This is a genomic window from Neisseria cinerea, assembly GCF_900475315.1.
Classification (GTDB): domain Bacteria; phylum Pseudomonadota; class Gammaproteobacteria; order Burkholderiales; family Neisseriaceae; genus Neisseria; species Neisseria cinerea.
Map to the genome: position 1 here is coordinate 57672 of NZ_LS483369.1, position 922746 is coordinate 980417.

Below are 922746 nucleotides of genomic sequence, written 5' to 3' on the forward strand. Positions count from 1 at the left end.
ATGGCGTGTTTCGGCACTTTGTCCATATCCCAGTGTGCCACAGCCCAGTCGAGCAGTTCGGCAGGGCGGTCGGTTTCCGGTGCTTCGGACAGGTTGAGGTAACGGAACACTTGGCGGAGGAGTTGTTCGCGGCGGTTTAAATCCAATGCGGGTGCGAGCGTCTGTTTCGACCATTTCTGCCCTTGTGCGTTGGTCAGGAGCGGCAGGTGGGCATATTGCGGTGTCGGAACGTCCAAACACTGCTGCAAATAGATTTGGCGCGGCGTGGAAACGAGCAGGTCTTGTCCGCGGACGATGTGGGTAATACCCTGTTCGGCATCGTCGGCAACGACGGCGAGTTGGTATGCCCAGTAACCGTCTGCACGAAGCAGGACGAAATCGCCGATGTCGCCGGCGAGGTTTTGGGTGTAACCGCCGACGATGCCGTCTGAAAAACCGATAACGCGGTCGGGGACGCGGATGCGCCACGCCGGCTGTTTGCCTTGCAGTACAGGGCGTTGGCCGGGGTGGCGGCAACGTCCGTTATAGACGAACCCGTCTGCGCCCCGCCTTGCCCCGGCCTGCCAGTCTTTGCGGCTGCAATGGCAGGGATAGACCAGTCCGGCGGTTTGCAGACGGCATAGGGTTTCTTCATACAGGGCGTAACGGCGGCTCTGATAGGCGACTTCTCCGTCCCATTCGAATCCGAATGCCTCAAGCGTGTGCAGGATATGGCTTGCCGCCCCCGGCATTTCGCGCGGTGGATCGAGGTCTTCCATGCGGACCAGCCATTTGCCGCCGTTTGAGCGTGCATCGGCATAGGAAGCGACGGCGGTCAGCAGCGAGCCGATGTGGAGCAGCCCCGTCGGGCTGGGGGCGAAACGTCCTGTGTACATATCCGGTACAGCCCCCTTTTATTTAAGACTATTAATCAAAGCCATTATCTCATCTTTATTCAGTTCCATCCCAGGCTCTTCAAGCAAGGTTAAATCATATAGAGCATTATATTGCTCTTCGGTAGCTGAATCATCCATAAGAGCAGGCGAGAAAAAATCGAAGGCTCTATCTGCAATTCTCTCATTACCTGCATTTCTATCAACCAGTTTCATCAATTCTGTATATATAGTATGGGGAGGTACCGGATCCTTAAAAATTAGATCTGAATAAATTTCATTGGGTGAAATGATTTCGAGTGCTTTTGCCATGATTCTATTTCCTTTTGTGTTGGTGGATAATGTCGTGCATTAACTTCTTGTTGATTAATATTTTTAGGGTGAACCCACTGTGTCCGGTCAAAAGGGCGATGCCGTCTGAAAGCCTTTCAGACGGCATCGGGGATGAAAAGTTTAAACCAACGGTGCGAGCAGTTTTTCAAACGCTTCTTCAAATTGTTTCAAACCGTCTTCCTGCAAACGCGCCGCCAAGGTTTCGACATCTATGCCGAGCGCAGCGGTTTCGGCGAGCTGCGCTTGTGCTTCTTCTACGCCTTCTGTCAGCGAGGCTTTGGCTGTGCCGTGGTCGATAAAGGCTTTGAGCGTGGCATCGGGAACGGTGTTGACGGTGTGCGCGCCGATCAGGCTGTCAACGTAGAGCGTGTCGGGATAGGTTGGGTTTTTCACGCCGGTAGATGCCCACAAAAGCTGTACGCGGTTTGCGCCTTGGGCTTCCAGTGCGGCAAATTCCGAGCTGCCGAAGTATTGCGCCCAGTCTTGGTAGGCGGCTTTGGCAAGGGCGATGGCGATTTTGCCTTTGAGGTGGTCGGGCAGCGTTGTGTCCAGTGCGCCGTCCACACGGGAGATGAAGAAGCTGGCGACGACGTAGATATGGGCAACGCTTTGTCCGGCTGCCAAGCGTTTGGCAATGCCGCGCGCGTAGGCGGCGTAGGCTTTGAGGGTTTGGGCGCGTGAGAATAGCAGGGTCAGGTTCACGCTGATGCCGTCTGAAACGAGGGTTTCGAGCGCATCGATGCCTGCCTCGGTGGCAGGAACTTTAATCATGGCGTTTTTACGTGCGATGGCGGCATGGAGGCGGCGGGCTTCTTCTACCGTGCCTTGCGCGTCTTTGGCAAGTTCGGGAGAAACTTCGAGACTGACGAAACCGGTTTTGCCGCCGGTGGATTCGTGTTCGGCGAGGCAAACGTCGCAGGCTGCCCGTACGTCGGCAACCGCCATGGTTTCGTAGCGTTGTTTGGGGCTGAGGTTTTGCTGCTTGAGGGCGGCGATTTCATCGGCGTAAAGCACGTCGCCGGCGAAGGCTTTTTGGAAGATGGCGGGATTGGAAGTTATGCCGCACACGCCCTGTTTCAGCATTTGCGCCAATTCGCCGCTTTGCACGAGCGATCGGGAAAGGTTGTCCAGCCAGATTTGTTGTCCTAATGCTTTAACGTCCGATAAAATAGTCATTTCTGATTCCTTTGGACAGATGTGTATGTTTCAAAGGTTTATGCTACCCCGATTCGGAAATTTTGGGTAGTTTTATTACAGCAAAGGCGGATTGCGATGGCAGGAAACGAAAAATATCTCGATTGGGCGCGCGAAGTGTTGCACACCGAAGCGGAAGGCTTGCGCGAAATTGCAGCGGAATTGGACGAAAACTTCGTCCTTGCGGCAGACGCGTTGTTGCACTGCAAGGGCAGGGTGGTCATTACCGGCATGGGCAAGTCGGGACATATCGGGCGCAAAATGGCAGCAACCATGGCTTCGACCGGCACGCCTGCGTTTTTCGTCCACCCTGCGGAAGCGGCACACGGTGATTTGGGCATGATTGTGGACAACGACGTTGTCGTCGCGATTTCCAATTCCGGCGAAAGCGATGAAATCACCGCCATCATCCCCGCGCTCAAACGCAAAGACATTACCCTCGTCTGCATCACCGCCCGCCCCGATTCAACCATGGCGCGCCATGCCGACATCCACATCACGGCGTCGGTTTCTAAAGAAGCCTGCCCGCTGGGGCTTGCCCCGACCACCAGCACCACCGCCGTCATGGCTTTGGGCGATGCGTTGGCGGTCGTCCTGCTGCGCGCACGCGCGTTCACGCCCGACGATTTCGCCTTGAGCCATCCTGCCGGCAGCCTCGGCAAACGCCTGCTTTTACGCGTTGCCGACATTATGCACAAAGGCGGCGGCCTGCCTGCCGTCCGACTCGGCACGCCCTTGAAAGAAGCCATCGTCAGCATGAGCGAGAAAGGTTTGGGCATGTTGGCGGTAACGGACGGGCAATGCCGTCTGAAAGGCGTATTCACCGACGGCGATTTGCGCCGCCTGTTTCAAGAATGCGACAACTTTACCGGTCTTTCGATAGACGAAGTCATGCATACACACCCTAAAACCATCTCCGCCGAACGTCTCGCTACCGAAGCCCTGAAAGTCATGCAGGCAAACCATGTGAACGGGCTTCTGGTTACCGATGCAGACGGCGTGCTGACAGGTGCGCTGAATATGCACGACCTGCTGGCGGCACGGATTGTATAAGGCGTTGCAGCCGTTTCAGACGGCATTTGTGGTAAGATATGCCGTCTGAAAACAAGGAAATCCCATGCAGGCAATTTCTCCCGAATTACAGGCGCGCGCCGCCAAAATCAAACTGCTGATCTTGGATGTGGACGGTGTTTTGACCGACGGGCGCATATTTATCCGCGATAACGGCGAAGAAATCAAATCGTTTCACACACTGGACGGACACGGTCTGAAAATGCTTCAGGCAAGCGGCGTGCAGACTGCGATTATCACAGGTCGGGACGCGCCCTCCGTCGGCATCCGCGTCAAACAGTTGGGCATAAATTACTACTTCAAAGGCATTTCGGACAAACGCGCCGCGTATGAAGAGCTGCGCGTGCAGGCAGGCGTGGAAGAAGCCGAGTGTGCTTTTATCGGCGACGACGTGGTCGATTTGCCGGTGATGGTGCGCTGCGGATTGCCGGTTGCCGTCCCCGACGCGCATTGGTTTACGCTGCAACACGCCGCCTATATTGCCAAACGCCCCGGCGGTGCGGGCGCGGTGCGCGAAGTGTGCGACCTGATTATGCGCGCGAAAGGTACGCTGGGCGCGGCTTTGAACGAGTACATCAAATGAAAGTAAGATGGCGGTACGGAATTGCGTTCCCATTGATATTGGCGGTTGCCTTGGGCGGTCTGTCGGCATGGTTGGGTCGTATCAGCGAAGTCGAAATCGAGGAAGTCAGGCTCAATCCCGACGAACCTCAATACACAATGGACGGCTTGGACGGCAGGCGGTTTGACGAACAGGGATACTTGAAAGAACATTTGAGCTCAAAGGGCGCGAAACAGTTTCCGGAAAGCAGCGATATACATTTCGAGTCGCCGCACCTTTCCTTCTTCCAAGAAGGCAGGTTGTTGTACGAAGTCGGCAGCGACGAAGCCGTCTACCATACCGAAACCAAACAAGTTCTCTTTAAAAACCATGTCGTCCTGAACAAAACCAGCGACGGCAGGCGGCAGGCGGGTACGGTAAAAACCGACAAGCTTCATGTTGATACCGAATCGCAATATGCCCAAACCGACACGCCCGTCAGCTTTCAATACGGCGCGTCGCACGGGCAGGCGGGCGGCATGACTTACGACCACAAAACAGGCTTGTTGAATTTCTCATCTAAAGTGAAAGCCACGATTTATGATACAAAAAATATGTAAAATTTTTGTTTTAATAGCATTTTTTTCGGCATCCCCCGCTTTTGCCCTTCAGAGCGACAGCAGGCAGCCTATTCAGATTGAGGCAGACCAAGGTTCGCTCGATCAAGCCAACCAAAGCACCACATTCAGCGGAAACGTCGTCATCAGACAGGGTACGCTCAATATTTCCGCCGCCCGCGTCAACGTAACGCGTAATGGCAAAGGCGAACAGTTTATGAAGGCCGACGGCTCGCCCGTGCGCTTCAGCCAAACGTTGGACGGGGGCAAAGGGACGGTGCGCGGTCAGGCAAACAACGTTGCTTATTCGTCTGCAGGCAGCACCGTAGTCTTAACCGGTAATGCCAAAGTACAGCGCGGCGGCGATGTCGCCGAAGGCGCGGTGATTACATACAACACCAAAACCGAAGTCTATACCATCAGCGGCAGCACAAAATCCGGCGCAAAATCCGCTTCCAAATCCGGCAGGGTCAGTGTCATCATCCAGCCTTCGAGTACGCAAAAATCCGAATAATCCCAAAATGCCGTCTGAAACATAAACCCGGTTCGGACGGCATATGCCGACTGAAGATATTGAAGAGATATTTATGAGCGCAAACGTTAGCCGCCTTGTTGTTCAAAACCTGCAAAAAAGTTTTAAAAAACGCCAAGTCGTTAAAAGCTTTTCCCTCGAAATCGAAAGCGGGGAAGTCGTCGGCCTGCTCGGGCCCAACGGTGCGGGTAAAACCACCAGTTTCTACATGATTGTCGGACTCATTGCCGCCGATGCGGGCAGCGTGATGCTGGACGGGCAGGAATTGCGCCACCTGCCTATACACGAACGCGCCCGCCTGGGTGTCGGCTACCTGCCGCAGGAAGCCTCGATTTTCCGCAAAATGACCGTCGAACAAAACATCCGCGCCATTTTAGAAATCAGCACCAAAGACAAAAGCCGCATCGACGGCGAAGTTGAAAAACTGCTTGCCGATCTGAATATCGAGCGTTTGCGCAATAATCCTGCTCCATCTTTGTCGGGCGGCGAACGCCGACGCGTCGAAATCGCCCGCGTACTCGCCATGAAACCGCATTTTATTTTGCTGGACGAGCCTTTTGCCGGCGTCGATCCCATCGCCGTCATCGACATCCAAAAAATCATCGGGTTTCTCAAGTCGCGCGGTATCGGCGTATTGATTACCGACCACAATGTACGCGAAACCCTCAGCATCTGCGATCGGGCCTACATTATTTCAGACGGCACGGTGTTGGCATCGGGAAAACCTGATGATTTGGTCGGAAACGAACAGGTTCGTTCTGTTTATCTGGGCGAGAACTTCAAATATTGAAAATATTTTTCAGACGGGCGGCCTAATATCGTCGGGCAGGCGGCAAAAATACGGATTTATGCTGTTTTTACATAAATTAATTCAAATTTAAAACATTGACTTAAACCTGTTTTCAAAGAATATTGCCCGATATGCTTGCATGTCGTCCCGTAATTTGGTTTAATACGCATCTCTTAACGAGACAGACAAAGGCCAGATAGCTCAGTTGGTAGAGCAACGGATTGAAAATCCGTGTGTCGGCGGTTCGATTCCGCCTCTGGCCACCAAAAAACCGCTTATAAGCGGTTATTTTTTTGCCTGCTGTTTTTGGGAAGTTGTCCGTGTCGGACACGTTTTGTGTCTGACCGTTATGTAGAAGGACAAAAGCGATAATGATCGCCCCGTTGCGTTTTGGAGAAGAGGGTAAAGGCAGAAAACATATGCCGTCTGAATGATATTTCAGACGGCATTTTATATTGCGGCGGCACTCAGTCGGTGTCGTCTTCAGGCAATTCTGCCGAACCCATGCGTTTGAGCACGATATTGGTTTTGTTGCGCAGCCGTTTGCTTTTCGGATGGTCGGCGTAGTAGAGCGGGGCGGGGACGCGGGCAGTCAGTTTCGCCGCCTGCTGTTTGGTCAGGTCTGCGGCCGGTTTTTTATAAAAATATCGGGACGCAGCTTCCGCGCCAAACACCCCGTAGTGCCACTCGATTGAATTCAGATACAGTTCGAAAATCCTGTCTTTGTCGGTAACGGCTTCCATCATCGCCGTAATGGCCGCCTCTTCCCCTTTGCGCAGATAGCTGCGGCTTTCGTTGAGGAAGAGGTTCTTGGCAAGCTGCTGGCTGATGGTCGATCCGCCCGCCTTCACTTCGCCGCTGTTTCGGTTGCGTCTGATGGCGTTTTGAATGCCGCCCCAATCGAAGCCACCGTGTCCGGCAAAATGGGCATCTTCGGAAGCAATCAGGGCTTTTTTCAGGTTGGTGGAAATGCGGTCGTAGGGAACCCAACGGTAATCCAGGGCGACATTGCGTCCTTCTTGTTCGAACTGCTTCATCCGCATCGACATAAAGGCGGTTTGATGCGGCGCGACGGCACGGTAGGTAATGATGTTGCCGTACACATAAGCGTTGAAGAAAATGAAGATGCCGATGGGCAGGGCAATCAGCCATTTGATGATGCGGAACATGGTTACAGGGCTTTCATGTATTCGATAACAGGGCGGATATCGGGCGTAAATCCGCGCCAGAGGGAGTAGGAAGCGGCAGCCTGACCGACCAGCATGCCCAGGCCGTCTGAAACTTCGGCCGCACCGTTGCTTTGGGCAAAGTTCAAAAACGCCTGCGCCGCGTCGCCGTAAACCATATCGTAGGCAAGGCGGCAGTTGCGAAAAATTTCAGGGCTGATGGCAGGAAGCTGACCGCTCAAGCCACCGGACGTGCCGTTGATGATGATATCAAAACCGCCGTTCAAATCTGCCATCGGGACGGCTTCAATGCCGAAAAGCCGCGCCAATTCCTCAGCTTTGGCGTGGGTACGGTTGGCAATGACGATACGGGCAGGGTGATGTTCTTTCAATACCGGAATCACGCCGCGCACCGCGCCGCCTGCGCCCAAAAGCAAAATGGTTTTGTCCTCGATGGCAATGTTTTTGACCTGCGTGATGTCGTTGGCCAAACCGATACCGTCGGTGTTGTCGCCACGCAGCTTGCCGTTTTTCAACAGAATCAGCGTATTGACCGCACCGGCAGCCAAAGCGCGGTCGGAATGCTCGTCCGCCAGATGAAACGCTTCCTGTTTGAACGGTACGGTAACGTTTGCCCCGCAACCGCCTGTTCCAAAAAATGTCGAAACCGCCTGCGCGAAACCGTCGATGTCGGCGCAAATGCGTTCGTATTCAATGTTAACGCCTTCCTGAAGGGCAAACTGCCGATGGATTTGCGGCGACTTGCTGTGGGCGACGGGGTTGCCGAAAACGGCGTAGCGGGGGAGGGCGGTCATGGTCGTGTTCCAAAAGACGGGAAGGCTATTTTATAACGGCGGCGTACAGATGGAAACGATGCCGTCTGAAACGGTTGTCAGGTAGTATGACGGAATGTTTTTTCTTGAAAAAAAGTCGCTTTTTTTTTTGTTACAATTTAACTTTATTTTGTTGACAAGGACGAAAGGGGCGGACATGAAAAAGATGTTGTGCTTGGCAGTATTTGCATTAGGGTTGGCAACGCCAGCGGTGGCGGAGGATTGGTTGTGGTTAGGTAATGACAGTAACAATACTGATACCATATTTGGTGATGCAGACAGCCGTACGGACAACAGAGCATGGTTTCAATATAGGTACGCAAAGCCGCAAAAGCATGACAATGGAAAATCTTATAATACAGCTAAAGCGTTGTTGGAAATGGATTGCAGTGGTAAACGTCATAGGCTTTTGACAGCAACGGCGTATTCCAAATCGGGAAACCCTATCGGTTCTGATACACCATCCTATGCTAAATGGAATTATGTTATTCCCGGTACGCTTGGAGAGGCTCAGTACGAATTTGTCTGTAACCGCTATCCCCGTTGACCGTTTTCAAACCAAACAACAGATGCCGTCTGAACTGCTTTCAGACGGCATCTGTTTTGTCGGCATTCGGACAAAAGGGCGGGTATTCCGCTTTTGAACAGACAAACCGAAGCATATTGTTGACAATCCTGCCGTCTGAGACTATATTTTCCGGCTTGGAATTTGACGCAGGGCGAGTTTCAGACGGTATGGACGTGGTAGAATCATGCTGGCTTTGAGCTAATCTGCCGCGTTCCGCATATTTTGCTATTTCCCTTTTCCAGGAGCTGAAAAATGTCTATTAAAAACGCCGTAAAATTGATTGAAGAAAGCGAAGCCCGCTTTGTCGATTTGCGCTTTACCGATACCAAAGGCAAGCAGCACCACTTTACCGTGCCTGCGCGCATCGTGTTGGAAGACCCCGAAGAGTGGTTTGAAAACGGTCAGGCGTTTGACGGTTCGTCTATCGGCGGCTGGAAAGGCATTCAGGCTTCCGATATGCAGCTGCGTCCCGATGCGTCTACAGCCTTCGTTGATCCTTTTTATGATGATGTTACCGTCGTTATTACCTGCGACGTCATCGACCCTGCCGACGGTCAGGGTTACGACCGCGACCCGCGCTCCATCGCCCGCCGCGCCGAGGCCTATTTGAAATCTTCCGGTATCGGCGACACGGCATACTTCGGCCCCGAGCCTGAATTCTTCGTCTTCGACGGCGTAGAATTTGAAACCGATATGCACAAAACCCGTTACGAAATCACGTCCGAAAGCGGCGCATGGGCAAGCGGTCTGCATATGGACGGTCAAAACACCGGCCACCGCCCTGCCGTCAAAGGCGGTTATGCGCCCGTTGCCCCGATTGACTGCGGTCAAGATTTGCGCTCCGCCATGGTGAACATTTTGGAAGAACTCGGCATCGAAGTCGAAGTCCACCACAGCGAAGTCGGTACCGGCAGCCAAATGGAAATCGGCACGAAGTTCAGCACACTGGTCAAACGCGCCGACCAAACCCAAGACATGAAATATGTGATTCAAAATGTCGCCCACAACTTCGGCAAAACTGCCACCTTCATGCCCAAACCCATCATGGGCGACAACGGTAGCGGTATGCACGTTCACCAATCCATTTGGAAAGACGGTCAAAACCTGTTTGCAGGCGACGGCTATGCCGGTTTGAGCGACACCGCGCTCTACTACATCGGCGGCATCATCAAACACGCCAAGGCCCTGAACGCGATTACCAATCCGTCCACCAACTCCTACAAACGCCTTGTACCGCACTTTGAAGCGCCGACCAAACTGGCATACTCCGCCAAAAACCGTTCCGCGTCCATCCGCATTCCGTCCGTGAACAGTAGCAAAGCACGCCGCATCGAAGCGCGTTTCCCCGATCCGACCGCCAACCCATACTTGGCGTTCGCCGCTTTATTGATGGCCGGTTTGGACGGTATTCAAAACAAAATCCATCCGGGCGACCCTGCCGATAAAAACCTTTACGACCTGCCGCCGGAAGAAGATGCATTGGTGCCGACCGTTTGCGCTTCTTTGGAAGAAGCACTGGCCGCCCTCAAAGCCGACCACGAATTCCTCCTGCGCGGCGGCGTGTTCAGCAAAGACTGGATCGACAGTTACATCGCCTTCAAAGAAGAAGATGTCCGCCGCATCCGCATGGCACCGCATCCGCTGGAATTTGAAATGTATTACAGCCTGTAAACTTTCAGGTTTCAGTAGAAATGCCGTCTGAACAAAGTTTCAGACGGCATTTTGCATTTAAACGGCAAAACGGCGGAGCAGGGGCGGTGTTTTTCAGCGGTTGGGCGATATTTGCTACAATAGGCTTTTATTTCTTGGCTGTTTGAACCATGACTGTATCGAAATCAGGTTTTATCGGGCAAATCTTTTCCCGCAATATGCTTGTCTGTATTTTTACGGGGTTTACCTCGGGGCTGCCGCTGTACTTTCTGATTAACCTGATTCCGGCATGGTTGCGCAGCGAGCAGGTGGATTTGATTATCATCGGGCTGATGGCGTTAATCGGTCTGCCGTTTACTTGGAAATTTTTGTGGTCGCCGCTGATGGACGCGGTCAGGCTGCCCGTTTTGGGGCGGCGGCGCGGGTGGATGCTGCTGACGCAGGCAGGGTTGCTGGCGGCTTTGGCGGCATATGCCTTTTTAAACCCCCGGAATCATCTGCCGTTGATTGCCGGCTTGTCGGTGCTTGTCGCTTTTTTTTCCGCCAGTCAGGACATTGTATTGGATGCATTCAGGCGCGAGATTTTGTCGGACGAGGAATTGGGTTTGGGCAACTCGGTCCATGTGAACGCCTACCGGATTGCTGCTTTGGTTCCGGGTTCGCTCAGCCTGGTGCTGGCAGACAGGATGCCGTGGCCGGAGGTGTTTGTCATCACTTCGCTGTTTATGCTGCCCGGTCTTCTGATGACGCTGTTTCTCGCGCGCGAACCCATGTTGCCGCCTTCCGTTCCTAAAACGTTGAAGCAGACCGTGGTAGAGCCGTTTAAAGAATTTTTTACACGTAAAGGCATCGCTTCGGCTGTATGCGTGCTGCTGTTTATCTTCCTTTACAAACTCGGCGACAGTATGGCAACCGCGTTGGCAACGCCGTTTTATCTGGATATGGGTTTCAGCAAGACAGACATCGGTTTGATTGCGAAAAATGCAGGACTGTGGCCGGCAGTGGCGGCAGGTATCTTGGGCGGCGTGTGGATGCTGAAAATCGGCGTAAACAAAGCCTTGTGGATATTCGGCGCGGTGCAGGCTGTAACCGTTTTGGGGTTTGTATGGCTGGCAGGGTTCGGACATTTCGACACAGTCGGTACGAGCGAGAGGCTGATGCTGGCGGCAGTTATCGGCGCAGAGGCAGTCGGAGTGGGGTTGGGGACGGCGGCGTTTGTATCGTATATGGCGCGCGAGACCAATCCCGCGTTTACGGCAACGCAGCTCGCACTGTTTACCAGCCTGTCCGCTGTTCCCCGTACGGTCATCAATTCCTTTGCTGGTTATCTGATCGAATGGCTCGGTTATGTACCGTTTTTCCAGCTGTGTTTCATACTTGCCCTGCCAGGTATGCTGTTGTTGCTGAAAGTTGCGCCTTGGAACGGGAAAAAAACTCAGGATGCAGGCAGATGAACGCGTCAAACTGGAGCGTTTACCTGATATTGTGTGAAAACAGCGCGTTCTATTGCGGCATCAGCACGAATCCACAACAGCGGCTTGCCGCCCACACGGCCGGAAAAGGCGCGAAATATACCCGCGTATTCAAACCGGTAGTGATGCGTATCGTTGCAGGCGGCATGGATAAAGGCACTGCGCTCAAACAGGAAATCGCCGTCAAAAAACTGACCGCCGCACAAAAACGGAAATTGTGGGAGCAGGCAGAAAAAATGCCGTCTGAAAAGTAAAAAGGTTTTCAGACGGCATTTTGATAAAATTTAAGAAAATCCTTACCAAATAAACGGTTTTCTATTCATATCCGAAAGGTTGTCAACTTCATTATCCAGCAAGAACTGCTCAAAAGCATTCCAACCCTTTTTTTCCACCAATTCTGTTTCCTGTTTATACAACGGGACAAGCAAAGGGAAAACGATATTGCAGTGTTCTCCATAACAGACCTGAAAATCATCGTCGAAATAAAATGGGGCGGAAACATACAGTGCGTCCATTTTTGTTGAATCAACAATGCTTTTGGGCAAATAAACAACCTGCCCCCGAAGAAGGATTTTTTTATTCTCAATGATGGTTTCTGCCAACCATCTTAAAAATGGGAAAATCTGATTTTCATCATATTTTAAAGAACATACAAAAAGTATTTCAAATCTGCTTTTATAATTCAGATCATGTTTGCTTAACCCTAAAGTAATATAAGTTTTTAAATCCCTGTTAGGGGAAGAGGGAATAGCTGCGATATTTAATTTGTACTGATTTCCCGAATCGCTTTTCGAGCCATGAGAAATAGTGCCTATATATTTTTCAATATGATTAATCATATTTTTCTTAGCTTCCCATCACTGTATCGAATAATCATAGACCAGATTGAGACAAAACGCCTTGTTCCCATTGATAGAAAGTCCGTCTGAAAAGTAAAAGCGTTTCAGACGGACTACGTTTGCCGACTATCCGACCCACTTTATTATCCAATGAGATTCTTGCAGATATTCTTTTAATATTTCTAAGTTTTCGACCCAGTCATCATAACTGTCAAACGATGAAAATTTGTCATTTGAAGATAACAGTATCAGAAATCCCCCGGTATTTTCCTGATCATCAATAATTTTTATGAATTTTTCTTCAGGATTGACCCCATTCAGGATAACCCCCAAAGTATTGAATTTTATTTCCATAGACATCCCCTAATCTTTAATGGGAATATGGTTTTTTCAACCTAATCTACACTTTCCGTTAGTTCCCATACGAACCAAAACCTTCATAATTACAATCATTTTTTTGTGCAATACCAAATAACGTAGTTTCAATAGCTAAAATGTTTTCAAGGGAAGGGATGATATTGACGGAACAATAGCAAGTCCACATTTCTCCGAATTCATCTTGTTCAATACTGATTTGAAAATCTTGCCGATAAGAAATGAGTTGGCTTTCTATTGATTGCAGATTTTTTTGAGAACCCTCTATAAAAAACTCTATTATCATAGGTTTTGTCAAATTAAACCCTAGTTCTTGATATTGTTTCAGTACATCTGAAGTAGATTTTTTGTCAATTATCATTTAATAGCAACTCATCAAACCATACGTCTTCATAACCGTTTTCCCCAATTAAAAAACGGTAACCGGGCGGAAGTGTCAAAAAGGGGATGATTTCGGGTCGCCATATTTGCAAATGGAAAGTATGCAAGGGTAGGAAAAAATTTTTATCATGGGAGAAGTTTTCACCAGCCCAGATATACCAGCCGTTTGTATCGCCTTTGGGACGGTACCTTAACCCGTTAATCGGATACAGGTTTGCCTGTTTGACATTTTCAGCAACACCGATTTTTGAAATGTCGGAAACAGGATATATTTCTGTATTATATTTTTTACAAATCATTATTTGTTCATTTTTTATTCCCATTACTCAGTTTCCTTTTCTGTTCTTTTGAATATTGACTTAATCTCCCTCCTTGTTTTGCAGAACAAGTCGGACATTACGGTTGTACCGATTCAATTGTCTTGCTCTGTCCTTGGCACCAATATCCTGTTTCATTCATCAAAATGCCGTCTGAAAGCCGAATCCCACTTCAGACGGTATCGGATTGCCGGGTTTAATCCACGTTTACGGACGCTTTTTAAATATAAAGAAAGAAATATCGTCTAACGCATCTTCGGCAAAACCTTGAAAATCCGGATTATTTTGTTTTGAGCGCAATAAAGCAATTACTTTATCGCAATCGCCTATATTTTCATGCATCCTGGCGAGATGTCCGAAACAGGTTAATGACAATCTGGCAATATCCAAGTCTTTATGCTTCGACAACTCCATCAATTGCTCGGAAATCCAAGGGATTTCATCCTCCTCTGAGCTGAAGGTCATACCGAGCATACCGTCAATAACACTCTGTTTATTTTTAGAATAAATCATCTTTTCTACTTGATTCTTATCAGCCATCATTTTTTGATTTTTCCTTTTGAATTAACCAATTCCGTTTTTTTAAAGCATTTTGCCGATGGACAGAACCGTTATTACCCGTTTGAGTTTGGTCTGACACAACGATTTCATTATTGGTTTTATCGACAACGATGCGGACGGTTTGGGTTTTGCCGCTTTCGGCAAACAGCCCGCTTTCAAATCTTCCGCCTTAATCCATTTGCCGTCCGAATAAAACGGATGGATGTGGTTGGAAATCAGGGTTTGGCTGTTGCCGATGCCGTCTGAAAGCCGAATATCGTTTCAGACGGTATTTTGACTGTTTAAAGTGGGGGCAGCTCTACAAACGGAAAGAAATGCTGAAACCTCTGATAAATTTCAGGATGTTTTTTTAAAGCTTTTAATGCTTTTTCTTTTGAAACGGGAGGGTCATAGACATCTATCCCCCTTAAGAAGGCAATGCCTGTTAATGCGTCATCTTGGTCTTTAGATAAGTCTGAATTCGGAACAAAATCCAAAATATTATAAATATCTCCTACTCCTTCTTTAAGATCAATTAAATCAAAAATATAAAAAGGTATATTATCAATAGGCATATCTAAGACAACCTTCTCCAACCATAATTTAAATTCTTGCAAATTAATTGCTGCCGATAATAAGCAATATGTTGCAAAACTTAAATCTTGTCCTTGCTCTTTCGTAATTTTCCACATAATTATCTTCCTTTATTCATTGCTTCCCAACCAATATGACCAGTATCATGGTGAGATTTTTCAGCAAGCATAGATTGGGTTAATATCCAACAATACGTTTGGATTGACAGAAAGGTCGTCTGAAAAATTGATTACAGTTTCAGACGACCTTTTGTTGTTGAGTTTTCAACCCAACCTACGTTTGCCATTAATGTTATTCATCGTAGTAAGGTTCTGTTGAATAATTGTCTTTGCCCCCGGCAATGATAGTAACAACTTTCCCTTTTGCTTCCCATGCTTGTACTCCTATTTCATCAAACTCATAGACATATGTCGGATAAGATTCATTTGATAAATAATATTTATCAACACCGTATGATTTAGGGTGATGGAAAAGCTGTTTAAAATCTTCAAAATTCAGACCTATTATATTAACGCCCATAAAATATAGCTCCTGATAACAAAATATAAAAATAATTTTGTTTTTCTTGACGGCAATTAGTAAATTTGAGTCGGGAGATTCATAATATTCTGTTCCAAACTCATCAGGAGGTTCATACATAAAAGTTTCCAGTATGTTTTTGTACTGTGTTATATCCGCACCAAAACGGAATATTCCTACAGAAGTAAAAGGTAAAAATTCGGGAGTTTTAACGACCGCGTCGACCATGCTCTTCTCCTTTTGCTTTTCGATTGGCATTTTTTGCAATATTTCTGATTGTTTTCTCAATCTTTAAGCGTTCATTTTTGGACATTCCGGGAATAATTTTATTTTTTAATTCAGCAATTCGTAATTCTGCTGATATTTGACTTCGACCGCCATCTCCATGTTTTTCATTCTTGGAGCTTCCTGTTCTTTTAGGCGGACACGCATTATGAACCCAAACCCCTTCCGTTTCCGCCTGATTGCCCTTGACGAAGTAAGTATGCCAGTCGGCAACGGTCAGATTGTAGGCTTGCAGCGGTTCCGGTTTGACGGTAACGCTTTGAACCGTCTGCTCTGCACCGCTTTCGGCAAACAGCCCGCTTCCCGCTTTCAAATCTTCCGCCTTAATCCATTTGCCGTTCGAATAAAACGGGTGGATGCGGTTGGAAACAAGGGTTTGTATTTTACCGAGGTCGTCTGAAAGCCGAATATCGTTTCAGACGGCATTTTGATGGTTGGATTTTTAAGCTAACCTACGCTTACTGAGAACCAAATTAAGTTTCAGACAGTTGTTAGGTTTGTGTGTCCAATCTGACTTATATTTGTCCATTTAATTAGTCGTTTGTATCAAATTTCCATTATTTATTTTCCAATTTACTTTATAACTATCTTCATAATAATCTAATTCAAAAAAACCTGATATTTCAATATCCAATTCCATTATTGTTTTAATGCATTTTTCAAAATAAATAATGAAATAAGATTTTACGCATGCACCAAAAAAAATATAGCTGCTCCAATTAAAACTATTTGTCGGGAAAACCCACCCACTTTTATATATTTTTGCAGATTCTTTCTCTTCGATATTGAAGGGACAATTATTCCAAAAATTATTAATGTTTTCTTGGATGATTTTTATATCATCGTCAGAGCATTCAATCCATCCTTTGATGGAAACATATGATGCCATTTATTCACCCAATCCCATTTTGACAATACCTCCTTTTGATTCGATATATGTTTTTACTTGCGGATGCGTATTTAAACCAAAACCTTGCTCTCTTCCCTTGTTGATTTGCTATTTCAATGCTTGCCTTCCGCTTCGTCCTTGGAGAAGACGCGGTCGTCGGCAAGGATGCGGGCGATAGTTTTTCAGCTGCCTGCCGTTTTGACCAACGTACCGGCGCATAAGGGGCGGGGTAACTTAGTTTTCAATATCCTGTTTCATTCATCAAAATGCCGTCTGAAAGTCGGATAACGCTTCAGACGGCATCGAATTGCCGGTTTTCAATCCGGCTTACGCTTGCTTTGATTCAATTTTTTAACTAATTCAAATGCTTCAGATCGATATTGCCTTTGCCATTTTTCCCAATCTAACGGCTTTCCCGAGCGTTCCCAATCTTCTAAAACCGACATTTTGAACATTTCCATTTCCCACCAATATTCGGCATATAAACGTGATTGATTGGGAATGTCGGCTTCTGCCCGATCGGCAAAATGTAAAAAATGAGAAATATCGCAAACTATATTATTTTCAGGAACTTCTTCGGCAAATAGATTCTTGATTGACTGTAACGCTTCGGTCTGATATTTTTCTGTCCATTTTTCCCATTTTTCAGGCTTTCCCGATATTTCCCAATCTTCCAATGCGGAAGCATTCAAGATTTCCAATTCCCACCAGCAATCGTAATAACGAGAGGATTGGTTAGGAGTCTCATTTTCTACTTCGGAAACAAATTGGGTAAAACTAAAAATATCCTTAACGATTTCTTTAAATCTATTTTCCATAAATTGCCGCCTCCTCCAATGAGGAAAATGTCGTCGAAAATCAAACACAGTTTCAGACGGCATTTTGATTGCCGGGTTTTGCTATTTTTTGTTGTAATAATCAAATTGCACGTTGACTATGTCTTTCTCGGTAAAAATATAACGGAGCATTGTTTTAAGCCTTTCATAACGTTCATTAATTCCTACGCTATCAGGTAGCCAAGAGGAAGCTTTAATTTCAAAAAGTTTCCAATTTGGAACCATTAAGAAATCAATAATGGTACCGATTCCAATGACAACATATCTTGGTATATCCATCGGATAAGGATATTTTTTTCTAACCTCAATTAAATCATTCTCCAACTTCCAATATTCTTCATCATCCCACACTCCGTCATCATACCATTTGCCAATAAATGAATTTTCGTCATACCCCTCAAAATAAGGAACGTTTCTTATAATATCCTTGAACTCACACATAATAATGTATCTCCAATATAATTAAACTTTTCACCTCAATCTACCTTTACTATGTTTTATTGGAAAATAAAAAAATTTCCAGTCATCTACATCTACATCAGTAAAAATATAACGGAGCATTACTCTGAACCTTTCATAACGCTCATTAATTTTGACACTTTTAGGCAACCAAGGAGAAGCTTTAATTTCGAAAAGTTTCCAATTTGGAACCATTAAAAAATCAATAATAGTACCGATTCCAATCACAATATCCCTTGGTATATCCATCGGATAAGGATATTTTCTCCTAACCTCGATTAAATCATTCTCCAACTTCCAATATTCTTCATCATCCCACACCCCGTCATCATGCCATTTACCAATAAATGAATTTTCGTCATACTCCTTAAAACAAGGGATGTTTCTTCTGAAATCCTTGAACTCGCACATAATAATTAATCTCCAATACGGTTAAGATTTTCATCATGGGATGCCATCTGAACGGCAGGGTGGGTTTTCAGACGGCATTTGCGCTCAATAATAATATCCCGCGCCCAGAATACACGGTTTGGATGCGCCGGTTGCTTTGTGCGGACTACCGGGGATGCGGTTGACCCAACACGCTGCCAACCACGCAAATGCGGCCGCCTCCACCCATTGCGGATCGAGATTCAGGTCGGCGGTGCTGTGTAAGGAAACGCGTGTGCCGAAACATTCTGCCAAATCCGCCGTCAGGACGGGATTGCGGATGCCGCCGCCGCAAATATACATTTGACGGGTATCTGTTGCTGCGTGTAAGACGGCGTCGAAAACGGTTTGCGCGGTAAAACGGGAAAGCGTCCGTAATACGTCGTATCGGTTCTCGTCGCCGCCAAGGTAGGTTTCGAGCCAATTTAGGGCAAACAGTTCGCGCCCCGTGCTTTTGGGGTGGGGTTGTGAGAAATACGGGTGGGCGAGCAGCCTGTCGAGCAGTTGCGGCAATATGTTGCCTTGTGCCGCTTTTTCACCGTTTTTGTCGTAAGGCAGCTGCCAGTGTGCCTGCGTCCATGCGTCCATCAGCATATTGCCCGGCCCCGTGTCGAAGCCGAAGGCGGGTGCGTCGGGGGGAAGTACGCTGATGTTGGCAATCCCGCCGATGTTCAGTACCACGCGTGTTTCTTTGTCGTCGCGGAATAGGGCTTCGTGAAAGGCGGGGACGAGCGGCGCACCTTGTCCGCCGGCCGCAAGGTCGCGGCTGCGGAAGTCGCCGACGGTAAAAATCTGAGTCAGTTCCGCCAGCAGCGGCAAATCGGCAAGCTGTACGCTGTAACCGTGTTCCGGTGCATGTCGGACGGTTTGACCGTGGCAGCCGACAGCGGTAATGTCGTACGGCGCGAGGTTTTGACTGCACAGCAGTTCGGCGACGGTTTGCGCATACAGGCGGCTGAGTTCTTGCGACAAAATCCTGCTGCGGTGCAGTTCGTCAGTGCCTGTGTCCTGCAAATCCAGCAATTTGCGGCGCAACCGGTCAGGGTAGGGTATAAAGGCGTGTCCCTCCGCGCCCAGCCATTTCCCGCCGTCCATACGTATCAGTACGGCATCCGCCCCGTCCATGCTTGTTCCCGACATGATGCCGATGTAAAGCTGTGTTTCCATCATCACTCCCAAACTGGTGCAAAACGCCATTTTAACGTGTATTGACGCTCGTATACCGATTTGCTGCCGCAGTGTAAATAAATGTTTCAAGAAGGATTGCAAAAGGTTACAATATCCGCGAAAACCCTTCTGTGTTCACTAAGGAATCTTCCATGGCTCAAACTCAAATGAGTGCGAACTTGAAACTGATTAACGCTGTCTTTGCCGCCATGCTGGTCGGCATGGTCAGCTATTTTATCTATTGGGGTTTGGGTTATACCCACTACAATAACAGCGTGCTTTTCATTATTGCCACCATGTTCGGCGTGTTCATGGCGTTTAATGTCGGCGGCAACGATATTGCCAACTCTTTCGGTACCAGCGTCGGGTCCGGGACGCTGACGATCCCGCAGGCTTTGCTGATTGCAGCGGTATTTGAGGTCAGCGGTGCGGTCATCGCGGGTGGAGAGGTAACCGATACTATACGCAAAGGTATCGTCGATCTGAACGGTATGAACCTCGAGCCCATGCAGTTTGTGTTTATCATGATGTCTGCACTCTTGGCGGCGGCTTTGTGGCTGCTGTTCGCGTCCCACAAAGGCCTGCCGGTTTCGACGACGCACGCGATTATCGGCGGCATCGTCGGCAGTGCGTTGTGTATGGCGGTTATGAAACATGCCGACTGGGGAACGTTGATTCAGTGGGGAAAATTGGGAGAAATCGGGATATCTTGGGTGCTGTCGCCTGTTTTGGGCGGTGCGGTTTCCTATTTCCTGTTTTCCCGCGTCAAGAAAAATGTCTTAGATTACAATGCTTGGGCTGAAGGTACGCTCAAAGGCATCAAGCAGGAGAAAAAGGCCTATAAAGAACAGCACCGCCTGTTTTTCGAGGGTTTGTCTGAAGCTGAAAAAGTCGAATATGCCACTAAAATGGCGCACGATGCACAAATTTACGATGAGCCTGAATTTGATCCGCAAGAGCTGCAATCGGAGTATTACCGCGGTCTTTATGCGTTCGATAACCGTAAAAACAATGTCGATTCTTACAAGGCGTTGCACTCTTGGGTTCCCTTTATCGCTTCGTTCGGCGCGATGATGATTTCTGCCATGCTGATTTTCAAGGGTCTGAAAAACCTGCATCTGGGCATGAGCAACGTCAACAGCTTCCTGACTATCTTTATGATAGGTGCGGCGGTGTGGATGGGTACGTTTGTTTTTGCAAAAAGCCTCAAACGTAAAGATTTGGGTAAATCGACCTTTCAGATGTTTTCATGGATGCAGGTCTTTACCGCATGCGGTTTCGCATTCAGCCACGGGGCGAACGATATCGCCAACGCCATCGGTCCGTTTGCCGCGATTATGGATGTTTTGCGGACTAATAGTGTTGCCGCGCAAAATGCCGTTCCACCGATTGCCATGCTGACCTTCGGTATCGCGCTGATTGTCGGTTTGTGGTTTGTCGGTAAAGAGGTGATTAAAACCGTCGGTACGAGTTTGGCTGAAATGCATCCTGCTTCGGGATTTACCGCCGAACTGTCCGCCGCCTCCGTTGTGATGGGTGCGTCGCTGATGGGGCTGCCTGTTTCCAGTACGCATATCTTGGTCGGCGCGGTACTCGGTATCGGTCTGGTCAACCGTAATGCCAATTGGAAACTGATGAAGCCCATCGGCCTGGCTTGGGTCATTACCCTGCCTGCAGCCGCCGTATTGTCGGTTGCCTGCTACTTGGTTTTACAGGCAGTATTCTGATTGTTAAATGGTTATGCCGTCTGAACTTCCTTCAGACGGCATTTTTGTTTGCAAGTCCGGTTTGGCGGGAATATGGGTTTATAGGTCAGACAGGGAGCAGGCTGCCGTATCGTTATGAGATGGTGTTGCCATTCCGGAAAACAGGTTGTAAAAAATAAAATGCCGTCTGAACCTCTTTCAGACGGCATCCGTATATTTGAAATACAATCAGACGGTTTGTGAGTATTTCGCCCTGGTTTCTTTATGGCGCAAGTGGTAGTCGAATACCATGGCGATGTTGCGGATGAGGAAGCGTCCCTTCGGGGTAACGGTCAGTCCTTGGTCGTTCAGGCTGACGAGTCCCAAGTCTGCAAGTTTTTCCAGATCGGCGAGCTCGTCTTTGAAGTAACGGTCGAACGGAGTGCCGGATATGTCTTCGTAAACACGGTAGTCGAGTGCGAAACGGCACATCAAATCCTGAATGATATTGCGGCGCAGGATATCGTCCTGATTAAGCTGGTAGCCGCGCATGATGGGCAGTCTGCCTTCATCGATGGCGGCATAGTAGGCATCGATGTCTCGTTCGTTTTGAGAGTAGGTGTTGCCGATTTTACCGATGGACGACACGCCGATAGCAACCAGGTCGCAATCCGCATAGGTCGAATAACCTTGGAAATTGCGTTGCAGCAATCCTTCTTCGAGTGCGACAGACAATTCGTCGTCCGGTTTGGCAAAATGATCCATGCCGATGAAGACATAGCCGCGTTCGGTCAGGGTTTGGACGCAGTATTGCAGCATATCGAGTTTTTCCTCGCTGCCGGGAACGGCGGCGGTATCGATGCGGCGTTGCGGTTTAAAAACATGCGGCAGGTGGGCATAGTGATAAAGGGCGAGGCGGTCGGGATCAAGCGACAAAACGGTATCGATGGTGGTTTTAATGCTTTCGGAAGTCTGGTGTGGCAGGCCGTAAATCAAGTCCACACTGACGGATTTAAACCCTGCTTCACGGGCGGCATCGATGACTTCTTTGGTTTCTTCGTAACTTTGGATGCGGTTGACGGCCGCCTGTACTTTAGGGTCGAAATCCTGAATACCGACACTCATACGGTTGAAACCGAGTCTGCCGAGCATGAGGACGGTATCCCGGCTGACTTTGCGCGGGTCAATTTCGATGGAGTATTCGCCGGTGGGGATCAACTCGAAATGCTTGCGGATCATGCGGAAAACACGTTCGATTTGGTCGTCGCTTAAGAAGGTTGGCGTACCGCCGCCGAAGTGGAGTTGGGCAAGCTGGTGTTTTCCGTTTAAGTGCGGGGCAAGCAGCTCCATTTCTTTTTCAAGGTATTCGATATAGGCATCGGCGCGGCTCTTGTCTTTGGTAATGATTTTATTGCAGCCGCAGTAGTAGCAGATGGTATTGCAAAAGGGGATGTGAATGTAAAGGGAGAGCGGTTTATTTAACATTCCCGTGCTGCGTAAATGTAAAGCTTTGATGTACTCCCCTTCTCGGAAGCCGTTATGGAAACGGTCTGCGGTAGGGTAGGAGGTGTAGCGCGGGCCGCTGGACGGCAGGCTGGCAATCAGCTCGCGGTCAAACTCGGGACGGTTATTGGCATTGTGATTGTTCTGTATTTGTATAATTTTCATGGTGCGTGTTCGATTTTATGATGTTAGTCAAATTTTGGATAGTTTGGTAGAATGCCGCAGTATGATAAACCTGTCTTGATATGTGTCAATAAGCACATAATCATGATGGGGCAAAACGCACGAAAAGGTACGGTATGGCTTCGCATAATACTACACATCAGATGAAAACGCTGTGTTCTTCCTGTTCTTTGCGGGAACTCTGTCTGCCTGTCGGATTACTGCCCAATGAGTTTACCCAACTAGATGCCGTTATCCGCCAAAGCCGCCGTTTGAAAAAGGGTGAATACCTGTTCCGTGCCGGCGAAGCCTTTACTTCGCTCTTTGCCATCCGTGCAGGCTTCTTCAAGACAACCGTCGCCAGTCAGGACGGACGCGATCAGGTAACGGGTTTTTTTATGTCGGGCGAACTCATCGGCATGGACGGCATCTGTTCCCATGTGCACAGTTGCGACGCGGTCGCTTTGGAAGACAGTGAGGTATGCGAGTTACCGTTTACCCATATCGAAGAGCTCGGTCAGAATATCCCAAGCCTGCGTACCCACTTTTTCCGTATGATGAGCCGCGAAATTGTGCGCGATCAGGGCGTGATGTTGCTTTTGGGTAATATGCGTGCAGAAGAGAGGATTGCCGCCTTTCTGTTAAACCTCTCCCAACGCCTTTATTCCCGCGGTTTTGCTGCTAACGATTTCATCCTGCGCATGTCTCGTGAAGAAATCGGCAGTTATCTCGGGCTGAAACTTGAAACCGTCAGCCGCACGTTATCCAAATTTCATCAGGAAGGGTTGATTTCCGTCGAACACAAGCACATCAAAATCCTCAATCTGCAAGTGTTGAAGAAGATGGTGTCCGGCTGCTCGCATGCTATTTGAGCCATTGTCGTCCGGGATAATGCATATAGGCAGGATATTTGTTCTTCCCATAATTTCAGATGATATGGGAAAGCAAATATCCTGCCTTTGTTTTACAGACAAAATGCCGTCTGAAGGGAAAACACTAAATAGAGAAATCTTCGCTGACGGGTGTGTACAGGATTTTGTCCACCTTTTCACGGGTCAGGTGCGGTGCAAACGATTGGATAAAGTCATACGCATATCCGCGCAAATAAGTATCGTTGCGTAAGGCAATCCATGTTGGAGAAGGTTCAAACAAATGTGCGGCATCCACAAGTTGCAAATCGTTATCCGTATCCGGGTTGTAGGCCATCTTTGCCATCAATCCCACGCCCAAACCCAAGCGGACGTAAGTTTTTAATACGTCCGTATCTGCCGCAGCCAATGCGACATCGGGTTGTTCCAAACGAGCTTTGGCGAATGCCCGTGCAATGCTGCTGCCCGTGTTGAACGCAAATTCATAAGTAATTAGTGGAAATCTTGCCAAATCTTCAATGCGGAGGGGGTTTCTGCATTCGAGCAAGGGGTGGTCGTTCGGTACGATAACCGCATGAGTCCAGTCATAGCAGGGGAGTTTTCCCAGTTCGGGATGGTCGTCTATACGCTCTGTAACAATTGCCAAATCAGATTCGCCCGAAGTAACCATTTGGGCGATGGCGGCAGGGCTCCCCTGTTTGATGGTCAGGTTGACTTTCGGATAGCGTTTCACAAAATCGGCAACAATCAAGGGCAGGGCATAGCGTGCCTGAGTATGTGTTGTGGCTACCGTCAGCGAACCGCTGTCCTGTCCGGTAAACTCGCTGCCGATATTTTTAATGTTCTGTACATCACGCAAAATACGTTCGGCAATATCCAAAACCGCTTTGCCCGGCTGAGAGACGGAAACCACGCGCTTTCCGCTGCGGATAAAAATCTGAATGCCGATTTCTTCTTCTAATAATTTGATTTGTTTGGAAATACCGGGTTGCGAGGTAAACAAGGCTTCGGCTGCTTCGGAAACATTCAGGTTGTGCCGGTAAACTTCCAAAGCGTATTTTAATTGCTGTAATTTCATAGCGGGTGGGTATGCGTCGGTGACAGGGTCTGAACATCGTTTTTAATTTATCATACTTTTTTAAGTATATGATATGGGCTCTGTCGCCATATTTGTTGTTTTTATGCAACGACAATTTCCATATATGGAAAAAATTACCCTAAACTAATGACACAGAATTGATTTTTCGGCATGATTGGCAATTAGGAAACAGGCTGTGTTACTGTTGTTTTCTAGGGTTGAGTATTGACAGTCTGCACCCGGCTTCTTTATAGTGGAGACTGAAATATCCAATTTGCCGCCATATTCTTACAGCGGCCTGTATGTTGGCAATCCAGCAGCTGCTCCTGTATCTGCTGTACAAATTTAATGAGGGAATAAAATGACCAAACAGCTGAAATTAAGCGCATTATTCGTTGCACTGCTCGCTTCCGGCACTGCTATGGCAAGCGAAGCACATACCAAACATGGTTACACTGTAAGCAGCAAATCTCAAGAAATCGTACGTAACAACTACGGCGAGTGCTGGAAAAACACCTATTTCAATAAAGCGGAACAAGGTCGTGTGGAATGTGGTGATGCTGCTCCGCAGGCTCCTACTGTTATCGAACAGGCTCCTCAATATGTTGACGAAACCGTTTCTCTGTCCGCTAAAACTCTGTTCGGTTTCGATAAGGACGTATTGCGTGTTGAAGCTCAAGAGAATCTGAACGTATTGGCACAGCGTCTGGGTCAAACCAATGTACAAGCCGTACGTGTAGAAGGTCATACCGACTTCATGGGTGCCGAGAAATACAACCAAGAGTTGTCTGAACGCCGTGCCAACGTAGTTGCAAATTACTTGGTAGGTCGTGGTGTTCCTGCTGCTAAAATTTCTGCAGCCGGTTTAGGTGAGTCTCAAGCTCAGATGACCCAAGCTTGTGAAGCCGAAGTAGCTAAACTGGGTGCTAAAGTTTCTAAAGCTAAAAAACGTGAAGCCTTGATCGCATGTATCGAACCTGACCGTCGCGTTGATATCAAAATCCGTAGCGTGGTAACTCGTCAAGTTTCCCAAGGTTACGTTCAAACACAACAGGCTCCGGCTGAGCATCCTGCCGCCGAGCAAGGTTGGATTCCTGCTCCATACAATGGTGTACACGGTTACGCAAAACCTTAATTGGTTGATTTAAATAAACCCCGCATTTGCGGGGTTTATTTTATTTGTCAGATTGCTTTGGCTATTCTTAGTGAAGGATATAAAATCTGTACTGCATCATTTGTCATGGATATTTTAAATAATGAAAGAATTTGATTTTATCAGGCGGTATTTGCAGACAGACGGTGATCGTGATGTTGTTTTAGGAATCGGCGACGATGCGGCGATTGTCCGTCCGCGTGAAGGCTTCGATTTATGTTTCAGTGCGGATATGCTGCTGAGGGACAGGCATTTTTTTGCCGATGTAGAACCGGAGGATTTGGCTTGGAAGGTTTTGGCTGTCAATATTTCAGATATGGCGGCAATGGGTGCCATACCGCGTTGGGTGCTGCTAAGTGCGGCATTGCCACAATTGGACGATGTGTGGTTGGAACGGTTTTGCGGTAGTTTTTTTGATTTGGCAAGAAAGTTTGGCATCACCTTAATCGGCGGTGATACGACCAAGGGTGATATGGTTTTCAATGTAACCATTATTGGCGAATTGCCGAAGGGGAGGGCATTGAAGCGTAATGCGGCGGCAGTGGGCGATGATGTTTGGGTGTCCGGGCATGTAGGGATGGCGGCGGCGGCTTTGAACTGCCGTCTGAAACAGTGTGTTTTGCCTGACGATGTATTTGCCGTGTGCGAACAGAAGTTGCTCCGTCCTGAACCAAGGATTGAACTGGGGCTTGCCTTATTGCCTGTCGCCCATGCGGCACAGGATGTTTCCGATGGGCTGGCTCAGGATATAGGGCATATTTTGACCGCTTCCGGTGTGGGTGCGGAAATTTTTGCGGATAAATTGCCGTCTTTATCCGTATTGAAAGATATTTTGCCACGTTCTCAATGGCTGTCTTATACTTTGGCCGGCGGCGATGATTACGAACTGGTATTTACCGCATCGGAAAGTTGCCGCGAAAGCGTGCTTGCCGCAGCGGAACGATGCGGCGTGCCGGTAACGCGTATCGGTAAAATCAATGGGGAATGCCGTCTGAAGATTTTGGATAGTGACGGCAGGGAATTGAAACTTCACTCTTCGGGATTTGATCATTTTGGCTGATTTTAAACCTAACTTTGCATGGCTGCTCAAACGGCCGTTGTGTTTTTTGGCATTTGGTTTCGGCAGCGGGCTTGCTCCGTTTGCGCCGGGTACTTTCGGTACTTTGGTGGCGTTACCTTTGGCGTTCGTATTGATTTTGACGGGTGTGGACGGCCTGTTGTTGGCTTTTTTATGTATGGTGCTGTTTATGTGGGGCATACACATTTGCGCGTATGCGGAAAAGGAAACAGGGGTATCCGATCATGGCGGTATTGTTTGGGATGAAATCGTCGCCATGATGTTTGTACTGGCTTTCGTTCCGTTCAAGTGGGTGTGGTGGCTGGCGGCGTTTATCCTATTCCGTCTGTTTGACGCGCTCAAACCGCCTCCGGTCGGCTGGTTTGATAAAAATCTGCATGGTGGGCTGGGTATTATGGTGGACGACATGGCTGCAGCGGTAATGACGTTGATTGTCTTGCAGATTGCGATGCTGTTTTAACCGGGGTTATCTTGCAGAAATGCCGTCTGAATGGTTTCAGACGGCATTTTGTTTAACGTGTTACCGGTTTATATTTAATCCGTTTCGGTTTCGCGCCTTCTTCGCCGAGTCGGCGTTTTTTATCGGCTTCATACTCCTGATAGTTACCGTCGAAGAACACCCATTTGGAGTCGCCTTCACACGCCAAGATATGCGTGGCGATGCGGTCGAGGAACCAACGGTCATGCGAAATGACCATCACACTGCCGGCAAATTCCAACAATGCGTCTTCCAACGCGCGCAGGGTTTCCACGTCGAGGTCGTTGGACGGTTCGTCCAGCAGCAACACATTGCCGCCGCTTAACAAGGTTTTTGCCAAGTGCAAACGTCCGCGTTCGCCGCCGGAAAGCTGCCCTGCGATTTTGCTTTGGTCGCTGCCTTTAAAGTTGAAACGTCCCAAATATTGGCGGGCAGGAATTTCAAATTGACCAACCTGTAAAATGTCGCGGCCTTCTGCGATGTTGTCGAACACGGTTTTATCGTTTTGCAAACCTTCGCGGCTTTGGTCAATCAGGCTCATCTTCACGGTTTGGCCGATTTTCACTTCGCCGGAATCAGGCTGCTCTTTGCCCGCAATCATTTTGAACAGCGTCGATTTACCCGCGCCGTTCGGGCCGATGATGCCGACAATCGCGCCCGCAGGCACTTTGAAGCTCAAATCGTCAATCAACACTTTGTCGCCAAACGATTTGGAAACATTCACAAATTCAATCACTTCGTTACCCAAACGCTCTGCAACGGGAATGAAGATTTCCTGCGTTTCATTGCGTTTTTGGTATTCATAGTTGCTCATTTCCTCAAAACGCGCCAAACGCGCTTTAGACTTGGCTTGGCGGCCTTTGGCATTTTGTCGCACCCATTCCAATTCCTGCTTCATCGCTTTCACGCGCGCGGCTTCGGATTTCGCCTCGTTTTCCAAGCGTTTTTCTTTCTGCTCCAGCCAAGACGAGTAATTGCCTTTCCACGGAATACCGTGTCCGCGGTCGAGTTCCAAAATCCATTCGGCGGCGTTGTCGAGGAAGTAGCGGTCGTGCGTTACCGCAACGACTGTGCCGGGGAATCGCACCAAGAATTGCTCCAGCCACTCGACCGATTCCGCATCCAAGTGGTTGGTCGGCTCGTCCAGCAGCAGCATGTCTGGCTTGCTCAGCAAGAGTTTGCACAAGGCAACGCGGCGTTTTTCACCGCCGGACAGATTGCCGATTTTGGCATCCCATTCCGGCAGGCGCAGCGCATCGGCGGCGATTTCCAATTCGTGTTCCGCACCGCCGCCGGTAGACGAACCTGCCGCAATAATCGCTTCCAAGCGACCCTGCTCTTCCGCCAGCGCGTCAAAATCTGCATCAGGATTGGCGTACTCGGCATACACTTCTTCCAAACGTTTCTGCGCCGCCGCCACTTCGCCCAAACCGCTTTCCACTTCCTCACGCACGGTTTTCTCAGGATCAAGCTCAGGCTCTTGCGGCAGGTAGCCGATTTTGATGCCGCCCATCGGCACGGCTTCGCCCTCAAATTCCTTATCCACGCCCGCCATAATCCGCAGTACAGTAGATTTACCCGCGCCGTTCAAACCGAGCAAACCAATTTTTGCACCGGGGAAAAATGAAAGGGAAATGTCTTTAATAATGGTTTTCTGCGGCGGTACAACCTTGCTCACGCGCAGCATAGAATAGACGTATTGTTGGGACATGGTTTTCTCAATTCGGTCAAATAAATTTCAGACGGCCCATTTTAACCGATTGTATTGATTATTGCTTGCACGGATGATATTTGGAGGAACAACGGAGGTAATGATTAAAGGGTTTGTGAATCGGTTGATGTTTATTTTGATTGGCGAACGTGTTTGCCTGCCATACATGCATAAACGGCAATAATTCTTTGGCAATGTATTGATATGAAAGTAAATCCGTTTAGTAAAAGGAAAAGTCAGGAGGAAGGAAGGCGGCATTGTGTCCATTTCGGTTGATGATGCAAGGAGTGTTGAAGAAAGGTCGTCTGCAACCTTTCAGACGGCCTTTCTTCATTTTTCACAGGAATATCTCAAATCCTCGCACAGCCTATCTTTCAGTCTGCCGCCTGCTTTTCTCAATCGACACGCTCTGCCAAATCGGTATTGAAATGCGCGCCGATGTTTTGCCGCCTTGCGTATGCGGCTTGGGCGACGGCGAGGCTGCATTCGAGCAGGTTGCGGTTTTCGTATTCGGACGCGGTGTGCGGTTCGGTTTGGTTTTGCTTCCAAAGCCGCAGCTGGGCGATGGCGCGGCGCAGGCCGGTATCGTTGCGGAGAATGCCCAGATGGCGTTGGTTGAACGCTTGCAGGGCTGGGCGGCTGAATGCGCTTTGGATGCCATCTGAAAAGATGCCTGCTTCGGAGGAGGGGCTTTCAGACGGCCTTGGAGACGTTTTGGCTTGGAATGCTTGTCCGTCCGCGATGGTTTGGGCGGCAAGTCTGGCGGTAACGACACATTCGAGCAGGGAGTTGCTGGCGAGGCGGTTGGCTCCGTGCAAGCCGGTGCAGGCGGTTTCGCCCAAGGCGTAGAGCTGCGGCAGGGAGGTTCTGCCGCTGGGGTCGGTTTGGATGCCGCCGCAGGTGTAGTGTTGCACGGGGCGGACGGGGATGGCTTGACACGTGATGTCCAAGCTGTATTGGGACAGGCAGTGCCGATGGATGGACGGGAAATGCTGACGGACGAACTCTGCAGGTTGATGGCTGATGTCGAGCGAGACGAAGTCTTGCGTTTGCTTGGCGATTTCGGCGGCGATAGAGCGGGCAACGATGTCGCGCGGCGCGAGTTCGGCGCGGCGGTCGTAATGCGGCATAAACCGTTCGCCCGATTGGTTGGTCAGGATGCCGCCTTCGCCGCGCACGGCTTCGGAAATCAGGAAGGTGCGGCCGTTTTCAGACGGCCTTGCCAAACCTGTGGGGTGGAATTGGATAAATTCGAGGTTTTCGACTGCGCAGCCTGCGCGTATCGCCATGGCGATGGCGTCGCCCGTGCATTCGGGCGGTGTAGTGGTGGCGGCGTAAATCTGCCCGAGGCCGCCGCCTGCGAGTACGGTATGGCGGGTGCGGATGCGGTAGATTTCTTGCGTTTGGCGGTTGAGGACGGTCAGTCCGCACGCTGCGCCTGATTCGGTTTGAACGTCCAACGCCATCTGCCACTCGCAAACGTGGATGTTCGGGCGGCGGCGTATTTGGGCAATCAGGCTCTGCATGACTGCTTCGCCCGTGTAGTCGGCGACGTGGGCGATTCGGCGGCAGGTGTGCCCACCTTCGCGCGTCAGGTGCAAGTCATTATTATTTTGGTCGAACGCCACACCCTGCGCCAGCAGCCATTCGATTGCCGGTTTGCCTTGCGACAGGATGGTGCGGACGGCGGCTTCGTCGCACAAACCCGCGCCCGCTTCCAAGGTATCGGCAACGTGTTTTTCAATGTCGTCCTCTCCCGACCACGCCGCTGCAATCCCGCCTTGCGCATGGCGGCTGGCAGTATCGTTCAGTTGGTTTTTGCACAAAATGACGATGCGGAACGATTCAGGCAGCGACAGGGCGAGCGTCAGTGCCGCCAGCCCGTTTCCGGCAATCAATACGTCGCAATCGGTTTGCATGGTGTTGTCCTTGTTTGAGAGGTCGTCTGAAACAGAAATATTGACAGCAAATCAGGCGGGGCCCATGCCGTTGAACACATCCCCGCGTTTGAGTCCTGCCGCGAAGTCGAGCATACGCTGCAAAGGCAGTTTGGCGGCTTCGCCCAGCTTCCTGTCCAACAGGATTTCGTTGTGCCTGCTTGTCAGGGCGTATTTGATGCCGCCCAGCGAATTCATCGCCATCCAAGGGCAGAACGCGCAGCTTTTGCAGCTTCCGCCGTTGCCCGCCGTCGGGGCGGCGATAAATTCTTTTTCGGGCGCCTGCTTTTGCATTTCGTGCAGGATGCCCAAATCGGTCGCCACGATGAATTTTTTTTCAGGGCGCGATACGGCGGCCTTCAGCAGTTTGCTGGTCGAGCCGACCACGTCGCCCAGTTCGATGACTCTTTGCGGCGATTCGGGATGAACCAGCACCACCGCGTCGGGATGCTCCGCCTTCAACGCCGCCAATTCCTGCCCCTTGAATTCGTTATGGACGATGCACGAACCCTGCCACAACAGCATATCCGCGCCCGTTTCGCGGCGGATGTAGTCGCCGAGGTGGCGGTCGGGTCCCCAAATCAGTTTCTCGCCGCGCGATTTCAAATACGACACGATTTCCAACGCCACCGAAGACGTTACCACCCAGTCGGCACGCGCTTTCACAGCGGCGGAAGTGTTGGCGTACACCACCACCGTACGGTCGGGGTGTTGGTCGCAAAACGCTGAAAACGCTTCTTCCGGGCAACCCAAGTCCAAAGAACATTCCGCCTCCAAATCAGGCATCAGCACCGTTTTTTCAGGGCAGAGGATTTTCGCGCTCTCACCCATGAAGCGTACGCCCGCCACCACCAGCGTATCGGCTTCATGTTCCGCGCCGAAGCGTGCCATCTCCAACGAATCGCCCACGCATCCGCCCGTTTCCAAAGCCAAATCCTGAATCAGCGGATCAACATAATAATGCGCCACCAAAACCGCGTTTTTCTCCTTCAGTAAGGCCTTGATTTCGTCTTTCAGACGACCTGCCGTCTCGCGGTCAGGCGTGTCGGCAACCTTCGCCCACGCCTGACGGATTTGGCAGGCGGAAGTCGGCGTTTGGATGAGGGGCATATCGTAGTCGAACGAGCGGCGGGCGGCGGTTTGCATGATGTTTCCTTGTAGCTGGTTTTTGAGGCGGCATGAAGGTTTGCCGTCTGTTTTTCAAACTGTTTTTATATTATGCTCAACTTGAGTATAATATGCAAGGTCGTCTGAAAACAGGTTTGCGATACCGCAAAACCGACCTGCTTCGTTCCGACAAACCGCTTTGGTTTACAATAAAGCCTTTCCCACCCGCAGAAAGCCGAGTATGGACGCCTACCCTGAAGCCGAAGCCCCGCCGCAAAGCATCGTTGAGCTGGTTCCCGTATTGATTGCTGTTACCGACGGCGGCCTGCGGGTGTTGACCGTCGCCCAAGGCACGCTCCTGCCTAACGGCCCGCTCTCCCCCCTGCGCAATTCCCTGCAGGCGGGCGTAAAGCTTTGGGTCGCCAAGCAGACTTCGCAGCCTATGGGCTATGTGGAACAGCTTTACACCTTTGTCGATACCCACCGCCGCAACGAACACGGCATGCCCGTCTTGTACGTCAGCTACTTGGGGCTGGTGCGCGAGGCAGCCGACAGCATCCTGCATCCCGACGCGAAATGGCAGGACTGCTACGACTATTTCCCGTGGGAAGACCTGCGCGCCGACAGCGGGCAGCGCGACGCCGTCGTCAGCCGCCTGCGCATTTGGGCAAACTCGGCGGACACGGAGGAAGTGCGCCAAAAGCGGCTCAAGCGCATTCATTTGTGTTGGGGGGTCGAACCGGAAAACTGGTCGGAAGAATACGTTTTGCAACGCTATGAAATGCTGTATGAAAGCGGCTTGATAGCGGAAGCCGCCGAGCCGCAGGCAAACTTCGACTTTGCGCTCACGGGACAGCCCATGCGCCACGACCACCGTCGCGTGCTGGCAACCGCCCTGTCCCGCCTGCGCGCCAAAATCAAATACCGCCCCGTGATTTTCGAACTGATGCCGCCCGAATTCACGCTGCTGCAACTGCAAAACAGCGTCGAAGCCATCAGCGGCAGATTGCTGCACAAGCAAAACTTCCGCCGCCAGATTCAGCAGCAAAACCTCATCGAGCCGTCGGATACCGGCGTATCGGGCAGCAAAGGCCGTCCCGCGCAGCTTTACCGCTTCCGCGAAGACGTCCTGCCCGACAGGCTGATTTCGGACATCGGACTGCCGCTGGGCAGCGGTTAGCCCGTTTTCAGACGACCTATAGTGGATTAACAAAAATCAGGACAAGGCGAGGCAACGCCGTACTGGTTTTTGTTAATCCACTATAAAATGAAGTTTTGCCCCATCGGTGCAACATCAATCTTTTTCAACAAAGGAAATCCCATGCCGTCTGAAAACACCCTCTTTCCCCTGCCCAACACCCTGTTGCGCCCCATGGTGGAACAAGCCTTGAGCGAAGATTTGGGCAGGCGCGGCGACATTACGTCCGCCGCCGTCATCGCGCCCGACAAAACCGCCAAACTCTTCCTCGTCAGCCGCGAAGACGGCGTCATCGCCGGCATGGACTTGGCGCGTCTGGCCTTTCAGACGATGGATCCGTGCGTCCGCTTCCAAGCCGAAATCCAAGACGGACAAGCCGTCCGCGCAGGTCAGACGCTGGCCGCCGTCGAAGGCAACGCCCGAGCGCTGCTCGCCGCCGAACGCACCGCGCTCAACTACCTCACGCACTTAAGCGGCATCGCCACCGCCACCGCGCGTGCTGTTGCCGAAGTTGCTGAATACGGTACAGACATCGTGTGCAGCCGCAAAACCATCCCCCTGCTGCGCGTCCTGCAAAAATACGCCGTCAGGGCGGGCGGCGGCGTGAACCACCGCATGGGTTTGGACGATGCCGTGCTCATCAAAGACAACCACCTCGCCTATTGCGGCAGCATCGCCCAAGCCGTGCAGCAGGCAAAACAGGCGGTCGGACCGTTGACTTGCGTAGAAATCGAAGTGGACACGTTGGCACAACTGGACGAAGCCATCGCAGCGGGCGCGGAACGGATTTTGCTGGACAACATGGATGACGAAACCCTGAAAGAAGCGGCAAACCGCTGCCACACGCAAACCGTCCACCCCCACACCGTCTATTGCGAAGCATCGGGCGGCATCGGCTTCGACCGCCTGAAGCGCGTGGCGCAAACCGGCGTGGACGGCATCGCCCTCGGCTATCTGACCCACAGCAGCCGTTTGTTGGACATAGGTTTGGATTTTGTGGCATGAGTTTTAGGGTGCGGGCGGCTGTCTGATATGTCAGGCGATGAACTGCTTAATCGTAATCCGGTTATTGCCTCAGGGAGGAAATGCCGTCTGAAATATTCTTCAGACGGCATTTTTCGTGAAGGTCGTGATGCTTTAGAAAAAAACAGCATTTCAGGCAGGCGCGATTTAGGCATTTCGGCATTGGAACCATTTGATGAACGGTAGCCGAAAGATACGGCAGTAACGGAGCGGTCAGCCGGAACACCTATCCGATGCATCCATATCTGCCCATATCGCCACCGCGTCTTTCACTACCGTCGGCAACGCTAAAGCCATATCGGTATGTATCTGGTTTTCCTTGTCGAGGATGCGGTGCATCGTCAGGAAGGCACGACCGATGCACATCTTGCCCGTATCGTCGTCGGCGATGATGAAATGCAGAACCGGATGTTGGCGTTGGACAGCCTGTCGTGCAGAACGGCCTTGATTCACGGAAAATATCCATAATGGTTTTCTTAAAAAATACGGATGATTCTGCTCGGCGGCAGGGCGGGGAGCAGGGTAGGGGCGGAGGTTTTATGCCGTCTGAAAGCCTGTCTTTACGCTTGTTTGCAAAAATAGTGGGAAAAGGAACATACAATCCTGTACAATTATCTATAAATAATTGATTTATAATATAATTTATAAAGATAATCAAAATCATCCATATTGTCTGCCGCCTGCCGGACAGTTCGGAGGAAAGACGGCGGCCTCAGGAATACTTATGAAAACAATACCTCTACCCACCATACTCAAACTTATTGCCAATCCCGAGCGTATGGCGATACTGCTCCAACTTTTGGACGGCGACCGCAATATTGCGGAGATGTCCGAATCTTTATCCCTGCCCGCAACAGTGGTTTCCAGTCATTTGAACCGTCTGAGGGTCGACGGTTTGATTGATTTTACGCGTTACCACCGCATTATCGAATACCGTCTGGTTTCCGAAGAAGCGGCGGCGATTCTGCACACGGTTCGCGATTTGGAAAACAAACGCGCGGCATAGTGTTAGAATCCTTTCCTTTTTCCCGTCCCCGTGTCGGGCGGCATTTTCAGGAACCTTATGAAAATTACCACTTGGAATGTCAATTCGCTCAATGTACGTTTGCCGCAGGTTCAGAACCTGCTTGCCGATAATCCGCCGGATATCCTTGTTTTACAGGAACTCAAACTCGATCAAGACAAGTTTCCCGCCGCCGCCTTGCAGATGATGGGTTGGCACTGTGTTTGGAGCGGGCAGAAAACCTACAACGGCGTGGCGATAATCAGCCGCAGCGTGCCGCAGGACGTACATTTCGGTTTGCCTTCCCTGCCGGATGACCCGCAACGCCGCGTGATTGCGGCGACCGTCGGCGGCGTGCGCGTCATCAATGTCTATTGCGTCAACGGCGAGGCTTTGGACAGCCCCAAATTCAAATATAAGGAACAGTGGTTTGCCGCACTGACGGAGTTTGTCCGCGACGAAATGACCCGTCACGGCAAACTGGTGCTGCTGGGCGATTTCAATATTGCGCCTGCCGATGCGGACTGTTACGACCCTGAAAAATGGTATGAAAAAATCCACTGTTCGTCCATCGAACGGCAGTGGTTTCAAAACCTGTTGGATTTGGGATTGACCGACAGTTTGCGCCATATCCATCCCGAAGGTGCGTTTTACACATGGTTTGACTATCGCGGCGCGATGTTCCAGCGTAAACTGGGCCTGCGTATCGACCATATATTGGTTACATCCGAAATGGCGGCTGTTTTGAAGGATGTCCGTGTCGATTTGGATACGCGCGCTTTAGAGCGTCCGAGCGACCACGCGCCCGTGGCGGCGGAATTCGATTTGTAATTCGGGAAAGATAAATGCCGTCTGAAACTTCGCAGGGTTTCAGACGGCATTTTGATTGAATATCCGTTTACACGATGAGGTTACAGGGGTATCACGGTATGGCGGTAACGTCTGCAAGGTTGGACTGCGCTTGCGCAAAAGGAATGCCGTCTGAAGGTTGTTCAGACGGCATTCCTTTTGCGCGGGGCTTACATTTGCTGTGCCGCATTGACGGCGCGTTGGTCGGGGTTGATCAGGATTTCCACCCGTCGGTTTTGCGCGCGGCCTTCAGCCGTAGCGTTGGAAGCGGCAGGCATATGCGAACCGTAGCCGTAAACCGCCAGTCGCGAAGCCGCCACGCCGCGGGACTGCAGATAGTAGGCAACCGTTTGGGCGCGGTGTTGGGAAAGCGGGTTGTTGATGGCATCCGAACCCGTGTTGTCGGTGTGGCCGTTGATGGTCAGCGTGGTATCCGGATATTGCACCAGCGTTTGTGCGGCAGTATTCAGCGCAAATTGCGCATTGTCGCTTAAAACCGCGCTGCCGGTGGCAAAGGTAACGTTTTCGGGCATTACCAGCTTAATCTGGTTGCCTTGGCGTTGAACCTGGACTTGTGTGCCGGCAAGGCTTTGGCGGAGCCGCTGCTCTTGATAGTCCATATAACCGCCGATGCCGGCACCGAGTGCGCCGCAGACGAGTGCAGAGTTGCGCGCACCTTTGCCGCCGTGTGTCAGCGCGCCCATGATGCCGCATACTGCCGCCCCTCCCAAACCGTATAGGGCGGTTTTGTCTGCGGATTGACGTACGGTGGAAGGGTCGGTAACACAGCCTGAAAGCGCAAGTGCGGAGGCAGTCAGTACGACGGTAAAAGGTTTGAAGAAAGTCATAATGTGTCCTTTTTCGGGTATAAAGGCCGATAATAAACAATTATGCCGTCCAAATAAGCGGCGTTAACCTGAAATTACCCGATTTTTCCTGAAACAACACCGGTTTGTCGGTATTTGCGCCGAAACTTCCGCCATATCCACAGAAAACGAACCTTGACGTCGTAACCGACCGAGCCAGCACCCAGTATCAGCAATACCGCCGAAACGGGCAGGGCGAAGTGGTGTCCGATTTTATGGTAGCCCCACGCACCGATGATGCCGCCGAGCAGAAAGGCCTGCATCATGCCGCTGAGCAGCCACATTTTGGGTTTGTTGACGCGGACGTGCGGCAGGCGGGGATGGTGGGTTTTGGAGTAATACAGGGCGCGTGAGATTTCGATGCCCAAGTCGGTCGCCGTACCCGTCATGTGGGTCGAGCGGATGGCGCCGCCCGATAAAAGCGTCATGACTGTGTTGTGCATCCCCATGATGAAGCAGAGCAAGAACAGCGCGAGGGAAGGGAAGACCAAGCCTCCGTCCGCATCCCATTGCAGCGCGGTAATGCCGAACAGGCCGAAAATCAGCAGGTAAAGCGCCTCCAGCCACATCGACAACCCGTAGCTGCCCCGAAAGCGCATTTGCTGCGTCCATAAAATCACCCAGCCCGAATGCGCCGCACCCGCGATGAAACACAACACGCTGACCATCGCCACCGCTGCCGCCGTCCATTGCTTCAGATATACCATGTCCGCCAGCAGCGACATCGAGCCGGTAACGTGGGACGTGTAGCGGGCAAATGCAAAAAAACCGCCGGCATTGATTGCGCCTGCCAGCAGCGACATGATGTAGCCCAATCGGCGGAAACGCGCATCCGAAATGTGGTGTTCGTGCAGGTAGGGGCGGTCGGCCTGCCAAAACGGCGGGATATGGTGGCGGCTGCGGCGGGCGTGTTTGGCGTGGCGGTCGGATTCGTTCATAATGAGCGGACGGTTCGGAAAGCATGTTCAAGAACCGCATTTTATAGCGAAAACAATCTAGGGGCGAACTTCACAAGTTTTTGAAAAGAGCGTACATTGAATCTGTTTCCGAGGAGGGTAGAATACCATGCGCCGATACATCGCGGCCGCCGCCGCAATACTCATACTGACTGCCTGCGCCACACCCGAACAGCAGGCTGCATACCGTCAGGCACAGCAACGCTACGAACAGGACCTGCAAGTTGCCCTTGCAGCGCAATGCGACCGCGAGGCCGCACAGCTTATCCGCCGTCAGTTCGATTCAGGATATGCGCCCATGCCCGATGCCGAAAGACAGATATTTAAAACACGCTATACCGAAAAGCTTTCCGATCCCATGTTCCAAGCCTGTTACAAAATGGCGTGGCAGAACTACATCTCGCAACAGCAGCTGAAAGAAGTACGCCTGTCGCGCTATTACGACGATTGGGGCTATCCGTTTTACCGTCCCTGGTGGTGGTAGTCAGAAGCGGCGGCATATGCCGTCTGAACGCGCCTACTGTCTATAAACCACAATACCGTTTACAATGACCGCCTGTTTCACCACATACCCGAACGCAACAATGAGAATCAGGCTGGGGCGGCATGACGCGCCCGACTTTCCACAGGGTGCCGCCGTAACCATAGGCAATTTCGACGGCGTACACCTCGGACACAAACACATCCTCCAAAAACTCCGCCTCGAAGCCGACACGCGCGGATTACCCGTCGTGGCCGTCGTTTTCGAACCCCAACCCAAAGAATTTTTCGCACTCCGCACCGGCAGGATGCCACCGTGCCGCATCAGTCCCCTGCGTACCAAACTGGAATTGCTGGAAGGGACGGGCTGCGTCGATGCCGTCTGGGTTTTGCGTTTCGATCAAAATTTTTCCGAAATATCCGCGCAAGGGTTTATCGACCACCTGCTGCGTCAAACCTTGAATACGCGTTATTTGCTCGTCGGCGACGATTTCCGTTTCGGTGCGGGGCGGGAAGGTTGTTTTGAACTGTTGGCACAACAGCCCGATATGCAAACCGAGCGCACGCCTTCCGTCATCGTTGAAGACATCCGTACCAGCAGTACAGCTGTGCGACAAGCTCTTTCAGACGGCAACCTTGCCTATGCGAAAAAACTTTTGGGGCACGACTACGTTTTGGGGGGTAGGGTGGTACACGGCAGAAAACTCGGACGCACCCTAAACGCCCCGACCGCCAATATCCGCCTGCCCGGCCACCGTTATGCCCTCGGCGGCGTGTTTGTCGTCGAAGCAGACGGCGCATTCGGCACGCGGCGCGGCGTGGCGAGCTTCGGCTTCAATCCCACCGTTGATAGCGGCTGTTCTCAAAAGCTTGAAGTCCACCTGTTCGACTTTCAAGGCGACCTGTACGGACAACGGCTGAACGTTCGCTTCCTGCACAAACTGCGCGATGAGGAAAAGTTTGACGGTATGGAAGAACTGAAAAGGCAGATTGAAGCCGATATGGAAGCCGCAAAGTGTTGGTAGAAAAACCTTATACAAACCATCCGATTGGGCTACAATCAATCTTTTAACTTTTCAGACGGCATAGGGGTTTCCCGTTGTGAAATACTGTTTGAGGCGCAATGCCGTCTGAAACCGAAATATTGTAACAATAGAGATTAAAAAATGACCGATTACAGTAAAACCGTAAACCTGCTCGAGAGCCCGTTTCCGATGCGCGGCAATCTTGCCAAGCGCGAGCCTGCATGGCTGAAAAGCTGGTACGAGCAAAAACGCTACCAAAAACTGCGCGAAATCGCTAAAGGCCGTCCGAAATTCATCCTGCACGACGGCCCTCCGTATGCCAACGGCGACATCCACATCGGTCATGCCGTCAATAAAATTCTCAAAGACATCATTATCCGCAGCAAAACCCAAGCCGGTTTCGACGCGCCTTATGTGCCGGGTTGGGACTGCCACGGTTTGCCTATCGAAGTGATGGTAGAAAAACTGCACGGCAAAGACATGCCTAAAGCCCGTTTCCGCGAATTGTGCCGCGAATACGCCGCCGAACAGATTGCCCGCCAGAAAAAAGACTTTATCCGTCTGGGCGTATTGGGCGACTGGGACAATCCTTACCTGACCATGGATTTCAAAACCGAAGCCGATACCGTACGTATGCTCGGCGAAATCTACAAATCCGGCTATCTCTACCGCGGCGCGAAACCGGTTCAATTCTGCTTGGACTGCGGTTCTTCATTGGCCGAAGCGGAAGTGGAATATAAAGATAAAGTATCGCCTGCGATTGATGTGGGCTATCCGTTTAAAGATACTGCCGCGCTTGCCGCTGCATTCGGTTTGGCAGGTATCGAAGGCAAAGCGTTTGCCGTTATCTGGACGACCACGCCTTGGACTTTGCCTGCGAGCCAAGCTGTTTCAGCGGGTGCAGATGTGGTGTATCAACTGATTGATACGCCCAAAGGCAAATTGGTATTGGCGAAAGACTTGGCGGAAGACGCGCTCAAACGTTACGGTTTTTCAGACGGCATTGCTATTCTTGCCGAAACCACCGGCGATAAGCTGGAAAACCTGCACATGAATCATCCGTTCCTCGAACGCGATATTCCCATGCTCAACGGCGACCATGTGACCACCGATGCCGGTACCGGCTTGGTGCATACTGCGCCTGCACATGGTCTGGAAGACTACACTGTCTGCAATAAATACGGCATCGAGCTTTACAACCCTGTAAATGCCGAAGGCAAATACATCAGCGAAACGCCACGCGTTGCCGGTATGCGCGTTTGGGAAGCCAATCCCGTTATCCTGCAATGGTTGGAAGAAACCGGCAACCTCTTGGCAAGCAGCAAAATCGAACACAGCTATGCCCACTGCTGGCGCCACAAAACGCCGCTAATTTACCGTGCGACCGGCCAATGGTTTGTCGGTATGGACAAAGCAGGTGCCGACGGTAAAACCTTGCGCGACAAAGCCATCAAAGCCGTGGACGACACCGAATTCTTCCCGTCTTGGGGTCGCGCGCGTTTGGAAGCCATGATTGAAGGTCGTCCTGATTGGGTGGTTTCACGCCAACGTTACTGGGGCACGCCGATGACCTTCTTCGTCCACAAAGAAACGGGCGAACTGCATCCGAACTCTGCCGAGCTTTTGGAGAAAGTAGCACAACGCATCGAAGAAAAAGGCATCGAGGCATGGTTCTCACTCGATAAAAGCGAATTGTTGAGCGCGGAAGATTGCGAAAACTACGACAAACTTTCCGACACTATGGACGTATGGTTCGACTCCGGCTCGACCCATTATTCCGTCCTGAAACAGCGCGAAGAATTGGACTGGCCCGCCGACCTCTACCTCGAAGGCAGCGACCAACACCGCGGCTGGTTCCAATCCTCCATGCTGACCGGCTGCGCCTCATCCATGGGACGCGCCCCGTACAAACAGCTTCTGACCCACGGTTTCGTAGTTGACCAAAACGGCCGCAAAATGTCGAAATCCATCGGCAACGTCGTCGCGCCGCAAGAAGTCTATAACGAATTCGGCGCGGACATCCTGCGCCTGTGGGCGGCATCCACCGATTACAGCGGCGAATTGGCGATTTCCAAAGAAATCCTCAAACGCGTCACCGAAAGCTACCGCCGCATCCGCAACACCTTGAGCTTCCTGTTTGCCAACCTCAGCGATTTCGACCCGTTCGAACACACCGTACCGCAGGCAGACATGGTCGAAATCGACCGCTACGCCTTAGTATTAGCGCGTCAGCTGCAAGAGCGTCTGGCAGGCGACTTCTATCCGCGCTATGCCTTCCACTTCGCCGTGAAAGACATCGTCGCCTTCTGCTCGGAAGACTTGGGCGCGTTCTACCTCGACATCCTGAAAGACCGCCTCTACACCACCCAAGCCGACAGCCACGCCCGCCGCAGCGCGCAAACCGCCCTGTATCACATCACGCGCAGCCTAGTTCTCTTGATTGCACCGATTTTGTGCTTCACCGGCGAGGAAGCATGGGACATCATTGGCGGCGGCGAAGAAGACAGCGTCCTTTTCCATACTTGGCACGAGTTCCCGACCATCAACGAAAAAGCCGAAGCCGAACTGGTGAAAAAATGGACGGCAATCCGCGAAGCCCGCGAAGCGGTAACCGCCGCCATCGAGCCTTTGCGCGCCGACAAAACCGTCGGTTCGTCCTTGCAAGCCGAAGCCGAAATTACGGCTCCGGAAGAAATTGCCGACTATCTGAATGCTTTGGGCGAAGAATTGCGCTTTGCTTTGCTGGTGTCTAAAGCAGAAGTGAAAGTAGGTGATGAACTTGCTGTTGCCGCCAAAGCCAGCGATGGCGAAAAATGCGAACGCTGCTGGCACTACACCCACGATGTGGGCGCAGTTGCAGGCTATGAAACTGTTTGCAAACGCTGCGCCGGGAATGTCGGCGGGGAAGGCGAAACGCGTCATTACGCCTGACGCGGTTTGAGCAAATGCCGTCTGAAAGAAGTTTCAGACGGCATTTTTGTGTGCGTCAAATAAAGGGGCTGCCTGTTTTTTCTTTTTTTTTTGAACGAAGTCAAAACGCGGGGTTGCGGCAGTGCCTGCAGACTGGGGAGGGACGGAAATACAGAGTGTTGACTCGGTCGGAATACCCGCTTTCGGGTTTCAGACGGCATTTGCCGTTTCGGGTACAGGAAAGGGGGTTTTCGGGTAAAATGGCACTCTTTTATCCGGTTGTTGAAAAATATGTCTTCATCTGTTTCAAGTAAAACGCGCTATTGGGTATTGGCACTTGCCGCCATCGTGCTGGACCAGTGGTCGAAGTGGGCGGTGCTGTCGTCGTTTCAGTATCAGGAACGCGTCAATGTCATTCCTTCCTTTTTCGATTTGACCTTGGTTTACAATCCAGGCGCGGCCTTCAGCTTCCTTGCCGATCAGGGCGGCTGGCAGAAATATTTCTTTTTATTGTTGGCTGTGGCGGTCAGTATTTATCTGGTACGCGCCATCTTGCGCGACGAGTTTGCAGCCCTCGGCAAAACGGGTGCGGCGATGATTATCGGCGGTGCGTTGGGCAATGTCATCGATCGCCTGATTCACGGCCATGTGGTCGATTTCCTGCTGTTTTACTGGCAGGATTGGTTTTATCCGGCCTTTAATATTGCCGACAGCTTTATTTGTGTCGGCGCGGTATTGGCGGTGCTTGACAATATCGTCCATCGCACAGATAGCAAAAAAACGTGAATGCTGTCTGAACACGGAATACAAAACTTATGAACGGAAAAACCATCATCCTTGCCAATCCGCGCGGCTTCTGCGCCGGTGTGGATCGGGCAATCAGTATTGTCGAACGTGCTTTGGAAGAGTTCGGCGCACCGATTTATGTGCGTCATGAAGTCGTCCATAACAAGTTCGTCGTCGATAACCTGCGCGAAAAAGGTGCGGTGTTTGTCGACGATTTGGCGGAAGTGCCTCAGGGCGCGACGCTGATTTATTCGGCACACGGCGTATCGAAGGCAGTGCAGCAGGAAGCAGCGGAACGTGGTTTCCGGGTATTTGATGCGACTTGCCCGCTGGTTACGAAAGTGCATAAGGAAGTTGCCCGCCTCGATGCCCTGGACTGCGAAATCATCATGATCGGGCATAAAGGTCATGTCGAGGTCGAAGGAACGATGGGGCAGCTCGAACCCGGAAAAATGCTTCTGGTGGAAACAGTCGGAGATGTTGCCAAACTCGAAGTCAAAAACCCCGACAAACTTGCCTATGTCAGCCAGACCACGCTCTCTGTCGATGAAACCAAAGACATCATTGCCGCACTGAACGCGCGCTTCCCCAATATCCGCAATCCGCGTAAAGAAGATATCTGTTATGCGACAACCAACCGGCAAACCGCCGTCAAAGAGTTGGCGGAACAGTGCGACATCGTTATCGTGGTCGGTTCCCCCAATTCGTCCAACAGTAACCGCTTGCGTGAAGTGGCGGCATTGCGCGGAATCGATGCGTATATGGTGGATAATGCAGGCTACCTGCAACGCGCATGGTTTGAGGGAAAACACAAAGTCGGCGTAACGGCAGGCGCGTCCGCGCCCGAAGTGTTGGTGCAGGAAGTGCTGGCAACCATACGCGGGTGGGGGCATGAAACCGTACGCGAAGGGGAGGGCGCGGAAGAAAGCATTGTGTTCGTCCTGCCCAAAGAGCTGCGCCGCGAGGGAGAAACCAAACCCGATTTGTGCAAACGTTGAGCAAGCGTTGAATGTTTGGGCAAAACAAATGCCGTCTGAACAGGCTTCAGACGGCATTTTTACCGTGTGCCGGATGCGGAAACCAATCAGGCGTAATGTTGTGCAAGAAAACCGGGCAGTTCGGACAAGTCGTCCAATACGGCGAGATGAGGTGCGCTAAGGAGCTGTTCGCGCGAATGTGCGCCGGTGGCAACGCCGACTGCCGCCGCTCCTGCGTTTGCCGCCATATGCAGGTCATGCGCCGTATCGCCGACGACCAATGCTTCTTTCGGGTCGAGTCCCAGTTCGCCGCAGAGTCCGAATACCATTTCGGGCGAGGGTTTGGAGGGATATTCCCCCGCGCAGGCGGTGGCGAGCCAATAGCCACCGGTGGCGGTTTGGCTGATGGCGTTGTCCAAGCCCGCCCGCCCTTTGCCTGTGGCGACGGCAAGCCAGTATCCTTGCGCTTTGAGCTTGTCCAGACAGGGCAGTGCCTGAGGAAATAAGGACATATTACGGTTGTTGGGATTGAGGTAATGTGCGGAATAGGTGCGTGCGATGTCGGCAACCGCGGTTTCAGACGGCATTTCGAGCAGGTCGCGGATGATTTCGGGCAGGCTGTATCCGATCAGACTGCGGACACGGTCTGTTTCCGGCATGGGGAATCCGCATTCGGCGAAGCTGCGGCGCATGGTGTCGATGATGGGTTGGGTTGTATCGGCAAGCGTGCCGTCCCAGTCGAAAATGATGAGTTTGGGCGGGGTCATGGCAGGTTGTTTGCGGTGAAAAGACAGATTTTATGCGGAAAACGCAGACGTGTCGCATTTTCAACAAAATTTGTCGGGCGGGCGATATATTTTCCCGAACAAGCCGCGTTGCATTTTATTAGAATATAACAATTATCATTTATATGAATTGGACAGTTTATGTCAGTTTTCCGCATCAATATGACGGCAGCCGCTGTTTTGACCGTACTTTCTTCTTCTGCGTTTGCCGCCCAAACGGAAGGTTTGGAAACCGTCCATATTAAGGGTCAGCGTTCTTACAACGCGATTGCCACCGAGAAAAACGGCGATTACAGCTCGTTTGCCGCCACCGTCGGCACAAAAATCCCCGCTTCTTTGCGCGAAATTCCGCAATCCGTCAGTATCATCACCAACCAGCAGGTCAAAGACCGCAATGTTGACACCTTCGACCAACTGGCACGCAAAACGCCCGGCCTGCGCGTGTTGAGCAACGACGACGGACGCTCTTCGGTTTACGCGCGCGGTTACGAATACAGCGAATACAACATCGACGGCCTGCCTGCGCAGATGCAGAGTATCAACGGCACGCTGCCCAACCTGTTTGCCTTCGACCGCGTGGAAGTAATGCGCGGGCCGAGCGGACTGTTCGACAGCAGCGGCGAGATGGGCGGCATCGTAAATCTGGTGCGCAAACGCCCGACCAAAGCGTTCCAAGGTCATGCTGCAGCGGGATTCGGTACGCACAAACAATATAAAGCCGAAGCCGACGTTTCAGGCAGTCTGAACGCCGACGGCAGCGTGCGCGGCCGCGTGATGGCGCAGACCGTCGGCGCGTCTCCCCGTCCTGCCGAGAAAAACAACCATCATGAAACCTTCTATGCGGCGGCGGATTGGGACATCAACCCCGATACGGTTTTGGGCGCGGGCTATCTTTACCAGCAACGCCACCTCGCGCCGTACAACGGCTTGCCTGCCGATGCCGACGGCAAATTACCGTCCCTGCCGCAACACGCATTTGTCGGCGCGGATTGGAACAAATTTAAAATGCACAGCCACGACGTGTTCGCCGATTTGAAACATTACTTCGGCAACGGCGGCTACGGCAAAGTCGGTATGCGCTATTCCGACCGTAAAGCCGATTCCAATTACACGTTTGCGGGCAGTAGTCTTGATAAAGCCGGAAAAGCCGCGGCTGCAGGTTTGGGTACGGACATCAAACAAAAAGCCTTTGCGGTTGACGCAAGTTACAGCCGTCCGTTTGCCTTGGGCAACACCGCCAACGAATTTGTGATTGGTGCGGACTACAACCGTTTCCGCAGCACTAATGAACAAGGGCGTTCGACTTTGTCAAAAAGCGTCGCTTTAGACGGTTTCCGCGCTTTGCCTTATAACGGCATACTTCAGAACGCCCGCGCCGGAAACAAAGGTTTCAATCACTCCGTTACCGAAGAAAACCTCGACGAAACCGGTTTGTATGCCAAGACAGTATTCCGTCCTCTGGAAGGTTTGTCGTTGATTGCAGGCGGACGTGTAGGACATCACAAAATCGAGTCGGGCGACGGCAAAACCCTGCACAAAGCTTCAAAAACCAAATTCACAAGTTACGCCGGCGCGGTTTACGATATAGACGGCAGCAACAGCCTGTACGCTTCCGCCTCCCAGCTCTATACGCCGCAAACCAACCTTGATGCCGATGGCAAGCTGCTCAAACCGCGCCAAGGCAACCAGTTTGAAGTAGGCTACAAAGGCAGCCACATGGACGACCGCCTCAATACCCGGGTTTCGTTCTACCGCATGAAGGATAAAAACGCCGCCGCACCGCTGAACCCGAAAGACCGCAACACCCGTTACGCCGCATTGGGCGAGCGCGTGATGGAAGGCGTTGAGACCGAAATCAGCGGCGCGATTACACCGAAATGGCAAATCCATGCAGGTTACAGTTATCTGCACAGCCAAATCAAAACCGCCTCCAATTCGCGTGACGACGGCATCTTCCTGCTGATGCCCAAACACAGCGCAAACCTGTGGACGACTTACCAAGTTACGCCCGAGCTGACCATCGGCGGCGGCGTGAACGCGATGAGCGGCATTACTTCATCTGCAGGGATGCATGCAGGCGGTTATGCCACGTTCGATGCGATGGCGGCATACCGCTTCACACCCAAACTGAAGCTCCAGGTCAATGCCGACAATATTTCCAACCGACGTTACTACGCCCGCGTCGGCGGCACGAACACCTTTAACATTCCCGGTTCGGAGCGCAGCCTGACGGCAAACCTGCGTTACAGTTTTTAAAGACCAATATGCCGTCTGAAACGGCAGCCGCAGCATAATCAAACCACAACAAGCTGCGCGGCATACCCTATGCTCTCACAACTGGAGTATGGCATTGCGAAGGAAAACAGACCGAACCGGCAGGCAGACCGCTTTGCCGGTTCGGTTTTACCGTTTTACCGCCCATATGACCGAAGAACGGAACATCATGAAAACCACATACACCACACAAGCCGCCCGCCTTCCCCAAGCCTTTGAAACCGAAATTTCATCCGCCGGGACAGGACGCACCTACCGCATTCAGACTGCGGCAATCGGAGAAATGCCGCCCGAAGGTTATCCCGTCCTCTTCGTTTTGGACGGCGAAGCCTTTTTTCCCGCACTTTTCAATATCATGCAGTCGCTGATGAACAACCCCGTTACCCGAAGCCGCGCACCCTGCCTTATCGTCGGCGTCGGTTATGCCGGAGGAGGAGTGCGCGATTTGGCACAACGTGCTGCCGACTATACACCACCGCTGCGCAGCAACGCTTCAGAAGATGAACAGCGGCAGTTCGGACAGGCAGACCGTTTTGCCGAGTTTATCGACAGCGAACTGACCGCCTTTTTAGAAAGCAAATACCGGCTGGACAAAAATGAAACCGCCGTATTCGGGCATTCGTTCGGCGCACTGTTCGGACTGTATTCCTTGCTTTCCCACCGCCGTTTCAGACGGCATTGGCTCGTATCCCCCTCGATTTGGTGGCACAACAGGCGGATACTCGATTTTATGCCGTCTGAAAACCGGCTAAACGGCATCGATGTCTGCCTCAACATCGGCGCGCTAGAACGGCGCAGCGATTGCAAACGCAGGGAAGAACGCGACATGGCAGGACTGTCCGAACGCATGGTGGCAGAGTTAGACAAGCACGGGGCCGCCGTATTTTTCCGAGAATATCCGAATGCCAACCACGGCAATGTCCCGTTCCACTCGCTGACCGACTGCGTGGAATATTTGAGGAAGGCTTGGCAGAGGTAGGGAATCAGGGGTGGGCATAAAAGGCTTATCGCAAGGTTGGAAGCCAAGAAGACCAAAAAAGCCGTTATCGCCGCATTGATGCGTAGGCTTGCCGGTACATATCACATAGACAAGAAAATCGAAGATGACGGCTCATCGCGTTATAAACCAGCGTAAATCCCGATAAGAAAAAAGGCATTTCTTTTGAAACGCCCGCCTTGCTGTGTGTAAAATCCTTTCAATTTTAAGGATTATGTTATCGATCAAAGGAGTATCTTTTCCATTTCGCAGTGCTATAATCGCCGGTATTTACACCGTAGGCATAAGCTGGTTGTAGCTCCCATTCTCATTTTGCAGTGCTACAATGTACCGGAGCCGCGTTTGCCGACACGGATAGTTGTAGCTCCCTTTCTCATTTCGCAGTGCTACAATACTTTCTAATTTACAACGCCTCCACCTATTGTTGTAGCTCCCTTTCTCATTTCGCAGTGCTACAATAATAATGACATCGCGTTTAATCTCTTCTTCGTTGTAGCTCCCTTTCTCATTTCGCAGTGCTACAATCCGCATGGTCGAATGGAATGCATGCGGAGAGTTGTAGCTCCCTTTCTCATTTCGCAGTGCTACAATGGCGTGAACGGTGCTGATAAGGCTGTTGCAGTTGTAGCTCCCTTTCTCATTTCGCAGTGCTACAATATTGTTTTAATTGCCTTTAAAAGGACGATAGTTGTAGCTCCCTTTCTCATTTCGCAGTGCTACAATTTCTATCTCTTGGGGTGTGAAGTGTTGTCCGTTGTAGCTCCCTTTCTCATTTCGCAGTGCTACAATACCTCAATGGGAAATCCTTATTATGTAAGGGTTTCCCGTTTTATTTGTTCTGAAAAAATGGGCTTAAAATAACAATAATTGGTCTGAATTGACCTTTTTTTCTTGGGTTTTCAGCTCGCCCAACAGCAGTTTCATGGCGGCATATTGCTTTTCTGTTATCTCCAAACAGCGGATTGAGCCTTCTTGCGGAAGGTTTGCACACAGCCTATTGTGGTGTTTTTGCAACGAATCGCGGCCTTTGACGATACGGCTGTATACGGAAAGTTGGAGCATTTGGTATCCGTCTTTTAATAAAAACTGGCGGAATTGATTGGCGGCTTTGCGCTTTGCGGCCGTGATAACCGGTAGGTCGAAGAAGACGATAATCCTCATAAATTTGGCCTCACTCATATTGGTATTCTTTCAATGGTAAGATTTCAGGCAGTTTCAGTTGTTTGGCGTTTTTATCGGTTACGCCGGCTTGAAATGAAGAAACCATTTTGTCGATGGCGGCCAAGGTGCTGAAATGTTGCCGTTCGATGCTGATTTGATAGTGAAGGGTTTTGATAAGGTGTTGTTTGATGCCGGGTGTCAGTTCAGTTTTCAGACGGCCTTGTTCGTACAAATGTATCACGGTCAGGTCGGCCAATGGGCGTAAGGGTTCGATAAAGTCATCGGCGAGATTAAATGGATTGAGTTCGCTTCTATGAAACAAGCCTAATGCGGGCAACCAACCGTATAAGGTCAGGGCGCGTGCAACTGCGGCACGGAGCACGGCGTAGGTGTAGTTCAATGCGGCATTGACGGCGTTGTTGTCATTACGGGTAAATTTTTCTCCAAAGAGGGCTTGGAAGTAGAGGGCGGCAGCTTGGGCTTCACGGTTTCCTGTATCGCCTGAACGGACTTCAGATGCCAAAGTGCGCAGCCGTTTGGCTGCAAGATCATTGCCTGTTTCGTCTGCGACAAATGCTTGGTTCAGGATTTTTTGGCGGACGATATGTTGCCAGAGTTGCTTTTTTAAGGGTTCGCTTATGTTCAGTTGCAGCTTGAGAATTTTAAGTTGGCGGTGATATTGGGCATAAGGCAGCCATTGTCCGCAGGGCAGGAACTGCTCGTCGCAGGTCAGCAGGGTTGCGCCATGTTCGGCTAAGGCTGATAGGAGCGGGGCGGTAATCAGGGTTTCGCGATTTTCAATGATGATAACGGCGATGTCCTCTAATGGTACGGTGTGGGACTCGCCGTTTTGTTGAATCAGCAGTTGCCGGCGTTGCAAGGATAGTTTGCCGCCATTTTGAATGAGCAGGCTGCGCCAAGTCATGTTTTCCCCTTATTTTGATATAAAAAATCCCTGCTTCAGGCCGTCTGAAACAGGGATAGATTAATTTAACGGACAGGTGGGCGTTTTTTCAGACGGCATGGTCTGATTTCTTTACCCAATTCGTCGATTTGGTATTTTTGGAATGAAAGGGCGGTTTTGACGCCGATTCTATATATACCGTCTTTACCTTTCGATTTTTCCATATCATGTTCTCTAAGAGAAATAGCTCCTGTGGCTCGATCTAATCCTGAAAAATAACCTAAAAAACTATCTTTTTTAAGCCGAACTTTAATCAAATCATTCGAATAAAGTACAAATTTAAATCTGAAGCTTTCATCTATTACAGTCCAGTTCTCTTCATCTGCATAAGCAACAACAGCCCTATCCGGCAAAATCCCTTTTGCGACCTGCCAACTGTAAATCGGGACCAGATAATACTTGCCGCCTTTCTCAAACACATCTACGCGCACCATGGTTGCGTTGTCGGCAATACCGTTATGGTTGCGCACCCATACGCCGGTTTTCTGTACTTGCTCTACGCGTACGGCTTTTACTTGTTGGGTGCGGTTGCCTGCTTTATCGTATTTGTAAAACGGCTCGGCAAAGGCTTTGGCAGGATCGTCTTTATGTGCCTCCAACCGTGCTTTCAGCGCTTCGTATAGCTTAGGTTCGCGCTCCCGATTGACCATTTTTTCCAAGTCTTTCAGTTTTAACTGTGTCAGCGGTACGCGCAACACGCTGATGCCTTCGTCCAGTCGTTTGGCGGATTTGACGGTCTCCATATGGCCTTGCCCGCTCATCTTCCGATTAGGCGCGCGCGAAACAAACAGTGGTGTAACGTATTCGTGTACGGCTTCGGGACGAGATGATAATTTTTCGGCAAGCAACGCGCGCAGTTTTTCTGGGGTATCCGCTTCTTCAAATTCGGGTTTGCCGTCCGGTTTGCCGAAGACGCGAATCATGACTTCTTGTGCGAAAAATTCCCAAGGTTGCGGGAAGTGTGCTTTTTGATGCAGCACTTCTCCTGTTTCTTTGTCTATGGTTTTACCGTCAAACGCATTCATCTCTTTATAGCGTACAAAACGGGTAATTTTCTGCTGCATGGCAACGGTTGAGCAGGCAACGACTACTGCGTCCAAGGCGTGATGGCGGTCGTTTTCCGCACGCACTTTGCGCAATCCCCAAAAGCCGCGCAACAGATTGGTAATTTGTCCGTTGGAGGCAAAGACGCGTCTTTTTCCTTTGCCTGTCAGCCGCATATGGTCGGCAACAAATTGGCACAGGAAACGGTTGACGTAGCGCGTATCGTTTAGATTGCGTTCTTTAAAGCCATCTTCGTCGAATTTTTGCAGCAGAATCCGTTGTTTTTTACTGCGTGGGAAACGGCTGGTTTCGACACGCGCTTTAAATTTCTGCCATTCGCGGCTGTTGTCTTTGCCGTTGAAGTATTCGTAAGGGGTTTGATTGCTTTTGTTTTGGTTTTCGCTGCCCAATACCAGCACTTTATTGTTGAAACTGTCGTCCCATGTGCGCGAGAACGGCAGGGCATGGTCGATTTCGACATAGCCTTTTTCGTTCAGACGGCCTAAGTTGATTTCTTTGCCCGAATACAGACATTTGCCGTGTTGTTGCTCGTATAGGCGTAGTTTCAGAATATCTTTGGATTTGGGTTCGTCGACAAAATTGGGGAAATACTCTCGGAATTTGGCGGCGGCTTTTTCCCGGTCTTTACGGTTTTCTTCTTGGCGTTTTTCGATTTCTTTGCGGTCTTTAAATGATTTACCTACCTCTCTTGCCGTTTCAATATGGATACGTGCAGGGGAGCCATAACGGCGTACAACGGCGTTAATGACTTTTCTGGCTTGAGATAAGGCGCGTAAGACGACTGGGTTACGGATTTCATCGGCGGGAATCGGTGGCAGATAAATCTCTTCTTCCGTATTTTTCTTGCCGTAATGGTCTCCGTAGATTTCGGTGCAGGCTTCATCGTAACGTTTGCCTTGTTCCATTAGAGGCACAATTCGGCGCAATGCTTTCAAGGAAATTTGGACGAACTCGTCGAAGTTGATGTGTTTCAACAGCGCTTCTAAAATTTCGGGCTGAACACGGTCTTTCAGACGGCCTGTAATGTCTTCATCGGTTTTGAACAGAGAGAATGCCGTGCCGATTTCGTCTTGTAATTCGGGAGAAAGGCTTAATGGGGATTTTTTGTCTTTCAATCCTTCTTTTTCCAGCGCACGGCTGATGGCATGGTAGGCCTTCATTTCCATCAATGTTGAGGCTTCGGCATTGTCTTTACCATAGCGCAAGCCTTTGAAAAAGGCGGTATCGTCTAGATCCAAAAGCTTACGGGCTTGTGCGTAAGTCAGTTTGGATTTTCTGTATGGCTCGTCCATAAGCGTGGCGCGTTCGGTATCGGTCAATGGCCGCTCGCTGCCTTGCTCTAAAATACGCAGGTTGTTCAGCTTGGTCAGCCAGACGAAACGTTCGGCGGTATAGGTGTTTTTAGCGGCTTTCGGCTCTGCCGGCTCAAAGGTGCAATGTCCCAACATTTTTTGAACAGCATCGCCGGACAGGGCAGGGCGTTGCGTCATCAGCAGGGTTTCAATACCTTCTTTAAGGCCGTCTGAAACATGCGGATTGCCGAATTCTTTTTGTTTTTCAAACAGTAAATTTAGCTCCGCCTGCAAATCTTTGCGGCTGAACGTATGCGAATAATCGCCGCGCTGGTTGCGGATATGGCCGCTTTCTTTTTCAAATTTATTTAAAGCCAATTCGGCCGGTGTGCGGAAATCGCCTGTTTGTAAGGTATGGGCATTGTCAGCTACACCTTTAAGCAAAGCGCCAAGCTCCTTATCGGCAGTTTCGCCCTCGTTTTTTCTTTGCGACAAATAGCCGCGGTGTTTGATTAAATGCAACAAGACTGCCGACCACTCTAAAGGCATCAGTTTGCGGTCTAATGCGGCTGCGCGAAGTTGCCATGGTGTATTCGGTAAGGATTTGATCAAGCCGTTTTCATCAAAATCGGCGGCTTGTAATATGCCTTCGCGTTTCAATAGGCGACGGGCTCGAAGTAGGCGGTGGGCGCGACGGCGGGTCAGGCGGCGGACACTGCGCGCCAAACGCCTTGCCATGGCGAGAGAGTCGCCTGTTTTCGGTACTTCTGCACGCTCAAATACGCGCACACCCAAATCAATCAGGCGGATGGGGTTTTCTGCTTCGTCAATTTCTACCATCGCCCAGCCGACGGATGCGATGCCGATATCGAGGCCGAGGATGTAGTTGATTGGATTAGGTTTGAATGCAGCCATCAGTTTCTCCGTAAACAACGTTGCAAATAATGATAATATATCTAATTGTCTTATTTATATACAAATAGATTATTGACTTATCATCTCACAAGGGCTAGAATCCCAAACATATTGTCGCACTGCGAAATGAGAACCGTTGCTACAATAAGGCCGTCTGAAAAGATGTGCCGCAACGCTCTGCCCCTTAAAGCTTCTGCTTTAAGGGGCATCGTTTATTTCGGTTAAAAAATGCCGTCTGAAACCGGTTTTTGGGTTTCAGACGGCATTTATGTTTTGGGTTACCAGTTGACGCGCACCGACCGGCTGCCAAGCAATGTTTCCAGTTCGTCAAACAAGCCGGTGCTTGGCGTTACCATCCATTTTGGCGCAATTTTCAATTTGCCTGATGCTTTGCCGTTGCTGTACGACAGTTGCAGCGGGATGTGCGACGTGTCGGGCAGACGGTGGGCGGTGAGGATGGCGGCGAGGCGTGCGATGTCATGGCCGGGGGCGAGGGCTAGGCTGAGGCTGCGGGCGTAGCGTTCGCGCGCCATTTGCAGGGTCATAACTTGGTTTGCCATGATGCGCAGCCCGTCTCCGCCGCCGTAATCGTCGCGGCTGACTTTGGATTCGATAATCAGCACTTGGTCGGATTTGAGGTAGTCGGCGCAGTTTTCCAGCGTCTGGCCGCTGACCATGATTTCAATCTGTCCGCTCAAATCTTCGAGGCTGACGAAGGCGATTTTGCCGCGTTTGCCCATCATGGTGCGCACGGCGGTCACGAATCCGGCGAGGCGCACGCTGTCTTGCGGTTTCAGACGACCTAATTTGGTCGGGGCGATTTGGCGGACTTCTTGGGCATATGGGCTGAACGGGTGGCCAGAGAGGTAGAAGCCGATGACAGTTTTTTCTTCGGTGAGTTTTTCTGATTCGCTCCACATGGGCGCGTTAACGAGCCGCACCGGTTCGATGGCGTCTTCCATCATGTCGAAAAGTCCGCCCTGATTGGCGTTGGCGGCTTTTTGATCGGCGTTGTTCATGGCGAGGTCGATGTTCGCCAAGAGCATGGCGCGGTTGGGTTCGATGCTGTCGAACGCGCCGCCGCGTATCAGGGCTTCGAGGGTGCGGCGATTCATGTGTTCTTTGCCGACGCGCTCGCAGAAGTCCAAGAGGCCCGTAAACTTGCCGCCGCTTTGCCGCGCGGCGATGATGGATTCGACGGCTGCTTCGCCCGTGCCTTTAATCGCGCCGAGTGCGTAGCGGATCTTCATGTTCGGATACGGCGTGAAACGGTAGTCGGATTCGTTGATGTCGGGCGGCAGGAACTCGATGCCGTTGGCGCGGCAGTCGTCGTAGAAATGCTTGAGCTGGTCGGTGTTGTCCAATTCGGACGACATCGTCGCCGCCATAAATTCGGCGGGATAGTGGGCTTTGAGCCATGCGGTCTGGTAGGAAATCAGGGCGTAGGCGGCGGCGTGAGATTTGTTGAAACCGTAGCCGGCGAATTTTTCCATATAGTTGAAGATTTCGTCGGATTTTTCGCGCGAAATGCCTTGTTTTGCCGCGCCTTCGGCGAAGATTTCGCGGTGTTTCACCATTTCTTCGGGCTTTTTCTTACCCATGGCGCGACGCAGCAAGTCCGCACCGCCGAGCGAGTAGCCGCCGATAATCTGCGCCGCCTGCATCACTTGTTCCTGATACACCATAATCCCGTAGGTCGGCGCGAGGATGCCTTCGAGCAGTGGGTGGATGTATTGGAATTCCTGACCCTTCATGCGCGCGACGAAGTCGGGGATGTTGTCCATCGGGCCGGGGCGGTAGAGCGATACGAAGGCGATAAGTTCTTCAAACTTGGTAGTATGCGCCGTTTTCAGCATTTTTTTCATGCCGGTCGACTCGAACTGGAATACGGCGGTGGTGTTTGCATCGCGGAAGATTTGGTAGGCAGCCTGGTCGTCGAGCGGAATCTTGCCGACATCGACAATATCGCCGGTGGTGTTTTTGATGTTGTTCTGCGCCATTTCGATAATGGTCAAGTTGCGCAGACCCAAAAAGTCGAATTTCACCAAGCCCACGTCTTCCACGTCGCCCTTGTCGTACATGGATACGGGCGAGGCGGATTCGTCCGCCTGATACACGGGGCTGTAATCGGAAATCTTGCCCGGCGCAATCAACACGCCGCCTGCGTGCATACCCAGACCGCGCGTCAGGTCTTCCAGCTTTTTCGCCAGCGTAATCAGTTCGTCCGCTTCTTCTGCCTCAATCAATTCCTGAATCTGCGGCTCGGCCTCCATGGCTTTTTCCAAACTCAGAGGTTTGTTGGCTTCCAACGGAATCAGCTTGGACAGTTTGTCGCACAGCATAAACGGCAGTTCTAGTACGCGTCCGACGTCGCGGATGACCGCTTTGGACGACATTGTGCCGAAGGTCACAATCTGACTGACCGCTTCCGCGCCGTATTTCTCGCGCACATATTCAATCACGCGGCCGCGGTTTGCCTGACAGAAGTCCACGTCAAAGTCGGGCATGGAAACGCGTTCAGGGTTTAAGAAACGTTCGAACAGTAGCGCGTATTTGAGCGGATCAAGGTCGGTAATCTTCAATGAATACGCCACCAGCGAGCCTGCACCCGAACCACGGCCCGGTCCGACCGGACAGCCATGTGTTTTCGCCCAGTTGATAAAGTCTTGTACGATAAGGAAATAACCGGGGAATTTCATCTGGATAATGATGTTCAGCTCAAAATCCAAACGTTCCTGATATTCCGGCATTTTTGCCGCACGCTCCGCCTCGTCGGGATAAAGCTGAACCATGCGTTCCTGCAAACCCTCGTTGGACAGTTTTACCAAATAATCATCCAGCGACAGGCCGTCCGGAGTAGGGAAGAGCGGCAGGAAGTTTTTGCCCAATGTGATGTGCAGGTTGCAGCGTTTGGCAATTTCTACCGTGTTTTCCAAGGCCTCAGGCAAATCGGCGAAACGTTCGGCCATGGTTTCCGGTGGAATGAAAAACTGGCTCGGCGTAAAATCGCGCGGACGTTTTTTGTCCGTCAGTACCCAGCCGCCCGCGATACACACTCGCGCCTCGTGTGCGTTGAAGTCGTCGCGGCTCATAAACTGCGTCGGATGCGTCGCCACCACCGGCAAACCCAATTCCTCCGCCAGCTTCACGCTGCCGGAAACGCAAGCCTCCCATTCGGGGCGTTCGGGCAGGCGTTGCAGTTCTAAATAAAACGCATCGGGAAACCATGCCGCATATTTCAACGCCGCCGCACGCGCCGCGTCTTCATTGCCGTTCAACAGATTCACGCCCACTTCGCCGTAATGCGCGCCGCTCAAACAAATCAAGCCGCTGTTGTCGCCGTTTTCCAGCCATTCGGGGTTGAGTTCCGTATGATGGATATTGCGGTCTTTGCCGACATAGGCCTCCGTCAAAAGCTCGCTCAAGCGTAGATAGCCCGCATCGTTGCGGATAATCAGCATGGCGCGAAACGGCTTGTCGGGCGCATTCGGATTACCTATCCACACATCCGCCGCCCCGATGGGTTTAATCCCCGCGCTGCGGCAGGCTTTATAGAATTTCACTAAGCCGAATTCGTTCATCAAATCGCTGATGCCCAAAGCAGGCAAACCGTATTCCTGCGCTTTGGCAATCAGTTTTTTAATCCGCACCATACCGTCGGTAATCGAGAATTCGGTATGCAGGCGCAGCGGGATGTAGGTCGGCTCGGTCATGGCAAAATCGGCGTGAACAATAAAAGGCGTATTGTAGCAGGGTTGTCTTTGGATGGCGGTGTAGGTCATGCCGTTTCAGATTCAGACGGCATGACCTGCAAATGTTTTTGAGCTTTTACGACGGCAAAAAAATGCCTCCTGCCGTATGGCGGAGGCTTCCCAAGAAGTATTGATAGATATAAAGTACTATCAAACTAGTTATAAAGAACTATATACCTTATTCAGACGGATGGCAAGCAGTTAAATTAATTTTACGCTCAAACAGGTTTTTGATTTCGTTTTGATGGCTGATGCCGATGACCAGTGTATCGGGCAGTTCGCGTTTGAGGATGTGCATCAGCGTCAATGCGGATTCGTCGTCGAGCTGGTTGGTGGCTTCGTCGAGGAACAGGATTTGCGGTTTATGCAGCAATGCGCGGGCAAGGCTGAGCCGCTCCTGCCTTTGAGCAATACCCATTCGGGGGCGCAGGCTTTGAGGGTGATACCGGAGAGCAGTTTGCCGCCGCTTTGGGTGTGGACGGTCAGGTCTTGCAGGACGAGGATGCCGCCTGCTTTGTTGCCGGACGGTGATGGGTCGGGCTTTTGTATTGCGGCTGCCGTTGGACAGTGTTTCTTTGATCGGATGGCGACATATGGGGTTTCAGACGGCATTTTTACTTTTATGGAACAGGCAGTGAGGGATATCCTGCCAGCTTTGGGGTAATTTTGGGTACGGCGGCGGCAGGTGCTACAATAACGGACTCTTTCTGAAAGGGGACATCATGGAAGCCACTGTCTATCTCGAAGACAACGAATACATCGCCTTGTGCGACCTCTTGAAATTGGCCGGACTTGCCGAAAGCGGCGGGCAGGCGAAGGCGTTTATCGCCGAAGGGCTGGTGTTGCGCAACGGCGAAACCGAAACCCGCAAAACGGCCAAAATACGCGGCGGCGAAGTCATCGAGTTTGACGGCGCGCGCTTGGAAATCGCAGATGGATACGACCCTGAAGCATAAAGCCGAAGCCCTTTTGGGCGAGCCTCTTTTAGACGAACCCGTCCGCCCCGAGTCGTGGGAATGCTGCGGCAGCGACTGCGGCGAGGCGTGCATTCAGACGATTTATTGGGCAGATAAGGCCCGCTACGACGCGCAACGGCGGAAATTGAAAGAAGCGGGTTGGTCGGACGATGCCGTCTGAAAACGGTTAGGAATGACCGCATAGCGGCTTTTCCTTTGAATTTGCCGTACACCTGTTTTTTAAAATGACCGCCGCCACACTGCCCGACAATATTGCCCCCCGACCTTCATTCACCACACATATAACGCCCCATGATAGACCTGCACTGCCATTCCACCGTTTCCGACGGTATGCTCTCCCCCGCCGAAGTCGTGCGTCTCGCGCATCAAAACGGCTGCACGCTGCTGGCGTTGACCGACCATGACCACACAGGCGGCATCGCCGAAGCGCGTGCCGAAGCCGACAGGCTCGGTTTGCGCCTGATTAACGGTGTGGAAATTTCCGTAACGTGGCGCGGGCGTACCATACACGTTGTCGGTTTGGATTTCGATGAGCAGGACGAAAACCTGCAAAACTTGTTGGCGCAAGTGCGGCAAGGCCGTCTGAAACGTCTTGAAGCCATCGCCGCCAAGCTCGAAAAGAAAGGCATCGGCGGCGCATACGACGGCGCGCTGGCACTGGCGGCAAACAAAGAAATGGTCAGCCGCACCCACGTCGCCGAGTTCCTCATCCAAGCGGGACATGTCAAAAACAAGCAGCAGGCGTTCACCAAATACTTGGGCGACGGTAAATCCTGCGCCGTCCGACACGAATGGGCGACGCTGGAAGACTGCGTCTCCGCTGTCAACGGCGCGGGCGGCATGGCGGTTATCGCCCACCCCATGCGCTACGATTTGTCCGCCACCGCCAAGCGCAATCTGTTTGAAGAATTTAAAAACCTCGGCGGCGCAGGCATCGAAGTCCACAGCGGCAACTGTTGCAAAAACGACCGCCTCAACTACGCGCTTTTGGCAGAACGCTTCGGTATGCTCGCCAGCGCGGGCAGCGACTTCCACCGTTTAAACGACTTTAGCGGCGGCATCCTCGGCGCGTGTCCCGAGCTGCCGGAAAACTGCAGGCCGGTGTGGGCGCACTTTTCCCGACATTGAATGCAGATAAAAATGCCGTCTGAAAACTTTTCAGACGGCATTTTTTTGCGGTTTAAACGTTGTCGTACAGTTTTCGGACGGTTTTACCGATGGCGGCAATGCCTTTTTCCAGCGTTTGAGTGTCCTGCGCGATACTCATGCGGATGCACTCACCCGCGTGCGGGTAATCCTGCGTGTCAATGCCGACGAAGAAATGCTCGCCCGGAATAATCAGCGTACCTTCGGCTTTGAGCATTTCGTACAGGGTTTGCGAAGAAACGGGCAGGTTTTCAAACCAGAGCCATAGGAAAATCGCGCCTTCGGGTTTGTGGATTTTCATCGGGTACGCGCCCAGCTCGCGCTTGAGCAGCGAGACGGCGGTTTGCGCCTGATTGCGGTAAAACGGCCGGATGATTTGGTCGGCAAGCCGTTTCATCTCGCCGCTTTCCAGCAGCGGGGCGGCGATGGCTGCGCCGAAGCGCGTGGGGGCAAGGTTCACAATCGCGTTCAGGCTGCTAACGGCTTTGACGACTTCGGGCGCGGCGACGATGATGCCGGTGCGAACGCCCGGCAGGCCGACTTTGGACAGGCTGAAGCAGAGGATGATGTTTTCGTGCCAATTCAGCGTTACGTCGCTGTAAATGATGTTGGGGAACGGCATTCCGTAGGCGTTGTCGATAATCAGCGGAATCCCGTGTTCACGCGCCAAAGCGTCCAAACGTGCCATTTCGCCGTCGGTCAACACATTGCCGGTCGGGTTGGTCGGGCGCGAACAGCAAATCGCGCCGATTTTGCCCGCTTTGAGTTCGGGCAGGTTTTCCAGTGCGTCAAAGTCCACGCGGTATTTGAAGAAGCCTGCTTCGCCTTCGTGTTCGACGTTTTCGATTTTGGGCTTGACGGAAACGAAGTGCTGCCCTTCGACATGCACGTCGGCATAGCCGATGTATTCGGGTGCGAGCGGCAACAAAATGGCTTTTTCTGCAGATGTGCCGTCTGAAAGGTTGAATTTGCCGCCGAAGAGGTTGAATAAATAGAAAAACGCGTTTTGCGAACCGTTGGTCAGCGCGATATTGTCTGCGGTCAGATTCCAGCTGTATTCGCGGTTGAGGAAGGCGGTCAGCGCGTCAATCAGCGCAGCATCGCCTTGGGGGTTGGAGTAGTTGCCGATGTTTTCGACGGCGTGTTCCGTAGCCAGTTTGGAGAATATGTCGGCAAACGCCCGATCGATTTCCGGAATGCGCGCCGGGTTGCCGCCGCCGAGCATGTTGACGGGCTTGTCGTTTTTGAGCGCGTCGCCGAGGTCGTCCATCAGTTGGAGGATGCCGCTGTGTTGCGTGAATTTTTCGCCGAATGCTGAAAACTGCATGTCAAACTCCGTGTGTGTAAGGTAGGTTGGTTTGTACGTTATGCCGTCTGAAGGTTCAGACGGCATTTTTTCTGTGTGTTTCTCGTACCCAAAGCAGGTCGCAGATGCCGTCGCTCGGGGCAAAGCCGGTCGGGGCGTTGATGAGCAGGGTGCGGATTGCCTGCTGGTCGTAACGGTCGCAGGCTGAACGGATGCGGTCGAGCAGGGCGGAGAGCTCGTGCCATGGCAGCATGGTCTCGTTGGCGGTCATGATGCGCGGATGGCCGGTTTTGCGGACGTTGTCGCCGATGAGCAGCTCTTCGTAGAGTTTTTCTCCGGGACGTAGCCCGGTAATGAGGATTTCGATGTCGCCGTCGGGTTGTTCGGGTGTTTTGGGTTTGAGGCCGCTTAGGGTAATCATTTGGCGGGCAAGGTCGATGATTTTGACGGATTCGCCCATGTCGAGGACAAATACGTCGCCGCCCGTACCCATCGCGCCTGCCTGTATGACGAGTTGGGCGGCTTCGGGTATGGTCATGAAATAACGTGTGATTTCGGGGTGGGTCAGGGTGAGCGGGCCGCCTTCGGCAATCTGTTTTTCAAACAGCGGGACAACGGAGCCGGACGAACCTAAAACATTGCCGAAACGTACCATGCTGAAGCGGGTTTTTTGTCCTGGTTTGGCGGCGAGCGCCTGAAGGCAGAGTTCCGCCATGCGTTTGCTGGCACCCATGGTGTTGGTGGGGCGGACGGCTTTGTCGGTGGAGATGAGGACGAAGGTTCTTACGCCCGATGCCGTGGCGGCAAGCGCGCACTCGAGTGTGCCGAAGATGTTGTTGCGTATGCCTTCGACGGTGTTGAATTCGACCATGGGGACGTGTTTGTAGGCGGCGGCATGGTAAACGGTGGAGACTTGGCCGGCGGTCATGATGCGCGTGAGCAGCGTGCGGTTCTGCACCGAGCCGAGGAAGGGCAGGATTTCGGTATCGGTATTGTTTTGGGTGCAGTATTCGCGCAATTCTTTTTCGATGGCGTACAGGGCGAATTCGGATAACTCGAATAGCAGCAGCTTTTCGGGGCGGCGGCGGATAATCTGGCGGCAGAGTTCCGAACCGATGGAGCCGCCGGCACCGGTTACCATCACGGTTCTGCCGGCAATGTCGGCATTCATGAGGCGGTCGTCGGGCGCGACGGAATCACGTCCGAGCAGGTCGGACACGGAGATTTTTTTGAGCGTGCCGATGCTGATTTTCCCGTCCATCAGGTCTTTCATTCCGGGAATGGTCAACACTTCGCACGGATAGGCTTCCAGTTTGCTGATGATTCGGCGGCGTTGTTCCTGAGTCGCGCTGGGAATGGCGAGCAGGATTTTTTCCACGCCGTAGCGTTCGATGAGGAAGGCGATGGCATTGGGCTGGTAAACGGCAAGGTCGTAGATGACGGTGTGCCAAAGCTTGGGGTTGTCGTCCACAAAGGCGACCGCGGAATATTCGCGTATCTGTTTGACGGCCTCGAGCAGTTGTCTGCCCGACCGTCCCGCGCCGTAAATGATGACGGGGGTCATATGTTTTTTTTGGTGGTCGGATAAAAGGCCGCGTATGACCATGCGGGAGCCGGTTACGGAGACAAGCAGCAGCAGAAAGTAGACGACGGGCAGGGCGAGGCGCAATTTTTCTTCAAATATCAGCGTATTGAGGAAAAACAGTACGGCGGAGACGAGGCTGCCGGCAAAGGCGGTGGTCAGGACGTGGAAACTGACAAAGCGTGTAACGGCACGGTAGAGCCCCATTCTGACGAACAGGCCGATGGTCAACAGCGCGGTCAATAGGAAAGACTGCCAGTTGGCAGGGTCGAACCATTCGTTCGAGTAGTCGGCCTTCAGGCTTTGGGTAAACCAGAAGGCGGTGAAAATCATCAGAAAATCGTGTATGAGGAAACAGATTTTCTTGATGTTGCGCGGTAGGGCAAGCAGGGTTTCCAGAGTCATATCGTGGGGCGGTATGTGCTTTCAGGCGGCATATGCCGTCTGAAGGGTTATTGTGTGGCTTCGGTCAATACGGCTTCGATGTGTTCTTTGCAGAACGCAATTTCGCCGTCGGTCAGCGTCGGATGCACCAAGAACATCAGGCTGGTGTCGCCCAGTTCGACGGCGTTTTTCAAACGCTCTTTCGGACGCCACGGCGTGTTGTCGAAGGCTTTTTCCAAATAGACTTCGGAACAGCTGCCTTGATAGCAGGGGACTTTGCACGCGTTCAGTTCGCTGACGATGCGGTCGCGCGTCCAGCCGTCTTTCAGGTGTTCGGGTTTGACGAAGGCGTAGAACTTGTATTGCGCGTGTTCGATGTAGTCGGTGACTTCAACCAAACGGATGCTGGCAAATTTGCCCAAGCTTTCAGCCAGTTTGGCGGCGTGCGCTTGACGGCGGGCAGTCCATTCGGGCATACGTTTGAGCTGGATGCGGCCGATGACCGCCTGCATTTCCATCATGCGCCAGTTGGTGCCGAAGCTTTCGTGCAGCCATCGGAAACCGGGTGCGTGTTCGCGGTGGTACACGGCATCGTAGCTTTTGCCGTGGTCTTTGTACGACCACATTTTGCGCCACAGCGCTTTGTCGTTGGTGGTGACCATGCCGCCTTCGCCGCCGGTGGTCATGATTTTGTCTTGGCAGAACGACCATGCGCCGACGTGGCCGATAGAGCCGACGGATTTGCCTTTGTATTTCGCGCCATGCGCTTGGGCGCAGTCTTCAATCACCCACAAATTATGTTCTTTTGCCAAGTCCATGATGCCGTCCATTTCGGCGGGCATACCGGCGAGGTGGACGACGATGATGGCTTTGGTATTCGGCGTCAGCGCGGCTTTGATGGTTTCCGCGCTGATGTTTTGGCTGTTCAAATCCACATCGGCAAACACGGGGTTTGCGCCTGCGGTCACAATGCAGGAAGCGGAGGCGAGGAAGGTGCGCGAGGTAACGATGACGTCGTCGCCTGCGACTATGCCCATTGCTTTGAGCGCGACATCGAGTGCCAGCGTGCCGTTGGAAAGGGCGACGGCGTACCGCGTGCCGGCGAAAGCAGCAAATTCTTTTTCAAATTCGCGGCATTCGCTGCCCGTCCAGTAATTGACTTTGTTGGACAGCAGGACTTTGGAAACGGCATCGGCTTCTTCTTGGGTAAAGCAGGGCCACGGGGAGAGGGAGGTGTTCAGCATGGTGTTTGGTCCGTCGGGTTCAGACGGCATTTCTGACAATATGCCGTCTGATGGAGGGGTTTTGCGTGTCCCGATGAATCGGTCGCACGCCGCAGGTGTTGTCAAAATCGGTTTATACGGAGGTTTATTTTAATCGCTTATGCCGCCCCGGTCTTGGGGTTTTTGCCCGTAAGGGGTTTTGCCGGGTTGCCCGCGACGGTCATGCCGTCCGGGATGTCGCACACGATAACCGCCCCCGCGCCGGCGGTAACCCCGCTGCCGACGGTTGTCTGCTGGCGGCTGCACGCGCCCGTGCCTATCCAGCTTTCTTCGCCGATATGCGTGTTGCCCGACAGGTGCGCGCCCGGGCTGATGTGGACGAAAGCGTCAAGCAGGCAGTCGTGATCGACGGTGGCGGCAGTATTCACAATCACGCCGTCTTTCAATACGCTGCCTGCCTGTACGACTGCCTGGGCCATGACGACGCTGCCCTGACCGATGGTTGCCGACGGGGAAACATATGCGTCCGGATGAATCAGGACGGGCAGTTTGAAGCCGAGCGCGGCGGCGCGTCCGGCGATTTGGCGGCGGATGCGGTTGTTGCCGACGGCGACGGCGACGTCGTATTGTTCGGGTGATAAACTGTTTTCAAGCAGCAGCGTCGTGCCGATGACGGAAAAGCCGTCGATGCTGCCTTGTGCGCGGTCGTCCAGAAAAACGATTTCCCTGTACCGGTTGAGTGAGGCGGCAAGGTCGGCAACGACTTTTCCGTGTCCGCCCGCGCCGACGACGGCAAGTTTGCGTTTTCCTGTGAAAGGGGGCATGGTGGCTTCGCCCTGTGCGGAAATCCCTTCCTTGATTAATACTTTTTTAACCGTCAGCAGTAGGATTTTGATGTCGAGGCACAGGCTGAAGTGGTCGATATACCAGATGTCGCATGCGAAGCGTTCGTCCCATGAGGCGGCGTTGCGCCCGTTGACCTGCGCCCAGCCGGTAATGCCAGGTTTCATTTCGTGGCGGCGGTTTTGGAAGTTGTCGTACAGCGGCAGATATTGCATCAGCAGCGGGCGGGGGCCGACCAGGCTCATGTCGCCTTTGAGGACGTTCCACAGTTCGGGCAGTTCGTCCAGGCTGGCGGCACGCAGTTTTTTGCCGAACGGTGTCAGGCGTTCTCCGTCGGGCAGCGGAATGCCGTCTGAATCAAGCGCGTCGCGCATGGAACGGAATTTGACCATTTTAAAAGGTTTTCCGTCCTTTCCGGGGCGTTCCTGAATGAAGAAGACGGGCGAACCCAGATTCTTGCGGATGAGGTACGCCAAAATCAGGAAAACGGGTGAGAGGACAATCAGCCCCGATGCAGATGCGATGATGTCGAACAGGCGTTTGACGGCTTTACTCATTTGCCAATCTTTCAATCAGGTTGACGATTTTCTGATAGGAAATGTCGCGCCTGAAGCGGCGGACGATTTCATCGGACTGTATGGCCCCGTTTTGTTTTGCCATCAGGCTTTCGGCGGCATGGGCGAAGCTGTCTGCATCGCCGGAACGGTAGTTTTCGTGCGGCAGCAGGTTCAGGAGGTCGAGGACTTCGGCATTGGTCTGGCTGTTCAGTACGGGTTTTTGCAATGCCATGTAGTCGGAAAGTTTGTTGGTAACCGACTGCATGGCGTGGCTATGGATGGCGTTGACGGCGATGTCGCAGCCTTTGGCGACCGACATCATTTCGGCGTAGGGGAGGTAGCCGTAAAACTTGATGGCGTGGTTTTCATGCTGTTTCAGCTTTTCTAGGTCTGGGCCGCCGCCCATGATGTGCAGTTCGACGTTTTTCCCGCTGTCCAGAAGTTTCTGTATCCCCCTGCAGGCAGTATCGACATCGTAGCTGTGACTGAGCGTGCCGAAATAGAAGAAGCGGGTTTTGACCGTGTCGAAACGGTGTACGGGCGAGGATGTGATGGTGGGGAAATCCGCGCCGATATAGACGGTTTCGGCGGGGACGTCGGGACGTGCCTCGCGGGCGCGGCCGAGGTAGGTTTGCGATACGGCGACCAATGCGTCGGCGCAGCGGTAGGCGCAATCGGCACGGTCGGCAAAGGGCAGCAGGTTGTGGGGGATTTTTTTCAAAAACGGTATGACCGAGGAGAAGGACTCCGGCCATACGTCCTGTACGTCGATGATGAGTTTGTAGCCCAAACGCACTTTGTGTTGTCCCAAGAGCAGGTTGGTCGCCATCAGCGGATAGGCGGAATAGACGATGTCCCATTCGTGCGGGCGGCAACCTTCTAAGAGGCGTTCGAAATTTTTGACGAAGGTGCGGTGGCTGGCAAGCCGTGCCAGTGAGACGTTTTTGCCGTATCCCGGCTCGTCCAGCAGTATGACCTTCAGGCGCTCTGCGGAGGCGTTTCGTGCATCTTCATGCCGTCTGAAGGATTTGTCGTAGTGGCGGAAACGGCTGGTAATCAGCAACACGTCGTGCGATTGCGACAATCGTTCTGCCAGATACCAAAAGCGGTTGAAATACGGTTCGGACGGCAGCGAGCAGTAGGGGGCGACTATGGTGATGTTCATCGGCAGCTTTCAGACGGCATTACATGGTATAGGCGGCCATGGTGGTACGGTAGATTTCGTCGTCGGAACAGAGTGCGGCGACGTGTGTGTGCAGCCTTTTGCCCATTGCTTCGCGCAACTCCGGCTGTCTGACGAGCGTGTCTACGGCGGCGATAAAGGCTTCTTCGTCGCCGAAGGGGATGCAGTAACCCGTTTCCCCGTTGACGACCATTTCGGAAATGCCCGCCATATCGTAGGTAACGACGGGCGTGTCGTAAAGTCCGGCTTCTAAGATGTTGTTGCCCACACCTGCGCCGTGGTCGCCGATGCAGTGGGGCGTGTTCACCAAAATATCCACGTCTTTGAAGTAGGCGGTCAAATCGCGCACGCCGCCGAGGAAGGTAACTTTGCCGTCTATGCCCAGACGTTCCGCCTGCGCTTTCAAATTGTCCATTTCTTCGCCTATGCCCGCCACGTTCAGGCGTACGGGCATATCGCGGTCGACCATTTTTTTGAAAATGTCCAGCATCAGATGCACGGCGCGGACAGTGTCCAGACGCGACAGCGTGCCGAGCATGACGCAGTCTTTGGCGGTTTTTTCGGGAACGGAATCGGGACGGTGCAGCGCGTTGTAGGTATAAGTGATGCGGTGTGCGGGAAAACCGTAGCGGATGAGTTTGTCGCGCTCGTGTTTGCAGTTGCCGATGATGTACACGCCCAAACGGTCGAACAGCCGGGCGATTTTCGGATAGGTTTCGGGGTTCAGCCCGCGTGCGTGGTAGAACACTTTGGTTTTCGGCGAAACGATTTTGGCGGCAACGGCGCAGGCGGGCACGATGCGCGCCATTTGGCAGTGGATGATGTCGGGTTGTTCGCGCCGCAGCATTCGGGCGTAGGCAATCATGCCTTTGAAGTAGCCGAAAAGGCCGCCGCGATAGAAATCGACGGGTTGCCAACGTATGCCCAAGGCTTGCGCCTCTTTGAGCAACGGTCCGTCCGAAGAGGCAAGGATGATGTCGTGTCCGTGCTGCCTGAGCAGCCGGCCGAGGCGGAAGGTGGCGTTTTCCGTGCCGCCCAGACCCGCCATAGAAGTGGTCAAAACGATTTTCATGATGTGGAACCCATGTTTTTCAGACGGCAAAACAGGCGGTTTAATTCTGCTTTGTGCCGCAGGATGCAGCCTGCCAAATATACGGTCCATACGGCGGCGAACAGGGGATGGTTTTCCCGTGTGCCGAAACAGGCGTGGACTGTCGCGGAGGTCAGGCAGAACAATGTGTGCATATAAAGCGGCAGGCGTTTGAGCGGCTGCCACAGGCGGGAAGAGCTTTCTGTCTTTAAAACAAAAAACAGCCAGAATGATGCGGCGCAGGCAACCGCCGCACCGCGCGCGCCTTCAGACGGCACGAGCAGCCTCAACAGCAGCAGGTTTGCCGACAGCGCGGTCAGGTTGGCAAGCGTAATCAGCCGTGTTTTGCGGACGACATTCAAACCGATACCGCTGATTTCGGTCAGCGTGTAAAACAGCGGCGGTAACATGCACGATACGACGATAAACCTGACGGACGCATAGGTTTCAGGCAGCAGGCCGGAAACCAAAGGTGAAAAAATACCGGTCAGGCAGACGGCTGCGGCAAGCAGCGCGGCGGCGGATTCTGCGGTTGCCGAAATGTGCGGTATCGGGGTATTTTCTTCGACCATGCGGAAGATATGCGGCGTCCAGACCGTTGAAAAAATATTTTGGAACACCAGTGCCGCCGCACCGAAGGTAATCCCCATCGAGTATATGCCGAGCTGTTCCAATCCGGCGTATCCTTTCAGAAAGAAGCGGTCGGCAGAAGTCAGCCCCCAGTAGGCGAGGTTGCCCAGTGCGAGCGGTATGCCGTAGCGCAGGCCGCGATGCAGGACGGCGGATGAAAACGGTGCGCGCCATGCGGCTTTCAGACGGCATCGGTTTTGAAACAGCAACAGGGCGAGGGCGGCGAGGTTCGCCAGTGTGTAAACGGCACCGAGCGTGGCGGTGTGTGCAGGGAAGTGCAGCAGCCCGACCGCCAGTGGCAGCAGCGGCAGGACGGTGAGCTTCGGTATGAGTTGTGCGGAAGAAAAGGCAAACGCACGTTCTTCCATACGTAAAATCAGGGAGAAAAAACGAATCAGCAGGACGGTCAGCGCAAACAGTACCAGCCCGATGCCGGCGGCGGAGTCATCAAGCGAGAACAGGATTTCAGACGGCATTTCCGGACGGGAAAGCAGGAAGGCGGCCATTACGGCGGCTGAGAGCAGCGGCGGCAGGAACAGGGTTTTGAACAAAGTGTCTTTGTCGGCGGCGGCATAGTATTCGCGGATGTATGCCTGATCCAAACCCATGCCCAAAACCAATATGCCCAAGCCTGCCGCCGTCTGCATCAGTATGATGCGTCCGATGTCGGCAGCAGGAAAGTACCACGACAGAAGCGGCAGGGTCATTATGCCCAAAACCGCGCTGCCGAGGGAACCTGCCGCGTAGCCGAGGATTTTTTTTGTGTCCATTTCAAATGTTCAGACGGCATCGGGATACTCTCCAATGCCGTCTGAAACCTTTCTCTATCAGGCTTTGACGACTTTCGGGCTGCCGTCGCGGAAGCGTCCGCGCGTATCGACGATGAGTTTGGCGTGTTCGGCGATAAGCGGGTAGTCGAATTTGTCATGGTCGGTGGTCAGTACCACGCAGTCGAAGCCTGCCAGCGTTTCTGCCGTAATCGGGGTACTGGAAAGGTTGAAGCAGTGGTGTCCGGGAATATGGGGGAAAACGGCGACATGGGGGTCGGAATAGGCGATGTCCGCCCCCAGTTTGTGCAGCCTGTCCATCACTTCCACCGAGGGGCTTTCGCGCATATCGTCCACGTTTTTTTTGTAGGAAATGCCCAGAATCAGGACTTTGCTGTCTTTGATGGAACGGCCGTTTCCATTGAGGGCGAGGACGGTTTTGCCGATGACGTAGTCGGGCATATGGGAATTGACTTCGCCCGCCAGTTCGATGAAGCGCGTGTTTACGCCGTATTCGCGCGCTTTCCATGTGAGGTAGAAGGGGTCGATGGGGATGCAGTGCCCGCCCAGGCCGGGACCGGGGTAATACGGTACGAAGCCGAAGGGTTTGGTGGCGGCGGCATCGATGACCTCGTGGATGTCTATGCCCATTTTGTCGGCGACGATTTTCATTTCGTTAACCAGGCCGATGTTGACGGCGCGGTGGATGTTTTCCAGCAGCTTGGTCAGTTCGGCGGCCTTGGTCGAGCTGACGGGGACAACCCGGTCGATGGCGGGACTGTACAGTGCGATGCCGACTTCCAGACATGAGGCGGTGTGTCCGCCGACGACTTTGGGGATGGTGCGTGTTTCGAAATGGGGGTTGCCCGGGTCTTCCCGTTCCGGAGAATAGACGAGGAAGATGTCTTTGCCGGCCTTCAGTCCGTTTTCTTCTACGCGCGGCAGCAGTTCTTCTTCGGTGGTGCCGGGATAGGTGGTTGATTCGAGCGATAAAACCTGACCGGCGCGCAGATAGGGTTTGACTGCGTCGGTCGTGCCGGTAACGAAGCTGATATCGGGTTCCCGGTATTTGTTTAAGGGTGTGGGGACGCAGAGGATGACGGCATCCGCTTCGGCAATCCGGGAAAAGTCGTCAGTGGCTTCAAAACCTTTTTGACGTGCCGCTGCGATTTTTCCGGAGGGAATGTGTTCGATATAGCTTTCGCCTGCATTAAGCCTGCCGGTTTTGAAGGTGTCGATGTCGAAGCCTAGGACGCGGAAACCGGCATCGGTGTAGCGCAGCATCAGCGGCAGTCCGACATAGCCCAAACCGACGATGCCGATGACGGCGGTCCGGTCTGCAAATTTTCGGATAAGCTGGTCTTTCATATTGTCCTCACGGCGTTTCAGACGGCAGTGCCGTCTGAAGAATGTTATTTCATCCCGGTATTATATAGTGAAATTGTCATGAATCCGTCAAAAAACGTTATCGTTTTTTCGGAACACGGTTTTGATGTCGTGTTCGAGGATTTCGCTGGAAACGGGCGTCCATAAAGGAGGATCGGTCAGTGCGGCACGGTTCTCGGGCAGGGAGAGCAGGTCTTTGCCGATGCCGAGGATTTTGGGTGAACGGTACAGGACGATTTCGTCTGCCAGATCTTCTGTCAAAAATGCGGATGTGAGTTTAGAACCTGCTTCGACCATGATTTCGCCGAAACCTTCGTCGGCAAGGAGGCGCATCAGGTGGTGCAGGTCGATTTTACCGTCTGCCATTTCAGACGGCATCAGGATGCGGATGTTTGCGTGTTCCCGATAGGGGCGGAGTTTGTCTTCATCGCGTTCCAAGGTGGCGATGTAGGTCGGAGATTGTCCGTCGGTAACCAAATAGCTGTACGGGGGCAGGCGCAGGCGGCTGTCTAACACGATGCGTGCGGGTTGGCGCAGGGTTGGGAAGTCGCGGACGTTGAGTTGGGGATTGTCCGCCAACACCGTGCCGATGCCGGTCAGCACCGCGCAGCTTTCGGCGCGCAAAACCTGTACGTCGGCACGCGCTTCTTCGCCGGTAATCCAAAAGCTGCTGCCGTCTGAAAGCGCGGTTTTGCCGTCCAGCGAAACGGCGCATTTGAGGCGGACGAAGGGGCGACGGCGTTCGATGCGCGATAAAAATCCCCGGTTGAGTTCGCGTGCTTTGTTTTCAAGCAGCCCGCATTCCGTCTTGATGCCAGCTACTTCGAGCAGGGCAAGCCCTTTGCCTGCAACCAGCGGGTTGGGGTCGCGCATGGCGGCAACGACGCGTGTTATGCCGGAACGGAGCAGAGCGTCGGCGCAGGGCGGGGTACGCCCGTAATGGCTGCACGGTTCGAGGGTAACAAAGGCGGTCGCGCCTTGTGCCATTTCGCCCGCCTGATGCAGGGCGTGGACTTCGGCATGGGGTTCGCCCGCTTTGACGTGGAAGCCCTGTCCGACAATTTGTCTGCCGTGTGCGATAACGCAGCCGACGCGCGGATTGGGCGAAGTGGAAAAACGCCCCAAAGCGGCAAGGTCGAGGGCTTGGTGCATCATGGAAACGTCTGTGGAGGAAAAGTATGTATCGGAGAACATGGGGATACCGTATCAGTATGGGTAATGTTTGGGAGGGGTCAGGCTTTGCTGCCTGTTTTGACGGCTTGCGCCAGCCACGAGGCGAAATGTTCCGTGCTGTCGAAGCGTTTGTGCAGGGCTGCGAAGCGGACGGCGGCTTCCGTGTTGTGCTCAAGCAGCTCTTTTAGCACCATGTCGGCAAGTTCGGTGGAGGATATGTCGCGCAAACCTGAATTGTACAGCCTGTATTCCGTCAGGCGGACAATCTCGTCGATTTGCTCCTGGCCGGTGCATTTGCGGACGGCGGCGGTCAGGTCGGCATGAAGCTTCCTTCTGTCGAAAGGACGGCGTTTTTTGTCATGGCCGGTGATTGAGGGCATTTTGAATTCGACGGTTTCGAGTGTGCCGAAGCGTTTGCCGCAGCCGGGGCAGTGGCGGCGGCGGCGGACGGTATTGCGCTCTTCCATCAGGCGGGAATCGGCAACTCGGGTGTCCGGGTGGCTGCAAAACGGGCATTTCATGGTATTTCCTCACTGATGCCGTCTGAATCAAACCGATACGCCGGCTGCGCGTGCGATTTCCAGGCCTTCTTCGGTACTCATATAGACGGGGTTACGGGGTCGGTCGTTTAAAATAATTTTGCCTTCACGGAACATGACCAGTTCGTTCACGGCAAGTTGGGACCATGATTCGTCGCGGGTCAGCGGCAGGGTGGCGATAACGGCAACGCGGTCGTCCGGCGTGGTTACTTCGGCAAAATCGACCATTACATCGTCGTCGAGCAGGCGTGCCTTGCCGAACGGGGCTTGGCGGACGATGTAGTGCAGCAGTGTGCTGGCGTGGGCAAACAGTGATACGCCGTCGGACAAGACGAAGTTAAACAGTCCGAATTTGCGGATTTCGTGCGTCAGCCCGGCAATGGCGTCAAACAGGGTTTCGTCGTCGGGACGTGTGTCGAAGCGGGTGCGGAGGCGGTTGAGGATGTGGCAGAATGCGCGTTCGGAGTCGGTGGTGCCGACGGGATGGAAGAATTCGCCCTGTGCGGGAAAGAAGTCGGCCAAATGCCCGTTGTGTGCAAACAGCCAGTAGCCGCCCCACATTTCACGCATAAAGGGATGTGTGTTCGCCAGCGAGGTTTGTCCTTGCGATGCTTTGCGGATATGGGCGACGACGTTTTCCGATTTAATCTGGTAGGCGCGCACAAGGTCGGCGACGGGGGAGTTTGCACTCGGCTTGTCGTCATGGAACAGGCGCACGCCTTTGCCTTCGAAGAACCCGATGCCGAAACCGTCGGCATGATGGTCGGTAATGCCACCCCTGCGGCGGAATCCTTCAAAGGAAAACATAATATCGGTCGGCGTATTGCAGTTCATGCCCAGCAGTTGACACATGGTTTGTCCAAGTCGTTCATATAGTAGTCGGATTATACTCCGAACTGAAAATGCCGTCTGAACGCTTCAGACGGCATTATTATCGGGAATCAGAGATAGGGTTGCAGGGTGCGCCGGAGAATGTCCGTATCAGTGATTTCGGTAATGACGGCTTCGCCCAGCCTCTTTAATCCGATGAAGCGCATCACGCCGCCGCTGACTTTTTTATCGTGGCTCATATGTTCGAGCCATTTTTCGAATGGGAACACGGGCGGTGCGGACGGCAGTTTGGCGGCTTCGAACAGGGCGGCAAGCCGTGCGGTATCTGCGGCGGAGGTGTTGCCCAGTTGTTCGGACAAACGCCCGGCTAAAACACAGCCGGCGGCGACGGCTTCTCCATGCAGCCAAGTGCCGTAACCCATCTCGGTTTCAATGGCGTGTCCGAAGGTGTGTCCGAGGTTGAGCCATGCGCGTATGCCTTGTTCGGTCTCGTCCTGTGCGACGATGTCTGCCTTCATTTGGCAGCAACGGTACACGGCTTCGGCGAGTTTTCCTTTGTCGAGCGTCATCAGTCCGGATATGTTTTGTTCGAGCCATTCGAAAAAACCGATGTCGCCGAGCGCACCGTATTTGATGACTTCCGCCATACCGGCGGACAATTCGCGGACGGGCAGGGTGTGCAGCGTATCCAAGTCAGCAAGCACCGCCTGCGGCTGGTAAAACGCGCCGATCATATTTTTACCGAGCGGGTGGTTGATGGCAGTTTTGCCGCCAACCGATGAGTCAACCTGGCTTAACAGCGTAGTCGGTATTTGAATGAATGGGGCACCGCGCTGGTAGGTGGCGGCGGCAAAGCCGACCATGTCGCCGATAACGCCGCCGCCCAGCGCAATCAGCGTGGTTTTGCGTTCGGCGCGGTTTTGAATCAGTCCGTCAAAAATAAGGTTGAGCGTCTGCCAATTTTTATATATTTCCCCGTCAGGCAGGATAATGCTGAAATGGGGAATGCCTGCCTCGTCTAATGCCGTCTGAAGCGTATGGAGATAAAGCGGGGCAACGGTTTTATTGGTAATGATGGCGGCACGCCTGCCAAGATACGGTTGGAGCAGGCTGCCGGCCTGCCGTATGAGTCCGTTGCCGATAAAGATAGGGTAGGTGTGCGAAGGTGCGTGTACGTTCAGTGTTTTCATGCGTCGGTTTTTTATTCGGATAAAAGGTTGAGCAGGGTTTGTATGGTTTGCCGGCAGTTTCCCGATTCGACGGTGAAATCGGCGGTTTGCCTGTAAAGCGGGTCGCGTGCGGCGTAGAGTTCGCGCAATCTGCCTAAGGGATCGGCAACTTGTAAAAGGGGGCGGTTACTGTCGCAGCGCGTCCGTTCGAGTAGCGTTTCAGGTTGCGCGTGCAGATAAACGACCGTTCCGCTTTTGCGGATTAGATTGCGGTTTTCTTCTTTTAAAACGGCACCGCCACCGGTGGATAGGACGATATTGGGCAGGATAACCAGCTTTTTAAGCATGGTGGTTTCGCGTGAACGGAATCCCTGTTCTCCTTCCATTTCAAATATGGTGGGGATGGAAACGCCGGCGGCTGCCGAAACTTCATGGTCGCAGTCGTAAAAGCAGTAATTTAGGGAGCGGGCAACCTGTCTGCCCAGGGTGGTTTTGCCAGCACCCATCAGCCCGATGAGGATAAGTTTGTCGGTAAAATTTTTCATGGCGTAATTTTATACGATATTGGCAGGACTGGTAGGGGCTTAAGGTGTATCGGGATGGGAATTCAGTTTCAGGCGGTATTTTGACGGGTGTTGGATTTCAGATAAAAAAAGGCATATGCTGCAAAACATATGCCCTTTTTTACGTTTACGGATTAATAGCGCAGGTTGCTGCCGACCGTATCCATGATTCTCGGAGTAATGAAAATCAGCAGTTCGCGACGGCTTTGGCTGTTTTGGCGCGTTTTGAACAGGTTGCCGATGACGGGAATATCGCCCAACAAGGGGATTTTGGTCAGCGTATTACCGTTTTCTTCTTCATAAATGCCGCCGACAATCAATGTGCCGCCGTTTTCAACCATTGCTTGAGTATCCAGATTTTTGGTTTGGATACATTTGGTTGCTTCGTTTTTCACACGGCAGTCAATCGGAGTGTCTTTATTGATTTTGACATTCATGATGATTTGACCGTCAGGCGTGATATTCGGGGTAACAACCAAGCCCAATACGGCTTTTTTGAAGGTTGTAGTCGTGGTGGTGTTGTTACCTGATGTCGAAGTATCTTGGTAGGGAATTTCCGTACCTGATTCGATTTTGGCTTCCTGACGGTTTTGGGTCAGCACGCGCGGATTGGCAAGCGTTTTGGTTTTGGAAAGTTGTTCAGATGCTGACAGCTCCAAGTTCAGGGCACCGGACGAAAGTGCGCGTACCAGTGCGATGCTGTTTGCGGCAGCGGCAACCGGCAGGTTGATATTGGTGTTGACCGACCAACGTCCGCTGGATGTTCCGATATTGCCGCCTGTTCCGCCGTTATTCGCTGCAGAAATCCCACCGCTTCCGGAGTTGAATCCCCATGCGGTTTGTCGTTCGGTACCTCCGTAACCGAATTTTACACCTAAGTCGCGTGCGAAACCGTCGGTTGCTTCAACGATACGCGCTTCAATCATGACTTGTTGCGCAGGTACGTCCAATTCGTCAATCAGTTTGCGGAATTTCTCAATGACGCTGCGGGTGTCGGTAACAATCAGGGTGTTGGTGGCAGGGTCAATCAATGCACTGCCCCGGTTGCTTAGAAGCGTATTGCGTGTGTTATTAGTGTCAATTTCGTCCAAGCGGAGGATTTTGCGGAACTCTTCCACATTTTTATATTTTAATTGGAAGTTCTGAGAATAGAGGGAACCGAGTTCGGCAATTTCTTTTTCTGCTTGTAGGAAGGCTTTATCTTTGGCAAGCAGCTCGTCGCGGGGTGCGATGTTGATAATATTTCCTTGCTGGCGCATATCCAGATTACGTGCCTGCATAACCAGATCCAGGGCCTGATCCCAAGGTACGTCTTTAAGGGAGAGGGTCATTTTACCGTTGACAGTATCGCTGGCAACGATATTGGTACCTGATTCTTTTGCTAAAATTTGCAAGATGGTGCGAACTTCGACATCTTGGAAGTCAAGGGAGATTTTTCTGCCTTTGAAGACTTTGGGTGCGTTGTTTAAACCATTAGATTCAATGTTTTGTTTTTTAGGTAGAATTTGAAAGGTAAAACGTCCTGCAGATGCGGATTTGTTGATAAATTCCCAATTGCCGGTCATTTTGATAATGAGTTGGGTATCGTTGTTAATACGTTTCAGTGTAACGTTTTGTACCGGTGTTTTGAAGTCTGCCACGTCCAGGCTGCGTTGTTGTGCAGTTGTCAGGGTGTGGTTTTTCAGAGTAATGATTACTCGGTCGCGTTGTTGGCGGATGTCGGGTTGTCCGGAAAAACCTAAGGCAGCCAATTCGACTATACCTGCGTTCTTACTGTCTTTGCGGAAGTCGATATTGGTTTGTTTTGTCGGCATTGCAGCCGTTTGTTGCGTTGCGGCAGGACTAAACGGTGCGGATACGGATACTACAGATTCGCTGAACGGAGAGGAAGGTTGTGTTCGCGGCATGGTTTGTACGGGTGCACGTACAGGAGCTGATGTGGTATCGGAAGACTCATTAATAAGAATCCAAACTTCGTTTCCTCGTACTTCGGTATTGTACTGGCCTGGTTTGTTTAAATTAAGAACCAGGCGTGCACGGTTGCTGTTTTGAGCAGCACTAATTTTGTTTAACAGGGAATCTGCATATTCAAGAACCTGTTGATCCATAGAAATGCCGGTTTGTTCAAAGTCTAAAGCAATACGCGCAGGCGAGGAGGTTACAAAACCGGTAGGGCTCACAACCTCTTTATCAAAGCTGACTTTGATGATTTTTTGTTTATTGGGTAAGGAAGAAACCTTAATATCTGTGATGTTTCCTGCTGATGCCGTCTGAAAGGCTGCGGTTGCGATAAACAGACCGGAAATAATTTTCGTCAGTTTTGTATTCATTTGGAATAATCCCCTTCTTAATTTTGCTCATTGGCAGATGCTGCCGTTTGTTCGGTATCGGTATTTTTGTCGGAAGGTTGCAGTGGCAGTTCTGCTTTGCGGGAGACCCAGTTGCCTGTGCTGTCTTCTATCAATTCGTTCAAGATGATACTGTTTTCGGTAATATTTTGGATTCTACCGTAATTTTGTCCTAAATAGTTTCCAACACCGACAGTATAGACATAACCTTCGACTTCGATAAAGCCGGATACTTTTTGTTTAGATTTTAATATACCGACATAACGCATATTTTCTAAACTGAATTTTTCCAGTGTTTCTTTAACACGGTTTGTATCTGGAGCATTTCCTCCTTTTTTTACGGTCTCCATCCGGCGGAAATCGAACGCGTTGAACCCTGTGGGTTGGGGCGGGTTATATACTGGTGCAACCGGGAGGGTGGGTGCTTGGAAAGGTATGATTTCTGCTTTGGCTTTACGTTGTGTCTGCGCCATCCATTCGTTTAGGTCTTCGGAACCTTGGGAACATGCGGAGAGAGCCAGAAAGCTGATGAGTAAGGCATAGTGTTTCATGGTTTCCCTAACATAAGTTATTTTTGTTCAGTATCTTGTGCTGCTTTATCAGCCTGCTGTTGTGCGGCTTCTGCGGCAAGTTCTTCTACGGATTTTGCTTTATAAGTTGTAGCAATGGCACTTAAATTTAGTATGCTGCTTTTGCCGTCTGAATTATCTCCATTTTCTGCAGATTGAACAATTTTCAGCGATTCAAGGGTAATAATTCGGGATAAACTGCCTACATCGCGGGTAAATTGGCTGATTTGATCGTAATTTCCTGTAATGGAAATAGAGTAGGGCAGTCTTTTTATAGGACCGTCATCAACGGGTGGTTGCGGCATAACACTGTCCAAACGCAGTCCGTTGCTTGAGCCTGCTTGGTGAAGTTCTTGTACCAAATTAGGAATTTCAGCATCGGTCGGCAATTGTTTCAGCATGATGTTAAAAGCAGAATGGATGGCGGCCAGTTCATCTCTCAGGTTGTTTAGACTGGCTGCATCAATACTTTTCTGTTTATAGGTATTTTTCAGCTCAACCTCTTTTGCTTTATACTCTTCCAGGGATTCAATCTGATTTTTGAATAAGCCGATGTAACCCAATCCCAGCATGGCAGCAATAATTATTAGGACTATAAACAGCTTTGAGGGGAGGTTGAGTAGATAAAGATTGTTGAAATCTAAATTTTTCATTGATTTGGAAGCCATTTAGTTTGTCTCCTGTGTATTTTCCGGAGCAGGGTTCTTTGCAGTCTCAGAAGCCTTTACGATGGGGTTTAATGTTGCTTGCAGAGTAAATTCTTGGTATGAATTGTTTTTCTTAATACTTAACAATTCCGGTTGGTTAAATATACCTGTATTCGGCATAGCCCTCATCATATTGGCAACACGGTTGTCACTGGACGTTCTGCCGTTCAGTCGGTAAGAGTCGGCAGTGACGGCCTCCAGTGAAGTCAGATAGGTATTGTCAGGGATGGTTTCGTTTAGACTGTCAAGGATTTTTGCTGCTTGGAGGCGTTTGAGTTGAAGCTCCTCAATTTTATTTTTCTTAAGCAGGAAAGCATCTTTCTCTTGTTTTAGTTTTTGGATTTCAGTCAATTCACTGTCTAAGTGCGCGATAGAGGTTTCTAGAAGGGTATTCCTCTCCAGCTGGTTATTGGTCATGTTGTCAATAAACAGGTAAGCCCCCGCAATGGAAGCGAAGCCAATTAATACGGCACCATACATAAGTGTTTTGAATTGTTGCTGTTTACGCCTGTTGATTTCCTCCCTGTAGGGAAGAAGGTTAATTTTAATTAGATTATTCATAGTTATAGTCCCCGTGCAGCTAAACCGAACGCTGTAGTTAATATAGGCGCATCAAGTTCGAATTGTTTTTTATCTATTTTGAGGTTGTCTGCAAAATAGCTTGCAGGATGGATACACTGTACCTCTGCGTTCGTTTGAGAGGCTATGGTTTGTGCAATACCTTTTTGGCGTGTTGCCGCACCTGTTAGCAGGATGTGTTTGATATTAGTCATATCATCCGCAGTTTGCGTAGTGTAATAGAACTGCAAAACCCTTTGTATTTCTTGGGTAATTTGCTGGTTGAAATGAACAGCCACAGTTTCTTGGTAATCAGAAGGTTTTTGCGGGGAGTTAATGATTTCTTCGGCTTTTTCCTCTGTTACCTGATAGGTGCGTTGGATGAGTTGGTTGAGCTGTTTCTCGCTGATAGGGGTCTCCTGTTTATACAGGATTTTACCGTTTTGAATGACTAAGGCATAGGTTTGTGTCGCATATACGCCGAAAATGGCAACTTTTTCTCCAGTAAGTTCCGGATTAAAGTTATTTATCCATAGGGTATAGGCGTTGTACTGCCCAAAAATATCTACATCAAGTGCAGATAATTTCATACCAGCTTCGTTAAAAGCTTCAATTAGCGGTTCGATATCATCTTTTCTTGATGCTACGGCTAAAATGGTCTGATTGGCAGAAGGAGGGGTTAGAACCTGATAGTCGTAATTGACTTCCTCTAAGGAACTTATTTCAGAGATGGCGGATTCTACAAATTCTTCCAAGTCCAAATCTGTATCTTTTGTTGTGTAGGTCAATTGTTCTGTCGTTGCCAGATTTTGTGGAATAGCAGCGATAATATTTTTGCATGTGCTGTTCAGTTTGACATACGCCTGTTGCAAATATGTAACAAATTGGCCGTGGTTTTGAATTTTATTGTCTTGGACGATATTCTTTGGTAATTTGACGATGACGTATTTTTCCAGCTGAATTTGGTTTAAACTACGTCCTGACAATTGAACCATTTTGATAGAATACTGGTCGATATCAATGCCGATTGCTGCATGATTATTGAATCCCGAAGATTTCTTAGGGAGCTTGGCATCTGTTTTTTTAGGGGTTTTCAAGCTTTTAAACAAGCGCATAATGAAGATTCCTGCGTTATTTGTACAGTGAGTAACCGTTTCGGTATCCGTAATGGATTTCTTGTTCTTTGCACACTAACACTGTGCTTTGTAGAAATCGGTTGCTATTTTACTTTATTTAATACTAATAATGGTAAATTATCATTTCAATTATGATTAAAAAGATTGTAACAACCTGTTTTGGGTTGGTTTTGGGATTGTGTGTGTTTGGCGTCGGATTGGTTGCAATTGCTATTTTGGTAACGTATCCGAAATTGCCTTCCTTAGACTCATTGCAACATTATCAGCCCAAAATGCCGTTAACTATTTATTCGGCAGATGGAGAGGTTATCGGTATATACGGGGAGCAACGGCGAGAATTTACAAAAATCGGCGATTTCCCCGAGGTATTGAGGAATGCGGTTATTGCTGCCGAGGATAAACGGTTTTATCAGCATTGGGGCGTGGATGTTTGGGGTGTCGCAAGGGCGGTTGTTGGCAATATTGTGGCCGGCGGGGTGCAGTCGGGTGCAAGCACGATTACGCAGCAGGTGGCGAAGAATTTTTATTTGAGCAGTGAAAAGACATTTACGCGGAAGTTCAATGAGGCGTTGCTTGCTTATAAAATCGAGCAGTCTTTGAGTAAGGATAAAATCCTTGAGCTGTATTTCAATCAAATTTACTTGGGTCAGCGCGCTTATGGTTTCGCGTCTGCCGCGCAAATCTATTTTAATAAAGATGTCAGAGAGTTAACTCTGGCGGAAGCTGCTATGCTGGCGGGGCTGCCTAAGGCTCCGTCTGCCTATAACCCGATTGTTAATCCGGAACGTGCCAAGTTGCGTCAAAAGTATATTTTGAACAACATGCTTGAGGAAAAGATGATTACCTTGCAACAGCGCGATCAGGCGTTGAATGAGGAACTGCATTATGAGCGGTTTGTTCAGAAAATTGATCAGAGCGCTCTATATGTTGCAGAAATGGTGCGTCAGGAATTGTATGAGAAGTATGGTGAAGACGCTTATACGCAGGGCTTTAAGGTTTATACGACGGTACGTACCGATCATCAGAAAGTAGCGACAGAGGCGTTGCGCAAAGCGTTGCGGAATTTTGATCGCGGCAGCAGTTATCGCGGTGCAGAAAGCTATATTGATTTGAGCAAAGGAGAAGATGTTGAAGAGACTGTCAGTCAATATCTTTCGGGACTTTATACCGTCGATAAAATGGTTCCTGCCGTCGTATTGGATGTGACTAAAAGGAAAAATGTCGTCATACAGTTGCCCAGTGGTAAGCGGGTTACGCTTGACGGTCGTTCCTTAGGTTTTGCAGCCCGTGCGGTCAATAATGAAAAAATGGGAGAGAACCGTATCCGTAGGGGTTCGGTTATACGTGTTAGGAACAATGGCGGGCGTTGGGTGGTAGTTCAAGAGCCGCTCTTGCAAGGAGCATTGGTTTCACTTGATGCCAAAACGGGTGCGGTTCGTGCGCTGGTCGGCGGTTATGATTTCCATAGTAAAACATTCAACCGTGCTGCTCAGGCTATGCGGCAGCCGGGTTCTACATTTAAGCCATTTGTTTATTCGGCAGCTTTATCTAAGGGTATGACTGCCTCCACAATGGTTAACGATGCCCCAATTTCCCTGCCTGGAAAAGGTGCAAACGGTTCGGTTTGGACGCCTAAAAATTCAGACGGCAGATATTCGGGCTACATTACTTTGAGGCAGGCATTGACTGCTTCTAAAAATATGGTTTCTATCCGTATTCTGATGTCTATCGGCGTGGGTTATGCGCAGCAATATATCCAGCGTTTCGGCTTTAAACCGTCTGAACTGCCGGCCAGTCTTTCTATGGCTTTAGGTACGGGCGAGACGACTCCTTTGAAGATAGCGGAGGCTTATAGTGTGTTTGCAAACGGGGGGTATAGGGTCTCTTCGCATGTAATCGATAAAATTTATGACAGTGACGGCAGGTTGCGTGCGCAAATGCAACCCTTGGTGGCTGGGCAAAATGCACCTCAGGCAATTGATCCGCGCAATGCCTATATTATGTATAAGATTATGCAGGATGTCGTCCGCGTCGGTACAGCAAGGGGGGCGGCCGCGTTGGGTAGGTCGGATATTGCCGGTAAAACAGGTACAACCAATGATAACAAGGATGCGTGGTTTGTCGGTTTTAATCCTGATGTGGTTACTGCCGTATATATTGGTTTTGACAAGCCTAAGAGTATGGGGCGTGCCGGTTATGGCGGCACGATTGCCGTGCCGGTTTGGGTAGACTATATGCGTTTTGCACTGAAGGGCGGACAGGGTAAAGGAATGAAAGTGCCTGAAGGGGTAGTCAGCAGTAATGGTGAATACTATATGAAGGAACGCATGGTAACCGATCCGGGTTTGGTTGTAGATAACAGTGGTATCGCAGCGCAACCCTCCCGTCGGATTAGGGAGGATAAAGAGGTGGGGGCTGAAGACGTTGAACGCGGAGTGGCTGACGAAGTACGTCAAGATGTACAGGAAACCCCTGTACTGCCAAGTAATACGGGCTCCAAACAGCCGCAACTGGATTCCCTGTTTTAAAGGTTGTAGACAATGCCGTCTGAAAAGGTTTTCAGACGGCATTTTATATTTAGGGAAGGTAATTTTTTAAATGTTTGCGGTTGGTCAAGTGGGGTAAATACATTTTCCGTATAATGGGTTCAGTCTTCTACCGAAAGGGATAAGGCAACATCTGTTGCAGCAAACCAGCTTCCAACTGTTTGGTTTACTTCTTCCAAACCTTGTTTTTTCAGGCTGGAAAACAGCTGTACGCTGATGTTCTGCCTTTCAGAGTAGGGCTTGAGCAGTTTTTTAACTTGGGACAGGGTTTTAATCTGTTCGTTTTTGGATAACTTGTCGGCTTTTGAAAGCAGGATGTGAACCGGTCGGCCTGTGGTGTGGAAAAAATCCAACATACGTATGTCGAGTTCTTTTAGAGGATGACGTGCATCCATAATCAAAATCAGGCCTATCAACTGTTTGCGTTGTTGGAGATAATCGCCAAGCAGCTTGACCCAGTGAGTCCGTATTGCTTCCGGAACTTGTGCATAACCGTAGCCGGGCAGGTCAACCAGGAAATTACCGTTTTGAAGCTCGAAGAAGTTGATATGTTGCGTCCGTCCGGGTGTCTTGGAAACATAAGCGAGGCGGACATGGTTTGTCAGGGTGTTGATAGCACTGGATTTTCCGGCATTGCTCCTGCCGACGAAGGCAATTTCGAGAGGGGTGTCGGGCAGGTCTTTAAGGTGGTTGACCGTTGTGAAGAACTTGGCGTTTTGAAAAAGATTCATGGGCATATCCTTGTTTTCTGCCGCCGTTTGACCGACAGCAAAAATATGCGGTTGGTTTTATATGAAACAGAGTAGTAATTTAATGTAAATTTAGTATAGAATAACACGTTTACAGAATCATCGGTTTTAATCGGATTAAAAATCCCGTATTTGAATATAAAAAGAGCATTGTTGCATTATCCAATGCTGTAATCAGGAGCACTCCATGAAACGATTGACTTTATTGGCCTTTGTTTTGGCTGCCGGTGCGGTTTCCGCATCTCCCAAAGCGGACGTGGAAAAAGGCAAGCAGGTTGCCGCAACGGTTTGTGCGGCTTGCCATGCAGCAGACGGTAACAGCGGCATTGCTATGTATCCGCGTTTGGCGGCACAGCATACTGCTTACATCTATCATCAAACTATCGGTATCCGTGACGGCAAACGCACCCACGGTTCGGCAGCTGTGATGAAGCCAATGGTAATGAATTTGAGCGATCAGGATATTTTGAATGTATCCACATTCTATGCCAAACAGCAGCCGAAATCCGGTGAGGCAAATCCTAAGGAAAATCCCGAATTGGGCGCAAAAATTTACCGCGGCGGTTTGAGTGAGAAAAAATTACCTGCTTGTATGTCCTGCCACGGTCCGAGTGGTGCGGGTATGCCCGGGGGTGGAAGTGAGATTCAGGCTTATCCGCGCTTGGGAGGACAACATCAGGCATATATTATCGACCAGATGAACGCTTATAAATCCGGTCAGCGCAAAAATGCCATTATGGCGGATATTGCAAACCGAATGTCCGAAGAAGATTTAAAAGCAGTTGCTAACTTTATCCAGGGTTTGCATTAATTATCCAAGAGTCTGCTTCAGAAGCCGTCTGAAAAGGTTTTCAGACGGCTTCAGACAATTTTGCGATAAGTTTTCTAAATCGCATTTGTTGGGATTGATATAAACCATCTTTATAGTCTTGAAATAAAAGGCATCAAGACAGTAGAATCGGAGCAGTGTCCTTTATTGTCCGATTCCGTCTTCTATATTCCTGATTGCGGAAGAAACACACAATGAGTAAATCCCGTAGATCTACCCCGCTTCTTTTACATCCGTGGTTCGCTTTTTTCAGTTCGATGCGTTTTGCTGTCGCTCTGCTCAGCCTGTTGGGTATTGCGTCAGTAATCGGTACGGTTTTGCAGCAAAATCAGTTGCAAACAGATTACCTGGTCAAATTCGGTCCGTTTTGGACTCGGATTTTTGATTTTTTGGGTTTGTACGATGTCTATGCTTCGGCATGGTTTGTCGTCATAATGATGTTTCTGGTGGTTTCTACCAGCTTGTGTTTAATCCGTAACGTTCCGCCGTTTTGGCGTGAAATGAAGTCTTTCCGGGAAAAGGTTAAGGAAAAATCTCTGGCGGCAATGCGCCACTCTTCGCTGCTGGATGTAAAAATTGCGCCTGATGTTGCCAAACGGTATCTGGAAGTACAAGGTTTTCAGGGAAAAACCATTAACCGTGAAGACGGTTCGGTTTTGATTGCAGCTAAAAAAGGCACGATGAACAAATGGGGCTATATCTTTGCCCATATTGCTTTGATTGTCATTTGTTTGGGCGGTCTGATAGACAGCAACCTGCTGTTGAAGCTGGGTATGCTGACCGGACGGATTGTCCCAGATAATCAGGCGGTTTATGCTAAGGATTTCAAACCCGAAAGTATTTTGGGGGCTGCTAATTTGTCATTTAGGGGGAATGTCAGTATTTCCGAAGGGCAAAGTGCAGACGTAGTTTTCCTGAATGCTGACAACGGAATGCTGGTTCAGGATCTGCCTTTTGAAGTTAAGTTAAAAAAATTTCATATTGATTTTTACAATACCGGAATGCCGCGAGATTTTGCCAGCGATATTGAGGTGACGGATAAGGCTACCGGCAAGAAACTTGAGCGGACTATCCGGGTCAATCATCCGCTGACATTGCACGGTATTACCATTTATCAGGCAAGCTTTGCGGATGGCGGTTCGGATTTGACATTTAAGGCGTGGAATCTGGGTGATGCCTCGCGAGAACCTGTTGTATTGAAGGCGACGTCTATGCGGCAGTTCCCGCTGGATATCGGCAGGCATAAATACCGTCTTGAATTTGATCAGTTTACTTCGATGAACGTGGAGGACATGAGTGAGGACGGGAAACGGGAAAAAAGTCTGAATTCCACCTTGAATGATGTCCGTGCCGTCTCTCAGGAAGGTAAGAAATACACCAATATCGGTCCTTCCATTGTTTACCGCATTCGTGATGCGGCAGGGCAGGCGGTCGAATATAAAAACTATATGCTGCCGGTTTTGCAGGAACAGGATTATTTTTGGATTACCGGCACGCGCAGCGGTTTGCAACAGCAATACCGTTGGCTGCGTATTCCTTTGGACAAACAAGGGAAAGCGGACACTTTCATGGCATTGCGCGAGTTTTTGAAAGATGGGGAAGGGCTGAAGCGCCTGGTATCTGATGCCACTAAAGACGCGCCTGCCGAAATCAGGGAACAGTTTATACTGGCGGCAGAAAATACGCTGAATATCTTTGCGCGAAAGGGCTATTTGGGATTGGATGAGTTTATTACAACCAATATTCCGAAAGAGCAGCAGGAGAAAATGCAGGGTTATTTTTATGAAATGCTTTATGGTGTGATGAATGCGGCTTTGGATGAAACCATCCGCCGATACGGATTGCCGGAATGGCAGCAGGATGAAGCGCGAAACCGTTTCTTACTGCACAGTATGGATGCATACACGGGATTAACGGAATATCCCGCCCCAATGCTGCTGCAACTGGATGGGTTTTCGGAAGTGCGTTCCTCAGGTTTGCAGATGACCCGCTCGCCCGGTTCGCTTTTGGTCTATCTCGGTTCGGTATTGTTGGTTTTAGGTACGGTATTCATGTTTTATGTGCGGGAAAAGCGTGCATGGATATTGTTTTCAGATGGCAAAATCCGTTTTGCCATGTCTTCTGCCCGCAGCGAACGGGATTTGCAGAAGGAATTTCCAAAACATGTCGAGAGTCTGCAACGGCTCGGCAAGGACTTGAATCATGACTGAACACTATAAAACCCTTCCTGAACACGAACTGCTGGTCCGAAAGTCTTTTATCCGTAATTTGAATATCTGGGATTGGGTGTTTGCCGCGCTGGTTTTTTCGGGTACGGTTTTTGTACAGACTTTATCCGGTGTCCGTATGGATATATATGAAACGGTTATTTTATGGGTAAGTGCCGGTATTGCCGTGTTTTTGGGCTGGTTTTTCAAACCTGTACGCTGGTTTGTGCCACTGTGCATATTGCTTGCTTATGCTGCCGTCGGTTTGTACGGGGGCAACATCAAATCGGCAGAAGGATTTTTGCTGCGGTATTTCCTAAGCAGTCAGTCGGCGATTATGTGGCAGTGCGCATTCGTCTTTTTCGCTTTGTTTGCCTATATTTCGGGCGCGGTTTTGGCAAGTGTCAAAAATGTGCCGACTAATACGCTTTTGGGTATAGGAAACGTATTTGCGTGGGTGTCGGCACTGGCGGGGTTTACGGGACTTTTAGTGCGTTGGCACGAAAGCTATCTGCTCCGTCCGGATGCAGGTCATATTCCCGTGTCCAACCTTTATGAAGTCTTCATCCTGTTTTTGGTGATTACCGCGCTGATGTATCTTTATTATGAAGGTAAGTTCGCCATACAGAAATTAGGCGGTTTCGTATTCAGTTTTATGGCGGTCGTCGTCGGCTTTGTATTATGGTACAGCGTATCCCGTGAGGCTCATACCATCCAGCCGCTGATTCCGGCATTGCAATCTTGGTGGATGAAGATACACGTTCCGGCAAACTTTATCGGTTACGGCGCATTTTGTATTTCTGCCATGCTGGCTATTGCCGAACTGGTTTCCTTGAATGCGGAAGAGAAGGGAAGGAAGACGTGGCTGCCGCCGTCGGCATTGATTGATGAGGTTATGTATAAGGCGATTGCCGTCGGCTTTTTGTTTTTTACCATTGCGACCATTTTGGGTGCGCTGTGGGCGGCAGATGCGTGGGGCCGTTATTGGAGTTGGGACCCGAAAGAGACTTGGGCGTTTATCGTTTGGTTGAATTATGCCGTGTGGCTGCATTTGAGGTTGGTTGCCGGTTGGCGCGGACGCGTGTTGGCATGGTGGGCAATTATCGGCTTGTTTGTAACTGCCTTTGCCTTTATCGGGGTCAATATGTTCCTGAGCGGCCTGCATTCTTATGGAACGCTGTAATCTTAAGGGTTTGAGCGGAAACTCTGTTCCGGATGAATTCCTTGTGAGGGATAAAGAACCGGCATCGTGGCAACATCATCAGAATAATACATTAGAGAGATGAAAAACTGCCGGATGCAGGGGGAAAGTGCATCATGGTTGGCGTATCGGATTTGCCAAAGAATGCCGATACCGCTTGCCTATCGGATAAAGTTGATTATTTCAGAGCCGACGTTTGAGGTGAAAGAAATAACGCCGGCAAGCCGTCGGGAAAGGTCATCATAGACGAACGATATCCGAATCGTGCAGAAGGCCTTTCAGACGGTATTTTCTTTAATAGACAGGAAATCCTTTAAAAAACATCTTCAATTTTCAGACGGCATTAAATCATGTTGGTATTAGGAATCGAATCTTCATGTGACGAAACCGGTGTCGCGCTTTATGATACGGAGCGCGGCCTTTTGGCACATCATTTGCATACGCAGATGGCAATGCACGCCGAGTATGGCGGTGTTGTGCCGGAATTGGCAAGCCGCGACCATATACGACGATTGGTTCCGCTGACAGAAGGTTGCTTGAAGGAAGCCGGAGTGTCGTATGGCGACGTCGATGCAGTTGCCTTTACCCAAGGCCCAGGTTTGGGCGGTGCGTTGCTGGCGGGGTCGAGTTACGCCAATGCCCTGGCTTTTGCGCTGGATAAGCCCGTTATCCCCGTCCATCATTTGGAAGGACATTTACTTTCCCCCCTGTTGGCGGATGAAAAACCCGAATTTCCTTTTGTCGCCCTGCTGGTTTCGGGCGGGCATACTCAGATTATGGCCGTACGGGGAATCGGCGATTACGAACTTCTAGGAGAAAGTGTCGATGATGCGGCCGGCGAGGCATTCGATAAAACGGCAAAATTGCTCGGATTGCCGTATCCGGGTGGCGCAAAGCTTTCCGAACTTGCCAAATCAGGCAGCCCCGAAGCCTTTATTTTCCCACGCCCGATGATTCATTCCGACGATTTGCAGATGAGTTTTTCGGGATTGAAAACCGCTGTTTTGACTGCCGTTGAAAAAGTGCGCGAGGCAAACGGTTCGGAAACCATACCCGAGCAAACCCGTAACGACATTTGCCGTGCATTTCAGGATGCGGTTGTGGACGTATTGACGGCAAAAGTGAAAAAGGCCTTGTTGCAGACGGGATTCAGAACGCTGGTTGTGGCAGGCGGTGTTGGTGCGAATTGGAAGCTGCGCGAAACGTTCGGCAGCTTGTCGGTGCAAGAACCTGTGCAAAAAGGCAGGCCGAAAAACCGCGAGGAAAAGGTCAATGTATTTTTTCCACCGATGGCATATTGCACGGACAACGGCGCAATGATTGCTTTTGCAGGTGCAATGCATTTGAAAACGGGTAGAGAGGCCGGCGCATTCAATGTACGCCCGCGCTGGCCGTTGTCCGAAATCGTCAAATGACAAAATGCCGTCTGAAATTGTTCAGACGGCATTTTTATTTTCGTTACGGTGCTTTATAGCGGTTGTACATGAACAGATACTGGGTAGGAAAGCGGCGTATCCAATATTCGGTATTGCGGTTGAATACGGCGGCATCATGGGTTTTGTCGCCGGTCAATTCTCCTTGAAGGGGACTGATGTGTAAGGCAAAACCCTGCCCGTCAGGCAGGCGTTCGCTGCAAAAGAACAGCGTACTTACGCCTTTGACGTTTGCCAGTTTTGCCGCCAGCGTCATGGTATAGGCAGGTTTGCCGAAGAAATCCACCCATACGCCTTCCCCGCCTTCTTGAGGGGAGGGGACATGGTCGGGCAGGACGATGGTTGCTTCGCCCGCACGTAGGGCTTTGATGATTTGTTTGACCCCTTGTATGCTGGTAGGCGCGGTTTTTCCTTTGCCGCGAACCCTGCCTGCCTGCATCACTTTGTCTATTGCTTTAATTTTCGGCGGTTTATACATGGCGGTTAAGGGGAATGGCAGCCTTTGGCTGATATATCGCCCCCCTAAGTCGTAGCTGCCTATGTGCGGCGTGATAAACAGCAGCCCTTCGTGTTTGTCCAAAGCTTCTTGAACATATTCCCAACCCTGTACCGACTTGAACAGTGTTTCGATGTCCTCCGGTTTTTTGAAAAATGCGAGGGCAAGTTCCAAACCGCTTTTTGCTGTTTCCGCAAATACGGCTTTCACCGTTTTCGGGTCGGGATTCATGCCTGCCTGACGCATATTGGCAATAATGCGTTCTCGGTCTTCTTTGCGCAGGTAAAACGCCAGATGTCCGAGGAAAACACCCAATTTGTGCAGAAAGGGCAGGGGCAGCAGGGAAAAGGATTTGAGCAGGGCGGTCAGTAGGATGTGCATAACGGGGAAGCAAGGGGGAAACAGCCTGAATTGTAAACGAAACATGCCGTCTGAAAAAGGGAAGTATTGCGGCAATATGCCTTTTCTGCTACGATGCGCGCTGCATTAAGAGTTGGGAATTCCATGCCAACCTGCTTTTCAAACGGAAAGGTAAGGTGGACGGTTGAAAAACCGATGTGGCTCGCCAGAGCAATCCAAACCCGCTTAATGCGGGAATTTTTTTGCCTGTAAGAAACGCGCAACAGGATTCCGAAACAGTAGGCAAGTGCGAATGTTTCTCACTTGTATAGAGAAAAAGCGGAGTTTTTGTTATGATTTCCGCTGTCCGAAATAAAAGGCCGTCTGAAAACACAGCAGCCTGTTTTTAATGAAAGAATAGCAATGAGCGAATATCTGTTTACTTCCGAATCGGTATCCGAAGGCCATCCGGATAAAGTTGCCGACCAAGTATCTGATGCAATTTTGGATGCCATCTTGGCGCAAGACCCCAAAGCGCGTGTCGCGGCGGAAACCTTGGTCAACACAGGCTTGTGCGTATTGGCGGGCGAAATTACCACCACCGCCCAAGTGGACTACATCAAAGTCGCACGTGAAACCATCAAACGCATCGGCTACAACTCCTCCGAACTGGGTTTTGACGCCAACGGCTGCGCAGTCGGCGTGTACTACGACCAACAATCCCCCGACATCGCCCAAGGCGTAAACGAAGGCGAAGGTATCGACTTGAACCAAGGCGCAGGCGACCAAGGTCTGATGTTCGGCTACGCCTGCGACGAAACCCCGACCCTGATGCCGTTTGCCATCTATTACAGCCACCGCCTGATGCAGCGTCAAAGCGAATTGCGCAAAGACGGCCGCCTGCCTTGGCTGCGCCCTGATGCTAAAGCGCAGCTGACCGTGGTTTACGACAGCGAAACCGGCAAAGTAAAACGCATCGACACCGTCGTCCTGTCTACCCAGCACGATCCTGCCATCAGCCATGAAGAACTGAGCAAAGCCGTGATTGAGCAGATTATCAAGCCCGTTTTGCCGTCTGAACTGCTGACCGACGAAACCAAATACCTGATCAACCCGACCGGCCGCTTCGTTATCGGCGGCCCGCAAGGCGACTGCGGTCTGACCGGCCGTAAAATCATCGTCGATACCTACGGCGGCGCAGCTCCGCACGGCGGCGGCGCGTTCTCCGGCAAAGACCCGTCCAAAGTGGACCGTTCCGCCGCTTACGCTTGCCGCTATGTTGCGAAAAACATCGTAGCCGCCGGTTTGGCAACCCAATGCCAAATCCAAGTTTCCTACGCCATCGGCGTTGCCGAACCGACTTCGATTTCCATCGACACTTTCGGCACAGGCAAAATCAGCGAAGAAAAACTGATTGCCTTAGTTCGCGAACATTTCGACCTGCGTCCTAAAGGCATCGTCCAAATGCTCGATCTCTTGCGCCCTATTTACGGCAAATCCGCCGCCTACGGCCACTTCGGCCGCGAAGAGCCTGAATTTACTTGGGAGCGCACTGACAAAGCTGCCGCACTGAAGGCAGCTGCAGGGCTGTAATTTCAGTTTGAACATCAAAAATGCCGTCTGAACAGTTCAGACGGCATTTTTATATTTTCCTGTTTCAGGCGTGACGTTCTTTGCACATCAGTTTTGCATCCAGCCAGCCGTCGCCTCCGGGAATGATATTTTTAGAAACGAAGTTGTCCAAATCAGGCAGTAGGGAAACGGCACGTCCGCTGTTGATGATGACCACCACCACCATCGGTTTGTCGCCCAGCCAGTAGCCTGCCAATGCGCGGACATTGTTGAGCGTGCCTGTTTTCAGGTGCAGAAGCCCGCCGCTTTGCTTGAGGCGGTTGCGCAAAGTTCCGTCTGTACCGGCGATAGGGAGCGTGTCGATGAAATCTTGTGCAAACGGGCTGAAATAGGCTTTTTCCAGCATTTGCGCCATCATTTTTGCAGTCAGCTGCTCTTTCCTCGACAAACCGGAACCGTTTTCCAAAACCAAATCCGCAACATCGACACCGGAAACGGCAAGCTCGCGCTTGACGGCCGCCGCCGCCTGGTCGGAAACGGTGGGCAATTTGCTGTTGCCGCCCAGTTTCAGGAAGACGGACCGTGCAATCAGATTGTCCGAACGTTTGTTCATGTCCGTCAAAATTTCCTTCATCGGTTTGGAGTGTACAAGTGCAAGCGTCTGTGCGCCTTCCGGCGTGTCGGATATGCCGATGCCATCTGAAATCTGTCCTCCGCCGAGCAGCCAGTGGTTGGTAAAGCTCTGATGAATCAGTTCTTCAAGCGGAAACATTCGGACATCGACTGCCTTGCCCAGACAGCTTCCAGGGATGGTGCCGCGCAGTTTCAGCATATTATCGGTAAAAGACGCATGCATCAGTTTCTTGACTGAAGGGCAGGACGCTTTGGCCGAGGTAATTTTCAGGCTGTTTTGGGCACGGATATCCGGCAGAGGCGGATTGGTGAGGATATCGATACCGTTGGCAGAATTACGTTCGGCACGGACTCTGACCATGCCTGAGGAGAGCATGGTCGGATTGGGGGAAGTCATAAAAGGAGAGCCGCCGTCGGCTTCGAAATCGTCGGGACTGCCGACTTCTCCCCACAGCTTGTGGTCGAGTATCAGGTGTCCCGTGATATTGCGGATGCCTTTGTCGCGCAACTGGCGTTGGACGGCAAGCAGGTTTTCCTGATCGAAAACGGGGTCGCCACTGCCTACCCAGTACAAATCGCCATCGAGCGTGCCGTTACTCACTTTGCCGTTGCTTTTAAATGCCGTCGTCCAGCGATAATTGCTGCCGAAGGTTTTGAAGGCGGTAAAGGCCGTGATAAGTTTCATGGTGGAGGCGGGGTTTACGGGAACATCCGCACGGTGGTCGATAATGACTTTGCCGCTGTCGAGCTCTTGGACATATACGGCGATTTCGTTTTGCGGAATGCGGCCGGTATCGAGTGCTTGCGCAGCCAGCGAGGTTAGAAGCAGCAGCAGGGAGGCTGCTGTTTTGGGGAAATTCATGGGTGAATCTGTTGTATAAAAAGGCAATTATAAGGCAAAGTCGGATATGGGGAAACGGAAAGGGCTTGGTTTTCGGGTTGTCTGTATTAAAAACTGAATATATAATAATTATCATTATGAGAAGTAGGTAGCGTTTAAGGTTAAAACCTTATTGTTCAGGAGGAATTATTGTGGCTAAGAAAATCAGTATTTTAGTGGGTAGTCTGCGTCGTGCTTCTTTTGCACGCAAGGTGGCATTGAATGCGGTACAGATGTTTCCAGAAGGCTATCAGGCGGAAATTGTCGAAATCGGGCATCTGCCGCTTTATAATTTCGATTATGACGATCCTGCCGTGGGAGATGTGCAGCTTCCTGAAAGTTATACGGATTTCCGTGAGACGATTAAGGCTTCAGACGGCATTTTGTTCGTTACTTCCGAAAACAACCGGACTGTGCCGGCATGTTTGAAAAATGCGGTGGACATCGGTTCTAAACCGAATGCCGATGTGGCGTGGAAACACAAACCTGCCGGTATCATCAGCCATTCCGTCGGTAAGATGGGGGGCTACAGTTCTCAAAAAAACCTGCGTCTTGCTTTGTCTTATTTCGATATGCCGCTGACAGGGCAGCCTGAGGTGTTTTTGGGCAATTCGCCGACGCTGTTTGATGAAAAAGGCAAATTGATCGACTCTGCAAGGGATTTTGTTCAGTCATATATTAATCAGTTTGTCTCTCTGGTGGAGAAACACGCAAAATAGGTTGGAAACGGTCAAAAACCGCAGAATTTTTGTTCTGCGGTTTTTTGTTGCTGCTAAATTGCAGCTAATGTTCGAGTGTTAGAATAGCCGCGGTTTATCTGAAAGGGAAAGTTGATGCGTGTATTGTTGGTTGAAGATGATGCGATGATTGCGGAAGCAGTGTCGGCAAATTTGAAAGACGGCGGTTATGCGGTGGATTGGGTCAAAAACGGCGCGCAGGTTGCGGCGGCGGCCGCTGCCCAGCCTTATGACCTGATGCTGCTGGATTTGGGTTTGCCGGGGCGTGATGGTTTGGATGTTTTGTCGGAAATACGCGCGACAGGCTGTACCGTCCCCGTCTTGATTGTTACGGCACGGGATGATTTGTACAGCCGGCTGAACGGTTTGGACGGCGGTGCGGACGACTATATCGTCAAACCGTTCGATATGGCGGAGCTTCAGGCACGGATGAGAGCGGTGTTGCGGCGCGGGAGCGGTCAGGGACAGGTTTGCCTGTCCAACGGTGTGATTTCGCTGAATCCGGCAACGTATCAGGCGGAAATTGTTGCCGAGGGGAGGCAGGTGGCATTGAGCAATAAGGAGTTTGCAGTATTGCAGGCTTTGTTGGCGAGGCCGGGTGTCATTCTGTCGCGTTCGGATTTGGAAGATAAGATTTACGGCTGGGGCGAGGAAGTCGAAAGCAATGCGGTAGATTTCCTGATTCATGCGCTGCGCAAGAAATTGGGTAAGGAAAACATCCAAAATGTACGCGGTGTCGGTTGGCTTGTGCCGGGTGCCGTTTGAGAAGATGCTGTCTGGACAGGAGTGGCGTTGCCGATGTTGAACCGTTTAATCCGTATGTTGAAGCAGTCGCTTCAAGTCAGAATCAGTATCGCGCTGATTTTGATGTTTTTGCCGCTGGCAATGGCTGCCGGCGTTTTTTCTTATTACGATACTTTTCATGAAGCGGAAGAACTTCAGGATGACCTGTTGCGTCAGACGGCATTGTATGTCGGTCCCGATTACCATCCCGATGCTTTGCCGGAGGGGGACGACGATACACGTATTTTGGTACAGATGCCGGATCAGGAGCCGATTGTCAGTCTGCCGATACATTTGAAAGACGGACTGCATACTTTGCGTGCGGACGGGGATGACGATTATTACCGCGTCTATATCCGCACGACGGGGCAGGGACGGATTGCCGTCATGCAGGAAAACGAATACAGGGAAGATTTGGCCGCGGATGCGGCGATGCAGAGCGTGCTGCCCCTGTTGGCGGCTTTGCCGCTGATTATTCTGCTGACCGTGTGGATTACGCATCAGGCTATGCGTCCCGTCCGTATTTTGTCGCAGAATCTGGAACAGCGAAGACTCGATGATTTGTCTGCTTTGAATACGGACAATATCCCCAGCGAGATAAAAGGTTTTGTTACGGCCATCAATCTGCTTTTGAAACGTGTGGATGAAGATATACGCCGTCGGCAACGGTTTATCGCCGATGCGGCGCACGAGTTGCGGACGCCGATGACCGCCCTTTCCCTTCAGGCGGAACGCCTCAACAATATGCCGCTCCCACCCGATGCGGCGCGGCAGTCTGCCGTTTTGCAGCAAAGCATACGGCGCAACAAACACCTGCTCGAGCAGCTTTTGGCTTTGGCGCGTTCGCAGTCGAATGAAACCCCTCTGACGAAAACGACATTCGGGCTGCAAAGCCGTTTCCGCCGGGTATTGCAGGAACTCATGCCGCTTGCTTTGGAGAAACGGCAGGACATCGGTGTGGCAGTCGAAGGTGATTTCGAAATATTTGCCGATGAAACCGAAATCTATACCTTGGTTAAAACGTTTGTTGATAACGCAATACGTTATACACCGTCCGAAGGCAGGATAGATTTGGGTTTCACAGACGAAGGGAAATATCTTGCCGTGTGGGTTGAAGATAACGGGAAAGGCATTCCGGAATCCGAACGCGTCCGCGTCCTTGACCCGTTTTACCGTATTTTGGGAACGGAGCAGCAGGGGACAGGGTTGGGGCTGTCTATTGCCGATACGCTTGCCAAAAAATACGGCGGACATTTGGAATTGGCCGACAGCCGGAGATTCGGACACGGTCTGCTGATACGCGCTTTGTTGGACAAGGAAACCCTGAAATAGACAGATGCCGTCTGAAAACAGGTTTCAGACGGCATTTTCTACATCAATACGATGTCGTATTGTTCCTGCGTGTAGGCGGTTTCGACTGCCAGAGAAATCGGTTTGCCGATGAAATCTATCAGCATAGCCAACGATTGCGATTCTTCGTCGAGGAAAAGGTCGATGACGTTGGGTGCGGCAAGGATGCGGAAAGATTGCGCATCGTAGCGTCGGGCTTCACGGACGATTTCGCGCTGGATTTCATAACACACGGTTTGCGGCGTTTTCAAACGGCCCCGGCCTTGGCAGGAAGGACAGGGTTCGCAGAGGATTTGGCTGAGGTTTTCGCGCGAGCGTTTGCGTGTCAGCTCGACCAAGCCCAGGCTGGTAAAGCCGTTGAGGGTAACGCGGGTACGGTCGAAGGCAAGGGCTTTGGCAAGCTCTTGCAAGACGGCTTCGCGGTGCGCTTCCTGCGCCATGTCGATAAAGTCGATGATGATGATGCCGCCAAGGTTGCGCAGCCTTAATTCACGGGCGATGGTGTGGCAGGCTTCTAAGTTGGTGCGGAAGATGGTTTCGTCGAAGTTGCGTGCGCCGACGAAGCCGCCGGTGTTTACATCTATCGTGGTCATGGCTTCGGTGGACTCGATAATCAGGTAGCTGCCGAAGTTGAGGTTGACGCGCGGTTGCAGGGCTCGGTTGATTTCCTGTTCGACGTTGTGGGTCTCAAACAGCGGGCGTTCGCCTTTGAATAGCTCTATCCTGCCCAATGCTCCGTGGACGTATTGTTCGGCGAAGCGCGTCATGCGGCCGTAGTTCGCGGTGGAGTCGACGAGGATTTTTTGCGTGTCGCAGCTGAACATATCGCGCAACACGCGCAGGCTCAGCGGTAAGTCTTGATACAGCAGGGTTTCGGGCGGTTGGATTTTTGCCTGCTCTTGGATGTGTTCCCACACTTTGGTCAAGTAGTTGATGTCGGATTGTAGCTGTTCGTCGGTGGCGTTTTCGGCGTTGGTGCGGATGATGTAGCCGTGGCATGCCTTTTCCGGCAGGAGCTTGTTGAGACGCTCGCGCAGGTTGCTTCGTTCCGTATCGTCCTCGATACGCTGGGATACGCCGATATGTTCTTCCTGCGGAAGGTGGACGAGAAAACGCCCTGCCAGCGAGATTTGTGTGGAAAGGCGCGCGCCTTTGGTGTTGATCGGGTCTTTGATGACCTGCACCAAAACCGACTGCCCTTCAAACAACATATGTTCGATGCGCTGGGTTTCGTCGGGGTTGCGGCGTTGTTCGAGGACATCGACGATGTGCAGAAACGCCGCGCGTTCCAAACCGATGTCGATAAACGCGCTCTGCATGCCGGGCAGCACACGGCGCACCACGCCCAGATAAATATTGCCGACCAAGCTGTGTCCGCTGTTACGCTCGATGTGCAGTTCGCAGATATTGTTTTCCTCCAACACCGCCACGCGCGTTTCCTGCGGCGTGATGTTGACCAATACCGTTTCGGGCGGACGGGCGATGTCCTTTGGGATGGGTAGTCCTGACAACATGGTTTTTCCTGAAAATGTAATAAAAATATTTTTGCATCCGTTCCGACGCGCAGCGCGGGTGCAAAAATATTTTTCATAAGGGTTATCATACTTTAAAAAACAAATTTTGGCACATGATGTCCGTGCCGTCTGAAAATGCACCGGTCCGGCACTTGCCAAACAGGGAGAATGCCCCTATATTGATTATCATTGCAAACTCTGTGGAAAATGAATATGCAGGCTGTTACCATGTACACAGGTGCGTTTTGTCCCTACTGCACGATGGCGAAAAGGCTGCTGCATGCTGCAGGCGTTGAAAACATAGGCGAAATCCGTGTCGATACGAATCCTGAAGCCTTTGCCGAAATGCAGCAGCGCTCCGGACAGCGCAGCGTACCGCAGATTTTCATCGGCGAAACGCATGTCGGCGGATTCACCGACCTGTACCGCCTTCAGCAGGAAGGCAAGTTGGACGAATTACTGAACCCTTAACCCCAAAAACTAGGAAAACAAAATGAGCGAAGAACTGCAACCCGTATTCAGCATTGAGCGTCTGTATGTCAAAGACTTGTCTTTGGAAGTGCCGCACGCGCCGCAAATCTTCTTGGAACAGGGCGAGCCTGAAGTCGATATGCGTGTTTCCACTGACAACAGCAAACTGGAAGACGGCTACTACAACGTTGACGTTACCGTTACCGTTACTGCCAAGCTGAATAACGAGCGTACCATGTTCCTGAACGAAGTAACTCAAAGCGGCATCTTCCGTTTGGAAAACATTCCTGAAGAAGACGTACAACTGCTGTTGGGCGTGGCTTGTCCGAATATCCTCTTCCCTTACGCGCGCGAAGCCATTTCCACCAGCGTAACCCGTGCAGGCTTCCCGCCTGTACTGCTTGCTCCGATCAACTTCGAAGCTATCTACCAACAACAACAGGAAGCTAACGCTTAATCACGTTATACCTGTGTGCAGGCCGTCTGAAACATTGCGTTCAGACGGCCTTTTTGTTTTCCGATAAAATACGGCAAACTTTACCCAGCCGCTTTTCATGATGACGCCAGAAACCCAAAAACAGCTCAAAATCACCGATGTTTCCGCCAAGAAGCTCGACAAACTCAACCTCCATACCGCATGGGATTTGGTTTTGCACTTGCCGCTGCGTTACGAGGACGAGACGCACATCATGCCGATTAAGGATGCGCCGATCAGCGTGCCGTGTCAGGTTGAGGGCGAAGTCATCCATCAGGAAGTAACGTTCAAACCGCGTAAGCAGCTTATCGTCCAAATCGCCGACGGTTCCGGCAGTGTCCTTTTTCTGCGTTTCATCCACTTTTACGCCAGCCATCAGAAGCAGATGGCAGCAGGCAAACGCATCCGCGCCGTGGGCGAAATCAAACACGGGTTTTACGGCGACGAGATGATTCATCCCAAAATACGCGATGCCGAGAGCGGCGGTTTGGCGGAAAGCCTCACGCCGATTTATCCGACCGTAAACGGCCTGAACCAGCCCACTTTGCGCCGCATCATTCAGACGGCCTTGGACGTTACGCCGTTGCACGATACCTTGCCTGATGCTTTATTAGGCCGTCTGAAACTGCCACACCTTGCCGAAAGCCTTCGTCTTCTGCATTCACCGCCGCCTAGTTTCACTATTCATCAACTTTCAGACGGCACGCTGCCTGCATGGCAACGGCTCAAATTCGACGAACTGTTGGCGCAACAGTTGTCCATGCGGCTGGCGCGACAGAAGCGCGTCAGCGGCACGGCGCCAGCATTGGGCGGCGACGGTACGTTGACTAATGCACTGCGCCACGCTTTACCGTTTGCCCTGACCGATGCCCAAGAAAAAGTTGTTTCCGAAATCTGCCGCGATATGGCGCAAACCCACCCCATGCACCGCCTGCTACAAGGCGATGTCGGCAGCGGCAAAACCATTGTGGCGGCTTTGTCTGCGCTGACCGCTATTGAATCCGGCGCGCAGGTGGCTGTAATGGCGCCGACTGAAATCCTTGCCGAACAGCATTTCATCAAGTTCAAACAATGGCTTGAGCCGTTGGGTCTCGAAGTCGTCTGGCTTTCCGGCAGCCAGCGCAAAAAAGCCAAAGACGAAGCCAAAGCCAAACTCGCCGACGGCACTGTCAAAATCGCTGTCGGCACGCACGCCCTGTTTTCAGACGACGTCGAGTTCCAAAATCTCGGCTTGGTGATTGTGGACGAACAACACCGCTTCGGCGTCGCCCAACGCCTCGCCCTCAAAAACAAAGGGCGCGACGTCCACCAGCTGATGATGTCTGCCACGCCCATCCCGCGTACGCTCGCCATGAGTTTCTTCGCCGATTTGGACGTGTCCGTCATCGACGAATTGCCGCCCGGGCGCACCCCGATTAAAACCCGTCTCGTCAACAACGTCCGCCGCACCGAAGTCGAAGGCTTCGTCCTCAACATCTGTCGCAAAGGGCAGCAGGCATACTGGGTCTGTCCGCTGATTGAAGAAAGCGAAACCCTGCAACTGCAAACCGCCACTGAAACCCTCGAGCAGCTTCAGGCGGCATTGCCCGAACTCAACATCGGCTTGGTACACGGGCGCATGAAGGCTGCCGAAAAAGCCGAAGTCATGGCGGAATTTGCCGCAGGCCGTCTGAACGTCTTGGTCGCCACCACCGTCATCGAAGTCGGCGTAGATGTGCCCAACGCCGCCCTGATGGTGATCGAACACGCCGAGCGCATGGGCTTGGCGCAGCTGCACCAATTACGCGGGCGGGTAGGGCGCGGCGCGGCAGAAAGCGTGTGCGTCCTCCTGTTTGCCGAACCCTTGAGCGAACTCGCCAAAGCGCGGCTGAAAGTCATCTACGAACACACCGACGGCTTCGAAATTGCCCGTCAAGACCTTAACATCCGCGGACCCGGCGAATTTCTCGGCGCGCGCCAAAGCGGCGTCCCCATGCTGCGCTTCGCCAACCTTGAAGAAGACCTGCACCTCTTGGAACAAGCGCGCGAAATCGCCCCCATGTTGATTGAGCAAAACCCCGAAATCGTCGAAGCGCATTTGGCAAGATGGCTTTCCAGCAGGGAAGGGTATTTGGGCGTGTAGGAAGGTGTTGACGTGGGTGGCTTGGGCGGAACGGATGGGAAGAATATCCGCAAATGTGCCGCTGCAACCGCAGTTTCACAGGCGGAGTTAAGGATTAATGATTGAATGCGTGGCTGCGAATGATATGCCGTCTGAAGGGCAGGGTGTTTCAGACGGCATTATTTTTTCCATGCGGTGCTTAAAACGAAAGATACGGGATCGTAATATTTGGGCAGCGTCTGCGGAATACCCAAGTCGTTGCGGTACACGACGCGGTAGCGGTCGGCATACCATGCGGGGACGATGATGTATTGGTGGCGGACGGTGCGGTCAAGCGCGCGTGCGGCGGTTTGCAGTTCGGCACGGTTTCGGAAGCTGCCGAAATGGGTGAGCAGCTTTTCGATTTCCGGGCGGCAGATGCCGGCAAGGTTGCGGCTGCCTTCGGTTTTTGCCGCCTCGCAGCCGAAATAGTCGCGCTGTTCGTTGCCCGGGCTTTCGCTGTTGCCGTAAACCGTAATGGTCATGTCGAAATCGAAGTTGTCGAGGCGTTTCTGGTATACGGCGGGATCGACGGTGTGCATGTGCATGGTTACGCCGATTTTTGCCAAGTCGCGCTGCCATTTGGCGGTGATGCGCCCGTATGCCTTGCCTGCGTTCAGGAATTCAAAAGCCAGCGGATTGCCGAGGCGGTCGGTGAGTTTGCCGTTCCGGTAGCGGTAGCCTGCCTTTTCTAAAAGGGTACGGGCTTTGATAAGGTTGGGGCGTATGCCGTTTTTCAAATCGGTTTGCGGCGGTTCGGGAACATTCTGACTCAAAACGGCGGGATTGAGCGTATTGCCCAAAGATTGGAGCAGCCTGAGTTCCGAACCCTGCGGCCTGCCTGATGCCGCCATGTTGCTGTTGGTAAAAAAGCTGTTGCTTCGGCGGTATGCGCCGTAGAAAAGGCGTGCATTGGTACTTTCGAAATCGAAACTTTCCACCATTGCCTGCCGTACAAAGGGATGGTTGAACGGCGCACGGCGCAGGTTCATGACAAAACCCTGCATGCCGGCGGTGTTTTCCTGTTTCCATTCGTGTTTGCCCAAGTCCCGTTTAGCAAGTATGTCGGCAGGGTAGGCGCGTGCCCAGTTGCGGGCGATGTTTTCGTGTACGAAATCATATTGTCCGGCTTTGAGGCCTTCGAGACGGACACTGTCGTCTTTGAAATATTTGAAACGGACGGTGTCGAAGTTGTACCGCCCCCTGCGTGTTGGCAGGTTTTGCGCCCAGTAGTTTTTGTCGCGCGCGTATTCGCTCATGCGCCCGGTGTCTGCTTTGACGAAGCGGTAGGGGCCGGAGCCGATGGGCATTTTGTTTGCGCCTTTTTCCAGCCCTTCGGGATAGCTTTTATGCGAAAATACAGGCAGTTGCCCCAAGACCATGTGTAATTCGGCATTGCGCTGTTTGAAGCGGAAAACGACTGTCCTGTCGTCGGGCGTTTCGACTTTGGCAACATCGCTCCAGTAGATGTGGTAGGAGGGATTGGCGTCTTTGTCTTGAGTGAGCAGGCGGAATGAGGCGGCAACGTCTTTGGCAAGGACGGGGTCTCCGTTGTGGAATTTGGCTTTCGGGTTGAGCTTGAATGTTGCCGACAATCCGTCTTCGGCAAGCCAGAAGTCTTGCGCCAGCAAGCCGTACATGGAGAAAGGTTCGTCCCAACTGTTGTCGGTGAGTCTGTCCACGGTCAGCATAAGAACGCCGACTTCTTTGTCGCCTTTGAGGGTAAACGGGTTGAACGTATCAAAACCGCCCTGCATCGGCAGGGAAAACGCCCCGCCTTTGGGTGCGTCGGGATTGACGTATTCGTAGGCGCGAAAGCCGGCGGGATATTTCGGTGCCTGCCCCAAACCCAAACCGTATGCGGCAAAAGCGGTGGTCGTGGAGAAGGAAAGCAGGAGGAGGACGAGGGTTTTCATAAGGTTCCAAACCGAACGGGGCGATGAAGCCCGATTATAGCAAAAGGTCGTCTGAAAACTGTTTTCAGACGACCTTTTATTTAATTACAATAAAAATGTTAACAACAAAAAAACAAACCGCTTTTTTCCGTTTGGAAACAAAACAAAATTTTAACTAAAATTGTCAACAATTCCTTGATGCACACACAAAAAAACTTTAATATTTGTAACTATATGTAACATTATAAATTTTAAATATTTTCTGAGTAAGGGGAAGTAATGAGCATACATCTCGACTTCGGTATTCTGCCCCTGATTTCCCTATGCCATTGTATATGCAACAGACTAAAGATACTGATATTTCCATTCCTGAACATATCGATATGGATATTATCCTTGAATCGGGTGGAGACTAAATGCCAATAATTTGGATACGTTGGAAAAGGGATATTTGATTGGGAATGGGATGAAGATAAGTGTAGATGAGTTGGGGAAAAAAGTGTTAGAACATATCGGTAAGAATGAACCGTTATGTTATTGTTGAAAAATCTATTGGTTAACTTCAATCAGGAAAAACATGAAGAAGTTAGGAAGTTGATTTATCAGTTGATAGAGTTGGATTTTCTGGAAATTTTGTGAGAGATTCTATGAAAAACTGGAAGCAGTTTATATTTTTCGTAATATTAGTAATAGCTTGTTATCAATTGCTATATTTTTTATCAGATATGTTTCTTCTCGACTACATTAACAAATATAGTTGGAATTTGAATTTTATTCAGGGTACTTTGAATTTTTTTTCAATATATCTGCCATATGTTTTTGTTAGCCGAATTTTTAGGAATACTAACCAAGAAAAGGAGTATAAAAATGATTGAACTTCAACCTCATGAATTGAAGCTGGTTTCAAGGGGCTTGTAACAGACAATATAGCTGGAAATGTAGCTAATGCTGCCACAACCAAAGGAGGTTCCACATGGGGGGATTTTGTTGCAATACCTGCTGCCGCAGCGATAGTTCATTTTCTGCCGAAAAATGCTTTCGGTACTGTTGGTGCAAGTGCTGTATACAATGTGACTCGTGATTGGGTAAATGATGCCGTTAATGTACCTCCTTATAACGGAAGACCAATCTTTGAGATTGAACATGGATCAACTGCTCCCGCAACAAAAGCAGATAAATCAGGAAACGGCTACACTGACGGCACAAATTACTGCTGATATTTCTCATCGTTCAGACGACCTCTAAAAGAACGTACCGATACCGCTTTTCATCTAGAACAGTTCGCGAATCCCAACGCTACTCCGCTTTCAGACGACGTCAGGTTGAGACTAAATGCCAATAATTTGGATACGTTGGAAAAGGGGTATTTGATTGGGAATGGGATGAAGATAAGCGTAGATGAGTTGGGGAAAAAAGTTTTAGAACATATCGGTAAGAATGAACCGTTATTGTTGAGAAATCTACTGGTTAACTTCAATCAGGAAAACATGAAGAAGTTAGGAAGTTGGTTGGAGAGTTGATTAGGGTAGATTTTATTTAAATGAAAGACTAGGCTATGAAATCAAAATTTGTGTATAAGTTACTGGTACTTTCAAAGTACCTGTATATTTTAATTTGTATATCAATACCAATCGTTTTTATTTATGAAAGCTACCAAGGATATGATGTTGATTTTATAATTTATATTCGTGCGTTTATTATTTTTTCCATATTGGGTGTATTAACTCAATATTCTATGTCTAATTTTTTTGAAAAGGAAAAATAATATCATTGAACTATCCATTGAGGAGCTGGAGCTAATTTATGGAGGAGGCTTAGGAGAGAGAATCCTTCAAGGAGGAGCAAATGGTGCACAAATAGGAGGATCAATTGGTGCAGGTATTGGTCTAGGTGTCGGTATAGCTTTGGGAGGTATTCCTGCCGGACCGGCTATGATGGTCGGTGGAACAATTGGTGCTGCTGTTGGTGCTGCGTATTGAATGAAACAGAATCGGAAGCTACGCCGGATGTAGGCATTCCTGATATTTCAGACGACATCGAAATCTCAGTGGAAAATGTTTCTTTCCGTTATGCCGATAACGAGCCATATGTTTTACAAAACGTCAGCTTCAAGATCGGACGTGGTGAATCGCTTGCGTTAATTGGACGATCGGGCTGCGGTAAATCGACACTTTTGGATATTTTAAGCGGCAATTTACCTCCCGAATCAGGCAAAGTCATGATAAATGGACACGACATTTACAGCTTACCGCCACGTTTTATCCGCAATTTGAGTGCGATGGTCAGGCAGGATGATGTTTTATTTGCTGGCTCAATTGCAGAGAATATCTGTTTTTTCGATACAGAACCGGGTAGAGGAAAAATCGAACATTGCGCCTGCCTTGCTATGATTCACGAAGAAATCTCCGCCATGCCTATGGGCTATGAAACCTTGATCGGCGATATGGGCAGCGCACTGTCAGGCGGACAAAAACAACGCATCGTATTGGCGCGGGCCTTATATTGCGAACCGAAAATCCTATTTTTAGATGAAGCGACCAGTCATTTGGATATTGCCAATGAAAAAGCAGTCAATGCAAACTTGAATGGCTTGTCTATCATAAAAATTATGGCGGCACACAGAAAGGAAACGGTGGAATCAGCAGATAGGAAAATGTCTTTAGGATAAAAATACAGTTTCAAAAATACTCAAGACTGCTGCCGTTTTTTCGCCTGAGCGTCAAACTCCGCCAGCGTCATGTTCAAAGTCTGCAAACATGGTGTCATTACTGCATCGACAGCTTGGTTCACATGATCCCTTTCCACAGGCAACGGACGGTAAACGAAGAGCTTGAAGAGTTCGCTCAACTCAATCGAATCCGCCCCTGTTTTCAAAACCCAGCCCTGTCTGCCGGAATAGATATAGCCGTACCGCGCCAGCTTTTCCAGAAGCTCGCCCAACTCGTCGTAGCCCATATTGATATGCCGTCTGAACTCCTGAACGGACAGGGTTCGGCCTTCTTTTTGCGCCGCATCCAGAAGCAGTAGGATTTTCAACACGTCGTCAAACCGTCCGCGTGAGTCGAACCCCCTGCGGAAGGCCTCGCCCTGCCAATAAGACAGCGACGAAGTCAGCACCGCGCCGCCCAACAACAGCGTCCACAGCAGGTTTAACCAAAGCAGGAAAAACGGCACGGCGGCAAATGCGCCGTAAATCGAGCGGTAGCCGTCGAAATTGCCCATATACCAGGTGAACAGGAAACGTGCCGTCTCCAGGCAGAATGCTGTAATCAAAGCCCCGACAAACGCCTGCCGGGCGGGCACGAAGCGGTTGGGCACGAAGCGGTACAGCCCCCACAACAAGACGGTCATGAAAGCCAGCCTTGCCGCCGTCTTCAACGCGTCCGTCCATTGTTGCGCTCCGGAGGAGAGTACGGAGTCTTGAACCGACCCGACCATAAAGGAAATGCCCACACCCAGAGACAAAGGCCCGAAAGTCAGCAACGCCCAATAAACGAGGAACTGCATCATCCAGGGGCGTTGCGTGTTAACCCGCCAGATGCGGTTGAACGCATTGTCTATCGTCCGAATCAGCATCAGCGAGGTTACGACCAGCATCACGCTGCCGATGGCGGTCAGCCGGTTTGCCTGATCGCGGAATGCGTCGATATAGTCGAACACCATATCCGCGCCCTGCGGCACAATGGTTTGGTTGACGAAGGAGACGAACGAATCTGACCAGCGGTCGAATACGGGGAAAATCGAAGCGACCGCGACCATTACGGTCAGTACGGGGACGAGTGCCAGCAGCGTCGTAAACGTCATGCTCGCCGCTGCCTGCGGTACGCGCTCTTCACTGAAACGGCGGACGACAAACCATGCAAATGCACAGATTTTATTGTCTGCCAAACCTTGCCAACGTTGTAAAAAGGTCATAATCTCTTACCAGATTTCATGTTTTCAAACTGTTTCAGACGGTATCTGGACAACCGTTATGCCGTCTGAACGCCAAACTATTTTAACGGAATCCGCCCATGAACCCAAATCCCCTCAAAATCCTCGTCCTCTACTACTCTCAAAACGGCAGCACCCTCAACCTTGCCCGCCAAATCGCACGCGGCATCGAAAGCGTCGCAGGCTGCGAAGCCGTATTGCGCACCGTCCCCAAAGTCTCTACCGTCTGCGAAGCCGTCGAAAAAGACATCCCCGACAGCGGTGCGCCCTACGCCACCGCCGAAGACCTCAAAACCTGCGCCGCCCTTGCCCTCGGCAGCCCCACCCGCTTCGGTAACATGGCGGCCGCCATGAAATACTTCATCGACGGCACCATCCCCCTGTGGCTCGGCGCAGAACTCGCCGGTAAACCTGCCACCGTCTTCACCAGCACCGCCTCCCAACACGGCGGACAAGAAACCACGCTGCTTACCATGATGCTCCCCCTTCTGCACCACGGCATGATTATCAGCGGCATCCCCTACACTGAATCCGCCCTCGGCAATACCCGAAGCGGCGGTACCCCTTACGGCGCGTCCCACGTTGCCGGACATGACGGTAAACCCGTCCTGACCGCAGAAGAAAACGACATTGCCTTCGCACAAGGCAGACGGCTTGCGGAGCTTGCCGTCAAGTTGGCCTAAACAGCCTCCTTTCAGACGGCATGAGGAATGATGCCGTCTGAAAGCGTTTGCCTGTATAATCCGCATCTTTGCCTTTCCGCATTCGCGGTTCGAAAACCTCCCGCGTTACCAAAACTAGGATTCAGTATGTCAAACCAACAAGCCTTGGTCATCTTTTCGGGCGGCCAAGATTCCACTACCTGCCTGATTCAGGCGATTCAAACTTACAGACGCGAAAACGTCCAAGCCATCACTTTCCAATACGGGCAACGCCATGCTGTCGAGCTGGAACGCGCCTGCTGGATTGCGCAGGATTTGGGCATCAAACAAACCGTACTCGACTTGAGCCTGATGCGGCAGATTACGCACAATGCCCTGATGGACGAAGCCGCCGCCATCGAAACTGCCAAAAACGGCGTTCCGAATACCTTTGTAGACGGCCGTAACGCGCTTTTCCTGCTCTACGCCGCGATTTACGCCAAAGGGCAGGGGATACGGCACATCATCGCAGGCGTGTGCGAAACCGACTTCTCCGGCTATCCCGACTGTCGCGACGTGTTCGTCAAATCCATGAACGTTACCCTTAATCTGGCGATGGACTATGATTTCCAAATCCACACGCCGCTGATGTACCTGACCAAGGCGCAAACTTGGGCGTTTGCGGATGAAATGGGCGCACTGGACTACATCCGCGAGCAGACCCACACCTGCTACAACGGCATCGTCGGCGGCTGCCACGAATGCCCGAGCTGCGTGTTACGCGAGCGCGGATTGGCGGAATATTTGGAGAGTAAAAAGGCCGTCTGAAAATACAACCATCCTCCGATACAAGCCTTATCATGCCCAAACTTTATATGTTCTATCTCGGCGGTAACGCAGGCCGCTCCAATATCGAAGTGCACGACATCCAATTTGCCGTGTGCGACGATTACCGCGAAGCCATTCCCGCGCTCAAAGCCGCATGGTTCGGCGATGCGGACAAAATCCACATCGACGGCTGGCAGATTGTCGAATGGGCGGATGGTTACGATGTCTGCGTACGGGAGGCGGGAGAACATACCGCAATGCCGTCTGAACACGCCCAGCACCTGTATTTTGTCAATGTCGGCGGTTATCGCGCGGGTCAGCTTGCAGAAGCGCACGCTTTCGGACTGTTCGCCGCCGCCACGCCTGATGAAGCCAAACAAAAAGCCCTGCAAACCCTGTTGACCGACCATGTTCAGCAACATAAAGACAACTTAAAAGACGTGGACAATCTGCTTGCGCTCGACCGCATCGGCAATCACACCATCCGCCTGACCCCGAATCCGCACGGCAAGCCTGCCGAAATCGGCTTTCAGGGCTATTTACCGATTTAAAGTACCCACCATGAAAATTACCAAGATATTTACCTTCGACTCTTCACACATGCTCGACGGGCATGACGGCAAATACCAAAACCTGCACGGGCATACCTACAAACTCGAAATCACCGTTTCAGACGGCATCGTCAGGGGCGGGCCGAAAGACGGTATGGTAATGGATTTCACCGACCTTAAAGCCATTGTGAAAAAATACATTACCGATCCCTTCGACCACGCGTTTATCTACCACGGCGACAACGGTCGTGAATGCCAAATCGCCGCGCTCTTAGAGGGCTGGAACATGAAAACCCTGCGCCTGCCCTGCCGCACCACTGCTGAAAACATGTCGATCGAAATGTACGACCGTTTGAAAAACGCCGGGCTGAACGTGTGCAGCGTGAAATTGTGGGAAACACCGACATCGTGTGCGGAGTATGAAGGACGGTGTAGGGCATTCTGATTTGAATCTGCAGTAAAATGTTTTTTCCGCTTGGATTCTCCGTTCTTCAGACGGCATTCCATCTCAAACGTACCCATTAAAAGGAACAGCTATGAAACTCCTCTCCACCCTCTTAGTCCTCCTTGTCGCCGTCGAACATTTCTACATTGCCTGGCTTGAAATGACACAGATTCCCAGCGAAAAAGCGGCGGAAACGTTCAAGCTGCCTTATGAATTTATGGAACAAAAGCGCGTGCAGACCCTGTTTGGCAACCAAGGGCTGTATAACGGCTTTCTCGGCATCGGGCTGGTGTGGTCGCGGTTTGCCGTGCCGGACAATGCCGTTTACGGCGCAACGATTCTGTTTCTCGGTTTCGTATTGATTGCCGCCGCATGGGGCGCGTTCTCTTCCGGCAACAAAGGCATACTTGTCAAACAAGGTTTGCCCGCGATGCTGGCAGCCGCTGCGGTATTGGCGGTATGAAAAAAATCAGCGTTACACCCAAAAATCCGCAATACCGTATCGTCGAAATTTTTGAGAGCCTGCAAGGCGAGGGCTGGAATACGGGCATGCCTGCCATTTTCGTCCGCTTGGGTAAATGCAATTTAGCGTGCGGCTGGTGTGATACCGATTATTTGACATTCGGCATGATGGGCCTGTCCGACATCTTAGGCCGTCTGAAAACCTACGCCGCTCGCAATATCATCATCACCGGCGGTGAACCGACCATACAGCCGCATCTCGATACGTTGCTGGACGCGCTTAAAGCCGAAGGCTATTTCCTCTGTCTCGAAACCAACGGCCTCAAGCCCGCGCCGCCGCAAATCGACTATGTCGCCACCAGCCCCAAAGTCTGCTATGCCGACAAATATGAAACCAACTGCATCGCCGAAGCCGACGAAGTGCGCATCGTGGCGGACGGCGATGTTATTGCGTTCTGCGAAAACATGGAACGTAAAATCCGAGCGCGTCGTTACTACCTTTCCCCCTGTGAGAAAGACGGCGTGATGAACATCTACGACACCATCCGCCAAATCGGTATTTTAAACAGCCGCCCCGACGCATCCGTGCATTGGAGTTGAGCGTGCAGACGCATAAATGGGCGGGGATAGAGTAGTTTATGCAGTGCAACTCAAGGGGTCGGCTTACCGTTTTGCCGATGTTTGACATACGGGAAGTGTACCGCTTCCGCGTGAAATTGCCGACATTTCCGCTACCTAATTGGTTTGGAACCTTACTGAATAAGATGCCGTCGTTGGGTACAAGCCCGGCTTCCTAAATTCCGATAGCCTTTTGAACGTTGCCGATACCCTTTGTCAGTGTACACAAATAGCAGGGTTGGGGGAAACGAAAGGCCGTCTGAAACAGCATTCTGTTTCAGACGGCATTTTTCTGTTGACGCCAAAAGGAAAAACCGCCTCGGCAATAGATGCCGAGGCGGTTTGGATTTGGTCGGAATGAGAGGATTCGAACCTCCGACCCCTTCGTCCCGAACGAAGTGCGCTACCGGGCTGCGCTACATTCCGAATTAATTGGAACGGGATTATAACGTAAAAAGAGCGGCATGCCTATATTTGTTTTGCCTGTTTGCCGCGTATCGGACGAATTTAAAAGGCTTCCCCGACTTTCACGCCGCCCGCCGTGTCTTGCGGCGAAGTCAAACGGGAGGTCAAGGCTTGTGCCGCTTGGAAATCCGCTGTCTGCATAACGGCTTGTGCTGCCTCATGGCCGAGCGAGTTTTCCATATATTGCCAACGTCCGGCCAAATCCGGGTTGTCGGGAATGGTGAAACCGTCGCGCAATTCATCGACCAAGTCGGGACGGTTGCAGACCAATATGATGTCGCAACCTGCTTCAAACGACAGTCGGGCGCGTTCTTTGATACCGCCGGCTCCGCACGCGCCTTCCATGGTCAAATCGTCAGAGAAAATCACGCCTTTGAATCCGATATCGCGGCGCAAAATTTGTTTGAGCCAGATTTCGGAAAACCCTGCGGGCTTTGTGTCCACTTGTGGATAAACGACGTGGGCAGGCATGACCGCTGCCATACCTTCCCGGCTCATGCCGCGGAAGGGAATAAGGTCGGCGGTTTCGAGTTCGGACAGGCTGCGCCTGTCTTCCGGCAAGACCAGATGGCTGTCTCCTTCGACAAATCCGTGTCCGGGAAAATGTTTGCCGCATGATTTCATGCCGCCTTTTTCCAAACCTTTTTGAAGGGCGAGGGCAAGGCGGGTTACGGCTTCGGGGTTATGGTGGAAACTGCGGTTGCCGATGACGGGGCAGTTTCCCCAGTCCAAATCCAAGACAGGAGTGAAGGACAAGTCGATGCCGCAGGCGGAAAGCTCGGTTGCCAAAACCCAGCCTATCTGCCGGGCTGCGGTTTCGGCGGCAGATGCGCTTTCGCTGTCCCAAATTTGCCCTAAGACGTTCATTGCGGGCAAGCGGGTAAATCCTTCGATAAACCGTTGAACCCTGCCGCCTTCGTGATCGACGGCAATAATAAGCCCGGGTGTGCGAAGTGCTTTGATTTCGGCGGTAAGTTCTTTGAGCTGTACGATATTTTGGAAGTTGCGGCGGAACAGGATGACTCCGCCGACGGCGGGATCGAGAAGGCGTTGCTTTTCCTCTTCGGTCAGGCGGAAGGCGGCAATGTCGGCCATTACGGGGCCGCGCGGAATATGGGGAACAGTCATTTCGGTTTGCTCCAAAAAGCTTCAGACGGCATATGCCGTCTGAAAAGGGGGGAAATCAGGCGATGGTGCGTTTTTTATCTTTCAACATGAAAATAAGCACGGCCAATACAATACCTGTCGCGCCAAAGCCGAGCAGCGCGGATTTGGTCATGCCCAAAACAAGATAACCGGCCGCTGCCGCACCCGCTACGGTCAGGGCATAGGGCAGTTGCGAGGTAACGTGGTCGATATGGTTGCAGCGCGCGCCGGTGGAAGACAGGATGGTCGTGTCGGAGATGGGCGAACAGTGGTCGCCGCATACTGCCCCCGCCATTACTGCTGACATGCATGGGATAATCAGCGTGGGATCAACTTTGACCGCCATTGCCGCGGCAATCGGCAGCATGATGCCGAATGTCCCCCAGCTTGTGCCGGTGGCAAACGCCATTACGCTGGCAAGCAGGAAAAGGATGACGGGCAAAAAGCCGGGATGAATGCTGTCGGCAACCAGCGTGGAGAGGTAGTCGCCGGTGTGCATTTCGCTGACGACGGTGCTGATGAGCCAGGCGAGAATCAGGATGGTAATCGCACCCGACATGGAAAGCATACCCTGCCAAACGGCTTTGGGATAATCAGTTGCTTTAATTGTGCCGGGCGTGCAGAGTACGACGGCAAGCACGCCACAGATGCCGCCGAAGACCAGGGAAGTGTTCACGTCCGTATTTTCAAACGCACCCAAAATGCTGAAGGTTTCGCTTGCCTTCGCGCCGGTATAAATCATGGCGGATACGGTGGAGGCAATTAAGACCAAAACGGGAATAATCAATGCGTAAACCCTGCCCCTGCTGCCGTCTGAAACGGCGGTTTCATCATGGGTTTCGTTCAAAGCGGCCTGTTCGAAACGTGCCATCGAGCCGATGTCGAAGGAGAACCAGGAGACGACGAATACCATAATCAGGGCAAACAGCGCGTAATAGTTCATCAGGCTCATGGCGACAAATGTCCCCATCGGCGTGTATTCGGTAATTTTGTAGGTAACGAGCAATCCGGCAAGTGTCGCGATAATCGACGCTCCCCAACTTGAAACGGGCATCAGTACGCACATGGGTGCGGCGGTAGAGTCGAGGATGTAGGCGAGTTTGGCTCGGGAAACTTTGAATTTGTCGGTAACGGGGCGGGCAATCGCGCCGACGGCGAGGCTGTGGAAGTAGTCGTCGATGAAGGTAACGAACACAAGGCAGGCGGTCAGCATTTTTGCACCGCGCCGGCCTTTGATGTGCTGTTTCGCCCAGTCGGCAAAAGCCTGATTGCTGCCGGAGAAGGTCAGCAGTGAAGTAAAGATACCTAAGAGAAGCAGGAAAATCAGGATTTTAGGCTTGCCCAGTGACCAATCGCCGTCTGCCCATGTCAGTCCGACCACCATATCTTTCAAGTGAGTCAGACCGTTTACGGGGTTGCCACCGACCAGGAAGGTGACCCCGACCAAAATGCCTATGCTTAACGACAGCAGTACGCGTCGGGTAATGACTGCAAGTGCGAGTGCCAAAAAGGGTGGCACAACCGAGAAAAATGAATTTGAATAGTCAATCAGCTGCATGGTTTGTGAGGTGTAAGCGTCCGGATGGGGCGGTTTCTGTCCGCAACGGTTCGGATTTTGTTGGCAAAATGGGCGAAAGTATTTTCTGTTCCGGAAAATACTTATTTGAAATCAATTAACTGTTTTCTTGAAAATGCCCGTTAATCAGTGTTGACGGGCATTTTATCATCTAAAAAAATATTTTGGTCAAATTATATGGGTTATTGCAGGGTTAATGCGATGAATAGGGTGTTGCCCTGACGCATAACCAGAAGGGGGATGTTTTTCCCCGCTTTGTCCAGTGCATTGCGGAAACCGGTTTCGTCATTGACCGGGATTTGTCCGACGGCGAGGATTTCGTCGCCGCGCCGCAAGCCTGCGCGTTGTGCCGCCCCCGAAACCCGAACGACGATAAGCCGTCCGCCGTTGCCGTCTGTATCGGTTTGCAGGGTAACGCCGGCAGATTCGATTGAGAACGTACCGGATTGGTGTCCGGCATAAGGAGTTTTATCCGGTAGGGATGACGAGCCGAGTTGTTCGGAAGCATTGCCCAGTTTGATTTTGACTGTGATTTCTTCGCCTTTGCGCCATACGCCGAGGCTGGCTTCCTTACCGGGCATGATGGCGCCTACCATGACGGGAAGGTCGCCGGAAGAGCGTATTTCTTCTCCGTTGAGGCTGCGTATGATGTCGCCTGCCTGCAAGCCTGCACGTTCTGCGGGGCTGCCGGGAAGGATTTTGGCAATCAATGCGCCGCTGGCTTTATCCAGACCGAAAGACTGTGCCAAACCGTAGGATACTTCCTGAATGATGACGCCCAGTTGCCCGCGTTGGACTTTGCCGGTGTTTTTCAGTTGTTCGGCAACATTCATGGCAACGTCGATGGGGATGGCAAAGGAGATGCCCATGAATCCGCCGCTGCGGCTGTATATTTGCGAATTGATGCCGACAACCTGTCCTTTCAGGTTGAACAGCGGGCCGCCGGAATTACCCGGATTGATGGCGACATCGGTTTGGATGAAGGGTGTATAGCTTTCATTGGGCAGGCTGCGGCCTTTGGCGGAGACGATGCCGGAGGTAACGCTGTTATCGAAGCCGAAGGGTGCGCCGATGGCGGCTACCCATTCGCCGGGTTTCAAATCTTTGGGATTGCCGATTTTGACGACTGGGAGGTCTTCTGTGGCGTCTATTTTTAAAAGCGCCACGTCAGATTGGACATCCGAGCCGATGAGTTTGGCGGTATATTCGCGTTTGTCGTTGAGCAGGACTTTGATGCTGCCCATGCCGGTAACGACGTGCGTATTGGTCAGAATATAGCCGTCTTTGCTGATGATGAAGCCGGAGCCGAAGTTTAATCCGCCGTCATCTGCTTCTTCTTGGGGGATTTCGGGCATATTCGGGACGAGGCGTTTGAAAAATTCGTAGAAGGGATCGTTGTCGGCAATCGGGTCGGAATCGTTTTCGGCGCTGCGTCCGCCGTTTTCGGTACTCGGGGCGGGTGCCGCCTGAATGTTGACGACTGCCGGACCTTCGCTTTGCACCAATTGGGCAAAGTCGGGCAGCAGCATACTGACGCTGCCGTCGTCTTTGGTGTGTTCGATGCGTTCTACGAAGGATGCTTCTTTTTTGTCCGCACCGAAAAAGCTGCCGGCTTTGTCGCAGCCTGCCAATGCGGCGGCGCACAGGGTTGCCAAAGCGAAGTATTTATATTTTTTGAACACGTTTCGTCCTTTGTTTCGTACCGATATTGACTTCAATGCCGTCTGAAACGCATGTTGTCGGTTTCAGACGGCATGGAGTGAAATTTTACAACGTTTGTCTGAATTTTCAAGCATTTCATTATTAAAAGGTGAGACCCGTCAGGATTTGGCGGGATATTCGCACAGGTCGTTGATGATGCAGGTTTGGCATTGCGGTTTGAGTGCCTTGCAGGTGTAGCGTCCGTGCAGGATGAGCCAGTGGTGCGCGTCCATCAGAAATTCTTTAGGAATGAAGCGCATCAGTTTGTCTTCGACTTCGCGAACGTCTTTTCCGGGTGCGATTTTGGTTCGGTTGGACACGCGGAAAATATGCGTATCGACCGCCATGACGGGATGGCCGAACGCCGTGTTCAATACGACGTTTGCCGTTTTGCGCCCCACACCCGGCAATGATTCCAAAGCCTCGCGGTCTTCCGGCACTTCGCCGTTGTATTTTTCCAGCAGGATGCGGCAGGTCTGCATGATGTGCTTGGACTTGGTTTTATACAACCCGATGGTTTTCGTGTATTCCATCACGCCGTCCAAACCCAAATCCAGCATCGCCTGCGGCGTATCGGCAACCGGAAACAGCTTCGCCGTCGCTTTGTTTACGCCGACGTCGGTTGCCTGTGCCGACAGTAAAACGGCGATTAAAAGCTCGAAAGGGGAGTTGAAGTTGAGTTCGGTGGTCGGATGGGGGTTGGCGGCGCGGAAACGTTCGAAAATTTCTTGGCGGATGTGTCTGTTCATTTTTTTATACGGTAGGTTTGTGCGTTCGGCATTATAACGTATGGTTCAGGCGGAGTAGTATTGTATCCCCCAGAGGATAAAGGCGTAACGCGCCATTTTGCCGGCTATCAGCATCAGCCCGCCCGTCCAAGGGTTCAGACGCAGCCAGCCGGCGGCAAGCGGCAGTGCGTCGCCGATGACGGGCAGCCAGGCAAACGCAAGCAGCCATACGCCGTAACGCTTCATTATCCTGATTGTTTTTTCAGACGGCATTTTTCGGGAAGGCAGCAAACGCCCCATCCAATAGGAAACCATACTGCCCAGTCCGTTGGCAAGGCCGGCGCACAGCAACGCGCCGTATGCGTGTTCGGAAAAGCGGTGGACGAACAGGACGAAGGCGGCTTCAGATGTGCCGGGCAGGAGGGTGGCAGAGGTAAAGGCGGAAAAGGCAAGTGCGGCGTAGGCGTAAAAAACGGTCATAAAACGGTTTGTATTAAATGAAAACGAAGGTTGGGGCATGCGGCGGCATGTCTGCCGCGATAACGGTAGGTGCTGTCCGATACGGATATGCCGACGGCTTGCAAATTTGTGAAATGTCAGTATGATTCACGCCGCCGTGAAGGAATGTCAACCCCCGTTGTCTGAACCGTGCGGTATATCACGATAAAATGAAAGGCAAATCATGTCTGCGCAATCACAAAACAATCGTACTTCCCCATTGGTCGTCTTGATCACGCTGTTTTTCATGATGGGTTTCATTACCTGCATGAACGACATCCTTATCCCTCATTTGAAAGAAATTTTCGACCTGACTTACGTTCAGGCGATGCTGATCCAATTCTGTTTCTTTACCGCCTATGCGGTGATGTCCATCCCGATGGGGGCTTTTGTCGGCAAAGTCGGCTATAAAAACGGCGTTATCGGCGGCTTTCTGCTGACGGCGGTCGGATGCCTGTTGTTTTATCCTGCGGCAGGCAGCCATTCGTATGCGGTATTTTTGGGCGCGCTGTTCATTTTGGCTTCGGGCGTTACGCTGTTGCAGGTTGCCGGTAATCCTTATGTTACCCTGCTGGCGAAACCGGGTAAGGAATCGGCAACGCTGACCTTGGTTCAGGCATTTAATTCCCTGGGTACGACCATTGCGCCGCAAATCGGTGCGTTCCTGATTTTGGCGGATGCAACTAAGGCGGCAGACAGGGCGGAACAGATTTCTTCCGTACAGATTCCTTATTTGGGACTGGCGGGTTTGTTCATTATCCTTGCCGTATTCGTGAAAATGATCCGGCTGCCCGATGCGCGCAAGATTGCCGCCGAGGAGGGCGCGCACAACCATGACGGTAAAACCAGCGTGTGGCAGTACAAACATTTGGCTTTCGGGGCGGCAGGTATTTTCTGCTATGTTGGTGCGGAGGCATCTATCGGTTCGCTGATGGTCAATGTGTTGGGTTATCTGAAAGGGCTGAACCATGCTTCCGCCGCGCATTACCTGTCGTTCTATTGGGGCGGCGCGATGTTCGGGCGGTTCCTCGGTTCGGCGGTGATGGCGAAATTCGCCCCCAACCGTTATTTGGCGTTCAATGCCTTGTCAGCGGTTGCGTTGCTGATTGCGGCCATGGCGACCGGTCAGGGGAATGCTGATGTTTCCATGTGGGCGCTGCTTGCCGTCGGTTTCTTCAATTCTATTATGTTTCCTACGATTTTTTCTTTGGCGACCAAAGGATTGGGCAGGTTTACCAATGCTGCTTCCGGCGTATTGTGTACCGCGATTGTCGGCGGCGCGATTGTCCCTGTCGTGCAGGGCTGGGTGGCAGATAATTATAGTTTGATGTTTTCGTTTATTGTTTCCGTTGTCTGTTACCTTTATATCGCATTTTTTGCGGTGTACGGATATAAGGCGAGAGCTTAATCCTTTTCTTGGAGGATGCCGTCTGAAGAAAATCTTTCAGACGGCATTTTTGCGTACGGACGTTTCTGCGGTACATTTGTTTATTATTCGGCAATTACGGCAGATGATGCAGTGTACGGATGTTATTTAAAAAAAGTATATTATTTTAAAAATCACTTAATAAAAAAATTATATTTCAAAAAATCTAATTATTTTTGATGAAATAGCTGTTCTATTTCCGTTGTACTTTTTCAAAACGCTAAAAAGCCTTCTTGGGAATACCGGGTCGTTACAGTATCTTGTGTTAGAATCTGTTAAATTTTATATCAATTCAGGCAAAGAACTATGTTTGCTTTTAAATCCTTACTCAATATGCCGCGAGGTGAGGCGCTCGCTGTCGTCGTCGCATTGATTGCCGCGATGGGTTACACGATTATTTCCTTGGAATGGCTGCCCCATATGTCCATTATCGCCTCCATCATCGTTTTGGTGTTGTACGGGTTGGCGCGCGGATTAAAATACGACGATATGCAAAAAGGGATGATTGGGGCACTGAATCAGGGTATGGGGGCGATTTACCTGTTTTTCTTCATTGGGCTGATGGTCAGCTCGCTGATGATGAGCGGCGCGATTCCCACATTGATGTATTACGGTTTCGGGCTGATTTCTCCGACCTATTTTTATTTTTCTGCCTTTGCACTGTGTTCCGTCATCGGCGTGTCCATCGGCAGCAGCCTGACTACCTGCGCTACGGTCGGCGTTGCCTTTATGGGGATGGCGGCGGCGTTTCATGCCGATATGGCGATGACGGCGGGCGCGATTGTTTCGGGCGCATTTTTTGGCGACAAAATGTCCCCGCTTTCGGATACGACGGGCATCTCTGCCTCTATTGTCGGTATCGACCTATTTGAACACATTAAAAACATGATGTACACCACTATTCCGGCATGGCTGATCAGTGCGGCACTGATGCTTTGGCTTTTGCCGAATGTCGCGGCACATGATATGAACAGCGTCGAATCTTTCCGCAGCCAGCTTGAAGCGACGGGGCTGGTTCATACCTATTCGCTGATTCCGTTCGTGCTTTTGGTCGTACTGGCAATGATGCGTACCAATGCCGTGATTGCCATGCTGTTTACCGTCATTGTTGCAGTTGCGGTAACTTATCTGCACAGTACGCCCGATCTACGTCAGCTCGGTTCATGGTTTTACGGCGGCTACAAACTTGAAGGCGAAGCGTTTAAAGATGTTGCCAAACTGATTTCGCGCGGCGGCTTGGAGAGTATGTTCTTTACGCAGACCATCGTTATCCTCGGTATGAGTTTGGGCGGACTGTTGTTTGCGCTCGGTGTGATTCCCTCCCTGTTGGAGGCCATCCGTACCTTCTTGACGAATGCCGGGCGCGCCACATTCAGCGTCGCCATGACTTCGGTCGGGGTCAATTTCCTGATTGGAGAGCAATATTTGAGTATTTTGTTGTCGGGTGAAACGTTCAAACCTGTTTACGATAAGCTCGGCCTGCATTCGCGCAACCTGTCGCGGACTCTGGAAGATGCGGGGACGGTTATCAACCCGCTCGTGCCGTGGAGCGTGTGCGGCGTATTTATCAGCCATGCGCTGGGTGTGCCGGTCTGGGAATATCTGCCTTATGCCTTTTTCTGTTATTTGAGCTTGGTGTTGACCCTGTTATTCGGTTGGACGGGTCTGACCTTGAGCAGGAAGTAGCTGGTTGGGAAAATGCCGTCTGAAACCGTATCGGGTTCAGACGGCATTTGTTTTATGGGCAAATTTTATTTTACGCGTGTTGCCATCAGGGTGTGCAGACGGCGGTTGTCGGCGCGTGCGACGGTAAATTGCAGGCCGCCGATGATGACTTTTTCGCCGCGTACGGGCAGGTGTCCCAACTCTTGAATGACCAGGCCGCCGATGGTGTCGGCTTCTTCGCTGCTGTATTCCGTACCGAAGAAGGTGTTGATGTCTTCGATTTCGGTAGCCGCATGGATGCGCCAGCGTTCGGAAGAAACGGCGTGGATATTATCGGCGCTGTCGTCTTCGTCAAACTCGTCTTCGATTTCGCCGACGATTTGCTCGATGATGTCTTCAAAGGTAACCAAACCGGATGTGCCGCCGTATTCGTCGATGACAATCGCCATGTGGTTGCGCTGTTCGCGGAACTCTTTTAAAAGGGCGGTCAAAGATTTGCCTTCAGGCACGAAAACGGCAGGGCGCAAGACGGATTTCAGGTGGAACTGCTCAGGGTTGAACATATATTTGAGCAGGTCTTTGGCATGCAAAATACCCAAAACTTCGTCTTTGTCTTCGCCGATAACGGGGAAACGCGAATGGGCGGTTTCGATGACGTAGGCCGTGATGCGCTCGATGCTGTCGTTCTCTTTCAATACGTTCATGCGGCTGCGCGTAATCATCGCGTCACGCACTTCCAGCTCGGCAAAGTCCAATACTTTTTCCAGCCGGGTCAGTGTATCGGCGTCAAAAACTTCCTGCTCGTGCGCTTGGCGCAGCAGGGTCAATACGTCTTCGGCGGAGTCGGGCTCGCCGGCAAGTCGGGAGATCAGGCGTTCGAAAAACTTGGGTTTCGACTGCGTACCGTCCATTTTAATATTCGTCCTCTTGGTAGGGGTTGGGGAAGCCTGACGCCAGCATCAGGCGGATTTCTTCGGCTTCCATTATTTCGGCTTCATCGTCTTCGATGTGGTCGTAGCCCATCAGGTGTAAAGTACCGTGTATGGTCAGGTGGGCAAAATGCTGCTCGGGTGTTTTACCTTGTTCGGCGGCTTCTTTCAAAACCACTTGCGGACAAATCACCAAATCGCCATACAGGCCGTCTGAAAACTGGTCGGGCAGGATTTCGCCTTCGTTGAGCGCGAAACTCAATACATTGGTGGCGTAATCTTTGCCGCGGTAGTCGCGGTTGTAGGTGCGGGCTTCTTCTTCATCCAGAAGAATCAGGCTGATGTCTGCGCGGCGGTATTCGTTTTTCAGGGCAGACCACGCCCAGCGGTAAAAATCGCGTTCGCTCGGAAGATTGGCGGCGGAAGAAGCGTTTTCAAAGTTCAGATGAAAACGTTGCCGCTGTAAGGATAAAAAAGGATATTGTTTGGCGCGTTTCATGTTGTCCGGAAAATTTGGTTTTTAGGCGTAAATATAACATATTCACCCTCATACCGTCTGGAAAAACTCCCAAAATATGATAGACTTCATGCCGTTTTCCATCTTTCAGGCAACCATTATGAACCCGAAAAAACTCGTTATCGCCAGTCGCGAAAGCCTGCTTGCCATGTGGCAGGCAAAGCATATCCAAGGCCGTCTGAAAGCCCTGTATCCCGATTGCGAAGTCGAGATTTTGGGCATGACCACGCGCGGCGACCAGATTTTGGACAGAACTTTGTCAAAAGTCGGCGGTAAAGGCTTGTTTGTCAAAGAGTTGGAACAGGCTTTATGTGACGGGCGCGCTGACTTGGCCGTGCATTCGATTAAAGATGTGCCGATGGATTTGCCTGAAGGTTTCGCGCTTGCGGCAATCGGCGAACGCGCCAATCCGTTTGACGCATTTGTGTCCAACCAATACGCGCGTTTGGAAGAAATGCCCAAAGGCGCCGTCGTAGGCACATCCAGCCTGCGCCGCGAAGCTCAGTTGCGTGCACGCTATCCGCATTTGGTTATCAAACCTTTGCGCGGCAATGTGCAAACCCGTTTGTCTAAACTCGATAACGGCGAATACGACGCAATTATCTTGGCTGCCGCCGGTTTGCAGCGTCTGGAATTGGATGAACGCATCCGCATGATTTTGTCGGAATCCGACAGCCTGCCTGCCGCCGGACAAGGTGCATTGGGTATCGAAATTGCAGCGCATCGCGAAGATTTGTACGAAGTCTTAAAGCCGTTGAACCACGATACCACACACGCCTGCGTTACGGCCGAACGCGCTTTGGCGCGCGCTTTGGGCGGAAGCTGCCAAGTGCCGCTGGCCGCATATTGTACTGAAGAAAACGGCTTGCTGACCTTGCGCGGCTTGGTCGGCCATCCTGACGGTTCGGTCATTTTGCAGGCGGACGCGCAAGCACCTGCCGAATACGCCGACGCGCTCGGACGCGCAGTCGCTAAGAAATTGGCGGACGACGGTGCGCGGGAATTGATTGAGGTGGTATTGCAGGAACAGGTCTGAACCTGCTTTGCAATCTGACGGGATGAAACAACTATGCCGTCTGAACCTGTAAGGTTCAGACGGCATTTTCATATGGCTGTGCTTTTTACAGTACTTTTACGATGCTTTCGCACAGATAATCGATGTTGTCGTCGGTAATGCCGGCGACGTTGATGCGGCCGGAACGGACGGCATAAATGGCAAACTCGTTTTTCAAACGGTCAACTTGTTCGGGAGTCAAGCCGCTGAAAGAGAACATGCCGTTTTGTTCGATAATGAAATCAAAATCTTGGGTTGCACCTTTGGCTTTGAGCAACTCGACAAATTTTTGGCGCATGGCTTTGATGCGGCCGCGCATTTCATCGAGTTCGGCAATCCATTGTGCTTTCAAATCATCATTTTTCAACACCAGCGCAATGGTGTTTGCACCGTGTGAAGCCGGATTGGAATACAAGGTACGGATGATGGTTTTGACTTGGCTGTGGGCGCGGGCTGCTGTTGCTTCATCTTCGGCCACCAAAGTGAACGCGCCGACGCGCTCGTTGTACATACCGAAGTTTTTGGAATAAGAGCTGGCAATCAGCAATTCTGTATTGTGTTTCAAGAACACGCGCAAGCCGTAGGCATCTTCTTCCAAACCGTTGCCAAAGCCTTGGTAGGCAAAGTCAAACAGCGGCAGCCAGCCTTTTTTGGCAGAAAGTTTTGCCAGAGTTTCCCATTGTTCGGGCGTAGGGTCGATGCCGGTAGGGTTGTGGCAGCAGCCGTGCAGCAGGACGATGTCGCCTTTTTGCGCTTGGCTCAAGTCTTCAATCATGCCGTCCCAATCCAAACCGTGTTTGGCGGCATCATAGTAACGATAAGGTTTGTCTTGGATACCGACCGCTTTGGCGATGGCGTTGTGGTTTGGCCAAGTCGGATTGGAAATCCAGATGGTTTGCGCGTTTAACTGACGTTTGGCAAACTCGGCCGCAATACGCAATGCGCCTGTACCGCCAAGGCTTTGCGCTGTTTTGGCGCGGCGGCTGGCGATGATTTCGTGGTCTTTGCCGAACAGCAGGATTTGGGTTTGCTCGTTGTAGTCGGCAACGCCGTCGATGGTGAGGTAGTTTTTGGTGGTTTCGCTTTCCAACAGGCGTTTTTCAGCCTCTTTGACGGCTTTGACAATGGGTGTCGCGCCGGATGCGTCTTTGTACACGCCGATGCCGAGGTTGACTTTTTCAGGACGGGTTTCGGCTTTGAACGTTTCGCCCAAACCGAGAATCGGATCAGCGGGGGCGGCTTCGATGTGCTTGAAGAACATGTGTGGCTCCTTAATGGGGACGGAAGATAAATTGAGATTTTGCCGATTTTACGCTGTTTTATATGTGCTGGAAACAGCCGTGTCTATACCTGCCCGATATGGGCGAAGGTTTCCCAGTTTGAACGTATGTGTTCGGCAACCAGGGGTAAATCTTGTTCGGCGGCTTCGTAATATTCCGCATCCCATTCTTCAAAATCAGGGAAGAGTTTGCGCAGGGAAGGGATGTCCCGCCCTTCGTCGGCAAGCGATTCGATGGCGCTGCCGTGCTTTTCGTAGAGGTTTTTGGCTTTGTCGATGATTTTGGGCGTAATTTTGATTCTCCAGCGGCGGAGGCTGTCGGCAAGCGGGTTGCGGAAAATATATTCGCCGTAACCGGATGCGATGAGTTGCACGAAGCCGCCTTCCTCAACCTGGCTGTCGAGGTAGCAGTATGCGGTCAGTGTGTGTTGTTCGTCGGAAAGGGAGGAGAGGGTTTCATCGCCGTTTTGCGCGGTGTATTCGAGATAGGCGGAAACGAGGGTGTAGAGCAGGGCGGATGGCTCCTGTTGTTTGATGTTTTCAGGGAGGGTAAGCTCAATCATGGTATGCCGTCTGAAAAATGGGGATTATAACGGATTGCACCTTCGGGCCGGAAATATCCTTTATCTTGCTGATGGCGTAAAATAGGCGTACACCAACCACGTGAAGGAAAATCGAATGGACAATCTTCATATACGCGAAATTACCGTATCCCCCGAAAACCTGCCCTTATGCTGTTCCGGTCCGGACAACGAGAAATGGAACGGGCATCCGAGGGTGTTCCTGCCGTTGAGGGAGGGTGAGTCCGGTAGTGTTTCCTGTCCGTATTGCGGAACTCGGTACCGACTTGACGGAAAGATGCCGCATCATCATTATGCCTGAATGCTAACGGCGATAAAAATGCCGTCTGAAGCCTTTTCCGGTTTCAGACGGCATTTTATTTTGCTGTGGTTACATGAAGAAAATTATGGCCACTACGACTGCGATTACGCCGTAAATCGACATCGGTATGACGGTTTTCTTGATGATGGCGCCTTCCGCATTGTTGACGTTCAATACGCTGCACACGGCGATGATGTTGTTGATGCAAACCATGTTGCCCATTGCTCCGCCGACGGATTGCAGGGCGAGAATCAGGGTAACGGAGAGTCCGGTATCCAGTGCGATTTGCTGTTGAATCGGACCGAAGGTTAGGTTGGATACGGTATTGGAGCCGGAGAAGAATGCACCGATTGCACCTAGGTATGGTGAGAAGTAAACCCAGTGTTCGCCCGCCATTGCGGCAAACTCTTTACCAATGATTTTCACCATGGAGTTGTCGCCGCCGACCATCATCAGTTGAACCATAATCAGCGCACCCATCAGGGCAAGCAGCGGTTTTTTGGTTTGGTGGAAAGTGGCGGCATAAAATGCCCAGGCATCTTTGAATTTGGTCTTATACAGCAGGATGCAAATCCAGACGGTAAACACGAATGGAATCCATGCGGGAACGTAGAGGGTTTGGTAGGAGGCGTTTACGCCTTGACCGAAGATGTTGCCGAAGGTGATGGTCAGAGAGTCGCTGACGGTGATTTTGGACAAATCAAACGGCAGTTGGAAGCTGAACCATTCTTCTTTGCTGGTCAGCAGGCCTTTGATGCCGAGTTGTTTGATACGGGTAACGACCAGCATGCCGATAAGCATACCCAAAGGCATAAGTGCTTTGATGACTTGTGAAAAAGGCACTTTTTCAGCATCAGGGTCTTTGGCATGGTCTTTGCTCAAGCCCCAGCCTTTATTGGCTGCAAATACGGAAAACATCAGACCGATTGCGCCTGCAACCAAAGAAGGAAATTCTTCGTTGACCATTGCCAATGCGACATAGGGAAGGGTACAGGAGAAAACGGCAATCGCAACAAAGCCGATATTTTTACGGATTTCCGCCCAAGGTACGATGAAGCTCAGGCCGATAACGGGAATGACGAAGCCTGCGAAGAAATGCATGATACCGGTCTGCATACCGATTTTCATAATATCCGCATGGGCGAGTTCCAAAGGCGCGAAGCCGAACCAGGTCGGCGTACCGACCGCGCCGAAAGATACGGGTACGGAGTTCATCACTAGTGTGAAAATGGCGACTTTTAGGGGGTTGAAGCCCAAACTCATCAGAATCGGCGCGGCAATCGCAGCAGGCGTACCGAAGCCGGATGCCCCTTCGATCATAAAGGCAAAAGCCCAGCCGATAATCATCAGTTGGGCTACGGGATTGGGACTGATGGTCGCCAGCCATTTTCGGATGATATCGATACAGCCCGTGGTTTCCATCATACGGTTGAACATAATTGCGCCGAAGATAACGGTAATCGGCGTGAGTGTCGACACCAGGCCTGAGGCGGCGGTTGCGTTGAGCAGCATGGCGTTGTCGTTGAAATAAAACAGCTTGATGGCATAAATCAGCGCGGCGGTAATCGGCAGTGCGATGTAGGAGGGCATGCTGTTTTTCTTAACCATCAGCCAAATCAGCAGGACGATGGGGAAGATGCTGAGAAAGAGTGCCATAAATCAATCCTTGGGGCGACGTTGCACCATGAGGTGCATTAGGGTTTAAAAAGGCAGTTGGATTCCGTACGGGCAACGCCTAAATTGGTAATACCAATTTTACTGTAATGCCGCATACTGTACGTAATCTTATGTAAACGGTCAAGCATTTTATCGTGAGCGGTTAAGGAGGTTTGAGGAATGTCGGGCAGATTGTGTTTCGATGCAAAAATGCCGTCTGAAATATTGTTCAGACGGCATTTTTCAGCATTTTTCCAGCGGTACAAATACCGCGCCGTGTTTATCCGCGCGCAGAATCGAAGCATAGTTGTCATGCCAGTCGCCCAAAACGATGCGGGTAAAGCCGTTTTCATGATGAATATGCTCGCGGTGGGTATGCCCGTGTATCAGCCTTTCCGCATTAAAGGCACGTACCTGTTGCGCGGTAAAGGAGGCATTGACATCCATAATGTCGGCAGGCTTGACCTGTTTTCCCATTTTGCTAACACGCCTGATTTTGGCGGCGAGGCGGGTACGCCGCCGTAAGGGCAGCATCAGGAACAGTTTTTGCAGCCAATTCCAATGCACGACCCTGCGGAAACGCTGGTATGCCTTGTCGTCGGTGCATAATGTGTCCCCGTGGCAAATCAGGGTGTTGCTGCCGAATAAATCTAAAACCGAGTAATCCGGCAGCAGCGTCATGCCTGCACGCCGGCAAAAATCCTGACCGATCAGGAAGTCGCGGTTGCCTCTGACGAAGAACACGGCAACGCCTTTGTCGGACAATTTCCTGATTTCCCGCGCAACCAAAGTATTCAATTCGGAAACTTCGTCATCCCCTATCCAGAAATCAAACAAATCCCCCAAAATAAAAACGGACTGTGCTGATGCCGCAGAAGAAGAATTGAGGAAGCGGACGAACAGACCGGTCAACTCGGGGCTTTCTTCGCTCAAATGCAGGTCGGAAATGAAATAGACGGGTTTCATGGGTTGTTTTCCAATCGGTCGGATCTTCAGGAGGATTATAACGCGGGCAGAAGCCTGTAATATGAATTTCGGCAATATTCCGGTTTGAAGCCGCCGTGTTTTCTTGTTACAGACGGCATGGGGCAGGTGGAGTAAGGAGCGGTTGCTTTTCTGTGTGCTGGACACAAAAAAACAGAGCCGCTGCGATGCGGCTCTGTTTTTGCAGGGGATTATTTGCGTTTCGCACCGTATCCGCCGAGGAAGTGGACGCTGCCGTCGGTATTTTTCAGACCATAGGTGCCGCCGATTTCTTTAGTATTCGGACCAAAGAATTTACCGCTCAGGTTGCCTGACATTTTGCCGTCGGCAGAGGTAACTTTACCCAAGAACAGGTTGCTGTCTTTCCATGTTGCCGTACCTTTTTCGGGAATGGAGGCAAATTTGGTTTCTTGTCCGAGACTTTGGAAACCGCGTAAAACTTCCGTACTTTTATTACGCGGGTCGACGTATGAGGCGAAAGTCTGGTAAGTCCAGCCTGCGGCTGCTGGGTTGTGGATAATGATTTTCGTACCGTCTTCAAATGCAAGGACATACGCACCGTCAAACTCGGGCATCATCAAACCATCTTTTGGTTTGATATAGGTAATGGTGTCGATGACAGACTGTACATGTTGTTCAAGCCCTTTGCGGATGACGGTATATTCCTGGATTTCTTTTGCTACTGCTGAAATGTTGTGATTTCCGTTAAAATACGCCTTCTTTTCCGATTCGAAACATTGCCATGCGTCTTACCCACATCAAACTCTCCGGCTTCAAATCTTTTACCGATCCGACCACGATTCATGTTCCGGGGCAGCTTGTTGCGGTTATCGGGCCGAACGGCTGCGGCAAGTCGAATGTGATTGACGCGGTGCGTTGGGTGTTGGGCGAGGCTTCGGCGAAGCAGCTTCGCGGCGAGAGTATGCAGGACGTGATTTTTAACGGTGCGGCGACGCGCCGTCCTGCGCCGAGGGCTTCGGTGGAGCTGGTGTTTGACAACAGCGACCACAGTTTGCAAGGCGCGTGGGGGCAGTATGCCGAGGTGAGCATCAAGCGGCAGCTGACGCGTCAGGGCGAATCGACTTATTTCATCAACAATCAGACCGTGCGCCGCCGCGACATTACCGATTTGTTCTTGGGTACGGGCGTGGGCGCGCGCGGTTATGCCGTCATCGAGCAGGGGATGATTTCGCGCATCATCGAAGCGCGGCCGGAGGAGTTGCGCGCCTATATCGAGGAGGCGGCGGGAGTGTCCAAATATAAGGAACGCCGCAAGGAGACGGAAGGTCGTCTGAAAGACACGCGCGAGCATTTGCAGCGTTTGGGCGATTTGCAGAACGAATTGGCGCGTCAGGTGGAAAAGCTGGAGAAACAAGCGGAAACCGCCGAACGCTACAAATCCCTGACCGCGCAGCTGAACCAGCAACAGGATTTGCTCGATTACGCCCAATGGCAGCAATCGCTTGCCGCCGCCGACAAGGCGACCGCGCAGCATCAGTCTTTGCAGGCGCAGCAGGACGAAACCGCCGTGCAGGTTCAGGCGTTAAACGACGAAGTACACGCCTTGCAGACCGCCGAGCAGTCGCAACAGCAGGCAGTACACGAACTGAGCAACAAACGCGGCGTGTTGCGCGAGCAGATTGCCCGTTTGGAAGAACAAATCCGCCATCAGCAAAACCTGCACCAACGCATCGAACGCGACAAACAGGCGGCGCAGGCGCAGATGCAGCGCATCCATCAGGAGCAGCAGCAAATCCGCGCGCAGCTTGAAGAAAACGAGTTGCAGACTGAAGAAAAGCAAACCGAGTTGGCGGAATGGGCGATGCAGGTTGCCGAACACGAAGAGCGTCTGCCCGAATTGGAAGAAGCCCAAGCCACGCTTAACGCCGCCTTCCAAACCCAGCAGGACGAGGCAAACCGCATCCGCCGCGAACTGGCGTTGAAGCAGCAGCAGCTTGCTCATGCCGAACAAACGATTGCCAAGTATGAAGAGCGTAAAGGCCGTTTGAAGCAGGAAAACCAAGCCCTGAACCTGCCCGACGAAGCCGAAACCGCTGCCGCGCAGGAAGCCGCCGCCTTGTTGCAAAGCCAGCAAGAGCATTACGAAGAACAAATCATTGCCGCCGAAGAAGCCTTACACGCCGCCCGCGAAGCGTTTCAGACGGCCTCAAACCGCTTCCAAGGTCTGAAGCAGCAACACATCACCTTGCAGGCGCAGCAGCAGGCGTTGTCGCAAATCCTGTCGCAACAGCAGGAAGCCGCCGACTTCTGGCAGGCAACCGACCACGCCGCCGCGCCGCAACTGTGGCAACACATCACCGCGCCCGCCGAGTGGCAGCACGCCCTGTCCGTCATCCTTGCCGAACGCCTGCACGCCCGCGCCGTGCCGCACGGCTTCGTGCCGCCCGCGCCGTTGCCGCAGGGGCAGGCGGCATGGCTTTCAGACGACCTCTCCGGCGGCATCAAAAAATCCCTGCCCGTACAGGCATTGCTGAACCAAATCCAAGCGCAGCCGCCGTTTCAGACGGCATTGCACCACTGGCTCGACGGCGTATTGTGCGCGCCCGATTTGAGCTACGCCCTCGCGCATCAAAGCGATTTGGGCGCACACCAAATCTGGCTCACACCCGAAGGCCATCAGGTCGATAAAGTCAGCGTTCTGCTCTATGCCAAGCCCGCGCAGGAAAGCTTGATTGCCCAAAAAGCGCGCCTCGACGGCATCGCTTCCGAACTGGAAAAACTCGCCCCCGAACTCTCTGCCGCCGAAGCCACGTTTAAACAGGCGGAGGCTGCCGTGCGCTCGTCCGAAGTGCAACATAAAAACCTGATGCAGCAGCAACAGCAGCACACGCGCCAATACAGCCAAGCGCAGCAACGCGCTGCCGAACTTCTGGCGCGCACCAACCAAGGGCAAATCCGCCGCGAACACATCGAGCGCGAACTGGCGCAGTTGGCGGAAGAACAGACCGTGTTGCAACACACGTCCGACGGGCTTTCAGACGACATCGCCACTTTGCAGGAAGCCGCCGCCGAACTCGAACACCAGCAGCAAACCACCGCGCACAGCCGCCAAGAGCAGCAAGGCCGTCTGAAACAGGCGCAGCTTGCCCTGTTGGAAGCCAACCGCCAATACGGGCTGGCCGAAGTCGCCGTCCACAAACTCAACCAGCAAAAACAAAACTACCAGCAGCAAATCGCCCGACTTGAACAGCAAACCCTCGACTGGCAGGAACGCCAGCAAGAGCTTGCCCTCGCCTATGAAACCGAGTTCCAAAACGATGAGCAGCACATCAAGCTTGAAGAATTAAGCGAAGCCGTACACACGCTGGACGAAGAATACATCGCCGTACAGGAAAAACTCGCGCAGATTCAGGAGCAGGGCAGGGAGCAATACGCTAAAGTGCAAGCCCTGCAAACCAAGCTGCCGCAGCTTCAGGCCGCGACCCAAACCGCCCTGTTGCAACAGCAGGAAGCCCTGATTAACGCCAAACGCTACCATCAAAATCTGACCGAACACGCCGTCGATTTGGACGCGCTCGAAGCGTTGGCGAAAGAATCGCCGAAAGTATTGAACAACAGCATCGGCAGCCTCACCCAGCAAATCGAAGCCCTTGGCGCCGTCAACCTCGCCGCCCTGCAAGAACTTGAAGAAGCGCGCGAACGCGACGGCTACTACCGCAGCCAAAGCGAAGACGTGCAGGCAGCCATTACCCTTTTGGAAGAGGCCATCGCCCAAATCGACGACAAAACCAAAGCGCGTTTCAAAGAAACCTTCGACGCCGTCAACGGCAAAGTCCAAACCTTCTTCCCGACCCTGTTCGGCGGCGGCGAAGCCACCCTCAAAATGATAGGCGACGACCTCCTGACCGCCGGCGTGTCCATCATGGCGCGACCGCCCGGCAAGAAAAACAGCACCATCCATCTCCTCTCCGGCGGCGAAAAAGCCCTCACCGCCATGAGCCTCGTGTTCGCCCTGTTCAGCCTCAACCCCGCCCCCTTCTGCCTTCTGGACGAAGTCGACGCCCCGCTGGACGACGCCAACACCTCGCGTTTCTGCAACCTGGTCAAAGAAATGTCGGCGCAAACCCAGTTTCTCTACATCTCCCACAACCGCCTGACCATGGAAATGGCAGAGCAGCTCGTCGGCGTAACCATGCAGGAAAAAGGCGTATCGCGCGTCGTTGCCGTGGACATCAAACAGGCGTTGGAAATGGCGGAATCCGTCTAAACGGGTTGCAGAACGGTTGAATCTTGCCGTTCTTCTTAATGACGTGTTGCGATACGGGTTTTCAGACGGCATTTCAAACAGAACGGATTAAAATCAAATCCAAATCCATAAAAAATGCCGTCTGAACAGCGTTCAGACGGCATTTCGATGTGTATCGCCACGTCAAATCAGTGGTGATGGCCGCAGCCGCATTCTTTTTTCATATCGATTACCATACGGCCGGTAATTTTACCTTCGCGCATTTCTTGGAAGATGGCAGGCGCTTCATCCAAAGCACGCAACTTGACTTTAGGCACAACCAAGCCTTCTGCGCCGAATTGGAATGCTTCTTCTAAATCTTTGCGGGTACCGACCAAAGAGCCGACCACTTCGATGCCGTCCAAGACCAGACGAGGAATGGACAGGTCCATAGATTCGGGCGGCAGGCCAATGGCGACGACGCGACCGCCTGCGCGGACGCAGTCCACAGCGGAGTTGAATGCGGCGGCGGATACGGCGGTAACAATGGCTACGTGTGCACCGCCGGTTTTTTCCTGAATCACTTTGGCGGCATCTTCTTTGGCAGCGTTGATGACTAAATCTGCGCCGCTTTCTTTGGCAAAAGCCAGTTTTTCATCGTTGATGTCGATGGCGACGACGTGTGCGCCAAATACTTTTTTCGCGTATTGAACCGCCAAGTTGCCCAAACCGCCTGCGCCGTAAATCGCAATCCATTGGCCCGGACGAACGCCGGAAACTTTAATGGCTTTATAAGTGGTTACACCGGCACAAGTAATGCTCGAAGCTTGCGCAGGATCCAAGCCTTCTGGGACTTTGACCGCGTAATCAGCACTCACGATACAGTGGGTCGCCATGCCGCCGTCGGCAGTATAGCCAGCGTTCAATACAGAGCGGCACAAGGTTTCGCGGCCGGTATTGCAGTATTCGCAAGAACCGCAGCTTTGGAACAGCCATGCAATGCTGACACGGTCGCCAACTTTCAGATTTTTCACACCGTCGGCAACCTCTTTAACCAAACCGATACCTTCGTGTCCCAACACGCGACCAGGTTTGTCGCCGTAATCGCCTGCCGCAACGTGCAAGTCGGTGTGGCACACGCCGCAATACTCGACTTCCACCAATGCCTCGCCGTATTCCAGAGGACGCAGTTCGCGTTCAACAACTTCTACATCACCTGCTACATCTTTATTTACTACCACAGCATGCATTTTCATGATTGCGCTCCTTAGTTACGGTAAAAAAACCTGTAAACGGAATGTTGTCCGATATAAGGATAAGCATACGCTTCCGCATCTTGCGAGTCAAATGGTATGTTGTTGAAAAATATGGATTATATGTTATATTATAACAACTGGGGAGATACGGCATCGTGGCGGTTGTCGGATGCGGGGGCGGCAGGTTTCAAGTTTGAAAAACCGGATGGGGCAAACCCGTAAAAATGCCGTCTGAAACAGTGTCCGAACGGCATTTTTACGGGTTTCGGGTTTCGGCGGAGGGTCAGTCAAAGCCGGGGCAGGATTGATTTGTACCGGAAGCGGCAATGATACCGCCGTCGTTGAGCGTAACGACGCAGGTCTCCCCGTTGTTGGCTGTATTGGGGTTTGCCTTAAGGGTGAAGTGGTCGGAGTTGACTTCGCTTAAAGTAATATCGAAGTATGTGTTTTGTTCCAATTTTGTTTGGTCGTAGTTTTTAAACGTCCCTTTTTGGCGGTAGAAACGTTCCATGGTCTGCGCGTTGTGCAGCAGGGTCGTCCTGACTTCCGTCAGTCGGACGCGCCGGACGTAGTATTGATAGGAGGGATAGGCAATGAGTGTGAGGATGCTGAGGATGACGATGACAATCATCAGTTCGGCCAACGTGAAGCCTTTTTGAACGGTTCTCATGGCAAATGGTTTCCATCGGGTTGTTTGTCGGTGGCATTATACCGCTGTAAGGGAGATGGCGGTATATGTAAACAGATTGAAATTTTCTGGAAAATTATTTGCATAAATCATTAAAAACAAACATTTATTTATATTTTTGGCACTTTGCTCACTGGGCGCGCCGGGGGGCTTGCGGTAGAATCCGTATCCGGTTTATAAAATTGCAGTACACAGAGAATTGAAAATATGGCAAAGATGATGAAATGGGCGGCGCTTGCTGCGGTTGCTGCGGCAGTTTGGGGCGGATGGTCTTATCTGAAGCCCGAACCGCAGGTTTCTTATATTACGGAAACGGTCAGGCGCGGAGACATCGGGCAGACGGTCTCGGCAACGGGTGAGATTTCGCCGTCGAATCTGGTATCGGTCGGTGCCCAGGCATCGGGGCAGATTAAGAAGCTTTATGTCAAACTCGGGCAGCATGTCCGAAAAGGCGATTTGATTGCGGTAATCAATTCGACCTCGCAGACCAATACGCTCAATATGGAAAAATCCAAATTGGAAACGTATCAGGCAAAGCTGGTGTCGGCACAGATTGCATTGGGCAGCGCGGAGAAGAAATATAAGCGTCAGGCGGCGTTGTGGAAAGATGATGCGACCTCTAAGGAAGATTTGGAAAGTGCACAAGATGCGCTGGCCGCTGCAAGGGCCAATGCCGCCGAGCTGAAGGCTTTAATCAGGCAGACCAAAATTTCTATCAATACTGCCGAATCGGAATTGGGTTACACGCGCATTACTGCAACGATGGACGGCACGGTGGTGGCGATTCCCGTGGAAGAGGGACAGACTGTGAACGCGGTGCAGTCTACACCGACGATTGTCCAGCTGGCCAATTTGGATATGATGTTGAACAAAATGCAGATTGCCGAGGGTGATATTACCAAGGTAAAGGCTGGTCAGGATATTACGTTTACGATTTTATCGGAGCCGGATACGCCGATTAAGGCGAAGCTCGACAGTGTCGATCCGGGACTGACCGCCATGTCGTTGGGCGGCTACAACAGCAGTACGGATACGACTTCCAGCGCAGTCTATTATTATGCCCGCGCGCTTGTGCCGAATCCGGACGGCAAGCTTGCTATCGGTATGACGACTCAGAATACGGTTGAAATCAACCGAGTGGCAAATGTGCTGATCATCCCGTCGCTGACAGTCAAAAAACGTGGCGACAAGGCGTTCGTACGCGTGTTGGGTGCGGACGGCAAAGCAGTGGAGCGAGAAATCCGGACCGGTATGAAAGACAATATGAATACCGAAGTAAAAAGCGGTTTGAAAGAGGGGGACAAAGTGGTTATCTCCGAAATGACGGCAGCCGAGCAGCAGGAAAGCAGCGAGCGTGCCATGCAGGGCCCTCCACGCTGACAGGCAGATATGCCGTCTGAAAACAGGCAGGCCGTTTCAGACGGCATTTATCATACTGATTTACGGAATATTATGAGTTTGATCGAATGTAGAAACATCAACCGCTATTTCGGCAGCGGCGAGAACCGCGTTCATGTCTTGAAAGACATTAACCTGTCGATAGAGAAAGGTGATTTTGTTGCCATTATTGGGCAGTCCGGTTCGGGAAAGTCCACGCTGATGAACATCCTCGGTTGTCTGGATACGGCCAGTTCCGGTTCATATCGGATCGGCGGCCTTGAAACGGCCGAAATGAAGCCGGACGAGCTGGCCGCATTGCGCCGAGAACGTTTCGGCTTCATCTTCCAACGCTATAACCTGTTGAGTTCGTTGACGGCACGGGATAATGTCGGATTGCCGGCCGTTTATATGGGTGTGGGCGGCAAAGAGCGTTCCATGCGTGCAGAGAAGCTTTTGAAGGATTTGGGTTTGGAAGGCAAAGAAGGCAACAAACCCGGAGAGCTTTCCGGCGGTCAGCAGCAGCGTGTCTCCATCGCCCGCGCGTTGATGAATGGCGGAGAAATCATCTTTGCCGACGAACCGACCGGTGCATTGGATACCGCCAGCGGTAAAAATGTGATGGAAATCATCCACAAGCTGCACGAAGGCGGGCATACCGTCATTATGGTCACGCACGATCCCGGTATCGCTGCCAATGCCAACCGCGTTATCGAAATCCGAGACGGAGAAATTATTTCCGATACATCGAAACAAACCGATATTCCCGCAGGCAGTGTAGAAAGTATCAAAGAAAAAGCTTCCTGGTCGTTTTATTACGGTCAGTTTGTCGAAGCCTTCAGAATGTCGGTGCAGGCGATTATGGCGCACAAAATGCGTTCGCTGCTGACCATGCTCGGCATCATCATCGGTATTGCTTCGGTTGTCTCCGTCGTCGCACTGGGCAACGGTTCGCAGAAAAAAATCCTTGAGGATATCAGTTCGATGGGGACAAACACCATCAGCATCTTCCCCGGGAGAGGGTTCGGCGACAGACGCAGCGGCAGGATTAAAACCCTGACTGTGGACGACGCAAAAATCATCGCCAAACAAAGCTATGTCGCTTCCGTTACCCCTCAGACCACATCAGGCGGTACGTTGACTTACCGCAATACCGACCTGACCGCTTCTTTGTACGGTGTGGGGGAACAATATTTCGACGTACTCGGACTGAAGTTGGAAACGGGAAGGTTGTTTGATGAAAACGATGTGAAAGAAGACGCCCAAGTCGTTGTTATCGACCAAAATGTCAAAAACAAACTCTTTGCGGATTCAAACCCGTTGGGACAGACCGTCTTATTCAGGAAACGCCCGCTGACCGTCATCGGCGTGATGAAGAAAGACGAAGACTCTTTCGGCAATTCTGAAGCCTTGATGCTTTGGTCGCCCTATACGACCGTGATGCATCAAATTACCGGAGAGAGCCATACCAATTCCATTACCGTGAAAATCAAAGACAATGCCAATACCCAGGTTGCCGAGAAAGGATTGACCGAGCTTCTCAAAGTGCGGCACGGCACGGAAGATTTTTTTATGAACAACAGTGACAGCATCATGAAGATGGTCGAAAGCACGACCGGAACCATGAAGCTGCTGATTTCTTCTATCGCATTGATTTCGCTGGTGGTAGGGGGTATCGGTGTGATGAATATCATGTTGGTGTCCGTTACCGAGCGTACCAAAGAAATCGGCGTGCGCATGGCAATCGGCGCGCGGCGCGGCAATATCTTGCAGCAGTTTTTAATTGAGGCAGTGCTCATCTGCATCATAGGGGGTTTGGCAGGTATCGGACTGTCTGCAGCCATCAGCCTTGTGTTCAACCATTTTGTGACAGACTTTCCGATGGACATTTCCATCATGTCCGTTGTCGGCGCGGTTGCCTGCTCGACCGCCATCGGTGTGGTGTTCGGCTTTATGCCTGCCAATAAAGCAGCCAAACTCAATCCGATCGATGCATTGGCACAAGATTGAGGATTATTGAACAGAATGCCGTCTGAACCGGTTTGGGTTTGTCTTCCGGTTTCAGACGGCATTTCCCGTAAAAAAGGCTTGGAACACGGTTCCAAGCCTTTTGCGTTATAGGGTTATTTCTGGTTTTTGCGGATGATTTCCTCCAGCTGGGGCATGGGGCTGTAACCGCTTTGAGTGTGTCCGTTGGGGAAAACGACGGTCGGCGTGCCGTTGAATCCGAACTGTTCGCCCAAGGAAGTAGTTTCCGCAACTGGATTTTCACAGTCGCCGCTACCGCTCGGGAACTGACCCTTACGCATCCAGTTTGTCCATGCCTTGACAGGGTCGGGTTGGCACCAAAGGATTTGTGCTTTGCGTTCCGCATCCGGGTGGAGGCTGGCAATCGGCATCATGAAGTTGTAAATCGTGATGTCGGTCATTTTTTCGAATTCGTGTTCCAGACGTTTGCAGAACGGGCAGTCCGGATCCGAGAAGACGGCAACCTGCAGCTTGCCGCTGCCGCGAACCTCTTTAATCGCTTTATCTAAAGGCAGGGAAGCGAAATCAATTTTGTTCAAATCGGCCGCGCGCATATCGGTCAGGCTCTTGCGGGAATTAATGTCGATAAGGTCGCCGACAATCATATAGTTGCCCTGAGCGTCGGTGTAGATGATTTGTTTGCCGCTGATAACGACTTCGTAAAGCCCTTGAATCGGTGTTTCACCAACACTCAAGACTTTCAGGTCTTGGGCTTCATAGGCTTTTTCAAGGCGTGCTTTGAGGTTTTCGGCAACATTGCCCTGTGCCGGTTTTTGCGCGGTTGCAGGCGTTTGGGCAGCATTGGAAACTGGGGTTTGACCGCACGCCATCAGCGGCAGTAATGTCAACGCGGCGAGCGTTTTAACGAAAGTCTTTTGCATAGGTACAGATAAAGTGAGTGAAATTGGGCTATTCTATCAAAGCATGATATGAAACACATCCTGCCTTGTCTCAAATTATGGTCTGAAAATACCGTACGGCTGTTAAAATACGCAAATCTTGTTGGATGTTTCTGCCATGGTTTACCACCGCATCGCTGTAAACGTGCCGCTTTCAGACGGCCTTTTGACTTATTCCCATTCTGAGCCGCTGCCGCTGGGTGCTCGGGTGCTTGTGCCTTTCCGCAACAAGACCGTGGTCGGGATTGTGTGGGAAACGGATATTGCGCCCGATATGGATGTGGCGCGGATTTTGAGTATTCAGACGACCTTTTCGGACGAGCCGCCGCTGCCCGAAAGCTGGCGTGATTTGCTCTCGTTTACGTCGCGTTATTACCACTATCCGACGGGGCAGGCAGTGTTTGCTGCACTGCCGCAGGGTTTGAAGGAAACGCGCGCGGTGGAAATACCGCAGCCGCCGTTGTTTTACGCGCTGAACGAAGCGGGCAGGGCGCAAACGCCGCCGCCGGCGCGGTTCAATAAAAAAGCGGTTTTGTGGGACGCGCTGCTGTCGGACGGGATGACGATGGCGGCGTTGAAGCAGGTGAACGCGCAGGCGGCGAAATTAATTGAGGATTGGGCGGAACAGGGTTGGATTGAAACGACGGAAGCGGCGAAACCCGTTTTAAGGCCGTCTGAATTTCAGCTCAACGCCAACCAGCAACAAGCTTCCGATGAAATTCAGACGACCTTCGGCAGATTTCAGCCGTTTCTGCTGTACGGCATCACCGGCAGCGGCAAGACCGAGGTGTATTTCGATGCGATGGCGAAAGTGTTGGCGCAGGGGCGGCAGGTGTTGTTTCTGTTGCCCGAAATCAACCTCACGCCGCAGCTTTTGAAGCGGGTGGAAAACCGTTTTGCCGACGTGCCGACCGCCGTGTTGCACAGCCAGATGGCGGCAGGCAGGCGCACGCAGGATTATCTGCGCGCGATGTTGGGACAGGCGAAATTGGTCATCGGCACGCGGCTGGCGGTGTTCACACCTTTGCCTGATGTCGGGCTGATTGTGGTCGATGAGGAACACGACGGCTCGTTTAAGCAGGACAACGAATTGCGCTACCATGCCCGCGATTTGGCGGTGTGGCGGGCGAAGCAGAGCGGCTGCCCCGTTGTGTTGGGCAGCGCTACACCCAGCTTGGAGAGTTGGCACAAGGCGCAAAGCGGCGCGTACCGCCTGCTGCAACTGACCGAACGCGCCCATGCCGCCGCGCAACTGCCGCAAGTGGACATTCTCAACGTAGGTCGTCTGAAACTCGACAACGGCTTCTCGCCGCAAGCCATGCAGCTTTTGAAACAGAATTTTGAAGCAGGCGGCATGTCGCTGGTGTACCTCAACCGGCGCGGCTTTGCACCTGCGCTGTTTTGCGGTGACTGCGGTCATACCTTCGGCTGCCCGAACTGCTCCGCCAAAATGGTGCTGCACCAACGCGCCCGCCAATTGCGCTGCCACCACTGCGATCACCGCGAACCCATCCCGTACAAATGCCCCGATTGCGGCAACCAAGACCTGACCGCCGTCGGGCACGGCACACAACGCGTCGAAGAAACCCTGCGCGCCTTCCTGCCCAAGGCCGCCGTCGTCCGCGTCGACAGGGACAGCACCGCGCACAAAAACGACTGGGCGGATTTGTACCGCCGTATCGCGGACAACGAAATCGACATTCTGGTCGGCACGCAGATGCTCGCCAAAGGCCATGATTTCGCGCGGCTCAACCTCGTTATCGTGTTGAACGCCGACGGCAGCCTGTACAGCGCAGATTTTCGCGCGCCGGAAAGGCTGTTTGCCGAGCTGATGCAGGTATCCGGCAGGGCGGGGCGCGCCGACAAACCCGGCAAGGTGTTGATACAGACCCAGCTGCCCGAACATCCCGTCTTCGCCGCCGTCAAAGCGCAGGACTACGCCGTGTTTGCCGAAAACGAATTGAACGAGCGGCAAATGTTCGCCATGCCGCCCTTCGGTTTTCAGACCGCCGTCCGCGCCGACGTGCCGCGCGTTGCCGATGCGATGGAGTTTCTCAACGCCGCCAAAGAAACCCTCGCCCCGCTTTTGCCTGAAAGCGTCTCCCAGTTCGGCGCTGCCCCCATGCTGATGGTGCGCCTCGCCGAACGCGAACGCGCGCAAATCTTCCTCGAATCGACATCCCGACAGGATTTGCACCGCGCCGTGAGTTTGTGGGTGCAGGTATTGCAGCAAAACAGGGACGGCAAAATCCGATGGTCGGTGGATGTCGATCCGCAGGAGGCTTGATTATTGGCAATCCTATGCCGTCTGAAAACCGTTTCAGACGGCATTTTTATTCCGGATCATCCGTAAACGCATTTTCCCGAAATATCGGTACAAACGTGAAAAGATACAGTACGAACACGGCGGCGGTCAGAATCGCGGGGACGGTGATGAAGAATATCGGGTTCACGTTCATCAAAACAGCGCGCGAGACGGCGGCGGCGAAGAGGATGGGAACGGCGATGCGGCAGAGTTTGGGGTAGTCGAGCTTGGTAAAGCCGCTGTGCCACAGTCCGGCGGTCAGCCACACCATCATCACGCCGCCCATCATGCCGCCGAGGGTAATCAGGTGCAGGGGGGCGGAGGCGGGCAGGTTTTGCAATTTCGCCGCGCCTGTCCACAGATAGCCTGCGGCGGCAAAGAGCTGGAGCAGGTAATAAGTGCGGACGTAGTGTTTGCGCAGGAGTTCGTGATGGTGAAGCTCACGCAGCTTGGCAAGGAGGATGAAGCCGACGGCGAGCGCGGTAAAACCGGCGGTTTGCGCGGGCAGCCAAAGTTCGGCGGCGGCGTGCAGGAGTAGGAAGGTGATGGCGATGTTTTTATAGACGACGTTGGGGATGAATACGGGGTCTTTCAGACGGCATTCTTTGAGGGCTTCCGCGCCTAGAAGGACGCTGACGCGCACGGATACGAACATGACCGCCGCCATGTTCAAATGCACTTGCGCGCGCAACAGGTTCAAATCGCCACTGACGGCATAGGCCGTCTGAAAAACGGTGAACGCGGCAAGCAGTATCAGCAGGGCGAAATTGTCGGTATTGCGGTCGAGCCAAATCAGCCAGGCGCAGAACAGCAACAACACCAGCCAATAGGCAGCAACGAAAAACGAGGCAGTTTGCGGCGAAAAGGGCAGTATAGCGGATGCGGCGAGCAACAATGCCGCCATCAAAGTAGCAACAGGTTTCAGACGGCCTTGATAGCCCGTCCATTCAAGCATGGCGGCAGTCAGGAAGCCACCGTATGCCGCAGGCAGCATGAGTTCCAAGAAGATTTGGCGGTGCAGGACGATAGAGCCGGGGCTGATGAAAAACACCAACGAGCCGAGTATGGCAAGCACCGCCGCGCTGACGAAAAACGGCCGCATGGGGTGGGTGAAAAATTTATTCATGGCTTGGCTTGATTCTGCATGAAGATGCTTTCGGATATGGATTTATTGGGTGGACAGGGCCGTATCTTTTGCTAAAGAGGCAAGCCTGCGGCATGCTTGCCCTCTCCCTAGCCCTCTCCCACGGGGAGAGGGGATTAAGCTGCCAAACCCGAATATTTTCAGGTTTGCCTACCATCTGATTTTCAATCCTACGTTCTCTAATTTTCAGCAACCTGATTCCCTCTCCCCGTGGGAGAGGGTTAGGGAGAGGGCAACGAACCGCAAGGTTTGTCAGATACTCAAATGCCCGTATCATTCATATTATTGATATTATTGTTCGAATTGTATTATTTTCAATAATAATAAATAACCCTAAACCAATATAAATAACAGCCATTATCCAACGACTAAACTTCTCTACAATTTCACCAACACCTGAAATATTAGCCAATCTTTGTGCTGTATATACTAAAACAAAAATCAATATTAAAAATACAAGAAGAGTAACTAATAAGTCGACAAGATCTAAAGTCACAAAGTAAGGAACAAAAAGTCCAATATTATCTGCACCACAACTAGCAACTGTAACCAAAGCAACAATACCGACTAATTTTGACAACCCTTTTTCATCCAATTCTTTTTTAGCTCTTTTTTCGCCCTCACAATCGTCGTAAATAGCAACTTTAATACCTAAGTAAATCGGTATTAAACCTAATAAACCCAACACCCATTTTTCCGGAACATAATGCAAAACAAAAGCTAGAAATAAACTAACTAATATTAAAATTACAGAACCTAAATATTGTCCGATATAAATATCTCGATATTCTTTTCTAGTATTTGCTCTAGCAAAAAATATTAATAGTATTACCAACAAATCTACTGCTGTAGCAATATATAAAACAGCAGCAGTAATCACAGTCGAAAACATAAAGCACCTCATAATGAATCCCCTGCCCCCTTGGCACCACGGCTTTTTCAAAAACCGAATCGCGTTCGGATAACAGATTCGTATCTTTCGCTAAAGAGGCAAGCCTGCGGCTTGCTTACCCTCTCCCTAGCCATCTCCCACGGGGAGAGGGAATTGGGCTGTCGAGCCTGAACATTTTCAGGTTTACCTGACATCTGATTCCCAATTCTACGGCTCTCTGATTTTGAGAAACCTGATCCCCTTTCCCCGTGGGAGAGGGTTAGGGAGAGGGCAACGAACCGCAAGGTTTGTCAGAAATTTAAATTCCTATCACTCATAATAATGAATCCCCTGAAACTCTCTTGCCACCACGGCTTCTTCAAAAGCCGAATCGCGTTCGGACAGCGGCGTAGGCAGGGTAATCACGTTTTGCACGTTCATGCCCTTAGTGGAAAGCAGCATGATTTCATGGCTCAGGCGTGCGGCTTCGAAGCGGTCGTGCGTTACCAGCATACACGCCATGCCCTGCCGCTCGATTTTTTCCACCAGCATGGCGACCAAAATATCGCGCAAATCGCGGTCCAAACCGACGAACGGCTCGTCCAGCAAGGCAAGGTCGCAGCCGCACAGCAGCAGGCGCAAAAATGCTACCCGTTTCGCCATGCCGCCGGACAATTCGGTCGGATATTTGTTCAAATCGCCCGCAGTCAGCCCGACTTTCGCCGCCAGCGCGATGATTTTGCCTTCATCGGGTTTGTCCATAAAAATAGCGATATTCTGCATCGCGGTCAAGTTTCCCGGCAGGCGGTTTTCCTGAAACAGAAAACCCGTTTTGCGGAAAGTATTGCGTATCGTGCCCGATTTTGGCGTTTCCAAGCCCGCAATCAGCCGCAAAACCGTCGTCTTGCCGCAGCCGCTCGGCCCGAACAAAGCTTTTACTTCGCCGTGTTGCAGGTTCAAACTGAAATCGCGCACGATGGGGTCGCGGAGAATTTCAAAACGCACGTTTTCAAGACAGAGCATCATCTTCTCCACGGCATAAACAAAATTTCCAAAGGCTTAGTAATCAGGTATTCAAACAGCGACACAAACACGATAACCAACACCACATAAGCCATCACCGTCGAAGTCTCCAGCATCGCCCTCGCATCCGCAATCCGCGCGCCCACGCCTTCGCTCGCGCCCAAGAGTTCCGCCATAATCACCACCTTCACCCCCATCGCCACCGCCACGCCGATGCTGGAAATCACATAGCCCGTCAGATGCGGGATATACAGATAACGGATTTTTTTCAGACGGCCTAATTTATAAGCGTCAAACAACTCTTCATGCTGCTTGTTCACGCTCGCCATCCCGACCGCCGCACTCGCAAACGTCAGCGGCGCAACCAACACAATGATGGTAAACAACACGCTCGGATTGCCAAAACCGAACCAAAACAACGCCATCACCACCCAAATAATCGGCGGCATCGCCAACAAAACCGTAATCACAGGCTTAAGCAACGCCATCGCCGTCTTAAAACTGCCCGCCACCAGCCCCGCTGCCAGTCCTGCCGCCAGCGCAACCGAAATGCCCACCACCGACCGCCACAGCGAAATCCCAATTTCGTTTTCCTGAAAATGTTTCAATAAATCAAACGACTTTTGAAACACCTCCGCCGGCGCAGGTAGCATAAACTCACCGAACACGGCGCTGCCCCACGCCCACAACGCCACCACCACCATCGCCACGCCCAGACCGGCAAAGCCGCTCCAAAGGTAGTCGATGATGTAAAACACCGCAGGCTGCGGTTTGCGTATTTTGTCGGTTTTAATCATGGTTTGGGTGTTGGTTGATGGGGATGGTGGGTCGTCTGAAAAATGGTAATTGGTTTAGACGAAACGCCACAATACAACGAAACGGTTTGATTTCCCAAATAGTGTTTTTCAGACGACCTTGGTTTGGGATTTTGGGATTTTGTTGGGTTACGACTGCGACTAAGCCAACCTACGTTGGCTCGCAATTATTAGCAGGGGTATATACGAATTCATCAGGTTCATCTTCGTTACCCCTCTTCCCCCTTGAATCTTTATAAATTTTTGTTTGTTTAAAAGTATCTTGGATAAACCCGTTCTTCCCTAAAATCTTAAATACTGTTTGTTTATCTGGATTATCATCTTTTACAAGTGCAAAAATCTTTAAATCTTCCTTGTACTCGTTTTGAAGGAATTGTCTTAGTATTTCTGTAAAGTGTACGTTTGTATCATCTGTCAATGTACCAAATATAATTTCATATCCATCTCCATAATACCAAACTTCCAATATGATAAAAGCTACTAAAACTTCATTTAAATAGCATTCATATATCTTGCTTTTTTCATCAAAAACGATAGGTTGATTATCATTTATATATTTGAGATTATAAGCCTTCTCATTTTTAAGAATAAATTCTGTAATTTTGTTGCTGGCAATACATCCAATATTTTTAAATTCAAAAGTCATCTTAAATATTCCTAATAATTATAGTAGATTGATTCATAACTCAACCTTCTAGATTTTGTATACCGTTCTGAATATTATTTGATAGACCGTCTGAAAAGAGTAGCACGTGTAGGTTAGGTCTTTCAGATAATTCAACAATTCTGTTTGGTTTAACAACCCAATATACAGATACCTGTCGTCATTCCCGCCTGCGTGGGAATGCCGGCCTTTTTGTGTACTGTTCTAACTATTATCTGATAGGTCGTCTGAAAAGGGTATATTGGATTCCCCAATACTAATTCTCCCTTTTCACACGACCTCTTTCACTTTAAGCCAAGAAGAACCCGTTATCAGGCAGCTTGCCGCCCAAAAGTTTCGAATTGAACTGCATCAGGATTTCGTAAAACTTCAAAATCTCGTTCTTCACTTCGCTGCCTTTGGTTACCGTCAGCCGCGCGCCGTCCAAGCCCATGACTAGGGCGGGTTCGGGGGCGGGGAGGTAGTTTTTGCCGATTTTCGCCGCGCTTTGGCGGTTGGCGAGTATCCAGTTGAGCGCGTTTTTCAAATCCTGATGGAAGAGGTCAAACTGCGCTTTGTGTGCGTGGAAATATTCTTCGTTGGCGATGATGCCCGCCATCGGAATCAGCGGTTTGGTGTCAAACGCCTGCCCCCATGCTTTCACCAAATCAAAGCCGCGCACGACGTTTACGCCCATGGTTTTGCCTTTCAGTAGGCTGGCAGTTGCCATCGGTTCAGGCAGGATGGCGGCGTGGTAGTCCTTGCTTAAAAACAGTCCGACTGCTTCGGGCGGCGTGGCGGTGTAAGTGATGCCGACTTTGTGCGCATCGATTTTCAGTTTTTTCAACAAGGCTTGCAGCACGATGTCGGGCATATCGTTTTTAAACGGCACGAGGATTTTTTTGCCGACCAAATCCTGCGGCGAGGCAATCGCGCTGCCTTTGCACATCAGCTGCGTGATGCCGTTGGTCAAAATATTGACCATGCCGACTTTCTGCCCTTGGTTGCGCAGGTTTACGCCGACATTGCTCGGACTCATCATTACTTTAAATTGTCCGCTTGCTACACCTGCGCGCAGTTGGTCGGGCGAACGCCAGATTTTCAGCGATACATCCGCCTGCTTCGCCAGCTTGCCTTGCAACGCCGCTACGGCAATGGTTACGCTGGGCATTGCCGGTGCGCCGTACACGGTAAATTGTTCTTTACCAGCTGCCAACAATGAAGGCGAAACGCCTGCGGCTGCCAGCGCGGCGGTCATTTTTAAGAAATCACGTCTTTTCATGTCCATTTTTTATCTCCTAATTCTTAATAAGCCAGTGCAGGCATTCTTTCAGACGGCCTGATTTTAAAAAGCCGCATGCAAACTCAACCAATACGTCCTGCCCGGTGCATACACCACGCTGGGCGATAGGGCGAGGACGTGGTCGCCGCTGATATGTTCGGCGTATTTTTTGTTGAACACGTTGTTCACGCCCAAGCGCAAGCCGTATTTGTCTTTGATGTTCATGCCGGCATACACGTCGGCAACGGTAAAGCCTTTGGCGGCTTCGCGTTTGTCTATGCCCAGACCGCTTGCCATATCAAAATCGCCGCGCGTTTGTTTGGCGACAAAGCGTGTTGCGGCGCCGATGTTGTAGCTGCCGTGGGTAAAGTAGTTTTTGTAGTCGGCTTGGACGGCGGCTTCAAACGGACGGATTTGATAGAGCGGTCTGCCGTCGGTTTCGTTGTGTCCGTAGTTGTAGGTGGCTTTGATGCCTGCCGCCCAATGCGGATTGAAGTTGTAACGCGCATAGGCCTGTGCGGTAAACAATCGTGCGTCCACATTGCGTGTGATGATGCCGCCACCTTTGGAAGCCGTGCCACTTTGTCCGTGGGCGCGGTCAAAAATAATCAGGTCTTTGACTTTGTCTGCCACAAGCGTGCCGCCCACGTTCCAGCCAGCTCCTGCGAGCGAGTTCATATAGCCGTTGTAGTAGTCGTTGCGGCTGTCGGCGGTGAGCTTGATGCGGTTGTGTTTTTCGGTTTTCAGCAGGGGATTGCCTGCGATGGTAGCGGTTGGGTTTGGGTTCATCAGCGCACCGTTCATGCGGTTTTGCATGATGGCGGCAAGCGAGTTGAAGCGTTCGGTGTTGTCACCGATGCGTTCCAAATGCGCGAGGGAAACGCTGTATTTTTGCGTTTCAGACGGCGTGAAATCGTATTTGAGTTCGCCCGACAAAGCATGACGGCGCACTTTGCCGTTGAAGTCGTAGCCGTAATGGGTTTTCCAGATTTGTTGTGATGAGGCGAAGGGGAAACCGGGTTTTATTGGGTTTTCAGGCTGTGCCGTATTTTTGCGAATGTCCGCTTCGTTGAGTTCGTAGCTTAAGCCCAAGCCCAGTTTGTGTCGGTCGTCAAACTTGTAAGATAAGGTATCGGCAATGCGCCAGCGGTCGATGTGCACATCGGCGAAACGGTAGCCGTTGAGGAAGTCGCGCATGGGAGTGTGGGCGTTGCGCTCGCCGTTTTGGCTGTCGTTGCGGTAGCTGGCTGTGGCCGTGTTGTGGAACTTGCCGAAATCTGCGTCGTGTTTGAGCGAGAAATCATACACTTTACGGTCAAGTTCTACGAACACTTTCTGCTGCGTATTGTTTTGACGCAGGGAGTAATTGTCGGCGCGGCGTTTGAGTTTGATGATGCCTGCTTCCGCGCTAACCGTATTGTTTAAATCGGCATTGCCCCAACGCGCGTTGAGTTTGGAGATGTGGCGTTCGGTGTCCAATGCGTCGTTGACGAACTGCGGCTGGCGGTCGTTGTTGATGTCGTCGTGCAGATAAGTGAGGCGGTATTCTTGATTTTCAGACGGCACGAAACCGAGTACCAAAGCCTGATTGAAGCGGCTGTATTCCCAATCGGTGTCGCGCCCACCACCATCTTTGTAGCCGTTTGCCTTGGTGTGATTGAGGTTGGCTACGCCGTATACCTTCGCCCCGCGTGCTTGCGCGGTAACGGAATTATAAAAACTTTTGCCGTAGAAGCCGCTGTTTGCTTTCAGCGGACGGAAGGCTTGGTCTATGTTTTCGGTAACAAAGTAATGATTGCTGCGGTCGGTGCGGTCGAATTGGTTTTCGGGGAAATAGCCTTGCGCTGCGGTTGGTGCAATCGGTTTGGGAGGGGAGAAGGTTTTGACGGATTGTATTTCTTCAGTATTTGCCAGTTGTTCTGCCCAAGATGGAGTAACGGAAAAAACGGTCATCAAAGCCCATGTGAGAGTATTTAGTTTCATTTTTTAGCTCATGATAATAATTATTATTTATTATCCTATTAAAAAAAATTTAAGTAAATAAGAAAATAATATGAAAAATTTCCAGAGAACCGATACAACAGTTGGAACTTGGGTTTGGGAATATTACGGTAGATGAACTTGGAACCTCTGTCATGCTATGGTCTTTTGTCGCAATTGAAAAAAAACGCGAACCGAATGGTTCGCGTTTTTTCAGACGGCATCAATTATTTTTTGTCGTCTTTTACTTCTTCAAAGTCGGCATCTACGACATCATCGTCTTTCTTTGCAGAAGCATTGGCTTGTGCGCTTTCACCTGCTTGGGCTTCAGCTTGCGCTTGAGCGTAAACCATTTCACCCAGTTTTTGGCTGGCTGCACCCAAAGCTTCGGCTTTGGCATCGATAGCTGCTTTGTCGTCGCCTTTCACGGCTTCTTCGGCTTCTTTCAGCGCGGCTTCGATTTTTTCTTTCTCGGCTGCGTCGAGTTTGTCGCCGTAGTCGGCCAAAGATTTTTTCACGGAGTGAATCAGGGCTTCGGCTTGGTTGCGGGAAGCGACCAATTCAGTCAGTTTTTTATCTTCCTCGGCATTGGCTTCGGCATCTTTCACCATGCGTTCGATTTCTTCTTCGCTCAAACCTGAAGAACCTTGGATGGTGATGTTGGCTGCTTTGCCAGTGCCTTTGTCTTTGGCGGAAACGTGCAGGATACCGTTGGCGTCAATATCAAAGGTAACTTCGATTTGCGGCATGCCACGCGGTGCGGGTGCGATATCGCCCAAGTTGAACTGACCCAAAGATTTGTTGGCGGAGGCGCGTTCGCGTTCGCCTTGCAGCACATGGATGGTTACTGCGCTTTGGTTGTCTTCGGCGGTAGAGAACACTTGCGACGCTTTGGTCGGGATGGTGGTGTTCTTCTGAATCAGCTTGGTCATCACGCCGCCCATGGTTTCGATACCCAAGGACAGAGGGGTTACGTCCAGCAGCAATACGTCGCTGCGGCCGCCGCTCAATACTTCGCCTTGGATCGCTGCGCCTACGGCAACGGCTTCGTCAGGGTTTACGTCTTTGCGCGGTTCTTTGCCGAAGAAGTCTTTAACGGCCTCTTGTACTTTCGGCATACGGGACTGACCTCCGACCAAAATTACGTCGTCGATGTCGCTGGTGCTCAAGCCGGCATCTTTCAATGCGGTGCGGCAAGGCTCGATAGAGCGGGCAATCAGGTCTTCAACCAGACTCTCGAATTTGGCACGGGTAATTTTCATGGCCAAGTGTTTCGGGCCGGTTGCGTCCATGGTGATGTACGGCAGGTTGATTTCGGTTTGCTGGCCGCTGGACAATTCGATTTTGGCTTTTTCGGCAGCTTCTTTCAGGCGTTGCAATGCCATCACGTCTTGTTTCAAATCAATACCTTGTTCTTTTTTGAACTCGGCGATGATGTGGTCGATGAGGCGTTGGTCGAAGTCTTCGCCGCCCAAGAAAGTGTCGCCGTTGGTTGCCAATACTTCGAATTGTTTGTCGCCGTCGAGGTTGGCGATTTCGATGATGGAAATATCGAAGGTACCGCCGCCCAAGTCATATACGGCTACTTTGCGGTCTTTGTTGTCGCCTTTGTCCATACCGAATGCCAAAGCGGCTGCGGTTGGTTCGTTGATGATGCGTTTTACGTCCAAACCGGCGATACGACCCGCGTCTTTGGTGGCTTGGCGTTGGCTGTCGTTGAAGTAGGCCGGAACGGTAATCACGGCTTCAGTTACTTTTTCACCCAAGTAAGCTTCGGCGGCTTCTTTCATTTTACGCAAAACTTCTGCGGAAATTTGAGGAGGAGACAGCTCTTTGCCTTGCGCTTTTACCCATGCGTCGCCGTTGTTGGCTTTAACGATCTCGAAAGGCATGGATTCGATGTCGCGTTGGACTTCTTTGTCTTCAAATTTGTGGCCAATCAAACGTTTGGCGGCGTAGATGGTGTTTTTGGCGTTGGTTACCGCTTGGCGTTTTGCCGGTGCGCCGACGAGGATTTCGCCACCGTCCAAATAAGCGATAACGGAAGGAGTGGTGCGTGCACCTTCTGCGTTTTCGATAACTTTGGTTTGACCGTTTTCAGAGATGGCCAAACAAGAGTTGGTTGTACCTAAGTCGATACCGATTACTTTTGCCATATGGATACTCCTAATTTGATTTTGCTTATTTTAAGAAATATGTTGGAACGTTGTGTCCCGATGCGCATTAAATAGGGCGGGAGTGGGACGGTTTCAAGTTCTTATACAGGTGCAAACATATAAATATATGAAAATATTGGATTTATATTTAAATCTAATATTCAGATTATTAATAAACTTATTCATAGATAATACCGGCGAGCATTTCTTGCTCATTTAAGTTTCCGTATTCCTTTTCCCAGTCATGCGAGGATTCGATGATGTCGCATTCCTTGGATAATGAAATTTGTTCTGAATCCATATTTTTTGCGTTCAGTATGCTGAGTTGTTCGCATAGTGAGGAGGACAAAGTGATTTCCGGCTGTTTGGCTTCCGAATGGCTTTCTGAAAAAGCAAAGCAGGATAAGATAAATGCTGTTGTATAGAGGAAATATTTACCGGATTTTTTCATATTTATGTCCTTTCACCTGTTAAATTGGTGGTTAATTGATGAAAAATCTTAATATTTGGTATTCGTATAAGATAAATCATAGTTTAAATTTAGTTTATCATATTTATTTTATTTTTTGTATAACTAAGGTAAAATATATTTTATGTTTACTTTGCATGATGGAATTTAGGGAAAGGGAAAGATATTTATGGAAACCTTTAAAGATAGATTGATTTTTCTATGGAAAAATGAAGCGAAGCAGGCGAAAATTGCATCTGATATTGAGATGACGATTGCGGGTTTTAGTAGGATATGGAATGAAGGTGGTTTGCCTAAGTCTGAAACATTAAAGAAAATCAAACAATTGAAGGGTTGTAGCATTGATTGGTTATTGACCGGTGAGGGAGAGCCATTTCCCGGGGGGAATCAGGTAAAGTCTGTTGCCTATGATACTTTTGGCAATGAGGTTGATACAGACGAATTTGTTTTCGTGCCAAGATATGATATCCGTGCGGCTGCAGGGTATGGACAATTTGTCGGCCATGAAGAACCTGTATTTACGATGGCTTTCAGACGGCATTGGATTGAAAATTATGTTACCCGTGATACGAAAAACCTATCTGTGATTTCTGTTAAGGGGGATTCTATGGAGGGGGTTTTAAATGATGGAGATACCATCCTGGTCAACCATGGGGAAAATACGCCAAAGGATGGCTTGTACGTGTTGCGGATTAATGAAAACTTGCTGGTCAAACGTCTGCAAATTGTTCCCGGCGGGATAATCAACGTCATTTCTGCCAACGAAGCTTATCCTGCTTTTGAAATTAATTTGAATAATCTGACCGATGATGTGGAAATTATCGGGCGTGTGGAGTGGTTCGGCAGGATGATTTGAGCCGGGACTTGAAATTGCAGGGGATTAAACTTATTTATGAAGCGATTTCTTTTTAAGGAAAAGTCCTTGCTTGCCTTTGCAAGGGGTTTGAGAGAGAATGCAAAAATATTATATTAAGGAATAACACCATGTCGGACGAAAGCCCTATTATCTTTACTGACAGTTGCTGTACAAAAGTTGCGGATTTGATTGCCGAAGAAAATAACCCTGATTTGAAATTGCGGGTTTTTGTCAACGGCGGCGGCTGCTCTGGTTTCCAGTATGGATTTACTTTTGATGAAATTAAAAACGATGATGACTTTGAAATTGAGAAAAACGGTTTGGTCTTTTTGGTCGATCCGATGAGTTATCAATATCTGGTCGGTGCGGAGATAGACTATACGGAAAGTTTGCAAGGCTCGCAGTTTGTTATCCGTAATCCGAATGCGGAAACCACTTGTGGTTGCGGATCGTCGTTTTCTGTATAACCGACCGGTCGGTGCTATGCCGTCTGATTGTTCAGACGGCATTTTTATTTTTGGGAAAATATATTACCGAGATAAATTCGCATATAATTCGATTTTTAAAGAATAATCTGATTTTTGTAAGGAATTGGCGGAACAGTATTGAATATATTGGTTCCATTATGATTGAGATGAGTAAAAATTACCAAAACGATTTGTATGATATATATGTTTCTTATCCGCCCGGAGTCGATCAGGAGAGGATTCAAGCCTGTCTTCGGGAAAATTTGGATGAGGGGCTGGCAGAGAAAATCATTGATTCGCTCGCTTCTAAACCACAGGTGTTGGTCGAGGAAAAATGTACATGGGAAAAGCGGGGTGAGCTGCATGATTATTTCAGCTATTTGGGTTTGGATATTGTTACCCGAAGATATATGGAGTTGGAAACAATCGAGCAGTCGGAAACGGAAGATGAGGTGGTGGAACTGCCGTTTGAGGATTTTGAGACAGATGTAAAAGAAAAGGATAAAACCGTATCGCCAAAATCCGAGCCTCTGCCTCAGAATACCAGGTTGCTGTTTTTGGCATTGTTGATTGCTTTTTTGGGCTATCTTATTGGTAAGGTTTTTTGATTGTTCGATAAGCGACGTGTTTGGGGCTTTTGTATGAAATGGTTGAAACGCCTGACGGTTATTGTCGGGACTCTTTATTACTACCGATTGGCAGGATTATGTGCCGGACTGGTCCGGCGCGGCTGGATATACGGTTTGCTGAAAATGATGCCGCAATCTTCCAGATTTAAAAATGAACCTCCGCCCGTCCGACTTCGCCTTGCGTTGGAAAGCTTGGGGCCGATTTTCATCAAGTTCGGACAGGTCCTCTCTACGCGCCCCGATTTGATTCCGCATGATTATGCGGTCGAACTGGCAAGGCTGCAAGACAAAGTGCCGCCGTTCGACGCGCAACTTTCACGCTCGCAAATCGAAAAATCTCTGGGACAATCCATCGATGTTTTATACGCGGAATTTGAAACCGAGCCTGTCGCCAGTGCGTCCATCGCCCAGGTACACAAAGCCCGCCTGCATTCGGGCGAACAGGTCGCAGTGAAAGTCTTACGCCCCAACCTGTTGCCCGTTATCGAACAGGATTTGTCGCTGATGCGCTTTGGCGCAGGCTGGGTAGAGCGTTTGTTTTCAGACGGCAAGCGTTTGAAGCCGCGCGAAGTGGTGGCTGAATTCGACAAATACCTGCACGACGAATTGGACTTGATGCGCGAAGCTGCCAATGCTAGCCAGCTCGGTCGCAATTTCCAAAACAGCGATATGCTGATTGTGCCTAAGGTGTTTTACGACTACTGCACCAGCGACGTGCTGACCATCGAATGGATGGACGGTACGCCGGTATCCGACATCGCCAAACTCAAAGCAGACGGCATCGATTTGCACAAACTTGCCGATTACGGCGTGGAAATCTTCTTCACGCAAGTTTTCCGCGACGGCTTTTTCCATGCGGATATGCACCCCGGCAATATTTTGGTTGCTGCCGACAACCGCTACATCGCCCTTGATTTCGGCATTGTTGGTACGCTGACCGATTACGACAAACGCTACCTCGCCATCAACTTCCTCGCCTTCTTCAACCGCGATTACCACCGCGTTGCCACCGCCCACATCGAATCGGGCTGGGTGCCCGCCGACACGCGCGCGGAAGAATTGGAAGCCGCAGTTCGCGCCGTGTGCGAACCTGTGTTCAACAAACCGATTTCGCAGATTTCCTTCGGCTTGGTGCTGATGCGTCTGTTTGAAGTCAGCCGCCGCTTCAACGTCGAAATCCAGCCGCAGCTGGTATTGCTGCAAAAAACGCTGCTCAACATCGAAGGCTTGGGTCGGCAGCTTGATCCCGATTTGGACTTATGGAAAACCGCCAAACCGTTTTTGGTAAAATGGATGAACGAACAGGTCGGTCCCAAAGCCCTTTGGCGCAACCTTAAAAACGAAGCCCCCGACTGGGCGCAAATCATCCCTTCATTGCCGCGCAAAATCAGTGCGTTGATTGATGAAAACCGCCAGCAGGAAATGCGTGATGCTTATATTCATTTAGTCAAAGTGCAGCAACGGCAAAGCATGTGGCTGGGGGCAATAGCGTTTGTTTTACTGCTAATCTTGCTTTTGAAATAAGAAATGCCGTCTGAAATAAATTTCAGACGGCATTTTTACGGGTGTTCAGATGATAAAGTCGATTTCGGTAAACTGGATATTTTGATCCATATCGGCCGACGGTGTTTTGGGTGCGCGTGCCACGGGTTTGGCGGGTACGCCGACAACAGTGATGGAAGACGGTACGTCTGAAACCACAACGCTGCCCGCCCCGATTTTGGCATTGTCTCCGATACGGATATTGCCCAATATCGAGGCGTTTGCCCCAATCATGACGCCATTGCCGATTTTAGGGTGGCGGTCGCCGCCCTCTTTGCCTGAACCGCCTAAGGTTACGCCGTGTAGAATCGAAATGTTGTTGCCTAAAACGGCAGTCTCGCCGGCAACAAAGCCGGTGGCGTGGTCAAGCATCAGTCCGTGTCCGAAATGTGCGGCGGGATGGATGTCGACCCCGAATACTTCAGACATCCGGTTTTGCAGGAAATAGGCCAGCGTTTTACGTCCGTTTAAGTATAGCCAGTGGTTGATGCGGTGTGCCTGAATGGCGTGGAAACCTTTGAAATATAGCAGCGGAAGCGTGTATTCGTCGCATGCCGGGTCACGCTCGTAAATGGCCTTCAAGTCTGCCTCGACGCATTTGCTGATTTGCTCATCGCTGCCCAATGCCTGCTGGTAAATTTCAAACAGGGCGCGCACGTCCATAATCGGGCTGCCGAGTTTGCTGGAAAGGTGGTAGGAAAGGACGGAGTCTAGAGATTCGTGCCGTAAAACAGTTTGATGCAGGAAGCTGGCCAGCATGGGCTCGGCTGCGGCTGCCGCTTCGGTTTCCTCCCGTATGGTCTGCCACAAGTTGAAACCGGCTGTGTTTAAATGGTCTTTTTTCATGAGTGATGACGTTGGAAAATCGATATGGTCGGCAGTATCTTACCGTCTATATTATTTTTTCGGTAGGGGATTTGAAAATGAATTTGAAATTCTCTGCTTTTGCTTGAAGTTTCTTGGCAACGTCCTTATCTTATGTCAGGTATAACCAGATTTTGATTTTCAATTTGTTTTAAGGGATACGATATGAGCGAACAGACGCAGCAGCAAAATAGTGAAGAGGCGGTTGAAAATGTGGAAACAGTTGAAACCGTAGAGGCTGCCGAAACAGCAGAAAACGGTGCAGGGGAGCAGGAGCCGGTCTCTGCCGAGCCGACTTATGAGGATTTGCAGGCTCGTATTGCCGAGCTGGAAGCGCAGTTGAAAGACGAACAGCTGCGTGCTTTGGCAAACGAGCAAAACCTACGCCGACGCCATCAGCAGGAAATTGCCGATACGCATAAGTTCGCCGGACAGAAGTTTGCAGTAGAAATGTTGCCGGTCAAGGATTATCTGGAAATGGCACTTTTGGATCAAAGCGGCAATTTTGATGCATTGAAAATGGGCGTGCAGATGACTTTGAACGAGTTGCAGAAAGCATTTGATGCCACACAAATCAAGGAAATCAATCCTAAAGCGGGCGATAAGCTTGATCCCAATATTCATCAGGCAATGCAGGCGGTGGCCAGCGAGCAGGAACCCAATACCGTGGTTGGTGTGATGAAGAAGGGCTATACCCTGTCCGACCGTGTGTTGCGTCCTGCAATGGTTACGGTGGCACAGAAGGAAGCCTGAAGGCGCCTGGGGAATAATCTGATTTATTTCCTGAAGCGCGTTTTGCGTATGGGCCGCCTTCAATAAAACAGCAATGCCGTCTGAAACCGTAAATCGGGTTTCAGACGGCATTTTGTTTCAGTGTCAACGGTCAATCCTGATGCTATCTGTCTGTTTTTCTTCATCCAGCTTTTTTTGCAGGGTGTCGCAAGGTGTGTCGCAGTCACACATTTTTTTCATACCTAAAGCGGTAATGCCGCCGCAGCTTCCCTTAATGGTGCGTTTGGAGAAGATATAGCCGACTGCCATGCCGATGATGACCAGCAGGAAGATGCCGAAAGTGAGGAGCAGGGTTTTCATGGTGTTTCCTAATCGGTTTGTATGTTTAGCGGAGCAGTTTTTCAAATTCGGAAGACATGGCGGTGCGGTAGCCGTCCTTATCCCTGACAATCAGGAAAACGGCGAGTTTTTCTTGTTCTGCCAGCTTTAAGGCTTCGGTTTCGCCTAAAACAAATAATCCTGTGGACAAGCCGTCCGCCGTCATCGCGCTGTCTGCGACAACACTGATGGAGGCGAGGTTGTGGCTGATGGGTCGTTTGTTGTTGGGATTGATGATGTGGGAGAGGCGTTTGCCGCTTTTATCGACATGGAAAATACGGTAATCGCCGGAAGTGGCAAGCGAACGGTTGTTCAGCGGGACGATGATTTGTGTATTGCCGCCTTGGATGATATTGGGTTGCTCGATGCCGATGCGCCACGGTTCGCCGTGCGCGTTTTTGCCTTTGCCGTGCAACTCGCCGCCGATTTCGACCAGATAATTTTGAATGCCGTATTTTTCCAGTTCGCCCGCAACTTTATCAACGCCGAAGCCTTTGGCAATCGAAGATAAATCCAAATAGGCTTTGGGGTGGGTTTTGCTCAAGGAGGCGGAATCTTTGTCTTGTTGCAAAATAATTTTGTCTATGCCCGTATAAGATGCCGCCTGTTTGATTTGTTCCGGTGTCGGTTCCCGGGTAACGGATTTGTCGGGACCGAATCCCCAAAGGTTGACTAAAGGGCCGACGGTTACGTCCAGTGCTCCGTGCGTCAGGCGGTTCAGGCGGATGGCTTCGGCGGTAACGTGTGCGAAGTCGCTTGAAATGCGGAGGGGTTTGCCGGCTGTGTGTTGGTTGAACCGGCTGATTTCGGAATCAGGCTGATAGGTGGACATTTGCCGATTGACTTCTTTAAGCGCGTCATCAATGCGTTTTTGTATTTCGGCAGGGGAGGGGAGTTTATCGTGGCCGTCTGAAAGATATTTGACGGTATAGGTCGTGCCCATGGTCTCGCCTTGCAGGGTAACGGTTTGCGCGGTTTGTTCCGAACAGGCGTTCAGGAAGATAAAACTCAGGGCAAATATCAAGGCGCGGATAAAGTTCGGCAGGCGTGTTTCAGACGGCATAGTGTTTGATGGTTTTGGCAAATGGCTTGAATTATATCGCAAAACGGCCGGTATGTTTCTATGCCGATGCCGTCTGAAGGGTGTTCGGGCGGCATCGCCCGTCGTTTAGGTGGCGGTAATATAGTGGATTAAATTTAAATCAGGACAAGGCGACGAAGCCGCAGACAGTACAAATAGTACGGCAAGGCGAGGCAACGCCGTACTGGTTTAAATTTAATCCACTATAAAAAACAAACCGGTGTTTTACCAACCGGTTTGTCAGGGTTTAATGGTCAGCGCGTCCTGCGTTGCCATTTGTTGTAGTAGTATTCGTAATCTTCATCACGACCGCCCGATTCAATCCAATCATCGTATTCGGGGCTGTTTTCAAAGCTGTCAGACATTATCAGTACCTCGCGAAATGGGTTTATCGATACTTTTTAGTTATGGAATCAACCATAACTAAAAAGAAGTATACTTCTTTGTTTTTTCGTCAAAATATTTAACCGCACATCCGCCGCAGGATACAAAGATAGGAAAACAACGGATATTTATATGGGTATGGACAGATGCCGTCTGAAGGGTGTTCATACGGCATTAGCATAGAAAAAGGAAGAAACCGAAGTTTCTTCCTTTTGTATTTGAAGCCGAATACTCAACCGCCGAAGTCATCCAAGAGGATGTTTTCGTCTTCCACGCCCAAGTCTTTGAGCATTTTGATGACGGACTGGTTCATAATCGGCGGGCCGCACATATAGAATTCGCAGTCTTCCGGTGCTTCATGGTTTTTCAGGTGGTTTTCGTAAACTACGTTGTGAATGAAGCCTGTGTAACCGTCCCAGTTGTCTTCAGGCAATGGGTCGGACAGGGCGACGTGCCATGTGAAGTTTGGGAATTCTGCTGCGAGTTGGTCGAAGTCTTCAACATAGAACATTTCGCGTTTGGAGCGTGCACCGTACCAGAAGGTGATTTTGCGTTTGGAGTTCAAACGTTTCAGCTGGTCGAAAATGTGGGAACGCATCGGAGCCATACCCGCACCACCGCCGATAAATACCATTTCGGCATCGGTGTCTTTGGCAAAGAATTCGCCGAACGGACCGGAAATCGTTACTTTATCACCGGGTTTCAGCGACCAGATGTAAGAAGACATTTGTCCCGGAGGCGCATCGGGTACGCGCGGAGGCGGCGTGGCGATACGCACGTTCAGCATGATGATGCCTTTTTCTTCAGGGTATGAAGCCATGGAGTAGGCACGCAAAATCGGCTCGTCCACTTTGGAAACGTATTGCCACAGATTGTATTTGTCCCAGTCTTCGTGGTATTCTTTAGGAATGTCGAAGTCTTTGTAGGCGACAGTGTGAGGAGGGGCTTCGATTTGAATGTAGCCGCCGGCACGGAAGGGAACTTCTTCGCCTTCGGGAATGGCAAGCTTGAGTTCTTTAATGAACGTGGCTTTGTTGTCGTTGGAGATGACAGTGCATTCCCATTTTTTCACACCGAACACTTCTTCAGGGACTTCGATGTCCATGTCGGTTTTGACGTTGACCTGACAAGACAGACGGCAGCCTTCGCGCGCTTCGCGTTTGCTGATGTGGGACAACTCGGTTGGCAGAATGTCGCCGCCGCCGCTTTTCACGACAACGCGGCATTGTCCGCACGAACCGCCGCCACCGCAGGCGGAGGGAACGAAGATGCCTTGGCTGGCAAGCGCGCCCAACAGTTTGCCGCCGGCAGGCATTGTCAGCTCTTTTTCATCATTGACTTTGATGGTGATGTCGCCTTCGCTCACCAACTTGGATTTGGCAAACAGAATCATCAGTGCCAAAGCTAAAACGATGACGGTGAACATCACGATACCTAAAATAATCTCCATGCCGATTCCTTTCTTATAACTGGATGCCAGAGAACGACATAAACGCCATCGCCATCAGGCCGGCGGCGATAAAGGTAATGCCCAAGCCTTTGAGGCCTTTAGGGACATCCGAATATTTCATTTTTTCGGTAATGCCCGCCAAAGCGACAATCGCCAACATCCAGCCCAAACCCGCGCCGAAGCCGTACACGACGGATTCACCGAAGTTGTATTCGCGTTGCGCCATAAACGAAACGGCACCGAAAATTGCGCAGTTTACGGTAATCAGAGGCAGGTAGATACCCAATGCGTTGTAGAGGGCAGGGACGAATTTGTCCAAAAACATTTCCAAAATCTGCACCAAAGCGGCAATTACGCCGATGAAGGTAATGAATTTCAGGAAGGTCAGATCCACACCTTCAACCAGTGCGCCTTCTTTGAGCAGCGAGTAAACAAGTTGGTTGGCTGGGACGGACAGGCCGAGTACGAAAGTTACAGCCACGCCCAAACCGAATGCGGTGGATACTTTTTTAGATACCGCCAAAAATGTACACATCCCCAAGAAGAAGGAAAGTGCCATGTTTTCCAGAAAGACGGATTTTACAAAGAGGCTTAAGTAATGTTCCATATGTTATTTCTCCGCCTGTTCGGGTTTCCAAGTGCGTAGACCCCAAATCAAAAAGCCGATGATGAAGAATGCGCTGGGAGCGAGTAAGAACAAGCCGTTGGTTTGATACCAGCCGCCGTCCTGTACGGTTTGGAAAATGGTGTAGCCAAAGAGTTTGCCTGAACCGATCAGTTCGCGGATGGTTGCAATGATGATCAACATCATGCCGTAACCTGCGCCGTTGCCGATACCGTCAACCAAGCTCTCCAAAGGAGGCTCTTTCATGGCGAATGCTTCGGCACGGCCCATCACGATACAGTTGGTAATAATCAGGCCGACGAATACGGACAGCTGTTTGGACAGCTCATAGGCAAAAGCTTGGAGCAGTTGGTCAACCAGAGTTACCAAGGAAGCAACAATCGCCATTTGCACGATAATACGGATGCTGTTGGGGATGTAGTTGCGTACTAAAGAAATGAAGAAGCTGGAAAAACCGGTTACCAAAGCTACGGAAATACCCATCACGATGGCTGTCTGAAGTTTGGTGGTAACCGCCAGCGCCGAACAAATACCCAAAACCTGCAAGGCAATCGGGTTGTTGTCGATAAAGGGTGAAAACATCAAATATTTCAAGCGTTTCATGTCAGCCATTATTGTGCTCCTGCTGATTTTAATTTGTTCAGGTAGGGGATATAGCCGTTTTCGCCGAACCAGTAGGCGAACGAACCTTGCACACCTTTAGATGTCAGCGATGCGCCGGAGAGGGCATCTACGCCGTGTTCTTTGTCCGAACTTGCACCTTTGCCGACATGCAGGGCAAGTTTGCCTTGTTCGTCAAACAGTTTTTTGCCGACGAATTTTTGTTGCCACAACGGATTGCCGATTTCGCCGCCCAAGCCTGGGGTTTCGCCTTGGTCGTAGTAGGTGATGCCGTTGATGGTGTTGCCGTCGGGTTGGATGGCGACAAAACCGTACATGACAGACCACAAGCCGTTACCGTGCATAGGCAGGATGATTTGGCTGACTTTGCCGTCTTCACCTTTTACCAAGTAAACCTCAGTGTATTTGGCACGGCTTTTGATGCCTGCCAAATCGTCTTCAGGTTTGATTTGGATGCTTTGGGCAGGGTCTTTGCCGGCAACGCGTGCGCTGAAGTCTTTAGGCGCATCGGCGACGTATTCGCCGGTTGCCAAGTCCACGACACGTTGCTCGATACGCTCGGCAAAGGTTTTGCTGATGTCGGTGTCTTTATCCATCAAACCGGCTACGCTTAAGATATATCCTTGTTTATCTTGGAGTTTTTGTTTCTCTTGGATAGGTTTCAAGCCAACGACCGCACCAGCAACGATGATGGAACAAATCAGGCTGACAACCAATACCACAATCAGCGTGCCGCTGAAGCTGTCTTTATCGAATTTCTTAGCCATTGCTGCGCGCCTTTCTGCGTTTGATGTTCGCTTGTGCGACGAAATAGTCGAAAATCGGGGCAAACAGGTTGGCAAACAGAATCGCCAACATCATGCCTTCGGGGTAAGCAGGGTTGACCACGCGGATCAACACGCACATCACACCGATAAGTGCGCCGTACCACCATTTGCCGACATTGGTAAAGGAAGCGGAAACAGGGTCGGTCGCCATAAACAGCATACCGATGGAGAAGCCGCCGACCACCAAGTGCCAGTACCAAGGCATGGAAAACATGGCGTTGGTGTCCGAACCGATGAAGTTAAACAGTGAAGACATCGCAATCATACCGATCATCACGCCGGCAATAATGCGCCAAGAGGCAATACGGGTGAACACGATAAACGCGCCGCCGATTAAGAGCGCCAAAGTGGATACTTCGCCGATTGAGCCGGGCACGTTACCGATAAACGCATCCATCCAAGAAATGGTTTGACCGGTTACAGCGTTTTTCAGGCCGTCTGCACCGTGTGCCGCCCATTGCGCCAAAGCAGTGGCACCGGAATAGCCGTCAACCGCAGTCCAAACGGTGTCGCCGGTAATATTCGCAGGATAGGCGAAAAACAGGAACGCACGGCCTGCAAGAGCAGGATTCATGAAGTTTTTACCCGTACCGCCAAATACCTCTTTCGCAACCACAACGCCGAAGGTAATACCCAAAGCCGCTTGCCACAAAGGCAGGGTAGGGGGAACGATCAAAGCAAACAGAATCGAAGTCACGAAGAAACCTTCGTTGATTTCGTGTTTGCGTACGGATGCGAACAAAACTTCCCAGAAGCCGCCCACGACAAATACAGTCGCGTAAATCGGCAGGAAGAAAATCGCGCCGAACAGCATTTTGCCCAACATGCCCGCTTCAGACGACATATTGATGCCCAAAGCGTTGGCAAGGGCGTAATGCCAGTCGTTGGCGATGTTTTGTTGCAGCAAATCAGGCGTTAACGCACCGAATGCTTGTACGCCGACGTTGTACATACCGTAGAACATGGCAGGGAACAAAGCCAGCCACACCAAAATCATCATGCGCTTGGAGTCGAGCGCATCGCGGACGTGGGCCGCTTTGCGCGTTACCGCGCCGGATGTATAGAAAATCGTCGCCGCAGCTTCGTAGAGGGCATACCATTTTTCATGTTTGCCGCCCGGCAGGAAGTGCGGTTCGATTTTTTCAAGAAAATGTTTCAAGCCCATAATCAGCCTTCCTTCTCAATGGTTTCCAGCACCTTGCGCAACAGCGGGCCGTATTCGTATTTGCCCGGGCAGACGAAGCTGCACAAAGCGAGGTCTTCTTCGTTCAATTCCAAGCAACCCAGTGCCTGAGCGCTGTCGGTATCGCCGACGATTAAATCGCGCAAGAGCAAGGTAGGCAGGATGTCCAGCGGCATTACGCGCTCGTAAGTACCAATCGGCACCATGGCGCGGTCGCCGCCGTTGACGGCTGTCGTGAACTTGAAGAGTTTGTTTTTCAGGAAATGACCGAGGGTCGTACGCGTAATCGAGTATTTGTCCGGTTGTGGTGTAACCCAGCCGAACAGCTCTTTGCTGCGGCCTTCTTCGATAACGGAAATCTGATTGTGGTAGCGTCCCAAATAATCATGCGCGCCTTGTGCAATCGCGCCGTTCAATACTGAACCGGAAATCACGCGGTTGTCCGCGTCAACCAATTCGCCCGCAGTAATTTGCGATACTTTCGCACCCAAAACGGTACGCAAGAGGCGCGGTTTGTTGACTTGAGAGCCACCCAAGGCAATCACGCGCTCGGTGCTCAGACGGCCTGTTGCAAACAAACGGCCAATGGCAATCACATCTTGATAATTGATGGTCCAAACGGTTTTGTTCGCACCGACTGGCTCGATGAAATGAATGTGCGTACCGCTCAAACCGGCAGGATGCGGGCCGCCAAATTCATGTGTTTCGATGTTGGCAGCATTTTCAGACGGCACGTCTGCACCGGCTGCTTTACACACATGGATTTTACGTTCGGTCAGGCGGCTCAATACCAACAGGCCGCGTTTGAAGTCTTCGGCGGCTTCTTTGATGATGACCGTAGGATTGGCAGCCAGCGGATTGGTGTCCATCGCATTGACGAAGATGGCGAACGGCTCGGCATCGACGGCAGGGATTTTGCTGAACGGACGGGTCCGCAGCGCAGTCCACAAACCGGATTGAATCAGATTGCGACGCACTTCTTCGCCGCTTAAGTTTGCCAACGCATCGGGCGCATAGCGTTCGAACTCGATTTCGTCATCGCCTTCAACGGCAATCACAACCGACTGAAGCACGCGCTTTTCGCCACGGTGAATCGCGGCGATTTTGCCGGAAGCCGGCGCAGTAAACACCACGCCCGGATTTTTCTTGTCTTCAAACAGCACTTGGCCTTTTTTGACGGCATCGCCTTCCTTGACTTTCATCGAGGGGCGCATACCGGCATATTCTTCGCCAAGCAACGCGACTTCGGTAATGGCCGGGCCGTTGTAAACGGCTTGCTCCGGTCTGCCCGCGATGGGCAGGTCTAGGCCTTTTTTGATTTTAATCATAGATTTGCATTACTTGTGATGGTTAAGGTGAGAACGGCGTGTTTTTGATACGGTATCGCAGCGTATCAAAAAGCATTGAATAAATTAATGTAGCAAAGTGTTAGATTTTATCAGGAATTGTGCCGGTTTGTCAGATTTGCCGCTTTTTTCCTTGCGGAACCGTCCTTGTTATCAGTTTGGCAAGATATTGATTTGATTATGTTGGAATTTAAAATGCCGTCTGAATGTTCAGACGGCATGGGATTTACAGTAGTTTGAAAATGAAGAAGATAAAAGTGTGCAGGATAAAGACCGGAACCAGGAAGACAACAGACCACGCCATATAGCCGAAAAAGGTAGGCATGGGTATTCCGCGTTGTTCTGCGATGGCTTTAACCATAAAATTCGGTGCATTGCCGATGTAGGTCAGAGCCCCCATAAATACCGAACCCATGGATACGGCAAGCAGAGAGTGAAACAGGGGACCGGTCATCAGCGCATGTGCATCGCCGCCTGCCATGTTGAAGAAGACCAGGTAAGTCGGTGCATTGTCTAAAAAGGAGGACAATATGCCGCTCATCCAGAAATACATGGTGTCGACAGGGTTGCCTCCTGCATCGTGAACCAATGAAACCACTCCGCCCAATGCCCCAGCTTCGCCTGCTTTCAGAATGCTCAGAACGGGGAAAATGGTAATGAAGATACCGAGGAAGAGTTTTCCTACTTCGGTAATCGGATCAAAGTTGAATTCATTGCCGGCACGTACTTGTTTGGGTGTGATAATGATAGATATGGCGGTCAATATAATTAAAACCAGGTCGCGTGCAAGGTTTTGTAAGGCGTAATGGCTGCCAAGGATTTCTAATCCGTTGTGGTCGGGTTTCCATAATCCTGAAAGCAAGACTGCGCCGACGACTCCTGCGAGTAAAAGGAAGTTCCATTTTCCGAAAATAGTAATTTTTTCGGGTAATTGTTGCCGTGTTGTCTTGCTTTGTTCGGCAACGTCTTGTTTGAAGAGGCGGTTGTCTATGAAGTAGAAGGCAGTAAGGAGGAGAATGGCACTAATTAGGACCGGGGCAAGCATATGCTTGACCGTCCACATGAAATCTACGCCTTTTAGGAAACCGAGGAACAGCGGGGGATCGCCGAGCGGAGTCAGGCCGCCGCCGATATTGGCGACAAGGAAAATAAAGAAGATAACGATATGCACGCGGCGAGTACGGGTTTGATTGGCTTTCAGCAAAGGGCGGATCATCAACATGGCTGCGCCAGTCGTTCCCATGATGGAGGCGAGTGATGTACCGACGGCAAGCAGGGCGGTATTGAGTTTCGGGGTGCCGCGAAGGTTGCCTCCGACAAATATGCCGCCTGAAATGGTATAAAGTGCCAATAGGAGCAGAATGAACGGTATGTATTCTTCAATGAGTGCGTGGACAACGGTACGGATACCAGCTTCTGCTCCAAAAATCAGCGAAAAGGGAATGAGGAACGACAAAGTCCAAAATGCGGTAATCTTGCCGAAATGGTGATGCCAGATGTAGGAAAAAAACAGGGGACCCAGTGCAATAGACAGCAGGATCATGGCAAACGGCAGCCCCCATAAGAGATTAAGGGTAGAGCCGTCCAGGTCGGCAGCCAAGCTGATTGCAGGTAGGGAGAAAAATGTCAGCAGTGTCAGGTGGCGCATGGTGCTTCCTTTTTATTTGGCATCCGGTTTGATAACCATTTGCCGTGATAAATATTCCGGACCGTCCGAAGACGGGCGAACTGCGCTGTGGTTTGTTATATTGCCTGTTTGATTGTAATGTAAAAGCTGTACAGATACCAAGCATCCGTCAGGGAATGGAAAGGGGAAGTAAAGAGAGGTCGCAGAACAATAGGAGAAAATATCAATGTAAAACAATATCTTGCCGTATTGAAATAATAGGCTATCGGTAACTTATAATAAATTTATCTTAACAAATGTTTGTAGGTAATCGTTTTTTATAGGCGGGCGGTAGGTATTCCGGTCGGAACATATTTGGAGGAAGGTTTTCAGACGGCATTAAGATTCGGGTCTGCGCCACATCCATATGGCGACAAAGGAACAGAAAATCGATGAAATTGCGCCTACCCACCAACGTTGGGGAAACTGCCAGAACATGAACAGGCATGATGCGGACATCATGCTAATGGCAAAAATCTTAGCCTTGCGGGGGACTGCCCGATTTTTTTCCCAATTATGAACCATAGGGCCGAAATAGCGGTGTCGGTGCAGCCAGCTGTGAAAACGCGGAGATGCCTTTGCCCAACAGGCGGCGGAGAGTAGCACGAACGGTGTGGTCGGCAACAGGGGTAGGAAAATACCGATAATCCCCAAGAGGAGGGAGAGGCCGCCGCAAATAATTAATAGATAACGTATCATTTTCCAATCCGGTCTTTATCGGAGACAAACAGGTATTGTAAGAATCCGGCCCGTTCCTATCCGCCGTGCCGGTAGGGAAAATAGGGAGGAAGGTCTTATTCCTACAACAGATGGTTGAGTGGTAGGGATGTGGTATGTTTGATTTCTTTTAAAACGAAACTTGATTGGGCATCCTGTACGCCGTGGTGGGATAAAAGCGTGTCAAGAACGAAATGGGAGAACGCGCTCATGTCGGTAAAAAATGCCTGAAGCAGGTAGTCGGTCTCTCCGGTCAGTGCGAAACAGCTTAAAACTTCGGGCCATTTTTGAACAGAGGCGGAGAAATCCTCCCGTGCGTCTTTTGCTTTGCTGATGGAGACGCGGATAAATGCCTGAAGGCCCAAATTTACAGATTCGGGAGACAGCAGCGCGGCATACTGCCGGACAATACCGGCATCTTCCAACTGTTTCAGACGGCGTAAGCAGGGAGAGGGTGAGAGTGCGACACGTTCGGATAATTCGACATTGGTCAGCCTACCGTTTTCCTGGAGGACCTGTAAGATTTTAATATCTGTCTTGTCTAAAGTGATTTGTGTCATAAATTTGTGTTCCGCTGATGGAATTCGGTCAGGTTTCGATAACCCGTATATATAGGCTTGGGGCATATTAACATATAAAAAGTTGTGTAGTCATCAGAGTTGGTTTTCATTTTTAGGTAGTCGATTTAAAACTCGTGGAGCAGGCCTGTATATGTTCAAGACGGCTTGCCCAAACTGCCTTTTCAAGCCATAATCGCGCCATGTGCAGGAGAGAGCTACATCAGGTTACGCGTAGCCGCCGAAGGCGCAGATGCCCTTAAATCGCTCAGGCAACAGGGACTGCACATTGAAATAAAACATCTGGAGAGTGGTGCAATCGCACCCACCGAAGGGGAGAAGGCCGTCTGAACCACCATTCAGACAACCGCGCAAAGCAGTGAGCAGACTGGTTTGCCATCAAGCGGATACGGCCGAAAATCTCAGGTTCAAGGACAGATAGGGTCTTCCGCGCATCTTGTGCGGACGACATCTGAACAATAAATCCGGAGAAGCTGAGAATGACTGCACTGAAAACTACCCCATTTCACCAAGCCCATCAAGATGCAGGCGCGAAGCTGGTCGATTTTGCCGGCTGGGAGCTGCCCATCCATTATGGTTCTCAAATCGCCGAACACGAAGCCGTGCGCACCGACGCCGGTATGTTCGACGTATCCCATATGCTCGTTACCGACGTCGCCGGAGCGAACGCCAAAGCCTTTTTCCGCAAACTGATTGCCAACGATGTCGCCAAACTCGCTTTTGTCGGCAAAGCCCTTTATTCCGCTTTGCTCAACGACAACGGCGGCGTGATTGACGACTTGATCGTTTACCGCACCAATGAAGCCGAAACCCAATACCGCATCGTGTCCAACGGCGCGACCCGAGAAAAAGATACGGCGCAATTCCACAAAGTTGGACAAGAGTTCGGTGTTGCCTTCAATCCGCGCTACGACCTCGGCATGCTCGCTGTACAAGGCCCGAAAGCCATCGAAAAACTCCTGACCGTCAAACCCGAATGGGCGGATGTCGTCAACAACCTCAAACCGTTCCAAGGCGCGGATTTGGACAACGATTGGTTTGTCGCCCGCACCGGCTACACCGGCGAAGACGGCGTCGAAGTCATTCTACCTGGCACCGAAGCCGTCGCATTCTTCAAAGCCTTGCAACAAGCTGGCGTACAGCCCTGCGGTCTCGGCGCGCGCGACACCCTGCGCATGGAAGCCGGCATGAACCTCTACGGCAACGATATGGACGACGACACCAGCCCGCTCGAAGCAGGCATGGGTTGGACAGTTGATTTGAAAGACGAAAGCCGCGATTTCGTCGGCAAAGCCGCTGTGCTGGCATTGAAAGAAAAAGGCGTTGCCGTCAAACAGGTCGGCTTGTTGCTCGACAAAGGCGGCATCCTGCGCGCGCATATGGAAGTGTTGACCGATAAAGGCCAAGGCGAAACCACCAGCGGCGTATTCTCACCCAGCCTGAAACAATCCATCGCCATCGCCCGCGTACCGAAAGATTTTGACGGCGATACCGCTAAAGTACTGATGCGCGGCAAAGAAGTAGACGTACGAGTACTGAAGCTGCCGTTCGTCCGCAACGGTCAAAAACAGTTTGATTGATGCGGTTTCAGACGGCATTTTCATTTCATATGCCGTCTGAAAGCAGGTTTAAAAAGCAGGTTTAAATTGTTGTCCGATACGGACGTTTGTAGAAAGCCTTGAACAAGGTATCTGTGGATATTGATCCATATAGATGCCGTCTGAAAATAACCCCCTACCAATGGAGAATCAAACCATGAGCAACAACATCCCAGCAGAACTGAAATACGTTGCCAGCCACGAATGGCTGCGCCTTGAAGAAGACGGTATCATCACCGTCGGCATTACCCACCACGCGCAAGAGCTGTTGGGCGACATCGTGTTTGTCGAGCTGCCCGAAGTCGGCGCGAACCTTGCCGCCGAAGAACAAGCCGGTGTGGTTGAGTCTGTAAAAGCCGCGTCCGACGTGTACGCGCCGATTGCAGGTGAAGTCGTTGCCGTCAACGATGACTTGCCCAGCGCACCGGAAACTGCCAACAGTGATCCTTACGGCGCAGGCTGGTTCTTCAAAATCAAACCTGCCAATCCTGCCGATTACGACGGTCTGCTGACTGCCGAACAATACGCAGGTGAAGTAGATTAAATTCCTATCCTAATAATAGGATGCCTTACTTAAGGAACTGCACTTTCAGACGGCAAGGATGCGTTTGGAAGTGCAGTTTTTGTCTGTGTCTTCAAGGTCAGTTAGGCTATAATAACGGCCTATATTCATCTTTACCGATTTTTTCATGCAACTTACCGCTGTCGGACTCAATCATCAAACCGCACCTTTAAGCATACGGGAAAAGCTGGCGTTTGCCGCGGCCTGCCTGCCCGAAGCCGTCCGCAATCTTGCCCGAAGCAATGCGGCAACGGAGGCGGTAATCCTTTCTACCTGCAACCGCACCGAGCTTTACTGTGTCGGCGATTCGGAAGAAATCATTCGTTGGCTCGCAGACTACCACAGCCTTCCCATAGAAGAAATCAGCCCCTACCTTTATACTTTGGGGATGCAGGAGACCGTGCGCCATGCTTTCCGCGTCGCTTGCGGGCTGGATTCGATGGTGTTGGGCGAGCCGCAGATTTTAGGACAGATTAAGGATGCGGTCAGGGTCGCTCAAGAGCAGGAAAGTATGGGTAAGAAACTCAATGCCCTGTTCCAAAAAACCTTTTCTGTTGCCAAGGAAGTCCGTACCGATACCGCTGTCGGTGAAAACTCGGTTTCGATGGCGGCCGCTTCCGTCAAGTTGGCAGAGCAGATTTTCCCCGATATAGGCGACCTTAATGTTTTATTCATCGGTGCGGGTGAGATGATTGAATTGGTTGCTACTTATTTTGCCGCTAAAAACCCCAGATTGATGACGGTTGCCAACCGGACGCTGGCGCGTGCCCAGGAGTTATGCGACAAACTCGGTGTTAATGCCGACCCTTGCTTGTTAAGCGATTTGCCCGTTATTTTGCATGATTACGACGTAGTGGTTTCTTCAACGGCAAGCCAGCTCCCCATTGTCGGCAAAGGCATGGTGGAGCGTGCATTGAAACAAAGGCAGAGTATGCCGTTGTTCATGCTTGATTTGGCAGTGCCGCGTGACATTGAAGCGGAAGTCGGTGATTTGAATGATGCCTATCTTTATACTGTGGACGATATGGTCAATATCGTCCAAAGCGGTAAGGAGGCAAGGCAGAAGGCCGCCGCCGCCGCCGAAGCGCTGGTATCTGAGAAGGTTGTCGAATTTGTCAGACAACAACAGGGCAGGCAGAGTGTCCCGTTAATCAGGGCATTGAGGGATGAGGGAGAGAAAGCGCGCAAACAGGTATTGGAAAATGCGATGAAACAGCTTGCCAAAGGAGCAACGGCAGAAGAGGTTTTGGAAAGGCTGTCGATTCAACTGACCAATAAATTGTTGCACTCGCCAACTCAAACCTTGAATAAGGCGGGAGAAGGAGATAACGATTTGGTTCATGCGGTGGCACAGATTTACCATTTGGAAAAATAACAATATTCTAAGAAAAATGCCGTCTGAAAAGGATTTCAGACGGCATATTGTTTGTGTGCTTTTACTTTTATAAGTGTAGTGAAATTTAATACATTGACTTAATCATAAAGTATTATTCCGGTATGCAAATCGGTTTTAAGATTTGTAAATTTGATTTGTATCAAAAAAACGGCGATGGCTGATTCATATAATATCAATATTAAAGAGTATCGGTATATCGGGGATAGTCATGTCCTGCTTTTCAATCAAACGTATGTCCGCGTTTCGGGCACAGATGACGGCGTTTTTTGCCGCCCTTATCCTTTTAATATCGGCATTGCCTGCCCATGCGGAGCGCTTGCCTGAATTTCTGGCGAAAATACAGCCTTCGGAAATCTTTCCGGGGGCGGACCGTTACGGCAAACCGGAAGGTAAGCCCATGGTCGCTCGCGTTTACAAAGGTGACGAGCAGCTCGGTCTGGTTTATATTACAACCGATGTGGTTAATACGCGCGGTTATTCGAGTAAGCCGATTGATACGCTGATGGCGCTGGCTAAAGACGGTACGATAGCCGGGGCGAAATTGGTTGATCACCATGAGCCGATTATGCTTATCGGTATTCCGCAGTCGCGTGTCGATAAATTCATTGATAAATATATCGGTCTGAACTTTATTAAAAATCCTCCGACTCCGGGTGTGGCGCCGGGCGACATTATCAGCGGTGCGACAGTTACGCTGATGGTTATCAACGACAGTATCCAGCGTTCATATAAGGTCATTGCCAACCAATACCGGTTGGGTTCGGATAAGGCCCTTCAGACGGCATCTGCTTCCGATGTTCAGGAAGCCGCGTCTGCAGCAGAAACCCGTCCGCGCCGTATGGCAAATCCCGACAAGCAGGACATTTTGTCTTGGGACGAACTTTTGAAACAGAAGGCTGTCGGTCATCTGCATATCACGCTCGATCAAATCAACAAACTTTTTGAGAAAGGCGGTAAGGCCGGCGTGGCCGATCATGCCGAACAGGGCGCTCCTGATGATACCTTCATTGATTTATATACGGCTTTGGTCAGTCAGCCCTCCATCGGTAAAAGCCTGTTGGGCGAGGATGGTTGGGCACATCTGCAAAAACGGCTGAAACCCGGTCAACAGGCGGTTTTGGTTGCAGGAGAGGGTCGTTACTCATGGAAAGGTTCTGGCTATGTGCGCGGCGGTATTTTTGACCGTATCGAGATGATTCAGGGAGAGACTAGCTTCCGTTTTACCGATGCCCAACACGAACGCGTCGTTGCGCTGTCTGCCGCCGGTTCGCCGCGTTTTAAAGAAGTTTCTTGGTTTACCATCCCTGAAGGCGTAGAGTTTGACGGTGCGGAGCCGTGGCGTCTGCAATTAATGGTTCAGCGCGTATTGAGCGTGAACGATAAAGCCTTCGTTACCGCCGATTTGGATTACGAATTGCCTCAGGGTTATTATGTCGATGATCCCAAAGCGCCGCCCGTAGAAATCAGTGCGCCTGTCGAAGCTGTGCCTGCCGCGGCATCCGATACCGCTTCAGACGGCATTGCCGAAGATGCGTCAGCTGAAAACGGTGTATCCAACCAATTATGGAAACAGATTTGGAAAGCGAAACAGGGGCAGATTATCGTTGTCGGCATTGCACTGACCATATTGTTACTGGTGTTTTTGTTCCAAGACTGGATTGTACGTTACGAAAAATGGTACGACCGCTTCCGCCTTACCTTTTTGACCTTCACGCTCTTCTATATCGGCTGGTATGCGCAGGCACAGCTTTCAGTCGTCAATACGCTGACGCTGTTTTCCGCCATCCTTACCGAATTTCATTGGGAATTCTTCCTGATGGATCCGATTGTGTTCATCCTTTGGCTGTTCACGGCTGCAACCATGCTGCTGTGGAACAGGGGAACATTTTGCGGGTGGTTGTGTCCGTTCGGCTCATTACAGGAATTGACTAACCGGATTGCAAAAAAACTGGGTGTGAAACAGATTATCGTACCGCATATGCTGCATACCCGCTTGAGCGTTATCAAGTACCTGATTTTCTTCGGGCTCTTGGCAATCTCACTGTATGATTTGGGTACGGCGGAAAAATTTGCAGAAGTCGAACCTTTCAAAACGGCGATTATCTTGAAATTTGTACGCGAGTGGTGGTTTGTCGCATTTGCCGTTGCTCTTCTGGTTGCAGGGCTGTTTATCGAACGTTTCTTCTGCCGTTATCTGTGCCCGTTGGGAGCCGGTATCGCGCTGCCGGGCAGATTCCGCGTGTTTGATTGGCTGAGACGTTATAAAATGTGTGGTAATCCCTGCCAAATTTGTACGCATGAATGCCCTGTACAAGCGATTGCCCCGGAGGGAGATATCCATCCGAACGAATGTATCCAGTGTCTGCATTGCCAAGTCATGTACCACCACGATACACGCTGTCCGCAAGTTGTGGCAGTGAATAAGAAAAAACAAAAACAGGCTGCTGCAAAATCAGGGGAATTGGAGAGTGTATCCAAGCAGCCGCAGGAACAGGTTGTCCATTTTGTCAAATCCGAAACGGCGCAATCTGAAAAATAAGCATCCGTAGGAAGCCCGAAGCCAAAGTATTAGGCGGGTAGGGCTTCCACGGTAGTAGAACAAAATTTTTTCCCATCGGCAGGTCGTCCGAAAACCGGTTTGCCGTATTTTATCCAAGGAGTGTTGTATGTCAGACGAAAAATTAGAACAAAACGGCTTGAGTCGTCGTTCATTCTTAGGTACGGCCGCTGCTTCCGGTGCAGGTATTGCTGGTGCGGGCCTGTTAGGTTTGGCGGGTTGCTCTAAAGATGGCGAACAGGCTGCCGCTTCTGGCGCCGCCCCTGCCGCCAAGGAGCATGGTGAAGCCAAACCGGGTCAACTGTCTTCCGAAGTCGGTCCGGGCGAGCTTGATCAATATTACGGTTTCCTTTCCGGCGGTCAGTCCGGCGAGATGCGCCTGATTGGTCTGCCTTCCATGCGCGAACTGATGCGTATTCCCGTGTTCAATATGGACAGCGCGACCGGTTGGGGACGTACCAATGAGAGCTTGAAAGTCCTCAACGGAAATATTACCGAAGAAACACGTAAATTCTTACAAGACAGCGGTCTGCGTTGCTACCCCAACGGCGACTTGCACCACCCGCACTTGTCGTTTACCGACCAAACTTACGACGGCCGCTATGCTTACGCCAACGATAAGGCAAACACTCGTGTTTGCCGCGTCCGCTTGGATGTAATGAAAACCGATAAAATCATCGATATTCCTAATGCTTCTGGTATCCACGGCCTGCGTCCGCAACGTTATCCGAAAACCGGTTACGTTTTTGCCAACGGCGAACACATTGTTCCAGTTGACGGCGTAGGTAAACTGGATGATGCAAAAACCTGGAATGCAGTGTATACCGCTATCGACGGCGAAACCATGGAAATCGCATGGCAAGTATTGGTTGACGGTAACCTGGACAACGGCGATGCCGACTACCAAGGCAAATATTCTTTTGCCACCTGCTACAACTCCGAGCGCGCGCTGACCGTACAAGGTGCATCTTCCAACGAGCAAGACTGGTGTGTCGTTTTCAACCTGAAAGCTATTGAAGAAGGTATTAAAGCAGGCGACTTCAAAGAAGTTAACGGCGTGAAAATGCTGGACGGCCGCGCTGAAGCCAAATCTAAATACACGCGTTATATCCCTGTGCCGAACTCTCCTCACGGCTGTAACGCAAGCCCTGACGGTAAATACATCATGCTCAACGGTAAACTGTCTCCAACCGTTACCGTATTGGATGTCAGCAAACTGGACGATTTGTTTGCAGGCAAAATCAAAGAGCGCGATGTGGTCGTAGCCGAACCGCAACTGGGTCTCGGCCCATTACACACTGCATTTGACGGTCGCGGCAATGCTTATACGACATTGTTTATCGACAGCCAAATGGTGAAATGGAATATTGACGATGCGATCAAAGCCTACAAAGGCGAGAAAATCGATCCGATCAAACAAAAACTCGACGTTCACTATCAACCGGGCCACAACCATACGACCATGGGCGAAACCAAAGAAGCCGACGGTCAATGGCTGGTGTCTTTGAACAAATTCTCTAAAGACCGCTTCTTGAATGCCGGTCCTTTGAAACCCGAGTGTGACCAATTGATCGACATCTCCGGCGACGAAATGCGTCTGGTACACGATAATCCGACTTTTGCCGAACCGCATGACTTCTGTCTGGTTTCTGCAGCCAAACTCAATCCGAGCAAAACTTGGGACCGCAAAGACCCATGGTTCTGGCAGGATGCTTTGGAACAGGCGAAAAAAGACGGCGTCGAGCTGGAAAAAGCCGCCAAAGTCGTACGCGAAGGCAACAAAGTACGTGTGTACATGACCGCCGTTGCGCCTGCATTCAGTATCCCTCAATTTGAAGTGAATCAAGGCGACGAAGTAACCGTATACGTAACCAACGTCGAGACCATTGAGGACTTGACTCACGGCTTCACTTTGGAAGGCTACGGTATTGCTATGGAGATTGGCCCGCAAGCGACATCTTCCGTAACCTTCAAAGCTGTCCGTCCGGGCGTACACTGGTACTACTGCCAATGGTTCTGCCATGCATTGCACATGGAAATGTCCGGTCAGATGATTGTTCATCCCAAATAATAGCATGATAGCTTGATATAGAGAATGCCGTCTGAAGACAACCGGTTTTCAGACGGCATTTATAGCCAAACCGTTTGCGGTATACATCCAGACGGTTTCGCTATAAAAACAGATCCATTTGAATCATGTTTCATTTTGTTTTGCCATACCGAACGAAACAGAGGAACACCATGCACACATCCGCACTTCGTACATGGCTGAGGGCCGTGCTGATACTTGCCGGCGCCAGTATTTTTCAGACGGCATCGGCAGCCGTCGTCCACGTTTCTCCGCAAGACAATCTTGCCGAAATTCTTGCCCGTGCCCATGCGGGCGATACACTTAAACTTGCTTCCGGCGTATATAAAACCAAACTTCATATTGACAAACCGATTACGATTGAAGGACCTGCCGACCGTTCCGCAACTGTGGAAGGAGATAGGAGCGGCCGTACGATAGCTGTGCATGCGCCGGACGTAACGCTCCGCAACCTGACCGTTACACGTTCCGGTATGAGTCTGCCTGCAATGGATGCCGGTATTTATCTCGAAGAAACCGCCCCGCGCGCCCTGATTGAACACAACAATATTTTTGATAATTCGGTCGGCGTATATCTGCATGGTTCTGCCGATGCGATGGTACGCGAGAATAAAATCGTCGGCGATGCAACTTTGCGCGTGAATGAGCGCGGCAACGGCGTTACCGTTTGGAACGCACCCGGTGCGCAAGTTGTCGGTAACGACATTTCCAAAGGACGGGACGGCATTTTTTCCAATACCAGTACATACAATACCTATAAAAACAACCGCTTCAGCGATTTGCGTTTCGCCGTCCACTATATGTATACCAACGACAGTGAAATCAGCGGCAATATTTCCGTGGGCAACAATATGGGATATGTGCTGATGTTTTCCGAGCGGCTCAAAGTATTCGACAATATTGCCGTTGGCAGCCGCGACCAGGGCATTATGCTCAACTATGTCAACTATTCCGATATTCACGACAACATTATCAACAAGGCGGGCAAGTGCGTATTTGCCTACAATGCCAACTACGATAAACTTTTCGCCAATCATTTTGAAAACTGCCAAATCGGCATACACTTTACCGCCGCCATCGAAGGTACGTCCTTGCATGACAATTCCTTTGTCAATAACGAAAGTCAGGTCAAATATGTCAGCACGCGTTTTCTCGACTGGAGCGAGGGCGGACACGGCAACTACTGGAGCGACAACAGCGCATTTGATCTTGACGGCGACGGCTTTGGCGACAGCGCGTACCGCCCCAACGGCATTATCGACCAAATCATCTGGCGCGCACCGGTTGCACGCCTTCTGATGAACAGTCCTGCAATCAGCATCGTCAAATGGGCGCAGGCGCAATTTCCCGCCGTTTTGCCCGGCGGCGTGGTGGACAGCAAACCGCTGATGAAGCCTTACGTTGTCAAAATCCAAACACGCTATCAGGCAATGAAGGACGAGTTGCTCAAAGAAGCCGAAACACGGCAGTCGGAATGGAGTAAAGCGGAAAACGGTTCTCTGAACTAGTCTGTTTCAGACGGCATCCGGATTCAAATGCCGTCTGAAAACACAAAAGGAAAAACCATGACCACACATCATGTCGAATTGAGGAATGTAACCAAACGGTTCGGTACGCAAAAAGCGGTCAACCAAGTTGATTTGGTTTTGAAGGCCGGAGAAAGCGTCGGGCTTGCCGGACACAACGGCGCGGGTAAATCCACCATCATGAAGCTGATACTCGGGTTGATTACACCGACCGAAGGTGAAGTGATGCTTTTGGGCGAACGTACCGGCAGTAAAGCGGGGGCGCAGCTGCGTAGTCAAATAGGCTACCTGCCCGAAACTGTTGCGCTGCACCCCTCGTTGACCGGCATCGAAACGCTGGACTTTTACGCGAAACTTAAGAAACAGCCGCTCACCCAGAACCGTAAGCTGCTTGAGCGCGTCGGCATTTCCCAAGCCGCACACCGCCGCGTCGGCACCTACTCGAAAGGGATGAGGCAACGCCTTGCTCTTGCACAAGCCCTGTTGGGCGAGCCCAAAGTCCTGCTGTTTGACGAACCGACAACCGGTCTTGACCCTGCATCACGACAAATGTTTTACGAAGTCGTACGCGAACTCAACGGGCGGGGCGCAACTGTATTGCTCAGTACTCACGCCCTTGCAGAATTGGACGGACACGCCGACCGTATCGTCGTGATGAAAAACGGCGTTAAGGTTGCCGACGGCAGCATGGACGAATTGCACATCCAAAGCGGACTGCCACTGACCGTCAATATCCGCCTCAATGCGCCGCGTACCCTGAGCGGACGCTGGCAGCCGCTTTCAGACGGCATTTCTTACCGGGCACAATGTCAGGCGGAAGAACGCATGAACCTTTTGGGTGAGCTGGGCAGCCTGTCCGACCTTGCCTATCTCGATATCCACACCCCGACGCTTGATGAAATGTACGCACAGTTCTTGAAAAGGGAGGACGTATGAACCCTGTTTGGATTATTACCGGCAAAGAAGTCCGCGACAGCCTGCGCAACCGTTGGGTTCTTGCCGCTGCACTCTTGCTAGCCGCACTCGCCCTTTCTTTAGGTTTTCTCGGCAGCTCGCCCACCGGTTCGGTCAAGGTCGACCCGCTGACCGTTACCGTCGTCAGCCTGTCGAGCCTGTCTATTTTCCTGATTCCGCTGATTGCCATGCTGCTCTCCTACGATGCACTGATTGGGGAGATTGAGCGAGGTACGATGGCGCTTCTGTTGAGTTATCCTATTTCGCGTAATCAAATACTTGCCGGCAAGTTTATCGGACACCTCATCATCCTCGCCCTTGCCACTACTGCCGGTTACGGATTGGCAGGCATTACGCTGCAACTTGCCAACGGCAGCTTTGATATTGCCGCCTGGAAACCCTTTGCATTGTTGATTGCCGCCAGCGTCATCCTCGGCGCGGCTTTTCTGTCCATGGGTTACTTAATCAGTGCAAAAGTTAAAGAACGGGGTACGGCGGCCGGTATTTCCATCGGTGTGTGGTTGTTTTTCGTCGTCATCTTCGATATGGCACTACTGGGTATTCTGGTTGCCGACTCGCAGCAGGTTATTACCGCGCCTGTCGTTGAAACAGTGCTTCTGTTTAATCCCACCGACATCTACCGCCTACTCAACCTGACCGGTTATGAAAATACTGCTATGTATGCGGGTATGGCGGGTTTGAGCGGACAAATCAGCCTGACGGTTCCTGTTTTGCTGACCGCGCAGGTTTTATGGGTTATTATTCCGCTTATCTTGGCAGCCAGAATTTTTGGAAAGCGACAAATATGAAAAAAACCCTGTCGGCAATTGTTGCCGTTTTCGCCTTAAGTGCCTGCCAGCAGGCGGAAGAGGCGGCGCCTCCTTTACCTCAGCAGATTAGCGATCGTTCGGTCGGACACTATTGCAGTATGAACCTGACCGAACACAACGGCCCCAAAGCCCAGATTTTCTTGAACGGCAAACCTGACCAGCCAGTTTGGTTCTCCACCATCAAGCAGATGTTCGGCTATACCAAACTGCCCGAAGAGCCTAAAGGCATCCGTGTTATTTACGTTACCGATATGGGTAATGTTACCGATTGGACAAATCCCAATGCCGACACGAAGTGGATAGATGCGAAAAAAGCCTTTTATGTCATTGACAGCGGCTTTATCGGCGGTATGGGTGCGGAAGACGCGCTGCCGTTCGGCAACAAGGAGCAGGCTGAAAAATTTGCAAAGGATAAAGGCGGTAAGGTTGTCGGTTTCGACGATATGCCTGATACCTATATTTTCAAATAATATTGAAAAAACCGGCCGAAACTTTAAAAATGAGTTTCGGTCGGTTTTTCTTTTCTTGTCCGGTATAGTGTCGGCAGGAAAGAACCTTCACATCCCGCCGTAATTCGGCCCGCTTGCACCTTCGGGACAAATCCAAGTGATGTTTTGCGTCGGGTCTTTGATGTCGCACGTTTTACAGTGAACGCAGTTGGCAGCGTTGATTTGCAGGCGCGGGCTGCCGTTTTCTTCGACGATTTCATATACGCCGGCCGGACAATAGCGGGTTTCGGGCGAGGCGTATTCTTTGTAGTTCACGTCTATCATCGTTTGCGGATTTTTCAGCACCAAATGGTCGGGCTGGTTTTCTTCGTGCGCGAGATTGGCGAGGAAGACGCTGCTTAAGCGGTCGAAGGTCAACACGCCGTCGGGCTTCGGATAATCAATCGGCTTGCACGCGGCGGCTTTTTTGAGCTGCTCATTGTCTTTGCCGTGATGTTTCAAGGTCCACGGGGCTTTGCCTTTGAAAATCATCTGGTCGATGCCGGTATAAAGCGAGCCGAGGTAAACGCCCCATTTGAATGACGGACGGACATTGCGCGCGGCGTAAAGCTCTTGATACAGCCAGCTTTGTTCAAAACGTTGCTGATAATCCGCTGCTTCTTTGCCGCTGTCGAAACCCTCCACTTCTTCAAGGTTTTCCAACAAGGGGAATACGGCTTCGGCGGCGAGCATGGCGGATTTCATCGCGGTATGAATGCCTTTGATGCGCGGCATATTGAGGAAGCCCGCTGCGTCGCCGATTAAAACGCCGCCTTTGAACGAGAGCTTCGGCAGGCTTTGCAAACCGCCTTCAATCAGCGAACGCGCGCCGTAAGCAATGCGGCGGCCACCTTCGAAGGTTTTGCGGATTTCGGGATGGGTTTTGAAGCGTTGGAACTCTTCAAACGGCGACAGATAAGGGTTTTGATAGTCCAAACCGACTACGAAACCGACGGCAACTTTGTTGTCGTCGAAATGGTAAACAAACGCGCCGCCGTAGGTTTTGCTGTCCAGCGGCCAGCCCGCGCTGTGCACCACCAAGCCGGGCTGATGTTTTTCAGACGGCACTTCCCAAACTTCTTTAATGCCCAAGCCGTAAGTTTGCGGCTGGCTGTTTTGGTCGAGTTGGAAACGTTCGATGACTTGTTTGGAAAGCGAACCTCGGCAGCCTTCGGCAAACAGGGTTTGCTGCGCCCAAAGTTCCATGCCGGGCTGGAATGAATCGGTCGGCTCGCCGTCTTTGCCCACGCCCATATTGCCGGTCGCAATGCCTTTGACCGAACCGTCTTCGTGATACAGCACTTCGGCGGCGGCAAAGCCCGGATAGATTTCTACGCCCATATTTTCCGCTTGCTCTGCTAACCAACGCACGACTTCGCCCAAGCTGACGATGTAGTTGCCGTGATTGTCGAAGTTGGGGGTAACAGGCAGATTGGACGCCTTTTTCTCCGTCAGGAACAAAACCTTGTCCTGCGTTACCGCGCGCGTCAGCGGTGCACCTTTTTCTTTCCAGTCGGAAATCAACTCATTCAGCGCAATCGGATCGATAACTGCGCCAGCCAGCGAATGCGCACCTGCTTCAGAACCTTTCTCCACCACGCAAACGCTGATTTCGCGCCCGTTTTTTTCGGCAAGCTGCTTGAGTTTGATGGCGGCGGACAAACCCGACGGGCCTGCGCCGACAATCACGACATCGTATTGCATACTGTCGCGGGTGATGGATTCTGTCATGGCGGTTCCTATTATTTATTATCGATTCTAAAACGGTCAATTATACAACGCAGACAGTTGCTTACCAAATAAAACAATGCCGTCTGAAATAGCTTCTCAGGCATTCAGACGGAATGTGCCCTCATATGGGCAGGAATATTTTTTATTGGTGGTTTGTATCCATACTTTTCGAGTTGGGAAGATGGTCGGATATTTTACTGATTTTGTCAGATTGGATTCAAAAACCGGTGACGGCGGTTTTGGGCGGTTTTGAAACAGCCGGCCGTGTACGATGTCAAAATGCCGTCTGAAGAGTTTCAGACGGCATTCAGGTTGGAGGGTTATTTCATGGCTTCGCTCATTGCCTTGATATTGTGGCGGTACATGCCGATGTAGGTGTCTGCGGGTGCGTTGCCGAGTGCGTCGGAATACAGTTTGCCGCTGACGTTGACACCGGTTTCTTTGGCGATGCGGTCAACCATGCGGGTGTCTTTGATATTTTCGGTAAATACGGCTTTGATGCCTTCGCGTTTGATTTGTCGGATGATGGCGGCGACTTGTTTGGCTGAAGGCTCGGCTTCGCTGCTCACACCTTGCGGGGCGATGAACTCGATATGGTAACGTTTGCCCATATAGGAAAAGGCATCGTGACCGGTCAGGACTTTACGTTTGGCGGCAGGGACGGCATTAAATGCGGCTTGTGCATCGCTGTGCAGTTTTTTGAGCTGCATTTGGTAGTTGCCCAAGCGTTGTTGATAATAAACTTTACCTTCGGGGTCGGCTTTTATCAGGGCTTCGGCGACGTTTTGGGCATAGGTGGACATGAGGACGGGGTCATTCCAGACGTGCGGGTCAAATTCGCCGTGGTCGTGGTGGTGTCCTTCGTGGTCATGGTCATGATCATGATGGTGTCCGCCTTCTTCTTCGGCTTTGAGGGGTTTGATGCCTTTGGCTGCTTCGGCATAGGATACTTTGCTTTGTTTGACGGCACGTTGTACATCGGCAGCTTCGAGACCTAAACCGTTAATCAGGACAAGTTTTGCACTGCGGATTTTTTTAATGTCGCCGCTGGTCATGTGATAGGCATGAGTATCTTGGTTGGCTCCGACCAAACTTTGTATGGATACGCGCTCTCCGCCGATTTGTTTGGCCACATCGCCTAAAATGCTGAAACTGGTTACAACCGGAAGGGGTGCAGCAGTTGCGGCAGTGGTCAGTAATGCGGCGATTAGGGTGAGTTTGGGGTGTTTCATGACTGTTCTCCTGTGATATAACGTAACATTCATTATGGTAAAACAAGCTGCCTGTTTGTTCAAGCAGCCTGCAGTGTCAGGTGGTATGGTGGCGGTGGTTTTTGAACCATTTGGGCAAGATGCCGCCTTCTTTGCCGAGTATGACGGAAAGTAGGTAGAGGGTGCTGCAGCAGAGGATAATGGCGGGTCCGGAAGGGATTTCGATGTGGTAGGAAATAAGTAGTCCGGTAAAACCGCAAAAGAGGGCAATGAGGACAGATAAAAGAATGAGCATCCCCAGATTTCTTGCCCATAAGCGGGCGGTGATGGCAGGCAGCATCATGAGACCGACCGACATGAGGGTACCGAGGGCTTGGAAGCCGGATACGAGGTTCATGACGACGAGGATGAGGAAAGTAACATGCCAAAGTCCGCCTTTGCCGTTGACGGATTTGAGAAACAGGGGATCTATGCTTTCCAGTACGAGGGGGCGGTAGATGACGGCAAGGGTAATGAGCGTGAGGCTGGAGACGGCGGCGATGAGTTGCAGGGCAGGAATATCGACGGCAAGTACAGAGCCGAAAAGGAGGTGGAGCAAATCGACGCTGCTCCCGTTTTTGCTAACGAGAACGACGCCGATAGCAAGGCTGCTCAGGTAAAAGGCAGCAAAGTTGGCATCTTCTTTGAGCGTGGTAAAACGGCTGACGAGTCCGGCAAGCAGCGCCATCAGCATTCCTGCAACTACGCCGCCCAAGCCCATCGCGGGCAGGCTCAGGCCTGCAAACATATAACCGACGGCTGCTCCGGGAAGGACGGAGTGACTCAGTGCGTCACCTATCAGGCTCATTCGCCGCATGACGAGGAATACGCCGACAGGAGCGGCACTAAGGGCAAGGCAGAAGACGGATGCAAGGGCGTAGCGCATAAAGTCAAATTCTGCAAAGGGTGTGATAAGCAGGTCGTAGGGAGTCATAGTGTTTGGTACGAGAACATGGTTTTAGACGGTATTATGAAGCGCACCAGTCAGGGCTTTCCTGTTTCTGCATCTTGGCATTGGCTTGGGCAAGATAGGCTTCCGTCAGTATGGTTTCAGTTGCACCTGCCGCAATTTTTTCACGTGCAAGCAGCATAGTGTTAGGAAAGTAGGCACGGACTTGTTCGTAATCGTGCAAAACGGCAATGATAGCGTGTCCGTTGCAATGACATTTTTGCAATACGTCGAGAAGCTCGTAGGTTGTCCGTGCATCAACGGCATTGAAGGGTTCGTCCAGAAGTAGGAATTTGGCGTTTTGAACCAGCATTCGGGCAAAAAGGACACGCTGAAATTGTCCGTTTGAGAGATAGGCAATCTGACGGTTGGCAAACCGTTGCATTCCGACGCGCTCCAAGGCTTCGTGAACACGTTGCTTTTGAGTTGAGTTTATGCCTTTGAAAAAGCCGATTTCATACCAAAGCCCCATTGCGGCCAAGTCGAAAACGGTCATAGGTTGGGAGCGGTCGATGTCGGACTGCTGGGGAAGGTAGGCAATGTTTTGACGGGTTAATCCGTCCAGCCGGATGCTGCCCGTGTCGAGAGGCTGCAATCCCATCAAGGATTTAAGAAAAGTAGACTTTCCTGCGCCATTGGGACCGAAAACCGCCCACATGCTATGTTCTTCAAAAGTAATGTCCACATGGTGCACGGCAGGTCGGCGGTGGTAGCTGACCGTTAGGTTTTCAACGATGATACTCATGCGGATATTGCCCAAAAGTAAGTTCCCCATATAAGGGTTACGGCAATCAGGGCAAGGACGAGTCGAAGGATTAGGCCTGATAATAAAAGGGAGTATGTCATGATGATTTGCGGTTTTAGAAGAGAGGCAGGTGGGTTGTTTATCGTTAATATGGCGGATATGATACTGTATAACGTTTAGTCTGTAAATTTTGCTTGAATGGATGGGAGTACTTGTTAAGCAGGGGAGGCGGATTGGTAATATCGTTGTCTTGTTGATATTGCGGCGATAAAAAATGCCGTCTGAACGTTCAGACGGCATTGGGGAAAATCGTTTGGATTAACCTTTGCGTGCAGGCAATTTCTCTTTAATGCGTGCAGCTTTGCCGGTCAGGCCGCGCAGGTAGTAAAGTTTGGCACGGCGTACGTCACCACGGCGTTTGACTTCAATTTTCTCAACGGTAGGAGAGTACAGTTGGAAAGTACGTTCAACACCTTCACCGCTGGAAATTTTACGGACGATAAAGTTGCTGTTCAGACCACGGTTGCGACGGGCAATAACCACGCCTTCGTAGGCTTGCAGACGGCTACGTGTACCCTCTACGACGCGTACGGATACAACTACGGTGTCGCCTGGTGCAAATTCGGGGATGTCTTTGTTCAGACGGGCAATTTCTTCTTGCTCCAATTGTTGGATCAGGTTCATTGTTTTTCCTAAATTATGATTGGATTTCCCGTTGCTCTTGTAGGATTTTATTCAAGAGGCGGGATTCCTTTGGGATTAAACTGCGCTTTTCCAATAAGTCGGGTCTGCGCTCCAGGGTGCGGCGAAGCGATTGTTCCAACCGCCATTCCGCAATCAAACCATGGTTGCCGGAACGTAATACTTCCGGAACAGCCATGCCTTGAAATTCTAATGGTTTGGTGTATTGGGGATAATCCAAAATACCGTTTGAGAACGAGTCTTGTTCGGCAGACTGTATGTCGCCCAATACGCCCGGCAGCAGCCTCAAAACTGCATCTATCAGCATCATGGCAGGAAGCTCTCCGCCGGAAACAACAAAATCTCCGATGCTGATTTCTTCGTCGATACTGCTTTGCAGAAGCCTTTCGTCTATGCCCTCATACCGTCCGCACAATAAAATCATATGCGGGAGCTTGGCCAGTTCTACCGCTTTTTTATGTGTCAGCGGTTTCCCTTGCGGACTGAGGTAGATGACTTTTGCAGCTTGGGAAGATTGTGTTTTGGCATGTTCTATTGCCGCATAAAGCGGTGGAGCCATCATAATCATTCCAGGACCGCCGCCAAAGGGGCGGTCGTCGATATAGCCCAGCCTGTTGTCGGCAAACGCTCGGGGATTAACCGATTTAAACTGCCAAATCCCCTGTTTGTTTGCACGCCCCGTTACGCCGTAATGGATTATGCTGTCGAACATTTCAGGGAAAATGGTAATCGCCTGGATAAGCATTAGTAGTCCAAACCCCAATCGGCAATAATGGTTTTACTGCCGGTATCGACTGTTTCAACATATTGTGATACGAATGGAATCAGGATTTGCCCGTATTTCCCATTAACCACTAATACGTCGTTTGCACCTGTTTCCATCAGGTTGCTGACTTTACCCAGGATGGTATTGTCTTTATTGGTAACGGTCATGCCCACCAAGTCGGCCCAGTAGTATTCTCCTTCTTCCGTCGGTGCGAATGCTTCACGGGGGATTTCAATGGTGTAACCGCGCAATGAGAATGCCAAGTCGCGGTCGTTTATACCTTCAAATTTGACTTGGAGCTCACCGTTGACAACTTTACCCTCCTCTAGGGTAACGACGACAGTTTTTCCGTCTTTAACCAATTGCCACTCGGGGTAATCCAAAAGGCTGTCGGAATACTCGGTATTGGCAGCAATTTTTAGCCAGCCTTTTATGCCGAATACACCTTTGATGTAGCCCATGGCTACCCGGTTTTGAGTGTCTGTCATGGCGGAAAATGAGGGTTATGCGGCTTTTTGTTCTTTAATCAGTTTTGCAACAGAGTCGCTAACCTGCGCACCTTGTGCAATCCAGTGGTTCAGGCGGTCTGCGTTGAGGCGTACGCGTTCTTGTTTTTCGTTGGCTACGGGGTTGTAGAAGCCTACGCGTTCAATGAAGCGGCCGTCGCGGCGGCTGCGTGAGTCAGTAACGATGACGTTGTAGAAAGGGCGGTGTTTTGAGCCGCCGCGTGCCAAACGGATAACTACCATCTTTAGGTCCTTTTGAGAAAATCGGATATATAGAAACTGCCAATTTTAGGGTATTTTGTGGTTGGTGTGCAAGTTTTTATTTGTTTTTGTTGTTGTTTTGTCGGGCACGAGGTGAAGGTATGCGCGGTATAGGTTTTTTTCGGTGTCTGATTCTTTGAGGGTAAATCCTGATTTTTCAGCAAGTTTAACCATGGGGGTGTTGGCTTTGAGGATGTCGGCACTCATAGTCCGGTAGCCTTGTTGTGTTGCGGTATGGATGGTGAGGTTCATCATTTGCTGTGCCAGCCCGCTGCCGCGCATATTTTCTGTCAATGCGATGCTGAACTCGCATTCGTTGCGGTTCAAGCGGCTGTGGCGGACGACGGCGACGATGTTGTCGTTATTATCTCTTGCTGTCCATGCGGCTTCGCAGTAGTAGTCCGGGCTGCATAAGCGTGCCAATGTGCCTTCAGGAAGTTCGTTGGTGTGGGTCATGAAGCGTGTGTACCGTGCTTCGGGACTGAGTTTTCGGATGAATTTTTGTTTGGCCTCGGCATCTTCGGGCAGCAGCGGGCTTACTGTAACGGTCATGTTGTTTTTTAGAGACAGTATTTTTGGGTGTGCCTCAGGGTAGGGCGGGAGCACGTTGGGTGTTTTTTTATCGGTTACGGTTTTGCTGCCGATCAGTTCGGCGGTCGCTTCGCTTGTGTGCCGGAGGAACTCGGAGGCTGCCGGGTTTTTGTGTTTCAGATATTGGGCGGCACTTTGCATTTTTGCGGCGGCGTGTTCGAGGGTTTGTACGGTCTTGCTTGTTGTTTTGCGTCCGGGTGCATTGTGTGTTTCGGGTGCTTTCAGATCAAAGTCGGTATTGTATTGTCCGCCATTTAGGTTGAGGGTGATTTTGCCGATGTGCAGGTTGTGGTTGGAAAGGGTGGTCAGTGTGTGAATGAACTGGTTAAGGGTTTGCGGGTCTTTCAATTCGGCAAACTGGGCGATATGGAGGCTGTCCTGTGTGGTAAACGGGGGAAGGGCGGCTGTGGTTTGCCCTGCGTACCGTACGGTCAGAATATTGCCGTAAATGGGATGGCTGTCGAATTGGAATTGTACGGCGTTGTGGGTGGAAGGGCGATAGGGTGGAAGGTGCAGGGATTCTGCAAGCAGTGATAGGTTGGCTGTTTCGAGGGCTTTTTTGATATTTTGGGGTTGCGGGGTTTTCAGATGGCATGGTTTCAGCGGTGCGGTGCAAAGCTGCAGCTGCTTTAGTTCGGCGGCGGTATTGTGAAAGGCGAGTGTGCGGATTGCCTGTGTGGGCGAGTCGAAGTGGTTTATGCCGTCTGATACGGGGCTGCTGATGAACAGAGGTTTGGCGGTTTGTTCTGATAGGCGGATAAGCGCGCGTGCCGTGTTTTTATAGTCTTTGTGTCCGGAAGGGGTGAGTATTGTCAATACGGCTTGTGTATCGGGGTGTGAAAGTTGGCGGGATACGATGTTGTGGCAGAGCGAGGGCGTGGGCGTGCAGGTTATGTATCCGTTGCTGACTTGACGGGATGTTGTCGGGAAGTGGAGTGAGAGGTTTGCCGGTGTGTATGCGTGCAGCCATTCGGCAGGCGTGTCGGACAGGATGTCGAGTCGTGACAGCTGTGGAAGATTAGATAGTTGGGCGCGTAGTGCGGCTTCGAGGTCGTCGGTGTTGAAGCTGATGAGGAAATTGCAACGGCGGGCGAGGCTGTGTAGTACGGCACGGTCGGTTTCGGTCGTGCGATAGGTGATGTGGAGAATGAGTGGTGTGTGGCGGGTAAATTGGCGGATGGCACTGAACAGTTTGCGCTGGTCTTCTTCCAGGTTGTGGTGTAGGACGGCGGTTTTGGTGTGCAGGCTGTGGCCGAAGCGGTTGAGCCAGTCGGAGGAAGTGATGGGGCTGATGCCGTAGTTCAGGCTGATGTGGCGGGATATGCCTTGATGGAGTTTTTTGAGGACGGTATCGATTTGGCGGCTGACGGCGGCATCTCCGGTCAGTATGGCGGTATAGCCTGCGGCGTATTCGTCATGGGTGCTGATGTTGAGTCCGAGCGAAGGAATCTGAATGCCTGCCGTGGTGCAGGCGGTAATGTTGAGGCGGTCTCCGTGGTGTTTACGTATGGCGTTTTCGGCTGTGTTTAGCTCGGAGGAGGAGAGGCTGTTCCAGTCTTGTATGAGGATAATGTGTTGGAGTTGTTTTTTTTGGCAGGCCTTGAACAGGGTGTCGTAGCTGTCGGGCGGGGTAACGGCAATGATAAGGTCTGCGCCGCCGGGGATTTTGTTGAGGCTGGGGTAGGCGGGCAGTCCTGCTATGGTGTGGTGGCGCGGGTTTACAGGGGTAATTTTCCCTTGGAAAGGTGTGCCCAGCAGGTTGCTGAGTATGCGTTCGCCAAGGCTGTACGGTTGTTCGCTCGCGCCTATCAGGATAATGTGGTTGGGCATGAAGAAGTAGCCGGGATCGGTTTGTGTCGGCATGATATATTCCTTTGCGGACGGTATGTGCGTAATTGTTGGAGATGCACTCACTGTATGTTTGTTTTGGGGTAACTGTTTGTGCAATGCCGTCTGAAGCGGGTTCAGACGGCATTATGGTCAGTTCGCACTTTTTTCTGTTTTGGAACCGGTTTTTTTCTTGGGTAGGATGAAGCGCATCCGCAGCCCGTTTGGTTTGATGTTTTCGGCGATGATTTTCCCGCAGTGCTGTCCAATAATATGTTGGGTCAATGCAAGCCCCAGTCCCGTTCCGGGTTTGTTGGCACTGGAGTCGGCCCGGTAGAAGGCGGTAAATATGTGGGGAAGCTGCATTTCGTCCACACCCGGTCCGTTGTCGGTAACGTCGATAATCCAGTGTTTGTGGTCTTGTCCGATGTTGATCAGGATGGTACTGCCTTCCGGGCTGTAATTGACAGCGTTGCGGATAACGTTGTCGAAGGCGCGGTACAGGTAACTTTCATTGGCATATAGGGTGGCGTTTTCGGGAATTTTCCCGTCGGCAGACAGGGTAACCGTTTGTCCGTTTTTCTGGGCAATGCTTTGATTGTCTTCTACAAGGTTGCTTAGGAAGGGTAGGAGTTTCAGTTTTTCTTTTTCTAAAGCCATATTGGAGGTTTCGAGCCGGGACAAGGTTAAGAGTTCACCGACCAACGTATCCATGCGGGTCAGCTCGCCTTCGAGTCGTTTCAGGTATTGTTCCTGTTTTTGGGGTTGTGCCTGAATTAATCCGACAATTGCCTGCATGCGTGCAAGGGGAGAACGCATTTCATGGGAGACGTGATGGAGCAGGTGACGTTCTTTGGCGACAAGTTTTTCGAGTTTTTCCACCATTTTGTCGAATTGCAGTGCGAGATGGGACAATTCGTCATCACGGTCGTCTACTTGTTGCGAAATCCGGGTTTCAAGTTCTCCGTTTGCTACCCTATCCATACCGTTGCCAAGAATCCTGATGGGTTTGGCGATATTGCTGGCCAGGATGTATGCCATCAGCAGGCCGACGATGATGATGAAGGACAGTATGATGAATTCGTGCCAAATCGGAGCGAGCGGCAGTCCGGGAATGAATAAGGGGCTGGGCAGGCGTTGGGCTTGATGGTTGTCCCAGTCTTTGATGAAGAACAGATATTCCTCACCGAAACGGTCATATTCGATATGAACGAGGTTGGAACTCGGGTTGTTGGCTGCAAAAAGCCGGGCACGTTCTATGGTGTAGCCATCGATGTACCTGTTTAGAATATCTTTTTTTTCGTCGCCCTGTATAACGTATACGGCCGATGAAACTGGGCTGTCTTTCCATTCCGTCAGAATTTCGCGCGCACCGTTGTCTCCGCGTGCCTGAAATGCGGAAATGATGCTGCTCATCAATGTGGTTTCGATGGTGCGGCGTTGGTTGAATTGGTTTTCGGCAAGGGTGTTTTGCACCAGCCAGAAAGAAAAACTCGCCACAAAGATTGCGCAGACAATGACTGCGCAAAATGTGGCGAAGATGCGTTGGAACAGTTTCATTTATCTGTTGCTTCAGTTTTTTACAAACAGGTAGCCTAAGCCGCGTACGGTTTGAATCAGGGAAGCATCCCCCAGTTTGTGTCGGATGCTGGAGATATGTACGTCGATACTGCGGTCGAATTTTGCAAGTTTGCGGTCAAGTGCTTCGACGGATAAGGTCTCTTTGCTGACCACTTGTCCGGCATGGCGCATCAGGACTTCGAGCAGGTTGAATTCGGTACTGGTCAGTTCGAGCGGTGTATCTTTGACAGAGGCTTGGCGTTTGGCCGGATACAGTACGACATCGCTGACCGAGATGCTGTTTGGTACGTTGTTTTGTTCCCCGCTGTGTTGCGCACGTCGGAGGATGGCGTTGATGCGTGCCAGGAGTTCGCGCGGTGTACAGGGTTTGGGCACGTAGTCGTCCGCACCCATTTCCAATCCGATAATGCGGTCGATATCATCGCCTTTTGCAGTCAGCATGATGATGGGAACGGTGCTTTGTGTGCGGACATTTTTTAAAACGTCCAGTCCGTTCATTTTGGGCATCATGGAATCTAATACGACTACATCGTATTGCCCGCTTAGGATTTCCTGTACGCCTGCTTCTCCATCGGGAACGCTGTGGACGTTCAGGCCTTCGGCGCTCAGGTATTCGGTCAGCAGTTCGGTCAGTAGGGCGTCGTCATCTACGAGTAATACGCGGCTCATGGTGTTTCCTTTTCGTGATGGTATGCCCCGGTTCTGTTTTGGACGGGGCATGAAACGATTGTTTAACGGTTTATCTTAACACGGGTGCAATGTTTTTTGATAGCGTATTTTTCGGTGGATTTGCTGTTTTTTGCAATGCTTTGCAAGGGGCTTTACATTTCAGTAGGCATCCGTATTCGTTTGGGCCGAATCAGTCGCAGGATTGTGCTTTCTGGTGTTGCGGCGTGTTGACGAAAATTTTGCAGTCTTTGAGCAAATCGGGCAGCAGCGGTGCCAGCATGTGGTGTTGCCGGATTTTGCCGGCGTAAAAGGGCATAAGGTAGGGGTAATAGGACTGTGTTGCACGCATCCATTGTTCCGCATCTTCATTTTTCCCCTGCCGCATGAGGTAGAGGGCAACTTGGTAGGTGTTGGAGTAGGGGCGGTAAGTTAGTGATTTAAGGGTTGCTTTTTCTGCCCAAGGACGGATGTCGGCATCGGTCGGTGAGGCGCGTTTGCTGAGGCTCAGATCGGCATAGTAGGACAGCATGGGGCTGTTTTCGGAGATGTGGCGCAGTCCGTCGATTTTCTTTTGGACGGTTTGCGTATTGTCGCTCTGGCGTATGGTGCTGAAGCGAACCAGTTGGGTGTATGTCCAGCCTAAGTGCAGAAGCCCTGCAAGTAGGATAAGGGAGGCAGCCTGTATGCTACGGTTGACGGCTGCCGTACAGGATATGCCGTCTGAAGTGCCTGGTTCGGAGAGAAAGAGCATCAGGCTGAACGGGATGAGGAAATATACGTACCATAATGGATATTCGAGCATGCTGTGGCACATGCTGACGGTAAGGGTGCAAAGTAGGAAAAGCGAGGCCGGTGTGCCAGGCCGTTTCAGCAGTCCGGCAATACCGGTCATCAGTGTTACGGCCACTAAAAGTGTACCGCTGATTCCGGTTTCTGCAAGGAGTTGGAGAATGATGTTGTGTGAATGGGTGAATAGGACGTTGAGGATATTGTTGCTGAGATTGTGTTGTTCGGCATTGAGCAGGAAGGTTTGTTGCGCAAAACTATTCCAACCGTGTCCGAACAGCGGTGCGGATCGGAATGCTGCGATGGCTTTGTTCCATTCGATTTGGCGCAACGAGCCTGAAAAGCTGCTGTTGCCGATGCGTTCGACGGCAGTTTCATAGCGGATGTGGGTAAAGGTTTCCAAGAAGGTATTCATGGAGAATTGGAATAGTGCGGCGAGGGATATGGCCGCAGCCATGCTGAGTATGATCCGTCTGGAGGGTTTGCCTGAATGGAAATACCAGTAGGGAAGGATGAGGGATATGGCGGCTATGTAGCCTAAGATGGTGCGTGAATTGACCAGGCCTAAAACGGCAGTCATGACCGTCAGGCAGATTGCACCGTAGGGGGCCGGGATTTTTCGTTGGCTGTGGAGGTAGGCGGCGGCGAGTATCCCCCACATGAGGTAGTGTCCGAGATGGTTGCGCTGTCCGAGCTGTCCGTTTACGGTTCCTCCGCTATAAGCGATGATGCCTTGAAGCAGCGGGATATCCGACCATCCGGCAAACTGCATGATGGCAACGCAGGATTGGAGCAATGCTCCGATGAGCAGCGACCAGGCAAACAGGGTTACGATGCGTTCCTGTCCGAAGCGTGCAATTAGGCATCTGCATGCCCATGCGCTTATGGCGAGCAAGATGAACACCCAGGAAACGATATCGTTCATGCCGGGGTAAATCAGATTCATCAGCCGTGCCTGCAACCACCAGAATGCTGCCATTGCAAGCAGGAGAAAGCTGAGGGGAGGGATTTTTGTGCTAAACAGTTTTTGTCGTGCGGTCAAAAACAGCAGAACGGTCAGACCGGCGGCAGAGGCGGCTTCCAGGTAGAAGCCGGATGCCGGCCCTATCCTGAGTGTGGACAGGAAGGGGGCGATATTGATCCAGAGAAAACAGAGCAATATATAAATTGGCAGTTTGCCGGCTGGATTTGGAGCGGATGCTTCAACGGACATGGTTGGTTTTTTTGTGTTGTTTGACGAATGACAGGGAGGCTGTGAAGAAGCTGATACTTAATGCCGCAGCTAGTGTGGCACAAATTTTTTCTGCGGGATAGGCGTTGAACAGGCGCATGACGGCTTCGGCAAAATAAATCAGAATCAACATGGAGCTGTATTGGTAGGTGTAGATTTTTTTCTTCAGGATGCCTGAAAGCGGCAGGCAGAGGGGCAAGGTTTTGAGCGCAAGCCACGAACCGCCCGGGCGTAACGGTGCAATCCATAATTCCCAAGAAAGGGATAGGGCAATCAGTGCAATCAGGCTGAAGGAGGCAAGGAAGTAAGCGGTTTGTTTGTTCACGGCGGACTTTACGGTTTAAGGGCGGATAAGGGGGAGCAGTATCCCAAATCCTGCAACATGGAAACGGTTTCATAAACAGGCAGCCCCATAATGCCGCTGAAGCTGCCTTCGATAGATTGGATAAAGATACCGCCTATGCCTTGCACGGCGTAGGCACCGGCTTTATCCATCGGTTCGCCGCTTTGTACATAGGCGGAAATTTCTTCCGAACACAGGGGCTTGAAGGCGACGTGGTTGGTTTGGAGGCAGTTTTTCGCATTGCCTCGATAGTGGATATGGACGGATGTCAGGACGGTATGCCTGGTGTCCGACAGCAGTTTTAGGAATTTGACCGCTTCGGCTTGGGAGCGGGGTTTGCCTAATATAATGCCGTCTGAAACAACGCAGGTATCCGCTGTAATCAAGGGAAAATCAGGCATTGCGCCGTTGGTTTCGAGAAACAGGGCCAAAGCCGTCTGATTTTTTTCTGCCGCCATTCTTTGAACGTAACAGGCAGGTGTTTCATCGACTTTAACGGCTTCATCGATATCGGCAGGCAGTTTGATGACATGGTAGCCCAACTGTGTCAGGATCTGCATCCTGCGCGGGCTGTTCGAACCTAAGTAAAGGGTGTTCAAAGGGGTTCCTTAATCTGCGGCGAAGGGCTTGGGTTTCAGACGGCATAAGGTCAGGCTTCTGCCGGAGGCTGTATGTCGCCATCCTGTTCTGAGTGTGGCGTGAAAAAGCGTCCGAACCAAATACCTGCTTCGTATAAGAGAATCAGCGGAATGGCAAGCAGGGTTTGTGAAATAACGTCGGGCGGTGTGATGACTGCGGCAATGACAAAAGCACCGACAATGACATAGGGGCGGGCATGTTTGAGCTGTCCGGTTGTTACCACGCCGATTTTGGTTAACAGGATAACGACGATGGGAACTTCAAAGGTTGTGCCGAACGCAACGAACATGCCTAAGATAAAAGACAGGTATTTGTCGATGTCTGTCGCCATATTGACGCCGACAGGGGTAATGCCGGCAAGGAATTTGAAAATGACGGGAAAAACCAGAAAATAGGCAAACGCCATGCCGATGAAAAACAGGCTGACGCTTGAGAGGACAAGCGGGGTAATCAGGCGTTTTTCGTTTTGATAGAGTGCGGGGGCGACAAATGCCCAGATTTGGTAGAGCGTATGCGGCAGCGAAATTAAAAATGCCGCCATCAGGGTAACTTTGACCGGCACAAAAAATGGTGCGATGACGTCGGTGGCAATCATGCTGGTGTCTTTTGGCAGGTTTGCCATCAGCGGGTCGGCGATAAAAGTATAGAGTTGTTGGGCAAACGGCATTAGGCCGAAAAAGCAGACTAAGATGCCGACAACCGTCCACATCAGGCGGCGGCGCAGCTCGATGAGGTGTTCGACAAGTGGTTGGACGGGTTGTTCGTTTTGTGTTTCGGACACCGGATTGCCCTCTTTATGATTTACGGACGCGCAATTTAGGTTTGGCGCGGGATTTAGGACGCAAATCGCGTTTGCGGCTTATGGCCTGTTTACGTAGCGAAGTGGTATGCGGAACAGGGGTTTCAACAGCAGCGGTATCGATATAGCTGACTTCCACGGTTTGTGCGGCAGGCGAAGAAGGTGCGGTCAGGTATTCGCGCCATGCGCGGTCTTTATCGGTTTCCGAAGGCTCGGCTGTGCCGCCGGTTTGCCCGTCATTCCCAAGGGTTTCGGCGGAAGTATCGGAACGTTCAGACGGCATAACGTCGGCAATACCGTCTGATACGGTGTTTGCCGTATCGGGAAGGGGGTTGCCGCCTTCATCAACGCCGAAATCGGCAGGTGTCCGCTGTTCGGGTAGTTTGTCCCATGGTTTTAGCCCGTCGGAAATGTCGTGCAGATTACCCTCCATATCCGTACCGGTTTCTTTGAGGCTGTCTCGAACCTGAGCGGCGGCGGCTTCGAATTCCTGCTTTGCCTTCCTCAGTTCTTCCAGTTCGATTTGAGTGTCAAATTCCTGTTTGACGCTTCCGACAAAGCGTTGCAGCCTGCCGATGAGCCTTCCGGCAGTGCGGGCGGCTTCGGGCAGGCGTTCTGGACCAAGGACAATCAGGGCGATAACGCCGACCAAAATCAGCTCGCCCAAACCGAAATCAAACATACGTTATGCTTTGTCTTCGTCTTTTTTATGTTCGATTACGTCGTCTTTTCCGGCATCTTTGCCATCGGTGCCTTCGTTCAGTCCCTGTTTGAAGTCATGAACCGCGCCGCCGAGGTCTTTGCCGACGTTGCGCAGTTTTTTGGTGCCAAATATCAAAACGACGATGATTAATACGATAATCCAGTGCGTCAGAGAAAAACTGCCCATGATGTATCCTTAAGTAAGTATTAGGGGTTGATTGTGAAATAACGGTTTATACCGGTGTACCCATGATGTGTATATGCAGGTGGAAGACTTCTTGCCCGCCACCTTTGCCGGTATTGATTAGGGTTTTAAAGCCGTCGGTCAGTCCCGAAGCTTTAGCGATTTCGGGAACTTTCAACATCATTTTGCCCAATAGCTGCTGATGTTCGGGCGCGGCGTGCGCCAGCGAGTCGAAATGGACTTTCGGAATGAGCAGCAGGTGAACCGGCGCGGCAGGGCGGATGTCTTTGAAACAAATCATATCCCCGTCTTCGTAGACGGTTTGCGCTGGAATGTCTTTGGCGGCAATTTTACAGAAAATACAGTTGTCCATAACGGCTCCGTTGCCGTCTGAAGAAGCAGTCAGACGGATTAAACGTGGAAGAGATGGGATTGTAATATAAATTTAAGATTCTGTGCGAACGGCTTTATTGCCAGACAGGAAAGGATTTGTCCGCCGCCGTATCAAATATCGATCGGGTTCCATTCTTTATCTTTTACCGGCGGCAGCCATGATTGCGTACCGCTGGAGGCAAATTCCCATAAGGTGTCAGGGAAGCCGTAACGGTCGGCACGCGTCGGGTAGAGTTGCGTTTCGATTTCATCTTCGTGGCCTTCACGGATTTGTGTGGCGATGTGCGGATTAATCATCACGGTTTTGCCCAATGCGATAAATTCTGCCCAGCCGGTTTCATAGGCGGCCAAAATTTGATCGGCGGTAAACAGGTTGCCCACGCCGATAAGCGGCAGTTTGCCGTTGATGCGTTCGTGGATGAACTGCATACGGGTTTGGGTGGTATCGCCGCCGCGACGGATTTTTTTATCAAATTCCCACAAGGAAACGTGCAGATATTGCAGCGGTTTTTGTACCAATGCGTCAATCAGTGCGCCGGTTTCGGTCATGGTTAAGCCGTCATCGCCCGGCTCTTCAGGGGAGAAGCGGTAACCGATGATGAAGTCGTTGCGCCGGTGTTTTTCACGGACGGCAACCACGGCATCGATAACGGCCAGCGGGAAGCGCATTCTGTTTTCCAAGCTACCGCCCCATTGGTCGTTGCGGCGGTTGCTTTGGGCGGAGTAAAACTGTTGGATTAAATAGCCGTTCGCGCCGTGGATTTCCACGCCGTCAAAACCGGCACGAAGCGCCAAATCGGCGGCTTGTGCATAAGAGGCGATGAGTGCCTCGATTTCTTCTGCGGTCGCTTCGCGTGCGTGTTCGGCTTCGCTGGAGGAAGCGCTGATTTTGTCGAGACCGTCCAAAAGGTCATCAATGGCTTTGGAACCGCCGTGATGGATTTGCAAAATCGCTTTTGCGCCTTGTTGTTGCAGGATTTGTGCGATTTCTTTCAGGCTGTCGAGGCAGTGTTCGCCTGTGGCTTCAGGTTGGCCGTGAAAGGCTTTACCGTCTTTTTGGACCAAAGTGGCGGCAGTGATGAACAGGCCCATATCGACTGCGCGGTTGTTGAGGAAGGTACGCTCTTGGTCGCTGATTAAACCGTCGGCTTGTGAGCCGAAATGGGTCATGGGGGCGACGACAAGGCGGTTTTTGATGGTTACGCCGTTATTAAGGGTGTATGTTTGGAAGAGTGGGGCGTATTTTGGATTCATGGAGTTTTACTCTTGATAAGTGAATGGTTGGCAGAGGATTGGGCCATTTGGGAATTTATCAAGTAAACAAGCCGTCTGCAAAGTTTCAGACGGCCTGTTTATTCTCTTTAAGCCTTAGGATTAAAGGTTAGGATTGACAACGATTTTTACTGCGGATTCGTTGTTGTGGATTAAGCGCTCGAAGCCTTCGGAAATCAATTCGTCCAGTTTGATGCGTTGGGTGATGAAAGGCTCAAGGTTGATTTTGCCTTCTTCAACCAATTTGATGGTTTCGGCGTGGTCGTTGCAGTAGGCGATGGTGCCGCGCACGTCCAGCTCTTTCATCACAACGCTGTGGACGTTGATGGTAGCAGGGTGGCTCCAAATGGATACGATGACCAAATTGGCGGCAGGTTTACATGCTTCTACCAAGGTATCCATTACTTTGTTGACGCTGGTGCATTCGAATGCAACGTCTACGCCTTCGCCGTTGGTCAGTTTTTTCACTTCTTCGACGACATCGACTTCGGACGGGTCGAGGATGTAGTCGGCAACACCGGATTCGCGGGCTTTGTCTTTGCGTGCTTTGCTCAATTCGGTGATGATGACTTTGATGCCTTTGGCTTTCAATACGGCAGCCAACAGCAAACCGATTGGGCCTGCGCCGCCAACCAATGCGACATCGCCTGCTTTCGCGCCGCTGCGTACATAAGCATGGTGGCCGACAGACAGAGGTTCAATCAAAGCAGCTTGATCCAATGGGATTTTGTCGGAAATCGGATGCACCCAACGGCGTTTGACGGCGATTTTTTCAGACAAGCCGCCACCGCAACCGCCTAAGCCGATGAAGTTCATGTCTTTAGAGAGGTGGTAGTTGCTGCCCGGGCCGGTCGGTACGTCATCGTGTACGATGTAAGGTTCGACCACAACGTGTTGGCCGACTTTGATGTCGTCCACGCCTTCGCCTACAGCATAAACCACGCCGGAGAACTCGTGACCCATGGTTACAGGGGCTGATTCGCCGGAGATTGGGTGCGGATGGCCGCAAGGCGGAATGAAAATCGGGCCTTCCATGAATTCGTGCAGGTCGGTACCGCAGATACCGCACCAAGCAACATTGATGCCGACAGTACCCGGAGCTACGGTTGGCTCGGGAATGTCTTCGATGCGGATGTCGCCTTTGTTGTAAAAACGTGCTGCTTTCATTGTAACGCTCCTTGTTTTAAGAGGTATGCCGTCTGAATCTCTGGCAGGCGGCGGTTGAAAGGGGAATATCGCAACCGTTTTGGGTTAAACTTATTTAGATGTTATTTTACTGCAAGAAATCTTTTTAAGTGCGCGAATCGCTTTCTTTTTGAGTGAGGTCAAGCAATGCTGCCGTCTGAAAACCGAATGGTTTTAGTTATATCATAACGGTTATCTCGGACAGATGGTCGGGTTGGTATGCTTATAGTGATTTGGGTTTGGTAAACCGTTTGTTTCTGTTGCGGTATAAGTTTTTCTGATAGGCGGTTACGGTATCGGATTTTCCCAATCCTGCCAGTACGCGTATATGTTCGACAGCAGATTTTGATAGGGATTCAAGGGTATAACCACCTTCCAATACGGATACGATTTTACCCGGACAGCTCGATGCCGTCTGAATGATTTTGTATGTCAGCCAGGCAAAATCTGCCTCGTGCAGGTTGAGCCTGCCGGATTCGTCCGAACGATGCGCATCGAATCCTGCAGATAACAGTACCAGTTCGGGTTTGAATGCGGCAAGTCGCGGTAACCACTGTCTGCGGACTGCTTTGCGGAATGCACGGCTGCCCGTCCCCGGTGGGAAGGGCAGGTGCACCATGTTCTCTCCGTCGGGCATATTGTTGTTTTCGGGGAAGGGGAAAAGGTCGGTTTCGAACAGGTTAAAAAACAGGATGCGCGAATCGTTTTTGAGTATTTCTGCCGTGCCGTCGCCGTAATGGACATCAAAATCGATGACGGCAATGCGGTTCAGCCGGTATTCGGCAAGGGCGTACATTGTGCCGACGGCAGCGTTGTTTAACAGGCAGAATCCTCCTGCGTTGCCGCTTCCTGCATGATGTCCGGGAGGGCGGGCTGCACAGAAGGCATGCCATGCTTGGCGGTTCATGACCATATCGATTGCCTGAACGACCGAACCTACGGAAAAACGGGCGGCAGACAGGGAGTTTTTACTGATAACGGTATCGTCGTCCAGACGGAAAATCTTGTCATTTTCGGGCCGGCAGGATTCCAATCGGTTCAGGTATTTGCTTGTATGGGCAAGTGCGAGGCGCATGTCGCTGATTTCTTCCGCCTCTACGGTTTGGAGGTGTTGCCAAACACCGGAGCGGCGTAAGGCTTGTTCGATGCTGCTGATCCGTTCAGGGGAGTCGGGATGGTTTGCGCCGGGTTCGTGCCCGGCACAGGCGGGATGCGAAATCCATGCGGTGCGGGCGTTTTTGCCCAAAAAAAGGCGCAATAGTGCATAGAATTTCAAGATTAGGCGGGTCAAGAACATGGGTTTGTGGACGGGCAGGCTGCGGCATACGGTCGGTACGGACGGCAAACCCGATATATTGTTTACGGTCTTATGTTATTATATACCCCTCTCGATTTTCAACCATATTAGAAAGAACGGATAAATTATGAATCAAGCTGTTGCACAATTTGCTCCTTTAGTGTTGATTATGGTGGTGTTCTACTTCTTGATTATGCGTCCGCAGCAAAAGAAATTCAAAGCACACCAAGCGATGCTGGCTGCTTTGAAGGTCGGCGACAAAGTTGTTTTGGCTGCCGGTTTTAAAGGACGTGTAACCAAAGTAGGCGAGCAATTCTATACTGTTGATATCGGCCAAGGTGCGAAAATTGAAGTGGAAGTTGAGCGCAACGCGATTGCCGCAAAAGCCGAATAATCCCGTTTTTTTAGGAAAGCCGCCTCATTTTCCGAGTGCGGCTGTTTGCCTTTATAAATAAAGCAAAGGTTTATCATGAACCGTTATCCTTTATGGAAATACCTGCTGATTGCGTTCACGATTGTGGTTGCGGCTGTTTATTCGCTGCCCAACCTTTTTGGTGAAACGCCTGCGGTACAGGTATCGACCAACCGACAAGCTATTGTTATCAATGATCAAACTCAGTCTAAAGTAGATGCCGCACTGAAGCAGGCAGGTATTCAGACTGATGGGATGTTTGTCGTCGACAATTCGTTGAAAGTGCGTTTCAAAGACACTGAAACGCAATTGAAAGCACGCGACATCATCGAAAATACTTTGGGCGAAGGTTATATTACCGCACTCAACCTTTTGGCAGACAGTCCTGAGTGGATGGCGAAAATCAAAGCCAATCCGATGTTCTTGGGTCTGGACTTGCGCGGCGGCGTGCATTTCACCATGCAGGTGGACATGAAAGCCGCCATGCAGAAAACGTTCGAACGTTATTCCGGCGATATCCGCCGCGAATTGCGCCGCGAAAAAATCCGCAGCGGTACGGTACGCCAGACTGAAAACAGTCTGACCGTTCCTTTGCAGGATGCAGGTGATGTGCAAAAGGCACTGCCTCAGTTACGCAAGCTGTTTCCTGAGGCAACGTTAAATTCAGAAGGCAGCAATATTGTACTGACGCTTTCGGAAGAGGCGGTGAATAAAGTACGCTCAGATGCGGTGAAGCAAAACATCACTACACTGCATAACCGCGTAAACGAATTGGGTGTGGCAGAGCCGATTATCCAACAGTCAGGTTTGGACCGCATTGTCGTACAGCTCCCAGGCGTGCAGGATACTGCCAAGGCGAAAGACATTATCGGCCGTACTGCGACTTTGGAAGTGCGCATGGTGGAGGATGATCCTGTTAAGTTGCGCGAGGCTTCGGAAGGTAATGTTCCCGCAGGTTATGAGCTGCTTTCAAGCGGAGGGGATCATCCGGAGACCCTGTTGATCAGCAAGCAGGTTGAACTGACCGGCGACAACATCAACGATGCGCAACCTAGTTTTGACCAAATGGGTGCGCCTGCTGTCAGCCTGAGTTTGGACAGCGCAGGCGGCAGTATCTTTGGCGAACTGACTGCTGCGAATGTGGGTAAACGTATGGCGATGGTGTTGATCGACCAAGGTAAATCCGAAGTCGTGACCGCGCCTGTCATCCGCGCCGCCATTACCGGTGGCCGTGTAGAAATTTCCGGCAGCATGACAACTGCCGAAGCCAACGATACTTCATTGTTGCTGCGTGCCGGCTCGCTGGCTGCGCCGATGCAAATTGTCGAAGAACGCACCATCGGCCCGTCTTTAGGCAAAGAAAACATTGAAAAAGGTTTCCATTCTACCTTGTGGGGCTTTGCCGCCGTTGCCGCATTTATGGTGGTTTACTACCGCTTGATGGGTTTTTTCTCCACCATCGCTTTGAGTACCAATATCTTGTTCTTAGTGGGTATTTTGTCTGCCATGCAGGCAACGTTAACCCTGCCGGGTATTGCTGCGTTGGCATTAACATTGGGTATGGCGATTGACTCCAACGTATTGATTAACGAGCGTATCCGAGAGGAACTGCGTGCGGGTGTCGTACCGCAGCAAGCCATCAATCTCGGTTTCCAACACGCATGGGCGACCATTGTCGACTCCAACTTAACCTCTCTGATTGCCGGTATTGCTTTGTTGGTATTCGGTTCCGGTCCAGTACGCGGTTTTGCGGTTGTGCACTGTATCGGTATTCTGACTTCGATGTATTCATCCGTGGTCGTGTTCCGTGCTTTGGTCAATCTGTGGTACGGCCGCCGTCGCAAATTGCAAAATATTTCCATCGGTTCGGTATGGAAGCCGAAAGCCGAAATGGCAGAAGGCAAGGAGTAAAACATGGAATTATTTAAAATCAAACGCGATATTCCGTTTATGAGTTATGGCAAACTGACGACTTTTATTTCGTTGGTTACGTTTATCGCTGCCGTGTTCTTTTTGGTGACCAAAGGCCTGAATTTCTCCGTCGAATTTACCGGCGGTACGGTGATGGAAGTTCAATATCAGCAGGGCGTTGATGTAAATAAAACGCGCGAACGCCTCGATACGCTGAAAATGGGTGATGTACAGGTTCAGGCATTGGGTACGAATAAACACATCATGATTCGCCTGCCGAATAAAGAAGGCGTAACGTCTGCCCAGCTGTCCAACCAAGTGATGGATTTGCTGAAAAAAGACAATCCTGACGTTACCTTACGCCAAGTCGAATTCATCGGCCCTCAGGTTGGTGAAGAACTGGTTACCAATGGTTTGATGGCCTTGGGCTTCGTGGTGGCAGGTATTATTATTTACTTGTCCATGCGTTTTGAGTGGCGTTTTGCAGTATCCGCGATTATTGCGAATATGCACGATATCGTGATTATTCTCGGCTGTTTCGCCTTCTTCCAATGGGAATTCTCATTGACTGTCTTGGCAGGTATCTTGGCAGTTTTGGGTTATTCCGTGAACGAATCTGTGGTTGTGTTTGACCGTATTCGTGAAAACTTCCGCAAGTCGCATATGCGCGGCCACACTGTGCCGGAAGTCATCGACAACGCGATTACTGCAACCATGAGTCGTACCATCATTACCCACGGTTCGACCGAGGCAATGGTTGTTTCTATGCTGGTGTTCGGCGGTGCAGCCTTGCACGGTTTCTCTATGGCGCTGACCATCGGTATCGTGTTCGGTATTTACTCTTCCGTATTGGTTGCCAGCCCGCTCTTGCTGATGTTTGGCTTGAGTCGTGAAAATATTGGTAAAGAACCGAAGAAGAAAGAAGAAATCGTGGTCTGAAGCGCATATGCCGTCTGAACATTGCCGTCTCAAGCAGACAATGCTTCAGACGGCATTTTTAACGGTTGTTTTCACGGTCTTAAAATATTGTGCAGAAATGCGGGAACTGTGTCATAATGCCGCGTTGCCCTATCTTGGGCATAGGGAGTTTGCCGTTGTCTTCAGGCTTGGCAAACTTGTCTGAATCCCTATGAGGATTCTTATATTTTTGGAGTTTTCATTATGGCATTGACCGTAGAACAAAAAGCGCAAATCGTTAAAGATTTCCAACGTAAAGAAGGCGATACCGGTTCTTCCGAAGTACAAGTTGCCTTGCTGACTTTCCGTATCAATGATTTGACCCCGCATTTTAAAGCTAACCCTAAAGACCATCACAGCCGTCGTGGTCTGCTGAAAATGGTTAGCCAACGTCGCCGTTTGTTGGCATATTTGCGCCGTACCCAACCCGATACTTATCGTGCGTTGATTACCCGCTTGGGTCTGCGTAAATAATTGCGCTTTTCGACACCGCCCGGAAACGGGCGGTGTTTTCTTTTTCTATAGTCTGTTGATAATCCCGGGCTATATTTATTACCCTAAAACCTTATAAACTAATATAATACAGGGTTCTTTAGAACTCCTTTTTATTTCACGCTGCCCGTGCGCTTTACAAGAGTTTCAGACGGCATCAAACGTTTTAACTCCCGCCAGCAATCAAACAGCTTTTTATCACCCTTTCGAAAATCCGTTTTGCCGGTACTCGTTTTTTTATTGGAGTATTGCCATTATGACCGCAACCACTGCGTCCTCAGCCAAACCTTATCTCAAAATCCAAGGCTTGGTAAAAAAGTTTGGTGACAATTACGCTGTCGATAACATCGACTTGGATATTTATCAACATGAAATCTTTGCCCTTTTGGGCAGCTCCGGCAGCGGTAAATCTACGCTGCTGCGTATGCTGGCGGGTATGGAAAGCCCCAATCAGGGCAAAATCATCCTTGACGGTCAGGATATTACCAAGCTTGCACCCTACGAACGTCCCATCAATATGATGTTTCAAAGCTATGCCCTGTTCCCGCACATGACCGTGGAGCAGAACATTGCCTTCGGATTGAAGCAGGACAAAATGCCTAAGGACGAAATCGCCGCGCGCGTGGAAGAAATGCTGCGTTTGGTTCAGATGACCAAGTATGCTAAGCGCAAGCCTCATCAATTGTCTGGTGGTCAGCAGCAGCGCATCGCTTTGGCGCGCAGTCTGGCAAAACGTCCGAAAATTCTGCTGCTGGACGAGCCCCTCGGCGCGTTGGACAAAAAATTGCGCCAGCAAACCCAGCTCGAATTGGTCAACACGCTGGAGCAAGTCGGCGTAACCTGCATCATGGTCACGCATGACCAAGAAGAAGCCATGACGATGGCAACCCGTATTGCCATTATGTCTGACGGTCAGTTGCAGCAGGTCGGTACACCCAGCGATGTGTATGACTATCCCAATAGCCGCTTTACTGCCGAGTTTATCGGCGAAACCAATATTTTTGACGGTGTCGTGATTGAAGATCATGCGGATTATGCCGTCATCGAATGCGAAGGTTTAGAAAACCACGTCCGTATCGATCATGGTTTGGGCGGCCCGAGCGAGCAGGACCTTTGGGTTAGCATCCGACCAGAGGATATTGATTTATATAAAGAAAAACCTGATCATTTGGGCAACTACAACTGGGCGAAAGGCACGGTAAAAGAAATTGCCTATTTGGGCAGCTTCGCCATATACCATATCAAACTCGCCAACGGCCGCGTCGTCAAAAGCCAAGTTCCTGCACCTTACTGGTATGTGCGCAACATTACACCGCCAACTTGGGACGAAACCGTGTATATCAGCTGGCCGGAAAACCAACCGACTCCGTTGTTCCGTTGATTTAAGGGGAGTGAGATGAACCTTAAAAAACTGAAAAACAAACTGTTCCGCCGCCCGGGGCAGCGCGCGGTCATAGCCGTGCCGTATATTTGGCTTTTGGTGCTGTTTCTGATTCCGTTCGCCATCGTGCTGAAAATCAGCTTTGCCGAACAAGAAATCGCCATTCCGCCGTTTACGCCGTTGACCAGCATTGATGAAGATTTAGGTCGTCTGAATATCGCCATCAGTTATCAAAACTATGCCGATATTTTCCAAAATTTCTGGAATACCCTGAATCCCTTCGGCGACAGCGAAAACAGCAATATTTATCTGATGACCTATTGGTCTTCAATAAAAACTGCACTGACTACGACGGTAATTTGTCTGTTGGTCGGTTATCCGACAGCATATGCGATTTCCCGTGCCAATCCTTCTGTCCGTAATGGTTTGCTGCTTGCCATCATGTTACCTTTCTGGACATCGTTCCTGCTGCGTGTCTATGCGTGGATGGGTTTGCTCGGGCATAACGGCATCATAAACAACTTATTGATTAAGATGGGTATTATCAGTGAGCCATTAGATTTGTTCTACAATGCGTTCTCATTGAACTTGGTGATGGTTTATGCCTATCTGCCGTTTATGATTCTGCCGCTTTACACGCAGCTGGTGAAACTGGACAGCCGCCTGCTCGAAGCAGCTTCCGATTTGGGTGCGGGACCGGTCAAGTCGTTCTTGACGATTACACTGCCTCTGTCTAAAACCGGCATTATTGCAGGATCCATGCTGGTTTTCGTTCCGGCAGTCGGTGAATTTGTGATTCCCGAGCTGGTCGGAGGTTCGGAAAACTTGATGATTGGTAAAGTCTTGTGGCAGGCATTCTTTGATCAAAACAACTGGCCGTTGGCTTCCGCCGTCGCCGTCGTGATGGTCGCACTGCTGGTCGTACCGATTGCGCTGTTCCAGCATTATGAAAACCGCGAATTGGAAGAAGGAGCCAAATAATGCAAAAATCCCAATTATCTTGGTTCCTGAAACTGATGCTGATGTTGTCGCTGGCGTTTCTGTATATCCCGCTGGTCGTTTTGGTTGTCTATTCGTTTAACGAATCCAAGCTCGTTACCGTTTGGGGCGGCTTTTCGACCAAGTGGTACGGCGCATTGCTGGAAAACGACACCATCTTGGAAGCTGCTTGGTTATCGCTGCGTATTGCCGTTGTGTCTTCGCTTGCCGCCGTCGTTTTGGGTACGTTGGCGGGCTATGCGATGGCGCGTATCAAACGTTTCCGCGGCAGTACCTTGTTCGCCGGTATGATTTCCGCACCTATGGTTATGCCTGACGTGATTACCGGTTTGTCCATGCTGCTCCTGATTATTCAGGTGCAGATGTTCCTGCAAGGTAGCGAATTGCTGCAATCGCTTTATTTTGATCGAGGCTTTTTCACTATTTTCTTAGGACATACCACGCTTTGCATGGCATACATTACCGTTGTTATCCGTTCGCGCCTGGTTGAGCTTGACCAATCGCTCGAAGAAGCTGCAATGGATTTGGGTGCGCGTCCGCTGAAAATCTTTTTTGTCATCACTTTGCCTTTGATTGCCCCTGCCATCGCTTCAGGCTTCCTGCTCGGCATTACCCTGTCTTTGGATGACTTGGTGATTACCTCTTTCCTGTCCGGCCCCGGTTCTTCTACATTGCCGCAGGTGATTTTCTCCAAAATCAAGCTGGGTCTTGATCCTCAGATGAATGTCTTGGCAACCATCCTGATCGGCATCATCGGAACATTGGTCATCATCGTCAATTATTGGATGATGAGGCAGGCAACCAAGCGCGACCGTGAGGCAGCGGAAGCCTACCGCCAAGAAAAATTGGCTGCCGAGAAAGCAAATTAACTAACAAGGCAGGCTGACCGCATGACTGGGTCAGCCTGTTTTCTTAAATCGATTTTTTGTTTGGACGATATGGTTCGACAGCCTGTATCATGCCGTCTGAAAATATACCTGATAAAGTAAACATCATGATTCGTCCTGATTTTCAAGAATATCTGCCTTCTTATTATTTTAGTTCGGTTAATCCTCATACTGTTTATCCGAAACTTCAATGCCGTCTGAAAACCGATACCTGTATCATCGGTGGCGGTTTGAGTGGTTTATGCACTGCACTGCCCTTGGCGGAGCAGGGACATGAAACGGTTGTGTTGGAAGCCGCGCGTATCGGTTTCGGCGCATCGGGACGGAGTGGCGGGCAGGTTATCAGCGATTATGCCTGCGGTATGGAGGAAATTGAAAAACAGGTTGGTTTGGAGCGGGCACAATGGTTTTGGCAGCAGTCTTTACAGGCGGTTGAGCTTGTGGACGAGCGCGTACGCAAATATGCGATTGACTGTGATTGGCAACACGGTTATGCCACGGTTGCCATTCGTCCGCAACATTGGGAAGAATTGCAACAATGGCATGAGCACGCCCAAAAATATTACGGTGCAACTCATTATCAACTTTGGGATAACACTGAACTGAAGCAGCAACTCGACAGCGATATGTACCAAGGCGCACAGTTTGATCCCTTGTCCGGGCATCTTCATCCGCTCAATTACACGTTGGGTGTTGCCGCTGCCGCTGCCGAAGCCGGTACGCAGATTTTTGAGCATTCTCCCATGATACGCATCGAACCTTATCAAAACGGTTGGTTGGTTTACACTCCGGAAGGCAGTGTCGAATGTAAAAATGTGGTATATGCCGTCAATACTTATGCCGGTTTGAATCCGATATTCAAGCCTTTGGAGCGTAAGGCGATTGCCGTCAGCACCTTTATTATTGCCACCGAACCTTTGGGTGAGCGTGGGCAGGGGCTTATCCGAAACAATATGGCTGTGTGCGACAACCGCCATATTTTGGATTATTACCGCCTCAGTGCGGACGGCAGATTGCTTTTCGGCGGTAAAGACCATGAATTTATTGACGATCCTGCGCGTATGACCCAGCTTGTCCGCCAAGACATGCTGAAAGTTTTTCCGCAGCTTGCCGATGTTAGAATCGAATATTCATGGGGAGGGGAGTGTGATATTACTGCCAACCTTGTTCCACATTTCGGACGTTTGGCCGCAAATGTTTTTTATGCACAAGGTTATTCCGGGCATGGTATGGCAATAACGGGTATTGCAGGTTTGGCGGTTGCAGAAGCAATTTTAGGGGACGAATGCCGTCTGAAGCCGTTTGAGCAGTTGCGCCAGCCGAATATCATCCTGCAACCTTTTCTGAGAAAGCTCGGTTCATTTCTCGGTTCTCAATACTATCAGTGGAAAGACAGCCGTTAAGTGTCGTAGGCAGTATGTTTATCCGTCGGCGGTTAATGTGAAAAATGCCGTCTGAAACCCGATTTTTAGGTTTCAGACGGCATTTCGCCTAATATCAATGATGTGTTTATTTTCCGCGCATCAGTTCAAAGAAATCATCATTATTTTTAGATGCTTTGATTTTCCCGTTTAAGAACTCGGTGGCTTCGATTTCATCCATCGGGTGCAGGAATTTGCGCAGTAACCACATACGTTGCAGCTGGTCGTTTGGAACAAGCAGTTCTTCGCGGCGCGTGCCGGATTTGTTGATGTTGATGGCAGGGAAGAGGCGTTTTTCCGCCATGCGGCGGTCGAGGTGCAATTCCATATTGCCGGTACCTTTGAATTCTTCGTAAATCACATCGTCCATACGGCTGCCGGTTTCAACCAATGCTGTGGCGATAATGGTCAGTGAACCGCCCTCTTCAACATTGCGTGCTGCGCCGAAGAAACGTTTGGGACGGTGCAGTGCGTTGGCATCGACACCGCCGGTCAGGATTTTGCCAGAGGTAGGTACGACGGTGTTGTAGGCACGGGCAAGGCGGGTAATCGAATCAAGCAGGATGACCACATCTTTTTTGTGTTCTACCATACGCTTGGCTTTTTCAAGCACCATTTCGGCAACTTGGACGTGGCGTTGAGCCGGCTCGTCAAAGGTGGAGGAGAATACTTCGCCACGGACGGAGCGGCTCATTTCGGTAACTTCTTCGGGACGCTCGTCAATCAAGAGGACGATGAGCTCGACTTCAGGATAGTTTGCGGTAATGGCATGGGCAATATTTTGCAGCATCACGGTTTTACCGCTTTTGGGCGGGGCAACCAAGAGGGCGCGTTGACCTTTGCCGATGGGGGAAATCAGGTCAATGGCACGTCCGGTAAGGTTTTCTTCGGACTTTAAGTCGCGTTCCAGTTTTAACTGTTTAGTCGGAAACAGAGGAGTCAGGTTTTCAAACAGGATTTTATGGCGGCATACTTCCGGGTGGTCGCCGTTGATGGAATCCAGTCTGACCAGGGCGAAATAGCGTTCGTTGTCTTTGGGGACGCGCACACTGCCTTCGATGGTGTCGCCCGTATGCAGGTTGAAGCGTCGGATTTGGGTGGGTGAGACATATATGTCATCAGGACCCGCGAGATAGGAGGTATCCGCACTTCGGAGGAAACCGAAACCGTCGGGCAGGATTTCGAGTGTGCCGGAGCAGGTAAAACTCTCACCTTTTTTCATCATTTGACGGACGATGGCAAAAACCAAGTCTTGCTTGCGGAAACGGTTGGCATTTTCGATAGCGTGTTCTTCTGCCAACTCTAAAAGTTTGGAAATGTGCAGGGTTTGTAATTCAGAGACGTGCATAATAATGATATATAGAAGAGGAAAAGACGGGCGGATGCCGTCTGAAAGAAGAAGCTGACCGTTGCCGGTTGCTCGGAGAAAGGGGGAATTGTAGGCAGTCGGCGTGCAGGTGTCAAATATTATCTCAGGCGGGTTAGCCTTTATCGGCAGGATATATCGCTTGAGTAAAGTCGTTTGGAAAAATACCCCCGAGCTTTTCAGGCTTGGGGGTATGGGCATTGATTATTTATTCAATTCATCAGCCAAATACAGCCAGGTTTCGATGACGGTATCCGGATTCAGGGAGACGCTCTCTATGCCTTCTTCTACCAGCCATTTGGCGAAGTCCGGATGGTCTGACGGACCTTGACCGCAAATACCGACGTATTTGTTTTGTTTGCGGCAGGCGGAGATTGCCAAGTGCAACATTACTTTAACGGCAGGGTTGCGTTCGTCAAATGATTCGGACACTAAGCCGCTGTCACGGTCGAGGCCGAGGGTCAGCTGGGTCATGTCGTTAGAGCCGATGGAGAAGCCGTCGAAGTATTGCAGGAATTGTTCTGCCAATACAGCGTTGCTTGGCAACTCGCACATCATGATCAGGCGCAAGCCGTTTTTGCCGCGTTCCAGACCATTTTCTTTCAGGGCTTTAACAACGGCTTCGGCTTCGCCCAAAGTGCGGACGAACGGAATCATGATTTCGACGTTGGTCAGCCCCATTTCGTCACGGACGTGTTTCAAGGCTTTACATTCGAGGGCGAAGCAGTCTTTGAAACTTTCGGCGACATAACGCGCCGCGCCGCGGAAGCCCAGCATCGGGTTTTCTTCGTGCGGTTCGTAGATGCTGCCGCCGACCAAGTTGGCGTACTCGTTGGATTTGAAGTCAGACATACGGACGATGGTTTTACGCGGGTAAACCGATGCAGCCAATGTTGCCACGCCTTCTGCGATTTTATCGACATAGAAGTCGACAGGGGACGCATAGCCGGCGATGCGGCGGGTAATTTCCGCTTTCAATTCGTCGTCTTGTTTATCAAATTCCAACAAGGCTTTGGGGTGGATACCGATTTGGCGGTTGATGATGAATTCCATGCGTGCCAGACCGATGCCTTCGCTCGGCAGATTGGCAAAGCTGAATGCGAGCTCGGGGTTACCGACGTTCATCATTACTTTTACAGGTGCTTTAGGCATGTTGTCCAAAGCAACATCGGTAATTTGTACGTCCAGCAGGCCGGAGTAGATGAAGCCGGTATCGCCTTCGGCACAGGATACGGTCACTTCTTGACCGTTTTTCAGCAATTCGGTTGCATTGCCGCAGCCGACAACGGCAGGAATGCCCAGTTCGCGCGCGATAATCGCCGCGTGGCAGGTGCGTCCGCCGCGGTTGGTAACGATGGCGGAAGCACGTTTCATCACGGGTTCCCAATCCGGATCAGTCATGTCGGTAACCAGTACGTCGCCGGCTTCGACGGAATCCATCTCGGAAGCATCTTTAATCAGACGTACTTTACCCTGTCCGACTTTTTGACCGATGGCACGGCCTTCGCATAATACGGTTTTGTCGCCGTTGATGGCGAAGCGGCGCAGATTGCGGTTGCCCTCTTCTTGGGATTTTACGGTTTCGGGACGGGCTTGCAGGATGTAGAGTTTGCCGTCCAAGCCGTCGCGACCCCATTCGATATCCATCGGGCGGCCGTAGTGTTTTTCGATGGTCAGTGCGTAATGCGCCAACTCGGTGATTTCTTCGTCGGTAATGGAGAAGCGGTTGCGGTCTTCCTCGGGGACATCGACGTTGGTTACGGATTTACCGGCTTCTGCTTTGTCGGTAAAAATCATTTTGATGTGTTTCGAACCCATGGTCTTGCGCAGGATGGCAGGTTTGCCTGCTTTCAGTGTGGGTTTGAATACATAGAATTCGTCGGGATTGACCGCGCCTTGTACGACGTTTTCACCCAGGCCGTAGGATGAAGTGACAAAGACGACTTGATCGTAACCGGATTCGGTATCGAGGGTGAACATCACGCCGGATGCGCCGCTGTCGGAACGCACCATGCGTTGTACGCCGGCGGAAAGGGCGACGATGTCGTGTTCGAAGCCTTTATGTACGCGGTAGGAGATGGCGCGGTCGTTGTACAGGGAGGCGAATACGTGGCGCATGGCTTCTTTAACGTTTTCCAAGCCATTGATATTCAGGAAAGTTTCCTGTTGTCCGGCGAATGATGCGTCCGGCAGGTCTTCGGCAGTTGCGGAAGAACGTACGGCAACGGAAATGTCCGCACCGCCGGCATCAGCAACCATTTTGTTCCAAGCCGTTTCGATTTCTGCGTCCAGCTGTTCGGGGAACGGGGTGTCCAAAATCCATTGGCGGATTTCCTTGCCGACACGTGCCAGTTCGGCAACGTCTTCGACATCCAATTTTGCCAATGCGGCAGAAATGCGTTCGCTCAGACCGTTGTGTGCGAGGAATGCACGGTAGGCATCGGCTGTTGTGGCAAAGCCTCCGGGAACGCGAACGCCTTTTTCAGTCAGTTGACTGATCATTTCGCCCAGCGAGGCATTTTTTCCGCCTACACTTTCAACATCTGTCATACGCAGGTTTTCAAACCAGATTACGTAGTTGTCGGCCATTTGTGTGTCCAATCTAAAATATGTTAAAAAAGAAACAAATCCGCATCCTTATTTTAAGCGATTCGTTCCTATGCTGTCATGTGTTTTATCTGTTTAAATCGTGATGCCGTCTGAAAAGTTGCAGTTTTCGGGGTATGTAATGGTTTGAAATTCTTTACCGGCAAACATGTTTTTCCTTTAGTGTTTTCTTTGTAAAACAGGTGGTTTTGAATAGGTTAATATTTTCTTGGCAGATTTTTGATCGATTTATTGGCATTTTCTCCTGCTAAATTTGTTTTGGGTTGCGGTTTGTTTCAAATTTTTATTTTCCCGTTTTCGTGTAATCCGGGGTAGGGGTGGTATGTGCGCCTTCCTTATGTTTGTTGCTGCTGTTATGATGTGTGTTTCAATCTTTATTTTGAGGATGGAAGATGAGCAGTTTGCGCCACGTGTTTTATATCTCCGACCGTACCGGGCTGACGGCTGAGAATATCGGTGAGGCCTTGTTGAACCAGTTTGGTAATTTGGAGTTCAAGCGCCATACGCACCCGTTTGTCGATACGCCTGAAAAAGCCAGGGCAGTAGTGGAGAAGGTGAATCGGAATATGCAGGAAAACGGACAGCGTCCGATTGCGTTTGTCAGTGTGGTTGATGACGAAATCCGTCGGATTATCAAAGGGGCGGATGCTTTTCAGATTAATTTCTTTGAGACTTTTTTGGGACTGTTGGAGAAGGAACTCAATACCGAAGCCACGGCATCCGGGCAGGGGCATCACAGTATCGGTAATACGAAGCGTTATGATGCGCGTATGGAGGCGGTGAATTTCTCATTGAATCACGACGACGGGGTCAGCGATAAGAACCTTCAGGAAGCGGATGTAATCTTGATGGGTGTATCGCGTTCGGGCAAAACGCCGACCTGCCTGTATTTGGCGTTGCAATACGGCATCCGGGCAGCCAACTATCCGTTGATTCCCGATGATTTGGAATCCAGTGATTTGCCGCGTATGGTTAAACCTTACAAAGACAAGTTGTTCGGCCTCACCATTCAGCCCGAACGCCTGCAGGCCATCCGCCAAGAGCGCCGCCCGAATTCAACTTATGCCAAAATCGATACATGCCGCAGCGAGGTGGCGGACGCGCAGAGTATGTTCAGACGGCATGGGATTCCGTTTGCGAATACGACGGATAAATCGGTGGAAGAGCTTGCCGTGCACATCCTTCAGGCGTGCAAGTTGAAGCGTAGGTTCTGATGTGGTGTCGAGGTTGTACCGGCATGTGGGAAATGCCGTCTGAAAGGTTTTCAGACGGCATTTTCATACCTGTTTTTTGGTAAGGCAGCCGATTAGTTCGATCGGTGTGGCGATGCGGTAGTCGGGTTGCCATGAGTCGGTATCGTCTTCATCTGAGATGTAGCCCCATTCGGCGAGGACGGTTTTCATGCCGGCGTTGCGGCCTGCTTGGATGTCGCGTTCGGCATCACCGACGTAGAGTGTGTGTTGCGGGTTGGCGTGGATTTGTCCGCACGCATACAGCATGGGTTTGACGCTGGGCTTGGGCTCGCCGCAGGTGTCGCCGCTGACGACGACGGCGGGTGGGATGATGAAGCCGAGTTTGGGGATGAGTTTGTCGGTGAAGCGCATGGGTTTGTTGGTGATGATGCCCCATTTGATGCCGCGTCTGTCGAGTTCGGCGATGAGTTCGTTCACGCCATCGAAGAGCTCGGTGTCTTGGGCGTAGCGGCTGTCGTATTCGTCTAGGTATTCGGTGCGCCATCGGGCATAGTCGGGATGGTCGGGGGTGATGCCTGCGCCGAGTTTGATCAGTCCTGCCGCGCCGTGGCTGGCTTGGGTGCGGATTTCGTCCATGCTTTTTTCGGGTAGTCCGTGGCGGGCGAGCAGGGTGTTGAGTGCGCCGCCGAGGTCTAGGGCGGTGTCGGCGAGCGTGCCGTCGAGGTCGAACAATACGGCTTGTATCATGTGTTTTCCTTTTTTATAAAGTGCGGGACGAAGGGTTTCAGACGGCATGTTTATTTTGTTTCAAACCCTGCTCGAAATCTTCCAACATATCCAATTCGAAGCGGCTGAAGCCCGCTTTTTCGCGCGCTTCGATGTTCACATAGCCGCGGAAGATAAACATATCGTAACGGGCAATCAGACTGCGGAACAGGGTGACAGGTTCCAAACCGCGTTCGCGGCAGAGGTGTTGATACCAATGGTTGCCGATGGCGACATGGCCCACTTCGTCACGGTAAATGATGTCCAACACGCCGCAGGTTTCCGAATCGCCGCGCTGCTCCACCTTCGCGCGTATCCCCGGCGTAACGTCCAGCCCGCGCGCTTCCAATACGCGCGGCACCAACGCCATGCGCAACAGCGGGTCGTAGGCGGTTTTATACGCCATGTCCCACAAATGGTTGTGCGCCTCGAAATCGCCGTAATCGAAGCCGAAAGCGCGTAGCCGTTCGCGCATCAGGCGGAAGTGGTACACCTCTTCCTTCGCCACCCGCACCCAGTCGCGCACAAACTGAAACGGCAGCGTGCGGAAACGGTATGCCGCGTCCAAAGCCAGATTGATGGCGTTGAACTCGATATGCGCAATCGCGTGCAGCATCGCCGCATAGCCTTCGGCCGTGTTCATCTTGCGCGGCGTCAGTTGCGACGGCGCGACCAAAACAGGCTTCGGCGGCCGTCCAGCGTGGCGGAAGTCCAGCGGCGCGGCGTTTGCCTTCGCTTCTTCGATATTTTGAACGGCGGCAAACGCTTCATCCGTCAGCCGTCCTTTTTCATCGGGGTCGTCTGAAAGCAGGGCAAGTTCCAGCAAGGCATAAATATCAGGTTTCATTCCAAGTCCGCCGTTTTTCGGAAAACAAATATTATAGCGTTTAAAAAAAACAATATAAGGAATATAATCTTTACAATTTGGCGTTGCGCGTCAAAAACCATTAAATACCACAGTTTGCACAGTCGGCATACATTAAAGAATTGTGAAACCCGATTGTCTTTTTTGTAGGAAAAAATCCCGAATCTTCAAAAAATTAGCCCTTGGAAAACACTGTTTGGAAAATGTAAACCGCCCATAAGCGGCTTGCATTGTTATTTTGTAACATCGATACTGGGCGCCACATCCCTTCCAATAAGGAAAAATAATGATGAAACAACGCAACCTGCTTAAATTCCTCGCTGCTTGCTCCCTGAGCGCAACCATCGGTTTCGCACAGGCAGGCGCAGTGGATGCACTCAAGAAATTCAACAACGACGCCGACGGTATCAGCGGCAGCTTCACCCAAACCGTCCAAAGCAAAAAGAAAACCCAAACCGCACACGGTACTTTCAAAATCCTGCGTCCGGGCCTCTTCAAATGGGAATACACCAAGCCCTACAAACAAACCATTGTAGGCGACGGTCAAACCATTTGGCTCTATGACGTTGATTTGGCACAAGTGACCAAGTCCTCCCAAGACCAAACCATCGGCGACAGCCCTGCCGCCATCCTCTCCAACAGAACCGCCCTTGACAGCAGCTACTCCCTCAAAGAAGACGGCTCGTCCAACGGTATCGACTACGTCTTGGCAACGCCTAAGAAAAACAACGCCGGCTATCAATATATCCGTATCGGCTTCAAAGGCGACAACCTCGCCGCCATGCAGTTGAAAGACAGCTTCGGCAACCAGACCTCCATCAGCTTCGGCAGCCTGAACACCAAACCCAACCTTTCGCGCGGCGCATTCAAATTTACGCCCCCGCAGGGTGTGGATGTATTGAGCAACTGACTTGTTTGTTTGGCATTATGCCGTCTGAACGTATGGCACGTTCAGACGGCATATTTGTTTAAGATGGCGGAGCAGGTGCATTGTTTGAAAATAAACTGCTGCACATATATTTTTTCTGGCATTAAAATTAAGTATTGCACTGCCGCGTCTTTTGCCGTTTAATTCAGTCCAGCTGAATCAAGGGCACAAGGAAGCAAGCCGGCCGCCCCCACAGTTTCCCTTTTGTATGTGGTATCGGACCACTGCAATGTTTTCTTTTTCACAAAAGGACTGTATCCATGAGAAAAATCTTGATGGCGGCGGCAGTTTTCGGCCTCGTCTTGACTGCATGCGGCGGTGGCAGCCAAACCACCGCAGAGCCCGAAGCATCCCAAGTGCAACATACTGTTTCCGACAAACTTAATATCTATAACTGGTCGGATTACGTCGATCCCCAAACCCTCTCCGATTTTGAAAAAGATACCCGTCTCAATATCCGGTACGACTATTATGACAGCAACGAGGCGCTCGAAGCCAAGCTGCTGACCGGAAAGTCCGGTTATGATTTGGTCGTACCTTCCGTCGCCAATGTCGGCAGGCAGATTAAAGCCGGCGCATACCGGAAAATCGATAAAAGCCTGATACCCAATTACGCCAACATCGATGCCTCCCTGCTGGCAATGATGGCGGAAGTTGATCCGGGCAACGAGTATGCCGTCCCTTATTTTTGGGGCATTAATACCTTGGCAATCAATACGCAGCAGGTGAAAAAGGCATTGGGTACGGACAAATTGCCCGAAAACGAATGGGATTTGGTATTTAATCCCGCATATACGCGCAAACTGAAATCCTGCGGTATCAGTTATTTTGACAGCGCTATCGAGCAGATTCCCCTGGCATTGCACTATTTGGGCAAAGACCCCAACAGTGAAAATCCCGAAGACATCAAAGCCGCCGTCGATATGATGAAAACCGTCCGTCCGGACATCAAACGTTTCACTTCTTCAGGCTATATCGACGATATGGCGACCGGAAACCTGTGTGTCGCCATCGGTTACGGCGGTGATTTGAATATTGCCAAAACACGTGCCCGGGAGTCGGCAAACGGTGTGGACATCAAGGTATTGGTACCGACAACCGGCGTGGGTGTATGGGTGGATTCGCTGATGATTCCTCGTGATGCGCAAAATGTCGCCAATGCCCATAAATATATCAATCACACCCTGGATCCGAAAGTTGCCGCGCAAAACGGCAGTTTCGTTACCTATGCACCGGCCAGTCTGCCTGCCCGAGAACTGATGGATGCGAAATATACATCCGACGCATCGATTTTTCCGACTAAAGAACTGATGCAGAAAAGTTTCATCGTATCGCCGAAATCCAGCGATGTCAGCCGTCTCAGTGTCAGACTGTGGCAGTCGCTTAAGGCTGGAAAATGAGCCGTGCCGTTTGAGCCTGTTTCAGACGGCATCTAGAGAATAAGCCGGACAACGGCAGTAAAGGAGAAAAAATGAACGCAATCCGAACTTTCCAAAACCACACTCCCGAAATCCACGAAACCTGCATGATAGACGGAACGTGCGTCATTATCGGAGAGGTGTCGCTTGCCGATAATGTTTCCGTATGGCCGTATGCCGTATTGCGCGGCGATGTGAACAGCATTACAGTCGGTGCGCGCAGCAATATACAGGACGGCAGCGTTTTGCATGTTTCCCACAAAACCGCTGCCAAACCCGAGGGCTCGCCGCTCGTTATCGGAGAAGACGTTACCGTGGGGCACAAAGCTATGCTGCACGGCTGCCGTATCGGCAACCGAGTTTTGGTCGGCATGGGGACGACGGTTCTGGACGATGCCGTTATTGAAGATGACGTGATGATTGGGGCGGGCAGCCTCGTACCTCCGCGCAAACGTTTGGTGGGCGGCTATCTTTATGTCGGTTCGCCGGTCAGACAGGTGCGCGTGCTGACCGATGAGGAAAAAGCCTTTTTGAAGTATTCCGCCGCGCATTATGTAAGGCTGTCGCAACAATACCGACTCCGAATAATGTGATTATCGGGAATATCAGTTTATATATCAACTTATTGGACCTTAACAGCATAAACCTTATTAGATAATAGTGCGATGGAAAGCTTCTTTGGACGATTAAAAATGGAATGTTATTACGGTAAATGATTTGAGACGTTCTAACAACTGGAAAAAACGATTCATGAGTACATTCATTATTACAACCATGAGCGCATTCAGGGGAAACTAAAAGGACTGAGCTCTGTGAATTACAGAACTCAGTCCTTGAACTAAATCAGTCTAACTTTTGGGGTCAGATCATTTTACGGAGCTTTTTTTGTTGTGTGCTTTAAGCCATTTTTGCATTTGTTCAATTTCCGCTTGTTGTGCGTTAATAATATCCTCAGCAAGCTTACGCATCTCAGGATCTTTTCCGTATTTTAATTCAACTTCCGCCATTTTTACTGCGCCAATATGGTGTGGCAACATACCTGCTGCAAAAGCAACATCAGGATCTTTATATTGCGCAGCTGCCATCATGTCTTGATGCATTTGATTCATACCTTGCATAAATTCTTGTTGCATTGCAGAACCTGTCGACATTGGCATATTCATGTGTGCTTGATGCGGTAGTTCATTAGCATGGGCATAAATTGAAACTGCAGCAGCGCTAAGTGTGATAAAAGTCATAAGTTTTTTCATGTTTTTCGCCTATGTGATAACTGAAGGAGCACAAATTATAAACTTTGACCTAAAGTTAAAGTCAACATTTATTCCGAAAATGTTTGGTGAGGTGCTAAAAGCTAAAATAAGACAATATTTGAGCTGCGTTACGGATTTATGTTGCTGCTGTGCCTGACCATTGGAAAGTTTGCTTGGGATTTATTGGGTTGATATCGAATGAAAAAAAGGCCGTCTGAAAGTTTCAGACGGCCTTTGTGTTTTACAGTTTAACCGAATGCTCGCGTGTTTCGTGGAACACGATATCCGGCCAGCGTTCTTGCGTCAGGTTCAGGTTGACGCGGTTAGGCGCGAGGTAGGCGAGGTTGCCGCCAGCGTCTATCGAAAGGTTGCCTGCGTTGGCTTTTTCAAATTCCGCCAGTTTTTTCTTGTCTTCGCACGATACCCAGCGCGCCGACCAGATGGATGCGCTGTCAAACACGGCTTCTACGCCGTATTCGTTGGCGAGGCGCGAGGTAACGACTTCAAACTGCAACACGCCGACCGCACCCAAAATCAAATCTGCGCCGCTCATCGGTTTGAAAACCTGTACCGCGCCTTCTTCGCCAAGCTGTTGCAAACCTTTTTGCAGTTGCTTGATTTTCAGCGGGTTTTTGATGCGGACGCTGCGGAACAGTTCGGGCGCGAAGAATGGGATGCCGGTAAACGCCAGTTGTTCGCCTTCGGAGAAGCTGTCGCCGATTTGGATGTTGCCGTGGTTCGGGATACCGATGATGTCTCCGGCGTAGGCTTCTTCCACCAGCTCGCGGTCGTGCGACATGAAGGTAACCACGCTGGAGGCGGCGATTTCGCGGTTGATGCGCAGATGTTTCATTTTCATGCCGCGCTCGAATTTACCGGAGCAGACGCGCAAGAAGGCGATGCGGTCGCGGTGTTTCGGGTCCATATTGGCTTGGATTTTGAAGATAAATCCGGAGAATTTCGGCTCGTCCGGTTCGACCATGCGTACGGTCGCATCGCGCGGTTTCGGAGCGGGTGCCCATTCAATCAATGAATTGAGGATTTCCTGAATACCGAAGTTGTTAATCGCAGAGCCGAAGAATACAGGCGTGAGTTCGCCGGCGAGGAATTCGTCGAGATTGAACTCGTTGGAAGCCGCCTGTACCAATTCGATTTCGTCGCGCAACTGCTGGATTTCCAACGGAAAGCGTTGTTCCAATTCGGGATTATCGATGCCTTTGATGATGTCGAACTCGTGCGGCAGGCGTTCGCCGCCCGCTTCAAAGAGATAGATCTCATCGTTCAGGATGTGGTACACGCCCTTGAAGTTTTTGCCCATGCCGATCGGCCAGGTGACGGGCGCGCAGCGGATTTGTAGGATGTTTTCCACTTCGTCCAGCAACTCCAACGAATCGCGTACTTCGCGGTCGTATTTGTTCATGAACGTCACAATCGGCGTATTGCGCAGGCGGCAGACGTTCAAGAGTTTGATGGTTTGCGCTTCCACGCCTTTTGCCGCGTCGATGACCATCAGCGCGCTGTCCACGGCGGTCAAAACGCGGTAGGTATCTTCGGAGAAGTCTTGGTGTCCCGGCGTATCCAAGAGGTTGACGGTATGGTCTTTGTAGTCGAACTGCATTACGGACGACGCCACGGAAATGCCGCGCTGCTTCTCGATGTCCATCCAGTCGGAGGTGGCGAATTTGCCGGTTTTCTTGCCTTTTACCGTACCCGCGCTTTGAATCGCACCTGAAAACAGCAAGAGTTTTTCGGTCAGCGTGGTTTTACCCGCGTCGGGGTGGGAGATGATGGCAAACGTGCGGCGGCGGCGCACTTGGTCGAGGATTTCTTGGGACATGGGCTTTCTTTGCAAAAAGTTTCAGGCCGCCAGCAGACGGCCCGAATAATGTTTGGGATGGACGGATTGTACAAAAAAGTGCTTGATAATTCAATGCTTGGAGCGCAGTTGTATGGGTCGTGCCGTATCGGGATAAGGTAATGGTCTGAAACGGAGGGGCTTATTGTCAAAATGCCGTCTGAAACCAAATCAAGTTTCAGACGGCATACTTTTGGGGCTTTATCAGCCTTCCATTTGTTTTGCCTGAACCGCAGTCAGGGCGATGGTAAACACGATGTCTTCTACCAGTGCGCCGCGGGAGAGGTCGTTGACCGGTTTGCGCAGGCCTTGCAACAGCGGGCCGACGCTTAAGACGTTGGCGTTGCGTTGGACGGCTTTATAGGTGCAGTTGCCAGTGTTCAGGTCGGGGAAGACCAAAACGGTTGCCTGTCCTGCGACCGGGCTGCCCGGGGCTTTCGATTTGCCCACGCCCGGTACGGTTGCCGCATCATATTGCAGCGGACCGTCGATGGCGAGGTCGGGGCGTTTTTCTTGGGCAAGTTTGGTTGCTTCGATGACGGTATCGACATCGGGACCGCTGCCGGAGTTGACCGTAGAGTAGGAAATCATTGCCACTTTCGGGTCGATGCCGAAGGCTTTTGCGGAATCGGCAGACTGGATGGCGATGTCGGCAAGCTGTTGCGCGGTCGGGTTCGGATTAACCGCGCAGTCGCCGAAGACGAGGACTTGGTTGGGCAGCAGCATAAAGAATACGCTGGATACGAGGCTTGCACCCGGTGCGGTTTTAATCAGTTGCAAAGCGGGGCGGATGGTATTGGCGGTCGTATGAACGGCACCGGATACCAGGCCGTCCACATCGTTTTGCGCCATCATCATTGTACCGAGTACCACGGTGTCTTGCAGTTGCTTGCGCGCGTCTTCGGGTGTCAGGCCTTTGGATTTGCGCAGTTCGCACATCGGCTCGACGTATTGTTCGACTAATGAGGCGGGATCGACGATTTCCAAAGAGTCCGGCAGGCTGATGCCGCGTTCTTTGGCAACGGCTTCGACTTCTTCGCGTTTGGCAAGCAGGACGCAGCGTGCAATGCCTTTTTCGTGACAGATGGCGGCGGCTTGGACGGTGCGCGGCTCGGCACCTTCCGGCAGGACGATGCGTTTGTCGGCTTTACGAGCGAAGTCAATCAGGTTGTAGCGGAATTGGGCGGGCGAAAGGCGTTTGGTTTGTCGGTTTGCCAATATGGATACGTCTTTCAGCGCACTGCTTGAGCCGAAGAACGTCAAACCGGTTTTTTCGGCAGCCGCTTCGGCAACGGAGGCTGCCGCACCGTCGACAATAAAACCTTCCAATACGCCCGGCGCAGTGGCAAAGAACTGTTTGGCAAGGTTCAGCCGGTGCGCCAGTTCGTCTGCATCGGCGTTGTCGGAACGGACGGCAAATACGGCAGCGGCGTCCAAAGAGAGCGCCAATTCGACGTTTTTGCCTGCAAGGTAGATTTTGTCGGCATCGGGTGCGATGCCTTCGATAATGAGGTTGGCGGCATCAAGTGCGGCAACTTTACCGACCATCGCGTCAAACCAGTCGTCGCTTTTGCCTTGCGCCAACAGGGCTTCTGCTTGTGCGTCAAAGGCTTGGAAAACTTGTGCGTTCAGGGCTTTTGCAAATGACCGGGCGGCGGCGGATGCGTCAAGTCCGGCAGATACGGGTACGATGAGTACTTTTGCCATGATATATCCTTTCGTATGCTGCGGTGTGCGGCATGTATGTTGGAAGTGTTGGGATTTGAGGGGAAATGTCGGGATAGGCTATTTCCCGTCCGGTTTGCGGAAACAGGTATTTTCTGTTTTTGGGCGGCAGTCGGTCTTACGCTGCCGCGTGTTTCTATATTAACAAATAAATTATGTTTTCAACAAGATGAATATCGCCAGACATTGGCACGCCTTTCAGACGGCATGGTGTTTCCAAACTTACGGGGCAGGCTGCTCCGGGAAAAACAGTGCTTCTGAATTCAAGTAGATGCGTGTCTGTGTGCCGTCTGAACAATCGGGTGCGTAGGGGGTGTTCAGCGTCAGGATGGTTTGCTCGATTTTCAGGAGGATTTGGATGTGGCGTGCTTTGGGTATGGCGTTGAGGATGGTGGCGGATAATTCGGCAGCATGGGTGTTCGGGCGGTTGAAGCTGAATTGTTCCGGACGGATGAGCAGTGTGCCGCGTGTGCCTGCGGGTAAGGTGTTTCCGACAGGGAGCCTGCCCAATTCGGAGTCTGCCGTACCGTCGGCGTTGAGTGTGGCGGGCAGGGAGATGCCTTCGCCGATAAACAGGGCCGTTTCAAGGTCGGCAGGTTGTCGGTACAGTTCGTGGGGGGCTGCAGTCTGGAGGATGCGTCCTTGTTTCATGACGGCAATCCGGTCGGCGTATTGCAGGGCTTCTTCCCGGTCGTGGCTGACGAAAACGGCAGATTTGCCGTTGGCGCGCAGGGCGGCAATCATGTCTTCGCGAATCTGGCGGCGCAATTGTTCGTCCAGTGCGCTGAAGGGTTCGTCCAGCAGGATGAGTTCAGGATCGGGGGCGAGGGCGCGGGCGAGGGCGACACGTTGTTGCTGTCCGCCTGAAAGTTCGTGCGGATGACGGTTTGAGAGTTCGGAAATGCCGGTCAGGGTCATCATGGCTTCGATGCGTTGCCGCTCCTGCGCCGTCTTGCCTTTGCCGTTGCCGAGACCGTAGGCGATGTTGCGGTAAACGGTCAGGTGGGGGAACAGTACGCCTTCCTGTACGACGTAACCCAAACGGCGTTCGCGGACGGGGAGGTTGGTATTTTCTGAATAGATTGTTCTTCCGTAAAGCGAGATTTCTCCGGAATCGGGCTGTTCAAAACCGGCAAGGCAGCGCAGCAGCGTGGTTTTGCCGCAACCTGATGCACCGATGACGAAGAGGATTTCCCCTTTGCCGAGTGTGAGCGAGATATTTTGTAGAACGGCATGGTTCTGGAAGTTTTTGGTCAGTTGGCGGATTTGGAGTGCGGGTGCGGTCATAGTCGGTCTTTCGCAGCAGTGTTATTTGAAGGCGTATTTTTTCAGTAGGAATACGGGCAGGCCTGAAAACAGTACCAGCATAAGGGCATACGGGGTGGCGGCGGCATATTGTGCGTCTGACGTGTATTCCCAAACGGCGGTGGAGAGCGTGTGGACATCATCTGCGGTCAGCAGTAGGGTGGCGGTCAGCTCTTTCATCAGGTTGAGGAAGACGAGTGCGAATGCGGCGGTAATGCCGGGCAGGATGGACGGCAGCACCAGTGTTCTGAAAATGAAGAAGTGTCCGCGTCCTAATGTGCCGCCGACTTGCTCCATGCCTTTGGGGAGTTGTTCCATTGAGCTTCGCAGTGTGGTCTGCGCCATCGGCAGATAGAGGATGAAGTAGGCAAGGACGACGACGACGAAGGTCTGGTAAACGGATGGTGCGTAGTTGATGCTGAAATAAATCAGCGACAGGGCGATAACCAGCCCGGGAACGGCGTGGAGCAGGAAGGGCAGGCGTTCAATCCATACGGTCAGCAGGTTGCGGTAGCGTATGGATGCCCAAACCAAGGGCAATGCGCACAAAATGGTCAATAATGCGCCGGCGGCGGATACACCCATCGATCGGGCAAATGCATCGAATACGGATACGAGTTCAAATGTGCCGGATGAGCCGACCATCATCCAGTGGATTAGGATGCCGAACGGGATGACGATACTTAAAACCAGCAGCGAACTGATAAACAATATTACGGCGATTTGTGCGGGCAGTTTGAGCGGTTTGACCGGGTAGGGACGGATAACGCCTTTGCCGCTGTGATAGAGCTTGGTTTTTCCGCGGAAAATGTTTTCGGAGAATACGACCAGTCCGCAAATGACCAACAATACGGCAGACAGCAGTGCGGCGGTATTGTTGTCAAACGACATTTCGTATTCTTGGAAAATGGCGGTGGTAAAGGTCGGATAGTTGAGTATCGATACTGCGCCGAATTCAATCAGCATGTGCAGCGCAATCAGCAGGATGCTGCTGCCGATGGCAGGTTTGAGTTGGGGAAGTATGGCGGAAAAGAAAGTTTGCAGGCGGCTTTTACCCAAGGAAAGGCTGACTTCTTCAAACGACAGGCTGATGCGTTTGAGGGCTGCCTCGACTGGCAGGTAGGCGAGGGGAAAAGACGACAGGCTCATAATCATAACGGTTCCCCAAAATCCCTCCACGCGGAAAGTCAGGCTGATCCATGTAAAGCAGCTGACAAATGCGGGTATGCATAAGGGCAGGGTAATTGCCGTCTGAAAAAAGGTTTTGCCGAAAAAGCGGTAACGTTGGAACAGGACGGCGCAGGTAATGCCCAAAATGATAGAAATCAGGGTAACGCCGAACATCAGCATCAGGGTGTTTCCCAGCAAATCAAACATGCGGGGGCGGAACAGCAGTTCGTAGGCGCGTGTTGCGCCGACCTGCCACGAACGCATGGCGACATAAAGGAAAGGAAGGGTCAGCGGCAAGGCGATAAGCAGGATGAGGGCGGTCAGCCATGAAGGTATTTTGTTGCGGGACATAAATCGGCTTCGGATAGAAAACGGTCGGACAGCAGGGTTGCCCGACCGTTTGAACGGAAAAAGTTTATTTCAGGCCTGCCTGTTCGAGGAGGCGGGTGGCATTTTCTTTGTCGGTAATGGTGGTTGCAGATACTTCAGGTGCTTCCAATTTGGAATAAGGTTCCATATTGAACGGTGAAGACACGCCGGCGTGCAGCGGATACTCGGCACGGTTGGCGGCTAAGACCTGTTGACCTTGTTTGCCTGCGAGGAAGGCGACGAATTTTTGTGCTTCGGCTTTGTTTTGGGAAGATTTCAGCACAGCCGCGCCGGAATAGGTAACGAGTGCGCCCGGGTCTCTGTGGCGGACGAAGTTCAGACGGGAATGGATGTTGTGTACGCCTTTTTCTTTGGCAAACGCATACCAGTAGTAGTTGTTGATGAGGGCAGCCGGTACTTCGCCGTTTTCAACGGCTTGGAGCGCCACAGTGTTTTTAGAATACAGTTTGCCGTTTTCTTTTAAGCCTTTGAGCCATTTCAGGGCGGCTGCTTCGCCTTTCAGTTTGACGATGGCGACAACCTGTTCCAAGAATGCGCCTGAAGTCGGTACATAACCGATACGGTCTTTCCATTTCGGTGTGGCGTAATTCAGGACGGATTTTTCCAAATCTTTTTCAGACAGTTTTCGGCTGTCGTATACGACGACGCGCGAACGTCCGCTCAATGCGACCCAGTCTTTTTTTGCCGCAACGGGCACACCTTTGCGGCGCGTATCGTTAATTGTTTTTGCGGGGAGGGTTTCTAAAAGGTTGGCTGCGGAAAGTGTAGCCAGCGGTGGGATTTGTTCAGAATAGAATACGTCTGCAGGGCTTCTGCTGCCTTCTTCTTTGATTTGTCCGGCAAGCTGGTCGCTTTTGCCGCTGTTGATTTTCACTTTGATGCCGGTGGATTTGGTAAATGCATCGGCAAGTGCCTGGGTGGCTTCTTTGTGTTGTCCGTTGTAGAGGACGATGTCTGCAAATGAGGGGGAAGATGCGATGAGCGCGGTTGTCAGCAACGCAAGGCGGGTGTGTAATTTCATGGTTCTCTCCTAAAATATTTGAACACATATCGGTGTTTCAGATATGATCTTATTAGTTTATTAATTTATCAATTCAAATGCAAATAATTATTTTTAATTCATGTGTTGTCTGGCTTAGCTAATGTTTATGCCTGTTCCGGAATGTGTTATTCAAACAGAATATTAGCGGCTTATAAGAAACGGAAATACCGGAAAACAGGAATCTCGTATTGTCCTATGTGTCGTGCTGCTGGAAGAATAGGCAGCCGATGGAAAGGGAAACGGCTGCAATCCACAGGAAATGTTTGCAGAATATTTTAAAGGGGATATGGTTTTTAAGATGCCGTCTGAACAGGGTTGCCGGAATAGTATTGCCATCCCAGCAGATACAGTTTGTCGGGGTCTTGCCAATATTGTTCATCCAGACTGTTCAGCAGTGAGGTGGTTTTGTTGTCGAGATGTTGTGTTATATCCCATATTTCTTTCAGGTTTTTACCTTCCGATTGGAGGTGGCGGATTTCTTTTCCCAATGCGTCTGCCGCCCGATGGATCAGCATTGCGCTGTGTACCGCACCGATTTTTTTCAGAACGGAACAAGTCTTTTCGGTGGCGGGAAACCCCCAGTTGCAGACAAATTGCAGTATGCCGCCGTTGCCGATATCGGCTTCTGCACGCCAAATCAAAACCAGCTCCTGTTCCTGCCCGTCCATGCTTTCGAGTTTGCCGTCATGCTGTTCAAAAAGTTTGTCCACCGCCTGCCACATCATCTGCTCGAAGCGGTCGGCTTGGGTATCCGTATCGGTCATAGTGTTCTTGCCTTTTAAAAATGCCGTCTGAACATTTCTTCAGACGGCATTTGGGGAGTTAAGCCAACACTTCACGCCAGCGTTTGACTTGGAAACGGACTTGTTCGGGCGCGGTGCCGCCCAAGTGGTTGCGCGCGTTTAAGCTGCCTTCGGGTGTCAGAACGCCGTACACGTCTTCTGAAATCAGCTTGCTGAAACCTTGTAAGACTTCAAGCGACAGTTTGCTCAAATCAACGCCAGCTTCATCGGCGTGGCGCACGGCTTGGGCGACGACTTCGTGGCTGTCGCGGAAAGGCATGCCTTTTTTTACCAAGTAATCCGCCAAATCGGTGGCGGTGGCGAAGCCCTGCATCACGGCGGCGCGCATATTGTCGGGTTTGACGGTCACGCCGCGCATCATGTCGGCGTAAATCCGCAGCGTGTCGATGAGCGTGTCAGCGGTGTCAAACAGCGGTTCTTTGTCTTCCTGATTGTCTTTGTTGTACGCCAAGGGCTGCGATTTCATCAGGGTAATCAGTCCGATAAGGTGTCCGATGACACGGCCGGATTTGCCGCGCACGAGTTCGGGTACGTCGGGGTTTTTCTTTTGCGGCATGATGGACGAACCTGTACAGAAGCGGTCGGCGATGTCGATAAAGCCGAAACGCGGACTCATCCACAAAATCAATTCTTCAGACAGGCGGCTCAAGTGAACCATAATCAACGAGGCGGCGGCGGTGAACTCAATGGCAAAATCGCGGTCGGATACGGCATCGAGCGAGTTCTGGCAGATTTGTTCGAAACCCAACAATTCGGCGGTGATTTCGCGCTGAATCGGATAAGTCGTACCGGCAAGGGCGGCAGCGCCGAGCGGCATACGGTTGACGCGTTTGCGACAGTCGGTCATACGTTCGAAATCGCGGCCGAGCATTTCGACGTAGGCGAGCATATGGTGCCCGAAGCTGACAGGCTGGGCGACTTGCAGATGGGTAAAACCGGGCATGACGGTTTCGGCGTTTTGTTCCGCCAAATCCAGTAATGCCGTCTGAAGGTTTTGAATCAGGTTTTGGATAACGGTAATTTGATCGCGCAGCCACAGGCGGATGTCGGTAGCGACTTGGTCGTTGCGACTGCGACCGGTGTGCAGACGCTTGCCCGCATCGCCGATTTTGTCGGTCAGGCGGCGTTCGATGTTCATGTGGACATCTTCCAAATCGAGCGACCATTCGATTTTGCCGCTACGGATTTCTTCGAGGATTTCCGCCATGCCCCGACGGATGTCGGTCAAATCGTTTTCACTCAGCACGCCCGACCGGGTCAGCATCTGCGCGTGAGCGAGCGAGCCTTGGATATCCCATTCGGCAAGGCGTTGGTCGAAACCGATGGAGCCGGTATATTTTTTGACGAGTTCGGAAACGGGTTCGTTGAAACGTCCCGACCAGGTTTTGTTGTGCATAAGGATTCCTTGATGTGGTTATTCGGTGCGGTATTTTTCCAGAAGTCGGCGGAAGGGTTCGCCGGTTTCGGGGTGTTTCAGACCGTAGGCGACGGTGGCTTCCAGATAGCCCAGTTTGCTGCCGCAGTCGTAGCGCGTGCCTTCAAAGGGATGCGCCAAGACAAATTCGTGTTCCAAGAGTTTGGCGATGCCGTCTGTAAGCTGGATTTCGTTGCCTGCGCCGCGCGGCAGGCCGGTTAAAAGGTCGAAAATGCGCGGCGTGAGGATATAGCGGCCGACGACGGCAAGGTTGGAGGGAGCGTCTTCGGGCTTGGGTTTTTCGACGATGTTGGTAATGCGTTGGAACGGTTTGAGCTGTTCGGTTTCCACGATGCCGTATGAGCCGGTTTGGGACGGTTCGACGGTTTCTACGCCCAAAATGCTGTTGCCGCTGCGTTCGTACACCTCAATCATTTGTTTGAGCACGCCTTTGGGAGCATCAATCAGGTCGTCGGCAAGGATGACGGCAAAGGGTTCGTCTCCGATGGCGGCGCGGGCGCACAATACGGCGTGTCCGAGCCCCAGTGCTTCGGCTTGGCGGATGTACAGGCAGGTAATATGAGGCGGCAGGATGTTGCGGACGTGTTCCAGAAGTTTGTCTTTATGACGCATTTCCAACTCGGTTTCAAGTTCGTATGCCTTGTCGAAATGGTCTTCGATGCTGCGTTTGTTGCGCCCGGTTACAAACACCATTTCCGTACAGCCGGCTTCCACGGCTTCTTCTACGGCGTATTGGATCAGCGGCTTATCGACGATGGGCAGCATTTCTTTTGGGCTGGCCTTCGTGGCAGGCAGGAAGCGGGTTCCCATCCCTGCAACGGGAAAGACGGCTTTCCGTATGGGTTTCATTATTTTTCCTTTGTATTGTTTTGATGTTTAAAGGGCGAGTTTGCGTAAGAGTTCGGCAAGCGCCTGTGCGCGGTGGCTTTCTCGGTTTTTGACCTCCGAATCCAATTCGGCGGCGGTTTTGCCGTGTCCGGGCAGATAAAAATATGGGTCGTAACCGAAACCGTTTTGCCCTTGCGGGGCATCGTGCCACTGTCCGTGCCATACGCCTTCGGCAATAATCGGACGCGGGTCGTTTTCATGACGGATAAAAACCAATACGCAGACATAAGAACAGCTTTTGTCGGCTTTGCAGGCAAGTTCGCCGGCAAGTTTCAGGTTGTTGGCGGAATCGGATTTGGGGTTGTCGCCCGCGTAGCGTGCGGAATGTATGCCCGGTGCGCCGTTTAGGGCGGCCGCACAGATGCCGCTGTCGTCGGCGAGTGCTGGCAGCCCGCTGTATTTGGTGGCATGGCGTGCTTTTGCCAGCGCATTTTCGACAAAGGTGGAATATGGCTCCGGACATTCGGGTATGCTGAATTCGGATTGCGGCAATACGGTAATGCCGTGTGGTTCGAATAGGTTGCCGAATTCTTTGAGTTTGCCTGCATTGCCGCTTGCCAAAACGATTTTTTCCGGTTTTTCAGCCATGGCGGTTCCTTTGTGGTGAGGATGGGGCGGCGTGTAGGGATTTGTGCCGCAGATAGAGGGCGAGGCTGCCGATTTGTCCGAACAGCGCGCCGAATGCAAAAAGGAAGGAAGCGACGGCGAAGGCTTTGCTGCCGACGGTCAGCAGATAGCCGCCCAACAGGACGAGCAGCATGAATGCCAGTGTGAACAAGGCGATGAACAATAAATAAATTCTTTGGCGGCTCATGGTGTTTGCCCGTGAAAAGGGATGTTCGGATTATAGCCGATTAGGACGGCATTCCCTAGAGGCTGGAAAAATGCCGTCTGAAGGGGCCTTCAGACGGCATGGGAAGGCGGATATTATGCCTGTTTGTTCCAGCGTTCGATGGATTCTTTGATGACTTTTTTCGCTTCTTCCACATCGCCCCAAGATTCGACTTTGGTCGTACCCGCTTTTTTCAGGTCTTTGTAGTGGTTGAAGTGGAACTCGATTTGTTTGATCAGTTGCTGCGGCAAATCGGCCAAAGTTTTGTAGGCGTTGCCGTTGTTGCGGTCGTCGGCAGGAACGCAGACGATTTTGTCGTCAACTTCGCCGTCGTCAACGAATTTCATCACCCCGATAATGCGCGCTTCCAAGAATACGCCGGTTGCCAGAGGTTGTTCGGTAACAAGCAGCACGTCCAATTCGTCGCCGTCTTCGTCTAATGTTTGGGGAATGAAGCCATAGTTGGTCGGTTTGGCGAAGATGGCGGGTTCGACACGGTCGAGTTGGAATGCGGCCAGTTTGCGGTTCCATTCGATTTTGTGGTTGCTGCCGGCGGGGATTTCGTTGACAACGTTGATGATGCCGCCGTCCACGTCGCCCGGGGTCAGGATTTGGTTGAAGTCTGCCATTTGGTTTCCTTTATTTCTGAGGATTTGAACGGCAGGAGTATAGCAAACAAAAAGTTTGATGGAAACGCCGCCATGCCGTCTGAAAAGGGTTCCGGATATTTTCAGACGGCATTTTTCAAAGCCTACCCAAGCGTCTGCCTAATTCCAAAATCGCGCGCCTGTTGGATGGGGAAAATACTTTTTCCGCCGCTTCTTCCATATCGAACCAACCGTAGGAGACGTGTTCTTCGGGTTGCAGGGCGATGGGCGTATCGCGCGGGATTTCGGCAGAGAAGAGGTGTTCGCGGTTTTCAAACACGCCTTTTGGATAGCGGTGCCGCCAGTGGTGGTAGATTTCGTAAACCGTGCTGTCGTGCCAGTCTTGAAGCTGTCCTTCCGCCAGCAGTATGCCGGTTTCTTCCCAAACTTCGCGCCTTGCCGTTTGGGCAACGGTTTCCCCGGGTTCGAGGCTGCCGGTTACAGACTGCCAAAATCCTTTCGGATGCGTGCGTTCGATGAGGAGGATACTGCCGTCCCCGTCATGGAGTACGACCAGTGCGGAGACGGGATATTTGAGCGGTTTTACCATCAATGTCCTTTGGCGGTTTGATTGGGGATTCGGGCTTTTTGTTGTTTCCGTTGAAGATTGGGTTATACCGTTGCTGGAACCGGTCGGTACCTTTATCGGTGCAGGTTTCCCAATATATTTACACAGTTGTATTTTCCGTATCTTTATGGTTTCGGGCGAATCGTCAAATGCCCGACGTTGGGACGGATTATGAGAAATATCTGTCTGTTCCGTTTTGATAAGAATGAGGAAGCGATTATAGCAGCCTGCGACACCTGCCATAAATGCCGTCTGAACATTTGTTCCGATTCCGATAAATATCCCTCTGTGTCAAAAAGATAGGGAACGGTATTATCTTAAGGCTTGCCAAAGGGCCCGGCTAAAATTATAATTCGAAACTTATCGAGTCGGAGTGTGGCGCAGTCTGGTAGCGCACTTGCATGGGGTGCAAGGGGTCGAAGGTTCGAATCCTTTCACTCCGACCAAAAATTCCGAAAGCCGCTTTCAAAAGCGGCTTTTTTGCCGTCTGTATGATGTAGAGTACGCGGCGACAGACATTCAATGCCGTCTGAAATGGGAACATTCTAAAAACGGTCACATAGGAGGAACGGCAATGGGGAAGGGTAAATAATTATGTGGAAAATTTATAAAGAAAATAGCACCGACTTAAATTTTGCCATAGGCAGTATATATTGCCAAGCAATCAATCTTACCGAATTTAAAATGTGGGTCGAAAAAATCATAAGGGAAGTGGATTTGGATGAAATTCCAAATTATTTTTTTGATTTGATAGATTTTCAATCACTATACGATCTGATTGATATTATAGGATTTGTTCCCGAAAATAACTTATCAAAAAATCAGGATAATGCATTAACCGGTATTGCTTTTTTAAGGGGGATAGATGTCTACGACCCTCCCGTTTCAAAAGAAAAAGCGTTAAAAGCCTTAGAAAAACATCCTGAAATTTATCAGAGGTTTCAGCATTTCTTTCCATTTGTAGAACTGCCCCCGCTTTAAACAGTCAAAATGTCGTCTGAAGCGGTATTCGGCTTTCAGACGGCATTTTTGATATAAAGCGGATAACTAAAAGAGCGTTTGACGGCAAAGGAAAATCTAAAATACCAAATTACACTTGGCATCATCAAGATACAGGAAGGATGCAGCTTGTGCCTGAAGAAAAACATTCGCCGACCGGGCATATCGGCGGCAGGGCAATGGATAAAGGAAAATGATTATGGTGGGGCTTACACGGAACAATTGTGATGATTTGGGATTTGCTATATTGTGTTATGAGCGCAATGCAGCCGAGAAAAAAGAATTCTTGGATTGGTTATATGGAATTGTCAGAACTGTCCCTGTCGAAAGTTTTCCAAGGTATCTGATTGATTTAATAGATTGTTTGGAGTCAGATGATTGTTCCATAAGTATATATAATATTATTGGCTTTGTTCCAACTACCGATATGACTAAAAAGGAAAAAGATGCCGTATATGGCATTACCTATATGCGAAATCAGGAGTTTTACGATATTCCAATCACTAAGAAGAAGGCTTTGGAAGCTTTGGAAAAACATCCTGAGATTTATCATAAATTTAAACGGTTCTTTCCTTTTGTAGAGCTTCCGCTTCTTTAAAGGACAATATGCCGTCTGAAAAGTTTTCAGACGGCATTTTTTATTTCTTCCAGTAAGCAGGGGTGAGGAGGATGAGGACGGTAAAGATTTCCAGCCTGCCCAAAAGCATGACGGCTGCACAAAGCCATTTTTGCGTGCCGCTCAATACGGCATAACTGCTTGCGGGCCCGATTTCGCCCAATCCCGGGCCGGCATTGGTGATGCAGGCGATAACGGCGGTAAAGGCGGAGATGAATTCCATCCCGCTTGCCATCAGCAGGAAGCTGAACAGGATGGTGGTCATGAAGTAGATGAAGATGAAGGACATGACGGTCAGGGCAAGGCGGTCGGGTATGCTTTTGCCGGTTACTTTGACGGTGCGGACGGCTTTGGGATGCAGCTGTATCATCATTTCGCGCAGGCTGAATTTGAACAGGACGAGGGCGCGTATGTTTTTTATGCCTCCGCCCATCGAACCCGAACTTGCCAGTATGTTCGACAGGAAGAACATCCATAGTGAAACCATCAGCGGCCATTGGGAGAAGTCGGTATTGGAAAATCCGCTCGCCAGGCCGATGGAAACGAAGTTGAAAGACGTGTAGCGCAGGGCCTGCATGAAGTCGGGATAATAGTTTTTCTGCCACAGGTAAAGGGCGGAGATGAGGATGCTGCCGAAGAGGACAAGCAGCATGGTGCGGCATTCTTCATCTTTCCAGTAGGTCTTGAGGGAACGGTTGTTGAGTGCGGCAAAGTGGCTGGCGAAGTTAATCCCTCCCCATACGGTAAAGAACATGACGACCGATTCGATGACGGGGGAGTCGTAATAGGCGATGCTGTCGTTGTGTGTCGAGAAACCGCCGAGCGAGACGGCTGACAGGGCGTGGCAGAGCGCGTCAAACCAGCCCATCCCGGCCAGATGGAGGGAGGCAATGGCGGCAAGCGTGGTCAGTATGTAGGCAAACCAGAGTTTTTTGGCAACTTGGGAGATACGCGGCGCCATTTTATTTTCTTTGTCCAAGCCGGGGATTTCGGCTTTGAAAAGCTGCGTGCCGCCGACGCCGAGCATGGGCAGGATGGCGACTGCGAGGACGATGATGCCCATGCCGCCGAGCCAGTTGAGGAGGTGCCGCCAAAAGTTGACGGAAGGTGCGAGCGTGTCAAGGTGTGTGATGGTGGTTGCACCGGTGGTGGTCAGTCCGGACATGGCCTCAAAGAAGGCGTCGGTAAAGCTTATTTGGGGCAGGTAGAGGTAAATCGGGATGGCGGCAACAAAGGCAAAGGCAAGCCACAGCATCAGGACGAGGGTAAAGCCGTCCCTCGGACGCAATTCCCGCCTGAATCGCAAAGTGGATATCCAAACGGTGTAGGAACCGGACATGGTAATCAGGGCGGTGGTGAGGAAGGCGGAAAATGCGCCGTCCGAAAAGGCATAGGACAGCGCGGCCGGTATCAGCAGGATGACGGAAAACAGAAGTCCCAGCCTGGAGAGGACGTGTGCGGTTGGAAGGATCTTGTACATGGCGCGGCGGTTTTTATTTCATGATGCTTTTCCAGTCTATGCCGTTGGCGGCTTGGACTTGGGTAATTTCTTCCGTATCGAGGTTGACGGCGGTCAGTTGTCCTCCCCAGAGTGCGCCGGTGTCCAGCGAGATGACGCTGTCGGCATTCGTGTAGCCCAAGGAAGACCAGTGTCCGAAGATGATGGTATGGTCGAGGTTCTGCCGGTTCGGGGCTTTGAACCACGGGCGCAGGTAAAGCGGCATTTTTTTCACTGTGGATTTGTAATCGAAATCCAGTTCGTTTTTGAAGGTCAGGGCGCGCATCCGCGTGAATACGTTGACGATAAAGCGCAGGCGTGCGTAACCGTTTAAGTCCTCGTCCCATGCGGTCGGTTTGTTTCCGTACATTTTGGAGAGGAATTTAACGTATTTTTTGCCGCGCAGTTCATCTTCGGCTTCTCCGGCGAGCGATTCGGCCTGGTCTATACGCCACTGCGGCAGGATGCCGGCGTGTACCATGACGCGGCCGCCGTCACGTATCAACAGCGGTTGAGCACGCAGCCAGTCGAGCATTTTTTTCCCGTCGGGGTGTTTGAGTATGGGTTCTATCGTGTCGCTGCGCTTGGTACCGGCTTCTCCGCAGCCGACGGCAAGCAGGTGCAGGTCATGATTGCCGAGGACGATTTGCACGCTGTTTTCGTGTTCCATGCAAAATTGCAGCGCTTCGAGGGATTTCGGGCCGCGGTTGACAATATCACCCGTCAGCCAGAGGGTGTCTGTACCGTGGTTGAAACCGATTTTGCCGAGCAGTGCGGTCAGTTCGTCGAAGCAGCCTTGTATGTCGCCGATTGCGTAATGTGCCATTGCGTGTATCGTGAAGTGGAAAAGTGTTTCGGTTCGGACGGCATGGCCTTGAAATATCATGCCGTCTGAACGGGAAGGGCGGTTATGCGTTTAGGACGAGTACTGCTTCGGCTTCGACCTGCACGCCTTTGGGCAGCGAGGCAACGCCGACGGCGGCACGGGCGGGGAACGGCTCGGCGATAAATTCCGCCATGACTTCGTTGAAAACGGCGAAGTTGGCAAGGTCGGTCAGATAGGCGTTGAGTTTGACGATGTCGGCCAGCGTGCCGCCTGCGGCCTCGGCGACGGCTTGCAGGTTTTTAAAGACCTGGCGCGCTTCGGCGCGGAAGTCGCCGTTGCCGACAACAGTCATGGTGGCGGGATCGAGTGGGATTTGACCGCTCATGTAAACGGTGTCGCCCGCGCGCACGGCTTGGCTGTATGCGCCGATGGCGGCAGGGGCTTTGTCGGTGTGGATGATGGTTTTGGCCATGATTTTCTCCTGAAACGGATGTGTGTGAAAGGGAAACGCGGTGTTGAGGATTATCGTACAAAACCGTCTGCTTGTGTAGTTTCAGACGGCATGGATGTTGAAAACAAAACCGCCGAAGGGTTTGGCGGTTTTTAGTTTTTTCCTCCCGGGTTTCTTCATAAAAAACACTGCAACAAATCGTTTAAAAACAACCGTCCCTGCTCGGTCGGACGGAATACGGTCGGGTCGGTTTCCAGCAAGCCTTTTTGTCTTGCCGTTTCGATTTGCGCCATGATTTTGGCGGCGGGTACGCCTGTGCGTTCCTGCAACATCGCGGCGGGTACGCCGTCGGTCAGGCGCAGGGCGTTCATCATGAATTCGAACGGCAAATCTTCGGCGGCGACGGTTTTGCGTTCGACGGCTTCACTCGGTTGGCTTTGCATTAAGGCGAGGTAGTCGTTGGGACGGCGGCGGCGGACGGTGCGTTCGATGCGGTCGGGATAGGAGATTTTGCCGTGCGCGCCCGCGCCTATGCCTAAATAATCTCCGAACTGCCAGTAGTTCAAATTGTGGCGGCACTGCATGGCGGGTTTCGCAAAAGCCGATGTTTCGTAGTGGATAAAACCCGCGCCTTCCAGCGCGCCGTGTACCGCGTCTTCGATGTCGAGCGCCGCTTCGTCTTGCGGCAAACCTTTCGGCGGCGTGTGGCCGAATGGCGTGTTCGGCTCCATGGTCAGATGATACGCGCTGATGTGGGTTGCGCCCGTGGCGATGGCGGTTTGTACGTCGTTTAAGGCCGTCTGGACGGTTTGGTTCGGCAGGGCGTACATCAAGTCGATATTGACTTTATCAAATAATTTCAGGGCAGTATCGATGGCGGTTAAGGCTTCCTTGCCGTTGTGGACGCGCCCCAACCGCGCAAGCATATCGTCGTTGAAACTCTGCACGCCAATAGAAAGCCGCGTGATGCCTGCGTCTTTAAATCCCTGAAACTTTTCGATTTCAAACGTACCCGGATTGGCTTCCAAAGTAATTTCCGCTTCGGGCTGCAAGCGCAACAGCGAACGCACGCCGCTCAACAAACGGTCAATCGATTCCGCCTGAAACAGGCTGGGCGTACCGCCGCCGAAAAATATTGTTTCCACCGGTCTGCCCCAAATATTGGGCAATTCGAGCTGCAAATCGGTCAGCAGCGCGTCGATATAGGCGGCTTCGGGCAATCCGCTTTTCAGGCTGTGGGAATTGAAGTCGCAATACGGGCATTTTTTGATGCACCACGGGATGTGGATGTAAAGCGATAGGGGCGGCAGAGCGGTGAGTCGGGTGCGGTTTGGAAAGGAAATAGTGTGCATGGTGTGGTTCGGAAAAGTAGACAATGCCGTCTGAAGGCGGTTCAGACGGCATGGGTTCAGCCGAGCAGGGTAAGCAGTTCGGCTTCGCTGAGGACGGAAACGCCCAAGGCATTGGCTTTTTCCAGCTTGCTGCCTGCGGCTTCTCCGGCGACGACGTAATCGGTTTTTTTGGAAACACTGCCGGAAACTTTGCCGCCTGCAGCTTCGATTAGGGCTTGGGCGTGGTCGCGTTTGAGGGTGGGCAGGGTGCCGGTTAATACGAAGGTTTTGCCTGCTACGGCTTCATTGAGGCAGTCCCACGGGGAGGCTGCGCACTCTGAAACTGTTTCTTCTTGATTTTTAGACGGTGTTTGAGAGAAGAAGGTTTTCAGGTTTTCGAGCAGGGCAGCGTTTTGTGGTTCGCTGTGCCACGCCTGCCAGTCGGCAGGGAGGGCTTTGTCGGTTTGCAGGCCTTCTATGCTTTTGCCGGCGAGTTCCCATAAGGCTTGGGCTTTGTTTTCGCTGATTTTGAAACCGGGCAGGCGGGCAATCCAGCGTTGCGGCTCGGCGTGGCGGGCGGGCGGGATGGTAACGGCTTGGGTTTGCGGGGCAACGCCTGCGGCGAGCAGCTCGTCTATCATCGCCTGCTGCGCGTCTTGGGTGAAGAAGTGGGCGATGGAGCGGGCGACGACGGTGCCGATGTCGGGTAGGCAGGCGAGAATGGGTTCGGGCGCGCAGCGGACGTGTTCCAGCGATCCGAATGCCTGTGCTAGTGTTTTGGCGGTACGTTCGCCGACGTGTCGGATGCCGAGCGCGAACAGGAAGCGGGCGAGTTCAGGTGTTTTGCTGGCTTCTATGCCTGCGAGGATGTTTTCCGCCCACTTGGTCGGCTGTTTTTTGCCGTTTTGGGTATTGGATTCAGATGGGTCGACTGAAACCGTTTCTGCGTCGCTGTTTTCGTTTTCAGACGACGCTTTATCCGCCGTTTCCTTCATTTTTTGCAAGGTCGGGATGTCGAGACGGTAGAGGTCGGCGAAGTGGCGGACGAGGTCTTGGGCGACCAGCTGCTCGATTTGTTTTTGACCGAGTCCGTCGATGTCCATCGCTTTGCGCGAGGCGAAGTGGATTAAGCCTTGCGCGCGTTGCGCCTGACAAAGCATGCCGCCGCTGCATCGGGCGACGGCTTCGCCTTCTTCGCGTTCGATTTCGCTGTGGCAGATGGGGCAATGGGTCGGCAGGCGGTAGGGCTTGTGGAGCGGAACGGATTGGGTTTGGTTTACAGCCGGTGCTTCGGCAAACAGGTCATCTTGTTGGTATTTGATGCCGTCTGAAAGTCCCGTAACGTCGGTTTCCTGCATCGGGCGGCGTTCGAAAATCACGCGCACGACTTCGGGAATCACGTCTCCGGCACGGCGCACGACGACGGTATCGCCGATGCGCACGTCTTTGCGCGATACTTCGTCCTGATTGTGCAGGGTGGCGTTGGTTACGGTGACGCCGCCGACGAATACGGGTTGCAGGCGGGCGACGGGGGTAACCGCGCCGGTGCGCCCGATTTGTACATCTATGGCTTCGACGACGGTCAGGGCTTCTTCGGCGGGGAATTTGTGGGCAATTGCCCAGCGCGGCGCGCGGGAGATGAAGCCGAGTTCGCGCTGTTGCGCCAAGCTGTTGACTTTGACCACCATGCCGTCGATTTCGTAGGGTAGGGCGGGGCGTTTTTGCTGCATTTGTTCGTAAAATGCCAATACTTCGTCGATATTTTTGAAACAGCCGAAATTGCCGTTAGGCAGGCTGAAGCCGAGTTCTTGGAAATAGGCGAGTTCTTGGATGTGTTCTTCCGCGACGAAACCGCCTTGCTGGCGGGCGACGGAGTAGGGGAAAAAGTGCAGTTTGCGTTGCGCGGTAATACGCGAATCGAGTTGGCGCAGGCTGCCGGCGGCGGCGTTGCGCGGATTGGCAAAGGGTTTTTGCCCGTTTTCGGCTTGGCGTTTATTGAGAGCGGCAAAATCGGCTTTTTGCATCAGCACTTCGCCGCGTACTTCGATGAGTTCGGGCGTATTTTCGCCGTGCAGCCGCAGAGGAATGTTGGCGACGGTTTTGACGTTTTGGGTAACGTCTTCGCCTGTGGTACCGTCGCCGCGTGTTGCCGCCTGCACCAATACGCCGTCGCGGTAGAGCAGGCTGATGGCGAGGCCGTCGAATTTGGGTTCGATAATGTATTCGGGATTGCCGCCGTTCAAGCCGTCGCGCACGCGTTGGTCGAAAGCGTACATTTCGGCATGGTCGAACACGCCGTTTCCATCTTGCGGGGAGAAGGCGTTGGTCAGCGACAGCATCGGCACTTCGTGGCGCACTTCGGCAAATCCCGCCAAAGGCTCGCCGCCGACGCGCTGGGTCGGACTGTCGGGCAGTTTGAGCTCGGGATGGTTTAACTCCAACGCTTCGAGTTCGCGGAATAATTTGTCGTATTCGGCATCGGGTACGCTGGGCGCGTCGAGGGTGTAGTATTCGTAGGCGTAGCGGTTAAGGAGGTCGGTGAGGCGGCGGATGTGTTGTGCGGTCGGGTTCATGGATTCGTACAGGTTCAGACGGCATGGACAAATGCCGTCTGAACGGTAAAACGTGTTGGAAATGGTCGGATTTTACAGGAAAACAAAAGGCGGATACACCGTTGCCGATGCATCCGCCTTTGAGGTTTTGGATTTATGAGAACAGGCGCAATGCGGTTTTTCCTCCGGGCTGGATACCGACTTTGAGCATTTCCTCCTGACGTGCCAAAACGTAGGTGCGTACGTCTTTAAGCCATTGGGTAGATACTTCTTCCATTTTATCGTTGACCAAATTGAGGTTCAGTTGGCCGGACAGTCGGACTGCCAAATCCATAAAGAGGTCGTCGAAAGTTTTTTCGCCTGCCGGGGAGTGCGGAATATCGAGCAGCATACTGAAGCCTTTATAGGATTGGTTGTCCAAAAGGGCGTTGGTAAACGGCTCGTTGTTGAGTGCGCAGATGGAGAACATGGTCGAACCCGCCTTGTCGGTATAGTGGAATACGCCGTCTTCTCCGAGTGTGAATCCTACGCCCGATACGGCGGAACGCAACTCTACGCCGCTGATGCTGGTAGGGGAAACCAAATGGATGGCGATGGTCTGGTCGACACGGGCGCAGAACGCATCCAGCGCGGAAGCCACTTCGGTAAAGGCGGCAAGGTCGGTATGCAGTGTTTGGCCGCCGATACTCTGCGCAAACGCATCCACCTGACGGTTGAAGTCGGAGAGCTCTTCTTGCGAGGCGAGCCCGTTGCGGCTGACCGCTTGGATGCCGACGATGAAGGCTTGGTAGCGGATGCCGGGGATGGGTTCGGCAACTTGGAAGTGGTCGTCCATGGTGCAACCGATGATTTGGTAGCGGTGGCGGTTGGAGAGGCGTGGCAGTGCGTGAAGTTCTTTGGCTTCTGTCAGCGCGATATAGGAAATGAAATCGAAGCGCACATCAAACCAGGGTAATTCGACTTTTGACAGTTCTTTGAGCGTAATCAGTGGTTTTGCAGGTGTTTGCGGAACGGGTGCAGGGTTTGCGGCCGCACGGACGGGTTGCGGGGCAGAAGGTTCGGCCGAGAATTTTGAAACGGGTTGGACGGGCGTGCCGATAATGCCGTTTTCCTCCAGGACGGTTTCGATTTCGGTTTTGAACGGGGATGCTTTTGCCTGTTTCTGTTTGGCGACGTAGACGGCATCCTGTTCTTGGAGGTTCCTCAGGGCGGGGTCTTGGGGTTTGGCCGGTTTTTTAACCTCGGTGTGCGGTTTCTGCATCATGCCCGAATTTCCGGACGGCTGGCCGTCGCGGACGTGGCTGGTTTTGCTGTTGAGCAGGGCATCTTTGTCGGAGTGTCCGAACTGGTCGCGTACTTTTTTGCGGTATTGGTTTTCCTGATACATGTTGTAGGCGACAACGGCGAGGACGACGGCTAGAAACAGTACGATGTAAATCATGGCAATCACTTGTTAAATTTCGGGATGCAGGATGCGCAAAGTGCGGCGCTGCGGTTAAATCGGGTTTGCGTTTTCGGCATTGTGCCTGAACGGTCTGTCATAATGTTTGAATTATAACGAAAATCGAAGTGTCTGGCAGCAGTGTGTCGAAATAAGGGGGGATTTTCTGCAACACTGTATGAAATATGTGGTCTTCAGACGGCATTTCTGTTTACGGGAAAGCCTTTTTGCCGGATTCTTTGCCAGTCGAAAAAATATCCGGGATCTGTTTTCCGGCCGGGTGCGATGTCCTGATGTCCGGTTATTGCGGCAACGGGGTAGCGGCGGCAGAGTGCTTCCAACAATGTTTCGAGCGAACGGTATTGTGCTTCGGCAAAAGGTTCGAAATCGCAGCCTTCCATTTCGATGCCGATAGAAAAAGCGTTGCATTTTTCCCTGCCGCCGAATGAAGATACGCCGGCATGGTATGCCATATTGTCGCAGGAAACGAATTGTACCGTTTCTCCGTCGCGTTTGATTAAGAAATGGCTGGATACGCGCAAAGTGTGTATCAATCCGAAAAACGGGTGGTCGTTCGGGTCTAGGCGGTTGGTAAAAAGCTTCTCAACCGCATCCGTACCATATTCGAACGGCGGCAGCGAGATATTGTGCAATACGACAAGGGAAACCTCTTCTTTGGACTCCCTCGGGCCGAAATTCGGCGACGGAATGTGGCGCACGCTTTGCAGCCAACCGTCCTGCCAGGGTGCTGTAGCGGGATTGTCCATGATGTCCTTCCTGTCTTATGGGGTAATTTGGGTTATACTGTCGCCGAAATTTTAAGATGTATTCCGATATTGGGAATCCTACCATGTTGAGAAAATTGTTGAAATGGTCTGCCGTTTTTTTGACCGTGTCGGCAGCCGTTTTTACGGTATTGCTTTTTGTTCCTAAGGATAACGGCAGGGCGTACAGGATTAAAATCGCCAAAAACCAGGGTATTTCCTCGGTTGGCAGGAAGCTTGCCGAAGACCGCATCGTGTACAGCAGGCACGTATTGATGGCGGCGGCCTATGCCTTAGGCGTGCATAACAGGTTGCACACGGGTACGTACAGACTGCCTTCGGAAGTGTCGGCTTGGGATATTTTGCAGAAAATGCGCGGCGGCAGACCGGATCTGGTTACCGTACAGATTATCGAAGGGTCGCGCTTTGCCCATATGCGCAAAACAATCGACGGTACGCAGGACATCGAACACGATACCAAAGGGTGGGGTGATGAAAAATTGATGGCCGAAATCGCACCGGACGCGGTTAGCAGGAATCCGGAAGGTCAATTTTTCCCCGATAGTTACGAAGTTGACGCGGGTAGCAGCGACTTGCAGATTTACAAAGCCGCATACAAGGCAATGCAACGCCGCCTGAATGAGGCATGGGAAGGCAGGCAGGACGGGCTGCCCTATAAAGACCCCTACGAAATGCTGATTCTGGCAAGCCTGATTGAGAAGGAAACCGGGCACGAAGCCGACCGGGCCCATATTGCTTCCGTTTTCGTCAACCGGCTGAAAATCGGTATGCGCCTGCAAACGGATCCGTCTGTTATTTACGGCATGGGTGACGCATACAAAGGCAAAATCCGAAAGGCGGACCTGCGTCGCGATACGCCGTACAACACCTATACGCGCGGCGGGTTGACGCCGACCCCGATTGCGCTGCCCGGTAAGGCGGCGCTTGATGCGGCCGCCCACCCGTCCGGTGAAAAATACCTTTATTTTGTTTCTAAAATGGACGGTACGGGTTTGAGCCAGTTCAGTCATGACTTGACCGAACACAACGCCGCCGTCCGCAAATATATTTTGAAAAAATAAACCATGCCGTCTGAAAAGTTTGTGTTTTCAGACGGCATACCCTTGTTGGGAAAACCAATATGAAGCCTCAATTCATCACTTTGGACGGTATAGACGGAGCCGGAAAATCCACCAACCTTGCCGCCATCAAGGCATGGTTTGAACGGAGGGGACTGCCCGTCCTGTTTACGCGCGAACCGGGCGGTACGGCGCTGGGAGAGGCATTGCGCGAGATTTTGCTCAATCCGGCAACCAAAGCAGGTTTGCGTGCGGAAACCCTGATGATGTTTGCCTCACGTATGCAGCATATCGAGGAAGTCATCCTGCCCACGCTTTCAGACGGCATACACGTCGTATCAGACCGTTTTACCGACGCAACCTTTGCCTATCAGGGCGGAGGACGGGGAATGCCGTCTGAAGACATTGAAATATTGGAACATTGGGTGCAGGGCGGTTTGAAACCGGATTTGACCCTGCTGTTGGATGTGCCGCTGGAAGTATCGATGGCGCGTATCGGACAGTCGCGTGAGAAAGACCGGTTCGAGCAGGAACAGGCGGATTTCTTCATGCGTGTGCGCAGCGTTTATCTGAACCGTGCCGCAGCCTGCCCGGAACGTTACGCCGTTATTGACGGCAACCGCAGCGTGGAAGAAGTCAGAAATAGCATAGAAAAGGTGTTGGACGGGCATTTCGGATATTGATGGCGGATTTGAAGCAAGAAGGCCCGCCTCAGCAAAAAATCAGATGGTTGTACCGCCTATCAAAATAGCGGTATGCGCCAAACCTTGGTCATGATAGAATTACACGCAGTTACAAGGCAGGAAGCGTGGGAAATATCGACGAACCGCCCGTAACCCGATGTCTCGAAAGTGTTTCGGACAGTCCGATTCAAATTTCTTTCTCACAACAGGATTGATACATGGAAAACTCATTGAAAGAAGCCGCCCTGCAGTTCCACGAATTCCCCGTGCCGGGCAAAATCTCCGTTACCCCAACCAAATCTCTGGCCACGTCTAAAGACTTGGCGTTGGCGTACTCTCCGGGCGTAGCTGCTCCTTGTATGGAAATCCATGCCGATCCGCAAACTGCCTATAAATACACTGCCAAAGGCAATTTGGTTGCCGTGATTTCCAACGGTACCGCCGTTTTGGGCTTGGGCGATATCGGTGCACTGGCCGGTAAACCCGTGATGGAAGGTAAAGGCGTATTGTTCAAAAAATTCGCCGGCGTTGATGTATTTGATATCGAAATCGATGAAAAAGACCCGCAAAAACTGGTAGACATCATCGCTTCTTTGGAACCGACTTTCGGTGGTATCAACCTCGAAGACATCAAAGCGCCTGAGTGCTTCTATATCGAACGCGAATTGCGCAAACGTTGCAAAATCCCTGTATTCCACGACGACCAACACGGTACCGCCATCATCACTGCCGCCGCAGTATTGAACGCTTTGCGTCATACCGGCCGTAAAATCGAAGAAGCGACTTTGGTGTGTTCCGGCGCAGGTGCGGCCGCGATTGCCTGCTTGAACCAATTGCTGGATTTGGGTTTGAAACGTGAAAACGTGACCGTTTGCGACTCCAAAGGCGTGATTTACAAAACCCGCGAAGACAAAGACCGCATGGATGAGTCCAAACAGTTCTACGCCATAGAAGACAACGGTCAACGCGTATTGGCCGATGCCGTCAAAGGCAAAGACATCTTCTTGGGCTTGTCCGGTGCAAACCTGCTGACGCCTGAAATGTTGAACACCATGAATGCCAAACCCATCGTGTTCGCTATGGCTAACCCGAATCCGGAAATTCTGCCGCCGCTGGCAAAAGAAACCCGTCCGGACGTGGTTATCGGTACTGGCCGTTCAGACTTCCCGAACCAAGTGAACAACGTATTGTGCTTCCCGTTCATCTTCCGCGGTGCGTTGGATGTCGGTGCAACGACCATCAACGAAGAAATGAAACGCGCCTGCGTGTATGCGCTGGCAGATTTGGCGATGGAAGAAGTAACCGAAGAAGTGGTTGCCGCTTACGGTAAGAAATTCGAATTCGGCGCGGAATACCTGATTCCGACCCCGTTTGACTCCCGCCTGCTGCCTCGCGTTGCTACGGCTGCCGCCAAAGCAGCGATGGAAAGCGGCGTGGCAACCCGTCCGATTGCAGATTTGGAAGCTTACGCTGCCAAGCTGAGCGAATGGAAGCTGTAATACGCTGAGTGTAAAAATGCCGTCTGAACCATTTTCAGGCGGCATTTTGCTGTCAGATTGATAAATGAAAGATACTGGAAAATGAAAGAGATGGAACCTGTCCGTTATCATATTGGCGATATGCCCGAGACTTCAAAACAAACCGCCCCCGTCATGACGACAGGGCAGTGGGTGTTGACGATGATTGTTTTCATGATTCCTTTGGTCAACATCATTATGCTTTTTGTTTGGGCGTTCGGCAGCGGCAACCCTAACCGTGCCAATTTCTGTAAAGCTCAGTTGCTTATTTACCTTGTTGGTTTGCTTATCGGTTTGATTTTCGTATTACTTATAGGTGGATCTGCATCGGGTACGCATTATTAATGTACCGGCTGATTCTGCTTTGAAGATTTGTATCGAGTATGCCGAATTGTTTCAAATTTCATACCGTTATCGAACGGCATTGGCAACGCCCTAATGCTTTACTGTCTTTTTTCCTCAAACCGCTGTCGTTGCTGTTTGCCCGAATAGCGGCGAAACGGCGTGCGGATTTTTTGTCGGGACGTAGGAAAAGTGAAAAACTGCCCGTGCCTGTGGTTGTGGTCGGTAATATCCATGCCGGCGGTACAGGAAAAACGCCGATTGTCGCCGCGCTGGTGTCGGGTTTGCAGGAAAAGGGCGTCAAGGTCGGCATCATCAGTCGAGGCTACGGGCGCAAGAGCAAGGCGGGTCATGTATTGAATGCCGAGAGCCGAGCGGAAGATGCAGGCGACGAGCCTTTGCTGCTGTTCCGCAAAACCGGTGCGCCGACGGCGGTGGGCAGCAGCCGTGCGGAGGCAGGCAGGGCGTTGCTGGCGGCGCATCCCAACATCGGGCTGATTGTGGCGGACGACGGTTTGCAGCATTACGCCCTGCGGCGGGATGTGGAAATCGCGGTGTTTCCGGCGGCGGATACAGGGCGTACGGATTTGGACTTGCTGCCCAACGGTAATTTGCGCGAACCTTTGTCGCGGCTGGATTCGGTGGATGCGGTCGTTGTCAGCGGCGGCAAGGTGGATGCGTCGTTTATGCCATCTGAAAATATGTTTCACAGCCGTATCGAAACGGGACAAATTTACCGTTTGAACCGGCCGTCCGAAATACTGGACACGGGCCGTCTGAAAAATCAAACCGTCGCCGCCGTGGCAGGCATCGCCAAGCCGGAGCGTTTTTTCGATTCGTTGCGGAGCATGGGCATCACCTTGAACCAAACCGTCGCGCTGCCCGACCACGCCGATATTTCGGCGGCAGATTTGCCCGATGCGGACGCGGTGATTATTACGGAAAAGGATGCGGTCAAGTTTTCAGACGGCATCGGTTTGAACCATGTATGGGTATTGCCCGTTTGTGCGATAATCGAACCTGATTTATCGGATTTTGTGTTTGAGCAGCTGGAAGGAGTGCTAAAGGCTGTCTGAAAGCACAGTTTGGGCGAAGTGATAACGGACTGGAATAAGAACGTCCTATGCCACCATTCCCGAACAGGCAGGAATCCGGACACCGGATTCTAAAAATGTTTATAAATTTCATAAATTAACAACGCTTGTATTTCCGATATTAAAGGATTGAATATGAAGCTGAAAACCCTGTTATTATCTTTCGCCTCTTTGGCATTGTGCGCCGGCGCGTTTGCCGCTCCGCCCAGCGACGCCTCGCTGGAGCGTTGGTTGGATACGCAGAATTTCGACCGGGATATAGAAAAAAATATGATTAACGGCTTCAATGTCGGATTTAAACCGTATGCGGACAAAGCCCTTGCTAAAATACCTGAAGCGAAAAAAGATCAGGCGGCAGAAGCCTTTAATCGTTATCGTGAGAATGTTTTGAAAGATTTGATCACGCCCGAAGCGAAACAGGCTGTCCGCAATACTTTATTGAAGAATGCTGCTGAGATATACACGCAAGAAGAAATTGACGGCATGATTGCCTTTTACAGTTCGCCTGTCGGGCAGGCAGTCGTTGCCAAAAATCCGCATTTAATCAAGAAATCGATGAGCGAAATAGCGGTATCCCAGACTGCATTGGCAGAGAAAATCGCGCAAAATCATCTGCCTGAGTTTACAGAAGAGTTGCGGCGCATCATCTGCGGCGGTAAAAATCCTGATGCAGGCTGCAAGCAAGCCGGACAGGTTGGGAAAAGGCATCAGAAATAAATGATAGCCGTCTGAAATATTACAGAGGGCATCCGATTGATTAAACCATCAAACCCGAAAGAAACCCCATGGAAAAAAAATTCTTAGACATCCTCGTCTGCCCCGTTACCAAAGGCAGGCTGGAATATCATCAGGACAAACAGGAATTGTGGAGCCGTCAAGCCAAGCTGGCGTATCCGATTAAAGACGGTATTCCCTATATGCTGGAAAACGAAGCGCGAGCGTTGAGCGAAGAGGAACTCAAAGCATGACCGAATTCGTCGTATTGATTCCGGCGCGGCTGGATTCATCGCGCCTGCCCGGAAAAGCCTTGGCGGATATTCACGGCAAACCGATGGTCGTGCGCGTTGCCGAACAGGCGGCAAAAAGCAAGGCGGCGCGCGTCGTCGTTGCTACCGATCATCCCGATATTCAGACGGCCTGTCAGGCGCACGGCGTCGAAGTCATCATGACTTCAAACCGGCACGAAAGCGGCACGACCCGCCTTGCCGAAGCCGCCGCCGCGCTGAAACTGCCGCAACATCTGGTGGTCGTCAACGTACAGGGCGACGAGCCGCTGATTGCCCCCGAACTCATCGACCGCACTGCCGAAGTCTTAGTGGAAAACAACGTACAAATGGCGACCGCGGCGCACGAATTGCACGATTTCGACGAATTTATGAATCCCAACGTCGTCAAAGTTATCCTCGATAAAAACCGCAACGCCATCTACTTCAGCCGCGCCCCGATTCCCTATCCGCGAGAAGCCATGCGCGCTGAAAAACGCGAATTGCCCGCCGAAACCGCCGTCCTGCGCCATATCGGCATCTACGCCTACCGCGCCGGTTTCCTGCAACGTTACGCCGAAATGAGCGTTTCGCCGCTGGAAACCATCGAATCACTGGAACAACTGCGCGTCCTGTGGCACGGCTACCCGATTGCTGTCGAAACCGCCAAAGAAGCCCCTGCCGCCGGCGTAGATACGCAGGAGGATTTGGACAGGGTTCGCGCTGTATTTCAGACTATATAAAATAGATTCAAAGGGAAAAGGATATGTCGCAATATTTTGAGAAATGGCAACACTTGAGCCGGGAAGAACAGAAAATCCTTGCCGAAGTATGGGGTCTCGTGCAAAACGATGATCAGGAGGTTCACTATGAAATGCTTAAATTGAATGCACCTGATGAAGCCAGCGGTGAATTTTGGTTCAGAATGGCAGAGATACTCAGCACCCTGCCACCCAACCGTTCTCTGGATCTCCGAATGAACGGCGGACGGCTGACGACGGCCGTATCTATCCTATCGGTGATGATTGAGGATAATCCCGATATACCGCAGCTTTGGGCGCAGAAAATTACCGCGCTCAATTATTTGGCACACGGACACAAAGCCCGTGCCGACGGTTTGGCACAACAGCCCGACAAAGCGGCAGAAGCCAACGAGGAGGAATACCTGACCAAAGCCCTGTCGCAAAACCTGTTGTCAACATTGGATGCCGCGCTTGCACGTTTTCCTGAAGATGTGTGGTTTCAGGAAGCTAAGCAAGATGCCCAAAAGCATTTTTTATGAGGATTTGATTGATAAGGATATTTTGTTTTGAGAAATGTCGATTGTCGGCATGAGCGAGGTAAATATCATTTAATTTCAAGATGCTGATATTTATGCTTCCTGTTTCTTCTTGACGGTATCAATAAAGTTAATTACAATTCTGCTTTCCTTAGGAGTAATGGCTGAGAGGCTGAAGGCACTTCCCTGCTAAGGAAGCATGTGGGGTCAACCTGCATCGAGGGTTCGAATCCCTCTTACTCCGCCACAGAATACAAGCGCCCCGAAACGGGGCGTTATTTTTTGTATAACATACTGAAAATGCATTAATAATCATTGAATTATATTTATTTTGTTTGTGTAATTTTCAGCAACAAATGTAAGCCTGTAAAGACTTTTATCATAAGTCTTATGATAATGTGTGTGGTCATTTTGAATGACAACTTACCATGATGGCTAAAGTTATTATTCCGAATACGGCGGATTGGTTTAAAAATGCAAAGCTAAAAGACGGGCTTTATCGGTTTTCAGATGGGATGACTTTATTTAAGGTATTTAGATATGTGGATTGCAATTGTAAAACAATGAGATATATTTTTTGTGAAAGTGTTTGATTATGGTTATCAGCCATATTTTTGCACAAAATATGACTTATGCCAAAAACTCTAATTATAAAGAACTAGATTATTGAAATCATATGTTAGAATTCCCCAACCGTTTGGATAAAGCGGCAATCTAAAGATAAAACTCAAGAAAGATACAATATGAACAAACTACTGATTACTTTAATGATGGCGGCAGGTTTGGCAGCTTGTTCGCAAGAAAGCAAACAAGAGGCGCAAGAGGCGGCTTCAGCCGTTGCTTCTGAAGTTCAGGCCGAGGCATCTTCGGTTCAGGCTGCCGCACAGGAGGCTGCTCCGTCTGCAGAAGCGGCTTCAACTGAAGCCAAACCTGAGGAGAAGGCGGAAGCCCCCGCGGCGGAAGCTAAACCGGAAGCAAAAGCAGAAGCTTCCGTTGCTGTCGATGGTCAGAAAATATTTGAGGCCAGCTGTAAAATGTGTCATGGCGGTACCATTCCCGGGGCACCTGTAGTGGGTAAAAAAGACGATTGGGCACCACGTATCGCAAAAGGTAAGGAAACCTTGCACAAACACGCGCTCGAAGGTTTTAATGCGATGCCTGCCAAGGGCGGCAATGCCGGTTTGAGTGATGATGAAGTGAAGGCTGCAGTCGATTACATGGCTAATCAGTCTGGCGCAACATTCTGAATTGTTTACAATATTCACGATATTGTGATCAAGCCTGTTCGGATATTTGATGAAACCGGATTCCATGCAATATATGGAATCCGGTTTTTTCATTCCAAACTGAGCTATTTAAGGGGGCGGCAGTCTATATGCCGGTTACCCATTCAAGACTTTTTTACGGCGGGTCAATCAGCTCAATACCTGTCCCCTTTTGTTGATTGTCCTTATGGTTTGTTTGGTATCGGTTCATAAAAACCGTCAGTTGGAAAACGGCCCGTTTCCGGTAAAAAGGTTACGGCGATATGTTGCACAATCGAAGTGCCATGCCTATTCGCCTATCTGCGCGTCAGGTGTTATACTTAAAAAGATTTATCGATTGTTTGCCGGAGCCTCACCGGTATTGGGAGTGTAAGAGAAATGAGTAGAATCCAACAGACTTTTGCCGTATTGGGTAATAAGAAGGCATTGATACCTTATATTACGGTTGGAGACCCGGACATTGGGGCGACTTTGGCAATAATGCACAGTATGGTGGAAAATGGTGCGGATATTTTAGAGTTGGGTGTGCCTTTTTCTGACCCGATGGCGGATGGTCCGACTATTCAGCGTGCGGCGGAACGGGCGTTGGTAAACGGTGTTTCTCTGCGTGATGTCTTGGATGTTGTCAGAAGGTTTCGTGAAACCGATACTCAAACGCCGGTTGTTTTGATGGGGTATTTGAATCCCATACATAAGATGGGTTATCGGGAGTTTGCTCAGGAAGCCGCAAAGGTGGGGGTGGATGGTGTGTTGACAGTGGATTCCCCCATTGAAACCATCGATTCTTTATATCGCGAGCTGAAAGGCAACGGGGTTGACTGTATTTTCCTGATTGCACCTACAACGACTGAAGGGCGCATTAAGACCATTGCACAATTTGCAGGTGGTTTCGTCTATTATGTATCGCTCAAAGGGGTCACGGGTGCGGCAAGTTTGGATACGGATGAAGTTTCGAGTAGAATAGAGTATTTGCGTCAGTATATTGATATTCCCATCGGTGTCGGTTTCGGTATCAGTAATGCGGAAAGTGCACGCAAAATCGGTCGGGTTGCCGACGCAGTTATTGTTGGCAGCCGGATTGTGAAAGAAATCGAAAACAATACAGGCAACGAGGCTGCCGCCGTCGGTGCTTTGGTGAAAGAGTTGAAGGATGCCGTGCGCTGACGGCGGTTCCTCATCCTGAATATTTTAGGAGTTGTCCATGAGCTGGTTAGATAAAATCCTGCCACCCAAAATCAAGAATCGCGGAAAAGACGGTTCTTCCAATGTTCCCGAGGGTCTATGGCACAAATGCCCGTCTTGTTCGGCAACCGTTTATTCTACCGAGTTGCAGCAGAACAATCAGGTTTGTCCGAAATGCAACCACCACAATCCGTTGTCGGCACGACAACGCCTGAATCTGCTTTTGGATGAGGATGGCAGAGAGGAGGTTGCCGGAAATGTCAAACCGACAGATCCTTTGAAGTTTAAAGACAGCAAAAAATATCCGGATCGTTTGAGTGCGGCACGCAAGCTGACCGGGGAAGATGATGCTTTGGTGGTGATGAAAGGCAAGATGAACGGCCTGCCCGTTGTGGTTGCTGCGTTTGAATTCCGCTTTATCGGCGGTTCGATGGGTTCGGTTGTGGGCGAACGATTCGTACAAGGTATCCGTCGGGCGGTTGCCGACAATTGTCCGTTCGTCTGTGTGGCGGCTTCCGGCGGTGCGCGTATGCAGGAGGGCGTAAACTCATTGATGCAGATGACGAAAACCAGTGCCGCGCTGCACTTGTTGACGGAAAAACGCCTGCCGTTTATATCAGTATTGACCGATCCGACCATGGGCGGCGTATCCGCCAGCTTCGCTTTCCTCGGCGATGTCGTATTGGCCGAACCCAATGCCCTAATCGGTTTTGCGGGACCGCGCGTTATTGAACAGACTGTACGGGAAACCTTGCCGGAAGGCTTCCAGCGTGCCGAGTTTTTACTGGAAAAAGGCGCAATCGACCAGATTGTCGACCGGCGTGAGATTAAGCAGCGAATCAGCAGTTTGATTACGTTGTTGCTCCGTCAGGACAAAGTTGCCGCCGCATGATGCCTGATAATGCGAATGCCGTCTGAAAATTGTTTCAGACGGCATTTTTATATCCGGTTTATTTGGAGTGTTGTTTCATCGATGGCGCATAATGTCCGGCACGTTCTTTCAGGCGTTGTATCAGGCCGCGCGTGTCGGTCGGTATGCCGTCTTCGCAGAATGCCGCATACAGCACGGCGCGTAAGGCGTCGTTTCGGCCGAGTGTACCGCCTATCGGCTTCCATTCGGTATTTCGAGGCTGTATCCAACGGCGGTTGACCGTATCGCCGTATCCGAATACTTTGTAGGAGGAAAGTTTGTCGTTGCCGAAACGGATGGATGAGCGGGCGCAGAATATGCCTTCGGCAGACAGGTTGTCGTAGCCTTTGTCGGAGCGGATATTGAGGATATAGCGGATGCTGGTGTCCGGCGCCGGCATGATTTGCAGGCTGTTGAGCAGGATTTTGGGTTGTTTGCCGTAATCTTCATCCACATAAATATCGAACCACCCCTCCGAGTGCGTATCGGGCAGCGGCGGCAATGCTGCAGTATGTTCTTTAAATTCCCTGGTGGCAGTTTCTTCAGACGTTTCACGGTAGTGTGTATTGAGCAGCGTATTTTTTTGGCTGAAGCCAGCGGCAAGGGACGTGCCGGCAGTCAGGGTCAGAATCAGAAGGATGGCGCGGCGCATAGATTTCTCCAAGTTGAAAACGGCTTTATTTTATGGGTTGATAGGGAGGGCTGCAAGCAAGTGGGGTATAATTCGGCTTTATTTAAACTTTTAACCGGTATCGGAACATGAACAGCGAAACTTTGGACGTTATCGGGCTGAAATGCCCTTTGCCTATTTTGCGGGCTAAAAAGGCTTTGGCGCAAATGCAGCAGGGCGACGTGTTGACCGTTCTGGCAACCGACGGCGGCGCACCGGGGGATTTTGAGGCTTTTTGCCGCCAAACCGGTCATGTGCTGCTGGATGCTTCGGAGCAGGACGGCGTATTCAGGTTGGTCGTCCAACACAAATAAATGCCGTCTGAAATGCAGATAATCCGCCCGATTGTGTTGTTTGTAACTTTTATTTTTGCTGCATGCAGTGCCAAAAATCAACCTTCCGACGAGGATCGACAAAGCTTTGCGCGCATTGCCGTCGATTTATTCCGGAATGCCTGCGTATCGACGCAGGGCGGTTTTAAACCGGTTTCAGCTTTTGCCGATGCCGGTCGTTTTACCCTTGTGGGCAAGGATGAAACGTTACACATGGGGCCGGAGGTTGCAGAGCCCGATGCACGGGCATTGTGGATGCTTGAACAGGATAGCGGTGTCTATTATCTGAGCCTGAGTGACAACAGTTGCAGCGTTAAGGCCAAATATGCTGACGCTGCCGCACTTTTGGAACATTTCTCAGGGCTTGTCCGACATCCGCCGCAAAATAAAAATTTGGAATTAAGGGCAGAACAGTCGGTGCAGGCACCGTTTGAAACCAGGCAAATCAGCTATGCCTGGCGGGAAGCGGGCAGCCCTGAAGAAACCGTATTGACCGCACAAACCGTCGATTCCCCGGATTTACCCGTACAGGCAGTATTGAACCTGACGCACCGTTCCCACAACGGGAAACCCCTAATTCTCCCCTGACTTCAGACGGCATAAAGTCGGCATGCCGTCTGGAAACCAAAAATCTAAAAAGGAACAACCATGCAAACCCTGACCATTATCCGCCCCGACGATATGCACCTGCACCTGCGCGACGGCGACGCGCTCAAAGCCGTTGCACCCTATACCGCCCGTCAGATGGGGCGTGCCGTCATCATGCCCAACCTCAAACCGCCCGTCGTCAGTGTAGCCGATGCGCTTACCTACAAAGCGCGTATTATGGCGGTGTTGCCCGAAGGCAGCGCGTTTGAGCCTTTGATGACGCTTTATTTGACTGATAACGCCACGCCGGAACTTGTACGCGAAGCCAAAGCCGCCGGCATCGTCGCCTTCAAACTTTACCCCGCCGGCGCGACGACCAATTCCGATTCCGGCGTAACCGACCTGTTCAAACTCATTCCTGTGTTGGAAGAAATGGCAAAACAGGACGTCCTGTTCCTCGTTCACGGCGAAGTAACCGACCCCGAAATCGATATTTTCGACCGTGAGGCCGCCTTTATCGAGCGCGTGATGAAACCCGTTTTGGCGCAAGTGCCGAATCTTAAAGTCGTGTTCGAACACATCACCACCGCCGAAGCCGCCCGCCTTGTTTTGGAAGCGGGCGACAACGTTGCCGCCTCCGTGACCCCGCAACACCTCCTGCTCAACCGCAACGACCTCTTGGTCGGCGGCGTGCGCCCCCATCATTTCTGCCTGCCCGTACTCAAACGCGAAACCCACCGTCAGGCATTGGTTGCCGCCGTTACCGGCGAGAAGGCGCATAAATTCTTCCTCGGCACCGACTCCGCGCCGCACGCCAAATCCGCCAAAGAAAACGCCTGCGGCTGCGCCGGTATGTTCAGCGCGATGACCGCCATCGAGCTTTACGCCGAAGTGTTTGAAAAAGCAGGCGCGTTGGACAAACTCGAAGCCTTTGCCTCGAAAAACGGCGCAAGGTTCTACGGCATTCCTGAAAATACCGACACGATCACCCTCGTCAAACAAAGTCAAACCGTTCCCGCAAGTGTTCCCTACGGCGACGGCGAACTTGTCCCGATGCGCGCGGGCGGCGAAATCGGCTGGACGGTGCAGTTTTGAAAAAATTGGAGATATAAAATGAGCTATTTAAATTTAGATGATGATATGTATTTGGTTTATGATTTTAAAAAAGATATGAAAAATAGAAAAAAGAAGGAGCATATTGAAGATACAAGATTACTGTCATTGAATGACGAAAGTATCTTTGGCATCAAAAAAGACAAAGGATTGTTTGCGTCGGATGAATGGTGGGCTAATATTGATTCCGGACAGATTATCACCAGAAGCGTTTCCGGAGTAATATCGTCAATATATGAGGCAGGAATGGAAAGAAGAAACATACCGAATAGTTTTAGTTTTATAGATGGTGAAGGCATCGTAAGGAATGAAAGTATGTATATGATGAATAAATCCGACAGACATTTATTTTGTGAAGGGAAAAAAATTGCTATTTTTTACGCGTATGACGAATTAAAAATATCAAAACAAAGAAAAGGAGACGTAATTGATTTGGAAAACAACTATGTTGAGCAAGTCATTGAAATGGCAATTTCAAAATAATCAGATGACGCCGGTGCCCAAGCCTACCAACTGGCCGATGGCGTCGGCAAAGTGGCCGATGCCGTCAAAAACCAAACCGGCCAACATTGATCGAACGGTCAAGCAAAATGCCGTCTGAAAGGTTTTTCAGACGGCATTTGTGTATTTTCCGATTCGGATTTTCCGGAGTATCAACGGCGTTTGGGCTCGTCAGGGCGGATTTGGGCGGCGAGTTTGTCGAGGATGCCATTGACAAATTTGTGCCCGTCCGTACCGCCGAAGGTTTTGGTTACTTCGATGGCTTCGTTGATGATGACGGGGTAGGGTGTTTCGGGCATGGCGGACAGCTCGTGGCAGGCGGTCAGCAGGACGGCGCGTTCGATGGGGTTGAGGTCTTTTTCATCCCTGTCGAGCAGCGGGCGGATTTGTCGGATGTACTCTGCCGCATTAGTTTGCGTGCCGAAGAAAAGTTTGTTGAACAATTCTTCGTCTGCCTTGGCAAAGTCGGACATTTCGCGGATGTTTTTAGCAATCTCGGGTGCTGCGGTGCGGTTGATAAGGGATTGGTAAACGGCTTGTACGGCAAGCTCGCGTGAACGGCGGCGGGCTGTTTTCATGATTTTTCCTTGAAACGGTTGGGCGGCACGGTATGCCGTCTGAAATGGAAAGGGCGTATTGGTGTACGCCCTGTTTGTTATTCTTCGTCTTCAAACTGTTCTTCGAGCAGGAGGTTGACGAGGTTGGCGCATTCGACGGCGACTTTGGCGGCATCCGAGGCTTTTTCTTCAATCCGTTCGATTGCCTGTGCGTCGTTTTCCGTGGTCAGGACGGCATTGGCAATCGGGATGTTGTAGTCGAGTGCGACGCGGCTGACCCCTGCGCCGGATTCGTTGGAAACCAGCTCGAAATGGTAGGTTTCGCCACGGATGACGACGCCGATGGCAATCAGTGCGTCAAACTTTTCGGAAGAGGCAAGGTTCATCAGCGCGATCGGGATTTCAAGTGCGCCGGGTACGGTGGCGACGGTAATGTTTTCGTCTGCCACGCCCAATTCTTGGAGGGTGCGGCAGCAGACTTTGAGCATTTCGCTGCCGATTTCGTTGGTGAAACGTGCCTGTACGATGCCGATGCGGAGGTGTTTTCCGTCAAGGTTGGGGGCGATGGTGTTCATTGGGGGGTCCTTTGGTATTCGGAGGTTTCGGAATGCCGTCTGAAGGGTCAGTCCTTAGGTTGCCAGTCGGCGACGGTTTGGAATGTGCCGTCTTCGGCAAGCTCCCATGCGCTGCCTTCGGGTTGTGAGAGCAGGGCGTCGATTCCCGGGTTGGTTCTGGTGATTTCGGCAATGCTGAGGATGCTGAAGTTGTCCGGATCGTCGGTGTATTCGTCGGTCTCGTCGCCGCTGAAGAAACGCCAGCCGCTGTCATTTTCGAAAACGGGGGCTTCGCGGTAGAGGAAGCCGACGGGCTGGTTTTGTTTGACTACGGCATGGGTGGCGATACAGCGGTCGAGTGCCGAGGAAAGTGCTTGTGCAAATGCGTTCATGGTGTGAATGCGCCGGGATGAATTGGCAAATTTTACCACGATTCTTGCGTTGTCGGCAGACGGTAGGGGTTTGAATCAAGTTTTCATTTCCTTAACCGGAGTGCGATATACAGGCGGTTTGGTGGTACAATATGCACCGTGTTCAGCCTTAAGGTGTTTCTGTATTTTTGAAGTATGGAAACGCATTCAGGCTGTTTTTTGCGGAAGACGGTAATGAAGAACGATGTTTTGAAACAGCAGGCACATACTGCGATACAGAAAAAGCTGGGCTATGAGTTCCGCGATATTTCGCTTTTGCGGCAGGCTTTGACGCACAGGAGCTGCCATGCGAAACACAATGAACGGTTCGAGTTTGTCGGTGATTCGATTTTGAATTATACGGTGGCGCGGATGCTGTTTGATGCGTTTCCGAAGTTGACGGAGGGCGAGCTGTCGAGGTTGAGGGCAAGCTTGGTCAATGAGGGTGTGTTGGCGGAGATTGCGGTGAAAATGGATATCGGAGAAGGTCTGTATTTGGGAACGGGCGAGTTGAAAAGCGGCGGCTTCAGACGGCCTTCGATACTGGCGGACGCGATGGAGGCGATGTTTGCCGCCGTCAGCTTCGATGCGGATTTCAACACGGCGGAAAAGGTGGTGCGCCATCTTTTCTCGGAGCGTGTCAAACGTGCCGATTTTCAAAATCAGGAGAAAGACGGTAAAACCGCGCTTCAGGAGGCGCTTCAGGCACGCCGCTTTGCCTTGCCCAAATACCGTATCGAAGAGCAAATCGGCCATGCCAACGACAGTATGTTTGTGATTTCCTGCGATTTGGGCGAACTGGGTTTCGTATGCCGTGCCAAAGGGACGAGCCGTAAGGCGGCGGAGCAGTCGGCGGCGAAAGAGGCGCTGCAGTGGCTGGAAGAAAAGCTGCCGCTGAAGAAGAAAAAGAAATGAGGCGGCGTGTGTGAATATGCCGTCTGCAACGTGGACATGAAAGCAAATATGGATATTGAAACCTTCCTTGCAGGGGAACGTGCCGCCGACGGATACCGTTGCGGCTTCGTAGCGATTGTCGGTCGTCCGAATGTCGGCAAATCAACGCTGATGAATCATCTGATCGGTCAGAAAATCAGTATTACCAGCAAAAAGGCGCAGACGACGCGCAACCGTGTAACGGGGATTTATACCGACGATACCGCGCAGTTCGTGTTTGTCGATACGCCCGGTTTTCAAACCGACCACCGCAACGCGCTCAACGACAGGCTGAATCAAAATGTTACCGAGGCACTCGGCGGTGTGGATGCCGTGGTTTTCGTCGTGGAGGCGATGCGCTTTACCGATGCCGACCGTGTCGTGTTGAAACAACTGCCCAAGCACACGCCGGTTATTTTAGTGGTCAACAAAATCGACAAGGATAAGGCGAAAGACCGTTACGCGTTGGAGGCGTTTGTTGCCCAGGTGCGCGCCGAATTTGAATTTGCGGCGGCGGAGGCAGTCAGTGCGAAACACGGTTTGCGGATTGCCAACCTGTTGGAGCTGATTAAGCCGTATCTGCCCGAAAGCGTGCCGATGTATCCCGAAGACATGGTTACGGACAAATCGGCGCGTTTTTTAGCGATGGAAATCGTGCGTGAAAAATTGTTCCGCTATTTGGGCGAGGAATTGCCTTATGCGATGAATGTCGAGGTGGAGCAGTTTGAGGAGGAAGATGGTTTAAACCGTATTTATATTGCCGTTTTGGTCGACAAAGAAAGCCAAAAGGCGATTTTGATCGGCAAAGGCGGAGAACGTTTGAAGAAGATTTCCACCGAGGCGCGGTTGGATATGGAAAAACTGTTTGATACCAAAGTATTTTTGAAGGTATGGGTCAAAGTCAAATCCGGTTGGGCGGACGACATCCGCTTCCTGCGGGAACTGGGTTTGTAAACCCTTAAAGGACAACCTGATTCGCCGGCGGTTTTAAACCCTGTCGGAGCTGGGCAAAAATGCCGTCTGAACGTGTTTCAGACGGCATTTTGTTTGATGGAGATATTTCGGCGGCGGTTTGCCCGTATGTTGTCATTTGGCGGTCTTTCTGCCGGGTTTTATCCGATTTTACTGCTGTAACGGTGACGAAAGGCGGAACCGGGGGATTTATCGTCAATAAGGCGGCAGTGGTGGGTGGTTTGGAGCAGTATCGGTATCCGTAGGTATTTTGAATGCCGGCTGTTTTCTGAAGAATCTCCGGACGTTTGATAGGTGTCATCATATGTTCGGGGATTTTTCATTGCTATCACTACGTTCAATGATTTAAATCAAAAAATAATCATAAATAATTATCCATATATGTCATCATAATTATGATATACTAATTATAAATAACTATATTGTTATTTAAGAATGGGCTTGAAGTTGTTTTTAAACTATAAACAGGAGAATGAACCGATGAAACTGAAACCATCAGCAAAACCGTTTGTTGCAGTAATGTTCTTGATGACGGCGAATGCTTATGCCGCCGATACCGTTCCCACGGGAACCATGCATAAAAATGGTTCGGTCGCATTGGGCAAGGACTCGAAGGCGGGGGAAAATGCCTCCGCGTTGGGAGATAAGGCGGCTGCAGCGGGTTATAAGTCTGTGGCAGCGGGGTATGATTCAAACGCTTCGGGTTTAAGCGCGTCTGCTTTCGGCAGCGAGGCTAAGGCGGAAGCATTGCGGGCGGTTGCCGTCGGCTTTAGGGCGAATGCGAAAGGAACCAATGATATTGCCGTTGGCGGCGCATCAAAGGCTTCCGGCGGACAGTCGGTGGCGGTCGGGTTGATGTCGCAGGCAACAGGATTGCGTTCTGTCGCAGTGGGTGAAAGTGCTAAGGCTGCCGATATTGATGCAGTTGCATTCGGACGAGGCAGTGAAGCCAATGCGCTCAGTTCCACTGCGGTCGGTGATAGGGCGAAAGCCAACGGTACGCAGGCAGTCGCGTTGGCATCTGCTGCAGAGGCAAACGGTTATCAAGCGGTAGCGGTCGGTACGCGCGCGGTTGCCGAAGAAATCAACAGCGTGGCATTGGGTGTGGAGTCTTCCTCTACCGCGCTCAACGGCTTGGCTGCCGGTACGCGCGCACGGGTGCGGAAGTCCGGCGGAACGGCTTTGGGGGCAGGTGCTGCCGCATTTGAGGAAAAATCTGCCGCTTTGGGTTATAAGGCGGAGGCGCATCAGCAAAACTCCGTTGCACTTGGTACGGACAGTATCGCCGATACTGCCGCAGGTGTTGCCGGTTATGATTTTGCAACAGGAAGTATATCTGCTGAAACCGGTAAGGCATGGGTATCGACTTTGGGGGCGGTATCGGTCGGCAGTGAGAAACACAGCCGTCAGATAACAAATGTTGCGGCCGGAACAGCGGATACCGATGCGGTTAATGTCGCGCAGGTCAAAAAAATTGCTGCTCAGACGGAAATCGGCATGGGTAAACTCAAAGAGCGCGCCGATTCAGGTTCTGCCGCTGCAATTGCGGTCGGCAGCCTCGGACAGGCATACCTGCCGGGACAAGGTGCGGTTTCGCTTGCAAGCGGCATATGGCGGGGTAAAACCGGTTACGCTTTGGGGTTCTCAAAAGTATCTGCCGGAGGCAAGTGGTTGTTTAAAGGCTCGGCAGTCGGAGCGACAAAAGGCGGTGCAGGCGGCGGTGCGAGCGTTACCTATTTCTGGTAACAGCCTTCTTGTCCTGTAATCAGTCCGGTTCGGCAGTACGGTATCCATACCGTCTGCCGGATTCTAACAATTTGACGGCGGCAAACCGGTTCGGACGGTTTGCCGCCGTGCTGTATCAACCGGGGTTTACGGATATGGCTTGTTACATTTTTCCGATTGATTCGGTAAGAAGGGGATATCGAATGGTTTTGGGTACGATATTTTCCTGCTTATAGTTAATTTATTAATATTTATTTATTAAAAAATATAGTTTTAAATTGGATGAGTATTAATATTTATTGGATTTAAAAAGAATATTCTGAGAGATTTTAAGTCTTTTATAGTTGCATAACCGTCAAAAGCCAGTTAGCATGAACAGGCTATCAGCATAATTTATTGAAGAGGAGTAACAATATGAAAAAATCAGTATTGGCAGTTTGTTTGGCTGCCCTGCCTGTGGCTGCCGTTGCCGACGTAACGCTGTATGGTCAGGTTAAAAGCGGTATTACCGGCGGTCAGGTAAAAATTAAAGGTGCGCAGGGTACGGAAAAAAGTGCGACTTCCGTATCGATTCACGACAACGGTTCACGTATCGGCTTTAAGGGCAGCGAGAATCTCGGCGACGGCTTGAAGGCTGTTTGGCAGGTCGAACAGAAAACCGCTATCAGCGGGGAGAGTCAGAAATTTGCCACCCGTGATTCGTTTATCGGTTTGGAGGGCGGATTCGGTAAGGTTCGTGCCGGACATTTAAGCAGTGTGTTGAATGAGATGGATACCATCGATACATGGCTGTATAAAAACAATGCGGCAGGTTTGGGGATATTTACCCGTACCGGCGAACGCAAGGTCGCCGTCCGTTACGACAGCCCGTCGTTTAGCGGTTTCAAGGTAACGGCCAGCTATTCGCCGCGCGATAATTTTGATGCCGAAGACAAATACAAACATGAAAAACCGTCTAAAGAGCGTTATACCGTCGGGGCAAGCTATTCAAATGCCGGTTTTACGACCAATGTCGCTTACGGACACTATAAGGGCGCGTACAGTCAAAACGGGGCATCCAAGCCGGCTCAGATTGCCAAGGTTGAAAGCTATTACAACGGCAACAATCTGTTTGTCGGAGCGGGTGTGCAGTATGCCAAGGGATTTGAAACTGCCAATAAATATTTGAGCTATTTTACGGATGGGTTCAATACCTATAAAGGTACGGACATCACTAAGGATGCGGAAAAGAATGAAGCCGTAAAAGTGGTCGATGCTGCGGTAACTTTAGGTTACAAAATGGGTAACGTTGTTCCGCGCGTTTCTTATGCACACGGCTGGGCGGCAAAAGGTGTGGGCACGGGTGCGACTTATGTCGACAAGTTTGACCAGATTGTCGTGGGCGGTGATTACAATTTCAGCAAACGCACCGGTTTGCGCGCGCAAGTTGCTCATTTGCGTGTCGGAGGAAATACGCGCTTTGCTGAAAATCAAAAAGGTAAGGTCGAACGGACTGCCGCAACTTTGGGCATGATTCACAAATTTTGATTTCTTCTGAAATTATTGCTTCAAATGCCGTCTGAACTTGGTTTCAGACGGCATTTTTTTGACAGTAAAATAATTGATATTATATTCATATATTAATATAATAATACTTATTATCAACCCATAAGTGAAGTAGAGATGTGTAAACTGAATTATTACGGTATTGCCTTGCTGCCGTTGATGCTGGCATCCTGCGGCGGTAATTTCGGCGTGCAGCCTGTTGCCAAGTCAACGCCGACCGTACAAACCCCGTCAGATTCCAAACCTTCCAAGCCTGAGGATATTCCTGCTCCGGCTCCTGCCAAACCTTCTATAGAAATCACGCCGGTCAACCAGCCCGCCGTCGGTGCGGCAATGCGGCTGCCAAGGCGGAATATGGCTTTCTATAAACAAGACGGTACGGAAATTCCCGGCAAGCATCAGGCGGAGGATTATTTGCCGCTTAAAGAGGAGGATATCCTGTTTTTAGACGGTACGCCGCAAGAACAGGCCGACAAACTTAAAAAGAAAATCGACGAACGGTATCCTAATGTAACAATCTACACGTCCGATTCAAAAGATGATGCGTATCAATATAAATATGTCCGGGCCGGATATGTTTATACTAAAGAAGGAAAAGACGAAATCAAACAGACCCCAGGCGGTAAGCGGTTTACCCACCGGTTTGGTTATGACGGTTTTGTATATTATTCCGGAGAACATCCTTCCCAATCTTTACCGAGTGCGGGAACGGTGAAATATTCCGGTAACTGGCAATATATGACCGATGCCAAACGTCATCGGACAGGTCACGCGGTTGCCAGTGAGGATTTAGGTTATATCACATATTATGGTAACGATATTGGTGCAACTTCTTATGCGGCTAGGGATGCCGACGACAGGGAAAAACATCCTGCCGAATATACGGTAGATTTCGGTAACAAAACCCTGACGGGCAACCTTATTAAAAACCAATATGTCAAACCCCACGAGAAAAAAAAGCCGCTGACCATTTACAACATTACTGCAAAATTGGACGGCAACCGCTTTACCGGCAGTGCCAAGGTCAATCCTGATTTAGCGAAAAACCCTGCCGGTAAGGAGCGTTTGTTTTTCCATGCCGATGCCGATCAGCGGCTTGAGGGCGGTTTTTTCGGCGATAACGGAGAAGAGCTTGCCGGACGGTTTATCAGCAACGACAACAGCGTATTCGGCGTATTCGCAGGCAAACAAAATAGCTCCGTGCCGTCTGAAGCACATACCAAAATCTTGGATTCGCTGAAGATTGCCGCCGACGAAGCTGCCGATCCTAAGGCACGTCCGTTTATTGCCGAGCCTATGCCCGACTTTGCCCATCCTGACAAACTCCTTGTCGAAGGACGTGAAATCTCCTTGGTCAAAGATACTCAAACTATCGTTCTTGCCGACGGCAGGAAAACGACAATCCGAGCCTGCTGCGATTTTCTGACCTATGTAAAAATCGGACGGATGCAAACCGACCGTCCTGTTGTCAAACCGACTGCAACAGAGGATGAAGATTCCGATCATGAAGGCGCGGAACCTGATGATGAAAATGAAGGTTTAGAGCCTGAAGACGGTGAAGACGGTTTGGAAAATGATACCGATGACAGTAATGCTTCTTCCGAGTTGCCGGCAGAGAAAGATAACGGGGAAGCAAATACAGTAGGAAAAAATGAAGGAAACAACGCGGAAAGCGTAGGTACGGATGGAAAACCACCTGTCCAACCCGCTTCTTCATACAGGAATATCGACCTTTTCATAAAAGGTATCCGCACTTCCGAGGCAGACATCCCCAAAATTGGGAATGTCCACTATAGAGGTTCATGGGAAGCCCGTATCGGCGCGCCGATCCAATGGGATAACCATGCGGATAAAGCGGCAAAAGCCGAATTCGACGTTAACTTTGCCGACAAGTCCCTTTCCGGCACCCTGACGGAGAAAAATGGCGTAGAACCTGCCTTCTATATTGAAAAAGGTACTATTGAGCACAACGGTTTCCGTGCAGTGGCACGTACCCGTGATACAGGTATCGACCTGCTTGGCAGGGGTGCGACATCCTCCAAACCGTTTAAAGCCGAGAACCTTCATGTAACGGGGGGCTTTTACGGTCCTCATGCATCGGAATTGGGCGGCAGCTTTGCCGAACCTCAACAAAAAATCGGTGTAGTATTTGGCGCGAAGAAAGATGACAAGGAGGCAACACGATGAACAGAAGGCATACATTCCCGCTTACCCTGACTGCCTTGGCTGTTGCCGCCGCCTTCCCGTCATATGCGGCAAACCCTGAAACGGCGGCGCATGATGCCGCGCAGACCCAATCCCTGAAAGAGGTTACCGTCCGTGCCACCAAAGTGGGACGGCGGACAAAAGAAGTAACCGGTTTGGGCAAAATCGTCAAAACGTCGGAAACTTTGAACAAAGAACAGGTACTCGGTATCCGAGATCTGACGCGCTACGATCCGGGCGTGGCCGTCGTCGAACAGGGTAACGGCGCGAGCGGCGGTTATTCGATACGGGGCGTGGATAAAAACCGTGTGGCGGTTTCAGTCGACGGTGTTGCCCAAATACAGGCGTTTACCGTGCAGGGTGCATTGAGCGGATACGGCGGACGCGGCGGCAGCGGTGCAATCAACGAAATCGAATATGAAAACATCGGTACGGTGGAAATCGACAAAGGTGCCGGTTCTTCCGATCACGGCAGCGGTGCGCTCGGCGGAGCAGTCTCCCTCCGCACCAAAGAGGCGGCAGACCTGATTTCAGACGGCAAAAGTTGGGGGATACAGGCAAAAACCGCCTACGGCAGTAAAAACCGCCAATTTATGAAGTCGCTCGGTGCAGGTTTCAGTAAGGACGGTTGGGAAGGGCTTCTGATACGGACCGAGCGTCAGGCACGGGAAACGAGCCCGCACAACGATATTTCAGAGGCGTTTGAATACGGTATAGACCGTTTGGATGCGTTCCGCCAAACATACAATATCCAAAATCCGGATAAGGAGGGGGAATATTTCCTGACGGAAGATGACGGCAGTACGCCCAAGCCTGTGGCAAAAGTGGCGGGCAATATGAATTATTTAAACAACCAGCTCAACCGCTGGGTGGGGGAACGCCGTTCAAATAACAAACCTTTAAGCAGCGAAGAGGAGGCAATGGTCCGTGAGGCGCAGCCGCGCCATGAAAACCTGTCCGCCCAGGCTTACACGGGAGGCGGCAGGATATTGCCCGATCCGATGGATTACCGCAGCGGCTCTTGGCTTGCCAAGTTGGGTTACCGTTTTGGCGGCCGCCATTATTTAGGCGGCGTGTTTGAGGATACCAAACAGCGTTACGACATCCGCGATATGACGGAAAGGCAGTATTACGGCACCGACGAAGCAGGAAAATTTGGCGGCAGGAGCGGTGTGTATGCGGGAAGCGATTTCCGCGACGGGCTTTATCTCATACCGAATGCGGAGCCGTGGAAAGGTGATGCCGGTTTGGTCAAAGGCATAGGGCTGAAATATTCCCGCACGAAATTTATAGACGAGCATCACCGCCGCCAACGCACGGGTTTGCTGTACCGTTATGAAAACGAAGCGTATTCTGACAATTGGGCGGACAAGGCGGTTTTGTCGTTTGACAAACAGAGCGTGGATATCGACAACAATACCCTGCTTCTGCATTGCGCCGTATATCCTTCCGTGGACAAAGCCTGCCGCGCTTCGGCGGCCAATCCGTATTCGTATGACCGCAGCGACCGTTTCCATTATCGAGAACAGCATAATGTCTTGAATGCCTCGTTTGAAAAATCCCTGAAAAATGAGGTGATGAAGCATCATCTGACGTTCGGTTTCGGTTACGATGCGTCCAAAGCGGTATCCCGTCCGGAGCAGTTGTCCCACAATGCGGCAATGATTTCAGAACATACCGGTAAGGAATCAGGTAATTACGGCATATACCGTTTGGGCAGTCCGGTAGTGGTTGAAGGATCGGTCTGCGATTACATTGAGACACTGCGTTCCCGCAAATGCCAGCCGAGGACGATTAAAGGCAGCAATGTCCATATTGCTTTGAACGATCGTTTTTCAATCGGCAAATATTTTGATTTCAGCTTGGGCGGCAGGTACGACCGGCAAAACTTTACCACGTCGGAAGAACTCGTCCGCAGCGGACGATATACCAACCGTTCGTGGAACGGGGGCATCGTGTTCAAACCGAGCCGCCACCTTTCCTTGTCTTACCGCGCCTCCAGCGGTTTCAGGACGCCTTCCTTCCAAGAGCTTTTCGGTATAGACATTTATCACGATTATCCGAAAGGCTGGCAGCGTCCCGCCCTGAAATCGGAAAAGGCAGCCAACCGGGAAATCGGTTTGCAGTGGAAGGGCGACTTCGGCTTTTTGGAAATCAGCAGTTTCCGCAACCGTTACGCCGATTTGATTGCCGTTGCCGACCAGTATGTCGAAATGGGTAACGGAACCAAAATAGCGGTGCGCGATTATCACAATGCCCAAAATATGTCGCTCCAAGGCATCAACATCTTGGGGAAAATCGACTGGAACGGCGTGTACGGCAAACTGCCCGAAGGTCTGTACACCACATTGGCGTACAACCGCATCAAACCGAAATCCGTATCTAACCGGCCGGACCTGTCCCTCCGCAGCTATGCTTTGGATGCGGTACAGCCTGCACGTTATGTTTTGGGATTGGGGTACGACAGGCCCGATGGAAAATGGGGGGCAAACATTATGCTGACCTATTCCAAAGGGAAAAATCCTGATGAACTTGCTTATCTGGCAGGCGATCAAAAACGATATTCGGCAGGAAGGGTTACGTCTTCTTGGAAAACGGCAGATGTTTCCGCTTATCTGAATCTGAAAAAACGGCTGACCTTGAGGGCGGGTATCTACAATATCGGCAATTACCGCTACGTTACTTGGGAATCGTTGCGCCAGACTGCGGAAAGCACGGCAAACCGACGCGGCGACGACAGCAACTATGGAAGGTATGCCGCACCGGGCAGAAACTTCAGCCTCGCGCTTGAAATGAAGTTTTAAAGAAAAATGCCGTCTGAACTTTCAGACGGCATTTTTTTTTGGGGTTATGCGGATACCCGGTTGGCCTCCCTGATAAAGGCGGCGACTTTGTCGCCATCTTTTTTTCCTTTCGATGCTTCCACGCCGCCGGATACGTCGACCGATTCCGCTCCGGTGATGCGGACGGCTTCGCCGACGTTTTCAGGGGTCAGTCCGCCGGCAAGCACCCACGGTTTGCCCGAATATTCCGCCAGCAGCGTCCAGTCGAAGCAGTGACCCGTGCCGCCGTATTCCGAAGGGTGGTAGGCATCGAACAGAAGTGCCTGAGCGTTGGGAAAGCGGTGTGTGGCGTTTTGGATGTCTGATGCCGTCTGAACACGAATGGCTTTAATATAGGGGCGGTCGAACTGCCGGCAGAATGCGTCGTCTTCGTCGCCGTGGAATTGGATTAAGTGTATCGGTACTTCGGCAAGGATGCGGCGGATGTTTTGCGCACTTTCATTGACGAAAAGGGCGACAACGCTGACAAACGGCGGCAGTGCGGCGGTGATTTTTTGTGCTTTAATGATGTCGATAGCACGGGGGCTTTGGGGGTAAAAAACCAGTCCCAATGCGTCTGCGCCGGCGTGGGCGGCATACAGTGCGTCTTCCGGTGTGGTGATGCCGCAGATTTTGGTGCGGATTTTTCTCATGCGGTATTCCTTTATTTGGGAAACGGCGCGCTTGTACCGTTTCAGACGGCATTCCCGATCAGTCGATTTTGATGTATTCGACAGAAAGGATTTCAATTTCCTCACGGCCTTCCGGCGTGTTTAAAACCACTTCGTCGCCTTCGCGTGCTTTAATCAGACAACGAGCCAGCGGCGAAATCCAAGAAATTTTGTTTTGCGCGGTATCGATTTCATCGACGCCGACGATTTTGACGGTTTGCTCGCGCCCGTCGCCGCGCAACAGGCCAACGGTCGCGCTGAAAAATACTTGGTCGGTCGCTTCGCGCAATTCGGGATCAACGACTACGGCAGCTTCCAAACGTTTGGTCAGGAAACGGATGCGGCGGTCGATTTCGCGCATACGGCGTTTGCCGTAAAGATAGTCGCCGTTTTCGCTGCGGTCGCCGTTGCCTGCCGCCCAGTTGACGATTTGGACGATTTCGGGGCGTTCTTTATTGACCAGCTGATACAGCTCGTCTTTCAATGCCTGCCAGCCGGCGGGCGTAATGTAGTTTTTGGTTTCGGTACTCATATCGTGTGCGGATGAAACGGGAAATGAGATTCTTACATGGAAAATGCCGTCTGAAAACCTGACGTTCGGATTTCAGACGGCATGGCGTTTCAGAAAGCTTTATTCTTCGTCGCCGGCATCGCTGATGCTGATATTGTGTTCCATCCTGCTCGGATGGATTTTCAGACCGCCGCAGCCGGATTTCTCGGCAGAAAGCCGGTCAAGGTAGGTATCATCGATGTCGCCGGTTTGATAGATGCCGTTGAAACAGGACGAATCGAAGGATTCGATTTTCGGATTGAGTGCTTTGACGACGGCTTCCAAATCGCTCAAATTTTGGAAAACGATGCCGTCCGCGCCGATTTCGGCGGCAATTTCCGCCGCGCTGCGCCCGTTGGCAATCAACTCTTCGCGCGTGGGCATATCGATGCCGTATACGTTGGGATAGCGCACTTCGGGTGCGGCGGAGGCGATATAGACTTTGCGTGCGCCAGCCGCGCGTACCATTTCGACGATTTCGCGGCTGGTCGTACCGCGTACGATGGAGTCGTCCACCAGCAACACGCTTTTGCCTTCAAATTCGGTTTCCATCGGGCTGAGTTTTTGGCGCACGGATTTTTTGCGTGTCGACTGACCGGGCATGATAAAGGTGCGGCCGATATAGCGGTTTTTAATCAAACCCTCGCGGTAGGGTTTGTTGAGGTGGACGGCAAGCTCCATTGCACTGGGGCGGCTGGTATCGGGAATGGGCATCACGACGTCGATGTCGTCCACGGGCAGCTCGCGTTTGATTTTCTCCGCTAGCGACACACCCATGTCCATGCGCGACTGGTAAACGGACACGCCGTCGATCACGGAGTCGGGACGGGCAAAATAGACGTATTCAAAAAGGCAGGGGCTGAGTTTGGCACGGTCGCTGCATTGGCGGGCAATCATTGTGCCGTCAAAGCCGACAAATACCGCTTCACCCGGCCGGATATCGCGTTCCAAATCGTAGGCAAGCGCATTGAAGGCAACGGATTCGGAGGCGAATGCATAGGATTTTCTGCCGGTTTCGTCGGTTTGCGAACCCAATGCCAGCGGACGGATGCCGTAAGGATCGCGGAAGGCGACCATGCCGTAGCCCGCAATCATGGCAACCACGCCGTATGCGCCGCGCACAAGGCGATGGACTTCAGTAACGGCGTTGAAAATATTGTCGATATTGAGCCGGTGGGGATTGGCATTTTTAGAGACTTCGCGGCGCAATTCGTGCGCGAATACGTTGAGCAAGACTTCGGAATCGGAGCTGGTGTTGACGTGGCGCAGGTGTTTGTTGCACACGTTTTCATAAAGTTCGGCAGTGTTGGTGAGGTTGCCGTTGTGCGCCAAAACGATGCCGAAAGGCGAACTGACGTAGAAAGGCTGCGCCTCAGCGCTGCTGCTCGCGTTGCCCGCAGTAGGATAACGGACGTGGGCGATGCCGGCGTTGCCGACCAAATCGCGCATATTGCGTGTACGGAACACTTCGCGCACCATGCCTTTGCCTTTGTGCATATGGAACGTGCCGCCTTCGGCCGTTACAATGCCCGCCGCATCCTGTCCCCTGTGCTGCAACATCTGCAATCCGTCATATAGAAGCTGGTTTACCGGCTCATGACTGACCAAACCTAATACACCGCACATATCGTTTTCTCCGATTCGAGGTTTAAGGGTAAAACGGAATTATAAAGCAAACGGCGGTTTTTTGCCTGAATTGTTGACAATATTTGCGCGAAGGACAGATAGGTGGGTTTATGGAGGATAAGATTTAATCTGTGATATGGCTGAGGAAAGGAAAAAACATTTCAGACGGCATAAAAGGGGATGCCGTCTGAAACATCCATATGGCAATCAATCGTCTTCCAAAGCTCCATCCCTGTCGTCCGCATGGTTTAACACTGCTTCGGAAAGCGATACGAAAAACGGCAGGGTATAGGCATCCCGCCATTCGTCCGTATCGGGAAGGTCGGTTTTTGAAGCGAGCATGACCAGCAGGGTAACGGCCAATATCCCTTTTGCCGCACCGAATACGCCGCCCAAAATGCGGTTTGCAAAGCCCAAGCCGACGGAGGAAACTGCTTGTGTCAGCAGCGAGCGGAGTATTTTCTGTATCAGGTAGGCGAGGATGAATAATGAAATAAACGACAATGCCAGTGCAAACAGGCGCGGCTGGAACGAGGTAAAGGCAATTTCTGCGAAGGAGGCGGCAAAGAGTTTGGCAAAAAAGAAGGAAACCACCCATGCCACCATCGAACCTGCTTCCGCAATCACGCCGCGCATCGTGGAAATGACGATGCAGGCGGCGATGATGGCGAAGATGAGGATGTCGGCAACGGGGAGGTTATTCATTCGTTACCTGACCGGCGATACCGTGTACGCGTAATTTGTTCAAATCGCGTTCGGCATCTCTCGCGTTTTTATAGTTGCTTGATTTGACACGGTAAACTTTGCCGTTATCGGTCATAATTTCAGTAATGGTCGAGTCGATGCCGGCTGCCTTCATTTTGCGCTGGAGGCTCAAGGCGCGTTCTTTTTCGGCATAACCTGCCTGGATGGCGGATTTTTTACCGGATTTTTCGGATTTTTCTTTTTCGGCAGTTTTGGCTTTGTCTGCCTTGGATGCCGTTTCGTGTTTTTTACCGTCCGAACCCTCTTTTTCAACCGGTTTTTTACTTTCGGCCTTATCGGATTTTTTCGGTTCTTTTACTGCTTTGTCTGATTTGGTTGAGTCTGATTTGCTTTTTTCGGGTAAGGTTTTGGGCTTCTCGGAGACTTTGTCGGCGGTTTTTTGTGCCGGCTCTTTGGTTTTGGGTTTGGATTCGGCTGCGCGTTCCGTTTTTTGCGGTTTGGATTCGGCTGCCTGTTTCGGTTTTTCAGCCGTATCTTTGTTGTCAACCGTTGCCTGCGCTTTTTCGGCTGCGCGTTGTTTTGCCTCTGCCTGTGCGGTTTGGGCAGCTTCTTCCTGTTGTAGTTTTTCGGATGCTTCCAAGCCTTTGATATTGCTGTCGTCGAGTCGGTCGTTGATGATGACCAATGGTGCGCCTACGTCTTCAGGTTCGCTGATTCCGTTGTCGGCGGCAGGTGCTTGTTCTTCACCGGCCAGGTCTTGAGGTTTGTCGGCGGCAGGTTCAACACCTTCTGAGGCGGATTTTAAGGTCGGGGTTTGTACCGTGCTTGCCGCTTGGTTTTCCACGCTGCCTGTTTCGTCAGTCGGTGCGGCAGGGGGATTTTCGGCAGGATCGGAACTGAGGGCGGCCGCCAGCAGCAGGCAGGAGGCGGCAACCAGGCAGCTTGCCGTTACGAGGCGGCGGCGGTTGCGCCGTTTGAGTTGTTCGTAACCGGTCAGGACTTCGTTTTGTTTGTTTTCGGACATGGAAGATTCCTTTTACAGTACCGACATGACATCGGCAACGGTATGAAATGAGCCGAATACGACGATTCTGTCGTTTTCGCCCGCTTTTGAGGCTGCCGCCCGGTATGCTTCGCGGACGGTGGCAAATGTCTGTATGTTTTCGATGCTGTGTTCGTGCAGTTTGTTTTGCAGGCTCTCGAGCGTCATGCCGCGCGGCACGTCCAAAGGCGCGATATACCATTCGTCAAACTGGTCTTTAACGATTTCCAACACGCCGTCTATGTCTTTGTCGGATAACATGCTGAACACGGCGGTGCGTTTTTGCGCAAACGCCAAATTAATCAGGCTGCGGCGCAGGGCGCGGGCAGCGTGGGGATTGTGTCCGACATCCAAAACGGTCAGCGGACGGCCGGGCAGGACTTGGAAGCGGCCGGGGTTTTCAACCAGTAACAAACCGCGCTTGATGGCGCCGATGTCCACCGGCAATTTGTCGTTCAAACATTCCAACACGGTCAGCGCGCAGGCGGCATTGGAAAGTTGGTATGCGCCGCGCAATGCGGGGAACGGCAGGGAATTGCGGTTGCGAGCGGGGTCGTCTGAATGTTGTGGATGGAAGCGGTAGTTCCATTGGATGTTTTCCAATGAGGAGAAATCGAAATCGCGCTGCACCATCAGCAGTTTCGCGCCTATGGCTTCGGCGTGTGCGACCAATGATTCGGGCGCGGGGTTTTGACCGCAGATTGCGGGTTTGCCGCTGCGGAACACGCCTGCTTTTTCAAAGCCGACCTGCTCGACCGTATCGCCCAAAAACGCCTGATGGTCCAAATCTACGCTAGTAACCACCGCGCAATCGCAGTCGAACACGTTGACCGCGTCCAAACGTCCGCCCAAGCCGACTTCCAATATCATTACATCGACTTGTTCGCGTATGAAGATATCGACAGCCGCCAACGCATTGAATTCAAAATAAGTCAGTGATATTTCACCGCGCGCGGTTTCGATGCGTTCGAAGGAAGCGGTGATTGTGTCGTCTGAAACCGGTTCGGCGTTGACAGCGATGCGTTCGTTGTAACGCAATAAATGCGGGCTGGTCAGCGTACCGACTTTGAAGCCTGCCTGTTTGTAAATCTGTGTCAGGTAGGCGCAGACCGAACCTTTACCGTTTGTTCCCGCGACAACGACGACGGGGCATTGCGGCTCGAGCTTCATGCGTTTTTTCACTTCGCTCGTGCGTTCCAATCCCATGTCGATTAAGCCGCCGCTGTGTGCGGTTTCTAAATGCGAGAGCCAGTCTTGTAATGTTTTCATGTGTGTTCCGTTTTAAATGCCGTCTGAAATCAGTTTGGCGTATCGGTTTCGGCGTTTTTTCCCGGTTGCCGCCAAAGTACCCAGACTTTCAGCCTGCGGTAGGATTCTTTGTCCGACATGTCCGGCATGATGCAGTGGCTGACGGTCTTGCCGCCGGTGTCCCATTGCAGCATCAGTGCATAAGGCGTCACCATGCTGCCGCTCGCCAGTGTCGCCGCCTTTGCTGTTTTTTCTTTGCCAGATACGATTTCCGCCCGCCCGTCGCGGTCGATAATGACGGAGGTTACGGCATGGCGGTTTTTCAGGTTTGTAATCCGCAGCGAGTGGATGAAACTTGCAAGTAGTGCCGACAGGCCTAACCACATCATCCAGCCGTAAAACCAAGTCAGGCAGACGGCAATGGAAGCCGAGTGGAGCAATATGGTCAGGATGTTCAGAATGCGGGACGGCTTTAATGCCGTCTGAAAGGCGCGCACAGCCTTACATCATGTTGTCGAACACGGGGGTAATGTTCAATTCCGCTTCTTCCATGTCCAACACCATATCGTGGATTTCGGTATCGAAAAACTCCCAAAACGCTTTCAGGCTCATGTCTTGCGGCCATTTATCCTTATCGATGTCCCAACCTGCTAGCTCCGCTTCAAAAATCTGGCGGTAGCGTTCGTCGAAATAGGCAATCACGGCTTCTGGCTCGTCAAATTGCGGTACGAGGAAGACGGAGCAGTTGAGGCGGATCTGTTCGACAGTCAGATCGGGCATGTTTTCATCGGCAGATTTGAGCCATTCTAAAAAACGGGCGGTCGGCTTGAGGACGACTGCGGTACGGTCAACAAAATACATGGTGTGCTTTCTCGGTGGTAACGGTGGGGCAATGCCGTCTGAACGACTTTTCTCCGGGTGGTACGGTATCAGTGGGTCATGACCTGTTGCAGGAATTGTTTGGCGCGTTCGTGTTTCGGGTTGGTAAAAAACGCTTCGGGCGTTTCGTCTTCGAGGATTTGCCCTTTATCGACAAAAAGCACCCGGTCGGCAACTTCGCGGGCAAAACCCATTTCGTGGGTTACGCACATCATGGTCATGCCGCTTTCTGCCAAGTCTTTCATGACTTTTAATACCTCGCCGACCATTTCGGGGTCGAGTGCGGAGGTCGGTTCGTCAAACAACATCACACGCGGTTCCATCGCCAACCCACGCGCAATCGCCACGCGTTGCTGCTGGCCGCCGGAAAGTTGGGAAGGGAAAGCGTCTTTTTTGTGCGCCAGTCCGACGCGTTCCAAAAGCTCCATCGCCTTTTTCTCCGCCTGTTCCGCATTTTGACCTTTAACCTTCATCGGCGCGAGGGTGATGTTTTCCAATACGGTCAGGTGGGGGTAGAGGTTGAAGCCTTGGAATACGAAGCCGACTTCTTCGCGGATTTTGTTTAAATCGGTTTTGGGGTCGGCAACGTTGACGCCATCCACCCAAATCTCGCCGCTTTCAATGCTTTCGAGCTGGTTGACGGTGCGGATGAGTGTGGATTTGCCGCTGCCCGAAGGCCCGCAGACGACGACCACTTCGCCTTTTTTGATTTCCAAGTTCACGCCGTTGATGACGTGCAGGTCTTTGAAATGTTTGTGTACGTTTTTGAATTTGATCATGTCTTTTCTTTCAGACGGCATTTGCCGTTGCAGGTTGTCGTTACGGGAGCTCCATATGATGAAGCGTGTAGCGTCTGCCGTCAAAAAAACGGTCGTTCGGATTGGTCAGGCAGGCTGCAAGCGGCAGTATCAGGGATAAAAGCAGGTATTTCTTCATCGGCCTACTCCCTTTTCAGACGGCATCGGCTTTCCCGGTCAGATAATTGCTCAACGCCACGTATTTCTCCGGTGCGATGTGTTCGGCGCGGTCTTGCGGATTGATGCCGACTGCCTGCAAATCATCGTCGCCTGCAAGCTCTTTCAGATTGTTGCGTATGGTTTTGCGGCGTTGGTGGAAGGCGAGTTTCACGAGTTTGGCGAAATGCTCGAAATCGTCCGCTTTGCCGATGCGGTGTTTCACCGGAATCATGCGCACCACTGCCGAATCCACTTTCGGTGCGGGGTCGAACGATTCGGGCGGTACGTCAATCAGCAGCTCCATATCGAAAAAATATTGCAGCATCACGCCCAAGCGGCCGTAGTCGTTGCTTTTCGGCGCGGCAACCATGCGCTCGACCACTTCTTTTTGCAGCATAAAGTGCATATCGACGACATCGTCCGCCACCTCCGCCAGCTTGAATAAAAGCGGCGTGGAAATGTTGTACGGCAGGTTGCCGACGATTTTCTTTTTGCCTGCGATGCCGTTGAAATCAAACTGCAATACATCGCCTTCGTGAATCACCAGTTTATCCGCAAACGGCAGCGTTTTCAGACGGCATACGATGTCGCGGTCGATTTCGATAACATGCAGGCGGTTCAGTTTTTTTGCCAAAGGTTCGGTAATCGCCGCCAAACCCGGGCCGATTTCAATCACGACATCATCCGCCTGCGGGCGTACGGCGTTGACAATATCGCTGATAATCCGCGTGTCTTGTAAAAAGTTCTGCCCGAAACGCTTGCGGGCTTTGTGTTCTTTCATCGGGTTTCCTTGCCCGGTGCAACCGGTTTTGAGGATACGGGCCGGATTTTTGGGAAGGTGTCCCTTCCGATTCGGGGTAATCCGGCAAGCCGTATGGACATCTTGTTCAGCATTTAAATGTGAATATGTTTACAATATCGGTTTGATGTGGACATTGTAACCGAAAACGGCGGGGCTTGATAATGCTGTTTTGTTCGGCCTTATCCGTCGGTTTGGTATTTTTACGGTTGGATACTGTATGAGGACTTATCTGATTCATGTGAAGCTGCTGGGTATGGCGGTATTATGGGGTGCGTCTTGGCCTATGGGCAGGATATTGGGGCAGTCCCTGCCGCCGTTGACGGGCGGGGCGGTCAGGTTTCTGCTGGCTTCGGTTTTGTTGTCGGGTTGGTTGTTTGCGCGCAGCAGGTTTGCGGCTTTGTCGGCTTTGTCGTCGCGGCAATGGCTGGGTTTGGCGGTTGCCGCCTTGTTCGGCGTGTGCGGGTATGCCGTATTCTTTATGTTGGGCCTGCAGCAGATGCCGGCCGGCAAAGCCGCGGTCGTCATGAGCGTGAACCCGGTGTTGACGCTGCTGTTGGCGGTGTAGTTGTTCGGGGAATATTTGAATATAAAAATCCTGACGGGTATGTTGCTGACCGTCGGTGGTGCGGTTACTGCGGTTACGCAGGGTAATCCGGCAGCGGTGTTGGCGGACGGGTTGAAGCCCGGGGAATGGCTGATTTTCGGATGCGTGGTTTGCTGGTCAGCTTATACGTTGATAGGGCGCAAGGTTTTGCGCGGGATTGATGCGCTGACGGTTGCCGCGGTTACGTCGATGTCCGGTGCGCTGATGTTGTCCGCCGTGGCATGGTTTGCGGAAGGTCTGCCGCTTGGGGCGGTAGCGGTCATGGATGGGCGCGGCTGGTTTGCATTGCTGTGGTTGGCGGTCGGTGCGACTGTTTTGGCGTATGCGTGGTATTTTGAAGGCGTGAAAGTATTGGGGGCTGGCGGTGCGTCTGTTTATGTAACATTGGTACCGATTTTCGGTATGTTGTGTTCGGTCTGGTTTTTGGGGGAGCCGCTGCATATTTCTTTGGCGGCGGGTTGTGCGGCAGCAGCCGGCGGCATGATTTTGATACATTTGGGACAAAATGCCGCCTGAAGCGGGCGGCCGGGTATATGGGGTGAAAATGGAAAATAATGCGGTCGGGTTGGAAATTGAAAGTTATCCGTTCGATCCCGTTTTGCCGAACGGGGCATCGGTCATGATGATGGGGACGTTTCCGCCCAAGGAAGACAAACGCGCGATGCAGTTTCATTATCCGAATTTCCAAAACGATATGTGGCGCGTTTACGGGCTGGTGTTTTTTAACGATGCGGCGCATTTCCAGATGCCGTCTGAAAAAGCATTCGACGGATGCAGGATAAGGGATTTCCTGAACAGGGCGGGGATAGCGTCCTGTCCGACCGTGTTGAAGGCGGCAAGGGAACACGGCAATGCGTCCGACAAGTTTTTAAAGGTAGTCGAAACCGTCGATTTGGCGGCGGTGTTGGCAAAAATACCCCGGTGCCGCCATATTTGTACGACGGGCGGCAAGGCGACGGAAATCCTGCTCGATATTCAGGGCGGCGGCATCAAAATGCCGAAAACGGGCGAAACCGTACCGTTTCCGTTTGCCGGACGGGATTTGACTCTGACCCGCCTGCCTTCGACTTCGCGCGCTTATCCTTTGAGTTTGGCGAAAAAGGCGGCGGCGTATCGGGTGTTTTTCGAAATGGCTGGATTGACTGTTTTTCAGGAGTAAGGCGATGGACCATTATGAAATCTCTTTTATGGCGTTTATGGCTTTGTGGTGGCTTTTTAATATCGTCTCAGTGTGGCTGAAGGCCAAACAATGGCATATCAAGGTATTGTTGGGCGGAACGCTTTTGTATGTGATACAAATATCTGCATTCATCATGTCTGTTAACGGCCTTAATTGGATATTTTTGAACATGAGCACTATAAATACCAATGAGTTGATTATTGCTGTGCTTGTGCTTAACTTTTTGGGTTGTTGGTTGCTGGCACTGTGGCTGGGGATGTTGGCATTGAAACTATGCCTGAGAAGCAAAAACGAAGAAAAATATATCGCTCCGCCGTTGGGTACGGCATTGATTGCAACATCGAGCTGTACGCTGTTGTTCCTATTTTGTCTGCTGATATGATATTATTATTCAATTAGTTGCCGATAAGATGGATGGAAAACGGCTATAATTGCTGACAATTTTACTTTCAGACGGCCTTGTACTGAATCAGGCCGTCTGAAACCATAAAACGAACAAGGAAAAATCCCATGAAAAATTACCACGCGCCCGACGAGAAGGGCTTTTTCGGCGAACACGGCGGCCTGTATGTTTCCGAAACCCTGATTCCGGCTTTGCAAGAATTGGCAGAAGCCTATAAAGCAGTGAAAGAAGATCCTTCATTTTGGGAAGAGTTCCGCCATGATTTGAAACACTACGTCGGCAGACCCAGCCCCGTTTACCATGCCGCGCGATTGTCCGAGCATCTGGGCGGCGCACAAATCTGGCTGAAGCGTGAAGATTTGAATCACACCGGCGCGCACAAAGTCAACAACACCATCGGTCAGGCATTGCTCGCCCGCCGCATGGGTAAAAAACGCGTGATTGCCGAAACCGGCGCGGGTCAGCACGGCGTGGCTTCTGCCACCGTCGCCGCACGCTTCGGCATGACTTGCGACGTGTACATGGGTGCGGACGATATTCAACGCCAAATGCCCAACGTGTTCCGTATGAAGCTGCTTGGCGCAAATGTCGTTGGCGTTGGCAGTGGCAGCCGTACATTGAAAGACGCGATGAACGAAGCCATGCGCGAATGGGTTGCCCGCGTGGATGACACGTTCTACATCATCGGCACCGCCGCAGGCCCTGCACCGTATCCCGAAATGGTACGCGACTTCCAATGCGTCATCGGCAATGAAGCCAAAGAACAAATGTTGGAAGCCATCGGCCGCCAACCTGACGTTGCCGTTGCCTGCGTGGGCGGTGGCTCAAACGCCATCGGTTTGTTCTACCCCTATATCGAAGAAGAAAACGTACGTTTGGTCGGCGTAGAAGCCGGCGGTTTGGGTGTGGATACCCCTGACCATGCCGCGCCGATTACCAGCAAAGCCCCCATCGGCGTATTGCACGGTTTCCGCAGCTATTTGATGCAGGACGAAAACGGCCAAGTTTTGGGTACGCACTCCGTTTCCGCAGGCTTGGACTACCCAGGCATCGGCCCGGAACACAGCCATTTGAACGACATCAACCGCGTGGAATACACCGTTGCCAAAGACGACGAAGCACTCGAAGCCTTTGATTTGCTCTGTCGTTTTGAGGGCATTATTCCTGCGCTGGAATCCAGCCATGCCGTTGCTTGGGCGGTGAAAAATGCGCCGAAAATGGGCAAAGACCAAGTGATTCTGGTCAACCTCTCCGGTCGCGGCGACAAAGACATTAATACCGTGGCGAAACTCAAAGGCATTGAGCTGTAGCTTTGTTAGTCTAATAAAAATGCCGTCTGAAGCTTGGTTTCAGACGGCATTTTTACGCACTTTCCTTTATGACGGCTTTTCTGATTTGCTTTATTATCCGTTTATTTTTGAAATATCGTGGGGTGGGGAGACGTGTTCCGTCGTTGGTTTTTGCCGTGTTGGGTCGTCGGCGTGGCAGTTTCGTTCGCACTGCCGGTTGTACCGCATTGGCCGTTTTGGTTGGCAGCTTTTGCGGTTTTTGCTGTGTCTGCAAGGCGGTTTGGATTTGCCGGTTTGATGTTGTGTGTTTTGGCGGGTGCTGCCTACGGTGTGTTCAGGACGGAGGCGGCATTGTCTTCCCAATGGCGGGCGGAGGCGGTTTCGGGTGTGCCGTTAACGGTGGAAGTGGCAGATATGCCGAGTTCGGACGGGCGGAGCGTCCGTTTTGCGGCAAAGGCCGTAGACGGCAAGGGACGGCGGTTCGACTTGTTGCTGTCTGATTATAAGCAACGTGAGTGGACGGTCGGGAGCAAGTGGCGGATAACGGCGCGCATGCGCCCTGTCGTAGGGGAATTGAACCTTAGGGGGCTGAACCGTGAGGCGTGGGCATTATCCAACGGGATAGGCGGCGTGGGGACGGTCGGTGCGGACAGGGTTTTGCTGCATGACGGAAGCGGTTGGGGGATTGCGGTTTGGCGCAGCCGGATCAGCCGCAATTGGCAGCAGGCGGATACGGACGGCGGGCTTTCAGACGGCATCGGGCTGATGCGCGCGTTGAGTGTGGGCGAACAGTCGGCATTGCGCCCCGAATTGTGGCAGGCGTTCCGACCGTTGGGGCTGACTCATCTGGTCAGTATCTCGGGTTTGCACGTTACGATGGTGGCGGTACTGTTTGCGTGGCTGGTCAGGCGGTTGTTTGTTTGTCTGCCGCGCCTTCCTTCCCGGCCGCGCGTGTGGATTTTGGCAGGCGGTTGTGCCGGTGCGCTGTGTTACGCGCTACTTGCGGGTTTTTCCGTACCGACGCAGCGCAGCGTTTTGATGTTGGCGGCATTCTCGTGGGCATGGCGTAATGGCAGGCGTTCGGTTTGGGTGGCATGGTGGCAGGCTTTGGGTGCCGTTTTGTTGTTTGACCCTTTAGCGGTTTTAGGTGTCGGTACCTGGCTGTCTTTCGGTTTGGTCGCAGCTTTGATATGGGCGTGTTCGGGGCGGCTGGGTGAAGGTAGGCGGAAAACCGCCGTGCGCGGACAGTGGGCGGCTTCGGTGTTGTCGGTGGTTTTGCTGGGCTATCTGTTTGCCTCTCTGCCTTTAATCAGCCCTTTGGTCAATGCGGTGGCGATACTGTGGTTTTCGTGGGTTCTGACGCCGCTGGCATTGCTGGGTTCGGTCGTGCCGTTTGCGCCGCTTCAGCAGGCGGCAGCATTCTTGGCGGAATACACTTTGCGGTTTTTGGTATGGCTTGCCGGCGTGTCGCCGGAGTTTGCCGTTGCTGCCGCACCTTTGCCGCTGTTGGTTTTGGCATTATGCGCCGCCTTGTTTGTCCTTTTGCCGCGCGGTTTGGGTTTGCGTCCGTGGTCGGCGGCGGTTCTGGCTGGATTTGTGTTTTACCGTCCTGAGGCGGTACGTGGAAACAGTGCGGAAGTCATCGTTTGGGATGCGGGTCAGGGTTTGTCGGTGCTGGTACGGACGGCAAATCATCATCTTTTGTTTGACACCGGAACTGCATCGGCGGCGCAGACGGGGATTGTGCCGAGCCTGAATGCGTCGGGCGTACGGTATTTGGACAGGTTGGTGATTTCCCACCATGACAGCGATCATGATGGCGGTTTGCAGGCGGTGAGGAATATTCCTGATGGCGGAATGTATGCTGGACAGCCGGAATTTTATGAGGGCGCGCGGGCCTGTACGGAGCAGTATTGGCGGTGGGACGGCGTGGATTTCGAGTTTTTGGTGCCGTCTGAACGCAATGAGTCGGACGACAACGGGAAAAGCTGTGTACTCCGCGTAACGGCCGGCGGTGCGGCTTTGCTGGTAACCGGCGATTTGGATACGAAGGGTGAGGAAAGCCTGGTCGGCAAGTATGGCGGCAACCTGTACAGCCAGGTGTTGGTGCTGGGGCATCACGGCAGTAATTCATCATCTTCAGGCGTGTTCCTGAATACGGTTGCACCCGAATATGCTGTTTCATCCAGCGGTTATGGCAATGCCTACAAACATCCGACCGAGGCGGTGCAGAACCGTGTCCGTGCACACGGCATCAAGTTGTTGCGGACGGATTTGTCGGGTGCGCTGGTATTTGGTTTGAGTCAAGATGGTGTGAAGGCAGGTCGTCTCAAAAATTATCGGTTTTATTGGCAGAGAAAGCCGTTTGAGTGAATGACGGTTTGGGCTGAAACGGAAAATGCCGTCTGAAAGGGTTTCAGACGGCATCCGGACATCGGTGCGGAATCAGTGCCAGTAACGCCACCAGGGCATATCGTCAGACCGCCACGGCTGCTTTAAGAACGGGCTTTTCGGAAAGTTGGTTTCCAAAACGCGGTGTGTGTCGGCAGCAAGCTGGGGCTTGTCCAACTTCTTGTAGGCAAGTTCCAATATGGCCAGTGATTCTTCGACATAGCGTGTATTTTGATAGCTGCCGATGATTTTTTGGGCGCGGTTGGCGGCGGCGATATATGCGCCGCGTTTCATGTAGTAACGCGCTACCGACATTTCATTGCCGCCCAAAGCATCGACCAGTTTGATCATGCGTGCGGTCGCATCGGCGGCGTATTTGCTGTTGGGGAAGCGTTGGACGAGTTCCGCAAAGGCCTGATACGCTTCGCGGTTGGCTTTTGGGTCGCGGTCGGACCAGTCTTGCGAGGCTAGCTTGTTCAAGAAAGACTGATCTTCGTTGAACAGTACCAAACCGCGCAGGTATAGCGCGTAGTCCATATTCGGGTGTTGAGGGTGAAGGCGGCGGAAGCGGTCAATGGCGGCCAGCGCCTTATCCTTCTCATCATCTTTATAGTAAGCGTATGCCGTATCCAGTTGGGATTGCTGGGCATGGCGGCTGGTAGGGAAGCGCGATTCCAAGATTTCGTATAATTTGACAGCTCGCGTATAATTGCTGCTGTTCAGCTCGTCCTGGGCTTCGGCATAGAGTTTTTCCACACTCCAGTCTTGGGTAATCTGGGCATCTTTATCTACCGTACCTTTGGTGGCACAGGCACTCAGTGCCAAACCTAATGAAACCGTTAAAAGAATTTTTTTCATGCAGAATACTTCCTTTGATAATGAATCCGATTATAGCGATGATTCAGACTTTGTGTCAGCCCCGGAAACCGAAAACTGTATTTATCTGACTGTTCCGCTCGAGCTTGCCGGCGGGCGGTTGGATGCGGTATTGGCAAAACTTCTGCCAGACTATTCGCGCAGCCGGTTGACATCATGGATTAGAGAAGGCGCGGTTATTGTAAACGATAAACCTTCGCAACCCAAAGACAAAATGATAGGCGGTGAGCAAATCCGTGTAACCGTCCGTCCGAGTGAGGAAAATCTGGCGTTTGTTCCAGAGCCTATGGCTTTGGACATCGTCTACGAAGACGATACCGTCATCGTCGTCAACAAACCGGCCGGACTGGTCGTCCATCCGGCCGCAGGAAACTGGAGCGGTACCCTGCTCAACGGCCTGTTGGCGCACTGTCCCGAATTGAGCCAAGTACCGCGCGCGGGCATCGTACACCGTTTGGACAAAGAAACCAGCGGTCTGATGGTGGTCGCCAAAACCCTGCCGGCGCAAAATTCCCTTGTGCAACAGCTTCAAGAGCGCACGGTCAAACGCATTTACCGCGCCGTCGCCAACGGTATCGTTCCCTTTGACGGTAAAATCGAAACCCAAATCGGACGCGATCCGCACAACCGTCTGAAAATGGCAGTCGTCAAATTCGGCGGCAAACCAGCCGTTACCCACGTCAAAGTGTTGGAACGCTATCTTGCTCACAGTTATATCGAATGCTCGCTCGAGACAGGCAGGACGCACCAAATCCGCGTCCATATGCGCGAGGCCAACCATCCGCTTGCCGCCGACCCGGTTTACGGCAACCTGCGCCATCCGTGCGGCGACACGGTGAAAGAAGCAGTTAAAAGTCTGGGCGCGCGTCAGGCATTGCACGCCTACCGCTTGAGTTTCGTCCATCCGAAAACCGGCGAAACCGTTTCCTTCGAAGCCCCGATTCCCGACGATATGTATCACCTGCTGTCCGTATTGCGCCTCGAAGCCGGTTTGGATTCCTCCTTGGACAATGAAGAAGAATGGCAGGACAAACTCGGCGCGGATGACGACGATGATTGGAACGAAGACGACTATGATGTCGAAGTGGTTTATGTAAGGGAGTGAGGCGGCTTGAAAGGCGGGGCGAACGCAGGCAGCCGAATCGGAGCAGCCGGGCAATCGTCCCCGCCGATTTCAAACAAAGGCCGTCTGAAGGGGCCGGGCAGAAACCGCCGGTTTCGTTTGCCCCGTTCAGACGGCATTATGATGAAAGGCGTTTAGGGTTTTTTATGTTTACTGGCTTTGGCCGCCCAATAAGTTGCCAGCAGCGAGCCGGAGATATTGTGCCACACGCTGAACAATGCGCTGGGAACGGCAACAACCGGCGCGGCGGCAAAGTGTGCGGCGGCAAGGGCGGCGCCTAAGCCTGAGTTTTGCATACCGACTTCGATGGCTAGCGTTTTTTGTGCATCATAAGGCAGGCCGGTCCATTTGGCGGCAAAGAAGCCGAGCAGGTAGCCGATGCCGTTGTGGAGTACGACAACCGCAAAAATCAGCAGGCCGCTTTCCATAATCTTGCCTTTGCTTGCCCCGACTACCGCGCCGATAATCAGCACGATGGCGGCAACGGAAACTAGCGGCAGCGCATCGGTCAGCTTTTCGGTTTTACTGCCCAAAACCTTATGGACAATCAAACCCAAAACAATGGGGAGTAAAACCATTTTGACGATGGACATCAACATACCGGCCGCTTGGATTTCCAGCATTTCGCCGGCAAGCATCAGGAAGATGGCGGGAGTCAGCAATGGGGAAATCAGGGTGGAAACAGACGTAACGGCAACCGATAAAGCCACATTGCCACGCGCCAGATAGGTCATCACATTGGAAGCCGTACCGCCCGGGCAGCAGCCGACCAAAATCACGCCGACCGCGATTTCGGCAGGCAGGTCCAACAGTTTGGACAGCAGCCAGGCGGTTGTCGGCATAATGGCGAATTGTGCGATTACGCCGATGATGACGGCTTTGGGATGTTTGAACAAAATATCGAAGTCGGAAGGTTTGAGCGTCAAACCCATACCGAACATAATAATGCCCAACAGCCAAGGAATATAAGGCCCCGCCCATTTGAAGGTGTCGGGCGCGAAAAAAGCGGCGGCGGCAAAGAGCGCGGCCCAGAGGGAAAATGTTTTTCCGATAAAGCTGCTGATTTTACTGAGGATATTCATAATAATGTGTTGCGTGTTTGTTTTTAAGGGAAGGCAAGCATACACGCCTTAACCTTAATTTGCAAAATAACCGTGCCTAAACAATGCCGTCTGAAAGTGGAGATTAGTTTTCAGACGGCATCGCCCGAGAGGTGTCGGAAACGGACTGCATCCAGTTGAAACCCGTCTGTTTATAGCGATAGAATCTAATCGGAGGGTAGTCTCGTTCGGGCAACACGCAGTGCGGTGCTTGATGTGCCATCCCCTGTTGAAACATATAGTGGATTAAATTTAAATCAGGACAAGGCGACGAAGCCGTAGACAGTACAAATAGTACGGCAAGGCGAGGCAACGCCGTACTGGTTTAAATTTAATCCACTATATAAAGCTCGGAGAAGGTATATAAGGGCATCATTCCTGCACCGGCAAGAATCCGAACCTGAACGTTTGAAAACAATCCCGAATCTCCGAATTCCCGCCTGTGCGGGAATGACGAAAAAACAAGCATCCATTTGCCCCGAAGGCAGTTAATCAACCCTTTCCGCCACACACCTATTCCAATATCCAATGAAAACCATCACAGAAACTCTAAACCTCGTCCCGCAGGACAAAGATTTCCTGATTGCCGACTGGCCTGCGCCCGCCAACGTTAAAACCCTGATTACCACACGCAACGGCGGCGTGAGCCAAGGTGTGTATCAAAGTTTGAACCTCGGTTCGCACGTCGGCGATAATCCCGATGCTGTGCGCCGCAACCGTAAAATCGTGCAGGAACAGGTCGGGCTGCCCGTCGCCTACCTCAATCAAATTCACAGCACCATTGTCGTCAATGCTGTCGAAGCGTTAGGCAACACGCCCGACGCAGACGCTTCGGTGGACAATACGGGAAAAGCCGCCTGTGCCGCGATGACTGCAGATTGCCTGTCTGTCTTGTTCTGTGATAAAGCCGGTACGGTCGTCGCTGCCGCACACGCCGGCTGGCGCGGTTTGGCGGGCGGCGTATTGCAAAACACCCTAGCCGCGATGAATGTCGCACCCGTCGAAATCATGGCATATCTCGGCCCTGCCATTGGCGCGGACGCGTTTGAAGTCGGACAAGACGTGTTCGACGCATTTTGCGCGCCCATGCCCGAAGCCGCGGATGCATTCGAAGACATCGGCGGCGGTAAGTATCTTGCCGACATCTACGCGTTGGCGCGTTTGGTTCTGCGCCGCGAAGGGGTGGACATGATTTACGGCGGCACGCATTGTACCGTCTTGGAACGCGACACTTTCTTCTCCTACCGCCGTGACGGGATGACGGGGCGCATGGCGAGCCTGATTTGGCTGGATAGGAATGCCGTCTGAAAATACCGCTGATATAATCTACCGACTTTGTGCTTTTGAGAAAGGCAAAATATGAACAAAATATTGCTTACCGCCGCGGTGCTGATGTTGGGCGCATGCGGTTTCCATTTGAAAGGGCAGAGCGGCGCTTTGCATACGCCCGCTTATAAAAACTGGCACATTGAAGGCGGTCAGGCATTGCAGTTTCCTTTGGAAACCGCGCTTCATCAGGTCTCGGTCCGTGTTACGGATACCGGCGGCGCACCGATGACCCTGCGTATCAACAATATTTCCCAGCGCAAGGAGACCTATACCATCACCCGTGCGGCGGCGATTAACGAATATCTCTTGGTGCTGACGGTTGAAGCACAGGTGCTGAAACACGGCGAATCTGTGGGCAGACCGATGACTGTTTCCGTCCGCCGTATTTTGGATTATGCGGACAATGAGATTTTGGGCAAACAGGAAGAAGAAGAAACCCTGTGGGCAGAAATGCGGCAGGATGCCGCCGAACAAATTGTCCGCCGCCTGACCTTCCTAAAGGCAGAATAAAGTGGCGGCATATACCGGGCATATCGATGAGGACGCACCTTTAAAACCGCTGTACGTCATTCATGGCGAGGAAGAGCTGCTGCGTATCGAGGCATTGGATGCATTGAGGGCGGCGGCAAAGAAACAAGGTTACCTCAATCGGGAAGTTTATACGGCAGACAATGCCTTCGATTGGAACGAGCTGCTGCATTCGGCAGGCGGAGCAGGTCTGTTTGCCGACTTGAAACTGTTGGAACTGCATATCCCTAACGGCAAGCCCGGCAAAGCCGGTGGCGAGGCACTGCAAACTTTCGCCGTCCGCCTGCCGGAAGATACGATAACGGTGGTTTTACTGCCGAAACTGGAAAAAAACCAGCTTCAATCCAAATGGTTTGCCGCATTGGCAGCCAAGGGGGAGGTGTGGGAAGCCAAGCCGGTCGGCGCGGCGGCTTTACCGCAATGGATACGCGGCCGATTGGGAAAAATCGGTCTGTTTATCGAAGCCGACGCATTGGCACTGTTTGCGGAACGGGTGGAAGGCAACCTGCTGGCGGCACGTCAGGAAATCGACAAGCTCGGGCTGCTGTATCCGAAAGGGCATACCGTCAATATCGATGAGGCGCAAACCGCCGTTGCCAATGTTGCCCGCTTTGACGTTTTTCAGCTTGCCGGCGCATGGATGAAGGGTGATGTGCCGCGCGTATGCAGGTTGTTGGACGGATTGCAGGAGGAAGGCGAAGAACCGGTACTGTTGCTGTGGGCGGTAGCCGAAGACATCAGGACGCTGATCCGTCTGGCTGCTTCCTTAAAACAGGGGCAGAGTGTCCAATCCGTACGCAACAGTCTCAGACTTTGGGGTGAAAAGCAGACGCTCGCTCCGATTGCGGTTAAACGGATTTCCATCTCCCGCCTGCTTGATGCGCTTAAAACCTGTGCCAAAATCGACAGGATTATCAAAGGTGCAGAAGAGGGCGATTCATGGGCGGCGTTCAGACAACTCGTCATTTCACTGGCAGAATAAAGCGGCAATCCCTAAAATCCGAAAATACTGTAAAATACCGTTAATCCTGAAAAGTATTCACCAATCCGTCTGAAAACATTTCAGACGGCACGACCACCTCAATAAAGGAACATCAACCCTATGGACAATAAGACCAAACTGCGCTTGGGCGGCCTGATTTTACTGACTACCGCCGTTTTAAGCCTCATTATCGTATTGATTGTCGATTCCTGGCCGCTTGCCATCCTGCTTGCCGCCATCATCGTCGCTGCCGCCGCGGGCGGTTTTGTTTGGACCAGCCGCCGTCAGCAGCGTCTGTTTATCGAACGTCTGAAAAAATTCGACATTGATCCGGAAAAAGGCAAAGTCAATGAGGCCAACCTGCGCCGTATGTATCATAGCGGCGGACAATACCAGAAGGATGCCGTTACTTTAATCTGCCTGTCGCAAAAATGTTCGGTTGACGAGGCGCATGCCATGTTCAAAAAACGTCCGTCCCGTCAGGAAATCAACCAAATGGCGGCAAAACAGTCGCGCGGTCAGAAACGTCCGCACCGTTAACCGCCCTAGGCATATCTGCATGAATGCCGTCTGAAACCCGCCGGTGTTTCAGACGGCATATCCCGACTGAAAAGATGATGACACTGAAAACCGCCCCGCTCAAACGCCGCTTTGCCGCCATGCTGTATGAGATGCTGCTGGTCGGTGCGGCAACCTGTCTGGCAGCATTGCTTGCCGGTATTGCCGCCATTTTTCTGAATCCCGTTTCTATCGCGTTTTCTGCATTGGTAACAAGTATCCTGATAATGGGATCATGGTGGCTTTATTTCCGTGCCAACTGGCACGGGCAGGGACAGACCTTGGCGATGAGGACATGGAAGATAGGCTTGTGCGATATTAACGGTATGCAGCCGTCTCTGCACTTGCTCCGCCTGCGTTTTATTTGGGCATGCATATTTATCGTATTCATCCCTATGTTAGCCTATGCCGGATTACGCCACCTGCTCGGTATTTCACCCAAGGATGCATTCGGTGCGGCATTGATTTGGCTGATTTTACCGTGGGGGTTCGCACTGCTGAATCCAGACCGGCAGTTTCTGTATGATTTTCTTGCAGGAACAAGATTGGTGGAGGTTAAAGGAAAGTCTTAAGCCTTTATACCGCAAAGGTTTCAAACTGAAAAAATGCCGTCTGAAAGGGCTTTCAGACGGCATTTGGTTATTGGGGAAACCGATTATTCGATATTTTGCACTTGTTCCCGCATCTGCTCGATTAAGACTTTCAGTTCGACAGAGGCTCGGGTGCATTCGGTAGCAATAGATTTGCTGCCCAAGGTATTGGCCTCACGGTTTAATTCCTGCATCAGGAAATCCAAGCGTTTTCCGCTGCTGCCTTTGTGTTCGGTAACGATGCGGCGTACTTCGTCGATATGCGTGTGCAGGCGGCTGAATTCTTCGTCGATGTCGGATTTTTGAATAAAGAGGGCAAATTCCTGTTGCAGCCTGTCATTATTGATGTCGCCGACTGCTTCGACGAGGCGCGAGCGGATTTTTTCTTTATGTGTTTCCAGCAGGGTAGGAAAGAGTTCGCTTAATGCATCTATGATTTCTTCCATGTTTTCAAGGCGTTGTAACAGGTGCTCGCCTAATTTCTTACCTTCCCGCTTGCGTGCGGCAGTGAAGTCTTTTAACGTTTTTTCGGTCAGTTCGGTAATGCTTTTTGCCAATTCTTCCGTATTTTCCCTTTGGCTTGCCAATACGCCGGGAAAACGTAAAATATCGGCAACCCCCAATTTTGCCAGGTCATGATGTTTACGGAGGGTTTGGTTGATTTCTGCCAGTTGTCCGACCAAGTCGTGATTCAGTTCCAAAGATTGGTTTCTGTTTTCCGTATCTTGAATTTGGATTTTGCATTCGACTTTGCCGCGTGCGATATGGGATGAAATTTTCTCGCGGATACCGCTTTCCAAATGGCGCAAATCATCCGGCATCCTGATTTGAATATCTAGAAAACGGTGGTTGACCGCACGCAGGTCGAGATTGATGCGTTTGCTGCCGCATTCTTCTGCCGTATTGGCAAATCCGGTCATACTGTGGATATGGATGGTTTTGCTCATTTTCTCCTCCGAAGTCCGTTAAAATATAATCAATATATCACATCTGTATGGGACTAAGTGCTTCAGGATGTGAAAAATTAAAGATTTGGTGCGCTATATGGGCACCATGAGCTCTTGTCGCTGCAAGAAAGGGAAGTGTATCAGGCAAAACTTCCAAAATTGGAACAGGCTATGGGTGTCTTTACCAAAATAATTTTGACAAGCCGTTGGTTGAAAGTACTGATTTATACAGACTTGATTGTAGTACAGGCAATTTATCAATTCGACCAATCTTTTTGAGAAACAGTTTATATGGCAGTGTCTGATTCATGTTGGTTTTTAATTTCGGCAATTGCAACGACGTGGACGTATAAAATCGTATACAGCACGACACACAAGCCTCATCAGGGTTTCTATTATAAAAAACACCCGACAAGCCGACTTGTCGGGTGTTTAATTATGCCTATTTCAAACCGCTTCGGCTTCTTCGGCAAGAAAACCACGCAGTTTCTGCATAGCTTTCGCTTCAATCTGGCGGATGCGCTCGGCAGAGACTCCGTATTCTGCAGCAAGCTGGTGCAGCGTCAGACCGCCGTCATCTTGAAGCCAGCGGCTTTCTACAATACGGCGGCTCCTGTCATCCAGTTGCGCCAAAGCGTTTTGCAGACCTTCTGTTTGCAGCGCGTAATGCGCCTGTTTCGACAGTTGGCGGCTCGGTTCGGAATCGTGGTCGGCAAGCCAGTCGATGGGGGCGAAGCTGTCTTCGTCATCGCTGTTGTCCGCCATGATGGCGATGTCGTGTCCGGTCATGCGCTGTTCCATTTCCAGTACTTCGGAAAGTTTGACACCCAAATCATCGGCGATTTCCTGTGCTTCTTTAGGAGACAGGGCATTAAGGTTTTTACGCATGCTGCGCAGGTTGAAAAACAGCTTGCGTTGCGGCTTGGTGGTGGCAACGCGGACAAGGCGCCAGTTCCTCAGGATGAATTCGTGAATTTCCGCTTTAATCCAATGCACGGCAAATGAAAACAGGCGTGCACCTCGACCTGGCTCGTAGCGTTTGACCGCCTTCATCAGACCGATATTTCCTTCTTGAATCAGGTCGGCCTGATTCAGTCCGTAGCCGTCATAGCCACGTGCGATGGAAACGACCACACGAAGGTGGGACAGGATAAGTTGTTTGGCAGCATTGAGGTCACCTTTGCGTTGGCGTTCTGCAAGGTGCGTTTCTTCGTCCAAGGTCAGCATGGGGATGCTGTTGACGGTGTGGATATATTGTTCGAGGCTGCCGTTGCCGCTTTGAATGGCAGGTAATGCAAAAGCGTTATTCATTTGAGGCATTTCCTTTCGGCTGGAACCGCGGGTTTGCGGTTGGGTGTTCGGATACAGTATATCACTGCTTGGATTGTGTTTTGTACGTTTGATAAAAGATATGCGGTAGGGGTTGATAAATAGGGAAATTTTATATCTGATTTTGATTGATTTTTTAAACCTGATATTTTAGGTCGATTTGGATATTATATTACATTCGGTTCTGTATGTAAACAGTATCATGGAAAAGACTGTCCGCTTTGGCGGACAGTTCCGGCATTAGGATTTTTTGTTGCGGAATATGAAAAGTATCAGTGTGATAAGGGTCAATATTCCTATCAACGGCCATGAGCTGCCGGCTTTCATATAGGGCGTTTCACCGGTATAGCCTTTAATGTGTCCTTCCAATATGGTTTCGGTATCGGGTTGTGCTTGGGCAATGATATTGCCTTTGGGTGAGATGATTGCAGTCGCTCCGGTGTTGGTTGCGCGAACCATATAACGGCCGAGTTCCATGGCGCGTGCCTGGGACTGCTGTAGTTGTTGGTACATGGCGTTGGATTTTCCATACCATGCCATGTTGCTGATGTTGGCAAGCAGGGTGGAATCTTTTGCAGTAGTAATCAGTTCGTCGCCGAAACCGTCTTCGTAGCAGATGTTGAAGGCGACTTTTTGGTCTTTCATTTGAAGGGTGGGTTGGTTGTCGCCGCCTTTGCGGAAGTCGGAAAGGGGCATGTCCATCATTTTGTAGAGTGGCGTGGTCAGAAAGGGTAGAGGTTTGTATTCTCCAAAGGGGACAAGGTGGTTTTTGGCATAATAGGGTATGCCGTTCGGATTGTTTTCTTGATAGCCGGTCAGGTTGATGACGGCATTTTCGTAGCCGCTGCCGTCTGAAGTGTATTGGCTGATGCCTACGGCGAGTGCGCTGCCGTTGTTTTGTGCCTGTTCGGCAAATTGTGCCAGTATGTTTTCCGGCAGGTTCTGACGCATGACGGGAATGGCGGTTTCGGGCATGATGACGATGTCGGCAGTGGTTTTGCCGACTTGTTCGTAATATTTTTGTATGGTCGGGATAACTTGGTCTTCACGCCATTTGAGGGTTTGTACGACATTGCCTTGCAGGAGGGCGACGGTTCGGGTGCTGCCGTCCGGACGGGTAAAGTCGGTTTGCTGCGCGGTATAGCCGACGGTAATTAGGATGGCAATCAGGATAATCGGAAACAGGCGTTTCCGGGGTGGGATGCTGCCGTCGCTTGCCAAAACCAACCATGTGCCGAGGAAGGCGGTTGCCAGTGTAACCATATGGATGCCGCCTAAAGAGGCAAAACCGGCGAGCGGGCTGTCTGAAACGATTTGCGAGTAGCCCAGTGCGCCCCAGCCGAATCCGGTTAGAAGGTGCTCTCGGGCAAACTCGGTCAGTGTCCACAAAACCGGCAATGCCAAGCCGGTTTTTATGCTTCGCGGCAGGGTAAATTTTTTCCATAACCAGAAACAGAGTGCCGGATAGAGGGCAAGGTAGGCGGGGAGCAGGAAGGTCAGCGGTACGGCATAGAGGTTGGGGAGTCCAGAAATGTCGTGGAGGGCGGTGTGTATCCAGTAGAATTGTGTTGAATATGCAGTCAGGGCAAATAGGTAGGCAGATGAAACGGCAAAGCGCGGACGCAGTTCGATGAGTCGGACAAATGCGCCGAAAATCAAGGGCATCAGCCAAAAGTGGTAATAGGGTGCGAAGGTAAAGGGGGTGGCGGCGGCAAAGAGGATGAGCAGGGGCCAGTAGAGGGAGGGGTGTTGCCAGTATTTGTCTAGTTTGGGAAACATGGGTGTCTGTCTGTTTGGAGTGGTGCCGTCCGAGCGTTTTTCAGACGGCATGGTGCATCGGAAAGGAGGTCAGTGTCTGCGGAAACAGTTTATCAGAGGCAGTACGGCGGCACAGGCAAGGGAACCTGCTGCCAGTCCGATCAAAAGGTCGGACAGGTGGGATATCCATCCGCTGTCCCAATGGTGTGTGTGGATGAAGTCATGTAGGAAACCCAGATTGTGGGAAACCAGTCCGCCGCCGACAAGGAACATGGCTATCGTGCCGGCGATGGCCAATCCGCGCATAAACCAAGGCATAAAGGAAATAAGTGTACGTCCTGTCCGGCGCAGAAGGTTTTGCGGCCGCTTCATCAGCAGTATACCTAAGTCGTCAAGTTTGACAATGACGGCAACTAGGCCGTATACGAAAACCGTCATGCCGATGCCTATTGCCGCCATAACCAGCGAACGTGTCAGCAGCCCGTATTGTCCGACCGTACCCAGTGCGATAATGATGATTTCTGCAGAGAGGATAAAGTCGGTACGGATAGCGCCTTTGATTTTTTCCTGTTCGTCCCCGCCTGCGGCTGTTTCTGCTTCAAGATGTACGTTACGGTGGAGGAATTTGTGCAGTAGTTTTTCAACGCCTTCAAAACACAGATAAATACCGCCGATGGTCAGGAGCGGGGTGATTGCCTGTGGTAGGAAGGTGGAAAGCAGCAGCGCGGCAGGAATGAGGATCAGTTTGTTGAACAGTGAGCCTTTTGCCACAGCCCATATGATTGGAAGCTCACGCTCCGAGGATACGCCTGCAACCTGATTGGCATTGAGTGCCAAATCGTCGCCGACCACGCCGACGGTTTTTTTTGCGGCAGTTTTGGTCATAAGCGCGACATCGTCCAGTACGGCGGCGATATCATCCAAAAGCGTAAACAGTGAGGCAAAAGCCATGGTTATTCCGAAATGAAGGTACACATCCCGATATTATATAGGAGAATGGCCGGTGTGAGGTTCGGATGGAATAATGAGGGCTTAAGCAGCCTGGCTGTAATGATGATGGAAGAGGGCGGAATTTTCGGAAAGGGTTGTGAGATATTGAGTTTTTTGAACCCTGATTCTATGGGTTTTAAGGGTGGTTGGTCATTTGGACGGGATATGCAGGCTGCCTTTACCGGGAAGGATACCGTTATTTTCGCGCCGGGTTTAGAGTATGCTGCCTCCTGTTGGTATGATAACGGTTGGTGGTGATTGGGAACCTGATTTTATTATGGCAAATTTTGCCGGCCGGTTTTTATCGGGTGAGATTTTGTGCGGGTGGTCGGCGTATGCGGTTTCCCAGTTTGGGATGGGGTTGGTATGTGTCTGTATTGCTTTTGGACACGCCGCCATCCTGACGGTGGAATGGCAATATTGGTTCTGTCGTTTTGAAAATGCGGTATTGGGATACTTTGGTTTAAATGCCGTCTGAAGTCGGATTGGGGGATTTCAGACGGCATCTTGCTAAGGTTAAGGTTTTTTGTTTTTTGCCTGTTTGACGTCTTTTTCGGTAATCGTGCCGCCACCGTTGTCGAAGGTGTTCATGATGTAGGTGGCGACGGCGGCAATATCGGTATCGCTGATGGCGGTTGCCGGCATAAAGCCATTGTAGGTTTTGCCGTTGACCTTAATGGTGCCGTTGATGCCTTTAACCATACTGTGCAGCAGGACTTGCGGTTTTTTCATAATAAAATCGGAACGGTAAAGCGGAGGAAACATGGCCCCCCGTCCTTCTCCTTTTTTTCCGTGGCAGGCGGCACAATTGGATTCGTAGGTTTTTTGCCCATTTGCCGCCTGGGGGGAATCGGCGGCAGAAACGGTGGTATAGAGTAAGCCCAAAACCAAGGCGGGCAGCAGTCGGATTATGTTCATCGGGTTATCCTTTTGATGGTTGCGTCCAAAGCCATCATACCTGAAAGTGAGGTGAAATGCCGTCTGAAAGATTATTTTCAGACGGCATTTGGATGTGGGTCAAACGACTGTTTCAATACCAGCCACTAAGGTTCTCTTTTGCAAGTCCGGCGAGCGCGCCTATCCAGTCGGGATTGTCATTGAGGCAGGGGATATAGTGGTAGTTTTTACCGCCTGCTTCGTAAAACTGTTCACGCCCCATCAGGGCAATTTCTTCCATAGTTTCCAAGCAGTCGGCCAAAAAACCCGGACAAAATACATCCAGTTCGGTTACGCCTTGTTTGGGCAGTTTGTTAAACAAATCCTGAGTGCTGGGTGTAATCCATTTTGCCCTGCCGAATTGGCTTTGGAAAGACACGACATATTCGTCTTCGGTCAGATTTAGTGCTTGGGCAAGCAGTTTGGCGGTATGGCGGCATTCATCTGGATAGGGATCGCCGAGGTTGAAGTGTTTTTGCGGAATGCCGTGAAAGCTCAGCATCAGTTTCTTGCTGCGGCCGTATTCTGCCCAATATCGGAGGATATGGTTTTTCATTGCATCGATATAGCCCGTGTCGTCATAGAAGCGCGAAACGGTCCGTATGCTCATTTGGTTCCGTTGCAGCAGTAATTGTTCGCATACCTTGTCCACGGCGGCTCCACTGCTTGATGCGGCATATTGCGGATACAGCGGGATAATCAGCAGCCTGCCCACACCCTGTGATTTCAGTTCCGACAATACATCCGCCACCGAAGGGTTACCGTAGGTCATGGCATGACGGACAATCAGGCCGGGCATTTGTTCGGCAAGCGCGGCTGCCTGACGTTCCGTATAAACTTCTAAGGGGGAGCCTTCTTTAAACCAGATTTTTTCATAGGCATGCGCACTTTTCTTAGGACGCAGCGTCAGTATCAGGCCACGCAAGATCGGTTGCCACAACAGCTTCGGCAGTTCCACTACGCGTTGGTCGGATAAAAAGTCGCGCAGGTAAGGTTTGACGGCTTGCGCGGTCGGAGCATCCGGTGTGCCGAGGTTAAGCAGTAAGACGGCGGTACGGTTTTGGTCGGTGTAGGGAAGGGAGGGTTCTGGCAGGAAGCGGGGCATGGTCTGTTTCTTTGATGTGTATTGATAATATTAGATGTCTCTTTGTGCAAAAGGCCGTCTGAAAAACCGAGGGACAATCAAGATAAATGTTTTCAGACGACCTTGATAAGCATGGTTAAATCTCAATCCACGCCTCGTGCGCGGTTTTCATGGAATTGAGCCTGCCAATCGGCAAATTTGCCTTGTTCGATGGCTTCGCGCATTTCTGCCATGATGACTTGGTAGAAGTGCAGATTGTGGATGGTGTTGAGCTGTGCGCCCAAGATTTCTCCGACGCGGTGCAGATGGTGAAGGTAGGAGCGGCTGAAGTTCTGACAGGCGTAGCAGGTGCAGCTTTCGTCTATTGGGCGTTTGTCTAGCTTGTGTTTGGCGTTTTTGATTTTCAAATCTCCGAAACGGGTGAACAGCCATCCGTTACGCGCATTTCGGGTGGGCATGACGCAGTCGAACATGTCCACACCGTGTGCCACGCCGTACACCAAGTCTTCAGGCGTACCGACGCCCATCAAGTAATGTGGTTTGTGTTCCGGCAGGATAGGGCCGACAGCGCGCAACATGCGGTACATTTCGGGCTTGGGTTCGCCAACGGACAAGCCGCCGATGGCCAAGCCGGGGAAGTCGAGTTCTTCCAAACCTTTCAGCGATTCTTCACGCAAATCTTCATACATCGCGCCTTGTACAATGCCAAACAGCGCATTCGGGTTTTTCAGGCCTTCAAAAGCCTTTTTGCTTCGTTCCGCCCAGCGCAGGCTCATTTGCAGCGATTTTTGCGCTTGGCTGTGCGTTGCTTCGCCCGGGGTGCACTCGTCCAGTTGCATCACGATGTCGGAATTCAATACGGTTTGGATTTTCATCGACACTTCGGGCGAGAGGAACAGTTTGTCGCCGTTGATCGGGCTTTGGAATGTACAGCCTTCTTCGGTCAGCTTGCGCATGTCGGACAACGAAAATACTTGGAAACCACCCGAGTCGGTTAAAATCGGTTTATCCCAACCGATAAATTCGTGCAGACCACCGAATTGTTCGATGACTTCCAAGCCCGGGCGCAGCCACAGATGGTAAGTGTTGCCTAATATGATTCGCGCTTTGATGTCATGCAGATTTTGCGGGTTCATCGCTTTAACCGAACCATAAGTGCCGACCGGCATAAATACCGGCGTTTCGATTTTGCCGTGGTTCAGTTCCAAAGTGCCGCGGCGGGCATGACCGTCTTTTTTGTGTAAGGTAAATTTGAGCATAAGATTTAATGTAAGTCGGGCGGCTGTGTGTAAAAATATATTTTAAAGAGCTGCATTATAAATGATTTTTTACGGTTTTTTTATAAGACTCCCTAAATTGTGCAGGTTGCGGCAATGAAGAAACATACATGCCTCTTGCAAAAGACGGAATGAATCGTTACAATGCAAGAATTATTTGAAGGCACGTAGCTCAGTTGGTTAGAGCACCACCTTGACATGGTGGGGGTCGTTGGTTCGAATCCAATCGTGCCTACCAAATTTCCCAAACGGCATTTATGCCGTTATTTTTTAATGTTTTGGAGCCTTTTAATGTTGAACATTACCTTGCCGGACGGTTCGGTCCGCCAGTACGAATCACCCGTTACTGTAGCGCAAATTGCCGCATCTATCGGAGCTGGTCTGGCAAAGGCGACAGTGGCAGGTAAGGTAAACGGCAAATTGGTCGATGCGTGTGATCCGATTGCCGAAGATGCTCATGTTCAAATCATTACGCCTAAAGACAAAGAAGGCGTGGAAATTATCCGCCACTCCTGCGCGCACTTGGTCGGTCATGCGGTCAAGCAGCTTTATCCTGATGCCAAAATGGTTATCGGCCCGGTCATTGAAGACGGGTTCTATTATGATATCGCAACTGAAAAACCATTTACGCCTGATGATGTAGCCGCCATCGAAGCGCGCATGAAAGAGTTGATTGCACAAGACTATGATGTTATTAAAGTGATGACGCCCCGTGCAGAAACCATCAAAATTTTCCAAGATCGCGGCGAAGAGTACAAATTGCGTCTGATTGAAGACATGCCTGAAGTGGAAGCAATGGGTATGTATCATCATCAAGAATACGTCGATATGTGCCGCGGCCCTCACGTTCCCAATACCCGTTTCTTGAAAAACTTTAAGCTGACGAAACTGGCAGGCGCATACTGGCGCGGCGACAGCAATAATGAAATGTTGCAACGTATTTACGGTACGGCTTGGGCAAGTAAAGACGAATTGAAAGCCTATATCCAACGCATCGAGGAAGCAGAAAAACGCGACCACCGTAAGCTGGGTAAACAATTGGATTTGTTCCACCTGCAAGATGAAGCGCCGGGCATGGTGTTCTGGCATCCTAAAGGCTGGGCTTTGTGGCAAGTAATTGAGCAGCATATGCGCAAAGAGCTGAATGCTGCCGGTTATAAAGAGGTGAAAACGCCTCAGATTATGGATAAAACCTTCTGGGAAAAATCCGGCCACTGGGAAAACTATAAAGACAATATGTTCGTGACCAGTTCAGAAAAACGCGAATACGCGGTTAAACCGATGAACTGTCCGGGTCATGTGCAAATTTTCAATAACGGCTTGCGCTCATATCGCGATTTGCCAATGCGTTTGGCCGAGTTCGGTTCTTGCCACCGCAATGAACCAAGCGGTGCATTGCATGGTCTGATGCGTGTTCGCGGTTTTGTGCAAGATGATGCGCATATCTTCTGTACCGAAGATCAAATCGTTGATGAAGCACGTGCATTCAATGAATTGCTGGTTCGTATTTACAAACAATTCGGCTTCCATGATGTTGCTGTGAAGTTGTCCCTCCGCCCTGAGCAACGCGCAGGTTCTGACGAAGTTTGGGATAAAGCCGAACAAGGTTTGCGTGATGCATTGACCGCTTGCGGCGTAGAGTGGGAAGAATTGCCTGGCGAAGGCGCATTCTATGGTCCTAAGATTGAATATCATGTCAAAGATGCCTTGGGCCGCTCTTGGCAGTGTGGTACCCTGCAGTTGGACTTCGTATTGCCGGAGCGTTTGAATGCCGAATATGTAACAGAAAACAACGATCGTGCGCGTCCTGTAATGTTGCACCGTGCTATTTTGGGCTCTTTGGAGCGCTTCATCGGTATTCTGATTGAAAACCATGCAGGCTCATTCCCATTGTGGCTTGCGCCGGTTCAAATGGTGATTATGAATATTACCGAGAACCAAGCGGATTATTGTCGTGAAGTGGCTGCTAAATTGCAGGCGGCAGGCTTCCGTGTCGAATTGGATTTGCGTAACGAAAAAATCGGTTACAAAATCCGTGACAATAGCCAATACCGTTTCCCTTATCAAATCGTTGTCGGCGATAAAGAGAAACAAGAAAACAAAGTTGCGGTACGCCGCAAAGCAGAAGACTTGGGTTCTTTGAATGTAGATGATTTTATTGCACAATTGCAGCAAGAAATCACTGACGCCCTCGTCAATCATTAATTTTTATAGGAGTATTCATCATCGCTCAAGAACGCGAAGCACGAATCAATGGTGAAATTACCGCCAAAGAAGTGCGATTAATCAGTGAGTCAGGCGATCAGCTTGGTGTCGTTTCAGTTCGTGAAGCTCTGGCTATGGCCGAAGAGCAAGATGTCGATTTGGTAGAAATTTCCCCGACTGCCAAGCCGCCCGTATGCAAACTGATGGATTACGGTAAATACAAATACCAGCAAGCCAAGAAGCGCGACGAGGCCAAGAAAAACCAAAAGCAGGTACAAATCAAGGAAATTAAATTCCGTCCGGGTACTGATGAAGGCGATTATCAAATCAAGATGCGCAACATCAACCGCTTCCTTGCCGATGGTGACAAAGTTAAAGTGACATTGCGTTTCCGCGGTCGTGAGATGGCCCACCAACAATTGGGCGCCCAACTGCTTGAACGCGTAAAAGAAGAGTTGGCTGAAGTGGCACAAATCGAGTCCTTCCCTAAAATGGAAGGCCGCCAAATGGTGATGATGATTGCGCCTAAGAAAAAATAAAGCTATAATGCAAGGATTATTTCGATTGCCGCTCGGAATAAGGTTTAATTAGCGGCAAAAACCGTGGTATTTTGGGTTCCAAGTGTTTGAAATTTATTTCAAAACCCCTTATACCTTATCTAATAACGAATGGAGTTTTCCAATGCCTAAAATGAAAACCAAGTCTAGCGCGAAAAAACGCTTTAAAGTACTGGGTAACGGTGGTGTAAAACGCGGTCATGCGTTCAAAAGTCACATCCTGACCAAAAAAACCACTAAAACTAAACGTCAATTGCGCGGCACCGCTATGGTGGATTCACGTGATTTGGCTTCTGTTGCTAAAATGTTGCCCTACGCTTAAGGAGTTTAGAATATGCCACGCGTAAAACGCGGTGTTACCGCTCGTGCTCGTCACCAAAAAGTCTTCGCGTTAGCCAAAGGCTACCGCGGTCGTCGTAAAAACGTTTACCGTGTTGCCAAACAAGCGGTAATGAAAGCCGGTCAATACGCATACCGTGACCGTCGCCAACGCAAACGTCAATTCCGTCAACTGTGGATCGTTCGTATCAACGCAGGTGCTCGTGAAAATGGTCTGTCTTACAGCAAATTCATGAACGGCCTGAAACGCGCTGCTATCGAAATCGACCGCAAAGTGTTGGCTGATTTGGCTGTATTCGACAAAGCTGCATTTGCACAATTGGTTGAAAAAGCTAAAGCCGCTTTGGCTGCTTAATTCGATAAGATTATTTAAAAAGGAAGCTTGTGCTTCCTTTTTTCTTTTCTTAAAGAAATCCTATGTAGTTGATTTTCTTTCTTTAAACTCTATTTTTTTATACTAATTTGCGATAAAATAGGCCTATCTTATCAAACGGATTGGCCGCAGTAAGACAAAAGGCCGTCTGAACGGGTTTGCAATTAAATCCAACAGACGGCTTTGTTGTTTCAGACGGCCTGCCATCAACAAACAGACGATAAACCACCATGGAAAATGTAAACCGTATCGTTGCAGAAGGTATTGCCGCTATTGAAGCCGCGCAAGACTTCAATGCCTTAGAACAAATTAAAGCACGCTATCTTGGTAAAACCGGCGAATTGACCGGACTTTTGAAAACTTTGGGTCAAATGTCTCCTGAAGAGCGTAAAACCATAGGCGCGCACATCAACGAATGCAAAAATCAGTTTCAGACGGCCTTTAATGCCAAACGCGATGCCCTGAATGAAGCCAAGCTGCAAGCCCAATTGGCTGCAGAAGCCTTGGATATTACTTTGCCGGGCCGTGCTCAAGAACATGGTGGTTTGCATCCAGTTACTTTGACTTTGCAACGTGTGGTTGAGCTGTTTCACGGTATGGGTTTTGAAGTGGCGGACGGCCCTGAAATCGAAGACGATTTCCATAATTTCCAAGCCTTGAATATTCCTGCAAATCACCCAGCGCGTGCGATGCAAGATACTTTCTATGTTGAAAATGGTGACGTTTTGCGCACACACACTTCGCCTATTCAAATCCGCTATATGCTCGACAAAAAAGAGCCGCCTATCCGCATTATTGCTCCCGGCCGCGTTTACCGTGTGGACAGTGATGCCACTCACTCGCCTATGTTCCATCAAGCCGAAGGTTTGTGGGTAGAAGAGGGCGTAACTTTTGCCGACTTAAAAGCAGTGTTCACTGACTTTATCCGTCGCTTCTTCGAACGCGATGACCTGCAAGTGCGTTTCCGTCCGTCTTTCTTCCCGTTTACTGAGCCTTCTGCCGAAATCGACATTATGGGTGAAAACGGTAAATGGTTGGAAGTAGGTGGTTGCGGTATGGTACATCCTAATGTGTTGAAAAATGTGAATATTGATCCTGAGAAATATACCGGTTTCGCTTTCGGTATCGGTCTCGACCGCTTTGCCATGTTGCGCTACAACGTCAATGACCTGCGCTTGTTCTTCGATAATGATTTGAACTTTTTGAAGCAGTTTAAATAAATTTCAGATGGTCTTTTGATAGGCCGTCTGAAAAGTGAATAGATATTACTGATTTCGTCTGATAAAAATTTGTTTCAGACGGCCTGATAGTAGAGAAAATAATATGCAATTTCCTTATTCATGGCTGAAAACTCAAGCCAATCCTGATCTTTCTGCCGATAAACTGGAACATCTTTTGACCATGGCCGGTTTGGAAGTGGAAGAAATCGATACTGCTGCCCCTGCTTTCAGTGGCGTGGTTGTTGCCGAAGTAAAATCCGTTGAAAAACATCCTGATGCAGACCGTTTGAACGTTACCCAAGTTAATGCCGGTACGGGCGAGTTGGTTCAGATTGTTTGTGGTGCGCCAAATGTCAAGCCGGGCATTAAAGTGCCGTGTTCGTTGCCGGGTGCCGTTTTGCCGGGCAATTTCAAAATTAAGCCAACTAAAATGCGCGGCGTACCATCAAACGGTATGTTGTGTTCGACCAATGAACTGGGCTTGCCTGATGATGGTGTAGACGGTCTGCACATTCTGCCTGAAGATGCGCCTGTCGGTGCCAATATCCGCGAATACTTGGATTTGGACGATACGCTGTTTACGTTGAAAATTACGCCTAACCGCGCTGATTGCTTGAGTGTTAAGGGTATCGCGCGTGAGGTTTCTGCGTTGACTCAATGTGCGTTTACGCCTGTTGAAATTCAGACGGCCTCTATCGGCAGTGAGAAAAAACAGACTGTCCGTATTGATGCACCGGCCGACTGCGGCCGTTTTATCAGCCGCGTTATTGAAAATGTTAATGCGAAAGCGGCTACTCCCGATTGGATGAAACAACGTTTGGAACGCAGCGGTATCCGCAGCATTTCCGCATTAGTGGACATCGGCAACTATGTGATGCTGGAAATTGGTCAGCCTATGCATGTTTTCGATGCTGACAAGCTGTCAGGCAGTTTGATTGTCCGCCGTGCTCAAAATGGCGAGACTTTGGCGTGTCTGAACGAGAAGACGGTTACTTTGGCTGACAATACACTGGTGGTCGCTGATGAAAAAGGTGCGTTGAGCTTGGCCGGCTTGATGGGCGGCGAGGCAAGCGCGGTTTCAGGCGACACGCAAAATATCGTACTGGAAGCTGCTTGGTTTGCTCCGGAGATTATTGCCGGTAAATCCCGTCAATACGGTTTTGGTTCGGATTCTTCTTTCCGTTTTGAGCGTGGTGTGGATTACCGCTTGCAAGCTGATGCCATTGAGCGTGCTACCGAATTGGTGTTGCAGATTTGTGGTGGCGCAGCCGGTGAAATGGTTGAAGCACAAGGAAAATTGCCTGAGGCAAAACAGGTCGAATTGCGTTTAGGCCGTCTGAAAACGGTATTGGGCGTTGAAATCCCTGCCGAGCAAGTCGAAATTATCTTGCAACACTTGGGTTTGCAGCCTGAGAAAACTGCAGAAGGCTTCCGTGTTACTTCTCCTAGCTTCCGTTTCGATATCGAAATCGAAGCCGATTTGATTGAAGAAATCGGCCGCGTTTACGGTTATGAAAATATTCCCGACGACTATACTTCAGGCCGTCTGAAAATGTTGGCTTTGCCTGAAACCAAACGCCCGCGTTTTGCGGTTTATAACGAAATGGCGGCACGCGGTTACCGCGAAGTGGTCAGCTATGCGTTTGTGGATGAGCAATGGGAGCAAGACTTTGTTGCGAATACCAATCCTATCCGCCTGCAAAATCCGTTGGCGGTGCAGTATGCCGTCATGCGTTCTACGCTTATCGGCGGTTTGGTGGAAGTTTTGCAAAACAATTTGAACCGTAAGCAAAACCGTGTACGCGTATTTGAAATTGCCCGTGTGTTCAGCAAAGATTCGGCTGATCAATGTGTTCAAAACGAACGTATCGGTGGTTTGTGGTATGGCTCCGTGCAGCCTGAGCAATGGGGAGAGAAAACACGCAATGTGGATTTCTACGATATGAAAGCTGATGTTGAGAGTCTTTTGAAAAACAAGGAAGTATCCTTTGTTAAGACCGAACATCCGGCATTACATCCTGGACGTGCCGCCAATATTGTTTCAGATGGCCGGGTAGTTGGTTTTGTTGGCGAATTGCATCCGAAATGGCTGCAAAAATATGATTTGCCGCAAGCACCGCTGGTATTTGAAATCGATATGGATGCGGTATTGGGTCGTGAGAAAACCCGTTATCAGTCCGTATCCAAATTCCAACCTGCACGCCGAGATTTGGCATTTGTAATGCCTGAGGCTGTAACGCATGATGATTTGTTAAATGCCCTGAAAGCGGCGGCAAACAAGCTGGTTCAAGAAATCAGCGTGTTTGACGTTTACCGCGGCACGGGCGTGCCTGAAGGCATGAAAAGCGTTGCCGTTAAAATCATTTTACAAGATATGGAAAATACGCTGACAGATGAAGTCATCGAGCCGGTTATCGGAAAACTGATTGATGCGGCAACAGCAGCAGGAGCGCAACTGCGCGGTTGAGAAATAAATATTCGCTTGAATTTTAAATAGAAATTGGTAATAATCTACACCTGCTTACAACAGAAGGTAATAATATGACATTAACTAAAGCCGAATTGGCCGATATTTTGGTAGATAAAGTCAGCAATGTAACCAAAAACGATGCCAAAGAAATCGTCGAACTCTTTTTTGAAGAAATCCGCAGCACTTTGGCTCGCGGCGAAGAAATCAAAATTTCCGGTTTCGGTAATTTTCAGTTGCGCGACAAACCGCAACGCCCCGGCCGTAATCCGAAAACCGGCGAAGAAGTACCGATTACCGCCCGCCGCGTAGTCACTTTCCATGCCAGCCAGAAACTTAAAGGCATGGTGGAACATTACTATGACAAACAACGTTGATCTGACGATTCCTGCAAAACGTTATTTTACGCTGGATGAGTTGTGCAGGCTGTTGCAAATCGAACCCGAAGGATTTGCACGTTGGCAGCACGATCACGGCGTAGTCGTAGGTCATGGCGGCGAACACTATACCCGTTTGGATGTGGTCAAACTGTTGAAACTGCGAAGTACGTTTGCTCCGTATTCGGCTGATGGGGAGTCAGGTTCGGATGGTGATCCTCAGGTTACGGTTCAGGAAATCAGAGACAGCCTGAAAGAGCTGTTGGCTGATTTGGATAAGGAACTGGGCTGATTTGAAACCGGTTGCAGATATGCAGCCGGTTTTATTTTTGCATGGTAAGAATAATTTTTGCGTGATTTCACGTTTACTTGCCGGAAGCATATGGTATCGTTTGCGGGAAGACGGTAGTTGCGCGTTCCAAGTAAACGGTTTTTTCGGTTATTCAAATATCAAAAGGATGATGATTAATGAGATTTTTCGGTATTGGTTTTTTAGTATTGCTGTTTTTGGAGATTATGTCGATTGTGTGGGTTGCCGATTGGCTGGGTGGTGGCTGGGCATTGTTTCTGATGGTTACGGGTTTTGTTGTCGGCGTGCTGATGCTCAGGCATACGGGGATGTCCGGTATTTTATTGGCGGGAGCCGCAATGAGGAGCGGGGGGAAAGTGTCTGTTTATCAGATGTTGTGGCCCATCCGTTATACGATGGCTGCGGTCTGTCTGATAAGCCCGGGATTTGTATCTTCCGTATTGGCTTTGCTGTTGCTGTTGCCGTTTAAAGGTGCTGCCGTATTGCAGCCTGTCGGGTCTGAGCATTTTTTTAATATGAACCAATCGGGTGCTAAAAAGGATACTCCCTACGATGATGACATTATCGAAGGTGAGTATACGGTTGCCGAACCTGACGGTGATAAACACCGAAATGCTATCGAACATAAAAGGGATGAGCCAATATAAACCCAATGCCGTCTGAAGATTCAGACGGCATTTTGCCGTATTGAAAATAAAATGATGCAGGAGTAGGGAGGAATGGGTTTGAGGGAGTAGAATACGAATTTCGACGCTTGAATGCAGCAATAAGAAAAGAGAGAAACTTTATGCCGTCTGAACAGGAAAAACCGGTATCTTTGTGTGATTTTGACCGCACCCACCTGCTCCATCCCTATACGTCCATGACCGACCCGTTGCCTGTTTATCCGGTACGCCGTGCGGAGGGTGTGCATATCGAATTGGCGGACGGCACGCGGCTGATTGACGGGATGTCGTCTTGGTGGTGTGCGATACACGGTTACAATCATCCTGTTTTGAATCAGGCGGTTGAGACGCAGATTAAACAAATGTCGCATGTGATGTTTGGCGGTTTGACGCATGAGCCTGCGGTGGAACTGGGCAAATTATTGGTCGGGATTTTGCCGCAGGGGCTGGACCGTATTTTTTATGCGGATTCAGGTTCGGTTTCGGTGGAAGTTGCGCTGAAAATGGCGGTGCAATACCAGCAGGCGCGGGGTCTGACGGCGAAGCAGAATATTGCGACGGTGCGGCGCGGGTATCACGGCGATACTTGGAACGCGATGTCCGTCTGCGATCCGGAAACGGGAATGCACCATATTTTCGGCAGCGCGTTGCCGCAGCGTTATTTTGTCGATAATCCGAAAAGCCGTTTCGACGATGAATGGGACGAGGCGGATTTGCAGCCTGTCCGTGCCTTGTTTGAAGCGCATCATGCGGATATTGCCGCCTTTATTTTGGAACCGGTCGTACAGGGCGCGGGCGGCATGTATTTTTATCATCCGCAGTATCTTCACGGATTACGCGATTTGTGCGACGAATTTGATGTCGTGTTGATTTTTGATGAAATCGCCACCGGATTCGGGCGTACTGGCAAGATGTTTGCCTGCGAACACGCGGAGGTCGTGCCGGATATTATGTGTATCGGCAAGGGCTTGAGCGGCGGCTATATGACGCTGGCGGCGGCAATCACTTCGCAAAAAGTCACCGAAACGATTTCACGCGGCGAGGCGGGCGTGTTCATGCACGGCCCGACGTTTATGGCGAACCCGCTGGCGTGTGCCGTGGCCTGCGCTTCGGTCAAGCTGCTTTTGTCTCAAGATTGGCAGGCAAATATCCGCCGCATTGAAAGCATCTTAAAAGATCGTTTGAAAGCCGCATGGGACATTCGCGGCGTGAAAGACGTGCGCGTTTTGGGTGCTATTGGCGTGATAGAGTTGGAAAAAGGTGTGGATATGGCGCGTTTTCAAGCGGATTGCGTGGCGCAGGGCATTTGGGTGCGCCCCTTCGGCAGGCTGGTGTACCTCATGCCGCCTTACATCATTTCAGACGGCCTCTTGACCGAACTTGCCGACAAAACCGTACAAATCTTGAAGGAACACAGCAAATGAAAGGCGTTTACTTCGTCAGCGGTATAGACACGGACATCGGCAAAACCGTCGCCACCGGTGTATTGGCAAAACAATTGTTGCAGCAGGGCAAAAGCGTGATCACGCAAAAGCCCGTGCAAACCGGTTGCCAAGACATCGCCGAAGACATCGCCGTTCACCGCAAAATCATGGGCATACCCATGCAGGAAGCCGATGAACAGCGTCTGACTATGCCTGAAATCTTCAGCTATCCCGCCTCGCCCCACCTTGCCGCCCGTCTGGATGGCAGGGATTTGGACTTGGACAAAATCCGTACCGCCACGCAAGAATTGGCGGCGCAATACGAAATCGTCTTGGTCGAAGGCGCAGGCGGATTGATGGTTCCGCTAACTGAAAACCTGTTAACTATTGATTATATTCAAGAACAGGCTTATCCCGTCATTCTTGTTACCAGCGGACGGCTCGGCAGCATTAATCACACCCTGCTCAGTTTCGCCGTGCTCAAACAATACGGCATTCGCTTGCACAGCCTCGTATTCAACCATATTCATGACAGCTCTGACGAATGCGTTGCGCAAGACAGCCTGAACTATCTGCAATGCCGTCTGAAAGACAGTTTCCCCGAGGCCGAATGGTTGGAGTTGGATAAAACAGACACGGTATAAATATTAGGAAAGATATGGAACACCTATTTGGGAAATGGCTGCCTGACTTGCCTGCCTCCGTTTCAGACGGCGTCAGCTCGTCGATGAGTCAGTTATTGAAAGCCCGGTCGCTGACGGCCGCATTGCGTGCCTTGCCTCATATATTTTCGGTGGAACTGCTGAAACTGGGTGAATTGGAGACGGAATGCGGAGGGAGGCTGGTGCGCGAAGTTTTGTTGAAGCTGGACGGTATCCCTGTTGTCGCGGCAAGGAGCGAGTGTCGAATAGGTTCGGCGTTTTGGCAAGATATCTTGGATTGCGGCACGCGTCCTTTGGGCGAGCGTCTGTTTCAGGCAGATTTGGAAGGGGCGCGTTCGGCATTTGAGTTTGCCGTTTCCGGCGAAGAATGCGGGCGGTACTTTGCCGCGCGGCGTTCGCGGTTTTCCCATCACGGCGAGGAAATGCTGCTGACCGAGTATTTTCTGCCCGAACTAAAACGCTTTATCGGATAAAATACCGTTTTTTCAAGCTGTGCGGCAATATGAATCCTAAATCCCCTTTATTTTTACGACTGTCCGATCGTTTAGACGTTTATATCAGACTGATGAGGGCGGACAAGCCCATTGGGACGCTGCTTTTGCTGTGGCCGACCTACTGGGCATTGTGGTTGGCTTCAGACGGCATTCCGGATTGGACGGTATTGGCGGCGTTTACAATCGGTACGTTTTTAATGCGCAGTGCCGGTTGCGTCATCAACGATTTTGCCGACCGCGATTTTGACGGGGCTGTCGAGCGCACTAAAAACCGTCCGTTCGCACAGGGCCGGGTCGGAAAAAAAGAAGCACTGCTGCTAACAGCATTTTTGTGCCTGCTTGCCGCATTGTGCCTGATTCCGCTGAATTATCTGACATGGCTGATGAGCCTGCCCGCCCTGTTTCTTGCGCTGACTTACCCGTTTACCAAACGTTTTTTTCCGATTCCCCAATTTTATCTGGGACTTGCCTTTTCCTTCGGTATCCCGATGGCGTTTGCCGCAGTCGTCGGAAACGTACCTTTTGAAGCGTGGATCCTATTTGCTGCCAATGTATTGTGGACGTTGGCTTACGATACCGTCTATGCGATGGCGGACAAAGAAGACGATCTGAAAATTGGCATTAAAACGTCAGCCGTCACGTTCGGGCGTTACGATATTGCCGCCGCCATGTTGTGTCATGGAGGCTTTACCCTGCTGATGGTCGCGCTGGGTATTGAAATCGAGGCGACATGGGCGTATTGGGCGGCGGTACCCGTCACTGTATGGCTGCAATCTCTTCAATACAGAGCCATTAAGAACCGCAATCGGCAGGTTTGTTTCCAAACCTTTCTCGCCAACAACCGCATCGGTCAGGTCTGGTTTCTTGCTATTTTTGCACACACATTCTTGATGGCCCACCAATAGAATCATGCCGTCTGAACATCGGGAAAATACATTGGACGACAGGTTTATTCATGCCGAAAACTGTTAAAATATGTTTTGAAAACGTAGTGTTATGTCAGTCCGTACCGTATGTGGGATTGAGGTTTACCCTGACAGTCGGTACAATTCTTCTGTTTTACGATGTCTGAAAAGAGAAGCTTATGAGCCTTATTGGCGAGATTTTGCCTTTGTCCCATATTGTTTTGGATATGGAAGTGGGCAGTAAGAAAAGACTGTTTGAGGAGGCCGGCCTGCTTTTGGAGCAAGAATCCTCATTGTCTCATGCTGATGTTTTCGAATGTCTTTTTGCACGTGAAAAACTCGGTTCGACCGGTTTGGGGCAGGGTGTTGCCATCCCTCACGGCCGTTATGCCGGCGTCAGTCAGGCAACCGGTGCCTTTATCCGCATCCGCGAGCCCATCGGATTTGATGCGCCCGACGGCAAGCCGGTTTCCCTGGTTTTTATTTTGCTGGTTCCGGAAAATGCGACGGGCGAGCATTTGGAGGTTTTATCCAAATTGGCCGGCAAGTTTTCTCAAAAAAGCATCAGGGAATCACTGATGACTGTTTCCTCTGCGGAAGAAGTCCGCGCCATCCTGACTGAAGAGTAATATGCCCAGTATTTCCGTCCGCCGCCTTTTTTCCGACAACCAATACAAGCTGCAGCTTGCATGGGTTGCCGGTAATTCGGGTGCGGACAACCGTATCGGCGTCGAGGCGGACAAACCCGTCCTCGCTTTGGTCGGCCACCTGAATTTTATCCACCCCAACCAAATCCAAGTGGTCGGTTTGGCGGAGTCGGAGTATCTGAACCGTCTCGAATCGGGTGAAATCTGCTATCGGTTCGGAGACCTGTTCGATATTTCCATGTCTTTGGTTATCGTGGCAAACGGCTTGCCGGTTTCTCCCAGCTTGCGCGACTATTGCCATAAAAACGATATCCCCTTGCTGACTTCCAAGCTTGAAAGCCCGTATCTCATGGATGTGTTGCGGATTTACCTGCAACGTACCCTGGCGGCATCAGCCATCAAACACGGCGTATTTCTCGATGTATTCGAGGTTGGCGTACTAATTACGGGGCATTCCGGTTTAGGTAAGAGTGAATTGGCGTTGGAGCTGATTTCACGCGGACACAGCCTGATTGCCGACGATGCGGTTGAGCTGTTCCGTATCGGACCGGAAACGCTGGAAGGTCGCTGTCCACCTATGCTGCGTGATTTTTTGGAGGTTCGCGGCCTAGGGATACTCAATATTCGCCATATTTTTGGTGAGACGTCCATACGCCCGAAGAAAGTGCTGCAGCTGATTATCAACCTTGCCGCAGCAGACGATGAGTACATGAAGCAACTCGACCGTCTGAGCATACGTACGGAGACCGAGTCTATCCTTAATGTCAACATCCGTTCGGTTACGCTGCCTGTCGCGGTCGGACGCAACCTTGCCGTATTGGTTGAAGCGGCGGTGCGCAATTATATTCTCCAGTTGCGCGGCAAAGACAGTACGCGCGAATTTTTGGAGCGTCATCAGACGCAGCTTAAAGAAAACGAGCAATACAATGAAAATAGTCCTGATTAGCGGCCTGTCCGGTTCGGGTAAATCCGTTGCCCTCAGGCAGATGGAAGATTCGGGTTATTTTTGCGTAGATAATCTGCCTTTGGAAATGCTCCCGTCGCTGGTGTCGTATCATATCGAGCGTGCCGACGAAAGCGAATTGGCCGTCAGTGTCGATGTACGTTCCGGCATAGACATCGGACAGGCGCGGGAACAGATTGCCTATTTGCGCGGACTGGGGCACAGGGTTGAAGTTTTGTTTGTTGAGGCGGAAGAAAGCGTGTTGGTCCGCCGGTTTTCCGAAACCAGGCGAGGACATCCTCTGAGCAATCAGGATATGACCCTGTTGGAAAGCTTAAAGAAAGAACGGGAATGGCTTTTCCCGCTTAAAGAAATCGCCTATTGTATCGATACTTCCCAAATGAATGCCCAACAGCTTCGCCAAGCCGTGCGGCAGTGGTTGAAGGTCGAACGTACCGGGCTACTGGTGATTTTGGAGTCATTCGGATTTAAATACGGCATACCGAACAACGCGGATTTTATGTTTGATATGCGCAGCCTGCCCAACCCGTATTACGATCTTGAACTGAGGGCGTTTACCGGTACGGACCAACCGGTCAGGGATTATTTGGACGGACAGCCGCTTGTACAGGAAATGGTTGACGACATCGAAAGGTTTGTTACGCGTTGGCTGCCGCGTTTGGAGGATGAAAGCAGGAGCTACGTTACCGTCGCTATCGGTTGCACGGGAGGGCAGCACCGTTCCGTCTATGTTGTCGAAGAGCTTGCCGGAAGGCTGCAGGGGCGTTACGAGTTGCTGATACGACACCGACAGGCGCAAAACCTGCCGAGCCGTTAATCCCGTTAAACAATTATGCCGTCTGAAACCCCGCTTTTTTGTTTCAGACGGCATTTAAAATATTGAGAAGAAAGGAAAGATATGGCAATCCAATGGTTTCCCGGCCACATGAACAAAGCAAAAAAAGCCATCGCCGAACGCGCCAAAAGCGTAGACATGGTGATTGAAATGCTGGATGCGCGAATGCCCGCCTCTAGCGAAAACCCCCTGCTTGCCCAACTTTCCAAAGGCAAACCCAAACTCAAAATCCTAAACAAACAAGATCTTGCCGACCCCGAGCGCACCAAAATCTGGCTCGAACACTATAACAGCCGCCCAGATACCCGCGCCATCGCCCTCGACTCCTATGAAACAGGCGCACACGGCAAAATTACCCAAGCCTGCCGCGCCATGATTCCCCACCGCCAAGGCATAGACAAACCCCTGCGCGTCCTCATCTGCGGCATCCCCAATGTCGGCAAGTCCACCCTCATCAACGGCATGATAGGCAAAAAATCCGCCAAAACCGGCAACGAACCCGGCATCACCAAAGCCGAACAACGCCTTTTCCTTGCCGACGACTTCTGGCTCTACGATACCCCCGGAATGCTGTGGCCGAAAATCATCGTTGAAGAAGGCGGCTACAACCTTGCCGCCGGCGGCGCAGTTGGACGCAACGCGTTGGACGAAGAAGAAGTTGCCCTCGAACTCTTAGACTACCTCCGCCGCCACTACCTCCCCATGCTGCAAGAACGCTACCAAGCCGACAAAGACCCCAGCAGCCACTGGGACGACAACTCATGGCTCGAGTGGATAGCCAAAAAACGCGGCGCAGTCCTTAGTGGCGGACGGATCAACTACCAAAAAGCCGCCGAAAACATCCTCACCGATTTCCGCGAAGGCAAAATCGGCAGAATCACTCTCGAAACGCCGAACCAATGGGAAACATGGCTCAAAAAAGCCCGTCAGAAAGAAGCTGAACTAAAAGCCATTCGCGAAGCCAGAAAAGCAGAGCGTAAAGGGCAGAAGCCTGCGGACGAGTAGAGTGGCATAGAGGAATGCCAAAAGAGGTTTCACTATCTTTAGAAAGGTCGTCTGAAACTTCAGATAGATTGTTCAGACAACCTGTTTGTAAAATTAAAAACCAACATCTAAAACAGAAAAGAACCCTTATCCAAGGCTGTCTGAAAAATATTTAAACCATTAAATCCTGATGTTATGACTGAAAAGCTCCCTCCCGACGCGCTCATCGAAGCTGCGCTTTTGACCCAAGCCGAACCCTTAAACGAAAAGACCATGCGAGAATTGTGTGTACCGCCGCTGTCGCAGGACAAATTAATCGACGTGTTGGCGCAGTTGAAAACACGTTGGCAGGGCAGGGCGTTGCGACTGGTGCATACGCACGAGGGCTGGCGTTTTCAAATCGTGCAGACGGCATTCGAGCGGCTGGGCAGCCTCCAAGAACAGCGTGCGCCGCGCTACTCCAGGGCTGTGATGGAAACGCTGGCGATTATCGCCTACCAGCAGCCGGTAACGCGTGGCGATATCGAGGGTATACGCGGCGTAGCGGTGTCGCAGAATGTGATGCAGACCTTGCAGGATCGGGGGTGGATTGAGGTAATCGGACATCGTGATACGCTTGGCAAACCAGCATTGTGGGCGACAACAGCAACGTTCCTCAGTGATTTGAGTTTGAACAGCTTGGAAGAACTGCCCCCGTTGACAGAACTAGGCGAATTGGTTTTGCCCGATTTAATGGAAATGCCCCCTGCTGATGAAGAAGAATCGGAAACCGCACCATCCGATATGTTGCTCAATTGAAATCAGGATGCCGTCTGAAATGCATATTGCTTCAGACGGCATTTCAACAAATAAGCAGATAAAATAAACCCCATCTAAAAATAAGAAAAAACTTATTTCTAATTTAAAAAATCTTAGTTATAATTCGAATATCTAAAGCTGATATTTCTTTTGTTAGTCGAATTACTAAGGAATCCTCACAATGCTTCTAACACTTTCTTTGCGAGATTTTGTTATTGTCGAAAATCTGAATCTTGATTTTCAAAGCGGGTTTACTGTATTGACCGGCGAGACGGGTGCGGGAAAATCCATTACCTTGGACGCAATCGGCTTACTGTTGGGCGATAAGGCAGATTACAGCCAAGTGCGCCATGGTGCAAAAGAGGCTCAACTGTCAGCACTGTTTGATATTTCCCATTTGCCTTTTTTAAAAGAAGAATTGCATGATCAAGGGCTATTAGATGACGGCGAAGAAGAACTTAGCATCCGCCGCATTATCGATGCCAAAGGCAAAAGCCGAAGCTTTATCAACAATCAGGCAGTTACATTGGCGCAACTCAAATCTGTGGGCAGTCAGCTTATCGATATCCATGGACAAAATGCCCATCATTCGCTTAATCAGGAAGCCGCCCAACGGAATCTTCTAGATGCATTTGCAGGCAGCAAAGAGCAGGCGGAAACCGTCAGACAGCTGTATCAAAACTGGGTCAATGCTAAAAAAACACTGCAAGAGGCGCAGGAACACGCCGAGACCATCATTATCGAGCGTGAACGTTTGGAGTGGCAATTCAATGAATTGAGCCAGTTAGACGTAAAAGAAGGCGAATGGGAATCCCTCAGCCAAAGCCATGACAGTCTTGCCCATTCTGCCGAGCTGTTGCAGGCTGCCGAAGAAGTCGGAGATAAGATTGACGGTGATAACGGCATCCAACGGCATATTTACCAATGTCAAAAGCTATTGACCAATTTGCAAAACATCGAGCCGCGTTTTGCCGAGAGCCTGAATATGTTGGCAAGTATCGAAGCCGAACTGGGCGAGATCAGTGCCAATATGCGCGATGTGGCCGGACGCAGCGACATCAATCCCAATGAATTGGCAGCTCAGGAGCAGCGTATGGGCGAGCTGATGGGAATGGCGCGGAAATACCGTATCGAACCTGAAGAATTGCCACAAAAGCTGGCTGAAATCGAAGAGCGCCTGCAAAGCCTGCAAGCTGCTGCCGATTTGGAAGCATTGACGCAAACCGTTGCCCGCAACCTTGTCGAATATCAGGAAGCCGCCCACATTCTTTCCGCTATGCGCCATCAGGCTGCCGGTAGGCTTAGTGAAGAGACGACAGAAAATATGCAGCATCTTGCCATGAAAGGTGCGCGTTTTGACATTGCCCTACTGCCGTCTTCCCCGACGGCGCACGGCTTGGAGCAAGTACAGTTTCAAGTTGCCGCTAACAAAGGTAATCCACCCCGTCCGCTGAACAAAGTCGCATCCGGCGGCGAACTTGCCCGCATCAGTCTGGCTTTACAGGTTGTTACCAGCCAATACACGGAAATCCCAACGCTGATTTTTGACGAAGTAGACACCGGCATCGGCGGCGGAGTAGCCGAAATGGTCGGTAAGGCGTTACGCACTTTGGGTAAAAAACATCAGGTGCTTGCCGTTACCCACCTTCCTCAAGTCGCATCCTGCGGAGAAAATCATTGGCAGGTACGAAAACATAGTGGAGGCGAGCAAACCGTCAGTGAAATCAGCGTGTTGGATGAGGGACAACGGATTGAGGAAATTGCCCGTATGCTGGGTGGGGAAGTAATTACCGAAACGACACGCCTACATGCGGCTGAATTACTTCAGCTTGCATCATAAAATAGTTGGTTTTGAAATCATTATGTTACATAGAATGTCTGCTATGAGGCACTAAAAAAGTAGACAAGATACGAATATATCTGTAGTATTTCGACTTTATAAATCACTTAAACAAGTGATTGTGCTGCACCCGTAGCTCAGTTGGATAGAGTATCTGGCTACGAACCAGAGGGTCGGGCGTTCGAATCGCTCCGGGTGCGCCAATAAAAAATACAATATGCGCCCATCGTCTAGCGGTTAGGACATCGCCCTTTCACGGCGGTAACCGGGGTTCGATTCCCCGTGGGCGTACCAATTCAAAATGCCTCCGATTATATCGGAGGCATTTTCAATTTCCGTTTTTATATACGGATAGATATTCCTGCATAGGTATATATTCTATTTTATCAATTGATTACCTATTATCGTTGGGTTTTGGTGTTGTATATGCTAAATGTATTGGCATAGATACTTGAATGAAAGTAGGTCTATGGTTGGGACATTTAATATGCTTGTCGGTTGAGGGAAAATATTACTGGTATTGTATTGACTGATTTTTCGCATACTCACTGATTTTTTAAAATCTTTTTACATGGTTATAGAAATCTCGGTGAGGAAGGTAATAAAAGTTTTAGGTTGTGTATGTGTCGCAGCATTGAGACCTTATCTAAGATATGAATATTAGCCTAGAGTTTCAAAGAGAATGTGGCAAAGGCTTAAGGAGTCAGGTTTTGCCTTCTGACGATGGCGCGGATAACGGTACGGTTGGGGTGTAGGGCGTGGCGCAGGCGTTTTGAGAGAGGATGGGGCAACCCTAGGATTTCGGCTGCAATGGCGGCGGCGCATATGGGGGCGGTGGCGAGTCCGCGGGTGCCGTGTGCGGTGTTGGTGTAGGCATTGGGCAGATATGGGCATGGGGTGTCGATGCGGTAGTTTTTGTCCAGTGCAAGTTTGGCGTAAGTCTGCTGCATGGCGGCAATGTCGCCGAGTGCGCCGACGATGGGCAGATGGTCTGGGCTGTCGCAGCGCATGGCGGCGTGCCCTTGGTATTTTTGAGGGTTTGGGTTGGTAGTAAACAATGATTCGGCAAGGGAGGGCTCAAGATGTGCCAATGCTTGGCGGTTTGAGGCTTCTTCGGCTTTGTTCCATCCGGTATTGCTGCTGTTGGGAATAAAACTTGCACCGTAGCAGTGCAGCCCGTGCCATGACGGGCTGATGTAACTTTCGCCTGAAACGGCACAACGCAGTTGTTCGGAAAATGGGGTGGATGGTGTGAGGCCGGTTTGTCCGCGTATTTGTCTGAGGGGTAGGGAGGAGAGGTTGGTTTCAGGCAGGTAGGAGCTGTGCGCACCGGTGCAATAGATGATGTGTGTGGCGGAAAATATGCCGTTTGGCGTGGTCGCAATCCACTTCTCTCCGTCGTGGGAAATGTCGGTTAACGGTGTGTTTTCGTGTAGTCCAATCAGCGGATGGTTGAGGAGGGCGTGGACGAATGCGGGCGGATTGAGCCATACGCCGTGCTGCCAGAAGAGGCCGCATGATGGTTCGGTGTAGGGAGCAGTGAGCGGGATACCGGCGATTTTTTCGGCTTCTGCAGACGTGATGCTGTGGTAGAGGTGTGCATGGTGTTTTTGTAACCCCAATTCGTGATTGCGACGGTATTCGTCTTGGTTGTAATTGAGGTGGATGATGCCGTTTCCGCCCCATGTGTCGGAGTCGGGCAGGATGTGTTCGAGCAGGCGTTTGGTGTAACCGTAGCCGGTGAGCAAAAGTTCGGTTTGTTCGGTATCGTGTGGCGAGATTTTGGCATAAAGCAGCCCTTGACGGTTTCCGCTGGCGGCTGATGCGGCTTTGCCTGCGTCCAATACGGTAACGGATATGCCGTATTCTGCCAGTATGTAGGCGGTTGCCGCTCCGGATATGCCTGCACCGATGACGAGGATGTGTTTCGGTTTTTGCCGTTCGGACGTGTACGGATGTGCAAACCAAGGTTTGTCGGGTGTGTTTTCTGCTTGTGCGGCCGCTTCGGACTGCCATGAAATATGTTGGAAATGTTCGTGTAGGCGGTTGGTGCGTGAAGGTGGAACCAGCCAGAAACGGACATCGGGCAGGATGTGTTCGATCAGATTGATGCTGTTGAATTGTAGGCACTGCAGTGCTTGTTCTAAACGGTGTTTCAGACGGCATTCTCCGTCCGAAGCATCTTGTGCGGTTTGAAAATCGGGAATCTTATAATCGGGTAGGCAGATAATCAGGTTGAGCGGTTGCGCGCGTTTGTCGATAATATTGTAAAGTGTGCGGATGTCGGGAATGCCGTTCCATGCGAGATTGTCCATATCAATGCCGTCTGAAATGTGGGTTTGAATATCGGTATCGGGATAAAGCTGTTAAAATACCTGCCGTTTAAAGGCACGCATGCGCCTGCCGGATATTGTATGCCGAATCGAGGTGTTTTTTGAATAATATTCCTGTTGAAATCCGGTTGTTGAAAAACCGTACCGTGTTGGTTTTGACTTATGGGGACGAACCTAAGGAGCTGTCCGCCGAATTTTTACGCGTGCATTCTCCGAGTGCGGAAGTGCGCGGACACGGTGTGGGACAGGATGTTTTGCAGACCGGTAAGGCGGATGTGCAAATTACGGATTTACAGCCTGTCGGTCAGTACGCGCTGAAAATCAGTTTTTCGGACGGACACGACAGCGGGCTTTACGATTGGGACTATCTGCACGGGCTGGCATACGGACGTGATACCATGTGGCAAAAATATCTGGACAGGTTGGCGGCGGCAGGTGCATCCCGTTTTGCAGGGAAACAGGGTTCTTAAAGGGTCGGGATTCCGACGGACAGTATCGGTATCAGAGAGGTGGTCAGAAAATGGGCGAACAGAAAACGCATTTCGGATTCAGTACGGTAAATGAAGATGAGAAAGCCGGCAAAGTGGCGGAAGTCTTCCATTCGGTTGCAAAAAACTACGACATTATGAACGATGTTATGTCGGCAGGGCTGCACCGTGTGTGGAAACACTTTACCATCAATACGGCATACTTGAAAAAAGGAGACAAGGTACTGGATATCGCGGGCGGTACGGGTGATTTGTCCCGAGGGTGGGCAAAACGTGTCGGCAAAGAGGGCGAAGTTTGGCTGACCGATATTAATTCTTCCATGCTGACCGTCGGGCGCGACCGGCTTTTGAACGAAGGCATGATTCTTCCCGTATCGCTTGCCGATGCGGAAAAACTGCCTTTCCCTGACAATTATTTTAATTTGGTTTCCGTGGCGTTCGGTTTGCGGAATATGACGCACAAGGATACCGCGCTGAAAGAGATGTACCGTGTTTTGAAACCTGGCGGAACATTGCTGGTATTGGAGTTTTCCAAAATCCACAAACCGCTCGAAGGCGCATACGATTTTTATTCTTTCAAGCTGTTGCCGGTGATGGGCAGGCTGATTGCGAAAGATGCGGAGAGTTACCAGTATCTTGCCGAATCTATCCGCATGCATCCTGACCAGGAAACTTTAAAGCAAATGATGCTGGATGCCGGATTTGACAGTGTGGACTATCATAATATGAGTGCGGGGATTGTGGCCCTGCATAAAGGCGTTAAATTCTAAAACGGTTCCCTTGATAATGCCGTCTGAATGGTTTTCAGACGGCATTTTGGTATTTTCAAGGACTAGGCAATTAATTTAAAAAATTAATTCATTTTATTATCATTAGGTTATAAACTTTCTAAAAAATAGGAACAATTATCATTTGCAAAATATAAAGATGTCTGTATAATGCAATCAATCCAGTAAATAACACAGCAGACAAAAGGAGGGAAAAAATGCCGGAAAGTATTTTTAAACAGATTTCCCTCGATATTTTGAGGCTGCATCGTGATTCTGTTCATTCCCTGCTCGCAACTTCGGGTTGCAACTGTCAGGTACATGAAGCGGCATATGTCAATATTGACGGTAAATATTATATTTCGCTTTCATGCGAGCCTGAGGTAGGAGAAGTTAAAACAGGGATTTTGCTGATTGAAGATGAAAGCCGCAGCTTGCGTTTGAGCTGGGTTGGCAGTGCTCGGGAACTTGACCGCAAGGATAGTGTCTATAAGCGTGCCTTGTCTGCGCTATCCAGAAAGATGGAGCGGTGTAAAGACAAGCTGCATACGGCGGTTCAACCATTTTTGTTGGAGCTGGTGCCGGAGAAAGGCAGATTTTCTGTCGGTGATGAAGAAGTTTGGATTTCTCAAAACGATTTAGTGAGAGCTTTATATCCTGTCGGATACAGTATGCGGCAGGCAATGTTGTAGATTTAAAGTTTTGGTAGTGGTTTGTGTTCCTTTTGCGCCCCTTTGTCAAGGGGCGATTTTTTTTGCGTACAGATCGGCGGCAGGATAAAAATGCCGTCTGAAAAAACTTAGACGGCATTTGCATATATCGAATTATTTATCCGTCAGGAGGTGGATACCTTGATCGCCAAGCTTTCCGGACAATTCGGCGGCTTTTCCGTGTTTGCCTAGGATAAAATCAGGGAGGATTTCTGCCAAAGGACGCATGACAAAACTGCGTTCGTGGGCGCGCGGATGCGGTAGGGTAAGATGGGGATCGTCGCTGAATATGCCGTCAAAGTCGATGATATCCAGATCTAATGTGCGCGGCGCATTTATAAAACTGCGTTTTCGTCCGAAATCAGCTTCGATACGGTTGAGTACGGAGAGCAGTGAGATACCGTCCATGTCGGTGGATACGGCGCAGACGGCATTGACAAAGTCAGGTTGGTCGTCATAGCCGACGGGGACGGTAGCATATAGGGATGAGGTTTTCTGCAGCTGAATATCGGGATGGGACGACAGTGCGTCCAATGCGCTGCGTATTTGTTGTACGGGGTTGTCAAGGTTGCTGCCTAAGGCGATGATGGCAAAATGTCTGTTGTTCATGGCAGTGTTTCAGAATGGCACGACTTTGGTTTTTGCAAGGTAAACGATACAGGCGACGCAACACATGGCAAGCAGATAAACGGCATAGAATTTGGCCGAACGGGGGCGGGCACGCATCATAATCATACCTAATGCGATATAGGCGAGCAGGAGCAGGATTTTTGTACCGAGCCATGGTGCGTTGAATGGAGAGAAATGGGTAATTTTCATCAACCACAATCCGGTAAACAGCAGCATGGTGTCGTTGAGGTGGGGCAGTGCTTTCCAAAAGCCGGCCAAGGGCTTTTCTGGATTTTTCCAAAGTAGGAGAAAACGGATGTTGAATACCAAAATGGTGATGGTAACGAAGATTTGATGGCTGTATTTTACAATTAGGTACTGCATGGTTGGCTCTTATCAAAATAAGGGTTGGGATTGGCTATTTTACCGCAAACAGTTATTTTTGACGCAGTTTTTCAAATGCCAAAAGATAGGGTGGGCTATTCTTCCGGTTGATAAAACCGTAACGTAAAACGGCAAATTGTTCTTGGGGCAGCTCTTTTGCCCATTGTTCGATTGCTTCGGCCTCCTGTTTGCCGTTTTCGTGTCCCGGATAGAGGACGGTAATAAGCATACCGCCTTCTTTCAGCAGGGAGAGGGTTGCGCAAAGGGCGGGAATGCTGGTTTCCGTGCAGGTGGTAAGGCTTTTGTCTCCGCCGGGCAGCCAGCCAAAGTTGAAAATGGCGGCATCTAGCGGTTCTGAAACATATTGTTTCAGGTTTTCGTGTCCGTCTAAGATGAGTTGTGCATTCTCGTATCCCGCTTCTTTTAGGCGGCATTGTGTGAGGGTCAGGGCTTGCGGTTGGATATCGAATGCCCACACTTTTCCCAGAATGCCTGCTGTTTGTGCAAGAAAAAGGGTGTCATGTCCGTTGCCGGCTGTGCCGTCTAAGGCGTTCCCGCCTTTGGGTAGTGTTTGCTGTAAAAGGTAATGGGCGAATGGAATGATGTTTTGCAATAACATTTTCAAATGCTGTCAGAAAATAAAAATACCTTACCGATGCCGGTAAGGTATTGGAATATATTGATTTGTGCGGATTATTCAGCAGATTGTTGGACGGTTTCCACTTGGACGAGGGCTGATGCAGGTGCGGTTTGTGGTCTGTTTTCGTGTTGAAGGTTGACAGAGCGTGCCGGTACGATGGTGGAAATGGCGTGTTTGTAAACCATTTGTGTTACGGAAGTGTTTCTCAGGAGAACAACGTATTGATCGAAAGACTCAACCTGACCTTGCAATTTGATACCGTTAACTAAGTAAATCGAAACCGGAACATGCTCTTTACGCAATGCGTTCAGGAAGGGATCTTGCAACATTTGTCCTTTAGCTGTCATATTTTTTAACTCCGCTATTATGATTGTGAAATCGGGCAAATGCCCTGTATTTGTAGAATTGTAGCCTTTAATAGGAAAAATTACCAATTTTTTTGTGCTTGAAACGGATTTCTACGCTAATTGTTTGCATACATTAAGAACGTTGCTGCAGCATCCATGATTCGATTTTGCGTGCGTCGTTGACCCGAGTGGCGGATGTAGGCGAATTTAACAATATGATGGTAACCGGTTGGTTTTGAATATTGGCCCTGACGACCATAGACCTGCCCGCCTCGCGTATATAGCCTGTCTTCTGCAGCTCGATGTTCCACATGCCTTCCCTAACCAAGGCATTGGAATTTTTATAGTTTTGCTGTCCGTTTTTCGTTTGTACGGCAGCGTGGTTGGAAGTCGAGTTGATACGTATCTGGGGATATTGTACGGCTGCGTTGACCATAAGGCTTAGGTCTTTGGCTGTGGAAACGTTTTGGTAGTTGAGGCCGGTCGGTTCGTAAAATCGGCTGCTGTACATACCCAGGCTTTGTGCTTTACGGTTCATTGCGGCGACAAATGCGCCCATGCCGCCGGGGTAGGTCCTCCCCAGCGCGTGGGTGGCTCGGTTTTCGCTGCTCATCAGGCTTAAATGAAGCAGCTCTTTCCGAGTAAGGGATGTGCCGATGGCAAGGCGGCTGCCTGTTCCTTTGATGCGGTCGATTTCGTCTGTCGTAATGGTAATGGTTTCATCCATGTTTAAATTTGCATCTAAAACGACCATTGCGCTCATGAGTTTGGAGATGGAGGCGATGGGCATGATTCTGTCGGCATTTTTCTGATACAGTATTTGTCCCGTTTTATTATTAACAACCAGTGCGGATTGGGAGGAAAGAATCAGCCCGCCTGTAATGGCTTGGGTATTGGTGGGGTGTATCGGACTTTCTGCAAATATTTCTATCGGGTCGGAGGATGTGAACAGGTTATGTTCCAAAAATTGTCCTAAAATATCGTCTTCGGCAAAGAGATATGCCGAAGGCAGAGACAGGCATAAACCGAGTAGCAGAGACGAAGGCAGATGTTTTAAGGTGCGGACGGACATTTTTGATTCCATTGATTGAATGTTGACGTTATTTTGTTGAAAAAACAGATATATGTAAAGTATGTTGTCGGGGAAGTAGGTTGCTTGTATCCGTAATACAAGATTGTTTTTATTGATAACATGTTGTTTTCATTAAAAATATTTATTGTGATTTAATTTCGGCGGTTTGATTTGAAACAGAGGCCGTCGGTTGAATCTATGCGCCTCGAGGCGGTAGAATCGGGGGTTGCTTAGATATCAAACTAATGCACAGGTGTGTGTTGATGCATTGTTTTAATCGTTGAAATATTGGGAGTGCTAATTAATGGGTTTGAAATATGAATTTACCCTGCCTTCAAGCAGCGGTGCGGATTTCCATTCGGCAGAACATCTGCCTTTGGTTGTGTATTTTTATCCGAAAGACAGTACGCCCGGCTGTACGACGGAGGGACTGGATTTTAATGCGAGATTGGAGCAGTTCGGCGACTTGGGTTATACCGTGGTCGGCATTTCGCGAGACGGGGTGAAGGCGCATCAGAACTTTTGTGAGAAACAGGGTTTCCGGTTCGAACTGTTGAGTGACAAGGATGAAACAGTGTGCCGCCTGTTTGATGTCATCAAATTGAAGAAACTGTATGGGAAAGAGTCGTTCGGTATCGAGCGCAGTACGTTTGTTCTGAATAAGGACGGTGAAATCGTCCATGAATGGAGGAAGGTTAAGGTGGCGGGCCATGCGCAGGAAGTGCTGGAAACGCTTTCCTGATCATGCGGGTTTCGCTTCCTAACCTGTTTCAGACGGCATTTGTTTGGAATAATATGGAAGAAGATTTGATTGACAGGCTGCTTGAAACCTTGTGGCTGGATCGGCGGCTTAGTCGGAATACCTTGGACAGCTACCGGCGGGATTTGGAAAAAATTGCCCGCCGGTTGTCTTTGTGCGGTCAAACCCTGAGGGATGCGGACGAATCGGATTTGGCAGCGGCGGTTTATGTTGCCGGTGAGAAACGAAGCTCTCAGGCCCGTGCATTATCAGCATGCAAACGCCTGTATTTATGGATGGAGCGTGAAGGCATGAGGACGGACAATCCCACCCGTTTGCTGAAACCGCCCAAAATCGACAAGAATATTCCGACCCTGATTACCGAGCAGCAGATTTCCCGACTGCTTTCCGCACCGGATACGGATACTCCGCACGGTTTGCGGGATAAGGCATTGCTTGAATTAATGTATGCAACCGGCTTGCGTGTTAGCGAAGCGGTCAGGCTGAGTTTTGGCAATCTGGATTTGGACAGGGGGTGTATCACTACCTTGGGCAAGGGTAACAAGCAAAGGATAGTGCCGATGGGGCGGGAATCCGTATATTGGGTGGAGCGTTACTACAAGGAGGCGCGCCCGTTGCTGTTAAAGGGCAGGTCTTGCGATGCATTGTTCGTCAGTCAGAAAAAAACAGGCATTTCCCGACAGCTGGCATGGATGATAGTTAAAGAATATGCAAGTCAGGCAGGTATCGAACACATCAGCCCGCACAGCCTGCGCCATGCTTTCGCCACACACTTGGTGCAGCACGGATTGGATTTGCGCGTGGTTCAGGATATGTTGGGACATGCCGATTTGAACACGACTCAGATTTATACCCATGTTGCCAATGTGCGGCTGCATAGCGTGGTTAAGGAACATCATTCCCGAAATTGAGGCTCTGTTCCCTCAACTGCTTCAGATTAATAAAAAACCAATCGAAAATAGAAATGCGATAAAAAAATACCAAGAGAACCGAGTATCTTAACCTTGCAATACGAACTGTTTTTATTTATATTTGCATACGATAATAAAAGCCGCTATCAGTATGATAGTTTGAGAACACACGGAGTATAAAATGTTTGTCTGTATCTGCAATGCCGTTACCGACCATCAAATTAAAGAAACTATTGCCGCAGGCGCGACCACAATGGGTGATTTGCAATCGCAGTTGGGCGTGGCAACCTGTTGCGGCTGCTGCGGGGAGCTTGCTGCTTCGTTTTTGACGGCACATAACGCGCAACCGACGGTTACGGCAGGTATTAGCGTTCAAGTATAAAACGGTTTTAAAAATGCCGTCTGAACAGTTCAGACGGCATTTTGCTATTTTCTTTATTAAGGATGTTTTGCAATCCTACTGCACGGATTGGCAGTATTTGATATGCCTGTGTCGGGTCGGTACGGTCAAGGTACGGATTCGGGTATTTTTTTAAAGGTATTGCTTTTTTAAATAATAAACCATGATTCCGCTATCCCAAAGCTTGTGGAGTGTGGAAACAGAACGGTAAGGAAGTGCTGATGAAACTAACCCTGATGTTTCGCGAATATTGCAGTTTATGCCACAAGATGCGCGACGAACTTAAACCTTTCCAGGATGAATACGGTTTCGGGCTGGATGTGCTTGATGTGGATGATGATCCCGTCTTGGAAGAGAAATACAATGAGCTGGTGCCTGTTTTGTTGGCGGGTGATAAAGAGATTTGCCATTGGTATTTGGATGAAAAAAAGTTGAGGCAGGTTCTCGAATCGTAAAAATGCCGTCTGAAGCAGGACTTCAGACGGCATTTTTAAATTAAATTAACGGTTCTCGCTTTTTTGCGGAACAGAGGACTTACCGTTAAAGGCAGTACGTTTGAATGCTTGGTAAATTGCTAGTCTTCTTCGATGTTGCATATTAACCCTTTCTTTATTTTATTTGTCGGTTGGGAGAGAATTTAATCTATTGGTTTACTCAATGAGAGAAGTAAGATTAATTGTGAGATGTTATTGATTGGCAATCATAGCATGTTTCGAAGAAAGTGTAGGCATGATTGTGTAAAGATGATAAGCGTTTGTGTAATCATCGAATTTTATAATAAAACCGCCAAGTCTGAGCTTGGCGGCGGAAACGGTATAAATGAGTGGGGTCAAAGCAGCTTTAAAACAACTTGTGAAAGGGCTTTTTGCCAGTCTGACGGTTTGATGCCAAAGTCGCTTTCGATTTTGCGGCAGTCCAAAATGCTGTACGGCGGTCTGGAAGCGGCATCCGGATACTCTTCATCCGATACGGCATTCAGTTCGGGAGCGGGAAAAGAGGTATCCTGCTGCAATGCCGTCTGAAAGATGTGCCGGGCAAATTCGTACCAAGAGGCGGATTTGCCACCCGCAAAGTGGTAAATACCGCGTACCGGAGATGATTGCTGCAACAGGCGGATGATGGCGGCAGCTAAGTCGCCGGCATAGGTTGGGCAGCCGGTTTGATTGCTTACGACGGGTAATGAAGAACGTTCGTTGGCAAGGTTCAGCATAGTCCGGACAAAGTTATCGCCATATTCGCTAAATAGCCAGGAGGTTCTTAGAATAAGGCTTTCCGAATTGGCAGACAGTGCGAGCAGTTCGCCGGCGGCCTTGGATTTCCCATATATGTTGAGCGGATTGGTAAAGTCGCTTTCCAAATAAGGTTTGTTGGCTTGACCGTCGAATACATAGTCAGTAGAAATGTGGATGAATCGGGCATGGGTGCGGTGTGCCGCCGAGGCGAGGTTGTAAATGGCGGAAGCGTTAACGGCGAATGCCGTGGTTACATTTTCTTCAGCTTTGTCGACGGAGGTATAGGCCGCCGTATTGACAATGGCATCGGGCTGGAAATTTTTTACCATATTGAAGACGGCATCGGCATCGGTAATGTCTAAAGATGCGGAATCCGTTGCAATGGTTTCCCAATCTTCGGGAAGACGGTCGCGCAAGCAGCGTGCCAGTTGGCTTTTTGAGCCGGTCAATAGAATTCTCATGAGGCATTTCCTTTTGTAAGGTATTTATAGATTTGATATTGACATTATAGTGCTAAAATTTTGTCGGTGCTTGGCGTAATGGCATTATTCTGAGCAGTTGTTGTGGAAAAGGTATTGTTTTACGACGATTTCGGCTAAAATACCGTAATCCGATTCCGATTGTTGAGTGTGGTTTCGGTATTGTCTAAGGCATTTTCAGGGTAATGTGAAATGAGTGTAACCAGTTTGGTAAAAATCTATTCCGGCAAAGTCCGCGATTTGTACGAAATTGACGATAAGCGAATGTTGATGGTTGCTTCCGACCGTCTGTCTGCATTCGATGTAATTTTGGATGATCCGATTCCGGGTAAAGGGGAGATTCTGACGCAGATTTCCAATTTTTGGTTTAAAAAACTGGCTCATATCATGCCTAACCATTTCACCGGCCATACGGTTTACGACGTTTTGCCTGAAAACGAAGCCAAAGTTTTAGAAAAACGCGCTGTCGTGGCTAAAAAACTCACTCCGGTGAAAGTGGAGGCTATTGTGCGCGGTTATCTGGCAGGCAGCGGTTGGAAAGATTATCAAAAGACAGGCTCTGTCTGCGGTATTCAACTGCCTGAAGGTATGCAGGAAGCGCAACAACTGCCTGAAGTGATTTTTACGCCATCGACCAAAGCTGAGGTTGGCGATCATGATGAAAACATCAGCTTTGAAGAATGCGAACGCATTATCGGAAAAGAATTGGCGGCGGAAGTACGCACCAAAGCGATTCAGCTTTACACAGAAGCGGCCGAATATGCGAAATCTCGCGGCATTATTATTTGCGATACCAAGTTTGAATTTGGTTTGGATGAAGAAGGTACGCTGACTTTGATGGACGAAGTATTGACGCCTGACTCCAGCCGTTTTTGGCCTGCCGATCAATACAAAGTCGGCACCAACCCGCCGTCTTTTGATAAACAGTTTGTCCGCGACTGGCTAGAGCAAAGCGGTTGGAATAAAAAAGCGCCTGCGCCTAAAGTGCCTGCCGATGTGATTCAAAAAACAGTCGAAAAATATCAAGAAGCATTGACTTTGCTGACTCAGGATTGATTTTTAAGTTTGAAGGCCGTCTGAAAATGATATGTTTCAGACGGCCTTTTTATTGTATCAATACTGGATTTTAAGGATGGTTACCTTTATAATCGAAAATTGTTTTCAGCGCCTTAAAGGCCGTCTGAAAGCTTGTTTATAACCTGCCGCACGGTCTGAAACCCTAACTATGCACATTCGGATTTTAGTGTGCATTATTAGTGTTTTAGCAGTGCGGTATTTTGAAAGGAACAATGATGTTCAATAAACACGTTAAGACCTTCCAATACGGTAATCAAACCGTTACTTTGGAAACCGGCGAAATCGCCCGCCAAGCCGCTGCTGCCGTTAAAGTATCTATGGGCGACACTGTTGTTTTGGTTGCCGTTACTACCAACAAAGAAGTGAAAGAAGGCCAAGACTTCTTCCCTCTGACTGTCGATTACCTCGAGCGTACTTACGCAGCAGGTAAAATCCCTGGCGGTTTCTTCAAACGCGAAGGCAAACAAAGCGAAAAAGAAATCCTGACCAGCCGTCTGATTGACCGTCCGATTCGTCCTTTGTTCCCCGAAGGTTTCTACCACGACATTCAAATCGTAGCGATGGTGGTGTCTGTTGACCCTGAAATTGATTCTGACATTCCTGCCATGCTCGGCGCATCTGCCGCGCTGGTGTTGAGCGGCGTACCGTTTGCCGGTCCGATTGGTGCGGCACGCGTGGGTTATGTAAACGGCGTGTACGTTTTGAACCCGACTAAAGCCGAATTGGCCAAATCACAATTGGACTTGGTGGTTGCCGGTACTTCTAAAGCCGTGTTGATGGTGGAATCCGAAGCTGACATCTTGTCTGAAGAAGTAATGCTGGGTGCGGTTGTTTACGGTCACGATCAAATGCAAGTGGCCATTAACGCCATCAATGAGTTTGCTGACGAAGTCAATCCGGAAGTTTGGGATTGGAAAGCTCCTGAAACCAATGAAGAATTGGTTGCCAAAGTACGCGAAATTGCCGGTGAAACTATTAAAGAAGCGTTCAAAATCCGTCAAAAACAAGCGCGTTCTGCCAAGTTGGACGAAGCTTGGAATGCTGTAAAAGAAGCGTTAATTACCGAAGAAACCGACACTTTGGCTGCCAACGAAATCAAAGGCATTTTCAAACACTTGGAAGCCGATGTTGTCCGCAGCCAAATTTTGGACGGTCAACCGCGTATTGACGGTCGCGACACCCGCACTGTTCGTCCGTTGAACATTCAAACCGGCGTCTTGCCGCGCACTCACGGTTCTGCATTGTTTACCCGTGGCGAAACTCAAGCTTTGGCCGTTGCAACTTTGGGTACTTCACGCGACGAACAAATTATTGATGCGCTGTCCGGCGAATACACCGACCGCTTCATGCTGCACTACAACTTCCCTCCGTACTCTACCGGCGAAGTGGGTCGCGTAGGTGCGCCAAAACGTCGTGAAATCGGTCACGGCCGTTTGGCTAAACGTGCATTGTTGGCCGTATTGCCGGAACCTGAAGATTTCAGCTACACCATGCGCGTAGTTTCTGAAATTACCGAATCCAACGGCTCTTCCTCTATGGCTTCCGTCTGCGGCGGCTGCTTGAGTCTGCTGTCTGCCGGTGTGCCTTTGAAAGCACACGTTGCCGGTATCGCTATGGGTCTGATTTTGGATAACAACAAATTTGCCGTTTTGACCGACATCTTGGGCGACGAAGACCATTTGGGCGATATGGACTTTAAAGTAGCCGGTACAACCGAAGGTGTGACCGCGCTGCAAATGGATATCAAAATCCAAGGTATTACCAAAGAAATCATGCAAATCGCTTTGGCTCAAGCCAAAGAAGCACGTTTGCACATCTTGGATCAGATGAAAGCAGCCGTTGCAGGCCCACAAGAGTTGTCTGCACATGCGCCACGCTTGTTCACCATGAAAATCAACCAAGACAAAATCCGTGATGTGATTGGTAAAGGCGGTGAAACCATTCGTTCGATTACCGCTGAAACCGGTACTGAAATCAACATCGCTGAAGACGGTACCATCACTATCGCTGCGACTACTCAAGAAGCAGGCGATGCGGCGAAAAAACGCATCGAAGAAATCACTGCCGAAGTGGAAGTGGGTAAAGTGTACGAAGGTACTGTGGTTAAAATCCTCGACAACAACGTTGGCGCGATTGTCAGTGTGATGCCGGGTAAAGACGGTTTGGTACACATCAGCCAAATCGCCCACGAGCGCGTACGCAATGTCAGCGATTACCTGCAAGTAGGTCAGGTTGTAAACGTGAAAGCATTGGAAGTAGACGATCGCGGCCGCGTACGCCTGTCTATCAAAGCTTTGCTGGAAGCGCCTGCCCGTGAAGAAAATGCCGCCGAGTAATGCTTAGGGATGAAAATGCCGTCTGAACTGGTTTCAGACGGCATTTTTTACGGGTATTGGGAATTAATGAGTGTTACAGCCACAGGACGGCAAGCTTCCATAATGCCCATAATGATACGGATAATCCTGTACACAGGCGGATATATCGGTTTTGCATGATTTTTTTCAGTTGCAGGGAAAAAATGCCGATTGCCAAAAGATTGGGCAGTGTACCCAGTGCAAAGGCAAGCATATATAACCCGCCGGTTGCCGCACTACCGCTGCCCAATGCGTAAAGTGATGCGCTGTAAACCAGTCCGCACGGCAGCCAACCCCATAATATTCCGACAGCAAGGCAGGCCGGTATGGATTTTATGGGTAACAGCCGGTTGAGTATCGGGTTCAGGTTCCGCCATATCGGTTTGCCGATTTTCTCGATTTTTGCCGCCAAGGAAGAAATACCGCTCAAGTATAAGCCTAAAAAGAGCAGCAGGAGGTTGGCGGCTGTGTATAAAATATTCTGCAGGACACGGGTTTGGTCGAGTGAAACGCCGACCTGTCCGATTAATCCGAGAATCAGACCGATTGCCGTATAGCTGCTTATCCGTCCTGTGTTAAGCAGCAGGATCAGCCAAAAGCGGTTGATATGCGGGGGGAGTTGGAGCGCAAACGCGCTGCTTAATCCGCCGCACATGCCGATGCAGTGCGTTCCTCCGAAGAAACCGAGCAGGAACAGGGTTAGGAAAGTGATGTCGTGGTTCATGGACGGCTCATGGTCAGATGTTTGTCGGGGAAAACGGATAATTTCCGGCAGTCCGACCAATAGGGTTTGGCGAGGGCATTCCCCGTGCTGTTAAAGTCTTGAATAAGGATGCGGTTTGTGTCATGAATTTCGACAGTCCTGTAAAATCCGCCCTTTACTGCGCTGTCGGCGGGTTTGCCGTGTGCGTCAAAATACAGGATGGTGCGGTTTTGAAGATGAGCGCAATTTGAAACGGCCGAGTTTGCCGGTATGTTTCGGGTGCAGGCAGCAAGGATTGCACAAGGGAAAAGCAACAGTAATATGCGGAACATGGTGTTTATTGTAATGGGTAACAAACAGTATAATGCTTATTTTAATCTCCCGACGGCGGGAGATGGAAGCATTTCCCTTCGGCACGGGGATTTCGGAATTCGGAAGCAACAGACAATACGGGATTTCAGAATAATATGAACACTTTGAAATTTACTAAAATGCACGGTTTGGGCAACGATTTTATGGTAATTGACGCGGTCAGTCAGGATTTTATTCCTGAGCATGCACCGATTGCGGCATGGTCTGACCGTTTCCGCGGCATCGGGTTCGACCAGCTTTTGGTGGTCGGGCGTTCGGAAACCAAAGGTGTGGATTTCCGTTACCGTATTTTCAATGCCGACGGCAGCGAGGTTGAGCAATGTGGCAACGGAGCGCGTTGTTTTGCCCGTTTTGTTACAGACAAGGGTTTGACCGATAAGAAAGAAATTTGTGTTGAAACGGCGAAGGGCATTATTTTTCCGAAATTGTCCGATAACGGTATGGTTACGGTCAATATGGGCAAACCGAAGTTTATGCCGTCTGAAATACCGTTTGTCCCCGAATTGGGCGAGGGGGATGATGCCTGTATTTACGGGGTGCGTCTCGAATCCGGCATTCAGCCTGTCAGCTGCGTCAATATGGGCAACCCCCATGCGGTGATTGTGGTCGATGACGTGGAATGCGCGCCGGTGCGCGAAACCGGTTCGCTTATCGAACCGCACAGGCAGTTTCCCGAACGCGTCAACGTCGGCTTTATGCAGATTGTCAGCCGAACTGCGATTCGTTTGCGCGTGTTCGAGCGCGGCGTGGGCGAAACCCAAGCTTGCGGTACGGGAGCGTGTGCGGCTGTGGTGGCGGGTATCCGTCTGGGGCTGTTGGATGAAGGGAAAACGGTAGAGGTGATTTTGCCGGGCGGAACTTTATATATCGAATGGGCCTGCGGCGGCGATGTGATGATGACCGGCCCTGCGGAAACCGTGTTTGAAGGCGAGTTGGCGTATTCATGATTTTGCTGCATTTGGATTTTTTGTCTGCCTTACTGTATGCGGCGGTTTTTCTGTTTCTGATATTCCGCGCAGGAATGTTGCAATGGTTTTGGGCGAGTATCGTGCTGTGGCTGGGAATATCAGTTTTGGGGGCGAAGCTGATGCCGGGGATGTGGGGATTGACCCATGCCGCACCTTTGTTCATTCCCCACTTTTATCTGACACTGGGCAGTATATTTTTCTTTATCGGGCATTGGTGGAGGAAGGCAGACGGAGAGGGGTGGCAGGCAGATGCCGGGCATCCGCTGCTCGGGCTTTTTGCCGTCAGTAATGTATCGATGACGCTTGCCTTCGCAGGCGTGTGCGTGTTGGCGCATTATTGGTTTTCTGGAACGGCCCAAGTGTTCGTATTTTCGGCATTGCTTAAACTTTATGTGCTGAAGCCGGTTTATTGGTTCGTGTTGCAGTTTGTGCTGATGGCGGTTGCTTATGTGCATGGCAGGGGTATAGACGGGCGGCCTTCCTTTCTGTTCAGTGGTTCGCAGTTGCGCCTCGGCGTGTTGACGGCGGCGTTGATGCAGGTCTCAGTACTGGTGCTGCTGCTTTCAGAAATTGGAAGATAATACGGTGCGGCCGTATTGGAACAAAAAGTTATAAAGAAAGAAAATTTGGGTATTGGTTTTTCAGACGGCATAGGTTTAGGATACGGCCATATCTGAAATTTGTTTATGGTTCGGCGTGAATACTCTGTAATTGGACAGGATGTTGACAGTAGATTGCGTGCCGTACTATCGAAATTTTATTATTCAGGAGCAGAAGATGAAAATTGCAAACAACATTACCGAATTGATCGGCAACACCCCATTGGTCAAGTTGAACCGTCTGACCGAAGGTCTGAAGGCGGAAGTTGCCGTGAAGCTTGAATTCTTCAATCCGGGCAGCAGTGTGAAAGACCGTATTGCCGAAGCAATGATTGAGGCTGCCGAGAAAGTGGGTAAGATTAATCAAAATACCGTCATTGTCGAAGCAACCAGCGGTAATACCGGTATCGGTTTGGCGATGGTATGTGCCGCACGCGGCTACAAATTGGCTATTACTATGCCGGAGAGTATGAGTAAAGAGCGTAAAATGCTGTTGCGTGCGTTTGGTGCAGAGCTGATTCTGACACCTGCCGCCGAAGGTATGGGCGGCGCGATTGCGAAGGCGCAATCATTGGTCGATGAACATCCCGACACCTATTTCATGCCGCGTCAGTTCGATAATGAGGCAAATCCCGAAATCCACCGCAAAACAACCGGGGAGGAAATTTGGCGGGATACGGACGGCAAAGTTGATGTCTTTGTTGCTGGTGTCGGAACAGGCGGTACGATTACCGGTGTGGGCGAAGTGTTGAAAAAATACAAACCGGAGGTTCAGGTAGTTGCCGTCGAGCCTGAAGCTTCTCCGGTATTGAGCGGGGGTGAAAAGGGTCCTCATCCGATTCAAGGTTTGGGTGCAGGCTTTATCCCCAGCATTTTGAATACGGCTGTTTATGACAGCATTTCCAAAGTACCTAATGAGGCGGCATTTGAAACTGCCCGTGCCATGGCGGAAAAAGAAGGCATTTTGGTGGGCATTTCTTCCGGTGCCGCGGTTTGGAGCGCGTTGCAGCTTGCCAAAGAGCCTGAAAACGAAGGCAAATTGATAGTCGTGTTGCTGCCTTCTTACGGGGAGCGTTATCTTTCCACGCCATTGTTTGCAGATTTGGCATAAGGCGTTAATCTGATTGTTGGAACGTTCGGGCGCATTTTGCGGCATCGGTGTAACACCGTACCGCAAAATGCGTTTTTGCATATTTGTCAAAAATCTTTGGTTTCAGACGGTATATTTGCGGGCTAGATGGTCGTTTTTCCGATTGGACGGCTGTCGGATGGAGAAGGGAGGGAATGTTGGACGGGAACGGTAAAAAATATGCCGTACCATTGCTGGTGCTGGGTTGCGTGGTGTTCGGATTGGGCAGCCTGATTGTCAGGTTTGTACCCATCGGATCGTATGCGATCGCCTTTTGGCGGTTGGCGGTTTCCAGTTTCGTTTTTTGGCTCTTGACCCGATTCTCAGGCCAACAGTTTCCAAGAAACAGGAAAACCGTCCGATATGCAATGACGGCAGGCGGTTTTCTTGCTTTTGATTTGGCGCTGTGGCATGAAAGCATACATGCAGTCGGTCCCGGTATTTCAACTCTGCTCAACAGCCTGCAAATTTTCTTCTTATCGGCAATCGGTTTTTTCTTTTTTAGGGAACGGTTGGGCTGGCTTCAGATGCTCAGCTTGGTGCTGGCGGCCGTCGGTATGGTGATGATTTCAAGTCCCGAATTTGTACGCAATGGTGATGCCGGTTGGGGATTTGTCAGCGGTTTGATGTCAGGGTTGATGCTTGCCCTGTCTATGGTGTTTGTGCGTAAAACCCATGAGGTCGGGCAGGCAGACCTTTTCCCTGTCATGATGATTTTGAGTTTGGGCGGCGCGGTATCGCTGGTTGTTCCGGCATTGCTGATGGACAGCGGCGCGCTTTATCCGACTACATGGCGGGATGCTGGTTTGGTGTTTGTGTACGGCGTGGTGATGCAGTGTTTTGCATGGGCGATGATTGCCTATGCCATTCCGTTACTTTCCCTATCGCTGACGGGGCTGCTGCTTTTATCCGAACCGGTTGTCGCCTTGTTAATCGATTATTTTGGGTTGGACAAACCGATTGACGGTGTGCAGTGGGGAGGGGTGATGCTGACACTTTCGGCAATTTATCTCGGTTCGCTGAAACAGCAGTCTTCACATTGATTCCATCAAGGCAATATTAGCAGATCGCCGTGTAAAACCTGCGTATACCGGACTGATAGGCAGGAAAATCAGAAAACGCCGGACCTGCCTGCAAAGGTGAGGAATAGCAAATGCCGTCTGAAACTATTTTCAGACGGCATTCTTGGCTTCCCGGTTTATCGGATTGCCGTACCGACCCGGCTGAAATCGCCGAAGTTCATCAGAATGAAGGTTGCTTTACCGACAACCAGCTTGTCATCTACAAAGCCCCAGTAGCGAGAATCGGCACTGTTGTCGCGGTTATCACCCATAGCGAAATAGCGTCCTTCGGGAACCTGACATACAAAACCGCTGCCGTCGTCGGCATATTGGCAATGGTTCAGACCGCTCTGCTCTATGGAGTAGCCGTTTTCAGACATGATATCGGAGGTATATTTGCTCAATACGGGTAGGGAAACGGCCGCTTGCCCTTCCTTTTTCAGAATATTGAATGATCTGCCGTCCAGACCGCTACGGAACATATCCGTGTTGTGGATTTCGGAAGAGTCGGTGTCGTCGTGATAACTGTATGTGCCGTCAGGAATATCAGAAGCCAGTTTTCCATTTACTGTCAGAACTTTATCCCGATATTCGACAATGTCGCCCGGGGTGCCGACAATACGCTTGATGTAGGTCATGTCCGGCTGCAGAGGATAATTAAAAACGACGACATCGCCCCGTTCGATTTTGCCCGTAGGGATAAATACATTATTTAAAACGGGTACGCGCAAGCCGTAGGAAAATTTGCTGACCAAAATGAAATCGCCCTTGATTAGGCCCGGGCGCATGGAGCTGGATGGAATTTGGAACGGTTCGGCAATAAACGACCGGATGAGGAACAATACCAAAACGGTAGGGAAGAAACTGCCGAAATAATCGCCGAAGTGGCTGCTTTCCGAGATTTCGGGATGAGTCCTCAGGCGGTACTTATATACCCCCCAAACTGTACCGCACAATACAACGCAAATCAAAAAAACGGCGGTAAAGCTCATAAACAGGGATAGGGCGGCAAAAACGCCGACCACCATCAGGATATAGGCGTATTCAAGGCTGGAACTCCACTCTCCGTTTTCCTGCCGTTTCTTGTCGCTTTTGAAATAAAGGATGATGCCGGCAAGCAGCGCCGCCGCCGCACCCAACATTAGCATTGTGTTCATTGTTGTTCCTTAATGGTTAAAAACCCGCCCGTCCGTGCAACCGTTTTTAAGAGGCGGTAAATCACAAAGTTTGTTTGCGGACGTGCTCTCTTGCAATCAGGGCGGTTTAAGGGGCATGATGCACTGCCCCGTGTGCCGGATATTATTTGTCGCTTACCTGCAAAATCGCCAAGAACGCGCTTTGCGGGATTTCCACGTTGCCCACTTGTTTCATGCGACGTTTGCCTGCTTTTTGTTTTTCAAGCAGTTTTTTCTTACGCGTAATATCGCCGCCGTAACATTTTGCCAAAACGTTTTTACGCAGGGCTTTGACGTTTTCTCGGGCGATAATCTGGCTGCCAATGGCGGCTTGGACGGCGATGTCGAACATTTGGCGCGGAATCAGTTCGCGCATTTTCGATGCCAGCTCGCGGCCTCGGTGAACCGAGCTTTGACGGTGCACAATCAGGCTCAGCGCATCGACTTTTTCTCCGTTGACCATAATGTCGAGCTTAATCAAATCAGACGGTTGGAACTCTTTGAAATGGTAGTCCAACGAAGCATAACCGCGCGAAGTCGATTTGAGTTTGTCGAAGAAGTCCATTACGACTTCGTTCATGGGCAAGTCGTAAGTCAGCATGACTTGGCGGCCCATGTACTGCATATTGACCTGTACGCCGCGCTTTTGGTTACACAAAGTCATGACGTTGCCGACATACTCCTGCGGCACAAGAATGGTCGCGGTAATAATCGGCTCGAGAATGGTTTCGATGCTGCCGATGTCGGGCAGTTTGGACGGATTTTCGACTTCGATTTTTTCGCCGCTCTTCAACACGACTTCATAAACCACCGTCGGCGCGGTGGTAATCAAATCCATGTCGAACTCACGCTCCAAGCGTTCCTGCACGATTTCTAAGTGCAACAGACCCAAGAAGCCGCAACGGAAGCCGAATCCCAATGCTTGAGAAACTTCAGGCTCGAATTTTAGAGAAGCGTCGTTAAGCTGTAATTTTTCCAAAGCGTCGCGCAAGGCTTCGTAATCGTGGCTTTCTACAGGGTAGAGACCCGCAAATACTTGACTTTGTACTTCTTGGAAGCCGGGCAGCGGCTCTGAGGCGGGGTTGGCAACCAGTGTAACCGTATCGCCGACTTTTGCCTGTCCCAATTCTTTTACGCCGGTAATCAAAAAGCCCACTTCGCCGGCTTTGAGTTCTTGTTTTTGAACTGATTTCGGTGTGAATACGCCCAGCTGCTCAACTTGCGTTTCCGCCTTGGTGCTCATAAAGCGGACTTTGTCTTTCAGTTTGATGGTGCCGTTTTTCACACGAATCAACATAACCACGCCGACGTAGTTGTCAAACCATGAATCGACAATAACTGCTTGCAACGGCGCGTTTTCATCGCCGGTCGGTGCGGGGATTTTGGCAACGATTTCTTCCAAAACGTCTTCCACTCCGATGCCGCTTTTGGCTGAACACTGCACCGCGCCGACGGCATCGATGCCGATGATATCCTCGATTTCCTGTTCAACGCGCTCGGGTTCTGCGGCAGGCAAGTCGATTTTGTTCAAAACAGGCACGACTTCCACGCCCAAATCAATCGCGGTATAACAGTTCGCCACGGTTTGCGCTTCTACACCTTGGGACGCATCGACCACCAAAAGCGCGCCTTCGCAGGCAGAGAGCGAACGGGAGACTTCGTAAGAGAAGTCGACGTGTCCCGGTGTGTCAATCAGGTTGAGCTGATACACCTGCCCGTCGCGTGCTTTGTAGTTGAGCGCGGCGGTTTGCGCTTTAATGGTAATGCCGCGCTCTTTTTCGATGTCCATGGAATCGAGCACCTGCGTACTCATTTCACGCAAATCCAAACCGCCGCAGTATTGGATAAAACGGTCGGCAAGCGTCGATTTACCGTGGTCGATGTGGGCAATGATGGAGAAATTTCGGATATTTTTCATTAGAGTTATTTTGAATGTCGAACAGTGGGTTTTAGAAATGCCGTCTGAACAAACAGCGGTGCGTCCTAATGTCGGGCTCAACGGGATAAACAGCCCGACATTCTAGCGGAAAACGGTTGTTTTGGCATGATTCGATAAAGGGTTTATAAAGATTTGACAATCTCCGCCACCATTTTTGCAGAATTTGCCGCCGCAGTTTTCAAGAACTCATCAAAGCTGATGTCCGCTGTTTCATCTGCCGAATCGGAAACCGCGCGGATGATGACAAACGGCGTGTCGAGCTGGTGGCAGGTTTGGGCGATTGCTGCGGCTTCCATTTCCACTGCCTTGACTTCGGGGAAATGGCTGCGGATTTCCACCACGCCTGCGCTGCTGTGGACAAAACGGTCTCCGCTGACAATCAGGCCTTGTTCTACCACCGCGTCTTCAAACACTTCCGCCGCCCGTTTTGCCTTGCCGACCAAGAGGCCGTCTGAAACAAATACGGCGGGCAGTTGCGGCACTTGTCCCCAAACATAGCCGAACGCCGTTACATCGACGTCGTGGTGCGCAATTTCTGTGCCGACCACGACATCGCCAACTTTCAAGCCTTTACCCAAGCCACCCGCGCTGCCGGTGTTAATGACACAGTCCGGCTCAAACTGATGGATAAGCCAGGCAGTTGAAACCGACGCGTTTACTTTGCCGATTCCGCTTAAGGCGAGCACAATGCGTTTTCCTGCCAATTCGCCTTCATAGGCGGCAAACTTGCCGAAAGAGATGGCTTTGACATTTCCCATCATCTCGCGCAAAAGCTCGATTTCCTGTTCCATTGCGCCGATAACGGCTACTGTTTTCAGAGACATATTGCTGACCTGCTGTGAATTTCGGATAAGTGCCGAATTATACACGTTAAAGGGGCAGGGTTGGGCGGGCAGGCCGTCAATGCCGTCTGAAGCGGTTCGGACGGCATGGCGGGTTTTTGGTAGAATGGCGGCATGCAGGCCGTTTAACGATTAAGGGGATGAAGATGTTTACCGATGAAAATATGACTGCAAAAGACGAGCTGTTTGTATGGTTGCGCCATATGAACAAGTATAAGGGTTCGGATTTGTTTGTTACAACCAATTTCCCGCCTGCTATGAAGGTGGACGGAACAATCACCCGTATCACGGATACGCCGCTGACGGCGGAAAAATGTATGGAAATCGCCTTTTCGATTATGAGTGCGAAGCAGGCGGAAGAGTTTTCATCGACCAACGAGTGCAACTTTGCCATCAGCCTGCCGGATACCAGCCGTTTCCGCGTTAATGCGATGATACAGCGCGGCGCGACGGCATTGGTATTCCGCGCAATTACCAGCAAAATTCCCAAGTTTGAGAGTTTGAACCTGCCGCCGGTCTTGAAGGATGTCGCGCTGAAAAAACGCGGCCTGGTGATTTTTGTCGGCGGTACCGGCTCGGGTAAATCGACTTCGCTTGCCTCGCTTATCGATTATCGCAACGAAAACACGTTCGGACACATTATTACTATCGAAGACCCGATTGAGTTTGTCCACGACCATAAAAACTGCATCATCACCCAGCGCGAGGTCGGCGTAGATACGGAAAACTGGATGGCGGCGTTGAAAAACACGCTGCGCCAGGCACCCGATGTCATCCTTATCGGTGAAATCCGTGACCGCGAAACCATGGATTACGCCATCGCCTTTGCCGAAACGGGTCATTTGTGTATGGCGACGTTGCACGCCAACAGCACCAACCAGGCACTCGACCGCATCATCAACTTCTTCCCCGAGGAGCGGCGCGAACAGTTATTGACGGATTTGTCGCTCAACCTTCAGGCATTTATTTCACAACGCCTGATTCCGCGAGACGGCGGTAAGGGCAGGGTGGCTGCAGTCGAAGTGCTGCTCAATTCGCCTTTGATTTCCGAGCTGATTCATAACGGCAATATCCATGAAATCAAGGAAATTATGAAGAAGTCCACGGCTTTGGGTATGCAGACCTTTGACCAACACCTTTACCAATTGTACGAAAACGGCGATATTTCTTTGCAGGATGCGTTGAAAAATGCCGATTCGGCGCATGATTTGCGCCTGGCGGTACAGTTGAGGAGCCGCCGCGCACAAAGTTCGGGGCCTGATTTGGAATTGCTCTGATGAACAGTATGGATTTTCGGACGGATGGTTTGAAATGATTTATCCGTGGCATAATGAGCAATGGCGGCAGCTTGCGGAACATTGGGAGCGTCGTCCCAATGCATGGCTGTTCATCGGTAAAAAAGGTACGGGAAAGACCGTGTTTGCCCGCTTTGTGGCACAGAAACTGTTATGCGAAAGCCCTGTGCCGGATGGCGGACCTTGCGGAGTATGCGCGTCCTGCCATTTGTTCGAACAGGGAGGACATCCTGATTTTTATGAGATAACCCCCTTGTCGGATGAGCCGGAAAATGGGCGCAAACTGTTGCAGATTAAAATCGACGCCATCAGGAAAATTATCGACAACGTGTATCTGACTTCGGTACGGGGAGGCCTGCGCGTGGTCCTCATCCATCCTGCCGAAAGCATGAATGTCCAGGCTGCCAACAGTCTGTTGAAAGTGTTGGAAGAACCGCCGCCCCAAGTGGTCTTTTTGTTGGTAAGCCATGCGGCGGATAAGGTTTTACCTACCGTCAAGAGCCGTTGCCGGAAGATGGTTTTGCCCGCGCCTTCCCATGAAGAGGCATTGGCATATCTGCGTGAAAGGGGTGTGGCGGAACCTGAGGAACGTCTGGCTTTTCATTCCGGAGCGCCGCTGTTTGATGAAGAAGAAAGATTGTGTGAATTAAGGGAAAAGTTGTTGAATATATTGGCCGAACCAAGGTTGTTGAAGATTTTGGACTTTGCCGAATTGTTCGATAAGGAAAAACTGCCGCTTGCCGTATTTGTCGGGTGGATGCAGAAATGGCTGGTCGATTTAGGCCTGTGCCTGCAAAATATGAAACCGGCTTATTATCCTTCTTATGAAGACCGGCTGCTTCAGACGGCATCCGGTTTCCGTCAAGGCAATGTGTTTGCCGCGGAAGATATGCTGAAACGGCTTGCCCCTTCTGGTTTTCACACTTTAAATGTCAAAATGCAGATAGAGTATCTGCTCATTAATTATTTGGAATTGAAGAAAAAGAACGGGTGAATTATGTCAAACGGACAAAATATTCCGGCAAAAATGATGTCTTTGCAGCTGAAAGACGTGAATCTGCTTTACAGCTCCTATATGCCGTTTTTGGAATACGGCGGTCTGTTTGTACAGACCGACGACGTATTTTCCATTGGGGAAGACATCCTACTTGCCGTAGAAATCCTTAACCTTCCCAAGCTTTTCCTGCCAACCAAAGTTGCCTGGATTAATCCGGCGCGCACCTCGTCAAAGCCCAAAGGGGTGGGGTTGGCGTTTACGACACATGAAAACTGTTTGAAAGTCAAAGACCAAATCGAAGCTGAATTGGGCCGTATGCTCGGCAGCAATAGACCTACGTTTACCATGTAACACCATGCATATTATCGATTCACACTGCCACCTCAATTTTGAGGGTTTGAAAGAACGCCTGCCCGAAGTTTTGTCCAATATGGAAGAAAACGGAGTGAGGCAGGCGCTTGCCATCAGCGTCAGCAGGCAAAGTTTTGCCGAAGTATCCGCTATCGCCGAAGTTTATGAGCATATTTACTGCACAATAGGCGTACATCCCGACAGTAAGGAAGCCGAAGAATTTTCCATTACGGAAATGGTTGCCGCAGCCGCCTCGCCGAAAGTGGTCGGCATAGGCGAGACGGGGCTGGATTATTACTGGTGCAAAGGCGATTTGTCTTGGCAGCACAAACGCTTTGCAGATCACATCGAAGCAGCCAATCAAACCGGACTGCCCGTTATCGTCCATACGCGTGATGCGGCGGCGGATACCTTGTCTATTCTGAAAGAATGCCGGGTTAATTCGGGCGTTATCCACTGTTTTTCCGAAGACATCGGTTTTGCCCGTGCAGCAATGGATTTGGGGCTTTATATTTCTTTCTCGGGAATCGTTACCTTTAAAAACGCACCCTTGGTTCAGGAGGCGGCAAAATACGTTCCGGACGACCGTATCTTGGTGGAAACCGATGCACCGTTCCTCGCTCCCGTTCCCAAGCGCGGCAGGCAGAACGAGCCGGCTTTTGTACGTCATACCGCCGAACATATTGCCAAATTGCGGAATCAAACATTGGAGCAGGTTGCGGCATACACGACGGGAAACTTTTACCGCCTGTTTAAAAAAGTGCCCGATATGCGGGCAGGTTGACAAATGTTTCAACGCCGTGCTGATTTGGAAGGGGCGAGTCCTTGTTAAATAAACCTAAATCTTACTACTTTGAAAGAGGAGTGAGCACTCTCAAAAAGAACGTACCTTTTCTTTATGTAAAGAGCGTCGTCAATATGGTGAATTAGTTCGCCCAGAATCAAGCCGATTTTTAGCTGAATTACCTAATCACGATGTGCTGTGAAAACGTGATAAACCAAAACTCACCACCGAGCAAAAACAAGAAAAAACACAAAACCAATCTGGATAGATTGAGGGCGATTTTGAAAGGAGGCTAGGAAATCTAGCTTGGAATGAAAAGACAAGAGTAGGGCATAATCTGCATCTCAAATTAGGTGTCCAGGTTTTGGGATGCAGATCACTTTCGCATAAAAAAGGCCGTCTGAAATTTCAGACGGCTTTTACTTTTAACGCATCCACAATCAGCTTAAACACATTGGAATGTCCGCGGCGGCTGGGGTAATAGAGGTAAAGCGGTTCGTAAGTCATAGCATACTCAGGCAACAGCTCGACCAGGTGCCCAGAATGGAGTGCATCCGCCACGCTCATATGTGCCACCCACGCGATGCCGAGGCCGTCTGAAACGGCTTGCAGGCGTAGATGGTTGTTGATGGAAAACTGCGATTTAGGCGTGAATGTAATCAGCGCTTTTTTGTATTTGAATTCCCACTGCATCTCCGTGCCGTGTTCAGCGGAGAGTTTTATGCCGATAAGGCGGTGCTGTTGCAGATCATCAATATTTTTCGGTGAACCATGTTGCGCCAAATAATCGGGCGAGGCAACCAACGCCATTTTGAGCGGTGCGGAAATTGGCACCGCAATCATCTCTTTCGCTACCTTGTTACCTAACCGAACGCCCATATCAAATCCTTCTTTCACAATGTCCGCCCAACGGTCGTCCACCACGATTTCCAAGCGGATTTTCGGGTATTGGTTCAAAATCAGCTTTAATTTCGGGTATAACACGGCTTCCGCTGCCAGCGTCGGAGCATTGATACGAATCAGCCCCGATGGTGTATTCAAAAAGTCATTTAACGCATCGACTTCTTGGTTTATGGCTTGATAAAGTGGGAAAAGTTGGTCGAAAAGCTGCTGCCCCGCTTCGGTCAGCGACACATTGCGCGTAGTGCGGTTGAGCAGGCGCAGGTTCAGCCGCTTTTCTAAATTTTTCATGCTGTGGCTCAACGCCGAAGAAGAAATCCCCAAAAGCTGCCCCGCTTTCACAAAACTCTGCGTTTGCGCCAGTGTCAAAAAATAATTCAGCTCGTTAAAGTTCTGCATTTTCTTTTTAAACTCTCTTTTATTAGTGAATTTAATTCATTACATCATAAAGCTAAACCCTATTTATCTCAATAAAAACAAATCATAAAATGACTGCACTTTTATGAGAGTAAACAGAAGACAATAACCGCAAACATCACATCCTTTTTTATAAATTATTTATTCTAGGAGTAAAAATGAACATTTTATTATTAAACGGTGGTAAAGAATTCGGCCATTCGCATGGTGAGTTAAACCACACGCTTCACAAAAAAGCAAAAGAAGTTTTGACCGCACTTGGACACAATGTAAAAGAAACTGTGATTGATGCTGGCTATGATGTTGAGGCAGAAATCGAAAAATTCTTGTGGATGGATGCTGTGATTTGGCAAATGCCCAGTTGGTGGATGCATGAACCTTGGACAGTGAAAAAATACATAGATGAAGTATTTATCGCCGGACACGGAAAACTTTATCAACATGACGGCCGCCATCGTGTCAGCCCGACCGAAGGATTTGGCACAGGTGGTTTGCTGCATGGCAAAAAACACATGCTTTCGGTTACTTGGAATGCTCCGATTGAAGCATTCACCCGTGAAGGCGATTTTTTTGAAGGAAAAGGAGTGGATGACTTGTATATGCACTTTCATAAACTCAACGAATTCCTCGGTATGAGCCGTTTACCGACATTTATGTGTAACGATGTAATTAAAAATCCGCAAGTGGAAAAATACATAGCAGACTACCAAGCACACTTGGAAAAAGTGTTTGGTTAATGATAAAACATCAACTTGAAGCGGTAGGCTTTTGCCCACCATTTTGTCAGTCGCTAATTGGTACGAAATATGGCAAATCCGTGGTGCAAGGATTACCCGCTGGCTGGTGGAACGCGACATCATTGTATTGGCAAAATCCACCAACCCCGAACGTATGGCGGAAAACTTGGACGTCTTTGACTTTGCCCTCAGCGATGAAGACAAAGCAGAAATTGCCAAACTGGACGGCACGTTCGACGCCATCGTCAATCACGACACGGTGGATAATTTGAAACGTATCGCCGCGTGGAAAATGGGCGTGTAAGTGTAGCGAAAAACCATCTGCAATTCATCATATGAAAGGACAAAACATGATTAACGGGTTAGATATCGAACGTTTCCGAACTACCATGGCAGCGGTTGAAAACGACCATACAAAAGGCAAGGCAGCATTACGCGCCGATTCGCGCTGGGTATCCGGCACGAAGAACGAAATCTCCGTGCGCCGCTTCCCTGCCTTTACCACAGACGAACCGAAAAACATGGGCGGTGAAAACGCCGCCCCAAATCCGATGGAATACCTGATCGGCGCTGCAGCAGGCTGCTGCTCCATAGGTTTCGAGTTGCAAGCAGCACAGGCAGGCGTGAAACTGGAACAGTTTGAAATATCCGCAAGGGGCGGTATCGACATGGCCAAACTGTTCGGCATGGAAGATGGCTACGGCGGACTGGATAATCTGGTGCTAACCATAAAAGTAAAAGCCGACGCCGACCTTCCTACCCTGCAAAATTTCGCCGACCGCTCAGCCGCCACCTCCCCAGTGTTGAACAGCCTGAAAGCGCGGGCAAAAGTGGTTGTGGAAAAAATCTAGACGACTTAAACCGTTTTCTTGTTTTCATTTCGTTAAAAGCCCCTTTTCTGGACAACTAGAAACGTGCTGAATCGCTCAAAGGAGTACATGACATGCAACAACTGCACACTCTGAAAGACATCGAACAGGCCATCGCCACACACCCTTTAGTATCACTGTACATCAAAGCCCCAATCTGCGGTGTTTGTACGGTCGTGGCCGCCCAGCTTGACTCAGCTTTGGCGGAGGAAGGAAATGTGTATGCCGTAAAAGCCGATATTGCTGAAATACCCGAAATGGCCGGACGTTTCCACGTGCTGACCGCACCTGCATGGCTGCTGTTTTATCAAGGCAAGGAAGTAGAACGGATGGCCCGCTTCATCCCTCAGGCACAAATGAAGCAGACATTGGCAAAATGGACAAAAGTAGCAGAAAGCGGGCATCAGTAACCAGTCTATCAATGTTTCAGACGGCTGCGGTCTTGATAATGATGCAAGTGGTCAAATTTTTAAGATGATTTGCAAAATACTTAAAAATTTGACCGCTCTTTATTACGAAAAGGTCGTCTGAAACGGCTTGCAGACTGAGATAATGATTGATGAAACGCTGTGATTTGTACACTAAAACCATCTTCTGAAAACTCCCTTTGATTATTACCGGTGGCTTCCGTTCACAAAGCGCCATGGAAGATGCCTTATCCAGCGGCCATTTGGATTTGGTCGGCGTCGCCCGCCCGTTTGCTTTAGTGCCCGATTTGGCGAACCAAATGCAAAACGGCACTTACCAAACTGTACAAACCGACCGCATCCAAACAGGCGTGGCGTTTGTTGATAAAAAAGCGGGCGCAATGTTGGAAATGAATTGGTATATGACGCAAATGGACTTGATTGGGCAAGGCAAGCAGCCCAATCCTAAATTGTCAGTGTGGAAAGTATTGCTGAAAACCTTGTGGGAAAACGGCAAGGCAGGGTTAAGTACAGGTAGGGTTTGATAGGTATATAGGCTAAATAACAATAAAATCGGCAGGAAAATTCTCTGCCGATTTTTTTATTTGGTTTATAACCGTTAACTTAACAACTTCCCCACAAATCATATTCATCAGAATTTGTGATGGTTACTTTAATCACGTTGCCGACTTTGAAATCGATTCCGAAATGGACAATGATGGGGGTAATATCAAGTCCTATCCATCCTAACCGGCTGTTGACTCATCGATGCGCCGGAACTGTTCGTTTGCTTTGTCTGCGGAGTTGAGGATGATGTTAATTGTAAGGAAACGGCCGTTTTCCTTTTTCCATTTAAACGTGCACGGAATAGGGCGGATATTGTGGGAAGTTTCCGCTTTTGCGTATAATGCGCCCTACCTGACAAATTTTGTCGACTTTATCAAAAGGAATAAGCGATGGCTTCCATCCACGACCAAATTAAAGAAGTAGTAACGACTCACCGCGTTGTATTGTTTATGAAAGGTACGAAGCAGTTTCCGCAATGCGGTTTTTCTTCACGTGCCGTACAAATCCTTAATGCGGCAGGCTGTACCGACTATGTAACCGTCAACGTATTGGAGAATCCTGAAGTACGTCAAGGTATTAAAGAATACAGCGACTGGCCGACCATTCCCCAACTTTATGTGAACGGCGAATTTGTCGGCGGCTCAGACATTCTGGCGGAGATGTATGAGGCAGGCGAGCTGCAGGATCTGCTCAAAGCCTGATTCGGCCGCTCATGCCGTCTGAACGTGTTTCAGACGGCATTTTCTTTTCCGGCAAATTAAAAAAAAGTATAATGACGCGTCTCAAAATCACACTGGAACACCTCGATGAACGTTAACGTTATCAACCATCCGCTTGTCCGCCACAAATTAACCCTGATGAGGGAGGCAGATTGCAGCACCTACAAATTCCGAACGCTTACCACAGAGCTGGCACGCCTGATGGCTTACGAAGCAAGCCGTGATTTTGAAATCGAAAAATACCTTATCGACGGATGGTGCGGTCAGATTGAAGGAGACCGCATCAAGGGCAAAACATTGACCGTCGTTCCCATCCTGCGTGCAGGTTTGGGTATGCTTGACGGCGTACTCGACTTGATTCCGACTGCCAAAATCAGCGTGGTCGGCCTGCAGCGCGACGAAGAAACGCTGAAGCCTATTTCCTATTTTGAGAAATTTGTGGACAGTATGGACGAACGTCCGGCTTTGATTATCGATCCTATGCTGGCGACAGGCGGTTCGATGGTGGCCACCATCGACCTCTTGAAAGAAAAAGGTTGCCGCAACATCAAAGCCTTAGTCTTGGTTGCCGCCCCTGAGGGCGTGAAGGCTGTTAATGACGCGCATCCCGATGTTACGATTTATACCGCCGCGCTGGACAGCCATTTGAACGAAAACGGCTATATTATTCCCGGTTTGGGCGATGCGGGCGACAAGATTTTCGGCACGCGCTAACTGACTGATTTTCGGAGTTGATATGAATTTTCAAGATTATCTTGCGACATTCCCGCCCATCGATCATTTGACCGGTTTGGACGTTCAGGATGCCGACGGCAAAACGGTTCACCATATTCCTGCCGTACAGGGCAAGCTCGGTTCGCTCAAGTTGTACAATGCTTTGGCAGAGCGCTTTAACGGCAGCTTGGATAAAGAAGCGGCAGAGCAAGGTTTGATATGGTTTGCCGAACATGTTGCCGATGCGTGCGCCCATCCCGGCAAGCATCCTAATATCGACCTGCTTGAAAAAGTCGTGCAAAGCGGTGAAACCTGGTTGCTGAAACCTGTCTCAGCCTGATGCGGAATAAAGGAAATGCCGTCTGAAAAGCGTTTTCAGACGGCATTTCCTTAAAGTGGAATAATGATTTCAAGCCAAAGGGAAGCGGTTTCAACACCTCGGGCAAGAATAAGGTATGTACGGTTTGGTTTGTGAAAGATTAAATCCTTATAAGACATCGGGTGATTCCAATGAAAAGAACCTTGATTTTGATTTTTTCAGGAATGATTTGTACGGCAGGTATTGCCCAAGCAGGTTCGGTATTTTCCTGTAAGACGGACAACAATAAATATATCGAGGTTGAAAAAATCAACCCGAACCTTTACGAATATTCATTCGGCAGCATGGGTAAAAAAGAAATCGTTATCCGTAACGGAAAATCCGACCTGTTGCACCGTTCCGACAAATGGGAAGGGACGGGCAGCGGTCGTTGGGCAACGATGAAATTCCAAAACGGCGAATTTATGTACACCGTATGGACAGACTTCGATTCCGTGACTCATACGGAAAGCAGCGGTGTCGTTGTGGAGCGTAGGGGCAAGGAAGTCGCACGGGTCGGCTGTACACCGAAAACCGCGCAGGCGAATTTCAACGATGCTGATTTTTCCTGGTAATTGGGGCGGATAAGGCGATGGAAACAGCGAAACCCATTATGCTGATTGTCCGTCCGTCCGCCAGGGCCGCAGAAGATGTCGAAACCTGCCTGAATGCCGGTTGGCGCGCGGAAGTATTGAGTCCGGTCGAAATCGAAGCAGATGCTGCCGGACTGGAACTTTTGTCCGAACAATATGCCCGCGCCGATGCGGTATTTTGGGTCAGTCCGACCGCAATCGAAACCGCCGTCCCATACCTTAACCTTTCAGACGGCATAAAGATACACATTGCCGTAGGGCAGGGCAGCCGCCGCACATTGGAACGCTATTTGGGCAGCACGGTCATTGCGCCTCATGACGGAAACGACAGTGAGGCTGTTTTGCGCCTGCCAGTTTGGGATGGTCTGCGCGAAGGAGGGCGCGTATTGTTTGTGCGCGGACACGGCGGGCGGGATTTCCTTATGAGGAGGCTTCGGGAAAAGGGTTTGCAAACCGAATTGGCCGAAGTGTATTTCAGACGGCATAACCCTTTGAACTTTCAAAATTTCCAATCCGAGAATATTACTGCTGCCTATATTACGTCCACAGAACTCGTGCAGTCGCTGTTTGCACAGGTTCCTCCGCAATTTTCCCGATTCTTCAAATCCTTGTTATACTTCACCCATCATCCGCGTATTGCGGAGGCCTTGAAGCGCGAAGGAGTGCGGTCGGTGGAAACCGTCCCTTCGCTGGAATACGCACTTTCCCATTTTCCTGTTTGAAAGGTTTGGATCCGTTGCCGACGGTCCGGCCTTTCCCAAAAAGCTTAATCGATAAGGAGCAAAACGGTGAGCGAACCTGAAAACAAATCATCCGAACTCGTCAGCGGGACAGCGGCGCAAAAAGAAATGCCGTCTGAAACCTCTTTACCGAACAAAAAGTCCGAATCTGAAGCGCAAACCGGCAATGCGGGCATGGGTTACGCACAGGATACCCGCCCCTTCGTCGTCAAACAGACCGGCAGCAACGCCTTGGCAATCTGCGCTTTAGTATTGGTGGCCTTGGGTTTGGGTGCGGGCGGATTTCTGTTCGTACAAGGGCAGAATGTCCTGAAAAACCAAGAATTGGCATTCAATCAAAAAATTGACAAAGCCGCTTTGGGCGAATCGGAGAATGCCACCCTGCTGAAAGACAACCTCAACCGGCAAGCCGCCATACAATCAGAGCTCGACCGTTTGGACAGAAACGTCAAAGCAAACGGCGAACAAATCTTGGAAATGCAAAAATCCTATCGTGAGTTGACCAAAGGACGCGCCGATTGGCTGGTGGACGAAACCGAGACCATACTCAATCTGGCTGTACAACAGTTGGTCTTGACGGGCAACATACAGGCTGCCGTAGGCGTGTTGGAGCATATCGACAACCGATTGTCCCGTTTCGATCAGGCGGAGCTCCTGCCGCTCAAGCAGGCAATCAGCAGCGACTTGGCGGAACTGAAAAACCGGCCTTATGTCGATATTTCCGGCACGGCGCTGCGCATCGACCGTTTGGAAACCGCCGTATCCGGACTGCCGTTGATTTTGGACGACGTATTGAAACCGGGCGTACAGGCACGCAACGAAGTCGTTTCCGCATCATGGTGGCAGAACGTATGGGAAAAATCCTTCGGCATATTGAAAGGGTTGGTTGAAATCCGCCGGTTGGAAAGCAATGATGCCATGCTGATTTCTCCCGAACAGGCATATTTTGTACGCGAAAACCTGCGTCTCCGCCTTTTGGATGCGCGGACTGCATTAATGCAGCGCAACAGCGAAGTCTATCAAAGCGATTTGAACAATGCCGAAACCGCCGTCAGACAGTATTTTGATGCCAAATCCCCCGCCACGCAGTCGTGGTTGAAGGAATTGGCGGAATTGAAGGCGTTGGATGTGCGTATGACTGCGGATGACGGTTTGAAAAATAGCCTAAATGCCATCCGTACCTATCGGGACGGTATGGGTGCGGCAGCCGCGGCGGAAAGTAAGGAAATGGAACGGGCATCCTCCGAACCGGTAAATGAAACCGCAGCACCGGATCAGGCTGCCGCATCGGATGCGAAGGCCATAGAAGCACCGTCCCTCCCTTCGGAAGGCAAACCGGAGCAGCCGGTGAAGAAACAACCCGTACCGGAAAAAGCTGCCCGTTTGCCCTCCGCTAAAGGAGAACGGGCATGAAAACGGTAGTTTGGATCGTCATCCTGTTTGCTGCAGCCGTCGGGCTGGCATTGGCTTCGGGCATTTATACCGGCGATGTGTTCATCGTGCTCGGACAGACTATGCTCAGAATCAACCTGCACGCCTTTGTGTTAGGTTCGCTGATTGTCGTCGTGGTGTGGTATTTTCTGTTTAAATTCATCATCGGCATACTCAATATCCCCGAAAAGATGCAGCGTTTCAGTTTGGCACGAAAAGGACGCAAGGCCGCGCTTTACTTGAACAAAGCGGGTTTGGCGTATTTTGAAGGGCGTTTTGAGAAGGCGGAACTTGAAGCCTCGCGCGTATTGGGAAACAAAGAGGCGGGCGACAACCGTACTTTGGCATTGATGTTGGGCGCACATGCCGCCGGGCAGATGGGAAATACCGAATTGCGCGACCGGTACCTTGCAGAAATTGCAAAGTTGCCTGCAAAACAGCAGCTTTCACGCTACCTCCTGCTGGCTGAATCGGCACTGAACCGCCGGGATTACGAAACGGTGGAAGCCAATCTGCACGCGGCAGCCAAAATGAATGCCGGACTGACACGGCTTGTGCGCCTGCAATTGCGCTATGCCTTCGAGCGGGGAGACGCGCTTGAGGTGTTGGCAAAAACCGAAAAACTTTCCAAGGCAGGCGCGTTGGGTGAATCCGAAACGGAACAGTATCAAAATTGGGCCTACCGACGGCTGCTGGCGGATGCCGACGATGCTGTTTCTCTGAAGGCTTGTTTGAAGCGGATTCCCGACAGCCTCAAAAACGGGGAATTGAACGTATCGGTTGCGGAAAAGTACGAACGTTTGGGACTGTATGCCGAAGCGGTCAGATGGGTCAAACAGCATTATCCGCAAAGCCGCAGACCCGAACTTTTGGAAGCATTTGTCGAGAGCGTACGCTTTTTGGGCGAACGAGATCAGCAGAAGGCCATTGATTTGGCCGATGCTTGGCTTCGGGATCAGCCCGACAATGCCCTGCTTTTGATGTATCTCGGACAGCTTGCCTACGGCCGCAAACTTTGGGGTAAGGCAAAAGGCTACCTTGAAGCGAGTATTGCACTGAAGCCGAGTATTTCTGCGCGTTTGGTTCTGGCAAAGGTTTTCGACGAAATCGGAGAAACGCAGAAGGCGGAGGCGCAGCGCAGCTTGGTTTTGGCAAGTGTTGCAGAGGAAAACCGACCTTCCGCAGAAACTCATTGAAACCTTCAGACGGCATAGTTGAAATGCCGTCTGAAAACCATTCCATACACTTTACAAACATACTGACAGAAAGCCCCGCATGACTCTTTTAAAAAACGATACCTTCCTCCGCACCCTGCTCAAACAGCCCGTCGAATACACGCCGATTTGGATGATGCGCCAGGCGGGGCGTTATCTGCCTGAATACAAAGCCACGCGCGCGAAAGCGGGCAGCTTTCTCGATTTGTGTAAAAACACCGAATTGGCGACCGAAGTCACCATCCAACCTTTGGAACGCTTCGATTTGGACGCGGCGATTTTGTTCTCCGACATCCTGACTGTCCCAGACGCAATGGGCTTGGGACTGTACTTTGCCGAAGGTGAAGGCCCGAAATTCGAACGCGCCTTGAAACACGAAGCCGACATCGCCAAGCTGCACGTTCCCGACATGGAAAAACTGCAATACGTTTTCGACGCGGTAACTTCCATCCGTAAAGCATTGGACGGCCGCGTACCGCTTATCGGCTTCTCCGGCAGCCCGTTCACGCTCGCCTGCTACATGGTCGAAGGCGGCAGCAGCAAAGAATTTCGCACCATCAAAACCATGATGTACTCGCGCCCCGATTTGCTGCACAAAATTCTCGACACCAACGCCCAAGCCGTTACCGCCTACCTCAACGCCCAAATCGACGCAGGCGCGCAGGCTGTGCAGATTTTCGACACTTGGGGCGGCGTCCTGAGCGATGCGGCGTTTAAAGAGTTCAGCCTCAAATACATCCGCCAAATCGTTTCCGGATTGAAACGCGAAAGCGAAGGCCGCCGCGTTCCCGTCATCGTGTTTGCCAAAGGCGGCGGGCTGTGGCTGGAAAGCATGGCGGAAATCGGTGCAGACGCATTGGGCTTGGACTGGACGTGCAACATCGGCGAAGCACGCCGCCGCGTCGGTAACCAAGTCGCCCTGCAAGGCAACTTCGACCCGTTTGCCCTCTTTGGCACGCCCGAATCCATCCGCACCGAAGTCGCGCGCATCCTTGCCGACTACGGACACGGCAGCGGCCATGTCTTCAACCTCGGACACGGCATCAACCAACACGCCGACCCAGGACACGCCAAAATCTTAGTCGACACCGTACACGAGCTGTCGCGGCAGTATCACGGCGGATAAGCCGGCAGGAAACTGCCCGATATGCCGTCTGAAGCCGAGAGATGGTCGGTTAGGGTAAAAATAAGGCAATGCGGCAATATCCGCCGTGTATGGATAGTACATGACGGCGGCGGCGTTGCCGTATTGGCGCAATCCCAACCGTCCCTATTTTCAGACGGCATTTTTGTTTTCAGATGCATGGAAAACCGATGGCAAAAACGCTTAAAACCCTTTACCAATGCACCGAATGCGGCGGCACTTCCCCGAAATGGCAAGGCAAATGCCCGCATTGCGGCGAGTGGAACACACTTCAGGAAAGCTTAGCCGCGCCCGAACCGAAAAACGCCCGCTTCCAATCTTGGGCGGCGGACACCTCGACCGTCCAGTCCCTCTCCGCCGTTACCGCCACCGAAGTGCCGCGCAATCCGACCGGCATGGGCGAACTCGACCGCGTATTGGGCGGCGGTTTGGTCGACGGTGCGGTCATCCTGCTCGGCGGCGACCCCGGCATCGGCAAATCCACGCTGCTGTTGCAAACCATCGCCAAAATGGCGCAAAGCCGCAAAGTGCTGTACGTTTCCGGCGAGGAATCCGCCCAACAAGTCGCCTTGCGCGCGCAACGTTTGGAACTGCCGACCGAAGGCGTAAACCTGCTTGCTGAAATCCGCATGGAAGCGATTCAAGCAGCGTTGAAACAGCATCAGCCTGAAGTCGTCGTCATCGACTCCATCCAAACCATGTATTCCGACCAAATCACTTCCGCCCCAGGCTCCGTGTCGCAGGTACGCGAATGCGCCGCCCAACTGACGCGCATGGCGAAACAAATGGGCATCGCCATGATACTGGTCGGACACGTTACCAAAGACGGCGCGATTGCCGGCCCGCGTGTGCTGGAACACATGGTCGATACCGTGCTGTATTTTGAGGGCGACCAACACTCCAACTACCGCATGATACGCGCCATCAAAAACCGTTTCGGCGCAGCAAACGAATTGGGCGTGTTCGCCATGACAGAAAACGGTTTGAAAGGCGTGTCCAACCCGTCCGCCATCTTCCTCGCCAGCTACCGCGACGACACGCCCGGTTCGTGCGTTTTGGTTACACAAGAAGGCAGCCGCCCGCTTTTGGTCGAAATTCAGGCATTGGTCGATGACGCGCACGGCTTCACACCCAAACGACTCACCGTCGGTCTCGAACAAAACCGCCTCGCCATGTTGCTCGCCGTCCTCAACCGTCACGGCGGCATCGCCTGTTTCGACCAAGACGTATTCCTTAACGCCGTCGGCGGCGTCAAAATCGGCGAACCGGCGGCGGATTTGGCGGTCATCCTCGCCATGCTCTCCAGCTTCCGCAACCGCCCGTTGCCCGAAAAAATGGTCGCATTTGGCGAAATCGGTTTGAGCGGCGAAGTCCGCCCCGTCGCGCGCGGACAAGAGCGGCTCAAAGAAGCAGAAAAACTCGGCTTCAAACGCGCCATCGTCCCCAAAGCCAATATGCCGCGCAACGCCAAAGAGTTTCCGAACCTGAAAATCTACGGCGTTTCGAGTTTGCAGGAAGCCATTGATATTTGTCGGGAAGATAGGGATTGAAAAAAATGCCGTCTGAAATTTTCAGACGGCATTGTGTTTGTAGGGGATTTCGGATGCGGTGCCAAACAGGGTACGGCACCGATTGCCGGTAAAGGCGGCGCGGTTTATTCGCCTACGGTTTTTTGTATCAGTTTTTCGGCGTTTGCCAAAGTGTTTGCCACTTCGTCAAAACCGATGCGGCTGCCGGCAATCAGGGCGTGCGTATCGGTATAGACGGCGCGTACTTTGCCGTCCTCCTCAGTAACGAGGACGCGCAGGGGCAGCTGCAGGGCGAAGGCGGGGTCTTTGACCATCAGCGGCGTACCGGCTTTGGGCGTGCCGAAGACGATGACTTTTGCCGGCTGCATGGTCAGGCCCTCATGTCGTGCCGCTTCCTGATGATCGATGACGGCAAAAATGTTCATCCCTTTGCTTTTTATGGCGGTTTCAAGGCGGCTGACGGTTTCGTCAAAACCGTATTTTGATGTGAGGGTATGCGTGGTCATGGCGGTTTCGTTTTGGGTTTGCGGTTCGCCGGCAGGATGCGCCCAAGCGGTTGAGAGGGCGAATACGGCGGCGGCTGTCAGGGAAAATATACGTTTCATTGTGTGCTTTCAAAATAAATGCCGTCTGAAAAGAAGGAAGCCTTTCAGACGGCATGGTGTTATTTCATGCCTTTTTTGAGCAGGTCTTCATAACCGCCGTGATTGACAACCTTCGTATAGCCTGCTTTTTTCAGCTCTTGAAGGGCAACTTCGGCACGCCGTCCGCTGCGGCAGTACAGGTTGACCGGTGTGTCTTTGTCGGGCGCGGCTTCATGTATGCGGCGGACGATTTGGTCAACGGGGATATTGACCGCATTGTTTAAATGGCCTTCCTGAAATTCCTGTTCGCTGCGGACATCGATCCAAACGGCCGCCTGTTGTGCGGTTTGGGCGGCAGATACGGGTTTTTGCGGGGCTGCCTGTGCGGAAAAAGCAGCTGAAGCAATGAGTGCGGCAGCAAGCAGGTGTCTGATGTTCATGGGTTTCTCCTGTGGTTGTTGTCCGAAAGGACGGGAAGTTATCTTATCCAATCTAAAGAGGCGGTGTCTATATCCCAACGCCAAATTCCACCGTTTTTCCCGTCTATGCCGCGCAGGAATAGGTAGCGGATGGAAATGGCGGCAGGCTGTTGTCCGCGCAGTTTGAAGTACCGCATGGCGGCAACGGCGTAAATCAGTGCCTGAAGGTAATAGTGGTGGTGTGCGACGGCTTCATCCATTGCCTGTTGCGTGTAGGCGGATGCGTCCGTACCGAGGTGGTTTGATTTGTAGTCGATGACGCAGATATTTCCCTCGGGGTCTTGGCAAACCATGTCGATAAAGCCGTTTAAAAAGCCGTTGACGGTGTGGAAGTCGAGCGTTTTGGCGGCGGCACGGCAGACTTCGGGCAATCGGATATCGTCGCGGGCAAACCATGCGCGCAGCCGTTTGAGGCTGAAGTCTTCGGTAAAGAGCGTAAAGCCCATTTCGGGGCAGCGGTACTCGGGCGGAATGTCGGACAGGCTGTATGTTCCCGTCAGCGGCGTTTTCCTGCAGGCTTCCACCATTTCGGCAACGGCGGGCAGCCATATTTCTTCAAACCCGTATTTCTTCAGCGTATCGGCAATGAGTGTTTCCTGTCCGGCAGCAGGGCGGTCGAATGGGAAGTGTTCCAGAATTTCGTGCAGGCACAGCCCGGCATGTGTGCCTTTCGGAAAATTGTGTATCGTCATGCCGTCTGAATCCGACGGTGTTTCAGACGGCATGGTTGACTCTGCCGTTTCTGCAGGGTCTAGGGAAGGCTGCACATCTTCTTCCCCGCCGTCAAGCGTTTGGGTATGGCGGCTTAATGCGGTAAAGCTGGTGTGCCGGATGAGGCGGAATCCGCGATCGGGGATGCTGTTTGCGGCAAATTCGGCGGTTTGACCGGCATTGCCGCAATATACGGCAGGAGGCGGCGCATCTTCTGTGAAGGCAAAATTTGTGCCGGAAGGGGCGTTGTCCGTCAAACGCTGCCAGTTTTGTTTGAGCATCGTTATGCCGTCCTTTTCCCGGTCATAGGTTTGGCGGACGGTTTCGCGGCTGTCTTGGGGCGAGCCCTCAATCAGGTAGGCGAGGGGGTTGTCGGCGGTATTGGTGGAGTATGCGGCGTAGATGTTGAGCTGTTCCTCGGCACGCGTCAGCGCAACATAAAGCAGGCGCAGGCGTTCCGCCATTTCTTCATCGGCGTATTGTTTCTGTTCGTCTTCGGACAGTTGCGCCTTTGCCAACAGTTCGGTTCGGTTTGCGCTTTGGTGGAGGATTTGCCAGTCGGACGGCCCGGTATCTTGCGCGTCCCACGCAAACGGGCAGTACACCAGCGGATACTGCAAACCTTTCGAGGCGTGCATGGTAACGATTTTGACCAAATCTTCGTCGCTTTCCAAACGGATGGCGCGGTTGTCGCCGCCGTTGTTGTCGGCAAGGCTGATTTGGTCGCGCAGCCATTTGTGCAGCGCGGCGGGGTTGCGGTTTTGCGCGTCTTCGGCAGCAAGCAGTTCGAGCAGTTGGAAATAATTGGTCAGGCTGCGCCCGTTGTTCCGGCTTAAGAGGCGCGTTTCGATGCCGTGTGTTTGGGAAAATTGCTGCATAGCGGCGAAAATGCCGTATTGATTCCAGTTGTCGAGCGCGGTTCGGGCAGATTCCGCCCAATGCAAAATCTCGCTTTCGTTTTGGTTGAAGTCGTGCAATTGCTGCGCGTCATAACCGAATATGCTGCTTGTCAGGACAAAGCGCAGCGTTCCGGCGCGGCGCGGTTCGAGCCAGAAGCCGATGAGTGCGGACAGGGCGGCGGCTTCGGGCGAGGCGAACACGGATTCGCGCGAAAGCAGGACGCTTTGCACCTGCCGTTTTTTCAGGGCGGCGGAAACCATCACCGCCTCGTTGTGCGTGCGTACCAGCACGGCAATATCGCCCGACTGCAACGGACGGCCTTTGAAATTCAGACGGCCTCCGGCGGCTTCGTTGAGCGCGTGGGCGATTTCGTCGGCGCAATAGTCGGCGGCACGGCGGCGCAAAACGTCTTTGTTGGCTTTTTCATTGTCGTTTTCGTGCAGCCAACGAACCTGTACTGCAGGACGTTCGGGGGACAACCTGCTTTCGGCACGCGCCGCACCGACTTCCGAATAGCCGATGTTTTCCAAAACGAACGGGCGTTCTTTAAGGCGGAACAGCGCGCCTATGCTGCCGATAAGCGCAGAATGGCTGCGGTAGTTGGTGGCGAGCGTGTAGCGGTGTTGCGCGTTTCCGGCGGCTTGCAGGTAGGCGTAAATATCTGCACCGCGAAAGCTGTAAATCGCCTGTTTGGGATCGCCGACCAGAAACAGCGGGCGGTTTTGGGCGATGAAGATTTTTTGGAAGATTTCGTATTGCAGCGGGTCGGTGTCTTGGAACTCGTCGATCAGCGCGGTTTCCCAGTTTTCGGCAACGGCGCGGGCGAGGGTTTCGGCGTGCGGATTGTCGGTCAGCGCGGTGTGGACATCGAGCAGCAGGTCGTCGAAACCTCGTTCGCGGCGCGATTTTTTCATCTCAGCAAGGCTGCGGTTGAGATATTCGATTAAATCCAGTTGCAGCCGGATCATTGTTGCTTCTTCCGCTTCTTCGAGTGCATTCAAATCGCGCCCGAAGTCTGCCAGTTTCTGCAATTCGGCAAATACTGCCGCATCGGGCGTTTTGCCTTTTTTCAGTCCGGCTTCGAGTTTGTCGGACGCAAGTTTCAAGAGCCTGTCGTGCGTGTCTTTGTCCAGAAAGGGCAGTTGTCCGGCGGCGGATTTTTGTGCCAGTTCTTCAAAAAGGTTGCCGAAGCTGTTTTTGCGGTAACTGTTGCCGTTGAGGTCGGGATGGATGCGCCAAAAGCCGGCTTCTAGCTCGGGCAGCAGGCGGCAGATGGTTTGCCATGAGGTTTCGGCGTTGTGCTGCGCCTGTTTCAAATCCGCCTGCGGACGGCGGAAATTCAGGTACGGGCGGGAAAGATAGCGCGAAATTTGGGCAAGGACGGTTTGCGGCACAGCTTTGCGTTTGAAAACCAATTCGGCAAGCACCGGGTCGTTGCTGACGCGTTCCCGCCAAAAATCTTGAGCCGGGACAAGCAGGCGGTCGCCGTCTTCTTCGGTCAGTTCGACATCGAACGGTGCTTGGCACAGGAAGGCGTAGTCGCGCAGGATACGTTGGCAGAAGCCGTGTATGGTATAGATGGCGGCGTTGTCGAATTGTCCGATGGCGGCTTTGAGGCGGACAATCAGACGCGTCCGGCTTTCTTTTTGCAAAGCCTGTTCCAAGAGTGCGGGCAGGAAGGTGTCGCCTTTGTGGTGTTCCGCACAATAGGCGGCGATGCCGTCTGAAAGCGTGTCGTCTCCAAGTTTGGCAATTTTTTTGCTTTCCAAAACTTGCAACACATCGTCCAAACGCGCGCGCAGGCGTGTTTTCAGCTCGGCGGTGGCGGCTTTGGTGAAGGTAACGACCAATACGCGTTCGACGCTTTTTTGTTCCAATACGATCAAACGTGTAAACAGGGCGGCGATGCCGTAGGTTTTGCCGGTGCCGGCAGAGGCTTCAATCAGGTTGGTGCCGGCAATGGGGACGGCCAGCGGGTCAAATGCTTGGATGCTTGCAGACATGGGGCGTATGGGAAAACGGTTGGACGGTAAAACGGGAAAATGCCGTCTGAAAAAGGGTTTCAGACGGCATGGTCCGCATCAGAGGTTTTGCAGGCGTTCGAGGGACGGGGCGTAGTAGTATCCGCCCGAAACGGCGGCGGAGAGGTGCCGGAGCAGCAGGTCGGTTTTGCCGTCTGTATCGCCGAACATATTCAATAATTGCGCTTCGATATTGTGCAGCGTGCGGCAGTATGCGGTAAACATCAAACCGTGTTCGCCGCTGATTTTGCCGAAGGGCAGGCTGCGGCGGACGATTTTCAGGCCGACTCCGTTTTCTTTCAGGTTGACGCGGCCGAGGTGTGAATCGGGCAGGCGGACATCGCGGCTGAATTCGTCGTCGGTTTCCTTGCTGCGGCCGACCGAGGCCTCCTGTTCGGTGACGGGGACGGCATCCCATTTTTTCAAATCGTGCAGGTATTTTTGCAGCAGTACATAGCTGCCGCCCGCATCGGGCCCTTCGGGGATGATGGCGACTTCGCGGATTTTTTCATCGCCCTGCGGGTTTTCCGTACCGTCGACGAAACCGTCCAGTCCGCGATCCTGATACAGGCGCAAACCGTGTTCTTCGGACGCGACGCATATGCTGTCGCCGAATGCGCCCAAAACGGATTGGGCAAGCGCGTAGGCGGCGCTTTGCCGGAGGGATTGGATGTGGATGTAGAGGTCGTGCTGCGTGGATGGTGCAAGCCCGTTACCCATTTCGGGAAACGGTTTGATTTCCCGACCTTCTTCTGGGTGTCCGAATGTTGCCCATGCTTTGCTGCCGAAAGCTATCGTCATACCTAAAATGTTGTCCGGAAAGCGGGCTTTCAAGGCAGTTAACGCGTCAAGCGAAACACGGCAGGCGGTTTTGATATCGTCGGTGCGGTTGGCGGCGATGTCGGCTTCGATAAAGATGCCGGCTTGGGCGTGGTCGGGAATGATGGCTGATTGGGGCGTATTCATGATGTTCCTCTGTGGTCTCATGTGTTTTATGGGTGGGATTATAGCACTGAATCAGCAGTCGGATTTTGACAGAATAGGCAAGCAGGCATCTGATGTTTGCGTATCGCGCGGTGTTTTATTTACGGTTTGGGTTCTGCCTGATTCTCTTTCAGTTTCTTTAATTTTGGTTTGAGAAGGTTTCTGTTCGGCTTTTTGTACTGTTGCAGGTTGCGCGGGCAGTTTGGAGATGCCGTCTGAAAGCAAGGGAGATTCAGACGGCATGTCCGTTTGGTTGCAATCGGGTTTGGCAGCGTGATGAAAGTATTCTTTGTATTTGCCGCAATTTCACTTAGAATGCAGCCCTTGCACACTTTTTCTTCAGGAGAAGATTATGTTGAAAAAATTCATACTCGGCGGCATGACCGCATTGGTTTTGGCGGCCTGCGGCGGAGAGGGCGGCAGCGCGTCTTCTTCTGCCCCAGCCCAATCTGCCGGCGAGTCCGGTTCTTTAATCGAACGCATCAACAATAAAGGTACGGTTACCGTCGGTACAGAAGGCACTTACGCACCGTTTACCTACCACGACAAAGACGGCAAATTGACCGGCTACGATGTCGAAGTAACCCGCGCAGTTGCCGACAAACTGGGTGTCAAAGTCGAATTTAAAGAAACACAATGGGACTCCATGATGGCAGGTTTGAAGGCGGGACGTTTCGACGTGGTGGCAAACCAAGTCGGCCTGACCAGCCCTGAGCGTCAAGCGACTTTTGACAAATCCGAGCCTTATAGCTGGAGCGGTGCGGTTTTGGTTGCCCGTAAAGACAGCAACATCAAATCTATCGACGACATCAAAGGCGTGAAAACCGCACAATCCCTGACCAGCAACTACGGCGAAAAAGCCAAAGCTGCAGGCGCAGATTTGGTGGCTGTTGATGGTTTGGCGCAATCGCTGACCCTGATTGAACAAAAACGTGCCGACGCAACCCTGAACGACGAATTGGCGGTATTGGACTACCTGAAGAAAAACCCGAATGCGGGCGTGAAAATCGTTTGGTCAGCACCTGCCGATGAAAAAGTCGGTTCCGGCTTGATTGTCAATAAAGGCAATGACGAAGTCGTGGCAAAATTCAGCACGGCAATCAATGAGCTGAAAGCCGACGGCACGCTGAAAAAACTGGGCGAACAATTCTTCGGAAAAGACATCAGTGTTAAATAATTTCCTTGCCTCCCTGCCGTTTATGACGGAAACACGCGCTGATATGCTCATCAGCGCGTTTTGGCCTATGGTCAAAGCCGGCTTCGCAGTATCTTTGCCTTTAGCGATCGCTTCTTTCGTTATCGGCATGATTATTGCCGTAGCGGTTGCTTTGGTGCGAATCATGCCCTCCGGCGGCATTTTCCAAAAATGCTTGCTGAAGCTGGTGGAATTTTATATTTCCGTCATTCGCGGTACGCCGCTGTTGGTGCAGTTGGTCATCGTATTCTACGGTTTGCCTTCCGTCGGCATCTATATCGATCCGATTCCTGCCGCCATCATCGGCTTTTCGCTCAATGTCGGCGCATACGCTTCCGAAACCATACGCGCGGCAATTTTGTCCGTGCCGAAAGGCCAATGGGAAGCAGGTTTCTCCATCGGCATGACCTATATGCAGACGTTCCGCCGTATTGTCGCGCCACAGGCATTCCGCGTTGCCGTACCGCCTTTGAGCAACGAGTTTATCGGCTTGTTTAAAAACACCTCGCTTGCCGCAGTGGTAACGGTAACAGAGCTTTTCCGTGTCGCTCAGGAGACAGCAAACCGTACCTACGACTTCCTACCCGTCTATATCGAAGCCGCTTTGGTTTATTGGTGTTTCTGCAAAGTGCTGTTCCTGATTCAGGCGCGTTTGGAAAAACGCTTCGACCGCTATGTCGCCAAATAAGGAGTTGTCATGATTAAAATCCGCAATATCCATAAGACCTTTGGTGAAAATACCATTTTGCGCGGCATCGATTTGGATGTGGGCAAAGGGCAGGTGGTCGTCATTCTCGGACCTTCCGGCTCGGGCAAAACGACGTTTCTGCGCTGTTTAAACGCGCTGGAAATGCCTGAAGACGGACAAATCGAGTTCGACAACGAGCGGCCGCTGAAAATCGATTTTTCCAAAAAGCCAAGCAAACACGATATTTTGGCTCTGCGCCGCAAATCAGGTATGGTGTTCCAACAATACAACCTCTTTCCGCACAAAACTGCGTTGGAAAACGTGATGGAGGGTCCGGTTGCCGTACAGGGCAAGCCTGTCGCCAAAGCGCGAGAAGAGGCTGTCAAATTGCTTGAAAAAGTCGGTTTGGGCGATAAGATTGACCTCTACCCCTACCAGCTTTCCGGTGGTCAACAGCAGCGCGTCGGCATTGCCCGAGCATTGGCGATTCAGCCTGAATTGATGCTGTTTGACGAACCCACTTCCGCGCTGGATCCCGAATTGGTGCAAGACGTGCTGAACGCCATGAAAGAATTGGCGCAAGAAGGCTGGACGATGGTTGTCGTGACCCACGAAATCAAATTCGCCTTAGAAGTGGCAACTACCGTCGTCGTTATGGACGGCGGCATTATCGTAGAGCAGGGCAGCCCGAAAGAGTTGTTCGACCACCCCAAACACGAACGGACGCGGAGATTTTTAAGCCAAATCCAATCTGCCAAGATTTGATTAACCATGTGTGAAAAATGCCGTCTGAAACTTTCAGACGGCATTTTTTCTATTTTTACAGAGGCCAGATTAAATTTGGATTGCTTTCAATGACTGCTTTGAATTGGTTCTGAATACGCTCAATCGCTTCTTGCGTGTCCGCTTCAAAACGCAATACCAAAATCGGCGTGGTATTGGAAGCACGCATCAGTCCGAAGCCATCGGGGAATTCAACGCGCAGGCCGTCGATGGTGATGATTTCGGTCGCACCTTCAAACTTGGCATTAGCAGCCAGCTCTTCAATCACTTTGTGGCCGTTACTGCCTTCCGACAGGTCGATGTTGAGTTCTGGCGTGGAAATGCTTTGCGGTAGGCTATTCAACACTTCGGACGGATTGTCGAAGGCAGACAGGATTTCCAAGAGGCGTGCGCCGGCATACATACCGTCGTCGAAGCCGAACCAGCGTTCTTTAAAGAAGATGTGTCCGCTCATTTCGCCGGCAACCAGCGCACCGGTTTTTTTCATGGCGGATTTGATGAAGCTGTGGCCGGTTTTTTCCATTACAGGTTCGCCGCCGTGTTCTTTAATCCAAGGCGCGAGCAGGCGGGTGGATTTGACGTCGAAAATCACTTTGGCTTTAGGATTGCGGCTCAACACGTCTTGCGCGAAAAGCATTAATTGGCGGTCTGGATAGATGATGTTGCCGTCTTTGGTGACTACGCCCAAGCGGTCGGCATCGCCGTCAAATGCCAAGCCGATTTCGGCATCGCTGTTTTTCAGCGCGATAATCAAATCTTGCAGGTTTTTCGGTTTGGAAGGATCAGGGTGGTGGTTGGGGAAATTGCCGTCCACTTCACAGAAAAGTTCGGTAACTTCATTGCCCAAACCTTTGTAGAGTTTGCCTGAAAATGCGCCGCCGATACCGTTGCCTGCGTCGATGGCGATTTTCATGGGGCGTTTGAGCTTGATGTGGCCGACGATGTGGTTGTGGTATTCGTCGGAGATGTCTTTTTCGGTTACGCTACCTTGTTTGTCGGCGGCAACAAAACTGTCTTTTTCAATAATGGCTAAAAGTTCTTGAATGGCTTCGCCGGCGAGCGTGTCGCCGCCGAGCATCATTTTGAAACCGTTGTAATCGGGCGGATTGTGGCTGCCGGTAATCATTACGCCGCTGCCGCCGCATTCGTTGATGGCTGCGAAGTAGAGCATAGGAGTGGCAACCATACCGACGTTGAGTACGTCGATGCCGCTGTCGGTAAAGCCGCGTTGGATGTGCTCCATCAGTTCGGGACCGCTCAAGCGTCCGTCGCGGCCGAGTGCGATGCGGGTGATGCCTTTTTCGGCGGCTCTGGTGGCGATGGCTTTGCCGATGAGATAGGTGGCTTCGTTGGTCAGGGTTTTGCCGACAATGCCTCGGATGTCGTAGGCTTTGAAGATGTCGCGGGCAATATTTGCCATGATGGTTTCCTTGTTGTGGTTTCAGGAAAGGAGACTATTTTAACACGTTGCAATATTGTCCGAAGGCCTGCAGGAGGTGTTCAGACGGCATATATGCTTGGATTTTATGCCGTCTGAAACAGAAAAAGCAGCCTTTTATACAGGCTGCTTCCGGATTATCGGTTTATACGGCTTCGGCTTTGATAATGATGACAGGTTCGGTCGGGACATCATCATGGTAGCCGTGGCGTTTGGTGGATACACCTTCGATGGCATCGACAGCGTCAAAACCGTCGACTACCTTGCCGAATACGGCGTAACCCCAGTCTTGTACGACGGTTCTGCCGTACATTTCTTTGGAGCGGTGGTTGAGGAAGGCATTGTCGGCAGTGTTGATGAAGAATTGCGCACTGGCGGAATGGGGGTCGGAAGTGCGTGCCATGGCGATGGTGTATTTATCGTTGGGCAGGCCGTTGGACGCTTCGTTTTGAATCGGATCGCGCGTTTCTTTTTCGTTCATGTTTTCATCCATGCCGCCGCCTTGAATCATGAAGCCTTTGATGACGCGGTGGAAGATTACGCCGTCGTAGAAGCCGTCTTTGACGTATTGTTCAAAGTTTTTGGCGGTAACGGGGGCTTTGTCGAAATCGAGTTCGATTTTGATGTCGCCTTTGTTGGTGTGCAGGATAATCATGGGTTTTCCTTTCGTTAAGAATTTTTTTGCAAATGGTGGTTGGAGGAAAAACTTCAAGGCTGTATGAAAAATATTCTTTATTTGGGAAGAGTCATCCCGAGCGGTTGGCGAAACGTGCGGCAAAGAGTGCAAGCAATGTACCCGTCAGGTCGGCAAAGATGTCGCCCAGACTGCCGGTTCGGGTTTCGGTCAGACACTCCTGCGCGCATTCGCTGACTACGGCGAAACAGAGGGCAAAGACCATCAGGCTGCGATAGGGGATGGGGCGGTTGTCGGTTCTGAATGCTTTGGTCAGAAGCCAGATTTGTGCGAAAAACAGGGCGAGGTGCGCCACTTTGTCAAAATGCGGAAAAGGCGGTGGCGCGGTTTCGGCAGCTTTGAAAAGCAGCGAGTAAATGCTGCCTGCAAACCACAATGCCGAGAGTAGGATAAAGCGGTTGCGCGGCAGATTCATGCTTGTTCCTCTTCAAGCCATGTCCGGCATAGTTTGGATAGGCGCAGGAATTTTCCGCCGCGTGCGGCCAGCATGTCGCGCCAAACGGCAATTTCTTCGGCGGAGGGGGCATCGTCTATGCTGCATTCGTAGAGCAGGAAATTTAAAGTTTCTTCAATGACGGCAACGGATTCGGTTTGGATGAGCCGGTTGAGTTCGGACATAGTGCGGGTTCTCGTTGATGGCGGGAATGCCGTCTGAAAGGGCTTCAGACGGCATTGGGTCATTTGCTGTGCAGGAAACGTGTTGCTTCTTCCCATTTGCCGGAAATGATGTCGGGTATGGCCTGCAGGGATTTGGCGATGGCATCGTCAATCTGTCGGCGGTGTTCCGCACTGGGTTTGTTCAGGACATAGCCAACGACGAGGTTGCGGTCGCCCGGGTGGTCGATACCGAGGCGCAGGCGGTAATAGTCGGCCGTGCCGAGCCGTGCCTGAATGTCTTTCAACCCGTTGTGTCCGCCGTTTCCGCCCCCGAGTTTGAACTTAATCCTGCCGCAAGGAATGTCGAGTTCGTCGTGGACGACGAGGATTTCTTCGGGTTTGATTTTATAAAACTGCGCAAGGGCGGCAACTGCCTGTCCGGAACGGTTCATAAACGTGGTCGGCTTGAGCAGCCAGACATCGCCGTCGGGCAGGGCGGCACGGGCGACTTCGCCGAGGAATTTTTTTTCTTCTTTAAACGAAGCCTTCCACTTCCAAGCCAGTTCGTCGAGGAACCAAAAGCCTGCATTGTGTCGGGTTTGCTCGTATTCTTTGCCGGGGTTGCCCAATCCGACAACCATTTTGATTTTGTTTGACATGTCGTTTTCCATCAGATGCTGTCCGGACGGGATTCAGACGGCATGGTTAGTCTTTTTGGTTAAGGACGCGCCTGCGGCGCGCTTCTTTAGGGTCTGCCTGAAGCGGACGGTATATTTCGATACGGTCTCCGTCGCGTAACGGCGTATCGTCTTTGACTGCCTTGCCGAAAATGCCCAAGGGGGCAGAATGCAGGTCGAGGTCTGTAAAGATTTCGTCCAAACCGCTTTTCAGTGCGGCCGCACGGATACTGGTTCCTTCCTCGACTTGCATATTTTTCAAAACCTGCTTATCAGACAGTCCGTACACGATTTCAATTTCAAGCATAACGGCGGTCTGCCTCTTTGACGAACGCTTCGACCAATGTGGAGGAAAGGTGGCTGAATACAGGGGAAATTAAGGCGGATAAGACGGCATTGGAAAAATCGTATTCAAGGTTGAATTCGATTTTGCACATATCGTCGCCCAAATCGATGAACTTCCATGTCCCGCGCAGGGTTTTGAACGGGCCGTCAAGCAAATCCATACGGATTTCCTTGCCGGGTATGTTGCGGTTGTGTGTGGCGAATGATTGGCGCACGTGCATATAGTCCATAAACAGCCGCGCCTTCAGTTCGTTGCCGCTACGCCCAATGACCTCGGTTTTGCTATACCACGGCAGAAAGCGCGGATAGTCTTCAACCTTATCGACCAGCTCGAACATTTTGTCCGCGCCGTGCATGACCAAGATGCTTTTTTCAACTTTTTTCACGGATATTCCCTAAGCGTCCGGCGTTTGTTTAAAGGCGGTATTATAAACGAAATTTCTGAGATTCAGACGGCATGGTCAAGGAATGGTGCTGTCTGAAAGGGATAAAGAAAACGGCAGCTTGCGGGCTGCCGTTTGTTCGGGGAGTTAAGCCTTGTTTTCAGGCTGCTGCTCGGACTCTGTCGAAGCGGTGTCTGCCGGGGCAGGTGCTTCGGTTTCTTCCCGAGCCGGAGCGTGCGGCGCGTTATCTTCCGCCGCGTCCGCATTCTCGCGCAAGTTGTGGCTGTAATCCTTGGGCGGGCTGGGTTGTTTGCCTGCCATGATCTCCAGTACCTGATCGCGGTCTATGGTCTCCCACTCCATCAGGGCTTTGCACATGGTTTCCATTTTGTCGCGGTTTTCATCCAGGATTTTGTAGGCGATTTGGTATTGCTCGTCCAAAATACGGCGGATTTCCGCATCGATGTCCTGTTGCGTTTTTTCGGAAATGTTTTGAGAACGGGTTACGCTGCGACCCAAGAACACTTCACCTTCGTTTTCCGCATAAACCATCACGCCCATTTTGTCGCTCATACCGTAGCGCGTTACCATTTCGCGGGCCATTTGGGTGGCGCGTTCGAAATCGTTGGATGCGCCGGTGGAGATGCGTCCGACGAAGATGTCTTCGGCAATGCGCCCTCCGAACAGAATCGACAGCTGGCTCAACATCTGGTCTTTATACATGCTGATACGGTCGCGTTCGGGAAGCTGCCAGGTCAGGCCCAGTGCCCGTCCGCGCGGCATGATGGTTACTTTATGTACGGGATCGGTAAACGGCAGGCTTTCGGCAACAATCGCATGTCCGGACTCATGATAGGCCGTTGCGCGTTTCTCGTCTTCGTGCATGACCATGCTGCGTCGTTCGGGACCCATGTAGATTTTGTCTTTGGCATTTTCAAAGTCGCTTTGATCAACCTTGATTTTGTTGTGCCGTCCGGCAAACAGGGCGGCTTCGTTAACCAGGTTTGCTAAGTCCGCACCGGAAAAACCGGGTGTGCCGCGTGCCAGGGACATCAAATCTACGGATTCGTCCAAAGGCACTTTTTGGGCATGGACTTTCAAAATCTGTTCGCGCCCGCGGATATCGGGTAAGGGGACGACCACTTGGCGGTCGAAGCGACCGGGCCGCTGCAATGCCGGATCGAGTACGTCGGGACGGTTGGTTGCCGCAATGACGATGACGGTTTGGTTGCTTTCGAAGCCGTCCATCTCTACAAGCAGCTGGTTCAGGGTTTGTTCGCGCTCGTCGTTGCCGCCGCCCAAACCTGCACCGCGTTGGCGGCCTACCGCGTCAATTTCGTCGATAAAGATGATACAGGGCGCATTTTTCTTTGCCTGTTCGAACATGTCGCGGACGCGGCTTGCACCGACACCGACAAACATTTCGACAAAGTCAGAACCTGAAATGCTGAAGAACGGTACGCCGGCTTCACCTGCAATTGCTTTCGCCAAGAGCGTTTTGCCGGTTCCCGGGCTGCCTGCCAGCAAGATGCCGCGGGGGACGCGCCCGCCCAGGCTTTGATAGCGGTTCGGCGCTTTCAGGTAATCGACGATTTCCTGTACTTCTTCTTTGGCTTCGTCGCAGCCGGCGACATCGGCAAAGGTAACTTTGTTGGCATCTTTGTCCAGCAGGCGTGCGCGGCTTTTACCGAATGAGAATGCGCCGCCTTTTCCGCCGCCCCCCGTCTGCATACGCATGAAGTAGAACCATGCGCCGATGAGCAGCAGGACGGGCAGCAGGCTGTAAAACAGAGTTGCCAGCGCACTCGGTTTTTCATCCGGCGTAACTTTCAGGCGGACATTTTTGTTCAAAAGGGTTTGAATCAGGTTGTCATCCAACGGCGCATTGGTAAAGAATGTGCTCTTGTCGGTGCGTTCGCCTTTAATCAGGTAGCCGCTGACGACAGAACCTTCGATATTGACGCCGGATACTTCGCCGTTGTTGACCTGTTGGATGAACTGAGAATATTCGATTTGTCCGTTGTCTTCTTTTTTGCCGTCTAAAGCGTTGAATGCCGCCATCAGACCGATACCTAAGGCGACCCAGACAAGGATTGATTTAAAGGTGTTCCCCACTTAACAAGGCTCCATGATGTAAGGTAAAAAACGGAAAAGATTGTAAAACACGCCGTCTGTGTTGTCAGCGTTTATTTTTGCCCAATAAATAAATCTCACTGGAGCGATTGCGTGAGGCTTCAGGTTTGCGGGTTTGCACCGTTCCGAAAACTTTGCGCATGGCGGCCATGTATTCCTGATAGCCTGCTCCCTGAAAGACTTTGACTAAAAAGCTGCCGCCTGTTTTCAGGTGTTGCGAGGCAAAGTCAAGGGCCAATTCGCACAGATAGAGGCTGCGTGCCTGATCGCTTACGGCGTTTCCCGACATATTGGGTGCCATATCGCAAATTACAAGATCCAGGGGGCGGTTGTTTAATAAGGTTTCAAATTGTGCCAAGACGTCGTTTTCCCTGAAGTCGCCTTGAATGAAGGATACGCCGTTTACGGCTTCCATGGGTAGGATGTCCAAAGCGAATACCGCGCCGGAAGGGCCGGCCAGCTTGGCAGCGACCTGCGACCAGCTTCCTGGTGCGCTGCCTAAATCCGCCAATGTGGTTCCGGGTTTGATTAGTTTGTCTTTTTCGTTAATTTCCAATAGTTTGTATGCGGCACGGGCGCGGTAGCCGTCTTTTTGCGCCATGTGGACATAGTGATCGTTGACGTGTTCGTGCAGCCACGCTTTTGAGGATTTGGAACGTGAGGCCATAATGGTCGGGGTTGGAATGGAAACGGTCTATTGTACGTTAATTTTGCCCCTGCTGCGCCAAATCGCGTACAATGGGGCATTATTCTTTATGGTTCAAGCACTAGGAAAATGACTGATACAAAACTAAATACCAAAGAAATTTTGGAATTGAAAGCGCGTGCGCATCATTTGAATCCCGTCGTGATGGTCGGACAACAGGGCCTGACGGATTCCGTCATCAGGGAAACCGATGCCGCGCTGACGGCGCACGAGTTGATTAAGGTGCGCGTGTTCGGCGACGACCGTGCCGAACGCATCGAAATCTGCAATGCCTTGTGTGAGGCGGTTGATGCGCAACTGGTTCAGCATATCGGAAAACTTTTGGTATTGTGGCGTAAGAATATCGAAGCCTGATTTTGGAAGCGGTGTGCAGACACCGCTGTTTTTATTGCTGTTCTTTAACGGTTGGTGCGGTTGAAGTCTTGTGCTGTCTATTCTTCAGACGGCATGAGTGCTAAGGAATGTGCCGTTTATGCCGCCGATACTTTGGACGGCTTGAAAGAAACGGTTTAAGCGTTGAGAAAAGTGGACGGTTGAGTACCGATGCCGTCTGGAATGTCTGCTCTCCGGAGAGTCTGACGGCCGGGGTTGGCAGTTTGTGAGTGATGGCATTGCAGACCATCCTTACGGTCGGTTTTTTTATATTGGGGCTTTTATGTGTACGTTGATGCAGAAAGACAGCTTGCTGAATGGCATTTCCCAGACTTTGGGCCTTATTGTCATCCAAACGGGAGGGCGTAATGAAGACAGTAAGATTCTTGCGGGATTGCGCAACAGATTATACGGTCTTGCGCCAGAAGAAATTGATTATGAAGCGGTTGCAAAATTGGTAAAAGAAAAATTTGAGATTTACAAATTATGACGGCGTGTATGAACAATGAAGTGGAAAAGGCGTTTCCTGCAGTTTGGAATGACTTGCTCGAAGACAGATGCATCACTCAACAAGAAAAACCTTGGGGAATTGTTTTGGGCGGTATGCCGGGGTCGGGGAAATCGATCCTTATCCAAAAAGTAGAAGAAGAATTGAATGGGAATGTTATTCCTGTCAATGGAGATGATTTCAGAATCTATCATCCTGACTTTAAAGAAATATATGCGAATCACAAAGGGGATTTTCCCAAATACACGTCTGATTTTTCAAATAAAATGGTGGAACGTGTAATTGGGGAGGCGGTGAAAAACAGATTCAATATTGTTGTTGAAGGAACTTTTAGAAATCCCAATGTACCTGTCAATACTTTATCGATATTTGAAGAACAGGGCTATCACACAAAGGCAGCCATTATTGCAATCGATAAAAATGTGGCATGGGAATCTGCGATAGACAGATACCGTCATGATATGGAAAACGGGTTCTATGCCAGAAAAGTGGATAAATCTTCTTTTGAAGAGGTTGCAGACAATTTGGCTGAGAATGTCCAAATCGTTTTGGAAAGCGGCAAAGCTTCAGTGTTGGAGGTGTATTCAAGAGGAGGGAAATTGTTTGATTCCGGCACGAATCATCCGAAAGAGGTTGAAGGCGTTGTCAATCATGAGCTGCAAGGATTTAATCTGCCGGGGAAAAACATATCAGACTGATTGTCCTTTGGCGTTTGATTTTGTTTAATATTTTGTTTTGTAATGTATTTTTGTACAGGCTATTTTTTTAAATCTCAAACGGAGATGTTTACCGTCCGTTTGATTGGTTGACAGAGTGATTGGAGAGATATTATGCAGTTTCCTTACCGCAATGTTCCGGCTTCGCGTATGCGCCGTATGCGCAGGGATGATTTTTCACGCCGCCTGATGCGCGAACACACGCTGACCGCCGATGATTTGATTTATCCGGTGTTCGTATTGGAGGGGTCGGCGCGCGAGGAGGATGTGCCTTCTATGCCGGGCGTGAAGCGTCAAAGTTTGGACAGGTTGCTGTTTACGGCTGAGGAGGCATCAAATTTGGGAATACCCATGCTGGCACTGTTCCCTGTCGTTACGGCAAATAAGACGGAATGTGCGCAGGAGGCGTATAACCCTGAAGGACTGGTGCCGACGGCCGTCCGCGCCTTGCGCGAGAGGTTTCCCGAACTGGGCATTATGACGGATGTCGCGCTCGATCCGTATACGGTTCACGGTCAGGACGGACTGACGGACGAAAACGGTTACGTGATGAATGATGAAACCGTAGAAGTCTTGGTGAAACAGGCTTTATGTCATGCAGAGGCGGGCGCGCAGGTTGTTGCTCCTTCCGATATGATGGATGGGCGTATCGGCGCCATCCGCGAGGCTTTGGAGGATGTCGGGCATATCCATACGCGGATTATGGCATATTCCGCCAAATATGCTTCTGCATTCTATGGCCCTTTCCGTGATGCGGTAGGCAGTTCGGGCAATTTGGGCAAGGCAGATAAAAAGACCTATCAGATGGATCCCGCAAACACCGATGAGGCGCTGCATGAAGTAGCGCTCGATATTCAGGAAGGTGCGGATATGGTGATGGTGAAGCCCGGTTTGCCGTATTTGGACGTTGTCCGCCGCGTGAAGGACGAGTTCGGCGTACCGACTTATGCCTATCAGGTTTCGGGAGAATACGCGATGTTGCAGGCAGCGATTGCCAACGGCTGGCTGGATGGCGGCAAAGTGGTTTTGGAAAGCCTGCTGGCATTCAAACGTGCGGGTGCGGACGGGATTTTGACCTATTACGCTATTGAGGCGGCAAAGATGCTGAAGCGTTGATTTTCTGCCGGATTAATTGAAATGCCGTCTGAAACCATGGTTTCAGACGGCATTTTGCGTGGATTATACGGTCGTATCCAGTGCGGCGGAAATATCGTTCCAAATATCATCTACGTCTTCAATACCGATGGAGAAACGCAGCAGGCCGGCTTTGATGCCCATTTCCATTTTCACATCATGCGGCACGCCGCTGTGGGACTGGGAATAGCAATGGTTGACCAAACTTTCCACGCCGCCGAGGCTGGAAGCCATTTTGACCAGTTTCATGTTTTTAATCACGTTATTGGCCGCTTCACGTGTGTCGTTTTTGAGATAAACCGTAACCACGCCGCCGATGCCTTTAGGCATTTGTGTTTTTGCCAGTTCGTAATGTTCGTGCGACGGCAGGCCGGGATAGAACACTTTTTCAATGGCAGGATGGGCTTCCAAACGGCGCGCGATTTCGAGTGCGTTTTGGCAATGTGCGTTCATACGCAGAGCCAGCGTTTTGATACCGCGCAACACCAGCCAACAGTCCATCGGACCTGCAATCGCGCCGGTATGCACCATCATATCGTGCAAAGGCTGCGCCAGCTCTTTGGTTTTGGCAACGACGATGCCCATCAATACGTCGGAATGGCCGCACAAATATTTGGTAGCGGAATGGAACACAAAATCGCAACCCATATCCAACGGCTGTTGCAGATACGGCGTGGCGAAAGTGTTGTCGATACCGACCAGTGCGCCGGCTGCTTTGGCTTTCGCTGCGAGGGCTTTGATGTCTACCAAACGCAAAAGCGGATTGGACGGCGTTTCCAGCCAAACCAGTTTGACATTGTGCGCTTTAAGTAGCTCGTCCAAATTATCCGGATTGCCCAAATCGGCAAAAACAACGTTCACCTCCCAATTTTGATAAACATCGACCAATAAATCATAAGCGCCGCCGTAAATATCGGCGACGGCGACAATGGTATCGCCCGGGCGCAGGAAAGTACGCCACACGGCATCAATTCCCGCCATACCGCTGGAAAACGCAAAGCCGGCCGCACCGTGCTCCAAGTCGGCAACGGTATCTTCCAATACCTGACGGGTCGGGTTGCTTAGGCGCGAGTAGCGGTAAGGCACATTTTCGCCAATCTCGTGCAACGCGAACATACTGTTTTGATAAATTGGCGGCATCAGCGCACGGTTGTGTTCGTCGCAATCGTAGCTGGAATGAATGGCTTTCGTGGCGAATTTCATTTGGTCTCTGCCTATGTAGATGTGAATAATCGAAGATTTTATCACTATCTGAAAAATAGAAACAATCAATGCAGCTGCTAAAAGCGAGTGATATAATCTCGCATTTGCAGATTGACGGTATATTCCCCGGCGGAAACGCCATACCATGCACACATCTCAACAATTACATGAATATTAAGGAAAAACAACTCATGAACACTATTGCAGACGTGCAATCCAGCCGAGATTTGCGCAATCTGCCGATCAATCAGGTCGGTATCAAAGACCTGCGATTTCCGATTACCCTGCAAACTGCAGAAGGCATCCAGTCCACCGTTGCCCGTCTGACCATGACGGTTTACCTGCCTGCAGAGCAGAAAGGGACGCATATGTCGCGTTTTGTCGCATTGATGGAGCAACATGCCGAAGCCTTGGATTTTGCACAATTGCATAGGCTGACTGCCGAAATGGTCGCGCTTTTGGATTCCCACTCCGGCAAAATCAGCGTTTCTTTCCCATTTTTCCGCAAGAAAACCGCCCCGGTTTCCGGTATTCAGTCTTTACTGGATTATGATGTCTGCCTCACGGGTGAAATCAAAGACGGAGCATATGGCCACAGTATGAAGGTCATGATTCCCGTAACCTCGCTTTGCCCGTGTTCCAAAGAAATTTCCCAATATGGCGCGCATAATCAGCGTTCGCACGTTACCGTCAGCCTGACTGCCGATGCCGAAGTCGGTATCGAGGAAGTTATCGATTATGTGGAAACGCAGGCGAGCTGCCAACTATACGGCCTGCTCAAACGTCCCGATGAAAAATACGTTACCGAAAAGGCCTACGAAAATCCGAAATTCGTGGAAGATATGGTGCGTGATGTCGCTACTGCACTGATTGCCGACAAGCGTATCAAGAGCTTTGTCGTCGAGAGTGAGAATTTCGAATCTATCCACAACCATTCGGCTTATGCCTATATCGCGTATCCGTAGGCGTATTTGCGATGAACCAAATGCCGTCTGAAAGGCATTGGGGCGGCATTCGCGAATCTGCCGCCGTATCGGTTTGAAATCAATTTGCAATAAAAGTAATAAAGGATGCACTATGACGGTATTAGACAGAGAGCAGGTTCTATCCGCATTTAAAAACCGTAAATCATGCCGGCATTACGATGCGACACGCAAAATCAGTGCCGAGGATTTTCAGTTTATTTTAGAACTTGGGCGTTTATCGCCCAGCTCGGTCGGTTCGGAGCCTTGGCAGTTTGTTGTGGTTCAAAACCCCGAAATCCGACAGGCCATCAAGCCGTTTTCTTGGGGTATGGCGGATGCTTTGGATACCGCCAGTCATTTGGTGGTGTTTTTGGCGAAGAAAAATGCCCGCTTCGACAGCCCGTTTATGTTGGAAAGCCTCAAACGGCGCGGCGTTACCGAACCGGATGCCGTAGAAAAATCTTTGGCGAGGTATCAGGCGTTTCAAGCCGACGACATCAAGATTTTGGACGATTCACGCGCCTTGTTTGACTGGTGTTGCCGTCAGACCTATATCGCGTTAGCCAACATGATGACGGGTGCCGCTATGGCAGGTATCGATTCCTGCCCGGTGGAAGGTTTCAACTATGCCGATATGGAACGCGTATTGTCCGGGCAGTTCGGTTTGTTCGATGCGGCAGAATGGGGCGTGTCCGTCGCCGCGACATTCGGCTACCGGGTTCAGGACATCGCCACGAAAGCGCGTAGGCCGTTGGAAGAAACCGTTATTTGGGCATAAGGCAATGCCGTCTGAAAACGCAAGGATTTTCCAGACGGCATTTTTTAATGCTTATTTAAAACGATTCGCCGGGAGTGAGATAACGCCATTTGCCGGGTGGCAGCCTGCCGAGTTTGACCTTGCCCATGCGGATGCGTTTCAGCCCGACGACGCGCAGTCCGACCAGTTCGCACATACGGCGGATTTGCCGCTTTTTACCTTGTTTCAATACGAAACGCAGTTGGTCTTCGTTTTGCCATTCTACTTTGGCGGGACGCAGTTTCTCACCGTCCAAACTCAATCCGTGATTCAGTAAGGCAAGTCCTTTTTCGTCCAATTTACCGCGCACGCGCACCAAATATTCTTTTTCACTGCCGCTGTTTTCGCCGATAAGCTGCTTGGCGATACGGCCGTCTTGCGTCAATACCAGCAATCCGACTGAATCGATATCGAGCCTGCCGGCGGGGGCAAGACCGATTTTGTGTTTCGGATCGAAACGGATGCGGCTGGTGTCGCCTTCCCAGCGATTTTCAGGGGTAATCAGTTCGGCGGCGGATTTATAGCCTTTTTCCGCTTGTGCGCTGACATAGCCGACGGGTTTGTTCAACAGGATGGTAATGCGTGCTGCCTGCTGTTCGTGGGCTTTCTTGTTCAGTTCGATACGGTCTGCCGGTGAAACTTTCTGACCGAGTACGGCGGTTTTGCCGTTGACCGTTACCCAGCCCTGTTCGATATAGCCGTCGGCTTCGCGGCGCGAACAAAGTCCCAGTTGCGCCATGCGTTTGGAGAGGCGTATGGTATCTTCTGTATGGTCGGAGGAAATTTTGGAATTCATGGGTACTTTCGGGTAAAGGCCGGCTTAGACTAATTGCTCGCCCCAGTGCAGTTTTTGGCGCAGGGTTTTGAAATATTGGTAGTCGGTCGGGTGTAGGATGCGTAAGGGATTGTGGTAGCGGCGGATGATGATGCGGTCGAGGTTTTGCACGTCGATGAAGGATTGTCCGTCGAAATGAACGCGGGCGTCGCCGCTTTGGGTAACGAGGATTTCGATTTCAGATGCGTCGGAAATGGCGATGGGGCGGTTGGTCATGGATTGCGGACAGATGGGTACGAGTGTGAAGGCGTGTAATCCTGCCTGCATGATGGGGCCGCCGGCGGCAAGCGAATAGGCGGTCGATCCGGTGGGGGTGGAGACAATCAGCCCGTCTGAACGTTGTGTATAGACGAATTCCTGATTGACGAAGACTTCAAATTCAATCATCTGTCCGGCACCGCCACGGGAGAGGACGGCATCGTTGAGGGCGAGGGCGCGTTCGGCGGTTTTGCCTTCGCGGATCAGTGTGGCTTCAATCAGGATGCGCTCTTCGGCAAGGTATTTTCCTTCTAAAACAGGCAATAGCTTGTCTGTCATATATTCGCGGGGAATTTGGGTAAGAAAGCCCAAATGACCTTGGTTGATGCCGATAATCGGAACGGCGCGCGGGGCGATTTCGCGGGCGGCAGAGAGAAAGGTGCCGTCTCCGCCTAAGACGGCGACCAGGTCGCAGTATTGCCCCAGTTCGGTCTTGTTGACGATGTGGCAGCCGTCAGTGTCTTGGGTATAGATGCAGCATTCCCTTATACCGACTTCGTCGAGATAGACGGTAAAGCCGTGCTGCTTCAAAAATGTAATCAGTGTGTGTGCAGTATCTTGGATGTCGGGCGTGTTGGGGCGGGTTACGATGCCGATGTTGTGAAAAGGGCTGTTCATGTCGGATGCCGTCTGAAGGTTAGTCTATCCAAATGTCGCGTTCGAGCCTGTCGAGGCGTTCGTTGAGGCGGGCGACGTCGTCACGCAGTTTGTCCACTTCTTCCATCCAGGCGGACAGGGTGGCGGCGTCGATAACGGAGGATTCGGGTTCGCGTGAAAATTCACTGATTTGTTCGGCTATGCTTCTGCCGATTTGTTTGATGCCGTGTCCGATATCGGCGGCACGGCTGCCGATGCTGTTGCCGAGCTGCGTGCCGAAAATCCGTGCCAAGTCGTCTGATGCACGGTAACGCAGGCTGCCGAGCAGGGGTAATACCGCCATGCCGAGTATGAGGTCTCCTTCAAGGCTGATGTCTCCCACCCCCGGCTCGCCTCCTTGCAGGATTTTTTGTACTGCGCTGTTGCGGAAGGTGATTTCTGTATCTGCAAAACCGTTGCTTGCCGATAGAAATCCTTCTTCCGTGATACGTCCGGTCAGTTTCAATCCGGTAATGTTCAGCGCCAGTGTTTTGTCGGCAAATGCGGCAAGCTCCGAGCGGCTGTCGGGGTTTTGCTGAATCAGGTGGTTGATGATGGGGAATAGGGCGGACATGTTTATTTCCTGACTGCGGGCAGAATGCCGGTTTGTTGCTGTTGCCGGTTATTTTACAGGCTTAACCCGTTATCGCAAACGGTAATGATGATTTTGCCCCTGCTGTCGTCGGGTGCGAAATCGGGAGCCGACAAGCCGAGTTTGGCAGCTTCTTCCGTATAGAATTCGCGGCGTGTCGGGTGGCGCGGTTCAATAATGTTTTTCAGTCTTTTGCCGTTGGGTTTTAATGCCGTCTGAAACAGGGTTTCGACGGCGATGTCGCGGTGGACGATATTGACAGGCCGGTTGCCGCCCGGGATGTTTTGCTTTTGAACAAGGCGGCTGACGGGATGGCGTTCGGCGCAATACAGCCCGCCCAGCCGCAGGATGTCGATGTTCGGAACGCCGCCGTCGAGCAGGTATTGCTCGGCGGCAAGGATTTGGCGGGCGGACTCGGTTTGTGGATCGGGTGTGGCAGTTTCGTCGCATTCGCGCACTTTATCGCCGTAAACGCTGGTGCTGCTGGTGAAAATCAGGTGTTGCACGTTGCACGCTCGGGCAAGTTCTGCCCATTGTTTGACGGTATCGGCGTAATGCGTCAGCGAGGATGGCGGCAAAAGACAGAACCAAACGGGTTTGTCGGCGTGGTGCCGCCAAAAGCTTGTATCGCGGGCGAGGTTCGCGCTTTGAAACGCGCTGTTTTGATTGAGGTCGAGAGTGTCGAGGCGTATGGGCAGATTGATATCGTCCGAAGTCAGGCTGCGCTTGACGGCGGCAACGCGGCTGCCGTGTTCGTAAAGTTTCTGCGCCAAAGGACGGCCGAGGTAGCCTAAGCCTAAGATAGATGCGTCGGGGGAGGCGGAAGGGGGGGTATGTATCATGTTTATAGATGGATGCCGTCTGAAAATATAGTGGATTAACTTTAAACCAGTACGGCGTTGCCTCGCCTTGCCGTACTATCTCTGTACTGTCTGCGGCTTCATCGCCTTGTCCTGATTTAAAGTTAATCCACTATAGGCTCAGACGGCATGGAAATTATGAATGCGTACTGCCGATTTTCCGGTCGTATTCCTCGCGATGTTTCGGCAAGAGATAGGGGCGCAGGAGGCTTAAGGTACGACGGACGCCGCGTGCTTTGGAGTCTTCGGTCAGCTTGGTGCGACCGCGCAGGGAGCTGTCGAAGTCGAACCAGTATTTCGTGATCATCCACATATTGACGGCTAGGTCGTTCATGGCGGTTTGGTCGGCTTGGATGATGTTCAGACCGTTGAGCTGGGTGAGCAGGTTGACCAAGAGCGGGGAGACTTTGGCTTGGGTGAAGGTATTGTGTTCGCCCAATAGTTCGGCACTGCGCGCAAGCAGGGTGTTCACGTCGCTAAAGAGGAAGCGGTATTCCCACATGACGTCATAAATGCCCGCCATATAATTGATGGAGTCTTCCACATCGGACGGCAACACGGCTTCATTCAGGTATGCCAGCAGGGCTTCGCTGTAACGTTTGAACAACTGGACGATGATTTCGTCTTTGTTGCGGAAGTGGTAATAGAGATTGCCCGGACTGATGCCCAAATGCGCCGCGATATGGTTGGTACTGATGTTGCGCTCGCCTTCCTCGTTGAAGAGCGCAAGGCTGGCATCGATGATGCGGGTGTAAGTATTGGTTTTTGCAATGCGGGTCACGGGCATACTCCTTGGATTTATAGGCTGAACGAAGCGGGCAGCCAATTGGGTTCGGCGTGTAATTCTACCTGAAATCGAGTAAATACTGTATTGCAGACGTGTTGCGCCAGCTTCCAGATGTCGTCTGAAGAGGCATTGTTTTTATTCACTAAAACCAAAGCCTGCCTGTCGTGTACCGCCGCGCCGCCGATTTGGAAGCCTTTCAGACGGCATTGGTCGATCAGCCAGCCGGCGGCGAGTTTGACCGAACCGTCGGGCTGCGGATAGCGCGGCATATCGGGATGCTGCTGCAACAGGGAAGCGGCTTTTTCCGCGCTGACGACGGGGTTTTTAAAGAAACTGCCAACATTACCAAGTACGTTAGGATTAGGAAGCTTACTGTTGCGGATTGCACACACTGCATCGGAAACATCTTTCGCCGTCGGCATTCTGCCCGCGCTCAGTTCGGCAACGGCGGCCGCCAAATCGCCGTAACCCAAATTCGGCTCGAAACGCTCTTTCAGGGCGAATACGACCGAAACAATCACATAACGCCCTTTGCCTTCCTGCTTGAACAGGCTTTCGCGGTAGGCAAAGCGGCAATCGGCATTAGAAAGCTCGACAAAGGTTTCCGTATCCAAATCGAAGCAGCGCACGCTGTGAATCACGTCTTTTGCCTCCACGCCGTATGCGCCGATGTTCTGCACGGGCGACGCGCCGACCGTGCCCGGAATCAGGCTCAGGTTTTCCAGCCCGTTCAAGCCCAGCGCGACAGTGTGCAGGACAAAATCGTGCCAGATTTCGCCCGCCTGCGCTTCGATGTACACAAGGCCGTCTGAACGCGTAATCTCGCGTATGCCTTTGTTTTTCATATGGACGACTAGTCCGGCGTAATCCTGCATCAAAACGATGTTGCTGCCGCCGCCGAGCCATAAAACGGTATTGCGGTCGAACTCGGGCAGTCGGACGATGTCTCGCAACTCGTCGGCGTGTTCGAGCGCGATAAAGGCTTGGGCTTGGGCGCGAAGGCCGAAAGTGTTGTAGGGGGTGAGGTCGGTTTGGTATTGGATGGGTTGCATGGGTTTAAACTTTAAAATGGGTATTGTCAGTGGCGGGCTTCAGCCCATTGTTTCTATATTTTAATTGGCGGAGTTTTCAGACGGCCTTATGCGATCTGACCATCTCCCTGCTGCACAATTCCAAGCACCACACCAAGGCGACGGCTGCGATGGTGAGCGAGGCAATCAATGCCGTCCAGAAGCCGTAAATGCCCATATCGAAACGGTAGGCAAGTAGGTAGCCCGGCAGCAGGCCGCAGCCCCAGAAGGCGGCGGCGTGGATGAACATCGGCACTTTTGTGATTTTGTAGCCGCGCAGGGCATAGGACGCGATGCATTGGGTGAAGTCTGCCGGTTGGAACAAGCCGGCGAACAGCAGGACGGTGGCGGCAATGCTTAAAACCGCCGGATCATTGTTGTACATACTTACCAGCGGCGAACGGAATAATACCAAAGAAAGCACGGTAATCACGGCGAGCATCCAGCCCAACACCAGCGACACGCCCGAAATATAACGCGCCCGCGAAAATTCGCGCCGCCCAAGCGAAAAGCCGATGCGCACCGTCCCTGCCGAGCCGACGCTTTGCGGAATCATATAGAGAATCCCCGACAAACTGATGCCGACCTGCTGCGCCGCCACATAATCCTCGCCGAAGGGCGCGATCAAGAACACGATAAACGAAAACGCGCTGGCTTCCAAAAAATAAGACAGCCCGATGGGCGCGCCGATTTTCCAAATCTGTTTGAACACCGCCAAATCCGGCTTGCCGAATTTCGCCGTCAGTCCGAACGGGCGGAAGAATTTTTCCTTGGCGATATAAATCCACAATGCCAGCGCGCTGAACCAAAACACCGCCATCGTCGCCAACCCGCAGCCCGCACCGCCCAAAGCGGGCATACCGAATTTGCCGTAAACGAAAATATAGTTCAGCGGCACGTTCAACACAAACGCCGCGAAGCTGACCAACATAATCAGGCGCGGGCGGTTCAGGCTGGAAGCGTAGGCGTGCAGCGCGCGGTGCACCATTGCTGCCGGCATCGCCAGACTGGTGAACAGCATATACTGCGCCATCGTGCCTTCGACATAATCGCTCAAGGTCAGCCAGTTGCGGAACGGCGTAATCGCCGCCCACATCAACACCATGCCGAACATCCCCAAAAACAGCCCGAACCAAATCCCCTGCCGCCCCGTTTCGCCCACTTCATCGGTTTTGCCCGCACCGTAAAGTTGGGCAATCATCGGGTTCAGCGCCGCCATAATGCCCATAAACGTAATATAAACCGTGGCAAACGCGCTGCTGCCCAAAGCCACCGCCGCCAAGTCCTCCTTACCCGCACCGCCCGCCATCACGGTATCGACGAAACCGATGCCCACCTGCGCGACCTGCGCCAACAGCATGGGCAGGGCAAGGGCGGTCAGCAGGCGGACTTCTTTCAGGAAGACGGAAAAGGAAAAGCGGTTGAGGTCGAGCAGCATAGGATAAGCATCCAATCAACAAAGATGCCGTCTGAAGAAAAAACGGCAGTCTGGAATTATGGAAAATCACATCAATTATATAGTAAAAGGGTGCAGAGCCGTCAGGAGGACATGGGGTGCAAAAGTGTATTCAGGTTATGCGTATTTTATGGTAAAGTCTGATTTTAATAACTTGGCAGTAACAAGCTGCCGGACAGGGGCTGTTCAGATTCAGAATCGCAAAGGGGCTTTACCGCTTTGAAAACCGCATGATGCGGTGCGGCAGATACGCCGTATGATTTTGAGTCGGGCAGCCTTTTGTGTTTGCAGGACAAAATTAGAGAGAAGACGGATTTTCATGTAAACGCGAGATTTTGAATAGCTGGTTTTGCCGGAGGAATGCCTGTTGCTGCCAGGGGTGGGCGGTTGCTCCGTAATCGGTTACGGCGTTGTACGCAACGGTGCAGAAAAAATGATATGCCGTCTGAAAAGGCTGGAAAGGGTAAGTAATCCCGATAGCCGCAATTTGCAATTTGATTGTAACTTATCAATTTAAAACAAGGTTGTCATAATGGCTAAAAATGTTGTAGTAATCGGCGCCCAATGGGGCGATGAAGGCAAAGGTAAAATCGTTGACTGGCTGGCGGAAGAAACCAGCGGCGTCGTGCGTTTCCAAGGCGGCCACAATGCGGGTCATACTCTGGTCGTCGGCGGCAAAAAAACCATTTTGCGCCTGATTCCGAGCGGCATTCTGCATGAAAGTCTGGACTGCTTCATCGGTTCCGGCGTTGTCGTTTCCCCCGAAGCATTGTTGGGCGAAATCGACGAGTTGAACGCAGCAGGCGTGAAAAACGTCGAAGGCCGTCTGAAAATCGCGCCGACCTGTCCGCTGATCCTGCCTTACCACATCGCGCTTGACCAAGCCCGCGAAGCATCCCGCGGCAAAGGCAAAATCGGCACAACCGGCCGCGGCATCGGCCCTGCCTACGAAGACAAAGTGGCACGCCGCGCCATCCGCGCCGTCGATTTGCTGCATCCTGAAAAATTGCGTGAAAAACTGGATGCCATCCTCGCTTATTACAACGTTCAATTGCAACATCTGCACAATGCCGAGCCGGTGAAAGCGGAAGACGTGATGGCGGTAATCGAAAAAGTCGCGCCGCGTATTACGCCGATGATTACCGACGTGTCCTGTGTGTTGAACGAGAAAAACAAAAACGGCGAAAAACTGCTGTTTGAAGGTGCGCAAGGCACGCTGTTGGACATCGACTACGGCACTTACCCCTTCGTTACCTCTTCCAACTGCCTGGCGGGAGCCGCTTCCGCAGGCGCAGGCGTAGGTCCGCAAATGCTGGATTATGTTTTGGGCATCGTCAAAGCCTATACCACGCGCGTCGGTTCAGGCCCGTTCCCGACCGAATTGTTCGACGAAATCGGCGCAGGTTTGGCAGAACGCGGACACGAATTCGGTTCCGTAACCGGTCGCGCACGTCGCTGCGGATGGTTTGATGCCGCCGCGTTGAAACGCTCTATCCAAGTCAACGGTATTTCCGGTATGTGCATCACCAAGCTGGACGTGATGGACGGTATTGAGAACATCAATATCTGTGTCGGCTACGAATTGCCCGACGGCAGCAAAACCGACATTCTGCCTTGCGGTTCCGATGCGGTAGAAGCCTGCAAGCCGATTTACGAAACCATGCCCGGTTGGAGCGAATCGACTTTCGGTGTGAAAGAGTACGATAAGCTGCCTGAAAACGCTAAAGCTTATCTGAAACGTATCGAAGAAGTGTGCGGCGCGCCGGTAGCTATCGTCTCCACCGGCCCCGACCGTGAAGAAACTATTGTGCTGCATCATCCGTTCGCATAAGGTTTTGTAATAAAAATGTCGTCTGAAGCCCTAATTGGTTTCAGACGGCATTTTTGCTGCCGTTTTATCTGATATAGTGGAGTAAATTTAAATCAGGACGAGGCGACGAAGCCGCAGACAGTACAAATAGTACGGCAAGGCGAGGCAACGCCGTACTGGTTTAAATTTAATCCACTATATTTTCTGTCCGGACACGATTTATTGGGATAGATCAATGCGGCGTATCCGGTACGGAAATGGATATAGTTGGTGCCGGTATGGAAACCTGATGTTTTCAGACGGCATATACGAAAAACCGTACTGCTTGTGCGTACGGTTTTTTTGTCGTTTCAAATCGGCTCAGAGCGATTTGAGGCGGGCAATGCGGTTGTACAGTGAAGGGTGGGTGCTGAGCAGGGAGTCGCGCGTATCTCCGGCAATGCCCATTGCGTTCATTTCTTCGGGCAGATCGACAGGATTGCCTTTAAGCCTTTGCAGGGCAGAAATCATTTTCGGTGCGCCGACCAGTTTTGCCGCCCCCGCATCGGCACGGTATTCACGTTGGCGGCTGAACCACATGACAATTAAGCTGGCAAGGAAGCCGAACAGGATTTGGAATACCATGCTGACCAAGAAATAAGTTCCCTGGGACTGGCTGCCGTCGTTGTTTCGGGCAATCAAGTTGGCAATAATGCGTGACAGGAATACGACAAAGGTATTAACCACCCCTTGAATCAGCGTCAATGTCACCATATCGCCGTTGCCGACGTGTGCCATTTCGTGCGCCAACACCGCTTCCACCTCATCGCGTGTCATGTGGTCGAGCAAACCGGTGCTGACAGCGATCAGAGAGTTGTTTCTCGATGCGCCCGTGGCAAAGGCATTGGGTTCGGGGGAGTGGTAGATGGCGACTTCGGGCGTTTTCAGATTCCATTGCCGCGCTTGGGCTTCGACAATGTTCAGAAGCCAGGCTTCTTCTTCAGTGCGCGGTGTGTCGATAACTTCCGCGCCGACCGATTGTTTGGCGATAAATTTGGACATCAGCAGTGAGATAATCGAACCAGTGAAGCCGACGACGGCGGAATACGCTAACAGGTTGCCCGCATCGCCCCTGCTGTTGATGCCCAGAACCGCCAAAACAATGTTGATTACGACCAAAACAGCGATATTGGTCGCGAGAAACAGAAAAATGCGTTTCACGGATATTCCTTTTTGGTAAGGTTTTGTGTTTTTTTGAATTGAGGGGGAATTGTCCCAAAAAGTTGCAGCCTTGTGAATATTAAGCTCGGCAAATGTATGCAAAACATCTGCTTGCAAATGGCAGTTTATGCAGTTGGTTTTTGAACTATTGCGTTAAGCCGTGTAGAATTGTGGACAATCTGTTCGGCTTCATTAAATATATTGGAAAGGACGACTTTATGAAAGCATTACTTTTAGGCGCACCGGGCGCGGGCAAAGGCACTCAGGCGCAATTCATCACCGCCGCTTTTGATATTCCGCAAATTTCCACCGGCGACATGCTCCGTGCTGCGATCAAAGCAGGCACCCCGCTGGGTTTGGAAGCGAAAAAAATCATTGATGAAGGCGGCTTGGTGCGCGACGACATCATTATCGGCATGGTCAAAGAACGTATCGTGCAAGACGACTGCAAAAACGGTTTCCTGTTTGACGGTTTCCCGCGCACGCTGGCACAAGCCGAAGCCATGGTTGAAGCCGGTGTGGATTTGGATGCCGTGGTTGAAATCGACGTGCCCGACAGCGTGATTGTCGACCGCATGAGCGGCCGCCGCGTGCATTTGGCTTCCGGCCGTACTTACCACGTTACCTACAATCCGCCTAAAGTCGAAGGCAAAGACGATGTAACCGGCGAAGATTTGATTCAGCGCGACGACGACAAAGAAGAAACCGTGAAAAAACGCCTTGCCGTTTACCACGAGCAAACCGAAGTTTTGGTTGATTTTTACAGCAAACTGGAAGGCGAACACGCGCCTAAATACATCAAAGTTGACGGCACCCAAGCAGTAGAAGCCGTGAAAGCCGAAGTATTGAAAGGTTTGGGCAAATAAGTTTTGCCGAGTAGGAAATGCCGTCTGAAAAAATATTTTCAGACGGCATTTTGTGTACGAAAAGCTGTTAAAATCGAAGTTGTAACCGTTTATCCGCAGGCATTTTATGAACCCCTTAATCTCCGACTTCCAAACTCCGCAACAACGCACCCCGGTCATCGTCGCCCTTGATTTTGCCAACGAAAAAGACACGCTCGGATTCGTCCGCAACCTTGATCCGGCGTTGTGCCAAATCAAAATCGGCAAAGAGCTGTTTACCGCGACGGGGCGCAGTTTGGCGGAAAGCCTGATTCATCAGGGTTTCAAACTCTTTCTCGATTTGAAATACCACGACATTCCCCACACCGTCGCGCAAGCCTGCAAAGTCGCCGCCGATATGGGCGTTTGGATGGTCGATATGCATGCCTCAGGCGGCCGCCGTATGATGGAAGCCGCAGCAGAAGCCGTCGCTGGATACGGCACAAAGCCTCTCTTGATCGGCGTAACTGTGTTGACCAGTATGGAACAAAGCGATTTGGCGGAAATCGGTTTGAACATCCCCCCTGAAGAACAAGTCATCCGTTTGGCAAAACTGGCGCAAAGTTCGGGTTTGGATGGCGTGGTCTGTTCCGCCCAAGAAGCCGCACCATTGCGCCGTGAATTGGAGCAGGATTTTGTCTTGGTCACGCCCGGCATCCGCTTGGACGTTGCCGGCAACAACGACGACCAGCGCCGTATTATGACACCGGCCGAAGCTTTGGCTGCCGGTTCGACCTATTTGGTAATGGGTCGTCCTGTAACCCAAGCTGCCGATCCGGTAGCCGTATTGCGCGAAGTGAACCGCGTGGCAAACCTTGAAGCAAACTGATTTTCAGACGGCCTTACAGGCTGAGGCCGTCTGAAAAAATACAACGGAGGCAATATGTCCGCCAAGTTCCAACAAGAAACCCTCAAATCCCGTTTCGCGCAAGCCAAAGTCCTGGTTGTCGGCGACGTGATGCTCGACCGCTATTGGTTCGGCGATGTGTCCCGTATTTCGCCCGAAGCACCTGTGCCGGTGGCAAAAATCGGACGTATCGACCAACGCGCGGGTGGCGCGGCAAATGTCGCGCGCAACATCGCTTCGCTGGGCGGCAAAGCCGGGTTGTTGTCGGTAACCGGCGACGACGAAGCCGCCGACGCGCTCGATACGCTGATGACGCAAGACGGCGTCGCCTCCTATCTGATGCGTGACAAACAAATCGCTACCACCGTCAAACTGCGCGTCGTTGCCCGCAACCAGCAGCTTATCCGCCTTGATTTTGAAGAACATCCCAACTGCGAAGTGTTGGAACAAATCAAGCAGAAATACCGTGAAATCTTGCCCGAATACGACGCAATCATTTTTTCAGACTATGGCAAAGGCGGTCTGTCGCACATCTCCGACATGATCGATTGGGCGAAACAGGTCGGCAAAACCGTCTTAATCGACCCCAAAGGCGATGATTACGAAAAATACGCCGGTGCCACGCTGATTACGCCCAACCGCGCCGAATTGAAAGAAGTGGTCGGCAGTTGGAAAAACGAAAATGATTTGACCGAAAAAGCACAAAACCTGCGCCGCCACCTCGACTTGACCGCTATTTTGCTGACCCGAAGCGAAGAGGGTATGACCCTGTTCAGCGAAGGCGAACCCATTTACCAGCCCACCCGCGCTCAGGAAGTTTATGACGTGTCCGGCGCAGGCGACACCGTCATTGCCGGAATGGGCTTGGGGCTGGCGGCAGGCTACACCATGCCCGAAGCCATGCACCTTGCCAATACTGCGGCTGGGGTTGTCGTGGCGAAACTTGGTACGGCGGTTTGCTCGTTTGTCGAATTGACCAAGGCATTGGAAGAGCAATAATTGCTGTTTCAGACGGCATGATTTCTTTAAGGCCGTCTGAAAAATCAAAATAAAGGAAATCCAATATGACCATCATTGTAACAGGCGCGGCCGGCTTTATCGGCAGCAACATCGTCAAAGCCCTCAACCAACGCGGCATTACCGACATCGTCGCCGTCGACAACCTGACCCGTGGCGAAAAATTTAAAAACCTTGCCGAGTGCGAAATCGCCCACTACCTCGACAAACATGAATTCATCCGCCAAGTACGCGGCCATCTTCTGCCTTACGAAAATATCGAAGCTGTCTTCCACCAAGGCGCGTGTTCCGACACCATGAACCACGACGGCCTCTACATGATGGACAACAACTACCAGTACACGCTCGACCTCTTGGACTGGTGTCAGGACGAACGCATCCCCTTCCTATACGCCTCCAGCGCCGCCGTGTATGGCAAAGGTGAAATCTTCCGCGAAGAGCGCGAACTGGAAAAACCGCTCAATGTCTACGGCTACTCCAAATTCCTGTTTGACCAAGTATTGCGCCGCCGCATGAAAGAAGGTCTCACCGCCCAAGTCGTCGGCTTCCGCTACTTCAATGTTTACGGACAACACGAACAACACAAAGGTCGTATGGCATCGGTCGCCTTCCACCATTTTCATCAATACCGCGAACACGGTTACGTCAACCTGTTCGGTTCAAACGACGGCTACGGCAACGGAGAACAAACCCGCGACTTCGTCAGCGTCGAAGACGTTGCCAAAGTCAACCTTTACTTCTTCGACCATCCCGAACTTTCCGGCATCTACAACCTCGGAACAGGCCGCAGCCAACAGTTCAACGAACTCGCCGCCGCCACTGTCAACGCCTGCCGCGCAGCCGAAGGCAAACCTGAAATGAGCTTGAAAGAGCTGGTAGAAGAAGAATTTATCCGCTACATCCCATTTCCCGACGCGCTCAAAGGCAAATACCAAAGCTTCACCCAAGCCGACATCACCAAATTGCGCGAAGCTGGATATAAGGAAGAATTTTTGGATGTCAAATCAGGCGTCGACCGCTACGTCAAATGGATGCTGGAAAATTTGGCTTGATTTGAAATGCGTATGAAAAGGTCGTCTGAAAATATTAGGCGATTTTGATTTGTTTAACTTTTATATAGATTTCAATTATGACCGAAATACAACAACGCGCCCAACTGCACCGCCAAATCTGGAAAATTGCTGACGAAGTACGCGGCGCGGTGGACGGCTGGGACTTTAAACAATACGTTCTCGGCACACTTTTCTACCGCTTTATCAGCGAAAACTTCACCGACTATATTCAGGCAGGCGACAGCAGCATCAATTACGCCGACATGTCCGACAGCATCATCACGCCTGAAATCAAAGATGATGCCGTCAAAGTCAAAGGCTATTTCATCTACCCCAGCCAGCTTTTTTGCAATATTGCCGCCGAAGCCCATCAAAACGAAGAGCTCAACACCAAGCTGAAAGAAATTTTTACCGCGATTGAAAGCTCCGCCTCCGGCTATCCGTCCGAACAAGACATTAAAGGCCTGTTTGACGACTTCGACACCACCAGTAGCCGGCTCGGCAGCACTGTTGCCGACAAGAACAAACGCCTTGCCGCCGTCCTCAAAGGCGTGGCGGAACTCGATTTCGGCAATTTTGAAAACCACCACATCGACCTTTTCGGCGATGCCTACGAATACCTGATTTCCAACTACGCTGCCAACGCAGGCAAATCCGGCGGCGAATTTTTCACCCCGCAAAGCGTATCCAAGCTGATTGCGCGGCTGGCGGTGCACGGACAGGAGAAAGTAAACAAAATCTACGACCCAGCTTGCGGCTCGGGCAGCCTGCTCTTGCAGGCGAAAAAACAGTTTGACGAGCACATCATCGAAGAAGGCTTCTTCGGGCAGGAAATCAACCACACCACCTACAACCTTGCCCGCATGAACATGTTCCTGCACAACGTCAATTACAACCAATTCCATATCGAATTGGGCGACACACTGACCAGCCCCAAGCTCAAAGACAGCAAACCCTTTGATGCCATCGTTTCCAATCCGCCTTATTCCATCAACTGGATAGGCAGCGACGACCCCACCTTAATCAACGACGACCGCTTTGCCCCCGCAGGCGTACTCGCCCCGAAATCCAAAGCCGATTTTGCCTTCATCCTGCACGCACTGAACTACCTTTCTAGCAGAGGCCGCGCTGCCATCGTCTCATTCCCCGGCATTTTCTATCGCGGCGGCGCAGAGCAGAAAATCCGCCAATATCTGGTGGAGGGCAACTACGTGGAAACCGTCATCGCCCTTGCGCCCAATCTCTTTTACGGCACCAGCATCGCCGTCAATATCCTGGTTTTGTCCAAACACAAAGACAATACCGACATCCAATTTATCGATGCAAGCAGCTTCTTTAAAAAAGAAACCAACAACAACGTCTTAACCGAAGAACACATTGCCGACATCGTCAAGCTCTTCGCCGATAAAGCCGATGTGCCGCATATCGCCCAAAACGCCGCCCAGCAAACCGTCAAAGACAACGGCTACAACCTCGCCGTCAGCAGCTATGTCGAAGCCGAAGACACCCGCGAAATTATCGATATCAAACAGCTTAACGCGGAAATCAGCGAAACCGTTGCCAAAATCGAACGGCTGCGGCGTGAAATTGACGAAGTGATTGCAGAGATAGAGGCCTAGGCAGTTGTTGCATATTTTGCAACAACTCAACGGGAAAGAGGCCGTCTGAAAATACGGGCGGCAACCTGTAAGCAATCCTCACAAGTTCAAATCAAGAAATTTTCGGGGAAAAATACATGACAACAGAAAACAACGCTTTTGAAAACGCCAAACACATCGGCGAAACAGGCAATGAATATTGGTCGGCGTGCACCTTGTAGACAAAGTAGGGTGGGCTTCAGCCCACCGAGACAACGGTAAAACAACGGCAAAACAGCAAGCGGAGTGGCGAGCTGAGGCTCACCCTACGGCGAGCGGCAACCGCCCCACATCCCGCCGCAGCGGGAAAGAAACGGAAAACAACCATGGATATGCAAAGCAAAGCGAAAAAATTGATTGAGATGATTCAGACGGCATCGGTGGAGTGGAAGCCGTTGGGGGAGGTTGTACCCATCTCAAGAGGTAAAAGATTGGTTCGCAGCCAGCTACAAGATAATGGCCAGTACCCTGTGTATCAAAATAGTTTGCAACCGTTAGGGTTTTACGACGACCAGAATTGCAGGGCATATATGACTTTTGTGATTGCAGCAGGAGCAGCTGGCGAAATCGGTTTTAGCGATATTGAATTTTGGGCAGCCGATGATTGTTATTACTTTGACTGCCCCAAAGAAATATTGCATGACAAATTTTTATATTATTTTCTTCTTTCAGAAAGACACCAATTAACAAGCCAAATTAGGAAAGCAAGCGTTCCAAGGCTTGGGCGGGTCTCAATCGAAAAAATCAAAATCCCTATCCCACCCTTGGAAACCCAACAAAAAATTGTAAAAATACTTGACAAATTTACCGAGCTGGAAGCTACGCTGGAAGCAGAATTAGCCCTGCGCAAACGTCAATACCAGTATTACCGCGACTTTCTTTTAGATTTTGACAATCAAATCGGGGGGTGGGATAGCTGATGGCTATCAATTCCGTCTGAAAGATGTGGTTTGGAAGACGTTGGGGGAAGTGGTAAACATTAAGAATGGGAAGGATTGGAAAAATTTGAGCTCCGGCGATATTCCTGTATATGGCTCAGGCGGCGTAATGGGATATGTGGATACGTTTGCATATGATAAACCTAGTGTTTTGATTCCAAGAAAAGGGTCTATCACAAATATTTTTTATGTGGATTTCCCTTTTTGGAATGTTGATACTATCTATTACACAGAAATAGACACCAGTAAATTGAAGCCGAAATTTTTCTACTATTTTATGAGAACGATTGATTTAATGGCATTGGATACAGGCTCAGGAAGGCCAAGCCTTACACAGACAATCTTAAATAAGATTAAAATCCCCATCCCCCCACTCCCCGAACAAGAAAAAATCGTCGCCATCCTAGACAAATTCGATACCCTGACCCACTCCGTCAGCGAAGGTCTGCCGCACGAAATCGCCCTGCGCCGCAAACAATACGAATATTACCGCGAACAGCTGCTTGCCTTCCCCAAGGCTGCCTGAAAAAGCAGCCTGCACATTTTCAGGCAGCCCAATCCGAACATCAAACCGTTTAACACCCGACACTGCAAAGGACGACCCATGAACCTCGAAACCAAACCCATTGCCGAAACGCCGAATTTCATCGTGCTCGACCAATATGAAAAAATCGAACAGTCGGGCAGCTACCAATCGGAAAACCAGTTGGAAGCGGAGTTAATCGCCGATTTGCAGAATCAGGGGTACGAATACCGCAAGGACTTGAACAGCCAAATCAGGCTGCTGGAAAACCTGCGCGCCCAGTTGCAGCGGCTGAACGATGTGGCGTTTTCAGACGGCGAATGGGCGCGTTTTTTGACGGAATATCTGGACAGGCCGTCTGAAAACATTACCGATAAAACCCGCAAAATCCACGACGACCATATTTACGATTTCGCTTTTGATGACGGCCGTCTGAAAAACATTTATCTGCTGGACAAGAAAAACCTTGCCCGCAACCATGTGCAGGTTATCAACCAGTTTGAGCAGACGGGCACGCATGCAAACCGTTATGACGTTACCGTGTTGGTAAACGGTCTGCCGCTGGTGCAGATTGAATTGAAAAAGCGCGGTGTGTCGGTGCGTGAAGCGTTCAATCAGGTGCACCGTTACAGCAAAGAGAGCTTCAACAGCGAAAATTCGCTGTTCAAATTCCTGCAAATCTTCGTGATTTCCAACGGCACGGACACGCGCTATTTTGCCAATACCACCAAGCGCGACAAAAACAGCTTCGATTTCACGATGAATTGGGCGCGGTCGGACAATCATCCGATTAAGGATTTGAAAGATTTCACCGCCACGTTCCTGCAGAAAAGCGTATTGCTGAGCGTTTTGCTGCATTACAGCGTGTTCGATGCGAATGATACGCTGCTGATTATGCGGCCGTATCAGATTGCTGCTGCCGAACGCATTTTGTGGAAAATCAACAGTTCGGCGCAGGCGAAGAATTGGAGCAAGCCGGAGAGCGGTGGCTATGTTTGGCACACCACGGGCAGCGGCAAAACGCTGACCAGCTTTAAGGCGGCGCGTCTGGCGACGGAATCGGCATTTATCGACAAGGTTTTCTTCGTGGTGGACAGGAAGGATTTGGACTATCAGACGATGAAGGAATACCAACGTTTTTCGCCCGACAGCGTGAACGGTTCGGAAAGCACGGCGGGCTTGAAGCGCAATTTGGAAAAAGACGACAACAAAATCATCGTTACCACCATCCAAAAGCTGAACAACCTGATGAAGGGTGAAGATAATCTGCCGGTTTACCATCAGCAGGTTGTATTTATTTTCGACGAATGCCACCGCTCGCAATTCGGCGAAGCACAAAAAAACCTGAAAAAGAAATTTAAAAAATTCTGCCAGTTCGGCTTTACCGGCACGCCGATTTTTCCCGAAAACGCTTTGGGCGCGGAAACCACGGCAGGCGTGTTCGGGCGGGAGCTGCATTCTTATGTGATTACCGATGCTATCCGCGATGAAAAAGTATTGAAATTCAAAGTGGATTACAACGATGTGCGCCCGCAGTTCAAAGCCGTGGAAGCGGAACAGGACGAGAAGAAACTGAGTGCCGCCGAAAACCGCCAAGCCCTGCTGCACCCCGAACGCATCCGCGAAATCACGCAATATATCCTGAACCAGTTCAGGCAGAAAACGCACCGGCTGAACGCAGGCGGCAAAGGCTTCAACGCCATGTTTGCCGTCAGCAGCGTGGATGCGGCGAAGTGCTATTACGAAGCGTTCAAAACACAACAGGAAGGCAGCCTGCACCCGTTGAAAGTGGCCACTATTTTTTCCTTTGCGGCCAATGAAGAGCAGAACGCCGTCGGTGAAATTGTTGACGAGACCTTCGAACCGGAAGCGATGGACAGTAGCGCGAAAGAATTTTTGCAGGCTGCCATCAACGATTACAACGCCTGTTTCAAAACCAATTTCGGCACGGACAGCAAAGCCTTTCAGAACTACTACCGCGATTTGGCAAAACGAGTAAAAAATCAGGAAGTGGATTTGCTGATTGTGGTCGGCATGTTTTTGACGGGTTTTGACGCGCCGACGCTGAATACGCTGTTCGTCGATAAAAACCTGCGCTATCACGGCCTGATGCAGGCGTTTTCTCGCACTAACCGCATTTATGATGCCACCAAAACCTTCGGCAACATTGTCTGCTTCCGCGATTTGGAGCAGGCAACCATTGATGCGATCACGCTCTTCGGCGATAAAAACACCAAAAATGTAGTGCTGGAAAAAAGCTACGAAGAATATATGAACGGCTATACCGACAGCCAGACCGGCGAAGCGCGGCGCGGTTATTTGGATGTGGCAAAAGAATTGCGCCAACGTTTCCCCGATCCCGACAAAATCGAAACGGAAAAAGACAAAAAAGATTTTGCCAAACTCTTCGGCGAATACCTGCGGGCGGAAAACGTATTGCAGAACTACGATGAATTTGCCGCGCTGCGTGAATTGCAGAGTGTGGATGCGGTGGACGAAGATGCGATGAAGGCGTTTCAAGAAAAATACTACTTGAGCGATGAAGACGTGCAGGAAATGCGGCAAGTGCCGATGCCGTCTGAAAGGGCAGTGCAGGACTACCGTTCCGCCTATAACGACATCCGAGACTGGCTGAGCCGCCAAAAAGCAGGCGAACAGAAAGAGCAATCAAAAATCGATTGGGACGATGTGGTTTTTGAGGTAGATTTGCTCAAATCGCAGGAAATCAATCTGGATTACATTTTGCAACTGGTTTTCGAGCATCACAAAAAAATCAAAGGCAAAGCGGAGCTGGTGGAAGAAATCCGCCGCATCATCCGCGCCAGCATCGGCCACCGCGCCAAAGAGAGCCTGATTGTGGATTTCATCAACGATACGGATTTGGATAAAGTCCCCGACGTTCCCGCCATACTGGAAACCTTCTACACCTACGCTCAAGAGGTGATGAGGAGTGAAGCTGCAGAGCTGATTGCCGCCGAAGGTTTGAATGAAACCGCCGCCGCACGCTATTTGACCGGCTCGCTCAAACGCGGCTATGCCAGCGAAAACGGTACGGAACTGACCGAAACCCTGCCGAAAATGAGTCCGCTCAACCCGCAATATCTGACGAAGAAACAAAGTGTTTTTCAAAAGATTGCGGCGTTTGTGGAGAAGTTTGCCGGAATAGGGACCGATATTTGAAAAAATGCCGTCTGAAATTTCAGACGGCATTTTTGATTTTATGCGGGGGCGGTTTTTATTTTGACCTTGCTTTTCTTAAATTTCAACACGGCTTCTTCTTTTGCCGCATCCCAGTCTATCCATACGAAGCCGCCTTCGGCGAGTTTGCCGAACAGGAGTTCGTCGGCGAGCGGTTTGCGGATTTTTTCCTGAATCAGACGATTCATCGGGCGTGCGCCCATTTGCGGGTCGAAACCTTTTTCCGCCAGATATTTGCGCAAGGCCGGTGTGAATTCGGCTTCGACTTTTTTATCGAGGAGCTGGTGTTCGAGCTGGAGCAGGAATTTGTCCACGACTTTGACGATAATGGGTTCGGACAAGGGCGCAAACGGGATAATCGCATCCAAGCGGTTGCGGAACTCGGGCGTGAAGAGTTTGTTGATTGCCTGCATTTCGTCGCCGCGCTCGCGTTTGGCGGTAAAGCCGAGGCTGGGGCGGCTGAGGCTTTCCGCGCCTGCGTTGGTGGTCATAATCAGGATGACGTTGCGGAAATCGGCACTCTTGCCGTTGTTGTCGGTCAGTTTGCCTGTGTCCATGACTTGCAGGAGGACGTTGAAAATGTCGGGGTGGGCTTTTTCGATTTCGTCCAAGAGTAATACGCAGTGCGGATGTTTGTTGACGGCTTCGGTCAAAAGGCCGCCTTGTTCAAAGCCGACGTAGCCCGGAGGCGCGCCGATGAGGCGCGATACGGCGTGGCGTTCCATGTATTCAGACATATCAAAGCGTTGCAGCGGTACGCCCATCGAGTAGGCAAGCTGTTTGGCGACTTCGGTTTTGCCGACGCCGGTCGGGCCGGAGAAGAGGAAACTGCCTATCGGTTTGTCGGGCAGGGCAAGGCCGGAGCGCGACATTTTGACGGCGGCAACCAATGCATCGATGGCATTTTCTTGACCGTAAACCATGTTTTTCAAATCGCGGCCGAGGAATTGCAGGACTTGTTTGTCGTCGTGCGACACGGTTTTTTCGGGAATCCTCGCGACTTTGGCAATGACGGTTTCGATTTGCGCTTTGCCAATGACTTTTTTCTGTTTGGATTTGGGCAGAATCCGTTGTGCCGCTCCTGCTTCGTCCATTACGTCGATGGCTTTGTCGGGCAGGAAACGCTCGTTGATGTAGCGGGCGGAGAGTTCGGCGGCGGCTTCGAGTGCGCCTTGCGTGTAGCGCACTTGGTGGAAGTCTTCGAACATCGGTTTCAAGCCGCGCAGGATTTGTACGGTTTCAGAAATGGTAGGTTCGACCACGTCGATTTTTTGGAAACGGCGGCTTAAGGCGTGGTCTTTGTCGAAAATGGTGCGGTATTCGTCGTAAGTGGTTGCGCCGATGCAGCGCAGCGAGCCTTTCGCCAGCGCAGGTTTGAGCAGGTTGGACGCGTCCATCGTGCCGCCGCTGGTGCTGCCCGCGCCGATGATGGTGTGGATTTCGTCGATAAACAAAATGGCGTGCGGGATTTTTTCGAGCTGTTTCAAGACGGATTTGACCCGCGCTTCAAAGTCGCCGCGGTATTTTGTGCCCGCCAAAAGAGAACCCATATCTAGCGCGTACACTTCGGCATCTTTAAGCGCGTCGGGAATATCGTCGTTGACGATTTGATGTGCCAAGCCTTCCGCCAGCGCGGTTTTACCCACGCCCGCCTCACCAACCAAAAGCGGATTGTTTTTGCGGCGGCGGCATAGGATTTGCACCAGCCGTTCCATTTCGTGTTTGCGACCAATCAAAGGGTCGATACGGCCGGCTTTGACTTCGGCGTTGAGGTTGACGGTGTAGTCCGATAAAGGGTTTTTGCTCGGTTTGGTGCGGTTCTCATTATCGTCGTCCATGCCGTCTGAAGAATAGTTGCCATCGTCTTCATCTTCATCGGGAGAGCCGTGGGCAATACAGCGCAAAACTTCAAAACGCGTAACCGATTGCAGCTTGAGGAAATAGACGGCGTGGCTGTCGGTTTCGCTCATCAGCGCGACCAAAATGTCCAAAGGCTCGACCAAGCCTTTGCCTGCCGATTGGGTATGCACCATGGCCCGTTGGATAACGCGTTGGAAGCCGAGCGTGGGCTGGGTTTCGACCGTGTCTAAAAGGTGGTCGGGAATCAGGGGGGTGTTTTCGGCAACGCTGGCGGCGAGTTGTTCGGACACCACTTTCAAATCCGCACCGCAGAGCTTGAGGACGTTGGGGACGGAAGCATCTTCTTCGATGAGTACCAAAAGCAGATGCTCGAGGCTGATAAATTCATAATGAGCCTTACGCGCCTCGCGGTAAAGCTGCTGCAAAATCTGTTCCAATTCAGGGGCAAGCATATTAAATCTCCTCGACAATACATTGCAGCGGATGCCCTTCGGCTTTTGCCCGCTGCATGACTTGTTGCTGTTTGGTTTGGGCAATATCGCGCGTGTAAGTGCCGCACAGGCCTTTGCCTTCGTGATGAACCAAGAGCATTACCGCTACCGCCTGTTCTTGTCCGAGTATGAAGATTTCGGTCAGGATTTCAACGACAAATTCCATCGTGGTGTAATCGTCGTTCAATAGGAAAACGCCGTAACGTTTCGGTGGGGCGGTTTTTTGGTCGCTTAAAAGCGTATCGGATTGGCAGTGTGTCGTCATAAGTTGTTTTCTATCGGGAAGAAGCCGTTTTCAGACGGCATTTCTGTTGTATTTTCGGTCTTTCCGCTTATTTTCTCACTTTTTTGGAAACATAGCTTGACGTTTCGGCTTAACAAATGTAAAAAGACGGTTAAGCAGAAGCCGGCACTCGACCAAGTATATAAAGCTGGGGAGAAACGCTGAACGTTTAAGTTTGCTGTATGCCTTATTTTGCTGATTTTGTTAATTTTTAAGTATAGGAAGTTTCTAATGGCAACCGGTATCGTAAAATGGTTTAACGACGCTAAAGGTTTTGGTTTCATCACTCCTGACGAAGGTGGCGAAGATTTGTTCGCTCACTTCTCAGCGATCAACATGGATGGTTTCAAAACCCTGAAAGAAGGTCAACGCGTATCTTTCGACGTAACCACCGGCCCTAAAGGCAAACAAGCTGCTAACATTCAGGCTGCTTAATCCCGAGTGTACGGGAAACCGTATATGTGAAACGGCAGGACAGACGATGTCCTGCCGTTTTGTTTTGCCGTTTGCAGAAACAGGGGGAATGCCGTCTGAAAAGAACAGGTGTCTTTTTATCTGCTTTATCCTTAGCCTGTGTGAATCCTGTTGTGGATATGTTTGATAGTATGCTGAGGAATAAGGGAAAATCCTATATGATTAAAAAATGTGCAGATTGTTTGTCAGGGATTTTTGCGGAAATCTAAAAGAAATGATGTATCAACAAAGGGCCGAACCGCTGCAGGTTCGGCCCTTTGTTTTCAGACGGCATCCGGTTGGGGTTTCAGTTGCCGGCAACCGTCATGCTTCCTATCAGGATAGAACCGATTTGGTTGGACGAGCGGCGTAAGGCATCATCGGACACGCCGACGATGTTGCGGTACATATCCTGAAGGCGGCCGGCAACGGTGATTTCATGGACGGGGTAGGCAATGATGCCGTTTTCCACCCAAAAACCCGCCGCACCGCGCGAGTAGTCGCCGGTAATGGCGTTTACGCCTTGCCCCATGAGCTCGGTTACCAACAATCCCGTGTCCATTTCTTTCAGCAGGTCTGATTGCGTTTCGTGCGTATGGTTCAAATAAAGGTTGTGCGCGCCGCCGGCGTTGCCCGTGGTCTGCATACCGAGTTTTCTCGCGCTATAACTGCTGAGGAAATAGCCTTCGACAATGCCGTCGCAGATAACGAAACGCGGCCGCGTGGCGACGCCTTCGGAATCGAAATAGGTGCTGCCGAAGGCGCGGGGAATATGCGGCTCTTCGCGCAGGCTGAGGAAATCGGGCAGAACCTGTTTGCCTATACTGTCGATCAGGAAGCTGCTTTGGCGGTAGAGCGAGCCGCCGGACAGTGCGCCGACGAGGTGTCCGATCAGACCTCCCGAAACGGTCGCATCGAATAGGACGGGGTAGCTTCCGGTCGGAATGCTGCGGCTGTTCAAACGACGTAAGGTACGTTCGGCGGCGGTTTGACCGATTTGCGCCGGGCTGTCCATGTCTTGATGGCGGCAGGAGGAATCGTACCAGTAGTCGCGCTGCATGCCGTTTTCGTCGGCGGCAACGACGCTGCATGAAATGCTGTGGCGCGTGCCTTGCTGGTGTGCGGCAAAACCGTGGGTGTTGCCGTAAACGTATTGGTAATGTCCGGTTTGTACCGCCGCCCCTTCGGAGTTTTCGATGCGCTCATCCTCGTTCAGGGCGGCTTGTTCGCATTGTTTTGCCAACTCGACGGCGGCTTCCGTGCTTAAATCCCATTCGTGGTAACGGTCGAGGTTGCCGACGTATTGCGCCATAAGCGAAGCGTCTGCCAAACCTGCGCAATCGTCTTCGGCAGTGTAGCGGGCGATGTCGATGGCGGCTTTGACGGTGTCTTGCAGGGCTTTTTCGGAGAAGTCGGCAGTACTGGCGCGGCCTTTGCGTTTGCCGACGTAAACGGTAATGTCCAGCGACTTGTCCTGCTGGAACTCGATTTGTTCGATTTCACCCAAGCGCACGCTGACGCTTTGACCGAGCGACTCGCTGAAGTCGGCTTCGGCGGCGGTTGCGCCCGTCGCTTTTGCCAAGTCGAGCGTGCGGCGGCAGAGGTCGAGGAGTTCGGAAGCGGTGTGGTTGAACAGCATAGAAATCTTTCTTGGTGGAGCGTTGCGGCATTTTAACCGTTTCGGACGGCAGGGGCAAAAGTACCAGTTAAAAGGCGCATGGGGAAAAATGCCGTCTGAACGCGGAATCATTCTGTTAAAATGCGCCTATCGGATAAAATTTGAGAACCAAGATGTTTGAACAAGAAGATGAATGGGTCAGCAAAACCCAAATGAAAAAGCAGATGAACGATTTGCAGGATTTGGGCATGGCGTTGACCAAGCTCTCAAACGATACGCTGAAAAAAATCGGTTTGGATGCGGATTTGTACGAGGCGGTAACCGCCTATAAAAAAATCACATCCAACGGTGCGCTCAAGCGGCAGGCGCAATTTATCGGCAGGCTGATGCGCGATACCGATCCCGCGCCCATCGAGGCGTTTCTTGCCAAGCTGCGCGGCGACGATGCGGCGCACAATGCCTTTTTGCAACGTGTGGAACAGGCGCGCGTACGGCTGTTGGCAGACGACGGCGCGTTGACGCAGTTTATGTCGGATTTTCCGCATGCGGACGCGGGCAAGCTGAGGACACTCATCCGCAATACCAAAAAAGAGCAGGAGCAAAACAAACCACCGAAAAATTTCCGCGCCCTGTTTCAAGAATTGAAAACCGTTATGGAAAGCCAAGGCGGAACAGGGGAAGCCTAGGCATATTTTCAGACGGCATCCGCCGTTATTCGGATTGGAGGATAAAATGTTGTTCCGTAAAACGACCGCCGCCGTTTTAGCGGCAGCCTTGATGTTGAACGGCTGTACGGCAATGATGTGGGGCATGAACGACCCGTTCAGCGAAACGACCGCCTATAAACACGTTGACAAAGACCAAATCCGCGCCTTCGGTGTGGTTGCCAAAGACAATGCCCAATTGGAAAAGGGCAGCCTGGTGATGATGGGCGGGAAATACTGGTTCGTCGTCAATCCTGAAGATTCGGCGAAGCTGACGGGCATTTTGAAGATTGGGTTAGACAAACCCTTCCAAATGGTTCAGCCCAACCCACGCTTTGCCTACCAAGCCCTGCCGGTCAAACTCGAATCGCCCGGCAGCCAGAATTTCAGTACCGACGACCTTTGCCTGCGCTACGATACCGACAGACCTGCCGACATCGCCAAGCTGAAACAGCTTGAGTTTAAAGCGGTCGAACTCGACAATCGGACCATTTACACGCGCTGCGTATCCGCAAAAGGCAAATACTACGCCACGCCGCAAAAACTGAACGCCGATTATCATTTTGAGCAAAGTGTGCCTGCCGATATTTATTACACGGTTACGGAAAAACATACCGACAAATTCAAGCTGTTTGAAAATATCTTACATACGCCCCCCTTGTTGATACTGGATGCGGCGGGCGCGGTACTGGCTTTGCCTGCGGCTGCTCTGGGCGCGGTCGTGGATGCCGCCCGCAAATAAACAGCAATGCCGTCTGAAAAGCTTTCAGACGGCATTTCAGCCTCATCATATCTTGAAAAAACTTCGTCATGTCAGCCAAAATCCAAACCCGATCCGTCAATACCGACGTTTTTAATCATTTGCTCACCGCCGGTGCCGATCCTTTAATCGCCCGGCTTTGTGCCTCGCGCGGTGTGCAAAGTCCTGCCGAATTGGACGACAAGCTTGCTGCGCTTTTGCCGTATCAAACGCTGACAAACTGCGAAGCCGCCGCCGGCCGTTTGGCGGATGCGGTTGAGCGTCAGGAAAAAATCCTGATTGTCGCCGATTATGATGCAGACGGCGCGACGGCGTGTTCCGTCGGTATGAGCGGTTTGGCGGCGATGGGGGCGAAAGTGGATTTTCTCGTGCCCAACCGTTTTGAACACGGCTACGGCTTAACGCCCGAGCTGGCTGAAATCGCGGCGGAGCAAAGCGTGGATTTGCTGATTACGGTCGATAACGGTATCGCCAGTATTGCAGGCGTGGCGCGTGCGCAGGAATTGGGTTTGGATGTGATTGTAACTGACCACCATCTGCCTGCCGAGACCGTACCCGACTGCATCATCGTCAATCCGAACCAAAAAGGCTGCGGTTTTCAAAGCAAAAGCTTGGCGGGCGTGGGCGTGATTTTTTATGTACTGATGGCTTTGCGTGCCGAACTGCGCCGCCGCAATTATTTTTCAGACGGCATGAAAGAGCCGAATCTGGGCGACCTTTTGGATTTGGTCGCACTCGGTACCGTTGCCGACGTCGTCTCCCTCGATCACAACAACCGTATCCTCGTGTCTCAAGGTTTGAAACGGATGCGTTCGGGCAAAATGCGCCCCGGTATCCGCGCCTTGTTTGAAGTGGCGCGACGGGATTGGCGCAAGGCTCAGCCGTTTGATATGGGCTTTGCGTTGGGGCCGCGCATCAACGCCGCCGGACGGTTGGACGATATGTCGGTCGGCATTGCCTGTCTGTTGGCGCGAGATGATGCCGAGGCGCAGGAACTGGCAGCTCAGTTAAACAATCTCAATATCGAACGTCGCGAAATCGAGCAATCTATGCTGCAAGACGCGCTGAATGATTTTCCCGAAACCCTGCCTTCAGGGCAGACAACTTTGGTGGCGTATCGCGACGACTTCCATCAAGGCGTGGTCGGCATCGTTGCCAGCCGCCTCAAAGACCGTTTTTATCGTCCGACCATCGTGTTTGCGCCTGCCGACAACGGCGAAGTGCGCGGTTCGGGACGTTCCATTCCCAATCTGCACCTGCGCGATGCTTTGGACTTGGTGTCCAAACGCCATCCCGATTTGATTTTGAAATTCGGCGGACACGCGATGGCGGCGGGTTTGAGCATACTCGAACACAATATTCCCGCGTTTCAGACGGCCTTTGAAGAAGCCGTGCGCGAGATGGTGTGCGAAGACGATTTGTCGCAAACCTTCATCACCGACGGCAGCCTGCCTGCACGCGACATCACGTTGGAACAGGCGCAAAACCTCGCCCGACACGTTTGGGGGCAGGGCTTCGCTCCGCCGAGTTTTACCGACGAATTTCACGTCGTCCGCCAGCAGCCGTTGGGCGCGGAGGGAAAACACAAAAAAGTCTGGCTGCAAAAAGACGGCTGCGAATTTGAAGCCATGTTTTGGCGTTGCAGCGAAGACATCCCCGAATACATCCGCACGGTGTACCGCCCCGTGGCTAACGAATGGCGCAACAATCTCGAATTGCAGCTTTATATCGACTACTGGGAAGCCGCGTAAGTAGTTGATGCCGTCTGAGAAGGGTTTTCAGACGGCATCGGGTAAACAGAGGAAAAACAAATATGGAAAACCAAAGACCTGCTTTGGGTTTTTTGTTGGCACTTTTGGCTACGGCAACTTGGGGGACGCTGCCCATTGCCGCGCAGCAGGTACTGAAATTCATTGATGCGCCGACACTGGTGTGGATACGCTTTACCGTGGCGGCATCCGTGCTGCTGTTTTTTTTGGCTGCGGCGGGGAGGCTGCCGAAGCGCCGGGATTTTTCTTGGCGGACGTTTAGGCTGTTATTGCTCGGTGTGGCCGGCATTTCGGCAAACTTTGTGCTGATAGCCCAAGGCCTGCATTATATTTCACCGACCACGACGCAGGTTTTGTGGCAGCTTTCGCCGTTTACCATGATTTTTGTCGGCGTGGTGGTGTTCAAAGACAGGATGACTGCCGCACAGAGAATCGGTTTGGTTTTGCTGTTAATCGGTTTATTTATGTTTTTCAACGATAAATTGGGAGAATTGTCGGGTTTGGGCGCGTATGCGCAAGGCGTGTTGCTGTGCGCGGCAGGCAGTACGGTTTGGGTATGCTACGGCGTGGCACAGAAGCTGTTGTCGGTACAATTCAGCTCGCAACAGATTTTGATGCTGATTTATGCGGCAAGTGCCGCCGTGCTCCTGCCTTTTGCCGAACCGGCGAACATAGGCAGTTTGAAGGGCGTGGCGGCATGGTCATTCTTTGCCTATTGCTGCATGAATACGTTGATCGGTTACGGTTCGTTCGGCGAGGCATTGAAACACTGGGAGGCTTCCAAAGTCAGTGTGGTTACGACCCTGATTCCTGTCTTTACCATGATGTTTTCCATACTCGGACACCATCTTATGCCTGATATTTTTTCCGCACCGGATATGAATGGTTTGGCTTATGCCGGTGCTTTCATCGTGGTAGGGGGTGCGGTCATGGCGGCAGTCGGAGACAGGCTGTTTAAGTACCGGTAATGTATACGATAGTGTGCTTATCACGGAAAATGCCGTCTGAACGAGGTTTCAGACGGCATTTTATTTGAGGGAAAGATTAGCGCGGATGAACCATATCGGCAGGAACGACCAATTCATCAAACTCTTCGCCCGTCAACAAGCCCAATTCGATGGCGGTTTCGCGCAGCGATTTGTCGTTTTTATAAGCGGTTTTGGCGACTTTGGCGGCATTTTCGTAGCCGATTTTACGGTTTAACGCAGTAACCAGCATCAGGGAATGGTGCAGGAAATAGTCGATTTTTTCCGGCACGGGTTCGATGCCGACGGCGCAGTTTTCGTTGAAGCTGTTGCACGCATCGCTCAACAGACGGATGGATTGCAAGAGGTTGTAGGCGATAACGGGCATATAGACGTTCAGCTCGAAATTGCCCGACGCGCCCGCCATGCCGATGGTAACGTCGTTGCCGAACACTTGGCAGCACACCATGGTCATTGCTTCGCATTGGGTCGGGTTGACTTTGCCCGGCATGATGGACGAACCCGGCTCGTTTTCGGGAATTTTGATTTCGCCCAAACCGCAGCGCGGACCGCTTGCCAGCCAGCGGATGTCGTTGGCGATTTTGTTCAAGCTTGCCGCCAGCGTTTTCAATGCGCCCGATGCGGCAACGGCGGCATCGCGTCCGCCTAAGGCTTCAAATTTGTTCGGCGCGCTGACAAACGGCAGGCCGGACAATTCGGCGAGCTTGGCGGCGGCTTTTTCGGCGTATTCGGGATGGCTGTTCAAACCTGTGCCAACTGCTGTGCCGCCTAAGGCGAGTTCGTACAAACCTTTGAGCGCGTCGTTCAGACGGCCTAAGCCGTGGTCGAGCTGGGAAACGTAGCCGGAAAATTCTTGACCCAAAGTCAGCGGCGTCGCGTCCTGCAAGTGGGTACGGCCGATTTTAACAATGGGGGCGAAGGCTTGGGCTTTTTTGTCCAATGTATCGCGCAAGGCTTTTACCGCCGGAATAAGGTGGCGGTTGATTTCAATCGCGGCGGCGACATGGATAGCAGTCGGGAACGCGTCATTGGTCGATTGAGCGTGGTTCACATGGTCGTTGGGATGGACGGGCTGATACGCCGCCAAACCCGTACCGGCGATTTCGTTGGCACGGTTCGCCAGCACTTCGTTCATGTTCATATTGGACTGCGTGCCGGAGCCAGTCTGCCAAACCACTAAGGGGAACTGCCCGTCGAGCTTGCCGTTTAACACATCATCCGCCGCCTGCGTAATCAAATCCGCCTGTTCGGGCTTAATCCTACCGAGGGAAACATTGGTGGCGGCAGCGGCTTTTTTCACCAGCGCCAAAGCATAAATCAGCGGCTGCGGCAGGGTTTCGCCGCCGATTTTGAAATTGTTGCGGCTGCGCTGGGTCTGCGCGCCCCAATAGGCTTCGGACGGGACTTCGACATTGCCCATGGTGTCGTGTTCGGTACGGGTGCTCATGCGTTTCTCCTTTTTAAATGTGAATAAGAGTGATTCGCAAATATTATAATGGAGATTGGTGGGATGAGAAAGCATCATGGCAGCGAGAATATAAAAATGCCGTCTGAAACCCTAATTGGTTTCAGACGGCATTTGTTTAGGTGTGGGGTTACAGCACTGATTTCACAGTATCAACCACATTTCCCACGGTAAAGCCGAATTCCTTAAACAGCAGTTCGGCAGGGGCGGATTCGCCGAAGCGGTTGATACCGACGACTGCGCCGTTCAGGCCGACGTATTTGTACCAGCCGTCGGCGTGTCCGGCTTCTACGGCGATGCGCGGCAGGCTTTCCGGCAGGACGGCGGCTCGATAGGCGGCGTCTTGGCGGTCGAAGACGTTGGTGGACGGCATGGAAACAACGCGTACGGCGATGTTTTGCGCGGCGAGGGCTTTTTGCGCCTCCAAAGCCAGCTCGACTTCTGAGCCAGTGGCAATGATGACGGCTTGGGCGTTGCCTTGGGCTTCGCTGATGACGTAGCCGCCGCGTTTGATGTCGTTCAGTTGTTGTTCGTTGCGCGCTTGGAATTTCAGGTTTTGACGGCTGAAAATCAGGCAGGACGGGTGGTCTTCGGCTTTTGCCGCTTCCGCCCATGCCACCAGCGATTCGGCGGTATCGCACGGACGCCATACGTCCATATTCGGAATCAGGCGCAGGGTGGCGATTTGCTCGATAGGTTGGTGGGTCGGGCCGTCTTCGCCCAAACCGATGGAATCGTGGGTGAACACGAACACGGGGTTGATTTTCATCAGTGCCGCCATGCGCAAGGCGTTGCGTTCGTATTCGCTGAACATCAGGAAGGTCGCGCCAAAGGGTTTCACGCCGCCGTGCAGGGTAAGGCCGTTCATGATGGCGCCCATGCCGAACTCGCGCACGCCGTAGTGGATGTAGTTGCCGCCTTTGTCGCGGGTAACGGAGACGCTGTTTGACCAGTCAGTCAGGTTGGACGGGGTAAGGTCGGCAGAACCGCCTACCAGTTCGGGCAGCGCTTTGGCGAGGATTTCGATACTGTTTTGGCTGGCTTTGCGGGTGGCGATGGTTTCGGCTTTGGCGCACACTTCTTTCAATGCGGCTTGAACGTATGTATCGAAATTGTCCGGCAGTTTTTTATCCATGCGGCGCACGAATTCTGCGGCTTCGGCAGGATACTTGGCTTGGTATTGCGCGAACAGTTCGTTCCATTCGGCTTCCAATTTCGCGCCTTGTTCTTTCGCGCTCCATGCGTCGTAAATTTCTTGCGGGATTTCAAAGGAGGGGTAAGCCCAGCCCAAATGTTTGCGTGTGGCTTCGATTTCGTCTGCGCCCAAAGGTGCGCCGTGGGTTTTATGGCTGCCTTCTTTGTTGGCACTGCCTTTGCCGATTAAGGTTTTGCAGCAGATGATGGACGGTTTGCCGGTTTCGGCGCGGGCGGCTTCGATGGCCGTCTGAATGGCGGCGGTGTCATGACCATTTACGTTGGGAACGACGTGCCAGCCGTAGCTTTCAAAGCGTTGCGGGATGTTTTCGGTAAACCAGCCATCCACTTTGCCGTCGATGGAAATATTGTTGTCATCATACAAAACAATCAGTTTGCCCAAGCCTAAAGTGCCGGCAAGCGAACAGGCTTCGTGCGATACGCCTTCCATCAGGCAGCCGTCGCCCATGAAAACGTAGGTGTAATGATCGACGATGTTCAAACCGTCTTTATTAAATTCGGCGGCAAGGATTTTTTCGGCTAATGCCATGCCCACTGCGTTGGCAATGCCTTGCCCCAACGGGCCGGTTGTGGTTTCCACGCCGTCGGTGTAGCCGTATTCGGGGTGGCCGGGGGTTTTGCTGTGCAGCTGGCGGAAGTTTTTCAGGTCTTCAATGCTCAGGTTGTAGCCGGTCAGGTGCAGCAGGCTGTACAACAGCATGGATGCGTGGCCGTTGGAGAGGATGAAGCGGTCGCGGTTGTAGAATTTGGGGTTGGCGGGATTGTGATGCAGGAATTTCGTCCACAATACTTCTGCCATTTCCGCCATGCCCATAGGCGCGCCGGGGTGGCCGGAATTTGCTTTTTGAACGGCATCTGCGGAGAGGAAACGGATTGCGTTTGCCAGTTGAGACATTTTATATCTTCCTTGCTGGTGTTTTGGATAAGTGGATGGTTAGACGGCGTTGATTATCGCCCGATTCGCATATGCTTTCAAGAAAAGGAGGGGCAGGCGGTACTGCTGTGCCGGAAGGATATATGCTCCGGGTATCGGGATGTTGGTTTCAGCCTGAATGTGAAAGGTGGTTCTATACTTTTGAAAACAAAGTGTTACAAATTATTTATTGAATAAATAGAGTTTGTTTATGATGAGGGTATCGACGTTTTTTGCAGTCATTTGCCTATTTATTTCTTACCCGTTGTTTTTTAATTATATTCAAATAAGGAAGTGTTCAGCACATATAGTTTTGTCCGTGAAGGGGCGGCGTATTTGGGGGCGGTATTGTTCGGATATTTATCTTTTTGCGTATCAAAATAAGTGCATAAAGTTGTACAATAGCAAGAATGTATTTTGAGAAAAATATATTTTCTTAAAATATTAAAACGTAAAGATATCAAAAAAAAAAAGCAAAATGCCGTCTGAAAAGAAAACAGTAGCCATGACGGACAAACCATTAATCAAAAATCAAGGAACGTAGCATGACCACGGAAAATCAAGCCGGTAATCCGGAACCCGAGCACAGCCCGTCCGAAAAAACAAAAGCTGCACCGAAAGTGAAAAAAACGTTTGATCCGCGTGCCAGCGTGATTCAAATCCATCCCGAAGGCGAACGCATCCATCCGAAAAAAGCGGAAGGGCGGTTCGCCAAATTGCGTATCGCAGCAGTGTTGGCGACGCAGTTTGTGTTTTACGTCATTCCGTGGTTCAACTGGAGTGGCCGTCAGGCGGTTTTATTCAATATCCCCGACCGTCATTTCTTCATTTTCGGATTGTCGTTGGGCATGGGCGATTTGATTTACCTCGCTCTGCTGTTGATGATTTGCGCATTCGGATTGTTTTGGTGGACGACAATTGCCGGTCGCTTGTGGTGCGGCTATTCTTGCCCGCAAACGGTTTACACGGAAATCATGCTTTGGATTGACAACCTGGTTGAAGGCGACCGAAACAAACGTTTAAAACTGGAAAAATCGCCTTGGAATTTTACTAAAATCCGCATTAAAGCCACCAAATACCTACTGATTTTCCTTGTCTGTGCGTGGACAGGTATCACTTTTGCAGGCTGGTTTGTCCCTATCCGCCAGTTTGTTCCCGATTTATTCACCGGAGCAGCAGGTGGCGGCGCGATGTTTGCCGCGGCATTTTACGGTTTCATGACCTTCTTTTTTGCCCACATTATGCGCGAAAAAGTATGCCTGCATATGTGTCCGTATGCACGTTTCCAAAGCGCGATGTTCGACAAAGACACGCTGATTATTTCCTATGATACGGAACGCGGAGAACCGCGCGGAGCCCGCAAGAAAACGGTTAATAAGGAAGAGGCCGGTTTGGGCGACTGTATCAACTGTGCGATGTGCGTTCAAGTCTGCCCTGTCGGCATCGATATCCGCAACGGCCTGCAATATCAATGTATCGGTTGTGCCGCATGTATCGACGCGTGTGATGAGATTATGGATAAAATGGGCTATCCGCGCGGATTAATCCGTTATACGACAGAAGGTGCATTGGAACACGAGTATTCCGAAAAAGACATTAAAAAACGGCTGCGCAGGCCGCGCGTAGCGGGTTACGGTGCGGTGTTGGCGTTAGTTATCATTGCCTTCCTGGTCGGTTTGTCCACGCGCAAAATGGTCGAAGTCGATATTCTGAAAGACCGTGGTGTAATGGTGCGCGAAAATGCCAAAGGTTGGCTGGAAAATGCATATAGCCTGCGTATCATCAACAACAGTGAAAAAGAACAGCTGATTACCGCAAGTGTCAAAGGATTTGACGAAATAGCCCTGACCGGGCTGCCCGAAGGCGGTATAAAAGTGGCTCCGCGCGAAACGGTAACCCTTCCTGTACAAGTCTCTACCATTCCGGAATACGCGGACAAAGGCAGTCATCCTATCGAGTTTATCTTCCAATACCGGGAAAGCGGTGCCTCAGACGGCAAGCCGGTTGTTTTGGAAGAAGACGCAACCTTCATCGGAGAATAACAGTGTCTCAAAACAGTCGAATCAAGCCTTGGTACAAACACGTCTGGCCGTGGGTCTTGATGGCGGGTCCGATTTTTGTCGTCATCGCCAGCGTCGCCATGTTTTTTGTCGCACAGCAGCACGCGACAGATTTGGTTACGGATGATTATTATAAGGACGGCAAAAATATCGACATCCAGCTTCATCGGGATGAAGAGGCTGTCAGACGGCATATCCGGGTGCAGGTCCTCATTTCCCCCGATATGAATGCGGCAAAGGTGTTCGTCAGCGGTGAATTTGACGGGAATCAACCGTTAAAGCTGCTGTTGATGCATCCGACCCGCAAGGCGGACGATCAAACCGTAAACCTTAAGCCTGTCGGCGGCGTGCAAAACGATAGGGCGGAATATGAAGCGGTGTTTAAAACCCTTCCGCCGACCAACCACTGGTATTTGCGCGTGGAGGATGCGGCAGGGATGTGGCGCGTGGAAAACAAATGGATTACCAGCCAAGGCAATGCGGTCGATTTGACCCCGATGGATAAACTCTTCAATAATACTGAGAGCAAATAAAGAGATGCCGTCTGAAAATTTTCAGACGGCATTTTGCTACGGTATCGGCTGTTTTGATATCAGCGTCCTACTGTTGCAACGGGTTCGCTCCCCGTCAGCAGATATTGTATCGTCTCGCGGACGGTGCGGATGGCATTGCCGAAGGGGAGAGGGTCTTTACCTCTGAAGAACAGGCCTTTATCCACTTCTCCACGGAATGCGGCAGCAAGCTGGATATCAATACAGAATTGCCCTGCTTTGGCAAGCCCGTCGCGCAGGCCGCAGCTGGTCAGGCAGTTTAAACCTTGGGTACAGCGGCGCGGGTCGGCTTTGGCGTTTGCCTGAAGTTTGCTTTCACGCTTGATGTAGCTGTCTAGGAATTTGGTACGTACGCCGCGCGCCGGCAAACCGGCAACAGACATAAACTCGACTACTTTTTCAGTTTCCGCACCGGCAAGCGTTTTTTTGAAGTTAAGGTGTGCATCTCCTTCTTCGGTAACGGCAAAAGCGGTACCGATTTGAACGGCGGAGGCTCCCCAGTTCTTTAGGGCGGTTTTGACTTTTTCAAAATTTGCCATGCCTCCCGCAAGAATAAGCGGGATTTTTTCGCTTTCCAGCCCTAAACTTTTGAAAACTTCAAACGTTTCCTCAATCACGCGTTTGAAGTCGAATTTAGCATCGTTTACGCCTTCAACGGTTGATGCACCCAAATGTCCGGCCGCGTGGGCAGGATGTTCGACTACAATCGCATCGGGCAATATGCCTTTTTTCATCCAACGTTTCAAGACGATATTAATACCGCGCGATTCGGACAGAATCGGCAGCAGCGCAACATCTTTATGATAGCCCTCGGTCATTTCTGGCAGGTCTAAAGGCAGACCGGCACCCATCACGACTGCATCCGCCCCTGATTCGCAAGCCTGGCGGACATACGCGGCGTGGTCTTTGACCGCCTTCATCACGTTGACCGCAATCAGTCCTTTTCCCTCTGAAGCACTTTTGGCTTTTTGGATTTCCCTGTCTAATGCGGTACAGTTCAAAGACGTATATTTCTCCTCGCTCGGATTGATTTGGGACTCGGCGAGCAGGTCTTCGTGAAGGTGGCGTAAATCTACACTGGCAATCGTTCCGATACCGTTTTCACGTGCCACCGCGCTGGATAAACCCGATGCGGAAACACCGACCCCCATACCGCCTTGCACGATGGGAATAAGGGATTTTCCACGAATAATCAAAGGGTCAAAAATATTCTGCATCAGTTTCTCCGAGTATACGAATCAGTCAGGCTCATGAAAAATGGTTCTAACTGTTTTAGAACCATTGCTCAAATTTGGTATTATACTCTAAATATTGCAGTGGTAAACAGAAAAGCAGAAGGAGCTTTGGAATATGCTGTTATATCTGTACCAATCGGACAAAATATTAAACGGACACCGCATCCGGTTATGGGATATCGGTTTGCACGGCAAAGGTTTGAATATGATTCGATTACGTCTGAGATTCTGATGAAGGGGGTAGGTAAAGATATGGTAACAAGTTGCCGAGGCAATAAAAAATCCCCGAGGGATAATCTCGGGGATTTGGAATTTGGCACGCCCACGGGGAATCGAACCCCGGTTACCGCCGTGAAAGGGCGATGTCCTAACCGCTAGACGATGGGCGCATATTGTATTTTCTTACTGGCGCACCCGGAGCGATTCGAACGCCCGACCCTCTGGTTCGTAGCCAGATACTCTATCCAACTGAGCTACGGGTGCGCTGCAAGAAAGATTTGAATTTTAGGGTAATCATCGGATTCTGTCAATTGTTTTGTTGGATGAAATGCCTTAAAAGTGTAAAATATCGGTTTGTTGTTTGAATTTAAAGAGAATAAAATGATTGTTGCTTCTCGCTGGCCCTTGCTGGAAAAGGTATTTTTACGGTTTGGAATGCCTGTTGCCGTGGTTGATTTGGAATCGACGGGCGGCAATCTATATGAAGACAGGGTAACCGAAGTGGCTTTGGTCAAGTTTGAGCAGGGAAGGGTGGTGAGGCATGAGTGGCTGGTTAATCCTCAAAAACCTATTCCGCAGTTTGTGGCGGGGCTGACGGGGATTTCAGACGGCATGGTTGCCGACGCACCTGTTTTTGCAGAGATTGCTGGCGAGTTGTTTTCGGTATTGAAGGGTTGTGTGTTGATTGCACATAACAGCCGTTTCGACTATACGTTTTTAAAGCATGAGTTTCATCGTGCGGGTATCGGATTTTCATTGCCTGCTTTGTGCAGTGTGCAGCTGTCCCGGTGTCTGTATCCGCAATTTTACAAGCACAGCCTGGACAGTATCATCGAAAGATTGGGGATTGTTGTGGAAGACAGGCATCGTGCGATGGCGGATGTATCGGCATTGTGTGATTATTTGGAATACAGCCTGTCGGAACATGGGGTTGAGGCATGGATCAGGCAGTGTTTCCGTTTGATGAATCCGAAACCGCTGCCTGTCGCGCTGCCTGAACGGTTGAGGGAACAGTTGTACGGTTTGCCTGACGGTATGGGGGTGCTGGCTTGTTTCGACGGCGGAGGAAAAGTAAATTACATCGGTACGTTTGAACGGGTATATAGCGAGGTTTCGGCTTTATTGGATTCCGGAAAAGCCCCATTTGATTGGTGCAATACGGAGGAAGTCCGTTTTTTTCCCGCATTGGGCAGCCTGCATGCATATAAGATTAAAGCGGAATTGGTCGGGCGTTATCATTCGGGTTGTTATGTATCTGCTAAAAATCTGCTTAAAACATTTACGACCGTCAGATTTGAAAAAGGTTCAGACGGCATGTTGAATGCGAAAACAGCGGCTTTGAAAAACGGTGTGACGGATAATCCGCCTACCGGATTATTTGCCAATAAAAAGGCGGCGAGACGGGCTTTGTCGTTGTGGGCGGAAACATACGGATTGTGTCCTGCCGCAGCCGGTATCCTTCCGGACGGTTATGCAGAGGATGAGCCTTGTCCCGTATATGTTTCAGGCCGATGCGATAAGGCGTGCGGCCGTTCTGACGAACAGGTTTTGGCGTTTACACACAAGTTGCCTGTTTTGGATTGGGGAAAAATGCATGAGGTGGAAATTACCGAAACCGATCCTTTAACGGGGGAAAAAGTCGTTCTGCATGGAATGGGCGGCGCATTGGAAATGGATGACGGGTTTTGGTATTTCGATAAAGATTTACCGGATGCGTTTAAGGCGAAGTTTAAAACGGACAGGAAAAATATTAAGGAAATCGGTTAAATCGATACCGGTTGGTGAAAGCCGGTAAGTATGTAAACAGCCGTTCGTATTGATTGCCTAATCGGTTTGGGTTGGAATGTGTTGCCGTTTGCAGGTAATGTGTCCGAAGATGCCGTCTGAACTTTTTCAGACGGCATTTTTGCCGACGCGGTTTTCGTGCCGTGTCGGTTTGCCCGTCCATCCGAAGGCATCGGACAGGCAGGGTGGTTTTTAGAAGCCGTTTTCCATCATGATTTGACCGGGAATGCGGTTGCGGTGCATGGCGTAACCCATGTCGAGCAGCGTTTGGAAAGTGTCTTTGACCATTTCCGGGTTGCCGCAAATCATAAACCGTGTGGATTCCGGGGTGAACTTGGTATGTAGCGCCTGTTCGATGCTGTTGTTTTTTAAGAGTTCCGGAATGCGTTTTCCGCTTAAGCCCGAGGGGTTGGCGGCACGGGTGGTAACAGGGACGAAACGGAACGAGTGTCCGTATTCGCCTACCAGGGGATGTTCGGTCAATGCGGCGAGCCGGTCGTTGAAAATCAATTCTTCGGGAAAAGATACGGAATGTATCAGGTTGACGGTATCGAAACGTTGCCGGATTTCGGGTTGTTCGAGAATGGAAAGGAAGGGGGCGATGCCGGAGCCGGTGCAGAGCATCACCAAATCCTTGCCGTCGGGGAAGCGTTCGGGCAGGAGGAAGCCGGTGGCATTTTTATCGAGCAGGATGGTGTCGCCCTGTTGCATTTTGGCGAAACGGGCCGACATGGGGCCGTCTTGGATGAGTACGGCAAAATATTCGAGCGTGTCGGCATATTCTGCGGAAACGATGGAGTAGGCACGCCAAATAAAGCCTTCACCTTCGTAGAAACCGAGTCGGGAGAACTGTCCGGCTTTAAAACGGTAGGATTCGGGACGGCTGATGGCGAAAGTGATGAGTTTCGGCGTGTGGTGTTTGACCCACAAAATCTTTTCTTCGGTGAATTTTGCTTCGGGCGAGGCTGCCATGTTGTTGTCCTTGAGTGTATTTGTCGGGATTATAGCCAATTTGGGTGTTTTTTTCCGCATTGACGGTCTGTATTTAAATTCGGATATTTTTCAATACAATATTATCGTTTTTTGAAATAAACGGTAAGGAGCAGTTTGTTTTTTGTCAAAATGGGAATACAATCCTATCTATAAATTTAATTGAGAATTACTTTTTTTCAATTAATATAAAAAATCAAAACAGTTGTGAGAGCCTTTGGACGATTTGCACACTTGCATATTACAGAGGTCTCTATGAATCAAAATCATTTTTCACTTAAAATTCTGACCGTTATGCTGTTATCGGCTTACGGTGGTTCTTTTGCAGACGGTGTTGTGCCTGTTTCAGACGGCAATACCGTCAGTCTGGATACGGTCAATGTACGTGGCTCTCATGCTTTGTCGGGCAAGACCGAAAAGACCCGTTCTTATACGATAGATCGGATGTCCACCGCCACAGGTATGAGGATTGCGGGCAAGGATACGCCGCAGTCGGTCAGCGTCATCACGCGCAGCCGCCTTGACGATAAGGCGGTGCATACGCTTGAAGAGGCAATGAAAAATACGACGGGTGTCAACGTTGTGCGCGATTCAGGCTTGCAGACGCGGTTTTTGTCACGCGGTTTCTATATTGATCAGATTGGTGAAGACGGTATTACCGTCAATGTTGCAGGCCGTTCGGGATATACGGCGAAAATCGACGTGTCTCCGAGTACCGATTTGGCGGTTTATGACCATATTGAAGTTGTACGGGGTGCAACGGGGTTGACCCAATCCAATTCAGAGCCGGGCGGAACCGTCAATTTGATCCGTAAGCGACCTACCGCTTCTTTCAAACATACCGGAGAGCTGACCGTCGACCATCGTGGCAGCCGGCGTGCAGTGTTGGATGTTTCAGGCAGCCTGAATAAGGCGAATACCTTACGCGGAAGGTTGGTGGGTGCGGAAGAGTATAAAAAATCGTTTAAAGACCGCGTTTGGGGCAGGAAACATATGGTTTACGGCATTGCCGAAGCCGATGCGGGCGACAGCAGTGTGCTTACTTTGGGCGGCATGTATCAGAAGAGTAGGGAGGTTCCTGATTTTTCTGGCATTATTTTGCCCTGTGAAAATCAGAAAACTGCCCCGTTCAGTTCAACGCCTGCCTGCAACCGGCCTTTGCAACTGCCGCGCAACACTTATTTGGGGGAGGATTGGTCGCGGTTGAGTGCCGACAAATACAACCTTTTCTCAGGTTTCAAACATGTGTTTGACAACGGTTGGCAGCTCAATGCCGAAGTGTCTTATACCAAGAATGAATCCGATGCGAAGGTGGGGCAGTTTTTTCTGAAAAACGAACATGCGGCGGGTTTGTCGGGTGAGGATGCGGTAGGCTTTTTGACCGAAAAAAACGAAGTCATCCCGTTCGAGCCGAAAGATAAGGCATTGGAGAAACTGAAAGCATATCGTGACGAAACCGCCAAGGAATACCGGGATCGCAAAGACGATTTTGTTAAAAACCGTTTCGATAATACTGCTTTTGAACAGTACCGCAACCGCCGTGCCGCAGAACGCAAAGCCGGTTTTGACGAGTGTATGAGTGCCCCTTTTGCGCTGGACTTTATCTGTCAAAGTTCTTGGGGGGATCCGGGCGTTGATGCCGATAAGTCGGAATTTGTCGATAAAGCCCTTGCGAAGGAGGGCATCTTTAATAATGCGGCACAACGTTTTCCAAACAGCCTGTATGACTCTTCCTTTAATCGTAAGGCTACCGCTAACCGACGATACAGTTATATGCCGTTGCGGCATACCAAAGACGACCGCCAATGGGGAGTCAAACTTGACCTGACCGGCACATACGGGCTGTTCGGGCGGGAACATGATTTCTTTGTCGGCTATGCCTACGGCGATGAAAAGATACGTTCCGAATATCTTGAAATCTACGAACGCCGCCACAGAGTACGTCCGAATACGGGGGCAACGCACGGCGTGTATGCGGGAAGTTGTCAGGAGGAGCCGGACGGCGATTTGTCGTCTCCTTTGGTCAGGGGGCATAAAGAACCCGATTGGCAGGCGTACGATGAAAAAGGCAACCGTACCGTTTATGCCGAAGAATGCAGGAATGCCAAGAAAATAAAAACCGAGCCCAAGCTCGATGCCGAAGGCAAGCAGGTGTATTACTATGACGAATACAGCGGCAGCCGGACACCGGTATATGTCGATGTATATGAGCTGGACGAAAAAGGTAACAAGATTCAGGAGACCAATCCCGACGGCACGCCTGCCTTTAGCGGTTTTTCCGGTACGGTGCCGGTTTGGAAAACCGTCAAAGTGGCCGACGACCATGTTCCTGCGCTGTATAACTACGCCAAATACCTCAACACCAACAAAACCCATTCGTTGACTGCCAGCACGCGTTTCAACGTAACCGGCCGACTGCACCTTTTGGGCGGGCTGCACTACACACGCTATGAGACCTCGCAAACCAAAGATATGCCTGTCCGCTATGGACAGCCGGCAAGTGATTTTCAGACGGCATCGAGCATTAAGGCGGATCAGGACCATTACACGGCCAAGATGCAAGGTCATAAATTGACGCCCTATGCAGGCATTACCTATGATTTAACACCGCAACAGAGTATTTACGGAAGTTATACCAAAATCTTCAAACAGCAGGATAATGTCGATGTCAGCGCCAAAACCATTTTGCCGCCTTTGGTCGGCACAAACTATGAAGTAGGTTGGAAAGGCGCGTTCTTGCAAGGACGGCTGAATGCTTCGTTCGCATTGTTTTACCTCGAACAGAAAAACCGCACGGTCGTCGATTTCGGCTATGTTCCCGGAGCAAGCGGCAAGCAGGGGTCGTTCCAAACCGTTGCCAAACCGATAGGCAAAGTGGTCAGCAGGGGTGCGGAATTCGAGTTGTCGGGCGATTTGAGCGAAGATTGGAAAGTCTTTGCGGGCTATACCTACAACAAGAGCAGGTATAGGAATGCAGCCGAAGTCAACGCCGAACGCCTTGCCAAAAATTCCAGTGCAGAGCCGTACAACTTCAGCAATTTCACACCCGTGCACATATTCCGTTTCGGAACGAGCTTCCATATACCGAATACGGGGCTGACCGTCGGCGGCGGCGTGTCCGCACAAAGCGGCACAAGCAGTCTGTATAACATCAGGCAGGGCGGCTACGGGCTGATAGACGGTTTCGTCCGTTACGAATTGGGCAAACACGCCAAATTGAGCCTTATCGGTACGAACTTAAACGGACGCACTTATTTTGAGAACAACTACAACCGTACGCGCGGCGCAAACAACTTCTATGGAGAGCCGCGTACTGTCAGCATGAAACTGGATTGGCAGTTTTAATTGAAAACCGTAGTTTTGCGGATGCCGTCTGAAACAGGGTATGTTTCAGACGGCATTTTTATGGAGGCAGGTCTATCGGGGCGTATATTTGGAATTTGCCCGATGCTGGCAGTAGAATATCCCTTTTATCCTCAGCAGAGCCGATGTCTTCACGCAAAATCATCCACATCGACATGGACGCGTTCTACGCATCGGTAGAGCTGCGCGAACAGCCGCATTTGAAAGGGCGGCCGGTGGTCGTCGCGTGGGAGGGTGCGCGTTCGGTGATTTGCGCCGCATCGTATGAGGCACGGCAGTTCGGGCTGCATTCCGCGATGTCGGTGGCAACGGCGAAAAGGCTGTGTCCGCAAGCGGTGTATGTGCCGCCGCATTTCGATTTGTACCGTCAGGTTTCTGCGCAGATTCATACCGTATTCAGGCGTTATACCGATTTAATCGAACCCCTGTCGCTGGACGAAGCCTATCTTGACGTTACCCGTAATTTCAAAAACATCCCTTACGCCAGCGAAGTTGCCAAAGAAATCCGTGCCGCCATTTTTGCGGAAACGGGTTTGACCGCATCCGCAGGCATCGCGCCGAACAAATTTCTGGCGAAAATCGCGTCGGACTGGCGTAAGCCGAACGGGCAGTTTGTGTTGCCGCCGCACAAAGTCATGGCATTTTTGGAAACCCTGCCTTTGGGCAAAATCCCCGGAGTGGGCAAGGTAACGCTGAAAAAAATGCAGTCGCTGGGTATGCAGACGGCGGGCGACTTGCGCCGTTTCGAGCGCGGCGAGCTCTTAAACCATTTCGGACGCTACGGCTACCGCCTCTATGATTTGGCGCGCGGTACGGACGAACGCCCCGTCAAAGCCGAACGCGAACGCCTCCAAATCTCCACAGAAATCACCCTGCCCGAAGACCTGCCGCTCGAGCAGGCTGCCGGACACCTGCCCCATCTTGCCGAAGACCTGTGGCGGCAAATCACGCGCAAAAACGTCGAAGTCCAAAGCGTTACGCTCAAGCTGAAGACCTACGATTTCCGCATCATCACGCGCACGCTGACTTATTCCTCCGTATTGCCCGACTGCGCAGCTCTGCTGCAGGCTGCGCAAATGTTGATGGCACGCGTCCCGCCGCAGACGGAAGACGCGTTCCGCCTCATCGGTATCGGTGTCGGCCGCCTTGTGCCGAAAAACCAACAGCAGGGCTTGTGGGCGTAAACCGATTTACCACGCCGTCCAAAAAACATGCCGTCTGAACGGTTTTCAGACGGCATGGCTGCTTTACATTGTCTCCGGCTTCGTTTCCCTGTCTTGGTTTAATCCGACGGATTGCCTTTTTTCATGCTGTCGAGCCTTCCGATTATATCGGCAAGGTTGCGTCTGCCTTCTTCCTTGCTGACAATCGGCTCGCCGCCTTTGCGCCCCAGGATTTTCAAATCTTCCTGTGGCATTTCGTCTATGAATCGGCTGGGTTCGGGGAACTGCCATGTGCCTTGTTTTTTGCGTTTGACGCAGTGGGTCAGTGTGAGTTGGCGTTTGGCGCGGGTAATGCCGACGTACATCAGGCGGCGTTCTTCTTCGACGTTGCCTTCTTCGATGCTGTCGTTGTGCGGCAAAACACCTTCTTCACAACCGATAAGGAAAACATACGGATACTCCAAACCTTTAGCGGCGTGTAGTGTGGATAGCGAGACGGCATCGGTTTCTTCTTCGTCTTTTCCTTCCAAAAGCGTCATCAAGGCGACGGTTTGGGCGAGTTCGATGATGTTTTTGCCGTCTTCCCCGCCTTTTCGTGCAAACCATGATACCAAATCGCCGACGTTGCGCCATTTGATTTCGCCGGCTTTGCCTTCTTCGTTTTGCATCAAATGGTTTTCATAGTCGATTTCTTCGAGCAGGCTGTTGATGAACTCGCCCGCTTCGCCGGTTTCGGCTTTGGCGCGGTAGCTGCCGAACATATCCATAAAGGCTTGCAGGTGCTGGCGGTTGGTATTGTTCAGCGTGGCAAGGGCTTCTTCGTTTTGCGCGGCTTCATACAGGCTGCATTCGTGTTCGTGCGCGTAAGTGTTGAGCTTGCCCAGCGTTACATCGCCGATGCCGCGTTTGGGCGTGGTAACGGCACGCAGAAAGGCGGGATCGTCGTTGGGGTTGGCAAGCAGCCGCACATAAGACAACACGTCTTTGATTTCGGCTTTGTCGAAAAAGCTTTGTCCGCCGGAGAGACGGTAGGGGATACGCGCGCCGCGTAATGCTTCCTCGAAAATCCTCGCCTGATGCTTTCCGCGGTATAACACGGCGAAATCGGCATATTGGGTTTTGTCGCCGCCGATGAGTTTTTGTTTGACGATTTGGCTGACGACCCAGTCGGCTTCGTGCTGCTCGTTTTGACAGGCAACGACTTTGACGGGCTCGCCTTCGCCCAATTGCGACCAAAGTTTTTTGGTAAACAGCTTAGGGTTGTTTTCGATAACTTTGTTGGCGATTTTGAGAATCCGAGCGGTGGAGCGGTAGTTTTGCTCCAGTTTGATGACTTTCATCTGCGGATAGTTTTCCTGCATTTTGCGCAGGTTTTCCATGTTCGCACCGCGCCATGCGTAGATGGACTGGTCGTCGTCGCCGACGGCGGTAAACATACCTTCCGCGCCGGTCAGCAGCTTCATCAACGTAAATTGGCAGGTATTCGTATCTTGGCATTCGTCAACCAGCAGATAACGCAGCCGCCGCTGCCATTTGTTGCGCACTTCGCTGTTTTGCTGCAACAGCACGGCGGGCAGGCGGATTAAGTCGTCAAAGTCCACCGCCTGATAGCTTTGTAAGGTTTCCTGATAGCTCGCATACACGCGTGCGGTTTGTTGTTCCCACGCATTAGAGGCCGTCTGAACGACATCTTCAGGCGTTTTTAAATCGTTTTTCCAAAGGGAAATTTGATGTTGCGCTTTGAATGTGGCTTCTTTGCCCGTACCGCCTAAGAGTTCGCCGATGATTTTGGCGCTGTCGGTGGAATCGAGGATGGAAAAGTTTTTTTTGTAACCGATATGGTTCGCCTCTTCGCGTAGAATCTTCATGCCCAAAGAGTGGAACGTGCAAATCGTCAGCCCGCGCGTTTGCGATTTGGGCAGCATTTTGGCGACGCGCTCCTGCATTTCCGCAGCGGCTTTGTTGGTAAAGGTAATTGCGGCGACGGTATGCGGCAGATAGCCGACATTGACAATCAAATGCTTGATTTTTTGAGTAATCACGCCGGTTTTGCCGCTGCCTGCGCCGGCAAGGACGAGCAGGGGGCCGCCGAGGTAACGGACGGCTTCGAGCTGTTGGGGATTGAGTTTCATCATGTTTTGATGCCGTCTGAAATCAGTCTGCGCCGCTTTCGAGGCAGTCGAGTGCCGCACGGAGGGCGGATACGCCGATTTGCCCCGGCGCGGAGTTTTGCGTTCCCGAACCGAACGTGATGCTTGAGCCGAACACCTGTCCGGCAAGCCGGCTGACCGCACCCGTCTGCCCCATCGACATCGTAACAACCGGTTTGGCGACAAGCTGTTTCGCTTTGAGCGTGGCGGAAAGTAAAGTCAGCACATCTTCCGCGCTTTGCGGCATCACCGCAATTTTGCAGATGTCTGCGCCGCAGTCCTCCATCTGTTTCAGACGGCATACGATTTCTTCTTGCGGCGGCGTGCGGTGAAACTCATGATTGCAGAGCAGGGCGGCGATGCCGTTTTTTTGAGCATTCGCTACAGCGCGCCGGACGGCGGTTTCGCCGGAAAACAGCTCGATATCGATAATGTCGGGCAGGCGGCTTTCGATCAGCGCGTCGAGCAGTTCAAAATAATAATCATCCGAACACGGGAACGAGCCACCTTCGCCATGCCGTCTGAACGTAAACAGCAGCGGTTTGTCGGGCAGCGCGTCGCGGACGCTCTGCGTGTGGCGCAATACTTCGCCGATGCTGCCCGCGCATTCCAAAAAGTCGGTGCGGAACTCGACGATGTCGAAGGGCAGGTTTTTGATTTGGGGCAGTACGGCTGCAAGTTCGGCAGCAGTGCGGGCAACCAGGGGTACGGCGATTTTGGTGCGTCCGCTTCCGATAACGGTATTTTTGACGGTAAGGCTGGTGTGCATGGCGGTTCAGGCGGCTGGCGGGAAAAGTAAGGGCGCCATTATAGCAAAGGAGGGGCAATGTTTCAGACGGCATTCGGTCTGAAGCGGATGGTAGCCCCCGAAAGGCAAACATGCGATAATGACCGACCGATTCATATTCCGCGCCGCAGCCCGTGCTGTGCCGCATATTACATACCGCATTTGTTCCGGAGGAACCCTCATGTCAGACGATAAAAGCAAAGCCCTTGCCGCCGCCTTGGCGCAAATCGAAAAAAGTTTCGGCAAAGGCTCCATCATGAAAATGGACGGCAGCCAGCAGGAAGAAAATCTCGAAGTCATTTCCACCGGTTCATTGGGTTTGGACCTGGCACTCGGTGTCGGCGGCCTGCCGCGCGGCCGTATCGTCGAAATCTTCGGTCCGGAGTCGTCCGGTAAAACCACCCTCTGTCTTGAGGCGGTCGCACAGTGTCAAAAAGACGGCGGCGTGTGTGCCTTTATTGATGCGGAACATGCCTTCGATCCCGTTTACGCGCGCAAGCTCGGCGTCAAAGTAGAAGAGCTCTACCTTTCCCAGCCCGATACCGGCGAACAGGCTTTGGAAATCTGCGATACGCTTGTGCGCTCCGGCGGTGTGGACATGGTGGTCGTCGACTCTGTCGCCGCCCTCGTCCCCAAAGCCGAAATCGAAGGCGACATGGGCGACAGCCACGTCGGACTTCATGCGCGGCTGATGAGTCAGGCTTTGCGTAAACTGACCGGACACATCAAAAAAACCAATACCCTGGTCGTATTCATCAACCAAATCCGCATGAAGATCGGCGTGATGTTCGGCAGCCCCGAAACCACCACCGGCGGCAACGCGCTCAAATTCTATTCTTCCGTCCGCCTCGATATCCGCCGTACGGGTCAGATTAAAAAAGGTGAGGAAGTCATCGGTAACGAAACCCGCGTTAAAGTTATCAAAAATAAAGTCGCCCCCCCGTTCCGTCAGGCAGAATTCGACATCTTGTACGGCGAAGGCGTAAGTTGGGAAGGCGAGTTGATTGATATAGGCGTGAAGAACGACATCATCAACAAGTCCGGAGCCTGGTACAGCTATAACGGTGCGAAAATCGGTCAGGGCAAAGACAACGTCCGTGTTTGGTTGAAGGAAAATCCTGAGGTTGCCGATGAAATCGATGCGAAAATCCGTGCATTGAACGGCGTGGAAATGCACATCACCGAAGGAAAATTGGACGAAACCGACGGCGAGCGTCCCGAAGAATAAAATTTGAAATCCCGATAAACGGTACTTCTGTTGCGAAGTACCGTTTTTTTGTGCCGCCTGCCGGCTTGGTTTATTTTGTCCGGATTCGGTCGGTATTGGTTTTCAGGCCGGATGGTGTTTGAATATGCGGGGGGTATCGGCATTGTTTGATATGGAATCCCGATTAATATCGTTTCCGTTCGGCAGTGCGCGTTGCCAGCCAGCAGACGGATGAACCGAGGCAGACCATTGCCGCGCCCTGCCAAAACTCGACGGGAAGGGGCGTTTGCAGTAGGAAGGATGAAATGCAGGCAGAAAAAATCGGGATGAAATAGGATGCGCCGGCAAGAACGGTCATGTTGCCGCGCGAAATGCCGATGTTCCAAACGGCATAACCCAAACCCAGACAGGATGCGGCGGCGGTTGTGTAGAACAGTGATGCGGTATCGAAATTCAGGCTGCCTGTGCCGTCTGAAAAGTATTTTGCCCACAAGATGCATGAAACGAGCAGGAAAAAGAAGCCGACGGCGTTGCCCTGTGCTTTGATGCGTGCGGTCAGTGTGCAGTATGCCGCCCAGAACAGCGCGTCCGAAAGCGCCATGATGTAGCTTGTCGGATTGGTGCGTATGTTGGCTATCATTCCGGAGACGGAAAATCCACCTTCTCCGCCCAATACGACTGCGATACCGGCGAAAGACAGGATAAAGCCTAAGGCAATCCACCATTTCGCAGGCTGCCTGTTGAACAGGACGGCGCCGATAATGGTAAAGGTTGGCCATAAGTAGTTGACCATGCCGACTTCGACGGTTTGGCGCGCGTTTCGGGCGTAACCGACGGACAGCGACAGGCACAGTTCGCATCCGACGAAGAAAAGGCTTGCCCAAAACAGGTAGCTCTTGCTGAAGCGACTCAGATTCGGCCTGCCGAAAATGATAAAAATCAATACGGCAGCCATGCTGTACATCATCGCTGCACCGCCGACCGCGCCCATATGCAGGCTGACGGTGCGGATGAGTCCGATGACCGAACTCCAAAAGGCGACGGCAAGCAGCCCGACGGCGGTCGCCTGTTTGGGTGTGAGGTTTTGTTGTAATCTGGAAAGCATGGTGCTTAAAGGAAAATTTTGTTTAATATACCGACAGTATCCGCACGCGTATTCTCTGTCAAACGGAAAATGCCGTCTGAACAAGGTTTCAGACGGCATTTATATTTTTGCAGCGTCAGTCGGATCAGCGGAAGAAGTCTCCCATGCCTGCAGGCAGCCCTTGGGTGAAAGCGCCCATGGTTTTGCCGGTGGTTTCTTCAGCTTTGTCGGAGGCGGCATTGAACGCGGCAAGGACAAGGTCTTCGAGCATTTCTTTGTCGTCTGCGGCTTCCTGAATCAGCTCGGGGCTGATGTCGATTTTGCGGACGACATGGGAACAGGTCATCACGACTTTAACCAAGCCGTTGCCTGCTTCGCCTTCTACTTCGGTTTCGGCAAGTTTCGCTTGCGCTTTTTTCATGTTTTCCTGCATTTGCTGCGCCTGTTTCATCAGGCCGCCCAATCCGGCTTTTCCGAACATACTGAATACTCCTGTTTGTGTTTGAATGAATGAGGGAAACGGCAATGCCGTCTGAAAGTGTTCAGGCGGCATTATATCTGTTTACGGTCGGTTTGCAGCCAATTCCAGAGATTCAGGTTCCCATACGGCTTCAAAAACCTGCAAAAGCCGACGCGCGGTTTCGTCTGCTTCGAGCAAATCCTGTGCCTGCCGCCTACCTTCAAGTTGGATGCGCCGGCGGCGCATGTCCGGAGTTTCCCAGCCTGCGTCGTCGCGCCAGGGCTCGGTTTGCAACTTCAACGGCAGGCCGTAGGCTTCGGCAAGCGTGGTTCTGATTTTGTCGAGCCGCTCTTTGTTGGTCGTGGTGCGGGCTTCGTCGGTCAGCGAAAGCATCATCAGATGGCTGCCTGCATCGTATTGTGTCCATGCAGCGTGTTGCGCCAGCATTTGCGCTGCGCCGAGTTTGCGGGCGAAATGTCGGACGATTGCCGCCCAGTTTTCGGTGGAAAACTCAGGAGGTGGGGCGAATTGCGTACCGTCTTCGTCGTTGCTGCCTTCGTCGTCGTTGTTTTCTTCTTCCGCCTCTTCTTCCGCCTCTTCTTCTTCCGCATCGGCAGGGACGGCGTATTCCCAATCCGGCGGCGGGGGCATTTCTGCGCCGTCTTCTACGGGGTAGCCATCATCCGGAAAGTCGTAACTGTAGAAAGGTTCTGCAGGGGCTTCGTGCGCAAATGCTTCCGTTTCAACGGCTTCATCATTCGGTGTTGTCTGAATGGGGTTTTCAGACGGCATTTCGGATAAGTAAGCCCCGGTTTCGTTGTCGGCTGCTTCGTTCTTGGAAACTTGATTTTCAGCCGATGTTTCGGCTTTGTTTGCGGAAGGGCGGTTTGCCTCTGTTGTTTCAGAGTTTGTTTGAATGCTTTCCGCTAACTCTTGCACGGGCACGTCCGATACGGTTTCTGCATCGTTCGGCACATCTTCCCAAGGCAGAACATCGTTATTTCCCTGAGCGGAAGCCGATTCGGCAACCTTGTTTTCAGACGGCATTGCCGGCGTGGATGCCGTCTGAACGGATGTTTGGGCGGTTTCTGCCTTAGAGGGAAGCGGCTTTTTTGCGGCCGCCTCCTTTTCGGCGGCTTGTGCCGATGGGGATTTTAATTCTGTATTTTCAATCACGGCATTTGCCTCACATGAGGTTGCCGCCAACGGTGTAAACGCCAGCATACGCAGCAGGGTCATGACGAAGCCGGCGTATTCGTCGGGTGCAAGGCTCAAATCCTGTTTGCCGCGGATGGCGCATTGATAATAAAGCTGGATTTGTTCGCCGCTGAGTGTCTGGCTCAGCGGCAACAGCACACCGCGATCAGGGTCGTCGTGTGCCAAAGCGGATGACACCGCCTGTATCAAGGCTAGGTGTTGCAGCAGCATGGCCAGTTCGCCCAAGGCATTGTCAAAGCCGACGGCACACGCAGCCATTTCCTGCGCTTTTGCCAGCAGGGCTTCGCCGTCTTGGTTGATGATGCCTGTCAGCAGTTCGTACAGGTATTGTTTATCGACCGCACCGATCATTTGGCGGACGTCTTGTTCGGCAACGCTGCCCGAACCCATGGCGATGGCTTGGTCGAGCAGGCTCAGGGCGTCGCGCATCGAGCCTGCGGCGGCACGTCCCAAAAGTTGCAGGGCGGCAGGTTCGTAGGCAATTTTTTCGCTGTCGAGGACGTGGGCAAGGTGGTCGGCAACCTGCTGCGAAGTCATGTTGCGCAAGACAAATTGCAGGCAGCGGCTCAAGACGGTAACGGGAACTTTATGCGGATCGGTCGTGGCAAGGATGAATTTGACGTGTTCGGGTGGCTCTTCCAGAGTTTTGAGCATGGCGTTGAACGCGCTTTTGGAAAGCATATGCACTTCGTCGATGATATAGACTTTGTATTTGCCGGCGGTCGGTGCATATTGGGCGTTTTCCAATACTTCGCGGATGTTGTCGATGCCTGTGTTGGAGGCGGCGTCGATTTCTAGCAGATCGACGTAGCGCCCGGCATCGATCTGTGTACAGCTTTCGCATACGCCGCAAGGTTCGCCGTGTTGCGCGTTTTCGCAGTTGAGGCTTTTGGCAAGGATGCGGGCGATGGTGGTTTTACCTACGCCGCGTGTACCGGTCAGCAGGTAGGCGTGGTGCAGCCTGCCTTCGTCCAGCGCGTTGCGCAAGGCTTTGACGACGTGTTCCTGACCGACTAAGTCGGCGAAGGTTTTCGGACGCCATTTTCGTGCAAGAACTTGATAAGCCATATTTTTCTCTTTGATTAAGCGTTTTGTCCGTTCGGGACGTATCCGGGCGCGTATTCTAGCATTTTTCGAACCGGCTCACGAAGGGGTTCACTGTCCGCGTAAAAACAAGGCATCCAATTCTTTTAAAGTCAGTTTGACCCATGTCGGACGGCCGTGGTTGCATTGGTTGCTACGCGGTGTGTTTTCCATATCGCGCAGGAGCGCATTCATTTCCGGCAGGGTAAGCCGACGACCGGCGCGGACGGAGCCGTGGCAGGACATGGTGGCGAGGATGCGGTTTTCGTGTTCTTCGATGGTTTGGCTGCTGCCGACTTGGGCGAGTTCGCCCAATACATCTTTGGCCAGTGAAACGACGTCGGCTTTACCGAGCATGGCGGGAACTGCGCGGACGGCAAGGGTATTGCCGCCTATGTCGGACAATTCCAAGCCGAAGCCTACCAGTGCATCAGCATGGTCGGAGAGGGCGGCGCATTCTTCGTGGGATGCGGCAAAGGTTACGGGAATAAGCAGGCGTTGGCTTTGCAGCTTGCCGTTTTCCTGACGTTGGCGTTTCATTTTCTCGTAGTTGACGCGTTCGGCGGCGGCGTGCATGTCGATGAGCAGCAGGCTGTCTTCAGCTTGGGCAAGGATGTAGATGCCTAGTAATTGGGCAATGGCAAAACCGAGCGGCGGCAGTTCGGATTGGGATGGGATGCCGTCTGAAAGTGGCGTATCTGTTTGGGGAGTAGGCGTTTCAGACGGCATATTGCCGAAACGTGCCTGTTCGAATTGGCTTAACTCAAGGTCGATGTCGTCGGTTTTTTTGTAAAGCTCGGCGTAAGTATTCATGGCCGCGCGGCTTTCGCGCAGGGACAGGCTGTGTTGTTGCGGCGCACGCGCGGCTTGGTAAGGCATGGGTGCGGTTTTGCCTGATGAACCAAAGGCATTGCGTGTATCGGGTTTGTTACCTGTCGGGTAGTTAGATGCGCTATCAAACAGATTTTCACTGTCGTTTTCAGACGGCATTGGGGCAGGCGTAACGCCGGTAATGTCATGCAACACTTCGCCTGCGTTGCTGACGCTTTCGGTCAGGTCGGCGCGTGTGTCGGCAAGGGCTTTGTTGAGCGTGTGGAATACAAGTTGGTGCACCTGCTGGCTGTCGTGGAAGCGGATTTCTGTTTTGGTCGGGTGGACGTTGACATCTACGGCTTCGGGCGGCAGGTCGAGAAAGAGGACGAAAGCAGGCGTCAGTGCGTTATGCAATACGTCGCGGTATGCCTGTTTGACAGCATGGAGCATGACTTTGTCGCGCACGAAGCGGTGGTTGACGAAGCAATATTGTTTGTCGGTTTTGCCTTTGGCGAAAGTCGGCTTGGCAATCGCGCCGTAGAGCCGCAGCGCGCCGTTGCCGCTGTCTATTTCTAAGGATGCCGTCTGAAAGTCTTCGCCGACAATGGCGGCAATCCGTTCATGCAGGCTTTGGGCTGGAAGTTTGAACACTTGTTTGCCGTCGCGTTTGAGTGAGAAGGCGATGTGCGGATGCGCCAGCGCGAGGCGTTCGAACATGGTGGCGCAGTGGGCGTATTCGGTGTTTTCAGATTTGAGAAACTTGCGCCGCGCGGGGGTATTGAAGAAGAGTTCGGCGGCTTCGATGGTGGTGCCGACGGGGTGAGCGGCGGCGGTGGGGCTGCTGAGTTTGCCGTCTTCGGCTTTGACTTGGGTCGCGTGCGCACTGCCGTCTTGGCGGCTGGTCAGTGTCAGGCGGCTGACGGAGGCGATGCTTGCCAAGCCTTCGCCGCGAAAGCCCATGCTGGCAACGTGTTCCAAATCATTTAAGGTTTTGATTTTGCTGGTGGCGTGTCGGTGTAGCGCGAGTTCGATGTCGTCGGGGTGGATGCCGCTGCCGTTGTCGCTGATGCGAATCAGGCGGATGCCGCCGCCGGCCAGTTCAACATCAATCGCCGTTGCGCCTGCATCGATACTGTTTTCAACGATTTCTTTCAAGGCGTTGGCAGGGCGTTCGACCACTTCGCCGGCGGCGATTTGGTTGACAAGATGGTCGGGCAGGGCGGCAATTCGGGACATGGCATGGGCTTCCGTTTCAAAAAACGCTTCATTCTATAATAAAACCCCTTACCTTTCTGCCTGTATTCTTGATAAAAGCCGTTTATCCCGTTTGGAAAATACCAGTATAATCACGCCATATTCCGTAAAATTGGAGCACAAAGATGTATCACTACCAATCCGATGCCACACAATTCCTCAACCGCCTGATTGAAGAAAAACCTGAGTTGGAACAGCAGCGTTTGGAAAACAGGGGGCTTTTGTGGGATGTCGAACTCAATCCCGAAGAACAGGAAAACTTCGAGGCGGCAAAAGTAGCGAAAAAACCTTATACCTATTACCAAGACTGAACCCGCCGAAATGACGACCAATCTGTCCAATGTCGCACCGGACCTGCAAAATTATTTGAACGCCATCGGCGAACCCGAACATCCCGTTTTGACGCGGCTGCGTGAGAAGACCGGGCATCACCGTATGGGCAAAATGGCGATTGCGCGCGAACAGGCGGCGGTTTTGGTTTGGCTGGCAAAGCTGATTCGCGCGGAAAAATATCTGGAAATCGGCGTATTTACCGGATACAGCAGCACCGCGCTTGCATTGGCACTACCCGAACACGGGCGGATTACCGCCTGCGACATCAATGTAACCTTTACCGATACGGCTCGTCAGGTTTGGAATGAGGCCGGTGTGGCGCATAAAATCAGCCTGCACCTGCAACCCGCATTGCTGACATTGGATGATTTGATTGCACAGGGTGAAGCCGGAAGCTACGATTTGGCACTGATAGACGCAGACAAACCGCCCACGCCGCAATATTTCGAGCGTTGCCTCAAGCTTGTCCGACAAGGCGGCATCATTGCCATCGACAATATTTTGTTGAACGGAAGGGTGATGCGCGAAGCTGCTTCCGATGCGCCGCCCAGCGTCGGCATCCTCAAAGATTTCAATCAAAACCTGCCGAACGATACGCGGATTGTCCCCATCACCCTGCCCGTCGGCGACGGTTTGACCCTGCTTCTGAAAAAATAATGAAGATCAAATTACCGCTTTTTATCATTTGGCTGTCCGTATCCGCCGCCTGTTCTTCCCCTGTTTCCCACAATATTCAGGATGTGCGGCCCGAACCGCAGGCAGAGGCAGGCAGTTCGGACGGCATTCCCTATCCCGTTCCGACATTGCAAGACCGTTTGGATTATCTGGAAGGCAAAATCGTCCGGCTGTCGAACGAAGTGGAAACGTTAAACGGGAAAGTCAAAGCACTGGAGCATGCGAAAACACACCCTTCCGGCAGGACATACGTCCAAAAACTCGATGACCGCAAGTTGAAAGAGCATTATCTTGATACAGAAGGCGGCAAGGTGTCCGTGTATACCGGCCCGACTGCGCAAAGCCTCTATAATCAGGCGCTCAAACACTATCAAAACGGCAGGTTTTCTGCCGCAGCCGCCTTGTTGAAGGGGGCGGACGGCGGAGACGGCGGCAGCATCGCGCAACGCAGTATGTACCTGTTGCTGCAAAGCAGGGCGCGTATGGGGAACTGCGAATCCGTCATCGAAATCGGGAGGCGTTACGCCAACCGTTTCAAAGGTACCCCTGCCGCACCGGACGCAATATTCAAAATCGGCGAATGCCAATACAGGTTGCAGCAGAAAGACATTGCAAGGGCGACATGGCGCGGACTGATACAGGCTTACCCGGGCAGCCCGGCGGCAAAACGCGCCGCATCAGCCATACGCAAACGATAGTTTTTCCATTTTTCCGCTTTTTACCCCATCCGCACCAAGGAGGATTTATGATACAAATCGGCATCATCATGGGCAGCAACAGCGATTGGCCCGTTATGCGGCAGGCAGCGCAGTTTCTTGAAGAGTTCGGCGTAGAATATGAGGCGCGCGTCGTTTCCGCACACCGCACTCCGGATTTAATGTTCCAATACGCTGAAACCGCACGGGAGCGCGGCATCAAAGCCATTATCGCGGGTGCGGGCGGCGCGGCGCACCTGCCCGGCATGGTTGCCGCCAAGACCACCGTCCCCGTTTTGGGCGTACCCGTCCCCAGCAAATACCTGCGCGGCGAAGATTCGCTTTTATCGATTGTACAAATGCCCAAAGGCGTACCCGTCGCCACATTCGCCATCGGCGAGGCAGGTGCGGCCAATGCGGCATTGTTTGCCGTTTCCATGCTGGCCAATGAAAATCCCGAACTGGCGCAAAAACTGGCAGACTTCCGAGCCAAACAGGAACAGGCTGTTTTGAATATGGAATTGGAACAGATTTAAAACCTGCCGTCCGCGAATACACAAATGCCGTCTGAAGCCTTGTTTCGGGTTTCAGACGGCATTTTTCCATCTTATTCCGCTGTTTCGGTCAGCGATGAGAACACTTCAAAATAAGTCGGGAAGGTTTTATGGGTGCATTTCGGGTCGTTGATGACGACGGGTGTGCCCAACAGGGAAACCAGCGAGAAACACATCGCCATGCGGTGGTCGTCGTAAGTGTCGATGACGGCGTCGGGTGTCAGCGTTTCAGGCGGGGTGATGTGAATTGCTTCGGCTTCTTCAACGACTTTTGCACCGAGTTTGCGCAACTCGTTCGCCATTGCGGCGATGCGGTCGGTTTCCTTGACGCGCCACGAACCGATGTTGCGAAGCGTGCAGGTTTGCCCTGTAGCAAGCGCGATGATGGCGAGGGTCATGGCGGCATCGGGGATATGGTTCGCATCCAAATCAAAGGATTGGACGGCACGTTCTTTCGGGCGCGAGACTTCGACGAAGTTTTCTCCCCAAACCACGTCCGCCCCGATTTTTTCCAGCTCGCGGGCAAAGGCGACATCGCCCTGTATGCTGTTTGCGCCGATACCGGTAACGCGGATAGGCGTGGCGGCAATCAAACCGGCTGCGAGGAAGTAGGACGCGCTGGAGGCATCTCCTTCGACGTGCAAGTGTTCGGGCGCGTGGTAGTGTGCATCGACGGGAATTTTGAAGACGCAGTAGTCTTCATTGGCAACCTGTACGCCGAATTGCGCCATCAGTTTTAAAGTAATGTCGATATAGGGCTTGGAAATCAACTCGCCGACCATACGGATTTCAAATGCCTGTCCGGTCAGCGGCAGCGCCATTAAGAGGGCGGTCAGAAACTGGCTGGACACATTGCCTTTAATCGGAATCACGCGCTCGCCGCGGTCTTGACGTTTGCCGATATGAAGCGGCGGATAGTGTTCGTTGCCGAGATATTCGACATCGGCGCCGGCAATCCGCAACGCATCGACCAAATCGCCGATGGGGCGTTCGTGCATACGAGGCACGCCGTGCAGATGATAATCGCCGCCCAAAACAGCCAGCGTGGCGGTTAGCGGACGGAACGCCGTGCCCGCATTGCCTAAAAACAAATCGGCAGTCCGATTGGGGAAACGTCCGCCTGTGCCGTGAACTTTCAGACGGCCTTCGGCAAGATATTCGATTTCAACGCCGAGTTTATCGAGCGCTTCCAACATACGGCCAGTATCGTCGGATTTGAGCAGGGAATGGATTTCACAAGTATTGTCGGACAGGGCGGCGAGCAGCAGGGTGCGGTTGCTGATGCTTTTGGATCCGGGCAGGGCGACGGTAGATGGTTTGAGCGAGGCGGCAGGGAGGCGGAGGGATTCGGTCATAGCAAAACGTAAAACGTAAAACAGAAATAGGAAAGCAGCCATTATACTGAATACGGATGCCGTCTGAAAAACCGGGATACCGGCATTTTTAAGCAGGAAACCGGGAAACTTGGTTTTTTGTGCTGAAAATTTATTATTTGTGAATTTTTTGTTTCTAAAATTTTTTTGCCGGCATATTTTCGGCTTTTGTTGCGGACAGATGACGTTTGCGGGCGGTACGGTACGATTGCCAATTTCATAGAATTTGGTAGAATAGCTGCTGTTCAACGATAGACAAGCCGCCGATTTTCCGGGCGGCTTGTGTTTTTATTTTAATATCCGAACACACAAAGCAAGACGGTACGCGGGATGCTTCCTGCCGCAAACCGGTGTGCCGGAACATGGAGAATACGATCTTATGCAAAAAATCCCCCTGACCGTACGCGGTGCGGAATTGCTGAAACAGGAATTGCAGCAGCTTAAAAGCGTGGCACGCCCCGAAGTGATTGAAGCGATTGCCGAAGCCAGATCGCACGGCGATTTGTCCGAAAACGCCGAATATGAAGCCGCCAAAGAACGCCAAGGTTTTATCGAGGGCCGCATTTCCGAGTTGGAACACAAACTTTCCGTTGCCCATATTATCAATCCGACCGAAATCCATGCCGAAGGAAAAATCGTGTTCGGTACGACGGTTACGTTGGAAGATTTGGAAACGGAAGAACACGTTACCTATCAAATTGTCGGCGAAGACGAAGCGGATATCAAACAGGGAAAAATCTATGTCGGCTCTCCGATTGCACGCGCCCTAATCGGCAAGGAAGAAGGGGATACGGCGGAAGTTCAGGCTCCGGGCGGCGTACGCGAATACGACATTATCGAAGTCCAGTATATTTGATTCGGCGGTAAAATGCCGTCTGAAGGCCGACCTTCGGTTTCAGACGGCATTTTCCATACGGCTCCCCCTTTTCACGTTTAGGTTAAACATGCTATATTTCCGAATCTTTTAAACTGTTTTCCACGAGGTGGCGAAATGAGCGAAACTGCTAAAATCAAAGTCAACGACTTGCCTGAAGATGCAGAAAAACCAAACGAAGAAGTCGAATTGCCCGTTGCCGGCGACGATAAAAAAGGCGGACACAGCGAGGGCGGCTGCTGCGGTGCGTGCGGCGGCTGATTCGAATCCGTCGAATCGGGGCATCTGAAAAGTTTTGCAAAATTTTCAGGTGTCCTTTTTTATTTCCAAAGTAAATGAATGAAATAATGCGGCTAGAAGATTTATTTGACCATGGGCTTGTGGTAGATTCGGTACCGTATTTGATATGATTTTAACAAATCGGGAGGGGCAATGTTTTGGTATGTAGTCGGCTTTTTCGCCTTTATCGTTTCGCTGCTGTCGCTGTGGGTCAATGCCAGCGCATTCGGCATGCAGGAAGACGATACCCCCCAATCGGATTATGAAAGACGTTTGGGCTTGGGTGCGAAGTTGAAAAACAAAAATACGCCGGATACGGAAGAAAAGCAGCAATAAAGATATGAAATGCCGTCTGAAAGATTTTCAGACGGCATTTGCTTTGAAGCATGGGAGACATCAAACATTCATCTCATGCTCAAATGCGTTCAGGATTCGGCGTACTTCATCCGCATCCTTAACCGTTCGGACGCGGTCAAACAGCGTTTGCGCCGGGTCGAACGTTTTTTTCATCATGCCCAGCCATTGCTTAAGACGGGCGATCGGGTATTTATTGTTTGCCTCTTTTGCCAGGCATAAATCGAAAAAGAGCCGTATCCATTTGGAAATTTCGGCAAAATCGGTATCCGTAACTGGCAGGCCGCTTTCATATTGCTTGATTTGACGCGCCAAATCGGGGCGGATGACCGCGCCCCGCCCCAGCATGACGCTGTTGCAGCCGCTGATTGTTTTGATACCGATATAGTCCTGCAGGCTGAAGACATCGCCGTTGGCGGTAACCGGGATATCGACGCTGTCTCGGATTTTCCTTATCCATTCCCAATGCGCCGGCGGTTCGTAACCCTCGGCTTTGGTACGCGCGTGTACGGTCAGTCCGCATGCGCCCCCTTCGGCAATCGCACAGGCGCATTCCAAAGCAGGGCTTTTGTCTTCATAGCCGAGCCGCATTTTCCCCGTCAGCGGAATATGTGCGGGCAAACGTTCGCGCAGCGTTTTGACGATGTGGAATATCAGTTGCGGCTCTTTTAAAAGGATTGCGCCGCCTTTGTGTTTGTTGACTGTCGGAGCGGGGCAGCCGAAGTTCAAATCGATTTTGTCCGCGCCGAAACGTACGGCTTCCAGCGCATTCTCCGCCATATTGTCCGCATCGCTGCCCAAAAGCTGGACGGTGCAGGGCGTGCCGGAAAACGTTTTGTTTCCGTTGGCGATTTCGGGGATATATTTTAACCATGTGGCGCGGGAATGCACGGTATGGGTAATGCGTACAAATTCGCTGACGCATTCGTCGTAGCCGCCTATCCGTGTCAGCAGGTCGCGCATCACATCATCTATCAGACCTTGCATAGGGGCTAGTACCAATCTAGTATTTTCTTTTAAATTAGTCATTTGTCTGTTTTATAATAATTTTTATAAAATTCTCTTGTGTATTTTATCTGTTTTTATCTGTTTATTTTGTGCTTTATCTGTTCTTTTGTTGTACCATAATTGCACCATTAAATATTTATTCCGCATGGTGCAAAATGGCTACTATAACAAAACGTACAAACCCTTCAGGTGATGTTGTTTACAGGGCGCAGGTGCGTGTGAAAAGGGAGGGCTATCCTCCATATTCGGAAAGCCGTACTTTTTCTAAAAAATCGCTTGCGACTGAGTGGGCAAAGCGGCGTGAATTTGAGATTGAGTCAAATCCTGACCTGCTTTTTAACGATGGCAAGCGTGAATTATGCCCTACGCTCAGGGAGGCTGCAAAGCGGTATGTGGACGAAGTTCGGACGAGTTACAGCGAAACAAAGCTTGGGGTTATCAATTTTATTTTAAATTTTGATATAGCCGATAAGCGGTTGGACAGGTTGACGCGTGCTGATTACTCTGCTTTTGCCTTTGCCCGGCAGAAGGGTTGCCCTGAACTTGGTATTAAGCCGGTGGTTGCTTCTACGATTAACGGCGACTTGCAGTATATGCGCTCGATTATTAAACACGCGCATTTCGTTTGGGGGCTTGATGTATCATGGGCTGAGATCGATGTGGCGATGGAAGGTTTGCGTAGGGCGCGTGTCATCGGCAAGGCGCGCCGGCGTGATCGTCTTCCCAATAATGATGAGCTTTTGAGATTAACGGTTTATTTCTTGAGGGTTTGGCGGCGTGTGGTTGTTAATCCGAAACGTCTGCCGATGCACTTGATCATGTGGTTTGCGATTTATTCCTGCCGCCGTCTTGATGAGATTGCGCGATTACGCTGGTCTGATTTTGATGAGGCAAACCGTCTTTGGCTGGTGAGGGATTTGAAAAATCCAAGAGGGAGCAAGGGCAACGACAAGGCTTTTATGGTATCGGACGAGGCAATGGCTGTAATTAATTTGATGCGCTCTCCTGAGGTTGTGCGGCAAATGAATGTGCACGATAGCGACTTGTTTCTTGGTGGTTATAAGGGCAGAAGTGTCGGCGCTTTGTGGCAGCGCGCGTGTCGTGAACTGAAGATTGAGGATCTGCGGTTTCATGATTTGCGCCATGAGGGTGCGACAAGGTTGGCTGAAAAGGGTTTGTCGATTCCGGTGATGCAGCAGTTCACGCTTCATGGAGATTGGGAGAGCATGAGGCGATACACCAATCTTCGGGCAAGGCCGCCAGTGCTGGAGATGATGGATGCGCTGCAAAAGGCTGATGGGATTGTTCGGGCTGAACAGCCTGACCGCTCTTTTTTCGCCTGAAAAAAAATGCCGTCTGAAGGGCTTTCAGACGGCATTTCCGTTTACAGGCAGGGATGGGTTAAATATCTTTTTTAAGCGGCCTTTTCTGCCAACGTTTGACCAATTTTTCAAAGTCCTGAAAATTGGTTGAATGACCTTTTTCGCTATTTCGTATTGATTCGACAGTTTGACACATCCACTTCCAGTCCCGCAAAATGATATTATAATACGAACGTTTGTAAATCTCTTCGTCAATAATGCCGATGTTGATACCTACCGCGACAAATTCGCGGTAATTCAGCAAATCCAAAATCGCTTTTCTTTCGTCCGGATATTTTTCTTTATCCAAATATTGATGCAGGCTGGGAAAATCATTGCCTTTCACCAAGCCGGTGATAATATATGCCGCATCATTTAAGGTTTTGTTTTCACGCTGACGCAGGATCAAATCCACGGTGGCCATGCGGCGGTTGTCTCTTTTGGTATTCCAAACGGACAAAGCGGTAAATCCCAATCCGATGAAAAGAATTACCGCTTGTGCAATCAAAAGGCCGTCTGACAGGCTAATTGTCATCGTACCCGTCCTGATAGGTTATCATTAAGGCAAAGCAAACGTTTTTCATAGCAAATCCTTAGAAAATTACACGTTAAAAAATGTTGCTGCTTTCACCAGTCAACGCCTGTCGTGAGATATTACTCTGTCTATACTAAAGTATCACCGACCAAAAATCAACCAATCCGTACAAACGGTTTGGTAAAATACCACATTCTAATATGTGATTAAATTTAGGGTATGTACCGCCCTTATCAAGTACCCTCTGTGTCTATCCGTGTGGATTTTTATAGATTTATGTAAAAATGCCGTCTGAAGCTATGTTCAGACGGCATTTTTTAATTTCGTACCCTTGCCCATTCGTCTTTCGCCTTGCTTTCGATTTGGTCGAGCCATTCAGCTAAGGCTGATACGCTTACAAATTTGGGGCTTTTCTTGTTTCCATCTGCTGAGATTACCGGCCACGGCAAGCTTTGTGCACTTGCTTTTCTTCGTGCCACTTCGGGGCTGAGGTTCAAATATTCTTTTGCCACGGTTTCCAGGGGGATGTGGGTATTGCCGTGTATCAGCATTAATCTGGTTTCTGTCGGCATTTTTGACATTTTCTCTGTCCTTGGTTGATTCTGATTTGTCTGAGTTTCTGCTTTTTTTACGGCCTGAAGATATTCAGCCGGCCGCCCCTCCGAAAAGAGGCAGGCTGCAAGGGAAGTAGTGTTTTTTTCCGTATTTCTCTGCCTGTATCAGGTTGCACAGGCGGTCGCAAAAGCCGTCAAATTCGGTATGTGGCCAGCCTTCTATTTCGTTGACCATTTTGCTGAACCTCAATTCCCCGGCAATACGCTTTGCCACCGCGTCACGGCATTCGTGTTCCAAGAGGACGGGGTCTTCCTTTTCCTTTGGCGGTGCGGGCTTTTGAACGGTTTGCCACGAGTCGGCTTCAATCTGCCAAGTGTCGGCGGAGAGCAGGGTGTCTGTTTTGCAGTCGTACAATTCGCGGATGCAGCCGCTGTCGGTTTTGTCTTTGTCGATAACCAGTAAAAGCACTTCGATCGGCGTGTCTTCAAACGCGTTTTGTATGCGGTTGAGTTCTGCCAGCCGGTTACCGATGATTTCGCGGAATCGCTGTTCGCTTTTGCGGTAGGCGATGCCGGGGAACAGGATGAAGAATCCGAAGCGGCGGGCGTTTTCCAATCCTTTTAAAACGAAGATTTCATCGACTACGCCCGATTTCTTCCACGGGTATTCCTGTGCGATGCGGCTTTTTTCGTCTTCGCTCAAATCCTTTAGCTTGATGGAAAACGGCGGATTCATGACGGCGCAGTCTTGCGGTTCACTGTTGGGATAAAGGAAAAGGCTTGTGTTGCGCACGCTTGCCGATGGGTAGTTTTGCAGTAAGGCGGAACAGGCTTCGGCCTGTATCTCCACGGCGTGAAATTCAGACGGCCTAATATACTGTTCCAGCTGCCCGCTTCCTGCCGCGCCGTCAAATACGCTCGGGTGTTCGCCACAGTATTGGCGGACTTTGGCGGCAACCAGCCGTCTCAAGCTGTCGCCTGTGATATATTCGGCGTAGCCGTCGGCTTTTTTACGGTTGTTGTGTTCTTGAAACGTCATGGGTTTTCGTCCATTCTTTGGCTTGTTCGGGTGTGGCAAAGCGTTTGCGGATTCGGTGTGTGCGGTGCAGTTTTCCGTCTTCGCCGCGCTGAAAAACGCTTATTTCGCCGCGCCAGCAGTCGTGCCGTTTGTGTTTGATGCCGTGTTTGAAACCTTTTGTGCTGGAGTCGTGATACACGCAGGTTCGAATGTGTGTTCTCATGCCGCCGCTTCCCGGTGCATTAGGCTAATCAGGTTTGCTGCCCGCTTGAAATGTTTCGTCCAATTAAAGCAGCTAAAGCCCGTGCCGTTGTCGCAATGTCGGATGATATTTTCTGAATCCTTGACAGCTTGAACCAACGCGCCGCCTTTCTTAGCGGCAAGCATCTGTTTTGCCGTCGGTCTTGTTGCTACTGATTGCATTTTGTTTTCTCGATGTTTTGATGCCGTTCTCTCAATGCCCAATCATAAGGCTGTATCTCTCACGCGGTCGCCGAATTTAAATTGATTGGTCATGATTCTTTTCCTTTATGAGTATCTTGCCATTTTCCAAACAGGTAATCCCATTCGTACTTTGGAATTGGGCGGCATCCAGGCAAGAGGTTTTGCCAGTCAAAGTCGGCAGGTGGTTCCATTAAGTATCCGGTTCTGATTTTTTCAGCACCTTTTTGAAGTTCGCTTTCATAGTTTGGCGTCACGACGCCTTTTGGTGCATCGTCATCCAATCCCGCCCAAATAAACTGAACAGGAATGAAAGGGCCTATATGCCATGACGCAAAAATCTTGCCGTTACTGTCTTTTTCAGTAATCATTGTCGGAACGTCTATTCCAACTTCCTTTAGATGCTCTTTTTCGGTTTTCAAAGCCTCATCTTTAGGCATCGTTTTTAGGATTGGATTCTTCGCTAGAGGCCAACATAAGCCATTCTTGTTTGGTTTTTTCCATCCTTTAGGAATGTCAGACGGGAAGCAAAAACCGGCTATTCTTCCGTCTGTCCACTCTCGCAAAATTGTGTCATGCGGTAAGTTTTCATCCTTCCATTTAAGCCATGTTCTACGTTTTTCCTCTCTTTCCTTCCAAGAGTTTCGCAATGCTTGTGCGACTGGGCTGTTGTTATCCTCGATTAGATAAATTGTCATATCTGTTGTCATGGTTGGTTCCTCTTAATTCAGAATTGGATGTCGTTTGATTCATCATCAGCGGGCGCGGAAGGTGCTGCCGGTGCTTGTCGGCACGGCTGCTCAGGCGGTGATACGGTGTTCGGGATGGAAGCTCATTCCTTACCATCCAATACTTCCGCGTCGCCGTGTATCCATCGGTAGTCTTTCAATTCTTCGGCTTCGCGTTGTCTGATTTCGGCGGCGATTTGGGCGTTCAACTCGTCAATCTCTGCCTGTTTGTCAGCGATGGCTAAGCGCATAGCGGTCAGGCTGTTTTCAGCCTTGACTTGCACTGCGGCTTCTGATTGCGGTTGGCAGGCGTAGATGCCGGCGGCTGCGACTGCGAGTAAGGCGGTGCGGATCAAGTATTTCATTTTGATTCCTCATTATTGGGGTAACGGCTTAATATCAGGCAGCGTTTTTGAGGTTGTCTTTTGTCAGACAGATGAGCGCCTTTCTGACGGCGGCAAAGGGGGTTTTGTACTCTGGCTCTATGCCGACAAGTAGCTCCCCGTCTGTGTTGATGATGTCGCATCCGTAGCGTTCTGTGGGGTAGCCGTAGTCGTTTTTCCCCTGTTCTGCGGTTACGCGGATGTCTATGCTGTACTCTTCGATGATGTTCATATGTGTTCCCTGGTCGTGCTGGTTTGCTATTAGTAGCCTTGTTGCTTCGGGCGGTTTTAAAGTTTAGCCGCCGCCGTTGCCGCCGCCTGTGCGACGGCGGGGTATCAAATCGGGCTGATGAAGTGCCATGTGTCGGCGTTCAGGGCGATGCGGCAGGCATCTTGGTAGTTGCCTTCCACTTCTTTGAGCATCGGGCTGCCTACCCACTCTATCCATGCCCGTTTCTTTTGGCCCCTGCTTTCTTCCATAATTCGGCCTACGGTGCTTTCTTGCTTGGTGTTCCAGTCGTTGAACCGCATGATATTTGCTAGATGTTTCATTTTGTTTCCTTTGAGTTGTTGTTTGTTTCGATGGGCGAAGTATAGCAAAGCTAAACAATAAATCAATAGCAAAGCTATACTCATTTTGCTATATTTTGCTATATTTTTGATTATTAAAAGAATTTATTTTTGAAATTTCGCAGGCACAAAAAAACCGCCTATCAAGGCGGCTTTGTCGGTTTTGTGTTGTTTTCAGGTTTGGCAGGGGCGTGAAAAGCCCGCATAATGCGGGCAGGTTGTTTAATCTGTGGGGCTGTATGCCACCTCAACTATCAGCTTCGTTTTCCTTAGGTGTTGGTTGATAGTATAAATTTCGTGCCATGCCTTGCTTAGATAATACTGCCGAAGCATCGGGATTTTAGATAGCCGGTGTGGCATTGGGATATTTCGTGCGCACCATAGCCGCAACAGAGTGTCTTCGTCATCGATTTGGATATGTTTTAAGATTAAGCCGCTTGAACCGACGGGCAATAGATACCTTGCGTCAGGGTTGGCAAAATGCTTACCGGAACCATCAAAGTCATACAATACATTTGGCTTGAGGTCTTTGTAGTCCTCTTTTCTGCGAGGCGCAGATACTTCGCCAAGCCACTCAAAGCACAGGGTTGCTGTTCTGTGATGCAACTCGTGAACCTTCAACTCTCCTTGTACGCCAAGGAAATTCATACCGGCATCGTACTCACCAGGCCACCAAGGGGAATCAAAACGCCTATTTTTGACAATCTTGAAAGCCCTATCAATATTATCTCGTCGTAATAGCAACATTTTTCAATCCAGCACGCTCCACCAAAATACCCTACCTATAACGGTCAGGCTATCTAAAGGGGCAGTTTCGTCTTTGTATTCCGGGTTGTAGCTTTTGATGCGTACTTGGTTATCAGGCAGCTTTTGCAAGATTTTTGTACGCAACAGCCCACCGTGGTTGATGGCATAGATTTTGCCGTCTTTAATTATTTTATCGGCGGTATTAATGCCTAGTGTAGCCCCATCGGGGAATACCGGCTCCATACTGTCTCCGTCGGCAGATACGCAGACAACATCATCGGGGCTTATCCCATGCCGTCTTAAGGTCGATTTCGAGAAGCGCAGTTTATAGCCGTTATGGTCTTCAATGTCATCTGAAAAACCGTTACCGGCTGACAAACAAACGTCTTTATAAAATGGAACTTCGCAATCATCGTCAGATAACGGTGTTTTGCTATCCCAAGCGTCAACAGTGCCGATAACGGTGGCGTTTGATTTGATGGAATCAACAGGGGTGCCCGGATCATCTTTTCCATCCATCCATCCGCGCGGCAATCCAAGCGCGGTTTCAATTTGTGTGGCTACGCCGTCCCCAATATTCCTGTATCCATTAAGCCATTGGTTTATTTGTGCCGGCGCCTTGTTGATTGCCCGGGAAAACTCAGCTTGATTGCCGTTAAACCTGCCAGCTATCAGATTTTTAATTCTATCTACTCGGTTCATGTCATCCCTCCGTCAAATGAATATAAATATAAAGCATAGCTATATTTATCAATGCTACTATTTTATATTTAGCTATGCTATACTAACGCTAAATTGATTTAACAGAGGTCGGAATGAATTTAAGAGATTATTGCGCAATACGCGGCAATCAGTCTGATTTGGCAAGAAAAACAGGAATTTCCCCGTCTTTTATCTATCAGATTGCCAAAGGATTGAAGCCCGTCCCTATTCAGTCAGCAGCGTTGATTGAAAAGTCAACAAACGGCAGGGTAACACGAAAAGAGATGTTTCCTGATACCTGGCATTTAATCTGGCCAGAATTGGCAGGCGACCAAACCAAATAAAAAAGCCCGTCGGGGATGACGGGCGAAGGTGGCTGTTCTAAACCACGTTAAAGGATTTTGAATGATGACAGATTTAAAAGAAACGCGCAAGGTCGTGGAAGACTCGCTGTGGGCTGGGGAAGCCGCATTGATGACGATAATTTTTAATATTGGAGTTCTCGATGAATCGAACAAAAATGTGTAAGGAGTGCGGAGAGATTAAGCCGATAACGGCGTTTCCGAAAAACGGCTTTGACAGAAAAACCGGGCTGCAAAAATACGCGCTCCGATGCCGCCGATGCCACAACGTCTATCAGCAAGATTTGCTGTACAAGCGCCGTGAAAAAGAATTTGAGCAAAAGCAGGCAGTCATGGCGGCATTGATGGACGCCGAGCGCGAAAAAGAGGAGGCAGCTAAGGCGCGAAGCATCGCACAGAGCGTCGTTTTGGCGAAAGCAGCCTGTCCGATACTGCACATCGGCTTGTGGACTGAGCCGTTATTTATCCCTAAAGGGATGTTACAGATTTAATTACCCTGTACTGATTAATCGCGCAATCAGTGTTTAGCCCGCCCTCTCCAGAGTGATTCTTGTGTGCGTGGGTGGGTATTTTTTACGCCTAAAAAACGTAAAGGATGACTGAAAATGAATAAAAAATATGCAACAAAAGCCGAAATTAATGCCGCCGCGCATGGCCGGTGGCGTGAGGTTTTAGAAGCGTGCGGCATACCGTCCGAAATTTTAGATAAAAAACATCACCCCTGTCCGTCATGCGGCGGATCCGACAGATTCAGGTTTACGGACGGTAACGGTTCAAGTCGCGGGAGTGGTGTTTGGATTTGTAATCAATGCAAGCCCGAAGGCGGCAGCCCGTTTGATTTGTTGATGGATGTTTGCGGTTATAGTTTTAACGAGGCTAGAGACAAAGTTGCCTCCTTGCTTGGGTTGGCGCATGGGGATTTGGTAGATAAGGCTCCGAAGCCGTTACCTCCTCCTGCTCCAGTAAAGGAGGAGGAGCGTGATTTGTGGAAGCCAATCGTTCCTGTGCCTGAATATGCGCTGAATTCTATGAGCTTTGGGAATGGATTTAGAAAATCAGACGACCTGATTTTTAAATCTGTTTTCCGCGATAGCTCCGGCGCGGTTTTGGGCGGTGTTGCCCGATTTAGAAAATCAGACGGCGGAAAAATCGATCTGCCTTATACGTTTTGTGAGCATAAGAAAACAGGCGAAAAGATGTGGCGTTGGCGTTGTTGGGATAACCCGCACCCATTGTACGGTCTTGATTCTTTGGCTGCTGACCCATCATTACCGGTTTTGGTTGTTGAGGGGGAGAAATGTAAGAACGCGGCAGATGCTCAGGGTTATAACTATGCCGTCCTGACGTGGCATGGCGGTTGTAACAACTGGGATAAGTCGGATTGGTCGGCGGTTGTTGATCGTGATGTTGTCTTGTGGCCTGATTGTGATTCTTTGCGCCAAAAGTTGACGAAAAAAGAGCGTGAAGATGGTGTTGACCCTGAATCCAAACCGTTTCTGCCGCGCAATGAGCAGGGCGGAATGAAGGCGATGTTTGGTATTGCTGAGGTACTGACAAAGCAGAATTGCCGCGTTTGGTTGGTCAATATTCCTGCTCCAGGGATATGGCCTCATGGTTTCGATATTGCCGATGCAATTGCAGGCGGTGGGCGCATCGTCGACCCTTCCGAAGTATTGAGCTGGATGGGCGCGGCGGATTGGCTGGTTGAGTATGTGCCGGAAGCGGAAATGCCGTCTGAAAACTTTCCCGCACCCATTCAAGATATGGAGCCGGAATCTGAGCAGTTGCATGAATCTCTCGAAGCAACAGGCAATCAAGGGGGCGCGGGGGATATGGATGACGAATTTTTGTCCAAATTGCAAAAGCTGAAATCAGAATTTGGGCTTGTTGAGGGTAAGGACCACGGGGTGAACAGGAAGACTGGGGTTACATATACCCGAAAAGCCATGACCGTTCATTTCGGCAAAGACGTTGTTGATGCTTGGTATGAATGGGGCCATGCGCCGGTGCTGACTATGTACGAAATCAACCGTCTGAAAAAAGACTATGCGTTGATTCAGGCGGTCAATGATGATGACACGCAAGATATGATGGAGCGTTTCATTTATCTTGATGGTTCGGCATCGATTTGGGACAACAAACTATGGCGCGTTGTCCCTGAAAAGGCGGCTCGTCTGTCGATGACTCCTGATGGTTTTAAAATTTGGGTCAATAGTCCGAGCCGAATTGTAAAACGGTTCGACCGATTGGTCTTTGAGCCTGGTCGGGTGTTGTCTGACGACTATATCAACATTTTTCGAGGCATGCCGATTGAACCGAAATTCCCGATTCCCAAAGAGGATATGCCCAAAACAAACTACGAATTGTATAGATTATTCCCCGAAATCAAGCCGATTTTGAATCTGATTAATCATTTGTGCAATGGTGATTACCAACAGGTCGAGTATCTGCTGAATTGGCTTGCGTATCCGTTGCAAAACGTAGGCGCAAAGATGACGACCGCCGTTGTCATGCACGGTCATACCCACGGCGCTGGTAAATCGTTACTTTTCGAGCAGATCATTAAGCCAATGTACGGCGAATATGGTGCAACATACGGACAAGAAGATTTAGAAAGCAATTACACGGCGAACCGATCAGGGAAAATGTTTGGTCTTTTTGAAGAGGTTTATACGAATCAGCAAAAATACAATAAGACAGGCAGCCAAAAACACATGATTACCGGTAAGACAATGCGCGTCGAGCGGAAATTTCAGGATGCTTACGAAGAGGGAAATCACATGAATTGCGTGTTTCTTTCCAACGAGTCTCAGCCTTTCAAAATTGAAGAAAACGACCGCCGTTATTTCGTTGTGTGGCCTGAGAAAAAATTGGATGACGCATTGCGCAATGAGGTTTTGGAATGTATCGGTAACGATGGTGTCCGCCTGTTTTATAGCTTCCTGCTGTGTTGGAATTTTTATCTGACGCGCAGACAAAAAGAAGCGGAAAACGAGAAAGGATACGAAGTAATCAAACTGGAAGAGCCTGTGCGATTCGATCCAAACACGCCGCCGCCGATGACTGCCGCGAAACAAAACGTCATTTCCTATGGCCGCTATGCTTGGCAGACCTTTTATTCTGAGTGGTCTGGTGGTGGGATTAAAGACCTGCCGTTTTGCTGTTGCATTACAGACGACCTTTGGTTGGTTTACAAAGAGTGGTGCAGGCAAAACGGCGAGCGGGAAACTGGTAAAACAAAGTTTCTCCAACACATTGCTGAGAAGATGCCGCGGGCGCGGCGCTGGTGGCGGACGAAAAATAAAGATGGCGACGTATCGTGTCAAAACTGGATTTTTAAGCCGGCTGGCTGGCAAGCGGCGGACGGATTGCCGGAAATGGATGCCCTGGGCAATGAGGTTTTACGATTCCGCAGCGCTGGTTGGAGGTATCGCGGCGGTGAAGAAGTTTGACGACTGAGTCTGACATATGTATGATGTTTTCAAAACGCGTGCGGCAGAGTTGTCGGGCGCGTTTTGTAGTTTGGATTTTTGGTTGTGCTATAAATTTGTGCCATTGTGCCATGCTCTGTGCCATTTTTTAAATCGCTGAAAGCCTTATGTGGCATGGCTTTGTGCCATTGTTCCATAAATTTCAGCGATTTTTGCTTTACGCGAGAAAAAATTTATAGGTTTTCAAAATATGACACGGTGTATATATACCGTGTCATATTTTTTTATGGCTGGATAATTTTTTTTCTTATGCGAGATTTTATAAAAAATTTATGGAACAATGGCACAAAGCCATGCCACATAAGGCTTTCAGCGATTTAAAAAATGGCACAGAGCATGGCACAATGGCACAGGATTTTAAAATTTATGGCACAGAGCATGGCACAGACGCAGTTTTGCCGGGTTTTCGTAGGCTGCCCCTGTCCGCTTTACTCGATTGTGTATGTTTCGTTTACTCTTTGTTGGTTTCTCCCAGTATAATTGCCGTGTAAAAAAATAAAGCCCTGCATATTGAGATGGGGCTAAGGGTGGTCAGCGCGATATAGGACTGACTGAGAAAATGAAATTTGAACTTGATTTACTTCTGGAATGGTGGGCCGAATGGTCTGCCAAGAGAGAGGATAACGGCTTGGGCTTCGGTTGCAGCCGTTTTAATCGTTTGATGGCGGCGGGTGATTTGCCGCCTAAGACGGAATTTGTAGCAATCCTGCCTTACGGCGTTGACGGAGACGGAATAGCAAGCGTGATGGATCGGGCGATTTGTCGGCTGAATCCCAATCGTAAGCAAGCTGTCATAACAGAATATCGACGCATTGGCACGCAAGACGGCAAAGCAAGGGCCTTAGGCATCACGCGTAAAGCCTATGAGCGGAGGTTGGCAAGTGCCCGGCTAAACTTGATGTCGGATTCGGCTGTTAAAAAGTTGTTAAAACGCTCTTGACGTCTTGGGGGATTTTTGTTTAAATTGTGGCAAGCTGTGTTTAACTGTATGTCCGGTTAACGCAGCTTTTTCATTTTTCAGTCAAAAAAAGCGCGGATGGCCCGTCTGAACAAGATTCAGACGGGCTTTTGCGTTTGGAAAGAATTTTATGGGTCGATTAAAACAAATGGCTTCGCGGCTCCGACCTGTTGAGCAAAACAGAATCGCCGTGAAGCATTCACCAAAGACGGCGGAAAAGCGTATGCGCGGTCGTGGCTGGATGAATCTGCGCGAATCCGTGTTGATTCGTGACCAGTATCAATGCCGGCGGTGCGGTTGCGTGGTGCTTCCAAAGGATGCTGAGTGTGATCACGTCGTTCCGTTGGCGGATGGCGGCAGAGACGAAATGGAAAATCTGCAAACGCTTTGCAAAACCTGTCATGCCGAAAAATCAGCCGGCGAAAATCGTCGGCGCGGATTTGGTTGATAAGGGTGGGGGGTGTCAAAAGTTCGCAGGGCTTGCCCTCGGAAACCCCCCGCCCTCCCATGTGCAGAATTTTTTCCTCTGTAAAACTGTTAAAGCTATATTTTAACAGGTTGTTTAACATTGAATTTTTAGCATTTTATGCTACAAAAAGCCGCATTGAGAAAGCGGCTTTTTTTATTGGAATTTCACTATGGCAATGAATGAGCAAAAGGAATTGTTTGCCAAAGCGAAATTGCGAGGGTTGTCGAACCGGGAGGCTGCGATAGCGGCTGGGTATAGCGAAAAGACGGCCAGCGCAAGCGGCAGTCGTTTGGCAAAAGATGAGGATGTTTTGGCGGAAATTGAACGCCTGAAGCTTCTCCGGTCGTCTGATCCGGTTTCCGTTTCTGTGGAGCGGGCTGCTGTAGAGGCTGTTCCTGATGTGCAGCCGGTTCAGGCTGTGCCTCTTGTTGAAAGACCTGCCGAGGCAGCGGAAAGTTTGGACAGGATTGCGTTGTCGGCGCGTGGGCGTGCCATCGTTCGTGGCACTACGATTGAATTGGATGGCGTTTGCTACGAACAAACTGACCCGAAAGACCAGTTGATTTTGTGTTCTTTGGGTGTGATTTCGTTGAACCGTCAGCAGATTGATGCTGCGAAGGCGTTGTTGGGGTATTTCCACGGCAAGGTTGCGGATCAAGGCAAGAAGGATGCTGAACGCGAGCGCGCCGCGAATGCGGCAGGCGGTAGGTTTAGCCCGATGGATGCACCTAAGCCCGTGCAAGGTTTGTTATGTTGAAGAAAACTTGGTCGACTGCCTGTCCTGATTGGCAGGAAAGGATTATTGCCGGGAAAAGCCTGATTCCGTTTCCTCCGCTGTATCAGGAGCCTGCTGAAATGGCGTTGCGCATTTTCAAGCAGTTGCGCTTGGTGGATGTGCCGGGCGAGCCGATGATGGGCGAGGTAACGCGCGAATGGGTGTATGAATTTGTTGCAGCCATTTTCGGGGCGTATGAGCCTACTTCAGGTGTTCGGTTGATTCAGGAATTTTTCTTGTTGATTAGTAAGAAAAATATGAAATCGACCTTGGCGGCGGGGGTGATGCTGACCGCGCTGATTTTGAATTGGCGGCGCGAGGCGGAATTTTTCATTATTGCACCGACGGTCGAGGTGGCAAACAACAGTTTCAAACCTGCGAAGGCGATGATACGGGCGGATGAGGAGCTGTCAGACCTGTTTCAGGTACAGGACCATACGCGGACGATTACGCACCGCACGACAGGGGCAACCTTGAAGATTCTTGCTGCCGAAAGCGATACGGTAGCGGGTATCAAGGGGACGGGCGTTTTGATTGAGGAGGTTTGGTTGTTCGGTAAGCGCGCGAAGGCGGCGGATATGTTTACCGAAGCCAAAGGCGGTTTGGCCAGCCGTCCTGAAGGGTTTGTGATTTACCTTTCCACGATGTCGGATGAGGCGCCGGCGGGTGTGTTTGCCGACTTGCTGAAACGCGCCCGCGAAGTGCGCGACGGTAAGCGTGTGGATAATCGGTTGTTGCCGGTGCTGTATGAGTTTCCGAAGGAGATGTTGGACAGCGGTACTTACCGACTGCCTGAAAACTTCTACATCACCAATCCGAATATGGGCGCGTCTGTTTCCGAAGCCTACCTGATGGGGGAGTTTGAAACAGCCAAGGCGGACGGAGAAATCGCGCTTCGCCGATTTATGGCGAAGCATTTGAATGTGCAGATTGCCTTGTCTCTGACTGCTGATTATTGGGCAGGAGCGGAATTTTGGGAGGATAGTGGAAAAAATCCCGAAATTAATTTGGATTGGATGCTGGAGCACTGCGAAGTCATCGACATTGGTGTGGACGGCGGCGGTTTGGATGACTTGCTGGGAATTTCTGCCGTTGGCCGTCTGAAAGACAATCCGCGGATGTGGGCGGCGTGGTTTCATGCTTGGGCGCATCCGTCGGTATTGGAGCGGCGCAAGGAAATCGCGCCTGTTTTGTTGGATTTTGCCAAGCAGGGGGATTTGACGATTGTCCACCGAATCGGCGATGACAGCGATGAGGTGGCGGGGTTGGCGGCTCGGGTTTATCAGAGCGGCTTGCTGGATAAATGCGGTCTTGACCCGCACGGGGTCGGTGCGATTTTGGACGCGATGTTGGAATATGGCGTTCCGGAAGATGCGGTTGTCGGTGTGTCGCAGGGCTGGAAGCTGGGCGCGGCGATTAAGACGGCGGAACGCAAGCTTGCGGAGGGCTGTTTTATCCATAGCGGCAGCGCGATGATGAATTGGGTGGTCGGGAATGCCCGCGTCGAGCCTCGCGCCAATGGTATTTTAATTACCAAGCAGGCGAGCGGTTCGGCGAAGATTGACCCGTTGATGGCGATGTTTGACGCGGTGTCGCTTTTGTCGCTGAATCCGACAGCCCGTGGTGCATCGGTTTATGAAACACGCGGAATCAGAATGTTGTGAGATAGGATATGGCGAAAGAGAAAAAAGCCAAAAACAAAAGCCGCCCGCGTGCTGACTCGGGCGGCTTGGTTTTTGAGGGGTTGAACGACCCTGCGTTGTTGGAATTTATCCGCAGCGGTCAAATCGGCGGCGGTGTGGGCATTGATGGGCGAAAGGCTTTGTGCAATGCCGCGCTTTACCGGTGCATTACCTTAATCAGCCAAAGTATCGGGATGTTGCCGTTGAATGTGCTGCATAACGATGACGGACGTGAGACTGCTACGGAGCATCCTGTCTGGAAACTGCTGAAACGGCAGCCGAATAAGTTTCAGACGGCCTATGAGTTCAAAAGTCTGCTGCAAAGCCATGTCTTGCAATATGGCAATGCCTACGCGCGGATTATCCGTTCGCGCGGTCAGGTCATTCAGCTTGTGCCGATTCATCCGATAGCGGTGCAGGTCAAGCAGCGTGACGATTGGAGTGTGCATTATGTGGTTACGCGCAAAGACGGCGGTTTGCTGGATTTTGAGGCGGATGATGTATTGCACCTGCGCGATTTGACCGACGACGGCTTAGAGGGCATGAGCCGCGTGAAGTTGGCGAAGCGGGCGTTGGGTATTGCTTTCGATGCTGAGGACGCGGCAAGCCGTATTTTCTCGGAAGGGGTGATGGCCGGCGGCTATTTGGCAACGGACAAGGCGTTGAGCGATAAGGCGTACAACCAACTTCAGGAATCTTTGCAAAAGCGGTATAGCGGCAAAGCGAATGCCGGCCGTTTTATGATTTTGGAAGAGGGTCTGAAGGCTGAGAAGTGGGGCAATACTGCTTCTGACGCGCAGCATATTGAAAACCGAAATCATCAAATCGAGGAAATTGCGCGGATGTTTGGCGTGCCGCGCCCGTTGCTGATGATGGACGACACGTCATGGGGCAGCGGTATCAGTGAATTGGGGGTGTTTTTCCTGAAATACGGACTTCTGCCTTGGTTCACGATGTGGGAGCAGGCGTTGACACGATCTCTGCTGACGCCTGCTGAGCAAGACCGCCTGATATTCAAGTTTAATGCCGGTGCGCTGTTGCGCGGCAGCTTGGAAAATCAGGCGGAATTTTTTGCCAAAGCTTTGGGTAGCGGTGGACACGGCGCATGGATGACGCAAAACGAAGTGCGCGAAATTTCCGACCTGCCGAAATCAACAGATAGGTCTGCCGATACTTTGCGGCAGGCGCAACAAGGAAAGAATTATGAGCCTGAAAAATCTGCCGCAGATTAGTGCGTTATCTTCTATGCCGAAATCGCTGTCTTTCGATATGCGCCCGGATGCGGCGAACCGTTGGGACAGCGGGGTTAAGGCGAAAACCGAAACCGACAATGTCATCACGATGTACGACCAAATCGGCGAGAGCTTTTGGAGCGAAGGGGTAACGGCCAAGCGTGTTGCCGCCGCTCTGCGTGCTATCGGCGACAAAGAGGTTGTCGTCAACATCAACAGCCCCGGCGGTGACTACTTCGAGGGTATCTCTATTTACAACCTGTTGGCGCAACATCCGGCAAAGGTAACGGTTCAGATTGTCGGCCTTGCCGCCTCTGCCGCCTCCGTGATTGCGATGGCGGGCGACGAGATTCTGATGGGTGAAGGGTCGTTCCTGATGATACACAACGCTTGGAGCCTTGCGATTGGCAACCGTCATGATTTGGCGGGCAGTATTGAAACGCTGGCGCAAATTGATGACGTGATGGCTGATTTGTATGCCGCGCGTTCGAGCCTGTCGAAGGCGGAAATCGTCGGCATGATGGATCGTGAAAGCTGGATAGGAAAATCAAAAGCCCTTGAGGATGGTTTTGCCGACGGTGAAATCGATGTGAAGGAAATCGAGCAGTCCGGCGACGGCGAACAGAAAAAAGCGATGGCTCTGATTGAGTCAAGCCTCGCGCAACAGGGATACAGCCGCGCCCAACGCCGCGATGTATTCAACAATTTATTCCACGGCACGCCCCGCGCTGCCGAACCTGCCGTCAAGCCGTGCGCTGGCGGCGATTTGAAGACGGCGCAAGCCTTGCAAAATTTAATTCAGACCATGAAAGGTTAAACCATGAAACAAACGATGATTGCTCGCGGCTTGCTTGCCGCTTTTGCCGATGCCGGCAATACTGCGCCCGATGTGGGCGCGTTGTTGGCGGAATTGAACAGTTCCTTTGCTGCGTTCAAAGACAGCAAAGAAAAAGAAATTGCCGCTTTGCAGAAAGGCAGTGAAGAAGCCAAAGCTTCTTCAGCCAAAGCCGAAGCCGAAATTTCCAAACTCCAAGCCTCTATCGACGACTTGTCTGTGCAAATGGCCGCCGCACAAATGAACGGCGGTGCCGGTAAGCTGGATAAGGAAGCGCAGGCGGCGGTTGACGCTACTGTGTCGTTTATGAAGTCCGGCGAAGTGCGCGCGGATTTGAAAAAATCGGACGACTCCAACGGCGGCTATTTGGTGCCGAAGGAATGGGACCGCACCATCACCGATAAGCTGCGTACTGTATCGCCGCTGCGTAAGCTGTTTAAGGTTCAGACGACCTCGAAGCCGAAATTCAGCAAACTGTACAATATGCACGGCGCGGGCAGCGGTTGGGTGGGTGAAGAAGACGCCCGCGCCAAAACCGATACGCCGACGTTCAAGTCTTTGGACTTCGACACGGGCGAAATTTACGCCAATCCTGCCGCAACGCAACAGATGTTGGACGATGCCGAAATCAATCTCGAAGCATTCCTTGCCGATGAAGTGAAAACTGAATTTGCTGTTGCCGAAAACAAAGCCTTTATCAGCGGCGACGGTCAAAAAGGTAAACCGACCGGCTTGCTGACCTATGCCGAAGGCGGCACCAATGCAACCAAGCACCCGTTGGGCGCAATCAAGGTTGTTAAATCCGGCAACGCGGCGGCGGTTACTGCCGATTCGGTCATTGATTTGGTTTATTCGCTGCCTGCGGAATATTCGCAAGGCGCGGGCTTTATGATGAACCGCAAAACGCTGGCCGCCGTCCGCAAGCTGAAAGATGGTCAGGGTAATTACCTGTGGCAGCCGAGCTATCAGCAAGACCAGCCGTCCACTTTGTGCGGCTATCCGGTTTATGAAGTCGCCGATATGCCTGATGTTGCCGCGAATGCGCTGTGTATCGCTTTTGGCGATTTCAACCGCGCGTATATGATTCTTGACCGCAAGGGTGTGAGCATTCTGCGTGACCCGTATACGAACAAGCCGTTCGTGCAGTTCTACACGACCAAGCGCGTTGGCGGCGGTGTGGACAATCCTGAAGCCTGTGTGCTGCTGAAAGTAGCGGCGTAATGTAAAACAAGGCCGTCTGAAAACGAGCTTCCGCCTGTATGGGCGGCGGCGTTTTAGTTTTCAGGCGGTATTTTTATTTGAAAAGGAAATGTGATGGCTAAATTTACCAAGCCGTTTTATGGTGTGCCCGATGGGGAGATTTATCCTGTTCAGTATGAGAAAGGCGATGAAGTGCCGGCTGAGTTGCTGGAGGCTGCGAAAGAAGCAGGCTGTGTTGGCGGCAAGAAAGGCGATTCGAAGCTGCCTGAAGACCCGCCGTCCGGCAATAAGCAGGATGGTGGTACGGGTAATGAAACCGGTATCCAGCAGACCGGCGAAGGCGAAGGTCAGGGCGAGGGCCAGGGCGTTGCTGAGGGCAGTCAACAGGCTGAGCAGCAATGATACCCCTCGAATTGGTCAAGCTGCATCTTCGTGTCGACGGCGATGATGAGGACGATTTGATTTGTCTTTATTACGATGCGGCGGTGTCTGATTGTGTAGCTTATCTCAACCGTCCTTTGTACCAAGACGATGCTGAGGCGGATGCGGCTGCCAAAGTCGGCAAGGCTGACGGAGTGGTGCTGAATCCTTCTATCCGAAATGCGATTTTGCTGACGGTCGGGTATTTGTATTCTAACCGCGAAGATGGCGCGGTCGGGTTGCCGCGTGCGGCTCGGAGGTTGTTGGAGCCGTTTCGCAATTTGCCCGGCGTGTAGTCGGGTTTCTCTGACGGTTAAGCGTAAACCGTACGCCAAAAAACGCTTTTCTGCTTTATTTTATTCTGATTAGGGCTTGATACGGCGTTGCCCGACTTCTTTGGGTGCAGCTAAGGCTTGCGGCTGCCTGTTTGAGTGCGAGCTAAGATGAAAACCGTCCGAACGGCAGATTTCGGGCGGTTTTTGATTTTAAAAATTACAGATCATGGAAATTTCGAGGAAGAAAGAGGTTTTGGCGTATATCCGAAAGAATCCGGGATGTACGGCTACGGCTGTTGCCAATGAGGTGTTTGGTAAATGGCGTTGGAGCGGTTGGATTTTTGCTCGAAATGATATTGGCGCGCTTTGCGACGAGGGTTTGGTCGGTGAGCGTTTTTATCGTGGAGTTTCGGTGTTTTACCCTGTGGAAGTTAAAGAGGCGGTGTGAAGATGGAAAAAGATAATATCAATCCGGCACATTACCGCCAGCAGCCGTATGAGTGCATCGAGTTTACGGAGCATCTCAATTTCAACTTGGGCAATGCGTTCAAGTATATTTGGCGGTATCGGGACAAGAACGGCATCGAAGATTTGAAGAAGGCGCGTTGGTATCTGCAAAGGCAGTTGGATTCTGCGCCGATGTTTTCGCTGTTGGGTTTAGAACTTTGTAAAGACTTGAGCCGAAAATTGGATGAGTGCATGCGTTACGGAAAGTTCGTAATTGGGCAATATCTTTTGCTGGTCGGCATCTTGCACTATTCTTTTTGTGAAGATAGCAAAACTTTATCAGATGGGATTGTAATATTAGATGATTTTATTAAGTGTATTGAATGTGACGAAGTAGGAATTTGACGGCTTATCAGGCGGCGGATAATATCGAATACTGTTTTTTAAAGGGAATATGTATGAAGATTTTGTTGTTATCTGCTGTTTTGCTTGCGTTGGCAGGGTGTGGCGGCGGTGAGCATGTGGACGCTGTGCGTTCTGCTTCTTCTGCTTCTTCAGTCGGTGCGGCTTCGTCCCCTGCACTGCCTGATGGTTCGGGATGGGTTTATTTGGGGGTTGCTGATGAAATGCGGGGCAAGACTTCTTATATGGCGAAGCTGCGGTCGGTCAATCGGGTCGATATTGGCGGCGGTCATGGTGATGTCGGGCTTGATTTGACTTTGGGCGGTTATGAGGAATATGATTTCCCGATTGCGTTGTTTAGGTTGTCTGACGGGGAGTTTGCTGATTGCGGGTCTGAAGGCTGCAGGGTCGAGTATCGGATTGATGATGACGAGGTGTTGGGTATTTCGGGAGATCTTACCGATTCGGACAGTATTATGGGTTGTTCGGCTCGGACGGTCGAGCAGATGGGCATTACTGGCTGTATGATTGAGAATTTGGCGTTGTTTTATGGTCTTCTCGACGGTCGGAAGATGATTGTGGAGGTCGATATTTCGGGTCGTGGTCCGACGCAGTTTGTGTTTGATGTGTCGGGGTTGCAGCCTTTGGATAGGTGGCACGATTCGGCGGTGGTTTATCGGAAGTAGTTTTTTGTGGTTTGAGGTCGTCTGAAACAGGCGGCCTTTTTGTTTGGAGCGGTTATGAAGGCTGGGCAGTTGCGGCACCGTGTGGAGATTCTTCGGCGGGTAAAGGAAAAGGATAAGTCGGGCGCGACTGTGATGGTTTGGCGGCCGTTGTGCAAGGTGTGGGCGGATGTGCGTCATGTGTCCGGGTCGGAAACGATGCGGCATGATGTGTTGACGGCTTCGGTGCGGGCTTCAGTGCGTATTCGTTGGCGAACCGGGGTTTCGGCGGATATGCGTGTGAAGACGGGAAATGGGGTTTATGTTATCCGTGCGGCGATTCCTGATTTGCGCCGGCGTGAGTTTTTGGATTTGATTTGTGAGAGCCTGCCTGATGAAAGTGGACATTGATGTTGATTTTTCGGACGCGATTGCGCGGTTTGACAGTTTGCCGGAGGCGGTAGGAGAGAAGCTGCGCTGGGCGGCGTTTCGGGGTGTATCCCTGTTGCGCGAGGAAATTAAGATTCAGGCTCCGCGTCATCATAAGCGGCATTATTTTTATAGTAAGGGCAGCCGCAATGCTGACGGGAGCAAGCGGCGATATGATTTTGAACCGGGCGATTTGAGACGCTCGGTTTTTGCTTTTTATGATAAGTCGGATTCGGTCGATGGTCGGCGGGCGGTTTATCAGGTGGGTTGGCGCGACCGTGAGGGTAATCGGGGACGTTATGAGGGCGGTGTGCTTCGGGCTGTGCCTTATGGGTACATGGTGCACAACGGGGTGCGTCGGAGAAATGGTAAGTCGATTGCGCCGCGTCCTTTTTTGTCCCGTGCTTTGAAGATTCAGGGTGCGAAGATGGAGGCGGTGATGCTGGATGCTGTTTTGGAGGTGGTGCGTGGAAGAATCTCTGATTAGTGCGATCGGCCGTGCTTTGCCGGGCGTGGATGTTTATCATGATTTTGCGCCTGAAGAGGCGGAATTTCCGTTGGTAATTGTGCAGCGTGTCGGCGGCGCGGGTTGTTTGTTTTTAGACCATAACGATGATGGGTATGAAGTTCGGTTCTCGGTGTCGGTGTGGGATGTCGACCGTTTGGGCGCGGTGGAGAAGAGCCGCGCGGTGGAGCGGTCGGTGTTGGATTCGTTGGAAGGTTATGCGCTGTCGGCGGCGGATGCGGTCGTTTTGGACGATGGCCGGCGCGGGATGGTGCAGGATTTTGTTTTTATGACTGTTTAGGCGGTTTTTTGTTGGCGGCTGTCTGTTTGGGCAGCCTTTTTTATTTGGTTCTTTTTTAGGATTTTGATATGGCTGTTAATTTGGCTAATGGTTCGATCGTGCAGATCGCTACGAAGCTGCTGGCTGAGAAGAAGGTCACGGCAATCTCTAATGCAGCAGAGGCTGTATGTACGGCGACGGCCCATGGTTTGCAAAACGGCGACTATGTGGCTTTGCTGTCGGGTTGGGGCATTTTGAATGAGCGTGTTTTCCGTGTAACAAGCGTCGATGCGAACAGTTTTAAGCTGGACGGCATCGATACGCGCGATGAAAACAAGTTTCCTGCCGGTTCGGGCACGGGCAGTTTTCAGAAGGTGGAAGCGTGGCAGCAAATTACGCAGATCATGGAAGTTTCGAGTTCGGGCGGTGAGCAGCAGTTCACTCAGTTCGGCTTCTTGGAGGATGACTTTGAACGTCAGTTGCCGACGACCCAGTCTGCGTATTCGATGACGTTCAAAATTGCCGATGACCCGAATTTACCCGGTTATAAGGCGGCTCAAACGGCAAGCGACAGCGGTAAGCTGACGCCGCTGCGTATTATTCTGAAGAATAAATCGGTAGTCGTGTACAACGGTTATGTGAGTATGAGTCCAATGCCTCAGCTTGTGCGTAACGAGGTGATGGCGGTCAATATGACGTATTCGCTGTCTGGTTTGTTCAACCGCTATTTGTAATTTCGGTTGGTCTTTGGTTGACTTGTGTAGCTTTGCCGCCCTTCGGGGCGGTATTTTTTTAGGAAATTGTGATGTCTAAATTGAAATTGGCGCATGCCGCTACGTTTAAAACTGAAGTAAAAATCCCTGTTCCTGCAGGCGAGCCGGTCGCGGTGGAATTTGAGTTTGTTTGGATGAACCGTAAGGCTATGGATGAGTTTGCGGATGATTGTGACCGCAAAGACCGGATCGATGCTGATTTGGTGTTAAAAATTACGAAGTCTTGGGGCTTCGAAGATGAATTCAATGCTGAAAATATGGCGTATCTGCTGGATGAATATCCGTATTCGGGCGGGGAAATCATCAGTGCGTTCTATCAGGCATATAGCGCCGCGCGCGAAAAAAACTGATTGCCGCCGTCCGTGCGATGTTTTCTGACGACGAGAAGACGGTCTCGTCGTTGGGATTCTTCGGCTTTGATGCGGATGATGTGACGGCGGATGAGGTGGAGGTGTGGCCGAACAACTGGGAGGCTGTGCAGTTGTTTTCGTCGGTCTGCGGTCAGTGGCGCGTCAGTATGGCGGGGGCTTATGCGCTGGATTATAAGGCGGTCGCTGCCGCTATGGATTTGATGGGAATTAAGAAGCGGCGGCGGAAGAAGTTGTTTGAGTTTGTGCGTGTGATGGAGCGTGAAGCGTTGTCGATAATGGGTGAGAAGAAAGATGGCTGAAAATACGATTAAGGCGGGTTTGGATGTCAGCGAAATCGAATCCGGTGCGAAAAAGGCTGGGGTTGCGCTTCGCAGTATCGGCAAGGCGGCAAAGGACGCGGGTCAGCAATCGGCAGCGGGCGCGGCGGCAACGGCGGCGGGCTATGATAAAGCGGTGAAGGAAGCGGAACGGCTAGCGAAGAAGCAGGAGCGCGCTACTCAGTCCATTATTAATGCGGTTCAGCGTGAAATTGCCGTCCGTGAGGCAGGCGGGCGCGGTACGTCGGCTTATTATGAGTTGTTGGCGCGTCAGCGCGGGGCGGATGTTGCGAGAATCAGTGAGGTGACTCAGGCGTTGAAGCGTCAAGAGAGCCAACTGAAGCTGAATAATATTTCCGTCGGTCAGTACAACAATGCAATGCGTATGGTCCCGGCGCAGTTTACGGATATTTTTACGCAGTTGGCCGGCGGGCAGAATCCGTTTTTGATTGCATTGCAGCAGGGTGGTCAGCTTCGTGATTCGTTCGGCGGCTTCGGCAATATGTTCAAGGGATTGGCGGCGAGTATCAATCCTGCGACGGTTGCCGTTGGTGCTTTGGCGGGCGGCGTGGCCGCTTTGGGCAAGGCGTATTACGACGGGGCGGAGGAATCTAAGCGTTTTTCTGCGGCGGTCATCTTTGCCGGCGGCAGCGCGGGCGCGGCATCGGGTAAGTTGATGTCGATTGCCGATTCGGTCGGGAATGCGACGGGCGGTTGGTCTGAGGCTCGTTCGGCTATATTGGCTTTTGTCGAGAGCGGCTCGGTTGCTTCTGAAAACTATGGGCGGTTTGCGGAATCTGTGGTCTTGCAGTCTAAGGCGACGGGTAAGAGCGTGGAGGATTTGGCGCGCGTTTATGAGGAAATCGCGGATGACCCGTTGAAGGCGGTCGTTAATTTTTCGCGCGTTTATCAGACGCTGAATGCGGATGTCTATGAGCAGGCGCGGGCTTTGGTTGAGCAAGGTAGACAGCAGGAAGCTGTAGCTTTGATTCAGGGCAAGTTCGCGGACGAATCTCAGCAGATGTCTGAGCGTGTTTTGGAGAATTTGGGCGCGATTGAGCGCGGCTGGAATGCGGTTAAGAAGGCAGCTTCGGAAGCCTGGGAGGATATGAAGTCCATCGGGCAGGAGGCTACGCTGGAAAGCCGGTTGGCTGAAAAGCGCAAATTCTTGCTGCAAATTCCTGAAAATCCGTACACGCAGCCGCAGGTTGATGCGGCGAAGCGTGAAATTGATTTGTTGGAAAAGCAAATCAAGATGCGTGATGAGGCGCAGAAGCAGGCAGCCTCTATCCGAAAGGAGCAGGCTGATTCGGTCAGGTATATCGCTGATTTTGACCGTTTGAAGGAGCAGACTCAGAGTAAGGCTGAAAAATTTGCGCGCGAAGAGCGGCAATGGCAGGAAAAGCTCAATGCACTTAAAAAGCATGGCAGTAATCAACAGATTGCCGATGCGGAAAAGGTGCTTGCTCGGTTGCGTCAGCAGCACAAAGAAGAATTGGCGGCTGATGCGGCGCGCGCTGCGAAGAAACGAAGTACTGTTGATAAAAATTTATTTCCGACTACTTCTGCCGGTCTGCGTTTAAAGCCCGGTGCTGAGGACGGTGGTCGTGCGTTTGGCGGTACTTATGCTGCGATGCACGCGATGCAGCAGTTTTTGGGCAATAAACTGGTTCGGTTTGGTGCGGTAAACGACAAATACCATATTGGGAAGAACAGTTTTCACAATAAGGGTTTGGCGTTTGACATGACGCCGAATCTGTCGCTGAAGTCTGAGGACAAGGCGAAGGTTGCCCGCCAAATTAAGCAGTATTTCGAATCTTTGGGCTTTAGAGACGGCAAAGACTTTAATGTGAAATTTGAAGTCGGCGGTCAGGTCAATAAGAACGGCACGAAGGCAACCGCCGACCATTGGCATTTTAATTGGCGGTCTCAAGAGGCGGCGGCTCGTTTCGCCGGCGGCGTGGACGGTCAGGCTAAGGCGATGGCTCGGTCAGGTTTGTTTGCTGAGGCAAGGCAGACGAAACCTGAGCTTACCGATTACCAAAAGTGGCAACAGGATTTTTCCAAGCGCCAACTTGCGGTAAACGCAGAGCTTTCTTTGTCTGCTGCCAATGTGAATAAGATTTATGCAGAGCAGCTTCGGTTGCTGTCTGACCCAACCTTTGAGAAATGGTCGGCCTCTGAGCGTCGGACGGCTATGGATTTGGCGGTCAAGGCTGACAATCAGGCTCAGTTGACGAAAGAGGCGAAAAAATACGCGGATGCGTTGCGCGAACTTGAGGCTGCGGGTCAGCGTGATTTCGACGACCAGTTGTTTGAGTTGTCGTTGTTGGGTAAGGCGCGTGAGGAGGTTGAGCGGCTGACGGCGGCGCGCAAATACGACAAGCTGATCGCGGAAGCGCAGGCGGCGGGCGCGGGCGCGGATGTTATCGGCGGGCTGCAAACGGCGAAACTTGATAATGACGGCCGCCTGCAAGAGCAATTACGCTTGGCGAAGGAAACCAGGGAGGCTTTCGGTAACGATTGGCTGGCGGGTATTTCGGACGGCATGCGGAATTATTCGGATTCGTTCAAATCGATGCGCGAAAGTATGTCTGATGCTGTGACGGGGTCGCTCGGTAAGATGTCGGATTCGTTGGCGGATTTTGTGGCCACGGGTAAGGCTGATTTTCGCGGATTGGCCGCGTCTATTCTGCAAGACTTGTCGAGAATGCTGATCAAAATGGCGTTATTCAACGCGATGAAGGCGGCGATGGGTGCTTGGGGCGGCGGCGGATTCAGAGACGGCGGCATGGTGCAGCAGTTTTCGAACGGCGGCGCGGTGTGGGGCGCGGGCACGTCAACCAGCGACAGCATTCCTGCGTTGTTGTCAAACGGTGAGTTTGTCGTCAATGCGGCCGCTACGCGCCGTCATCGCGCATTGTTGGAGGCGGTCAATCAAAACCGTTACGCTTCCGGCGGTGCGGTGGGCAAACTGCCTGTGATGCCAGCGGTGCCTGCTTTCGGTGCGGCGGCTGGGGGCATGACGGTCAATATCACTATCAACAGGGACGGAACGGCAAATGCAGATACATCGGAAGATACTCATGTTGCCAAGCGGCTTGCGGAGGCTCTTCCGGTGATGATTGAACGCTGGTTTGTGGACAATGTTCAACGCGTGGGCGGCAGATATTATGCCCGTTAATGCCGTCTGAGGAGGAGTTTTTATGGAGACGTTTTCGTGGCAGCCTGATTTGGACGGCGCACGGGCTGTGCATGAGTTTCAGGTGCGCACGGTTCGATTGGGGGACGGTGTGGTGCAGCGTCAGCCTTTGGCGTTACGTTCGAAGAAGCAGACGTGGAGTCTGAAGAAAACCTGTATGGCACCCGAAGCGGCGGCAATCCGTGCGTTTTTAGACAGGCACGCGGGCGCGTCGCCTTTTTTTTGGACACCGCCCGCGCGTGAGAAGATGCAGTTTGTGGTGTCGAAATACACGGAAACGCCAAAAGGCGGCGGCGTGTGGGTGTTGGATTTCGAGTTTGAGGAGGTTTGATCGTGCGTGAGATGAGAGGGGTAATGCTCAAAGCCCTGTCGGAGACGGCTCAGGATGTGCTGGTCGAACTGTGGGAGTTGGATTTGCGTCCTTTAGGCGGGGAAATCCACCGTTTCTGCAATCAGGTCAATGCAGCCGGCGGCGCAGTTGTGTGGCAGGGGCGGTCGTATCAGGCGTATCCGTGCATCGCGGAAGGGTTTGAAATGCGATCGGTCGGTTCGGGCAACCGCCCGCGCCTGACGGTGTCGAACCTGTTCGGGCTGGTTACGGGGCTGTCGGCGCGCTACGGGCAGCTTGCCGGGGCAGAAGTGGTGCGCCGTCTGACTTATGCGCGCTTTTTAGACGCCGTCAATTTTACAAACGGCAATCCGTCCGCCGATTCGACGCAGGAGGCGGTAGAGCGTTACACGGTCGAGCAGCTTGCATCGCTTACGGCAGAAACGGCGGTGTTGGAGCTTGCGGCTCCATCGGAGTCAGACGGGGCTGCTGTCCCGTCCCGTGTGATGTTGGCTGACACATGCGTCTGGCAGTATCGCGGCGAAGGGTGTGGTTACACGGGGCGCGCGGTTGCCGATCGTTTCGATATGCCGACGACGGATGCGACCAAGGATATGTGCAGCGGGACGTTGACCGGCTGTCGGGCGCGGTTTGGCATGACGGCGGTGTTGCCTTTCGGCGGTTTCCCGGGTGCGGATAAGGTGGGTTGAGATGGTTTTGGATGGGGATTTGAAACAGGCATTGCTTGATGCGGCAAGCGCGGCAATGCCGTCTGAAATGTGCGGTCTGTTGGTGGAATCGGGCGGACGGTTAAGCTTTGTGCAGACGGACAATGCGGCGGTAAATCCGCAGACGGATTTTGAAATCTCGCCGGCGGAATGGATGCGCGCTGAAGCAGCCGGATCAGTTGCGGCGGTTGTGCATTCTCATGTTGACGCACCGTTATTTTTGTCTGGCGCGGATAGGAAAATGCAGGTGCAAACGGGCCTGCCGTGGGTATTGGTTGCGGACGGATTGGTACGAGTGTTTCGTTGCTGTCCGCATTTGCGCGGTCGTCGGTTTGACTACGGACTGGCTGATTGCGGCGCGCTTGTGCGTGATGCCTACATGCTTATGGGGCTGGATTTTCCCGATTGCACCCGGTCAGATATGGATATTGACGCATCGACGGGCGTGTTGCCCGGGCATCTGTCGGAATGCGGTTTTGTGCGCGTTTCAGACGGCATAGTCCCAGGCGATGTCCTGACCGTGTCGTATGCAGGCGATGAAAACCACGCTCTTTTGGTGTTGCCCGATGGAATGTTGCTGCACCATGCCTACGGTCATTTGAGCCGCCGCGAGGTGCTGACGCAGTGGTGGCGCGATCGGGTGGTCGGGGTGTGGAGGCATCCGCGTTTTCTGCCTGACATGATGCAGGCGGTGGCAAACGATTTGAATCATGCGGAGACGGTTTTGTGATTACTGTGTGTCTTTACGGCGGTTTGCGCCGTTTCGGTCGGCGGTTTGTGCTGCGTGCGCGAAGCCCCGCCGAGGCTGTGCGCGCGCTGTCGGTGCAGCTTGACGGGTTTGCGGCTGATTTGCGGCGTGGCAATTGGCATGTCCGGTTTGATGGACACGATTGTTCCGAGGAGGATGTGCGTGCCCGGTTCGCGGATGACGGCACGGGGGTGTTGCATATTGTGCCGGTAGTTGCCGGGTCGGGTAGGGCGGCAATGGCAGTTGCAGGGGTGGTGATTGCTGCGGCCGGTTATTTTACCGGTCAGCCGTGGGCGGTGCAGATGGGCGTCGGCATGGCTTTGGGCGGGGTAGCGCAGATGCTGACGCGCCCGCCGGCAATGACTCCTTCGAACGGTGCAGATAAGGGACGGAACAGCTCGTTTTCTAATTTGACCAACAGTGCGGCTCAGGGGCAGGTTGTACCGCTTGCGTATGGGCGCGTTTATTGTGGCAGCCGTATTGTCTCACAGGGGGTCGAATCGCGTCGTCTTCCTGCTGACGGCGTGGAGCGGACGCTTTCCAATTCTGCGCCGCCGCTGATTGCAGCGCTGGCAAAAGCAGGCTTGTCGGGGCTGTCAGGCGGGGCATCCGCTGCGTTCAATCCTATTGCATCCGATTTAATCTTCGGAATACAGAAAACTTTTGTGCGCGGCCAGGCGGCAACTGCGCCCAACGGTGAAACTTACCAGACAGATTTTGACGACGATTCCGTTCGTGCCGTCAATTACATTGCCAAATATGCGCCTGAAGCGAAGGGAAGGAGAGAAAATGGGCGGTAAAAGCGGCGGCGGTGCTGCCACCCCTTATGAAGCGCCGAATACTTTGAATTCCGCGCAATCGCTGCGCGTTGTTGATGCGGTGTGCGAAGGTGAGATCAAGGGTTTTGCCTACGGCAACGATGAGCCTTGGAAGTCGGTGTTTTTCGACGATACTCCGGTGCAGAATCAGGACGGTTCGTTCAATTTTAAGGGCGTGGCAGGTTTTTTTCTGCGCGGCACGCCTGACCAGGGTTATATCCCGGGATTCGATGCCGTCGAACGTACGGTATCGGTCGGAGTCGAGGTCAAGAAGCACGCGGCGGCAGTGCGCGCGGTAACGGATGCGCGCGTATCCGGCTTGCGCGTTACAGTGGGTGTGGAGCGCAATGCGCATACGCAGGACAACGGCGATACGTTGGCGGCTCAAACCGCGCTGGTGGTGGAATTGGTCGGCAATTCGGGTGTGGTGAAGTCGCTGCCCGTGAGCTTTACGGAAAAATCGGGCGGGGTGTATTACGAAGACGTACTGTTTGACGAGTTGCCGTCTACTCCGTTCAATATTCGAGTGATTCGCGCGACGGAAGATAGCAGTAGCGACAGGGTGCAGAACAAGACGTTTTTCGCGTCATACACCGAAATAACCGATGCGAAATTGTCTTATCCATACACTGCAATCGCGGCAATCGCTGCGGACTCCGACCAGTTTGGCTCAAACAATCCGCGCCGAAACTACCTGATTGACGGGATGTTGCTGAATGTGCCGTCTAATTACGACCCTTCAACGCGTACCTATTCGTCGGCGGTGTGGGACGGATCGTTTAAAAAAGCTTGGTCTGATAACCCGGCATGGGTTTTTTACGATGTGCTGACGCAACCACGTTACTCGACGTTGGCACGTCGTCTGAAAGTGTCGGACATCGATAAGTGGACGTTATACCGCATTGCTAAATATTGCGATGAATTTGTCGATGACGGTTTTGGCGGAAAGGAACCGCGTTTTTCGGTCAACGCCTACCTGTCGGAGCGCAGACAGGCGGGTGAGCTGCTGAACGACCTTGCCAGCGTGTTCAGAGGCTTGCCGGTGTGGAACGGCCAGTCGTTTTCGTTGGTGATGGATGCCGACAGCGACCCTGTTGCTATTTATGCCAACGCCAATGTCAAGGACGGGCAGTTTATTTATTCTGGTGCAGCGTTGAAGTCGGTTACGACGGCGGCTTTGGTTCAGTATGCCGACCGGCACGACGGTTGGCGGATGAAAACGGAGTATGTGCAGAACAATGAGGCGGTACGGCGTTACGGTTTGAATGTGAAGCAAGTTCAGGCGTTCGGTTGTTCGTCGCGCGGTCAGGCGGCCCGCTTTGGGGAGTGGCTGATTCAGACGGCATTGCGCCAACAGGAGACAGTAACGTTTTCCGTGGGGCGCGAAGGCCTGCGTCATCTGCCTTACGATGTCATCCAAATTGCTGACAACGATTATGCGGGCGCTCAAATCGCAGGGCGCGTGCAAGCTGTCAAAACCTACAATAACGGCAAGCGCAAGCTATTGACGCTCGATCGCGCGTTCACGCAACGAGGCTGGTTCAAAGTGTCGTTATCGGACGGTGCGACGGTTCGAATGCAAAACGCCTATGCGACAGTATACGCCGGCGGTGTGTCGAAAAACGAAATCGAACTGTCGGATGCGTCCGTCCCTGTGTCGGAGGGCGATGTGTGGGCGATACACGGCAGCGTTAAGCCGCGCCTGTTCCGGGTGGTTGCCACAAAAGACAATGGCGATGGGACTTTTGAAGTTTCAGCGGTGTCTCACGCGCCGGACAAATACGCCGACGTAGATGCGTCCGCGTCATTTTCCGCCGAGAGCAGAACTACGCTACACGACCGCCTTGCCCGTCCGTCCTTACCTGAAATTGAGGAGCGGGAAGGCAGTGCGGTGCTGTCGTGGGATACGGAAGCGGCCAGCGGCGAAATCTTGGATTACGACGTTAAAGTTTTCCGCAACGGCAAGCTTTACCGCCATATTCCCGATGCGAAATCAGCGGATGTCGGGCTGGAAAATCTGCCGCTAGGCAGCTATCGGGCGGAAATTCGCAGTCGTAATGCACGCGGAGTGCTGTCAGACGCAGCCGTCAAATCATGGACCATCGATTACAGCGTTAATATGCTGCAAGCCGTAGCGAAGTTTAATGCCATCGATTTATCGTGGAATGTGCCGCAAGTTGCAGTGAATGCGTTGAATACCGAAATTTGGTACGGGACAACGGCGGATGTGCAGGGTATGAAGCGGTTGGCTGTGCTCCCATATCCGCAAAACACCTACACGATGGCCGGCGTTGCTGTAACCGATGTCTACTATTTTGCTGTGCGTATCGTTGATGCGCACGGTAACAGTGGTGAATATTCGTCGGTCGTCTCCGGCCGGTCCGACCCCAATCCCGCGCCTGCGTTAGCTCAAATCCAAGGTCAAATCGGACGCGATACGCTGTCTGATACGCTGTGGAATGAGTTTGGCATAGAGACGGATCAGCGAGCGAGAGCCGAATCCGCAAGGTTGCGCGGCGAACTTGTGCCTCAAATCAACGCTGCCAGCAGCAAAGCCAGCCAAGCTGAAACGAAGGCAGGTCAGGCTCAGTCTGCTGCCAGCCAAGCCGAAACGAAGGCAGGTCAGGCACAGACGGCTGCCAGCCAAGCTGAAACGAAGGCAGGTCAGGCACAGACGGCTGCCAGCCAAGCTGAAACGAAGGCAGGTCAGGCACAGACGGCTGCCAGCCAAGCTGAAACGAAGGCAGGTCAGGCACAGAATAAAGCCGAAGAAACCGCCCGAGCTCTGACGCAGTTGCAGCGGGGTCTGTTGAACGAAGAGCGTGTGAATGAGCTGATACGCAATTCCGTGCCCTCTGCATCGAACGCTTCTTCGGTTTTGGATACGCGCAACGATAACCGCCCGCCTTCTTGGTATTGGGCGAATTATCCGAAGCAAACGGTGTCCGAGTTCAAACAGTTAAGCAGAATCGGTTTGAATTTGACAGGCATAGGTGCTTATGGGGTGCTTACGACAGAAACAGGTTGGAGCGACCCGACAGGTGCGTCAATTACCCAAATCCTGCGTGTTTCAGACGGCAACGTGTACTACCGAGTGTCTGACGTGTCGTTCACAAGGAACGCAAACCGTACCTTTAATTACACGAAAGACGCATGGTCTGCTTGGAACGCGATGGAAACGGCGGTATCGGCAGAACGCCGTACAGAGGTTATCAAGACTGTTGCGGATAATGCCAAAAAACGCGCTGATGAAGCCTACAAACTTGCGGAGCAGGCTAAAAACTCAGCGGCGCAGAATGAAGTAACGCTGCGGGAAATTGACCGAAAAGTTACCCAATTCGGCAAAGACTCTCGGGCTGTGGCAACGACAGTGGCGAACTTGGAAAATGCCACAAGGTCTACCCTGACCTTAAAAACTGAAGCTCAGACAGCCAGTGGGCAAAAGGTAGTTACCGGTATTTCGCAGACGGCAGACGGAATAACGAATACCACTAAGGTAACAATACTGGCAGATAAGCTTGAGGTAGTCAGTGCCAACAGGGGGAATCCTGTGCAGCCGTTTGTGGTTAAAACCATAAACGGTCGCGCTCAGGTTGGTATCAACGGCGATTTGGTTGCCGACGGCACGATACAGGGAAGGCATATTGCGGCCGGGCAGACTTTGCAGTCCCCGACTATTGTCGCAGGTGCGTTGCGTATGGGGACTTTTTCGATGAATGCGGATGGTTCTTTTGAGTCATCGGCGAAAGAGGGCGCGGCTGGCATGAGCTTGCTCCAGTATGGTTTTGTCATTCGCGATGAGAAGGGGCGTATTCGTGCTGTATTAGGGAATAGGGATAAATTGAAATGAGTTACGGTTTATTCACATTTGATAAGGACGGCAACCCGTCTGATATTCATCTACAGTCTTCATTGGTTGTGGAGGGTGTCTTGTTTTTAGGTAATGCCCCAATGGGGTTGATTGCCTTGGATATGCTGTTCCCACGTCGGAATTTCTTTAAAGGGATTTTCCTCTTGCCGCAATCACATTCCATTGGGAATTGGCATACCGAGCATTTGAGTGTATCGAAGTTGCAAAACGGGACATTGCAATGGATACACTCTTATTACCATAAAAGACACTTCGGAGACCGTATTACAACGCATTGCGGGGCATTTGCAGGGAGGAGTTTGCTCTATGGCTACTTCAACTAGTGATGACGCTTGGGGGTTCTCTGTTTATAACGAGGCAGGTATTGATTTAGTCAATTTCGGATTATTCACACCAAAATATATCGGCAAACTGCATTTGCGGTTGCGCGAATCCGGCGGCGACCCTTTGGGCAACCTGCGAATCGTGGCTGAAAACGGGCGTGAAGTCGGGATAAACGATGGGTCTTTGAACGTGCCATTTGTCAACCTTATTGCCGGGTGGCCCTCAAGCCGCACCCCTGAACAGTCTTCAGGGTTTATGCCTAAGGGTTTTATATTTCAGGCACCAAACAGCGGCATTCGTCTGATGTTGCCTGTATTTGGGAACTCTGAACTTGCCTATGAAAATGTCAGGTTTGGATTACTGCCTGCTGTCATACACGGCTGGGGAAGTGGGTTTAACAAGGAAAAGATAGAGATGGCTGACTTGATGTGTAGGTCGTTGAAATCAGGTTCTGATATTTTACACGCCCACTTAGAGATGAAGCATAAAGACGGAACGCTGACAGATGAGGAGAAGTCTAAGTATGTAACGGGGCTTGAGTACGCAGCGCTGGGTAGGCATTACAACCCGACCGGAATGCCTTTCACCGCCTCATTCAGGAGCACCCGTATAGGTAATCATGATTTGGCAGGGTTTTCCGCCGTTAGTTTAGGCTGCGGCTATATGGTTGTCGATATGGCGGGGGGTACGGATTTAGAAATTTACTTTTATGAGACGGCAGGGTTGCCTTATAAATACCTATGCAAATGCTCCACGGTTATTGAGTATCAACCTTATGGTTTGTCCTTTTACCACCCCGAACCTCAGGAATTGAATTATGTGATGGCGAAGAAAGGAAGTCAGGCGGAAGTTAGTGACGGTTTTAACCGTTCGGTAACGTTTTCTGATTTGATAGTCGGTAAGGTCGAGAGGTCAAGGTGGTTTTTCCCGCGAGCTTCGCCGAATAACAGGTATTTCCCTGACACTGTTCCCGCCATTATCGATGCGTTGAGGAATGGGGAGAACTCGGAAAATCGTAGGAAGCTCACGAAATTCTTAGAAGGGGATGAAAATGCGGAATTAAAATACAGTCAGTACGATAGTTCCCTGCAACCGTTAAAACTACTGGGTGCGCCGAATCCAAAGGAAAGCGTAATTGTCAAACGGTCTGACTCTAACGGTATCTTCTACACGCTGTCAGGCGGGGATCTATCAAGAGCCGCGCAGCCTGTGGGGATTATGGGTTGGGACAATGTTGAGTATCACCGGGTCGGGTTGCCCGATGGTCTTGGGGTTGGCATTCATAGCCTGTTCCAGCGGGGGGAGTCAAAAAGTCCTTATTTTCCACTACTCCCTACACCTGCTGATACTTTCAGATGGGAGCTTGATAAGATAAAACCGTACCAACCGGTTTTAAACTACCGTTACTCTAATATGGTTGCCGACACCAATATTTACGACAAACAGTTTGATTTGACCGGGTGGCAGAAGTTGAAGGTTGGCGCGGTAAATCTGTTCAACAGTCGGATGGCATCGGATTTGACATATAGCTACCGTCAGTTCAACAAGGCTCAGGCGATTGCCCATGTCCCACGCAGCACTGACATCGTATTGGGTCATTATAAAAACCCTGTTTCGGAAACGAATTATTATGATGGAGAAATCCGCGAAGCCGAGCGGCGTGCAATGGAGGCTCGTTTGCAGTTTGAAGCCCGGCGGGAGCATGAGGCAGCAATGTGGGAAACCCAAATGGAGGCTGACAAGTGGGACGCTGAAATTAATGAGTTTAAAGCGAAAATGGGTATGCTTGAGCAGATTGCAAAGATTGTCAATACCAATAATTCACAGTATTGGCAGATGCCTTTTTGGGGAATGTGGTCTTATAGGCATAGTGATGATTTAGAGTTGTTTTGCGCAGTGAGTGAAAGCATTGAAGAAACACGAATACCGCTGTCTGATCAGTGGTTGTGTTGCAGAAGGCCTGATATTTGATTTTAACCGCCGTCTTTCAGACGGCATTTTTATTTTCCAGGAGGATTTTTTATGTCTGAATCAGCTAAACATATTACCGGTATTCTTATTGAATTTGAGGATGAGGCAACGGGCGTTCCTTCGTCCTTCCACTCCGTTACTGGGTTGTCGTTTGACTACACATACCGATACTACACCGTAACATTGGGAAGTTGGTACAACAAGGCGGCGTTTGAAAAGGGACGGTCGCCTGTCGGCTCTGTTCAGTTGCAGTTAAGCGAAGCTCCTCCCCGTAATGTTGATGTGATTGACTGGGTTTTGCAGCAAGTCGTGTCTCAGCAAGGGGGCGATAACCGTTTTTCGGGCGCAGAACTGGTCTACGCAGAATAAGTTTTCAGACGGCATGACCGCCGCAGGGCTTTGGCTTTGCGGCGGTTGTTTTTGGGTGTGTTTTATGAACAGGTTAGCTTTCTTACTAGATTGGCGGTCGCTGCCCTCCCGTTTTCAGGCGTGGTTGTTCGGCACGGGGACACGGGCTTTAGAGATGGTCAGCGGCTTGGGGTTGTTGGGTTACGCGGCTGTCTTCGCGCTCTCTCCCGACGATATTTATTCATGGCGGATTTACTACAAGTTCCACAACCTGCCTGAAATATGGCTGGTCGCCGTCTTCGGCGCGGTGGGGCTGCTTCAGACGGCATTGCTGATGTTTCGCGGCTTTCGGGCGAACGTTGCCAGCGCGTACCTGCTGACTTTGGCAGGTTTCATCTGGTTTCTTGTGTCTGTCGCGTTTTGGGGCGCATATCCGCCGGCACATACGGGGATGGTTATTCCGCCGCTGTTGGCGTTCCTCTGTGCGTTGGCAGGCAACAACACGCTGAAGTTTTTGTTCACGAAAGGGAAAGATGAGGTGGCTTGAATGGGTTTCATGCAGTTCGGGCTGCTCTTCGCGGCGGCAGGCGGTGTATTGGGCGGCGTGTGGGCAAGCCTTCAGGAACACGACCGCCCGATGCAGGCTGTTCTGGAGGCTTTTATTTCTGCAATCGCGGCGGCGGCTGTGGCCGAACGTTTCGTGCCGATGAATCAGGTGTGGACGTGCGCGGCGGCAGGAGTGTTCGTGGGCATTATGACGGGTCATGCGCTCGATACGGTGCGCGCGCTTGCGCCTAAGGTTTTACGCGGTTACTTGGGCGGCTTGGCTGAAAAGGTAACGGGCGTGAAAGACGGAGGGTCTTCGGATGGAAAAGATTAATTTCGAGTGGTATCGGGGCGATGACGAAACGGAGACGTTGGTTTTTGAGTCGGAGGGCGAGCCTGTCGACTTCACGGGCTGCTCGTTCGATATGGACATCGTGCCGGAAATGGGAGGTAGCCGTCGGATACACCTAAGCCTTTCAGACGGCATTGCGGTTAACGGAAACCGCGTACAAATCACGGTGTCGCACGACAAGACGGACGGCGCGATGTGGCAGTACGCCGCCTACGACTTGCAGATGACGGACGGTACGGGGCGCGTGAAGACGTTGTGTTTTGGGCGCATCCGCCTGTTGCACGATGTTACGCGCCAAGTGTGAAAGGAGGCAGTGTGAAAACCGAGCGTGAAGTGAAAGTGTCTGTGGTTCGGAAGCCCGACATCACGGTACGGCTTGAGCCTTGTGCCAAGCCTTTTGTGCCGCCCGACGGTGTGGTCAAGATTCCGTCTCTAGCGGATTTGATTTTTAGTTACAAACTGGGAGCTTTATAAGTGAGTGATTTGAATAGTGAGTTGAGTACGTTATTAAAAAACATAGTCCAATTTCTTGGTGAGCAGGATAAAGACTTAAAAACCACGCTGCTCGCCAGCATCGGCACGGCGAAGGCGGAAGCGATTGAAGCCGCCTCTACCGCCGTCGCTACCCTCAGAACCGAGCTGGTCGACGGCGCGCCTGAATCTTTGGACACGTTCAAAGAGCTTGCCGCCGAGCTGAATCGCCTGAAAGAGGGCGGCAGCAGCACGCCTGAGGCTTTGTTGCAGAAAATCACGGAAATCAAAAACACCGTAGACCGCATCCAAGCCGACCTCAACGGCATCACGCTTGAAGGCTTGCAAAACGCCTACCGGGCGGCTCAGGCTTAAGGTTTCACGGGGAAGCCCCGCGCTTCCCCATAGGGAGTAAGACATGAGTTTAAAAAATGTGCTGGAGGCCCATTCTGGTTTCGTTGCCGCCGAAATCGCGGCGGCAGGGGTGTTGAAGGGCGACGGCAGACCTGACCTGAAGCCAGAAATGGACGGCAAGCCGAAAGGCACGCTCTACAAAGACAACGCCGTTACCGACGGCGCGGTGCTTTGGCTGAAAACGGGCAACGGCAGGAATTGGAAGGTTGTCAGCGGCGATACGGGATGGCTCAAATTGAAGAAAACCGCATCCCTGTTCGGCAACGTGTTCATCAAGATTCGCCGCATCGGCGATACCGTGTTCTACGCCTTCGGCGGCGGCTCGTGGGGCTGGTTCGGCATCGTCAGACGGGGCGCGCCCGGTTTCGCCGGGCATGGTGCATTTAAAGAGAAGGGCGTGAGAATTATTCCACCTGGCGGTATTCCCGAGGGTTTTCGCGCCACCGATTCTCTGGTGGGCAACATCTACAAGGACGGAGCGAGCCTGTACGGCACGATTTATTTGGGCGGCATGAGCGATTCCAATTTCATCGCATTGGGTTTTCAAGAGAACATCCCGACCGACCGGGACACGCCCGACATCCGCGTTTCCGCGCTTAACTACCCGACCGACCAAGCATGGCCGCGTTTGGACGTGTTGAGGAATCAGGGCTTTATTTATTAAGAGGTTTTTATGGAAGAGAACCAAGCATTACCCGATCGCCCCCCCACGCCGTACCACATCTGGGACGGCGGCCAGTGGCTGCTGCCCGAAGCGGTACGCGAAACCGCCCGCTATTGGGCGGCGGCGGAAAAGTGGGAGGAAATCAAACAGAAACGACACGCCAACCGGCACGGCGGCGTGTTTGTCGATTCAATCGGCAAATGGTTTCACAGTACGGAGGAAGCGAGACAAAAGTACACCTTCATGCGAACGCTGACTCAACTCCCGCCTAATTTGGTGTGGAGTACGATGGATGGAGAAATCGTTAAGTTCACGCGCGAGCTATTAGACGAATTGAGCCTCAAGATGTTGACCGACGAACAGAAAGACTTTGCCAACGCTCGCCAACATAAAAAACTTTTAGGGCAGTCTCCCGAACCGTGGAACTACGACTATTCGGGCGGTTGGATGAAAATTTATCAGGAGGAATCATGACTCAAAAAACGCTGTACCTCGCCCTGTACAAGGGTAACCGCGAGGGCTGGGGCATTGCCTCGATTAAAGCCCGTTTCGGCGACTGGATAACCCGAAAAATCACGCGCGGGATTTATTCCCATTGCGAAATTGCCTACCCACTGCCCAGCGGCGGCTATGCCTGCTATTCGTCCTCGATACGCGACGGCGGCGTGAGAATGAAGGTGATGCCGTTGCCGTCTGAAAAGTGGGATTTGATACCGCTGGAAACCGTGCCCGCCGCCGACCTTGACCGCGTTTGGCAGGCGGCGCGGGGTAAAAAATACGACTGGGCCGGCGCAATCGGCACGGTTTTGAAAATCCGCCAAAGCGCAAACAAATGGTTCTGCTCCGAGTTTTGCGCGGCAGTCATGGGCATAGAAGATGGCTGGCGGTTCTCACCGAACGACTTGGCTGCGTTGGCGAAATCAGGGGCATTTTAGAAAGGTTTTGAAATGAAAGAATTGGCATGGCTTGCCGAAGCCAGAAAACATATCGGCTTAAAAGAAATTCCCGGCGCGAAAAACAACCCTGTCATTCAGGCATGGCTGAAGGACTTGGGCGCGTGGTGGAAGGATGACGAAACGCCGTGGTGCGGCGTGTTTGTTGCCCATTGCCTCAAGGCAGGCGGGCGCGATTTGCCTAAAAACTGGTTTCGCGCTAAAGAGTATGAAACTTTCGGTTTGCCGCTGAAACAGCCTGCCTACGGCTGCGTGGTTACGTTCACGCGTCAAGGCGGCGGTCATGTCGGTTTCGTCGTTGGCGAAGACGGCAAGGGAAACCTGCTTGTATTGGGCGGCAATCAGTCAAACGGCGTGAACATTGCGGCGTTCCCGAAATCACGGGCGACAAGTTACCGCTGGCCGTCAAAAGGCGGTCAACTGCTGCCGCCTGACCCGTCCCGATACGTGCTGCCAAAGGGAATTGCGGCGGCAAGCAAAAGCGAGGCGTGAATAATTATTGAGTTATTAAATAAAACTTAATAACTGAACCGTCAACTTCGGGTTGACGGTTGACTGTATTACAGCATTGATGCCGTCTGAAGGGCTTTCAGACGGCATTTCTGTTTACCTTACCGTAGCCTTGCTGTAAATGCCTTCAAGACATCCGGCTATGCGGTCGGAGGTATCTTTGTCCGCATATCCCCGCAACACTTCGAGGGCTGCGACGGTTCTTTTCAGGATTGAACGGGTTTCGTGCCAAACCGTCCACATCGTAACCGCCTGTCTGTTGCCAAGCTGTTTGAGCGGCGCGGAGATGTCTTTGCCCAATTCAATCATCCATGTGCCGTAATAAACCATAGCGGCAATGTCGGCTAAAGAGTTGTTGTCGATGGGCAGTTTCGGCTCGGCTTTGGGCGGTGCGTCCAACACTTCGCCGTACAGCACGCCGTTTTCAACTGCCACGCGGCTCATCACGCTTAAAACTTCGGGGAACTGTTCGGCAGGCACTTCTTTGTAGCTGCATCCGAACTTGCTTTTGACGGCAGACCAAAGGGTAATAGCGATACGCGCCTGCGCTTCTTTGGGTGCTGATTTGGTCAGGGCGTTGTGCAGTTTTTTGACGGCTTCGATTTGTTCGCCGGTCAAACCGTCGGGCAGGGCGCGGGTGGGTTTGGGGTGTCCAACCCTTGGATTGAAGTGTTCGTTCAACACTCGGAAACATTCGCGCTGGTAGGTCAGCAGGCGGGAACGGATTTCGGGTTTCACCCGCCGCGCATCGACGCCGAACAGCCAGCCGTTGAGGTAGTCGAGGGGTAGGCATGCGGTTTCATAGGTTTTACCATCGGTGGCAGGTATGGTCATCATGACCATACCTGATTTTAAGATTTCACTGCGTTGGATTTTTTTATATTGTGAAACCCAATCCAAGCCGATATTTTCGACTATCGGCTTCATGGCGACGTAGTGTTGGTTGTTGTGGGAAAAGACGGGCACGGTTTGACCGTGGAAAGAGATATTTTGAACTTGGTTCATGATGGTTTCCTAGTTTAGTTTCGAAAGACCCAAATGGGCGGTCGGGAGGTTCGAAAACCTACTAGAAAAGGCCGGCGTTATTCCCCTCGCGGGTATTGTATTCCGCACCCTCCCGACCATAGGAAACCAGTTCGGATATATCGAAACAAACAACCAAACAAGGAAACTATGGACATGAAAAAATCACATTGACGGAGTGATTGCCGTTCTAGTAGAGGTTTTCGACGCCTCGTGAACCAAACTATACAAAAAAACCGCCTTCGTGTAAAGCGGTTGAAGAGAGCCTTTTATTTTGACAGGAGGTAGGATGAACGCCAAAGAATTTTGTGAAAAGCAAATCGCCTATTGGCTGAATGAGAGCCGAAATGCGAGCGATCGTGCCGATTTGAAGGCCTTTGAATTTGCCGAACGGGAATTGGCGAATTATCGGGAAATGTTGAAACAAATATTGAAACGTTATGCCGTCTGAAGCCTTGTTCAGACGGCATTTCTGTTTACCTTACCGTAGCCTTGCTGTAAATGCCTTCAAGACATCCGGCTATGCGGTCGGAGGTATCTTTGTCCGCATATCCCCGCAACACTTCGAGGGCTGCGACGGTTCTTTTCAGGATTGAACGGGTTTCGTGCCAAACCGTCCACATCGTAACCGCCTGTCTGTTGCCAAGCTGTTTGAGCGGCGCGGAGATGTCTTTGCCCAATTCAATCATCCATGTGCCGTAATAAACCATAGCGGCAATGTCGGCTAAAGAGTTGCCGTCGATGGGCAGTTTCGGCTCGGCTTTGGGCGGTGCGTCCAACACTTCGCCCGTCAAGCCTGTGTGCAGGGTCAGCGCGTGGGCATAGGCGACGGCTTCGGGCAGCTTTTCGGCGGGGATGTCTTCGATGGCTTCGACGTTGAAGCGTTGGTGAATCATACTGTACGCGGAGGAGTAGTCTATGCCTTTGCGTCCGACAAGCGCGGCAACGGCTTGGCGCAATCCGGTACGGTCGTCAGCGGTGGTTTTGGCAGGCTTGATGCCGTCTGAAACGGTGTTGTTTAAATCTAGAATAGCTTTACTCATGGCATTGAAGGCTTCGATATAGGCAATTTTAATTGCCATCGCCTGTTTGCCTGTGAATCCCATCACTAGCAACATAAAACCGTCTTTGGTCAGTTCGTAGCTTTTTGTTTCGCGAAAACCGAAGCCTGTCTTTACCTGTTTTGCTTTGGGCTTAAAATTAAGCTCAAAGAAAGAAGCCTTGATTTCTTTAGAGATTTGTTCAATTCGCGCCAACAGGTTTTTATGCTCTTTCCCGAATGCTTGGGCTACAAATTCGCTGGTGGTTACGATTTGGGAATTTTGGATTTGGACAAAATTTTGAAAGTTGATTGAAATTGCGTTCATACTGAACTCCGTAAGTTTAGGATTAAAAGAATACCCAAGGAATGGGTGGGGGTGTCCTACGTCTTACGAACGCCGGGTCGTTGCCGATACCCGCACCCCCGTAAACTTTTAATCCTATCGCTATCGAAACAAACAACCAAGGAGCAACAGAATGAAATTCGGGAATGTGTAGATATGAAAAAACCGACAACAGGTCGGGTGCTGCGTAAGAGTAGGAAATTCGATAATAGTTTTTTTCGGTTGAGACTGTCAATAGGTAACTGAAAAATCCAGTGTGCAAAATCTCATAGTGAAACAAAATCAAATACCTATACCACTCCTCAAAATTGAGGAGTGAAACAGAATCAATGGCTTATTGTTTTATTTCATGTTCCTCAAATTTGAGGAACAAATAAAAATCAATATTTTATCTTCTCAAAAATCCAAGCCGCGCGTTTGCGTCAAGTTCAGACGGCATAAAGCAGCCCGCAGGCTGCGTACAATATATTTTTAACTAGTAATTTATTATTTGCAAATATATTACTTGCAATATATAATTTGCACATATTTTCAATAGGAGAAAAGTAATGTCAAAAACTCAATCAGTAACAGGCCGTGCTATTGGCGGGAAAGTCAGAGCAGAGAAAATGACACCGGAGCAACGCAAGGAACAGGCGGCTAAAATGGTAGCTGCTAAGCAAGCTAAGGCAGCAATGCCGAAAGTGATTCACAAGAAATTGCCTTTAATATTGGGAGATGTTCAGATTCCATGTGCCGTTATTCAATATCCAAATGGCGAAGTAAAGCGCGTTTTGACTGAAAACGGTATCCTGACAGCTATCTACGGCAAAGCAGGGATGGCATCTGGCGCTTCAAAAAGAAGCCGAGAAAAAGCGTTGAACAACGGCATGGCCCCTATGCCGTTATTTCTATCCCCAGAACGACTTAGACCACTGATTCTAGAAGATGAAACGTTATCGGCCCTACTGCTAAAAATAGAGTACATGGACGATAAGGAAATAGTCAGTGGATATGATGCCTCTATTCTGCCATCTGTCTGTGAGATATGGCTTAAAGCTAGGGATATGGGAATTTTGCAAAGCCAACAGTTAGGTCGAGCGCAAAAAGCTGAATTGTTAATGCGAGCATTGGCTCATATAGGCATTATTGCTCTTGTTGATGAGGCAACTGGCTATCAAGACGTACGATCAAAAGATGCCCTTGCTAAAATCCTTGAGGCTTTCGTTGCGAAAGAGCTGCAGCCTTGGGTTAAAACATTCCCTTTGGAATATTATAAAGAGCTTTGCCGGTTGTATAACGTTCCTTTCCCTCCGCTTAAGAACAACCAATTCCCGCAGTTCTTCGGGCATATTACCAACAACGCTATATATACCCGTCTTGCTCCAGAGCTACTGCCTGAGTTGAAAAAAGCGGCCAGCAAACAGGAGAAAAAAGCCAAACTACATCAACTTTTAACGCAAGATGTCGGGCATCCGAAACTGAAGGAGCACCTGGCTTCCGTCGTTACGTTATTGAAGTTGGCCAAAGATAAGGATGACTTCAGCCGTATGCTAGATATTGTCCATCCCAAACTAAATAACACCATACCGCTTGATTTGGGCGAGTAAAAAGCAGCCATCTCCTACATAAAGAACCCCCTGCATATGCAAGGGGTTTTGTTACCTTATTTGGGTTTGCGTTTAAAATTCTCGCAAACTATCCGTGAGATGGCGGGTCAGCAGGGGGGTAGCGATAGCACCATCATCATCAATTCGACAGGCGGCGACTTCATCCATAAAAAGGATTTGGCGAAGCTGTTGAAACAGATGAAACGGGACTTTAAATTTGTCTGAGAAAATGCCGTCTGAAGATTCAGACGGCATCGCCCCCGCCGTTTGCCAGCAAAAAACCGCCAAGTTTTCGGCTTGGCGGCGGTCGGGCTATTTTAAGAACTCTTTTCGGATTTGTTCTTTAACCCATTGGGAAAAATCAATTTTATTTGCAAACTCGAGTAAATCTTTCTCGGTTTCGTTGTTAAAAGAGACATTTTTTATCGTCCGTTTGGCTGCCGCCCGTTTGCGGTATTCCGCCAGTTTTTCATCAACCATAGGGAATCCTTGATTTTTAAAACCGTTGTAGTAAAATGGCTCGTAGAAAGGTTGGCGAAAGGGGCGCGGTGCTCTGCCACCCCTTGTTATTTCAGTTTTTCATTAGTAGGCCGGAGAGCAAACTAACAAAAGAAACAGGAATAAAATAACTTTCGCCATTTCTTCAAGCCTCCTTTCTATCCGATAAGCCCCCGAAGTTGCCGCTTCGGGGCTTTGCTTTATCGAATAGATGTATTATATTATGTATAGACATAATTATCAAGCGTTTTATGCGAAAATCCGCCTTTGTATAAGGCAATTGTAGAAAGCTTTTTATTTTGACAGGGTACAGAAATGACCGCCGAAGAATTTTGTGAAAAGCAAATCGACTATTGGTTGAACGAGAGCCGTAAGGCATCAGATAACGCCGATTTGAAGGCCTTTGAATTTGCCGAACGGGAATTGGCGAATTATCGGGAAATGTTGAAACAAATATTGAAACGTTATGCCGTCTAAATCTTCAGACGGCATTGACCGTAAAAACAAGCCGCCATATTTCAGGCGGCTTGTTTTTTTATTCCTCATCGTCATATTTTTTGAAAATATTTTTATTTTATTTGCACCTTTTTTGCACCTTTTTTTATAAATATTATTCAAATATTTGATTTATATATTAATTTAATAAAATATCACATGACCTTGCATAGGGGCAAGGATGATTCGGGTTTTTTGTTTGGGTTCGTTTGTTTGTCTGTCAATCATGATTTGGGTAGGTATAGTGGATTAAATTTAAACCAGTACAGCGTTGCCTCGCCTTGCCGTACTATTTGTACTGTCTGCGGCTTCGTCGCCTTGTCCTGATTTAAATTTAATCCACTATATTTGGTTCAAACAATGCCGTCTGAAGGCTTTCGGCGTTCAGACGGCATTTCCGTGTCCGTTTTTACAGCAACACTTTCTCTACGCCGCCGTTGTTGGCTTTTTTCACGAACTCATCCAGCCAGTTTTCGCCGAGGATGTGTTTCGCCATTTCGATAACGATGTAGTCGGCAGGCATATTGTTGTCGTCGGCGTAGCGGCTCAAGCCTTGCAGGCAGGCTGGGCAGGTGGTGAGCATTTTCACAGGTTCGCCCTGCGGCAGCTCTTTGAGGTTTTTCTCGATTTCTTCCTGCTTGCGGAATTTGACTTGGGTGGCGATGTCGGGGCGTTTGACGGCAAACATGCCGGATTCGCCGCAGCAGCGGTCGCTTAAGACGACTTTCTGCCCCATGAGGCTGCTGGCCATTTGGGTGGCGTTCATGGTTTTGATGGGCGTGTGGCAGGGGTCGTGATAGAGGTATTGCTGACCTTTCACGCCGTTTAGTTTCACGCCTTTTTCAAGCAGGTATTCGTGGATGTCGATGATGCGGCAGCCGGGGAAGATTTCTTCGAAGCGGTATTTTTCGAGCTGGTCGTAGCAGGTGCCGCAACTGACGACGACGGTTTTAATATCGAGGTAGTTGAGGGTGTTCGCCATGCGGTGGAAGGCAACGCGGTTGTTGGTGCTCATTTCTTCGGCTTTAGCCTTATTGCCTCCAGCGTCTTGCGGATAGCCGCAACACATATAGCCGGGCGGCAGGACGGTTTGTACGCCGACGTGCCAGAGCATGGCTTGGACGGCGAGTCCGATTTGGCTGAACAAACGCTCGGAACCGCAGCCGGGGAAGTAGAACACGGCTTCGGCATCTTCGGGCGCGGCGGGGTTGCGGATGATGGGGATGCTTTTGTCGTCTTCTATGCCGAGCATGGAGCGCGGTGTTTTGGCAGGTACGCTTTTGGGCAAAGGACGGTTGATGAAGTGGATGATTTGTTCTTTGACCGGAGCGGTGCCGACGGTGGCTTTGGGTTCGGCTTTTTGCTTTTTGGTACCGACGGGCAGCAGTTTGCCAATTTTGTAAGCGAAGTTCTGCGCAGGGAAACCGGTTTGTATCATGGCGGCGCGCAGGGCTTTGATGGTTTTAGGGCCGGTGGCGTTTAGGAATGCCATGCCCATCGATGCGGCGGGTGCAAAGCGTTTATGACCGGAATCGGCAAGGTAGTTGCGGATGGCTACGGTTACGTCGCCGAAGTCGATGTTGACGGGGCAAGGCTTGACGCAGCGGTGGCACACGGTGCAGTGGTCGCCGATGTCCATGAGTTCTTCAAAGTGTTTGATGGAAACGCCGCGGCGGGTTTGTTCTTCGTATAAGAATGCTTCGGTCAACAGCCCCACGCCGAGGATTTTGTTGCGCGGACTGTACAGCAGGTTGGCGCGCGGAACGTGGGTGGAGCAAACAGGTTTGCATTTGCCACAGCGCAGACAGTCTTTGACGGAATCGGCAATGGTGCCGAGGTCTGATTTTTCCATAATCAGAGATTCCGCCCCCAAAAGCTCGAAAGACGGCGTGTAGGCGTTGCGCAGGTCCGAGCCTTTCATCAGTTTGTGACGATTGAAGGTATGTTTCGGATCGACTTGGTTTTTATAGTTCCAAAACGGTTGCAAATCTTCATCGGTCAAAAATTCGAGCTTGGTAATGCCGATGCCGTGTTCGCCGGAAATTACGCCGCCGAGCGAACGGGCGATTTTCATGATGCGTTCGACCGAACGATAGGCCGTCTGAAGCATTTCGGCATCGTCTGAGTTAACCGGAATATTGGTGTGAACGTTACCGTCGCCGGCGTGCATATGCAGGGCAACGAAGACGCGGCTGCGTACGGTTTTAGCGTGGATTTTGCCCAAGCCTTGGATAATTTTGGTATCGGTTTTGCCGCTGAAGATTTCAGAAAGCGGCTTCATTACGTCCGCTTTGACAGACACGCGCAGGCGGAAATCGCGGAAGGCAATAAAGCAACTTTCATTGTCTTTGGCTTCGGGAGCAGCGTGGACGGCTGCGCCGTAGCGAGCTTTATAGTCGGCAAGTGGCGCATCTAAGTTAGCAAGCAGCCATTCCCAACGCGCTTTGACAGCGGAAACGTGGGCTAGGGCGTGTTTGCCGCGTTCGCCCAACAGTTCGGCGGTTGGAAGGTCTGTTCCCATTTTGTCGATGGGGAGTTTGCCGGACAGATATTGCTCCAAGGCGGCACAGAGTTTGAGTTTGTTTTGGATGGAAAGCTCAATGTTGATGCGTTCGATGCCGTCTGAATACTCGCCGAGCCTTTCGAGTGGGATTACCACGTCTTCGTTGATTTTAAAGGCGTTGGTGTGTTTTGCGATGGCGGCGGTGCGGCTGCGGTCGAGCCAGAAGGTTTTGCGCGCTTCAGGCGATACGGCGATAAAGCCTTCGCCGTCGCGGGCGCGGGCGAGTTCGCAGATGTGTTCGGCGGCTGCCTCTACGGCGGCTTCGTCGTCTGAAACCACGTCCGCCAGCAAGACCATTTTCGGCCGCCCCTTACCTGCCGCTTTGGTGGCGTAGCCGACGGCGCGGACATAACGCCAGTCCAAATGCTCCAAACCCGCCAACCGCACGCTGTCGTGGGCAAGCAGGAAATCGCGGATTTCGACGATGGACGGCGTGGCGGTGGCGACCGTGCCGAAAAACTCCATGCACACGGTGCGCGTGTGTTTCGGCATTTTGTGCAACACAAAGGCGACGCTGGTGATGATGCCGTCCGTGCCTTCTTTCTGCACGCCGGGCAGGCCGCTCAAGAATTTGTCAGTAACGTCTTTGCCCAAACCGACTTTGCGGAATTTGTGACCGGGGATTTCCAAACGTTCGGTTTTAACGATATTGAGGCCGTCTGAATCCAGCGTGTGAACGTCGAATACGGCGGTTTCTTCGTCGTGGATTTTGCCGAAATTGTGGCGCACGCGCTCGATGCGCAGCCATTCGCCCTGCGGGTTGACCATTTGCCAGTAGGCGAGGTTGTCCAACGCCGTCCCCCACAGCACGGCTTTTTTGCCGCCCGCGTTCATCGCCACATTGCCGCCCACGCATGACGCGTCGGCAGAAGTCGGATCAACGGCAAACACCAAACCCGCCTGATGCGCAGTTTCTTCCACCCGCCGCGTGACCACGCCCGCACCGCAATGGATAATCGGATGCTTGCCGTCTAAGCCTGTCAGCTCGACAAATTCCACGCCGCGATGCTTGTCGAGTTTTTCGGTATTGATGACTGCGCTGTTTGCGTCCAAAGGTACTGCACCGCCGGTATAACCCGTGCCGCCGCCGCGTGGAATAATGACCAAATCCAGCTCGATTAAGGCACGCACCAAAGGCGCGATCTCTGCCTCGGTATCAGGATTGACGACGACAAATGGATACTCCACGCGCCAGTCGGTTGCATCGGTAACGTGCGTTACGCGAGCCAAGCCGTCAAACATAATATTGTGCGGCTTGGTGATTTTGCTCAAACGTTCCAAAATCTGCCGCCGCTTTTGGCGCGTTTCGTCAAAGCTGCCGTCAAAACGCTCGACTGCCTTTTCCGCCGCCACGACCAATACATCAACTTGCGGATTGTCGTCGCGGCGTTTGCGTATTTCGTTCAAACGGTGGCGCATTTCCCGCACCAGCGCAGCGCGGCGTTTCGGATGCTCCAGTAAATCATCGACCAGATACGGATTGCGCACGACCACCCAAATATCGCCCAACACTTCAAACAACATCCGCGCCGAACGTCCTGTTTTGCGTTGACCGCGCAGGTCTTGCAGGATTTGCCACGCTTCATCGCCCAACAGGCGGATGACGATTTCGCGGTCGGTATAAGAAGTATAGTTGTAGGGAATTTCCCGAATACGCTGCGGGGCGGTAGTCGTGGTCATGGCGTGTCCGTGTTTGGTTGTTTTTATTTGAGCGTGTCCGAACGGTCGGTTGCAGACAAATTTTGAAAGGCAATAATGTAGTTTAATTCTTAATATTTTTCAATGCCGAAACAGGAAATACCCTTATAGAAACAAAATGACGCTTTGAAAAATTGTTGACAATATTATCGGACATAAGTTTTAGACAGTGTTTCCGGCGTATGACCGTATCAAAACGGTTGAGTTTTTCACAAAACCCGTTATAATGCCGTTTCTCTGAGGCGGGTCTCTCCGCATGGTCAGTCGGAACAACGGGTCAGGGGCGGAAGCCAGCAGCCCACTCCGATACGCCAGTGCCGGAGGTTTGGCTCGCCACCCTATTTGAAACGCCGGAATCTGAAAATTCCGGCGTTTTCCTTTATGTCGCTGCAGCGTATACGATAACGCCCTTTCAGACGGCATTTTCTTTACTTTGCCATAACGTATAACTACAATGTGAAAACAATTCCAATGTGCATATGCACCTGCCGACAATTTTAAGGAAACTGCCATGAGCGCATCACAATTACTGTCAAGCCTGACCCAAATCACCGGCGAAAAATACATTATTACCGACCCCGCGAAAACCGAACAATACCGCCAAGGCTACCGTTTCGGCGAGGGCAGGGCGTTGGCGGTGGTTCGCCCCGGAACCATTCTGGAAATGTGGAAAATTTTGCAGGCCTGTGTTGAAGCGGACGTGATTGTGATTACGCAGGCGGCGAATACCGGTTTGACGGGCGGTTCGACCCCCGACGGCAACGATTACGACCGCGACATCGTGATTGTGAACACCATGCGGATGAACATCATTCAAACCATCAACAACAACGAACAAGTCGTCTGCCTGCCCGGTTCTACCCTGAACCAGCTCGAATTACTGCTGAAACCTTTGGGGCGCGAACCGCATTCGGTCATCGGCTCATCCTGCATCGGCGCGTCCGTCTTGGGCGGCGTGTGCAACAACTCCGGCGGCGCATTGGTGCAGCGCGGCCCTGCCTACACCGAAATGGCGCTGTTCGCCCAAATCAACGAAGAGGGCAAGCTGGAGCTGGTCAACCATTTGGGCATAGATTTGGGTAGTACGCCCGAAGAAATCCTGACCAATCTTCAAGGTCATCATTATCAAAACAAAGACATTACGCAAGATGCTGGCAAAGGACACGACCACGCCTATTGTGAACACGTCCGTCAAGTGGACGAGCCGACTGCCGCGCGTTTCAATGCCGACCCGGCGCGCCATTACGAAGCGTCCGGTTGCGCGGGCAAACTGATGGTTTTCGCCGTCCGTTTGGACACCTTCCCGCAAGAGAAGCAAACCGCCGTGTTCTACATCGGTACCAACGACATCAACGAACTGACCGACATCCGCCGCGCCGCCTTGGGCGAATTTGAAAGCCTGCCCGTTTCCGGCGAATACATCCATCGCCACGCTTTCGATATTGCCGACGTGTACGGTAAAGACACATTCTACGTCATCAAGAAATTCGGTACGCACCAACTGCCGAAATTATTTGATTTCAAAGCTAAAGTTGACCGATTCGGCAAAAAGGTCAGCTTCCTGCCCAAACATTTTTCCGATAAGGTTATGCAGTTCGTCAGCAAATACCTGCCCGACCACCTGCCCAAATCCATGCGCGATTACCGCGACAAATACGAACACCATCTGATTCTGAAAATGGGCGGAAAAGGCGTGGATGAGGCGCGCGCGTTCTTAAAAGAATATTTTGCCCACCACGGCGGCGCGTTTTTTGAATGTAACGCCGAAGAAACCCAAGCCGCGATGCTGCACCGTTTCGCCGTCGCTTCCGCCGCCATACGCTACCGTTCCGTACACGACGACGAAGTGGAGGACTTGGTTGCGCTCGACATCGCCCTGCGCCGCGACGACCGCGACTGGTTTGAAAAACTGCCGCCGGAAATCGACAATAAAATCATACACAAGCTCTACTACGGACATTTCATGTGCCACGTTTTCCATCAGGATTACATCATCAAAAAAGGCAACGACTGCATGGCATTGGAACACGAAATGCTGCATCTCTTAGACCAACGCGGCGCGCAATATCCCGCCGAACATAACGTCGGTCATTTATACGAAGCCAAGCCTGCGCTCAAACAGTTCTACCGTAAACTCGACCCGACCAACAGCTTCAACCCGGGCATCGGCAAAACCAGCAAGAAGAAAAACTGGGCGGAATAAGCGCATCCGGTTCGGACTCAAACCATGCCGTCTGAAGGCAAGACACCGTTCAGACGGCATTGTCAGGTTTGAAGCTCCCCGTCGGGCAATCGCTTTCAAGCCATATGCCGGCACACGGGTGCGCCCCTTTCGGCAGCCGTACCCCGGGATTTTGCCCGGGAGACGGGTTTGAAGCATTAAGGAATAAGATGAAACAATATAAAATCTACACACATCCCGCCCTGCCGTATGAAGCCGTCAAACAGGGCTGGTCATGGCTGGGTCTTTTGTTCGGCACGCTGTGGGCGTGTTTCAAGAGAATGTGGGGTTTGGGGCTGGGGCTGACGGGCGCGATGTTCGTGTTGGCAGTGTTTGCCCAACTGGTTTACGGCGACACGCCCGCCACAGACTCGGCGTTTAACGTATTGGGTTTGGCCGTTTCCGTATGGTTTGGGGCGAGAGGCAACAATCTTTACGCCCAACACCTTCTGTCGCGCGGTTACACCGAACTGCCCGAAACGGTTGAGGCAGCAAATCCCCAAGCCGCATTGGCGCAATATTTCGGGCGCGAAGGCCGATAAGCGCGTTTTCTTTTCCATCATGCCGTCTGAAAAATGTTCAGACGGCATTTCTTATAACTTTTCGTTTGCAGCACATAACCAATCAGTCTTTCCCATTTCATTCCGAAATGCGTACCATGCGTCCATCCCTTCAATAATATTGCAAACAAGGAAAGAAACATGGCACGTTTAACCGTACACACCCTCGAAACCGCTCCCGAAGCCGCCAAACCGCGCGTAGAGGCCGTACTTCAAAACAACGGCTTTATTCCCAACCTCATCGGCGTGTTGGCCAATGCCCCCGAAGCTTTGGCGTTTTACCAAGAGGTAGGCAAGCTCAACGCCGCCAACAGTCTGACTGCCGGCGAAGTCGAAGTCATCCAGATCATCGCCGCCCGTACCAACCAATGCGGTTTCTGCGTGGCAGGACACACCAAGCTGGCGACCCTGAAAAAACTCCTGTCCGAACAGTCCGTCAAAGCTTCTCGCGATTTGGATGCAGGCGCGTTTGACGATGCCAAACTCGGTGCGCTTGCCGCCTTTACCCAAGCTGTAATGGCAAAAAAAGGCGCAGTATCCGACGACGAACTCAAAGCATTTTTCGATGCGGGTTACAACCAGCAGCAGGCAGTCGAAGTCGTGATGGGCGTAGCCTTGGCAACTTTGTGCAACTACGTCAACAACCTCGGACAAACCGAAATCAACCCTGAATTGCAGGCCTATGCCTAAGCAAACAAAAACCGCCTGAATGCAGGCGGTTTTTTCAAAGCATCATCATCCCCCGACAAAATACAGGCTGCCGTACGGCCGAAAGGAGAAAAATCATGAAAACCCAAACCCTGCTTACCAATGTTGCCGAACTGGTCAAAACCAAGCTCAAACCCCTTGTTGACGACATCGACCGCAAAGGATACTACCCCGAAGCATTTATGCGTGAACTCGGCACTATCGGCGGTTATGCCTCGGTCGGCACACAGGAAGAAGGCGGTAACGGCTTGGGGCTTGCCGCACAAATCGCCGTATTGCGCGAAATCAGCAAAGAATGCGGCGCCACCTCGTTCAGCGCGTGGTGTCAGGCGGCTTGTGCGTGGTATCTGCATCAAGCACCCAACCAAGCCGTTAAAGACAAATACCTTGCCGATATCCTGCAAGGCAAAGTATTGGCGGGTACGGGCATGTCCAATACCGTCAAACACCTTGCCGGCATTGAAAAACACAACCTTCAAGCCGAGCGCGTGGAGGGCGGTTATACAGTCAACGGCGCGTTGCCGTGGGTGTCTAATATCGGCGAAGAACATATTTGGGCAAATACCGCCCAAATCGGCGGCGGCTACGTCATGTTTATCACCGGCGGACAATGGGAAGGCGTAAGCCTGCAAAACTGCCCCGAATTTTGCGCCCTCGAAGGCACGCGCACCTTCAGCCTGAATTTCAAAGACGTATTTATTCCCGACGAAGACATCATCGCCACACCCGAACAGTTTGCCGACTATATTCAAAGCATCAAAGCAGGCTTCATCTTGCTGCAAATCGGCATCGGTGCGGGCGTGATTGACGGCAGCCTCGGCATCATCCGCATAGCCGATGTCGTCAACGCCGAGGTCAACAGTTACCTCGACGACGGTTATGACAGCCTCAAAGCAAGGTTGGACGGCGCATGGGTAGAAACCGAAAGGCTTGCCGGTTTGGCATGGAACAACACGCCGGACACATTGGCGACCCTCAAGCTGCGCGAAGCCGCCGCCGTACTTGCCCTTGCAGCCTCGCAATCTGCCGCGCTGCATGCAGGCGCAAAAGGCTACCTTATGCGCAGTCCGGCACAACGGCGCGTCCGCGAAGCAATGTTTGTTGCCATCGTAACCCCCGCAATCAAACACCTCCGCAAAGAGATAGCGGCAATCGAAGCCGCAAAATAAACAGGCGGAAAATGCCGTCTGAAGCGCAAACCGCACCCAGGCAGGATAGATGCGGCCGTATGCTTCAGACGGCATCATAGAATCAAAACCATAACGACATGGTGCAAACTACAAGGAAATACAGATGGCGCAATATATGTGCGGCCCTTGCGGCTGGATTTATGATGAAGAATTTGGCGATCCGGAACACGGGCTTGCCCCGGGTACAAAGTTTGAAGACATCCCCGACGACTGGAAATGCCCCGAATGCGGGGTTGGTAAGGAAGATTTTTACCTGCTCGATTTTGTAATATAGTCCGGTCTTTTCCCGTTAAGTTTACGTACACGATATGAAAAAACCTTGCTTTTATCTGTAACGAAAATGCCGTCTGAAAAGGTTTTCAGACGGCATTGCTTTAAAACGGCAGGTCAGAAACGGTAGTTCAGGCCGAAGATAAACTCTCTGCCACGTTCGTAGAACGGTACGCGAGCCACACCGTCAGGGAAGCGCTGGCTGTGTGAACGGTATTTTTTGTTGCTGATATTGTTGACGGCAAAGTTGACGTTCATATTGTCTTTGCCCAAAGGCTGCCAGTTGGCGTAGAGGTCGTGTACGCCGTAGCCGTTTTTAACGGATTTAACCGTACCTTTTTTCCGTGCGGCATCGGTAAAGCTTGTGCTTTGGGCATAACGTCCGCGCCAGCCGATTTCCAATTTAGGCTGTTCAAACCGGTAGGACAGGCCGGTCAACCATTGACGACCGGTATTCCAGAAGGTAAACGAGCTTTCGTGGTCGTCTGCCAGTATCGGGCTTTCGCCGTAGTACATTTCGCCTTTCAAACGCGGTTTGACGTAGGATACCCCTAAACGTGCGGTCAGACCGCCGTTTCGATAGGATGCATCGATTTCGTAGCCGTTGGTAGTCAGTTTGCCGCCGTTGAAGATGCGTCCGCGCTCGTTAATGACAGCCTTTTTGTTGTCAATTTTTGCCCATTGGTAAACCACCAAGTCTTTAATGTTTTGATGGAATACGCTTCCGCTCAGGTTAAAGCCGTTTTGCTGCCATTTGAAGCCGATTTCGGCACGTCGGGCGGTTTCTGCTTTCAAATCTTTATCGACATCGACCGCATTGCCCGCGCGTTCGTTGGCAAGCAGGGCTTCATTCAGGCGGGGGGAACGGCTTGCCTGATTCAAGTTACCCAAGAGGGAGAAGTTGTCGTTGACATCCCAAATGATACCCACACTCGGATTAAGTTGACCGTCGGCAGCGTTTTGACCGTTGGCTGCGGTGTATTTGAAATGATCGTAACGCAAGCCGGTAGTCAGGGTTACGGGATGCAGATTCCAAATGCCTTCGGTATAGATGCCATAATCGGTTTTTTTCTCGTCATTGACATCGTTGAGTTTTAGGATTTTCAGCCAAGGGCTTTTGTCTGAAGATTTGGCACTTTCATGACGGTAATTGAAACCGTATTTGACGAGATGACCGTCGCCCAAGGTGCTGGCAAGGTTAAGATTGGCACCTTTTGCTTTGATTTTGCTCAATTCGAGTTCGTTGCTTTTTTGTGTGCCGTCCGGCGCGCCTTTAGGCGGTTTGTAGTCGTCGGTATGGATTTGGAAGAGGTTGGCATCGATTTTGTCTAAGAATCCGACGTGACGGCCTTTATATTCCAAATTATATGACTGTTCTTTTTGGGCAGTACCCGCAAAGCCTTTATAAGCAGCATCAGTTTGGAATTCGGCTTTGTCCGTGCGGTTGCCTTTTTGATATTCTTGGCGGTAGCTCAGGCGGATGCCGTGATCTTCGTTGAAGTCATAACCCAGTTTGCCCAAATAGCTGTGTTGTTCCAGTTTGCTGCCCTGATTGATTTTGCCCGCACCGTCTTTGTAGTCGCGGTTGTTCAGGAAGTTGCCGGCAAACAATGCATCAAAACCGTCTTGGTAGGCATAGACGGCGGCATTGCTGCCGGTACCTTTGTTGGAGCTGACTGTCGAACCCAATTTGAAGCCGAATGGTTTTCCGTCAACCAATAAGTCTTTGGCGTCAACAGTGGTTACGCGGATGGTGCCGCCTACTGAACCGATACCTGAACTTGCCGCACCGGTACCTTTTTCTACGTTAATGCTTTTAATTAATGCCGGATCGAGTTGGAAGCGGCTTTGGTGGTGGAAAATTTTAGTAGATTGGCTGGTTCCGTCCACATCCAAATTGATTTTGTCTTCTCCTACGCCGCGAATACTGTAAAACTGTGCCACGCCGTTGCCGCCGCCGACATCCATACCAATCTGGTCTTTCATGACCTGTTTCAAATCGGTTGCAGTTTCACGGTCGAGTTGGTTGCGGTGGGTACGGGTACTGACGGCGGTACCGCTGACTTTAATTTCCGACAGCTCGGCCGTATGGTTGTGACCGAAATTTCCGTCCGCATGGGAAAACCCGGCAGACAGGGAAAGTGCCATCAGGCTGTATCGGAATACAGGTAAGTTGTTGCCTTTCATTTTTCATCCTTAGGTTAGTTAGTGAGGATATTTTAATTATTTTAAAAATGATTATCAAAACTTGAATTTTATATGTATTATATGTTTTTCTAATTATTAAACAAGATATTGTTTTATTAAAAATTACTTATATTTTCACAATGTTGTTTTCTTACAACGTTGAAAACGATGCGATACGTTTTTGATGATTTGAAGACGGGAAGCTGTTTCCAAATTTGATTGTGAGAAGTGGGGTGGATGGATGAGGGATAAAATAAATGCCGTCTGAATCTTCAGACGGCATTGGGATATGATTTTCAGTTCCCGGTTTCTGGTTCGGTTACACTGGAAATTACAGAGGCGTCGGAGAGGTCGGATTCGGACTCGTCTTCGGCAACACGTTCCAGCGATACTAAAGTTTCACCTTCGTCCAAATTGATCAGTTTCACACCTGCAGCGGCGCGGCCGGTTTCGCGGATTTGTTCGACTTTGGTACGGATGAGGACACCGCCGCTGGTAATCAGCATCAGATCGTCGGTTTCGCTAACCAAAGTCGCAGCAACCAAATCGCCGTTGCGTTCGCCAGTATTGATGGCGATATTGCCTTGTCCGCCTTTATTTTTACGGTTGTAATCGGCAATCGGGGTGCGTTTGCCGTAGCCGTTGGCAGTGGCCGTCAATACTTGTAAATCGCTTTGCTCGGCTTCGGGGGAGAAAGTAATCAGGCTGACGATTTTGCCGTCGGCCGGCAGGCGCATACCACGCAGACCGCCGCTGCCGCGACCGGACGGACGCACGCCGTGTTTGCCGCTTGGCAGGGCGTTTTCATTGTCGGCAGTTTCGTCTTCGAGGTCGTCTGAAATTTCAGTTTCGATGTCGGCATCTTCCGCTTCGTCGTTGCCGGATTTTTCCCAGTATTCATTGAAGCGGATGGCTTTGCCCAAGTTGGAGAACAGCATGATGTCGTCCGAGCCGCCGGTTTGCGCGGCGCCGACGAGGTAATCGCCTTCTTTGAGCGCGATGGCTTTGATACCTTGGCTGCGGACGTTTTTAAAGGCGGAAAGCTGAACTTTTTTCACCATGCCTTGTGCGGTGGCGAAGAAGACGTATTGATCTTCGGGGAATTCACGCACGGCGAGGATAGCGCTGACTTTTTCGCCTTCTTCCAACTGGATGACGTTGTTAATCGGACGGCCGCGGCTGTTGCGGCCGCCTTCGGGCAGTTTGTAAACCTTAATCCAGTGGCACTTGCCGAGGTTGGTGAAACACATCAAATAGTCATGTGTGTTCGCAACGAACAGGGTTTCGATAAAGTCTTCGTCTTTGGTGGCCGCCGCCTGTTTGCCGCGCCCGCCGCGACGCTGAGCCTGATAGTCGGTAGTCGGCTGGGTTTTGATATAGCCGCCGTGGGTCAGGGTCACGACCATTTCGCGTTGCGGAATCAGGTCTTCATCGGCAATGTCGCCGCCGAACGGGTTAATTTCGCTGCGGCGTTCGTCGCCATAGTTGGTTTTGATTTCTTCCAGTTCGTCACGGATGATTTGGGTAATGCGTTCGGGCTTGGAGAGGATGTCCACAAAGTCGATGATTTTACCCATCAGGTTTTTGTAGCTTTCGACAATTTCTTCCTGATCGAGGCCGGTCAGGTTTCGCAGGCTCATGCGTAAAATAGCATCTGCCTGAATCTCACTCAGGTAATAACCTTGTTCTTTCAGACCGATGTTTGCAGCCAATCCTTCCGGACGCATCATTTCCAAATCCAGACCGGAACGCGTCAGCATTTCTTCAACGAGGCTGCTGCGCCAAGGACGCGCAAGCAGTTTTTCTTTAGCCTCGGCTGCGTTGGGAGATTCTTTGATGAGCCTGATGATTTCATCGATATTGGACAGTGCGACGGCTTTGCCTTCGGCAATATGCCCTTCGTGGCGTGCCTTCTTCAGCCGGAAAAGCGTACGTCGGGTAACGACTTCGCGGCGGTGGCGCAGGAATTCGGAGAGAATCTGTTTCAGGTTCAACAGGCGCGGTTGTCCGTCGACCAAAACTACCATATTGATGCCGAAACTGTCTTGCAGCGGAGTCAGTTTGTAGAGTTGGTTTAAGACGACTTCGGCATTTTCGTTGCGTTTCAGCTCGATAACGACACGCATGCCGGATTTGTCGGATTCGTCGCGGAGCTCGGAAATGCCTTCCAGCGTTTTTTCTCGGACCAGCTCACCGATTTTCTCAACCAGTTTGGCTTTGTTGACCTGATAGGGGATTTCGTCGATAACGATGGCTTCGCGTTCCCCATTTTTGCCGATAGGTTCGGTATGGGTCCTGGCGCGGATGACGACGCGGCCGCGGCCTGTTTTATAGCCTTCGCGCACCCCGCTCAAGCCGTATATGGTTGCCCCAGTCGGGAAGTCGGGGGCTTGGATAATGTCGATTAGTTCGTCGATTTCGGTTTCGGGAGCATCGAGCAGGCGCAGGCAGGCATTGATGGTATCGGAAAGGTTGTGCGGAGGGATATTGGTCGCCATGCCGACGGCGATGCCGGACGAGCCGTTGACGAGCAGTGTGGGGAAACGGGTCGGCAGTACAAGTGGTTCGTGTTCGCTACCGTCGTAGTTCGGGCCGAAATTAACGGTTTCTTCCTCAATGTCTGCCAGCATTTCATGTGAGATTTTCGCCATGCGGATTTCGGTATAGCGCATGGCTGCGGCGGCAAGTCCGTCTATGGAGCCGAAGTTGCCTTGACCGTCGACCAAGACGTAACGCATGGCGAAGTCTTGTGCCATACGGACGATGGTGTCATATACGGCAGTATCGCCGTGGGGGTGGTATTTACCGATGACGTCGCCGACAATACGCGCCGATTTTTTGTAGGCGGAATTCCAGTTGTTTTTCAGTTCGTGCATGGCATACAGCACGCGGCGGTGTACCGGTTTGAGACCGTCGCGAACGTCCGGCAGCGCGCGCCCGACAATGACGCTCATGGCGTAGTCGAGATAGCTTTTGCGCATTTCGTCTTCAAGGCTTACCGGCAGGGTTTCGAGGGCGAATTTGTGGTCGTTGCGGATGGTTGCGTCGGTCATGGTTTTAATATTTCGTGCTGGCAAAAATAGTGGCTTATTTTAGCATATTTCAACGTAAAACTGTGTTTCGGGTTGCAGGTATGCCGTCTGAAAGATGGGGGTGCGCCTTCACAAATTTGTTTTGGAGGTATTTTGGATGGACTATCGCCCCGCCAGTTCTTGATTTACCTGGTTATGGCCCGTCTGTGTTTGGAGGGAAGGAAGATAGACTGCGGCAGTCAGTACGAATTTGCTGAAATGGTATGGGCGGACTATGCGGGCCGGCGTGACAGGGTGTCGGACGATGTCAGTCTGAGGAAGTGGTTGGAGGAGGATCCCGTAAAGCCCCAGTATATTTTCTTCTGGAACCGCTTTCTTGAGGAACGCTCTAAAATTACGAAGGTTTTGCTTCGGGTATTGGGCGAGCATGGGCGGAGATTCAGTATTGTTTCCCGCAACAAATGTTATTTTTTGGATGTTCCCCCACGGCTTTTGTCTGTTGTGGACAGGTAGCCGGTATGTTCAGACGGCATGGCGTATGAAGCGGGTATGCCGTCTGAAACGCGGTGCGGATTATAATGCGGAGGAGATTTCGTTGCGGAGTTTGTCGAGAAACCTGCCTTGGCGGACTTGTTGTGCGGCGGTGTCGTAGTCTTGGCACGCGAATGACTGTTTCAGGTCGCAGAACAGTTTTTCTTGTTCGGCACGGATTTCGTCATTCAGATTTTCCAGGGTTTTCAGGTCGCTTTCTGCCCGTGCCTCCATCAGCGTTTCGCGCCATTCCATTTGCTGCATGAGGAAGTCGGGAGCGAAAGAGGTGTGTTCCGGCGCGTCGGCGTCTATCCCCAATGTCTTCAGCAGATATGCGGCGCGGTCGATGGGATTTCTCAAGGTACGGTAGGCATCGTTGATGGTGGAAGACATCATTACTGCCTGTTTCTGCTCGAAAGCGGAAGCTGAAGCGAATTTATCGGGATGGAAACGGGCAGCCAAGGCACGGTAGGTTTGCTCCAAGTTTTCGGCGTCGATATCGAAAGCGGGTTCAAGCTGGAAGAGTGTGAAATATTGAGACATGGCGGGATAATGAATGTGAAATGTTCGGCAGAAACCTGATTTTGCCTTATAATCCGCTGCTTCTTAAGCAAAAGGACTGAATATGAGCGGTAAAGTGCAGCACAATAAAGGTAAAATACGCGACAATGCTTTAAAAGCCTTAGTGAAATCCGATTTGTTCCGACACAAGGTGGAACGGAAAAGAAAAGGCAAAGGCAGCTACAACAGGCAGGAAGCGAAAAAATGGCGGGACGGTTTTGATACGGTCCCGCCATTTTTATGTCTTAAACGTGGAAGCTCTCGCCGCAGCCGCAGGAGTCTTTGACATTCGGGTTTTCAAATTTGAAACCTTCTTGCAAACCTTCTTTGGTGTAATCGACTTGCGTACCGTCTAAATAAACCAAGCTTTTCGGATCGATATAAATGCGCGCGCCGTGTTCTTCGAAAATCAGGTCGTCCTCGTTCGCTTCATCGACAAATTCAAGGTTGTATGCCATACCCGAGCAGCCGCTGGTTTTCACACCTAAGCGTACGCCCAAGCCTTTGCCGCGTTTGGTCAGGTAATTGTTGATGTATTTGGCTGCATTTTCTGTGATGGTAATCATGCTTCTTTCCTCATTTCGCAATTATTTTCTGTTTTGCCCATGTTATCGCGGCAGAAACGGCGGCTTTTGCCTGCGGACTGTTTTTCTAACGGGTTGAGCCGGTTAATTGTGCACCCTGTTCCAAAACATCGTCCAAATCTGCTGCCGCCAGTGTGGCAATATCATCCAAGCCCATTTGCTGCAAACGCTGCAATACGGTTTTGCCTATGCCTTTGACAGCAAGCAGGGATTGGGCTTCTTCATCGCTAAAAGGCATTTTAGCCTCCTTTGATTTTGAAGGGACAAGCGCGCTTATATGGTAGTTGGTACCTATCAAGTCGATTTAGGTATTAAGGTCCGCAAACTAAGTATCTGGAAAACAGGGTTATTTGTTTTCCTGACGTTTACGGTAGTCGGCAACGGCCGCTTTTACCGCGTCTTCCGCCAAAATGGAGCAGTGGATTTTTACCGGCGGCAATTCCAACTCTTCGGCGATTTCGCTGTTTTTGATTGCCAGCGCATCATCCAAGCTTTTGCCTTTGACCCACTCTGTAATCAGGCTGGACGAAGCGATTGCAGAACCGCAGCCGTAGGTTTTGAATTTGGCGTCTTCGATGATGCCTTCGTCGTTGACTTTGATTTGCAGGCGCATCACGTCGCCGCAAGCAGGCGCGCCGACCATGCCAGTGCCGACGGACTCGTCGTTTTTGTCGAAAGTGCCGACGTTACGTGGGTTTTCGTAGTGGTCGATTACTTTATCGCTGTATGCCATGATGTGGTTTCCTTAATGTTTTTGATGATTTAAGTGGTTTGTTTGCCTGTTTTCAGATGGCCTGAGTTAGATTTTGCACGCACCACCTTCGCAGCCGTCGTCATTTTCTGAATCGACGCCACCCTCTACGGTAACGCCGTCGAAATCGTCCAGCAGGTTGTCGAGGTTATCTAAATCGAAATCTTGATCTTTCATATTTTTCTCTTGATTGGATTAGAACGGTCTGTTTTCCTAGATGCCGTCTGAAATTTCAGACGGCATTGCAGGGTAGCAGGTTAATGCGCCGCCCATTCAATCGAGTTCAAATCAATCCCGTCTTTGAACATTTCCCACAGCGGTGACAGTTCGCGCAGTTTGCCAATTTTGGATTTAATCAGTTCTGCTGCGAATTGGACTTCTTCTTCGGTGGTCATGCGGCCAAAGGTGATACGTAGGGATGAGTGCGCCAATTCGTCGTTACGGCCGAGTGCGCGTAAAACGTAGCTTGGCTCAAGGCTTGCGGAAGTACAGGCGGAGCCGCTGGATACGGCGAGTTCTTTCACCGCCATAATCAGGCTTTCGCCTTCGACGAAGTTGAAGCTGACGTTCAGGTTGTTCGGAGCACGGTGTTCGAGGTCGCCGTTGATATAGACTTCTTCGATGCCTTCGATGCCTTTGAGGAAGATATCGCGCAGTTTCAGGTAGTGCGCAGTGTCTTGTGCCAATTCTTCTTTGGCAATGCGGAAGGCTTCGCCCATGCCGACGATTTGATGGGTCGGCAAGGTGCCGGAACGGAAACCGCGTTCGTGGCCGCCGCCGTGCATTTGGGCTTCGAGGCGGACGCGGGGTTTGCGGCGGACGTACAGTGCGCCGATGCCTTTAGGACCGTACACTTTATGACCGGACATGGACAGCAGGTCGATTTTGGCGGCTTCTACGTCAACAGGCACTTTGCCGCAGGCTTGGGCGGCATCGACGTGGAAGATGATTTTGCGTTCGCGGCAGATTTCGCCGATAGCGGGAATGTCTTGCACCACGCCGATTTCGTTGTTTACCCACATGACGGAAACAAGGATGGTGTCTTCGCGGATAGCGGCTTTCAGTACGTCTAAATCAACCAAACCGTTTTCTTGTACGTCCAGATAAGTTACTTCGTAACCTTGGCGTTCGAGTTCGCGCATAGTATCGAGCACGGCTTTGTGCTCGGTTTTTACAGTAATGAGGTGATTACCTTTAGATTTGTAGAAGTGCGCCGCGCCTTTGATGGCGAGGTTGTTAGACTCGGTTGCGCCGCTAGTGAAAACAATTTCTTTAGAGTCGGCATTAATCAGGGCGGCAATATCTGCACGTGCTTTTTCTACGGCTTCTTCCGCTGTCCAACCGAATGCGTGGCTGTTGGAAGCGGGGTTGCCGAAGGTTTCGGTCAGATAGGGAATCATTTTTTCGGCAACGCGTTTGTCAACGGGGGTGGTGGCGGCGTAGTCGAGATAAACGGGGGTTTTGACGGTCATGGTTTGCTCTTTCTTTTTCTGTAATGTACTTAATGGATATGTGTAAATTGGATGACGTGGCTGCCGTCATCGCTGTTTTTCTGTTCGATGATGCTTTGCAGGGTAACGCTACTGAGGTAATCGTTGATGGTTTTGTTCAGGTTTTCCCAAAGGTCGTGCGTCAGGCAGGGAGCACCGTGGTGGCAGTTGGCTTTGCTGCTGCATTGGGTGGCGTCCAGTTTGTCTTCGGCGGCGGAAATGATTTGGGCGATGTTGATTTGTGCGGGAGGGGCGGCGAGGATGTAACCGCCGCCGGGTCCGCGCAGGCTTTCAACCAGTCCGGCACGCCGCAGTTTGCTGAATAATTGTTCGAGATAGGAAAGCGAAATGCTTTGGCGTTCGCTGATGGCGCTGAGTTTGATGGCGCCAGTTTGCGCGTTCATCGCCAAATCAATCATGGCGGTGACGGCAAAACGCCCTTTTGTGGTCAGTCTCATGGTAGTTGCCTGTGCCAGCGTTCTTATAGTTGGTGGCTTGATTGTCTAATATCTGAGTGATTCGGTCAAGTATATTCAAGAATCTTCCGATTGTTTGTTTAAATGACTGTGCGAACTGATTTTTATCCGTCTAAAGATTTCTCTTTTTTATCTGGAACTTGAATCAGAGGCCGTCTGAAAATTGCTATCGCCCCACTTTGGGTAGGGTTAAAACCATTTGCTTTATAATTGATATTGATATAGATTATCTAATTCATACTAAATCATTATGGTATTGCAAAAGTCTGCCTTAAACCAACCTGCCTGTTTAGGCGGCTCAATCCATAAGCAACCCCTTAACAGAGGCAATCAATAATGAAACGCGATTTGAGCAAAATGACCTGTATCGAAGACCTGCGCCTTGTCGCCAAGCGCAAGATGCCGCGCATGTTTTACGATTACATCGATTCAGGTTCTTGGACGGAAACTACCTACCGCGAAAACACTTCGGATTTCAAAGATATCCGTTTCCGACAAAAGGTATTGGTCAATATGGAAGGCCGTAGTTTAGAGACCAAAATGATCGGTCAGGATGTGAAAATGCCGGTGGCGATTGCGCCGACGGGTTTTACCGGCATGGCGCATGCCGACGGTGAAATCTTGGCGGCGCGTGCGGCGGAGAAGTTCGGTATTCCGTTTACGCTGTCGACCATGTCTATCTGCTCGATTGAAGATGTTGCCGAGAACACCAGCGCGCCGTTTTGGTTTCAGCTTTATGTGATGCGCGACCGCGAGTTTATGGAAAACCTGATTAAACGTGCGAAAGATGCTAAATGTTCGGCGTTGGTTTTGACCGCCGATTTGCAGGTTTTGGGTCAACGCCACAAAGACATCAAAAACGGCCTGTCCGCACCGCCGAAACCGACCATCGCCAATTTAATCAATCTGGCGACCAAGCCTGAATGGTGCATGAAAATGCTGAACACGGAACGCCGCACGTTCCGCAACATCGTCGGACACGCTAAAAACGTCGGCGATTTGTCTTCGCTGTCTTCTTGGACGTCCGAACAATTCGACCCGCGCCTGAGCTGGGACGACGTTGCCCGCATTAAAGATTTGTGGGGCGGCAAGCTGATTATCAAAGGCATTATGGAACCTGAAGATGCGGAAAAAGCAGCGAAAAGCGGAGCGGACGCATTGGTCGTTTCCAATCACGGCGGCCGCCAGCTTGACGATACCGTATCGGCCATCAAGGCCTTGCCCGACATCGTCAGCGCAGTGGGCAGTGACATCGAGGTTTGGATGGACAGCGGTATTCGCAGCGGTCAGGACATCCTCAAAGCATGGGCTTTGGGCGCGAAAGGTACGATGATAGGCCGGGCGTTTCTGTATGGTTTGGGTGCGTATGGTGAAGAAGGCGTTACCCGTGCGCTGGAAATCCTGTATAAAGAAATGGATATATCTATGGCGTTTACGGGACACCGCGATATTCAAGATGTCGATGCCTCGATTTTAAGGGGTAAAGATTGGGGTAGGGAAACGGTTTAGATACTGAAAAATATGATGCCGTCTGAACACAGGGTTCGGACGGCATCATATTTTTAATTCCCACTCAGGCTGAGGATACCGCAGTATTCATCAGCCGCAACGTTTTCAGACGGCATATTTCCTTTTGATATTCTGCCAAACCGACAAATTCTCCGGTTTCAGTGTAAACGCGTACCGGCGTGTCGGAAGGTAGGTCTTCCTCGAAACGCGGACGTTGTCCGCAGCGGAGCATATGGACGGCATAATTGTTTAAAACGGTTTGGGGAAAGTGTGAAACCAATACGTCGCAGGGTAGCAGCAAGCTGTCGCGTTCTGTTTCGTTCAAATTTGCCAAGGCCTCAAGCGTGTGGCTTTGGGCGATGGTAAAGCCGGCGGTTTCGGTGCGGCGCAGGGCGGTCAGGTGGGCGAACGTGCCGATGTGTTTGGCGATGTCTTCGCTGAGGGTGCGGATATAGGTGCCTTTGCTGCAACGCACGCTTATCACGGCTTTGGGCGCGTCAAACTCGGTAATATCAATGGCGTAAATGGTGATGTCGCGCGGTTTACGTTCGATGACGATGCCTTTGCGCGCGTATTCGTACAGCGGTTTGCCTTCGTGCTTGAGTGCGGAAAACATCGGCGGGACTTGGCGGATGTTGCCTGTCAGGGCTTGGCATGCCGTCTGAAATTCGGCTAAGGAAATATCGGTGCGGGCGGCAGCGATGATTTCGCCTTCGGCATCGCCCGTGCTGCTGGCTTCGCCGAGTTTCAGCGTGGCGGTGTAGGCTTTGTCGGCATCAATCAGATATTGGGCGAACTTGGTCGCTTCGCCGAAGCAGATGGGCAAAAGTCCGGTTGCCAAAGGGTCGAGTACACCGGTATGCCCTGCTTTTTCGGCATGAAATAAACGCCGCGCTTTTTGCAGCGCGGTGTTGCTGGAAAGGCCGGGGGGTTTGTCCAAGAGCAAAACACCGTTGACGGCACGTTTTTGGGGTTTGCCTGTATTCATGGTTCGATGTTCGGACGGCATGGGCATATCCGTCAGTCTTCGACGGGTTTTTCCGCCGCCACTTGATCGATAAGGGCAGACAGGTTCATACCGCGCTCCAAAGATTCGTCGTATTTGAAATGGAGTTCGGGGATTTTGAACAGTTTGATGCGTTTGGCCAATTCGCTGCGGAGGTGTCCACGTGCGTGTTCCAGCACTTCTTCCGTAATTTCGCGCGCGTCTTGGTTTAACACCGTATAGAACACGGTGGCATGGCTGTAATCTCGGGTGACTTCGACTTCGTTGATGGTGATGAAGCCGGCGCGGGGGTCTTTCAGTCCGGTACGGACGAGTTCGGCAAGCTCGCGCATGATTTGTTCTTTGACACGGTCTTGGCGGGCATAGCCGCGTTGGGGTTTTCTCATGGATGTCCTTAGGTTTGACTTCAGACGGCATGATTGCCGTGTGAAAAATTCAATTTGATTGTATTATAACAAATTGAGTTTTTTTCTGTGCGATAACAGAATATACTTGACAACCCGATTACGGCGCATGCCGTTTCCGTAACGAATTATTGTAAAGAAAACTTATGTCCAACGAAAACCGTACCTGTTCCTTTTGCGGAAAATCCAAACAACACGTCAAACATTTGATTGAGGGCGAAAACGCCTATATCTGCGACGAATGCGTCTCAAACTGTATTGAAATATTGTATGAAGACGGAAATGACGGCACACCTTCGGAAAGTGTCGGACAGACATCGGAAGAGCCCGGCAAGCTGCCCACACCCGCCGAAATCGTCGCCAACCTTAACGACCACGTTATCGGTCAGGAACAAGCCAAGAAAGCCTTGGCGGTGTCGGTGTACAATCATTACAAACGCCTGCGCCATCCTAAAGCTGGCGGTAATGTTGAATTGTCGAAATCCAACATCCTGCTTATCGGCCCGACCGGATCGGGTAAAACCCTGCTGGCGCAATCTTTGGCGCGCAAACTGGACGTACCGTTCGTGATGGCGGATGCCACAACTTTGACTGAAGCAGGTTATGTTGGTGAAGACGTCGAGCAAATCATTACCAAGCTTTTGGGCAAATGTGATTTCGATGTCGAAAAAGCCCAGCGCGGCATTGTCTATATCGACGAAATCGATAAAATTTCACGCAAAAGTGACAACCCGTCGATTACCCGCGACGTATCCGGCGAAGGTGTGCAACAAGCCTTGCTGAAACTGATTGAAGGTACGGTGGCCAGCGTTCCGCCCCAAGGCGGCCGCAAGCATCCGAATCAGGAATTTATCAACGTCGATACCACCAACATCCTGTTTATCTGCGGCGGGGCGTTTGCAGGCTTGGAAAAAGTGATTCGCCAGCGCACAGAGAAAGGCGGTATCGGTTTCGGTGCGTCCGTTCACAGCAAGGACGAAAATGCCGACATTACCAAGCTGTTCGGTATTGTCGAACCGGAAGATTTGATTAAATTCGGCCTGATTCCGGAATTAATCGGACGTTTGCCCGTGATTGCAACACTAGAAGAACTGGATGAGGACGCGCTGATTAATATTTTGACCGAGCCGAAAAATGCTTTGGTCAAGCAGTACCAAGCTTTGTTCGGCATGGAAAACGTCGAGTTGGAATTTGAAGAAAACGCTTTGCGCAGCATCGCCCGTCAGGCAATGGAACGTAAAACCGGCGCACGCGGTCTGAGGTCGATCGTTGAACGCTGCCTGTTGGATACCATGTACCGCCTGCCTGATTTGAAAGGTTTGAAAAAAGTGGTTGTCGGCGAGGCGGTTATTGAGGAAGGTAAAGAGCCGGAATTGATATTCGAATCCTAATTTCGGGCGGGTATTAAAACCGTTTTTACCACACGGGAATAAGTATAAAAAGCGGTTTGCTCTTTGATGCCGTCTGAAGGTTTCCTACCTTCAGACGGCATTTTGTTACAGATGATTGGGCGCAGGGACAAATCCATCGGTATCTTCAGGCAGTTTGTAGGATTTTTGCCTCCGGCAATGAAAACGGGGAGGGCAAGGTATCACGGTCTTCCGCTAAAATGAGCATATTGTGTTTCAGTATGATACAGGGCTTTCAAACGGAATATTCGGACGCGGGCTGAGGTTTCATTCCGACCGGCGTATTGTTTGAGTAAGGCAAGGTCGGGTTATCGGTGAAATCGGTGGTTTGTTTGAGGGTGGTAGCGGTTCAATAAAATAAATTATATTTAAATCAATGAATTAATTATTTTTTTGTAATGTTTTAGGTGGCGTTGTTGAAAGAGGGGAGAACTTTGTTTACAATGTGGAAATATCAAATTTCCAGATATCTAAGATTTATCATGCAAATTCAAGCGTTTTCATCTGTCTGCTTTTATTGGTGCCACACAAACGTGCGGTACTTTTTTGCGCTTGCTTGAAACACTTAGTATATTTACGCAAAACAGGCCGCTCGGAACAGGGCGGCTTTTTTGTTACCTCTCAAAGGCAGGTCGCCCGATTCGGACTACAGACGACAGAATCAGGAATATGACCATGAATGCAATGCCTCAAACCGCCGAACAAAGTGAAATCCTTCATACTCTCAGCATTATTGTCGATGATGCGCAAGATTTTTCCCCTGCGTTTCTTGATGCAGGTCAGTGTGGGACGCTTATTAGCGAATCGATGATTCCGCAAGTCCGTACCGTTGCAACTATGATTGCTGCCGAACGGCATGATTTCAGCAGTACCAGCCCTGCCGAATTTACCGATGCCGCCGATTTTTTTGCCGCACGGATTTTGGTTTTAGGCGTACGCTGCTTTCATTTGGATGTATCTCTGTCCCAGGTTTTGAAAACTGCAAATAACCGTGCCCGCCGTTTTGCTGAAAAACACCATCTGTTTTTTATTCCAGCACAAGCCGAATTAAGCCTGAATAAGTGTAAAAACAGTCATCTGCTGACTGTCGAAACCGAAATTAAGGCAGAAAACAAGGGCAGCCTTGTTGCAAATAGTATTGAGTTTGCTCGCAGGTTGAAACTACTGCCTCTGTAACGGCTTTATATAAATAAATTTTCCTGTCTGCATACTTGATAAATATGTCGGCAACGATACAATAAAACCGAATTCACAAATAAACAGGACATACATGAACAAACTGACCGCATCCGCACTTATCGCGATATTGACACTGACGGCCTGCAAAGACGATATGCAGGCGCAACTCGAACAGCAGCAGAAACAGATTGAGGCTCTGCAACAGCAACTTGAGCAACAGGTAGACGATACGGTCTACCAATTGGCACCGGATGCAGTGAAAGAAACCATCCCCGCCGATGCATTGGCAAACGGAAACAACGGGCAGCCTGTAACTGGAAAGGACGGGCAGCAGTATATCTATGATCAATCGACAGGAAGCTGGCTGCTGCAAAGCTTGGTCGGTGCGGCGGCGGGCGCGTTTATCGGGAATGCATTGTCAAGTAAATTTATGCAGGCAGGCAATCAAAACAGCCCTGTTGCCCGGCGCGCACGTGCAGCCTACCATCAATCTGCACGCCCCAATGCACGCACCAGCAGGGATTTGAACACGCGCAGCCTACGGGCAAAACAACAGGCGGCGCAACCGCAGCGTTACCGTCCGACAACACGCCCGCCCGCCAATTACCGTCGTCCGGCCATGCGCGGTTTCGGTAGGAGGAGGTAAATCCGTTGCCTCAATGCCGTCTGAAGGGTTTCAGACGGCATTTTTGTATTGTCTTCGCCGTCTGCCGGTAATCGTATGTTTAATCTGTCGGGTAAGAACAGTTGCCGAATAGCGCACTTACCGTGGCATGACACAAAGCGAAGCTGCCACAAAAGCAAGTATCAGCCAAGCCGCGTTAAGCCAAATCGAAAAACAAGGCTCACGCCCTCAAACATAAATGCACGAATAATTCGCCAAAATATACGGTTGCCATTCCGACCAATTGGCCGGCTAGTAAAATGCCGTCTGAAACGGAAATATGTTTCAGACGGCATCTTATTTTCAGTAAGAAAGTATCAGGCGGATTCAGCGGTCTTTATAGCGGCTGCTGCCTTTTCCGGTAAAAGAACCATTGTTTGGGCGTTTGCCTTTAAAGCCTTCGCCGCCTTTTTTGAAACCGTCGGATTTCTTGAAACCGTCTTTCTTAAAGCCGTCTTTTTTGAAACCGTCTTTTTTGAAACCGTCTTTTTTATGGCCTTCTCCGCGTGAATTTCCGCCGAAGCCTTCTTTACCCGGTTTCTTATCGCCGCGCCAGCCGCCGGATTTTCTCTCGCCCCAGCCGCCTTTGCCTTTCGGCTTGCCGCTTGCGGATTTGCGCTTGCGGGTCGGTTCCATGCCTTCGATGGTCAGCTCAGGCAATTTGCGGCCGATGTATTTTTCAATTTTGTGTACTTTGACGTATTCGTTTACTTCGGCAAAAGTAATCGCGATACCGGTACGGCCTGCGCGACCGGTACGGCCGATGCGGTGAACGTAGTCTTCCGCCTGTTTCGGCAGGTCGTAGTTGATGACGTGGGTAATGGTCGGTACGTCGATACCGCGTGCGGCAACGTCGGTGGCAACCAAAATTTTGCAGCGGCCTTTACGCAAATCCATCAGCGTGCGGTTGCGCCAGCCTTGCGGCATATCGCCGTGCAGGCAGTTGGCGGCAAAACCTTTTTCGTACAATTCATCCGCGATGACTTCGGTCATGGCTTTGGTGGATGTGAAAATCACGCATTGGTCGATGTTGGCGTCGCGCAGGATGTGGTCGAGCAGGCGGTTTTTGTGGCGCATATCGTCGCAGTACAGCAGCTGCTCTTCGATTTTGCCTTGGTCGTCCACGCGTTCGACTTCGATGACTTCAGGGTCTTTGGTCAGTTTGCGCGCCAGTTTGCCGACTGCGCCGTCCCAAGTGGCGGAGAACAATAAAGTCTGACGGTCGGTCGGAGTGGCTTCGACGATGGTTTCGATGTCGTCGATAAAACCCATGTCCAACATACGGTCGGCTTCGTCCAAAATCAGCACTTCCAAACGGTCAAAATCGACTTTGCCGCTTTGCATCAAGTCCATCAGACGGCCCGGAGTGGCGACAATCAGGTCAACCGGTTTGCTCAGGGCACGGGTTTGGTAGCCGAAAGATGCGCCGCCGACGATGCTGACGGTTCGGAACCAACGCATATTTTTGGCATACGCCAGCGCGTTTTTCTCGACTTGCGCCGCCAATTCTCGGGTCGGCGTTAACACCAACGCGCGCGGGCCTTTGCCCGGTTTTTCGCTGCGTTTGGTCAGCCGCTGCAACGTCGGCAGCAGGAAGGCGGCGGTTTTGCCGGATCCGGTTTGCGCCGAAGCCATAATGTCGCGGCCTTCCAAAGCAAACGGAATGGCTTGCGCCTGAATCGGGGTCGGACTTTCGTAACCCTCGCTGCTCACGGCGGACAAAATGTTTTTATCAAGGTTCAAATCGGCAAATTTAATAGACATAGCTATCCTAAAGAGACAACAACGCGCACGTCTGAACGGTTTTCAGACGACCTGAAGCAAAGGAAAGTAACGATACGGAAAATGTGAAGTTACAGGGTTGTCGCAAGCATCTTGCTTGTGGTTAACATCGACGACAACCTGCACAGAAAGGCTTGGCAAATATGCAAGCAATAAAAGAAACGCGCCCGAAACGGCGGTTTAGGTTGGAAGACGATGGCTTCGTATAAAAAGGCGAACGGCCGATAATATAGATTTTATAGACAACGGTCAAGCAAAAAAGCATCAAGTGCGTTAAAATCCAAACCCTTCCCAATACTCATTCAGGCCGTCTGAAACCATGACCGACATCACTCCCTTCGCCAATCGCTTAGGTAAAAACATCAAACACCTCATGAAATGGGCGAAACGCAACGGCATCGAAGCCTGGCGCATTTACGACCGCGACATCCCGCAATTCCCCTTCGCCGTCGATGTTTACGGCGACCAAATCCACCTTCAGGAATACGATACCGGCTGGCTGATGCAGCCCGAAGAATACGAAGCATGGCTTACCGAAGTATTGGAAGCCCTCGCCTTCGTTACCGGCTTTGCGCCCGAACAAATCCACCTCAAACGCCGCGAACGCCAAAAAGGTTTGCAGCAATACGAAAAAACCGGCAAAACCGGCGACGATTTCGTCATCACCGAAAACGGCCGTAAGTTTTGGATCAACCTCGACAAATATCTCGACACCGGCCTTTTCCTCGATCACCGCAACACACGCAAAAAAGTCGGCGAAACCGCAGCGGGCAAACGCTTCCTCAACCTGTTTTCCTACACTGGCAGCTTCACCGTCTATGCAGCCACCGGCGGTGCGGTATCCAGCGAAACTGTCGATTTGTCCAACACTTATCTCGATTGGGCGAAACGCAATTTCGAACTTAACGGCATCAGCCCCGAACAACACCAAATCGTCCGCGCCGATGTGTTCCAATACCTGCAAAACGCCGCCGCCGAAGGCAAACAGTTTGATCTCATCGTCATGGATCCGCCCAGCTTCTCCAACAGCAAAAAGATGCTCGACATTCTCGACATCCAGCGCGACCACAAAAAACTGATTGACGGCGCGATGAACCTGCTCGCATCAGACGGCCTTTTGTATTTCTCCAACAACTTGCGCAGCTTCGTCTTGGACGACTCGGCATCGGAACAATACACCGTCAAAGACATTTCCAAACAATCCGTTCCCGACGATTTTCGCAACAAAAAAATCCATCAGTGTTGGGAAATCCGCAAAAAGGCTTAAAACAAAAAAAGCCGCCGGATTAAATTCCGGCGGCTTTTTTTCATATTGCCGTTAGGCGATGGAAGCCTCAACAAAGGCAGTCAGCTGACCTTTTGCCAATGCGCCGACTTTGGTAGCGACGACTTCGCCGTTTTTGAATACCATCAGGGTCGGAATACCGCGTACGCCGAAACGGGACGGGGTGACTTCATTGTCATCGATATTGAGTTTGACCACTTTCAGACGGCCTTCGAATTCGGCGGCGATATCGTCCAAAATAGGGGCAATCATTTTGCAGGGGCCGCACCAAGGAGCCCAAAAGTCCAGCAGGACGGGGGTATCTGCATTTAAAACGTCTTTTTCAAAAGCGGCATCGCTGGTGTGTACAATCAATTCGCTGCTCATCAAATTTTCCTTTTAGGTTTGGATTAGTGGGATAGTGTGCAGAATAGGGCTTGAACACAAAAATTTCAAGGGGGATGTTCGGATAATAGTTTTTTTGTACCGTCCCCATCGTCTTTGCAAATTCAGCCGACGGCACTGGTTGCATTATATTTCTGAAAATTACTTTTATTATCAAAATGTAATAAATATGTTTGAGACTGTACAGAAGCGCGCGGGCGGTGTATGCTTTGTTCAAATAGATTCTTAAAATATGAATGTTAAAAATAAACCCTAAAACCCTATAAAAGGAACCCTGCCATGACTGATTTTTCCGTTTGGGAAACTGCTCCCTTTGGTGCGACTGTTGATCATATCCTGCAACGCTACCACAATGTACACCGTGCACAATTTGAAGAATTGGTGCCGCTGGCGCAAAAAGTGGCCCAAGTTCATGCCGATACTTTTCCGGCGGAAATTGCCGAGCTGCTTGCCTATATGCAGAACGAACTGCTGATGCATATGATGAAAGAGGAAAGGATGCTGTTTCCGATGATTAATCAGGGTGTCGGTCGGGGTGCGGCGATGCCCATCAGCGTGATGATGCACGAACATGAAGAACACGACCGCGCCATCGCACGGCTCAAAGAGCTGACCGATAATTTCCAAGCGCCTGAAGGAGCCTGTGGAAGCTGGACGCGGCTTTACGCTTTGGCCAAAGAAATGGTGGAGGATTTGAACGACCACATTCATTTAGAAAACGATATTCTGTTTGCCCGCGTACTCGATTCTTAAGGGATAGGAGTCGGATATTTCAATGCCGTCTGAAATACGGTTTTCCGTTTCAGACGGTATTTTCATGTTTCAGCCAAGCAATTCGGGCGGAATGCGGCACACGGGAATCGGGTTGATTTTGTGCTGCATGGCGCGGTGAAGCCGCGTATAGATTTCCAGAACTTCGCGCTGCCGCCCTTCAAAATCTTCGGGTTTGCGCGTGCTGTACACGCCCATTGCCCACTCCAGTTCGGGATAGCTTGCGCCCATCTGTTCCTCGTCGGTGCGTTCCGTATCCCACAGGCCGTCGGTCGGCGGGGCTTTTTGAATCGCCTCGTCCACGCCTAATGCTTCGGCAAGCCGGTAAACCTGCGTTTTGGTCAGGTCGGCAATCGGGCTGATGTCCACGCCGCCGTCGCCGTATTTGGTAAAAAATCCTACGCCAAAATCTTCAATTTTATTACCTGTCCCTGTAACTAGCAGTCCGTGTATCTGCCCGTAGTAGTACAGGGTCAGCATACGCAGGCGGCTTCTGGCGTTGGCGAGGGAAAGCGGCTGATTGTCAAATGCCGTCTGATGAGCGCCGACGGTTTGTTCAAAGGTCTGGAAGGTGTCGGTCAGGTCGACCGTTTGTGCGCTTACATTGGCATATTGCCGTTGCAGATTGCGGATGTGCAGCCTTGCCCGCTCAAGCTGGTCGGGGTGTTGGCGTATCGGCATATCCAGAAGCAGCGTGGGGCGGCCGGTGCGGGCGGCGAGTGCAGAGACGACGGCGGAATCGATGCCGCCGGAAACGCCTACGACGAATCCTTTTACATTTGCCTGAGCGGCGTATTCGTCCAACCATCGGGCGATATGTGTGATAACCGCTTGCGTATCCATGGTTCCTCCTGTCGGAAATACCCGCATCATAGCTTGTCGGCGGTTCAATTTGAATAGATTGCAGGCAAATTTATGAACATTTTTTCTATCCTACGCTTAAAAAAGTCATATGGAAAAAAGCGGCCGCCAAGGTGGTGCATGTTATAATATTGTTGACAATTTAGACGGTTTAATGCCGCCTTAGACTTCAAAATATATTCATATTTTTTACTATTTGATTGATTCGATGTCTGATTTTTTTCATTCTGACGTGTTGTCTGTTTCCGAGTTGAACGCATTTGCCAAAAGTCTTTTGGAAAACCACCTTACCGGTTTGTGGATTGCCGGCGAAGTGTCCAACCTGACCCGTGCCGTCAGCGGACATTATTATTTCTCGCTCAAAGACAGCCGCGCGCAGGTGCGTTGCGCGATGTTCAAAGGTGCGGCGGCGCGTTTGGCGAAGCCTTTGAAAGAAGGCGACCATATTGAGGTATCAGGAAAAATCAGTATTTATGAAGCGCGGGGCGAATTTCAAATTACCGTGAATGAGGTGCGGCTTAAAGGTTTGGGGCAGCTTTACGAAGCCTATGAGAGATTGAAAGCACAATTGCAGGCGGAAGGCGCGTTTTCAGCGGAACGCAAAAAACCGTTGCCTGCCCGTCCGCAATGTATCGGCATCGTCACCAGCCTGGCAGCGGCGGCTTTGCGCGATGTCGTGACCACCTTAAACCGCCGCGCGCCCGAAATCCCCGTTATCGTTTATCCGACACCTGTTCAAGGCACAGGCAGCGAGTTACAAATCGCACAAGCGATTAAAACCGCATCGCAACGCGCCGAATGCGACGTGTTGATTGTCTGTCGCGGCGGCGGCAGCATTGAAGATTTGTGGGCATTTAATGAAGAGCCGGTCGTACGCGCCATTGAAGCCTGCGCGATTCCAATCGTCAGCGGCGTAGGCCACGAAACCGATTTCACGCTTGCCGATTTTGTTGCCGACGTGCGCGCACCGACACCGACCGGCGCGGCAGAATTGGTCAGCCCCAACCGCCAAGAATCGCTACATCGTCTAGCCCAGGCGCAAGTCCGTCTGAAAATCGTTTTGGAACAACGCTATTTCGATGCCAGCCAAAAACTCGACTGGCTGGCGCGGCAAATCCGTCATCCGCGCCAAAAACTCGACGAACAGCGCACCTACATCCACAAACTGGCGCAAACCCTGTCTTACTCGATGACGCAAAACGTCCGCGCCCACACTGCCCGTTTCGAACACCAAACCCAAGTCCTGCAACATTACCGTCCTGATGTTTCCGTTTACCGGCAAGACATCGACCGCTTTCAGACGACCTTGTCGCACGCCTTCCGCCAGCTGCTCGCCCGTCGCCGCCAAAGTCTGGCTGCCCAAGCTTCCCTGCTCGAAGCCGTTTCGCCGCAGCACATTCTGGAACGCGGCTTCTCCGTCGTCAAAAATACACGCGGACAAGTCATCCGTAACGCCGATGTTTTGAAACAGGGGCAGAAGCTGCACATTACCTTCGCCGACGGAGAAACCGACGTGCGCGTAACCAAAGAACAAGGGCAGCAGGACTTGTTCGACTTCGCCTGAACCGTTTATTTTAGTTTTCACCGTGTTTTACTGACAGAAAGAGGATGTTATGAAGTTTTTAGACCGTGAGGCAAGCATTGCCAAGCCGGGTTTCAACCGCTGGCTCGTGCCGCCCGCAGCATTGGCGGTGCACCTTGCCATTGGGCAGATTTACGCCTATTCCGTATTCAACGCGCCACTGACCAAACTTATCGGTATAACCGAATCGGCGGCCGGAGATTGGAAGCTGACGACCGTAGGTTGGATTTTCAGTATCGCACTCGCGATGCTGGGTGCGTCGGCCGCCCTGTTCGGCACATGGATGGAACGGGTAGGGCCGCGCAAAGCCATATTTGCCGCCGCCTGCTGCTTCAGCCTGGGCTTCTTCGTATCCGCATTCGGCGTGAGTACGCACAACCTCTTCCTGCTTTATTTGGGCAACGGCGTCATCGGCGGCATAGGCTTGGGTTTGGGCTACATCGGGCCGGTTTCCACATTGATGAAATGGTTTCCCGACAAGCCGGGTATGGCGACCGGTTTGGCGATTATGGGTTTCGGCGGCGGCGCAATGCTGGCCTCTCCGCTTTCCGTATCACTGATGAACGCCTTTTCAAACGCCACTTCAGTCGGGGTTGTTGAAACCTTTGCCGTATTGGGCCTGCTTTACCTCGCACTGATGATGTTCGGCGCGTTTACCATCCGCGTACCTGCCGACGGCTGGAAACCTGAAGGCTATACCGCGCCGAAAACGCAAAACAAGCTGGTCAGCAGCAATCATGTCAACGTGTCCCAAGCCATGAAAACGCCGCAATTTTGGCTGTTGTTCTGGGTATTGTGCCTGAACGTAACTGCCGGCATCGGCGTATTGGGTCAGGCATCCGTGATGATTCAGGAACTCTTTTCCGAAACCTCCGTAGGCAGGCAGGCGGCAGTCGGCGCAGGTGCGGCGGCAGGCTTCGTCAGCCTCCTTAGCCTGTTTAACATGGGCGGACGCTTTTTATGGTCGAGCGTTTCCGACAAAATCGGACGCAAAAACACCTACACCATCTTCTTCGTACTCGGTTCGCTGCTGTATTTCGCCGTTCCCTCCATCGGCGAGGGCGGCAGCAAAGCCCTGTTCATCATCGGCTTTTGCGTGATTATTTCCATGTACGGCGGCGGATTTGCCGCCATTCCCGCCTACCTGAAAGACCTGTTCGGCACCTATCAGGTCGGTGCGATTCACGGGCGCATCCTGCTGGCCTGGTCAACCGCCGCCGTCATCGGCCCGGTACTGGTCAATTACATACGCCAAAGCCAAATCGACAGCGGCATACCGGCGGCACAGGCATACAGCGTAACCATGTACATCATGGCAGGCCTGCTGATTATCGGTTTGTTGTGCAACCTCGCCGTTAAATCCGTACACGAAAAACACCACGAAAAAGACATCAAGACAGCCGCACACAGCGGCAACCCCGATGACGAAACCGCCATATCCGACGCTTACCTTGTGGGTGAAAAAGTTTCCGGCGGCGGTATATCGGTCTGGTGGCGTTGGGCATTGGCCGTCATACCGCTCGCCTACGGCGTGGTGATGGTCTTTGTCAAAGCACTCGACCTTTTCTCCTGAAAACGCCCGAATAAAATGCCGTCTGAAACAGCAGATGTTTCAGACGGCATTTTGTTTCAGGCCGGGTTGTCTTGGTTGGGAAGGGAATGTACTGTGTTGTCGGTGATGCCGTCTGCGTTTTGGCTTTCTTGGGGGATTTGGGGTTTGAGGAGACGGAACAGTGTTTGTCGGATGGCGGTTTCGATGCGCTTGCGTACGGATAGGAGGATGAGGAAAATCAGGATGAATAGGGCGGTAAAGATGAAGAGGCCGTACAGATAGCTGCCCAGCAGTTGTCCGATAAACAGGGAAAGGCTGAACAAGGCGAGGATAAGGGTGAAAATGCCGGTCAGTCCGGCAGTCAGCCAAAACAGTATGGTCGCAGCCCGTTCGGCGGTTTTGCGGGCAAGTGCTTCCTGTTTTTCGTGAACCATGCCGGTAAGGGGGTTGACGGCGTAGGTTTTGATTTTGTGTTTGAGGTAGTCGAACACGGGGCATCCTCGGCATTATGGGGACATTATGCCGTCTGAAGGTGTGGCGTTTCAGACGGCATTTTTATTTTCAGGCTTTTTTGCGGCGGCGTTCGCCGGGCAGCAGCATGTCCGCCCATTTGATGATGTTGGCGACTTCGGCGGGGTTGAGTTCGTAGAACTGTCCGCGTTTGAGGCGGTTGGGCAGTCCGATGGGGCCGAAGCCGACGCGCACGAGGCGGCTGACGGTGAGGCCTTGGCTTTCGAATATGCGGCGCACTTCGCGGTTGCGGCCTTCTTTAATTACGACGTTGTACCATTTGTTCGCACCTTCGCCGCCTTGTTCGTAGATGCGTTCGACTTTTGCCAAGCCGTCTTCGAGCATCACGCCTTCTTCGGTGAGGCTGCGCATTTGTTCGGTGGTCAGTCCGCCCAGTACGCGCACGGCGTATTCGCGTTCAACTTCGAAGCTGGGGTGGGCGAAACGTTGGACGAGTTCGCCGGAGGTGGTGAGAATCAGAAGTCCGCTGGTGTTGATGTCCAAGCGTCCGATGGCAACCCAGCGGCTGCTGGCAGCCTGCGGCAGACGGTCGAAAATGCTGACGCGGCCTTGCGGGTCGTCGCGGGAAACGATTTCGCCTTCTTGTTTGTAATACAGGATGATGCGCGGCAGGCGGTCGGCCCATTTGAGTTTGATGATGCTGCCTTTGACGGTAACGTGGTCGTCGGGGGTGACTTTGTCGCCCAGTTGCGCGGTTTTGCCGTTGACCGTTACCCAGCCGTTGTTGATCCATTCTTCCATTTCGCGGCGCGAGCCGACGCCGGACGCGGCAAGCACTTTTTGCAGGCGTTCGGGTTCCATGCGCGACAGGTCGCTGCGGCGTTCTTTCAAATCGCGCGCGTGTTCCATAATTTTTTGGTTGGGATTGCGGACGACGAGTTTTTTGGCTTTGGCGGCGCGCTGTTTGGGGACGTTTTGAGGCTTGATGCCGTCTGAAGCTTTTTGTCCGTAAGGTCGGGATGCAGTTTTGCCCGTTTCGTCTTTGGGATGGGCTTTGCTTTTGAAAGGTTTGGCGGTTTTCTTGGCAGACGGGGCTGCGCCGTCTCGCCATTGGCGTTTGCTGGTGGGCTGTTTGGACATAATTTTTCCTAACTCGCCTGATAAGGCGGTTCTTCTGCGGCGTGTGCGGCAGGACGGGTTGATAAAATGCCGTCCTCAGTCGGACGGTTCGATATTGTACCTTATGCGGCGTGTTTGTGGATGAAATCGTTGTGTCCTGAGGTTTGGAGAAGCGGGACAAAGTTTGTGCAACGGTTGAAATCGGTTTGCGTGCGGGAGTAGAATCTTTCAAATGACAAGAGGAGCGGTAAATGGATTTGCACAATATTCGGGAAGATTACAGCAAACGGGAATTGTCGGAAGGCGATTGCGCCGACAATCCGATCGAGCAGTTCGAGCGGTGGTTGGACGAGGCGGTACGCGCACAGGTTAACGAGCCGACGGCGGTCAATGTGGCGGCGGTCGACGGACGCGGCAGACCCAACAGCCGTATGGTGCTGCTGAAGGAAGTTAATCCTGAAGGTTTTGTTTTCTTTACGAATTATCACAGCCGCAAGGGGCGTTCGCTGGATGCTCATCCATTTGCGGCGATGACGTTTTTTTGGCCGGAGCTGGAGCGTCAGGTGCGCGTGGAAGGGCGTGTTGAAAGGCTGGCGGAGAAGTTGTCGGACGAATATTTTGAGAGCCGCCCGTATCAGAGCCGTTTGGGTGCGTGGGCAAGTGCGCAGAGCGAGGTTATTCCGAACAAGGCGGTATTGGTGGCAAAGGCGGCGGCGGTCGGACTCAAACATCCTTTGCACGTGCCGCGTCCGCCGCATTGGGGCGGCTATATTGTGATTCCCGATTTGCTTGAGTTCTGGCAGGGCAGACCGAGCAGGCTGCACGACCGCATCCAATACCGTTTGCTAGATGGCGGCTGGATACGCGAGCGGCTGTCGCCTTGAACAGGAAAAAACATATGCCGTCTGAAAACCGGAATCGGGTTTCAGACGGCATTTTTTCATGGGAAAAATATGGACGGGAAGTTTTTTATGTTCCGAACGGAAAGCCCGAATCTTCTTTATACCGGGGAATTATGATGCGGACGGCGTGAATGCGTCGGAGAAAAACAAGTTTTCCGGCAGCTTATGCTGTTGCACAAACAGATTTTTTGCTTGTTCGGTCATGACAGGGGAACCGCAGGCAAATACTTCGTATTCCGACAGGTCGGGGTGGTCTTGTGCTGCGATGTCTTGTACGTGCCCTTTTCTTCCCTGCCAGCCCTCTCCGGGGCGGGACAATACGGGGGTGAAGCAGGCGTTTTTCAGACGGCATGCCAACTCTTGTGCTTCTTCGAGGGCATACAAATCATCTTGATGACGCGCGCCCCAGTAGAAATGGACGGCGCGGCTGCTGTCTTGGCGGATAAGGTCGAGCAGGATGCTGCGGATGGGGGCGTAGCCTGTGCCGGTTGCCAGTAGGATGACGGGTTTGCCGCTGTCTTCCTGCAAGGTAAACGAACCGAGCGGGCCTTTAACGCGGACGATGCCTTTTTCTTTGACTTTGGGTTCGCTGCCGAAAATCATTTCCGAGCAGACACCGTTTTCGCGCCTGCGGATGTGCAGTTCCAAAATGCCTTCTTGGTCGGGCGAATTGGCGATGGAGTAGCTGCGGCTGACGTTGCCCGGCAGCAGTAAATCAATGTATTGCCCGGCGTAGAAGGTAAACGGCGGGGCTTTGGGCAGGGCAAGTTTCAGGAGGGCGACATCGTGTTTGAAAATAATACTTTCGATGCGTGCGGGCAGGGTGCGGACGGGTAGGGCATCGGCTTTGTAGCCGGGGATGTTGATGCTGATATCGCTTTGCGCAGTGGTGCAGCACATCAAAATCTTGCCTTGCGCTTTTTCTGCTTCGGATAAAGCCTGTTCCGAGTGTCCGCCCATTTGAATATCGCCGCTGACCAGTTCGGCTTTGCATTGTCCGCAGACACCGCTTTTGCAGGAATGGGGCAGATTGAGGTTTTGACGGGCGGCAGCGGCCAAAACGGTTTCACCGTCGCCGGCGGCAAAGGTGGTTTGGTCGGGCAGTGTAATGGTGTGGTTCATGTCTTGGTATGGTTCGAGCAGATTAAGTTAAAAGGCCGTCTGAAAGCTTATTTCCTGTTTTACCTTCGTTGGAACTTTGCTTTCAGACGACCTGTGTGATAACGGATTAAGCCAGTTTGGCTTTAATCAGTTCTTGAACTTGTGCGGGATTGGCTTTGCCTTTGCTGGCCTTCATCACTTGCCCCACAATCGCATTCAGGGCTTTTTCGTTGCCGGATTTAAACTGTTCCACGGCTTTGGCGTTGTTGGCCAGCACTTCGTCCACCATGGCTTCAATCGCGCCGGTATCGGTCATCTGTTGCAAACCGTGTTTTTCGATGATTTCGGCAATGGTGGCTTCGGGTTCTGCCCACATGGCTTCAAAGGCTTTTTTTGCTAACTTGCTGCTTAATGTGCCGTCGGCGATTTTGCCAACCAGCGCGGCGAGGCGCAGGGCGGTAATCGGGCTGTCGGCAAGTTCCATGCCTTCTTTGTTCAGCGTGGCGGCGAGTTCGCCGATCATCCAGTTGGCAGTCAGCTTGCCTTGTCCGCTCTCTTTGGCGGCTTCTTCAAAATAGGCAGCCTGCACGCGGCCGGTAGTGAGCAGGCGCGCGTCGTAGTCGGATACGCCGTAGTCCGCCACGAAACGCGCCACCATTTCTTTTGGCAGCTCGGGCATTTCTGCTTTGGCTTTTTGCAACCGGTCGTCTGAAATGATGACGGGCAGCAAATCTGGGTCGGGGAAGTAGCGGTAGTCGTGCGCGTCTTCTTTCAAGCGCATCACGCGGGTTTCGCCTTTTTCAGGATCGAACAGCATGGTTGCCTGCTGTACTTTGCCGCCGTCTTCCAAAATCTCGATTTGCGCTTCCACTTCGTAATTAATTGCCTGCTCCAAGAAGCGGAAGGAATTGAGGTTTTTAATCTCGCGGCGCGTGCCGAACTCTGCTTGGCCTTTCGGGCGAACGGATACATTTGCGTCGACGCGGAATGAACCTTCCGCCATATTGCCGTCGCAAATGTCCAGCCAGGTTACTAAGCTGTGTAATGCCTTGGCGTAGGCAACGGCTTCGGCGGCCGAGCGCATTTCGGGTTCGGATACCACTTCCAACAGCGGCGTGCCGGCGCGGTTCAGGTCGATACCGGTTGCGCCGTTCAAGCCTTCATGCACGGACTTACCTGCGTCTTCTTCCATGTGCGCACGGGTTACGTTGATGGTTTTCACATCGTCGCCGACTACGATTTCCAATTTGCCGTGTTCGACAATCGGTAAGTCCAACTGACTGATTTGATAGCCTTTTGGTAAGTCGGGATAGAAGTAGTTTTTACGGTCGAACACGTTTTTCTGATTGATTCTCGCATCTAAAGCCAAACCCAATTTGATGGCCTTTTCAACGACTTCCCGGTTCATTACCGGCAGTACGCCCGGCAGCGCGCATTCCACTACGCTGGCGTGCGCGTTGGGTTCTGCGCCGAATGCGGTCGATGCGCCGCTGAAGATTTTGGATTTGGTGTTCAATTGGACATGGATTTCCAAGCCGATTACGGTTTCCCAGGTCATGTTGAAGCTTTCTCAAACAAATTTCTGATTAATGGAATTCTCGATATCATCGAGCATTTGATGGCGTTTCCTATACATCGAACGTTTTTTGCTCTCTATTTCTGCTTCTGATTTCCTAGGGAAGCTTTGCGGAAGAGACCAATAACCGTTGCTTAGTTTTTGTCCTTGGACAGACTGCCAAAACTCATTGTAATTAATTAACACCCTTTTTTTTAATTTCCAGCGGATTTTAACATGATGTTCCTGTGAAATCCCAAGCAGGCTGTTAATCCCAAAACGCGTGGCCAGCAGTTGTAAAACAATGATCATGAATTGCTGCGGGCGCAGGCCGTACATGGTTTTGGTTAAAGAGCGCACGATGTCTTTTGCGTCTTCACCGGCGGGGCCCTGTACCGAAGTAATGAGCAGCCCGTTGTCTTTTGTGAAAGCAAATGTCGACGTGTAAAGGCGTTTTCCTGACTCGTCCCTTAAGGAAACAGCCCAAAAACCTTCATTGCTGCAGAGGTCGTTGCGATTCAGCTGCAAGGTTAAATGATCGGTTATTTGGGCTAAAACATAAGGTTGTTCCTGGTTGAATTTCTCAATTACAGAAGAACCGAATAATTTCTCCGCCCTTGTCAAATCGGTGATTAATGCCTCCAAACGGTCTGATGCAAAGATAAACCTCTTGTCCAAGTAGGTATGTATCAATGGATAGCTTACTGCTGCAAACTTTTGGAAAAAAGTGCGCCAGCATGGGGAGGCATTGATGAAGTTTTCAAATTGTTTAATTTGAGGAAGCGCGGCCAAGCAGCGTATTCTGAATTTTAAATGCTTAAATCCATAATACGAAGAGGTTGTAAATATTTCCTTAAAACGGGGAAAGGTATAGGGGGTCGTCATAAGTGTCCAACATAAGCATAATTGTTTACGGAGTATTACAGCGTGCAAGCGATATGCACGGTGTAAGAATTATTCCATATAACCTTTTCAAATTGTTTTAAATTCCGGAGGACGGAATTTTTTAAGATGATTTTATTTACAGGTTTTTTGATGCCAATCGCTGTTGAGTTGGATTTGGTGTGCCGCACCGAGTATTCGGGCTTCGGAGAAATAGTTGCCGATAAGCTGAACGCCGATGGGCAGTCCGCCGCCGCTGAAACCTGCAGGCAGGGTCAATGCTGGCAGTCCGGCGAGGTTGACGGCGATGGTGTAGATATCGCTCAAGTAGGTTTCAACCGGCGAAGAATCCGCTCCGATTTTGGGGGCTGCAGTGGGTGCGGTTGGCGCGAGGATGAGGTCGCACCGTGCAAATGCCGTCTGAAAATCATCGGCAACGAGGCGGCGCAGTTTTTGGGCTTTGAGATAGTAGGCATCGTAGTAGCCGTGCGACAGTACATAAGTGCCGATCATGATGCGGCGTTTGACTTCGCTGCCGAAACCTTCGGCGCGGGTTTTGCCGTACATTTCTTCCAAATCGCCGAATTGGGCGGCGCGGTGTCCGTAGCGCACGCCGTCGTAACGTGAAAGGTTGGTACTGGCTTCTGCGGAGGCGAGGACGTAGTAGGCGGGAATGGACAGCTTGGTTTGCGGCAGGGAAACTTCGACCAATTCCGCGCCTTGCGCTTTCAGCAAATCAATGGTGTTTTGCAATGCCGTCTGAACATCGGGGCTGTTGCCTTCGCTGAAGTATTCTTTGGGCAGACCGATTTTCAAACCTTTGAGCGGTTGGTTCAAATCGCGGGTGTAGTCTTCTTTTTCGCGCTCTAGGCTGGTGGAATCTTTGGGGTCGAAACCTGCCATTGCATTCAACAGAATCGCGCAGTCTTCGGCGGTTTGCGCCATCGGGCCGGCTTGATCGAAGCTGGAGGCGTAGGCGACCATACCGAAGCGGGAAACCGTGCCGTATGTGGGTTTGATGCCGGTAATGCCGCAGTGCGATGCGGGTTGGCGGATAGAGCCGCCCGTGTCCGAACCGAGCGCGGCAGGGGCGAGGCGCGCGGCAACGACGGCTGCCGAACCGCCGGACGAACCGCCGGGTACGTGCTCAAGATTCCACGGATTTTTGGTTGCGCCGTAGAACGAGGTTTCGTTGGTAGAACCCATGGCAAACTCGTCCATATTGGTGCGGCCGAGCGTTACCATGCCTTCGTCGAGCAGGTTTTGGACGACGGTGGCCGTGTAGGGGGAGATGAAGTTGTCCAGCATTTTGGAGCTGCATGCGCTGCGCCAGCCGGTTTGGCAGAAAATATCCTTGTAGGCGACGGGTACGCCAGTAAGCGCGGAGGCGTTGCCCTGAGCGATGCGTTCGTCGGCGGCACGGGCTTCTGCAAGGGTTTTATCTTGGTCGATGGTGATATAGCCGTTGAGGGCGGGATTTTTTTCGGCGATGGCGGCAAGGTATGCGCTTGCCAGTTCGACGGCGGAAATCTGTTTGGACTGCAACAGGACGCTTGCCTGTTTCAATGTGTATTGTGTCATAAATCTTCCATCCCTAAAGGGTTTCAGGCGGTATTTCTGATGCCGTCTGAAGCATATTCGGATTATTCTTCGATAACTTGCGGTACGATATACAGACGGTTACGTACTTCCGGTGCGACTGCCTGATATTCGGCGGCGCGGTCGGTTTCGGTTACTTCGTCTTCACGCAGGCGCAGGGCGGCTTCGTAAGGATGCGCCATCGGTTCGATGCCGTCTGTATTGATGTTTTGCATCTGTTCGACCATAGAGAAGATGTCGTTCAATTCCTGAAGAGACTTTTCTTTTTCTTCGGAACTCAGGTGCAGTCGGGAGAGTCGGGCGATTTTGTCTACGTCGGCAAGTGTCAGTGCCATGAAAAGAATCCTTGTCTGATGGCAAAGAAACCATCGTTCGGGTATGATGGGGTGTATTGTTCGAATCTTTAATTATAACGGAAAAATCTGTTGTAGCGGCAATTCGCGGCATCGAATGCCTGCCGCACATGTGTGAAGACGGAGGAGGATTATGGGATTGGGTGTGGAAATCGGCAAGCTGATTGTGGCTTTGTTGGTGTTGATCAATCCTTTCAGCGCATTGTCGATTTATCTTGACCTGACTCACGGACACAGTACGAAGGAGCGCAGAAGGGTTGCACGGACGGCCGCCATCGCCGTGTTTGCCGTGATTGCGGTATTTACGTTGACCGGCGGTATGCTGTTGAAGGTTTTGGGAATCAGTGTCGGTTCGTTTCAGGTCGGCGGCGGAATTTTGGTGTTGCTGATTGCCATTTCGATGATGAACGGCAACGACAATCCGGCAAAGAAAAATATCGGCGAACAGCGTGATGCGGAACATACCCATGTCGGACGCAATGCCAAGGCGATTGCCGTCGTGCCCATCGCCATACCGATTACCATCGGCCCGGGTGGTATTTCAACTGTGATTATTTATGCATCGGCGGCTAAAACATACGGCGATATCGCGCTAATTATTGCCGCAGGTTTCTTGGTCAGTGCCATCTGTTACGGCATTTTGATCGTCGCAGGCAAAATCAGCAGGTGGATGGGGGTGACGGGGCTAACGATTTTAAACCGTATTATGGGTATGATGCTGGCGGCGGTATCGGTGGAGATTATTGTATCGGGACTAAAAACGATATTCCCGCAACTGGCAGGTTGATCAGATGTTTCACAGTGTCAATGTATTTACGGGCGAAACGCTTTACCGCCGCCCCGCTCAAGATTATGCGGAGTTTGAACGGCAACTGGCGGATTTGAAAATGCGCGGCAGGGCGTTCGCACAATTGGGCGTAACCGAACGTGCCGCGCGTTTGAGGCGGTTTGCCGACCGTTTGGAGGCGGAGAAAGAGCGTTTTGCGGAAATGGTGTGTGAGGAAGTCGGCCGCTGCCTGCACGAATGCCGCGCGGAAATCGGCAAGTCTATCGAGCTGATACGTTATTACGCCCGCCTTGCCCCCGAACTGCTCGCCCACAAAACCATTGCGACGCAGGCGAGCCTGAGCCAGGTAAGGTTTGAGCCTTTGGGCGTCGTGTTTGCCGTCATGCCGTGGAATTACCCCGTCTGGCAGGTATTGCGCTTTGCCGTACCTGCCGTTTGCGCGGGCAATGCGTGCGCCGTCAAACCTGCACCCAGCGTGGCGCGCGTCAGTCAAGCACTGTTCAATTTGGTTTCAGACGGCATTCCTTTGGCAGGCGCGTGGCTGGATGAGGCGGACACGCTCAAGGCGGTTGAAGATACCGATGCGATGGCGTTTACGGGTTCGACGGATACGGGGCGCATCCTTGCGGCACACGCGGGCACAAACCTCAAGAAAACCGTGTTGGAGCTCGGCGGCAGCAACGCCTTTATCGTTATGCCCGATGCCGATTTGGCGCGTGCGGCCGCAGAAGCCTGTTATTCACGTTTCCGCGATGCGGGGCAATCGTGTAACGCCGCCAAGCGCATCATCGTAACCGAAGCCGCAGCCGATCGTTTTATCCCGCTGTTTCTTGCCGAATGTGCCAAATTGAAAATGGGCGACCCCAAACATCCCGATACCACGCTTGCACCTCTGCACCGAGAAGATTTGCGGAACCGGGTTCACGGGCAGGTTGAAGATGCCGTTTCAAACGGCGCGGTATGCCTGACCGGGGGCAAAGTTCCACAGGGGCAGGGATGGTTCTACCCCGCGACTGTTTTAGACAGGGTAAATCCTGCCTGCCGGGTTTGGCATGAAGAAGTATTCGGGCCGGCCGCCCTGATTTTGCGTGCTGCAAACGAAGATCATGCCATCGCCCTTGCCAATGATTCCCCGTTCGGGCTAGGTGCCTGTATTTATACCGCCGATACTGACCGAGCATGGCAGTTTGCCGAGAAAATACAGGCGGGATCGGTGTTTATCAACCGCCATACCAGCAGCGATTTGCGCCTGCCTTTCGGAGGGGTTAAAGATTCCGGTTACGGGCGCGAATTGTCCGAATTTGGGCTGTACGAGTTCGTCAACGTTAAAACCTACTGGCAGAAATAAACAAACCCCGTGCCGTTTCAGACGGCATGGGGTTTTCGATGAGGCTGCTCAACGGCAGTATTTGTTCACATCGTTATTGTATTTCCGAATCAAATCATCCCTGTTTTTTGCATTCGAACTCCCTACCGATTTCAGGTTCATTTTTGAAATCCTGCAGTTTTCTTCTTTGTTTTGCCGCTCGAATTCGGCAACTTTTTTCTTTTCTTCCTCGATCTGCCTGTTTTTCTCGGCGATATCTTTTTCTTGTTCTTTCATGTCGGCAGAAATTTTTTCAGCAGCAGGTTTGACCGGCTTGGCTGCCGGCCTGGTCTGACGCGTCCTCAGGTTTACGATTTGGCTTTGGTCGGGATGGAGCTGTTTCGGCACATCCGAATAACTGTTGCCTCCACCGTCTTTCCAGGTAAAGACGGCGGCTTCGGCAGATGGTATGAGCAGGAAAGAGGCGAGGGTAAACATGATGACGGATAAAGAAAAGTTCATCGGGGTTTCCTTAAGGGTTGACTGCCGGGGCAGAATCAGGATTGGTCTGGCGGTGTCTTTTCCAGGTTGGGTGGAAGTAAGGAAGGAACCTCGCCTTATGTTTTGTATATTGAAATACAATGTATTCCCATAAATATCATTTGAATATGGTTATGCTACCGTATATTTCGACAAAGAAAAAGAAAATTGCAGGATAGTGCGCATAGGAATCGTCTTGATGAGCGTGATTCTGTCTTTGACCTGAATCGGTCGGATGTAAGTTGTCTGCGGTATTTGGTATCTTAATTTACGGGATGCCGTCTGAACGCTTTTAAGAGGGTTTCAGACGGCATTTTGTTTAAACCGGTTTATTTGCGTTGCAATATAGCGGCAAAGAAGCCGTCGGTTTGGTGTTCTCCGGAGTTGAGGCGCAGGTATTTTCCGGTATCCAAATCAACCTTCAGGCCTTGCAGCAGTTCGGCGCAGTTGACGAGTTCAAATTCGGGATGTTCGGACAGGAAACGTTCGACTTGCAGTTCGTTTTCTTCCGGCAACACGCTGCAAGTGGCGTAAACCAAGCGGCCTTGCGGTTTTACCAGTTTGGAGGCGGCATTGAGGATGCTGTGTTGCTGTGCTAAAAGGTTGGCCACGGTCTCGGCGGATTGGCGGTATTTGAGGTCGGGATTGCGGCGCAGCGTGCCTAAGCCGGAGCAGGGCGCATCCACCAACACGCGGTCGGCTTTGCCTGCCAGTCGGGCGATACGGGTATCGTGTTCGCTGCTGATGCGTTCGGGGTGGATGTTGGTCAGTCCAGCTCGGGTCATGCGCGGTTTGAGGTTGGCAAGGCGTTTTTCGGCAATGTCGAAGGCGTAGATTCTGCCTTTATTGGCCATTTGCGCACCGACAGCCAAGGTTTTACCGCCGGCTCCGGCACAGAAATCGACAATGATTTCGCTACGTTTTGCGCCTACCAATAAGGCAAGCAGCTGGCTGCCTTCGTCTTGGACTTCCAGCGTGCCGTCCAAAAACAGTTCGTGTTTGTTAAGCGCGATTTTGTTTTTCAGGCGGATGCCCCAAGGCGAATAAGGCGTTGCCTCTGCATCGGCCCTTTCAGCTTGCAATAATGGCAGCACTTTATCTCGTTTGCCTTTCAAGGTATTGACGCGGATGTCGAGCGGGGCAGGTTGGTTGATGCTGCGGCCGAAGGCGAGGATTTCTTCTTCGCTCCAATGCTGTTGCAGCTGTTCCACCAGCCATTGCGGCAATTCTGCGGCGGTATTCAGGCCGTCTGAAAATTCGGTTTTACGGGCTTTCAAATTGCCGAGGAACTCTGTTTCTTCTTCATCAAGCAGGTCTTTGATTTGGCTGATGTTGGTGCTTCTGCCGAGAACCAGTGCGGCGAGTGCGGCTTTGCGCGGCTGCGCGTGCGGACGGCGCAGGGCGGTACTGATTTTTTGATAGTGGCGCAGCGCGGCAAAGGCGGTTTCGGCGATTTCGTGGCGGTCTTGGCGGCCGAGCTTTTTGTGTTCGCGGAAATAGGCGGAGAGGACGGCATCGGAAGGCTGTTTGAAAGTCAGCATTTCAGCCAAAACTTTGGCAGTATGGTCGAGTTGTGCGGCGTTCATAATGTAATGGGTTTCTCTTAAAGTGGGTAAATGGTTTCAGACGGCCTTCATGATGCGTTCGATTTCGTGCCAAAAGCCGTCGGGGCGCAATTCCAAAATGGCAATCAAACCATTGTCGATACGGCGGATTTCGGTTGCGTTCAATGTTTCGGTTTCGGCAACACGCGCAGGCGCGAGGTAGGCCATACGGTCGAGCAGGTGATAGCGTGCTTCTTGGCGTTCAAACCCGTATTCCGCCCAATCTTGAATATAGACGCCGCGCCAGCCGTATGGATTAAGTGGCGGCTCAAAAGCATGGAAATCTTGTGGAAAAAATCCGATGCCGCGCACGGTGGAAGCAGGAAGCGGATTTTCAGGCAGACCTTGTGCGGCTAAGGTTGCTTTGCCTTGCGGCGTATGCAGCAGCTGGGATTGCTGTACCAGTTTGGCGGCTTTGTCCGTCAGCGTGTCTTTAGGGTTGAGGCCGCGCAGGTTTTGCACTTGGTCTCCGCCGTAGTATTTACACGCCAGCTCGATATGGTAGGGCTGTTGGTTGAGGGAAGCGACAAAATCCGCGGCGCCTAAAGTTTGGCCGTCTGAAAAAACGGGCAGATTGTATGCGTGCAGTTTGGCGTGCGGCGCGTTGGCAAACCAAAAAGCCAGCAGTTCTTCGGCATAAATGCCGAGACGATGTCCGAACAGGGCGCGTTGGGCGAGGTAATCCGTCAGCCGCGTGGGATCGGCATCCAATGCCAAAAGGTAACGGAAACCGTGTTCTCCCAGTAGTTCTCGCACGCTCAATTCGCAGCCGCTTTGCCACAAAGGCGGCGCAGTCAGCAGCGAGGCAAGGTCGCGGACGGGTTGGCTGGTGAGTTTCCACCATAATGCGTCTAGGGCGTAATTCATGCTTATCCGAATATCAGTCATGCCGTCTGAAAAAGCTTGTAATGTTTTCAGACGGCCTTAATCAGTCTTTTTTATGGATACGGTGGCTGACGGTATTGAAAAAACCGCGCAGGATGTCGATGTCTTCGGTTTGCGTGTTGGCGCGTCCGAACAGGCTCTGCATACGGCGCATCAGGCGTTCTCCGTTGCGGCGGTTGAAAAAGCCGATGTCGTTCATCACGCTTTCCATGTGGGCGACCATGCCTTTGATTTGCTCGTTGGTCGCGGCGTGGTCTTCCTGTTGCAGATGGGTCATGGGCGAATCGGTTTGACTGAAGATTTCGTAGCACACGACCTGCACGGCTTGGGCGAGGTTGAGCGAGAAATAGTCGGGATTGCCGTTGATGGTCATCAGTCGGTTGCAGGCTTGGACTTCTTCGATGCTCAAACCGAAAGTTTCGTTACCGAAGACCAGCGCCACTTTCTCGCCGCGGTTGGCGGCCTGTAGTAATTCGGGCACCAAATCGCGCGGGGTTTGCAGCGGCGCAGTAATTTCGCGGCGGCGGCTGGTCAGGGCGCAGGCGATGGTGGTGTCGGCAAGGGCTTCGTCCAAAGAGGCGGCAATGGTGGCATTTTCCAAAACGTCTGCCGCGCCGGAAGCGAGGATGAAGCTTTCTTCCGGTAATTTAAACGATTGCGGATGCTCCGGATCGAACACGGGCGGATTTTCCGTCATCGGCGTTGCCATCAGATTGGGGGCGACGATGGTCAGATTGTGCAGGCCCATTGTTTTCATGGCGCGCGCGGCGGAGCCGATATTGGCGGGATGGCTGGTGCGCGTGAGGATGATGCGGATGTTGTCCAGATAAGCGGGCAGGGCGGGTTTTTCGGAAGTCATGTTTTGTTTTCTGTTTGTACGGGAATCAGGTATAATGCACCATCTTTTTGTTTTCAGACGGCCTTTTTCCATGCCGTCTGAAATGTTCTTTAACAGCATCGGAAACGATTAACAGCCTCTTGTGTGCCTTGTTCGGCGCATTCGGGCGTATTTTACCTGAATTAGGAAGAAAACCATGAATCCGTTTTTAAATACCGCTTTCAAAGCCGCCCGTAAAGCAGGGCAAATGATGATTCGCGCCGCCGGCAATCTGGATGCCGTCAAAGTAGACAGCAAAGCATTCAACGACTTCGTTTCCGATGTTGACCGCAGCTCCGAGATGATTTTGGTGGAAGCGCTCAAAGAAGCCTATCCGCACCACAAAATCACTTGCGAAGAAGGCGGCTCCCACGGTAAAGCCACCGCCGAGTACGAATGGATTATCGACCCGCTCGACGGCACAACTAACTTCCTCCACGGCCATCCTCAATACGCCATCTCTATGGCACTCTTGCACAAAGGCGTGTTGCAAGAAGCTTTGGTGTACGCACCTGAGCGCAACGACGTGTACATGGCTTCCCGCGGCAAAGGCGCGTTGCTTAACGACCGCCGCATCCGCGTTTCCAACCGCATCGAATTGAACCGCTGCCTGATCGGTACCGGCTTCCCTGTTGTCGATCAAAGCATGATGGACAAGTATCTGGCGATTTTGAAAGATTTCTTGGCCAAAACCGCCGGCGGCCGTCGTGAAGGCGCGGCTTCTTTGGATTTGTGTGCCGTTGCGGCCGGCCGTTTGGACGGTTTCTTCGAGTTCAACCTCAAACCTTGGGATATTGCCGCCGGTGCATTGATTGTCCAAGAAGCAGGCGGTATCGTTACCGATATGTCCGGTGAGGAAGCTTGGTTGGAAAGCGGCGATATTGTGGCTGCCAATCCTAAAGTATTGGCGCAGATGCTGAAAATCATTTCCGCGCATGTTTAAATTTCAGCCCTTTCCCGGAAATACGGGAAAACGGGCGGGTATGCCGTCTGAAGTATCGAGCCGATATTTCAGACGGCATTTTTATTGGTAATAGGAGCAGGAAGGTGGAAACGGCTAAATGCCCAAAACTGCCGAGGATGGAAACCCATATCTAATTAAACGGAGAACCCTGTGCAATTTGTCCATTTCCCGCTCAGTCGTTTAAATGCAGTTTGATGGAAGCTAAATCGACTGTGGCAGAAAACAGACAACGGGGTATAAAAAATAAACCAAGTTTTAACAGTCAGATAACTTTGACCCATAAAATTTTTCAGGAATAGTTTTGATTATCAAATATAATTTCCGAACCAAATATCTGACAAGTTTGTTTATTTTTATATTTATTCCTTAATACTTAAAAAGAGAGCGTTTTCATGAACAAAAAACTTGCCTTAATGCCGCTGTTGATTTTGAGCGCGTTTTCATCTACCGCCGACAATGTTCCGCAGCAGGGCGAACTCGGACAGGTTCATGTCCGTGCCGATGCCAAACGCGTTAAAGCCGCCCGTTCTTACTCCATTGCCAGCGACGGCGACTTGCGCGACCGCGTGAACTTGGGCGTATTGGGCAAAGCCAACGCCTTTACCGCACCGATTACCGTCGTCAACTATGACGAACAAGCCCTCAACAACACCGAAGCGCGTACTTTGGTGGATGCCGTAGCGAAAAAAGACGCTTCCGTTTGGCAGTTCGGCGGCGAAAGCAACACGCTGACCGGTCTGTATTTCCGCGGTTATCAGCTTGATGCGCGCCAATTCAGCGTCAACGGTTTGGCAGGTATGTACGGCACGCAAGGCACGGCCAGCGTGCAAGTCGGATCCGCACAACTGATTAAAGGCGCGTCCACTGCCGTAAACGGCATGGACCCCGAAGGCGCGGTATCCGGTTCCGTCAATATCGAAACCAAAAAAGCCGCCGATGAAGGCAACCGCAAAATCGGTTTGGGCTGGTTCAGCAACAACCGCGCCCAAGGTACGTTCGACTTGGGCCAACGCTTCGGCGAAAACAAAGAGTTCGGTGTGCGCGCCAACGGCAAACTGCGCCACGGCGACACTCCGCGTCACGGTTACAGCGAAGACAACAAAGAATTTGCCTTGAATGCTGATTATCGCGGCGAAACACTGCGCGTGGCGTTTGATTCCATCTACGCGAAACGCAAAACCAACGGCGGCCGCGCGCGTATGCAGGATATTCAAAACGCCAACGGACGCTTGTTTGACGCGCCTGAAGGCAAAGTGAATCTGGCACCGAGCTGGCAGGCTCAAAACACGCGCGGTCAGACCAATATGCTGACTTTTGAATGGGATGCGTTTGAAAATGCCCAAATTACAGGCGGCATCGGCTACAACAATGCCCGCTATTACGGCAATTTCGCCTCTCCTACCGTTACAAGTAGCGGTTTGACTTACAATTCCGGTCGCGCGCGCCTGACCGACCAGCGTTTCAAAACGCTCAGTATGAATCTGACTGCACGCGGCGAATTTGAAACCGGTCCAGTGAGCCACAACTGGAGTGCCGCATTTGACCGAATCGACCGCAAACGTACTACTTATCAAGGCGCACGCCAGACTCAAAACCGCGTTATTGATCCGAGCCTTGATATTCCGACTCAACTAGCGAAATTGGATTCCAACTTAGGCAGCGCTTGGAGCCCAACCCCTTCATTGGATACTGTGATCAAAGTAAACAGTTTGGCGGTATCTGACACGCTTGGTTTTGCCGACAATAAATACCGTCTCACTTTGGGCGGACGTTTTCAAGCCGTCGAACAGAAAAACAAACTGAACGGCCGCAAAGCAGATGCGAGCCGTTTCAGTCCGATGTTAATGGCGGCATGGGTTCCACAGCCTGATTTGGTGGTTTACGGAAACTATATGGAAGATTTGGAGCCGTCCGACATCCGTGCCGATGACGACGGTCATGTAACGATGGCAGATCCGCGTGTCAGCCGCCAATTTGAAGTCGGCGTACGCAAAAACTGGGGCGACTTTGTCACCACTTTAAACGCGTTCCAAATCAAACGCCCGGGCTACTGGCGCGGCAACACGACTTCAGGTACTGATTTCGCAGCGCGCAAAAATGCAGGCTTGGTTTATAGCGGTTCCGAACAAGGTATGGAACGCAGCCGCGGTATCGAGTTCAATACCTATGCCAACTTGTTGAACAAAACCCTACGTCCGACTTTCGGTCTGATGTATCTGCAATCAACCGTAAAAGATTATCCGAATTTCGCCGACAATCTGGTTAACGGCGTACAAGTCACCAATCCGCGCGTGATTGCCAAAGCGGGTGTGGAATGGGATGCACCGTTTGCCAAAGGCTTGACTTTAAACGGTAATGTTTCGTATTTCGGCAAGTCTTACCAAGACACGCAAAAACAATACGTCCTCCCGTCCTACACTTTGGTTGACGTAGGCGCGCGCCACAAAACCAAGCTGGGCAAAAATACTTTGACCGTCAGCAGCTCGGTGGAAAACCTGTTCAACAAAAACTATTGGCAGATACAGCGCGGCCAATACGACCGCAGCTTCGCCGTCGTCGGTATGCCGCGCACTTACTGGCTGAAAGCGGAATTGGATTTCTGATTTCTCCGCATCCGGAAAATGCCGTCCGAACAGGTTTCAGACGGCATTTCTTTTAAAGAAATATGGCGGGATATGCTCAAATAATGCTATTCTAGTACCTTTGAAACCTGCTTGTTTGAAGTGATGAAAAAACCTTTGATTTCAGTTGCGGCAGCATTGCTCGGCGTTGCTTTGGGTACACCTTATTATTTGGGTGTCAAAGCCGAAGAAAGCCTGACGCAGCAGCAAAAAATATTGCAGGAAACGGGCTTCTTGACCGTCGAATCGCATCAATATGACCGCGGCTGGTTTACCTCTACGGAAACGACGGTCATCCGTCTGAAACCCGAATTGCTGCATAATGCGCAGAAATACCTGCCGGATAACCTGAGAACAGTGTTGGAACAGCCGGTTACGCTGGTAAACCATATCACGCACGGTCCTTTTGCCGGCGGATTCGGCACGCAGGCGCACATTGAAACCGAGTTCAAATACGCGCCTGAAACGGAAAAAGTTCTGGAACGCTTTTTTGGAAAACAAGCTCCGGTTTCCCTTGCCAATACCGTTTATTTTAACGGCAGCGGTAAAATGGAAGTCAGTGTTCCCGCCTTCGATTATGAAGAACTGTCGGGCATCAGGCTACACTGGGAAGGTCTGACGGGGGAAACGGTTTATCAAAAAGGTTTCAAAAGCTACCGGAACGGTTATGATGCCCCCTTGTTTAAAATCAAGCTGGCAGACAAAGGCGATGCCGCGTTTGAAAAAGTGCATTTCGATTCGGAAACTTCAGACGGCATCAACCCGCTTGCTTTGGGCAGCAGCAATCTGACTTTGGAAAAATTTTCCTTAGAATGGAAAGAGGGTGTCGATTACAACGTCAAGTTAAACGAACTAGTCAATCTTGTTACCGATTTGCAGATTGGCGCGTTTATCAATCCCAACGGCAGCATTGCACCTTCCAAAATCGAAGTCGGCAAACTGGCTTTTTCAACCAAGACCGGGGAATCAGGCTCATTTATCAACAGTGAAGGACAGTTCCGTTTTGACACGCTGGTTTACGGCGATGAAAAATATGGCCCGCTGGATATCCATATCGCTGCCGAACATCTTGATGCTTCTGCCTTAACCGTATTGAAACGCAAGTTTGCACAAATTTCTGCCAAAAAAATGACTGAAGAACAAATCCGCAATGATTTGATTACTGCAGTCAAAGGCGAGGCTTCCGGATTATTTACCCATGACCCGGTACTAAATATCAAAACTTTCCGTTTCACCCTACCTCAGGGAAGAATTGATGTGGGCGGAAAAATCATGTTTAAAGACATGAAGAAGGAAGATTTGAACCAATTGGGACTGATGTTGAAGAAAACCGAGGCAGACATCAGAATGAGTATTCCTCAAAAAATGTTGGAAGATTTGGCGGTAAGTCAGGCCGGAAATATTTTCAGTGTAAATGCCGAAGATGAGGCGGAAGCCAGAGCAAGCATTGCAGATATTAATGAAACATTGCGCCTGATGGTGGACAGTACGGTTCAAAGTATGGCAAGGGAAAAATATCTTACTTTAGACGGTAATCAGATTGATACGGTCATTTCCCTTAAAAACAACACCCTGAAGTTAAACGGGAAAACGCTGCAAAATGAACCCGATCCTGATTTTGACGAGGGAGATATGGTTTCCGGCCAGCCACATTAATGCCGTTTATGCCAAATGCCGTCTAAAATGTTCAGACGGCATTTTTGTCGGTCTTAAAATAGGATGGATTTTCATGTTTCAAAGACAATTGATTGTCTCTAATCCGATATCAGGATACGCTTCCAGTGTTTAGATATGGAACTCAGACGGGATGGGGGAACGATTGAAAGTTGGTTGAAATCTGTGCTTGGAAAGCATGGAGGAAAAATAAAAGGCTGTATTTTAATATAGTGTTGATAATATAGTGTTGATAGGCATGCTTAGCTTCAAGGTATTCAATAGGATAGGTTTTTGCCTAACCGGAAAATAATCGTCTTTTCCCTTGCAGCCAGTTAAAATTGACAGATGGTTAAAACACAGCCAAATAAAAATGCCGTCTGAAGGGTTCAGACGGCATTTGTTCGGATAAACCTTATCGGCTGCTTAGAGCATCAGGTTTATTTTTTCTTTTGAGGAGGCAGGTCGGTACATACACCCAAGGCTACTTCCGCAGCCATACCGATGGATTCACCCAAAGTAGGGTGCGGATGGATGGTTTTGCCAATGTCGGCTGCATCACAGCCCATTTCGATGGCCAAGCAGACTTCGCCGATCATATCGCCGCCGTTGGGGCCAACGATACCGCCGCCGACAACACGGCCTGTTTCGGCATCAAAAATCAGTTTGGTAAAGCCATTATCGCAGCCGTTGGCAATCGCACGTCCGGAAGCAGCCCATGGGAAGGTGGCTTTGGTGATTTTGCGGCCTGATGCTTTGGCAGACAATTCGGTTTCACCAACCCATGCCACTTCAGGAGAAGTGTAGGCAACACCCGGAATGACGCGCGCGTCGAAGTAGGCTTTGTGGCCGGCACAGTTTTCAGCGGCAACGTGGCCTTCGTGAACGGCTTTGTGTGCCAACATCGGTTGACCGACGATATCGCCGATAGCGTAGATGTGCGGCACGTTGGTGCGCATTTGTTTGTCCACTTCGATGAAGCCACGATCGGTAACGGCAACACCGGCTTTTTCTGCGCTGATGAGTTTGCCGTTAGGCGCACGACCGGCGGCCACGAGTACGGCATCGTAACGTTGTGGCTCTTTAGGCGCATTTGCACCTTCAAAGGTAACGTAAACGCCGTCTTCTTTAGGCTCGACAGCAACAGTTTTGGTGTTGATCATGATGTTGTCAAAACGGTATTCGTTTTGTTTTTGCCATACTTTAACCAAGTCGCGGTCTGCGCCTTGCATCAGGCCGTCCATCATTTCAACCACATCCAAGCGAGAACCCAGAGTGCTGTAAACCGTACCCATTTCAAGACCGATAATACCGCCGCCGATGATCAGCAGTTTGCCCGGTACTTCTTTCAGAGCCAAAGCGCCGCTGGAGTCGAAAATTCGAGGATCTTCAGGGATGAAAGGCAATTTGGTTACGCGGCTGCCTGCTGCAATGATACAGTTTTTAAAGGCAACGATTTTTTTCTCACCGGTAGGAGTCGCTTGTTCGTACACTTCGCTGGTCGTCAGAGAAACTTCCAAGTGGTGCGGATCTAAGAATTGGCCGTCACCTTGGATAATATCTACTTTACGGCCTTTAGCCATGCCTGCCAAACCGCCGGTCAGACGGGAAACCACGCCGTCTTTGTAGGCGCGCAGCATGTCGATATCGAGTTCAGGCTCAGGGTATTTGATACCGTTGGCAGCCAAGTGGCGTACTTCATCGATAACGGCAGCATTGTGCAACAGGGCTTTGGAAGGGATACAGCCGACATTCAAGCAAACGCCGCCCAAAGTTTTGTAACGTTCAACGATGGCAACTTTCAAGCCTTCGTCAGCAGCAGCAAATGCAGCAGAATAACCGCCGGGGCCGCCACCCAATACGACTACGTCGTATTCGGCATCGGCAGAACCGCCGAATTGAGCAGCTTGAGGAGCAGGAGCGGCTGCTTTAGGTGCTTCTTGTGCAGGGGCAGCAGGTGCTTCGGCTTTAGGAGCAGCAGCTGCACCTTCGGCCTCAACGACAACAATCAAGCCACCTTCAGAGATTTTGTCGCCTACTTTAACTTTAACTTCTTTGACTACGCCTGCAACTTCGGCAGGTACGTCCATAGTCGCTTTATCGGTTTCCAAAGTAATCAGGGTATCGTCCACAGCAATGGTATCGCCCACATTTACGTCAACCGCAATAATATCTACATTTTCGTGACCGCCAATGTCGGGCACTTTCAATTCAACTAAGCTCATGTCTAATCTTTCTGAATGATGTTCGGACTTCTTTTTTCAGACGGCCTTTCTATACAGGCCGTCTGAAAATGCTCGGATTACAGGGTAATGCGGCGGAAGTCTTTCAACAGGTTAGCCAGGAATACGGTGAAGCGCATACCGGCGGCACCGTCGATAACACGGTGGTCGAAGGACAGGCTCAACGGGCACATCAGGCGAGGAGCGAATTCTTTGCCGTTCCAAACCGGTTTGATTTGGGATTTGCACACGCCCAAGATAGCAACTTCAGGAGCATTCACGATTGGTGTGAAGCCTGTACCGCCGATACCGCCCAAGCTGGAAATGGTAAAGCATGCGCCTTGCATTTCTTGTGGTTTGAGCTTGCCTTCGCGGGCTTTTTTAGACAATTCGGTCAGCTCTTGGCTGATTTGTTTCAAGCCTTTTTGATCCACGTCTTTAATTACTGGAACAACCAAGCCGTTTGGCGTGTCTGCTGCGAAACCGATGTTAAAGTAGTTTTTCAGCACCAAGTTGTCACCATCCAGAGAAGCGTTGAATTCAGGGAAGGCTTTCAGCGCAGCAACAGAGGCTTTGATAATGAACGCCAATGGGGACAATTTCACGCCTTCGCGTTCCCATTCTTTGTTCAGTTGTTTGCGGAATTCTTCCAATTCGGTCATGTCCGCTTCTTCGTGTACGGTAACGTGAGGAATCACAACCCAGTTGCGAGACAGGTTTTGACCGGAGATTTTCTTAATGCGAGACAGTTCTTTAACTTCGACGCTGCCGAATTTAGAGAAGTCAACTTTAGGCCATGGCAACAAGTCCAGACCGCCGCCCAAAGAGGCAGCGGCAGGTTTGCCTGCACCGCTTTGCATAACGGATTTAACGAAGGCTTTAACGTCTTCGCCCATGATACGGCCTTTCAGACCGGTACCTTTGACTTGACCCAAATCTACGCCCAATTCGCGCGCTAGTTTACGGGCAGAAGGACCTGCATGGGCTTTGGCAAATGCAGCTTCGTCAATTTTGGCAGCAGCAGGAGCAGCCGGTGCAGGCGCAGCGGCTGGTGCGGGAGTAGCAGGAGCCGGAGCAGCGGCAGGAGCAGGTGCGGCAGCTTGAGCGGCAGGAGCAGGAGCAGCTGCGGCAGAGCCGGTAGTTTCTACTTCGATAATGGCAGAACCTTCAGATACTTTGTCACCAACTTTTACAAATACGGCTTTTACCACACCGGCTTCGGTACATGGTACGTCCATGGTGGCTTTGTCGGTTTCCAAAGTAATCAGGGTGTCGTCAACGGCAACAGTGTCACCAACTTTAATTTCAACGGCAATAACGTCTACGTCAGAGTGGCCGCCGATATCAGGTACGACAACTTGTACGGTAGCGCCACCGGCAGGAGCGGCTGTAGGCGCAGCAACTGGAGCAGCAGGAGCTTCTGCTGCAGGGGCCGGAGCGGCATCAGCAGCGGCAGCACCAGTTTCAACGGTCAGAATAACGCCGCCTTCAGAGATTTTATCGCCAACTTTAACTTTAACTTCTTTCACAACACCGGCTGCATCGGCAGGTACGTCCATAGTGGCTTTGTCGGTTTCCAATGTAATCAGGGTGTCGTCAACGGCAATAGTGTCGCCTACTTTGACTTCTACAGCGATGATGTCGACGTTTTCATGACCGCCGATATCAGGGACTTTGATTTCTACGATACTCATTTGAGTTCCTTTAATATTTTCAGTTTGATGCCGTCTGAAAACTGTTGCACACGGCATCGGTACAGTTTGTTCAAACCATTCAAGCATTCGGTTTTCAGACGGCCTGATGTCTGAATGAAGCAAACAGGCCGTCTGAAACATCAATTAGCGTTTCCAGCTAGGAGCTGAATCGGCTTTAATACCATATTTTTCAATGGCTTGTTGAACGGTTTCTTTGCTGACTTTGCCTTGCTCGGCCAATGCGCTCAATGCGGCAACGGCAACGTTGTAGCGGTCAACTTCGAAGAAGCGGCGCAGGTTGGCACGGCTGTCGGAGCGACCGAAACCGTCAGTACCCAAGACGTGGTAGTCGTTAGGGATATAGGCACGGATACGGTCAGCATAGCTGCGGATATAGTCGGTAGCGGCAATAACCGGACCGTCATGACCTTGCAGCTGAGAAGTAACAAACGGTACTTTTGCAGTTTCCAAAGGATTCAGGCGGTTGAAGCGTTCCACTTCGATAGCGTCGCGATGCAACAGGTTGAAAGATGGGCAAGACCAGATGTCTGCTTCTACGCCGAAGTCGGCTTTCAGCAATTCGGCACCGGCAATGACTTCTTGCAGGATGGTACCAGAGCCCATCAACTGTACTTTCTTATCGCCTTTGCCGCCCGCTTTCAGCAGGTACATACCTTTCAGGATGTTTTCTTCTGCGCCTTCAGGCATATCCGGGTGAGCGTAGTTCTCGTTCATCAGGGTGATGTAGTAGAACACGTCTTCGTTATTGGCATACATACGGCGCAGACCGTCTTGAACGATAACGGCTACTTCGTATTGGAAGGTTGGATCGTAAGTTACACAGTTTGGAATCAAATCTGCTTGAATATGGCTGTGGCCGTCTTCGTGTTGCAGACCTTCACCGTTCAGCGTTGTACGGCCGGCAGTACCACCCAACAGGAAGCCGCGTGCGTGCATATCGCCGGCAGCCCATGCCAAGTCGCCGATACGTTGGAAACCGAACATAGAGTAGTAGATATAGAAAGGAATCATCGCAAAGTTACTGTTGGCGTAGCTGGTTGCAGCTGCGATCCAGTCAGCCATTGCGCCCGGCTCGTTAATACCTTCTTGCAAGATTTGACCGTCGACGGATTCTTTGTAGAACATCAGTTGGTCTTTATCTTGAGGGGTATATTGTTGGCCTTTAGGGTTCCAAATACCGTATTGGCGGAACATGCCTTCCATACCGAAAGTACGGCTTTCGTCAGGAACGATAGGTACAACGCGTTTGCCGATTTTTTTGTCTTTCAGCAAAGTGGACAGGATGCGTACGAAAGCCATGGTGGTTGAGAATTCGCGGTCACCGCTGGATTTCAGTTGGGCATCAAATGCTGATAGTTCAGGTACTTCCAGAACTTCTTGGGTCGGGTTGCGTTGAGGCAGGTAGCCACCCAAAGATTCGCGGCGTGCATGCAGGTATTTGTATTCTTCGCTGTCGGGAGCAAAAGTCAGGTAAGGCAGGTCGCCGCTGTCGATTTGTTCGTCAGTTACAGGAATGTCAAAGCGGTCACGGAATTGTTTAAGAGACGCTTTGTCCATTTTTTTGGCTTGGTGGGCAACGTTTTGACCTTCGCCGGATGCGCCCATACCGTAACCTTTAATAGTTTTTGCCAAGATTACAGTAGGTTTGCCGTCCGCGTGGTTCGCAGCGCGGTCGTAAGCGTTGTACACTTTTTGAGGGTCATGGCCGCCGCGGTTCAATGCCCAAATTTCGTCATCGGTCATATCTGCGACCAATGCTTTCAGTTCAGGGGTATTGAAGAAGTGTTCGCGAACGTATGCGCCGTCTTTGGATTTATAAGTTTGGTAGTCACCGTCCAGGCATTCTTCCATACGTTTGCGCAGGATGCCGTCTTTGTCTTTTGCCAAGAGGCGGTCCCAACGGCGACCCCAGATGACTTTCACAACATTCCAACCGGCGCCGGCAAAGTTGCCTTCCAGTTCTTGAATGATTTTGCCGTTACCGCGTACTGGGCCGTCCAGACGTTGCAGGTTACAGTTGATGACGAATACCAGGTTGTCCAAACCTTCGCGTGCTGCCAGGGCAATAGCACCTTGGCTTTCAGGTTCGTCCATTTCGCCGTCGCCACAGAATACCCATACTTTGCGGCCTTTGGTTTTTGCGAGACCACGGGATTCCAAGTATTTCAGGAAACGTGCTTGGTAAATCGCCATAATCGGACCCAGACCCATGGACACGGTCGGGAACTGCCAGAAGTCGGGCAGAAGGTGCGGGTGAGGGTAAGAGGGGAGGCCGTGACCGTCGACTTCCTGACGGAAATTATTCAGTTGGTCTTCGGTCAGGCGACCTTCGACGAACGCACGTGCGTAGATACCCGGCGCAACGTGGCCTTGGAAGAATACCAAATCGCCTTCTTCGCCTTCGCCTTTGGCTTTCCAGAAATGGTTGAAACCCACTTCGTACATGGTTGCTGCGGATTGGAAAGATGCGATGTGTCCACCCAGTTCCAAATCTTTTTTACCGGCGCGCAATACGATGGCGGCAGCGTTCCAGCGCACGAATGCACGGATGCGGTGTTCGATGTTTTGATCGCCCGGAATACCTTTTTCGTTTTCAACAGAAATAGTATTCAAATACGGCGTGGTTGTGCCGTGAGGCATACGAACGCCTTTGTCGCGGCTGTATTTAACCAGATGTTCCAACAGGTATTGTGCGCGTTCGCCTCCTTCGTATTCGAGAACGGAGCTTAACGCATCCAACCATTCTTGGGTTTCGATAGGGTCAACATCATGTAATTGGGTGGACATAGTATCTATCCTTTGTGTTGAGTGTTTAATCGGTAGGGCGGGTGTAGTTTGCCCCTTTATTTTCGTTTGTGAAAGAAAATAAGCAAAAACGAAAATTCTCAAACTAAACCGAAACGTGATAATTTAAGTTTAATGTTTTCAAAAAATTAAAAAAATCTTGGAAACAAGGGAAAACTTGAAAAAACGTTTGGTCTGTTCCACATGAAATCCTATCAGCAATCGGGTCTGCTGGCAAATAACCGTGCTTCCTCGGACGAGTTTTCCCCTATAAAACAGGGGTACTAAATAAGTTTGTTTGATTTCGCAAATATTTTATCTATTTTTGATTTAAATTTTTCGAAAATTGAGTGAAATCGAATCATATCTGCCTAAGGGTAATTTATTTGGGATGGAAATCTATACACAAGCTTTGTGGATAACCGTGTTGATAAGCCAAGGGTAGTGTTAAAAAAGTCTTACACAACAAATGTACGGTTATTGTGATTAAAAATTAGGCATAATTTAATATATTAAAATCAATAAGTTATTATAATTTGATGTTTATTGGCGCATTTTTTGCAGGTTGGGAGTCTGGTTTGGTATTTATCATTGCGAATAGTAAAACCAAAATTTTGGCAGTTGATGCAAAATTTACTTTTTTCGCGTTACAATCCTGCTTTATTTTTTGAATTGCCTGTTTGGAAAAATACTTTTATGAAAGCCAGCCAATTTTTCATTTCCACCCTGAAAGAAGCCCCTGCCGAAGCCGCGCTTGCCAGCCACAAGCTGATGATTCGCGCCGGTCTGATTAAGGCCAACGCGTCCGGCCTTTATACTTGGATGCCGATGGGGCTGCGCGTGTTGCGCAAAGTCGAAAACGTCGTGCGCGAAGAAATGGCGCGCGCAGGCAGCGTGGAGTTGCTGATGCCGGTGGTGCAGCCTGCCGAGCTGTGGCAGGAATCCGGCCGCTGGGAATTTTACGGTAAAGAACTGCTGCGCCTGAAAGACCGCCACGACCGCGATTTCTGCATGGGCCCGACCTGTGAGGAAGTCATCGCCGACATCGTGCGCAAAGAAATCAACAGCTACAAACAGCTGCCGAAAAATTTTTACCACATCCAAACCAAATTCCGCGACGAAGTGCGTCCGCGCTTCGGCGTCATGCGCGCGCGCGAGTTCGTCATGAAAGACGCTTATTCCTTCCATGCCGACTACGCCTCGCTTCAGACGACCTATGATGCCATGTACGACGCTTACTGCCGCATCTTCACCCGTCTGGGCTTGGAATTCCGCCCCGTCGCCGCAGACACCGGCAGCATCGGCGGCACTGGTTCGCACGAGTTTCAAGTGTTAGCGGAAAGCGGCGAAGATGTCATTGCGTACAGCGACACTTCCGATTACGCCGCCAATATCGAGCTGGCTCCAACCTTGCCGCTCAAAGGCGAACGCGCAACCGCTCAGGCAGAGCTGACCAAAGTACACACACCGAACGTCAAAACCATTGATTCATTGGTTGACTTCCTCAGCATTCCGATTAAAAAAACGCTGAAATCCATCGTGGTCGAAGGCGAAAATGAAGGTGAAATCGTTTTATTGCTGTTGCGCGGCGACCATGAGTTCAACGACATCAAAGCCGAAAAACTCGCAGGCGTGAAATCGCCGCTGACCATGGCAGACCCTGCCGCCATCCGAGCGCAGTTCGGTGCAAATGGCGGCTCGCTCGGCCCTGTCGGCTTCACAGGCAAAGTCTATGCCGATTTCGCTACTGAAAAAGGCGCAGACTGGGTTATCGGCGCAAACGAAGACGACTACCACTATACCGGCTTCAACTTCGGCCGCGACGCTGCAGAACCTGAGTTTGTCGATTTGCGCAACGTCGTCGAAGGCGATGAAAGCCCTGACGGACAAGGCCGTCTGAAACTGGCGCGCGGTATTGAAGTCGGCCACGTTTTCCAATTGCGCGACAAATACACCCAAGCCATGAACGTCAGCTTCCTCGACAATAACGGTAAATCCCAAATCATGGAAATGGGCTGCTACGGTATCGGCATCACCCGCGTCGTTGCCGCCGCCATCGAGCAGAACAACGACGAAAAAGGCATTATCTGGACCAAAGCAATGTCGCCGTTTGAAGTCGTTATCGTGCCGATGAACTACAAAAAATCAGACGCCGTGCGCGAAGCCGCCGACAAAATCTACGCCGAACTGCTGGCGGCAGGTGCCGACGTCCTTCTTGACGACCGCGACGAACGCGCAGGCGTGCTGCTGAACGACTCCGAGCTTCTGGGCATCCCGCACCGCATCGTCATCGGCGACCGCGCCTTGAAAGAAGGAAACGTCGAATACGCCGAACGCCGCGATAACGAAGCGCAATTGGTTCCGATTGGAGAAGTTGTTGTGCGTGTAACAGATTCATTAAATGCGTAAGCTTGGTCAAATGCCGTCTGAAAATAATTTCAGACGGCATTTTTATTTAGGGAGAAAGTGAAGTGGCTTCAGTATTTTTAGAAGGAGAAGCAGTCGAGGTCGGCAATATTTTCTGTATCGGCAGGAACTATGCCGCACATATCGAAGAGTTAAAAAACGAAATACCTTCCGAACCTGTGGTGTTTATGAAGCCGTCAGGCAGCATTTTGAACAGCGGCGGTACAATCTTGCTGCCCGAGTTCAGTAGGGATGTACATTTTGAGTGCGAGCTTGTGTTGCTGGTTGGTAAGGATTCAGACGGCATGGGAGAGGGTGAAGATATTTTGGGATGTGTCGCAGGATATGGTGTAGGGTTGGACCTTACGGCAAGGGATATCCAATGCCGTCTGAAGGAAAAAGGGCTGCCTTGGTTGAAGGCAAAGGGATTCAGGCATTCTGCATGTGTTTCGGACTTCGTGGCGGCGAGCAAGGTTTCCTGCCAACCCTTCTTTTTTTCATTGAGGCAAAACGGTATATTGAAACAGAGGGGCAACACGGAAATGATGATTTACCCGCTCAGGATGGTTTTATGCGAGCTGGCTCTGTCCTATGGCTTGAAAAAAGGTGATCTGGTATTTACCGGAACACCTTCAGGTGTAGGGAAAATCAGCGAGGGGGACAGATTGGAACTGGAATTGGACGGGCTTGCGGAAGCTTTTTTTACGGTAGCCCGAAAATAAGGCAGACCTATTCGTCCCGTCCGTTGAAAAATTCTTCCGAACCACCTTCAAAGAAACTTTGCAGGATTGCCTGTGCGGCTACTTGGTCGAGAACGGATTTCCGTTTTTTGCCAAAAACTTGTGCTTCTGAAAGCAGGCTTTCCGCATAGACGGAGGAGAGGCGTTCGTCCATCCAATAGACGGGAAGCCCGAATCTGCCGTGCAGCCTGCGTCCGAACTTGCGGGACAGATACGTCATTTCGTGTTCCGTGCCGTCGGTATGGACAGGCAGACCGACGACAAAATAACGCGGCTGCCACTCTTGAACCAGTTTGGCGATTGCCGCGAACTTTTCATCGTTGCTGCTGCCGGTAACGGTACTCAAAGGATGGGATAGCCCTAATTCCGCGTCTCCTTGTGCCACGCCGATACGCGCTTCCCCAAAGTCGAATGCCAGCGCTGTACCTTTGGGTGCTTTATGCATGGCCGACTCCGGAAATCAAGGCGATCGGATCGATACCGAGTTTGGCAAATGCGGCAGCATAGCGCTGTTCGTAAGGAATGTCGAACAGGATATGTTCGTCGGCAGGAACGGTAAGCCATGCATTGTCAGCAAGCTCGCGTTCGAGCTGGCCTTTTCCCCAGCTTGAATAGCCGATACTGACTAATATTTTGTCAACCGCGCCTTCACGTGAAATATTTTCAATCACATCTCGGGAAGAGGTCAGTGCGATATTGTCCGAAACGCCGATACTGCTTTGCCAGCTGCCGATAGGGGTATGCACGACATAACCTCGCTCGACTTGCACCGGGCCGCCCATCATAACGCTGTCGTGCTGCATTCGGAAAGGGATGTTTTTGCCGGTGGCAGAGAAAATCAGATCCATGGTAATCGGGGAAGGTTTGTTGATGGCGATGCCGATGGCGCCGTCGTTATCATGTTTGCAGATATAGACGACCGATTGCGCAAAAAAAGCATCTTCCATATCGGGCATGGCAACAAGAAAGTGGTTGGACAGATTCATATCAGCGTTTGTCGGGATTTTCTATCGGGTTGGAAATCATGCAGGCCCCGGAAATTATTTTGCCGGAAGTGTCCGCTTGAGGCATATCGGTTTGCAGGTTGCTGCCGAAACAGGAAACCACACTTAAGGAATTTTTCGGAGAACCTTGGACGATTTTATCGCTGTAAACCAAATAAGCGAAAGTTTTACGTTTCGGATCGTAATAACGGATAATTTGCTGGCTTTTAAAAGCAAAGCTGGCGCTGCGTTTGAACACCTCTTTCGGTTTGCGTACGGCGGTTTCGTCAAAAGAAACCGAAGGCGCAGTCTGGGTACATGAAACAGAAGCATCGGATGCGTCTTCTTCCAAATTGACCGTTTCCTTCAAGCCGCCTTTTTTTGCATATGAAATATAACAGGTAATGCCCTGGACGTCGGGATCGTCAAATCCTTCCACCTCGATACGGTCGTTTTTTCCCAGCATATTGAAAACGGTGCTTGCCCGTCCGATTTTATCGGTTTCATTACCGCCGCAGGCTGCCAATAAAAAAACGGCCGGCAAAAGGAGGAGTTTGTTCATGATGTTTGCAGAATGATTAAAATTACACTTAGGCAATATAAGGCTGTTTGCGCCGATTGCAAGTATCCTTGCAAAGAAGGTGCAATATTGGGCAAACGGCATTTTCAGACGGCATAACTGACAGTATAATCCGAGCGTCCGGCTGCTTTCGTGCAGCCTTCAGCGTTATCCAACTTTTCCTGAAAGTCGAACCATGCAATACAAACCTCTTCTGCTTGCCCTGATGCTTGTTTTTTCCGCCCCCGTCATTGCTGCCGGCAATGCGGCGAATAGCCGTTCTGCCGAAGTAAAAAAACAGGAGAAAAATAAAAAGGAACACGCCAAGGCTGAGGAAGGCAAGAAAGAGAAAGGAAAAAACGCCGTAAAAGATAAAAAATCAGACGGCAAAGAAGCGGTAAGGGACGGAAAGGAATCCAAGAAACCGCTTAAAAACAGTAAAGGCGCAGAAAAAGAAGCGGATGCATCCAAGCATTCGCAACGCGAAGGTCGGAATCGGGTCAAAGAACCGGAGGAGGAAAGTAAAAAAACACATGTCAAATCGGTTGCCGAATCCAAAGAAAAAAGCATAAAAGTACAAACCGAAAGCAAACAGGTCAAGAAAGAGGGCAAGGATGAGGGTGGCCGTCTGCATAAAGGTGGCAAAAAACCGGTAAAAGACGATAAGGCGGCTGACAAGGATACTGACAATACGGTCCGGACAAATAAAAAAAACCATACCGTTAAAGAAGGCAAGGCCGTACGGCAAGATAAAAAGCCCGTGCAAGAGAAAAACGGCAAATCCGATAAGCAAAAAGCGGAAAACGCCGATTCGGACGAACTGAAGGCCGCCGTCGCAACCGCAACTAATGACGTTGAAAACAAAAAAGCTTTGCTTAAACAGAGCGAAGGGCTTCTGATTCATGTCAGCACCTCGCTCAAGCAGCTTCAGGAAGAGCGCATCCGCCAAGAACGCATCCGTCAGGCCCGGGGCAGCCTTGCTTCCGTCAACCGCAAGCAGCGTGAGGCATGGGACGATTTTCAAAAATTAAATGCCGACCTGAACCGTTTGAAAACGGAAGTTGCCGGCACGAAGGCGCAGATTTCCCGTTTCGTGTCGGGCAATTATAAGAACAGCCAACCCAATGCGGTCGCCCTGTTCCTGAAAAACGCCGAACCGGGTCAGAAAAACCGCTTTTTGCGTTATACGCGTTATGTAAACGCTTCCAATCAGGAAGTCGTCAAAGATTTGGAAAAACAGCAGAAGGCTTTGGCGGTACAAGAGCAGAAAATCAACAATGAGCTTGCCCGTTTGAAGAAAATTCAGGCAAACGTCCAATCACTCCTGAAAAAACAGGGTGTAACCGATGCTGCGGAACAGACTGAGAGCCGCAGGCAAAACGCCAAAATCGCCAAAGATGCCCAAAAAATGGTGGAGCAGAAAGAAAACGAGCAGCAGCTGAATAATCTTTTGAGCAATTTGGAAAAGAAAAAAGCTGCTAACCGTATCCAAGACGCCGAAGCAAAAAGAAAATTGGCTGAAGCCAGGTTGGCGGCAGCCGAAAAGGCCAGAAAAGAAAAAGAAGCGGTACAGCAGAAGGCTGAAGCGCGGCGTGCAGCAATGTCTAACCTGACTGCCGAAGATAAGAACATCCAAGCACCTGCAGTCATGGGTATCGGCAGTGCCAACGGTTTCGGCCGTATGCAGGGGCGATTGAAAAAACCGGTTGCCGGTGTGCCGACAGGGCTGTTCGGGAAAAACCGCAACGGTGGCGATGTTTGGAAAGGCGTATTTTATTCTACTGCTCCGGCACCTGTTGAAAGTATCGCGGCCGGAACGGTGAGTTATGCGGATGAATTGGACGGCTACGGTAAAGTGGTTGTGGTCGACCACGGCGAGAACTATATCAGCATCTATTCCGGCTTGAGTGAAATTTCAGTCGGCAAAGGATATTCCGTTGCGTCCGGAAGCAAAATCGGGACGAGCGGATCGTTGCCGGACGGAGAAGAGGGACTTTACCTGCAAATACGTTATGAAGGGCAGGTATTGAACCCTTCGAGCTGGATACGTTGATTGAGACAATATGAAACGGCGGGTTTTGTGCGAACTGTCCGGTGCAACGCATTACGTTCCGCAAATCCTGCCGTTTTTAATAGTTGCGTTTCCGTTTTTAGGAAATCAAGAGAGAAAGTTAAAGAAGAATGTCGAAACCTGTTTTTAAGAAAATCGCACTTTATACCCTAGGCGCAATCAGCGGCGTAGCCGCCAGTTTGGCCGTGCAGGGTTTTGCCGCCGAGAAGGACAAGCGGGATAACGAAGTCTTGCCGGTACAATCCATCCGCACAATGGCGGAGGTTTACGGTCAGATTAAGGCAAACTACTATCAGGATAAACCCGATGCCGATCTTTTCGAAGGTGCGATGAAGGGTATGGTTGCCGATTTGGATCCGCATTCCGAATATATGGATAAAAAAGGTTATGCGGAAATGAAGGAGTCTACCAGCGGGGAGTTTGGCGGCCTAGGCATGGAAATCGGTCAAGAAGACGGATTTGTCAAAGTTATCGCACCGATTGAGGACACGCCTGCGGAACGGGCAGGGGTGAAAAGCGGCGACTTCATTGTCAAAATCGATAATGTTTCGACGCGAGGGATGACAGTCAGCGAAGCGGTTAAAAAAATGAGGGGCAAGCCGGGTACGAAGATTACTTTGACACTGTCGCGTAAAAATGCCGACAAACCGGTCATTGTCAACCTGACGCGTGCCATCATTAAAGTGAAAAGCGTCCGCCATCATTTGCTTGAACCGGATTACGGCTATATCCGCGTCTCCCAGTTCCAAGAGCGGACGGTTGGAGGCGTGAACTCGGCAGCCAAAGAGCTGGTCAAGGAAAATAAAGGAAAACCGCTCAAAGGGCTGGTGTTGGATTTGCGGGACGACCCGGGAGGTCTTTTGAACGGCGCGGTCGGTGTATCGGCGGCATTCCTGCCGTCCGAGGCGGTCGTCGTCAGTACGAAGGGGCGGGACGGTAAGGAAGGTATGGTGCTCAAGGCGGCACCGGAAGATTATATTTTAAGCATGGGTACCGACCCACTGGCGGGTATTCCTGCCGAGTTGAAAACGATTCCGATGACGGTATTGGTCAATTCCGGTTCGGCTTCCGCGTCGGAGATTGTCGCAGGTGCATTGCAGGATCATAAACGCGCGGTTATCGTCGGTACGCAGAGCTTCGGCAAAGGTTCGGTTCAGACTTTGATTCCCTTGTCCAACGGCAGCGCGGTTAAGCTGACAACGGCGCTGTATTATACGCCGAACGACCGTTCTATTCAGGCGCAGGGGATTGTTCCCGATGTTGAAGTAAAAGATAAGGAACGTGCTTTTGAAAGTCGCGAAGCGGATTTGGTCGGACACATCGGCAATCCTTTGGGCGGCGAGGATGTCAATAGTGAAACCCTTGCCGTGCCGGTTGAAGAAAATGCGGATAAACCCGCTACAAAAGAAAAAGGCAAAAAGAAAAAGGATGAGGATTTGTCTTCAAGGCGGATTCCCAACCCTGCCAAAGACGAGCAGTTGCGTAAGGCTTTGGATTTGGTTAAGTCGCCCGAACAGTGGCAGAAGTCTTTGGGACTGGCGGCGAAAAAGCCGGTTTCAAATAAAGATAAGAAAGATAAGAAGTAGGTTTTGACGATGCCGTCTGAAAGGATTTCAGACGGCATATTATGTTGGAAAATACGGATTATGACCGGTTTTTTACCGGAATATAAACCGTGCGGCATTTACTTGGGTAGCGATTGGGTTTCAGACGGCATACATTCAGGATTTCACCGCCTTATGCTGTCTGAAACGTAGGCGCGTATCCTTTCACCTACTTCTCACGTCCTAGACATCACAGGCAAGATTATGGAAGTCATCCAATACCCCGATTCCCCCTTCAAACTCCACCAACCCTTCCCACCCGCAGGCGACCAGCCTACCGCCATTGCCGGCCTGCTCGAAGGGCTTTCAGACGGCCTTGCCTATCAAACCCTGCTCGGCGTAACCGGTTCGGGCAAAACCTACACCATGGCGAACGTCATTGCTCAAAGCGGCCGACCCGCCATCATCATGGCGCACAACAAAACCCTTGCCGCCCAGCTTTATGCCGAAATGCGCGAGTTTTTCCCCGAAAACGCGGTGGAATATTTCGTCTCCTACTACGACTATTACCAGCCCGAAGCCTATGTGCCCAACCGCGACCTGTTCATCGAAAAAGACAGCGCGATCAACGAACACATCGAGCAAATGCGCCTTTCCGCCACCAAAAACCTGATGACGCGTAACGACGTGATTATCGTCGCCACCGTGTCCGCCATTTACGGTATCGGCGACCCGACCGAATATCAACAAATGGTATTGTCCGTCAAAGAAGGCGACACCATTGAGCAGCGCGACATCATCGCCACGCTCGTTTCCATGCAGTACGAACGCGGCGATTTGGACTTCAAACGCGGCAGCTTCCGCGTGCGCGGCGACGTGATTGACGTGTACCCCGCCGAAAGCTCCGAAAACGCCTTGCGCATCAGCCTATTTGACGACGAAATCGACCGCCTCGATATGTTCGACCCACTTTCAGGCAGCCTGCACCAGCGCGTCGGCCGCTATACCGTCTTCCCGTCCAGCCACTACGTTACCCCGCGCGACACCGTATTGCGCGCCTGCGAGTCCATCAAAGAAGAATTGCGCGAACGCATCGAATTTTTCGCCCATGAACAACGCCCCGTCGAGCAACAACGCATCGAACAGCGCACCCGCTTCGACCTCGAAATGCTCTACGAAATGGGTTTCTGCAAAGGCATCGAAAACTACTCCCGCCACTTCTCCGGCAAAAAAGAAGGCGAACCGCCGCCCACACTGATGGACTACCTGCCCGACAACGCCATCATGTTCATCGACGAAAGCCACGTTACCGTTACCCAAATCGGCGGCATGTACAAAGGCGACGCATCGCGCAAGCAAAATCTCGTCGACTACGGCTTCCGCCTGCCTTCCGCTCGCGACAACCGACCGCTCAAATTCCACGAATTTGAAAAAGTCATGCCGCAAACCGTCTTCGTTTCCGCCACCCCCGCCAAATACGAAGAAGAACACGCCGGACAAGTCGTAGAACAAGTCGTCCGCCCCACAGGGCTGGTTGATCCCCAAATCATCATCCGCCCCGTCGCCACCCAAGTTGATGACTTAATGAGCGAAATCAACGACCGCATCCAAAAAGGCGAACGCGTACTCGTTACCACCCTCACCAAACGCATGGCGGAGCAACTCACCGACTATTACAACGAACTCGGCATCAAAGTGCGCTACCTGCACAGCGACATCGACACCGTAGAGCGCGTTGAAATCATCAGAGATTTGCGGCTCGGCCTGTTTGACGTACTCGTCGGCATCAACCTTTTGCGCGAAGGCCTCGACATCCCCGAAGTCTCACTCGTCGCTATCCTCGACGCCGACAAAGAAGGCTTCCTGCGTTCCCACCGCAGCCTGATTCAAACCATAGGCCGCGCCGCGCGCAATGTGAACGGCGTCGCCATCCTGTACGCCGACAAAATCACCGACTCCATGAAAGCCGCCATCGACGAAACCGAACGCCGCCGCGAAAAACAGATTAAATTCAACGAAGAACACGGCATCGTGCCGCAACAGATTAAAAAACAGGTCAAAGACATCATCGACGGCGTGTACCACGAAGAAGACAGCGGTAAAGGCCGTAGACAAGGCAAAAACAAGGTTAAAGTCGGCGAGATTCACAACGAAGAAGACGCGATTAAAGAAATCGCCAAACTGGAAAAAGCCATGCAGCAGGCGGCTAGGGATTTGCAGTTTGAAGAAGCGGCTGTTTTGAGGGATAGGATTCGGGGGATTAAGGAAGGGTTGTTGTTTGGGGCAGAGTGAAAAAAGCCGTCTGAAAACTCAGACGGCTTACTGTTATTTAACCATTCTTAATTTACGTGGCTTTTCTTTTTGTATTTCGTTAGCCCTGTTGAAGGCATTCTCTGCTGCTTCGCGAGCAACAGCCTGCAAAATTTCCTCCATGCCACCACTCTGGCTAATCCGGACATTGCGAGCTGCTCCACCAGAGATTAATTTTCCTCTAAATTTTAGAGGCTTACACCAATTATCTTTCATTTTTACCTTTCATATAATTGAAATCTTTTGAAACTTGACTTTGAGAAATACCAAGATACGAAGCAACTTCAGATTGAGTTAGTCCATCATCGTTAATTAATCGCTGAACCAAATTTCTGCGTTCATCTATTGATATTGAATTCTGATTAAAGCTACTCCATTGTTTTAATCCTTCTGCGTGCATCTTTTGGGTTAAAACCACCCCTGTCTCATTATCTTTAATTATTGCGATTGCTGTCTTACCTTTGATAGTCAGTTTTATATCGGTACTATCTCCAGCTTGAACAACTGTGGATAAGATTTGTGCCATGGTCTCAGTTGGTACTATATTTGCCATTTAGATTCCTTGTTTGAAAGAATATAATTGAATTCTATTCTTTTAATTCTTTTCTGTGAACTATTTTAGCAAGCCGTAGCAACTGTATTTTTGCCCGACGGGGTGAAAAATACAGTTGCTACGGAAAACTGCGCGGGATTTGCAGTTTGAAGAGGCGGCTGTGTTGCGGGATAGGATTCGGGGGATTAAGGAAGGGTTGTTGTTTGGAGCGGAGTAGTTTTGCAAAATTTAGGAGATCAAAATGGATAAAATCTTAGAGATAATTATTAAATACCTTGAAGAAGGCAACTATAAGATCGCAACAATAATTATAGGATTATTGTTGCTAGTAGTTATTGTTTGGAAATCCAAAGATTTTTTAGAATACTGGTCTAATAGACAAAATTTTCGCCGGAGGCTTTTAGAGGAAATTATTAATAAAATACAAAAAACAGAAATAAAAAATTTCTTGGAGGGTGAGTTAATTAAAGAATATTTTGTCCGCGTATTTAAATTTAATGCGGAAGTTATATTTATAGAGAAATTGATTGATTTCCATTCCTTTTTAAATGGAGAGTTTACTTTTAATCAAATTATAAAGAGTAGGAGGTATATAAAATTCAAAGAAGGGAAACTTTCTATTAAGACTTCATTTGTTGATTGGGTAATGGATGCACTAATATACTATGTGATTGCTTTTATATTATTTATATACGCTGCATCGATAATATTGATGTCAACTTTTGTATCTTGGCAATATAGTTTACGTGGGTTGTTTTTATTTATTGCAGGAGTAGTCATTTTGATTTTCAGTGTATTGATACAGATCCAAGCAATCCCATACAAAAATGCAAAAAAATTACAACGTAAATTAGAACAATTTAATAATCGACAATTAGACTATCATATTTAATAAATGTATATAATAAAGCAAGCGAGCGTAGGTTGGGTCAAGCAACCGTAGGTCGGATACTTGTATCCGACAAAACCTTTAATATTCCCGTTGTTGCAATCCATTGCAGCAATACCCAAAATGTCGGATTCGAGAGTCCGATCTACGGAAAACTAAAGATTTTATGTGGGCTACGGCTTACTTGTTGAGTTTAGATTTCATATGGGCTACGGCTTGCTGTAAATTTTGATAGAGATTACTTTTTAACTGTAAGCAAGCTGTATCCTTACCTACCGCGTGCGTGGCTGCGCCATACACCCTATCTGCGGGCGGCACAAACTTTAAAACCGATGCGCAGGTTAAAACCTACAAGGATGCGTGCGGTATACATGTGTTTTTGCCGTTCAAACCATTGTTTTAAACCTTGTATCGAAACATCACTCGCGCTTTATCTTAAAAAAAATGCCGTCTGTAAGCAAACATGCTTCAGACGGCATTTTTTTATCCGGCGGTCTGTTATCCGATCCGTTTGAATACCAAGTCCCAAACGCCGTGTCCGAGGCGTTTGCCGCGCGCTTCGAATTTGGTTTCGGGGCGATAGTCCGGGGTGGGGGCGTAGTCTGCCGCCGTATTTTGCAGGCTGTTGAAGCCGCTGAGGACTTCAAGCATCTGCTGTGCATATGCTTCCCAGTCTGTCGCCAGGTGGATATAGCCGCCGGTTTTGAGTTTGGGCAGTAGTTTGGCGATGAAGGGGGCTTGTATCAGGCGGCGTTTGTGGTGGCGTTTTTTGTGCCACGGGTCGGGGAAGAATATGTGGATGCCGTCGAGCGAGCCGTCTTGCAGCATATTTTCGACAACTTCTACGGCATCGTGCCGCATCACGCGGATATTTTCCAAATGGTTTTCTTCTATGAGTTTGAGCAGATTGCCTACGCCGGGACCGTGTACGTCGATGGCGAGAAAGTCGGTTTCGGGCAGCCTGCAGGCGATTTCTGCGGTTGCCGTCCCCATACCGAAGCCTATTTCGAGGATTTTGGGTCGGCTGCTTCCGAAACGGGCATCGAGATCGGCCGGTGTTGCTTGGTAGTCGATGCCGAAGCTGTCCCATAAGGTATCGATGGCGCGTTGCTGTGCGGCGGTCATGTGGCTTTGGCGGAGGACGAAACTGCGGATGCTGCGGGGATGTTCGGCTTGCCAGTTGTTTTGTGTTTGGTTTTCGGCGGTGTCTGTCATAATGCTTTCGTGCGGTTGTGCAATCAGGATGCCGTCTGAATGTGAAATGTCTGTTCGGACAGCGGGAAGGGAAAGGGGCGATTATACCTGTTTCGTTTTTGCGAGGTAAATGTACTGGTGTTCAGACGGCATTTTGCCACTGTTGTAACAGTTCTTGCAGAAAGCTTTTTTGTTCGTGTCCGCTGTTTATGGCTTCTTGCAGGTAGAGGCAGGCTTTTTCGTTGTCCGGTTCGACGCCTTGTCCGTTGTAATGGATGCAGGCGAGGTTATAAAGTGCCATGCTGTCTTTTTGCGCGGCGGCTTTTTCAAACCATTTGCGTGCTTCATTGTAGTCAGTGTCCATACCCTGTCCGAAGTAATACATGCTGCCCAGATTGGTTTGGGCTTTGCTGTGGCCGAGTTCTGCTGCTTCTGTGTAGAGTTTGAGCGCTGCTGCGTATTCGGGTGTGCATTGTAATCCGTAATGCAGTGCTTGGGCTTTTTGATAAAGCTGCTCTGCCCTTTGGCATTTGATGGCGGAATCTTTTATGCCGCCATATTGCTCGGGATGGTTTAACGCGCTGTCGGATACGAGTTTCTGATGCGCGGCAAGGCTGCCGGCTTCGGCTGCCTGCCGGTAATAATGCCGGGCTTTTTCTTTATCGGAAGCGATGCCCAGACCGTAGCGGTAGATGTCGCCCAGTATCCGCAAACCTTCGGGATGGCGTTCGGCTGCGGCTGCTTCGGCATGACGTAGGGCAAGTTCGTGGTTTCTTTCCAGATGCTTGCCTTGTAGGTAGATGTCGGCAAGTGCGGCATGAGCTTTATGGTCATTTTCCTGTGCGGCCTGTTGGAACCAGTGAATGGCTTCATCAGGAGCCGTAGGTAGGATGAGCTCGGCAAGCGGGGTGTAGGCGGGAATGTATCCTTGTTGTGCGGCGGCGCGCAAATGATTGATGGCTTGGGTCGTGTCGGTTTGTGTCCCTTGTCCGAAACGGTATTGAAGGCCGAGCTGCCATTGTGCCGCCGCCAAGCCTTGTGCTGCAGCCTCGCGGTAGAGAAGATGTGCCGTTTCAAAATCCGGTGGCGTACCGTACTGGCAGTATTGGGCAAGCAGATATTGTCCGTGGGGGTTATTGTTTTTTGCGGTTGTTTTTGCCCATTTCAGGGCTTCTTCAAAATGCCGGGACGCATACAGCAGGTACATCAGGTGGACTTGTGCTTCAGGCAGCCCTTCCTCTGCCAACGGTCTGTAAAGCAGTTTCAGGGTTTCAGGGGGTGCACCTTCCAATTCTTGGATATATGCCAAATTGTAACGTGCATAGGGATGCCCCTGTTCGGCGGCGATGCGGAGCATTTCTATACCCTGTTTGCAGTCTTGGTACGGGCTGTTTGTATCAAGCAGGTGTTTTGCCAACTCGAATGCGGCGGCCGTATGGCCTGCCGATGCTGCCTCTGTAAGCAGGCGGTGGACTTCGCTAAAGTCAAATTGTTCTTGAGACAGGCATTCTAAGGCTTGATGATAGAGTAAGTCGGAATTATTCATGTCAGATGGTTCTCCGCTGTGCCGAATCATTATTATTTGTTATCAAGTTAGCTTTAGGGTGGTAACCTAGTTTTACTATATCATATTTTTACAGACGGATTTTGTCTTTGACAGCATGCTAATGCAGATGCTCGTAAATGATTTCCGCCAGTGCTTTGCTGATGCCTTCGACTTGTTCCAAATCCTCTTTGCTGGCGGCAACGACGCCGCGCAGGCCGCCGAAGCGGGTGAGTAGGGCTTGGCGGCGTTTGCTGCCTACGCCGGGGATGTCGCTGAGTGATGAGGTAACGCGGGCTTTGTCGCGTTTTTTGCGGTGGCCGGTGATGGCGAAACGGTGCGATTCGTCGCGCACGGTTTGCAGGAGGTGCAGGGCGGGGCTGTTGGGCGGCAGGCGGAAGGTTTCGCCGGTGAACGGGAGGATGAGTTCTTCCATACCGGCCTTGCGTTCGGGGCCTTTGGCAATGCCGACCAAGGGGATGTGCAGCCCGAGTTCTTCCCATACGGATACGGCGATGCCGATTTGTCCTTTGCCGCCGTCAATCAACACGACATCCGGCCATTTGACGGTCTCGCCGTTGGCTTCGGCTTCCTGCATTTTGCCGTAACGACGGGTGAGGACTTCACGCATGGCGGCGTAGTCGTCGCCGGGTTTGGCGGTGGTGATGTTGTAGCGGCGGTATTGCGAGGGTTGGATGTTTTGTTCGTCGTACACGACGCAGGAGGCGATGGTGGCTTCGCCTTGAGTGTGGCTGATGTCGAAGCATTCGAGGCGGTTGAGGTCGTCTGAATTCATGTTTAGGATTTTTGCCAACTCGTCGATGCGGTGTTGCTGGCTGCTTTGTTGCAGGCGGCGTTGGGCTATTGCCATCTGTGCGTTTTGTTCCGCCATTTTCAGCCAGACTTTGCGTTCGCCTATGGTTTTGGTTACGAACTGCATTTGTTTGCCGTGCTCACCCTCTAGGGCTTCTTTCAATGCGTCGGGGACGGGGAAGTTGCTGATGATGATGTCGGGTTTGCTTTTGCCCAGATAGTGTTGGGCGACGAAGGCTTCGGCGTAATCTTGCCCGTTTGGTTCGGGGTCGTTTTTGGTGTCGGGGAAGAAGCTTTTGTCGCCGACGTGCCGCCCACCGCGTATGCTGACCCAGTGTACGCAGACAAGGCCGTCTGAAACGGCAAGCGCGAGCAGGTCGATGTCGTTGGGGTTATTCGGGTTTTTGCTGTCGATGAACTGGTTGCTCTGCATGATGCCGAGTGCTTGGATTTGGTCGCGGTAGCGGGCGGCTTCTTCAAATTGTAGGTTGGCGGCGGCGGTCTGCATTTTGTGTTGCAGGGTGCGGGTCAGTTCGTCGGTTTTGCCGTTGAGGAAGGTGGCGGCTTGGCGCACGCTGTCGCGGTAATCTTCTTCGCTGATGTGGCCGACGCAGGGCGCGGTGCAGCGTTTGATTTGATACAGCAGGCAAGGGCGATCGCGGTGTTCGAACACGCTGTCTTCGCAGGTGCGCAGCATAAAGACTTTTTGCAGGACTTGGATGCTGTCGCGCACGGCGTTGCTGTTGGGATAAGGGCCGAAGTATTGGTTCGGCTTTTTCAGCGTGCCGCGGTAATACGCCATCTGCGGATATTGATGTCCGCTGAGCATGAGGTAAGGATAGCTTTTGTCGTCGCGGAAGAGGATATTGTATTTGGGCGACAGGGCTTTGATGAAGTTGTTTTCGAGAATCAGCGCTTCGGCTTCGGAGCGGGTGATGGTGGTTTCGATGTGGTGAACCTGTTTCACCATCAAGGCGATGCGCGGAGAATGGTCGTTTTTCTGGAAATAGCCGGACACGCGTCGCTTAAGGTTGACGGCTTTGCCGACGTATAAGACGTTGCCGCCTTCGTCGAAAAAACGGTATACACCGGGCAGATTGGGCAGGTTTTTGAGGAAAAGTGGGATGTCGAAGTGTTCCGGAAAACGGGTTTCTGTATTCATATCAATTATTTGAAAAACGGCTTCAGACGGCATATTACCATATCGCTGGGGGCAGCCTTATCTGTTCGGACAAGGCTGCAGGGCGGTTACATGCTGCTAATCGATTTTTACCCGTTTCAGGCGCAAGGCATTGCTCAACACCGAAACCGAGCTTGCCGCCATTGCCGCGCCTGCGATGACGGGGTTTAAAAAGCCAAGTGCAGCGAGCGGAATGCCCAAGATATTGTAGAAGAAGGCGAAAAACAGGTTTTGCTTGATGTTTTTCAAAGTCACCTGCGATACCAACAGGGCATCGGCTAGTTGGTTGACCGAATGCTGCATCAGCGTGGCGGATGCGGTGTGTTCGGCAACGTCTGCGCCGCCTTTCATGGCGAAGCTAACGTTGGCGGCGGCTAGTGCGGGCGCGTCGTTGATGCCATCGCCGACCATTGCAACGGTTTTACCGGCAGCTTTGAGTTTCTGCACTTCGGCGGCTTTGTCACGCGGACTCATGTTGCCGAAGGCGTGTGCGATGCCCAGTTGTTTGGCGACGTATTCGACCGTGCCTTGGTTGTCTCCGCTCATGATGTAAACGTCGATGCCGTGTTTTTTCAGACGGCCTATGGCTTCGGCGGTATCGGCTTTCAACGCGTCGGCAAGTGCAAATGCGCCAATTGGTTTGTTATCGACTGAGACTGCAACAATGCTTGCAATATCCCAAACGCCGTCTGAAAACTTCGGCAAGGTCAGTTCGGCAAAATCAAGTTTGCCCGCTTTCACTAAGCCAACGCCTTCGACTTCGGCGGTAATGCCTGCGCCGACAACGGTTTGTGCGTTTTGTGCGGCGGGGATGTCCAAGCCGCGCGCTTGGGCGGCGGAGACGATGGCGCGGGCAAGCGGATGGGCGGCGTTTTGTTCGACGGCGGCGGCAATGAGGTACAAATCGTCTTCGTCAAAGCCGCTGTCGGGAACGCAATAAACGGCAGCAACCTGCGGCCTGCCTTCGGTCAGCGTGCCAGTTTTGTCCAACACGACGGCATCGACATGGGCGGCTTCTTCCATCGCCGCCGCGTCTTTAAACCAAATGCCGTGTTTCACCGCTTTACCCATGCCGACCATAATCGCGGCGGGCGTCGCCAGGCCGAGCGCACACGGGCAGGCAATCACCAAAACGGCAACGGCGTGCATCAGCGCAACCGTCCAATCGCCTTTAATCAGCCAAGTAACAATAAAAGTCAAAAGCGCGATGCCCACAACAGTTGGCACGAATACCGCCGCCGCTTTATCGGCTACGCGCGCAATCGGTGCTTTACTACCTTGTGCTTCAGAGAGCGCATTCATCATGTCGCCGAGTAGGGTTTGGCTGCCGAGCTGCGTAGCGCGGTACACCACGCTGCCTTCGGTCATCAGCGCACCGGCCAACACTTTGCCGCCCGCCTTTTTCTCTTCAGGATTGGATTCGCCGGTGAGATGGCTCTCGTCTGCCCAACCGCTGCCGCTTTCAATAATGCCGTCGGCGGCAATGCGTTCGCCGTGATTGGCGCGGATAAGGTCGCCGATTTGTACTTGGTCGATGGGAAGCTGTTTCCATTCGCCGTTGCGTTGCACGTTGACTTGGGTCGGCGTGAGTTTGAGCAGCAAGCCCAAGCTGTTCAGGCTGGATTTTTTGGTGCGGTGTTCCAAAAATTTACCCAGCGACACAAAACCAATCACCATCACGCCTGCTTCAAAATACACATGCGCCATGCCGTGAGCCGCGTGCGGGCTGAAAAACAGCATATAAACGGAATACAGATAAATCGACACCGTGCCGATGGTAACGAGCACGTCCATATTCGCCAGTCCGCCCTTGATGCTTGCCCACGCGCTTTTGTAAAACGGGATGGCCAGCCAAAGTTGCACTATGCTTGCCAGTACAAATTGCCATACAGGCGGAATCATCCAATCGTGCCGCCCGATCATCATGCCTGCCATGCCGATAAGGAACGGGATGTTTATGGCGAACAGCAGCCACAACCGCCAGCCGATATGGTGTTCTGCTTCGGGTTGCGGCAATGTATCTTCCATTTTTTCCTTCGCGCCGTAACCAGTTTTCTCAATGATTTTGGCGATGTCGCTGGCGGAGATTTGGCTGTCGTCAAACGTAACCTGCGCCTCCTCGCTGGCGAAGTTCACCCCCGCCGATTCGACAAAATCTTTTTTGTTCAACACTTTTTCAATACGCGAAGCGCAGGCCTGACAGGTCATGCCTTCGATTTGGAAACGGACTTTTTGTTGCATAATTTCGTTCCTCCTTTGATGTTCAGGCGGTATAAAATCCAAATGTGTCTAAGTCGGATGTTATGGTTTCAACGCCTCACATCGGACAGTGCTGGCTGTTTCAGACATCCAAGTTGTGCTTATATGTTTTGCATCAAACCAATTTGCAGTAGAATTCCTCGGTCTGCATATAGCGAAAGAAGAAATCATGAGCAACCACCATAAACTGATTATTTTAGGTTCGGGTCCGGCAGGATATACGGCTGCCATTTATGCCGCACGTGCCAATTTAAACCCCGTCATTATTACAGGTATCGCGCAAGGCGGGCAACTGATGACGACGACCGAAGTGGACAACTGGCCTGCCGATGCCGACGGTGTCCAAGGTCCGGAATTGATGTCTAGATTCTTGGCGCACGCTGAACGTTTTGGAACGGAAATTATTTTTGACCAAATCAACGCAGTCGATCTGCAAAAACGCCCCTTTACACTCAAAGGCGATATGGGTGAGTACACTTGCGATGCTCTGATTATAGCAACAGGCGCGTCCGCAAAATACCTCGGTTTGCCGAGTGAGGAAGCGTTTGCGGGGAAAGGTGTTTCCGCCTGTGCCACATGCGACGGTTTCTTTTATAAAAACCAAGATGTCGCCGTGGTCGGCGGAGGTAATACGGCGGTCGAAGAGGCGCTTTATCTTGCCAATATCGCCAAAACCGTTACCTTGATTCATCGCCGCAGCGAATTTCGTGCGGAAAAAATCATGATAGACAAGCTGATGCAGCGTGTTGAGGAGGGAAAGGTTATCCTCAAATTGGAAAGCAACCTGCAAGAAGTATTGGGCGATGACCGGGGCGTAACCGGTGCCATGATTAAAGGTAATGACGGTTCCGATGAACAAATTACGGTCAGCGGTATATTTATTGCCATTGGACACAAACCGAATACCGATATTTTCAAAGGACAGCTGGAAATGGACGAAACCGGCTACTTGAAAACCAAAGGCGGTACGGCGGACAATGTCGGTGCAACAAATATTGAAGGCGTTTGGGCCGCCGGCGATGTGAAAGACCACACGTACCGTCAGGCAATTACCAGTGCGGCCTCCGGATGCCAGGCGGCTTTAGATGTGGAACGCTGGTTGGGCAGCCGGTAATTCTGATTAAAGCTTAAAGTGCAACCAAGGTTTTTGTATCAAATTCCTTGATTTATTTTCCAAAGGCCAATATAATGCCTGCTCTTTGAACCTTGCCTTCTGCTTTCGCATGGCAGAAGGCTGTTTTTACCATCCATAAGGAGATAACATGCGTCATTACGAGATCGTGTTTATCGTTCATCCTGATCAAAGCGAGCAAGTGCCCGCTATGGTTGAGCGTTACAAAACCATGATTACCGAGGCAAACGGTAAGATTCACCGTCTGGAAGATTGGGGTCGCCGCCAACTGGCTTACCCGATTAACAAAATCCATAAAGCACATTATGTTTTGATGAACATTGAAACCACTCCCGAAGTTGTTGAGGAGTTGGAAACCGCGTTCCGTTTCAATGATGCGGTATTGCGTCATCTGACCATCAAAACCAAACACGCCGTTACCGAAGCATCCCCTATGTTGGGTGGTGAAAAGGCTAAGAACCTGTTGAGCGGTGCGTCTGAAGAAGCGGCTGCCCAATAATTGGGATTCAATAATCTTGTTTCGCTTGCAGCGTTGATTGAAAAGGCTTTACCTATTCGATATACGCCTGCCGGAATCTCTGTCTTAGATATTATTTTGAAGCATGAATCATGGCAGAAAGAAAATGGGCAGCAATGTCTTGTCCAATTAGAAATTCCGGCACGGATTTTAGGCAGGCAGGCGGAAGAGTGGCAGTATCGGCAGGGTGTATATGTTCACGTCGAAGGTTTTTTAGCTCAAAAAAGCAGACGTTCCCTTATGCCGATGCTCAGAATACAAAATATTAAAGAATATAAAGGTTAAACGACAATGGCTCGTCAATCATTCAAACGTAGAAAATTCTGCCGTTTTACGGCTGAAAAAATCCAAGAAGTCGATTACAAACAAGTTGATTTGCTGAAAGACTTTATCTCTGAAAACGGTAAAATCATTCCTGCCCGCATTACAGGAACGAAGGCATTCTACCAACGTCAATTGGCTGTTGCAGTAAAACGTGCACGTTTCTTGGCGCTCCTGCCTTATACCGACCAACACAAATAATTTTGGAGTTTAAATCATGCAAATTATTCTGTTAGAAAAAATCGGCGGTTTGGGTAATTTGGGCGACATCGTTACTGTAAAAAACGGTTATGCCCGCAACTTCTTGATTCCTGCTGGTAAGGCAAAACGTGCTACTGAAGCGAACATGAAAGAGTTTGAAGCACGCCGCGCAGAACTGGAAGCCAAACAGGCTGAAATTTTGGCAGATGCCCAAGCCCGTCAGGAAAAATTGGATGGTCAAACCATTACAGTTGCCCAAAAAGCAGGTGTGGACGGCCGTCTGTTTGGTTCTGTTACCAATGCTGACATTGCAGCTGCAATTGTTGCGGCCGGCATCGAAGTTGCTAAAGCGAATGTACGCCTGCCAAACGGTCCTTTGAAAGCCGTTGGCGAGTATGAAGTAGAAGTTGCTTTGCATACTGATGCTGTTGCTAAAATTACTGTTGCCGTCGTTGCTGCAGCTGAGTAATTGAAATTATCAGAATGCCGTTTGAAACCATGTTCCGATTATCGGTAAGGTTTCAGACGGCATTTCTTTTACTTTTAAATTTCCAATGAGGAAAGTGCGCAGTTTTTTTGCTGCTTCCGCATATCGGTATCGTCGGTGTGTCGGTTAATAATGTTATGTTGCCGTAACTGTTTTTATTTTCTGTATCTGTTTGGGGTTTTCTATGAAAACGATAAAAATACTTCCGTTGGCAATTTGTTTGGCAGCTTTGTCTGCCTGTACGACGGTTAAGACAATTGAGAAAGAAGGAAATGAACGTCCGCAATTTGATGTTGTGGCAGAATCAGTATCCAGCAGCGGATTTGCTGCCAATGCCAATGTCCGCCGTTTTGTGGATTATGAGGTTGAAAAGGGAGATTTTTCCCGAGTGGAATTAGGGAATTTTTTTGATAATGCGGTTTATAAGGCAAACATTATCAATATCGTGTACAAACCTTCTACATCCAGACCGTGGTATGAATTTAAGGTTGGTAATTCGGGAGCTGCAAAATTTAACGGGGCCCGAAAGTTTTATTCTGAAAATCAGGCGGTAATTGAAAGAGTGGCGGATGAATATGGCGTACCTGCCGAACTTATCGTGGCGATTATAGGGATTGAAACGAATTACGGTAAGAATATGGGCAGTTTCCGGGTTGCCGATGCATTGGCAACTTTGGGCTTTGATTATCCCCGCCGTGCCGAGTTCTTCCAAAAAGAATTGGTTGAGCTTTTGCGGTTGGCAAAGGAAGAGGGCAGTGATGTTTTTGCTTTTAAGGGCAGTTATGCGGGTGCAATGGGTATGCCACAATTTATGCCTTCGAGCTACCGGAAATGGGCGGTAGATTATGACGGAGACGGACATCGGGACATATGGGGCAATGTTGGCGATGTGGCAGCCTCTATTGCCAATTATATGAAACAGCACGGTTGGGCGACCGGAGGAAAAATGCTGGTACCCGTTACGCTGACGCCGAGTGCGGATATTCAAGCCATAATTGGAGAAAAAACGGCATTGGTGCGGACAGTTGCAGACCTGAAGGCTTATGGTATCAAACCTCAGGAAGAGGTTGCAGATCATGAAAAGGCAATCTTGTTTAGCTTGGAGGTTAAACCCGGCGTATTTGAATATTATTTAGGTTTAAACAATTTTTATACGGTTTGGCAATACAATCACAGTCGGATGTATGTAACGGCAGTCAGGGATATTGCCAATTCGCTTGGAAAGCCTAAATTGTAAGTTTTAATTTGTGGTATCAATACCGTCTGAAACGTTGATCTGTTTAAGGCGGTATTTTTGTTTATGGAATTTTGGTTTGTTTTTTTGTTATATTTTTGTTTTCTAACTCTGTGGAGATAGGGAAAAATAGTATAAAGGGATTGGTTTTAATCTGATTCCAGAAACTTTTGATTAGGTTGCGGATGCTGCTGATTTTTGTGCCTCGTGCCCTGAGGGCGACAAATAGTGCAAGGCTAAAACTCACGCAGAGGTTGACCAGACCGATGGCAAGAATGTTTAGAATGCCAAGGGTGAAGCTGATAATACCGATATTGCCGCTGACGGAGGCATAGCCGAGGTTGGCGGATGAAAATGCGACGTGGCGGATGTCCAGGGGGAGGCCGATAAGTTGGCCGATGTAACCCGTCATACCCAGCAGCATCCCGAAGATAAAGTTGCCGGCTAAGGAGCCGTAGTGTTTGTGTATGTAGGAAGCAAGGGCCCGACGGGGTTTGGGGCGCATGATTTTGCGCAGCAGCGGGTTAAAGGGAAGACGCTGGCGAAGGTTGAGGTAGTCGGCACGGTTATCGAAAAAACCTGCGATGATTCCGGAACAAAAGAGCCATACCCCTGCGATAGCGGCATACCAGAGGGTGGGTTGGGTAAAAATATCGATTGATTTGAATTGGTAGGCGGTGGTATGTGCATCGAGTATGGGTTGTCGGTACAGATAGGTATAGCCGATTGATATGGTACATGCCAAAAGGATGGCGACGGAGACATTGCCGAAAACGGCGACACTTTGCGAGCGGCATACGTCGATTAGGAGTTTGGCAAGTTTATTGTCCGCTGCTTTGCCTCCTTCGTTGAGATCGACCTGTTCGGCGAAGCTGGCGGCGGTCATGGCGGGCTGTTTCGTTGCAACAGTGCAATGCAGTATGTGGATGAGCATGAAGCCTATGCCGTAGTTAAGCCCGGATAGGAAGGCTGTGGCAAAGGGGCTGAAACCAAGTGTGCCGATATGGATTTTGTGCAGTGCCATCAGGGAGATGATGACGCCGCCACCCGCTGCGGAGTAGAACATTTTGAAATATTCTTTGCGGTTGCGGGTAATGTAGTGTTCGCCGTGGTTGCTTTTATTTTCAGTAATGCTGCGGGCGAGCATCCTGATGCTGCTGCGGCGCAGGTGGCGGGTGCTGTATTGTTCGACTGCGGCATAGATGAGGGAGTTCATCAGGGCAATGGTAAGCCGGCTGTGGTTGCTGATATCGGTTTGAATGTCGGTCAGGAGTTTCAGACGGCATAGGGTCTGTTGGAGTCGTTCGAGCAGGTGGGCAACCTTTACGGATGATCCCGAACCTGCACCCGTACCTCGACGGCGCAAGTAGTCGATTTGGGTTCCGCATTGGTCGAACATAACTTCAAGATGTGCGGTATCGTAAGGATTGTGCTCTTTTCGGTAGTGTTCGACCAGCTTGGCAGTTTCGCGTTGGAGGGCGACAAAAGGTGAGTCTGCCTCAAGCAGGCGAGGTGCAATGCGGATGAGGTCGGGTTCGATGGCTTCGGAGGCAATCCAAATGGCAAGCATTTCAATAGCGCGCAGCCGGGCATCGGCAAGTTGTCGGCATGCTGTTTGCAACAGTGCGGGTTCGGCATTGGCGCGGATAAGCTCGTATAGTCCCAGCCACTGGCGGATATGGAGGGTTTGCAGCCATTTGTCGTCGTTTTCGGAGTGGAAAAGGTAGAGGAATACTTCACGCAGGTTGGCAAAGTCTTTGTAGGATGGGCTGAAGCGTTCGTATATGCGTATACCCATTTCCCGGGAAAAGCTGTGGCGCGAGAAAATACCGAGTTTGATAAGGGCGGGGTAGATGTGGACTTGGGAAAGCCATGTATAGAAGCGTCGGCTGAAATGGCGGCAGAGCACTTCGTCTTGTTTGAGCGTGGTAATGATTAAATCGAAGTGTTCCGCAGCCTGTTTTTTGCCGCCGCGGCGGATGAATTTGATTAACGCATTCAGGATGAGGACGAAATCGGTATCGTTCAGACTTTCGGAAAGGAGCGGATGCAGGTTTTGCCGGGTAATTTTCTTCATATTCGTAATTATACCGTATTGATTTCCAGTAGACCCTAATAAGAGGGGTTTGCTAATCTAATATATGCTGGAACTTCATCAGATGGCGCGTATAATCGCTGGAAGGATTGGCAAATACGGTTTCACAGCCGCCCTCTTCGACGATTTTTCCGTCTTTCAACACCATCACGCGATGCGACAGGGCGCGGATGACGGCAAGGTCGTGGCTGATGATGATGAGGCTGAGACCGTGTTTTTTCTGCAAATCGGCGAGCAGCTCCAGAATCTGTTGCTGCCATTGTACGTCGAGCGCGCTGGTGGGTTCGTCCAACACGAGGATTTTCGGGCGGACGATGATGGCGCGGGCGATGGCGAGCCGCTGGCGTTGTCCGCCGGAAAAGGCGTGCGGATAGCGTTCGAGCGCGTCTTCGGGCAGACCGACCTGCTGCAATACGTCTTGCACGCGCTGCCGCATTTCTGCATGGGACAAATCGGGTTCATGGACGCGCAAGGCTTCGGAAACGATATTAAAGACGTTCATGCGCGGGTTGAATGCGCCGAACGGGTCTTGAAACACCATTTGGATGTCGCGCCTCGATTCGCGTGTCCAGGCTTCGCCGTTGATTTTCAGACGACCTTCCGCGTCAATAAGATGCATGACGGCTTTTGCCAGCGTGGTTTTGCCGCAGCCGCTCTCGCCGATGATGCCTAGCGTTTCGCCCGCTTTCAAATCGAAGGACACCGGCTCCAGCAAGGTTTTGCTGCGTTTTTTGAACCAGCCCGCCGTTTCTTTGACGGCAACGGAAAGCTGCTCCGCCTGCAAGACGGTGGCAGGGTTGTCCGCCAAAGGGACGACCTTGCGCGCGGCGCCGGCGTTCAACAGCATTTTCGTGTATTCGTGTTGCGGACGGGCGAACACTTCCGCCGCTGCACCCGTTTCGACAATGCGTCCACCGCGCATCACGGCAACGTCGTCTGCAAAGCGGCGGACAAGGTTCAGGTCGTGGGTGATGTAGAACATGGTCATGTTGTGCGCCTGCTGCAAACGCGCCAACAAATCGAGAATCTGAGCCTGTACGGCGACATCCAAGGCGGTGGTCGGTTCGTCGGCAATCAGGAGTTTGGGTTCGGCGGCAACCGCCATTGCAATCATCGCCCGCTGCCGCTGCCCGCCGGAAAGCTGGAAGGGATAGGCAAAGGCTTTCTGCTCCGGCTCGCGGATGCCGGTTTCCGCCAAGAGTTCGACCGCCCTCGCCCATGCCTGTTTTTTGTCCAAACCCAGATGCAGGGTCAGCACTTCGGCAATCTGCGCGCCGACGCGCATCACGGGGTTGAGCGCGGTCATCGGCTCTTGAAACACCATACCGATTTCCCGCCCGCGCAGCTTTTGTAGGGCGCGTTCGGATTGGATTAGCAAATCGTTGCCGTTGAATTTCAAACGACCTTCAAACGACACCAGCGGATTCAGCCGCATAATGCCCTGCGCCAACACGGTTTTACCGCTGCCGCTCTCGCCGACCAATGCCAGTTTCCTGCCGGTCTGTACGGTCAGGCTGACATCGTGCAGGACTTGCTTGCCGGGGAAAAAGGCGTTTAGGTTTTTAATCTCAAGGATGGGGCGGGTCATATCGGATGCCGTCTGAAAAGGAGGTTTGCCAAAATGATGGAAGCGGTATTTGCCAGCATAAGGGGCAGGTAAGATGTTGTCTCCGATATAAAAAACGGAGCGGTATCCGTATGCCCCTTGCCTTTAGGCGGTATTTTTCATTTCCCTTGCTCGAACTGTTCTTTCAATACCCGTTTCAGAACCTTGCCTGTGGCGTTGCGCGGCAGCTCGTCTTTGAAGTAAATCTGTTTGGGAACTTTGAAATTTGCCAATTGTGCGCGTACATGGTTGCGGACGGTGGCTTCATCCAGTTCGGCCCCTTCTTTGAGCTGGATAAAGGCGATGATTTCTTCATCAGCGTATTGGTCTTTCACGCCGATGACGGCAGCGGCTTCGACGGCGTCGAGTTTGTAAATTGCCTCTTCGATTTCGCGCGGATAAACGTTTTGCCCTTTGGAAATAATCAGGTCTTTTTTGCGGTCGACGATAAAGATGAAGCCGTCTTCGTCTATCGTGACAAAATCGCCTGTTTTCAGCCAGCCGTTGACGATGGCTTCGTCCGTGGCATCGCGCATATTCAGGTAGCCCTGCATGACAGAACCGCCCTTGACGATGAGTTCGCCTACTTCGCCCGTCGGTACTTCGACCAATTCGTCGTTGACGGCTTTGACTTCCAATCCGGGCAAGGCGATGCCGACGCTGCGGGCTTTCTGCCTTTCGGGCGTGTTGACGGCGACGACAGGCGAGCATTCGCTCAAGCCGTAGCCTTCCAAAAGCTTGGCACGCGGGAACTTCGCTTTAAAATCAAGGATGGTTTGTTCCGCCAAAGGCGCGCCGCCGCTGATAAACAGACGGACGCGGTTGAACCATCTGAAATACCAAGGGATTTTCGCTTTGCTCATGGCGGTGTAAATCGCGGGCACACCCAAAAACACGGTCGCGCGTTTGAGCAAAACCTGTTTCAAAACGTTGGAAAACGGGAAAACGGATTTCACCAAAATAATCGAACACGCCATATAAATCGGCAGCAATACCATGGCCGTCAGCGTAAAGCTGTGGAACATTGGCAGAAAAACAACAAAGCGGTCGCGTTTGGTAATCTTAAAGATGCGCTCGATGCCTTCAAGGTTGGAAAACAGGTTGCCATAGCTGATTAATGCGCCTTTGGGGTGGCCTGTCGTGCCGGAAGTGTAAATAATATGCGCCAAATCATTGATTTTCGGCTGGTGGCTCAAATCGGGCGTACCCGAAAAACGGCGCGCTTCTTCAAAACGCACATCGGCTTCGTCTGCCGCTTTTGCCTCATCTATCCAAATGATTTTCTCGACGCGGGTCTGTTTTTTCAGCCCCTTCAATTCTTTCTGCAAACCTGCCGAAGCAAACATGAACCGCGCTTTGCAGTCGTTCAAAATATACGCGTATTCGTTGTTTTTCAAAAACGTATTCATCGGTACGGCAACTGCGCCGATGGCGGAGATGGCAAAATAGGCACTGATAAATTCCGGCGAATTGGATACCGCCAAAGCGACTTTGTCGCCGAATTTGACGCCCATATTTTGCAGATACGCCGCTACGGCATCGACTTCCCGCTTGAGCGCATCGTAAGTGGTTTTTTCTTTGTCGTTGAACACTGCCGTGCCGTTGCCGTTTTTACGGCAGGCAGCGGTCAGCATTTCGTAGAAGTTGGTGTTGTTTGTTTGATTCATTGAAATTCTTTAAAAATGAAGTGGGTAAAATATTATAGAGGTCGTCTGAAACTCCTGAAGGCACGGGTCGCGCATTGATGTACGCCCGCAAAGGCTCCGTGCTTATACTATCCCCTTGCGCGCACGTCAAACGCCTGCCGCAGGCCTTCGCCTATCGTTACCAGCAAAAGCAGCATGATAGTCAGCATGCCGACAGTAGACAAGCCTATCCACCAAGCGTCTAAGTTGTCCTTGCCCTGAGACAGAAGTTCGCCCAAGCTTGCCTGCGACGCGGGAACGCCCAAACCGAGGAAATCCAAGCTGGTCAGCGCAAGCACCGCGCCGGAGATGCGGAAAGGCAGGAACGCCAATACAGGTGTGAGGCTGTTGGGCAGGATGTGCCGCCACATAATCGCGCGGTTGCCCACACCCATCGAACGCGCCGCCAAAACGTAATCCGCCTGCCGGTTTTTCAAAAATTCGGCACGGACGTAGTCCGACAACCCCATCCAGCCGAACAACGATAGCAATACCAGCAAAATCAGCAAATTGGGATTAAAAAACGAAGACAGGATAATCAGCAGATAAAGTTCCGGCATCCCGCCCCAGATTTCGATAAAACGCTGCATCAAAAGGTCGGTCTTACCTCCGAAATAACCCTGAACCGCACCGGTAATTACGCCGATGACGGTCGTTACAAAGGTCAATGCAAGGGCAAACAGCAGGGAATCGCGGAATCCGTAAATCAAACGCGCCAAGACATCACGGCCTCGGTCGTCCGTGCCGAGCAAGTGCCTTTCAGACGGCATTGCCGGATCGGGTTGGGTGTCAAAATCATTGAGCGTATCGGCATCGTAGGGATTGGGCAGATAAACGGCGTAATTGCCGTCTGAAGTAATATTGCGGCGGATAAGCGGATCCAAATAGTCCGCAGGCGTATCAAAATCGCCGCCGAACACGGTTTCGTTGTATTCGTTTACCAGCGGAAAATAATATTCGCCCTGATAATGTATCCACAAGGGCTTATCGTTGCTCCACAAAGGCGCAAGCAGCGCGACGGCGAACAAAACGGCTAAAACCCGCAACGCGAACCAGCCGCGTTTGTGTTGCTTGAAAGCCTGCCATGTGGGGTTTGAGGTGTGTGTTTTCATGGTTTGGAAAGGTTTATCAGTCATGATTCGGAAACATATTTTTCAGACGGCCTATTTCTGTCCGCCGAAATGAATGCGCGGATCGACCCACGAATAAGAAATATCCGATACCAATTTCGCCAGTAAACCCATCAGCGTGAACACATACAGCGTCCCCATCACCACCGGATAATCGCGCTTCATCACCGCCTCGTAGGAAAGCAGCCCCAGCCCGTCGAGCGAGAACAAGGTTTCAATCAGCAGGCTGCCGGTGAAAAACGCGCCGATAAAGGCGGTGGGGAAGCCGGTAATCAGTGGAATCATCGCGTTGCGGAAAACGTGTTTCCACAAAATCTGTTTTTCCGGCAAACCTTTGGCGCGGGCGGTATAGACATATTGGCGGCGGATTTCTTCGAGAAACACGTTTTTTGTCAGGATGGTCATCACCGCCAGATTGCCTGCTACTGAAGCCGTAATCGGCAGCGCCATGTGCCACAGATAATCTTTGATTTTACCCGCCCACGACAACGTGTCGAAATCGTCGCCGACCAAACCGCCCTGCGGAAACCACGCAAAAAAGCTGCCGCCGCCGAACAACACCAGCAGCACCAAACCCAACACAAACGGCGGTATGGTATAACCGACCAGCACCACCATCCCCGTTACCGCATCAAAACGGCTGCCGTCGAGCACCGCCTTGGCAATGCCCAACGGGATACAAATCAGATAAGTCAGGAAAAACGTCCACAAACCCAAACTCATCGACACCGGCATTTTCTGTTTGACCAGCTCGAACACGGTTTCATGATGGAAAAAACTCTCGCCCAAATCAAAACGGGCAAACCGCCACACCATATCCGCAAACCGCGTCAGCGGCGGCTTGTCGAAACCGTACAGCGCATTTAACGCCGCCAAATCTTCCGGGCTGATGCGGTTGCCGTTTTTCATCATACCACCTGCCGCCGCGTTCGCCGTCTCGCCGCTGACCGCACCATGCGTCAACTGCTGCACCATCTGCTCCACCGGCCCGCCCGGCACGAATTGGATAACGGCAAAAGTAATCGCCAAAATCCCCAACAGCGTGGGGATTAAGAGCAATAGGCGGTGGAGGATGTAGCGGTACATGGTTGTGCTTTCTATCTGATGCCGTCTGAAACACTATTTTTGTCCGACAGTTTTCTGACAAGTGAAACAATAGACTTTTCCGTTGAATTTTACTTTATTCTGCCAGCAAAACTTAGCCACATTCTCGGAAACGGTTTTATGGCATGAGCAGCAGAACAAACGTTGAGCGGGTACGGGCTGTGTTTCATCTTTAGGGTTTGTTTCAGGGGTGTTTTCTGGCTCAACAATACCAAAGCGTGCCTTCCAATTAATTTGTAACGGTTTATGAAGTTTGACCAGTTTTTGAGCTAAGTCCATAACTGTGTCTGTGGATACAATTTTTGACATGGAAGCCATTTGATGCAGAAAGGCAGATGGGCTGATTTCATCAATATCTTTGTCAATCCGTTTTTTCAATTGCTCATTCTTGATAATTCTTTCCAACTCTTTCGGATTTTGACTTTTCTTGGGTCTATGGATAATGGCAGAGTTTGCAACCAAAATCAGACTGTGCAGGGAGGGCTTCATTTTCAGCCCCATTCTGACGGGCAGTTCGATTTCGTCGCTTCTGAACAGTCTGGACAAAAACAACTGGTGACGGTTGTTTTGTTCGATAGGTGAAGCGATGCCATAGGGTTTACCTTGGTAAAATGCCGAAAATTCCCCATATTCATTAATGGCAATACCTTCACCAAACCGTTTGCTTTCGCAAACATAGATCTCTAAGAAACGGTTGATTAATAAGTGATCAATCTGCGTGGAATGTCCTTCCAACTCTAAGCGTAAATCATGAATGACTGCCCAATTTTTGTTGTTTCCATAGAGGAAGTTGATTTGATAAGCGGCTTCTTTTTCTCCTTTTAATCCAGACTGGATGTTGCGGATTTCTCTCTGAATCTGATTTTTCTGCTCTTGGGACAGCTGTGGCAATTCAAGCAGCCGGTTTAATTCCGATAAATCATTTTCCCGATTATCAGAATCTTTAATAATCATATTGTTTCCTTGATGTTTTCTATTTACAGTGTTTTCAGACGGAATCTGTATTTTTCATGCCGTCTGAAAGTATTGGGTTTACGGTTTTGCGTGTGCGGAACGGACAAGTTCTTCCAAGTTGTCGGCGAGCATTTCCGCCGACCGTTGGTAGCCTTTGGCGGAAAAGTGTACGCCGTCTTTGGCGGCCCATCCGTGGTTGAGCCAGTTTTTCATGCTGCATATGCCGCCCATGGCATTTTGCCAAGACCAGAACATGGTTTGTCCCTGCCGGGCGACACGCCGCTGCATCTGTTGGACTTCGGTCAGGCGGACGGGGCGTGTGCCGCATACGCCGAGCGTGTTTTTCAGGGATTCGGGTGCGCCGATGATGAGGATGCCGGCGGCAGGCAGGCTGTCGCGGATTTGGCGGACGGTATCCAGCCATTTCTGTTCGGTGTCGGCAATGTCGATGTTGTCGCCGAAGGCTTCGTTGGTACCGTAGGCAAGGATGACTAGATCGGCACCGGTTTGGGCAAGGTCGTTCATACGGTCGGCACGCCATTTCGACCAATGGGTCAATTGTGCGCCGTTAATGCCCATGGCGGAAACGGTAATGCCGCCGGCAGGGTTTTCGATATTGATAAATCCGATGTTCCACGGCATTTCGGTCTGTATGGTCAGGGGGAGTGCCGCGCCCGTATCCAGTACCTGCCAGCCGCCGCTGTTGGCGGAGACGGTGTTGCCGTTGACGGTCAGGGTTTGTTCGGCGAGCAGGGGTTTGGCAAACAGGGAAATGCGCTGTTTGCCGGTCTGGCCGTCGGATGCGGTCAGGGTCATGCTGCCGTTGTCGCCCGTCCGGGCAAGGATGCCGCCGAGCGGGAAGTCTCCGGTATTGTTCCTGCTGGTGAGGCTTTGCCAGTTGCCGCTGTAACGGACGGCCGCCATGCGCTGCCCTTTGACGTTGGCGGGGTAAACCCAGCCTATGCCGCCGTCGCCCCATGTTTTTTGCAGGCGTTTGCGCAGGGTGTCGGTAAAGAAGTCGCCGGCGGTATGCGAGTCGCCGATTTGCAGGATGCGGAAGGTTGCACCGCCTCCTTGTGCGACGGATTGGAGTTTTTTCATCCAAGGAGAGGCGGCGGCGTTGCTGTAATCGGTCAAGAGGCCGTCTTCGCCGGTGTAGGGCGCGGACGGGGAAACGGTAATGGTGTCGAGGCTGACGGAGGCAACGGGTAGGGCGTTTGCCTGGGTTGCGGCGAACAGGGCGAAAAATGTGATGAAGTGTCTGAGGTTCATGGTTGTCGGCCTGGTGTAAAAGTGAGTTTTTCCATTATTTTTTCCGCCAGCAGTTTTTGTCCTTCGGCGGTAAAGTGTATGCCGTCTTTACTGCGGTAGCGGACGGATTTGCCGTTGACGTTGACGGAGTCGGTGTAGCGGTCTTCCCCGCCGCTCAGGGTGTGTGCGGTGGGAATCAGGATGATTTTGCCTTCCAGGTGTTCCGAAAGCAGTTTGTCGAGGTAGCGCATCTGCCCGTCGAGCTTGGCTTTTTTCATATAGGGGATACCGAGCCAGACGACTTGGACGTGGTGCGTGTGTGCGGCTTCAAGGATGCGATCGACGCGTTTCAGGTATTCTTGCGCCCATTCGTCGGAAGCGAATTTGAGGTATTGCTTGCCTACGGGGAAGTCCCACGGGTCGTTCGGGCCGAGGAATACGGCCAATACGCTGATTTCGGGATGTTTTTGCAGGGTTTCTTCAATCGTTTTCGGCCAGTCGAAGAATTTGGGATAGGAAAGCCCCGTGCTTTGTTTGCTGAGGTTGACGGATTCGATGCCGTATTGTTGTTTCAGGTTTTTTTGCACGAAGGGTGCAACACCCTGCATCAGCGAATCGCCGGCGAAAAAGACTTTGTCCCCGGTTCGGACGGCGGCGGTGTCGGTGTCCTGTTTCCATTCTTGGATTTCGCCGGTTTGAAGGGCGGCTTCGGATGCGGCGGCTTCAGGCGGCATATCTGCCGAACCGCCGTCTTGAGCCGTCGGCGGCGTTTCGCCGGACAGGAATGTTTTGATGCCGTCTGAAAAGGCGTAGGCATTTTCTTGCAACTCTGCACCGGTTTGCCACCATCCGTAGGCGGCAAGCCGTTCTAGCGGGCTGTTGCGGTGGTAGGTCTGCTGCCAGTAGGCATTGATCGGATTTTGGCTGAACCATGCGGCAATCAGGGCAGACATCAATATGGAAGTGAAAAGGGAAAGAAAGTGTTTCATGTTTCCGCCTGTTAGAAATTAGCATAAATAAAGCCGGGAATCCCTGAGGGGGCCAATACGATAATCAGCAGCAGGACGGCGGAAACGGGGATAAACCACAGCCACATCGGGATTTTTTCCAAACCTCCGACTATACCGTCGAAAGCGCGTTGCAGGTAAGGGTAGAGCAGCATGACGGATGGAAACGAGGCAAGCAGCAGCATGTCTGCCTGTTGCGGCGCATTCCAGCCGTTGGCATTGGCAAAGAGGGCACTGAAAACTGCGCCTGCATCGTCGGGGTTTGCGGTATTGAAGACGACGAAGGTCAGGCAGACAAAATGGAAGGTGATGAGCCATGAGAGCGGTGCGAGGTATTTCAGACGGCATAGCGCGTCGCGTCCGAAATACCGGTCGCCCGTGTTGAGCAGCACCAGTGCCGTGCCGTGCAGCGCGCCCCAAATGAGGAAGTTCCAGCCGTAGCCGTGCCAGATGCCTGAGAGTACCATTGCCGCCATCAGGTTGAGCTGTGTCCGTAAAAAGCCTTTTTTGCTGCCGCCCAACGGGATGTAGATGTAGTCGCGTATCCAGGTGGAAAGGCTGATGTGCCATTTGTCCCAAAATGCACGGATATTCGTGGCACGAAGCGGTGCGGAGAAGTTTTTGGGCAGTCGGAAGCCCAGCAGCATTGCCATGCCGATAACCAAATCGGAATATCCGGAAAAGTCCAGGAAGAGTTGGAAGGTATAGCCGTACACGCCGCCCAATACCCCCCAGCCGTCGAATTGGGCGGGATTTTCAAATACGGGCGATACCCAGTTTTCCGCCAGCATCCCCGCCAGCCACCATTTTTTGGCAATACCCAGCAGAATCAGGGAAACGGCGAGTGCGGGGCGGACGGGTGAGCGCGGTTGGCGGGTACGGATTTGCGCCAATGCGCCTGCCTGCTCGCCGTCTGCGCTTTTGAATGCGGCGGCGCGGATAATCGGGCCGGAGGTAACGGTGGGGAAAAAACTCAGGTGCAGCAGTAGCTCGTGCCACTCGAAACGCGCGGCGTGCGGGGAGCGGAAGCAGTAAACCAGATAGGCGAGCGACTGGAAAGTGTAATAGGAAAGCCCCAGCGGCATCAGGATGTCGATTGCGCCGCCCTTACCCGCATATTGTGCAATCAGCGGACGGAAAAAGTCGAAATATTTGAAAAATCCCAAGACGGTCAGCGAGACGGCAATGCCGAACCCCAGCCAGAAACGGCGCGTACCCTCACGATTGGAACGGAGCAGTTCGCCCAAAAGGTACACGCATGAGGAATAGAGGACGACGATTGCCGCAAATACGGGGCTGATATGGTAGAGCCAGCCCATACCGGCAGCCAGAAGCAACAGGTTTTGGACGGACGGGTGTTTCGCCATACACCAGTAAAGCGGCAGGAAAGCGATAAAGAACAGTGCAAATTCGATAGACAGTAGGGGCATAAACCATCCTTGGGGCGGAAAGCATGCGTTAAGACGCGGAAAATCGATTATTTTATCAGGGGTGGATATTTCTTCAATCGGAATGCCGTCTGAAGGGCAGAAATATTTCAGACGGCATAGCGGGTCAGGTTCGAATATGGCGGTTCAAGTTCAGGCACAGCCACAGCCCGGCCGCCGCCGCAAACATACCGGCGATGCCGATACGGGAAATGCCGGCATATTGCGTTACCCAATGTCCCAACAGTGCGCCGCCGCCGATACCGACGTTGTAAAGTCCCGAATAAATCGAGTTGGCAAGGTCTGCGGCATCGGAGGCGAAATCTAAAACTTTGGAAACCATCCCCAGACTGACGACCACAATCGCCGTCCCCCATACGAACACCAGCGCATAAATAGCGGCGGGCAAATGCACCAAAGGCAGCAAGAGCCCTGAGGACAAAGCGATGACTGATACCGCTCCCGCCAAAAATGCGCGCGGATGTTTGGCAAACCATTTGCCGAACAGGTAAGACGCGGCAAAGCCCGCCAGACCGTACAGACCCAGAACCATGGTAACCTGCCGGGCGGAGAAACCGCCGATTTGGATGACGAACGGCTCGATGTAGCTGTATGCGGTAAAGTGCGCCGTGATGACCAGTACCGTCATCGCATACAGCAACATCAGTTTTTTCCGTTTCAAAAGCAGGGGCAGGCTGCTTAAAGAACCTGTATTCACACTCGGCAGGGGAGGCAGGCTTTTGGCAAGGACCGCCATAACCGCCGCCGAACACAGGCCGATCAGCAGGAAACTGGCCTGCCAGCCCAAATATTGTCCGACCATGCGTCCGAGCGGAATCCCCGCCACCATCGCCATCACCGTTCCCGTACTGAGCAGGCCTAAAGCCTGATTTCCTTTTCCGGCGGGGGCGATGCGTACTGCCAGCGAAGCCGTAATGGACCAGAACACTGCGTGCGTCAGCGCAATCCCCACGCGGCTGGCGAGCAGGATTTCAAACCGCCACGAGGCAAACGACAGGATGTGGCTGACGGTAAACAGCGCAAACAGTACCAGCAGCAGGCCGCGCCTTTCCATATGGCGCGTCAGCAGCATGAGCGGCAGCGAAGTCAGCGCGACAATCCATGCGTAAACCGTAATCATTATGCCTGTTTCAGTCGCCGCCATGCCGAAGCTTTGTCCGATGTCGCTCAAAAGTGCGATGGGGATAAATTCCGTCGTGTTGAAAATGAATGCGCCGATTGCCAAGGCAACGACGCTCAACCAGGGTTTGTGTGAAGCGTTCATTGTTGTCGTCCTGATGGGCAGTGTTGTCATTATGGCGCAAGCGGCCGTCTTTTTCCAAACCTGCCGTGCAGTTTCAGCGTTTGCCCGAGTCTGCGAACCGTCCTACAATAACGTTTGTCAGATTGCAGTTCCAACGAAAGGAAAATTATGGAAACCCTTATCCTCGACATCGGCGGCATGAGCTGCGGCGGCTGCGTTAAAAGCGTTACTCGGATACTGGAAAGCGTCAAAGGCGTGGCAAGCGTCGAAGTCAGCCTTGAAAACAAAAGTGCAACCGTCGGATATGACCCCGCGCAAACCGATGCAGGTGCGTTGATTGAAGCCGTAGAAGACGGCGGTTATGATGCGGCGTTGAAATAAAGCGGCAGGAATCCCGTCCGAAGCCTTTGCGTTTCCCCGATGCCGTCTGAAGCACGCTCCGTGCCTTCAGACGGCATTTTTATGTAAGGTTTACGGTTCCTGAGGAATCATCAGTACGGGGATGACGACCGCCCATGCCGGAATGTTTTCCCGATATTGTGCGATATACGCTTCACCGATATCTTCCCGGTAGAGGATACCGACAGCGGCAACGGCGGCACGGGCATGTTTGGGGATTTTTTCTTTAAAATTCTTGGCGGTTTTGGCAACCGGTATATTGTTGGCACAGAAAAGGTAATTGCCGCCGCCGTCTTCGATGATGTCCAAGCTGTCGCCGGTTTTCAACGTTTTGGCAGCCCTGATGCGTTCGTCGATTTCCCCGTATGGCGGATTTTCGTTTTTTCGGGCGATGAAGCCGATATCCAACTCTCCTCCGTAGTTGGAAAGTATCTTGTATTCCGTATTCAACCCGGTGAAACCTAATGAGATAAATATATAGGGGTTGATGAGAAAAATGGTACGAGAGAGGATGACGGGGGATTTTGTGGGATGAAAAAAATGCAAGGGAGTTGCAAATATTGCAATAAAAACGGACGGTATTTTTATCGTCCGTTTTTTGTTGTCAAAGTCCTTTTTTGAGGGCGGCGATGGCGATGTCGAGGATTCTGCGTTCGGCACCGGGTTGGAGTTGGTTGTTGCCGTTGATGGGGAGATAGGGGCGCGCGGGGAGTTTGGTTTTGTGACCTAGCCCCGCTTGGCCACCGAGGCGGTGGATAGCGGCGTATTTTTTGTTGCTGCCGATGCGGGCATAGTTGCTGCCGACCTGTGTGGTCAGGCTGGCGGCAAGTTGCCCGCTTTTTTGCAGGGTCTTGCCTCCCTAGTCTGCGGTGCGCTGATGAAAAACGGGTGTGAAACGGCGAGATGGGCAGATAAATCCTGCGGCTTGAAGGTCATGATGCCTTGACTGGTTTTGAGTTTGAGGTGGGGTTTGGGCATGATATGTACTCTTTAAATACCTTAATAACCTTTGGTTAATGCGCTTTTTCGGCGGATTTGGCGGCTGGCTACGCGTATCGGTCCGGTATTCAGCTCGTGGCTGGCGTAATGGGCAAGGACAAAGGCAATCGCCGCATCGCCGTGGCGTTTTTTGCCCTCTTGCCAAGCGTCTGACAGTCAAAAGCCGCACGAGCAAGGGATTGGAAAACAACAGCCTGCTCTATCCTATGGCGGTCAACAACTTGGTGGCGGCGGCGATGAATCAGGCGGCGGAGCTTGGTTTTGAGATGGTTGACGGCGATGTGGTACGGGGGGTGTGAGATGAAAAGAAACGAAATCGCACCGACTGTCATCATCGTATTGCTCTCCATCGTCATTATGGTACAGGCGGTGATGGCGGAAAACCTGCCGGCAGCATCCGCCCGTGCAGATATGGCAGTATGACCTCGAAAGGAATCTATATGTCTTTATCAACAGAAGAAAAACAACTGTATGCTGTTTTTATCCATAATGTGTACAATGGTGCCGTCCATGCCGATGCGGACGATATTACGCCTGAAGTTGCCGACATCTGCGACAAGCTTGCAACCGCCATTGCCCAATGTTCAAAAAAATGGTTTGGCCTGAGTCCATGTTTCGTGCATTTTACGGGCAACCGTTCTTGTCTTTGAGGACCGTATTGAAAAAGTTTGCAGGGTCTTTAGTCGAAAAATGGATTGAAACGATAGTAAAAGACAGGCGCTATCGTGTTTGTATCGCTGCCGCCGCATTGAATTGGCGGTAGACTTTAGAGATGGAGCTTATGGGAATCTGATAGCTTATGCTGGAAAAAATCATCGACTTTCTGTTCTTTCTCGACCAACGCCTTCCCTTTGTCAAAAACAGATGGGCGGCATTATTGGGGTCGTTGCCGTTTACGCTCCTGCTGCTGATTACCGACGGTAAAACCATCCGTATGCTGTTGTCGGAAACATCTTGGGGTATATGGGCCGTATGCTTTGTATTGGCAATTATGTGGTTTGACTGTAGGATAGACAGCCGCTTGAGGTTTTTACCGTATATCTGTATCGCTAAAATTGCTGTTTCATTCTTGTAAACGACAAACCGTCCGCCTCAGGGCGGTTTTTTACTGCCTCCGGCAAACATCTGTCGAAAAAAGTTTTAAACCCGATTAAAAGCCGTTTCAGACGGCATTTGCCACAATAACCTCATCCATCTGATGAGGTTTTTTTATGTCCTATGAAATTTTCCGCGCAGGGATGCGCACCGATGCAAACGGCAATACGGTAACGATTACTCCCGCCGACCTTGCCGCCGCCGCGCAAGCCTACGATCCGAAAGTGCATGAGGCTCCTATTGTGATCGGCCACCCGAAGGCGGATGCGCCGACTTACGGCTGGGTCAGCGGACTGAAAGCTGAGAACGGCGTACTGATGGCGGACTTTAACCAAGTCGATGAAGGCTTTGCGGATTTGGTTAAAGCCGGACGATATAAAAAAGTGTCGGCGAGTTTTTACCTGCCGACCAGCCCGAACAATCCCAAACCGGGTGTTTGGACGTTGCGCCATGTCGGCTTATCAACACCTATGCTTACCACGAAATGTTGACCCGTAAAGCCTTGAACGAAGCCTAGCGCCAGCAGCACCCTCGTTTTACAACGGAGTTGATGTTGGATTTTGCGGCGATGATGTGAATACGCCGCGCCTTGAGGCATCCGCCTCCCGCTGCACCATCCGTTTTGCCCTTGCAGTTTCCCACGGCGAATCCGTCGTCATCCCGCAAAGTACGCAGATTGCCGCAGGTGCGACCGTGTTTCAGACGGCATCGGAAGACACGCTCTCACCAGCCGGTCAAACTTTGGTTTTCATCAACTCCAGAAAACGTGTGCGGCAGACTTTCAAACGCCCTTTTCCTTCGTTGTCCTACATCATCATCCAAATAATGCGTATCAATCGGTTGGTGTCCGGGTGTTCGGTACGTTCGGCGAAGGAGATGCCGTCTGAAGAACGATACGGCAGACGCATATCGGACAATGCCGCCCACAGGGTAAATTCATCGGGCCTTTCGGTTTTGATTTTGCCGAATGCGGCACACTGGTCTTGAAAAAGCTGCCAACAGGCGTGGCAGTCCGCCAACGGGGGAGTTGAGTTCGGAAGAGATGATTTTGTAGTTTTTAATCAGGCGGTGGTACGGGTTTTGCGGAAAGGCGAGCGGCGACAGCTTCAGCGTATCGATAACGGGCAATGAAAGCCATGCCTGGTCGGGCGCGGCTTTTTTCAAATACGGCAGGTCGTGTTCGAGGAAGTTGTGCCCCATCAGCCATTCCGCACCTTCCGCAAGGGGTAGCATTTCCGCCAATGCCTTCCTGAATCCTTCTGCATGGTGGAAGCTTCGTTCAAACCCGAGGTCAAGATCGGGCCGGTATGCACCGATTTTGAAGACGGTATCGGTTTTGGGGTTAATTTCCAAGTCGATGATTAAAACGGCAGATACGGCAAAATCCATGGCGGTCGGGATGTTGGCATAAAACGGTCAATATACCATAGTGTTGAGCCTTTATCCCTGATTTCGGCAAGATGGCGGAGGGGTGCGTCCGGACGTATGCGCATACCTTCAGACGGCATACTTGTTCGGAAGCCCGATAATTTTCGTGCGGTTGAAGTAGGCAGGCGAATTGGTTAAACTTGCGGGCATATTATCTTTAGAGTGAACAGAATATGTCGAACAAAAAGAAAAAAGCCGCTTCCGCGCGCCCTGTCATGGCGAAGAAAGCGCGGCAGGCGGTTGTCGGCAATCCTGCCTCCCATATGGCGGAACCTTCGGAAATATCGGACATCAAAAATTCATATGATGATTTGATGTATGAATCCAAAGCATTTTCCCAAACCGCCATCAACGCTTTGGAGGCACGCGCCCGCATGATGGGCCTAAAGCCTGCCGCAGCGGGAAATGCCAAGGTCTTGGAGCTGGGCTGTTCGATGGGCGGCAATATCATCACGCAGGCACTTTATTACCCGGATGCGGAATTTATCGGTATCGACTTGTCCGGCAGGCAGGTTGCGCAGGGCAACGCCATCATTGAAAAAATGGGCTTGAAAAATGTGCGCCTGGAAGAAAAAGATATTTTGACCGTTGATGAATCATTCGGGAAGTTCGACTATATCATCGTGCACGGCATTTGGTCGTGGGTTCCCGATACGGTTAAAGACAAAATCTTTTCGATTTGCCGGAACAACCTGACCGAACACGGCATTGCCTATATTTCGTACAACGTCTACCCGGGATGGAAGCGTTCGGAACAGATACGCGAAATCATGTTGTTTTCAAGCAGCGGTATGCAGGGTGAATCCTTGGCATTAAGGACGCGGAAAGGTTTGGATACGGTCAACGCACTGGCGGAAATCCTGGAAAGCGACAAGGGCTTCAGAAATAACGAAAAACTTCAGTCCATGCGTAATGTGTTGGGTAAGAACGGTTATTATGTCGCCCATGAGTATATGGAAGCATTCAACGATCCGATTTACGTCAACGGCTTCATCGAATGGGCCAACCGCCACCGACTCGCATATATCGGCGATACCAGGCTGTCGATGTCTTTTATTTCCTGGATGGCGGAGCATACCAGGGAGAGGATAAAAGCATTGACAAACGGGGATTATATTGCCAAAGAACTTTATATCGACATCCTTTTCGATAGTGAGTTCCGTCGTTCGCTTTTATGCCGTCAGGAAGAGGGGCACAATATCGCCCGAAACGAGACGGTTCCTATTGAAATTATGGAAAACCTGTATTTCCGGCTTGTACAGGGTACGGGTATCGACCTGGATGAAAGCAATACCATGTTGTCCGGCATCCGCGAGGTTATGAGCGGCGGAGAACCGTTTAGAACCGAAGATGTTGTGGCGAATCTGAACAGGCGTTTTCCGGGTTTGGCATTTGACCGGGTGCAGATTAATTCCCAGCTTCTATTGCAGACGATTACCGGATATTTTGCCGTTTCGTCGGACAAAGGGGAAAAACTTACCTTCGAAGACCATAAAACCTACGTACCTGCACGCTTTACAGACTATGTTGCCGCTTTTGTGGAGCACGGTGCGGAGCAGTTTGTCAAACCGGCCAACCGTTACAACGAAGGTACGCCTTCATTTGGATACGGGCACTTGTACATTATGCGGCAATTGTCGCAGCCGACGACCAAACAGGCGGTGATAGATGCGGTTGCCGAAAATTTGAACATCGTTACCACTACGGTCGACGGTTTGAAATTCAATCCGCCTGCAAGAGTTTATGTAGAACAAATCCTGTCAGAGTTGGCAGAAAGGCATTTTTTTGCTCAGGCAGACTGATTATCTGAAACCGTCGGCCGTCATGACAAACCGCCCGTTACGCATTTCTTGCGGCAGGGCGGAATTTGCAAGGCTATGCCGTTCAAACAACTACCACACAGACATATTATGAATACATTTACCCTAGCCGATACCAGGCCGTATCCCCAAAATCCGATTAAAAACCACCTGCTGCTCAATGCCTACCAGCTGGCGCATAATTCTTCCCAGGCTTCGCGCAAGCTTTCATCTGAGCAGCTTCAAACCGAAATAAGGGGAATGCTTCAGCAAAACCACTATATCAACCTTTCTCTTGCGCTGACCATGACTCCCGATGCCGGAACTTATACCGCGCTGCTTTCCAGCGTGAATTCGGTACTCGATTGCGAAAAAGACGGGGAAGTGCAGTGGTTTGCCCTGCCGCTCGTGCTGGTGTCCGGCTGTAAGAAAGAGCGTACTGTCGATATGAAGGTGCCGACAGCGGAATTGTTTGCCTGCCTGCAAAACTATCCGCACCTGCGCGCGTTAACCCAGGATACGCAATGGCTGCCTTATCTTGTACATTCCTCCGATTTGAGTGCCGTTACCCCCGATATATGGTGGCGCGCAAAACAGAATGAAGAGGCGGCTGCCGGACATTTGCGCAGTTTTGAGGAACGTCCGCTCGTCATGCCTGAAGGACAATCTGTCCATGTGGTCTATGCACTGGGTTTCGGCAGCGGCAAGGTTCAGACGGCATTGGGTCAGAACCTTCTTCAGGCAGGCTTGCCCCTGATGCAGGTATGGCAGGAAAAGCTCGCATCGGAAGGTGTTACGCTGTTTGTCAATCCGCTTTCCCCGGATTCTCCGGTACGCGCGCTTTCTGATGGCAGCCATACACGCCAGCGCATGGCGATGGATGTTTTTGCTGCAAACGCGATACGGGCCATCCGTATGCAGAGCCCGCGGGTCGGCGTGGTCGCTGCGGCAAAGGCGGGCGGACAGATTCTATTCGGATTTAATGCGACCGACAGCGCGTTCGAAGTCGTACCACAGGTATTCTCATGGCAGCTTTCCTTTACCGATAACATTGCCGTCATCCAGCAGAATTTCCTCGACCTGATGGCGGAGTGCCGCGTGGAACACGTTTACCTGCTGCATGATGCATTGAATGAGTACGAGGACATTCCAAGTTATGCGGAAGCATTGAAACGGGAAGGACACAACCCGTTTTTCAGCGGTCAATACGATTGACGGCCACATGCCGTCTGAAAAAGATTCGGTTTCAGACAGCATGGGTATGTATCGGGAAAAGGAAATATGGGTAAACCGAAAGTTCTTTTTGTCTGTTTGGGCAACATCTGCCGCTCTCCGATGGCGGAATATGTCTTACGCCGACGTGCGGCCGAGGTAGGTATAACGGTTGAGACCGACAGCGCCGGAACATCCGGCTGGCACGACGGTGAGGATATGCACCGAGGTACGGCGGAGATATTGAAAAAATACGGCATTGACGCTTCAGGATTTGTCAGCCGCAAAATACGGCAAAGCGATGCGTCAGCGTTTGACTACATCATCGCGATGGACGGCAAGAATTTGTCCGATTTGGAAAAAACCTTCGGCAGGCAGCCGGAAAAAATACTCAAGCTGACCGACCTGATACCCGAAAGCGGTTACGACCATGTACCCGACCCTTGGTACACGGGTGATTTTGAAGAAACATACAGGCTTGTAGATGCAGGCTGCAGGGCGTTTTTAGAAAAAATTTCCCGATAACATATCAGGACATCAATACGAAACATTCCGCGTCCGGTGTTAAGACGGCATAAACAGGGAATTTATGAAAACAAATTTCAAACAGAAAATTATCGAACAGGCACGCAGAGAGGGCTTACAGGTAACCGTTTTGCGCGAGCAGGTACTCGATATCGTTTTGCAGCAAAGCGGCGTGATTAAAGCCTACAATGTTTTGTCGCAGATGCAGCAGCAAAGCGAGGGCGTGGTTGCGCCGCCGACGGCCTACCGCGCCCTTGATTTTTGGGCGGAGCAGGGCGTTTTGCACAAAGTGGCGGCGGTCAACGGCTATATTTTGTGCAGCCACGCGCAGCATGAGTGCAACGACCATTGCCACGACCACGAAGAAGCCGAAGCGCACCACAGCGCGTTTATTTTGGTCTGCACCGAATGCGGTACGGCGGACGAGCAAACCCTGAGCCACGAGTGGGCGGCACTGCGCGCAGGCGTTGCCGAAAGCGGCTTTGCGCTGAAAGAAGAACACGTTGTTTTAACTGGAATCTGTAAAAAATGTCAGAAGTGAAAAAAACCAAAGTCCACCTGATTTCAGGTTTTCTGGGAACAGGAAAAACCACTGCGCTCAAAAGCCTGATGGGGCAGAAAGACCCGAACGAAAAATGGGTCATCATCGTCAACGAGTTTGGCGAAATCGGCATTGACGGCGCGGTATTGAGCGACAACGGCATCCCTGTGGCAGAAATCGCCGGCGGCTGTTTGTGTTGCACCGCCGGCCCGCAAATGGGCGTAACCGTGCAAAAAATGCTGCGCGATGCCAAGCCCGACCGCCTGATGATTGAAGCAAGCGGACTGGCGCACGCCGCCAGCGTCATCGACGAATTGAAAGCCAAACCGCTGGACAGCCTTTTAGAAATCGGCGCCGTCTTTACCGTCGTCGATCCGCGCCAGTTCATCAACCCCGATTACGCGCAACAGGCGTTGTATAAAGACCAAATCGGCATTTGCGACGTATTGGTCGCCAGCAAAACCGATTTATGCACCCCCGAACAGCTTGCCGAATTTCACGACAAAGCGGCAAAACTGTTTCCACCCAAAGCCAAAGTGGTCGAAGTCCAAAACGCACAACTCGATATCCAATGGCTCGATATTCCCGTCATCGAAAAATCACGCTACCGCCTCAAAGCCCTGCCGGACAACACCATGGGCTTCCAGTCGCAAGGTTTCACTTTCCCCGCAGGCCGCGATTTTGACGGCGAAAAGCTGACCAACTTCTTCAACGACCTGCCCAAATTCACAGACGGCCTCGTCCGCGCCAAAGGCGTGTTCCAAGTGCTCGGCACATGGGTGTGGCTCAACTGGGTGGACGGGCAATGGGGCGCCAATCAAGTCTCATGGCGGCGCGATTCGCGCTTCGAGCTGATTGCTAAATCGTTTGATGCGGATTTAATCGAACAAAAACTTAAAGACGCATTGGAATAGTGTTCACGTGCTTTCAGACGGCATATGAAATGAAAATGCCGTCTGAAGGTCTGAGGAGGATGGGATGAAACCCAAATTCAAAACCGTTTTAACCGCGCTGCTTTTGGCGGCTTCCCTGCCGTCTATGGCGGCAACCCATGTTTTGATGGAAACCGACATGGGTAATATCCGTTTGGTTTTGGACGAGTCCAAAGCCCCCAAAACCGTTGCCAATTTCGTGCGCTATGCCCGAAAAGGCTTTTACGACGACACCGTTTTTCACCGCGTTATCGACGGTTTTGTTATCCAGGGCGGCGGATTTACCGAGGACTTGGTACAAAAGGCAACCGATAAGGCCGTTGCCAACGAATCCGGCAACGGCTTGAAAAACACCGTCGGTACCATCGCCATGGCGCGGACGGCCGATCCGGATTCCGCCACCAGCCAATTCTTTATCAATCTGGCGGACAATGATTCACTCAACTACAAAAACGGACAATACGGCTATACCGTTTTCGGCAGGGTCGAAAGCGGCATGAACACCGTTTCCAAAATCGTCCGCGTCAAAACCGCCACGCGCGGCTTTTATCAAAACGTACCCGTACGGTCCGTCAAAATCCGCCGCGTTGTTGTCGAGTAATATAACGGGAAACCTTCAGAAAGCCGAAACGGAAAAAGCAGGCGTTTGGGGTTGAAAAGTGTCTGCTTCGGGATTTTAAAATGCCGTCTGAAACGCCAAACGGGCTTCAGACGGCATTTTTGACGGCGGAGGCCTATGCGCCGCAAGTTTTCGGTTTGTTCGCTAGAATGTTGATGACTTTGCGTTCGGCTTTTTGCGGCTCGATTTTGATTTCGCTCTCATCTTCTTCGCTGCCGTCTGAAAAACGTTCGGGCATTTTTTCGCTGTCAAATGCCAAATCGCCGCCGTGTTTCAGGTTTTGACCGCGTTCCAATCCGACAAAGTCAAAGAGTTCGGTATCGGCAAGGTGGGAAGGGACGACGTTTTGCAGGGCGGAGAACATCGATTCGATACGGCCGGGGAAGCGTTTGTCCCAATCGCGCAGCATATCGCCGATGACTTGGCGTTGCAGGTTGGGCTGCGAGCCGCAGAGGTTACACGGGATAATCGGGAACTGTTTCAGCTCGGCGTATTTGATCAAATCTTTCTCTTTCACATACGCCAGCGGGCGGATGACGATGTGTTCGCCGTTATCGCTCACCAGCTTGGGCGGCATGGCTTTGAGTTTGCCGCCGTAAAACATATTTAAAAACATGGTGGCGAGGATGTCGTCGCGGTGGTGTCCCAAGGCGATTTTGGTACAGCCTAATTCTTTTGCGGTACGGTAGAGGATGCCGCGGCGCAGGCGGCTGCACAGCGAACAAGTCGTTTTGCCTTCGTCCAACACGCGTTTGACGGTGGAGTAGGTGTCTTCTTCGACGATTTTGTACGGCACGCCTATGCTTTCGAGATAGGTCGGCAATACTTCTTCGGGGAAGCCCGGCTGTTTTTGGTCGAGATTGACGGCAACCAGTTCGAAATCAATCGGCGCGCTGGCTTGGAGCTGGCGCAGGATGTCTAACAGGGCGTAGCTGTCTTTGCCGCCGGAGAGGCAGACCATGATTTTGTCGCCCGGCTCGATCATGTTGAAATCGTTAATTGCGTCGCCGACGGCGTGGCGCAGGCGTTTGCTGAGTTTGTTGTTTTCCAGTTCTTGTTTGGTTTTTTTGGACATGGCGGTGGTTTGAAAAATTAGGGATGCGGCATTGTAACCGAAAACAGGGGCGGTTTTAAAATGCCGTCTGAAAAAGGTTCAGACGGCATTAGAGGGATTATTCTGCATTTTCGGTTTTAAAGAAGAGATGAACCGCTTTGAAGATACCGCCGTTTGGGACGGTCAGTTCTTTTTGTGCGGCGGAGAATTTAATCACGGCAAGGGCGGTAAAGTTTTCCGAATCTTTAACGCTGTCGAGCACGATGCCGGCCTCTTCGCCGTCTGCCGCCAGCAGGGTTCCTGCTTCGACGGCCGAATTTCCCGACAATACCGCCAAGCCGCGTTTGACCTGCCCCCGATACTGGGCACGGGCAATGATTTCCTGTCCCGGATAGCAGCCTTTTTTGAAGTGTACGCCGCCGATGATGTGCTGGTTGAGCATTTGGGCAACGGCAGTTTCTTTGGTAGCCGCGCATATCCACGGATAGCCGCTGCGGATTTCATGAAGCTTCCATGCGCTTTCGGCAGCGGCATCATAAGGGGGCAGGGCGGTTTCTGGTGCGATGCGAAGGATGCCGCCATGAGGCAGAGCGATAGAGCAGATGCCGTCTGAATCTTGTTGTGCGGCAAAGGCAAGGTTGGGTTCTCGTGCGGCAAGCGGTTCGGCAGATTCTGCCAACTCTGCGCCGACACCGTAGTTGTCCGGTATTTCGAAAACGACTTTGGCGCGAAGGACGAACATGCGAAGGCGTTTGACGGTTGACTCGGTCAAGTCTTCGGACATGGCGAGCAGCAGGTCGTCTCCCCGGTTGATGACGAGCATATTGGCAATCACACGGCCTTTGGGCGTATTGTAAGTCGCATAACACGCTTGTCCGGACTGAAGATGGTTGATGTCGTTGGAAAGCTGGCCGTGCAGGAAACTTTGGCGGTCTTTGCCGCTGACGCGGACTACGCCGAAAGAGGGTAATAATGTTTTCATGATGTGTGTACTCCAAATCGGAAGGTTCGGCGTGCTTATGCAGCCGTTGTTTTTCGGGCTGCCGTTACTTTGATTTCGACGCGCCATTCCGGACGGGCGAGACGTGCTTCCACACAGATACGCGCAGGCGTTCTGCCTGAAACGACCCAGCCGTCCCAAATTTCGTTCATCTCGCCATAATCGCCCATGTCGCGCAGATAGACGGCTGCCTCTATGATATGCGCCCTGTCCGAACCGCATTCTTCAAGCCAGCGGTCGATTTGGGACAGCACGTCGGCAGTCTGTTCCGCCACCGTCTGCCCGTTTTCGGGAACCATGCCGGAGAGGAAAATCAAATCGCCGGCGCAAACTGCTTCCGAGTAACGGGGGGTTGTGCCGAAATACCGGATATCCATATTGGTTTCCTTCAATAAAGGGGATATATGGTAACATTGCATTTGGGTGATTTCCATGTTTTGCGTAACGAAAAATGAGTAAACAGACCTATCCGGTAACACCGGCAGTACGCGTTTTGCGTGAAAACGGCATTAAGTTCGAGCCTTTCATCTATCCCTACGAGGAACACGGCGGTACGGCCCAATTTGCGCGCCTGTTTGAAAAAGACGAACATCTGGTCGTCAAAACCATTGTTTTACAGGATGAAAACAGGCAGGGGCTGATTGTTTTGATGCACGGCGACAAGCAGATTTCGACCCGTAATCTGGCGAGGTATTTGGGCGTGAAACATATCGAACCCGCCACGCCCGCGCAGGCGAATAAGTGGACCGGCTACCTGGTCGGGGGGACAACGCCGTTCGGTATCAAGACAAAGTTGGATATTTACGTCGAACAGTCGGTAATGGATTTGGAAACCATCTATATCAACGGTGGAAAACGCGGGTTCATTATCGGTATCCGCCCCGATGATTTAAATATTTTGAACCCGAAAACAATACAGGCAGCGGTTTAACAGGGAAGTATAAAGGAGCAATATGGATAAGGATTTATATGCTGTATTAGGCGTGTCGGAGCAGGCGGGTGCGGACGAAATCAAGCTTGCCTACCGCAAACTGGCGATGAAGTATCATCCCGACCGCAATCCCGGCAATCCTCTGGCGGAAGAGAAATTCAAAGAAATACAATATGCCTATGAAATTCTTTCGGATGAGGGAAAACGGGCGCAATATAACGCTGCCTTCAGGCAATCTTTCAGTCAATATGAAGAAGGGGAAGAGCAGGTTTTCCGCAGGGAGCGGGCGAGGAAGGAGCGTTTTTATCGTCAGCAGTCCGGCCGCGGCCAGGCATACGGGCAGGAGTTTGAATGGCGTTCATCCGACGGATACAATGCTTCCGGGTCATCAGGTAAGGCCGGCGGCCAGAACTATGTTCTCGCTGCCTACATCCTTTTCGGATTGGGTGTAATGGTGCAAGTCATGCCCCTTATCGGTGTCATTCTTGCCTATGTGAAGCGTAAGGATTTTGAGGATATCGTTTATGTCGTACATGCTGAATATCTGATTAAAACCTTTTGGCGGACGTTATGGCTTTATATTTTGGGCGCGCTGACCACGGCTTTCGGTATCGGCGTGCTGATTATCATTGCGGCAACCGTTTGGTATTTTTACCGTGTCATCGTCGGGTTTGTCCGTTTCAACGACCGCAGGATGGTTATTCCTGAGAAATGGATATAATATGGCCTATCTTTTAGTCAGCATCATTTTCAGTGTTTCTGTTTCCATATTATTGAAAATGGCAAGGAAGAAAAAAATTGAGATTGCGCAGGCGGTCGCCGTCAATTATGTGGTCGCGGTAATACTGACCCTGCTGGTATTGAAGCCGGATGTCGGCAATATCGGCGCATTTTTGCCGACATGGTGGCTGTTTGCCGCATTGGGCGTGTTGTTGCCGTCTGTATTCGTCGTCATGGGTAAATCCGTAGAAGCCGCAGGCATTGTCAAATCCGACGCGGCACAGCGCCTGTCGCTGTTTTTGCCGATTGTTGCGGCACTGACCCTGTTTGGTGAAAAACTCAGCGAAGGCAGACTAATCGGACTGTGCCTCGCATTTGCCGCACTCTTCTGCCTGTTATGGAAGCACGAAGGCGGTAAAACATCCGGAAGCGCATGGCGTCAGGTGGTATTGCTGCTGGGCGTATGGGCAGGTTACGGCATTATCGATATCTTGTTTAAGCAGCTTGCCAAAAGCGGAACGGCATTTTCAGGCAACCTTCTGATTGCATTTGCTTTATCCGGTATTTTGATATTTGCCTACCTATTGTCCAAATCAGTCAAATGGCGTATTGAGAGTGTGGTCGGCGGCGCACTATTGGGCGGTTTGAACTTCATGAATATCGTAACTTATATCACTGCCCACCAAATCATGAAAGACAATCCGACCTTGGTTTTTGCCGGTATGAATATCGGCGTGATTGTTTTGGGTACGCTTTCAGGATCATTGTTTTTTAAAGAGAAAATTAATGCTGTCAATACGGCAGGCATTGTACTGTCATTATGCTCCATTGCCTGCCTGTTCTATTGGACAGAAGTTAAGACATTGTTCGGAATATAATCCGGCTGATTGATATAACAAAATGCCGTCTGAAACAGGAAAATGCTGCTTCAGACGGCATTTGTTCATAATGTTTACAGATGAGGATTCATCAGGTTCTCGGGGGAGAGGATGCGGTTGATTTCTTCTTCGCTTAACAGGCCGCGCTCCAGTACGACTTCGCGCACGCCTTTGCCGGTCTGGGCGCAGATTTTGCCGACCAAGTCGCCGTTGTGGTGGCCGATGTACGGATTCAGATAAGTCACCAAACCGATGGAGTTGAAAACGTAACGTTCGCAGATTTCGCGGTTGACCGTAATGCCTTTGACGCATTTGTCGGACAGGTTGACTGCGGCATTGCCCAAGAGGGAAATGGTTTCAAACATACATTGGGCGATGACCGGCTCCATAACGTTCAGCTGCAACTGACCTGCTTCGGCTGCAAAAGTGATGGTGGTGTCGTTGCCGATGACTTTGAAGCAGACTTGGTTGACGACTTCGGGAATCACGGGATTGACTTTGGCGGGCATGATGGAAGAACCGGCCTGCAATTCAGGCAGGTTGATTTCTTTCAAACCGGCGCGTGGGCCAGAAGAGAGTAGGCGCAAGTCGTTGCAGATTTTGGAGAGTTTGACGGCTGTGCGTTTCAATGCGCCGTGTACCATCACATATGCGCCGCAGTCGGAGGTCGCCTCGATCAGGTTTTCAGTCAGTTTGCAAGGCAGGCCGCTGACTTCGGAGAGTTTCTCAACGACCAAAGCCGCATAGCCTTTAGGCGTATTCACACCTGTACCGATGGCGGTTGCGCCCAAATTGACTTCCAAAAGCAGTTGGCGGGTGCGGTCGAGGTTGAGGATTTCTTCTTCCAATAACACTTGGAAAGATTGGAATTCTTGTCCTGCAGTCATTGGCACGGCATCTTGAAGCTGGGTGCGCCCCATTTTTAAAACGTCTTTAAACTCTTCGGCTTTGGCGGCAAAGGCGTTTTTCAGGACTGCCAGTTTGTCGAGCAATTCGCCGATGCTGTAATACACGGCAAGGCGGAAACCGGTAGGGTAGGCGTCGTTGGTGGATTGGCTGGCGTTGACATGATCCATCGGATTGACGATGTCGTAGCGGCCTTTTTCGTATCCCAAGACTTCCAATGCGAGGTTGGCAATGACTTCGTTGGTATTCATGTTGACCGAAGTACCGGCGCCGCCCTGATAAACGTCGGACGGGAATTGGTCGAGGCAGCGGCCTTTGAGTAACACTTCGTCGCAAGCCTTTTCAATGGCGGTGGCGATTTCGGGTTTTACTGCGCCCAATTCGCCGTTTGCCTGCGCGGTCGCTTTTTTCACCATCACCATGCTACGGACAAACTGCGGTACATCGGAAATTTTTTGTGTGGAAATTTTAAAGTTTTCAATGGCGCGCAGGGTGTGGATGCCCCAATATACTTCGGCGGGAATCTCACGATCGCCCAATAAATCGTGTTCGGTACGGACAGTCATATTTTTACCTTTGTAAGTCGGATAATTGATATTTAAAAAATGCGGTATCGGAAAGATAACGCATGAAGTCGAACACTATACCACTCGGATGAAATTGTCTATATCGTATGCCGTCTGAAAACGGGAACCGCCGTTTTAGGACATGCTTTCCGGCAAGCTCTGCAGGCAGCCGAAACATAGCGCGGCGGATTGTATAGTGGATTAAACTTAAACCAGTACGGCGTTGCCTCGCCTTGCCGTACTATTTGTACTGCCTGCGGCTTCGTCGCCTTGTCCTGATTTAAATTTAATCCACTATACTTCACAGTATCAGGGCGGTAAGGAGATGATTGGGTCGGGCAATATCGGCTTACGGTTCATAAATCTCTTCATGCCGATATAAAAATGCCGTCTGAAAATATTTCAGACGGCATTTGGTTTAGCACGTTATTTCAATTTACAGCGAAATTTTCACACCGGCGCGGATAGAACGTCCGGGCAGCGGCGCAATGTATTTGAGTATGGAGTTTTGCGCGCGCGCGATACGGTTGGTCAGGTTTCGGCCGTCCAAGAACCATTCTGTGCTGTATCTGCTGTGTTTTTGCGTATGGCTGACATAGGCATCGAGCAGGGCGTAGGAGCCGAGTGAGGGTTCTTTGTATGCCGCAGCCATGTTTCCGGTGTGTTTGGCAGCGGCGTAGCGGGTCAGGCTGCTGCCGATTTGCCATGCTCCTTTGTTCCAGCTTGCACCCAGCCCGTAGCGGGAAACAGGCAGGTTGGGCATATAGTAGCCATCATTGCGCAGGCGGTTTGAGTCCGCATTCCTACTGTCTTTGTCGTCGGCATGATTGCGAACCCTGTCGGCAAACAGGCGCAGTTCGAGTTGTCCGTATTGTTTCAGGTCGAAAAGTTGGGTCAGCTCGATTTCCAAACCTTGGATGCGGGTATCTGCCGCACGCCAGTATTTGGTCGGCAGATGGTTGCCGCCGTCATGTGCAACGTCAGACAGATAAATGTAGTCGTTGAATCGGGTTTGGTAATAGTTAGCGCGGAGTTTGCCTCCGTTCCACTCGAACTCATTGCCGAATTCCCATGTTCTGGCAGTTTCCGGACGTAAGACGGAATCGGAAGAATAATTTTCCGAAGCAAGTTGCGCATAATGGCTGCCGCCTGCATAGAGTTCGTTAATTTCCGGCGCGCGTTGGGAGCGGCTGTAGCGGGCATTTATTTTCCAAAACGGAAGGGGTTTCCAACCGGTTGACGCATGGAAGCTGTTGAGGCTGTATTTGAGGCTGCTCCGTTTCTCAAGCCCTTTTTGGGAGTCGGTATTACGGGCTGTTTTGTAGCTGTCCAAGTCAAGGCCGTGGCGGACATTGCCATAACGCCAACCGAGCGAGGCTTCATAGTTGCGGTATTTGAGGTTTTCCAAGACAAATATGCCGTATTCACGACTATTCGTATCGGGCAGGTAGGAATAGTTGCCGGTACGTTTGCCGTTCAAGCCCGAAGATTCGGTATGGCGGCGTTTGTAGTCGGCCCCTATGCTGCCGTTAAACAGGGAGGAGAAGTGGTGGTTCAGTTCGATACGGTTTTGGAGGGTACGGCTGTCGAGGCTGTTAACCTTGGTCGAGCCCAAGAGTTCGGTATTCGGCGTATCGGTGTATGAGGTCAGGAAGCTGACGTTGTCCACCCAGGAGGATTGCGGACGGTAAAGTGCGTCCACAAGCCAGCGTGTTTGCTGAGAATAGACGGATGCGGGTTCTGCAGCAAGTTTACGGTTGCCGTTGCCGTCGATATTGTAATAGGAGAAACCGGGAATACCAGAACGGTACAGGCTGCGGCTGACGGCGGCACCGATGTGGCCTCTCTCGCCGATATAGCTGCCGCCGAATGAAACGCTGCGGTTTTTCAAGCTGCTGTTGCCCAGGCGGCCTTCGCGGACGGGCGTATCGTCGCGCATGGCGTGGACAGTGGTTTTACGGAACTCTTTCGAACCGTCGTAAAGCGGATTGTCAATCCAATCTGCAGAATTGCCCCATGCAGGTTTGTTCAACTTGTACATTTCTGAATCATCGAGGTGTTCGCCGTATTTCTTCTCCAACTCATTCAGCCATGCTCTACCCCCTTTGTGGACATAGCGGTAATAGCCCGGGTTCAATTCTTCAGTAATAACGGGAGTAATCTGGCAAGACCACATCAGGCGCGAGTTGAGGCGGTTCGCTGGGTCGTAGCACAAATCGGGTTTGCTTGAGCCGGGGATGCGGTAGCCCGAAATTTGGCTGTTGGAAGCATCAAGATGCCATGCGAAATTACCGGTCTTGCCGTCGAAACGGAAGGCTTCGTTGTGCGGGGTGTTGTAGCCGCCGCTCAATTCGATTTTGCCGCCGAAGTCTTGTTCTGGCAGTTTATGCGGGATGACGCCGGTATCGACATCAACCGCGCCGCCGATGGCGTTGCCGCCGTATAGGACTGCCGCTGAAGATTTCAAAACCGTAATTTTATCTGCTAAAAACGGATTGACCATGGTCGGCAGGTTTCCGCTGATTGCGGCCATATTGGACACACCCATGCCGTTTTCGCTGATATAGACGCGCGAACCGCTCAAGCTGCGGATTTGAGGCAGACCGGTGTTGGGGCCGAAACCGGCGTTTTGTACGCCGCCGACTTTTTCCAAAGTCTGACCGAGTGAGACGGCGCGTTTGGTTTTCAAATCATGAGCGGTTAGCACGTCGCCGTCTCCTAAAACGTCCTTAGCCTGCAGGTCGCGGCTGCTTTTATCTTTGTGCGCGTTAACGTTGACTTGCGGCAACTCGGCAGATGTCATGCCTTCTGCGTAGCATGATGCGGAAAGCAGAGATAGCAGGATGATGTTGAGATTAAAAAGACGATGCGTATTTTGCTTAAACGGAGTAGTCATAAAGTTCATTCCACATAATTAATAATAATTAGCCTTTTTATGATATAGCAAATTCGTTATGATGAAAATAAAAATGCCGTCTGAAATATTTCAGACGGCATTTTTATTGACTCGTATCAAGATTTATTGTTTGGCTGCCTCGATTTGGATGTCGATGCGGACGCTTTTGGTCATACCAACGTTAACGAGGTAGTCCATGCCCCATTTGGTGCGGTCGATGGTGGTGCTGAAGTCGCCGCCGCAAACTTCGGTTTTCAACATCGGGCTTTGGTAGCAGTTGAATTTTTCGGCTTTGAGTTTGACGGGGGCGGTTTTACCGTGCATGGTCAGGTTGCCGTCAACGGAAACAAGTTTTTTGCCGTTGAAGTTGAATTTGGTGGAAACGAAGCGGATGTTAGGATATTGGGCGGCATTGAAGATGTCGGCTGATTTCAAGTGGTCGGTAAAGTGTTGCGAACCGCTTTGTAGGTTGGCAACGGGGATGGTGATGTCGATTTTACCGTCGCGTTTTGCTTGGTCGAACTCAACGGAACCGGTCAGACCGTAAAAACCGCCGACGTTGGTGCTGGTGTTGAAATGGTCGATGGAGAAACGGGCGTTGGCATGATATTCGTCCACTTTGTAGGTAGCGGCGGAGGCAGTACCGATGGCTGCTGCTGCGAGTGCGGCGATGATGATTTTTTTCATGATTCTTTTCCTTTGTGTGAGGCTGTAAAGATGCTTATCTTAACATAGGAAAGAATGCATATCATTTCTTAAGGGCGAACGGTGGATTTACCTGGATTTGATGATGGGGTCGTCTGAAACCTGAGAAGGGCAATACTGGGAGCTGTCGATATTCAATCATTTCAGCGTTTTTTATCCCTAAAGCGGCATCTTCTGCGTTGGAAATCCTCACCGGGTGTCCAACCTTGTTACGGTTTACGCCTTGAATCTTCTGCTTTGCAAACAAAAATCCACCGGGAAAATTAAATGTCGACAGCCCTAATGAAAAAAGCGCGGAGTAGTCCGCGCTTTGGGTTTTCAGACGGCCTTTTACAAGGCGGCGAGTACCGCATCGCCCATTTCGGAGCAGGAAACGAGTTTCGTGCCTTCTTCGTAAATGTCGCCGGTGCGCAAGCCTTGTTGCAGCACTTTTTGGACGGCGTTTTCGACTTGTTGCGCGCGGACTTCGTCGTTCAGGCTGTAACGCAGCAGCATGGCAAGTGAGAGGATGGTGGCCAGCGGGTTGGCTTTGTTTTGTCCGGCGATGTCGGGGGCGGAGCCGTGAGACGGTTCGTACAGGCCTTTGCCGTTTTCGTCCAAAGAAGCGGAAGGCAGCATACCGATGGAGCCGGTCAGCATGGAGGCTTCGTCGGAGAGGATATCGCCGAAGATGTTGCCGGTGGCAATCACGTCGAATTGTTTGGGCGCGCGCACGAGCTGCATGGCGGCGTTGTCGACGTACATATGGGAAAGCTCGACATCAGGGTATTCTTTGCCGATTTCTTCAAAGATTTCGCGCCACAATTCGGTGGTTTCCAAAACGTTGGCTTTGCCTACGGAGCAGACTTTTTTGCTGCGTTTTTGGGCGGATTGGAAGGCGACATGGGCGATGCGGCGGATTTCGCTTTCGCTGTATTTCATGGTGTTGTAGCCTTCGCGTTCGCCGTTTTCCAGAACGCGGATGCCGCGCGGTTCGCCGAAATAAATATCGCCGGTGAGTTCGCGCACAATCAAAATATCCAAACCGGCAACGATTTCAGGTTTGAGCGTGGAGGCGTTGGCTAGCTCGGGATAGAGGATAGCGGGGCGCAAATTGGCAAACAGATTCAAGTCTTTACGGATGGCTAACAAGCCACGCTCAGGACGCAATGGACGGTCGAGATTGTCGTATTGTGGAGAACCGACTGCACCAAGCAGGACGGCATCGGCTTTACGGCAAAGGTTTTGCGTGAATTCTGGATAAGGATGGCCGTATTCATCGTAGGCTTCGCCGCCTAGTGGGGCGTATTCGTAGCCGGCGTCCAAGCCTTGGGCGATAAGTTTGTCGAGTACGCGGACGGTTTCGGCGATGATCTCAGGGCCGATGCCGTCGCCGCGCAAGATAGCGATATGTTTGGTCATTGTTTTTCCTTTTTTTGTCAATAAAGAGTGGGGATGCCGTCTGAAAAAGGTTCGGGCAGGTTTAGAGGTCGGATGCGATACCAAGATGTCGTTATAGACGCTCTGTTTCGATACGGATTTTAAAAACGGCTTTGCGTATGTTCGCCCTGTCGCCGACCAATGGGGCATGCGCATCATTCGGGAAAAATAGCGCAAATTCGCCTGGCTCCAAGGTTAACCAGGTTTCCGGCTCGCAGTCGAAAAACTCGATATCGCGCTTTTCGTTGTAGCCCAAACCGTTTTTCAGACGGCCTCTGTCTATCCAGCCATACGTTTCGCTGCCGTCAATCGGCGTTTGAATATCAATGTGTTTTAAGTGCGCTTCAGGCTGGGCTTCTCGTTGCGTCCTCATCGGCTCGCTGCCGATAAAAATACGGATATTGGGATTCTCGTACGGTACTTGGCCGTCGGGCAGTTTGGCAAAATCCAAGGTCTGCAACAGATGGAAGGCTTCGGCAAAGTCGGGATGCAGCGCGGCGTAGCGGGTGGCATTGCTTATGGTGTCGGTAATCATGGTATATTTTTGTAGATTAAAGACCGTCTGAAACACTTAAATTTTTCAGACGGCCTTTTGTATATCAACCGTTAAACAGCCAAGGCTGGCTTTGGCGGCGTTTTTCTTCAAAGGCATGAATTTCGTCAGCATGTTGCAGGGTCAGGCCGATTTCGTCCAAGCCGTTTAAGAGGCAGTGTTTGCGGTGTTCGGTAATGTCGAATGTGAATGTTTCGCCGCTAGGGGTGGTCAGGGTTTGCTCGGCAAGGTCGATGGAGAGCTGATAGCCTTCGTTAGCTTCAACTTCTTTGAAAAGCTGGTCAACCTGTTCTTCTGTCAAAACGATAGGCAAAAGGCCGTTTTTGTAGCAGTTGTTGAAGAAGATGTCGGCGAAGCTGGGGGCGATGACGGCGCGGAAGCCGTAGTCGTCCAATGCCCAAGGGGCGTGTTCGCGTGAAGAGCCGCAACCGAAGTTTTTACGCGTCAACAGGATTTGTGCGCCTTGATAGCGTGGCTGGTTCAGGGAGAAATCCGGATTTAACGGGCGTTTGCTGTTGTCCATGCCAGGTTCGCCGTGGTCGAGGTAACGCCATTCATCAAAGGCATTGGGGCCGAAGCCGCTGCGTTTGATGGATTTCAGAAATTGTTTGGGGATGATGGCATCGGTGTCGACGTTGCTGCGGTCGAGCGGGGCAACGATGGCGGTAATTTTGGTAAAGGCTTTCATGTCAGATTCTTATAGTAATAATGGGAAATTTTATGGCTATTCGGGTTAGCGTGTGCTGTGCAAACCGATTCGGTTGCCTTCTGTATCTTCGATAAAGGCTGCAAAGCCGTTGGCAATGTGGAATTTCTCTTGTAACAGTTTGCCGCCTGCTGCAACGGCTTTTTCTGTTGTTTCGGCACAATCCGGGCAATTAAAGAAAATGGTTGTACCGCCGTGGCCGGGCTGGGCGTTGCTGTCGTGCCAAATCATGCCGGCCGTACCGTGTTGGGTGTAATCGGCTGGAAAAATGATGAAACGGAATCCGTTGCCGCCAACGTCTTGCAGGGGCTTGCCGAATACGGATTCGTAAAAGGCTTTGGCGCGATCCAAATCATGAGCGTGAATACCAAACCAGCTTGACGGATTACCCATTGTTTCTCCCTTTGCTTGGAATCGTGAAAATGTCTGAACAAGTAATCAGGTATCAGTCCGTCTGAAACGGGGTCAGGAGCTTCAGACGGCCTGATTTACCGAATTATTCGGTAGCAGCTTCGATTTTGCTGCCAACATGGCTCATGCCGCGACCTATTGCATTGCCGCCTTTTTTAACGGCTTCGCCGGTTTTGTCGGCAACGTGTTCGGCGGTTTCTTTGGTTTTATCGGCTACGCGCTCGGCGGTTTCTTTGGTTTTATCGGCTACGCGCTCGGCAGTTTCTTTGGTTTTGTCGGCTACGCGCTCGGCAGTTTCTTTGGTTTTGTCCCAATTGCGGTTGGCATCCTTTTTTGCGCCTGACCAAGTGCTGGAACAAGCCGACAGGATGAGGGCTGCGGCAGCCAATGCAAACAGTTTTTTCATACTAGTTTCCTTTCAAGTTATCAATGATTGAGAAGTTTTTCGGACGTTTTTCGCAATAGGAAAATTTACTTGTGTAAGGTGTTGTTTCAGACGGTCTGATGAATAAAGGCCGTCTGAAAATACTTTAAGCCATAGTACGGATGTCGGTAAAGCAGCCGGTCACTGCGGCGGCGGCTGCCATAGCGGGGCTGACGAGGTGGGTGCGTCCGCCGTTGCCTTGACGGCCTTCAAAGTTACGGTTGGAAGTGGAGGCGCAACGTTGTCCCGGGGTCAGGCGGTCGGCATTCATGGCGAGGCACATAGAGCAGCCCGGTTCGCGCCATTCAAAACCGGCTTCGATAAATACTTCGTGCAAGCCTTCTTTTTCTGCCTGCTCTTTAACCAAACCGGAGCCAGGGACAATCAATACGCGTTGTACATTGTCCGCTTTTTTGCGGCCTTTGGCGATGGCGGCGGCTTCGCGCAAATCTTCGATACGGCTGTTGGTGCAAGAGCCGATAAAGACGATATCGACAGGGATTTCGTTTAATGGCGTACCGGCTTCCAAACCCATGTATTCAAGGGCGCGTTTCATGCCGCTGCGTTTAACCGGATCGGCTTCTTCGGCAGGATTAGGCACTTTGCCACTGATGTCCAAAACCATTTCAGGCGAAGTGCCCCAAGTGACTTGAGGCTCGATGTCTTCGGCTTTGAAGTGGTATTCTTTATCGAATACCGCGCCTTCGTCGGAAACCAGCGTGCGCCAGTACTCGACGGCTTTGTCCCACGCTTCGCCTTTAGGTGCGAAAGGTTTGCCTTTTACATAGTCGATGGTGATTTGGTCGACGGCAACCATGCCTGAGCGTGCACCGGCTTCGATCGCCATATTGCACAAGGTCATGCGGCCTTCCATAGAAAGGCTGCGGATGGCTTCGCCGCCGAACTCGATGGCGTAGCCCGTACCGCCTGCTGTGCCGATTTTTCCGATGATGTAGAGGGCGACGTCTTTGGCGGTAACGCCCGGTTTCAGACGGCCTTCAACGGCAATCAGCATGGATTTGGATTTTTTCGCGGTAATACATTGGGTCGCCATGGTGTGCTCGACTTCGGAAGTGCCGATGCCGTGTGCCAACGCACCGAACGCACCGTGGGTAGAAGTGTGCGAGTCGCCGCAGACAACGGTCATGCCGGGCAGGGTAGCACCTTGTTCCGGGCCCATAACGTGTACGATGCCTTGGCCTTTATCCATAAACGGGAAGTAGGCGAGTGCGCCAAACTCTTTAATGTTTGTATCCAAAGTATCGACTTGCAGTTTGGAAATCGGGTCTTGGATACCTTTGTCCCAGTCGCCGGTCGGGGTGTTGTGGTCGGCTGTGGAGACTACGCTGTCGATACGCCAGAGTTTGCGGCCGGCCATTTTCAAGCCTTCAAATGCTTGCGGGCTGGTTACTTCGTGAACCAGGTGGCGGTCAATGTAAAGCAGGACAGTGCCGTCTTCTTCTTCGCGGACGATGTGGCTGTTCCAAAGTTTATCGTAAAGGGTTTGTGCTGTCATGGTGTTGTTCTTTTGTGTGGGTAGTAATGTAAGATGAAAATTCTAGACGGATTTTACATGTCATGCAACAAAATTTGTCTAATTTTTGAAAAAATGGAAAATTGAAAACAATCTGTAGATAAAAATTAGACATATTGTCTATTTAAAAGAACGGTTATATTCAAAGAATGATTTGATATGAAAGAATACTTGTCGGGATTCTTTTAAAGGCATTATTATTTGTACCTTGTTAAAACCACGTCAGGCAGAGGAAAGATGAAATTACCGGTTATATCGTCCGAGCATTTGGCTCAACTGCAGGCATTTGAAGCGAAAATCCTGTGTAACCACGCAAAAATTGAAGCATGGTTCCGTTCGCAGTGGAATGTGCACCGTCCGCCGTTTTACGGTTCGGTCGACATCCGCAATGCCGGTTACAAAATTTCGTCTATCGATATGAACCTGTTTCCGGGCGGCTTCAATAATTTGAATCCCAACTTTATCCCGCTGGCGGCGGTTGCTGCGCAAGATGCGGTGCAGCGTGCTTGCGAAACGGCAAAATCCGTATTGATTATTCCTGAAAACCACACGCGCAATACGTTTTACCTGCAAAACGTTTACGCCCTCAGCGAGATTTTGCGCTCGGCAGGGTATGAAGTGCGCTTGGGCAGCTTGAATCCGGAAGTTACTGAACCGACCGAGTTTGAAACCGCCTTGAGCGACAAAATCCTGTTGGAACCTTTATTGCGCACCCGCGAGCGCGTCCATCTTGCAGACGGTTTCTCGCCTTGCGTCGTCTTGTTGAACAACGACTTGTCCGCAGGTGTTCCCGACATTCTCAAAGACATCAGCCAAACCGTATTGCCTCCGTTGCACGGCGGTTGGACGACGCGCCGCAAAACAGATCATTTCGGCGCGTATAACCAAGTTGCCACCGAATTTGCCAAGTTGATCGACATCGACGAGTGGCAGATTAACCCTTATTTTGAAAAAATCGGCGGTTTAGACTTCCAAGAGCGGGAAGGTGAAGATGCGTTAGCGGAAGCAGTAGAACGCGTACTGGCGAAAATTCAAGCCAAATACGACGAATTGGGTATTACCGACCGGCCTTTCGTGATTGTCAAAGCCGATGCGGGTACTTACGGCATGGGCGTGATGAGCGTCAAGTCCGCCGACGAAGTGCGCGGATTAAATCGTAAAAACCGCAACAAAATGGCGAAGGTAAAAGAAGGCTTGGAAGTCAGCGAAGTGATTGTCCAAGAAGGTATCTATACCTACGAAACCATGAACGGCGCCGTGTGCGAACCCGTCGTGTATATGATGGACCGTTTCGTAATCGGCGGCTTCTTCCGCGTACACGAAGGCCGTGGCGCGGACGAAAACCTCAACGCCGGCGGTATGGTGTTTGTTCCTCTATCCAATAGCATTCCTACGGGTAACGGCGACAATTCCCAAGAAGCGCCTGAAGCCTGCAAACGCGTATTCGAACAATGGGATTCGCTCGGTATGCCGCGCTCTGAAAAAGACTGCGACGTGGACAACGAACACAACCGCCTCTACGTTTACGGCGTAATGGCACGCCTGTCGCTTCTGGCGGCGTCCATCGAGTTGGAACGGGCAGTGTAAAAGCGTAAAACTGTTTCGCCATAACATGCCGTCTGAAACGTAAATCCGCTTCAGACGGCATTTCAAATTCAACTAAAAGGGATGAGATGAGCATCAAGCAATGGCCGGAAGGAGAAAGGCCGAGGGAAAAACTGCTGGAGCGCGGGGCGGCGGCTTTGAGTGATGCCGAACTTTTAGCAATCCTGCTGCGCGTCGGAACACGGGGGATGAGTGCAGTCGATTTGGCGCGCTACCTGTTGCAGGAGTTCGGTAGCTTGGGAAAACTGATGAGTGCGGATGTTGGTAAACTTTCGGCATACAAGGGCATGGGGACGGCAAGTTTCACACAGTTTGCCGTAGTCAGGGAAATCGGACGCAGGATACTTGCCGAAGAATTGCAGGAGAGCATCGTCCTGTCCGATCCGGATACAGTGGCCGACTATCTTCGCCTGCATTTGGGGCACGAGAAAATCGAAGTCAGCGTCGCGCTGCTGCTGAACCGCCAAAACCAGCTGATTTCCGTTAGGGAACTGTCGCGCGGAACGGTCGCCGAGAATACGCTCTACATCCGCGAAATCGTCAAACTGGCTTTGGATGAGTATGCGGACAGCCTGATTATCGCGCACAACCACCCGGGCGGTTCCGCCGAGCCTTCGCATGAAGACATCGCATTCACCGGACGGCTAGCACAGGCCATGTCGCTGGTTGATGTTTCCCTGCTTGACCATTTCATCGTAACCTCCCGGAGCGTCTGCTCGTTCAGACAGCTTGGGTTGATGCCCTGACACCCTGTTTTACATGCGGCGGCTCTGATAAAATAGCCGCTTCAACCGTATTAGACAGATATTGTTAAGTTAATGGAAACACAAAACAAACCTACCGTTACCGACATTGACCGCCCCATACTCGTCCCGCCCGGCGGACATAAAAAAGTCTTGCTGCATTCCTGCTGCGCCCCGTGCAGCGGCGAAGTGATGGAAGCCATGCTGGCCAGCGGCATTGATTACACCATTTATTTTTACAATCCCAATATCCATCCGCACAAAGAGTATATGCTCCGAAAAGAGGAAAACGTACGCTTTGCGGAAAAGTTCGGCATCCCCTTCATCGACAAAGACGACGATTACGAAAACGACCGCAAAGAATGGTTTGCCAAAGCCAAAGGTATGGAATTCGAACCTGAGCGCGGCATCCGCTGCACCATGTGTTTCGATATGCGTTTCGAAAAGGCGGCGCAATACGCGCATGAACACGGGTTTCCCGTCTTCACCAGCTCGCTGGGCATTTCCCGTTGGAAAAACATGAACCAGATTAACGACTGCGGCCGCCGCGCCGCCGCGCCTTACGATGATGTGGTGTATTGGGATTTCAACTGGCGCAAAGGCGGCGGCAGCGCGCGCATGATTGAAATCAGCAAACGTGAAAACTTCTACCAGCAGGAATATTGCGGTTGTGCCTATTCCCTGAGAGATTCCAACGCCCACCGCAAATCACAGGGCAGAATCCCCATCAAACTCGGCGTGTTGTATTACGGGGACGAGTCTACGCAATACGAACCCGTACCGGTTCAGACGGAAAAATAAACACCTTATGCCGTCTGAAGGTTCAGACGGCATAAGGTTCGGAAGCCGGTACGGGAAATGGAAATCGGCAAACGGAAACGTGATTTTCAAGTTTGCCGTTTTCATGAAATATCCCATTGCCGGGGCGAGAGGGCGAAATCATGAAATCCCTTGTTATCTGGCTGCTCCTGTTGGGCTCGGCAGCAGGCGTTTTCTACCATACCCAAAACCAATCCCTGCCCGTGGGAGAACTTGTCTATCCGTCTGCACCGCAAATTAGGGGGCGGGGCGATGCGTTGCACTACCTCAACCTCATCCGCGCACAAATCGGTTTGCACGAGCTGGCACACGCGCCGGTTTTGGAAAATTCCGCCCGCAGGCACGCACGCTATCTCACGCTTAATCCCGAAGACGGACACGGCGAATATCATGTCGAAAACCCTCATTATACCGACCGAAAGCTGACCGGACGCACACGCCTTGCCGGTTATCTTTACAACGGTGTACACGAAAACGTCAGCACGGAAGAGGAATCGGGATTGCGCGATGGCGATATCCGTACGCAGCAACGCCAAGTAGACGGATTGATGAGTGCCGTCTATCACCGCCTTTCGCTGCTTGACCGGCATACGGATGAGGCAGGAGCAGCATTTGTCAGGGAAAACGGTAAAACCGTCCTTGTATTCAACCAAGGCAACGGCAGGTTTGAGCGCGCTTGTGCCCGGGGAATGCAGCAGCCGGAAGCAGGACGGAAATATTACCGTAATGCCTGCCATAACGGTGCGGCCGTTTATGCCGACGAAGTCATGCCCGCAACGGAATTGCTTTATACCGCCTATCCGGTCGGCAGCGGCGCGCTGCCTTATTTTTACGGGGAGCGTCCCGACCCTATGCCGGGATATGAAATGACGGGAAATCCTGTCAGCATTGATTTTTCTGAGGCGGCAGGCAAAATTGTGATGAAAAGTTTCAAGCTGTATCGGGGTAAAAATGAAATCCGTCCCGTTAAAGTTTTAACCGCCGGCAACGACCCCAACGGCAGGCTGACGGCATACCAATTTGCGCTTTTCCCGATCAAGCCTTTGGAATACAGTACGCTTTATACGGCAATATTCGATTATCTCCGCAATGGACGGCGCGGGCAGGCGAAATGGCAGTTTAGAACCCGAAAACCCGATTACCCTTATTTTGAGGTAAACGGAGGTGAGACGCTTGCCGTCAAAAAAGGCGAAGAATATTTCATCCACTGGCGCGGACGCTGGTGTCTGGAAGCGTGTACCCGTTATACCTACCGGCGGCAGTTCGGCAACAGCCTGTCCATACTCAGGCACGAAGCGGGCGGCATCGTCTTCAGCGTCGGCGGAATGGCGGGAAGCCGCATCAGGCTTGTTCCGGAAGACAGCCCGGAACGCGGCGTAACCCTTTATTTACAGGATTGACAGTTATGTCAGGCAGAACAGGACGGAACAGTGCCACTCAGGCGCAACCGGAACGCGTCATGCTGGTGGGCGTGATGTTGGATAAGGAAGGAACGGGCAGCAGCGCCGCCCGTTTGAGCGGATTTCAGACGGCATTGGCGGAAGCGGTGGAGCTGGTCAAAGCGGCCGGCGGCGATCCCGTCCTTGTCGAAACCGCCAAACGCGACCGCCCGCATACGGCGCTGTTTGTCGGTACGGGCAAGGTTGAAGAGCTGGCGGCGGATGTTGCGGCCAACGGTATCGATTTGGTCGTATTCAACCACGAACTGACGCCGACGCAAGAGCGCAACCTCGAAAAGGAACTGAAGTGCCGCGTGTTGGACAGGGTAGGGTTGATTTTGGCGATTTTTGCCCGTCGCGCACGGACTCAGGAAGGCAGGCTGCAAGTCGAGTTGGCACAATTAAGCCATTTGGCGGGACGCTTGATACGGGGTTACGGCCATCTGCAGAGCCAGCGGGGCGGCATCGGCATGAAAGGCCCGGGCGAAACCAAACTGGAAACCGACCGCCGATTGATTGCCCATCGAATTAACGCGTTGAAAAGACAGCTTGCCAACCTTAAAAAACAACGTGCACTCCGCCGTAAACCGCGCGAATCGGGCGGAATTAAAACCTTCGCATTGGTCGGTTATACCAATGTAGGCAAATCCACGTTGTTCAATTGTCTGACCAAAGCGGGTGCATATGCACAGGACCAGCTGTTTGCAACACTGGACACTACGGCACGGAGGCTGTATATCAATCCGGAATGCAGCATCATTCTGACCGATACCGTGGGCTTTGTCAGCGATCTGCCGCACAAACTGATTTCCGCCTTTTCCGCTACGCTTGAGGAAACCGCCCAAGCCGATGTGCTGTTGCACGTCGTCGATGCCTCCGCCCCCGGTAAAGAACAGCAGATTGAAGATGTAGAAAACGTCCTCAGGGAAATTAAAGCCGACCGCATCCCGTGTATCAGGGTTTACAACAAAACCGACCTTTTGCCGTCTGAAGACAGAAATACAGGGATACAGCGGGATGGCAGGGGCAGGATTGCCGCCGTTTATCTTTCTGCTGAGGAAAAAACCGGCATAAACGCATTGCGCGATGCGGTTGCCGAATATTGCGCCGCCATGCCGACAACCGACGACGAAACCGAAATGCCATGAAAAAAACCTGTTTCCACTGCGGTTTGGATGTTCCCGAACACCTCCACCTGACTGTCCGTTACGAAAATGAAGACCGGGAAACCTGCTGCGCCGGTTGTCAGGCGGTCGCACAAAGCATTATCGACGCCGGCTTGGACAGCTATTACAAACAGCGTACCGCCGACGCACAGAAAAGCGAGCTGCCGCCTCAGGAAATCCTCGATCAAATCCGGCTCTATGATTTACCCGAGGTGCAGTCTGATTTTGTCGAAACCCATAACGGTACGCATGAGGCGGTGCTGATGTTGGGCGGCATTACCTGTGCCGCCTGCATTTGGCTTATCGAACAACAGCTTTTGCGTACAGACGGCATCATCCGCATCGATCTCAATTACAGTACCCGGCGCTGCCGGGCCGTATGGGACAACGAAAAAATCCGCCTTTCCGACATTCTGTTGAAAATCAGGCAGACGGGTTATACCGCCGAACCATATGACGCACAGAAAATCGAGGCCGCCAATCAGAAAGAGCGGAAACAATATATCGTCCGCCTTGCCGTTGCCGGTTTGGGTATGATGCAGACCATGATGTTCGCGTTGCCGACCTACCTTTATGGCAACGACATTGAAGAAGATTTCCTACAAATCCTCCATTGGGGCGGTTTTCTGATGGTGTTGCCGGTTGTCTTTTACTGCGCCGTTCCGTTTTATCAAGGCACGCTGCGCGACTTGAAAAACCGCCGGGTCGGTATGGACACGCCGATTACCGTCGCCATCATCATGACCTTTATCGCCGGCGTTTACAGCCTTGCGACCAATGCGGGACAGGGGATGTATTTCGAATCCATCGCCATGCTGCTGTTTTTCCTGCTGGGCGGACGTTTTATGGAACAAATCGCCCGACGTAAGGCAGGCGATGCCGCCGAGCGGCTGGTCAAGCTGATTCCTGCGTTTTGCCATCATATGCCCGATTACCCCGATACGCAGGAAACCTGCGAGGCAGCCGTCGTCAAATTGAAGGCGGGCGATATCGTGATGGTCAAACCGGGGGAGACTGTACCTGTCGACGGTACGGTTGTCGAAGGCAGCAGCTCGGTCAACGAAGCCATGTTGACGGGTGAAAGCCTGCCCGTTGCCAAGATGCCGTCTGAAAAAGTAACCGCCGGCACACTTAATACGCAAAGCCCCCTAATCATACGCACAGACCGTACCGGCAGCAGTACGCGCCTGTCCCATATCGTCCGCCTGCTCGACCGCGCACTGGCCCAAAAACCGCGCACCGCCGAGTTGGCGGAACAATACGCCTCGACATTCGTTTTCGGGGAGCTGCTGCTTGCCGTCCCCGTATTCATCGGTTGGATGTTTTACGCCGATGCGCATACCGCGCTTTGGATTACCGTCGCCCTGCTTGTCATTACCTGTCCGTGCGCCTTATCGCTTGCCACGCCAACGGCCTTAGCAGCTTCTACCGGTGCGCTGGCGCGCGAAGGCATTTTAATCAGCGGTAAGCAAACCCTGGAAACGCTTGCCCAAACCACCGACATCATCTTCGATAAAACAGGAACGCTGACCCGGGGAAATCCTACCGTCAGCCGTATCTCATTGTTGAGCGGCACAGACGAAGCCTTTGTTCTCGCGGTGGCGCAGGCGTTGGAACAACAGTCCGAACATCCCCTTGCCCGCGCCATCCTCAACCACCGTGTTTCAGACGGCATGATTCCTGACATACGGGTCGGACAACGCCTCAATCACGTCGGTGAAGGCGTAGGCGCGCAACTGACCGTCAACGGGGAAACGCAGGTGTGGGCATTGGGCAGGGCGGCTTATGTCGCCAAAATCGCCGGAAAACCTCCGCAGGATGAACAGTCTTCAGAAAGCGGCAGTGCGGTCTATCTCGGTAACCAGCTCGGTTTCCAAGCTGTGTTTTATCTTCAAGACCCGTTGAAGGAAGGGGCGGAGGAAGTTGTCCGCAAGTTGAAGCGGCAAAACCTGACCCTGCACCTGCTCAGCGGAGACCGTGAAACCGCCGTTGCAGAAACCGCACGCGCCTTAGGTATCGGACACTACCGTTCCCAAGCCATGCCGGAAGACAAGTTGGAATATGTCAAGGCTTTGCAGAAAGAAGGGAAAAGAGTGTTGATGATAGGCGACGGCATCAACGACGCCCCTGTTTTGGCACAGGCCGATACTTCTGCAGCAGTGGCGGGAGGAACCGATATTGCAAGGGACGGCGCGGATATCGTCCTTTTAAACGAAGATTTGAATACCGTTCCGCATATGTTGGTACAGGCGGGAAGGACGCGGCAGATTATCCGTCAGAACCTGTCGTGGGCGAGTGCTTACAACATCATTGCCGTACCGCTTGCCGTTTTGGGCTATGTCCAACCGTGGATTGCCGCGCTGGGCATGAGCTTCAGTTCGCTGGTTGTATTGGGCAACGCCATGCGGCTTCACAAGCAGGCGGACATGCCGTCTGAAAAACACTGACCGGCGTGAAGCATAAAAAACCCGAATCCTGACCTTCAGGATTCGGGTTGGATTTTATCTGCCGTTTCAGACGGCATTTTCAAGCGGATTATTGGTCCACAAATGCGCGCTCAATCAGGTAATCGCCGCGCACGCCTGTTTTCGGAGAGACGGTCAGTCCGAAATCGTCCAAAACTTTGCAGGTATCTTTCAGCATCGCAGGGCTGCCGCACAGCATGGCGCGGTCGTCTTGAGGATTGATTTTGGGCAGGCCGATGTCTTCAAACAGTTTGCCGCTTACCATCAGGTCGGTCAGGCGGCCGTGGTGTTCGAATTCTTCACGCGAAACAATCGGGTAGTAAATCAGTTTTTCTTTAACCAAGTCGCCGAGGTATTCGTGTTCGGGCAATTCTTTGGTGAAGCGGTCGTAATACGCCAAATCTTTTTTGTAGCGCACGCCGTGTACGAGGATGATTTTTTCAAATTGCTCGTAAATTTCTGGGTCTTTAGTGATGCTCAAGAAAGGGGCGATGCCGGTACCGGTACTCAACAGGTAAAGGTGTTTGCCCGGATTCAGATCGCCGGCAACCAGAGTTCCGGTCGGTTTTTTGCTGATTAACACGTCGTCGCCGACTTTGAGGTGTTGCAGGCGGCTGGTCAGAGGTCCGTCTTGGACTTTAATGCTGAAAAATTCGAGGTGTTCTTCCCAGTTGGCGGAGGCGACGCTGTATGCGCGCATCAGCGGCTTGCCGTCCACCATCAATCCGACCATGACGAACTGGCCGTTTTCGAAGCGCAACGATTCGTCGCGGGTGCAGGTAAAGGTAAAATATGCGTCTGTCCAGTGGTGTACGGACAATACTTTTTGGGTATTGAATGCTGCCATTTGGGTTTCCTGTCAGTAAAAGAAATGGATAGTGCTTATTCGGGATGTGCGGCAGAGTGAAAATGTCTGCCCGATTCGGGATAAAGTCAAAATTCTAAACGAAACGGATGGTTGCGACAATGCTTGATGCGCGTTGGTTATATGCCGTCTGAAGGGCTTCAGACGGCATCGCGCGGCGGGCGGCGGCTTACGGCGGCATATCCGCAAGGGAAATCAAGGAAATTGAGGCTGCCAGCCTTAGCGCGTCCCGTCCCCAGCGGGGGTGTTCCAGCCTGCGTATTGGGAGAATCGGTTTGACGGTGGCGGAAATCAGCCTTTGTATTTCGGCAGGCTGCGCTGACAGTACGCCGCCCCATTTTTCCGCTGCCGCTTCCAGCAGTCCGCCGTTTTTCAATATTAGCGCGGTAGAATGAATGTAGCAGAGCCAATCGCGGGCTTGACATTGCGTGTGGGTCAGGACTTCGGAAGGGTCGTCTTCAAAGTCCAAAAAGCTGATGTTTTTTCCGGCACACATCATATTCCGTGCAAACGCCTGACTGAGGAACTGCCGTTTTTCATGCACATGGGCAATGGCTTCCAAACCGGCAAGCCAAGCGTCTGCCTTTCCGGCTTCGGCTTCTTTGCGGATTTGCGTATCGAGCGGGACCCCTTCCAAATTGCCGAACATAAGGGCATTTTTCCGGACAGCGAGCAATTCGGGAACGGCTATCCCCGCAGAGCGCAATTCGTACAGGCGTTTCGACTCGGTTGCAATGGCAGGCTCACCTCCGAGGCTGGGGACCGGCTTCAATACACCCAGCTTCAAATACCGGGCAACCATGCCGAGCAGCGCGTAGCGCCATAGTGCATTATGCCTGCCTGCTTTGCGTATCCATACCTTGGTTCCGTCGGCAAGCAGGTGGGGGGCGATGGCGGCCTTCTGTTTTGCCGCCAGTTCGTCCAGCAGGATGGAAAAACGGGTTTCCTGCATAGGTAAAGTCATTTTCTTTCAATCTTAAGTTCGGACGGAATGCCGCCCACACGGGACATCAGGCAAGGGTTTGTTCGATGATGCCTTTTACCGCATCTGCACTGTTCGGCACGGTTTGCACGCGCTGCGGCAATTTTTCCAAACCTTCCAGCGCGGCGGGGCGCGGAATGGCGACATCGCCGACGGCTTCGCGTATGGTCGCATCGAATTTCGCTGCCAACGCAGTTTCCAAACAAACCACCGTTTCCCCTTCTTCGCGCACTTCGCGGGCGACTTTTACGCCGTCGGCAGTGTGCGGGTCGATGAGTTCTTGGTCTTGCTCGTAAACCTGTTTGATGGTGGCGAGGCGGTCGGCATGGGTGGATTTGCCGGAGGTAAAGCCGTATTTGCCGCTGACTTTGTCCAAGGCAAACCGCAGGTCAAAGCCCTTACCCGCCGCGACTTCCGCCCACAGCGTATTGATTTCCTGAGGATCGCGATCCATCAGGTCGAACACGAAACGCTCGAAGTTGGACGCTTTGGAAATGTCCATCGACGGGCTGGAGGTAACATAAGTATGCGCGCTGTTGCGCGGGCGGTATGCGCCTGTTTTGAAAAACTCGTCCAACACATCGTTTTCATTGGTCGCGACAATCAGGCGGCGGATAGGCAGGCCCATTTGTTTGGCGATATGTCCCGCGCAAACGTTGCCGAAGTTGCCGCTCGGCACGCAGAAGCTGACCTGCTCGTCATTGCTTTGCGTCGCTTTGAAATAGCCCGCAAAGTAATAAACCACTTGCGCGACGATGCGTCCCCAGTTAATCGAATTGACCGTACCGATGTGATATTTTTCCTTGAACGCGGCATCGTTCTGCACCGCCTTCACAATATCCTGACAGTCGTCAAACATACCCTTCACGGCGATATTGTGGATATTCCCGTCTTGCAGGCTGTACATCTGCGCACGTTGGAACGCGCTCATTTTGCCGTCGGGCGACAGCATAAATACATTCACGCCTTTTTTGCCGCGCAAGGCATATTCCGCAGCCGAACCCGTATCACCGCTGGTTGCGCCCAAGATATTGAGTTTTTTGCCTTCTTTGTTTAAAACATATTCAAACGCATTGCCCAAAAACTGCATCGCCATGTCTTTGAATGCCAAAGTGGGGCCGTTGGATAAAGCCTGAATCTTAATGCCGTCTGAAAGCGTGCGGACAGGGGTGATTTCTTTTGTACCGAAGGCTGCCTCGGTGTAGGTACGGTCGAGGATGTCGCGCAGGTCGTCCTCCGGAATATCCGTAACGAACAGGCGCATGATTTCAAACGCCAATCCGGGATAGTCCAATCCACGCCACCGGTCGAGCGTGCAGCGGTCGATTTGCGGATAATGTTCCGGCAGCATCAGCCCGCCGTCGGGTGCGAGACCCATCAGTAAGACTTCGCTGAACGGTTTGTGTGCGGTTTCGCCGCGGGTGCTGATGTATTTCATGATTTTCTCTGCTTATACGGTAAGGAAAAAGGGAGGACGGTATGTTGTCCGAGTCGTCCGAAATCCGGTGGATTAGCGGTACAGGCGTTTGAAGCAGGCGGAAACCGTTTTGGCGGTAACGGTGGTAATTGCCTGATTGCGTGTGGACTGGTTCAGCATCTGCATCACATCGTTGCCGGTCAGCTGGTTGGGTGCTTCTTCGGTAGCGCAGCCGCAAATCTTGTTTTCCCATTCCGCCTGTTTTTCAGCACTCATCGCCAGCGCGGTCAAACGCCATTCGCTGCGTTTGTTCAATTCTGCACGGCATTGGCTTTCTACCGCCATTTTGACGATGCTGCCGCCCATACCTGTGCCGCCGTCTAAGCCGCCGAATGTGTTGCCGCCGCCGGCGGCGCAACCGCCTAATAAAACCGCAAGCATGGTGGTGGATAAGGTTTTCTTCATGATAATCGTACTCTTGTTTGAAATTTGCACATTATACCGTAAGCGGAACGATGTGTGCGTTCCGCGCAACTGACGTATAATCCGTGCCGTCTGAAAACCTTTGCGGAAACTGCCATGTCCGACCTTTTCACCCGCCAACCAGATGCGCCGCTTGCCGAACGTCTGCGCCCGCATACGCTTGATGACGTTATCGGGCAGCAGCATTTAATCGGCGAAGGCAAACCGCTGCGTGTGGCGGTGGAAGGCGGGAAGCCGCATTCTATGTTGCTGTGGGGGCCGCCGGGAGTGGGTAAGACGACGTTGGCGCGGATTTTGGCGCAGAGTTTCAATGCCCAGTTTCTGCCTGTTTCCGCCGTATTTTCCGGTGTGAAGGACATACGTGAGGCAATCGATAAAGCCGAAATTGCTTTGCAGCAGGGACGCGCGACGATTTTGTTTGTCGATGAAGTCCACCGCTTCAACAAGGCGCAGCAGGACGCGTTTTTGCCCCATGTCGAAAGCGGTTTGCTGACCTTTATCGGTGCGACGACGGAAAATCCGTCGTTTGAAGTCAATCCCGCGCTGTTGAGCCGCGCGCAGGTGTATGTTTTGCAATCCTTGTCTTCAGACGACCTCAAGAAATTGATTGCCAAAGTGTTGGCGTTGCCCGAATACCGAGATTTCACGATTGAAGCCGATGCGCAGGAGCTGCTCGTCAATACCGCCGACGGTGATGCGCGCAGATTGTTGAATTTATTGGAACAACTTTTACGCGCCGCCGACACACGCCGTCTGAAAACCCTGACCGCCGAATTTCTCGCCGACAGCTTGGGCGCGCAAATCCGCCGTTTCGACAAAGGTGGCGAGAGTTTCTACAACCAAATCTCCGCCCTGCACAAATCCGTGCGCGGTTCACATCCGAACGCCGCGCTGTATTGGTTCTGCCGTATGCTCGACGGCGGCACCGACCCACGCTATCTTGCCCGCCGCATCGTGCGCATGGCATGGGAGGACATCGGACTTGCCGACCCGCGCGCCTTCCAAATTGCCAACGATGCCGCCACCACCTTTGAACGCTTAGGCTCGCCCGAAGGCGAACTCGCGCTGGCGCAAGCCGTGCTGTACCTTGCCGCCGCCGCCAAATCCAACGCGGGCTACAAGGCATACAACCAAATGCGCCGCTTCGTCAAAGAAAACGCCAGCGACGAAGTACCCGTCCACCTGCGTAACGCCCCGACCAAATTGATGAAGGAATTGGGCTACGGACGCGAATACCGCTACGCCCACGACGAACCGAACGCCTACGCCGCCGGCGAAAGCTATATGCCCGACGGCTTGGACGAACCCGATTTCTACCAACCCGTCCCGCGCGGGCTGGAAATCAAAATCGGCGAAAAGCTGGCATGGTTGAAATCGCTGGACGAAGAAGTATTAAAGGCAAAATGAAGCGATGCCGTCTGAAGCAGAACAGTATGGCAAAGCCAGTACACCGAAAAGGCGTATCGGCTTTTTTTCAGGTCTTATCCTGTTTATCGATAAAGCCAATAAAGACGAAGTGGTGTTAATCGACGCATCAGGCTTGGGCGAAAAAATCAAAGACGGCAAAAACCAAAAAACCATCCTTTTCCGCGCAGAAGAACAAAAAATCTGAAATACCTTCACGCACAAACAGGCAGTGGAAGATTTCAGCGTGGTGGTCGGCTACGATGAAATCAAAGCCAAAAACTACAGCCTGTCGGCGGAGCAGTATTTCGAGGTAAAGATTGATTATGTGGATATATCCGCCGACGAATTTGCGCAAAAAATGGCGTGATTTTCATCGGATTTGGACAATCTATTCACTGAATCTGTCGAATTGGAAAAAGAGATTAAGGATAGGCTGACGATGTTGAAATTCAATTTATATTTGAAGATAAGGTGGCATTGATATGAAATAGATAGTTGTCCCTTTAAGTACTGAAGCCATGAAAAAATTAGATTATGATCAGGCTGATGATAATGAACTATATGTATTTAAACTTTCGGAACAAGAGGTTAATTTGTTATTTGAGAAAAATTTTTTCGATGAACTAAATGAAGTAATAGATACATATATATTTCCATGTATAGCCCAACGTGAAAAATCTGAGTATTACATACAGTTATACTTTACTGAAACAAAGCTAGCTGTACATATCTGTGCCATATTTTTACTACAAACAAAAAATATTTATAATTATTAAGGATAAGATAAAAAAACCCAACGCCAGATTAATTCTTAATAATTTTAAATAAAAAATATTTGAGATTTTTTCTTTTCCAAATAATATATTGAAATATTTAAAGTTAAGGTAGCTTGATTTAATTAGAAAATCAAAAAAACCATTAATTAATTTTTCTTCTTTAAATATTTTATATGATATTTTAAAATTAAATAACATTGCGAAAACATATGAAATCATCAAAATACCAAATATATAGTGGGAATGCATTATTATTTAGCTCCTTCTTTTGGCTCTGACAAATTGACAGCCCATTGATATCCAATGCTTGCATTTGCAATTGCTGACGCACCTGCCCCTGTTTTCCCTGTTAGTATCAATAGTTCTTTTCTTGCAAGATGTGTACCTGCACAACCACCTAATACTAAATCACTACTATAGATGATTATGAGGATGAAAAAATAATTGATTTAAGAAAATTAATTATTCTAAAAAATTTTTTACAAGATAATTCCCACCAGGCATTGACAGATATCCCTCCGAGAATATATCAGAATATTTTATTTTTAATTCAGCTGGCTATTTCCAAACAGACAGGTTTATTTTTCTTTTTTTAAATAACAAGTACATTTGGAAATACAAACCATAGTCCATATGAAATCTAAACTCAAATACCGATGAATGAAACCGGTCAAACTTAAAATGCCGTCTGAAATTTCAGACGGCATTTTGTTTGGATTGAATTGCGTCGGCAGGCGCGTTATTTTTCGGCCTCCTCGAAACCGGCAACTTCGAGCCCGAAGCCGGTAAGTCCGGTAAAGGCGGAGGGCTGCCCGAGTATGCGCAGTTTTTTAACATTGAGGCCGGCGAGGATTTGCGCGCCTATGCCGTAGCTTTTGCTGTCCCATTTGTAGGCTTGGTTTGCGCCTTTGGGCAGGGTGCGGTCGAGCAGGGCGGCGCCGTCTTCGGTGCGGTGCAGAAGGATGACTACGCCGCTTTCGGCCTGTTGGATACGCTCGAGTGCTTTGGGCAGCGACCATGAATGACGCGGGTTGGCTTGGATGAAGTCCATGACGCTGAAGGGTTCGTGGACGCGGACGAGGGTTTCTGCGTCGGCAGAGGGCGTGCCTTTGACGAGGGCGAGGTGGGTTTCACCGGAGAGCTTGTCGACGTAAACGTGTTGTTGGAACTCACCCCACGGGGTTTGTACAGGCGAATTGCCCATGTCTTCGAGCAGGCTTTCGGTACGGCTGCGGTATTCGATGAGGTCGGCAATAGTGCCGATTTTGAGATTGTGTTCTTCGGCAAATTTCATCAGCTCGGGCATACGCGCCATGGTGCCGTCGTCGTTGATGATTTCACAGATGACGGCGGCGGGGATAAGTCCGTTCATTTGCGCCAGATCGACGCCGGCTTCGGTGTGTCCGGCGCGGACGAGTACGCCGCCTTTTTGGGCGCGAAGCGGGAAGATATGGCCGGGTTGGACGATGTCTTCGGGTTTGGCGGTCGGTGAAACGGCGGTTTGAATAGTCAGGGCACGGTCGGCGGCGGAAATGCCAGTGGTAATGCCGTGGGCGGCTTCGATGGAGACGGTAAAGTTAGTGCCGTATTGCGCGCCGTTTTTCTGGGTCATCATGGGCAGGCCGAGTTTTTCGACCATTTCGCCAGCCATCGGCAGGCAGACCAAGCCGCGCGCGTTTTTAATCATAAAGTTGATGGCTTCCGGGGTAACGAATTGCGCCGCCATCAGCAGGTCGCCTTCGTTTTCACGGTCTTCGGCATCGGTGATGATGACCATTTTGCCGGCTTTGATGTCTGCTAGGATTTCGGGGATGGTGGAGATATGGGACATGGTGCGCCTTTCTTGATGGTTGGTTTGGGCGGTGGGGTTTTCCTGATCCAGCCACATGGCGGGCATGTTCGCCGCCTGTTCGATTTTTCTGGCTTTTTTCTCGCCGAAGGATTTGTTTTTTAAGAGGGCGGAGAGCTCGCCCGTATTGAGGCAGACGGCTTCGGCAAAACGGGTTTGCAAACCGCCGTAGTATTTTTCTATCCACTGCCGCAGGTTGCGGCGGCGCAGGTTGGCTGTATCGGTCATTATTTTTCCCTTTGCGGAAACTGCTGTGTGGGATTGTAGTCCTGCATTTACCGAAAAGCAAACTTCTTTCAATCTTTCGGTAAAGTTTACTTTTAAGTAAACATGCCGTCTGAAACCCGAAATCCGGCTTCAGACGGCATATGGCGTGTTGCTTATTCCGACATTAGATGTCCCAGCTTGTCTGCTTTGGTTTGGAGATAACGCTCGTTTTCCAGATTTTCCCCGACGTGCAGGGGGATGCGTTCGACCACGTTAATTCCCGCATCTTTCAGGGTTTGGATTTTTTCGGGGTTGTTGGTCAGCAGTTTGACCGAGCGGATGCCCAGATATTCGTAGATATATTGCGCCAAACGGAAATCGCGGGCATCGACGGGCAGCCCGAGTGCCAAATTGGCTTCAACGGTATCCATACCTTGGTCTTGCAGATGATAGGCGCGGATTTTGTTAATCAGCCCGATGCCGCGTCCTTCCTGACGCAGATAGACGATGATGCCGCGCCCCTCTGCCTGTACCGCCCTCATGGCCGCTTCAAGTTGCGGCCCGCAGTCGCACTTTCTGGAAAATAACGCGTCGCCCGTCAGGCATTCGGAGTGGATGCGCGTCAGAACCGGATTGCCGTCTGAAAAATCACCGACGGTCAGCGCGACGTGTTCCTGACCGCTTGCTTCTTCAAAACCGTGCATCGTAAATACGCCCCATTCGGTCGGTAGACGGCAGGAGGCAACATGGCTCAATAACTCAGACATTTTCAGCTCCCTCTGCGGCAGTGATGCCTAAAAGATGCTTCAAAGGTTCGGACAGCGCCAAAGCCAAAGCGACCCATTCCGCCTGTGCTGCCTCATCCGCACGACCGGCTTTTTCAAATTCGACGTGAACCACGCCCAGTACGCCTCCGCTCTCCGTGCAAATGGGAATGGAAAGTTGCGCCTCCGAATGCCGGTTGCGTTCGCCGGACAGCTCGCCCAATGCCAGCCAACGGCCTACATCCGAAGCAATATTCATCCAACCGCTTTGCGCGCAACGGCAGGCGAGCGAAACATCGGCAACATTTTCATCCAGCTCCCATATGTTTTCCAAACCTTCTCCCTGTTGGGACATGCAAACCAGCCGAAAAGCGGCGTTTTCAGACGGCATCAGGGCATAAACGGCTGCGGCGCGCACGCCTTCACAGCGCGAGAATACCGAATCCAGAGCCATAAAAAGCCGTTTCAGGCTGTCTTCGCGACCATCATCGCACGGAAGATAATCGGCAAGTTTCCAACCTTCATAATTGCGCCACAAAACCGAACGGTCTATCGAAGCCATCCCCATATCCATCACCGTCTTTACGGTCAGATACGCCGTCCATACCTCGTCGGGCGGCAGCTTTAAACCTTGGGTCAGCAGAAAATCTTTAATCAAAGCAGCAGGCATACTCAAATTCCGTCAATAAAATAAAACCGCCGGATTCCGATGCCGGGCGGATGAATAGCGGATTTTACCGCTGCAAAGCATAAGCCTCAACTATTGCGCCCAAAGCCTTGCGCAATCGGACAAAATCTGTATAATCCCTAACCTTACGCGGACGTGGCGAAATTGGTAGACGCACCAGATTTAGGTTCTGGCGCCGAGAGGTGTGAGAGTTCGAGTCTCTCCGTCCGCACCATTAAAAATAAATAAATCAAGCACTTAATAATACATTGGGACAATCTAGGACATAAAACACAGGCCATCTGCTTTTTAGTGGGTGGCTTTTTGTTTGCCTGTATCAATTTAAATCACATCATCAAGGTTCTCAACCATGCCGATCAATGGCAAACAAGCCCAAAAAACACTAAATTTTGCCGAAACAAAAAAGACCGAATTGTTTACGGCAACATAGGACTGTAAATATCGGCTGCCTTGAAGGAGAGGGAGATATGTAATATGGAACATATTATGTGCAGCATAAAAAATGATAAATGTTGTATTTATACAAACTTACAAAAATATTTATGACAAGAAAAATTAATTCATTATGTAATCGTAATGTAATCCTAATGTAATAGTATGAAAACAAGGGGAGATTTTCCTAAATTAAAGTTTATATCGGTGGCATTTTAAGGTAGCATTAGAATTACAAAAATTTTGGTTGCCCCTTCTTGCTTACGGGTAGCTGCCGTCTGAAAAGATACGGCGAGTAAATCCGGATCTGATTCGGAATAAAAAACATATCAAATTGTAAGGCTGATCCGAGAGGGCGTGCCTGTATTTTCATTCATTTAATCTAAGATAAGGGAACCTATCTATGAACAAAATCTTCCGTGTTGTATGGAGCCATGCTGCGCAATCTTGGGTTGCTGTTTCTGAGCTTACTTCAGCAAAAGGCAAAACTAAATCAAAAACAATTTCAAAATTAGCCGCACTTTCTTTAGTTGCAGGGACAGCTCTTTCAATGGATGCTATGGCTGCATCTTCACCTATTACCGCAGTAAGCAAAACAGATGGTAATCTTGCAATTTTAACGAATAATCGAGATAGTATTGTTGCCCGAACTACAGGCGAAGCTACACCTAAAAACGTTATTTATATTGGTAATGGCAGTGTTCCGTCATCAATTGGTGATGAGTTTGTCGCTATTGGTAATGATATGACCGGTAGTTCAACTGGTTATGCTGGTGATACGTTAATCGGAAACCGAGTTAGAAGTGGCGGCGGAGGCCAAGATTCTTTTGCTACTGCTGTTGGTTATGCTGCACAAGTTTCTGGCCCGTCAGTGTCTATTGGTGTAGGGACCAGTTCTGATATTGGCTCTGACAGGGGATGGGAAGCTGTTAAAGATAGCGGTGTTGCTATCGGGGCATTTTCACGAGTGAGTGGCACTGCAAATGGTGGCGTTGCTATGGGGGCTATTTCTTTCGCCGATCAAACTGGTTCTGTAGCAATTGGTCAATTATCTGGAGCTGCATCATTATTATATGATCGCGAGGTTGCTGGCAAAGGTAATGGCGGTAAGCTGTATAAGACAGCTGAAGCAACTGGAGGAAATTTAGTTTCTATTGGCGCTGAGGCTGGCGCGCGTTCAAAAAGTAGTGTTGCTATTGGTACACAATCAACAACATCTCTAGGAAACGATTCTATTGCAATGGGTACCAATTCAGCGGCGATTAAAGATAACAGTATTGCAATTGGTCATGCAGCTATTGCAGGTGGTCATACTCAAGCAGACATAGATGCTTTAAATAAGAAAAAAACATTCCTTAAAGAAGAAAAAGTGAAGGCTGACGAACGCTTACTGGAGAAAACAGCTGCAGTAGCGGCTGAGCCTACCGCGGAAAATAAATTTCAATTATCTGCTGCAAAAGCAGCTGTAGAGCGTTTGGATTTAGCGATTAAACGTATCGATGCTGATCTTCAGCGTTTATCTTCTGTTACTACACGTAATGCAACAAATGCGATAGCTATTGGTAATCAAGCAAAAGCAACAGACGAAAGTGCGCTTGCTTTTGGTGATACAGCGAATGCGACAGGTAAGGCATCTATTGCACAAGGTAAAAATACACAAGCAACGGCTGAAAACGCTATCGCAGTGGGTACTAGCTCAAATGTAAGCGGTGCAAACTCCGTAGCATTGGGTGCGAATATTACTAAATTAACAACAGAAAATTCAGTTGTATTGGGTGCTAACTCAACAGAAGTTGTTGGAACAACAGGTGCATCTCATGCAGTTCAAACTGTAAATGATGCAACAGTTCGTACTATTGCTGGTCCTAACTTTACTTATTCTGGTTTTGTTGGGAAACCTGCTGATGCTGGTCACTATGTAAGTATTGGTCAAGCTGGTAAAGAGCGCCAAATTAAAAACTTAGCCGCAGGTGCAGTTACCCCAACTTCTACAGATGCAATCAATGGTTCTCAGTTATATGCATTGATGGATCGTGTTGAAAATAAACAAGAGCCTGTAGTGTATACCAATAAAGATGGTGACAAGTTGGTTAAAGTTGGCGATAACTTCTATAAAACAACTGACTTAGATGATAAAGGTCAACCAAAAACAGGAGTTCAACCTGTAGCAGCCGGTGATGTAATTGCCTCAATGAATAATGCTGGTAATAACACTACAACCCCTATGGCATTGGCTAATATCGCAGGTAACTTACCTGGTGCAAAAAATGGCTCTACAGCCCCTACAACTTCAGGTACATTACCAGAGGGAGCTGATGCGCCTAATACCTCAAATGCGGCAACTGTGGGCGACGTGTTGAATGCTGGTTGGAATTTAACAGAAAAAGGTGTAGCACGTGATTTTGTTAAACCTTATGACACTGTTGATTTTATTGATGGTAAAGGCACTAGCGTTAATGTCACTACAGATACTGATGGTAAAGTAAGCCATATTAAATATGACGTTAAAGCAGCTGACGATAGTATTACTGTTGGTGACGATGGCATTAAAGTAAATACTGGTGTTATAACCCCCGTAACCAAAGATGATGGTGATAAAAAGTCTGGTCAGGTAGCCCCTAATAAAGGTGATGAAAATAAAGTCGCCAGCGTAGGAGATGTAGCTAATGCAATTAATAATGCTTTCTGGAAAGTAACTGGCGCTGAAGATGGTGGTAAATTTGCTGACGGCAATACAACAACAGAAGAACAAGTAAAAGCTGGTGATAAAGTAACATTTAAAGCTGGTAAAAACATCAAGTTAAAACAAGATGGTAAAAACTTTACTTATTCTTTAAATCCTGAGCTAACCGATATTACAAGTATTGGTGGAAATGGAACTACGATGACCTTTAAGCCTGAGGGTGTTGATTTGGGTGGTAAAAAAATCACCAATATTGCCCCGGGCACAGATGGTACGGATGCCGTGAATAAATCGCAATTAGATGCGGCTGTAAATGGTATGACAACGAAACCATTGTCATTTTCCGGTGATAATAAAGAAGCTGGAAAATTTGACCGCACTTTGGGTACTGAGGTTAAAGTTGTTGGTGGTGCAGATGCATCTAAATTATCCGATAACAACATTGGTGTGATTGGGGATAAAACCGATACTTTAACGGTTAAATTGGCGAAGTCGTTAAAAGGCTTGAGTGATGTTGAAGTAAAAGATGATGCTGGTAATACCACGAATATTACTCCGAATGGGATCACTATTTCACAACCAGCAAAAGATGGTAAGAAACCTGACAATGTATCTTTGACAAAAGACGGTTTAAATAATGGTGGTCAAAACATCACTAATGTAGCGGGCAACTTGCCGGGTGCGAAAAAAGATACAACTGCACCAACTACATCTTCTGAAGGTCCGTCTGCAACAGACTTGCCGAATATTACAAATAATGCAGCCACTGTAGGTGATGTGTTAAATGCAGGTTGGAATTTACAAAATAATGGTGAAGCGAAGGATTTTGTAAAACCATATGACACTGTAAACTTTATTGATGGCGAAGGTACTACAGCTGTAGTAGAGACAAAAGATAATAAAGTATCTACTGTGAAATACGATGTAAAACTTGGCGCAGGTCTTAAAAAAGACGATAAAGGTAATATCACTGTAGATGCAGGTAATATTACTAATGAAAATGGTGCGCCAAAAGTAGCAGATGCAGATAAAGATAAAGTAGCCACTGCAGGTAATGTAGCAGATGCTATTAATAACTCTTACTGGACAGCATCTGCGGAAAAAGATGGCAAAGTAATCGGTAAAGACGATAACATTAAACCTAGCGGTAAAGTTACGTTTGATGCTGGTAAAAACATTGAAATTGATCACAGCACGCCAAATAAATTTACTTTCAAAACAGTAGATAACCCAGAGTTTAAAACTCTTGATTTAAATGATGGCGCTGGAAATAAAGTTAACTTAGCTCCAACAGCAGATGGACTAAAATTAGGTAAAGGTGATAAGAATGAGCCTGCTAATATTACGAATGTAACATCTGGCTTGAAACCATATGGAGATGCGAAGCCAGATGCTAAAGATTTGGTTAATTTAGATACTCCAAATGTATCTGATAACACAGCTGCTACAGTAGGTGATCTACGTAACATGGGTTGGGTGGTTGGCACACCTGAAAATGGTTATGTAGATACAGTGAAAAATGCTAATAAAGTAGATTTCAAGGCTGGGGCTGGAGTTTCTGTAACTGGTGAAACTAAAGACGGTGTTCGTGAAATTACTATCGCAGTTAAAGATGGTGAGGTAGTCAAACCGAATCAATTTACGGCTAAAGTCAATGGAACGGATACTCCGGTAACCAAAGTAGGAGACCAATATTACAATACAGCAGATATTGATCCAAAAACCGGCGAGCCAAACGCCAAGGCAAATCCAGTAACTCCTGACGCGGGTACAACCCCGACTAATTCGGGTGACGGCTATGTAACAGGTAATAAAGTTGCAACAGCGATTCAAAAATCTGGTTTTGTTGTAGGTAAGCAAACAGAAAAATTATCTGCTGCAGACTTCAAAGATGAAGATGAAAAAGTGAATCCTGATGATGAACTTCGTTTTGCAGATGGTAACAACACGAAAGTGAAGTTAGCAACGAAAGAATCTGTTGATAAAGATGGCAATAAAGTAACTACCACGACAGTAAAAGTGGATGTAACAGGCTTACCAGTTCAATATACTGATAAGAATGGCACGCCAGTGACTAAAGTTGGTGATAAATACTTTACTGTTGATAAGGATGGTAATCCTACAACAACGGAAGTTGCACCTGAGAACTTAACCACTAACATGGTTAATCCAGCGGCAAAACCGAATGAAATTGGTGCACCAACGACATTAGGTAATATGAAATCTAATCTTCCGTCCGTAAATGACGCAGATAAGAATGCCAAAGATGTTGCGGGCAATCCGATTGCCGGTAAAGACAATAAATCTGCTCCAATTGATGCGGCAAAAGCAGCGGATATTGCAAAAAATGCAGGCAATAATGCAGCGACCGTATCTGATGTGTTGAATGCAGGTTGGAATTTACAAAATAATGGTGAAGCGAAGGATTTTGTAAAACCTTATGACACCGTAAACTTTGTAGATGGTAAAGGCACTAAAGCTGTCGTTGAAACCACGTCAAACGGCACAACAAGTAACGTGAAGTTTGATGTTGATACAGGCACTGTTACAAGTAATAAAGATGGTTCTGTTTCAGGTCCAGTTACGCCTGAAATGCAGAAAGCCTTAGATGATGCTAAAAAAGCATTAGCAGATGCAACCACGCCTGAAGCGAAGAAGGCTGCTCAAGATAAGGTTGATGCTGCACAGGCTAATATCAATAACGCTGGTAACCAAATTGCAACTGCTCAAGGTGTTGCGGATGCAATTAACAAGTCAGGCTTTACATTAGCCACTTCAGCAAATGGCGGTGAGAAAATTTCAGGTACTCCAGAAATGATCAATCCAGGCAAAAAAGTTGAAATGGTTGCAGGTAAAAATATGACCGTGAAACAAGAGTCTAACGGTAAAGTGACTTACGCAACTGCTTCTAATGTAACCTTTGACAGTGTTCAATTCGGTGATAATGGTCCTAAGATTACTAACAATGGTGGAAATATCAATGTTGGTACAGCGACAGGCGCACCAACTAAGATTACAGGCGTAGCACCAGGTGAAATTTCATCAACTTCTACCGATGCAATCAACGGCAGCCAGTTGCACAGTGTGGCATCAGATATTAACAACCGTATAGGTTCGCTGGACAATAAGATTGATATGGCAGATAAAAATCTTCGCGGAGGTGTTGCCCAAGCGATTGCAGCCGCAGGTTTGGTTCAGGCTTATTTACCAGGCAAGAGCCTGCTGGCAATCGGTGGTGGTGTGTATCGCGGTGAAGCCGGTTATGCCATTGGTTACTCCAGTATTTCTGATAATGGAAATTGGATTATCAAAGGTACGGCATCCGGTAATTCACGCGGTCATTTTGGTGCTTCCACATCTGTCGGCTATCAGTGGTGATACTAGGTTTGGTTGCATATTTCAAACGTTAAGTATAAGCAGTCAGAATGAAAAAGGGTGGCAGAATCGCCACCCTTTTTTTATATTTAGTCGTATTTTATTATTATCTTAATTCGGACTATAAGGGATTTTATACAACTCTCTGAGAAAACTGCCTAAAGAGGGCAAAAAAGTTTTTGATTCTCGTCAATTGTAAGAAGTTGGGCTAATTATTCCGTCTGAAAGAAAATTGGGGGAATCGAATATGGGAAAGCTGCCGGATAAATTTAACTCACTGTTTTATTGAATAGAATGATCCACATCATATATTTTTACTGTTAAGATTGTTGTAAGTTCAAGGTAGAAATAATAGTAACGCGTAAGTTAAGGCAGCCTTGAGCTGATAATAAGATACCAAACATATTGTTTACAATTCTGACCAAAAATCTGAACCTGTCAGGAAGAAATAAGGTAAAATACACTTTGTTATCTTACCGTCTAATCACCATTTACCAAGGAAAAATGATGAGTACTTCATTTAGTTACCGCGATGCAGGTGTCGATATCGACGCAGGCGACCAACTGGTCGAAAACATCAAACCGTTTGCCAAACGCACCATGCGTCCGGAAGTATTGGGGGATTTGGGCGGTTTTGGCGCATTGGTCGAAATTGGCAAGAAATATAAAAATCCCGTATTGGTCAGCGGTACGGATGGAGTAGGAACCAAGCTCAAGCTTGCTTTTGATTGGGATAAGCATGATACGGTCGGCATTGACCTTGTCGCTATGAGTGTTAACGATATTTTGGTTCAAGGAGCAGAACCTCTGTTTTTCTTGGATTATTTTGCCTGCGGTAAATTGGATGTTCCGCGCGCGACCGATGTCATCAAAGGCATTGCACAAGGTTGCGAAGAATCCGGCTGCGCCCTGATTGGCGGGGAAACTGCTGAAATGCCGGGCATGTATCCCGTTGGTGAATACGACTTGGCGGGTTTTGCCGTCGGCGTGGTGGAAAAAGAAAATATCATTACCGGCCGCAGCATCGGTGTAGGCGATGTGGTATTGGGTTTGGCTTCCAACGGTGCACATTCAAATGGCTATTCGCTCATCCGTAAAATTATCGAGCGGGAAAATCCTGATTTGGATGCTGATTTTGATAATGGGAAAAGCTTGAGGGAGGCAGTTATCGCACCAACCCGTCTGTATGTGAAACCGATTCTTGCCGCTTTGGAAAAATTTACCATTAAAGGCATGGCACACATTACCGGCGGCGGTATTACTGAAAACGTACCGCGCGTGTTGCCTGAAAACACGGTTGCCCAAATTGATGCCAAATCGTGGGAATTGCCTAAACTCTTCCAATGGCTTCAAAAGGCGGGCAATGTGGAAACTCAAGAAATGTACCGAACCTTTAACTGCGGTATCGGCATGGTCGTTATTGTTGCTGCCGAAGATGCTGATGCGGTTGAGAGCCTCTTGGGTGAGCAAGGTGAAACAGTTTACCGTTTGGGCTTGATTCGCGAGCGTCATGGGGATGAACATCAAACCCAGGTTGCCTGATTGCTTCTATAGCGAAATGCCGTCTCAAACATGGGTTTAGACGGCATTTTTATTATGCCGTCTGAAAATATCATGATGATACGTTTTCAGACGGCATAGTTGATATTGCAGTATCAGATAGGAGCAAGTAGAAAACACTAAACCGAACATATTACTGCTGTGGCAAGTATGCTTACGGGGGCATAAGCTTACATGCTTGGTCTGTTATCCGAATGACCGTACGGGCCTAATATATGCCGTCTGAACCCGTATTACTCCAATACAGGCTGGGGGACATTATGATGGATAGCATAAACGGCGGCTTGAACCCGGCTGCTGAGGTTGAGTTTGCGGAGCAGGTTTTGAACGTGAACTTTAACGGTGGATTCAGCAAGGTTGAGGTGGCGTGCAATGATTTTATTGCTGTGTCCTGCGGCAAGGTAACCTAGAATTTCCATCTCTCGGGGGGTAAGGGAGGAAAGTGTCTGAGTTCCTTGTGCGGGTTGGGGGGAAATCAGGCTGCGGACGAGTTTGGCAGTCATCTCGGGAGAGAATACATTATCGCCGTCGGCAGCTTTGCGTATGCTTTCAAGCAAGAAATCGGCGTTGATATTTTTCAACAGATAGCCGCGGGCACCGATACGCATACATTCGGTAAGATCGTCGCTGTCTTCGGAAACAGTCAGCATAATCACTGCCTGTTGCGGATTGATGCTGATGATTTGGGAGAGTGCTTCGCGTCCGTTCATACCGGGCATATCAAGGTCAAGCAGGACGACATCGGGTTGAAGCTGGCTGATCATTTTAATGCCGGAAAGTCCGTCGGAAGCTTCGCCGATGACCTCAAAATCATGTTGGCGCAACAAAAGTGCCTTGATGCCGCTGCGGAAAAGGGTATGGTCGTCTATCAGAATAATTTTAATGGTCATTTCAAGCTTTCTTCAGATGCACCCGTCAATGAGACGGTGGTTCCTTGTTGGGGTTGGGAATAGATTTTCAATACGGCGCGGATACGTTTGGCACGCTCCTGCATGATATGTAGTCCGACATGGCTGCCAGAAGGTTCTCCAATGTTTTCCGTGTCGAAACCCTGTCCGTTGTCTTGAATGGTCATTGTAAAACTTCCATCCTGTTTGACCAGCCTGAATTTGACATGGGTGGCACGGGCGTGTTTTCGGATATTGGAAAGGCTTTCTTGCAGGATAAAAATCATTTGGAGCTGCTCTTCCTGAGGAGGCAGGAACGAACTGTTTTCCCAGGTGGTTTCAACCGTTATCCCGGTTTGTTGTGTAAAGCGGGCGAATAGGTCGGCAACGGCTTCGGGAAATTCTTTATTACTGATTTTGGTACGGAAGTTGAGCAGCAGTTCGCGGACGTCTTCATAACATTCTTGTACGCCTGTTTTGATAAAGCTGATGTTTTCCGCAGCTTCTTCTTTTTTTCCTTCGGCAAAGGCACTCTCCAACATTTGTACCTGCAGGTTTAGGAACGTTAATGCTTGTGCGATGCTGTCATGTAATCCTTGCGCAATCAGGTTGCGTTCCTGCAATACCGCAAGCAGGCGTTTTTCTTCTTCCTGCTTCGCCCCGGCGAGCGATACGCCCAATTGCCTGCCTAATGTTTGAAGCAGGATGCGGTCGTCTTCATCAAGAGAAATGCCGTTTGGAAAGCTGAGCAACAGCCTGCCCAATGTTTCGTTCTGGTACTCAATGGGGAAGGTTTCCTCATGGTACTTCCCCAAATCCGAAGCTGCTGTGCCGCAATCCGCATGATGAATGGAAACATAAACATCGGATCCGCCGTCCAAACAGACTCTGCCTGAATCTGCTTCTACGGCGGGCAGGATACGGTTTAGAAAATGTTCTGCAGCCTGTTGCGGTATGTAGGATTGGTGCAGGTCCCGCGTAGTTTGGTACAGCAGGGTCAGGTTTTGATTTTGTTTTTCGAGGCTGCGTGTCTGCTCGGCGACTTGTCCTTCCAAATCATCATATAAAATTTTCAACTTGCCGCCCATTTGATTGAAACAACGCCCGACCTGTTTGAATTCCGGCGTACCGCCTTCGGGAACGGGAATATCGAAACACCTACGTCCGATGCGTTCCGCACCTTCCCTTAATGCCTGCAGCGGCCGAATAACCCAAATCTGGTGCCAAAACAGCATCAGCACAGACGACACCAGCGTCATCAACATAATTGCCCATTGAAAACGCCTGAGCCACCATGTGTTTTTTTCATTGGCATTTTCCAATGCCTGCAAAAACAATTCGATGTTTCCGGCAAAGCGGTAGAGATCGACCTGAGTCGGACGCCGGTAGGACTGAAGCGGGGGGAGGATGTGTGCCTGCCAATCTATAATCAGCATGGATTGTATCAAATCATAAGCAAGAGGGGTGTCCGAAGGAATCAGCGGATGGATTGCATCGCTTTGCGAAATACGCTTCAGGCTTTTTTCAAATTCGGCAACCTGATTGTCTATTTGGGAGCGGGGAGATCCTTCGCCGGCCATGTAGGCCAGACGGTATGCCTGCATCCTCAAGTTTCCGGCTTCTTCAATGACTGAGGCGGCATTTTCCAGGCGTAAAGAGAGCATCAACGTTAACACGACGGACAATGCCGCCAATCCGACCCATAAACCGGTCAGAAGTTTCAGGCGTAGGGAAAGGCTGATGCCGTCTGAAAATCGGGATGACAGTATCATGCTTTGAGAAAATTATTTTAAAATAATGTCAACAATATCATTCTTTCGGATTAGAGACAACTGCTCAGAAAGAATTGGTTAAGAAAAACTTAATCGTCATCGCTTCCAGTGTTAAATCAGGTTATGATAAAATTCAAATAATATGAATTTATTAAATGTCTATATCAGACTTATTCTAAAAATATTGGGAACAACAAGCTGTAATCATGAAAACCTTCAATTTTTCCAAAAGGACGCCCTTGGTAAAAACTTTTGCACTGATATTGGCAGGCGGTCAGGCAAGCCGCATGGGGGGAGAAGACAAAGGGCTCGTACTTTTGGATGGCAAAGCGTTGATTGACCATGTCATCGACAAAATCAGGCCCCAGGTCAGCCATATTGCTATCAGTACCAACCGGAATTTGGAAGAATATGCTCGAAGAAGCCCGCATATTTTTCCGGACGCACGGCAGTGGCAACATTTCGGCCCACTTTCGGCTTTGTGTACTGCCGCGAACGATTTACAGCTGGCAACGGCCGACTGGCTTCTGGTTGTGCCGTGCGACATGCCGTATCTTCCGGATGATTTGGTGGCAAGGTTTGAAACCGTATCAAAGCGTACGCCGTTATGTAATGCATTTTATGTGGAAACACCGGTAACCATGCACTACAACATCATGTACATCCGCCCGCAGATTCTTCAAAGCGCGATTCCTTATTTATTTTCAGGGATGAAGACGCTTAGAAGCTGGTTGCAGCAACAAAGGGCGCGTTCGGTGAAATTTGAAGTCAACGAGCATTTCATCGATTTGAACACGCATACGGATTTGCATCCTCAGTAAATAATAGTAATTCTTATTTATATTCTTACAAAAACATGAAATAATCGCATAAATCGATTTTATGTGGTTTTGTCATGCGTTACCATTTTCCAATTTCCATCGATATGTACGATTTCTTGTCTGCCGGACGGTTTGATTATCTGGAAATCGGGCAGACTGCGGAAATGATATTGCAAATGTTTCCCGCCCCTGAGTGTGTACCCGAAGGGCTGCTGGTAAAAAAAGGCTGGAACATTTGGCTCTACGGCAACATCGAACTGCATTTCTCCGACGACCGTTTGGTACAGATACGCGCAGACTTCGATTCTGAATTAGGTTTGCAGGGAGGGAGGTGGTTGAGCCTGAATACGTGGTTTTTAAACCGGCAGGAAAAATCTGATTTTCATTCCGTAATCGAGAAGCTGATAGGGCGGGGTATCGACTTTATCAAATTGGATACGCCCACCGGCTTGGTTTTGCGTCTGCAAAGCGGAGTAGAGCTACTGTTTGAAAAATATGGTAAGCAACGCCTGGCCGCATTAAGCAAAGGCAAAACCGTACTACCCGACTGGGTATGTGCCATGGCTTAGGGCAAATAAGAAATCGATGCCGTCTGAAATTCTTTCAGACGGCATTTTGTTTGGGGAAGTGTTACAATTTCAGCCCTTGGAATTGATATAGGAAAATCGGAATATGTTTACCGGCATTGTTCAAGGCTTGGGCAAACTGATAAAAGTCCACCGTCCGTCGTCGGCATTTCACACTTATATTGTCGAGCTTCCGCAAGAGGCGGCAGAAAACCTGCAGCGCGGCGCATCGGTTGCCAATAACGGCTGCTGCCTGACCATTACCGAAATAGAAGGAAACCGCGTCAGCTTTGATTTAATGGCGGAGACATTGGTAAAAACCAATTTGGGACTACTGAAAGAAGGCGATTGCGTCAACATTGAGCGGGCGGCGCGTTTCGGCGACGAAATTGGCGGACACCTTATGAGTGGGCATATCATGACAACCGTGCGTATTGTCGAAATCGAACAGGACGGGTTTAACCGTACGGTTTGGTTCGAGCTCCCGACCGCACTCAGTCCTTATATCCTGACCAAAGGATTTGTCGGTTTGGACGGTTGTAGCCTGACCGTCGGAGAAGTTGGAAAGACGCGTTTTTGCGTACATCTGATTCCGGAAACCTTGGAGCGGACGCTTTTCGGCAACAGGCAAACCGGCGACCAAGTCAATATTGAAATCGATCCGAACACACAGGCAACCGTCGACACGGTCGAACGCCTGATGGCACAAAGATATGCTGAAAAATGAGGCAGGTATGGAATTAAACGAATTTCTTGACAAAGCCTATTCCGTTTTACGGCGTTTGGATGCCGTACTTCCGCCGGAATCCGAACGTACGGATTGGAACGCGTTGGCATTCCGTTGGCAGAGTGCGGGTAAAAAAGGGGTTTTGGAGCACTTGCCCGCCCCTCATGTTTTCCCCTTGGCAAGGCTGGCGGGAGTCGGCCCGCAGACCAATTTGCTGGTACGCAATACCGAACAATTCATTGCCGGCAGACCTGCAAACAACGTATTGATGAGCGGTGCACGAGGAACAGGCAAGTCATCACTCGTCAAAGCATTGCTGCACGAATACGCGGATAAGGGGTTGCGCCTGATCGAGGTCGATAAAAGCGATTTGGTCAGCCTGCCTTACCTGTTGACGCTTTTAAAAGAGCGTCCGGAAAAGTTTATCGTATTTTGCGATGATTTGTCGTTTGAAAGCGGTGATGAAACATATAAGGCATTGAAAACTGCGTTAGACGGTGGTTTGTCGCAGCGTTGCGCCAACGTCTTAGTTTATGCGACCTCCAACAGACGGCATCTGATGCCGGAGTACTTGGACGAGAATGCCGGTACGACGGGGATGCGGGGGGAAATCCATCAGAAAGAAGCGGTAGAAGAAAAAGTATCCCTATCGGACCGTTTCGGGTTGTGGCTCAGTTTTTATCCGTTCGATCAAAACGATTATCTGGCGGCAGTGCAAAATTGGCTGGAAGATTTTGGTGTGCCATATGATGAAACCGTAAGGATTGCGGCATTGCAGTGGGCGCAGATGAGGGGCAACCGTTCGGGACGTTCTGCCTGGCAGTTTGCATGCGACTGGGCGGGCAGACTGCCGGAACAACGGGTGCTGTAAGTTTTTAGGAATTATTTGAGACAGGAGGACAGCCACAGCTGCTGTTGTTGCGGTGTCAGGATATGGAAGAAGCGGTGTTGGATTTCCAATTCGTCCACCGCAAAATCCATGCTGGACAAATAGCGGTTTTCGACATAATCGCGTGCGTCTCCCCGATTAAACGAATACGAAGAGATGATTCCGACAATGACTTGGCGGCGGCTGAGTTCTGAGCGGGTTCTTTTTATGCGTGCTTTGTCATTTGCAAGCTTGAAGGCGGCACGGATTTTACGCAATTCATTGTGCTGTTCCGGAGTGAGTCCGAGCCGGCGTATATCGCAGTTCGGTTGAAAATCGTTCAGAGAAATATAGGACGGTGCAGCATGGGAAATCTGGCAGGAAAGCAAGGCTATCCCTAGAAAAGAGGCAACGGGTTTGACAAAACGGCTGGTATCAGGCAGTGGCACGGCTTTTTCTCTTGTTGGAAATTTTAGGAAATATACTAGATTGACGTGTGAAAGATGGTATTATCGCGGTTAACTTTTGTTAATAATGCCGTCTGCGGCATGTTTTCAGGCATCCATAACGGCGGAATAAACCCCTAAAAGGATAGTGAAGGAAAAAACATGACTACTTACCGTATCGCACCCAGTATTTTGTCGGCTGATTTTGCACGCCTCGGGGAAGAGGTTGCGAATGTTATTTCGGCAGGTGCGGATTTGATTCATTTTGACGTGATGGACAACCATTATGTACCGAATCTGACCTTCGGCCCTATGGTTTGCGCGGCATTAAAACCGTATGCGTGTGTGCCGATTGATGTGCATTTGATGGTCGAACCCGTGGATGACCTGATCCAATCGTTTGCCAAAGCAGGGGCATCAATCATTACTTTCCACCCTGAGGCAAGCCGGCATATCGACCGAAGTTTGAGCCTGATTCGTGATATGGGCTGTCAGGCCGGGCTGGTGTTGAATCCGGCAACGCCCGTGTATCTGTTGGAAAACGTACTGGACAGGCTGGACATGGTATTGCTGATGTCGGTCAACCCCGGATTCGGCGGACAAAGCTTCATCCCGCACACCCTTGAAAAAATCCGTCAAGTGCGGGCGATGCTGGATCGGTACGAAGCACAAAGCGGGCGGCACATCGCCATTGAAGTGGACGGCGGCATCAAAACCGACAATATTGCCGCCGTTGCGGCGGCGGGCGCAGATACTTTTGTGGCTGGTTCCGCCATTTTTGGCAAGCCGGACTATAAAGCAGTGATTGATGCTATGAGGGTTGAATTGGCAAAAGCGGCAAATTGAATCTTGCGCAATGATTGAAATAGAAATGCCGTCTGAAACTTAACTCTGTTTCAGACGGCATTGCGTTATTTTTCGACCGCCAGTCCGAAATGAAGATAGGCGCGTTCGGTAGCCATTCTGCCGCGCGGGGTGCGTTGCAGGAAGCCTTGTTGGATAAGGTAAGGTTCGATAACGTCTTCGATGGTGTCCGTAGATTCGCCGATGGCGGCAGCAACGTTGTCAAGACCAACCGGGCCGCCGCTGAATTTATGCAGGATGGCTTCGAGGAATTTTCTGTCCATAACATCCAAACCTTGTGCGTCCACATCCAGCATGCTTAAAGCGGCATCGGCGACGGTGGCATCGATGACGCCGTTGTTTTTCACATCGGCAAAATCGCGGACGCGGCGCAGCAGGCGGTTGGCGATGCGGGGCGTGCCGCGGCTGCGTTTGGCAACTTCCATCGCGCCTTCTTCACCCATGTCGAGTTGCAGTAATTGTGCGGAACGGCTAACGATGGTGGCAAGATCTTGATTTTGATAAAACTCCAAGCGGGCAACGATGCCGAAACGGTCGCGCAGAGGGTTGGTCAGCATACCTGCGCGGGTGGTTGCACCGACGAGCGTGAAGGGTGGAAGGTCGATTTTGACGGAACGCGCGGCAGGGCCTTCGCCTATCATGATATCGAGCTGGTAGTCTTCAAGCGCGGGGTAGAGGATTTCTTCGACAACAGGGCTGAGGCGGTGTATTTCATCGATGAACAATACGTCGTGCGGCTCGAGGTTGGTCAGAAGGGCGGCAAGGTCGCCGGCGCGTTCGAGGACGGGGCCGCTGGTTTGTCGCAGGTTGACGCCCAGCTCTTTGGCGATGATGTGCGCCAGTGTGGTTTTGCCCAGTCCGGGCGGACCGAAGAGCAGGGTGTGGTCTAGGGCTTCGCCGCGTTTTTTGGCGGCTTGGATGAAGATGGCGAGCTGTTCTTTGGCTTTATCTTGCCCGATATAGTCGTCCAGCGTTTTAGGACGCAGGGCGCGTTCGAGCAGCTCTTCTTGCGAGGAGATGCTTTGGGCGGTAATGATGCGCTGGGGCTGGGCAGCGGTTAGGTTGTCGGTTTGCAGCATGGGTTTTCCGGTGGGTTCGGAGCCGTCTGAAAAGCAGTTTGCTGGTTTCAGACGGCCTTTTTGAAAAAGGGTCAGCCGCGTGTTTCGCGCCAAACGAGGTAATCGCGCAGGGGCGGCATGGGTGGGTTGATGCAGTGGGGGCAGATGCCTGTGGTGTCTTCGTCGTCGCTGTCGATGTGATAGGCGTTGGGGTCGAAGCGGACTTGCTGCATTACCGCCTGAGCCAATGCCTGCGCTTGAACGACGTCGAAGGTGAATTTTTCGAGGATTTCGTTCAATAGGCGGATTTCGCCATCGCTAAATTCCGAGCTGTGTTTGAGAATGAGGCGTTGGTAATCTTCGTTGTTGATTTTAGATAATAAATCGGTTTGTAGGGTCATGATTTTATATTGGGAACGGAATGGCTGAAGAGTGAATTATAGCGGATATGGCGGCGGCTGTTGCAAAGCTTGGATTGGGTATCGTCCTCAAAATTCTCAAAGTAGCCATATTGTACGTTTTAATGTTTTTCTGGCTTTTCTTGCTCCGTCCGAAACGCTTTTTGCAATGGGGTAATTTCTGTCAGTCGCGCCCGATCGATTTCTTCGGCGATAAGGTGCGCTTTTCCCTGCGCGCGGCATTCGGCGGCGATTTTGCCCGAATCCGTCTGATTGGCGGCTTTGAGCAGGGAGAGCCAGTGCGCGCGTTGCGGGTAGGGCGTGTGTTCGCGGTTCAGACGGCCTTGCGTGTCGGCAATGCAGACAGTTAAGGCGGCGGAGAAGCGTTCGGGTCGTCTGAAAGCGTCGGTTTTTTTCAAAACGTTCAGAATGGTTTGGCTTTTAAGCTGTCCGACTTGGTGGAAAATAATGTGCCAACGGCAGACCAGTTCGGCAAGCTCGGCGCAATGTTTCGGCGCACGCAGCCGCTGGTTGACTTCACGTACGGGTTCGACGCCGGCGAGGTCGTGTCCGTGGTGGCGCGGCAGGATGTCGGACGGTGTTTTGGCTTTGCCCAAATCGTGCAGCAGGGCGGCATAGCGTTCGGGCAGGCTCAAACCCATATCGGCAGCACGTTGTAGCGTCATCAGGGTATGGATGCCGCTGTCGATTTCGGGATGGTAGTCGGCGCGTTGCGGCACGCCGAAGAGGGCATCGACTTCGGGCAGCAAGACTTTGAGCGCGCCGCATTCGCGCAACACTTCAATCATCCTACTGGGATTTTTCTCCATCAAGCCTTTCGCTAATTCCTGCCAGACGCGTTCGGCAACTAAAGCGTCCGCTTCGCCGTTTTCCACCATTTTCCGCATCAGCTTCATGGTTTCTTCGGCGATTTCAAATCCGTAGCGCGCGGCAAAGCGGGCAGTGCGCAGGATGCGGACGGGGTCTTCGTCAAAGGCGGGGGAGACGTGGCGCAAAATGCCTGCCTTTAAATCCTGTTGTCCGCCGAAAGGGTCGATGATGAGGCCGTCTGAATCCTGCGCCATTGCGTTGATGGTCAGGTCGCGGCGCATCAAGTCCTGCTCCAGCGTAACGCCTTTGTCGGCGTGGAAACTGAAACCGGCATAGCCCTTGGCGGTTTTGCGCTCGGTACGGGCGAGGGCGTATTCTTCGTGGGTTTTGGGATGAAGGAATACGGGAAAATCTTTGCCGACCGGCTGGAAGCCTTGCACCAGCATGGTTCGCGCGTCTGCGCCGACGACCACCCAATCGCGGTCTTTGACGGGCAAGCCCAAAAGATAATCGCGGACGGCGCCGCCGACGAGGTAAGTCTGCATAAGCTTCCTATTTTAAAGTTATCAATAATGCCGTCTGAAGAGGCTTCAGACGGCATTGTTTCAACCGGAGGGTATTTTGTGCGTTTATGCTACGCCTTTTTTCTCCAAGTAACTTTCGTAATCGCCCAAGTAGTGTTCGTAACGGCCTTTGCCATCCAATTCGATAATTTGGGTAGCCAATGAAGATACGAACTGACGGTCGTGCGATACGAAAATTAGCGTGCCGTTGTATTTTTCCAGCGCCATGTTCAAGGATTCGATACTTTCCATATCCATGTGGTTGGTCGGTTCATCCATGACCAAGACATTGGGTTTCAACAGCAACAGTTTGCCGTAAAGCATACGGCCTTTTTCGCCACCGGAGAGAACCTTCACTTTTTTCACGACATCGTTGCTGCCGAAGAGCAAGCGGCCCAAAGTGCCGCGGATGACTTGTTCGTCATCGCCTTCCTGCCCCCATTGGCGCATCCATTCGCTCAGGTCCATATCGACGTCGAAGTCGTTTTCATGGTCTTGCGGGTAGTAGCCGACGCTGGCTTTTTCCGCCCATTTGATGGTGCCTTCGTCCGGCAACAGGCCGTCTGAATATTCGGGGTTGTACGCGCCGGCCAAGAGTTTCAGCAAGGTAGATTTACCTGCGCCGTTCGGGCCGATGATGGCGAGGCGCTGGCCTGCTTCAAGGATGAAGTTCAGGTTTTTAAACAACTGGGTTTCAAAACGTTTGGCCAGTTTTTCAACTTCCACAGCCTGACGATGCAATTTGGCTTTTTCGTCGGCTTCAAAACGGATATACGGGTTTTGACGGGTAGAGGGTTTGACTTCGACCATCTCCGATTTGATTTTGTCTGCCTGTTTCAGACGGCTGGTTGCCTGACGGGCTTTGGATTTGTTGGCAGAGAAGCGTGCGACGAACTCTTGCAGCTCTTGCAGTTTTTCTTTGGCTTTAGCATTGTCTTTCAGGGCACGCTCACGCGATTGGGCGGAAGCGAGCATGTAGTCGTCGTAGTTGCCCGGATAGATGGTGATGGTGTTGTAGTCCAAATCCGCCATGTGGGTGCAGACTTCGTTCAAAAAGTGACGGTCATGCGAAATAATAATCATGGTGGAGTCGTATTGGTTCAACACGCCTTCCAACCAGCGGATGGTATTGATGTCCAAGTTATTGGTCGGTTCGTCCAAGAGCAATACGTCTGGTTTGGAGAACAGGGCTTGTGCCAGCAATACGCGCAGTTTGAAGCCCGGGGCAACTTCTGCCATGGTTGCATTGTGCAAATCTTCGGAAATGCCCACGCCGCTCAACAGTTCGGCGGCGCGCGCTTCGGCGGTGTAGCCGTCGTATTCGGCGAACTTGGCTTCCAGTTCGGCGGCTTTCATGTAGTCGTCTTCGGTGGCTTCGGGATTGGCGTAAATCGCATCACGCTCGGTCATCGCCGCCCACATTTCGGTATGGCCCATCATCACCACGTCCAGTACGCGCATGTCTTCGTAGGCAAACTGGTCTTGGCGCAATTTACCCAAACGCACGCCGTTTTCAATTGCGACTTCACCGGCGGTCTGTTCCAAATCGCCGCCGAGGATTTTCATGAAGGTGGATTTGCCCGAACCGTTCGCGCCGATCAAGCCGTAGCGGTTGCCTTCGCCGAATTTTACGGATACGTTTTCAAACAGAGGCTTCGCGCCGAACTGCATGGTAATGCCGTTGGTAGAAATCATTATTGGTAAAACCTTATATTGAACAATAGATTAAATTTGTTGAATTTTCAGATTGTAACATAATCCCCTTGCCGTCTGAAACAGACGGGCAAATTTTCAGACACTTATAGTAAAATATCCGTTTTATTATTTCAGGCAAAAGGTTTCCAAATGATAGTCCTTCACGGCATCCCAAATTGCGATACGGTCAAAAAAGCCAAAAGCCGGCTTGCCGAATATGGTATGGAATTTGAATTTCGGGATTTTAAAAAACAGGCGCCTTCCGAAGCGGAAATCTGCCTGTGGCTGGAGCAGGTACCTTTGGAGATACTGCTCAACAAACGGGGAACCACATGGCGCAAACTTGATGCACTGATGCAGGAGGAAGCCCTGTCCTCAAAGGAAGGTGCGGTCAGGATAATGTCCGAAATGCCAAGCCTTATCAAACGTCCCGTACTGGAATACGGCGGAAAGGTTCATATCGGCTTCAGCGATGAATCTTATCGAGAGATATTCAAACGTTAATTAAGCCTTCGTGCAGACGCGTATAAAAACCGTTACAATACGGAATCTATATTTCCCAACCTCATTCCATATTCCGATCTGAAAATATGTTCCATTCCATCGAAAAATACAGAACACCCGCCCAAGTCTTATTAGGCCTGATTGCATTAACGTTTGTCGGCTTCGGCGTCAGCACGGTTTCGCACCCCGGTTCCGATTACATCGTCCAAGTCGGGGACGAAAAGATCAGCGATCATTCGATTAATACCGCCATGCAAAACGAACAGGCGGACGGCGGCAGCCCGTCACGCGATGCCGTATTCCAATCCCTGCTGCAACGCGCCTATCTGAAACAAGGTGCAAAACTGATGGGTATTTCCGTTTCCCAGGAACAAATCAAACAGATTATTGTAGACGATCCTAATTTTCACGATGCAGGCGGGAAATTCAGCTATGCCCTTTTGAGCCAGTACCTTTCGCAACGCCATATGTCGGAAGACCAGTTCGTCGAGGAAATCCGTGACCAATTCGCATTGCAGAATTTGGTAAACCTTGTTCAAAACGGTGTCTTGGTCAGCGATGCCCAGGCGGAGCAACTGGTCAAACTGACCCAGGTCAACCGTACCATCCGTTCGCATACTTTTAACCCCGACGAATTCATCGGACAAGTAAAAGCAGCCGATGCGGATTTACAGAAATTTTATAATGCAAACAAAAAAGACTACCTGCTTCCCCAAGCGGTCAAATTGGAATATGTCGCATTGAATCTGAAAGACTTTGCAGACAAACAGACCGTCAGCGAAACAGAAGTGAAAAATGCGTATGAAGAACGTATGGCACGTCTGCCCGCAGAAGGGGAAAAACCTTCTTTCGAAAAGGAAAAAGCCGCTGTCGAGAATGAGTTGAAAATGAAAAAAGCGGTTGCCGACTTCAATAAGGCGAAAGAAAAACTGGGCGATGATGCTTTCAATCATCCTTCTTCGCTTGCCGATGCAGCCAAAAACAGCGGTTTGAAAGTAGAAACCCAAGAAACATGGTTAAGCAGGCAGGATGCCCAAATGTCCGGACTGCCCGAAAATGTAATCAGCGCCATATTCAGTGATGACGTATTGAAGAAAAAACACAATTCCGAAGTATTGTCTATCAATAATGAAACCGCATGGGTCGTCCGCGCTAAAGAAGTACGCGAAGAAAAAACCTTACCGTTTGAAGAAGCTAAAGACGCGGTGCGTCAGGCTTATATCCGTACCGAAGCCGTCAAACTTGCCGAAGAAAGGGCAAAAGAAGTACTCGCCCAGCTGAACGGTGGTAAGGCCGCCGATGTAAAATGGTCTGAAGTATCCGTATTGGGGGCGCAGCAGGCAAGGCAGTCCATGCCGCCCGAATCTTATACGGAACTGCTGAAAGCAAAACCGGCAAACGGTAAACCAGCCTATGTCAGACTTACCGGCCTGCCGGCTCCCGTGATTGTCGAAGTACAGGCTGTAACACCGCCGGATGATATCGCCAACAGGCTGCCTTCTGCAAAACAGGCGTTGGCGCAGCAGCAGTCGGCCAATACCTTCGACTTGCTGATACGTTATTTCAACGGCAAAATCAAACAGACCAAAGGTGCCCAGTCTGTTGGCGGAAATGACGGGCAGTAATTTCCGGTTTTCTATATTCGATATAACGGTCGGAATATTCCGACCGTTTTCCCATGTGTCGAGGTATGATGAATCCTAAAAAGCAAGATGCCTTCCAAAGGCTGATCGGTGCGCTTAAAGTTTTGCCCAACGTCGGGCCGAAATCGGCACAACGGATAGCATATCACCTGCTTCAGCACAAGCGTAAGGAGGCTGAAGAACTGGTAGACGCCTTACAGACGGCATTAAGGCAGGTTGACCATTGCTCGATGTGCAATACATTTTGCGAAGGCGGATTATGCAGTATCTGTGCAGACCCATCACGCGACGTGCGGAAGCTGATGATTGTGCATATGCCTGCCGACGTATCCAATATGGAAGCGGCAAACTGTCATGACGGGCTTTACTTTGTTTTGATGGGGCAAATCAATACGGCACTGGGCATGGACGTATCGGCCATCGCATTGGATAAACTCGCCGAACGGCTGAAAAAAGAAGAAATCGAAGAAATCATTATTGCGACAGCCTTTACCGCGGAAGGTAATGCCACGGCATTTGTATTGTCGGAGTTTTTCAAAAAGCTACCTTATAAAATCAGCAGGTTGTCCCAAGGTATTCCTTTGGGCGGCGAATTGGAATATGTCGATGCGGGTACGCTGGCGCAGGCGGTGTACGAACGGCGGCTGATTAAAGAAGGCGAGTTGTAACCGGTACAAATGAAAAATGCCGTCTGAACTTTCAGACGGCATTTTTATCGGCTCGGTTTATTTGCAGCTCACCCCTTGGATCTGCAAGGCACCGCCGTTGCCAACCTTAAAGGAGCACTGTGTCGCGCTGCTGCCGGAAACGGTAATGCTGCCGCTGCCGCCGTTTAAGCTGACGGGTTCTTTAACCCCCATGCCCACGGCAGTTGCTGCCAGCTTTTGCACGTCTGCTTCGGAATAAGACGTATTGTTGGCATCAATTTTGATTTCTTTGGCATAGGCTGTTGTAGCGGCAAACACGCTGATAGCAGCCAAAGCGGAGATTTTCCTGATATTCATTGTTTTCCTTCAAGAAAAGGGTTTGTTTCAAGGAAAGGATAGGGCAGTTCTAAGCATTGTGCAAGTGTTCTGCACGGTTTTACAGAATTTGCCAAAGACCGCACTTTCGTTTTCACAAGCTGACATTCGGACGCTGCCGGGGTTTTACGGTACAATAAACTTTCATTTGCAGACATTTTAAGGTAGCAGTCATGTTTTCTTTAGAGGCTTGGATAGGCTTGAGGTATCTCAGGGCGAAAAAGCGCAACGGCTTTATGTCGTTTATCACGATGGTTTCGATTGCCGGAATCGCCTTGGGCGTAACCGCGTTGATTGTTGTCCTGTCGGTCATGAACGGCTTTCAGAAAGAAATACGCGGGCAGCTCCTGAATGTCGCTCCGCACGCCGAAATCGGCTATATCGACAATACGGATACGGATTGGCGCAATCTGCGCAAGTTTACTGAAAATCAGAAAGGCATCTTGGCGACTGCCCCCTATGTTTCTGATCAGGCGCTGCTGGCCAATGCGGGGGAAGTCAGGGGCGTTCAGATACGAGGGATTCTGCCGTCTGAAGAGCGCAAAGTCGTCGAATACGGCGACAAGATGCCTTCAGGCAAATTCGAAGATCTGATTCCGGGTCAGTTTGACATTATCCTCGGTGTCGGTTTGGCTGAGGCACTGGGTGTCGAAGTCGGCAATAAAGTGACCGTCATTACACCGGAGGGCAATGTTACGCCCGCCGGAGTCGTACCGAGGTTGAAACAGTTTAACGTGGTCGGGCTGGTTAAAACAGGTGTTTACGAGGTTGACAATTCATTGGCGATGACGCATATCCAAGATGCGCGCGTACTGTACCGTTTGGATAAGGAGGTTGCAGGGTTGCGGCTGAAACTCGCCGACCCGCAAAATGCCCCCGCATTGACGGCAAAGCTGATTCCGGAGGCTCAAAGGGACACGGTCTGGGTACGTGATTGGACGTTTAGCAACCGAAGCTATTTTGAGGCGGTCGAGTTGGAAAAACGGATGATGTTTATCATCCTGACGCTGATTATCGCCGTAGCGGCGTTTAACCTTGTCTCTTCGTTGGTGATGGCGGTTACGGAGAAGCAGGCGGACATCGCCATTTTGCGCACTTTGGGTCTTTCACCCTCGGGCGTAATGAAGATTTTTATGGTTCAGGGCGCATTTTCCGGATTTTTCGGTACGCTGATAGGAGTAGTCTGCGGCGTGTTGTTGGGCTGGAATGTGGGAAGGATTGTTGCATTTTTTGAACGTTTGTTCGGTGTCCACCTCATCAATTCTCAGATTTATTTTATCGACTACCTGCCCAGCGATGTCGATATGGGCGATGTCGCTCTGATTGCCTGCATTTCCCTGGGTTTGTCTTTCGTAGCGACGCTGTACCCTAGCCGTCGTGCATCTAAAACCCAACCAGCGGAGGCATTGCGTTATGAGTGATTTGATTTTGAAATGCGAAGGCGTGGGCAAACGCTACCGTGACGGCAGTTTGGATGTTCAGGTGCTGCGCGGTCTGGATTTGGAAATACATGCCGGGGAAAGTACCGGAATCATCGGTTCTTCGGGCAGTGGCAAATCGACCCTGCTGCATATTTTGGGCGGTCTGGATATGCCGTCTGAAGGCAGGGTGCTGCTGATGAATGAGGATTTGCGTACATTAAGCCAGCGGCAACTGGGCAACTTACGCAACCGTTACCTTGGGTTTGTGTATCAGTTCCACCACCTTCTGCCGGAGTTTTCTGCACTGGAAAATGTGATGATGCCTTTGCTGATTGGCAAAAAAAACCGTGAAGAAGCTGCGGAGGCGGCGATGTCGATGCTCGAGAAGGTCGGACTGAAGCACCGTTCGGCGCACCGCGCGGGCGAACTTTCAGGCGGTGAGCGGCAGCGTGCCGCCATTGCACGCGCCCTGGTTACCCAACCCAAATGCCTGCTTGCCGACGAACCGACCGGCAATCTCGACCGTGCGAACGCCAGGAATGTTTTGGATATGATGCTGGAACTGAAAACAGAATTGAAAACAGGTTTGGTTGTCGTTACACACGACGACGAACTCGCCGGCCGCTTCGAGCGCGTCATGGTCATGAAAGACGGCAGCCTGCATCCGAAACAGGGAGCAGGCGCCTGAAAAGTGCAATACACCGTGCCGTCTGAAAAATCATGCTTTCAGACGGCATTTGAATAAGGAATACGATGGAACGGCAGACAGATGAATTTGCCCTGGCGGCTGCACAGGCGGCAATCCGTTTTTTGGAACACTATACCGACTCCGGTGCTGAAGCCCTTTCTTCCTATATCGAACGGCTGTTTCAAGCATTGCAGAACGGTCATTCGTTTATCCGCTTGAAAAAAGGGGAGGCGTCCTTCCTTTCGACACTCAAGCCCGTAGTCGGGGAATCTGCCTCCCCTCTGATTTTGGAAGGGGAAAAACTGTTTTTGGGCAGGATGTGGCAGTTGGAATACGATTTGGCTACCGAAATAAAACGTTTGGCGGCGGCCGGCACGTCCGCCCCCGACGTGGCAGGTGCGCGGCAAAACCTCGCAAAATGGTTTCAAGGAGTGGGAAGCGAAGGACAGCGCGATGCGGCTGCTCTAGCATTGCTGCAGTCTTTTATGGTGATTACCGGCGGCCCCGGTACGGGTAAGACGACGACGGTTGCCAAACTGTTGGCACTGATTTGCAGCGGGGACGGAGCCCTTCCCCATATCGCGCTTGCCGCTCCTACGGGTAAGGCTGCCGCGCATATGGCGCGTGCGCTGCACCGTGCAATCAACAGTTTTGACGCTCCGGACAACGTCCGCCGCCATCTGCTTAAATTGGAAGGGCAAACCGTCCACCGCCTGCTGAAGCTGCGCCCGCCTAAAATGCAGCCTGCATTCAACCCTGTTTACCCGCTGCCGTTTGACGTATTGATTATCGATGAAGCTTCGATGCTGGATACGGTATTGATGCTTCAGCTTTTAAAGGCCGTTAAAACAGGGGCGCGCGTGATTCTGCTGGGCGATGAAAACCAGCTTCCGTCTGTCGGGGTCGGTGCCGTACTCTCCGTCCTGTCTCAAAAAACGCTCCTCGGCGGAGAAATATATAATAAGCTGGTTGAGTACCTGCCCGAACACGGTTTTCCCTTATGCAGAGATGTACCCGTCTTGGCACAAAATACCGCCCGTCTTTCCTTCAGCCACCGATTTGGCGACAACAGCGGCATCGGCTGCCTTTCCCGCTCGGTCGTATCGGGCGATGAGGCGCAGGCATGGGCTTTGTTCTCCCGGTTCGATAAAGAGCTGGAACATTCGGAATGCCGTCTGAACGCTCAGGTCGAAAGGTTGTACCGGACTCACAAAGGCTATTGGCAGGCGGTAGACGAAGGCAACATCGAATCCGCCTATGCGGGCATCTCGGATGCGGTGGTTCTGGCCGCATGGCGCCAAGATGCGGAAAACTTCAACGAAGCCTACTGCAATTATGTGCGCCGTAAAAGGAACATACCCGAACATCAGGTCTATTTCGCCGGAGAGCCGATTATGATCAGGCAAAACGACTACGCACTCGGGCTGTTCAACGGAGACGTCGGGCTGATTATGGATGATGCCCAAAGACCGGGCAGCCTGTCCGCCTATTTTCCCGATACGGACGGGTTTAAAAAGGTTGCAGTCAGCTGCCTTCCGGATTTTGAACCCGCTTTCGCCATGACCGTCCATAAAAGCCAAGGTTCGGAGTATCGGGAAGTCTGGCTGCTGCCGCCATCTGCCGCACCTTCGAATGAAGAGGACGATGCGCTTTCCGGCTTGAGCAGGGAGCTGCTTTACACCGCCATTACCAGGGCAAAGGAAAAATTCGTATTCTTCGGCGGGGAAGAAACCTTCCGTCAGGCGGCGGCTACTGTCAAAGTCCGTCAGACGGCATTGGGCAATATGCTCAAACGGGTATTTTCACAAGGATAATCTATCCGAATGCCGTGTCGGTTCTACAGGCTCTTTTATGGATGCCGAAGGAAAAGACCGCACAAATGTGCGGTCTTTTTCATGCCTTTTTCAAACGGTATAGGAAAGTGGTTTCCCTGTTTCGGGCAAAAGCAAGCGGATCGTCCGGATTTGCGGCTTTTTTGTGTTTTGGCTTGGTTTTCATAATATCGGTAATACGCAACCCCGCCCCTGCAAAGGCCTTCTCCAAAAAACCGAACGGGCGCAGGTGCAGATGTTCTGCAAGGTCGGAAATAATCAGGCGGATTTCGCCGCCTGGGTTCAAATGTTCCGGCGCATCCCTTAAAAATGCGGTCAACATCGCAGAATCAGGGTCATATAATGCGGATTCGATGGTTGAAGTAGGCTTGGCAGGAAGCCATGGCGGGTTACAGACAATCAAATCGGCACGCATATCGGGGAACATATCGGTTTCCCGTATCTCAACCTGTTTTTCCAAACCCAACCGGGCGATATTGGCTCGGGCGCATGTAACGGCCCTTGGATTGGTGTCCGTACCGATGATGGAAGATATCCCTTGTTTTGCCAAGATAGCGGCAAGAACGCCAGAACCCGTTCCGATATCCAATGCCGTCTGAAACCCTGTTGACGGTGCTTGTGCGAGCAAATCGAGATATTCGCCGCGCAAAGGTGAGAATACGCCGAAGGGGACGTGTATCTGCCCGCCGATCTGGGAAACGGCAACCCCCTTTTTATGCCATTCGTGCGCACCTATAAATCCAAGCAGCAGATTGAGCGGGAGAAAAAAAGGCTTGACGTTAGGCTTGCCGTACACATCCGACAGGGCAGCGTATATATCGGGCGCGCGTTTGTTATGCAATACGAAACCGGGGCCTACCTCAACGGCAAGCATATTCAGAATACGGCTCTGCTGCGCCTGCTTCATACGGTGCGCGTGGAATAGGGAGGCAATATCGGCATCTGGATCGGCAGCAACAGGCTTGCGGACTTTTTTCTTTATCCCCAAAAGCACCTGCACCGCATTGTGGAAATCCCCCTGCCAAACGGTTGCCATATTCTGATAGGCGGCTTTCAAAACAGCGTCTGCGCCGCTTTCGCGGACATAAAGCCAGCCTTTTGGAGGCTTTTGCAAACTTTCGTTGCGCCATTCAAACCCACTGTCCGGAAAAATAAAATAAGACATGCCATACCTGCATAATGTTTAAAAAATAGGGAGCGGGCCGAAAAATACCGATCCGCCGGAATGCCGTCTGAAACATTAAAACTTCAGACGGCATTCTTGATATGTATATTTTATCCGAATATCAAACTTTATAAATAAACCGCGTATGCTTGAAATAATGCTTTCAACCCCAATTTACGCGACAATCAACAATCTGTCAGACACAAGAGAGTATTCATGACGCAGAAAGAAAAGAATTTTGAGGAATATGCTGCCTTGGCAACACTTCCTTTACGGGATGTCGTCGTTTATCCGCATATGGTTCTGCCGCTGTTTGTCGGCAGGGAGAAATCCATTGCCGCACTGGAAAACGCCGTTTCCAATGAAGAGCCGGTTTTCCTGCTTGCACAAACCGATGCCGCAGTGGAAGCCCCTGTTGCCGCCGACCTGTACCAAACCGGTACCGTCGCACAAGTTTTACAGGTATTAAAGCTGCCTGACGGTACGGTAAAGGTTTTGGTCGAAGGCCTGTGCCGCGGACAAGTTTTAACAATCGAAGACACAGGCGGGCTATTTGTCTCCCACATAGAAACCGTTAAAGACAATGATTCGGAAAGCCATCCGGAGCTTGAAGCCGTTCGCCGTACCCTGTTGGCACAATTTGAACAATACGCCAAACTCAATAAGAAGATTCCGGCAGAAATCGTAAACAGTATCAACGGCATTTCCGACAACAGCCGTTTGGCGGATACAGTGGCCGCCCATCTGCAATTAAAGCTGGAGCAGCGTCAGCAAATCTTGGAAACTGCCGACGTTGTTGCCCGTATGGAGTTCTTATTGAGCTGCCTGGAATCCGAACTGGACATCATGCAGGTCGAAAAACGCATCCGCGGCCGTGTGAAACGCCAGATGGAAAAATCCCAACGAGAGTATTACTTGAATGAGCAAGTGAAAGCGATTCAGAAAGAATTGGGTGAAGAAGACGAACGCGGCGAACTGGATGCGCTGGAAGCGAAAATCAAAGAAGCGGGCATGACCAAAGAGGCTGAAGAGAAATGTCTGTCTGAATTGAAAAAACTGAAAATGATGCCGCCGATGTCTGCGGAATCCACCGTAGTACGCAACTACATCGATACTTTGTTTGAGCTGCCGTGGAAGAAAAAATCCCGCGTCAGCAAAGATATTGCCAAAGCCGATTTGGTGTTAAACGCCGACCACTACGGTTTGGAAAAAGTCAAAGAGCGGATTTTAGAATACCTCGCCGTCCAAAAACGTATGGACAAGCTCAAAGGTCCGATTTTATGTTTGGTCGGCCCTCCGGGGGTGGGTAAAACCTCCTTGGGCGAATCCATCGCCAAAGCGACAGGCCGACAATATGTCCGCATGGCTTTAGGCGGCGTGCGCGACGAAAGCGAAATCCGTGGTCACCGCCGCACCTATATTGGCTCTATGCCCGGCAAAATCCTGCAAAACATGGCTAAAGCAGGCGTGAAGAATCCCCTGTTCCTGCTCGACGAAATCGACAAATTGGGCAGCGACTTCCGCGGCGACCCTGCCAGCGCGTTGCTTGAGGTGCTCGATCCTGAGCAAAACAACAAGTTTGCCGATCATTATGCCGAAGTGGATTACGACTTGAGCGATGTAATGTTTATTGCTACATCTAACAGTTTGAACATTCCGACTCCATTGCTCGACCGCATGGAAATCATCCGTTTGTCCGGCTATACCGAAGACGAAAAAATCAATATCGCCATGCAGTATCTCGTGCCTAAGCAAATGAAACGCAACGGCGTGAAAGAAGGCGAATTGCTCGTCGAGGAAAGCGCGGTACGCGATATTATCCGTTATTACACCCGTGAAGCCGGTGTGCGTTCGCTCGATCGTGAGATTGCCAAAATCTGTCGCAAGGTGGTGATGCAGATTACCTTGAGCGAAGATAAGAAGAGGTCGTCTGAAACCAAGAAAACCAGTAAAGCCAAGCCTAAGGCGGTTAAAGTTAATGAGAAAAACCTGCATGACTACTTGGGCGTACGCCGTTTCGATTACGGTGTTGCCGAAAGTGAAAACCGCATCGGACAGGTTACTGGTTTGGCTTGGACGGAAGTCGGCGGCGAATTGCTGACTGTCGAAGCCGTGGCGTTGCCGGGTAAAGGCGTGATCCAGTGTACCGGCCAGTTGGGCGATGTGATGAAGGAATCTGTATCCGCAGCATGGTCTGTTGTCCGTTCCCGTGCAGAATCAGTGGGTTTGGCTCCTGATTTTTACGAGAAAAAAGACATCCATGTTCACGTTCCCGAAGGTGCGACGCCGAAAGACGGTCCGAGCGCAGGTATCGCCATGACCTTGGCGATGGTGTCCGCCTTTACCAAAATTCCGGTGCGTGCCGATGTAGCGATGACAGGCGAAATCACCCTGCGTGGCGAAGTCTTGCCAATCGGCGGATTGAAGGAAAAACTGTTGGCTGCCTTGCGCGGCGGCATCAAACACGTCTTGATTCCGAAAGACAACGTCAAAGACTTGGAAGAAATCCCTGAAAACGTGAAAACCGGCCTGACCATCCATCCGGTCAAATGGATAGACGAAGTATTGGCTTTAGGCTTGGAAACCCAACCCGAATCTTGGATTGGGCCTTCTGTTGCAGAAATAGTGAAAGAACCTGCTTCAAAAGCGAAGTCCCGAAGCAAGGCAACCAAGCACTGACAGACGGAAAATGTGTTGTAAAAATGCGGTTTCGTCCTGAGAGCCTGTAAAATAGGACGATTCCGTATTTTTTGCTTGACACGGCATTTTCAGAATTGCTATAAAGCGAAAGTTACTCAAGCAGTACAAACTCCCGAATATTCGGGCATTTCATCATTTTTTAGACAGGAAGGGACTGATTGTGAATAAGTCTGAATTGATCGAAGCGATTGCTCAAGAAGCCGGTATTTCTAAAGCTGCCGCGCAAAAAGCTTTAGATGCCACTACCAATGCAGTAACCAACGCGCTGAAAAAAGGCGACACAGTTACTTTGGTCGGTTTCGGTACTTTCTACGTCGGCGAACGTGCCGAACGTCAAGGTCGCAATCCCAAAACCGGCGAACCTTTGACCATTGCTGCTGCCAAAACGCCTAAATTCCGCGCCGGCAAAGCTTTGAAAGACGCACTGTAAGCCGTTTTTTATTAAAAAGCCGATTCTTTAAAGAATCGGCTTTTTTATCGCTCCACATTATTCTGATTTCAAATCGGCAACACACTGCTTGTCACGTGCTTCAAAGGCATGGGCGCCACCAAGCAAATCAAGTTGTTCTTGCGCGCCAAGCTTGCCGAATGAATTAATCTGTTTTCCGTTTAATTTTTCCAAAGGCTGTTCCCACATACATTTGCAGTAATCTGCTGCGAGGCGGGTATTGTTTGAATCTAAACCGCGGGCTTGCAAATCGTTTTGCCATTTTTCGGCAAACGGAATGTTTTTTACGCAGGATTCAATAATTTTCTGCTTTGCCTGCGGTTTGGACATGGCGCATTGGGAGAGCAGGGCGGTCGCGGCGAGCAATGCCAAAATGACCCACGCCCAAATGCGGATGGTGCGGATTTTGGCTTTCGCTTTTTTACGCGCCGCAGCCTGCTCTTCGGCGGACATTTCGTTTTTCGGCTCAGTCATGCAGGCTTTCCATGCGGATCATGGTGATCGGTTTTTCCACGCAGCTTAATGCTTCGATGGCGGCAATCGCGCGCTTGATGTTTTTCTCGACCGTGCTGTGGGTCAGAATTACGATTTCGGCGGTAGTTTGATCAATCACGCCTTTTTGGATTAAGGCTTCGATGGACACGTTTTCTTTTGCCAACAGCGCGGCGATTTGCCCCAGCGTACCCGGTTCGTCTTTGGCTTGGACGCGCAGGTAGTAGCTGCTGGTGATTTCGTCCATAGGCAGGATGGTTTGCGCTTGGACTTGAGCAGGTTGGAATGCCAGATGTGGTACGCGGTGACCGGTATCGGCTTCAATCAGGCGTGCGATGTCGATGATGTCGGCGACTACGGCGGAAGCGGTCGGTAATGCACCGGCACCTGCGCCGTAATATAAGGTTTCGCCAACCATATCGGCGTTGACGCGCACGGCGTTCATCACGCCGTTGACGTTTGCCAAGAGGCGGCTTTCGGGAATCAGGGTCGGATGGACGCGCAATTCGATACCTTTTTCGGCTTTGCGGGTAATGCCCAGAAGTTTGATGCGGTAGCCGAATTCTTCGGCATATTTGATGTCGCGGCTGTCGAGTTTGCTGATGCCTTCGAGGTAGCAGGCGGAGAAGTTCATCGGCGTACCGAATGCCAGCGCACTCATGATGGTAATTTTATGGCCTGCGTCGTTGCCTTCGATGTCGAAGGTCGGGTCGGCTTCGGCGTAGCCCAATGCTTGCGCTTCTTTCAATACGTCGGCAAACGCGCTGCCTTTTTCGCGCATTTCGGAGAGGATGAAGTTGCTGGTGCCGTTGATGATGCCGGCGATGCTGCGGATGCGGTTGGCGGAGAGGCCTTCACGCAGGGCTTTGATGATTGGGATACCGCCCGCCACAGCTGCTTCAAATTGCACCATGACATTTTTTTCTTCCGCCAGCGGGAAGATTTCGTTGCCGTATTCGGCGAGCAGTTTTTTGTTGGCGGTAACGATGTGTTTGCCGTTTTCAATGGCTTTCAATACCGCATCTTTGGCGATGCCGGTACCGCCGAACAATTCGACGACGACATCGACGTCTTCACGCGCCACCAGTTCGAACGGGTCTTTGACAAAGGCTGCGGACGGGCAGATTTGGCGGGCTTTTTCTTCGCTCAAGTCGCATACGGCACTGATGCGCACTTCTCGTCCCAAACGGCGGCTGATTTCCGCCGCATTGTCTCGCAACACGGCAGCCGTACCGCCGCCGACCGTACCTAAACCTAAAAGACCGATGTTTACTGGCTTCATTGTGTCTCCTTGTAAGCCGACTGAAATGTAAATATTGAAAGACGAAAATATCCGCTGCCGATATAATTATGCCGCACTTTAAATCAAATGCCGTCTGAAATCAGCAGGCGAGGTCAGATGAAATCCGCTAATCCTACATGAATTTGTCTGATTTTGCACCCCTCCTGATACAGATGAAGCGGCAACAGGATAAAAAAATGTTATTTGAAGAAAATCCGATAGACGAACATTTTGTAGAGTATGACCGCCGTACAGGTGAAATCCGGCTGTCCGGCAGACATTTCAATAAGCCTGTGCTGCTGCATAAGGATTCTGCCGGTCTCTCGAAATGGCAGTCATTGTCAGAATTGACTCCGGATAATCTGTTGTCTGATGTCAAAGCGGATGATTATCCGGAAATATTGATTATCGGGACTGGGGCGGTACAGAAGTTTATCCATCCCAAAATCATGGCGGATTTCTCTCAGATCGGAATCGGTGTGGAATGTATGAACACAGAATCGGCATGCAGGACATTGGCCTTTTTGCACTCGGAAGGGCGTAAAGCCTGGGCGTGGCTTCAACCGTAAATTTCCCGTTTCAGACGGCATCAGCACTTTCTTTCAGGTAAAATACGGCTCTTTTCCGTCCAATAATATTTCCGTCATGATTGAAATCAAAAACCTCACCCTGCAACGCGGTTTGAAAATCCTGCTCGACAAAGCCAACGCTACCGTCAATCCCGGTCAGCGCGTCGGTTTGATCGGTAAAAACGGTACGGGAAAATCCAGCCTGTTTGCCTTAATCAAGGGTGAAATCACTCAGGACGGCGGCGATATCTCGATTCCGAAAAATTGGCGGATTGCTTCCGTTTCCCAAGAAACGCCCGACTTGGACATCTCTTCATTGGACTACGTTTTGCAGGGCGATGCCGAGTTGCAGGCTTTTCAGACGGCATTAAGGCAGGCGGAAGCGCAAAATGACGGCATGAAACAGGCAGAATATCATGCCAAATTGGAAGAAATCGACGCTTATACCGCGCCGGCCCGCGCGGCAAAATTGTTGAACGGGCTGGGTTTTTCGCAAGAAGAACACAGCCGCCCCGTCAAATCCTTTTCCGGCGGCTGGCGTATGCGCCTGAACCTTGCACAAGCCCTGATTTGCCGCGCCGATTTGCTCTTGCTTGACGAACCGACCAACCACTTGGATTTGGAAACCGTCTTGTGGCTGGAAAACCACCTTGCTTCTTTACCTTGCACGCAAATCATCATTTCCCACGACCGCGACTTCCTCAATGCGGCCACCACCCAAACCATCGAATTGTCCCAGCAAAAACTCACGCAATACGGTGGCAATTACGATTTTTACCAAAACGAACGCGCGCAACGTCTCGCGCAGCAACAAGCCGCCTATGTCAAACAGCAGGCTCAAATCAAACATTTGCAATCCTTTATCGACCGCTTCAAAGCCAAAGCCACTAAAGCCGTTCAAGCGCAAAGCCGCATGAAGGCTTTGGCAAAGCTTGAACGCATCGCTCCCGCGCATCTGGACAGCGAGTTTTCCTTTGAGTTTTACAATCCCGACCTTCTGCCCAATCCTTTGTTAAAGCTGGAGCACGCTGATTTGGGTTACGAAGGCAAAACCGTTTTGCACGACATTACCCTGTCGCTGGAAAGCGGCGCACGTTACGGGCTATTGGGTGTCAACGGCAGCGGTAAATCTACGTTTATCAAAGCATTGGCGGGAAAAATCGATTTGCTCTCCGGCAGCATCGTCCGTTCCGAAAAACTCAATATCGGCTATTTTGCCCAACACCAACTCGACACCATCCGCGCCGACCAAAACCCTGTTTGGCATATTCAGCAGCTTTCTCCCGAAGTACGCGAACAAGAAATCCGAAATTTCCTCGGCGGCTTCAATTTTGTCGGCGATATGGCGTTACAGAAAACCGAACCTTTTTCCGGCGGAGAAAAAGCCCGTCTTGCCCTTGCTATGATTATCTGGCAAAAGCCGAACCTGCTGCTGCTTGACGAGCCGACCAATCATTTGGACTTGGATATGCGCCACGCCTTGACGCTCGCTCTGCAAAGTTTCCAAGGTGCCTTAATCGTCGTGTCGCACGACCGCAGCCTGCTTGAAGCAACGACTGACAGCTTCCTCTTGATAGACAAAGGCCGTCTGAAAAACTTTGACGGCGATTTGAACGATTACCGCCAATGGCGCTTGGCACAGGAAAACGCCGCAACTGCGCCAGCCGCTTCCGCTCAATGCCAAAACCGCAAGGATACCAAGCGTATCGAAGCACAAATCCGTCAAGAAAAAGCCCGACGCAGTAAGCCGATACAGCAGAAAATCGACAAAGCCGAAAAAGAAATGGCGCAGCTTTCCGAAATTCAGACGGCATGTGAAGCATTTTTAGCACAAGAAGAAGCTTACTTTGAGGCAAACAAAGAAAAATTGCAGGACACTCTATCCAATCTGGCAAAAGTCAAAACACAGCTTGCCCAAATCGAAGAAACTTGGCTGACTTGCCAAGAAGAATTAGAACGGATTGAAACTGAAATCGGGATACAGTTCGCCGAGTGATAAGGAAGCGCGGGTAGGGTGCTTATATTTGTCTGCCAAGAACGGTATAATTCGTGCTTTATCGTCGTCTTTTCACTTTACCAACATGAAAATTAGACTTTTCGTCGCCTTCATTTTCCTATCCTTTTCCGGTATGGCGACGCAAGCCTCCGTATACAATTGCAGCTCAAATGGCAAAAGTGTATATACATCAGATCCATCAGGATCGTGTACCGGAGCAGACTTACCTAAAATCAGCAGCCACCAGGGAGGCGAATACCGTCTGAAAATAAAAAAACTCAGTCAAGAAACCCAAATACACGTTGAAAGTAAAAAGAAAAACAAAAAAACTGTTGGGAAAAAGAAAAAGAACGTGAGGACCGCTAACATCCCGAAGGAAAATCAAAAGAAAATAGATAAAAAGAGAAGTTCACCCAAATAAAAATGCCAAGAAATCCTTAAAAGTCAAAATTATCATCTGAGTATCAAACACATTATGAAATCAAAACTATCCTTAATCCTAATTAACCTTTCACTGATTTCGATGCCATTAAGTGCAGATGCAGCCAAAATTTATACCTGCACAGCCGACGGAGAGACCATTTACACCACAAAACCGTCTAAAAGCTGCCACTCAGCCGACTTACCACCAATCGGAAGTTACAGCAGCGACCATTATATTCCGTCCCATACACCTGTATCTTCCAACAGTGAACCTGTCGTCAAACATAAAGCACCGGTCAGAACAGTATCCAAGCCGACAAAACCTAATACGCCGCCGCCTCAACAAGCACCTGTAAACAACAGCAGACGCTCCATTCTCGAAGCAGAATTAAGCAATGAACGCAAAGCCCTAACCGAAGCCCAAAAAATGTTATCGCAAGCACGTTTGGCAAAAGGCGGCAACATCAACCACCAAGAAATAAATGCGTTACAAAGCAATGTATTGGACAGGCAGCAAAACATCCAAGCCCTGCAAAGGGAACTGGGGCGTATGTAGGCTGATGAAGAATATGGCAAAATGTGCCCAAACCAAAGATAAAGGATTTTGTGCAATGTCCTTTGATGGTTCGGCTTCGGAAATTGAATTTTTAAACATTCCCGAAAACAATCCCAAAGACATAAAACAATAAGGAGCATATGCTCAAATAGAGAGCCTTTGCAAAAATCTGTATTATTAAATTACAGGTTTTTGAAAAGGCTTTGATTTTATTATGCTTTCACAATCCCAATGGCTGGATGCCGTCAAAGGGCGGTTGCGGGTGCGTTCCGATTACGCGCTTTCCAAAAGATGGGCGGTTACACCGTCCGAAGTGTCCCAATACCGGCGAAACCGTCTTAGGTTTCCTTTTGCCGTCGTCTTGGATATTGCCGACGTGATGGATATAGATCCGATTGAAATTATTGCAGGTTTGGAATATAGACGGTGCAGAGAAATTGACAAGGAGCGCGTAAAAAGGGCGTATTTCAAAGCCCATTGCGCGCATTTCGTTTATCCGAACAATCCGGGCTTTTTCCACCGTAAAAAACGGTTCTTCAGCTAGTTCGCATAATGTATATTATGTTAAATTTATAATGGGTCAAATAGATATTTTTACAACCCCATTCAAAACTCAGCCACTTAAAAATTTAATCAGAACAAATAAAAAAAGCAAACAAAAATATCCATCTTTCAAACTCATATTTTGTAATAACCTAGATAAGCAAGAGCATTTGTTTTTTACCTTGCAACAAACTACCTGCCTTGCCCTTAATACTAGGTACTTGAATTTTCAGCAAATGCAAGATGGGTTACGGTTTCCATTTGATTGCCGAACAGCATTAGGCTATTTCCTCGCCACCATAGGCTCCGGCTTGGTTATATTGCTGTTGCTGGCTACTTTGATTTTGGCGAGACAGGGACGGTTGTTGGTTAAATGAAAAATCGTGCGATTTAAAGGCGTTATAAAACAGACATGGTTTCAGGTCGTCTGAAAGCCCAAAAGCAGCCTGCACTTTGAAAACAAGGTGCAGGCTGCTTGGGGTAATGTGTCGTTTATCAATCTAGTTTCAGGATTTCTCCGTCTTCCGGAACGTTCACGCGGCTTTCAATGCCTTGACCGCGTGTAAATTTACGCATATCGGCGCGGCTGACGGCGGTATGATTCACGGTATCCATGTGTACGGTGATGATTTTGGCTTTAGGCATGACTTGGCTGGCTTTTAATACATCAGCCGTCCCCATAATAATGCCGTCTGAAATGCCTGAAATCAGCGCGTAGCCCGCGTTCATAATCAGATAATCGGGTTTGTAGCGGTTCAATGCTTTGTTTACATCTGCCGTCCACACAGTATCACCCATAATATAAGCGGTTTTATGTCCGCTGCTTTGGAATACCACACCCATTGCATCACCTAAGATTTCGGCTAGCTGCGGGTTGGCATACATGGCTTCGGTACCGTGTACGCCGCCGGTTTTGCTGATGGTTACGCCGTTGAAGACAGTGCTGCCGTTCAACACGCGTACATCAGTAAAACCTTGGCTGCGGATTTTTGCCGCGTCGGCTTGGTGCTGCACATATACGGGCAGGTTTTTCGGAATGGAACGTGCGGCGGTTTCGTCCCAATGGTCTTCGTGAGTATGGGTAACAATAACTGCATCCACACCGTCCAAAATTTTATTCACGCTCATCGGTAGCCCGACCAGCGGCATTTTGGCTTGGTTATTGAACGTGCCGGCAAAGCCGTTCATGGAATGCTTGGGGGCGAAAAACGGGTCAATCAAAAACGTCTGCCCCGCATATTCGACTTTGGCGGTAGCATTACGGATATGTTGGTATGAATCGTCTGCCCAAGCAGAAAAGGCTGTCGCGCCCAAAACAGTGGCAAGAATAAATTGCTTGGATTTCATTATGTTGCTCCTTAAAAAATCATGGAGCGTATTTTAAGCAGCAGGTGTATCGGCTAAAATAGGCAATATTGCCAACAAACGCAAGGATAGTGCCAAAATGTCGTCTGAAAACGAGCGTAACGAGTTTCGCCAAAATCAAACTGTTCCCAAAATCGTGCTATATGCTCAATCGGGCATGAATGATTTTGTCTTCAACATTCCCTTTTCTGTTTTTCAGACGACCTATCGGGACAATCCGCTCTTTGACCTGAAAATCTGTTCCGATGATAGCAAAGACGTCATCACGGCACTGGGCGCAAGCATTCCCGTACATGGCGGATTGGATTTGACGGAAGAAGCCGACATCATTGTCATCGCAGGCTGGCGCAATATTGAAGAAGCCCCGACACCCGAGTTGAGCGCACATTTACAGAAAGCAGTACAACGTGGTGCACATATCACTGCCCTATGTTACGGCACTTACGCCCTTGCCTACACAGGACTTTTAGACGGCAGAACCGCCGCCACCCACTGGCTTGCCGAAGACGACTTTGTCCGCCGTTTCCCTAAAATTCATCTGGATACCAACCGCCTATATGCGGAAGACGGCAACTTTTTAACATCGGCAGGTGCGGCGGGCGGGCTGGATTGCTGCCTTTACCTCATCCGCAAAATCCACGGTGCAACCGTTGCCAACGACCTTGCCCGTACCTTGGTTACGGCACCACACCGCGAAGGCGGGCAGGCACAGTTTATCCACCGACCTGTCGAACGTCGTACCGCCGATGACAAAATCAATCACTTATTGGACGAACTGCGCCAAAACCTTGCGACCCCATACCGCTTGGACGATTTGGCAAAAAAATTAGCCGTTTCCCGCCGTACCTTTATCCGCCATTTTTCTCAAGCCACAGGCATGAATTTCGGTGAGTGGCTCACAACAGAGCGGCTATGGCAGGTACAGGATTTATTGGAAAATACGGATTTGCCGATAGAACGCATCGCCGAACAAAGCGGCTTCGGCAGCGCGTCAAACCTACGTTTGCAGTTCAAAGCCAAGTTTAAAATCAATCCGAATGCCTGGCGGAAAGTATTTGGCAGATAGCTCGCGTTAGTCAATCCAAAACACTTGAGCAACGTTATTGGTTTTACACCGTTTCTTGCAAGGTTTAAAGAATTAGCCAAACAATCTTCCACTCAACAGATTGACTGGTTCCATAAGTGCGGTTTAAGCAACTTAGCATTCAGACGGCATTCATAGCTTCCAGTTTATCGGTTCGATACCGTGTTGACTCAAATAGCTGTTTGCCTGTGAAAAATGGTGGCAGCCGAAAAAACCGCGATATGCCGACAGAGGAGACGGATGCGGCGCGGTCAGTATCAAATGATTTTGACTGTCTATCAGTTTCCTTTTTTGTTGTGCATACCCACCCCACAGCATAAAGACAAGGTGCTTGCGGTGTGTCGCAAGCTGCCTGATAACGGTATCGGTAAAGCGTTCCCAGCCTAAAAGGGCGTGCGAATGCGCCTGTCCTGCACGCACCGTCAAAACCGTGTTCAGAAGCAATACGCCCTGCTCTGCCCACGCTGTCAGGCAGCCGTGTGCGGGAATGGAAAAACCGTTGATGTCGGTTTCCAACTCCTTGTAGATATTCAACAAAGACGGTGGTATGCGGATACCCTGCCTGACGGAAAATGCCAAACCGTGCGCCTGCCCTGCCCCATGATACGGGTCTTGTCCGAGAATAACGACTTTGACCCGGTCAAACGCTGTCAGGCGGAATGCGTTGAACACATCAGCCTCCGGCGGATAGATGATTTGTCCCGACAAACGTTCCTGCCTGACTGCATTTAAAATTTCCTGAAAATACGGTTGCCGTTTTTCGTTGCCCAGTGCATCGTGCCAAGTATCCATATCTGCCCTATCCTTTCAAATTCGGCTATACTGCTGATATCGCGTGATTTTGTCAAACGACGCGCTTTGTGGGGAAATGTATGACTGTATGGTTTGTTGCTGCTGTTGCCGTCTTAATCATCGAATTATTGACGGGAACGGTTTATCTTCCTGAAACACCTTTTATCGTTTTCAGGTAGCCTTTATGATGACGATTACGCTACCGCGTCGGTTGTTTTTAAAGTGCGGTCAGAAAAGTCAAAGAACCCAATATCACGCCAACCGCATTGGGCACAATCAAAATCCAGTCTTTTTTGGGTTCTTTACTCCAACCATATAAAACCCAAATCAAACAGGATACTGCCGCAAACAGAGGTTGCCACGGTTGCGCCTTTTCCCCTTCCAAATTAGCGATAATTTGGGGGATATAGGCGATGAATACAAAAATCCCGATTGCCGCGCCTATGCTTCCGATAAAAGCATTGAATTTTTTCTTGCTTATCATAGATAAGTATCCTTTCTCAAAAATTTTTATTGTACGGCCTTTAATATAGCGGAGCAATATTGCTATCGAACTGGTTGTCAGCGCAGCTTTGGCGGGTTCGGGCATTATCTACGGACTGATCGGCAGCACGCCTGCCGCCGTCTTGACTGCCGCCTTACTTTCCGCGCTGGGTATTTGGTTCGTACACGCCAAAACCGCCGTTAGAAAAGTTGAAACGGATTCATATCAGGATTTGGATGCCGGACAATATGCCGAAATCCTCCGACACACAGGCGGCAACCGTTACGAAGTTTTTTATCGCGGTACGCACTGGCAGGCTCAAAATACGGGGCAAGAAGAGCTTGAACCGGGAACTCGCGCCCTAATCGTTCGCAAGGAAGGTAACCTTCTTATTATCACACATCCTTAACATCAGGAGAAATCATGGAATTTTTCATTATATTACTGGTAGCCGTCGTTGTTTTCGGATTTAAATCCTTTGTCGTTATTCCCCAACAGGAAGTCCACGTTGTCGAAAGGCTCGGACGTTTCCATCGCGCCTTGACTGCCGGCCTCAATATCCTCATTCCCTTTATCGACCGCGTGGCCTACCGTCATTCGCTGAAAGAAATTCCCTTGGATGTCCCCAGCCAGGTCTGCATCACGCGCGACAATACGCAGCTGACTGTTGACGGTATCATCTATTTTCAAGTAACCGATCCCAAACTTGCCTCATACGGTTCGAGCAACTACATCATGGCAATTACCCAGCTTGCCCAAACGACGCTGCGTTCCGTTATCGGGCGTATGGAGTTGGACAAAACGTTTGAAGAACGCGACGAAATCAACAGTACCGTCGTCTCCGCCCTCGATGAAGCCGCCGGAGCTTGGGGTGTGAAAGTCCTCCGTTACGAAATCAAGGATTTGGTTCCGCCGCAAGAAATCCTTCGCTCAATGCAGGCGCAAATTACCGCCGAACGCGAAAAACGCGCCCGTATCGCTGAATCCGAAGGCCGTAAAATCGAACAAATCAACCTTGCCAGCGGTCAGCGCGAAGCCGAAATCCAACAATCCGAAGGCGAGGCTCAGGCTGCGGTCAATGCGTCAAATGCCGAGAAAATTGCCCGCATCAACCGCGCCAAAGGTGAAGCGGAATCCTTGCGCCTTGTTGCCGAAGCCAATGCCGAAGCCATCCGTCAAATAGCCGCCGCCCTTCAAACACAAGGCGGCGCGGATGCGGTCAATCTGAAGATTGCGGAACAATACGTCGCCGCGTTCAACAATCTTGCCAAAGAAAGCAATACGCTGATTATGCCTGCCAATGTTGCCGACATTGGTAGCCTGATTTCGGCTGGGATGAAAATCCTCGACAAGGGTAAAACTTCCCAATAAATATCCCAATCAATAGGTATGAAAAATGCCGTCTGAACCTTACGGGAAAGGTTCAGACGGCATTTTTATCTAAATCCAAAATCTCAAAAATATGTTTATCCCCATACCCTTATTTGATAACGGAAGCGGACTGCAGGTATCCATACTGCATTTTCGGATAAAAACAAAATATCCCCTTCGGAAACTTTATACTTCGTCAATGCCTTACCTGTTCCGATAAAAACTGCTGGCAAAATATTTCTGGACACCCTCACGCAGCAATACCAATGTTACGGCAGCCAAAGGCAATCCTGCCAACATTCCGACAAAGCCCATCAGTTGTCCGAATGCCATCAGGGAAAAGATAACCCAAAACGGCGACAGGCCGATACGGTCTCCCACGATTTTCGGCGTAATGAAAAAACTTTCGAGAAACTGGCCGACGGCAAAAACCGCCCAGACAGCTAAGATGCCGTTCCACGAAGCAAATTGGAGCAAGGCGGCAACGGTGGCAAGCAGTAATCCCGTAAACGCACCGAGATAAGGAACAAATACCAAAATACCGGCAACCATACCGATGGCAAATCCCGAATCCAGTCCGACCAGCATCAATCCCAAACCGTAAACCAAGCCCATAATCAGCATCACCAGGAGCTGACCGCGTAAGAATTCGCCCAATACCTCGTTCAAATTACCTGTAATACGGGTATAAGTATCGGCAAAACGCCTCGGAACCAGTTTACTTATACCGCACGACCACCGCTGCCAATCCAGCAGAAAATAGTAAAGCAGTAACGGCAGCAGCATCAGATTGCCGATACTGCTGACGATATTGCTGCTCTGCCTCATCAAAACGGGAAACCACGCCTTAAGCGTGTTGCTCAGCTCACCCGTATGCGCCTGAAGCCATGCGATAACGGATGCCTGATCGATTTCCACATAATTGCCCACAGTGTCTTTCAACAGCGGCAACAGCGTATTTTGCATAAAACCTGCAAGTTGGGGCAAACGGGATACCATGCTGTTGAACTGTCCGACCAGCATAGGGACAATAATCAAAAGCAGCGCCGCAAGCAGCAGCAAGGCAAAAACCATTACAGTCATTGAAGCAACGGCACGGTTGAAACCTTTTTTCTGCAACCATTCAACCAAAGGATCCAACACATACGCCAACACTGCCGCAACCGCAAAGGGAGCCAGTGTATCGCCAAGTGCGAAAGCCAGCCATATCAAGACCGTAAGGAATACCACCGCACCAACCCAGGGTTTGATACTCTGCTTTTTTTTCTGATACATAACGACCCGTCCGGAAACCATTTTCATCATTATTATAGCAGAACGGGTTATATAGCAGATAAAGCCCGTGCCGTTTCGATAGCCTGTTATCACGGTTTGGGCTAAAATACTACATTATCTGATGCAGTCCGATAAACAAAATCCCTGTTCAGACGGCATACCGTACACAACAAGGCAGCACATCATGACCGAACAAGAAAACAAAAAATCCCTCATTGAATTTCCCTGCACCTTCCCATTAAAAGTAATGGGGGCGGTTCATCCCGAGTTCGAGCAAGCGCTTTTAGAAACCGTCCGCCTTCACGCCCCTGATACGCAGGCGCACCACATCACCACGCGGCCGAGCAGCAAAGGCAACTATACCGGCGCCACCGTACAAGTAAAGGTTGAAAACCAAGAACAACTTGACAATATCTACCGCGCGCTGACTTCGCACAAACTGGTCAAAGTGGTACTTTGAGATGAAAATCATACATAAAGGTTTGGTTGAATATCTGCCGACTTTTGAGGCAATGAAAACTTTCAACGCTAACCGTACCGCCTCTACCGAAGATGAATTGTGGGTGGTAGAACATCCCCCCGTGTTCACACAGGGGCTAGCCGGCAAACCCGAACATCTGCTGATTAGGGACGACATCCCCGTTATCCAGATTGACCGGGGCGGACAGATTACCTATCACGGGCCCGGGCAATTGGTCGTATACACCATGATTGATTTCAAACGGCGTAAAACCAGTGTTAGAAACATCGTTTCCGCGCTTGAAAACAGCATCATCGCCACATTGGCGGAATACGGCATTGAAGCGGCGGCTGATCCGAAACGCCCCGGCGTTTATGTAGGAGAACGCAAAATCGCCTCGCTGGGGCTGCGTATCAAAGGAGGTTCCGTCTATCACGGCCTTGCGCTCAACGTCAATATGGATCTCTCGCCGTTTACCCATATCAACCCCTGCGGTTATGCCGGTATGGAAATGACGCAAATTGCCGACCTCGTCCACCCCTGCCCCACGCTGGACGAAGTTGCCGCCAAACTGACCACACATCTTAAAACACAACTCACACCGAAAGCAGATAACAATGAGTGAAATCAAAACCGACGATCCCAAACGCGGCATCAAACTCAAAGGCGCGGATAAAACCGCACGTATTCCGATTAAAGTTGTTCCATTGGAACAAAAATTGAAAAAGCCCGAATGGATCCGCGCCAAATTACCGGGCAAGAAATTCTTTGAAATCAAAAATATTCTTCGCGAACAAAAAATGCATACCGTATGCGAAGAAGCATCTTGCCCCAATATCAGCGAATGCTTTACCAAGGGTACGGCCACATTCATGATCATGGGCGATATTTGTACCCGCCGCTGCCCGTTCTGCGACGTGGGACACGGCCGTCCGAATATGCTCGACCCCGACGAACCGAAAAACCTCGCAGAATCCGTCAAAGCCATGAACCTGCGTTACGTCGTCATCACCTCGGTTGACCGCGACGACCTGCGTGACGGCGGTGCCCAACACTTCGCCGACTGCATCAAAGCCATCCGCGAAACCAGCCCGAATACCAAAATCGAAATCCTCGTTCCCGATTTCCGCGGCCGTCTGGACATCGCGCTGGAAATCTTGGCAGAAACGCCGCCTGACGTGATGAACCACAACTTGGAAACCCATCCGAGCCTGTACAAAAAAGCCCGTCCGGGTGCCAACTATCAGCACTCCCTCGAGCTTCTGCGCCGCTACAAAGAAATGATGCCGCACATACCGACCAAATCCGGCATCATGGTCGGCTTGGGCGAAACAGACGAAGACGTGCGCGAAATCATGCGCGATATGCGTGCCAACAATATCGAGATGATTACCATCGGCCAATATCTGCAACCTTCAGACGGCCACTTGCCTGTCTTGCGCTACGTTACACCCGAACAATTCAAAATATTTGAAAAAGAAGCATACGAACTGGGCTTTACCAATGCCGCTATCGGTGCGATGGTACGTTCCAGTTACCATGCCGACGAACAGGCGGCGGAAGCTCTGCGGGAAAGCCATGGCGGTTGCGGGCATCATTAACCCCAAAACACCGTTCCGAAGTAAAAAATAATTTCCTACGCTGCTGTCTGCCGCGTTGTTTGATGTAAACAACATCAACTTGAATTGTCCATGCCGTCTGAAATCCCTTCAGACGGCATGATTTATTCTCCGAATCCGATAATCTCAAAAGAATCTGTCAGTTAATGAGAACGATTCATTATAAATTTTGATAAAAAACCGTGTTCTATTTGTTTTTTGCTATGGTTAATAAGTGTAAATGTTCTTTATTGATGAGATGGATTCTTAGTTTTAGAAGCAAAAAAAACCGATAAGAAACAGAGCATTGATTTGGAAAGCATCAGCAAAACCACCCTATCTCTTTTGATAATTGTTTGTATTTTAAATAGAAAATTTGTCATATCAAAAACTTTTGCATACAATGCACGCATCCCGAATAGCGATACAGATGCTGTTCAGACATACCGAAAACCAAGTTACGGAAAGAGAGATATTATGCAAGGCAATCAAGCAGTTTTAGATTATATGAACGAATTGTTGTCCGGCGAGCTGGCGGCACGCGATCAATACTTCATCCACTCCCGCCTCTACTCCGAATGGGGCTACACCAAACTTTTTGAACGTCTCAATCACGAGATGGAAGAAGAAACCACACACGCCGAAGACTTTATTCGACGCATCCTGATGCTGGGCGGTACGCCGAAAATGGTACGTGCCGAACTAAATATCGGTACGGACGTGGTTTCCTGCCTCAAAGCCGACCTGCAAACCGAATATGAAGTACGCGATGCGTTGAAAAAAGGCATCAAACTGTGCGAAGAGGCTCAAGACTATGTTACCCGCGACCTGATGGTTGCCCAACTGAAAGATACCGAAGAAGACCACGCCCACTGGCTGGAACAGCAGCTTCGCCTGATCGAGTTGATTGGCGAAGGCAACTACTACCAAAGCCAACTGTAATCCGTATTCGGAATAAAAGGAGTCTGATATGAAAGGTGACCGCCTGGTTATCCGCGAGCTGAATAAAAATCTCGGCCTGCTACTGGTAACCATCAACCAATACTTTCTTCATGCCCGAATTCTGAAAAATTGGGGTTTTGAAGAATTAGGAGAACATTTCTTCAAACAATCAATCGTAGAAATGAAAGCTGCAGACGATTTGATCGAACGCATCCTCTTCCTTGAGGGATTGCCCAATTTGCAAGAGCTGGGCAAGCTGCTGATTGGTGAATCTACCGAAGAAATCATTGCCTGCGATTTGGAAAAAGAGAAAGAAAAACATGAGGCATTGATTGCGGCAATTTCCGTGGCTGAAGAGCAACAGGATTATGTCAGCCGTGATTTGTTGGAAAAACAAAAAGATACCAACGAAGAACATATAGACTGGCTAGAAACCCAACAAGAGCTTATCGGCAAGATCGGCCTGCCCAACTACCTGCAAACAGCGGCGCAAGAGGACTAAAACACAAATTACTGCCAAATATAGCAGTTCTCTGCACCATCAGACGGCATATCCGTATAAACGGATATGCCGTTTTTCTTTACCGGATTGCGAATAAAATCGAAATTGATTTGAATCAATACGTGATAACAATTTTTGTTTAATAATACTGATATGAAATCTAGATTGGGTTGTTTGGTAGTTTACTGTTTTTTCAATCTATCTCGATTTTACCTCTTTCCTCTTGATGTGTGTGTGTTTGGGTGTGGCTGTCGCCACCCCTTTTTTTTAGTTTTAACGTGAAGTAAAATCCGTAACAGCAAATTCTTAATCCTAATCATTTATCCGGAAATAACATCATGAGCAATAAATTGATGCCGCCTTCAGAATTACCAAATAGCCAAGACTTACGGGCAGTATTGGCGTACAACATGCGGCTTTTCCGCGTGAACAAGGGCTGGTCTCAGGAAGAGCTGGCACGCCAATGCGGTTTGGACAGAACTTATGTATCGGCTGTGGAACGCAAACGCTGGAACATTGCATTGTCGAATATTGAAAAGATGGCGATGGCTTTGGGCGTGGCGGCGTATCAGTTGCTGCTGCCGCCGCAGGAACTGTTGAATCTGATGACCCGTCTCCCCGATACCCGCCAAATGCCGTCTGAAACCGATATTTGACCGTCAAACTATCTGTCCACCTCCCTGCCTACTCGAAAGAATAAAATGTCTGCAAATTTGCCTTCAGTATTGGAAACCTTCCGGCAGCAGCGTGATGCCGCACAAGAACATTATTTGAAAACCAACCGCGTGTCGGTATTTTTCAGAGAATATACGGCGGCAGTCGAAACCTTATTGGCGGCATTGTGGGTAGAACATTTTCAAAACAGTGCATTATGCCTGATGGCGGTAGGCGGTTTCGGTAGGAAGGAGCTGTATCCCTGTTCGGACGTGGATTTGGCAGTGGTTTCACCCAATCCGCTTTCAGACGGCATCCAAGAACAAATCGCCCGATTTGTTCAAACCCTGTGGGACTGCAAACTGATGCCCTCGGTCAAAAGCGGCAGCGTTGATGAACTATGTGAAAGCGTGCACAATGATATTACGGGGGACACGGCGTTTTTAGAGGCTAGGTTTTTGTTTGGCAACCGCCAGACAGCAGACGAGTTGACGGAAAAAATGAACACGCAACGCAATGTAGCGGCGTTTATCGAAGCAAAATTGGTAGAGATGGAACACCGCCATGCCAAATCGCAAGGCTCAGGGGCGGTATTGGAACCAAACATCAAAAGCTGTCCCGGCGGTCTGCGCGACATCCACACCCTGCTTTGGATAGCGAAAGCGCAAGGCTTAGCGGCCAACCTGCCTGCGCTGGTCAAACAAGGCATTCTGACGCGCACTGAAGCCGGCATGCTTTCGCACGGCTACCGCCGCCTCGCCCACATCCGCATCCATCTGCATTTAAACGCGAAGCGCGCCGAAGACCGCCTGCTGTTCGATTTGCAGCCGCAAGTCGCCGAAAGCATGGGTTATCAAGGCTTGAACCTCCGCCGTCAAAGTGAAGAACTGATGCGCGTGTTTTACCGCGCGATTAAAACCGTTAAACAACTGAGCGGGATCCTCACGCCCATGCTGCAAAGCCGCGTTTCCTCCACCCCGTTGCGCGTTACCCTGCGGATTGACGACGACTACATCCAAGTCAACAACCAAATCGCCGCTCGGCACACCGATATTTTTTTCAGACGACCCGAACACATTTTCAAAATCGTCGAAATCATGCAGCAGCGCAACGATATTACCGCGCTCGAACCGCGAACCCTGCGCGCATGGTGGGGCGCGACGCGCAAAATCAACCGCAGCTTCTACCAAAATCCCGAAAACCGCCGCCGTTTCGCCGGCTTTTTCCGCCGCGGCAACGGGCTGACCCAAACCCTGCGCTTTCTCAACCTCTACGGCGTGTTGGGTCGCTATCTGCCCGCGTGGGAAAAAATCGTCGGCCTGCTTCAACACGACTTGTTCCACATCTATCCTGTGGACGACCATATCCTCGCCGTCGTCCGCAACGTCCGCCGCCTTGCCCTAGACATGCACAGCCACGAGCTGCCCTACGCCTCCGCGCTGATGCAGTCCTTTGAAAAACAAGACATCCTTTATCTTGCCGCCTTCTTCCATGACATCGCCAAAGGACGCGGCGGTGACCATGCCATACAAGGCATCACGGACGCGCGCCAATTTGCCGCCGACCACTTCCTGACCGAAGAAGAAAGCGACCTGCTCGCCTGGCTGGTCGAAAACCATCTTCTTATGTCCACCGTCGCCCAAAAAGAAGACATCCAAGACCCCGACGTACTCGATGCCTTCTGCAAACGCGTGCAAACCCACGAACGCCTCAGCGCACTCTACCTTCTGACCATTTCCGACATACGCGGCACCAATCCCAAACTGTGGAACGCATGGCGCGCCAGCCTGTTGGAAAGCCTGTTCCATGCCGCCGGCCGCTACCTCGCAGGCAACGGTGGCAACCCGCACGCCCTCTTCGGCCGCCGCCAACAAGAAGCCGCCGACTTGCTCACCCGCGCCGCCGTCCCCGAAAAACAGCAGAAAAAACTATGGAACGCGCTCGGTTCCGCCTACTTTGCCCGCCATCAGTCCCGCGAAATCCTGTGGCACGCTGCAAACCTCGTACACGACTTTGAAACCCCCATCGTCCGCAGCCGCATCCTGTTCAAAAGCGACAGCTTTCAAGTCATGGTCTTCATGCCCAACGGCCCGCGCCTGTTCGCCCGCCTCTGCCGCATCTTCAGCCGCCACGGCTTCGACATTCTCGCTGCCCGCGCCTTCATTACCGAACACGACTACATCCTCGACACCTTCATCGTGCAAATCCCCTCACAACACGCCCCCGAAGACTACCCTGACATCCAAAGCGCGCTCGAAGCAGAACTCAACAGCTTTATCCACGGACACACCGTTGCCGAAACCCAAAGCCACAGCCGTCGCATCAGCCGCCGCAGCCGCTACATGCCAATCGCGCCAAGCATCACCATCACCCCCGAAGAAGACTATCCCGACTGGTACTCCGTCGAAATTACCGCAGTCAACCGCCCCTTCCTGCTCGCCGATATGGCGGAAGTCTTTTTCGCCCACAACGTCAGCCTGCGCTATGCCAAAATCTCCACGCTGGATGAACGCGTCGAAGACAGTTTTACCGTTTTCAGCCCCGATCTGAAAAATCCGAAAATCCAATCTGCGTTGAAACAGGCTTTGTTGGAACAATTAACATGATTCCTCTTCCTTTTTCAGACGACATTAGCCCTTCTGTTTTCCAACTATTCTGAAACGGATAAATATTGTAAACAATATCAGCTGCCAAGACGCAAGTACCATGTTATAATGCCGTGCATCTTGCACAAACTGAAAGACCGAGCATCATGCGTATCGTAGAAAAAGCCTATACTTTCGACGACGTCCTGTTGGTTCCTGCACATTCAACCGTGCTGCCCCGAGATGTCAAGCTTCAAACCAAACTCACCCGCGACATCACGCTCAACCTCCCCCTGCTTTCTGCGGCAATGGATACCGTTACCGAAGCGCGTTTGGCCATCTCTATGGCGCAAGAAGGCGGCATCGGCATTATCCATAAGAACATGACGCCGGAGTTGCAAGCGCGTGCCGTTTCCAAAGTGAAGCGCCATGAGAGCGGCGTGGTGAAAGATCCCGTTACCGTTGCACCGACCGCATTGATCCGCGAAGTTTTGGAAATGCGCGCGCAGCGCAAACGTAAAATGTCCGGCCTGCCTGTCGTTGAAAACGGCAAAGTGGTCGGTATCGTAACCAACCGTGACCTGCGTTTTGAAAACCGTCTCGATCTGCCTGTTTCTGCCATCATGACACCGCGCGAGCGTTTGGTTACCGTTCCCGAAGGTACCTGTATCGACGAAGCCCGAGAAGTCATGCATGCGCACAAAGTCGAGCGCGTTTTGGTGTTGAACGGCCAAGACGAACTCAAAGGTCTGATTACCGTTAAAGACATTCTGAAAACAACCGAATTCCCTAATGCCAATAAAGATGCCGAAGGCCGCTTGCGCGTCGGTGCCGCTGTGGGTACCGGCGGCGATACCGAAGAGCGCGTCAAAGCATTGGTAGAAGCAGGCGTAGATGTGATTGTGGTCGATACTGCCCACGGTCATAGCCAAGGCGTTATCGATCGCGTGCGCTGGGTCAAAGAAACCTATCCGCACATCCAAGTCATCGGCGGCAACATCGCGACTGCCCAAGCCGCTTTGGATTTGGTCGCCGCAGGTGCGGATGCCGTTAAAGTCGGTATCGGTCCGGGTTCGATTTGTACGACCCGTATCGTAGCCGGCGTGGGCGTGCCTCAACTGACTGCGATTCACAATGTTGCCGAAGCCCTGAAAGGCACGGGCGTTCCCCTGATTGCCGACGGTGGTATCCGCTTCTCCGGCGATATTGCCAAAGCACTTGCTGCCGGCGCATACAGCGTCATGCTCGGCGGTATGTTTGCCGGTACGGAAGAAGCACCGGGCGAAATTGAACTCTATCAAGGCCGCTCTTACAAGTCTTACCGTGGCATGGGTTCGTTGGGTGCGATGAGCCAAGGTTCAGCCGACCGCTACTTCCAAGACAAAACCGACAGCACAGACAAATATGTTCCTGAAGGCATCGAAGGCCGCGTACCTTACAAAGGCCCGATCGTGAATATCATCCATCAGCTGACCGGCGGCCTGCGCTCCAGCATGGGGTATTTGGGTTGCGCTAATATTGCTGAAATGCACGAGAAAGCAGAATTTGTGGAAATCACTTCTGCCGGTATGAGCGAATCTCACGTTCACGACGTGCAAATCACCAAAGAAGCGCCGAACTACCATCGCTGATTCAAGCACTCTTTATTAAAATGCCGTCTGAAACCCAATTTTAAGGTTTCAGACGGCATTTTTAAATTTACCGAGAATAATAACCTATCCGATAAAACGGATAGGCCATAGAAAGATAGGCAACTGTGTCATGGCAGGCATGGCTTGGGATTTTTCTTAAACGCTTCTACTACCCGCTCCGACCCGTATTATTTGCCTTTCGTTTTTTTATTTTAATCGAAACCGATTTTTTTGCCTTTTTCTTCGGCAGCGCGGCAACAGACTTACCTCTTTCCTTTGCCTTGCAGTCTCGGGCTGCTTGTTTCTTTGCAACAGTTTTCGGCTTGCTTTGCCCAACCGCCTTTGCCAGCTTGGTATATTGGGATGATTTAATCTTCCTCCGCCTGCCCGTAACTCCTCCTGCAATCAAAATAAAATCGATTTTACTGGTATTCAAATCAGCACGGGCAACTTTAACGGTAACCCTATCCCCCATGTTGAAACGGATACCGCTGCGTTCGCCTTCTATCGCCATGATTTCGGGGCGGAAGTTGAAATAGTCTTCGCCCAAATCACTGATGTGTACCAAGCCGTCAATGTGGATGCCGTCCAAGGTAACGAAGAGGCCGAAGTTGGTCATGCCGGAGATTTTGCCTTCGAATATTTCGCCGACTTTATCGCGCATATAATAGGTTTTCAGCCAGTTTTCCACGTCGCGGCTGGCGTCGTCGGCACGGCGCTCACAGAACGAGGTATGCACGCCCAAAGCCTGCCAGCTTTTGTTTGGCGTGTAGGTCTGCTGGTTCAACACGGCTTTGATGGCGCGGTGGACGGTCAGGTCGGGATAGCGGCGGATGGGGGAGGTGAAGTGGGCGTATGCTTCGTAGGCAAGGCCGAAGTGTCCGTCGCAATGCGGTTCGTAAACTGCCTGCTGCATGGAGCGCAGCATCATGACTTGCAGCAATTCGGCATCGGGTCTGCCTTTGAATTGTTCGGCAAGCGCGGCATAGTCTTTCGGCGTCGGGTTGTCTCCACCGCCCAGTTGCAAACCCAATAAGCCGAGCTGCTCGCGCAGGGTAGCCAGTTTTTCGGGTGTCGGGCCCAAATGATTGCGGAATAGTGCGACATGTTTGTTTTTCATCAAAAACTCTGCCGCGCAGACGTTCGCCGCCAACATACATTCTTCAATCAGCTTGTGGGCTTCATTACGGACAACGGGAACGATTTTTTCGATTTTACCGTTATCGTCGAAAAGCATTTGGGTTTCGATGCTGTCAAACTCCACCGCACCGCGTTCGAAGCGTTTTTTCTGAAGGATTTTGAAGAGTTTGTAGAGGGTGTCGATTTGAGCTTTGTGCGGATGGTCGAGGCCGTCTGAAATCCAATCCCAGACTTGATTGTAAGTCAGACGGGCATGGGAACGCATAACCGCAGGGTAGAAGCGGTATTCTTTAATATTGCCCGCGTAAGTGATGACCATATCGCACACCATACACAAACGCTCGACATTAGGATTGAGCGAGCAGATGCCGTTGGACAGATTTTCCGGCAACATGGGAATCACGCGGCGCGGGAAGTAAACACTGGTGCTGCGTTCCTGAGCGTCCGTGTCGATAGCGTCATCGGGGCGGACATAATGGCTGACATCGGCAATTGCCACGACCAAACGGTAATTGCGTCCGATTTTTTCAGCAAACACGGCATCGTCAAAATCGCGCGCCGTTTCGCCGTCAATCGTTACTAAAGGCAAATCGCGCAAATCGACGCGGCCTTTCAAATCGCTTTTACGAACATGGTCGGGGATTTTTTTCGCGGCTTTGGCACACGCTTCGCTGAATTGGTGCGGCAAATGGTGTTTACGCACGGCGATTTCGATTTCCATGCCGCTGTCGGCATAATCGCCCAATACTTCAATGATTTTCGCCACGGCAGGGCGGTTTTGTTCGGGATAAGTCTCGATTTCGCCGACAATGACCTGACCGGATTCGGGTTTAAAATGCGCGACACTGTCGGGTTCCAAGACAATGCTTTGGTTCAGGCGTTTGTCTTCCGCTTCCAAAATCGCCACGCCGCGATCCATATAGAAACGACCGACCACTTTGCTTTGCGCACGTTCGACAATATCCAAAACCGTACCTTCGCGGCGGCCTCTGCGGTCGATGCCGGCAGGGCGGACGGTAACAATGTCGCCGTGCATGATGCCGCGCATTTGGCGTTCGTATAAAACAAAATCGCCGTCTTTGGTGGGCGTGAGCGGTACGGCGAAGCCGAAACCGTCTTTGTATGCCTCGACACGGCATTTGACCAAATCTAATTTGTCCGCCGCGCAGACCGCACCGCGACGGTTGATTAAAACCTGACCGTCCCGCGCCATCGCTTTCAGACGACGTTCGAAAAATTCGTACTCTTCTTCCTTAATCGACAATTCGCGTGCCAAAGCTTCAATCTTGGACGGTACGCCTTTACGTTCAAGCAGCTCGACAATCCATTCCCTACTTGGCAAGGGATATTCATAACGCTGTTTCTCCCGACTCAAAAACGGGTCTTTTTCCCGTAAATTTAAATATTTAATATTTTTGTTCATTTTGACCGTTGACATTCTTTTTATGACCTATATAATAGCGACTTCTTTGCGGAAGGACACTGTACCGCAAAACAGTAAATAAAGCAAAGCCCAGGTGGCGGAATTGGTAGACGCGCTAGCTTCAGGTGCTAGTATCCTCACGGGTGTGGAAGTTCGAGTCTTCTCCTGGGCACCAATCATGCTTTGCTTTATTTAGATATTTATATTGCCCAGGTGGCGGAATTGGTAGACGCGCTAGCTTCAGGTGCTAGTATCCTCACGGGTGTGGAAGTTCGAGTCTTCTCCTGGGCACCAATAATAATTTATCCTGTTAAGGGTAAATTCCGCCATTAGAGAGGTGGATGAGTGGTTTAAGTCGCACGCCTGGAAAGCGTGTATACGTGAATAGCGTATCGAGGGTTCGAATCCCTTCCTCTCTGCCAGTTATACTTTAAAAAGTTTTATAAACTTTTTAAATAAGAAAAAAGCCCTATAAATATTTATGGGGCTTTTTTCTATCCAGCCTTAAAAACACTTTTCAACAGATTTAAATCTTTTTTGTTTTTTGGTATTTTATTTGATATCAGACAACTAACGTATGAAATATACCTGTCGGCTATCATAAGTCAGGATTTCACCGTCAAGGCTGCTGCATTCGAACTAAACACCTCCCATTTTCGCCTACCTCTTCCATATAGCCAAACTGCTTCTCTGTACGCAAACACTATGTAACACATACAATTTCAGCACAAACATATCACTTCTTTTTTCATAATCCAGTATAGATGTTCTAAAAACAAATGCCGTCTGAAACACTTTCAGACGGCATTAACTCATCATTTAAACATCAATCCAGCTTTTTGAAATGACGGCGACGTTCCAATTCGCTCAAGTAACGCTTACGCAGACGGATGGATTGCGGCGTGATTTCTACCAGCTCGTCATCGTCGATAAACTCGACCGCACCTTCCAGCGTCAGTTTAATCGGCGTAGTCAGGCGCACCGCTTCGTCGGTGCCGCTGGCACGGACGTTGGTAAGTTTTTTACCTTTGAGCGGATTGACGACCAAATCGTTTTCTCGGCTGTGGATACCGATAATCATGCCTTCGTAGATTTTATCGTTGGGTGATACGAACATACGGCCGCGGTCTTCAAGATTCCACAAGGCGTAAGCAACCGCCTCACCCTGCTCTTGGGACACCAGTACGCCGTTGTGGCGGCCGGGCATATCGGGTTTTACGGGCGCATAGTCGTCGAACACGTGGCTCATCAGACCGACACCGCGCGTCAGAGTCATGAATTCGCCTTGGAAACCGATTAAGCCGCGTGCAGGAATATGGTATTCGAGGCGGGTACGGCCGTTACCGTCGCTTTCCATATTGGTCAGTTCGCCACGGCGGCGACCGAGCTCTTCCATTACCGCGCCTTGGTTGTCGTCGGGCACGTCCACGGTCAGGTTTTCATAAGGTTCGCATTTTTGACCGTCGATGTCGCGGTACACAACGCGCGGCTTGCCGACTGCCAGTTCATAGCCTTCGCGGCGCATGTTTTCCAGCAAAATAGTCAGGTGCAGTTCGCCGCGTCCGGATACGCGGAACACGTCGGCATCGGCGGTATCTTCCACGCGCAGGGCAACGTTGGTCAGCAATTCTTTTTGCAGACGGTCGCGGATTTGGCGGCTGGTCACGAATTTGCCTTCGGTACCTGCGAGTGGGCTGGTGTTCACCATAAAGTCCATGGTCAGCGTCGGTTCGTCCACGCTCAACATCGGCAGACCTTTGGGGTTTTCTTTGTCGGTGATGGTTACGCCGATACCGATGTCTTCGATACCGGAAATAATCACGATGTCGCCGGCTTCGGCTTCTTCAAGCGGTATGCGTTCCAAACCTTTGAAACCCAACAGTTGGTTGATGCGACCTTGGGCGATTTGCTGCTCGTGGTTCATGACGGCAACGACCTGACCGGGCTTGATACGTCCGTTCAAGATACGGCCGATGCCGAGGCGGCCAGTGTAGTTGTCGTAGTCGAGTTGGGAAATTTGCAGTTGCAGCGTTTCGTCCGCACTGCCGCTCGGTGCGGGCGTGTGTTTTAAGATGGTGTCGAACAACGGACGCATGTCGTTGCTCTCGTCGGTTTCTTCCAGTTTGGCGAAACCGGACAGGCCGGAAGCGTAGACAATCGGGAAGTCCAACTGCTCGTCGGTTGCTCCCAAGTTGTCGAAGAGTTCGAAAGTTTGGTCGATAACCCAGCTCGGACGGGCGGACGGTTTGTCGATTTTATTGATGACGACAATCGGTTTCAGTCCCAAAGCCAAGGCTTTTTTAGTTACAAAACGGGTTTGCGGCATCGGACCTTCTTGCGCATCCACCAACAATACGACGCAGTCCACCATACCCAAAACGCGCTCCACTTCGCCGCCGAAGTCGGCGTGTCCCGGAGTGTCGACGATGTTGATGTGGTAGCCTTCGTAATCGATGGCGGTGTTTTTGGCGAGGATGGTAATACCGCGTTCTTTTTCAATGTCGTTGCTGTCCATCACGCGCTCGTCAACCTGCTGGTTGGCGCGGAATGTGCCGGATTGGCGCAGCAGTTGGTCAACTAATGTGGTTTTGCCGTGGTCGACGTGGGCGATGATGGCAATGTTGCGAATTTGTTTCATGGTTAATATTTTTCAAAATCTAGAAAAGATAACTGTACATTGTACCATGATTTATTGAATGCCATTTAGAAAATGGCAGTGCTTTTACCTTTCAGACGGCATTCTTATGCAGACTGGCCGTTATATCGTTTCTCAGCCACCTTGCTGTCGGGGCGATTTCCCCTGCCAGCAATCCGGTCTTGATGCCCGCCGATTCCATCATGACATCTGCCGCCGCACCGTGCAGCCAAACGCCGGCACACGCTGCTTCAAACAGTTTCAAGCCTTGCGCAAGCAAACTTCCGACTATACCGCCCAACACATCTCCGCTTCCCGCCGTAGCCAGTCCGGCATTACCGCTATGGTTGATATAGATTTCCGTATCAGGTGCGGCAACCAGTGTTTTGTGTCCCTTTAAAACCACGGTTGCACCAAAAATTTCCCCTATTTTCCTTACTGCCGCCGTCCGATCTGCCTGAACCTGTACAACCGTCGTTCCAAGCAGGCGCGCGGCTTCGGCGGGATGCGGCGTTAAAATCAGGTTTTTACACCCCCGCGCCATGCTTCGGATTTCATCATTGACTGATAATATATTCAATGCATCCGCATCCAAAAGCATCTGGCTGTCCGCATGTTCCGTTAAAATTCCGGCAAGCGTTCCGACCGCCGCCCTACCTGTACCCAATCCACAACCGACAACCCAGGCGTTTATATCCTGACGTTTGGCCAAACTATCTGCCGTATCCAGCATAATCTCGGGGAAACCGGCAATGACGGCAAAAGGCAGCGTATCCTGATTGAAACCTGCCCACACCTTACCGCAGCCGAGATACATCGCCGCGGATGCCGCCAATATGGGCGCGCCGCTCATACCCGTAGCCCCGCCGACAACCGCCAGCGTGCCGAAAATGCCTTTATGGGCATCCTCAGACCGCACTTTGAAAGCCCGGGGAAACTGAGATGCCGTCTGAAGCATACGGCGGCGGCTTTCGCCTGAAATGCGGAAAACGGAAAACATTATCCCTCCAATCGGTTAAAATAAGGCTTGAAGAAACTGATTTTACCGCCGGAAACCGATTATGAAAAACAAAACCAAAGTCTGGGACTTCCCCACCCGCCTTTTCCACTGGCTGCTTGCCTCATCCGTGCCCTTTATGTGGTATAGCGCAAAAGCCGGAGGCAGCCTGCTTCAATGGCACACGCGCATCGGGCTGCTTATCCTTTTCCTGCTCATATTCCGTATATGCTGGGGCATTTGGGGCAGCGATACCGCACGTTTTTCCCGTTTTGTCCGCGGATGGGCGGGTATCAGGGAGTATATGAAAAACGGTATTCCCGAACACGTCCAACCCGGACACAACCCCTTGGGCGCACTGATGGTCGTTGCGCTTTTGGCCGCCGTCTCATTTCAAGTCGGCACCGGACTTTTTGCCGCCGATGAAAACACCTTCAGCACCAACGGCTACCTCAACCATTTGGTTTCTGAACATACAGGCAGCCTTATGAGGAAAATCCACCTCAACTTTTTCAACTTGCTCGCCGTTTTTTCCGCCATTCATATCGCCGCCGTCGCCGCGTACCGAGTGTTCAAAAAGAAAAATCTGGTTGTGCCGATGATTACAGGCTTCAAATATATCGAAGGCAAAACAGCCATACACTTTGCCGGCAAAGCCGCGCTTGCCGCTACATTATTGATTGCCGCACTTACCGTAGCTGCCGTTTTATTCCTTTCCTGAAATTTGAACATTATGCCGTCTGAAGCCTTTTCACCTTTCAGACGGCATTTTGACAAATCCGTCACACATCCTGCTTGAGCGATACCGAATCTATTTGCAATTCCCACATATTAGCGATACTTGGTATAAAATGCTTCCTTTTCCCAATCCCAAAACACAGTACATAATGCCGTCTTAGCATCATCCATTTCTCTGACGGCATAAAAACAAGGAAATACACCATGCCAGAATACCGCTCCAAAACCTCCACCCACGGCCGCAATATGGCGGGCGCGCGCGCATTGTGGCGCGCCACCGGCGTGATGGAAACCGACTTCGGCAAACCTATTATCGCCGTTGCCAACTCGTTCACCCAATTCGTGCCAGGCCATGTCCACCTGCACAACATGGGCCAACTGGTTGCCCGCGAAATTGAAAAAGCGGGCGCAATCGCCAAAGAATTCAACACCATCGCCATCGACGACGGCATCGCCATGGGGCACAGCGGCATGTTGTACTCCCTGCCCAGCCGCGATCTGATTGCCGACTCCATCGAATACATGGTCAACGCCCACTGCGCCGACGCGTTGGTGTGCATTTCCAACTGCGACAAAATCACCCCCGGAATGCTGATTGCCGCCATGCGCCTGAACATCCCGACCATCTTCGTTTCCGGCGGTCCGATGGAAGCGGGCAAGGTCATCGGCGTGGCCAACATCCAGCCCGAACGCCGTTTGGACTTGATTGACGCCATGATTGAATCGGCGGACGACAATGTCAGCAACCAGCAAGTCGAAGAAGTCGAACAAAACGCCTGCCCGACCTGCGGCTCCTGCTCCGGCATGTTCACCGCCAACTCCATGAACTGTCTGACCGAAGCGCTTGGTTTGTCCCTGCCCGGCAACGGCTCCTACCTCGCCACCCATGCAGGTCGCAAAGAATTGTTCCTCGAAGCCGGCCGCATGATTGTCGAAATCACCAAACGCTATTACGAGCAAGACGACGAAACCGTACTCCCGCGCAGTATCGCCACCAAAAAAGCGTTTGAAAACGCCATGACCATGGACATCGCCATGGGCGGCTCCACCAACACCATCCTGCACTTGCTCGCCGTCGCCAACGAAGCAGGCGTCGATTTCAAAATGGCCGACATCGACCGCTTAAGCCGCGTTGTGCCCTGCATCTGCAAAACCGCGCCAAACAATCACGACTACTATATGGAAGACGTACACCGCGCAGGCGGCATCTTCGCCATCCTGAAAGAGCTGGACAAAGCGGGCAAACTGCACACCGACGTGTACACCATCCACGCGCCGACCCTGAAAGACGCGATCGAAAAATGGGACGTGACTAATCCCGAAAACACCCACGCCATCGAACGTTTCAAAGCCGCACCGGGTGGCGTACGCACCACACAAGCGTTCTCGCAAAACCGCATGTGGAAAACCCTCGACCTCGACCGCGAAAAAGGCTGTATCCGTGATGTCGAACATGCCTACTCGCAAGACGGCGGCTTGGCAGTATTGTTCGGCAATATTGCCGAGCGCGGCTGCGTAGTGAAAACCGCAGGCGTGGACGAGAGCATCCTCAAATTCACCGGCCGCGCCCGCGTGTTTGAAAGCCAAGAAGACGCAGTAGAAGGCATTTTGGGCAACCAAATCGTCGCCGGCGACATCGTCATCATCCGCTACGAAGGCCCTAAAGGCGGCCCGGGCATGCAAGAAATGCTGTACCCGACTTCTTACCTGAAATCCAAGGGTTTGGGCAAAGCCTGCGCCCTGCTGACCGACGGCCGCTTCTCCGGCGGTACGTCCGGCCTGTCCATCGGCCACGCTTCGCCTGAAGCGGCAGAAGGCGGCGCCATCGGTTTGGTACACGAAGGCGACACCATCGAAATCGACATTCCAAACCGCAGCATCCGCCTTGTCATTTCCGATGAAGAGCTTGCCGCCCGCCGTACCGAAATGGAAGCGCGCGGCAGCAAAGCGTGGAAGCCGGAAAACCGCGATCGCTACGTCTCCGCAGCCCTGCGTGCCTACGGCGCGATGGCGACTTCGGCGGACAAAGGCGCGGTGCGCGACGTATCGCAAATCGAAAGATAAGCCCTTCCGAAACGCGCGGCAAATGCCGTCTGAACAGCAAAGGTCTGATTATGGACAAATTTATCTGGGCGATGGCGGTATTTGCCGCGATTTTGGCTCTCGTTATCGGCGGCGGTTTTACTGCATTGGAATACCTCAAGCAATCTCCTTATACGGTAAAACAAGAGGCTCAGGACAAAATAACGGAAAACACGCCCACTTCCCAAGTTACCGGAAAAATGACAGCTTCAGAGAGCGGAAAACCATCTGAAAATGCAGGTACGGAAAAAACCGCCGGGAGTGTTTCTATCATCGGCGTCGGCGACATCATGCTCGGCAGTAATTATCCTGCCGCCTACTTACCCGATACCAATATCCTGAAAAATATTGAAACCATACTGCAAGATGCGGACATCACCGTCGGCAACCTTGAAGGCACTTTGTTTGACGAAGGTGGTACGCCGAAAAAATGTGCCGACCCAAAAATCTGCACCCTTTTCCGTATACCCTCTTCATACGGGCAATATCTTGCCGATGCCGGTTTCGATTATCTCAACCTTGCCAATGACCACATCAACGACTTTGGCGAACAAGGCATAACAGCAACCGCCAGCAACCTGGAAGAACTGAACATCAAATTTTCCGGTATCGAAAATAAATTTGAGACCGCCATACTGAAGAAAAACGGTGTGAAATACGGCTTCGTATCATTTGCCACAAGCACGGCCGCCGTCAAATTGAATGATTACGCAAAAGCCAAAAGACTAATTGCGCAAACTAAAGAAAAAACTGATATCGTCATCGTCATGTTTCATGTCCGGACAGAAGGCAGGCAGGCAGAACACCTACCTTTCTCTACCGAAATATCTCATGGGGAAAACAGGGGAAATGTTGTCGAGTTTGCAAGGCTGGCTGTCGATTCCGGCGCGGATGTCGTATTCGGACAGGTGCCGTACGTAACACGCGCCGTCGAACTTTACAAAAACCGCTTTATCTCGTACGGCAGCGGCAGCCTTGCCGCCTACACTGCAACCGACAATGAAGGAATAGACAGCATTGCGCCCATTTTCAAGATTATCACGGACAAACAGGGCAAATTTATTTCCGGAACCATCATCCCGATTACCCAAGCCGGCGACAAAACTCCCAAAATCGACCCTGAAAAAACCGTTATTGAGCGGATTATTTATCTGAATCGCAGTGATTTTCCCAACGGGAACGGACTGGATGTCTCGCCCGACGGCAGCATCACCCGCCGGTAGAAAAGATACTCAAAATAATGTCCGAAAGAAAATGCCGTCTGAAACCTTTCAATGTTTCAGACGGCATTTTTGCAATCATCAATAATCGACTTTAATCCGTGAGGCTTTTTCCACTTCGGCGACCTCGCCTTCCAGCTCAAACTGTAAGGGATACAGGTTAAGCTTTTCCATCAGGATTCTATCGCCGTCCTCATCAGGATTGCCTGTGGTCAACAGCTTGTCGCCGTAAAAAATCGAGTTCGCACCTGCCATGAAGCACATCGCCTGCATTGCTTCAGGCATATTGCTGCGCCCTGCCGAGAGGCGGACATAACTTTGCGGCATGGTAATCCGCGCTACGGCAATCGTACGGACAAATTCAGTCCAATCTAAATCTTCCGCATCAGCCAGCGGCGTGCCTTCCACTTTGACCAGCTGGTTAATCGGTACACTTTCGGGTTGCGGATCGAGGTTGGCTAGACTGGCAATCAGTCCTGCACGCTCGGCACGGGTTTCGTTCATGCCGACGATGCCGCCGCAGCAGATTTTCAAACCGGCGTTGCGGACTTTGCCCAAGGTATCCATACGGTCTTCATGTTTACGGGTATGGATGATGTCGTTATAGCGTTCCGGATCGGTATCAAGGTTGTGATTGTAATAATCCAAGCCTGCCTCTTTAAAGTCTTCCGCCATGCCGTCTTCGAGCATACCGAAGGTACCGCAGGTTTCCATGCCCAATCCCTTGACGGCTTTGATGATTGCGGAAACCGTCTCCACGTCTTTAGGTTTGGGACCGCGCCACGCCGCGCCCATACAAAACCGGCTTGCGCCGCGCGATTTGGCGATTTTGGCTTTTTCGACGATTTCATCCACATCCATCATCTGCTCTTTGCCCAGATTGGTATTGTGGTGCGCCGATTGCGGACAGTAGGCGCAATCTTCGGGACAACCGCCGGTTTTGATCGACAACAAAGTGGAAAGCTGGATTTCTTGCGGATTAAAATTCGTTCTGTGAACCTCTGCCGCGCGATAGACCAAATCCAGAAAAGGAAGTTCGAAAAGTGCCTCTATATCACATTTTTTCCAATAACGGGCAGTAGGATGCGGCTTGCGCTCAGTTTGGCGGCGTAAAGCAACCGGTGAAACAGTCATGGTGTGTTCTCTCATGTTTGACAGTGTCGCAATGGCACTGCCGGCTTTACCGTCGGCGTAATGACGACGGCTGCGGGTTCATCATACTATTAGTACCTGCAAGTGTAGCGCGTTTGAAAATACGGGGCAAACGGTTTTTATCCCTGCCTTGCATACGCAAAAATGCCGTCTGAACGGTTTCAGACGGCATTTTTGCTTCCTGACTATCTTAAAGCTTCCAGCAGCTTTCCGTGTATTCCGCCGAAACCGCCGTTGCTCATCACCAAAATATGGTCGCCTGCTTCGGTATGTTTCACAATTTCGGCGACGAAGGCATCGAAGTCTTTGCCGACATGCAGCTTGCCGCCCAAAGGCGCGAGGGCTTCGGCGACATCCCAGTCCACGCCGCCGGCGTAGCAGAACACTTGGTCGGCACCTTTGAGGCTTTCGGGTAAGGCGGCTTTCATCGTACCGAGTTTCATGGTGTTAGAACGCGGCTCCAGGACGGCGAGGATGCGTGTGTTTCCGACGCGCTGACGCAGGCCTTCTATGGTGGTTTCGATGGCGGTCGGATGATGGGCAAAATCGTCGTAAACGGTGATGCCGTTTACCGTGCCTTTGATTTCCATGCGGCGTTTGACGTTTTTAAACGCGCTCAAGGCTTCGCAGGCGGTCTGAATATCAACGCCGGCATGACGTGCGGCGGCAATAACGGCGAGCGCGTTCATGCGGTTGTGTCCACCCATCAAATCCCATGCGACGTGTCCGGCTTTTTTGCCGTCAAGCAACACGTCGAACGAACCGTCGGCATTGACTTCGCCGACCTGCCAGCCGTGTTCGGTGCCGAATTTTTCCACCGGCGTCCAACAGCCTTTGTCCAAAGTATCTTGCAGGCTTTGCTGCTGTCCGTTGCAGACGATTAAGCCTTCAGACGGCACTGTGCGTACGAGGTGGTGGAACTGAGTCTGTATCGCGCCTAAGTCGGCAAAGATGTCGGCGTGATCGAATTCCAGATTGTTCAACACGGCGGTACGCGGGCGGTAATGCACGAATTTGGAGCGTTTATCGAAAAAGGCAGTGTCGTATTCGTCGGCTTCGATGACGAAAAACGGTGATTTGCTGTTCGGGTCTTGACGCGGCGTTTGCGGCAGTCGGGCGGAAACGCTGAAGTTTTCCGGTACGCCGCCGATGAGGAAGCCCGGTGCGAGTCCGGCATATTCCAAGACCCATGCAAGCATGGACGCGGTAGTCGTTTTGCCGTGCGTCCCCGCCACGCCGAGTACCCAATGATGATGCAACACGTTTTCCGACAGCCATTGCGGGCCGGAAATATAAGGCAGGCCGCGGTTCAAAATCGCTTCAACCACATCCATCCCGCGCTTGGCGACATTGCCGATAACGTAAACATCAGCTTTAAATTCGTCCAACTGCGCGGCATCGAAGCCTTCGTGCACGTCTATGCCCAAGGCTTCGAGCTGGGTGCTCATCGGCGGATACATCTTCGCGTCGCAACCGCTGACTTTGAACCCGGCTTCTTTGGCAATGGCGGCCACTCCGCCCATAAACGTGCCGCCGATACCAATAATGTGGATGTGTTTCATCAGAGTTCCCTAATCGTTCAAATTCTATTGTTCAACGCCGTCATAGCTGATTCGGTTTCAATCAATGCGTCTTTGCACCGGTATTCGAAGCATCCTTATGCGTATTCTCTTTCGGATTTTGGACGTGTTCGTCCTTCCTCATATCCAAATTGTCATCAACCCCTGTGTTTTCCGCCCTGTCTTTTACTACCGGCCTAACCGAACTGTATACCTGATCACGCCCCAAACCCGCGTTGGTACAATGTTTTCCCGGAGTTTGGCTGTAACTGGTTTTACCATTATGGCGGCACTCGTAAACATTTGCCGAAAATACGGTCTGAACCGCTGCAACAAGCAACATACTTCCAATCATTTTAGATACTCGCATATTAACCTCCTTTATTGTTCTTCTTTAAAAAAAGGAATGTATTTCAATAGAACTTCATCTAATTCTTTCATTCCTTGCTCATAATTGAATGGGTATTCCCAATCATCTCCTACTTTGATTTCAGAAATGTCTTTAAACTTCCGCTTAAGAGCGGATACTTTGTCCATATCGTCATCAATTTCCTGTTTACCAAATGGTATTTTTCGCTTTTCTAATATCAAATTATAATAACAAGATAAATTAAGCAATAGCCCCCAAGCACTATTTGCGATTACGACTAATCTATGTTTTTCTCTGGTTAAGTAATCTGCGCCACTATCATAGATTGCTCTTGTCGGATCATAAAAAAATTCGCAATTTTTCATGGTGTCCTCACACTTTAACCAATTCACAATTTTATACCCACCGCTCATAAAACTAGCATTACATATTACAGATACCCAATAACGCCGTAAATCTTCCGTATTTACCAACAAACGATCTATTTGGTTAATAGCTGTTTTGTTTTCTAGTAAACTTTAACCCATGGATTTCATAAAATTTTTTACCAAATTCTTTATTTGTTAAGATTCCATTAACCCGATTTTGAGCAATATCTATCAAAACCATTTCCACCACATCCAAAACAAACCCGCCGCCGCCACGGCATTAGACAATAAGATGAGTTTCCACTGACCTGTCTTATGCGGTACGGCCCTTCTCGGCTTCAAAACGCCGCCATAAAAAAACGGCGACAGCAGCATAGAAGCGATACATAAGAAAATCAATACGCCGTAATAGATTTTTTCAGACGGCATTTCTTTTCCTCAATACGCCGTTCGTTGGCGCATCTGTTCAAACAGGCAGATTGTCGCCGCCATCGCGACATTTAAAGACTCGGTTGCATCGTGCATCGGAATCCTGACACACTTGTCCGCCCTGTCTAAAACTGCTTTACCGACACCCGCGCCTTCGTTGCCAAACACCCAGGCTGTCGGCTTGCACAAATCTTCGCCATACAGAACCGCCTGCTTTTCCTCACGCAACGCGGTGGCAAACACACGGTCTTCATAGTGCGCCAACCATATTTCCAAATCCGCCTGCGAATAAATGTCCAACAGGAAATGCGCGCCCATACCCGCGCGTAATACCTTGGGCGACCAAACATCCGCAGAACCCCTGCCCAAAACGACCGTACCTACCCCTGCCGCCGCCGCACTCCGTAAGACGGTGCCGACATTGCCCGGATCTTGCACGCCGTCCAAAACCACACAGTCGCCTTTGTCCGGCAAGGTTCCGCCCAATGGGATATCAATCAGTGCAAGTATATCGTCTGCACAACTCAAGCTGCTGATTTTTTTCAATATGCCGTCTGAAACGGAAAAAATCTTGTCTTCCGGCAAAACCGCCGTCAATTTACGGACTTCTTCAGACGGCATTTTAGCTTCGGGAATATATACCCCGACCGGCTTTCTGCCGGATTGCAGGAAAACCTGAAGCAGGTGGACGCCCTCCAAAACGGTTTGGGCATACTGCCGCCTGAACTTCCCCTGCGACAGCAGGCGCTGAAGATGCCTGATTTGTTCATTATTTGGCGAACTGATTTGCTTCACTTTGCAGCCTTTTCAAGAATATATAATCGGATGGTATCCAATCGTCCACTAAGTAACAGCGATTACGATTCCATCAAAATAAAACGGGAAAATCCGGATGTACGGGTAAAATGCCGTCTGAAACGGACAATCGGAAATCGGTACAGCAATTTGCCAACGCAAGAGGACGGTTTTCCCTGTCGGCCACAACCGGCCAAAACGTGCGCAAGGCGGGTAAAACCCGTTTTTCCTGAAGGATTTTCTTCATGTTTTTATGAATTCCGCCTATGGTCATGCTGTCCGACGGCAAAACCGGCCGTAAAATCCCGTCCTGCTCCAAAAGATGCTCAGGAAGCCCAAACGAGTGACGTTTTAAAACAAACCCCTGCCCCTTCAAGATTTCCCTTAAATTTCCGCTTATCTGCCTGTCTTTCAAAAATAATAGTTTATCCATTTTTTCCAATTGGAACACAAACAGCCTGCCTGCATAATGATGCAATTCGAAGCCTTGCAAGCTCCAACGTCCGGTTTTTGCCTCTGCCAAAACGCGGGCAATATCGGCAAGGGCATTCTGATTGGGTAAGGGAACCGCATTTTCCTTCAAAAAATACCGCAAAATATGGCTTCTCCGACGAGGAGAAAACGTCAGCCACCGAGCCGTATCGAAATAACCGGCCCCGCAAACCCAACGGCAGTCTTGAACGACAACCTCGTCCAACAAAGCCAAATCTTCCTGCAAAACACGGATATTGTTCAACACATGACGGTCAAAATCAGGAATTCTTGCCGACAACTCAGGCAGAGCACTATGCCGGAACCAGTTCCGCAAATAACCTGTATCGGTATTGCTTTCATCCTCGATGTTCGACAAACCCTGTCTTTCCGCGTAATCCTGCAATTCTTGGCGCGAAAAAGGCAGCAAAGGCCGCCAGATTATGCCCCTCGTACCTAAAGGACGTACAGACGGCATGGAGGACAAAGCGCGCAATCCCCCACCGCGTGCCACGGCGAGCATAAAGGTTTCGATTTGGTCGTCCCGATGGTGTGCCAAAGCAAGAATGTCAAATTCTTTCTCCGAAAATACTGCATAACGCTTTTGCCTTGCCGCCGCTTCAATGCCCAAACCGTTTTTTTCCACACTGACCCTGACCGTTTCCAGCCTTACGCCCAGTGTATCGCAATAATTCCGGCAGAAATCCGCCCAAGCGTCAGCATGAGGACTCAAACCGTGGTGAATGTGCAAAGCCTCAGGAATAAAGCCGCCCTTTTTTCCGGCGCAAACAAGCAAGTGCAGTAAGACCACAGAATCCAAACCGCCGCTTAATGCTACCGCAATTTTTTGCCCATCCACCCCTTGAGGGAAACAGTTTCTCAATTGCTGTTCAAAAACATCCAAGGTCAACACAATTTTTTTCCGACAAAGAAAAAGCAAGCAGTTTCAAACAAACTGCTTGCCGCTGGTCCCATTTGAATTATTGCTCAGAAAATTTGCCGTAAGCCATGATGCGATCGAAACGGCGGGAAAGCAAATCGGAAATCGGCATACTTTGAGCATCATGCAACTGTTTTTCCAAAACAGTTTTGACATTTCCCATAGTCTGCCCGAAATCCCTATGCGCACCACCCAAAGGCTCTTTAACGATGGTATCGATAAGCCCCAATTTTTGCAGGCGGTCAGCGGTAATGCCCAAGGCCTGTGCCGCATCCGCCGCTTTTTCGGCAGTTTTCCATAAGATGGAAGCGCATCCCTCAGGGGAAATAACGGAATAAGTCGAATACTGCAGCATATTGACATAGTCGCCCACGGCAACCGCTAGCGCACCACCCGAGCCCCCTTCTCCGATGACCGTACACAAAACCGGAACGCGCAAGCGCGTCAGTTCGTACAAATTTTTACCGATAGCCTCGGACTGGCCGCGCTCTTCTGCGCCGATACCCGGATAAGCACCCGGCGTATCGATAAAGGTGATAACCGGTAAGCCGAATTTCTCCGCCGTTTTCATCAGGCGCAAAGCCTTCCGATAACCCTCCGGACGGGGCATACCGAAATTACGGCGGATTTTTTCTTTAGTATCGCGCCCCTTCTGATGGCCTACCACTACAACGCTCTGTCCGTTAAACCGTGCCAATCCGCCTACAATCGCATGGTCGTCGGCAAAATGACGATCTCCGTGCAGTTCTTCAAAATCGGTAAACAGTGCCTCAATGTAATCCAAAGTATAAGGACGCTGCGGATGCCGGGAAACCTGTGAAATTTGGGCAGGCGTAAGTTTGCTGAAAATAGACTTGGTTAAATCATCGCTTTTTTTCTGCAAACGGTGTATTTCATCCGAAATATCGACAGCGGATTCATCCTGAACAAAACGCAGTTCGTCGATTTTTCCGGTCAGTTCGGCTATAGGTTGTTCAAAATCCAAAAAAACAGGTTTCATAAAATGAAGCTCTCATCAACAGATTCTGCCGTTATCATACGCTATTTGCGCATATTACGCAGTTAATTTATTGCCGCAGACCGTTTCCCGCCCACTATTTTCATATTCGGGAGTATGGGAAACAAAGGATTAGTGTATATACACTAGTTATAAAGCTGCGTATCTTATGCTAAACTCAAAACAAATTCAATTGCTTCAAAAATCATAATGAAAGACAACAATGATTCTTCCGCCATACGGCTGGACAAATGGCTTTGGGCCGCACGCTTTTTCAAAACCCGGTCGTTGGCACAAAAACACATCGAACTGGGCAGGGTTCAGGTAAACGGTTCAAAGGTTAAAAACAGCAAATCCGTCGGCATCGGCGATATTATCGAGCTGACGCTTAATTCCCTACCCTATAAGATCGAAGTTAAAGGTTTGAACAATCAACGCCGTCCAGCACCGGAGGCGCGTTGCCTTTATGAAGAAGACCAGGCAACGGTAGACTTGAGGGAAAAACGCAGGCAGCTCGACGAATTCAGCCGTATCAACCACGTGTATCCCGACGGCAGGCCGACTAAGCGCAACCGCCGCCAACTGGATAAAATGAAAAAAGGAAGCTGGTAGTCCGATTCCGTTTCCGGTGGCTGTCCGGATTTCAGACGGCAACAGTAAATAGTCTAACTTGCTTCGTTTATCCATGCCTGCTGTACGGCTTCAAGAATGCGTTCTCCGCAACGTGCCGGATCATCGTCGAATTCGGGAAGCGCCATAATCAAATCCCTCAATTGGGTAAAGCGCAGGCTTTTGGGGTCGATATCTTCACCGTGAAGGTCGTAAAGGTCTTCAGCGATACGTTGTGTGTCTGTCCATTTCATATTAATTCTCCTGTATTTCCCGGCCTTTCAACCGTATAGAATATGTTCCAATGCATACCTGCCAAGGATAGCCGAATGAATAATGCCTTAACCGCCAAACTGTCCAAACTGGTTTATACCGCTCCGGACAATCCCGATTTCCTTTCCAAAATAGGGGAATTTGACCGTCTGGTCCTATTGGTCCGCAGACTGTATCAGATACTCGACGAACAAAATACCCTTTCCCGGCTGACGCTTTGCATCCGCTGTCAAAACCAAAGGGGGCTTATTGTCCTAGACGGTGCACGGGCTGATCCCGATGCCGCAACAATACGTATGAAGCGCTGGCATATTTATACCCAAATTGCCGAACGTATGGCAAACCGTTATGACCGGATTTCCGTAACAATTGAAAATGAGACTGCCAATCCCACCCAACTTGAACAATACTATCTGGATATTGCCGATAAAACTGTCGCTCTTTTTGGATTAAAGGAAGCAAAACTGCAGCAGCCAAAATATCCGGAAGATAAAACACAGCCACAATCAATATTGAAAAAGCTATCCGAAAAGCCTGGTCAAAAACTGAGTATGATTAATACGAAAGCCAAAATAGAGCAATATGCGGCAAATCAGACACAAATACCTCTGAAAATTGCCCGACAACGGTTTATCTACCGCCCAAACTAAACTCCGGTTTACCCGTATCAAATACGGGATTACCCTTCTGCTCCGTCTTATGCATATCCGATGCCGTCTGAACCGCATGATGTTTCAGACGGCATTGCGTCAATGGTCCTCTCGGGCATGATTGATAGTATATTTGGGAATTTCCACGACCAAATCTTCATCTGAGACGACTGCCTGACAGCTTAAGCGTGAATCGGCTTCCAAACCCCATGCTTGGTCGAGCAGGTCTTCTTCCAATTCGGTCGGTTCTTCCAAACTGTCGAAACCTTTGCGGATGATGACATGGCAGGTGGTGCAGGCGCAGGATTTTTCGCAGGCGTGATCGACTTCGATGTCGTGGTCAAGCAGTACGTCAAGGACGGTTTGGCCTTCCGGTGCATCTTCGATAACTGCGCCTTCGGGGCATAATGTCGCGTGTGGGAGTACGGTAATTTTTGGCATTTTTATTGTCTCGTTTGTTTAAGAGTGGTTGTGGTTAACATGGTTTCAGACGACCTTGGTTATTCAATATTCAGACCATCTGAAAAATAGGTTCATAACATGATGCCTTTACTTCTTAAATTTTCCAGACATTCATCTAGATAAGCATCATCATGTTCGGCATAAATCGGCGAAATAGATGCTTCAATCGCGTGCGAATAGTATGGGGCAACGGCTTTGCCGCGATATAGCGGATCTTTCCATAAAACATCCGGTTTGTAACCGCGCTTTTCCATCTCTTCCATAATCAACGCGTGATACAGATAGAGTTTGTAGGGTGAATGGGTAAAAACGTAATTAACCGTCGCATGCGGCCTGCCCCAGCCCGCACCGCGTAAAGCGGCACATTCGCGATGCTGCCCTAAAAGTTGGGCGCGGGGGAGAATGGGGATAAGGGTTTGGTGCCAGAGTCGCATAAAAGAAATCGTTTCGGTTTTTGGATATTAGATAGACGACCTTTGTATCTTTCAAGGCCGTCTGAAACTGTTTAGGCATCAAATATTATCAACGCTTTGTCCAGTCAGCGCACGTTGGATGTTGCGGTTCATACGCTTGGCGGCAAAGTTGTCGGTGCTGCGGCTGAGTTTGGCGACGGCGGAGCGGATGTCTTCGGCGTTGCCGTCTTTCAGACTGCCTTGCAAAGTGGCGATGTCTTGTTGAATTTGTTGCAATTCTTCGGCTTCCAACAAGTCGCTATCTAATTCAAGGGCGGCGTTAACGGCGTCGGTCAGGCTTTCGGCTTCGACTACGGCTTCGGCGCGTGCGCGTGCGGCCATGTCTTCAGCGGCGTTGCTCATGCTGTCTTTGAGCATTTGGGTGATGGTGTCGTCGTCCAAGCCGTAGGAAGGTTTGACTTCGATTTGCGCCTGTACGCCGGTGCTTTGTTCTTGTGCGGAAACGGACAGCAAACCATCGGCATCAACTTGGAAGGTTACGCGGATACGCGCTGCGCCTGCAGCCATGGGCGGAATGCCGCGCAGGGTGAATTTGGCAAGGCTGCGGCAGTCGGAAACGAGTTCGCGCTCGCCTTGTACGACGTGTATCGTCATGGCGGTTTGACCGTCTTTGAAGGTGGTAAAGTCCTGCGCACGCGCGGTGGGGATGGTGGAATTGCGCGGGATGATTTTTTCGGCGAGTCCGCCGTAGGTTTCCAAGCCGAGCGACAAGGGGGTAACGTCCAGCAGCAGCCATTCGCCGTCGGTTTTATTGCCGGCAAGGACGTTCGCCTGTATGGCGGCGCCGAGTGCGACCACTTCGTCGGGGTTGAGGTTGTTCAGCGGGGTTTGACCAAAGAAAGTGGCGACTGCTTGTTGGACGTGCAGCATACGGGTGGAGCCACCAACCATAATCACGCCCTTGACATCTGCCTTGGTTACGCCGGCATCCTTCAAAGCCTGTTTGACGGGCTCGATGGTTTTTTGTACCAGATTTTGGGTCAGGTTGTGAAACTCTTGGCGGGTAATGACGGTATGGATTTTGCGGCCGTCTGAAAGCGTGGCTTCGACGACGGCTTCGGTTTGGCCAGTCAGTTGTTCTTTGGCGGTGCGGACAAGGGAAAGCAGAAGCTGGCTGTCTTGTTCGTTGAGTTTGGAAAGGTCGTTTTGTTCAAGCAGGTGGCAGAACAGGCGGTGGTCGAAATCATCGCCGCCCAATGCGCTGTTGCCGCCGGTGGCTTTGACTTCAAACAGGCCTTTAGTCAGTTGCAATACGGATACGTCGAATGTGCCGCCGCCCAAGTCGTAAACGACAAACGTGCCTTCTGAGGCGTTGTCCAGTCCGTAGGCGATTGCGGCGGCAGTCGGTTCGTTAAGGAGGCGCAAGACATTTAAGCCTGCCAGGCGTGCTGCATCTTTGGTGGCTTGGCGTTGGGCATCATCGAAATAGGCGGGCACGGTAATGACGGCACCGACCAAATCTCCACCCAATGTTTCTTCGGCACGCGATTTGAGGGCTTTGAGGATTTCTGCCGACACTTCGATAGGCGTTTTGGCACCTTGACGCGTGTGCAATTCGATAACGCGTTGATTTTCACCGAAACGGTAAGGCAGATAATGAGCATCACGATGCAGATCGGCAAATGTCCTCCCGATAAGCCGTTTGGCAGAGCTAATGGTGTTCAGCGGATCGGTTTTTTGTGCGGCAAGCGCAGCACGCCCTACTTCCGTTTCCCCATTTTCCGAATAACGGACAACGGAAGGCAGCGTAATGCGGCCGTTTTTATCAGGCAGGCAGACCGAACTTCCGCTGAGTACGGCGGCAACCAGGCTGTTGGTCGTACCCAAGTCTATTCCTACTGCAAGGCGGCGCTGATGGGGAGCCGGGGACATGCCGGGTTCGGAAATCTGCAAAAGAGCCATGATATGTGTGCCTTTAAATATGATATTTATTGGGATGGGCAGCCATTTTAACAGATTTCGGACAGATAGTTGAGTGGTTTGCTAGGGAATGAAGCATCCGGTTTTAAAATTGCCCTTCCCTGCAAAATACCGATAAAATCCGCCTTTTACTTTCGCCTTAAGGAACACGCCGTGCAAGGACTCGACTATTGCCGTCAGAAAGCAGAAGAAAGCCACTCCAGTTTTTTGTCGGGCTTCCGTTTCCTGCCGCAGGAAAAACGGGATGCGATAACGGTTTTGTATGCCTTTTGCCGCGAATTGGATGACGTGGCCGACGATTGCTCCGATCCGAATGTGGCGCAGGCAACGCTGAACTGGTGGCGCGGCGATTTAGACAGGGTTTTCTGCAGCATAATGCCAGAACATCCGGTCAATCAGGCCTTGAGGCAAATAAAGGAAACGTTCGACCTGCCGAAATATGAATTAGAAGCATTAATCGACGGAATGCAGATGGATTTGGTTCAAGCCCGTTACGGCAGTTTTAAAGAATTGAAACTGTATTGCCACCGCGTCGCAGGCGTAGTCGGCTGTCTGATTGCCCGAATTTTAGGGTTTTCAGACAATCAAACACTGGAATACGCCGACAAGATGGGGCTTGCCTTACAATTGACAAACATTATCCGAGATGTCGGCGAAGACGCTCGTAATGGGCGGATTTACCTGCCAATGGAGGAAATGCAGCGGTTTGATGTCCCTGCAAGTGTGATTTTGCAGTGCCGGCCAACAGAAAATTTCACCGAATTGATGGCATTCCAAATAAAACGTGCGCGTGAAACCTATCGTGAAGCCGTATCTCTCCTACCAGCCACAGATAAAAAATCACAAAAGGCAGGATTGGTTATGGCGGCGGTTTATTACGCACTTTTAAACGAAATAGACTTTGACGGCGTACAAAATGTCCTGACCTATAAGATTGCCATTCCTTCCCCGCGTAAAAAACGCATTGCCTTAAAAACCTGGTTATTCGGATTCAAACCATGAACACTTTGCAAAATCGCCCGAAAATTGCCGTCATCGGTGCAGGCTGGGCAGGATTGTCCGCTGCCGTAATACTGGCTCGCGATACCGACCTTACCCTGTTCGAAGCCGGTCGACAACCGGGCGGCCGGGCACGCACCTTGACAGGCGACAACCACGGATTCAGTTTTTTAGACAACGGGCAGCATATCCTACTGGGTGCATATCACGGCGTATTGCGCCTGATGAAAGAAATCGGCTCCAACCCTAAAACCGCCTTTCTGCGCCTGCCTCTGCAGTGGCATATGCACGAAGGCCTGCAATTCCGTACCCGCTTCCTGCCGGCCCCGCTTCACATTTTAAGCGGAGTGCTGTTGGCAAGACACTTCCCTTTTACATTCAAAACCAAACTGCTTTCCGATATGTCCCGCCTGCAAAAGTTTGCACGTTCCGACCAGGCTGACATGACGGTCGGGCAATGGCTGCGGCAACAAAATACCCCCCGTGCCGCCATTGCACAATTTTGGCAGCCGCTTGTATGGGGCGCACTCAATACACCTTTGGAAAATGCAAGCCTGCGTATATTGTGCAACGTGTTATCCGACGGCGTTTGGGCAGGGAAATCCGGCAGCGACTATCTTTTACCCAGGCAGGATTTAGGTATGATTGTTGCCGAACCCGCACTGGCAAAACTCAGGCATTTCGGTGCGGATATCCGTTTAGAAACCCGTGCATGCCGTCTGAAAACCTTGCCTGACGGCAGAGTATCGGTAAACGGAGAATTTTTCGATGCCGCAGTTCTCGCCGTTGCCCCCTATCATGCCGCAGCACTCCTGCCTGAAGACACACCCGAACACATTCAGTCCGCCTATCAAAACCTGCATTATCATGCCATTACCACCGTCTATCTGCGTTATGCCGATCCCGTCCGCCTGCCTGCACCGCTGACCGGACTTACCGACGGAACAGCACAATGGTTGCTCAACCGCGGGAAACTCGGACTGTCCCCAAACGAAGTATCCGCCGTTATCAGCGTTTCCGATCGCGTCGGTACATTTACTGGACAAGTGTGGGCGGAAAAAATCCACGCCGACGTCAAGCGCATCTGCCCCTATTTAAACGAACCCGAAGCCGTCCGCGTCATTACCGAAAAACGCGCGACGACCTCTGCAACCGCCAATTCCCCGTTGCCTGATTTGACCTGGCTGCACCGACACCGAATCTACCCTGCCGGCGACTACCTCCACCCCCTCTACCCTGCCACGCTTGAAGCTGCGGTACAATCAGGATTTGCAGCAGCAGAAGCATGTCTGCACCATCTAATTACAGTTTGACCGTCAGGACATGAAGATACTTTACAAGCCGCAACAAAACGTTAAAATACATTATCCCTAAATCTCAAAGGACAACCATGCCGACACTGACCGACAAAACCATATTAGTTACCGGCGCATCACAAGGGCTGGGCGAACAGGTTGCCAAAGCCTATGCGGCAGCAGGCGCGACTGTGATTTTGGTTGCCCGTCATCAGAAAAAACTGGAAAAAGTGTATGACGCGATTGTCGAAGCCGGATACCCCGAACCATTCGCCATCTGCTTTGACCTTATTAGCGCGGAAGAAAAAGAATTTGAACATTTCGCCGCCACTATTGCCGAAGCCACACAAGGCAAACTAGACGGTATCGTCCATTGCGCCAGCTATTTCTACGCACTATCGCCCCTGGATTTCCAGACCGTCGCCGAATGGGTCAACCAATACCGTATCAACACCGTCGCCCCGATGGGGCTGACCCGCGCCCTCCTTCCCCTGCTGAAACAGTCGCCAGACGCATCCGTTATCTTCGTCGGCGAAAGCCACGGAGAAACCCCAAAAGCCTACTGGGGCGGTTTCGGCGCATCAAAAGCCGCACTGAACTATCTGTGCAAAGTTGCTGCCGATGAATGGGAACGCTTCGGCAACCTTCGCGCCAATGTCCTGATTCCGGGCCCCATCAATTCCCCCCAACGCATCAAATCCCATCCGGGTGAAGCAAAAAACGAACGTAAAAACTACGAAGACGTGCTCCCGCAATTTGTCTGGTGGGCAAGTTCCGAAAGCAAAGGAAGAAGCGGCGAAATCGTTTACCTCTAAAACTACAGCCCCTTCAAAAACAGGTACCATATCTGCCCTATTTTTCAGACTGCATCAGAAACCTTCCCGCATCCTCCCGCCCTTTCTCCCCTTTTAAGCTGCCGTCTTCCATGCCCCGATACAGGTACTGCGGAAGCCGACAGCTTAAAAGAACCATCAGCATAAAAATTACGGAAAAGCAGTGTATCAGCCCGACACCAGCCTTATTTCCTAACCTGAAAATCATTTGGCTTGAAAAATAGCCGAATCCCGTATAAGAAAACACAACCCTATACGAATAAAATATCTTGACTAGAATTTACATACAAATAATAATGGTTTTATTATCCTTTCATCCTATGGAACGAAATTCATGACAAAAATTTCTACCGTCATTGCCTTCTCTGTTGCCTCTATACTGTTGGCAGGCTGCGCAACCGAATCTTCACGCAGCCTTGAAGTTGCAAAAGTTGATTCCTACAACACGCAATACCACGGCGTACGGACTCCGATTTCCATCGGCACTTTCGACAACCGCTCTAGCTTCCAAAAAGGTATTTTCTCCGACGGTGAAGACCGTCTGGGCAGTCAGGCAAAAACCATTTTGGTTACACACCTTCAACAGACCAACCGTTTCAACGTACTGAACCGCACCAATTTGAGCGCGTTAAAACAAGAATCCGGCATTTCCGGCAAAATGCAAAACCTGAAAGGTGCCGACTATGTCGTTACCGGTGATGTAACCGAGTTCGGACGCAAGGATGTCGGCGACCAGCAGCTTTTCGGCATTTTGGGGCGGGGAAAATCACAAGTCGCTTATGCGAAAGTGGCTTTAAACATTGTTAATGTCAAAACTTCCGAAATCGTTTACTCCACTCAAGGAGCGGGAGAATATTCACTCTCCAACCGCGAAGTTATCGGCTTTGGCGGCACTTCCGGCTACGATGCAACTCTAAACGGTAAAGTTTTGGATTTGGCTATCCGTGAAGCAGTCAACAACCTGGTCCGGGCAATCGACAACGGCTCATGGCAACCTAACCGTTAAGGATAAATCATGAATCCGAAAACTCTAATCCGCTTACCGCTGTATGCTGCAGTTTTGGCTTTGACCGCCTGCGGCGGCAGCGGACAAAAAGCCCTGTATTATTACGGCGACTATCCCGATACCGTCTATGAAGGTTTGAAAAACAATGATACTTCGTTGGGCAAACAAACCGAAAAAATGGAGAAATACTTTAAGGAAGCCGAAAGCAAAAAAATGAATGTTGCGCCTGGCGCGCATGCACACTTGGGATTGCTGCTTTCTCAAATGGGAGACAGATCCGGAGCCTTCCGACAATTTGAAGAAGAGAAAAAACTGTTTCCCGAATCGCGTGCATTTATGGATTTCCTGATGAAGACCGGAAAAGGAGGCAAATGATGAAACAATGGATTTTAGGGCTTGCCGCCGTTCTGACCTTGTCTGCCTGCCAAGTTCAAAAAGTTCCCGATTTCGACTATTCCGCTTTTAAAGAAAGCAAACCCGCCTCTATTTTGGTGGTTCCGCCTTTAAATGAATCACCCGACGTCAATGCGACTTGGGGCATGTTGGCTTCAACGGCTTTACCGCTCTCCGAAGCCGGCTATTACGTCTTCCCGGTTGCGGTTGCGGAGCAAACATTCAAACAAAACGGGTTGACCAATGCCGCCGATATTCATGCCGTCCGCCCCGAAAAACTACATGAGATTTTCGGCAATGATGCAGTTTTATACATTACGGTTACCGAATACGGCACTTCTTACCAAATTTTAGACAGTGTAACCAGCGTATCCGCCAAAGCAAGGCTGGTCGACTCCCGCAACGGGAAAGAGTTATGGTCGGGTACGGCCAGTATCAGGGAAGGCAGTAACAATGGCAATAGCGGCTTGCTGGGTGCCTTAGTCGGCGCAATCGTCAACCAGATTGCCAACAACCTGACCGACCGTGGTTATAAGGTTTCCAAAACCGCCGCATACAGTCTGTTGTCGCCATATACCCACAACGGCATCCTGAAAGGTCCCAGGTTTGTCGAAACTCAATCCAAATAAGTATATGCCGTCTGAACATGCATAATTTTCAGACGGCATTGGCAAGACCGGATATTTTAAAATAGTTCTGACTGAAATCAGACGGTTGCTTTCATATCCCGATAAGGTTCGGATTCTGTATTTTGCAGAATCTGAACCTTTTATTTAAACTGTGCGCAACGTATTCATATACCCAATCAACCGCACAATATCCCCGTCGGACGGACGGTATTTTTAAAATCCGAATAGAAAATGTTTACCGCGTGCGTCTTTTTAAAAGAGCATTTAAAACCATAAGGGATTTTCTATGCAAAAATGGCAAATCGAGCTTTATTCCACGCCGTCTTGGCTGTTGCAGACCTTATTGATGGTCGCCGCAGCCTCGGCGGTCATTCTGTTTTTTGCACGCAACACACGCTTCGGGCGCGAGTTTGGCTATATCCTTCGCCTGTGCCTGACGCCGAAAAGTACGGTCAAAGTTCTGCTGCTGATTACGGCGATGATTACGCTGCTGTTAACCGAAGTGCGGCTGAATGTGTTGAGCACCTTTATGTCCAAAGGGCTTTACGACTCGATGCAGGATTTGAACGCCTCCGCGTTTTGGATGTTTGCAGCAATGAACGCAGGCGTGGTGTTGATACGGGCGTTTAACAATGTCGTCAACGACTTCCTCGATCAAGGTTTGGCGATTAAATGGTCGGAGCGGCTTAATGAAGTGTTGACCACGCGCTGGCTTGCCGACAAAAACTACTACCGCCTGCAAATGCGCCGCCATGCTCCGGACAACATCGACCAGCGTATCCAACAGGACGCGCAGGATTTCATCGCCTCGACCATCGAATTTGTGCGCGGCATGGTCAATTCGGTCGTTACCTCGTTGGAATTTGCCGTTGTTTTGTGGGGCTTGGCAGGCATCCTGACCGTGTTCGGCTTCGATATTCCGCGCGGCATTGTTTGGTTCGTCTTTATCTTTGTGATTTTGGCGACCTTTATCGCCATGTGGATAGGCAACCCGTTGATTCGTTACAACTATGAAAACGAAAAGCTCAACGGCGACTACCGTTATTCCCTTATCCGCGTGCGTGACCACGCCGAAAGCGTGGCGTTTTACAGCGGCGAACAACACGAACACGACCAGCTTTCCGACCGTTTCAAAGCCATTATCCGCAACCGCTGGCGCATTGCGCGACAAAGCGTCTGCCTGAGCGGCTTTAACGATATGTTCACCAACGGCATCAAGCTTTTTCCCATTATTTTGCAAGCTCCGCGCCTGTTTGCCAGACAAATCAAAATCGGCGACATCCAGCAGACCGTACAAGCCTTCGCCCGTCTGCAAAACGCGCTGTCTTTCTTTCGGATGTTCTACAATAAATTCACTGCCTACCGCGCCCGACTGGAACGTCTGTACGGCTTTTTGCTGAGTACGGAAGAAAAACACACCGCACGGCAACCCGACCTTACCGAAGTTTCAGACGGCCTGATCTTAGAAAACGTTGCCCTATATCGCCACAACGGCGAAGTTTTGTTAGACGGTATCAACATCAACCTTAAAAGCGGCGACTCCCTACTGATACGCGGTCCGAGCGGTTGCGGCAAAACCTCGCTGCTGCGCGCGCTGGCGGGGCTTTGGCCTTTCGGCTGCAGCGGTAAAGTCAGCCATCCGCCGCATCAAGACATCCTCTTCCTGCCGCAACGTCCGTACACGGCGCAAGGCAGCCTGCGCGATGCGATTTGTTATCCTGACATCAACAAACAGCATCCGGAGCTAATCGAAGCCATGAATACTTGTCGATTAGGTTATCTGGTCGATAAATTGGATAAACCCGACGACTGGCAACACAAACTCTCCCCGGGCGAACTGCAACGCGTCGCCTTCGTCCGCGCCCTGCTCTCGCAGCCCAAAGTCATCCTGCTCGATGAAGCCACCGCCGCTTTGGACGAACCGACCGAAGCCATGCTCTACCGAGCTTTAAAGCAAAAACTGCCCGACAGCATCATCATCAGCATCGGACACCGCAGCACGCTCGATCAGTTCCATGACGGCAGCACCCATGTCGGCAACATTGACTGTAATTAGAATAATGCCGCCGGTTTTCTGAGCATACGTTTTCAAATTGATAAAGCACGCTGAAACAACGTACAATAAACCTATCTGCCAACCTCTGAAATGCTGCACCGTGAACCAGCTTATTTTTGATTTTGCCGCACACGACTACCCAAGTTTCGACAAATTCCTCGGCACGGAAAATGCGGAGCTGGTCTATGTCCTCCAACACAAACACGGACAGTTCATCTATGTTTGGGGAGAAGAAGGCGCGGGGAAAAGCCACCTTTTGCAGGCATGGGTCGCACAAGCACTCGAAGCCGGAAAAAATGCCGTCTATGTCGATGCCGCCACCGAACCGCTTACCGACTCCGCGCTTGATTCCGACTATCTCGCCATCGACCAAGTCGAAAAACTGGGAAACGAAGAGCAAGCACTGCTTTTTTCCATCTTCAACCGTTTCCGCAATAGCGGAAAGGGCTTTTTACTGCTTGGCTCGGAATCTACGCCCCAACAGCTCGTTATCCGCGAAGACCTCCGCACGCGTATGGCGTACTGCCTTGTTTACGAAGTCAAATCGCTGACAGACCGAGAAAAAATCGATGCGCTCGTCAGCATGGCGGCAGCACGCCAAGTTACCATAGACCCTGAAATCTTCGAATACCTGCTCAACCACTGGCGGCGGGATATGGACAGTCTGATGGATATGCTCGACACACTGGATAACTACGCCGTAACCATGGGCAAACGCATCACGCTGCCGCTTTTGCGCCAGCTCTTAAAACAACAGGAAAACCGATGAAAAACCTTGCTATCTTCGATCTCGACAACACACTCATCAACATCGATTCCGGCCATGCCTGGTCGGCATTCCTCATTAAGAAAATGCCGGACGATGCTGCCCAAACCGAGGCGCAAAACGAAAAATTCTACCGCGACTACCAAAACGGCTGCCTCGACATCGACGCCTTCTGCAAATTCCACCTTGCCCCGCTCGCCCGTTACAGCAAAGAAGAGCTGGCGGAATTTCACCGCGAATTTATGGCAGAATACATTATCCCCCATATCTCGCCCATGCAGCGTATGCTTGTGCAGAGCCACCAAATGGCCGGCGACGAAACCCTCGTTATCTCCTCAACCAACGAATTCATCATTACCCCCATCTGCCACCTTTTCGGCATTACCAATATCATCGGCACGCAACTCGAAACCGGTACCGACGGCCGCTACACCGGCAACTACATCGGCACACCCAGCTTTAGGGAAGGAAAAATCACCTGCCTGAACCAATGGCTTGCCGAACGCGGCGAAACGCTTGAAAGCTATGGCAAAACCTATTTTTACAGTGATTCCAAAAACGACCTGCCGCTGCTGAGTCTCGTCAACGAACCCGTTGCCGTCAACCCTGATGCAGAATTGGAACAAGAAGCCAAAGAAAAAGGCTGGCCGGTTTTAAATTTCAAATAACGCCATTCCGTCCGGCAGGTTGAAGCTTCACTGTACGGACGGTAAAATCACGGCTAATCCGGTTTGAGCAACCGGCGACAGCAAGGACTTTCCCATGATTAAAATCAGCACCTGTTTCGATGCCGGCTCCGTCATCGTCAAAAACCTGACCGACCCCTCCGATATCCGTCTCGCACTGCGTAGCGACAATGCCTCCGATTTTGCGCAGTGGTTCTACTTCAGACTTCAAGGGGCGGCCTATCAAAACTGCATCATGCATTTTGAGAATGCGGCAGATGCCGCTTATCCCAAAGGCTGGGAGGACTATCAGGCATGTGCCTCATACGACCGCCACAACTGGTTCCGCGTGCCGACGAGCTATGAAAACGGCGTACTGACCATCAACCATACCCCGCTGTCCAATAGCGTGTACTACGCCTATTTCGAACCCTATTCCGAAGAGCAGCACCTCAACCTCCTCGGCGATGCTCAAAGCAGCGGGCTTTGCCGCATCGACGACTTGGGCAGCACCGTGCAAGGTCGCGACATCAATCTGCTGACCATAGGCAACCAAGTCGAAAGCGACATGAAAATCTGGATTACCGCACGCCAGCATCCGGGAGAAACCATGGCGGAATGGTTTGTCGAAGGGCTGCTCGGCAGGCTGCTCGACCCTCAGGATGCAACCGCGCGCACCCTGCTCGACCGCGCCACGTTCTATATCGTCCCCAACATGAACCCCGACGGTTCGGCACTGGGCAACCTTCGCACCAACGCCGCCGGTGCGAACCTCAACCGCGAGTGGGAAAATCCGACAGTGGAAAAAAGTCCCGAAGTATTCTTCGTGCGTGAAAGAATGTTGGAAACCGGCGTGGATTTGTTTTTGGATATCCACGGCGACGAAGGGCTGCCCTTTGTCTTTGTCGCAGGTACGGAAGGCGTGCCGAACTACAATCCGCGCATCGCCGCGTTGGAAGCGCAGTTTAAAAATGCCCTTTTAAACGCGAGCCCAGATTTTCAAGACGAATACGGCTACGAAAAAGACGCGCCCGGTCAGGCCAACATGACCTTGGCGACCAACTGGGTCGGCAACCGGTTCAACTGTCTTGCCTATACGTTGGAAATGCCCTTTAAAGACAACGCCAACCTGCCCGACGACGACTTCGGGTGGAACGGCCAACGTTCGTTGCGCCTGGGCGAAGCCGCATTGTCCGCCATCCTCAACGTCATCGGCGATTTGCGCTGAAACCCTTATTGCAGAAATGCCGTCTGAAGCATCATGCCTTTCAGACGGCATTTGAAATTGAAATCAAGGAACATCATGATTATCCATCCCCAATTCGACCCCGTCCTTATCAGTATCGGCCCGCTTGCCGTCCGCTGGTATGCCCTAAGCTACATCCTCGGCTTTATCCTTTTCAGCTTTTTGGGTAAGCGCCGCATCGCGCAGGGGAATTCTGTTTTTACCAAAGAATCGCTTGACGACTTCCTGACATGGGGCATATTGGGCGTTATCCTCGGCGGCCGTTTGGGTTATGTCCTGTTTTACAAATTCTCCGACTACCTCGCCCATCCGCTTGATATTTTCAAGGTATGGGAAGGCGGCATGTCGTTTCACGGCGGATTTTTAGGCGTGGTTGCCGCAATGTGGCTGTTCAGCCGCAAACAAAACATCAGTTTCCTCAAACTGATGGATACGGTCGCACCGCTTGTTCCTCTGGGTCTCGCTTCGGGACGTATCGGCAACTTCATCAACGGCGAACTTTGGGGACGCATTACCGACATTAACGCATTTTGGGCAATGGGCTTCCCGCAGGCGCGTTACGAAGATGCCGAAGCCGCCGCGCACAATCCTCTTTGGGCAGATTGGCTGCAACAATATAGTATGCTGCCCCGCCATCCCTCGCAGCTTTATCAGTTTGCACTTGAAGGCATCTGCCTGTTCGCCGTCGTTTGGCTGTTCTCTAAAAAACAGCGTCCGACCGGACAAGTCGCCTCGCTCTTCCTCGGCGGTTATGGTGTATTCCGCTTCATTGCCGAATTCGCACGCCAACCCGACGATTATCTCGGGCTGCTGACCTTGGGGCTGTCGATGGGGCAATGGTTGAGCGTCCCCATGATTGTTTTGGGTATAGCCGGCTTCATCTTTTTCGGCAGCAGGAAAAATTAAACCTTCTTGATAAAAATGCCGTCTGAAACTTAAATTTTAAGTTTCAGACGGCATTTTACTCCGCTCGAACCATCAATTTTTACCGCAACACGCCTTGTATTTTCTGCCGCTACCGCACGGACAGGGATCATTCCTGCCTGTTTTTTCTCCCTCCCTGCGGACGGTTTGCGGTTTATTGATGACTGCCTGCCAGTAGCGGTAGATATCCGCCAATGCATAAGGCAACTCGGATTCCAGCTCCGCCAGCTCGCCTTCTGTGAATTGCAGACGGATGGAGCCGTTGTCCTCTTCGTCGTAAATACCCCCCAATGCCATGATGGGATAAAACAACTCTTCAAACTCTTCATCATCGACGGCTTCAAACCAATCGGTCGGCACAATATCCAAACCGTAAAGATAAGCATTGCACCATGTGTAAAAATCGCTGCCGCCGTCTTCGTTTTCATACAGCCACAAATCGGGCAGTTTTTTATCCGATATGGAACCGACCGTATCCATCGCCATTGTCAAAACCAAACGTTCTATTTCAGAACGTTCGCTGGCTGTAAATTGCGACTCGTCGCCCAACACTTCGGGCAGCCAATCGCGCGGCGCCAATTTGTCCGGCCCGCTCAATAGGGCCATCATAAAACCTTGAACTTCGTCACAGCGCATGGTATTGCCCTGTTCGCTTTTGGCATCCAACAATTCGCTCAACCGCTGTTTGGACGCTTCGGTAAATTTTTGGGAATCCATCATTTAACCTTTTAAAATGGGTTTAATACCTAATTATAATCGCAATATGCCGTCTGAAGCGTTTTCTACTTCAGACGGCATAACTTTCACCCAACCGTTAAATCGTACCGCTGCCTTGCGCTTTCGGTTTGGCAGAACCAAATTCCAGTTTGCTCAAGGCGGAGAGGTAGGCTTTGGCAGTGGCGACCAAAACGTCGGTATCCGCGCCTTGTCCGTTGACGACGCGGTTGCCGCGCGCCAAACGGACGCTGGTTTCGCCTTGGCTTTCCGTGCCTTGCGTGACGGCGTTAACGGAATAAATCTGCAAAGTCGCGCCGCTTTGCGCCACACTCTCAATTGCTTTGAAAATCGCGTCGACAGGGCCGGAGCCGCTGGCCGAAGCGCGTTTTTCTTCGCCTTTGATGCTGAACACGATGTCGGCGCGTGGCTCTTCGCCGGTTTCGGTGCTGATTTTTTGGGAGATAAATTTGTAGCTCTCGGCGTTCATGCTCCCCATTTCGTCGGACACCAGCGCGTGCAGGTCTTCATCGAAGATTTCGCGTTTTTTGTCGGCAAGTTCTTTAAAGCGGGCAAAAGCAGCATTCAGCGCCTCTTCGCTTTCTAATTCGATACCCAAATCCGCCAGCTTGGTTTTGAAGGCGTTGCGACCGGACAATTTGCCCAAGGTCAGGCGGTTGGTTGACCAGCCGACCGATTCGGCAGTCATGATTTCATAGGTTTCGGGGTGTTTCAACACGCCGTCCTGATGAATGCCTGATTCATGTGCAAAGGCGTTTGCGCCGACCACCGCCTTGTTGGGCTGAATCGGATAGCCGGTAATGGTGGACACCAGTTTGGATACCGGCACGATTTGCGTGGTGTCGATGCCGGTTTCCAAGCCGAACAAATCATGACGCACTTTCAACGCCATCACGATTTCTTCAAGGCTGGCATTGCCCGCGCGTTCGCCCAAGCCGTTGATGGTGCATTCCACCTGACGCACACCTGCCTGAACAGCAGCCAGCGAGTTGGCAACCGCCATACCCAAGTCGTTGTGGCAGTGGGTCGACCAGACTACTTTGTCGCCGTTGGGCACGCTTTTAATGATGTTGCTGATACGTTCGTACCACACGGAAGGGATGGAGTAGCCGACAGTATCGGGAATATTGATGGTGGTTGCACCCGCTTCGATAACCGCCGTAAAGATTTTGGCGAGAAAGTCCAAATCCGAACGAACCGCATCTTCAGCGGAAAATTCCACATCGTCGGTGTATTCTTTGGCGATTTTCACCGCTTTGACCGCCGCATCAATCACCTGCTGCGGCTTCATTTTCAGTTTGTGCTCCATGTGGATGGGGCTGGTAGCGATAAAAGTATGGATGCGTTTTTTCGGAGCGGGGGAAACGGCTTCGCCTGCCTTACGCACATCGTTTTCAACGGCACGCGCCAACGAGCAGACTGTGGATTTGGTGATGATTTTGGCAATCGCATTGACCGATTCGAAATCGCCCGGGCTGGCGGCGGCAAAACCCGCCTCAATCACGTCCACGCCCATTTTCTCCAACTGGCGGGCAATGCGGATTTTCTCTTCTTTGGTCATGGATGCACCGGGCGACTGCTCGCCGTCGCGCATGGTGGTGTCGAAAATAATTACGCGGTTGGTCTGTGTCATTTCTGTTCTCTCCAGAGATTCGTTTTTTTGTAAAAAAGCATTCAAATCCAGCGGTCTGCCTTGCGCTTCCGCCAGCGCCGTCAGCTTTTGCAGTTGCACCAAGGGCAGCGACCCGCGCGTGCGCCATTTATAGATGGCGGCAGTCGTCGCGGCATTTTCGGGATCGTGCTGTTTCAACGCTTCGGCAAGTGCATTCACGCCGCCGAAATAAGCAACTAAGCGGTCAATGTCTAATTGCATGATGTTCCTTGTCCAAACTTTATCGAAATTATGGTTTGCTTTGGAAGGGAATTATACGCACTTTAGACAAAACGACAATCTATTTTTCTAAAAATACGGATTTACTTTTTAAATCCAGAATTATTTTATACATTTTGTCCATTTTTACTGATGAAAAATAATGTTTGTTACGAGAACCAATAAAGCAAGACTAATTAGGCGGCAACAAGCCGAATGTCAGACATCTGATAACAATACAATAAAATATAAAATCCTTATTTAAAATCAGTATATTAATCAAACCATTCCCTGCACCTTCTTTTCCATTCAAATTCAAACTATTACTCCCTAGCATCAGTACACCGCACCATATCAACATAAATCAAGTTTGGTTTCTTAAAATCTGTTTTAGAAGGATTCTGTACACTTTTTAAAAGCTTGACCACTTATCGCACCTACAGACTTCGGCGTCCTGTAATGCATAAGGACAAAGGAAGCAATGGTTAGCATCGACTTAAAAATTCACGGCACTTTATAGAACCTGAGCATGAGATGCGCAACACCATGGGTTGCAGAAAAATATAAGCATAAGCCCTGAAATCATAGGAACTTTTTGAATGAGCCGTATTCAAATGTCCGCAAAAAATGCCGTCTGAAACCTTCAGACGGCATTTTTATGTTTATCAACCGACCCGTATCATACATTATCCGAAGGAACCAAAATGGTACGGTTGCCGTTGTGTTCCGGTGCGGATACGATACCTGCCGCCTCCATTTGGTCAATCAGTCGCGCGGCACGGTTGTAGCCGATACGCAATGCCCGTTGAACACCTGAAATACTGGCTTTGCGTGTTTTTAAAACGACAGATACGGCCTCATCGTACATCGGGTCGGACTCACCTTCGCTGCTCCGGCCGATTCCCGGCAAATCGTCAGTCATACCGCTGCTCAAGATATCATCGATATACTCAGGCTCTCCAAACTGTTTCAAATATTCGACGACGCGGTGCACCTCATCATCGGAGGCAAATGCGCCGTGTACCCGTTGCGGGTAACCCGTACCGGGCGGCAGGAAAAGCATATCGCCTTGTCCGAGCAGGTTTTCTGCACCCATTTGGTCAAGAATCGTACGGCTGTCGATTTTGCTGGATACCTGGAAGGCAATGCGTGTCGGAATATTTGCCTTAATCAATCCAGTAATCACATCAACGCTGGGTCGTTGCGTGGCAAGGATTAGATGGATGCCGGCAGCACGGGCTTTTTGTGCGAGACGCGCAATCAATTCTTCGATTTTCTTGCCCGCCGTCATCATCAGGTCGGCAAACTCATCAACTACGACTACGATAAACGGTAGTTTTTCCAAAGGCTCGGGATCGTCGGGAGTCAGGCTGAACGGGTTGGCAATTTTCTCACCCCGTGCGGAAGACTCGGCAACTTTTTGGTTGAAACCGGCCAAGTTGCGCACACCTAAATGGCTCATCAGGCGGTAGCGTTTTTCCATTTCGTTGACACACCAGTTCAGCGCGTTTGCCGCCAGCTTCATATCGGTAACAACCGGCGCGAGAAGGTGGGGGATACCTTCGTAAATGCTCAATTCAAGCATTTTCGGATCAATCATAATCATGCGCACGTCTTCAGGCGTAGCCTTAAAGAGCATGGACAGAATCATCGCGTTGACACCTACCGATTTACCCGATCCGGTGGTACCTGCAACCAACAAATGCGGCGCTTTGCCTAAGTCGGTAACGACGGGCTGTCCGGTAATATCCTGACCAAGCGCGAGCGTGAGCTTGGATTTGGATTCGGTAAACGCAGGCGAATTGAAAATTTCGCTCAGACGTATCATTTGTCGCTTAGGATTGGGCAGCTCCAAGCCCATGCAGGTTTTGCCGGGTATGGTTTCAACAACGCGGATAGACGCAACACCGAGCGAACGCGCCAAATCTTTTTCCAGATTCAAAACGGAATTGCCGCGTACGCCGACATCCGGCTCGATTTCATAACGTGTAATGACAGGGCCGGAATATGAATCGACAACTTTAACCTTAACCCTGAACTCAGCCAGTTTTTCTTCAATGGTAATGCTGTTTTCAAGCAGCTCCTCTTCCGTCTGGGTTGCTTCAGGATCAAACAGCGGCGGTAAAAGCAGGTCGGTCGTCGGCAGGTGTTCGTTCGGCACATCATCCTCTGCGCCCTGCAATTCCGCCTCATCTATTTCAGGATAAGGTACCTGCTGGAAATCATGCTCTGACGGCATACCTGCAAACGGATACACCGAACGCCCTTCATGCTCGAAAACTTCGGTTTCCGATAGATATTCTCCGTTTTGCCCCTCTTCGGCACATTTTTCCCCTCCGTCCGGGCAGATATCGGCTTCCTCGTCTTGCCAATCCTCAATAATATCGCCGGCGAGACGAGCGTTTTCGGCAATAAGGCCGGCCTGTACACGCTCAAATCCGGCAGGCAGCTCATATGTACGGTTATAAATTTCCGTAACGGGCGGAGGCGGCGGGATATCGATTTCGGGTCTGGAAACTTCCGGCACCTCCGGAGGTTCGACTACCCATGCATCCGGTGCGGCAGGTTCTTCAATATAGATATCGGCAGTATCATCAGAAAGCAGGCCTTCACGTCCAATTGAAATCTCTTCCGCCGTGATACTTTCCAATTCAGACGGCATTTCGAAGTCCGACTTTACAATATGCTCCGGCTTATCTTGATTTTCCATTATCAAGCGTGAAATCCGCGCTTCTGCCGAAACGGTTGCCTTATTGGGTTCTTTCAAGTTTAAAGAAACACGGCGATGATTAATATTAGGGACGATGATGCCGTCTGAAGGAGACTGTTTCTGAGAAGTGCCTGAGTAGCTTGCCTCTGTCGGCTTCTTTACAAGACCTTCATGCTGGCGGAACGGCATGTTCCGTACGTCTTCGGCTTTAATCTCAACAGGAGGGGATGGGTGTTTTTTTTCAAAATACGGTTCGAACGCATAATCCGCAGGTTCGGCTAATGCTTTCTTACCTTCGTCGAAGAAACGGGAACGTGTGCGTTGAAGCACGGGATCGTCCAAACCGATAATAGGCAGCCCTTCCATCGGTTTCTCGGAAACGCGGACTTTAGAACCCAATTCATCATTTTTTTCAAATGTATCGATATAACTGATTTGCCCTTCTTTTTCGGCGGCATTGTTTAAAGAACGGGTCGCCTCCTCCAAAGTAATTTCTTTCAAAGCCGGACGCACGGGCATAATGATGCCTTCAGACGGCATGGGATTTTCACCCTCCTCCCGATTGGAAGGAATGCATCGGTTACCGATTACCGCAGATGAAATATCCTCCGCATTAACAGCCTCATCCCCCTCATCTTCCTCCATTGCCTTGTCCGCATATCCGGAAGATGCCGCCGCAGCTTCCGAATCAGACGAAGCAGGCTTATCAGGTTCGGACTCATGTGCCAGATAATTCCGGCAAAAACGGACAATATTAGCGGAAAGCCAGCATACCGCCGCTTTGACCGCATGAAAAATCATCAGGCCAAGCTCGAGAAAATTAGGCATCCTGTCTTGGGTTTCAGGTAATTCCGCCTGTTGTCCCCCTTTATTTTCCTGCCATTCAGAAACTTCACGCACCCATTCCCGTTCGGACTGTGCTCGGATAAAAAACAAACCCGCAATAGCAAGCAACAAAATAATGATCAGAACTATCCAAAACATATGCAGTTTCCCGCAAAACAAACGATTAAATGGGTATATTTTAACGTGTTTCCATTGCAAACAAAACAACCTGACCGACAATTCGGTCAAAATCATTACAGCTTTCTGTTTGCCACAGGCAGCACTATAATAGACGCCCTCTTATTCATCTTTACGGTATTGGCATGATTTTCCAAACAGTCTGGTTTTCAGATATGCTGCTGGGGGCTTCATGGATTGCACTCATCCTCCTATTGGCAGCTTCCGGACCGTCCGCATACCGTTCGCTTGTCCGCTACCGTTCCGCCGTACCGCTCTGTATCGTTATTTTTTCTGCGGCATGGAGTTTGAACACCGCTGCCGGAGGCGGACAACTTGCCCAAATGAGCTATCACCTGCTCGCCGTCAACCTGGTCGCTCTGATGGTGGATACCTCTGCCTCCCTTTGGCTTGCCTCGATTCTAATGCTTCCATACTGCCTGCTGTTTGCCGGCTCTTCCGGTGCGTATCCTGCAAACGTATTGGTTCTGATTTTGCCCGCACTTGTCGTCAACCGCCTGTCTCGTATGCTGGTCGACCGCCTGCCGCCCAATATTTTTGTCTTTATCTTCCTCAACGGATTTTTGTCTGCCGCTGCCGGCATATTGCTGACGGGCATTATCGTGGTTGCCGTTTTAGACGGCATCCATGCGTTCGGGCAGGATGTTTTATGGACTGCCGCCCTGCCTGTATTCATCTTGATTGCATGGGCGGAAGCTTTTCTCAGCGGCATAGCCACCGCCATTTTCGTGGCATTGAAACCCCATTGGATCAATACTTTCGATGACAACCGGTATTTAAAGTCCGACCGCAGCATCTGGCAATAATCTTTCAGATGGCATGGATACGCATAATATGTTCCCCCACATCCTTCCCCTCTTCATTGGAGCAGCATTCGGAGCAACTGCGCGTTGGCTGCTCAACCTCGCCGTTCCCGCATCAATACCTCCGGCCACAGGCAACCTGTTTGCCAACTGGATAGGCGCTTTTCTTATCGGAATCTTTGCCGAAACCGTCAACCACCCGCAATGGAAGCTGCTGCTGATTACCGGTTTTCTCGGCAGCCTGACCACGCTTTCCGGATTTTCGCTGGAAACCGTAACCCTGCTCCAATCGAATCGTCCTGCTTCAGCACTTGCCAATATTTTCCTGCACACGGCAGGTTCGCTGCTGCTGACTTGGCTCGGGCTGAAGATAGGGACGGCAGTCAAATAATCGAAAAAATTGCTTCCTTTGGTTTTGACATAATCTATAAATTGGCTTCGCTTGTTTAAATACTGCCTGTGCCAATTATAGTGGATTAAATTTAAATCAGGACAAGGCGACGAAGCCGCAGACAGTACAAATAGTACGGCAAGGCGAGGCAACGCCGTACTGGTTTAAATTTAATCCACTATACCATTCTCAAATTCAAATTAAGCTTTTAGGTCTATAACAAAGAAAAAGCCTTGGTAGGATAAACCTACCAAGGCTTTTTATTAAAAAAAACGCTCTATTACTGTGCCTAAAAATGCAAAAAAAGTAACCATCATAACCCTTTTGCCAAAATCAATATCATCATCCGATGAATGAATTGACGGTATATAAGAAAGAGCTAATAAACTCATAAACCAGTAAAAAAAAACCAGTAACAAAGATATTCATTATTAACCATTCTTAAAAATTATCAGGTTCTTTTGGGTAATTATCATCCCCTTTTCTCTCTTATTACTAAAGCACGAATGACTTTAAAGGACGCGCCCAGAGACAAGCCGAAAAGATATATCCCATCCGCCAAACAAACTGCCCGCCGATCTACTCCGGCGGGCAGTTCCAACATCCTGTCAATCCTTCATCAGCCAGTATTGCAAACCGATTAATGTTTTACCGTCTTTAATTTCATCGTTTGCCAATGCCTGACGGACTTCCTCCTTCGACATCAAGACGGCTTCCGTTATTTCATCTTCATCATTAGAAAGCGTACTGCCCAAACGCACACCTTCCGCTTCGAATAGATACATTTTTTCGTTGCAAAAACCGACCGCCGTATAAAAACTGTAAAGCAGGCGTACGCTGTCAGCGGTATAAGGCGTTTCTTCAGCCAGTTCTCGTAAAGCGCATGCCGCCATATCTTCACCCGCCATATCGAATTTGCCGGCAGGCAGCTCTAAAGTTGCCTGATTTGCCGCATAACGCCACTGCCGTACCAAAACCACTTTCCCCTCGTCCGTAACCGCCAAGACACATGCCGCACCTGGATGACGGATGACGATACGCTGCCCTTCGTTACCGTTGGGTAGTCTGACCTTATCCTTGCTGATACTGACAAATTCACCTTCGTACAGGGTTTCCCCGCTTAGTTTCACTTCCCTTAAATCCACTGTATTTCCTTTCTATTTCCAGCCTGCAACTCAATCTTTATCTTTACCGCGTTCGATTTCTACGCCGACTTCCCTTACACCCGGCAAAATACCCGGCTTAACGATTTTTACGCGTACCCATACCGCACCGAAACATCCCAAAACCCAATCCGCAATATATTCGGCCAAAGCCTCTAAAAGCAGGAAGTCCTGTTCTTTCAGCTGTCGGCGCAATGTTTCGCACACTTCGGCATAGTGTACCGTATTGCCTATATCGTCGTCCGCAGCCACTTTTTCAGGGACGCCGATATCCAAATCAATTATTAACGGCTGCAAATGTTCACGTTCCCAACCGTACACGCCGATAAGTGTTTCCGCCCTCATCCCGTGCAAAAAGATTTTATCCATAATCCGACCCGTTTTTTGCTAAAATAACCGCACCATTCTAAGTAAAGTACCGCAAATGTTCAATATACAGACTATTGCCGTTGCCGTTTCCTATTTGATCGGTTCACTCTCTTTCGCCATTATCGTCTCCAAGTATTACGGCATGGACGATCCGCGCACCTACGGCTCCGGCAATCCCGGTGCAACCAATGTTTTACGCAGCGGCAAAAAAAAGGCAGCTGCACTGACACTGTTGGGAGACGCTGCCAAAGGTTTGGCCGCCGTCCTCCTCGCGCGTATGCTTCAAGAACCGCTCGGCTTATCCGAAACGACGGTTGCCGCCGTTGCACTGGCCGCACTGATCGGACATATGTGGCCGGTATTTTTCGGATTTAAAGGCGGCAAAGGTGTGGCAACGGCATTGGGCGTGCTTCTGGCACTCTCTCCCGCAACCGCCTTTACCTGTGCGTTGATTTGGCTTGTTATGGCATTCGGCTTCAAAGTATCCTCTCTTGCCGCATTAACCGCCACAATCGCCGCCCCCCTTGCCGCACTGTTTTTTATGCCGCATACTTCTTGGATTTTCGCAACCCTCGCAATCGCCATATTGGTGTTACTCCGCCATAAGAGCAACATCCTCAACCTGATTAAAGGCAAAGAAAGCAAAATCGGCAGCAGCCGCTGATTTCCCATCCATCCCTGTTTATGCCGTCTGAACCACCGCTTCAGACGGCATCCGAATATCCCCCGCCGTTTTATTGACCATGCTCAGTTACAGACACGCATTCCACGCCGGCAACCATGCCGACATGCTCAAACATTTCACACTTTTCCTCGTCCTGCAATATTTCAACAAAAAAGACAAAACCTATTGGTATATTGATACGCACGGCGGTGCAGGTTTGTACGACCTTGGCAGCAGCGAAGCGCAGAAAGTCGGTGAATACCGCCAAGGCATCAGCCTGATTCGACAGGCGCAAAACCTGCCTGCCGAACTGTCTGACTTTGCCTTGCACATACAAAAAATCCTGCCCTCATCCGAACTTTACTGCGGCTCTCCGTGGCTGGCACAGTCTATGACCCGTGCGACCGACAAACTCCGACTGTTCGAATTGCATCCTGCCGATTTCATCCGTCTGCAGAACAATATGAACGAAGTAGGCTTGGGCAAACGCGGACAAATATTGCGCGAAGACGGTTACAAAGGACTGATTTCCCTGCTGCCGCCCCCGCCGCGCCGTGCCGCCGTCCTCATCGACCCGCCCTATGAGGAAAAACAAGACTACCGGCGCGTGACGGATACGCTCAAAACCGCACTGAAACGTTTTGAGTCCGGCTGCTATTTGGTTTGGTATCCCTGTTTAAGCCGCGAAGAAAGCCGGAAACTGCCCGAAGAACTGAAAAAACTTCTGCCCGACAACTATCTTCATACCGAGCTCCACGTGCATACCCCGAAAACCGACGGTTTCGGCATGCACGGCAGCGGAATGTTCGTGATTAATCCCCCTTACCTTTTAGCCGAGCAATTGGCGGCAAATCTCCCCGCCCTGACACGGCTGCTCGCGCAAGACGAAGGCGCGCACTATCTTTTGGACAGCAAAATCCGCTGACTCTAAATGCCGTCCGAACCACCTTTCAGACGGCATCTTCCATCAAACAAACAAAACCGGACGATACGTTGACCATATCGTCCGGTTCTGCATAAAACCAGTATTCAAAAATCAGAACACGCTTTTCAACACTCCGACCGTGCCGACCACACCGTTCAGCAGCATCAGACCGCCGGCAGCCGTACCCATACCCTGACGAAGCGCATCATTTTTATTAGCACGTTTTTCACGTTCCAAAGCCAACTCTTCAGAAACATTTTGACGTTGGCGTCGATGCTGAGCCAATTCCGCACGGCTGATCTGAGCTTCTGCGCGGTTACGTCCTGCTTTGATTGCGGCCGAATCGTCGCCAATGGCATAGTTGCCTACGGAATTTTCAGAAGCACAAGCAGCAAGCAAAACGGCACACATAGCAACAACGGAAATATTTTTCAAGTTTTTCATACCTGTCCTATTATCTCAAAATAAAGGAAAAAACTAATCTAACTGGCGTATTATCGGATGAAGTAAATATTGGGTGAATTTTCGTTTACCTTTTTGATGGCAGCTGCCGCATCCATCATTTCTTCCCGATGTTCTTTACGGTATTCAGCTCGCTCGGCACGCTCGCTTGCCTGAATAGCGCGACTTCTCGCCTGCATTTCCGCAGCAGATTCTTGAGGTACAAAACGGCGGTCTGCGTAAGTACATGCCGTCATCAACATCGCAGCTGCCGATAATAAAATCAATTTCTTCATTTTACTAGCCACCTATATTTAAATTCATAAATCATTTAATAATGATATATAATGTTAATATATTACATATATGAGGTCAATATTATTTAAAAATAAATTTGGCATTTTGTACTTCCTGGTCCGCATACCGCGTTCCGACTTGCCCCATGCCGTTTTTTTACACTACAATCCCCTAGACCATCCTGCAAAACGCACCAAAGGAATACGCCGCAATAACCTGCCGCCTTTCAGACGGCATAAACTTTTCCGAGACGAGCAAACCATGAACACACTGATCCGATTCCTCCCCGAACACCTGCAACAAAACCAGCTGCCCGAATCACTCGGCGGCGTTTTACTGTCTGTCGTTTCCGCCTGTACCGAAATCAACGCCAAAGTCCGCCTGGGTGCACTTGCCGGCGTATTGGGCATGGCAGGTACGGGCAATATTCAGGGCGAAGACCAGAAAAAACTGGATGTTATCGCCAACAACATCATGATTGACGCACTCAAAGCCAATCCTGCCGTTGCCGGGCTCGCAAGCGAGGAAGAAGATACATTCGTAAACGCCGATGAAAACGGATGCTATCTCGTTCTCTTCGATCCTTTAGACGGCTCGTCCAACATCGATATCAATATCTCCGTCGGTACCATTTTCTCCATCCTTGAAAAACCTGAAGGAGAATTGAAAACCGAATCCTTCTTACAAGCCGGCAGATGCCAGCTTGCCGCAGGCTATGTCCTCTACGGGCCTCAAACCCAGCTCGTGTTCACATTCGGGCACGGCGTATATATGTTCACACTCAATGCCGAAAACGAATTTGTGCTGACCAAAGAAAACCCGAAAGTACCGGAAAGCACCAAAGAATTCGCCATCAACATGTCCAACCGCCGCCATTGGTTTCCTCCCGTACAACAATACATAGACGAGCTCTTGGCAGGCGAAACCGGTACGCGCGGAAAAAACTACAATATGCGCTGGGTAGCCAGTATGGTTGCCGAAATCCACCGCATACTGATGCGCGGCGGCGTGTTCATGTATCCGCAAGACAAACGCGACCCTGCCAAACCTGGCAAACTGCGCCTGATGTACGAAGCCAACCCTATGAGCCTGATACTTGAACAAGCCGGCGCGTCGGCAAGCAATACACATCAGGACATGCTCGACATACGCCCGGAAAACCTGCACCAGCGCGTCGCCGTTGTCATGGGCAGCAGTGAAGAAGTGGATTACCTCAACCGTCTGCATTCAAAATAGGCAGAGGCCGTACTGATTTTGGCATCGGAGGCAGCGTGAATCCGATACTGCCGCCGATATTTCAAGCATACCCCGGAAAGATAGAAAACTGTCTTTCCGAACGATAAAAATGCCGTCTGAAAAATTTTCAGACGGCATTTTAAAAATTAAAGCTCAAATTTATTTGCCTGCCACTTTTTGCAGGATGGCGTACAGTTCGTCTTTCAATTTCAATTTGGCTTTTTTCAGTTCCTCAATCGCTTCTGCACCGCTGGTAATCGGATTATTGACCAAACCGGTAATTTTGTCGTCCAGCTCGTTGTGCTCGTCAAACAGACGTGCGAAGTGGGAATCTTCCTGTTTCAACTTGGAAATCAAATCACGGTATTCTGGGAACATATTGCTCTCCTCTCTTCATTAACGGGTTAAAAAGCAAACTGAATCTTTACATCGATTATAACAAAGATAATATTTTTATCCAGTATTTTATTGGATGCGGCAAAATTTTCTTTTAACACCGCCGTCCGGTTGATAAAACCGTTGACAATATCACGCTTTACGCATAAATTTTCAGCCCTTATACCCTGATTACACAAAGGAGCCGAGAACATGTTTTCAAAAAGCGTTACCCTCACACAATATGACCCCGATTTGGCAGCAGCCATTGCCCAAGAAGACAAGCGCCAGCAAGACCACGTCGAGCTGATCGCCTCTGAAAACTACGTCAGCTGCGCTGTTATGGAAGCCCAAGGTTCGCAATTGACCAACAAATACGCTGAAGGCTATCCCGGCAAACGCTACTACGGCGGCTGCGAATACGTCGATATTGTCGAACAATTAGCGATTGACCGAGTAAAAGAACTGTTTGGCGCCGCCTATGCCAACGTTCAACCGCACTCCGGCTCCCAAGCCAACCAAGCCGTGTACGCTTCTGTTTTGAAACCGGGCGACACCATTTTGGGCATGTCTCTGGCACACGGCGGCCACTTGACCCACGGTGCAAGCGTTAATATCTCAGGCAAGCTCTACAACGCCATTACTTATGGTTTGGATGAAAACGAAGTGCTCGATTATGCTGAAGTAGAACGCTTGGCTCTTGAACACAAACCTAAAATGATTGTGGCCGGTGCATCTGCCTACGCGTTGCAAATCGACTGGGCAAAATTCCGCGAAATCGCCGATAAAGTCGGCGCATACCTCTTTGTCGACATGGCGCACTATGCCGGACTGATTGCCGGCGGCGAATATCCTAACCCCGTGCCATTCTGCGACTTCGTAACCACCACCACCCACAAAACCCTGCGCGGCCCTCGCGGCGGTGTGATTTTGTGCCGCGACAACACGCATGAAAAAGCGTTGAACTCTTCCATCTTTCCAAGCCTGCAAGGCGGCCCGCTGATGCACGTCATCGCCGCTAAAGCCGTTGCGTTCAAAGAAGCCCTGCAACCCGAATTCAAACAATACGCGAAACAGGTGAAAATCAATGCTGCCGCCATGGCGGAAGAATTGGTCAAACGCGGTTTGCGCATCGTTTCCGGCCGTACCGAAAGCCACGTTTTCCTCGTTGACCTGCAACCGATGAAAATCACCGGTAAAGCTGCCGAAGCCGCTTTGGGCAAAGCTCATATCACCGTCAACAAAAACGCCATCCCGAATGATCCGGAAAAACCATTCGTGACTTCCGGCATCCGCATCGGCTCCGCCGCCATGACCACACGCGGCTTTAACGAAGCCGACGCACGCGTATTGGCAAACCTGGTTGCCGACGTATTGGCCAACCCTGATGACGAAGCCAACCTTGCCAAAGTCCGCGAACAAATTACCGAGCTATGTAACAAATACCCCGTTTACGGTGCGTAAACTTTTTTAAAAACAAATGCCGTCTGAAAATTTCAGACGGCATTTTTCCAATCGGTTAAAATACGCGGTCTGTCTTTTTAGGAAATGCACCGTGGTTGCATCTGCCATCGACTTCATCCTCCATATCGACCAACACCTGCTTGCGCTGTCGGCGCAATACGGCATTTGGATTTACGCCATTTTATTTACTATTGTGTTCTGCGAAACCGGCCTGATTGTTACGCCCTTCCTGCCCGGCGATTCGCTGCTGTTTGCCGCCGGCGGGATTGCCGCACTAGGAGGTATGGATATTCATCTGATGGTTATGCTGCTATTTGCCGCCGCCATACTCGGCGACGCCCTCAATTTTACCGTCGGTAAGTATTTCGGCGGCAGGCTGTTCGCCAACCCCGATTCTAAAATCTTCCGACGCGAATATCTCGATAAAACCCACCGTTTTTACGAAAAACACGGTGGAAAAACCATCATCATTGCCCGTTTTGTACCTATCGTCCGCACCTTTGCCCCCTTTGTTGCCGGCATGGGCAAAATGCATTATGCAAAATTTATCCGCTATAACATCATCGGCGGCTTCTTGTGGGTTATCCTGTTTTCTTATGCAGGCTATTTCTTTGCCAACTTCCCCGTCGTAAAAAACAATCTGGGCTTGGTGATGGGCGGCATCATTATTATTTCTATCCTGCCGGGTGCGGTTGAAATTGCCCGCGCCAAACTTGCGGTAAAATCCAAACGGTAACTGTTGAGAATTTGTATCATGAATATATTATCCGTAGAAAACGCTTCCTTTGCCGTCGGCCATGTCGCCTTGCTCGACAAAACTTCTTTTCAACTCGATAGTGGCGAGAAAATCGGTTTAATCGGCCGTAATGGTGCGGGTAAGTCTTCGTTTCTGAAAATTCTCGCCGGCGTGCAAAAGCTCGACGACGGGCAGATTATCGTTCAAAACAACCTCAAAATCGTTTATGTGCCGCAGGAGTCCTTTTTTGATAAGGACGCAACCGTATTTGATACCGTTGCCGAAGGTTTGGGCGAAATTCGCGATTTATTGCGCCGTTATCATCATGTCAGCCATGATTTGGAAAATGGTTCGAGTGAGGTCTTATTGAAAGAGCTTAACGAATTGCAACTTGAAATCGAAGCGAAGGACGGCTGGAAACTGGATGCGGCAGTAAAGCAGACTTTGGGCGAACTCGGTTTGCCGGAAAACGAAAAAATCGGCAACCTCTCCGGTGGGCAGAAAAAACGCGTCGCCTTGGCGCAGGCTTGGGTGCAAAAGCCCGACGTATTGCTGCTAGACGAACCGACCAACCATTTGGACATCGACGCGATTATCTGGCTGGAAAACCTGCTCAAAGCGTTTGAAGGCAGCCTGGTTGTGATTACCCACGACCGCCGTTTTTTGGACAATATCGCCACGCGCATCGTCGAACTCGACCGCGGCATTCTGCGCTCCTATCCCGGCTCGTTCTCCAAATATAGCGAGAAAAAAGCGCAAGAGTTGGCAGTCGAGGCGGAACATAACCGCCTGTTTGACAAATTCCACGCGCAGGAAGAAGCGTGGATACGCAAAGGCATCGAAGCGCGCCGCACCCGCAACGAAGGCCGCGTGCGCCGTTTGGAAGAACTGCGCCGCCAGCGTGCCGAACGCCGCAACGTACAAGGGCAGGTTAACTTCAAGCTCGACAGCGGCGAAAAAAGCGGCAAAATTATCGCCGAGCTGGAACACGCTTCGTTTGCCTATGGCGACAAAGTTATCATGGATAAATTCTCCGCCATTTTGCAGCGCGGCGACAAAATCGGCTTAATCGGTCCAAACGGCATCGGCAAAACCACCTTCCTCAAGCTGATTTTGGGCGAATTGCAGCCAACCTACGGCAGAATCCGTATCGGCAGTAAGCAGGAAGTCGCCTATTTCGACCAGTTCCGCAGCGCGTTGAACGAAAATGACACCGTGTTTTACACGCTCGGACAGGGCAATGATTACGTTGAAGTCGGCGGTAAGAAAAAGCATGTGATGAGCTATTTGGAAGATTTCCTGTTCCATCCAGCCCGTGCACAAAGCCCCGTTTCATCACTCTCCGGCGGCGAACGCAACCGCCTCCTGCTGGCAAAACTCTTTACCCGTCCTGCTAATATTTTGGTCTTGGACGAACCGACCAACGACTTGGACATCGACACCCAAGAGCTGCTCGAAGACCTGCTGCGCGATTACCAAGGTACGGTATTCCTCGTCTCGCACGACCGTATGTTCCTTGATAACGTGATTACCCAAAGCATTGTTTTCGAAGGACAAGGCCGTCTGAAAGAATACATCGGCGGCTATCAGGACTATATCGACGCAAAATCACGCGAAGAGAAAATTCAGACGGCATCCGCACCCAAAGCATCCGATGCCGAACCGGTGAAAGAAAAACCCAAAGCCAACCGCACGGTCAAACTGTCCTACAAAGAGCAGCGCGAACTCGATGCCCTGCCCGACGAAATCGCCGCTTTGGAAACCGAACAGGCTGAAATCAATACCCAACTTTCCGATCCTGAAATTTTCAAAGATTACGAAAAAGCAGGTACATTGCAAAACCGCGCCGAAGAAATCGAAATGCTGCTTTTGGAAAAGCTGGAACGCTGGGAGCTGCTGGAAACCAAACAGAACGGCAATGCCGTCTGAAATCAAATAGGAAGAAAAAAATGTTCAAACGACCTGAAGAAATCATCGTCCTGATACTTGCCGTCCTCTGGATTGCCGGTACGTATTTTCTCGCCGCCCTTTTTGGAGCGGATGCTTATACCGTATTAAAAATCACTGCCCTTACCCTGCTTTGGTCTGCCGCATCATTCCTCCTTTGGCAAAAAAACCTCAGCCGGCATATCTGGCCGCTGCTGCTCGGCTGCCTGACTGCCTGTTGGTGGCCGTATCTGAATCAATCGGTCGCACCCGGTTCTTTACCTTGGTATGCATCATGGACGTTCAAAACCATCTTAGCCCTGATTCCCGTAACCGCAGGTTATCTGTTTAAATGGAAACAATACCGGCAGCGCAAAACAAAGCCGTAAGCTCGTCTTTTTTCAGACGGCATCTTCGGTCAGACTGTCAACAATCCCGATAAAATGCTATACTCGCACCCCTTATCATGCCGTCTGAAACCGCCTTTTGGGAAAGCAGAAATGATCAGCAAACAAGAATACCAAGCCCAAGCCGCCCAAGGCTACAACCGCATCCCGCTCGTGCAAGAACTCCTTGCCGACTTGGATACTCCGCTTTCCCTCTATCTCAAACTCGCCAACCGCCCCTATACCTACCTACTCGAATCCGTTGTCGGCGGCGAACGTTTCGGCCGCTATTCCTTTATCGGCCTGCCTTGCAGCCACTATCTCAAAGCCAGCGGCAAACACGTTGATGTTTACCAAAACGGCGAGATCGTCGAGCAACACGACGACAATCCGCTGCCCTTTATCGAAGCCTTCCACAACCGCTTCAAAACGCCCGAAATCCCAAGCCTGCCGCGCTTTACCGGCGGACTGGTCGGCTACTTCGGTTACGAAACCATCTACAATTTCGAACACTTCGCCCACCGCCTGAAAAACAGCGCCAAAGCCGACACGCTCGGCACGCCCGACATCTTGCTGATGCTGTCGCAAGAGTTGGCGGTTATCGACAATTTAAGCGGTAAAATCCACCTCATCGTTTACGCCGATCCCTCGCAGCCCGACGGCTACGAACGCGCCCGCGAACGCCTCGAAGACATCCGCACCCAGTTGCGCCAAAGCTGCGCCATCCCGCTCTCGCTCGGCAGCAAACACACTGAAGCCGTCAGCGAGTTCGGCGAAGAGCCGTTCAAAGCCTGCGTCCACAAAATCAAAGACTACATCTTCGCAGGCGACTGCATGCAGGTCGTCCCCAGCCAGCGCATGAGCATGAAATTTACCGACAATCCGCTCGCCCTCTACCGCGCCCTGCGCACATTAAACCCATCGCCGTATATGTTCTACTACAATTTCGGCGATTTCCACATCGTCGGTTCCTCGCCTGAAATCCTCGTCCGCCGCGAACGCGACGACGTCATCGTCCGCCCCATCGCCGGCACGCGCTTGCGCGGCAAAACCCCCGCCGAAGACCTTGCCAACGAGCAAGATTTATTAAGCGACGCCAAAGAAATCGCCGAACACGTCATGCTTATCGATTTAGGACGCAACGACGTCGGCCGCATCAGCAAAACAGGCGAAGTTAAAGTAACCGACAAAATGGTGATTGAAAAATACTCCCATGTGATGCACATCGTTTCCAACGTCGAAGGCCGTCTGAAAGAGGACGTTACCAACATGGACATCCTCGCCGCTACCTTCCCCGCCGGCACACTTTCAGGTGCACCCAAAGTCCGCGCCATGGAAATCATCGAAGAAGTCGAACCGAGCAAACGCGGCATCTACGGCGGCGCCGTCGGCGTATGGGGTTTCAACAACGACATGGATTTAGCAATTGCCATCCGCACCGCCGTAGTGAAAAACAACACGCTATACGTCCAAAGCGGCGCAGGCATCGTCGCCGACTCCGACCCGACCTCCGAATGGCAGGAAACGCAGAATAAAGCCCGAGCAGTGGTTCGGGCAGCGCAGATGGTGCAGGAAGGGTTGGATAGGTAAACTTGGCGTTTTTAGACAGCCTTTAAGGAATCAACAGGCCGTCTGAAAATCCAAACAATAAGCAGCAATCGTTTGATTAAAACAACTACCTTTACCGCGTCATTCCCACGCAAGCGGGAATCCAGAAATTTGAAATGACGGGAATCTCTAAATATTTCTGAAAGATTGAGACCTAAATTCCCGCCTGCAAAGGAATGACGGATTAACGGTTTCAGACAACCTGAAATAAACAGTAGAACACAGACAAATTAAACCGCTATGAATAAATCCCCCATCCTCCCTCCTGCTACTCTCGGCATCCTCGGCGGCGGCCAATTAGGCAGAATGTTTACCGTTGCCGCCAAAACCATGGGCTACAAAGTAACCGTTCTCGACCCCGATCCGAACGCGCCGGCGGCGGAATTTGCCGACCGCCATTTGTGCGCGTCGTTTAACGACCAAGCCGCGTTGGACGAATTGGCAAAATGCGCGGCGGTTACCACTGAATTTGAAAACGTCAATGCCGACGCGATGCGCTTTTTGGCAAAACATACCAACGTTTCCCCCAGCGGCGACTGCGTTGCTATCGCGCAAAACCGTATTGAGGAAAAAGCGTGGATACGCAAAGCGGGATTGCAAACCGCGCCGTATCAAGCGATTTGCTGTTCAGACGACATCAGAGAAGTAAGCGCGCAATTTTTGCCCGGCATCCTGAAAACGGCTACGTTGGGCTACGACGGCAAAGGTCAAATCCGCGTCAAAACGGTGGATGAACTCAAAGCTGCGTTTGCCGAACACGGCGGCGTAGATTGCGTTCTGGAAAAAATGGTGGATTTGCGCGGCGAAATTTCCGTTATCGTATGCCGTCTGAACAATGACAACGTGCAAACTTTCGACCCCGCCGAAAACATCCACGAAAACGGCATCTTGGCTTATTCCATCGTCCCTGCGCGGCTGAGTGCCGACGTGCAGCAACAGGCGCGGCAGATGGCGCAACGCTTAGCGGACGAATTAGATTATGTCGGCGTGTTGGCAGTGGAAATGTTCGTCGTCGGCAATACACATGAATTAGTCGTCAACGAAATCGCCCCGCGCCCGCACAATTCCGGACACCATACGATAGATGCCTGCGCGGCAGACCAGTTCCAGCAGCAGGTACGCATTATGTGTAACCTGCCGCCTGCCGATACCAAATTACTGAGCTCTTGCTGTATGGCGAATATTTTGGGCGACGTTTGGCAGGAAGACGGCAGCGAACCCGAATGGCTGACGCTGCAAAGCAACCCGAATGCACATCTGCATCTTTACGGCAAAAAAGCCGCGCGGAAAGGTCGGAAAATGGGGCATTTCACCATGTTGGGAACTGACTCCGACTCCGTATTCCGGCAAACAAAAATCCTACACCAGTCTTTATAATCGGAACGCCGGCAGTCTAAGTCTGCCGGCAATCCATACGCCAACCTTGCTAATATACCGCCATGAGCCTGTTGACACTGTTACGCCCCGCTACCGTACAAGACTGCAACGATATCTTCAACGTCCACCTGCACTCTGTCCAATACACCTGCATCCGCAGCTACAACGAACAGGCCCTGCAAGTATGGGAAGGCCTGCTCAATACAGACAGCTACCTACCGACCATTTCAGATCCCGATAAAGCACTTTGGGTCGCAGAATATAAAGGCAACATTCAAGGCTTTTTCCAAATCGACTGTCGCGAAGCGCAGCTTGACGCACTTTACGTCCACCCCTTGTTCCACAATCTGGGGCTGGGTACTTCGCTGCTTTATCAGGCAGAAACCATTGCCCGCCAGTCCGGTCTGAGTTTCCTAAAACTCTATGCCTCGCTCAACTCCATCCCGTTCTACCTCATCAACCGCTACGAATCACTCGGTTCCGCAATATTACAGCTTGACTCAAGCATCAAAATCAAATGCGAACTGATGCGGAAACACCTCTGACTACTCCTTATAACCAAAACTGATAATCTTCAAATCAAACATTATTTCCACAAACACCAATAGCCGTATAGAGTTGCCGTATCCACTAACCGACAGGATACGCACATGAAAACCTACGCACCGGCACTCTATACCGCAGCCCTGCTCACCGCATGCAGCCCCTCTGCAAACCCAGATAATCCGTCAGGGCAAAATATCCCGGCAAATACCGAATCCGACGGTAAAACCATCGCCCTGCTCAATGCCTCATACGATGTAGCACGGGATTTCTACAAAGAATACAACCCATTATTTATCAAAGAATACCAATCCAAACATCCCGGCACATCCGTCAGCATCCAACAGTCCCACGGGGGTTCCAGCAAACAGGCATTATCCGTAGCCAACGGCCTTCAAGCCGATGTCGTCACCATGAACCAATCCTCCGATATCGACCTACTCGAAAAAAAAGGATTGGTACAAAAAGGCTGGAAACAAGCCCTCCCAGACCATGCCGCCCCCTACACCAGCACCATGGTTTTCCTTGTCCGAAAAAGTAATCCGAAACAAATCCACGACTGGAACGACCTTGCCAAAAACGGTGTTAAAATCGTCATCGCCAATCCCAAAACCACAGGCAACGGACGCTATGCATTCCTCGGCGCGTACGGCTACGGCTTGAAAGCAACCAACGGCAACGAACAGGAAACCCAAAAACTCGTTGCAGCCATTCTCAAAAACACCCCCATTTTTGAAAACGGGGGACGAGCCGCCACCACCACCTTCACTCAACGAAACATCGGCGACGTACTCATCACTTTTGAAAACGAAGCCAACTACGTCAGCAAAAAACTGACAAAAGGACAATTCGAGATTGTTTATCCCAGCTACACCATTTCCGCCGAAAGCCCCGTTGCCGTCGTAAACAGCGTCGTCGGAAAAAAAGGCACGCAAGAAGCCGCCCAATCCTATCTCGAATACCTTTGGAGCGAACCGGCGCAAGAACTCGCCGCATCGCTCTACCTGCGCCCGCGTAACGCCGAAGTATTGGCACGGCACAAAGCCAACTTCCCAGACTTAGACACCTTCTCTCCCGAAGAAAAATTCGGCGGCTGGGAAAAAATCATGAAAACCTACTTCGCCGACGGCGGCATGCTCGACCAATTAATCGCCAAAAAATAAACATCATACCGCCCAAACCGCCTGATGCCGTCTGAACCACTTTCAGACGGCATCGTCCAAACCCCCGCAAGCCCATCCTGGCAAGCCCAAACAAATTCCCCTACAATCACATTTTCAAGCCAAAATAACGACAAAACAAATAACAGGAAAAAACATGAATACCGACTTCCAAAACATCCTCAAACAACTGGGCAAACAGGCCAAAAAAGAAGCGGCAGAAAAACAGGAAGCCAAAAAAAACAAGCAAAAACAAGAACAGGATTTGGATTTTTCACAAGCAGTCGGACAAGTCTCCCCATTAAAAAACCGGCAACAATATTATGCACCGCCCGACAAAACCCCCATCAAAGTCCGTCCTAAAGATACCCGCACCGAAGAAGAAAACTATTTCTACATCGGCAGCACATACAATGAACCGCCCGCCAGCTTCAGCAAAAACGGACAGGGAAAAAACGACATTCAACGCCTGAAAAACGGATACTATCCCGTTGTTACCGATGTCGACCTACACGGCTACAACCAAGAAGAAGCCCAAAAAGTCCTCAACGAATTCATCGAGTTCACCCAAAAACGCGGTGTATGCGGAGAAATCATCCACGGCAGCGGATTAGGTTCCAAAGGCTATACACCCGTACTCAAAAACATGACCCGCAACTGGCTGATGCAGCACCCTGAGGTACTTGCCTATGTCGAACCGCGGGAAGGCAACGACGGCTGCGTCCGCATCCTGCTCAAACGCAAATCAAGGCAGCAAGACTGACAAATTTCTCCAACAGGCTTGGCAGCACCTCACAATATCCGTATAATTTGCAAACCATTTCTGGGGGCGACCTTGGTTTCGACGGGGGTTGCGAAGCAGATGCGGGCATACCGGGGTCTCAGATTCCCGTAAAACACTGAATTCAAATAGTCGCAAACGACGAAACTTACGCTTTAGCCGCTTAAGGCTAGCCGTTGCAGCAGTTGGTCAATGGGCTGTGTGGCGAAAGCCACTGCAACGTCATTTTACATTGACTGGTTTCCTGCCGGGTTACTTGGCAAGAAATGAGACTTAAGGTAACTGGTTCCCTGAAGGCCTGTCGGTCGGCATGACGGGGATAAGATTCCAAATAGATACGACTAAGTATGTAGAACGCTTTGTAGAGGACTTTCGGACGGGGGTTCGATTCCCCCCGCCTCCACCATACCCTATTTTCAGCAGTATCCTGCAATACGCATAAAGCCTTGAAATTCAACAGTTTCAAGGCTTTTTTATTGCCCTTGCCGAGCCGGTGTATTTTTGAATCTCCCCTGCCCTGCGAGATAATCTTCAAAAATTACGCCATCATCCATCATTCTTTAAAATTCAATACAAACCTTCATCTGAATCCGATATTGACGATGCCTTAGCATGCCGTCTGAAAGCAACTGCACTTCAACGCAAACCCATACCCAATCATTACTATCCGCAATAGCAGCAGTCCAATATATCTTTGCGGATGTCGTTCAGCAGAAAGGCTGCGGTGTCTTCGTGTTCTGCCTGTACGAAGACAAAGAGTCGGGCGATGATTTTGCCGATGAAGACTTTTTGCAGGGCGCAGGCGTCGGTCAGGGTGTATTCCTGCAGGAAGCTGCGGATGTCTTCGGGCAAAGTGTAATCGCGGGCAACGGCGGCAAAGCGGGCATCGGTTTGCAGGCGGTCGAGCAGGGTTTGGTTTTTGTCCAACTTAATGCCCGCTTCTTTTTCTTCGGCGGTAGCGCGGACGAACTGGTCGTAAATTTCGGCATAAAGCATATCGTTCGGGCCTTCGAAGATGGTGAAGGGGCGGATGTCAATAGCGATGTTGCTGGCGGTGTGTCCGCGTTCAAAACCCTTCGCGCCCAATAGTTTCTGCAACATTTGCGCTGCGGCGTAAGTGTATTCCGTGGCTAGGGTTTTGATGATATTTGCCTCCATCAGTTGATGGGCGACGGGGGCAACAGGCGAAACGGAATGGCAGACGTAGCGGTAAAGAATCTCGGAAACCTGATGGCGACGTTGGATTTCTCGGCGTTCGTAATCTACGAATTTGATGTCGTTGCGGACGTATTGGTTCAAGTTTTCAAGGATGTATTCCATGATACCGTGCGTCATGCCGATCAGTTGCAGGCGGCTGCGGATAAAGATGTTTTGAAACGCGCGCAAACCGGCGGTGTCGCTCTGAGAGAGTTTCATGACGGCGGTGGCGGGCATTTCGGTGTCTATGCGGTTGACGGCATAACGGACGGCGCGCAAGCCTTCGGATGTTAGGGCTTCATAGCGGATGTATTGTTTGGGAACGAGCAGCAAGTTGATGACTTTGGAGAGTTTGCCGTTTTTGCGTTCTTTGGCGGCGACGAGGAGGAAATCGCTTTGCGAGTTGCCCTGCCAGTATTTCGCGGCATTGACATAAATGGTTTGATCGTCGATATATTCGTAGTAAGACTGCATTTCGCGGGCAATCGCCGCGCCGGAGGTTTCGGGTTCGGTAATGCCCAAACCACCGCCCTCGCCTTTGAAAAGCATGTCCAAACCTTGCGCGACTTGCGCTTCGTCGCCGAACTCTTGCAGGGGCTGCAACACCAGCGCGCCTTCGATGCCGGTACGCAGGGTAACGGGCACGCCGTAATGCCCCGCAATCCTTAGGACTTCTTGGATTTCAAACTGGCTACCCTTGCGACCGCCGTGTTTTTTGTCGAGGAAGGGCAACAGCAAACCCGCCTGCTTCAAGGCAAGCCATTTGTCTTCGGGCAGGTATTGCATGAGGTTGATGCCGTCTGAAAAAATGCGGCGGAATGCGGATTCGATGTGCTTTAAAAAAGCAGCCGTGCCCATGGTTGACGGCTGCGCGCTTGATTCAGTGTGTGTCATCATATTTTCCGGTTAATTTCTATTAACGGGCAGTTTTATCAAACCGCCGCCCATAATTTAGAGTTTAGTTTCTAAAATTTACCACAAAGTATGACAGCTAACAATCCGCTTCACTATTTTCATGCTAATCAATCTTTCAGACGGCATCAGATTATCGCCATCGTGTTAGAATTGCCGTTTGCCTCCGTATCTAAAATATTCCCGCGCCATGACCTATCCGATTCCCAAACCCCGTGAAAAATCCCGTTGGCTCAATCTGTCTCAAGGCTCGCTACCCTTGGCTTTGGCGCGTTATCTGCCGCATAAGCGGCTCAAAGTCGTGCTGACCCAAGATGCGGAACAGGCGTTGCGCCTTCAGACGGCATGGCGGTTTTTTCGTCCGCATGATACGGCGGTGTTCCTGCCGGACTGGGAAACGCTGCCTTACGAGCGTTTTTCGCCGCATCAGGATTTGGTGTCGGAGCGCTTGTCGGCATTGTGGCAGATTAAAAGCGGCACTGCGGATGTGTTGTTCGTACCGGTTGCTACGGCGATGCAGAAGCTGCCGCCTGTGCCGTTTCTGGCAGGGCGCACGTTTTGGCTGAAAACAGGGCAGACTTTGGATATAGGCCGTCTGAAAACCGATTTGGTGGATGCAGGTTATAACCATGTTTCCCATGTTGTCGCGGCGGGCGAATTTGCCGTGCGCGGCGGTATTGTCGATTTGTTCCCGATGGGCAGCGAAATGCCGTACCGCATCGATTTGTTTGATGATGAAATCGACAGCATCAAAACCTTCGATACCGAAACGCAACGCACCATTTCCCCTGTTTCCGAAATCCGCCTGCTGCCTGCACACGAGTTCCCCACCGACAGCGAGGCGCAAAAAATCTTCCGCAGCCGCTTCCGCGAGGAAGTCGATCGCAATCCGAACGATGCGGCTGTGTACAAAGCCGTCAGTAACGGCCATTTCGGTGCGGGCGTGGAATATTATCTGCCGCTGTTTTTTGAAAACGAGTTAGAAACGCTGTTTGACTATATCGGTGAAGATGCGTTGTTTGTCTCTTTGGGCGATGTTCATGCCGAGGCAAACCGTTTTTGGAGCGACGTCAAATCGCGTTACGCCATGGCGCAGGGCGACGAAACCTATCCGCCTTTGCTTCCACAGCATTTGTATCTCCCTGCCGATGTTTTTGCAGGCCGTCTGAAAAATTATGGTCAGGTGCTGCCCGATGTTTCCGGCAAGGAACACACCCTGCCCGACCTTGCCGTCAACCGCCAATCTGACGAGCCGTTGCAGGCATTGAAGGATTTTCAGACGACCTTTGAAGGACGGATTTTGCTGTGCGCCGAAAGTTTGGGACGGCGAGAAACCATGCTCGGTTTCTTGCAGCAAAACGGCTTAAAAGCCAAAAGCGTGTCCGACTGGCAGGGCTTTTTATCGGCGCATGAGCCGCTGATGATTACAGTGGCGCCGTTAGCTTACGGGTTTAAATTAGAAGATCAAAACATCGGGGTCATTACCGAATCCGATCTTTATCAATACGTCGCCCGCTCGCGCAAACATCATCGCAAAAAACACGCCGCCGTTTCAGACGGCCTGTTGCGCGACCTTGCCGAAATCAACATCGGCGACCCCGTCGTACACGAAGAACACGGCATCGGGCGCTATATGGGCTTGGTAACGATGGATTTGGGCGGCGAAACCAACGAAATGATGTTGCTCGAATACGCGGGCGAAGCGCAGCTTTATGTACCTGTTTCACAACTGCATTTAATCAGCCGCTACTCCGGTCAGGCGCATGAAAACGTCGCCCTGCACAAGCTCGGCAGCGGCGCGTGGAACAAGGCGAAGCGCAAAGCCGCTGAAAAAGCGCGCGACACCGCCGCAGAGTTGCTCAACCTCTACGCCCAGCGCGCCGCCCAATCGGGACACAAGTTTGAAATCAACGAACTGGACTATCAGGCGTTTGCCGACGGCTTCGGTTACGAGGAAACCGAAGACCAGGCCGCTGCCATTGCCGCCGTAATTAAAGATTTGACACAGGCAAAGCCGATGGACCGCCTCGTGTGCGGCGATGTCGGTTTCGGCAAAACTGAAGTCGCCCTGCGCGCCGCGTTTGTGGCGGTGATGGGCGGCAAACAGGTTGCCGTACTCGCCCCAACCACGCTTTTGGTCGAGCAGCACGCGCAAAATTTCGCCGACCGCTTCGCCGATTTCCCCGTAAAAGTCGCCAGCCTTTCGCGTTTCAACAACAGCAAAGCCACCAAAGCCGCGCTGGAAGGAATGGCGGACGGCATGGTCGATATCGTTATCGGCACGCACAAATTGGTTCAGGACGACATCAAATTCAAAAACTTAGGCTTAGTGATTATCGATGAAGAACACCGCTTCGGCGTGCGCCAGAAAGAGCAGCTCAAACGCCTGCGCGCCAATGTCGACATCCTCACCATGACCGCCACGCCGATTCCGCGCACCCTCAGCATGGCGCTCGAAGGTCTTCGCGACTTTTCGCTGATTACCACTGCCCCGAGCCGCCGCCTCGCCGTCAAAACCTTTGTCAAACCGTTCAGCGAAGGCAGCGTGCGCGAAGCCGTATTGCGCGAACTCAAACGCGGCGGGCAGGTATTTTTCCTGCACAATGAAGTGGATACGATTGAAAATATGCGTGAGCGGCTGGAAACCCTGTTGCCCGAAGCCCGCATCGGCGTGGCGCACGGACAACTGCGCGAGCGCGAGCTGGAGCAAGTCATGCGCGACTTTTTACAACAAAGATTCAACGTATTGCTCTGTTCCACCATCATCGAAACCGGCATCGACATCCCCAACGCCAACACCATCATCATCAACCGCGCCGACAAATTCGGGCTGGCGCAACTGCACCAGCTTCGCGGGCGCGTCGGCCGCAGCCACCACCAAGCCTACGCCTACCTGCTCACGCCCGAATACATCACCAAAGACGCAGAAAAACGCCTCGACGCCATCGCGGCGGCAGACGAACTCGGCGCAGGTTTCACCCTCGCCATGCAGGATTTGGAAATCCGCGGCGCAGGCGAAATCCTCGGCGAAGGACAATCCGGCGAAATGATACAGGTCGGCTTCACGCTCTACACCGAAATGCTCAAACAAGCCGTGCGCGACATCAAAAAAGGCCGCCAGCCCGACCTCGACGCACCGTTGGGCATCACCACCGAAATCAAACTGCACAGCCCCGCCCTGCTGCCCGAAAGCTACTGCCCCGACATCCACGAACGGCTCGTCCTCTACAAACGCCTCGCCGTCTGCGAAACCGTACAGCAAATCAACGCCATACACGAAGAACTCGTCGACCGCTTCGGCCTGCCCGAACAACCCGTCAAAACCCTCATCGAAAGCCACCACCTGCGGCTCGCGGCAAAAGAATTGGGTATCGATGCCATTGATGCGACCAACGAAGCGGTAACGGTAACCTTTGGCAAAAACAATAATGTCGATCCAACCGAAATCATCCTACTGATTCAGAACGACAAAAAATACCGCCTTGCCGGTGCGGATAAGCTGCGATTTACCGCAGAGATGGAAAATATCGAGGTCAGAATCAACACCGTAAAAAACGTTTTAAAAACCTTGCAAACCAGATGCCTGCCTAAAGAAAGCCGATACGGCAATGCCGTCTGAAACATTGTTTTCCTTGTCTGAAAGCTGCCATTATGAATTTGAAGGAAACTCCACTATAATACGGCATTCAGATTTTCAGACGGCATCCTGTCCGTCAAACCGCACCAAAACAACAAAAGGAAATACATGTTCCGTACCATGCTTGGCGGAAAAATCCACCGCGCCACCGTTACCGAAGCCGATTTGAACTATGTCGGCAGTATTACCGTCGATCAGGACCTGTTAGACGCGGCAGGCATCTACCCCAACGAAAAAGTCGCCATCGTCAACAACAACAACGGCGAACGTTTTGAAACCTATACCATTGCAGGGAAACGCGGCAGCGGCGTGATTTGCCTGAACGGTGCTGCGGCCAGGCTGGTACAGAAAGGCGATATCGTCATCATCATGTCTTACGTCCAACTCTCCGAACCCGAAATCGCCGCGCATGAACCCAAAGTCGTCTTGGTAGACGGAAACAACAAAATCCGCGACATCATCTCCTATGAGCCGCCGCACACCGTGCTGTAACCCTGAAAACGGACATTGACCATGGATATTAAAATCAACGGCATTACCGTCGGTAACGATGCTCCTTTCGTACTGTTCGGCGGCATCAACGTTTTAGAAGATTTGGATTCCACCCTCCAAACCTGCGCGCATTACGTCGAAGTTACCCGAAAACTCGGTATTCCCTATATCTTTAAAGCATCTTTCGACAAGGCAAACCGTTCCTCCATCCATTCTTATCGCGGCGTAGGCTTGGAAGAAGGCTTAAAGATTTTCGAAAAAGTTAAAGCGGAATTCGGCATCCCCGTCATTACCGACGTACACGAACCCTATCAGTGCCAACCCGTTGCCGAAGTGTGCGATGTCATCCAGCTTCCCGCATTCCTTGCGCGGCAGACCGATTTAGTGGTTGCCATGGCAAAAACCGGCAACGTCGTCAACATCAAAAAACCCCAGTTTCTCAGCCCTTCGCAAATGAAAAACATTGTGGAAAAATTCCGCGAAGCCGGCAACGGGAAACTGATTTTATGCGAACGCGGCAGCAGCTTCGGCTACGACAACCTCATTGTCGATATGCTCGGTTTCGGCGTGATGAAACAAACCTGCGACAATCTGCCGGTCATCTTTGACGTTACCCACTCACTGCAAACAAGGGAATCGGGCTCTGCCGCTTCCGGAGGAAGACGGTCGCAAGCACTGGATTTGGCACTTTCCGGCATGGCTGTCCGGATTGCAGGCCTGTTTCTTGAGTCCCACCCCGATCCGAAACTGGCAAAATGCGACGGCCCCAGCGCACTGCCGCTGCACCTTCTGGAAGACTTTTTAATCCGCGTCAAGGCATTGGACGATTTAATCAAATCGCAGCCGGTTTTAACCATTGAGTAATACGGACAAACTGCATCCATCATGCGAACCTTACGAAAAATCAGCCTTTACGCCGCAACTTTATGGCTTGGCATACAAATTGCCGCCGGCTACATCATTACACCGATTTTGTTCAAAATGCTACCCAAAATGCAGGCAGGGGAAATTGCAGGCGTTTTGTTCCATATCGTTTCTTGGTTGGGTCTGATTATTTGGGGCATACTGTTTCTGACACATACTAAAATCCTGACCCGTCTGCAAACTATTTTATTATGTACTTTGCTGCTTTCTGTCGCCATCAACCGGTTTCTAATTGCCCCTGTCATCGAGGCATTGAAATACGGTCACGAAGATTGGCTGCTGTCTCTGCTTGGCGGATCCTTCGGAATGTGGCACGGCATTTCCAGTATTGTTTTTATGGCAACCGCCCTACTTTCGACAGCCTTAAGTTGGCAACTTTCTTCCTGTAAGAATGCCGTCTGAAGCCCTACCGTTTTACCTCCCTTCACCTCACTTGGAGAATATTCATGAGTGCAATTATTGATATTTTTGCCCGAGAAATCCTAGATTCACGCGGCAACCCAACCGTAGAATGCGACGTACTGTTGGAATCCGGCGTCATGGGACGCGCAGCCGTACCAAGCGGCGCATCAACCGGTCAGAAAGAAGCTTTGGAACTTCGCGACGGCGACAAATCCCGTTACTTGGGCAAAGGCGTATTGAAAGCCGTTGACCACGTCAACAACCAAATCGCGCAAACCCTCATCGGTATCGATGCCAACGAACAATCTTATATCGACCAAATCATGATCGAATTGGACGGTACTGAAAACAAAGGCAACTTGGGTGCCAACGCGACTTTGGCCGTTTCTATGGCCGTAGCACGCGCAGCTGCTGAAGATGCAGGCCTGCCCCTGTACCGTTACTTGGGCGGCGCAGGCCCAATGGCCCTGCCTGTTCCGATGATGAACGTTATCAACGGCGGCGAACATGCCAATAACAGCTTGAACATTCAAGAATTCATGATTATGCCTGTCGGCGCAAAATCCTTCCGCGAAGCCCTGCGTTGCGGCGCCGAAATTTTCCACGCGCTGAAAAAACTGTGTGACAGCAAAGGCTTCCCAACTACCGTTGGCGACGAAGGCGGTTTCGCACCTAACCTGAACAGCCACAAAGAAGCCCTGCAACTGATCGTCGAAGCAACCGAAGCCGCCGGCTATAAAGCAGGCGAAGACGTATTGTTTGCCCTGGACTGCGCATCTAGCGAATTCTACAAAGACGGCAAATACCACTTGGAAGCCGAAGGCCGCTCTTACACCAGCGCAGAATTTGCCGAATACTTGGAAGGCTTGGTTAACGAATTCCCAATCGTTTCCATCGAAGACGGTATGGACGAAAACGACTGGGAAGGCTGGAAACTGTTGACCGAAAAATTGGGCGGCAGAGTTCAATTGGTCGGCGACGACTTGTTCGTAACCAATCCAAAAATCTTGGCCGAAGGCATCGAAAAAGGCGTAGCAAACGCATTGCTGGTCAAAGTCAACCAAATCGGTACTTTGAGCGAAACCCTGAAAGCCGTTGACTTGGCCAAACGCAACCGCTACGCCAGCGTAATGAGCCACCGCTCCGGCGAAACCGAAGACAGCACCATTGCCGACTTGGCAGTTGCCACCAACTGCATGCAGATCAAAACCGGCTCCCTCTCCCGTTCCGACCGCATGGCAAAATACAACCAACTGCTGCGTATCGAGGAAGAATTGGCGGAAGCCGCCTACTACCCCGGGAAAGCCGCATTCTACCAACTGGGCAAATAAAAAAGGTTTAACGTATGAAGTGGGTAACTGTCGTTTTATCCGTCTCACTTGTCTGCTGCCAGTACAGCCTCTGGTTCGGCAAAGGCAGTATCGGACGCAACAACAACCTGAAAGATCAAATTGCCGTTCAGGAAGAAAAAAACCAGACACTCGCTTTACGCAATAATTCTCTGGCCGCCGAAGTCTATGATTTAGAAAACGGCCAAGAAGCCATTTCAGAAATTGCCAGAGTAGAATTAGGCTATATCCAAGACGGTGAAACTTTTTACCGACTCATCAGGCATAACCGGTAATGCTGTACAAAAGCCGTCTGAATCCGTTTCAGACGGCTTTTATTTCAAGAAACCGTCAGGTTTCTCCCCGACCTCTCCCTCCAATCCGCAATCCAAACTGATATTTTCTTCAACGCAACAGCAACAAGGCAGTATTTCATCCTTACCCAGAAAAGCCAAAGGCGGTACACGATAAGTAACACTCCCCTCCAAAATCTTCAACCGGCAAGATCCGCAGTATCCGCTGCGACACTGATACTCCACCTTATGACCGGTCCGCTCCAGGCCTTCCAACAAAGTTTCCCCCTCCAACAACTCAAAAACCCTATCTCTCGTACTAATGAGTGCCATCTCTAACCAATCATAAAAATCCAAAACCGATAACAAGCCTAACCCACTATTTTTCATTCCTTATTGAAAAAATGCCGTCTGAAAAACAAGTTTCAGACGGCATTCCTCCATAAAAAACACATACAGTAAAAAATTTACAGCTCAAAGTCGCCCAAATCGTCCGTACTCACTTCGGAATCAATCTGTCCGATAAGGTAAGAAGAGATTTCCACTTCCTGAGGCGCAACCTGGACGTTATCCGATGAGAGCCACGCATTAATCCAAGGAATCGGATTCTGATTCGCTCCCTCAAATCCGATTGGCAATCCCACCGCCTGCATACGGAGGTTGGTAATATATTCGACGTATTGGGATAAGATTTCTTTGTTTAAGCCGATCATCGAACCGTCTTTAAACAAATATGCCGCCCATTCTTTTTCCTGCTCCGCCGCTTTTTTGAAGAGTTTGAAACACTCTTCCTGCAATTCCTCGGCAATTTCCGCCATTTCCGGATCATCGACACCCGAACGCATCAAATTAAGCATATGCTGCGTACTGGTCAGATGCAGCGCTTCGTCACGGGCAATCAGTTTGATGATTTTGGCGTTGCCTTCCATCAACTCGCGCTCGGCAAAAGCAAACGAGCAGGCGAATGAAACGTAGAAACGGATGGCTTCCAACACATTAACGCACATCAGGCAGAGATAGAGTTTTTTCTTCAACTCGCGCAAAGACACGTTAACGAGCTTGCCGCCGACATTGTGCACCCCTTCGCCCAACAGGTTGTAATACTGGGTGTATTCGATTAAATCATCATAATAGCAGGCAATGTCTTCGGCGCGGGCGATGATGTATTCGTTTTCAACAATATCATCAAACACGACCGACGGATCATTCACAATATTGCGGATGATGTGGGTATAGCTGCGCGAGTGGATGGTTTCGCTAAAGCTCCACGTTTCAATCCAAGTTTCCAACTCAGGAATCGATACCAACGGCAGCAAGGCAACATTCGGGCTGCGGCCTTGAATCGAATCGAGCAAGGTTTGGTATTTCAGATTGCTGATGAAAATATGTTTTTCATGTTCGGGCAGGTTGGCGTAGTCGATACGGTCGCGCGAGACATCGATTTCTTCAGGCCGCCAGAAGAAAGACAATTGTTTTTCAATCAGTTTTTCAAATACTTCGTATTTCTGCTGGTCATAACGTGCAACATTCACCGGCTGACCGAAAAACATCGGCTCTTTAAGCGCGTCGTTTTTGGTTTTGGGAAAAGTACTGTATGACATGACTAGGTGTTCGCAGGACATAACGTCTCTCTTTTTAAAAATTAGTCGACTTTTCTATCAATTTTTAATTCACAATATGAAACATATTGAATTTTATCAATAAAGTGCCATCCTAAAATAGCGAAGACTAAAGAACACTAATAAATATATAAAATTTATATTCAGCTAAGAATGACCGAATGGCATCCATACTTTTCCTTTTCTGGAAAATAACAACTTAGCTTCATATAGTAGTAGGTGCTAATTTAAGAAAATCCTTGAAGCCTTCTACTATCTAGAAGCCTTGGATACATTTCAAAAATTAACCTGTCTTAAATCTTACAAGCCCCACCTGCACAACCGTCATCTTGAATATCGGTCTGTGTATCATCCGCGCCGTCGCGGGTGTTGTGGTAGTACAGGGTTTTGACGCCGTATTTATAGGCGGTCAACAGGTCTTTCAGCATTTGCTTCATGGAAACCTTATTGCCTTCAAATTTGCCCGGATCGTAGGCGGTATTGGCGGAAATCGCCTGATCGACGAATTTTTGCATCACGCCGACAAGTTTTAGGTAGCCTTCATTGCTGGGAAGCTGCCACAGGGTTTCGTAAGCATTTTTCAGGGTCTCAAATTCCGGCACGACTTGCTTCAGGATGCCGTCTTTCGACGCTTTGACCGTTACCAGTCCGCGAGGCGGCTCGATACCGTTGGTGGCGTTCGCGATTTGCGAACTGGTTTCAGACGGCATGAGTGCGGTTAGAGTAGAGTTACGCAGGCCGTATTTGACGATGTCGGCACGCAGGCTTTCCCAGTCGTAATGCAAAGGCTCGTTGCACACGGCATCCAAGTCTTTTTTGTAGGTGTCAATAGGCAGTTTACCTTGAGAATAAACGGTTTGGTTGAAGAGCGGACACGCGCCATATTCTTTGGCAAGGTTTACCGACGCTTTAAGCAGGTAATACTGCATGGCTTCAAAGGTACGGTGGGTTAAGCCGAGTGCGGAATCGTCACTGTAACGGACACCATTTTTCGCCAGATAATAAGCATAGTTGATGACGCCTATACCGAGCGAACGGCGGCCCATAGTAGAGGTACGCGCGGCTTCTACCGGATATCCCTGATAATCTAAAAGTGCATCGAGTGCTCGAACGGTCAAATCGGCAAGCCCTTCCAACTCGTCCAAATTGTTCAATGCGCCCAAGTTAAAGGCGGACAGTGTACACAGGGCGATTTCGCCGTTCGGGTCGTTGATATTGTCCAGAGGTTTGGTCGGCAGTGCGATTTCCATGCACAGGTTGGACTGATGCACGGGGGCGACACTCGGATCAAACGGGCTGTGCGTATTGCAATGGTCGACGTTTTGAATGTAAATGCGCCCTGTTCCGGCACGCTCCTGCATCAGTGTGGAAAACAGGTCGGCAGCTGGAATGATGCGCTTGCGTATGTTCGGGTCTTGCTCGTATTTCGTATAGAGCCGTTCAAATTCGTCCTGATCGGCAAAGAACGCCTCGTACAATCCCGGAACCTCGTTGGGCGAAAACAGCGTAATATTGCCACCCTTAATTAGACGGGTATACAGCAGGCGGTTGATTTGTACGCCGTAATCAAGCTGGCGGATACGGTTGTCTTCCACACCGCGGTTGTTTTTCAACACCAGCAGGCTTTCGGCTTCGATGTGCCACAATGGATAGAACAAGGTTGCCGCGCCGCCGCGCACGCCGCCTTGCGAACAGGATTTGACTGCCGCCTGAAACATTTTGAAAAACGGGATGCAGCCGGTATGCCGAGCTTCGCCGCCCCGGATTTCGCTGTCCAACCCGCGGATACGTCCGGCATTGATGCCGATGCCCGCACGCTGGGAAACGTACTTCACAATCGCGCTGGTGGTGGCGTTGATGGAATCCAGACTGTCGTCGCATTCGATCAATACACAGCTTGAGAACTGGCGCGTAGGTGTACGCACGCCGCTCATAATCGGGGTCGGCAGCGATACTTTAAATGTTGAAACGGCATCGTAAAACCGTTTGACATAATCGAGGCGTGTTTCTTTGGGGTATTTGCTGAAAAGGCACATCGCCACCAGAACATATAAAAACTGCGGCGTTTCATAAATCTGGCGGGTAACACGGTTCTGCACCAGATATTTGCCCTCAAGCTGCTTGACGGCGGCATAAGAGAAAGCCATATCGCGACCGTGGTCGATATAGGCGTTAAGTTCGTCAAACTCTTCGCGACTGTAGTCTTCGATAATATGACGATCGTATTTGCCCGAATCGGTGAGTTTTTTAACGTGGTCGTAGAGATGGGGCGGTTCAAAATCGCCATAGGCTATTTTACGCAGATGGAAAATGGCCAACCGCGCAGCGAGATATTGATAGTCGGGCGTATCCTGCGAAATCAGGTCGGCAGCCGCCTTGATGATGGTTTCGTGGATGTCGTCGGTGCGGATGCCGTTGTAAAACTGAATATGTGATTTCAACTCGACCTGCGATACAGATACATTTTTCAATCCATCTGCCGCCCAAGTGACGACACGGTGAATCTTATCCAAATCAATAGGTTCCAATCTGCCGTCCCGTTTGGTTACTTTTAAATCAGTCGGTGTATTCATCACTTCCTCTTTAACTCTTGATGCGTAAGACACGGTCTTATTAAATGAATCAATTTGGACAATATAGTGGATTTTTTACGTTTTCTCTAGTCTTGACAATACCTGTATTTTTAAATTTCAATCAATGAAAGATAAAACCTGCCTACCGTATTTTTCTATAATATTTGTTTTATCTGATAATTCTTTTTTGACAGAAATCAGGTAAAAAATCCTCCTGAGTTCTGACTCCTGCTACATGGCGATGAAATAAGGGTTTTTTAAAGAAAGAGGAAATCCTTCAAAATTTCCGCACTATAAATTGTTAAATTTTGCAAATTACCATTTTTGCCACACTCGACCATGTACAAAATTCTCCTACCGAGAATATTATGAATTTGAATTTGTACATTCGCTAAAACGTTTAATTAAGTTGAAAGGTTGCCCCACCCGGCTGCAACCCTATATCGTAGGAAGTCGTAACAGGAAGGAACCATCATGACTATACAGAAGATAATTACCATGCTGTTATCTGCAATATTGACTGCAGGAACCATGACTGCCGTTGCCGATACTTCCAAACCTTTACACCAGCATAAGCATATAAGACACACCGGCAAACTGGGCAAACCCGCTTTGCATCCGGAATGTAGAAAATATTTGGAACGTCGTGCCGCATGGTACCGGCTGAAGGGCGACAGGCAAGAATTACGTGAAAACAGAAAGGCAAGCAAAGCATTTCGCACCCTGCCTTACACGGAACAAAAAATCCGATGTCAGGCTGCTTATGAGGCTTTCGATGATTTTGACAAAGGCAGATTCAGACGCTGACCTGTATAAAATATATTCCTTATTATGATTTCAGACGGCATCATCCAAGTCTCTGACAATGATTGTACGAATACTTTCTTCGATTTTATCCTTTAAGGCATAACGGTCTTCACTTTCCGCCGCGTCCGACACACAAATAAAATCGACTTTTATCGTCAGTTTTTTCATAGACACAATGCGCCAAAGGCAGGTCGGCAAACCGACATCGGCATATGACGGACGAGCCGTCCTTTTTCCTGCTTCGTCATAATAACGCAGCGCGACCGCCAAAACCTTTGCCCCCGCATCAATGGCAGATTGGAACAGTGCGGCCTTAAAAGGCAGAAGCTCCAAGCCCGAAGAAGTCCGTGCTTCAGGAAAAAAACTGACGTTTTGACCTCGTTGCAATGTTGCACAGATGGCGCGGTTAATCGGTTCGATGTCGCGTCGTGAATTGCGGTTGATAAACACCGTTCCCGCATTCTGCCCCATCTTGCCCAACACAGGCCAGCTTTTGATTTCCTGCTTGGCGATAAAGCTACTCGGATAAACCGCGCTCATGGCAAAAATATCCAGCCAAGATACATGATTAGCGGCTACTAAGACTCCGTCCAAATGTTCGGGGGCAGGCTTACCTACCACCAATCCGATATCCAAAGCCGCCAAAGCGCCCTTACCCAACGCTATAACCGCCCGATTGCGCGACTCCGGGCAATCGCCGTCGATACTGCGCAGGTTTTTCCCTGTTTTAAACAGCCAAACCGCCAAACGGTACAACCGATGCAGACGTGTAAAAATTGAAGCTCTGCTTGCCGACATAATCAATTCTTTTCCAAAAATAAATACTTGATGTTGGAACACTCGGACAGCATGCCGATAAAATTTAAAATGCCGTCTGAAACCGTTCTTCCGTTTTATTTCTGACAGTTCGGACAATAAAACGTTCCGCGCTGCCCCAAAATTTCTTTCACAATCAAACCGCCGCATCTTACACACTGCAGATTGTGCCGCCCATATACGGTATATTCTTGCTGAAAGTAGCCGCTTTTACCGTTACTGTCCACAAAATCCTTTAATGTGCTGCCGCCTGTTTCAATGGCGCGCCTCAAAACTGCTTTAACTGCATCAACCAAAACCGCACACTCTTTCTTTTTTACCCGGCAGGCAGGGCGTTTTGGCGAAATAGCCGCCCTAAACAGACTTTCATTGGCATAAATATTGCCTACGCCGACCACGACGGCATTGTCCATCAGGGCCAGCTTGACTGCCCGTTTCTGGGTTTTCAGCCTTGCATACAGATAATCCGCGCAAAATACTTCCGACAGAGGTTCAGGTCCCAGCTTTTCCAGCAGCGGATGATGCTCTTCGATACCTTCATACCAAAGTATTGCGCCGAACCTCCTCGGATCATGGTAACGTAAAACCGTGCCGTCCGAAAAGACAAAATCCGTATGATCATGCTTACCCGGCTTGCCGATACGTTCGTCCGAAGGCGTGAAAATCCGCAAACTTCCCGACATTCCCAAGTGAATCAGTAAAATTCCCATTGGGAAACGAACAATCAGATATTTTGCCCTCCTGCCGCAAGACAAAACCTGCTGACCGGACAAAATATCCCCCAATGCAGGATTAACCTGCCAGCGCAACTTCGGCTGGCGCAATATCACGGTTTCCACCGTTTTACCTTCGATATGGGGCGCGATGCCGCGCAACGTCGTTTCTACTTCCGGTAATTCCGGCATAATTCCTCCCAAAATGCCCTTCGGCCCATGCCGTCTGAAACATCTACCTAATCCGCAACCCTTGCCGCACCTGCTGCAACAGTTTTGCCGTCCCAAAATCCTTCCTGCGTCCGCAGGGGCGTTACACCCGCCACATTCTTAATCAAAACCAAACCGTATACTGCGGCACACTGCGGCCACCAACGGTCGCCCGCCTTTTCCATAAACTGCCAAAAACGTATTTTTCTGAGCGAAGAAACCGCCGGCAGATACACCATAAATTTTCCATATTCGATGTCGAAACCGATATCGGCGAGCTGTTTCTTCAACTCATGAAGCGGCAGACAAAACCGTTTTTCCGGCAAACGGACACCGTCAAACCATGAACCCAGCCCCCAAAGCGAATACGGATTAAAACCCGTCAGTATCAAGCGTCTGGACGGTTTTAATATTCGATGCGCCTCGGACAGGATTTGCGAAGGGATACCGCATTCCAGCGTATGCGGCAAAAGCAGCATATCTGCAGAAATATCTGCCAAAGCCATCTCTTCTGCCGACATCGACATATCACGCGGTACGCAGACAATATCTTCAGACGGCCTCAACCACGGACCGCCCACCTGAAGTGCACACATTCCCCCAAAACGGTATGACGCCACATACCGATTAAAGAAATCCTGTTCCAATTTTGCAACATACCGCCCCATCGCCTCATGTTCAAACCATGAATCCATATCACATCCGTTTCCGCGACATTTCCCGCCGGTATTCTATTCTAAACACGAACTCTGTCAAAAACACATTTTCCATCCCAAACCACTCCCCATACCAATCCGTACAAATGTTCTATAAAACTTGACGCTTTTTCAAGCAAACAGTACCATCGGACGATAAAATATGTTTATCCCCCCGATATAAATCATGTCCAAACTCAAAACCATCGTACTGACCGCTTCAGGTCTGTCCGTTTGTCCGGGTTTCCTATATGCCCAAAACACCTCATCACACCAAGTCGGTTTAGCGATTATGCGGTTAAACTCTTCAATACTTGACCAAGCCCCCAAACAATATTTCCAATCCGGCAGCCTATGGAGCGCACTGCGCCAAGACTTCCGCATGTCCGAAGTCAATCCCGAACTGGTACGCCGCCACGAAAGCAAACTCATCGAAAGCCGCGGCTATTTCGACAGAATTATCGCCCGCAGCAAACCCTATATGTACCATATTGCCAATGAAGTCAAAAAGCGCAATATGCCCGCCGAGGCCGCCCTGCTTCCCTTTATCGAAAGTGCGTTTGTTACAAAAGCCAAATCACACGTCGGCGCATCGGGCTTATGGCAGTTCATGCCCGCTACCGGCAGACATTACGGTTTGGAAAAGACACCGGTTTATGACGGCAGGCACGACGTTTACGCCGCCACAGATGCCGCACTCAACTACCTGCAATACCTATACGGACTGTTCGGCGACTGGCCGCTTGCATTTTCCGCCTACAACTGGGGGGAAGGCAATGTCGGACGCGCCATCAACCGCGCACGGGCTCAAGGTCTCGAACCGACCTACGAAAACCTGCGTATGCCCAATGAAACACGTAACTACGTCCCCAAACTCCTTGCCGTACGCAACATTATTGCCAACCCCCAATCTTTCGGCATCAGCATCAGCGATATAGACAACAAACCGTATTTTCAGGCAATTGAACTGGACCACCCCATCGATAACGAAGCCATTACCCGGCTTGCCGGCATTACACAAAGCGAGCTGCTCGCCCTAAACCCGGCATTCAACGTTCCTGCGTTCATTCCTAAAAGCAAACGCAAGCTGCTGCTCCCCGTTGGGTCAGTACAAACCTTCCAAAGCAACTATCTGAACTCAAGCCCTGACAGCCTGTTTTCTTGGGAAACCTACACCCCCGCATCGAAAACTGCCTTGTCCGACATTGCTTCTGCAACCGGTATGAGCATTGCCGACATCAAACGCCTCAACAACCTGAACGGCAACCTGGTTAACGCAGGACGCAGCATCCTCGTTACCAAAAACAGTCCTGCCCTTCAGACGGCATTCGAATCCGTTGCCTCCATCGACATTGACAATACGCCCGACACCTATCGTTCCAACATGCCGGCGGAACCTGTCAACATTACCCTTTCAGCCGTTCAAGCTCAACCCATACAGGCTGCAAATGTTGCCGTTACACCCATAGAGTCTGCAACTCCCGCTCCGAAAAACGATTCACTCATCGTACAAAATCAAACCGGCATAGAAGACATCGCACAGGTTCTGTCCCAAAAACAAACGCCCATGCCGTCTGAAGTTAAGGCTACCGAATCTGCACAAAACATCACTCAAAACGATGTACAGACAGAAGACGAACTTATGCAGCTTATTGCACAAAATAATTTACGCAGGCTGGCAGAAGAAAGTGTTTCCAACGTCATCAACATACCTGATTCTGTTGCCGAATATAAAATTTCCGCACCCTCCCAGCATATTGTTGTTGCCAACAACAAACGGCAAACCCGTTTGGAAACACGCATAGCCAGGGCTGCCGATACTGATATCTCCCCCCTTCACGCCAGCATCCACCGTGTTGTAGAAGGCGACACCCTATTCAACATTGCCAAACGCTACAACGTCAGCGTAGCCGATTTGATTATCGCTAATAACATTAAAGGCAACACCATCCAAAAAGGGCAAGTACTCCGTCTGGCACAGGCAAAACCTGCCAAAACCCACATAGACAAAGTGTCCTACACCATACGGAAAGGTGACACTTTCAAAAGCATCTCCGCACGCTTCAATATCAATATTGACGACATCCGCAGACTCAACCCCGATTTGAATACCATCAACCCGGGACAGAGAATCAAACTGATCGGAAGCTAATTCAAGCGAAGTACATGACAGGGTCTGACAACCCTGTCATCATCTACATTTTCAAATACCGTCATGAAACTTATCAAATACCTTCAATATCAAGGCATAGGGAGCCGAAAACAATGCCAATGGCTGATTGCCGGCGGTTATGTTTTCATTAACGGCACTTGTATAGATGATGCCGATGCGGACATTGATTCAGCCTCTGTCTATACCTTAGACATAGACGGCAAAGCAGTAACCGTTATTCCCGAACCTTATTTCTATATCCTGCTCAACAAACCCGCAGATTACGAAACTTCACACAAACCGAAGCACTACCGCAGCATATTCAGCCTGTTCCCCGACAATATGCGCAATATTGACATGCAGGCAGTCGGCAGGCTGGATGCAGATACGACCGGCGTATTACTGATTACCAACGATGGCAAACTGAATCACAACCTTACCTCTCCGAGCCGTAAGATTCCCAAATTATACGAGGTAACACTCAAGCATCCTGCTGACGGAATGCTCTGTGAAACGCTAAAAAACGGCGTCCTGCTTCATGATGAAAATGAAACCGTTTGCGCCGCTGATGCCAACTTAGAGAGCCCGACCACATTATCACTGACCATTACGGAAGGCAAATACCATCAGGTCAAACGGATGATAGCGGCCGCAGGCAACCGCGTGCAGCATCTTCATCGCAGACAATTCGCACATCTGGAAACAGAAAACCTCAAACCCGGGGAATGGAAATTTATCGAATGTCCAAAATTCTGAAACAAAATTCCATAATTTCCCTATATTCAACTATATGCTTATTAAATAAGTAGTTTTACAAAAATTAACTCAAAAAAAAAAAAAAAAAACAGTTAGTTTGCGATATAATTCATTTGTCTGAGTAACGCCTGTTCAAGCAGGCTTATGAGTAAGACGTTTTCCCCGTAATGTGTTTGGCCATCTATACTTCCCCTTGTATAGATGGTTTTTTTTATCTTCATTTACTACTATTACCGGTGCAACATCTCCACCCATATGACATCTGAAATTTCATTTCACCGTCCCGTTGTAGAAAAATAAACGATTAATCCATCTATAAAATCTGATTCAATCCTTGTTGATTTATACAAATTAGCAATATCCCCTATAAAATATAACTCCATCAGTGAAAATAACTATACACTTAAAAAACAATCAGTCAGTTCCTGTTAAAAAACGCGTGTAGAATTTCCACCTCATCTTAATCAAACACTGTTGCAATATGTCTTCCAACACCAATCGTCAAACCTGGTCCAGCCGATTAACCTATATCCTGACCGTTGCCGGAGCAACCGTCGGCTTTGGCGCAACTTGGCGTTTTCCTTACCTAGTCGGTGAAAACGGCGGCGGCGCGTATGTATTTTTATTCTGTATCGCCATGCTCGTTATCGGCATCCCGATGATTTTGGTAGAAAACGTCATCGGGCGGCGCAAAGGTGTGAATGCGCTGGATGCGTTCGGCGGCTCTATGAACGGCAAACCCGTCGCCAAAATTTGGAAGCTGGTCGGCTGGATGGGCTTGGTCGGTGCGTTCGGCATTATGGCGTATTACATGGTGCTCGGTGGCTGGGTAATCAGCTATATCGTTAATATTATTGGCGGAAACCTGAATATTTCCAGCCCTGTCAACGGCGAACTAACGAAAAGCTTCTTTACCGAACATATCGAAAACAGCCCTTGGGAAATTGCGTTCTACACTTTCTTGTTTGTCGTTGTGAACCAATGGATTTTAGTCAAAGGCGTTATCGGCGGTATTGAAAAAGCAGCGAAATACCTGATGCCGCTGTTGTTTTTGTTCCTGATTGCCATGGTCGTACGCAACGTTACCCTGCCGGGCGCAATGGAAGGGATTACTTTCTATCTGAAGCCTGATTTCAGCAAGATTACCACCGAACTTTTCGTCTTCGTTTTGGGACAAGTATTTTTCGCCTTGAGCTTGGGTTTCGGCGTGATGATTACCTTATCCAGCTATCTGGATAAAAACGAAAATCTGGTTCAGACGGCAGTTATCACGGCAATTACCAATACCATCATCGCCGTACTTGCAGGCTTTATGATTTTCCCGTCGCTCTTCAGCTTCGGCGTCGCACCCAATTCCGGCCCGACTTTGGTGTTCCAAAGTTTGCCGATTGTGTTCTCGCATATGTGGGCAGGACCTGTGTTCGCCGTCATTTTCTTCTCTCTACTCCTGATTGCCGCGTTGACAACTTCGCTGACGATTTATGAAGTGTTGATTACGACCATTCAGGAAAAAACCAAAATCCGCCGTACCGCCGCAATCACGATTGTATTGTCCGCCATCTTCATCTTCGGCAATATTCCGTCCATTCTGAGCTATGGTCCGTGGAAAGATGTTTCCATATTTGGCAAAAATATTTTTGACGCTTTTGACTACATCAGCGGCAACATCTTGTTTATGCTGACCGCGCTCGGCTCCGCATTGTTTGTCGGTTTCGTGATGAAGGACGAAGCGAAGGACGAACTACTTTATAAAGGCAATCATACGACGGTCAATATCTGGTTTGCCTATGTGAAATACCTCGTGCCCCTCGTAATCCTGCTGATTTTTGTCAGCAACCTTTTCTGATTCACACCGATTAATGCCGTCTGAAAGCCATACTGACTTCAGACGGCATTGCTTTTATTTCCACTCCAATATCCGAAATGCTAAAATCCGAACAAATTTATCAGGTTCTTAAGTTCGATTAAAATTTCCTGAGTAACCGGTAATTCGCACGCTTAGACAATAATCCTTTGAAACAGGTAGAATCAGCCCATCAACGGGAAACACCCTTAGGACGGCATGTAAAATTAAAAATCCCACATGCCGAATTATCAGGAATACCTTTTATGAACAGACAAAAAGTAATTGCTATCGACGGTCCGGGAGCATCAGGTAAGGGAACGGTAGCCTCCCGAGTAGCAGCCGCATTGGGATATGACTATCTCGATTCTGGAGCACTTTATCGTCTGACCGCACTGTATGCACAAAAACAAGGTGTCCAATGGCATGACGAGCACCGTGTTTCCGAACTTGCCGAAAAACTACCTACCGTATTTGCAGGAAGCAGCATCCTGCTTGACGGAGAAGACGTTTCAGACAGCATACGGACAGAAGCCGTAGGTATGGGGGCATCCGCCGTTGCGCAATTGCCTAAAGTTCGTGCCGCCCTGCTGCAACGACAACGCGACTTCCTAACCGCCAAAGGGCTAGTTGCCGACGGACGGGACATCGGATCAGTCGTATTCCCCGAAGCCGAACTCAAAATCTTCCTGACGGCAGAATCCAAAATCAGGGCCGAACGCCGCGCCAAACAAATCGGCATCCCCTGCGAAGGCCCTGCATTCGACCGCATCCTATCCGACATTAAAGCCAGAGACGAAGCAGACCGCAACCGCACGCTCGCCCCCCTAAAACAGCAACCCGATGCCCTGCTTCTGGACACAAGCCATATGAGCATAGAAGAATCTATAAAAAAAGTACTTGATTGGTATCATAAAGTTTAAATTTTCAGGTATAATCGCCCGCATTGCGTTTCAGACGGCATGAATTTCCCCATATGCCGTCTGAAATCTTTATTTATCCGTCTGCCGCGCCAAGGGCGGCAGATATCCACCAACCTACCCCGCACCCCTTGGCGGTGTACCGAAAAGAGAATATATGACTATGGAAAATTTTGCCCAGCTGCTTGAAGAAAGCTTTACCCTGCAAGAAATGAACCCGGGTGAAGTGATTACTGCCGAAGTAGTCGGCATCGATCAAAACTTCGTTACCGTAAACGCAGGTCTGAAATCAGAATCTCTGATTGACGTTGCCGAATTCAAAAACGCTCAGGGCGAGATTGAAGTTAAAGTTGGCGATTTCGTTACCGTTACCATCGAATCTGTTGAAAACGGCTTCGGCGAAACCAAACTGTCCCGCGAAAAAGCCAAACGCGCTGCCGACTGGATCGCTTTGGAAGAAGCGATGGAAAACGGCGACATCCTGTCCGGCGTTATCAATGGCAAAGTCAAAGGCGGCCTGACCGTTATGATCAACAGCATCCGCGCATTCCTGCCGGGTTCTTTGGTTGACGTACGTCCTGTAAAAGACACTTCTCACTTCGAAGGCAAAGAAATTGAATTCAAAGTGATCAAACTGGACAAAAAACGCAACAACGTTGTTGTGTCCCGCCGCGCCGTTCTGGAAGCTACTTTGGGCGAAGAGCGCAAAGCCCTGCTGGAAAACCTGCAAGAAGGCTCTATCATCAAAGGTATCGTTAAAAACATCACCGATTACGGTGCATTCGTTGACTTGGGCGGTATCGACGGTCTGTTGCACATCACCGACCTGGCATGGCGCCGTGTGAAACATCCAAGCGAAGTTCTGGAAGTCGGTCAAGAAGTAGAAGCCAAAGTCCTGAAATTCGACCAAGACAAACAACGCGTTTCTCTGGGTATGAAACAACTGGGCGAAGATCCTTGGAGCGGCCTGACCCGCCGTTATCCGCAAGGCACCCGCCTGTTCGGTAAAGTATCCAACCTGACCGACTACGGTGCGTTCGTTGAAATCGAACAAGGCATCGAAGGCTTGGTACACGTTTCCGAAATGGACTGGACCAACAAAAACGTACACCCGAGCAAAGTTGTACAATTGGGCGACGAAGTCGAAGTAATGATCCTCGAAATCGATGAAAACCGCCGCCGTATCTCTTTGGGCATGAAACAATGCCAAGCTAATCCTTGGGAAGAGTTTGCCGCCAATCACAACAAAGGCGACAAGATTTCCGGTGCCGTTAAATCCATTACCGATTTCGGTATCTTCGTTGGTCTGCCCGGCGGCATCGACGGCCTGGTTCACTTGTCTGACCTCTCTTGGACCGAAGCCGGAGAAGAAGCCGTACGTAAATACAAAAAAGGCGAAGAAGTTGAAGCCGTTGTATTGGCAATCGATGTTGAAAAAGAACGCATTTCCCTGGGTATCAAACAACTGGAAGGCGATCCGTTCGGCAACTTCATCAGCGTAAACGACAAAGGCTCTCTGGTTAAAGGTTCTGTAAAATCTGTTGACGCTAAAGGCGCAGTAGTTTCCCTGTCTGAAGAAGTTGAAGGTTACCTGCCTGCTTCCGAATTCGCCGCCGACCGCGTTGAAGACCTGACTACCAAACTGAAAGAAGGCGACGAAGTTGAAGCCGTTATCGTTACCGTTGACCGCAAAAACCGCAGCATCCGTCTGTCTGTAAAAGCGAAAGACGCTAAAGAAAACCGCGAAGCACTGAATTCAGTTAATGCTGCTGCAACTGCCAATGCCGGTACCACCAGCTTAGGTGACTTGTTGAAAGCCAAACTGTCCGGCGAACAAGAATAAGGTTGCAGACATGACAAAGTCTGAGTTAATGGTTCGTTTGGCAGAAGTGTTTGCCGCTAAAAACGGTACCCATCTTCTGGCAAAAGACGTAGAGTACAGCGTAAAAGTCTTGGTCGATACCATGACTCGATCGCTTGCTCGAGGTCAACGTATCGAAATCCGGGGATTCGGCAGCTTCGATTTGAACCATCGTCCTGCCCGTATCGGTCGTAACCCTAAAACTGGAGATCGAGTGGAAGTACCTGAAAAACATGTACCCCACTTCAAACCCGGTAAGGAATTACGTGAACGGGTTGACTTGGCTTTAAAAGAAAATGCCAACTAAACCTTAGCATCAAAACGCCGCCACCACGCGGCGTTTTTCTTTAGGCCACATTTTAACAATCAGTTGACCTGAGCCAAGTATAAATAAGGGGCAGACCGATTATTTTTTGACTGAAAGTCTATTCTATTAAATAAGGAAGAGTTTTGATATTCCGTTAATATCAACTTATGAGTTAAACGAAATTCTTTTTATCCGACAGGATAGGTTTCTATCTAAATGAAAAATCATCTTATCCCCTGATCTGCAGTCAAAATCAACTGTTTGTTAAAACATAGCCACGTGATTTAACTTCATCTGCTTCTTCAATACTTTGGGTTAAACGACCAATCGGTTAAGATGTAGATTTTTTATAATTAATTACAATCTACTTTTTAAACAACAAATTGCTAATTTCTATTTCGAACAACACAAAATTTTGCTTATTACACTGAAACTAAGCCTTTTCAGGAATTTGCGGCAAATTCACGGCTTTTACCGAGCCTAACGCTTTAGCTTTTTGATAAAATGCTAATTTGTATTCAAGCAAATCTAAATAGCGTTTTAATTCGGCAATTTGACACTTCACATTTTCTGTTTGATTTTTAAATAAGGAAAGGCGTTCTTCAATGGTATCGTCGCCAATGATGGTACATTCCGCAAAGCGTTTGATGTCTTTTAAGCTCATTCCTGTATTTTTCAAGCATTGCAATAAACTCAACCATTGCAAATCGTTATCGGTAAAACAACGATTACCGTATTCATCACGTCCGATATTAGGTAATAAGCCTTCTTTGTCGTAAAAACGTAGGGTGTGTGCAGAGATACCTATTTTTTCGGCGGCTTTAGCAGTGGTATAAGCCATTATTCTTTCCTCTAAACAAAAATGGTAAAAAACACTTGCCTTGGAGTGAACTCTAAAGTGTAAACTATTGATATGTTGCTTAGGCAAGGCTATTTTGTCAATGAATTAAGAGGAAAAATAATGGAAATTAAACAAACCAATTCAACCATCAAATCTCATGCGGCGGTGGCATTTGCCCCAAATCAACCCTTACAAATTGTGGAAATCGATGTAGAAATGCCACGCAAAGGCGAGGTGTTAATCCGCAACACCCACACTGGCGTGTGTCATACTGATGCATTTACGTTATCAGGAAGCGATCCTGAAGGTGTGTTCCCTGTGGTGCTTGGACACGAAGGTGCGGGTGTGGTCGTTGCTGTGGGCGAAGGTGTGTCAAGCGTAAAACCAGGTGATCACGTCATTCCTCTTTATACCGCTGAATGTAGCGAATGTGAGTTTTGCCGTTCAGGTAAAACCAATCTATGCGTTTCAGTGCGTGATACACAAGGTAAAGGCTTAATGCCGGACGGCACGACGCGTTTTTCTTATCAAGGTCAGCCGATCTATCACTATATGGGCTGTTCGACTTTCAGTGAATACTCAGTTGTTGCCGAAGTTTCACTGGCGAAAATTAATCCAGAAGCCAACCACGAACAAGTATGTTTGCTCGGCTGTGGCGTTACCACAGGTATTGGTGCGGTACATAATACGGCAAAAGTGCAAGAAGGCGACTCTGTTGCTGTGTTTGGCTTGGGAGCGATTGGTTTGGCTGTGGTGCAAGGTGCGCGTCAAGCTAAAGCCGGTCGTATTATCGCCATTGATACTAATCCTGCAAAATTCGAGTTGGCAAAACAGTTTGGTGCAACGGATTGTTTAAATCCGAACGATTACGATAAACCAATTAAAGATGTGTTGTTAAACATCAATAAATGGGGTATTGACCATACCTTTGAATGTATCGGTAACGTAAACGTAATGCGCCAGGCATTAGAAAGTGCGCACCGTGGCTGGCGACAATCCATTATCATCGGCGTAGCGGGTGCAGGACAAGAAATTTCAACTCGTCCGTTCCAGTTGGTCACAGGTCGTGTTTGGAAAGGCACGGCGTTTGGCGGCGTGAAAGGTCGCTCTGAACTGCCGAAAATGGTGGAAGATTCAATGAAAGGCGACATCGAATTGGAACCATTTGTAACCCACACAATGACGCTCGATCGAATCAATGAAGCCTTTGAGTTAATGCACGAAGGTAAATCGATCCGCGCTGTTATTCATTACTAAGGTATGCGATGAAACTGATTGAACAACATCAAATTTTTGGTGGTTCGCAACAAGTTTGGGCACATGATGCCCAAACGCTTCAATGCGAAATGAAATTTGCCGTCTATTTGCCGGATAATCAGGAGAATCGACCGCTTGGTGTGATTTATTGGCTTTCTGGATTAACGTGTACGGAACAAAATTTCATTACCAAATCAGGTTTTCAACGTTATGCGGCGGAACATCAAGTGATTGTGGTTGCCCCCGATACCAGCCCTCGCGGAGAGCAAGTGCCGAACGATGCTGCTTACGATTTAGGGCAAGGTGCTGGCTTTTATCTGAATGCGACCGAGCAGCCTTGGGCGACGAATTATCAAATGTATGATTATATTTTGAACGAGTTGCCTGGTCTGATTGAGGAAAATTTTCCTACCAACGGCAAATGTTCCATCATGGGACATTCAATGGGCGGACACGGCGCATTGGTATTGGCACTGCGAAACCGAGAACGTTATCAAAGTGTTTCTGCCTTTTCGCCCATTTTGTCGCCAAGCCTTGTGCCTTGGGGAGAAAAAGCCTTTTCTGCCTATTTAGGAAAAGATTGCGAAAAATGGCAGCAATATGATGCCAGCTCGCTCATCCAACAAGGCTATAAAGTACGAGGTATGCGCATTGATCAGGGTTTGGAAGATGAGTTTTTGCCGACACAATTGCGTACCGAAGATTTTATCGAAACCTGTCGTGCGGCAAATCAACCGGCCGATGTGCGCTTCCACAAAGGCTACGATCATAGCTATTACTTCATTGCCAGTTTTATTGGTGAGCATATTGCCTATCATGCGGCATTTTTGAAGTAAGCTAAAGAGCGGTCAGTTTTCAAAGCATTTGGGATAGCCGGCACGAGGGCGGTAAAAAGTGCCGGCAAAATGCCAACATAAACGTATGCCGTCTGAACCAGAAGGAGCTGGCTCTACGGATTACTGAACCCAGCCCTTCATTTGATTAGTCTGATTTTTGAGCTTAAACCTTGATTGGTCAAACACTAAAATCGCCCGTATTTCCTACCTCACTTTCAGGCTTTGTATCATTCATGATCAAATTTACATAAGCAGCCTTTTGTGTTTTCGGCTCTACTCAAGCTGATGTCGGCGTGGCAGCCTCACGATTCACCATCTGTTTAATTTATCCTTCTTCAATATTAAAACACAGCCTTAAACAAAAGGCATTTCGTTCAATGAATTGGTAATATCAACATTATATTGAAACACCATCTTTGCTTATACAAGCTCCTTGCACGCTTCATTATTCTTTTCCACGGAAAACGCCAAGTTTGAAGGAAATCATTTATAATACCGGCTGGTAAGCATTTTCTTTCTTAGCCACAAGAAGTATAACAAGGTTAAATATGAGCAATAGAGACCAACTTTTTAAAGCTCCTCCATTTGAAAACCACAGTCCGCTGACCTGGTATCAGGTTGCTTCCCAATCGCCTAATTTTATCCATGATCAGGCACAGGCAAACGCCATTGAATACCTCGACAGACTCTGGACCGAGCTGATGATGTTCAAACGCAAAAGAAACCGTTTTTTAGGTAGGAGTTTGCGTTCTCCGCAAGTCCCCAAAGGGCTTTATTTCTATGGCGGTGTCGGCCGTGGTAAAAGCTTTTTGATGGATGCTTTTTTCGGTTGTCTCCCTTACCGCCGCAAACGCCGCGTTCACTTTCATGCTTTTATGGCGGAAATCCACCAGCGCCTGAAAGTACTAAAGAGCGAAGCCAATCCGTTGAAATCCGTTGCCGCCGAGATTGCCAAAGAAACCCGCGTATTGTGCTTTGACGAATTCCATGTAAGTGATATTGCAGACGCAATGATTTTAGGCCGTCTGCTGGAAAACCTACTAAACGAAGGTGTTGTTTTGGTGGCAACTTCAAACTACGCCCCTTCCGAACTCTACCCACAAGGTCAAAACCGAAGCAGTTTTCTTCCCACAATTGCACTCATCGAATCCAGCCTGACAGTCTTAAATGTTGACGGAGGGGAAGACTACCGACTGCGAACCCTTCGCCCTGCCGAGATTTTCTTTACGCCTGCCGATGAAGAAAATGAGGCGAAATTGGCAAAACTGTTCAAAGAAATGGCAGGTATTACCGATTTAAATCCCGGCATCAGCACTATCCACGGCCGGGAAATTCCCCACAAAGCCGAGTTCGGTCGCGCCATATGGTTTGATTTCCGCGCACTGTGCTTCGGCCCCCGTTCACAGTCCGACTATCTATATTTGGCAGAACATTATGAAATGGTTTTTCTTTCAGGTTTGGAAAAACTCTCTCCCCAAGAAAAGGCAGAAGCACGACGTCTGACTTGGCTGATTGATGTCCTTTATGATTTCCGAGTCAAACTGTGTGCCACCAGCGCGGTAGATGTCAACCATATCTATACAGAAGGTGATTTTGCCGAAGAATTTACCCGTACTGCTAGCCGGATGGTTGAAATGCAGTCCGAAGTTTATTTGGAACAACCTCACTTGACCTTATCACCGAAGGATTAGGTTAGATAAATTTTTTCTCGATAAAATAATACTGTCTCTAACTTTAATAAATAAAAAATAAGGATATAGCATGGCGATTGAACGCACCGTTTCCATTATCAAACCCGATGCCGTCGGCAAAAACGTTATCGGTAAAATATACAGCCGTTTTGAAGAAAACGGTTTGAAAATCGTTGCGGCCAAAATGAAACAACTTACCCTCAAAGAGGCTCAGGAATTCTATGCGATTCACAAAGAGCGTCCCTTCTATGCCAAATTGGTTGAATTTATGACCAGCGGTCCTGTAATGATTCAGGTTTTGGAAGGGGAAAATGCCGTTCTGAAAAACCGGGAGCTGATGGGGGCAACCAATCCTGCCGAAGCAGCCGAAGGTACGATACGGGCAGACTTTGCCACCTCCGTCAGTATTAATGCCGTACACGGTTCTGACAGTACGGAAAACGCCGCCTTGGAAATTGCCTACTTCTTCAGCCAAACCGAAATCTGCCCACGTTAATATAATACACCTACACAGACCCATTATCAGACGGCATGAAACCTGTCCATGCCGTCTGAAAGTTCTGTTACAAAGGCTTTCAATCAAATTTGCCGAACCGGCCATTTTGTGAAAAGCCTAATTTAAGAAATATAACCATATGAAAACCAATCTACTCAACTACGACCTCCAAGGGCTGACCCGGCACTTTGCCGATATGGGCGAAAAACCTTTCCGCGCCAAACAAGTTATGCGTTGGATACACCAATCCGGCGCGCAAAATTTTGATGAAATGACCGACTTGGCAAAATCGTTGCGCTATAAATTAAATGAACAGGCAAGCATCGATATTCCTAAGCTTATGATGTCGCAAGAATCTTCAGACGGCACCCGCAAATGGCTTTTAGATGTCGGAACGGGAAACGGAGTAGAAACTGTCTTTATCCCCGAGTCCGAACGCGGCACACTCTGTATTTCATCTCAGGTCGGCTGCGCGCTGGAATGCACATTTTGTTCGACCGGCAGACAAGGTTTCAACCGCAATCTGAGTGCAGCCGAGATTATCGGCCAATTGTGGTGGGCAAACAAAGCCATGGGGGTTACTCCGAAAAATGAGCGCGTAATTTCCAACGTCGTCATGATGGGTATGGGCGAACCAATGGCAAATTTTGAAAATGTCGTTACCGCACTGAGTATCATGTTAGATGATCATGGCTATGGTCTAAGCCGCCGCCGCGTAACGGTTTCCACCTCGGGTATGGTTCCCCAGATGGATAAACTGCGTGATACCATGCCTGTAGCTTTGGCTGTTTCTCTCCATGCTTCCAATGACGAAGTCCGTAACAAAATCGTACCGCTAAATAAAAAATACCCGCTGAAAGAATTAATGGCAGCATGCCAGCGTTATTTAGTCAAAGCACCCAGGGATTTTATTACTTTCGAGTATGTGATGCTGGACGGTGTCAACGATAAGGCACAACATGCATACGAACTTATTGAACTGGTCAAAGATGTTCCCTGCAAATTCAATTTAATCCCGTTTAATCCTTTCCCTAATTCGGGATATGAACGTTCAAGTAACGAAAACATCCGTATTTTCAGAGATATCCTGCAACAAGCCGGATTTGTCGTTACCGTTCGAAAAACTCGTGGCGACGATATCGATGCCGCTTGCGGACAATTAGCAGGCCAGGTTCAGGATAAAACACGCCGTCAGCAAAAATGGCAACAGATTTTAATCGAACAACGGGGGGAATTATGATGCCCTTTCATATATCCAAAAAATTGTTCTTCTTAGCTGTGATTGCTCTAAGCGCATGCAGCACCTCTTATCAACCCTCAAGCGCAGAAAAAGCCAATCAGGTTTCCAACATTAAAACCCAATTGGCCATGGAGTATATGCGCGGGCAAGACTACCGCCAGGCAACGGCAAGTATTGAAGATGCACTGAAAACAGACAGCAAAAACGAACTTGCCTGGCTTGTCCGTGCCGAAATCTATCAATATCTGAAAGTAAATGATAAAGCTCAGGAGAGTTTCCTGCAGGCACTCTCCCTAAAACCCGACAACGCTGAAATCAACAATAACTACGGCTGGTTCTTATGCGGCACGCTCAACCGGCCTGCAGAAGCGATGCCCCACTTTGATAAAGCATTGGCAGATCCTACCTACCCGACTCCGTTTGTTGCCAATTTGAATAAAGGCATATGCAGTGCAAAACAAGGGCAGCTTGGATTGGCAGAAGCCTACTTAGAACGTTCACTTGCCGCACAGCCGCAGTTTCCTCCTGCATTTAAAGAACTGGCACGTACTAAAATGCTTGCCGGCCAATTGAATGATGCGGACTATTATTTTAAAAAATACCAAAGTAAGGTTGAAGTCCTACAGGCGGATGATTTGCTGCTTGGTTGGAAAATTGCCAAATCTCTCGGAAGCTCACAGGCGGCATACGAATATGAAGCACAGTTGCAGGCAAACTTCCCTTACTCAGAAGAATTACAGACTGTTATCACAGGTCAATAAACAGATTCGAACCTTATGAACACACTCCAACGCCGTAAGACACACCAAGTCCATATCGATCACATCATTGTTGGTTCAGAAGCACCCGTCATCATCCAATCTATGACCAATACCGACACCGCAGATGCCCAAGCCACTGCATTGCAGGTCAAAGAATTAAGCGATGCAGGTTCAGAAATGGTGCGTATTACTGTTAACAGTCCCGAAGCAGCATCTAAAGTTGCAGAAATCCGCCAGCGCTTAGACGATATGGGCTATCCCACCCCCCTTATTGGTGATTTCCATTTCAACGGTGAACGCCTTTTGGCCGAATTTCCCGATTGCGGCAAAGCCCTGTCTAAATACCGCATCAATCCCGGCAATGTCGGTAAAGGTGCAAAAGGCGATGAAAAGTTTGCCTTTATGATTCGGACGGCTGCAGAAAACAACAAAGCTGTCCGCATCGGCGTAAACTGGGGTTCTTTGGATCAAAGCCTTGCCAAGCGCATGATGGATGCCAATCAGGCATCTGCCTCTCCAAAACCTCCTCAGGAAATTATGAAAGAAGCCCTGATTGTTTCCGCCTTGGAGTCTGCCGAAAAAGCCGTTCGGCTAGGATTACCCGAAGACAAAATTATCCTTTCGTGTAAAGTCAGCTCTGTCCAAGATCTGATTCAAGTCTATCATGAATTGGGTAGGCGCTGCGCCTATCCCCTGCATTTGGGATTAACCGAAGCAGGGATGGGCAGCAAAGGCATTGTAGCATCTACGGCAGCCCTTTCCGTCTTATTGCAGGAAGGAATCGGGGATACAATCCGCATTTCACTGACTCCGGAACCGGGAAGTTCTCGAACACAGGAAGTTATCGTCGGACAAGAAATTTTACAGACCATGGGGCTGCGTTCATTTACACCTATGGTAACTGCCTGTCCAGGCTGCGGGCGTACAACCAGTACCGTATTTCAAGAGCTGGCACAAGATGTTCAAAATTACCTGCGCCAAAAAATGTCTATATGGCGTAACCTTTATCCCGGGGTTGAATCCCTGAACGTTGCCGTAATGGGCTGCGTTGTCAATGGGCCCGGAGAAAGCAAATTGGCCGACATCGGAATCAGCCTTCCCGGTACAGGGGAAACACCCGTCGCACCTGTTTATGTAGATGGGGAACGCAAAATAACACTGAAAGGTGATAATATTGCAAGCGAATTCCTAGCTATTGTAGAGGAATATGTTAAAACCAATTATGGCGAAAACAGTTCTAAACGCAATAAAGGAAAAGTCATCCCGATACAGTCTCTATAAAATAAATGCCGTCTAAACATTTCAGACGGCATTTATTTTCCCTCCCAATTAATCAAAGCTGTAAAGAAGCACGGTTCTCCAAGATTTGATCAATCAGACCATATTCTTTAGCCTCTTCGGCGGACATGAAGTTGTCTCGGTCAGTGTCACGTTCCAAATCTGCCAAGTCTCGGCCGCAGTGTTTGGCCATCAGGCGATTGAGTTTTTCTTTGATTTTCAACAGTTCGCGTGCGTGAATCTCAATATCGGATGCCTGACCGCCCAAACCGCCGCTGATTAAAGGTTGGTGAATCATGATACGGCTGTTGGGCAAGGCGAAACGTTTGCCTTTCTCGCCTGCCGACAGCAGGAATGCACCCATGCTTGCCGCTTGCCCCAAGCACAAAGTAGAGACATTAGGTTTGATGAAATTCATAGTATCGTAAATCGACATACCTGCCGTTACCGAACCGCCGGGCGAATTGATGTAAAAGAAAATATCTTTGTCAGGATTTTCACTTTCCAAAAACAACAGCTGGGCGACCACCAAATTGGCGGACTCATCGGTTACCGGACCGACTAAAAATACGATGCGTTCTTTTAAAAGGCGCGAGTAAATATCAAATGCACGCTCACCACGACCGCTTTGTTCGATAACGGTAGGAACGAGGTAATTATTGAAATCGAAGGACATTCTTGTCTCCTGTCAATGTTACGAAAGCACCAAAGGGACGCTTTGGTGCTTTCAAGTTGCCTGTTTCAGACAAACCTTTGAAGATGATTAGGCTTGTGCGCCCATCACTTCGTCAAAAGACAAAGCTTTTTCGGTTACTTTGGCTTTGCCCAAAACGAAATCAACAACGTTGCTTTCTACTGCCAAAGAAGTCGGGCCTTGTAGGCGGGAAGGCTCTGCGTAGTACCAGTCGATCACTTCTTGAGGATCTTCGTAGCTTTCTGCAAAGTTGGCAACAACGGCTTTGATTTGCTCTTCAGTCGGTTCCAGTTTGTTTTCATCAACCAGTTTGGCCAAAATCAGACCCAAAGATACGCGGCGTTCGGCTTGTTCTTTGAACATATCCAAAGGCAGATCCAAGTTGGCAGCATCAGCCATGCCTTGGTTAACAAAATTTTGTTTCATTTCGTTTGCCAAGCGTGCGGCTTCTTCATTTACCAAAGCAACAGGTGCTTTCAGCTCTACGGCTTTGAGCAGCGCGTTCATGACAGATTCTTTGGTTTGTTCCTTCACGCGGCGCTCAACTTCACGGCCTACGTTTTTCTTCACTTCTTCGCGCATTTTGGCAACGTCGCCGTCGGCAATACCCAATGCTTTAGCAAAGTCGGCATCAACTTCAGGCAAAGTTGCTTCAGATACGTTGTTCAATGTGATGGTGAAGACAGCAGATTTACCGGCAACGTCTTTACCGTGGTAGTCTTCGGGGAAATTGACGGTAACGTCTTTGCTTTCGCCTGCTTTCATACCGACTACGCCGGCTTCGAATTCAGGCAACATTTGCCCTGCGCCCAATACAAAGGCGTAGTTTTTGGATGCGCCGCCTGCGAAAGGTTCGCCGTCGATTCTGCCTTCGAAGTCGATGATGACACGGTCGCCGTTTTGGGCTTCGCGTTCAACATGGTTGAAGCGGGTACGTTGTTTGCGCAGGATTTCTACGGTTTGGTCCACTTCGGCATCACCGACGGAAGCGGTTACTTTTTCAACTTCTTGTGCAGACAAATCGCCGATAACGACTTCAGGGAATACTTCGAAAATCGCAGCAATTTTCAGGGATTCTTTATCATCTTGTTCTTCAACGCCTTCGAAACGCGGATAGCCGGCAACTTTCAATTCTTGGGCAACGGCAACATCGTAGAAGCGGCGTTGAACCATCTCATTGATGACATCATTTTGAGCGCTTGCACCGTACATTTGGGCAATCATTTTTAAAGGTGCTTTACCCGGGCGGAAACCGTCGATTTTTGCACGGCGCTGGGTTTGTTTCAGTTTTTTATCGGTTTCTGCGTTGATTTCGGACCAAGGCAGAGACAGCACTACTTTGCGTTCCAGATTTTCTAAAGTTTCAACAGTTACGCTCATCATAAGCCCTTAAATTTGTTGTGTTAATAAAAATAGCCAGCCCTTTTCCGACATTGGACGGTAAGCGGCAAAACGGTACCGGCGATACAAATAATTGCCCTACCTTCTCCGTAAAGGGAACATCTTAACTTGGAAGTATATCACAATATGTTTTCTCAAACATAATATGCCGCCTGAAAACGTCAAATCAGCCACCCAGACTTCTTAATCCCAATATGAAACTAAAAATGTTCTTTGTGTGCCAAAATCTTACGGCTGCCATTAATATCGGCAGGTGAAACGACACCTGCATTTTCGAGTGCTTCCATCAGGTTTGCTGCGCGGTTATAGCCGATGCGCAACTGACGTTGCAGGGAGGAGATTGAAGTTTTTTTGCTTTCCAAAATGTAGGTAACGGCTTGGTCAAACAATTCGTCGCTTCCCGCATTCGGATTGACGATATTAGTGGTTTCCAGTGCGGCTTCCCCGCTGAGCAAACCTTCGACATAGTCAGCGGGAGCTTGGGATTTGACATAGTTGACGACTTGATGCACTTCGTCGTCTGAAACAAACGCCCCTTGCAGTCGGGTTGGCTCGGCGCTGCCCGGTTGTAGGAACAGTGAATCGCCGTATTTCAACAGCTCGTCCGCACCCATCTGGTCAAGGATGGTGCGGCTATCAATTTTGCTTTGTACGGTAAACGCCATACGCGTCGGGATGTTCGCCTTAATCAAGCCGGTCACGACATCGACGCTTGGACGTTGGGTCGCGACAATCATGTGAATACCTGCCGCACGTGCTTTTTGGGCAAGGCGTGCGATTTGCTGCTCAACGGATTTACGTTCGGTCATCATCAGGTCCGCCAACTCGTCGATAACGACCACAATCAATGGTAATTTTTCCAAGGGTTCCGGATTATCCGGAGACAGGCTGAAAGGATTCAACAGCGGCTTACCGGCCGCTTTGGCAGCCTCGACTTTTTGATTGAAGCCCTCCAAGTTGCGCACACCTGCATGCGAAAGCAGGCGGTAGCGTTTTTCCATTTCGGCAACACACCAGTTCAATGCCTGCCCTGCTTCGCGCATATCGGTAACGACCGGGCAAAGCAGGTGCGGAATACCGTCGTAAATGCTTAATTCGAGCATTTTCGGATCAATCATGATGAAGCGGACTTCTTCCGGCGTAGCTTTGAAAAGCATAGACATAATCATGCCGTTCACGCCGACGGATTTACCCGAACCGGTCATACCAGCAACCAAAAGGTGTGGCATTTTCGCCAAGTCGCCGACGACGGGCGTACCGGCGATGTCTTTGCCCAATGCAACGGTCAGTTTGGATTTGGCTTCAGTAAACACGGGTGAAGACAAGATTTCGCTCAACATCACATCTTGGCGTTTATCGTTGGGCAACTCGATGCCCATCGTGTTTTTGCCTGCGATGGTTTCTACGATACGTACGGATTGCAGCGACATGGAACGCGCCAAATCTTTAGATAAAGCAACGATTTGGCTGCCTTTTATGCCTTGCGCAGGCTCGATTTCATAACGCGTAATCACAGGGCCGGAAGTGGCAGAAACGACTTGCACGCCGATGCCGAATTCTGCCAGCTTGGATTCAATCAGTTCGGCAGTACGCTCCAATTCGGCAGGATTGATGCTCACCGGCTCGTTATCGGGAAGGCGCAACAGATTCAACGCAGGCTTGTGATATTCTCCATTGCTCTGGACTTCGTTATCTTCAAACAGCGAAGCTTGGATTTTAGGCGGCGGCGCAACAGAGACTGCTACAGATTTGCGGTTGCTAGTACTGCCTTCGAGTGAGATAACGGGCTTGGCGGTAATATTTTTAGCCTCTTTTACCATACGGCGGGTGTTTAGGGTATCGACACTGTCTTTTTTGGTATTAGGACGGCGTTTTCCCAGTGATGATATTTTTCTACCCGATACGGCCAGACAATTTTGAATCGTCCTACTTGTACCGTTCAACACTTCCAACCATGAAACCTGTACCAGCAAAGACACTGACAACAACAAAACAACCAAAATAATCAAGAGGCTGCCCGATTTTCCCAATAACCATGCAAATATAGCGCCGACACGTATACCTACCATACCACCCGCACCGACCGGCAAGGATTCACTGTATTTTCCGCCCAGCACAAAATATTCCAAAACAGGGCTGAATACCGTCAAGATAAAAAGTGCGGCGACGGCAATTTTGTGGTTGTACGAACCGGGTAGTGCCGGTTTGGCATGCAGACGGAAATTTTTATACAACATCACGCAGGCAGCAACTATCCACCACCAGAAAGACCAGCCGAAAAGATAATAACCGACATCGGCAATGTATGCTCCGAACAAACCTCCCCAATTGGCGGCATCTTCCACAACCGGCGAACTGCGCGACCAAGACGGATCCCCCATATCGAAACTAATCAGGGAAATCGTCAGATACAGGGTTGCCGCCAAGCCCATCAGCCACAATGCGTCGGCGATTAGATTGACGACATGTTCGGGACGTGCCTTCTTTGCTTCGGTTTTTTGCAATTCTTTAGCAGCTTTGAGCTGTTCGGAAACCTTATTGCCCCTTGCACCGTTGTCTTTCTTGCGGGAAGAATTTTGAGACTGGTTTGCCGCCCTGCCTTTTGTGATTTTCTTATTGGATTTTTCTGTCATGCCGTATTACCGGAAAATGCCGTCTGAAAACACCGGACGGCTTGCGGATTAAATATGAAATGTCGGATTATACTCCATTTCGCCCATTTTCATGCCCCTGTGGGCCGCTGCCGCATATCGGAGCTTATACTTGATGCGCAAAATATGTATTTTACGCAGGATTACGGCAAACCAGTATAATCCGTGCCGTTTGAACCGACTGAAAGAAGATAGTATGAACCAATTGAAACTTGCCGTTTCCGGTGCTCAGATTTTATTCGTTGCATTCGGCGCAATGGTGCTGGTTCCCCTGCTGACGGGACTGAACCCGGCACTTGCTCTTTTAGGGGCAGGCATAGGAACCTTATTGTTCCAAATTACCACCAAACGCAAAGTGCCTATTTTTCTAGGATCTTCTTTTGCGTTTATCGCGCCGATTATCTACGCTATCGGTGAATGGGGTCTGCCCTCCACCATGTTCGGATTGTTTGCTGCGGGATTTATGTATTTTGTATTTGCCGCACTAATCCGCTGGCGCGGACTTGCTGCCGTTCATAGGCTGCTGCCGCCGGTCGTCATCGGTCCGGTCATTATGGTTATCGGCTTGTCGGTCGCTGTAGCGGCAAGCAGTATGGCAATGGGACAGGCAGACGGAAAACAGGTCATCGACTATACCGATTCCCTGATTCTTTCCGGCTTTACCTTTGCCGTTACCGCCATCGTATCGGTTTTCGGCAGCAAGATGATGAAGCTGATCCCCATTTTAATCGGCGTTGCCTCCGGTTATACCCTTGCACTGCTGATGGGGCTGGTCGACACGGCCAGCATGACACATGCACCTTGGTTTGCCGTCCCGCATTTTGAAACACCACAAGTCAACTGGCAGGCTGCTCTGTTTATGTTGCCGGTCGCAATTGCCCCGGCCATCGAACACATCGGCGGCATCATGGCAATCGGCAATGTAACGGGAAAAGACTACACAAAAGACCCCGGCTTGGACAAAACCCTTACAGGCGATGGTTTGGGCGTATGCATTGCCGGCTTGATCGGCGGCCCACCCGTTACAACTTACGGTGAAGTAACGGGTGCTGTGATGATTACTAAAAACAGTAACCCCGTCATTATGACTTGGGCTGCAGTTTTTGCCATTTGTATGGCATTCTTCGGCAAATTCAATGCATTCTTAGCCTCCATCCCGATGCCTGTTATGGGCGGCATCATGCTGCTGCTTTTTGGTACGATTGCCTCTTTGGGCATCAAAACCCTGATTGATGCCAAAGTCGATTTGATGCTGCCGAAAAACCTGGTTATCGTCAGCTCGGTACTGACGACGGGCATCGGTGGTATGACGCTAAAACTGGGCAGCTTCAGCTTTGCCGGGGTCGGTTTGTGCGCCGTACTTGCCATTGTGCTGAACCGCCTGCTCCCCGACTCCAAAGAGAGCTGATTGACGATATAAATGCCGTCTGAACATTCTTCAGACGGCATTCTGTTTACTTCAAATGCTGGATTAAAGAACTGACCGTTCCGCCATAATAGGCAGACGATGTGCAATAAACCGTCTCCAAACTGCACTGCCCCTGCGCACCATATTTTTTGATGCACTGGTTGAGGGCAATCTGATGGACACTAGTAAAGCGTGGCGAAGTAATCACAACAGCATTACCGGTACGCACTCCGCTCTCTGCTTTCGGATACGCCAATGCAACGCAAGTATTTTTCAACGGCACAACAGAACGGCATCCAGTTGCCTGATCTTCACCTATCCCCGCAAGCGTATCCTGTCCTTTGCAAAAAGCCTCCAACTCGGCAAGCGATTCATTTTGTGTCGAATCCTCTTTAGTGGTTTTAATCTGCAAAACGTCGTTCTCATCCTGCGGATTCTGCCAAACAGCAAGATACCCGTAAGTATCGGCAGCCTGTGCCGGCGCAATAATCAGGCAGAGTGCAGATACTGCCAATATTTTTTTTATCATGATAGATTCCTGACGGTTCGTCCATGTCCTACCGCATTATAAACAAAAAACAGGATAATTCCCGCCTTATCGTTTTATACCTCTAGAAAAATTACGCTGTGAAGCATCGGCAACCCACTTTGACAACACAAATTAACGCATCGCCAACCTTTGCCGAATAAACAATCTATTAAGACGACAATTGCGCGCAAACTTTCCAACGCACGAAAAAGCTGTATTTTATAATGTACCCTGCGGCATCCGTTTGTGAATGGGGAAATTATTTTAATATTATCACTCCTTTCCAATCATCCAATCACCCCTGCCAAACATCAACAAAATAAATACCTTCCCAACAGCTATATCTTACAGGGCGTATTGTTCGATAGCTGTTTGGGTTATAATCTCCCTATCGATTTTCCGTGTCCGAAAGATACTTTATCTATGGAAACCCAGCCAAACACCTCCCAACGGTCCCTGCGTCAAAACAGTATCTACCTCCTGCCCAACTCCTTTACCGTTGCCGCACTATTTTCCGCCTTTTACGCTATTACCCAATCTATGCACGGACACTACGAAACAGCCGCTATTGCTGTTTTTATCTCCATGCTGCTGGACGGCATGGACGGACGTGTAGCACGGCTAACCAACAGCCAGAGCGCATTCGGAGAACAACTTGACAGCCTTGCAGACATGGTCAGCTTTGGTGTCGCCCCGGCCCTGATTGCCTACAAATGGCAACTTTGGCAATTCGGGAAAATCGGTTATTCCGTTGCATTTATCTACTGCGCCTGCGCCGCCCTGCGCCTGGCACTTTTCAACACGCTTATCGGAAAAGTCGATAAACGCTGGTTTATCGGTGTTCCTAGTCCGACCGCGGCCGCACTGATTGTTGGGCTGATTTGGGTCAACCACAGCGTTGAAAAATTCCCCGCCGTCCACTGGTGGGCATTAGGTATCACACTGTTTGCCGGTCTGTCGATGATTGTCCAGATTCCGTTTTGGAGCTTTAAGGAAATCAATATCCGCAGACAAGTCCCCTTCGTCGGCATGCTGATTGCCGTTTTGCTGCTGCTGCTGATTACTTGGGAGCCGTCGCTTGTCCTCTTCCTGTTCTTCTTCGGATACAGCCTCTCCGGCTACATTATGGCGGCACGCCGCTTTTTGAAAAAACGTAGAAAGGCCGATTGAATGTGGCATTGGGAAATTATCCTGCTCCTGCTTTTCGTGGGCAGTGCGTCAGGTTTTATTGCAGGTCTGTTCGGTGTCGGGGGCGGCGCACTGATTGTTCCTGTCGTTTTATGGGTACTCGGTTACCAAGGATTGGCTCAGCATCCCTATGCCCAACATCTCGCTGTCGGAACATCCTTTGCCGTTATGGTCTTTACTTCCTTCTCCAGTATGTTGGGACAGCACAAAAAACAGGCGGTTGACTGGAAAACGGTATTCATGATGATGCCGGGCATGATATTCGGCGTATTCTTGGGTTCGCTCTCCGCAAAATATATCCCCACATTCTGGCTTCAAATTTTCTTTATCCTGTTTTTTACAGCCGTCGCATTCAGAACATTGCATACCGGTCATCAGACCGCATCGCATCCGCTGCCAAAATTGCCGGGACTGACTGCTGTTTCCACATTATTCGGCACAATGTCAAGCTGGGTTGGCATAGGAGGCGGCTCACTTTCTGTCCCTTTCTTAATCCGCTGCGGATTTCCCACCCACAAAGCCATCGGTACATCATCCGGCCTCTCCTGGCCAATTGCGTTGGCAGGTGCGGTATCTTATCTTTTAAACGGCCTGAAAGTTGGGGGGCTGCCTGAAGGCTCGCTGGGCTTCCTCTATCTGCCCGCTATCGGCGTACTCAGTGTGGCAACCATTACCTTTGCTCCCTTGGGCGTCAAAGCCGCCCACAAACTCTCTTCCGCCAAACTAAAAAAATCCTTCGGCATCATGCTGCTTCTGATTGCTGGGAAAATGCTGTACAACCTATTTTAAGACACAATGCCCCCTCTTATTTCAAGCCCTTCCCTCCTATAATGGAAATGTAAGCATTCACGTAAAAATATACCTGACATACAAACAATCAAAACAAATGCCGTCTGAAATATTTTCAGACGGCATTTTTATAAACAGATTGCTTATACTTTTTCTTTTTTACGGTTTTTCTCCGCCATCATTTCATGCAGCGTTTTCTTGGCAGGTTTCATAGGGACATGGTTATCCGTCCAGCCCAACTGCTTACTCGGCGTCAATGCACGGAATTTGGTGGCTGCCCAACCGAATGCTCGGTAGGTTTTGCTGCCGCTGAAAATACCGTTGAATGTGCGCCATGCCATTTGTTCGCCGAAGGTATGCGATGCGCCTTGCCCTCGGATGGGGTGCGGCACAGTTTCGGTTGGCGAACGTTGTGCTTCAACGCGCAAACGCTGCATTTGTTCGGTAATCGGGATGCGTACCGGACAAACTTCCACACACGCGCCGCACATGGTACAGGCGGTTGGCAGGTCGCGGGTGGCATCCAGACCCAACAAGTGCGGAGAAATAATTTCGCCAATCGGGCCGGGGTAGGTGGTACCGTATGCCGCGCCACCGATACGGGTATAAACCGGACAATGGTTCATACACGCGCCACAACGAATACATTGCAAGGTACGACGCATTTGGTCTTCGGCATAGGCTTGGCTGCGGCCGTTATCGAGCAGGACCAAATGCATTTCTTGAGGACCGTCCAGCTCTTCGCTACGGCGCGGACCGGTAATCATGTTGAAATAAGTGGTAATGTTCTGACCGATGGCAGAACGCGGCAGCAAACTGTACAAGGGTGGAATATCCGACAGCTTGGCAACTACTTTTTCAATGCCGGTAATGGCAATATGCACGGGAGGAACGGTGGTACTCAAGCGACCGTTGCCTTCGTTTTCAACCAGACACAGCGTACCTGTTTCAGCAACGGCAAAGTTCACGCCGCTCAAACCGACATCGGCAGTGCTGTAAATATCCCGCAGGGCTTTGCGGGCGAAGCCGGTCAGTTGGTCTACATCGTCTGTCAGCGGCGTGCCGAGGTTTTGGTGGAAAAGTTCGCTAACCTGTTCTTTGGTTTTGTGAATGGCGGGCATCACGATATGGGTCGGTTTTTCGCCTGCCATTTGGACGATAAATTCTCCCAAGTCGCTTTCCACCGCTTTAATGCCTTTTGCTTCAAGATAATGGTTCAGCTCGATTTCCTCGCTGACCATCGATTTGCCTTTAACCATCAGCTTGCCGTTTTTGGCAGTAATGATGTCATGGATGATTTCGCAGGCTTCGGCCGGTGTTTCCGCCCAGTGTACTTTCACGCCCAACTTAGTTAGGTTTTCTTCCAGCTGCTCCAGCAGGGCAGGTAATTTAGACAATGAACGCTGGCGGACGTGTTCGCACAAATCGCGCAGACTTTGCAGCTCTTCTTCGTCGGTCAAAACGGCTTTGCGTTTGGTCATCAGCATATCCATCGCTGTACGCAGGCTTTTGCGCAAAGGTTTGTCTTGAAGGGAAATTGCGGCGTTTTGTTTGAAAGTTTCCGGCTTCATGTGAAATTTGATGGTTTGCGTAGTCATGCATTTTCCTCCAAATCGGCAGGGGAAATGTGGTCAGGCAGGATGGCGAGGATGACCAAATCACGCGGACCGTGCGCGCCGTAAGCAAGCGTCAGCTGGATATCTGCGGTTTTGGACGGACCGGAAATCAGGAAAACATTGGTCGGCATGCCGTTTTCCACCAGTTTTTCACCTTCGACAGCGTTGTGAAATTCGTTATACATTTTTGCCGTATCAAACAAGCAGAAATGCACGGGCGGAACAAGGCTTAAAGTACGCGGCTCTTCGGGGCTGGAAAACAGCATCAGCGTACCGGTACGGGCGATGCCGCATTGAGAGCTGCTAAAGCCTGCATCGATGTTTGTGAAGAACTCGGTTTTCCAAGTATCGATTTCGCGCTCAAAAGCAATCGGTTCGATATTGCTGTCCACCAGCGCGGCACGGGCGATTTGTCCGTGTTCGGTCGCCAACGGCAGCAGGATGTTTTTCAAACCTTTGCCTTCGGCTGCTTGACGGAATACTTGCGGCCAGCCGGTTTTGGTCACCCAATAAATTTCGGTTTTGACCGCACGCATAGCGGCAGCCCAATGTTTCAGACGCTCAACTTCGCTGTCCCAAGAAACGCCCATTTCACGGTAATAATCAAAAACCGCAGGTTCTTCCATCGGCAATGCGTCGGCTTTTTTCAGTTTTGCCAAAATATTTTCGCGCGCGCTCATGCTTTACCTCCGGTACGTTCCAACAAGAAGGATGCGATGTGTTTCGGACGCGGCATATTCGGCTCGTCCTTAGCGATTTTGCCGCCGATGTTCATCATGCAGCCACAGTCCGCGCTGATGATTTCGGTCGCACCGGTTTCTTTCAGAGCGGCAACTTTGTCTGTTACCATCGCGCCGGAAATATCGGCCTGTTTGACAGAGAACGTCCCACCGAAGCCGCAACACTCGCTTTCGTGGTCGTGAACGACGCGCTCGACATTTTCCATGCCGTCAATCAACTGCCAGCCTGACAAATGAACATTCATCTCACGGCGTGCGGCACAGGAAGTATGAACGGCCACCTTAACCCGCCCGCCTTTGTCTTCAGGCTTGTAGCCGATAGCCAGCAGAAAATGGGTAAACTCTATGATGCGGCCGGCACAATCAATGGCTTTTTGCTCGTACTCGGAGCCTTTAAACAAAGTCGGCCAGTGGTGTTTCATCATGCCGCCGCACGAGCCGGACGGTACGACGATCGGCCAGTTTTCAGGGAAAAGGTCGAGTTGCGCTTTGGCAACATCAAACGCCTCGGTCGGATGACCGGAAGAGTAGGCAGGTTGGCCGCAGCAGCTTTGCGCCATCGGGTAATGAACCCGTATGCCTTGCTGCTCGATTAAAGTAATGGCATCCATACCGGCTTCCGGCATGAAAAGATCGAGGACGCAGGTACCGAAGAAATAAACATCCGTCGGCTTGCTGTCGAATGTGGTGATTTTTGGAGGAGTGATTGCGCTCATTTTTTTGTTAACGGGGATACCCGTTTTCTCTGTCGAAAATTAAGCGTTTACTTTAAGTAATTGACTGTTGTGGGTCAAGTATAATTTTAAAAAATAATCTGATTTTTCTTACAAACTGCTATCTATTGCTTGCTGCATCTTATATTATTAATTAAGATAATCGTTATCATTACAAAACGACGATACCTTTATTCATTTATGAATGTAATCGCGTCTGAACCAATACCGTCCAGGTCTCATTTAAGAACGACAACAGACCGGTATGGAGTACAATCGCTTTATGGAAAAAAGCACCCTCCCCTCCCATACGACCTCCGCCTGGTTACCATTTCTGCTTGCAATTGCCATTTTTATGCAGATGTTGGATGCCACTATTTTAAATACCGCCCTGCCTGAAATTGCCGCCGACCTGAATGAGTCGCCATTGAACATGCAGCTGGCGGTTATTTCCTACACGCTAACCGTTGCCTTGCTGATTCCCTTAAGCGGTTATCTGGCAGACAAATTCGGAACTAAGAAGGTTTTTTTCGGCTCAATTGCCCTCTTCATGCTAGGGTCGGCATTGTGTGCCGCATCCGACTCGCTGCTCGGGTTAACATTCTCACGCATCATTCAGGGCATAGGCGGTTCGATGCTGGTTCCGATACCGCGCCTGACTATCCTGCGCGTGTATGAAAAATCAAAGCTTCTCAATGCCATTAATTATGCGGTCATGCCTGCATTAATCGGGCCTGTTCTGGGACCTTTGGCGGGAGGTTATTTGGTTGAATATGCTTCATGGCACTGGATTTTCTTGCTCAATCTGCCTATCGGTCTGCTGGGCTTTATATTAGGAAGAAACATTATGCCCGATATTAAAGGCAGCAATACCTCTTTAGACTTCAAAGGTTATCTGATTTTTTCTGCCGCCGCGTGCCTCTTGTTACTTTCAGCAGAAAGCCTGTCTCACGCACTGCCTCTGTATATTTCCCTATGCCTGCTGGGTATGGGTCTGTTGTTTGCACACCGTTATTTCAGACACATGAAAACGGCACCCCATCCGATTTATTCTGCCGATTTATTCCTGATACGCACTTTCCGTCTGGGATTGGCAGGCAACCTGTTCAGCCGTATCGGCATCAGCTCGATTCCCTTCCTGATGCCGTTGATGTTTCAAATCGCTTTCGGTTTCAGCGCAAGCCTGTCAGGCTGGCTGGTTGCACCCGTCGCCCTGTCTTCGCTATTGGTCAAGCCGTTAATCTCCACCTTGATGAAGCGTTTCGGCTACCGCAAGGTGCTGCTTTGGAATACCAAACTGCTTGCCGCCTTCATCATGCTGCTGGCACTGCCTGACGGACACTCTCCGTTATGGATATGGGTTTTGCTCTCGCTGGCAATCGGCACATGCAATTCTTTACAGTTTTCGGCTATGAATACACTGACACTTGCAGATTTACGTCCGCAACAAACAGGCAGCGGCAACAGCCTGATGGCGGTTAACCAGCAACTTGCCATCAGTATGGGGGTTGTTTCCGGTGCGCTGATACTTAAAAACTGGACATTCCTGATGCCTGCTGCCAACCTGCATCCGGCCTTCCGCATGACGCTGCTCAGCATCGGCGGCATTACCCTTGCATCATCGCTGGTTTTCAAACGGCTGCATGTATCAGACGGCGCCAACCTGACAAGAGGCAAGCGGCCTTAATCCTGCATCCCGACAAAACTTTTACCCGTTCCGGCCTTTAGATTATGATGCTTCATTTCAATGCGTACAGACCCCAAAATACAGGCAATGCCGTCTGAAACCCTATCCCGATGAAAACACACAGCCTCATTTCCCTTTTATGCCTCCTTCTCTGTTCATGTTCTTCATGGCTGCCCCCACTGGAAGAACGGACGGAAAGCCGCCATTTCAATACTTCCAAACCCGTCCGCCTGGACAACATCCTGCAAATCCGGCACACCCCTCGCAACAACGGGCTATCCGATATCTATCTGCTGAACGATCCCCACGAAGCCTTTGCCGCGCGCGCAGCCCTCATCGAATCAGCCGAACACAGCCTCGATTTGCAATACTACATCTGGCGCAACGACATTTCCGGCAGACTTCTGTTCAACCTCATATACCTTGCTGCAGAACGCGGCGTACGCGTACGGCTGCTGCTGGACGACAACAACACGCGCGGATTGGACGACCTCTTGCTTGCCCTCGACAGCCATCCCAATATCGAAGTACGCCTGTTCAACCCCTTCGTCTTACGAAAATGGCGTGCCTTAGGCTACCTGACCGACTTTGCCCGCCTCAACCGCCGTATGCACAACAAATCCTTTACCGCCGACAACCGTGCGACCATACTCGGCGGACGCAACATCGGCGATGAATATTTCAAAGTCAGGAACGATACCGTTTTTGCCGACCTGGACATCCTCGCTACCGGCAGCGTCGTTAGCGAAGTTTCATACGATTTTGACCGCTACTGGGCAAGCCATTCCGCCTACAATGCCACGCATATCATCCGTCGCGGAGATATTCCGCACGGACTTCAAGAACTCGGCTACGACGACGAAACCGCCAGACAAGCACTCCTCCGTTACCGTGAAACCATCGAACAATCCTCACTCTACAGAAAAATACAAAACCGGCAGATTGACTGGCAAAGCGTCCAAACCCGCCTAATCAGCGATGATCCCGACAAAGGGCTGGACCGGGACAGCCGCAAACCGCCGATTGCCGACCGCCTGCAAAACGCCCTCAAACAACCCGAAAAAAACGTCTATTTGGTTTCCCCCTATTTTGTCCCCACGAAATCTGGCACACAGGCATTGGCAAAACTGGTTCAAAACGGCATAGGCGTAACCGTCCTGACCAACTCGCTGCAGGCTACCGATGTTGCCGCCGTCCACTCCGGTTACGCCAAATACCGCAAACCCCTGCTTCACTCCGGCATCAAACTTTATGAACTGCAACCTAATCATGCCGTTCCTTCTACCAAAGACAAAGGACTGACCGGCAGCTCCGTTACCAGCCTTCATGCCAAAACCTTCATCGTCGACGGAAAACGTATTTTTATCGGCTCCTTCAACCTCGACCCACGCTCCGCACGCCTCAATACCGAAATGGGCGTAGTCATCGAAAGCCCCCTGATAGCCGGCAAAATGGAGCGCACCCTCGCCCAAACCACCCCTTCCTACGCCTACCGCGTTACCCTTGACAAACACAACCGCCTGCAATGGTATGACCCTGCCACCCAAAAAACCTACTCGAACGAACCGGAAGCCAAACTCTGGAAACGCATTGCTGCAAAAATCCTATCCCTGCTGCCCATAGAAGGTTTATTATAGACATGCCGTCTGAATGTCCTTCAGACGGCATATCCGAACCCGCAAAGGAAAAACCATGTTTCCCCTCGACAAAACCCTTTTCCTCTGTCTCAGCGCACTGCTCCTCGCCTCATGCGGCACGACCTCCGACAAACACCGCCAACCGAAACCCAAACAGACAGTCCGACAAATCCAACCCGTCCGCATCAGCCACATCGACCACACACAAGGCTCGCAGGAACTCATGCTCCACAGCCTCGGCCTTGTCGGTACACCCTACAAATGGGGCGGAAGCAGCACCGCAACCGGTTTCGACTGCAGCGGCATGATTCAATTCGTTTACAAAAACGCCCTTAACGTCAACCTTCCCCGTACTGCCCGCGACATGGCGACGGCCAGCCGCAAAATTCCCGACAGCCGCCTCAAGGCCGGCGACCTCGTATTCTTCAACACCGGCGGCGCGCACCGCTACTCACACGTCGGGCTCTACATCGGCAACGGCGAATTCATCCATGCCCCCAGCAGCGGTAAAACCATCAAAACCGAAAAACTCTCCACACCGTTTTACGCCAAAAACTACCTCGGCGCACATACTTTCTTTACAGAATAGCGGCAACACACCGCAACAAAACACGGCAGCATGGCAATGCTGCCCTACGGCTTCAACCCACAGCCGTAAATCAGGCATAAATACCCGACAAAAAACAGCCGCTGTTCAAAATTGCCATCCCGACAAAAAATGCCGTCTGAAACGCAAAAGCATTTCAGACGGCATCTTCAAATCGAAGATCAGTTGATCAAATAACCTTGGATTTCTTTGGTTTTTGCATTGATTTCTTTAGTACGGCAGTCGGATTGCGCCAAACCGTATTCGTCCCCTCCGGCACATTTGGCATTCAATCCATTCTGCCAGTTTCGGTATTCGGGCATAACGGTTTCGGCAATATCGGCGGGCAATGCCTGAACCGCACCATCCAATGCCGCCTTGGCAGTCCTTTCTTTTTTGTCTGCTTCCCTGATAATTTCGTCAATCACTGCTTTCTTGCGGTTGTGCAGCTCTTCCAAGCGTGCTTCGGTTTCCGCCGTTTTGCATGCCAGTTCGCTGATTTTTATACCGTTTGGCGTTTCACTTTCGGCTTTTGCCTTGCTGGCACAGATTTTATCCATCCCGCTTTTCCATGTTTTCTGTGAGGCTTGCAGCTTGTTTTGGACGGTTTGCGGCAGACCTGTCCAAAATTGTTCAAACTCACTGCGCGACAATTTATAGCGCTCCTCCCATTCTGATACGCGGGCTGTCTCCTGTTCTTGGCTCAATGCCTCCTGCGCCGCTGCTTCTTCTGCCTCGCGCGCCTCCTGTGCCGCCGCTTCCGCTGCTTCAAGCTCTTCATTCATTTTCTTCGCTTTGTCCAACGGCTCCTTAATCAATGCCATAGACACCAGCTCGCTGACCGGACGGATGACTTCGTACGTCTGATTCAGCTCGGCAAAAATTTTACGCTTATCGTCTGTAGGCTGGACGCTGTAAGAAATGGTTTTAACGTAATATGCACCTTCTTTACGGTAGTAACGTTCAAAAAAATCGGGTGTTTTTTTATAACTGTTGCCTACTGTCCGGTTAGCGGCAACGGCATAACCGACGACATCCTCCGGCACTTCCAACTTCAACGTGGCTTCGCATTTCAATTTGCTGGAAGTGTCGGTTTTTTCGGCAGTACGGATTTCATCGATGGTTATGCCCAAACGTTCGATCATGCTGCGGATATGCGATATACCGATGTCGGCAAATGCCTGTTCTTTGAATGCGTCATCGTCAAAAGTTTTAACGGTTTCCCCTTCGACATTATCGCGGATAAGTTTGACCAAAATCTCTTTAGCCTCTTCGCTTCCGCAGGAAACCTCCTTCTCGACAAACGGATTGCTTATACCTAAACGGTCGCAGCCCGACAAAATCAGCATACTTGCCAATGCCAGTGCGGATAAATTTTTTCCCATCAGTTTTCCTTTTCATTCAGACAGACCGTACGTTTATCTGTGTATTCCGATACAAATACAATACTGTAAAGTACAAGTCTTTAAATTCATGCGAATTATCATATCGGGATTACAGGATGCCGACAAGCCTTTATTTGGCTTGCGCTTTCCTTATATTTCCTTACAGCTTGACGCATTTCCGCCAAAGCAACATAGGCGGTTGCGATATTGATAACTTACCCGCCTGATGAGCATCTTTTCCCAAAGCCCGTACCAAACCGCCCGACAGTTTTTACCCGGCGTTTCAGACGGCATTTGCGGAATGCTGTCCTAATATCAATCCTTGTCGTAAACGATATGCTTGTTATGTATGCTTTTTTTACTTTTTTGCAGTTGCAGGCTGGCAGCATCGCCCAAACGCAGTGCAAGCCCGATGGCGAGGATATCGATAACGGCAAGTTGAAGCAGGCGTGAAACCATGGGCGTGTAAAGTTCCGCATTTTCCTGAGTGGCTATGCTCAATACGCAATCGGCCATTTGTGCCAAAGGAGATTCGTTGCGCGTCAACGCAATAATGGACGCACCGTTTTCTTTGGCGATACTGACTGCATCCAGAAGCTCGATTGACGAACCGGTATTGGAAATGGCGATAAGGACGTCTTCACTGGAAAGGACGGAAGCCGCCATCAATTGCGTATGGGTATCGACATAGGCGACGGTCGACATACCGAAACGGAAGAATTTATGCTGCGCGTCTTGGGCGACAATACCTGAATTGCCGACTCCGTAAAACTCGACACGGCGGGCATGCATCAATGTGGCAATGGCATTTTCAAGTTCGGATTCTTTCAGAAAGCGGCGCTCGCCCAAGAGGGAGGCTGCGGCATTGCCCAATACTTTTTCGACCACGCTTGACATGTCGTCATCCGCATTGAGCTCTTCATGAACATAGGGCATACCTTCATGACCGATACTGGCGGATAATGCAAGTTTGAACTCGGGCAGCCCTTTGTAGCCCAGGCTGCGGCAGAACCGGATGACGGTCGGTTGGCTGACGGAGGAGTGTTCGGCAATCTCGGCAACAGCCGCATGAACAAACCATTTGGGTTTTGCCAATGCACATTCGGCTACTTTACGTTCCGCGCCGGAAAGGTCTGCCAGTGATTCGCTGATTTTGCTTAACATAATGATATACCCTTCGATAATCCAGCCCGCCGTAAAAGGCGATATGGTTAAACGTTTCTCAAATGGTTGTCGAGAGCCACTGCCGCACCGGAAATTCCGGGAAACTCGCTCAATACGACATAAACGGGAATCGCGGCAAGATATGCTTCAAACCTGCCCTTGTTCTCAAAACGGCTGCGGAACGGGGAGGTTTTAAAGTATTCCAGCACGCGGGGAATAATGCCGCCGCACAAGTATACACCGCCACGTGCACCCAGCATCAATGCATGGTTGGAGGCGACGGTACCGAGCATGGCGCAAAAGATATCTAAAGTCTGACGGCACAAAGGGGACGAACCACCCAATGCTTTTTCCGTAATTTCAGAAGGCGGCAATTTTACCGATTTGACTTTCTGCTTTACCGCCAACGCTTCATAAATCAGGCTTAAGCCTGCACCGCTGAGGAAGCGTTCTGCAGAAACATGACCGTATTTGTTTTTGGCATATTGCCAAATCAAAACCTCCATATCGTCAAACGGAGGAAAAGTCCCATGTCCGCCCTCGCCCGCCAAAGCCACCCAGCCTGCCGCACTGTGTACCAGCCCGCTTACGCCCAAGCCTGTTCCCGGACCGATAACTGCTTTCGGTGCAAACTCGACCGGTTTTTGTCCGCCGATTTGCAAGAGATCGCAATCGTCGGTCAAGGTAACCGCCAAAGCCTGCGCAGTAAAATCATTCAGCAGAATCAAGGTTTCCAGACCCAAAGCCTGACGGGTTGTTTCGATGGAGAAGGCCCAATGATGGTTGGTCATCTGCACCCAATCGCCCAATATCGGGTTGGCAATGGCAAAAGCCGCATGTTTCACATTTTCTGCACTGCTTTGATTCAAATAGGCGCGTGCTGCATCTGTAAGCGTATCATAATCACTACATGGAAAAACAGCCGCTTTTTCAATCACACGCGGAGCGGTTTCCAATGCGAAGCGTGCATTTGTACCGCCGATATCGGCGACCAAACGAGGATAAGCTTCAGTGTGCATAGTAGACATGGCAGTTAATTCCTTGGTGATTGAGAATCAGACTGGTCGGATATTCGGTGTCAGCACTTGCAGCAGCCTTATCGAATACCGCTTTTTTCTCTGCGCCTTGAATGGCCAAAAATACATTCGGCGTTTTGGCAATCGCACCCAAAGTCATGCTCACACGCTCATGCGGCGCGGTATCCGGCGTGGTATGAATCAATGTCGGGTCATCAGCTTCATTGATTGCGACCTGTAATTGAGGCGCTTGAGGGAACAACGACGCCGTATGCCCGTCTGTGCCCATGCCCAACACCAGCACGTCAGGTTGCTTGTAATGTTTCAATGCGTAAGTAACGACAACTTCAGGTTGTAATTCAGTTTCAGACTTTCCGTCTTCAACAACGGGAATCCATGTAGCGACGGCCGCGTTATTTTTGAGCAGATATTCGCGTACCAAGCCTGTATTGCTGTCGGCATGCGTGGTTGGAACGATACGCTCGTCCACCAAAGTAATGCCGACATTTTGCCAATTTAAATCTTTTTGCGACAAAGCCTCGAAAAACGCAATCGGCGAACGGCCGCCGGAAACGGCCAAAACCGCATGGCCTTTCTCATTCAGCGCGGCTTGCAATGCAGCGGCAACGGCATCGGCAAGAGCTTGCGCGACAGTTGCAGCGTTTTCTTGTTCGTGCCAAACAAACATGTTTCGTCCTTTCATGGTTTCAGACGGCCTTTTGTTGGAAAACAAGGCCGTCTGAAAGAAATATTATTGCTCTTCGTGCCACTTGTTGCCGTCACGGGCCAACAGCGCGCGCGCAGCTTCAGGACCCCAAGAATGGGCTTCGTAAGCATGTGGAGGCGTTGTATTGTTCGCCCAGTTTTCCAAAATCGGCATCACATATTCCCAAGCGGCTTCGAGTTCGTCACGACGGTTGAACAAAGCGAGTTTGCCGTTAATCACATCCAGCAGCAGACGCTCATAAGCCTCGGCGCGACGACCCTCTACGGCTGTGCCCAAGTCCACGCCAATCGGAGTAACTTCGACTTTATTGCCTGCACCCGGGGTTTTTACTTGAGTGTAAAGGCGGACGGATTCAGTCGGTTGTAGTTCAATAACCAAACGATTCGGCGCAGGTTGGCTGTTGTCAAAAATATGGTTTTGCAGCGGACGGAAGTTCAACACGATTTCCGCCACTTTGCCTGCCATGCGTTTGCCGGTACGCAGGTAGAAAGGTACGCCTTTCCAACGCTCGTTTTCGATTTCGGCTTTGATGGCGACATAGGTTTCAGTGAAACTGTCTTTCGGTACATCAACTTCTTCCAAATAGCCGTTCATGCCGCTTGCCGCAACATATTGGCCGCGAATAACATTTTCGTTGACGGATTCGATGGTCAGCGGTTTCAGCGATTTGATGACTTTCACTTTCTCGTCGCGTACGGCATCGGCATCCAAGCTCGCCGGTGCTTCCATCGCAGTCATACAAAGCATTTGCATCAAGTGGTTTTGCACCATATCGCGCAATGCGCCGGTAATGTCGTAAAACTCACCGCGTTCTTCCACGCCCAACTGCTCGGCGATGGTCAGCTGTACGCTTTCAATATATTTGTTGTTCCACAAAGGCTCGAACATCACATTGGCAAAACGCAAGGCCAGCAGGTTTTGCAGGCTTTCTTTACCTAAATAATGGTCGATACGGTAGATTTGTTCTTCTTTGAAATAACGGGCCACATCCGTATTGATTTGTTGGGAAGAAGCCAAGTCCGTACCCAACGGTTTTTCCAAAACCACGCGCACGTTATCGGCATTCAAACCGATTTCGGCAAGGTTTTCACAGGCTTGCGCAAAGAATTTCGGCGCAGTTGAGAGGTAGATCACGACATTTTCAGTATTCTTACGTACTTTTACCAAGTCGCCCAAGGCAATGAAATCGCCTTTCTCTGTAACATCGACTTTTAAATACTCGAGACGTTGGATAAACGATGCCCATGCTTCATCTGAGAAGTTTTGTTTGACATGGATTTTAGAATTCGTTTCCACTTTAGCCAAAAAGCCGGCGGTATCCAATTCGCTGCGGCTTACGCCCAAAATACGACCTTCGGAATGAAGCAAACCGGCTACATGCGCCTGATACAGGCAAGGCAAAAGTTTACGCATTGCCAAATCGCCGGTCGCGCCAAACAACACCAAATCAAAATTTGTCTGAATATTCATTGTATTGTCTTATTAAAAATTTTTAATGTCATCTTACCCCTGTCTTTCACCCAAATATCGGATAGCTCAAAGATAAAGCAGGAACATAATGAGTAGTAATACTACACATCACTACACTTTTTGTCCATGCCCATTTTTTCAATTTCTTTGACCTAATCCAAAACAAGACAAGTCCTCTTCGGTATTGGTCGCGGTAATTTGAAATACACCCGGAATTTAAATCAAACTTCATTTTGACTATGAATTTTTGTAATAAAATTACAAATTGTATTATAATAAATCTTGCTTTTTCTATTTTCAGACCGCACATTAATTTAATATCCGCTCCGAATACAAAATCAAAACGCACGATACCAAGCCATCGCATTCAAACAATAGGTCGAACATGAACCCCACTCCTATCCACCCCAAGCTTGCCGAGATTACCGAGCGCATCATCGAGCGCAGCCGCCCGACGCGTGAAAAATATCTGGCGAAAATCCGCAGCGCCAAACAAATGGGACGGCTGGAGCGCAACCAGCTCGGCTGCAGCAACTTGGCGCACGGCTACGCCGCCATGCCTAAAAGCATCAAAATCGAAATGCTTCAGGACACCGTTCCCAACTTAGGCATCATTACTGCCTACAACGACATGGTTTCCGCACACCAACCGTTTAAAGACTTTCCAGACCAAATCAAAGACGAAGCACAGAAAAATGGTGCGACCGCACAAGTCGCCGGCGGCACACCCGCCATGTGCGACGGTATTACCCAAGGCTACGCAGGCATGGAATTGTCGCTGTTCTCCCGTGACGTCATCGCCATGAGTACCGCTGTCGGCCTGTCCCATCAAATGTTTGACGGCAGCCTGTTTATGGGCGTATGCGACAAAATCGTTCCCGGCCTGATGATCGGTGCGTTGTCTTTCGGTCATATTCCCGGCATCTTCGTTCCCGCAGGCCCGATGTCCAGCGGTATCGGCAATAAAGAAAAAGCCCGTACCCGCCAACTTTTCGCCGAAGGCAAAGTCGGCCGCGATGCCTTGCTTGAAAGCGAAATGGGTTCTTACCACAGCCCGGGTACTTGTACCTTCTACGGCACCGCCAACTCCAACCAAATGATGATGGAAATGATGGGCGTACACCTGCCTGCCGCCGCCTTTGTCCACCCATACACCGACCTGCGCGAAGCCCTGACTCGCTACGCAGCCGGACACCTCGCACGCGGCATCAAAAACGGCACCATCAAGCCATTGGGTGAAATGTTGACCGAAAAATCCTTCATCAACGCCCTGATCGGCCTGATGGCGACCGGCGGTTCGACCAACCACACCATGCACCTCGTTGCTATGGCGCGTGCCGCAGGCGTGATTTTGAACTGGGACGACTTCGACGAAATTTCTTCCATCATCCCGCTGCTCATCCGTGTGTATCCAAACGGCAAAGCCGACGTGAACCACTTTACCGCAGCCGGCGGCCTGCCTTTCGTTATCCGCGAATTGCTGGACGCAGGCCTGTTGCACGACGATGTCGATACCGTCGTCGGACACGGAATGCGCCACTACACCAAAGAGCCTTTCCTCATCGATGGCAAACTCGAATGGCAAGAAGCCCCCGAAACCAGCGGCAATGAAGACATTCTGCGCAAAGCCGACAACCCGTTCTCCCCAGACGGTGGTCTGCGTCTGATGAAAGGCAACATCGGTCGCGGCGTGATTAAAGTGTCCGCCGTGCGCGAAGGCTGCCGTATTATCGAAGCGCCTGCCATCGTGTTCAACGACCAACGCGAAGTGTTGGCTGCGTTTGAGAGCGGCGAGTTGGAACGCGATTTTGTGTGTGTTGTCCGCTACCAAGGCCCACGCGCCAACGGTATGCCCGAGTTGCACAAACTGACCCCGCCTTTGGGCATCCTGCAAGACCGCGGCTTCAAAGTGGCGCTACTGACCGATGGCCGTATGTCCGGCGCATCCGGCAAAGTGCCCGCGTCCATCCACATGACGCCCGAGGCCCTAATGGGCGGCAACATCGCCAAAATCCGTACCGGCGACCTGATCCGCTTCGACTCCGTTACCGGCGAACTCAACGTCCTGATTAACGAGGCCGAATGGAACGCCCGCGAAGTCGAGCGCATCGACTTGAGCGCGAACCAACAAGGCTGCGGCCGCGAACTCTTCGCCAACTTCCGCAGCATGACCAGCAGCGCAGAAACCGGCGCCATGAGCTTCGGCGGCGAATTTGCCTAAACCCTTTTCAGACGGCCTTTTAAAACAAACAGGCCGTCTGAAACCATGTTAACGAACCTATTACGATACAGTCCCCAACGGAGACCTAAAATGTCCAAACTGACCCCCCGCGAAATCCTGAGCGCAGGCGCAGTCGTGCCTGTGATGGCGATTGACGATTTAAGCACTGCCGTCGATTTATCCCATGCCCTTGTCGAAGGCGGCATTCCCACCCTCGAAATCACCCTGCGCACCCCTGTCGGCCTCGACGCCATCCGCCTGATTGCCAAAGAAGTGCCCAACGCCATCGTCGGCGCAGGTACGGTTACCAATCCCGAACAACTCAAAGCCGTCGAAGACGCAGGTGCGGTTTTTGCCATCAGCCCTGGCCTGCATGAATCCCTTGCCAAAGCCAGCCACAACAGCAGCATTCCCCTGATTCCCGGCGTTGCCACTCCTGGCGAAGTCCAACTGGCTTTGGAACACGGCATCGATACCCTCAAACTCTTCCCTGCCGAAGTCGTTGGCGGCAAAGCCATGCTCAAAGCTCTGTACGGTCCTTACGCCGATGTTCGCTTCTGCCCGACCGGCGGCATCAGCCTCGCCACCGCGCCCGATTACTTGGCGCTGCCTAATGTCTTGTGCGTCGGCGGCTCATGGCTGACACCGAAAGAAGCCGTTAAAAACAAAGACTGGGACACCATCACCCGCCTTGCCAAAGAAGTGGCGGCGTTGAAACCTAAAGCCTGATTCGCATCGTAAAAATGCCGTCTGAAGCCCTTTCCCGTTTCAGACGGCATTTTGCCGATTGAGGGCACAGTCGGCATACGCGTCAGCACTGCTCCGACATACCGCCCCTAAAATGCCCATCCATCTTCTGCATAATAAAAATAACGGTCAGTTCATTCGACAAATACAGCAGCCGGACAGCCCGTGCTACACGGCTGAAAAAATGCCGTCTGAAACGCATTCAGACGGCATCCGGTTAAAAAACAACTGATTCAACGCTGATTAATCCGCTTCCAAAACCACTTTCATGGCTTGGTTTTCAGCAGCATGCTTGAACACGTCGTAGGCTTTTTCCAATTCGCTGAATTTGAAACGGTGGGTCAGCATTTTGGTGTAATCGACGGAGCTGCTGGAAATTGCCTTTATCAGCATTTCGGTGGTATTGGCGTTTACCAAACCGGTTGTGATGGCAAGGTTTTTAATCCACAGTTTTTCCAGTTTGAAATCAACGGACTGACCGTGTACACCAACCACAGCGATATGGCCGCCGGGTTTCACAATGTCTTGGCACATATTCCAAGTCGCAGGGATACCGACGGCTTCAATCGCGCAGTCCACGCCGTCTTCGCCGACGATAGCAGCAACTTGCTTGCTTACATCGCCGGAAGCAGGGTTAATGGTATGGGTCGCGCCCAATTCTTTCGCCAGTTTCAAGCGGTTTTCATCCATATCGCAAACGATGATGGCGGCGGGGCTATACAGTTGGGCGGTCAACAGGGCAGACATGCCGACAGGGCCGGCACCTGCGATGAATACGGTGTCGCCGGGCTTGACATCGCCGTATTGCACGCCGATTTCGTGGGCGGTCGGCAAAGCGTCGCTCAACAGCAGGGCGACTTCTTCGTTGACGTTGTCGGGCAGCGGAACAAGGCTGTTGTCGGCATAAGGCGTGCGGACGTATTCGGCTTGCGTGCCGTCGATCATGTAGCCCAAAATCCAGCCACCATTACGGCAATGTGAATAAAGTTGGATTTTACAGTTGTCGCAAGTACAGCATTTGCTGACGCATGAAATAATGACTTTATCACCGACTTTGATGTTTTTTACAGCATCGCCGACTTCTTCTACAATACCGATGCCTTCATGGCCGAGAATACGGCCGTCGGTGACTTCGGGGTTTTTGCCTTTCCAAATACCCAAGTCAGTACCGCAAATCGTGGTTTTAACGATTTTGACGACTGCATCGGTCGGATCGATAATTTGAGGGCGGGTTTTTTCTTCGAAACGGATGTCGTTTGCGCCGTGATAAACCATTGCTTTCATGCTGATACTCCTTGCTTGTTGATAAATAATTTCAATACCGCAATAAAGTCTCTTTATATGAGTTATATACCCCTACAAAAATAAGTCAATAAGAATTACTTTCACAATGCTATACCATGACATACTGTTTTAAATATAGATAAAACCACAGATTGATATTAATGAACACACCCATCCCCTTCTCCGAACGGCTCATCCGCTGGCAAAAACAACACGGTCGCCACCACCTCCCTTGGCAAGTGCAAAACCCTTATTGCGTCTGGCTTTCCGAAATCATGCTCCAGCAAACGCAGGTCGCTACCGTGTTGGACTACTATCCGCGTTTCTTGGAAAAATTCCCGACTGTACAAACGCTTGCCGCCGCGCCGCAAGACGAAGTGTTGTCGTTGTGGGCGGGCTTGGGCTATTACAGCCGCGCGCGCAATCTGCACAAAGCCGCGCGACAAGTCGTCGAACAATTCGACGGCACGTTTCCATCGGAGCGCAAAGACTTGGAAACCCTCTGCGGCGTCGGCAGAAGCACCGCCGCCGCCATTTGCGCCTTTGCCTTCAACCGCCGTGAAACCATTTTGGACGGCAACGTCAAACGCGTGCTCTGCCGCGTGTTCGCCCGCGACGGCAATCCGCAGGACAAAAAATTTGAAAACTCGCTTTGGACGCTTGCCGAAAGTCTGATGCCGTCTGAAAACGCCGATATGCCCGCCTACACGCAGGGCTTGATGGACTTGGGCGCGACCGTGTGCAAACGGACGAAACCCTTGTGCCACCAATGTCCGATGGCAGACATCTGCGAAGCAAAAAAGCAAAACCGTACCGCCGAGCTGCCGCGCAAAAAAACCGCACCCGAAGTGCAAACCCTGCCGCTTTACTGGCTGATTGTCCGCAACCGAAACGGCGCAATCTTATTGGAGAAACGCCCCGCCAAAGGCATTTGGGGCGGTCTGTATTGCGTGCCGTGTTTTGAAAGTTTGAACGGGCTTTCCGACTTTGCCGCCAAATTCTCCCTGACCATGGCAGATATGGACGAACAAACCGCCCTGACCCATCGCCTGACGCACCGGTTGCTGATGATTACGCCGTTTGAAGGGCAAATGCCGTCTGAAAGCCCTTCAGACGGCATTTGGATAAAGCCGGCGCATTTGAAAGATTACGGCCTGCCCAAGCCTTTGGAAATTTATTTAAACAGTAAAAAGTTTGGGGCTGTATTAGATAGAGAAAGTTAAGCCTGATGGCATTGTGTACCGCGTCTTTGTCGAAGCTGTTTTTCAGACGACCTGAGTGTTGTTTTACAGGAAAGTAAAGGCCGTCTGAAAACCAGAAAACCTGTTTTCAGACGGCCTTTATTTACAATACCGTTTACCGGAAGATTATTTCTTCGAGCCGACGAATGCGCCTACCGTATTGCCGTTAGAGAATCCGCCTGCAACTTCCGCTGCATTTTTGCCAAAGAAACCGCCTTTGACTTGGGTCGCACCGGATTGGTCAAATTTGTTGCCGCTAATTTGGGCATTAACAGCAATGTCGCCGCCAAATTTAGCATCACGGAAGATAGTGCCTGTTAATTTTTTGCTGTCAAAATTAGCAGTCAACTCTGTGCGGTCAATACCGTAATTTGCGCCGCTATGCATAGAGGCAACGCTGGCGCCGTAATGAACTTGTCCTTTAGGCAGCTCGGCTGCAGGCGTAAAGTGTCCGCTGAAAAAAGCTTGTTTTTTGCCGTTAACTTCCAACACGCCGGCAGTAGCATTTGCTGAAGCAGCATTGACTAAGAATTTCTGTACGGATTTCGGCTCGCCGGATGCAATTCCTGAAGCAAAACCAGGGACTTTGCTTTTCCAATCACCCAAAGAAACACCACCGCTTTGGGTCAAATCGAAATCCACACCGTCAACGCGGATGTGTTTGATGTTGCTATTATCAATGGCAATGCTGTTACCACCAACTGTTTGCTGTGCAGCGGTAGGAACCGCCGGAGTAGCAGGAGTTGTCGTTGATGGGTTGCTTGAACCTGCGTTAGGCGTAGGTTGTGAAGAAGGAGTGGAATTTCCACCACCACCGCCTCCGCAGGCAGCCAAAGCTGCTGTACAAATCAATGCAAGTACTTTTTTCATGTCGTATCATCCTTTTTTAAATTGAATCTCGAAGTTTCTGTATTCGGGAACAAGTCTTGATTGTGCTTGCGACGCACCTAAATCAATGACTTAGACATTTTATACTAAAAAGATAAGCTAACCCATCCGCAATAGTTAATTTAAGTAAATTTGCAAACAAAATATAACTAAATTATGACTAAGTTAACAATTCATTAGCAGGAAACGCATCAAATCAACCCACTTTTTCAGACGGCCTGAGACCTTTGCAAAATCCCCCCGAAATCCCCAAAATTCCCACCAAGGCATTTAGGGGATTTCTCATGAGCACCTTTATTCGATCTCCGTAATTTTGACTGTAATGTTTCGATTTTCGCCATACTCTACCACACGTTGCAACTGCAATCTTTGCTCTTTTACAGCCCCAAAAGTTTTATAGTGGATTAACAAAAACCAGTACGGCGTTGGCTCGCCTTAGCTCAAAGAGAACGATTCTCTAAGGTGCTGAAGCACCAAGTGAATCGGTTCCGTACTATTTGTACTGTCTGCGGCTTCGTCGCCTTGTCCTGATTTTTGTTAATCCACTATATATAAATAAATTGCCCTCTCCATTCTTTTGACTCTAAAACACAAATGCCGTCTGAAATTTTCAGACGGCATTTGTTGCTTTATATTCATTCTGCCTGCTTAGGCAAATTGCCGTGTAAAACCGACAAACTCCTCTTTTTTCGCTTTCGCCCTACCTGAATCGATGGCTTCCCGTGCGGCAGATATGCCGTCTGAAAGCGAAGCAGCGACATTTCCGGCATATAGGGCGGCGGCGGTATTAAGCAACACGATATCGCGTGCCGCCCCTTCTCTTCCTTCAAGCACCTCGTTCATTTTCAACAAAGATTCCTGAGTATTGGCAACTTTGATTTCATCCAAATTGCGGCGGGTTTCGATACCGAAATCTTCAGGGCTGATGTCGTATTCGCTGATTTTTCCGTCTTTTAGTTCGGCAACGCGCGTTTTACCCGTCAGTGTAATTTCATCCAAACCGCCCTCCCCGCAAACAACCAAAACGTGTTTGGAACCAAGTTGTTGCAAGACCCGCGACAAAATGCCGCACAAATCGGTATGGAACACGCCCAAAAGTTGGTTTGGCGCGCCCGCAGGATTGGTCAACGGGCCCAAAATGTTGAAAATACTTCGGAAACCGAGCGAACGTCGTACCGGGGCAACATAGCGCATGGCACTGTGGTGATTGGGTGCAAACATAAACCCTATACCGGTCTGGCTGATACTTTGGGCAATCTGTTCGGGAGTCAGGTTGAGGTTTGCGCCCATTTGCTCCATCACGTCAGCCGCACCGCTGGAGGAAGAGACCGACCGGCCTCCGTGTTTGGCAACCTTCGCGCCTGCCGCTGCAGCAACAAACATCGAAGTCGTCGAAATATTGAAGGTTTTAGCACCATCTCCGCCCGTACCGACGATATCAACCAACCCCTCTGCATTCTCCAGCGGCACTTTTGTCGCAAACTCGCGCATGACGGCTGCAGCTGCGGTAATTTCGGAAACGGTTTCAACCTTGATACGCAATCCTGTCAAAATGGCCGCTATCTGCTCCGGCGGAACCTGTCCGCTCATAATCTGACGCATCAAGTCGGTCATTTCATCGTAAAACAACTCATTATTGCTGATTAATCGTTCGATAGCCTGTTGCGGTGTAATCATTTTTTGTCCTCCGTTCAATATTCGGACGAAAATGCCGTCTGAAGGGCTTCAGACGGCATCACGTCAGATTTTTTGCGGTTTGAAGTTTTGAAATTCAACTAAAAAATTGTTCAACATATCATGTCCGTGTTCGGTCAGCAGAGCTTCAGGGTGGAATTGTACCCCCTCAACGGCATATTCCTTATGGCGCACACCCATAATCTCGCCATCTTCAGTCCAAGCCGTTACTTCCAAACATTCGGGCATCGTATTCCGATCGATAACAAGGCTATGATAACGCGTACAGGTAACCGGATTGGGCAAATCTTTAAACATACCCTTACCCGAATGGGACACAGGCGACACCTTGCCGTGCATCAAGGTTTTTGCCCGTACCACATCTCCGCCGAACGCTTCGCCTATCGTCTGATGCCCGAGGCACACGCCCATAATCGGCAGCCTGCCGGCAAAATGGCGCATGGCTTCTACTGAAATACCCGCCTCCTTAGGGGAACATGGTCCGGGGCCGATTACAAGATATTGCGGCTTTAAGGCTTCGATTTCTTCCAATGTAATATCATCGTTACGGCGCACGACAACTTCCTGCCCCAATTCTGTAAAATACTGGACGATGTTGTAAGTGAAACTGTCATAATTGTCGATAAACAAAAGCATTTTGTGATTAACCTATTGATTTATAATGTTATTTATTATTGACTGCATTTCCGATACCCCTGAGCATACCCCCTTATCTCTTAGCGTGCCTGATGCACCCTTAGGAATCTGACGCAGAGTCTCGCTTTCTGACAAGTGTGCAATTTTGCCATCTTTTCGACCATTCGGGAAAGCACCGATTTTATGCCCTCATAAATTTTGATTATCCGATAGCCAAATATAGCGGAATTCGTGTTCACATCATTCACTTCCCTAAAATTAGGGTTAATACAAATTAACGCCATTAAATGTCACAACCGTATCATTTTAAAAAACTTTTGCCGATACCTTGGTTTTTTCTTAAAAATTTATTATATAAATAATGTAATGTTATATAATAACAGGTTTTCAAAATGTGATGAGAAGCTAAAATGGCTCAAACTACGCTAAAACCCATTGTTTTATCAATTCTTTTAATCAGCACTCCTATCCTCTCGCAAGCACATGGGACCGAACAGTCTATGGACTTAAAAACGGTTACCGTCGTCGGCAAAAGCCGTCCGCGCACCACTTCGGGGCTGTTGCACACTTCAACCGCCTCCGACAAAATCATCTCCGGCGATACTTTGCGCCAAAAAGCCGTCAACCTAGGCGATGCTTTAGACGGCGTACCGGGCATTCATGCCTCGCAATACGGCGGCGGCGCATCCGCTCCCGTCATTCGCGGTCAAACAGGCAGACGGATTAAAGTATTGAACCATCACGGCGAAACGGGTGACATGGCGGACTTCTCTCCAGACCATGCAATCATGGTGGACAGCGCCTTGTCGCAACAGATCGAAATCCTGCGTGGCCCGGTTACGCTCTTGTACAGCTCAGGCAATGTGGCCGGTTTGGTCGATGTTGCCGATGGCAAAATCCCCGAAAAAATGCCTGAAAACGGCGTATCGGGCGAAGCCGGATTGCGTTTGAGCAGCGGCAATTTGGAAAAACTGACATCCGCAGGCATCAATATCGGTTTGGGCAACAACTTCGTGCTGCATACCGAAGGCTTGTACCGCAAATCTGGCAATTACGCCGTACCGCGCTATCAAAAAGAAGAAGGCCGTCTGAAACGACTGCCCGACAGCCATGCCGATTCCAAAACAGGCAGCATCGGGCTGTCTTGGGTTGGCGAAAAAGGCTTTATCGGCGTGGCGTACAGCGACCGTCGCGACCAATACGGCCTGCCTGCCCACAGCCACGAATACGATGATTGCCACGCCGACATCATCTGGCAAAAGAGTTTGATTAACAAACGCTATTTGCAGCTTTATCCGCACCTGTTGACCGAAGAAGACGTCGATTACGACAATCCGGGCTTGAGCTGCGGCTTCCACGACGACGATAATGCACACGCCCACACCCACAGCGGCAGACCGTGGATAGACCTGCGCAATAAACGCTACGAACTCCGCGCCGAATGGAAGCAGCCTCTCCCAGGTTTTGAAGCCCTGCGCGTACATCTGAACCGCAACGACTACCACCACGACGAAAAAGCAGGCGATGCAGTAGAAAACTTCTTCAACAACAAAACACACAACGCCCGTATCGAGTTGCGCCACCAACCCATAGGCCGTCTGAAAGGCAGCTGGGGCGTGCAATATTTGGGACAAAAATCCAGCGCACTTTCCGCCATTCCCGAAACCGTCCAACAACCAATGTTGATTGACAATAATGTGCGCCATTACAGCTTTTTCGGTGTAGAACAGGCAAACTGGGATAACTTCACGCTTGAAGGCGGCGTACGCGTGGAAAAACAAAAAGCCTCCATCCAGTACGACAAAGCATTGATTGATCGGGAAAACTACTACAACCAACCCCTACCCGACCTCGGCGCGCACCGCCAAACCGCCCGCTCGTTCGCACTTTCAGGCAACTGGTATTTCACGCCACACCACAAGCTCAGCCTGACTGCCTCCCATCAGGAACGCCTGCCGTCAACGCAAGAGCTGTACGCACACGGCAAACACGTTGCCACCAACACCTTTGAAGTCGGCAACAAACACCTCAACAAAGAGCGTTCCAACAACATCGAAATCGCGCTGGGCTACGAAGGCGACCGCTGGCAATACAATCTGGCACTCTACCGCAACCGCTTCGGTAACTACATCTACGCCCAAACCTTAAACGACGGACGCGGCCCCAAATCCATCGAAGACGACAGCGAAATGAAGCTCGTGCGCTACAACCAATCCGGTGCGGACTTCTACGGCGCAGAAGGCGAAATCTACTTCAAACCGACACCGCGCTACCGCATCGGCGTTTCCGGCGACTATGTACGAGGCCGTCTGAAAAACCTGCCATCCCTACCTGGCAGGGAAGATGCTTACGGCAACCGTCCTTTCATCGCACAGGATAACCAAAATGCGCCTCGCGTTCCGGCTGCGCGCCTCGGCTTCCACCTGAAAGCCTCGCTGACCGACCGTATCGATGCCAATTTGGACTACTACCGCGTGTTCGCCCAAAACAAACTCGCCCGCTACGAAACGCGCACGCCCGGACACCATATGCTCAACGTCGGTGCAAACTACCGCCGCAATACGCGCTATGGCGAGTGGAATTGGTACGTCAAAGCCGACAACCTGCTCAACCAATCCGTTTACGCCCACAGCAGCTTCCTCTCTAATACGCCGCAAATGGGCCGCAGCTTTACCGGCGGCGTGAACGTGAAGTTTTAAAATCGGACAGACAAACAAAAAAGGTTTTCAGACGGCAGTCTGAAAACCTTTTTCTTACTTTAAACCAATTTTAAAACCGGCAATTAATCTTTCAACACATCTTGCACAGCCGCCTGAATCTTGGCAGCAGCAGCTTCGATTTAGTGCTGTTCGGCAGATTGGTTTGCCGCTGTTTCAACCGAAGCAGCTTGTGAAACAGACTCGGCTTGAGGATCAGTCAGCGGCAAACGCGCCAATACAGTGCTGACGCCGGTAACTTTATCGCCAATCGCCACTTGCGCCTGCGCATCGACAGGCAGATACATATCCACGCGCGAACCGAAGCGGATAAAGCCATAGCGTTCGCCGCGAGACAGTTTCGCACCTGCTTGGGTGTAGCACAAAATACGGCGCGCCACCAAACCGGCCACTTGAACAAAAGTAATTTCACGACCGGAAGCCGTAGTCGCCAACACCGCATTACGTTCATTTTCCGTGCTGGCTTTGTCCAAATCCGCATTCACGAATTTACCTTTGTTATAGACCACTTTTGTTACCGTACAATCGGCAGGCGATTTTTGCGAATGCACATTGAACACGTTCATAAAAATACTGATTTTCAAAGCATCGACATCACGATACGGATCGCGTGCGCGCTCGACCACCACGATACGGCCGTCAACAGGACTCAACACCGCTTCAGGATTTTGCGGAATCTCACGCGCAGGGTCGCGGAAAAACTGCAGGGCAAATACGGTAAACACCCAAAACGGCAAAGACCACCAGCCGCAGCACATCAACACCAGCAGGCTCAAAGCCAAACCGCCGCCGATAATCGGCCAGCCCTCACGGGCAATAATCGGGTGGGGGTAAAGACGGTTCATTTGTCATCCTTCTATTCAAGCGGGTTAAAATTGCCGACATTATAGCGGAATCTGCCGTACTCCGCTGGCAAATGCCGTCTGAATCCTGCTTAAGACGTTATTTGATAAAGTGCTACAATAGCCGTTTCCTTCTTTTTCAGACGGCATTCACCATGTGCAACCATCATCCCAAACATTCACACGACAACGACACCATCCGCATCCGCGGCGCGCGCACGCATAATTTGAAAAATGTCGATTTAGACATTCCGCGCCACAAGCTGGTGGTGGTAACAGGATTGTCAGGCAGCGGCAAATCGTCGCTGGCATTTGACACGCTGTATGCCGAAGGGCAGCGGCGCTATGTTGAGAGCCTTTCCGCCTATGCGCGGCAGTTTTTGCAGATGATGGACAAACCCGATGTCGATTTGATCGAAGGTCTGTCGCCCGCGATTTCCATCGAGCAGAAATCCACCAGCCACAATCCGCGTTCCACCGTCGGCACGGTAACGGAAATCCATGACTATCTGCGCCTTTTGTACGCCCGCGTCGGCATGCCGTATTGCCCCGAACACAATCTGCCGCTATCCAGCCAAACCGTATCGCAGATGGTCGATGCCGTGTTGAAGCTGCCGGAAGACACGCGCGTGATGATTCTGGCGCCGGCGGTGCGCGAACGTAAGGGCGAATTTGTCGATTTCTTTGCCGACTTGCAGGCGCAAGGTTTTGCGCGGGTGCGCGTGGACGGCGAGGTCTATCAGCTGGACGAAGTGCCGAAGCTGGAAAAAAACATCAAGCACAATATCGACGTGGTCATCGACCGCGTGAAAGTGAAGGCTGACATCAAGCAGCGGCTAGCGGAAAGTTTTGAAACCGCGCTGCGCCACGGCAACGAACGCGCGTTGGCAATGGAAATGGAAAGCGGCGAAGAACATTGGTTCTCCGCGCGTTTTGCCTGTCCCGTATGTTCATACAGCTTGCCCGAATTAGAGCCGCGCCTGTTTTCCTTCAACAACCCGATGGGTTCCTGCCCAACTTGCGACGGCTTAGGCAACACCAATTTCTTCGACCCCGAAAAAGTAGTCGCCCATCCCGAACTGTCGTTGGCAACGGGCGCGATTGACGGTTGGGACAAGCGCAACCAGTTCTATTTCCAAATGATTCAGTCGCTGGCGCGGCATTACGGTTTCGATGTGCAGGCTGCTTGGGAAACGCTGCCTGAAAAAGTCAAAAAAGTCATCCTGCACGGTTCGGGAAAGGAAGTGATTGATTTCACCTACCTATCCGAACGCGGCACCACCTTCAACCGCAGCCACGCCTTCGAAGGCATCATCCCCAATCTCGAACGCCGCTACCGAGAAACAGACAGCGAAACCGTGCGCGAAAAACTGCGCGAATACCAAAACCACCGCGCCTGCCCGAGCTGCGGCGGCGCACGTTTGCGCAAAGAAGCGCGTTACGTTTACGTCAGCGGCGAACCCTTACACGAAGTTTCCGCCTGGCCGCTGACCAAAACCCACCAATTCTTTGAAACGCTGGATTTAGACGGCAACAAGAAACAAATCGCCGAAAAAATCCTCAAAGAAATCACCGAGCGGCTCGGCTTCCTGATTAACGTCGGGCTGGATTACCTGAATCTCTCCCGCTCCGCCGAAACTCTCTCCGGCGGCGAAGCCCAGCGCATCCGCCTCGCCAGCCAAATCGGCAGCGGCCTGACCGGCGTGATGTACGTTTTGGACGAACCCTCCATCGGCCTGCACCAGCGCGACAACGACCGCCTGCTCGCCACCCTCAAACGCCTGCGCGATTTGGGCAACAGCGTGATTGTGGTCGAACACGACGAAGACGCCATCCGCGAAGCTGATTTCGTCGTCGATATGGGTCCTGGCGCGGGCGAACACGGCGGCAACGTACTGATTGCCGACACCCCCGAAAACGTCGCCAAATGCGAAAAATCCGTTACCGGACAATACCTCAGCGGCAAAAAATCCATTGCCGTGCCGTCTGAACGCACGCCCGTCAATCCCGACCGAATGCTCGTCCTCAAAGGCGCGCGCGGCAACAACCTCAAAAACGTTACCCTCGAACTGCCGCTCGGTTTGATTACCTGCATCACCGGCGTATCCGGCAGCGGTAAATCCACCCTGATTAACGACACCCTCGCCAAAATCACCGCCCGCGAACTCAACCGCGCCCAAGAAGAACCCGCCCCATACGACGACATCCACGGCCTCGAACACCTCGACAAAGTCATCAACGTCGACCAATCCCCCATCGGCCGCACCCCGCGCTCCAACCCCGCCACCTACACCGGCCTGTTCACCCCCATCCGCGAACTCTTCGCCGGCGTGCCCCTTTCGCGCGAACGCGGCTACAACGTCGGCAGATTCTCCTTCAACGTCAAAGGCGGCCGCTGCGAAGCCTGCCAAGGCGACGGCGTCATCAAAGTCGAAATGCACTTCCTGCCCGATGTGTATGTCCCCTGCGAAGTCTGCCACGGCAAACGCTACAACCGCGAAACCCTCGAAATCCAATACAAAGGCAAAAACATCAGCCAAGTCCTCGACATGACCGTCGAAGAAGCCCGCGAATTCTTCGACGCTGTCCCCACCGTATCGCGCAAACTGCAAACCCTGATGGACGTAGGCCTAGGCTACATCCGCCTCGGCCAGTCCGCCACCACCCTCTCCGGCGGCGAAGCCCAGCGCGTCAAACTCGCCTTGGAACTCTCCAAACGCGACACCGGCAGAACGCTCTACATCCTCGACGAACCCACCACCGGCCTGCACTTCGCCGACATCGCCCTGCTGCTGGAAGTGATAGGCCGTCTGAAAGGCAAAGGCAACTCGATTGTGATTATCGAGCATAATCTTGACGTGATTAAAACTGCGGATTGGATTGTGGACTTAGGGCCGGAAGGCGGCGATGGCGGGGGCAGGATTATTGCGGAAGGTAGCCCCGAGGAAGTGGCGAAGGTTAAGGGGAGTTATACTGGGAAGTATTTGAAAGTGGTTTTGGGATAAAACTACATAATTTTTTAATCGAGAAAAGGAAAGTATAAATATGAAAAATGTTATCTTAAATGGAAAACTGAATGAATTCAAAAAACGTCATTCAATAAGTAAAGAAAAAGAAGATACAGCCTTTGAGAAATTTGTAAATTATTCTATCTTAAATGCCGAATATTATGATTCTTTTAGTTTTAATAAGGTTTCTACTGGTACAGCTTATGGTATTGATGGAGTTGCAATTGCTATTAATGGGATCATTGTTAATGACCTAAAAGATGAAATTACAACATATACAAATGCAGACTTTGATGCCAAGTTTACATTTATACAAACTAAAACGTCAGATTCTTTTGATAAGGGAGACTTTCTAAAGTTTATTGAATCTATTGCCAAGTTTTTTCTAGATGATGAAAAATATTTTCCACCTGAGATAAAGAAACTATATGGTATTCGACATACTATTTATGAGCGTGCTGCAAAACTAAAAAAACTACCTGAAGTTTCTATTTATTATGTTTATTCTGGATATGCGAATTCATCTTTATATGAAACTATAGAATTTTCAAAGGAGCAACTCAGAAAACAGGTGGAACGATATGTAAGTAAAATTAATTGCCACATTTTTGATAGTGAGCAAATTAGCATTGCTTATAGAGAAGCACAAAACGAGATAACTAAAGATTTTAAATTAGAAAAACATATTACTCTTCCGCAAATAAGTGGAACTGAATATGCATATTTAGGAGTTATAAAATGTAAAGATTTTGTTGAATTAATCTCAAGAGCCACTGGAGAAATCAATAAAGGGCTTTTTGCTGATAATGTCAGAGATTTTTTAGGAAATAACTTAATTAATAATAGTATTAATAAGACCATTGAGGATATAAATGAAAAAGATAAATTTGCATTATTAAATAACGGTATCACAATTGTAGCCAAAGAAATTAGTAGTAGAGGCGATATATTCACTATTAGAAAATTTCAAATCGTCAATGGATGTCAAACAAGTCATGTTATATTTAATGCCAAGAATAATTTAGATGACAATATGTACGTAACATTAAAGTTGATACAAACTTCAGATATCAATTTAACTAATAGAATAATTGAGACAACAAATAGTCAATCAAGAGTAATGAAGGAAGCTTTGGTTGCAATTAATCCTTATCATAGAAAATTAGAAGATTACTTCTCAGGTATGCGTCATAGTGGATACAGATATTATTATGAGAGAAGATCTCATCAGTTTGATGATTTTGATGATATTACTAGAAATGATATTGTTACTATTCCCTCGCTGATTAAGTCATTCGTATCAATTATGCTTTCTGAACCTCATAAGGTGCACTATTATTATGGAACGTTAATCAATCAATACATGCAAAAAGAAGATAATAGTCACAAAGATGTAAATCTATTTGATGAGGAAACTCATCCAAGAATATATTTTATTGCGCATCATTTGCTTATGAAAGTAAGTGAATCAATTAATTTAAGTAAAAAATCATTAAGTCCATGGCGTTATCATATCGCTTTTCTAATTAAAAATGAGATATTGCCTAATTTAGATTTAAAACAGAAATATAAAGATAAAAATATTTCTGAGTTTTTGCAAGTAATAACGGATAATTTTCAGGATTCATTTGAACGTGTTGTAAATTTTTTAAATTCCAAAAAGTTAACAATCCAAAAGGACCAGAATAGAAATCCTAAAATTACTAAGGAATTGATAGAGGAATATAAAAGAAAGCCGTAGCCTGCATATCCAACCGACCGCGTGCGTGCTGCGCCACACACCCTACCTGTGAATCACTCGGAATTTCAAAACCAACGTGTAGGGTATGTACGGTACGCACGCGGCTGCTTGATTGATGGCTTGCCATTTCAACTTTTCAGACGGCCTCCAATATCGTCTGAAAACATAAGCTTCAACAAAGTTAAACCTTAAAAAACAAACCATTCCTTCTCCAACATCCAAACCACAAACAAAAATCCTATGGCGCTTTATCTCAGAAACTTCATTGCCAACGGCACATTCTTTTTCACCCTCAAACTCGCTAATCTGTATTGGTATAAGATTGTCTAATATATCCGATCCTTACCTATCGTAAAATCATATGCTGATGTTTAAACGGTTCAACCGGACATGCCTGAATAACAGGGTTGATTGGCTAATATAAAACTGCACTTCGGAAACCGGAGTGCAGTTTTATTCGTTTAGTTTATATTTGACGGTTTAATGCGAGGCATCAGTATGAACGGTCAGTTTTCCATTCATAGCATCATCAAGTTTATCCTTGTCCAAGGATTTTTCCCAACGGGCAACCACAATCGCAGCACAAGCATTACCCACCAGGTTAGTCAGCGCCCTACATTCGGACATAAAGCGGTCGATACCCAAAATCAGTGCCATTCCTTCTACCGGCAAGCTGGGGACAACAGACAGTGTTGCCGCCAAGGTAATAAAACCTGCGCCGGTTACACCTGCCGCACCTTTTGAACTGAGCATTGCCACCAACAACAAAGTAATCTGTTGCGTGATAGTCAGATCGGTATTGGTGGCCTGTGCAATAAACAATGCGGCCATGGTCATGTAAATATTGGTACCGTCAAGGTTAAAGGAATATCCTGTAGGGATAACCAGACCGACCACAGACTTCTTACAACCTGCTGCTTCCATTTTCTGCATCAATGTCGGCAGTGCGGCTTCTGAAGAGGAAGTTCCCAGTACCAGCCACATTTCTTCTTTAATATAACGGATCATTTTTAAGATAGAGAACCCGTTGTAACGTGCCACCGCACCAAGGACAAAAACGACAAACAATAATGATGTTAGATAGAAAGTGGCCACCAAAAGAATCAGATTACTGATGGAATGCAGACCATATTTCCCAACGGTAAACGCCATAGCACCTAATGCCCCCAACGGTGCGGCCTTCATCAATATGGAAACCACTTTGAACATCGGGGTTGTTGCCGCCAGAAGCAAGTCGGTGATAGGACGCGCTTTCTCGCCTACGGAAGCAAGGGAAATGCCGAATAAGACGGAAACGAATAAGACTTGCAGAATATTACCTTCCGTCAGGGGGCTGACAACCGTAGTCGGAATAATATTCATCAAAAAACCAACCAAGGTGCTGTCATGTGCCTTCTCAACATATTCAGAAACCTTTTCGGAATGCAATGTCGCGGGGTCAATATTGAGTCCTGCTCCAGGTTGGACAATATTGGCTACTATCAGGCCAATAACCAATGCAAGAGTCGAAAAGGTAATGAAATAAAGCATTGCTTTACCCGCAACGCGGCCAACCGACTTCATATCATTCATACCGGCAATACCGGTAACGACGGTCAGGAAAATAACCGGTGCAATAATCATCTTGACCAGCTTGATGAACGCTTCCCCCAAAGGCTTCAAGCTTGCCCCGAAATGAGGAAAGAAATTGCCAAGTATAATACCGATGATGATGGCAACGATAACTTGGAAATACAGGCTGTGATAAAATTTTGGCCTGCCTTGCGGGAGTTGCGGCGTATCTGGAGCAGTATGCAGCATAGTGTGTCCTCTCTTAATATTCAGTTCTAATTTGAAATAAAATGTAATTTACCCACTAATTTAAAAAAATACAACAAAATTTAACCGATGCTTTATATCTTTATGAGTTTAAATATATAAAAATTTAAAATTGTTAACGATATGGGAAATTTTGATATTTCCTACCTTCCAAACAGCAATGAAAAGCAAGACGTAACCTGCCTGTCCAAGCCGCCTTAACATAGCGTACCTTATATTCCAGTAACGACCTGCTTGAAACTTTATGCAGGTCAAACCTATTAAACATATGCTGAATCAAGATAAAACAAATGCCGCCTAAAACCAGATTTCCGGTTTCAGACGGCATTTAATCTTTAATCAATCAGATGATTGATTTACACCAAACCTTTTGCTTTCAACACTTCCAGCATGGTAGTACCCAACTCGGCAGGGCTGCGGGTGTAAGCGATACCGGCTTTTTCGAAAGCGGCGAATTTTTCTTCGGCAGTACCTTTACCGCCGGAAATAATCGCACCGGCGTGGCCCATACGTTTGCCTTTAGGAGCGGTAACACCAGCAATGTAACCTACAACAGGTTTGGTTACGTTGGATTGGATGTATTCGGCTGCTTCTTCTTCCGCAGTACCGCCGATTTCACCAATCATGATGATGGCGTCAGTATCCGGGTCTTCTTGGAAAAGTTTCAGTGCGTCGATTTGATTCATACCAGGAATCGGGTCGCCGCCGATACCAATACAGGTTGATTGACCCAAGCCCAGTTTGGTGGTTTGTGCCACAGCTTCGTAAGTCAATGTACCGGAACGGGAAATAATACCAATGCGGCCCGGAGTGTGGATGTGGCCCGGCATAATACCGATTTTGCACTCGCCCGGAGTAATCACGCCCGGGCAGTTAGGGCCGACCAAACGTGTGCCGTTGCCGTTGGTTTCCAAGTAGCGTTTGGCTTTGAGCATGTCCAGAGTCGGTACGCCTTCGGTAATCACAACCACCAAGCCTACGCCGGAATCAACCGCTTCAACGATAGAATCCAAAACAAACGGAGCGGGAACGTAAATTACGGATGCGTCTGCGCCGGTTTCTTTAACCGCTTCTTTCATGGTGTTGAATACAGGCAGGTTCAGGTGGGTTTGACCGCCTTTGCCCGGGGTAACGCCGCCGACAACTTTAGTGCCGTAAGCCAGAGCTTGTTCGGAGTGGAAAGTACCGTTTTTACCGGTGAAACCTTGAACCAATACTTTGGTGTCTTTATTAATCAATACGCTCATTCTTTTCTCCTTAGGCGTTTACGGCTGCAACAATTTTTTCGGCTGCGTCATTCAGGCCGTCTGCAGAAGTCAGTTTCAGACCTGATTCGTTCAGGATTTTCGCGCCGAGTTCGGCGTTGTTACCTTCCAAACGAACAACGACAGGAACGTTGACGTTGATTTCTTTAACGGCTGCCACGATGGCTTCCGCAATCATGTCGCAACGTACGATACCGCCGAAGATGTTGATCAATACGCCTTTGACGGATTTGTCTTCGAGAATCAGTTTGAACGCTTCAACCACGCGGTCTTTGGTTGCGCCGCCACCAACGTCCAAGAAGTTGGCAGGTTGGCCGCCTTTGAGTTTGATGATGTCCATAGTAGCCATCGCCAAACCGGCACCGTTCACCATACAGCCGATGTTGCCTTCCAGCGCAACATAGTTCAGGTCGAATTCAGAAGCTTTCAGCTCACGTTCGTTTTCTTGAGATTTGTCGCGCAATTCAGCGATTTTTGGCAGGCGGTAGAGCGCGTTGCTGTCGATACCGATTTTGCCGTCCACGCAAGCCAGTGCGCCGTTTTCGCGAACTGCCAGTGGGTTTACTTCAAACAGGGCGAAGTCGTTTTCGATAAACGCTTTGTACGCGCCGGTCATCAGTTTGACAAACTCGTTGATTTGTTTGTCTTTCAAGCCCAGTTGGAAGGCAACTTCGCGAGCTTGGCAAGGTTGCAGGCCGACCAGCGGATCAACGGTTACTTTGAAGATTTTTTCTGGAGTTTCGGCAGCAACTTTTTCGATTTCCACGCCGCCTTCGGTAGAAGCCATGAATGTAACGCGGCGGGTAGAACGGTCAACCACTGCGCCCAAGTACAGCTCGGTTTGAACAGGATACATGTCTTCGCAAACCAAAACGCTGTTGACAGGTTGGCCGTTGGCATCGGTTTGGTAAGTTACCAAGTTGGTGCCAATCAGGCTTTCAGCCACTTCTTTGGCTTCTTCACGGCTTTTAACGACTTTTACGCCGCCCGCTTTACCGCGGCCGCCGGCATGTACTTGTGCTTTAACAACAGCGAATTTGCCGCCCAATTTGTCGTAAGCTGCAGCGGCTTCTTCGCCGTTGTGCGCCAAAATACCGCCTTGTACGGGCAAACCGTAGCTAGCCAGCAGTTCTTTAGCCTGATACTCGTGTAGATTCATGGATTTCTCCTTAAGGTGAGTGGGTCTTAGGAATCGCCCTGCGGACAATCCTATATTTTCAGACGGCACTATTGTTTACTGAAAGGCAGCCACATCCGCGCCAACAAATACATGACCGCGCCGCCTACTCCGAGAATAAAAAAGACAATGCCTTTTTTACGCGAATTCGGGCAGAGCAGGTAAACGGCAAGGCTGAAACTGATAAACAACAATGCCACGCGCCAAACCAATTCTTTATCTTTGAAACGGTTGAGCGTATAAGTTTCGGTCATCATCACATACATCTGCCACAATGCGGCCATACACATGCTGATGATGCCCATCGGTATAAAGAAAATACCGACTATTTCTTTGTTCATAATGAATGTAAATGCTGTTTGTTTGCCTGACGGAATTATAAATCAGAAAACGAAGCTCTCGAAACATTCAATTTGTCGAAGGCCTTAAGGCCGTCTGAAAAGTTTCAGACGGCCTTAATGTCTATCAACCGTGCAAAGCGCGTTTGTCGGCCGCCAATGCAGCTTCGTGAACCACTTCGGACAAGGTTGGGTGGGCATGGATAATGCGGGCGATGTCTTCGCTGCTGGCGAAGAATTCGAGCGCAGTCACGCCTTCGGTAACCAATTCGCTAACAACCGGGCCAATCATGTGTACGCCCAAGATGCGGTCGGTTTTGGCATCTGCCAATACTTTAACCGTACCTTTGGCTTTGCCCATTGCCAATGCGCGACCGTTTGCACCGAAACCTGAAGTACCTTTTTTGTACTCCACGCCTTCGGCTTTGAGCTGCTCTTCGGTTTTACCCACCCAAGCAATTTCAGGATCGGTGTAAATTACAAACGGTACGTTGTTGAAGTCGATATGCGGTTTTTGACCGGCAATGCGCTCGGCAACGGCAACGCCTTCATCGCTGGCTTTGTGTGCCAACATCGGGCCGCGAACCACGTCGCCGATTGCCCATACGTTAGACAGGTTGGTACGGCATTCGCCGTCTACTTTGATAAAGCCGCGCTCGTCTTTTTCCAAGCCTACGGCTTCGGCGTTCAGGCCTTTGGTGTTTGGAATACGGCCGATGGCAACGATCAGTTTGTCGAATACTTCGGTTTTGGCTTCGCCGGCAGCAGTTTCGTAAGCAACGGAAACGCCTTTGCCTTCAGATTTGATGTCGCCGATTTTCACGCCCAATTCGATGCACAGACCTTGCTCTTTGGTGAAGTATTTGAAGGCTTCTTTGGCGATTTGTTGGTCGGCGGCAGCCAGGAAGGTCGGCGCGGCTTCAAGAATGGTAACTTCCGCACCCACGCGGTTCCATACGGAACCCATTTCCAAACCAATCACGCCGGAACCGATCACGCCGAGTTTGGCAGGTACTTCGGTCAGGTTCAATGCGCCTTCGTTGTCCAATACGTTCACATTGTCGATAGCGACTTGTGGCAGCGGACGCGGTACGGAACCGGTCGCTACGATGACGTGTTTGGCTTCGATAACGGTTTTCTCGCCTTTGTTATCGACTTCGATTTGGTAAGCATCGCCATTTTTACCTGCAAAGGAAGCCGTACCGAACAGGCTGGTTACTTTGTTTTTTTGGAACAGGAATTTCACGCCGCCGGTCAGTTTGGTCACGATGGCATCTTTGCGCTCAATCATTTTGGCCGCGTCGAATTTTACGTCGCCGACAGTGATACCGTGTTCGGCAAACTCGTGTTGCGCGGCGTGGAAATGTTCGCTGGATTGCAACAGGGCTTTAGAAGGGATACAACCTACGTTCAAGCAAGTACCGCCCAATGCAGGGGCATTGCCTGCTTTGTTAACGCCTGCGTCAACGCAAGCGGTTTTGAAACCCAGTTGCGCGGCACGGATAGCGGCAACGTATCCGCCCGGGCCTGCACCAATCACTACTACATCATATTGAGACATTGTGTCATCCTTTGCTTTTGGCAGTATCTCAAAATAAAAACGATACTTTTTGTTTCTTTTTTATTTTGAATGACTGCGTTTTGATGGTTTTAAGAAAAGGCCGTCTGAAAGTCCATATCTGTCGATTCATTCGAATCAAATGTTTCAGACGGCCTCAATCGTTTATTGAGCCTATTGTAGCACGATACTACATTACGCTACATCTAAATAAAAATTCAGACGGCCTTTTCATTAACAAATAAAAGGCCGTCTGAAACGATTACAGATCCAACAACAGGCGAGCTGGGTCTTCCAACGCGTCTTTAATGGCTACCAAGGTCAATACAGCTTCGCGGCCGTCGATGATACGGTGGTCGTAAGACAAAGCCAGATACATCATCGGACGGACAACAACTTGGCCGTTTTCAACCACAGCGCGCTCTTTAGTGGCATGCATACCCAAAATCGCAGATTGAGGCGGGTTGATGATCGGGGTAGACATCATAGAACCGAAAGTACCGCCATTGGTAATACTGAATGTACCGCCGGTCAGATCTTCGATAGCGATTTTGCCGTCTTTGGCTTTTTTCGCGTAATCAACAATTGCTTGTTCGATGTCGGCAATGCTCATTTGGTCGGCATCGCGCAAGATTGGCACAACCAAACCGCGTGGGCTGCCAATTGCGATACCGATGTCAAAGTAGCCGTGGTAAACGATGTCTTTGCCGTCAACAGAAGCATTCACAACCGGGTATTTTTTCAGGGCGGCAACAGCGGCTTTAACGAAGAAGGACATAAAGCCCAATTTCACGCCGTGTTCTTTCTCGAATTTTTCTTTGTACTTCGCACGCAAGTCCATGATCGGTTTCATGTTGACTTCGTTGAATGTAGTCAGAATGGCGTTTTCTTGTTGAGAAGCCAAGAGGCGTTCTGCAACACGGGCACGCAGGCGGCTCATTGGTACGCGTTCTTCAGGACGTGCGCCGGCAGGAAGTGCAACAGCAGGAGCAGCGGCTGCAGCAGGTTTGGCAGCGGCATTTTGTACGTCTTCTTTCAATACGCGACCGTCACGACCGGAACCTTGCAATGCGTTCACGTCAACACCGGTCTCTGCAGCCAGTTTTGCAGCGGCAGGCATAGCAGCGTTGTTTTGTGCATCAGCAGGAGCGGCGGCCGGGGCTGCTTCGGCAGGAGCGGCGGCCGGGGCTTCAGCAGCGGCAGTGGCAGCAGTATCGATGCGTGCCAAAACTTGGTCGGCAACAACGGTTTCACCGTCTTGCGCTACGATTTCAACCAATACGCCAGCTTGTGGAGAAGGGACTTCCAAAACCACTTTGTCAGTTTCGATATCGATCAGGATTTCGTCACGGGCAACTGCTTCGCCAACTTTTTTCTTCCATTCTAAGAGCGTGCCTTCAGATACGCTTTCAGACAGCATAGGTACTTTTACATCAATAATCATTTTGTGTCTCCAATGGCCCTTTCAGACGGCCTGTTGTGTGTTTTTAATTCTGCACATGGGCATTCCGCCTGATCAGCCTCAGACGGAATGCTACTTGGTTTATAACGCCAAAGCGTCTTCAACCAATTGTTTCAATTGAGCAATGTGTTTGCTTGAGTAACCCACTGCAGGCGATGCGCTGCTTGGACGACCGGCATAAGACAGTTTTTGCTCTTCGCTGATAACGTCTTCGATGCGGTGGCGGATTTGGTAGAACGCGCCTTGGTTTTTCGGCTCTTCTTGCGCCCAAACCACAGATTTTGCATTCGGATATTTCGCCAGTTCAGCTTTAACCTCTTCGTATGGGAACGGATACAGCTGCTCAACGCGAACAATCGCAACATCATCTTCCAGTTTACGCTCGGCACGACCGGCTTCCAAGTCATAGTAAACCTGACCGGCACACAATACCACACGTTTCACGCTGTCGTTGCTTGCGCGTTCTGCAGTATCGCCGATAACCGGACGAAAAGTCGAACCTTCGGTGAAGTTTTCCAGCGGGCTCATTGCACCTTTGAAGCGCAACAGTCGTTTGGACATGAAAATCACCAGCGGTTTGCGGTATGAACCCAAGACTTGACGTTGCAAGAGGTGGAACATTTGCGACGCTTCAGACGGCATGATGACTTGCATATTGTTCTCAGAACACAGTTGCAACCAACGTTCTACGCGTGCAGAAGAATGCTCAGGGCCTTGACCGTCGTAACCGTGCGGCAGGATGGTGGTCAGGCCGCACAAACGACCCCATTTGGTTTCGCCTGAAGACAGGAATTGGTCAATAGTCACTTGCGCGCCATTGGCGAAGTCACCGAATTGAGCTTCCCAAATGGTCAGTTTGTCAGGTGCGGAGCAGGCAAAGCCGTACTCGAACGCCATCACGGCCTCTTCGTTCAAAATGGAGTCGATAACCAGGAACTCGCCCATGCCTTCGCCCATATGGCGCAGAGGAACATAAGTACCGTCGTCCCATTTTTCGCGTTTTTGATCGTGCAATACTGCATGACGGTGTGAGAATGTACCGCGGCCGGAGTCCTCACCGGAGATACGCACACCATGACCTTTGGTTACAAGGCTTGCGTATGCCAAGGTTTCGGCCATACCCCAGTCGATGGCTTGTTTGCCGGATGCCATGGCTTTACGCGCTTCAATCACACGTTTCGCGGTCGGATGCAGGGCAAAGCCTTCCGGTACGGCAGTAAACTTCTCGGTGAGACGCTCAATATCTGCGGCAGGCAAACCGGTTTCGATGTGTTCGCGCCAATCTTTACCTTGGTATTTGCTCCAATCGATTTGCGTGCGTTGGAAGTTGCTCAACGTTGTTTGCTCAACGTGTTCGCCTTTGTCCAAAGCATCACGGTAGGCTTGGATGTAAGCGTCAGCCTCAGCTTGGGTTACCACGCCTTCGGCAATCAGTTGCTCGGTGTACAAAGCACGCGCACCCGGGTGTTGCGATACTTTTTTGTACATCATCGGTTGGGTCAAGGTCGGATCATCGCCCTCGTTGTGGCCCCATTTACGGTAGCAGACAACGTCGATCACGATGTCTTTATGGAATTTTTTGCGGTAATCCAAAGCGGCTTGGATGGCAAAGCAAACGCGCTCAGGATCATCGCCGTTCACATGGATAACCGGAGCGGAAACCATTTTCGCGATATCGGTACAGTGTACGGTTGAACGGGTATCGCGGATATCGGAAGTGGTAAAGCCGATTTGGTTGTTGATCACGATGTGAACCGTACCGCCGGTGGTATAACCGCGTGTTTTAGACAGGTTGAATGTTGCTTGGTTAACACCCAAACCGATAAATGCGGAGTCACCGTGAATCAATACCGGCAAGACTTTATCGCGGCCGTTTTCGCCCAAACGTTTTTGTTTGGCGCGTGCAGAACCTTCCACTACCGGGTTAACAATTTCCAAGTGGGATGGGTTAAATGCCAAAGAAACGTGCATCGGACCATGCGGAGTGGCGATGTCGGAGCTGAAGCCCATGTGGTATTTTACGTCGCCGCTAGGCAATTTGATTTCGGCACGGCCTTCAAACTCAGCGAACAAATCGCCGGGTTTTTTGCCCAAAATGTTAACCAAAACATTCAGACGACCACGGTGTGCCATACCGATGATAACTTCTTCCACACCGTCTTTACCGGCGTTTTGAATCAGGTAGTTCAAACCGGCAATCGCACTTTCGCCGCCTTCTACACCAAAGCGTTTTTGACCGACATATTTGGTATGCAGGTAGCGCTCCAGAGTTTCGGCAGCAGTCATTTCTTTCAAGATACGGCGTTTTTGTTCAACGTTGTAGCTTGGCGTAGACAGCACGCTTTCAAAATAATTGCGAACCCAGCGGCGCTCTTCGGTATTTGGGATGTAGATGTACTCTACCGCGATATGACCGCAGTAGGTTTGTTTGAGGTTGCTGATGATTTTGGAAAGAGGCAGTTTGCCCTGACCGGAAAAATCGCCCTCGCCCATATTGAATTGAACCGCCATATCGGCATCTGACAAACCATGGAACTTAGGATCGAGAGCTTCGATATTTTGAGGTGGGATACGTTTGAGCGGATCAAGTTGGGCTGCACCCACGCCTTGTATACGATAGGCAGAAATCAGACGCAGAACGCTGACTTGCTTTTTCATCATTGCCTCGTCCACACCGCCCGCAACGGCTGCGGCAATTTTCTTTTTAGCCAAAGTGGCAAATGATTCACGAATCGGTGTGTGGGCAACATCGACAGCGGCTGCACCGGGCTGCTTGCTCAAATCGGTAAAATACTGCTTCCATTTCTCATCCACCGAATCGGGATTTTCCAAAAAACTCTCGTACAACTCCTCAATATAGGGTGCATTCGAGCCAAACAGATAAGAGAAATTGAGTTTTTCATCCATCATGGCGTGCGCTCTTTTCTTTAAAATATAAACAAAGGGTAGAAGTCCGCGTCCTGACGGCGGAACTTATGCCGTCTGAAAAGACACTTCATTCTACCCTATTTCAAACCGGATTGCTTGCATTAGTTTCATCCGACTACAACGACACCAATCCGACAAACAATCCGACTTTCCGATATTTCTTATCCAACAAGATATTAATATAAACTATCTATCATTTACAGATACATAATCCCGACGCGCCGAACCGGTATAAAGCTGACGCGGACGACCGATTTTCAGCGAAGGATCGCTAATCATTTCATGCCAATGCGAAATCCAACCTACGCTGCGCGACAGGGCGAAGATAACGGTAAACATTTCAGTTGGAATGCCCAATGCGGACAGGACGATGCCGGAATAGAAGTCGACGTTTGGATACAGCTTGCGCTCTACGAAGAACGGGTCTTTAAGGGCAATTTGTTCCAATTCCATTGCCAGCTTGAATTTCGGGCTGTCTTCCAAACCCAATTCTTTCAGCACTTCGTAACAGGTTTCACGCATGATACTGGCGCGCGGATCCATGTTGCGGTACACGCGGTGTCCGAAGCCCATCAGACGGTACTTGCGTTGTTTCACGCCTTCCATATATTCGGCAACACGGGACACATCACCGATTTCATCCAACATTTTCAAGACAGCTTCGTTAGCACCGCCATGGGACGCACCCCACAGGCAGGCAATACCAGCAGCAATGCAGGCAAACGGGTTTGCACCAGAAGAACCTGCCAGACGGACGGTGGAAGTCGATGCGTTTTGCTCATGGTCTGCATGGAGGATAAAGATGCGGTCGAGCGCGCGCGCCAAAACCGGGTTGGGTTTATAATCTTCACACGGTGTGGCAAACATCATGTGAAGGAAGTTTTCAGAGTAAGAGAGATTGTTTTTCGGATAATTGAACGGCAAACCGTTGGAATAGCGGTAACACATTGCCGCGATTGTCGGAATTTTGGAAATCAGACGGTAAATTGCGATTTTTCGGTGTTCGGGATTGGTAATATCCAGACTGTCTTGATAGAACGCAGACAGTGCGCCGACCACACCGACCATCATCGCCATCGGATGTGCGTCACGTCGGAAACCACGGAAGAACCAAGTCAGCTGTTCATGTACCATCGTATGGCGGCTGACAGTGGTATCAAATTCTTTTTTCTGCTCAGCTGTAGGCAGTTCGCCGTAAATCAACAGATAGCAAACTTCCAAATAATCGGATTTTTCGGCTAGCTGCTCGATAGGATAACCACGGTAATACAACAGACCTTCATCACCATCAATATAAGTGATTTTGGATTCGCAACTTGCAGTTGACACGAACCCGGGGTCGAATGAAAACAGACCTGTATTTTTAGTCAACGTACGGATATCAACCACATCATGGCCGATACTTGCTTCCAATACCGGCAGCTCCAAAGCCTCTTGAGTTGAGGTAGTAAGTTTGACAGATTTAGACATTCTTAAAACTCCTTTGTAAGTTGGGGCTCTCGTTGCCGCATAAGCGGCACGGTCTTTTTTCAGACGGCCTCCGTATGGAAAGGGCTTGTTCGGATCGGTATCGCAAACAAGCCCTATAATACATTATGCCTGTCTGATTTTTTCAAGCATGGGAATCAGGTGCTTCCTGTCCGTTGCCGAATGCCCGTTAATCAAGGCAAGTAATTCTTGATCTTGAAATTCAAGGATTTCGCAAAATTCAGACAACTCCTGATCACTCAAGTGCTCAAATTCTTTTTCCATAAACCTGCCAAAAATCAAATCTAATTCCAACAATCCCCGGCGGGTTTGAAAACGGATTTTCCGTTTGGCAATATCGTCAAAAACCATCATTTCTTAAACTGCTCGTTTCAACATAATCTCTTTAATCTTACCGATGGCTCGAGTCGGATTCAAGTGTTTAGGACATACGTCTACGCAGTTCATAATGGTATGGCAACGGAACAGGCGGTATGGGTCGTTCAGATTATCCAAACGCTCATTAGTGATGGTATCACGGCTATCCGCAATGAAACGGTAAGCATTCAGCAAACCGGACGGACCAACGAATTTATCAGGATTCCACCAGAATGACGGGCAGGCAGTCGAACAGCAGGCGCACAAAATACATTCGTACAAACCATCCAACTCTTTACGCTCTTCCTGAGTTTGCAGACGCTCTTTATCGGCATCAATCGGGTTATCGTTGACAACATAAGGTTTGATGGAGTGATACTGTTTGAAGAATTGGGTCATATCCACAATTAGGTCGCGGATAACAGGCAGACCTGGCAGAGGACGGATTTTAACCGGCTGTTTCAAGCCGCGCAGATCGGTCAAACACGCCAAGCCGTTTTTGCCATTGATGTTCATACCGTCAGAACCGCAAATACCTTCGCGACAAGAACGGCGGAAAGACAATGTATCATCTTGCGCTTTCAGGCGCACCAAAGCATCCAAAAGTTTAACGTCGGTCGGTTCCAATTCCAACTCGTAACGTTGCATATAAGGTTTGGCATCAACGTCCGGATTGTAACGGTAAATTTCAAAACTCATTTTTTCCATGAGAAGTGTTCCTTTCTCATAAACTGTCCAATAATTTTGTATTATGGATTCAGACAGTTCAATGTGGGTATAGTCAGGTTTCAGACGGCCTCTAAGATAAAGGCCGTCTGAAAACACATCAATAAACGCGTTTGGCCGGTTTGATATATTCCACGCTCAAAGGCTTGGTATGTACCGGTTTATAAGACAAGGTATTGGTGTCCGAATGATACAGGGTATGTTTCATCCAGTTTTCGTCATCGCGCTCAGGATGGTCATCCGAAGCATGCGCGCCGCGCGATTCTTTACGCGCTTCAGCGGACACCAAAGTCGCTTTCGCTACTTCAATCAGATTATCCAATTCCAAAGCTTCGATACGCGCGGTATTCCACACTTTGCTCTTATCTTTGATTTCAGTACGTTTTACACGCTCGGCAATCGCCATAACCTGTTTCACACCCTCTGCTAAAATCGCATCGGTACGGAACACGCCGGCGTGCAGTTGTACGGAGCGTTGCAGTTCGCGACGCAATGCATCAACGTTTTCGCCGCCGGTTTGATTGTCCAAACGCTCAATACGTTGGCGGGTCAATTCACCGGCATTAGCAGGCAGAGGTTTCCAGTCGCTTTGCTCTTTGATGAATTTAATCATACTGTCGCCGGCAGCTTTACCGAATACCACCAAGTCCAACAGGGAGTTAGTACCCAAGCGGTTTGCACCGTGTACGGAAGCACATGCACACTCACCTGCCGCATACAGACCTTTTACAGGCACTTCGTAATCTTCACCCTGCGGAACAACAACTTCGCCATGGTAGTTGGTCGGAATACCGCCCATCATGTAGTGGGTAGTCGGCACAACAGGAATAGGGTCTTTGATCGGGTCGATACCGGCAAACTGAATGGAAATCTCGCGGATGCCCGGCAGTTTTTCCATAATTTTTTCTGCGCCGATATGATCAATTTTCAGCAATACGTGGTCTTTGTTTTTACCACAGCCGCGGCCTTCGTAGATTTCCATTGCCATTGCACGGGAAACCACATCACGGGAAGCCAAGTCTTTTACAGTCGGAGCGTAACGTTCCATAAAGCGTTCGCCGTCGGCATTCAACAGAATACCACCCTCACCGCGCACACCCTCGGTAATCAATACACCGGCACCGGCTACACCGGTCGGGTGGAATTGCCAGAATTCCATGTCTTCCAACGGAATACCTGCACGGGCACAAATACCCAAACCGTCGCCGGTATTCATATAGGCATTGGTAGAAGACGCATAAATACGGCCGCCACCACCGGTAGCGAACATTACGGCTTTAGCATGAAAAATATAAACTTCGCCGGTTTCCATTTCCATAGCGGTTACACCGACTACGTCGCCGTTTTCATCACGAATCAAATCTTGCGCCGTCCATTCCACAAAGAATTGCGTATTGGCACGGACGTTTTGTTGGTACAAAGTATGCAACATCGCATGACCGGTACGGTCGGCAACCGCACATGCACGCTCTACCGCACGTTTACCGTGTTCGGCAGTATGACCGCCGAAAGGACGCTGATAAATTTTGCCGCTTTCCACGCGGTCAAAAGGCATACCCATGTGTTCCAACTCAATTACGGCTTCAGGAGCGGCGCGACACATAAACTCAATCGCATCTTGGTCGCCCAACCAGTCGGAACCTTTCACGGTATCGTACATGTGCCAATCCCAACGGTCTTCCTGCACATTACCCAATGAAGCAGAAATACCGCCTTGAGCCGCTACAGTATGAGAACGGGTTGGGAATACTTTAGACAAAACGGCACAATTCAGGCCGGATTTAGACAACTGGAGGGCTGCGCGTAAACCTGCACCACCACCGCCAACAATCACGGCATCAAACTTGCGAACAGGAAAACTCATATTTACCCCCAGATTACTTTAACTGAATATACCAAGCAGCCGACCAACCAAACGATAGTAGCAACTTGTAAAAACAAACGCACGCCGAAAGGCTTAATGTAGTCCATCCACAAATCGCGGATACCTACCCATGCATGCAGGAATACGGCCAAAAAGCTCACTTGGGTAAACACTTTCACCCAAGTTTGATTGAAAAACGCCTGCCATGCCGAATATTCTTTAGGCAATGTGAACAGAACAACCACTAGAACTACGGTGTATATCAACATGATGACCGCAGTTGCACGCTGCATTGCCCAATCGCGCAAACCGTAATGCGCGCCTGTCAATTTACGTTCTACCATAATAAAGCTCCCAAAACGACAGTCAAAACCAATGCAGAAGCAAATACGGCTTTAGCGGTATTACGTGCAGTATTCAGCTCCAAGCCTTTATGCGCATCCAAAAACAGAAAACGGATACCGGCAAAGAAATGGTGCAAATACGCCCACAGCACACCGAGTAAGATTAATTTGACCAAGGGATGGGAAATAATGGAACGGTAAGTCTCAAATGCGGATTCTTGGCTTAAGGTACCTGACAGGAAATAAAGTAGGAAGGGCAGCATGATAAACAACCCGACGCCACTGATACGGTGAAGAATGGAAACTATCCCGGGTATCGGCAGACGGATTTTCGGTAAATCCAGATAAACAGGACGTGATTTGACAGACATAGTCAATTCCTCTGTAGTTATGATATCAACTCAAAAACCGTAAACCCAGTGCTACACTGGGTTACATAAACGTTAATTTACCTGTTTTATCTCATTTTGAACAGCGTATTTTAAAAACAAACTAATAAATTTTAACAAACACACATGAAAACAGTAAATTAAAGAACAAATTTCTAATTTGCACTATTTGCTTTATCAGGGACATCAACATCAAATTCAATTACTGGGAAATAAAATGCCGTCTGAGAAATTTCAGACGGCATCCTTCATGTACCAATCAAATTTTTAATTTAGCGTCGGCATCACGCAACGCAGTACGCAGACCTTCCTCGATAACAGGATGGTAGAACGGCATATCCAGCATTTGCGGAACGGTCATCTTCATTTGATGCGCCCATGCCAACAGGTGCGCCAAATGTTCGGCGGCAGGACCTACGATTTCCGCACCAATAAAGCGACCGGTTGCTTTTTCGGCATACAGGCGCATATGGCCTTTGTTTACCAGCATCACGCGGCTGCGGCCTTGGTTTTTAAACGATACTTCGCCGATGACAAATTCGTCGTGTTGATATTGCGCGGTAACCTGCGCGTATTTCAAACCGACAAAGCCGATTTGCGGACTGGTGAACACCACGCCGATGGTGCTGCGGCGCAAACCTCCGCCGATATTCGGGTAACGGCCTGCATTGTCGCCAGCAATCTTGCCTTGGTCAGCAGCTTCGTGCAGCAGGGGCAGTTGATTGGACGCATCGCCTGCGATAAAGATATGCGGAATGCTGGTTTGCATGGTCAACGGATCGGCAACTGGTACGCCGCGCGCGTCTTTGTCGATATTGATGTTTTCCAAACCGATATTGTCAACGTTCGGACGGCGGCCTACGGCTGCCAGCATATATTCAGCAACAAATACGCCTTTTTCACCGTCTTGCTCCCAATGAACTTCTACATTGCCATCTGCATCGAGCTTGACCTCGGTTTTAGCATCCAGATGCAGTTTCAATTCTTCGCCGAACACGGCTTTCGCCTCACCTGAAACGACGGGGTCGGAAATGCCGCCGATGATGCCGCCCAAGCCGAAAATCTCGACTTTCACACCCAAACGGTGCAATGCCTGACCCAGTTCCAAACCGATAACGCCCGGTCCGAACACGGCAACGCTCTTAGGCAGCGTATCCCATGAAAAAACGTCGTCGTTGATAATCAAACGGTCGCCCAAAGACTGCCACTGCGGCAGGATAACGGGACGCGAGCCGGTAGCAATCACGAAACTTTTTGCCGTAATTTGGGTATGGTTGTCGATTTGGACGGTATGCTCGTCGATAAATTTAGCCGAACCCATGATGCGTTTGTCAGCAGGCCATTCTTCCACATCGGCAACGACAAAGCCGACAAAACGGTCGCGCTCGGATTTAACGCGCTGCATCACTTCTCCGCCATTGACGATGATGCTGTCTTTGTCCAAATGCACGCCGAACGGGTCGGTATGCAATGCGTGATGACGCGCCTCTGCGGCGGCAATCAAGAGTTTGGAAGGCATACAGCCCACGCGCGCGCAGGTTGTGCCGAACACATTGTTTTCAATCAGGTAAACATTATCCGAATGTAAGCGGGCATTGCGAAACGCACCCATGCCGGCAGTACCGCCGCCGATTACGACTACATCTGCTTGAATTTTTTTCATATCCTGTCCTTCCAATTTTGCCTGAAACGCCAATGGCACAAGGCATATCAGCTTCAAATACGTTTAAATTTTCTAAATTAATAGCGTAAACCAGGCAAACAAAGGATAATTCCTTTTAAATACAATAATATTCAAATCCACCTGTAAATATAGAGTTATCCGGAACAGTAGTGTAGGACCGCCCGAATAACTCTATTCAGCATATCAGACAGTTTTAATCGAACTGCCTTAGCGTAAAACAGCTATTAGTTTTTAGCCAAGTAAGCTTCCAAATCTTCGCTGCCGCCGATGTATTTACCGCCAATGAAGACTTGAGGAGCAGTCATCTTGCCGGTAATGGCGCGTACGGAAGTAACGGTTGCATCTTTGCCCAATACGATTTCTTCGTATGACAAACCTTTGTCTTGTAAAGCTTGTTTGGCTTTAGCACAGAATTGGCAACCTGGTTTGGTGAAAATTGCCACAGACTCTTGAGCTTTCCAGTCAGGAGCAATGTATTTCAACATAGTGTCAGCGTCAGACACTTTGAAAGGATCGCCTGGTTCTTCAGGTTCGATAAACATTTTTTCAACCACACCGTCGTTAACCAGCATGGAGTAACGCCAAGAACGTTTACCGAAGCCCAAGTCTTCTTTGCCGACCAGCATGCCCATGCCTTCGGTGAATTCGCCGTTGCCATCAGGAATCATGTAGATGTTGTCAGATTCTTCTTCGGCAGCCCAAGCGTTCATCACGAAAGTATCGTTTACAGATACGCAGTAGATTGCGTCAACGCCGTTTTCTTTAAACGCGCCGAACAATTCATTGTAACGTGGTAAATGGGAAGAAGAGCAAGTCGGAGTAAATGCACCGGGCAGAGAGAATACGACTACTTTTTTGCCTTTGAACAAATCGTCAGTAGACACATCTTTCCAAGTGTCGCCTACGCGAGTGCGGAATACTACGGAAGGTACTTTTTGACCGGTACGATCTTGCAAAGCCATTTTGAGCTCCTTAATAGATAGGTTTAAGAAATGATTGTGAATTGATTTGGGCATTCTACCCCGAATAAGTCGATTTGTATAATTTATAGTTCAAATAATATTAATTATTCAAAACTATTAATTACCAACCTCGACCACCTATTTACAGTATATAAAGCCATGCCTAAAAAAAACAAGTCTTATTTGAGAAAAATTCTTAGAAACTCCCCTACGCTCATTTGAAAACAGAAATGCCGTCTGAAAAGTATTCAGACGGCATCCGATCACGTTATCCCTGCTTATTTAGCCAGTTCGGCACGCAGTTTGTGGGTTACGTTCATCATCACTTGGAGTTGTTCCAGAGTTTCTTTCCAACCGCGTGTTTTCAGACCGCAGTCTGGGTTCACCCACAGGCGTTCAACTGGCACAACCTCGATGGCTTTGTGCAACAGGTGCTCAACTTCAGCTTCAGTCGGTACGCGTGGGCTGTGGATGTCGTAAACGCCCGGGCCGATGTCGTTCGGGTATTTGAACTCGCCGAACGCAGTCAAGAGCTCCATGTCGGAACGTGAAGTTTCGATGGTGATGACGTCAGCATCCATAGCGGCGATGGCAGGCAAGATGTCGTTGAACTCAGAGTAGCACATATGAGTATGGATTTGAGTGCTGTCTTCACAACCGGTAGAGGACAGGCGGAAAGATTCGCCGGCCCAGTTCAGGTAGGCATCCCAATCGGCACGTTTCAAAGGCAGACCTTCGCGGATGGCAGGTTCATCAATTTGGATGACTTTAATGCCGGCTTTTTCCAGATCCAATACTTCATCGTTCAGGGCCAGTGCGATTTGTTTGCACACGGTAGAGCGAGGAATATCGTTGCGGACAAAAGACCATTGCAGAATGGTTACAGGGCCGGTCAACATACCTTTCATCGGGCGTTTGGTCAGGCTTTGTGCGTAAGTAGACCAAGCCACGGTCATAGCTTCAGGACGGCTTACGTCACCAAAGATGATAGGTGGTTTAACGCAGCGTGAGCCGTAGCTTTGTACCCAGCCGTATTGGGTGAATGCAAAACCGCTCAACAGTTCGCCGAAGTATTCGACCATGTCGTTACGCTCGGCTTCGCCGTGTACCAGTACGTCCAAGTCCAGTTTTTCTTGCTCTTCAACCACCAAAGCGATTTCTTTTTTCATCGCAGCTTCGTAATCGGCGGCAGACAGTTCGCCTTTTTTGAAGGCTGCGCGTGCTTGGCGGATTTCGGTAGTTTGCGGGAAAGAACCGATGTTGGTAGTAGGCAGCAGAGGCAGGTTTAACCATGCTTGTTGCGCTTTGATACGGTCAGCAAATGGAGATTTGCGTTGGTCTGCGTTGGCAGGCAAATCGGCCAGGCGTTTGGCAACGTCTGCACGGTGGATTTCGCTGCTGTTGGCACGGGAGTCGGCGGCAGCTTGGCTGGCGGCCAGTTCTTCGGCAACAGAATCACGGCCTTCGTTCAATGCGGCTTTCAGAACGCGCAATTCTTGGGTTTTTTGCAGGGTGAATGCCAACCAAGAGTACAGGTCAGGTTTGTTGGCTTTCAGTTTTTCTTCAACTGATAAGTCAAATGGAGTGTGCAGCAGAGAGCAAGAGCTGGAAATCCACAAACGGTCGCCCAGTTTGGCTTGCAGAGGCTCGACAGTTTCCAAAACTTTGTTCAGGTTGGCGCGCCAAATGTTGCGGCCGTCGATAACGCCGGCAGACAGAACTTTATCGTAGTCGGCAAATGCGTCCAGTTGCTCAGGAGCGCGTACCAAGTCGATGTGCAAGCCATCAACAGGCAGGGATTTCAGCAAAGCAGCGTGTTCAGCAACAGAACCGAAGTAAGTGCTCAACAGGATTTTGGCACTTACTTTACTCAAAGTAGCGTAAACGTCTTTGTACGCTTCTACCCATTCTTTAGGCAGGTCGACAGTCAAAGCAGGCTCGTCGATTTGAATCCACTCGGCACCGGCTTCAACCAAAGCAGTCAGGATTTCAACGTAAACAGGCAACAGTTTAGGCAACAGGCTCAGACGGTCGAATTCAACAGCGCCTTTTTCTTTACCAACCCACAGGAAAGTCAACGGACCCACAACGGTCGGTTTGGCTTTCAGTCCCAAAGCTTGGGCTTCTTGCAGCTGTTGAACGTAGTGTTTGGCGTTGGCTTTGAATTCGGTATCAGCGTGGAATTCAGGCACCAAGTAGTGGTAGTTGGTGTCGAACCATTTGGTCATTTCGATAGCGAATTGATCTTTGTTACCACGGGCCAGTTGGAAGAATTGTTCCAAAGACAGGTTTTGGCTGTCGAAGCCGAAGCGGGCAGGGATGGCACCGGTAGCAACTTGCAGGTCGAGGATGTGGTCGTAGAAAGTAAAATCACCTGCGGCAACGTAATCAGCGTTGGCAGCAGCTTGGTGTTTCCAGTTTTTCTCGCGCAAGTCTTTAGCAACAGCCAGCAATTCTTGCTCGCTGATTTCTTTGCGCCAGTATTTTTCTTGGGCGAATTTCAATTCGCGGAAGGCGCCGACACGCGGGAAGCCTGAGAAATGTAATGTTGTCATGTTGAACTCTCCAGTTGGATTTTGTAAGGACCGGTTCAATCCGAATCGGCCGGTATTGTAAATCAGAATGGCTTGGATGGGGCGGCGTTTTGCTTTTTAGACACCTCGGATGCCGTCTGAAGCCGTTTTCAGCTTTAAGGGCGCACGCCTAAAATATGGCAGATGGCGTAAGTCAGCTCGCTGCGGTTGAGCGTGTAGAAGTGGAAATCTTTCACGCCTTCGCGAGACAGGACTTTGACCATATCGATGGCGATACTTGCCGCAACCAGATTGCGCGTACCTTGGTCATCGTCCAAACCTTCATACATTTGCGACAGCCAGCTTGGGATTTTGACATTGGTCACTTGCGCCATTTTGCCCAGTTGTTTGAAATTGGTAACGGGCAGGATGCCGGGGACGATTTCCACATCGATGCCCAACATCACGCAGCGGTCGCGGAAGCGCAGGTAGCGTTCCACATCAAAGAAAAATTGGGTGATGACGTGGTTTGCGCCCGCATCGATTTTGCGTTTCAGATTAATCAGGTCGGCTTGTGCGGATTTCGCTTCGGGATGTACTTCGGGGTATGCTGCTACGGAGATGTCGAAGTCGGCGACAGAGCGTAATAGCTTAACCAAGTCTTCGGCGTAAAACGGTTTTTTCTCATAACCGGCCGGCTCGTCTCCGCGCAGGGCGACAACCCGGCGGATGCCGCTGTCCCAATAATCTTTGGCAATTTGGCGCAATTCGTCGGGAGAAGCGTCGATACCGGTCAGGTGCGGGGCTGCTTCCAAGCCGGTCTCTTGCTTAATGCGTTTGACAATGCCGTGTGTGCGGTCGCGTTCGCCGGAGTTGGCACCGTAGGTTACGGATACGAACTTGGGATGCAGGGTTTGCAGACGGTGGATGGAGTCCCACAGCATGGTTTCCATTTGCTCGTTTTTCGGCGGAAAAAATTCAAACGAAACGTTGATGTCACCTTTCAAATCGGAAAGGCTGTTATTTAACGCATTGATTTCTTTTGCGTAATTCATGGCCGCGTACCTTTTATTATCTTTTATATGATATTTCAGGCAACATAATAAAGTTGCGCCAAACATGAGTCAATTTTAAAATTTTCAGATTTATCATGAAAATTTCTAATATATTACAAAAATAGTTAAATTTCCTTGTACAGCCCTTCTAAACTATGCTAGAGTTTGTTATGTTATAACACTACAAGCAAGGCAATATATGAAACCGAATATTCATCCTGACAATTATCGAACCGTTCTTTTTTTCGACAGCAGCGCCAATGAAGGCTGGCTGATTCGTTCTTGCGCCGAAACACACGGAAAAACGATGGTTTGGACAGACGGCAAAGAATATCCGCTCTTTTCCTTAGATACTTCCTCTTCCTCACATCCCGTCTATACCGGCAAACAGCGTAACGTCAATACCGAAGGTCGTGCCAGCAAATTCAACCAACGTTTCCAATCCGTAATGTCATCGTTTAGAAAGGACAAATAATGCAGGTTCTGTCTTCACTCAAAACCGCCAAACAACGCCACCGCGACTGTCAGATTGTCAGACGTAAAGGCAAAGTTTACGTCATCTGCAAAAGCAATCCGCGTTTTAAAGCACGCCAACGCTAACCCCCTACCCTTCCTGCTTCGGTTGTAAAACCGCTCCTACCGCAAGCCCTTTTCAAATATGCCGTCTGAAACATGAAAATAGCGTTTCAGACGGCATGTTTTCCGTCAATACGAATCCGGAATGTGTTTAAAATACAGCATGACCAAATACCAAAACAGCGTTGCGGCGGCTGCGCCAAGCAGTACCCATGCGCTGATTTTGGCGACATCACGCAGGGCGCGTTTTTGCTTGCGGCTGAAGAGGCGGTTGATGATCAGCGCTGCAAGTGCGAAAAAGAAAAAAATACGGAAAAGTCTGCCTATCATATCGGGAAGCGGTGGAGGTCGTCTGAAAAAGTATAGTTCGGGCACTGCGGCATGGGGACGGATGTTTGAGCGCGTCAGGCTGCTTGTCCGACCGTGTCAAAAAGTCATGCAGTTTGCTATATAATAACGCTTTTCGCCGCATTTGTTGGAACAGGATATGAGTCAAAATGCCTCGGTGGGCATTGTAACGCCCCAAAAAATTCCGTTTGAGATGCCGCTGGTTTTGGAAAACGGTAAAACTTTGCCGCGTTTCGATCTGATGATTGAAACCTACGGCGAGCTGAATACCGAAAAAAACAATGCGGTTTTAATCTGCCATGCGCTGTCGGGCAACCATCATGTTGCGGGCAAACATTCGGCAGAGGATAAATATACGGGCTGGTGGGACAATATGGTCGGACCCGGCAAACCGATTGATACGGAACGCTTTTTCGTGGTCGGCTTGAACAATCTGGGCGGCTGCGACGGCAGCAGCGGGCCTTTGTCGATCAATCCTGAAACGGGCAAGGAATACGGCGCGGATTTTCCGGTGGTTACGGTGAAGGACTGGGTAAAATCCCAAGCCGCACTTGCCGATTATCTCGGCATCAAACAATGGGCGGCGATTGTCGGCGGCAGTTTGGGCGGTATGCAGGCTTTGCAGTGGACGATTTCCTATCCCGAGCGCGTGCGCCATGCTTTGGTGATTGCGTCTGCGCCGAAGCTGTCCACGCAAAATATCGCGTTCAACGATGTGGCGCGTCAGGCGATTTTGACCGACCCCGATTTCAACGAGGGACATTACCGCAGCCGCAATACCGTTCCCGCACGGGGCTTACGGATTGCCCGCATGATGGGGCACATCACTTATCTTGCCGAAGACGGTTTGGGTAAAAAATTCGGACGCGATTTGCGTTCAAACGGTTATCAATACGGCTTTGGCGTTGAATTTGAAGTGGAATCCTATCTGCGCTATCAGGGCGACAAATTCGTCGGACGGTTCGACGCCAACACCTACCTGCTCATGACCAAGGCTTTGGACTATTTCGATCCGGCGGCGGATTTCGGCGATAGCCTGACCCGCGCCCTGCAAAATGTGAAAGCGAAATTCTTTGTCGCCAGCTTCAGCACTGACTGGCGTTTCTCGCCCACACGTTCCAAAGAGCTGGTTAAAGCGTTGATTGCCGCGCACAAGCCGGTGCAATATATCGAAGTCAAATCCAACCACGGTCATGATGCCTTTTTGATGGAAGACGAAGCCTATATGCGCGCCGTAGCGGCTTATATGAACAATGTTGACAAGGATTGCCGATCATGAACTTGCGCGACGATTTGCAGTTGATTTACGACTGGATTCCCGAAGGCAGCCGTGTCTTGGACTTGGGCTGCGGCGACGGCGAATTGCTGGCGGCTTTGGTGGAACACAAAAAAAGCAGCGGCTACGGTATCGAAATCAATACCGACAGCGTCATCGCCGCCATGTCGCGCGGCGTGAACGTCATCCAAGCCGATTTGGAGCAGGGTTTGGCAGAATTTGGCGACCAGACGTTTGACGTTATCGTTTTGAGCCAAACCATCCAAGCCATGCAGAATACTGAAAAAATCCTGCGCTGCCTCATGCGCGTGGCGAAACAGGCGATTGTCAGCTTCCCGAATTTCGGTTACTGGCGCAACCGCTTCCAAATCGCCATCGGCGGGCATATGCCGGTTTCCGAACGCATGCCCTACCATTGGTACGACACGCCGAATATCCATTGGTGTACGCTCAAAGACTTTGATTTATTGTGCGCCAAAAATAAAATCCGCGTCCTCGAGCGCGCGGTCATGACGGGCAACAAACAGGTCAAACATTTCCCCAACCTTTTGGGCAGCTTGGCGTTTTACCGCGTCGGCTAAGATAGATTGAGAACCTTGTTGGTAATAACGAGGTTCTTCAGTTGTACAAACAAGAGGTCGTCTGAAAATGAAATGGCAGATTTTCAGACGGCCTCTTTAATACTACTGGAAACAATAGAATGAAAAACAAAACGCCATCATTTTTCTTATTGGTTGCGGCAATCATGCTGACCGCGTGTTCTCCGAGCAAAGACGATAAAACCAAAGAAGTCGGTGCATCCGCTACTTCGTCCTCCGCGTCATCAGCTTCTTCCCAAACCGATTTGCAACCGACCGCATCCGACCCTGATAACGTCAAGCAGGCAGAAAGCACGCCTCCTTCAAATTGCACCGGCCTGCATCAGATTAGCGGCATTGATGATTTTGTCCGTCAGGTTGCCGAGAATATCGATTCCAGTTGTTTGTTTGAACGCAGCCCTAAAGAACTGGCGGCGATTTGGGGCATCCCCGGCGGAGATGATCCCCTGAAGCAGGCAATTTTCCCCGATATGGATACGGATGATCCTCAAAACGCCGATAAATTAATGGAGGCAATCGATCAGATGGCAAAAGGAGGACAGGGCTATAATCAGCAGGCGGTAGAATCGGCGATACAAAAAATGGAAGCACTCAGGCAGCGGGATACACTGGTTTTATCAACAGGCAAGGGAACAATCCAAGGCACGGACCAGCCGCCCAGGACAACGCGCCATTTCGGCATAGAAGCAACGCCGGCATATCTTGAGAAACACGGCGGCGGTTTTAGCGGCAATTTCCAAAACATCAGCCAACTGCCCGGATACTTGAGGATTCGTGGGAAAATTTCGGAGGATCAACGGGCATTCCGCCTGTTCAACCGCGACCGTGACCCTGATAAGCCTTATCTGGAAATGACGTTTGACGAAAACGGGAAAATCACGCAGATTACCGTATATGAAAATGTTGCCAATCCGATAAGCGGCATTCATTTGATGTAACACCCTAAAGCCCGTACACCGCGTCTGCCCGATGGCGGACGGTACGGGTTTCTTTCAATCCTGTACGACTTTGTCTTGTTCTGAAAACAACCCGGGATAGAGACGGTCGTTGATGTAAAAATGCCGTCTGAAAACCTTTCAGACGGCATTTTTCAAGTAGGATATCAGGCGCGTTTGCGGAATTCACCGGTACGGGTATCGATTTCGACTTTGTCGCCGTTTTCGATGTAAGACATCACTTGGATTTCAGTGCCGCCGACCAAACGCGCAGTTTTCATCACTTTGCCGGAAGTATCGCCTTTAACGGCAGGCTCGGTGTACTCAACTTCACGTACAATGATGGTAGGCAGTTCTACGGAGATAGGGTTGCCTTCGTAGAAGGTTACTTCGCATTGGTCTTCCATGCCGTCAACGATGAATTTCAACGCGTCGCCGATGTTGTCGGCTTCGATTTCGTATTGGTTGAATTCTTCGTCCATGAAGACGTACATAGGATCGGCAAAGTAGCTGTAAGTACAGTTTTTGCGGGACAAGATAACGACGTCGAATTTGTCGTCGGCTTTGTAAATGGTTTCGGAAGCCGCGCCGGTCAGCAGGTTTTTCAGTTTCATGCTGACTTTGGCGGAAGAGCGGCCGCCTTTGATGTATTCGGTTTTTTGAACGACCATAGGATCGTTGCCGACCATGAATACGTTGCCGGCGCGCAGTTCTTGTGCTGTTTTCATTGTGATTTCCAATCAAATCGGTTGTAAATAAACGCGCTATTTTAGCGTATTTTTTTATGCTTTGAAATAAAGGCGGCGAGTTTTTCAGGTGCGGACGGCTGCTCGAAAAGACAACGGCTCCACTCCTCCGCGCCTTGCCGCCAGTCATTTTGATGTTGTTGCAGGGTTTGCCAACATTCGAGGCGTTGGGTTGCGGATAAAGCCTCTCCGCCGTTGAGGTCGTCTGAAAGGCGACGGTGTGCCGATGCGGTTTCGGGCGAGTAAAATCCATGCGCCTTATCCCAAAAGGCGTGGAGCTTGTCGAGATGGACATTCTCGTCTTGCGGGTAGATGTGCCAAAAGAAGGGTTTGCCCGCAAGCTGGGCGCGCACGAAACTGTCTTCGCCGCGGATGACTGTGCAATCGGCGAGGTACAGCAGTTTGTCGAAATCCTGTTGCGGCACGAAAGGGATTTTGACGAGGCGGACTGATGCCGTCTGAAAAACATCGCCGTCGTTTTGCAGGGCATTTTGCGGAATAACGCCGCTTTGTTTGAGACTGTCGATGATTTGCGTACCCGCCAGCAACAGTGTCAACGCGCTGCCTGCCTGTTGCCACATGTCCAGCCACTTCGCCCAAACATCGCTCCGGTAGCCGAAAAGCAGCCATTCGGGCGCGTTTTTTTCGGGAAGCATCAGCCGCTGACGCAGGGCTTCGCTATCGAAACGGACGGCATCTTGGTAATCGCGTTCGCGTATCAACCCGCCGCTTTTTTCGCTGAAACCCATAAACCAAAAATATTTTTGAACACCCTCCTGCGGCGAAGGCATCAGGTGCAACCTCTCGTTGCTTTCTTCCGCGCTCAAATATTCCCAATTCAGCCAAAGCGGTTTGTGTTGGCGGATAATGTTCAACACATTTTCAGGCAGATCGCAGGCGAAAGTTTCGATGACGACATCGGGAACGGGCGCATTATTAATATCCGCCGCTTCGGCATACCAAGTGCGAACATGAATATCATGATGAACGCAGGGGACATCGGGCAAATCAGGGCAAAGCGCACGCAAGGCGGATACATCGTCCGTCCACAAATGCACCTGCCAACCGAGTTCGTGATGTAAAACACGGGCAAGCCGCAGGGAAACGCCGATGTCGCCGAAATTGTCGATGACGTTGCAAAAAATCCAACAAACAGGAAAAGCGTATGCATTCATAAAAGACTTGAGGCCGTCTGAAATCCGTTTCAGACGGCCTTTTCAAAACTAAAACGCGCCGAAATAGTGGAACAAATACACAATCAGCAAAATGATCGGAATAAACAGCAACATAGTTTGACGTTTCAAATCAAACTCTTGCTTCAAATGATGCTTGATGGTTTCAAAGAGGATAAATTTAAACAGAAACGTTGCTTCGCAGGCAAGAATGATGCCGTTGATTAAGTGTTGCGCCGCGTCGTCGGGCGGATTGGCGGCGAAAACGGCAAGCGTCGCCAAGGGTATCAGGCAGACGGCAAGCCAGCGGACAAGCAGGTTTCGGAACATCACAAGGCTTCCAAACAAAAAAAGCAAAACGCCATTATCGCCTCAAGAACGTACCTTGTCTAACAGCAGCATCGAGCATAGACTGTCGGCAATGCCGTCTGAAACGCGCATCAAAAGGAGAAATACATGAACAAAACCAAACAGGACATTTTTGAATACAACCGCCGCTGGGCAGAAGAACAGTTGCAGCACAACCCTCATTTTTTCGAGACGCTCTCCGCAAATCAAACGCCTGACTACCTCTACATCGGCTGTTCCGACAGCCGCGTTACTGCCGAAGAAATGATGGGCATGAAGCTGGGTGAGGTATTCGTCCACCGCAACATCGCCAATATGGTCAACCCTCTGGACATCAATGCTGCCAGCGTGGTCGGCTACGCGGTCGATCATTTGAAAGTCAAACACATCGTCGTCTGCGGACACTACAACTGCGGCGGCATCAAAGCCGCCATGCAACCCTGCGACTACGGCGCGTTGAACCCGTGGCTGCGCAACATCCGCGACGTGTACCGGCTGCACCGCGAAGAGCTGGACGCGATTGACGACGAAAACATACGCTACGACCGTTTGGTCGAACTGAACGTTCAAGAACAATGCATTAACATCATCAAAATGGCGGAAGTCCAAAAACGCTATCTGAACGAGCATTATCCTACCGTCCACGGCTGGGTATTCGATATCCGCTCCGGCAGGCTGAAAGACCTGGGTATAGATTTCGAACGAATTTTGAAAGACATACAAAAAATCTACGACCTCACCGACAGACAATGGGCGGTTCCGCAAACCAAAATATAACGTCGGCACGCTTTCCGCTATAATCCGCATTTTCGCAACCCTGAAACATCATGCCGATTCCCAAAGCCTTTGCCCTCTTGGGCCCGACCGCCGGAGGAAAAACCGCGCTCGCCCTCAAAATCGCCGAAACCCTGCCGGTCGAAATCATCAGCCTCGATTCCGCACTAGTCTATACCGGTATGGACATCGGCACGGCGAAACCGTCTCATGCCGAGCGTTCCTTTGTACCGCACCACCTTATCGACATCATCCCGCCTACCGAATCATACAGCGCCGCCCGCTTTGTCGAAGACTGCACGCGCTTGGTCGGGGAAATTTCCTCACGCGGCAGGTTTGCCCTTATTGTCGGCGGCACGATGATGTATTTCCGCGCCCTTACCCAAGGTTTGAACGATTTGCCCGAGGCCGATGCGTGCCTGCGTGCCGACTTGGACGAACAAAAACAGATGTACGGCTTGGATTTTCTCTACCGCACCCTGCAAAAAGTCGACCCTGAAACAGCATGCCGTCTGAAACCGAACGACAGCCAGCGTATCGGACGCGCTTTGGAAGTTTATTATTTAACCGGCAAACCGATGAGTACGCATCTCGGCAGCCCAACCTCCCATACACTCCCTTTTGATTTGTATACCGCCGCCCTGATTCCCGAAAACCGCGCCCGCCTGCATGAAAACATCGCCCTGCGTTTCCACCTGATGCTTGAACAGGGCTTTATCGGCGAAGTAGAAAACCTGCGCCGCCTCTATCCCAGCCTGACCGCCGACTCCCCTGCCATACGCTGCGTCGGCTACCGTCAGGCATGGGAATATCTGGACGGAAAAACCGATTTCCCGGCATTTGTCGAGAAAGGCATTGCCGCCACCCGCCAACTTGCCAAACGCCAACTGACTTGGCTGCGCAAAACACCTTTAGACTGCGTTGCCGACCCGTTTTCAGACGGCACTTCATGCACACGCCTGATTGAGGCGGCAAAACGGTTTTTCGGCGCATAAACCATGCTGACCACACCGCCGCTCGCCCCAAAAACCCTTGCAGCCCTCCACCGTCTGGGCATACGAACGCTTGCCGACCTGCGTCAGACCGGTGCGGTTCAAACCTTCTTGTTATTGAAGGCATCGGGTTTGACCCTCACGAAAAGTACGCTGTGGCAGCTTGAGTCGCTGCTGAACGGCACACTCCCGCAAGAAATCACGCAACACGACAAAACCCGCCTGCTTGCCGAGTTGAAAAACCATCCGCCCGTCGCCGCCTTTCCTCCCCAAGGCGAAATGGCGCATTTCATGGGTTTGGCATTGGAACAGGCGAAACTGTCCGCATTAATGGGCGAAATACCCGTCGGGGCAGTCATCGTTTCCGACGGCAAAATCATCGCATCGGCACACAACACCTGCATTGCCGACTGCAATGTCAGCCGACACGCCGAAATCAACGCCTTGGCACAGGCAGGCAGCGAAATGCAAAACTACCGCCTTGACGGATGCGATATCTACATCACCCTCGAACCCTGCGCCATGTGCGCGTCCGCACTGATACAGGCACGAATCAAGCGCGTGATATACGGTGCGGTAGAACCCAAAACTGGCGCAGCAGGCAGCATCGTCAACCTGTTTGCCGACAAACGCCTCAATACGCACACCGCCATACGGGGCGGAATCCTGCAAGAAGAATGCCGCTCCGTATTAAGCTGTTTTTTTCAGAACAAAAGAAAAGGTTGAACCTATGACTGCCTTGCTCGTCATCCTCGCCCTCGCCCTGATAGCCGTCGGTACGGCGGGCATCGTTTACCCCGCCCTCCCCGGATTGGCATTGATGTTTGCCGGAACATGGCTGCTTGCCTATGCCGGTGGATACCAAATCTACGGCGCAGGCATCCTGTGGCTGGTCGGACTCATCAGCCTTGCCGGCATACTGACGGACTATGTGGCAGGTATATGGGGAACAAAATATACTGGAGCGGGCAAGCTCGCCGTTCGCGGTGCATTGATTGGCAGCATCATCGGCATGTTTTTCTCCCTTCCCGGCCTTGTACTCGGCCCGCTAATCGGTGCGGCTGCAGGAGAGCTCATCAGCTGCCGCAACATGATACAGGCAGGTAAAGCGGGCTTGGGTACGCTGTTGGGGCTTGTCGTCGGAACGGCCTTCAAAATCGGCTGCGCCGTATCCATCTTGTTTATCCTGTTGGTGAAATACATCGCCTACCTGTTTTAACCCCTTCAGACGGCATCAGGATAAATTGCTATAATGCCGTCTGAAATTTCCGACAAAGCACCATCATGGCAAACCAAAGACCCATCTACGGCTTCCACGCCGTCAATGCCCGATTGTGGCAAAACCCCAAATCCATCGTCGAACTCTACATCCAAGAAGGCAAATCAGACGCACGCACGCGCGAAGTGTTGGAGAAGGCGGCAAACGAAAACATCCGCGTATATTTTGCCGATGCCGACCGCCTCAACGCCATCAGCAAAGGCGCGCGCCATCAAGGGGTGGTCGGATTTATCGATGCCTCCAAAAACCACGTCCACCTCGAAGACGTACTGGAAAACCTCAGCGAACCGCCGCTGTTGCTGATACTCGACGGCATCACCGATCCGCACAACCTCGGCGCATGCCTGCGTACCGCCGACGCAATGGGCGTACATGCCGTCATCGCACCGAAAGACAAAAGCGCGGGACTGAACGCCACCGTCAGCAAAGTCGCCTGCGGTGCCGCGGAAACCGTCCCCTACATCACCGTAACCAACCTCGCCCGCACCCTGCGCGAGCTGAAAGAATACGGCATCTGGATTATCGGCACCGACATGGGCGGCGACGCTGACCTTTACCATTGCGATCTGCCCGACAGCGCGGCATGGGTGATGGGCAACGAAGGCGACGGTATGCGCCGCCTGACACGCGAACATTGCGACATGCTGGTGTCCATACCCATGTTCGGCACGGTCGAAAGCATGAACGTCTCCGTGTCTGCTGGAATGGTATTAAGTGAAACACGCCGGCAACGCGTATTGAAAAACGAAAAAGCGTAAGCCTCAAAAACAATGCCGTCTGAAACAGGGATTCTGTTTCAGACGGCATTCATTTTCAAAATCAGTGTTCCAAGTTGTCGGTATCAAACTTGACCGCCGCCTCGGTTTTATCTTCGGGCAAGACCAAATTCAGCAAGACTGCCATAATGCCGCCGGCGGAAATAGAGTTTTGGAACAAGACGGGTAGGTTTTTAAACACTTCCGGCTCAAACGCGACACCCAAGCCCAAACCGACCGACGTTGCCGCAATTACCGCCTCGCGCCTGCGGATGCCATGGCTGACCAAAATCCGCACGCCCGCAATCGCAATCAAGCCGAACATCAAAACCATCGCGCCGCCCAACACCGGACTCGGAATCGTCGTAAACGCGCGACCGACAACGGGGAACAGACCCAACAGCACCAAAATCACGGCAATATATTTGCCCACATGACGCGAAGCCACGCCGGTCATCTGAATCACGCCGTTGTTTTGCGCAAACGTCGTCAGCGGCAGCGAACCCAAAGCCGTCGCAATCACCGACACCAAGCCGTCAGCCAACACGCCGCCGCGCAGGCGTTTGGTATATTCCTCGCCTTCAATCGGCTGGTCGGACACCATTGCCGTCGCGGTCAAATCGCCGACCGCCTCAAACACGCTCAACAGGAAAATCGCGCCCGCCACAATAAATGCGTGCCAGTCGAAAGCAAAACCGTATTTAAACGGTACGGGCAGCGTAACCAGCGGCAGGTTTTGCAGCGCGGAAAAATCCACCTTACCCAAAAACAGCGCGACAATGTAGCCGGCAATCAGCCCGACCGCAATGCCGCTCATGCGCAACAGCGGGTTTCTCATACAGTTGAATATCAACACAATCAGCAACACCAGCGACGCCAGCCCCAAGTTTTCCATCGAGCCGAACGTGCCGTCCGCCTTCGCGCCGAAGCCGCCGCCGAAATCGGTAATACCGACGTGTACCAAACTCAGACCAATCAGCATCACGACCACGCCGCTGACCGTCGGCGTAATCACTTTTTTCAAATACGGCAGAAGCCACGCCGAGAAACACACCAAAAACGCGCCGACAAACGATACGCCCAACAGCGTCGAAATCATCGCATCCTTAGTCAAACCGCCCTCTTTCATCCCCGCGCCGAGCGCAATCATGACGGTAACGAACGAAAAATTCACCGACTGGATAGACAGCATCCCCGAACCGACCGGCCCGAAGCGGTTGACCTGCAAATAAGTGCCGACACCCGACGCAACCATCGCCATCGACACGAGATACGCCGTCATCTCCACCGGCAATTCCAGCGCGCCGCCCACAATCAGCGCGGGCGTAATCATCGGCACAAAAATCGCCAAAAGATGGGTAACGGCACTCAAGAGCGCATTACCGAACGGCGGCCTGTCTTCCAAACCGTACACCAAATCAGGCGAATCCGCCTGTTTTTTCATTGTTTCAGCCATTGGAGTCTTTCTATCCGTTGTCAAACGTTAAAAAATTTTAAGAACGAAATTGTAACGAATCAAAGATTCCTTATCAATTCAAATCCTCATGTGCAAAAACACCACCGGTTGTCCGAATTCAAATTTCTTTGAATTTCCGCACCGGACAGTCCTTCATTTTCAGAGAGCCTTCATGCGCTTAACACATTTTAATCCTCAACGGCGCATCCACTGCTTAAACCAAATAATTTTATGATTATAAAAAATATTATTTATTAAGATATGATAGAACTTAAGCCTCAGAACCAACCGTGCGGCTGATATGTTTCACACAAACAACAAAGTAAGCTACAATCCGAAGCATAATCGACCTCACTCAATGAATAAAAGGTTTCCGTATGTTACAAGGTAGCTTGGTTGCCCTGATTACCCCGATGAATCAAGACGGCAGCATCCATTACGAACAACTCCGCGATTTGATCGACTGGCATATCGAAAACGGTACCGACGGCATCGTCGCCGTCGGCACGACAGGCGAATCCGCCACCCTCTCCGTCGAAGAACATTTAAGCGTAATCGAAGAAACGGTCAAACACGTCAACAAGCGCGTTCCCGTCATCGCAGGTACCGGCGCCAACAACACCCTCGAAGCCATCGCACTTTCGCAAGCCGCCGAAAAAGCCGGTGCAGACTACACCCTCTCCGTCGTCCCCTATTACAACAAGCCCTCCCAAGAAGGCATTTACCAACATTTCAAAACCATCGCCGAAGCCACTTCGATTCCGATGATTATCTACAACGTGCCCGGCCGTACCGTCGTCAGCATGACTAACGACACCATCCTGCGCCTTTCAGAAATCCCCAATATCGTGGGCGTTAAAGAAGCCAGCGGCAACATCGGCAGCAACATCGAACTCATCAACCGCGCCCCCGAAGGCTTCGCCGTCCTTTCCGGCGACGACCATACCGCCCTGCCGTTCATGCTGTGCGGCGGGCATGGCGTCGTTACCGTTGCAGCCAACGCCGCCCCGAAACTCTTTGCCGATATGTGCCGCGCCGCACTTCAAGGCGATATCGCCCTCGCACGCGAACTCAACGACCGGCTGATTCCGATTTACGACACCATGTTCTGCGAACCCAGCCCAGCCGCACCGAAATGGGCAGTATCCGCCCTGGGCAAATGCGAACCGCACGTCCGTTTGCCGCTCGTTCCGCTGACGGAAAACGGACAAGCAAAAGTCCGTGCCGCCCTGAAAGCCTCAGGACAACTTTAAATATAGCCATGCCGTCTGAAGCGTTCAGGCGGCATAACGCAACAAACACTTTAATATCCATGAAACAGGATGACACGATGACCCATATCAAACCTGTAATTGCCGCACTACTCCTCATCGGACTGACTGCCTGCACCGGCAGCACGACCGAGCAGCCCAAACTTGACTATCAAAGCCAGTCGAACCGTTCGGTGAAACTCGAAGTCCCCCCCGACTTAAACAACCCCGACCAAGGCAATCTCTACCGCCTTCCTGCCGGTTCGGGAGCCGTTCGTGCCAGCGATTTGGAAAAACGCCGCACCCCTGCCGTACAACAAACAGCCGACTCAGAAGTATTGAAAACAGTTAAAGGCGTCCGCCTCGAGCGCGACGGCAGCCAACGCTGGCTCGTTGTCGACGGCAAATCACCGGCGGAAATATGGCCGCTCCTGAAAGCCTTCTGGCAGGAAAACGGCTTCGACATCAAGTCCGAAGAACCTGCCATCGGACAAATGGAAACCGAGTGGGCGGAAAACCGTGCCAAAATCCCCCAAGACGGTTTGCGCCGCCTATTCGACACAGTCGGTTTGGGAGGAATTTATTCCACCGGCGAACGCGATAAATTCATCATCCGTATCGAACAGGGTAAAAACGGCGTTTCCGACATCTTCTTCGCACACAAATCCATGAAAGAAGTGTACGGCGACAAAAACAAAGATACGACCATGTGGCAGCCTTCCGCCTCAGACCCTAATCTCGAAGCCGCATTCTTGGCACGCTTCATGCAGTATTTGGGCGTTGACGGACAACAGGCGGAAAAGACTTTGGCCAAAAACATGACCCTGCCCGCCGCAAACGAAATGGCGCGTATCGAAGGTAAAAGCCTGACCATACTGGGAGACTACGGCAGAAACTGGCGGCGTACCGCCCTTGCCCTCGACCGCATCGGCCTAACCGTTATCGGTCAAAATGTCGAACGCCATGCCTTCCTGGTCAAACAGTCTCCAAATGAAAGTGATGCCGTTGCCAATCAAAAACTGGGGCTGTTTAAACGGTTGCTGGGAAAAGGTAAAGCCGACAAACCTGCCGAACAGCCGGAACTGATTGTCTATGCCGAGCCTGTTGCCAACGGTTCGCGCATCGTCCTGCTCAACAAAGACGGCAGCGCATATGCCGGCAAAGACGCATCCACATTATTGGGCAAACTCTATTCCGAATTGCGTTAAGCCGTTTCATGGAAAAAGCAGCTTCCAAACGGAAGCTGCTTTTTTGTGCGGGACTTTTACAACAGCCGGGGCAAAATATCTTCAACCGCCCCTACCAGTGCCTCCGACAACGCCGGATCAAATGCAGAATGCCCGGACTGCACCACCCTCAATTCAGCTTCCGGAAACGCTTGCGACAACTCCCACGCACTCTGCATGGGTGTACACAAATCATACCGCCCCTGTACGATAATGGTCGGGATATGCCGTATTTTACCGATATTGTTCAAAATCGCCTTATCACCCTGCAACCAACCGCCGTTGACAAAATAATGGTTTTCCAAACGCGCAATCGCCAGTGAGGCATAAGCATCTTCATCCACCTCTTCAGGTTCGAAACGAATCAGGTAACTTTCCCAATCCGCCCAAGCCTTGGCCGCGGTCAAACATACTTCTTCATCTTCATGAAACAGCATTTCATGATATGCCTGAATCAACATATGGCGGCTGTTTTCGGCAACCGGCGCAAGGAAACGCCGCCATTGCTCGGGATAAATCTGGCTTACGCCGCCTGCCTCGTTCAGCCAGGCCGTTTCAGACGGCCTGCACAGGAATATACCGCGCAATACCAATCCCTTTACCCGTTCGGGATGGGTTTGGGCATAAGCCAGCGACAAAGTACTGCCCCAAGAACCGCCGAACACCAGCCATTTCCTGATACCCAGCATTTCACGGACTCTTTCGATATCTGCCACCAAATCCCAAGTTGTGTTGTCTTCCACACATGCATACGGTCGGGAACGTCCGCAACCACGCTGGTCGATAATGATGATACGGAACCGCTCAGGATTGAAAAAACCTCGACAAGCGACAGAAGCGCCCGCGCCCGGTCCGCCATGCAGAAAAATGACCGGCACACCCTCAGGATTGCCCGACTCTTCCCAATAGATTTCATGAATATCGGATACACGCAGATATCCGCTGTTTAAAGGCTCCCTTATCGGATACATTTTTCCCCCTAAAAATTAAACCGGACAACATCCTTCTCATGCTTTCCGAAAACATCGTACAATAAACGAACTTCAGAGAAACAAGGAAATACCATGCAGCATGAAGAAGACAAACGCCTACATCCTCAAGGCGAGCTACTCCTGCGTACCGTTGCCATGCCGCGCGACACCAATCCCAACCAAGACATTTTCGGTGGCTGGATTATGTCGCAGATGGATTTGGGCGGCGGCATACTGGCGGCAGAAATCGCACAGGGACGCATCGTTACCGTTGCCGTTCAAGAAATGAACTTTATCCGCCCTGTCAAAGTCGGCAACGTCGTCTGCTGCTACGGGCATTGCGTCCGTGTAGGCAACACTTCCCTCCAGCTCAAAATCGAAGTCTGGGTCAAAACCCTGATGAACGATCATGTTACCGAAGAGCGTCATCTCGTAACCGAGGCCGTATTCACTTATGTTGCCATCGATGCAGAAGGCAATCCGCGCCCGATTCCCAAAGACGGCAATCCAAAATTGACCGGCCTGATATAGGCTTCATACAGATGCCGTCCGTTCAGACGGCATCTCCCTCCCTCATTTAAACCAAGACTTAATGCGGGCAAACAGCGACATACTCTGCTTCTCAAAATTTCCACGAACTTCAGGCATATCCTTTTTAATTACCCTCATACCCGCAAAAGTCTGGGCCACAGGCATAATTTCAATTGTATTCACATTCATGTGGGCAGGACGCCGGTACAGCCACAATGCCGTATCCGCAATATCTTCGGGGCGTATGAATGCCACACCTTCATACACGCCTGCCGCACGCGCATCATCACCTTTAAACCTCACGTTGGAAAACTCCGTATTGCCGCACAAACCCGGCTCGATATTGGTAACACGGATATTTTTATCTGCCAATTCGGCGCGGAGATTCAGGCTGAACTGACGTACAAACGCTTTAGTCGCGCCATAAACATTACTGCCCGGATAGGCATAGCTGCCTGCAACCGAACCCAGGTTCATCACATAACCGCCTCCCCGAGCCACCATGTTCGGCAAAATCTTGCGCGTTAGAAACGTCAGACCCAACACATTAGTCTGAATCATCGTTTCCCAATCTCCGAAATCCGCCATATCCGCCGTATCCAAACCCAATGCCAAACCCGCATTGTTGATGAGGCAGTCGATGTCTGCGAACGCTTCCGGAATCACATTTAAGGCGTTTTCTACCGATTCGCGGCTCGACACATCCATTTCCAAAGGATGAAACAGCCCGCCCAACTCATCCGCCAAAACCTGAAGCCTGTCCGTACGGCGCGCTGCACCGATTACGCGGTAACCCGCCCCGACAAACGCACGGCACATCGCCTCGCCAAAACCCGCAGAAGCACCCGTAATCAAAACCGTCATCCGTTTTCCTTTCTTTGCTCGTTTCCCAAACCCGTTTCAGGTATCATTGCGACTTTCAGACGGCATGGCCGCCTGATTCAAAACAACCATACCACCACAACAGGACACATTCAACATGAAAACCCAAATCAGCCTTGCTGCCGCCGCCATCACACTGCTCCTTTCCGCCTGCGGAGGCAGCGGAATACCTTCCCAACCCAAAGGTGAAATTTCCGAAAACCGTACTGCCGCGTTCAAATCCATGATGCCCGAATTCACACGCATGGGCAAAATGGTCAAAGACGAAGAACCTTACGATGTCGAAAAATTCAAACAGGCGGCGGCGGCGTTTGCCGAAAGCAGTAAGAAACCGTTCACACTTTTTGAGTCCGATCCGCAAGGCAACGGACGCGCACTGCCCGCCGTTTGGTCGGATGCTGCAAAATTCAAAGCCGAAGAAGAAAATTTCGCAGCAGCCGTCGAGAAACTCAATGCCGCAGCGCAAACCGGCAAACTGGATGAAATCAAAGCCGCCTACAGCGAAACCGGCTCAAGCTGCAAATCCTGCCATGACAGCTTCCGCGCACCGGAATAAAAAACATGCCGTCTGCACCTCCTTCAGACGGCATTTTCACATTTAAACCCTATTCGGACACATATCCCAAGCCTGCAGAAATATGCAATAATAGCCACGCAGCGCGCCTTTTGCGCCGCATTCGAAAAGAAGAACCTAACCTACAAGAGAATATCCCATGACTAGCAAAGCCACCATTATCTACACCCATACCGACGAAGCTCCTGCATTGGCGACCCAATCCCTGCTGCCAATCGTGCAGGCGTTTACCCGCCACGCCGATATTGATGTCAAAACCAGCGACATCTCTCTCTCCGGCCGTATTTTGGCGGCGTTTCCAGAATACCTGACCGAAACGCAACGCGTACCTGATGCGCTTGCCGAATTGGGCGAACTGGTGAAACAACCCGATGCAAACGTAATCAAACTACCGAACATCAGCGCATCCGTACCTCAACTGACTGCCGCGATTAAAGAATTGCAGTCTAAAGGCTTTGCCGTCCCCGATTATCCTGCCGACCCTCAAACCGATGAAGAAAAAGCTGTACGCGAACGCTACGACCGCATCAAAGGCAGCGCGGTAAATCCTGTCCTGCGTGAAGGTAACTCCGACCGTCGCGCACCTAAGGCAGTGAAAAACTTTGCGAAAAAAAATCCGCACAGCATGGGTGCATGGGCGAAAGACTCTAAAACCCACGTTGCCACCATGCAAAGCGGCGACTTTTTCCATAACGAACAATCTGTTACCGTACCCGATGCGACTTCCGTATCCATCGTGTTCACCGATAACCAAGGCAACAAGAAAGAGTTGCGCGAGCCCGTCGCCCTGAAAGCCGGCGAAATTATCGACGCGACCGTGATGAGCAAAAAAGCCCTGCTCGCCTTCCTTGCCGAGCAAGTAAAAGACGCGAAAGCAAAAGGCGTTTTGTTCTCGCTGCACATGAAAGCTACCATGATGAAAGTGTCCGACCCGATTATCTTCGGACACGCCGTCAAAGTATTCTTTGCGCCTGTCTTTGAAAAATTCGGCGACAAACTGGCTGCCACAGGCGTCAACGTCAACAACGGCTTCGGCAACCTGCTTGCCAATCTGGACAAACTGGATTCGGACACCCGCGCTGCCGTCGAAGCCGAAATCGCCGCCGTTTACGCCGCCAACCCTGATTTGGCCATGGTTGATTCCGACAAAGGCATCACCAACCTGCACGTTCCTAGCGATATCATCGTCGATGCTTCTATGCCTGCGATGATTCGCAACTCCGGCCGTATGTGGGATAAAGACGGCAAAGCGCAAGACACCAAAGCCGTCATTCCTGACAGCAGCTACGCCGGTGTTTACCAAGCAACCATCGACTTCTGCCGTGAACACGGCGCATTCGATCCGACAACCATGGGTACCGTTCCTAACGTCGGCCTGATGGCACAAGCAGCCGAAGAATACGGTTCGCACAACAAAACTTTTGAAATCGAAGCTGACGGTCAAGTTCAAGTGGTTGATGCAGCAGGTAATGTCCTGATGCAACACGACGTTGAAGCCGGAGACATCTGGCGTATGTGCCAAACCAAAGACGCTCCGGTTAAAGACTGGGTACAACTCGCCGTCAACCGCGCCCGTCTGAGCAATACACCAGCCGTGTTCTGGCTCGACGAAAACCGTCCGCACGACAAGAGCCTACTCGCCAAGGTTAAAGCCTACCTTGCCGAACTGGATACCGACGGCCTCGACATCCGCGTCCTCGCTCCCGAAGAAGCCGCCAAGTTCAGCTTGGGTCGTCTGAAAAACGGCGAAGACACCATCTCCGTAACCGGTAACGTCCTGCGCGACTACCTGACCGACTTGTTCCCAATTTTGGAACTGGGTACCAGCGCGAAAATGCTGTCTATCGTTCCATTGATGAATGGCGGCGGTATGTTTGAAACCGGCGCTGGCGGTTCTGCACCGAAACATGTTCAACAATTCCTCGAAGAAAACCACTTGCGTTGGGACTCTTTGGGCGAATTCCTCGCACTCGCCGTATCGTTTGAACATTTGGCGCAAAAAACCGGCAATACCAAAGCCCAAGTCCTCGCCGACACTTTGGATGCAGCCACCGAAAAACTGCTGTTGAACGACAAATCGCCTAAACGCAAAGCAGGAGAACTCGACAACCGCGGTAGCCACTTCTACCTCACCCTCTACTGGGCGCAAGAATTGGCAGCACAAGACAAAGACGCCGAACTGAAAGCAGCGTTTGCGCCGCTGGCAGCCGCTTTGACTGCCGACGAAGCCAAAATCGTTGAAGAACTCTCTGCCGTACAAGGCAAAGCGGTCAACATCGGTGGCTACTACGCAGCCAATCCTGAAAAAGCCGCACAAGCGATGCGTCCAAGCGCAACCTTTAATCAGGCACTAAACACCTTATAACCATAAAGGCAAAAATGCCGTCTGAACATTTATCGTTCAGACGGCATTAGTTATTCCTATCTGCCTGATTATGATTAAACGCAACACTCATTGATTATAAATAATATAATCTTTAGTTTTTACCCTAGGAAAAGACAATAATATGAAAGCTATTCCAACTATCCTGATCGGCAGCGCTCTTTTAGCAACCATCCTTCCTGCATCTGCACACGGCATGCATAAGAGTAAACCCCTGACTATGGATGAGCTGCCTCCGATTTGCCAACAATATTTCAAACGCGCCGAAACCTGTTACAACAAAGCCGGAAACAAGGCAAATTTTGCACGCAACAACACTAAATTCCTATTCCAAGCCCTACCTGCTGCCGACTTGAATCAGCGCAAGCAACTGTGCCAAATCGCCATGGATTCATTTGCAGAAAAAACCCGAGACCTGAATTGCGAATAAAGCCGCATCAGCAATAGCCATGCCGTCTGAAACAATAATTTCAGACGGCATCTTCATCTCAAAACGTACCGGCTTATCAAGCCCGTCTCTCAGCCTTGTATCCCTAACCTATTAGCAGCAAGCGGAGGGAGGCTGTAGCCATTATAGTCATTCCTCAATGCTCTAAAAATTACCATGCACATTACCATTAAAAAAAATCGAACAAAAAAGAATCAGCATGAATGCGCCTGATCTAATTTAACGAGATTTGATAATATAACGCAATGATTTTTTATGGTAATTGACACGACACAAACAAAAAAAACCGCCATGATTTCCGGCGGTTAATGTTTTCTGGCGGAAACGGTGGGATTCGAACCCACGGAGGATTTGCACCCTCAGCGGATTTCGAGTCCGCTGCATTCAGCCTCTCTGCCACGTTTCCGATAATGCAGTAAAACCAAATAAAAATACAATATTTGCCACTATTGCATTCTTATTTGGTTTTACTCTCAAGAAATGGCGGAAGCGGTGAGATTCGAACTCACGGAGGGCTATCAACCCTCGACGGTTTTCAAGACCGTTGCATTAAACCGCTCTGCCACGCTTCCGTTTTCTTGAAGCTAGAATGATAATAAAGTTCGTATATTTTGCCAAGTGTTTTTTTCAAAAAATACCTACTTTTTTGTTTTTACTTGATTTGTTCCGACCTCATAAATACCCATTCGTTTTCATTTGAGGCGGCTGCATTAAATGCATAACCTTCATAATTAAAACACTTCAGCATTTCAGGATCGGTAATATGATGCTCGGCCGCATAGCGCACCATTAATCCGCGTGCGCGCTTGGCATAGAAACTGATGATTTTATATTTACCGTTTTTCTCATCTTTAAATATCGGTGTAATCAGCCTCGCCCGAAGTTTTTTTACATTAACAGACTTGAAATATTCCTGTGAGGCAAGGTTAATAAGCGTATTGCTGCCTGTTTGGGCAAGCGTGTCATTTAAAAGGTTTGTAATGATGTCTCCCCAAAACTCATACAGGTTCTTCCCGCGCGAGTTGGCGAAGGGCGTTCCCATTTCCAGGCGGTAGGGCTGCATCAGGTCCAGTGGACGCAGAAGACCGTACAACCCCGAAAGCAGACGGACATGGTTTTGCAGATATTGTATTTGATCGGTATTCAATGTGTTTGCATCCATACCTTCGTAAACATCGCCGTTGAACATAAAGACTGCCTGTTTGGCGTTTTCCGGCGTAAACGGTATGTGCCACGCTGTATTTCTTTCGGCGTTTAAGAGTGCGATTTTGTCTGAAACGTGCATCAACTCTGCAATTTGTTGAGGGGCAAGTTCCCTCAGTTGGCGCATCAGGATTTCAGATTCTGCCAAAAGATCGGGTTGGGTACATTCGCGAACGGGGGATGGATCTTTTTCATTAAGGTTTTTCGCAGGGGAAAGGACAAAAAACATAATCTGCTCGGTATAGTGTCAAACGTCGGAATTTTAGATTTAAAAGCATCCTCAGGCAAGCCAATTAATTGTGATGTAAATACCGTTATAATAAATACATCTTGATAGTATTAAAAAATGCCGTCAGGAAAAGTCCGGACGGCATTTTTTATTCTTTACCGATATAGGGAAACAATGGTTTCCGCAGCTTTGACACAACTTGCAACATCTGCAACCAAGGCAATACGGACATAACCTTCCCCGGGATTCCCCTGCTCGGTATCCCGTGCCAAGAAACGCCCCGGCAAAACCTGAATAGCGGCTTCTTGCCATAATTTTCTCGCAAATGCCAAATCGTCGCCATCCGGAACCCTCAACCAAATATAAAACGAGGCATCCGGTAATTTGACGTCAAATACCTGTTGCAGGATAGGAATAACCCGTTCAAACTTTTCTTGATACAGGCGGCGGTTGTCAATAACGTGTTGTTCGTCATTCCAGGCGGCAATACTGGCACGCTGCACGGGAATGCTCATTGCGCTACCGTGATAAGTTCGGTAAAGCAAGAAATTTTTAAGTAATCCCGCATCTCCTGCAACAAATCCGGAACGCAAACCGGGTACGTTGGAACGTTTCGAAAGACTGGTAAACATAACCAGTTTTTCCCTGCCCCGTTTCAATTGCGCTGCAGCTTGCAGACATCCTAAAGGTTTGTTGTCGTTAAAATAGATTTCTGAATAACATTCGTCTGATGCAATGATGAAGCCGTATTTATCCTGCAAATCGAAAATTTCTTTCCAATCGTCCAAATCCAGCACACTCCCGCTGGGATTGTTGGGCGAACAAACAAATACCATCTTGGTGCGGTGCCAAATTTCTTCGGGAACGCTGCCCCAGTCCGGATTGAAAGACGGTGCGGGACAGTTGGCAAAATGGATTTCCCCGCCGCCCAAAACTGCCGCGCCTTCGTAAATTTGATAAAAAGGGTTCGGGCTGACGATGACGGGTTTCATGCCGTCCGAACCGGGATTCAATACGGTTTGGACAAAAGAAAACAGGGCTTCCCTACTGCCTAAAACCGGCAAAATTTCATTATCCGCATCTACTGTCAAACCATCGTAACGGCGTTTTAACCAGTTTGCACACGCCTGACGCAGTTCAGGCAAACCGGCCGTCAGCGGATATTTTTCCAACTCGTGCAATGAGGCGGTCAGCGCATCCGTAATGACTTTCGGTGTCGGATGTTTAGGCTCGCCGATATGAAGGGGGACGGCTTCCAGACCTTCAGGAGCGGAAATACCCTGCATCGCTTCACGCAGTCGGGCAAAGGGATATGGTTTGAGTTGGTTGAGTAAGGTATTCATAATGTTCTCCGATTACCGGTATATTGGGAAGATATGCCGTCTGAACCTGACGGCACCCATCAGACGGCATTTTATATTCAATGCAAACCCGTACTGCCGAAACCGCCTTCTCCCCGGCTGCTTCCGACAAATTCTTCGACACGTTTGAAACGCGCCTGCACGATTGGCACGACGACCATCTGCGCGATACGCTCGAACGGCTTGACGGCAAACGGTTCACTGCCCCTGTTCCATAACGACACCTTCAATTCCCCTTGATAATCGGAGTCAATCAAACCGACCAAGTTACCCAAGACAATACCGTGTTTATGCCCCAATCCGGAACGGGGCAGCAAAACGGCAGCATATGCAGGATCGGCCAAATAAATTGCCAAACCTGTCGGTACAAGAAACGTTTCACCCGGCTGCAAGACAACTTCCTCATCCAAACAGGCGCGCAAGTCCAAACCGGCAGAACCCGCTGTCGCATAGGTAGGGACAAAATCCGCCATCCGTTCGTCCAATACTTTCATTTCTACTTCAATATTCATTGCCTTACTCCCGCATACTGTCGGTCTGTCTAAAGATGGTGGATTATACACAAGCCGTGTTTACACTGAAACACAGCAAATAGGTTTTGTTTTGAAATACACCGTCTGTGTATAATGCCCGACCTTCTTGCATATCAATATTAACATGACACACATAAGCTCGCCCCGTAACGAATTTATACGCGGCATAAAAGAAAGCTCACCCATACTTATCGGACTTCTGCCCTGGGCATTAATACTCGGTATGCAGGGTGGGCAAAAAGGCATTAGTTGGCTGGAGATGTTGCTGATGACCGGTATGAACTTTGCCGGAGGCTCCGAATTTGCAACGGTCAACCTGTGGGCGAAACCTCTGCCGATACTGCTCATCGCCACCATAACCTTTATGATTAATTCGCGACATATCCTGATGGGGGCGGCACTTGCCCCGCACATGAAAGAAATACCGCTCAAAAAAGCCGTGCCCGCACTGTTTTTTATGTGTGATGAAAGCTGGGCCATGGCATTCTCCGAAATCCAAAAACGGAAAGCAGCCGGCTTGCCCGCATTCAATATGCCTTTTTATATGGGCGTATGCTTTATCCTCTACATTACTTGGATAGGATTTGCTACTTTCGGCGCGGCAGTAGGACCTATGTTCGGCAATGTGGCCGCCTGGGGATTCGGCATGGCGTTTCCTGCCGTATTTCTGGTTTTATTGAGAGGGATGTGGAAAAGTTTTTCCGCATCAAGACCTTGGTTTGTCAGCCTGTTTGTTGCATCTGCCGTTTACCTGACCGTTGATGGTGCGTGGTATGTTCCTGCAGGCACACTATCAGGCCTGTTGTCCGCTTATTTTTGGAGTGGGCGGAAATGAAAGATTTATTGTCGTTCCAATCATTCCTGTTGTTTTCCTGCATGCTTGCCGTCACCTACTCTACCCGACTGATCGGCTTTTTTACACTGCGTAACCGAACCTTAAGCCGCCGCGCCCAAACCATTATGGAAGCCGCGCCGGGCTGCGTCCTCATTTCCGTTATCGCCCCCTATTTTGTATCTGACAAGCCGCACGAACTTATTGCCATCGCATTAACCACCTTGGCAGCCGGCCGCTTTTCTATGTTGGTTACCGTATTGATAGGGGTCGGCTCGTCAGGCATCTTGGGATGGTTGATGACATAATTCATTTCAAAATGCCCATACAAAATGCCGTCTGAAAATTGATTTCAGACGGCATTCCAAACAATCCTATTTCTTATTCTTACGGTTAGATAAAATTTCGCAACCGGCCTTTCCGGATAGCTGTTCCTTATAAGCTTTGGCAGAAGCCGCATCACGGCATTTATATCCGTCGCCCACGCTGTTCACCCATACCGACAAAGTATAACCCGTCCCTGCCTTCGGAACACCTACCAACCTGTATGCCCTTGATTCTGCTGCATTGACAAATTCCCCCGAAACACTATATTTTTCGGCAATTTTCGGGTTCATCTTATAGGCCGGTGCAAACTTCTTCAGTTCCGTTTCAAGCTGCTGATTACTTTTTCCCGGATTCTTCACAATAATCTGCCTGAAAGCATTATTGATACCGACCATCTCCGTATAAAGCTGGGATTGGTAACCCCTCTCGATATAATCTTGATATGAAGGTATGGCAATGACACTAATGATACCGAGTATGGCCACGACAATCATCAGCTCAACCAATGTAAACCCGTTTTGCTTCATTTTCTCACTCATTCATTACTCACATAAGACTGAAGGATAACTACGGTATTAGAGTTTTTTCCCCACGCCTTAGCGGTAACGCGGTAAATATTCCGACTATTTTCTACACCCAGATACTCGATAATGTAACGCGGCATCTTACTGACACCCTCCACCCCTTTTCCATATTCCTTTCCTTGGTCGATACAGAGGTTTGCCGAATTATTAGGGCAAAAACGCTTCCATGCTTCAATCTTAGGATTGCCTTCAACCGTAATATTACCGAATTTTTCCTTAGAATCGGTAGTCGTCCGTACATCCGGAGCAGCGCACAACCCATCCGTGCAATTCTCACCGAATGTAACTTCTTTCTCCTCTAAATCCAAAACATGAAGCTCACCATCCCTCAACGCGGCTTCTGCTAAAGTCAATGCCAATTTCCTGTCCGAATCATTGGCACTTATCCTTTGCTCGGTATTGTAAGACTGGGCGGCAATAACAACCAGGAAAGCTACTACTATCATCACCATCAAAACGATGAACAGTGCAAACCCTTTCTGCCTGCAAGGGAGTGAAACTTTCATTAAAGCGTTCTGTTTGCGCATACATTCCCCCCGCGTATTGTCGCATTGATACGGTAAGCATAAACTTCATTGTCGGCAGAGGCAGCAAGCTTACCGCTATTCAACAAAATCTCAACCTCAGCAGGTGTAACTGCCGCCTGCGAAATATCAAATGTATCCGTATATTTGAACTTCTCTACTTTTCCATCACCCTCTACCAGAGAACAATCGGAAACATAAATATACCGTATATCCATTTTATTAATCTTTTTAACCAACAACTGAGGATTACCCCACTGCCCATTATCCTTCAATTGAAAACGGAACAAACCTTCCTCATTAGAAATCTTGCCGACCGCATAGGCATTAACCTCATGTTTTTGACGGGTGATATTTCCATTTTGTGTATTGTCCGTAATCTTTAATTCACTCTTTGCTTCCCCCAAGGTAGATATTTTCTTACCCGGTTTTGCTATTGCAGAACAACTGCTAACCACAACAGTCTCGGCACTCGCATCAAGATCATCAATACCGTACTGGAAAATCAATGCCTTTCCAGACTGACTAAAGCCCGGATATTTAATATCCGTGGATTCGGCAACGGGAATCAGTTTATCCAAATTACCCTTTTTCAAGGCAAAGAAGGGATTTTTCTCAGTTTTATCGGAAATAACGGCACTTGAAGGATTTACAGCCATATTAAAACAGCCGAAATTACCCGCCATTCTTGCATCGCGAACAATCAATGTTGCCGCATTACGCAAATCCTGCTGAGCAGAAAGACGCTCGCTTGCCGCATTATTTAATCTTCGGGATGTGAAGTAACTTGAACCGACTGCCATCAAAACAATCATACTGAGCAGGGCTGCGACCAGAAATTCAACAATGGTAAAACCTTTCATGCCACTATCACAACCATTTGGTATGACTAGTATTTTACGTTTCATTCCTGACCTCCGACCCTTGCCTGATAGGTATACACAATATTGTTACCATGGGTTTTCAGATTGGTAGAGTCAATGTCCGACTGTCCTTCCGAATCTTTTACCCACAATACCTTAATCAAGGTGTCTCCATTTGCTTTATTGTCACAATTTGAAGAAAAACCTTTGCCTGACAATGTCGGGGCGGCACCCGACGAATCCTTACAGACGGCATAATAAATATTGGCAGCATCCGGCAAGGCATTTTTCAGCTCATAACTAAATCTCTTCAATTGTGCCTCTGCCAACTGCTCCTTAGTTTTTATGGCATCAATCGTAAACTCACCATCATTGGCGGAGGAAACACCTTTCTTCATATAAAGCGTGTAGGCCTTTTTACCGCTATCCGAACCAATGGTCGGATTAATCAACATTCCTTCCATCAGGTTTTGGGTAATCTGGCTGACAATCGTTTGGGTTTCCGCTTCCCGAACAGAAGTAACCGTCCGCAACTGCACAGACAGCAACGCCAAAATACCGATGGTCAGAACGAACATGGCGACCAAGACTTCTATTAACGTCATACCCAACTGGGGATTTTTCAGACGGCAACAATCATTATTATTCATATTCATTTTTAAAACTGAAACAGTTATTTATACTGGCACATAGTACGCTGATCACCCCTAGGGCAAACTTCGACCCTGCCACTGCTGTCAATCAAGACTACGGCCGAACGGAATTTCTTATCGGCATCTGAAACTGCTCTCGCATCTGTCAGAACAATTTGAATATAACCGTCGGAATAAGAAAATCTGGATTTGCTTGTAAGATTCTGGTCGTCCGTATAACCGAACGTCCCGTTTTGATTGAATGTCCAAACTACACGGTCTGTAGCCGGCTTGGCTTTACCGAAAGCGACATGGTTGAAGGTGTAATTAATCCGCTTATCCTTGATATCATCATTCAATACCACACTGCGGATGGAAACATCTTTTGTATCCCCTCCGTATGCCTTATCGCCATTCTTATCGCCGAAAGCCAACATTCCCTGCTCCTTCTTACTGAAGTCACATTTATTGTTGGCCGTACCGTCTTTTTTAACCTGAACAGGACAGATATAGACAGGGACATTGAGCCGAACCGCCTCTCCCCTTGAAAAACGCAAGAGATTGGCAATCTGCTCCGCCTGACTTGCAACGCGACGCGATGCAATCCATTGACTCATACTGGGGAAAGCCATCATTGCCATAATGGTTGCAATAACCATCACAATGAGCAGCTCTATCAGCGTGAAACCTTGTTGTCTTCGTATATACATAAGCAATAACACGTTAACCGGTAATGTATTTTTCAATTATCTGCAGTCTGAATACAAAATGCCTCAAGACTGCATCTTTTATTTTATTAGGGAAATCCCTGTAAGGATTTTAAACTATTTTGCACGTATTCGCCCAATAAATTTTCATCCAGGCATTCAATCCCCTATCTCTTCAATGTCGGGAACATAGGCAGCATTGTCGAATTTGGTAAACTGCCCCATCCATGTCAGGAAAACTTTTCCGACCGGGCCGTTACGGTGTTTGCCGATAATACATTCCGCTAAACCTTTCATCTTCGATTCCTGATTATAATATTCGTCACGGTACATAAACATAATCAAGTCGGCATCCTGCTCGATAGCACCGGATTCGCGGAGGTCGGACATCATCGGGCGTTTGTCGGTACGCGATTCGACCGTCCTGCTCAACTGAGACAAAGCGATGATAGGAACCTGCAATTCTTTCGCCAACGCTTTAAGCGAACGTGAAATTTCTCCCAGCTCCGAAGCACGGTTGTCCGAACGCCCCGAACCCGACATCAGTTGCAGGTAGTCGATGACGATCAATCCCAATTTTCCGTTGAACTGACGTGCAAGACGGCGGGCACGGGCGCGCAGTTCGAGCGCAGTCAAGCCCGGTGTCTCATCGATATACATAGGTGCATCGGAAAGCTTGACGACGGCCTCGTTCAACCGTCCCCAATGTTCGTCCGCCAGCCTGCCTGTTTTTAAAATACTCTGATCAAGCCGTCCGACGGAACCGAGCATACGCATAACCAACTGCGCACCGCCCATCTCCATCGAGAAAACGGCAACCGGCAGCTTGCCTTCGATGGCGACATGTTCGGCAATATTGATGGAAAAGGCGGTTTTACCCATAGAAGGACGACCGGCGACAATAATCAAATCTCCCGGCTGCAGACCCGAGGTTTTTTTATCGAGGTCGATAAAGCCTGTTGACACGCCGGTAACTTCATCCGGGTTATCGCGTGAATAAAGCATGTCGATGCGCTCGACCACTTCTTTCAAAAGCTCAGGCATCTCGAGAAATCCCTGCTTGGATTTAGCCGTGCTTTCTGCAATTTGGAATACTTTGTTTTCCGCCTCATCCAAAAGCTGACCTGCATCCCTGCCTTGCGGATTGTAGGCGCTGCGGGCGATTTCCGTTCCCACTTCGGCAAGTTGGCGCATAATGGAACGCTCGCGCACGATTTCGGCATAGCGCCGGATGTTGGCGGCAGACGGAGTATTTTGCGCCAGGGAAATCAGATATTCGAATCCCCCTGCCGCTTCCAGCTCTTCGTTCCGCTGCAAATCCTCCTGAACCGTGATGACATCGGCAGGACGGCTCTCATTGATCAGTTTGGCAATGGATCGGAAAATCAGGCGGTGTTCATGCCGGTAAAAATCCTCTCCCGAAACCACATCGGCAATCCTGTCCCATGCCGGATTTTCCAGCATCAAACCGCCCAAAACAGACTGCTCCGCCTCCATTGAGTGCGGCGGAAGCGACAATGAGCCGATTCCTCCGTCTTCAGACGGCATGGCTGTGTAATCGTTCATGGTACATCCTATCTATTGTGCCGAAATTGCAATCTTCTATTATAGCGTAAAGCAGGTTCAATTGGTTTCCGCACCGCAAAACAGGTAGAATACACGGGCTGCCGGGTTATTTGCAGCAACACTGCCAAAATACAACATTTAAAACAATATTCAGGAGTACAAAATGGAACATAAGCTGCCGCAACTGCCTTATGAACTGGACGCATTGTCCCCGCATCTGAGCAAAGAGACTTTGGAGTTCCACTACGGCAAACACCATCAAACCTACATCACCAACCTGAACAATCAAATCAAAGGCACCGAATTTGAAAACCTGCCTTTGGAAGAAATTGTGAAAAAATCTTCAGGCGGCGTGTTCAACAACGCGGCCCAAACTTGGAATCACACTTTCTACTGGCTGGGTTTCACGCCCAAAGGTCAAGGCAAACCTTCCGGCGAACTGGCCGCCGCCATCGACGCCAAATGGGGCAGCTTCGAGAAATTCCAAGAAGCATTCTCCGCTTGCGCTGCCGGTACTTTCGGCTCCGGTTGGGCATGGCTGGTGAAAACCCCTGCCGGCGAATTGGATTTGGTTTCCACTTCCAACGCGGCAACTCCGCTGACTACTGAAAACACTCCGCTGCTGACCTGCGACGTGTGGGAACACGCCTATTACATCGACTACCGCAACAGCCGTCCCAACTACCTGAAAGGTTTCTGGGAAATCGTTAACTGGGACGAAGTCGCCAAACGCTTCGCCGCCTAACCCGCCGGCTTTGCCGAACCGAACAGATGCCGTCTGAAAGTTTTCAGACGGCATTTTTCAAAGGAGCGGCAAAATCTTAAAATACGACCCTTACGGTAAACCCGCAATACATTTAATGCCCGCAGGCGCAGCCTCCGTGATGCGCGTGCCTGCAACCCTGTGCAGCCTCATGCCATGCATCGTCGTCACCGTCAAATTCTTCCACTTCGTCAAACTCTCCGCGCTCGACCATGGCACACAACTCTTCAAGGCTTTCCGCCCCTTCTACCCAAAAACACGGAATATCGGGAGGCGTATCCGGCGCAAGCAATGCCGCCAAACCTTCATGCCACGCAATCCAATAACCGTTTGCCGTTTGAACGAACTGCGCATCCCGATGAACCGACTCTCCTTCCGTTCCGACGAGCATACGCTCCGCAATATTTTCCTGAAAAGGTAAAATCTCCATAATAATTCCTTACAACATATGGTTTGATATGAAAATAGGGCATTATTTTAGAATATACCGCCCATCTGATAAACTTCAAACGCCTTATAACAAAATTATCTTTGCGCCAAACCAATAATTCTTTCCTTTTTTCAGACGGCATCGTTAAAGTAGCCCTTCCTTTTTTCTATTTTCAGCATTATTTCATGTTATTACTCAAAACGCCCAGCGTACTGCCCGGCTTCAAAATCAGCCTCGGCCTGACTGTATTATGCCTGTCGCTTTTGGTGGTTTTGCCGTTTGCGATGATGACGGCGAAGGCGGCGGAAATCGGCTGGAGCGGATTTTGGAACACGATTACCGAACCCAATGTCTTGGCTGCGGTGTGGCTGAGTTTGCGGATGTCGTTTTATGCGATGCTGACCAATGTCGTGTTCGGCACGCTGGTGGCGTGGGTGTTGGTGCGCTATGAATTTCCGGGCAAAGGGTTGATAAACGCTTTGGTTGATTTGCCGTTTGCGCTGCCGACGGCGGTTACGGGCATCGCGTTGGCGACCCTGTATGCGCCGAACGGTTGGATAGGCCGTTTTTTCGAGCCTTTAGGCATAAAAATCGCGTTTACGCCCGTCGGCATTTGGATTGCGCTGGTTGTCGTCAGCCTGCCCTTTATCGTCCGCGCCGTGCAGCCGGTATTGGAGGAATTGTCGGGCGAATATGAGGAAGCGGCTGCGACCTTAGGCGCAAGCCGTTGGACTACGTTCCGCCGCGTTCTCTTGCCTGAAATCACGCCGGCGCTCTTAACCGGCGCAGGCATGATGTTCGCACGGGCAACGGGGGAATACGGCTCGGTAATTTTTATCGCGGGCAATATTCCGATGGTTTCCGAAATCCTGCCGCTGATTATTACGGGCAAGCTGGAACAGTTCGACGTACAGGGCGCGTCTGCGGTGGCGTTGTTTATGCTGCTGGTTTCGTTTGTGATTCTGCTGATTTTAAACATCATGCAATGGACTTTAAGCCACCGCGCCGGAGCGAAGGTTTAACAAACAACAGGCCGTCTGAAACATCAAGCCAACATTTTTCAGACGGCCTAAACGGATACAAGAATAAATAGAGACTTCACTAACATGAAAACGCATTCCACCAATCCGAACCTGACCGAACCGCGCTGGCTGCGCGTTTTGCTGACCGCAGTCGCGCTCGGGTTCCTGCTGCTGATGCTGGTCGTACCGCTTATCGCCGTATTTTATGAGGCGCTGAAAGGTGGTTGGGATTTATACCTGCAATCTATTACCGACCCCGAAGCGTGGACGGCGATCAAGCTCACCCTGATTACCGCCGCGGTGGTCGTTCCCATCAATGCCGTCTTGGGCGTGGCGATGGCGTGGCTGCTAACCCGTTTTGACTTCCGCGGCAAGCAGTTGCTGACCACCCTGCTCGATTTGCCGTTTTCCGTATCACCCGTGGTGGCCGGTTTGATGTTCGTCTTATTGTTTGGGGCGCACACAGTATTGGGCGGCTGGCTGGAAGCGCAAGGCATACAGATTATCTTCGCCATCCCCGGCATTATTCTGGCGACGCTGTTCGTTACCTTCCCCTTTGTCGCACGCGAAATCATCCCTCTGATGCAGGCGCAGGGCGACAGCGAAGAACAAGCCGCGCTGATACTCGGCGCAAGCGGCTGGCAGATGTTTTGGCGTGTTACCCTGCCCAACATCAAATGGGCGCTGCTCTACGGCATCATCCTTACCAACGCCCGCGCAATGGGCGAGTTCGGCGCGGTCAGCGTGGTATCGGGACACATACGCAGCGAAACCAATACCATCCCGCTTTTGGTCGAAATCTTCTACAACGAATACAACTTCACCGGCGCATTCGCCCTCTCCGGCGTATTGGCACTTTTAGCACTGGCGACGCTGGCGGTGCAGAACATCATCACAAAATTACAAGATAAAAAACTCGCCGCCGCCGAAAGGAACGCAGCATGAGCATCACCATCCAAAACTTAAACAAACACTTCGGCAGTTTCCACGCGCTGAAAAATATCAACCTCAACGTCCCCACCGGCAAACTCGTTTCCCTGCTCGGCCCCTCCGGCTGCGGCAAAACCACGCTCCTGCGCATCATCGCCGGACTGGAAAACGCCGACGGCGGCAATATCCTGTTTGACGGGCAAGACGTAACCGCCAAGCATGTGCGCGAGCGCAAAGTCGGTTTCGTGTTCCAACACTACGCCCTCTTCCGCCACATGAACGTGTTTGACAACGTCGCCTTCGGTTTGACCGTATTACCCAAGTCCGAACGCCCGTCCAAAGAACAAATCCGCACCAAAGTCGAAGGATTGCTCAAACTCGTGCAGCTCTCCCACCTTGCCAAATCCTATCCGCACCAGCTCTCCGGCGGCCAACGCCAGCGCATCGCCCTCGCCCGCGCCCTCGCCGTCGAACCCAAACTCCTGCTTTTAGATGAACCCTTCGGCGCGCTGGATGCCAAAGTACGCAAAGAATTGCGTACCTGGCTGCGCGACATCCATCACAACCTAGGCGTAACCAGCATCCTTGTTACCCACGACCAAGAAGAAGCCCTTGAAGTTTCCGACGAAATCGTCGTTATGAACCACGGTAAAATCGAACAAACCGGCAGCGCCGAAGCCATTTACCGCAAACCCGAAAACGCCTTCGTTACCGAATTTCTCGGCGAAACCGACGCATTTGAAGGACGCATCGAAAAAGGCATCTGGCACTACAACGGCTTCGCGTGGAAATTGGACGCGCACTACAAATGGCAGGAACAAACCGCCACCGGCTACATCCGCCCGCACGAATGGCAGCTTGCCGCCGAACACGAAACGCCGATGATCCGCGCCGAAATCGAAAAAATCCACGCCGTCGGCGCACTGACGCACGTTTTGGTGAAACACGGCAAACAGGACGTACATATCACGCTGGCAGGCAGCGATGCCGCGCGTTACCAAATTGCCGAAGGCAAAGAATTAAATCTGATTCCGAAACAGGTTTATGTCTTTTCTCAAAACGAACTGATTGAATATTCGATTTAATCCTGAAAACACAATGCCGTCTGAAATACTTTCAGACGGCATTATGTATTACCCATTAAGCAAGAAACAGCTTGTACGCGGCATTTTGCGTTTCCTCATGATAGCTGTATCCCAGACTTTCCAAGAAACCGTCAAATGCGACGGCATCGTGAGGCGGCACATCGATACCGACCAAAATCCGCCCGTAATCCGCACCGTGATTGCGGTAATGGAAGAGCGTAATGTTCCAACCGCCCTGCATATGGTTCAAAAAGCGCGCCAACGCCCCCGGACGCTCCGGAAACTCAAAACTGACCAAACGTTCGTTTTCTACTTTGTCCGTCCGCCCTCCGACCATATAGCGGATATGGATTTTGGCAATCTCATTGTTGGTCAAATCGACATTGGGCAATCCCGCCTCATCCAACCGGCTGCCGATAACCGCCAAATCCTGCGGGCCTGCCGCTTGAAGTCCGACAAAGATATGCGCTTTTTCATCGTCCCCGTAGCGGTAGTTGAACTCGGTAATATTCCTATTTCCCAATATATTGATAAACTTAAGAAAGCTTCCACGTTCCTCTGGAATGGTAACGGCAAAAATACCTTCGTTGCCCTCGCCCAATTCACTACGTTCCGACACATGGCGCAAACGGTGAAAATTCATATTTGCACCACTTGTGACAGCAATCAAGGTCTGCCCCTTGATACCGCCGCGTGCAACATAAGCCTTCAAACCTGCCAATGCCAATGCACCCGCCGGCTCGGTAATGCTGCGCGTATCATCAAAAATATCCTTGACCGCACCGCAAACCGCATCGGTATCGACTGTAATGATTTCATCCAAAAGTTCTTTGCAGAGGCGGAAGGTTTCGTCTCCGACAACTTTGACCGCAGTGCCATCTGAAAACAGCCCGACATCTTTCAAATGGACGATTTGACCCGCTTCGACCGATTGCTTCATACAACAGGAATCATGTGTCTGAACGCCGATAACTTTGATTTCGGGACGGACCTGCTTGATAAATGCCGCCACGCCCGCTGCCAAACCGCCTCCCCCTATCGGTACGAATACAGCGTGAATATCATCTGGATGTTGGCTGACAATTTCCATGCCTACCGTCCCTTGTCCTGCAATAACATCAGGATCGTCAAACGGTGCGATATAGGTTAACCCTTCTTTTTCCGCCAACTCCATCGCATAATCGTATGCATCGTTGTATGAAACACCACGCAAAACCACCTCGCCGCCACGGCTCTTAACCGCATCTACTTTAATTTTCGGCGTAGTCTCCGGCATGACGATAACGGCACGGCAACCCAAACGCTGCGCGGACAATGCCACCCCTTGGGCATGGTTGCCCGCACTTGCCGCAATCACGCCGCAAGTAAGCGCATCTTTCGGCAACTTGGACATTTTGTTATAAGCACCGCGTATTTTGAAAGAAAATACAGGTTGCAAATCTTCGCGTTTCAGCAAAATATTGTTTCCCGAACGTGCAGAAAGGCTGCGCGCTGATTCCAAAGGCGTTTCAACCGCCACATCATAGACAGATGCTGTCAGGATACGGATAAGGTAATCAGAATAAGAAAGAGGCGTGTTCATGGCTTGATAGGAAATAATCGGTTTATTAAAATCGTAAAACGTGAAACCATACCCCCAAGACAGCTTTAAATCAAGAAAAATCCGCCCGATCAGGCACCCTAAGCGTATAATCGGCAGGCTGAAACACTCACACAATTAGAATATTTCATGACAGCACATAAAATCCTGCCCGTCCTGCTTTCCATTATCTTAGGCGTTTCTCACGCAATGGCTGCATCTCCCGCACCCAACAGACCGATGGCACACGCCGCCCCCACGTTCCAAACACCCGAAACCCTCACAGCGGCACACATCGTTACCGACCTTCAAAGCAAACAGACTTTATCCGCCAAAAACATCAATGCCCCCGTAGAACCAGCAGCACTGACACAATTAATGACCGCCTATCTGGTTTTCAAAAACTTGAAGTCGGGAAATATCCGCCCTGAAGAAACCTTAAAAATACGCGAATCAGCATGGAAATCGGACGGCAGCAGAATGTTTGTCCGACCGGGCAACCTCATCAGAACCGACGATCTCTTAAAAGGCATGATTGCCCTATCCGCAAATGATGCAGCCCTAACCCTTGCCGACAAGCTTGGTAACGGTTCGATAGAAAACTTTGTCAAACAAATGAATGAAGAAGCCCGACGCTTGGGCATGAAGGACACTTTATTCAAAAATCCAACAGGTCTGAGTCAAGAAAGACAAGTTTCCACTGCCCGTGACCTCGCCCTCCTTTCTGAAGCATTGATACTCGACTTTCCAGAATACTACCCGCTGTTTTCCATTAAATCGTTCAAATTTAAAAATATAGAACAAAACAACCGCAATATCCTTTTATACAGGGACTCCGGTGTAAACGGTCTGAAAGCCGGACATACGGAAAGCGGCGGCTACAACCTTGCCGTGTCATACACCGGAAACGGCAGGCATATCCTTGTCATCACACTAGGTTCAGAATCGGCGGAAATACGCGCATCAGACAACAGCAAGCTGCTGAACTGGGCATTACAATCCTTTGACACTCCGAAAATCCATTCGGCAGGCGAAATTGTTACCAAAATACAAGTCTTGGGCGGAAGCAAAAAAAACGTCCATGCGGGTTTTCCGAAAGGAGTCTATATCACCCTACCGCATACCCAAGCAAAAACGGCCGAACAAATTCTGGAAACCATACAGCCGCTCCGTGCACCGGTAAGAAAAGGGCAGGTCCTAGGAAAAATCAAAATCAGACAAAACGGATACACCATTGCCGAAAAAGAAATTGTCGCACTGGAGGACGTAGAAAAGAAAAACTGGTGGAAAAAACTCTGGGCACGCCTGACGGGACAGTAAGCTTCTATATTTACATGTCCAAAATAGGAGAATTAAAATGCCGTCTGAAACAATCTTCAGACGATATTCAAAAGACCGTTAAATCAAGTTGTACGACCAATCAAATATCATAACTCATCTACCTCTATTTGATTTGCGCTTAACGGCAACAGTTGGCTGAATAACTAAGACCGTCTGAGATATCATCTTTCAGACGGCCTTTTATTATTGATTGCTTTACTTAATTAAAGTAATTGCCACATCCGCATCTTCGGTTGCAACTGCCCCAATCACTACATCTCCGCCAAACCGCAGCACCGAGCCTGCCTGGACAATATGTTTCTCAGTCTGATTCAACGTTACGTCAAAGCTTCCTTTTCCAACGGCAAAAATCAGCGTTTTAAACCTCGGATGATTGTGTGGCTTAATCTGTTCCCCTTTTCTCATGTCTTTCTTGACGACCATGTAATTTTCACCATTAAAAATCTTACCGTTTTCAGAAGAAACTTCTCCCAAGGGCGCGGCAGAAACAGCAACGGAAAATAAAGCAGACAGCAATACGACGGAAATTTTGGCAACTTTCATAACAAGTCTTTCTTAAAAACAAGGCTTCCATTCTACAAAAACCTACTTCATTATTCAATAATGATTCTTATTACTTAATATAAATTCCGTCTTAAGCCACCAATATTTTTCAGACGGTCTGAACGGCCTGCATAATATTCTCGTATTAATAAAATCACTTTATATACCATTCTATGGGAACCATCAGAAAAGATTCCCATGGCATAAATGGTTATCGCCACGCTCGATTTTCCCTCCATAAACCTCTCCATCAAAGCCGACTCAACACAACTCAGCTTTCCCAGTATAGAGCTGGTCTTTTCTGGCCTCCAATCTATAACCAAAGCACAAGGCAACACCTTTTCCACACCGCATTAAAACTCATCTCGACCGTAATGGAATCCTCAAAATCAGACTGACGGAACTATAGGGCACTTTACCGAACATCATCTGTATCGTGCCTATAATTTCCCTATTTCATTTTTTTCTATTTCCATTACCTGATTGACTAAACAAATACCGCCAATATGACTCGAACCAAACAATATAAAAACAATAAGGCGGTACGTATCATATACGTACCGCCTTATTTTCAATCAATTAGCGTTTCTTACCGGTAACAGTAACAACGGCCAGATTTTCATTACGTTTCAAGGAAACGCTTTCTACACCTTCAGGCAATTTGATGTCTGACAAATGCAAAATGTCGCCGGCAACCACTTCGGCACAATCCAAATCCAAGAAAACAGGGATATTGGCAGGCAACGCAAGCACTTCAACAGTCGTGTTCAGCAAAGATACGCGACCGCCTTGCAATTTAACGGCTTGAGAATTTTCAGCGTTAACAATGTGCAGGGGAACACGGATACGTACAAGTTGATCGGCTTTCACAGCTTGGAAGTCGATGTGTTGAACTTCGCGGCGGAACGGGTGCATTTGGAAATCGCGGACGATAACGTCTTTAGTTTCGCCGTTCAGAGACAATTTAATCAACGCAGTATGGAAAGATTCTTTTTCCAATGCGTAGAATACAGTTTTGTGATCCACAGCAATTGCAACGGGCTCTTGACCTTCACCGTACAAAATACCGGGGATTTGACCTTCGCGACGCAGGCGGCGGCTCGCACCAGTGCCTTGTGCTTCACGAACAGAGGCTTGAATTTCATAAGTCATGTTAAATACTCCAATTTAAATAAAACTACCGTCATCGGCCGCGACCAGCTTAAGACGGCTCCGGGCTTATGGCAGCAACATGCTGCCTGTCATCACTTCTTCATTAAAAAGATATGAGACGGATTCTTCGTTGCTAATACGGCGAACCGTTTCAGCCAACAAACCTGCAATCGTTACCTGACGGATACGATCGCATTTTTGTGCTGCTTCAGACAAAGGAATGGTGTCTGTTATAACAACTTGGTCGATTTCGGACGAGGCAATACGGCTGACTGCCTCTCCTGAGAATACGGCGTGGCTGGCATAAGCCAGAACACGTTCCGCCCCCCGCTCTTTCAGAGCGACGGCAGCTTTACACAAGGTATTCGCGGTGTCAATCATATCATCCACAATCAAGCAAGTACGACCTTGAATGTCGCCGATAATGTTCATGACTTCCGCCACATTAGCTTTCGGGCGGCGTTTATCGATAATCGCCAAATCAGCATTCAGGGATTTGGCAACGGCACGGGCGCGGACTACACCGCCGATATCAGGGCTGACAACAGTCAGGTTTTCAATCCGCTGCTGCTTGATATCGTTCAACAGAATCGGGGTAGCATAAATATTATCCACAGGAATATCAAAAAAACCCTGAATCTGGTCTGCGTGCAAATCAACGGTCAAAACACGGTCAATGCCCGCCGAATAGAGCATATTTGCCACTAATTTGGCAGAGATGGGAACACGGACGGAACGCGGCCGTCTATCTTGACGCGCATATCCAAAATACGGAATAGCTGCCGTGATGCGGCCTGCCGAGGCACGTTTGAGCGCATCCGCCATTGTCAGGATTTCCATCAGATTATCATTGGTCGGTGCGCAAGTAGGCTGAAGGATAAAGACATCGCGACCGCGTACATTTTCCAACAACTCGACGGCAACTTCGCCGTCTGAGAATTTGGAAACCGAAGCATCTCCCAAGGAAATATCCAAATGTTTGACAACGCGTTGTGCCAACTCTGGATTGGCATTACCTGTAAATACCATCAAACTGTCATAAGCAGCCATATTTTCACCTGATTTTATATTTAACTTCCGCTCAGAAAACATAATGCTTCCCTCTGCCTGTACCAAGTCCGACATTATACCTGCAACACCCGACACAAACAAAGGCATTTCAATATTTTTATTTCTAAATAAAAAGCGTGTAAGCAAGCTTACACGCTTTTGTCTGGCTGGGGAGGAAGGATTCGAACCTTCGCATGCTGGAATCAAAATCCAGTGTCTTAACCGCTTGACGACTCCCCAAGGAAATATGGCTGGGGAGGAAGGATTCGAACCTTCGCATGCTGGAATCAAAATCCAGTGTCTTAACCGCTTGACGACTCCCCAACTTGTTTAACTTGGCTGGGGAGGAAGGATTCGAACCTTCGCATGCTGGAATCAAAATCCAGTGTCTTAACCGCTTGACGACTCCCCAACAATGTTTAACCAGGCAACAGTGGGTGTATTGCGAGACCCTCTGCCAAATACGCCTCATATAAACATGAAACTTGTCGGTATATATTGTGTGCGCTATTCCTATCTTGACATGCTGTGAATATACATGCACCGGAACCTGTCATTAAAGCAGTCCCATATCGGGACAATTCGGAATAGGCTTTCCAAACTTCAGGGTATTCTTTAAATACAACTGCCTGCATGTCATTTCTAAACGGTTGCAGGTTTTGGAAAGTCGGCATTATGCTTGAGGCAGAATCCCGTGTCAAGCATTCGTGCGTGAAAATTTTTGCAGTGGAAACGTGAACAGGCGGTTTGACAATGACATACCACTGTTTCGGAATATCCATTCCTATCAGTTTTTCACCTATCCCACTTGCAAAAGCATTTTTTCCGAAAATAAAAAATGGTACGTCTGCACCCAAAGCCGCGCCTAAGTCAATCAGCTGCTGCGCCGTTCGGGAACACTGCCACCAACGGTTCAATACCAGCAAAACCGTTGCAGCATCAGAACTCCCACCACCCAAACCGGCCCCGGTCGGAATTTTTTTGTCCAGCCATATCTCCACGCCGGCAGGGATGCGTGCATATTTTTGCAGTAATGATGCGGCACGGTAGCTTAAATCCGCTTCCTGCGGCATTCCATCAACCGGATTGTGCAGAATGATTTTTCCGTCGTCCCTCGGTTTCAAATATACGGTATCCTGCAAATCTATCAGGCAGAATATACTTTCAATATTGTGATAACCGTCCTCACGCCTGCCTGTAATCCTCAAATCGAGATTCAGTTTTGCAGGCGCAGGAAAGGCTTGCCGTCCGTCCGTAACACTCATATATCTACCTTACTGTATGCGTGCCGCACATTGTTCTTGGGTTTCAGTTTCAGACGGCATACCGATTTCGCTGAAAACCAGCCTGATGTTCAATTTCCCGTTATCCAATTGCAGGATGCGGGCTTTTTCTTCGCTGTTGACGGTTCTGCTGATTATCCAACCGTATTGCTCCAGCATACCGTCCGGCAGGATGCGGTAAGGTGCGCGTGCAACCCGTTTGCCGTCTGCCCAGATATGCAGATATTGAATAGGCATGTTGAAACCAATAAGCTGCCGGCTCAACTCTTCTGCACTTTCCGCCTGATAAACATTTCCTTTAGCATCCACTGCCAACGCACCGTCTTTGTCTTGGCACATTTGTCCGAGCGTACTGCCTAAAGGTGTATTGATATTGATGGTTTCTACAGGAGGCTGGTATGTCCAGTCGAAATTCGCATAAGAACCCCTGCCCTCCGCCTTAACTGCCAACCGCCCTTCCGCAGAAAAGCTGTCAATATATTCAGATACCTGCCACAGGTTCGAATGTTCCTGAGGCAATTGGGCGCAAGCCGATAAAAGTAGGATGGCGGATATAGATACGGTATGTTTCATCAGAATTCCTTGATGGTTATCCCTCCGACTTGGGCGACCGCCTGCCGGACAATAGATTTGGTTCGGCACGCAAAACACATATTATATGCAGGCTGTGCGCCAAACCATACGGACCTTCCGGCCACATCATGCCGTCTGAAAGGATTGACCTGCATTATTTTAGAGGTTTTCGGGAAAGTTCGGGCAATGTGATTCCGTGACGTTTGAGCGTTTCGCGCCATATTTTCTTGTCTCCCGTAAGGTGTGCCGCCTGAGTCCACACGTCAACCGCCTGATCGCGTTCACCCAATGCCCACAACACCTCGCCCAGATGGGCGGCAACTTCGGGCTCAGGCTGGCTCTCAAACGAATAACGGAGATACGGTAGCGCACTTTCCGCATCGCCTTTCAGGTAATACGCCCAGCCTATGCTGTCGTTGACGGCAATATCGTCAGGGTTAATTTGATATGCCTTCTGAAGCAATACAAAACCCTCGTCCAAACGCTGGGAATCGGAAAGCAGGCTATAACCTAAATTATTCATAATCTGAGCGTTATCGGGTGCAAGCCTGAACGCCCTTTCAAGATCTGAAATCATTTTTTTCCGCTTGCCAAGCCGCTCGTAAACAACCGACCGCTGTACCAATGCCTCTGTCTGTAACTCTGTATTACTGCCGGCAGGCGGTTTTTCGATAATCTTGTCCAACCCCCTCAAAGCCTCCCGTGCATCCGGCAGTTTTGACAGGGCAAACAACTGTACTTTAGACAAGTTGTCCGCCATAAAATAACGTCCCTGCTGCTCAGGAAGCTTCCGTACTTCCCTAATTTGCCGCAAAGCCGCCTTTGCACCATCCAGTTCGAGGGTTGCAGCAACTGCCGACACACCTTTGTCGAACAAATATTCCGGCGCGGATACTTTTTTCAGCCACTGCCTGACTTTGGCATAATCCCTGCGGTCGGCATACATCATCGCTGCCGTTAACGCCGCCCTGCTCCGCTGTTCCTCCGTCCCCCTGCCGTATGCCTTTTCGACATAGCCGTCGATAACGGAAATATCTTCTTTCCGGTTTGCCGCCAATATTGCCGCCTGAATATACAGATCCGCATTCGGATTGGCATCCATCAACACTTTCAAGCGTTCATATGCATCATCGGGCCTACGCAGGGAAACAAGGTTCATAATTTCCATTTCCTGCCAGACGGTTGAAAGGTTTTTGGTGTCTGTTTGCTCGAAAAAGCCACTGAGTATCTCGGGATAACGGCGCGCAACCAGACGCAAGGTTACCAGGGTCGGAGGTAGTATTTCTGTATCAAGTTTTGCCAAGCGTTGCAATGCCGTGATTGCTTTATCTTTTTCCCGCACTTGCACGTTAAAAACCACATCGGCAATCGCCGCTTCCGACATATGCCCGTATTTCATTGCCGCACGGTGGACGGCTTCGGATGCTTTTTTCGCCAATCCGTCCTGCTGCACGGCGGCTTGGGCCAACAATAAAAATACCCTGCGGTTTTGCCCGTCATCCGCCTGTGCCAAGACCTCTTCCAACCCGTCCAAACGTTGATTTTCTTCCCCTTTCAGCACGCTCCGCAACCATGCCATTCGTTTCTGCGCCTCACCCGGTATAGGCTCAATCTGCCGCCATTTCTGATAAATCATCTCAGCCTGTTCAAACGCATTCAGCGACACGGCCATTTCCAAGGCACGCTCGGCAACTTCGGGGGATTTTGTACGCTCCAACATCAGCATATAGGCGGCAAGTGCCGTTCCCGCCTGCCCCTTTTGCAAGGCGGTTTCCCCTCCCAGCAACGTAAATATCTGACTAACCCGATCACCCACAGCAGCAAGCCGTAAGCGCTTGTTTTTGATTTCTTCCTCGCTGTAACGCTGATGTTTCCTTAAAACCTTTCCGACTTCCTTCGGCTGTTTCATATCCCCCGCACCGCCTCCGGCGGCAGATACCTGTCCGGCAATCAAGGCTGCCGTCAACACAGTTAACATTTTGAAACGGTTAGGTAGCATAATCATCCTTTATCCGACATCCGTCCGAACTTTCAGACGGAATATAATCAGGCGTAACTTTATCACAAGCAGAATCGTTTGTAGATTTGCGAAACCCTGTTCGAAAAAATAAATGCCGTCTGAAATACTGCTTCAGACGGCATTACCGACGCTTGCGATTCAAGGGAGTTTTATTTCCAGATTGTCAATCAGGCGCGTCGCCCCCAAACGGGCCGCAGCCAAGACCACCAGCTTCCTATCTCCCGTCCGTGCCACTTCGAGCGTATCGGCGTGGCGGATTTCGACATAATCGACCGTCCAGCCGTGTTCCGTCAGAGATTGGACGGCCCGTTTTTCCAAACCTGCATAATCCAAACTGCCCTGACCCAACAATTCGGCAATTGCCTTCAATTCACGGTACAGGCGAGGAGCCTCGGCACGCTCTGCCGCACTCAAATACTGGTTGCGGCTGGACAGCGCCAACCCGTCTTCCGCGCGCCCTGTATCGACAGGCACTATTTCAACATCAAAATTCAAATCTTCGACAAAACCTTTAATCACAGCGAGCTGCTGGTAATCCTTCTTACCAAAACAGGCGATGTCCGGAGAAACGATGTGGAACAATTTGGAAACAACCGTTGCCACTCCGCGGAAATGTCCCGGACGGAATTTGCCGCACAACTCATTTTGCAGGTTGGGCGGTTCGACGTTATACCGTTGCTCCACGTTCGGATAGAGTTCTTTCTCATCGGGTGCGAATATCACGGCCACACCCTCGGCTTCCAGCTTATCCGCATCCTGTTGCAACGTACGCGGATATTTGTCGAAATCTTCACCCTGACCAAATTGCAAGCGGTTAACGAAAATACTGACTACAACGCTGTCCGCCCGTTTTTTCGCCTCACGCACAAGTGCGAGATGCCCTTCATGCAGATTGCCCATGGTCGGCACAAATGCCACCTTTCCCACATTTTTACGCCACGCGCGCAGTTCTCGAATGGTATGTATGATTTGCATTACGGTAATCCTTATTTTACGGGGCTCCTACCCGATGACAGATGCCGATTATACGCGCCGTATATGGCGAAACAAAATGCCGTCTGAATCGGCTTTCAGACGGCATGCTGCATGCAAACCGTTCAGTCTGTAAAGATATGTTCTGCAGCAGGAAAGGTTTTTGCTTTAACTTCTTCGACATACGCACGAACCGCCGCTTGAACGCTATTATGCCCCTGCATGAAGTTTTTGACGAATTTCGCCGTCTTACCCGGAAAAATACCGAGCATATCGTGCATCACCAAAACCTGCCCGTCGCAATCCACACCCGCACCGATACCGATGGTCGGACAAGAAACGGATTCAGTTACCTTTTTTGCCAGTTCCGCAGGAACACACTCCATCAACACGACCGCCGCCCCCGCATCGTCATGCGCCTTGGCATCGTTAAGCAACGCCTGCGCCTTACTTCCGCGACCCTGAACCTTGTATCCGCCAAAGGCAAACACTGATTGCGGCGTCAGACCGATATGCGCACAAACCGGAATACCGCGCATTTGCAAGAATTCGGTAGTTTCCGCCATCCACACACCGCCTTCAAGTTTAACCATATGCGCGCCGGCAGCCATCAGTTCGGCGGCGGCAGCAAATGCCTGCTCTTTACCCTGCTGATACGAACCAAAAGGCAAATCACTGACAATCATGACATTTTTTGTACCGTTTGCCACACATTCAGTGTGATAGCACATATCGCGCAGGCTGACGGGCAGCGTCGATTTCCGCCCCTGAACCGCCATTCCCAAAGAATCCCCAACCAACAGCACATCCACGCCGGCTTCTTCCATCAAAGCCGCAAAACTGGATTCGTAAGCGGTCAACATAGCGATTTTTTCACCTGCCGCCTTCATTTTTTGCAGTGTATTCACTGTAATCATAACCAAACATTCCGTCCAACCGGACGGCCTCCCAACAGAAACTAACTATTATAAAGTTTTGCCCCAAAATGGAAAAGACCGCATACGGCATACAAAATAACAGTCCGACCGCAAAACGGTCGGACTGTAAAATTTGGTGCCGGCACCAAGAGTCGAACTCGGGACCCCCTGATTACAAGTCAGGTGCTCTACCAACTGAGCTATACCGGCATATGGGATTGCACTACTGCACCATAAGTAAGAATGGTGCCGGCACCAAGAGTCGAACTCGGGACCCCCTGATTACAAGTCAGGTGCTCTACCAACTGAGCTATACCGGCAAAGAGCTGCACATTATGCATACAACTTGCCAAATTGGCAAGACATTTGTTTTAAAATACGCACAAAATTAGAATAACTATATTATTTTAAATAAGATTATTTTGAAACAGAACAAGCAGCGGCATTCTGATAAAATATCTGCCTTTCAAACTGACTGCTCACACCGATGGCAAGACATCCCTACCGCCGCCTCCGTCCTGCAAAATCCAGCTTCCCCGAAGTCGGCATTTCCGAAGAAGGCAATATCCGTTCGCTTCACTTGGGCAGCGACACCATCCAAAGCTCAATGAACCTCGACCACCCGTCTGAGCTGGTACTCTCTTACAGCCGTGCCATGATGGGATGGCTGCTGTTTACTGACGCGCTTCCGCAGCATATCACCCAAATCGGCTTGGGCGGCGGCTCGTTTGCACGCTGGATAGATACCTACCTGCCCGATACGCGTCAAACTGCCGTAGATATCAACCCGCAGGTTATCGCCATTGCCCGCAACCTGTTTGAGTTGCCTTTCGAGGGCGAGAAATTTGAAATTATTGAAGCAGACGGTGCGGAGTACATCAAAGTCTTCCGCCACAACACCGATATCATCTTGGTGGACGGATTCGACGGCGAACAAATCATCGATACGCTGGTTGAAGAACCGTTCTTCCAAGACTGCCGAAACGCACTCTCTTCAGACGGCATATTCGTTACCAACTGGTGGAGCGGCGACAAACGCTATCAACGCTTCATCGAACGGTTGTTGAGCGTTTTTGAAGGGCGCGTATTGGAACTTCCTGCCGAAAGTCACGGCAATGTCGCGGTAATGGCCTTCCAAAGCAGCCCCAAAGAGCAAAACATAGACAAACTCAAAAAACGTGCCGACAAACTGAGCAACGCATACGGATTGGACTTCCACCGTATGCTCGCCGACCTGAAAGCATCCAACCCCAACAACGGTAAGCATTTCTACCTTTAAGCAACTATCTTCACGGCCGCATCGGAACATGCGGAAAATCAAGAGGAAATCATTATGCTGAAACCCGAAACCATACACATATCCGGTCCTGCCGGCATTTTAGAAACCATCCATATCCCGTCCGAACAAGTACCGGCACGCGGTGTTGCCGTCATCAATCATCCCAACCCCCTCCAGGGCGGAACAAACACCAACAAAGTTATCCAAACCGCCGCCAAAGCATTGAGCAAACTCGGATTCCACTGCTACCTTCCCAACCTTCGCGGCGTAGGCAACAGCGAAGGCACACACGATTACGGACGCGGCGAAACGCAAGACTGCCTCGCCGTCATCGATTATGCCCGTGCCCAACATCCCGAAGCCCCCGAATTTGCCTTATCCGGCTTCTCCTTCGGCGGTTATGTCGCCACATTTGCCGCACAAGAGCGCATACCCGACCTGTTACTGCTCATGGGCGCAGCAGTCTGCCACTATACCGACCGTCCGGAACCGTCAGCCGTTCCCAACGTTGCAAAAACACTGATGATACACGGTGCGGAAGATGAAGTCGTTGAAATCGGGAAAGCACTGAAATGGGCGGAACCGCAAGATTTGCCCGTCATTACCATCGCCGGTTCCACGCATTTCTTTCACGGCAAACTCATCGTCCTGCGCGACACCATCCTCCGCTTCGCGCCCGTATGCCTGAACGGATAAAACCCCTTTCAGACGGCATCAATAATATAAAACCCGTATCGGCGGCATCTGCCGATACGGGTTTGCATTCCCTCTCATTATAGGCAAAACCTACTGCAAAACACCCTTTCCAGACCCGACAAAGGATCTGCAAACGCAATCTTTTTTGCCAATAACTTCAAAGGTTTCCGATAATCCTCGCTTCCCGCTTCAGACGGCACGGGATAGAGCGCGTCATTCAATAACGGCATACCCAAGCCCATCATGTGTACGCGCAACTGGTGTTTCTTGCCGGTATGCGGCGTAAGGCGGTAAAGGCTGAATTCCCCCCTGTTTTCAATCAGTTCGACCGTCGTGTGCGCGTTTGGTTCGCCTTCCGCCTCTTGCGTCGTAAAAAATTTTTCACCCCTCACCAAACGCGAAACCACATCGAGCGGATACGGCAAATCCGTCCTTGTCAGCGCAAGCGCCTCATACGTTTTCCATACCGTTTTGTTTTGAAACATCGTCTGATAAGCTCCGCGCGTGGCAGGATTGTGCGACAGCAGCATCACGCCTGCCGTATCCTTGTCCAAGCGATGCAGCGGCGTAATGTCTTCAACATTCAAACGCTGCAATTCAGGGCGCAGGCGCAGACGTGTCAACAGCGTTTCCCGCAAAAAACGCCCGCTGGGAATGACGGGCAGAAAATGTGGCTTGTCCACCACAATCAAATGCTCATCAATATGCAAAATCTTTTCTTCAAACGGAATACGCGGCTCATCCTCACTGCTGGTTTCCCGATAATAAAACATCGTCTTACCGGGCTCAAACAAAGAATGTTCATCCAACGCCGCACCATCCGAACCGACCACAAAACCGCTGTTCAACCGCCTGCGCCAATTGTCCGCGCCCACAAAAGGAAAGCGGATGCACAGAAAATGCAGCAGCGGCAGCCCGTAAAACTGCTTTTCATGCGGCAGCACCAAATAACTGGGTTTGACACCGTTCAACAGCGGAAGAGGATTATTGCGTTTTTTCATGCGGCGGATTGTAACCGTTTTTCACACAACACCCCAAACGGCAGACGGAGTTTGTAACACAACAAATCAGGCAAAGCGTGCAGAGTAAGTCAAATGCCGTCTGAAAACTGTTTCAGACGGCATTTTTACCTTTTTTACCCTTCACGATTTATTGGTAGGTTAATCCCATCGTTCCCGTTGTTCTCAAGGCTTTTGCCAAAACCCAGCCTTCCGTACTTACCCCCGTCTTATCGTTTATAAACATTACATAATCGTAGCCGTTATAGTTTTGATAAGCGGTTACATGATCTCCTTTGATAATAAAAGTCGACGGCATTTTGCAAGAAGAATGAGGGGCAGTGTGAAAGTACAGTCTTCCCTGTTGCATCACCTTTTTGCCCAAGACTGGAGAATACACAGCACCATTTCTATCTGCTGTTTTATTCAGTACCGCACAATCGGAAGATGCTGCCTGAGAAAATTGCGACGCTACCAACGCAGCGAAAAACAAGAGGATTTTCTTCATAAAACACCTCAAAATATTTAATTGACACTGATTCAAACCAGTTTTAAAAATCCGGCCGCTCAATCGCACCTTTTCTTGGAAACAATCCGCTGATACTGCTTCCGGACACTCTCCCCGTTATTGACGATATCGTTGATAAGACAACGGCCGCCCGCACAACTGATGTCGTATTTCAGATTGTTCATCCGAGAACCGTCGGAAAAGGAAACTTGGACAATATTGCCCGATGAAGGAACGATTTTAAGTTTTCTGATTTCGGTATCGCCATTACCCAAACCCATATCGTAATGCTCGAAATAGTCACAAGCCAACTCGCCCGTCCGTTCATTAATCCTATCAATGATACGTGAAGCCTGCCTGATTGTTTTTTTAAATTCCGGCGCGGCATATTCCGAATACGTTGCGCCGACAGCATAACCTTGCGCATCCGTTTTATAGAGTTTCTTAACCAGATTGATTTTTGCAGAATCGCCCCCGTCGGCAAATAACATTGACGGCACAAGCAGTGCCGCAACCAACAGCCCTATTTTCTTCATAAATATACTCCTGAAATCAAATGGATATTTTACCCATCAAGATAAAATTGGAAACGATTGTACCTAATTTACCTGCATTCGGAAACCAACATACAGTGTTATCAGATATAGAAACTGTGGTAATTTCAAATATTGGCATACACAATCCTCACCGGACGGCAGAAAGAGGCAAAACTTTCTTGCGGCAAAAAGCGCCATATCGTTTTCAGACGGCATTTTTACCCGTCCGCAAACCATCTCCATCCTCACAAGCCCTTAAAAATCCGCTATAATCGCCCGCAATTTGATTTAAGCATTCTTACTTGAAATGGCACAAAAAATCCAATCCGTCAAAGGTATGAACGACCTTCTGCCTGTCGAGCAAAAAGATTTCAAACTCACGGCTGCATTTTGGCAGGCGTTTGAAGATACGGTCGGCCGCTGGACGCGCGCTTACGGCTATCAGCAAATCCGTACGCCGATTGTCGAGCAAACCGGTTTGTTTGTCCGCTCCATCGGCGAGGAAACCGATGTGGTCGGCAAGGAAATGTACACCTTTTCCGATTCAAACGACTCTTTGAGTTTAAGCCTGCGTCCTGAAGGTACGGCGTCTTGTCTGCGTGCGGTGGTCGAACACAACCTTCTGTACAACAGCCCGCAAAAGCTGTGGTATATGGGGCCGATGTTCCGCCGCGAGCGTCCGCAAAAAGGCCGTTATCGTCAGTTCCATCAAGTCGGTATCGAGGCTTTGGGTTTTGAAGGGCCGGATATTGATGCGGAAATCATCGCGATGTCTGCCGACTTGTGGGAAAAATTGGGTATTCGCGAATACCTGACTTTGGAAATCAACAGCTTGGGCAACCGTGAGGAACGCGCGGCACACCGTGCGGCATTGGTTGAATATCTGACCCGTTATGAAGATAAATTGGATGAAGACAGCAAACGCCGTCTGAAAACCAATCCTTTGCGCGTTTTGGATACGAAAAACCCTGATTTGCAGGAAATCTGCAACGAGGCGCCGCGTTTGGTGGAGTATTTGGGCGAGGCTTCGCAAAACCACTATGCACGCTTCAAGGTGATGTTGGATGGCTTGGGTATTCAATATATTGAAAATCCGCGCTTGGTTCGCGGTTTGGATTATTACAATCAGACGGTTTTTGAGTGGACGACCGACAAACTCGGCGCGCAGGCGACTGTGTGCGGCGGCGGCCGTTACGATGGTTTGATTGAAGAGCTTGGCGGCAAACCTGCGCCGTCCATCGGTTTTGCAATGGGTATCGAGCGGCTGCTGCTTTTGGTGAGCGAATACGGCTCGCTGGAAGTGAACGCCGCGCCTGATGTCTATGCAATGCACCAAGGCGAAGGTGCGGACTTGCAAGTGATGAAATACGCCCAAGCCTTGCGTGCTCAAGGTTTCAATGTAATGCAGCATTCCGGCTATCAAAGTCTGAAAGCACAAATGAAAAAAGCAGACAACAGCGGCGCACGCTTTGCCCTGATTGTCGCGCAAGACGAACTGGCGAACGGTACGGTTACGCTCAAAGACATGAACGGCGCACACGGTCAACAAACCGTCGCCGCCGAGGATTTAACCCCTACTTTACAACAATGGAAGAACGCATAAATGGCAGCCCATCTCGAAGAACAACAAGAGTTAGACAACTTCAAATATTTTTGGAAAACCACGGGCAAATGGCTGTTTGCCGTGCTGATTTTGGCGGCGCTCGGCTACTTGGGATACACGGTTTACCAAAACCGTAAAGTTTCCCAAAATCAAGAAGCCGCTGCCATATTGGCTGAAATCGTGGAAAAGGCGCAAAGCAAAGCCCCGCAAAACGAAATCAATGCCGAATTGACCAAACTCCAACAAAGCTACCCCCAGTCTATTTCCGCGGCACAGGCCACACTAATGGCGGCGGCAACCGAATTTGATGCACACCGTTACGATGTTGCAGAAGCCCACTTGAAATGGGTATTGTCCAATCAGCAAGACAGCCTGATTCAGGCGTTGGCGGCACAGCGCCTCGGCGTGGTACTGCTCCAGCAGAAGAAATACGATGCCGCCCTTGCCGCACTCGATACGCCGGTAGACGCAGCCTTTACCCCGCTGCTGATGGAAACCAAAGGCGATGTCTATGCTGCACAGGGAAAAAGCCAGGAAGCCTTAAAAAACTACGGACAGGCTTTGGAAAAAATGCCTCAAGATTCTGTCGGTCGCGAATTGGTTCAAATGAAACTCGATTCGCTGAAATAAATGCCGTCTGAAATGCCGTCCATTATTTATCAGACGGCATTTTACCCTCCCTCTTTATGGCCTCTTGCCGTGAAGAACCTATTTACCGTGTTCCAACGGACACCTGCTCGTGTTCAGACTCCTCCAAGCCTGCACTTGACACAGAAAGACTCAATCATGAAACCAACCATCGCACTTGTCGGCCGTCCCAATGTCGGCAAATCTACTTTATTCAACCGTTTGACGCGCACCAAAGACGCGCTCGTACATGACCTGCCCGGCCTGACGCGTGACCGCCATTACGGTCATGGCAAAGTCGGCAGCAAACCTTATTTGGTCATCGATACCGGCGGTTTTGAGCCGGTTGTGGACAGCGGCATTTTGCACGAAATGGCAAAACAAACCTTGCAGGCTGTCGATGAAGCCGATGCGGTTGTGTTTTTGGTGGACGGCCGTACCGGTTTGACACCGCAAGACAAGATTATTGCCGACCGTTTGCGCCAAAGCCCGCGCCCTGTTTATTTGGCCGTGAATAAAGGTGAGGGGGGCAATAGGGCTGTACTTGCAGCCGAGTTCTACGAACTTGCTTTGGGCGACCCTTATGTTATTTCAGGCGCGCACGGCGATGGCGTGTATTATCTGATTGAAGATATTTTGGAAACCTTCCCTGAACCTGAAAAGGAAGAGGAAGAAGCAAAATATCCTGTTTTTGCCGTTATCGGTCGTCCGAACGTCGGCAAGTCTACGCTGGTTAACGCCATCCTCGGCGAAGAGCGCGTGATTGCTTTCGATATGGCAGGCACGACGCGCGACAGTATCCATATTGATTTTGAACGTGAAGGCAAACCGTTTACCATCATCGATACCGCAGGTGTGCGCCGTCGCGGCAAAGTGGATGAAGCAGTGGAAAAATTCTCCGTTATCAAAGCCATGCAGGCGGTTGAAGCCGCAAATGTTGCTGTTTTGGTATTGGACGCGCAACAAGATGTCGCCGACCAAGATGCGACGATTGCAGGTTTTGCTTTGGAAGCAGGCCGTGCCTTAGTAGTTGCCGTCAACAAATGGGACGGCATCAGCGAAGAGCGGCGCGAGCAAGTGAAACGCGATATCAACCGCAAACTGTATTTCCTTGATTTTGCTAAGTTCCACTTTATTTCCGCATTGAAAGAGCGCGGTATAGACGGTTTGTTTGAAAGCATTCAAGCTGCCTACAATGCGGCAATGATTAAGATGCCGACGCCGAAAATCACGCGTGTCCTGCAAAGCGCGATCGAGCGTCAGCAACCGCCGCGTGCTGGCTTGGTGCGCCCGAAAATGCGCTATGCCCACCAAGGCGGTATGAACCCACCCGTAATTGTGGTACACGGTAATTCGCTACACGCGATTTCCGACAGCTATACGCGCTATCTGACCCAAACGTTCCGCAAAGCCTTCAATCTGCAAGGTACGCCGCTCAGAATTCAATACAATGTTTCAGAAAACCCGTATGAAAATGCGGAAGACAAACCGAAGAAAAAACCGCTGCGCCGTGTCAGCCTGAGCAACCGTATTGAGAAACGCGAAGGCCGCAAGGAAGAGAAAAACCGCTTCAAGAAGAAAACCAAAGTCAGTGTGAAAAAACAATTCAGCAAATAATTCCCGACATTTCAAACAACAGGAAACATTATGTGGTTCAAGCAGATTAGTTTTTATCCACTCAACAAAGAAAAACTGCCTGAGGCGGACGTACTTGCCGACAAACTTGCTGAAGCTGAATTTACCCATTGCCAAGGCTTAGACTGGTTCAGCGAAGGCTTTACCGCACCGGTTTCATTCTCCCCGGAACTCGTTTTCCCTGCCGACTTTACCTTGCGCGTCGCTCTGAAAAAAGAGGAAAAAGTCCTGCCCGCCGGCGTCATCCGCGATATTTTGGAAGAGAAGGTAGCGGAAATCCAAAACAATGAAGCCCGCAATGTCGGTCGCAAAGAAAAACAAGAGCTTAAAGAGCAAATTACAGACGACCTGCTGCCCCGAGCGTTTACCCGCAGCAGCCGTACAGAAGCGGTGTTTAACACTCGCCACGGCTACCTGCTCGTCAATAACGCGGCTTCCGCCAAAGCAGAAAACATCCTGACCAAGCTGCGCGAAGCTTTGGGCGGTTTGGAAGCCTCGCTGCCGAATACCAAACAATCGCCCTCTTCCCTGATGACCGGCTGGCTGTTGCAAGGGCATTGCGAAGGCGGTTTTGAATTAGACAGCGATTGCGAACTCAAAGGTACGGGCGATATTGTTCCCGTCGTCAAAGTATCCAAACAAGATTTAACCGCCGACGAAGTGGTTCAACATGTCAAAAACGGTAAAACCGTAACCCAGCTCGGTTTGGTTTGGCGCGAACAAATCGCCTTTATCCTCACTCAAGACTTCACACTCAAGCGCATCCAATACCTCGACGTATTGCAGGAAGAAGCCGAAAGCAACGGCGACGATGCCGCCGGCCTTGCCTTCGCCTCGCAAATCCTGATGGCTGAATCCGTCAGCACCATGTTGGAAGAGCTGGTTTCCTATTTGGGCGGCTGGCAAGATTGATTTTTCAGACGGCTTTTACACGACAAAATACCGTCAACCAAAATCCAATGGAATAACCCTTATGCTTAAACATCTCGCATTCCTACTGCCCACCATTATGTTCGCCCTCCCCGCCGCGTCCGCCGTTCTGACTTCCTATCAAGAACCCGGCTGCACCTACGACGGCAATGTCGGCAAAGACGGTAAACCCGCCGGCAAAGGCACATGGCGCTGCCAAGACGGGCGCAACTATACCGGTTCATTTAAAAACGGCAAATTCGACGGACAAGGCATTTATACCGTTGCCGCCAACCGCGAAATATTTATCGAACCGTTCAATTCCGACAGTACCAAATTCCGCAACATGGTACTCTCGGGCACATTCAAAAAAGGCTTGGCACACGGCAGATTTACCGTCTCGCAAAACGGCGAAACCCTCTTCATTATGAAATGCGAAAACGGCATGATTAAAGAAGTGAAACTGCCCAAAAACAAATAAGCCCTGTTTTCAGACGGCATCCCCGAATGCTTTGTCCGAACATCGAAAGAAACAAGGAAAACATTATGAGCATCAAGTCCGACAAATGGATACGCCGCATGAGTGAAGAATTCGGCATGATCGATCCCTTCGAGCCGAATCAAATCAAAGAAGCCAACGGACAGCGCATTATCTCCTACGGTACGTCCAGCTACGGCTACGATATCCGCTGCGCCAATGAATTTAAAATTTTTACCAACATCAACAGCACCATCGTCGATCCCAAAAACTTCGATCCCAAAAACTTCGTTACCGTCGAAGACGACTGCTGCATCATCCCGCCCAATTCCTTCGCACTGGCGCGCACGGTCGAATATTTCCGCATCCCGCGCAACGTCCTGACCGTCTGCTTGGGCAAATCCACCTACGCCCGCTGCGGCATCATCGTCAACGTTACCCCGTTCGAACCGGAATGGGAAGGCTACGTTACCCTCGAATTTTCCAACACCACCCCCCTGCCCGCCAAAATCTACGCCGGCGAAGGCGTGGCGCAAGTCCTATTCTTCGAGAGCGACGAAATCTGCGAAACCTCATACAAAGACCGCAACGGCAAATATATGGGGCAAACCGGCGTTACCCTGCCTAAAGCCTAAAATATAAATGCCGTCTGAACCGTATCATCCGGTTTCAGACGGCATCTACCTGTTTATCCGTGGTTAGAACTGAACCGTTCCATTGACACTGATGCTGATTTCCTCCACACCAGGAGCAACGGAATCCGTACCCTCCACGCCGTAGCTTGCCGCCATCGGCATGGCACGGAGCATTTTTGCCTGAGCAGCTCCCCCACCCGCAATATGGCTGCCGATGTGTCCCAAATTTAATTTGACGATTTTATAACCGGACGTACCCAATATGCCCGACAACTTGTCGGCACGCGCCTTGAAACGCAAAATAGCATCTTTACTGACCTGATCGACAATTTCGTTTCGGCGTTCGCGCGACACATGGAAATCCGTGTATTCCAATGCGGCATCTGCTTGAACATCGGCAATAAAACGGTTTAACTCATCAAAATCCCTACCTTCGACCTTAAATTCCGCACGCTCCTCCCAGCCTGTTTGAATGCGTCTGCCGTTGGTATATTGATAGCGCGGCATCGCACTGCGCGATACCAATTCGGTTTTAAAGCTACCATTTTTTGATTTTCTGGTGAAATTGTTGAATTTTTTAACAAACTCAGCATTGACGGCATTTTTGTCCCGTCCTTCCGCCGTCACTTGGAAACGTGCGGACATTGTATCCTGAGCCACCTCCACACCGGCCGATTCAGAAAATTCGACAATATTGTAATTTAATGCTTCAGCCGCTGCCGGAAAAGATACCGCCAATAGGGAAGCCGCCAAAATAGAACGCAACATATCCGTATCCTTACTTATAAAACCGCCAATCTAGCATATCGGTATGCTAAATTGCGTTAGCGTAAGACAACAATTTAAATATTCGATCGGCCTGCCTTATAATAACCGTCTTTCCGATACAGAATCATATTATGTCCGAACCGTTGCACGTCCTCGTCATCCCCTCATGGTATCCGCAATCCGAACAGGATGTGGACGGAATATTTTTCCAAAATCAAGCACAGGCCCTCCAACGCAAAGGTATCAAAACCGCCATCCTCGCCCCCATGTTCCGTTATCTGCGGAAAGAAACAGCAAGCATCCTGACCGGCCCTTACGGTTTTGCCCAATACCGGCAAAAAGGTTTGGACATCTATGCATGGCGCAGCATGTATTTCTTCCCCCGTTTTCCGCTAATCGACATCGACCGCATCCGCTGGGTGCGGGCAGGATTAAAGGCCTTTGAGCGCTATATCGGGAAAAACGGCATTCCCGACATCATCCATGCCCACTGTATGAACTATGCCGGCATACTTGCCTTCAAGATTTCCCAAAAATACGGCATCCCCTATGTCGTCACGGAACACAGCAGCACCATTACGCGCGGTTTGGTGCGCCCGCACCAATGGCAGCCTATGAAAAATGCGGCGGCACACGCCTCCGCACTGCTCGCTGTCAGCCGCCGTTTCGCCCAAGTCCTGCAGCATAAATACGGCACTACATGGCAATATCTGCCTAACATTCTAGGTAACATCTTTACCCGAGCCTTCAATCCCCCGCAAATCAGCCGTCCGGACAAATGTTTTACCTTCTGCACTGTCTCCCATCTGCGCCGGCTAAAAGGACATGATATCCTCCTGCCCGCCTTTGCCCGTGCTTTGGCAAAACACCCCAACCTCCGTTTGAATATCGGCGGCAGCGGACAAGAAGAAACAAACCTGAAACGGCAGGCACGTCAGTTGGGAATTGCCCATGCCGTTACATTTTTAGGCGCATTACAGCCCGAAGCAGTATTGGATTTGATGAGGAACAGCGACGCATTCGTCCTTGCCAGCCGCACAGAAACCTTCGGCGTGGTCTATATCGAAGCACTGTCCCAAGGATTGCCCGTCATTGCAACACGCTGCGGCGGTGCGGAATCTATTGTTTCAGACGGCAACGGATATTTGGTTCCTGTTGACGACAACGATGCCCTTGCCGACGCACTCATCAAAATGTATGAACACCACTCTGATTTTGAACCTGCCCGACTTAGGGAAAACTGTCTGAACGAATTTGGCGAAAATGCCGTTATAGGCAGGTTGATCGGCATTTTCCGACAGGCAATCGCAGAATACGGTAAGAAAATACCGGTGAAATAGATTAAAATCACACAATATTCAACTATTCGGACCTTCATATGACACATACCGTCCACCTGCATTTAGAAGAAACCGACAACTTGGCGTTGCAGCGTCTGTGCGGTTCTTTTGACAACAACCTTGATTTACTTGCCAAAGCACTCGATATCCACATCAGCCGCCGTTTTGAACATTTCACTTTCAACGGCGCATTTGCACACGCCGGCAAACGCGCACTGCTCAAACTCTTGGAAACGGCGCAGACGCGCGACCTAAACGACGGTGACATCAGGCTTGCCGCCGTCGAAGCTCAGACCGAAGATGCCGGACATCAAGAAAAAAACCATGACTACGCCTATTATTTCCGTACGAAGCGCGGCAGCATCGGCGGCAGAACACCCAGACAAAACGGCTATATCCGCGCCCTGCTCAACCACGATATCGTATTCGGGCTGGGGCCCGCAGGCACGGGCAAAACCTATCTTGCCGTCGCCGCCGCCGTTGACGCAATGGAAAAACACCAAATCGAACGCATCGTTTTAGTCCGGCCTGCCGTCGAAGCCGGTGAGAAACTGGGTTTTCTGCCCGGTGACCTGACCCAGAAAGTTGATCCCTACCTGCGTCCGCTTTATGATGCCCTCTATGACCTGATGGGCTTCGACCGTGTGACCAAGCTGATTGAAAAAGGTCTGATTGAGATTGCCCCGCTCGCCTATATGCGCGGCAGGACGCTCAACGGCGCATACATCATCCTCGACGAGGCACAAAATACCACGCCCGAACAAATGAAAATGTTCCTGACCCGCATTGGATTTGGTGCGAAAGCCGTCATTACCGGCGACATCAGCCAGATTGACCTGCCCAAAAACATCAAATCAGGATTGAAAGACGCACGTGAGAAACTGCACGATGTAGAAGGCCTGTATTTCCACACCTTTACCAGTGAAGACGTCGTCCGGCATCCTTTAGTGCAAAAAATCGTCGAAGCCTACGAATCGGCAGAACACTGCTGATACGGATGCCGTCTGAACCTTGATGCACAATCAACCGCACAAACAAAACCGGATACGGAAGCAGGATTCCGTATCCGTTTTATCTGACTGCCCTCATATGCCCGATCATCCTTCCTGCACCTGATTGCTCTGTCCATACAAAATACCGCCGAAATTTCACAATTGCGCAGCAACCTCACCTTCCCCATAGACGACGCGCTCGCCTTGTGCGCCATCATATTTAAAGGCGGCATCGGCTATTAAACCTGTACGACCCAAACCGCTGGACGGCAAATCCAATGCGCCCGCAACGAAAAAATAGAAAATGCCGTCTGAAAAAATCAGACGGCATCCGTTTTATTGGCTCAAGAGATTAAAAACCAATCAATCATACAATTCTAATCGGCTGCTCAAACGCCTACCAAAACAAAACAACGCTGTACAAAGGGCAAAATTTATTAAACAGCCTGATTCTAAAGAATTTATACCGTTTCCAAGATAGGGGCATATGCAGTCGGAAACCTTTCCAGTATTACTCCCCGTCCGTTAACCATTATTGTTGATTCGCACCTACAGAACCCTGATCAGGTTTACGCCTTCTGCGGCGGCGTTTTTTAGCCTGCCCTTCATTCTTGCCGTATCGGACGGACGGCTGATTTTTGGTCATATCGGCCCGCTGCTCAGGTGATGCCGTCTGAAACGCCGTCCACCAATCGACAAGCGTACGGTCCGCATCGCCGACTGCCGCACGCAGTATCAGAAAATCATAAGCGGCACGGAAACGCGCTTGTGCAAACAGTTTATGCGGCCTTGTCCCCCTCCTGTTTTCAAACTGCGGCTGAAATAACCAAATCTCACGCATAGTGGCAGAAAAACGCTGGGGAACGCCCCAACCACGTTCAACCGTATCGCGCAAGGTATTCATCGCCTCCGACAAGGCGTGTGAAGGTTTCAAACCCTGTTGCAGGTTTACTTTCCAATGGCGGTTTAATTCCGGCCACATTAACGCCGCCAACACGAAGCCAACCGAAACCGATTTGTCGGCGCGCAAGCGTTCATCGGTATTTTTAAGGGCAAGACCTATCATTTTCCCATCCATGCCGTCTGAAATATTCAGCGCATTAAACAGGGGATGGATATCATCAGGAACATCAAATTCTTTCAAACGCTTCAAGCATTCGCGCGCGTGTCCTGAAAACAACAACTTCATAATCTCATCAAACAGCCTTGCCACCGGCTCGTGTTTCAGACGGCCTATTGATTCGGCAATAGGCCCGACGGTCGCTTGCGACAATTCGAATCCCAATTTCCCCGACAGGCGGATTGCCCTTAAAATCCTGACAGGGTCTTCCTGATACCGTTCGGCGGCATTACCGATCATCACCAGTTTCCGTTCGGCAATATCGTCCATGCCGTTGTGGAAATCCAAAATTTCTTCTTTTTCCGGATCGTAATACAACGCGTTGCAGGTAAAGTCGCGCCTCATGGCATCTTCTTCGATACTGCCGTAGGTATTGTCTTTCATAATCCTACCGCGTGCATTCTGATGTACTTTCGCACCGCCCCGAAAAGTCGTTACCTCAATCACTTCCGCACCGTTCATCACATGAACGATTTGGAAACGCCTGCCGATGATGCGGCTGCGGCGGAAAAGTTTGTGCACCTGTTCCGGAGTGGCATCGGTCGCCACATCAAAATCTTTAGGCTCAATACCGAGCAGCAAATCCCTGACCGCCCCCCCGACAACATAAGCCTGGAAGCCTGCCTCCTTCAGACGGCATATGACTTTCTCAGCGGCAAAACTCAACATTTCGGCACGGATATTGTGCCTTTCCAAAGGTATGACCGTTTTACCTTCCGCTCTTTTGCCACCGCGCCTGGAAGGAAGTATTTTATTCAACCATTTTTTCAACATAAACACTCTGACCCGGAAGGCAGCGTCCCCTCGGGCAACCGTTTTCAGACGGTATCAAACAGCAATAATGCAGGATACCGAAAAAAATACATACAAAAGGCGTAGAAACTACGCCGTCCGATTTACCGCTTTATACATGCGGAAATGCGTCATTATAGCAGATTGCTTATCAAAAAAATCAGACCCTGCCGTTACCGGCAGAGTCTGAAATTCAATATGCCATTCCCCGTCAGAACGGTTGTTTCTATATAATAGAAACTGTAAAAATAAAATTAAAATAGTTTCAATGTATTATAAATTAAAAGCAACATAATTATTTGAAATACGTAAAAATAGTACCTGTAATTGAATAATAATAGCCCTATATTTTACATAATTAGTGCAGGATTTGTATGAATTACTTTCAAGAGCCAGCCCTTTATTTACTCTTATTTCAATCTTTTTTCTGCCAACCAGTTTTCCAACACATCAGCGATTTCCACGTTATTTGCTTCGGCAAAGGCGAAATGGCTGTTGCTGCGTATGCCGATTTCAGACAAGCACACAACGCTGGCTTCGCCACCGTGGCGGTTGACACAGTCGGTGAAGAGTTGCGCCATATGGATGCGCTTAATCCGACGCTGTGATGCCCAATGTGGGTTGTCTGCCGAAATGTAGTCGCCGTAAGTAGATGACGATGGGCATTTTGGTCAGCAGGGCGAAGCGTTCGGCACTGATAGACTGCGAGAGTGAAATGTTGGCAGCGTCGTTAGCGGAAGTGGCGACGCTCGGCAAGTCGTCTTCAGGAAAAACAAACTCGGTGCCGGGTTCGTAGTAAATCACGGCTTTCACTTTTTCGGGATTTTTCAGCACGGTTTGCCAACCGGTGCCGCCACCTTACTGTCAAAGTTACAAATAAGAGCTTTATATCTCGTTACTGGAACGTTTTTATATTCCTTATCGGGCAACGGATAGTATCGCTAAATTACGTTATCAAACGATTCATTTATTCCATGAATACAAAGTAGAAATGCTGATTATTGATGAGTTTCATTCGTTGCTTGTAGGAACACCGCGTTTACAACGCCAAGTGATGAACGCGATTAAAATGTTGTGCAATGAGTTGCAAATTCCAATTGTGGACGTAGGCACAAAAGATGCAATTCGTGTTTTACACACCTATCCGCAACACGCCAGTCGTTTTGATGTAGCAGAATTGCCAACGTGGAAATTGGATCAGGTGATTGATTGGCAGCCGATCGAACAGTACCTGAATCGTCAAAGAACCCGTTACCTTAGAGACCACCGCGGCCGTCCCGCCTATCCACTGTTGTCCATGTTCAAAGCCGTCCTGCTCGGACAATGGCACAGCCTCTCCGATCCCGAACTCGAACACAGCCTCATCACCCGCATCGATTTCAACCTGTTTTGCCGTTTTGACGAACTGAGTATCCCCGATTACAGCACTTTATGCCGCTACCGCAACTGGCTGGCGCAAGACGACACCCTGTCCGAACTGCTGGAACTGATCAACCGCCAACTGACCGAAAAAAACCTAAAAGTAGAGAAAGCATCCGCCGCCGTCATTGATGCCACCATTATTCAGACCGCCGGCAGCAAACAGCGTCAGGCCATAGAAGTCGATGAAGAAGGACAAGTCAGCGGCCAAACCACACCGAGTAAAGATAAAGATGCCCGTTGGACAAAGAAAAACGGCCTCTACAGACTCGGTTACAAACAACATACCCGTACCGATGAGGAAGGCTATATCGGGAAACTGCACATCACCCCCGCCAATGCCCATGAGTGCAAACACCTGTCTCCTTTGCTGGAAGGACTGCCCAAAGGCACGACCGTCTATGCCGACAAAGGCTATGACAGCAAGGAAAACCGGCAACATCTGGAAGAGCATCGGTTGTTAGACGGCATGATGCGCAAAGCCCACCGCAACCGTCCGCTGACGGAAGCGCAAACCAAACGCAACCGATATTTGTCGAAGACCCGTTATGTGGTCGAACAGAGCTTCGGGACGCTGCACCGTAAATTCCGCTATGCCCAGGCAGCCTATTTTGGTCTGCTCAAAGTGAGTGCGCAAAGCCATCTGAAGGCGATGTGTTTGAATCTGTTGAAAGAGGCTAACAGGCTAAGTGTGCCTGTTGCCGCCTAAAAGGCGGCCCGGATCCCTTATTATCAGGTATCCGAGGAGGATTGAGGGGGTATTTGGGTAGAATTAGGAGGTATTGGGGGAGGAAAATAGCCGAAAACCTGTGTTTGGGTTCTGGCTGTCAGCGAAAAGGTGAAGAGAGGTATTTTGCAAAGGTCTCCATATATTTGCCAAACAGGGAGCACCATCATGAAAACAACCGTGCAAAAATCCGCCCTCGTAACCGCCCTGCTCCTCCTCACCGCCTGCGCCGGCGGCCCGGGCGGAAGCTCGATCAGCCTCGGCATCGGCGGTTTCGGCAGCCATATCGGCTTGGGAACCTCCGTCAATATTCCGATAGGCAGCCGCACACCTGCCGCAGACACAGGCGGCATCAACGTTACCGGAGAACAAATCATCACCCATTTTGCCGCAGACGGCACCGCTTCCGAACAAGCCGTCAAAGGCAGCAGCTACCATAGGCTGCTCAACGTACTCGGCGGCGGCAATTATTTGGTACAAGATTTTTACGGCGACGGGCAAAAACGTACAGATCCGATGATACTGCCCAAAAAAGCCCTGTTCTCCGCCGATGCGCACCCCACAGACAGCGCATACACGGTTTACGACCGCAACGGCAATCCGATACGCCGACAGGTTTACCGCAACAACCGGCTTATCGGCAACTGACCGCGATACCGGCCAAACCTCGAGAAAGGCCGTCTGAAATCATGTTTCAGACGGCTTTTTTATATCGTTTCAAGCAAAGATGAATCAGAATTTGCTTTTGATATCGTTAATCAGGTTTTCAGCTTTTTCTTTCGCATCGTCAATCAAATGCTCGGCTTCTTCTTTACCTTTTTTCAGTACATCGCCGGCTTTTTCCTCAATGTCGGCAGCAACTTCTTTCACCTTGCCGATTCCTTGCTGAACAACGCCTTCTGCTTGAAGTTTGGAATCGTTTAATAATTCTCCCGCAGTTTCTTTCACTTTACCGCTGATTTGGTCTAATTTTCCACTCATGACCTTTTTCCTTAATTTCATATTGATCGAAGCGCCACTATATCCTAACCGTTATCCAATAGCAATCTTAAATAGAATACCGCCTGAAAACCTGCTTTCAGACGGCCTCCACTTCTCAAGTTCAACGTTGCATTTCCTTGGCTAAAACCAACATACCTGATGTTTACAGGATACCGCCTTCCCGATTGTATTCAATCATGTCGTTTACCGCTTGGGCGAGTCATGCCCAGCAATCGGGGAATTCTTGACGCTGCTCCCAGCCGGGGCTGGCGAAGTTCGGGCGGTCTTTGCCACGTCTCACTCAATCTTCACCCGCTTCAACCTCAACGCATTGCTCAACACCGAAACCGAGCTTGCCGCCATTGCCGCGCCTGCGATGACGGGGTTTAAAAAGCCAAGTGCAGCGAGCGGAATGCCCAAGATATTGTAGAAGAAGGCGAAAAACAGGTTTTGCTTGATGTTTTTCAAAGTCACCTGCGATACCAACAGGGCATCGGCTAGTTGGTTGACCGAATGCTGCATCAGCGTGGCGGATGCGGTGTGTTCGGCAACGTCTGCGCCGCCTTTCATGGCGAAGCTAACGTTGGCGGCGGCTAGTGCGGGCGCGTCGTTGATGCCATCGCCGACCATTGCAACGGTTTTACCGGCAGCTTTGAGTTTCTGCACTTCGGCGGCTTTGTCACGCGGACTCATGTTGCCGAAGGCGTGTGCGATGCCCAGTTGTTTGGCGACGTATTCGACCGTGCCTTGGTTGTCTCCGCTCATGATGTAAACGTCGATGCCGTGTTTTTTCAGACGGCCTATGGCTTCGGCGGTATCGGCTTTCAACGCGTCGGCAAGTGCAAATGCGCCAATTGGTTTGTTATCGACTGAGACTGCAACAATGCTTGCAATATCCCAAACGCCGTCTGAAAACTTCGGCAAGGTCAGTTCGGCAAAATCAAGTTTGCCCGCTTTCACTAAGCCAACGCCTTCGACTTCGGCGGTAATGCCTGCGCCGACAACGGTTTGTGCGTTTTGTGCGGCGGGGATGTCCAAGCCGCGCGCTTGGGCGGCGGAGACGATGGCGCGGGCAAGCGGATGGGCGGCGTTTTGTTCGACGGCGGCGGCAATGAGGTACAAATCGTCTTCGTCAAAGCCGCTGTCGGGAACGCAATAAACGGCAGCAACCTGCGGCCTGCCTTCGGTCAGCGTGCCAGTTTTGTCCAACACGACGGCATCGACATGGGCGGCTTCTTCCATCGCCGCCGCGTCTTTAAACCAAATGCCGTGTTTCACCGCTTTACCCATGCCGACCATAATCGCGGCGGGCGTCGCCAGGCCGAGCGCACACGGGCAGGCAATCACCAAAACGGCAACGGCGTGCATCAGCGCAACCGTCCAATCGCCTTTAATCAGCCAAGTAACAATAAAAGTCAAAAGCGCGATGCCCACAACAGTTGGCACGAATACCGCCGCCGCTTTATCGGCTACGCGCGCAATCGGTGCTTTACTACCTTGTGCTTCAGAGAGCGCATTCATCATGTCGCCGAGTAGGGTTTGGCTGCCGAGCTGCGTAGCGCGGTACACCACGCTGCCTTCGGTCATCAGCGCACCGGCCAACACTTTGCCGCCCGCCTTTTTCTCTTCAGGATTGGATTCGCCGGTGAGATGGCTCTCGTCTGCCCAACCGCTGCCGCTTTCAATAATGCCGTCGGCGGCAATGCGTTCGCCGTGATTGGCGCGGATAAGGTCGCCGATTTGTACTTGGTCGATGGGAAGCTGTTTCCATTCGCCGTTGCGTTGCACGTTGACTTGGGTCGGCGTGAGTTTGAGCAGCAAGCCCAAGCTGTTCAGGCTGGATTTTTTGGTGCGGTGTTCCAAAAATTTACCCAGCGACACAAAACCAATCACCATCACGCCTGCTTCAAAATACACATGCGCCATGCCGTGAGCCGCGTGCGGGCTGAAAAACAGCATATAAACGGAATACAGATAAATCGACACCGTGCCGATGGTAACGAGCACGTCCATATTCGCCAGTCCGCCCTTGATGCTTGCCCACGCGCTTTTGTAAAACGGGATGGCCAGCCAAAGTTGCACTATGCTTGCCAGTACAAATTGCCATACAGGCGGAATCATCCAATCGTGCCGCCCGATCATCATGCCTGCCATGCCGATAAGGAACGGGATGTTTATGGCGAACAGCAGCCACAACCGCCAGCCGATATGGTGTTCTGCTTCGGGTTGCGGCAATGTATCTTCCATTTTTTCCTTCGCGCCGTAACCAGTTTTCTCAATGATTTTGGCGATGTCGCTGGCGGAGATTTGGCTGTCGTCAAACGTAACCTGCGCCTCCTCGCTGGCGAAGTTCACCCCCGCCGATTCGACAAAATCTTTTTTGTTCAACACTTTTTCAATACGCGAAGCGCAGGCCTGACAGGTCATGCCTTCGATTTGGAAACGGACTTTTTGTTGCATGGTTTCATCCTCCTGAATGTGGTTGGGCTACCTGAAAAAGCGGAGCGGGGTTTTCAGGTAGCCTTTGGGGTGTTGCAGTCGATTTGTTGCGATTCGATTTACAAAGCCGCATCAAAGCCGCCGTCTTCCACCGCTTCTATCAGCGCGGCGGGGTTGGTTTGGGCGGGGTCGAATTCCACGACGGCGTTCTTGTTTTCCAGGCTTACTTCGGCCTTGTCCACGCCGTTTACACCTTCGAGGATGCTGGTAACGCTTTTCACGCAGCCGCCGCAGGTCATGCCTTCGATGTTTAATGTGATGGTTTGCATAGGATTTCCTTTCTGTTGGAATGAGGCTGAGGTTTTAAAGCCCGTTGCAGCCAAAGCTTTCAGGTAGCCTGAAATGATGGGTCTGCTCTTGCTTTTCCGCTAAGTGCCGCCACTATAAAGCTTTACCCGAAGTAAAGGTCAAGCATCATGATGAACATCAGCCAGGCCGCGGCCGAGAGCGGCCTTTCCGCCAAACAAATCCGCGACTACGAAAAGCACGGCCTAATCGCCCCAGCCGCGCGCAGCGAAGCGGGCTACCGCCGCTACGGACAGGCCGACCTTGTCCGGCTGCGCTTTATCCGCCATGCGCGGGAAGTGGGCTTTTCGCTGCCGCAGATCGGGCAGCTTTTGAGCCTGCAACACAACCCGCAGCGCACCAGCTGCGAAGTGAAAACGCTCACCGCGCGGCACATCGCCGAGCTGGAAGCCAAAATCGAACGCTTACAGAGCATGGTGGCCGAGCTGCAACGTTGGCACGATGCCTGCGCGGGAGACGACTGCCCGGATTGTGCGATTTTGGCCGGGCTGGAGGAGCGTTAGGCGGCTTGGGCAGAATAGAAACAGGCTACCTGAAAAGTTTCAGGTAGCCTTAGTCGGCCGCTAACGGTTTGGTATAGGCCTCGTCGTAATACGGCAGCCACTTGCCGCCGCTTTGCTTCAGATATGCGCGAAAACTTTTGTTTACCCGTGTGGCGGTGTAATCCAAATACGGTACACCGCCTTGGGTAACGTACAGCGCATCCGGCGGGTCGAAAAGATAGAGCTCGTATTCCCGGCTGTGCCGTTTATGCCGCTCGGCGAGGCGGCGGCAGGATTGCTGCATGATGTTGTCGATATCGTTTAGCTGCGTGAGGATATCCAACAACAGCGGCGGCAGCGTGTTGTTTTTCACCAAGGCGGCAGGCATATCAAACGCAAATTCGCCGTTATCCTGCGGGATGGTTATGCTCATGCCGCGATGGCCGATATCATCAATCGGCTGCCAGCGGGCAGAAGCCAGCCATGCCGGCCAATCGGCTGCTTGAAAACGGTTTAGCGGGAAGTCTCGGTTTAAATAGTGCTTGCGAAAAAAACAGCATGATGGCGGCACTGGCTAGGCTTACAAAGCTGAAGTTGGCATGATAGCAAAGGCAATGGCAAACAGGACTGTATTCATAGATTTGTTTATCAAAAGATTTTTGAAGAACTGTGAAATGCCTTGACAAGTAGAGACCTTTGCAAAATCCCCCCAAAATCCCCTAAATTACCACCCGGACATTTAGGGGATTTCTCATGAGCACCTTCTTCCGGCAAACCGCACAAGCCATGATCGCCAAACACATCGACCGCTTCCCACTATTGAAGTTGGACCAGGTGATTGATTGGCAACCGATCGAGCAATACCTGAACCGTCAAAGAACCCGTTACCTTAGAGACCACCGCGGCCGTCCCGCCTATCCACTGTTGTCCATGTTCAAAGCCGTCCTGCTCGGACAATGGCACAGCCTCTCCGATCCCGAACTCGAACACAGCCTCATCACCCGCATCGATTTCAACCTGTTTTGCCGTTTTGACGAACTGAGTATCCCCGATTACAGCACTTTATGCCGCTACCGCAACTGGCTGGCGCAAGACGACACCCTGTCCGAACTGCTGGAACTGATCAACCGCCAACTGACCGAAAAAAACCTAAAAGTAGAGAAAGCATCCGCCGCCGTCGTTGACGCCACCATTATTCAGACCGCCGACAGCGAACAGCGTCAGGCCATAGAAGTCGATGAAGAAGGACAAGTCAGTGGTCAAACCCAAACCACACCGAGTAAAGACAGCGATGCCCGCTGGACAAAGAAAAACGGCCTCTACAAACTCAGTTACAAACAACATACCCGTACCGATGAGGAAGACTATATCGAGAAACTGTACATCACTCCCGCCAATATACCGGTTTTCTCATTAACTAACAGGGAAAAGCGTTCTCCATTTGAAAACAGGATTGTTTCTAGTCTATACATATCTACTAAATTTACAGAGTTAATATATATAAATACTAACAAAGAAGATAACAAAAGCCAAAATATGTGTAAAAAAAGAGAAACCTTGCTATATAAGGTTTCTCTGGGTTTTAATGATTTATTTTTTAAAAAATTCAAGTATATAGAATTCAGAACGGGATATCGTCGTCAATATCCTCAACCGGTATAGCATGGGCTGCGGGAGCCGGTTGGCGGCGCGGCGCGGCAGGTGTTTCTTCGTGTGTTTCTTGGGGATAAGACGGGGCAGCAGGAGAAGCTTGCTGCCTTTGCGGTGCAGGACGTTGATAACCCTCTTGATTCTGACCGTAAGCTTCGTCATAAGGCACACCGCCGCTGTTTTCATTTCGACTGCCAAGCATCTTCATTTCACTGGCAATAATATCGTAGGCAGTACGTTCGATACCGTCTTTACCTTGATATTTCCGGCTTTGGATCCGCCCTTCCAAATAAACCAGCCCGCCTTTTTTGAGGTATTGTCCGGCAATTTCGGCCAATTTGCGGTACATGGTAATGTTGTGCCACTCAGTACGCTCTACACGTTGGCCGTTGCGGTCGTTCCATGTTTCACTAGTAGCAACTGAAAAATTGCAGACGGCTTCGCCGTTGGGCATATAGCGCACTTCGGGATCGCGTCCGAGACGGCCGATAAGGATAACTTTATTTAATGACATTTTAAACTCCTATAATGATGTCTTCAGCGGCAGCCTGATCGAAACCCTTCTGCAACACTTTGATATAAACAGTTTGCCTGTCGAAACTGAAACTGATGTCTTCCACGCCCTCAAGCTCCGACAAGGCACGGTATAACCCTTCCTGATTGCCCTGCCATACGCTGCCGACAGGATAGCTGAGGTTTTTGACAGGTTTGGGGGCAGGAGACAAAACGGCAAGAACCAGCCATAGCAGCATCAATGTACTGCAAAAGGCAAACACGCCGACAAAGCCGTATTTTTGGAACAACAATCCGCCTGCCGCACCGCCGGCAAACAGTCCGACCGACTGCATCGTGTTGTACACACCCATCGCCGTACCTTTCAAATCGGACGGTGCAATTTTGGAAACCATAGACGGCAAACTGGCCTCCAACACATTAAAACCGATAAAATAAACAATCAGATATACAGTAATCAGCCAAACAGAATGCATGCCGGACAAAAGACCTATCTGTGCCGCCGCAATACAGACGATACCCAAGATAAAAACCTGCTTGAGCCTGTTGCGTGTTTCACCGATGATAATCAGCGGAACCATTACCACCAAACCGGCAACGGTAGAAGGAAGATATACTTTCCAATGCTGTATTTTTTCCAAGCCAAGCTGCGTCATGGCGAAAGGAAGGGCGGTAAACAATGCCATTTGCGCGGCATGCAGGGCAAAAATACCGAAATCGAGGTTAAGCAGTTGGCGGTTTTTCAAAACTTCGCCTATACGTGCAGGCTGGGCCTGCGTATCTTCGTGCAGCTTGGAAACCTCCGGGTCGGGAGTCATAAACGCCACCACGCCGATACTGGCAACGGTCAAAATACCGGTCAGCAAGAACAAGCCGCGTACGCCGACCACATCGGCAATCATCGGGGCAACCACCAGGCTGACCGAAAAAGTCAAACCGATACTCAAACCTATCATTGCCATCGCGCGGGTACGTACACCGTCGCGCGTCAAATCCGCCAGCAGCGCGGTAACTGCCGCACTGACCGCTCCCGCACCCTGTATGGCACGGGCGGCAACCAATAAGGGCAATGTATCAGCGGCGGCGGCAAGGAAGCTGCCCACTGCAAAGACGACCAGTCCTGCATAAATGGTTTTCTTGCGTCCGAATTTGTCGGAAGCAATACCCAAAGGCAGCTGCAACAGCGCCTGCGTCAGACCGTAAATACCCATTGCCAGCCCGACCAGCGTTTTATTGTCTTCCGCGCCGGGCAGCGAAGCGGCATACATCGCCAAAACAGGCAGTACAAGGAACATACCCAGCATACGCAATGCGTACACGCCGGAAAGCGTAGTGCTTGCGCGCCATTCGTGCGGAAACATTTGAATTCGGTTATCTCTTGCCATAATACTTTTTCAGACGGCATCAGCTGCTGCTGTGCCGTCTGAATTTCCAATAAACAGATTTCAGATTATACAGGATTCGCTACGTTTCGGTTGCAGCCCGGATTCAAAATCAGTGCCACTGCCAGCGGTTGCGCCATGCACCCAAAACGGCATTCGGATACTTATTGCTGCCGAGGCTGCCGTTAAAACGGGCAAGTGCGCGGACGATGTTGCCTTTTTCAAGGTTCTGGTAATGGCGCAGAATCGTGCAGCCGTAACGTAGGTTGGTACGGATGTCGAACAGGTTGTGCGCCGGTTTGCCGATGTAGTTTTTCCAAAACGGCATAACCTGCATCAGGCCGCGCGCACCGACTCCGCTGATTGCATACTGGCGGAACGCGCTTTCCACCTCAATCAGCCCCAACACAATCTGCGTATCCAAACCGGCCCGGCTGCTTTCATACTGGATATTGACCAGCAGCCTGCGCCGCTCCTCCTCGTCGGGGACAAACCTTGCCAATCGCGCAGACATCGCGGACAACCAACGTTCGCCCTCTTTCGGATTGTCGAACACCAGCCTCGGCGGATTTATGCTGCCGACAGAGCTCCTCATCACGGAAGCCACATCGTCGGCAAGCGTTTCTTCACGTTGCGCGCCGGCTTGTGCCAGCGGGCTGAGCAACAGCGCGCCGGCCGCACACAACAGACGGCGTCGGTACGTGTTGACGGATAAATTATCGGTCGTTTTGTTCATAATATCTGGATGGCTACGCGCCCGAATGTTTCAGACGGCATTCAATATTCAGGTTTCCATATCCGAAACGCACATAAGGCAACCCTATGCGCTGTTTCGTCCGCAAAGAAACCATCCCTCGCGGAAAGCACCGATTCTACCGCCATGAAGAATGCTTGTCCAAGCATGCTGAATACCTTACATCGGGAGAATCCGGGTAAAACATCTGTGAGCGTAATCAAAAACAACCTCATCATTTATTGTCAACGCCCATACCGGCAGAGTAACATTGCATTTTCCCCACCGGTATCCACCACATGACTACCACCCCCGCAAACATCCTCGCCTCCGTCGATTTGGGTTCCAACAGTTTCCGCCTCCAGGTTTGCGAAAACAACAACGGACAATTAAAAGTCATTGATTCCTTCAAACAGATGGTCCGTTTTGCCGCCGGTCTGGACGAACAGAAAAACCTCAGCGCATCCTCACAGGAACAGGCTTTAGACTGCCTGGCAAAATTCGGCGAACGACTGCGCGGCTTCCGCCCTGAACAGGTACGCGCCGTAGCAACCAATACATTCCGCGTTGCCAAAAACATCGCAGATTTCCTTCCCAAGGCCGAAGCGGCACTGGGTTTCCCCATAGAAATCATCGCCGGGCGCGAAGAGGCCCGGCTGATTTATACCGGCGTCGTCCACACCCTTCCCCCGGAAGGCGGCAAAATGCTGGTTATCGACATCGGCGGCGGCTCGACAGAATTCATTATCGGTTCAACCCTGCGCCCCGACATTACCGAAAGCCTGCCTTTAGGCTGCGTTACCTACAGCCTGCGCTTCTTCCAAAACAAAATCACCGCCAAAGACTTCCAATCTGCCATTTCTGCCGCCCGTAACGAAATCCAACGCATCAGCAAAAACATGAAGCGCGAAGGTTGGGATTTCGCCGTCGGAACTTCGGGTTCAGCAAAATCCATCCGCGACGTCCTTTCAGCCGAATTGCCGCAAGAGGCAGACATTACCTATAAAGGCATGTGCGCCCTTGCCGAACGCATCGTCGAAGCCGGCTCGGTCAAAAAGGCCAAATTTGAAAACCTGAAACCGGAACGCATCGAAGTCTTTGCCGGCGGGCTTGCCGTGATGATGGCGGCATTTGAAGAATTGGAACTCGATAAAATGACCGTAACCGAAGCCGCACTGCGGGACGGTGTGTTCTACGACCTGATAGGCCGTGCGCTGAACGAAGACATGCGCGAACAGACGGTTTCGGAGTTCCAACACCGCTATCACGTCAGCCTCAATCAGGCAAAACGCGTTGCCGATACCGCACAAACCTTTATGGACAGCCTCTGCCACGTCAAAAACGTTACCGTTCAAGAGCTTGCCCTTTGGAAACAATATCTCGGACGGGCCGCGCGCCTGCACGAAATCGGTTTGGACATCGCCCACACGGGATATCACAAACATTCCGCCTACATCCTGGAAAACGCCGATATGCCGGGTTTCTCACGTAAAGAACAGACCATACTCGCCCAACTGGTCATCGGTCATCGCGGCGATATGAAAAAAATGGGCGGCATTATCGGCACCAACGAAATGTTGTGGTATGCCGTTTTGTCCCTGCGCCTTGCCGCCCTGTTCTGCCGTTCGCGTCAAGACCTGTCTTTCCCGAAAAACATGCAGTTGCGCACGGATACGGAAAGCCACGGCTTCATCCTGCGTATTGACAGTGAATGGCTGGAACGCCACCCCCTGATTGCCGATGCATTGGAATATGAAAGCGTCCAATGGCAAAAAGTCAATATGCCGTTTAAAGTTGAAGCCGTCTGACCTTTACAAACCAAATGCCGTCTGAATGATGTTCAGACGGCATTTCCCTATCCACAACACCCAAAAAACCGACTGCCTTGTATCTATGACGGCAGACGGGTCGATTTGCAACTCCAAGCAAAAACCTGCTTATATGCGCGGCAAATTCAGCCAACCCGGATAAGAACAAGCAAGTCTTTCCATAACCCGCGTACATGGTGCAGACCATCCCGTCAAGGCGGAGCCGGACTCAGGACATAGATAAAGCGGCAACCGGATGGCTGCCGCTTTTTTAAACAGTCAAAAAATTATTTAGCAGCGTCTTTCATTTTGTCTGCTGCTTCTTGAGTTGCATCAGCAGCTTTGTTCAAAGTATCTTTAGCTGCTTCAGTTACAGCTTCTTTGGTTTCGGTCACAGCTTGATCGGCACTTTCTTTTGCATCAGCTGCAGCATCTTTGATTTTATCTTTCGCTTCTTGAGTAGCAGAAGCAGCAGACTCAGCGACAGAAGCCGCGGTATCTTTAACATCGGACTGAACGGCTTGAGCCGCTTCCTTAGTCTCTTCTTTAGCCTCTTGTGAGCATGCCGCCAGAGCAGCCGCCATCATTGCAGCAATCAGTAATTTTTTCATATCCTATCCTTCTTACATTTTTGATTTAAATTTCAGTTAAAAAACTATTTTATGAAAACAGCGGGAAAATTGTAACACACATTCTCCTCATTTTGAGTTTCCCGTCAGTGTAATCTCGACCAAATCGCCATCACGGATGGATAGATTATCCAGCTGACAGAAATGCTCCTTACCGTCCTCTCCTCTATGTAGCTATTACCCCTATTGGAACAAAACCACTTTTATATTTACTTTTCCTATCTGACGAATTTCCATTTCTGCAAACAATTCTCCGACCGTCTCCATCAGGACAGAAAACTTGTTGCAGCCACTTTCCTGAAAGGACTAGGAAAACTCAAATGCATTATGGGATTTTTGAATACCTCAATAATGGCGGCGGCGGAAATAAAACATCCCCTCGCTGTCGATTTCCAGCACATAGCGTCCGTTCTGCACGGCGGCATATCCGCTTTTCCCCGTCTGGTAAGGTTGCAATGCGGCATGCGAGACCAGGTAATCCGTCAGCTTCCCGCCGTCTTGCGCGACATTGTCCACCAGTTTGGCAAACAAGGTATGACACACGCCGTTTGCCGCCCAACCTGCCGGACCGCCCTTATCGTCGGTTTCCATGCATTTGCCGCTGATGACTTCCAAGTCGTTGGGATGCTTGCCGATCAGTTGCAACACATTCTGTTCCGACAAGCCCTCGATCGGATAAGTCAGCTGTTTTTTGCCTTCAGCCGTTTTTCCTTCTTGCACCCCGCCCAGAGCCAAGCCAGCAATCGCCGTATTGTCGATATATTTGACTTTGAAAACCGGTTTCGGCGCACCCTGCACTGCATTTTGCGGCTGTTCCGCCGTATTTTCGGATTTACCGCAGGCTGCAAGCAGCAGGCAGCCGCTTAACACGACAAAAGATGTTTTAAGCATTCCACACTCCTGATGGTTTCAAAATTCCGTCTGAAACACGGACAATAGATGTTCAGACGGCATGGGTTTATTTCAAAGGACGGATACCGACCGCATCACGTACCTTATTCAAAAGTTCGCGCGCTTCTTTGCGCGCTTTGGCCGCGCCTGCCTGCAGGATGTCTTCGATTTGCGAAGGATTGGCGGTCAGCTCGTTGTAGCGTTCGCGCGGTTCTGCCAGCTCGGCGTTGATTTTGGCAGCCAAGAGTTTTTTGGCTTCACCCCATGCCAGGCCTTCGGCCAGCATTTGTGTGAACGCTGCTGTTTCAGACGGCATGGAGAAGGCCTTGTAGATTTCAAACAAAGGGCTTTCGTCAGGCTGTTTCGGCTCGCCGGGCTCTTTCATGTTGGTGATGATTTTGTTGACCGATTTTTGGGTTTTCTTGTCGTTTTCCCAAAGCGGAATGGTGTTGCCGTAGGATTTGGACATTTTGCGTCCGTCCAAACCGACCAAGAGTTCGACGTTTTCATCGATTTTCACTTCTGGCAGGGTGAAGAGTTCTTGGAAACGGTGGTTGAAGCGGCCGGCAATGTCGCGCGCCATTTCGACATGTTGGATTTGGTCGCGTCCGACGGGGACTTCGTTGGCGTTGAACATGAGGATGTCGGCAGTCATCAGAATCGGATAACTGAACAAACCCATTTCCACACCGAAATCAGGATCTTCCTGATGGTTTTCTACATTTGCCTGTACAGCGGCTTTGTAGGCATGGGCACGGTTCATCAAACCTTTGGCGGTAATGCAGGTTAGAATCCAGTTCAATTCCATCACTTCGGGAATGTCGCTTTGGCGGTAAAAGGTGGTGCGCTCGGGGTCGAGTCCGCAGGCAAGCCAAGTGGCGGCAACGGCTTGGGTGGATTGGTGAATCATCTCCGGTTCGTGGCATTTGATGATACCGTGGTAATCGGCGAGGAAGAGGAAGGATTCGGTATCGGGGTTTTGCGCCGCGCGGACGGCGGGGCGGATAGCACCGACGTAGTTGCCCAAATGCGGGATGCCGGTGGTGGTTACGCCGGTCAGAACTCTTTTTTTGCTCATAAAATGTCCTTACGGCATCAATGCCGTCTAAAAGGGAAAAGAATGTGCCGATTATACCTGATTTGCCACATACATCCAGCCGACAACAGACTTTTCCATATTAAGAAGATATAGTTATACACATTATTATACATTTTTATATACTTTAAATTCAGTACTATATCGAATTAAATATAGAAAAACAGAAAACAGCACTTGAGTTATCCACAGTCATGCACATATAGGTTTCAACAATGGACGTTTCCAAAAGGAAAAGAAAATGCGATTCGACAAATTAACCGCCAAATTCCAACAAGCCCTTGCAGAAGCTCAGAGTTTGGCGTTGGCTGCGGACAGCAGCTATCTGGAAGCGGGCTTTGTACTGAAAGCCCTGCTTGACGACCAAAACAGCGGAGCCGCCGCGCTCTTGGCTCATGCGGGCGTGAACGTGCCGCAGGTGAAGCAGCGTTTGCAGCAGCATTTAAACAGCCTGCCGAAAGTGTCCGGCCAGGGCGGCGACATTATGCCCAGCCGTGAATTGCAGGCGGTGTTGAACCTAATGGACAAAGCTGCAACCAAACGCGGCGATGCCTATATCGCCAGCGAACTTTTCCTGCTTGCCTTGGTGCAGCAGAACGATGCGACCGGCAAAATCCTGAAAGAAGCCGGCGCGACCGAACAAAACATTAATGCCGCGATTGACGCGGTACGAGGAGGACAAAACGTGAACGATGCCAATGCCGAAGACCAACGCGATGCTCTGAAAAAATACACGCTCGACCTGACCCAGCGCGCCCGCGACGGCAAACTCGACCCCGTTATCGGCCGCGACGACGAAATCCGCCGCGCCATTCAGGTGTTGCAACGCCGCACCAAAAACAACCCTGTGCTGATTGGTGAGCCGGGCGTGGGTAAAACCGCTATCGTCGAAGGCTTAGCACAGCGCATCGTCAACGGCGAAGTGCCTGAATCCCTGCGTAACAAACGCCTTTTGGTTCTGGACTTGGCGGCTTTGATTGCCGGCGCGAAATACCGCGGCGAATTTGAAGAACGCTTGAAAGGTGTGTTGAACGATTTGGCGAAAGACGACGGCAACACCCTGATTTTCATTGACGAAATCCATACTTTGGTCGGTGCGGGCAAAACCGACGGCGCAATGGACGCGGGCAATATGTTGAAACCGGCTTTAGCGCGCGGTGAACTGCACTGCATCGGCGCGACCACCTTAGACGAATACCGCCAATACATCGAAAAAGACGCGGCACTGGAACGCCGCTTCCAAAAAGTATTGGTCGGCGAACCCAGCGTGGAAGACACCATCGCCATCCTGCGCGGTTTGCAGGAACGTTACGAAATCCACCACGGCATCGACATCACCGACCCCGCCATCGTTGCCGCCGCGGAATTGAGCGACCGCTACATCACCGACCGCTTCCTACCCGATAAAGCGATTGATTTGATCGACGAAGCAGCCAGCCGCATCAAAATGGAGCTGGACAGCAAACCCGAGCAGATGGACAAACTCGACCGCCGCATCATTCAGCTCAAAATGGAAAAAATGCACGTTGCAAAAGAAACCGATGATGCCAGCAAAAAACGTTTGGAACTGATAGACGAAGAAATCGACGGACTGCAAAAAGAATACGCCGATTTGGATGAAATCTGGAAAGCCGAAAAAGCGGCATCATCCAGCACTGCCGACATCAAGAAACAGATGGACGACATCAAAGTCAAAATCGAGCAGGCCAAACGCCAGGGCGACTTCGCCCGTGCGTCCGAACTCGAATACGGCGAGTTGCCGAAATTGGGTGCGCAGTTGCAGGCGGCGGAAAGTAACCCCGACGGCAAAAAACAAAACAAACTCTTCCGTACCGAAGTCGGCGCGGACGAAGTGGCCGAAATCGTATCGCGCATGACCGGCATCCCTGTGTCAAAAATGATGGAAGGTGAACGCGACAAGCTGCTGAAGATGGAAGAAGTATTGCACCGCCGCGTGGTTGGTCAAGACGAAGCCGTGCGTGCTGTGTCTGATGCCATCCGCCGCAGCCGCTCAGGCCTTGCCGATCCAAACAAGCCTTACGGCAGCTTCCTGTTCTTAGGCCCGACCGGTGTGGGTAAGACCGAATTGTGTAAGGCATTGGCAGGTTTCCTGTTTGACAGCGAAGATCATCTGATTCGTATCGATATGTCCGAATACATGGAAAAACATGCTGTTGCCCGCTTAATCGGCGCGCCTCCGGGCTATGTCGGCTACGAAGAAGGCGGCTACCTGACCGAACAAGTCCGCCGCAAACCGTACAGCGTGATTCTTTTGGATGAAGTGGAAAAAGCCCATCCGGACGTGTTCAACATCCTGCTGCAAGTATTGGATGACGGTCGTTTGACCGACGGACAAGGCCGCACCGTGGACTTCAAAAACACCGTCATCGTCATGACTTCCAATATCGGCAGCCAGCACATCCAACAAATGGGCACGCAGGACTACGAAGCGGTGAAAGAAGTCGTGATGGAGGATGTGAAAGAACATTTCCGTCCTGAAATGATCAACCGTATTGACGAAGTCGTCGTGTTCCACGGTTTGGATCAGGCCAATATCCGCAGCATTGCGAAAATTCAGCTTAAAGGTTTGGAAAAACGTTTGGAAAAACAAAACCTGCGCCTGACTGTTTCCGATGCCGCACTGGACATCATCGCCAAAGCCGGTTTCGACCCGATTTACGGCGCACGTCCGCTCAAACGCGCCATCCAGTCGGAAATCGAAAACCCGCTGGCAAAAGCCCTGCTTGCCGGAAACTATGCGCCCGAAAGCGAAATCAGGGTGGAAGCCGACGGAGAAAGACTGGTGTTTGCCTAAAGGTCTGACCGTATAAAAATGCCGTCTGAAACAGAATCCCTGTTTCAGACGGCATTTTATATCCCCGGCAGACAACCTGCCCGTTCCCCCTTATTGGCGGTAGGTTTGCAGGAATCTTGCCAACCTGCCCATCGCCTCTTCAATCTGATGGACGTAAGGCAGCGTGACAATGCGGAAATGGTCGGGTTTAATCCAATTAAACCCCGTTCCCTGTACCAGCAAGACTTTTTCGCGCACCAGCAAATCGTAAACGAATTTCATGTCATCGTGGATACGGTACATTTCGGTATCGATTTTTGGGAACATATACATCGCGCCCATCGGTTTGACGCAGGACACGCCGGGTATCTGGTTGACCAATTCCCACGCCCTGTTACGCTGTTCCAAAAGCCGTCCGCCGGGCAAAATGAATTCGTTAATACTCTGATAACCGCCCAATGCCGTCTGAATCGCATGCTGCATCGGCGTATTCGCACACAAGCGCATGGACGAGAGCATATCCAAACCCTCGATGTAACCTTTTGCATGATGTTTCGGCCCGTTGAGCACCATCCAGCCTTGGCGGAATCCGGCTACGCGGTAGGCTTTGGACAAACCGTTGAACGTTACCGTCAAAAGGTCGGGGGCAAGCGCGGCAATATGGTGGTGAACCGCACCGTCATAAAGGATTTTGTCGTAAATCTCGTCGGCGAAAATAATCAAACCATGCTTGCGCGCCAGTTCGGCGATTTCGAGCAGGATTTCCTTGCTGTACACCGCTCCTGTCGGGTTATTGGGGTTGATGACGACGATGGCTTTGGTTTTGGGCGTAATTTTGGCTTCCATATCGGCAAGGTTGGGGAACCAGCCGTTTTCTTCGTCGCACAGATAATGGCGTACCGTACCGCCCGCAAGCGTTGCCGCCGCCGTCCACAAGGGGTAGTCGGGCGCAGGAATCAGGATTTCGTCGCCGTCATTCAACAGCGCCTGCATAGACATAGTAATCAGCTCGGACACGCCGTTGCCGATATATACATCATTAACCGTAATATCGCGCAAACCTTTGGTTTGATAGTAGTGAACGATGGCTTTGCGTGCGGAATACAATCCCTTCGAATCGCAATAGCCTTGAGAAGTCGGCAGGTTGCGGATGACATCGACTAAGATTTCATCAGGCGCTTCGAAGCCGAACGGCGCAGGATTGCCGATATTGAGCTTAAGTATTTTATTGCCCTCCTCTTCAAGCTGAAGGGCTTTTTTATGTACGGGGCCACGAATGTCGTAACAAACGTGATCGAGTTTTGCAGACTTGGGAAATTTATCCATGATGTGTTCCGTTATTTTTGGCGATGGATGGAAATGTACTCTTTTTAACTTCGAATTTAAAGCATCAAACCGAGATTTTCAGGCTTTTTACCTACCCTCTTTGCGCCGTTCGCTGACACTTTTCCCGCCTATGCCCCAGTTATCGGTATCCACTTCATCGATAACGACCACTGTCGTCTCAGGATTTTTACCCAATACACGACCCAACAATTCCGTTACACCTTGTATCAGCTCCTCCTTCTGCTCCGTACTCGGCGCTTCCTTACCACCGGTTACTTTAATATTGACATAGGGCATGATTGATCTCCATTCAAAAATTCTACCATCTTATCAGACAACGCCATTACACCCAACCCACTTTTTCATTTATAACAAAATATATATAAAACAAAATCTTATTTATAAATAACAAACATCCTTCACATATAATTATAATGTGTTATATTATAACATTATTCTAAACCCATCCTGATATGAGGACTTATCATGAAGAAGACATTAATGCTGCTTGCCGCATCCGCACTATTTGCCACATCCGCACACGCCCACCGCGTCTGGGTTGAAACCGCCCACACACATGGCGGCGAATACCTTGAAGCAGAATTAGGTTACGGCGAGTTTCCCGAATTGGAACCCATCGCGCGTGACCGCCAGCATATCTTCAGCAAACCGATGCAGCTGGTTACCGAAAAAGGTAAGGAAAACATGATTCAACGCGGCACATACAACTACCAGTACCGAAGCAACCGCCCCGTCAAAGACGGCAGCTACCTCGTCATCGCCGAATATCAGCCTACTTTCTGGTCAAAAAACAAAGCAGGCTGGAAACAGGCAAACATCAAAGAAATGCCTGATGCGGATTATTGCGAGCAAACCCGTATGTTCGGTAAAAACATTGTCAACGTCGGCCATGAAAGCGCAGATACCGCCGTTATCACCAAGCAGGTCGGACAAAACCTTGAAATCGTCCCGCTGGACAATCCTGCCAATATCCATGTCAGCGAACGGTTTAAAGTACGCGTACTCTTTAACGGCGAACCGCTGCCCAATGCAACCTTAACGGCAACCTTTGACGGCTTCGACACCAGCGACCGCAGCAAAACGCACAAAACCGAAGCACAGGCATTCTCCGACAGCACAGACGACAAAGGCGAAGTAGACATTATCCCGCTGCGCCAAGGCTTCTGGAAAGCCAGTATCGAACACAAAGTCGACTTCCCCGATCAAACTGTGTGCCAAAAACAGGCGAACTACTCGACTTTAACCTTCCAAATCGGCCATTCGCACCATTAATTCCGTCCAAACAAAAATGCCGTCTGAAATGGTTTCAGACGGCATCCTTCATTCAAACATCAATACCAGCCGCGCAGTTTCATCGCTTTTTCAACACGACGGATACTCATCATGTAAGAAGCGGTACGCAGGTCGACATCGTATTCTTGAGCCAAGTTCCAAATATCGCGGAACGCACGGCGCAGGACAACGGTTTCTTTCTCTTGAACTTCGTCAAATTCCCAGTAGTAGCCTTGCAGATTTTGTACCCATTCAAAATAAGATACCACCACTCCGCCGCAGTTTGCCAAAATATCAGGAACAACCAATACGCCGTTTTGACGCAGGATAACGTCGGCTTCAGGAGTAGTCGGGCCGTTTGCGCCTTCAACCACGATTTTCGCACGGACTTTGCCGGCGTTTTCGGAAGTCAGTTGGTTTTCCAATGCGCAAGGGGCGAGTACGTCCACATCCAAAGCCAAAAGTTCGGCGTTGGTAATTTCTTTGCCGTAGCCCGCTTCATTGGTAATGAAGCCTTTTTCTTGGAACTCTTTAAACAGAGCTTCCATATCCAAACCGTTTTCATTGTAGATAGCAACGTCAACAGTAGATACGGCAACGACTTTCGCGCCGGATTGATGTGCGTAATAGCCTGTGTGGTAGCCGACATTACCGAAGCCTTGAATGGCGTAAGTGGCACCCTTCACATCTTTGCCCAGTTTTTCCAAAGCTTGGACGGCAGCGAGGTTCACGCCGTAACCGGTAGCTTCGGTACGCGCCAAAGAGCCGCCGAACTCAACCGGTTTACCGGTAAACACGCCCGGTGCGGAATGTTTCACCACGTTTTCATAGGCATCAACCATCCAAGACATGATTTTGCCGTTGGTGTTCACATCAGGTGCAGGAATGTCGATTTTCTCGCCAATCAGCGGAGAAATGGCTTCGGAATAAGCGCGTGCGATGCGTTCCAGTTCCGCTTCGGAATAATCGCGCGGATCCAAGGTAATGCCACCTTTGCCGCCGCCGTAAGGAATACCGGCCACGCAGCATTTAATAGTCATCCAAATTGACAGTGCTTTGACTTCGTCCAAATTCACACCAGGATGGAAGCGCACGCCGCCTTTATAGGGGCCGACGGCGTTGTTGTGTTGCGAACGGTAGCCGGTAAAGGTTTTAACCGTGCCATTGTCGAGTTTGACAGGAAAGGTAACTTCCAAAACGCGCTTCGGACTTTTCAGGATTTCATAAACAGTCGGGTCGGTTTTCAGTTGATCACAGGCGGTTTTCACCTGTTTGCGGGCGATTTCAAACGGATTGAGGGTTTCTTTTACAGCAGCATGAGACATTTTGCTTCCTTTCACAAAAAGATTTTCAGCCATCACAGCTATAACTATAACCAATTTCCAAACAAAATGTAATAGCATGTAGTCCAAACCGAGGGATTTAATTAATCTATATATGATTTTCTTTTCCATGCTGCATGAAAAAAAGCCGGACACTGCCACTAAAAAGTGGTTTTTCATCTTGAAATAGAATGTCCAATTAAATAAAAATATAGAAATCTTTTTATTTTTTAAAAATTTAATCGATATATTGCAAACCTGCCAGCCACCCCGTCTAAGCAATGAGCCGACTACCCATCATCACCATTGAGGTCCATTATGATTGTTAACAATCCATACATCGCACCCCGGCTCAAACAATGTTAAAATAAACTCTTGCAATCTACAGAAAGCCAAACTATGAACGCTGCCATCGAACACGTCCAGGCCGTTGCCTTTGACTTGGACGGCACACTGTGCGATTCCGTTCCCGACCTTGCCGCAGCAGCAGAAGCCATGTTGGAACACCTCGGTATGAAACCGCTGCCTGCCAAAGTGGTAGAAAGCTACGTCGGCGACGGCATCGGCAAACTGGTTCACCGTGTTTTAACCAACGACCGAGACCGCGAAGCCGATCCCGAACTGTGGGAAAAAGGTTTTGTATCCTATATGGAATACTACCGCGACCATTTAAGCGTCTTCACACGCGCCTACCCCGAAACTGAAGCCGGGTTGGCATTGCTCAAATCTTTGGGCATCCCGCTGGTAATCATTACCAACAAAAACGAAATCCTTGCCGCCGAACTGTTGAAGCAGCTCGGACTTGCCGACTATTTCAGCCTGATACTCGGCGGAGACAGCCTGCGCGAAAAAAAACCCAGCCCCCTGCCGCTTCAACACGCTGCCGAAGTTTTAGGAATTGATGCCGCCAATATGCTTATGGTCGGCGACTCGCGCAACGACATCATTGCCGCCAAAGCCGCCGGCTGTCTGAGTGTCGGCGTTACCTTCGGTTACGGAGACATGACGCTGCTCTCGCAAGATGATGCGACCCGTCCCGACTGGATTATCGGCTCGCTGCCCGAAATTTACGAAAACCTGCAACCGCAGAAAAATAAAGAAGAATAAACAACGCATTCAGGCGACGTAGGAATCCGCCCCTATATCGTTTAAATGCCGCCGCATACTGAAACTGCCTCATGAAAGCGCAAAAATCACTCCGAGCCCGAGCGATGGACATCCTGTCCCGTCAGGAAGTCAGCCGTCTCGGGCTGAAGCGCAAGCTCGCTCCCCATGCCGAAAGCGAAGAAGAGTTGGAAAACGTCTTGAACGAATTTTCCGAACGCAACTGGCAGTCGGATTTACGCTATGCAGAAGCCTATATCCACAGCAAAAGCCGTAAACACGGCTCCCTGCGCCTGAAACAGGCCCTGGCTCAACAGGGCATAGACGAAGAGACAAGCCGAAAGCTGCTTCCGGACAGGTTGAGCGAAAAACAGACCGCCATGGACGTGTTGCGTAAAAAATTCAAACATCCGGCCGCCGACCTTAAAGAAAAACAAAAACAGGCACGCTTCCTCGCCTATCGCGGTTTTGATGCCGATACCGTTCAGACGGCATTGAAACATGCCTGGGATGACGGCTGGGAGGAAGACTGCTGAACTGAATCCTTGAATCTTTTTGCATGACGGCGTAACCTTACCTCCATTTCCAACTTTTCCGATTGAGAATAAAATGTCCGAACAATCCGAGAAAAATCACAACCCGCTTCTTGAAGATGAACGCAAAAACCCGGTTTACCGTATGGGTCAGGCAGTTGCCGGATTCATGCTCGTCGTTTGGGCCGCCGTATTGGCACTTGTGTTTTTCCTAGTCTTCCGTTTTTGGCTTTCCTAAACAAAATGCCGTCTGAAACCTTCAGACGGCATCGGCAGCCCATTTCGGCAGGCTATCCCATCATAGCTTTTTTTAGCTTGAATTCCACTTTCCCATTCCCTAAAATTTTTCCGCACCCATTTCAAAATACCCTTTCTTAAAACAGGTACACTATGACACAACAACGCCAACTGCCTTCCCACGAACTCATTATGTCCGAACTGATGATGCCGGACACCGCCAATTTCAGCGGCAACGTACATGGTGGCGAACTCTTGCGCCTGCTCGACCAGGTTGCCTATTCCTGTGCCAGCCGTTACAGCGGCAACTATTGCGTAACCCTTTCAGTAGACAAAGTCCTGTTTAAAGAACCCATCCATGTCGGTGACCTGGTTACTTTCTACGCCAGCGTAAACTACACGGGGCGTACCTCTATGGAAATTGGCATCCGTGTCGAAGCACAAAACATCCGTACGGGAGAAATCCGCCATACCAACAGCTGCTACTTCACCATGGTTGCAGTCAAAGACGGCAAACCCGTTCCCGTACCGCCACTGGAAATCCTGACCGACCGTCAACGCTGCCGCTACGAAAAAGCCAAAAAACGTAAAAACATCAGCCTGCAAGCCTCTGAAGACATGTCCTGCGGCTGCTGACGGCGGCATCCGAAACAGGCATATAGGCCGGTTATCGCCGTCAACCCAAACTATCCTTAAATAAAATGCCGTCTGAAAAGCTTTCAGACGGCATTTTTAGCCTGATTTCAAACAGAAAGTCAGAACGGGATATAGCTGTTCGGGTTAACCGGCTTACCGTTTTGCCGAACCTCGAAATGAAGCTGTGTTCTTGAAGCATCGGTATTGCCCATCAAGGCAACCTGCTGCCCGCGTTTAACCTGCTGACCCTCTCCGACCAGCAACTTTTGATTGTGTCCGTATGCGGTCAGGAAAGAAGAATTATGCTGAACGATAACCAGGTTTCCATACCCCCTCAAACCGGAACCTGCATAAACTACTTTGCCGTCTGCCGCCGCCAAAACAGGCTGTCCCGCATTTCCTGCAATATCAACACCCTTGTTGCTGCCTCCGAAATCGGCAATCACTTTGCCTTGCGTCGGACGCTGCCAAACAATGCCGCCGACCAAACGCGTACCGGATGACGAAGAGGCAGAAGCCTGTGAAACAGCTGGCGCAGGAGCAGAAACTGCTTTATTTTCTACAACAGGAGCAGTAGGTTGCGTCGCTGTTTGTACGACAGGTTGCGCAGCAGGCTTCACTGTCGGCTGTGCAGCGACTTGTGCGGCAGGCCTACTTTCTGCGACGGCGGTTTTCGGTGCGGTATATCCTGCCGGTTTGACCTTTACGACCTGACCGATGCTAAGCGTATTATCCGCCATCCCGTTCCATGCGCGGAAATCTTCTTGGGAAACATGATAGCGTTTGGAAATATTGTATACCGTATCACCGCGCACGACCGTGTGCGTCGCCGCATTGATGTCGACAGGTGCATAAGAAGGAATATATGCACCCGAAACCGCCGGAGAAGGCGGCACATAAGCAGGAGGCGTATAAACCGGCGTACTTTGCACCGGCGGCACATAAGGTGCATCGTTGGCAGGAGCAGGACTGTACGGCGTTGCGCCATAAGGGTTGTTGTAGACCGCCGCAGACTGTACAGCCTGCATTCCTGAATTTCCTGCAATGACGGGGGCAGGCTGTTGGGTGGCACAACCGCCCAACAGTGCGGCAACGGAGGCACAAGCTGCCAAAAGTGTCGTTTGTTTCAACATAAGATAACCTTCATGTTCCGATATATAGCCTGAATGCACTATATCATAATAAAAATGCGCGTTCTTCTCAAGCGCAAAGCCCATCCGCCTTTGAAGAAAGGCTTAGTCCACATGCCAAAAAGCCGCCGTATCCGCCATCTCCGAATAAGCGGTCAGGTCAATTTGCAGCGGCGTTATGCTGATAAAGCCTGCCGCGCATTCTCCGAAATCCGTTCCCTCTTCATTATCGGAAATCCTGCCGACCGGACCTATCCAGTAAATCTGCTCACCACGCGGATTTCGCGACGGCACAATACTCTGCTCGTGATGCCGCCTGCCCAAACGGGTAATCTTAATTCCCCTGATTTCATCCGGGGCGACGGCAGGAATATTGATATTCCATAAAACCGGTGAGGAAGGCGGATTCTTGAAAAAATGCGCCAACACCGCCCACACAGCCTTCTCTGCGGTTTCCCAATAGCGTCCCGAACTGTCATTCAAGGAAAAAGCCAATGCGGGAATACCCATCAGATAGGCTTCGGTTGCCGCAGCCACCGTTCCCGAATAAAGCGTGTCATCCCCCATATTTGCGCCACGGTTGATGCCTGAAAACACGACATCCTGCTTGAAGTCAGACAAGGCGGACTGACCGACATGGATACAGTCGGTCGGCGTACCGTTGACATAGTAAAAGCCGTTTTGCGCCTGCTTCACCTCCAAAGGCCGATCCAACGTCAGCGAATTGCTGACACCGCTTCTGTCGCGCTCCGGCGCAACCACCCTGACATTGGCGAATTCTGCCGTTACACGCGCCAAAATGGCAATGCCTTCAGAAAGATAGCCGTCGTCATTGGAAATCAAAACATTCATTTCTTATCCTGAATCATTCTTCGGAGAGTTTGGTAATCCTGACCCGTTCGATGCGCTGTCCTTCCTTCTCGACCACTTCAAACCGCCAACCGTGAAAATCGGCAAAATCTCCGACATCGGGAATATTTTGCAGCTCTTCCATAATCAACCCTGCAACCGTATGGAAATCGGCATCTTCCTCCTGCTGCGGCAAATTAAGTTGAGGGGCAAGTTCGACATATTCTAACGAACCTTCCACCGTCAGGCTTTCGTCGGGATTTTCTTGAACGGACGGCTCTTCTTCCCGTTCGAATTCTTCAGGGAAATCGCCGGCAATGGTTTCAAGCAGGTCTTTCATGGTTGCCATACCCAATACCGCACCAAACTCGTCTACGATGAGGGCGTAATCCGCACTGCTTTGCCTAAAGAGCTCGATTGCCCCCAGCGCAGTGGTACTGTCTGGCAATACGAGCGGTTGGCGCAATGCCGTCTGAATGTTAAGTTCCCCTGTTTCGAGCAGTTGGGCAAGCAGGTCTTTTTTATTGACATAACCCAACGGCTCGTCAACACCCGCCTTACCGACAACAAGCAGGCGACTGTAAGGCGTATTTTGCAGTTGGGCATACTGTTCTTCCCGGCTTTGGGAAATATCCAGACGCTCGATGTCGCGCCGAGGAATCATGATGCCCGGAATCGGACGCTCGGCAAGCGTTAAAACACTGCGTATCATCGATTTTTCGTTTTCTTCAAAATGGGCGTCGTCTTCGGCTTCATTACCCGCCTTGGCCAGCACGCTCTCGCGTATACCCATCATACCCAAGACATTTTCAGCAGTCCGTTTGCGCCAAGAGCTGCTGATATAGTCGTTCTTACGGCTGTTCCTCTGTGAAATCTGGTTAAACAGTTCTATCAGGATGGAAAAACCGATAGCGGCATAAAGATAACCTTTAGGGATATGAAAATGGAACGCTTCTGCAATGAGACTGAAACCGATCATCAACAAAAAACCAAGGCAAAGCATCACGACCGTAGGGTGTCTGTCGACAAATTCGGTCAAGAGTTTGCTGGCGGAAATCATTACAGCCATCGCAACAACCACCGCACCCATCGCCACGACGATATGGTCAACCATCGCCACCGCAGTAATGACCGAATCAATGGAAAATACGGCATCCAGTATCAGGATTTGTACGACCACGCCCCAAAACGGCGCATGTTTTTTCTGGCTGTCGGCAACGGTGAAACGGTTATGCCCTTCAAGGCGTTCATGCAATTCGGTTGTGGCTTTGTACAGCAGAAAAATGCCGCCGGCAAACATAATCATGTCCTTGCCGGAAACAGAAAGGCTGCCGACTTGAAACAGAGGCCGGGTTAGCGTGATGATATGTGCCATAAAGGCAAGCATGATGATGCGGATAACGACTGCCAACCCCAGGCCGGTAATCCGTGCACGATCCCGCTTTGCGGGTTTGACCTTATTTGCCAAAATCGCCACAAATACCAGATTGTCTATCCCAAGGACAACTTCCAAGACCAAAAGTGTGGCAAAACCTATCCAAGTATGCGGTTCTGCCAACCAACTGAAATCCATGATTTTTGTATTCCTTAATGTTCCAACGCAGAAAGGCAGCCTGAAACGTTCAAGCTGCCTGAACAAACTGCATACGCAAAAAACAGCAGACGGAACAGCCGCCCTGCCCGCAGTATTTCATATATACGCATACCTTCCGTAAAAACGGGACACACAGTTTAACATCTCATATATGCAACGGCAAAGCAAGCCATGCCGTCTGAATCGGATTCAGACGGCATGGGAAGCTACTTGGAAATAAAACCGTCTATCGGCGCATAACCTTGAGCATTTCCCTGCTTGTCCATCACCACAATCCAATCTTTCTGCCTGCTACTGGTAAAAGGCAGGTAATACCAGTCTTTATCTTCAGAAATACCTGCCTGTTTCAAGATATGGGCGACCGTGGTCTTTCTTGCATAAGCCAGTTTTTTCAGAGGTTTCATCGCCTTACGTATCCTCTCCGCCTCTTGGTCGGAATAAGGCAGCCACTGATCCGGACGCATGCTCGGCTCTATGCCCTGCAACGACAACTCCAATGATTTGTTTTGCTCATCCGCATCGGCAGGTTCTTTCAGCGCAACCCGTCGGATACCGGACAACGACAGGCTCCGTAGCCCTTCCGGCGCATTGTGCAAATCCTCAACCACCACTTCGGCGGCGGTAACAATATTAATCCTGTCTTTTTCAAAAGCCTCTATCACAGGACGTGCCAAAGAAACACTGTGCAAACCGTACACCAATGCTGCAAACTGAATCATACCGATCAAAGAGAAATCAACCACACGCTCTTTGATTTTCTTTTTCGGACTGGCCAATATCAGCGTCAACAGGGGTCCGCATACAATATCGACAGCCACCACCAGCTTATAAAGCGACAGCCCTCCCGTCAGCTCGGCATAAGGATAAGGATACCAAACCTTAAAAACCAGCAATGCTGCCAGCCCTGCAACCGATAGGCTGATTAAGAGGTGCCAGCCCGCACTTTTCAAGGCAAAACGCCATCTCGAGACTGTTTTTCCGTTTTCCATCATATCTTAATTCAAATCAAAAATAACCGTAAAAACAGGGCGCATTGTACAACAGATAAAGACTCCTTAAAATGCGGCACCGTCTGAAAACCTGCCGTTCAGACGGCATCCGTCACCCGACATCAATACACAAATATTTCAATTCTAGATATTCGTCCGCACCGTATTTGCTGCCTTCACGTCCCAAACCGCTACGTTTCACGCCGCCAAACGGTGCTACTTCATTACTGATTAAGCCCGTATTGATGCCGACCATGCCGTATTCCAAGGCTTCGCCGACGCGCCATTGGCGGGCGGTATTGGAGGTGAAGAGGTAGGCCGCCAAACCGTATTCCGTATCGTTGGCGGCTGCGATGACTTCGGCTTCGGTTTCAAAACGGAACACTGGACACAAAGGCCCGAAGGTTTCCTCGTGAGCTACCGCCATTTGCGCCGTAACGCCGCTTAAAACAGTCGGCTCAAAAAACGTTCCGCCCAATGCGCTGCGTTTGCCGCCGGTCAGGCAACTTGCGCCTTTAGCCAATGCGTCGGCAATATGTTGCTCAACTTTTTCTACCGCTTTTTCCTCAATCAATGGCCCTTGGTTGACGCCTTCATCCAAGCCGTTGCCCAATTTGAGCGCCGCCACTTTTTCACTTAATTTGCGGCAAAATTCGTCGTAAATGCCGGATTGAGCGTAAACGCGGTTGGTGCAGACGCAGGTCTGACCGCTGTTACGGAACTTGCTGGCGAGCGCACCCTCGACGGCTTTGTCTAAATCGGCATCGTCAAACACGATAAACGGCGCATTGCCGCCCAGTTCTAAGCTAAGTTTTTTAATATCTGCCGCGCTATCGGCAAAAATTTTCGCACCTACTTCGGTTGAGCCGGTAAAGCTGATTTTGCGCACAGTCGGATTCGTGGCAAATTCATGGCTGATTTCCGAAGCACTACCGCTGACAACAGGCAACAAATCCTGCGGCACACCCGCTTCATAAGCCAGCACGGCCAACGCATACGCACTCAAAGGCGTGAGCGATGCAGGTTTGACTATCATCGCGCAGCCCACCGCCAAAGCAGGCGCAGCCTTACGTGCAATCATCGCAGATGGGAAGTTCCACGGTGTAATTGCGGCAGTAACACCGATAGGCTGTTTCAACACAACCAGTTTTTGCGATGCTTTCACACTCGTCAGCACATCGCCGTCAATCCGCCGCGCCTCTTCGGCAAACCAACGCACAAACGAAGCCGCATAATCAATCTCACCGCGCGACTCGGTCAGGCTTTTGCCCTGCTCCATCGTCATGAGACGCGCCAGTGCTTCTTTGTTTTCCTTTATCAAAAAATACCAACGCCACAACACATCGGCGCGTTCTAACGCAGTTTTTGCCGCCCATAATTTTTGCGCTGCCGCCGCCTTTTGAATCAACAACTTGAGGCCGTTTGAACGGGTTGTGCGGACAAACGCCAAAGTCTCGCCCGTTGCCGGATTATCGACTTTGATGCCGTCTGAAACCGGGGAAAGGGAAATATCGGGATGCGCAATCAGATATGAAAAATCATACATTTCGTTTCCTTATATACAGGGTTGCCGACTTTGGATATCCGTTTGATGAAGCAATATACCTTTTGCAGAAATCATCATTTTCATCCCCGAAAACTGCAAACCCTTCCATGCTGTCTGAAATATCCGCCCCAGACGGCATAAAATAGAAAACCGTCCGACACAATCGGACGGCAACCCGAACCATTTGTTCCGTTTAACGGATACGGCAGGAGGTTTCAACAACATTGCCGTACGCATCTGCAAAGCCGAAGAAGGCTTCGCCACCTTTCTGATGCCACTCGGCCCCATGTCCGAACAGACCGTTTTCTGAAGTATAACGTTCACCTGATGCAGCAACGGCGGAAGACAAAACAGCACGTTTGTCATCCAAACGTAATTCAACCTTTCCGCTGCCTAGCTGACGGACATGTACGGACAAACCGTTCTCACATGAGAATACCCCATCCGAAACCTGAGTAACCGTATGTTGAACAGGCTGCATAGAATCGTATCTGCCATGATGATGAATTTCAGGTGCGGCACAAGCAGCAAGAAGTAAAACCGATACGGCCGGTGTAAAGAATTTGATATTCATGAAAACTCCTCAATAAGAAACAAAATATAAATTAACCGCCCTGATTCCTTACCGACGGCTGTACCATACTATAAACAGATCCCCTTCTGCACAAGCCGGATAACTCGAATTTACCCAAAGTCCATGAATATACAGATTATATAATCCATCTTTAACATTCTGATATTACCATTCTGTCTGCCTATGCCTTCCGAATATGCAATCTCCCTCCCGTCACTCCGGCAGAAATGTAAAATTCCCTCAAATAGCAGGTAAAAACTATTATCACAGTGTCAACTTGCGTTAAAATTACCCACGCTGTTCAGTGGTTTTGCACATATCTTCCCGTTCCGTTTTTACGCGAAGGTAAGAATAGGTGCTCTGCTAAACCCACTGTCTCGGCCACTTTATCAATCAGTCAAACTCCGGTTTGTGTCGGCATCGGATTACGGGTAGCCAACCGTTACCTGTCCGCTCCGACATATCCCGACAGTATGAGATAAGGATTAATTCCATGAAATCACTCAAAACGTTCCTCATTTGGGGTATTGTGGTTTTGGTCGGCGTAGCGTCCTTTACCACTTTAGCCCTCAGTCGGGGCGAGCAGGTCAGCGCGGTATGGATGGTCACCGCCGCCGTATCGGTGTACTGCATCGCTTACCGTTTTTACAGTCTCTACATCGCCAAATATGTGATGCAGCTTGATCCGAACCGCCTCACGCCCGCCGAGCGGCACAATGACGGTTTGGACTATGTGCCGACACACAAAGGCGTATTGTTCGGACACCACTTTGCCGCGATTGCGGGCGCAGGTCCCTTGGTCGGCCCCGTACTGGCTGCGCAAATGGGTTATCTGCCGGGTACGCTGTGGATTATCTTCGGCGTAGTGTTCGCCGGTGCGGTACAAGACATGATGGTTTTATTCGTCTCCATGCGCCGCGACGGTAAGTCTTTGGGTGATATCGTCAAACAAGAACTCGGCACCGTGCCGGGTGTGATTGCGTCCATCGGTATTTTGATGATTATGGTCATCATCATGGCGGTGTTGGCGCTGATTGTGGTGAAAGCACTGGTTCACAGCCCTTGGGGTACGTTTACCATTGCAGCAACTATGCCGATTGCGCTGTTTATGGGTATTTACACCCGCTATATCCGTCCGGGCAAAATCGGTGAGATTTCCATCGTCGGCTTTATCCTGCTGATGCTGGCCGTAATTTACGGCGACAATGTGGCGCAAAGCTCCATCGGTCACTGGTTTGACCTTGACGGCATCCAGCTCACCTGGGCGATTATGATTTACGGTTTCGTGGCTTCCGTATTGCCGGTATGGCTCTTGCTGACTCCGCGCGACTATCTCTCTACCTTCCTGAAAATCGGTACGATTGTCGCACTTGCCATCGGTATCCTCATCGTAGGTCCTGCGCTGCAAATGCCTGCCATGACTCACTTTATCGACGGTTCCGGCCCTGTATTCTCAGGCGCATTGTTCCCATTCCTCTTCATCACCATCGCCTGTGGTGCGGTTTCAGGCTTCCACGCGCTGATTTCTTCCGGTACTACGCCGAAAATGCTGGAAAACGAAACCCACGTCCGTATGATCGGTTACGGCGGTATGTTGATGGAAAGTTTTGTAGCCATTATGGCGCTTGCCGCCGCCGCATCGCTTGATCCCGGCGTGTACTTCGCTATGAACAGCCCAGCCGCCCTGATCGGTACAGATGCCAATACCGCCGCCGAAGTGATTACCACCAAGCTGCAATTCCCTGTCGATGCCGCAACCCTGTTGCACACCGCTAAAGAAGTCGGCGAAAACACTATCCTTTCCCGTGCAGGCGGTGCACCTACCCTCGCAGTCGGTATGGCACACATTATGAGCCGTCTGATTCCGGGCGAAGCCATGATGGCATTCTGGTATCACTTCGCCCTGTTGTTTGAGGCCTTGTTCATCCTGACTGCCGTCGATGCCGGCACGCGCGTCGCACGCTTCATGATTCAAGACTTGGGCAGTATCTTCTACAAACCTTTCGGCAACACCGACTCCATCCCTGCCAACCTGATTGCGACCTTCTTCGCCGTGGCATTGTGGGGCTACTTCCTCTACACCGGCGTGACCGATCCGTTGGGCGGCATCAACTCGCTCTGGCCTTTGTTCGGCATCGCCAACCAAATGCTGGCAGGCGTAGCCTTGATTATGTGTGCCGTTGTGTTGATTAAGATGAAACGTGACCGTTATGTCTGGGTGGCACTCGTTCCTGCCGTCGGCGTACTGTTTGTAACCTGCTACGCCGGTCTGCAAAAACTGTTCCACAACGACCCGCGCGTCAGCTTCCTCGCCCATGCCGGCAAATACAGCGACGCATTGGCTAAAAACGAAGTCCTTGCACCCGCTAAAGACATCGGCGAAATGTCGCAAATCATCTTCAACGACCAAATTAATGCCGGTCTGACCGCATTGTTCCTCTTAGTCGTCGTCATCGTTGCCATCTACGGCGTACGTACCGCCATGAAAGCACGCAAAGTCGGCTGGCCAACCGCCAAAGAAATCCCGGCAGTGTACCGTGACGGCAAACAACCGGAGGCACAAGGTGAAGCGTAAACTCGCTGCTTGGTGGGAAACCGCCAAACTGACCGCCAACCTCATGGCAGGCGTGCCCGATTATGAAAACTACGTTGCGCAACAACGCAAACATAATCCCAACGCCCCCGTCATGACCGAGCTGCAATTTCAAGACTACTGCCGCAAACGCCGCTGCGGTGCAAACGGCGGACGCTGCTGTTAAACCTGCTTGAAAACAAATGCCGTCTGAAACCAATTTCAGACGGCATTTTATCTTGAAGTTCCACACCAAAAGGCAAACGGCTACAATATCCGGCATCAAGCCCCTATAGACCAACCATGAAAAACCTCATCATCTTTAATAAACCCTATGGCGTTATCTGCCAATTTTCACCACACGAAAAACACAAAAGCCTGAAAGACTTTATCGATCTTCCCGGTTTCTACCCTGCAGGCAGGCTGGATACCGATAGCGAAGGGCTGCTACTGCTGACCGACGACGGCTGGCTTCAGGCAAAAATTACCGACCCCAAATTCAAACACCCCAAAACCTACTGGGCTCAACTGGAGGGCGTACCCGACGAAACCCGGTTGGAAAGGTTAAGAAAAGGAATAGACTTAGGCGATTTCGTTACCCGTCCGGCAACCGTCCGCATCTTGAAACACGAAGAAACAGATCCGTTATGGGAGCGTATCCCTCCGATACGCGTCCGCAAAACCGTCCCCGATTTTTGGATAGAAATCACCATCTCTGAGGGAAAAAACCGCCAAGTCAGACGCATGACTGCCAAAGCAGGATACCCCTGCCTGCGCTTGATCAGAGTAGCCAGCGGCAGACTGAAACTATTTGATTTGGATTTAAAACCTGGGGAATGGATATACGCTCCGTTCAAGCCATAAAGCCGCATTGCCCTGCCATTATCCTTTTAAACCCGCTTCTGCTGCTTCTGTACAGTTTGACCGCATCGGCATTTTACAACAGCCGGCAAACCTTATTTTGCATCGGATTACCATTTAGAAAACTCGGATCTGCATTTGAAAACAAACAAAACTCATCATTTTAAATACAAATAGCATCAATATTTATCTTTATTCCAACTTTTCTTCATCATTCTGATGTTTATTTATATTGAAAAGTGATATCATGGCAAATTTATTTGATTACATTTGAGGAAAATATGAGATCTTCTTTCCGGTTGAAGCCGATTTGTTTTTATCTTATGAGTGTTATGTTATATCATCATAGTTATGCAGAAGATGCAGGGCGCGCGGGCAGCGAGGCGCAGATACAGGTTTTGGAAGATGTGCACGTCAAGGCAAAGCGCGTACCGAAAGACAAAAAGGTATTCACCGATGCACGTGCCGTATCGACCCGTCAGGATATATTCAAATCCAGCGAAAACCTCGATGCCATCGTCCGCAGCATACCCGGTGCGTTTACACAGCAAGATAAAAGCTCGGGCATTGTGTCTCTGAATATTCGCGGCGACAGCGGGTTCGGACGGGTCAATACGATGGTGGACGGTATCACGCAGACCTTTTATTCGACTTCGACCGATGCAGGTAGGGCTGGCGGTTCTTCGCAATTCGGCGCATCTGTTGATACCAATTTTATTGCCGGCATGGATGTCGTCAAAGGCAGCTTCAGCGGCTCGGCAGGCATCAACAGCCTTGCCGGTTCGGCGAACCTGCGGACTTTAAGCGTGGATGACGTCGTACAGGGCGACAATACCTACGGACTGGTGCTAAAAGGTCTGACCGGAACCAACTCAAACAAAGGCAATGCAATGGCAACGATAGGTGCGCGCAAATGGCTGGAAAGCGGAGCATCTGTCGGCTTGATTTACGGACACAGCAGGCATAGCGTGGCTCAAAATTACCGGGTGGGCGGCGGTGGGCAGCACATCGGAAATTTTGGTGAAGAATATCTGGAACGGCGCAAACAGCAATATTTTGTACAAGAGGGTGGTTTGAAATTCAATTCCGACAGCGGAAAATGGGAGCGGGATTTACAAAGGCAATACTGGGGAACCAAGTGGTATAAAAAATACGAAGACCCTCAAGAACTGCAAAAATACATCGAAGACCATGATAAAAGCTGGCGGGAAGACCTGGCGCCGCAATACGACATCACCCCCATCGATCCGTCAAGCCTGACACAGCAGTCGGCAGGCAATCTGTTTAAATTGGAATACGACGGGCTGTCCAACAAATGGACTGCTCAATTTCGCGATTTAAACACCAAAATCGGCAGCCGGAAAATCATCAACCGCAATTATCAGTTCAATTACGGTTTATCTTTAAACCCATATGCCAACCTCAATCTGACCGCCGCGTATAATTCGGGCAGACAGAGATATCCGAAAGGGTCGAAGTTTACAGGCTGGGGACTTTTAAAGGATTTTGAAACCAACAACAATGCAAAAATCCTTGACCTCAATAATACTTCCTCCTTCCAACTGCCCCGTGAAACCGAGTTGAAAACCACTTTGGGTTTCAATTATTTCAACAACAAATACAGCAAAAACCGCTTCCCTGAAGAATTAGGCCTATTTTTCGACGGCCCCGACCAGGACAGCGGCCTTTATTCCTATTTGGGGCGGTTTAAGGGCGATAAAGGACTGTTGCCTCAAAAATCAACTATTGTCCAACCGGCCGGCAGCCAATATTTCAACACTTTCTACTTTGATGCCGCGCTCAAAAAAGACATTTACCGCTTAAACTACAGCACCAATACAATCAACTACCGTTTCGGCGGCGAATATACAGGCTATTACGGCTCGGAAGACGAATTTAAGCAGACATTCGGAGAAAACTCGCCGATATACAGGGAACATTGCAATCCGAGCTGCGAGCTTTATGAACCCGTATTGAAAAAATACGGCAAAAAGCGCGCCAACAACCATTCGGTCAGCATTAGTGCAGACTTCGGCGATTATTTCATGCCATTTGCCGGCTATTCGCGCACACACCGTATGCCCAACATCCAAGAAATGTATTTTTCCCAAATCAGCGACTCCGGCGTTAACACCGACCTAAAACCAGAGCGCGCAAACACTTGGCAATTTGGCTTTAATACCTATAAAAAAGGATTTTTAAAACAAGATGATATATTAGGATTAAAACTGGTCGGCTACCGCAGTCGCATTGACAACTACATCCACAACGTTTACGGGAAATGGTGGGACTTGAATGGTGATATCCCGAGCTGGGTTGACAGCACGAGACTTGCCTACACCATCCAACACCGCAATTTCAAAGACAAAGTACACAAACACGGTTTTGAGTTGGAGCTGAATTACGATTATGGACGTTTTTTTACCAACCTTTCTTACGCCTATCAAAAAAGCACGCAACCGACCAACTTCAGTGATGCGAGCGAGTCACCCAACAATGCCTCCAAAGAAGACCAACTCAAACAAGGTTATGGGTTGAGCAGAGTTTCCGCTCTGCCGCGAGATTATGGACGTTTGGAAGTCGGTACGCGCTGGTTGGGCAACAAACTGACTTTAGGCGGTGCAATGCGCTATTTCGGCAAGAGCATCCGCGCTACAGCAGAAGAACGCTATATCGACGGCACCAACGGGGGAAATACCAGCAATGTTCGACAACTAGGCAAACGCACCATCAAGCAGACTGAAACCCTTGCCCGGCAGCCTTTGATTTTTGATTTTTACGCCGCTTACGAACCAAAGAAAAACCTTATTTTCCGCGCCGAAGTCAAAAATCTGTTCGACAGGCGTTATATTGACCCGCTCGATGCGGGCAATGATGCGGCAACGCAGCGTTATTACAGCTCGTTCGACCCGAAAGACAAGGACGAAGACGTAACGTGTAATGATGATAAAACGTTGTGCAACGGCAAATATGGTGGCACAAGCCAAAGCGTATTGACCAATTTTGCACGCGGACGCACCTTTTTGATAACGATGAGCTACAAGTTTTAAAAGCGGAAAGGGTTTTATCCGTCCGGCGAATCAAAATATGCCGTCTGAACGTTCAGACGGCATACAAAACGGCACAGCCCGATAAAGGCTGTGCCGTTGCTAATTAGACACCGACTCAGGCAATCAGCCCAAATCAAAGGCTTTATGCAATACCCTGGTTGCCAGTTCCATATATTTTTCATCAATCAATACGGAAACTTTGATTTCAGAAGTTGAAATCATTTGGATGTTGATGCCTTCTTCTGCAAGGGTACGGAAGATTTTGGCGGCTACGCCGACATGCGAACGCATACCCAAACCGACTGCGGAAACTTTGCACACGGTGTCGTCTCCGTCGATAGAGGCCGCGCCGATACTGTCTTGACGTTCCGACAGGATTTCCAAAGTCTGTTTGTAATCGCCGCGCGGTACGGTGAAAGAAAAATCGGTTGTGCCTTCGCTGCCGACATTTTGGATAATCATATCGACTTCGATGTTGGCATCGGCGACCGCGCCCAAAATCTGATAGGCGACGCCGGGCTTGTCGGGCACACCGCGCACGTTGATGCGGGCTTGGTTTTTATCGAATGCGATACCGGTTACGGCAGCTCTTTCCATGTTGTCGTCCTCTTCAAAGGTAATTAAGGTGCCGTTGCCGCCGTCTTGCAGGCTGCTCAGTACGCGCAGGCGCACTTTGTATTTTCCGGCGAATTCTACTGAACGGATTTGCAAAACTTTCGAACCGAGGCTGGCCAGTTCGATCATTTCTTCAAATGTAACCGTATCCATGCGGCACGCTTCGGGTACGACGCGGGGGTCGGTGGTGTAAACGCCGTCTACATCGGTATAGATTTGGCATTCGTCCGCTTTGAGGGCTGCGGCGAGCGCAACGGCGGAAGTGTCGGAACCACCGCGTCCGAGCGTGGAAATATTGCCTTCACTGCTGATGCCTTGGAAGCCGGCAACGATGACGACTTTGCCATCGGCGAGGTCGGCGCGCATTTTTTCGTCATCAATGCTTTCGATGCGGGCTTTAGTGTGGGCGGTATCGGTTTTAAGGGCGACCTGCCAGCCTGTGTAGCTTTTGGCATCCACACCGATATCCTTCAATGCCATTGCCAAAAGGCCGATGGTTACTTGTTCGCCGGTAGCTAAGACGACGTCCAGCTCGCGCGGATCGGGATGCTCCTGCATTTCGTGCGCCAACGCAACCAGACGGTTGGTTTCGCCGCTCATGGCGGATACGACGACGACGATATCGTGTCCTTCGGCGCGGGCTTTAGCGACACGTTTGGCTACGTTTTTAATGCGTTCGGGCGAGCCTACGGATGTGCCGCCGTATTTATGTACGATTAACGCCATGTTTCGTGCTTTCTTGTGTAGGGTTGGTCGGGCAGCATGGTTTGCTGGAAAAGGGCTTATTATTACTATTTTTTATACAGAGTTCAAGAACAGGCAAAGATTTCTCCGACCCTTTCCGAAACCTACCCTGCAAATGCCTGTTGTTTCACATTGCCGACAAAATGCCGTCTGAACGGTTTTCAGACGGCATACGGACAATAATTAAGCAACGGACAATGCATTTTGCTGATATCGCACCAGCTCTCTTATGCCTTGTTCGGCCAGTCCGATCAGTTTGCCCAATTCTTCCAAACTGAATGGCGCGCCTTCTGCCGTCCCCTGTATTTCGATGATTTTCCCCGATGCGGTCATAACGATATTCACATCACTGTCGCAACCGGAATCTTCAGGATAATCCAAATCTAAAAGCGGCACTCCGCCGACTATGCCGGCGGATATGGCGGCAACGGCTTCGCGGATGGGGTTTTCACTCAAAATGCCGTCTGAAATCAGCTTTCCGACGGCAATGTGCAGTGCCACAAATGCGCCGGTAATGGATGCCGTACGCGTACCGCCGTCTGCCTGAATCACGTCGCAGTCAATCAGGATTTGGCGTTCGCCGAGTTTTTCCATATCCACGACCGCGCGCAGCGACCGTCCGATAAGGCGCTGGATTTCCTGAGTACGCCCGGACTGTTTGCCCGCCGAAGCTTCGCGGCGCATCCGGGAAGCGGTGGATGCAGGCAGCATCCCGTATTCTGCCGTTACCCAGCCTTGGTTTTTACCGCGCAAAAACGGTGGGACATTTTCATCTACGGAAGCAGTACAGATAACTTTGGTATTACCGCATTCAATAAGACACGAACCGTCCGTATGCGGCAGGAAATGAGGGGTGATTTTGATATCGCGCAGGCTGTCGGCGGCGCGTGAGGTGCGGATGTAATCAGGCATACTGCCCTCCCGTTAAAAACAGATAAATTAAAAAGCCTTAAATATGAAAAATCACATTTAAGGCCTTCAAACTGAAAATTTCTACGCCTCTTCGGCTTTGCTGCGGATAATCAAAAGCGGCAGGTGGCTTTGGCGCATTACCGTTTCGGCAAAACTGCCCATCAAAAGGTGCATCAGCCCGGTACGTCCGTGCGTACCCAACACCAGCAGGTCGGCACCGTTTTCATCGGCATAATCGACCAAATCCTGTGCCATTTCGCGCGCGCCTTTATTCGCCACCAAGAGATGTTTGACCGTATTTCCAACCCCCAGTTCGCGGGCACTCCGCTCGGCATTATCCAAAACCTCGTTACCTTGTGCAATGGCGGCTGCCTCGTAACTCTCGTGTTGCAGAAATTCAGGGGCAAGCGCCATATATTCGGCAGGATTGGCAACGTGCACCAAAGTCAGGCGCGCGCTGTTGACCCCTGCAAGTTCGGCGGCATGTTTCAGGGCATTGATGGAAGTTTCACTGCCGTCAACGGCAACGACCAGATGTTTGTACATATCGTATTCTCCTTTTGCACCGTCTCACGGTGCCGTCTCTTCAGGTTTGCGCAAAGGCAGTCTGCGCCGTTTCATTATAGACCCGCCGTCAGGTTTTATACAACAGCGCACCCGCTTTCCAGTATAATGTGCGGCTCGGACGGACAGTTCTGCCGTCTTCTGTTTATTTATTTCCGACTTCCCCTGGATTTGACCATGTCCGATACCGATTTGACTTCTTCGCGACGCTTCGGAGGCATTGCACGGCTCTACGGAGATGGAGCTCTCTCACACTTTGCCCGCGCTCACGTTTGCGTGGTCGGCGTAGGCGGAGTCGGCTCTTGGGCCGTCGAAGCTTTGGCAAGGACGGGCATCGGACATTTAACCCTGATTGATTTGGACAATGTCGCCGAATCCAATGTCAACCGCCAGCTGCACGCCCTGACCGACGACTTCGGCAAGGCGAAAGTTACCGCCTTGCGCGAACGCGTCGCCCAAATCAACCCAGAATGCCAAGTATTTGAAATTGAGGATTTTGTCAGCGAAGACAATATCGAAACCCTGTTTGACAAGGGTTTTGATTTCGTCATCGACGCGATCGACCAAGTCCGCGTCAAAGCGGCAATGGCTGCTTATTTTGTGAAAAACCGGCAGCCTTTTATCATCAGCGGCGGCGCAGGCGGACAGAAAAATCCCGCCCTGATTCAAACCGCCGACTTAAGCCGCACCACCCATGACCCTTTGCTTGCCAACCTGCGCTATACCTTACGGAAACGCTACGGATTCAGCCGCGATACGAAAGCAAAAATGCGCGTGCCTTGCGTGTATTCGACCGAAAATATCGTGCCGCCGCAGTCTGGGGAGGCTTGTTCGGCAGATGCCGCACCGCAGGGGTTGTCATGCGCGGGCTACGGTGCAAGCATGCTCGTTACCGCTTCGTTCGGGCTATATTGCACACAGGCGGCGGTGGAACACATCGCAGGCAAAAAATAAAATGCCGTCTGAACATCTGCCCGACCACATTACGCGTGAATGCCGGCGGATTGTTTTCTTTTGTTAACTTATATTAAAATGCATTATTCGATTCACGCCATGCCGCCCATCCCTGCCCCATCCGCACCATCCGAGCACACTGTCGCATGGGTATTCGGTCAACCCGTTACCGATTTGCCCCAGGATTTGTTTATTCCGCCCGATGCATTGAAAGTCGTATTGGGCAGCTTCCAAGGCCCTTTGGATCTACTGCTGTATCTGATCCGCAAACAGAATATCGATGTTCTCGATATTCCGATGGTGAAGATTACCGAACAGTATCTGCACTATATTGCCCAAATGGAAGCATATCAGTTTGATTTGGCGGCGGAATACCTGCTTATGGCGGCTATGCTGGTTGAAATCAAATCCCGCCTGCTGCTGCCGCGCCCCGAGGAAATCGAGGAAGGCGAGGCCGACCCGCGTGCCGAGCTGGTGCGCCGCCTGTTGGCTTATGAACAGATGAAGCTGGCGGCACAAGAGTTGGATGCACTCCCTCGTGCGGGCCGGGATTTCGCATGGACGTACCTGCCTCTGGAAATTGCCGTCGAAGCCAAGCTGCCCGAAGTCTATATTACCGACTTGACTCAAGCGTGGCTGAGTATTTTGTCTCGGGCAAAACATACGCGCAGCCACGAAGTGATCAAAGAAACCATCTCCGTGCGAGCGCAAATGACGGCAATCCTGCGCCGTTTGAACGGACACGGAATATGCAGGTTTCACGATCTGTTCAATCCCGAACAGGGTGTAGCTTACGTGGTCGTTAACTTCATCGCACTGTTGGAGCTTGCCAAAGAAGGATTGGTCGGAATCGTACAGGAAGACGGTTTCGGAGAAATCCGAATCAGCCTCAATCATGAAGGGGCGCATTCAGACGGCACGATCGGGACAGAAACACCGGATTGACCTATTTAAAAAGGAACATGATGACAAGCAAACAAAACCAAGCCTCATTATGGGCGGTCGGACTCATGCTGTTTGCCCTGTTTTTCGGCGCAGGCAACCTCATCTATCCAGCGTATCTCGGCCAACAGGCAGGAGAAAACTGGCTGATTTCTATGCCCGGCTTCCTATTGACCGGTGCTGGCTTGCCGCTATTGGGCGTAATCGCCATCGGCTACTCGGGTTCCCGTGATGTCGAAGCACTCGCCTCGCGTGTCGCGCCCTGGTACGGCATAGCGTTTGCCGCCTCCCTCTACCTTGCTATCGGCCCACTGTTCGCCATGCCTCGGACGGCGACGGTTTCCTTTGAAATCGCCGTTTTACCGTTGATCGGCAATCTTTCCCCGAATATGGCTCAGGCAGTATTCAGCCTGTTTTTTTTCGGGCTGACTTACTGGCTTTCGATGTCTCCGGGCAAATTGGTTGACCGCATCGGAAAAATCCTGACGCCCGCACTCCTGCTGACCATCGCCGTATTGGTCGGTTATGCCGCACTCAACCCCATCGGCGCACCGCTTGCCGCACAAGGTGATTTTGCCGTCCGCCCGATGATTAAAGGCATTTTGGAAGGCTACGGCACGATGGACGCCCTCGCCTCGCTCGTCTTTGCCATTATCGTTATCGACGCCGTCCGCGCCATGGGTGTCGACAACCGTTCGGACCTGCTGAAAACCACCGCCATATCAGGCCTGATGGCTGCAGGCTGCCTTGCTGCGGTTTACCTGCTGATAGGCTATATGGGGGCGACCAGTGTGGCGGGAATCGGTTTGCAGGAAAACGGTGCGCTGGTATTGTCGAAATCGGCACAATACTATTTCGGACTGGGCGGCAACCTGCTGCTGGGCGTTATCGTACTGCTTGCCTGCCTGACCACCGCTGTCGGCCTGGTTACCTCATGCGCCGAATATTTCAACCGCCTCTGTCCGGGCATTTCCTACAAAACCTTCGTCATCATCAATACGCTGGTTTCCATTGTCTTGGCAAACAAGGGTCTGTCAGCCATCCTGCAGATTTCCGTCCCCATACTCATGCTGCTTTATCCGCTGACCATCGTACTCATCCTGCTGGCACTGACCGACAGGCTGTTCGGCAGCAGCCGCATCGTCTATTTCTGCACCATGATGCCTGCACTGGCGGTCGGCCTGCTCGATGCATACAAAACCGCCTTCGGTTTCAGCGAAACGGCAGCAAAAGCCATCGACAAAGCCCTTCCCCTATACAGCATAGGACTGGGTTGGATTATTCCCTCTTTAACCTGCTTTGCCTTAGGCTGCCTGCTCAATGCGGCCGTAAGGAAAAAATCCTGAAACCATGCCGTCTGAAAGATCTTCAGACGGCATTTTCGGTACACAGGGCAAATGTGATGTGTTCTAATACGTCCTAAGCCGCCACCAAAAACCGGGAGAACCGCCGCATGACAGGCATCATACATTCACTTCTTGACACCGACCTCTACAAATTCACTATGCTGCAAGTAGTTCTGCACCAGTTTCCGCAGACACACAGCCTTTACGAATTCCGATGCCGCAATGCCTCAACTCCCTATCCGCTTGCCGATATCAAGGAAGACTTGGAAAAGGAACTTGACTCACTCTGCCAACTGCGCTTCACCCATGACGAACTCGGCTACCTCCGCAGCCTGCGTTTCATTAAAAGCGATTTCGTCGACTATCTCGAACTCTTCCAGCTCCAGCGCCGCTTTGTCGAAGTCGGCACCGATGCCGAAGGCCGTCTGAACATCCGTATCGAAGGCCCCATGATTCAAGCGATGTTCTTTGAAATCTTCATCCTTGCCATCGTCAATGAACTTTACTTCCGCCGCCTGGAAACCCCTGCAGTCATAGAAGAAGGCGAACGCCGGCTTCAAGCCAAAGCCGCGCGTCTGAAAGAAATAGCCGCCACACAGAATCCGGACGATCCGCCCTTCCTGATTTCCGACTTCGGCACACGCCGCCGCTACAACCTCCCATGGCAGGAACACGTCATACGCACCCTGCTTGAAGCCGCCCCCGGCATCGTACGCGGGACCAGCAACGTTTATCTCGCCAAAAAACTCGGCATTACCCCCATCGGCACCATGGCGCACGAGTTCCTGCAGGCATTCCAGGCCCTCGACGTACAATTGCGGAATTTCCAAAAAGCCGCGCTCGAAAGCTGGGTACACGAATACCGCGGCGACCTCGGTATCGCATTGACCGACGTGGTCGGCATGGATGCCTTCCTGCGCGATTTCGACCTTTATTTCGCCAAGCTCTTCGACGGTTTGCGGCATGATAGCGGAGACCCCTACGAATGGGGGGACAAAGCCTACACGCACTATAAAAAACTCAAAATCGACAGCCGGACTAAAATGCTGACCTTCTCCGACGGACTGGATATCGACCGATCTTGGGCTTTGCACCAATATTTCAAAGACCGCTTCAAAACCAGTTTCGGCATAGGCACCAACCTGACCAACGATATGGGACATACGCCTTTGAATATCGTGTTGAAACTGGTCGAATGCAACGGTCAGTCCGTCGCCAAGCTCTCCGATTCCCCCGGAAAAACCATGACCAACAACAATACCTTCCTTGCCTACCTGAGGCAGGTATTCGGTGTTCCCGCCGTACAAACATCCTAGTCCCCGGCAACAATCCCACAATTCCTATTGCTGCCGTACAAATTCTTTTAAAATACCGCCTGATTTGAATTTAACCGAAAGACCGAACTTCATGAACCTACACCAAACCGTCGAACACGAAGCCGCCGCCGCCTTTGCCGCCGCAGGCATCGCCGACAGCCCTATTGTTTTGCAGCCGACCAAAAACGCCGAACACGGCGATTTCCAAATCAACGGCGTGATGGGTGCGGCGAAAAAAGCCAAACAAAATCCGCGCGAATTGGCGCAAAAAGTGGCCGAAGCATTGGCGGACAACGCCGTGATTGAAAGCGCGGAAGTAGCCGGCCCGGGCTTCATCAACCTGCGCCTGCGTCCTGACTTCCTCGCTCAGAACATTCATGCTGCCTTAAACGACGCGCGTTTCGGCATAGCGAAAACCGACAAACCGCAAACCGTCGTCATCGACTATTCCTCACCCAATCTGGCGAAGGAAATGCACGTCGGCCACCTGCGTTCCAGCATCATCGGCGACAGCATTTCGCGCGTGTTGGAATTTATGGGCAACACCGTCGTCCGCCAAAACCACGTCGGCGACTGGGGTACGCAGTTCGGCATGTTGGTCGCTTATTTGGTCGAGCAGCAAAAAGGCAATGCCGCGTTCGAGCTGGCGGATTTGGAGCAATTTTACCGCGCCGCCAAAGTGCGCTTTGACGAAGACCCCGCCTTTGCCGACACCGCGCGCGAATACGTTGTGAAGCTGCAAGGCGGCGATGAAACCGTATTGGCATTGTGGAAACAGTTTGTCGATATTTCGCTCTCGCACGCCCAAGCCGTTTACGACACGCTGGGCTTGAAACTGCGCCCTGAAGACGTGGCGGGCGAATCGAAATACAACGACGATTTGCAAACCGTGGTCGATGATTTGGTTCAAAAAGGTCTAGCGGTCGAAGACGACGGCGCGAAAGTCGTGTTCTTGGAGGAATTCAAAAACAAAGAAGGCGAACCCGCCGCATTTATCGTGCAAAAACAAGGCGGCGGGTTCCTCTACGCCTCCACCGATTTGGCGTGTCTGCGCTACCGCATAGGCCGTCTGAAAGCCGACCGCCTGCTGTACGTCGTCGACCACCGCCAAGCCCTGCACTTCGAACAACTTTTCACCACTTCACGCAAAGCAGGCTATCTGCCGGAAGAGGTAAAAGCCGAGTTTATCGGCTTCGGCACCATGATGGGCAAAGACGGCAAACCGTTCAAAACGCGCAGCGGCGACACCGTGAAACTGGTTGATCTGCTGACCGAAGCCGTCGAACGCGCCACCGCTTTGGTGAAAGAGAAAAATCCCGAATTGGGCGCGGACGAAGCCGCCAAAATCGGCAAAACCGTCGGCATCGGCGCGGTCAAATACGCCGATTTGAGCAAAAACCGTACCAGCGATTATGTGTTCGACTGGGACGCCATGCTCTCGTTTGAAGGCAACACCGCCCCTTACCTGCAATACGCCTACACCCGCGTGCAAAGCGTGTTCCGCAAAGCCGGCGAATGGGACGCAACTGCGCCAACCGTTTTGACCGAACCGCTGGAAAAACAGCTTGCCGCCGAGCTGCTGAAATTCGAAGACGTGCTGCAAAGTGTGGCGGACACGGCGTATCCGCACTATCTCGCTGCCTACCTCTATCAAATCGCTACCTTGTTCAGCCGCTTCTACGAAGCCTGCCCGATACTCAAAGCCGAAGGCGCAACCCGCAACAGCCGTCTGCAACTGGCGAAACTCACCGGCGATACGCTGAAACAAGGCCTGGAATTGTTAGGCATTGATGTGTTGGATGTCATGTAAGACTCATCTCCACAGTCAAAGTGAAAGCCGTCTGAACACCATTTCAGACGGCTTTTCTACATATCCCGTTCAGTCTGCCAATTGCAACGACACATCTGTCTATTTGATTTCTTGTAGAAATTCAGATTAGAGGCCGCCCCAAAACTTTGGGTAAATAGCAAGCCTAAACATAAAAACAGGGACTAATGCCACATATGATCGATATATCCGGTCGATTACACAACCTACATTCTCCACAGAGGTACGCCGCCGCAAGCAAATACCATCCCCAAATCCGTCAAACGGCATCAAAAAAGGCTGCCGAAGCAGCCTCTTTGCGTATCACCTCTATCAACGGTGTTGCGGATTGTAACGGTTTTCCAAACGCAGGAATATCCAGCCTAAGAAAGTCGTCATCAGAAGATAAATCAGGGCGACGGTATAAAGCGGTTCTTCATAAACCGAGTATCGGCCCGTAATCGTATTCTGAACATAGGCCAACTCCGCCACAGCAATCACCGACAACAGGGAACTGTCTTTCAGCAATGTGATAAATTCGCTTGCCAAAGGCGGCAGCATACGGCGCAATGCCTGCGGCAGAATCACATAGCGCATGGCTTGCGGATAGGTCATACCCAAAGAACGCGCAGCCTCCATCTGCCCTTTGTCGATAGACTGGATGCCGGCACGGAAAATTTCACAAATATATGCTCCAGAGTTGGCAACCAGAGCCAACGAACCGGCAATCAAAGGACCATATCCCCGACGCAGCTCGATTGCCGCTTCCCCATTGACCAAAATGCCGTCTGAAGGGTGGACGAAAAACGGAAACCACACATACGCCCAGATCACAATTTGAACAAACAGCGGCGTACCGCGGAACAAGGTAACGTACAACAGGGAAAACTTACGCAGCACCCATGCCAGAGCACGCATCGGCGCACCGGCTTTTTCCAAGTGAATCAGGCGCGCCAACGCCAAAAGCAACCCCAATACCGAACCGCCCGAGGTCGCCACGACCGTCAGCCCCAGTGTCGTCAGTGCGCCATAAAGGAACATCCAGCGGTATTCGTAAATAATATCAAAACGAAAATCCATATAGTGTCCGTATCAAAAACCGGCGAAACTGCCGCCGTTTCAAAATAATCTGCCATTCTACCGTAAAAACCGCTTTTTGGACTTTTTTATCGAGGCAAACGGCAACTTTGCGCTTGCGCCGCGGATATCCTCCGAAAGTTTTCAGACGGCATCCTTACCGGATTCCCAACCATTCGCCCACGGTATCTGCCCAGTCCCTGTTGCTTCCGCCGTTTCTCTCTGCTTTACGGTATGCCCACGGGGCCTGCGGCTTTTTGTCTTTCCATAAACCTTTACGGTCTTTTTTTGCCCGATTCTGTGCATCCGCATAATCGGCAAAATCTGCCTTATCCTGCTGTTTCCTGGCATAGCTTTCGTAATGCCATGCCGCACCGTCCTCAACCTGCATCAGGTTCAAATCGGTTTTGCCGGCGGATACCTGCGCCACTTCGCGCTGATAGCGGTCGGTTTCAAACACGCGTACGCTGACTTTCCTGCCCTCCGCCGCCGTCCTCAGATTATCGCGCGAACGTGTACCGTAAGCCTGTTTCATCTCCGGCGCATCGATATACGCCATACGGATTTTGTGCTTTGCGCCGTTAACATCGATAACGTGCAGGGTGTCGCCGTCATAGACTTTAGACACCGTACCTTTGTAGCTGCGCCCGGATTTTGCCGATGTCTGACGGTGCTCCGGCGTTCCGCTCCAATCCGCACCTTCCTGCACACCCGCTTCGTTGAGTACGGCGATGGCGGTTCGCACCGGTTCGCTGTCGTACCCCGTATAACCCAAAGCACCTAAAAGAGACAAGACGACGGGAAGCCATTTCATGATTTTTCTAATCTGCATGTCATTCGTACAGTGATGCTGTCTGAACCGGGCAAAGCCTTTCAGACGGCATTTTTGTCTGAAATTTACCCTTGGCAGGGATAAATGACTTTCGCACCTGCTGCCGTCC

General features: G+C 50.7%; 878 protein-coding genes, 20 tRNA genes, 2 other RNA genes, 29 pseudogenes, 1 CRISPR repeat array and 2 riboswitches (2 of these 932 running past the window's edge). Of the genes and pseudogenes, 474 read left to right on the forward strand and 455 right to left on the reverse strand.

Annotation, left to right across the window (positions count from 1 at the left end; translation table 11 throughout):
- The 3 genes from gluQRS to tal all read right to left on the reverse strand — a co-directional run.
- Positions 1-875, reverse strand: the 5' portion of a protein-coding gene (gene gluQRS, locus DQM57_RS00325; protein WP_111726200.1) for a tRNA glutamyl-Q(34) synthetase GluQRS. Its footprint begins 13 nt before the window's first position; the window shows 875 of its 888 coding nt (coding positions 1-875); the start codon lies at positions 873-875; the stop codon falls past the left edge of the window.
- Positions 876-893: 18 nt separating this feature from the next.
- The gene (locus DQM57_RS00330; protein ID WP_111726202.1) at positions 894-1184 is read right to left on the reverse strand and encodes a hypothetical protein; all 291 of its coding nucleotides are present in this window, start codon (positions 1182-1184) and stop codon (positions 894-896) included.
- 141 nt (positions 1185-1325) lie between these two features.
- Entirely contained in the window at positions 1326-2381 is a 1056-nt protein-coding gene (tal, locus tag DQM57_RS00335) for a transaldolase (RefSeq protein ID WP_111726204.1), read from the reverse strand.
- Between the two features lie 96 nt (positions 2382-2477).
- On the opposite strand from tal, the gene DQM57_RS00340 reads away from it, so the two are divergent.
- The 6 genes from DQM57_RS00340 to DQM57_RS00365 all read left to right on the forward strand — a co-directional run bounded on the left by DQM57_RS00340 (position 2478) and on the right by DQM57_RS00365 (position 6216).
- On the forward strand, positions 2478-3452 hold the full coding sequence (locus tag DQM57_RS00340; RefSeq protein ID WP_111726206.1) for a KpsF/GutQ family sugar-phosphate isomerase: 975 nt from the start codon (positions 2478-2480) through the stop codon (positions 3450-3452).
- A 64-nt stretch (positions 3453-3516) separates the two neighbouring features.
- Positions 3517-4053, forward strand: coding sequence for a KdsC family phosphatase (locus DQM57_RS00345; protein ID WP_111726208.1), 537 nt, complete (start codon positions 3517-3519; stop codon positions 4051-4053).
- On the forward strand, positions 4050-4631 hold the full coding sequence (gene lptC, locus DQM57_RS00350; RefSeq protein ID WP_111726210.1) for an LPS export ABC transporter periplasmic protein LptC: 582 nt from the start codon (positions 4050-4052) through the stop codon (positions 4629-4631). The genes DQM57_RS00345 and lptC overlap by 4 nt, the downstream gene beginning before the upstream one ends.
- Positions 4612-5142, forward strand: coding sequence for a lipopolysaccharide transport periplasmic protein LptA (gene lptA, locus DQM57_RS00355; RefSeq protein ID WP_003676538.1), 531 nt, complete (start codon positions 4612-4614; stop codon positions 5140-5142). Before lptC ends, lptA begins: the two co-directional genes overlap by 20 nt.
- 73 nt (positions 5143-5215) lie before the next feature.
- Positions 5216-5950: an LPS export ABC transporter ATP-binding protein gene (gene lptB, locus DQM57_RS00360; protein WP_002261126.1), complete on the forward strand. Its 735-nt coding sequence runs from the start codon at positions 5216-5218 to the stop codon at positions 5948-5950.
- A gap of 190 nt (positions 5951-6140) precedes the next feature.
- Positions 6141-6216, forward strand: a tRNA-Phe gene (locus DQM57_RS00365).
- A gap of 201 nt (positions 6217-6417) precedes the next feature.
- Here DQM57_RS00365 and mtgA read toward each other — a convergent pair.
- Together mtgA and aroE are read right to left on the reverse strand one after the other, a co-directional pair.
- Positions 6418-7119, reverse strand: a complete 702-nt coding sequence (gene mtgA / locus DQM57_RS00370) for a monofunctional biosynthetic peptidoglycan transglycosylase (RefSeq protein WP_107996255.1) — start codon at positions 7117-7119, stop codon at positions 6418-6420.
- Between the two features lie 2 nt (positions 7120-7121).
- Positions 7122-7931: a shikimate dehydrogenase gene (gene aroE / locus DQM57_RS00375; protein WP_111726212.1), complete on the reverse strand. Its 810-nt coding sequence runs from the start codon at positions 7929-7931 to the stop codon at positions 7122-7124.
- Positions 7932-8106: 175 nt separating this feature from the next.
- On the opposite strand from aroE, the gene DQM57_RS00385 reads away from it, so the two are divergent.
- From DQM57_RS00385 to DQM57_RS00405, 4 genes are all read left to right on the forward strand, one after another.
- Entirely contained in the window at positions 8107-8496 is a 390-nt protein-coding gene (locus tag DQM57_RS00385; RefSeq protein WP_111726214.1) for a surface-adhesin E family protein, read from the forward strand.
- A 273-nt stretch (positions 8497-8769) separates the two neighbouring features.
- Complete coding sequence (gene glnA / locus DQM57_RS00395) at positions 8770-10188, forward strand: type I glutamate--ammonia ligase (protein WP_107959695.1); 1419 nt, start codon at positions 8770-8772, stop codon at positions 10186-10188.
- A gap of 149 nt (positions 10189-10337) precedes the next feature.
- A complete protein-coding gene (locus tag DQM57_RS00400; protein ID WP_111726216.1) occupies positions 10338-11621 on the forward strand; it encodes an AmpG family muropeptide MFS transporter in 1284 nt (427 codons plus the stop codon).
- Positions 11618-11893 (forward strand): GIY-YIG nuclease family protein, encoded by a 276-nt coding sequence (locus DQM57_RS00405; RefSeq protein ID WP_111726218.1) that lies wholly within the window; start codon positions 11618-11620, stop codon positions 11891-11893. The genes DQM57_RS00400 and DQM57_RS00405 overlap by 4 nt, the downstream gene beginning before the upstream one ends.
- A gap of 42 nt (positions 11894-11935) precedes the next feature.
- Here DQM57_RS00405 and DQM57_RS00410 read toward each other — a convergent pair whose 3' ends face one another.
- From DQM57_RS00410 to DQM57_RS00480, 15 genes and pseudogenes are all read right to left on the reverse strand, one after another.
- Complete coding sequence (locus tag DQM57_RS00410) at positions 11936-12478, reverse strand: suppressor of fused domain protein (RefSeq protein WP_111726220.1); 543 nt, start codon at positions 12476-12478, stop codon at positions 11936-11938.
- A 126-nt stretch (positions 12479-12604) separates the two neighbouring features.
- The gene (locus DQM57_RS00415; protein WP_002236686.1) at positions 12605-12832 is read right to left on the reverse strand and encodes a hypothetical protein; all 228 of its coding nucleotides are present in this window, start codon (positions 12830-12832) and stop codon (positions 12605-12607) included.
- Between the two features lie 58 nt (positions 12833-12890).
- Positions 12891-13214 carry a ribonuclease E inhibitor RraB gene (locus DQM57_RS00420; protein ID WP_111726222.1) on the reverse strand — a complete coding sequence of 108 codons (324 nt, stop codon included), beginning with the start codon at positions 13212-13214 and terminating at the stop codon, positions 12891-12893.
- Positions 13204-13557, reverse strand: coding sequence for an immunity protein Imm33 domain-containing protein (locus DQM57_RS00425; RefSeq protein ID WP_111726224.1), 354 nt, complete (start codon positions 13555-13557; stop codon positions 13204-13206). Before DQM57_RS00425 ends, DQM57_RS00420 begins: the two co-directional genes overlap by 11 nt.
- A gap of 201 nt (positions 13558-13758) precedes the next feature.
- The gene (locus DQM57_RS00430) at positions 13759-14094 is read right to left on the reverse strand and encodes a hypothetical protein (RefSeq protein WP_111726226.1); all 336 of its coding nucleotides are present in this window, start codon (positions 14092-14094) and stop codon (positions 13759-13761) included.
- Positions 14095-14209: 115 nt separating this feature from the next.
- Positions 14210-14367 (reverse strand): annotated as a pseudogene (locus DQM57_RS09820) (polymorphic toxin-type HINT domain-containing protein); the annotation flags it as partial.
- A gap of 26 nt (positions 14368-14393) precedes the next feature.
- The gene (locus DQM57_RS00440) at positions 14394-14783 is read right to left on the reverse strand and encodes a hypothetical protein (RefSeq protein WP_002240380.1); all 390 of its coding nucleotides are present in this window, start codon (positions 14781-14783) and stop codon (positions 14394-14396) included.
- 193 nt (positions 14784-14976) lie between these two features.
- Complete coding sequence (locus tag DQM57_RS00445) at positions 14977-15432, reverse strand: hypothetical protein (protein WP_111726228.1); 456 nt, start codon at positions 15430-15432, stop codon at positions 14977-14979.
- Positions 15413-15898 (reverse strand): annotated as a pseudogene (locus DQM57_RS10010) (polymorphic toxin-type HINT domain-containing protein); the annotation flags it as partial. The gene DQM57_RS00445 and the pseudogene DQM57_RS10010, both read right to left, overlap by 20 nt.
- 120 nt (positions 15899-16018) lie before the next feature.
- The gene (locus DQM57_RS00455) at positions 16019-16378 is read right to left on the reverse strand and encodes a hypothetical protein (protein ID WP_002245438.1); all 360 of its coding nucleotides are present in this window, start codon (positions 16376-16378) and stop codon (positions 16019-16021) included.
- A pseudogene (locus DQM57_RS00460) lies at positions 16379-16505 on the reverse strand (restriction endonuclease fold toxin); the annotation flags it as partial. It abuts the gene before it with no gap.
- Positions 16506-16695: 190 nt separating this feature from the next.
- Positions 16696-17196, reverse strand: a complete 501-nt coding sequence (locus DQM57_RS00465) for a hypothetical protein (protein WP_111726232.1) — start codon at positions 17194-17196, stop codon at positions 16696-16698.
- An 81-nt stretch (positions 17197-17277) separates the two neighbouring features.
- Positions 17278-17655 carry an immunity 41 family protein gene (locus DQM57_RS00470; protein WP_111726234.1) on the reverse strand — a complete coding sequence of 126 codons (378 nt, stop codon included), beginning with the start codon at positions 17653-17655 and terminating at the stop codon, positions 17278-17280.
- Positions 17656-17685: 30 nt separating this feature from the next.
- Complete coding sequence (locus DQM57_RS00475; RefSeq protein WP_111726236.1) at positions 17686-18084, reverse strand: immunity 41 family protein; 399 nt, start codon at positions 18082-18084, stop codon at positions 17686-17688.
- 84 nt (positions 18085-18168) lie between these two features.
- On the reverse strand, positions 18169-19269 hold the full coding sequence (locus tag DQM57_RS00480; RefSeq protein WP_197711722.1) for an anhydro-N-acetylmuramic acid kinase: 1101 nt from the start codon (positions 19267-19269) through the stop codon (positions 18169-18171).
- Between the two features lie 152 nt (positions 19270-19421).
- On the opposite strand from DQM57_RS00480, the gene DQM57_RS00485 reads away from it, so the two are divergent.
- Positions 19422-20996, forward strand: a complete 1575-nt coding sequence (locus tag DQM57_RS00485; protein ID WP_111726240.1) for an inorganic phosphate transporter — start codon at positions 19422-19424, stop codon at positions 20994-20996.
- Positions 20997-21203: 207 nt separating this feature from the next.
- On the opposite strand, the gene hemN is transcribed toward DQM57_RS00485, so the two are convergent.
- Positions 21204-22622 carry an oxygen-independent coproporphyrinogen III oxidase gene (gene hemN, locus DQM57_RS00490; RefSeq protein WP_111726242.1) on the reverse strand — a complete coding sequence of 473 codons (1419 nt, stop codon included), beginning with the start codon at positions 22620-22622 and terminating at the stop codon, positions 21204-21206.
- A 134-nt stretch (positions 22623-22756) separates the two neighbouring features.
- On the opposite strand from hemN, the gene fnr reads away from it, so the two are divergent.
- Complete coding sequence (gene fnr / locus DQM57_RS00495) at positions 22757-23491, forward strand: fumarate/nitrate reduction transcriptional regulator Fnr (protein ID WP_107859447.1); 735 nt, start codon at positions 22757-22759, stop codon at positions 23489-23491.
- A 124-nt stretch (positions 23492-23615) separates the two neighbouring features.
- Here fnr and DQM57_RS00500 read toward each other — a convergent pair whose 3' ends face one another.
- Entirely contained in the window at positions 23616-24566 is a 951-nt protein-coding gene (locus tag DQM57_RS00500; protein WP_111726244.1) for a CysB family HTH-type transcriptional regulator, read from the reverse strand.
- Positions 24567-24927: 361 nt separating this feature from the next.
- Between DQM57_RS00500 and DQM57_RS00510 the strand changes: the two genes are divergently transcribed.
- The 3 genes from DQM57_RS00510 (at position 24928) to DQM57_RS00520 (ending at position 27257) form a co-directional block, all read left to right on the forward strand.
- Positions 24928-25701: an OmpA family protein gene (locus DQM57_RS00510; RefSeq protein WP_108043445.1), complete on the forward strand. Its 774-nt coding sequence runs from the start codon at positions 24928-24930 to the stop codon at positions 25699-25701.
- 121 nt (positions 25702-25822) lie between these two features.
- Positions 25823-26779, forward strand: a complete 957-nt coding sequence (gene thiL / locus DQM57_RS00515; protein WP_111726246.1) for a thiamine-phosphate kinase — start codon at positions 25823-25825, stop codon at positions 26777-26779.
- Positions 26772-27257 carry a phosphatidylglycerophosphatase A family protein gene (locus DQM57_RS00520; RefSeq protein ID WP_111727595.1) on the forward strand — a complete coding sequence of 162 codons (486 nt, stop codon included), beginning with the start codon at positions 26772-26774 and terminating at the stop codon, positions 27255-27257. Before thiL ends, DQM57_RS00520 begins: the two co-directional genes overlap by 8 nt.
- Positions 27258-27309: 52 nt before the next feature.
- On the opposite strand, the gene ettA is transcribed toward DQM57_RS00520, so the two are convergent.
- The 3 genes from ettA to nadA all read right to left on the reverse strand — a co-directional run bounded on the left by ettA (position 27310) and on the right by nadA (position 32069).
- Positions 27310-28986, reverse strand: a complete 1677-nt coding sequence (gene ettA, locus DQM57_RS00525; protein ID WP_003756559.1) for an energy-dependent translational throttle protein EttA — start codon at positions 28984-28986, stop codon at positions 27310-27312.
- Between the two features lie 395 nt (positions 28987-29381).
- Entirely contained in the window at positions 29382-30905 is a 1524-nt protein-coding gene (nadB, locus tag DQM57_RS00530) for an L-aspartate oxidase (RefSeq protein WP_111726248.1), read from the reverse strand.
- 51 nt (positions 30906-30956) lie between these two features.
- Entirely contained in the window at positions 30957-32069 is a 1113-nt protein-coding gene (nadA, locus tag DQM57_RS00535; RefSeq protein ID WP_111726250.1) for a quinolinate synthase NadA, read from the reverse strand.
- 202 nt (positions 32070-32271) lie between these two features.
- Between nadA and DQM57_RS00545 the strand changes: the two genes are divergently transcribed.
- The 3 genes from DQM57_RS00545 to DQM57_RS09580 all read left to right on the forward strand — a co-directional run bounded on the left by DQM57_RS00545 (position 32272) and on the right by DQM57_RS09580 (position 34437).
- On the forward strand, positions 32272-33210 hold the full coding sequence (locus tag DQM57_RS00545; RefSeq protein WP_111726252.1) for an NUDIX hydrolase: 939 nt from the start codon (positions 32272-32274) through the stop codon (positions 33208-33210).
- A gap of 141 nt (positions 33211-33351) precedes the next feature.
- Complete coding sequence (gene nadC / locus DQM57_RS00550; RefSeq protein ID WP_111726254.1) at positions 33352-34233, forward strand: carboxylating nicotinate-nucleotide diphosphorylase; 882 nt, start codon at positions 33352-33354, stop codon at positions 34231-34233.
- Positions 34234-34260: 27 nt separating this feature from the next.
- Positions 34261-34437, forward strand: a complete 177-nt coding sequence (locus DQM57_RS09580; protein ID WP_167395500.1) for a hypothetical protein — start codon at positions 34261-34263, stop codon at positions 34435-34437.
- Between the two features lie 27 nt (positions 34438-34464).
- Here the strand turns inward: DQM57_RS09580 and DQM57_RS00555 are convergent, their stop codons facing one another.
- A complete protein-coding gene (locus DQM57_RS00555; protein ID WP_111726256.1) occupies positions 34465-34704 on the reverse strand; it encodes a hypothetical protein in 240 nt (79 codons plus the stop codon).
- 271 nt (positions 34705-34975) lie between these two features.
- Between DQM57_RS00555 and DQM57_RS00565 the strand changes: the two genes are divergently transcribed.
- Both DQM57_RS00565 and xth read left to right on the forward strand, forming a co-directional pair.
- A complete protein-coding gene (locus DQM57_RS00565) occupies positions 34976-35257 on the forward strand; it encodes an ArsR/SmtB family transcription factor (protein ID WP_107959749.1) in 282 nt (93 codons plus the stop codon).
- Positions 35258-35314: 57 nt separating this feature from the next.
- The gene (xth, locus tag DQM57_RS00570; RefSeq protein WP_111726258.1) at positions 35315-36085 is read left to right on the forward strand and encodes an exodeoxyribonuclease III; all 771 of its coding nucleotides are present in this window, start codon (positions 35315-35317) and stop codon (positions 36083-36085) included.
- A 188-nt stretch (positions 36086-36273) separates the two neighbouring features.
- Here the strand turns inward: xth and DQM57_RS00575 are convergent, their stop codons facing one another.
- On the reverse strand, positions 36274-36951 hold the full coding sequence (locus DQM57_RS00575) for a YiaD family glycine zipper/OmpA-like lipoprotein (protein ID WP_111726260.1): 678 nt from the start codon (positions 36949-36951) through the stop codon (positions 36274-36276).
- A gap of 74 nt (positions 36952-37025) precedes the next feature.
- Entirely contained in the window at positions 37026-37907 is an 882-nt protein-coding gene (locus tag DQM57_RS00580) for a YoaK family protein (RefSeq protein ID WP_003676444.1), read from the reverse strand.
- A gap of 127 nt (positions 37908-38034) precedes the next feature.
- Between DQM57_RS00580 and DQM57_RS00585 the strand changes: the two genes are divergently transcribed.
- The 5 genes from DQM57_RS00585 to ispH all read left to right on the forward strand — a co-directional run bounded on the left by DQM57_RS00585 (position 38035) and on the right by ispH (position 44124).
- Positions 38035-38409, forward strand: a complete 375-nt coding sequence (locus DQM57_RS00585) for a hypothetical protein (RefSeq protein ID WP_107859435.1) — start codon at positions 38035-38037, stop codon at positions 38407-38409.
- A gap of 100 nt (positions 38410-38509) precedes the next feature.
- Entirely contained in the window at positions 38510-39430 is a 921-nt protein-coding gene (gene ribF / locus DQM57_RS00590; protein ID WP_111726262.1) for a bifunctional riboflavin kinase/FAD synthetase, read from the forward strand.
- 141 nt (positions 39431-39571) lie between these two features.
- Positions 39572-42361 carry an isoleucine--tRNA ligase gene (gene ileS, locus DQM57_RS00595; RefSeq protein WP_111726264.1) on the forward strand — a complete coding sequence of 930 codons (2790 nt, stop codon included), beginning with the start codon at positions 39572-39574 and terminating at the stop codon, positions 42359-42361.
- Between the two features lie 270 nt (positions 42362-42631).
- A complete protein-coding gene (lspA, locus tag DQM57_RS00605) occupies positions 42632-43126 on the forward strand; it encodes a signal peptidase II (protein ID WP_111726268.1) in 495 nt (164 codons plus the stop codon).
- Between the two features lie 29 nt (positions 43127-43155).
- The gene (gene ispH / locus DQM57_RS00610) at positions 43156-44124 is read left to right on the forward strand and encodes a 4-hydroxy-3-methylbut-2-enyl diphosphate reductase (RefSeq protein WP_003676429.1); all 969 of its coding nucleotides are present in this window, start codon (positions 43156-43158) and stop codon (positions 44122-44124) included.
- Between the two features lie 86 nt (positions 44125-44210).
- On the opposite strand, the gene DQM57_RS00615 is transcribed toward ispH, so the two are convergent.
- Positions 44211-44870, reverse strand: coding sequence for an HAD-IA family hydrolase (locus tag DQM57_RS00615; RefSeq protein ID WP_111726270.1), 660 nt, complete (start codon positions 44868-44870; stop codon positions 44211-44213).
- A 159-nt stretch (positions 44871-45029) separates the two neighbouring features.
- Between DQM57_RS00615 and DQM57_RS00620 the strand changes: the two genes are divergently transcribed.
- The 3 genes and pseudogenes from DQM57_RS00620 to DQM57_RS09830 form a co-directional block, all read left to right on the forward strand.
- Entirely contained in the window at positions 45030-47144 is a 2115-nt protein-coding gene (locus tag DQM57_RS00620) for a TonB-dependent siderophore receptor (RefSeq protein ID WP_167395505.1), read from the forward strand.
- Between the two features lie 187 nt (positions 47145-47331).
- The gene (locus DQM57_RS00625; protein ID WP_167395506.1) at positions 47332-48141 is read left to right on the forward strand and encodes an alpha/beta hydrolase; all 810 of its coding nucleotides are present in this window, start codon (positions 47332-47334) and stop codon (positions 48139-48141) included.
- A 39-nt stretch (positions 48142-48180) separates the two neighbouring features.
- A pseudogene (locus tag DQM57_RS09830) lies at positions 48181-48297 on the forward strand (invertase); the annotation flags it as partial.
- 153 nt (positions 48298-48450) lie between these two features.
- Positions 48451-48948: a CRISPR direct-repeat array (repeat unit 36 nt; unit sequence GTTGTAGCTCCCTTTCTCATTTCGCAGTGCTACAAT).
- A 63-nt stretch (positions 48949-49011) separates the two neighbouring features.
- On the opposite strand, the gene cas2 reads toward DQM57_RS09830, so the two are convergent.
- The 5 genes from cas2 to DQM57_RS10085 all read right to left on the reverse strand — a co-directional run bounded on the left by cas2 (position 49012) and on the right by DQM57_RS10085 (position 57726).
- Positions 49012-49338, reverse strand: coding sequence for a CRISPR-associated endonuclease Cas2 (cas2, locus tag DQM57_RS00635; protein ID WP_002214566.1), 327 nt, complete (start codon positions 49336-49338; stop codon positions 49012-49014).
- Positions 49331-50245 carry a type II CRISPR-associated endonuclease Cas1 gene (cas1, locus tag DQM57_RS00640; RefSeq protein WP_111726277.1) on the reverse strand — a complete coding sequence of 305 codons (915 nt, stop codon included), beginning with the start codon at positions 50243-50245 and terminating at the stop codon, positions 49331-49333. Before cas1 ends, cas2 begins: the two co-directional genes overlap by 8 nt.
- Positions 50246-50310: 65 nt before the next feature.
- Positions 50311-53556 carry a type II CRISPR RNA-guided endonuclease Cas9 gene (gene cas9, locus DQM57_RS00645; RefSeq protein ID WP_111726279.1) on the reverse strand — a complete coding sequence of 1082 codons (3246 nt, stop codon included), beginning with the start codon at positions 53554-53556 and terminating at the stop codon, positions 50311-50313.
- A 278-nt stretch (positions 53557-53834) separates the two neighbouring features.
- Positions 53835-57269 carry a DNA polymerase III subunit alpha gene (gene dnaE, locus DQM57_RS00650; protein ID WP_111727596.1) on the reverse strand — a complete coding sequence of 1145 codons (3435 nt, stop codon included), beginning with the start codon at positions 57267-57269 and terminating at the stop codon, positions 53835-53837.
- Positions 57270-57486: 217 nt separating this feature from the next.
- Positions 57487-57726, reverse strand: a complete 240-nt coding sequence (locus tag DQM57_RS10085; RefSeq protein WP_505265625.1) for a hypothetical protein — start codon at positions 57724-57726, stop codon at positions 57487-57489.
- A gap of 304 nt (positions 57727-58030) precedes the next feature.
- On the opposite strand from DQM57_RS10085, the gene DQM57_RS00665 reads away from it, so the two are divergent.
- The 3 genes from DQM57_RS00665 (at position 58031) to DQM57_RS00675 (ending at position 59413) form a co-directional block, all read left to right on the forward strand.
- Complete coding sequence (locus DQM57_RS00665) at positions 58031-58264, forward strand: RNA-binding S4 domain-containing protein (protein WP_002240013.1); 234 nt, start codon at positions 58031-58033, stop codon at positions 58262-58264.
- The gene (locus DQM57_RS00670; protein ID WP_002240002.1) at positions 58242-58445 is read left to right on the forward strand and encodes an oxidoreductase-like domain-containing protein; all 204 of its coding nucleotides are present in this window, start codon (positions 58242-58244) and stop codon (positions 58443-58445) included. Before DQM57_RS00665 ends, DQM57_RS00670 begins: the two co-directional genes overlap by 23 nt.
- Positions 58446-58576: 131 nt before the next feature.
- A complete protein-coding gene (locus DQM57_RS00675) occupies positions 58577-59413 on the forward strand; it encodes a PHP domain-containing protein (RefSeq protein ID WP_101119092.1) in 837 nt (278 codons plus the stop codon).
- A 52-nt stretch (positions 59414-59465) separates the two neighbouring features.
- On the opposite strand, the gene DQM57_RS00680 is transcribed toward DQM57_RS00675, so the two are convergent.
- The 19 genes and pseudogenes from DQM57_RS00680 to pilM all read right to left on the reverse strand — a co-directional run bounded on the left by DQM57_RS00680 (position 59466) and on the right by pilM (position 79954).
- Positions 59466-60758, reverse strand: coding sequence for a valine--pyruvate transaminase (locus DQM57_RS00680; RefSeq protein WP_111726281.1), 1293 nt, complete (start codon positions 60756-60758; stop codon positions 59466-59468).
- A gap of 55 nt (positions 60759-60813) precedes the next feature.
- Complete coding sequence (locus DQM57_RS00685; protein WP_111726283.1) at positions 60814-62724, reverse strand: nucleoside-diphosphate sugar epimerase/dehydratase; 1911 nt, start codon at positions 62722-62724, stop codon at positions 60814-60816.
- Between the two features lie 47 nt (positions 62725-62771).
- A complete protein-coding gene (locus DQM57_RS00690) occupies positions 62772-63947 on the reverse strand; it encodes a DegT/DnrJ/EryC1/StrS family aminotransferase (protein ID WP_111726284.1) in 1176 nt (391 codons plus the stop codon).
- A 137-nt stretch (positions 63948-64084) separates the two neighbouring features.
- A complete protein-coding gene (locus tag DQM57_RS00695) occupies positions 64085-65326 on the reverse strand; it encodes a NeuD/PglB/VioB family sugar acetyltransferase (protein WP_111726286.1) in 1242 nt (413 codons plus the stop codon).
- Positions 65319-66491: a glycosyltransferase gene (locus DQM57_RS00700; protein ID WP_111726288.1), complete on the reverse strand. Its 1173-nt coding sequence runs from the start codon at positions 66489-66491 to the stop codon at positions 65319-65321. The genes DQM57_RS00695 and DQM57_RS00700 overlap by 8 nt, the downstream gene beginning before the upstream one ends.
- Positions 66492-66510: 19 nt before the next feature.
- Positions 66511-67581: a glycosyltransferase family 4 protein gene (locus DQM57_RS00705; protein ID WP_111726290.1), complete on the reverse strand. Its 1071-nt coding sequence runs from the start codon at positions 67579-67581 to the stop codon at positions 66511-66513.
- Positions 67578-68999 carry a lipopolysaccharide biosynthesis protein gene (locus DQM57_RS00710; protein WP_111726292.1) on the reverse strand — a complete coding sequence of 474 codons (1422 nt, stop codon included), beginning with the start codon at positions 68997-68999 and terminating at the stop codon, positions 67578-67580. Before DQM57_RS00710 ends, DQM57_RS00705 begins: the two co-directional genes overlap by 4 nt.
- Before the next feature lie 57 nt (positions 69000-69056).
- A complete protein-coding gene (locus DQM57_RS00715; protein ID WP_111726294.1) occupies positions 69057-70364 on the reverse strand; it encodes a nucleotide sugar dehydrogenase in 1308 nt (435 codons plus the stop codon).
- Positions 70365-70451: 87 nt separating this feature from the next.
- Entirely contained in the window at positions 70452-71576 is a 1125-nt protein-coding gene (ribD, locus tag DQM57_RS00720) for a bifunctional diaminohydroxyphosphoribosylaminopyrimidine deaminase/5-amino-6-(5-phosphoribosylamino)uracil reductase RibD (protein ID WP_111726297.1), read from the reverse strand.
- A 38-nt stretch (positions 71577-71614) separates the two neighbouring features.
- The gene (locus DQM57_RS00725) at positions 71615-72076 is read right to left on the reverse strand and encodes a transcriptional regulator NrdR (protein ID WP_111726299.1); all 462 of its coding nucleotides are present in this window, start codon (positions 72074-72076) and stop codon (positions 71615-71617) included.
- A gap of 27 nt (positions 72077-72103) precedes the next feature.
- Entirely contained in the window at positions 72104-72946 is an 843-nt protein-coding gene (locus tag DQM57_RS00730; RefSeq protein ID WP_111726300.1) for a class II glutamine amidotransferase, read from the reverse strand.
- Between the two features lie 89 nt (positions 72947-73035).
- Complete coding sequence (gene aroB / locus DQM57_RS00735; RefSeq protein WP_111726302.1) at positions 73036-74115, reverse strand: 3-dehydroquinate synthase; 1080 nt, start codon at positions 74113-74115, stop codon at positions 73036-73038.
- Positions 74116-74126: 11 nt separating this feature from the next.
- The gene (locus DQM57_RS00740; protein WP_111726304.1) at positions 74127-74639 is read right to left on the reverse strand and encodes a shikimate kinase; all 513 of its coding nucleotides are present in this window, start codon (positions 74637-74639) and stop codon (positions 74127-74129) included.
- Between the two features lie 152 nt (positions 74640-74791).
- Positions 74792-76546 (reverse strand): annotated as a pseudogene (locus DQM57_RS00745) (type IV pilus secretin PilQ); the annotation flags it as partial.
- A gap of 39 nt (positions 76547-76585) precedes the next feature.
- Positions 76586-76987: pseudogene (locus DQM57_RS10045) on the reverse strand (AMIN domain-containing protein); the annotation flags it as partial.
- A 17-nt stretch (positions 76988-77004) separates the two neighbouring features.
- Positions 77005-77556 carry a pilus assembly protein PilP gene (locus tag DQM57_RS00750; RefSeq protein ID WP_108043410.1) on the reverse strand — a complete coding sequence of 184 codons (552 nt, stop codon included), beginning with the start codon at positions 77554-77556 and terminating at the stop codon, positions 77005-77007.
- 17 nt (positions 77557-77573) lie between these two features.
- The gene (locus DQM57_RS00755; RefSeq protein ID WP_111726308.1) at positions 77574-78242 is read right to left on the reverse strand and encodes a type IV pilus inner membrane component PilO; all 669 of its coding nucleotides are present in this window, start codon (positions 78240-78242) and stop codon (positions 77574-77576) included.
- Positions 78243-78842: a PilN domain-containing protein gene (locus DQM57_RS00760; protein ID WP_108043408.1), complete on the reverse strand. Its 600-nt coding sequence runs from the start codon at positions 78840-78842 to the stop codon at positions 78243-78245.
- Positions 78843-78844: 2 nt separating this feature from the next.
- On the reverse strand, positions 78845-79954 hold the full coding sequence (pilM, locus tag DQM57_RS00765) for a type IV pilus biogenesis protein PilM (protein ID WP_107959811.1): 1110 nt from the start codon (positions 79952-79954) through the stop codon (positions 78845-78847).
- A 152-nt stretch (positions 79955-80106) separates the two neighbouring features.
- Here pilM and DQM57_RS00770 point away from each other — a divergent pair, with 152 nt between their 5' ends.
- A complete protein-coding gene (locus DQM57_RS00770; protein ID WP_111726310.1) occupies positions 80107-82503 on the forward strand; it encodes a penicillin-binding protein 1A in 2397 nt (798 codons plus the stop codon).
- A 119-nt stretch (positions 82504-82622) separates the two neighbouring features.
- Here DQM57_RS00770 and yihA read toward each other — a convergent pair whose 3' ends face one another.
- Positions 82623-83252, reverse strand: coding sequence for a ribosome biogenesis GTP-binding protein YihA/YsxC (yihA, locus tag DQM57_RS00775; protein ID WP_039854198.1), 630 nt, complete (start codon positions 83250-83252; stop codon positions 82623-82625).
- Between the two features lie 205 nt (positions 83253-83457).
- Between yihA and DQM57_RS00780 the strand changes: the two genes are divergently transcribed.
- From DQM57_RS00780 to tsaD, 4 genes are all read left to right on the forward strand, one after another.
- On the forward strand, positions 83458-84081 hold the full coding sequence (locus DQM57_RS00780; protein ID WP_111726312.1) for a c-type cytochrome: 624 nt from the start codon (positions 83458-83460) through the stop codon (positions 84079-84081).
- A gap of 275 nt (positions 84082-84356) precedes the next feature.
- A complete protein-coding gene (locus tag DQM57_RS00790) occupies positions 84357-86309 on the forward strand; it encodes a cytochrome c biogenesis protein ResB (protein WP_167395577.1) in 1953 nt (650 codons plus the stop codon).
- On the forward strand, positions 86302-87489 hold the full coding sequence (ccsB, locus tag DQM57_RS00795; protein WP_111726316.1) for a c-type cytochrome biogenesis protein CcsB: 1188 nt from the start codon (positions 86302-86304) through the stop codon (positions 87487-87489). The genes DQM57_RS00790 and ccsB overlap by 8 nt, the downstream gene beginning before the upstream one ends.
- 368 nt (positions 87490-87857) lie before the next feature.
- On the forward strand, positions 87858-88922 hold the full coding sequence (gene tsaD, locus DQM57_RS00800) for a tRNA (adenosine(37)-N6)-threonylcarbamoyltransferase complex transferase subunit TsaD (protein ID WP_111726318.1): 1065 nt from the start codon (positions 87858-87860) through the stop codon (positions 88920-88922).
- Between the two features lie 43 nt (positions 88923-88965).
- On the opposite strand, the gene DQM57_RS00805 is transcribed toward tsaD, so the two are convergent.
- Positions 88966-89817 carry a lysophospholipid acyltransferase family protein gene (locus tag DQM57_RS00805; RefSeq protein WP_167395578.1) on the reverse strand — a complete coding sequence of 284 codons (852 nt, stop codon included), beginning with the start codon at positions 89815-89817 and terminating at the stop codon, positions 88966-88968.
- 97 nt (positions 89818-89914) lie between these two features.
- Positions 89915-90025: riboswitch (SAM-I-IV-variant riboswitch) on the forward strand.
- 173 nt (positions 90026-90198) lie between these two features.
- Between DQM57_RS00805 and metK the strand changes: the two genes are divergently transcribed.
- The gene (gene metK, locus DQM57_RS00810; protein ID WP_003676347.1) at positions 90199-91368 is read left to right on the forward strand and encodes a methionine adenosyltransferase; all 1170 of its coding nucleotides are present in this window, start codon (positions 90199-90201) and stop codon (positions 91366-91368) included.
- Positions 91369-91432: 64 nt separating this feature from the next.
- Here the strand turns inward: metK and dacB are convergent, their stop codons facing one another.
- Positions 91433-92842 (reverse strand): D-alanyl-D-alanine carboxypeptidase/D-alanyl-D-alanine endopeptidase, encoded by a 1410-nt coding sequence (dacB, locus tag DQM57_RS00815; RefSeq protein ID WP_111726320.1) that lies wholly within the window; start codon positions 92840-92842, stop codon positions 91433-91435.
- A 170-nt stretch (positions 92843-93012) separates the two neighbouring features.
- Here dacB and DQM57_RS00820 point away from each other — a divergent pair, with 170 nt between their 5' ends.
- The 3 genes from DQM57_RS00820 (at position 93013) to DQM57_RS00830 (ending at position 95712) form a co-directional block, all read left to right on the forward strand.
- Entirely contained in the window at positions 93013-93579 is a 567-nt protein-coding gene (locus DQM57_RS00820; protein ID WP_003676344.1) for an NADPH-dependent FMN reductase, read from the forward strand.
- 114 nt (positions 93580-93693) lie between these two features.
- Positions 93694-94362 carry a response regulator transcription factor gene (locus DQM57_RS00825; protein ID WP_111726322.1) on the forward strand — a complete coding sequence of 223 codons (669 nt, stop codon included), beginning with the start codon at positions 93694-93696 and terminating at the stop codon, positions 94360-94362.
- Between the two features lie 102 nt (positions 94363-94464).
- Positions 94465-95712, forward strand: a complete 1248-nt coding sequence (locus tag DQM57_RS00830; RefSeq protein WP_111727597.1) for a sensor histidine kinase — start codon at positions 94465-94467, stop codon at positions 95710-95712.
- 38 nt (positions 95713-95750) lie between these two features.
- Here the strand turns inward: DQM57_RS00830 and rng are convergent, their stop codons facing one another.
- Positions 95751-97244 carry a ribonuclease G gene (gene rng / locus DQM57_RS00835; protein WP_107959823.1) on the reverse strand — a complete coding sequence of 498 codons (1494 nt, stop codon included), beginning with the start codon at positions 97242-97244 and terminating at the stop codon, positions 95751-95753.
- A 213-nt stretch (positions 97245-97457) separates the two neighbouring features.
- On the opposite strand from rng, the gene grxC reads away from it, so the two are divergent.
- The 3 genes from grxC to recG all read left to right on the forward strand — a co-directional run bounded on the left by grxC (position 97458) and on the right by recG (position 100312).
- The gene (gene grxC, locus DQM57_RS00840; protein WP_039854192.1) at positions 97458-97715 is read left to right on the forward strand and encodes a glutaredoxin 3; all 258 of its coding nucleotides are present in this window, start codon (positions 97458-97460) and stop codon (positions 97713-97715) included.
- Between the two features lie 22 nt (positions 97716-97737).
- Complete coding sequence (secB, locus tag DQM57_RS00845; RefSeq protein ID WP_003676334.1) at positions 97738-98172, forward strand: protein-export chaperone SecB; 435 nt, start codon at positions 97738-97740, stop codon at positions 98170-98172.
- Between the two features lie 97 nt (positions 98173-98269).
- Complete coding sequence (gene recG / locus DQM57_RS00850; RefSeq protein ID WP_111726324.1) at positions 98270-100312, forward strand: ATP-dependent DNA helicase RecG; 2043 nt, start codon at positions 98270-98272, stop codon at positions 100310-100312.
- A gap of 158 nt (positions 100313-100470) precedes the next feature.
- Here recG and DQM57_RS00855 read toward each other — a convergent pair whose 3' ends face one another.
- Entirely contained in the window at positions 100471-102246 is a 1776-nt protein-coding gene (locus DQM57_RS00855; protein WP_111726326.1) for an extracellular solute-binding protein, read from the reverse strand.
- 272 nt (positions 102247-102518) lie between these two features.
- Here DQM57_RS00855 and DQM57_RS10015 point away from each other — a divergent pair.
- The 4 genes and pseudogenes from DQM57_RS10015 to DQM57_RS00895 all read left to right on the forward strand — a co-directional run.
- Positions 102519-102864: pseudogene (locus DQM57_RS10015) on the forward strand (winged helix domain-containing protein); the annotation flags it as partial.
- An 8-nt stretch (positions 102865-102872) separates the two neighbouring features.
- Positions 102873-103100: a hypothetical protein gene (locus tag DQM57_RS09840; protein WP_167395581.1), complete on the forward strand. Its 228-nt coding sequence runs from the start codon at positions 102873-102875 to the stop codon at positions 103098-103100.
- 358 nt (positions 103101-103458) lie between these two features.
- A pseudogene (locus DQM57_RS00880) lies at positions 103459-103765 on the forward strand (winged helix domain-containing protein); the annotation flags it as partial.
- Between the two features lie 432 nt (positions 103766-104197).
- Positions 104198-104893 (forward strand): annotated as a pseudogene (locus DQM57_RS00895) (ATP-binding cassette domain-containing protein); the annotation flags it as partial.
- 20 nt (positions 104894-104913) lie between these two features.
- On the opposite strand, the gene DQM57_RS00900 reads toward DQM57_RS00895, so the two are convergent.
- Positions 104914-106140 carry a YihY family inner membrane protein gene (locus DQM57_RS00900; RefSeq protein WP_111726335.1) on the reverse strand — a complete coding sequence of 409 codons (1227 nt, stop codon included), beginning with the start codon at positions 106138-106140 and terminating at the stop codon, positions 104914-104916.
- Between the two features lie 98 nt (positions 106141-106238).
- Between DQM57_RS00900 and wrbA the strand changes: the two genes are divergently transcribed.
- The 6 genes and pseudogenes from wrbA to DQM57_RS00930 all read left to right on the forward strand — a co-directional run bounded on the left by wrbA (position 106239) and on the right by DQM57_RS00930 (position 109720).
- Positions 106239-106841, forward strand: a complete 603-nt coding sequence (wrbA, locus tag DQM57_RS00905; protein WP_111726337.1) for an NAD(P)H:quinone oxidoreductase — start codon at positions 106239-106241, stop codon at positions 106839-106841.
- 126 nt (positions 106842-106967) lie between these two features.
- Entirely contained in the window at positions 106968-107627 is a 660-nt protein-coding gene (gene queC, locus DQM57_RS00910) for a 7-cyano-7-deazaguanine synthase QueC (protein ID WP_111726339.1), read from the forward strand.
- 32 nt (positions 107628-107659) lie between these two features.
- Positions 107660-108178 (forward strand): DUF1543 domain-containing protein, encoded by a 519-nt coding sequence (locus tag DQM57_RS00915; RefSeq protein WP_107959840.1) that lies wholly within the window; start codon positions 107660-107662, stop codon positions 108176-108178.
- 10 nt (positions 108179-108188) lie between these two features.
- Positions 108189-108623 (forward strand): 6-carboxytetrahydropterin synthase QueD, encoded by a 435-nt coding sequence (queD, locus tag DQM57_RS00920; protein ID WP_111726341.1) that lies wholly within the window; start codon positions 108189-108191, stop codon positions 108621-108623.
- A 91-nt stretch (positions 108624-108714) separates the two neighbouring features.
- Entirely contained in the window at positions 108715-109086 is a 372-nt protein-coding gene (locus DQM57_RS00925; protein WP_003676305.1) for a DUF1304 domain-containing protein, read from the forward strand.
- Positions 109083-109720 (forward strand): annotated as a pseudogene (locus DQM57_RS00930) (7-carboxy-7-deazaguanine synthase QueE). Before DQM57_RS00925 ends, DQM57_RS00930 begins: the two are co-directional and overlap by 4 nt.
- A 332-nt stretch (positions 109721-110052) precedes the next feature.
- Here the strand turns inward: DQM57_RS00930 and DQM57_RS00935 are convergent.
- The 6 genes from DQM57_RS00935 to DQM57_RS00960 all read right to left on the reverse strand — a co-directional run bounded on the left by DQM57_RS00935 (position 110053) and on the right by DQM57_RS00960 (position 115799).
- A tRNA-Pro gene (locus DQM57_RS00935) sits at positions 110053-110129 on the reverse strand.
- Positions 110130-110210: 81 nt separating this feature from the next.
- Positions 110211-111296, reverse strand: a complete 1086-nt coding sequence (gene nagZ / locus DQM57_RS00940; RefSeq protein WP_111726343.1) for a beta-N-acetylhexosaminidase — start codon at positions 111294-111296, stop codon at positions 110211-110213.
- A 55-nt stretch (positions 111297-111351) separates the two neighbouring features.
- Entirely contained in the window at positions 111352-112872 is a 1521-nt protein-coding gene (locus DQM57_RS00945; protein WP_111726345.1) for a Na+/H+ antiporter NhaC family protein, read from the reverse strand.
- Positions 112873-113072: 200 nt separating this feature from the next.
- Positions 113073-114572 carry a DegQ family serine endoprotease gene (locus DQM57_RS00950; protein WP_111726347.1) on the reverse strand — a complete coding sequence of 500 codons (1500 nt, stop codon included), beginning with the start codon at positions 114570-114572 and terminating at the stop codon, positions 113073-113075.
- 138 nt (positions 114573-114710) lie between these two features.
- Positions 114711-115340: an endonuclease III gene (nth, locus tag DQM57_RS00955; protein WP_003676295.1), complete on the reverse strand. Its 630-nt coding sequence runs from the start codon at positions 115338-115340 to the stop codon at positions 114711-114713.
- Between the two features lie 45 nt (positions 115341-115385).
- Positions 115386-115799, reverse strand: a complete 414-nt coding sequence (locus DQM57_RS00960; RefSeq protein ID WP_107996507.1) for a YqaA family protein — start codon at positions 115797-115799, stop codon at positions 115386-115388.
- A 202-nt stretch (positions 115800-116001) separates the two neighbouring features.
- Between DQM57_RS00960 and DQM57_RS00965 the strand changes: the two genes are divergently transcribed.
- Complete coding sequence (locus DQM57_RS00965) at positions 116002-117225, forward strand: sugar MFS transporter (RefSeq protein ID WP_111726349.1); 1224 nt, start codon at positions 116002-116004, stop codon at positions 117223-117225.
- 324 nt (positions 117226-117549) lie between these two features.
- Positions 117550-118929, forward strand: coding sequence for a Na+/H+ antiporter NhaC (nhaC, locus tag DQM57_RS00975; protein ID WP_003676288.1), 1380 nt, complete (start codon positions 117550-117552; stop codon positions 118927-118929).
- A gap of 65 nt (positions 118930-118994) precedes the next feature.
- Here the strand turns inward: nhaC and DQM57_RS00980 are convergent, their stop codons facing one another.
- Positions 118995-119819, reverse strand: coding sequence for a CorC family transporter (locus DQM57_RS00980; protein WP_003676286.1), 825 nt, complete (start codon positions 119817-119819; stop codon positions 118995-118997).
- 1 nt (position 119820) lies between these two features.
- A complete protein-coding gene (gene ybeY, locus DQM57_RS00985) occupies positions 119821-120336 on the reverse strand; it encodes an rRNA maturation RNase YbeY (RefSeq protein ID WP_111726353.1) in 516 nt (171 codons plus the stop codon).
- Positions 120337-120454: 118 nt separating this feature from the next.
- Here ybeY and hemC point away from each other — a divergent pair, with 118 nt between their 5' ends.
- Entirely contained in the window at positions 120455-121390 is a 936-nt protein-coding gene (gene hemC, locus DQM57_RS00990; protein ID WP_111727598.1) for a hydroxymethylbilane synthase, read from the forward strand.
- A gap of 85 nt (positions 121391-121475) precedes the next feature.
- Here hemC and DQM57_RS00995 read toward each other — a convergent pair whose 3' ends face one another.
- Together DQM57_RS00995 and DQM57_RS01000 are read right to left on the reverse strand one after the other, a co-directional pair.
- Entirely contained in the window at positions 121476-122669 is a 1194-nt protein-coding gene (locus tag DQM57_RS00995; protein WP_111726355.1) for an amino acid aminotransferase, read from the reverse strand.
- Positions 122670-122752: 83 nt separating this feature from the next.
- A complete protein-coding gene (locus DQM57_RS01000; protein WP_111726357.1) occupies positions 122753-123250 on the reverse strand; it encodes a DMP19 family protein in 498 nt (165 codons plus the stop codon).
- Between the two features lie 115 nt (positions 123251-123365).
- On the opposite strand from DQM57_RS01000, the gene DQM57_RS01005 reads away from it, so the two are divergent.
- Positions 123366-123569: a zinc-finger domain-containing protein gene (locus DQM57_RS01005; RefSeq protein ID WP_039854179.1), complete on the forward strand. Its 204-nt coding sequence runs from the start codon at positions 123366-123368 to the stop codon at positions 123567-123569.
- A gap of 69 nt (positions 123570-123638) precedes the next feature.
- On the opposite strand, the gene DQM57_RS01010 is transcribed toward DQM57_RS01005, so the two are convergent.
- From DQM57_RS01010 to DQM57_RS01025, 3 genes are all read right to left on the reverse strand, one after another.
- A complete protein-coding gene (locus DQM57_RS01010; RefSeq protein WP_003676273.1) occupies positions 123639-125225 on the reverse strand; it encodes an L-lactate permease in 1587 nt (528 codons plus the stop codon).
- 243 nt (positions 125226-125468) lie between these two features.
- The gene (lpxH, locus tag DQM57_RS01020) at positions 125469-126191 is read right to left on the reverse strand and encodes a UDP-2,3-diacylglucosamine diphosphatase (RefSeq protein WP_039854178.1); all 723 of its coding nucleotides are present in this window, start codon (positions 126189-126191) and stop codon (positions 125469-125471) included.
- 209 nt (positions 126192-126400) lie between these two features.
- Positions 126401-126787: a transferrin-binding protein-like solute binding protein gene (locus tag DQM57_RS01025; protein WP_111726361.1), complete on the reverse strand. Its 387-nt coding sequence runs from the start codon at positions 126785-126787 to the stop codon at positions 126401-126403.
- A gap of 164 nt (positions 126788-126951) precedes the next feature.
- On the opposite strand from DQM57_RS01025, the gene smc reads away from it, so the two are divergent.
- Positions 126952-130437 carry a chromosome segregation protein SMC gene (smc, locus tag DQM57_RS01030; protein ID WP_111726363.1) on the forward strand — a complete coding sequence of 1162 codons (3486 nt, stop codon included), beginning with the start codon at positions 126952-126954 and terminating at the stop codon, positions 130435-130437.
- Positions 130438-130604: 167 nt separating this feature from the next.
- Here smc and adhP read toward each other — a convergent pair whose 3' ends face one another.
- Together adhP and DQM57_RS01045 are read right to left on the reverse strand one after the other, a co-directional pair.
- Positions 130605-131651 (reverse strand): alcohol dehydrogenase AdhP, encoded by a 1047-nt coding sequence (adhP, locus tag DQM57_RS01040; protein ID WP_167395507.1) that lies wholly within the window; start codon positions 131649-131651, stop codon positions 130605-130607.
- Positions 131652-131934: 283 nt separating this feature from the next.
- The gene (locus DQM57_RS01045) at positions 131935-132321 is read right to left on the reverse strand and encodes a type IV pilin protein (RefSeq protein WP_107859373.1); all 387 of its coding nucleotides are present in this window, start codon (positions 132319-132321) and stop codon (positions 131935-131937) included.
- A gap of 225 nt (positions 132322-132546) precedes the next feature.
- Here DQM57_RS01045 and DQM57_RS01050 point away from each other — a divergent pair, with 225 nt between their 5' ends.
- Together DQM57_RS01050 and DQM57_RS01055 are read left to right on the forward strand one after the other, a co-directional pair.
- Positions 132547-133719, forward strand: coding sequence for a MacA family efflux pump subunit (locus DQM57_RS01050; RefSeq protein WP_111726365.1), 1173 nt, complete (start codon positions 132547-132549; stop codon positions 133717-133719).
- 72 nt (positions 133720-133791) lie between these two features.
- On the forward strand, positions 133792-135726 hold the full coding sequence (locus tag DQM57_RS01055) for a MacB family efflux pump subunit (RefSeq protein ID WP_111726367.1): 1935 nt from the start codon (positions 133792-133794) through the stop codon (positions 135724-135726).
- Positions 135727-135839: 113 nt separating this feature from the next.
- Here the strand turns inward: DQM57_RS01055 and DQM57_RS01060 are convergent, their stop codons facing one another.
- Positions 135840-136625, reverse strand: a complete 786-nt coding sequence (locus tag DQM57_RS01060; RefSeq protein WP_107859370.1) for a DsbC family protein — start codon at positions 136623-136625, stop codon at positions 135840-135842.
- Between the two features lie 136 nt (positions 136626-136761).
- On the opposite strand from DQM57_RS01060, the gene DQM57_RS01065 reads away from it, so the two are divergent.
- Positions 136762-138930: a primosomal protein N' gene (locus DQM57_RS01065; RefSeq protein ID WP_111726368.1), complete on the forward strand. Its 2169-nt coding sequence runs from the start codon at positions 136762-136764 to the stop codon at positions 138928-138930.
- Between the two features lie 46 nt (positions 138931-138976).
- Here DQM57_RS01065 and DQM57_RS01070 read toward each other — a convergent pair whose 3' ends face one another.
- The 9 genes from DQM57_RS01070 to DQM57_RS01110 form a co-directional block, all read right to left on the reverse strand.
- Positions 138977-140074: an NnrS family protein gene (locus tag DQM57_RS01070; protein ID WP_111726370.1), complete on the reverse strand. Its 1098-nt coding sequence runs from the start codon at positions 140072-140074 to the stop codon at positions 138977-138979.
- 295 nt (positions 140075-140369) lie between these two features.
- Positions 140370-140984 carry a CadD family cadmium resistance transporter gene (locus DQM57_RS01075; protein WP_049335602.1) on the reverse strand — a complete coding sequence of 205 codons (615 nt, stop codon included), beginning with the start codon at positions 140982-140984 and terminating at the stop codon, positions 140370-140372.
- A gap of 309 nt (positions 140985-141293) precedes the next feature.
- Positions 141294-141986 (reverse strand): ATP-binding cassette domain-containing protein, encoded by a 693-nt coding sequence (locus DQM57_RS01080; RefSeq protein ID WP_197711726.1) that lies wholly within the window; start codon positions 141984-141986, stop codon positions 141294-141296.
- Positions 141986-142783: an ABC transporter permease gene (locus DQM57_RS01085; RefSeq protein ID WP_111726374.1), complete on the reverse strand. Its 798-nt coding sequence runs from the start codon at positions 142781-142783 to the stop codon at positions 141986-141988. The genes DQM57_RS01080 and DQM57_RS01085 overlap by 1 nt, the downstream gene beginning before the upstream one ends.
- A gap of 169 nt (positions 142784-142952) precedes the next feature.
- Positions 142953-143447: a hypothetical protein gene (locus DQM57_RS01090; protein ID WP_111726376.1), complete on the reverse strand. Its 495-nt coding sequence runs from the start codon at positions 143445-143447 to the stop codon at positions 142953-142955.
- A gap of 307 nt (positions 143448-143754) precedes the next feature.
- On the reverse strand, positions 143755-144732 hold the full coding sequence (locus DQM57_RS01095) for an ABC transporter substrate-binding protein (RefSeq protein WP_111726378.1): 978 nt from the start codon (positions 144730-144732) through the stop codon (positions 143755-143757).
- 57 nt (positions 144733-144789) lie between these two features.
- Positions 144790-146709: a TonB-dependent receptor gene (locus DQM57_RS01100; RefSeq protein WP_111726380.1), complete on the reverse strand. Its 1920-nt coding sequence runs from the start codon at positions 146707-146709 to the stop codon at positions 144790-144792.
- A 224-nt stretch (positions 146710-146933) separates the two neighbouring features.
- Complete coding sequence (gene dnaK, locus DQM57_RS01105) at positions 146934-148862, reverse strand: molecular chaperone DnaK (RefSeq protein ID WP_111726382.1); 1929 nt, start codon at positions 148860-148862, stop codon at positions 146934-146936.
- A 178-nt stretch (positions 148863-149040) separates the two neighbouring features.
- Complete coding sequence (locus DQM57_RS01110; RefSeq protein WP_107859359.1) at positions 149041-149313, reverse strand: hypothetical protein; 273 nt, start codon at positions 149311-149313, stop codon at positions 149041-149043.
- Positions 149314-149500: 187 nt separating this feature from the next.
- On the opposite strand from DQM57_RS01110, the gene DQM57_RS01115 reads away from it, so the two are divergent.
- The 4 genes from DQM57_RS01115 (at position 149501) to ubiB (ending at position 152807) form a co-directional block, all read left to right on the forward strand.
- Positions 149501-150187, forward strand: coding sequence for a S24 family peptidase (locus DQM57_RS01115; protein ID WP_003675845.1), 687 nt, complete (start codon positions 149501-149503; stop codon positions 150185-150187).
- A 128-nt stretch (positions 150188-150315) separates the two neighbouring features.
- On the forward strand, positions 150316-150654 hold the full coding sequence (erpA, locus tag DQM57_RS01120; RefSeq protein WP_002233615.1) for an iron-sulfur cluster insertion protein ErpA: 339 nt from the start codon (positions 150316-150318) through the stop codon (positions 150652-150654).
- A 158-nt stretch (positions 150655-150812) separates the two neighbouring features.
- On the forward strand, positions 150813-151262 hold the full coding sequence (locus DQM57_RS01130; RefSeq protein WP_107959888.1) for a peptidase: 450 nt from the start codon (positions 150813-150815) through the stop codon (positions 151260-151262).
- A 33-nt stretch (positions 151263-151295) separates the two neighbouring features.
- On the forward strand, positions 151296-152807 hold the full coding sequence (gene ubiB / locus DQM57_RS01135) for a ubiquinone biosynthesis regulatory protein kinase UbiB (RefSeq protein WP_107959890.1): 1512 nt from the start codon (positions 151296-151298) through the stop codon (positions 152805-152807).
- A 45-nt stretch (positions 152808-152852) separates the two neighbouring features.
- Here ubiB and cysE read toward each other — a convergent pair whose 3' ends face one another.
- On the reverse strand, positions 152853-153671 hold the full coding sequence (gene cysE, locus DQM57_RS01140) for a serine O-acetyltransferase (protein WP_107959892.1): 819 nt from the start codon (positions 153669-153671) through the stop codon (positions 152853-152855).
- Positions 153672-153854: 183 nt separating this feature from the next.
- On the opposite strand from cysE, the gene grpE reads away from it, so the two are divergent.
- Entirely contained in the window at positions 153855-154442 is a 588-nt protein-coding gene (gene grpE / locus DQM57_RS01145; RefSeq protein WP_107959894.1) for a nucleotide exchange factor GrpE, read from the forward strand.
- A gap of 123 nt (positions 154443-154565) precedes the next feature.
- Here the strand turns inward: grpE and nqrM are convergent, their stop codons facing one another.
- From nqrM to DQM57_RS01200, 11 genes are all read right to left on the reverse strand, one after another.
- Positions 154566-154781: a (Na+)-NQR maturation NqrM gene (gene nqrM, locus DQM57_RS01150; protein ID WP_003675832.1), complete on the reverse strand. Its 216-nt coding sequence runs from the start codon at positions 154779-154781 to the stop codon at positions 154566-154568.
- 25 nt (positions 154782-154806) lie between these two features.
- Positions 154807-155862, reverse strand: a complete 1056-nt coding sequence (locus tag DQM57_RS01155; RefSeq protein ID WP_111726384.1) for an FAD:protein FMN transferase — start codon at positions 155860-155862, stop codon at positions 154807-154809.
- 634 nt (positions 155863-156496) lie between these two features.
- Positions 156497-157714: an NADH:ubiquinone reductase (Na(+)-transporting) subunit F gene (gene nqrF, locus DQM57_RS01160; RefSeq protein ID WP_003741084.1), complete on the reverse strand. Its 1218-nt coding sequence runs from the start codon at positions 157712-157714 to the stop codon at positions 156497-156499.
- A gap of 13 nt (positions 157715-157727) precedes the next feature.
- Entirely contained in the window at positions 157728-158321 is a 594-nt protein-coding gene (gene nqrE / locus DQM57_RS01165) for an NADH:ubiquinone reductase (Na(+)-transporting) subunit E (protein ID WP_003675823.1), read from the reverse strand.
- A 3-nt stretch (positions 158322-158324) separates the two neighbouring features.
- Positions 158325-158951 carry an NADH:ubiquinone reductase (Na(+)-transporting) subunit D gene (locus DQM57_RS01170; protein ID WP_107859350.1) on the reverse strand — a complete coding sequence of 209 codons (627 nt, stop codon included), beginning with the start codon at positions 158949-158951 and terminating at the stop codon, positions 158325-158327.
- Entirely contained in the window at positions 158951-159727 is a 777-nt protein-coding gene (locus DQM57_RS01175) for a Na(+)-translocating NADH-quinone reductase subunit C (protein WP_111726386.1), read from the reverse strand. The genes DQM57_RS01170 and DQM57_RS01175 overlap by 1 nt, the downstream gene beginning before the upstream one ends.
- The gene (locus DQM57_RS01180; RefSeq protein ID WP_111726388.1) at positions 159720-160952 is read right to left on the reverse strand and encodes an NADH:ubiquinone reductase (Na(+)-transporting) subunit B; all 1233 of its coding nucleotides are present in this window, start codon (positions 160950-160952) and stop codon (positions 159720-159722) included. The genes DQM57_RS01175 and DQM57_RS01180 overlap by 8 nt, the downstream gene beginning before the upstream one ends.
- Before the next feature lie 2 nt (positions 160953-160954).
- On the reverse strand, positions 160955-162298 hold the full coding sequence (locus tag DQM57_RS01185) for a Na(+)-translocating NADH-quinone reductase subunit A (RefSeq protein WP_111726390.1): 1344 nt from the start codon (positions 162296-162298) through the stop codon (positions 160955-160957).
- 244 nt (positions 162299-162542) lie between these two features.
- Positions 162543-163964: a sodium:proton antiporter gene (locus tag DQM57_RS01190; protein ID WP_111726392.1), complete on the reverse strand. Its 1422-nt coding sequence runs from the start codon at positions 163962-163964 to the stop codon at positions 162543-162545.
- Positions 163965-164321: 357 nt separating this feature from the next.
- A complete protein-coding gene (locus DQM57_RS01195; protein WP_111726394.1) occupies positions 164322-164681 on the reverse strand; it encodes a YbaN family protein in 360 nt (119 codons plus the stop codon).
- A gap of 101 nt (positions 164682-164782) precedes the next feature.
- Positions 164783-165259, reverse strand: coding sequence for an Lrp/AsnC family transcriptional regulator (locus DQM57_RS01200; protein WP_025457884.1), 477 nt, complete (start codon positions 165257-165259; stop codon positions 164783-164785).
- Positions 165260-165454: 195 nt separating this feature from the next.
- A riboswitch (glycine riboswitch) is annotated at positions 165455-165551 on the forward strand.
- A gap of 205 nt (positions 165552-165756) precedes the next feature.
- On the opposite strand from DQM57_RS01200, the gene gcvT reads away from it, so the two are divergent.
- The 9 genes from gcvT (at position 165757) to DQM57_RS01250 (ending at position 177259) form a co-directional block, all read left to right on the forward strand.
- On the forward strand, positions 165757-166857 hold the full coding sequence (gcvT, locus tag DQM57_RS01210; RefSeq protein ID WP_111726396.1) for a glycine cleavage system aminomethyltransferase GcvT: 1101 nt from the start codon (positions 165757-165759) through the stop codon (positions 166855-166857).
- 175 nt (positions 166858-167032) lie between these two features.
- Positions 167033-167419 carry a glycine cleavage system protein GcvH gene (gcvH, locus tag DQM57_RS01215; RefSeq protein ID WP_107859343.1) on the forward strand — a complete coding sequence of 129 codons (387 nt, stop codon included), beginning with the start codon at positions 167033-167035 and terminating at the stop codon, positions 167417-167419.
- Between the two features lie 145 nt (positions 167420-167564).
- Positions 167565-168812, forward strand: coding sequence for a glutamyl-tRNA reductase (gene hemA / locus DQM57_RS01220; RefSeq protein ID WP_003675794.1), 1248 nt, complete (start codon positions 167565-167567; stop codon positions 168810-168812).
- Positions 168813-169086: 274 nt separating this feature from the next.
- A complete protein-coding gene (locus DQM57_RS01225; protein WP_197711727.1) occupies positions 169087-171372 on the forward strand; it encodes a NosR/NirI family protein in 2286 nt (761 codons plus the stop codon).
- Between the two features lie 127 nt (positions 171373-171499).
- Complete coding sequence (gene nosZ, locus DQM57_RS01230) at positions 171500-173461, forward strand: TAT-dependent nitrous-oxide reductase (RefSeq protein WP_107959912.1); 1962 nt, start codon at positions 171500-171502, stop codon at positions 173459-173461.
- Between the two features lie 170 nt (positions 173462-173631).
- The gene (locus DQM57_RS01235) at positions 173632-174987 is read left to right on the forward strand and encodes a nitrous oxide reductase family maturation protein NosD (RefSeq protein ID WP_111726398.1); all 1356 of its coding nucleotides are present in this window, start codon (positions 173632-173634) and stop codon (positions 174985-174987) included.
- A gap of 57 nt (positions 174988-175044) precedes the next feature.
- Positions 175045-175941: an ABC transporter ATP-binding protein gene (locus DQM57_RS01240; protein ID WP_197711728.1), complete on the forward strand. Its 897-nt coding sequence runs from the start codon at positions 175045-175047 to the stop codon at positions 175939-175941.
- Positions 175938-176768 (forward strand): ABC transporter permease, encoded by an 831-nt coding sequence (locus tag DQM57_RS01245; RefSeq protein ID WP_107996154.1) that lies wholly within the window; start codon positions 175938-175940, stop codon positions 176766-176768. The genes DQM57_RS01240 and DQM57_RS01245 overlap by 4 nt, the downstream gene beginning before the upstream one ends.
- The gene (locus DQM57_RS01250; protein ID WP_003675778.1) at positions 176765-177259 is read left to right on the forward strand and encodes a nitrous oxide reductase accessory protein NosL; all 495 of its coding nucleotides are present in this window, start codon (positions 176765-176767) and stop codon (positions 177257-177259) included. Before DQM57_RS01245 ends, DQM57_RS01250 begins: the two co-directional genes overlap by 4 nt.
- Positions 177260-177346: 87 nt before the next feature.
- Here DQM57_RS01250 and DQM57_RS01255 read toward each other — a convergent pair whose 3' ends face one another.
- From DQM57_RS01255 to DQM57_RS01355, 21 genes are all read right to left on the reverse strand, one after another.
- Complete coding sequence (locus DQM57_RS01255) at positions 177347-179008, reverse strand: electron transfer flavoprotein-ubiquinone oxidoreductase (protein WP_111726400.1); 1662 nt, start codon at positions 179006-179008, stop codon at positions 177347-177349.
- A 320-nt stretch (positions 179009-179328) separates the two neighbouring features.
- Positions 179329-180240, reverse strand: coding sequence for a metal ABC transporter solute-binding protein, Zn/Mn family (locus DQM57_RS01260; protein ID WP_111726402.1), 912 nt, complete (start codon positions 180238-180240; stop codon positions 179329-179331).
- A gap of 76 nt (positions 180241-180316) precedes the next feature.
- Entirely contained in the window at positions 180317-181192 is an 876-nt protein-coding gene (locus DQM57_RS01265) for a metal ABC transporter permease (protein WP_003675771.1), read from the reverse strand.
- A gap of 34 nt (positions 181193-181226) precedes the next feature.
- Positions 181227-181952 carry a metal ABC transporter ATP-binding protein gene (locus tag DQM57_RS01270; protein ID WP_197711729.1) on the reverse strand — a complete coding sequence of 242 codons (726 nt, stop codon included), beginning with the start codon at positions 181950-181952 and terminating at the stop codon, positions 181227-181229.
- Between the two features lie 318 nt (positions 181953-182270).
- Complete coding sequence (gene rplS, locus DQM57_RS01275) at positions 182271-182636, reverse strand: 50S ribosomal protein L19 (protein ID WP_002214322.1); 366 nt, start codon at positions 182634-182636, stop codon at positions 182271-182273.
- 13 nt (positions 182637-182649) lie between these two features.
- Positions 182650-183399: a tRNA (guanosine(37)-N1)-methyltransferase TrmD gene (gene trmD, locus DQM57_RS01280; RefSeq protein ID WP_003675766.1), complete on the reverse strand. Its 750-nt coding sequence runs from the start codon at positions 183397-183399 to the stop codon at positions 182650-182652.
- Complete coding sequence (gene rimM / locus DQM57_RS01285; protein WP_003675764.1) at positions 183399-183908, reverse strand: ribosome maturation factor RimM; 510 nt, start codon at positions 183906-183908, stop codon at positions 183399-183401. Before rimM ends, trmD begins: the two co-directional genes overlap by 1 nt.
- A 15-nt stretch (positions 183909-183923) precedes the next feature.
- Complete coding sequence (rpsP, locus tag DQM57_RS01290) at positions 183924-184169, reverse strand: 30S ribosomal protein S16 (RefSeq protein WP_002214315.1); 246 nt, start codon at positions 184167-184169, stop codon at positions 183924-183926.
- Between the two features lie 45 nt (positions 184170-184214).
- Entirely contained in the window at positions 184215-186641 is a 2427-nt protein-coding gene (locus DQM57_RS01295) for a bifunctional acetate--CoA ligase family protein/GNAT family N-acetyltransferase (protein WP_111726404.1), read from the reverse strand.
- 117 nt (positions 186642-186758) lie between these two features.
- Positions 186759-188165: a two-component system sensor histidine kinase MisS gene (gene misS / locus DQM57_RS01300; RefSeq protein WP_111726406.1), complete on the reverse strand. Its 1407-nt coding sequence runs from the start codon at positions 188163-188165 to the stop codon at positions 186759-186761.
- A gap of 12 nt (positions 188166-188177) precedes the next feature.
- On the reverse strand, positions 188178-188855 hold the full coding sequence (gene misR / locus DQM57_RS01305) for a two-component system response regulator MisR (RefSeq protein WP_003675757.1): 678 nt from the start codon (positions 188853-188855) through the stop codon (positions 188178-188180).
- A 190-nt stretch (positions 188856-189045) separates the two neighbouring features.
- A complete protein-coding gene (locus DQM57_RS01310) occupies positions 189046-190854 on the reverse strand; it encodes a PglL family O-oligosaccharyltransferase (RefSeq protein ID WP_111726408.1) in 1809 nt (602 codons plus the stop codon).
- The gene (locus DQM57_RS01315; protein ID WP_111726410.1) at positions 190844-191197 is read right to left on the reverse strand and encodes a DUF2069 domain-containing protein; all 354 of its coding nucleotides are present in this window, start codon (positions 191195-191197) and stop codon (positions 190844-190846) included. The genes DQM57_RS01310 and DQM57_RS01315 overlap by 11 nt, the downstream gene beginning before the upstream one ends.
- Positions 191198-191205: 8 nt before the next feature.
- Positions 191206-191814, reverse strand: a complete 609-nt coding sequence (locus DQM57_RS01320) for a Maf family nucleotide pyrophosphatase (RefSeq protein ID WP_111726412.1) — start codon at positions 191812-191814, stop codon at positions 191206-191208.
- 50 nt (positions 191815-191864) lie between these two features.
- Positions 191865-192635 (reverse strand): twin-arginine translocase subunit TatC, encoded by a 771-nt coding sequence (gene tatC / locus DQM57_RS01325; RefSeq protein WP_111726414.1) that lies wholly within the window; start codon positions 192633-192635, stop codon positions 191865-191867.
- A 13-nt stretch (positions 192636-192648) separates the two neighbouring features.
- A complete protein-coding gene (gene tatB / locus DQM57_RS01330; protein ID WP_111726415.1) occupies positions 192649-193335 on the reverse strand; it encodes a Sec-independent protein translocase protein TatB in 687 nt (228 codons plus the stop codon).
- 3 nt (positions 193336-193338) lie between these two features.
- Positions 193339-193542, reverse strand: coding sequence for a Sec-independent protein translocase subunit TatA (tatA, locus tag DQM57_RS01335; RefSeq protein WP_003753955.1), 204 nt, complete (start codon positions 193540-193542; stop codon positions 193339-193341).
- Positions 193543-193588: 46 nt separating this feature from the next.
- Positions 193589-193912, reverse strand: a complete 324-nt coding sequence (locus DQM57_RS01340; protein ID WP_003675743.1) for a histidine triad nucleotide-binding protein — start codon at positions 193910-193912, stop codon at positions 193589-193591.
- Between the two features lie 131 nt (positions 193913-194043).
- Positions 194044-195186, reverse strand: a complete 1143-nt coding sequence (locus tag DQM57_RS01345; protein WP_111726417.1) for an NADH-dependent flavin oxidoreductase — start codon at positions 195184-195186, stop codon at positions 194044-194046.
- A 120-nt stretch (positions 195187-195306) separates the two neighbouring features.
- Complete coding sequence (locus tag DQM57_RS01350) at positions 195307-196371, reverse strand: 2,3-butanediol dehydrogenase (RefSeq protein ID WP_111726419.1); 1065 nt, start codon at positions 196369-196371, stop codon at positions 195307-195309.
- Between the two features lie 241 nt (positions 196372-196612).
- A complete protein-coding gene (locus DQM57_RS01355) occupies positions 196613-197686 on the reverse strand; it encodes a histone deacetylase family protein (protein ID WP_111726421.1) in 1074 nt (357 codons plus the stop codon).
- Between the two features lie 127 nt (positions 197687-197813).
- Here DQM57_RS01355 and yajC point away from each other — a divergent pair, with 127 nt between their 5' ends.
- The 8 genes from yajC to DQM57_RS01400 all read left to right on the forward strand — a co-directional run bounded on the left by yajC (position 197814) and on the right by DQM57_RS01400 (position 206128).
- Entirely contained in the window at positions 197814-198080 is a 267-nt protein-coding gene (gene yajC, locus DQM57_RS01360; RefSeq protein ID WP_003675720.1) for a preprotein translocase subunit YajC, read from the forward strand.
- A gap of 75 nt (positions 198081-198155) precedes the next feature.
- Positions 198156-200009, forward strand: coding sequence for a protein translocase subunit SecD (secD, locus tag DQM57_RS01365; RefSeq protein ID WP_167395508.1), 1854 nt, complete (start codon positions 198156-198158; stop codon positions 200007-200009).
- A gap of 3 nt (positions 200010-200012) precedes the next feature.
- On the forward strand, positions 200013-200948 hold the full coding sequence (gene secF / locus DQM57_RS01370; protein WP_003675715.1) for a protein translocase subunit SecF: 936 nt from the start codon (positions 200013-200015) through the stop codon (positions 200946-200948).
- Between the two features lie 222 nt (positions 200949-201170).
- Complete coding sequence (rpsO, locus tag DQM57_RS01375) at positions 201171-201440, forward strand: 30S ribosomal protein S15 (RefSeq protein ID WP_002217790.1); 270 nt, start codon at positions 201171-201173, stop codon at positions 201438-201440.
- Between the two features lie 274 nt (positions 201441-201714).
- Positions 201715-202839, forward strand: a complete 1125-nt coding sequence (locus DQM57_RS01380; protein ID WP_111726423.1) for an ABC transporter ATP-binding protein — start codon at positions 201715-201717, stop codon at positions 202837-202839.
- A 15-nt stretch (positions 202840-202854) separates the two neighbouring features.
- Positions 202855-203820, forward strand: coding sequence for an ABC transporter permease subunit (locus DQM57_RS01385; protein WP_003675708.1), 966 nt, complete (start codon positions 202855-202857; stop codon positions 203818-203820).
- Positions 203820-204707, forward strand: a complete 888-nt coding sequence (locus DQM57_RS01390; RefSeq protein WP_111726425.1) for an ABC transporter permease subunit — start codon at positions 203820-203822, stop codon at positions 204705-204707. The genes DQM57_RS01385 and DQM57_RS01390 overlap by 1 nt, the downstream gene beginning before the upstream one ends.
- Before the next feature lie 125 nt (positions 204708-204832).
- Positions 204833-206128, forward strand: a complete 1296-nt coding sequence (locus DQM57_RS01400) for an NAD(P)/FAD-dependent oxidoreductase (protein WP_111726427.1) — start codon at positions 204833-204835, stop codon at positions 206126-206128.
- Between the two features lie 106 nt (positions 206129-206234).
- Here DQM57_RS01400 and rho read toward each other — a convergent pair whose 3' ends face one another.
- Both rho and ppsA read right to left on the reverse strand, forming a co-directional pair.
- Positions 206235-207494, reverse strand: a complete 1260-nt coding sequence (gene rho, locus DQM57_RS01405; RefSeq protein ID WP_111726429.1) for a transcription termination factor Rho — start codon at positions 207492-207494, stop codon at positions 206235-206237.
- Between the two features lie 222 nt (positions 207495-207716).
- Complete coding sequence (gene ppsA, locus DQM57_RS01410; RefSeq protein WP_003675702.1) at positions 207717-210101, reverse strand: phosphoenolpyruvate synthase; 2385 nt, start codon at positions 210099-210101, stop codon at positions 207717-207719.
- A gap of 410 nt (positions 210102-210511) precedes the next feature.
- On the opposite strand from ppsA, the gene ppsR reads away from it, so the two are divergent.
- Positions 210512-211333, forward strand: coding sequence for a posphoenolpyruvate synthetase regulatory kinase/phosphorylase PpsR (gene ppsR, locus DQM57_RS01415; protein WP_107859319.1), 822 nt, complete (start codon positions 210512-210514; stop codon positions 211331-211333).
- A gap of 63 nt (positions 211334-211396) precedes the next feature.
- Here the strand turns inward: ppsR and DQM57_RS01420 are convergent, their stop codons facing one another.
- Positions 211397-212059 carry an HAD family hydrolase gene (locus DQM57_RS01420; protein ID WP_111726432.1) on the reverse strand — a complete coding sequence of 221 codons (663 nt, stop codon included), beginning with the start codon at positions 212057-212059 and terminating at the stop codon, positions 211397-211399.
- A gap of 37 nt (positions 212060-212096) precedes the next feature.
- On the reverse strand, positions 212097-212924 hold the full coding sequence (locus DQM57_RS01425; protein ID WP_111726434.1) for a ferritin-like domain-containing protein: 828 nt from the start codon (positions 212922-212924) through the stop codon (positions 212097-212099).
- Positions 212925-213228: 304 nt separating this feature from the next.
- On the opposite strand from DQM57_RS01425, the gene lolA reads away from it, so the two are divergent.
- From lolA to DQM57_RS01445, 4 genes and pseudogenes are all read left to right on the forward strand, one after another.
- A complete protein-coding gene (gene lolA, locus DQM57_RS01430) occupies positions 213229-213852 on the forward strand; it encodes an outer membrane lipoprotein periplasmic chaperone LolA (protein ID WP_111726436.1) in 624 nt (207 codons plus the stop codon).
- A gap of 278 nt (positions 213853-214130) precedes the next feature.
- Positions 214131-215270 (forward strand): polyamine ABC transporter substrate-binding protein, encoded by a 1140-nt coding sequence (locus tag DQM57_RS01435; protein ID WP_107959963.1) that lies wholly within the window; start codon positions 214131-214133, stop codon positions 215268-215270.
- Positions 215271-215341: 71 nt separating this feature from the next.
- Complete coding sequence (locus DQM57_RS01440) at positions 215342-215881, forward strand: gamma carbonic anhydrase family protein (RefSeq protein WP_108043334.1); 540 nt, start codon at positions 215342-215344, stop codon at positions 215879-215881.
- A gap of 57 nt (positions 215882-215938) precedes the next feature.
- Positions 215939-216130: pseudogene (locus DQM57_RS01445) on the forward strand (IS3 family transposase); the annotation flags it as partial.
- Positions 216131-216154: 24 nt separating this feature from the next.
- Here DQM57_RS01445 and copM read toward each other — a convergent pair.
- The 13 genes from copM to nudB all read right to left on the reverse strand — a co-directional run bounded on the left by copM (position 216155) and on the right by nudB (position 229180).
- Positions 216155-216538, reverse strand: coding sequence for a CopM family metallochaperone (gene copM / locus DQM57_RS01450; protein ID WP_108043333.1), 384 nt, complete (start codon positions 216536-216538; stop codon positions 216155-216157).
- Positions 216539-216779: 241 nt separating this feature from the next.
- Positions 216780-218375, reverse strand: coding sequence for a peptide chain release factor 3 (locus DQM57_RS01455; RefSeq protein ID WP_070583614.1), 1596 nt, complete (start codon positions 218373-218375; stop codon positions 216780-216782).
- Between the two features lie 222 nt (positions 218376-218597).
- Positions 218598-220100 carry a phosphate acetyltransferase gene (gene pta / locus DQM57_RS01460; protein WP_111726438.1) on the reverse strand — a complete coding sequence of 501 codons (1503 nt, stop codon included), beginning with the start codon at positions 220098-220100 and terminating at the stop codon, positions 218598-218600.
- A 240-nt stretch (positions 220101-220340) separates the two neighbouring features.
- Positions 220341-221405, reverse strand: a complete 1065-nt coding sequence (locus DQM57_RS01465; protein WP_111726440.1) for an ABC transporter ATP-binding protein — start codon at positions 221403-221405, stop codon at positions 220341-220343.
- A 21-nt stretch (positions 221406-221426) separates the two neighbouring features.
- Positions 221427-222944, reverse strand: coding sequence for an ABC transporter permease (locus tag DQM57_RS01470; protein WP_111726442.1), 1518 nt, complete (start codon positions 222942-222944; stop codon positions 221427-221429).
- A gap of 64 nt (positions 222945-223008) precedes the next feature.
- Positions 223009-224004 (reverse strand): iron ABC transporter substrate-binding protein, encoded by a 996-nt coding sequence (locus DQM57_RS01475; protein ID WP_111726444.1) that lies wholly within the window; start codon positions 224002-224004, stop codon positions 223009-223011.
- Between the two features lie 314 nt (positions 224005-224318).
- Entirely contained in the window at positions 224319-224789 is a 471-nt protein-coding gene (locus DQM57_RS01480; RefSeq protein ID WP_111726446.1) for a DMP19 family protein, read from the reverse strand.
- A 58-nt stretch (positions 224790-224847) separates the two neighbouring features.
- Positions 224848-226224 carry an argininosuccinate lyase gene (argH, locus tag DQM57_RS01485; protein ID WP_111726448.1) on the reverse strand — a complete coding sequence of 459 codons (1377 nt, stop codon included), beginning with the start codon at positions 226222-226224 and terminating at the stop codon, positions 224848-224850.
- An 18-nt stretch (positions 226225-226242) separates the two neighbouring features.
- The gene (gene galU, locus DQM57_RS01490) at positions 226243-227112 is read right to left on the reverse strand and encodes a UTP--glucose-1-phosphate uridylyltransferase GalU (protein WP_111726450.1); all 870 of its coding nucleotides are present in this window, start codon (positions 227110-227112) and stop codon (positions 226243-226245) included.
- Positions 227113-227139: 27 nt separating this feature from the next.
- Positions 227140-227739 (reverse strand): RdgB/HAM1 family non-canonical purine NTP pyrophosphatase, encoded by a 600-nt coding sequence (rdgB, locus tag DQM57_RS01495; protein ID WP_111726451.1) that lies wholly within the window; start codon positions 227737-227739, stop codon positions 227140-227142.
- Positions 227732-227965, reverse strand: coding sequence for an NGO_0222 family membrane protein (locus DQM57_RS01500; protein WP_003675658.1), 234 nt, complete (start codon positions 227963-227965; stop codon positions 227732-227734). Before DQM57_RS01500 ends, rdgB begins: the two co-directional genes overlap by 8 nt.
- Before the next feature lie 113 nt (positions 227966-228078).
- Entirely contained in the window at positions 228079-228612 is a 534-nt protein-coding gene (locus DQM57_RS01505) for an inorganic diphosphatase (RefSeq protein WP_111726453.1), read from the reverse strand.
- Positions 228613-228727: 115 nt separating this feature from the next.
- Positions 228728-229180: a dihydroneopterin triphosphate diphosphatase gene (gene nudB / locus DQM57_RS01510; protein ID WP_111726455.1), complete on the reverse strand. Its 453-nt coding sequence runs from the start codon at positions 229178-229180 to the stop codon at positions 228728-228730.
- Between the two features lie 387 nt (positions 229181-229567).
- On the opposite strand from nudB, the gene DQM57_RS01515 reads away from it, so the two are divergent.
- The 4 genes and pseudogenes from DQM57_RS01515 to DQM57_RS01530 all read left to right on the forward strand — a co-directional run bounded on the left by DQM57_RS01515 (position 229568) and on the right by DQM57_RS01530 (position 230795).
- Positions 229568-229644 (forward strand) — tRNA-Pro (locus DQM57_RS01515).
- Positions 229645-229792: 148 nt separating this feature from the next.
- The gene (locus DQM57_RS01520; RefSeq protein ID WP_002214225.1) at positions 229793-230179 is read left to right on the forward strand and encodes a hypothetical protein; all 387 of its coding nucleotides are present in this window, start codon (positions 229793-229795) and stop codon (positions 230177-230179) included.
- An 86-nt stretch (positions 230180-230265) separates the two neighbouring features.
- Positions 230266-230394, forward strand: a pseudogene (locus DQM57_RS10020) (HNH endonuclease); the annotation flags it as partial.
- Positions 230395-230396: 2 nt separating this feature from the next.
- The gene (locus DQM57_RS01530) at positions 230397-230795 is read left to right on the forward strand and encodes a hypothetical protein (RefSeq protein ID WP_111726457.1); all 399 of its coding nucleotides are present in this window, start codon (positions 230397-230399) and stop codon (positions 230793-230795) included.
- A 40-nt stretch (positions 230796-230835) separates the two neighbouring features.
- Here DQM57_RS01530 and DQM57_RS01535 read toward each other — a convergent pair whose 3' ends face one another.
- The 7 genes from DQM57_RS01535 to ampD form a co-directional block, all read right to left on the reverse strand.
- Positions 230836-232293 (reverse strand): TrkH family potassium uptake protein, encoded by a 1458-nt coding sequence (locus tag DQM57_RS01535; RefSeq protein WP_107959991.1) that lies wholly within the window; start codon positions 232291-232293, stop codon positions 230836-230838.
- A 13-nt stretch (positions 232294-232306) separates the two neighbouring features.
- Positions 232307-233137 (reverse strand): symmetrical bis(5'-nucleosyl)-tetraphosphatase, encoded by an 831-nt coding sequence (locus DQM57_RS01540; RefSeq protein WP_111726459.1) that lies wholly within the window; start codon positions 233135-233137, stop codon positions 232307-232309.
- An 82-nt stretch (positions 233138-233219) separates the two neighbouring features.
- Positions 233220-233609: a RidA family protein gene (locus DQM57_RS01545; protein ID WP_111726461.1), complete on the reverse strand. Its 390-nt coding sequence runs from the start codon at positions 233607-233609 to the stop codon at positions 233220-233222.
- A 155-nt stretch (positions 233610-233764) separates the two neighbouring features.
- Positions 233765-234940 carry a radical SAM family heme chaperone HemW gene (gene hemW / locus DQM57_RS01550; RefSeq protein ID WP_231992115.1) on the reverse strand — a complete coding sequence of 392 codons (1176 nt, stop codon included), beginning with the start codon at positions 234938-234940 and terminating at the stop codon, positions 233765-233767.
- A gap of 56 nt (positions 234941-234996) precedes the next feature.
- Entirely contained in the window at positions 234997-237492 is a 2496-nt protein-coding gene (ligA, locus tag DQM57_RS01555; RefSeq protein ID WP_111726465.1) for an NAD-dependent DNA ligase LigA, read from the reverse strand.
- A 133-nt stretch (positions 237493-237625) separates the two neighbouring features.
- On the reverse strand, positions 237626-238912 hold the full coding sequence (locus tag DQM57_RS01560; protein WP_111727602.1) for a cell division protein ZipA C-terminal FtsZ-binding domain-containing protein: 1287 nt from the start codon (positions 238910-238912) through the stop codon (positions 237626-237628).
- Positions 238913-239106: 194 nt separating this feature from the next.
- The gene (ampD, locus tag DQM57_RS01565; protein WP_111726466.1) at positions 239107-239679 is read right to left on the reverse strand and encodes a 1,6-anhydro-N-acetylmuramyl-L-alanine amidase AmpD; all 573 of its coding nucleotides are present in this window, start codon (positions 239677-239679) and stop codon (positions 239107-239109) included.
- Between the two features lie 83 nt (positions 239680-239762).
- On the opposite strand from ampD, the gene mltG reads away from it, so the two are divergent.
- The 13 genes from mltG to accD all read left to right on the forward strand — a co-directional run bounded on the left by mltG (position 239763) and on the right by accD (position 249992).
- Positions 239763-240758, forward strand: a complete 996-nt coding sequence (mltG, locus tag DQM57_RS01570; RefSeq protein ID WP_111727603.1) for an endolytic transglycosylase MltG — start codon at positions 239763-239765, stop codon at positions 240756-240758.
- Positions 240759-240817: 59 nt separating this feature from the next.
- Entirely contained in the window at positions 240818-241438 is a 621-nt protein-coding gene (gene tmk, locus DQM57_RS01575) for a dTMP kinase (RefSeq protein WP_111726468.1), read from the forward strand.
- Positions 241439-241656: 218 nt separating this feature from the next.
- A complete protein-coding gene (locus DQM57_RS01580; RefSeq protein ID WP_111726470.1) occupies positions 241657-242937 on the forward strand; it encodes a malic enzyme-like NAD(P)-binding protein in 1281 nt (426 codons plus the stop codon).
- Positions 242938-243018: 81 nt separating this feature from the next.
- Positions 243019-243300, forward strand: coding sequence for a hypothetical protein (locus DQM57_RS01585; protein ID WP_111726472.1), 282 nt, complete (start codon positions 243019-243021; stop codon positions 243298-243300).
- Positions 243301-243338: 38 nt separating this feature from the next.
- Positions 243339-244373, forward strand: coding sequence for a tetraacyldisaccharide 4'-kinase (lpxK, locus tag DQM57_RS01590; protein ID WP_111726474.1), 1035 nt, complete (start codon positions 243339-243341; stop codon positions 244371-244373).
- A gap of 153 nt (positions 244374-244526) precedes the next feature.
- Positions 244527-245108, forward strand: a complete 582-nt coding sequence (locus DQM57_RS01595; protein ID WP_167395509.1) for a DUF2059 domain-containing protein — start codon at positions 244527-244529, stop codon at positions 245106-245108.
- 68 nt (positions 245109-245176) lie between these two features.
- The gene (locus DQM57_RS01600) at positions 245177-245359 is read left to right on the forward strand and encodes a Trm112 family protein (RefSeq protein WP_002221286.1); all 183 of its coding nucleotides are present in this window, start codon (positions 245177-245179) and stop codon (positions 245357-245359) included.
- The gene (kdsB, locus tag DQM57_RS01605) at positions 245356-246117 is read left to right on the forward strand and encodes a 3-deoxy-manno-octulosonate cytidylyltransferase (RefSeq protein WP_111726478.1); all 762 of its coding nucleotides are present in this window, start codon (positions 245356-245358) and stop codon (positions 246115-246117) included. The genes DQM57_RS01600 and kdsB overlap by 4 nt, the downstream gene beginning before the upstream one ends.
- Before the next feature lie 23 nt (positions 246118-246140).
- The gene (locus tag DQM57_RS01610) at positions 246141-246656 is read left to right on the forward strand and encodes a 3-deoxy-manno-octulosonate cytidylyltransferase (protein WP_111726480.1); all 516 of its coding nucleotides are present in this window, start codon (positions 246141-246143) and stop codon (positions 246654-246656) included.
- Between the two features lie 151 nt (positions 246657-246807).
- A tRNA-Ser gene (locus DQM57_RS01615) sits at positions 246808-246900 on the forward strand.
- A 496-nt stretch (positions 246901-247396) separates the two neighbouring features.
- Positions 247397-247900: a c-type cytochrome gene (locus tag DQM57_RS01620; protein WP_111726481.1), complete on the forward strand. Its 504-nt coding sequence runs from the start codon at positions 247397-247399 to the stop codon at positions 247898-247900.
- Positions 247901-248296: 396 nt separating this feature from the next.
- Positions 248297-249082, forward strand: a complete 786-nt coding sequence (gene trpA, locus DQM57_RS01625; RefSeq protein ID WP_108043274.1) for a tryptophan synthase subunit alpha — start codon at positions 248297-248299, stop codon at positions 249080-249082.
- Between the two features lie 37 nt (positions 249083-249119).
- Positions 249120-249992 (forward strand): acetyl-CoA carboxylase, carboxyltransferase subunit beta, encoded by an 873-nt coding sequence (gene accD, locus DQM57_RS01630; RefSeq protein ID WP_111726483.1) that lies wholly within the window; start codon positions 249120-249122, stop codon positions 249990-249992.
- A gap of 58 nt (positions 249993-250050) precedes the next feature.
- On the opposite strand, the gene DQM57_RS01635 is transcribed toward accD, so the two are convergent.
- Positions 250051-250662, reverse strand: coding sequence for a CNP1-like family protein (locus DQM57_RS01635; protein ID WP_111726485.1), 612 nt, complete (start codon positions 250660-250662; stop codon positions 250051-250053).
- 107 nt (positions 250663-250769) lie between these two features.
- Here DQM57_RS01635 and DQM57_RS01640 point away from each other — a divergent pair, with 107 nt between their 5' ends.
- Genes DQM57_RS01640 through DQM57_RS01655 form a run of 4 tightly spaced genes read left to right on the forward strand, consistent with a single transcriptional unit; the run spans position 250770 to position 253196 of the window.
- Positions 250770-250994: a sulfurtransferase TusA family protein gene (locus tag DQM57_RS01640; protein ID WP_003675596.1), complete on the forward strand. Its 225-nt coding sequence runs from the start codon at positions 250770-250772 to the stop codon at positions 250992-250994.
- A complete protein-coding gene (locus DQM57_RS01645) occupies positions 250995-251600 on the forward strand; it encodes an NMCC_0638 family (lipo)protein (RefSeq protein ID WP_111726487.1) in 606 nt (201 codons plus the stop codon). It begins immediately after the preceding gene.
- Between the two features lie 60 nt (positions 251601-251660).
- Complete coding sequence (gene pyrC, locus DQM57_RS01650) at positions 251661-252695, forward strand: dihydroorotase (protein ID WP_111726489.1); 1035 nt, start codon at positions 251661-251663, stop codon at positions 252693-252695.
- 18 nt (positions 252696-252713) lie between these two features.
- Positions 252714-253196, forward strand: a complete 483-nt coding sequence (locus DQM57_RS01655; RefSeq protein WP_013449309.1) for an immunity protein RhsI2 family protein — start codon at positions 252714-252716, stop codon at positions 253194-253196.
- A gap of 170 nt (positions 253197-253366) precedes the next feature.
- On the opposite strand, the gene nusB is transcribed toward DQM57_RS01655, so the two are convergent.
- The 3 genes from nusB to DQM57_RS01670 form a co-directional block, all read right to left on the reverse strand.
- A complete protein-coding gene (gene nusB / locus DQM57_RS01660; protein WP_002214168.1) occupies positions 253367-253792 on the reverse strand; it encodes a transcription antitermination factor NusB in 426 nt (141 codons plus the stop codon).
- 77 nt (positions 253793-253869) lie between these two features.
- Positions 253870-254346 carry a 6,7-dimethyl-8-ribityllumazine synthase gene (gene ribH, locus DQM57_RS01665; RefSeq protein ID WP_002214167.1) on the reverse strand — a complete coding sequence of 159 codons (477 nt, stop codon included), beginning with the start codon at positions 254344-254346 and terminating at the stop codon, positions 253870-253872.
- A 47-nt stretch (positions 254347-254393) separates the two neighbouring features.
- Entirely contained in the window at positions 254394-254717 is a 324-nt protein-coding gene (locus tag DQM57_RS01670) for a DUF2185 domain-containing protein (protein WP_003675589.1), read from the reverse strand.
- Positions 254718-254930: 213 nt separating this feature from the next.
- Here DQM57_RS01670 and rnc point away from each other — a divergent pair, with 213 nt between their 5' ends.
- The 7 genes from rnc (at position 254931) to DQM57_RS01710 (ending at position 264919) form a co-directional block, all read left to right on the forward strand.
- Positions 254931-255650 (forward strand): ribonuclease III, encoded by a 720-nt coding sequence (rnc, locus tag DQM57_RS01680; protein ID WP_111726491.1) that lies wholly within the window; start codon positions 254931-254933, stop codon positions 255648-255650.
- A 48-nt stretch (positions 255651-255698) separates the two neighbouring features.
- Positions 255699-256622, forward strand: coding sequence for a GTPase Era (era, locus tag DQM57_RS01685; RefSeq protein WP_025457366.1), 924 nt, complete (start codon positions 255699-255701; stop codon positions 256620-256622).
- Between the two features lie 59 nt (positions 256623-256681).
- Complete coding sequence (locus DQM57_RS09510; protein WP_145960421.1) at positions 256682-256885, forward strand: hypothetical protein; 204 nt, start codon at positions 256682-256684, stop codon at positions 256883-256885.
- Between the two features lie 235 nt (positions 256886-257120).
- Positions 257121-258386: a YadA-like family protein gene (locus DQM57_RS01695; RefSeq protein ID WP_111726495.1), complete on the forward strand. Its 1266-nt coding sequence runs from the start codon at positions 257121-257123 to the stop codon at positions 258384-258386.
- Between the two features lie 393 nt (positions 258387-258779).
- Positions 258780-259892 carry a porin gene (locus tag DQM57_RS01700; RefSeq protein ID WP_107996854.1) on the forward strand — a complete coding sequence of 371 codons (1113 nt, stop codon included), beginning with the start codon at positions 258780-258782 and terminating at the stop codon, positions 259890-259892.
- A gap of 135 nt (positions 259893-260027) precedes the next feature.
- The gene (locus tag DQM57_RS01705; RefSeq protein WP_111726497.1) at positions 260028-262097 is read left to right on the forward strand and encodes a transferrin-binding protein-like solute binding protein; all 2070 of its coding nucleotides are present in this window, start codon (positions 260028-260030) and stop codon (positions 262095-262097) included.
- Positions 262094-264919 (forward strand): lactoferrin/transferrin family TonB-dependent receptor, encoded by a 2826-nt coding sequence (locus DQM57_RS01710; protein ID WP_111726499.1) that lies wholly within the window; start codon positions 262094-262096, stop codon positions 264917-264919. The genes DQM57_RS01705 and DQM57_RS01710 overlap by 4 nt, the downstream gene beginning before the upstream one ends.
- Positions 264920-264963: 44 nt before the next feature.
- On the opposite strand, the gene DQM57_RS01715 is transcribed toward DQM57_RS01710, so the two are convergent.
- The 10 genes from DQM57_RS01715 to rsmA all read right to left on the reverse strand — a co-directional run bounded on the left by DQM57_RS01715 (position 264964) and on the right by rsmA (position 273395).
- The gene (locus DQM57_RS01715; protein WP_111726501.1) at positions 264964-265590 is read right to left on the reverse strand and encodes a phosphoribosylanthranilate isomerase; all 627 of its coding nucleotides are present in this window, start codon (positions 265588-265590) and stop codon (positions 264964-264966) included.
- Between the two features lie 58 nt (positions 265591-265648).
- Complete coding sequence (gene greB / locus DQM57_RS01720; RefSeq protein WP_003675566.1) at positions 265649-266140, reverse strand: transcription elongation factor GreB; 492 nt, start codon at positions 266138-266140, stop codon at positions 265649-265651.
- Positions 266141-266239: 99 nt separating this feature from the next.
- Entirely contained in the window at positions 266240-267784 is a 1545-nt protein-coding gene (gene purF, locus DQM57_RS01725) for an amidophosphoribosyltransferase (RefSeq protein ID WP_111726503.1), read from the reverse strand.
- A 207-nt stretch (positions 267785-267991) separates the two neighbouring features.
- The gene (locus DQM57_RS01730; protein WP_108043262.1) at positions 267992-268489 is read right to left on the reverse strand and encodes a CvpA family protein; all 498 of its coding nucleotides are present in this window, start codon (positions 268487-268489) and stop codon (positions 267992-267994) included.
- Complete coding sequence (gene ftsN / locus DQM57_RS01735; RefSeq protein WP_111726504.1) at positions 268482-269513, reverse strand: cell division protein FtsN; 1032 nt, start codon at positions 269511-269513, stop codon at positions 268482-268484. The genes DQM57_RS01730 and ftsN overlap by 8 nt, the downstream gene beginning before the upstream one ends.
- Positions 269514-269525: 12 nt before the next feature.
- Entirely contained in the window at positions 269526-270800 is a 1275-nt protein-coding gene (gene folC / locus DQM57_RS01740) for a bifunctional tetrahydrofolate synthase/dihydrofolate synthase (protein WP_107960045.1), read from the reverse strand.
- 29 nt (positions 270801-270829) lie between these two features.
- Positions 270830-271276, reverse strand: a complete 447-nt coding sequence (locus DQM57_RS01745) for a protein YgfX (protein ID WP_107996861.1) — start codon at positions 271274-271276, stop codon at positions 270830-270832.
- 4 nt (positions 271277-271280) lie between these two features.
- Positions 271281-271640, reverse strand: a complete 360-nt coding sequence (locus DQM57_RS01750) for a hypothetical protein (protein WP_107996862.1) — start codon at positions 271638-271640, stop codon at positions 271281-271283.
- A 68-nt stretch (positions 271641-271708) separates the two neighbouring features.
- Complete coding sequence (locus tag DQM57_RS01755; protein ID WP_002240396.1) at positions 271709-272437, reverse strand: amino acid ABC transporter ATP-binding protein; 729 nt, start codon at positions 272435-272437, stop codon at positions 271709-271711.
- A gap of 172 nt (positions 272438-272609) precedes the next feature.
- Positions 272610-273395 carry a 16S rRNA (adenine(1518)-N(6)/adenine(1519)-N(6))-dimethyltransferase RsmA gene (rsmA, locus tag DQM57_RS01760; protein WP_111726506.1) on the reverse strand — a complete coding sequence of 262 codons (786 nt, stop codon included), beginning with the start codon at positions 273393-273395 and terminating at the stop codon, positions 272610-272612.
- A 238-nt stretch (positions 273396-273633) separates the two neighbouring features.
- Between rsmA and DQM57_RS01765 the strand changes: the two are divergent.
- From DQM57_RS01765 to DQM57_RS01785, 5 genes and pseudogenes are all read left to right on the forward strand, one after another.
- Positions 273634-274536 (forward strand): annotated as a pseudogene (locus DQM57_RS01765) (DMT family transporter).
- Entirely contained in the window at positions 274526-275179 is a 654-nt protein-coding gene (locus tag DQM57_RS01770) for a DNA glycosylase (protein ID WP_111726508.1), read from the forward strand. Before DQM57_RS01765 ends, DQM57_RS01770 begins: the two are co-directional and overlap by 11 nt.
- 4 nt (positions 275180-275183) lie before the next feature.
- Positions 275184-275582, forward strand: coding sequence for a hypothetical protein (locus DQM57_RS01775; protein ID WP_107859264.1), 399 nt, complete (start codon positions 275184-275186; stop codon positions 275580-275582).
- A gap of 128 nt (positions 275583-275710) precedes the next feature.
- Entirely contained in the window at positions 275711-276913 is a 1203-nt protein-coding gene (gene trpB, locus DQM57_RS01780) for a tryptophan synthase subunit beta (protein ID WP_111726510.1), read from the forward strand.
- A gap of 132 nt (positions 276914-277045) precedes the next feature.
- The gene (locus tag DQM57_RS01785; protein ID WP_167395582.1) at positions 277046-279265 is read left to right on the forward strand and encodes a DNA internalization-related competence protein ComEC/Rec2; all 2220 of its coding nucleotides are present in this window, start codon (positions 277046-277048) and stop codon (positions 279263-279265) included.
- A 72-nt stretch (positions 279266-279337) separates the two neighbouring features.
- On the opposite strand, the gene DQM57_RS01790 is transcribed toward DQM57_RS01785, so the two are convergent.
- Complete coding sequence (locus DQM57_RS01790; protein WP_111726512.1) at positions 279338-280141, reverse strand: outer membrane protein assembly factor BamD; 804 nt, start codon at positions 280139-280141, stop codon at positions 279338-279340.
- Between DQM57_RS01790 and rluD the strand changes: the two genes are divergently transcribed.
- A complete protein-coding gene (gene rluD, locus DQM57_RS01795; protein WP_111726514.1) occupies positions 280140-281264 on the forward strand; it encodes a 23S rRNA pseudouridine(1911/1915/1917) synthase RluD in 1125 nt (374 codons plus the stop codon). The two genes, DQM57_RS01790 and rluD, sit on opposite strands and share 2 nt — an antisense overlap.
- A gap of 152 nt (positions 281265-281416) precedes the next feature.
- On the opposite strand, the gene DQM57_RS01800 is transcribed toward rluD, so the two are convergent.
- Together DQM57_RS01800 and DQM57_RS09850 are read right to left on the reverse strand one after the other, a co-directional pair.
- Entirely contained in the window at positions 281417-282364 is a 948-nt protein-coding gene (locus DQM57_RS01800) for a bile acid:sodium symporter family protein (RefSeq protein ID WP_111726516.1), read from the reverse strand.
- 103 nt (positions 282365-282467) lie between these two features.
- A complete protein-coding gene (locus DQM57_RS09850) occupies positions 282468-282605 on the reverse strand; it encodes a hypothetical protein (protein WP_197913451.1) in 138 nt (45 codons plus the stop codon).
- Positions 282606-282619: 14 nt separating this feature from the next.
- Here DQM57_RS09850 and DQM57_RS10050 point away from each other — a divergent pair.
- From DQM57_RS10050 to DQM57_RS01830, 6 genes and pseudogenes are all read left to right on the forward strand, one after another.
- Positions 282620-282874, forward strand: a pseudogene (locus tag DQM57_RS10050) (hypothetical protein); the annotation flags it as partial.
- A 36-nt stretch (positions 282875-282910) separates the two neighbouring features.
- Entirely contained in the window at positions 282911-283690 is a 780-nt protein-coding gene (gene pgeF / locus DQM57_RS01810; RefSeq protein WP_111726518.1) for a peptidoglycan editing factor PgeF, read from the forward strand.
- Between the two features lie 51 nt (positions 283691-283741).
- On the forward strand, positions 283742-284221 hold the full coding sequence (locus tag DQM57_RS01815; protein WP_108043250.1) for an LPS-assembly lipoprotein LptE: 480 nt from the start codon (positions 283742-283744) through the stop codon (positions 284219-284221).
- A gap of 1 nt (position 284222) precedes the next feature.
- Complete coding sequence (holA, locus tag DQM57_RS01820; protein ID WP_108043249.1) at positions 284223-285221, forward strand: DNA polymerase III subunit delta; 999 nt, start codon at positions 284223-284225, stop codon at positions 285219-285221.
- Between the two features lie 120 nt (positions 285222-285341).
- Positions 285342-285761, forward strand: coding sequence for a hypothetical protein (locus DQM57_RS01825; protein WP_003675535.1), 420 nt, complete (start codon positions 285342-285344; stop codon positions 285759-285761).
- Positions 285762-285835: 74 nt separating this feature from the next.
- Entirely contained in the window at positions 285836-286351 is a 516-nt protein-coding gene (locus DQM57_RS01830; protein WP_167395583.1) for an RDD family protein, read from the forward strand.
- An 83-nt stretch (positions 286352-286434) separates the two neighbouring features.
- Here DQM57_RS01830 and DQM57_RS01835 read toward each other — a convergent pair whose 3' ends face one another.
- The 4 genes from DQM57_RS01835 to DQM57_RS01855 all read right to left on the reverse strand — a co-directional run bounded on the left by DQM57_RS01835 (position 286435) and on the right by DQM57_RS01855 (position 291354).
- Complete coding sequence (locus DQM57_RS01835) at positions 286435-287316, reverse strand: YicC/YloC family endoribonuclease (RefSeq protein WP_108043247.1); 882 nt, start codon at positions 287314-287316, stop codon at positions 286435-286437.
- A gap of 447 nt (positions 287317-287763) precedes the next feature.
- Positions 287764-288627 (reverse strand): RNA polymerase sigma factor RpoH, encoded by an 864-nt coding sequence (rpoH, locus tag DQM57_RS01840; protein WP_039853999.1) that lies wholly within the window; start codon positions 288625-288627, stop codon positions 287764-287766.
- A gap of 258 nt (positions 288628-288885) precedes the next feature.
- The gene (gene lnt, locus DQM57_RS01850) at positions 288886-290424 is read right to left on the reverse strand and encodes an apolipoprotein N-acyltransferase (RefSeq protein ID WP_111726520.1); all 1539 of its coding nucleotides are present in this window, start codon (positions 290422-290424) and stop codon (positions 288886-288888) included.
- 69 nt (positions 290425-290493) lie between these two features.
- On the reverse strand, positions 290494-291354 hold the full coding sequence (locus DQM57_RS01855) for a DUF808 domain-containing protein (protein ID WP_111726522.1): 861 nt from the start codon (positions 291352-291354) through the stop codon (positions 290494-290496).
- A 316-nt stretch (positions 291355-291670) separates the two neighbouring features.
- On the opposite strand from DQM57_RS01855, the gene DQM57_RS09515 reads away from it, so the two are divergent.
- Positions 291671-291871 (forward strand): hypothetical protein, encoded by a 201-nt coding sequence (locus tag DQM57_RS09515; protein WP_145960422.1) that lies wholly within the window; start codon positions 291671-291673, stop codon positions 291869-291871.
- 38 nt (positions 291872-291909) lie between these two features.
- Here DQM57_RS09515 and DQM57_RS01865 read toward each other — a convergent pair whose 3' ends face one another.
- From DQM57_RS01865 to tgt, 3 genes are all read right to left on the reverse strand, one after another.
- On the reverse strand, positions 291910-292311 hold the full coding sequence (locus tag DQM57_RS01865) for a c-type cytochrome (protein WP_107996879.1): 402 nt from the start codon (positions 292309-292311) through the stop codon (positions 291910-291912).
- Positions 292312-292423: 112 nt separating this feature from the next.
- A complete protein-coding gene (gene hemH, locus DQM57_RS01870) occupies positions 292424-293434 on the reverse strand; it encodes a ferrochelatase (RefSeq protein WP_108043243.1) in 1011 nt (336 codons plus the stop codon).
- Between the two features lie 122 nt (positions 293435-293556).
- Positions 293557-294672, reverse strand: coding sequence for a tRNA guanosine(34) transglycosylase Tgt (tgt, locus tag DQM57_RS01875; RefSeq protein WP_111726524.1), 1116 nt, complete (start codon positions 294670-294672; stop codon positions 293557-293559).
- A gap of 179 nt (positions 294673-294851) precedes the next feature.
- Between tgt and DQM57_RS01880 the strand changes: the two genes are divergently transcribed.
- The 22 genes from DQM57_RS01880 (at position 294852) to DQM57_RS01985 (ending at position 313050) form a co-directional block, all read left to right on the forward strand.
- Positions 294852-294928 (forward strand) — tRNA-Val (locus tag DQM57_RS01880).
- Between the two features lie 53 nt (positions 294929-294981).
- On the forward strand, positions 294982-296895 hold the full coding sequence (thrS, locus tag DQM57_RS01885; RefSeq protein ID WP_049329260.1) for a threonine--tRNA ligase: 1914 nt from the start codon (positions 294982-294984) through the stop codon (positions 296893-296895).
- A 17-nt stretch (positions 296896-296912) separates the two neighbouring features.
- The gene (gene infC / locus DQM57_RS01890; protein WP_079453677.1) at positions 296913-297434 is read left to right on the forward strand and encodes a translation initiation factor IF-3; all 522 of its coding nucleotides are present in this window, start codon (positions 296913-296915) and stop codon (positions 297432-297434) included.
- 142 nt (positions 297435-297576) lie between these two features.
- Positions 297577-297774 (forward strand): 50S ribosomal protein L35, encoded by a 198-nt coding sequence (rpmI, locus tag DQM57_RS01895; RefSeq protein WP_003675505.1) that lies wholly within the window; start codon positions 297577-297579, stop codon positions 297772-297774.
- A gap of 12 nt (positions 297775-297786) precedes the next feature.
- Positions 297787-298146 (forward strand): 50S ribosomal protein L20, encoded by a 360-nt coding sequence (gene rplT / locus DQM57_RS01900; protein WP_003675502.1) that lies wholly within the window; start codon positions 297787-297789, stop codon positions 298144-298146.
- A gap of 248 nt (positions 298147-298394) precedes the next feature.
- Entirely contained in the window at positions 298395-299384 is a 990-nt protein-coding gene (gene pheS / locus DQM57_RS01905) for a phenylalanine--tRNA ligase subunit alpha (RefSeq protein ID WP_003683075.1), read from the forward strand.
- A gap of 103 nt (positions 299385-299487) precedes the next feature.
- Complete coding sequence (gene pheT, locus DQM57_RS01910) at positions 299488-301851, forward strand: phenylalanine--tRNA ligase subunit beta (RefSeq protein ID WP_111726526.1); 2364 nt, start codon at positions 299488-299490, stop codon at positions 301849-301851.
- A 74-nt stretch (positions 301852-301925) separates the two neighbouring features.
- Positions 301926-302228, forward strand: a complete 303-nt coding sequence (locus DQM57_RS01915) for an integration host factor subunit alpha (protein WP_003675494.1) — start codon at positions 301926-301928, stop codon at positions 302226-302228.
- On the forward strand, positions 302212-302520 hold the full coding sequence (locus DQM57_RS01920; protein WP_111726528.1) for a hypothetical protein: 309 nt from the start codon (positions 302212-302214) through the stop codon (positions 302518-302520). Before DQM57_RS01915 ends, DQM57_RS01920 begins: the two co-directional genes overlap by 17 nt.
- Positions 302521-302696: 176 nt before the next feature.
- Positions 302697-303185 (forward strand): FxsA family protein, encoded by a 489-nt coding sequence (locus DQM57_RS01925; protein WP_111726530.1) that lies wholly within the window; start codon positions 302697-302699, stop codon positions 303183-303185.
- A 140-nt stretch (positions 303186-303325) separates the two neighbouring features.
- On the forward strand, positions 303326-304627 hold the full coding sequence (bioA, locus tag DQM57_RS01930; protein ID WP_111726532.1) for an adenosylmethionine--8-amino-7-oxononanoate transaminase: 1302 nt from the start codon (positions 303326-303328) through the stop codon (positions 304625-304627).
- Complete coding sequence (gene bioD / locus DQM57_RS01935) at positions 304624-305271, forward strand: dethiobiotin synthase (RefSeq protein ID WP_111726534.1); 648 nt, start codon at positions 304624-304626, stop codon at positions 305269-305271. Before bioA ends, bioD begins: the two co-directional genes overlap by 4 nt.
- A 14-nt stretch (positions 305272-305285) precedes the next feature.
- A complete protein-coding gene (locus DQM57_RS01940; RefSeq protein WP_111726536.1) occupies positions 305286-305762 on the forward strand; it encodes a chorismate--pyruvate lyase family protein in 477 nt (158 codons plus the stop codon).
- 29 nt (positions 305763-305791) lie between these two features.
- Positions 305792-306688, forward strand: coding sequence for a 4-hydroxybenzoate octaprenyltransferase (gene ubiA, locus DQM57_RS01945; RefSeq protein WP_108043235.1), 897 nt, complete (start codon positions 305792-305794; stop codon positions 306686-306688).
- 179 nt (positions 306689-306867) lie between these two features.
- Positions 306868-307317 carry a PTS IIA-like nitrogen regulatory protein PtsN gene (gene ptsN / locus DQM57_RS01950; RefSeq protein ID WP_003675481.1) on the forward strand — a complete coding sequence of 150 codons (450 nt, stop codon included), beginning with the start codon at positions 306868-306870 and terminating at the stop codon, positions 307315-307317.
- Between the two features lies 1 nt (position 307318).
- Positions 307319-308281: an HPr(Ser) kinase/phosphatase gene (gene hprK, locus DQM57_RS01955; protein WP_111726538.1), complete on the forward strand. Its 963-nt coding sequence runs from the start codon at positions 307319-307321 to the stop codon at positions 308279-308281.
- Positions 308262-309116, forward strand: coding sequence for an RNase adapter RapZ (rapZ, locus tag DQM57_RS01960; RefSeq protein ID WP_111726540.1), 855 nt, complete (start codon positions 308262-308264; stop codon positions 309114-309116). Before hprK ends, rapZ begins: the two co-directional genes overlap by 20 nt.
- An 81-nt stretch (positions 309117-309197) precedes the next feature.
- On the forward strand, positions 309198-310139 hold the full coding sequence (gene ylqF / locus DQM57_RS01965) for a ribosome biogenesis GTPase YlqF (protein ID WP_111726542.1): 942 nt from the start codon (positions 309198-309200) through the stop codon (positions 310137-310139).
- A gap of 174 nt (positions 310140-310313) precedes the next feature.
- The gene (gene scpB, locus DQM57_RS01970; protein ID WP_111726544.1) at positions 310314-310916 is read left to right on the forward strand and encodes an SMC-Scp complex subunit ScpB; all 603 of its coding nucleotides are present in this window, start codon (positions 310314-310316) and stop codon (positions 310914-310916) included.
- Positions 310917-311097: 181 nt separating this feature from the next.
- The gene (recN, locus tag DQM57_RS01975) at positions 311098-312756 is read left to right on the forward strand and encodes a DNA repair protein RecN (protein WP_111726545.1); all 1659 of its coding nucleotides are present in this window, start codon (positions 311098-311100) and stop codon (positions 312754-312756) included.
- Between the two features lie 126 nt (positions 312757-312882).
- Positions 312883-312959 (forward strand) — tRNA-Arg (locus tag DQM57_RS01980).
- A gap of 16 nt (positions 312960-312975) precedes the next feature.
- A tRNA-Glu gene (locus DQM57_RS01985) sits at positions 312976-313050 on the forward strand.
- Positions 313051-313451: 401 nt separating this feature from the next.
- Here the strand turns inward: DQM57_RS01985 and mnmC1 are convergent.
- Complete coding sequence (mnmC1, locus tag DQM57_RS01990; protein WP_111726548.1) at positions 313452-315071, reverse strand: FAD-dependent 5-carboxymethylaminomethyl-2-thiouridine(34) oxidoreductase MnmC1; 1620 nt, start codon at positions 315069-315071, stop codon at positions 313452-313454.
- Positions 315072-315190: 119 nt separating this feature from the next.
- On the opposite strand from mnmC1, the gene DQM57_RS01995 reads away from it, so the two are divergent.
- The 3 genes from DQM57_RS01995 to DQM57_RS02005 all read left to right on the forward strand — a co-directional run bounded on the left by DQM57_RS01995 (position 315191) and on the right by DQM57_RS02005 (position 317036).
- On the forward strand, positions 315191-315559 hold the full coding sequence (locus DQM57_RS01995; RefSeq protein ID WP_167395510.1) for a gamma-butyrobetaine hydroxylase family protein: 369 nt from the start codon (positions 315191-315193) through the stop codon (positions 315557-315559).
- A 50-nt stretch (positions 315560-315609) separates the two neighbouring features.
- Positions 315610-316347 (forward strand): bifunctional demethylmenaquinone methyltransferase/2-methoxy-6-polyprenyl-1,4-benzoquinol methylase UbiE, encoded by a 738-nt coding sequence (gene ubiE / locus DQM57_RS02000; protein ID WP_003677520.1) that lies wholly within the window; start codon positions 315610-315612, stop codon positions 316345-316347.
- 215 nt (positions 316348-316562) lie between these two features.
- On the forward strand, positions 316563-317036 hold the full coding sequence (locus tag DQM57_RS02005; RefSeq protein WP_107859237.1) for an NGO0322 family iron-responsive protein: 474 nt from the start codon (positions 316563-316565) through the stop codon (positions 317034-317036).
- 132 nt (positions 317037-317168) lie between these two features.
- Here the strand turns inward: DQM57_RS02005 and folK are convergent, their stop codons facing one another.
- The 5 genes from folK to DQM57_RS02030 form a co-directional block, all read right to left on the reverse strand.
- Entirely contained in the window at positions 317169-317663 is a 495-nt protein-coding gene (gene folK, locus DQM57_RS02010) for a 2-amino-4-hydroxy-6-hydroxymethyldihydropteridine diphosphokinase (protein WP_108043224.1), read from the reverse strand.
- A 9-nt stretch (positions 317664-317672) separates the two neighbouring features.
- Positions 317673-318047 (reverse strand): SirB2 family protein, encoded by a 375-nt coding sequence (locus DQM57_RS02015; protein ID WP_108043223.1) that lies wholly within the window; start codon positions 318045-318047, stop codon positions 317673-317675.
- A 52-nt stretch (positions 318048-318099) separates the two neighbouring features.
- Entirely contained in the window at positions 318100-318666 is a 567-nt protein-coding gene (gene mnmM, locus DQM57_RS02020) for a tRNA 5-(aminomethyl)-2-thiouridylate-methyltransferase MnmM (protein ID WP_108043222.1), read from the reverse strand.
- Between the two features lie 74 nt (positions 318667-318740).
- Positions 318741-319034: an RNA chaperone Hfq gene (hfq, locus tag DQM57_RS02025; RefSeq protein WP_039854570.1), complete on the reverse strand. Its 294-nt coding sequence runs from the start codon at positions 319032-319034 to the stop codon at positions 318741-318743.
- Between the two features lie 133 nt (positions 319035-319167).
- On the reverse strand, positions 319168-320106 hold the full coding sequence (locus DQM57_RS02030; protein ID WP_039854573.1) for a serine hydrolase: 939 nt from the start codon (positions 320104-320106) through the stop codon (positions 319168-319170).
- Between the two features lie 304 nt (positions 320107-320410).
- On the opposite strand from DQM57_RS02030, the gene DQM57_RS02035 reads away from it, so the two are divergent.
- The 4 genes from DQM57_RS02035 (at position 320411) to DQM57_RS02050 (ending at position 322632) form a co-directional block, all read left to right on the forward strand.
- On the forward strand, positions 320411-320848 hold the full coding sequence (locus DQM57_RS02035; RefSeq protein ID WP_107859233.1) for a peroxiredoxin: 438 nt from the start codon (positions 320411-320413) through the stop codon (positions 320846-320848).
- Positions 320849-320901: 53 nt separating this feature from the next.
- On the forward strand, positions 320902-321777 hold the full coding sequence (gene xerD, locus DQM57_RS02040; RefSeq protein ID WP_111727605.1) for a site-specific tyrosine recombinase XerD: 876 nt from the start codon (positions 320902-320904) through the stop codon (positions 321775-321777).
- 181 nt (positions 321778-321958) lie between these two features.
- The gene (locus DQM57_RS02045) at positions 321959-322159 is read left to right on the forward strand and encodes a (2Fe-2S)-binding protein (protein WP_108043220.1); all 201 of its coding nucleotides are present in this window, start codon (positions 321959-321961) and stop codon (positions 322157-322159) included.
- A 239-nt stretch (positions 322160-322398) separates the two neighbouring features.
- Complete coding sequence (locus DQM57_RS02050) at positions 322399-322632, forward strand: glutaredoxin family protein (RefSeq protein ID WP_025456684.1); 234 nt, start codon at positions 322399-322401, stop codon at positions 322630-322632.
- 374 nt (positions 322633-323006) lie between these two features.
- Here DQM57_RS02050 and rfbD read toward each other — a convergent pair whose 3' ends face one another.
- Positions 323007-323870, reverse strand: a complete 864-nt coding sequence (rfbD, locus tag DQM57_RS02055) for a dTDP-4-dehydrorhamnose reductase (RefSeq protein WP_111726550.1) — start codon at positions 323868-323870, stop codon at positions 323007-323009.
- 210 nt (positions 323871-324080) lie between these two features.
- On the opposite strand from rfbD, the gene DQM57_RS02060 reads away from it, so the two are divergent.
- Together DQM57_RS02060 and pnp are read left to right on the forward strand one after the other, a co-directional pair.
- Complete coding sequence (locus tag DQM57_RS02060; protein ID WP_111726552.1) at positions 324081-324944, forward strand: phosphoribosylaminoimidazolesuccinocarboxamide synthase; 864 nt, start codon at positions 324081-324083, stop codon at positions 324942-324944.
- A gap of 233 nt (positions 324945-325177) precedes the next feature.
- Entirely contained in the window at positions 325178-327301 is a 2124-nt protein-coding gene (gene pnp / locus DQM57_RS02070; protein WP_107859230.1) for a polyribonucleotide nucleotidyltransferase, read from the forward strand.
- A 73-nt stretch (positions 327302-327374) separates the two neighbouring features.
- On the opposite strand, the gene DQM57_RS02075 is transcribed toward pnp, so the two are convergent.
- Positions 327375-328043, reverse strand: coding sequence for a sulfite exporter TauE/SafE family protein (locus DQM57_RS02075; RefSeq protein WP_003677546.1), 669 nt, complete (start codon positions 328041-328043; stop codon positions 327375-327377).
- Positions 328040-328354: a hypothetical protein gene (locus DQM57_RS02080; RefSeq protein ID WP_108043217.1), complete on the reverse strand. Its 315-nt coding sequence runs from the start codon at positions 328352-328354 to the stop codon at positions 328040-328042. The genes DQM57_RS02075 and DQM57_RS02080 overlap by 4 nt, the downstream gene beginning before the upstream one ends.
- 135 nt (positions 328355-328489) lie before the next feature.
- Between DQM57_RS02080 and dapF the strand changes: the two genes are divergently transcribed.
- From dapF to DQM57_RS02100, 4 genes are all read left to right on the forward strand, one after another.
- Entirely contained in the window at positions 328490-329341 is an 852-nt protein-coding gene (gene dapF, locus DQM57_RS02085) for a diaminopimelate epimerase (RefSeq protein WP_111726554.1), read from the forward strand.
- On the forward strand, positions 329338-329943 hold the full coding sequence (locus tag DQM57_RS02090; protein ID WP_111726556.1) for a hypothetical protein: 606 nt from the start codon (positions 329338-329340) through the stop codon (positions 329941-329943). The genes dapF and DQM57_RS02090 overlap by 4 nt, the downstream gene beginning before the upstream one ends.
- Before the next feature lie 196 nt (positions 329944-330139).
- A complete protein-coding gene (gene cysK / locus DQM57_RS02095) occupies positions 330140-331072 on the forward strand; it encodes a cysteine synthase A (protein WP_111726558.1) in 933 nt (310 codons plus the stop codon).
- A gap of 173 nt (positions 331073-331245) precedes the next feature.
- Positions 331246-332133: a DMT family transporter gene (locus tag DQM57_RS02100; protein WP_111726560.1), complete on the forward strand. Its 888-nt coding sequence runs from the start codon at positions 331246-331248 to the stop codon at positions 332131-332133.
- A 155-nt stretch (positions 332134-332288) separates the two neighbouring features.
- Here DQM57_RS02100 and lepB read toward each other — a convergent pair whose 3' ends face one another.
- The 3 genes from lepB to DQM57_RS02115 form a co-directional block, all read right to left on the reverse strand.
- Positions 332289-333308: a signal peptidase I gene (gene lepB / locus DQM57_RS02105; RefSeq protein WP_111726562.1), complete on the reverse strand. Its 1020-nt coding sequence runs from the start codon at positions 333306-333308 to the stop codon at positions 332289-332291.
- Between the two features lie 142 nt (positions 333309-333450).
- Positions 333451-335244 carry a translation elongation factor 4 gene (lepA, locus tag DQM57_RS02110; protein ID WP_003677561.1) on the reverse strand — a complete coding sequence of 598 codons (1794 nt, stop codon included), beginning with the start codon at positions 335242-335244 and terminating at the stop codon, positions 333451-333453.
- Between the two features lie 143 nt (positions 335245-335387).
- Complete coding sequence (locus DQM57_RS02115; protein ID WP_111726564.1) at positions 335388-336089, reverse strand: 5'-methylthioadenosine/adenosylhomocysteine nucleosidase; 702 nt, start codon at positions 336087-336089, stop codon at positions 335388-335390.
- Positions 336090-336253: 164 nt separating this feature from the next.
- Between DQM57_RS02115 and DQM57_RS02120 the strand changes: the two genes are divergently transcribed.
- Genes DQM57_RS02120 through DQM57_RS02135 form a run of 4 tightly spaced genes read left to right on the forward strand, consistent with a single transcriptional unit; the run spans position 336254 to position 339534 of the window.
- Positions 336254-337384, forward strand: coding sequence for a PilT/PilU family type 4a pilus ATPase (locus DQM57_RS02120; RefSeq protein WP_107960157.1), 1131 nt, complete (start codon positions 336254-336256; stop codon positions 337382-337384).
- A 34-nt stretch (positions 337385-337418) separates the two neighbouring features.
- Positions 337419-338396: a DNA polymerase III subunit delta' gene (locus DQM57_RS02125; protein WP_111726566.1), complete on the forward strand. Its 978-nt coding sequence runs from the start codon at positions 337419-337421 to the stop codon at positions 338394-338396.
- A 3-nt stretch (positions 338397-338399) separates the two neighbouring features.
- Positions 338400-338750 carry a PilZ domain-containing protein gene (locus tag DQM57_RS02130; RefSeq protein ID WP_111726568.1) on the forward strand — a complete coding sequence of 117 codons (351 nt, stop codon included), beginning with the start codon at positions 338400-338402 and terminating at the stop codon, positions 338748-338750.
- Between the two features lie 4 nt (positions 338751-338754).
- The gene (locus tag DQM57_RS02135; protein WP_111726570.1) at positions 338755-339534 is read left to right on the forward strand and encodes a TatD family hydrolase; all 780 of its coding nucleotides are present in this window, start codon (positions 338755-338757) and stop codon (positions 339532-339534) included.
- A 408-nt stretch (positions 339535-339942) separates the two neighbouring features.
- Here the strand turns inward: DQM57_RS02135 and DQM57_RS02145 are convergent, their stop codons facing one another.
- Complete coding sequence (locus DQM57_RS02145) at positions 339943-340833, reverse strand: LysR family transcriptional regulator (RefSeq protein WP_111726572.1); 891 nt, start codon at positions 340831-340833, stop codon at positions 339943-339945.
- A 176-nt stretch (positions 340834-341009) separates the two neighbouring features.
- On the opposite strand from DQM57_RS02145, the gene DQM57_RS02150 reads away from it, so the two are divergent.
- The 13 genes from DQM57_RS02150 to hemE all read left to right on the forward strand — a co-directional run bounded on the left by DQM57_RS02150 (position 341010) and on the right by hemE (position 350326).
- A complete protein-coding gene (locus DQM57_RS02150; protein ID WP_107859216.1) occupies positions 341010-341588 on the forward strand; it encodes an NAD(P)H-dependent oxidoreductase in 579 nt (192 codons plus the stop codon).
- 31 nt (positions 341589-341619) lie between these two features.
- Positions 341620-341892 carry a hypothetical protein gene (locus tag DQM57_RS02155; RefSeq protein ID WP_231992117.1) on the forward strand — a complete coding sequence of 91 codons (273 nt, stop codon included), beginning with the start codon at positions 341620-341622 and terminating at the stop codon, positions 341890-341892.
- Between the two features lie 46 nt (positions 341893-341938).
- On the forward strand, positions 341939-342439 hold the full coding sequence (locus DQM57_RS02160) for an OsmC family protein (RefSeq protein WP_002641728.1): 501 nt from the start codon (positions 341939-341941) through the stop codon (positions 342437-342439).
- 92 nt (positions 342440-342531) lie between these two features.
- Complete coding sequence (locus DQM57_RS02165; RefSeq protein ID WP_002641729.1) at positions 342532-342867, forward strand: thioredoxin family protein; 336 nt, start codon at positions 342532-342534, stop codon at positions 342865-342867.
- 233 nt (positions 342868-343100) lie between these two features.
- Positions 343101-343409 carry an FMN reductase gene (locus tag DQM57_RS02170; RefSeq protein ID WP_159069341.1) on the forward strand — a complete coding sequence of 103 codons (309 nt, stop codon included), beginning with the start codon at positions 343101-343103 and terminating at the stop codon, positions 343407-343409.
- 411 nt (positions 343410-343820) lie between these two features.
- Entirely contained in the window at positions 343821-344132 is a 312-nt protein-coding gene (gene grxD / locus DQM57_RS02175) for a Grx4 family monothiol glutaredoxin (protein ID WP_002241342.1), read from the forward strand.
- Between the two features lie 105 nt (positions 344133-344237).
- Entirely contained in the window at positions 344238-344864 is a 627-nt protein-coding gene (gene upp / locus DQM57_RS02185; RefSeq protein ID WP_019271899.1) for a uracil phosphoribosyltransferase, read from the forward strand.
- Positions 344865-344886: 22 nt separating this feature from the next.
- Positions 344887-345204: a DUF2322 family protein gene (locus DQM57_RS02190; protein ID WP_108043986.1), complete on the forward strand. Its 318-nt coding sequence runs from the start codon at positions 344887-344889 to the stop codon at positions 345202-345204.
- 170 nt (positions 345205-345374) lie between these two features.
- Positions 345375-345797 (forward strand): protein Gly1ORF1, encoded by a 423-nt coding sequence (locus DQM57_RS02195; RefSeq protein ID WP_108043985.1) that lies wholly within the window; start codon positions 345375-345377, stop codon positions 345795-345797.
- Positions 345798-345814: 17 nt separating this feature from the next.
- Positions 345815-346537, forward strand: a complete 723-nt coding sequence (locus tag DQM57_RS02200; RefSeq protein ID WP_167395512.1) for a uroporphyrinogen-III synthase — start codon at positions 345815-345817, stop codon at positions 346535-346537.
- Between the two features lie 66 nt (positions 346538-346603).
- A complete protein-coding gene (locus tag DQM57_RS02205) occupies positions 346604-347968 on the forward strand; it encodes a uroporphyrinogen-III C-methyltransferase (RefSeq protein WP_167395513.1) in 1365 nt (454 codons plus the stop codon).
- Positions 347965-349182, forward strand: coding sequence for a heme biosynthesis protein HemY (locus DQM57_RS02210; protein WP_111726573.1), 1218 nt, complete (start codon positions 347965-347967; stop codon positions 349180-349182). Before DQM57_RS02205 ends, DQM57_RS02210 begins: the two co-directional genes overlap by 4 nt.
- A 79-nt stretch (positions 349183-349261) precedes the next feature.
- Positions 349262-350326 (forward strand): uroporphyrinogen decarboxylase, encoded by a 1065-nt coding sequence (hemE, locus tag DQM57_RS02215; protein WP_111726575.1) that lies wholly within the window; start codon positions 349262-349264, stop codon positions 350324-350326.
- Here hemE and DQM57_RS09585 read toward each other — a convergent pair.
- Positions 350314-350487: a hypothetical protein gene (locus DQM57_RS09585; protein ID WP_167395514.1), complete on the reverse strand. Its 174-nt coding sequence runs from the start codon at positions 350485-350487 to the stop codon at positions 350314-350316. The genes hemE and DQM57_RS09585 overlap by 13 nt on opposite strands.
- Positions 350488-350514: 27 nt before the next feature.
- Here DQM57_RS09585 and radA point away from each other — a divergent pair, with 27 nt between their 5' ends.
- Positions 350515-351894 carry a DNA repair protein RadA gene (gene radA, locus DQM57_RS02220; RefSeq protein ID WP_101092834.1) on the forward strand — a complete coding sequence of 460 codons (1380 nt, stop codon included), beginning with the start codon at positions 350515-350517 and terminating at the stop codon, positions 351892-351894.
- A gap of 104 nt (positions 351895-351998) precedes the next feature.
- On the opposite strand, the gene DQM57_RS02225 is transcribed toward radA, so the two are convergent.
- From DQM57_RS02225 to DQM57_RS02245, 5 genes are all read right to left on the reverse strand, one after another.
- Positions 351999-352478: a DUF302 domain-containing protein gene (locus tag DQM57_RS02225; protein ID WP_111726577.1), complete on the reverse strand. Its 480-nt coding sequence runs from the start codon at positions 352476-352478 to the stop codon at positions 351999-352001.
- Positions 352479-352537: 59 nt separating this feature from the next.
- A complete protein-coding gene (locus tag DQM57_RS02230) occupies positions 352538-352897 on the reverse strand; it encodes a rhodanese-like domain-containing protein (protein ID WP_108043980.1) in 360 nt (119 codons plus the stop codon).
- 38 nt (positions 352898-352935) lie between these two features.
- Positions 352936-356550 (reverse strand): exodeoxyribonuclease V subunit beta, encoded by a 3615-nt coding sequence (gene recB, locus DQM57_RS02235; RefSeq protein WP_111726579.1) that lies wholly within the window; start codon positions 356548-356550, stop codon positions 352936-352938.
- A 78-nt stretch (positions 356551-356628) separates the two neighbouring features.
- Positions 356629-357534 (reverse strand): Dyp-type peroxidase, encoded by a 906-nt coding sequence (locus DQM57_RS02240; RefSeq protein WP_111726581.1) that lies wholly within the window; start codon positions 357532-357534, stop codon positions 356629-356631.
- Between the two features lie 51 nt (positions 357535-357585).
- Positions 357586-357795, reverse strand: a complete 210-nt coding sequence (locus DQM57_RS02245; RefSeq protein WP_111726583.1) for a hypothetical protein — start codon at positions 357793-357795, stop codon at positions 357586-357588.
- Positions 357796-357904: 109 nt separating this feature from the next.
- Between DQM57_RS02245 and DQM57_RS02250 the strand changes: the two genes are divergently transcribed.
- Genes DQM57_RS02250 through DQM57_RS02260 form a run of 3 tightly spaced genes read left to right on the forward strand, consistent with a single transcriptional unit; the run spans position 357905 to position 360200 of the window.
- Complete coding sequence (locus DQM57_RS02250; protein WP_167395516.1) at positions 357905-358729, forward strand: amino acid ABC transporter substrate-binding protein; 825 nt, start codon at positions 357905-357907, stop codon at positions 358727-358729.
- Positions 358719-359435, forward strand: a complete 717-nt coding sequence (locus tag DQM57_RS02255) for an amino acid ABC transporter permease (protein ID WP_049336124.1) — start codon at positions 358719-358721, stop codon at positions 359433-359435. The genes DQM57_RS02250 and DQM57_RS02255 overlap by 11 nt, the downstream gene beginning before the upstream one ends.
- Positions 359436-359444: 9 nt before the next feature.
- A complete protein-coding gene (locus DQM57_RS02260; RefSeq protein ID WP_111726586.1) occupies positions 359445-360200 on the forward strand; it encodes an amino acid ABC transporter ATP-binding protein in 756 nt (251 codons plus the stop codon).
- 55 nt (positions 360201-360255) lie between these two features.
- Here DQM57_RS02260 and DQM57_RS02265 read toward each other — a convergent pair whose 3' ends face one another.
- From DQM57_RS02265 to DQM57_RS02305, 9 genes are all read right to left on the reverse strand, one after another.
- Positions 360256-361638 carry a phosphomannomutase/phosphoglucomutase gene (locus DQM57_RS02265; RefSeq protein WP_111726588.1) on the reverse strand — a complete coding sequence of 461 codons (1383 nt, stop codon included), beginning with the start codon at positions 361636-361638 and terminating at the stop codon, positions 360256-360258.
- 163 nt (positions 361639-361801) lie between these two features.
- Positions 361802-362311 (reverse strand): peptidylprolyl isomerase, encoded by a 510-nt coding sequence (locus DQM57_RS02270; RefSeq protein ID WP_039854612.1) that lies wholly within the window; start codon positions 362309-362311, stop codon positions 361802-361804.
- A 91-nt stretch (positions 362312-362402) separates the two neighbouring features.
- Positions 362403-362765: a VanZ family protein gene (locus tag DQM57_RS02275; RefSeq protein WP_111726590.1), complete on the reverse strand. Its 363-nt coding sequence runs from the start codon at positions 362763-362765 to the stop codon at positions 362403-362405.
- The gene (locus DQM57_RS02280; RefSeq protein ID WP_002237831.1) at positions 362762-362968 is read right to left on the reverse strand and encodes a hypothetical protein; all 207 of its coding nucleotides are present in this window, start codon (positions 362966-362968) and stop codon (positions 362762-362764) included. The genes DQM57_RS02275 and DQM57_RS02280 overlap by 4 nt, the downstream gene beginning before the upstream one ends.
- 59 nt (positions 362969-363027) lie before the next feature.
- Positions 363028-363606: an aminoacyl-tRNA hydrolase gene (pth, locus tag DQM57_RS02285; RefSeq protein ID WP_111727612.1), complete on the reverse strand. Its 579-nt coding sequence runs from the start codon at positions 363604-363606 to the stop codon at positions 363028-363030.
- 46 nt (positions 363607-363652) lie between these two features.
- Positions 363653-363931 carry an RnfH family protein gene (locus DQM57_RS02290; RefSeq protein WP_111726592.1) on the reverse strand — a complete coding sequence of 93 codons (279 nt, stop codon included), beginning with the start codon at positions 363929-363931 and terminating at the stop codon, positions 363653-363655.
- Positions 363924-364355 carry a type II toxin-antitoxin system RatA family toxin gene (locus DQM57_RS02295; RefSeq protein WP_003677626.1) on the reverse strand — a complete coding sequence of 144 codons (432 nt, stop codon included), beginning with the start codon at positions 364353-364355 and terminating at the stop codon, positions 363924-363926. The genes DQM57_RS02290 and DQM57_RS02295 overlap by 8 nt, the downstream gene beginning before the upstream one ends.
- Positions 364356-364499: 144 nt before the next feature.
- The gene (ftsH, locus tag DQM57_RS02300; RefSeq protein WP_111726594.1) at positions 364500-366467 is read right to left on the reverse strand and encodes an ATP-dependent zinc metalloprotease FtsH; all 1968 of its coding nucleotides are present in this window, start codon (positions 366465-366467) and stop codon (positions 364500-364502) included.
- A gap of 64 nt (positions 366468-366531) precedes the next feature.
- Positions 366532-367152, reverse strand: coding sequence for an RlmE family RNA methyltransferase (locus DQM57_RS02305; protein WP_108043975.1), 621 nt, complete (start codon positions 367150-367152; stop codon positions 366532-366534).
- A gap of 108 nt (positions 367153-367260) precedes the next feature.
- On the opposite strand from DQM57_RS02305, the gene yhbY reads away from it, so the two are divergent.
- The 4 genes from yhbY to hemB all read left to right on the forward strand — a co-directional run bounded on the left by yhbY (position 367261) and on the right by hemB (position 369903).
- The gene (gene yhbY, locus DQM57_RS02310) at positions 367261-367545 is read left to right on the forward strand and encodes a ribosome assembly RNA-binding protein YhbY (RefSeq protein WP_003677631.1); all 285 of its coding nucleotides are present in this window, start codon (positions 367261-367263) and stop codon (positions 367543-367545) included.
- A 244-nt stretch (positions 367546-367789) separates the two neighbouring features.
- Positions 367790-368053 (forward strand): hypothetical protein, encoded by a 264-nt coding sequence (locus DQM57_RS02315; protein ID WP_223169906.1) that lies wholly within the window; start codon positions 367790-367792, stop codon positions 368051-368053.
- Between the two features lie 8 nt (positions 368054-368061).
- Positions 368062-368769, forward strand: coding sequence for a zeta toxin family protein (locus DQM57_RS02320; RefSeq protein ID WP_167395517.1), 708 nt, complete (start codon positions 368062-368064; stop codon positions 368767-368769).
- A gap of 132 nt (positions 368770-368901) precedes the next feature.
- Positions 368902-369903 carry a porphobilinogen synthase gene (gene hemB, locus DQM57_RS02325; RefSeq protein WP_111726598.1) on the forward strand — a complete coding sequence of 334 codons (1002 nt, stop codon included), beginning with the start codon at positions 368902-368904 and terminating at the stop codon, positions 369901-369903.
- 63 nt (positions 369904-369966) lie between these two features.
- Here the strand turns inward: hemB and DQM57_RS02330 are convergent, their stop codons facing one another.
- A complete protein-coding gene (locus DQM57_RS02330; protein ID WP_111726600.1) occupies positions 369967-371124 on the reverse strand; it encodes a trans-sulfuration enzyme family protein in 1158 nt (385 codons plus the stop codon).
- Between the two features lie 191 nt (positions 371125-371315).
- Between DQM57_RS02330 and folE2 the strand changes: the two genes are divergently transcribed.
- Together folE2 and DQM57_RS02340 are read left to right on the forward strand one after the other, a co-directional pair.
- Positions 371316-372089: a GTP cyclohydrolase FolE2 gene (gene folE2, locus DQM57_RS02335; protein WP_039854625.1), complete on the forward strand. Its 774-nt coding sequence runs from the start codon at positions 371316-371318 to the stop codon at positions 372087-372089.
- A gap of 112 nt (positions 372090-372201) precedes the next feature.
- On the forward strand, positions 372202-372867 hold the full coding sequence (locus DQM57_RS02340) for an NAD(P)H-dependent oxidoreductase (RefSeq protein WP_111726601.1): 666 nt from the start codon (positions 372202-372204) through the stop codon (positions 372865-372867).
- A gap of 55 nt (positions 372868-372922) precedes the next feature.
- On the opposite strand, the gene DQM57_RS02345 is transcribed toward DQM57_RS02340, so the two are convergent.
- The 8 genes and pseudogenes from DQM57_RS02345 to norM all read right to left on the reverse strand — a co-directional run bounded on the left by DQM57_RS02345 (position 372923) and on the right by norM (position 379361).
- Positions 372923-373681, reverse strand: coding sequence for a pseudouridine synthase (locus tag DQM57_RS02345; protein ID WP_111726603.1), 759 nt, complete (start codon positions 373679-373681; stop codon positions 372923-372925).
- A gap of 24 nt (positions 373682-373705) precedes the next feature.
- Positions 373706-374596, reverse strand: coding sequence for an NAD(+) kinase (locus DQM57_RS02350; RefSeq protein WP_107960188.1), 891 nt, complete (start codon positions 374594-374596; stop codon positions 373706-373708).
- Positions 374597-374615: 19 nt separating this feature from the next.
- A complete protein-coding gene (locus DQM57_RS02355; RefSeq protein ID WP_107960189.1) occupies positions 374616-375188 on the reverse strand; it encodes a ubiquinone biosynthesis accessory factor UbiJ in 573 nt (190 codons plus the stop codon).
- A 53-nt stretch (positions 375189-375241) separates the two neighbouring features.
- The gene (locus DQM57_RS02360) at positions 375242-376048 is read right to left on the reverse strand and encodes an SDR family oxidoreductase (RefSeq protein WP_107960190.1); all 807 of its coding nucleotides are present in this window, start codon (positions 376046-376048) and stop codon (positions 375242-375244) included.
- An 18-nt stretch (positions 376049-376066) separates the two neighbouring features.
- Positions 376067-376183, reverse strand: a pseudogene (locus tag DQM57_RS09750) (IS5/IS1182 family transposase); the annotation flags it as partial.
- Positions 376184-376202: 19 nt separating this feature from the next.
- Positions 376203-376853: a TetR/AcrR family transcriptional regulator gene (locus DQM57_RS02365; RefSeq protein WP_111726605.1), complete on the reverse strand. Its 651-nt coding sequence runs from the start codon at positions 376851-376853 to the stop codon at positions 376203-376205.
- Positions 376854-376864: 11 nt separating this feature from the next.
- Entirely contained in the window at positions 376865-377905 is a 1041-nt protein-coding gene (murB, locus tag DQM57_RS02370; RefSeq protein WP_111726607.1) for a UDP-N-acetylmuramate dehydrogenase, read from the reverse strand.
- A 76-nt stretch (positions 377906-377981) separates the two neighbouring features.
- Complete coding sequence (gene norM / locus DQM57_RS02375) at positions 377982-379361, reverse strand: multidrug efflux MATE transporter NorM (RefSeq protein WP_111726609.1); 1380 nt, start codon at positions 379359-379361, stop codon at positions 377982-377984.
- A 550-nt stretch (positions 379362-379911) separates the two neighbouring features.
- Here norM and DQM57_RS02390 point away from each other — a divergent pair.
- Positions 379912-381210 (forward strand): adenylosuccinate synthase, encoded by a 1299-nt coding sequence (locus DQM57_RS02390; RefSeq protein ID WP_111726611.1) that lies wholly within the window; start codon positions 379912-379914, stop codon positions 381208-381210.
- A 72-nt stretch (positions 381211-381282) separates the two neighbouring features.
- Positions 381283-381390 (forward strand): annotated as a pseudogene (locus DQM57_RS09755) (IS5/IS1182 family transposase); the annotation flags it as partial.
- 159 nt (positions 381391-381549) lie between these two features.
- Here DQM57_RS09755 and htpX read toward each other — a convergent pair.
- Positions 381550-382389: a protease HtpX gene (htpX, locus tag DQM57_RS02400; protein WP_111726613.1), complete on the reverse strand. Its 840-nt coding sequence runs from the start codon at positions 382387-382389 to the stop codon at positions 381550-381552.
- Between the two features lie 218 nt (positions 382390-382607).
- Here htpX and adk point away from each other — a divergent pair, with 218 nt between their 5' ends.
- The 9 genes and pseudogenes from adk to DQM57_RS02445 all read left to right on the forward strand — a co-directional run bounded on the left by adk (position 382608) and on the right by DQM57_RS02445 (position 392467).
- Positions 382608-383255, forward strand: a complete 648-nt coding sequence (adk, locus tag DQM57_RS02405) for an adenylate kinase (protein WP_111726615.1) — start codon at positions 382608-382610, stop codon at positions 383253-383255.
- 106 nt (positions 383256-383361) lie between these two features.
- On the forward strand, positions 383362-384102 hold the full coding sequence (gene pyrF, locus DQM57_RS02410) for an orotidine-5'-phosphate decarboxylase (RefSeq protein WP_111726617.1): 741 nt from the start codon (positions 383362-383364) through the stop codon (positions 384100-384102).
- A 54-nt stretch (positions 384103-384156) separates the two neighbouring features.
- A complete protein-coding gene (gene hldA, locus DQM57_RS02415; RefSeq protein ID WP_111726619.1) occupies positions 384157-385119 on the forward strand; it encodes an ADP-heptose synthase in 963 nt (320 codons plus the stop codon).
- A gap of 65 nt (positions 385120-385184) precedes the next feature.
- Entirely contained in the window at positions 385185-386189 is a 1005-nt protein-coding gene (gene rfaD / locus DQM57_RS02420; RefSeq protein WP_111726621.1) for an ADP-glyceromanno-heptose 6-epimerase, read from the forward strand.
- A 77-nt stretch (positions 386190-386266) separates the two neighbouring features.
- On the forward strand, positions 386267-387808 hold the full coding sequence (locus DQM57_RS02425; RefSeq protein WP_167395518.1) for a type I restriction-modification system subunit M: 1542 nt from the start codon (positions 386267-386269) through the stop codon (positions 387806-387808).
- 116 nt (positions 387809-387924) lie between these two features.
- Positions 387925-388005: pseudogene (locus tag DQM57_RS02430) on the forward strand (DNA-damage-inducible D domain protein); the annotation flags it as partial.
- Between the two features lie 147 nt (positions 388006-388152).
- Entirely contained in the window at positions 388153-388746 is a 594-nt protein-coding gene (locus DQM57_RS02435; protein ID WP_111726625.1) for a restriction endonuclease subunit S, read from the forward strand.
- The gene (locus tag DQM57_RS02440; protein WP_373279801.1) at positions 388715-389290 is read left to right on the forward strand and encodes a restriction endonuclease subunit S; all 576 of its coding nucleotides are present in this window, start codon (positions 388715-388717) and stop codon (positions 389288-389290) included. The genes DQM57_RS02435 and DQM57_RS02440 overlap by 32 nt, the downstream gene beginning before the upstream one ends.
- Positions 389291-389368: 78 nt before the next feature.
- Positions 389369-392467, forward strand: coding sequence for a type I restriction endonuclease subunit R (locus DQM57_RS02445; RefSeq protein ID WP_111726628.1), 3099 nt, complete (start codon positions 389369-389371; stop codon positions 392465-392467).
- A gap of 38 nt (positions 392468-392505) precedes the next feature.
- Here DQM57_RS02445 and clpA read toward each other — a convergent pair whose 3' ends face one another.
- Positions 392506-394797 carry an ATP-dependent Clp protease ATP-binding subunit ClpA gene (clpA, locus tag DQM57_RS02450; protein WP_111726630.1) on the reverse strand — a complete coding sequence of 764 codons (2292 nt, stop codon included), beginning with the start codon at positions 394795-394797 and terminating at the stop codon, positions 392506-392508.
- Between the two features lies 1 nt (position 394798).
- Complete coding sequence (gene clpS, locus DQM57_RS02455; protein ID WP_111726632.1) at positions 394799-395101, reverse strand: ATP-dependent Clp protease adapter ClpS; 303 nt, start codon at positions 395099-395101, stop codon at positions 394799-394801.
- 249 nt (positions 395102-395350) lie between these two features.
- Here clpS and DQM57_RS02465 point away from each other — a divergent pair, with 249 nt between their 5' ends.
- Positions 395351-395554, forward strand: a complete 204-nt coding sequence (locus DQM57_RS02465; RefSeq protein ID WP_003682902.1) for a cold-shock protein — start codon at positions 395351-395353, stop codon at positions 395552-395554.
- A gap of 325 nt (positions 395555-395879) precedes the next feature.
- On the opposite strand, the gene pmbA is transcribed toward DQM57_RS02465, so the two are convergent.
- Positions 395880-397211 carry a metalloprotease PmbA gene (gene pmbA / locus DQM57_RS02470; RefSeq protein ID WP_111726634.1) on the reverse strand — a complete coding sequence of 444 codons (1332 nt, stop codon included), beginning with the start codon at positions 397209-397211 and terminating at the stop codon, positions 395880-395882.
- A gap of 152 nt (positions 397212-397363) precedes the next feature.
- Here pmbA and yjgA point away from each other — a divergent pair, with 152 nt between their 5' ends.
- The 4 genes from yjgA (at position 397364) to DQM57_RS02490 (ending at position 401391) form a co-directional block, all read left to right on the forward strand.
- Positions 397364-397876 carry a ribosome biogenesis factor YjgA gene (gene yjgA / locus DQM57_RS02475; protein ID WP_107996968.1) on the forward strand — a complete coding sequence of 171 codons (513 nt, stop codon included), beginning with the start codon at positions 397364-397366 and terminating at the stop codon, positions 397874-397876.
- 46 nt (positions 397877-397922) lie between these two features.
- The gene (locus DQM57_RS02480) at positions 397923-398636 is read left to right on the forward strand and encodes a YidX family protein (protein ID WP_111726636.1); all 714 of its coding nucleotides are present in this window, start codon (positions 397923-397925) and stop codon (positions 398634-398636) included.
- 68 nt (positions 398637-398704) lie between these two features.
- The gene (gene recJ, locus DQM57_RS02485; protein WP_111726639.1) at positions 398705-400405 is read left to right on the forward strand and encodes a single-stranded-DNA-specific exonuclease RecJ; all 1701 of its coding nucleotides are present in this window, start codon (positions 398705-398707) and stop codon (positions 400403-400405) included.
- Between the two features lie 62 nt (positions 400406-400467).
- On the forward strand, positions 400468-401391 hold the full coding sequence (locus DQM57_RS02490) for a DMT family transporter (RefSeq protein WP_111726640.1): 924 nt from the start codon (positions 400468-400470) through the stop codon (positions 401389-401391).
- A 76-nt stretch (positions 401392-401467) separates the two neighbouring features.
- On the opposite strand, the gene fumC is transcribed toward DQM57_RS02490, so the two are convergent.
- Together fumC and tkt are read right to left on the reverse strand one after the other, a co-directional pair.
- Positions 401468-402856 carry a class II fumarate hydratase gene (gene fumC / locus DQM57_RS02495; RefSeq protein WP_111726642.1) on the reverse strand — a complete coding sequence of 463 codons (1389 nt, stop codon included), beginning with the start codon at positions 402854-402856 and terminating at the stop codon, positions 401468-401470.
- A gap of 148 nt (positions 402857-403004) precedes the next feature.
- Positions 403005-404984 carry a transketolase gene (gene tkt, locus DQM57_RS02500; RefSeq protein ID WP_111726644.1) on the reverse strand — a complete coding sequence of 660 codons (1980 nt, stop codon included), beginning with the start codon at positions 404982-404984 and terminating at the stop codon, positions 403005-403007.
- A gap of 563 nt (positions 404985-405547) precedes the next feature.
- On the opposite strand from tkt, the gene ccoG reads away from it, so the two are divergent.
- Both ccoG and DQM57_RS02510 read left to right on the forward strand, forming a co-directional pair.
- A complete protein-coding gene (ccoG, locus tag DQM57_RS02505; RefSeq protein ID WP_111726646.1) occupies positions 405548-407044 on the forward strand; it encodes a cytochrome c oxidase accessory protein CcoG in 1497 nt (498 codons plus the stop codon).
- A 2-nt stretch (positions 407045-407046) separates the two neighbouring features.
- Positions 407047-407595, forward strand: coding sequence for a FixH family protein (locus DQM57_RS02510; RefSeq protein ID WP_039853826.1), 549 nt, complete (start codon positions 407047-407049; stop codon positions 407593-407595).
- 59 nt (positions 407596-407654) lie between these two features.
- On the opposite strand, the gene DQM57_RS02515 is transcribed toward DQM57_RS02510, so the two are convergent.
- From DQM57_RS02515 to DQM57_RS02530, 3 genes are all read right to left on the reverse strand, one after another.
- Positions 407655-408830 carry an NAD(P)H-dependent flavin oxidoreductase gene (locus DQM57_RS02515; RefSeq protein WP_107819648.1) on the reverse strand — a complete coding sequence of 392 codons (1176 nt, stop codon included), beginning with the start codon at positions 408828-408830 and terminating at the stop codon, positions 407655-407657.
- Positions 408831-409162: 332 nt separating this feature from the next.
- Positions 409163-409237 (reverse strand) — tRNA-Glu (locus DQM57_RS02525).
- 17 nt (positions 409238-409254) lie between these two features.
- Positions 409255-409331: transfer RNA gene (locus DQM57_RS02530), tRNA-Arg, on the reverse strand.
- Between the two features lie 117 nt (positions 409332-409448).
- On the opposite strand from DQM57_RS02530, the gene DQM57_RS02535 reads away from it, so the two are divergent.
- Positions 409449-410834 (forward strand): 3'-5' exonuclease, encoded by a 1386-nt coding sequence (locus DQM57_RS02535; protein WP_231992120.1) that lies wholly within the window; start codon positions 409449-409451, stop codon positions 410832-410834.
- 210 nt (positions 410835-411044) lie between these two features.
- Here the strand turns inward: DQM57_RS02535 and DQM57_RS02540 are convergent, their stop codons facing one another.
- Entirely contained in the window at positions 411045-411824 is a 780-nt protein-coding gene (locus tag DQM57_RS02540; RefSeq protein ID WP_050892787.1) for a ferredoxin--NADP reductase, read from the reverse strand.
- A 273-nt stretch (positions 411825-412097) separates the two neighbouring features.
- Here DQM57_RS02540 and DQM57_RS02545 point away from each other — a divergent pair, with 273 nt between their 5' ends.
- Together DQM57_RS02545 and dinB are read left to right on the forward strand one after the other, a co-directional pair.
- Positions 412098-415187, forward strand: coding sequence for a TonB-dependent siderophore receptor (locus DQM57_RS02545; protein ID WP_111726651.1), 3090 nt, complete (start codon positions 412098-412100; stop codon positions 415185-415187).
- A 143-nt stretch (positions 415188-415330) separates the two neighbouring features.
- Entirely contained in the window at positions 415331-416389 is a 1059-nt protein-coding gene (gene dinB / locus DQM57_RS02550; protein ID WP_111726653.1) for a DNA polymerase IV, read from the forward strand.
- A 98-nt stretch (positions 416390-416487) separates the two neighbouring features.
- Here dinB and rep read toward each other — a convergent pair whose 3' ends face one another.
- Entirely contained in the window at positions 416488-418503 is a 2016-nt protein-coding gene (gene rep, locus DQM57_RS02555) for a DNA helicase Rep (protein WP_111726655.1), read from the reverse strand.
- A 19-nt stretch (positions 418504-418522) separates the two neighbouring features.
- Positions 418523-419287 carry a type I 3-dehydroquinate dehydratase gene (gene aroD, locus DQM57_RS02560; RefSeq protein ID WP_111726657.1) on the reverse strand — a complete coding sequence of 255 codons (765 nt, stop codon included), beginning with the start codon at positions 419285-419287 and terminating at the stop codon, positions 418523-418525.
- A gap of 199 nt (positions 419288-419486) precedes the next feature.
- Between aroD and recA the strand changes: the two genes are divergently transcribed.
- Positions 419487-420533, forward strand: a complete 1047-nt coding sequence (gene recA, locus DQM57_RS02565; protein WP_107960220.1) for a recombinase RecA — start codon at positions 419487-419489, stop codon at positions 420531-420533.
- Between the two features lie 163 nt (positions 420534-420696).
- On the opposite strand, the gene yddG is transcribed toward recA, so the two are convergent.
- The 4 genes from yddG to mutL all read right to left on the reverse strand — a co-directional run bounded on the left by yddG (position 420697) and on the right by mutL (position 426406).
- Positions 420697-421617 carry an aromatic amino acid DMT transporter YddG gene (gene yddG / locus DQM57_RS02570; RefSeq protein ID WP_111726659.1) on the reverse strand — a complete coding sequence of 307 codons (921 nt, stop codon included), beginning with the start codon at positions 421615-421617 and terminating at the stop codon, positions 420697-420699.
- Positions 421618-421741: 124 nt separating this feature from the next.
- A complete protein-coding gene (locus tag DQM57_RS02575; protein ID WP_107859161.1) occupies positions 421742-422077 on the reverse strand; it encodes a YbaB/EbfC family nucleoid-associated protein in 336 nt (111 codons plus the stop codon).
- 81 nt (positions 422078-422158) lie between these two features.
- Positions 422159-424342 (reverse strand): DNA polymerase III subunit gamma/tau, encoded by a 2184-nt coding sequence (gene dnaX / locus DQM57_RS02580; protein WP_111726661.1) that lies wholly within the window; start codon positions 424340-424342, stop codon positions 422159-422161.
- A gap of 87 nt (positions 424343-424429) precedes the next feature.
- A complete protein-coding gene (gene mutL / locus DQM57_RS02585; RefSeq protein ID WP_111726663.1) occupies positions 424430-426406 on the reverse strand; it encodes a DNA mismatch repair endonuclease MutL in 1977 nt (658 codons plus the stop codon).
- Positions 426407-426549: 143 nt separating this feature from the next.
- Here mutL and DQM57_RS02590 point away from each other — a divergent pair, with 143 nt between their 5' ends.
- Genes DQM57_RS02590 through purE form a run of 4 tightly spaced genes read left to right on the forward strand, consistent with a single transcriptional unit; the run spans position 426550 to position 428663 of the window.
- A complete protein-coding gene (locus tag DQM57_RS02590) occupies positions 426550-426735 on the forward strand; it encodes a DUF3460 family protein (RefSeq protein WP_002213027.1) in 186 nt (61 codons plus the stop codon).
- A gap of 10 nt (positions 426736-426745) precedes the next feature.
- Positions 426746-427414, forward strand: a complete 669-nt coding sequence (locus DQM57_RS02595) for a class I SAM-dependent methyltransferase (RefSeq protein WP_107859157.1) — start codon at positions 426746-426748, stop codon at positions 427412-427414.
- A complete protein-coding gene (locus DQM57_RS02600) occupies positions 427414-428130 on the forward strand; it encodes a tetratricopeptide repeat protein (protein WP_111726665.1) in 717 nt (238 codons plus the stop codon). The genes DQM57_RS02595 and DQM57_RS02600 overlap by 1 nt, the downstream gene beginning before the upstream one ends.
- Before the next feature lie 47 nt (positions 428131-428177).
- Positions 428178-428663 carry a 5-(carboxyamino)imidazole ribonucleotide mutase gene (gene purE / locus DQM57_RS02605; RefSeq protein ID WP_111726666.1) on the forward strand — a complete coding sequence of 162 codons (486 nt, stop codon included), beginning with the start codon at positions 428178-428180 and terminating at the stop codon, positions 428661-428663.
- Between the two features lie 71 nt (positions 428664-428734).
- Here the strand turns inward: purE and aroA are convergent, their stop codons facing one another.
- Positions 428735-430036 carry a 3-phosphoshikimate 1-carboxyvinyltransferase gene (gene aroA, locus DQM57_RS02610; RefSeq protein ID WP_111727614.1) on the reverse strand — a complete coding sequence of 434 codons (1302 nt, stop codon included), beginning with the start codon at positions 430034-430036 and terminating at the stop codon, positions 428735-428737.
- Positions 430037-430433: 397 nt separating this feature from the next.
- Here aroA and greA point away from each other — a divergent pair, with 397 nt between their 5' ends.
- The 3 genes from greA to DQM57_RS02630 all read left to right on the forward strand — a co-directional run bounded on the left by greA (position 430434) and on the right by DQM57_RS02630 (position 431543).
- Positions 430434-430910 carry a transcription elongation factor GreA gene (greA, locus tag DQM57_RS02620; protein WP_003709053.1) on the forward strand — a complete coding sequence of 159 codons (477 nt, stop codon included), beginning with the start codon at positions 430434-430436 and terminating at the stop codon, positions 430908-430910.
- A gap of 135 nt (positions 430911-431045) precedes the next feature.
- Positions 431046-431189: a hypothetical protein gene (locus DQM57_RS09760; protein ID WP_107859152.1), complete on the forward strand. Its 144-nt coding sequence runs from the start codon at positions 431046-431048 to the stop codon at positions 431187-431189.
- Positions 431190-431360: 171 nt separating this feature from the next.
- Positions 431361-431543: a hypothetical protein gene (locus DQM57_RS02630; RefSeq protein WP_003674521.1), complete on the forward strand. Its 183-nt coding sequence runs from the start codon at positions 431361-431363 to the stop codon at positions 431541-431543.
- 60 nt (positions 431544-431603) lie between these two features.
- Here the strand turns inward: DQM57_RS02630 and DQM57_RS02635 are convergent, their stop codons facing one another.
- Positions 431604-432590: a tRNA dihydrouridine synthase gene (locus DQM57_RS02635; protein ID WP_111726670.1), complete on the reverse strand. Its 987-nt coding sequence runs from the start codon at positions 432588-432590 to the stop codon at positions 431604-431606.
- A 134-nt stretch (positions 432591-432724) separates the two neighbouring features.
- Here DQM57_RS02635 and DQM57_RS02640 point away from each other — a divergent pair, with 134 nt between their 5' ends.
- Complete coding sequence (locus DQM57_RS02640) at positions 432725-433912, forward strand: site-specific integrase (RefSeq protein ID WP_111726672.1); 1188 nt, start codon at positions 432725-432727, stop codon at positions 433910-433912.
- A 58-nt stretch (positions 433913-433970) separates the two neighbouring features.
- On the opposite strand, the gene DQM57_RS02645 is transcribed toward DQM57_RS02640, so the two are convergent.
- The 11 genes and pseudogenes from DQM57_RS02645 to DQM57_RS02690 all read right to left on the reverse strand — a co-directional run bounded on the left by DQM57_RS02645 (position 433971) and on the right by DQM57_RS02690 (position 439608).
- On the reverse strand, positions 433971-434465 hold the full coding sequence (locus DQM57_RS02645) for a DUF4760 domain-containing protein (protein ID WP_111726674.1): 495 nt from the start codon (positions 434463-434465) through the stop codon (positions 433971-433973).
- Positions 434466-434782: 317 nt separating this feature from the next.
- Complete coding sequence (locus DQM57_RS02650) at positions 434783-435037, reverse strand: pyocin activator PrtN family protein (RefSeq protein WP_231992121.1); 255 nt, start codon at positions 435035-435037, stop codon at positions 434783-434785.
- 73 nt (positions 435038-435110) lie between these two features.
- Positions 435111-436058, reverse strand: coding sequence for a DNA methyltransferase family protein (locus DQM57_RS02655; RefSeq protein ID WP_167395519.1), 948 nt, complete (start codon positions 436056-436058; stop codon positions 435111-435113).
- Positions 436030-436260 (reverse strand): hypothetical protein, encoded by a 231-nt coding sequence (locus DQM57_RS09595; RefSeq protein ID WP_167395520.1) that lies wholly within the window; start codon positions 436258-436260, stop codon positions 436030-436032. The genes DQM57_RS02655 and DQM57_RS09595 overlap by 29 nt, the downstream gene beginning before the upstream one ends.
- A pseudogene (locus DQM57_RS10055) lies at positions 436257-436442 on the reverse strand (hypothetical protein); the annotation flags it as partial. The gene DQM57_RS09595 and the pseudogene DQM57_RS10055, both read right to left, overlap by 4 nt.
- 107 nt (positions 436443-436549) lie before the next feature.
- Positions 436550-437188: a hypothetical protein gene (locus DQM57_RS02665; RefSeq protein ID WP_111726680.1), complete on the reverse strand. Its 639-nt coding sequence runs from the start codon at positions 437186-437188 to the stop codon at positions 436550-436552.
- A gap of 122 nt (positions 437189-437310) precedes the next feature.
- On the reverse strand, positions 437311-437571 hold the full coding sequence (locus DQM57_RS02670) for an NGO1622 family putative holin (RefSeq protein WP_111726682.1): 261 nt from the start codon (positions 437569-437571) through the stop codon (positions 437311-437313).
- A 34-nt stretch (positions 437572-437605) separates the two neighbouring features.
- The gene (locus DQM57_RS02675) at positions 437606-437821 is read right to left on the reverse strand and encodes a hypothetical protein (protein ID WP_111726685.1); all 216 of its coding nucleotides are present in this window, start codon (positions 437819-437821) and stop codon (positions 437606-437608) included.
- Positions 437822-437925: 104 nt separating this feature from the next.
- A complete protein-coding gene (locus DQM57_RS02680) occupies positions 437926-438141 on the reverse strand; it encodes a hypothetical protein (RefSeq protein WP_111726687.1) in 216 nt (71 codons plus the stop codon).
- Positions 438142-438381: 240 nt separating this feature from the next.
- Positions 438382-438807: a hypothetical protein gene (locus tag DQM57_RS02685; RefSeq protein WP_167395587.1), complete on the reverse strand. Its 426-nt coding sequence runs from the start codon at positions 438805-438807 to the stop codon at positions 438382-438384.
- Between the two features lie 102 nt (positions 438808-438909).
- Positions 438910-439608: a S24 family peptidase gene (locus DQM57_RS02690; RefSeq protein ID WP_111726691.1), complete on the reverse strand. Its 699-nt coding sequence runs from the start codon at positions 439606-439608 to the stop codon at positions 438910-438912.
- A 113-nt stretch (positions 439609-439721) separates the two neighbouring features.
- On the opposite strand from DQM57_RS02690, the gene DQM57_RS02695 reads away from it, so the two are divergent.
- The 34 genes and pseudogenes from DQM57_RS02695 (at position 439722) to DQM57_RS09860 (ending at position 469033) form a co-directional block, all read left to right on the forward strand.
- Positions 439722-439952, forward strand: coding sequence for a transcriptional regulator (locus tag DQM57_RS02695; RefSeq protein ID WP_111726693.1), 231 nt, complete (start codon positions 439722-439724; stop codon positions 439950-439952).
- Between the two features lie 61 nt (positions 439953-440013).
- Positions 440014-440136 (forward strand): hypothetical protein, encoded by a 123-nt coding sequence (locus DQM57_RS09945; RefSeq protein WP_269460481.1) that lies wholly within the window; start codon positions 440014-440016, stop codon positions 440134-440136.
- The gene (locus DQM57_RS02700; RefSeq protein WP_111726695.1) at positions 440114-440461 is read left to right on the forward strand and encodes a hypothetical protein; all 348 of its coding nucleotides are present in this window, start codon (positions 440114-440116) and stop codon (positions 440459-440461) included. The genes DQM57_RS09945 and DQM57_RS02700 overlap by 23 nt, the downstream gene beginning before the upstream one ends.
- A 114-nt stretch (positions 440462-440575) precedes the next feature.
- Positions 440576-443422 carry a DUF5906 domain-containing protein gene (locus tag DQM57_RS02705; protein WP_111726697.1) on the forward strand — a complete coding sequence of 949 codons (2847 nt, stop codon included), beginning with the start codon at positions 440576-440578 and terminating at the stop codon, positions 443420-443422.
- Between the two features lie 598 nt (positions 443423-444020).
- Complete coding sequence (locus DQM57_RS02715; RefSeq protein ID WP_111726699.1) at positions 444021-444401, forward strand: hypothetical protein; 381 nt, start codon at positions 444021-444023, stop codon at positions 444399-444401.
- A gap of 148 nt (positions 444402-444549) precedes the next feature.
- Positions 444550-444867 (forward strand): HNH endonuclease, encoded by a 318-nt coding sequence (locus DQM57_RS02720; protein ID WP_111726701.1) that lies wholly within the window; start codon positions 444550-444552, stop codon positions 444865-444867.
- A gap of 190 nt (positions 444868-445057) precedes the next feature.
- The gene (locus DQM57_RS02725; RefSeq protein ID WP_111726703.1) at positions 445058-445645 is read left to right on the forward strand and encodes a terminase small subunit; all 588 of its coding nucleotides are present in this window, start codon (positions 445058-445060) and stop codon (positions 445643-445645) included.
- Positions 445639-447327 (forward strand): terminase large subunit, encoded by a 1689-nt coding sequence (locus tag DQM57_RS02730; protein ID WP_111726705.1) that lies wholly within the window; start codon positions 445639-445641, stop codon positions 447325-447327. Before DQM57_RS02725 ends, DQM57_RS02730 begins: the two co-directional genes overlap by 7 nt.
- Before the next feature lie 8 nt (positions 447328-447335).
- A complete protein-coding gene (locus DQM57_RS02735) occupies positions 447336-448577 on the forward strand; it encodes a phage portal protein (RefSeq protein WP_111726707.1) in 1242 nt (413 codons plus the stop codon).
- On the forward strand, positions 448549-449394 hold the full coding sequence (locus DQM57_RS02740) for a head maturation protease, ClpP-related (RefSeq protein ID WP_111726709.1): 846 nt from the start codon (positions 448549-448551) through the stop codon (positions 449392-449394). Before DQM57_RS02735 ends, DQM57_RS02740 begins: the two co-directional genes overlap by 29 nt.
- A 3-nt stretch (positions 449395-449397) precedes the next feature.
- Complete coding sequence (locus DQM57_RS02745) at positions 449398-450633, forward strand: phage major capsid protein (RefSeq protein ID WP_111726711.1); 1236 nt, start codon at positions 449398-449400, stop codon at positions 450631-450633.
- A gap of 93 nt (positions 450634-450726) precedes the next feature.
- Positions 450727-451014: a hypothetical protein gene (locus DQM57_RS02750; protein WP_111726713.1), complete on the forward strand. Its 288-nt coding sequence runs from the start codon at positions 450727-450729 to the stop codon at positions 451012-451014.
- Positions 451011-451328, forward strand: a complete 318-nt coding sequence (locus tag DQM57_RS02755; RefSeq protein ID WP_111726715.1) for a head-tail connector protein — start codon at positions 451011-451013, stop codon at positions 451326-451328. Before DQM57_RS02750 ends, DQM57_RS02755 begins: the two co-directional genes overlap by 4 nt.
- 205 nt (positions 451329-451533) lie before the next feature.
- Positions 451534-451755, forward strand: coding sequence for a hypothetical protein (locus DQM57_RS02760; protein ID WP_231992123.1), 222 nt, complete (start codon positions 451534-451536; stop codon positions 451753-451755).
- A gap of 2 nt (positions 451756-451757) precedes the next feature.
- Positions 451758-452159: a DUF3310 domain-containing protein gene (locus tag DQM57_RS02765; protein WP_111726717.1), complete on the forward strand. Its 402-nt coding sequence runs from the start codon at positions 451758-451760 to the stop codon at positions 452157-452159.
- A gap of 53 nt (positions 452160-452212) precedes the next feature.
- On the forward strand, positions 452213-452842 hold the full coding sequence (locus DQM57_RS02770) for a hypothetical protein (protein WP_111726719.1): 630 nt from the start codon (positions 452213-452215) through the stop codon (positions 452840-452842).
- Between the two features lie 54 nt (positions 452843-452896).
- Positions 452897-453229, forward strand: coding sequence for a phage head closure protein (locus DQM57_RS02775; protein WP_111726721.1), 333 nt, complete (start codon positions 452897-452899; stop codon positions 453227-453229).
- Positions 453213-453734 (forward strand): hypothetical protein, encoded by a 522-nt coding sequence (locus DQM57_RS02780; RefSeq protein ID WP_111726723.1) that lies wholly within the window; start codon positions 453213-453215, stop codon positions 453732-453734. The genes DQM57_RS02775 and DQM57_RS02780 overlap by 17 nt, the downstream gene beginning before the upstream one ends.
- On the forward strand, positions 453715-454053 hold the full coding sequence (locus tag DQM57_RS02785) for a DUF3168 domain-containing protein (RefSeq protein WP_167395521.1): 339 nt from the start codon (positions 453715-453717) through the stop codon (positions 454051-454053). Before DQM57_RS02780 ends, DQM57_RS02785 begins: the two co-directional genes overlap by 20 nt.
- A 68-nt stretch (positions 454054-454121) precedes the next feature.
- Positions 454122-454766, forward strand: coding sequence for a phage tail protein (locus DQM57_RS02790; RefSeq protein WP_111726727.1), 645 nt, complete (start codon positions 454122-454124; stop codon positions 454764-454766).
- A 71-nt stretch (positions 454767-454837) separates the two neighbouring features.
- The gene (locus DQM57_RS02795; protein WP_111726729.1) at positions 454838-455155 is read left to right on the forward strand and encodes a phage tail assembly chaperone; all 318 of its coding nucleotides are present in this window, start codon (positions 454838-454840) and stop codon (positions 455153-455155) included.
- A 17-nt stretch (positions 455156-455172) separates the two neighbouring features.
- Positions 455173-455475, forward strand: coding sequence for a DUF1799 domain-containing protein (locus tag DQM57_RS02800; protein WP_231992126.1), 303 nt, complete (start codon positions 455173-455175; stop codon positions 455473-455475).
- A complete protein-coding gene (locus tag DQM57_RS02805) occupies positions 455468-458677 on the forward strand; it encodes a phage tail length tape measure family protein (RefSeq protein ID WP_111726731.1) in 3210 nt (1069 codons plus the stop codon). Before DQM57_RS02800 ends, DQM57_RS02805 begins: the two co-directional genes overlap by 8 nt.
- Positions 458678-458699: 22 nt before the next feature.
- Positions 458700-459026, forward strand: a complete 327-nt coding sequence (locus DQM57_RS02810; RefSeq protein ID WP_111726733.1) for a phage tail protein — start codon at positions 458700-458702, stop codon at positions 459024-459026.
- Positions 459027-459037: 11 nt separating this feature from the next.
- Positions 459038-459733: a phage minor tail protein L gene (locus DQM57_RS02815; protein WP_197711730.1), complete on the forward strand. Its 696-nt coding sequence runs from the start codon at positions 459038-459040 to the stop codon at positions 459731-459733.
- A 1-nt stretch (position 459734) separates the two neighbouring features.
- On the forward strand, positions 459735-460481 hold the full coding sequence (locus DQM57_RS02820; protein ID WP_111726738.1) for a C40 family peptidase: 747 nt from the start codon (positions 459735-459737) through the stop codon (positions 460479-460481).
- Positions 460482-460528: 47 nt separating this feature from the next.
- A pseudogene (locus DQM57_RS09855) lies at positions 460529-460663 on the forward strand (tail assembly protein); the annotation flags it as partial.
- Positions 460664-460702: 39 nt separating this feature from the next.
- Positions 460703-461299, forward strand: a complete 597-nt coding sequence (locus tag DQM57_RS02825; RefSeq protein WP_231992154.1) for a tail assembly protein — start codon at positions 460703-460705, stop codon at positions 461297-461299.
- The gene (locus DQM57_RS02830) at positions 461289-465167 is read left to right on the forward strand and encodes a TipJ family phage tail tip protein (RefSeq protein WP_167395522.1); all 3879 of its coding nucleotides are present in this window, start codon (positions 461289-461291) and stop codon (positions 465165-465167) included. Before DQM57_RS02825 ends, DQM57_RS02830 begins: the two co-directional genes overlap by 11 nt.
- A 327-nt stretch (positions 465168-465494) precedes the next feature.
- Positions 465495-467483, forward strand: a complete 1989-nt coding sequence (locus DQM57_RS02840; RefSeq protein ID WP_111726744.1) for a hypothetical protein — start codon at positions 465495-465497, stop codon at positions 467481-467483.
- 51 nt (positions 467484-467534) lie between these two features.
- Positions 467535-467852, forward strand: coding sequence for a hypothetical protein (locus DQM57_RS02845; RefSeq protein WP_111726745.1), 318 nt, complete (start codon positions 467535-467537; stop codon positions 467850-467852).
- A 64-nt stretch (positions 467853-467916) separates the two neighbouring features.
- Positions 467917-468378 (forward strand): hypothetical protein, encoded by a 462-nt coding sequence (locus DQM57_RS02850; protein WP_111727621.1) that lies wholly within the window; start codon positions 467917-467919, stop codon positions 468376-468378.
- Entirely contained in the window at positions 468379-468711 is a 333-nt protein-coding gene (locus DQM57_RS02855; RefSeq protein WP_111726746.1) for a hypothetical protein, read from the forward strand.
- Positions 468698-469033 carry a hypothetical protein gene (locus DQM57_RS09860; RefSeq protein ID WP_167395523.1) on the forward strand — a complete coding sequence of 112 codons (336 nt, stop codon included), beginning with the start codon at positions 468698-468700 and terminating at the stop codon, positions 469031-469033. Before DQM57_RS02855 ends, DQM57_RS09860 begins: the two co-directional genes overlap by 14 nt.
- On the opposite strand, the gene DQM57_RS09950 is transcribed toward DQM57_RS09860, so the two are convergent.
- On the reverse strand, positions 469017-469151 hold the full coding sequence (locus tag DQM57_RS09950) for a hypothetical protein (RefSeq protein ID WP_269460482.1): 135 nt from the start codon (positions 469149-469151) through the stop codon (positions 469017-469019). The two genes, DQM57_RS09860 and DQM57_RS09950, sit on opposite strands and share 17 nt — an antisense overlap.
- A gap of 52 nt (positions 469152-469203) precedes the next feature.
- Here DQM57_RS09950 and DQM57_RS02865 point away from each other — a divergent pair, with 52 nt between their 5' ends.
- Genes DQM57_RS02865 through DQM57_RS02885 form a run of 5 tightly spaced genes read left to right on the forward strand, consistent with a single transcriptional unit; the run spans position 469204 to position 471723 of the window.
- Positions 469204-469575, forward strand: a complete 372-nt coding sequence (locus DQM57_RS02865; protein WP_145960423.1) for a hypothetical protein — start codon at positions 469204-469206, stop codon at positions 469573-469575.
- Positions 469576-469618: 43 nt separating this feature from the next.
- Complete coding sequence (locus DQM57_RS02870) at positions 469619-470278, forward strand: hypothetical protein (RefSeq protein ID WP_111726749.1); 660 nt, start codon at positions 469619-469621, stop codon at positions 470276-470278.
- Positions 470279-470287: 9 nt separating this feature from the next.
- Positions 470288-470752 carry a DUF4376 domain-containing protein gene (locus tag DQM57_RS02875; protein WP_111726751.1) on the forward strand — a complete coding sequence of 155 codons (465 nt, stop codon included), beginning with the start codon at positions 470288-470290 and terminating at the stop codon, positions 470750-470752.
- Positions 470749-471213: a hypothetical protein gene (locus DQM57_RS02880; protein WP_111726753.1), complete on the forward strand. Its 465-nt coding sequence runs from the start codon at positions 470749-470751 to the stop codon at positions 471211-471213. The genes DQM57_RS02875 and DQM57_RS02880 overlap by 4 nt, the downstream gene beginning before the upstream one ends.
- Positions 471214-471225: 12 nt before the next feature.
- On the forward strand, positions 471226-471723 hold the full coding sequence (locus DQM57_RS02885; RefSeq protein WP_111726755.1) for a TIGR02594 family protein: 498 nt from the start codon (positions 471226-471228) through the stop codon (positions 471721-471723).
- Positions 471724-471837: 114 nt separating this feature from the next.
- On the opposite strand, the gene DQM57_RS09865 is transcribed toward DQM57_RS02885, so the two are convergent.
- Positions 471838-472746 carry a phage antirepressor N-terminal domain-containing protein gene (locus DQM57_RS09865; RefSeq protein WP_231992128.1) on the reverse strand — a complete coding sequence of 303 codons (909 nt, stop codon included), beginning with the start codon at positions 472744-472746 and terminating at the stop codon, positions 471838-471840.
- Positions 472747-473053: 307 nt separating this feature from the next.
- Here DQM57_RS09865 and DQM57_RS02900 point away from each other — a divergent pair, with 307 nt between their 5' ends.
- Positions 473054-473215, forward strand: coding sequence for a hypothetical protein (locus DQM57_RS02900; protein ID WP_111726757.1), 162 nt, complete (start codon positions 473054-473056; stop codon positions 473213-473215).
- 25 nt (positions 473216-473240) lie between these two features.
- Here DQM57_RS02900 and DQM57_RS02905 read toward each other — a convergent pair whose 3' ends face one another.
- Positions 473241-474131, reverse strand: coding sequence for a Rha family transcriptional regulator (locus DQM57_RS02905; RefSeq protein ID WP_111726759.1), 891 nt, complete (start codon positions 474129-474131; stop codon positions 473241-473243).
- Between the two features lie 566 nt (positions 474132-474697).
- Here DQM57_RS02905 and DQM57_RS02910 point away from each other — a divergent pair.
- Positions 474698-475738 carry a P63C domain-containing protein gene (locus DQM57_RS02910; RefSeq protein WP_111726761.1) on the forward strand — a complete coding sequence of 347 codons (1041 nt, stop codon included), beginning with the start codon at positions 474698-474700 and terminating at the stop codon, positions 475736-475738.
- A 72-nt stretch (positions 475739-475810) separates the two neighbouring features.
- Here the strand turns inward: DQM57_RS02910 and DQM57_RS09605 are convergent, their stop codons facing one another.
- Together DQM57_RS09605 and DQM57_RS09610 are read right to left on the reverse strand one after the other, a co-directional pair.
- Positions 475811-475993, reverse strand: coding sequence for a hypothetical protein (locus DQM57_RS09605; protein WP_167395524.1), 183 nt, complete (start codon positions 475991-475993; stop codon positions 475811-475813).
- A 57-nt stretch (positions 475994-476050) separates the two neighbouring features.
- On the reverse strand, positions 476051-476218 hold the full coding sequence (locus DQM57_RS09610; protein ID WP_167395525.1) for a hypothetical protein: 168 nt from the start codon (positions 476216-476218) through the stop codon (positions 476051-476053).
- Between the two features lie 333 nt (positions 476219-476551).
- Here DQM57_RS09610 and DQM57_RS02920 point away from each other — a divergent pair, with 333 nt between their 5' ends.
- A complete protein-coding gene (locus DQM57_RS02920) occupies positions 476552-476713 on the forward strand; it encodes a hypothetical protein (RefSeq protein ID WP_111726765.1) in 162 nt (53 codons plus the stop codon).
- Between the two features lie 254 nt (positions 476714-476967).
- Here the strand turns inward: DQM57_RS02920 and DQM57_RS09770 are convergent.
- A pseudogene (locus DQM57_RS09770) lies at positions 476968-477084 on the reverse strand (IS5/IS1182 family transposase); the annotation flags it as partial.
- A gap of 56 nt (positions 477085-477140) precedes the next feature.
- On the reverse strand, positions 477141-480974 hold the full coding sequence (locus DQM57_RS02925) for a DUF3683 domain-containing protein (protein WP_111726767.1): 3834 nt from the start codon (positions 480972-480974) through the stop codon (positions 477141-477143).
- Positions 480975-481233: 259 nt separating this feature from the next.
- On the opposite strand from DQM57_RS02925, the gene ffs reads away from it, so the two are divergent.
- The 6 genes from ffs (at position 481234) to DQM57_RS02955 (ending at position 485945) form a co-directional block, all read left to right on the forward strand.
- Positions 481234-481330, forward strand: an RNA gene (gene ffs / locus DQM57_RS02930) — signal recognition particle sRNA small type.
- A gap of 173 nt (positions 481331-481503) precedes the next feature.
- The gene (gene dld, locus DQM57_RS02935) at positions 481504-483195 is read left to right on the forward strand and encodes a D-lactate dehydrogenase (protein ID WP_107996991.1); all 1692 of its coding nucleotides are present in this window, start codon (positions 481504-481506) and stop codon (positions 483193-483195) included.
- A 188-nt stretch (positions 483196-483383) separates the two neighbouring features.
- Positions 483384-483755, forward strand: coding sequence for a DUF2628 domain-containing protein (locus tag DQM57_RS02940; protein ID WP_111726769.1), 372 nt, complete (start codon positions 483384-483386; stop codon positions 483753-483755).
- A 159-nt stretch (positions 483756-483914) separates the two neighbouring features.
- Positions 483915-484463 carry a carboxymuconolactone decarboxylase family protein gene (locus DQM57_RS02945; protein WP_003674530.1) on the forward strand — a complete coding sequence of 183 codons (549 nt, stop codon included), beginning with the start codon at positions 483915-483917 and terminating at the stop codon, positions 484461-484463.
- A gap of 95 nt (positions 484464-484558) precedes the next feature.
- Positions 484559-485650 (forward strand): acyl-CoA dehydrogenase family protein, encoded by a 1092-nt coding sequence (locus DQM57_RS02950; RefSeq protein WP_107996993.1) that lies wholly within the window; start codon positions 484559-484561, stop codon positions 485648-485650.
- 124 nt (positions 485651-485774) lie between these two features.
- The gene (locus DQM57_RS02955; RefSeq protein WP_003674535.1) at positions 485775-485945 is read left to right on the forward strand and encodes a rubredoxin; all 171 of its coding nucleotides are present in this window, start codon (positions 485775-485777) and stop codon (positions 485943-485945) included.
- A 113-nt stretch (positions 485946-486058) separates the two neighbouring features.
- On the opposite strand, the gene DQM57_RS02960 is transcribed toward DQM57_RS02955, so the two are convergent.
- The 3 genes from DQM57_RS02960 to hscB all read right to left on the reverse strand — a co-directional run bounded on the left by DQM57_RS02960 (position 486059) and on the right by hscB (position 492234).
- Positions 486059-488128: a TonB-dependent receptor gene (locus DQM57_RS02960; RefSeq protein ID WP_111726771.1), complete on the reverse strand. Its 2070-nt coding sequence runs from the start codon at positions 488126-488128 to the stop codon at positions 486059-486061.
- Positions 488129-488424: 296 nt separating this feature from the next.
- Positions 488425-491181, reverse strand: a complete 2757-nt coding sequence (gyrA, locus tag DQM57_RS02965) for a DNA gyrase subunit A (RefSeq protein ID WP_111726773.1) — start codon at positions 491179-491181, stop codon at positions 488425-488427.
- Positions 491182-491733: 552 nt separating this feature from the next.
- A complete protein-coding gene (gene hscB, locus DQM57_RS02975; protein ID WP_111726777.1) occupies positions 491734-492234 on the reverse strand; it encodes a Fe-S protein assembly co-chaperone HscB in 501 nt (166 codons plus the stop codon).
- An 82-nt stretch (positions 492235-492316) separates the two neighbouring features.
- Between hscB and DQM57_RS02980 the strand changes: the two genes are divergently transcribed.
- The gene (locus tag DQM57_RS02980; RefSeq protein WP_108043922.1) at positions 492317-492538 is read left to right on the forward strand and encodes an alternative ribosome-rescue factor A; all 222 of its coding nucleotides are present in this window, start codon (positions 492317-492319) and stop codon (positions 492536-492538) included.
- On the opposite strand, the gene iscA is transcribed toward DQM57_RS02980, so the two are convergent.
- From iscA to iscR, 6 genes and pseudogenes are all read right to left on the reverse strand, one after another.
- Positions 492498-492818: an iron-sulfur cluster assembly protein IscA gene (gene iscA / locus DQM57_RS02985; RefSeq protein WP_003680782.1), complete on the reverse strand. Its 321-nt coding sequence runs from the start codon at positions 492816-492818 to the stop codon at positions 492498-492500. The two genes, DQM57_RS02980 and iscA, sit on opposite strands and share 41 nt — an antisense overlap.
- A 10-nt stretch (positions 492819-492828) precedes the next feature.
- Positions 492829-493074: pseudogene (locus DQM57_RS02990) on the reverse strand (recombinase RecA).
- A gap of 108 nt (positions 493075-493182) precedes the next feature.
- Positions 493183-493569 (reverse strand): Fe-S cluster assembly scaffold IscU, encoded by a 387-nt coding sequence (gene iscU, locus DQM57_RS02995; protein WP_003674559.1) that lies wholly within the window; start codon positions 493567-493569, stop codon positions 493183-493185.
- A 66-nt stretch (positions 493570-493635) separates the two neighbouring features.
- The gene (locus DQM57_RS09955; protein ID WP_003674561.1) at positions 493636-493764 is read right to left on the reverse strand and encodes a hypothetical protein; all 129 of its coding nucleotides are present in this window, start codon (positions 493762-493764) and stop codon (positions 493636-493638) included.
- An 80-nt stretch (positions 493765-493844) separates the two neighbouring features.
- Entirely contained in the window at positions 493845-495059 is a 1215-nt protein-coding gene (locus DQM57_RS03000) for an IscS subfamily cysteine desulfurase (RefSeq protein WP_111726779.1), read from the reverse strand.
- Between the two features lie 29 nt (positions 495060-495088).
- Positions 495089-495535: a Fe-S cluster assembly transcriptional regulator IscR gene (iscR, locus tag DQM57_RS03005; RefSeq protein WP_107859140.1), complete on the reverse strand. Its 447-nt coding sequence runs from the start codon at positions 495533-495535 to the stop codon at positions 495089-495091.
- A 354-nt stretch (positions 495536-495889) separates the two neighbouring features.
- On the opposite strand from iscR, the gene DQM57_RS03015 reads away from it, so the two are divergent.
- Positions 495890-497062: an alpha-hydroxy acid oxidase gene (locus DQM57_RS03015; RefSeq protein ID WP_107997001.1), complete on the forward strand. Its 1173-nt coding sequence runs from the start codon at positions 495890-495892 to the stop codon at positions 497060-497062.
- 64 nt (positions 497063-497126) lie between these two features.
- On the opposite strand, the gene truB is transcribed toward DQM57_RS03015, so the two are convergent.
- Positions 497127-498050 (reverse strand): tRNA pseudouridine(55) synthase TruB, encoded by a 924-nt coding sequence (gene truB / locus DQM57_RS03020; protein ID WP_111727624.1) that lies wholly within the window; start codon positions 498048-498050, stop codon positions 497127-497129.
- 32 nt (positions 498051-498082) lie between these two features.
- On the reverse strand, positions 498083-498454 hold the full coding sequence (gene rbfA, locus DQM57_RS03025; protein ID WP_002241698.1) for a 30S ribosome-binding factor RbfA: 372 nt from the start codon (positions 498452-498454) through the stop codon (positions 498083-498085).
- A 164-nt stretch (positions 498455-498618) separates the two neighbouring features.
- On the opposite strand from rbfA, the gene clpX reads away from it, so the two are divergent.
- The 4 genes from clpX to DQM57_RS09870 all read left to right on the forward strand — a co-directional run bounded on the left by clpX (position 498619) and on the right by DQM57_RS09870 (position 501923).
- Complete coding sequence (clpX, locus tag DQM57_RS03030; RefSeq protein WP_107997003.1) at positions 498619-499863, forward strand: ATP-dependent Clp protease ATP-binding subunit ClpX; 1245 nt, start codon at positions 498619-498621, stop codon at positions 499861-499863.
- 693 nt (positions 499864-500556) lie between these two features.
- Positions 500557-501057 (forward strand): hypothetical protein, encoded by a 501-nt coding sequence (locus DQM57_RS03035; RefSeq protein WP_108044007.1) that lies wholly within the window; start codon positions 500557-500559, stop codon positions 501055-501057.
- Between the two features lie 94 nt (positions 501058-501151).
- Positions 501152-501706 carry a hypothetical protein gene (locus tag DQM57_RS03040; RefSeq protein ID WP_108043918.1) on the forward strand — a complete coding sequence of 185 codons (555 nt, stop codon included), beginning with the start codon at positions 501152-501154 and terminating at the stop codon, positions 501704-501706.
- A gap of 127 nt (positions 501707-501833) precedes the next feature.
- Positions 501834-501923 (forward strand): helix-turn-helix domain-containing protein, encoded by a 90-nt coding sequence (locus DQM57_RS09870; RefSeq protein ID WP_108043917.1) that lies wholly within the window; start codon positions 501834-501836, stop codon positions 501921-501923.
- 128 nt (positions 501924-502051) lie between these two features.
- Here DQM57_RS09870 and DQM57_RS03050 read toward each other — a convergent pair whose 3' ends face one another.
- The gene (locus DQM57_RS03050) at positions 502052-503488 is read right to left on the reverse strand and encodes a DEAD/DEAH box helicase (protein ID WP_111726781.1); all 1437 of its coding nucleotides are present in this window, start codon (positions 503486-503488) and stop codon (positions 502052-502054) included.
- Between the two features lie 337 nt (positions 503489-503825).
- Here DQM57_RS03050 and DQM57_RS03055 point away from each other — a divergent pair, with 337 nt between their 5' ends.
- On the forward strand, positions 503826-504773 hold the full coding sequence (locus DQM57_RS03055; protein WP_111726783.1) for a class I SAM-dependent methyltransferase: 948 nt from the start codon (positions 503826-503828) through the stop codon (positions 504771-504773).
- Between the two features lie 51 nt (positions 504774-504824).
- On the opposite strand, the gene trxA is transcribed toward DQM57_RS03055, so the two are convergent.
- Complete coding sequence (trxA, locus tag DQM57_RS03060; protein WP_111726785.1) at positions 504825-505157, reverse strand: thioredoxin TrxA; 333 nt, start codon at positions 505155-505157, stop codon at positions 504825-504827.
- A 297-nt stretch (positions 505158-505454) separates the two neighbouring features.
- Here trxA and dnrN point away from each other — a divergent pair, with 297 nt between their 5' ends.
- Entirely contained in the window at positions 505455-505928 is a 474-nt protein-coding gene (gene dnrN, locus DQM57_RS03070) for an iron-sulfur cluster repair protein DnrN (protein ID WP_002229581.1), read from the forward strand.
- 69 nt (positions 505929-505997) lie between these two features.
- On the opposite strand, the gene nadE is transcribed toward dnrN, so the two are convergent.
- On the reverse strand, positions 505998-506819 hold the full coding sequence (nadE, locus tag DQM57_RS03075; protein ID WP_111726787.1) for an NAD(+) synthase: 822 nt from the start codon (positions 506817-506819) through the stop codon (positions 505998-506000).
- 196 nt (positions 506820-507015) lie between these two features.
- On the opposite strand from nadE, the gene xseA reads away from it, so the two are divergent.
- Together xseA and DQM57_RS03090 are read left to right on the forward strand one after the other, a co-directional pair.
- A complete protein-coding gene (gene xseA / locus DQM57_RS03085) occupies positions 507016-508371 on the forward strand; it encodes an exodeoxyribonuclease VII large subunit (RefSeq protein ID WP_111726791.1) in 1356 nt (451 codons plus the stop codon).
- A gap of 49 nt (positions 508372-508420) precedes the next feature.
- A complete protein-coding gene (locus DQM57_RS03090; RefSeq protein WP_111726793.1) occupies positions 508421-509962 on the forward strand; it encodes an L-lactate MFS transporter in 1542 nt (513 codons plus the stop codon).
- Between the two features lie 56 nt (positions 509963-510018).
- Here the strand turns inward: DQM57_RS03090 and DQM57_RS03095 are convergent, their stop codons facing one another.
- Both DQM57_RS03095 and DQM57_RS03100 read right to left on the reverse strand, forming a co-directional pair.
- Positions 510019-510432: a hypothetical protein gene (locus DQM57_RS03095; RefSeq protein WP_111726795.1), complete on the reverse strand. Its 414-nt coding sequence runs from the start codon at positions 510430-510432 to the stop codon at positions 510019-510021.
- A 70-nt stretch (positions 510433-510502) separates the two neighbouring features.
- Positions 510503-511552: a pseudouridine synthase gene (locus DQM57_RS03100; protein ID WP_167395526.1), complete on the reverse strand. Its 1050-nt coding sequence runs from the start codon at positions 511550-511552 to the stop codon at positions 510503-510505.
- A gap of 230 nt (positions 511553-511782) precedes the next feature.
- Between DQM57_RS03100 and pdxH the strand changes: the two genes are divergently transcribed.
- Positions 511783-512415: a pyridoxamine 5'-phosphate oxidase gene (gene pdxH, locus DQM57_RS03105; RefSeq protein ID WP_111726799.1), complete on the forward strand. Its 633-nt coding sequence runs from the start codon at positions 511783-511785 to the stop codon at positions 512413-512415.
- A 129-nt stretch (positions 512416-512544) separates the two neighbouring features.
- On the opposite strand, the gene DQM57_RS03110 is transcribed toward pdxH, so the two are convergent.
- The 5 genes from DQM57_RS03110 to gatC form a co-directional block, all read right to left on the reverse strand.
- On the reverse strand, positions 512545-513555 hold the full coding sequence (locus DQM57_RS03110; protein WP_111726801.1) for a 2Fe-2S iron-sulfur cluster-binding protein: 1011 nt from the start codon (positions 513553-513555) through the stop codon (positions 512545-512547).
- A gap of 106 nt (positions 513556-513661) precedes the next feature.
- Positions 513662-515092: an Asp-tRNA(Asn)/Glu-tRNA(Gln) amidotransferase subunit GatB gene (gatB, locus tag DQM57_RS03115; RefSeq protein ID WP_111726803.1), complete on the reverse strand. Its 1431-nt coding sequence runs from the start codon at positions 515090-515092 to the stop codon at positions 513662-513664.
- Positions 515093-515104: 12 nt separating this feature from the next.
- Positions 515105-515974 (reverse strand): VirK/YbjX family protein, encoded by an 870-nt coding sequence (locus tag DQM57_RS03120; RefSeq protein ID WP_111726805.1) that lies wholly within the window; start codon positions 515972-515974, stop codon positions 515105-515107.
- Between the two features lie 132 nt (positions 515975-516106).
- Positions 516107-517552, reverse strand: coding sequence for an Asp-tRNA(Asn)/Glu-tRNA(Gln) amidotransferase subunit GatA (gene gatA / locus DQM57_RS03125; RefSeq protein WP_111726807.1), 1446 nt, complete (start codon positions 517550-517552; stop codon positions 516107-516109).
- A 62-nt stretch (positions 517553-517614) separates the two neighbouring features.
- Positions 517615-517905 (reverse strand): Asp-tRNA(Asn)/Glu-tRNA(Gln) amidotransferase subunit GatC, encoded by a 291-nt coding sequence (gene gatC, locus DQM57_RS03130; RefSeq protein ID WP_003674613.1) that lies wholly within the window; start codon positions 517903-517905, stop codon positions 517615-517617.
- Positions 517906-518056: 151 nt separating this feature from the next.
- On the opposite strand from gatC, the gene DQM57_RS03135 reads away from it, so the two are divergent.
- Positions 518057-518710: a MarC family protein gene (locus DQM57_RS03135; RefSeq protein WP_111726809.1), complete on the forward strand. Its 654-nt coding sequence runs from the start codon at positions 518057-518059 to the stop codon at positions 518708-518710.
- Positions 518711-518714: 4 nt separating this feature from the next.
- Positions 518715-520058: an aldehyde dehydrogenase family protein gene (locus tag DQM57_RS03140; RefSeq protein WP_111726811.1), complete on the forward strand. Its 1344-nt coding sequence runs from the start codon at positions 518715-518717 to the stop codon at positions 520056-520058.
- A 48-nt stretch (positions 520059-520106) separates the two neighbouring features.
- Here the strand turns inward: DQM57_RS03140 and DQM57_RS03145 are convergent, their stop codons facing one another.
- The 4 genes from DQM57_RS03145 to DQM57_RS03165 form a co-directional block, all read right to left on the reverse strand.
- Positions 520107-520538: a DUF4124 domain-containing protein gene (locus tag DQM57_RS03145; RefSeq protein ID WP_111726813.1), complete on the reverse strand. Its 432-nt coding sequence runs from the start codon at positions 520536-520538 to the stop codon at positions 520107-520109.
- Between the two features lie 347 nt (positions 520539-520885).
- Positions 520886-522142 carry an RsmB/NOP family class I SAM-dependent RNA methyltransferase gene (locus DQM57_RS03155; RefSeq protein ID WP_111726815.1) on the reverse strand — a complete coding sequence of 419 codons (1257 nt, stop codon included), beginning with the start codon at positions 522140-522142 and terminating at the stop codon, positions 520886-520888.
- A 36-nt stretch (positions 522143-522178) separates the two neighbouring features.
- Complete coding sequence (locus DQM57_RS03160; RefSeq protein ID WP_111726818.1) at positions 522179-523048, reverse strand: DUF1853 family protein; 870 nt, start codon at positions 523046-523048, stop codon at positions 522179-522181.
- Between the two features lie 40 nt (positions 523049-523088).
- On the reverse strand, positions 523089-523904 hold the full coding sequence (locus DQM57_RS03165) for an RNA methyltransferase (protein ID WP_111726820.1): 816 nt from the start codon (positions 523902-523904) through the stop codon (positions 523089-523091).
- A gap of 175 nt (positions 523905-524079) precedes the next feature.
- Between DQM57_RS03165 and DQM57_RS03170 the strand changes: the two genes are divergently transcribed.
- The 3 genes from DQM57_RS03170 to DQM57_RS03180 all read left to right on the forward strand — a co-directional run bounded on the left by DQM57_RS03170 (position 524080) and on the right by DQM57_RS03180 (position 529163).
- Positions 524080-524865 (forward strand): inositol monophosphatase family protein, encoded by a 786-nt coding sequence (locus DQM57_RS03170; protein WP_108043902.1) that lies wholly within the window; start codon positions 524080-524082, stop codon positions 524863-524865.
- Positions 524866-525278: 413 nt separating this feature from the next.
- Complete coding sequence (locus DQM57_RS03175; protein ID WP_111726822.1) at positions 525279-527489, forward strand: TonB-dependent receptor; 2211 nt, start codon at positions 525279-525281, stop codon at positions 527487-527489.
- 123 nt (positions 527490-527612) lie between these two features.
- Positions 527613-529163: a YdgA family protein gene (locus DQM57_RS03180; protein WP_111726824.1), complete on the forward strand. Its 1551-nt coding sequence runs from the start codon at positions 527613-527615 to the stop codon at positions 529161-529163.
- Between the two features lie 437 nt (positions 529164-529600).
- Here DQM57_RS03180 and lpdA (DQM57_RS03185) read toward each other — a convergent pair whose 3' ends face one another.
- The 3 genes from lpdA (DQM57_RS03185) to aceE form a co-directional block, all read right to left on the reverse strand.
- The gene (gene lpdA, locus DQM57_RS03185; protein WP_111726826.1) at positions 529601-531385 is read right to left on the reverse strand and encodes a dihydrolipoyl dehydrogenase; all 1785 of its coding nucleotides are present in this window, start codon (positions 531383-531385) and stop codon (positions 529601-529603) included.
- 77 nt (positions 531386-531462) lie between these two features.
- The gene (aceF, locus tag DQM57_RS03190) at positions 531463-533076 is read right to left on the reverse strand and encodes a dihydrolipoyllysine-residue acetyltransferase (protein ID WP_111726828.1); all 1614 of its coding nucleotides are present in this window, start codon (positions 533074-533076) and stop codon (positions 531463-531465) included.
- Positions 533077-533220: 144 nt separating this feature from the next.
- Entirely contained in the window at positions 533221-535884 is a 2664-nt protein-coding gene (gene aceE, locus DQM57_RS03195) for a pyruvate dehydrogenase (acetyl-transferring), homodimeric type (RefSeq protein WP_111726830.1), read from the reverse strand.
- Between the two features lie 693 nt (positions 535885-536577).
- On the opposite strand from aceE, the gene DQM57_RS03200 reads away from it, so the two are divergent.
- Positions 536578-538290: a proline--tRNA ligase gene (locus tag DQM57_RS03200; RefSeq protein ID WP_111727626.1), complete on the forward strand. Its 1713-nt coding sequence runs from the start codon at positions 536578-536580 to the stop codon at positions 538288-538290.
- A gap of 62 nt (positions 538291-538352) precedes the next feature.
- The gene (locus tag DQM57_RS03205; RefSeq protein WP_111726832.1) at positions 538353-539009 is read left to right on the forward strand and encodes a fumarylacetoacetate hydrolase family protein; all 657 of its coding nucleotides are present in this window, start codon (positions 538353-538355) and stop codon (positions 539007-539009) included.
- A gap of 7 nt (positions 539010-539016) precedes the next feature.
- Here DQM57_RS03205 and ruvX read toward each other — a convergent pair whose 3' ends face one another.
- The 3 genes from ruvX to DQM57_RS03220 are packed head-to-tail and all read right to left on the reverse strand — an operon-like array spanning position 539017 to position 540572.
- Positions 539017-539472: a Holliday junction resolvase RuvX gene (gene ruvX, locus DQM57_RS03210; RefSeq protein WP_108043895.1), complete on the reverse strand. Its 456-nt coding sequence runs from the start codon at positions 539470-539472 to the stop codon at positions 539017-539019.
- Positions 539465-540013 carry a YqgE/AlgH family protein gene (locus DQM57_RS03215; protein ID WP_108043894.1) on the reverse strand — a complete coding sequence of 183 codons (549 nt, stop codon included), beginning with the start codon at positions 540011-540013 and terminating at the stop codon, positions 539465-539467. Before DQM57_RS03215 ends, ruvX begins: the two co-directional genes overlap by 8 nt.
- A gap of 1 nt (position 540014) precedes the next feature.
- On the reverse strand, positions 540015-540572 hold the full coding sequence (locus DQM57_RS03220) for a CreA family protein (protein ID WP_108043893.1): 558 nt from the start codon (positions 540570-540572) through the stop codon (positions 540015-540017).
- 193 nt (positions 540573-540765) lie between these two features.
- On the opposite strand from DQM57_RS03220, the gene DQM57_RS03225 reads away from it, so the two are divergent.
- From DQM57_RS03225 to uvrB, 4 genes are all read left to right on the forward strand, one after another.
- Positions 540766-542622: a murein hydrolase activator EnvC family protein gene (locus tag DQM57_RS03225; protein ID WP_107859066.1), complete on the forward strand. Its 1857-nt coding sequence runs from the start codon at positions 540766-540768 to the stop codon at positions 542620-542622.
- 128 nt (positions 542623-542750) lie between these two features.
- Positions 542751-544226, forward strand: coding sequence for a S41 family peptidase (locus DQM57_RS03230; protein WP_111726834.1), 1476 nt, complete (start codon positions 542751-542753; stop codon positions 544224-544226).
- Positions 544227-544235: 9 nt separating this feature from the next.
- Positions 544236-544397, forward strand: a complete 162-nt coding sequence (locus tag DQM57_RS09615) for a hypothetical protein (RefSeq protein WP_159068905.1) — start codon at positions 544236-544238, stop codon at positions 544395-544397.
- 51 nt (positions 544398-544448) lie between these two features.
- A complete protein-coding gene (uvrB, locus tag DQM57_RS03235; RefSeq protein ID WP_108043890.1) occupies positions 544449-546476 on the forward strand; it encodes an excinuclease ABC subunit UvrB in 2028 nt (675 codons plus the stop codon).
- A gap of 33 nt (positions 546477-546509) precedes the next feature.
- On the opposite strand, the gene DQM57_RS03240 is transcribed toward uvrB, so the two are convergent.
- Both DQM57_RS03240 and DQM57_RS03245 read right to left on the reverse strand, forming a co-directional pair.
- Positions 546510-546710: a hypothetical protein gene (locus tag DQM57_RS03240; protein ID WP_108043889.1), complete on the reverse strand. Its 201-nt coding sequence runs from the start codon at positions 546708-546710 to the stop codon at positions 546510-546512.
- Positions 546700-547047, reverse strand: coding sequence for a sigma-70 family RNA polymerase sigma factor (locus DQM57_RS03245; RefSeq protein ID WP_108043888.1), 348 nt, complete (start codon positions 547045-547047; stop codon positions 546700-546702). Before DQM57_RS03245 ends, DQM57_RS03240 begins: the two co-directional genes overlap by 11 nt.
- 118 nt (positions 547048-547165) lie before the next feature.
- On the opposite strand from DQM57_RS03245, the pseudogene DQM57_RS10060 reads away from it, so the two are divergent.
- Positions 547166-547264 (forward strand): annotated as a pseudogene (locus tag DQM57_RS10060) (UvrB/UvrC motif-containing protein); the annotation flags it as partial.
- A gap of 24 nt (positions 547265-547288) precedes the next feature.
- Positions 547289-547939 carry a hypothetical protein gene (locus DQM57_RS03255; RefSeq protein WP_108043886.1) on the forward strand — a complete coding sequence of 217 codons (651 nt, stop codon included), beginning with the start codon at positions 547289-547291 and terminating at the stop codon, positions 547937-547939.
- A gap of 495 nt (positions 547940-548434) precedes the next feature.
- Here the strand turns inward: DQM57_RS03255 and trmB are convergent, their stop codons facing one another.
- The 4 genes from trmB to DQM57_RS03285 all read right to left on the reverse strand — a co-directional run bounded on the left by trmB (position 548435) and on the right by DQM57_RS03285 (position 554907).
- A complete protein-coding gene (gene trmB / locus DQM57_RS03270; RefSeq protein ID WP_108043884.1) occupies positions 548435-549151 on the reverse strand; it encodes a tRNA (guanosine(46)-N7)-methyltransferase TrmB in 717 nt (238 codons plus the stop codon).
- A 121-nt stretch (positions 549152-549272) separates the two neighbouring features.
- Complete coding sequence (locus tag DQM57_RS03275) at positions 549273-550676, reverse strand: tetratricopeptide repeat protein (RefSeq protein WP_111726836.1); 1404 nt, start codon at positions 550674-550676, stop codon at positions 549273-549275.
- Between the two features lie 118 nt (positions 550677-550794).
- Positions 550795-552681, reverse strand: a complete 1887-nt coding sequence (gene uvrC / locus DQM57_RS03280) for an excinuclease ABC subunit UvrC (protein ID WP_111726838.1) — start codon at positions 552679-552681, stop codon at positions 550795-550797.
- A gap of 63 nt (positions 552682-552744) precedes the next feature.
- Positions 552745-554907: a heavy metal translocating P-type ATPase gene (locus DQM57_RS03285; RefSeq protein WP_111726840.1), complete on the reverse strand. Its 2163-nt coding sequence runs from the start codon at positions 554905-554907 to the stop codon at positions 552745-552747.
- A gap of 187 nt (positions 554908-555094) precedes the next feature.
- Here DQM57_RS03285 and trxB point away from each other — a divergent pair, with 187 nt between their 5' ends.
- The 6 genes from trxB to mltB all read left to right on the forward strand — a co-directional run bounded on the left by trxB (position 555095) and on the right by mltB (position 558820).
- The gene (gene trxB / locus DQM57_RS03290) at positions 555095-556039 is read left to right on the forward strand and encodes a thioredoxin-disulfide reductase (RefSeq protein WP_111727628.1); all 945 of its coding nucleotides are present in this window, start codon (positions 555095-555097) and stop codon (positions 556037-556039) included.
- A 148-nt stretch (positions 556040-556187) separates the two neighbouring features.
- Positions 556188-556556 (forward strand): 30S ribosomal protein S6, encoded by a 369-nt coding sequence (gene rpsF, locus DQM57_RS03300; protein ID WP_002232587.1) that lies wholly within the window; start codon positions 556188-556190, stop codon positions 556554-556556.
- Positions 556557-556859 (forward strand): primosomal replication protein N, encoded by a 303-nt coding sequence (gene priB / locus DQM57_RS03305; RefSeq protein ID WP_108044409.1) that lies wholly within the window; start codon positions 556557-556559, stop codon positions 556857-556859. It begins immediately after the preceding gene.
- A 6-nt stretch (positions 556860-556865) separates the two neighbouring features.
- The gene (rpsR, locus tag DQM57_RS03310) at positions 556866-557096 is read left to right on the forward strand and encodes a 30S ribosomal protein S18 (protein WP_002213306.1); all 231 of its coding nucleotides are present in this window, start codon (positions 556866-556868) and stop codon (positions 557094-557096) included.
- 16 nt (positions 557097-557112) lie between these two features.
- Positions 557113-557565 (forward strand): 50S ribosomal protein L9, encoded by a 453-nt coding sequence (gene rplI / locus DQM57_RS03315; RefSeq protein ID WP_111726842.1) that lies wholly within the window; start codon positions 557113-557115, stop codon positions 557563-557565.
- 202 nt (positions 557566-557767) lie between these two features.
- Positions 557768-558820, forward strand: a complete 1053-nt coding sequence (mltB, locus tag DQM57_RS03320; RefSeq protein ID WP_111726844.1) for a lytic murein transglycosylase B — start codon at positions 557768-557770, stop codon at positions 558818-558820.
- Positions 558821-558881: 61 nt separating this feature from the next.
- Here the strand turns inward: mltB and DQM57_RS03325 are convergent, their stop codons facing one another.
- From DQM57_RS03325 to DQM57_RS03370, 10 genes are all read right to left on the reverse strand, one after another.
- Entirely contained in the window at positions 558882-560894 is a 2013-nt protein-coding gene (locus DQM57_RS03325; RefSeq protein WP_505755981.1) for a site-specific recombinase, read from the reverse strand.
- 52 nt (positions 560895-560946) lie between these two features.
- On the reverse strand, positions 560947-562500 hold the full coding sequence (locus tag DQM57_RS03330) for an ABC transporter ATP-binding protein (RefSeq protein ID WP_111726846.1): 1554 nt from the start codon (positions 562498-562500) through the stop codon (positions 560947-560949).
- 137 nt (positions 562501-562637) lie between these two features.
- Positions 562638-564185 carry a fatty acid--CoA ligase gene (locus DQM57_RS03335; protein ID WP_111726848.1) on the reverse strand — a complete coding sequence of 516 codons (1548 nt, stop codon included), beginning with the start codon at positions 564183-564185 and terminating at the stop codon, positions 562638-562640.
- A 107-nt stretch (positions 564186-564292) separates the two neighbouring features.
- Entirely contained in the window at positions 564293-565339 is a 1047-nt protein-coding gene (locus DQM57_RS03340) for an ABC transporter permease (RefSeq protein ID WP_111726850.1), read from the reverse strand.
- A gap of 27 nt (positions 565340-565366) precedes the next feature.
- The gene (locus tag DQM57_RS03345) at positions 565367-566419 is read right to left on the reverse strand and encodes an ABC transporter permease subunit (protein ID WP_111726852.1); all 1053 of its coding nucleotides are present in this window, start codon (positions 566417-566419) and stop codon (positions 565367-565369) included.
- 33 nt (positions 566420-566452) lie between these two features.
- On the reverse strand, positions 566453-567391 hold the full coding sequence (locus tag DQM57_RS03350) for a nuclease-related domain-containing protein (RefSeq protein WP_111726854.1): 939 nt from the start codon (positions 567389-567391) through the stop codon (positions 566453-566455).
- 78 nt (positions 567392-567469) lie between these two features.
- A complete protein-coding gene (locus DQM57_RS03355) occupies positions 567470-568663 on the reverse strand; it encodes an SGNH/GDSL hydrolase family protein (protein ID WP_111726856.1) in 1194 nt (397 codons plus the stop codon).
- The gene (patB, locus tag DQM57_RS03360) at positions 568660-569631 is read right to left on the reverse strand and encodes a peptidoglycan O-acetyltransferase PatB (RefSeq protein ID WP_111726858.1); all 972 of its coding nucleotides are present in this window, start codon (positions 569629-569631) and stop codon (positions 568660-568662) included. The genes DQM57_RS03355 and patB overlap by 4 nt, the downstream gene beginning before the upstream one ends.
- 11 nt (positions 569632-569642) lie before the next feature.
- On the reverse strand, positions 569643-571079 hold the full coding sequence (locus tag DQM57_RS03365) for an MBOAT family O-acyltransferase (protein ID WP_111726860.1): 1437 nt from the start codon (positions 571077-571079) through the stop codon (positions 569643-569645).
- Positions 571080-571203: 124 nt separating this feature from the next.
- Positions 571204-572361, reverse strand: coding sequence for a sugar transporter (locus tag DQM57_RS03370; RefSeq protein WP_039854836.1), 1158 nt, complete (start codon positions 572359-572361; stop codon positions 571204-571206).
- Between the two features lie 147 nt (positions 572362-572508).
- Here DQM57_RS03370 and DQM57_RS03375 point away from each other — a divergent pair, with 147 nt between their 5' ends.
- Positions 572509-572721: a heavy-metal-associated domain-containing protein gene (locus tag DQM57_RS03375; RefSeq protein WP_002232550.1), complete on the forward strand. Its 213-nt coding sequence runs from the start codon at positions 572509-572511 to the stop codon at positions 572719-572721.
- 90 nt (positions 572722-572811) lie between these two features.
- Here DQM57_RS03375 and DQM57_RS03380 read toward each other — a convergent pair whose 3' ends face one another.
- The 3 genes and pseudogenes from DQM57_RS03380 to DQM57_RS09620 form a co-directional block, all read right to left on the reverse strand.
- Positions 572812-573189, reverse strand: coding sequence for a hypothetical protein (locus DQM57_RS03380; protein WP_231992130.1), 378 nt, complete (start codon positions 573187-573189; stop codon positions 572812-572814).
- A gap of 154 nt (positions 573190-573343) precedes the next feature.
- A pseudogene (locus DQM57_RS03385) lies at positions 573344-573598 on the reverse strand (phage virion morphogenesis protein); the annotation flags it as partial.
- Entirely contained in the window at positions 573553-573717 is a 165-nt protein-coding gene (locus DQM57_RS09620; RefSeq protein ID WP_167395501.1) for a hypothetical protein, read from the reverse strand. The gene DQM57_RS09620 and the pseudogene DQM57_RS03385, both read right to left, overlap by 46 nt.
- Before the next feature lie 321 nt (positions 573718-574038).
- Between DQM57_RS09620 and DQM57_RS09960 the strand changes: the two genes are divergently transcribed.
- From DQM57_RS09960 to DQM57_RS03405, 4 genes and pseudogenes are all read left to right on the forward strand, one after another.
- On the forward strand, positions 574039-574161 hold the full coding sequence (locus DQM57_RS09960; RefSeq protein ID WP_267894429.1) for a hypothetical protein: 123 nt from the start codon (positions 574039-574041) through the stop codon (positions 574159-574161).
- Positions 574162-574178: 17 nt separating this feature from the next.
- Positions 574179-574388, forward strand: coding sequence for a hypothetical protein (locus tag DQM57_RS03395; protein WP_231992132.1), 210 nt, complete (start codon positions 574179-574181; stop codon positions 574386-574388).
- Between the two features lie 149 nt (positions 574389-574537).
- Positions 574538-574813: a paraquat-inducible protein A gene (locus DQM57_RS03400; RefSeq protein ID WP_108044398.1), complete on the forward strand. Its 276-nt coding sequence runs from the start codon at positions 574538-574540 to the stop codon at positions 574811-574813.
- A 136-nt stretch (positions 574814-574949) separates the two neighbouring features.
- Positions 574950-575291 (forward strand): annotated as a pseudogene (locus tag DQM57_RS03405) (2-oxoacid:acceptor oxidoreductase); the annotation flags it as partial.
- Positions 575292-575570: 279 nt separating this feature from the next.
- On the opposite strand, the pseudogene DQM57_RS03415 reads toward DQM57_RS03405, so the two are convergent.
- Positions 575571-576222: pseudogene (locus DQM57_RS03415) on the reverse strand (RecQ family ATP-dependent DNA helicase); the annotation flags it as partial.
- 302 nt (positions 576223-576524) lie between these two features.
- Between DQM57_RS03415 and DQM57_RS03420 the strand changes: the two are divergent.
- From DQM57_RS03420 to DQM57_RS03445, 6 genes are all read left to right on the forward strand, one after another.
- Positions 576525-578063 (forward strand): methyltransferase regulatory domain-containing protein, encoded by a 1539-nt coding sequence (locus DQM57_RS03420; RefSeq protein ID WP_373279802.1) that lies wholly within the window; start codon positions 576525-576527, stop codon positions 578061-578063.
- A 108-nt stretch (positions 578064-578171) separates the two neighbouring features.
- Positions 578172-579275: a conjugal transfer protein gene (locus tag DQM57_RS03425; protein WP_107961209.1), complete on the forward strand. Its 1104-nt coding sequence runs from the start codon at positions 578172-578174 to the stop codon at positions 579273-579275.
- A gap of 66 nt (positions 579276-579341) precedes the next feature.
- The gene (locus DQM57_RS03430; protein ID WP_111726864.1) at positions 579342-579797 is read left to right on the forward strand and encodes a low molecular weight protein-tyrosine-phosphatase; all 456 of its coding nucleotides are present in this window, start codon (positions 579342-579344) and stop codon (positions 579795-579797) included.
- Positions 579798-579861: 64 nt separating this feature from the next.
- Positions 579862-580338 (forward strand): Fur family transcriptional regulator, encoded by a 477-nt coding sequence (locus tag DQM57_RS03435; RefSeq protein ID WP_111726866.1) that lies wholly within the window; start codon positions 579862-579864, stop codon positions 580336-580338.
- On the forward strand, positions 580326-581252 hold the full coding sequence (locus DQM57_RS03440) for a CobW family GTP-binding protein (RefSeq protein ID WP_111726868.1): 927 nt from the start codon (positions 580326-580328) through the stop codon (positions 581250-581252). The genes DQM57_RS03435 and DQM57_RS03440 overlap by 13 nt, the downstream gene beginning before the upstream one ends.
- A 64-nt stretch (positions 581253-581316) precedes the next feature.
- A complete protein-coding gene (locus DQM57_RS03445; RefSeq protein WP_111726870.1) occupies positions 581317-581871 on the forward strand; it encodes a peptidylprolyl isomerase in 555 nt (184 codons plus the stop codon).
- 133 nt (positions 581872-582004) lie between these two features.
- Here DQM57_RS03445 and ttcA read toward each other — a convergent pair whose 3' ends face one another.
- The 3 genes from ttcA to DQM57_RS03460 form a co-directional block, all read right to left on the reverse strand.
- Positions 582005-582964, reverse strand: coding sequence for a tRNA 2-thiocytidine(32) synthetase TtcA (gene ttcA / locus DQM57_RS03450; protein WP_111726872.1), 960 nt, complete (start codon positions 582962-582964; stop codon positions 582005-582007).
- A 97-nt stretch (positions 582965-583061) separates the two neighbouring features.
- Positions 583062-583925 (reverse strand): CAF17-like 4Fe-4S cluster assembly/insertion protein YgfZ, encoded by an 864-nt coding sequence (gene ygfZ, locus DQM57_RS03455; protein ID WP_167395527.1) that lies wholly within the window; start codon positions 583923-583925, stop codon positions 583062-583064.
- A gap of 35 nt (positions 583926-583960) precedes the next feature.
- Entirely contained in the window at positions 583961-584320 is a 360-nt protein-coding gene (locus tag DQM57_RS03460) for a RidA family protein (RefSeq protein WP_111726874.1), read from the reverse strand.
- Between the two features lie 74 nt (positions 584321-584394).
- Here DQM57_RS03460 and ybaK point away from each other — a divergent pair, with 74 nt between their 5' ends.
- From ybaK to DQM57_RS03475, 3 genes are read left to right on the forward strand one after another with little or no spacing between them, the layout of a single operon-like run.
- The gene (gene ybaK, locus DQM57_RS03465; protein WP_111726876.1) at positions 584395-584874 is read left to right on the forward strand and encodes a Cys-tRNA(Pro) deacylase; all 480 of its coding nucleotides are present in this window, start codon (positions 584395-584397) and stop codon (positions 584872-584874) included.
- Positions 584875-584896: 22 nt separating this feature from the next.
- Positions 584897-585595 carry a DUF4870 family protein gene (locus DQM57_RS03470; protein ID WP_111726878.1) on the forward strand — a complete coding sequence of 233 codons (699 nt, stop codon included), beginning with the start codon at positions 584897-584899 and terminating at the stop codon, positions 585593-585595.
- 1 nt (position 585596) lies between these two features.
- A complete protein-coding gene (locus DQM57_RS03475) occupies positions 585597-586472 on the forward strand; it encodes a DMT family transporter (protein ID WP_107997428.1) in 876 nt (291 codons plus the stop codon).
- 74 nt (positions 586473-586546) lie between these two features.
- On the opposite strand, the gene aspA is transcribed toward DQM57_RS03475, so the two are convergent.
- The 10 genes and pseudogenes from aspA to leuC form a co-directional block, all read right to left on the reverse strand.
- Entirely contained in the window at positions 586547-587944 is a 1398-nt protein-coding gene (gene aspA / locus DQM57_RS03480; RefSeq protein WP_111726880.1) for an aspartate ammonia-lyase, read from the reverse strand.
- Between the two features lie 191 nt (positions 587945-588135).
- Positions 588136-588246, reverse strand: a pseudogene (locus DQM57_RS09780) (IS5/IS1182 family transposase); the annotation flags it as partial.
- Between the two features lie 134 nt (positions 588247-588380).
- Positions 588381-590840, reverse strand: coding sequence for a TonB-dependent receptor (locus DQM57_RS03485; protein ID WP_111726882.1), 2460 nt, complete (start codon positions 590838-590840; stop codon positions 588381-588383).
- Positions 590841-590963: 123 nt separating this feature from the next.
- A complete protein-coding gene (locus DQM57_RS03490; RefSeq protein WP_111726884.1) occupies positions 590964-591527 on the reverse strand; it encodes a YceI family protein in 564 nt (187 codons plus the stop codon).
- A 348-nt stretch (positions 591528-591875) separates the two neighbouring features.
- The gene (gene leuB, locus DQM57_RS03495; RefSeq protein ID WP_111726886.1) at positions 591876-592946 is read right to left on the reverse strand and encodes a 3-isopropylmalate dehydrogenase; all 1071 of its coding nucleotides are present in this window, start codon (positions 592944-592946) and stop codon (positions 591876-591878) included.
- A 91-nt stretch (positions 592947-593037) separates the two neighbouring features.
- Positions 593038-593499, reverse strand: a complete 462-nt coding sequence (locus tag DQM57_RS03500) for a NanQ anomerase/TabA/YiaL family protein (RefSeq protein ID WP_111726888.1) — start codon at positions 593497-593499, stop codon at positions 593038-593040.
- A gap of 64 nt (positions 593500-593563) precedes the next feature.
- The gene (gene leuD / locus DQM57_RS03505) at positions 593564-594205 is read right to left on the reverse strand and encodes a 3-isopropylmalate dehydratase small subunit (RefSeq protein WP_003677355.1); all 642 of its coding nucleotides are present in this window, start codon (positions 594203-594205) and stop codon (positions 593564-593566) included.
- A 45-nt stretch (positions 594206-594250) separates the two neighbouring features.
- A complete protein-coding gene (locus tag DQM57_RS03510; RefSeq protein WP_111726890.1) occupies positions 594251-594616 on the reverse strand; it encodes a VOC family protein in 366 nt (121 codons plus the stop codon).
- A 103-nt stretch (positions 594617-594719) separates the two neighbouring features.
- Positions 594720-595040 carry a hypothetical protein gene (locus DQM57_RS03515; protein WP_111726892.1) on the reverse strand — a complete coding sequence of 107 codons (321 nt, stop codon included), beginning with the start codon at positions 595038-595040 and terminating at the stop codon, positions 594720-594722.
- A gap of 124 nt (positions 595041-595164) precedes the next feature.
- Positions 595165-596574: a 3-isopropylmalate dehydratase large subunit gene (gene leuC / locus DQM57_RS03520; protein WP_111726894.1), complete on the reverse strand. Its 1410-nt coding sequence runs from the start codon at positions 596572-596574 to the stop codon at positions 595165-595167.
- A gap of 255 nt (positions 596575-596829) precedes the next feature.
- Between leuC and gshA the strand changes: the two genes are divergently transcribed.
- The 6 genes from gshA (at position 596830) to DQM57_RS03550 (ending at position 604811) form a co-directional block, all read left to right on the forward strand.
- Complete coding sequence (gene gshA / locus DQM57_RS03525; protein ID WP_111726896.1) at positions 596830-598179, forward strand: glutamate--cysteine ligase; 1350 nt, start codon at positions 596830-596832, stop codon at positions 598177-598179.
- Positions 598180-598265: 86 nt separating this feature from the next.
- Positions 598266-598943: a RadC family protein gene (gene radC, locus DQM57_RS03530; RefSeq protein WP_107860510.1), complete on the forward strand. Its 678-nt coding sequence runs from the start codon at positions 598266-598268 to the stop codon at positions 598941-598943.
- A 72-nt stretch (positions 598944-599015) separates the two neighbouring features.
- Entirely contained in the window at positions 599016-599741 is a 726-nt protein-coding gene (locus DQM57_RS03535) for an epoxyqueuosine reductase QueH (RefSeq protein ID WP_003677367.1), read from the forward strand.
- Positions 599742-599881: 140 nt separating this feature from the next.
- Positions 599882-601159 carry a CAP domain-containing protein gene (locus tag DQM57_RS03540; protein WP_111726898.1) on the forward strand — a complete coding sequence of 426 codons (1278 nt, stop codon included), beginning with the start codon at positions 599882-599884 and terminating at the stop codon, positions 601157-601159.
- Between the two features lie 5 nt (positions 601160-601164).
- A complete protein-coding gene (gene hflX, locus DQM57_RS03545) occupies positions 601165-602346 on the forward strand; it encodes a GTPase HflX (protein WP_111726900.1) in 1182 nt (393 codons plus the stop codon).
- Positions 602343-604811, forward strand: coding sequence for a heavy metal translocating P-type ATPase (locus tag DQM57_RS03550; protein ID WP_111726902.1), 2469 nt, complete (start codon positions 602343-602345; stop codon positions 604809-604811). Before hflX ends, DQM57_RS03550 begins: the two co-directional genes overlap by 4 nt.
- An 88-nt stretch (positions 604812-604899) precedes the next feature.
- On the opposite strand, the gene DQM57_RS03555 is transcribed toward DQM57_RS03550, so the two are convergent.
- The 4 genes from DQM57_RS03555 to DQM57_RS03570 form a co-directional block, all read right to left on the reverse strand.
- The gene (locus tag DQM57_RS03555) at positions 604900-605676 is read right to left on the reverse strand and encodes a ferredoxin--NADP reductase (protein ID WP_002213456.1); all 777 of its coding nucleotides are present in this window, start codon (positions 605674-605676) and stop codon (positions 604900-604902) included.
- A gap of 187 nt (positions 605677-605863) precedes the next feature.
- Positions 605864-606658 (reverse strand): BUD32 family EKC/KEOPS complex subunit, encoded by a 795-nt coding sequence (locus DQM57_RS03560; protein WP_111726905.1) that lies wholly within the window; start codon positions 606656-606658, stop codon positions 605864-605866.
- A 46-nt stretch (positions 606659-606704) separates the two neighbouring features.
- Positions 606705-608114 (reverse strand): threonine synthase, encoded by a 1410-nt coding sequence (gene thrC / locus DQM57_RS03565; RefSeq protein ID WP_111726907.1) that lies wholly within the window; start codon positions 608112-608114, stop codon positions 606705-606707.
- Positions 608115-608186: 72 nt separating this feature from the next.
- Positions 608187-608558: a hypothetical protein gene (locus DQM57_RS03570; RefSeq protein WP_111726909.1), complete on the reverse strand. Its 372-nt coding sequence runs from the start codon at positions 608556-608558 to the stop codon at positions 608187-608189.
- Positions 608559-608672: 114 nt separating this feature from the next.
- Here DQM57_RS03570 and DQM57_RS03575 point away from each other — a divergent pair, with 114 nt between their 5' ends.
- From DQM57_RS03575 to DQM57_RS09625, 3 genes and pseudogenes are all read left to right on the forward strand, one after another.
- A complete protein-coding gene (locus DQM57_RS03575; RefSeq protein WP_111727631.1) occupies positions 608673-609983 on the forward strand; it encodes a replication-associated recombination protein A in 1311 nt (436 codons plus the stop codon).
- Positions 609984-610059: 76 nt separating this feature from the next.
- A pseudogene (locus DQM57_RS10025) lies at positions 610060-610464 on the forward strand (N-6 DNA methylase); the annotation flags it as partial.
- 37 nt (positions 610465-610501) lie between these two features.
- Positions 610502-610759: a hypothetical protein gene (locus DQM57_RS09625; protein ID WP_111726913.1), complete on the forward strand. Its 258-nt coding sequence runs from the start codon at positions 610502-610504 to the stop codon at positions 610757-610759.
- 739 nt (positions 610760-611498) lie between these two features.
- Here the strand turns inward: DQM57_RS09625 and ribBA are convergent.
- The 3 genes from ribBA to DQM57_RS03610 all read right to left on the reverse strand — a co-directional run bounded on the left by ribBA (position 611499) and on the right by DQM57_RS03610 (position 614249).
- A complete protein-coding gene (gene ribBA, locus DQM57_RS03600; RefSeq protein WP_111726917.1) occupies positions 611499-612836 on the reverse strand; it encodes a bifunctional 3,4-dihydroxy-2-butanone-4-phosphate synthase/GTP cyclohydrolase II in 1338 nt (445 codons plus the stop codon).
- 152 nt (positions 612837-612988) lie between these two features.
- Positions 612989-613582, reverse strand: coding sequence for a GTP cyclohydrolase II (gene ribA / locus DQM57_RS03605; RefSeq protein WP_107860085.1), 594 nt, complete (start codon positions 613580-613582; stop codon positions 612989-612991).
- Entirely contained in the window at positions 613575-614249 is a 675-nt protein-coding gene (locus tag DQM57_RS03610; protein ID WP_111726919.1) for a hypothetical protein, read from the reverse strand. The genes ribA and DQM57_RS03610 overlap by 8 nt, the downstream gene beginning before the upstream one ends.
- Before the next feature lie 147 nt (positions 614250-614396).
- Here DQM57_RS03610 and DQM57_RS03615 point away from each other — a divergent pair.
- The 3 genes from DQM57_RS03615 (at position 614397) to purM (ending at position 622299) form a co-directional block, all read left to right on the forward strand.
- Positions 614397-614481 (forward strand) — tRNA-Leu (locus DQM57_RS03615).
- Positions 614482-615102: 621 nt separating this feature from the next.
- Positions 615103-620760, forward strand: a complete 5658-nt coding sequence (locus DQM57_RS03620) for a YadA-like family protein (protein ID WP_111726921.1) — start codon at positions 615103-615105, stop codon at positions 620758-620760.
- A gap of 504 nt (positions 620761-621264) precedes the next feature.
- Positions 621265-622299 (forward strand): phosphoribosylformylglycinamidine cyclo-ligase, encoded by a 1035-nt coding sequence (gene purM, locus DQM57_RS03625; protein WP_108043720.1) that lies wholly within the window; start codon positions 621265-621267, stop codon positions 622297-622299.
- 251 nt (positions 622300-622550) lie between these two features.
- Here purM and DQM57_RS03630 read toward each other — a convergent pair whose 3' ends face one another.
- Complete coding sequence (locus tag DQM57_RS03630; RefSeq protein WP_107860080.1) at positions 622551-623207, reverse strand: response regulator; 657 nt, start codon at positions 623205-623207, stop codon at positions 622551-622553.
- The gene (locus tag DQM57_RS03635) at positions 623204-624976 is read right to left on the reverse strand and encodes a histidine kinase (protein WP_108043719.1); all 1773 of its coding nucleotides are present in this window, start codon (positions 624974-624976) and stop codon (positions 623204-623206) included. Before DQM57_RS03635 ends, DQM57_RS03630 begins: the two co-directional genes overlap by 4 nt.
- Before the next feature lie 206 nt (positions 624977-625182).
- Between DQM57_RS03635 and mobA the strand changes: the two genes are divergently transcribed.
- The 4 genes from mobA (at position 625183) to DQM57_RS03655 (ending at position 627961) form a co-directional block, all read left to right on the forward strand.
- Positions 625183-625797, forward strand: a complete 615-nt coding sequence (gene mobA, locus DQM57_RS03640; protein ID WP_108043718.1) for a molybdenum cofactor guanylyltransferase MobA — start codon at positions 625183-625185, stop codon at positions 625795-625797.
- A gap of 74 nt (positions 625798-625871) precedes the next feature.
- Positions 625872-626366 carry a hypothetical protein gene (locus DQM57_RS03645; RefSeq protein WP_003677442.1) on the forward strand — a complete coding sequence of 165 codons (495 nt, stop codon included), beginning with the start codon at positions 625872-625874 and terminating at the stop codon, positions 626364-626366.
- Positions 626367-626469: 103 nt separating this feature from the next.
- Positions 626470-627090: a riboflavin synthase subunit alpha gene (locus DQM57_RS03650; protein ID WP_107860076.1), complete on the forward strand. Its 621-nt coding sequence runs from the start codon at positions 626470-626472 to the stop codon at positions 627088-627090.
- A gap of 7 nt (positions 627091-627097) precedes the next feature.
- Positions 627098-627961: an ATP-binding protein gene (locus DQM57_RS03655; protein ID WP_111727633.1), complete on the forward strand. Its 864-nt coding sequence runs from the start codon at positions 627098-627100 to the stop codon at positions 627959-627961.
- Positions 627962-627972: 11 nt separating this feature from the next.
- Here DQM57_RS03655 and DQM57_RS03660 read toward each other — a convergent pair whose 3' ends face one another.
- On the reverse strand, positions 627973-628407 hold the full coding sequence (locus DQM57_RS03660) for a Spy/CpxP family protein refolding chaperone (protein WP_111726923.1): 435 nt from the start codon (positions 628405-628407) through the stop codon (positions 627973-627975).
- A gap of 159 nt (positions 628408-628566) precedes the next feature.
- Between DQM57_RS03660 and rpe the strand changes: the two genes are divergently transcribed.
- A complete protein-coding gene (gene rpe, locus DQM57_RS03665; RefSeq protein WP_003677452.1) occupies positions 628567-629250 on the forward strand; it encodes a ribulose-phosphate 3-epimerase in 684 nt (227 codons plus the stop codon).
- Between the two features lie 65 nt (positions 629251-629315).
- Here the strand turns inward: rpe and ruvB are convergent, their stop codons facing one another.
- The 4 genes from ruvB to DQM57_RS03685 all read right to left on the reverse strand — a co-directional run bounded on the left by ruvB (position 629316) and on the right by DQM57_RS03685 (position 633813).
- Positions 629316-630347: a Holliday junction branch migration DNA helicase RuvB gene (gene ruvB, locus DQM57_RS03670; RefSeq protein ID WP_111726925.1), complete on the reverse strand. Its 1032-nt coding sequence runs from the start codon at positions 630345-630347 to the stop codon at positions 629316-629318.
- A 71-nt stretch (positions 630348-630418) separates the two neighbouring features.
- A complete protein-coding gene (locus tag DQM57_RS03675) occupies positions 630419-630727 on the reverse strand; it encodes a hypothetical protein (RefSeq protein WP_101122971.1) in 309 nt (102 codons plus the stop codon).
- A gap of 119 nt (positions 630728-630846) precedes the next feature.
- A complete protein-coding gene (locus DQM57_RS03680; protein ID WP_111726927.1) occupies positions 630847-632100 on the reverse strand; it encodes a multifunctional CCA addition/repair protein in 1254 nt (417 codons plus the stop codon).
- 84 nt (positions 632101-632184) lie between these two features.
- Positions 632185-633813, reverse strand: a complete 1629-nt coding sequence (locus DQM57_RS03685) for an ABC-F family ATPase (protein WP_111726929.1) — start codon at positions 633811-633813, stop codon at positions 632185-632187.
- Positions 633814-633963: 150 nt separating this feature from the next.
- Here DQM57_RS03685 and DQM57_RS03690 point away from each other — a divergent pair, with 150 nt between their 5' ends.
- The 3 genes from DQM57_RS03690 to recR all read left to right on the forward strand — a co-directional run bounded on the left by DQM57_RS03690 (position 633964) and on the right by recR (position 636628).
- Positions 633964-634317, forward strand: a complete 354-nt coding sequence (locus DQM57_RS03690) for an arsenate reductase (RefSeq protein ID WP_111726931.1) — start codon at positions 633964-633966, stop codon at positions 634315-634317.
- An 86-nt stretch (positions 634318-634403) separates the two neighbouring features.
- Entirely contained in the window at positions 634404-635942 is a 1539-nt protein-coding gene (locus DQM57_RS03695; RefSeq protein ID WP_111726933.1) for a SurA N-terminal domain-containing protein, read from the forward strand.
- Positions 635943-636010: 68 nt separating this feature from the next.
- Complete coding sequence (gene recR, locus DQM57_RS03700; protein ID WP_039854554.1) at positions 636011-636628, forward strand: recombination mediator RecR; 618 nt, start codon at positions 636011-636013, stop codon at positions 636626-636628.
- A 57-nt stretch (positions 636629-636685) separates the two neighbouring features.
- Here recR and DQM57_RS03705 read toward each other — a convergent pair whose 3' ends face one another.
- Positions 636686-636964 carry a hypothetical protein gene (locus tag DQM57_RS03705; protein ID WP_111726935.1) on the reverse strand — a complete coding sequence of 93 codons (279 nt, stop codon included), beginning with the start codon at positions 636962-636964 and terminating at the stop codon, positions 636686-636688.
- 191 nt (positions 636965-637155) lie between these two features.
- Here DQM57_RS03705 and DQM57_RS03715 point away from each other — a divergent pair, with 191 nt between their 5' ends.
- From DQM57_RS03715 to recD, 3 genes are all read left to right on the forward strand, one after another.
- Positions 637156-638403 carry a lipoprotein-releasing ABC transporter permease subunit gene (locus tag DQM57_RS03715; protein ID WP_108043711.1) on the forward strand — a complete coding sequence of 416 codons (1248 nt, stop codon included), beginning with the start codon at positions 637156-637158 and terminating at the stop codon, positions 638401-638403.
- A complete protein-coding gene (gene lolD, locus DQM57_RS03720; RefSeq protein WP_111726937.1) occupies positions 638396-639091 on the forward strand; it encodes a lipoprotein-releasing ABC transporter ATP-binding protein LolD in 696 nt (231 codons plus the stop codon). Before DQM57_RS03715 ends, lolD begins: the two co-directional genes overlap by 8 nt.
- Before the next feature lie 65 nt (positions 639092-639156).
- On the forward strand, positions 639157-640905 hold the full coding sequence (gene recD / locus DQM57_RS03725) for an exodeoxyribonuclease V subunit alpha (RefSeq protein ID WP_111726939.1): 1749 nt from the start codon (positions 639157-639159) through the stop codon (positions 640903-640905).
- Positions 640906-640984: 79 nt separating this feature from the next.
- On the opposite strand, the gene DQM57_RS03730 is transcribed toward recD, so the two are convergent.
- Positions 640985-642088 (reverse strand): methyltransferase, encoded by a 1104-nt coding sequence (locus DQM57_RS03730; RefSeq protein WP_111726941.1) that lies wholly within the window; start codon positions 642086-642088, stop codon positions 640985-640987.
- Between the two features lie 216 nt (positions 642089-642304).
- On the opposite strand from DQM57_RS03730, the gene lon reads away from it, so the two are divergent.
- Together lon and DQM57_RS03740 are read left to right on the forward strand one after the other, a co-directional pair.
- Positions 642305-644767 (forward strand): endopeptidase La, encoded by a 2463-nt coding sequence (lon, locus tag DQM57_RS03735; protein WP_111726943.1) that lies wholly within the window; start codon positions 642305-642307, stop codon positions 644765-644767.
- 181 nt (positions 644768-644948) lie between these two features.
- Positions 644949-645218: an HU family DNA-binding protein gene (locus tag DQM57_RS03740; protein WP_003677477.1), complete on the forward strand. Its 270-nt coding sequence runs from the start codon at positions 644949-644951 to the stop codon at positions 645216-645218.
- Between the two features lie 57 nt (positions 645219-645275).
- Here the strand turns inward: DQM57_RS03740 and DQM57_RS03745 are convergent, their stop codons facing one another.
- Together DQM57_RS03745 and DQM57_RS03750 are read right to left on the reverse strand one after the other, a co-directional pair.
- Positions 645276-645710, reverse strand: a complete 435-nt coding sequence (locus DQM57_RS03745) for a hypothetical protein (RefSeq protein WP_111726945.1) — start codon at positions 645708-645710, stop codon at positions 645276-645278.
- Positions 645703-647010 carry a homoserine dehydrogenase gene (locus DQM57_RS03750; protein ID WP_107960519.1) on the reverse strand — a complete coding sequence of 436 codons (1308 nt, stop codon included), beginning with the start codon at positions 647008-647010 and terminating at the stop codon, positions 645703-645705. Before DQM57_RS03750 ends, DQM57_RS03745 begins: the two co-directional genes overlap by 8 nt.
- A 197-nt stretch (positions 647011-647207) precedes the next feature.
- On the opposite strand from DQM57_RS03750, the gene DQM57_RS03755 reads away from it, so the two are divergent.
- The 4 genes from DQM57_RS03755 to DQM57_RS03775 all read left to right on the forward strand — a co-directional run bounded on the left by DQM57_RS03755 (position 647208) and on the right by DQM57_RS03775 (position 651098).
- Positions 647208-647579: an Mth938-like domain-containing protein gene (locus DQM57_RS03755; protein ID WP_231992140.1), complete on the forward strand. Its 372-nt coding sequence runs from the start codon at positions 647208-647210 to the stop codon at positions 647577-647579.
- 76 nt (positions 647580-647655) lie between these two features.
- Positions 647656-649575: an ATP-binding cassette domain-containing protein gene (locus DQM57_RS03760; protein WP_111726949.1), complete on the forward strand. Its 1920-nt coding sequence runs from the start codon at positions 647656-647658 to the stop codon at positions 649573-649575.
- 475 nt (positions 649576-650050) lie between these two features.
- A complete protein-coding gene (locus tag DQM57_RS03770) occupies positions 650051-650554 on the forward strand; it encodes a hypothetical protein (protein WP_108043703.1) in 504 nt (167 codons plus the stop codon).
- Between the two features lie 214 nt (positions 650555-650768).
- Positions 650769-651098 carry a hypothetical protein gene (locus DQM57_RS03775; RefSeq protein ID WP_111726951.1) on the forward strand — a complete coding sequence of 110 codons (330 nt, stop codon included), beginning with the start codon at positions 650769-650771 and terminating at the stop codon, positions 651096-651098.
- Positions 651099-651592: 494 nt separating this feature from the next.
- Here the strand turns inward: DQM57_RS03775 and DQM57_RS03785 are convergent, their stop codons facing one another.
- Positions 651593-652444, reverse strand: a complete 852-nt coding sequence (locus tag DQM57_RS03785; RefSeq protein ID WP_111726953.1) for an MBL fold metallo-hydrolase — start codon at positions 652442-652444, stop codon at positions 651593-651595.
- 97 nt (positions 652445-652541) lie between these two features.
- Between DQM57_RS03785 and DQM57_RS03790 the strand changes: the two genes are divergently transcribed.
- Positions 652542-653528: a GlxA family transcriptional regulator gene (locus DQM57_RS03790; RefSeq protein WP_111726955.1), complete on the forward strand. Its 987-nt coding sequence runs from the start codon at positions 652542-652544 to the stop codon at positions 653526-653528.
- Positions 653529-653678: 150 nt separating this feature from the next.
- Here DQM57_RS03790 and ung read toward each other — a convergent pair whose 3' ends face one another.
- Together ung and DQM57_RS03805 are read right to left on the reverse strand one after the other, a co-directional pair.
- On the reverse strand, positions 653679-654338 hold the full coding sequence (gene ung, locus DQM57_RS03795; RefSeq protein WP_111726957.1) for a uracil-DNA glycosylase: 660 nt from the start codon (positions 654336-654338) through the stop codon (positions 653679-653681).
- 217 nt (positions 654339-654555) lie between these two features.
- Positions 654556-654822: a SemiSWEET family transporter gene (locus tag DQM57_RS03805; RefSeq protein ID WP_003714312.1), complete on the reverse strand. Its 267-nt coding sequence runs from the start codon at positions 654820-654822 to the stop codon at positions 654556-654558.
- A 58-nt stretch (positions 654823-654880) separates the two neighbouring features.
- On the opposite strand from DQM57_RS03805, the gene DQM57_RS03810 reads away from it, so the two are divergent.
- Both DQM57_RS03810 and DQM57_RS03815 read left to right on the forward strand, forming a co-directional pair.
- Positions 654881-655231: an NfeD family protein gene (locus tag DQM57_RS03810; protein ID WP_231992144.1), complete on the forward strand. Its 351-nt coding sequence runs from the start codon at positions 654881-654883 to the stop codon at positions 655229-655231.
- 14 nt (positions 655232-655245) lie between these two features.
- Positions 655246-656193 (forward strand): SPFH domain-containing protein, encoded by a 948-nt coding sequence (locus DQM57_RS03815; protein WP_003678488.1) that lies wholly within the window; start codon positions 655246-655248, stop codon positions 656191-656193.
- Positions 656194-656397: 204 nt separating this feature from the next.
- On the opposite strand, the gene DQM57_RS03820 is transcribed toward DQM57_RS03815, so the two are convergent.
- On the reverse strand, positions 656398-657468 hold the full coding sequence (locus DQM57_RS03820; protein WP_111727637.1) for an AI-2E family transporter: 1071 nt from the start codon (positions 657466-657468) through the stop codon (positions 656398-656400).
- 184 nt (positions 657469-657652) lie between these two features.
- On the opposite strand from DQM57_RS03820, the gene DQM57_RS03825 reads away from it, so the two are divergent.
- The 8 genes from DQM57_RS03825 (at position 657653) to guaB (ending at position 665840) form a co-directional block, all read left to right on the forward strand.
- Positions 657653-657928, forward strand: coding sequence for an HP0495 family protein (locus DQM57_RS03825; RefSeq protein ID WP_107860040.1), 276 nt, complete (start codon positions 657653-657655; stop codon positions 657926-657928).
- A gap of 1 nt (position 657929) precedes the next feature.
- Positions 657930-658553 carry a lipoyl(octanoyl) transferase LipB gene (lipB, locus tag DQM57_RS03830; RefSeq protein ID WP_107960506.1) on the forward strand — a complete coding sequence of 208 codons (624 nt, stop codon included), beginning with the start codon at positions 657930-657932 and terminating at the stop codon, positions 658551-658553.
- On the forward strand, positions 658546-659529 hold the full coding sequence (gene lipA, locus DQM57_RS03835) for a lipoyl synthase (RefSeq protein WP_003675408.1): 984 nt from the start codon (positions 658546-658548) through the stop codon (positions 659527-659529). The genes lipB and lipA overlap by 8 nt, the downstream gene beginning before the upstream one ends.
- A 474-nt stretch (positions 659530-660003) precedes the next feature.
- Positions 660004-660468, forward strand: coding sequence for a bacterioferritin (gene bfr / locus DQM57_RS03840; protein ID WP_020380525.1), 465 nt, complete (start codon positions 660004-660006; stop codon positions 660466-660468).
- A 28-nt stretch (positions 660469-660496) separates the two neighbouring features.
- Complete coding sequence (gene bfr / locus DQM57_RS03845; RefSeq protein WP_003675402.1) at positions 660497-660970, forward strand: bacterioferritin; 474 nt, start codon at positions 660497-660499, stop codon at positions 660968-660970.
- A gap of 338 nt (positions 660971-661308) precedes the next feature.
- Positions 661309-661626 (forward strand): helix-turn-helix domain-containing protein, encoded by a 318-nt coding sequence (locus DQM57_RS03850; RefSeq protein WP_111726959.1) that lies wholly within the window; start codon positions 661309-661311, stop codon positions 661624-661626.
- 45 nt (positions 661627-661671) lie between these two features.
- Positions 661672-664230 carry a [protein-PII] uridylyltransferase gene (gene glnD, locus DQM57_RS03855; protein WP_111726961.1) on the forward strand — a complete coding sequence of 853 codons (2559 nt, stop codon included), beginning with the start codon at positions 661672-661674 and terminating at the stop codon, positions 664228-664230.
- A 146-nt stretch (positions 664231-664376) separates the two neighbouring features.
- A complete protein-coding gene (gene guaB / locus DQM57_RS03860; RefSeq protein ID WP_111726963.1) occupies positions 664377-665840 on the forward strand; it encodes an IMP dehydrogenase in 1464 nt (487 codons plus the stop codon).
- Between the two features lie 169 nt (positions 665841-666009).
- Here the strand turns inward: guaB and rnr are convergent, their stop codons facing one another.
- Positions 666010-668403: a ribonuclease R gene (gene rnr / locus DQM57_RS03865; RefSeq protein ID WP_111727639.1), complete on the reverse strand. Its 2394-nt coding sequence runs from the start codon at positions 668401-668403 to the stop codon at positions 666010-666012.
- Positions 668404-668491: 88 nt separating this feature from the next.
- Between rnr and DQM57_RS03870 the strand changes: the two genes are divergently transcribed.
- From DQM57_RS03870 to DQM57_RS03880, 3 genes are all read left to right on the forward strand, one after another.
- Positions 668492-668578, forward strand: a tRNA-Leu gene (locus DQM57_RS03870).
- 32 nt (positions 668579-668610) lie between these two features.
- A tRNA-Leu gene (locus DQM57_RS03875) sits at positions 668611-668697 on the forward strand.
- 37 nt (positions 668698-668734) lie between these two features.
- Positions 668735-668825, forward strand: a tRNA-Ser gene (locus tag DQM57_RS03880).
- Positions 668826-669229: 404 nt separating this feature from the next.
- Here the strand turns inward: DQM57_RS03880 and typA are convergent.
- Positions 669230-671041, reverse strand: coding sequence for a translational GTPase TypA (gene typA / locus DQM57_RS03885; RefSeq protein ID WP_107960455.1), 1812 nt, complete (start codon positions 671039-671041; stop codon positions 669230-669232).
- Positions 671042-671132: 91 nt separating this feature from the next.
- Complete coding sequence (locus DQM57_RS03890) at positions 671133-672038, reverse strand: NAD(P)H-hydrate dehydratase (protein ID WP_111726965.1); 906 nt, start codon at positions 672036-672038, stop codon at positions 671133-671135.
- Between the two features lie 61 nt (positions 672039-672099).
- Between DQM57_RS03890 and DQM57_RS03895 the strand changes: the two genes are divergently transcribed.
- The 3 genes from DQM57_RS03895 (at position 672100) to DQM57_RS03905 (ending at position 676078) form a co-directional block, all read left to right on the forward strand.
- The gene (locus DQM57_RS03895; RefSeq protein ID WP_111726967.1) at positions 672100-672756 is read left to right on the forward strand and encodes a cytochrome b/b6 domain-containing protein; all 657 of its coding nucleotides are present in this window, start codon (positions 672100-672102) and stop codon (positions 672754-672756) included.
- 221 nt (positions 672757-672977) lie between these two features.
- Positions 672978-674837: a dihydroxy-acid dehydratase gene (ilvD, locus tag DQM57_RS03900; protein ID WP_111726969.1), complete on the forward strand. Its 1860-nt coding sequence runs from the start codon at positions 672978-672980 to the stop codon at positions 674835-674837.
- 50 nt (positions 674838-674887) lie between these two features.
- Positions 674888-676078, forward strand: a complete 1191-nt coding sequence (locus tag DQM57_RS03905) for a CapA family protein (RefSeq protein WP_111726971.1) — start codon at positions 674888-674890, stop codon at positions 676076-676078.
- 78 nt (positions 676079-676156) lie between these two features.
- On the opposite strand, the gene bioB is transcribed toward DQM57_RS03905, so the two are convergent.
- The 9 genes from bioB to DQM57_RS03945 all read right to left on the reverse strand — a co-directional run bounded on the left by bioB (position 676157) and on the right by DQM57_RS03945 (position 683159).
- Positions 676157-677209, reverse strand: coding sequence for a biotin synthase BioB (gene bioB / locus DQM57_RS03910; protein WP_111727641.1), 1053 nt, complete (start codon positions 677207-677209; stop codon positions 676157-676159).
- Between the two features lie 46 nt (positions 677210-677255).
- The gene (locus tag DQM57_RS09630) at positions 677256-677399 is read right to left on the reverse strand and encodes a hypothetical protein (protein WP_167395529.1); all 144 of its coding nucleotides are present in this window, start codon (positions 677397-677399) and stop codon (positions 677256-677258) included.
- 13 nt (positions 677400-677412) lie between these two features.
- Positions 677413-678789, reverse strand: a complete 1377-nt coding sequence (gene mpl / locus DQM57_RS03915; RefSeq protein ID WP_111726973.1) for a UDP-N-acetylmuramate:L-alanyl-gamma-D-glutamyl-meso-diaminopimelate ligase — start codon at positions 678787-678789, stop codon at positions 677413-677415.
- A gap of 61 nt (positions 678790-678850) precedes the next feature.
- Complete coding sequence (locus DQM57_RS03920; protein WP_108043687.1) at positions 678851-679156, reverse strand: hypothetical protein; 306 nt, start codon at positions 679154-679156, stop codon at positions 678851-678853.
- A gap of 11 nt (positions 679157-679167) precedes the next feature.
- A complete protein-coding gene (locus DQM57_RS03925; RefSeq protein WP_111727643.1) occupies positions 679168-679521 on the reverse strand; it encodes a hypothetical protein in 354 nt (117 codons plus the stop codon).
- A 234-nt stretch (positions 679522-679755) separates the two neighbouring features.
- Positions 679756-679953, reverse strand: coding sequence for a hypothetical protein (locus DQM57_RS03930; protein ID WP_108043686.1), 198 nt, complete (start codon positions 679951-679953; stop codon positions 679756-679758).
- A gap of 9 nt (positions 679954-679962) precedes the next feature.
- The gene (locus tag DQM57_RS03935; RefSeq protein ID WP_107860024.1) at positions 679963-680748 is read right to left on the reverse strand and encodes a TrmH family RNA methyltransferase; all 786 of its coding nucleotides are present in this window, start codon (positions 680746-680748) and stop codon (positions 679963-679965) included.
- A gap of 73 nt (positions 680749-680821) precedes the next feature.
- Positions 680822-682132: a tRNA lysidine(34) synthetase TilS gene (gene tilS / locus DQM57_RS03940; protein WP_197711724.1), complete on the reverse strand. Its 1311-nt coding sequence runs from the start codon at positions 682130-682132 to the stop codon at positions 680822-680824.
- Between the two features lie 67 nt (positions 682133-682199).
- Positions 682200-683159 (reverse strand): acetyl-CoA carboxylase carboxyltransferase subunit alpha, encoded by a 960-nt coding sequence (locus DQM57_RS03945; RefSeq protein ID WP_107860023.1) that lies wholly within the window; start codon positions 683157-683159, stop codon positions 682200-682202.
- A 207-nt stretch (positions 683160-683366) separates the two neighbouring features.
- On the opposite strand from DQM57_RS03945, the gene DQM57_RS03950 reads away from it, so the two are divergent.
- Complete coding sequence (locus DQM57_RS03950; RefSeq protein WP_003675356.1) at positions 683367-683768, forward strand: RNA-binding S4 domain-containing protein; 402 nt, start codon at positions 683367-683369, stop codon at positions 683766-683768.
- A gap of 53 nt (positions 683769-683821) precedes the next feature.
- On the opposite strand, the gene iscX is transcribed toward DQM57_RS03950, so the two are convergent.
- Positions 683822-684019: a Fe-S cluster assembly protein IscX gene (gene iscX / locus DQM57_RS03955; protein ID WP_107860022.1), complete on the reverse strand. Its 198-nt coding sequence runs from the start codon at positions 684017-684019 to the stop codon at positions 683822-683824.
- A gap of 75 nt (positions 684020-684094) precedes the next feature.
- Between iscX and DQM57_RS03960 the strand changes: the two genes are divergently transcribed.
- The gene (locus tag DQM57_RS03960; RefSeq protein WP_107860021.1) at positions 684095-684688 is read left to right on the forward strand and encodes an amino acid permease; all 594 of its coding nucleotides are present in this window, start codon (positions 684095-684097) and stop codon (positions 684686-684688) included.
- A 99-nt stretch (positions 684689-684787) separates the two neighbouring features.
- On the opposite strand, the gene fdx is transcribed toward DQM57_RS03960, so the two are convergent.
- The 3 genes from fdx to hscA form a co-directional block, all read right to left on the reverse strand.
- The gene (gene fdx / locus DQM57_RS03965; protein WP_107860020.1) at positions 684788-685129 is read right to left on the reverse strand and encodes an ISC system 2Fe-2S type ferredoxin; all 342 of its coding nucleotides are present in this window, start codon (positions 685127-685129) and stop codon (positions 684788-684790) included.
- Between the two features lie 92 nt (positions 685130-685221).
- Entirely contained in the window at positions 685222-685584 is a 363-nt protein-coding gene (locus tag DQM57_RS03970) for a TIGR02328 family protein (RefSeq protein WP_107860019.1), read from the reverse strand.
- A 78-nt stretch (positions 685585-685662) separates the two neighbouring features.
- Entirely contained in the window at positions 685663-687525 is a 1863-nt protein-coding gene (gene hscA / locus DQM57_RS03975) for a Fe-S protein assembly chaperone HscA (RefSeq protein ID WP_111726975.1), read from the reverse strand.
- A gap of 171 nt (positions 687526-687696) precedes the next feature.
- On the opposite strand from hscA, the gene hpnD reads away from it, so the two are divergent.
- The 11 genes from hpnD (at position 687697) to lgt (ending at position 698337) form a co-directional block, all read left to right on the forward strand.
- Complete coding sequence (gene hpnD / locus DQM57_RS03980) at positions 687697-688545, forward strand: presqualene diphosphate synthase HpnD (RefSeq protein ID WP_111726977.1); 849 nt, start codon at positions 687697-687699, stop codon at positions 688543-688545.
- Positions 688542-689855, forward strand: a complete 1314-nt coding sequence (hpnE, locus tag DQM57_RS03985) for a hydroxysqualene dehydroxylase HpnE (RefSeq protein WP_111726979.1) — start codon at positions 688542-688544, stop codon at positions 689853-689855. The genes hpnD and hpnE overlap by 4 nt, the downstream gene beginning before the upstream one ends.
- A gap of 77 nt (positions 689856-689932) precedes the next feature.
- Positions 689933-690652: an SDR family oxidoreductase gene (locus DQM57_RS03990; RefSeq protein ID WP_003675340.1), complete on the forward strand. Its 720-nt coding sequence runs from the start codon at positions 689933-689935 to the stop codon at positions 690650-690652.
- A 352-nt stretch (positions 690653-691004) separates the two neighbouring features.
- Positions 691005-691676, forward strand: a complete 672-nt coding sequence (locus DQM57_RS04000) for a CsgG/HfaB family protein (protein WP_003675336.1) — start codon at positions 691005-691007, stop codon at positions 691674-691676.
- Positions 691677-691685: 9 nt separating this feature from the next.
- Complete coding sequence (locus DQM57_RS04005; protein WP_167395531.1) at positions 691686-692051, forward strand: DUF4810 domain-containing protein; 366 nt, start codon at positions 691686-691688, stop codon at positions 692049-692051.
- Positions 692051-692698 (forward strand): DUF799 domain-containing protein, encoded by a 648-nt coding sequence (locus tag DQM57_RS04010; RefSeq protein WP_111726985.1) that lies wholly within the window; start codon positions 692051-692053, stop codon positions 692696-692698. Before DQM57_RS04005 ends, DQM57_RS04010 begins: the two co-directional genes overlap by 1 nt.
- 286 nt (positions 692699-692984) lie before the next feature.
- Positions 692985-694754, forward strand: coding sequence for an ABC transporter ATP-binding protein/permease (locus DQM57_RS04015; protein ID WP_111726987.1), 1770 nt, complete (start codon positions 692985-692987; stop codon positions 694752-694754).
- Positions 694755-694854: 100 nt separating this feature from the next.
- Complete coding sequence (gene hda / locus DQM57_RS04020) at positions 694855-695523, forward strand: DnaA regulatory inactivator Hda (protein WP_111726989.1); 669 nt, start codon at positions 694855-694857, stop codon at positions 695521-695523.
- Positions 695520-696188: an HAD family hydrolase gene (locus DQM57_RS04025; RefSeq protein WP_111726991.1), complete on the forward strand. Its 669-nt coding sequence runs from the start codon at positions 695520-695522 to the stop codon at positions 696186-696188. The genes hda and DQM57_RS04025 overlap by 4 nt, the downstream gene beginning before the upstream one ends.
- Positions 696189-696282: 94 nt before the next feature.
- The gene (locus DQM57_RS04030) at positions 696283-697413 is read left to right on the forward strand and encodes a M14 family metallopeptidase (protein ID WP_111726992.1); all 1131 of its coding nucleotides are present in this window, start codon (positions 696283-696285) and stop codon (positions 697411-697413) included.
- A gap of 75 nt (positions 697414-697488) precedes the next feature.
- On the forward strand, positions 697489-698337 hold the full coding sequence (gene lgt, locus DQM57_RS04035) for a prolipoprotein diacylglyceryl transferase (protein ID WP_111726994.1): 849 nt from the start codon (positions 697489-697491) through the stop codon (positions 698335-698337).
- A 72-nt stretch (positions 698338-698409) separates the two neighbouring features.
- On the opposite strand, the gene DQM57_RS04040 is transcribed toward lgt, so the two are convergent.
- The 3 genes from DQM57_RS04040 to DQM57_RS04050 form a co-directional block, all read right to left on the reverse strand.
- A complete protein-coding gene (locus DQM57_RS04040) occupies positions 698410-699072 on the reverse strand; it encodes a YecA/YgfB family protein (protein ID WP_039853955.1) in 663 nt (220 codons plus the stop codon).
- A 97-nt stretch (positions 699073-699169) separates the two neighbouring features.
- Positions 699170-700963, reverse strand: a complete 1794-nt coding sequence (locus DQM57_RS04045) for a 2-isopropylmalate synthase (protein ID WP_111726996.1) — start codon at positions 700961-700963, stop codon at positions 699170-699172.
- 676 nt (positions 700964-701639) lie between these two features.
- A complete protein-coding gene (locus DQM57_RS04050; RefSeq protein ID WP_111726998.1) occupies positions 701640-704654 on the reverse strand; it encodes a DNA translocase FtsK in 3015 nt (1004 codons plus the stop codon).
- 164 nt (positions 704655-704818) lie between these two features.
- On the opposite strand from DQM57_RS04050, the gene DQM57_RS04055 reads away from it, so the two are divergent.
- From DQM57_RS04055 to DQM57_RS09785, 3 genes and pseudogenes are all read left to right on the forward strand, one after another.
- Positions 704819-705499: an energy-coupling factor ABC transporter permease gene (locus tag DQM57_RS04055; RefSeq protein WP_111727000.1), complete on the forward strand. Its 681-nt coding sequence runs from the start codon at positions 704819-704821 to the stop codon at positions 705497-705499.
- Between the two features lie 28 nt (positions 705500-705527).
- The gene (gene crcB, locus DQM57_RS04060) at positions 705528-705887 is read left to right on the forward strand and encodes a fluoride efflux transporter CrcB (RefSeq protein ID WP_108043668.1); all 360 of its coding nucleotides are present in this window, start codon (positions 705528-705530) and stop codon (positions 705885-705887) included.
- Positions 705888-705963: 76 nt separating this feature from the next.
- Positions 705964-706071 (forward strand): annotated as a pseudogene (locus DQM57_RS09785) (IS5/IS1182 family transposase); the annotation flags it as partial.
- Between the two features lie 424 nt (positions 706072-706495).
- Here the strand turns inward: DQM57_RS09785 and DQM57_RS04065 are convergent.
- Complete coding sequence (locus DQM57_RS04065; protein WP_107996761.1) at positions 706496-707032, reverse strand: NUDIX hydrolase; 537 nt, start codon at positions 707030-707032, stop codon at positions 706496-706498.
- 30 nt (positions 707033-707062) lie between these two features.
- Entirely contained in the window at positions 707063-707419 is a 357-nt protein-coding gene (locus DQM57_RS04070) for a dihydroneopterin aldolase (protein ID WP_108043667.1), read from the reverse strand.
- Positions 707420-707474: 55 nt separating this feature from the next.
- Between DQM57_RS04070 and plsY the strand changes: the two genes are divergently transcribed.
- Positions 707475-708083: a glycerol-3-phosphate 1-O-acyltransferase PlsY gene (plsY, locus tag DQM57_RS04075; RefSeq protein WP_108043666.1), complete on the forward strand. Its 609-nt coding sequence runs from the start codon at positions 707475-707477 to the stop codon at positions 708081-708083.
- 79 nt (positions 708084-708162) lie between these two features.
- A complete protein-coding gene (locus tag DQM57_RS04080; protein ID WP_108043665.1) occupies positions 708163-709008 on the forward strand; it encodes a 23S rRNA (adenine(2030)-N(6))-methyltransferase RlmJ in 846 nt (281 codons plus the stop codon).
- 111 nt (positions 709009-709119) lie between these two features.
- Here DQM57_RS04080 and DQM57_RS04085 read toward each other — a convergent pair whose 3' ends face one another.
- Both DQM57_RS04085 and DQM57_RS04090 read right to left on the reverse strand, forming a co-directional pair.
- Positions 709120-709452, reverse strand: a complete 333-nt coding sequence (locus tag DQM57_RS04085) for an NGK_0946 family protein (protein WP_108043664.1) — start codon at positions 709450-709452, stop codon at positions 709120-709122.
- A gap of 50 nt (positions 709453-709502) precedes the next feature.
- The gene (locus tag DQM57_RS04090) at positions 709503-709745 is read right to left on the reverse strand and encodes a hypothetical protein (RefSeq protein WP_111727003.1); all 243 of its coding nucleotides are present in this window, start codon (positions 709743-709745) and stop codon (positions 709503-709505) included.
- Positions 709746-710007: 262 nt separating this feature from the next.
- Here DQM57_RS04090 and DQM57_RS04095 point away from each other — a divergent pair, with 262 nt between their 5' ends.
- Positions 710008-710982 (forward strand): class 1 fructose-bisphosphatase, encoded by a 975-nt coding sequence (locus DQM57_RS04095; protein ID WP_111727645.1) that lies wholly within the window; start codon positions 710008-710010, stop codon positions 710980-710982.
- Between the two features lie 159 nt (positions 710983-711141).
- On the opposite strand, the gene DQM57_RS04100 is transcribed toward DQM57_RS04095, so the two are convergent.
- Positions 711142-711360, reverse strand: coding sequence for an HP1242/YdcH family protein (locus DQM57_RS04100; RefSeq protein WP_003675287.1), 219 nt, complete (start codon positions 711358-711360; stop codon positions 711142-711144).
- Between the two features lie 210 nt (positions 711361-711570).
- On the opposite strand from DQM57_RS04100, the gene glyA reads away from it, so the two are divergent.
- The 10 genes from glyA to ssrA all read left to right on the forward strand — a co-directional run bounded on the left by glyA (position 711571) and on the right by ssrA (position 721744).
- Positions 711571-712821, forward strand: a complete 1251-nt coding sequence (glyA, locus tag DQM57_RS04110; RefSeq protein WP_111727005.1) for a serine hydroxymethyltransferase — start codon at positions 711571-711573, stop codon at positions 712819-712821.
- 91 nt (positions 712822-712912) lie between these two features.
- On the forward strand, positions 712913-713557 hold the full coding sequence (locus DQM57_RS04115) for a DedA family protein (protein ID WP_111727007.1): 645 nt from the start codon (positions 712913-712915) through the stop codon (positions 713555-713557).
- 18 nt (positions 713558-713575) lie between these two features.
- Complete coding sequence (locus DQM57_RS04120; protein WP_111727009.1) at positions 713576-715486, forward strand: ATP-binding cassette domain-containing protein; 1911 nt, start codon at positions 713576-713578, stop codon at positions 715484-715486.
- 20 nt (positions 715487-715506) lie between these two features.
- Positions 715507-715872, forward strand: a complete 366-nt coding sequence (locus DQM57_RS04125) for a hypothetical protein (protein WP_002213667.1) — start codon at positions 715507-715509, stop codon at positions 715870-715872.
- Positions 715873-715983: 111 nt separating this feature from the next.
- Positions 715984-717459 (forward strand): anthranilate synthase component I, encoded by a 1476-nt coding sequence (trpE, locus tag DQM57_RS04130; RefSeq protein WP_111727647.1) that lies wholly within the window; start codon positions 715984-715986, stop codon positions 717457-717459.
- Between the two features lie 258 nt (positions 717460-717717).
- Positions 717718-718854, forward strand: coding sequence for a 5-(carboxyamino)imidazole ribonucleotide synthase (locus tag DQM57_RS04140; protein WP_111727013.1), 1137 nt, complete (start codon positions 717718-717720; stop codon positions 718852-718854).
- 62 nt (positions 718855-718916) lie between these two features.
- Complete coding sequence (locus DQM57_RS04145) at positions 718917-719399, forward strand: GNAT family N-acetyltransferase (protein WP_108043655.1); 483 nt, start codon at positions 718917-718919, stop codon at positions 719397-719399.
- A gap of 105 nt (positions 719400-719504) precedes the next feature.
- Positions 719505-720560, forward strand: coding sequence for a sulfate ABC transporter substrate-binding protein (locus DQM57_RS04150; RefSeq protein ID WP_108043654.1), 1056 nt, complete (start codon positions 719505-719507; stop codon positions 720558-720560).
- A 154-nt stretch (positions 720561-720714) separates the two neighbouring features.
- Positions 720715-721320, forward strand: a complete 606-nt coding sequence (locus DQM57_RS04155; protein ID WP_108043653.1) for a Smr/MutS family protein — start codon at positions 720715-720717, stop codon at positions 721318-721320.
- A gap of 62 nt (positions 721321-721382) precedes the next feature.
- Positions 721383-721744, forward strand: a transfer-messenger RNA (tmRNA) gene (gene ssrA / locus DQM57_RS04160).
- A 257-nt stretch (positions 721745-722001) separates the two neighbouring features.
- Here ssrA and DQM57_RS04165 read toward each other — a convergent pair.
- The gene (locus DQM57_RS04165; RefSeq protein ID WP_111727015.1) at positions 722002-723429 is read right to left on the reverse strand and encodes an acyl-CoA dehydrogenase family protein; all 1428 of its coding nucleotides are present in this window, start codon (positions 723427-723429) and stop codon (positions 722002-722004) included.
- 208 nt (positions 723430-723637) lie between these two features.
- On the opposite strand from DQM57_RS04165, the gene mfd reads away from it, so the two are divergent.
- The 6 genes from mfd (at position 723638) to ftsB (ending at position 730526) form a co-directional block, all read left to right on the forward strand.
- A complete protein-coding gene (gene mfd, locus DQM57_RS04170; RefSeq protein WP_111727017.1) occupies positions 723638-727066 on the forward strand; it encodes a transcription-repair coupling factor in 3429 nt (1142 codons plus the stop codon).
- 126 nt (positions 727067-727192) lie between these two features.
- Entirely contained in the window at positions 727193-727576 is a 384-nt protein-coding gene (gene panD / locus DQM57_RS04175) for an aspartate 1-decarboxylase (RefSeq protein WP_002217080.1), read from the forward strand.
- A gap of 21 nt (positions 727577-727597) precedes the next feature.
- A complete protein-coding gene (kdsA, locus tag DQM57_RS04180) occupies positions 727598-728440 on the forward strand; it encodes a 3-deoxy-8-phosphooctulonate synthase (protein WP_111727019.1) in 843 nt (280 codons plus the stop codon).
- An 18-nt stretch (positions 728441-728458) separates the two neighbouring features.
- Positions 728459-728902, forward strand: a complete 444-nt coding sequence (locus tag DQM57_RS04185) for a DUF4149 domain-containing protein (protein WP_111727021.1) — start codon at positions 728459-728461, stop codon at positions 728900-728902.
- 44 nt (positions 728903-728946) lie between these two features.
- Positions 728947-730233 carry a phosphopyruvate hydratase gene (gene eno / locus DQM57_RS04190; RefSeq protein WP_111727023.1) on the forward strand — a complete coding sequence of 429 codons (1287 nt, stop codon included), beginning with the start codon at positions 728947-728949 and terminating at the stop codon, positions 730231-730233.
- A gap of 14 nt (positions 730234-730247) precedes the next feature.
- A complete protein-coding gene (gene ftsB, locus DQM57_RS04195; RefSeq protein ID WP_107859965.1) occupies positions 730248-730526 on the forward strand; it encodes a cell division protein FtsB in 279 nt (92 codons plus the stop codon).
- A 39-nt stretch (positions 730527-730565) separates the two neighbouring features.
- Here the strand turns inward: ftsB and yfaE are convergent, their stop codons facing one another.
- From yfaE to nrdA, 3 genes are all read right to left on the reverse strand, one after another.
- Positions 730566-730856: a class I ribonucleotide reductase maintenance protein YfaE gene (gene yfaE / locus DQM57_RS04200; protein WP_107996829.1), complete on the reverse strand. Its 291-nt coding sequence runs from the start codon at positions 730854-730856 to the stop codon at positions 730566-730568.
- Positions 730857-730990: 134 nt separating this feature from the next.
- A complete protein-coding gene (nrdB, locus tag DQM57_RS04205; protein WP_111727025.1) occupies positions 730991-732124 on the reverse strand; it encodes a class Ia ribonucleoside-diphosphate reductase subunit beta in 1134 nt (377 codons plus the stop codon).
- A gap of 311 nt (positions 732125-732435) precedes the next feature.
- The gene (nrdA, locus tag DQM57_RS04210) at positions 732436-734715 is read right to left on the reverse strand and encodes a class 1a ribonucleoside-diphosphate reductase subunit alpha (RefSeq protein WP_111727027.1); all 2280 of its coding nucleotides are present in this window, start codon (positions 734713-734715) and stop codon (positions 732436-732438) included.
- 474 nt (positions 734716-735189) lie between these two features.
- On the opposite strand from nrdA, the gene DQM57_RS04215 reads away from it, so the two are divergent.
- Positions 735190-735522, forward strand: a complete 333-nt coding sequence (locus tag DQM57_RS04215) for a stress response protein (protein WP_111727029.1) — start codon at positions 735190-735192, stop codon at positions 735520-735522.
- 30 nt (positions 735523-735552) lie between these two features.
- On the opposite strand, the gene DQM57_RS04220 is transcribed toward DQM57_RS04215, so the two are convergent.
- The 3 genes from DQM57_RS04220 to DQM57_RS04230 form a co-directional block, all read right to left on the reverse strand.
- Complete coding sequence (locus tag DQM57_RS04220; RefSeq protein ID WP_111727649.1) at positions 735553-736320, reverse strand: 1-acyl-sn-glycerol-3-phosphate acyltransferase; 768 nt, start codon at positions 736318-736320, stop codon at positions 735553-735555.
- Between the two features lie 95 nt (positions 736321-736415).
- Positions 736416-737243, reverse strand: a complete 828-nt coding sequence (gene mutM, locus DQM57_RS04225) for a bifunctional DNA-formamidopyrimidine glycosylase/DNA-(apurinic or apyrimidinic site) lyase (protein WP_111727030.1) — start codon at positions 737241-737243, stop codon at positions 736416-736418.
- Positions 737244-737290: 47 nt separating this feature from the next.
- Entirely contained in the window at positions 737291-737956 is a 666-nt protein-coding gene (locus DQM57_RS04230) for a class I SAM-dependent methyltransferase (protein WP_111727033.1), read from the reverse strand.
- Positions 737957-738143: 187 nt separating this feature from the next.
- Here DQM57_RS04230 and DQM57_RS04240 point away from each other — a divergent pair, with 187 nt between their 5' ends.
- The 6 genes from DQM57_RS04240 to DQM57_RS04265 all read left to right on the forward strand — a co-directional run bounded on the left by DQM57_RS04240 (position 738144) and on the right by DQM57_RS04265 (position 745795).
- Positions 738144-740108: a LysM peptidoglycan-binding domain-containing protein gene (locus tag DQM57_RS04240; RefSeq protein ID WP_111727035.1), complete on the forward strand. Its 1965-nt coding sequence runs from the start codon at positions 738144-738146 to the stop codon at positions 740106-740108.
- Between the two features lie 63 nt (positions 740109-740171).
- Positions 740172-740864 (forward strand): 16S rRNA pseudouridine(516) synthase, encoded by a 693-nt coding sequence (locus DQM57_RS04245; RefSeq protein ID WP_108043642.1) that lies wholly within the window; start codon positions 740172-740174, stop codon positions 740862-740864.
- Between the two features lie 481 nt (positions 740865-741345).
- Positions 741346-742710, forward strand: coding sequence for a sodium-dependent transporter (locus tag DQM57_RS04250; RefSeq protein ID WP_107859956.1), 1365 nt, complete (start codon positions 741346-741348; stop codon positions 742708-742710).
- A 263-nt stretch (positions 742711-742973) separates the two neighbouring features.
- The gene (cmk, locus tag DQM57_RS04255) at positions 742974-743630 is read left to right on the forward strand and encodes a (d)CMP kinase (protein WP_111727038.1); all 657 of its coding nucleotides are present in this window, start codon (positions 742974-742976) and stop codon (positions 743628-743630) included.
- Positions 743631-743784: 154 nt separating this feature from the next.
- A complete protein-coding gene (gene rpsA / locus DQM57_RS04260) occupies positions 743785-745470 on the forward strand; it encodes a 30S ribosomal protein S1 (RefSeq protein WP_111727040.1) in 1686 nt (561 codons plus the stop codon).
- Positions 745471-745480: 10 nt separating this feature from the next.
- Positions 745481-745795, forward strand: coding sequence for an integration host factor subunit beta (locus DQM57_RS04265; RefSeq protein WP_003675203.1), 315 nt, complete (start codon positions 745481-745483; stop codon positions 745793-745795).
- Between the two features lie 433 nt (positions 745796-746228).
- On the opposite strand, the gene DQM57_RS04270 is transcribed toward DQM57_RS04265, so the two are convergent.
- The gene (locus tag DQM57_RS04270; RefSeq protein WP_107859953.1) at positions 746229-746636 is read right to left on the reverse strand and encodes a MerR family transcriptional regulator; all 408 of its coding nucleotides are present in this window, start codon (positions 746634-746636) and stop codon (positions 746229-746231) included.
- Positions 746637-746756: 120 nt separating this feature from the next.
- Here DQM57_RS04270 and DQM57_RS04275 point away from each other — a divergent pair, with 120 nt between their 5' ends.
- The 7 genes from DQM57_RS04275 to ispG all read left to right on the forward strand — a co-directional run bounded on the left by DQM57_RS04275 (position 746757) and on the right by ispG (position 754198).
- Positions 746757-747893: an S-(hydroxymethyl)glutathione dehydrogenase/class III alcohol dehydrogenase gene (locus tag DQM57_RS04275; RefSeq protein WP_111727041.1), complete on the forward strand. Its 1137-nt coding sequence runs from the start codon at positions 746757-746759 to the stop codon at positions 747891-747893.
- 8 nt (positions 747894-747901) lie between these two features.
- Positions 747902-748729, forward strand: a complete 828-nt coding sequence (gene fghA, locus DQM57_RS04280) for an S-formylglutathione hydrolase (RefSeq protein ID WP_111727043.1) — start codon at positions 747902-747904, stop codon at positions 748727-748729.
- A gap of 548 nt (positions 748730-749277) precedes the next feature.
- On the forward strand, positions 749278-750420 hold the full coding sequence (zapE, locus tag DQM57_RS04285; RefSeq protein ID WP_111727045.1) for a cell division protein ZapE: 1143 nt from the start codon (positions 749278-749280) through the stop codon (positions 750418-750420).
- A 70-nt stretch (positions 750421-750490) separates the two neighbouring features.
- Entirely contained in the window at positions 750491-750916 is a 426-nt protein-coding gene (gene ndk / locus DQM57_RS04290; protein WP_003675190.1) for a nucleoside-diphosphate kinase, read from the forward strand.
- Between the two features lie 139 nt (positions 750917-751055).
- Positions 751056-752156 carry a dual-specificity RNA methyltransferase RlmN gene (gene rlmN, locus DQM57_RS04295; RefSeq protein ID WP_107859948.1) on the forward strand — a complete coding sequence of 367 codons (1101 nt, stop codon included), beginning with the start codon at positions 751056-751058 and terminating at the stop codon, positions 752154-752156.
- Positions 752156-752917: a type IV pilus biogenesis/stability protein PilW gene (pilW, locus tag DQM57_RS04300; RefSeq protein ID WP_108043742.1), complete on the forward strand. Its 762-nt coding sequence runs from the start codon at positions 752156-752158 to the stop codon at positions 752915-752917. The genes rlmN and pilW overlap by 1 nt, the downstream gene beginning before the upstream one ends.
- A gap of 15 nt (positions 752918-752932) precedes the next feature.
- Positions 752933-754198 carry a flavodoxin-dependent (E)-4-hydroxy-3-methylbut-2-enyl-diphosphate synthase gene (gene ispG / locus DQM57_RS04305; protein WP_108043635.1) on the forward strand — a complete coding sequence of 422 codons (1266 nt, stop codon included), beginning with the start codon at positions 752933-752935 and terminating at the stop codon, positions 754196-754198.
- Positions 754199-754250: 52 nt separating this feature from the next.
- On the opposite strand, the gene clpP is transcribed toward ispG, so the two are convergent.
- The 3 genes from clpP to DQM57_RS04320 all read right to left on the reverse strand — a co-directional run bounded on the left by clpP (position 754251) and on the right by DQM57_RS04320 (position 758923).
- Positions 754251-754871 carry an ATP-dependent Clp endopeptidase proteolytic subunit ClpP gene (gene clpP / locus DQM57_RS04310; RefSeq protein ID WP_107859946.1) on the reverse strand — a complete coding sequence of 207 codons (621 nt, stop codon included), beginning with the start codon at positions 754869-754871 and terminating at the stop codon, positions 754251-754253.
- Positions 754872-754958: 87 nt separating this feature from the next.
- The gene (gene tig / locus DQM57_RS04315) at positions 754959-756269 is read right to left on the reverse strand and encodes a trigger factor (protein ID WP_167395532.1); all 1311 of its coding nucleotides are present in this window, start codon (positions 756267-756269) and stop codon (positions 754959-754961) included.
- Between the two features lie 221 nt (positions 756270-756490).
- Entirely contained in the window at positions 756491-758923 is a 2433-nt protein-coding gene (locus tag DQM57_RS04320) for a DNA translocase FtsK (RefSeq protein ID WP_108043633.1), read from the reverse strand.
- 214 nt (positions 758924-759137) lie between these two features.
- On the opposite strand from DQM57_RS04320, the gene DQM57_RS04325 reads away from it, so the two are divergent.
- A complete protein-coding gene (locus DQM57_RS04325) occupies positions 759138-760349 on the forward strand; it encodes a uracil-xanthine permease family protein (RefSeq protein ID WP_111727050.1) in 1212 nt (403 codons plus the stop codon).
- 46 nt (positions 760350-760395) lie between these two features.
- Here DQM57_RS04325 and DQM57_RS04330 read toward each other — a convergent pair whose 3' ends face one another.
- Positions 760396-760878 (reverse strand): DUF4189 domain-containing protein, encoded by a 483-nt coding sequence (locus DQM57_RS04330; protein ID WP_111727052.1) that lies wholly within the window; start codon positions 760876-760878, stop codon positions 760396-760398.
- Positions 760879-761301: 423 nt separating this feature from the next.
- Between DQM57_RS04330 and pssA the strand changes: the two genes are divergently transcribed.
- On the forward strand, positions 761302-762048 hold the full coding sequence (gene pssA / locus DQM57_RS04335; RefSeq protein WP_107859941.1) for a CDP-diacylglycerol--serine O-phosphatidyltransferase: 747 nt from the start codon (positions 761302-761304) through the stop codon (positions 762046-762048).
- The gene (locus tag DQM57_RS04340) at positions 762049-762855 is read left to right on the forward strand and encodes a sulfite exporter TauE/SafE family protein (protein WP_111727054.1); all 807 of its coding nucleotides are present in this window, start codon (positions 762049-762051) and stop codon (positions 762853-762855) included.
- A 143-nt stretch (positions 762856-762998) separates the two neighbouring features.
- Here the strand turns inward: DQM57_RS04340 and DQM57_RS04345 are convergent, their stop codons facing one another.
- From DQM57_RS04345 to DQM57_RS04355, 3 genes are read right to left on the reverse strand one after another with little or no spacing between them, the layout of a single operon-like run.
- Positions 762999-764453, reverse strand: coding sequence for a LutB/LldF family L-lactate oxidation iron-sulfur protein (locus tag DQM57_RS04345; RefSeq protein WP_108043630.1), 1455 nt, complete (start codon positions 764451-764453; stop codon positions 762999-763001).
- Complete coding sequence (locus DQM57_RS04350) at positions 764450-765151, reverse strand: LutC/YkgG family protein (protein ID WP_111727056.1); 702 nt, start codon at positions 765149-765151, stop codon at positions 764450-764452. The genes DQM57_RS04345 and DQM57_RS04350 overlap by 4 nt, the downstream gene beginning before the upstream one ends.
- Positions 765148-765927: a (Fe-S)-binding protein gene (locus tag DQM57_RS04355; protein WP_111727058.1), complete on the reverse strand. Its 780-nt coding sequence runs from the start codon at positions 765925-765927 to the stop codon at positions 765148-765150. Before DQM57_RS04355 ends, DQM57_RS04350 begins: the two co-directional genes overlap by 4 nt.
- Before the next feature lie 280 nt (positions 765928-766207).
- Here DQM57_RS04355 and DQM57_RS04360 point away from each other — a divergent pair, with 280 nt between their 5' ends.
- The 3 genes from DQM57_RS04360 (at position 766208) to DQM57_RS04370 (ending at position 769837) form a co-directional block, all read left to right on the forward strand.
- A complete protein-coding gene (locus DQM57_RS04360; RefSeq protein ID WP_111727060.1) occupies positions 766208-767611 on the forward strand; it encodes an MFS transporter in 1404 nt (467 codons plus the stop codon).
- A gap of 110 nt (positions 767612-767721) precedes the next feature.
- Positions 767722-769248, forward strand: a complete 1527-nt coding sequence (locus DQM57_RS04365) for a phospholipase D family protein (protein ID WP_111727062.1) — start codon at positions 767722-767724, stop codon at positions 769246-769248.
- A gap of 55 nt (positions 769249-769303) precedes the next feature.
- Complete coding sequence (locus DQM57_RS04370; protein WP_111727064.1) at positions 769304-769837, forward strand: C40 family peptidase; 534 nt, start codon at positions 769304-769306, stop codon at positions 769835-769837.
- Positions 769838-770016: 179 nt separating this feature from the next.
- Here DQM57_RS04370 and DQM57_RS04375 read toward each other — a convergent pair whose 3' ends face one another.
- From DQM57_RS04375 to zwf, 5 genes are all read right to left on the reverse strand, one after another.
- Complete coding sequence (locus DQM57_RS04375; protein ID WP_111727066.1) at positions 770017-771219, reverse strand: DUF1311 domain-containing protein; 1203 nt, start codon at positions 771217-771219, stop codon at positions 770017-770019.
- A 315-nt stretch (positions 771220-771534) separates the two neighbouring features.
- Positions 771535-772383, reverse strand: coding sequence for a DNA-binding transcriptional regulator HexR (gene hexR, locus DQM57_RS04380; RefSeq protein ID WP_107859933.1), 849 nt, complete (start codon positions 772381-772383; stop codon positions 771535-771537).
- Between the two features lie 47 nt (positions 772384-772430).
- Positions 772431-773411, reverse strand: coding sequence for a glucokinase (locus DQM57_RS04385; RefSeq protein WP_107960380.1), 981 nt, complete (start codon positions 773409-773411; stop codon positions 772431-772433).
- The gene (gene pgl / locus DQM57_RS04390) at positions 773392-774087 is read right to left on the reverse strand and encodes a 6-phosphogluconolactonase (RefSeq protein ID WP_111727069.1); all 696 of its coding nucleotides are present in this window, start codon (positions 774085-774087) and stop codon (positions 773392-773394) included. The genes DQM57_RS04385 and pgl overlap by 20 nt, the downstream gene beginning before the upstream one ends.
- Positions 774088-774150: 63 nt before the next feature.
- Positions 774151-775596, reverse strand: coding sequence for a glucose-6-phosphate dehydrogenase (gene zwf / locus DQM57_RS04395; protein ID WP_108043622.1), 1446 nt, complete (start codon positions 775594-775596; stop codon positions 774151-774153).
- Between the two features lie 385 nt (positions 775597-775981).
- Between zwf and edd the strand changes: the two genes are divergently transcribed.
- Complete coding sequence (gene edd, locus DQM57_RS04405) at positions 775982-777817, forward strand: phosphogluconate dehydratase (protein WP_111727071.1); 1836 nt, start codon at positions 775982-775984, stop codon at positions 777815-777817.
- A 90-nt stretch (positions 777818-777907) separates the two neighbouring features.
- Positions 777908-778546: a bifunctional 4-hydroxy-2-oxoglutarate aldolase/2-dehydro-3-deoxy-phosphogluconate aldolase gene (locus tag DQM57_RS04410; RefSeq protein ID WP_111727073.1), complete on the forward strand. Its 639-nt coding sequence runs from the start codon at positions 777908-777910 to the stop codon at positions 778544-778546.
- 261 nt (positions 778547-778807) lie between these two features.
- Here DQM57_RS04410 and DQM57_RS04420 read toward each other — a convergent pair whose 3' ends face one another.
- On the reverse strand, positions 778808-779848 hold the full coding sequence (locus DQM57_RS04420) for a zinc-dependent alcohol dehydrogenase family protein (protein ID WP_111727074.1): 1041 nt from the start codon (positions 779846-779848) through the stop codon (positions 778808-778810).
- A gap of 161 nt (positions 779849-780009) precedes the next feature.
- Between DQM57_RS04420 and mutY the strand changes: the two genes are divergently transcribed.
- A complete protein-coding gene (gene mutY / locus DQM57_RS04425) occupies positions 780010-781071 on the forward strand; it encodes an A/G-specific adenine glycosylase (protein WP_167395533.1) in 1062 nt (353 codons plus the stop codon).
- 144 nt (positions 781072-781215) lie between these two features.
- Here mutY and DQM57_RS04430 read toward each other — a convergent pair whose 3' ends face one another.
- The 3 genes from DQM57_RS04430 to DQM57_RS04440 form a co-directional block, all read right to left on the reverse strand.
- The gene (locus DQM57_RS04430) at positions 781216-781959 is read right to left on the reverse strand and encodes a transferrin-binding protein-like solute binding protein (protein WP_003675133.1); all 744 of its coding nucleotides are present in this window, start codon (positions 781957-781959) and stop codon (positions 781216-781218) included.
- A gap of 666 nt (positions 781960-782625) precedes the next feature.
- On the reverse strand, positions 782626-783654 hold the full coding sequence (gene trpD, locus DQM57_RS04435) for an anthranilate phosphoribosyltransferase (RefSeq protein WP_111727078.1): 1029 nt from the start codon (positions 783652-783654) through the stop codon (positions 782626-782628).
- A gap of 63 nt (positions 783655-783717) precedes the next feature.
- Entirely contained in the window at positions 783718-784308 is a 591-nt protein-coding gene (locus DQM57_RS04440; protein ID WP_003754790.1) for an aminodeoxychorismate/anthranilate synthase component II, read from the reverse strand.
- 410 nt (positions 784309-784718) lie between these two features.
- Between DQM57_RS04440 and znuD the strand changes: the two genes are divergently transcribed.
- Complete coding sequence (gene znuD, locus DQM57_RS04445; RefSeq protein WP_111727080.1) at positions 784719-787007, forward strand: TonB-dependent zinc receptor ZnuD; 2289 nt, start codon at positions 784719-784721, stop codon at positions 787005-787007.
- A 140-nt stretch (positions 787008-787147) separates the two neighbouring features.
- Here znuD and DQM57_RS04450 read toward each other — a convergent pair whose 3' ends face one another.
- A complete protein-coding gene (locus DQM57_RS04450; RefSeq protein ID WP_111727082.1) occupies positions 787148-787870 on the reverse strand; it encodes a phosphatidylserine decarboxylase in 723 nt (240 codons plus the stop codon).
- 152 nt (positions 787871-788022) lie between these two features.
- Here DQM57_RS04450 and uvrA point away from each other — a divergent pair, with 152 nt between their 5' ends.
- Both uvrA and DQM57_RS04460 read left to right on the forward strand, forming a co-directional pair.
- On the forward strand, positions 788023-790872 hold the full coding sequence (gene uvrA, locus DQM57_RS04455) for an excinuclease ABC subunit UvrA (RefSeq protein ID WP_111727084.1): 2850 nt from the start codon (positions 788023-788025) through the stop codon (positions 790870-790872).
- Between the two features lie 40 nt (positions 790873-790912).
- Positions 790913-792616, forward strand: coding sequence for an AIPR family protein (locus tag DQM57_RS04460; RefSeq protein ID WP_111727086.1), 1704 nt, complete (start codon positions 790913-790915; stop codon positions 792614-792616).
- 480 nt (positions 792617-793096) lie between these two features.
- Here the strand turns inward: DQM57_RS04460 and DQM57_RS04470 are convergent, their stop codons facing one another.
- From DQM57_RS04470 to metF, 17 genes are all read right to left on the reverse strand, one after another.
- The gene (locus tag DQM57_RS04470; protein ID WP_108043611.1) at positions 793097-794416 is read right to left on the reverse strand and encodes a dicarboxylate/amino acid:cation symporter; all 1320 of its coding nucleotides are present in this window, start codon (positions 794414-794416) and stop codon (positions 793097-793099) included.
- A gap of 374 nt (positions 794417-794790) precedes the next feature.
- Positions 794791-795681 carry a succinate--CoA ligase subunit alpha gene (gene sucD / locus DQM57_RS04475; protein ID WP_003675100.1) on the reverse strand — a complete coding sequence of 297 codons (891 nt, stop codon included), beginning with the start codon at positions 795679-795681 and terminating at the stop codon, positions 794791-794793.
- A gap of 10 nt (positions 795682-795691) precedes the next feature.
- Complete coding sequence (gene sucC / locus DQM57_RS04480; protein WP_003675098.1) at positions 795692-796858, reverse strand: ADP-forming succinate--CoA ligase subunit beta; 1167 nt, start codon at positions 796856-796858, stop codon at positions 795692-795694.
- Between the two features lie 68 nt (positions 796859-796926).
- Entirely contained in the window at positions 796927-797217 is a 291-nt protein-coding gene (locus DQM57_RS04485; RefSeq protein WP_108043609.1) for a hypothetical protein, read from the reverse strand.
- A gap of 124 nt (positions 797218-797341) precedes the next feature.
- On the reverse strand, positions 797342-798775 hold the full coding sequence (gene lpdA / locus DQM57_RS04490) for a dihydrolipoyl dehydrogenase (protein WP_111727089.1): 1434 nt from the start codon (positions 798773-798775) through the stop codon (positions 797342-797344).
- Positions 798776-799034: 259 nt separating this feature from the next.
- On the reverse strand, positions 799035-800216 hold the full coding sequence (gene odhB / locus DQM57_RS04500) for a 2-oxoglutarate dehydrogenase complex dihydrolipoyllysine-residue succinyltransferase (RefSeq protein WP_111727091.1): 1182 nt from the start codon (positions 800214-800216) through the stop codon (positions 799035-799037).
- Between the two features lie 99 nt (positions 800217-800315).
- Positions 800316-803144 carry a 2-oxoglutarate dehydrogenase E1 component gene (locus tag DQM57_RS04505; RefSeq protein WP_003675088.1) on the reverse strand — a complete coding sequence of 943 codons (2829 nt, stop codon included), beginning with the start codon at positions 803142-803144 and terminating at the stop codon, positions 800316-800318.
- A gap of 204 nt (positions 803145-803348) precedes the next feature.
- Positions 803349-804632 (reverse strand): citrate synthase, encoded by a 1284-nt coding sequence (gltA, locus tag DQM57_RS04510; RefSeq protein ID WP_111727093.1) that lies wholly within the window; start codon positions 804630-804632, stop codon positions 803349-803351.
- A gap of 123 nt (positions 804633-804755) precedes the next feature.
- Positions 804756-805004, reverse strand: a complete 249-nt coding sequence (locus DQM57_RS04515) for an FAD assembly factor SdhE (protein ID WP_107960359.1) — start codon at positions 805002-805004, stop codon at positions 804756-804758.
- Positions 805005-805007: 3 nt separating this feature from the next.
- Positions 805008-805715, reverse strand: a complete 708-nt coding sequence (locus tag DQM57_RS04520; protein WP_002241462.1) for a succinate dehydrogenase iron-sulfur subunit — start codon at positions 805713-805715, stop codon at positions 805008-805010.
- A 118-nt stretch (positions 805716-805833) separates the two neighbouring features.
- Positions 805834-807597 carry a succinate dehydrogenase flavoprotein subunit gene (sdhA, locus tag DQM57_RS04525; protein ID WP_107996690.1) on the reverse strand — a complete coding sequence of 588 codons (1764 nt, stop codon included), beginning with the start codon at positions 807595-807597 and terminating at the stop codon, positions 805834-805836.
- Positions 807598-807599: 2 nt separating this feature from the next.
- Positions 807600-807941, reverse strand: coding sequence for a succinate dehydrogenase, hydrophobic membrane anchor protein (sdhD, locus tag DQM57_RS04530; protein ID WP_111727095.1), 342 nt, complete (start codon positions 807939-807941; stop codon positions 807600-807602).
- Positions 807935-808312 carry a succinate dehydrogenase, cytochrome b556 subunit gene (gene sdhC / locus DQM57_RS04535; RefSeq protein ID WP_003675077.1) on the reverse strand — a complete coding sequence of 126 codons (378 nt, stop codon included), beginning with the start codon at positions 808310-808312 and terminating at the stop codon, positions 807935-807937. Before sdhC ends, sdhD begins: the two co-directional genes overlap by 7 nt.
- A gap of 277 nt (positions 808313-808589) precedes the next feature.
- Positions 808590-809993, reverse strand: a complete 1404-nt coding sequence (locus DQM57_RS04540) for a dihydrolipoyl dehydrogenase (RefSeq protein ID WP_111727097.1) — start codon at positions 809991-809993, stop codon at positions 808590-808592.
- Between the two features lie 245 nt (positions 809994-810238).
- Positions 810239-810976, reverse strand: coding sequence for a redoxin family protein (locus DQM57_RS04545; protein ID WP_107859909.1), 738 nt, complete (start codon positions 810974-810976; stop codon positions 810239-810241).
- A gap of 278 nt (positions 810977-811254) precedes the next feature.
- Positions 811255-813531, reverse strand: a complete 2277-nt coding sequence (gene metE, locus DQM57_RS04550) for a 5-methyltetrahydropteroyltriglutamate--homocysteine S-methyltransferase (RefSeq protein WP_111727099.1) — start codon at positions 813529-813531, stop codon at positions 811255-811257.
- 134 nt (positions 813532-813665) lie between these two features.
- Complete coding sequence (gene metF / locus DQM57_RS04555; protein WP_111727101.1) at positions 813666-814544, reverse strand: methylenetetrahydrofolate reductase; 879 nt, start codon at positions 814542-814544, stop codon at positions 813666-813668.
- A gap of 199 nt (positions 814545-814743) precedes the next feature.
- On the opposite strand from metF, the gene DQM57_RS04560 reads away from it, so the two are divergent.
- Together DQM57_RS04560 and ykgO are read left to right on the forward strand one after the other, a co-directional pair.
- Positions 814744-815019, forward strand: coding sequence for a type B 50S ribosomal protein L31 (locus tag DQM57_RS04560; protein ID WP_019271952.1), 276 nt, complete (start codon positions 814744-814746; stop codon positions 815017-815019).
- Positions 815019-815144, forward strand: coding sequence for a type B 50S ribosomal protein L36 (gene ykgO / locus DQM57_RS04565; RefSeq protein WP_002222621.1), 126 nt, complete (start codon positions 815019-815021; stop codon positions 815142-815144). The genes DQM57_RS04560 and ykgO overlap by 1 nt, the downstream gene beginning before the upstream one ends.
- A 105-nt stretch (positions 815145-815249) precedes the next feature.
- Here ykgO and DQM57_RS09635 read toward each other — a convergent pair whose 3' ends face one another.
- Positions 815250-815450 carry a protein MIGRI gene (locus DQM57_RS09635; RefSeq protein WP_003675061.1) on the reverse strand — a complete coding sequence of 67 codons (201 nt, stop codon included), beginning with the start codon at positions 815448-815450 and terminating at the stop codon, positions 815250-815252.
- A gap of 157 nt (positions 815451-815607) precedes the next feature.
- On the opposite strand from DQM57_RS09635, the gene metX reads away from it, so the two are divergent.
- From metX to DQM57_RS04585, 3 genes are all read left to right on the forward strand, one after another.
- Complete coding sequence (metX, locus tag DQM57_RS04575) at positions 815608-816747, forward strand: homoserine O-succinyltransferase MetX (RefSeq protein WP_111727103.1); 1140 nt, start codon at positions 815608-815610, stop codon at positions 816745-816747.
- Positions 816744-817325 (forward strand): methionine biosynthesis protein MetW, encoded by a 582-nt coding sequence (gene metW / locus DQM57_RS04580; protein WP_111727104.1) that lies wholly within the window; start codon positions 816744-816746, stop codon positions 817323-817325. Before metX ends, metW begins: the two co-directional genes overlap by 4 nt.
- A gap of 119 nt (positions 817326-817444) precedes the next feature.
- Complete coding sequence (locus tag DQM57_RS04585; RefSeq protein ID WP_111727106.1) at positions 817445-818281, forward strand: NMB0938 family lipoprotein; 837 nt, start codon at positions 817445-817447, stop codon at positions 818279-818281.
- 164 nt (positions 818282-818445) lie between these two features.
- Here DQM57_RS04585 and efp read toward each other — a convergent pair whose 3' ends face one another.
- The 3 genes from efp to DQM57_RS04600 are packed head-to-tail and all read right to left on the reverse strand — an operon-like array spanning position 818446 to position 820526.
- The gene (gene efp / locus DQM57_RS04590; protein ID WP_002219406.1) at positions 818446-819006 is read right to left on the reverse strand and encodes an elongation factor P; all 561 of its coding nucleotides are present in this window, start codon (positions 819004-819006) and stop codon (positions 818446-818448) included.
- A gap of 41 nt (positions 819007-819047) precedes the next feature.
- Entirely contained in the window at positions 819048-820199 is a 1152-nt protein-coding gene (gene earP / locus DQM57_RS04595) for an elongation factor P maturation arginine rhamnosyltransferase EarP (RefSeq protein ID WP_111727108.1), read from the reverse strand.
- Between the two features lie 48 nt (positions 820200-820247).
- Positions 820248-820526, reverse strand: coding sequence for a hypothetical protein (locus DQM57_RS04600; RefSeq protein WP_111727110.1), 279 nt, complete (start codon positions 820524-820526; stop codon positions 820248-820250).
- Positions 820527-820652: 126 nt separating this feature from the next.
- Here DQM57_RS04600 and DQM57_RS04605 point away from each other — a divergent pair, with 126 nt between their 5' ends.
- The 5 genes from DQM57_RS04605 (at position 820653) to rlmB (ending at position 824347) form a co-directional block, all read left to right on the forward strand.
- Entirely contained in the window at positions 820653-821321 is a 669-nt protein-coding gene (locus DQM57_RS04605; RefSeq protein WP_111727112.1) for a carbonic anhydrase, read from the forward strand.
- 50 nt (positions 821322-821371) lie between these two features.
- A complete protein-coding gene (gene miaA / locus DQM57_RS04610) occupies positions 821372-822313 on the forward strand; it encodes a tRNA (adenosine(37)-N6)-dimethylallyltransferase MiaA (RefSeq protein ID WP_111727113.1) in 942 nt (313 codons plus the stop codon).
- A gap of 3 nt (positions 822314-822316) precedes the next feature.
- Positions 822317-823036 carry a tRNA adenosine(34) deaminase TadA gene (gene tadA, locus DQM57_RS04615; RefSeq protein ID WP_111727115.1) on the forward strand — a complete coding sequence of 240 codons (720 nt, stop codon included), beginning with the start codon at positions 822317-822319 and terminating at the stop codon, positions 823034-823036.
- Between the two features lie 4 nt (positions 823037-823040).
- Positions 823041-823529, forward strand: coding sequence for a DUF456 domain-containing protein (locus DQM57_RS04620; protein WP_002258171.1), 489 nt, complete (start codon positions 823041-823043; stop codon positions 823527-823529).
- Between the two features lie 65 nt (positions 823530-823594).
- Positions 823595-824347 (forward strand): 23S rRNA (guanosine(2251)-2'-O)-methyltransferase RlmB, encoded by a 753-nt coding sequence (gene rlmB / locus DQM57_RS04625; protein ID WP_003675027.1) that lies wholly within the window; start codon positions 823595-823597, stop codon positions 824345-824347.
- A gap of 61 nt (positions 824348-824408) precedes the next feature.
- On the opposite strand, the gene DQM57_RS04630 is transcribed toward rlmB, so the two are convergent.
- Positions 824409-825800 carry a nucleobase:cation symporter-2 family protein gene (locus DQM57_RS04630; protein WP_111727117.1) on the reverse strand — a complete coding sequence of 464 codons (1392 nt, stop codon included), beginning with the start codon at positions 825798-825800 and terminating at the stop codon, positions 824409-824411.
- A gap of 377 nt (positions 825801-826177) precedes the next feature.
- On the opposite strand from DQM57_RS04630, the gene dapA reads away from it, so the two are divergent.
- Both dapA and DQM57_RS04640 read left to right on the forward strand, forming a co-directional pair.
- Positions 826178-827053 (forward strand): 4-hydroxy-tetrahydrodipicolinate synthase, encoded by an 876-nt coding sequence (dapA, locus tag DQM57_RS04635; protein ID WP_111727119.1) that lies wholly within the window; start codon positions 826178-826180, stop codon positions 827051-827053.
- 8 nt (positions 827054-827061) lie between these two features.
- Positions 827062-828258: an NlpB/DapX family lipoprotein gene (locus DQM57_RS04640; RefSeq protein WP_111727121.1), complete on the forward strand. Its 1197-nt coding sequence runs from the start codon at positions 827062-827064 to the stop codon at positions 828256-828258.
- A 56-nt stretch (positions 828259-828314) separates the two neighbouring features.
- Here DQM57_RS04640 and pip read toward each other — a convergent pair whose 3' ends face one another.
- On the reverse strand, positions 828315-829247 hold the full coding sequence (gene pip / locus DQM57_RS04645; protein ID WP_111727123.1) for a prolyl aminopeptidase: 933 nt from the start codon (positions 829245-829247) through the stop codon (positions 828315-828317).
- Positions 829248-829340: 93 nt separating this feature from the next.
- Here pip and yciA point away from each other — a divergent pair, with 93 nt between their 5' ends.
- Positions 829341-829778 carry an acyl-CoA thioester hydrolase YciA gene (yciA, locus tag DQM57_RS04650; protein ID WP_003675015.1) on the forward strand — a complete coding sequence of 146 codons (438 nt, stop codon included), beginning with the start codon at positions 829341-829343 and terminating at the stop codon, positions 829776-829778.
- A 42-nt stretch (positions 829779-829820) separates the two neighbouring features.
- On the opposite strand, the gene DQM57_RS04655 is transcribed toward yciA, so the two are convergent.
- Positions 829821-830642, reverse strand: coding sequence for an SDR family oxidoreductase (locus DQM57_RS04655; protein WP_111727125.1), 822 nt, complete (start codon positions 830640-830642; stop codon positions 829821-829823).
- A gap of 115 nt (positions 830643-830757) precedes the next feature.
- Here DQM57_RS04655 and DQM57_RS04660 point away from each other — a divergent pair, with 115 nt between their 5' ends.
- From DQM57_RS04660 to DQM57_RS04670, 3 genes are all read left to right on the forward strand, one after another.
- Positions 830758-831216 (forward strand): c-type cytochrome, encoded by a 459-nt coding sequence (locus tag DQM57_RS04660; RefSeq protein WP_107960340.1) that lies wholly within the window; start codon positions 830758-830760, stop codon positions 831214-831216.
- A 157-nt stretch (positions 831217-831373) separates the two neighbouring features.
- Positions 831374-833599 carry an NADP-dependent isocitrate dehydrogenase gene (locus tag DQM57_RS04665; protein ID WP_111727127.1) on the forward strand — a complete coding sequence of 742 codons (2226 nt, stop codon included), beginning with the start codon at positions 831374-831376 and terminating at the stop codon, positions 833597-833599.
- A 142-nt stretch (positions 833600-833741) separates the two neighbouring features.
- The gene (locus DQM57_RS04670) at positions 833742-834047 is read left to right on the forward strand and encodes a hypothetical protein (RefSeq protein ID WP_107996674.1); all 306 of its coding nucleotides are present in this window, start codon (positions 833742-833744) and stop codon (positions 834045-834047) included.
- A 334-nt stretch (positions 834048-834381) separates the two neighbouring features.
- Here the strand turns inward: DQM57_RS04670 and DQM57_RS04675 are convergent.
- The 5 genes from DQM57_RS04675 to dut all read right to left on the reverse strand — a co-directional run bounded on the left by DQM57_RS04675 (position 834382) and on the right by dut (position 837370).
- Positions 834382-834471 (reverse strand) — tRNA-Ser (locus tag DQM57_RS04675).
- 75 nt (positions 834472-834546) lie between these two features.
- Positions 834547-834637 (reverse strand) — tRNA-Ser (locus DQM57_RS04680).
- An 80-nt stretch (positions 834638-834717) separates the two neighbouring features.
- Positions 834718-835497: a peroxide stress protein YaaA gene (yaaA, locus tag DQM57_RS04685; RefSeq protein ID WP_108043589.1), complete on the reverse strand. Its 780-nt coding sequence runs from the start codon at positions 835495-835497 to the stop codon at positions 834718-834720.
- A 155-nt stretch (positions 835498-835652) separates the two neighbouring features.
- Positions 835653-836840, reverse strand: a complete 1188-nt coding sequence (gene dapC, locus DQM57_RS04690) for a succinyldiaminopimelate transaminase (RefSeq protein WP_108043588.1) — start codon at positions 836838-836840, stop codon at positions 835653-835655.
- A gap of 77 nt (positions 836841-836917) precedes the next feature.
- Positions 836918-837370: a dUTP diphosphatase gene (gene dut, locus DQM57_RS04695; RefSeq protein WP_003674996.1), complete on the reverse strand. Its 453-nt coding sequence runs from the start codon at positions 837368-837370 to the stop codon at positions 836918-836920.
- Positions 837371-837515: 145 nt separating this feature from the next.
- On the opposite strand from dut, the gene DQM57_RS04700 reads away from it, so the two are divergent.
- Positions 837516-838226, forward strand: a complete 711-nt coding sequence (locus tag DQM57_RS04700; RefSeq protein ID WP_108043587.1) for an AzlC family ABC transporter permease — start codon at positions 837516-837518, stop codon at positions 838224-838226.
- Complete coding sequence (locus tag DQM57_RS04705; RefSeq protein WP_108043586.1) at positions 838223-838531, forward strand: AzlD family protein; 309 nt, start codon at positions 838223-838225, stop codon at positions 838529-838531. The genes DQM57_RS04700 and DQM57_RS04705 overlap by 4 nt, the downstream gene beginning before the upstream one ends.
- Before the next feature lie 66 nt (positions 838532-838597).
- Here DQM57_RS04705 and DQM57_RS04710 read toward each other — a convergent pair whose 3' ends face one another.
- The 6 genes from DQM57_RS04710 to dnaB form a co-directional block, all read right to left on the reverse strand.
- Positions 838598-839077 carry a PilX family type IV pilin gene (locus DQM57_RS04710; RefSeq protein WP_197711733.1) on the reverse strand — a complete coding sequence of 160 codons (480 nt, stop codon included), beginning with the start codon at positions 839075-839077 and terminating at the stop codon, positions 838598-838600.
- A gap of 8 nt (positions 839078-839085) precedes the next feature.
- Entirely contained in the window at positions 839086-839661 is a 576-nt protein-coding gene (locus tag DQM57_RS04715) for a pilus assembly PilX family protein (RefSeq protein ID WP_111727130.1), read from the reverse strand.
- Positions 839640-840566, reverse strand: a complete 927-nt coding sequence (locus DQM57_RS04720) for a PilW family protein (RefSeq protein WP_108043583.1) — start codon at positions 840564-840566, stop codon at positions 839640-839642. The genes DQM57_RS04715 and DQM57_RS04720 overlap by 22 nt, the downstream gene beginning before the upstream one ends.
- Entirely contained in the window at positions 840563-841171 is a 609-nt protein-coding gene (pilV, locus tag DQM57_RS04725) for a type IV pilus modification protein PilV (RefSeq protein ID WP_167395535.1), read from the reverse strand. Before pilV ends, DQM57_RS04720 begins: the two co-directional genes overlap by 4 nt.
- A 23-nt stretch (positions 841172-841194) precedes the next feature.
- Positions 841195-841863, reverse strand: a complete 669-nt coding sequence (locus DQM57_RS04730) for a GspH/FimT family pseudopilin (RefSeq protein WP_108043581.1) — start codon at positions 841861-841863, stop codon at positions 841195-841197.
- A 156-nt stretch (positions 841864-842019) separates the two neighbouring features.
- Positions 842020-843426, reverse strand: coding sequence for a replicative DNA helicase (dnaB, locus tag DQM57_RS04735; protein ID WP_111727132.1), 1407 nt, complete (start codon positions 843424-843426; stop codon positions 842020-842022).
- A 163-nt stretch (positions 843427-843589) separates the two neighbouring features.
- Between dnaB and DQM57_RS04745 the strand changes: the two genes are divergently transcribed.
- Complete coding sequence (locus DQM57_RS04745) at positions 843590-844171, forward strand: superoxide dismutase (protein ID WP_003777725.1); 582 nt, start codon at positions 843590-843592, stop codon at positions 844169-844171.
- A gap of 112 nt (positions 844172-844283) precedes the next feature.
- On the opposite strand, the gene DQM57_RS04750 is transcribed toward DQM57_RS04745, so the two are convergent.
- Complete coding sequence (locus tag DQM57_RS04750) at positions 844284-844619, reverse strand: general secretion pathway protein GspG (protein WP_111727134.1); 336 nt, start codon at positions 844617-844619, stop codon at positions 844284-844286.
- 185 nt (positions 844620-844804) lie between these two features.
- On the opposite strand from DQM57_RS04750, the gene cysT reads away from it, so the two are divergent.
- From cysT to DQM57_RS04765, 3 genes are all read left to right on the forward strand, one after another.
- On the forward strand, positions 844805-845641 hold the full coding sequence (gene cysT, locus DQM57_RS04755; protein ID WP_111727136.1) for a sulfate ABC transporter permease subunit CysT: 837 nt from the start codon (positions 844805-844807) through the stop codon (positions 845639-845641).
- Between the two features lie 84 nt (positions 845642-845725).
- Positions 845726-846586: a sulfate ABC transporter permease subunit CysW gene (gene cysW, locus DQM57_RS04760; RefSeq protein ID WP_108043578.1), complete on the forward strand. Its 861-nt coding sequence runs from the start codon at positions 845726-845728 to the stop codon at positions 846584-846586.
- A complete protein-coding gene (locus DQM57_RS04765; protein WP_111727138.1) occupies positions 846583-847656 on the forward strand; it encodes a sulfate/molybdate ABC transporter ATP-binding protein in 1074 nt (357 codons plus the stop codon). The genes cysW and DQM57_RS04765 overlap by 4 nt, the downstream gene beginning before the upstream one ends.
- A gap of 55 nt (positions 847657-847711) precedes the next feature.
- Here DQM57_RS04765 and ilvA read toward each other — a convergent pair whose 3' ends face one another.
- The gene (gene ilvA / locus DQM57_RS04770; RefSeq protein ID WP_111727140.1) at positions 847712-849238 is read right to left on the reverse strand and encodes a threonine ammonia-lyase, biosynthetic; all 1527 of its coding nucleotides are present in this window, start codon (positions 849236-849238) and stop codon (positions 847712-847714) included.
- Between the two features lie 147 nt (positions 849239-849385).
- Here ilvA and DQM57_RS04780 point away from each other — a divergent pair, with 147 nt between their 5' ends.
- Positions 849386-850555, forward strand: a complete 1170-nt coding sequence (locus tag DQM57_RS04780) for a D-alanyl-D-alanine carboxypeptidase family protein (protein WP_108043576.1) — start codon at positions 849386-849388, stop codon at positions 850553-850555.
- A 216-nt stretch (positions 850556-850771) separates the two neighbouring features.
- Here the strand turns inward: DQM57_RS04780 and DQM57_RS04785 are convergent, their stop codons facing one another.
- The 13 genes from DQM57_RS04785 to DQM57_RS04845 all read right to left on the reverse strand — a co-directional run bounded on the left by DQM57_RS04785 (position 850772) and on the right by DQM57_RS04845 (position 859406).
- A complete protein-coding gene (locus tag DQM57_RS04785; protein WP_111727142.1) occupies positions 850772-851119 on the reverse strand; it encodes a cupin domain-containing protein in 348 nt (115 codons plus the stop codon).
- A gap of 579 nt (positions 851120-851698) precedes the next feature.
- Positions 851699-852271, reverse strand: coding sequence for a 50S ribosomal protein L25/general stress protein Ctc (locus DQM57_RS04790; RefSeq protein WP_111727144.1), 573 nt, complete (start codon positions 852269-852271; stop codon positions 851699-851701).
- A 66-nt stretch (positions 852272-852337) separates the two neighbouring features.
- Entirely contained in the window at positions 852338-853321 is a 984-nt protein-coding gene (locus DQM57_RS04795) for a ribose-phosphate pyrophosphokinase (protein WP_111727146.1), read from the reverse strand.
- A 164-nt stretch (positions 853322-853485) separates the two neighbouring features.
- A tRNA-Gln gene (locus DQM57_RS04800) sits at positions 853486-853561 on the reverse strand.
- A gap of 8 nt (positions 853562-853569) precedes the next feature.
- A tRNA-Gln gene (locus DQM57_RS04805) sits at positions 853570-853645 on the reverse strand.
- A 12-nt stretch (positions 853646-853657) separates the two neighbouring features.
- Positions 853658-853733: transfer RNA gene (locus tag DQM57_RS04810), tRNA-Gln, on the reverse strand.
- A gap of 7 nt (positions 853734-853740) precedes the next feature.
- The gene (gene ispE, locus DQM57_RS04815; RefSeq protein ID WP_111727148.1) at positions 853741-854586 is read right to left on the reverse strand and encodes a 4-(cytidine 5'-diphospho)-2-C-methyl-D-erythritol kinase; all 846 of its coding nucleotides are present in this window, start codon (positions 854584-854586) and stop codon (positions 853741-853743) included.
- Between the two features lie 9 nt (positions 854587-854595).
- The gene (gene lolB, locus DQM57_RS04820) at positions 854596-855177 is read right to left on the reverse strand and encodes a lipoprotein insertase outer membrane protein LolB (protein ID WP_111727150.1); all 582 of its coding nucleotides are present in this window, start codon (positions 855175-855177) and stop codon (positions 854596-854598) included.
- Between the two features lie 154 nt (positions 855178-855331).
- Entirely contained in the window at positions 855332-857176 is a 1845-nt protein-coding gene (locus DQM57_RS04825) for a tetratricopeptide repeat protein (RefSeq protein ID WP_111727651.1), read from the reverse strand.
- 159 nt (positions 857177-857335) lie between these two features.
- The gene (gene panC / locus DQM57_RS04830; protein WP_111727152.1) at positions 857336-858172 is read right to left on the reverse strand and encodes a pantoate--beta-alanine ligase; all 837 of its coding nucleotides are present in this window, start codon (positions 858170-858172) and stop codon (positions 857336-857338) included.
- 122 nt (positions 858173-858294) lie between these two features.
- Positions 858295-859086 (reverse strand): 3-methyl-2-oxobutanoate hydroxymethyltransferase, encoded by a 792-nt coding sequence (panB, locus tag DQM57_RS04835; RefSeq protein ID WP_107996654.1) that lies wholly within the window; start codon positions 859084-859086, stop codon positions 858295-858297.
- 134 nt (positions 859087-859220) lie between these two features.
- A tRNA-Thr gene (locus tag DQM57_RS04840) sits at positions 859221-859296 on the reverse strand.
- Between the two features lie 34 nt (positions 859297-859330).
- Positions 859331-859406, reverse strand: a tRNA-Thr gene (locus tag DQM57_RS04845).
- A 167-nt stretch (positions 859407-859573) separates the two neighbouring features.
- Between DQM57_RS04845 and DQM57_RS04850 the strand changes: the two genes are divergently transcribed.
- Together DQM57_RS04850 and DQM57_RS04855 are read left to right on the forward strand one after the other, a co-directional pair.
- Complete coding sequence (locus tag DQM57_RS04850) at positions 859574-860365, forward strand: polyamine aminopropyltransferase (RefSeq protein ID WP_111727154.1); 792 nt, start codon at positions 859574-859576, stop codon at positions 860363-860365.
- Between the two features lie 54 nt (positions 860366-860419).
- Positions 860420-861061: an alpha/beta hydrolase gene (locus DQM57_RS04855; protein ID WP_003753122.1), complete on the forward strand. Its 642-nt coding sequence runs from the start codon at positions 860420-860422 to the stop codon at positions 861059-861061.
- A gap of 77 nt (positions 861062-861138) precedes the next feature.
- Here the strand turns inward: DQM57_RS04855 and DQM57_RS04860 are convergent, their stop codons facing one another.
- The 3 genes from DQM57_RS04860 to DQM57_RS04870 form a co-directional block, all read right to left on the reverse strand.
- Complete coding sequence (locus DQM57_RS04860) at positions 861139-862062, reverse strand: RluA family pseudouridine synthase (RefSeq protein WP_111727156.1); 924 nt, start codon at positions 862060-862062, stop codon at positions 861139-861141.
- A 148-nt stretch (positions 862063-862210) separates the two neighbouring features.
- Positions 862211-862567, reverse strand: coding sequence for a hypothetical protein (locus DQM57_RS04865; protein WP_145960425.1), 357 nt, complete (start codon positions 862565-862567; stop codon positions 862211-862213).
- 59 nt (positions 862568-862626) lie between these two features.
- Complete coding sequence (locus DQM57_RS04870; RefSeq protein WP_107960314.1) at positions 862627-863103, reverse strand: hypothetical protein; 477 nt, start codon at positions 863101-863103, stop codon at positions 862627-862629.
- 20 nt (positions 863104-863123) lie between these two features.
- On the opposite strand from DQM57_RS04870, the gene DQM57_RS09640 reads away from it, so the two are divergent.
- From DQM57_RS09640 to dcd, 7 genes are all read left to right on the forward strand, one after another.
- Positions 863124-863375 (forward strand): hypothetical protein, encoded by a 252-nt coding sequence (locus DQM57_RS09640; protein WP_167395538.1) that lies wholly within the window; start codon positions 863124-863126, stop codon positions 863373-863375.
- Between the two features lie 35 nt (positions 863376-863410).
- Positions 863411-864706 carry a histidine--tRNA ligase gene (hisS, locus tag DQM57_RS04875; RefSeq protein WP_111727158.1) on the forward strand — a complete coding sequence of 432 codons (1296 nt, stop codon included), beginning with the start codon at positions 863411-863413 and terminating at the stop codon, positions 864704-864706.
- Positions 864707-865336, forward strand: coding sequence for a YfgM family protein (locus DQM57_RS04880; RefSeq protein WP_111727159.1), 630 nt, complete (start codon positions 864707-864709; stop codon positions 865334-865336).
- 156 nt (positions 865337-865492) lie between these two features.
- On the forward strand, positions 865493-866950 hold the full coding sequence (der, locus tag DQM57_RS04885; RefSeq protein WP_111727160.1) for a ribosome biogenesis GTPase Der: 1458 nt from the start codon (positions 865493-865495) through the stop codon (positions 866948-866950).
- Positions 866951-866980: 30 nt separating this feature from the next.
- Positions 866981-867880 (forward strand): recombination-associated protein RdgC, encoded by a 900-nt coding sequence (locus tag DQM57_RS04890; RefSeq protein WP_002219474.1) that lies wholly within the window; start codon positions 866981-866983, stop codon positions 867878-867880.
- 61 nt (positions 867881-867941) lie between these two features.
- Positions 867942-868358: an MORN repeat-containing protein gene (locus tag DQM57_RS04895; protein ID WP_111727161.1), complete on the forward strand. Its 417-nt coding sequence runs from the start codon at positions 867942-867944 to the stop codon at positions 868356-868358.
- 65 nt (positions 868359-868423) lie between these two features.
- The gene (dcd, locus tag DQM57_RS04900) at positions 868424-868990 is read left to right on the forward strand and encodes a dCTP deaminase (RefSeq protein ID WP_039854796.1); all 567 of its coding nucleotides are present in this window, start codon (positions 868424-868426) and stop codon (positions 868988-868990) included.
- 63 nt (positions 868991-869053) lie between these two features.
- Here the strand turns inward: dcd and DQM57_RS04905 are convergent, their stop codons facing one another.
- Positions 869054-869758 (reverse strand): SIMPL domain-containing protein, encoded by a 705-nt coding sequence (locus DQM57_RS04905; RefSeq protein WP_107862477.1) that lies wholly within the window; start codon positions 869756-869758, stop codon positions 869054-869056.
- A gap of 143 nt (positions 869759-869901) precedes the next feature.
- Here DQM57_RS04905 and DQM57_RS04910 point away from each other — a divergent pair, with 143 nt between their 5' ends.
- Positions 869902-871098 carry a glycosyltransferase gene (locus DQM57_RS04910; protein WP_111727653.1) on the forward strand — a complete coding sequence of 399 codons (1197 nt, stop codon included), beginning with the start codon at positions 869902-869904 and terminating at the stop codon, positions 871096-871098.
- Positions 871099-871136: 38 nt separating this feature from the next.
- Positions 871137-872090: a PhoH family protein gene (locus DQM57_RS04915; RefSeq protein WP_111727162.1), complete on the forward strand. Its 954-nt coding sequence runs from the start codon at positions 871137-871139 to the stop codon at positions 872088-872090.
- Positions 872091-872622: 532 nt separating this feature from the next.
- Here DQM57_RS04915 and DQM57_RS04920 read toward each other — a convergent pair.
- The 3 genes from DQM57_RS04920 to DQM57_RS04925 all read right to left on the reverse strand — a co-directional run bounded on the left by DQM57_RS04920 (position 872623) and on the right by DQM57_RS04925 (position 874836).
- On the reverse strand, positions 872623-873984 hold the full coding sequence (locus DQM57_RS04920) for a polynucleotide adenylyltransferase PcnB (protein WP_111727163.1): 1362 nt from the start codon (positions 873982-873984) through the stop codon (positions 872623-872625).
- Positions 873985-874412: 428 nt separating this feature from the next.
- Positions 874413-874583, reverse strand: coding sequence for a hypothetical protein (locus tag DQM57_RS09645; protein ID WP_167395539.1), 171 nt, complete (start codon positions 874581-874583; stop codon positions 874413-874415).
- 10 nt (positions 874584-874593) lie between these two features.
- A complete protein-coding gene (locus tag DQM57_RS04925; RefSeq protein ID WP_108043557.1) occupies positions 874594-874836 on the reverse strand; it encodes a hypothetical protein in 243 nt (80 codons plus the stop codon).
- Between the two features lie 55 nt (positions 874837-874891).
- Here DQM57_RS04925 and DQM57_RS04930 point away from each other — a divergent pair, with 55 nt between their 5' ends.
- Together DQM57_RS04930 and DQM57_RS04940 are read left to right on the forward strand one after the other, a co-directional pair.
- Positions 874892-876130 (forward strand): IS5 family transposase, encoded by a 1239-nt coding sequence (locus DQM57_RS04930; RefSeq protein ID WP_111727164.1) that lies wholly within the window; start codon positions 874892-874894, stop codon positions 876128-876130.
- A 186-nt stretch (positions 876131-876316) separates the two neighbouring features.
- The gene (locus DQM57_RS04940) at positions 876317-876796 is read left to right on the forward strand and encodes a NemA protein (protein ID WP_111727165.1); all 480 of its coding nucleotides are present in this window, start codon (positions 876317-876319) and stop codon (positions 876794-876796) included.
- A gap of 84 nt (positions 876797-876880) precedes the next feature.
- Here DQM57_RS04940 and DQM57_RS04945 read toward each other — a convergent pair whose 3' ends face one another.
- From DQM57_RS04945 to DQM57_RS04955, 3 genes are all read right to left on the reverse strand, one after another.
- Positions 876881-877129, reverse strand: coding sequence for a CsbD family protein (locus DQM57_RS04945; RefSeq protein WP_108043553.1), 249 nt, complete (start codon positions 877127-877129; stop codon positions 876881-876883).
- 297 nt (positions 877130-877426) lie between these two features.
- Positions 877427-879589: a heavy metal translocating P-type ATPase gene (locus DQM57_RS04950; protein ID WP_111727166.1), complete on the reverse strand. Its 2163-nt coding sequence runs from the start codon at positions 879587-879589 to the stop codon at positions 877427-877429.
- A 98-nt stretch (positions 879590-879687) separates the two neighbouring features.
- The gene (locus DQM57_RS04955) at positions 879688-879897 is read right to left on the reverse strand and encodes a heavy-metal-associated domain-containing protein (RefSeq protein ID WP_003674677.1); all 210 of its coding nucleotides are present in this window, start codon (positions 879895-879897) and stop codon (positions 879688-879690) included.
- Between the two features lie 147 nt (positions 879898-880044).
- Here DQM57_RS04955 and cueR point away from each other — a divergent pair, with 147 nt between their 5' ends.
- Positions 880045-880437, forward strand: coding sequence for a Cu(I)-responsive transcriptional regulator (gene cueR / locus DQM57_RS04960; protein ID WP_111727167.1), 393 nt, complete (start codon positions 880045-880047; stop codon positions 880435-880437).
- A gap of 49 nt (positions 880438-880486) precedes the next feature.
- Here the strand turns inward: cueR and DQM57_RS04965 are convergent, their stop codons facing one another.
- The gene (locus tag DQM57_RS04965; protein WP_111727168.1) at positions 880487-880849 is read right to left on the reverse strand and encodes a hypothetical protein; all 363 of its coding nucleotides are present in this window, start codon (positions 880847-880849) and stop codon (positions 880487-880489) included.
- A gap of 320 nt (positions 880850-881169) precedes the next feature.
- Here DQM57_RS04965 and DQM57_RS04975 point away from each other — a divergent pair.
- Positions 881170-881814 (forward strand): annotated as a pseudogene (locus tag DQM57_RS04975) (transposase); the annotation flags it as partial.
- Positions 881815-882037: 223 nt separating this feature from the next.
- On the opposite strand, the gene DQM57_RS04980 reads toward DQM57_RS04975, so the two are convergent.
- The 3 genes from DQM57_RS04980 to DQM57_RS04990 form a co-directional block, all read right to left on the reverse strand.
- Positions 882038-882580 (reverse strand): single-stranded DNA-binding protein, encoded by a 543-nt coding sequence (locus tag DQM57_RS04980; protein ID WP_108043854.1) that lies wholly within the window; start codon positions 882578-882580, stop codon positions 882038-882040.
- 1 nt (position 882581) lies between these two features.
- Positions 882582-883964: an MFS transporter gene (locus tag DQM57_RS04985; RefSeq protein ID WP_108043853.1), complete on the reverse strand. Its 1383-nt coding sequence runs from the start codon at positions 883962-883964 to the stop codon at positions 882582-882584.
- A 109-nt stretch (positions 883965-884073) separates the two neighbouring features.
- Complete coding sequence (locus tag DQM57_RS04990; RefSeq protein ID WP_003674685.1) at positions 884074-884697, reverse strand: lytic transglycosylase domain-containing protein; 624 nt, start codon at positions 884695-884697, stop codon at positions 884074-884076.
- A gap of 296 nt (positions 884698-884993) precedes the next feature.
- Here DQM57_RS04990 and DQM57_RS04995 point away from each other — a divergent pair, with 296 nt between their 5' ends.
- The gene (locus DQM57_RS04995; protein ID WP_111727169.1) at positions 884994-886502 is read left to right on the forward strand and encodes a Ppx/GppA phosphatase family protein; all 1509 of its coding nucleotides are present in this window, start codon (positions 884994-884996) and stop codon (positions 886500-886502) included.
- Positions 886503-886789: 287 nt separating this feature from the next.
- Here the strand turns inward: DQM57_RS04995 and DQM57_RS05005 are convergent, their stop codons facing one another.
- The 3 genes from DQM57_RS05005 to trpS all read right to left on the reverse strand — a co-directional run bounded on the left by DQM57_RS05005 (position 886790) and on the right by trpS (position 889100).
- The gene (locus DQM57_RS05005; RefSeq protein WP_003674689.1) at positions 886790-887113 is read right to left on the reverse strand and encodes an Ag473 family lipoprotein; all 324 of its coding nucleotides are present in this window, start codon (positions 887111-887113) and stop codon (positions 886790-886792) included.
- 363 nt (positions 887114-887476) lie between these two features.
- Positions 887477-888022, reverse strand: coding sequence for a hypothetical protein (locus DQM57_RS05010; RefSeq protein WP_107859781.1), 546 nt, complete (start codon positions 888020-888022; stop codon positions 887477-887479).
- 67 nt (positions 888023-888089) lie between these two features.
- Positions 888090-889100, reverse strand: coding sequence for a tryptophan--tRNA ligase (trpS, locus tag DQM57_RS05015; RefSeq protein WP_111727170.1), 1011 nt, complete (start codon positions 889098-889100; stop codon positions 888090-888092).
- 259 nt (positions 889101-889359) lie between these two features.
- Here trpS and clpB point away from each other — a divergent pair, with 259 nt between their 5' ends.
- Positions 889360-891933 (forward strand): ATP-dependent chaperone ClpB, encoded by a 2574-nt coding sequence (clpB, locus tag DQM57_RS05020; RefSeq protein ID WP_111727171.1) that lies wholly within the window; start codon positions 889360-889362, stop codon positions 891931-891933.
- A 90-nt stretch (positions 891934-892023) separates the two neighbouring features.
- On the opposite strand, the gene DQM57_RS05025 is transcribed toward clpB, so the two are convergent.
- On the reverse strand, positions 892024-893238 hold the full coding sequence (locus tag DQM57_RS05025) for a pyridoxal phosphate-dependent aminotransferase (protein ID WP_111727172.1): 1215 nt from the start codon (positions 893236-893238) through the stop codon (positions 892024-892026).
- Between the two features lie 87 nt (positions 893239-893325).
- Positions 893326-893535 carry a tautomerase family protein gene (locus tag DQM57_RS05030; protein WP_111727173.1) on the reverse strand — a complete coding sequence of 70 codons (210 nt, stop codon included), beginning with the start codon at positions 893533-893535 and terminating at the stop codon, positions 893326-893328.
- Between the two features lie 189 nt (positions 893536-893724).
- Here DQM57_RS05030 and DQM57_RS05035 point away from each other — a divergent pair, with 189 nt between their 5' ends.
- Positions 893725-894531 carry a DUF4198 domain-containing protein gene (locus DQM57_RS05035; RefSeq protein WP_111727174.1) on the forward strand — a complete coding sequence of 269 codons (807 nt, stop codon included), beginning with the start codon at positions 893725-893727 and terminating at the stop codon, positions 894529-894531.
- Between the two features lie 59 nt (positions 894532-894590).
- On the opposite strand, the gene DQM57_RS05040 is transcribed toward DQM57_RS05035, so the two are convergent.
- Complete coding sequence (locus DQM57_RS05040) at positions 894591-895856, reverse strand: Glu/Leu/Phe/Val family dehydrogenase (RefSeq protein WP_111727655.1); 1266 nt, start codon at positions 895854-895856, stop codon at positions 894591-894593.
- Between the two features lie 396 nt (positions 895857-896252).
- Here DQM57_RS05040 and DQM57_RS05045 point away from each other — a divergent pair, with 396 nt between their 5' ends.
- The 4 genes from DQM57_RS05045 (at position 896253) to DQM57_RS05065 (ending at position 898363) form a co-directional block, all read left to right on the forward strand.
- Complete coding sequence (locus DQM57_RS05045) at positions 896253-896960, forward strand: phosphoglycolate phosphatase (RefSeq protein WP_111727175.1); 708 nt, start codon at positions 896253-896255, stop codon at positions 896958-896960.
- 71 nt (positions 896961-897031) lie between these two features.
- Entirely contained in the window at positions 897032-897493 is a 462-nt protein-coding gene (gene recX / locus DQM57_RS05050) for a recombination regulator RecX (protein WP_003674699.1), read from the forward strand.
- A 73-nt stretch (positions 897494-897566) separates the two neighbouring features.
- On the forward strand, positions 897567-897728 hold the full coding sequence (locus DQM57_RS05055; protein WP_003674702.1) for a hypothetical protein: 162 nt from the start codon (positions 897567-897569) through the stop codon (positions 897726-897728).
- Between the two features lie 152 nt (positions 897729-897880).
- Entirely contained in the window at positions 897881-898363 is a 483-nt protein-coding gene (locus tag DQM57_RS05065) for an acyl-CoA thioesterase (protein WP_003674703.1), read from the forward strand.
- A gap of 119 nt (positions 898364-898482) precedes the next feature.
- On the opposite strand, the gene DQM57_RS05070 is transcribed toward DQM57_RS05065, so the two are convergent.
- The 6 genes from DQM57_RS05070 to DQM57_RS05095 form a co-directional block, all read right to left on the reverse strand.
- Positions 898483-899496, reverse strand: a complete 1014-nt coding sequence (locus DQM57_RS05070; RefSeq protein ID WP_111727657.1) for a peptidoglycan DD-metalloendopeptidase family protein — start codon at positions 899494-899496, stop codon at positions 898483-898485.
- Between the two features lie 102 nt (positions 899497-899598).
- A complete protein-coding gene (gene surE, locus DQM57_RS05075; protein ID WP_111727176.1) occupies positions 899599-900345 on the reverse strand; it encodes a 5'/3'-nucleotidase SurE in 747 nt (248 codons plus the stop codon).
- Positions 900346-900358: 13 nt separating this feature from the next.
- Positions 900359-901915 carry a TerC family protein gene (locus DQM57_RS05080; RefSeq protein WP_003674714.1) on the reverse strand — a complete coding sequence of 519 codons (1557 nt, stop codon included), beginning with the start codon at positions 901913-901915 and terminating at the stop codon, positions 900359-900361.
- Positions 901916-902142: 227 nt separating this feature from the next.
- Complete coding sequence (locus tag DQM57_RS05085) at positions 902143-902928, reverse strand: fimb protein (RefSeq protein WP_111727177.1); 786 nt, start codon at positions 902926-902928, stop codon at positions 902143-902145.
- 109 nt (positions 902929-903037) lie between these two features.
- Entirely contained in the window at positions 903038-904471 is a 1434-nt protein-coding gene (locus DQM57_RS05090; protein WP_111727178.1) for an NAD-dependent succinate-semialdehyde dehydrogenase, read from the reverse strand.
- A gap of 193 nt (positions 904472-904664) precedes the next feature.
- Positions 904665-905045 carry an MliC family protein gene (locus DQM57_RS05095; RefSeq protein ID WP_111727179.1) on the reverse strand — a complete coding sequence of 127 codons (381 nt, stop codon included), beginning with the start codon at positions 905043-905045 and terminating at the stop codon, positions 904665-904667.
- Between the two features lie 493 nt (positions 905046-905538).
- Between DQM57_RS05095 and DQM57_RS05100 the strand changes: the two genes are divergently transcribed.
- The 4 genes from DQM57_RS05100 to DQM57_RS05115 all read left to right on the forward strand — a co-directional run bounded on the left by DQM57_RS05100 (position 905539) and on the right by DQM57_RS05115 (position 911528).
- Entirely contained in the window at positions 905539-907620 is a 2082-nt protein-coding gene (locus DQM57_RS05100) for a carbon starvation CstA family protein (protein ID WP_111727180.1), read from the forward strand.
- Positions 907610-907804 carry a YbdD/YjiX family protein gene (locus DQM57_RS05105; protein WP_039853870.1) on the forward strand — a complete coding sequence of 65 codons (195 nt, stop codon included), beginning with the start codon at positions 907610-907612 and terminating at the stop codon, positions 907802-907804. The genes DQM57_RS05100 and DQM57_RS05105 overlap by 11 nt, the downstream gene beginning before the upstream one ends.
- Positions 907805-907920: 116 nt before the next feature.
- On the forward strand, positions 907921-908481 hold the full coding sequence (locus DQM57_RS05110; protein ID WP_111727181.1) for an rRNA large subunit pseudouridine synthase E: 561 nt from the start codon (positions 907921-907923) through the stop codon (positions 908479-908481).
- A gap of 278 nt (positions 908482-908759) precedes the next feature.
- The gene (locus tag DQM57_RS05115; RefSeq protein WP_111727182.1) at positions 908760-911528 is read left to right on the forward strand and encodes a TonB-dependent receptor domain-containing protein; all 2769 of its coding nucleotides are present in this window, start codon (positions 908760-908762) and stop codon (positions 911526-911528) included.
- A gap of 123 nt (positions 911529-911651) precedes the next feature.
- On the opposite strand, the gene DQM57_RS05120 is transcribed toward DQM57_RS05115, so the two are convergent.
- The 3 genes from DQM57_RS05120 to DQM57_RS05130 form a co-directional block, all read right to left on the reverse strand.
- A complete protein-coding gene (locus DQM57_RS05120) occupies positions 911652-912869 on the reverse strand; it encodes an aspartate kinase (protein ID WP_111727183.1) in 1218 nt (405 codons plus the stop codon).
- A 201-nt stretch (positions 912870-913070) separates the two neighbouring features.
- The gene (rph, locus tag DQM57_RS05125; protein ID WP_111727184.1) at positions 913071-913799 is read right to left on the reverse strand and encodes a ribonuclease PH; all 729 of its coding nucleotides are present in this window, start codon (positions 913797-913799) and stop codon (positions 913071-913073) included.
- Positions 913800-913880: 81 nt separating this feature from the next.
- On the reverse strand, positions 913881-914345 hold the full coding sequence (locus DQM57_RS05130; RefSeq protein ID WP_003674753.1) for a universal stress protein: 465 nt from the start codon (positions 914343-914345) through the stop codon (positions 913881-913883).
- Positions 914346-914540: 195 nt separating this feature from the next.
- On the opposite strand from DQM57_RS05130, the gene DQM57_RS05135 reads away from it, so the two are divergent.
- From DQM57_RS05135 to argS, 5 genes are all read left to right on the forward strand, one after another.
- On the forward strand, positions 914541-915317 hold the full coding sequence (locus tag DQM57_RS05135; RefSeq protein ID WP_111727658.1) for a tRNA threonylcarbamoyladenosine dehydratase: 777 nt from the start codon (positions 914541-914543) through the stop codon (positions 915315-915317).
- A gap of 99 nt (positions 915318-915416) precedes the next feature.
- Positions 915417-916262: a segregation and condensation protein A gene (locus tag DQM57_RS05140; RefSeq protein ID WP_111727660.1), complete on the forward strand. Its 846-nt coding sequence runs from the start codon at positions 915417-915419 to the stop codon at positions 916260-916262.
- Positions 916263-916279: 17 nt separating this feature from the next.
- Positions 916280-917605, forward strand: coding sequence for a branched-chain amino acid transport system II carrier protein (brnQ, locus tag DQM57_RS05145; RefSeq protein ID WP_111727185.1), 1326 nt, complete (start codon positions 916280-916282; stop codon positions 917603-917605).
- Between the two features lie 107 nt (positions 917606-917712).
- Positions 917713-918921, forward strand: a complete 1209-nt coding sequence (pncB, locus tag DQM57_RS05150; protein ID WP_107996607.1) for a nicotinate phosphoribosyltransferase — start codon at positions 917713-917715, stop codon at positions 918919-918921.
- A gap of 91 nt (positions 918922-919012) precedes the next feature.
- Positions 919013-920731: an arginine--tRNA ligase gene (gene argS / locus DQM57_RS05155; protein WP_111727186.1), complete on the forward strand. Its 1719-nt coding sequence runs from the start codon at positions 919013-919015 to the stop codon at positions 920729-920731.
- 330 nt (positions 920732-921061) lie between these two features.
- Here the strand turns inward: argS and DQM57_RS05160 are convergent, their stop codons facing one another.
- The 3 genes from DQM57_RS05160 to rpiA form a co-directional block, all read right to left on the reverse strand.
- Positions 921062-921808, reverse strand: a complete 747-nt coding sequence (locus DQM57_RS05160; RefSeq protein WP_107960811.1) for an amino acid ABC transporter permease — start codon at positions 921806-921808, stop codon at positions 921062-921064.
- Between the two features lie 154 nt (positions 921809-921962).
- Complete coding sequence (locus tag DQM57_RS05165; RefSeq protein WP_107859762.1) at positions 921963-922637, reverse strand: thermonuclease family protein; 675 nt, start codon at positions 922635-922637, stop codon at positions 921963-921965.
- Between the two features lie 65 nt (positions 922638-922702).
- Positions 922703-922746: the 3' portion of a ribose-5-phosphate isomerase RpiA gene (gene rpiA, locus DQM57_RS05170; protein ID WP_107960810.1), read on the reverse strand. Its footprint extends 628 nt past the window's final position; the window shows 44 of its 672 coding nt (coding positions 629-672); the start codon falls outside the window, past its right edge; it ends in the stop codon at positions 922703-922705.

Coding starts and splice junctions, on each gene's coding strand:
- DQM57_RS00330 (WP_111726202.1), bottom strand. CDS start 1,184: ATGGCAAAAGCACTCGAAATCATTTCACCCAATGAAATTTATTCAGAT.
- tal (WP_111726204.1), bottom strand. CDS start 2,381: ATGACTATTTTATCGGACGTTAAAGCATTAGGACAACAAATCTGGCTG.
- DQM57_RS00340 (WP_111726206.1), top strand. CDS start 2,478: ATGGCAGGAAACGAAAAATATCTCGATTGGGCGCGCGAAGTGTTGCAC.
- DQM57_RS00345 (WP_111726208.1), top strand. CDS start 3,517: ATGCAGGCAATTTCTCCCGAATTACAGGCGCGCGCCGCCAAAATCAAA.
- lptC (WP_111726210.1), top strand. CDS start 4,050: ATGAAAGTAAGATGGCGGTACGGAATTGCGTTCCCATTGATATTGGCG.
- lptA (WP_003676538.1), top strand. CDS start 4,612: ATGATACAAAAAATATGTAAAATTTTTGTTTTAATAGCATTTTTTTCG.
- lptB (WP_002261126.1), top strand. CDS start 5,216: ATGAGCGCAAACGTTAGCCGCCTTGTTGTTCAAAACCTGCAAAAAAGT.
- mtgA (WP_107996255.1), bottom strand. CDS start 7,119: ATGTTCCGCATCATCAAATGGCTGATTGCCCTGCCCATCGGCATCTTC.
- aroE (WP_111726212.1), bottom strand. CDS start 7,931: ATGACCGCCCTCCCCCGCTACGCCGTTTTCGGCAACCCCGTCGCCCAC.
- DQM57_RS00385 (WP_111726214.1), top strand. CDS start 8,107: ATGAAAAAGATGTTGTGCTTGGCAGTATTTGCATTAGGGTTGGCAACG.
- glnA (WP_107959695.1), top strand. CDS start 8,770: ATGTCTATTAAAAACGCCGTAAAATTGATTGAAGAAAGCGAAGCCCGC.
- DQM57_RS00400 (WP_111726216.1), top strand. CDS start 10,338: ATGACTGTATCGAAATCAGGTTTTATCGGGCAAATCTTTTCCCGCAAT.
- DQM57_RS00405 (WP_111726218.1), top strand. CDS start 11,618: ATGAACGCGTCAAACTGGAGCGTTTACCTGATATTGTGTGAAAACAGC.
- DQM57_RS00410 (WP_111726220.1), bottom strand. CDS start 12,478: ATGATTAATCATATTGAAAAATATATAGGCACTATTTCTCATGGCTCG.
- DQM57_RS00415 (WP_002236686.1), bottom strand. CDS start 12,832: ATGGAAATAAAATTCAATACTTTGGGGGTTATCCTGAATGGGGTCAAT.
- DQM57_RS00420 (WP_111726222.1), bottom strand. CDS start 13,214: ATGATAATTGACAAAAAATCTACTTCAGATGTACTGAAACAATATCAA.
- DQM57_RS00425 (WP_111726224.1), bottom strand. CDS start 13,557: ATGGGAATAAAAAATGAACAAATAATGATTTGTAAAAAATATAATACA.
- DQM57_RS00430 (WP_111726226.1), bottom strand. CDS start 14,094: ATGATGGCTGATAAGAATCAAGTAGAAAAGATGATTTATTCTAAAAAT.
- DQM57_RS00440 (WP_002240380.1), bottom strand. CDS start 14,783: ATGTGGAAAATTACGAAAGAGCAAGGACAAGATTTAAGTTTTGCAACA.
- DQM57_RS00445 (WP_111726228.1), bottom strand. CDS start 15,432: ATGGTCGACGCGGTCGTTAAAACTCCCGAATTTTTACCTTTTACTTCT.
- DQM57_RS00455 (WP_002245438.1), bottom strand. CDS start 16,378: ATGGCATCATATGTTTCCATCAAAGGATGGATTGAATGCTCTGACGAT.
- DQM57_RS00465 (WP_111726232.1), bottom strand. CDS start 17,196: ATGGAAAATAGATTTAAAGAAATCGTTAAGGATATTTTTAGTTTTACC.
- DQM57_RS00470 (WP_111726234.1), bottom strand. CDS start 17,655: ATGTGTGAGTTCAAGGATATTATAAGAAACGTTCCTTATTTTGAGGGG.
- DQM57_RS00475 (WP_111726236.1), bottom strand. CDS start 18,084: ATGTGCGAGTTCAAGGATTTCAGAAGAAACATCCCTTGTTTTAAGGAG.
- DQM57_RS00480 (WP_197711722.1), bottom strand. CDS start 19,269: ATGGAAACACAGCTTTACATCGGCATCATGTCGGGAACAAGCATGGAC.
- DQM57_RS00485 (WP_111726240.1), top strand. CDS start 19,422: ATGGCTCAAACTCAAATGAGTGCGAACTTGAAACTGATTAACGCTGTC.
- hemN (WP_111726242.1), bottom strand. CDS start 22,622: ATGAAAATTATACAAATACAGAACAATCACAATGCCAATAACCGTCCC.
- fnr (WP_107859447.1), top strand. CDS start 22,757: ATGGCTTCGCATAATACTACACATCAGATGAAAACGCTGTGTTCTTCC.
- DQM57_RS00500 (WP_111726244.1), bottom strand. CDS start 24,566: ATGAAATTACAGCAATTAAAATACGCTTTGGAAGTTTACCGGCACAAC.
- DQM57_RS00510 (WP_108043445.1), top strand. CDS start 24,928: ATGACCAAACAGCTGAAATTAAGCGCATTATTCGTTGCACTGCTCGCT.
- thiL (WP_111726246.1), top strand. CDS start 25,823: ATGAAAGAATTTGATTTTATCAGGCGGTATTTGCAGACAGACGGTGAT.
- ettA (WP_003756559.1), bottom strand. CDS start 28,986: ATGTCCCAACAATACGTCTATTCTATGCTGCGCGTGAGCAAGGTTGTA.
- nadB (WP_111726248.1), bottom strand. CDS start 30,905: ATGCAAACCGATTGCGACGTATTGATTGCCGGAAACGGGCTGGCGGCA.
- nadA (WP_111726250.1), bottom strand. CDS start 32,069: ATGCAAACCGCCGCCCGCCGCTCGTTCGACTACGATATGCCCCTCATC.
- DQM57_RS00545 (WP_111726252.1), top strand. CDS start 32,272: ATGGACGCCTACCCTGAAGCCGAAGCCCCGCCGCAAAGCATCGTTGAG.
- nadC (WP_111726254.1), top strand. CDS start 33,352: ATGCCGTCTGAAAACACCCTCTTTCCCCTGCCCAACACCCTGTTGCGC.
- DQM57_RS09580 (WP_167395500.1), top strand. CDS start 34,261: ATGTCAGGCGATGAACTGCTTAATCGTAATCCGGTTATTGCCTCAGGG.
- DQM57_RS00565 (WP_107959749.1), top strand. CDS start 34,976: ATGAAAACAATACCTCTACCCACCATACTCAAACTTATTGCCAATCCC.
- xth (WP_111726258.1), top strand. CDS start 35,315: ATGAAAATTACCACTTGGAATGTCAATTCGCTCAATGTACGTTTGCCG.
- DQM57_RS00575 (WP_111726260.1), bottom strand. CDS start 36,951: ATGACTTTCTTCAAACCTTTTACCGTCGTACTGACTGCCTCCGCACTT.
- DQM57_RS00580 (WP_003676444.1), bottom strand. CDS start 37,907: ATGAACGAATCCGACCGCCACGCCAAACACGCCCGCCGCAGCCGCCAC.
- DQM57_RS00585 (WP_107859435.1), top strand. CDS start 38,035: ATGCGCCGATACATCGCGGCCGCCGCCGCAATACTCATACTGACTGCC.
- ribF (WP_111726262.1), top strand. CDS start 38,510: ATGAGAATCAGGCTGGGGCGGCATGACGCGCCCGACTTTCCACAGGGT.
- ileS (WP_111726264.1), top strand. CDS start 39,572: ATGACCGATTACAGTAAAACCGTAAACCTGCTCGAGAGCCCGTTTCCG.
- lspA (WP_111726268.1), top strand. CDS start 42,632: ATGTCTTCATCTGTTTCAAGTAAAACGCGCTATTGGGTATTGGCACTT.
- ispH (WP_003676429.1), top strand. CDS start 43,156: ATGAACGGAAAAACCATCATCCTTGCCAATCCGCGCGGCTTCTGCGCC.
- DQM57_RS00615 (WP_111726270.1), bottom strand. CDS start 44,870: ATGACCCCGCCCAAACTCATCATTTTCGACTGGGACGGCACGCTTGCC.
- DQM57_RS00620 (WP_167395505.1), top strand. CDS start 45,030: ATGTCAGTTTTCCGCATCAATATGACGGCAGCCGCTGTTTTGACCGTA.
- DQM57_RS00625 (WP_167395506.1), top strand. CDS start 47,332: ATGAAAACCACATACACCACACAAGCCGCCCGCCTTCCCCAAGCCTTT.
- cas2 (WP_002214566.1), bottom strand. CDS start 49,338: ATGAGTGAGGCCAAATTTATGAGGATTATCGTCTTCTTCGACCTACCG.
- cas1 (WP_111726277.1), bottom strand. CDS start 50,245: ATGACTTGGCGCAGCCTGCTCATTCAAAATGGCGGCAAACTATCCTTG.
- cas9 (WP_111726279.1), bottom strand. CDS start 53,556: ATGGCTGCATTCAAACCTAATCCAATCAACTACATCCTCGGCCTCGAT.
- dnaE (WP_111727596.1), bottom strand. CDS start 57,269: ATGACCGAGCCGACCTACATCCCGCTGCGCCTGCATACCGAATTCTCG.
- DQM57_RS10085 (WP_505265625.1), bottom strand. CDS start 57,726: ATGGGTATTGCTCAAAGGCAGGAGCGGCTCAGCCTTGCCCGCGCATTG.
- DQM57_RS00665 (WP_002240013.1), top strand. CDS start 58,031: ATGGAAGCCACTGTCTATCTCGAAGACAACGAATACATCGCCTTGTGC.
- DQM57_RS00670 (WP_002240002.1), top strand. CDS start 58,242: ATGGATACGACCCTGAAGCATAAAGCCGAAGCCCTTTTGGGCGAGCCT.
- DQM57_RS00675 (WP_101119092.1), top strand. CDS start 58,577: ATGATAGACCTGCACTGCCATTCCACCGTTTCCGACGGTATGCTCTCC.
- DQM57_RS00680 (WP_111726281.1), bottom strand. CDS start 60,758: ATGCAGTTTTCAGCATTCGGCGAAAAATTCACGCAACACAGCGGCATC.
- DQM57_RS00685 (WP_111726283.1), bottom strand. CDS start 62,724: ATGACTCTGGAAACCCTGCTTGCCCTACCGCGCAACATCAAGAAAATC.
- DQM57_RS00690 (WP_111726284.1), bottom strand. CDS start 63,947: ATGCTGAACACCTCCCTCTCCCCGTGGCCCTGCTTTACCCAAGAAGAA.
- DQM57_RS00695 (WP_111726286.1), bottom strand. CDS start 65,326: ATGAGTAAAGCCGTCAAACGCCTGTTCGACATCATCGCATCTGCATCG.
- DQM57_RS00700 (WP_111726288.1), bottom strand. CDS start 66,491: ATGAACATCACCATAGTCGCCCCCTACTGCTCGCTGCCGTCCGAACCG.
- DQM57_RS00705 (WP_111726290.1), bottom strand. CDS start 67,581: ATGAAAATCGTTTTGACCACTTCTATGGCGGGTCTGGGCGGCACGGAA.
- DQM57_RS00710 (WP_111726292.1), bottom strand. CDS start 68,999: ATGGACACAAAAAAAATCCTCGGCTACGCGGCAGGTTCCCTCGGCAGC.
- DQM57_RS00715 (WP_111726294.1), bottom strand. CDS start 70,364: ATGAAAGACCAGCTTATCCGAAAATTTGCAGACCGGACCGCCGTCATC.
- ribD (WP_111726297.1), bottom strand. CDS start 71,576: ATGTTCTCCGATACATACTTTTCCTCCACAGACGTTTCCATGATGCAC.
- DQM57_RS00725 (WP_111726299.1), bottom strand. CDS start 72,076: ATGAAATGCCCGTTTTGCAGCCACCCGGACACCCGAGTTGCCGATTCC.
- DQM57_RS00730 (WP_111726300.1), bottom strand. CDS start 72,946: ATGTGTCAACTGCTGGGCATGAACTGCAATACGCCGACCGATATTATG.
- aroB (WP_111726302.1), bottom strand. CDS start 74,115: ATGAAAACACTGAACGTACACGCACCTTCGCACACCTACCCTATCTTT.
- DQM57_RS00740 (WP_111726304.1), bottom strand. CDS start 74,639: ATGAAAAATTTTACCGACAAACTTATCCTCATCGGGCTGATGGGTGCT.
- DQM57_RS00750 (WP_108043410.1), bottom strand. CDS start 77,556: ATGAAACACTATGCCTTACTCATCAGCTTTCTGGCTCTCTCCGCATGT.
- DQM57_RS00755 (WP_111726308.1), bottom strand. CDS start 78,242: ATGGCTTCCAAATCAATGAAAAATTTAGATTTCAACAATCTTTATCTA.
- DQM57_RS00760 (WP_108043408.1), bottom strand. CDS start 78,842: ATGAATAATCTAATTAAAATTAACCTTCTTCCCTACAGGGAGGAAATC.
- pilM (WP_107959811.1), bottom strand. CDS start 79,954: ATGCGCTTGTTTAAAAGCTTGAAAACCCCTAAAAAAACAGATGCCAAG.
- DQM57_RS00770 (WP_111726310.1), top strand. CDS start 80,107: ATGATTAAAAAGATTGTAACAACCTGTTTTGGGTTGGTTTTGGGATTG.
- yihA (WP_039854198.1), bottom strand. CDS start 83,252: ATGAATCTTTTTCAAAACGCCAAGTTCTTCACAACGGTCAACCACCTT.
- DQM57_RS00780 (WP_111726312.1), top strand. CDS start 83,458: ATGAAACGATTGACTTTATTGGCCTTTGTTTTGGCTGCCGGTGCGGTT.
- DQM57_RS00790 (WP_167395577.1), top strand. CDS start 84,357: ATGCGTTTTGCTGTCGCTCTGCTCAGCCTGTTGGGTATTGCGTCAGTA.
- ccsB (WP_111726316.1), top strand. CDS start 86,302: ATGACTGAACACTATAAAACCCTTCCTGAACACGAACTGCTGGTCCGA.
- tsaD (WP_111726318.1), top strand. CDS start 87,858: ATGTTGGTATTAGGAATCGAATCTTCATGTGACGAAACCGGTGTCGCG.
- DQM57_RS00805 (WP_167395578.1), bottom strand. CDS start 89,817: ATGCACATCCTACTGACCGCCCTGCTCAAATCCTTTTCCCTGCTGCCC.
- metK (WP_003676347.1), top strand. CDS start 90,199: ATGAGCGAATATCTGTTTACTTCCGAATCGGTATCCGAAGGCCATCCG.
- dacB (WP_111726320.1), bottom strand. CDS start 92,842: ATGAATTTCCCCAAAACAGCAGCCTCCCTGCTGCTGCTTCTAACCTCG.
- DQM57_RS00825 (WP_111726322.1), top strand. CDS start 93,694: ATGCGTGTATTGTTGGTTGAAGATGATGCGATGATTGCGGAAGCAGTG.
- DQM57_RS00830 (WP_111727597.1), top strand. CDS start 94,465: ATGTTTTTGCCGCTGGCAATGGCTGCCGGCGTTTTTTCTTATTACGAT.
- rng (WP_107959823.1), bottom strand. CDS start 97,244: ATGTTGTCAGGACTACCCATCCCAAAGGACATCGCCCGTCCGCCCGAA.
- grxC (WP_039854192.1), top strand. CDS start 97,458: ATGCAGGCTGTTACCATGTACACAGGTGCGTTTTGTCCCTACTGCACG.
- secB (WP_003676334.1), top strand. CDS start 97,738: ATGAGCGAAGAACTGCAACCCGTATTCAGCATTGAGCGTCTGTATGTC.
- recG (WP_111726324.1), top strand. CDS start 98,270: ATGATGACGCCAGAAACCCAAAAACAGCTCAAAATCACCGATGTTTCC.
- DQM57_RS00855 (WP_111726326.1), bottom strand. CDS start 102,246: ATGAAAACCCTCGTCCTCCTCCTGCTTTCCTTCTCCACGACCACCGCT.
- DQM57_RS09840 (WP_167395581.1), top strand. CDS start 102,873: ATGAAAAACTGGAAGCAGTTTATATTTTTCGTAATATTAGTAATAGCT.
- DQM57_RS00900 (WP_111726335.1), bottom strand. CDS start 106,140: ATGACCTTTTTACAACGTTGGCAAGGTTTGGCAGACAATAAAATCTGT.
- wrbA (WP_111726337.1), top strand. CDS start 106,239: ATGAACCCAAATCCCCTCAAAATCCTCGTCCTCTACTACTCTCAAAAC.
- queC (WP_111726339.1), top strand. CDS start 106,968: ATGTCAAACCAACAAGCCTTGGTCATCTTTTCGGGCGGCCAAGATTCC.
- DQM57_RS00915 (WP_107959840.1), top strand. CDS start 107,660: ATGCCCAAACTTTATATGTTCTATCTCGGCGGTAACGCAGGCCGCTCC.
- queD (WP_111726341.1), top strand. CDS start 108,189: ATGAAAATTACCAAGATATTTACCTTCGACTCTTCACACATGCTCGAC.
- DQM57_RS00925 (WP_003676305.1), top strand. CDS start 108,715: ATGAAACTCCTCTCCACCCTCTTAGTCCTCCTTGTCGCCGTCGAACAT.
- nagZ (WP_111726343.1), bottom strand. CDS start 111,296: ATGACTGTTCCCCATATTCCGCGCGGCCCCGTAATGGCCGACATTGCC.
- DQM57_RS00945 (WP_111726345.1), bottom strand. CDS start 112,872: ATGCAGCTGATTGACTATTCAAATTCATTTTTCTCGGTTGTGCCACCC.
- nth (WP_003676295.1), bottom strand. CDS start 115,340: ATGAACAGACACATCCGCCAAGAAATTTTCGAACGTTTCCGCGCCGCC.
- DQM57_RS00960 (WP_107996507.1), bottom strand. CDS start 115,799: ATGACCGTTTTTTACGCCTACGCCGCACTTGCCTTTTCCGCCTTTACC.
- DQM57_RS00965 (WP_111726349.1), top strand. CDS start 116,002: ATGTCTGCGCAATCACAAAACAATCGTACTTCCCCATTGGTCGTCTTG.
- nhaC (WP_003676288.1), top strand. CDS start 117,550: ATGTTTGCTTTTAAATCCTTACTCAATATGCCGCGAGGTGAGGCGCTC.
- DQM57_RS00980 (WP_003676286.1), bottom strand. CDS start 119,819: ATGGACGGTACGCAGTCGAAACCCAAGTTTTTCGAACGCCTGATCTCC.
- ybeY (WP_111726353.1), bottom strand. CDS start 120,336: ATGAAACGCGCCAAACAATATCCTTTTTTATCCTTACAGCGGCAACGT.
- hemC (WP_111727598.1), top strand. CDS start 120,455: ATGAACCCGAAAAAACTCGTTATCGCCAGTCGCGAAAGCCTGCTTGCC.
- DQM57_RS00995 (WP_111726355.1), bottom strand. CDS start 122,669: ATGTTCTTCAAGCACATCGAAGCCGCCCCCGCTGATCCGATTCTCGGT.
- DQM57_RS01000 (WP_111726357.1), bottom strand. CDS start 123,250: ATGATTGAGCTTACCCTCCCTGAAAACATCAAACAACAGGAGCCATCC.
- DQM57_RS01005 (WP_039854179.1), top strand. CDS start 123,366: ATGGACAATCTTCATATACGCGAAATTACCGTATCCCCCGAAAACCTG.
- DQM57_RS01010 (WP_003676273.1), bottom strand. CDS start 125,225: ATGGCACTCTTTCTCAGCATCTTCCCCATCGTCCTGCTGATTTGGCTG.
- lpxH (WP_039854178.1), bottom strand. CDS start 126,191: ATGAAACCCGTCTATTTCATTTCCGACCTGCATTTGAGCGAAGAAAGC.
- DQM57_RS01025 (WP_111726361.1), bottom strand. CDS start 126,787: ATGATGCCCGAGTTTGACGGTGCGTATGTCCTTGCATTTGAAGACGGT.
- smc (WP_111726363.1), top strand. CDS start 126,952: ATGCGTCTTACCCACATCAAACTCTCCGGCTTCAAATCTTTTACCGAT.
- adhP (WP_167395507.1), bottom strand. CDS start 131,651: ATGAAAATGCATGCTGTGGTAGTAAATAAAGATGTAGCAGGTGATGTA.
- DQM57_RS01045 (WP_107859373.1), bottom strand. CDS start 132,321: ATGAGAACCGTTCAAAAAGGCTTCACGTTGGCCGAACTGATGATTGTC.
- DQM57_RS01050 (WP_111726365.1), top strand. CDS start 132,547: ATGGCAAAGATGATGAAATGGGCGGCGCTTGCTGCGGTTGCTGCGGCA.
- DQM57_RS01055 (WP_111726367.1), top strand. CDS start 133,792: ATGAGTTTGATCGAATGTAGAAACATCAACCGCTATTTCGGCAGCGGC.
- DQM57_RS01060 (WP_107859370.1), bottom strand. CDS start 136,625: ATGCAAAAGACTTTCGTTAAAACGCTCGCCGCGTTGACATTACTGCCG.
- DQM57_RS01065 (WP_111726368.1), top strand. CDS start 136,762: ATGGTTTACCACCGCATCGCTGTAAACGTGCCGCTTTCAGACGGCCTT.
- DQM57_RS01070 (WP_111726370.1), bottom strand. CDS start 140,074: ATGAATAAATTTTTCACCCACCCCATGCGGCCGTTTTTCGTCAGCGCG.
- DQM57_RS01075 (WP_049335602.1), bottom strand. CDS start 140,984: ATGTTTTCGACTGTGATTACTGCTGCTGTTTTATATATTGCTACAGCA.
- DQM57_RS01080 (WP_197711726.1), bottom strand. CDS start 141,986: ATGCTCTGTCTTGAAAACGTGCGTTTTGAAATTCTCCGCGACCCCATC.
- DQM57_RS01085 (WP_111726374.1), bottom strand. CDS start 142,783: ATGATTAAAACCGACAAAATACGCAAACCGCAGCCTGCGGTGTTTTAC.
- DQM57_RS01090 (WP_111726376.1), bottom strand. CDS start 143,447: ATGACTTTTGAATTTAAAAATATTGGATGTATTGCCAGCAACAAAATT.
- DQM57_RS01095 (WP_111726378.1), bottom strand. CDS start 144,732: ATGGACATGAAAAGACGTGATTTCTTAAAAATGACCGCCGCGCTGGCA.
- DQM57_RS01100 (WP_111726380.1), bottom strand. CDS start 146,709: ATGAAACTAAATACTCTCACATGGGCTTTGATGACCGTTTTTTCCGTT.
- dnaK (WP_111726382.1), bottom strand. CDS start 148,862: ATGGCAAAAGTAATCGGTATCGACTTAGGTACAACCAACTCTTGTTTG.
- DQM57_RS01110 (WP_107859359.1), bottom strand. CDS start 149,313: ATGAAAAAATCCGGTAAATATTTCCTCTATACAACAGCATTTATCTTA.
- DQM57_RS01115 (WP_003675845.1), top strand. CDS start 149,501: ATGGAAACCTTTAAAGATAGATTGATTTTTCTATGGAAAAATGAAGCG.
- erpA (WP_002233615.1), top strand. CDS start 150,316: ATGTCGGACGAAAGCCCTATTATCTTTACTGACAGTTGCTGTACAAAA.
- DQM57_RS01130 (WP_107959888.1), top strand. CDS start 150,813: ATGATTGAGATGAGTAAAAATTACCAAAACGATTTGTATGATATATAT.
- ubiB (WP_107959890.1), top strand. CDS start 151,296: ATGAAATGGTTGAAACGCCTGACGGTTATTGTCGGGACTCTTTATTAC.
- cysE (WP_107959892.1), bottom strand. CDS start 153,671: ATGAAAAAAGACCATTTAAACACAGCCGGTTTCAACTTGTGGCAGACC.
- grpE (WP_107959894.1), top strand. CDS start 153,855: ATGAGCGAACAGACGCAGCAGCAAAATAGTGAAGAGGCGGTTGAAAAT.
- nqrM (WP_003675832.1), bottom strand. CDS start 154,781: ATGAAAACCCTGCTCCTCACTTTCGGCATCTTCCTGCTGGTCATCATC.
- DQM57_RS01155 (WP_111726384.1), bottom strand. CDS start 155,862: ATGCCGTCTGAAACACGCCTGCCGAACTTTATCCGCGCCTTGATATTT.
- nqrF (WP_003741084.1), bottom strand. CDS start 157,714: ATGGAGATTATTTTAGGTATCGTGATGTTCACCGTCATCGTTTTAGCT.
- nqrE (WP_003675823.1), bottom strand. CDS start 158,321: ATGGAACATTACTTAAGCCTCTTTGTAAAATCCGTCTTTCTGGAAAAC.
- DQM57_RS01170 (WP_107859350.1), bottom strand. CDS start 158,951: ATGGCTGACATGAAACGCTTGAAATATTTGATGTTTTCACCCTTTATC.
- DQM57_RS01175 (WP_111726386.1), bottom strand. CDS start 159,727: ATGGCTAAGAAATTCGATAAAGACAGCTTCAGCGGCACGCTGATTGTG.
- DQM57_RS01180 (WP_111726388.1), bottom strand. CDS start 160,952: ATGGGCTTGAAACATTTTCTTGAAAAAATCGAACCGCACTTCCTGCCG.
- DQM57_RS01185 (WP_111726390.1), bottom strand. CDS start 162,298: ATGATTAAAATCAAAAAAGGCCTAGACCTGCCCATCGCGGGCAGACCG.
- DQM57_RS01190 (WP_111726392.1), bottom strand. CDS start 163,964: ATGCGCCACCTGACACTGCTGACATTTTTCTCCCTACCTGCAATCAGC.
- DQM57_RS01195 (WP_111726394.1), bottom strand. CDS start 164,681: ATGATACGTTATCTATTAATTATTTGCGGCGGCCTCTCCCTCCTCTTG.
- DQM57_RS01200 (WP_025457884.1), bottom strand. CDS start 165,259: ATGACACAAATCACTTTAGACAAGACAGATATTAAAATCTTACAGGTC.
- gcvT (WP_111726396.1), top strand. CDS start 165,757: ATGACTGCACTGAAAACTACCCCATTTCACCAAGCCCATCAAGATGCA.
- gcvH (WP_107859343.1), top strand. CDS start 167,033: ATGAGCAACAACATCCCAGCAGAACTGAAATACGTTGCCAGCCACGAA.
- hemA (WP_003675794.1), top strand. CDS start 167,565: ATGCAACTTACCGCTGTCGGACTCAATCATCAAACCGCACCTTTAAGC.
- DQM57_RS01225 (WP_197711727.1), top strand. CDS start 169,087: ATGACGGCGTTTTTTGCCGCCCTTATCCTTTTAATATCGGCATTGCCT.
- nosZ (WP_107959912.1), top strand. CDS start 171,500: ATGTCAGACGAAAAATTAGAACAAAACGGCTTGAGTCGTCGTTCATTC.
- DQM57_RS01235 (WP_111726398.1), top strand. CDS start 173,632: ATGCACACATCCGCACTTCGTACATGGCTGAGGGCCGTGCTGATACTT.
- DQM57_RS01240 (WP_197711728.1), top strand. CDS start 175,045: ATGACCACACATCATGTCGAATTGAGGAATGTAACCAAACGGTTCGGT.
- DQM57_RS01245 (WP_107996154.1), top strand. CDS start 175,938: ATGAACCCTGTTTGGATTATTACCGGCAAAGAAGTCCGCGACAGCCTG.
- DQM57_RS01250 (WP_003675778.1), top strand. CDS start 176,765: ATGAAAAAAACCCTGTCGGCAATTGTTGCCGTTTTCGCCTTAAGTGCC.
- DQM57_RS01255 (WP_111726400.1), bottom strand. CDS start 179,008: ATGACAGAATCCATCACCCGCGACAGTATGCAATACGATGTCGTGATT.
- DQM57_RS01260 (WP_111726402.1), bottom strand. CDS start 180,240: ATGAAACACCCCAAACTCACCCTAATCGCCGCATTACTGACCACTGCC.
- DQM57_RS01265 (WP_003675771.1), bottom strand. CDS start 181,192: ATGACTCCCTACGACCTGCTTATCACACCCTTTGCAGAATTTGACTTT.
- DQM57_RS01270 (WP_197711729.1), bottom strand. CDS start 181,952: ATGAGTATCATCGTTGAAAACCTAACGGTCAGCTACCACCGCCGACCT.
- rplS (WP_002214322.1), bottom strand. CDS start 182,636: ATGAACCTGATCCAACAATTGGAGCAAGAAGAAATTGCCCGTCTGAAC.
- trmD (WP_003675766.1), bottom strand. CDS start 183,399: ATGCTTATCCAGGCGATTACCATTTTCCCTGAAATGTTCGACAGCATA.
- rimM (WP_003675764.1), bottom strand. CDS start 183,908: ATGACAGACACTCAAAACCGGGTAGCCATGGGCTACATCAAAGGTGTA.
- rpsP (WP_002214315.1), bottom strand. CDS start 184,169: ATGGTAGTTATCCGTTTGGCACGCGGCGGCTCAAAACACCGCCCTTTC.
- DQM57_RS01295 (WP_111726404.1), bottom strand. CDS start 186,641: ATGCCGACACAAACCGATCCCGGCTACTTCTTCATGCCCAACCACATT.
- misS (WP_111726406.1), bottom strand. CDS start 188,165: ATGAAACTGTTCCAACGCATCTTCGCCACATTTTGCGCAGTCATTGTC.
- misR (WP_003675757.1), bottom strand. CDS start 188,855: ATGAGCCGCGTATTACTCGTAGATGACGACGCCCTACTGACCGAACTG.
- DQM57_RS01310 (WP_111726408.1), bottom strand. CDS start 190,854: ATGTCCGTTGAAGCATCCGCTCCAAATCCAGCCGGCAAACTGCCAATT.
- tatB (WP_111726415.1), bottom strand. CDS start 193,335: ATGTTTGATTTCGGTTTGGGCGAGCTGATTTTGGTCGGCGTTATCGCC.
- tatA (WP_003753955.1), bottom strand. CDS start 193,542: ATGGGCAGTTTTTCTCTGACGCACTGGATTATCGTATTAATCATCGTC.
- DQM57_RS01340 (WP_003675743.1), bottom strand. CDS start 193,912: ATGGACAACTGTATTTTCTGTAAAATTGCCGCCAAAGACATTCCAGCG.
- DQM57_RS01345 (WP_111726417.1), bottom strand. CDS start 195,186: ATGAATCCAAAATACGCCCCACTCTTCCAAACATACACCCTTAATAAC.
- DQM57_RS01350 (WP_111726419.1), bottom strand. CDS start 196,371: ATGAAAGCAGCACGTTTTTACAACAAAGGCGACATCCGCATCGAAGAC.
- DQM57_RS01355 (WP_111726421.1), bottom strand. CDS start 197,686: ATGTTCTTGACCCGCCTAATCTTGAAATTCTATGCACTATTGCGCCTT.
- yajC (WP_003675720.1), top strand. CDS start 197,814: ATGAATCAAGCTGTTGCACAATTTGCTCCTTTAGTGTTGATTATGGTG.
- secD (WP_167395508.1), top strand. CDS start 198,156: ATGAACCGTTATCCTTTATGGAAATACCTGCTGATTGCGTTCACGATT.
- secF (WP_003675715.1), top strand. CDS start 200,013: ATGGAATTATTTAAAATCAAACGCGATATTCCGTTTATGAGTTATGGC.
- rpsO (WP_002217790.1), top strand. CDS start 201,171: ATGGCATTGACCGTAGAACAAAAAGCGCAAATCGTTAAAGATTTCCAA.
- DQM57_RS01380 (WP_111726423.1), top strand. CDS start 201,715: ATGACCGCAACCACTGCGTCCTCAGCCAAACCTTATCTCAAAATCCAA.
- DQM57_RS01385 (WP_003675708.1), top strand. CDS start 202,855: ATGAACCTTAAAAAACTGAAAAACAAACTGTTCCGCCGCCCGGGGCAG.
- DQM57_RS01390 (WP_111726425.1), top strand. CDS start 203,820: ATGCAAAAATCCCAATTATCTTGGTTCCTGAAACTGATGCTGATGTTG.
- DQM57_RS01400 (WP_111726427.1), top strand. CDS start 204,833: ATGATTCGTCCTGATTTTCAAGAATATCTGCCTTCTTATTATTTTAGT.
- rho (WP_111726429.1), bottom strand. CDS start 207,494: ATGCACGTCTCTGAATTACAAACCCTGCACATTTCCAAACTTTTAGAG.
- ppsA (WP_003675702.1), bottom strand. CDS start 210,101: ATGGCCGACAACTACGTAATCTGGTTTGAAAACCTGCGTATGACAGAT.
- ppsR (WP_107859319.1), top strand. CDS start 210,512: ATGAGCAGTTTGCGCCACGTGTTTTATATCTCCGACCGTACCGGGCTG.
- DQM57_RS01420 (WP_111726432.1), bottom strand. CDS start 212,059: ATGATACAAGCCGTATTGTTCGACCTCGACGGCACGCTCGCCGACACC.
- DQM57_RS01425 (WP_111726434.1), bottom strand. CDS start 212,924: ATGAAACCTGATATTTATGCCTTGCTGGAACTTGCCCTGCTTTCAGAC.
- lolA (WP_111726436.1), top strand. CDS start 213,229: ATGATGAAACAACGCAACCTGCTTAAATTCCTCGCTGCTTGCTCCCTG.
- DQM57_RS01435 (WP_107959963.1), top strand. CDS start 214,131: ATGAGAAAAATCTTGATGGCGGCGGCAGTTTTCGGCCTCGTCTTGACT.
- DQM57_RS01440 (WP_108043334.1), top strand. CDS start 215,342: ATGAACGCAATCCGAACTTTCCAAAACCACACTCCCGAAATCCACGAA.
- copM (WP_108043333.1), bottom strand. CDS start 216,538: ATGAAAAAACTTATGACTTTTATCACACTTAGCGCTGCTGCAGTTTCA.
- DQM57_RS01455 (WP_070583614.1), bottom strand. CDS start 218,375: ATGTCCCAAGAAATCCTCGACCAAGTGCGCCGCCGCCGCACGTTTGCC.
- pta (WP_111726438.1), bottom strand. CDS start 220,100: ATGGCAAAAGTACTCATCGTACCCGTATCTGCCGGACTTGACGCATCC.
- DQM57_RS01465 (WP_111726440.1), bottom strand. CDS start 221,405: ATGACCGCACCCGCACTCCAAATCCGCCAACTGACCAAAAACTTCCAG.
- DQM57_RS01470 (WP_111726442.1), bottom strand. CDS start 222,944: ATGTCCCGCAACAAAATACCTTCATGGCTGACCGCCCTCATCCTGCTT.
- DQM57_RS01475 (WP_111726444.1), bottom strand. CDS start 224,004: ATGAAATTACACACCCGCCTTGCGTTGCTGACAACCGCGCTCATCGCA.
- DQM57_RS01480 (WP_111726446.1), bottom strand. CDS start 224,789: ATGACCGATACGGATACCCAAGCCGACCGCTTCGAGCAGATGATGTGG.
- argH (WP_111726448.1), bottom strand. CDS start 226,224: ATGCACAACAAAACCTGGTCGGGACGTTTCAACGAACCCGTTTCCGAA.
- galU (WP_111726450.1), bottom strand. CDS start 227,112: ATGAAACCCATACGGAAAGCCGTCTTTCCCGTTGCAGGGATGGGAACC.
- rdgB (WP_111726451.1), bottom strand. CDS start 227,739: ATGGCTGAAAAACCGGAAAAAATCGTTTTGGCAAGCGGCAATGCAGGC.
- DQM57_RS01500 (WP_003675658.1), bottom strand. CDS start 227,965: ATGAGCCGCCAAAGAATTTATTTATTGTTCATCGCCTTGTTCACACTG.
- DQM57_RS01505 (WP_111726453.1), bottom strand. CDS start 228,612: ATGGCAGACTTCAACCAAATCCTGACCCCGGGCGACGTGGACGGCGGC.
- nudB (WP_111726455.1), bottom strand. CDS start 229,180: ATGGTAAAACCGCTCAAATATCCCGTCTCCGCACTGGTCGTACTCCAT.
- DQM57_RS01520 (WP_002214225.1), top strand. CDS start 229,793: ATGTGGAAAATTTATAAAGAAAATAGCACCGACTTAAATTTTGCCATA.
- DQM57_RS01530 (WP_111726457.1), top strand. CDS start 230,397: ATGGTGGGGCTTACACGGAACAATTGTGATGATTTGGGATTTGCTATA.
- DQM57_RS01535 (WP_107959991.1), bottom strand. CDS start 232,293: ATGTACAAGATCCTTCCAACCGCACACGTCCTCTCCAGGCTGGGACTT.
- DQM57_RS01540 (WP_111726459.1), bottom strand. CDS start 233,137: ATGGCACATTACGCAATCGGCGACATACAAGGCTGCTTCGACGAACTG.
- DQM57_RS01545 (WP_111726461.1), bottom strand. CDS start 233,609: ATGGCCAAAACCATCATCCACACCGACAAAGCCCCTGCCGCCATCGGC.
- hemW (WP_231992115.1), bottom strand. CDS start 234,940: ATGCACACTATTTCCTTTCCAAACCGCACCCGACTCACCGCTCTGCCG.
- ligA (WP_111726465.1), bottom strand. CDS start 237,492: ATGAACCCGACCGCACAACACATCCGCCGCCTCACCGACCTCCTTAAC.
- DQM57_RS01560 (WP_111727602.1), bottom strand. CDS start 238,912: ATGATTTACATCGTACTGTTTCTAGCCGTCGTCCTCGCCGTTGTCGCC.
- ampD (WP_111726466.1), bottom strand. CDS start 239,679: ATGGACAATCCCGCTACAGCACCCTGGCAGGACGGTTGGCTGCAAAGC.
- mltG (WP_111727603.1), top strand. CDS start 239,763: ATGTTGAGAAAATTGTTGAAATGGTCTGCCGTTTTTTTGACCGTGTCG.
- tmk (WP_111726468.1), top strand. CDS start 240,818: ATGAAGCCTCAATTCATCACTTTGGACGGTATAGACGGAGCCGGAAAA.
- DQM57_RS01580 (WP_111726470.1), top strand. CDS start 241,657: ATGGAAAACTCATTGAAAGAAGCCGCCCTGCAGTTCCACGAATTCCCC.
- DQM57_RS01585 (WP_111726472.1), top strand. CDS start 243,019: ATGAAAGAGATGGAACCTGTCCGTTATCATATTGGCGATATGCCCGAG.
- lpxK (WP_111726474.1), top strand. CDS start 243,339: ATGCCGAATTGTTTCAAATTTCATACCGTTATCGAACGGCATTGGCAA.
- DQM57_RS01595 (WP_167395509.1), top strand. CDS start 244,527: ATGAAGCTGAAAACCCTGTTATTATCTTTCGCCTCTTTGGCATTGTGC.
- DQM57_RS01600 (WP_002221286.1), top strand. CDS start 245,177: ATGGAAAAAAAATTCTTAGACATCCTCGTCTGCCCCGTTACCAAAGGC.
- kdsB (WP_111726478.1), top strand. CDS start 245,356: ATGACCGAATTCGTCGTATTGATTCCGGCGCGGCTGGATTCATCGCGC.
- DQM57_RS01610 (WP_111726480.1), top strand. CDS start 246,141: ATGTCGCAATATTTTGAGAAATGGCAACACTTGAGCCGGGAAGAACAG.
- DQM57_RS01620 (WP_111726481.1), top strand. CDS start 247,397: ATGAACAAACTACTGATTACTTTAATGATGGCGGCAGGTTTGGCAGCT.
- trpA (WP_108043274.1), top strand. CDS start 248,297: ATGAGTAGAATCCAACAGACTTTTGCCGTATTGGGTAATAAGAAGGCA.
- accD (WP_111726483.1), top strand. CDS start 249,120: ATGAGCTGGTTAGATAAAATCCTGCCACCCAAAATCAAGAATCGCGGA.
- DQM57_RS01635 (WP_111726485.1), bottom strand. CDS start 250,662: ATGCGCCGCGCCATCCTTCTGATTCTGACCCTGACTGCCGGCACGTCC.
- DQM57_RS01640 (WP_003675596.1), top strand. CDS start 250,770: ATGAACAGCGAAACTTTGGACGTTATCGGGCTGAAATGCCCTTTGCCT.
- DQM57_RS01645 (WP_111726487.1), top strand. CDS start 250,995: ATGCCGTCTGAAATGCAGATAATCCGCCCGATTGTGTTGTTTGTAACT.
- pyrC (WP_111726489.1), top strand. CDS start 251,661: ATGCAAACCCTGACCATTATCCGCCCCGACGATATGCACCTGCACCTG.
- DQM57_RS01655 (WP_013449309.1), top strand. CDS start 252,714: ATGAGCTATTTAAATTTAGATGATGATATGTATTTGGTTTATGATTTT.
- nusB (WP_002214168.1), bottom strand. CDS start 253,792: ATGAAAACAGCCCGCCGCCGTTCACGCGAGCTTGCCGTACAAGCCGTT.
- ribH (WP_002214167.1), bottom strand. CDS start 254,346: ATGAACACCATCGCCCCCAACCTTGACGGAAAACACCTCCGCATCGGC.
- DQM57_RS01670 (WP_003675589.1), bottom strand. CDS start 254,717: ATGAACGCATTTGCACAAGCACTTTCCTCGGCACTCGACCGCTGTATC.
- rnc (WP_111726491.1), top strand. CDS start 254,931: ATGAAGAACGATGTTTTGAAACAGCAGGCACATACTGCGATACAGAAA.
- era (WP_025457366.1), top strand. CDS start 255,699: ATGGATATTGAAACCTTCCTTGCAGGGGAACGTGCCGCCGACGGATAC.
- DQM57_RS09510 (WP_145960421.1), top strand. CDS start 256,682: ATGCCGTCTGAACGTGTTTCAGACGGCATTTTGTTTGATGGAGATATT.
- DQM57_RS01695 (WP_111726495.1), top strand. CDS start 257,121: ATGAAACTGAAACCATCAGCAAAACCGTTTGTTGCAGTAATGTTCTTG.
- DQM57_RS01700 (WP_107996854.1), top strand. CDS start 258,780: ATGAAAAAATCAGTATTGGCAGTTTGTTTGGCTGCCCTGCCTGTGGCT.
- DQM57_RS01705 (WP_111726497.1), top strand. CDS start 260,028: ATGTGTAAACTGAATTATTACGGTATTGCCTTGCTGCCGTTGATGCTG.
- DQM57_RS01710 (WP_111726499.1), top strand. CDS start 262,094: ATGAACAGAAGGCATACATTCCCGCTTACCCTGACTGCCTTGGCTGTT.
- DQM57_RS01715 (WP_111726501.1), bottom strand. CDS start 265,590: ATGAGAAAAATCCGCACCAAAATCTGCGGCATCACCACACCGGAAGAC.
- greB (WP_003675566.1), bottom strand. CDS start 266,140: ATGAGTACCGAAACCAAAAACTACATTACGCCCGCCGGCTGGCAGGCA.
- purF (WP_111726503.1), bottom strand. CDS start 267,784: ATGTGCGGTGTATTAGGTTTGGTCAGTCATGAGCCGGTAAACCAGCTT.
- DQM57_RS01730 (WP_108043262.1), bottom strand. CDS start 268,489: ATGAATAACCTCCCCGTTGCCGACATCCTCATCTTCGCCATCATCGCC.
- ftsN (WP_111726504.1), bottom strand. CDS start 269,513: ATGTCCGAAAACAAACAAAACGAAGTCCTGACCGGTTACGAACAACTC.
- folC (WP_107960045.1), bottom strand. CDS start 270,800: ATGAAAACATTACAAGACTGGCTCTCGCATTTAGAAACCGCACACAGC.
- DQM57_RS01750 (WP_107996862.1), bottom strand. CDS start 271,640: ATGTATTTTGTTGACCGTACCGCAGTCGTCCTCAAGCCGACCGCCCGT.
- DQM57_RS01755 (WP_002240396.1), bottom strand. CDS start 272,437: ATGATCAAATTCAAAAACGTACACAAACATTTCAAAGACCTGCACGTC.
- rsmA (WP_111726506.1), bottom strand. CDS start 273,395: ATGAAAGAACACAAAGCCCGCAAGCGTTTCGGGCAGAACTTTTTACAA.
- DQM57_RS01770 (WP_111726508.1), top strand. CDS start 274,526: ATGCCGCCTGAAGCGGGCGGCCGGGTATATGGGGTGAAAATGGAAAAT.
- DQM57_RS01775 (WP_107859264.1), top strand. CDS start 275,184: ATGGACCATTATGAAATCTCTTTTATGGCGTTTATGGCTTTGTGGTGG.
- trpB (WP_111726510.1), top strand. CDS start 275,711: ATGAAAAATTACCACGCGCCCGACGAGAAGGGCTTTTTCGGCGAACAC.
- rluD (WP_111726514.1), top strand. CDS start 280,140: ATGCAGAATACTTCCTTTGATAATGAATCCGATTATAGCGATGATTCA.
- DQM57_RS01790 (WP_111726512.1), bottom strand. CDS start 280,141: ATGAAAAAAATTCTTTTAACGGTTTCATTAGGTTTGGCACTGAGTGCC.
- DQM57_RS01800 (WP_111726516.1), bottom strand. CDS start 282,364: ATGAATATCCTCAGTAAAATCAGCAGCTTTATCGGAAAAACATTTTCC.
- DQM57_RS09850 (WP_197913451.1), bottom strand. CDS start 282,605: ATGGCACATCAAGCACCGCACTGCGTGTTGCCCGAACGAGACTACCCT.
- pgeF (WP_111726518.1), top strand. CDS start 282,911: ATGAAAACCATCACAGAAACTCTAAACCTCGTCCCGCAGGACAAAGAT.
- DQM57_RS01815 (WP_108043250.1), top strand. CDS start 283,742: ATGAACAAAATATTGCTTACCGCCGCGGTGCTGATGTTGGGCGCATGC.
- DQM57_RS01825 (WP_003675535.1), top strand. CDS start 285,342: ATGGACAATAAGACCAAACTGCGCTTGGGCGGCCTGATTTTACTGACT.
- DQM57_RS01830 (WP_167395583.1), top strand. CDS start 285,836: ATGATGACACTGAAAACCGCCCCGCTCAAACGCCGCTTTGCCGCCATG.
- DQM57_RS01835 (WP_108043247.1), bottom strand. CDS start 287,316: ATGAGCAAAACCATCCATATCCACAGTATGACCGGATTTGCCAATACG.
- rpoH (WP_039853999.1), bottom strand. CDS start 288,627: ATGAATAACGCTTTTGCATTACCTGCCATTCAAAGCGGCAACGGCAGC.
- lnt (WP_111726520.1), bottom strand. CDS start 290,424: ATGTTTCCCAAACTAGACAAATACTGGCAACACCCCTCCCTCTACTGG.
- DQM57_RS01855 (WP_111726522.1), bottom strand. CDS start 291,354: ATGGCTTTTGCCTCACTGTTTACGCTTTTGGATGATATCGCCGCCGTA.
- DQM57_RS09515 (WP_145960422.1), top strand. CDS start 291,671: ATGGCAAATTTTGCCGGCCGGTTTTTATCGGGTGAGATTTTGTGCGGG.
- DQM57_RS01865 (WP_107996879.1), bottom strand. CDS start 292,311: ATGAACATAATCCGACTGCTGCCCGCCTTGGTTTTGGGCTTACTCTAT.
- hemH (WP_108043243.1), bottom strand. CDS start 293,434: ATGCCCCGCTTCCTGCCAGAACCCTCCCTTCCCTACACCGACCAAAAC.
- tgt (WP_111726524.1), bottom strand. CDS start 294,672: ATGCTCAAATTTACCTTACACAAAAAAGACGGTCATGCCCGCCGCGGC.
- thrS (WP_049329260.1), top strand. CDS start 294,982: ATGTTGAACATTACCTTGCCGGACGGTTCGGTCCGCCAGTACGAATCA.
- rpmI (WP_003675505.1), top strand. CDS start 297,577: ATGCCTAAAATGAAAACCAAGTCTAGCGCGAAAAAACGCTTTAAAGTA.
- rplT (WP_003675502.1), top strand. CDS start 297,787: ATGCCACGCGTAAAACGCGGTGTTACCGCTCGTGCTCGTCACCAAAAA.
- pheS (WP_003683075.1), top strand. CDS start 298,395: ATGGAAAATGTAAACCGTATCGTTGCAGAAGGTATTGCCGCTATTGAA.
- pheT (WP_111726526.1), top strand. CDS start 299,488: ATGCAATTTCCTTATTCATGGCTGAAAACTCAAGCCAATCCTGATCTT.
- DQM57_RS01915 (WP_003675494.1), top strand. CDS start 301,926: ATGACATTAACTAAAGCCGAATTGGCCGATATTTTGGTAGATAAAGTC.
- DQM57_RS01920 (WP_111726528.1), top strand. CDS start 302,212: ATGACAAACAACGTTGATCTGACGATTCCTGCAAAACGTTATTTTACG.
- DQM57_RS01925 (WP_111726530.1), top strand. CDS start 302,697: ATGAGATTTTTCGGTATTGGTTTTTTAGTATTGCTGTTTTTGGAGATT.
- bioA (WP_111726532.1), top strand. CDS start 303,326: ATGCCGTCTGAACAGGAAAAACCGGTATCTTTGTGTGATTTTGACCGC.
- bioD (WP_111726534.1), top strand. CDS start 304,624: ATGAAAGGCGTTTACTTCGTCAGCGGTATAGACACGGACATCGGCAAA.
- DQM57_RS01940 (WP_111726536.1), top strand. CDS start 305,286: ATGGAACACCTATTTGGGAAATGGCTGCCTGACTTGCCTGCCTCCGTT.
- ubiA (WP_108043235.1), top strand. CDS start 305,792: ATGAATCCTAAATCCCCTTTATTTTTACGACTGTCCGATCGTTTAGAC.
- ptsN (WP_003675481.1), top strand. CDS start 306,868: ATGAGCCTTATTGGCGAGATTTTGCCTTTGTCCCATATTGTTTTGGAT.
- hprK (WP_111726538.1), top strand. CDS start 307,319: ATGCCCAGTATTTCCGTCCGCCGCCTTTTTTCCGACAACCAATACAAG.
- rapZ (WP_111726540.1), top strand. CDS start 308,262: ATGAAAATAGTCCTGATTAGCGGCCTGTCCGGTTCGGGTAAATCCGTT.
- ylqF (WP_111726542.1), top strand. CDS start 309,198: ATGGCAATCCAATGGTTTCCCGGCCACATGAACAAAGCAAAAAAAGCC.
- scpB (WP_111726544.1), top strand. CDS start 310,314: ATGACTGAAAAGCTCCCTCCCGACGCGCTCATCGAAGCTGCGCTTTTG.
- recN (WP_111726545.1), top strand. CDS start 311,098: ATGCTTCTAACACTTTCTTTGCGAGATTTTGTTATTGTCGAAAATCTG.
- mnmC1 (WP_111726548.1), bottom strand. CDS start 315,071: ATGGACAATCTCGCATGGAACGGCATTCCCGACATCCGCACACTTTAC.
- ubiE (WP_003677520.1), top strand. CDS start 315,610: ATGGGCGAACAGAAAACGCATTTCGGATTCAGTACGGTAAATGAAGAT.
- DQM57_RS02005 (WP_107859237.1), top strand. CDS start 316,563: ATGCCGGAAAGTATTTTTAAACAGATTTCCCTCGATATTTTGAGGCTG.
- folK (WP_108043224.1), bottom strand. CDS start 317,663: ATGAACAACAGACATTTTGCCATCATCGCCTTAGGCAGCAACCTTGAC.
- DQM57_RS02015 (WP_108043223.1), bottom strand. CDS start 318,047: ATGCAGTACCTAATTGTAAAATACAGCCATCAAATCTTCGTTACCATC.
- mnmM (WP_108043222.1), bottom strand. CDS start 318,666: ATGTTATTGCAAAACATCATTCCATTCGCCCATTACCTTTTACAGCAA.
- hfq (WP_039854570.1), bottom strand. CDS start 319,034: ATGACAGCTAAAGGACAAATGTTGCAAGATCCCTTCCTGAACGCATTG.
- DQM57_RS02030 (WP_039854573.1), bottom strand. CDS start 320,106: ATGTCCGTCCGCACCTTAAAACATCTGCCTTCGTCTCTGCTACTCGGT.
- DQM57_RS02035 (WP_107859233.1), top strand. CDS start 320,411: ATGGGTTTGAAATATGAATTTACCCTGCCTTCAAGCAGCGGTGCGGAT.
- xerD (WP_111727605.1), top strand. CDS start 320,902: ATGGAAGAAGATTTGATTGACAGGCTGCTTGAAACCTTGTGGCTGGAT.
- DQM57_RS02045 (WP_108043220.1), top strand. CDS start 321,959: ATGTTTGTCTGTATCTGCAATGCCGTTACCGACCATCAAATTAAAGAA.
- DQM57_RS02050 (WP_025456684.1), top strand. CDS start 322,399: ATGAAACTAACCCTGATGTTTCGCGAATATTGCAGTTTATGCCACAAG.
- rfbD (WP_111726550.1), bottom strand. CDS start 323,870: ATGAGAATTCTATTGACCGGCTCAAAAAGCCAACTGGCACGCTGCTTG.
- DQM57_RS02060 (WP_111726552.1), top strand. CDS start 324,081: ATGAGTGTAACCAGTTTGGTAAAAATCTATTCCGGCAAAGTCCGCGAT.
- pnp (WP_107859230.1), top strand. CDS start 325,178: ATGATGTTCAATAAACACGTTAAGACCTTCCAATACGGTAATCAAACC.
- DQM57_RS02075 (WP_003677546.1), bottom strand. CDS start 328,043: ATGAACCACGACATCACTTTCCTAACCCTGTTCCTGCTCGGTTTCTTC.
- DQM57_RS02080 (WP_108043217.1), bottom strand. CDS start 328,354: ATGTTCCGCATATTACTGTTGCTTTTCCCTTGTGCAATCCTTGCTGCC.
- dapF (WP_111726554.1), top strand. CDS start 328,490: ATGAACACTTTGAAATTTACTAAAATGCACGGTTTGGGCAACGATTTT.
- DQM57_RS02090 (WP_111726556.1), top strand. CDS start 329,338: ATGATTTTGCTGCATTTGGATTTTTTGTCTGCCTTACTGTATGCGGCG.
- cysK (WP_111726558.1), top strand. CDS start 330,140: ATGAAAATTGCAAACAACATTACCGAATTGATCGGCAACACCCCATTG.
- DQM57_RS02100 (WP_111726560.1), top strand. CDS start 331,246: ATGTTGGACGGGAACGGTAAAAAATATGCCGTACCATTGCTGGTGCTG.
- lepB (WP_111726562.1), bottom strand. CDS start 333,308: ATGAACACAATGCTAATGTTGGGTGCGGCGGCGGCGCTGCTTGCCGGC.
- lepA (WP_003677561.1), bottom strand. CDS start 335,244: ATGAAAAATATCCGAAATTTCTCCATCATTGCCCACATCGACCACGGT.
- DQM57_RS02115 (WP_111726564.1), bottom strand. CDS start 336,089: ATGTCTCTGAAAACAGTAGCCGTTATCGGCGCAATGGAACAGGAAATC.
- DQM57_RS02120 (WP_107960157.1), top strand. CDS start 336,254: ATGTTTACCGATGAAAATATGACTGCAAAAGACGAGCTGTTTGTATGG.
- DQM57_RS02125 (WP_111726566.1), top strand. CDS start 337,419: ATGATTTATCCGTGGCATAATGAGCAATGGCGGCAGCTTGCGGAACAT.
- DQM57_RS02130 (WP_111726568.1), top strand. CDS start 338,400: ATGTCAAACGGACAAAATATTCCGGCAAAAATGATGTCTTTGCAGCTG.
- DQM57_RS02135 (WP_111726570.1), top strand. CDS start 338,755: ATGCATATTATCGATTCACACTGCCACCTCAATTTTGAGGGTTTGAAA.
- DQM57_RS02145 (WP_111726572.1), bottom strand. CDS start 340,833: ATGCAGAACTTTAACGAGCTGAATTATTTTTTGACACTGGCGCAAACG.
- DQM57_RS02150 (WP_107859216.1), top strand. CDS start 341,010: ATGAACATTTTATTATTAAACGGTGGTAAAGAATTCGGCCATTCGCAT.
- DQM57_RS02160 (WP_002641728.1), top strand. CDS start 341,939: ATGATTAACGGGTTAGATATCGAACGTTTCCGAACTACCATGGCAGCG.
- DQM57_RS02165 (WP_002641729.1), top strand. CDS start 342,532: ATGCAACAACTGCACACTCTGAAAGACATCGAACAGGCCATCGCCACA.
- DQM57_RS02170 (WP_159069341.1), top strand. CDS start 343,101: ATGGAAGATGCCTTATCCAGCGGCCATTTGGATTTGGTCGGCGTCGCC.
- grxD (WP_002241342.1), top strand. CDS start 343,821: ATGGCTTCCATCCACGACCAAATTAAAGAAGTAGTAACGACTCACCGC.
- upp (WP_019271899.1), top strand. CDS start 344,238: ATGAACGTTAACGTTATCAACCATCCGCTTGTCCGCCACAAATTAACC.
- DQM57_RS02190 (WP_108043986.1), top strand. CDS start 344,887: ATGAATTTTCAAGATTATCTTGCGACATTCCCGCCCATCGATCATTTG.
- DQM57_RS02195 (WP_108043985.1), top strand. CDS start 345,375: ATGAAAAGAACCTTGATTTTGATTTTTTCAGGAATGATTTGTACGGCA.
- DQM57_RS02200 (WP_167395512.1), top strand. CDS start 345,815: ATGGAAACAGCGAAACCCATTATGCTGATTGTCCGTCCGTCCGCCAGG.
- DQM57_RS02210 (WP_111726573.1), top strand. CDS start 347,965: ATGAAAACGGTAGTTTGGATCGTCATCCTGTTTGCTGCAGCCGTCGGG.
- hemE (WP_111726575.1), top strand. CDS start 349,262: ATGACTCTTTTAAAAAACGATACCTTCCTCCGCACCCTGCTCAAACAG.
- DQM57_RS09585 (WP_167395514.1), bottom strand. CDS start 350,487: ATGCCGTCTGAAAATAGGGACGGTTGGGATTGCGCCAATACGGCAACG.
- radA (WP_101092834.1), top strand. CDS start 350,515: ATGGCAAAAACGCTTAAAACCCTTTACCAATGCACCGAATGCGGCGGC.
- DQM57_RS02225 (WP_111726577.1), bottom strand. CDS start 352,478: ATGAAACGTATATTTTCCCTGACAGCCGCCGCCGTATTCGCCCTCTCA.
- DQM57_RS02230 (WP_108043980.1), bottom strand. CDS start 352,897: ATGAACATCAGACACCTGCTTGCTGCCGCACTCATTGCTTCAGCTGCT.
- recB (WP_111726579.1), bottom strand. CDS start 356,550: ATGTCTGCAAGCATCCAAGCATTTGACCCGCTGGCCGTCCCCATTGCC.
- DQM57_RS02240 (WP_111726581.1), bottom strand. CDS start 357,534: ATGAATACGCCCCAATCAGCCATCATTCCCGACCACGCCCAAGCCGGC.
- DQM57_RS02245 (WP_111726583.1), bottom strand. CDS start 357,795: ATGCCGTCTGAATCTCCCTTGCTTTCAGACGGCATCTCCAAACTGCCC.
- DQM57_RS02250 (WP_167395516.1), top strand. CDS start 357,905: ATGTTGAAAAAATTCATACTCGGCGGCATGACCGCATTGGTTTTGGCG.
- DQM57_RS02260 (WP_111726586.1), top strand. CDS start 359,445: ATGATTAAAATCCGCAATATCCATAAGACCTTTGGTGAAAATACCATT.
- DQM57_RS02265 (WP_111726588.1), bottom strand. CDS start 361,638: ATGGCAAATATTGCCCGCGACATCTTCAAAGCCTACGACATCCGAGGC.
- DQM57_RS02270 (WP_039854612.1), bottom strand. CDS start 362,311: ATGATTATCCTGCACACCAACAAAGGCGACATCAAAATCGAACTCGAT.
- DQM57_RS02275 (WP_111726590.1), bottom strand. CDS start 362,765: ATGAATCTGCCGCGCAACCGCTTTATCCTACTCTCGGCATTGTGGTTT.
- DQM57_RS02280 (WP_002237831.1), bottom strand. CDS start 362,968: ATGTCCGAACTCAACCGGCTCATCCAAACCGAATCCGTTGCCGTCATT.
- pth (WP_111727612.1), bottom strand. CDS start 363,606: ATGTCAAACAAAATCAAAATGGTTGTCGGATTGGGCAACCCCGGCAAA.
- DQM57_RS02290 (WP_111726592.1), bottom strand. CDS start 363,931: ATGCTTGAAATTGAAATCGTGTACGGACTGTCTGATAAGCAGGTTTTG.
- DQM57_RS02305 (WP_108043975.1), bottom strand. CDS start 367,152: ATGGCCTCACGTTCCAAATCCTCAAAAGCGTGGCTGCACGAACACGTC.
- yhbY (WP_003677631.1), top strand. CDS start 367,261: ATGACTGATACAAAACTAAATACCAAAGAAATTTTGGAATTGAAAGCG.
- DQM57_RS02320 (WP_167395517.1), top strand. CDS start 368,062: ATGAACAATGAAGTGGAAAAGGCGTTTCCTGCAGTTTGGAATGACTTG.
- hemB (WP_111726598.1), top strand. CDS start 368,902: ATGCAGTTTCCTTACCGCAATGTTCCGGCTTCGCGTATGCGCCGTATG.
- DQM57_RS02330 (WP_111726600.1), bottom strand. CDS start 371,124: ATGAAATTCGCCACGAAAGCCATTCATTCCAGCTACGATTGCGACGAA.
- folE2 (WP_039854625.1), top strand. CDS start 371,316: ATGAACACTATTGCAGACGTGCAATCCAGCCGAGATTTGCGCAATCTG.
- DQM57_RS02340 (WP_111726601.1), top strand. CDS start 372,202: ATGACGGTATTAGACAGAGAGCAGGTTCTATCCGCATTTAAAAACCGT.
- DQM57_RS02345 (WP_111726603.1), bottom strand. CDS start 373,681: ATGAATTCCAAAATTTCCTCCGACCATACAGAAGATACCATACGCCTC.
- DQM57_RS02350 (WP_107960188.1), bottom strand. CDS start 374,596: ATGAACAGCCCTTTTCACAACATCGGCATCGTAACCCGCCCCAACACG.
- DQM57_RS02355 (WP_107960189.1), bottom strand. CDS start 375,188: ATGTCCGCCCTATTCCCCATCATCAACCACCTGATTCAGCAAAACCCC.
- DQM57_RS02360 (WP_107960190.1), bottom strand. CDS start 376,048: ATGATACATACCCCCCCTTCCGCCTCCCCCGACGCATCTATCTTAGGC.
- DQM57_RS02365 (WP_111726605.1), bottom strand. CDS start 376,853: ATGCCCGTGACCCGCATTGCAAAAACCAATACTTACACCCGCATCATC.
- murB (WP_111726607.1), bottom strand. CDS start 377,905: ATGCAACCCATCCAATACCAAACCGACCTCACCCCCTACAACACTTTC.
- norM (WP_111726609.1), bottom strand. CDS start 379,361: ATGCTGCTCGACCTCAACCGCTTTTCCTTTTCCGTCTTCCTGAAAGAA.
- DQM57_RS02390 (WP_111726611.1), top strand. CDS start 379,912: ATGGCTAAAAATGTTGTAGTAATCGGCGCCCAATGGGGCGATGAAGGC.
- adk (WP_111726615.1), top strand. CDS start 382,608: ATGAAAGCATTACTTTTAGGCGCACCGGGCGCGGGCAAAGGCACTCAG.
- pyrF (WP_111726617.1), top strand. CDS start 383,362: ATGAACCCCTTAATCTCCGACTTCCAAACTCCGCAACAACGCACCCCG.
- hldA (WP_111726619.1), top strand. CDS start 384,157: ATGTCCGCCAAGTTCCAACAAGAAACCCTCAAATCCCGTTTCGCGCAA.
- rfaD (WP_111726621.1), top strand. CDS start 385,185: ATGACCATCATTGTAACAGGCGCGGCCGGCTTTATCGGCAGCAACATC.
- DQM57_RS02425 (WP_167395518.1), top strand. CDS start 386,267: ATGACCGAAATACAACAACGCGCCCAACTGCACCGCCAAATCTGGAAA.
- DQM57_RS02435 (WP_111726625.1), top strand. CDS start 388,153: ATGGATATGCAAAGCAAAGCGAAAAAATTGATTGAGATGATTCAGACG.
- DQM57_RS02445 (WP_111726628.1), top strand. CDS start 389,369: ATGAACCTCGAAACCAAACCCATTGCCGAAACGCCGAATTTCATCGTG.
- clpA (WP_111726630.1), bottom strand. CDS start 394,797: ATGCTTGCCCCTGAATTGGAACAGATTTTGCAGCAGCTTTACCGCGAG.
- clpS (WP_111726632.1), bottom strand. CDS start 395,101: ATGACGACACACTGCCAATCCGATACGCTTTTAAGCGACCAAAAAACC.
- DQM57_RS02465 (WP_003682902.1), top strand. CDS start 395,351: ATGGCAACCGGTATCGTAAAATGGTTTAACGACGCTAAAGGTTTTGGT.
- pmbA (WP_111726634.1), bottom strand. CDS start 397,211: ATGCTGTTCAACCACACCGCTTCCGAACTCCTCGACCTCTGCCGCCGC.
- yjgA (WP_107996968.1), top strand. CDS start 397,364: ATGTTTGAACAAGAAGATGAATGGGTCAGCAAAACCCAAATGAAAAAG.
- DQM57_RS02480 (WP_111726636.1), top strand. CDS start 397,923: ATGTTGTTCCGTAAAACGACCGCCGCCGTTTTAGCGGCAGCCTTGATG.
- recJ (WP_111726639.1), top strand. CDS start 398,705: ATGTCAGCCAAAATCCAAACCCGATCCGTCAATACCGACGTTTTTAAT.
- DQM57_RS02490 (WP_111726640.1), top strand. CDS start 400,468: ATGGAAAACCAAAGACCTGCTTTGGGTTTTTTGTTGGCACTTTTGGCT.
- fumC (WP_111726642.1), bottom strand. CDS start 402,856: ATGAGCACCCGTACCGAACACGACACCATGGGCAATGTCGAAGTCCCG.
- tkt (WP_111726644.1), bottom strand. CDS start 404,984: ATGTCTCAACTGGCAAACGCAATCCGTTTCCTCTCCGCAGATGCCGTT.
- ccoG (WP_111726646.1), top strand. CDS start 405,548: ATGACCACGGAAAATCAAGCCGGTAATCCGGAACCCGAGCACAGCCCG.
- DQM57_RS02515 (WP_107819648.1), bottom strand. CDS start 408,830: ATGCAGAATATTTTTGACCCTTTGATTATTCGTGGAAAATCCCTTATT.
- DQM57_RS02535 (WP_231992120.1), top strand. CDS start 409,449: ATGATTGTTGCTTCTCGCTGGCCCTTGCTGGAAAAGGTATTTTTACGG.
- DQM57_RS02540 (WP_050892787.1), bottom strand. CDS start 411,824: ATGGCAGCCTCGCCCGAAGCAAAATTCACCGAAGAAAAGATTTTGTGG.
- DQM57_RS02545 (WP_111726651.1), top strand. CDS start 412,098: ATGAATCAAAATCATTTTTCACTTAAAATTCTGACCGTTATGCTGTTA.
- dinB (WP_111726653.1), top strand. CDS start 415,331: ATGTCTTCACGCAAAATCATCCACATCGACATGGACGCGTTCTACGCA.
- rep (WP_111726655.1), bottom strand. CDS start 418,503: ATGATGAAACTCAATCCCCAACAGCTCGAAGCCGTCCGTTACCTCGGC.
- aroD (WP_111726657.1), bottom strand. CDS start 419,287: ATGCACACCAGCCTTACCGTCAAAAATACCGTTATCGGAAGCGGACGC.
- recA (WP_107960220.1), top strand. CDS start 419,487: ATGTCAGACGATAAAAGCAAAGCCCTTGCCGCCGCCTTGGCGCAAATC.
- yddG (WP_111726659.1), bottom strand. CDS start 421,617: ATGCTTTCCAGATTACAACAAAACCTCACACCCAAACAGGCGACCGCC.
- DQM57_RS02575 (WP_107859161.1), bottom strand. CDS start 422,077: ATGTTCGGAAAAGCCGGATTGGGCGGCCTGATGAAACAGGCGCAGCAA.
- dnaX (WP_111726661.1), bottom strand. CDS start 424,342: ATGGCTTATCAAGTTCTTGCACGAAAATGGCGTCCGAAAACCTTCGCC.
- mutL (WP_111726663.1), bottom strand. CDS start 426,406: ATGTCCCGAATTGCCGCCCTGCCCGACCATCTTGTCAACCAAATCGCC.
- DQM57_RS02590 (WP_002213027.1), top strand. CDS start 426,550: ATGTATCACTACCAATCCGATGCCACACAATTCCTCAACCGCCTGATT.
- DQM57_RS02595 (WP_107859157.1), top strand. CDS start 426,746: ATGACGACCAATCTGTCCAATGTCGCACCGGACCTGCAAAATTATTTG.
- DQM57_RS02600 (WP_111726665.1), top strand. CDS start 427,414: ATGAAGATCAAATTACCGCTTTTTATCATTTGGCTGTCCGTATCCGCC.
- purE (WP_111726666.1), top strand. CDS start 428,178: ATGATACAAATCGGCATCATCATGGGCAGCAACAGCGATTGGCCCGTT.
- aroA (WP_111727614.1), bottom strand. CDS start 430,036: ATGACCGAATCCCTCCGCCTCCCTGCCGCCTCGCTCAAACCATCTACC.
- greA (WP_003709053.1), top strand. CDS start 430,434: ATGCAAAAAATCCCCCTGACCGTACGCGGTGCGGAATTGCTGAAACAG.
- DQM57_RS09760 (WP_107859152.1), top strand. CDS start 431,046: ATGAGCGAAACTGCTAAAATCAAAGTCAACGACTTGCCTGAAGATGCA.
- DQM57_RS02630 (WP_003674521.1), top strand. CDS start 431,361: ATGTTTTGGTATGTAGTCGGCTTTTTCGCCTTTATCGTTTCGCTGCTG.
- DQM57_RS02635 (WP_111726670.1), bottom strand. CDS start 432,590: ATGACTAATTTAAAAGAAAATACTAGATTGGTACTAGCCCCTATGCAA.
- DQM57_RS02640 (WP_111726672.1), top strand. CDS start 432,725: ATGGCTACTATAACAAAACGTACAAACCCTTCAGGTGATGTTGTTTAC.
- DQM57_RS02645 (WP_111726674.1), bottom strand. CDS start 434,465: ATGACAATTAGCCTGTCAGACGGCCTTTTGATTGCACAAGCGGTAATT.
- DQM57_RS02650 (WP_231992121.1), bottom strand. CDS start 435,037: ATGCCGACAGAAACCAGATTAATGCTGATACACGGCAATACCCACATC.
- DQM57_RS02655 (WP_167395519.1), bottom strand. CDS start 436,058: ATGACGTTTCAAGAACACAACAACCGTAAAAAAGCCGACGGCTACGCC.
- DQM57_RS09595 (WP_167395520.1), bottom strand. CDS start 436,260: ATGAGAACACACATTCGAACCTGCGTGTATCACGACTCCAGCACAAAA.
- DQM57_RS02665 (WP_111726680.1), bottom strand. CDS start 437,188: ATGACAACAGATATGACAATTTATCTAATCGAGGATAACAACAGCCCA.
- DQM57_RS02670 (WP_111726682.1), bottom strand. CDS start 437,571: ATGAAATACTTGATCCGCACCGCCTTACTCGCAGTCGCAGCCGCCGGC.
- DQM57_RS02675 (WP_111726685.1), bottom strand. CDS start 437,821: ATGAACATCATCGAAGAGTACAGCATAGACATCCGCGTAACCGCAGAA.
- DQM57_RS02680 (WP_111726687.1), bottom strand. CDS start 438,141: ATGAAACATCTAGCAAATATCATGCGGTTCAACGACTGGAACACCAAG.
- DQM57_RS02685 (WP_167395587.1), bottom strand. CDS start 438,807: ATGAATTTCCTTGGCGTACAAGGAGAGTTGAAGGTTCACGAGTTGCAT.
- DQM57_RS02690 (WP_111726691.1), bottom strand. CDS start 439,608: ATGAACCGAGTAGATAGAATTAAAAATCTGATAGCTGGCAGGTTTAAC.
- DQM57_RS02695 (WP_111726693.1), top strand. CDS start 439,722: ATGAATTTAAGAGATTATTGCGCAATACGCGGCAATCAGTCTGATTTG.
- DQM57_RS09945 (WP_269460481.1), top strand. CDS start 440,014: ATGATGACAGATTTAAAAGAAACGCGCAAGGTCGTGGAAGACTCGCTG.
- DQM57_RS02700 (WP_111726695.1), top strand. CDS start 440,114: ATGAATCGAACAAAAATGTGTAAGGAGTGCGGAGAGATTAAGCCGATA.
- DQM57_RS02705 (WP_111726697.1), top strand. CDS start 440,576: ATGAATAAAAAATATGCAACAAAAGCCGAAATTAATGCCGCCGCGCAT.
- DQM57_RS02715 (WP_111726699.1), top strand. CDS start 444,021: ATGAAATTTGAACTTGATTTACTTCTGGAATGGTGGGCCGAATGGTCT.
- DQM57_RS02720 (WP_111726701.1), top strand. CDS start 444,550: ATGGGTCGATTAAAACAAATGGCTTCGCGGCTCCGACCTGTTGAGCAA.
- DQM57_RS02725 (WP_111726703.1), top strand. CDS start 445,058: ATGGCAATGAATGAGCAAAAGGAATTGTTTGCCAAAGCGAAATTGCGA.
- DQM57_RS02730 (WP_111726705.1), top strand. CDS start 445,639: ATGTTGAAGAAAACTTGGTCGACTGCCTGTCCTGATTGGCAGGAAAGG.
- DQM57_RS02735 (WP_111726707.1), top strand. CDS start 447,336: ATGGCGAAAGAGAAAAAAGCCAAAAACAAAAGCCGCCCGCGTGCTGAC.
- DQM57_RS02740 (WP_111726709.1), top strand. CDS start 448,549: ATGAGCCTGAAAAATCTGCCGCAGATTAGTGCGTTATCTTCTATGCCG.
- DQM57_RS02745 (WP_111726711.1), top strand. CDS start 449,398: ATGAAACAAACGATGATTGCTCGCGGCTTGCTTGCCGCTTTTGCCGAT.
- DQM57_RS02750 (WP_111726713.1), top strand. CDS start 450,727: ATGGCTAAATTTACCAAGCCGTTTTATGGTGTGCCCGATGGGGAGATT.
- DQM57_RS02755 (WP_111726715.1), top strand. CDS start 451,011: ATGATACCCCTCGAATTGGTCAAGCTGCATCTTCGTGTCGACGGCGAT.
- DQM57_RS02760 (WP_231992123.1), top strand. CDS start 451,534: ATGGAAATTTCGAGGAAGAAAGAGGTTTTGGCGTATATCCGAAAGAAT.
- DQM57_RS02765 (WP_111726717.1), top strand. CDS start 451,758: ATGGAAAAAGATAATATCAATCCGGCACATTACCGCCAGCAGCCGTAT.
- DQM57_RS02770 (WP_111726719.1), top strand. CDS start 452,213: ATGAAGATTTTGTTGTTATCTGCTGTTTTGCTTGCGTTGGCAGGGTGT.
- DQM57_RS02775 (WP_111726721.1), top strand. CDS start 452,897: ATGAAGGCTGGGCAGTTGCGGCACCGTGTGGAGATTCTTCGGCGGGTA.
- DQM57_RS02780 (WP_111726723.1), top strand. CDS start 453,213: ATGAAAGTGGACATTGATGTTGATTTTTCGGACGCGATTGCGCGGTTT.
- DQM57_RS02790 (WP_111726727.1), top strand. CDS start 454,122: ATGGCTGTTAATTTGGCTAATGGTTCGATCGTGCAGATCGCTACGAAG.
- DQM57_RS02795 (WP_111726729.1), top strand. CDS start 454,838: ATGTCTAAATTGAAATTGGCGCATGCCGCTACGTTTAAAACTGAAGTA.
- DQM57_RS02800 (WP_231992126.1), top strand. CDS start 455,173: ATGTTTTCTGACGACGAGAAGACGGTCTCGTCGTTGGGATTCTTCGGC.
- DQM57_RS02805 (WP_111726731.1), top strand. CDS start 455,468: ATGGCTGAAAATACGATTAAGGCGGGTTTGGATGTCAGCGAAATCGAA.
- DQM57_RS02810 (WP_111726733.1), top strand. CDS start 458,700: ATGGAGACGTTTTCGTGGCAGCCTGATTTGGACGGCGCACGGGCTGTG.
- DQM57_RS02815 (WP_197711730.1), top strand. CDS start 459,038: ATGAGAGGGGTAATGCTCAAAGCCCTGTCGGAGACGGCTCAGGATGTG.
- DQM57_RS02820 (WP_111726738.1), top strand. CDS start 459,735: ATGGTTTTGGATGGGGATTTGAAACAGGCATTGCTTGATGCGGCAAGC.
- DQM57_RS02830 (WP_167395522.1), top strand. CDS start 461,289: ATGGGCGGTAAAAGCGGCGGCGGTGCTGCCACCCCTTATGAAGCGCCG.
- DQM57_RS02840 (WP_111726744.1), top strand. CDS start 465,495: ATGGCTACTTCAACTAGTGATGACGCTTGGGGGTTCTCTGTTTATAAC.
- DQM57_RS02845 (WP_111726745.1), top strand. CDS start 467,535: ATGTCTGAATCAGCTAAACATATTACCGGTATTCTTATTGAATTTGAG.
- DQM57_RS02850 (WP_111727621.1), top strand. CDS start 467,917: ATGAACAGGTTAGCTTTCTTACTAGATTGGCGGTCGCTGCCCTCCCGT.
- DQM57_RS02855 (WP_111726746.1), top strand. CDS start 468,379: ATGGGTTTCATGCAGTTCGGGCTGCTCTTCGCGGCGGCAGGCGGTGTA.
- DQM57_RS09860 (WP_167395523.1), top strand. CDS start 468,698: ATGGAAAAGATTAATTTCGAGTGGTATCGGGGCGATGACGAAACGGAG.
- DQM57_RS02870 (WP_111726749.1), top strand. CDS start 469,619: ATGAGTTTAAAAAATGTGCTGGAGGCCCATTCTGGTTTCGTTGCCGCC.
- DQM57_RS02875 (WP_111726751.1), top strand. CDS start 470,288: ATGGAAGAGAACCAAGCATTACCCGATCGCCCCCCCACGCCGTACCAC.
- DQM57_RS02880 (WP_111726753.1), top strand. CDS start 470,749: ATGACTCAAAAAACGCTGTACCTCGCCCTGTACAAGGGTAACCGCGAG.
- DQM57_RS02885 (WP_111726755.1), top strand. CDS start 471,226: ATGAAAGAATTGGCATGGCTTGCCGAAGCCAGAAAACATATCGGCTTA.
- DQM57_RS09865 (WP_231992128.1), bottom strand. CDS start 472,746: ATGAACCAAGTTCAAAATATCTCTTTCCACGGTCAAACCGTGCCCGTC.
- DQM57_RS02900 (WP_111726757.1), top strand. CDS start 473,054: ATGAACGCCAAAGAATTTTGTGAAAAGCAAATCGCCTATTGGCTGAAT.
- DQM57_RS02905 (WP_111726759.1), bottom strand. CDS start 474,131: ATGAACGCAATTTCAATCAACTTTCAAAATTTTGTCCAAATCCAAAAT.
- DQM57_RS02910 (WP_111726761.1), top strand. CDS start 474,698: ATGTCAAAAACTCAATCAGTAACAGGCCGTGCTATTGGCGGGAAAGTC.
- DQM57_RS09605 (WP_167395524.1), bottom strand. CDS start 475,993: ATGCCGTCTGAATCTTCAGACGGCATTTTCTCAGACAAATTTAAAGTC.
- DQM57_RS09610 (WP_167395525.1), bottom strand. CDS start 476,218: ATGGTTGATGAAAAACTGGCGGAATACCGCAAACGGGCGGCAGCCAAA.
- DQM57_RS02920 (WP_111726765.1), top strand. CDS start 476,552: ATGACCGCCGAAGAATTTTGTGAAAAGCAAATCGACTATTGGTTGAAC.
- DQM57_RS02925 (WP_111726767.1), bottom strand. CDS start 480,974: ATGACCACGACTACCGCCCCGCAGCGTATTCGGGAAATTCCCTACAAC.
- dld (WP_107996991.1), top strand. CDS start 481,504: ATGAGCGCATCACAATTACTGTCAAGCCTGACCCAAATCACCGGCGAA.
- DQM57_RS02940 (WP_111726769.1), top strand. CDS start 483,384: ATGAAACAATATAAAATCTACACACATCCCGCCCTGCCGTATGAAGCC.
- DQM57_RS02945 (WP_003674530.1), top strand. CDS start 483,915: ATGGCACGTTTAACCGTACACACCCTCGAAACCGCTCCCGAAGCCGCC.
- DQM57_RS02950 (WP_107996993.1), top strand. CDS start 484,559: ATGAAAACCCAAACCCTGCTTACCAATGTTGCCGAACTGGTCAAAACC.
- DQM57_RS02955 (WP_003674535.1), top strand. CDS start 485,775: ATGGCGCAATATATGTGCGGCCCTTGCGGCTGGATTTATGATGAAGAA.
- DQM57_RS02960 (WP_111726771.1), bottom strand. CDS start 488,128: ATGAAAGGCAACAACTTACCTGTATTCCGATACAGCCTGATGGCACTT.
- gyrA (WP_111726773.1), bottom strand. CDS start 491,181: ATGACCGACGCAACCATCCGCAACGACCACAAATTCGCCCTCGAAACC.
- hscB (WP_111726777.1), bottom strand. CDS start 492,234: ATGTCTCAATATTTCACACTCTTCCAGCTTGAACCCGCTTTCGATATC.
- DQM57_RS02980 (WP_108043922.1), top strand. CDS start 492,317: ATGAGCGGTAAAGTGCAGCACAATAAAGGTAAAATACGCGACAATGCT.
- iscA (WP_003680782.1), bottom strand. CDS start 492,818: ATGATTACCATCACAGAAAATGCAGCCAAATACATCAACAATTACCTG.
- iscU (WP_003674559.1), bottom strand. CDS start 493,569: ATGGCATACAGCGATAAAGTAATCGACCACTACGAAAACCCACGTAAC.
- DQM57_RS09955 (WP_003674561.1), bottom strand. CDS start 493,764: ATGAAAGATCAAGATTTCGATTTAGATAACCTCGACAACCTGCTGGAC.
- DQM57_RS03000 (WP_111726779.1), bottom strand. CDS start 495,059: ATGACCGTCAAAACCCCCGTTTATCTCGACTACGCCGCCACCACCCCC.
- iscR (WP_107859140.1), bottom strand. CDS start 495,535: ATGAGACTGACCACAAAAGGGCGTTTTGCCGTCACCGCCATGATTGAT.
- DQM57_RS03015 (WP_107997001.1), top strand. CDS start 495,890: ATGAAACGCGATTTGAGCAAAATGACCTGTATCGAAGACCTGCGCCTT.
- truB (WP_111727624.1), bottom strand. CDS start 498,050: ATGAATACAGGCAAACCCCAAAAACGTGCCGTCAACGGTGTTTTGCTC.
- rbfA (WP_002241698.1), bottom strand. CDS start 498,454: ATGAGAAAACCCCAACGCGGCTATGCCCGCCAAGACCGTGTCAAAGAA.
- clpX (WP_107997003.1), top strand. CDS start 498,619: ATGTCCAACGAAAACCGTACCTGTTCCTTTTGCGGAAAATCCAAACAA.
- DQM57_RS03035 (WP_108044007.1), top strand. CDS start 500,557: ATGAATGCAATGCCTCAAACCGCCGAACAAAGTGAAATCCTTCATACT.
- DQM57_RS03040 (WP_108043918.1), top strand. CDS start 501,152: ATGAACAAACTGACCGCATCCGCACTTATCGCGATATTGACACTGACG.
- DQM57_RS09870 (WP_108043917.1), top strand. CDS start 501,834: ATGACACAAAGCGAAGCTGCCACAAAAGCAAGTATCAGCCAAGCCGCG.
- DQM57_RS03050 (WP_111726781.1), bottom strand. CDS start 503,488: ATGTCTATTAAATTTGCCGATTTGAACCTTGATAAAAACATTTTGTCC.
- DQM57_RS03055 (WP_111726783.1), top strand. CDS start 503,826: ATGACCGACATCACTCCCTTCGCCAATCGCTTAGGTAAAAACATCAAA.
- trxA (WP_111726785.1), bottom strand. CDS start 505,157: ATGAGCAGCGAATTGATTGTACACACCAGCGATGCCGCTTTTGAAAAA.
- dnrN (WP_002229581.1), top strand. CDS start 505,455: ATGACTGATTTTTCCGTTTGGGAAACTGCTCCCTTTGGTGCGACTGTT.
- nadE (WP_111726787.1), bottom strand. CDS start 506,819: ATGATGCGGGTATTTCCGACAGGAGGAACCATGGATACGCAAGCGGTT.
- xseA (WP_111726791.1), top strand. CDS start 507,016: ATGTCTGATTTTTTTCATTCTGACGTGTTGTCTGTTTCCGAGTTGAAC.
- DQM57_RS03090 (WP_111726793.1), top strand. CDS start 508,421: ATGAAGTTTTTAGACCGTGAGGCAAGCATTGCCAAGCCGGGTTTCAAC.
- DQM57_RS03100 (WP_167395526.1), bottom strand. CDS start 511,552: ATGTCCAAACAGCCCACCAGCAAACGCCAATGGCGAGACGGCGCAGCC.
- pdxH (WP_111726799.1), top strand. CDS start 511,783: ATGGATTTGCACAATATTCGGGAAGATTACAGCAAACGGGAATTGTCG.
- DQM57_RS03110 (WP_111726801.1), bottom strand. CDS start 513,555: ATGAACCACACCATTACACTGCCCGACCAAACCACCTTTGCCGCCGGC.
- gatB (WP_111726803.1), bottom strand. CDS start 515,092: ATGACCTGGGAAACCGTAATCGGCTTGGAAATCCATGTCCAATTGAAC.
- DQM57_RS03120 (WP_111726805.1), bottom strand. CDS start 515,974: ATGACGACCCCCTATACCTTTCCCCGTTTTAAGGAAATATTTACAACC.
- gatA (WP_111726807.1), bottom strand. CDS start 517,552: ATGACACAATACACATTGAAACAGGCAAGCGTCCTGTTGCAGTCCAAA.
- gatC (WP_003674613.1), bottom strand. CDS start 517,905: ATGGCACTGACACTTGCCGACGTAGACAAAATCGCCCGACTCTCCCGA.
- DQM57_RS03135 (WP_111726809.1), top strand. CDS start 518,057: ATGGGATTGGGTGTGGAAATCGGCAAGCTGATTGTGGCTTTGTTGGTG.
- DQM57_RS03140 (WP_111726811.1), top strand. CDS start 518,715: ATGTTTCACAGTGTCAATGTATTTACGGGCGAAACGCTTTACCGCCGC.
- DQM57_RS03145 (WP_111726813.1), bottom strand. CDS start 520,538: ATGAACTTTTCTTTATCCGTCATCATGTTTACCCTCGCCTCTTTCCTG.
- DQM57_RS03155 (WP_111726815.1), bottom strand. CDS start 522,142: ATGAACGCCGCACAACTCGACCATACTGCCAAAGTTTTGGCTGAAATG.
- DQM57_RS03160 (WP_111726818.1), bottom strand. CDS start 523,048: ATGACTGATATTCGGATAAGCATGAATTACGCCCTAGACGCATTATGG.
- DQM57_RS03165 (WP_111726820.1), bottom strand. CDS start 523,904: ATGACTTCCGAAAAACCCGCCCTGCCCGCTTATCTGGACAACATCCGC.
- DQM57_RS03170 (WP_108043902.1), top strand. CDS start 524,080: ATGAATCCGTTTTTAAATACCGCTTTCAAAGCCGCCCGTAAAGCAGGG.
- DQM57_RS03175 (WP_111726822.1), top strand. CDS start 525,279: ATGAACAAAAAACTTGCCTTAATGCCGCTGTTGATTTTGAGCGCGTTT.
- DQM57_RS03180 (WP_111726824.1), top strand. CDS start 527,613: ATGAAAAAACCTTTGATTTCAGTTGCGGCAGCATTGCTCGGCGTTGCT.
- lpdA (WP_111726826.1), bottom strand. CDS start 531,385: ATGAGCTTAGTTGAATTGAAAGTGCCCGACATTGGCGGTCACGAAAAT.
- aceF (WP_111726828.1), bottom strand. CDS start 533,076: ATGAGTATCGTAGAAATCAAAGTCCCTGATATCGGCGGTCATGAAAAC.
- aceE (WP_111726830.1), bottom strand. CDS start 535,884: ATGTCCACCCAATTACATGATGTTGACCCTATCGAAACCCAAGAATGG.
- DQM57_RS03200 (WP_111727626.1), top strand. CDS start 536,578: ATGAAAGCCAGCCAATTTTTCATTTCCACCCTGAAAGAAGCCCCTGCC.
- ruvX (WP_108043895.1), bottom strand. CDS start 539,472: ATGCATAAAGCACCCAAAGGTACAGCGCTGGCATTCGACTTTGGGGAA.
- DQM57_RS03215 (WP_108043894.1), bottom strand. CDS start 540,013: ATGAATCTGTCCAACCACTTTCTTGTTGCCATGCCCGATATGGAAGAT.
- DQM57_RS03220 (WP_108043893.1), bottom strand. CDS start 540,572: ATGAACAAACTCCTCCTTTTGCCGGCCGTTTTTTTATTGGCAGCCTGC.
- DQM57_RS03225 (WP_107859066.1), top strand. CDS start 540,766: ATGCAATACAAACCTCTTCTGCTTGCCCTGATGCTTGTTTTTTCCGCC.
- DQM57_RS03230 (WP_111726834.1), top strand. CDS start 542,751: ATGTCGAAACCTGTTTTTAAGAAAATCGCACTTTATACCCTAGGCGCA.
- DQM57_RS09615 (WP_159068905.1), top strand. CDS start 544,236: ATGCCGTCTGAAAGGATTTCAGACGGCATATTATGTTGGAAAATACGG.
- uvrB (WP_108043890.1), top strand. CDS start 544,449: ATGGAAGTCATCCAATACCCCGATTCCCCCTTCAAACTCCACCAACCC.
- DQM57_RS03240 (WP_108043889.1), bottom strand. CDS start 546,710: ATGAAAGATAATTGGTGTAAGCCTCTAAAATTTAGAGGAAAATTAATC.
- DQM57_RS03245 (WP_108043888.1), bottom strand. CDS start 547,047: ATGGCAAATATAGTACCAACTGAGACCATGGCACAAATCTTATCCACA.
- DQM57_RS03255 (WP_108043886.1), top strand. CDS start 547,289: ATGGATAAAATCTTAGAGATAATTATTAAATACCTTGAAGAAGGCAAC.
- trmB (WP_108043884.1), bottom strand. CDS start 549,151: ATGACAGACACCGCCGAAAACCAAACACAAAACAACTGGCAAGCCGAA.
- DQM57_RS03275 (WP_111726836.1), bottom strand. CDS start 550,676: ATGAATAATTCCGACTTACTCTATCATCAAGCCTTAGAATGCCTGTCT.
- uvrC (WP_111726838.1), bottom strand. CDS start 552,681: ATGCCGTCTGAAGCCGTTTTTCAAATAATTGATATGAATACAGAAACC.
- DQM57_RS03285 (WP_111726840.1), bottom strand. CDS start 554,907: ATGCAACAAAAAGTCCGTTTCCAAATCGAAGGCATGACCTGTCAGGCC.
- trxB (WP_111727628.1), top strand. CDS start 555,095: ATGAGCAACCACCATAAACTGATTATTTTAGGTTCGGGTCCGGCAGGA.
- rpsF (WP_002232587.1), top strand. CDS start 556,188: ATGCGTCATTACGAGATCGTGTTTATCGTTCATCCTGATCAAAGCGAG.
- rpsR (WP_002213306.1), top strand. CDS start 556,866: ATGGCTCGTCAATCATTCAAACGTAGAAAATTCTGCCGTTTTACGGCT.
- rplI (WP_111726842.1), top strand. CDS start 557,113: ATGCAAATTATTCTGTTAGAAAAAATCGGCGGTTTGGGTAATTTGGGC.
- mltB (WP_111726844.1), top strand. CDS start 557,768: ATGAAAACGATAAAAATACTTCCGTTGGCAATTTGTTTGGCAGCTTTG.
- DQM57_RS03325 (WP_505755981.1), bottom strand. CDS start 560,894: ATGAAGAAAATTACCCGGCAAAACCTGCATCCGCTCCTTTCCGAAAGT.
- DQM57_RS03330 (WP_111726846.1), bottom strand. CDS start 562,500: ATGACCCGCCCCATCCTTGAGATTAAAAACCTAAACGCCTTTTTCCCC.
- DQM57_RS03335 (WP_111726848.1), bottom strand. CDS start 564,185: ATGAATCAAACAAACAACACCAACTTCTACGAAATGCTGACCGCTGCC.
- DQM57_RS03340 (WP_111726850.1), bottom strand. CDS start 565,339: ATGACTGATAAACCTTTCCAAACCATGAAAACACACACCTCAAACCCC.
- DQM57_RS03345 (WP_111726852.1), bottom strand. CDS start 566,419: ATGTACCGCTACATCCTCCACCGCCTATTGCTCTTAATCCCCACGCTG.
- DQM57_RS03350 (WP_111726854.1), bottom strand. CDS start 567,391: ATGATTATTAAAGATTCTGATAATCGGGAAAATGATTTATCGGAATTA.
- DQM57_RS03355 (WP_111726856.1), bottom strand. CDS start 568,663: ATGAACCTCAGACACTTCATCACATTTTTCGCCCTGTTCGCCGCAACC.
- patB (WP_111726858.1), bottom strand. CDS start 569,631: ATGAAACACTTTCTTTCCCTTTTCACTTCCATATTGATGTCTGCCCTG.
- DQM57_RS03365 (WP_111726860.1), bottom strand. CDS start 571,079: ATGCCCCTACTGTCTATCGAATTTGCACTGTTCTTTATCGCTTTCCTG.
- DQM57_RS03370 (WP_039854836.1), bottom strand. CDS start 572,361: ATGAACGCTTCACACAAACCCTGGTTGAGCGTCGTTGCCTTGGCAATC.
- DQM57_RS03375 (WP_002232550.1), top strand. CDS start 572,509: ATGGAAACCCTTATCCTCGACATCGGCGGCATGAGCTGCGGCGGCTGC.
- DQM57_RS09620 (WP_167395501.1), bottom strand. CDS start 573,717: ATGCCCAAACCCCACCTCAAACTCAAAACCAGTCAAGGCATCATGACC.
- DQM57_RS09960 (WP_267894429.1), top strand. CDS start 574,039: ATGAAAAGAAACGAAATCGCACCGACTGTCATCATCGTATTGCTCTCC.
- DQM57_RS03395 (WP_231992132.1), top strand. CDS start 574,179: ATGTCTTTATCAACAGAAGAAAAACAACTGTATGCTGTTTTTATCCAT.
- DQM57_RS03400 (WP_108044398.1), top strand. CDS start 574,538: ATGCTGGAAAAAATCATCGACTTTCTGTTCTTTCTCGACCAACGCCTT.
- DQM57_RS03420 (WP_373279802.1), top strand. CDS start 576,525: ATGGCGGAACCTTCGGAAATATCGGACATCAAAAATTCATATGATGAT.
- DQM57_RS03425 (WP_107961209.1), top strand. CDS start 578,172: ATGAATACATTTACCCTAGCCGATACCAGGCCGTATCCCCAAAATCCG.
- DQM57_RS03430 (WP_111726864.1), top strand. CDS start 579,342: ATGGGTAAACCGAAAGTTCTTTTTGTCTGTTTGGGCAACATCTGCCGC.
- DQM57_RS03435 (WP_111726866.1), top strand. CDS start 579,862: ATGAAAACAAATTTCAAACAGAAAATTATCGAACAGGCACGCAGAGAG.
- DQM57_RS03440 (WP_111726868.1), top strand. CDS start 580,326: ATGTCAGAAGTGAAAAAAACCAAAGTCCACCTGATTTCAGGTTTTCTG.
- DQM57_RS03445 (WP_111726870.1), top strand. CDS start 581,317: ATGAAACCCAAATTCAAAACCGTTTTAACCGCGCTGCTTTTGGCGGCT.
- ttcA (WP_111726872.1), bottom strand. CDS start 582,964: ATGTCCAAAAAAACCAAACAAGAACTGGAAAACAACAAACTCAGCAAA.
- ygfZ (WP_167395527.1), bottom strand. CDS start 583,925: ATGAAAACATTATTACCCTCTTTCGGCGTAGTCCGCGTCAGCGGCAAA.
- DQM57_RS03460 (WP_111726874.1), bottom strand. CDS start 584,320: ATGGATATCCGGTATTTCGGCACAACCCCCCGTTACTCGGAAGCAGTT.
- ybaK (WP_111726876.1), top strand. CDS start 584,395: ATGAGTAAACAGACCTATCCGGTAACACCGGCAGTACGCGTTTTGCGT.
- DQM57_RS03470 (WP_111726878.1), top strand. CDS start 584,897: ATGGATAAGGATTTATATGCTGTATTAGGCGTGTCGGAGCAGGCGGGT.
- DQM57_RS03475 (WP_107997428.1), top strand. CDS start 585,597: ATGGCCTATCTTTTAGTCAGCATCATTTTCAGTGTTTCTGTTTCCATA.
- aspA (WP_111726880.1), bottom strand. CDS start 587,944: ATGACTGTCCGTACCGAACACGATTTATTGGGCGATCGTGAGATTCCC.
- DQM57_RS03485 (WP_111726882.1), bottom strand. CDS start 590,840: ATGACTACTCCGTTTAAGCAAAATACGCATCGTCTTTTTAATCTCAAC.
- DQM57_RS03490 (WP_111726884.1), bottom strand. CDS start 591,527: ATGAAAAAAATCATCATCGCCGCACTCGCAGCAGCAGCCATCGGTACT.
- leuB (WP_111726886.1), bottom strand. CDS start 592,946: ATGACCAAACATATCGCTATCTTGCGCGGCGACGGCATCGGCCCTGAG.
- DQM57_RS03500 (WP_111726888.1), bottom strand. CDS start 593,499: ATGATTACCGACACCATAAGCAATGCCACCCGCTACGCCGCGCTGCAT.
- leuD (WP_003677355.1), bottom strand. CDS start 594,205: ATGAAAGCCTTTACCAAAATTACCGCCATCGTTGCCCCGCTCGACCGC.
- DQM57_RS03510 (WP_111726890.1), bottom strand. CDS start 594,616: ATGGGTAATCCGTCAAGCTGGTTTGGTATTCACGCTCATGATTTGGAT.
- DQM57_RS03515 (WP_111726892.1), bottom strand. CDS start 595,040: ATGAAAAAACTGTTTGCATTGGCTGCCGCAGCCCTCATCCTGTCGGCT.
- leuC (WP_111726894.1), bottom strand. CDS start 596,574: ATGACAGCACAAACCCTTTACGATAAACTTTGGAACAGCCACATCGTC.
- gshA (WP_111726896.1), top strand. CDS start 596,830: ATGAAATTACCGGTTATATCGTCCGAGCATTTGGCTCAACTGCAGGCA.
- radC (WP_107860510.1), top strand. CDS start 598,266: ATGAGCATCAAGCAATGGCCGGAAGGAGAAAGGCCGAGGGAAAAACTG.
- DQM57_RS03535 (WP_003677367.1), top strand. CDS start 599,016: ATGGAAACACAAAACAAACCTACCGTTACCGACATTGACCGCCCCATA.
- DQM57_RS03540 (WP_111726898.1), top strand. CDS start 599,882: ATGAAATCCCTTGTTATCTGGCTGCTCCTGTTGGGCTCGGCAGCAGGC.
- hflX (WP_111726900.1), top strand. CDS start 601,165: ATGTCAGGCAGAACAGGACGGAACAGTGCCACTCAGGCGCAACCGGAA.
- DQM57_RS03550 (WP_111726902.1), top strand. CDS start 602,343: ATGAAAAAAACCTGTTTCCACTGCGGTTTGGATGTTCCCGAACACCTC.
- DQM57_RS03555 (WP_002213456.1), bottom strand. CDS start 605,676: ATGGCAGCATTCAATACCCAAAAAGTATTGTCCGTACACCACTGGACA.
- DQM57_RS03560 (WP_111726905.1), bottom strand. CDS start 606,658: ATGACTTTACCTATGCAGGAAACCCGTTTTTCCATCCTGCTGGACGAA.
- thrC (WP_111726907.1), bottom strand. CDS start 608,114: ATGAAATACATCAGCACCCGCGGCGAAACCGCACACAAACCGTTCAGC.
- DQM57_RS03570 (WP_111726909.1), bottom strand. CDS start 608,558: ATGAAGAAAACCTTATCCACCACCATGCTTGCGGTTTTATTAGGCGGT.
- DQM57_RS03575 (WP_111727631.1), top strand. CDS start 608,673: ATGTCCGACCTTTTCACCCGCCAACCAGATGCGCCGCTTGCCGAACGT.
- DQM57_RS09625 (WP_111726913.1), top strand. CDS start 610,502: ATGAAAAAATTAGATTATGATCAGGCTGATGATAATGAACTATATGTA.
- ribBA (WP_111726917.1), bottom strand. CDS start 612,836: ATGACCGATACAGCCAACCTGCGCCGCCGCAACCTGCGGCAGTGGATA.
- ribA (WP_107860085.1), bottom strand. CDS start 613,582: ATGTCTGAGTTATTGAGCCATGTTGCCTCCTGCCGTCTACCGACCGAA.
- DQM57_RS03610 (WP_111726919.1), bottom strand. CDS start 614,249: ATGCCTGCTGCTTTGATTAAAGATTTTCTGCTGACCCAAGGTTTAAAG.
- DQM57_RS03620 (WP_111726921.1), top strand. CDS start 615,103: ATGAACAAAATCTTCCGTGTTGTATGGAGCCATGCTGCGCAATCTTGG.
- purM (WP_108043720.1), top strand. CDS start 621,265: ATGAGTACTTCATTTAGTTACCGCGATGCAGGTGTCGATATCGACGCA.
- DQM57_RS03630 (WP_107860080.1), bottom strand. CDS start 623,207: ATGACCATTAAAATTATTCTGATAGACGACCATACCCTTTTCCGCAGC.
- DQM57_RS03635 (WP_108043719.1), bottom strand. CDS start 624,976: ATGATACTGTCATCCCGATTTTCAGACGGCATCAGCCTTTCCCTACGC.
- mobA (WP_108043718.1), top strand. CDS start 625,183: ATGAAAACCTTCAATTTTTCCAAAAGGACGCCCTTGGTAAAAACTTTT.
- DQM57_RS03645 (WP_003677442.1), top strand. CDS start 625,872: ATGCGTTACCATTTTCCAATTTCCATCGATATGTACGATTTCTTGTCT.
- DQM57_RS03650 (WP_107860076.1), top strand. CDS start 626,470: ATGTTTACCGGCATTGTTCAAGGCTTGGGCAAACTGATAAAAGTCCAC.
- DQM57_RS03655 (WP_111727633.1), top strand. CDS start 627,098: ATGGAATTAAACGAATTTCTTGACAAAGCCTATTCCGTTTTACGGCGT.
- rpe (WP_003677452.1), top strand. CDS start 628,567: ATGACTACTTACCGTATCGCACCCAGTATTTTGTCGGCTGATTTTGCA.
- ruvB (WP_111726925.1), bottom strand. CDS start 630,347: ATGCTGCAAACCGACAACCTAACCGCTGCCCAGCCCCAGCGCATCATT.
- DQM57_RS03675 (WP_101122971.1), bottom strand. CDS start 630,727: ATGACCCTACAAACCGATTTATTATCTAAAATCAACAACGAAGATTAC.
- DQM57_RS03680 (WP_111726927.1), bottom strand. CDS start 632,100: ATGCAGACTTACCTCGTCGGCGGCGCCGTCCGCGATTATCTTTTGGGC.
- DQM57_RS03685 (WP_111726929.1), bottom strand. CDS start 633,813: ATGATTTCTACCAACGGCATTACCATGCAGTTCGGCGCGAAGCCTCTG.
- DQM57_RS03690 (WP_111726931.1), top strand. CDS start 633,964: ATGATAGTCCTTCACGGCATCCCAAATTGCGATACGGTCAAAAAAGCC.
- DQM57_RS03695 (WP_111726933.1), top strand. CDS start 634,404: ATGTTCCATTCCATCGAAAAATACAGAACACCCGCCCAAGTCTTATTA.
- recR (WP_039854554.1), top strand. CDS start 636,011: ATGAATCCTAAAAAGCAAGATGCCTTCCAAAGGCTGATCGGTGCGCTT.
- DQM57_RS03705 (WP_111726935.1), bottom strand. CDS start 636,964: ATGAATATCAGGAAAATCTCCGCTTTGGCTGCTATCAGCGTGTTTGCC.
- DQM57_RS03715 (WP_108043711.1), top strand. CDS start 637,156: ATGTTTTCTTTAGAGGCTTGGATAGGCTTGAGGTATCTCAGGGCGAAA.
- lolD (WP_111726937.1), top strand. CDS start 638,396: ATGAGTGATTTGATTTTGAAATGCGAAGGCGTGGGCAAACGCTACCGT.
- recD (WP_111726939.1), top strand. CDS start 639,157: ATGGAACGGCAGACAGATGAATTTGCCCTGGCGGCTGCACAGGCGGCA.
- DQM57_RS03730 (WP_111726941.1), bottom strand. CDS start 642,088: ATGTCTTATTTTATTTTTCCGGACAGTGGGTTTGAATGGCGCAACGAA.
- lon (WP_111726943.1), top strand. CDS start 642,305: ATGACGCAGAAAGAAAAGAATTTTGAGGAATATGCTGCCTTGGCAACA.
- DQM57_RS03745 (WP_111726945.1), bottom strand. CDS start 645,710: ATGACTGAGCCGAAAAACGAAATGTCCGCCGAAGAGCAGGCTGCGGCG.
- DQM57_RS03750 (WP_107960519.1), bottom strand. CDS start 647,010: ATGAAGCCAGTAAACATCGGTCTTTTAGGTTTAGGTACGGTCGGCGGC.
- DQM57_RS03755 (WP_231992140.1), top strand. CDS start 647,208: ATGTTATTTGAAGAAAATCCGATAGACGAACATTTTGTAGAGTATGAC.
- DQM57_RS03760 (WP_111726949.1), top strand. CDS start 647,656: ATGATTGAAATCAAAAACCTCACCCTGCAACGCGGTTTGAAAATCCTG.
- DQM57_RS03770 (WP_108043703.1), top strand. CDS start 650,051: ATGAAATCAAAACTATCCTTAATCCTAATTAACCTTTCACTGATTTCG.
- DQM57_RS03775 (WP_111726951.1), top strand. CDS start 650,769: ATGCTTTCACAATCCCAATGGCTGGATGCCGTCAAAGGGCGGTTGCGG.
- DQM57_RS03785 (WP_111726953.1), bottom strand. CDS start 652,444: ATGAAATCCAAGCAATTTATTCTTGCCACTGTTTTGGGCGCGACAGCC.
- DQM57_RS03790 (WP_111726955.1), top strand. CDS start 652,542: ATGTCGTCTGAAAACGAGCGTAACGAGTTTCGCCAAAATCAAACTGTT.
- ung (WP_111726957.1), bottom strand. CDS start 654,338: ATGGATACTTGGCACGATGCACTGGGCAACGAAAAACGGCAACCGTAT.
- DQM57_RS03805 (WP_003714312.1), bottom strand. CDS start 654,822: ATGATAAGCAAGAAAAAATTCAATGCTTTTATCGGAAGCATAGGCGCG.
- DQM57_RS03815 (WP_003678488.1), top strand. CDS start 655,246: ATGGAATTTTTCATTATATTACTGGTAGCCGTCGTTGTTTTCGGATTT.
- DQM57_RS03820 (WP_111727637.1), bottom strand. CDS start 657,468: ATGTATCAGAAAAAAAAGCAGAGTATCAAACCCTGGGTTGGTGCGGTG.
- DQM57_RS03825 (WP_107860040.1), top strand. CDS start 657,653: ATGACCGAACAAGAAAACAAAAAATCCCTCATTGAATTTCCCTGCACC.
- lipB (WP_107960506.1), top strand. CDS start 657,930: ATGAAAATCATACATAAAGGTTTGGTTGAATATCTGCCGACTTTTGAG.
- lipA (WP_003675408.1), top strand. CDS start 658,546: ATGAGTGAAATCAAAACCGACGATCCCAAACGCGGCATCAAACTCAAA.
- bfr (WP_020380525.1), top strand. CDS start 660,004: ATGCAAGGCAATCAAGCAGTTTTAGATTATATGAACGAATTGTTGTCC.
- bfr (WP_003675402.1), top strand. CDS start 660,497: ATGAAAGGTGACCGCCTGGTTATCCGCGAGCTGAATAAAAATCTCGGC.
- DQM57_RS03850 (WP_111726959.1), top strand. CDS start 661,309: ATGAGCAATAAATTGATGCCGCCTTCAGAATTACCAAATAGCCAAGAC.
- glnD (WP_111726961.1), top strand. CDS start 661,672: ATGTCTGCAAATTTGCCTTCAGTATTGGAAACCTTCCGGCAGCAGCGT.
- guaB (WP_111726963.1), top strand. CDS start 664,377: ATGCGTATCGTAGAAAAAGCCTATACTTTCGACGACGTCCTGTTGGTT.
- rnr (WP_111727639.1), bottom strand. CDS start 668,403: ATGAACAAAAATATTAAATATTTAAATTTACGGGAAAAAGACCCGTTT.
- typA (WP_107960455.1), bottom strand. CDS start 671,041: ATGAAACAAATTCGCAACATTGCCATCATCGCCCACGTCGACCACGGC.
- DQM57_RS03890 (WP_111726965.1), bottom strand. CDS start 672,038: ATGTTTTCCGTTTTCCGCATTTCAGGCGAAAGCCGCCGCCGTATGCTT.
- DQM57_RS03895 (WP_111726967.1), top strand. CDS start 672,100: ATGAAAAACAAAACCAAAGTCTGGGACTTCCCCACCCGCCTTTTCCAC.
- ilvD (WP_111726969.1), top strand. CDS start 672,978: ATGCCAGAATACCGCTCCAAAACCTCCACCCACGGCCGCAATATGGCG.
- DQM57_RS03905 (WP_111726971.1), top strand. CDS start 674,888: ATGGACAAATTTATCTGGGCGATGGCGGTATTTGCCGCGATTTTGGCT.
- bioB (WP_111727641.1), bottom strand. CDS start 677,209: ATGACTGTTTCACCGGTTGCTTTACGCCGCCAAACTGAGCGCAAGCCG.
- DQM57_RS09630 (WP_167395529.1), bottom strand. CDS start 677,399: ATGCCGTCTGAAACCGTTCAGACGGCATTTTTGCGTATGCAAGGCAGG.
- mpl (WP_111726973.1), bottom strand. CDS start 678,789: ATGAAACACATCCACATTATTGGTATCGGCGGCACGTTTATGGGCGGA.
- DQM57_RS03920 (WP_108043687.1), bottom strand. CDS start 679,156: ATGCGAGTATCTAAAATGATTGGAAGTATGTTGCTTGTTGCAGCGGTT.
- DQM57_RS03925 (WP_111727643.1), bottom strand. CDS start 679,521: ATGAAAAATTGCGAATTTTTTTATGATCCGACAAGAGCAATCTATGAT.
- DQM57_RS03930 (WP_108043686.1), bottom strand. CDS start 679,953: ATGCCGTCTGAAAAAATCTATTACGGCGTATTGATTTTCTTATGTATC.
- DQM57_RS03945 (WP_107860023.1), bottom strand. CDS start 683,159: ATGAAACCTGTTTTTTTGGATTTTGAACAACCTATAGCCGAACTGACC.
- DQM57_RS03950 (WP_003675356.1), top strand. CDS start 683,367: ATGAAAGACAACAATGATTCTTCCGCCATACGGCTGGACAAATGGCTT.
- iscX (WP_107860022.1), bottom strand. CDS start 684,019: ATGAAATGGACAGACACACAACGTATCGCTGAAGACCTTTACGACCTT.
- DQM57_RS03960 (WP_107860021.1), top strand. CDS start 684,095: ATGAATAATGCCTTAACCGCCAAACTGTCCAAACTGGTTTATACCGCT.
- fdx (WP_107860020.1), bottom strand. CDS start 685,129: ATGCCAAAAATTACCGTACTCCCACACGCGACATTATGCCCCGAAGGC.
- DQM57_RS03970 (WP_107860019.1), bottom strand. CDS start 685,584: ATGCGACTCTGGCACCAAACCCTTATCCCCATTCTCCCCCGCGCCCAA.
- hscA (WP_111726975.1), bottom strand. CDS start 687,525: ATGGCTCTTTTGCAGATTTCCGAACCCGGCATGTCCCCGGCTCCCCAT.
- hpnE (WP_111726979.1), top strand. CDS start 688,542: ATGAACACTTTGCAAAATCGCCCGAAAATTGCCGTCATCGGTGCAGGC.
- DQM57_RS03990 (WP_003675340.1), top strand. CDS start 689,933: ATGCCGACACTGACCGACAAAACCATATTAGTTACCGGCGCATCACAA.
- DQM57_RS04000 (WP_003675336.1), top strand. CDS start 691,005: ATGACAAAAATTTCTACCGTCATTGCCTTCTCTGTTGCCTCTATACTG.
- DQM57_RS04005 (WP_167395531.1), top strand. CDS start 691,686: ATGAATCCGAAAACTCTAATCCGCTTACCGCTGTATGCTGCAGTTTTG.
- DQM57_RS04010 (WP_111726985.1), top strand. CDS start 692,051: ATGAAACAATGGATTTTAGGGCTTGCCGCCGTTCTGACCTTGTCTGCC.
- DQM57_RS04015 (WP_111726987.1), top strand. CDS start 692,985: ATGCAAAAATGGCAAATCGAGCTTTATTCCACGCCGTCTTGGCTGTTG.
- DQM57_RS04025 (WP_111726991.1), top strand. CDS start 695,520: ATGAAAAACCTTGCTATCTTCGATCTCGACAACACACTCATCAACATC.
- DQM57_RS04030 (WP_111726992.1), top strand. CDS start 696,283: ATGATTAAAATCAGCACCTGTTTCGATGCCGGCTCCGTCATCGTCAAA.
- lgt (WP_111726994.1), top strand. CDS start 697,489: ATGATTATCCATCCCCAATTCGACCCCGTCCTTATCAGTATCGGCCCG.
- DQM57_RS04040 (WP_039853955.1), bottom strand. CDS start 699,072: ATGGATTCCCAAAAATTTACCGAAGCGTCCAAACAGCGGTTGAGCGAA.
- DQM57_RS04045 (WP_111726996.1), bottom strand. CDS start 700,963: ATGCAATTAGACATTGACCGCTTAGTTGCTTATTTCGGCGGCGTGAAT.
- DQM57_RS04050 (WP_111726998.1), bottom strand. CDS start 704,654: ATGTTTTGGATAGTTCTGATCATTATTTTGTTGCTTGCTATTGCGGGT.
- DQM57_RS04055 (WP_111727000.1), top strand. CDS start 704,819: ATGATTTTCCAAACAGTCTGGTTTTCAGATATGCTGCTGGGGGCTTCA.
- crcB (WP_108043668.1), top strand. CDS start 705,528: ATGTTCCCCCACATCCTTCCCCTCTTCATTGGAGCAGCATTCGGAGCA.
- DQM57_RS04070 (WP_108043667.1), bottom strand. CDS start 707,419: ATGGATAAAATCTTTTTGCACGGGATGAGGGCGGAAACACTTATCGGC.
- plsY (WP_108043666.1), top strand. CDS start 707,475: ATGTTCAATATACAGACTATTGCCGTTGCCGTTTCCTATTTGATCGGT.
- DQM57_RS04080 (WP_108043665.1), top strand. CDS start 708,163: ATGCTCAGTTACAGACACGCATTCCACGCCGGCAACCATGCCGACATG.
- DQM57_RS04085 (WP_108043664.1), bottom strand. CDS start 709,452: ATGAAAAACTTGAAAAATATTTCCGTTGTTGCTATGTGTGCCGTTTTG.
- DQM57_RS04090 (WP_111727003.1), bottom strand. CDS start 709,745: ATGAAGAAATTGATTTTATTATCGGCAGCTGCGATGTTGATGACGGCA.
- DQM57_RS04095 (WP_111727645.1), top strand. CDS start 710,008: ATGAACACACTGATCCGATTCCTCCCCGAACACCTGCAACAAAACCAG.
- DQM57_RS04100 (WP_003675287.1), bottom strand. CDS start 711,360: ATGTTCCCAGAATACCGTGATTTGATTTCCAAGTTGAAACAGGAAGAT.
- glyA (WP_111727005.1), top strand. CDS start 711,571: ATGTTTTCAAAAAGCGTTACCCTCACACAATATGACCCCGATTTGGCA.
- DQM57_RS04120 (WP_111727009.1), top strand. CDS start 713,576: ATGAATATATTATCCGTAGAAAACGCTTCCTTTGCCGTCGGCCATGTC.
- DQM57_RS04125 (WP_002213667.1), top strand. CDS start 715,507: ATGTTCAAACGACCTGAAGAAATCATCGTCCTGATACTTGCCGTCCTC.
- trpE (WP_111727647.1), top strand. CDS start 715,984: ATGATCAGCAAACAAGAATACCAAGCCCAAGCCGCCCAAGGCTACAAC.
- DQM57_RS04140 (WP_111727013.1), top strand. CDS start 717,718: ATGAATAAATCCCCCATCCTCCCTCCTGCTACTCTCGGCATCCTCGGC.
- DQM57_RS04145 (WP_108043655.1), top strand. CDS start 718,917: ATGAGCCTGTTGACACTGTTACGCCCCGCTACCGTACAAGACTGCAAC.
- DQM57_RS04150 (WP_108043654.1), top strand. CDS start 719,505: ATGAAAACCTACGCACCGGCACTCTATACCGCAGCCCTGCTCACCGCA.
- DQM57_RS04155 (WP_108043653.1), top strand. CDS start 720,715: ATGAATACCGACTTCCAAAACATCCTCAAACAACTGGGCAAACAGGCC.
- DQM57_RS04165 (WP_111727015.1), bottom strand. CDS start 723,429: ATGACACACACTGAATCAAGCGCGCAGCCGTCAACCATGGGCACGGCT.
- mfd (WP_111727017.1), top strand. CDS start 723,638: ATGACCTATCCGATTCCCAAACCCCGTGAAAAATCCCGTTGGCTCAAT.
- panD (WP_002217080.1), top strand. CDS start 727,193: ATGTTCCGTACCATGCTTGGCGGAAAAATCCACCGCGCCACCGTTACC.
- kdsA (WP_111727019.1), top strand. CDS start 727,598: ATGGATATTAAAATCAACGGCATTACCGTCGGTAACGATGCTCCTTTC.
- eno (WP_111727023.1), top strand. CDS start 728,947: ATGAGTGCAATTATTGATATTTTTGCCCGAGAAATCCTAGATTCACGC.
- ftsB (WP_107859965.1), top strand. CDS start 730,248: ATGAAGTGGGTAACTGTCGTTTTATCCGTCTCACTTGTCTGCTGCCAG.
- yfaE (WP_107996829.1), bottom strand. CDS start 730,856: ATGGCACTCATTAGTACGAGAGATAGGGTTTTTGAGTTGTTGGAGGGG.
- nrdB (WP_111727025.1), bottom strand. CDS start 732,124: ATGTCATACAGTACTTTTCCCAAAACCAAAAACGACGCGCTTAAAGAG.
- nrdA (WP_111727027.1), bottom strand. CDS start 734,715: ATGAATACACCGACTGATTTAAAAGTAACCAAACGGGACGGCAGATTG.
- DQM57_RS04215 (WP_111727029.1), top strand. CDS start 735,190: ATGACTATACAGAAGATAATTACCATGCTGTTATCTGCAATATTGACT.
- DQM57_RS04220 (WP_111727649.1), bottom strand. CDS start 736,320: ATGTCGGCAAGCAGAGCTTCAATTTTTACACGTCTGCATCGGTTGTAC.
- mutM (WP_111727030.1), bottom strand. CDS start 737,243: ATGCCGGAATTACCGGAAGTAGAAACGACGTTGCGCGGCATCGCGCCC.
- DQM57_RS04230 (WP_111727033.1), bottom strand. CDS start 737,956: ATGGATTCATGGTTTGAACATGAGGCGATGGGGCGGTATGTTGCAAAA.
- DQM57_RS04240 (WP_111727035.1), top strand. CDS start 738,144: ATGTCCAAACTCAAAACCATCGTACTGACCGCTTCAGGTCTGTCCGTT.
- DQM57_RS04245 (WP_108043642.1), top strand. CDS start 740,172: ATGAAACTTATCAAATACCTTCAATATCAAGGCATAGGGAGCCGAAAA.
- DQM57_RS04250 (WP_107859956.1), top strand. CDS start 741,346: ATGTCTTCCAACACCAATCGTCAAACCTGGTCCAGCCGATTAACCTAT.
- cmk (WP_111727038.1), top strand. CDS start 742,974: ATGAACAGACAAAAAGTAATTGCTATCGACGGTCCGGGAGCATCAGGT.
- rpsA (WP_111727040.1), top strand. CDS start 743,785: ATGACTATGGAAAATTTTGCCCAGCTGCTTGAAGAAAGCTTTACCCTG.
- DQM57_RS04265 (WP_003675203.1), top strand. CDS start 745,481: ATGACAAAGTCTGAGTTAATGGTTCGTTTGGCAGAAGTGTTTGCCGCT.
- DQM57_RS04270 (WP_107859953.1), bottom strand. CDS start 746,636: ATGGCTTATACCACTGCTAAAGCCGCCGAAAAAATAGGTATCTCTGCA.
- DQM57_RS04275 (WP_111727041.1), top strand. CDS start 746,757: ATGGAAATTAAACAAACCAATTCAACCATCAAATCTCATGCGGCGGTG.
- fghA (WP_111727043.1), top strand. CDS start 747,902: ATGAAACTGATTGAACAACATCAAATTTTTGGTGGTTCGCAACAAGTT.
- zapE (WP_111727045.1), top strand. CDS start 749,278: ATGAGCAATAGAGACCAACTTTTTAAAGCTCCTCCATTTGAAAACCAC.
- ndk (WP_003675190.1), top strand. CDS start 750,491: ATGGCGATTGAACGCACCGTTTCCATTATCAAACCCGATGCCGTCGGC.
- rlmN (WP_107859948.1), top strand. CDS start 751,056: ATGAAAACCAATCTACTCAACTACGACCTCCAAGGGCTGACCCGGCAC.
- pilW (WP_108043742.1), top strand. CDS start 752,156: ATGCCCTTTCATATATCCAAAAAATTGTTCTTCTTAGCTGTGATTGCT.
- ispG (WP_108043635.1), top strand. CDS start 752,933: ATGAACACACTCCAACGCCGTAAGACACACCAAGTCCATATCGATCAC.
- clpP (WP_107859946.1), bottom strand. CDS start 754,871: ATGTCCTTCGATTTCAATAATTACCTCGTTCCTACCGTTATCGAACAA.
- tig (WP_167395532.1), bottom strand. CDS start 756,269: ATGAGCGTAACTGTTGAAACTTTAGAAAATCTGGAACGCAAAGTAGTG.
- DQM57_RS04320 (WP_108043633.1), bottom strand. CDS start 758,923: ATGACAGAAAAATCCAATAAGAAAATCACAAAAGGCAGGGCGGCAAAC.
- DQM57_RS04325 (WP_111727050.1), top strand. CDS start 759,138: ATGAACCAATTGAAACTTGCCGTTTCCGGTGCTCAGATTTTATTCGTT.
- DQM57_RS04330 (WP_111727052.1), bottom strand. CDS start 760,878: ATGATAAAAAAAATATTGGCAGTATCTGCACTCTGCCTGATTATTGCG.
- pssA (WP_107859941.1), top strand. CDS start 761,302: ATGGAAACCCAGCCAAACACCTCCCAACGGTCCCTGCGTCAAAACAGT.
- DQM57_RS04340 (WP_111727054.1), top strand. CDS start 762,049: ATGTGGCATTGGGAAATTATCCTGCTCCTGCTTTTCGTGGGCAGTGCG.
- DQM57_RS04345 (WP_108043630.1), bottom strand. CDS start 764,453: ATGACTACGCAAACCATCAAATTTCACATGAAGCCGGAAACTTTCAAA.
- DQM57_RS04350 (WP_111727056.1), bottom strand. CDS start 765,151: ATGAGCGCGCGCGAAAATATTTTGGCAAAACTGAAAAAAGCCGACGCA.
- DQM57_RS04355 (WP_111727058.1), bottom strand. CDS start 765,927: ATGAGCGCAATCACTCCTCCAAAAATCACCACATTCGACAGCAAGCCG.
- DQM57_RS04360 (WP_111727060.1), top strand. CDS start 766,208: ATGGAAAAAAGCACCCTCCCCTCCCATACGACCTCCGCCTGGTTACCA.
- DQM57_RS04365 (WP_111727062.1), top strand. CDS start 767,722: ATGAAAACACACAGCCTCATTTCCCTTTTATGCCTCCTTCTCTGTTCA.
- DQM57_RS04370 (WP_111727064.1), top strand. CDS start 769,304: ATGTTTCCCCTCGACAAAACCCTTTTCCTCTGTCTCAGCGCACTGCTC.
- DQM57_RS04375 (WP_111727066.1), bottom strand. CDS start 771,219: ATGGGAAAAAATTTATCCGCACTGGCATTGGCAAGTATGCTGATTTTG.
- hexR (WP_107859933.1), bottom strand. CDS start 772,383: ATGTTAAGCAAAATCAGCGAATCACTGGCAGACCTTTCCGGCGCGGAA.
- DQM57_RS04385 (WP_107960380.1), bottom strand. CDS start 773,411: ATGTCTACTATGCACACTGAAGCTTATCCTCGTTTGGTCGCCGATATC.
- pgl (WP_111727069.1), bottom strand. CDS start 774,087: ATGTTTGTTTGGCACGAACAAGAAAACGCTGCAACTGTCGCGCAAGCT.
- zwf (WP_108043622.1), bottom strand. CDS start 775,596: ATGAATATTCAGACAAATTTTGATTTGGTGTTGTTTGGCGCGACCGGC.
- edd (WP_111727071.1), top strand. CDS start 775,982: ATGAACCCCACTCCTATCCACCCCAAGCTTGCCGAGATTACCGAGCGC.
- DQM57_RS04410 (WP_111727073.1), top strand. CDS start 777,908: ATGTCCAAACTGACCCCCCGCGAAATCCTGAGCGCAGGCGCAGTCGTG.
- DQM57_RS04420 (WP_111727074.1), bottom strand. CDS start 779,848: ATGAAAGCAATGGTTTATCACGGCGCAAACGACATCCGTTTCGAAGAA.
- mutY (WP_167395533.1), top strand. CDS start 780,010: ATGAACACACCCATCCCCTTCTCCGAACGGCTCATCCGCTGGCAAAAA.
- DQM57_RS04430 (WP_003675133.1), bottom strand. CDS start 781,959: ATGAAAAAAGTACTTGCATTGATTTGTACAGCAGCTTTGGCTGCCTGC.
- trpD (WP_111727078.1), bottom strand. CDS start 783,654: ATGATTACACCGCAACAGGCTATCGAACGATTAATCAGCAATAATGAG.
- DQM57_RS04440 (WP_003754790.1), bottom strand. CDS start 784,308: ATGCTTTTGTTTATCGACAATTATGACAGTTTCACTTACAACATCGTC.
- znuD (WP_111727080.1), top strand. CDS start 784,719: ATGGCTCAAACTACGCTAAAACCCATTGTTTTATCAATTCTTTTAATC.
- DQM57_RS04450 (WP_111727082.1), bottom strand. CDS start 787,870: ATGAACCGTCTTTACCCCCACCCGATTATTGCCCGTGAGGGCTGGCCG.
- uvrA (WP_111727084.1), top strand. CDS start 788,023: ATGTGCAACCATCATCCCAAACATTCACACGACAACGACACCATCCGC.
- DQM57_RS04460 (WP_111727086.1), top strand. CDS start 790,913: ATGAAAAATGTTATCTTAAATGGAAAACTGAATGAATTCAAAAAACGT.
- DQM57_RS04470 (WP_108043611.1), bottom strand. CDS start 794,416: ATGCTGCATACTGCTCCAGATACGCCGCAACTCCCGCAAGGCAGGCCA.
- sucD (WP_003675100.1), bottom strand. CDS start 795,681: ATGAGCGTATTGATTAATAAAGACACCAAAGTATTGGTTCAAGGTTTC.
- sucC (WP_003675098.1), bottom strand. CDS start 796,858: ATGAATCTACACGAGTATCAGGCTAAAGAACTGCTGGCTAGCTACGGT.
- DQM57_RS04485 (WP_108043609.1), bottom strand. CDS start 797,217: ATGAACAAAGAAATAGTCGGTATTTTCTTTATACCGATGGGCATCATC.
- lpdA (WP_111727089.1), bottom strand. CDS start 798,775: ATGTCTCAATATGATGTAGTAGTGATTGGTGCAGGCCCGGGCGGATAC.
- odhB (WP_111727091.1), bottom strand. CDS start 800,216: ATGATTATTGATGTAAAAGTACCTATGCTGTCTGAAAGCGTATCTGAA.
- DQM57_RS04505 (WP_003675088.1), bottom strand. CDS start 803,144: ATGATGGATGAAAAACTCAATTTCTCTTATCTGTTTGGCTCGAATGCA.
- gltA (WP_111727093.1), bottom strand. CDS start 804,632: ATGTCTAAATCTGTCAAACTTACTACCTCAACTCAAGAGGCTTTGGAG.
- DQM57_RS04515 (WP_107960359.1), bottom strand. CDS start 805,004: ATGATGGTTTTTGACGATATTGCCAAACGGAAAATCCGTTTTCAAACC.
- DQM57_RS04520 (WP_002241462.1), bottom strand. CDS start 805,715: ATGGAAAAAATGAGTTTTGAAATTTACCGTTACAATCCGGACGTTGAT.
- sdhA (WP_107996690.1), bottom strand. CDS start 807,597: ATGAGTTTTCCTGTTCGCAAGTTTGATGCCGTGATTGTTGGCGGTGGT.
- sdhD (WP_111727095.1), bottom strand. CDS start 807,941: ATGGTAGAACGTAAATTGACAGGCGCGCATTACGGTTTGCGCGATTGG.
- sdhC (WP_003675077.1), bottom strand. CDS start 808,312: ATGTCTGTCAAATCACGTCCTGTTTATCTGGATTTACCGAAAATCCGT.
- DQM57_RS04540 (WP_111727097.1), bottom strand. CDS start 809,993: ATGAAAAAAATTCAAGCAGATGTAGTCGTAATCGGCGGCGGTACTGCC.
- DQM57_RS04545 (WP_107859909.1), bottom strand. CDS start 810,976: ATGGCTTTGCAAGATCGTACCGGTCAAAAAGTACCTTCCGTAGTATTC.
- metE (WP_111727099.1), bottom strand. CDS start 813,531: ATGACAACATTACATTTCTCAGGCTTCCCGCGTGTCGGCGCCTTCCGC.
- metF (WP_111727101.1), bottom strand. CDS start 814,544: ATGAATTACGCAAAAGAAATCAATGCGTTAAATAACAGCCTTTCCGAT.
- DQM57_RS04560 (WP_019271952.1), top strand. CDS start 814,744: ATGAAACCGAATATTCATCCTGACAATTATCGAACCGTTCTTTTTTTC.
- ykgO (WP_002222621.1), top strand. CDS start 815,019: ATGCAGGTTCTGTCTTCACTCAAAACCGCCAAACAACGCCACCGCGAC.
- DQM57_RS09635 (WP_003675061.1), bottom strand. CDS start 815,450: ATGATAGGCAGACTTTTCCGTATTTTTTTCTTTTTCGCACTTGCAGCG.
- metX (WP_111727103.1), top strand. CDS start 815,608: ATGAGTCAAAATGCCTCGGTGGGCATTGTAACGCCCCAAAAAATTCCG.
- metW (WP_111727104.1), top strand. CDS start 816,744: ATGAACTTGCGCGACGATTTGCAGTTGATTTACGACTGGATTCCCGAA.
- DQM57_RS04585 (WP_111727106.1), top strand. CDS start 817,445: ATGAAAAACAAAACGCCATCATTTTTCTTATTGGTTGCGGCAATCATG.
- efp (WP_002219406.1), bottom strand. CDS start 819,006: ATGAAAACAGCACAAGAACTGCGCGCCGGCAACGTATTCATGGTCGGC.
- earP (WP_111727108.1), bottom strand. CDS start 820,199: ATGAATGCATACGCTTTTCCTGTTTGTTGGATTTTTTGCAACGTCATC.
- DQM57_RS04600 (WP_111727110.1), bottom strand. CDS start 820,526: ATGTTCCGAAACCTGCTTGTCCGCTGGCTTGCCGTCTGCCTGATACCC.
- DQM57_RS04605 (WP_111727112.1), top strand. CDS start 820,653: ATGAACAAAACCAAACAGGACATTTTTGAATACAACCGCCGCTGGGCA.
- miaA (WP_111727113.1), top strand. CDS start 821,372: ATGCCGATTCCCAAAGCCTTTGCCCTCTTGGGCCCGACCGCCGGAGGA.
- tadA (WP_111727115.1), top strand. CDS start 822,317: ATGCTGACCACACCGCCGCTCGCCCCAAAAACCCTTGCAGCCCTCCAC.
- DQM57_RS04620 (WP_002258171.1), top strand. CDS start 823,041: ATGACTGCCTTGCTCGTCATCCTCGCCCTCGCCCTGATAGCCGTCGGT.
- rlmB (WP_003675027.1), top strand. CDS start 823,595: ATGGCAAACCAAAGACCCATCTACGGCTTCCACGCCGTCAATGCCCGA.
- DQM57_RS04630 (WP_111727117.1), bottom strand. CDS start 825,800: ATGGCTGAAACAATGAAAAAACAGGCGGATTCGCCTGATTTGGTGTAC.
- dapA (WP_111727119.1), top strand. CDS start 826,178: ATGTTACAAGGTAGCTTGGTTGCCCTGATTACCCCGATGAATCAAGAC.
- DQM57_RS04640 (WP_111727121.1), top strand. CDS start 827,062: ATGCCGTCTGAAGCGTTCAGGCGGCATAACGCAACAAACACTTTAATA.
- pip (WP_111727123.1), bottom strand. CDS start 829,247: ATGTATCCGATAAGGGAGCCTTTAAACAGCGGATATCTGCGTGTATCC.
- yciA (WP_003675015.1), top strand. CDS start 829,341: ATGCAGCATGAAGAAGACAAACGCCTACATCCTCAAGGCGAGCTACTC.
- DQM57_RS04655 (WP_111727125.1), bottom strand. CDS start 830,642: ATGACGGTTTTGATTACGGGTGCTTCTGCGGGTTTTGGCGAGGCGATG.
- DQM57_RS04660 (WP_107960340.1), top strand. CDS start 830,758: ATGAAAACCCAAATCAGCCTTGCTGCCGCCGCCATCACACTGCTCCTT.
- DQM57_RS04665 (WP_111727127.1), top strand. CDS start 831,374: ATGACTAGCAAAGCCACCATTATCTACACCCATACCGACGAAGCTCCT.
- DQM57_RS04670 (WP_107996674.1), top strand. CDS start 833,742: ATGAAAGCTATTCCAACTATCCTGATCGGCAGCGCTCTTTTAGCAACC.
- yaaA (WP_108043589.1), bottom strand. CDS start 835,497: ATGTTTTTTGTCCTTTCCCCTGCGAAAAACCTTAATGAAAAAGATCCA.
- dapC (WP_108043588.1), bottom strand. CDS start 836,840: ATGAATACCTTACTCAACCAACTCAAACCATATCCCTTTGCCCGACTG.
- dut (WP_003674996.1), bottom strand. CDS start 837,370: ATGAATATTGAAGTAGAAATGAAAGTATTGGACGAACGGATGGCGGAT.
- DQM57_RS04700 (WP_108043587.1), top strand. CDS start 837,516: ATGACACACATAAGCTCGCCCCGTAACGAATTTATACGCGGCATAAAA.
- DQM57_RS04705 (WP_108043586.1), top strand. CDS start 838,223: ATGAAAGATTTATTGTCGTTCCAATCATTCCTGTTGTTTTCCTGCATG.
- DQM57_RS04710 (WP_197711733.1), bottom strand. CDS start 839,077: ATGAAGCAAAACGGGTTTACATTGGTTGAGCTGATGATTGTCGTGGCC.
- DQM57_RS04715 (WP_111727130.1), bottom strand. CDS start 839,661: ATGCGCAAACAGAACGCTTTAATGAAAGTTTCACTCCCTTGCAGGCAG.
- DQM57_RS04720 (WP_108043583.1), bottom strand. CDS start 840,566: ATGAAACGTAAAATACTAGTCATACCAAATGGTTGTGATAGTGGCATG.
- pilV (WP_167395535.1), bottom strand. CDS start 841,171: ATGAATAATAATGATTGTTGCCGTCTGAAAAATCCCCAGTTGGGTATG.
- DQM57_RS04730 (WP_108043581.1), bottom strand. CDS start 841,863: ATGTATATACGAAGACAACAAGGTTTCACGCTGATAGAGCTGCTCATT.
- dnaB (WP_111727132.1), bottom strand. CDS start 843,426: ATGAACGATTACACAGCCATGCCGTCTGAAGACGGAGGAATCGGCTCA.
- DQM57_RS04745 (WP_003777725.1), top strand. CDS start 843,590: ATGGAACATAAGCTGCCGCAACTGCCTTATGAACTGGACGCATTGTCC.
- DQM57_RS04750 (WP_111727134.1), bottom strand. CDS start 844,619: ATGGAGATTTTACCTTTTCAGGAAAATATTGCGGAGCGTATGCTCGTC.
- cysT (WP_111727136.1), top strand. CDS start 844,805: ATGTTATTACTCAAAACGCCCAGCGTACTGCCCGGCTTCAAAATCAGC.
- cysW (WP_108043578.1), top strand. CDS start 845,726: ATGAAAACGCATTCCACCAATCCGAACCTGACCGAACCGCGCTGGCTG.
- DQM57_RS04765 (WP_111727138.1), top strand. CDS start 846,583: ATGAGCATCACCATCCAAAACTTAAACAAACACTTCGGCAGTTTCCAC.
- ilvA (WP_111727140.1), bottom strand. CDS start 849,238: ATGAACACGCCTCTTTCTTATTCTGATTACCTTATCCGTATCCTGACA.
- DQM57_RS04780 (WP_108043576.1), top strand. CDS start 849,386: ATGACAGCACATAAAATCCTGCCCGTCCTGCTTTCCATTATCTTAGGC.
- DQM57_RS04785 (WP_111727142.1), bottom strand. CDS start 851,119: ATGAAAGTTGCCAAAATTTCCGTCGTATTGCTGTCTGCTTTATTTTCC.
- DQM57_RS04790 (WP_111727144.1), bottom strand. CDS start 852,271: ATGACTTATGAAATTCAAGCCTCTGTTCGTGAAGCACAAGGCACTGGT.
- DQM57_RS04795 (WP_111727146.1), bottom strand. CDS start 853,321: ATGGCTGCTTATGACAGTTTGATGGTATTTACAGGTAATGCCAATCCA.
- ispE (WP_111727148.1), bottom strand. CDS start 854,586: ATGAGTGTTACGGACGGACGGCAAGCCTTTCCTGCGCCTGCAAAACTG.
- lolB (WP_111727150.1), bottom strand. CDS start 855,177: ATGAAACATACCGTATCTATATCCGCCATCCTACTTTTATCGGCTTGC.
- DQM57_RS04825 (WP_111727651.1), bottom strand. CDS start 857,176: ATGCTACCTAACCGTTTCAAAATGTTAACTGTGTTGACGGCAGCCTTG.
- panC (WP_111727152.1), bottom strand. CDS start 858,172: ATGCAAATCATACATACCATTCGAGAACTGCGCGCGTGGCGTAAAAAT.
- panB (WP_107996654.1), bottom strand. CDS start 859,086: ATGATTACAGTGAATACACTGCAAAAAATGAAGGCGGCAGGTGAAAAA.
- DQM57_RS04850 (WP_111727154.1), top strand. CDS start 859,574: ATGGCAAGACATCCCTACCGCCGCCTCCGTCCTGCAAAATCCAGCTTC.
- DQM57_RS04855 (WP_003753122.1), top strand. CDS start 860,420: ATGCTGAAACCCGAAACCATACACATATCCGGTCCTGCCGGCATTTTA.
- DQM57_RS04860 (WP_111727156.1), bottom strand. CDS start 862,062: ATGAAAAAACGCAATAATCCTCTTCCGCTGTTGAACGGTGTCAAACCC.
- DQM57_RS04865 (WP_145960425.1), bottom strand. CDS start 862,567: ATGAAGAAAATCCTCTTGTTTTTCGCTGCGTTGGTAGCGTCGCAATTT.
- DQM57_RS04870 (WP_107960314.1), bottom strand. CDS start 863,103: ATGAAGAAAATAGGGCTGTTGGTTGCGGCACTGCTTGTGCCGTCAATG.
- DQM57_RS09640 (WP_167395538.1), top strand. CDS start 863,124: ATGGATATTTTACCCATCAAGATAAAATTGGAAACGATTGTACCTAAT.
- hisS (WP_111727158.1), top strand. CDS start 863,411: ATGGCACAAAAAATCCAATCCGTCAAAGGTATGAACGACCTTCTGCCT.
- DQM57_RS04880 (WP_111727159.1), top strand. CDS start 864,707: ATGGCAGCCCATCTCGAAGAACAACAAGAGTTAGACAACTTCAAATAT.
- der (WP_111727160.1), top strand. CDS start 865,493: ATGAAACCAACCATCGCACTTGTCGGCCGTCCCAATGTCGGCAAATCT.
- DQM57_RS04890 (WP_002219474.1), top strand. CDS start 866,981: ATGTGGTTCAAGCAGATTAGTTTTTATCCACTCAACAAAGAAAAACTG.
- DQM57_RS04895 (WP_111727161.1), top strand. CDS start 867,942: ATGCTTAAACATCTCGCATTCCTACTGCCCACCATTATGTTCGCCCTC.
- dcd (WP_039854796.1), top strand. CDS start 868,424: ATGAGCATCAAGTCCGACAAATGGATACGCCGCATGAGTGAAGAATTC.
- DQM57_RS04905 (WP_107862477.1), bottom strand. CDS start 869,758: ATGTTGCGTTCTATTTTGGCGGCTTCCCTATTGGCGGTATCTTTTCCG.
- DQM57_RS04915 (WP_111727162.1), top strand. CDS start 871,137: ATGACACATACCGTCCACCTGCATTTAGAAGAAACCGACAACTTGGCG.
- DQM57_RS04920 (WP_111727163.1), bottom strand. CDS start 873,984: ATGTTGAAAAAATGGTTGAATAAAATACTTCCTTCCAGGCGCGGTGGC.
- DQM57_RS09645 (WP_167395539.1), bottom strand. CDS start 874,583: ATGGCGCAACTCTTCACCGACTGTGTCAACCGCCACGGTGGCGAAGCC.
- DQM57_RS04940 (WP_111727165.1), top strand. CDS start 876,317: ATGAAAACAACCGTGCAAAAATCCGCCCTCGTAACCGCCCTGCTCCTC.
- DQM57_RS04945 (WP_108043553.1), bottom strand. CDS start 877,129: ATGAGTGGAAAATTAGACCAAATCAGCGGTAAAGTGAAAGAAACTGCG.
- DQM57_RS04950 (WP_111727166.1), bottom strand. CDS start 879,589: ATGCAACAAAAAGTCCGTTTCCAAATCGAAGGCATGACCTGTCAGGCC.
- DQM57_RS04955 (WP_003674677.1), bottom strand. CDS start 879,897: ATGCAAACCATCACATTAAACATCGAAGGCATGACCTGCGGCGGCTGC.
- cueR (WP_111727167.1), top strand. CDS start 880,045: ATGATGAACATCAGCCAGGCCGCGGCCGAGAGCGGCCTTTCCGCCAAA.
- DQM57_RS04965 (WP_111727168.1), bottom strand. CDS start 880,849: ATGAGCATAACCATCCCGCAGGATAACGGCGAATTTGCGTTTGATATG.
- DQM57_RS04980 (WP_108043854.1), bottom strand. CDS start 882,580: ATGTCATTAAATAAAGTTATCCTTATCGGCCGTCTCGGACGCGATCCC.
- DQM57_RS04985 (WP_108043853.1), bottom strand. CDS start 883,964: ATGGCAAGAGATAACCGAATTCAAATGTTTCCGCACGAATGGCGCGCA.
- DQM57_RS04990 (WP_003674685.1), bottom strand. CDS start 884,697: ATGAACAAAACGACCGATAATTTATCCGTCAACACGTACCGACGCCGT.
- DQM57_RS04995 (WP_111727169.1), top strand. CDS start 884,994: ATGACTACCACCCCCGCAAACATCCTCGCCTCCGTCGATTTGGGTTCC.
- DQM57_RS05005 (WP_003674689.1), bottom strand. CDS start 887,113: ATGAAAAAATTACTGATTGCTGCAATGATGGCGGCTGCTCTGGCGGCA.
- DQM57_RS05010 (WP_107859781.1), bottom strand. CDS start 888,022: ATGCTTAAAACATCTTTTGTCGTGTTAAGCGGCTGCCTGCTGCTTGCA.
- trpS (WP_111727170.1), bottom strand. CDS start 889,100: ATGAGCAAAAAAAGAGTTCTGACCGGCGTAACCACCACCGGCATCCCG.
- clpB (WP_111727171.1), top strand. CDS start 889,360: ATGCGATTCGACAAATTAACCGCCAAATTCCAACAAGCCCTTGCAGAA.
- DQM57_RS05025 (WP_111727172.1), bottom strand. CDS start 893,238: ATGGATAAATTTCCCAAGTCTGCAAAACTCGATCACGTTTGTTACGAC.
- DQM57_RS05030 (WP_111727173.1), bottom strand. CDS start 893,535: ATGCCCTATGTCAATATTAAAGTAACCGGTGGTAAGGAAGCGCCGAGT.
- DQM57_RS05035 (WP_111727174.1), top strand. CDS start 893,725: ATGAAGAAGACATTAATGCTGCTTGCCGCATCCGCACTATTTGCCACA.
- DQM57_RS05040 (WP_111727655.1), bottom strand. CDS start 895,856: ATGTCTCATGCTGCTGTAAAAGAAACCCTCAATCCGTTTGAAATCGCC.
- DQM57_RS05045 (WP_111727175.1), top strand. CDS start 896,253: ATGAACGCTGCCATCGAACACGTCCAGGCCGTTGCCTTTGACTTGGAC.
- recX (WP_003674699.1), top strand. CDS start 897,032: ATGAAAGCGCAAAAATCACTCCGAGCCCGAGCGATGGACATCCTGTCC.
- DQM57_RS05055 (WP_003674702.1), top strand. CDS start 897,567: ATGTCCGAACAATCCGAGAAAAATCACAACCCGCTTCTTGAAGATGAA.
- DQM57_RS05065 (WP_003674703.1), top strand. CDS start 897,881: ATGACACAACAACGCCAACTGCCTTCCCACGAACTCATTATGTCCGAA.
- DQM57_RS05070 (WP_111727657.1), bottom strand. CDS start 899,496: ATGTTGAAACAAACGACACTTTTGGCAGCTTGTGCCTCCGTTGCCGCA.
- surE (WP_111727176.1), bottom strand. CDS start 900,345: ATGAATGTTTTGATTTCCAATGACGACGGCTATCTTTCTGAAGGCATT.
- DQM57_RS05080 (WP_003674714.1), bottom strand. CDS start 901,915: ATGGATTTCAGTTGGTTGGCAGAACCGCATACTTGGATAGGTTTTGCC.
- DQM57_RS05085 (WP_111727177.1), bottom strand. CDS start 902,928: ATGATGGAAAACGGAAAAACAGTCTCGAGATGGCGTTTTGCCTTGAAA.
- DQM57_RS05090 (WP_111727178.1), bottom strand. CDS start 904,471: ATGTATGATTTTTCATATCTGATTGCGCATCCCGATATTTCCCTTTCC.
- DQM57_RS05095 (WP_111727179.1), bottom strand. CDS start 905,045: ATGAATATCAAATTCTTTACACCGGCCGTATCGGTTTTACTTCTTGCT.
- DQM57_RS05100 (WP_111727180.1), top strand. CDS start 905,539: ATGAAATCACTCAAAACGTTCCTCATTTGGGGTATTGTGGTTTTGGTC.
- DQM57_RS05110 (WP_111727181.1), top strand. CDS start 907,921: ATGAAAAACCTCATCATCTTTAATAAACCCTATGGCGTTATCTGCCAA.
- DQM57_RS05115 (WP_111727182.1), top strand. CDS start 908,760: ATGAGATCTTCTTTCCGGTTGAAGCCGATTTGTTTTTATCTTATGAGT.
- DQM57_RS05120 (WP_111727183.1), bottom strand. CDS start 912,869: ATGGCGTTAATCGTACATAAATACGGCGGCACATCCGTAGGCTCGCCC.
- rph (WP_111727184.1), bottom strand. CDS start 913,799: ATGCCTGATTACATCCGCACCTCACGCGCCGCCGACAGCCTGCGCGAT.
- DQM57_RS05130 (WP_003674753.1), bottom strand. CDS start 914,345: ATGTACAAACATCTGGTCGTTGCCGTTGACGGCAGTGAAACTTCCATC.
- DQM57_RS05135 (WP_111727658.1), top strand. CDS start 914,541: ATGTCCGATACCGATTTGACTTCTTCGCGACGCTTCGGAGGCATTGCA.
- DQM57_RS05140 (WP_111727660.1), top strand. CDS start 915,417: ATGCCGCCCATCCCTGCCCCATCCGCACCATCCGAGCACACTGTCGCA.
- brnQ (WP_111727185.1), top strand. CDS start 916,280: ATGATGACAAGCAAACAAAACCAAGCCTCATTATGGGCGGTCGGACTC.
- pncB (WP_107996607.1), top strand. CDS start 917,713: ATGACAGGCATCATACATTCACTTCTTGACACCGACCTCTACAAATTC.
- argS (WP_111727186.1), top strand. CDS start 919,013: ATGAACCTACACCAAACCGTCGAACACGAAGCCGCCGCCGCCTTTGCC.
- DQM57_RS05160 (WP_107960811.1), bottom strand. CDS start 921,808: ATGGATTTTCGTTTTGATATTATTTACGAATACCGCTGGATGTTCCTT.
- DQM57_RS05165 (WP_107859762.1), bottom strand. CDS start 922,637: ATGCAGATTAGAAAAATCATGAAATGGCTTCCCGTCGTCTTGTCTCTT.